Below are 654,783 nucleotides of genomic sequence, written 5' to 3'. Positions count from 1 at the left end.
GATTTTTTACTCTCCCAACTCTACTTACAACTTCAATTTTTATTTTACGACTACAAAGTTTAGAAATTAATTCCGAAAAAAAAAGTATCATTTTGTTTGGAACTTTTGATTGTTCAATATCCTATTTATTGTCAGGCAGTTAATTCCAACAATCTGAATATCTTCATTTTAAAACATTAGAATCACAGAAAACCTTTGTTTAAGAGCATTCTTTAGCCCCTTGCCTTCTCAGGCAACCCACTTCAAAAAAGACCTTTTGATCCAGTTATATTTCTCAATCTAAAGGCCTTAGAGAAGTCAAGCTTCTGTATTTTATATTTTTTCGTTTAATTGGAATAATTCTAAATAAACAGTTTGTACAACAAATCTTATGCTATCTTAAAATACAGAAAAATGCACATATCTTTTGGGGTTCTGCCTCAAATCAAGTAAAAGCTTGGAGGCATTGTCTGCCGTACTGTTCAGGTTATCGTAAAGAGCACGGTCATTCAACAGAAGCCCCATACTATTATCCTTAGAGTTCAGCTTACGTGTCATCTGTTCCACGTTATCCAACGTTGCATTCACCGCATTCACGGTCGTTGCCAGATCCAGCTTCTTCAAATCTGTGCTGACATCGGCAAAGTTTCCGGTGATGACCTTCAGATCGCTCATAATACCCGGCACATCCTTGCTCAGCATTTGATTGAGCTGACGAGAAGAAACAGCCAGGCTATTGGTCGTTGTCTCTATATTATTCAAAGACTGAGCCAATGCCGGATGATTTACCAATGTTTGCAAGCCACCCAGAATCGAATCGATCTTCGGCAAAAGCAGTTCCACCTGCGGGAGAATCTTTTCCTGTACGGATTGCATCATGTCCGATTCCATCCGCCCCTCGATTACCGCACCGGGTTTCAGATAGTCATCCACATACTTGTTCAGATGAATATGCAATTCACCGCCACCAAGAAAACTGTTCACGATCGTAATATAGCTACCTTTATTAATTTTCATATGGTCTTCCAGGCTGATATCAATCGAAATCTTATCGACGGCATCATAATCATAAACAATCTCACGCACCAAACCGACTTTAAAGCCTTCTACAAATACAGGACTCGAAACCGTCACTCCCTTTACATTCGTACAAGCCACTACATAATGGTTTGTCGGTTTAAACAGATTGATCCCTTTCAAGTAATTAATTCCTAAATATAGCAATGCCAGACTGACTATAGACACAAGTCCGATCTTTGCCTCTTTGGTGAATACATTTTTCATTTCTTCTCTGTATATAATATAAATTCTGTTACTATCAATATTTCACTTTCTTCCCATCCTTAAAGGCGACTATAAAAGCATCTTTAAAATCTTTCGCAACTTGCCGGCGCAACTTGCGGATAGTATCGAAACTTGTCGTCTCGCCATATGTATACTTGTAAATACCTTTCTCAATAAAGCAATCGACATTCTTATATCCTTTAAACAATTTAGAACCGGGAGAAAGTTTTTTATCCGAGGTAAGTATTTGTATTTTATAAATCGTTTGCCCCTTTTTAACCTGGCCCGCTTGCTTCGCGGAGGCTACCTGCTTGGAGACGCGGCTCTGGCTGGATCCCTCAACATTCTTCTTTTGGCGAATATATTCTTCACTTCCGGGAGGAGCGGGAATCGTTTGATTATCTGCAACATTCTCTTCAACTTCCAATATAGGAGCAGCATTTGCACTTCCTGCTAACGCACCGCGCTTGCGGTCATATTCCCACTTATATTTTGTAAAAGCATTATAAATGGCAGTTGCCAGCTTGTTTTGCCCCTCCTTTGTTTTCATGAAGCGTTCTTCCGCCGGATTCGAAATATATCCTAATTCCACAAGAATACTCGGCATGCTCGTCTTACGCAACACAAGGAAGCCTGCCTGTCGCACTCCTCTGTTATTACGCTTGGCGGAAGTAAAACATTTCTGCACCTCCGAAGCCAGGCTAATGCTCTGTTCCATATGCTTATTCTGCATAAATTCGAAAATAATATACGATTCGGAAGAAGTCGGATCAAAACCTTCATACTTCTGCAGATAATTATCTTCCAAAAGGATCGCTGAGTTTTCGCGCATGGCCACTTCCAGATTCTCGTCCGTACGTGCCAGACCTAATGTATAAGTTTCCGTTCCCGATACCGCACTGCCCCTCTTCACCGCATTTGTATGAATGGAAATAAACAAGTCCGCCTTATTCCGGTTGGCGATATTCGCCCGCTCATCCAATTCGATGAAGACATCCGTTTTGCGCGTATAAATGACTTTCACATCATTGTGCTTTTCTGATATCAGGCTACCGAGTTTGAGGGCTACCGCCAGATTAATAGCCTTTTCATTGATGGACGAACCACGTGCACCAGGGTCTTTTCCCCCATGCCCGGCATCGATCACCACTGTAAACGTCTTTTCTTTTGCCTGCAACACAGGTAAAACAAAAAACAGGGCTACTACTAAATTGATATATAGAAAAGTTCTTTTTGCCACTTTAAAAATTTCTTGCAAATTCGGGACAAATGTAATGTTTTTTGATGAGTTAAACTGGGCTGATCTAAAATAAAAAAAGGGCAATTCACAAAGAATCGCCCTTTTTATTTATATATCCAGTAGGATTACTCAGAAACTACTTCAAAAGGAATTTCTACCGATACTTCTTTGTGAAGTTTCAAGATAGCTTTGTAATTACCGACTTCCTTAACAGATTCCTTGATATAGATAATCTTACGATCTACTTCGAAACCGGCTTTTGCCAATGCATCAGCAACCTGGATGTTCGTTACAGAACCGAAGATTGTACCTGTTGAGCTTGTCTTAGCACCGATTGTCAGGGCAACGCCTTCCAACTTAGCAGCCAAAGCCTGAGCATCTTCTTTGATCTTAGCCAACTTATGAGCGCGTTGCTTCAAGTTTTCAGCTAATACTTTCTTTGCAGACTCAGATGCGATAACTGCTTTACCCGTGGGGATTAGAAAGTTACGTCCGTAACCGTCTTTAACTGTTACGATATCGTCCTTGTAACCTAAGTTGATTACGTCTTCTTTCAAAATAACTTGCATATTCTGTCTCCTCTTTTTTATTATTTCATTAAATCGGTTACGTAAGGAAGCAACGCCAAATGACGAGCTCTTTTAACAGCCTGAGCGATACGACGCTGGAATTTCAAAGAAGTACCAGTGATACGACGCGGAAGAATCTTACCCTGTTCGTTCAGGAATTTCTTCAAGAATTCAGGATCTTTGTAATCGATATACTTGATACCGTTCTTTTTGAAACGGCAATATTTTTTCTTTTTAACGTCTACTGAAGGCGGAGTCAAATATCTGATTTCTGATTGAGTTACTGCCATGATTAATTCTCCTTTACTGTTTCTTTAGATGATTTCAAACTTCTTCTCTTTGCTGCATATTCTGCTGCATATTTGTCCTGGCGGAAAGTCAGGAAGCGAATCACACGTTCGTCACGACGGAAGTTAACTTCCAGTGTAGCGATAGTTTCCGGATTTGCTTTGAATTCAACCAACTGGTAGAAGCCTGTTGTTTTTTTGTCGATAGGATAAGCTAATTTGCGCAAACCCCAATTTTCTTCGTTCACGATTTCAGCACCCTGTTCTTTCAGGATGTTCGTGAATTTTTCTACCGCTTCCTTCATCTGAGCGTCAGACAAAACGGGAGTCAAAATGAAAACGGTTTCGTAATTGTTCATAAAACGCTGTTTTGTATTGTTATTACTAAATATTTTTTGCGGTGCAAAGGTAGGGACTTTTTTTTATTCTGCAAATAAATCCCTATCTTTTTAATCTATATCTGCTTATAACAAGCATTTAGAACTTATCAAGGTTTCATTTTTTCTGATGGACATTGCGATAATTGTTCTTTAACTGGTTCGAATGAGGGTTATGGCAATCCAGACAACTCATTCCTTCATACAGTCCGGTCGGCGTCTTATCGTCTTCGGAACCGACTTCACGGCGATTATTTGGAGCATGGCATTGCATACAGAGCCACGCATTCGGATCATCCGAAACTTTCACGACAGAGTCTTTATCGAACATCGTAGTCCGATATAATTTATCAGATGGCAAATGCCGTTTTTCCGAACGCATATACAAAGCAGTAGCAGGAGACCTCGTATCTGTCAAAGAGACAGCACGCTCTTTCTCATTCTTTGCGACATATGGTTTATTCTGAGGTTGTTCGGCATGTACCTGATGGCAAGCCAGACAAGTCATAGCCGGACGATCTGCCTGCGAAGCATTTTTCAAATGCCAATCTTCAGCCTTTCCTTCCAAGGACATCAAATCATGAATCGTCCCGTCATAATGCATACCATGACAACGAAAGCAATCCCAGTAAGGCTTCTCCATCCGGTTATGCTCGACATCCATAAAAATATCCTTATAGGTAGTCGAATGTGCCCCTGATTCCCAAGCAGCCTGTTCTGCCTGATGACAAACAGCACAACGGTCAGCAACAGCCAACACCTGCTCTTCATTCAGACTGACATCTTCATTCGTCTGTTTTTTAGTAAAATGACTATATATCATACCCGTCTTTTCTGCAAGCCCTTTTATGCCGCCACTCAAAGCCGTTCCATGACAGTCCACACAACGGACATCCGAATGAGCGGAACTTTTCCATAACTGACAAGCGTACGTCACTTCATGACACTGAGCACAAGTCAGATCCGGATCCAAAGAAACATACACTTTATAACCGGCAAGCCCCGCTATAATTCCTCCTGCCACAACCAGCCCTATCCAATAACGTGTTTTCATGCTTGACCTCCTTCCGTCCATTGTTTAACTATATGTTCACCTGTCCGAAACGCTAATGCCATAATGGTCAGCACCGGATTAAAGCCTCCGTTATTCACCAGCACGCTACCATCCGCTATATACAAATTATCCAGATCATGAACCCTGCAATATTTATCAACTACAGAAGTGGCCGGATCATTCCCCATACGGCAAGTACCTGCCTGATGCTGTCCACCGGTCTGCCCATGTCCACTCCCTTGTTTCCAAACCAACTTCGCCCCTGCTTCCTTCAATATCTCCTCCGCCTTGGCAGAAAGAAACTCTACATGCTTCTGATCGATCGGATGACGTGCCCCGGATATGGCAACCACAGGAATCCCCCAAAAGTCTTTCACCGTATCATCAACCGTTACACGCATATCAAAATTCGGAATTTCTTGAATTGGCCCATGCATACGGGCAACCCTATAATAATTTTCCCGCTGATACTTCTTATGTTCCAAGCCCCAACGAGGATATCCGGAAGGCCTGTCTCCCGAAAAAGCATAAGGCATCTGATAAAATTCATTACACAGAAGACCACCTCCGACAATACCTTCATTATGATGATTATAATCCATAATAGCCACCGTAGCCCCTGGCCCTTTTAAATCAAGAACGTCATAATCAAACAATCCTTTCGCTCCACAGTAGGCATGTCCTTGCAAGTTACGCCCCACCCAATCATTATCATTTCCGATCCCGTTTGGGAACCGGTTCGATTTGGAATTAAGCAAAAGTCGTGCTGTTTCGGTTGCCGAAGCCGCAACAACAATTATATCCGCTTCCATCCGGCATTCTTTATTATTTTCATCAAAATAGGAAACTGCCACAGCACGATGCTTTTCATCCGTATGTATTTTAAAAACAAAACAATTTGTTTTCACATCACAATTTCCAGTCTGCATCGCTACCGGGATAACTGTATTATGAGTTCCATTTTTGGCATCTACCGGACATGCATATCCGCAACAAGTCCTGTTTCGGATACAAGCAGCCCGCCCATTATAAGCAACAGAGTTACGAAGCATAGGAATAGGAAATGGATGAAGTCCCATCCGCTTACAGGTTTCCGCAATCAACCTGCCATCCTTATTCTGTTCAAAAGCTGGCATCGGATAAGGTTCGTAGCGATTCGGCGCAAACGGATTATCCGACATATCTCCTGATACCCCAACTTCACGCTCCGCCTTACTATAATAAGGAGCCAATTCTTCATAAGTAATCGGCCAGTCAGTCAAAGTCGAACCAGTAACTTCTCCATACTCAGATTTCATACGAAAATCTTCCGGCATAAAACGCCAAGCCATTGCACCATAAGAGACTGTTCCCGAACCAACACAGGCAGCCACATGGTTATATCCTCCAGTCTGAGGTGTTACGATCTTCTTTCTCCCATCATTGCCTATCACAACCCGTGGATTTTTCTTCCAATCCGGTCCAAAAGCCGAACCTAAATCTTGAACGCGCTGCGAAATCAATTCATCATTTATATGTTCATCATAAACAGGCCAACCTCCCCGTTCAAAAATAGTCACATGTATACCATTTACGGCCAATTCCTTTGCAACAACACCTCCACCGGCACCGGCGCCGATCACAATAGCTCTTTTCTGCGTTTTACTCATATCTGTTTTGCCCTACTAATAATGGATAATCCAATCTCATCATACGAAAACTCACATAATCTCTATTACCCCCATGCCGAGGAGAACCATAATACCCTTGCATCGTATTACGCAAAACCATATCAAAAAATTTTTTTTGTGGTATCTCTTCCCAATAGGTTTCAGGTAGTTCTTTCCGTTCCATCTGTTGCAATACGGTATATTGCTGTTCCCAAGATAAATTCGCAAAAGTTTTTTGAAATACATCCATACTGTATTTTTCCAAAGCTTGAATCCCTTTTTTATAATCCGGCTCCAACTCTGGAAAGCGCTGATAGAGTAGCTTATCTATAAAGTTAACAACCCCTGCCTCTTTCGCCCCCAAATATTCATCAGTTGGAATAAACTGCTCACAAATAGCTCCCAAACATTCACTTTCATCAATAGAAAAACAACGATATTGCTGCCTCCCCATCTCTTTTTTACAAGCTGGCATCAACAGCAAACTACCATACAATGCAAAACATCTTTTTATAAAAGCTCGTCGGTTTACCATAAGTATTAAATTATTGTTTACATATAAGATTTATCTTGTCAAAAATAGGATTTATTTCACCCCCAAAAACAATACATCCTACTATTTTAAACCATTTTATAAATAATATCTTCAATTTAAATTCTTTCACAGCAAAAAAAAGTAATAATCACAAGTTCATCAAATGATATATCTACAAAATAAGGAGCTGACTAAAAGCCAACTCCTTAGTAAGCAAATTCAGAAAGTTGAATTTATATAAGCTCTAATTGCTTTCCTGTCAAAGAATTCTTTTGTATTGCTTCTTTTCCATCGGTACAATTGATGTCAGATCCGCGATTCTAACCGGTTGATTCGTTGCGATACTATTACGAGCAGCAATTCCGACCAAACAAGCTAACGCCCCATCACGCACATTAGCGCATTGTTGGAATGGGTCGGCTACATTAGGCAAAAAAATCTGATCTTTCAATAAAGCATCTCCGCCTCCATGCCCTGAATTTCCAAAAGGAATTTGAATATACTCGCGCTTATTGAAATTTCTAAACAAGACGATTTCGTCATAGTTAGCATCCGACGTTCGTCGAGATTCTTGTATCCAAGCATCCAATCGTCCCTTAGTTCCGTTAAACGCTATCCTATAGCCCTCATAAGGAGAATAAGTAGTCAAAGAATATGCAACTTGTACACCATTCTTATATTTGATCGTGGCCGCCATTTTATCAAAGATATTGACATCATTCTTAAACACACATCCATCACGCAAGTAGCCATCATATTCCTCATTTGCCACATACAAGTCCATATAATTCTTATTACGAGTTATGTCATAATAAAATTTACATTTCTCGGTATAAGGACATGTACGGCAATTTTCAGCCCTCATTTCTTCATTTTTCCCATAATGATCCAAAGAACCAAGAGCGTACACGCTTTCCGGATCACTATCAATCCACCAATTCAACAAGTCAAAATGATGGCTGGCCTTATGTACCCATAACGATCCACTACATTCCACCAAACGATGCCACCGACGGAAATAATCAGCTCCATGAGAAGTATCCAAATACCAATGAAAATCAACGGAAGTAATTTTTCCTATTTCACCTGCACGAAGTAATTCCCATATTTTCGCCCGATGCGGAGAATAACGATAGTTGAAAGTAACTCGGCATGTTTTGCCAGTTCGCTTTTCAGCATCCAATATCATTTGTATTTTCTTTTCATCCGTTGTCATCGGTTTCTCTGTTATAATATCAGCTCCCATTTCCATACCCCGAATGATGAACTCATGATGAGTGCTATCCATTGTCGTGACAATCAAAACATCTGGTTTTGTATCCCTCATCATTTTTTCGAAATCGGTATAAGTAGGGCAAGAAGCACCAATGATACGCTTGCCCGTTTCTACACGCCCCTCGTTTTTATCACAAAGCCCAACAAATTCAAGATAGTCAGAATAGTTTTTTTGAATATCTCGCCCCCACATAGAGGTTCCTCGGCTTCCCGTTCCAACAAGAGCAACACGCAGTTTTTTCCCAATCTGGGTTCTTGTTTCCATTGCAGCAACTTTCATATCTGATAACGGATTAAATAACGCTGTTCCCGCTATAGCTCCTGTCGTTGCCAAAAAGTTCCGTCGTGACATCTGATTCTTTATCATAACTTCAATTTATTACATAATTAACATAAATAATTCATACCCAAAACAAATTATACAATTTCTGGAAGCACATAAGGAGCTCTATAGTCTCTACTCAACATTGCATTTGCTTCATTTTCACCATCACCGATAAATCGTTCTGCAACAGGATCAAACTGCAATTGTTTACCCAAACGGAATGAGATATTACCTAAATGAGCCAAAGCTGAAGACAAATGCCCTGTTTGAACTGGACCATTTTGGATGCTCATATCACGTGCCCTCATTGCATCTACCCAATTCTGAAAATGCCGAGTCAATTCTCCACCTTCAGAACGGCTGGGACCTTTTTCCCGTTTTTCTCCTAAATATGTTTCATATGTATCGTATCCTTTGATAACCATATATCCTTTATCACCATAAAATATATTGCCCACACCTGCTCCATCTTCCAGATTTGTACACCAATTACGCACTTCAAACTGAATGATTTTCTTTTCTTTTGGATAGTGATAGATCGATGTTTGTATTTCTGGCACTTCCTTGCAATCATCCCATAAGAACTTACCTCCCATAGATGTTATTCTTTCAGGTAAATAATCGACTCCTAACCCCCACATACATAAATCAGTCTGATGAATTCCCTGGTTCCCGACATCCCCATTTCCATAGTTCCAATGCCAATGCCAATTATAGTGGACCAAATTTTTAGTAAATGGGACCATTGGAGCCGGGCCACACCAAAGGTCATAATCCAATCCTGTCGGTTTTTGAGAAATACCCTTATTTCCTATGTTCGGCCTCCATCGATAAACCAATCCACGAGACATATAGACACGGCCAATCAATCCATTTTTCAAATGTTCTATAGCTTCTCGAATTGCCACCGAACTTCTTAATTGAACTCCATGTTGCACAATCCGATTATATTTATAGGCTGCTTCAATCATTTTCCGACCTTCATAAATATTATGTGTAGCAGGCTTCTCCACATATACATCTTTTCCAGCCTGGCAAGCCCAAATCGTTTGAAGTGCATGCCAATGATTAGGCGTAGCCAAAGCTACTGCGTCAATTTCCTTATCATCATAAATTTTCCGAAAATCCTGTTCTATACGGATATTTTTTCCATATTTGCTTTTAACCTTTTCCGTCCTCTTTTGCAAAATATCCATATCTGGATCACATAAAGCAGCCAATTCCACATTATACTCCTTGGATATCTTCATGATCTCGTCAACATGAGTTTGTCCTCGTCCATTAACGCCAAGTACAGCAATACGAATACGATCGTTTGCCCCCTTAACAGACTCTGACAATATTTCAGGAGCAGAAATCACTTCAGCCTCAACTACTGCTGGCATAACTGTTGCAGTAACTACACCTAACGTCGCTTTTTTAAAAAAATCTCTTCTTGAACTTGTTTTCATGTCTTCACAATTTAAAAGTTAATCAAAAATCAGGAATAGAAGCAACTTGCCTACCGGCTTCCGCTATTCCACACTTAACCTCCTTATCAAAGTCTTTCCAGTTACATTCCAATGCTATTGCACCTTCATAACCAATCTGTTTTAATGCCCTAAAATAAGGAGTAAAATCATCACCTCTTATACCCGGTGCCGACCGAGACTCCACTTCAGTTATATGGCAATGACATAACTCAGCAGCAGCATCAATAATCACTTCTGGACTTTCTTTTTCACAGGCCATATGATAAAAATCAGCTAAAATTTTAAAGTTAGGATGATTGACTGCCTTGACAATTTTCATCCCTTCTGCTATGGTATTTACAAAATTCGTTTCTTCCTTTCTCAGCGGTTCCAAAACGACTACAACACCATATTTTTCTCCTATTCCAGCAATTCGCTTACAAAGCCTAATAAATTGTTTACACGCTTTATTACGATCAAAACCCTCCGGGATATTTCGAGCTCCTCCACTTCCCAAAACAAATATTTTCGTTCCAGTCATTTGAGCACGCTTCATTGCAATCTCGGCATAAGACAATACTGCTGAAATATCAATATGATCACCTACCAATTTCATTTTTCCCGGAAAGAAACAATTTCCGGCATAAACTGGTAATGAAGATTTTCTGACCCGTTCCAACTTAGAGGCAAATTCAGCATCACTTTCTTTTGGATTAAAAAAACTTTGGATATTAACTTCCAAAAAAGCACTTTTTGCTTCAAGTAGCAATTCGGATTTTTCTACGGATGAACAAACTCCTATTCCACCTTGTAGTTGCCAAGATTCACTCCTTGTCTCTTGACTATATGCAGAATATGGACAAAAAGGAATCCCCAAAAACAATAACAGGAGCAGTCCCAAACTCTTAAAATTCAAATATTCATAACAAAATATCGACATCATTTCTTTTCTCTAAAAAAAACAATCAATCTCAATTCCTCATTAATATGATTTAGAAAAATCAACTCCTATAGCATCAGCCTGTTCTTTCGAAATCTTATCCTTTCCCGCTTCAATGTAAAAACGATGTTTCAACACCAATGTTTCTCCCTTTATCAAATGATGAACAATTTCATCATCTTGCTTATTATAAGAATAAGATCCCAAATTGTTACAAGCAAATAATCCATACCCACGAGCATGCGAATGAAAAGGATATCCAACATTATCCGGGTGATCAAAAAAACCAAATGTAATGATTGATCCATCTTTTTCACCAGTCAACAGAACCCAATCGTTACATGTAGACCATACTTTTCCACCGGTAAAACCATTACTACTGTAATAAACACCATTCACTCCGGTATTGTCCGCCTGTGTCTTGACCTCTGTCGGATTACCATGTTCATCTGTAAAAATCATGCTTCCCTCTGCCGGCTCTTCAAAAGAACGATCTACCCGAATAGCAATCATGCCCTCTTTATTATCTGTAAAAGTCACATTTTGAATTGCTTTCAATGTAGATATATGATCAATCGTACGACTATCATCAGTTGCATGAATAATATACTCAGTAGTCTCTTCCAGCAACACATTTTCCTGTTCATCCCTCCACTCAGAAAGGACTTTAATCAAACCACTTTTGCCATCTTTCACATCCAAAATTTTAGTCACAACAATATGTCCATATTTTTCCTTATCTTTAATTGCTGAAGAGTTATTCCAAAAGTCAAGCCCATTCACATTCCCATGGTTAAACCATAGTCCTGTATGATGAGGATGATCCACTCTCTCTCCTTTACGAGGTTCAAGCGGATATCCTCTTGTCACAACAGATCCATTAGGCGAATAAATAGGAAATAGAAATGGCTTTTCAAAATCAGTTGAATACCGGTAAGAAGTAAACAAATTCCCATCTACCACCACATCAATCTTTTTTTCCTGCTTGTTTTCTTGAATCAAAATATCCGGTTGAGGCTTACTCAAAGAACATCCCATCAAAAGAATAAAAAACGAGAATAAAATCAATTGAATTTTTATACACACATTTTTCATCTTTGGCTCCTTTAAAACAAACTTCCATAATCATATCCCGGAGGAAGTAATTCACGAGACATCACCTTAAACCGAGTCGCTTGAGACTCTGGGAAAGGTTTAATGTACAAATACTCCCCATATTCTTTGACATAATCGGCATACCGCAAAATACCACTATTTTCCTCCTCTTTACTAATAGGCAACCGACCGATACGTTCCAATAATGTACGTGTTCTCTTCAATATAAAGAATGTATTAAACTCCATTCCCAATTCACGGCTATACTCGTCTACAATAAAATGGATATCCATTCCATTTTTCGGCTTATAAACATTTGCATCTTCAAGATTGTCAAACGCCCTTTCCCAAAGAGGTTTCAAAGCATTATAAACAACTTGCTCACCTTCTTTCAGACGAAAAGCACATTCAGCATCAATCAAAAACATCTCTGCCAATCGAATAACCGTTCCATTAGCCGTTCCTTCATCTTGTTTACCTTTCTCAGTCCTTGACCGGTCATAGAATTTTTTAAGAGAATAATAACGAGACCGGTGCAACAATGGCCCACCGTAATGTCGGGTATCGTTGGGATCATCCATATCATACACTTCATTCATCCCATCTAAATAATAAGCATGAGGATCACCCGACTCAACCCATTTACGATGCCACTCATCTTCTTCCAACGTAATTGCCCGAAATGGCATATATGCGACTGTGTCAGTCATATCCGAAGGTGCTGCTTTATCATCATCTATTCGCAAATAGAGCGTTTCAAAAGTTTCCGCCTTACGCTTATCTTTATTGTCAAACATATTAATCCACGCAAACGAAGGCATAATATGCCGATACTCTCTCCCGTAATACATCGAATGGCAAGGCATCGAAAACGTAAACTTCGACCCCGATTCATCTAAACGAGTTACGGCTAAAGAACGCATTGTCGCAGTAAAATTGTTAGTTGATTTTTCTTTCAAATCTAACGTTTCGCACGTACGGCCAATCCCAAATCTGTGATATCCGGCTTCATCCGTGTTAAACGTTTTATCAGTCGTCCACTGTACTGACCAAATCACCTCTTTATTAATCTGTTTACTTTCATCGAAATTATCTCCATAAGATGGGAGCAACGCATAACTATAGTCATTAATAACACTTCTTGCTAAAGCACGAACTTGAGTATACAAATCATTTTCAGATGCAAATCCTAACTGAGTACACATATTATGCTCCTCCTGCCCCGCATATTCTGGATTTGAATACCCCGCAATTGCTAACAAGAAACGCGCTTTCAGTGCCTTTGCTGCACCTTGAGAAAGACGTCCAAACTCTTTTATCTCAGACTGTGTAGGAAGTTTTTCTATTGCATAGTCAATATCTTTCAAAATCTGTTCATAATAAAAAGAGAGTGGCTTTTGATTGAGATAAAGCATACTTTCTTCAAATTGATCATAAACAGTTTCTTGATAATGACCATATTTTCCCCATAATTCAGCTTGAATTTGGTAAAACATAGCTCTAAGCCCCCTTAACTCTGCCAAATAAATTTCTTTAGTTCGAGTCTCCGGATTATCACCAATTATCCTTTCCATACGATTGGCTATCATAATCCCTTGATGCATATTACAGAACAAGTTATTTAGAAAACCAGCAGAAACCTTTCCTACATGATCATAAGAGTTATTCTGGGAAGCTGCAACTTCCGACAGATCTGAAAAATAATTAATTTCAAACATATCACCTCTAAACATCTCTCGACAAGAACTATATACAGCTGCGACTCCTTCATTTAGTCCTTTATCTGTATAATAATAATCAAGCGTCATTTGCGACTTAGACTCTTCTTGCAAAAAATCTTGACAAGAGAATAGCGAGAACATAGATAAAGCTGATAAGATTATATATTTCTTTTTCATAATGACAATCATATTAATGTTATTAAAATGCGAAATTAAGACCCACAACCAAAGACGTTGGTAACGTATAAACCGAATTCGGCTGTTCCGGATTAATATCTCCCGGACATGCTCGATATAAATAGAACAAATTTCGGGCTTGAACATACAAACGAAGTTTCTCTACCTTACAAACTGGAGCTAACAGATGTTTAAAGTTATACCCTATAGATATGTCTTGTAATTTAATAAAATCACCTTTAAACTTAGATAAAGTAGAAGTATAATCTTGCGACTGAGCTGTTTGTACACGAGGCCATTCATTGGTCGGATTCAATGGGGTCCACCAATCAACATTATTGATAATCATCTTATCCGCATTCCATTCAGCTATATAATTACCTGCTTCAATAATATGTCCAAACTGCCCAACCAAATTAAATGAAAAATCCCAATCTTTATAAACCAAGCTATTTTGAATAGAAGCGATCACTTTCGGCTCCTTCTGACCAATTATAACCTTATCGTTATCAGTAATCTTTCCATCTTCATCCACATCCCTGATTTTTATTTGTCCCGGTTCTTGTTTGTATTTCTTTGCCTCTTCAAGTTCATCCAACTGCCAAATTCCTATTTTTTCATAATTAAAAAAAACACTGATTGGTTGACCAACAAACCGGCTTGCTCCTCTATCATCCTTACCATCAAGTAATTCAACAATCTTATTCCAATTACGTGTAGCCGTTGCCGTAAGGCTCCAATTCAGATCTTTTCCACGGACCGGATAAACGTTAATGGTAGCTTCAACACCATGATTTTGAGTAGTACCTATATTTTGCCACAATGATCCAAAGCCTGTCGTTTCGGGTAACGTACGTGTCAACAGCAAATCTTCATTACGCGTATGATAAAATTCCACCGTACCTCCCAACAAATTATCAAATAACCCAAAATCGACTCCTGCATTCCAAGTTTTTGAAACTTCCCATCCCAAACCCTTGTTGGCTAACCCATCAGGTTGCCAAGTATAAAAGCCGTTACCAGCCCAAGAATAAGTTTTAGACTTCAAACGAGTCATTGTTTGATAAGAGTCAATCGCTTGATTACCGATTTCACCATAGCTCAATCTCAATTTCAGATTAGATACAACTTTCGAATCTTTCAAAAAACCTTCTTCTGATACTCTCCAAGCAACAGCAGCCGAAGGAAAGCTCCGCCATTTATTTCCATCTGCTAATTTTGAAGAACCATCAGTACGAACGGCCACATTAAACAAATACCGATCTTTATATTCATATTGCAAACGGAACATATAAGACAACAAATTAGATTTCCAATAATTAGAAGATACTTTTTGGTTGACTATTCCAGATGACAAAAAATGATAATCCATATATTTAGCCGGAATATCTTGTGAAGACGCTTCTACACTTTCACCTTTACTTTGTTGTGCTTCCAATACAGCTGTTGCCATCAAATGATGTGAACCAAATGATTTATCAAAATTCAAAATTCCATTCCATGTATAACCCGAATCTGATCCCTTATTGAAAGAAGCAAAATTGTATCCCAAATTTTGCTCGCTTGTCTTCGAATCATAATATTTTCCATTGCTTGACTCTTTATAATCCAATTTCAAATTGGTTGTAAAAGTCAGCCATGAAAAAGGACGAATATTGGCTGTCAAGATAATATCAGCACGCTTATTGATACGATCATTCACAAAATTTCCATCCTGATAATTCAACAATGCATTTACATACTTTTCTTTTCCGACTACGTCTTTTAAGCCTTTGCTGGGATCTTCATCAATATAAGGTGTTTCAAACGGACTCATACGTCTATAATTTTCCCACATACTACCGGGCCAGCCTCCCATATCCCGTAAACTTAAACGAGTAATTAAACCCAAATCCATCCATTTGGCCAAATTAATTTTGACATTATTATTCAAGATATGACGTTTATAATTCATCGTCTTATAATAAGAATTATCATCTTGAAAACTATACGATAGTTTATAAGAAATTTTATCTGTTGCCTGCCCGATACTAATATTATGTCCAGTAGTCACACTATGACTATTAAACAAAGCATCTTGCCAATTAAACGTAATTCCTTTATTGTAATAATTATCAGCCCATAAACCATTAAACATTTCCAATCCACGTCTCAAGTCAATATCTGAATTTTCCCAAGCCTCTTTGTCTAACCCATGAGATTGATACCGCATCACATCACGGATCATCGCATTATATTTCTCCGGTGACTGCATATCTATAAAATCATACTTGTTCATCCCCACATAGGAGTTCAATTCAATTGATAATTTTCCCCCTTTTTTAGCAGACTTCGTTGTGATTAGGATAACTCCATTGGCAGCTCTTGAGCCATAAACAGCTGTAGCAGCAGCATCCTTCAATATCTCCATTGATTCAATATCCTCAGAACTGACATTTTCCCAAGAGCCTGGCATACCATCAACAATCAATAAAGGTGAATTAGAAGCATTGAAAGAACGTGTTCCACGAATCCGAATAGTAGGATCTTCACCCGGTTGGCGAGAAGGGTTTATATAAACACCAGCAGCCCGACCTTGTAGAGCATCTACAACATTGACAGAAGGAAAACCTTCTAATTTCTCTGTTTCAACTTTTGTAACCGAACCAGTCAAACTACTTTTCTTCATCGTTCCATATCCTACCACGACTACTTCATCCAAGGCCTCTGTATCTTCATCTAAAACCACATTGTATTGAGTGCGATTATTAACAGCAATTTCTTGCGCTTTATAACCTATATAAGAAAGCATTAAAGTAGCATTTGGAGATACATTTAAAGTAAACTTTCCATCCATACCAGTGATTGTCCCATTGGTTGTCCCTTTTTCTACCACATTTACACCAATCACTGGTTCCCCATTTCGGTCAACGACCCTACCTGAAATCGTTTTTTTATCTTGCTGAATAATATTAAAACCTGTACTTGAAGACAAAATAATATTCACTCCTTCCACTTTAAAAGTCAACCCTGTATTTTTCAACACCTCAGATAAGACTTCTTGGACGGATTCATCTTTAGCACTGACAGATACTTTCTGTTTCAAATTTACATCTCGGTTTGAAATAAACAGATAATCCGTCTGTTCTTCTATCTCATTCAGGATTTCCTGTAACTGGACTTTAGTCTTATTCAAACTAACTTTCGCATTTTGAGAATTTGCATGACCGGCAAAAGCGAAACATGAACATAATAGTAGAAAACTCGCTGTTAACTTCATAACTCTACATATTTGTTTTCTTCCCGAATCTTTTTTAGGCAAAGACTCGGATAAAAAAAGTTTTTTCATACCTTTGTGATTGATTTTAAATTAATAAGTATATTAAAAATGTACTGGAGAGCCGGTGGTTGTTGGCGCAACTGCCGGTTCTTTTTTACGTGTTTCTCATGTGTCCTTCCTCATAGGCAAATCGATTTTATCAGTTAATATATATGATGTTTCTCTCTTCATCCCGCTTGTATTTGAAAGGGAAGTCATTTTGCAAGACGCGCAAAGCATGATCCACTCCATCGGATATCCGGAGCTTCCCACGATAGCCTAAATCTTTCACTGCTTTGTTGTTGACTATGATCCGCACATCATAGAACTTTTCAAACAGTTCCATGATCGCATTAAAAGACTTGTCTTCGATATAGATCAGGCCGTCTTTCCAACGATAGCTGTTAGGAGCCGTTGTTGGGACGACTCGCAACGATTCACCCATCAATTCCGCTGTCTGTCCCGGAGAAAGGTAGACTGCTTTCGGACTCTTCGTATTATAGAGCTTGACTTTACCTTCATAGAGCATCGTCCGGAAATTCGGCTTGTCTTTGTAAGCCTCGACATTAAAAGTTGTCCCCAGCACCTCCACGTCATATTTGCTCGTTTTGACAATAAAAGGCTTTTTATCTTTCGCCACTTCAAAATAAGCTTCGCCGTCCAACATTATCTCCCGGCTATTTTCTGCAAAAGCCATCGGATAACGGAGAGACGTGTTGGCATTCAGCCAGACACTCGTACCATCCGGAAGCTGGATATTAGTACGGTTGCCAGCCGGGACATATACACACTGTAGAGTCTGTGACAATCGAGCCATCCGGTAATTATCATACAGATAAAAACTTCCCAATAAAATCAAAATCGAAGCGGCCACTTTTAAAGACCAATTCAATGCAGGATGTAGCCGGTAACGCTTGCCGGAAGCAATTTTAGTGGAAGACTCAACCGCAGCTTCGTCTACCAAAATGGAAGCATCAAAACGAATCCGCTCCCGGATAAAACGCCGGCGGTTGTCTTCGCTGCTTTCAATCCACTGCCGTATTACCTCCTTTTCTTCTTCCGAAGCCTGCTTCAGAAAGTAACGAATAAGTATATGTTGATCTATTTGCATCGTTTCTCTTTTCCTGTTTCTATAAATAGAGCAACTCATCAAAGAAAAATCCCAACCGTAACAGAACTTTTTTTGCTTACCGGCAACTATTTTTCAAAACAATGACGCAAGTTCCACTAGGCAATACGTTGTATTTCAAAGCTGATGCAAGTGTAGTTTGTTTTCGACGTTGTCGTGTATATATACGACAATGCCGAGAATATACACGACAACGCCGTATATATTCTCGACAATGTCGAAAACAGAGAAGTTCAGATATGCCTAATTCAAGAATAACAGTATCAGGGGAATATAGTCTTTCAGTTTCAAGCGGAGATGATCATTGGCCTTATTGATATGATAATCTACTTTTTGTTGGGAAACACCTAAGGTTGTCGCTATTTCTTTCCTTGATTTATAATCCAGACGATTCAAAACAAATATATGACGAGTCTGTTCCGGTAATTCGGATAAAGATTCCATGACGATTCTCATTATATCTTTAGAAAAGATCGTGCTGTAGCTTTCGTTTTCCAATGTCTGGATACGCGTTGTGATTTCCCAGTCATGCAACTCTGTACGTCTCTTGCTGTATTCGACTTCCACCTGGATATGCTTCAGATAATTCAGGCATTTATTCTTGACGGACTCTAATATATATCCCAAGACGTCCGCATCGGCAGGCAACTTGTGTTTATTCTCCCAATAGTACAACAAAGCATCATGCGTCAAATCCTCGGCCGCCTGCAAATCATTTACATAATAAAAAGCATACCTTACAAAACGTTGGTAGTACGCATTGTAAAAGACGCCAAAATTCATTTCCGAATTAATTTCAAAAGGATTTATTATGTCTCTCCGATTCTCCAAGTACAAGTGCATGTGTTGTTAACTTTGCAAAAATAACTTTTACTAATAAAATTACCCAAATTCCACCGGATTAATTTTGCCTATTAACAACATCTCTTCAAGGATGGGAGTGGCAGAGAATGGATCACACAGGAAAAATAACACTAAAAGTAGAACCTTCTCCCTGTTTGGAACAAACTTCCATACGACCGCCAAGCTTCGCCACCAGGGCTTTGGAGATAGCAAGCCCCAAACCGACACCTGTTGTCCATTCCGTCAGTTTGACAAAACGGTCAAACACGTGCTCCAACTGGTCTTCCGGTATTCCTTCGCCCGTATCCGCTACATAAAAACAGATCTCGCCAGCCGCCACCTTATAACCAAAACGGATATAACCTTCATGGGTATGCTTGATAGCATTGGTCAACAAGTTCGCCAACACTTGTGTCAGTCGGTTCCGGTCCGTACGAAGCGTAAAACGAGGACAATCGTCCAACTGTAGTTCTACGTTTTCAGATATCCGTAACGACATAATGCTATAAAGGTCTTTCATCAATGCCTGCAAATCCTGATCCGTCAATACGAATGTAAGCGTGTTCGATTCTATTTTCGAAATATCCAGTACGTCCTCTATCAAACGCTGCAACAGTTCGTTGTTGTTTTGGATGATCTTGGCAAATTCCCGGCGTGTTTCTATATCACTTTCCTCGGCTATTACTTGCGAAAAACCGACTATTGCATTTAATGGTGTCCGTATCTCATGGTTCATATTGGCAAGAAAGGCAGACTTCAAATGATCCGCCTCCTCCGCTTTTTCTTTTGCAATTTTCAAACGGGCTCCATAACGGTGGCGGGAATAAGCCAGGAATCCCAACACCCCGCAAAGCAGGAGCAAGATGATGGCACCACTACCGAATATCCAGGATCGGACACGAGACTTTTCAGCTTCCAGCTCCAGTTTCCGGCTTTGTAATTCCAACTTATCAACTTCACGTTGTGTTCTCAACTTGGCCAGATCTTCATAATATTGGGCTTGGATAACCGAATCATGTACGGCTTTCGAGTCTCTGTAAGCCTTGGCTGACTCCATTCCTCTTCCCATTTTATAATAGATATCGGCTCTGATAGCTTCCACCGTAACCCAGTCATTATAACGCTTGTTGCTCAACAGAATATGTTTCAACTGGTCTATAATCACCAATGCCTTGTCATACTCGCCGACCAGATTATAATAACTCATCCAGAGAAACTGTGCCATGATCCTTTCCGTATTCATATTGTACCGTTTCTCTAATTCACCTAACTTCTGCAAATGGAAATAGGCTTGCGAAGAGTCTTTACAAGCTATATAATACTGTACGGAATAAAGATGATAAGCATGTTTCAGATAAGTTAGCGAATGCTCCGCATCCAGCTGGGTGATTCCTTCTTCTTCGCAGTTCTTTATACAGGTATCGAGCTTGAACAAGTATTCCTGCTCAGGTTTTTGATTTAACAACAAACGTAACAAATAGAACCGGCGAACACGGGAGGCTCCACGTTCTTCCATTCCTTGCAAGATTTCATTACATAAACGGATACCTTCATCTTTCAATCCGATATTGAAATAAAAACTGGCTAAGGCCTGGTTGGCCATATCGACCCCTTCCGGATAGTTGAGACGGGTAGCCAATTCCTTCAAACTCTCTACTTCTCCAATTACCTGGTCATGCGTTCCTCCTGAGATCAAAGTATAGATATTCCAACCTTTCGCCCGGCATAGATCTTCTATCCGATTAGTAGCTAAATAAATTGGCTCGGCTTGTTTCAGATAAAAACGCAGGCTGTCCGGATTTTTGGAATAGTAATAGCGCATGATCGATAATAAAGCGTTCCCTTTATAGAAATCGTTCTTTTGTCGCCGGGCCTCTTCCAATAGCAGGTCTGCGTAGGTTTTAAACACCCTGTTACGGTTATTCTGATAAAGTAGCTCATTCAACTTTATCAATTTACTGCTATCCGGCAAGTTTTTCAATTCTTGTCGCAAATCATCAAGGTCATTCGCAACAACTCCGCTTACAACAGAAACTTGTGTAAGGATAAAACAAATAATAAGCAACGCATTTTTCATTCTAAACTCCGAGTATCAGCCTTTCTGTATTTTTGCCCTGCAAGTTAGTCATTAGAAACAAATGTTACAACAGATAACCCAAGATATATAAAGAAGATTGTATTTTTGTAGCCTTCACCTGCAACAAACATCAGGATGAACGCGTTATAGTAAAGAAATAAAAAACAGATATGGCACGGAAACTATACTTTACGATCTTATTACTGCTTTTCGTCTCTATAATGTACGCCCAATACATTCCGGATGTGTTGGGTGACAATTATCTGCGCCGGACCATTCAGATGCCGGATGATTACGAGGGAAAAGTCGTCTGCACACTTGTCAAGAAACCGCAGTTGCCGGAGACCAAACAGGCAATCCTGTATATACATGGCTACAACGACTATTTTTTTCAAAAGCAATTGGGTGACAGCGTGAATGCCCACGGTTATAACTTTTATGCTATGGACCTCCGCAAGTACGGACGCTCGATCCTGCCGAACCAGAATCCTTTCTTCTGCAAAAGTTTGAAAGAGTATTTTGCAGACCTCGATACTGCTCTTGCCATCATTAAGGAAGAAGGGAATGACAAAATATTGCTAATGGCACATTCTACCGGTGGATTGATTACGCCATATTATCTGGACAGCAAAAAAGGAAAACTTCCCGTTGACGGATTGATATTAAACAGCCCTTTTCTGGACTGGAATTTCGGATGGATGATGGAAAAGATCGTAATCCCTGTAGTTTCCTGCATCGGGAAACTATTTCCAAACCTGACCGTACAAGGATACGGAGATGCTTCGTATGCTCATAGCCTACTCAAACGATTCAAAGGGGAATGGGTATATAATACGAATTGGAAGATGATGAATGGGCATCCGAAAAAAGCCGGATGGATAAATGCCATACAAGAGGCACAGAAAACAGTGCAGAAAGGGATCGACCTGGACTGTCCGGTACTGGTAATGTCGTCAAACAAGTCGTTCCCGGAAACAAAAGAATGGAACAACGAGTATCTGTCTTCCGATATCGTGCTGGATGTACATGATATTCAAAAATACGGACAAAAATTGGGCAATCATGTTACACGCGACACGATACAGAACGGGATTCATGACTTGATACTCTCTGAAAAGGACTCGCGCGACCATGTATATCGCACAGTATTCGACTGGTTACCGGGAAAATAAACATTGATTATTCTGATATTTGTATTTTCAGAATGCTTATACTTCTTTTCGAAATGAGATATCGGCCGGTAAGTTTTAATCCTTACCTTTGTCCGGTTAAAATAAATATGGAATGAAAGCCTTACAGACAATCATTGCAGTTGCCGCTCTTCTCCACGCTGCAAATACTTTTGCACAGACGGAAGAAGTAGAAGATGCAACCTCATATAAAGCCGAAGTTTTCGGATCGGCCAGCAGCGGATCGACTACTCCATTCTGGATGGTAAGCAATCGGTACGGGATAGTTCCTCTGGACGCCAACAACGGTTATCTAAACGCCGGAGTTTTTCATCAGCAATATTTAGGGAAGGGATTTCGCTGGAGTGCAGGGCTGGATATCGTCGCTGCCGTACCTCGCTACCGCAATGTGTATATTCAGCAGATATATGCCGAGTTAGGATATAAAAGTATGCTTCTGAGTGTGGGAAGCAAAGAAAACCGACATTCGCTTTGGGATCATTCCCTCAGTTCCGGTGACATGGTTCTTTCTCCTAACGCACGCCCGATTCCGGAAATAAAACTGAGTATGCCGGAATTTACCATTGTACCGCTCACAAAGGGCTGGATGCAGGTAAAGGGAGATTTTGCGGTAGGCAAGTCTTTCGATACCGGATATCTGGAAGATTTCTCCAATGGGAAACAAACCTATGTAAAGAACGTCCTTTGGCATCATAAATCTTTTTATGTCCGCATCAAGGACACGCAAAACAATTTTCCGCTTTCCGGTATTATCGGCGTGCAACACTGGGCACAGTGGGGGGGAACATCCAGCAATCCGAAAATAGGCGTACAACCTCATTCCCTGAAAGATTTTATCCGGGTGGTTTGTGGTAGCGAAGGTGGAGACGATGCTACTCTGTCAGACCAGATTAATGTGCTTGGCAATCATTTCGGTTCATACGATTTCAAACTGGAATATACGATGCCGAACTGGAAACTGGCGGCTTATCACCAGCATTACTTCGAAGATAAATCTGGAATGATATTCGGGAACGGGACAGATGGACTTTGGGGAGTACAGTTGGATCTTCCACGCCTTCCTTGGCTAAAGAAGGTTGTAACGGAATATTTGGTCACCCGCAATCAGAGCGGGCCTTTCCATTTTATCATCTTCGACCATGACAAATATCAAGGTCCGGGTGGTGGCGGAGATGATTATTACAATAATATAGAATACATAACCGGTTCTTCCTATTTCGGACAAGGTATAGGATCACCACTTCTGACTTCCCCTCAATATAATACGAACGGGGATGTGGATTTCAAGAATACACGTGTCCGTGCCTGGCATTTGGCATTTGAAGGAGACCTGTCGCCAATGGTTTCCTATCGCCTCAGATACACACTCATGAATAGCTGGGGAAAACCTTATGCCCCGTTTCTGGATAACAAAAGAAGCAATTCCGGACAGGTGGAAGTCAAATATCACCATCCACGCCTGCAAGGTTGGGAATTCACAGGAGCTGTAGCCGCAGATGCTGGTTCACTCTATGGAGATAACGTCGGGTTCAGTCTGAGTGTCTGCAAACGTGGTATTTTAAAATCCTGGAAATAGATTATCTATATTGCTCCCATAAGGCTGACGCAATGATGTCTTGTGTTTTATCAGCCATCTGTTGCAATCCTTTATGGGAAGCATCCATCCCTTCGGTCGGGATAGGCGGATGAATGACCATTTCCATCTTGTGACGGTGAATATTCAATGAACCAATCGGTAATACGTCAAAAGGTCCGTTCAAGGTGATCGGGACAATCTGTAAATGCTGGTCGGCTGCCATCTGGTAAGCTCCTTTCTTAAAACGGATCATCTTTCCATCATAAGTACGTGAACCCTCCGGGAATACCACCACCGACGCTCCGTTCTTCAGGCTACGCTCTGCCTCCAATACACTACGGGCAGCAGCTTTCGGTGTCGAATTATCGACGAAGATAAAACCGGCTGCCCGGCAAGCAGCTCCTACAAACGGAATTTTAGCAATACCAGCCTTCATCACCCACTTGATCGGAACACCTAAAAAACCATATATAAGGAATATATCAAAAGCTCCCTGGTGGTTGGCTACAAAAACATACGATTTCTTCCGGTCTATATTTTCCCGTCCTTTCACCTTCACTGGACAAAGGGCCAAATGGCAAGTCAACCATGACCAGATCATTCCCGGATAATAAGCAAATATTCTTTCCCCGCCTAACAGGCAACCCACAATAACCGTAAGGGCTGTCAATATGGTCAATACCACAAAAACTGGGACCACAAACAACCATAAATAGAGCATATAAAGTATTCGTAGCATATATAACTGTATTATTTCACAAATATAAAAGCTAAATTCAATGGTTTCATCATTTTTGTCCCAAAATATTTTTGCAATCGGGTTATTATTGCTTTATTTGCGGTAGAAAAAAAATAATATATAAAATATCTATCACCATGAACGAATTATTGAAAAATCTGGGGGTAATCGTACTCCTTATCGGTGTTATCATTTTGGCTGTACCGGCAATTAACGGAGGATTGTCAAATACTATTCTTCTTACCGGTCTAGGAGTCATTATTCTGGGTTATATCGGTCATATCGTTATAAACAAGAGACTCGGATAATCACACACTTACAAATAAAAAAGGTCGCTCCGGTTGAGCGACCTTTTTTATTTTCTGTCCGGGAATCAGGCTTCCCCTTTCACACCTCCGATAGGAGGAACAAAATCTTCAAACTTGGCGGTTTTACCACTCGCTTGTTCTTCAAACTTTGCTAGGTTATCCTGCAAAGCGAACAAAAGTCGTTTTGCATTGTCCGGAGTCAGAATGACGCGGCTTTTCACCTGTGCTTTCGGGGCCCCCGGCACAACACGGATAAAATCCAGTATGAACTCGGATGAAGAATGTGATATAATTGCCAGATTTGCATACGTTCCCTGAGCCATCTCTTCTGACAGCTCTACCTGAATCTCATTTGTCGGTTTGTTATTTTCCATATTTCTATATTTGATTATAAATATTCTAAGACAAATATACATATTAAAATCGGAATAGTATCAAATAAAAAGGGCTACCTTCACAGGCAGCCCTTTTTCAGTTGTGTTTTTAATTCTCAATTCTTTAGACCAATGTAAAAAAATACCTTATTGTGTTTAATATTTTATAATCTCGACGCTTAAACTAAGGCTATTCGTCTTAGTAATTTCATTGTTTATTCAACATTACAAAGATATGTCTCATGCAATTAACCACCAAATACTATTTTATCATTATATGATACTATTCCGTCACATATAATTTATCTATTCTGTGAATTAGTTTAAAATCATGTTTCAAACCCTAAAACGAGTACGTGCATATTTTTCACGATATTCGGTAGGAGTATTACCTTTTCGTCGCTTAAAAGCCCGATTAAAATTCGATAAGTTATTAAAACCAGATTTATAGCATATTTCTGCTATTGTATCACTTGTGTCGATCAGTCTGCACACCGCTTCAGCTATACGAATGTCATTCAAATTGTCAATAAAAGTTTTTCCCGTCCACTTTTTCAGAAACCGGGTAAGTGACGCTTCACTCATATTTATTAACGAAGCAAGTTCGGATAATAAAACCGGACGCTGATAATTTTCATGCAAAAACAACATGATCGTATCCAAGCGATCATTATCTATATTGCTAAAGTTTTCTACAGTATTGATAGCGTTTAACTTGCGTGCCTTCTCATCTAACGACAAAGTCTTGAGTATTTCTATCAAACGTAATAAATTATAAAACGAATCCGGCTTATCACTCGATAGCTTTTTCAACTCAGGTTGAATACGCAAAACCATTTCACGACTAAAAACAAGACCGCATGAGGCTTTCTCAAACATATCCTTTATAGTTTTGAAATGACGCTTGTTGATTAGACTATCAAAAAGAGAGGCATGGAACTGAATTGTAATTTCCAAAATATCCGTACTCAGACATTTGTGGTTTGAATAAGCATGCTTGGCTCCACCTGCAACCAGTAATAGATCAAGATCCTCCATCTCCTCCACCGAATCACCAACGATTCGGATCGCACCACCAGCATTCTCCAAATAGTTCAATTCAAATTCCGGATGCACATGAAGCGGATAGGAAAAACTACGCTTAGGCCGCTGCATCACAAGGAAACAGTCTTCCGGTGAAAGCGGCGTAATTTCTCTTAATACATCTACGGAACTCATAACACTTACTGAACAAGTAATCTCGATATAACAGGACAATGATCTGAAGGATACAAGTTACCCAAACTTTCAGTCAAAACACCATGGCGAAGCACTTTGATATTACCTTTTATAAAGATATAATCAATCCATACACGTTCGTCCAAAGGAACACGTCCGTAGTCGTGGAAAGTCCACTCAGGCCCGTAGCACAAAGGAGCCAATGTACGAGTATGTGTCAAATGCCGAAGATCTTTTTCATCTGTTAAGACTTTGATCGGATCATCGGTCGGAACAGCATTAAAGTCACCAGTAACAATTACCGGAAGATTTCCGGCAAGCAGCTTTACCTGCTCTAAGACTAAAGAAGCCCCTTCATGACGAGCGATCTGCCCCATGTGATCCAAATGGGTATTCAGAAAGAAAAACTCTTTTTCGGATTCCTTATCTTTGAATACCGCCCAAGTCGCAACACGCTCGCAAGCGGCATCCCAGCCTTTTTTGCCCACGGCATTCATATCTTCCGCCAGCCAAAAATTACCACTTTTGACAACTGAGAAACGGTCCTTTCTATAAAATATAGGAGAATATTCCCCTTTTGTCTTACCATCTTCACGCCCTACCCCAACATAGCCATAGTCCGGCAAACGGTCTAATAAATCCGTCAACTGGTTATGCAAGACTTCTTGAGCACCAAACATATCGACATCATAAAACTTGATCACATTGGCTGCCAGGTCTTTTCTGTATTCCCACCAGTTAGCTCCATCAGATTTTGTACTCATGCGAATATTAAAAGACATCACATTCATTTCATTATCAAGATGTTTAGCAAAAACTACATTCGTTGAGAACAGAAGAGTGAATAAATAAAGTAGAACTTTTTTCATATATGATTCATTTTAATTATCAAGATAATACACAAATATAAGGACTCTGATTTTATTAAACAAATAACAGAAAATAAAAAAGGGCTACCGAATATCGGTAACCCTTCTCATTATTTATTCCGCATTTTACTCGTCGTCTCTGTCCATAGTATTGAAGTCTACGACATTTTTACGATTTGCAAAGATACGTTCGAACTCATCTTTAGCACCGACAACCAACTTGTCAAAATCACGCTGGCCTGTACCGGCAGGAATCAAATGACCGCAGATAACGTTTTCTTTCAAACCTTCCAGACGATCCACTTTTCCATTGATAGCAGCTTCATTCAGCACTTTAGTTGTTTCCTGGAAAGATGCGGCAGACATAAAGCTGTTTGTCTGCAAAGCGGCACGAGTGATACCCTGAAGAATCTGGTTAGCCGTAGCAGGAACAGCATCACGCACCTCAACCAATTTCAAGTCACGACGTTTCAGCATACTATTCTCGTCTCTCAACTTACGAACAGTTACGATCTGACCAGCCTGCAATGTCTGAGAATCTCCTGGGTCCGTCACAACTTTCTTACCCCAGATACGATCGTTTTCATCCATTACTTCCAGTTTATCAACCACCTGCTGTTCCAAGAAGCGAGTATCTCCCGGATCGATAATTTCAACCTTACGCATCATCTGGCGAACGATTACCTCAAAATGCTTATCGTTAATTTTTACACCTTGTAGACGATATACATCCTGAATTTCATTTACGATATATTCTTGAACAGCCGTCGGTCCCATAATTGCCAAAATATCAGACGGAGTAGTCGCACCATCAGAGAGCGGCATACCGGCACGGATATAGTCGTTTTCCTGAACAAGCAACTGCTTAGACAGAGGCACCATATATTTCTTTACTTCACCTAATTTGGATGTAACAGTAATTTCACGGTTACCACGCTTGATCTTGCCAAAACCTACTTCACCATCGATTTCAGAAACCACAGCCGGGTTAGACGGGTTACGAGCCTCGAACAATTCTGTTACACGAGGCAAACCACCGGTAATATCACCTGCTTTACTTACTGCACGCGGGATCTTAACCAAAACCTCACCAGCTTTAACCACATCGCCCTCATCTTTTACAACGTGAGCACCTAACGGTAACGAATAATTCTTCAGATAGTTTCCGTTTTCATCCACGATATGGGCAGCCGGAGCTTTTGTCTTATCTTTAGATTCGATAATGATCTTTTCTTTCAAGCCGGTCGTTTCGTCACTTTCAACATTGTAAGTAACATTTTCGACCAAACTTTCGAATTCGATCTTACCGGAAACTTCCGATACGATAACGGCGTTGAACGGGTCCCATTCGATGATAACATCACCCTTCTTGATTGTATCTCCGTTCTTGAAGAACAACTTGGAACCATAAGGAATGTTGTGAGCCAGCAATACGATCTTAGTTGTCGGATCGACAATACGAAGTTCAGCCAAACGGCTGACAACAACCTGGAACTTCTTACCGTTTTCTTCGCTATCCACAGCACGAAGTTCTTCGATTTCCAGAACACCGTCATATTTAGAAGTGATACTGTTTTCTGTTGCCACGTTAGATGCGATACCACCGACATGGAATGTACGCAATGTCAACTGAGTACCCGGTTCACCGATTGACTGTGCAGCGATAACCCCCACGACCTCACCTTTCTGAACCATCCGGTTCGTAGCCAAGTTACGGCCATAACATTTTGCACAAACCCCCTTCTTGGATTCACAAGTCAATACAGAACGGATTTCAACACTTTCGATCGGAGAATCCTCAATCATCTTAGCGGCATCTTCACGAATTTCTTCACCGGCACGGACAATTACTTCGCCTGTCAACGGATGAATGACATCATGAACAGAAACGCGTCCCAAAATACGTTCACCCAAGCTGGCGATCACTTCATCATTGTTCTTCAATTCCGTACAAACCAAACCACGCAACGTTCCACAGTCTTCTTCATTGATGATCACATCATGAGATACATCAACCAGACGACGGGTCAAGTAACCAGCATCAGCAGTCTTCAAAGCGGTATCGGCCAAACCCTTACGAGCACCGTGAGTAGAAATAAAATACTCCAACACAGACAGACCTTCCTTAAAGTTAGAAAGGATCGGGTTTTCAATAATCTGACCACCTTCTGCACCACTCTTCTGCGGTTTTGCCATCAAACCACGCATACCAGACAACTGACGAATCTGTTCTTTAGAACCACGGGCCCCAGAATCCATCATCATATAGATAGAGTTGAAACCGTCATTATCAGCAGTCAACTGCTTCATCAATGTGTCGGACAACTTACTGTTGACATGTGTCCAAGTATCAATAATCTGATTATAACGCTCGTTGTTGGTAATGAAGCCCATGTTATAGTTGTTCATGATCTGTTCAACTTCCTCATACCCTTCTTTCACCAACGCCTCTTTTTCAGGTGGGATCAGAACGTCAGCCAAGTTGAATGACAAACCACCCTTGAAGGCCATATAATAACCCAGATTCTTGATATCATCCAAGAACTGAGCCGTACGGGCAACACCACAAGCCTTGATCACCTTACCGATGATATCACGGAGAGCTTTTTTACCCAATACTTCATTTATATAACCGACTTCTTCCGGAACAAATTCATTAACCATCAAACGTCCGACAGAAGTTTCGACCATTTTCTTAACCGGATTACCTTCTTTGTCAATGTCGTTCACATATACTTTGATCGGAGCATGGATATCCACTTTCTTTTCATTATATGCGATCGTTGCTTCTTCCGGTCCATAGAAAACAAGGCCTTCACCCTGTGTTCCCTTACGCATTTTTGTTATGTAGTACAAACCTAACACCATATCCTGAGAAGGAACGGTAATAGGTGCACCGTTAGCTGGATTCAGAATGTTATGAGAAGCAAGCATCAACATCTGCGCTTCCAGTACGGCCTCGTTTCCTAAAGGCAAGTGAACAGCCATCTGGTCACCGTCGAAGTCGGCGTTAAATGCCGTACATGCCAACGGATGCAACTGAATAGCCTTGCCTTCGATCAACTTCGGCTGGAATGCCTGGATACCCAGACGGTGCAGAGTCGGTGCACGGTTCAACAATACCGGATGACCTTTCATTACATACTCCAAAATATCCCAAACCACCGGTTCCTTACGGTCAACGATCTTCTTTGCAGACTTAACCGTTTTTACAATACCGCGTTCGATCAATTTACGGATCACAAAAGGTTTATAAAGTTCGGCTGCCATATTCTTCGGCAGACCACATTCATGCATTTTCAATTCAGGACCTACAACGATAACCGAACGAGCCGAATAGTCAACACGCTTACCTAACAGGTTCTGACGGAAACGACCTTGTTTACCCTTCAAACTGTCGGAAAGAGACTTCAACGGACGGTTAGCATCAGTCTTAACAGCACTCGATTTACGAGAATTGTCAAACAGAGAGTCCACAGCCTCCTGAAGCATACGTTTTTCATTACGCAAAATAACCTCGGGAGCTTTGATATCAATTAACCGCTTCAGACGGTTATTACGAATAATAACACGACGATACAAGTCATTCAAATCGGAAGTCGCAAAACGTCCACCATCCAGCGGAACCAACGGACGCAGTTCAGGCGGGATAACAGGGACAACCTTCACGATCATCCATTCCGGTTTGTTACGACCTCTGGATGCACGGAAAGATTCAACAACCTGCAAACGCTTTAATGCTTCGTTCTTACGCTGTTGCGAACCGTCTGTGCTTGCGCGGTGACGCAATTCGTAAGACAAAGAATCCAAGTCCAGACGAGCCAGCAAATCATAGATAGCTTCAGCACCGATCTTTGCGATAAACTTATTCGGGTCTGTATCTTCCAGCATCTGATTTTCCTTTGGCAGGTTATCCAGAATCTGCAAATATTCTTCTTCCGAAAGCAAGTCCAATTCAGCAACAGTGTCTACACAACCCGGCTGAATCACAACATAACGTTCGTAATAGATAATAGAATCCAGTTTCTTGGTCGGCAAGCCTAACAAGTAACCGATTTTATTGGGCAGGGAACGGAAATACCAGATATGAGCGACAGGAACAACCAGATGAATGTGTCCCATACGTTCACGACGCACTTTCTTCTCTGTAACTTCTACCCCGCAACGATCGCAGACAATACCTTTATAACGAATACGCTTGTATTTACCGCAATGGCATTCATAGTCCTTGATCGGACCGAAAATACGCTCGCAGAAAAGACCGTCACGTTCAGGTTTGTATGTACGATAGTTAATCGTTTCCGGTTTCAGAACTTCACCACTGGAGTTTTCAAGAATCTCTTCAGGGGAAGCCAAACCGATGGTTATTTTTGAAAAGTTACTCTTTATCTTGTTTTCTTTTCTAAAGGCCATATTTTTTATTTATAAAGAGTTATCAATGAATAAGCGGATAGGCTAAAACCCATCCACTTATATTGTTTTTGAATTAATCCAGAGTAAAGCTTAAACCAAGACCTCTCAGCTCGTGTAACAACACGTTCAAAGATTCGGGGATACCCGGCTGTGGCATCGGATCACCTTTCACGATTGCTTCGTAAGCCTTAGAACGTCCGACAACGTCGTCAGACTTGATCGTAAGAATTTCCTGAAGCACATGTGCAGCACCGAAAGCTTCCAGTGCCCAAACTTCCATCTCTCCAAAACGCTGACCACCAAATTGTGCCTTACCACCCAGAGGCTGCTGAGTAATAAGAGAGTACGGACCGATTGAACGAGCATGCATCTTATCATCAACCATGTGCCCCAACTTCAGGAAGTAAGTAACACCCACTGTAGCCGGCTGGTCAAAACGTTCACCAGTTCCACCGTCATACAAGTAGCTCTTACCGTAACGGGGCAATCCGGCTTTATCTGTCCATTCGTTCATATCATCCAATGTTGCACCGTCGAAGATAGGAGTAGCAAATTTAACTCCCATCGTGCGGCCTGCCCAACCCAACACAGCTTCAAAAATCTGTCCCAAGTTCATACGAGAAGGCACACCCAGCGGATTCAAACAGATATCAACCGGAGTTCCGTCTTCCAGGAATGGCATATCTTCCTGACGAACGATTTTGGAAACAATACCCTTGTTTCCATGACGACCAGCCATCTTATCACCAACCTGGATCTTACGTTTCTTAGCAATGTAAACCTTAGCCATCTGAACAATACCGGTAGGCAGTTCATCACCGATTGTAAGATCGAATTTCTTACGTCTCAGCTCAGCATCCAGTTCCTTATATTTCTTCAGGTAGTTCAAAATCACCTGCTTGATAAGCTCGTTCTTATCAGCATCAGCCGTCCACTTACTTACCTGGATAGAATTATAATCCAATTCTTCCAGAGCCTTGCGAGAGAACTTAACCCCCTTCGCAATAATCTCTGTATTCATATAGTCTTTAACTCCCTGAGAAACCTTGCCATTCGTCAAAACCAACAGTTTGTCAACCAACAGATTCTTCAGGTCAGCCATCTTCATTTCGTATTCTTCATCCAACTTAGGCAGAATAGCCTTGTCTGTCAGTCTGGACTTACGCTTCTTGACAGCTTTCGAGAATAAAGCAGTTTCAATAACTACACCACGAAGAGACGGAGTTGCTTTCAAAGAAGCATCTTTCACGTCACCAGCCTTATCACCGAAGATTGCACGAAGCAATTTTTCTTCAGGAGAAGGATCAGATTCACCCTTCGGAGTAATCTTACCGATCAAAATATCACCCGGTTCAATGCGAGCACCAACACGAACAATACCTCTTTCGTCCAAATCTTTAGTAGCTTCTTCGCTGACATTCGGGATATCGGATGTTAATTCTTCCATACCACGTTTCGTTTCACGAACTTCCAAAATATATTCGTCAACGTGAACTGAAGTAAAAAAGTCTTCGCGAACCATACGTTCGTTCAAAACAATAGCATCCTCATAGTTGTAACCCTTCCACGGCATATATGCCACCTTCACGTTACGTCCCAATGCCAACTCACCATTCTGAGTAGAATAACCTTCCGTCAAGATATCACCGGCTTTCACACGCTGACCACGATGACAGATCGGACGCAAATCGACAGTCGTACTTTGGTTAGTCTTACGCCACTTCGGGATATTGTATGTCTTAACCGCATCTTCGAAACTTACGAATTCTTCATCTTCCGAGCGGTCATATTTGATTTTGATACAAGTCGCATCCACAAATACAACTTCACCCTCACGTTCAGCCATGATCTGGGTGCGTGAGTCACGAGCAACCTGTGCTTCGATACCTGTACCAACAATAGGAGCATCCGTACGCAACAAAGGAACTGCCTGGCGCATCATGTTAGATCCCATCAATGCACGGTTAGCATCGTCATGTTCCAGGAACGGAATCAAAGAAGCCGCAATAGAAGCGATCTGCTGCGGAGCAACGTCCATCAAGTCGATCTCCGTAGGAGGTACGACCGGAAAATCAGCTTCAAAACGAGCTTTCACTCTATCACGAACAAACTTACCATCATTATCCAATGGAGCATTCCCTTGGGCAATCGTTAATTCTTCTTCTTCTTCTGCAGTGTAATATTGTAAACCTTCCTCAGAGAAGTCCACCTTACCATCAACGACCTTACGGTACGGAGTAGAGATAAAACCAAGATCATTAATCTTAGCATATACGCACAAAGAAGAGATCAAACCGATGTTCGGTCCTTCAGGAGTTTCAATTGGACAAAGACGACCATAATGCGTATAGTGTACGTCACGAACCTCAAATCCGGCACGTTCACGAGACAGACCGCCTGGTCCCAATGCAGACAAACGACGTTTATGCGTAATTTCAGCCAGCGGGTTTGTCTGGTCCATAAACTGAGACAAAGCATTCGTTCCGAAAAATGAGTTAACGACAGAAGAAATAGTCTTCGCGTTGATCAAATCGATCGGAGTAAACACTTCATTGTCGCGCACGTTCATACGTTCACGAACAGTACGTGACATACGAGCCAAACCGATACCGAACTGGTTGTACAACTGTTCGCCAACTGTACGCACACGACGGTTGCTCAAGTGGTCGATATCATCAACGATCGCTTTTGAGTTGATCAACTCAATCAGATATTTGATGATCTCGATTATATCTTCTTTTGTCAAAACCTTAATATCATCGCTGGTAGTAAGGTTCAACTTCTTATTAATTCTGTAACGGCCAACTTCACCTAAATCATAACGCTTTTCAGAGAAGAACAGGTTCTGAATAACTTCACGGGCACTTGCTTCATCTGCGGGTTCTGCATTTCGCAACTGACGGTAAATATACAGGACGGCTTCCTTTTCAGAGTTACTGGGGTCTTTCTGGAGCGTATTATAGATGATAGCATAATCCGAAAGATTCTGGTCTTCACGATGTAACAGAATGTTCTGCGTGCCAGATTCCAGAATAGCCTCAATATTATCGCTATCGAGGACCGATTCGCGGTCAATGATAACGTCATTACGTTCAATAGAAACAACCTCACCGGTATCTTCATCTACGAAATCTTCCACCCAAGTCTTCAAAACACGAGCAGCCAGTTTACGACCGATCAGCTTCTTCAGGTTAGCTTTCGAAACTTTTACTTCTTCAGCCAGATTAAAGATTTCGAGAATGTCTTTATCGCTTTCAAAACCAATAGCTCTTAAAAGGGTTGTTACAGGCAATTTCTTTTTACGGTCGATGTAAGCATACATCACATTATTGATGTCAGTTGCAAACTCGATCCAGGAACCTTTAAAAGGAATGATACGTGCAGAATACAACTTCGTACCATTTGCGTGTGTACTCTGTCCGAAGAACACACCCGGTGAACGGTGCAATTGTGAAACCACAACACGCTCTGCACCATTTATCACGAACGTACCTCTTTCCGTCATATACGGAATCGGGCCCAGATATACATCCTGTATCACCGTATCGAAATCTTCGTGATCAGGGTCTGTACAATACAGTTTTAACTTCGCTTTTAAAGGCACACTATAGGTTAATCCGCGAGCAATACATTCGTCAATCGTATAGCGAGGCGGATCTATATAGTAATCTAAGAACTCCAACACAAAATTGTTACGCGTATCTGCTATCGGAAAATTCTCGGCAAATACCTTATACAATCCCTCCTTTTTTCTCTTTTCAGGAGGCGTGTCAAGTTGAAGAAAGTCTTGGAATGACTTCAATTGTACTTCGAGAAAGTCCGGATATGGGAACTGATTTTTGATCGAAGCAAAATTAACTCTTTGGTTTTCAGCTGTTGAAGACATCTAGTAAGGAATTTATTGAACTTATTGAAATTATAGACACAAAAAGGTTAAGAATCTCCTTTAAGGGAGACTCTTAACCAAATCACCTGATTACCAGGTTATAAATACTATTTAAGCTCAACTTCAGCTCCAGCTTCTTCCAACTGTTTCTTTAATGCTTCAGCATCAGCTTTAGCGATTCCTTCTTTGATAGCGCTAGGAGCACCGTCAACCATATCTTTAGCTTCTTTCAAACCAAGACCAGTTAATTCTTTTACTAACTTAACGATAGCCAGCTTGTTTGCACCAGCTGCTTTCAATACTACGTCAAAAGAAGTTTTTTCTTCTGCAGCGGCAGCAGCGCCACCAGCAGCAGGACCAGCAACAGCAACAGCTGCAGCTGCAGGTTCGATACCATATTCTTCTTTCAGGATTGTAGCCAGTTCGCTAACTTCTTTTACGGTCAGGTTTACTAATTGTTCTGCAAAAGCTTTCAAATCTGCCATTTTTGTATGATTTAAATGTTTGTTTATCTGTGTAAATTAAAAAAATTATCTTTCTTCCAAAGTCTTCAACAGACCATGGATAGTTTGTCCTGATGACTGAAGAGCAGAAATAACGTTCTTCGCCGGAGATTGCAACAACATGATAACATCTCCGATAAGTTCGTTTTTGCTCTTGATATTTACTAAGGCTTCAAGATTTTCTGCACCTACATAGAAGCTTTCCTGTACATAGGCAGCTTTCAATGCCGGTTTAGCGGGAGCATCTTTCTTAGCATCCTTAGTAAATTCCTTAATCAGACGAGCGGGAGCATTAGCAGTCTGTGAGAACATCACAGCCGTATTGCCTTTCATTGCAACCTGCAGAGGAGAAAAATCGCCTTCTACATTTTCCAATGCCTTTTTAAGCAAGTTATTCTTTACAACAACCAACTTGATCTCTTTCTTGAAACATTCCCGTCTCAATTTGCTGGTTTTCTCAGCATCCAATGCTTCGATGTCAGTCAAATAGAAGTTAGGATATTCCTTTACGATCTCAGTCAGTTGACCTATAATTAAGCCTTTATCTTCCTTTTTCATTGTCCAATAATTTTAATTAGTTTTCTTCAACTGATTTGGGGTCAATTTTAATACCCGCACTCATTGTACTTGAAAGATAAATGCTCTTTATATATGTACCTTTAGCTGCAGACGGTTTCAACTTCAAAAGAGTTGAAATAAATTCCTTAGCATTGTCACGAATCTGATCGGGATTGAAAGAAATCTTACCGATTGAAGTGTGAACGATACCGGATTTGTCTACCTTAAAGTCGATCTTACCTTGCTTAACTTCTTTCACTGCGTTTCCAATTTCATTGGTAACCGTACCACTCTTAGGGTTAGGCATCAAACCACGCGGGCCTAACACTCTACCCAGAGCACCAATCTTACCCATGATAGAAGGCATAGTGATGATTACGTCAATATCAGTCCAACCGCCTTTAATCTTTTCAATATACTCATCCAATCCAACATAGTCAGCACCTGCAGCAGTAGCTTCAGCTTCCTTGTCTGGTGTACATAATGCGAGAACCCGAACCTGCTTACCCGTTCCGTGAGGCAGTGAAACCACACCTCTCACCATTTGGTTAGCTTTACGAGGGTCAACACCTAAACGAACATCAACATCTACAGAGGCATCAAACTTAGTAGTAGTAATTTCTTTTACCAAAGCTGAAGCTTCCTTCAATGTGTACGCTTTCCCAGCTTCAATCTTGCCCAAAGCCAACTTTTGATTTTTTGTAAGTTTACTCATCTCAATTGAAGTTTATTAATTATTACCCGGGAATGTCCCTTTAACAGTGATACCCATACTTCTTGCTGTTCCGGCAACCATTCTCATAGCTGACTCGACAGTGAAGCAGTTCAGATCGACCAACTTGTCCTCTGCAATAGTTTTTACCTGATCCCAAGAGATTTCTGCAATCTTCTTACGATTCGGCTCAGCAGAACCACTCTTCTGTTTGGAAGCTTCCAACAACTGGATAGCAACAGGAGGAGTTTTTACAACAAAGTCGAAAGACTTATCGGCATAGTAAGTGATTACAACAGGTAATATCTTACCGGCCTTGTCTTGGGTTCTGGCATTAAATTGCTTGCAAAACTCCATAATATTAATACCCTTAGAACCCAGAGCAGGTCCTACAGGGGGAGAAGGGTTTGCTGCTCCTCCTTTAATCTGCAATTTGATTTGTCCAGCAACTTCTTTAGCCATTGTTTCTAAAATTTTTTAGATATATAACATCGATAACTTTTAAAGAAAGACAGTACTTTTCGTAACAAGAGCACTTATTCCTTCTCCACTTGCATATAACCCAACTCAAGCGGTGTTTTACGTCCGAAGACTTTTACCATCACTTTAAGTTTCTTTTTCTCGGCATTGACCTCTTCGATTACACCCGTGAAACCGTTAAACGGTCCAAAAGTGATTTTCACATTCTCTCCAACATAAAACTGAATATCCAGGTCATCCTGCTGTTCCTGCAATTCATCAACCGTACCTAAGATACGGCTAACTTCTGCCGGACGCAAGGGAACGGGGTTATCCGATCCACCCAAAAAACCGATTACGTTAGGAATGTTTCTCAATCGATGAGCGACTTCTCCAACCAAAGCAGCTTCTACCAAAACGTATCCAGGCAAGTAAGCGCGTTCTTTCATCACCTTCTTACCATTACGTACCGTAAAAGTCTTTTCAGTAGGAATCAAGACCTGTGACACATACTCACCTAAGTCAGTATTCTTCAACTCAGCCTCAAGGTACTCTCTGACTTTATTCTCCTTGCCGCTAATGGCACGCAGAACATAAAATTTCTTTTGAATATCAGACATACTTTAAACTGATTAAAAGATTTTCTCGTAGAAGAAACGCATCACGCCCTCAAAGCCTAAATCAATAACAAAGATTAATGCCGCGATTATAAGGGAAGCAAACATAACAACCACAGCACTATTGGAAAGCTCTGTTCTCGTAGGCCAAGAAACTTTATAAACAAGTTCGTTATAAGATTCCTTAATATAATTAATTATCTTTTTCATCGAATCTATAGATTTTTAGCACGGAACGAGAGGCTCGAACTCCCGACACCTGGTTTTGGAGACCAGTGCTCTACCAACTGAGCTAGTTCCGTAAAATAGCCAGCCTTAAACAAGACTGGCTACATTTATGTATTTGAATTAGTTTTCTAATTCTGTGATCTGACCAGCACCTACTGTACGTCCACCTTCGCGGATAGCGAAACGAAGACCTACGTTACAAGCTACCGGGTAGATCAGTTCAACGTCGATTGTAACGTTATCACCAGGCATTACCATTTCAGTTCCTTCCGGAAGAGTAATTTCGCCAGTTACGTCCAATGTACGGATATAGAACTGAGGACGATATTTGTTGTGGAACGGAGTGTGACGACCACCTTCTTCTTTCTTCAGGATATAAACCTCAGCTTTGAAGCGAGAGTGTTCTTTAACCTGACCCGGGTGGCAGATTACCATACCACGTTTGATTTCGTTCTTGTCGATACCACGAAGCAACAAACCAACGTTGTCACCAGCTTCACCCTGATCCAGCAACTTACGGAACATTTCAACACCTGTAACAACAGATTTCTTTCCGTCAGCACCCAGACCGATGATCTGAACTTCATCACCAACTTTTACGATACCAGTTTCGATACGGCCAGTAGCAACTGTACCACGACCTGTGATAGAGAATACGTCTTCAATAGGCATCAAGAAAGGTTTGTCAATTTCACGCGGAGGCAGCGGAATCCAAGTATCGCAAGCTTCCATCAGTTCCATTACTTTTTCTTCCCATTTTGCATCACCGTTCAAAGCGCCCAAAGCAGAGCCACGAATGATCGGAGTGTTATCACCGTCGAAATCGTAGAAAGAAAGAAGTTCTCTCATTTCCATTTCAACCAATTCCAACATTTCTTCGTCGTCTACCATGTCACATTTGTTCATGAAAACAACCAATCTCGGAACGTTTACCTGACGAGCCAACAAGATGTGCTCGCGAGTCTGAGGCATAGGACCATCAGTTGCAGCAACAACGATGATAGCACCGTCCATCTGAGCAGCACCAGTTACCATGTTCTTTACGTAGTCGGCGTGACCCGGACAGTCTACGTGAGCATAGTGGCGGTTTGCAGTCGAATACTCTACGTGAGAAGTGTTGATAGTGATACCTCTTTCTTTTTCTTCAGGAGCGTTGTCGATTGAGTCGAATGAACGCAGTTCTGAAAGACCTTTCTTTGCCAATACTGTTGTGATAGCAGCTGTCAAAGTTGTTTTACCGTGGTCAACGTGACCAATCGTACCAATGTTCACATGTGGTTTCGATCTGTCAAATTTCTCTTTTGCCATAACTTAATTGTTCTTTATTTGATTAATGATCATGTTCTAAAATATCATTGAGCCGGTGCCGAGACTTGAACTCGGGACCTCTTCCTTACCAAGGAAGTGCTCTACCGCTGAGCTACACAGGCAATAAATAAGAGCGGAAGACGGGGCTCAAACCCGCGACCCTCAGCTTGGAAGGCTAATGCTCTATCAACTGAGCTACTTCCGCAATTATCGTGGGCAGTGATGGATTCGAACCACCGAAGTCGAAAGACAGCTGAGTTACAGTCAGCCCCATTTGGCCACTCTGGTAACTGCCCAATAAGTTGACAGTTAAAAATTGATAGTTGACAGATAAAACTGGAAAGTGACATAAACTGTCAACTGTCAACTTTCCACCATCAACTATTTTGAGCCTCTTGTCGGATTCGAACCAACGACCCCGAGATTACAAATCACGTGCTCTGGCCAACTGAGCTAAAGAGGCAAGCCTGCTTCAAAAAGCAGCCGTTTCGTCACCAAGGCGAAACGGCTGCAAATTTAGGCATTATTTCTTATATACCAAATTTATCTACCGTTTTTTTTATTTGGCTCTGATTTTTTCCTTGAATTTAACTAACTGTTTCTCTAATGCTTCTACGCATTCGTCAATTGATTCTTCAAAGGTATCATTTACCTTTTCGGCAAAACAATCTCCATTTTTAATAATCAATCGAATAGCAGCTTCTTTATTCTTTGCAGATTCTGGTTTTACAACCTTTAAACTAACTTCTGCCGATATAATGCCGTCGAAATACTGTTCCAACTTAGACACTTTCTTCTGAATAAACGCTTCTAATTGATCGGTTGCGTCAAAATGAATTGCTTGAATTCTAATGTTCATAATAAACCTCCTTCTTTTTGTGCTCTTGGATGAGCATGATACACTTTTTTTAATTCCTCAAAGGTTGTATGTGTGTAAATGCTGGTAGAAGCCAGACTGCTGTGTCCGAGTAACTCTTTCACGGCGTTCAACTCCGCTCCATTATTCAACATACTTGTTGCAAACGAATGCCTTAATACGTGGGGACTGCATTTTGCCAATGTCGGAATATCCGAGAGCTTCTTTTTTACTATCGTATAAAGAATACCCGTAGACAACTGTTCTCCATTCTTCCGGACAAAGAACCATCCGCTTCCTGCGCCAACTTCACGATTTCGGACTTCTGTGTATGCAAGCATCAAGTTTTTTAATCTTTCTGCAAAAGGAATCAGCCGCTGCTTGTTACGCTTACCTGTTACCTTGATTAACATGGCATCGTAGTCGATATCGATATCTTGTAATCCGACCAACTCCGAACGCCTCACCCCGGTATCATAAAGCATTTCAAGTATTAAACGATCCCTCACCCCTTCAAAATCCTCATCAAACCCATCTCCATCCAACAACTCTTCCATATCCTTCTCTTTTACAAAAGTAGGTAACGGCTTCTTTGTTTTCGGACCGGTCACAAACCGTAACGGGTTTACAGAAACAAATCCCTGCTTCATAAGGAATTTAAAAAAAGATTTCAAAGAACTCAATTTCCGGTTGACAGACACGGGCGAAATCTTATTATCCAACAAAGATATAATCCAATTCCGTACAATATCCGCATCCACTTCCTCCGGCACAAATATGCCTTCCTTCTTCTCTTTTACAAAATCTTCAAACTGCTGCAAATCTTTAGAATAAGCACCAATCGTATATTCGGAATAATTCCGTTCATACCGAAGACAATCTAAAAATGAATCAATCCGCACATTCACGTTGCATCAACTTTTATGCAACGAAAATAGGAATAAGAATCCAATAAAACAAGCCTGGCAGATAGATTTTGTATTTTTATTCTTCTACCTGCTGTAATTGCTGAACGTAAACAGCACGCATAGTTTGTTTTCTCTTTGCTACAGAGGGTTTTTCGAAAGCCTGACGGTTTCTCAATTCTTTTACTACACCTGTTTTTTCAAACTTTCTTTTGAATTTCTTCAGCGCTTTTTCAATGTTTTCGCCTTCTTTTAATGGAACTACGATCATAATTTAATTTATTATATTGTTTAATTACTATATCCACAAATTGGGCAGCAAAATTACTGATTGTTTCGGGATTAGCAAAACTTTCCATAAATATTTTTCAGAAATCCTCCATATGGAAAGGGGGATAAGCGATCCCCTTTTCGGTTATAATCGCAGTTATCAAGTCGTGAGAAGTCACATCAAAAGCCGGGTTATAGGCTTTCACCCCTTCGGGTGCCATCCGCGAAGCATACCACATATCCGTAATTTCCTCGGGATTCCGTTCTTCAATCACAATCGAATCTCCATCCGGGCAATTCAGATCAATGGTGGATGTCGGGCCCAACACATAAAAAGGAATTCCGTAATGACGGGCCAAAATCGCTACCCCCGAAGTCCCGATCTTATTAGCCGTATCGCCATTAGCCGCCACCCGGTCGCAACCGACCACAACAGCCTGTACCCAGCCTTTTCGCATGACGACCGATGCCATATTATCACAGATCAGGGTAACATCCACACCTGCCTTCTGCAATTCGTAAGCCGTCAGACGTGCCCCCTGCAACAGCGGCCGCGTTTCATCGGCAAACACCTTAAAGCCATATCCACGTTCTTCCCCTAAATAAACCGGAGCCAGAGCCGTTCCATATTCCGATACTGCCAGATGACCAGCATTACAATGTGTCAGGATTCCCATTCCCGGACGCAGTAAGGACAAACAGTTCTCTCCTATCTTACGGCAAGCTGCCGCATCTTCCGCCCGGATCGCCTCCGATTCGACACGCAACAAGTCCACTATTTCCGGAACAGGCTTCATAGAATGGGCAACCACAACTTTTTCCATCCGGTCCAAAGCGGCAACCAAGTTGACCGCAGTCGGGCGAGAAGATGCCAGGTAATCCTTCATCCGAAGGAACTCACTGTAAAAACTGTCATAAGTGTTTGCCACAATCAGCCGACTGCAAACATAAATACCATAGGCAGCAACTATCCCGATAGCCGGTGCTCCGCGTACCTTTAACTTGTATATAGCCTCCCAAACTTCTTCTGCTGAAGAGAGGGAAACATATACTTCAGATCCCGGCAAGCGGGTCTGGTCCAGGATAATCACAGCACTCCCGTCCTGACTCAAACGGACCGTCTTTAAATCTGTTATGTCTACATTCATAAAAGGGAACTATTATGGATGCGAAAATAAGCAATTTCGATGAGATGAAAAATGTTTTGCAGGTTAAAGACATCCCAACAGGAATCACACTTTCAATTCTATCAAATTGTCACTACTATACCTTCAAAATAGGATTAGTATCCCATATATTTGGAATTAGTAGCAAGGGTAATATTTTTTAACATAACAAAAGAGAGGCTTTTTGCCTATGATAGTGACAAATTGTAAAACCTATCCCTTTGGTTTGCTTGTATGGATAAAGTCATTTTTCAGCAAAAAATTTCCTTTTTTATTTGGTTTACAATATAAACCATTTTATATTTGCAGCGTGTAGGTGAGAAATGCATAGCTCCTTACACTTTTTTAATCCATATATGGTTTATAACATAAACTTATTTGTATCACTATTAAAAGGAGAAAGAAAAAATGGAAGAAAGAAAATTAAACGAAAAAGAAAGTCTGGAGCTCATCACCCGGATGATCCGTAATACGAAACACAATCTGGAAATAGGTGATGGTAATATTTTTTTGTTTTGGGGATATCTGACAGTTACCTCAACTGCAATTGTCTACCTGTTGCTGCAATTGACAGAGAATCTCATGTCTTATTTGGCATTCCTGCTAATCATAGTCGTCGGAATCCCTTTAAGCTATTACTTTAAACGGAAAAGATCGCCTAAAGTCAAGACTTACACGGACAAAGTGCTCGAACAAATATGGGGTGTCATGGGATCTATCGCAACACTGGCCATCACTATCTTCGGGATATATTACGACAGTCGACTGATTCCACCACTTATCCTCATTATTCTGTCGTTAGCTTGTTACATCACCGGATTACTGATTAAAGAGAAAGTTTTCAATCTCGGTATCGTCTCTTTCATCAATGGTCTCAATATGCTATTTTACATTATAAAAGAGGGATTCGACTCTTTTATGCTCCTTCTTTTTGCCCTGTCTTTCATCGTCATGATGATAATTCCGGGACATGTTTTGAATTATAAAGCAAAGAAATCATGTTCAAAGAATTAGATCCATTATTACATTCCCAGCTCCGGCTTGCGGTCATGTCCATTCTCCTATCGGTTGATGAAGCTGATTTCGTCTATCTGAAAGAAAAGACACAAGCGACCGCCGGTAACCTGAGTGTGCAGATAGACAAATTGAGTGAAGCCGGATATATCGAAGTCGAGAAAAGCTTCATCGGGAAAAAACCTCGCACAACTTGCAGGATTACGCCTGCCGGCAAGCAGGCATTCGAGGATTATGTGAATGCACTGAAAGGATATATCGGAATCTGAAATTTACTCGATCGACAGACGGCTCCTGTCGATCGAGCAAATGCCCATCTGCCTGGTGAACAGAACCCCATCTGTCAGCCTCTCAACCAATCGCCAACGAAATGTTTTATTCAAAATCGGCCGGATAAGCCAATAGCTGATACATCAAAGCCTTTGCCATCCGGTAATGCCCGTCCGCATTCGGATGAAGGCGGTCCGTATCTTCCTTATGAAAATAACGGGTATGGGAGTCGAAGACAGGATAAAGCCCGCTGATGCTATTGAGATCGATGACAGGAACAGCCCAAACATTGGCAGCTTCTTTGATCGCCTTTACATATTCATCTACATACAAGCCAATTCCGTTAGAATAAGATTCGTCCGGCTGGATATTGTTATCCCCGAATTTGGCATATCCGCGATGTATCGGGGTCAACAGTATGATTTGTTTCGTCGGATAATTCGTTTTCAGATAAGATAGGACACAGTTGATACGCCCCCGGAACGTCCGATCATCCGTTTGCAGCATCCGTCGCTTTCGCACCTCCTGCTTCGGTCCCGAAACTTCAACGGATTCTTCCTTCTCGGCGTACCATTCTCCTAAAGGTACGTTGGCATTAAAGTCGTTTGTTCCGGCAAAGATCAGGATTGCATCAATATCATCCCCCCGTTCGGCCTGCAATCTCCCGGCCTGCTCCAACACACCGTTCCACTGATGACCGTTAATACCGTAAACGAACGGTTCCAACCCCAACATTTCCGAAAGATACTGCCAATAGTTTTTCGTCGTTCCGACATGTATCTTATCGGTAATCGAATCACCCAAGAAAGCGACTTTCTTCCCTTTCCACCGGTTGGGGACAGACACTTCCCGTATTTCCGGCAAGCGACAAGCCGAATAAGGATAAACATCAGTCGACAACAATAGAGCTGACAAAAACAAAGCTGAATAACGTATATGCATATCTTTTTAAAGAATAATTTAAAAACAGATTTGCCCAATTTAAACAGGTTCCAAATGTACAAAATTATAAATATATGCAGAAATACCCAATGCTTCTCTAATTTAAAAATACAATTTCGTAGTGTTAAAAACGGAAAATTCGTACATTTGCAAGCGCTTATGATTGTAAATTGAACTATGATTACATATAATGGTAAAACTATAAAATATTATGAAGGCTGTCCGTTTACTATTAATATTATTGTTTGTGATTCCAAAACATGTTATTGCTGAAGAAAATTCAAATCAATTATTGCTTACTCAATCCTGCTACCAAAAAGTGGGGATATACCTATAACAAATCAAAGACTTCACGCATGTTTTTACCAACCCGTTTGACTGCAACCTCGGCATTTAGTGCGGTTGGATTGGGAACTTCGCTCATCTGGGGCAAAAAAGATCGCTTGGCGTATAATTGGGCGATACCGCCTCAGTATGATCAGGCGGCTAAAAATTTTGATGAAGGATTGACAGCTGTCATTATGGAGGGGCGAATGGGATTTATAAACTCTTCTAATCAGTTCGTTATACCTCCTATATATAAGGCAAAAAAATTGACTAAATTCAATTATGGTTTGGCGCCGGTGATGATAGAAGGAAAATATGGTTTTATTGACAAACTGGGTAATCTTGTGATTCCCAATCGTTACGAATGGGCTGATTCTTTTAAAGATAATGGTTTAGCTTCTGTAAAGATGGAAGGTAAGTATGGTACAATTGATCTAAATGGTGAATTGGTAGTTCCCTGTACCTATCAATTAGAAGAAGCAATGACAACTGTCCCTGTATCCAATAAAGACTATCGACAGGCAGTAAAAGATGTGAAAGCAAAATTAGACAGTGGTGTTTATTCGGTTCTGACACAACGGCTCGATTCGATAGGCGCAAAAGTTGATAGTAAGGAGGTAGAATTCAGTAAAGGACTTATTGCTCCGGATGATCAACCGTTTTTTGAACAAAAGGGATCTTTCTATGGCGCTCGGATTTCAGAAAAAGACAGCATTTGGTTATTCAAACCAGAATACATTGGCATTGAACAGATAAATGATGGCTTTTTCTTATTGTTTGCCAAAGATAGTCTTTGTGGTGTGGGAGATAGCTTCGGAAGAATTATTGTTCCATGCGAATATGAAGATATTACATACGACAGAAACGGCCATGCATTCGTGGTACAAGAAAAAGAACATTACGGATTTTATGGAATAGACGGGCTGATTCGTGCTTTTACCGGATTCGATTTGATTGGTGGATTTGCCGATGGGACTGCTCCTATTTGGGTAGATAACGAAACCGGAACAGTGACAGAAGACGGGACAATTGATCCTGAGTTTATACAAAGGTTGTATGTTTTAGGAGAAACGGCTGAAAAGAATGGAGACACACAACGGGCACGTCAGTTGTATGCTCGTATCATAAAAATTGAACCGACATTTGCAATGGCATATAATAATTTCGGACTTTTGGAATTGAAGTCTGAAGCTTATAGTGAAGGGATGAGTAAGTTGAAATTAGCTCACGAACTTGCTCCTGAGAACGAACAGATCACGGCCAATTATAAACAAGCTAGAAAAGATCAAAAATCACGACGCTGGGATAAAGTCATTAGCGGGCTCGAAACGGCTGGTACCTTTGTTGGAGTTGCTGCGACAACTTATGCGGCAATCGAAGGGGATGAAACAGCCGTAACTGCTCTTAACGAAGGCAGGTCGCTTACAGCTGAAGAATTAGCTACGACTGCGTTGAAAAGTAGTGAGTCAGCTTCTGTAAACGAAGATATATACGATTTTGAAAATATGCAAGTTAAAGCAACCTCTGCTTCTCAAATCGAAAAAGAAAAACAAAAACTTCAACAGCTTTATGTTCAACGTGAAGCTATAATTGCAAGAAGCAAGAATACACAAAGGACTATTTCTTCTGAAGGCTCGAAACAAATACGAAGAGCAGGAACTTCTTTGAGAATGAATCATGGGCAAGTACGACCTGGTCAGGGTAATTATGGAAGAGGTGCAGCAGATCGACATCTCCGTGAAACAACAGACAACCGCGTTGAACTCCGAAATATTAATCAACGTATAGAACGTCAAATTGCTTTAATTCAACATTTGGAAGAAGGGGGAAGTTCCGCTACTTTCTCAGCTCCGGCTTCCCGATCAACAAAAACTGGAAAATTTCAGAAAAGCGGTCCTTCTCAAAGGGATAAAATTACAAATGATCACACATATCGTAATTGGGAAACTCAGTTAATTAGAATGAGTACAGGTACAGATCCTTATGACGATTCAAAGCGTAAGTATATCCAAAGTCAGATGCGTTCGCTTAGAGCTAAATATGGTTTTGGTAAATCTCAGTGGGAAGATTGGGGTGGTAAATAAGAATACATGATTTTATTGTGTTTTCTTTCATGAATTCCATAATCAAACTTTTGATATCAATGCCGAAGTAGCCAATGCTTCTCTCCTGTTTTAATTGAAAAATTTACCGTACCTTTGTACAATTCTTATTCACTGTAAAAATATGGAAATTGCAGCATTAGTTTCGGGAGGAGTGGATAGCTCCGTAGTTGTTCACCAGTTGAAAGAGGCAGGATACGATCCTACCATTTTCTATATCCGCATCGGCATGGAAGATAAAGATGGATATATAGACTGTCCCGCCGAAGAAGATATCGAGATCACCTCCTATATCGCCAAGAAGTACGGTTGCCGGTTTGAAATCGTCTCTTTGCATGACGAATATTGGGATCGTGTCGTGAGCTATACCATCGATTCCGTAAAACGCGGACTCACCCCCAACCCGGATATGATGTGCAATAAATATATCAAATTCGGCTGCTTTGAAGAGAAATGGGGAAAGGATTTCGATAAAATAGCAACCGGCCATTACGCCACGACAACCGAAATAGACGGTAAGGTATGGCTTTCCACCGCCAAGGACCCGGTAAAAGACCAGACCGACTTCCTCGGCCAAATCACTCGTTTGCAAATACAGAAATTAATGTTCCCGATCGGACATCTCATGAAAAGCGAAGTCCGAGCCATAGCCGAACAACAAAAACTGCCGAGTGCTAAACGGAAAGACAGTCAGGGAATCTGTTTCTTAGGCAAGATCAATTATAATGACTTTATCGAGCGTTATTTAGGAAAACGGACAGGAAAGATCGTCGAACTGGAAACCGGTAAGGTATTGGGCAAACACAACGGCTACTGGTTCCACACCATCGGACAGCGCAAGGGGTTAGGTTTGAGCGGCGGACCCTGGTTCGTCATCAAAAAAGATATCAAGCGGAACGTTATCTATGTTTCCAACGGTTATGATCCGGAAACACAGTATGGCAAGATTATCAACATGCACGGCTTCGACTTCATCACCGAAGATCCATGGGGAGAATTTGAGGACGAGAAAGAGATCACTTTCAAGATCCGTCACACACCGGACTTCACACACGGCCGCATCCGTCGCATCGGAGACTTGTACCGCATCGAATCCGACAACAAAATCCAGGGAATCGCTCCTGGACAGTACGGAGTAGTCTACGACAAAGACCATCGTCTTTGCCTCGGTAGCGGCATGATTATCGATGAAGAAAAATAGGCCGGTGTTTCCCCCACCGGAAAGGGTTCGTGCCGGGCGAACAATAAAAAAGGGGGTGTGTCATAATTCCTGATTATGTGCAGCCTCTTTTTTGTGTCTATACAGCAATAAATTTGATTATGCCGTCATTTTTTCAAACTTATCCTGGCATATTTCCAGTTTATGCATGTAACAAATAAAAATAACTACGAATTTTCCATAAGAAGACGTTTTTCTTCCCTTTTTGTCCACTTTTCTCATCATTGAACATAGTTTCTTTATATTGAAGGCTATGGCAAAGAAGGTAAAATCCATCACGACCTTGTCTTTTCCCATATGCCTGAAACGGCGGTAAGCCATAGTGGACTTCATCTGTCCGAAGACTGCCTCCGGTTCAATGCACCGCCTCCCCCTTTCCTTGATCCCTTCTTCTGAAGTCAATAATTCACAGGCCTTTCGTTTATAGGCATTAAGCCGGTGATTGACCCTGATCGTCCTCTGGTTGGCCTTGGCCTTGTAACAGAGGCAGCGCAAGGGACACCCCTTGCATCGTATGGCGCGATAACAGGCGCTCTGGGAGATATAACCGCCCTCCGTCCGGGTTTGTAGCGTACCGGTCCGGGACATGCGCTGCCCCATCGGGCATATGTAATAATCTCCTTCCTCATTATAATAGAGGCTGTCGGGATGAAAGGTGTCAGGTTTATAGCGGGGACGGTGTTCCAAATGGAAACGATTGTATTTGACGAACCCCTCAATGCCGGCTTCGTCCATGAAACGGTAGTTCTCTTCCGAGCCGTATCCGGAGTCGGCGACGACCCTTTTTGGGAAACGACCGTAACGGCCCGGGAAAGAGCCAAGGAATGGTATGAAGGTCAGCGTGTCGGTCGGGTTCGGAAAGAGGGCGAAGTCTGTGATGAATTGGTTCTCGGAGGATATCTGCAAGTTGTAACCGGGCTTGGTTTGTCCATTACACATGGCGTCTTCCTTCATGCGCATGAATGTGGCCGAGGGATCGGTCTTGGAGATGGAATTGCGGCCTTCCATCTGTTCCAGGCGGCTGTTATATTCCGCTAGCTTCTCGCCATGCCTCTCCAATTCTTTGAACATCTTGTTCTTTCCTCTTTGCGCGGCCTTCTCTTCCTTTGTCTTTGCCTCAGGTGCCGAACCGAGTGCCTCCTTGAATTCCTTGGAGATCTCGCACAATGTCTGGGGGGTAAGCTCCAAGGTGTCAACATCGGCCGCCTTGTCTTGTGCCATCTGCTCGTTGATCTGCTGGAGTAACACACGGATTTTCTCCAACAGCTTCTCACGGTTCCTTTCCACGCTCTTGCGCCATACGAAGGTATACTTGTTCGCCTTGGATTCTATCTTCGTCCCGTCAAGGTACTCGACCTCAAGCGTGACAAAACCTTTCTCTACCAATATCAACACTAAGAGGGTGAATATATGTCCGATCTCATTCTTGACACGGTTACGGAAACGGTTGATGGTAGCGAAGTCAGGCTTCTGATATCCCGACAGCCAGATATAATAGATGTCCCGGTATAGGAGTTTCTCTATTTTTCGGCATGAGTATACGTTATTCATGTAACTATAAAGGATTACCATGAGCATCATTTTGGGATGATAAGGGCTGCGGCCACGCTCATGGTATAGTTTCTTGAAACCTGACAGGTCCAGGCTCTCGATAACCGACTTGAGGATACGTACAGGATCATCCTTAGGGATATCCCGGTCGATCCTCTGGGGAAAAAGTAGCGTTTGATCGGGATCATAACTTCTGAAGTGTAAATTTTCTGGCATCTTGCAAGCGTTTATTTGTCACTAAATTACAAAAATATCAGAACTTGGGCAAGTTCTTGCAATAGAAAATCAAGATAAATAACTTGATTTTCATATCTTATAAAAAGAATAAGACTGCTGTGGGAATACCGGCTTTTACAAAAGGAGCGCGCCCCAAATATGGGACACGCTCCTCGTCATAATTAAAGTTTCGGCTGTCATTATTATATTATTATTTATCCTTGTCAATCCCATATTACAAAAAAAGCCTGACACGATAAGTTGTCAAGCTACACATCCCGTATAGTCAAGGCTTCTTTTGCTTGGTTACTCTCTACTTATAATATCTCTTAAAACGAGTGACTTTGCAAAGGAACAATTTTATTTTATACAAAACAATTTTTTTTAGACTTTACTTTATATGTTGGCCAGCATAAAAAAAGAAAGGGGGAATTTTGACACACCCCCTTCTTTTGATATTATAAACTCATTAAATAGCATACAGAGAGCTGATAGATTCACCGCTACATACACGACGGATAGCTTCGGCAAACATATCGGCAACAGACAACACTTTCACCTTTTCGCATTTCTTTGCATAAGGGATAGAGTCGGTAAAGATCATTTCAGTCAAAGCAGACTGGTCTACACGCGTAGAAGCCGGGTCGGACATAACGGCATGACTGGCGATGGCACGCACGGATTTGGCTCCGTTTTCAAGCATCAGGTTGGCAGCCTTCGTAATGGTACCGGCCGTATCCACCATATCGTCGATCAAAAGGACATCCAAGCCCTCTACATCACCGATAATACGCATTTCTGCTACTTCATTGGCACGCAGACGTGACTTGTGGCAAATAACCATCGGTAAACCCAGATATTTGGAATAACTGCTGGCACGTTTAGTACCTCCAACGTCCGGTGTAGCGATACACAGATTATCCAGAGGCAAAGATGTTTTAATGTAATCCAGGAAAATGGAAGATGCATACAAGTGGTCAACCGGAACATTAAAGAATCCCTGAATCTGATCAGCATGCAGGTCCATCGTAATCAAGCGGTCAATACCGGCAGTACTCAGCATGTCTGCAATCAGCTTGGCGCCGATAGACACACGTGGCTTGTCTTTTCTATCCTGACGTGCCCAACCGAAATAAGGAATAACTGCGATTACAGAGTGTGCCGAAGCACGCTTGGCAGCATCGATCATCAGGAGAAGCTCCATCAGATTATCAGAGTTAGGAAACGTTGATTGTACCAGGAATACATCACGACCGCGGATAGACTCTTCGTACGAAACGGAGAATTCTCCATCAGCAAAGTGTTGAATGTTCATCTGTCCCAGCGGACAACCAAGACTATTGCAAATTTTCTCTGCAAGATACCGGGAGTTGGTTCCCGAAAACACCAAGAAAGGAGTTTGTGCACTCATTATTCCGAATATTTATCTTAAGTAAATAGATTTGAATTGTGGGTGCAAAGGTACAAAACAATTATGATTTATGATTTATGATTTATGATTTATTACCAAACACATCGGTCAGAGCAGATCATAAATCATAAATCATAAATCACAAATCAATAAGTAAACTTCAGCAAACGGCCGGAATAAGCAGGTACAACCACCTGATAAGGCCAAGCTGCCGTCAGTGTGCTGATACAACTCTCTCCAGTCATCAGATCGGTCAGCACAGCAGCTTTATTATCACCGAAATCAAGTGCCTTAAATACTTCATCGGGGATTTGGATGCGTACCGTCTGCTCCGCCTTGTCAAAGTTGACCACCACTAACAACACTTCATTCTGATATTTACGCATGAATACAAATTGCCGATGTGAGTTAAAATACGGATTACTCAGGTTTGCATACATCAAATCATAAAAAACTCCTTCTGTGATAACCCGTTCGGACTTGGATATATTCAGAATCTTTGCATACGCCTCGCGCAATTGCCGTTGCTCAGCCGTCAGTTTACCACCATCGAAAGCCCCTTCGTTTATCCAGTTGCGCAAGCTGGCAAGACTCCAATAATCAAAAATCGTCGTGCGCCCGTCACGTCCGCTGAAACCCTCATCGTCCATTCCCGGCTCCCCTAATTCCTGTCCGCTGTAGATCATCACCGGATTGGTATTCATCATAGCCGACACGATCATCCCCGGAATTCCCGGACGCGGATCACCAGCAAAAAAGTAAGAGGCGATACGTTGCTCGTCATGGTTTTCAAGGAAGTTCAACATATTATGCTGGATACCTTCGAGTGACTGCCAACATCCGGAGATATTACTTGCCGGAGCCTGGTTACACATGACTGCCCGTACCGTATCGTACAGCCCGACCTTATCATACAAATAATCAAAATGTCCGTTCCAGATATAATTACGATATTCTGCCGGATTATAAACTTCGGCAACAAAGCAAACATCATACACCTGTTTCACCTTCGGGATCACCCAGTTCCAGAATTCAACCGGAACCATTTCCGCCATGTCGCACCGGAAACCGTCCACCCCTTTTCCCGCCCAGAAAAGCAGGATATCCAGCATCTTCGTCCATGTATTGGGAACCGGATCGAAATGCGGGGTACGGCCGTTCATATAATCAACGCCATAATTCAATTTGACCGTCTCATACCAGTCGTTTTGTCCGGGACAGGTACTGAAGCAATCGTTCCCCGTGACTTTCGCCGGAAATTCGCTATATTCAAAATCTTCCTGTTGAGCGCCGAACTGCAAACGCAAGGTCTGCCCCGGTATATAATAGAAATTATTATTGGAATCGAAAGCTTTCGAAGTATTGTCTTTTTGTCCCAGATCTTCCACATACGCCATCTTGACATCCGAATAATACTGGCGGGCAACATGGTTGGGTACGAAATCGATGATTACTTTCATTCCAGCTTCATGCGTCCTTCTGACCAGCGATTCGAATTCTTTCATACGGTCAGGTACATTATCGGCCAGGTCCGGGTCTATATCATAATAATCTTTGATAGCATAGGGGGAGCCGGCATTTCCCTTCACGACCGCCGCATGGTCTTTTCGTATCTGGTAAGCCGTATAATCGGTATTCGTTGCATGTTCGATCACTCCGGTATACCACACATGGGTAGTTCCCAACTCCTTGATCTTGGACAAAGCCACCGGCGTAAAGTCCGAGAACTTTCCTATTCCGTTTTCAACTTTACTTCCATTCTTCACCAGGGATGATTTCATATTTCCAAACCAACGTGGAAAGACCTGATATATTACCATCTTATTTGTCTGTTTCATCGCGCTATTTGTCAACTTAGTTACTATTTTGGGTGAACGCCGGAACATCCGGAAAAAGTTATGGCATCAGGGTATTGTTTCTTCTTGCCATAATAGCGTTCACCAGAGTTTCATATTTATTTTCTTTTATCACGACCTCGAACGCCCGGATTGCCGCTGCATATCCGATCCCCGCGATCTCGTCCACATTTTCCAGGTCGAATGTCTTATACATACCGAACTCCTCCGCCTCGATCAGAACATCGCACATTTCGCGGTCTTCCAATGTGTTTGCCCGGAACATATAGTGATAAGAACGTTCCGCGATATGGAAAATCGTCTGCTTGTACTTTTGCGGGACAAGGGGGCTGACATTTACCCCGATGATACGCTCACATTCTTCACGGATGATGGAAACCGGGAAATTATGAAAAAGACCTCCGTCAACATAATGCACTCCGTTTATCACGACCGGGCTAAAGATAATCGGAATGCTACAGGAAGCGGTCACCGCTTCTACGATGGGGCCGCTACGGAACTCATGACTCTCGCCGTTGTCAAGGTCGGTCGCCACGACAACCAGAGGGGTTTTCAGTTCTTCAAACGTTTTAGCTCTCAAATGACGACGGAGGAAATAGCGGAACCGCTTGCTGTCGAACAACCCCGATTTCGGGATTTGCAGCTGGGCGAATTCGGAGAACTCACGTCCAGTAAAGAGTTCTTTGATTTCGTCGGACGTATAGCCATCGGCAAACAAAGCGCCCATCAACGAACCAACACTTGTACCGACGATGATATCCGGCTTCAGACCGCATTCTTCCAGTAATCTAAAAACCCCGATATGAGCGAAACCTTTCGCTCCTCCCCCGCTTAGAGCCAAGCCTAATTTATAGGTCTTATGGTTCGTTTCTTCCGTCATTTGCGTTTTCATTCTTATTCTGTGACAAATATGCTGTTTTTTTTAGAATGAAACATTATTATTTACGAAAAAGTTTCTCTACTTCTTTATTTTTGTTATATTTACAGGTGAACAATAAAGGATCGTAAGGCACTAAGTGTCAAAACGATTAAATCCGTATTAAATTTAAATCTCATTGCTATGATTACACCTATTTTTTGGATCATACCGGTAGCCTCTATCCTGGCACTGGTATTTGCTTGGTTCTTCTTCAGGCAGATGATGAAAGAGAGTGAAGGGACGGAGTTAATGGCAAAAATAGCCCGACATGTACGCAAAGGGGCTATGTCGTACCTGAAACAACAATACAAGGTTGTTGCTTCGGTGTTTCTCGCCCTGGTGGTTTTATTCTCCATCATGGCGTATGGATTTGGAATACAAAACGAATGGGTTCCGATCGCTTTCCTGACCGGCGGTTTCTTCTCCGGCCTTGCCGGCTTCTTAGGAATGAAGACAGCTACTTATGCATCCGCCCGTACGGCCAATGCCGCCCGTTCGTCCTTGAACAGCGGCTTGCAGGTTGCTTTCAGGAGCGGTGCCGTAATGGGGCTGGTCGTCGTCGGCCTCGGTTTGCTGGACATTTCGTTCTGGTACATATTATTAAACATCTGCATCCCGGCAGAAGCGATGGATGCAACACATAAACTTACCATCATAACCACCACTATGCTGACCTTCGGAATGGGAGCTTCCACACAGGCACTCTTCGCCCGTGTCGGCGGAGGCATCTACACCAAGGCGGCCGATGTCGGGGCCGACCTGGTCGGAAAAGTCGAGGCCGGTATTCCCGAAGATGACCCGCGAAACCCGGCAACCATTGCCGACAATGTGGGAGATAACGTCGGAGATGTGGCCGGAATGGGGGCGGACCTGTACGAATCGTATTGCGGTTCGATCTTAGCAACCTCCGCATTGGGTGCTGCCGCATTCGTAGCGTCCGGCGATGTGGAAATGCAATATAAGGCGGTTGTGGCGCCAATGTTGATCGCGGCGGTCGGGATCATATTGTCGATCATCGGTATCTTTGCCGTCCGCACAAAAGAAAATGCGACGATACGCGAACTGCTGAAAGCACTTGCCATAGGGACCAACCTCAGCTCGGTATTGATCGCCCTGTCCACCTTCGGAATCCTTTATTTGTTAGGATTGGACAATTGGTTCTGGATCAGCTGTTCGGTCATCATCGGATTATTGGTAGGGATCGTGATCGGTCAATCGACGGAGTACTATACTTCCCAATCTTATCAACCTACCCAGCGGGTTTCGGAAGCCGGACTGACCGGACCGGCAACGGTGATCATCTCCGGATTAGGATTGGGTATGCTGTCCACCGCAATTCCGGTACTGGCCGTAGTTGTCGGGATCATCTGTTCGTTCCTATTTGCTTCCGGGTTCGATTTCAATAACATAGGAATGGGATTGTACGGCATCGGTATCGCCGCCGTCGGAATGCTTTCGACTTTGGGCATCACACTGGCAACAGATGCCTACGGACCTATTGCCGACAATGCCGGCGGAAATGCGGAAATGTCCGGTCTGGGCAAAGAAGTCAGGAAACGTACGGATGCACTCGACTCCTTAGGCAACACGACTGCCGCAACAGGCAAAGGATTTGCGATCGGCTCGGCTGCCTTGACGGGCCTGGCATTGCTGGCCTCTTATGTAGAAGAGATTAAAATCGGCTTGCTCCGTTTGGGCGAGACAGTCCTGCAATTTGCCGATGGCAGGGCAATCGAAGTGTCAAAAGCCTCTTTCACCGATTTCATGATTTATTATGATGTTACGCTTATGAATCCAAAAGTGCTGGCCGGAATGTTCCTCGGTTCCATGATGGCCTTCATGTTTTGCGGGTTGACGATGAACGCAGTCGGACGGGCCGCCGGACATATGGTGGAAGAAGTACGCCGCCAGTTCCGGGAAATTCCGGGAATTTTGACAGGAAAAGCCGAACCCGATTACGCCCGCTGCGTGGCTATCTCGACAAAAGGGGCACAGCACGAGATGGTGCTGCCTTCCCTGTTAGCCATCATTGCACCGATCGTCACCGGTCTGATATTCGGAGTGACAGGAGTAGTCGGACTGCTGATCGGCGGCCTGAGTACCGGTTTCGTACTGGCGATCTTCATGGCAAACTCAGGAGGAGCCTGGGACAATGCCAAGAAACATATCGAAGAAGGAAACCACGGCGGCAAGGGCAGCGAAGCCCATAAAGCGACAGTCGTAGGCGATACGGTCGGCGACCCGTTCAAAGACACCTCCGGTCCCAGCCTCAACATCCTGATCAAGCTGATGAGCATGGTTGCGATCGTTATGGCAGGATTGACAGTTGCCTGGAGTTTGTTCTGATTGAATGATAGATGATAGATAAAAAGGCTGTTTTGTAAAACTTTTCTGAGTTTGAATTAAAAAACGTCACCTTAAAGGCGGCGTTTTTTAATTCGTTTTTCCTAAACTTTTACAGAAACGGGGTTTTATCTATCATCTATCATCATAAATCACTGATAATCAATGATATATTTTTTTCAACCCCCTCTTTTTATTTATTTCATGAGATGAAATGTTTGAATCGGCAAACGATAATTTATGGGTGCGCAATAAAACAAAGGTGTTCCGTAGGGGCAGGGTTCTACTCCGCCCTATAAAAAGAACGTCCGCCATGTCCGGATCCAATGGGCAGAGCAGAGCCCTGCCCCTACAAACGACAATCATTTTGTATGGCAATGTCATCCATGTTTTTATACAGATAAATCATCATTTACATCCCCATTCGACAGGCATCAGGTTTACCTCTGCAAAGCTATGCATTACGAGGGCTAATGCTATGGGTTACGCCACCTAATGCATAGCTTTAGAGAAGCTGATGCATTGCCAAACGGCATGTACCGGATCGAATAGTTTCCTGCTCATCTATTTTTAACTACCAGATGAAAGCATTCATAGAGAATTGCATGTATCTTTGCAGCCGGTATAACATAAAAACAATCTGTATGTCAATCTCACGCTTTAATGCAGTGGAGAAAGCATCCAACCGAAAGGCCGTGGAAGCCATTACTCCCAATCAGAAAGTATCCGAATATTATGGTGAGAACGTCTTCAACCGGAAGGCAATGCAAAAGTATCTCTCCAAGGAAACCTACAAAGCCCTGACCCATGCCATCGACAACGGAACCCCTATCGACCGAGAAATTGCCAATCATGTGGCTGCCGGTATGCGCATGTGGGCACTGGAAAAAGGAGTCACACACTACACGCACTGGTTCCAGCCTCTGACCGACGGGACCGCTGAAAAGCACGACGCATTCGTCGAACATGACGGAAACGGAGGCATGATCGAAGAATTCAGCGGCAAGCTGCTCGCCCAGCAGGAACCGGACGCTTCCAGCTTTCCTAACGGTGGATTGCGCAACACATTCGAAGCCCGCGGCTACTCAGCCTGGGACCCTTCCTCACCTGCGTTTATCGTAGACGACACCTTGTGTATCCCGACCGTATTCATCGCCTATACCGGTGAAGCGCTGGACTACAAGACCCCGCTGATCCGCTCTATCGAAGCCCTGAACAAGGCGGCCAAAGATGTCTGTAATTATTTCAACGAAGATGTCCATAAAGTCATCACCTATTTAGGATGGGAACAGGAGTATTTCCTGGTAGACGAAGACCTCTACTCCGCCCGTCCCGACCTGTCGCTGACGGAACGTACCCTGTTGGGGCACGAAAGCGCCAAAAACCAACAGTTGGATGACCACTATTTCGGTGCCATCCCCTCCCGGGTACAGGAATTCATGAAAGATTTGGAAACAGAATGCTATAAGTTAGGCATCCCGGTCAAGACACGCCATAACGAGGTGGCTCCGAACCAGTTCGAGTTAGCACCTATTTATGAAGAATGCAACTTGGCCAACGACCATAACCAATTGTTGATGTCGGTAATGAAACGTGTTTCCCGCCGCCACAATTTCCGCGTGCTGCTCCACGAAAAGCCTTTTATGGGCGTGAACGGTTCCGGCAAGCATTGCAACTGGTCAATGGGAACCGATACAGGCATCAACCTCTTCTCTCCGGGAAAAGACCGGGAAGACAATCTGCGTTTCATCACATTCGTGGTCAATTCGCTGATGGCTGTATATAAATATAACGCTCTGCTGAAAGCCAGTATCGCTTCGGCTACCAACGCACACCGCCTGGGAGCCAATGAAGCGCCTCCCGCTATCATATCTTCTTTCTTAGGGACACAGATCACAGAAATCTTGGACAAGTTTGAAAACTGCTCCATCGAAGATGCTATCGAAGTGGACGACAAGAAACGCTTGCATCTCGGCTTCGGACAGATCCCGGAGTTGCTGTTAGACAATACGGACCGCAACCGTACTTCTCCTTTTGCTTTCACAGGGAACCGTTTCGAGTTCCGCGCATTAGGTTCGTCCGCCAACTGCGGTTCAGCCATGTTGGCACTGAACTCTGCCGTTGCCTACCAGCTTTGCCAGTTCAAACAGGATGTCGAGACATTGCGTGCCAAAGGAAAAAGCAAGGAGGCCGCCATCTTTGAAGTCTTGAAAGCCTACATCAAAGAATCCAAACCGATTCGCTTCGACGGAAACGGCTACGGTGACGAATGGAAAGAAGAGGCTGCCCGCCGAGGCCTGGATTGTGAAAACAGCGTTCCGTTACAATACGATGCATACCTGAAACCGGAAGTCATCCGGATGTTTAAGGAAACCGGTGTACTGAGCGAAAAGGAGCTGGAAGCACGCAACGAAGTGAAATGGGAAATCTATATTAAAAAGGTACAGATAGAAGCTCGTGTCCTCGGTGATCTCTCGCTCAACCATATCATCCCGGTTGCCGTCCGCTACCAGTCATTGCTATTGGACAATATCACCAAGCTGAAAGAGACTTTTGGCGGATATCCGGAATATGACGATATGTCGGAAGAGCCCCGTCGCCTGGTTCGCAAGATTGCCGGACATATCTGTTCCGTCACCCGCATGGTCGACGAAATGGTGGAAGCCCGCAAAAAAGCCAACCGTATCACGGATTTGCGTACCAAAGCGATCGCTTACCACGATACCGTCGCTCCTTACTTGGATGAAATCCGCAGCCATATCGACGACCTGGAACTAATGGTCGATAACCAGATGTGGCCACTGCCGAAATACAGGGAGCTTTTGTTTATCCGATAAGACGAACGAAAACATACCTCGAAAAATAACGTTTTCACCGGTCAAGAATTGATGCCGTACCGCATTCATTCCTGACCGGTGATTTTTTATACTAAAAACAAGTATATCTACCAGATATGCTTATCTTTACGAAAATTTCAAAACAAATCACCATGAAAACACAAACATTTATTTCCACTTGCGCAATAGCAGCCACCTTGCTCCTGAGCAATTGCGGTAACAAGCAAGACACCACATCAAGCAGCAATAAGAACCAATTGCTCATTGTCGAATACAAAAATTTGAACAACCGCAAAATCGAATTGCCACTCAGTCATTTTATCGAAGATTTCCGGATCGTCCGCCTCGACAATTCCGACGAAGCCCTCTTCAAGGCGTGGACCATCACACCAAGCAATAATTATATTGGTATCCGCCAATCAGGTGCACCGTTCAAACTCTTTGATAAAGATGGAAAATTTCTCTGCGATGTCGGTAGAATCGGACAAGGTCCAGGCGAATATGAAATCAGCATTTATGACGAAATTATCGACGAAAAAGGCGGACGTATCTTCCTCGCCCCTTTTTTCGGCAAAAAGATTATGGTCTACGGATTAGACGGAAAATGGATAAAGGACATTCCACTCAAAGGACGAGTCCAGAAACCCAAAATGAGACTCAACGAAGACGGTACGCTCTCCATCGTCCATATGTCGTTCTCCGAAGCGGAGCCACTCGCCTTTTGCATTGACATGGAGGGAGAGATTGTCAAGCGACTACCTGTTTCCAAGAATATGATCGTACAGAACTTCGACGGAGAGATCTTCTCTTACCAAAACGGTGGCGAGTTTGATTTCTTCCACACGGCAAACGACACGCTTTGGACGTACAACAACACCGAAAACCGGCTTGAAGCCCGTTTCGCCATGCATTTCCCCGACCCAGACAACAAGCCGATCCACATCTATCTCAATATACCTCAAGGTATCTTCGCCAATTGTTACTATTGGGATGTCACTACAAACCAACCAGGAGAAAGTAGTACCTACTTCATCGACCGCCAGACCGGAAAAGGACAAAAGTTCGACTTGATGAACGATTTCTTCGGTAACCTCCCCGCTTCTACGAACTTCAACAAGGGATACAACATCCAAAACTTCGAACCAATGGTTTTGAAGGAAAAAATCAAAGAGCACATAGCCTCTGGGAAATGCCCGGACAAGGATAAGGAAAAACTCAAATCATTTGCCAAATCACTAAATGAAAACGACAATAATTTGCTGTTTATAGGAAAGTTGAAAAAATAGAGCCGAGTATTCGTTCATCTATCCATACCGGCATGAACATCCAAAGGTTTCCTTCATCCGTAAGCGAGTAAGAAATGATTGGATAAGCTTACGGATGGAGGATTTGCAAATTCAACTTAGAAGTGCAACTTCGCAGTGTGTTCTCCATGAAAAAACCACTGCGGGTTTGCCCAGCGGCAGGGGTGCATAGCCCCTGAGAGCGTAGAATCAATTAGCAATACAATAAAAAAGGAGACCGAAGTCTCCTTAGGATTAACTATTTTTGTATTGTTATGAAGTATAAACAATTAACCCGTGAGCAAAGATATGCAATATCTTTGGGACTAAAAGAAGGTAAGACCCAAAAAGCGATAGCTCTTCAAATAGGAGTGTCGGCCAGTACGATAAGTCGTGAGCTCAGACGCAATAAAAGTCATCGTGTTTATAGTTATAGCCTTGCGGATGAGATGTCGCGCGAACGGCGTGAACGTCTCCCCGGCAATCGTAAAATTCCTAGCGCCATAGAAAAAGAGGCGTTGCGTTTGTTGGTAGAAGAAGATTGGTCTCCCATGCAAATATCCGGTTATTTGAAGAGGAAAGGTATAAGATCTCCCATGAGACCCTCTATAGACGTATACGTGCGGACTTTAGTGGTGAGCTTGCTTCCCATTGTCGTCACAAGATGAAGTATCGTCGGCATATATTCCGTCTTTGTCCTACAAAAGTCACGAACATCCCCAACCGCACGAGTATCCGCGAACGCCCTTTGGAAGCGGATGGCACCCGCTTCGGCGACTGGGAGATGGATCTTATCGTTGGCAAGGAGGGCAAAGGGGCGATCCTTACCTTAACCGAGAGGTCAAGCAACTTATTGCTGATGGAAAAGCTCCCCGATGGCAAGAAGGCAGCTTCCCTGTCGAGAGTGGTGAACCGCCTTCTGTTCCCTTATAGGGGCAAAGGCGTTAGGACCATAACAACAGATAACGGAGGCGAGTTTGCCTGCCATGAACTCATAGAGAAAAAATTAAGAGCTACCGTCTATTTTACGGACAGTTATTGCTCTTGGCAAAAAGGGGCTATAGAGAATGCCAATAAGCTGGTTAGGCAGTACATCCCAAAAGGCACTGATTTTAATACGGTGAGCGACCGTTTCGTCATGGAGATACAGAAGAAGATCAACCGTAGGCCTCGGGAAAAGCTGGGCTTCAGAAGCCCCAAAGAGTATTTTTTCGAGAAATGGGAGCAACAAAAACGGGTGGTATAAATACCACCCGTACAAAAAGCCTTACTAATCATAGCCTGGCTTTGGTCAATAATTCTTTTTGTTTTTGCTGTCAAGGTTTCGGTTTCTTTTCATAGTTAGGGTTTTGATATGCACAAATATAAACGATTATTTTAAAGTTTGCAAATCTTTATTGATTTTTCTTTTAATAATGACGATTTTTGGATGAATTTCATTTTTATGACTATAATTGCACTTGCTTGTTGACTCTACCATAAAGAAATTGCAGAAATCCTGCAAGTATCCCCTAAAACCGTCGATTACCGGATCCAACAGGCGTTAAAACAATTACGGATAACGTTGAAAAATTATTTGCCGTTGATCCTGCTATTGTTACCCAGAAATATTCTGTCGTAGATGTAACACACATCCGCTATTCCCGATCAGATCGATAGTAATCTCACTGCGGTCATCCAACTTGATCTTCTTGATGTCGACGACATCCTTTTTCTGCTTGGAAGCCTGATAATAGAGTGTGGCGGTATAGTTCTTCTTGTTTTTCAGAAAATCAAGGGGTAAGGAGATTTGCTTCTTGTCTCCGGCATTCAACATGCTCACATACCAATCGGAACCCGAACGGCGGGCGACCACAGCATATTTGCCCATCTCTCCCTCCAGAAAGCGAGTTTCATCCCATACAGTCGGAATAGAATTATAAAAACGGGTTGCGGCATCTGTTTTGATCACAGACTCGACAGAGCCTGCACCACTGGCCCGTCTCGGTGATTTTTCGGGACGGTCATACCAATAGACAAACTGCCAGGGACTATAAATAGCGACCAATTTAGCCAATTGGGCAGCACGTCCACCCATCTTTTTTGTGACTCTTTCCGCAAAATAACAATTGGTATAGTCACCCGCTCCGCATATCATGCGATTATATAACGTATAGATAGTCTGATCCAGCGACGGACTCTCTTCGTCACCACGAATACCCTCCTGAGTCAGTAAATTCGGATACGTACGTGAATAGCCTGTCGGACGATACTCGTCATGGATATCAACCATCAATTCATATTTGGCCGCTTTGCGTACCGCTTGATGCAACCACGCCGTAGCATACTGGTCACCTACATTCACAAAACCATATTTTACACCTTTGATCCCCCATTTCTTATACAAAGGCAGGATTTCATCCAGTTGCTGATGTAGCGCTTTTTTATTCACATAGACTAATATACCAACTCCTTTTGAATTGGCATATTCTATTACCTTAGGCAGGTCGAGCGGACCTTTCGAACGGGTCGGATCGACCGTAACGGTGGTCGCATCCGATTTTACGTCTTCTTCCGCCCCATACCAACCGGCATCAAACAGCACATAAGCGATATTGTTTTCTGCTGCAAAATCAATACAAGCCATACTGCCTGTCGTTGTCAACGTGACTTCACGAATCACCTGGCCGGGCTTGATCCAGTTAGTATTCGCAATCTGATTCGGTTCGTTCAAATTTAGGACGAAGTAATTATTTTCGACCAATTTTCCCGGATGACCGGCAACCATCACATAACGCCAGGGAGATCGATAGCCGGCCAGATCCAAATTGACCTTTCCCGACAAAACAGATTGTACCCCAAACCCAGCCTCACTCTTTTCCAACTTCATACGGGAATAATCGACAAGAGCAGCTTCCCCGATGGCAACAAACCGATTATCATCGACCTGGATCACCTGAGGACGATCGGCAGCCCCTTTCAATCCACTCAATTTTGTTTCGGAATAAGCACCTTGCGCCATACCGGTCACCCAAGTCTTGCAGTCTTCCTGAAAAAGAAACTGTGTCTTCTCATCAGTGACCGTACGATTCCAAAAATCCAGCTTATCGAATGCATAACGAAACGCCAGTCCTTCATCGTAAAGACGGACACTCAACACCATCTCTTTCCGATTCTCATCCGATTGAAGTGTTAGCTCAACCTCATTATACCGGTCTGTCACGACAGAACGTTCCCCATAGACTGGTTGCCAGGTCTGGTCGACCGATTTCCGTTTCTGGTTTGTCACCGTCCAGTTGCCTTTCAGGGTATTCTCATCCAAAGAAAACTGCAAAGTTTTAGCAGTCACCACCTTTTCCCCATTATCAAATAAATCTATTTCTACATTCTTTCCCCCGACTTTGATATCGGCATTCATTTTTTCGGAAGGGCTGACTAGCGGAAAAGTTGCCTGCTCACGAACACGCATAGACGGAGTTTTCTTAATAACAAGGCACGCACCACCACCGGGAGCCAACTTCAATGTCAGTTTATCATTGTTTGTCAGTTGTCGGGTCGTAGTCTTCAAGCTTTCCCGGTTTGTCAGATAATGGGCATCATCGCCATCTTCAATGACTTCGACTGTATACTTTCCTTTTTCCAGGAAAGAAAGAGGCAGATCTATCATCCTTCCGGATTCATTCGTGGCCGCACCGACCAGGTAAGCATCATCCGTTTCCCTCATCATAACGATATACTCCCCGATTTCACCAGCCAAGGTACGGCTCTCTCTCCACGGCATCTTCTGGGCAGACAAGAAGTTCAACAAAGCCGGATACTTCCGGTAATATTCCGGAATATCCGGTAAAATAGTCACCCCTGAAAAAGTGATCAACGTACGGGCAGCTTCCGAAACCAATGTAGAAGGAACCGGCTGGCTTTCGTCCACACGTGTCGTATGTCCTTGGCGAAGGTCGAACATCCCGTTGTTCATATCGACCGGACCGGCAACCATATTGACGAAAACGGTCGTCACAAATGTTTTAGGCTCGAACACATGATGTCCGTCCAATTGGGCATGGCAATATTCGCGCGTCACAGCATTCGGCCAAGTACGCATCTGTCCATAAGGATGAACCGGACCGTCATGGAAATCGACTAACAGACGGTTTTGCGCACAAAGTTCGGTAATCTTTTTCGTCCACCGGTTCTTTTCTTCTTGTGTTCCGCTCATAAAACCGTATTTAACCCCGGCTGCTCCCCAATCCCCATACTGTTTCAAGGTCTTTTCTATCGGATATTTCCGACCTCCGACATCATTCAGATAAAGCCAGATTCCGACACCCTTCTCTTTTCCATATTTCAACAGCCGTTGCACATCCTGCGCTTTTTCTCCTTTAACCGGATCGGAATCCGATTCGAATTCCGGTCCATACCAATTGGCATCCAACACCAGGTATTTGAAACCCTGCTCGGCAGCGAAATCGACCATTCGTACCCAGGAAGGATAAGACATCCCGTATGTAAATCCATCCCACACAGCTCCGTTGATACGCCAGTCCCAGACAGCCAATCCCGGTTTCACCCACGAAAAATCATAACGAGAGTCGGGATCCGGATTCAGCAACTCCAACAAATGGGAATCGGTCAACACGCCAGGTGTCGTCCCATACAAAACGACACGCCAGGCTGAAGTATATCCCGGCGACAAATCGGCCGGCTTAGAAGCAACCGAAAAGAGCGATTCGCCCCCTTTGGATTGTAAGACAAGAGGTGCTCCTGTTTCCAGGCAGGCTTCATGGATCGCCATATAATGTCTATCGCCCGCCTTCACGGTCATCACCGGAAGACGAGTTCCATCTGTTTCCGTCAACTTTTCAGGTCCTATATTGTGGTTTTCTCCATTATAGAACCATGCCGTATAATCTCCGGCGAAGTTATAGGCCGTCAGTTCAGACTGCACATTTACACACTCTCCTTCACCTTCCGGTATTTTATAACAGAATGCAAAGCCGTCATTATACCCCCGGACCACCAACTGCATCCGCTCCGGTTGCCCGGCAGGATTCAGCAAATCGATCACTAATTCATTGAAATGGTCTTTGACCACAGCTCGCTTTCCCCAGAGCGGTCGCCATTCATTCCTGACTTGCCGGTCAGAAACATTCTCTATTTTCCAACCGGAAGAAGGAACCGTCTCCTGCGATTCCAGTTTGAAACCCAACGAAGATTCTTTAATCAAAACTTCTCTATTGGCTGCAAAAGTATATGTCAGCAAACCGTCGTTATGCCGCTGAATAGCCATCACCAACTTTTTATCGGGAGAGAAAACCTGATAAAGCTTGGGAAGATATTGAGCCCAAACGCTGTTCCCCTCCAGCCAAACGAACAGCAGCAAAACAAATGTTACAAATCTTGTATTCATAATATGTTTTTGTAGGTATTAAATATTAGATTCTTTCATTCTACTTTCATGGTCCTCGAACTGTAGATCATCATCTATCGGGCAAATATAAGAACAAAAAGAAGGTTTCCATCACAGAGACCTTCTTTTTCTTAAACAAATGTGTCTAATCTAAATATGTTATAGTGTTATTGGTGTGCCGTTATAGAAGTCCAGGATTTTGGTACGGAAGATAAAGTCATACTTGGCTTGGGCCTGTTCGGACAAGCTCTGGGCATACTTCGTTTTAGCTTCGCTGTATTCGAAGACTGTGCTTTTGCCGGCGGCATAACGGTCTTCGGCATAAGAGAAAGCCTCCTTGCTGGCGAGGACTGATTTGTCGGATGCGGTATATTTATCCTGGGCGGCAGTCGCATTATAATAGGCTTGCTGGATTTCCTTATACAACACTTTCTTCGTATTCTCCATCATCAACTCCCGGTTCCGGATACCTATACGGGCGGAACGGACATTATTGCGAACCTGGAAACGGTTGAACAGCGGAATACTCAGGCTGAACCCGATCGTTTTACGTCCGTTATTCTTCAGCTGATCGCTGAAAGGAAGGTTCGTATAGTCGCCATCACCGGAATAATGGTAATAGCCGTTGCTGTAGCTGGCACCAAAATTCAGTTTCGGATAATAGCCTGCCTGAGCCACTTTCAGCATCTTCTTCTGGCTTTCCAAGAGATATTCCTGCTCTTTGATCTGCGGCTTGAAAGCAACGGCATGATCATAGACATTGTCCGGTGGGAGAATGCTGCTCATATACCGCTCGACAGCATCCTCGATTTCAGGGACTACGATATCGAAATTTTCACCGTCGCGTTCCAGTTCGAGGCTTTGCGTCAAGTCGAGCAATGCCAGTTTCACATTGTTGCGCGCTTCAGTCAACGAGACTTCGTCCTTCGCCAGCTGTGCTTTCATATCGTATAGTTGGGAAAGAGGGACTTTCCCGTTCTTTACCAAAGCTTCGGTTTTCACGACCTGTTCATTGCTCAGCGCGACCTGCAACTCAGCTATCTTCTGGACTTCCTTATTATACAAAACCTGCACATAGTAGGAAGCAACATTGATCGACAAATCTTCCTTCGCCTTATTCAAAGTTTCAACAGCCGCTTTCAAGTCCAGCTTGCGGGCAGCGATATCGTTCGGAATACGCAAGCCGTCGAATATCGGCATACTCAAAGAGACAGAGGCCGAGGTATTGGCCGAGTTTTGGTCCACAATCACACCCGTTTTGGAAGGAGAACGCCCGAAGTCGAAATTCTGTCCGACATTAGCATTCAGGTCGGGCAACCAACTGAACTTACTGGTGTTCAATTCCACTTTCCGGCTTTCCTGCTCCTGCTCTTTCTGCTTCAGATCGATGTTATGCTCGATCGCGTAACGGATACATTCTTCCAGAGACCATTGTTTGGCAGATTCCTGCCCCCAAGCAAGAGTACCGGAAAGAAACAAAGTCGTAGCTATTATTAATTGGCTTCTCATCATTTTATCGTTTACAATTATTTCTTATTCGGATCGACAATCGCCCCGCGTACCTTTTCGTTTTCGGCAAGACCTTCCTTTATCTCGATCTTGATACCATCGGACAACCCCACCTTAACGGCCCTCTTTTCAAACTGCTGCTCCGGCTTTTCCGCTTTTACCACCTGCACGAAAGTAGAGTCGCCACTAAACTCGACACAACTTTCAGGTACGGATAAAACATTCTCCGCACGCTTCAACACGATCTCGGCATTAGCGCTGTAACCGGCACGGATAAAAGCATCGCCGGGCATATGTACGGCGGCCTTCACCTCAAACAGTACGGCCCCGTTCTCTTCCACTCCCTTAGGAGCCACATACTCCAGTTCTGCATCGAATGTGCGGCTTTCCATAGCGCCGACCGTCAATTTGATCGGCATCCCTTCATGGATACGACCGACTTCCGTCTCGTCTACTTTCCCCTTAAAGATCATATTGTTCATATCGGCAACGGTAGCGATCGTCGTACCGTCATTGAACGTGTTCGACTGGATCACCGAATTACCGACCTTGATAGGCACATCCAAGATCATACCAGTGATAGTGGAACGGACCTGTGTCGTACTGGAAGCGGCAGACCGTTTGGAGATACCTTCGCGGATAATCTCAAGAGCATCCTGAGCATTTTCAGCCTCTTCTTGTGCCTTCTTATAGTTGGCAAGAGATGTTTCGTAATCTTCTTTGGAGATAACCCCCTGTTTATGTAACTCTTCATCACGTTTGAAGGTAGCACTGATCTGTTCGAGGCTGATCTTCGCCACCCTTACACGCGATTCGGCGCTATTCAACTGAACCATTTCAGGGATCACCTTGATACGGGCAATGATTTCCCCTTCTTTCACCATCTGTCCGGCTTCTTTCAGCAACTCGGAAATGATACCCGACATTTGCGGTTTGATAAGGACTTCATCACGAGGTTCGACCTTTCCGGTCGCCACGGTCTTCGTCTCAATCGTGTCACGTGCAGGAGTAACCAACTCATAGACGGTAATGACAGGTTGCGCTTTCTTCCACAAGAAATAGAAAGTGCCGACAACAGCAGCCCCGACTACTACCAAAAAGATGATCCGCAGGACTTTTTTTACGATACGATTCTTCATAACTATATTCTTTTTTAATTGACAATGGAAATATTTATGATTTATGATTTCAGATTTATGATTTGTATCAACGTATAAATCATAAATTATAAATCATAAATCCAATTTACTCTTCTCTAATAGCGTCGATAGCCTTGATTTGCATAGCACGCCAGGCAGGGATCAACCCGGCAAGAAGACCGCTGAACAGCAAGATTACAGTAGCTGCTACCGCTGTCCCGATATGAATTTCGGGATTGGAGAAAAACGTTTCGTTAGACGCATCTCCTCCGCCGCTTGCCATCGCATTGTTCACCACATCAAGCAGGAACACACCCACACTAAGCCCGATCAACCCGGCAAGGGATGTCAACAGCAAGCTCTCGCTCATGATCTGTGATATAATATCGAAAGGCTTCGCACCGATCGCACGGCGTACTCCGATCTCACGTGTCCGCTCCCGGACCGTCACCATCATAATATTACTAACCCCGATGATACCAGCCAGCAGGGTACCGATACCGACCAGCCAGACCAAAATATTAATGCCGGTGAACAGCATGTCGAATGTTTCAAACTGCTTGGCTATCGTAAAACTGCTGATAGCATGTTCATCCGTCGGGGAAATCTCGTTCTGCGAACGCAGGACCGCCTTTATATCTTCCACCATCTTATCACAGGAGTAGCCATCGTCGGCCGTCGCACACAGGAACCAGAACTTGTCTCCCTGGTTGGAAGCCTGCTGGAGTGTCTTGAACGGGATCATCACGCTCTCCTCCGTACGCCCGCCGATCTGGGCACGGGGCTTCGGCTTGATCACACCCACTACCTGGTAATAGATGCCGTTCACTCGTATGTACTGCCCGATCGGATCTTCATCCGGAGCAAAAAGGACTTCGCGCACGATATTACCAATCAGGCACACCTTACGCTTTTCGATCATGTCGATTTCATTCAACAGACGTCCTGCCAAGATATGCTGCGTTTCGATATTGAAATATTCGGAATAGACACCACGCACGTTATATGTACCCGCTTTCTGTCCTCTCACCACATTGTTCTGTCCGCCCCATTGCATAATCATCGGTGAAAGATAGCGTACCCCTTTCACCCGCTGGCGGATCGTTTCCAAGTCGCGATTGCGCATTTGCCAGTAGCGTCCTTTCTTATACCCCTTGTAAGGCTCACCGGTCCGTTCGGAAAAGAAGAAAGCAGAGTTCGTCGAAAAACCGTCGACGTTCTTCAACACACCATTCTTCAAACCGTTGCCGGAGCCTAACAGGATCACAAGCATCAGGATGCCCCAGAACACTCCGAAACCGGTCAACAGGCTACGGGTTTTATTACGGGTGATCGTCACCCATATTTCTACCCAACGATCTATATCAAACATTTTACTTTGATTTATGATTTATAATTTATGATTTATGATTCCCGATCCATGATTTAACTTTATACCGCTTGACGCCATAAATCATAAATCTTTTCATTCACTACGCATGGCTTCAATGGCTGTGATCTTGACTGCCTTACGGGCAGGGAAATAGCCAGCCAGCACGCCAGCCCCGATGATCAGGGCCGTAGCAGACAGTGCCACACTGAGGTTCACCGTTGGATTCTGAAAGATACTCATGTCATCCTGTGAAACATTCTTTCCGGCATTCATCATCTCCATGACCGAATTGATGCCTTCCGTCAATCCGATTCCTAAGATCATGCCTAAATAACCGAATACTGCCGTGATCAGGATCGATTCGATAATAATCAGTTTCAGGATGGAAAACGGAGTCGCTCCTATCGCTTTCCGGATACCGAACTCCCTCGTCCGTTCCCGTACCGTTATCAGCATGATGTTGCTCACGCCTACGATACCGGCGGTCAGTGTCCCGATACCGATCACCCAGATAAAGAGAGCGATACCATTCATCATCCCATTCAACATCATGAAGTTTTCGAGCGTACTCCACATACCGATCGCCCGCCGGTCTTCAGGATCAAACCAATGCCGCGCTCCCATCTGTTCGCGGAAACGTTTATCAAAAGCGTCAAATTCTTCCTGTGTGGAGATACCTTTCACCGTAAAGATGATCTCGTCCAGTCCGTAGCCGGCGTTATACAAGGTCTGCGCCGTACTGAAAGGGATATAGGCCGGCGCGTTGTTGTCATTATTCTCCGCCTTATAGACGCCGATCACCTGGTAGGCAACACTTCCCGCATTCACATATTTACCCAACGGGTCCTCGCCTTTGAAAAGCACTTCTTTCATACGGGGACTCAGGACAATCACTTTTCTTTTTTCCTTTACATCTATATCATTGATAAAACGGCCGTTTCCAACCGTCATTTCGATATTGTCGATCACCGCCTTCGACGGATGCACACCGTTCAGGGAATAGGCGTTATATTCGTCTCCGTAGGAAAGTGTATCACTCCGGCTGATACTCGCTGTGATCAAGTCAACTTCAGGGTTTTCACGCGGGATGGCGATCAGGTCTTCATCTTTGTATTCGATCCTGCGGTTCATCTGCATCCCCTTATACGGCTTACTCGTATAGCGTGGCCATGTCTCCACCCGGTTCAGGCTGAAATTGCGGAAGTTCGACATGACCCCGTTCTTCAAACCGTTGCCAGCCCCCAAGAGGACAATCAACATGAAGATTCCCCATGCTACGGAGAAGCCGGTCAGGAAGGTACGAAGTTTATTCTTTTGGATCGTACTCCATATTTCTCGGAAATTATCAAAATCAAACATGTCCCAATCCCTTTTCTATTGTTTCTATCAAACCGTCTTTTACACGGATAATACGGTCGGTAGCTTCGGCTACGGAAGGTTCGTGTGTCACGATCACCATCGTCAGCCCTTCGAGGTTTACTCTCCGGAGCAGTTCCATCACCTCGACCGTCGTTTTACTGTCCAACGCTCCGGTCGGCTCATCCGCCAGGATCACCTGCGGCTTGGCAATCAGGGCACGGGCAATGGCAACACGCTGTTTCTGTCCGCCGGACATTTCGTTAGGCATATGTTCCGCCCAATCCTTCAGTCCGACCATATCCAGATATTCCAACGCCATAGCGTTCCTCTTCTTGCGACTGACTCCCTGGTAGTACAGGGGCAACGCGACGTTCTCCATCGCATTTTTGAATGAAATCAGGTTAAAGGACTGGAAAATGAAACCGATCATCCGGTTACGCAGTTCCGCCGCACGGGTTTCGCTCAGATTGCGGATCAACTGCCCGTTCAGGGTATATGTGCCCGTATCGTATGTATCCAGTATTCCTAAGATATTCAGCAATGTAGACTTTCCCGATCCCGACGCCCCCATAATAGACACCATCTCTCCCTTCTCTATATCCAAGTTTATGCCTTTCAAAACATGCAGAGGCGCACCGTTGAAATACGTTTTGTTAATTCCTTCCAGATGAATCATCATATATGTTGTTACTTTTTCTGTTAGACGAACATTTTGCAAAATCGTTACACAAATAGGAAAATATTTTGTTATTAACTGCCACAAATATAGGCTTTACTAAAATACCTTGTATCACAAGGTACCAACATTTAACCAAACTTAACCGCTAAAGGGGGTATATTCCCCCCGCAAAAGAATATATTGATATCAGTATCTAACTTCCGATACATCAGTATCCGTTCTGCATTTTACCTGCATTCATTTTGTTTTCGACGTTGTCGTGTATATTTCCGACGTTGTCGTATATATATTTGACGTTGTCGAGAATATACACGGCAACGTCGAAAACAAATTACACTTACATCCAATTGGAAATACACCCCTACGCTCTTCTTGTTAATTGCCGATATTACCGTACCTTTGTGCTTTCTAAGAAAAACAAATAACATAACATTAATATAATATGGTAACAATAGGAACACCGAAGTCGGCCACCGCAACGAAAGTTTTGCTCTGCGGTTCCGGCGAATTAGGCAAAGAGTTTGTAATCGAGTTACAGCGTTATGGAGTGGAAGTGATCGCTTTGGACAAATATGCGGACGCTCCGGCCATGCAGGTCGCTCACCGTTCGTATGTTGTATCGATGTTGGACGGAGATGCCTTGCGCGAGATTGTAGAAAAAGAAAAGCCTGACTATATCGTTCCCGAAGTGGAGGCTATCGCAACACAGACGTTGATGGAACTAGAAAAAGAAGGATTCCATGTCATCCCGACTGCACGTGCCACCTGGTTGACCATGAACCGCGAAGGCATCCGCCGTCTGGCTGCCGAGGAATTGGGCCTGCCGACCTCTCCTTATCGCTTTGCCGAGACGGAAGAAGAGTTTATCGAGGCTGTCAAAGTGATCGGGATGCCCTGTGTCGTCAAGCCGATCATGAGTTCGAGCGGACACGGACAGAGTGTCATCCGCAAAGAGGAAGATATCGACCGCTCCTGGCGTTATGCACAGGAAGGCGGACGTGCAGGCGCCGGAAAAGTGATCGTGGAGGGATTTGTCGATTTCGATTACGAAATCACTCAGTTGACCGTTCGCCATATCGGAGGCACTTCATTTCTGGAACCGGTCGGACACGTACAAGTTGACGGCGACTATCGCGAATCCTGGCAGCCACAGGCGATGAGCCCAGTTGCCAAAAAAAAGGCACGTGAAATCGCAGGCAAGATAACGGAGGCGCTTGGCGGTCGAGGTATTTTCGGGGTTGAATTGTTTGTAAAAGGCGAAGATGTCATTTTCAGCGAAGTCTCTCCCCGCCCGCACGATACGGGAATGGTCACGATGATCACGCAGGATCTTTCGCAATTCGCCCTGCATGCCCGTGCCGTATTGGGCTTGCCGATCCCGAACATTGCCTTCCACGGTGCAGGCGCTTCACGCGCCGTTGTGGTCGAAGGGGATAGCAACCAGCTTTCGTTAAGTAACTTGGATAAAGTCCTGGAACAGCCGGACACCCAAATGCGCTTCTTCGGCAAACCGGAGGTTCACGGACATCGCCGTATGGCCGTACTACTGGCACGCGGTTTGGATGTGGCCGATGCACGCCGGAAAACCGGAGTGATGATGGAAAGACTGGAGATAAAGTTGTAATATTCAAAGAAGCCGCTTGTCACAATCATGGATAAGCGGCTTTCTTTTGATTTCTCTGATCCTACAATGTCGCAATCGTTTCAGCGTTTAGGCCCGTAACTGAGGTAATGGTAGCAAAGTCTATTCCTTGCATTTTCATCTTGGCTGCTACCAAATATATACCTTTCTCCATACCTTTTTCCAGACCTTTCTCAATTCCTTCCTTTAAACCCTTTTCAACACCTTCCATATATCCTTTCTCAATGGCATAATCCAATACACCCTGATTATCTCGATATATTTTGAGGCTTTCCTCGTATTCCATGCGTTCTTTCTTGTTCATGTTGACTATCTTTGCCAACCTTTCCAATTTTTCAAACAGCTGTTTCTGACCTTTAAACGGTAATGTTTCCAACTTTTCCATATACTTTAGTGTATAAAGCCAATAATCTAAACTCGTTTCACATTCAGCCTCTTCCTTATTGAAGAAAGGCATCTCCAAATAGATCTGGCGCATCGTGTCGCTCATCTGTTTTCCGGTCTCACGATCCGCCAATACGATATCGGTACGCACTTTATCCGTCTTCCCGGATTTAAAGTTCAAGAGAAAAATGCCATATACCGGATAAAGCTCAAACTTCCAATCATTTCCACGCCGGTCCTGATCGCTGATAATACGACAAAGATAATATAATCCTCGTTCATAAAAATAAGTTTGAGGAGCATTTTGTACTTCAACGATAAAAATACGACCCTCTTTATCCTTACATTTCAAGTCAAAAACCGCCGCACGACTATCCGTACTTTCCGCCGGCATTTCCACATTCAAAAAAGATAATTCCGTGATTACCCGCTCACCTTCGAACAGGCCGTTCAACAAGTCGACAAGAAGTTCCTTACTGTCTTCTTGTCCGAAAAGGTGTTTAAAGCCTCTATCTACAAAAGGATTGATAAATGTAGCCATAGTTATATGGTTTTAGGTTGTTGTCATCCAAAAAGCGAATGATACATCAAAAGTCTGTTTTTTATTTTGAAAAAACAAATATTCTTACCAATTTTACCTTTGCACAACAAGAATGCAACTTCCCGTGTTTTGTTTATAATAAAGAAAGGAAAAAATAGGAATGAGACTGACTTATATCTATCATAGCGGTTTTGCTATCGAGGCAGACGGATTTGCCATTTTGATCGATTATTACAAAGACACTGGAAAGTCACCGGAGAAAGGTTTCGTGCATGAGGAACTGTTGAATCGCTCGGGTACATTATATATATTGTCCTCTCATTTCCATCCGGATCATTTCAATCCGGAGGTTTTGAGGTGGAAAACATACAAAAAAGATATCGTCTATCTCTTTGGCAAAGATATTCTAAAAAGGAACCGGGCAGGGAAAGAAGATGCGTTCTATCTCAAAAAAGGGGACACCTACGAGGATCATAACCTGCGGATCAGGGCATTCGGATCGACAGACTCCGGCATATCTTTCCTTATCGAAGCCGAGGGGAAACGCCTCTTCCATGCCGGCGACCTGAATAACTGGCACTGGAAAGACGAATCGACTCCCGAAGAAGTCGCAGAAGCAGAAAAGAACTATCTGAAAGAATTAGACGATCTGGTAAAAGTGACCGACAAGTTGGATGTCGCCATGTTTCCGGTCGATCCACGTATCGGGACTGACTTCATGCGCGGTGCACAACAGTTTGTAGATTGCATCAAAACCAATATCTTTGTACCGACGCATTTCTGGGATCGCCCGGCGGAGGTGGTCGCTTTCGGACCTTACGCAGAATCGCGCGGTTGCCGGTATGTGCTGATATCCGCTCCGGGAGAAGGAACAGAAATTTGAGAATTAAAAATTAATAAATTAAAGAGAGGATGGAGATAAAGAGCAGATTTGATCATTTTAATATCAATGTCTTGGATCTGGACAGAAGTATCGCGTTTTATGGAAAAGCGCTCGGTTTGAAAGAACATCACCGCAAAGAAGCGGCAGACGGTTCATTCATTCTGGTTTACCTGACAGACAACGAGACAGGGTTCCTGTTGGAACTGACCTGGCTTCGCGACCGAAAAGAAGCATACGAACTGGGAGACAATGAAAGCCATCTCTGTTTCCGTGTAGCCGGCGATTATGACGAGATACGCGAATATCACCGTGAACTCGGGTATATCTGTTTCGAAAATAACGAGATGGGATTGTACTTCATCAATGACCCCGACGATTATTGGATTGAGATTTTACCTGCTAAACAACATATTGGGTAACATATTCACGCCTATTTCGGTTTTTTTTGAATAAAATCATTGCACCTTACCAGATTCCTCTTATATTTGCTTTCCAGAAAAAGCATTATTAATCTAAAATATAAAATCATGGAGAAGCCTTATGTAGTAGGTATCGATATAGGTGGTACCAATACTGTTTTTGGCGTAGTAGATGCAAGAGGAACAATCTTGTACAGTAGTTCAATTAAAACCGGAAAGTATACTGACATCGACGATTATGTCAGTGAACTTGCTAATGGCTTGAAATTAGTGATCGACCAGGCTGGTGGCGTGGACAAAATAAAAGGTATAGGCGTAGGAGCTCCGAACGGTAACTTCTTCAACGGTTGTATCGAATTCGCACCGAACCTTCCCTGGAAAGGTAAAATTCCTTTAGCGCAGTTGATCAGCGAAAAACTGGGTGGTGTGCCCGTAGCATTGACAAACGATGCGAATGCGGCTGCTATCGGTGAAATGACGTATGGTGCTGCCCGCGGTATGAAAGACTTTATCGTGATCACACTGGGAACCGGTGTTGGTAGCGGTATCGTAATCGGCGGTAACTTGGTTTACGGACATGACGGATTTGCAGGTGAACTGGGTCACGTGATCATGCGTCGTAACAACGGACGTCCTTGCGGTTGCGGTCGTCAAGGCTGTCTGGAAGCATATGCTTCTGCTACTGGTGTTGCCCGTACAGCACGCGAATTCTTGGAAATCCGCAAGGATGACAGTTTGCTTCGCGAATTGGATCCGGACGAAATCACATCAAAAGACGTGTATGATGCAGCAATGAAGAACGACAAGTTAGCATTGGAAATCTTCGAATTCACAGGTAACCTCCTGGGTGAAGCATTCGCTGATTTCGTAGCTTTCTCAAGTCCTGAAGCGATCATCCTGTTCGGCGGTCTGACCAAATCCGGCGATCTGATCATGAACCCGATCAAACGTTCAATGGAAAAGAACATGCTGAAAGTATTCGAAGGTAAGACTAAATTATTATTCTCTCAATTGAAAGAAAGCGATGCTGCCGTATTGGGCGCAAGCGCACTGGGTTGGGAAGTAAAATAAATTGCAGTTGAAAGTTGAAAGTTAAAAGTTGAAAGTTGCGACAAGCCATATTTTCAACTCTCCACTTTCAACTTTCAACTTTTAACTCTTATGCATCCTTTACATCAATTTGAATATTGTCCGAAATGCGGAACCAAGGCTTTTGTGGAACGCAACGAGAAAGCCAAACAATGCACGGCCTGCGGGTTCATCTATTATTTCAATCCTTCCTCGGCCGTTGCCTGTTTTATCCGTAACTCCAAAGGAGAATTGCTACTGGTACGCCGAGCCAAAGAACCTGCCAAAGGGACGCTCGATCTGCCGGGTGGTTTTGTTGACATGCATGAATCGGCTGAAGAAGCAGCCCAGCGAGAAGTGAAAGAAGAAACAGGCCTCGACATCACCGGTTGCCGCTATCTTTTTTCCATCCCCAATCTTTATCCTTATTGCGGCTTTGAGGTGCATACGGTCGATATGTTTTTCGAATGCCTCACCGAATCCTTCGACAGAGCAAAGGCTGAAGACGATGCAGCCGAGATCATTATTCTGCCAACCAACCAATTGAATCCGGACGATTTCGGATTGCAATCTATCAAAAAAGCAGTAGACCGCTATATAAAGTAATATATTTCTTATATTTGCAACTTAGAACCAACATATACCGTTATATTTATATATATCTGTATTATAAAAGCTAAGGAGTGATGAAAAGAATACTTATTCCACTGTGCATAGTGGTGGGAAGTCATGTCGCATACGGGCAGCGGTCGTACCAGTTTGATGCACCGGATCGCCTATTTGTAGAAGGAAAAGAGTTGTTCAGTTTAAAAAATTATGCCGGTTGCATTGACAAGCTGGAAGCTTATAAGCAGCATTCCACCGATGCCGACCTGATCCAAGAGGCAGACTATATGCTAGTCTATGCCGCTTATGAACAGGGGCGCCCCAATGCTGACGAATTGTTAAAGGATTATCTGGAAGAATATCCGGCTTCCCGTCATAGCGACGAGATCGGTTACATGATCGGTTCCGTGCATTTCGAACGCGGAGAATATGAGAAAGCTATTTTCTGGTTCAACGAAGCCGATATCGACATGTTGAGTCCTGAACAGCAGGAAGCTTATTCTTTCCGCCTGGCTTATTCGCTGTTGCAGACCGGCGAGATGGAAAAGGCACGTGGCTATTTCGCCCGGATCGAACAGATCGGAGACAAATACAAGGAAGCTTCGACCTATTATGTCGCCTACATCGACTACGCGATGGGAAATTACAACAATGCCCTGATCGAGTTCTCCCGTCTGAAAGAAAGTCCGAAATATCGTGAGCAGTCACAATATTATATCGCACAGATTTATTTTATTCAGAGTAAATACGAAAAGGTGGTGAAAGAAGGTGAAGAACTTCTCTCCCTCTACCCCGGCAGCAAAAACAACAGCGAGATGTTCCGGATTGTCGGTGATTCATATTACCACTTAGGCGACCAGGGGAAAGCAATCCAGATGTTGAGCAAGTATGTTTCATCTACGGAGAACCCGCTCCGCAGCGATCTGTACATTTTAGGTGTATGCTACTTCAATAAAGGAAATTATAGCAGTGCAGTCAACGCCTTGAGCCGGACCGTACGCCAGAACGACGAGTTGACGCAGAACGCCTATCTCTATCTTGGACAGTCTTATCTGAAGTTAGGTGACAAAAACAATGCCCGTATGGCATTCGAGGCAGCTGCCACCTCTTCATTCGACAAACAGATAAAAGAGGTAGCCATGTACAACTACGCATTGCTGATCCACGAAACAGCATTTACAGGGTTCGGCGAATCGGTGACAATCTTCGAAGACTTCCTGAACGATTTCCCGAATTCGCAATATGCAGACAAGGTGAATGACTATCTGGTCGAGGTCTACCTGACAACCAAGAATTACGAAGCCGCTTTGAAATCGATCAATAAGATCAAACATCCGAGCACCAAGATATTGGAAGCCAAACAGGACATTCTTTTCCAACTCGGCACACAGGCTTTCGCCAATGTCAAATTGAATGACGCCGTCAGCTTGTTCAGCCGGGCAATCCAGCTCGGCTCCTATAATATGGAAGCCCGCAACGACGCCTATTTCTGGCGCGGCGAATCCTATTACCGCATGGGAGAATATGAAAACGCGATATCGGACTACCGCACATATCTGAACAATACGCGCCAGCGCAATACGGATATGTATGCCCTGGCTTACTATAACTTAGGTTACAGCTATTTCAAACTACGGGATTACAGTGCAGCCCTGAACCGCTTCCGCCAATATGTCGACCTGGAGAGTAACCAGCAGGCCGCATCTCTGGCAGACGCTTATAACCGTATCGGTGACTGCCTGTATCAGAACCGTCAGTTCAGTCTGGCTGAAGAAAACTATTCACGCGCAGCCCAGTTGTCTCCTTCCGCAGGCGATTATTCGATCTACCAAAAGGGATTCCTATTAGGATTACAGAAAGATTATAGAGGCAAGATCAGCGCAATGGACCGACTGATCAGCGAATATCCGGAGTCGCAGTATGTAGACGATGCGCTGTTCGAGAAAGGACGCTCCTATGTATTGCTCGAAAACAGTTCTTCTGCCGCACAAGCGTTCGAAAAGCTGATCCGCGAATTTCCCCAAAGTAGTTTGGCACGCAAAGCCGGTATCCAACTCGGTCTGCTTTACTACAACGACAATCAGCCGGAAAAGGCGCTCACAGCCTACAAGCAGGTCATCAGCAACTACCCGGGTAGCGAAGAGGCCAAAATCGCTTTGCAGGATTTGAAGTCCGTCTATATCGACCTCAACGATATCAATGCTTATGCCAGCTATGTAAACTCCATAGGAGGCAATATCCGCCTGGAAGTAGGCGAACAGGATTCACTGACTTACATCGCTGCCGAAAAACTTTTCATGCGCGGTGACAACGACGGTGCTCGCCGCAGTCTGGTGAATTACCTGCAAACATTCCCTGAAGGGGCTTTCAGTTCGAATGCCAACTTTTATTTAGGCAGCATAGCTTTCGCCAAGAAAGAGTTCGACGAAGCCGTCCAGCGGTTCAAATCGGTCATTGCCAGCGGTGACACCAAGTTCCTTGAAGAGTCGGTTGCCCGCACAGCTGAAATCGAATATCTGGGCAATGATTATCCGGCAGCCTTGGAAAGCTTCAAACGCTTGCAGATCGTAGCCGAGAATCCGGAGAACAAACAGGCTGCCCGTTTAGGTATCATGCGCTGCGCTTTGCAGACCGGACAGCAGAAAGACGCACTTCTGGCCGCAGACGAGCTGCTGAAAGAGCCGAAGCTATCTCCCGAACTGGAAGCCGAAGCCCGTTATGTGCGTGCTAAAGCCTATATCGACCAGAAACAGGCAAACAAAGCGCTTGCCGACCTAAAAGAATTGAGCAAAGACACCCGTACGGTACACGGTGCGGAAGCCAAATATCTGTTGGCCCAATTATATTATGACACCAACGATGACAAGAATGCCGAAAAGGTGCTGATGAACTTCATCGAGAACGGTACGCCTCACCAATACTGGCTGGCTCGCGGATTCATCCTGCTAGCCGACATCTATATCCGCCAGGGTGACGACTTCCAGGCTCGTCAATATCTCACCAGCCTGCAAAACAATTATAAAGGTGATGACGATATCGCCGGTATGATAGAAAATAGATTGGGTAAACTTAAGAACTAAGAAGAAGTGATGAAGACAATATACAACATCAAAGCATTGTGTGTGGTGGCCCTGTTAGGGAGCGCAGCAACCGTCAGTGCACAAGAAGACAAAACGAAGGAAAAAGACCTGAACCGGGAAATGACGCTGGAACGCGAATATGACCCGACCGTACAGGACGCCAGCAAAGTAAACACACTGCCGGTCATCAAAGAGCCGGTTGTCAAGAAGATGCCGATCGATTACGCAACTTTCACCGTCCCGGCCGATCCTGAGAAGGAAATCAGCCTGTTACCTTCAGGCAATATCATGACGGATATCCAGTATAATAAACGACGCGGTTATTTCAATTTCGGCGGAGGCACGTATCTGAACCTGAACGGCGACGTGGGCTACCATATCCTGAGCACAGACAAGGATAAGCTAAATATTTGGTTCTCTCATCGTTCAACGAACGGGAAGGTGAAATATATCGATACGGATTTTGACAAGGTTAAAGCTAAATTGAATGATAATTTAGGTGGCCTCAACTTTAAACACGCATTTGAAAAACTGTCGCTGGACATGGGGATCAAATACGGATATTCCGCATTCAATTACTACGGTTTACCGGTTTACAGCCCCGAATCGTCAGTTGCATTAGTTCCGGAAAATTTCGACCGTGAAACCAATCAGGTAAACCAGGCTATCCAAGCAAAGATCGGAGTCGAATCAAAAGAAGACGCTCCTGTCGGCTATCTGTTAGATCTCGGATATACCAACTTCTCCCATAAATATGCGTTAAGCAAGGAACAAGACGGACCGACAGAACATACGTTCGACGTAAAGTTCGATTTGAACGCCCGTTTCGGCGGTGAACAGCGCATCGGATTAGGGGGTAACGTAGAATACTTCAATTACAGCCTGCCAACAATGGGCGGACAGGAATATTTGGAATTTGAAAACCATGCCGAAGCTACTCTTTCACCTTATTACAAGGTGTCGGGAGACAATTGGAATTTGAAGTTAGGTGCAAACATCATGTTTGTAACCGGTGACAACAGTAAATTTATGGCTTCCCCCAATATTACGGCCGACGTGGAAGTTGCCGATAAGACACAGCTCTACCTGGTTGCCGGCGGCAAACTCTACTCAAACAGCATGTACGAAATTTCACAGGTCAATCGCTACATCAACCCAACGATGGAACTGCTTCCTTCCCGTAACTATCTGGATGGAATGATCGGTATCAGAAGTGGTATAGCTCCCGGTTTCTGGTTCGATGTATTCGGAGGTTATAAGATCACGAACGACGAAGTTTTCTTCGTTCCGTCGCTTCTTCCCCCAAGTCTGCAAGGCGATATTTTTGCCAATACCAGCGTAGCGATGCAAGCAAATGCGAAACATGCGTTCGGCGGTGTCAATCTGAAATATAGCTACCAGCAATTATTCGATATCAACCTGAAAGGTGTTTACAATAGTTGGAACGTCAACGATATCGAAGATGCTTACGGCAAACCCGAAATGGAATTGACAGCCGGTGTCACCGTCCATCCGATCAACCAGGTAACTGCTTCTTTGGATTATTATTTAGCAACTGGCCGCAAGACGTTCTTAGGAAAACCGGAAGGTGAAAAGATGAAAAACATCAATGAACTCAACCTGACCGGAACTTACACCCTGAACGACACTTTCGGGCTGTATCTGAAACTGAACAACGTCCTGTTCCAGAAATACGAACTCTATTACGGCTATCCGATGCAGAGTTTCAGCGCAATGATCGGTGTGAACATCAATTTCTGACACTACCGGTTTCTACTTGTGTGGCAGTGTGCCGGAAAGGGCTTACAATCCAACCTTTTTCGGTACACTGCCGTTCTTTTTTCGCACGCCTAATCTCTCCTCATCTCTTTTCACCGGAAAACATCGTATATTTGTCCCCCAAATTAAAGAGACGACTATGCAAGGGACAAAAAATCTGACGGAAGGACCTATTAAAAAGCAACTATTTAACCTGGCGCTTCCCATCATGGGAACTTCTTTTATCCAAATGGCCTACAGCATCACCGATATGGCTTGGGTTGGGCGTCTGGGTAGCGAAGCGGTAGCCGCTATCGGGGCAGTCGGTATCTTGACGTGGATGACAACTTCGATTGCTTACCTAAACAAAGTCGGCGCGGAGGTCAGCGTCGCACAAAGTATTGGAGCTCGCGAGGAAGGTGACGCACGTACCTTCGCCGCTCACAATCTGACGATCGCCCTGATCATCTCGCTATGTTGGGGAGCTATGCTTTTCGCCTTTGCCAACCCGATAATCGGTTTCTTTAAGTTAGAAGCGGCTATTTCAGCACAGTCAATAGACTATCTGAGGATTGTCTCGACCGGATTCCCGCTCATTTTCTTAGCGGCAGCCTGCACGGGTATCTATAATGCCGCGGGACTAAGCAAAATACCCTTCTATGTCAGTGGAACCGGATTGATTATGAATATGGTGCTCGATCCCCTGTTTATATTCGGATTCGGGATGGGTACGGACGGTGCAGCCTGTGCAACCTGGCTATCGGAAGCGACCGTACTTGCCATTTTCATCTATCATCTGAAAAAGAAGAACAAACTGTTTGGGGGATTTCCTTTCTTTGTCCAGTTAAAAAGCCGCTACAGCAAACGTATTTTCCAGTTAGGACTTCCTGTCGCATTGTTAAACAGCCTGTTTGCCATTATCAACCTGATGATGGCACGCACGGCATCGACCTATGGCGGACATATCGGACTAATGACAATGACAGCCGGAGGACAGATCGAAGCAATCGCCTGGAATACCTCGCAAGGATTTAGTACGGCTCTAAGCACATTCGTAGCTCAAAACTTTGCCGCACAGAAAAAAGAACGTGTTCTGGGTGCCTATCATACGACTCTGAAAATGACAGCTATGTTCGGTATCTTTTGCACACTGCTTTTCGTGTTCTTCGGTAGCGAAGTATTCTCGCTGATCATACCCGAAAAGGCTGCTTATGAGGCAGGAGGCGTTTTTCTCCGCATCGATGGTTACTCAATGTTGTTCATGATGCTGGAAATAACGATGCAAGGATTGTTCTATGGGACAGGCCGCACGATCCCTCCCGCCATCATCAGCATCACGTTCAATAGCCTGCGTATCCCAATGGCGATCGGATTGACGGCAATGGGGCTGGGTATTACAGGTGTCTGGTGGGCAATCAGCATCTCAAGTATGCTAAAAGGGATCGTCGCATTCATCTGGTTCCGCATTTTACAGAAGAAGATATTGTGATACAACAAACTATTCCGTATTTTTGCCAATCCGTATTGTCATAGCAACGACAACCGACTATTCAATAAAAAAATAACATCATAATGAACAACGAATTAAAGCCGGAAACCCTCTGCGTGCAGGGAGGCTGGCAACCGAAAAAAGGAGAACCGCGCGTCCTGCCTATCTATCAGAGCACGACATTCAAGTACGACACCAGCGAACAGATGGCTAAACTGTTCGACCTGGAAGAGAGTGGATATTTCTACACCCGCCTGCAAAACCCGACAAACGATGCTGTCGCAGCCAAGATCGCCGCTTTGGAAGGTGGCGTAGGCGCCATGCTGACTTCTTCCGGGCAGGCAGCCAATTTCTATGCCGTATTCAACATCTGCCAGGCTGGCGACCACATGGTTTGCTCGTCCACGATCTATGGTGGAACGTTCAACTTGTTCGGTGTGACGATGAAGAAGTTGGGTATCGAAGTGACATTCATCGATCCTGATGCCCCAGAAGAAGAAATATCAGCTGCTTTCCGTCCTAACACAAAGGCTTTGTTTGGAGAAACCTTGTCCAATCCGGGCATGAGCGTACTCGATATCGAAAAGTTTGCCCGTATCGCCCACAATCATGGTGTGCCTCTGATCGTGGATAACACATTCGCGACGCCGATTAACTGCCGTCCATTCGAATGGGGAGCCGATATCGTGACTCATTCAACAACCAAGTATATGGACGGCCATGCGACAAGCGTAGGCGGTGCAGTTGTGGACAGTGGCAACTTCGACTGGGACACGCATGCTGACAAATTCCCCGGCCTAACAACCCCGGACGAATCTTATCATGGCCTAACCTACACAAAAGCTTTCGGCAAGATGGCTTATATGACAAAGGCTACGGCACAGTTGATGCGCGACCTGGGTTCTATCCAGGCTCCCATGAATGCCTTCTTGTTGAATTTAGGGCTTGAAACCCTACACCTGCGTATGCCACAACATTGCAAGAACGCCCAACAAGTTGCCGAATGGCTGGAAGCAAACGAGCAGGTTGCCTGGGTGAATTTCCCCGGATTAAAGAGTAATAAATATTACGAACTGGCCCGGAAATACATGCCAAACGGGACTTGCGGCGTAATCGCTTTCGGCTTGAAAGGTTCTCGTGAAGATGCGATCCATTTTATGGATAACCTGAAGATGATCTGCATCGTGACTCACGTAGCGGATGCTCGTACCTGTGTCCTCCACCCTGCCAGCCATACACACCGTCAGTTGACGGACGAACAGCTGATCGAAGCAGGTGTTGCTCCCGACCTGATCCGTTTATCTGTCGGCATTGAAAATGCAAACGACATCATCGCGGATATCGAGCAGGCGTTGAAATAACAAGCATTAAATGCAGATTTATCGGTATGGGATATAATGGCACTCTGTAGGGGCGGGGTTCTACTCCGCCCTATGAAAATGACGTCTGCCTTGCCGGATTCAATAGGCAGAGCAGAGCCCTGCCCCTACAAACGATAATCATTTTGTATGACCATGCTATCTATGTTCCACACAGATAAACCAACATTTATAATTCACAACCATCAAATCGATAACGTCTTCCCTAATCGGTATATCCACCGGGTTGATAAACGACGCCACAAGGAAGCAGGCGTCTCCTCCATCAACAAATCCGGACGGAACTCACGCAGGATCAACCAATCCGCTTGTTTCACCCAATGAGAAAAAGCGGGATTCGGCCGATGAGTACGCGATAGTTCCAACAAAGCATCCAGGTCAAACCGATCTGCAACGACGCCAGCACCAGCCTGAACCGCATCAAAAGCATTACAGGATTGTTCGATATGGGTCGGTACCATCAATACAGGTTTACCCAGATACATAGCCTCACAAACAGACTCGAAACCTGCTGTCGTAGCATAAGCTTTCGCACCCGCCATATAACGGATAAACAGCGTGTCATTCAGTTGATGGAAAGAAAGAAAAGAGTCTACTTTTACTTCCGGACGAACCTCCTTTTTATCCCAAAATATATGCAAAGCAACATTCGGATGCACCTTGTGCCAGGACCGTATCTCTTCGCTGAATCCGCTATTCAGTAAGTAGCCATGCAGATAATCCCCGTTCACCGGCGTTGTTTCCAACACTTCCTTGCGCAGAAGAGGAGGAACCACGACAATCCTTTCTGACGGAACCTCACGCATCTTGCGAAAAGACAAAGCCAGTTTTTTTGTGGCTCCTATTGCCGTCATGCGAGTGAAAAACTTCAAGGAGACAAGTGACAGTCTGTTTTGTCCAGGAAAGACAAAGTCAGGATGTAAAAACAAATACTGGTGCGCAATACAAACCATCAGGGCTTTCGGATGGCAAAACAGATAAGTCAGTCCGGTCAGTAGTTCGTAGAAGTTTACGACAACATCCGCTCTCGTCTCCTTTATCATCCGGTTGATATACCGGATACTTGAGAGATATTTATGCAACCTAAACAGGTTATAAGCCACACTCCTTACCAAATTGACCTGCTTATTCTTGGCCGAAGGAAGGAAGTTCGGGCTCTCGAACGGATAAACAGGAACACCGATCTTCTCGCTAAAAAAACCGGGAAGCCGGCGTGCCGGACTTTTTCCGACCAGAACCCCCACGATCTCATGCCCTTCATCCGCCAATTTCTGGCGAAGAGAAAGCGCCTGGGTCAGGTGACCACGTCCTTCACCTTGTATGATAAACAGTATTTTCATATTACTTCGGCATAATACAGACCGGAAGAGGCCTTTTCATTACGGTCATAATCTTCCTTACTATATGAAACAATATTCCAGTCGCCTTGTTCATTCTCAACGAGTGCCGTAAGGCTTTCCACCCAGTCGCCGGAATTCAGATAATGGATATCCCCATACCGTACGTTAGCTGCCTGATGGATATGTCCGCAGATAATACCGTCCAATTTCTTCGCCTCCGCCAGCTTAACCAGCTCCTTTTCGAAATCGGAAATATAAGAGACAGCACTTTTCACTTTATGTTTGACATGTTGGGAAAGTGAAAAGTAAGGCTTTCCTGCTTTTTCCCTCCGCTGGTTGTATATACGGTTCAGCCACAACAGAAAAGTATAGCCCATATCTCCCAACATCGCTAACCAACGCATATTCGTAGTAACCGTATCGAAGATATCTCCATGTGTCACCAAATAGCGCTTCCCGTGTGTATTCAGAATATAATCTTTCACGACAGAGAGGTTGGAGAAGGTAAACGGAACCAGGTTGTCCAGAAAATCGTCATGATTGCCACGTATATAGACAATCTCCGTTCCCTGCTTTTCCATCATCTTCATCAGAACTTTAAAGAAATCGGTATGTTGTTGCTTCCAGCGACGACCGGATTTCTGGAGTTGCCAGCCATCGATGATATCACCGTTCAGTATCAGGCGGTCACAGTTAACATGTTTAAGGAAATTCGTCACTTCCTCGGTCCGTGAATGCTCGGAACCTAAGTGAATGTCCGACAGGACAATGGTTGGATAATACTTTCTTAGTTTCATGTTCTTTCTATTAACATGATACAAAAAAACGTACTTTGTATTACGGCGTTGCAACAGCCATATGAAAAAACAATGAAGGCCACTCCTTCACAGGGGCAGCCTTCATACAATTTATAGAAAATCCAAATCAATCTTCTGCCTGAGTTGCCTCGTAAGCTTTTAACAGCTTGTCCTGGACATCCGACGGAACCAGTTCATAGCTGGAGAACTTCATCGTAAATGAAGCACGTCCACCTGTGATGGAACTCAAAGATGTCGAGTACGAAGACATCTCTTTCAAAGGCACTTTAGCCAACAGCTTTTCGTAGCCTTTTTCACTATTCATACCCATAATGATGGCGCGACGTCCCTGCAGGTCACTCATCACGTCGCCCAGATAATCAGCCGGAACCGATACTTCTACATCATAAACAGGTTCCAGGATCTTAGGACCAGCTTCTTTAAAAGCGGTACTGAAAGCATTACGGCCTGCCAGCATGAAAGAAATTTCATTACTGTCTACCGGGTGCATCTTTCCATCATAGACGATGATGCGCACATCACGGGCATACGAACCAGTCAACGGTCCCTGCTCCATACGAGCCATAATACCTTTCAGGATGGCCGGCAGGAAACGGGCATCGATGGCTCCACCAACGATACTGTTAATAAATACCAGCTTTCCACCCCAGTCCAAATCTATTGTCTGCGTATCACGTACGCTGATTTTATATTCTTGTCCACCAAAACGATATGTATCCGGTGCCGGCATACCTTCGTAATACGGTTCGATGATCAAGTGAACTTCACCAAATTGGCCTGCACCACCCGACTGTTTCTTATGGCGGTAGTCCGCACGAGAAGCTTTCGTGATGGTTTCACGATATGGGATCTTCGGTTCGTAAAACTCAATCGGCAATTTATCATTGTTCTCAATTCTCCATTTCAATGTGCGAAGATGGAATTCTCCCTGACCGGAAACGATCGTCTGTTTCAATTCTTTGGACTGTTCGATCATCCATGTCGGATCTTCTTCGCGCATACGCATCAAGATTTCCATCATCTTTTCGGCATCTGCCTCATTAACCGGTTTCACGGCACGGCGATATTTCGGGTCCGGATATTTGATAAAGTCGAAACGATAATCACATCCTTTACCATTCAAAGTATTACCACGACGAACATCTTTCAGCTTAACGGTAGCACCGATATCTCCGGCAACCATTTCGGCCACAGCGTTACGGGTCTGCCCGGCAACAGAGAACAACTGCGCGATACGCTCCTTCGAACCACGGTCGGCATTCAGCAAATCGTCACCATCTTTTACCTTACCCGATATCACTTTAAAATAGGAAACCTGGCCGATATGTGGCTCTACAGTCGTCTTAAAGAAGAACAAGCTGGTCGGCCCGTTCGAATCAGGAGTCACTTCCACACCGTCAGTAGTTACTGGACGAGGCATCTTATCTGTACAAGGGACTACATTACCAAGGAATTCAAGCGTACGGCGGACACACATGTCACGACCGGCACATACGCAGAAAACAGGGAACATCCCCCGGATAACAAGACCTGCACGAATACCAGCACGCATATCATCTTCACTCAATGTACCTTCTTCAAAGAATTTTTCCATCAGCATATCGTCATGTTCGGCAGCCGATTCGACCAGTGCTTTATGAAGTTCCATCGCCTTATCCATTTCTTCCGCCGGAATTTCCAGCACTTCGGGAACACCGCCTTCAGGTTTCCAACGATACATCTTCATCTTCAACACATCGACAACCGCATTGAAAGACGAACCTGTAGAAACCGGATACTGGATAGGCACCACCTTTCCGCCCCATTGTTCACGTAACTGAGCGATTGTCCCATCATAATCAGCCTTATCGTTATCCAATTGATTCACAACAAAGATAACTGGCTTATGAAATTGTTCTGTATACCGAAACTGGTTGATTGTGCCGACTTCCACGCCATACTGGGCATTCAATACCATCAGCGCCGTGTCTGTCACATTCAGAGCAGAAACTGCACCACCGATAAAATCGTCTGAACCCGGACAATCAATGAAATTCAACTTTCTGTCCTGCCATTCAACACTGAAAACGGTCGAAAATACCGAGTAACCATACTCCTTCTCAACCGGGAAATAATCGCTCACTGTGTTTCCGGATTCCACACTTCCGCGACGTTTTATAACTCCACCCTCGTAAAGCATCGCTTCAGCGAGAGTGGTTTTCCCAGAGCCCGAACTTCCCAAGATAGAGATGTTCTTGATTTCGTTTGTTTGGTATACTTTCATGATATCAAGGTATTAATTTGTGTTTAACAATAAAGATTGCCCCGCAAACCCTTTTCATTCACGGGACCGCAAATTAGAGATTGTAAAGGAGAAAAACAATTCCAAGTTCAGTGTTTGAGAACTATGTTATTTAACAGTTTAAAGATAAAGAGCGGAAAGAAAGACAGATAGAGACAAAATATTGCTATCTTTGTAGTACGAAAAAGCAGAACAGAATGGCAGGTTTATATATCCACATTCCTTTTTGCGCCAAACGGTGCCTATATTGTGACTTCTTTTCCAACACGGATATGAAGTTTAAAGAACCATATGTCAGTGCGGTTATCCGGGAGATGCAACTACGCCAAGAATATATAGGAGGAGAACCTCTTGACACCATCTATTTCGGAGGTGGCACGCCCTCTCAACTTCAGCAGGCCGACTTCGAGCGGATATTCAAGACCATAGACTGCCTGTTCAATATAAGCTCATGCAAAGAAATTACGCTGGAAGCCAATCCCGACGATATGACGCCGGAATATGTTGCCTCTCTCCGCAACCTACCCTTCAACCGGGTCAGTATGGGAGTACAAAGTTTCAAAGAGAAAGACCTCCATTTCCTGAATCGGCGCCATGACCGCGAACAGGCTTTGCGTGCGGTCGGGCTTTGCAAAGAAAATGGTATCCCAAATATAAGTATCGACTTGATATACGGATTGCCCGGACAGACCCTGGAAGAATGGCAAGAGAATCTGAATGACGCGATCCACCTGGAGATTCCCCATATCTCAGCCTACCATTTAATATATGAAGAAGGGACAGCCCTATATAAGTTGATGGAAGCAGGGAAAGTGGCTCCCATTGAAGAAGAGTTGAGTGTCACCCTTTTCTCCACCTTAATCAATAGACTGGCCGAAGCCGGATATCTCCATTACGAGATTTCCAATTTTGCACTTCCCGGTTATTTTTCCCAGCATAACAGCTCCTATTGGACCGGCAAGAAATATATCGGTATCGGGCCTTCCGCCCATTCCTATGATGGAGAAAGCCGACAATGGAACATCTCTTCCCTTCCCCACTACTTAGAAGGGATAAGGACAGGCATTCCCAATATAGAGATAGAAAAATTAGACATCAACACAAAATACAACGACTTTATCATCACCGGACTACGCACTATGTGGGGAATCCGGACGGCTAACATTCGAGAACAGTTCGGAGAAGAAAAGCAAGCCTATCTCGAACGGCAGGCAGCTACCTATTTACATCAGGGATTGCTTATCTATGAAAACGACACCTTAACTCTCTCGAAAGAAGGTATTTTCATCTCCGATGGTATAATGAGCGACCTTTTATGGGTATAAAGGTAAGTTGCAGACATTTGACAAAGTCATTAAATTACACCAAACTGCCTGTTTTTACAACGAACCGAAGGGTTAACCGTACATTTTCTGCACATTTTTACTATTTTTGAGAATAAAATTAACCAACATATTAAACTATTATCTATATTTGCCCCAACAAAAGACAGTAAGTAGTGCCATATCTATACATAATATCGGGATGCAACGGAGCAGGAAAAACGACAGCTTCTTTCACAATTCTTCCAGAAATGTTGAAGTGTAAAGAGTTCGTTAATTCCGACGAGATTGCCAAGGGGCTTTCCCCTTTTAATTCTGATAGTATCGCGGTAGCCGTTGAAGCCAGTCGTATTATGTATAAACGCATAAAAGAACTAATCGCTTCGGGCGAAACGTTCGCAATGGAAACTACACTGGCCACCCGTTCAGGTGCAAACCTGATCCGGGAGGCACAAAGGGAAGGGTATTATGTGACATTGTTATATTTCTGGCTGAACACACCGGATCTGGCAGTGGAGCGAGTTAAAATGAGAGTGGCCGCCGGAGGACATAACATTCCGGAGAGTACCATCCGCCGTCGCTACGAGGCAGGTATTCACAATCTCTTTGAACTATATATCCCCATTTGTGATTATTGGATGATTGCAGACAACTCCATGTCACCGATGGAAGTAATTGCCAAAGGTTTCAGGAGCGATAAAAAAGAGATATATAATTCGGATATTTATACAAAACTTGAGCATCATGAGTGAACAAGAAGTTAGAGAATTTGAAGAGAATATAGTTAAAGGTGCCAATATCGCTTTCCAGCGATTAGTAAACCAGAAAAAGAAAGAAGACGGTGAATTAGTCTTCTCACGCAACGGATACATCTTCCGCGTAAAAGCAGCTGATTTAGAAAAAGGGATGTTTTAACTATTATATTGGATATACAAAAGGGCTGATGAATCAGATTCATCGGCTTTTTTTGTATCCAGACGTTTCTTCTTCCAAATTATATAATTACTTTTGACTCTGCCCAAAAGGAAGAATCAGAAATATGGAAAACATCAAAATAACGGGAGCTTACGAGAATAACCTCAAACACATCTCACTGGAAATCCCCAAGAAACGAATCACAATTTTCACCGGAGTCTCCGGTTCCGGCAAATCATCCTTAGTACTGGACACCATTGCCGCCAGCTCCCGGCGGGAACTGAACGAGACTTTTCCCAGCTTCGTCCAGCAATATCTGCCAAAATACGGACGTCCGCATGTGGACAAAATCGAACATCTCCCGGTCGCAATCGTGATAGACCAAAAGAAGCCAGCTCCCAACGCCCGCTCTACCGTGGGGACTTACACAGACATCTATTCTCTGCTCCGGTTACTTTTTTCCCGCGTCGGCAAGCCTTTTGTCGGTTATTCCGACACGTTCTCCTTCAATCATCCGCAAGGAAGATGTCCCCGCTGTGACGGATTGGGAGAAGTACGCGAACTAGACATCCATAAACTAGTCGACTTCAACAAGTCTCTGAACGATGAAGACACGATCCATTACGTTGCTTTTCACCGCGGCGGATGGCGATGGATACGGTATGCTTGCAGCGGCCTGTTCGATCTGGACAAAAAGATTAAAGACTATACCCCGGAAGAACTGGAATTATTTCTCTATTCCCCTCAGATCCGGCTTAAGAATCCACCGGCCGACTGGCCCCGGACCGCCAAGTACGAAGGTCTGGTCACTCGTATGTACCGCAGCATCATCAATTCGGAAGAAGGCAAACTACATCAGAAATTACTGGAACCAATGGTCACGATGGGCATATGCCCGGATTGCGGAGGTTCACGACTAAACAGCACCGTCCTTTCTTGCCGGATTGGAGAGAAAAACATTGCCGAGGTCACCAGTCTCGCCATTCCCGATATCCTTAACTGGCTACAGAATATCGACGATCCTTTGGCAAATGACCTGAAGCAGGCTATCAGAAACCGCCTGTCCGCCCTTGAAGAGATCGGATTAGGCTACCTGACGCTCGACCGCAATATGGGAACACTTTCCGGAGGTGAAGCACAACGTTGCAAGATTGCCAAATATATCAATTCCGCTCTGTCCGATATGCTGTATGTACTCGATGAACCCAGTGTCGGACTGCACAGCCATGACATCTGTCTGCTCAAAGCATCCGTACGGAAGTTGCGCGACCACGGCAACACGGTTCTTTTAGTAGAGCATCACAAGGAAATGATTCAGATCGCAGACCACATCGTCGACATGGGTCCCGGCTCCGGCATGGACGGCGGAAATGTCCTGTATGAAGGCAGCTATAAAGGCCTACTGGAAAGCGGCACGCAAACCGGATCGATGATCGCAGAAAAATCACCACTAAAAACAGAAATCCGTACGCCGTCCGGCTGGTTTACACTCGAACACGCGAAGAAACATAACTTAAAGGATCTGACAGTCCGTTTTCCGATTGGCCTATTTACAGTAATCGCGGGAGTTGCCGGTTCGGGGAAAAGTTCCTTGATGGAATGCTTCCGCCAAACCTGTAAAGATGATGTGATTTATATCAGTCAGAAAAATATCGGTATCAGCTTACGCTCCACCCCCGCGACTTATATCGGAGTAGCGGATGATATACGCAAGCTCTTTGCCCGTAAAAGCAAAGCCGGATTGAACATGTTTACTTTCAACGGAAAAGGCGGCTGTCCGGTATGCAGTGGAAAAGGCGTCATCGTATCAGATATGGCTTTTATGGATTCAATCGAAACCATCTGTGAAGCCTGCGGCGGATTACGTTATTCACAAGAAGCACTGCAATATACTGTCAACGGACTGAATATAGCAGAAGTAATGGACCTGACCGTACGGAAAGCCTCGCTCCATTTTGCCGGGACAGAAATAGAAAAAAAATTACAGCCCTTGATGAAAGTCGGCCTGGGCTACCTGCACCTCAACCAGGCTCTTTCGACTCTTTCCGGAGGAGAGCTACAGCGAGTCAAACTCGCCTCTTATCTCGATAACAAGAGCAAAATCTTCATCTTAGACGAACCGACCGACGGGCTCCATGTCAAAGATATACATCAAATCATCCATCTTTTCGATTCGATGGTAGACCAAGGCAACTCCATCTTCCTGATAGAACATAATCTGGATGTTCTGAAAGCAGCCGACTATGTGATCGAACTAGGTCCCGGTGGCGGACAAATGGGTGGCAAACTGCTCTTCTACGGAACCCCGGCAGAAATGCTTTCATGTGAACAGTCCGTTACAGCGGAATATTTAAAAAAAGAATTACCTCACCCGATATTCCCTGAAACAAATGAGGTTTAAAGATCACTGTCACTTTATCCCCCTTCATTCCGTTCTACTGATTGCCAATATCTCGGAAAATGAGATCGGCCATTCGATTGCATTCATCAATGTTTCAAAAGCAATCCTCAAATTAAGGGGGACAGGAGTTTGACCGGAAAAAAGATCACATACAGTCAATGCAAGCAACATCTTTTTGTTATAATGCATTCCCTTCAAAGTAACCAAGCTGGACAATACCGAAACGGAACGTGCCCCTTCAAAGTCAGAATCGGCAATATCCGTTTTATCTCTCAATGATTGATAATGTCGACAGCTTTTTATGTCGGCACTTGTGCCTATTGCTTCCACAATATCCAATAATACGCAACAGATTGCAATTCTTTCCGATTCTCCTGAGCTCATACTCAAATTATGGTGCCGCCCTGCTCCCCTATGTTTGGCATCTATATAATTAAAAAGCGTGGGAACTGTTAATCTACTATTTTGAAACTGAGGTATCGCCAAACACCCATCGGACAAATAATAAACAACAGCCCACGCTCTATTCTATATACACGAGTATATATAACAAGCGTGAGCGTCCTGTTGTCTATTATCTTTGTCCGACTTGAAAGTTGGCGATTTTCAGTTCCAAAGATAATATCTTAAACGCTTAACGTTATCCATCAATAAAACTGCCGAAAAATCAAAGCCTCGACAGTTCGATGTCAATTGCAAAGATAAATAAAAAGGGTAAACTATATTGTTTACAAAGAAACATTAACAGATATAAATCAAAGATTTTTAGCAACAAAAAGGGCGACCTTTTACAGCCGCCCCTTCCAATCATTCCGATTGCCGGTAAATTCCCCCAAATATAATGTCTTTTACTTTTCAACCGTAAATTTATAAATACACTCACTGAAATATTTTTCGCCCGGACGCAGCACTACGCTCGGGAAGCCTGGCTGGTTGGGAGAATCGGGATAATGTTGTGTTTCCAGACACAAAGCACCACGATGCGGATAGATCACACCCAATTTGCCTTTATCACCATCCTTTGTCATTGCATTTCCCGCATAGAACTGAATACCCGGCTCATTTGTATAAACTTCAAGGCCGATACCGCTTTTTGCAGAAACAGCTTTTGCAGCCAATACATTGATGTCGCAATTATTATTCAAGACCCAGTTATGGTCATACCCCTTTCCGTATGTCAACTGTTCGAACGGCTCATCAATATGCGCACCAATGGCAACAGCCGTACGCAAATCCATCGGAGTTCCTTCAACGGGGTCAAGTGTACCGGTCGGAATCAAGGTTGCATCTACCGGGACATATGTGTCGGCGGCAATCATCAGCGTATGATCCAAGATCTGAGAACCCGGAACACCGGAAAGATTGAAATAACTATGGTTCGTCAGGTTCACAACAGTCGGTTTGTCTGTTGTAGCCTCATATTTGATATCGACAGCATTATCGTTCGTCAATGTATATGTAACCTTAAGGTTCAGATTCCCGGGGAAACCGGCTTCACCGTCCTTGGAGAGATACGTCAATTCCACACTTTGGTCATTTACCTGTTTGGCATCCCAAACAACCGTATGGTAACCTTCCGGACCACCATGCAGGCAATGCCCATTGTTATTCAGCGGAAGCTGGTATTCCACACCGTCCAACGAGAACTTACCATTTGCGATACGGTTTCCATAACGGCCGATCAATCCGCCGTAATTATTGTTTGGATTGTCCACATACTGTTGGATATTATCGTATCCCAGGACAACGTCCGTCATTTTGCCATCCTTGTCAGGAACCATAACCGACACCAGGCGCCCGCCCCAGTTTGTCACACAGGCTTCCGCACCATTCTGGTTCTTCAACACATATAATGCAGTCGGTTTTCCCTGTACTTCTGATACGAAATTAGATTTCATCAGTCCAGAAAGAGTGGCTTCCTCTTTTTTCTCAGTACATGACAACAAAACACACATTGCCATGACAGCCATACATAGTCTCTTCATTTTCGATACTAATAAATTAATGTTTGTTAGATAGGCAGCAAATATACGCTATTATTATCAAAAACAAACGATGCTATAGAATAATGTTGTTTAATACAAATCACTTTCGTACTTTTGTCTGTCATAATAGAGAAAAATGAAACAGTATTTAGAATTACTCGATCGTGTCCTCCGTGAAGGAGTTAAGAAAGAAGATCGGACAGGAACCGGTACATACAGTGTATTCGGACATCAGATGCGCTTCAATCTTGAAGACGGTTTTCCTCTGCTCACTACAAAGAAACTGCATTTGAAATCCATTATATATGAATTACTTTGGTTTCTTCAAGGCGATACAAATGCAAAATACCTGCAGAAACATGGAGTGAGAATCTGGAACGAATGGGCCGACCCGGATGGAAACTTAGGGCATATCTACGGTTTCCAATGGCGTTCATGGCCGGACTATAAAGGCGGCAGCATCGATCAGATCAGTGAAGCGGTAAAGACAATCAAACAGAATCCGGATTCACGCCGCATCATCGTCAGCGCCTGGAACGTGGGAGATTTGGACAATATGAATCTGCCTCCCTGCCACGCCTTCTTCCAGTTTTATGTGGCCAACGGCCGCCTGAGCCTGCAAATGTACCAGCGCAGTGCCGATATTTTCTTAGGCGTACCTTTTAATATAGCCTCGTACGCCCTGTTATTACAAATGATGGCACAGGTAACCGGACTGAAAGCAGGAGATTTCGTCCATACACTCGGTGATGCACATATTTATACGAACCATCTTGAACAGGTGAAGTTGCAACTGACACGTGATCCGCGGCCTCTTCCCCGGATGGAAATCAATCCGGAAGTAAAAGACATATTCGGTTTCCAGTACGAGGATTTCAATCTGACAGGTTATGACCCTCATCCTCACATCAAAGGAGAGGTAGCCGTATAAATTTAGCATCAAGATAAAAACAGCAAGTTTTATTAAATTCGATAAGTTTATGAGTACTATTTCAATTGTAGCAGCTATTTCCGACAACAATGCGATCGGGAAGAATCTGGGTCTGCTCTGGCGTATGCCGGCAGATATGAAGCGTTTTAAAGACCTGACAACAGGACACGCCGTAATAATGGGACGTAAAACTTTCGAGTCTTTACCCAACGGCGGATTGCCCAATCGTAAAAATATCGTGCTGACCACCATGCCTGAAGCAGGTTTCATCAATTGCTTTGCCTGCGAATCCATGCATGATGCACTGGATATTTGCGAAAAGGAAGAAAACATCTTCATCATCGGAGGTTCTTTGGTTTACAGACAAGGATTAGGGATTGCCGACAAGATGTATCTGACCCGCATTCACGGAGAGTTTCCGGATGCAGACGCGTTTTTCCCCGTTGTCAACTGGGACCTGTGGGAAGAAGTGGAACGCCAGGAATTTCCTGCCGACGAGAAAAATCCGTACCCCTACACATTCCTGACTTACGTTCGTAAAAAATAGAATTACTCCTAATTAACGGTAATTTTACAACTTTTTGCTCTTTCTTTGTATCTATACTTAAAAGGATGTTTGTTTAACAAGTAAATCCATATAGATATGAAGATAAGAGCAATTATTGTTTCAGCCCTGATCACATGCGGAATAGTTTCTACTATATTCTACGTGAAAGCAAATCAGGCATCCACCAATGAAAAGGCTATAACAGAAGCCATCCAAACGAAAAATACTCCATTGTTGATCCAGTCACTTATTACCCGGATGAAAAACCAGCTGGAGAAAGATACCGACACATTTCCTGAACTGATCAAGGAGGTGGAAACATATGCCGGTGCATGTCCCGACTCGGCATCCGTGGCAATCCTACATTCCATGATTGCGGAGATGTATAATAACTATTATATGCAGAACCGTTGGATCGTCAACCAACGAACCGAACTGGCAGGTTATGTGCCCGAAGATATCCGGGAATGGACCTCCAACCTTTTCCAGGACAAGATCAAACAGGAACTGACACAATCTCTCCAACCGGCCCGCCTGTTGCAACAGACACCGGTCAGCCAATACAACCTGATCCTGAAGAAAGGGAAAGACACGCCCGAACTCCGCCCTACCTTGTATGATTTCCTGGCTTTCCGGGCAATCGACATACAACCGTCAGATAAATGGTATGAAGATTTGATTGCATTCCGTCGTACACAACCGGAAAAGAAAGCCTTATTGCTGGACGAACTGGACTACAGCCAATATAAATACGACATCCAATCTACAAACACCAACGAATACAGAAACACGTTGGACAGTTTGTATAAGGTATACGGTAAAGAACCGTTTGCCGCTGAAATACGCATTGCCGAGATGAACCTTCTCCAACGGGAACGTTACCAAGGCAACAAGGCTCACCAAGACTCCATCCAAGCATTCATTTATTCACTTTGCAAAGAAAGTATCAGACAATATCCCAAATACGAACGTGTAAACATTTTCAAGAATCAGCTGAACGAAATGGAAACGCCGGTACTGAATATCCAGTCCGATAATAACGTTTATCCCGGCAAGAATCTGACGTTGCAACTCAAATATGTCAACACGCCTCAACTAACCGTACGCATCTACAAAAGCCTCCGTCAGCCGGAAAATGCCTGGCGGAATCTGTACAAGAACAGTAAAAGTATGAGAGGAGAACAGGTGAAAGAAATCACATTCGACATGCATCTCCCCAACTCCTACACCGAGGGCGATTCCACCCTTACCATCCCAATGGACAAGTTAGGCCTGTACGAATATGTGATCACGGTTCCCGGCAAACGACTGACAGTCTCCAACCATTTTAGCGTCAGCCGCCTAGCAGCCCTTACCCGCAGCCAGACAAATAACTCGGAAGTGCTTGTCACTGATCTGGAAAGTGGTAAACCGATCGAAGGCGCAACCGTAATTTATTACAAAACCAATATGATGAATGGAACCATCCAACGTCAGGGAGAAGTGAAAACAGACCGATTAGGCATCGCTATCCTTCCAGCCAAAAAGAAGGTCGAACACATACGTCCGGTGTTCCGTGAAGACACCTCCTCCATTATCACAAATATATACCCATACGGTTCTTTCCGCCCCGAACAGGAAAAGGACAAGATCAATCTGTCGTTATTCACCGACCGCGGAATCTATCGGCCGGGACAAAACATATTCTTTAAAGGTATCGCCTACATAAAAGATACAGACAAACCGCATGTCGTAGCCGGACAAACCTATACTGTCACCTTGCGGGATGCCAACTATAAGGAAGTAGCCAGCAAAGAATTCAAGACAGACAAATTCGGCTCTTTCAACGGAGAGTTCACGATCCCATCACAGACATTGAGCGGCAACTTCACTTTAGTTTCAGAAAGAGCCCGTACAAATATCCGGGTAGAAGAATACAAACGTCCGACTTTCAAAGTCAGTTTCCTGCCACTCAAGGAAGAAGTGTCTTTCGGTAATCCGGTGAAACTGACAGGCGAAGCACAGACTTTCTCCGGAATCGCCCTTCAGACAGGCGAGATAAACTGGACGATCACCCGCCACCCGTTCTGGGCACGTTTTTACATGCCTAACCCATTCGACTCTACACATAAGCAGGTGGCTAACGGAAGGGCTAAAATTGATGATAAAGGTAACTTCACGATCTCCTTCGTACCCGAACGGCCGGAAACATTGGGTATGCGCCCGGCCTTCCAGAGCTACGAAGTAACAGCAACTCTGACCGACAGCAAAGGGGAAACACAAGAAACAAGTTATACCTTCTCCGTCGGCGACACAGGCATCCTGTTGGATATCCAAATGCCCGGACAGGAAATGGAGAACGATTCCGCCAAAGCTATGATAACGGCCTATACAGTGAACAGACAGAAAATATCCGCAGAGGGAAGTTACACGATTTATTCCCTGTCGGACGAAAAGCTGGAAAAGGATATATTCGGTGCAGACCGGTATAAAATCAATAAATTGATGGCTGTAGGGACCTTCATGACAGGAGATGAAATATCGCCTGTCGTATTCCGCGAACTTCCCGCCGGACGCTATCGCCTGGAAGTGAAATCGACTGACTCCAACGGGAAAGAAGTTTCCGCCAATCAAGATTTCATCCTGTACAGCCGCCAAGATAAACGGCCACCCGTATTTATGCATACTTGGCTGATCAAAGAGCACACGACCTGTGTGCCAGGCGAAGAGGCAGCGTTCATTTTCGGAACTTCCGACAAGGACACGCATATATTATATGAAATTTATACAGCAGACAACAAATGCACAGAACGTAAGTACATCCGGTTGAGCGATGAAAACCGAACCTTCCGCATTCCGTTCAAGGAAACGGACGGAGAGGGATTCACCGTATCTTTCACATTTGTCAAAGACGGCAAGATGTATGTGAGACAAATTCCGGTTCAACGCCGGCAACCGAACCGGAGATTGAATATCCAAGTAAAGACATTCCGCGACCACCTGTTGCCGGGAAGCAAGGAGAATTGGAAATTCCGTATTACGGATGCCGATTCCTCGACCGTCTCCGCAGAGGTTTTGGCAAGTATGTACGACGCTTCATTGGATAAGTTGCTGCCTTTTAGCTGGTCTTTTTCTCCACAAAGATATGTTTATCTGTACGCTCCGCGTTTTTCTGAAGGAACTGCATTCACAAACAGTAGCCGGTACGAAACGGAAAACCGGAAAGGGCTGACCATACCGCAATATCAATATAACCAACTTGACTGGCAGGATGTCTTGTCGATAGGATACCGCTACGGGCGCAACAACCGCCTGTATGCGACAGGAGCCGTCATGAAGTCAGCGACAGTTCCGGCAGTACCCGAAGTCCTCAGCATCACAAATGACAGTGCGCCGCTGGAAGAATCGGCAATAAAGGCGGATCAGGATGTCGCTGATATCATCGCCGAAGAAGAGGTGGAATCAGAATATCCCGCCCTGTTTCGCAAAATACAACAAGAACCGGTCAAACTTCGCGAAAACTTCGCTGAAACAGCCTTCTTCTATCCGGCCTTAGTGACCGACGAAGCTGGAGACGTAGCTTTCAGTTTCACGATGCCCGAAAGCAACACGACCTGGAAACTACAACTGTTAGCACAGACAGAAGACCTGAAATACGGCTATCTGTCCCGCGAAATCATGACCAATAAGCCGCTGATGGTAACTCCTGCCCTACCGCGTTTCCTACGTCAGGGCGACGAAGTGACCTTCACGACGCAGGTCAGCAACCAGTCAGATGCCACAATAGACGGACGTGCCAGCCTGGAACTGTTTGATCCGGACAACGACCAGCCTGTCATCTGTCTGACTAAATCGCAGAAACCTTTCACCTTAAGCGCAGACAGTACTACGACAATCAACTGGTCATTCCGGGTTCCAGCCTCTGCAAGCGGCGTTATAGGTTGCCGCATCATTGCCGATTCCGACAAAGGAAGTGACGGCGAGCAACATCTGATCCCGGTTCTTCCAAACGAGATACTGGTAACGGAAAGCACCCCGTTCTACCTATTCGATAAGAATGAGGAAGTGATCCGGTTGAAAAACGACAAAAATATCAAACCATTCCGCACAACACTGGAACTGACGGCCAACCCTGTTTGGTACGCCGTACAGGCATTGCCAACCCTCACTCAACCGGAAAACGACAACATCATTTCCTGGTTTGCATCTTATTACAGCAACACACTGGCCAGCTACATCGCAACCGCCCACCCGCGTATCCAGCAGGTCATCAGCCAGTGGAAAGCACAGGGTGGAAACGCCTCCACACTCTATTCCAACCTGGAAAAGAATACAGAACTGAAAAACATCCTCCTACAGGAAACACCTTGGGTACTGGAGGCTGGCAGCGAGACGGAACAGAAACAACGCCTCTCTCTCTTGTTCGATATGAACCGGGCAGCGGGGCAGCGAGAAATCGCCCTCCGACATCTTCTCGACCTTCAAACGCCGGACGGTGGCTGGGGTTGGTTCAAAGGTATGTATCCGAGCCAGGAACTCACCCTCTATATATTGAAAGGGATGAGCCAACTGACAGAATTGAATGCGGTCGAATATGACCAACAAGAGAAGGAGATGCAGATAAAAGCACTCAAATTCGTAGACAAACAAATTCAGTCCGACTACGAATCACTCCAAAAGATCAAGAACTGGCAGAAAAACGAAATCTCTCCATTGGAAATCGAATACCTGTTTGTCCGTAGCCATTACCGTGACATTCCGGAGCTCAGTTCGGCCCGCGAAGCGATCCGCTACTATACAAACTTGGCAGAAAAGCAGTGGAACAAACAATCCATCCACGGAAAAGGAGAAATAGCGTGGCTCATGTGGAGGAACGGAAAGAAAGAGATTGCCGGAAAAATTATCACTTGGCTGCGTAAAACAGCTTCGACCTCTCCGGACAAAGGCATGTATTGGGCTAACAACCGGAGAGGAGCAGGCACCTTTACCTCCCCTATCGACACCCATTGCCTGCTGATGGCTTTCTTCAATGAAGTTTCGCCCGACAAACAGGAAACGGATCGTATGAAACAATGGTTGCTCAGCCAGAAGCAAACACAGAACTGGGAATCCGTCCCGGCAACAGTCAACGCCATCTATGCTTTGCTTCTGACAGGCAGTGACTGGTTGGACACAAACAACACTTGTACAGCCCAATGGGGCAAACAAATTTATAGCACGACAAACGGTGAATTGGCTACCGGCTACCTGAAAGTAACCGTTTCGGATGAGAAAATAACCACATCCGAAGAAAACTCCGTTTCCATTCGTAAAGAAGGATCGGCACCTGCATGGGGAGCGGTCTACGAGCAATATTTCCAGCACATCAACGACGTGAAAAAACAGAAAGGTGTCCTGAACGTAGAAAAGAAACTGTTCGTAGAAACAAATGACGGATCCGGACAGCAGCTTCGTCCGGTTACCCCGGAACAACCGCTCCGTGTCGGCGACAAAGTGATCGTCCGCCTCGTCGTCCGCACCGATCGCGAAATGGATTACGTCTTCCTGAAAGACCTCCGCGCCGGATGTTTTGAACCAGCGAACCAACTTTCCGGTTCTATCTACAGGGACGGGGTCTGGTACTACCAGTCACCGACAGATGTTTCGGAGAATTTTTTCTTCGATCGCCTGCCCCAAGGAACTTTCGTCCTGGAATATGCCGTATACGTGACACGCACCGGTGAATATGCAGGAGGAATCAGTACGATCCAATGTCTGTATGCCCCCGAATTCGTCTCACATACGGAAGGAAATATTGTCCGGGTGGATTAAATTCGTTTCTGTCATTTCGATAGCCCGAAAGAGGTTATTGCGTTCAAAAAGAAACGTTAAAAAATATTACCCGCACTACTAAATCTTTTTACATGCACTACTAATCCCATTTTCATGGGATGGTAGTGACATTTTGATAATTGTCTATTTATAATTATCTTTGCATTCTAATCAATAGCTAAATAAAAAGAGAAAATGAAACAGATTATTTTTATTTTTATGGCCATCCTGCTGGCAACAGGAATAGCTTCAGCTCAAAACAAAGCTGTAATCTCGGCAGATGAAACCTCTTTCGATTTCGGAACAATCAAGGAAGCGAACGGCAATGTATCGCATACTTTTAAAATAAAAAATTCAGGCGATGCGCCGTTGGTCTTGACACGTGTCATCGCCTCTTGCGGCTGTACGACGCCAGAATGGACAAAAGAACCGATAGCTCCGGGCAAAACAGGCGATATCAAAATCACTTACAACCCGAAAGACCGTCCCGGTCCTTTTGTCAAGACTATTTCCGTATACAGCAATGGTAAAACCGGTAGTTTTATCCTGACGATCCGGGGAGAGGTAGAATAATAACAGGAAAACTGAACGATAAAGAATGTTGAACAGAAACAAACTGGTCTTTATACTTGCCGGTATATTGTTTGCCATAAGCGGTATATCGGCACAAAATAACGCCCAAATCAGTGCAGACGAGTTAATCTATAACTTCGGTACGATAGGAGAGTCCGATGGATTGGCAAGTCACATATTTAAGATCAAAAACACAGGTAACGGCCCGCTTGTCATCACGCGGATCACCGCTTCTTGCGGCTGCACGCAACCCGAATGGACCAAAGAGCCCATCGCTCCGGGCAAGACCGGAGAGGTAAAAGTAACTTACAACCCGAAAGGGCGTCCCGGTCCTTTTTACAAGACCATAGCCATCTACAGTAACGGCAAAAAAGGCAGCTTCTCCTTAGGTATCAAAGGAAACGTGATTCCTAAAGAAGCTCAACCCATATTGATTTATCCTTATAGCATCGGCGATCTGAAGCTGCAAACCAAGAATATCCTCTACAGCACAGTTCGCCCTGAAGAGACATTGGGAGAAAAGATCAGCATAATCAATGAAGGAAAGACCTCCTTGAACATTCATTTAGGAAAGACGCCGCATTATCTGAACATCGTAGCCAATCCAGCTAAACTGGCTCCGGGTGAAACAGGCGAAATATCCATCCTGATAAATGCGAAAGAGGCTAAGCGAAAGGGCCGTGTGACAGCCGAAATTCCGCTGACTGTCGAAAGTGTCGGCCAAAAGAAAGGAACGGAAAGCCACCTGTACGTTGCAGCCAATATCATAGACGATTTCAGCAAACTGACCACATCGGAAAAGGCGAAAGCTCCGGTAGCACAGTTATCAGGGACACTGCTTGATTTCGGCAAACTACCCGACAAAAGCAGTTTCATCCCATTGGTCGGCGGCCGGGTCAGCGGTACGATCGAAATAACCAATTCCGGAAAATCACCGCTTGTCATCTACAGTGCATCCTGCGATGACGAACGCGTAGCCGTTTCCGGTGGTAAAAAAGAAATCAAACCGGGTACGACAGCCACTTTCAAAGTGACGGTCCGCCCGAAAGAGATAAAAACGAAGCTGGAAGCCCTCGTCAACATCGTATGTAACGACCCGAACGGTCCGGTACGGTTGGTGAAGGTGACAGCCAGTAAATAACCACCAGGTGAAAGTTGAAAGGTGAAAATTGAAAGTTAAAACAGCTTCCTCTTCTACCTTTCAACTCTCACCTTTCAACTTTCAACTAAATTATGGAACATCCCGAGAACGACGATCTGTACAAAGGATTAAAGGTGAATAAGGGAGTAGCCGATGTACCGACCGTAAATCCTTATCTGAAAAAAAGGATTCAACGCAAAGAATATACGCCTGCCGAATTTGTGGAAGGTATCCTGAAAGGGAACATTACGATCCTCAGCCAGGCGGTAACGCTGGTAGAAAGCTCCAAATATGAACACCAGCAAGTGGCACAGGAGATTATCGAAAAATGCCTGCCGCATGCAGGAAAGTCTGTCCGCATCGGTATCACCGGAGTGCCGGGAGCCGGTAAAAGTACCTCGATCGATGCGTTCGGTATGCATCTGATAGGGGAAGGACGTAAGCTGGCAGTGCTGGCGATTGACCCCAGTAGCGAACGTTCGAAAGGCAGCATCCTCGGCGACAAAACCCGTATGGAGGCCCTGTCCCGTGAAAAGAACGCTTTCATCCGTCCTTCGCCATCAGCAGGTTCCTTAGGTGGTGTCGCCCGTAAAACACGCGAAACGATCGTTCTTTGCGAAGCTGCCGGATTCGATACGGTATTTGTCGAAACGGTCGGTGTCGGACAAAGCGAAACGGCCGTCCACTCGATGGTCGATTTCTTCCTGTTGATCCAGCTTGCCGGTACCGGAGACGAATTACAAGGCATCAAACGCGGAATCATGGAGATGGCGGACGGGATCATCATCAATAAAGCAGATGGTGACAATCTTGAAAAGGCTAAGTTGGCAGCGGCGCAGTTCCGCAACGCCCTACACCTGTTTCCGGCTCCCGAATCCGGCTGGTTCCCGAAAGTATTGACTTATTCCGGTTACTATAATTTAGGGATAAAAGAAATCTGGGATATGGTCGGAGAGTATATGGAATTCACCCAAAAGAACGGCTACTTCAACTACAAGCGTAACGAGCAGGCCAAGTATTGGATGTATGAAAGCATTAACGATACGCTTCGTGAAACATTCTATCATAATCCGGCGGTAGAAAGTATGTTGAACCTTACGGAGCAGCAGGTATTGAATAACGAGATCAGTTCGTTCGTCGCCGCCAAACGGATGATGGACTTATTCTTGGAGAATTTGTCGGCCAGTAAATAAAAAAAGAGAGTGTACCAAATATTGGTATTCATAGGACGCAGACAACACAGACGAGCGCAGATTAACGCAGACATTATTGATTATCAGCAAAATAAATCTGCTCACGTCTGTGTTGTCTGCGTTGTCTGCGTCCAGTGATATCAAATTGACACACCTCGTTTTTTTGTTATTATCAAATAGAGGAAATCCGAAGTGCGTTCAGCAAATCGCGGTTGATCGGTTTGTCGTTCTTGATAGCTTTTGAGAAGGGTACATTGACGATCTGGTCGTTTTGGATGCCAATCATCACATTGCGCTGCCCGTCCATCAACGCATCAACGGCTGCCACTCCCATACGGGTAGCCAGGATACGGTCTTGTGCCGTCGGCGAGCCGCCTCGCTGCAAATGTCCCAAAATAGAGACGCGCACGTCAAATTGCGGGTACTCACGTTTCACACGCTCCGCCACTCCCATCGCACCGCCAGTCACTTCGCTTTCTGCCACCAGCACGATACTACTGTTCTTCGACTTGCGGAAACCGGTCTCGATCATCTCTGCCAACTGGTCTTTCTCTAATGAGATCTCCGGGATGATGGCAGCTTCGGCTCCGGATGCAATCGCACCGTTCAAGGCCAGGAAGCCGGCATCACGCCCCATCACTTCGATAAAGAACAAACGTTCGTGCGAAGTAGCCGTATCACGGATCTTGTCGACACACTCCATGATCGTGTTCAACGCCGTGTCGTAGCCGATTGTGATATCCGTCCCATACAAATCGTTGTCAATCGTACCGGGAAGTCCGACAATCGGCATATTGAATTCATCGGCAAAGATACGCGCTCCCGTCAGAGAACCGTCGCCTCCGATCACCACGAGAGAGTCGATACCATGCTCCACCAACTTGTCATGCGCCTGCTTACGTCCTTCAGGGGTTTTGAACTCCATGCAACGGGCCGTTTTCAAGATCGTACCGCCACGCTGTATGATATTGCTGACATTCTGAGTCTTAAATTCTTCTATTTCATCCGTGATCATCCCTTTATACCCGCGGTAGATACCTTTCACCGCTATTCCGTTATAAATGGCTGAACGCGTCACGGCACGAATGGCCGCATTCATACCCGGGGCATCGCCGCCGGATGTCAAAATACCGATGCACTTGATTGGCATATCTCTTTCTATTTTTAATGTTTACGGCAAAAATACGAATTATTTGCCAAAAACCTGTCCATTTTCCAAAACTTCATCAAATCTTAACCCGAAAAGTCAACGGCTGGCGTTCAATTCACGAATGCGCACGGCCACCTCTTCCATCAGCCACTTGGGAGTGGATGTCGCTCCGCACACGCCGACACTGCCCACACCTTTAGGTAACGGCTCGGTAATCTCCTTCGCCTCCGAGATAAAGACCGTGTTCGGATTTGCCTTCCGGCATTCTTCTAACAGCATCTTTCCATTAGAGCTCTTCTTTCCGGCAACAAAATACACCCAATCATGCTTGGAGGCAAACGTCTTGATGTTTGGCAAGCGATTGGCTACCTGACGGCAGATCGTATCGAAATATTCGAATTGCACCCCGTCCGCAATACGCTTCCGGATCTCATCCACAACTTCGCGGAAGCCGTCAAGCGACTTAGTTGTCTGTGAAAAAAGGCAGATATTCCGACTAAAATCCAGCCGGTCGAGATCCTTCATCTTCTCGATAACGATAGCCGTCCCTTCCGTTTGTCCGACTAAGCCATTCACTTCGGCATGTCCTTTCTTTCCATAGATCACAACCTGCGTATGGCTGTCTCGCGTAGCCACATAGCATTTATGAATCTTGCGCTGTAGCTGGAGTACCACCGGACAGGTCGCATCCACGATCGTGATGTTGTTCTGCCGGGCGATCTCATAGGTCGAAGGCGGTTCACCATGAGCCCGAAGCAACACCTTTTCTCCCTTCAGGCGGGTAAACTCGTCGTGCTCGATCGTCCGCAGTCCCGACTCTTCCAGCCGTTCCACTTCCAAACTGTTGTGCACGATATCTCCGAGGCAATACAACGTATTCGTATTCTTCAGTTCGCGTTCGGCACTTTCGATGGCCGTCACCACGCCAAAGCAAAAGCCGGAACCTTTATCTATCTCGACTTCTATCATGGCTAATCCGTTGTAACGACCTTTTCATACTGTTCCAGGAGCCAAGCCTTCTGCTCGGCAATCGTCAGATGCGAGTTATCCAGTTCCAAAGCATCATCAGCTTTACGGAGCGGGCTCTCGGCACGAGTCATATCGATATGGTCACGCGTCTTCACATTTTCAAGAACTTCCTCAAAAGAAGCGACCTCGCCTTTGGCTTTCAGTTCATCCAAACGTCGCTGGGCACGCACTTCCGGGCTGGCTGTCACGTAAATCTTGAGTTCCGCTTCCGGAAAGACTACCGTACCGATATCTCGACCGTCCATTACGATCCCTTTCGCCTTTCCCATTTCCTGTTGCTTGGCGACCATCGCACGGCGTACAAAACCTAAAGCTGCAATCGGACTCACGCGGTTGGCCACTTCCATTCCCCGTATTTCTTTCTCCACTTTCACACCGTTCAGATAAGTATCCGGACGTCCGGTTTCCGGGTTAAAACGGAAAGAGATATCGATATCGCACATGGCCTCCTGCAACTTCCGTTCGTCGATACCGCCGCTTGTAAAAAAACCATGCTGCAAACTGTACAAAGTGACAGCCCGGTACATCGCCCCCGTATCGATATAGGTATACCCCAGTTCCTTTGCTAAATCTTTTGCCATCGTGCTCTTCCCGGTGGAAGAGACACCATCTATCGCTATAATTATCTTTTTCATCACTACATATATTAATGTAAAGGAAATGCAAATATACAACAGTTTATTGCTCCCTTCCTTATAAATTATCCTATTCATCCTTATATTTTATTGTTTTCCATATAATCCACAAAACGCTTGCATCCAAGCGAACAAGCTATAAGATGTAACAAAGAAGCCAACGGATTAGTAATCTATTGGTAAAAAAACTAATAGTAAAAAAGAGAACGAATTTACTTAGAAGTCGCTGATCGTAGTGGAGATGCTCAGCATCATGGAAAGAGCCGAAGGATGATATTTGGCTACGGAAACACCAACGTCGAACATCTTGATCCGCACACCGGCACCACCGGAGAAACCGGCAAGAGCGTTCCCCCCCTGCAATTTCATATCCAATGCCGTCTTAGGGTTATACCCGATACCAAGCCAGAAGTTGTCGGAGGGAACATAGTCAACACCGATCACCAAATGTTTCATAAAAGACTTGAAAAAATTATCACCTGTATATTCTCTGTCGTAATCATCCACATACTCGACTTTCCACTTCGTCAAATACTGTGCAGTCAGCGACAAGCGGATAGGCGCATGAGCCATCTGCTTGGTGATCCCCAGTTGGATATCCCAAGGCATTTTCTGACGCTCGTCCTCATAGGCTTTCAGTTGGGCTCCGATATTTTTAAAAGCAAAACCGAAAGAAAATCCTTTTTCGGAATCATAATAACTCAAGCCGGCATCGACAGCCACACCGATCGAGGTATAATCTCCGATCCCCGAATATAAAAACTTCAACGAAGCCCCACCACGCCAGCGCTCGGAAAGGTCATACGAGAAGAAACCGTTCACACTGATATCCTTTGCCGTAAAATCTCCCGTCGGAAGGCCTTCCTCCGACATTCCCCGTATTTTTCCCTGGCTGAAGAACGAAGCTCCCACACCCCAGGCCCCTTTTTCCTTATATGCCTTGGTAAAAAGGGCGCTCCCGACATTGATATCCGATATATAATTCAGGTAATTCAGATTAACCATCTGATCCATCTCGGCTCCCAACAAAGCCGGATTATGAAAAATCAGGGACGGGTCCCGTTCGACCAAGGACATCGTATTGCCTCCCATCGCATTGGCTCTTGCCGAAGAAGGATAGCGGAGAAAGGTATATCCGGTGTCGCCGGTTTGCGCGACAACAGCCTGTAACAAGAAGGAAAAGAAGAGTATAAATAGAATATTTCTCATATTTCTCTGGTAAAATACGTACAAAGATAAATAAAACGGGTCTTATACACCCCATTTACAGAAACGGGAAAAAGCCGAAAAAGGTATATAGAAACTATTATTTTTATTCTCAGTCAAAAAAAAAGTAAAAATAACGTATATTTAATACGAATTGTTCGGATTTAAAAAATAACTCCGTATATTTGTCGCAGAAGAAAAACACATCTTTAAACACTAAGAGATATGGAAGTTAAGAAATCACCAAAAGCGGACCTGGAAAAAGGTAAGACGATGGGTATCCTGATGGGTATGATCGTCGGACTTGCAGTACTGTTCGTTGGCTTCGAATGGAGCGACCGTGAAATCACAATTGTCCAGAGTGAGGGCGTTGCTGATATCATCGCGGAAGAAGAAGTTGAAATCACGAGACCGGAGGATACTCCTCCCCCTCCTCCTCCCCCTCCTGCACCTGCTGTAGCAGAAGTATTAACCGTTGTAGAAGATGACGTCAAGTTAGACGATGTCGACATCGTTTCTTCAGAAGACGACGCTACTACAGCACAGGTTGAAGCTTATACTCCTCCTGCAGTAGTTGAAGAAGAAGAGGAATCTTCACAGCAGATTTTTACTGTTGTAGAAACAATGCCTGAATTCCCGGGCGGACAAGGTGCTTTGTTACAATACCTGGCAAAATCAATCAAATATCCGGTTATTGCCCAGGAAAACGGTATCCAGGGTCGTGTATCCTGCTCGTTTGTGGTTAACAAAGACGGTTCCATCGTAGATGCAGAAGTTATCCGTGGTGTTGACCCGTCACTGGATAAAGAAGCTCTCCGTGTGATCAACAGCATGCCGAAATGGTCACCGGGTAAACAGAGAGGTAAACCCGTACGTGTTAAATACACAGTGCCTGTTACATTCAGACTGCAATAATAACATGTAAATAGTACGAAAAGGCTGCTTCTATCGCAGCCTTTTTTATTTAAACAAATAATATATGTTCGCTTTTAATGATATCTTACAGAAAATAGAGCAGGAAATTACCCGGCTCCAATTCACCTATCCCCCCAAAAGTCTATACGAACCGATCGAGTACATCCTTTCACTCGGTGGAAAAAGAATCCGTCCGGCACTCGTCCTAATGGCATGTAACTTATATAAAGAAAATGTAGATATAGCCATCAAGCCGGCGTTAGGACTTGAAGTATTCCATAACTTCACCCTTTTGCACGATGACCTGATGGACGAAGCCGATAAAAGAAGAAACAAACCGACCGTCCATAAAGTATGGAATGACAACACTGCCATCCTTTCCGGAGACGCCATGCTGATTGCAGCCTATCAACTGATCGGCGAAACGAAATCCGAATCATTAAAAGAAATATTAGACCTATTCACCCGTACTGCGCTTGAGATATGCGGCGGACAGCAATACGATATGGAATTCGAATCGAGAACCGACGTAACGGAAGCGGAATACATCGAAATGATCCGTCTGAAAACGGCCGTATTGCTTGCCTGCGCCCTGAAGATGGGAGCCATTATGGGGAATGCACCGGAAGCGGATGCCGAAGCGCTGTACCAATTCGGCATCAACATCGGGCTGGCCTTCCAGTTGCAGGATGATCTGTTGGATGTTTACGGAGACACGGCTACATTCGGCAAAAACATCGGAGGAGACATACTCTGCAACAAAAAGACATTCATGCTGATCAACGCTTTACGCCTTGCTTCGGATACCCAGAAAGCGGAGCTGAACAACTGGATAGGCAAAAAGACATTCGATCCGGCAGAGAAAATCGCCTCTGTGACAGCCATCTATGACCAACTGCAGCTAAAAGAGTTGTCCGAAGAAAAAATACACGCATATTATAATCAGGCAATGAATTGCCTGGCCTCGTTAAGCGTAGATTCCGAAAGGTTAACCATACTGAAAGGAGTCAGCGCCCGTTTAATGAACCGCCAGTCTTAAAATGAAACTGATCGACACACACAACCATCTGTATTTAGAGGATTTTGATCCGGAGCAGGATCAACTGGTCACTGCCGCGAAAAAGTCGGGCATAGACACCCTGCTCCTTCCGAATGTCGACACCACCACCATCGGGCGGATGCATGACCTGTGCGACCGTTATCCGGATTTCACTTATCCGATGATGGGACTGCACCCGACCAGCGTCAACGAACATTATGCCAAAAACCTGAAGGAAACAGAATCATGGCTCGGCAAACGTGCTTATTGCGGAATCGGGGAAATAGGTATAGACCTGTATTGGGACAAAACATACCTGAAGGAACAGAAAGAAGTATTCGAGGAACAACTCAGATGGAGCATCGATCTCAATCTGCCGGTCGCCATTCACACCCGCGACGCCTACCCGGAAGTTTTCAACTCTTTATATAAGGTAGGAGCCGACACGCTCACCGGAGTCTTTCATAGTTTTACCGGTAATGAAGCCGAATTGGAAGAAATTAAAAAATTAAAAAATTTCAAAATCGGGATAAATGGGGTCATTACATTTAAAAACTCCAAGCTGTCGGATATCATCCGGCAGACAGACATCCGGAAAATAGTATTGGAGACAGACGCCCCCTACCTCGCCCCTGTCCCCTACAGGGGGAGAAGGAACGAGCCGGCCTATATCTGGAAAACGGCTGAAAAAGTAGCCTTGACCTATGGCCTGACACTTGAAGAGACCGTTGAAACAACACGGATAAATGCTCTAAAACTATTTAAAATCGAGAATAAACCAATATCGTGAGATATTTTCGCGCGTATTCAAAATTTATCCGCCAGATATTGTGCATATGTCAAGCAAAAACTATAGATTTGTGCACTGAAACGTTTGGATATGCGATTTTTTTCGTATTTTGCACCCGTTTTAGAGAAGCGGTGGCTTGTTTTTGGAGAGATGCTCGAGTGGTTGAAGAGGCACGCCTGGAAAGCGTGTAAACCCCTAAAGGGTTTCGCGGGTTCGAATCCCGCTCTCTCCGCTTTAAGATACCATGACGATTATTAATAACAAAAAATAAAAACAAATAAGAGAATTATTAATCTTAAAAATTAAACACACAATGAAAAAGTATTTTGCAAAAACGTTCATGAGTTTATGTGCTCTTGGAATCTCTTCTGTAGCATTCGCGCAAGAAGCTGCCGGAACCGCTGTTGAAGGTGGTATGTACCAGGCTTTGAAGACTAAGTTTATCGAAGGTGGTGCCGACTTCATGAGTTTGGTTGCTATCGCATTGATTTTCGGTTTGGCTTTCTGCTTGGAAAGAATTATTTACTTGAACTTGGCTGAAACTAACTCCAGCAAATTGCTGAAAAGTATTGAAGATGCTTTGGATAAAGGTGATGTAGAAGGTGCAAAAGCTATCGCTCGTGATACAAGAGGTCCTATCGCTTCTATCGCTTACCAGGGTTTGATGAGAATTGACCAAGGTATTGATGTTGTTGAAAAATCTATTGTTTCTTATGGTGGTGTTCAGGGTGGTCTTTTGGAAAAGAACATGTCTTGGATCACATTGTTTATCGCAATGGCTCCGTCATTAGGATTCTTGGGAACTGTAGTAGGTATGGTTATGGCGTTCGATAAAATCGAACAGGTTGGTGATATCAGCCCGACGGTTGTAGCAGGTGGTATGAAAGTGGCCTTGATCACAACAGTAGGTGGTTTGGTTGTTGCATTGATCCTTCAGGTATTCTATAACTATTTGCTGAGCAAACTGGAAGCTATCCTGAACCAGATGGAAGACGCTTCTATCACTTTGCTGGATATGGTTATCAAATACAACCTTAAATTCAAAAAATAATTAGACTTATGGCAGTTACTAAAATAAGAAAAATGTCCAGTTGGACATTGCTGGTGGTTTCACTTATCAGCATTGTCGTACTGGGTATGTTCTTCGGCGGAGGCATTACGAATCCGGGAGAAGAAATGAAAGAATATGTATACACCGGCCTGTTATTGAACTGGACAACCGGATTGTTCTTTGTTACAATCGTTTGTATGGTGTTATTTGCAATTTGGCAGTTTGTCAATTTGTTGAAGGTTAATCCTAAATCCGCTGTTGCAGCTTTAGGTGTGGTTGTTGCATTCGTTGCAATGTTATTCATTACCTACTCTATCGGTGACGGTACTCCGTTGCAGGGTCTGAATGCTGATTCGCAGAAGTATAATACGGTAGGCTGGTTGAAGATTACAGACATGTGGATCAATTCTTCCATTGTTTTAATGGTATTGATCATCATAGCTGTAGTAGCAGGAAGCGTAAAGAAAATGCTGAACAGATAATTTAGTAATAACGAATCGATAAAACAAAAAGCTATATGGCAAGAAAAAAGAGAAAAGTACCCGCAATGAATGCGACTTCTTCAGCCGATATTGCTTTCATGTTGCTTATCTTCTTCCTTATTACTACATCTATGGATACAGATAAAGGTTTGGCAAGACGTTTGCCGCCTCCTGTTCCTAAAGACCAAAAGAAGAATGATGTTGATGTTAACAAGAGGAACTTGTTGGTTGTATTGATCAACAGTAGCAACCAGATTCTCTGCGGCGACCAGTTCGTCGACATCAAGCAATTGAAAGACAAGGTTAAAGAGTTCATCGAGAATCCGTACAATGATGCGAATAAGCCCGAAAAAACAGAAGAGGACGTTCCTTTCTTCGGAAAAGTAATGACTGCTAAAAAGCACGTTATCTCTCTGCAGAATGACCGTGGTACTGAATATCAGGCTTACATCAGTGTTCAGAACGAATTAGCAAAAGCATACAACGAACTGCGTGACGATGTTTCCAGAAAGAAATTCGGAAAAGCATTCGCAGATCTGGATGAAGAACAACAAAAGGCTGTGCAGCAGATTTATCCGCAAAAGATTTCTGAAGCAGAACCTAAAAATTATGGAGATAAGAAGTAATGGGAAAGTTTAGTAAAGCGGGCGGACGTGAAATGCCCGAATTGAATACGTCATCATTACCTGACTTGGTGTTCGCTTTCTTGTTCTTCATCATGATGGTAACATCCATGCGTGAAGTAACATTGATGGTGCAATTCCGCGCTCCACAGGCTACTGAACTTCAGAAGCTGGAAAAGAAATCGTTGGTTACATTCATCTATGTTGGAAAGCCCAATCAGGAATTTCAAGGAAAGATGGGTACTGAAGCCCGCTTGCAGTTGAACGACAAGTTCGCTGAAGTATCGGAAATTCAGGACTACATCGCTCAGGAAAAATCCAGTATGAAAGAAGAAGATCAGCCGTTCATGACAGTATCTATCAAGGCCGATAAGGAAACCAAGATGGGTCTGATCACAGACGTTAAGCAGGCGCTTCGTGAAGCATACGCATTGAAGATTAGTTATTCTGCTCGTCAGGCTGCTGACTAATCTCTGGATATACAAAATAAAAAAGGCGAGGTTTCTAACCCCGCCTTTTTTATTTTGTTTTAGTTACGATCAGACTCTTTTTGCTTCACCCGTCCTTGAAACCTTCGGGGTCTGACTTACTCGCCTTTCACTCCATACACATTCCTATGAAGACAATTCTTCACCTGCTCGAAAGAATACTCCAGATCAACATTGCCATACGTCATAAGCCGCATCTCCAACCATTCTCCACCTTCCCGGTAAGGAGGCTGGTGATAAACATGATTGTCCAGTTTAAAGCCCAAACGCTCATAGAAGCCAATCCTGCGTTTGCTCATCTCATCCGCAGGTATTTCCACTTCCAGAACAACCGGAGTACCGCAGAAGGCCAGAAATTGCTTCATAGCCTCAGCTCCTATTCCCCCGTTACGGGCCGCCGGATCAATTGCAAAATGTTCCGCATAAGTATAGCCATCAAAAAGCCAGCCGGTGATGAAGCCGACATACCGGTCCTCCTTTGACAGAGCATACACGATAAACCGGGATTCGTCTTTAACCAAATTGCGGACAAGTGAAAAGTCACGGCGTTCCACTTCCGGAAAAGATTCCATGTATGTTTTCTCAATCAAGTCCAATACCGGATCAGAAAAGTCTTTTACAGACCTACATACTACTACTGATTGTAAATTCATAAAACTATAAAATTGAAGATGATTACTACTAAAGGAACTTACAAACTAAAATATTCCACTAAAAAATAGAGGTTAATCATTAGAGATTATTTATATTTGTATTAAGATTGTAAGAACTGATTATACAGATATACAAATATACATAAATTATGGCACACCATCAACTGGATGAACTTGACGAGAAGATATTAAAACTAATCATAGGTAATGCCCGTATGCCTTTCCTCGAAGTAGCGCGGGAATGTAATGTATCGGGTGCAGCAATACACCAACGTATACAAAAACTTACCAATTTGGGCGTAATCAAAGGATCCGAATTTATCGTCGACAACACAAAAGTAGGCTATGAGACTTGTGCATACATGGGTCTGTTCCTCAAATCTCCCGGGCAGTTCCCATCGGTAACGGAAGCTCTGAAGGAAATCCCGGAAGTGGTTGAATGTCATTATACGACAGGACAATATGATTTATTCATAAAGATATATGCGAAGAATAATCAGCATTTATTGAGCATTATCCATAATAAACTTCAACCGTTAGGGCTTGCCCGAACCGAGTCGCTGATCTCTTTCAAGGAAGCGTTCAAACGACAAATCCCAATCGACTTGGAAGATGAAGATTAAATAAAAAAACTCCGCATAGAACATTCAGGACTATGCGGAGTTTTTTTATTTAATCTTCTATGCGATATTAGAAATCGGCATTCTTCGGTGTACGCGGGAAAGGAATCACGTCGCGAATGTTTGTCATACCTGTCACAAACAACAGCAAACGTTCGAAGCCCAAGCCAAAACCGGAATGAGGCACCGTACCGAAACGGCGAGTATCCAAATACCACCACATATCCTTCATAGGAATTCCCATTTCATTAATGCGGTTCAACAGTTTGTCATAATCAGCTTCACGTTCGGACCCTCCGATAATTTCACCGATTTTCGGGAACAACACATCCATCGCACGAACCGTCTTGCCATCCTCATTCTGCTTCATATAGAAAGCTTTGATCTCTTTCGGATAGTCAGTCAGGATTACCGGACGTTTGAAATGCTCCTCAACCAAGAAGCGTTCATGTTCCGAAGCCAGGTCAACCCCCCAATATACCGGGAACTCGAATGTATGGCCTTTAGCAACAGCCTCTTCCAGAATCTTGATCCCTTCTGTATAAGACAAACGGACGAAATCGTCTTTCAACACTCCCTGCAAACGTTCGATCAAACCTTTATCGAACATATCGTTCAAGAATTTGATATCGTCCATACAGTTGTCCAAAGCCCATTGTACACAATACTTGATGAACTCTTCCGCCAACTGCATATTATCCAGAATATCGTTGAAAGCCACTTCCGGCTCGATCATCCAGAACTCGGCCAGGTGTCGCGGCGTATTGGAGTTTTCCGCACGGAAAGTCGGACCGAATGTATAAATCTGTCCTAAAGCCGTAGCAGCCAATTCACCCTCCAACTGTCCAGAAACAGTCAGGCTCGCCTGCTTGCCAAAGAAATCGTTATCATAAACGATAGATCCGTTTTCATCCTTCTTCAGATCATAGAGGTTCATGGTTGTCACCTGGAACATCTGGCCTGCACCTTCACAGTCGGAAGCTGTGATCAACGGTGTATGGAAATAGAAGAACCCTCTGTCATGGAAAAATTTATGAATGGCATAAGCCATGTTATGACGAATACGGAACACCGCACCGAATGTATTCGTACGTGGACGGAGATGAGCGATCTCACGTAGGAATTCCATCGAATGACCTTTCTTCTGTAAAGGATAAGTATTCGGATCGGCAGAACCGTAAATTTCTATTTCAGTAGCCTGGATCTCCACATTCTGGCCTTTGCCTTGCGACTGCACCAACGTACCGTTCACACTGATACTCGCACCTGTTGTTATCGGCTTCAGAAATTCTTCGCCCAGCTTATCCACGTCTACAACGATCTGAACATTATTTATTGTAGAACCGTCATTCAAGGCTATGAAACTAACCTGTTTACTACCACGGCGGGTACGCACCCAACCTTTCACGTTAACGGTCGTGCCGAAAGCATCGCTTTTCAGTACGTCTACAATCTTTGTTCTTTTAATTGCTTCCATGTTTATATTTTTATTCTTAGGTAATCAAAACAAGTTAGCCGGCTTTTCCAACCGGCTAAACTCTATATTATTCAAAAGCACCCATGCGGAGCGCGTTTACCTCACGTTCGTTCAGATAACGCCACTTTCCACGTCCCAGGTTCTTTTTTGTAAGACCGGCAAAATAGACACGATCCAGTTTAACCACGTGATAGCCCAGTGATTCGAAAATACGACGGACGATACGGTTACGTCCCGAGTGAATTTCGATACCAACCTGGCTCTTGTCATCTTCGCTTGCATAACTGATAGCGTCAGCATGGATTTCTCCGTCTTCAAGCTCCAGTCCGTTAGCGATCTTTTCCATATCTTCAATAGAGACGTTCTTATCCAACCATACATGGTAGATCTTCTTCTTCTTGAAAGAAGGATGTGTCAGCTTGGAAGCCAGATCACCATCGTTAGTCAGCAACAGGACACCTGTCGTGTTACGGTCCAGACGGCCCACCGGATAAATTCGTTCCTGGCAAGCGTTCTTAACCAAATCCATGACAGTCAGACGTTCCTGAGGATCATCGGATGTTGTCACACAGTTCTTCGGCTTATTCAGAACAATATACACTTTGCTCTCGATCTGAACCTGCTGGTCTTTGAACAACACCTTGTCCTGACGGGTAATCTTCGTTCCCAATTCGGTTACAACCTGATCATTTACCTGAACAACACCTGCCTGGATAAATTCATCCGCCTCGCGACGCGAACAAACGCCTGCATTAGACAAGAACTTATTCAAGCGGATCGGTTCGTTCGGATCAGCCAGCACTTCCTTATACTTCAACTGTTTCTGGAAGTTATACTTGGCATTCGGATTGTAATCACCAGTACGGCGATTGTTGTTCGGACGTCTGTTGTTATTGTAGCCGCCACGTCCGCCGCCATTTCCATAACGGTTGTTGTTATTACCGTATGAAGGTCTGCCACCACGATTATCGCGATTATCGTAAGACGAACTTACACGGGTATCACCTACACGCGGTCTTCTTTTCTTTACACCATCACCCGAAATAGCATCGCCGGACGGAGTGACCGAATAAGCCTTTCCTCTGTCTTCATAGCTCGGACGAGACGGACGATTGTACGAACGATCGTTTCCATAAGAACGGTCATTGCCATAAGAACGATCGTTGTTGCCATAAGAGCGATTGTTACCGTAAGAAGGTCTGCTGTTATAGCCGCCTTCACGGTTAGAGTTGCCATAGCTACGGTTTCCACCATTATCGCGATTATACGGTTTGTTGTAACCGCCATCACGGTTATCATACGTACGCGGGCGACTCGGTCTGTCTCCATAAGAGCGGTTGTCCCCATAAAAATTATAACCTCCACGGTCATCCCGGTTAGGACGGTTATATGGTCTCCGTTCATAGTTGTTTCCTTCAGGTCTGTTATAACCTTGATTGTAAGGTCTTCTTTCAGAATCCTGGTCTGTGTTTTCCCGTCTGATACTTGGTATCACCTTTCTTGGACGCGGTTGAGATTCATCTCTTTCTTCTGTGCTCATTTGATGTAAATTAAATGATAATTAACTACTTGGTAACCTCACGGCTACCCATTGTTTCTCACTAAATACCTGTATAATTATGCGGCGTTATCGCCTTTAATTCAGCTTTAACAGCATCGCTAACCTGCAACGTATCGATAAAATTACTGATTGACTCGGCTGTGATACCATCATTTGTACGGGTCAAGGCTTTCAATGCTTCATAAGGTTTCGGATATCCTTCGCGACGAAGAATGGTCTGAATACCTTCGGCCACTACAGCCCAGCAGTTATCCAAATCCCGGTACAATGCTTTTTCGTTTAATAACAACTTACCCAGTCCTTTTGTTAAACTTTTGAATGCGATTTCGATATGAGCCATCGGCACACCGACATTACGAAGGACTGTAGAGTCTGTCAGGTCACGCTGCAAACGTGAAATCGGCAACTTGGTAGCCAGGTGTGCCAGGATGGCGTTTGCCATACCCAAATTACCTTCTGCATTTTCAAAGTCGATCGGATTCACCTTGTGCGGCATGGCAGAAGAACCAACCTCGCCGGCTTTGATCTTCTGTTTAAAATACTCCATGGAAACATACTGCCAGAAATCACGGCACAAATCAATCAGAATTGTGTCGATACGTTTCATTCCGTCAAAAATAGCAGCCATGTTATCATAGTTGGAAATCTGTGTCGTCCATTCCTCACGGCTCAGTCCCAACACTTCATTCACAAACTTATTTCCAAAAGCTTTCCAGTCATAATCCGGATAAGCCACATGATGCGCATTGAAATTACCGGTTGCTCCACCGAACTTGGCGGAAACAGGAGTCGCTTTCAACAGCCTCACCTGTTGCTCCAAACGGTAAACAAACACCATCACTTCTTTTCCCAAACGAGTAGGAGAAGCCGGCTGTCCATGTGTTTTGGCCAACATGGGAACATCCGCCCAGTCCTCGGCATATTTCTTCAACATGTCGATCACTTCCTGCAGACCGGGGAAATACACTTCATTCAGCGCATCCTTGATAGACAGAGGGACAGATGTATTATTAATATCCTGGGAAGTCAATCCGAAATGGATAAATTCTTTATACTCCTGCAAAGACAACAAGTCGAATTTTTCTTTTATAAAATATTCAACAGCCTTTACATCATGATTTGTCACACTCTCGATCTCTTTAATACGGGTAGCGTCCTCAACCGAAAACTCGCGGTAGATTTTCCGCAAAGCCTCTTTATTTTCCACAGTCGCCAATGCGTGAAGCTGCGGTAAGAATTCAGACAGAGTAATAAAATACTCGATCTCAACCTGCACTCTATATTTAATGAGCGCATACTCTGAAAAGTAAGCCGCCAGGTTCTCGGCTTTATTTCTGTATCGCCCGTCTACAGGCGAAATTGCTGTCAGTGTCGAAAATATCATATACATTATTAATATGGAGTTGCAAAGTTACCAAAAATCTTGATACTTATCGGAAGAGAAATCATTTTTTTTAGGTAACCCTACAAAAAAGGCTGCAGTCTGACATATAAAAAGTATTTTCCTGCTGAATTATGTTGTAATCAGTGGCAATGATTACAGAATTTATACCGGTTTATAGCGATAATGAAACAAAGTACAATTTACAATCAGACAAAAAGTGGTCAGCTAAAATTATTAAGCTACGGTGAAAATAAATTTTCACTTGCGGGAAAATTTATTTTCACCCAAAAGCAAATGCTGAAACAAAAGTTTCAACCTATTTTTTCTCTGAAACTTTTGTTTTAGCATTTCAATTTTATCGAATTATAAATAAAAAACTACACGTACCTTTACATTCCCTCTGTTTAATGAAAGGTTTTTAACCACAAGTTTTTCGAAAGGCTGACAACCTCCCATCTATTTTTCTTTCTTTTTTTACTGAAAATATTTGGAGGTAATAAAAAAAGCCGTATCTTTGCAGCGCTTTAGAGAGATAGAGCATATCAAACTTAATGAACAAATGAAAGGGCGTTTAGCTCAGCTGGTTCAGAGCATCTGCCTTACAAGCAGAGGGTCGGCGGTTCGAATCCGTCAACGCCCACCTTTCATAACGAATTGATTTCACTTTGGGCGTTTAGCTCAGCTGGTTCAGAGCATCTGCCTTACAAGCAGAGGGTCGGCGGTTCGAATCCGTCAACGCCCACTCATTACCAAAATGATTTCATATTCGGGCGTTTAGCTCAGCTGGTTCAGAGCATCTGCCTTACAAGCAGAGGGTCGGCGGTTCGAATCCGTCAACGCCCACCTCTTTTAATAGCAATCATGATTAGCATGGTTGCTTTTTTTATTTTCCCAACCAACACAAAAACACCTTATTCTCCCACTACTTTTTAAGAGAAGGCTAACACAACAAAAAAAGGCAGGAATAATAATCCCCGCCTTTTTTTGTTTCTACCACATACACTTCATGATTCTTTCAACAGAAATCTCACCGTTTCTTTTTCGATAATGCAGAGGATATGACATGATCGATAGAAAATTTACCAGGTCCCGTTATATACATCAGCACAAACACCACCAGATAAATAAAGGCTAGTTCCTTCGCTGCAAACGGATCATTCCCGTGTATCACAAAAAAGGCCATTCCCATCGTAAAGACCATCGGGATCATAGCCAGGCGATAAAACGCACCGAATATAAAACCCACAGAGCAAAACACCTCACCAAAAATAGCCAGTCCCAACGACAACGTACTTCCTACGCCCAACGGATCTGGGAAAGATCCCGACATAGCACTAAAATTCGTCCATTTCTGGATACCATGCGAAAGCAGCAATACTCCGAAAAGGATACGCAACGCCAACAAAAAAAGGGAAAACGCATTTCCTTCCGGCTTGGAAGGAAAAAGAAATTTATAAACCACTGACATAATCTTTGTTCTTTCTTAAATTAGTTATTCATTTATAAAACATAAATAAAAAAGAAAAGTTTACACACAAACCCATAAAAAAAGGACTTCCAACACTTGGAAATCCTTTTGTGACCAGGGTGGGATTCAAACCCACGACCTTCAGAACCGGAATCTGACGCTCTATTCAGCTAAGCTACCCAGCCAAAGACAGCGCAAAAGTATATATAATCTTGCAGGAAAACAAATGAACGGGCAAAAAAAGATTACTTTTGATATTTTGCAAGCCTCCTAACGACAATCACTTCCATTTTGCAAATAAAAGAAGGCACACAATTGCTATTTTGCCATTAATTAGTATCTTTGCCACACATTATTCACAAACATAAAGCACAACAAGTATATGAGTTACTTAATTAAACCAGCAGGATATAAGGCTTTATTGAACTTATCGCAGACCGAGATGGGTATCAAAAAGATCAAAGACTTTTTCCAGCAAAACCTGTCTTCCGAATTACGGTTGCGGCGTGTCACAGCTCCGTTGTTCGTCTTAAAAGGGATGGGTATCAATGATGACCTGAACGGTACGGAACGCGCTGTCACGTTTCCGATCAAGGATTTGGACGACGCCAAAGCAGAAATCGTCCATTCGCTTGCCAAATGGAAACGCCTTACTCTCGCCGACTATCAAATCGAAAAAGGTTACGGTATCTATACCGACATGAACGCTATCCGCTCTGACGAAGAGTTGGGAAACCTCCATTCTTTATATGTCGACCAATGGGACTGGGAACGCGTCATGGGAGCTGAAGAACGGAATGTGGACTTTCTGAAAGAAATCGTACGCCGCATCTATGCAGCCTTGGTGCGTACCGAATATCTGGTCTATGAGATGTTCCCTGAAATCCGTCCGACATTACCCCAGCAAATCCATTTCATACACTCCGAAGATTTACTGCAAAAATACCCGACCTTCACACCGAAAGAACGGGAAGATGCGATTACGAAAGAATATGGAGCCGTTTTCATCATCGGTATCGGCTGCAAGTTAAGCAACGGAGAGAAACACGACGGACGCGCTCCGGACTACGACGACTGGTCGACAGTTGCGGAAAACGGACAAATCGGATTGAATGGCGACCTACTCGTCTGGGACGAAGTGCTGAACCGTTCGCTCGAACTATCCTCCATGGGTATTCGCGTGGATAAGGAAGCCTTGCTCCGCCAACTGGAAATTTGCAACGCGGAAGAAAAGAAAGAACTATATTTCCACAAACGTCTGCTGAACGGCGAACTGCCACTAAGTATCGGGGGTGGTATCGGACAGAGCCGCTTGTGTATGTTTTACCTCCGCAAAGCCCATATCGGTGAAATTCAGGCAAGCATATGGCCGGAAGAAATGCGTCGTGAAGCCCGTGCTGCCGGCATGTATTTGATCTAATCGACAATTAAAAATTGAAAATTGAAAATTAAGGATGGATTATTGATAATTATTTCTGATATTCGCGTGACAAAGATAATTTTCAATTTCTAATTTTCAATTTTCAATTACCATTATGGACGTCAAGATAGAACAGAGCTGGAAAGAACGATTAAGTTCAGAGTTTGAAAAGAATTATTTCAGCCAGTTGATCACATTTGTTAAAGAAGAATACCGCCAAAGAACCATCTATCCCCCCGGTCCCTATATCTTCAGTGCGTTCGAACATTGTCCGTTCGACAAGGTCAAAGTAGTCATTCTCGGACAAGATCCCTATCACGAACCCGGACAGGCACACGGACTTTGTTTCTCCGTCCAGGACGGGACACCCTTTCCTCCGTCACTCGTCAACATCTTCAAAGAAATCGAAAGCGATTTAGGCAAACCCGTACCGCAAACCGGCAATCTGCTCCGTTGGGCAGACCAGGGCGTCTTGCTTCTCAATGCAACCCTGACGGTTCGTGCACACCAAGCCGGCTCACACCAGAATAAAGGTTGGGAAGAATTCACGGATGCCGTGATCCACCGCCTGACAGAAGAGCGAAGCCATATCGTTTACATCCTGTGGGGTTCGTATGCACAACGGAAGGGAGCTTTCATAGATGCCTCCCGCAACCTGATATTGAAATCGGCTCACCCATCTCCCCTCTCCGCTTATCGCGGATTCTTTGGGAATAAGCATTTCAGTAAAGCAAACGATTATCTGATCGCGACCGGACAGACTCCTATAGAATGGTAGCTTCCCCAATTGTCAATTATCAATTGTCAATTGAATCAATCCCATTTCTGTCCGTCACGATAGTTGCTGCTCTGGCGCCATTTCAGGTCTTTCAGCAAAGACGAACTTACTGCGATATTGAAGGTATAAGACTTATAAGGCCCCACCGGCACAAAGCTGGCGCTCATTTGCCAACAATGCAGGTCGCGGGTTATATTACAAGTCATATATGATATCTTATGCGTATCGAAGTCATAAGTGGCACTAAAATTAAAACGCCAGTTCTTCGTCGGCTGGATATTACCGTTAAAGCTCAATGCATGTGTAAGTTTATACTTATATTCGAGCTTGCTCGGATCAAAGTCTCCATAACGCAATTGCATGCTATAGCTGAATGAAAGGCTCCAGGGCACCTTATTGACCATATAGCCATACGAATCGAACTCACCCGTATCTTTCTTGGCGCCACGCAAGCGACCGCCTTCCATTTTACCCTGCTGGTCCCCTTCTTCCCCCGAAGAGATTTGTTCGAATTCCGGATCGTTCGATGCATTGGGGTCTGTCGGAGGATTGTTGGAATCGTCGCTATTATCTTTCTTGCCGAACAATTTGCCGAACGTATCATTATTAAAGGTATAAGAGAAACTCGTACCGGTCTGGCGCAAACGTCCTAATCCTTTACCTGCCTGCCAGCGAGGAATATCCAAACGGCGAACGGTCTTCGTCGCTTCATCATAGCCATAAGTATAGGTATCAAACGTACCGTTCAGGTTCAAAGTATAGCTCTTCGAAAACTTGAGACGCAAGCCGACACTCAAGTCACTCCACTTGAACGAATCGGCCGCCATATTATAGCTCATCCCTAATGACAACTTATCGATCAGGCTGATCTTGCGTTCTCCCGTCGAATCGCGATCCGACTTGATCTTCATTTCAAGGTTGTTATCCAACTGGAAGCTCAAGCTCCCCGACTTCCCGTTAGGGGCCGTCCCGAACATACCGTTTTCAAACGGCGAGTAAGAAGTATACTGCGTCTGTCCATATTGATCTTCATACATAAGATCTTTCCAGAAACCATATTTGGAAGCTCCGAAATCAGGCGTATAGCTCAAGGTCACCGAAGGTTCGAAACGGTGACGGATCATCTTGATCTTGTCACCCAAAAACGGCAACGGTTTATAAAAACCATATAGCGTAGTGGAAGCCGAAACAGACGTGCTGTAATCGAATACGCGGTAAAAACCATACGTCGTATCACGTGCAACCACCTGCTTCTTCTGCATATCGTATGCTTTTTCCACCTTATTGGTATACCAACGTTCGGTATAGTTGAACGATGGCGAGATATTCAGGTACTTGAACAAAGAGAAAGTCGCACTCACCGGAATCTGGTGCTGCATGGCATTCCGCCAATCCTTCACCAAGCTCGACTTGAACAATTTGTCTTCTTTCGTATCGATACTATTACGCAGGTAGCCGTTGTAGCTCATGGAAATTTTCTCATACCAGCGCTCTTTGCCGACCGCATTTTTTCGCTTGAACGGGAAGATACGGCTCATCGTAATCGTAATATCAGGCAACGTCAACGAGATCGTCGAGTCTTTCGAACGCTGATTCACATTCATGGTAGCCGAAAGGCTGAAAGGATTATTCGGAAAACGCTGCGTTATACTGATACTGGACCCTTTGGTATTCTGGTTCGCATCCGCAAATCCCTGCGAACCCGGATAGAAACTGTTCAGGTTGTTACGGTCGTAACTACTGGTCGCAAAGTTCACACTCGCCGAGAAAGTCCGGTATGGATTGGCTTTCGGATCCTGCGAATGCGTCCAGTTCAGCTTGAAGTCCTTAGACAAGCTATAATCGGGAAGCCCCTTGTCCCCTAAACGGGTAACCAGATAGGAGGCATTGAAACTACCCGAAAACTTATACCGTTTCCGATAAGAAGAACGAGCCGACAGTCCCCAGGAACCTTTCGTATAGATTTCACCGGTCAGAGCCAGGTCCATATAATCGCTCAACGCAAAATAATACCCTCCGTCACGCAGATAGAAACCACGCGAACTTTCATCTCCGAAAGTAGGCATGATAATACCCGAAGAGTAAGAACTCGAAAACGGAAAGAAACAGAAAGGCAGGCCGATCGGATAAAGCGGAACATCCTCAAACACCATATAGACGGGCCCCGTCACGATATTCTTTTTCGGACGGACTTTCGCCTTTGTCATCTGGATATAGAAGTGGGGGTGATCGTGCTCGTCACAAGTCGTATACCGTCCACCCACCATATTCAAGACATCGTTGTCCATCTTTTTGGTACGCCCAGCTGTCACATAGCCTTCGCCTTGTTGCGTGATCACATCCGTAATGTATCCTTTTTTCGTACCGAAATTATAGCGCATCGTCTTGGATTCATACTGTTGGTCACCATCTTTGAAAAGAGGATAGCCGAATTCCTCCCCGATCGAGTCGAGACCGAAAGTGGCATACACCAGGCTACTGTCCATATTCATCTCGATTTTCTCGGACTGAAGTTCGATCTGTTGATATTTCACATCGCTTTCCCCGAACAAATAAGCCCAGTTCGCCCCCGTCATGATGATGGAGTCTTTCGCCTGGTAGGAAACCGGAGCGTCCAACCCTGTCTGCTTCTTCGGTACGCTGTCCAACGCAAGCACACTATCCTGTCCGGCGGGTACGACCGTATCGCCCACAACGGCCGTCACGGTATCGGTCGGGGCAATAAGTTCCTGCGCCTCAGTCATCATGTTTCCGGTGAGGAAAAGCAACAAAATAATCAGGCATTTGTATTTCAAAAACATTCCGTCGTTATTTGCAGTGTGTTACAGCGGGCAAATGTATAACAATTTAGCGAGCCAATCCCTTTTTATTCCCCTAAAAAGAGTTTACACCAGTTATCAAACCGTTCGACAGTTTCATTCCCATACTTGGAGAGACCTTGTTTTACCTTTTCGACAGATTTTTCTTTGTCCAGCTTCGTTTTGCTGTAGAACTTATCGGCGAAACAAACCAGTTGTTCTTCCAAGGTTTCCGGCATAAAGTCCCGGTGTGGAAGAGGCAGATTACGTTCTTCGATCATTGCCAGCGTGATACCCGTTCCGGTATGCCGTTCGCACACACGGGCATGGCGCGGATAACCTTCCGCCCGCATCAGTTCGGCCCCCAGATAACCGTGGCAAATATATTCCGCCTCCCCATGACAATCGATATCAGGAGCATTACAACGGAAAATACCGATATCGTGCAGCATGGCTGCTTCTTCTATAAAGGTAAGGTCAAGATTCATTTCCGGATGCATCCGGGCTATAGCCAAAGCTTTATCTGCCACACTTCTACTATGCATAACCAAAATCCGATACACATCCGAGCTTGCCGGGTAATATTTGGCAATAATATCTAAAGGGTTCATAACATTCAATCGCTTTATTGAGAGGCAAAGATACGCAATAAACAAAAAGAATCGTTACTTTTGCAGAAACAAATAGTAAGGAATGAGTCTATGAGAACAGTTATCAGGTGTGTCTTCTGGCTGTTAAGCCTGTTCTTGATGTCCGAAATCCAGGCCGTCACTCCACAGAAAGAACCTCTAAAATTAGGGGCCGAACGTATGGACGTCGTTACCCGTCTGTTGAAAGACAAACGGGTCGGATTAGTTGTGAACCAAACCTCCATCCTCGAAAAGCAGCAGAAGCATTTGCTGGACGCCTTGCTAGAAGAGGGCGTCGACGTAAAAAAAGTGTTCGCTCCTGAACACGGTTTCCGAGGGACGGCCGATGCTGGTGCCGAGATCAAAGACAGCCGTGACGTAAAAACAGGAGTCCCCATCATATCCCTATACGGAAAGAACAAGAAGCCGACAGCCGAGCAGTTGGCTGGTCTGGACGTGGTCGTATTCGACATTCAGGATGTCGGAGCCCGTTTCTATACCTACATCAGCACCATGCACTACGTGATGGAAGCCTGTGCCGGAAGCGGTGTCGAGTTTATCGTCCTGGACCGTCCCAACCCGAACGACTTCATTGACGGCCCCATCCGCCAGAAAGGATTCGAATCGTTTGTCGGTGTAGATCCGTTGCCCATACTGCACGGTCTGACGGTTGGCGAACTGGCTTGGATGATCAACAAGGAAGGTTGGCTAAAAAGCACGCCCGACACCTGTAAACTACATATCGTCAAGATGGAAAACTGGCGTCACGGCGATCCGTACTGGTTACCGGTAAAGCCCTCTCCCAACCTGCCGAACGACCAGTCGATCCGCCTTTATCCTTCGCTCTGTTTCTTCGAAGGGACCAATATCAGTGTCGGCCGCGGAACCTACTATCCGTTCCAAATATTAGGAGCACCCGATCCCAGATACGGAGATTTCACCTTTACGCCAGCCTCGCTACCCGGCTTCGATACGAAACCATTGCATAAAGACAAGGAATGCTACGGCACAGACTTGAGGGAATATCCCTTTACCGGAGGATTGACGCTGAAATTCCTCCTCGATTTCTACAATAAAGCCGGCAACGACCAGGCTTTTTTCTTCACTCGCCCGCAATGGTTCGACCTGCTTGCCGGGACAAAAGAGTTGCGCTTCCAGATTGTCCGCGGCTTAAAGGAGGACGAAATACGCGCAAGTTGGCAACCGGCATTAAATGAATATAAGAAAATCAGAAAGAAATACTTATTATATCCCGATTATCGTTAACTTTGAACGGTTTTTAAAACAGTACGGGTACAATTGATAAGTGTTTCTTCCTTGAAAATACATATATACATAACGATGCTAATATTGGCCCTTTGTTTTCCGCGTGAAGCAGAGGGTTCCTCCAATAGAAAAGGGAAGGAACTGTTTAATGTCCTTGTCATACAGTCATACAATCAAAGCCTGAGTGCCTACTCCAAATTCGACGAGTTACTGCACGGAGAACTGGAGGAAGAACAGATATTCTCTTCCATCCACACATTCTATCTGGACTGCGAACGATATAATGCCACAGACGAAGAAGCCCGGATGTATTCTTTCCTCGACACTTTAAGTTTCAAACCGGACATCATCATTTCCAATGACGACCAAGCCACCTATACCTTAATGGCCTGCAACCATCCACTCGGCAAAACGATCCCTGTTGTCTTTTCGGGCGTCAACTTTCCCAACTGGAAACTACTGGAACAGCATCCTAATTTCACAGGCTACTGGGATAAGCCTGAATATTTGAAAAACATACAACTGATCGAAAAATTATACGGAAGATCGAAAATACTGATTTTCAAAACGAAAGAATTCATCGGCAGAAAAGCGTTTGAAACATTGATGGACAATATCCAAGGACATGGAATAGCTGTTTATGAAGGGTTGTATCAAACAAGGCCCCAAACGACTTCCACGGAAATCCAGCCTGGCAAAGAAGGCTCTTCCGCCTTATACACAACCTCGACAGCCAATCTGACCGCCCGCCAGCTCCTTTGGGTATTTGAAGATAAACCCTATACCGCTTGCATGCAAATCATCCTCGATTTCAATGTCCTGACTGTCGGACGCCTGGCCAATGTGCCTAACTTCACAGTCATTAACAACGGGTTCAACGATAACAGAGGGATCACCGGAGGCTATTTCACAACCTTACAAATCCAGGCGGATTGTGTTGCCAAAACAGCTGCCCGCATCCTGCAAGGAACTTCTCCAAGTGACATTCCTATCGTAGAAAGCCCTAAAACATTTGCTTTCGACTGGAAAGAGATGCAACGTTTCAACATACGGTTGAACGATCTGCCACAGGGAAGCGTCATCTATAACATGCCACTGGAAGTCCGTTACCTAAACTATATTATTGCAGGCGGAATCCTACTCGTCATAGCAGTCGTCTATATCATCCTTCACCTCATTTACATGTACCGCCGCGAAAGCGAACGGAAAAAGCAGGTACAGCTCCGGTTGATCGAAGAAAAAGAGCGAGCCGAAGAAGCCAATAAGATGAAATCGGCGTTCCTCGCTAACATGAGTCATGAGATACGCACACCGCTAAATGCGATAGTCGGTTTCACCAACTTGTTGCAGGACGAAAAAGACCTGACTGATGAAGAAAAAGACCTTTTCCGTAATACGATTAACAAAAACAGTAACCTGCTGCTGAAACTGATCAATGATATCCTGGAACTCTCGCGTATCGAGTCGGGACGGATGTCCTTCACCTTCGACGATTGCGCCCTAAACGAACTATTGGAAGAGATCTACCAGACACATCACTTGCTCATGCCTTCGAATATCCGCTTCCTAAAAGAATTCCAGGAATCGGAACTTATCATTCACGTAGACCGTTTTCGGTTCACACAAGTGATTACGAACTTCATCAACAATGCCGTCAAGTTCACCACTAAAGGGCATATTCTGTTAGGATATGTCTATAAGAAGGAGGAGAAAGAAGCTCATATCTTCGTCGAAGATACCGGAAAAGGTATGTCGGAAGAGGCGCAGAAAAAAGTGTTCGAACGTTTCTTCAAGGCGGACGAATTTGCACAGGGTACCGGACTGGGCCTATCAATCTGTCAAACTATCGCCGAACGCCTGGACGGGCGGATCACCCTTGCTTCCCAGGAAGGAAAAGGCAGCTGCTTCACCCTAATCATCCCTTGCAGGCCGAAATAAAAAAGGCGGCCCGTCAACCGGAACCGCCTTTCAAACATTTCACAATGAAAGTCATTTCTTTTCAATAACCATCAATTTGGTATTGTCCGTACCATATAAAGCGATTTTATTGACAGGTTTCACATCACCTTCCGCTTCAAAGCGAACGACTTTGTCCAAAGCCTGCAACAACTCACGCTCACCACCCATATCCGGACAAGCCATACGCGTTGTCGCAACCTGCGGGAATTTAATGATATTCTTGTGAGCATCGCTGTATTCAACCTGTCCCATCATCCGGTTGCACCCTGCTTTTCCGGAAAGGGAATGACGCGCCACGTCAAACTCGATGACCTGATTCGTTTCGGCAGGATTCAATGCCTTACCGTTCAACTCAACAATATTCCAACTGCCATCCAAGTCGGAGAAAGTCGCCTCCACACCCTTTTTCACTTTACAGGAAGCAAAGATACCGATGCTCAACACTGCAAGACAAAGATATATATACTTCTTCATTTCCGCCCAATTAGTTTTTTGACAAAACCATCAATACATTACCGTCGGTATCGACCAGCAGCATTTCATTTTCGGACTGGCCTGCCTTCACACCTTTCACGTCTCCCATAGCTTTCAGGATCGCATCTTCGGTCTCCATATCCGGACAAGCCATCATCGTAGTAGCTGCGGGATTGATCGTGATGGAAGAAATATCCTGGTCGTCCAATACGACAGTCGAATTAAAGATATTACATCCGGCATTACCGTGAACTTTATTATCTTTCATATCAAACTCCATATTGGGTAAACCTTCTTTCAGTATTTTTTCTCCTTTTACTTCCACAATATTCCATTTACCTTCCAACTTCTTTGCATCTGTTTTGACTTCAGAGCAAGAAAACAACATCCCGACAAAAGCAGGAATCATCAAAAGTGTCAAAATAGCTTTTTTCATCTTTTACTTTTTCATTTATAATTATCACTCGTAAAGATAAGACGCCGAATCACGACAAAAAGTTCCCGAAGAAGTTGTTATTTAATATAGCTTAACACATAGTACTCATAAATAAAGCAGGTTTAATCCATCCGTCAAAAATAAATATGTTCGTCCGTATCGGTGGCAAAAGCAGATGGGCACTTTATGATTTTAGTGCGATTACCCTAAATTAAGAATGCTTATGGATTAATTTCGTATATTTGTTGCAATGTAAAATCAAAAGCCAGAGAATGAATAAGAGCATCGCCCTATATTTGTTACTCGCAGGACTGCTTACCGGCTTTTCCTGCACACATACGAAACAACAGCCTGAAGAAGAAGGAGTCGACAGCGAATGGTTGGACAGCCTGCAACACGTATATCAATATGGCGTCTGCATCGACTCGTTGGACGTGACGGAGTATAAGATGAAAAACGGCGATAATCCCGCCGCAATCTTTTCAGCCCTCGGTTTCTCCGCCCTGAAAGCGGATAGCATTACGAAAGCCTCCATCCATGTTCTGGACCCGACCAAACTCCGAGCGGGTATGAATTATTATACATTTACAACCCAAGACAGCATAGCCGATATCCGTTATATCGCTTTTGCCAAATCACTTGTCGATTATGCCGTCATCGACCTGACAGGTGATTCGATCCTGGCGTACGAATTCAACAAGCCTATTACCATCAAACGACATTACACAGAAGGGACGATCAATTCTTCCCTTTGGAATGTGATCAAGGCAAGCGGGGCGGACCCATTGCTGGCTATCAAAATTTCGGATGTATATGCCTGGCAGATCGACTTTTTCGACGTGAAGGAAGGGGACTCGTTCCAGGTGCTGTATGACGTTGCCTATATAGACGACACGACAGCCCTGAATATCACCTCCATCAAGGGAGCTGTCTTCACGCATCAGGGAAAAGATTTTACAGCCATACCTTTTACCCAGGATAGCGTTTTCGAATATTTCGACCTCGAGGGGAACAGTCTCCGAAAGGCTTTCCTGAAGGCTCCGTTGGATTTCTTCCGCATTACTTCGCGTTTCACGAACGCCCGCTTCCATCCGATCCTGAAACGCTATCGGGCACATCATGGAGTAGACTACGCGGCTCCCGTCGGGACGGAAGTCAAGAGTATCGGAGCCGGGACCGTCATCGCCAAAGGCTATATGGGCGGAGGAGGCCATACGTTGAAAGTGAAACATAACTCCGTATATACGACTTCCTACATGCACCTGAGCAAATATGCCAAAGGCATACAAGTCGGCAGCCATGTCGGACAGGGACAGGTCATCGGCTACGTCGGCTCGACAGGGCTTTCGACAGGACCTCACCTCGATTTCCGGGTATACAAGAATGGACAGCCGATCAATCCGCTACAGATGGAAGCTCCGCCTTCGCTGCCGGTCAAACCGGAACTGCGCGACAGCTTCGCCATCGTGAAACAGACGGTATTAGCGGAATTGGACAGCATGAGAATAAAAAACAACTTATAATATTGACGCTATGAAGTTTTTGGGAAATATCATCTGGCTTATCTGTGGCGGATTGCTTACCGCGGTGGAATATCTGATATCCAGCTTGCTGCTGATGGTTACGATAATCGGTATCCCTTTCGGGTTGCAGACATTGAAGTTGGGGATGCTGGCTCTTTGGCCTTTCGGCAGCCGGGTGACGGACAACGGCAATTCGGGCGGTTGCCTGTGCCTGGTCATGAACGTGATCTGGATCTTCATCGGAGGCTTCTGGATCTGCCTGACTCACCTGTTTTTCGGGTTGCTGCTGTGCATCACGATTATTGGTATTCCTTTCGGCAGACAGCATTTCAAGATGGCTGCATTGGCTCTTTCGCCGTTCGGAAAGAATATCGTTTAAGAGAAAGGGATCACTCTATCACCGGATAGCCTTGTCATGCTTCCACAAAAGCACAAACGATGATTGGCACATTATCCAATTGGTAAATCATTCAACCAATCTAATCTGTTCCACCTCTACCGGATATTTCAGGAAAACAGAGGCAGCATCGGAGAATTTGGTGGCAGATTCGGTGGTCAGGAAACGACAGTTCCCCTGCTTTGTCAAGCGGATATCCATTTCGGGATGGCGGTGCAGGTAGTCGGTCAGGCTCGCAGCGACATATTCTCCCTGCGAGAATAAAGTAATCCCTGCAGGGAGGAACGCTTTGATCTTTTCGATCAGCAACGGGTAATGCGTGCAACCCAAGACAAGTGTATCGATCTTTGGATCGGTGGCCAAGATATGTTCCAGATGCTTTCGCACGAAATAATCCGCTCCCGGCGAACCGAACTCATTATTCTCGACCAGCGGAACCCACATCGGGCAGGCTTCGCCCGTCACCGTCATATGCGGAAACATCTTTTTTATTTCCAATGAATAGGAACCGGAGGTGATGGTGCCGGTTGTCCCTAAAATACCGACATGCTTGCTCTTGCTGATCTTATCCATCAGTTCCACCGTCGGGCGGATTACGCCCAACACCCTACGAGCCGGGTCCCACTGCGGCAAGTCCCGCTGCTGGATCGTACGCAATGCCTTCGCCGATGCCGTATTGCAAGCCAGGATTACAAGCTGGCATCCCTCATTGAAAAGCGTCTCCACAGCCTGCCTTGTAAAACGATACACGACCTCAAACGAGCGCGTACCATAAGGAGAACGAGCGTTATCGCCCAAATAAATATAATCATACCCCGGCATTGCTTCTCTGATCTTATCAAAAATGGTAAGCCCTCCGTAACCGGAGTCGAAGATACCAATCGGACCTGGTGCTGATGAAAACATGGGAGAAGTTGTTTATTTATAATTCAAGCACGGATTTCACGGAAAACACGGAAAGAAAATAAATTTATCCGTGTAAATACGTGAAATCCGTGCCTTAAAAGATAATGAGGGTGTGTCAAAATCTTCTTGTCCCCGCACTTGATGCGGGGCCGCAAAAGGACAGACCTTATCAATCAGATATAGGGTCGGTTTTAATGCGATCCCGCGTCAAGCGCGGGAACAGGACAGTTTTGACACACCCTCATTTTATGTCTGCTAATTATATTAGTTAATACCTAACTTAGCTTTTACGAACTGAGTTGCGTCAACTGCAGTATTACCTTGATAAAGAACAATCTGCGGATCCAGAATATAAGTATATCCTTTTTCGTCACCGACTGCCTTGATGGCATTCTTCAGTTTGTCCTGGATCGGAGTGAACAACTCACCCTGCTTCTTCTGGAAATCCTGCTGGGAGATCTGGATGAAGTTCTGTGTACGCTGTTCCATATCCTGCAATTCCTGCATTCTTCTCATTTTGATATTTTCCGTCAATGAATCCTGCTGAGCAACAAAATCAGAATACTTCTTATTGTATTCGTCCTGCATCACCTGCATTTCGTTTTTATATTTGGCTTCCATATCAGCCATTTGTTTCTGCATCGTTGCAAATTCCGGCATAGCCTGGATCACTTCCTGCGTATTTACAATCGCAATCTTAGATTCTTGAGCAAAAACGCCCAACGGGAGCATCATCAACAAAAAAATAATCAGTTTCTTCATTTTCCTATAAAATATTACTTGTTATTAATCATATTCTTAACTTGCTTCATTAAAGCGCACAAATGTAAGCATTTATTTTGAATATCCTAACTTTATCAGGACTTCATTGCTTATATCGATCTTCGGAGAAGCAAAAATGATATTCATTGACGACGCCCGGTCCATGACCATCTGATAGCCTTTGTCTTCGGAGATTTCCTTCACGGCATTGTAGATCTCATCCTGTATCGGTTTCATCAAGCTTTCACGTTTCTTAAACAGCTCGCCTTCGGGGCCGAAATACTTACGTTTCAAATCCTGTGCCTCCTGTTCTTTCTGAACGATCGCTTCTTCACGTTTCGACTTCATCTCGGCAGATAGGAATACAAGATCGCTCTGATAAGTCTTGTACATGTTCTGCGCTTCCTGCTGGATAGCATCCACTTCGTTCTGCCATTTTTTGGAGACCTGGCTCAACTGCTCATTCGTCATTTCATAAGCCGGAATATTTTTCAATATATATTCCATATCTATTAATGCAAACTTTTGTGCGTGCCCTGCAAACGAGCAGAGGAACAACAGACAGCTTAAGGCAATAATCTTTTTCATACACATGTCATTTATAGTTATACCTTCTGACTGCAAAGATAAAAGAATTGAACATTGAGAGTTGAAAATTGAAAATTAATAAGGTACAATTAACAATTTAACAGACTTGGAAAAACTTCATAAGGGAAGCCTGAACAAAAAAGGCAACCGGAAACGAATCCGATTGCCTCTTCTATCTAATTTTCAACTTTCAATTCTCAATTTCCTAAAATTCCTGTCCGATAATAAAGTGGAAGTTACTACCGCCTCTCTGTGAACTTCCGTCAGGACGATCGAAACCGTAAGCCCAGTCGATACCCATCAGACCAATCATCGGGAGGAAGATACGGACACCGACACCGGCAGAACGCTTCAACTGGAACGGATTGAAATCTTTCAAATCTCTCCAGGCATTACCCGCTTCTACGAATACCAGACCGTAGATCGTTGAAGACGGCTCCAACAAGAACGGATAGCGCAACTCCATCGACAGGCGGGAGTAAGCGTAACCATACGAATTGTAACCTCCGTTACCGGCGATACTACCGTTTTCGTAACCTCTCAAACCGATCGTTTCGGTAGCATAGGTACTGGAGTATCCACTCATACCGTCACCCCCCATATAGAAGGTTTCGAACGGCGACTTCTTATACTTGTTGTAAGAACCCAGGAATCCGTATTCGACACGTGTCATCAACACCGGCGTACGTTTTACAGTCAACGGAGCCAGCGGAGAGAAGATCTTCGCTTTGAATTTCCATTTATGATACTCGATCATGCGGAACTTCGCTTCATCCTGGTCGCTCATATTCTTATAGTCCTTACCGTCCCACAATGACCAGGGCGGAGTTGCGGCAACCGAGAACATGAACTGGGAACCTTTACGTGTGTACAGCGGGTTGTCAATAGAGTTACGCTGCAAGTTCAACTCCAAGTTGATATTGTGACAGTTACCATTATTTACCAGGAAGTAATCCCAATCTTTCATCATATACAACTGGTAGTTCAGAGTCGCCATAAACTGGAAGTAGTCATCCGGCCAGTTCAAACGCTTACCGTAACCGGCAGAAAGTCCGAACATCATGATCGACTTATCTGGGTCGTAGGCCAATTCATAGTTACCGTAATTTCCATAACCGTAACCATAGCCATAGCCGTAACCATAGCCACCGTAACCGCCATAATAAGGATAGCCGCCATAACCGTAATACGGGTTATAACCATAGCTATTATTGCTCAAGTAGTTACTACTGATATCCGTCTGTTTGGAGAAGTAAGCGCTCACGGACAAGGTATTCGGGCGTTTGCCACCAAACCACGGGTCCATAAACGAAATACTGTATGCCTGATAGTAGCGTCCGTTTGTCTGGCCGCTCAGTGTCAGCGTCTGTCCTTCGCCCTGCGGAATAATACCTTTATAGGTGCTCGGGTTCAGCAGGTTCTTCATAGAGAAGTTCGTAAACTTCAAACTCAACTTACCGATCACACCTGTCTGTCCCCAACCGGCAGAGAACTCGATCTGGTCGTTTGCCTTGGACACGAGGTTGTACTGGATATCCACTGTTCCGTTATCAGGATCAGGTATCGGTTGCGGAACCAAATTTTCCGGGTCGAAATGTCCCATCTGCGCGATTTCACGAGTTGAACGCATCAAGTCGTCACGGCTGAACAACATACCCGGCTTCGTACGAAGTTCACGACGAACAATATCTTCATACAGACGGTCGTTACCGTTAATGATCACTCGGTTGATAGTTGCCTGAGGACCTTCCTGGATACGGACTTCCAAAGAGATGGAGTCGTTTTCGACGTCCACTTCAACAGGATCGGCACCAAAGAAGATGTAACCGTTGTTATAATACAAGTTGGAAACGGCATCATCGTCGGTCGTCAATCGTTCATTCAGTTTCTTCTGGTTATAAACGTCACCCGGTTTCATTCCTAAAATATACAACAGCTGTTCCGTCGGATATTTCGTATTACCGACAAAGTTGATATCTTTCAGGTAATATTTGTCACCTTCTTCCACTTTCAAGAAGATATCCACCCGTTTTTCGTTATAATTCACAACACTGTCTTCCACAAGAACAGCATCACGATACCCTTTTTCGTTATATTTTTCGATAATGTTTTTCTTATCGTTTTCATATTCTTCCGTCGTAAATTTCTTCGTGCTGAACGCTTCCAAGATACTGCTCTTCCAGTCGTTAAACAGGCTGAACTTTTCGTTCGTCTTCTTCATCGCCTTTTTCAAGTCACGATCCGTCAACGCACTGTTTCCCTCGAAATGGATCTTGTGGATTTTGGTCTTTTCGTTCTTGTTGATATTGATATCAACGATCACTTCGCCTTCGTGTGCGATATCGTCCTTCTGTAGGATTTCAACATCCACATTCTTAAAGCCCTTGCCATCGAAGAACTTCTTGATCAGCGTAGTCGCACGGTCGATCAGGTTAGGAGTCACCTGGTATCCTTTCCGCAAACCCAGACGGGCTTCCAGATCCTCACGCTCTCCCTTCTTGATGCCATGATAGTTGACTTCCGAAATACGCGGACGCTGTTTCAATTGGATTTCCAACCAAACCTGATCCCCCTCGATTTTAGTTGCCAGAATCTTAACATCCGAGAATAGTCCATGTTTCCAGAAACGCTTTACAGCATCTGTAATCGCTCCGCCCGGCTCAGGTATAGTAATCTCATCCCCTACCGACAAGCCGGAAAAGCCTATTAACACGAAATCATCATAATTTTTAATCCCCGTCACCTTGATATCCGCAATTTTATACTTTTTGGGAGGTGTCGAATAGGAAATGACCGGCACTTCTGCCGGCTCTTCAACCTTGGTAGTGTCAGTTTCCTGAGCAAAAGCCCCGAAGGCCAATCCCAGAAACATGAAAAACAGCACTATTCTTTTGTACATATAACAGCTATTGTTTATAAGATTAATTGCTCACTTGTCTTACCGAAGCGTCGTTCACGCTGCTGGTAATACAATATAGCTCCATACAACTCTTCTTCTCTAAAATCCGGCCAATACACATCGGTAAAGAAGAATTCGGCATACGACAACTGCCAAAGCAGGAAGTTGCTGACGCGTTGTTCTCCTCCGGTACGGATCAATAAATCCGGATCGGGAATACCTTTGGTTGTCAGGTGATCCGAGACGACAGCCTCGGTTATATCGTCGGGGTTTATTTTCTTCTCCGCCACCTCTCCGGCCAGACGTTTCACAGCTTCGGTTATTTCCCAACGGGCCGAATAACTCAAAGCCAATATGAGCGTAACACCCGTATTGGCCGAAGTCTGTGCGATACAATCCTGCAAAGTGGCATGTGCATCTGCCGGCAAACGGTCCAGATTGCCGATCGCCATCAGACGGACATTATTTTTCATCAGGTCAGGAGTCTCGCGATGAATGGCTGCAACCAGCAAGCTCATCAACGCCTGTACCTCCGCCTCCGGACGATTCCAGTTTTCCGTCGAAAACGTGTACATCGTCAGATATTTCAAACCTACGGTTGTAGCGGCTTCCACGACTTTACGGACAGATACAACGCCCTCCTGATGTCCGTAGCTCCGGTCTTTCCCCTTCGCTTTGGCCCAGCGTCCGTTGCCGTCCATAATAATCGCCACATGCTGCGGCAATCGATTTTTATCTATTTGTTCAATCAGCGACATAGTGTTTTCATCTATAACTACTGTATATTATCTATATTCTTCGCGTTGTTGCAGGTCCTGCATCGCGGACCGAAATCCCAGGTAACCGTAAACAACAAAAAAGAATACCAATCTTTATTCTTCAAAAAACTACCTTTCATATGGTAGGGATCATCCAGAAACGCATTGCTGTCGTCCGTCACGTCCAGACCGTCGCCAAACAGTTTGCGGAACGAGAACTCGCATCCCAGGTTAATCCTGTTCTTCACCTTATATTTCAACCCCACACCGAGCGGAATGTTCGGACCGGCAAAAGTCTTCCCGCTGCCCGGCGCAACCGTCACACCCAATCCCATAAAAATATAGGGAGTGAAACGCCTTGCGTTCGAATACGCAAATTTATCACTGTACGGAAAGAAGTTGAACTCCATCTGTCCGCCCAGTTCGATCAGGCTCCGGCTGAAAGAACCTTGCGCATGATCCGGAAAAACATTCTGTTGCCCTTCCGTCGTGCCTGAGACCTGTCCCCACATCAGATTGGTCTTTACCGCCCACCTGAAATTAGGATTATAGCGAAAAACGGCCCCGAACGCGGGATTCAGCCCTTTGAAAAAAGCGTTCTTGTTGACATCGCCCATATAAAAGGCTCCGCCTGCCATTCCTCCGATCTCGTATTTATATTCTTGTGCGTGAAGACCGGCCATACAACCGGCCAAAAGGACTAATATGAGTATGCGCTGAAAGAAAGTTGAAGTCATAATCGTTTTCTGTTATAATCTATACCTTCTTTTCTAACGCCGAATCGCTCATAAAATTATATGGTCCTCCACGAACTTTCTTTATGCTTAAAAACCCAGGCGGTTAATACGGCCGCGCCAGATTTGGTTCAATACATTCGAACTATTGGTTTCTTTTCCGCCGAAAAGATACATATAATTATCCTGATCCACATAGATAGAAGAGAACCCTCTTGCCTTGAATTCCTGCGGCATTACGACCAGTGAATCCGACAGGCTCCAGTTGACGCCTCCGTCACGTGACAGGTAAATATCAGAAGAGGCCTTACCCGCTTCATTGATACCGCTCAACATAAATATCTTATCGTCATATTCCGCTACTGCGACACCCTCCTGTTTATCAAAAGGAGCCGTTTCGTCATCCGTCAACTTCGCCCAGACTTTGCCATCATCCGTCGCCCAAGCCGTATTCGTCAGTTTATTGTCCTTATCTCTTCCGGCAACCACTAACAGGCGGGCACGGAACATCGAATTATAGGAAAGATTACCGAAACCGGTCAAAGGGAAGCCTTCGTTCAGAAGAGTTCCTTCGTTCCATACCTTCGCTTCATTCATATACCCGTAAACCAGCGTGCCATCCTTGTCGATAACCGCGCTAAGGGCTGACGGCTGCTTGCCGGCCGCCGTAAAGTCATCGTCCACATCGATAGTACCCAAAAGGGCTTTTATCACCGGAGAATTTTCAACAGGAGACCAAGTCTGGCCATCGGCTGAACTATAAAGGACACCTTTCGTCGTAACGACATAAAACGCATCTTCATAAGCGGTCATCTGTGACAAACGGATTTCTCCGACAGGAAGTCCCGAAACAGTCAGTTTCGTCCAGTTCTTACCGTCAGCGACAGCCGAACGGTACAGCTGGTAGCCTTCGCTTGCATTTACAGGCTGCGTGTACATATAATAAGACTCGTCATTTCCTTCACCGAAAACAACGACTTTTTCTTCCTTGACAGCACCGTCCGCAATGCCTTCCTTATAAATGCCCCAAACCATCGAATCAGGCAGAACCTGATGGATATTGACTTGTGCGATGTATGTCTTTGTGGTTTGGCCATCCCACAACGTATTCACGAACTTAACCGGTTTGGAGAAGTCCAGCGAGTCTTCCAGGTTCCAATAGCTCAGCGTATCGCTGATTGCCTCCTGCATGACCTGGCACGTATATACCGTAGAAGCCAGCTTAACCGTACAAATCACTTTTTCATCCAGCTTCGTCCCATAAGGCATGGAGTCTATATTGAAGATATGTCCGGTTACCTGATCAATCGTAAAAACGACATTCTTCAGTTCCGGGATAGAATCATTCGACAAAGAAAAAGATAGAATCTGACAATCTTTACTCAGCTCATATTGCGTATCATCCGAACCCAGACATGACGACAATAACAGAGCACAACATCCGGCTATAAACAGTACTATTCTATTTTTCATCAAAAAATAAGTTTGTTGCATATAAAGGCACAAAAGTAGAAACATTTTTTGCTTTATACCTCATATAGGGGAATATTTATAATATTTTAGTGTCGTTACGAATTATAAAGTTCATTTTAAACCTTTTGTTTCCAGGTTTCCAAAAGATGTCCGTGCCTCTGTTCCGTACCGGTCAACACGCCAGGAACAGCAGGTGCTTTCACCCCCGCACCCAGAACAGCCGGAGCCGTTTCGACCCAAGCCTCGTCCCACAAGCCGGCATCAAGGAAACTTTCCAGCAGTCCCGCGCCTCCTTCGACCATCAACGAATTCAAATTCTGCTCATATAAATATTGTAAGACTTGCGGCAAGACCTCCTGTTCGAAATCGATCCGCACATACTCGACATTCGGTCGGCTTTCGACTTCAGCGGCTGTAAATACGAGCGTACGCACCATGCCATCCAGCAGATGCGAACCGGCCGGCAACTTCAATGTCCGGTCGAGCACCACCCGGACCGGAGACTGACCCGCCCAATGCCGCACGGTCAGCGACGGATTGTCCAACAACGCCGTACGCGTCCCGACCATAATGGCCGCCACTTCGGAACGAAGCCGGTGAACTCTTCGGAGCGTCTCGGCAGAAGACAAAAGCACCGGGGATTCAGTAGCATCCTCCCGCCGGACATCCATAAAGCCATCTGCGCTCTGGGCCCATTTCAGATAAACATAAGGACGTTTCCGTATCTGGAAAGTCATAAAAGCCGGATTCAGGGTACGAGCCTCTTCTTCCAACACTCCCGTCACGACTTCGACACCTGCCTCGCGCAGCATACGTACTCCCCGCCCCGACACTTCCGGAAACGGATCCAAAGTACCGACCACGACACGCGGGATACCTTTCTTTATAATCAACTCCGCACAGGGAGGTGTCTTTCCGTAATGAGAACAGGGCTCGAGGCTCACATAGATAGTGGAATCCCGCAAAAGCGCTTCATCCCGGACAGAGGCCACCGCATTCACTTCGGCATGTGCTTCGCCACATTTACGATGAAAGCCTTCTCCTATAATCTTCCCTTTATGCACTATCACCGCACCGACCATCGGGTTCGGAGCCGTATTACCTTCTCCTCCCCGTGCAAGCTCGATGCAGCGGGCCATATATTTCTCTTCGACAACCATCTTCTTTTGTTCTTTATTCAACAAAGGTACAAAGATTATGAAAAACCAGCGGGAAAAGGGAAAAAGTTTCAAGTCTGAAAAAGAATTGAAAATAAATTTTCAGGCTTTTCCTTATAGTGAAAATAAATTTTCATTGGCGGGAAAATATATTTTCACCGTAGGGAAATTTTTGTTTCATCAGTAGGAAACCTTTGTTTCGATATCGGAAAATTCTTTCTTTGTTTGGTTGCAATTTATCTTATGCTTACTTTTGCCCAAAAACAAAATATGACTGAAACCATCGCATACATTAAGGAATCATTGAGGGATTTATACCCATCCTCCGAGGTCAGCAGCCTGGTTCGTTTAATTATGGAGCGGGTTTGTAATATTCAGCCGCATCATTTTTTATTTTGTAAAGACAAAGAACTGCCAGAAAGCGAAAAAAGCCGGATTCATGACATAGTCGAACGTTTGAAGCAGATGGAGCCTATCCAATACATATTAGGGACGGCCGATTTCTACAGCCTTCAGTTCGAAGTGGACCCGTCCGTCCTGATACCGCGCCCGGAAACCGAAGAACTGGTCGAGCAGGTCATCCTCGACAATGCAGATAAAAAGATCAAGATATTGGATATCGGAACGGGAAGCGGCTGCATAGCTGTCACACTCCGGAAGCATCTGAAAAAAGCTAGCGTGATTGCGACGGACATTTCGGCGGAAGCGCTCGTAACCGCCCGCCGGAATGCCAAACGCAACAACACAACAGTCACTTTCATCCAGACAGATATCCTGGACCCGGAGAAAGCGGAAATGGACATCCCGTTCATTCTGGACGTCATCGTCAGCAATCCGCCCTACATCAAGGAGGAAGAAAAAAAAGACATGGAGCGGAACGTGCTGGACTACGAACCACACCTGGCTCTTTTCGTCCCTGACAACGACCCGCTGCTCTATTATTGGCATATCGCCCATTTCGGAAAGAAAAAACTGAGAAGAAACGGCCGACTCTACTTCGAAATCAATGCGGCATGCAGCAATATGGTTGTCGAGATGCTGGAGGAAGAAGGCTACAAGAATATCGAATTGATCCAAGACCTGTCAGGCAGGGACCGGATCATAAAAGCACGCAAATGAAACAAATCAGTGAATCTGAAATGCTTCACCGGGCAGCCGCCTACTGTTCTGCCAGCGAACGCTGCATCCAGGATGTCGAAAAGAAAATCAAAGCGGCGGGATTGGCCGGGGAAGAAAGCGACCGGATCGTCTCCCGCCTGCTACAAGAACGTTTCATCGACGAAAGCCGTTTTGCACGCTATTTCGTAAACGACAAATTGCGCTTCAACAAATGGGGACGTGTCAAGATCAACTACGAGATGCAGCGGAAAGGCATTCCGTCCAGTATCCGCTCGGAAGCGCTGGAAGGTATCGACGAACAAGAATATCGCTCCATCCTCCTTTCTCTCCTGAAAAGCAAAAAGAAAGCAACCCGTGGTAAGGACGATCGGGAGGTTTACGCCAAACTGCTCCGCTTCGCCGCCGGACGCGGTTTCGAAACAAGGGAAACAAGCCGCTGCCTGAAACAACTGTTCAACGGGAATGACTACGAGGATGATTTTGAATGACCTCCTCAACCTTTTCTATCCCCGCCTCTGCCTGCTTTGCCAGAGGTCTTTGATGGAAGGAGAAGAGCATATTTGCCTGCATTGTTCGAATCATTTGCCCTACACGCATTTTACGGATATGGAGACGAATCCGGTCTGTCTGCTTTTACAGGGAAAAACATCTTTCGTCGCCGCCACCGCTCTGCTCCACTTCACGAAAGGGGGCAGCGGACAAAAGTTGATCCATTCCTTAAAATATCATGGGAACAAAAAACTCGGATACGAACTGGGACGCATGGCGGCTACCACCTACCGGGAGACAGGGCTGTTCGACACCGTCGATCTCCTTTTGCCGGTCCCACTCCACCCGAAAAGAATGAGGCAAAGAGGTTATAACCAGTCGGAATGGATCGCACGCGGCATCCGGTCCGTCACCGGAATCGCGGTCGACACCTCTTCTCTGTCCCGCATCAAAAAGACCGAAAGCCAAACCCGCAAGCAGATATTCGAACGATCGGAAAATGTAGAGGACATCTTTCGTGTAGAGAACACCGACACGTTGAAAAACAAACACATCCTACTGGTGGACGATGTTATTACGACCGGTTCCACCATGAACGCCTGTGCAGAAGCTATGAAAGCCATATCCGGCATCCGGATCAGTATATTAGGCATAGCCGTAGCCTAAACTCACCCTAAACCTGTTATACAATATGTATGGCTTATTTTTTTGAAGAACTACAAGGTTATCTCATTCCCTTTGTCTACCTTTGCGGACTGATATAAACATATTTATTAGGTTGTATGAAAACACTGGAAAGATTAGTAGCAGAGAGATTATTAAAGATTAAGGCGGTCAAATTGCAGCCGGCCAATCCTTTCACATGGGCATCCGGTTGGAAATCACCAATCTACAACGACAACAGAAAGACACTTTCCTATCCGGAAATCAGAAGTTTCATTAAATTGGAACTAGCTCGCACCATCAGCGAAAAATACGAAAATGCCGATGCTATTGCCGGTGTTGCAACCGGAGCGATCGCCCAGGGGGCATTAGTTGCCGACCTGCTGGGTCTGCCGTTTGTGTACATCCGTTCAACTCCTAAAGATCATGGATTGGAAAATCTGATTGAAGGCGAACTGAAGCCAGGTTCAAAAGTCGTGATCGTAGAAGATTTGGTTTCTACAGGCGGTAGCAGTTTGAAAGCAGTACAGGCCGTCCGTAATTTCGGTTGCGACGTTGCCGGCATGGTTGCCATCTTCACGTATGGTTTCCCTGTTGCAGTAGAGGCTTTCAAAGAGGCAAAAGTAACACTGACGACTTTGAGCAACTACGATGCAGTCCTGGAAGAAGCATTGCGTACAGATTACATTGACGAATCCGAAATCGCAGTCCTTCAGGAATGGCGCAAAGATCCGGCAAACTGGAATCCCGAAGCAAAGTAAGTAGAAATGACTGAATTTGTTAGTGAAGTGAAAACGATCCCCTTTAACGAGGATCGTATTTTTAATATGCTGTCCGACCTATCCAACCTGGAAAAGGTGCAGGACCGCATACCTGAGGATAAGATTAAAGATTTCGAATTCGACAAAGACTCTTGCAGTTTTTCCGTCGCACCGGTAGGTAAGATAACCTTCCAGATCGTGGAACGTGAACCGAACAAAACGATCAAATTCACGACTACGAACTCTCCTGTTCCCCTGTTCCTCTGGATTCAACTGAAACAGGTGGAAGAGAACGACACACGGATGAAACTGACCGTTCGCGCCGAACTGAATCCGTTTATCAAACCAATGGTATCAAAACCGTTGCAGGATGCGATCGATAGAATATCGACCATACTGGCATCCCTGCCTTATTAATTGTATTTTTGATGGCTCAGAAACTTTGGGAAAAGAATGTTCAGGTAGACCAGGAAGTGGATACCTTTACGGTAGGCAAAGACCGTGAGATGGATCTCTATCTCGCCAAATACGACGTACTTGGCTCAATGGCTCATATCACCATGCTGGAAAGCATCGGGCTGCTTACCAAAGAGGAACTAACGGTCCTGCTTGCCGAACTGAAAAATATCTATGCCGTTGCCGACAGCGGCCAGTTTGTAATTGAAGAAGGCGTGGAAGACGTCCACTCGCAAGTGGAGCTGATGCTGACACGCCGTTTAGGTAACACGGGTAAAAAGATACACAGCGGGCGTTCACGCAACGACCAAGTGTTGCTGGACCTGAAATTGTTCACCCGTGCACAGATTCAGGAAGTCGTGGAGCTCGTATCCGGCCTGTTCGAGGTGTTGATCTCACAGAGCAACCGGTATAAGGATGTGCTGCTTCCCGGATATACGCATTTACAGATTGCCATGCCGTCATCTTTCGGACTTTGGTTCGGTGCCTATGCCGAAAGCCTGGCCGACGATTTGCAGATGATGCAGGCTGCCTATAAGGTTTGTAACCGCAACCCGTTGGGCTCTGCGGCCGGATATGGTTCTTCTTTCCCGCTGAGACGCCAGATGACAACGGATTTGCTCGGCTTCGACTCGCTCGACTACAATGTCGTGTATGCCCAAATGGGACGCGGCAAGATGGAACGTACCGTGGCTTTTGCCATGGCGGGAATTGCGGCAACCCTTTCCAAACTGGCTTTCGATGCATGTATGTTCAATAGCCAGAACTTTGGTTTCATCAAGTTGCCGGACCAGTTCACGACAGGTTCCAGTATCATGCCGCATAAAAAGAATCCGGACGTATTCGAGTTGACGCGTGCCAAATGCAACAAGTTGCAAGGGTTGCCCCAGCAGATCACGCTGATCAGCAACAACCTTCCGTCGGGCTATTTCCGCGACCTGCAGATTATAAAGGAAGTATTCCTTCCTTCTTTCGACGAGTTGAAGGATTGTCTTCGCATGGTCACACACATGATGCGGGAAGTAAAAGTGAACGAGCACATTCTGGACGATGACAAATATGCACTCCTTTTCAGTGTGGAAGAAGTGAACCGCCTTGTGCTGGAAGGCGTACCTTTCCGTGATGCTTACAAGCAGGTTGGATTGAACATCGAAGCGGGTAAATTCATCCCTGTCAAGAAAGTTCACCACACGCACGAAGGAAGTATCGGAAATTTATGTAATGACCAAGTTTCCGCTTTGATGCAAAATATTATGGACGGTTTCGCGTTTAATAGAGTAAACGAGGCTGAACAACAGCTGTTATCCTAATAAACAATGAAACGATTTTTATTTTGCTTACTTATATTATTCGCTTGTTCATGTTCCAAATTCGAAGAATCGGACATTCCTTATGCACCGGTCTATTTGGAAATAGACCTGCGCTTTGGCGACAATGATCTGGTAGGCATGTATCATCACAAATCCATCACCAAAGCCCGTACCGCCGGAGAAAGGACGGGTTTTTCCGGTGTTTTGGTCGTATGTGGGATCGACAATTACGGGAATGCAACCTACTATGCATTTGACTTGTGCTGCCCCCACGAAGCCAAAAAGAATATCATCATAGAAGCTGACAATGCAGGAAAAGCGATTTGCCCGGAATGCGGAACCGAATATGACATCGGTTATGGGACCGGAGCACCGACAAAGGGTGTATCGCAATATCCATTAAGAAAATATTATATGGCTCCAATATCGTCCGACAGACAGGAATGGGTTGTGAGAAACTAAAAAAATGCAGGACAAAGCATTTTTTTATTCCAAATATTTGCAGAAACAAAAATTTCATCTACCTTTGCACTCGCAAACGAAAACAATGCAACAATGCGGAAGTAGCTCAGTTGGTAGAGCATAACCTTGCCAAGGTTAGGGTCGCGGGTTCGAGTCCCGTCTTCCGCTCATCTCTTAAGAGAAAGGGATGCTCGAATGGTGGAATCGGTAGACACGAAGGACTTAAAATCCTTTGGCCATTGCGGCTGTGCGGGTTCAAGTCCCGCTTCGAGTACACAAGTTTGAGCAAATATGTTTTGCGGAAGTAGCTCAGTTGGTAGAGCATAACCTTGCCAAGGTTAGGGTCGCGGGTTCGAGTCCCGTCTTCCGCTCGCTTCCAAAAGGCCTCGTTATTCTTAGGAATAGCGGGGCTTTTTACTTTCCTACCATTTGCTTTTGGCACATGAATGCGTATCTTTGTGAAGTTCGCTTTGGTACATATAAAAGAAGATTTACAATCTCTATTCGGTTGTAATGTCGATATTGTCCGATTGCGTGATCACATGGATTCTTTTTTGAGAAACCGCATTGAGAAAGAGGGGATTTATGTGTGATACTGAATTAATCCGTTCTTCCTTTCCATAAACACAAATAATACAAAAGAGAACGACACCGACATCCTCTGTTGTCATCAGTCTAATAAATAATATATTAACCAGTGTCGATGTAGGTTTGGAGGTCGACACCACATCGACACCTTTTTGTATCCGGAGACTTCGCCTGGAGTCAGCCTGTTCTCATTAACAACTAATCCGGAACCTACCATAAACTACTTCAAAAGTCATAGTGAACTAATTCATGACATATTATATATTACTTATATGTAGTACTATCTATTATAGACACATAGTACTACATATTACCAATAGGTAGTACCACCTATTGCCAACAGGCAGTAACTATCTATATCTACTTTACTATATGCTATCATTTAGTTCTTGGCATGTTTTGAGTTAGTTGATTACAGGAAACGGGATAGTTGGCTGATTACTTGTCTACATATGGTGATGTGTCAGAAAAAGGTGCCGATGTGGTGTCGACCTAAAAACTTACATCGACACCAGCTAATATATTATTTATCAAATAGATGTCAACATAGAATGCCAGGTGTCGTTCTATGTTGCATTTTTCTTCGTACAAAAAGTACAACAGAAGGCTGTGAATCCATTTCTTTTGAATACAAGTTGCTTTACTCCTCTCATTACGCAACTTCAGGATTCGTAGAATTAGATATATCCCCGGTATTTAACAAAGCTAGAAAGGCAAATGCCATAGTCCTTGAAAGACTATGGATATATAATTGTAGTTTTCAAAGACTTTTTTAGAATGAAGCCCTTTTTAATACAATCCTTTCACAAAATTAAAGGATGTATTTCTCACATGCAAGTTTTTTTCACGAAAAAACTCCATAGTCTTTCAAGGACTATGGAAGTTATATATAAATCTAATCAATTAGGCCTATGATATAAAAAAAACAAAAAAAGAGAGTGCTTTTAAAGCAACAACAGTTAACGTAGAATCTATAATTCCGTAAAGAACATGATCAAAAATGAATTAAATCAAAAATTACCATTAACATGCATCGTGTGTGCATTACTATCTGGGACAAATTATCTTTATGCCAACGACAAATGGTCAGACAGACATGAAAAAGGAATACTCCCTACAGTAGAAAAGTTTATAGAAAAAGAAGGAATCCACGTAAATGGAACAGTGCGAGATGCACAAGGAGAACCTCTTTCAGGAGTGAATATCGTGATAAAAGGGCAGACCGTCGGCACGACAACCGACATAGATGGCAATTACTTTTTAGAAGTCCCGAGCCGAAGTACTGTATTGGTATTCTCTTACATCGGATTTGAAGAGCAAGAAGTTGTTGTCGGCAACCAAATCAACATCAACTTGAACATGCGGGAAATTTCAACAGGTTTGAATGAAGTGGTTGTAGTCGGTTACGGATCACAAAAACGAGCTTCAATAGTAGGTTCGATCACAACCATCGAACCTCAAGTATTAAGCCAAGGTACAACACGTGCCTTGAGTAACAATTTGGCAGGAAATGTAGCTGGCGTAATTGCCGTGCAACGATCAGGCGAACCGGGATCAGACGGTTCCAATTTTTGGATCCGCGGTATTTCATCTTTCCAAGGAGCAGGAACCAGTCCGTTGGTATTGGTCGACGGCATTGAACGAACACTCGATGACTTGAACCCGGCTGAAATCGAATCATTTTCCGTGCTAAAAGATGCATCTGCTTCAGCCGTTTATGGAGTACGTGGAGCAAACGGGGTTATTCTGGTGCAAACTAAACGTGGAAAATTAGGGAAACCCACAGTCAACGTCCATTTCGAACAAAGTTTCACCCAACCGACAAAATTACCCAACTACATCGGTTCAGCAGAGTATCTGACATTATTGAATGAAATAGCAAAAGATAACGGCCAACAGCAATCTCCCTATTCGCAGGAAACGATCAATCACTACATAAATCGAGATAACCCGGATTTATATCCGGATGTAAATTGGATGGACCTGATTACGAAAGACTTTGCCATGAATCAACGCGCGGATATTACAGTCAACGGAGGTTCCGACATTTTACGCTATGCAGTGGTCGGATCATATTATGGCGAACAAGGCATTTTCGAACGTGACAAGAGCCAAAGCTGGAATAGCGGAACGCATCTGAATAAATTCAACTTACGCTCGAACGTAGACATCAACATCACAAAAACAACGCAACTGACAGTCAGTGTCGGTGGTTATCTACAGGAGATGAATAAAATGGCAATATCTTCTGATGATGCATTTTCGGGAGCATTCGAAACCCCTCCATTCATACATCCGGCCTATTATAAGGAGGATGACAATATCTATTTTCCGGTAGTCAACCAACGGGTGAATCCGTACGTACAGGTTACTCAAAAAGGGTATGCGACGACCTCCCAAAGTAAAATCGAATCATTGTTTGCATTAGAGCAAGACTTGAAATTTATTACTCCTGGACTGAAAATAAAGGGAATCTTCTCATTTGACCGCTATTCCTGTTCAGGCGTGACTCGTTCAAAAACACCGGATTTATATCAGCCAGCCACACAACGTGATGAAAATGGGAACCTGATTTTGAACATATCCAGTTACGGACAACAATTTTTGAGTACTTCTGAAGACAATGACTGGGGAAACAAAGCAACTTATGTGGAACTGAATTTAAATTATGAACGAACATTCGGAAAACATCAAGTAGAAGGCTTGTTCTTGTATAACCAACGAGATTACCAACAATTCGAAGAATCGTACGATATTGTGCCTTATCGGCGTATGGGTATTGCCGGACGAGCATCATATACCTATGACAATCGATATATTGCAGAGCTTAATTTCGGTTATAACGGATCAGAGAATTTCGCAAAAGGGTATCGTTTCGGATTTTTCCCTTCTGTCGCAATAGGTTACTTGCTCTCAGAAGAAAAGTTTATGGAACCATACAAAGACACGTTCAGCAAAATCAAGTTTAGAGGATCATTCGGTCTGACGGGTAACGACCAGTTAGATGGACGTCGCTTTGCTTATCAGACAACATTGGGAGAAGATGGAACGGGTTACGACTGGGGAACCAACGGACAATATTATCATCGTAATTCCCGCTTTGAAGGTGATTTCGGGATTCCTAATTTGACATGGGAAACCGTATCGAAAACCAATGCCGGATTCGAGTTGGGTTTATGGAATATGATTGATTTTCAAGTGGATTATTTCTTTGAACACAGGTATAACATCTTCATGAAACGAAACAATATTCCGACATCAGCGGGATTCAGAAATACACCATGGGCCAATTATGGAAAAGTGAATAACCAGGGAATCGATTTAGCACTAAACGTAAATAAACAAATCAATAAAGATCTATATGTAGGCTTTCGAGGTTCCTTTACATATGCCCAGAATAAAATTATCGAACAGGATGAAGCATTAGGTGTTATGGGGACGAATCGTCAACGGACAGGAGAAAAAGTCAACCAGCTATTCGGGTTAGTCGATGAGGGACTGTTTACTTTTGATGATTTCCAAAAAGATGCCAACGGTGATTATCTGGTTGCCGAGAACGGCGGTTACGTTGTAAATAAGGATATTCCGGCCCATACATTCGGTCCGGTTCGCCCCGGTGACATTAAATATAAAGATGTAAATGGAGATGGAGTGGTCAGTTCTTTGGACGAAACAGCCATCGGAGGAACATACGATCCTCAGATCGTATATGGATTTGGTGCCAATATGCGCTATAAAAATCTGGATTTCAATATATTCTTCCAAGGGAATGGGATGACCTACGGATTTAAAGGAGGTTGTAGTAACAAGTTCACACCCGGTGAGACAATGGGTGCTATGGGGAATATCCTGACTAATTATCAAGACCGTTGGACTGTTGAAAATCCGAGTCAAGATGTGTACTACCCACGCCTGACATGGGGAAAAAGCGAAAATAATGTTCGAAACTCTACATGGTGGTTAGAAAACATGAGTTTTCTTCGGGTAAAAGATATAGAAATCGGCTATACATTCCCAAAATCCTGGGTACGACAGATCGGTCTGTCAAACATTCGGTTATATGCGAAAGGCAGCAATCTGTTCACTTTCTCGAAATTTGATTTATGGGATCCCGAGGTCGACACAGCCGTAGGTACAAAGTATCCGATAATGAAATCATTTTCAGTAGGTTTTGATGTTAATTTCTAAAAATAAGAAAAATGAAAAAAACAAAATTTGGCAAGTATATTGGTTTGGCAGCATTATGTATGTGTTTAAACGGATGCACGGATTTTATAGACAATGCACCGGACGACATTATTACAATAGACATGATATTCGATGACAAAACCCGGACAGAAGACTGGCTTGCCGGTGTTTATCAAGGTATTAGGGATCCATATTGGGATTACACACGTTATGATGCATTCGAAATCCTGGCAAATGATATCACTCCTTCACAGGGTTGGTTGCCCTATTGGGGAAGTGACTGCGGATTAGGGTTTCGCGTAGGACAGTGGGAACCTAATTCCGGTTGGAGCGGATCCTATTGGACAATGTCCAAATATATTCGACAGGCCTATATTTTCATGGATAACGTAAAGGCTTTACCCAAACAAAACGTGACGGAAAGTGACGTGGAAACGATGAAAAACGAATGTCGTTTCATGATCGCGTATTACTATTGGATGATGACTTTGGCTTATGGAGCTGTTCCTTATTACGATGATGACATGACTTCGGATTCTCCGGATCTAATGCGTGGACAGAAGAGTTTTGAATGGATGGTCGACTGGCTGGATAATCAATTCTTGGAATTGTCGAAAGTCCTCCCGGACAGTTGGAGTACTTTATATGGCGGCCGCGCAACTAAATTAGCAGCATTGGCACTTCGTGCCCGCGTATTGTTATTTGCAGCAAGTCCGTTGGTAAATGGGAATGAATGGTATCTCGGTTTTAAAAACTCTGACGGAGAAAACCGTTTCAGCCAAACTTATGATGCAGGCAAATGGAAAAAAGCGGCTGATGCGTGCAAACTATTGATCACCGAAGCCGAAAAACAAGGAAAAGGGTTGTATATCACAAATGACAAAGAAAGTGGCAAAGTGGATCCTTTCATGTCTTGTTACGGAGCTACAATGCGGACAGAAGGTGAAGGAAACAATGAAATTCTTTGGTTCCGTCCAAAAGGGACCTATGGAGATTGGGAGCAGCACGGAACCCCACGTGGTTGTGGTGGCAATGGCGGTTTAGGAGTCACCCAATCGCTAGTAGATGCTTTCTTCATGGAAGACGGTACGGAACCTATACTGGGATATAATGCAGACGGCAGTCCGCAGATCAATCCGAATGCGCCATTATATAGTGAAAAAGGATTTTCTACAGAGCCTGAATATAGAGAGACCGATTATTATTTAATGGATGGTTACAATGATAATAATTATCCGGATGTGACACCGGAACGTGACGGAAAGCGCCTGATTGTACAGCCCAATACATTTAACATGTATTGTCATCGTGAACCTCGCTTCTATCTGACTGTCGTATGGAACGGGCAATGGTTCAAATGGGAAAATCGTAATACGAATTTTTTGTATGGAGGACCGGATGGAGGACCGACACACGATGCTCCGCAAAACGGTTACCTAAACCGCAGTCGAGTGTCATTGGATTACATTCCTCGTGATAACAACCACCCTTATCGTCCTGCTATCATTTTCCGTATGGCTGAGGCTTACCTCAGTTATGCAGAAGCCCTAAACGAATGTTCGGAACGCATGAGTTATGAACAAGAAATACTCAACAACTTAAATAAGATCCGGCATCGGGCAGGTATTGCCGAATATGGAACCGGTACGGATGAGAATGGTTTTACCCGCATTAAAATCAATTTCGCCGACCAAAAAGAAGTGCGACGTTTAATACACAAAGAACGACGAGTGGAATTTGTGGGTGAAGGTATCCGTTATCATGATTTACGTCGCTGGAAAACGGCTCATTATGGTATCGGTAACATGAATGAGCAGGGTGAAAACCCGGATTGGGGCGTTAATGGTCCAGATCATGGGATGAACTATTATGGAACCGAGTATACAGATCAAGGAGATAACGCATTCTTTAAACGCACAAAGTACATGGATCGCGTTTACCCTCGTAAATTCTATTGGTATCCAATACATCAATCAGAAATAGACAAGGATCCCACATTGGTTCAAGGTCCATTCTGGCTTGGAGAGTAAAATAGCATAGTACAGATAAAAAGAACTATTAAAAAAGGGGCTGGTCATGCGACAGCCCCTTTTTATTTTCCTATAAAAAACTTTTCTTATCCCTTTAATGCTTCATCCATTGCAGCAGCAGCCTTACGACCGTCACCCATTGCCAGGATTACGGTTGCGCCACCACGGACGATATCGCCACCCGCATATACATCAGGCAAGGCAGAGCGCATATTTTCTTCATTCACCACGATCGTTCCCTTTTTGCTTACTTCCAATCCTTGAAAAGCACGCGGGATAAGCGGATTGGGAGAAACACCGACGCTGACAATCACTTCATCCACATCAATTGTTTCGATCGCCCCTTCGACTGGTACAGGACGACGACGTCCAGAAGCATCCGGTTCACCCAGCTCCATCTTCTGCAAGCGCATCTGTTTGACACGGCCCCGTTCGTCACCAAGATATTCGACCGGATTATGCAAGGTCATAAACTCCACACCTTCTTCTTTGGCATGTTTCACCTCCTCCAATCGGGCGGGCATCTCTTCTTCACTACGGCGATAAACGATCATGGCACGTTCGGCACCCAAGCGGCGAGCTGTACGGACCGAGTCCATCGCCGTATTGCCACCACCGATGACAGCCACTTTCTTACCCTGCAAGACAGGCGTATCACTATCCGGATTGGCAGCATCCATCAGATTGACACGTGTCAGGTATTCGTTGGAAGACATCACCCCGACCAGGTTCTCTCCCGGAATATTCATAAAGTTAGGAAGCCCGGCGCCGCTGGCAGCGAAGATCCCCTTGAAACCATCCGTATGCAAGTCGTCATAGCTGATCGTCTTACCTACAATACAATTTGTCAGGAACTTCACACCCATCTTGCGCAGCCCTTCAATTTCTACATCCACAATCTTATTCGGCAGGCGGAATTCGGGAATACCGTATTTCAACACACCACCGATTTCGTGCAAAGCTTCGAATACCGTCACGTCATAGCCGCGCTTTGCCATATCGCCGGCAAACGAAAGGCCGGCGGGACCTGAGCCGACAACGGCAATCTTAATGCCGTTCTTCTCCGCTACTTCCGGAACGGAAATATTTCCACTCTCCCGTTCATAATCGGCGGCAAAACGTTCCAAGTAACCGATAGCGACAGCCGGTTTCCCCATCTTCAAATGAATACACTTGCTCTCGCACTGCTTTTCCTGCGGACATACACGACCGCAAACAGCCGGCAACGCGCTTGTTTCCTTCAGCACTTTAGCCGCTTCCAGAAACTCGCCCCGCTCGATGTTCTTCACAAACGTCGGGATATTGATACTTACCGGACATCCTTGCATACAAGTCGGATTCGGACAGTCCAAACAACGCTGGGCCTCCTGTATGGCCTGCTCTTTCGTCAATCCGAGGTTCACCTCTTCAAGACGGGTATGGCTACGGTATTCCGCATCCAGTTCATTCATTTCCACACGGGGAATATCCGTGCGTTCTTTATTTTTTTTGCTTTTACGCAGTGCTTCTCTCCACGGTTCGGCACGACGGGCAGCGATCAGTTCTTCTGTTGTCATTTGTTTACTGTGGTTTTGTTATTTCTTTTCAATATCTTTATAAGCACCGAGGCGCATCAACATTTCATCGAAGTCTACCTGGTGAGCGTCGAACTCCGGTCCATCCACACAAACGAACTTCGTTTTCCCTCCGACCGTAATACGGCAAGCGCCGCACATTCCGGTCCCGTCCACCATAATCGTATTCAGAGAGGCGACTGTCGGGATCTCGTATTTCTTCGTCAGGGCAGAGACGAATTTCATCATGATAGCCGGACCGATCGTCACACACAGATCCACCTTTTCACGGTTGATCACACTTTCCACGCCATTCGTCACCAAACCTTTTGTACCGTAAGAACCATCGTCTGTCATCACGATCACCTCATCGGAATTGGCGCGCATCTGCTCTTCCAAGATAACCAGGTCCTTCGTACGGGCGGCCAGCACTACGATCACACGGTTGCCCGCTTTGTGGAAAGCCTCTACAATCGGTAATAAAGGAGCCACACCGACACCACCTCCGGCACATACGACCGTACCGACTTTCTCGATATGGGTAGCTTGCCCCAACGGACCGACCAGATCGGTAATATAGTCGCCGGCATTCAGTTCGCATATCTTCTTTGACGAACCGCCTACAGCCTGGATCACAAGTGTGATAGTTCCTTTCGTGGTATCAGCTCCGGCAATGGTCAGGGGAATACGTTCGCCCTTCTCACCCACCTTCACGATAACAAAGTGGCCTGCCTTACGGGAGCGGGCAATCAAAGGTGCTTCCACTTCCAGTTTCACTACGTTGGCAGAGAAATGTTCTTTACTTACAATTTTATTCATTATAATCGCTACTATTGATAGTTAGTCTTGTTGATTTGGTTGCAAAAATACATCAAAAAACTGGATAGCACAGTATTTTGCCAAATAAAAAGGAGTTATTCGAACAAACCTTCGTCACGAACCAACATCAAAATAGCCGAATGGGGAACAATCAGGAACTTCTCTTCATTAAAATTAATCTCGTAGGCCGCATTCTGCAGAAAGACAGCCAAATCGCCTTCATGTGCCTGTAAAGGGAGGTAATGCACCTCTCCCTCTTTCTTCTTTTCCCATACTTCATGTTCCTCGCTCTGGGAAGGAAGCGGGAAGCCGGGACCAACCTTGATGATATAGCCGCTCTGGATCTTCTCCTGCTGGACGGTAGGCGGCAGGTACAATCCGGATTTTGTCTGACTCTGCGGGTTCTTCGGCTTGATAAGCACCTTGTCACCCACCATCAGGAACTTATCTATGTCTTTCTGATCTATTGCTAATTGCATGACTTTTATGTTTATGATATTTTAGAGAACAAAGATATAAAATACGTTGCATAAAAAAAGCTGCTTCCCTTTCCGAAAGCAGCTTTTCCTGAACAAAAGAATCTACACGTCAGATAGCACGTCCCTTAAACACATTGGACTGATCCGAAGGATACAGATAACCACTAAACGAAATACGATTGCTGTTGAAGTTCGGACTCACAGTTGCCGTACATTTGTTCGTACCTTTCACCATACGGATTGTCACATTGGCGGAGACTGCAACACCTTGTACCATCATACTGAATGTAACATTTCCTTTTTTGTCTGTTTTCATCTCTATATTCGAAGCACTGCCGTCAACCGTAATACCTCCGATCCCGTTCGGACCGGAGACAGGACCGTTAAACGCCAGTTGGATAGTCGCTCGGTCACCTTTCATGGAAACAAAGTTCGTGCTCGGAGTCACATAGACGAATTGCCCACGCTTGAACTCGACACGTTCAGCTTCCAATACAAAATCTTTCTCTTTCAGTGCTTGTACACCTTGCTCGAACAAAGCCATCTGCTCGGCTGCTTCGGCAGCTTTCTTTGCTTCTTTTTCTGCTTTTTTTGCGGCCTTCTCGGCAGCTTTATCCTGCTGGGCCATCATTGTCCCTGCGCTAAAGAGCAGGACAGCCAGTAATAATAATACTCTTTTCATACTTCTCATTCTTTTAGTTGAAACCTAATCAATCTACTTTCATATAGTAGACAAACAAGATACTAAAAAGTTCAATCCGAATTCTTACTTTTCATGTTTTTAACATGATACCACAAAAAGAGCCAGGCAGTTACAGCCGCAACAAAATCAGAGAAGGGAGCGGCATACCAGACACCATCCAACCCCCAAAAGCGGGAGAACAGCAACATCGCCGGTATCAGGAACAATACTTGGCGGCTCAAACTCAAAAACATAGCTTTCCAGGCAATCCCGATACTTTGGAAAAACTGGCTGATCGAGATCTGCGAACCGACAACCACAAACACCAGCAAGCTGATCCGCAAGCCATTTGCCGTCACATCCAACAAATCAGGATCGTTCGTAAAGGCACGGGCGATCAGTTTCGGAAACGCCACGCTACAAAAGCAGCCGACTCCCATGATAATGGTAGCGGTTATAATGACCAGACGTAGCGTTTCCTGGACACGCTCGTATTTCTTTGCCCCGAAATTGAAGCCGACAATCGGCTGCATCCCCTGCGCGATCCCGATAATCAGCATCACCAAAAGCATCCCAACGCTGGTGATAATGCCGTTTGCCCCCAGTGCCAAGTCGCCCCCGTATTGCTTGAGCGCATAGTTCTGGATCACCACCACCAAACTTCCCGCCAACTGCATGGCAAAAGGCGAAACGCCGATCGTCAGGATATTCCAGACCACATGCTTTTCCAGCTTGAACGTCCCTTTATGAAAACGGACGATACTGTCTTTCTGGACAAAATGGTTCATGACAAAAAGAGTGCAGAGCAGCATCGAGATGATCGTCGCGATGGCAGCCCCCTTGATCCCCATATCCAGCCAGAAAATGAAAATAGGATCGAGTATCACGTTGGTTATCGCCCCGATCAGCATGGTAAACATCGCTTTCTTCGGATAGCCGGAAGCACGCATGACAGCGTTGAAGCCAAAGCTGAGGGAAGTCAGTAGTGTCCCCGGAACCACGATATTCAGATAGTCCTGTGCATACGGGATGGTCTGTTCGCTTCCCCCGAAAGCCAGTAATAAATCTTTCATCCAGATCATGCAGGGAACTACTGTCGCAAGCGTTATGATGAATGTCAAGGTGAAAGCATTCCCCAATACCTTTTCCGCCATCTCATTCTCCCTTCGTCCCAGATAGATGGAGACACGTGTCGCAGCCCCCGCCCCGATGAGCATTCCGAACGCCTGGAGGAACAACAGAATAGGGAATGTCAGCGTCAATCCGGCCATTGCCAGCGGACCGACTCCCTGACCGATAAAGATACGGTCGACAATATTATAAAGAGCATTCACCATTGTACCGATCACTGCCGGTATCGCATAATGCAACAACAACCGGCCGATCTTCTCATGCTCCAGCCGCCATGTTATTTCGTTTGCCATATTTATTCCTTTTAATCTTAAACAAAACTTTTATTTCCTACCGGGAAAAATTTATTGTCATAAGCGAGAAACGTTGTTTCCATGTCCATAAAAACTTTTTCTCATGCTGATAAGAGAGACAAGCTCCGCCACTGTCCGAAGCTCTTCCCTACCTCCCTCAGGGAAAGCCACCACCAGTTCATGCGGACTCTTGCAAGTGATATTCAACTGCCCTTCTTTTACGGAAGAAGGACGGTAGCCATTACGGATCAGGGCATTTCCGACCCAATAAGAAGTTAGAAAGTCACCTTCCACACCAATGGGTGACGTGGGGGCTTCCGTATTCAGCTTTCCGGTTGCCGGATCGAAGACGATTCCTTCCTTTCCGAAAAAGGATTCGAAAGCTCCGCTCATAATCAGGTCTTCGGGAGCCCCGCAAGCCATCGGGCGCCCTTTCTCCTGCAACCAAAGACAATCGCCCATTTGGATGGCCAAGTCCAAGTCATGGGTGGAAAGCAGGATGGCTTTCCGCCCGTCGGCAGCCAGGCGATGCAACAAGACCATTGTCTCGATACGGCTGGTCACATCCAAGAATGCCGTCGGCTCATCCAACAAGATAATCGGGCACTGCTGGGCGAGCGCTTTGGCTATCATCGCTTTCTGCCGTTCCCCGTCGCTCAGTTCCGAGACATAGTTATTGGCTTTATGAGCGATTCCGGCCGCTTCAAGCGACTGTTCGATAATCTCCCGGTCCTGTTTTTTCAACTGTCCGAAAAAACCGGTATAAGGATGCCTTCCCAGCGAGACCAGTTCATATACGGTGATTCCCCCTGCATTCGTTTTTTCCGTCAGTACAACACCGACAGTCAGGGAAAAGTTCGCCTGCGAATAGCCGGAGAGCGGTTTCTCCATCAAGCGTATCTCCCCGCCAAGCGGAGGCTGGAAACCGCAAAGTGTACGGAGCAGTGTCGATTTGCCGGCTCCGTTCAGACCTAACAAACAGGTGACTTCGCCGGAGACGAGTCGCAGGTTCAGATCGTCATGGACCACTTTCCGTTTTCCACCTTTCAGCTGGTAACCGATGCTGAGTCCTTTTGTTTCTATTGCAGCTATGTTTGTCATACACCGATCAGTCAAAATATTGAATGTTCTTCCGGTTCACAATTACATAAATAATCACAGGCGCACCAAGCATCGGAGTCACGGCATTCAGCGGCAAAATACTATGAGTGCCCGGCAGTACCATCAGCAGATTACAAAGCAACGCGATGCAAGAACCGGTCAGCAACGTAACGGGAACCAGCATCTTGTGGTTGGATGATCCCAACATCAAACGTGCGACATGCGGAACAGCCAACCCGATAAAGGAAATAGGACCGCAAAAAGCTGTCGTAGTCGCAGTCAACAACCCCGTACACAGCAGGATCAGAATGCGCGTCCGCTTGATCTTGATTCCTAAATTGGCGGCATACATTTCTCCCAGTAGCAGTGCATTCAATGGCTTGATCAACAGAATCGCCAACAACAATCCTATACATGTAAAACATGCGAAATAGGGCAACTGTTGCAAGGAGACCCCGGAGAAATTTCCCAATCCCCACATGACAAACGCATGTACCTTGTCAGTCGAAGCATAATAATTCAGAACTGAAATCAATGAGGAGGCGAGATAACCGATCATAATACCGATAATCAGCAACATGACGTTATTCTTCACCTTCGCCGAAAAATAAATGATCAATCCTAAAATACAGGCCGCGCCACTAAACGCAGCCATGATTACCGCCAGATAGCCGCTGATAGGCAAATCGGTCACCATGCTCAGCGAACCGCCGAAATAGAGCATGATCGCAGCGACTCCCAGATTGGCCCCGTCACTGATCCCCAAGATAGAAGGACCGGCAAGCGGGTTTCGGAACAATGTCTGTAGCAACAATCCGCTGACAGCCAGCGAAGCGCCCGCCAGCAATGCCGTCACAGCCTGGGGAAAACGGCTCTGCAACACAATATTCTGCCAGGCAAGCCGCTCCGTTCCTTCTCCCAGCAATATATTTACCACACTTTCGACCGGTATCGAGACAGCACCATAGACCAACCCGCCGGCAAACAGCATGAACAGGAGAACCAACAAAAGCGGATAAAAAATAAAGGCTTGCTTTTTCATGCCTGCAAAGATAATGCTTTTTAGCTTTCGGAACGGGAAGTCACCCTGTCATACACAAATAAAGCAAAAGCCGCTCCGACACCAACCACCATCAAGACCATCCAGATTTGCGAAGGATGATAAGTGTTCCACAAGAAATCGGTCAATTCGTGCGGGCTCATGCCGGACTGCCTGGCAGCCTCATCAAAATAAGCATTATTCGACAATCCTTCCGGGATCGAAAGGCCTTTTTCCTCCACATACTTCCGGACGATCATCACCTTATCCGACATCTGCTGATAGACCGATCCGGAGATAATACCAGCCAAAACATTTCCTAAAAAGACAGGAATAAAGGAATATCCCATATACAAAGCCTTCTTGTCAACCGGAGCGATCCGCCCGATATATTCCGTAATTTTGGGCGATCCCGCCATTTCACCTAAAGAGAAAACCAGAATGGCAATCATCGTAAACAGCACATTCTGGAAGGCAAGCGTCAACGACATCCCGACCGCACAGACCAAAAAACCGGACATCATGGAACGTAAAGGCTTCATTTTCATAACAACGCTCGAAACCATCACTTGAAACAAAATGATGTAAAGCGCATCTATGTTTGTCACGAACTCCGGGTCCATAACACCGGAAGCCGGACTGTAGTTATGGCTGATAAAAGGGAAATGAGCCTGGAAGAAATCATACAAGACACTCGTATCGACCCATTGTGAGATAAACACAGGCAGAGTAAAAAACAACTGGTTATACATCGTCCAGAAACCAGCCACAATCAGCAGGAAAACAATGAACTTCACATCTTTCAGGATGCTACCCATATTCCGGAATATGCCGGCAAACGTCTCGAACAAACGTTCCGTACTTTTTGTATTTTCTATACGTCCCGGCTCCTTATAGAACAGCAACAAGATAAAATTCAATGAAATAATCCCGGCCGATACATAAAAGATCAAAGACGACGTGTCTTTAAAAAGCAAAGTGACAAGAGGCCCGAAGAAAGCCCCGATATTCACCATCATATAAAAAATGCCGAAACCGATGGAGGCTGTCGCATCTGTGGTCGTTTTAGCAATCGTCGCCGATATGACCGGCTTGAACAACGCAGCTCCCACCGCCAGATACAAATACATAAGGAAAACGCCCGTAAAAGTAGAAAACTGAGGTAATAACAGGAAAGCCGATACATAGATCAGAAAAGCGAGGAACAGCACTTTCCGGTATCCGTACCGGTCGGCGATCGCACCGGTCAAGACCGGAAGAAAGTAGAGAATCCCTGTCCCAACTCCCATCAACCAGCCTTTCTGCTCTTGAGTAAACTCCAAACCTCCGGCATCAGACGAGCCGGTAAGGTAGTTCGCAAACAACATAAAGAATCCATACCAAGCCCATCGTTCGAACAGTTCTATTACATTGGCCACCCAAAACGTACGGGGAAATTTTCCAAAAACACTCATAATCGTATTTGTTTATATCATATTGTCATCAAAGTATCGGTAAAGATAAAAACATTTTCACAAAACCTCTCCAACAATGAAACAAATAGCGTTCAATTACAAATACCGGACAGAACATTTAGTACAACATCCTTTAACGGTTAGAAAAATTTCTTTACCTTAGCCCCTCGAACAAATAGCTGATAATATCATATACTATGCGAAGAATCATCTTATCACTCATACTGCTTTTAGGATTCTGTTCCGGCATATATCCGATCTATTTCAAGCATATAGGCATGCAGGAAGGCCTGTCGCAGCTTTCCGTCATGGCCATCTACCAGGACAATTTGGGTAGAATGTGGTTCGGGACGGAAGAGGGGATCAACATATACGACGGAGTCCAGACCAAAGTGTACAAACCGTCCGAATTTCATCGCCAAAATACTAATCCGATAGGTAACCAGACACACTTCATTGCCGGAGACAAAGATGGAAACGTTTTCTTCGATTCCGATAATTCCCTGATCCGTTATGACATCCGGACACAGAAATTCTCCTGCTTGCGCAAATCAAACGTATATGCCGTCGCTTCTATCAAAGGAACGATATGGGTAGGAATAGCCGACTCCGTATTCACCTGGAATCCGGACAAGAACGAATTCGATTTTGTCACGAAGCTGGAAAGCCGGAACCAACATGCGACTTGCTTCCAGGAAGATTCCGGCGGCCGGCACTGGATCGGCACTACAGACGGACTCTTCAGGATGAATGACGACAAATCTCTTACCTGTATGATCATGGGTGAAGACATTTACGGCCTGTATGAAGACTCCAAATATAACCTCTGGATATCCATCCGCATGAACGGCATGTACAAGAGGGATGTGCACGGCAATTTCACCCGCTACCGCTACGATCCTTCCCATCCCAACAACATATCGAGCAACCAAGTCCGGGATTTTGTGGAAGATAACTTCGGGAACATCTGGTTCGGCACTTTCACCGGACTGAACAAATACAATCCGATCAGCAACCGGTTCGAGGTGTATGCCCGTAATCCTCTGCCCGGCAGCATGACCCATTCATCCGTATTTCCTGTTTACAAAGACAGGCAAGGTACGATCTGGCTGGGGACCTATTACGGCGGCGTCAATTATTTCAACCCGGAGACAGATATATTCACGGTTTATGCCGCCAACAACACCCGGAACGATTGCCTGGATTATCCTTTCGTCGGCAAGATGGTGGAAGACAAGGACAACAACATCTGGATCTGTACAGAAGGAGGCGGATTGAATTTCTTCGACCGGAAAACGAAGAAGTTCACCTACTTCATGGCCGATGAAAACCGCAACTCCATCGCCCACAACAACCTGAAGGCAATCGCTTACAGCCCGGAACGCAACAAACTGTATATCGGAACACATACCGGAGGCCTGTCCATCTACGACATCAAAAACAAACGGTTCAAGAACCCCTATTTCGAAGATCCGTCGTACGCCGTAATAGCCGGTGACAGGATCAACCAGATGAGAATCTACAAGGACGAACTGATTTGCACCGGACCGAAAGGAATTTTCAAAATGAATTTAGAGACGGAAAAAGCATCTCCGTTGTTCAAAAGCGGCAAGTATTACGGGAACACCTGCTTTCTTATCGACTCGAAAGGATACATGTGGCTGGCCTACGGTAAAGGCGTCTGGAAAATCAACCTTGAGAATGAAGAAGACCAGGTACAATTCCGTTCCGGTGAAAACGGATTGGGAACATTTCCCATCTCCCAAATAATCGAAGACAAAGAGGGACGAATCTTCCTCGGAACCCGTGGTTCCGGCCTGTTCCGCTACGATGAGAAGAACAGACAGTTTATTGGATATACAACCGAAAACAGCTTCATCGCCAGTAACTACTGCTATGAACTGACATTGTCGACTCTGGATCAACTGGTGATAACAGGCGACAAAGGCATTACCTTTTTCGATCCGGACCAAAACCTGTTCAAAGTCGTAGAACTGGGGACAGCCCTGCCTCTGTCAGGCATAAACATCGGTTGCGGAATCCTGGTCTGCAAAAACGGGGAAATATTCGTCGGCGGCAGCAATGGCATGGCAACTTTCTTCGAACAGCAGTTGTTCAACTCCACCAAAGATTACCAACTGTATTTTTCCGATCTGTTCATCAACAACGAACAGGTTTCCCCCGGCGATCCCGACAAGGTGCTGACCGCCGCTCTACCCTTCACCCGGAAGATAGAGCTGGCCTATAATCAGAATAACCTGATTTTCACTTTTACATCGAACAACTATGTCAATACGCTGAAAAAGGCGTCTTACGAATATATGTTGGAAGGTTTCGACAAGAAATGGATTCCCAGCAAAGATAACAACATTTTCTATACGAACTTGAACCCCGGAAAATACACCCTCATCGTCCGAGAAATACAATACGACCCGAACCTGGAACAGCCCCGTACTATTAAGATGGACATCCACATCCATTCTCCCTGGTATGCATCCGGTTTGGCTTATTTCATTTACCTGGTGCTGATCCTAAGCATCCTTTACAGTATCTATCGTTTCAAAAAATCCCAGTATATGCTGCAAACCTCCCTGGAGATGGAACGGAAAGAAAAAGAGGCTATCGAGGAACTGAACCAGGCAAAACTACAATTCTTCTCCAATATCTCGCATGAATTCAGAACACCGTTGACGCTGATCATTTCCCAGATCGAACTCTTGTTGCAAAGCAGCTCATTGTCTCCTTCCATATACAACAAACTGCTGAAAGTGTATAAGAATACCTACCATATGCGGAACCTGATCAGCGAACTGCTGGATTTCCGTAAGCTGGAACAAGGACATATGAAACTGAAAGTGTATGAGCAAGATATCGTTTCCTTCCTGAAGGAGATTTACCTGTCTTTTTACGAATACGCATCCGGTCACTCCATCACCTACAACTTCACGGCTCCAGAAGGGCGTGTTTTGTGCAGTTTCGATCCGAAACAAATGCAAAAGGTTTTCTATAACCTGCTTTCTAACGCTTTCAAATACACCAAGCCGAACGCGACCATTGAAATGATTTTGGAAAACAAGGAAAATGAAGTGATCATTAAGGTAATCGACAATGGTATCGGTATCAGCAAAGATGATATAGATAAGATATTCGACCGCTTCTATCAGGCTGAAAACGGTATCTCGAATATCACCAAGACTCCCAGCACGGGGATCGGGCTTTCATTGACGAAAAATATCATCGAGTTGCACCACGGAACGATACAAGTGGAAAGCACGCCGGGCTACGGCAGCATTTTCATTGTCCGTCTCCTGAAAGGCTGCACACATTTTACCGAGGAAGAATTGGCACGGGATCAGCAGGAAAAGCAAACGGAGAGCCTGATTCCCGACACGGTCGCCTTCACCGATCATATGGAGGAATTCTCCGATGCTGAACAAAGAGAGGTACTGATAGAAGGAGACGATTCCCCCCGTACGATCCTGTTGGTCGAAGACAACGAAGAATTGCTCCAGATACTGGGTTCTCTTTTCTCGCCTATCTACCGCGTCCTACTGGCACGAAACGGTAAAGAGGGATTGGAAAAGGCACGCGAGGAACGGCCAGACATCATCGTTAGCGATGTCATGATGCCGGAAATGTCCGGTACGGAGATGTGTCTGAAAATCAAAAACGATTTCGACGTGTGCCATATCCCGGTCGTCTTGCTTACGGCACTTACTTCCGCCGAGCAAAACATCGAAGGATTGCAACGGGGCGCCGACGACTATATCAATAAACCGTTCAATGCAAAGGTACTGCTGGCACGCTGTAATAACCTGGTCCGCAACCGTATTATCCTGCAAAAGAAATTCAGCCAGCAGAAAGATTTCGATGCGCAATCGCTGGCAAGCAATCCGATAGACCAAAAATTTCTGGACACGGTCAACTCGATCATTGAAAAGAACCTCGATAACATCGACTTCGACATGAACATGATGGCCCGCGAACTGGGACTCAGCCGGAGTTCGTTGTACGCCAAATTCAAGGCACTGACCGGTATGACACCAAACGACTTTGTCCTCAGCTGTAAACTAAAGCGAGCCGCAACCATGTTGACGGCTCAACCGGATTTGCAGATCGCCGACATTTCCGACCGGCTGGGCTTCGGCTCGCCACGTTATTTCACCCGCTGTTTCAAAGCTCAGTTTGAAATTACCCCGGCTGAATACAGGAAAAGGGCAGAAAAAAAGACTTCCACAGACGCTGACTAACGACTGCGGAAGTCCTCCTCCGACCACTGCGACAGTGGTCCCGAAACGATTCAATCCATCACTTAAACACCTGAACCATCGGACGACCGATCCAGACCTGCGGTTGTTTCAACCCGAAGATATAAGCGATTGTCGAAGCACAGTCGAACTGCATCATGCTTTCCTGGAATTCATAACCTTTCTTGATTCCCTTGCCGGCAATAATAAAGGCAGTCTCCATTTCTTCCATTGTCTTGCCGCCATGTCCCTTTTTGATACCGCCATGATCAGCCGTAACGATAAAGATCGTCTCATCCAATAGGCCCGCATCCTTAACCGCCTGAATGATCTGGCCGATATATCCGTCAAGCTCTTTCAGCTTTTCATAATAGGCTGGCGTATCATGGCCTTCTGCATGGCCGACATGGTCAGGTTCGTCGAAAACGATATTCACCAATGCCGGATGTGCCCGCTTGATATATTCGACTGCACATTTGGCTGTTGCCGGATTCTGAGGTTTATCCGTAATGTTTTTATCGTAGCTCAGTGCCAACGTATCGCATACATACCGGATTCCCGCCCATTCACAAATACAGCCGATTTCGGCTTTCGGATCAGATTCGCGCAGCAAACTGAATATAGTCGGGAAAATACCGTTCTTATTCACCACACGGGAAGGCAGATCCGGAGTCTGCGATCCCCATTCCGTATAACCATGAAGTTCCGGCCCCGCTCCCATATACATGGAAGCCCAGTTCACGGCACTGGAAGACGGAAGGACGGAGCGTTTTTTCAACGTATAAGACCCTTCTGCCATCAACTTCTTCACATTCGGCATATCGGCCTTGTCCACGCTATAAGCGCCCCAGCCATCCAGCCCGATCAAAACTACATGTTTGGCTTTCCACTTGGCAGCCATCGAAGCATCGGCAAACAACAGTAGAAATGCCAATGCAAAAATCAATTTTCCTATTTTCATGTTATTCTAATTAACAATGCAAAGATAGTTTATAGGTATGATATTTAGTCATCATCGGATGGTTCGAATCCCGATTAAATACCTTTCTCGATATCCCGTTTACGTTTCAATGCCTCCAGATAATAATAATCGGCATAGTTCAGCGGAACATCTATTTCTGAATTGTGAGGGATGCTTCCTACGGAATGCATCAGCAGGAAGTTTCCGTTCGTACCCAATGCAGCCCGGTAAGCCGGAGAAGAAAGAGAAACCATGATACTGTCGGCATACGTTTTATAGCCGGCTGCATCCGGCACATCCATCGTGCTGATCTCATAGAGGGCGGAAGCGATACAGGAAGCCGTCGAAACGTCGCGTGGTTCGTTCGGGATGTTCGGAGCCGACATATCCCAATAAGGAATCAGATCTTCCGGCATATTCTTCAGATTCTTCATCATATTGAACGTTTTCAAGGCCTGATCCAAATATTTACGATCTTTGGTTTCACGATAGCATACCGCATAACCATAGATAGCCCATGCCTGTCCGCGACTCCAGATAGATTCGTCGGCATATCCTTGTGCCGTCTGGCGATGACGCACTTTGCCATCTTTGACACTGTAGTCGATCACATGGTAGCAACTACCATCCGGGCGAAAATGTTCCTGCATGGTACGGTCGGCATGCGACACCGCGATCTTATAGAAAGAAGAATCACCGGACAAACGCGTAGCTTCGAACATCAGTTCCAGATTCATCATATTGTCAATGATAACCGGACATTCCCAACCCCGTTCGGACTGCCATCCGCGTTCCACATCCCACGACTGGATAATCCCGGCAGCCGGACGAAAACGAGTAGATAACGATTTGGCTGCTTGTACCATCACATCCTTATAAGAAGGCGTTCCGGTCAGACGCAAGCCATTCCCGAAACTGCAATTCACAATAAATCCGATATCATGATGCCAGGTCAGATTCTTGGCTTCCTCTATGGCCTCCGTATATTTGGTGGCTAACGGCAGCAACGTACTATCACCCGTTAATTCATACAAATACCAGACTGATCCGGGGAAAAAGCCGCTCCGCCAATCCGCATAACCGCAATAATAGACAGAACTGTCCGTTTTAAGCGTCACCGGGTTCAAGCATTTTCCACTCGCTTCGATCACACCGATCTCATTCCCTATTTGTGCACGGGCAAAATCGATGTTCTCGTCGATAAAACTTTTTTCTTCTGTTTTAGGGGCACCTGCACAAGATAGCAGAAATGCCGAAAAAGCAAATGCAATCAAATTTTTCATCATGATTCAATTATTTTATTGTTGTTATTGTATAGGTATAGGAGCCGGAAAACGGCATATTTTTAGCGTTCAAGGAAACTCGGTAGATCTCTTCACCCCAGACGTTCGACAAGCGCGGATCGTCCAGACGAATCGTCTTGACCGTCGATGTAAAGATGTTCTTGTCATACGTCAGACGTACCTTCTCGCCGTTCACTTCGACCGTCACGGCTCCCGGAACCGAGATATCCACTTTTCCCCATGTCAGGAAATTGATCTGGTTCGGCCGCTCTGCCCTATCCAAGGAGAATGAGTCTTCTATCTTCAGTGTGTTCTTTCCCAAGCGGTACGAACGAATCCACTTTTTCACATTGGCCTCTTCCGGATAAGCGGTTGCAATATTGGCAGAGAAATACATGTGTTTCGGATCAAACTGTACCTCCGTAGCCTTATACTCCGAGCCAAAACGTTGCGCCACACCGTTGATCAGAGGCAAATTGTGATAGTTGCTTTGCATCGTCCAGATAGAATAGCGTTCGGAACTGAATGTCTGGCGGGTATATGTACCGACTCCGGCATCGATAAAGACAGGCATCGTATTCAAGTACAGGGAGAAAGATCCTACATCGTTGTGATTATGGCTTTCATTATTATAGCCACCTTTAGTTGCCACGAAAAAGCCGTTCTTGTTGGTCATATAGCAAAATTCGGTTTCCGGATACCAAGAATAGCTGGGAGACTGGTAATCGGCACTCCTCCCTTCCAGCTCTTCACGGGAGAGCAAGGTTTGGAATAGACGGAAAGGATCACCGGAGGGAATATCGTCTTTGTCAGAAAGGCTCTTGAGATAAGCGGCATAGCTCATCATTAGCGGACTACCCGTCGCTTTCCCGTATCTGAAAATAAGATCGGCATCGCCTCCTCCTTTGGCGGAAGCATCGGCAAAATTGACTACCCAGCCGTTCCCCACATAGGACCGGGCAATATATTCACCCATATTCTTAATGATAGGCTGATCGAATATGGAAACTTTACCGCCTGTCCCGTCAGAAAGCATCTGCAGATAATCGTACATCTTTCCGGCGGCATGCCCCCAATAAGAAGGGCCTTCCTCGCAACCTCCGTCTCCATGCGTATAATTAATAAAATGGTCCACGGAAGTCATCGTCCGGTAAACAGCTTTTGCCAATTTATCCCGGTCATTTTCGAGCAGGAAGAAACATTGCAGCACATTGAAATTACACCACGGATTCCAGTTATTCACCAATCCGCCGGGCTTCAAATGGAAGGCCATCCACCAAAAATGATCTTCATTCATATAGGTATCAAGGATACGGACCTGTAGTTCATATCGCAACCTTTTTGATATCAAGGGATTTACCTTATCAAAAGAAGGTTTCAGATAATAATAAATCCAAGACAACTGGGAGGCCAGATTTCCCGACCCCAAATCGATCACATGTTCTTCATTGCTCGGAAAGCATCCTCCGATTTTCTGTAATCCCAAATGAGCCGACAATGCCCAGCTCGTCATTTCACAACTGACAAAAACGCCATTGATAATTTGGTCAATAAAGCGTCCCTTTCCTTCAGCCATCTCTGCCATAAACAGGCTTCCAAGTGCAGAATTATTCTTGCCAAACGGACTCTCCATAATCGTCCGGCTGCCACTCCGTCCATATTCCAGATAATCGGTTGCCTTTACAATCTTCCATTCATAATCCAAAAAGCATTCCCCTTTCCGGATATAATCTTCCTTATAATCACCGAGGAATTTGTCCCAACCGGCCCGGTCGGAATAATCAGGATAAGGCACCCACTTCTGCCCCATTATCAACGCGGATTTGACTTTCTCAAAATCGGCCTCCTTCTGCAACAAGTTGCGTTTTTCATACGCATGCAGGTGTGCAACTGTCCAAAGCAACAGGCACACGATTGTGATGAATCGTTGTGTTCTCATAGGTATTATTTTTCAATATCGCAAAAATAAAGCTCCCCTCAATGAGGAAGAGACATATTCATCCAATTCATGTGCACAGATTGTCCAAATGCAAAAATTTAAGGAGTTTCCATCCCATTTTTATTTTTCATAATTAGCACCCCTATTCTCCAAAAGCTTTATGCTTAACGCTTCTATAATCTCTTTATTCTCATTTTCTCCTGCCACATTATAATTCTCATCTTCATCCTCCGAATGATCAAACAACATCCGATCTATAATCCGTTCGTCTTTGTCCCTCCATTCCGTATAGAAATACTGATCCTGTATAAAAGTGAAACCGTTTGCCCAGCGGGAAACCCCATACCCTTTTGTTTTTGCTTCTGGTGATTTTAACAGAGGAAGCAGGCTGGTTCCTTCCAACTGAACAGGTTGTTTAACCCCGGCAACATCACACATAGTCGGATACAAATCGACAAACTCCACAATCTGTTCACAACGGTATGGTGCTTTTATTTCAGGCGAATTGATAATGAGAGTCGAATGCAAACAAGTATTCATTATGCTGTGTTTGCACCAAGTACCATGTTCTCCCAAATTCCAGCCATGATCGCCAATCAATATGACAGTCGTATTTTTATCGAGTCCTTCTTCTTTCAACGCTTTCAACAAACGACCGATCTGTGCATCCACAAAAGAGACTGAAGCATAGTAACCATGTATCATCAATTTGGCAGTCGCCTCATCCAAAGGACCCTGTTCCGGAATTCCACTATAGGCCCTCAACTCGGACCAATTAGTCAAAGCACGCTCCGGAATGTTGTTGCCTGGTTTTAATATATAATTATCAGGAATTTCAATTTTGGAATGATCATACAGATCCCAATACTTCTGCGGCACAACAAAAGGCAAATGAGGACGAATGAATCCTACGGCAAGAAAAAAAGGCTTTTCCTGTTTTTTCATTTTTTTCAAATCCTGTATGCTCTTATCAGCGATTTGCCAATCCAGATAGTCCTTTTCGGGAAAATCTCCATGCTCATAAAAATATCCACGCCGACCTTTACCGGTTTCTTTCTGTTTTTGCATTAAAGCCAAGTTTTCCTCCGAGTGGTATCCCATTGCCGTACCTGGTACGGGAGGCATGACATCATCCCAATATTTCATGGAGGCCTCATCCTGGTGATGATATATCTTTCCGTTTGCAATCGTTATATACCCAGCGTCTCTAAAACATTTCTGTATGGTAACTGCGTCAGGTACATCAACATCGGTACGGGTATTCCAAGCCTGTAACAGATTTTTTGTCGGACGCAATCCGGTCAACAGACTTGCACGGGAAGCACCGGATACAGCAATATTGCAATACGCCCGGTTAAATAATACACTTTGTGCTGCCCAGTGATCAATATTCGGGGACTTGATCTGCTTCTGTCCATAACAGCCCAACTCAGGGCGAAGGTCATCACAAATGATAAACAATACATTTTGTTTTTTCGATTGTGCCATTACATCGGCTACAGAAACTATAGCAAGGCAAGCAGTCAATAACAAATTTGCATTCTGCATGTTCATATAAATTTTAGTCATAAAAAAGGTTACTTCCGTAACAAGAATTCAAATCTTGACAGAAGTAACCTCCTTTTCATTTATGGATCACAAGTTACCATCCCGGATTTTGCTTAATAGCACTATTCATATCTATTTCATCTTGCGGTATTGGCCACAGATAATCACGATTTTCCCGGAATACACGGGTAAACATACGTTTACCAGTAAACCCATACTCTTCTCTGTTTAACATCGTATGGGATAGTTGCCAACGACGTAAATCACTATCACGAAGTCCTTCATTTGCAAATTCGACAGCCCTTTCCTTAAATATGCGTTGGAATATTTCATCTTTTGTCACCGCTTTCAGATAATCAGGGCCACTATTTAGCAAGGCGATACCAGCACGCTCGCGAACTTTATTAATATATTCAACTGCTTTCGTTGAATTACCTTGTTCATTATAAGCCTCCGCCAACATCAAATAAACATCAGCCAAACGGATAATAGGGAAGTTTACTGGTGTATGTGAACGATCTGTAATTGCACCATCCCAGTCTCCTTCCGGAACATATTTACGCCAGAAATAAGTTTCCCAACCACCTCTATTATTATAAACAAAACCATTAGCAGAAGACAACGTTATAGTTCCTTTTTCATTTTTAGCGACAACAAAGAGCATCTCTGTTTTTTTGTTGCTATACCAACCTTGATATGTCGTATAAGGCAAAATAACAGTCGCTTGCATACGAGGATCACGATCTTCATACATCTGTAAAATCTTAGCTCTGTTTTCCTCAGGCATACTTATGATCTCCGTTGCACTTGAATTAGCTGTACATCTGAACACACTTTCCTTCACATCATTACTTGTTGTAAATCCAGGGAAAAGTTCATCCCAATCAAAAGGACGCCCATCTTTGTATTCATACATTTCAATCAATGTAGATGAAGGAACCGTATTATTCCAACAACTGCCATAAGAAGCACGTGTTCCTGCATAAAAACAGAGTGGCATACCATAGCTGTTACCGGTACCACCAAGATTAACGATCGAAAAGATCATCTCCGAACTGGTGTGACCACCATCTAAATTAAACAAACCCGCATAATCACTATATAATTCATGTCCACTCGTAGATTTTTCCAACCATTCGACAGCTTTGTCATATTCTTTCGCGTATAAATAGACTTTTCCCAGCAATGCTTGAACGGCAGTTAAAGTCACACGTCCATAGTTTTCACTATCCCATGCCTCTGGCAGACCGCACTCCAATGCCTTCTCTAAATCCTTGACAATAAAAGCACGTGTATCTTCAACCGAACTTCTCGGATTCATCAGATTATTAAAATCTTTTTCCAAATCGACTGATTCATCGTAAAGAGGGAGACCTCCGAAATAATCCATTAGATGGAAATAGACTAAAGCCCGTAAGAAATGTGCTTCTCCCAATATCTGATTCTTTGTACCTTCTTCAATTGGAGCATCTGCTACATTTCGGATAACTAAATTTGCACGTTGGATACTGTTGTACCCATCCTGCCATTTGCTATTCATAAAACCAGTTTTTGAAGTAGCGGTCCCCAGCTGTAGTACTTCGTATTGATCATAACCGGCAGCCACATCAGAGTTGACATCGATCAAAAACATTTTACCGAACAAGTCATCCTCTTTCAAGGAGGCATAAACTCCCATCAATCCTTGCTTGCATTGGTCTGCCGTTTGCCACATTGCCTCCGAGCTCACTTGGTCATAAGGAGTCCTGTCTAAATCGTAGCAACCTGTGAGTAGAGATACAGCTGCCATCAAAGACAATATATGTTTTTTCATTTTATTTTTCTTTTTAATGATTTGACTTTATTGTTAAAACGAGACGTTCACACCAACTACAGCTTGTCTCATAGTCGGGTAAGTAACACCACTTACTTCCGGATCATATCCTTTCCATGAAGTAAACGTAAAGAAATTTTCCAAACTTCCGTAAATGCGAACACGTTCCAAATAGGCTTTCTGAGTCCAATGAGCTGGCAATGTATATCCCAACGTGATATTACGAATCTTCAGATAGTTTTTATTGGCTACCCAGAACGTAGAATTCTGTTCATTCCGTGTATCACTATAGTCCAAGAAACGAGGATAAGTTGCATCTGTCCGTCCTTCATACCAACGCCCATCGGCAACATCCGCATTGATTTGATATCCTTGACGAACCACACTACGGAACAAATTACTGTGGAAAATATCTTTCAAGCCAGCCTGTCCCTGAAATAACATTGAGAAATCGATACCTTTCCACTCGAAACCTAAGTTCATACCAAACGTAAAATTAGGATTCTGTCCGTTACCTACTACCACACGGTCATCATTATCAATTTTTCCATCAGGCTTACCTGTCAGTTCCCCGTTTTCATCTCTTCCGTTAACGTCTTTATACAGGAGATCACCTTTCTGAGGTGTTCCGAATGCAGTGAATGCATCCGGGTTATTGGCGACCATTTGTTCGACAATCGCCAAATCTTCGTCAGTCTGGATGATACGGTCAGCCTCCAATACATATAAAGACCAGATTGGTAATCCTTCTTTCAACATACGGGCTCCATCATAAGAAGCATCACCTCCTTTAAACTTATCAACATTATTTTTAATGTAGGTGAAATTAAAACCAACATTATAAGAAAAGTCTTTTCCTATCTTATCATTCCAACTGGTCGTGAATTCGATACCTCGGTTTGAAACCTTGGCTGAGTTTTGTTTAGGTACTGTTGCATTACCATGTACCATCGGCGCCGGCAAGTCAATCAAAATACCTTTCGTACGTTTGTCGAAATATTCAATACTTCCAGAAAGACGGTTTCCCAACAGGCCGTAATCAACACCGATGTTCGTGATATAAGTCGTTTCCCATGTTAAATCAGCATTTGCTATCGCAGTCTGTGACAATCCATTTACGACAGTACGCCCCAAAACGTAATTAGTTTGTGCAAACATTGACTGAGACATATAGTTTCCATCCTTATCACGATTATCCCCCAGTGTATTATTACCTAACGATCCGTAGGATGCACGAAGTTTCAAATTATCCAACCAGCTTCTGGTATCCTCCATAAATGCCTCTTCAGACAAACGCCAAGCTCCTGAGAAAGACGGGAAATACCCCCATCGGTTGTTCTTGTTGAAGCGAGAGGAACCATCGGCACGAAGGTTTACTTCAAGCAAATAACGGTCATCCCACCCTAAATTTAAACGTCCGAAGAATGAACGCATTGCCCATTCATAGGTATTACCTTCTCCCGAATAATCTCCATAGGCTCCTTCGACAACCCCTAACGACGGGTCAATTAAATCTTTGCGTGTTACACCAAAATCCGAATACTTGTATTGTTCTTGGCTGGCACCAACCATCAAAGTTGCACTTAAACGATCATCAAAGAAATTCCGTTCGTAGCGAGCTGTCGCATCCATAAAGTTACGAATGGTCTTTTCACTGTAATTTGTAATACTTGTCTGTCCGACTCCGTCAGAATACAGTGCACCAGTCTGGAAATTATATAATGGCACGAAGTTCGGCTTGGACACCTTCTTCTTATCGTAGTAATCGTATGTATAAGAGCCTTGAATTGTCAATCCTTTCAACGGTGTCAAAATTGCATATAAACGTGTCTTCATACTGTTCATATCAATATTTCCTGTCACATTCCGCAAACGATTGTACGGGTTATTCGTTGCATTTTGCGGGTCGTCTTCCGGATTAGCATTGATACCCAATCGATTTTGATCATCCAAATAAGCAACTCCAGGGTTACCACCTGTCAATCCATACGTGTAGATGTCATCCAGATTTTCTGTAACAGGAGTCGTGTTGGCGACATAACCACTCATATTCACACCTACTTTCAACCAATCTTTCAGCTGTGAATCAATATTTGCACGGAGACTAAATTTTTCGTACCCCATGTTTTCCAGAATACCTGGATTATTTAAATAATTGAAAGAAGTATAATAAGTCAATTTTTCACTTCCTCCCGAGGCCGAAATATTGTGTTGATGAGAAACTCCTGTTTGATATACATCAAAAAGATTACTATTAGGATAAGCCAAGTAATTAGGGACTCCGTTTGTCAAGCCATTTGGATCTTTCGATTTTTCACGCCAAAGATCAATGGTTGCCTGTGAGAAAGGAGCATCTTTGTTGCTGTTAAGCATCCCTTCATTCATTAGCTCCATATAGGTCGCATAATCGCTTATCACTTCGTAAGGCTGCTTTAAAGTTTCGAATGAGACATAACCGTTATACTCCAATTTCATTTTGCCAGATTTACCCGACTTTGTTGTAATAAGTATAACACCGTTTGCAGCACGTGATCCATAGATAGCTGACGAGGCTGCATCTTTCAAAACAGTCATGGTTTCCACATCTTGGGGATTAACGGAACTCATACTCCCTTCCACACCGTCAATGATAACCAAGGGCGAAGAATTGTTCAATGTTCCTTGACCGCGAACTGTGATTTCTGCATCTCCATTATTCGACGGCAAGTTGTTAGTTGACGCTATATGAACACCTGGCGCAGTACCTGCAAGTGCAGTAGAAATACTTGTTAACGGACGACTTTCGGTCATTTCCCCTACATTAACAGACGTAATAGAACCGGAAAGATTCACTTTTTTCTGCGTTCCATAACCGACAACAACAACCTCTTCAAGTGCCTGAGAATCTTCTTTCAATTTAATTGTAAACGAAGTTTGCCCGTTAACTTGAATCTCCTGCTCTTTATAACCGATAAATGAAACAACTAAAGTCGAATTCGGATTCACTTCAAGTGCAAAGTTTCCATCCATGTCTGTAATCGTCCCATTAGTCGTTCCTTTTTCTACGACATTTGCTCCAGCGACCGGACCAAATTCGTCTTCAACTATACCTTTAATAGTGTATTTAGCCTGTTGTGGCGAAGCGACAACAGGACTGAGTTCTGCAGAACTCAGTGTACCGGTAGAAGGATTAGCAGAAGCTATCCCGATCGATGCTAAGAACATGGAAGTCCCCAAAAACATCGCTCTCGATACATAAAAGCGTTTAAAATCTTTTGTCATAATAACATTGGATTAGTAAATTAGATTTATAATTCATATCTCAATTAATTATCGTTTGTGTTTTTACATGCTCAAAATATATCTGAGTCCTTCAAGAACTATGGTGCTTCGTCATCATTTACGATTCAATATTGATAATTACTGCATACGACTATGGAGAGATAGAGTTTATTCAATCCGTTTTTTTATTTTTTCGCCATAATCCGCAAATTGCCATCACCTACACATGTAATAATTTGATTATAAACATCTTGAAGGTGAATATAAGTAATAGAAGTGGCTTCTCCGCTTATGTTTGCCTTCATCTGAGGTAAGTCGGCCTCGGAAAGTCCCATTTTCACTTAAATATATAGTGGTGAAGATGAAGCAGAGTGGCATGGTCAACCTAAATCAGGACGAGACAGGGTGAAGGTAAATTTTTGAGATGAAGCCTGTCCGGACGCTTGCCTTCATCCTTGTATAGCATGATAATCAATTGGTTTATAGGACGGAGAGAAGCCGAATTGGAATTTCGTGTAATACATGCTTAAACAACATGGTGACAAATCTCCATTTATGGTTCATATCTGCCAAATTATGAGAATTCGCCTTAGTTGTATCGTTTTTACGTTTCGATGTGTATCCATGTAAATATTCAAACATGAATGCTAAATAAATATATTGCTCATTAAGCCTAATTTATATGTTATATAAAACACATACATCACAATATGCTAATATATAAACACTTAACATATTGCTAAAAACTCACCGTTGGAAGATTAGTGCATATCAAATGGATAAAATTATACATCCATGCACATTATTAACATCTAAATTTGCAGCGTTTTGGTCATAGTTCTTGAAGAACTTAGATCAAAACACACTTTTGTGAAAAACACAATGGAAAAACACAAAGTGCCTATTTAGAGAAACGAGAATTATTATCAATTTATTAATCAATCTGGTGTTATTATGACAAAAGATTTTAAACGCTTTTATGTATCGAGAGCGATGTTCCTGGGAGCTTCCATGTTCCTGGCATCAATCGGAATGGCCTCAGCTAATCCTTCTACCGATACGTTTGGTTCAAATGAACCTACTCCTGTTGTAGCTTCTCCTCAACAGGCAAAACACAGTATCAAAGGTGTAGTAGAAGATGCTCTGGGTCCTATCGCTGGAGCTAATGTCGTAGAAAAAGGAACTACTAACGGTACAATTACCGACATGGACGGTAATTTCTCTTTAGAAGTATCTCCTAATTCCATCCTTGTTGTTTCTTATATCGGATATAAGGACCAAGAAATCCCCGTAAACAATCAGACTTCGTTCAACATTAAACTAGCCGAAGACTCACAAGCTTTGGAAGAAGTTGTAGTTGTAGGTTACGGCACACAGAAAAAGGTTAACTTGTCCGGATCTGTTTCGACCATTAATGTTGCAGAACTGACAGAAAGCCGCCCTATCACCAACGTTTCCCATGCACTGGCAGGTTTGGCAGCTGGTGTAAACGTACAAGGTTCAACCAATCAGCCGGGTAATGACAATGCCTCCATCAAAGTGCGTGGACAGGGTACGCTGAATGACTCCGCTCCGTTGGTTATTATCGATGGCGTCGAAGCAGGTATTAACACCGTCAATCCCCAGGATATCGAATCAATGACCGTATTGAAAGATGCTGCCTCGTCAGCTATCTACGGTTCCCGTGCTGCCAATGGTGTCATATTAATCACGACCAAGCAAGGTAAAGCCGGCTCTATCAAATTGGATTATAACGGTTATGTTTCATTCACCTCTCCTGAAATCCCAAGTTCCATGGATCCGGTATCAGACTATGCCACCTACATGGAATTAATCAACGAAGGATATCTCAATTCAGGTTTAAAGGCACAATTCTCACAAGAAATTATCGACGAATGGCGGAAAGACGGCGGACAGAATCCGTTGAAATATCCGAATACCAACTGGTTGGATGAGACATTCAAAAATTCGACATCCCACAACCATGTAATCTCAATGAGCGGCGGTAGCGATAAAATCCGTTTCTACTCTTCATTCGGTTATCAAAAAAATCCGGGTGTTATGGAAAATACCGGATTCGAGAAGTATAACGGACGTGTCAATATCTCCGCCGATATAAAACCCTGGTTGAATTTAGGGGCTCAAGTCAGTGGCTATGTATCCAATATGGATCCGTCTGCCAAATATACGGAGAGTGATAAAAAAGACACATCTGTCGATGATGTGTTCACATATGCTTCAGCAACAACTCCCGGTATGGTGTTCCGTGCACCGGACGGACGATACGGAGCTATGAACAATGGAGAAGACGATGCTCAATCAGCCAATAACAACCCGCTGGCACGCTTGAACCGTGTAGCAGGAAACATTCGTAAAACAAACCTGCGTTCAAGATTTGTCGGAACCATCAAACCTTTTGAAGGCTTCTCAGCTACAGCTTCTTATTCATATGAGTTTGTAGATGAGTTGCGTGAAAAGAAACCGGTCTTCATTGATCAATGGAACTTCTACAACGAAACTGTTACTTGGACAAACCGTGGTAAAACGAATATCATGAATTATGACGGCAAAGTCGAACGGTTCTTCGGTGATGTCGTCCTACGCTATGAAAAACGTTTGGCAAATGACCGGTTAGGCTTAAATGCAATGGTCGGAGCCAGCCAGGAAATGTATCGTAGCCGTAATTTTTCTGCAACGAAATATGACATGATCGATTTGAGCTTGAATGTGATCAATGCCGCCATCGGTGATGCGACAGCATCCGGTTCAAGTACGGAATGGGCTATGCGTTCTTTCTTCGGGCGCGTCAATTTAGACTGGGAAAATAAATATCTGTTGGAAGTGAACCTTCGTGCAGACCAATCATCCCGATTCCTTTCCAATAAACGTACCGGTTATTTCCCCTCTGCTTCCGTAGCTTGGCGTATGGACCAGGAAGCATTCATGGAAAATTGGGTAGAAAAAGGATTGAGCAACTTGAAACTCCGTCTTTCTTATGGTTCTTTAGGTAATAACTCCGTCGGCAATTATGATGCCATCGCTACTTATGCCAACAAACCAAGCAGCGGAAGTGCTTTCAACTATACCTTGAACAATGCCTTAGTACTGGGACTTGCCCAAGCTCAATTGGCTAATCCTAACTTGACTTGGGAATCCACCTACATGACCAACGTCGGTGTCGATTTCGGATTGGTTAACAACAAACTTACCGGTACGATCGACTATTTCAACAAAAAGACAAAAGACATCCTGATCAACCTGCCTGCTCCTGACGTACACGGTACAGCTTCCATACCTAAGCAGAACAGTGCTACTGTTACAAACCAGGGTATTGAAATGACACTTGGTTGGCAAGACCATATCGGAGACTTCTCTTATGGCGTGAACGGAAACTTCACATTCGTCAGAAACAAGGTCAACAAGTTCAAAGGGAAAGAAAAAGGCGGTCAGTCCATTGACGGAGCCAACTTGATTTGGGAAGGACACTCGATCAACTCTCAATATTTGCTGCGTGTAGATCGTATCATCCAGACAGATGAAGACTTGGCTTTAGTACAAAAAATGATCGACAACGCACCGATAGACGAAAAAACAGGTAAAAAAGTCAATCCGTTTGCTGCATTCGGTACTCCTCAGAAAGGTGATTTGCTTTATATCGATAGCAATGGAGACGGTATTATCGACATGAATGACCGCGAAATCGTCAGCGATGGCCCGAACCCGAAATTCCAATTCGGTTTGAACCTGAATGCCGCCTATAAAGGTTTTGACTTTTCCATTCTCTTCCAGGGACAAGCAGGTGTGAAAGCCTACTGGCAACATGACTTGGCGAACACCTCATCCGTTCGTTTCGGTTACCAGTTGAATAAAGAAGTGGCTGAAGGCCGTTGGACAGAAGGCCGGACAGATGCAACTTATCCGCGTCTGCTGCAATCTCAAAATACGATCAACAAGCAAATGAGCGACTTCTACCTGTCGAACAAAGCATTCTTGAAAATCCGTAACATCCAATTGGGTTATACTCTGCCTAAATCCGTTACGGAAAAAATGCAACTGGAAAGACTTCGCTTCTACGGCAGTTTGGAGAACTTCTTCACTTTCACCTCTTACAGAGGTCTTGATCCGGAAATCAGCGGTTTAGGTTATCCGGCTATGAAGTCGGCTGTATTAGGTATTAATGTCACCTTTTAATTGAATTAAACATCATGAACAAGTATAAATTATTCTTCACTTGCGCTGCTTCACTTTTATTCATGAGCAGTTGCTATGACCTGGATCGTTTTCCGGAAGACCAACTGAGTGCCGGAACCTTCTTCCAGACACAAGACCATGCCGACCAGGCAATGATGGGCGTTTACAGCCAAATGACACATGATGACGTGTTTGGCCGCCAGTTCGGTTTCGACTGTTTGGGTGGCATAGCATCCGGATATGACGCTCCTTCCTACCCGAATATCGGAAGAGGAACCTATACGACAACAGAAGGTGCTGTCGGTAATAAGTTCAAACAATTATATGAAGGTGTCACACGTGCGAACATCATCTTGCAGAATGTTGACAATTGCGATATGTCGGACGATTTGAAGAGCCGTTACAAAGCGGAAGCCCGCTTCATGCGCGGTCTCTACTATTTCACTTTGCTCGATTTCTGGGGCGGCATTCCTCTCTATGATGAAAAGACAATCGTAGCTGAAGATTTCTCCAATATGTTGAATCCGAGAAGCTCGGCTGAAGATGTGCGTAAGTTTATCATCCAGGACTTGGACGATGCTATCGCTCACCTGCCGGCAAAATGGGACGACTCGAACAAAGGCCGTGCCACATCCGGCGCCGCAATGGCTCTGAAAGGAAAAGTACTTCTTTTCAACAATCAGTACCAAGAAGCCGCTACTTGCTTCGAAAGCGTAGTCAACAGTGGTGAATATGCTTTATATTCGGACTATGCCAACCTGTTCAAGCCGGGTGGAGACGAAAGTTCCGAAATGATTTTCGCCATCCAGAACATCGGTGGTGTAGGTACAGACTTTGGTATGCCGACAACCTTCTACATGGGGAACCGTGCTTCTTACGGAAGCTGCTGGAACAATGTAATGGCAGCTACCGACTTCGTCGACTCTTATGAATGGTCTGATGGCCGTCCGTTCAACTGGGACGAAGTGATCCCGGGATTCAACGCAAGCGACGATGTGAAAAAAGAGACATTCTACGCCACATTGAACGACGATTTTGATAAAGTGGTAACTTACCCGGCTGCCAAAGATAAATTGTTAGAAATGTACGGCAAACGCGACCCGCGTATGGCTGCTTCTATCATCCTGCCATATACAACTTATAAAGGTTGGTATTCCAATGCTCCGATGAATACGGAATATGTCATTACCGCAAAATCCGGACAAACGAACGAAAAGAATGGTTTTATCCGCGTCAATGGTAATTACGAAATGTATTTATGGCGCAAGTTTGTTGCCGAATACGACATGGACGGAGCCATCAACAACCGTGAAGATACGCCAATCAATTTCCCATTGATCCGCTATGCAGACGTACTGTTGATGCTGGCTGAATGCTACAACCAAACAGATCAGCAAACCAAAGCTGTAGAAAAGATCAATCAGGTTCGTGAACGTGTCGGTATGCCAGGCCTCAACAGTGGTCCGGAGTATTTGAAGGCAACTACCAAGGACGAAGTCTTCAAACGTATCAGACATGAACGTGCTGTCGAATTAGCAGGTGAAGGCCATAGCTTCAGTGACATGAAACGTTGGAAACTGCTCGAATCCCTGGATGGACAAGTTAAAGGTTTCACCGGACAGTTCTATTATAATCGTGTCGTTCAGGAACGCGATTACCTGTGGCCGATTCCAAATGGTGAAATGGAAAAGAACCCGAACCTGAAAGGGGATCAGAACCCAGGATGGTAATCATTGACCATTAAACGAATACAAATAAAAGGGCAGACGGCTATGTCTGTCCTTTTTCATTATATTTGTAATCCATATGCTCCCATCTGAAAGAAGAACTCCTTTCAATATTGGCAGCAATATGAACATAGAATCTCATATCCAACTTATCAGGACTAGGAAAAATGAATTGCAAAATATCATTACGTTCTATAAATCAACAAAAATATGTATAAACAACTCAATCATTCCAGCCATGATGCGGCATATCTTTTAGGGGGTATCCTTCTTTTTTCCTTTCAAGGATGCAAAGAAAAGCCTGTTACCCCCCAAGGTTTATCGAGCACTCCTAACGTCATCTACATCTTCCCGGACCAAATGCGCAACCATGCGATGGGTTTCTGGAGAGAAGCAGGATTCCGGGAAGCGGTGAATTTCGAGGGAGATCCGGTGCATACGCCTAATCTGAACCGGTTTGCGAAAGAATCCGTTGTACTGACTTCGGCTATGAGCAACTGCCCGCTGAGCAGTCCGCACCGGGGAATATTGTTGACGGGGATGTATCCGGAACATAGCGGAGTTCCCCTAAACTGTAATGCCAACCGTCCGATCAGTTCATTACGCGAAGATGCGACCTGCATCAGCGACGTGTTCAGCCAGGCTGGCTACAATTGTGCTTATATCGGGAAATTGCATGTCGACTGCCCCACTCCCAACGACCCGGAACGTCCCGGAAAATATGTGGAAGACCGTGTCCCGGCCTGGGACGCCTACACTCCGGCAGATCGCCGGCACGGCTTCGATTATTGGTATTCATATGGAACCTATGACGTGCACAAGCATCCGCATTATTGGGATACGGAAGGAGTAAAACATGAAATCAACGAGTGGTCTCCCGAACATGAAGCGGATAAAGCCATCTCCTATCTGCGGAACGAAGGGAACGTGCGTGACCCTAAAAAGCCGTTCTTCATGATGGTCAGCTTTAATCCGCCTCATAGCCCGTATGCTTCTCTGGAAGACTGCATGGAGGAAGATTACGACTTATACAAAGACCTTCCATTGGACAGCCTACTCATTCGCCCGAACGCAAACCGGGAGATGAAAAAAGCAGCTTCCGTACGTTATTACTTTGCATCGGTGACAGGCGTCGACCGGGCTTTCGGACGGATACTGGACGAACTCGAAAAGCAGGGATTGGATAAGAATACCCTCGTCATTTTCTCTTCCGATCATGGAGAAACCATGTGCAGCCAAAATACGGACGATCCCAAAAACTCGCCTTATGCCGAAAGTATGAACGTCCCGTTTATGATTCGTTTTCCCGGAAAAGTAACCCCTCGGATCGACAGCGAACTTTTGTTGTCTTCTCCCGATATCATGCCGACCATACTCGGACTGTGCGGCTTGGAAAAGCAGATCCCAGCAGCAGTGGAAGGGCGGAATTATGCAGGACGTTTTACAGGAAAAGACTCTTCCGTTCCTTTACGCCAGGGAGCCTTGTACATCAAGAATATCGACGGAGAAAAGGATGCCGAAGGAAAAGTCATTTCTTATTTTCCGGTAGCGAGAGGAATCAAGACACATCAATACACCCTATCACTCACAATCGACCGGAAGACGAAAACACTAAAAGAAGCACTTCTATTCGATGATTTGAAAGACCCGTACCAGATGCATAATCTCCCCCTGCAGGAGAATCATGAAATCGTTTCCGAACTATGCAGACAAATGGTCCCTCTGCTGAAAGAGGCAGACGATCCGTGGTATAAGGAACAAATATTAAAAGAACTGATTCCTTACGAAGGCTAAAAAAGAGGTTTCAAAAAGGGATGTAGATGTTCTTTATCTTGACAACCGTCTTTATTGCCATGAAGTCAATGTTCATAGGGAGCGAACATTGACTTCATCGCGATGAAGACGGTCGTCATGGTGATGAAGACGGTCCTCTTTTTGCCTCCCCCTTTGCAAGTACGGGCTATTCTTATTTCACCGTCCAGGTCACCTTATCATTTACAGGATTTTTCTTCTGAGTGGAACGGGCCTCTATCGTGTTCTCCCCATCCTGCAAAGCGACACCTTTCCATTCGAATGTCGCATATTCGTCCGGCTTTTGTTTGCCGATACTTTTTCCGTTTACAAACAACTCGACTTCCGGCTGATTGGAGAAAATCATAATATCCGTTACTGCCAATGAACGATCGCGATGGCGACGGTTCGTAATATAGACGAACGGCTCGTCTTCGTTCCAGTTGGCCTTATAAAAATAGAAAGCATCTTTCTTCACCTTACGGTCGAAAGTCACCAGACCTTTATCGTTGATACCGGGCCGGTCACCTTCCACACGGTGGGCCGCACCGAAGTCAAACAGGTTCCAAATGAAAGAGCCCCAAACGAACGGACGTTCCGCCAATGCTTTCCAGTTTCCGATATGATAATAGGTCTGATAATTCTCCGGATGCCACCAACCGGAAGCGATCCCCCGTTTCACAGAATCCTGCTGGTGGTAGATGCTTGCTCCTGCCCCATATTCGCTGATGGCGATCTTATATTCCGGATGTGCCTTATGATTGGCATCCAGCCATTTTCCCATATCGGACGGAGAACCGCCATACCAACCGAAATACTGGTTCCAAGCAATCACGTCGGTTACCTTATTTATATCATCATCGTAAGAAAGGAAGCTGGCAGATGTCGTCAGGCGAGTCGGGTCCTCCTTATGGGCCAAATCGTTCAATTCCTCGATATATTCGGTCGGATTGTCTCCGATGGTCTTTAACTCATTAAACAGCCCCCAGAAACAAATCGACGGATGGTTATAATGCTGGCGGATCAATTCTTTCAACTGCTCTTTCCCGTTCTCACGAAAAGAAGGCTGGTTGATATAGCCTCTATCCTGATATCCCCCCGGCCCGATCTGAGGAATTTCAGCCCAGGTGACAATACCGTATTTATCCATCAGGTCATAAAAGTAAGTAGCTTGCGGGTAATGAGCCAGACGAACGGCATTAGCTCCCATTTCTACCATAATGGCTGCATCTTCATCGTGGTGCATTTTATAAAGAGCATTTCCCCTTTCCTCCCGATCCTGATGGCGGCATACTCCTTTCAGCTTCAGATGTTCACCATTCAAGAAAAAGCCTTCTTCGGCATCCACATGATAATAGCGCAAGCCTAATGGCTGTACAATCCGATCTATTATTTGACCTTCGGAAAGAAGAGATATTTCGGCCTTATACATGAACGGATCTTTACGGCCATTCCAAAGACGGGGATTTCGGATTGTCAAATCCATTCCGGTTGTAGCCCAGTCATTGGCATCCACCGTAACCTTTATATCCTGCTGCTGGACAAGTTTATCGTCTTCCCAGATCTTGATGTCCACTTTTACGGGTTGCGCCGTCGCACTTCCGTTAGAGACGAGCACTTTCGCCTTTACATCGGCCTGCTCTTTCGTCACTTTATTCTGAATCAGATAGACACCGGGAGATGCATAGTCGGTCAACGAGATATTAACCGGGTCCGTTATGATCAGATTCACATCCCGGTAGATCCCTCCATAGAAATTAAAATCACCGACCAACGGCATAACATCCTGCTGCAAAGCGTTGTTGACCTTCACTAAAATCCGATTGTCGGCATCATATTTCACCTTATCTGTAATCTCGAATACAAACGCTCCATATCCGCCACGATGTTCACCAATATGAACATCGTTAATAAAAACATTCGCAATTGTATTGACTCCTTCGAAACGCAGGAAAAGACGTTTGCCTTTCCATTCAGGCTTTACAAACAGCGTTTTGGTATAGTTGCCCATTCCACGATAGTAATCCTGTTTGCCGGAAAGGGCATCGCCACTGTTCCAGGTATGAGGCAGGTTCACCCGTTCTTCACTTTTAAACTGTACCTGATGGGAAAAACGGAACATCCAGTTTTCATTCAACAGGATTTCCTTACGTGCCGCAAAGATTGAAGTGCTGATAAAAAGGAGTATCAGACTAAAGATTGTGTGTTTCATGTTTACAAAATTCTTTATTTACGGCTCAAAATTAGGTGATTGACGGTAAAGGGACAGGCACAATTTGTCTAATTGGATGGATAGATTTGTCCAAGAGCGCTATTTTAAACAAAAGAGGTCATGTCTACATCACGACACGACCTCTTTGTTACTAATTTCGTAAATATAGGACAACTGCTTACATTCCTTGTTCTCCACCACCTGAATTGCCTTCTCCTCCGCCTTTGGAGTCATCATTACTGATACCGCGGCGTACTTTCTTGATCTGGCCTTTCATTGTACCGAAACGGTAAGAGACGCTCAGACGGAACTCACGCGAGTGGCGCCAGTTGGTCGAGACATCCCGGAAACCTTCGCCGGTAGTCGTCATCTCCATCTTCATTGTTTTCCAGAACGGGTTCTGCGCCCCGAGAGAGACAGAGAGTTTCTTCTTCAAGAAATCCTTGCTAATGTTCAATCCGGCAAAATAGAAAGGAGATTGCTTGCTTTGCAACTGAATCCAGGGGCTAAAATAACCTCCATGCAGATTGATGCGGAAGTCTTTCGGTAACGTGAATTGGGAACCGGCAAACACACGACCGCTCCAGCCTTTGTTGCTCATGCCCAAATCGGAGGCCTTCATATCCGTATAATCCGCGCCACCATTCATATAAATACGGAACCAAGTTGTCGGAGACCAGTTCCCATACAGGAAAATACCGACCTGTTGTTTTTTACCGATATTATCGTATGTATTCCACAGAGCACCATTATATTGGGAACGGGGATCGGTCGATGGGAAATCGGCCGTCGTCGTATAGCGTTCGATCGCATTATTGACAAACGTATAACTTAAACTGGCATTAATACTGAACTTCTGAGTGAACTTACTGAAGTTCAAATTCACATTATTACTTTTTTCCGAATCCAGGTTCGGATTACCTTGGGAGATATTCTGCGGGTTCACATCATTGATATATGGATTCAAGAACCAAATACCCGGACGTTGGATACGCATATTATATCCTAAACGGATTTGGGAAGACATATCCATTTGATAAGTCAATGTGGCATTCGGCACGACGTCGAAATAATCCGTACTGAAATTCAAATCCGGCTTACGGGCAAAAGAAGCCTTCAGGCTTGTTCCCTCGGCGCGCACCCCTGCTTTGATGCCGAACTTATTCAGTCGTACCAGATATCCTAAATAAGCCGAATAAATATGTTGCGTATGTTTAAACTGGCTGTTGTCTCTCGAACGATCTTCCCAGATCTTAGTAGAATCGTTATAAATCTGTTCCAGCGTATTACTTTTATTTTGCCGGTTGATATATTTCACACCGACTTCCAATGTCTGTTTCTCAAACAGAGGTGTCGTATAATCGACCTGCCCGGTGTGTTCTACGGTAGAGGCATCATTGATATTCCATTTCGGATATTCTCCGGACAAATAGTAATAACCTTCTTGCACATCGACCTCCGTACGTCCCTCATTGTCATTCGGAGACTGGCTAAAGCGATAAGACAACGTCAGCAATTCATCTTTTTTGCTGGTCGAATGCTGGAAATCGACATTGATATCCGTAGAACCGAACGTACCCTCCGAAACAGAGTTACGGTTATACCTGTAGACAGGATCGTAAGAACGCAAACGGTTGTCAATCCCATCCAACGGGTCCAAAACGGCATCCAATTCGGAAAGGCTCTTGTTCTTTCCTCTGAAAAGGTTCACACCGACACTCAACAAATTCAGCGTGTCGATCTCATAGCTACCTTCCAGATACCCATACTGGAACGGTCCTTTGTTTTTGCTGCGTCCCTTTTCTTCCAAACGCGTCGGATTACCGTCTGCCAACATATCCTCATCTGTAAAACGTTCACTATATGAATCGTTCCAGGGGGAATTACGATAGTTATAACCATAATTAGCTGTAATACCGAATTTTCCAGCCTTCATCGAGACATAGCCGCCCCCACCGAAACTGCCCAGTGTGCTGGCATTGGCACGAACGGTTCCCGTATATCCTTGCAATGCGTTCTTGGTCGTAATAATATTGATAATACCTCCAACACCTTCAGCATCATATTTGGAACCTGGGTCGGTAATGACCTCGATGTTTTTGATCGAGCTGGCTGGCATACTTTTCAATACATCGGATGCATTGTCACCACTCAATAAATTGGAAGGTTTGCCATTCATATAAATTTTATAATTGGAAGATCCTTTCAACTGGATTTTATCCTCGCCATCCACAGTGACCATCGGAACCTTGCGAAACATTTCCAACGCATTGTTCGTCTTTGCTTCCGGATCGTCTTCCAGATTGTACGTCAGCTTGTCGACCTCGACTTTAACCAATGGTTTCTGGGCAACGACAGTGACTTCCTTCAGTTGCTGAGTATCATCGTTCATGAACAGTTTTCCAAAATCCAGGAGCTTTTTGTTTTCCGACAATGTAAATGTTTTCTTGGCAGGGACCTTCCCTAAAGATTCCATTGTCATCACATATTTACCCGGCTTGTTCATCGTTGCCGTGAACTTGCCATCATCATCGCAAGCCAACAATTTCACAGGATTCTGTGGTGCGGAAGCCAAAGCTATCCTCAACGTGGCATAAGGTACGGACTCATTGGATAAAGAGTCGACTACTTGGCCCTTAATTGTAAAGGCAGCCGATCCACCTCCGGTTTGCGCAAACACTGACGCAGACACAAATAGTATCAGCATTAAGTAGAGTAGTTTTTCTTTCATTAAATTTGAGAATTTAGATATTATCGATTATACATTCACATAAAAACAGTTGCAAATGTAACTCTATCTACGAGCTATTCGTAACTTTACAGTTTAAAGAATTGTAAAAGTTGTATTTTGGTGTTCGATTTTTGCAGATTTCACCTATTTTTGTAGAAACCAATCATAAAAAGGATAAGTTTATGAGAAAATTATCATTCATTTTTGCAACGCTATTACTCGTCGTCACCATGCATGCACAGGATCTGAAAGTAATCAAATTAAACTCTCCGGACAAAAACAGAGGATGTTCCGTTATGAAAGCGTTATCCGGCCGCCACTCCGATCGGGAATATGCAGACAAGGAACTCAGTTTACAGGATTTATCGGATTTGTTATGGGCTGCGAACGGGATTAACCGCCCAGACGGAAAACGAACGGCTCCTTCAGCGCTGAACAAACAGGATATCGATATTTATGTCATTATGAAAGAGGGTGCTTACCTGTATGATGCCAAAACAAACAGCCTGCAACCTCTTGCTAAAGGAGATCACCGGGCTGCTGTTGCCGGCGGTCAGGATTTTGTCAAATCGGCTCCAGTCAGTCTGGTACTCGTCTCCGATCTTTCACGCTTCGGAAACATTGCCGATCATACCAAACTGATGGCTGCTGTCGATGCCGGCATCGTTTGCCAAAACATCAATATTTTCTGTGCATCCACCGGTCTGGCAACCGTTCCCCGTGCCACTATGGATCAGGCTGCTTTAAAACGAATTTTGAAATTAACGGACAATCAATTACCAATCATGAACAATCCGGTAGGATATCCACGGAAATAAACAGAAGTGGTAAAAGCATTCAACTGTAATACAATATTTTAACAATTATAATGAAGGCCATAGTTCTAAGGGAACTATGGCCATATCTTTTCATCAATAAAAGGAAGAGAATGTTTAGAACTTTATAGTCCAGCCTATTATGTTGTAGGGATGCTTTCTTACCTAATGGCCCTTACTTTATATCAAGTGCAATTATTTAGCCTAAAATAGTTAAAATGCGCAATAAGATTAATTCTTCACAACATATTTCAACAATTTGGAAATAAATTTATAATTTTGAAGGCCATAGTTCCCTTAGGACTAAATCCCATTCGAACAACACATCATGGATGAGAAAACGGACATAAAACGATTCAATAATATTTTCGTCACCCATCGGGACCGATACATTCGGTTCGCCTATTCTTATACATATAATCAAGAAGCAGCAGAAGACCTGGTGACGGAAAGTCTGATGTATTATTGGGAAAACCGGCATCGGTTAGAAGAAGTCAAAGACATACCTTTATATATACTAGTCACCCTAAAAAACAAATGCCTGGATTACCTTCAGCGTGAACGTACTTGGAATAATATCGCTGAAAATTTGCTATCCAACAAAGAGTGGGAACTGCAAATGCGTATCTCCAGCCTGGAAGCATGTGAGCCGGAAACATTGTTCAGCAATGAAGTACAGGAGCTTGTTAACCAAGCTCTGGCAAAACTACCGGAAAAGTCCAGACATATCTTTATCATGAGCCGGTACGAAGGGAAAAATTACCAAACAATAGCCAAGGAAACCAACCTTTCAGTGAAGAGTATCGAGTTTCATATCAGTAAAGCGCTGAATTTATTACGCAAAGAGTTAAAAGACTACCTTCCTTGCCTGCTATTTTTACTGGATTTCTTTTACGTCCCCTAAATATTTTCACTTGTCCGATCGAAGTGAAAATAAATTTTCTCCTGCATGAAAATTTATTTTCCCGCGGGAGAAAATTTATTTTCACCGAAGAGGTAGAGTGTGGATAAAATTGCCAGCACTGTCTCCAAAATAGATGTGTTGTTCATATTATTGCTTCTTTGCATGCAATAAGTTCAAATCATCAGTAACCAATCCATCCAACACCTGCCGGATTTTATCTGATATAGCCCTATCTATGCCAAACTTATCACATAATGATTGAAACTTGCCTACTGCATCAAATACTTGTAATATCTTTTTTTCAGGATCTTCCACAAAATCCTCTGCAAAATTAACGAAGTCACTTGTGGTCAAGGCTGACCTTTTACCCATCACCCCCATTGAATGAATGTGAGCAGAAGAATTCTCCCATGTATTTGCAGTGAACATGACATCGTATGCAGGTGATAACCGCCACACTCCTGTCTTGTCCATGATAAACGATATATTCTTATTATGATCATCTGATACACCTGCCACATAATTAAATACCATCCTAATGAATATCTGGTCTTTGTCTTCCTGGGGAAGATTCAGAGTCTCTGCTATCCAACATAGCTTTAGATAATCATCCGCACCCGGCATAATGGCGGCGAGCGTTTGGCTAAAAATCTTGTCACCATTCTTGCGGTCAAACCTTTCTGTTACGAAATGGTTCCTTCCATCAATTTCTTTTAGGAAGCATGGCATCATGTTAATCCCTGCTTCCTTTGCCATCTCGTAATATACCATTTCTATCTCTGTGGTAGGAGAGTTCTCCTCCTCTTTGAATTTTATAATATACTGTTTAAAATCTTTAGGCAAATCCACCTGGCCGGAGCGAAACTCCTCCGTTTCAAGATCATAGGCAATCACTGCCTTGGGGCGCATACCACCTGCGGAAGTTCCAAGATATATCAACTTTTTCATCGTAAGGTTATCCTCCGGTGATATGACAGCCGCATCCCGATCATTATATACTTTGGAAGCCAACGTTGCCAATGATGACATATCCACCAGCCCACGAGGATCATCATCCCTAACCTCCGGTTCAAATTCCAAAGCCCCCATAGCCCTCTTGCCTATATAAGAGAGCTTCAACAGCGGCAATGACTCCGTAACCTTTATATTACTATCCGTGAGCCACTTGTCAAACAAAGAAGCTCCCCATTGGTCAGGAAGTGCGTCTGCAAGGAATTCCGGAAGTCCTTGATACAATTTATCCGTATTCCCATAAAAAGAAGCAGTCAAAGGGGTTCTCTTAGGATGTGTGGAAGGGCATATATCATAATCTTGCTTCCTATATTCATCCGTAAATTGGAATACGGAACAATGCTTTTCAAAGTTCCAGCTCAATTTACCTATGCAGGTTCCCCATAGATATACATTCACTATGATTGGCTCTTTCTTCATACCGTCTTGCGTTTACTGCTAAATCGTTGTACTCTCTTACCTGTTTTTTCATTGATAAGGAAAGGAGAATCAGGAAGTTCCGGTACCAAATCGGCAACCCCTTCAAGGGTCCCACTTATACGCAGGATCTTAAGCAGCGTACTCAGGGCAATATCATTTACCTTGCAGGACTCTATTCTCTTAATAGTAACAAGGGATACCCCGGCTTTGTCTGCAAATTCTTGCTGAGAAAAACAACAGCTAAGCCGTAAAGACCTAACTCTCTTGCAGATTTCCTCTACAATACCTTTATCTGAATATTCATATATTGTATATTTATCATATAACTTTTTCATAGAAGAACAATATAAAGAATCATTTTTGATACAAAAATATCAATAAATATGGAATAAACCGAATTTGCTGTCATTTCTTGGGCACCAAAAACATATATTCTCTACGTTCCATAGGAATAATCGTCCAGTTATAGCCTCCGGACGCAAGCATGACGTTCAAAATGAACCGTCCCATTCTTCCGTTCCCAAATTCATATTTAGAGCAGGTTAGTAATCGCTGTTACAGGAATATTCAGTTTTGAGCAAGCGAACATTTTTTTTCCTAAATCCTTTAACGAAGCTCCAATATGATACACGTCCATTTCATCAACAACCAGAAAACGATCGTGACTGTCCCGATATGTTCGGATGTCAATAGGTACGTACTGGCCGTTGTAAAAAATACCTTCAATCGGGGGTAGGGAAGTACGCACGAAGAAGCCAATTTTCTTATCATGTTCCGCAATGGTTCTCTCAATCTGAAAAAATCTGTTATCCATTCTTTGTTCAATATCATTCAAGCGCTGATTAATCGAATAGCCCTTTAATAAATAGTCCTTTAAGACCTTACGCCCATCGGCGAAATAAAATACCTCTTTCACTATTGACACGAAATCCAATGGATATAATTGCATCCAGATTATAATAAGTCAAGTTTCGTATCACTTGCCGTTTACCCTCCGGCCGAACTGTTTGGAAATCCCGAACAGTTAAACTTTCCTCTAATTCATTAAGCTTTTGTATCGCATCGTCAAACTTCTCACCTAATATCATAAACAAACCAGGTGGAAATTCTTGTTTAAACTTAGAAACTACTTTACAAATTACAGATAGCTTATTCCAAAATCAAGATACAAAAATGAAATATAAGAACCTTAAAATCATGCCCTCTTTGAAAGAGGTAGACAAGATGCTTAAAAACCGATCTCGTTAGTCAAGCAATATCCGACACCGAAAAAAACAAAAAATATTTCATTTTTCCTTTAGGGTATTTTTCCTCTTGTTCGCCCTTAATAATAGAAACAGGAAAAATGGAACAGAAGCTACTATATAAAATGTTTAACGGAGAAGCCACAGATAGCGAAGTGACTCAAATCCGTCAATGGGTAAATGCCGATAAAGCGAACAGAGATACTTTCTATCATGAACGTGCCCTGTTCGACGCACTCCAATTAAATGCTTTTCAAAAAGAAAATCATGTTCGCAAGCAGTCCATGCCACTCTGGAAATGGATTGGAAGTGCTGCCGCTGCTGTCATCGCCTTATTCCTATTATATAACATTCCGGTATTTACCACAAAAAATATCCAGCCTGAAATAGCGCTCAACACAATTAAGGTTCCTGCCGGACAGCGAGTTGAAGTAACGCTTTCAGACGGGACTCATATCTGGCTGAATGCCCGGTCAGAATTTTCTTATCCGGTTTCGTTTAACGGAGACACAAGAGAAGTCCTTTTAAAAGGAGAAGCATTTTTCGATGTAGCCAAGAATAAAAATAAAAAGTTTATTGTCAATACAGGCCGCTGTGAAGTGGAAGTTTTAGGGACACAGTTTAATGTGGAGGCCTATAACGAAAATGAATTTTCCACAGCCCTCATACGGGGCAGCGTAAAAGTTACCGACAAGTCACAGCCAGACGAATCAGTTGTGTTAGAACCCAATAATACTGTCAGCCTCAACAACGGAAAGCTGACAGTCACTCCCATCACCGATTTCAATCCATACAGTTGGAAAGATGGACTTATCACTTTTAAAGATATCAATTTCAAGGATTTGATGAAGAAGCTTGAGAAAAATTTCGGTATCCGGATAATTGTCGACAATCATACGCTCGATAATTACGCATGTAGTGGAAAGTTCCGTACCTCCGACGGGATTGAACAGGTGCTGAGAGCTTTACAACAAGACGCTCACTTCACCTTCGAGCGAGAGAGCGGAACTGAAATTCGTATTCAATAAACAATTAAATATATAGCCTATGAAGAGGAGATAATTAGAATGAAGGACAAACTATGTCCAATGTAAAAATGAAGTTTCAATCTAATATCATTTATTTAACTATCACAAAGATGAAGAAAAGAAAAATTTGTGTATCTCGTATTTTAAAGATGACATCTCTGTTCTTCCTTTCTTGTGCCATGTTCGCACAAGCAGAAACGGAAAGTTCACAGAGCATACGCATCACACTTAACAAAAACAATGTCCGGCTGGAAAATATCTTAAACGACATTGAAAGCCAGACCAATTTACTGTTCATTTACAATAAGAACGTAAATGTTAACCGAAAAGTCTCAGTAAACGCCGAAAATACTTCTTTGCAGGAAGTATTGCAAAACCTGTTCGACAACAATGTATCCTTCAAAATCGAAGGTTCTTACATCGTTCTCTCACCAGCAGGAGCAACAGGCAGCCCACAACAAGCAAAACACACAGTTAAAGGTGTGGTAGAAGATGCATTAGGTCCTATCGCCGGTGCCAATGTTGTAGAAAAAGGCACTACCAACGGTACGATTACCGATATGGATGGTAATTTCACATTAAATGTATCCCCGAACGCCGTACTGGTTATTTCGTATATCGGTTACAAAGATCAGGAAATGCCGGTAAACAACAAGACAAACATCCAAGTTAAATTGGCCGAGGACTCACAAGCATTGGATGAAGTAGTCGTTGTCGGTTACGGTGTCCAGAAACGTGCATCCGTAACAGGATCGGTCGCTTCACTTCAAGCCAAGGATATTGCCACAGTCAAAACTCCGAATGTTAGTAATGCGTTAGCAGGTAAGTTACCTGGTTTACGTGCCGTACAAAGAAGCGGTGCTCCGGGTGACGATGATGCAAGCATCGATATTCGTGGTTATGGGGATGCCTTAGTCATTGTCGATGGCGTAGAACGTGATTTCAAGCAAATCGATGCTAACGATATCGAATCAATCAGTATATTAAAAGATGCATCTGCTGCCGTTTACGGTTTTAAAGGAGCAAATGGTGTCATCCTCGTTACAACTAAAAAAGGACAGGTTGGCAAACCGAAAATCAATTATAACGGATACGTCGGAATACAGAACATTACCCGTTATCCAGAATATTACAACGGATACGAGTATGCGACTTTGTACAACGAAGCCCAGCAGAATATCGGAGTTACAGCCCCCTATTCAGCTGAAGATCTAGAACGTTTCAAACAAGGAATCGGAACGACAGACTGGTATGATGAAGTCATTCGCAAAACAGCTCCTGCCACTTATCATAATCTAAGCGTATCGGGAGGTGCAGAAAAAGTAAAATACTTCTTTTCACTTGGTTTGACAGATCAGGAAGGTATCTACAAATCCAAAGCGTTCAATTACAAAAAATATAATGTACGTTCCAATATCAGTGCAGAAATCGTCAAAGGCTTTACCGTAGACTTACAGTTAAGCGGTCGTCTGGATACTCGAATGAAACCATACGAAGCAGAGCCGTTAAGCCGTAGCATCCAAATGGCAAAACCCGTATTCCCGATTTACGCTAACAACAATCCGGATTATTGGTCCAATCCGGGTGATAAAGGGAACCCTGTACATCTGTCCGATATCGACAATGTCGGCTACGACAGAAGAGATCGCCGTGAATTTAACGGATCAATCGGTCTGAACTGGGAAGTGCCCTGGGTGAAAGGTTTATCCGCAAAAGCGTTGTTCTCTTACGACTACAACAACAAATACAGCAGAAAATGGTATAAAGAATATTATGAATATACCTACGACGCGGTCAATGATGTTTATAATGCTTCCGGCAGCCACACCATTTCAGAGCTGACAACTCAGAATGACAACTATTTCAGACCGAACGGACAAATCTCGCTGAATTATAAGAATACATTCGGCAAGCATGATATCGGAGCGTTGGTGTTGTGGGAATTCTACAACGACCGTACCGACATCTTGAAAGCCTACCGCCAGTTTACAGTCGGAGCACTCGATCAGATAGACGCAGGTGACAAAACAAACATGGACAATGGTGGAACAGCTCGTGTTTCCGCTCATGCCGGTTTGGTCGGACGTCTCAATTATGCCTACGACAACAAATATTTGGCAGAGCTTAGCTTCCGTTATGACGGTTCCTACAAGTTTGCCCCGGACAATCGTTGGGGATTCTTTCCTGCCGTATCTTTGGGTTGGCGTGTCTCTGAAGAAGCATTCTTCAAAGAAGCATTACCGATGGTCGACAACTTCAAGATCAGAGGCTCCTTCGGAAAAGTGGGAGATGAAGGGGTAACCGGTTATACCGATAAAGACGAAGAGGATGGCAAATACAGAGCTTATCAGTATTTAATGGGATATCGGTATCCCTCAGGAAACTATGTTTTAGGAACAGGCGGTCTGACGAACGGAGCAAAGGACAGAGGTATGCCCAACTTAGCTCTGACTTGGTATGAATCTAAAACAACCAATGTCGGATTCGAAGCATCCGTATTATCCGGTTTAATCAATGTCGAATTCGATTATTTCGTTCGTAAAAGAAGTGGTTTGCTGACAAAGCGCCAGCTTACATTACCGACGACATTCGGCCAGGAACTTCCGGTAGAAAACCTGAACTCCGACAGAAACCAGGGATTTGAAATCGTTCTCGGACACCGTCATAAAATCGGAGATTTCACCTACGATGTAAAAGGAAACTTCTCTACTACCCGTATCTACAATGAGCATGTTGAACGTGCAGCTTCAGCCAATATGTACGATGACTGGAGAAACAACAACAATGATCGTTATAAAGATATCCAGTGGGGTAAAGTCTGCATCGGACAGTTCCAAAGCTACGAAGAAATCCTCAATTCACCGATCCAGGATAACAACGGTAACAAATCATTGATGCCGGGCGACTTGAAATTTCAGGACTGGAACAATGATGGTATCATCGACGGAAAGGACGACCAGCCGATCGGACATGGAAATACACCGCGCCTGTATTATGGATTGAACCTTTACGGAGAATACAAAGGTTTCGATTTGACTCTCTTCTTCCAAGGGGCTGCCGGTCATGAAGTATTCACGACTGGAGACTTTATGGCTCCATTCATCCAGCAAGGTCTTGGTAATGGTATCACACTAAACTTGGATCGCTGGCATCGTGAAGATCCTTCAGATATGAGTAGCGAATGGATTCCCGGATATATGCCGGCACTCCGTCCGACTGGTTTCTCTGCCAATTCAGGTACAAATACTTGGACAAGACAAAAGGCTAACTACTTACGCCTGAAAACCATCGAATTAGGATACACATTCCCTAAGAAATGGATGCAAAGAGCCGGAATCGAAAACTTGCGTATTTATGTAAACAGTTTCAATACTGCAACAATAACAAGCCGCGAAGGTATCATGAAATATATGGACCCAGAAAACAAAGACGGTATGTTCCGCTATTATCCACAAATGAAAACATTCAACTTCGGTGTTAATCTAACATTCTAAAATAAGAAACGATGAAGACAACAATTATAAAAAATATCGGATGTGGATTACTTTTGTTAGGTACGACAGCATGTGCCGACTACCTTGAAAAAGAATCTTTCGACATCATCACTCCCGAACAGGTTTGGCAGGACCCTAAATTGATCAATGGCGTAATGGTTAATTTATATGACGGCCTGAACCTGGAAGATTTCAATTACTGGTATCGTGACGCATGGCGTTTGCAAAATGCCTCTTCCATGTCTGACGAAGCACAAGGTTCTTTCCAAAAAGATCCTCTTTTCGATAACGGAAATGCCACATACACGTACGAAGACGCGTTATTCGAGCAGAAATTCTCCGATCGCTACAAAAACATCAGGAACTGCAACGACTTTATCAGCCAGTTGCAGGATGCAACAGCCTTGTCGGATTCTGAAAAGAAATTACTGTTGGCCGAATCCCGCTTCTTACGTGCCATGCATTATTTCACATTAGTGAAACGCTATGGTGGAGTACCTTTGATTGACAAATCACAGGAATATGATCCTAACAATTTGGAAGCACTGATGGTTCCTCGTAATAAAGAAATCGAAATTTATGATTTCATTATAAAAGAATGCCAGGAAGCAGCACAAGACCTTCCCGACACAAGAGAGGCAGAAGCTAAATACCGGGCAAGCAAATATGTCGCATTATCTTTATGTTCACGAGCAGCTTTGTATGCAGGCTCTATCGCCCGCTACGGAACGGTCCAGCAAGAAGGACTTGTAGGTATCCCTGCTTCCGAAGCCGATCGCTTTTTCCAAACATCTTACGAGGCTTCTAAAGCGATCATTACTTCTGGCAAATATGCCTTGTATAACAATAAACCAGACAACAAAGCACAGAATTTTTGTGACATGTTCCTGAAAGGTAATGGTGATAACGGAGAATATATCTTCCAGAAACAATATAACGTTGCAGGAGGCAAAGGCCACGACTGGGACAAACGTAACGCACCGTTCTCTTATCGTGCTGGTGGTTGGGGATGCGGTATCGCCCCGACACTTGAATTGGTGGAAGCATACGAATATGTAGACGGCTCCAAAGGGACTTTGAAGTTGGAAGAAAACGGCAAACCTCTTCGTTTCGACGATCCATACGAAGTATTTGCAAATAAAGACCCGCGTTTATTCGCTTCCGTCTATCTGCCCGGCTCTCCTTGCCAAAGCACAAAGATCGAATGGAAAAGAGGTGTCATCGAAAACGACGATAAGAGACATGTAGCAACCAGCCAACCAGATGGTGGTAATACGGTTGAAATCAACGGAGTCACCTATAGCACATCAGGTAAAGATGGTGGATCCGATGCCGGAGATGCCTCCAAGACAGGTTTCTATCAGAAGAAATTCTGGGACGAAACATTGACCGATATGAATATGGGTAAGTCAGAAACTCCATGGCCGGTTTTCCGTTTAGGAGAAATTTATCTAAATTTGGCGGAAGCTGCAATGGAGTTGAACAAATCATCTGAAGCATTGGATGCAGTCAACAAGATTCGTGAACGTGCCGGAATCGCCTTATTGTCAAACATCAATATGGAAAAGATCCGTCACGAACGTAGAGTGGAACTGGCATTCGAAGGTCATCGCTTCTGGGATATGAAACGTTGGAGAATTGCTCACTTGGATGTAGCACAAGGCGGTTTGAATGGATTCAGAGGAACGGCATTGTATCCTTGGTATGATATTCGTGATGGTAAATATGTATTCGAAAGAGGAGCCAACACTCCGAAACAGAAACGTATTTTCTTGGAAAAGAACTATTATACAAAGATCAACCAGACAGATATGAATTCAAATCCGAATCTCATTCAGAACCCGGGTTATACCAATTAATCATCTAATTTAGAAATTTGATATGAAAAAGATAAGTTTATTACTGATGGCCGTTTGCTCGTTATGCTTCACAAGCTGTTTGAGCGATCTGGATAATTATGAATCTCCCAACGGAGGTATCAAAGGACAAATTCTGGATGCAGAAACGAATGAACCGATTCCACTGCCTGTTCAGGGATCCACAGGTGTTATTATCAATATGTTCGAACAAAACACAGATGCAACACAATCGGTCGATTTTTATGCAAAGATGGACGGTTCATACGAAAATGCGAAGTTGTTCAACTGTGATTATAAAATTGTGGTTAACGGCCCGTTTGTTTCTCCTTGCGAAGAATTTGTAACCGTAAAAGGACAGACAACATTGGATCTGAAAGCAACTCCTTATGCAAGAATCAACGCTTCGGCTCAAGTTACGGGTAAAAAAATCACGATTACATACAAGGTGAACCCGACAAATAGCAATTTCAAGGTATCCGAAGTGTACGGTTACTGGAATTTTGCTCCGGGCGTCGATAATGGAAATGCCAACCAAGCAGGAAAGCAGACCGTTAAGGAGCAGGAAGGGACAATCGTTTTCGATCTGGAAAACGATAAAACCTATCAAGACAATCTGTACAAAATACAAGCAAATGGCAATAAAATATATGTACGTGTCGGTGCTAAAACAGAAGGCGCAGTCAACTACAGTACCATTATAGAAACGATTGTACAATAAATAACCTTTGGCACAGAGATCCTTTTTGTTTGGATCTCTGTGCCTTTTTTATTCTTTAGAGCATGAAAAAAAGTATCTTACTCATCAGTCTGGCAGTTCTACCCCTATTCGGGTATAGCCAAAATGTATTACCGGACTGGGCTTTAGGCGGCTTTGTCAGACCGGAAAAAGCCAATCCGATCATTACCCCCAATCCTTCCAATCAATTCGACTGTCCCATGCAGGACAAAAAAATAGGATGGGAAGAGAGCGATGTGTTCAATCCCGCAGCAACCGTAAAAGACGGTAAAATATATGTCCTTTACCGGGCTGAGGACAATTCTGCAACGGGAATCGGCAAACGTACTTCGCGTATCGGATTAGCAGAATCCGAAGACGGTATCCACATGAAACGCCGGAAGACCCCCGTCATGTACCCGGACAAAGATAATATGAAGGAATACGAATGGGAAGGCGGTTGCGAAGACCCACGTGTGACAATGACGGAGGACGGTCTGTATGTCATGGCCTACACTTCCTGGAACCGGAAAGTGGCACGCCTCTGCATCGCCACCTCACGTGACCTGGTCAAATGGGAAAAACATGGCCCTGCTTTTGCTAAAGCCTACAACGGGCGTTTCAAAGACATTTTCTGCAAATCCGGTTCTATGGTAACAGAGATCAAAAATGGAAAACAAGTGCTGACGAAAATCGATGGAAAATACTTCATGTATTGGGGAGAACACGCGGTCTACGCTGCCACCTCCGACGATTTGGTCAACTGGACTCCGATATTGGACGAGAAAAACGAACTGGCGACTGTCATCAAACCCCGTCCTCAATACTTCGACAGTGCATTGACAGAGTGCGGACCTCCCGCTATCCTGACAGACAAAGGCATCGTCTTGCTTTATAACGGCAAGAACCAGACAAACGACAGCAAACGAGACAAGCGTTTCACTGCCGGAGCCTACTGCGCCGGACAACTTCTGACCGACCCGAAGGAACCGATGAAAGTTCTGCAACGCCTGGACGTTCCCTTCTTCCGCCCGATGGCTTCATTTGAAAAGAGCGGACAGTATGTCGATGGAACCGTCTTTATCGAAGGTTTGGTCTTTTTCAAAAACAAATGGTATCTCTATTACGGATGTGCAGATTCTCAGGTCAGCGTAGCCATTTACGATCCGGCCAAGAAAACTCCTGGCGATCAGATCCCGAATTAAAAGAATAATTTATGAAAAACATTTTTGCAGGAATATTTTTACTTGTGTCTGCCTGCTTCATGCAAGCTCAGACACCCAATTATTACCGGAACCCGGATAAAATATATCTGGATTCGAAAGAAGGACATAACGGAAGTTTCACCTGGCAGATGCATAAGGCCGACGAGACGAAAGATCCAGCTGAAAAAATCTCACAACCAGGCTATCAGACCGGACAATGGATGCCGGCAATCGTTCCGGGAACAGTCCTGAACTCCCTCGTCCACAACAAGGTATATCCGGAACCTTATTATGGCATGAATAACAAGTTAGACCGGAATATCATCCCGGATCTTGCCAAAACAGGACGCGAGTTCTACACCTATTGGTTCCGTACGGAATTTGACGTACCAGAAAATTATAAAGACAAAATCGTCTGGCTTCAGGTAGACGGTATCAATTACCGCGCCGAAATATGGGTAAACGGTTATCTGCTTGGCAATATGTCCGGCATGTTCAAACCGGAGTATATCAATATCACTGATTTCGCCCGTATCGGCCAGAAGAACGCTCTGGCAATCAAGATTTATCCAGTCGATATGCCGGGGACCATCAAGCCGAAACAGTGGGGAGCCGCCGGTGAGTTTCACAATGGCGGAGACGGTAACATCGGACTAAATACAACCATGCTGATGAGTGTCGGTTGGGATTTCACCTTCAACGACGGTATCCGCGACCGTAATACCGGTATCTGGAAAAACATCAGCCTCTATGCTACGGACAAAGCGGTCATCCGCCATCCATTCATCAAATCCGAACTCTCCAAACCAAGCTACGATTTAGCAAAAGAGACTGTCAGTGTAGAGGTGACAAACCCGACACAACGTGGCGTAAAATGTACAGTCAAAGGAGAAATCGTCGGTGAGAACATCACATTCAGCAAAGAGTTGAGCCTGTTCAGGGGAGAAACGCGGGAGGTTTGCTTCACTCCGGAAGAATTTCCGCAACTGACAATCAAGAACCCGCGTCTGTGGTGGCCGATCTTCAAAGGGAAACCGGAGCTGTACGAACTGAAACTTACTGTAAGCGTAGACGGTAAAGTGTCCGATGAGACGAAAACCCGTTTCGGTATCCGGGAAATTACATCCGACCAGAATACACCGGACAAATCCCGCCAATTCTATGTGAACGGCAAGAAGCTCTTCATCCGGGGAACTAACTGGATTCCGGAAGGAATGCTCCGTACCTCCGACGAACGTACTTATGCAGAATTGCGTTATACAAAACAATCCGGTATCAACCTGGTCCGTATGTGGGGAGGTGGAATTGCCGAATCAGACTATTTCTTCCAGCTCTGCGACGAAATGGGACTCCTTGTCTGGCAAGAATTCTGGATGACCGGCGACACCAAACATCCGCAGGATAAAGATTTATATCTGAGTAATGTCGAAGCAACCGTAAAACGTCTGCGCAACCATCCTTCACTGGCCTATTATGTCTCTTCTAACGAGAGCACAGAAATGCCGGGAGCAAAAGACCTGATCATGAAACTGGATGGGACACGTGGTTACCAGATGCAGTCGGAATGTGACGGCGTACACGACGGCAGCCCCTACAAACAGGTGAACCCGATGCAACACTACGAGAATACGGCCTCCGAACGCGGTAGCCGTGTCGATGGCTTCAACCCGGAATATGGTTCGCCCACTATCCCGACAGTCGAAACGCTCCGCGAAGTAATGGACGAGAAAGACCTCTGGCCGATCAATAAAGAGGTATGGGATTATCATGATGGCGGAGGATTCCATCTCATGTCAACCATGTACACAGACCTTACCAACCATTATGGTCCTTCCTCCTCCATCGAAGAGTTTGCCACCAAAGGTCAGGCAGTCGGTGCCATGAACTCCAAATCGATCTGGGAAGTCTGGAACTATAACAAATTCGGTTATGGAGACCGCTATGCATCAGGGTTATTGTTCTGGTATCACAACTGCCCCGTAAGTCAGGTTTGCGCCCGTATGTGGGATTATTCTTTGGAACCGACAGCCTCTTTATATCATACTCAGAACGCATTGGAACCACTTCATGCACAGTTTGATTATTTGAAAAATACGGTTTCCGTTTATAATGACTACTATCAGGCATTCAAAGACTATAAGGTAGCTGCCGAAGTATACGATTTGAACAGCAAGAAGGTGTGGAGCAAAAGCCAGAAGATCGATATCCCGGAAGACGGTGTTGTGAACGATGTCTTCACAATCGATTTTCCTCAGAATATCACGCAAGTTCATTTTATAAAACTACGTCTGTTCGATACGAAAGGGAAAGAAGTCGCCAATACATTCTACTGGCGCTCTAACGATAAATATGAAGGTCGCAAGACCCTAACAGGCCCGACTTCATCCGGCTTCGAAGATCTGTCGAAATTGAAACAGGTACAACTAAAGACTCGCTACAAAGCTTATCAAGAAGGTGACCGCCATTTCATTAAAGCCGAAATAAAGAACCCATCTTCAACCGTAGCATTCTTTACCCAACTTCAATTGCTTGATCAGGACAAAAAACCAGTACGCCCCAGCTTCTACACAGACAACTTCTTCTCGCTTTTACCAGGAGAAAGTAAAACCGTCATCATAGAAACGGCCACAAGCGATATGCCATCCGAACCGACATTTGTTGTGAAAGGCTGGAATATCAAATCAAACAATTTCAAATTGTAAATATTGACAACTGGTATTTCTTAAATAATCCGGTTATATTTGGAAGCATTTCCGAATATAACCGGATATTATGTAATTAATTCTTAATACTATAATAGTATGAACCTCCTATCCAAAATATTATTACTTTCACTAAGCTCCACCGTCGTCATTGCCAAAAGTAATGATAGAAAAACGACAAACACAAGACGCCCAAACATTCTATTCGTTATAAACGATGATCAATCGCATATACACACAAGTTTTGCGGGATCACATTTCGTCAATACACCCGGTTTCGATAAAGTTGCGACTAATGGAATCTATTTCACAAATTGTTATGCAGGTTCTCCCGGCAGTGCTCCCTCCAGAAGTTCTTTAGTAACAGGACGCCATCATTGGCAAAATGAACAAGCTGGACAACATGCTTCGTCATGGATAAAAAAATACATACCATTTGTCGATCTCCTAAAAGCCAACGGATACTATACAGGATATACAGGCAAAGGAGTCGATCCTTTTCAATATGCCCGAAATGAAGCAGACTCGTTATGGAGAACCCAGAATGCAGCGGGTAAAGCTTATAACAAACATAAATACGAAAAGGATACTCCCCATGACTCAAGAACGGCTAACGGTATCAGCCGGATCAATTATTCCGAAAATTTTCGGGATTTCATGCAACAACGGAAAGACCACCAACCTTTCTATTTCTGGTATGGTTCTTCAGAGCCCCACCGGGCATATGAAAAAGGTTCTTGGAAGCGTAATGGGAAAAAGTTAGATCAGGTAGACATTCCCGGATTCATCCCAGACTCAGAAGAGATCCGGGGTGATATGCTTGATTATGCCGTAGAAATCGAATGGGCCGACAGCCATTTATGCCAGATGATAAATCATTTGGACTCTATCGGGGAACTCAACAACACAATCATCATTGTAACGGCAGACAACGGTATGCCATTTCCAAGAGCCAAAGCCAACTGCTTTGAATATGGTATACATATACCAATGGCTATCAGCTATCCCAATGGATTTCCTGCGGGACGCCGGGTAGACGACCTTATAAGTTTTATCGATTTGGCACCTACGATCCTGGAATTGGCCGGAATAAAGCCTGAAGGTATGCAACCTCTCTCGGGAAAAAGTATTGTAAATATTCTAAAATCGGAAAAAAGTGGACTCATAGACAAGAGCAAGAAATACGTTTTCGCTGGACGCGAAAGACATTCATCTTCCAGATGGAACAACCTTGGTTATCCTCAGCGGGCAATCCGTGGAACAGAATATCTGTTAATATGGAATATCAAACCGGAACGATGGCCAGCCGGCGCCCCGCAAGCCATGAATAAAAAAACAGGAGAAATCTATCCGATGTATGGTTTAGACCAGAAAGGAGTACATCATCCTGAATGGGCATTTACAGATGTGGATGCAGCGCCATCCAAATCCTATTTAATAGAAAACTACAACAATCCGGAAATACATCCTTTTTTCAAGTTGGCCTATACCAAAAGGCCAGAGTTCGAACTCTACAATGTAAACTCTGATCCCTATTGCCTGAATAATCTGTCAGGCAAACCAGAATATAAAGAAATAGAACATGAAATGAAAACAGAACTCATGAAAGAACTAAAAAAGTCTGCTGATCCAAGAGTCACAGGTCCAGAGAAAGAAATTTTTGATACTTACGTCCGCTACAGTCCAACCAGAGATTTTCCCAAACCCGATTGGCAGGAATAATCATTAAGTAATTTTAAAAACCTTGCCTGTTCCATTACTTGAATTGTTTCCGTACTTTTGCCGAAAATTTACAACTATGCCGACATTTTTTGTTGTCCTCATCAGTATTTATTTTGCGGGAAACATCTATATATTCAAGAGAGGGGCACAGGCTTTGGTTGCTCAGCCTTTCGGTGTTAAAGTTTTATTAGCCGTACTGTTTTGGAGCGGTGCTTTGTCGTTTATCGGTAGTTTTTTAGCTCGAAACACCCAATTGCCGGTTGTGCTGGCTCATACGGCTCATGAAATAGGAACCGGCTGGTTGGTCTTCACGCTTTATATGGTATTATGCTTGATCGTATTCGATTTGTTCCGACTTTTCAACTTCCCATGCAAATATGGGTTCTATATTTCCTTATTCCTGACACTTAGTCTATTAAGCTACGGTTACTATAATTATCAACATCCGAAAACAGAAGTTTTCAACATAGTTATCAACAAGCAGACGGTTCATAATGAACAGCCGTTGAAAGTCGTTTCCGTCAGCGATATCCATTTAGGGTACGGGACAGACAAGGAAGAACTTAAACAATATGTCGAGATGATCAACGCACAGAAACCGGATCTGATCCTGATAGGCGGCGACCTGATCGACAACAGCGTAGTCCCTCTTTACGCAGAAAAGATGATGGAGGAACTGACTGAATTGAAAGCCCCTTTAGGAATCTATATGGTTCCGGGAAATCACGAATACATCAGTGGCATACGGAAGAGCATGCAATTCATAAAAGAAACACCGATCCACCTGTTGAGGGACGAAGTCGTGACGTTGCCAGGCGGCATACAAATAATCGGACGGGATGACCGCAGCAATAAATCCCGATTATCCCTGCAAGAACTGGTGAAAAACATTGATCCGGCAAAACCTGTTATCCTTTTGGATCATCAACCGTACAACTTGTCGGATACGGAAAATGCGGGTATCGACCTTCAGTTCAGCGGACATACACACCGCGGCCAGGTATGGCCGATCAGCCTCATTACCGACCATCTATTCGATCAAAGTTACGGCTACCGCAAGTGGGGAAACAGCCACATATACGTTTCCTCCGGCCTGTCGCTCTGGGGGCCGCCTTTCAGGATCGGAACCGACAGCGAACTTGTCGTATTCAACATTACCTGTAAATAGTTTGCAGACATGAAAGTTTTCATTCAATCGATAGTAGCACAGATATTGCTGAATCCTTATATCTTCTGGCGAGGGTATCAGGCAATTCCTCCCCAAAAAAGTTGGAGGATTCCCTATGTCTTGTTTTTTATCCTTGAATTATCTCTCTTCTTCTTCGGCTTTACATTCCGCAATGTCCTGCCGGACTCCGTCATGATTGCCATCCAATATATTTGCAACACTTGGTATATCGCATCTATTTATATCACACTTTCCCTATTGGTCCCGGAAGTGCTCCGGCTCAGCAACCGCTTCTTCCATTGGTTCCCCGGATGGATGACGGGACATTGGAAACAAACGAAACTGACACTGTTCTTCTTGATCATAGCAATCGTTACGGGCCTGATGTTCCATGCTTACCATGTTGTCGCCTATCCGATTGTCAAAGATGTATATGTCACCCTTCCCAAAGGAAGCAGCGAGCGTGACAGCATGACGATCGTCATGATGAGCGATCTTCATATCGGAGAAATGATCGGTAAGGAACTGGTACAGCGATACGTGAAAATGAGCAACGAACAACATCCCGACATGGTTGTCCTGGTAGGCGATATCATGGATTATGAATCACGCTTTGCCGAAAAAGCCCATATCGAAGAGGATTTGAAACAACTGAAAGCCCCGTTAGGCGTATATGTGGTATATGGCAACCATGAGTATCGTGCCAACCGCATAGCCAAATACCGCTGGCTGAAGAAAACAGGGGCGACACTCCTGATCGATTCTGTTACACGTCCGGACTCTTCATTCTACCTGATCGGACGGGACGACCATATCAACAAGAAAAGAAAGCCGTTACATGCACTTATGGCAGGTATAGACACGACTAAACCGATCATCGTATTGGATCATCAACCTTGGTCGTTCGCCGAAATGACAATGAACGGTGTGGACCTCGGACTCCACGGGCATACCCATAACGGACAGTTATGGCCCTACCCCCTCGTAATGAAACTGATTTACGAATGTCCATACGGCTACCATCAGAAAGGGCCGACCCAGTTCTATGTATCTTCCGGCATCGGGATAGCCGGACCTCCCTACCGGGTCGGGACTGTTTCGGAAATGGTCGTATTGCACATCCGGTTTGCCGATTAAACAAGGTGGAACATCGCCTCCATCATGGCGATATCCATCTTCACTTCCCCCTGCAACAGATATTGAGTTTGTTTTTGGACTACATTTTCATAGATTGCCAATGCTTTCTCCCGATCTTGCTCCTTATAAAGTGCCCAAGCACAGAGAAAACGCTGTTTTGAGGACATCAAAGCACTGTATTGTCGGACGTAAAGTTCTATTTCTTTCGTGTATAACGTATCTGCCCACTGGTTATGGCCGGTCACCAGATCCAAATAGATAAGTTCGCAAACTACCTCTTTCGCCAAAAGCCCGATCATCTCCCCCCTGTGTCTTGCTATCTCTTCCAATGCGACATAGGCCTCTTCCATTTGCCCCAAATCCATCAAGCGTCCTACTTGTAGCAAACGGACATTCAGTTGCATCGGTTCCCCGTAATCAATATCACCCTTCCAAGCCAACCACTCTTCCGGCATATCCTTTATCCGGATACCTTCTTGTATATAGGCATTGACGCGCAACTGGACCATCATCGCCTTTTTACTCTTCGGGTACTTCCTCATCAAACGTACATTGGCTGCATCATTGGTAATCCCCCGCTTGAACGGGATGCCATTGAGCAATCCCAACGACACGCCGGCAAAACACATCATGACCAGGAATTGCGCCAGCAGAGGAGAAGGATCTTCTACCACATACCAAACCACAAAAGCCAAAAGTGCCATCGACATATTAACAATAACACCTCCCCAATGATAAAGCGCAACAGGAATCTCTTCCAAAGGCTTGTCAGGCGGGAACATCAGACATTGCCCGCCTGTCCCCGCGATGCCGAAACGCTTCAAACGGAATTTCCCTTCTTGACGGATCAGCGTCCAATTGAAAATACGGAAAGAGACGAAACGATAGCCGGAGAGCAGCCCGAAAAGCAAGTGGCCTCCTTCATGCAAAACAATTTGCAAGACAAAGGCGACCAACGTACAAACGATACTCCCGGCAAATATCCCCACCATCTCAAGTGCCTCTATCTTGGCCAGCTTCTGCACCAGTTCATTCCATGTCATATCCGTAAACGACACGATACCGGCACACACCAAAACAATGCCGATCAAACATCCGACACCAAAAGTCACAAGCAACTTCAAAGCACTCTTCATAGCCGGTCTCTTACCTTACTACCAATTATAATGTAGCCGTTTTCTCTGCCTTTTCCGGCGCTTCCAATGTCCTCTGGTATAATGCAGGATCACCCAACACTTCCAGCGCCTTATCCAAAACATCATCATCCTTCAAGCTGTTTATCAACTCACCTTTCTGGAAATAATAACGTTTCATAATCTCGGAAGTCAACAATTTCTTGATCTGATCCTTGTTGCGGTCGAAATCCCGTTCCAAGTCCGGAGTCAGTTTGGCTTCCAAAGAGTTGAAGAGGGTAGAGTCATTGTCCATATACCCCTCGAACTTAGCCACCTCCTTCAGGTTCTTCAACAGCTTTTCACTCTGCCGGTCATAGGTGAAGTTCTTTTCTTTGGCATATTGCTTGAAAGCTTCAAAGTCTTCATCCGTCACCTCGAACTCTTCAGGCGAAGCTATTTTCTTATGTTTCTGGGACCAATCGGCAACAAAATCCGTCAGAATAAAATCCGTCATCAAATAGAACATCATGGTCGGCGTTTCCGGTTCTTCTATTTTGAAGTCAGGGGTAATACCGCCTCCATCCCGTACGGGACGCCCTTTGGATGTATAAAAGACAGATGTCAGGCTATCCGGAATAGCCCCGACACTCCCATCAGCTTTCCGGTGCGAATAGTCCATCTGCTGGATACAACGTCCGCTGGGGATGTAATACTTGCTCATCGTCACTTTCACACTTCCGTTATAAGGAAGTTCACGAGGAGACTGCACGAGTCCCTTTCCGAAAGAACGCTGTCCGACCAACACGGCACGGTCCATATCCTGTAAAGAACCCGAAACGATCTCGGCAGCAGAAGCAGAGGCTCCGTTAATAAGGACAGCCATCGGGATCACCGTATCGAGTGGTTCACCCGGCGTACGATAGGTACGGTCCCACTGGCTGATCTTCCCTTTTGTCGAAACCACCTCTTTTCCCTTCGGGACGAACATGCCGACAATCTGCGTAGCGCTTTCCAGCAAACCGCCGCCATTGTTACGCAAGTCCAGAATCAATGATTTGATATGATAGTTCTTTTTCAGATCCTCGAACGCATTTTTCACTTCCTGCGCACTCTTATCCGTAAAACCCTTCAAATAGATATAACCTACGCCATCACCACGGACGCCATAGTAAGTAACCTGGTTTTCCATGATCTGCTTACGCACCAGTTCCACTTCACGTGGTTTCTTGTCATACGGACTCTGTATCTTCAATACCATTTTCGTATTGGGAACACCTTTCAACAAGGCACTAACCTCATCCGAGGGCTTGTCGGTCACATCCACCGTGTCGATCGCCAAAATACGGTCGCCTGCTTTCAGACCGGCCAAAGCCGCCGGCATCCCTTCGAACGGTTCGATAATATAGACACCGCCCTCTTTCCGTTCACGGATATAAGAACCGATACCGCCATATTCGCCGGTCGTCATGAATTTCAGTTTATCCATTTCCTGCTCCGGATAGTATTCGGTATAAGGGTCCAAGCCCCCTAACATGGCATCGATCCCTCGTCTCACCGTTTTCTCGACGTCGACCGAATCCACATAAAACATTTCCACCTCTTTTACCAGAGCATTAAAGATATCCAGGTTTTTACTGACCTCAAAACGGTTGTCTTTCTGTGCCTGTCCGGGGACCACACTTCCCAGCAGGAGCAGCCAACTAAAAAGAGCTATTATTTTCTTTCGCTGTTTATACATAGAATATTTAGTTAATTAACGACGTAAATGTATATAATAAACGCTTGTCAGGCCAATATACCATTTACTTTTAACTTTATTTGTTCCCATTTATCATCCGGTATCTGCGCTCCGATCACATCAATGATGTAACCGGCCAAAAGCGAGCCGATACGGGCCGACTGCTCCAATGTTGCACCGACCGACTGCCCGTAAAGGAATCCGGCAGCAAAGTGATCGCCAGCCCCCGTCGTGTCGACCGGTTTACCTCCTTCTGCCGGGACTGCGACAACCTGCCCTTTGCTTCCCACCAGGGCACCCTCTTTTCCTAAAGTGACCAAAGAAATCTCCACCTGCTCCGAAAGAGCTTTCACCGCTTCGTGTGCTTTCAACCCGGTAAAGGCTTCCGCTTCGCTTTCATTAGAGAAAAGAATATCGACATATTGAGGGATAATATCGTCCAACAGGCCTCGGAAAGCATTCACGATATTGAAATTAGAAAGATCGAGAGCCACCTTCAATCCCAACTTCTTCGCTTTCTGCATAGTGGTGCGTACCAATTCTTCGTTCACCAACAGGTAGCCTTCGATATAAATACATTGGTAGGAGGAAAGCATCTCTTCCGTAATTTCATCCGGTGTAATCGTCGGGGCCGGCCCAAGGAAGGTACCCATCGTACGCTCGCCATCCGGTGAAATCAAAACCGTACAGCTGCCGGAAATACCGTCTGTCTTGACAAAATAGGGAGAGACATTCGCCTTTCTCAAGGCCTCTTCATAATATTCGCCTACGCAATCGGAACCGATCTTACCTATAAATCCAGCGTTTGCTCCTAAAATAGCCATCGCACGCATGGTATTGCATACCGAACCTCCCGGTGCCTGACTGCGCTCAAGGCCTTCTTGCGACTTTCGGATTTTAATCATCTGTTCTTGGTTAATCATATCCATTGCGCCTTTCTGTATGCCTACTTCCGCCAGTACATCGTCGTTCTCAAGCCTCAGCAGAACGTCTACCAAAGCGTTTCCTAATCCAATCGTATTCATTTTTTCTATTTTTTTTCGCAAAGATATTGCATATTTCAAAAAGAACCTCTACTTTTGCAGTGCAATTTCAGAAAGGGGTACGACAAGTACCGATACTGAAAGAAAGAAATTCTTCCTTAGCTCAGTTGGTTAGAGCATCTGACTGTTAATCAGAGGGTCCTTGGTTCAAGTCCAAGAGGAAGAGCAAATATATTCTTCTTTAGCTCAGTTGGTTAGAGCATCTGACTGTTAATCAGAGGGTCCTTGGTTCAAGTCCAAGAAGAAGAGCAAACATATTCTTCCTTAGCTCAGTTGGTTAGAGCATCTGACTGTTAATCAGAGGGTCCTTGGTTCAAGTCCAAGAGGAAGAGCTAAAAAGAGAGATACTTCACAAGAGTATCTCTTTTTTTATGCCTGATCAGGACGATAATCGGGGCGAATAATGGAATGGATCGGCATCAAAAGTGTTTTCTCCTTACAAGCAGAAAAATACACTAATATGTTATATATTAACTACATAACAATAAAGAGGACAAGAAGGACAAAAGAGGCACCCGACACATTTTCAGATAAGGGGTCTTGTCTGTTACTTTTGGCTTGACCCAAAAGTAACCAAAAAGTCAAGATTATTCTATTACTTTTCTCTTGAAAGAAAAGTAACCAAAAGTTCAAGGCTTAAGCTACTTCACTACTCCGTTCCCTTCGTTCGCTGTCGCGTCTGAAACTCGCTTCGCTCAAACAGCAGACGCTCCGGACGCTCACTCCGGTCTCTGCGCTTAACGCTCACCAGCTTAGGCCGGAAATAGAGCCTGACGGCTCTTTGAGGATGGCCGATACTGCTTGTTTCTTTGCGATCCCGCATCAAGTGCGGGAACGGGGTTGTTCTTGCCCTTATATCTTGTCCCCGTGCTTGACACAGGGCCTCAGAAGAACGGTCGGTATCGACCATCCCAAGAGAAAGCGGAGCTTTCTATGAAAGGCCTAAGCGGATGGGCGTCAAGCGGAGGGCAAAGACGGAGCGGCAGGAGACTGCGCTGTCTGAGCGCAGCGAGTTTCGCAGGCGACAGCGGAGTCTTTGACCGGAGTAGCCCAGACGGTTAAGCCTTGATCTTTTGGTTACTTTTGGATCAAGCCAAAAGTAACAGACATCTCCTTACCATAAGGATCAGCCCCAAATGCTGATAAGGCAAAACAACTTCATTATAAATCATTATTTATCAATAAATTAATAAAACACTTTCTTGTTTTCACCCCAAAATTTTGGCGGTGCCTTTTTTGCCCCCTTTTGTCCTTTTCTATATTCCGACACTTCAAAAGCACATTTCAAAGCTCCCCAAGTTATAACCTGCCAACAGAAAAGCTATAGGCTTTCCGGCAAAAAGCTATACCCTTTTGCCTCGCAGGTTATAGTCTTTTTTACGCGTAATTATATTACCTTTGCATCATGGGAAAGAATAAATTAGCAAAGTTTGACGACATGGCGGGTTATCCCCATGTGTTCCAATATCCGTTTGCGACGCTTCAGGAGAAAGGATTCGAGCTGAAGGGGCACTGGCACGAACGTTTTTTTAAGAACGACAATCCGATCGTGCTTGAATTAGGTTGCGGAAAAGGAGAATATACGGTAGGTTTGGGAAAACTGTTTCCCAACAAGAACTTTATAGGGGTCGATATCAAGGGAGCCCGTATGTGGACAGGGGCGAAAGAATCGCTTGAGGCAGGCATGACGAACGTTGCGTTCCTCCGGACCAGTATCGAACTGATCGCCCATTTCTTCGCTGCCGGAGAGGTGGCTGAGATCTGGCTCACCTTCCCCGATCCGCAGATGAAGAAGGTGAACAAACGCCTTACCTCGACCCGCTTCATGAAGATGTACCGCGAGATATTGGCAGGAGACGGCATCGTACATTTGAAAACAGACAGTAACTTTATGTACACTTACACCTCAGAGATGGTAAAAGCCAACCGCTATCCCGTATTGTTCAGCAACGACGACTTGTATCATTCAGGTTTGACAGATGACATCCTTTCTATCAAGACCTATTATGAACAGCAGTGGTTGGACCGCGGACTGACCATCAAATACATCAAGTTTGTTTGTGAAGAACGGGAAGAACTGGTCGAACCGGAGGTGGAAATCGAATACGACCCGTATCGCAGTTTCAACCGCAGCAAACGGAGCGCGTTGGCCTCAGGAAAATAATTCATAAATCATAAATCATAAATCATGACACTCTATCCAAAGCTAATCATGGACGCACTGGCCAAAGTGCGCTACCCGGGAACAGGGAAAGACCTTGTGACGATGGGCATGGTAGAAGATAACATCCGGATCGACGGCAACAAAGTAAGCTTCTCGCTTCTTTTCGAAAAGCCGAACGACCCGTTTATCAAATCGGTGGTAAAAGCCGCCGAGACAGCCATCCTTACATACATAGGCGAAGAGGTGGAAATCAAAGGTAACATCACTGTGGAAGCCAAGCAAGCAGCCCGTCCCGAACCGGACAAGCTATTGCCGGAGGTAAAAAATATCATCGCCGTATCTTCCGGCAAGGGAGGTGTAGGCAAAAGTACGGTAGCTGCCAACTTGGCGGTGGCGCTGGCTCTGCAAGGCTACAAGGTCGGTTTGCTGGATGCAGACATCTTCGGCCCTTCTCAGCCCAAGATGTTCAATGTCGAAGAAGCCCGTCCTTATATGGTGGAAGTGGGTAACCGCGAACTGATCGAGCCGGCTGCCAACTACGGAGTGAAGTTGCTGTCCATCGGTTTCTTTGTCAACAAGGAAGATGCCGTCCTCTGGCGCGGTGCTATGGCAAGCAATGCCCTGAAACAGTTGATCGGCGACGCCAACTGGGGAGACCTGGACTATTTCCTGATCGACCTGCCACCGGGAACAAGCGATATCCATCTGACGATGGTGCAGACATTGGCTATCACCGGCGCCATCGTTGTCAGCACACCGCAGGAAGTGGCACTGGCAGACGCCCGCAAAGGTATCAGTATGTTTATGGGTGAGAAGATCAACGTGCCTGTATTGGGACTGGTCGAGAATATGTCCTGGTTCACGCCTGCCGAGCTACCGGAAAACAAATACTATCTGTTCGGCAAAGAAGGGGGCAAACGCCTGGCAGAAGAACTGAATATCCCGCTGTTAGGACAAATCCCCATCGTACAAAGCATCTGCGAAGGTGGAGACAACGGAAAGCCAGTCGCCCTCAATCCGGACAGCATCACCGGACAGGCTTTCCAGAAGTTAGCAGAGAATGTAGTGAAACAAATCGACTACCGTAACGAGCATTTAGATCCGACAAGACGGGTACAAGTTACGCATAAATAATATTTCAGGCACGGTTTTCACGGATTTCACGGTTTTTATTAATACAATATTACCATGTAAGTCCGTGTAATCCGTGCCTGACTTATTATAAAGCATACCGCCTTAGGAAAGCGACCGTCCGATGAATTTCGGGATACATGATGATGTCTTCATCTATAAAAGGAACTTCTTTACGATACGCTTTCAGGAATTTCTCTAAGACAGGAGAAGTGCGCGCCGGACGGCGAAATTCGATGCCTTGCGCCGCGTTCATCAGCTCGATCGCCAGGATATGATCCAGGTTGTCCATAATCTTAAAAAGCTTCGTCGCTGCATTAGCCCCCATACTCACATGATCTTCCTGACCATTGCTGGACACGATCGAATCGCTGCTGGCTGCATAACAATACATTTTGTTCTGGCTGACCATGCTGGCTGCCGCATACTGCGGGATCATAAAACCGGAGTTCAGTCCGGGGTTGGCTACCAGGAATTCCGGTAAACCCCGGAGTCCCATAATCAATTGTGCCACACGCCGTTCGGAAATATTACCTAATTCAGCCAAAGCAATAGCGAGGAAATCATAGGAGATCGCCAACGGCTGACCGTGAAAATTGCCACCGGAGATAATCTTGTCCTCGTCGGGAAAAATTGTCGGGTTGTCCGTCACTGAATTGATCTCAGTCAGCAGTACACCGGAGACATATCGGATTGCATCTTTTGTCGCCCCGTGTACCTGCGGGATGCAACGGAACGAATACGGATCCTGCACATGTTCTTTCTTCCGACTGATCAGTTCGCTCCCCTCCAAGATACGGCGGAAAGCATCCCCCGTCTCGATCTGTCCGGGATGTGGACGCATCTGTTGGATACAATCCATAAAAGGATCGATCCGCCCGTCAAAGGCTTCGAGCGACAGGGCAGCAATCAAGTCCGCCCGCTTCGACACGGCAAAAGCACGCATCAAGGCAAACACACCGTTGGCACTCATAAACTGCGTACCGTTCAGCAACGCCAGCCCTTCTTTGCTCATCAGGCGTACCGGTTTCCAGGCAAACTCATCCAGGACACTGATAGCCTCCCTCTTTTTTCCTTTATAATATACGTCCCCCACTCCGATAAGAGGGAGGAAAAGATTCGCCAAAGGAGCCAGATCACCTGAAGCCCCAAGCGATCCCCGGTCATAGACGATCGGGAGTACGTCATTATTAAAAAAATCAAGGATACGCTGCACCGTTATCACCTGCACGCCACTATGCCCCAAAGACAAAGCATGCGCTTTCAACAGCATCATCAAGCGGACAATCACCGGGCTTACCTCATCGCCCACGCTACAAGCATGGCTCTTCACCAGGTTCTCCTGCAAGGTGCTGAGTTCATCCGGAGAGATATTCTTATTGCACAAGGAACCAAAACCTGTCGTGATGCCATAAAGCGGCTCATCCTGCGTCTCGATCTTCCGGTCCAGATAATCGCGGCAACGCTGGATGCGTTCCTTCACTTCCGGAGTCAGTTCCAACTTCATATTTCCGGTCAGTATCTCTTCGATACGTTCGAACGTCAGCGGTTCCGCCCCCACATAATGTACATTTCCCATAACTCTCGTTTTTTTAATTGCCCGTTGTCAATTATCAATTGTCAATTGCCCCTTCGCCCAATCCAGCAACTTCTTCTCTATCCGGATGGCTTCCGACTCGAGGTAATCGGCCTTCTCCGACATCCGCCGGACAAAGACTTCATCCTTTATGGATGTAAGATTGATACGGACATTCAGCAAAGCCCCTAACACACAGGTACGAGCCGCCATCATAGCCACACAAGCATCAGTTACGGCATTCCGGTTTCCTTTGTGCGCCACATAGATAATCGTCTCCATCACCGAAGCAATCTCTTCGGCCACTTGCATCGGCACCATTGCCGCCTCTTTCGTAGCATCTTGGATCACCCGACTGCGTTCAGCCTTTTCCTCTTCCGTATCCTTCGGAAGTTTGAAGGCGGCAAACACACGGTCATATGCTTCGCTATCGCGGTCTATATCGCGGATCAGGCGTTCACGAATGAGAGCAGCTTCGGTCGCGATAGTCCTCATCTGGCCTTCCACATCGGCATATTTCTTTTTCCCGATCGTCAGGTTTGCCACCATCTCGGTTAGCGCTGTCGCAATAGCTCCGTTCAAGGCCGAGATACTTCCGCCCCCCGGAACAGGGGCACTACCTGCCGTTTCGGCAAGAAATCCTTTAATTGTCAAATCTACAAGCATAGTGTCTATTATTTAAGATTAAACATTTTATTCAGTTTCATTGTAAACAAATGATTTACGGATGTGGAACCTGGATGGCAAAGCCATACAAAATAATTGTCGTCTTGTAGGAGCAGGACCCTGCTCTGCCCATTGGATCTGGACAAGGCGGACGTTATTTTCATTGGGCGGAGTAGCCCCCGCCCCTACGAGCCGCCTTATCAATTCGCACCGGTGAATCATCATTTACTCATACTATTTAATTTTTTATCCTGTCAAATAATATAAAGTACGCCATCTTTGATAACCGTGTCCACGATATTCATTCCTACATGATAAGGAAGGAACTTATAGGAAGGGAACTTCAACAAGATCAAGTCCGCCTTCTTTCCGACATCGATGCTGCCGATCACTTTCTCCCGTCCCAAAGCTGCCGCACCATTGATCGTAAGGGCGGTCAAAGCTTCTTCGGGAGTCATCTTCATCTGGATACAGGCGAGGGCGAACAACAGCGGGATTGAGCATGAGAAACAACTTCCGGGATTCAAATCGGAAGCTAACGCCACGGCACAACCGGCGTCTATCATCCGGCGTCCCGGAGCATACGGTTCCCCCAGTGAGAAGGCAGTAAGAGGCAACAAGGTCGCAATCGTCCCGGAACGAGCTAACCGCTTGATACCGGTATCGGACACATGCAACAGATGATCGGCACTCACGGCTTTCAAGCGTACGGCTAACTCAGCACCGCCGAAAGGCACGATCTCGTCGGCATGGAGTTTCAGTTTAAAACGCTGGCTGCGGGCTGCTTTCAACAAACGTTCGCTTTGTTCGACTGAGAAAACGCCTTGTTCGCAAAAGACATCGCAGAAAGTCACGGAACGTTCCGCGCGGACGTGCGGCAACACCTCTTCTATTATGTAGTCGACATACGCATCCGTACGCCCGGCAAATTCAGGAGGAACGGCATGAGCCCCCAGGAAGGTGGATACCACATCCAACGGATGGTCATCATTAAGTTCTTTCATTACACGGAGCTGGATCAGCTCTGTGGCAAGATCGAGACCGTATCCGCTCTTTCCTTCGACGGTAGTAACTCCCATATCCATCATAGTATCGAGACGGTCATACGCATCCCCGAACAGATCGTCATAGCTGGTGCTCCGCGTCGCATTCATCGTATTGACGATACCTCCTCCCCGTTCCATGATCGACATGTAGCTGTCTCCTTTCATCCTCCAGGAGAACTCCTCTTCCCGGTAACCGCCAAAGACAAAATGCGTATGACTATCCACGAAACCCGGAAGAAGCGCGCGTCCGTTAGCATTTACTTCCAGATAGTCTTCAACATTCACTTGCCGGAGAACTTCTTCGGTCGGTCCCACATGCGTAATAATACCGTTCGATACGGCAACCGCCCCGTCCTCGATCACACCGACATCAGACATAGCCTTACCCTTCTTCGCTTCAAAACCGGAACAGGTCACCACCTGCGATGCGTTCCGTATCAATATCTTTTCATCCTCCATAGTCTATTCCATTATTCTGGCTTCCAACACCTGATCCATTGAAAAATCTTCCAGTCCCAAATAGTAAGAAGCCGTATCGATCAATGCCTCCATCGGGACTAACCCGATGATCTCGCTTCCGACGACCGGAACACCGTAGCGACGGGCCTCGATGCGTACCAGCTCGAAAGCACGGTAAAGGGCCGTACGGGTATAATCGGTCATATTGATCGAGACCTGCACGATACCGCGTTCTTTCAATTCCACTCCCATCGCCTTACAGTACCGGAGCCCGCCACCTATGAAACGGATCTTTTTGGCAATGCTGCTCGCTATATCCAAATTTGCCGTTCCCAAATTGACATTATAAGCGACCAATGGCATACGGGCGCCAATTGCCACGGTTCCTGCCGACGGATGCCGCTCGGCAGGTCCGAAGTCCGGTTTCCATTCCGGCAACTTGATCTTTTCCGCCATCCCTTCAAATTCTCCCTTGCGGATAGCTGCCAGGTTCTCCCGATGCGGGGCCGAAGCCGATTTTTCATAAAGAAAGACCGGAATCTGGTACAAAGCCGCCACCTTTTCGCCCACTTCCCTGGAGAGCGCAATCGCTTCATCCATCGTACACCCTTTGATCGGGATAAAAGGAACGACATCTACCGCTCCCATCCGCGGATGCTGTCCGGAATGTTTCGCGAGGTCTATCAGTTCAACCGCCTGCCCAACGGCTTCGAGCAAAGCGTCTTTCAAGGCTTCCGGTTCACCGACAACCGTTACGACCAGTCGGTTATGATCCTCGTCATTGCTGTAATCCAACAGCTTTACACCGGCTTTGGCACGAAATTTATCTACTATCTTCTCTATCTTCTCCAAATCTCTTCCCTCGCTGAAATTGGGGACACATTCCATTATTTTACTCCAGGTACTCATACTTTGTGTTTTAAAGAGGTGCGTATAATATTTTGAATCAAATCTTCTTTCGGGATAAAAGGCAGTGTGATATGATACCGATCGCCATAGCTGTCATTAAAGGCGGTACAGGTCGACATGGCATTGGGATTACGGGCCCATGAACGGCGGGCCACTCCTCCCATCACATCCCAGAGCATGGCTGAACGAAGGATCTCGTCTACCCGCTCACTCCCGTCCAGCACCATCCCAAAACCACCGTTTATCGCTTTACCGATACCGACCCCGCCACCGTTGTGAAGCGCTACGAGACTCATGCCCCGTGCCGCATTTCCAGCAAAACATTGGACGGCCATATCGGCCATGACATTACTTCCGTCGTAGATGTTGGACGTTTCCCGGAAAGGCGAATCCGTCCCGCTTACATCATGATGGTCGCGTCCGAGCATGATCGGTCCGACTTCTCCATCCCGCACCATGCGGTTGAAGCGGAGTGCGATATTCAACCGCCCTTCCGCATCTTGGTAAAGGATACGCGCCTGGGTTCCTACCACAAGCCGGTTCTTCCCGGCATCGCGAATCCAGTTGTAGTTATCCCGGTCTTGTCCGCGACGGGTCGGATCGATACAATCCATAGCTGCCTGATCGGTCTTTACCAAGTCTTCCTGTTTCCCGCTCAGGCATACCCAACGGAAAGGCCCGTAACCATAGTCGAACAGTTCCGGTCCCATGATATCTTCGACATAAGAGGGCCAGATAAAGCCGTCCTTCTCATCGACCCCGTTCCGGGAAATTTCTTTTACACCGGCATCATAGATGGCTTTCATAAACGAGTTTCCGTAATCGAAGAAATACGTGCCGCGAGCCACCAATTTCTTGATTACCTCGAAATGGCGGTGCAGGGAACGGTCGACCAGCGAACAGAAACGGCCTGTATCGCAGGAAAGGAGTTCCGTACGTTCGGCAAAGGAAATACCAACGGGACAGTAGCCTCCTTCATAAACGGCATGGCAAGAGGTTTGATCGCTCAACAAGTCGATTCGGATCGCCTGTGATTCGGCAAATTCCAACAAGTCGACTATATTTCCGTGATAAGCGATCGAAATCGGTTCTTTTGTCTGCATCGCTTCTTGCGCCATACGGAAAGCCTCTGCTTTATCATCGGTCACATGCTGTACCCAGCCCTGTGCGTAGCGGGTTTCGATACGGGAACTATCCACCTCAGCAATGATACTGGCAGCACCGGCTATAACGGCGGCTTTCGGTTGTGCGCCACTCATCCCTCCGAGACCGGAGGAGACAAAGATATATCCGCGCAAGTCCCGATCTTGAGGAATACCTAATTTCTTCCGCCCCGCATTCAATAATGTGTTGAATGTACCGTGCACGATTCCTTGCGGCCCGATATACATCCAGCCGCCGGCTGTCATCTGCCCATAATTAGCGACTCCCATCTGGGCTGCTATATGCCAGTCTTTCTGGTTATCGAACATGCCGACCATCATGGAATTGGTAATTATCACACGAGGAGCATCCGGCCTGGAACGGAACAACCCCAGGGGATGCCCAGACTCGATCACGAGTGTCTGCTCGTTCGTCAGTATTTCGAGGTATTGCTTGATCAGGCGGTATTGCATCCAGTTCTGACAGACCTGTCCGGTCTCGCCATATGTAACCAGCTCGTATGGATAAAGAGCGATATCGAAACAAAGATTGTTATCGATCATCACCTGGAAGGCTTTTCCCTCCAGACATCGGCCTTTATACTGATCGACAGGTTTGGCCTTCAGATCTCCCTCCGGCCGGTAACGATATCCGTAGATGCGGCCACGGGTCATCAACTCTTCCATAAACTCCGGAGCCAGTACTTCATGCAATTCTTCGGGAATATAACGGAGCGCATTCTTTAAGGCCGTTTCTGTTTGGGCAGGCGTAAGTGAATAGCCGCGATCAGGAGCGCGGCGGATACCGGGAACAAAAGATGGATAAACCGGCAATTGGTTACTCAGGCGTACTTCCATAACATGACATTTTAAGGTGTTTGCTTACAATCTGTAAGTAAATAGCAGAAGTAAGAGGCCTACAAGATAAGCATTCTCTTTCATCTTGCCAACCTGCACTGTTATGTTTAGAAGCACAAAAAGGGCCATTCCCCAAACAGGAACGGCCCTTTTCTATCAGATTAAAATGTATTCTTATTTACCTGCTTCAGCAGCTGCTTTCTTATTGATCTTTTTCTTCTGCAATTCGTAAGCGATAGGAGTTGCCACAAACAGAGTAGAATATGTACCGATAATGATACCTAACAAGATCGCGAACGTAAAGCTACGGATTGTTGCACCGCCTAAGATGAAGATACACAATACGACTACCAATGTTGTTAATGATGTATTGAAAGTACGGGACAAAGTCGAATTCAATGCATCGTTGATCACCTGGTAACGGTCACGCTTCGGATACAGACCGATTGTTTCACGGATACGGTCGAACACAACCACGGTATCGTTGATAGAATAACCGATAATTGTCAAGATAGCCGCGATAAAGGTCTGGTCGACTTCCATAGAGAAAGGCAATACCTTCCAAAGCAACGTGTAGAATGAAATAATACACAAAGTCGTTACAGCTACAGAAGCGAATGCACCGACAGAGAATGAGATGTCGCGGAAACGAAGCAAGATGTAAGCCGCCATACAGAACATAGCGAATACAACAGCGAGGAACGCAGCGTTCTTGATATCGTCTGCCATACTCGGTCCCACCTTCTGTGAGCTCTGGATATACTGATCCGTGAACTGAGCCAATGTCGTTCCTTCCGGAAGCAATGACTTGACACCTTCAAACAATTTATTTTCGATTTCCTGATCAATAGCCGGATCGTTGTCCTCGATCTTATAGTTGGTGGATACACGGACTTGGTCGGGAGTACCAATCTGGATAACACTAACGGAACCGTCCAACTGCGCATCCAACAGATTGCGGACTTCGTCAGTCTTCACATCCTGGGCAAAACGAATCACATAGTTACGTCCACCGGTGAAGTCGATACCGTTGTTCAACCCGATAGTAGACATGGAGATCGCACCTAAAACGATGATAACAACCGGAATCAAATAGCCTACTTTACGAGCTCCAAGGAAGTTAATCTTCGGATTCGTCAACAAGTCTTTCGTAATAGAAGTCGTAAAGGTTACGTTCTTCAGTTTATCTTTAGCCAACAGTGCTTCATAGACGATACGAGTCAAGAAGACAGCCGTCAGGAAGGATGCAAACAAACCGATGATCATCGTCGTGGCAAAACCACGGATAGGACCTGTACCAAAGTAGAACAACACAACACCAGTGATGATAGAAGTCAAGTTCGAGTCAAAGATAGCAGAGAATGCGTTGCTATAACCATCAGCGATTGCTTTGCTCAATGATTTGCCGGCACGAAGTTCTTCTTTTGTACGTTCATAGATCAACACGTTGGCATCGACAGCCATACCCAGTGTCAACACCATACCGGCAATACCCGGCAATGTAAGGACAGCCTGGAAAGAGGCAAGGATACCCATTGTGAAGAAAATGTTCAATACCAAAGCACCGTCGGCGATCAAGCCCGGAAGGACTCCATAGAAGGCACACATATAGAACATCAGCAGAACCAAAGCCAAAACAAATGAGATAACACCGGAGTTGATAGCTTCCTGACCCAAAGACGGACCGACAACGTCTTCCTGTACGATATGTACGGAAGCTGCCATCTTACCAGACTTCAACACGTTAGCCAAGTCCTTCGCTTCTTCCGGAGTAAAGTGGCCTGTGATCTGAGAACGTCCACCTGTGATTTCCACCTGTACGTTCGGAGCCGAATAAACCATATCGTCAAGAACGATAGCAACCGCTTTACCGATATTTTCTTTTGTCAGACGCGCCCATGCTTTAGCACCTTCTGCGTTCATCACCATATCGACAACCTGTTCGGAACGTCCGGCCTGCTGAACGAAGTCTGCATTGGCATCCGTAACGACATCCCCACCTAAGGCCGGCGTACCGTCACGATTCGTTTTCTTGATTGCATATAAATAAAAGAACTGTTCTTTTTCATCAATAGCCTTTACACCCCATTTCAAAGAAAGGTTACGTGGAAGAAGATCCTTCACCTGCTTCATGTTCAAGTATTCATCGATCTTAGCCATATCTTTCTTATCAGCAATACCGACAACCGGACCGGATGCCAACTGTCCGTTATACTGATTGATCTGCAGAACGGCGAACAACGGATGCAGCTTTGCAAATTCTTCCATACTTTGGGCAGCCTGTGCTTCAGGTTTGTCTTCACCGATCTTAGCCAGCAAAGAGTCTGCGTCGTTAGTTGTTTCGGCGGCAGCATTGTCGGCAACCACTTCGCTTGTTGCTTCGACAGTTGTTGTTTCCGAACCTTCGGCAGCAGTATCATCCGATTTCAGGATTGTAGCCAACATATTATCGGCAGCAACCAGCTGCTGGTAGATTTCCGGCAAGTCGTATGTTTCCCAGAATTCGAGGTTGGCACTACCCTGTAACAATTTACGCACACGTTCCGGTTCTTTCACTCCCGGAAGTTCAACCAAGATACGACCGGCAGTTTCCAGACGCTGGATGTTCGGGGACACCACGCCGAAACGGTCGATACGAGTACGCAATACGTTAAATGAATTATCGATAGCACTCTGCAACTCATCCTTCAATACGGCAATAACCTGTGCATCCGAGCTCTGCGGAGTGATTTTGTCTTTCAATTCGAAAGTACTGAAAATAGCGGATAAACGGGCGCCATTATCTAATTTCTTATACTCTTCTGCAAATAGATCAATAAAGTCCTTCTGACTCGCAGCTTGGTTCTCATAGGCCAAATCCAATGCTTTGTTGAAGTTCTCATCCTGGTTGTTGTTTGAAAGCGAGCGGATTACATCAGCCACATTCAATTCCAGAACGACGTTCATACCGCCCTTCAAGTCAAGTCCTAAACTAATTTCCATTTCACGGCACTCCTTGAGCGTATAGCCCAACCATACCTTCTGAGTAGATAACGAGTCCAAATAAGAACTCTCTTTTACCGGATCTCCACCTGCATACTCAGTGGCTTTACTGTTGTAATGTCTTGTCACGAACGAGAATGACAGATAAAACATACAGACAAGCGTAAGTAACACCGCAAAGACCTTTACAAATCCTTTGTTTTGCATTTGAATCTTATGTTTATGTTATTATTCGTTTTTTCACAGGGTGCAAATATAGGCTTTTTTTCTTTGTCCAACAGTAATTAGATTAATTTATTTGTCACACTCTTAGTTTATTTCAGCCACAATTATATATCTTTGCCCGTAAAAAACATAAGTAAAGAATAACCATGAAGCAACTTTTATTATTAACACTATTTATCCCGACCCTACTCTGGGCTCAGGACGATTCCAAGTATTTAGCCGGAGCTGTTCCCCTCGAGAATGGTAAAGTAGTATTTGCAAAAGAGATAAACGCACCTTCTTTTTCAAAAGATGAAGTATATGACAGAATGTTGGACTGGGCAGACGGTTTCTTCAGTGAAGACGGTAACCGCGTCGTCTATTCCGACAAGGCAAAAGGCGACATCGCCGCTGTAGGACAAGCCAATCTGGTGTTCCAGAGCACGGCCCTTTCTTTGGACCGTACGGAAATGAACTATCGTGTCACGATGGAATGCGAGAACCAGAAATGTGTTATGAAAGTAGCCGGTATCCGTTACGAATATAATGTATCTTACCAGCGTGAGCCGGAAAAATACACTGCCGAAGAATGGATTACCGATAAATATTGTTTGAACAAGGATAAGACCAAACTGAATCGGGGCAACGGCAAGTTCCGTAGAAAGACAGTCGATTTCATTGACGAAATGTTCGCTTCCGCCTCTGCCGCTTTAGGCGCACAGGTAGCCGCCAATGTAGTTCCGGCAACTCCGGTCACTCCGGCCCGGACTGTGACACCTGCCCAGAGCATCCAACCGGCAACTCCGGTTCCGGCAAAAGAAGGATATGTGGCTTTTGCCGCCGACAAGGTTCCGTCTACATTACTACAGATGTTACCGGAAAGTGACATGCAGGTCGCATCTGCCGGTAAGCCGGATACAAAAGAAACATCCGCCCAGTGGAAAGGCACGGGTAATATGTTCGGCAAATCGATCGCCTCGATCGCTATCAGCAAAGACAGTCCTGTTTATAAAGAAATAGGCAACAACGACACATACAGCCTGTCTTTCTTCAAAAAAGGTGAAAACGGGGATGCCTGGTTGATCATCGACTGCCGCAAGCAGGGCGAAACGGCAGAAGGTGGGCAGATAACCGTTATCGGTGAAATCATTAATGTATGGATGAAATAGCCAGGATATGAAAAAACTGTTTTTCCTTCTATTGATTATGTTCCCTGCGCTGGCAATGGCACAGGGACATAAAGGTGAAGTCGACGAGTGTGCTCCGATGAAAAACGGGAAAGTATGCTATCGCGACACTGTCCATGTGAATGATATGAGCCAGGACCAGATATTCGAAGTAATCAATCAATGGGCGAAGAAAAGCTATGCAAAAGATGTATTCCTGTCGAATGTCAACTCCAAGAAGTCGAAAGGGACTATCAATGTTTCTTCCAAAGTCGAGATGCTGTTGAATGACACGGACAAAACGATCATCAAATACAAGATGAAGATCAGCTGCCATGACAACAGTTACTCGGCTGAAGTAAGCAATATCGTTTACCAATACGATCCTCTGAACAATAAGAAGTTCAAAACGTATTCTGCAGAAAGCGTAATCGCCAATAATGGCAAAAGCAATACAGTTGCCTTGATCAAGGACCCGAAGCTGTTCTGCAACGCCACGTTCTTCTTCGTCGAGAACCTGTTCGCCGATATCCTGGATGCAGTAAACGATGCAGAACTGTAGCATGAAAAATTAATTCCATAAGCATGGAACATAAGTTTCATCCGCATGAAACAAAAGTTCCATCGGTATGAAACAAGAATTCCCCTATAGAGAAACGATGGTTTCTTTATAGGGGAATTTCTCATATACTATAATGTAGGAGCCGGGGCATCCTTATCTTTCTCGTCCGGCTTGATGATGTTCTTGACGGTTTCACCGATCGGCAGTTTATCTAATACGCCGAGACTCGGAGCGACCGTCTTCACCAGTTGGTTAAGGAAGTTGCCGGTAGCGCCATTTCCACCATCGAATACAGTAATATTGCCTAGGTTGATATGCTCGAATGCCTTCACCTGTTCGCCTGCGATCTCTTTCCACTGGTCGACCATCTTGTACTGGATCGCAATCGCCGGATTCGATTCGGCAGCTTCGACCATCGCCCGGAAGCCATCGGCTTCGGCCAATAATGACTTCTTCTTACCGTCAGCCTCGGCTTCCAGCTTCATACGGATGGCAGAGGCTTCGGCCTCTGCCTGTGCCAACAGGGCCTTCGCGCGTGCTTCCGCTTCACGGATTGTCTTTTCGGCAACAGCATCGGCTTGCAGGATAGCTTCCTGTTTAGCAACTTCGGCAGGAACGATCTTTTGGGCTTTCAAAGCTGATTCGACCTTTTTTGCCTTTGCTTCTTCCACTTCCTTCTGGGCAATCTCGCGGGCAGCCTGGACAGCGGCTTCCGAACGGGCAGCGGCTTCACCAGCTTTTTTATCGGCATCCGCCTGTGTCACGGCAAGTTCGGAATTAGAAAGTGCGATATCTTTACCGGCTTCATTTCGTCCGATGGCGGCTTTCTTCTCTGCATCGGCCTTTTTGATTTCCATATCGGAGTTCAGTTCGGCAATACGGCTTTCCTTTTCCGTATTGGCCTTCTCGATATTAATATTCTTCTCGGCCTCTGCTTTTGCAACCTGAGACTCCTTTTCGGCATTGGCGATGGCTACCTGAGAGATACGATCCTTATCGGCATTGGCCACCGAGATCTCCTGCTGCTTCTTGGTTTCGGCAATAGCGATATCCTGATCCTTGCGGGTTTCGGCAACTTTTGTTTCACGTTCCTTAATCTGGTTGGCAATTTTGATGGCTCCTAACTTTTCCTGTTCTTCGATGTTGGCCTGCGCCTCGTTCAAGGCTTTGCTTTCGGCTTCTTTACCGAGATTGACGATATAGTTGGCGGCATCACGAATATCACTGATGTTGATATTCATCAGATAAAGACCGAACTTGCGAAGTTCCGTATCGATATTCTCGCGTACCTTGGACAGGAATTTATCACGATCGGAATTCAATTCCTCGATTGTCATATCGGCAATCACCAGACGCATCTGCCCGTAAACGACATCCGTAATCAAGTTTTGTTTGTCTTCAGACTGCAACCCGAGCAAACGTTCGGCTGCGTTCTGCATCACTTCGGGATCGGTACTGATGGCAACCGTAATAGTTGTCGGCACGTCCACGCGGATATTCTGGGCAGACAAGGCGCCGGTCAGTTTACAATCGATCTGCAAAGGTTTCATGGAGAGGAATTCGTATCCTTGAATGATCGGCCATACGAAAGCAGCACCTCCATGATAAAGCTTGGCAGACTTTTCCCCTGAAGTTTTACCATAAACCACCAATACCTCATCACTCTTACATTTCCTGTAACGCGAGAGGATACCGATAAACGAAATGATGACCACTACAACCAATATAGCGACCATGATTAACATTTCCTGTGTCATAATTTTAATAGATTTGTTATTTACTGAATATACATAATTCCCGATTCCACTTTGACGATCGCAGCCCTGTCACCGGTCTGATATTTCCGGTTCTCAAGCGAGCGGACATCCATTTCACGCAAGGCTCCATTAACGGCAATCTGCACAATATAGCGATCCCCATCATGCGCATAGATCGTGCACTCCCTCCCCAACAAAGCTTCCGGTTTCTCCGGCTTATTCTCTTTCTGCAATTGCCAAGCTTTCTTATACAGGAACCAGAGAACAAACACAAAGACAAGTCCTACCAGAATACCGGCCACATAAGACGAGATCTCCGTTCCCTGTGTGATATACATATACCATCCCATACCGATGCAGAAATGCGTCAGTCCCTTAAAAGAAATGACACTGCCGATATCGGCATCCATATCGACATCCGTATCGATTTCACCAAAAAAGATGGAGACAATAAACTGAATCAGAAAGATCGCCGTAGCAACGAGGGCCACCGTAAGGAAGATTGTGCTTGTCATGATCGCCTTAATTTAATTAGGCTGGTAAGATATGAAAAAAATCAGTTTCCTGCAACCGATTTCTTATTTTCAATCACCCTCTTTCAATTGCAAATAACACCACATCGGATAATGGTCGGAATAACGAACCTTGTCGATCGTGCAGTTGATTGGTTTCATGTTGGCGGAATGCAGGATATTGTCGATCCGGAACCAGAAGAAGTTTTCATTGTAAGTAACTCCGACACCACGGCCAGAAGCGGCATAAGCATCTTTCAAAGGTCCCTGGATCGTACGATGGGCATAAGAAATAGGTGTATCGTTGAAGTCACCGCAGACCAATATATAATCGGTATCGATCTTTTTAATTTCCTCGGCAACTGCTCTCGCCTGGCGGGCACGTATCTGGAAGGCCGGCCCCAACTTCTGTTCGATGGAACTTCTCAGGCCGTCGAGCGTTTCGGAATTCAGATTCTTGATAAATGCGGAGTAATGGCTCCGGTCCTCCATCGTCAGCTTGAACGATTCCAGGTGGTTATTGATTAAAGTCAGCTTCTTTCCGTTTATATTCAGTTCATGGATGGACGAGCCGTTGAAAGAGCTCTCATACTTGATCTTACGGGACTTGGAGATCGGGTATTTGGAAAACACGGCTATATTGAATTTGAGCGTACCGGAGGTTCCGATCGGGATAATGGAGCGATACCTATACATCTTCAAGGCATTGGCGATCTTCTGATTCGTCAAAAAGTTCTTGGAAGTACCTACTGCATATTCCTGCAGACATACGATATCCGCACCGGAATTCGCAATATACCGTATGATCGGATTCGGAGAATCTTCCGTATGGCCTTTATAACCGAATCCCATGACATTATAAGTCAAGACTTTCAGTACGTTCTCTTTCGGGATATCGCTCATTCTGTCATGGAAAGGGAAATAACGGGTTACAGGCCCCTTACAGATCAGAAACGAACATAGTCCGACCAATACGAACCGCCACTCCCAAAGGAACAGCCAATAAATAACAAAACAGAGGTTCAAAACGCAGAACACAGGAAATCCCAACCCAAGATAAGAGAAGAGCACACTCCTGTCCGGTGAAATCCTGTCCGAGAAGGCCGAAGCAATGAATAGCAGGATCACTATCACATTGGCAGTACCGACTACAGATTTAAACAGAATCCTGATCGCTTTAAACCGCTCGCTCATTTTTTGCTAGCCTCAAATAGTTTTTTCTTTTCTTCTGCCGAAAGGCTTTCGTAACCGGAACGTTTTAATTTATCCAATATTGCATCCAGATCGACTGTTTCCCGATGTTTACGGGCATTATATTCATAATCGGTCTCCGGACGTTTATAGGTCACACGCATCTTGGGTTTCCTTTTTCCCAGATTCACCACCCAGTCGAGCAGGCGGTTCATAGGGGCTGTCAAATCTTTGCCTTCCTTGATCCGGGCAGCAAACCAAATACCGAACAACGCTCCTCCGATATGGGCGATATGGCCGCCGGCATTCGTCGATGTAATGGCCAGCAAGTCTATCACAAATGTAAACAGGGCCAGATAAATCAGCTTGATCCTTCCGATCAGGAACAGACTGATCTCCAAATCTTTCCGGTAGAAAGAGACGGCAAACACAATGGCCATAACCGAAGCTGACGCACCCATCAAATAACTATAAGCAGCAACTGTACGGAAATAAGGGAATATGTTGTATGCCACAAGAAACAAGACCGCCCCGGCAATACCTCCCAACAGATACAAACCTCCTAATTGCCGCTCACTGAAAAAAGTAAGGAACAAACCGCCAAACCAATATAACCACAGCATATTAAACAGAATATGCAAGAAGTCGAAATGCGTGAACATATAAGTGATGATCGTCCACGGTCGGTACAGAAGCAATTCGGGAGACGAAGGCACCTGTAGATACTGCAAAAACGGGAAACCACTCAGATTGAACAGCATCAGGATCACACTTGTCAACCGTATAATAACAAACAACCCGACATTGATATAAATCAGTTTTGCCAGGATATTACCGGAATTGAAAGTCCGTTTGAGATTAATAAAAATATCGCCCATTGCCTATATCTTTCTTTTTCCAATATCGAACCAGGAAATAACCGAACAACATACCACCCAAATGTGCAAAATGCGCCACCGAATCACCACCGTTGTTAGCAACCCCCATAAACAATTCGGCCAATCCGTAAAAGATCACGAAGTATTTGGCTTTGATAGGAATCGGGATGAACATCAGATACAACGGGACATTCGGGAATAACATGGCAAACGCCAGCAAAATACCGAATACAGAACCCGAAGCACCGATCGTAATCAGATAGTTTAACGAAGGATCCCCTGCAACCAGCTGTGCCAGCGTAACCCCGTTCGCACTTGCGAAAGAATGAACGGAATACAGCCAAACCAGCTCCTGCGTGATACCCGCACCGATACCCGTCACCATGTAAAAGGTCAGGAAGCGCTTCGGTCCCCAGACATTCTCCAGCACACGCCCGAACATATACACACCGAACATATTGAAAAACACGTGCGCAAACGAATGGGTATCATGCATGAACATATAAGTCACAAACTGAAAAGGATAGAAATCCTTCACACCCGGAAAGTGTAGTCCGAATAACTGAACTAAATCAATCCCGACTTTAGGCAAAACAAGGCTCGCTACCCAAAACAACAGGTTGATAATGATAAGGTTTTTCGTAACCATCGGGATGCTGCTCAGGAATCCCGAACTATTTTGATTCATCATATATTTATCAATTTAAGGACAAAGGTATATATATTTTGGTAGTTTTCTGACAAAATAGCACTAAAACATAGTAAATCAATAAAAAAAACTCTTTTTTTCTTTGCGATATATCAAAATAGAATTACATTTGACACCGACTTTTTAGGCTATCACAAAAATTGTTTAATATATTAATTATCAAACCATCATGAACAAAACAGAATTTATCAATGCTGTAGCGGAAAAATCCGGTTTAAGCAAAGTTGATGCAAAGAAAGCTGTAGAAGCTTTTGTTGAAACAGTATCTAGTGAATTAAAAGAAGGCGGCAAAGTAGCCCTTTTAGGTTTTGGTTCTTTCTCTGTTGCTGAAAAAGCTGCACGTAAAGGTGTTAACCCGAAGACTAAACAACCAATCGAAATTCCGGCACGCAAATCAGTTAAATTTAAAGCTGGCGCCGAATTGACAGAAATCATCAAGTAAATTAGTCTCACACTCTCAATAGTAAAAAGGCACTCCACCATCGGAATGCCTTTTTTATTGCATGCCGGTTACTTTATCAAATCATAGTTATCTCTTTCCAACCCACACCAATCTTATGGTTTTTACAAAATAAACCTGTACCTTTGTAGACAAAATAAATCCGAACATATACTAAACGAATATGGTTATCGAACAACAGATTACCGGTGCGATTATTACCGGCATAAAAGAACTGTATGGCGCCGATGTAACGGCCAACCAGGTGCAACTGCAAAAGACAAAAAAAGAGTTCAAAGGACATCTGACTCTGGTAGTTTTTCCCTTCCTCCGCATGTCGAAGAAATCACCGGAACAGACAGCCCAGGAAATTGGCGAATACCTGCTCCGGCATGAACCGGCTGTAGCCGAATTTAATGTAATCAAAGGATTCCTCAACCTGACCATCGCTTGTGCCTGCTGGATCGATTTATTAAACGGGATCAACGGACAGCCGTCATACGGGATCGTTCCCGTAACGGAACAGTCTCCGCTGGTTATGATCGAATATTCTTCCCCCAATACCAACAAGCCGCTCCACCTCGGACACGTACGCAACAACCTGTTGGGTTACAGCCTGTCCGAGATCATGAAGGCAAACGGCAATAAAGTGGTAAAGACGAACATCGTAAACGACCGCGGTATCCATATCTGCAAGTCCATGCTCGCCTGGCAGAAATGGGGCAACGGCGTGACTCCCGAAACGGCCGGCAAGAAAGGCGACCACCTGATCGGTGATTTCTATGTCCTTTTCAGCAATAAACTGAAAGAAGAGACTGCCGCTCTCGAAGCAAAAGGCATGACAAAAGAAGAAGCCGAAGCCGCTTCTCCCCTGATGGCCGAAGCACGCGATATGCTCCGCAAATGGGAAGCCGGCGACAAGGAGGTACGTGCTCTTTGGGAAATGATGAACAACTGGGTGTACGCCGGATTCGACGAGACATACAAAATGATGGGCGTAAACTTCGATAAGATCTATTACGAATCACAGACCTACCTGGAAGGTAAGGGCAAAGTGCTGGAAGGACTCGACAAGGGCATTTTCTACCGCCGTGAAGACGGTTCCGTATGGGCTGACCTGACAAAAGACGGCCTGGATGAAAAACTGCTGCTCCGTGCCGACGGCACTTCCGTCTACATGACACAGGATATCGGAACTGCCAAATTGCGTTTCGACGACTATCCTATCAACAAAATGATCTATGTGGTAGGAAACGAACAGAACTACCATTTTCAGGTATTGTCCATCCTGTTGGATAAATTAGGTTTCGAATTCGGCAAAGGCCTTGTACATTTCTCTTACGGCATGGTCGAACTGCCGGAAGGCAAGATGAAAAGCCGCGAAGGAACGGTTGTCGATGCCGACGACCTGATGGAAGAGATGGTGGGTACAGCCCGCGAAATCTCGCAGGAGTTGGGCAAAATGGACGAGATGACACCGGAAGAAGCCGAAAACATTGCCCGCATGGTCGGCCTCGGTTCCTTGAAATATTTCATTCTGAAAGTGGATCCGCGCAAGAACATGACCTTCAACCCGAAAGAATCGATCGACTTCAACGGTAATACCGGTCCGTTCATCCAATACACCTACGCCCGCATCCGTTCCGTTTTGCGTAAAGCAGCCGAGCAGGGCATCGTTTTACCGGAACAACTACCGACAACGACTACTATCTCCGAAAAGGAAGAAAACCTGATCCAGATGATAGCCGACTACGCTTCCGTCGTTCGCGAAGCAGGAAAGGAATACAGCCCCGCCCTCATCGCCAACTACACGTACGACCTGGTAAAAGAATACAACCAGTTCTATCACGATTTCTCTATCCTCCGCGAAGAGAATGAAGAAGTGAAGGAGTTCCGCCTTGTCCTCTCCGCCAACGTAGCCAAGATTGTCAAATCGGCCATGTCGTTATTGGGGATCGAGGTTCCGGAAAGAATGTAATAATAAGCAAAGATCATGATCAAAAGCCTATACAGAAAGCTGCTGAGTGAGAAACAACGGATCGCTCTTCATTATGCCCTTTATAAAATAGAGGCCGCATTTTTGAAGGGCGACCGATATGAATGCTGTTGTTGCGGCAAATCATCCCGCCGCTTCCTTTCGCATGGCGACAAAGGGCCACGCAAAAATATCAAATGCCTGCATTGCCTATCATTGGAACGAACCCGGATATTGTGTATGTATCTCCGGAACGAAATACTCGACAAGACGGAAAGACCGATAAGTATCCTCCATTTTGCCCCGGTCAAAGGGTTGAAAGATTTCCTGAAGAGTTCTCCTCATGTCTCGGTCTATCACGATGCCGACATCAATCCGAACGTAGCGACCTACCAGTGCGACATCACACAGATGCCATACGCCGACAACACATTCGACTTGATTATTTGTTCGCACGTGCTCTATTGCGTACCGGAAGATGAAAAAGGAATGCAGGAGATCCACCGCGTCTTGAAACCCGGAGGAAGGGCATTACTTGTCGACACATGGCTGGACGGTCCGACACAGGATTTGAGTCAATTGCCCGCCTCAGAAAGGAAAGCTATATCGGGAGATGCTACTTCTTGTAGGCTGTATGGACGGAAAGATATCCTTGAGACCTTGCACAGTTATGGTTTGGATGGCCGGATCATCGACTACACCAAACAACTTTCTTCTGAATTCATCGAAAAACAATCTCTTCACGATGCGTTCGATTCCGAAATTCTCGATTGCACGAAATGCTCCTGAGCGAGGCATATCCTAATACCCAAAATGGCGGAAACCATTCGTAAGCCGCCATACACTAATCGTTCCACATCTGTGAAAAGACGAGGAGGAGGTGAATTCTAAGTCCTTTCCAAACAATATCTCTCAAATCTTACCCAAGTTTACGAACATTAACGTATCCTTGGGTAAGTTCGTATATAGACATAACAACTCTTCAGAAGTGTATAGCTACTTCCTAAACCTAAGATGTTTTCGAAGTTAAGGACCTTTTTTATTATACGGCTAATGTTACAAATGGAGTCTGCCTTCGTATCACAGCAAAAGATCTTGCTATGATTTTGGCTCTTACTGCATTGATTACAGATGCTTTATGTTTCCCCTCCGCTATTTTCCTTTTATAATATGCTTTCATCTGCGGATCCCAAGATATGGCAGTAATAGCTGCTCGGGTAAGGTATACTTTTACTTCTTTGTTAGCCAATGAAGAAGTCTGCGTTTTTCCCCGTATGGAAATACCTGAAGTATGTTCAAATGGGGCAACCCCACAATAGCAGGCAAATTTCCTCGGGGTGTCAAATCTTTGAAAATTGTCAGTAACACACAGTAATACAATGGCATTGATAATTCCTATTCCTTTTATACTTCTTAATAGCAAGTAGTTTGTGTAAAGCGATGTACTGGCGGCTATTAGTTGCTCCATATCTTCTTCCACTTCCAGGATCTTTTCTTTTATCGACTTGAGCTGCTCTTCCAAAAAAGAAATGGATTCTGTCACATCAGCCAACTTAGCCATCTGGGAGAATGTTTCCAATAACTTTATGCTTGATACTTTTTGCTTGACCAAATTGTCACATATAATAATCCATCCCCGCAGTCTCACCAAGTCTTTGTTAGGTAATTTGTATAACTCTAGTTTTCGATAATGTAATACCGCATAGTTCGCTATCCTTTTGGCGTCAATGCGGTCATTTTTGCCTCGTTGTAGGCCCATGGACTTCTTGATGGTCAACGGGCAAACCAAAGCCAGGGAAAATCCCATGGAGACACTGGAAACAGATAACTCTGTGACATAGCTTCCCATGTTTTCAGCACAGAACAAGAGTTTGGATAAAGAGAGATGATAACCTGCTATCCAATCCAATAAAGATTGGATCCCTTCTGGAGTGTTATCAAAAGACTTGTGAGACAACTCTTTTTCGGCCGCAGACATTAATGATGCATCGAAAGTTTTTTTTCCTACATCAAGACCTACAAAATGAGAATAATTCATAATTTTGTATTTTACAGTATTAAACATGAAGGAGAAACAGCTAATACATTTATTAGGTCGTGAACCTACAATTCTAACTGGCTAGGTTCTCCTATTAAGAGAGTTGCAGTCTGATTCAGCCTATAGTCATTTAAGACTAGTGTCAAAGTTAGTTCACTGCAACTCTTCTTTTCAAATATACACTTATATTTTATTGTGATATTTAATACTGCAAATGTAAATGTGTCAAAATCTCCTCCTCAATTTGCTTAGCTTATGCTTATTTCTTACGGGCAACTCTCTTCTTTGTCGCCGGCTTTTCACCCGCTTCCGCTATGATCTTCTTACAATCTTCCAGTGTCAGGGAAGCCGGGTCGGTTATCGTCTTCGGAATACGATAGTTCGCTTTCTGATAAGAGATATAAGGACCAAAACGACCTTTCAGGATTTCCATCTCCGGATCTTCCTCAAACTTCTTGATAAACCGTTGTTCGTCTTTTTCCCTTTTACCATCGATCAGGGCGATTGCTTCCTCAGCCGTGATCGTAAGCGGATTCAAATCTTTCGGAATAGAAACGAATTTACCATCATGACGGATAAACGGCCCGAAACGACCGACGGCAGCCACCATCACCTTACCTTCATATTCACCGACCGTACGAGGAAGGTCGAAGAGTTTCAAAGCCTCTTCCAATGTAATCGTATCGATGGACAGGCCTTTCATCAGAGAGGCAAACTGAGGTTTCGGCGCCTCTTTGTCGTCAGCATGGGCCACTCCGATCTGAACGACAGGACCGTAACGTCCGATCTTCACAAACACCGGATTTCCGCTCTTCGGATCGATACCAAGTTGACGTTCCCCTACTTTATGTTCGGTCTTAACGGCAGCCGTAGCCTCTACGATCGGATGGAAAATCTTATAGAATTTATCGATAGCTTTTGTCCAGACCAGTTCTCCTTCCGCAACCGAGTCGAATTCCTTTTCTACGCTGGCCGTAAAGTTGTAATCCAAGACATCCGGGAAATACTCCATAAGAAAGTCGTTTACTACCGTACCGATGTCGGTCGGCATCAGTTTATTGCGGTCGGCCCCGACCATCTCAGTCTTCTCCGTCTCCTTGATCTTTCCCTTGGACAGCGAAATAATCGTGTAAGTACGTTCCACGCCTTCCTTATCTCCTTTCACCACATATTCGCGGTTCTGGATCGTCTGAATAGTCGGTGCATAGGTGGACGGACGTCCAATACCCAGTTCCTCCAAACGGCGAACCAGGCTGGCTTCCGTATAGCGCGGAGGCCGTTGCGTGAAACGTTCTGTTGCCACGATATCTTTCAACGACAGGACTTCATGAAGTTTTACCGGAGGAAGCAAGCCGTTTTCCTGTTCCTTCTCCACTTCGTCGTCGTTACTTTCCATATAAGCCTGAAGGAAACCTTCGAAACTGATTACTTCGCCGACAGCGACAAAACGTTCCGTCTGCCCGCTAATACCGACCGAAATAGTCGTGCGCTCCAATTCGGCATCCGCCATCTGGCAAGCGATCGTACGTTTACGGATCAGTTCATACAGCTTCTTTTCCTGCGAAGAGCTTCCTGCCTCCACATTACTGATATAGGTCGGACGAATCGCCTCATGCGCTTCCTGTGCTCCCTTGCTTTTGGTATGATATTGGCGGAACTTATAATATTTCTCACCGTATGTTTCAAAAATAGCCTCTTTCGCCGTACCCAATGCCAGATCACTCAAGTTCACGGAGTCGGTACGCATATAAGTGATCAATCCTGATTCATATAAACGTTGTGCGATCATCATCGTCTGCGACACGGAGTATCCTAACTTACGAGCCGCTTCCTGCTGCAAAGTGGAAGTCGTAAAAGGAGGAGCTGGCGATTTCTTTACCGGCTTCGTCGTGATATCGTCAATCGTAAACGAAGCATTCTTACAGGATTCCAAAAAGGCTTCCACCTCTTTCTTATCCTTTAAACGGCGATTCAACTCGGCTTTCAACACCGTCGTTCCATCAGGCAGGATGAAATTTGCAATCACCCGGAAAGCCGCCTCACTCACAAATTCATTGATCTCCCGCTCCCGCTCCACAATCAGACGAACAGCCACCGATTGTACGCGCCCGGCCGATAAAGCCGGCTTTACCTTACGCCATAAAATCGGCGAAAGTTCGAATCCCACGATACGGTCCAACACACGGCGTGCCTGTTGGGCGTTCACCAAATTAATATTGATATCGCGTGGGGTTTCAATAGCATGCAGAATGGCATTCTTAGTAATTTCATGAAAGACGATACGTTTGGTATTTTCGGGTTTCAGTCCCAACACTTCATACAGATGCCAGGATATTGCTTCTCCCTCGCGGTCCTCATCAGAAGCGAGCCATACCTGTTCGGCTGACTTGGCTTCGGATTTTAGTTCGCTGACCAGCTTCTTTTTGTCGGCCGGAATCACATACTGCGGAGTATAGTCATGTTCGATGTCAATACTAAACTCTTTCGTCTTCAGATCGCGGATATGACCATAGCTCGACATAACCTTATAATCTTTTCCGAGGAACTTTTCAATGGTTTTTGCCTTAGCGGGTGACTCCACTATTACCAGATTCTTTTGCATAATAACGTCTTATCTTTTTGAAATCGGATGCAAACTTACACAAAATCTATGATTTATGATTTATCATTTATGATTTATGATTTAAATTTGCACTTTATCTGCCCAAATCGGCATCTATAATTCATAAATTATAAATCATAAATCTCGAGATGGAAACTATTAAACAACTCATTACCGACGGTAAAACAGATGAAGCAATCCGTTTGTTGGACGAATACATAGAAAAAAACGCATCTTCCGATGAAGCGTATTATTTACGTGGCAATGCCTATCGCAAAAAAGGGGATATCCGGCAGGCCCTGAACAACTATCTTACAGCGATGGATCTGAACCCCGACAGCCCCGCACAAATCGCCCACGATCAACTGATTTCAATCATGAACTTCTACAACAAAGACATGTTCAACCAATAAGAAAGGCCGCATCTATCACAGACACAGCCTTTCGATGTTAAATCAAAACTATTATGAATAAAAAAAATTTACTTCAATAAAGAGCAGGGACAAAGATTATCTTTCTCAATATCTTTGAAATAGTTATATGTACCGACTTTAAGATCTGCGCAGGCAGCTTCATCGGCAACAATAATTCCCTTCGGATGCATCTGTAAAGCTGTGATAGTCCACATCTGGTTTACCGCACCTTCAACAGCCTGCTGCAAAGCACGAGCTTTGTTGTGACCGTTCACCATGATCAGCACCTCTTTTGCATCCAACACCGTAGCAACACCGACCGTAACGGAAGTCTTCGGAACTTTGTTGACATCGTTGTCGAAGAAACGGGAATTAGCGATGATCGTATCAGTTGTCAAAGACTTTACACGGGTACGGGAAGATAAAGAAGAACCCGGCTCGTTGAAAGCGATATGTCCGTCAGGACCGATACCGCCCAGGAACAGATCCACGCCACCGGCAGCTTTCATCTTTTCTTCGTAAGCAGCACATTCGGCTTCCAGATCTTCTGCGTTTCCATTCAGAATATTCACATTCTCCGGCTTGATGTCGATATGGCTGAAAAAGTTATTCCACATGAAAGAATGATAGCTTTCAGGATGATCTTCCGGCAAACCTACATATTCGTCCATGTTGAAAGTGATGATATTCTGGAAAGAGATCACACCCTGTTTGTTCAGTTCGATCAGATTTTTGTACATGCCCAAAGGAGATGAGCCGGTAGGCAAGCCCAATACAAATGGTTTCTCTGCCGTAGGATTCGCTTTCTTAATCTTAGCAGCGACATAATTAGCAGCCCACTTTGATAGTTGCTCGTAATTAGGTTCAATAATTAGTCTCATACGTTTACGTTTAATTTAATTCTTTCGTGCCTAAAGGTAACACCTTTATTCTATCTAACCAAGAATTTTCCATTTTCAATTCTCTATTTTCAATTTTCTGGCCATTTCTTCTCCCAAAGCCCAACATTCTTCATACTTATCTGCCTTCAGAGCTTGTTTCTGCTCAACCGGAGCCCCTACAACTTCCCATTTCATCTTCTCACCGAATGCCGCTAAGTTTTTCACCGCAGCTCCCGCCCAGGTGAAAGAGCCGAAATAACCGTAAAGACGATGTTTCACTTCACGTGTTTCGATCTTATCCAGAATTGATTCGATTTCCGGGAACAGGCGGTTACTGTAAGTCGGACTACCGATTATCAATCCCTTATATTTGAAAATATCTTTCAAGACATAAGATGCAGGGCTCTTGCTCACATTGTGCATGACGATATTCTTCACCCCGTTCGCGGCCAAAGAAGCGGCAATCGCTTCTGCCATCTGTTCAGTATTGCCATACATGCTACCGTACACGATTGTCGCACCTTCTTCACCTTCATAACGGCTCATACGGTCATAAATATCGATCGCCTTCGCTGCATATTCGCGCCAAACCGGGCCGTGAGTCGAACAAATCGTCCGGATATCCAAAGCCGACAACTTCTGCAAAGCACGCTGTACCGGATTTCCATATTTACCGACGATATTGGAATAATAACGGAGCATTTCCTCCCAATAATGTTCCACATTCATTTCAGAGTCGATCACACCGCCATCCAACGTTCCGTAAGTACCGAAGGCATCGGCAGAGAACAGGATTTTATCAGTCGAATCGTAAGTGACCATTACTTCCGGCCAGTGTACCATCGGAGCCATATAGAAAGACAGTTGGTGACGTCCCACGCTCAGAGTGTCTCCTTCCTTCACTTCATACAATCCCGTCGAAATACCATGATACCCATTCAACATACCGAAAGTCTGCTTATTTCCGACGATCTGGACATCCGGATACTGCTGGCGCAACAAACGGATACTGCCCGCATGATCCGGTTCCATGTGGTTCACTATCAAAAAATCCAAAGGACGCCCGTCGAGAGCATCCGCTATTTTTTTCAGGAAAATATCGGAATAACACACATCCACCGTATCGACCAGAACCGTTTTTTCGTCCACGATCAGATAGGAATTATAAGATACACCGTAAGGCAAAGGCCACATATTCTCAAAGAGAGCTTTTTGCCGGTCATTTACCCCTACATAGTAAACTTTATCTGCTATTTCTTTTAACTTATACACGTTGACAATGAATAATTAAAAATTAATAATTAAAGAATCAATTCTTCTTCATTTCTTTTCCAAGCCGCATGGCACGCCATACGAAATAGACACCGACCAAGATGAACGGAATACTGAGCCATTGCCCCATATTCAGCATCATATCAGCCTCGAACTCTTCCTGGTTATTTTTCAAAAACTCAATGAAGAAGCGCGAACCGAATACGCAAATCATAAATACGCCGAAGATAAGTCCCTCCTTCTTCCAGGCATCTTTTTTGAAGTAGAGCCACATACAAATAGCGAAAGTCACCAAATAGCTGGCGGCTTCATAGAGCTGTGTTGGATGGCTGGGAACGGTAAAAACGGGAGCTGCTCCTCTTTTCCAAGCATGCAGGTTTTCAATAAAACGAAATCCCCAAGGCAGATCTGTCGGATGTCCATATATTTCATGATTCATCAAGTTTCCTAAACGAATCATGGCAGCCACAAGGCCGGTAGGAACCACCAGTTTGTCGAATGCCCAAAGCATGCTCCGATGGCTCACCCGTTTAGAGTAAAAATAGATGGCGATGATTATACCCAACGTTCCCCCATGACTGGCAAGTCCTCCCTCCCAAACTTTCAGAATTTCGAGCGGATTCGCCAGATAATAATCCGGAGCATAAAACAGACAATGCCCCAAACGGGCACCGATCACTGTCCCCAACATCGTATAAATCAGCAGGGAGTCTATCCATGCAGGATTGAGTTTCTCTCTTTTCCACATCTTTTCCACGATCTTGTAACCGATCAGGAAACCGATGGCAAACGCCAGTCCATACCAGCGTATCTCACGCGAACCAATGGAAAAGATGGCGGGATCAGCCGTCCAGGTAATAAAATCAAGCATAATCTTTATCAATTAACAATTGACAACAGACAATTGACAATTTGTACAACCGGATCCCCCTAATTGTCAATTGTCAATTATCCATTGTCAATTCATTTAAACCAGTTTCTTTATTAAGTCTTCTCTTTCGCCATAAAGCATATCGATCACCGGCAATTCGATCATCGTGTAGGCACCGGGCTGTTGTTTGAAACTTGCACGTGCAACACAAACCAGTATCTGGGCAGTAAGAGCCGGGTTGTTGATCTTCATGTCGAATTCGATCAACTGGTTCTGCGTTTTACCGGAAACACCTTTACGAACAAGGTTCACGCCATGTCCCATATCTTTCAGGTCATCCACACAGTCAACCTGGATCACATGCGTTTCGTCATGCACGAAATAGTCGTCCGCCTTGATGGCAGCAGCTACTTTATCGAAATCATATCCTTCTTCCACTTCGATATAAACCATACGGCGATGGACGCCTGTCCCCATCGGGATTGTCATAGACAAGGCAGCCTTAACACCTTCGATGGCTTTCACAGCAACAGTATGCCCCATACTCATACCCGGTCCGAAATTCGTATATGTAATTCCTTTCGGAACGATCGCCTGCAACAAAGCACGAACGATAGAGTCGCTTCCCGGGTCCCATCCGGCAGAGATGACAGCAACGGTATTATGAGCTTTCGCTACAGCATCGAGCGAACAGCGCAAATCAACAATACCTCCGTGGATATCGAAACTATCCACCGTATTGATGCCTAGAGAAAGTATTTCTTTGGCGTAAGTCTCTACGCTACGTGTCGGAGTTGCCAGAACAGCTACATCTACTTTATCCAACTTCGTGATAGTATCAGTGACGGTATATCCTTTCAATTCATCCGGAATATCATTCGGATTACGACGTACAACACCAGCTACTTCAAAATCGGGAGCAGCTTCCAGGGCTTCCAATACATACTTTCCAATATTGCCATATCCAACAATGGCAGCTCTAATCTTTTTCATACTTTAGTTTTTACTTTTTCTTCAGCCACAAAAGTAGTTATAATTAGGGGATTGACAAAAGAGGGGTATGTTGTTTTTGTTTAAAATAAAAAGAGGTACCCTCATCCTATGTCATATGTGATGTTTTTATTATCTTGCTTCCTAAAACAAAAAAAGGGAATGACAAACAACAAACTCATATACATCGAAGACGATCAAATCTTAGGGAATTTGATCACACAAGCCTTGGCAGAAAACGGATTTGAAGTAGATTTCAGGACAACATTAAATGGGCTTCAAGACAGTTTGGCTTCCCTGCTGCCGGATTTGCTGATATTGGATATTAAAGTAAACAATCAAAACTGCCTCGACATCCTTCCAGCTATCCGCTCACAATACCCGCAACTCCCAGTTATCATAGCCTCTTCGCATACCGACGGGACAGAGATCATCCGGAGCTACGACACAGGAGCCAACCACTACATCAAAAAACCGTATGACATTACGGAATTGATATTCCAGATTCGAAAACTATTGCAACAGCCCGAAAAACAGACGATAGCGATGTGGACGATCGATACTTATCAGGTAGACACGACCAAACATCTTTTGATTTGTCCGGATAAAAAGATTGAAAAACTATCTCCGAAAGAATTTCTGGTTCTACAAAAGCTATACTCCAATAAAAAACAGGTAGTCACACGCAAACAACTGCTCGAAGAAATATGGGGAAACGATTTGAGCGAAGAAAGCCTGAATAATATTATCTCACAACTCCGCAAAAAATTCACGCAAGATAAATGCATCAGCATCCAAACATATCCATGCATCGGATATCAACTGGATTTCTGACGGACAATCCAACCGGGAGAAACCGAATCTGATTCAGCCTCTCCCGGTTATCAAATCCGCCGATCAGAAATGAAACCGCACTCCGGCATCAATGTGCAAACGAAAGATTCCGGTATGCTCCTCATCTCCATACTCCGCAGAATCTTGCTTCGGTAAAGAGCCTCCGATATATCCAAGGTTAGCTCCGATCCCGACGTGGTCAGACAAATAATATTCCGCCCCGAACAAGAAATCATACCCCACACCCGAAAGAGAAGCGCTCGTGCCTTTCGCTGATTCCCGATACTTGAAATAACCGATACCGAATTTTTCTTCAATCCCCCAACGACCTACTTTTTGTTTCATCACAAACTGAGGCGCCACGTATGCAAGTCCCACTTTCACATCCACATTCGAATACGTAAAGGATGACTTATAGCCCGAATACATCAACCCGGCACCAAAGCCACTCCTTGCCACCCAATCATAACCTAATTGCCAATCCATACCGTTTTTAGGATTACCCGACGTACCCGAGGGAAGATAAAATTTGCTGATTATAAAAGCATAACCTACATTAACATAGAAAGTACTATGCTGAAAATCACTTTTAACCACACCGGTAGTATTTTTATCACCAACCGAAGCAGACAAATCAGAAGCTATCCCTGTTTCCCAATTTACCGTATCTCCGATCCAAAGCATATCGCCTGCAATCTGATGACAGCTGCTACCCAGTAACGATGGCTTCCGATGATCCGTCAATGCCAAAACATTCCCGCCATTCTTCGCCGTCTCCAATTTTGCCAATGCCACTACTTGTTCATAATTACATTTGGTGGATGCCCCACCGTCCACGACTTGTACACTCCCGATCCGCTCTGCCGTTTCCGGCACAACTTGTCCTACCCCATATAGGCGCACGTCATCCGCTACTATCCGGGAAGGATATTTCTTTTCTATATGCGTCAACACTTTAGGAGCGCAACTGCCTAAAAGGATAGGCAGGAGCAGAAATAAAATCAACTTTTTCATTCTTAATTATATCTTTAATTAATCTAATATTATTTATGACATAGGCTTCACGAATTGCAACATATATTTTCCTACAAAACCAACGCCTATACCGTTCTCCCATATAGCTGCATATCTTTCAGCTTCTTTAAATAGAACAAATAGTACATATAATACATCTACAATCATTTCTAGTCTAATATAACTGTAATATAGGTCTTATCAAAACAGGAACTATTACAAGTAAAGACACGCACAAAAAAGTAAATACAATTGCAAAACAAATCGATAAAAACATACTGTTCCTAAAAAGAGGTTTTTTATGTTCTACTATATACTGTCCTTTACCTGATCTATAATAAATTACATACATTATTAGAATTATCAATGGGAAAAAAGCCATCATAATCCAAAAATTTACCATTTTTGAAAACAGAACTACCCATATCAAGTTCAATCCTCCTATTGCTACACAAAAGAAAAGAAAACTAATTCCCCATATCGTCCTAACATGTGGCTCCGTATCTTTCAGCTTCTTTAAATAGAACAAATAGTACATATAATATAATACATCAATCATGGCCGATAGTTTTTATAAAATTCATCATTCGCCAAACACCATTCGGGACATAGGTTCAACAAGCTGATACATATATTTCCCAATGAAAGCTGATGAAAGAAACATGGCTACAGTTATCACAAAAAAGAGTATTGCCCAAATAACCGAAAGACAAAAACTACCGTAAATAAGAGGTTTCTTCTCTTCAACAACAAATTTTCCTCTTCCTTTTTTTGAATAAATCCAATAAAATAGCAGCACTCCTAAAAAGAATATCATAAGTGCAAATTCCAAAGAGATTGAATACAAAAAGAAAAAAAGCAAAAATAAATCAATAGCACAGAATACCCAATAAGAGAAGAAAATACCTAAGAGCCAAATTGTTCTTGCATGCGGTTCTTCGTCTTTCAATTTCTTTAGGTAGAACAGATAGTACATATAATATAATACATCAATCATGGCCGATAGTTTTTATAAAATTCATTCCAATATATTTTATTTGTTTCAGAAGGAGGTCCAATTAAATTCTCCATTCGATTATACCAAAAGCGATATTTTAATTGTTGATACCATGTCTGGTAGGTTGTTTGTCTTCCCATTTCCCAACCAACGCCCCAAGCAGCTCCATAAACGCCACCTACTGTTGAATAAATATTCGAAAATTCCTCTATTAGAAATTGTTGAGACGAACTATTTCCTCGACGCCAATCAAGATAGGTATTCACTCCATTATAAATCCCCAAAACATTTCCTCCCCACGTTATCTTTTTAGCCATTTGTTTTGCAAATTTATTTTTTCCTCCAGTGTATTGATTTCCACCCCAACTTTGACTTCTCACTTTGAAATCTTTTCCCATCCATGTTCCAAAATGTTTACTATAATAGACCTCCGACGTACCAGACAAAGTTGTAGATAAAACGACCATAGGATCCAATGATGAACCTTGAGAATGAGTATGATAATTATAATAATAAGATTGCGCATTAGCAATTGCTTTATCCACCGATACTTCTGCATTGCCGGAATGTCCATATTGGCCTCCACCTCCGGCAGCAGTCGTCCATTCAAAATTAAACCGCCAATCAGTTCCTTGACCCAATGCAGCAACAGATGTACCAGCGCTTACCCAGGGAGTTCCGATTGAACCGGCAATACTCATACTGCCAGGATAAACAATCCCATATGCACCATAATAACCAACCAATGCACCAAATCCAAGTCCTAAATAGGTAGTAATAGAACTATAATTCCAACGGAACGGATTTAGCTCTCCGTGATTTGTCGCAACTCCTCCAATATAAGCACCAATGACCAATCCTAATACCAATAAAGGATTTTCACCATCAGCATCTACGTACACCAACGGATTATTCATCGCATAACTAAAACGATTATAGCTTTGTGTGAAATCCGGAACTTGCACATAAGGATCCGGGCTAAGGAAACGTCCTACTGCCGGATCATACAGCCGAGCATTCATATTCACCAAACCAAACATTGTCAAATGTTCATGCCCCGTATAACCACGCCCTAAAAGAAGTTCCGGTTCCATATTTGGCAGATAAGCAACCAATGTATTCGGATTACGCAACCGTCCCCAAGCATCATAACCCACTTCCTGCAGCAAAGTGCCGTTACTATCTGTCATCTGGGTTATACTACCTAAATAATCACGACAAATATAATACAAGTTCCAACTACCATTCTTTTTTATTAGCACAGCAGGAGCGGAATAAGCATCACCTCCCATATAAAGCCGTTCCGTGTCTCCCTCCGGAGTGTGATCGGCTTCATAACTCCCGTTTAAGTAATAACGGAGAATTTCAGTTTTATTATTCCGGGTAATATTCATTTTTACTCTTTCTCCAGATCCGTTATAAGAAAATAATGCCGTATAATTACTTTCGATAATGGACGCCGGTCGCTCAAAAGAGGTATAAGTCACTTGCTGACTACGAGGAGGAACAGCATCTCCTATTAATCCGAGTCCTGTCACAGCATACGGTTTACTGGCATTATCATAAGAAAACACACCGACATCACTCTTTGAAGCCAAATTGCCATTCGCCAAATAGGAATATACATTTTCAGCATCAACAGAAGGTGTAGCCACCAACGATGTTGCCATATAGACCTGGGTCAACCGATTCAGATTATCATAACGGAATTGTTCAAACTTATTATATTTGTTATCACCGCGAGCCTTCAAGTTGCCCGTAACGGGATCAAACAACATTCCGAAATCCTGAATAACAGCTCCCGAAGAATTAACAGATTTTCGGTTAGTCGGGAATCCATAATCATCATAAGAATAAGTTCGATTCAAAGAACCTGTCGATACTGCTGTCGGATGCCCGAAAGCATCTTCAGAAAGCAATTTCCAAATAGAATGTTGTCCATCTTGCATTATTTCAACCAAAGTCCCATTTTGATAAATATAATTCTCGGTAATAGCATTACCTCCAGAAGAAAAACTATAAACTTTCGACTCTGGCAAACCTGTTGTAGAAGAATAGTTGTAGCTGCATTGGAACCAACAACCATCTACTTCCTCGCGATTACTGGACAACCTCCCCAATGCATCACGTACATAAGACTTGGATACTCCATTATCAGAACTTTCACTTTCAAGACTTCCATACTTATCATACATATAAGTTTCTTGTGAAATTTGTTCCTGACCTGAATTTATATAGCTCGTTTTACTTGATACCTGATTATTGGTATTATACTCATATACTGTTTTATCAGCCAACTTGCACCACTTCGTACAGTCTGTTTTGCTACTGACGTAGATAACCCGAGAATCCATTTTTCCTCTGTTATAACATTCTTAAAAACAGAAGTCGTTGTTTCACTCAAACCATTTCCATAATCCCTCACAACTGTCTTCGGATTTCCATATTCCAGATTTGAAACAGTTTCCATCATAACCGTACCTTTCAAGTGATCAGTTGCAGTTTGTTTACGAATATAAGTTTTTTCATGGGAAACACACTGCGAAGTTGCACTTCTAAGTTGAATATTCTATGGGTAATGAAGTCCTCTTTTACGACAACGACGACCGTCTTCATCGCGAAAAAGTCCTTTTTTATCAGAAAAATGCAGGATTTACAGTAACCTATAAAGGATGTAAGACACTGTTAAATAAACAAGATTATACAATAAGTATACCCGAGTAAACTTTATTATACAAATTCCATTCTTCTTTACACCTACAATTTTAAAATCAGCAACAATATCCCAAACCAAATACACTAAAAAAACAACAATATCCCCCCTAAAACGACAATATCGCATAAACACCTCATTATCATCAATATGCAAAAATACTAGTTTGTTAAAAAATATTACCTCTGCGGGTAATTTGAATCAGATGGGGTAGAAAATCGAATTAAATGCAGTAGTAGTTTCGATTTGAACCAATAGCTTTTTAAGAAAGATGACAATAAGGGAAGAAGGAAAGAAATAGCATACCAGATCTATCATCATACCACACAAAAGGATTTTGCTTAATTTTTGATTTTTTCAAATAAACCTTTTTGTTTGATAGCAGTCAAATAAATCGTTTTGTAAAATGTAAAAGACAGATTTGGAAGATGATGACAAAAAAGATGAGCTTACTTTTAACCGGTATGCTTTTGTGTTTGGCTCCGGATATGAAAGGGAATGAAACGGACGGAAGGATTAAAGGTATTGTAATGGACGGTGAATTAGGGGGACCACTCGAATTTGTAACCGTCCAGGTTAAGGCAAAAGGTTCGGACAAAATATTGCAGGGAGCCGTTACCGGAAGCGACGGAAACTACAGTATCGGAGGATTGAAAAAAGGGGAATATGTAGTTACTTTTTCCTATATAGGCTACGCGGATATTTCTAAAAATATCACAATCAGCAACAATTCTCAAACTCTTAATCTCGGAGAACTCACCCTGGAAGAAGATGCCAATCAATTGGGAGAAGTGGAGATCGTAGCCAAAAAGCCCCAAATGAGATTCGAGCTCGATAGAAAAGTTTTCGACGCAACACAAGATATCGCATCCGAAGGGGGATCGGCCAGTGATTTGCTTGCCAATATCCCATCCGTGGAAGTCGATAACGAAGGATCTGTTTCATTGCGTGGAAATTCCAGCGTAACAGTCTGGATCAACGGAAAAGCATCGGGACTGACAGCAGACAACCAGGCCGACATTCTGGAAATGATGCCGGCAGAAGATATCAAACAAGTGGAAGTCATTACCAATCCCTCTGCTAAATATAGCCCGGAGGGAACAGCCGGGATTATCAACATTATTTTAAAGGATGACCGGAAACCCGGTTACTACGGCAGCGTAAAAGCCGGAGCCGATACGGACGGAGGTTATCAGGCAAGTGGAAACATTAACTACAGCAGTAGCAAAGTGGATGCGTATGCCAATCTGAGCTATCGGAACCGGGAAATGAAAGGCGGTGGAATCACTAGTCGTGAAAATACCACCGACAACAGTTTTCTCGACCAGACCAACAGATCCAAACGACAACACAACAACTGGTTCGGACGTATCGGGGCAACCTGGCACATCACCAAAAGCGACGACCTGGCATTCAACATGACCGGCATGACCGGAGGGGGTGACAACAACGAATCGATCCATTATATTTCGACAGACAAGCAAAAGAATACGGTCTACACCAGCGACCGTACGACAGACGGAAACTCGGATATGAAAATGTATAACCTGGAATTGAATTATTTGCATAAGTTCTCGGAAAACAGCAACATAGACTTGACCGTCAGCAATAATCAGTGGAGGAACGACGGACTGAGCATTTACGAACAATCAACCCGGTATACGGACACCGGCTTAACCGACAAACAGGAATATCAGACTCAGGAAAACAACATCAGAAACAAAAACTGGGAAGTTCAAGCCGACTACACAAACAAAATATCCGATGCAAGCCGGATCGAGGCGGGTTATAAAGGGACATTCCAAAGAGAATCCAGCCCTGTGGATACCTATTCCGGAACAACTGCTACCGACATCGAACAGGATCAGGCACTTTACAACCGTTTTCTATATAACCAGGATGTGCACGCCCTATACATGACTTACGGGGGCAAGTGGAACAATCTGAGCTACCAAGCCGGCCTGCGTGGGGAATATTGGCGTGTGGATACCCGCTCGCTGGACTTCGACCAGGAATTTAACGGAAAGCCGTCGGAAACTTTCGAAAAAGACTATTTCAAGTTGTTCCCAAGTGCCTTTATCTCCTATGCCCTCCCTAAAAACAATGAAATACAAGTGAACTATACCCGTCGCTTGCGTCGTCCTTGGGGTGGACAGTTAAATTCATTCCGCAATATTTCCGATGCTTCCAACATTTCTTTCGGTAACCCGGAATTGACACCTGAATATTCCCATTCTTTCGAATTGAATTATATCAAGACCTGGGAATCCGGCCATACCTTATCATTGTCCGGCTACTATCGCTCGACAGATGACGTGATCCAGCGCATTCGTTTCTTGAACACGGCAGACAATGTAATGTACACGACCAGCGAAAACGTAGCCCGCCAGCAAAATAGCGGTCTGGAAATCGTTGGAAAAAACAATCTATTCAGTATCCTTAGCCTGACAACGACTGTAAACCTCTACTACTCCAAATTGGACGGTTTCAGTTACCTGCCCGAAGGAGCGGAAGCGCCTGTCACCGGCGAGGAGGACGAAAGTTTCAACTGGAACGTACGCATGATTGCCAACGTCAGTCTTCCTTGGGGCATTTCTCTACAGGGTACAGGCAATTACAACTCCAAACGCTTGATGGCACAAGGATACCGCGAACCGAACTACTCCGTCGACCTTGGGTTGCGCAAGTCTTTCTTAAAAGACAAATTGACGTTAAGTATTAATGCACGTGATTTGCTGGATTCCCGCAGATTCCGCACTGTTACATCCGGAGACGGTTTCTGGCAGGATTCTGAGAACTGGCGCGGTGGCAGAAGAGTTGGTTTTACCCTGACTTATAACTTTGGGAATATGAACAAGAAGAAAGACAAAAGTAAAAGTCGAAATGAGGAACCGGACATGTACGAAATGGACTAAATAAAAAAGAAGGGATAAGTCCTCGCCGCACTTACCCCTTCTTCCACATTTCCTCTTATCTTTCAAAACAAGCGTCGAAGGCATGTGCCGACGGTTGGAAATCCACCTGTTTGACAAAAGCGCAAGACTCGCGTGCTCCATGTTCGCGATCCATACCGCTATCTTCCCACTCAACCGAGAGAGGGCCTTGGTAACCGGCATCGTTCAAAGCACGGATAATTTCTTCAAACCTGATTTTTCCGCGCCCTAAACTACGGAAATTCCAGAAACGACGGGCATCGCCAAAAGTAGAATGGCCACCGAACACGCCGATCTGTTTCGGGGTATCACTCCAATACACATCTTTCATGTGAACATGGAAAATGCGGTCCGCAAATTGGTTGATGAAATCTACATAATCCACTCCCTGGTATCCCAAATGGCTCGGATCGTAGTTAAAGCCGAAAGCCGGATGATAATCGATCGCTTCAAGGGCTTTACGGGTGGAATAAGTATCGAATGCGATCTCTGTCGGATGCACTTCAAGAGCAAAGCGGACGCCTAATTTTTGATATTCGTCTAAAATCGGGATAAAACGTCGGGCAAAATCAGCATACCCTTCATTCACCATCTCATCGGTAACGGGAGGAAAGGAATAGAGCCATTGCCAGATCGAACTTCCCGTAAAACCGGCTACAGTATCGATTCCCAGCATTTTGGCAGCATGAGCTGCCTGGATCATATTTTCGGCTGCCCGCCTATGGACTCCTTCCGGATCGCCATCCCCCCAGATATAATCAGGCAATACAGATTTATGCCGCTGATCAATATTATCGCATATCGCCTGACCGATCAGATGATTCGAAATACAAAACAACTTCAAATCGTATTTATCGAGTGTCGCTTTGATATTCCGATAATATTCCGGATCTGTCCGCCGAACATCCAAATGAGAAGGTAAGCCTAATTCAACACCGTCAAAACCAAATGATTTTGCTTTTTCACAAACTACTTCCAGCGGTAAGTCTCCCCACTGCATCGTACATAATGTTACAGGACGTGCCATGTTTTTCGTTCTTTTTTAAGGTTAATACATTGTGTCTGTTCGACAAATATAAAATATCTTTTTAAATTCGTCTACAAATATTTTTTATTTCTGAATATTTATCTTTCCTTTGCGACATCATAAACGACTAAAAAACTTAGCTATGAGAAAGAATGTTTTTTATATACTTGCTTATGCATTTTGTTTGGCAGGCTGCAACGATGCTCCTTCTTTTGAAGAAGAAGGAGTTCCCCAGATAAAAGTATCTCAGATCATGTTCAACATCCAAATGGAAAAAGAGGTCATCTCTTTTCCCCAAACAAAGAGCATGCCTGATAATACGATTCCGGAACCTTTCGCCCCCTCAAAAGCTGAAGGCGATCCGGAATTAAACGAGTTATGTTCAACGATCGAGTATGTCGTATTTAAAGAGGAAAACGGGGTATCGGTTTTCTCCAAACATAAACAATTCGTATATGACCCTTCCGATTTGGATGCCGATTTCGGTTGCATTTACGACAGCTTGCCACAAGGTAACTATACATTCTATTTCATCGCTCACAATTCACCTATGGCAACTCTATCAGAATCCATTTTCTCTTTCGATGAAATATCCGATACGTTCTACAAAGGACTGCCTTTAGAAATCGGAGTTGCAGAAGAAATCAACGAAAGTATTGTTTTGGATCGCATCGTCAGCCGTATCGAATTTATGGCTACAGATCCCATAACAGAAGCAATCAAGCAATTCGATATGGAGATAGAGGGTAGAGCCATACAATTCGATATCACAGACGGGGGCGGGATTAAAGCGGCAGAAAAAGAAACTGTCACTCATATCTTTACAAGCGAAGAGGTTGGGATTTCCAATAAGATACATTCTTTTTACACTTTTGTCCCATCCCTTGAAAAACCGATCACGGCTCGCCTTTCGGCCATCTCCCTAAACGACGAAGCCATCCGGGAGCGACAAGTCAAAAACATCATCCCCGAAAAGAATAAAATCATCCGTTACAAAGGCCGCCTATACAGTCGTTCCGAATCCGACGATACATTTCAGATCAGCATCTACAATAACGGGAAATGGGAAGAAACAACCGATGTAGAATTACCTGATTACGAGTAGAATATTTGTTTCGTCATAGTTCATAGCATAACAGTTTTAGTTTAATGGTTAATTTTTTCGGAAAGCCCGTACTTGGGAAAGCACGGGCTTTCCACAATTTCCCTAACTAATCAATCAGTTTCACCTTCTGGCTCTGTGTTTTAGCATTCCAAGAACTAAGAACCAACTTCATAGAACTTACCACCTGGCTTTCTCTCAGTTCAAAACCGATCTCGATACTTTTCGTTTCACCAGGAGCCAACCAGAAAAAATTATCATTCGCATAAAAAGAACGGGAAACACCTTCTATATTCAAATTGGTCATAAAAGATGGCAGCCTCCCTTTGTTCGCCACTGCTATATGTATCCTTCCTTTATTCCCATCCTTTTTCATCAATTTTACTTCTTTAAACTCAACAGAAGTTTTATGTTTAGCCACGGTCGGCTTTAACCAGGGACCACTGTTCAAAGTCGGCCAATCGACAGGTTCAGAGACAAACTTCTGATAATAAGCTTCATCTTCCATTAATTTGATGGTGCGAGGCCAATATTCAGCATGAGAAATCACTTTTCCATGCTCATCAGTCAAAGAAACAATTGCAAAAAAGTACTTTTCTTTATATGTTTGAGGGATCGCATATATCCCCATATCTTCTTTTAAAACCGATGTACCTTCCGGAACATTAACATTTTCCGAGACTTGCCAAACTTCTCTAAAAGAATCATCCAATATTTTCACCTGTACCACTCCTTTAAAACCTGGCCGGTCCACCCCATTTAAAACATTTACAGAAATCGGGAAAGCTTCTCCAGGTGCCCACAGTAGACGTTTGATGTCTAACAAAACATGAGTCGGTTCGTATGTCCTTTTTAAAAAATAATAAGTAGCCGAAGGCTGTCCCATACCATCGACCAAATTAATTGCAGCAACTACCGGCCAAGGACGTTTATAGACCCAAGGCATCAGCCCTGTTGTAACTGGATAATTACTTTGAACACCTTCTGACATAACCTGATAAAATTCACCTGCACCAATCTGAGTCGCTTCTGCAATTGTTTCCAACGCCGGTTTAGCCATATTATCAATATGAGAAGCACGACTTAACATACGAGGTACACGAGAAGGATTATATTCAGCAAAATGTTCTACAAATTCAGGATGCTCCAACACAAAGTTCTTATCGTACATCCCTCCTAAATCGACCAACTCACCCGGAGAAACCACTTGTTTTATATTTGCAGGATCCGTTATACAATGTACCCCAGTCTCAGCCACATAGGGTATCAACTCAAAACCTTTATACCATGCGGGATCAAAATCCGGATAAGAATGCATGGAACCAGCATCCGGAGAAGTACGCAGAAAACATCTTGTCGGATCAAAAATAGCCAGATTACGCTCCAAAATACCCATAGAAGCTGCATTTCCATAAGAATACGGATTAAATTCGTTTCCACCGCACCAAACGGCCAAAGAGGGTTGATTTCTCAACCGGAAAATATTTTGGCAAACCTGCGCTTCCCAAACTTCCTGTGGCCATTCGGGTGTATCAAAATTGGCAATATTAAAATCCTGCCAAACCATTATACCATATTTATTACATGCATCATAAAAAGCATCACTCTCCAACAATCCGCTGCCCCAAATCCGAAACATCTGAATTCCCATATTCCGTGCCATTCTTACAGCCCAATCATACTTCTCCGCTGTCAAATCGTAAAGAGCATCAACAGGCATCCAGTTGACACCTTTCACAAAAAACTTTTTCCCGTTTACAACGAACTGCCAGTCTTGCCATCTGTCACTTGTCCGAATACCGGCACTCCGAACCTGTTCTATTGTCCGGATACCAAAATCAAACTGAATGCAGTCGACCAACTGATCATTTACTTTTAATGTCATTTTTGCCTGATAGTAATCCGAGTTACCTAAACCATTCGGATACCACAATTTAGGATTATCGATAACAAAATGCTCTTCCATCCAGCATCTCCCTTCAATCACCTCCGGCGAAAATTCTTTTGAAAATACGGTCTGACCTTTATCTATCAAATCGAGTACTACTGTCACCTTCTCTTTTACCCGTTTATTCTGTGGGGCACTTGACGGCTTTCCATAATTTGATATCTGACAATTATTCCAAGGATGCAACTGATAGTCCAATGTATTTTTCCCAGCAAACAGTTCAACACTAAAGCCTATTGTTGCTTGATTATTTTCTATCTTTTCAGTAAAAAGGAAAGGACGTTCCAAATGGTATTTAGGAACGAATTCCAGACGAACGTTTCTCCATAAGCCCAAATTGAAAAAAGGTTCCATCGCACTTCCTCCCATCAGGAACCAACCTTTTACGATATTTCCCGGTCGATTCGGATTAAAAGACGTTTTCCCATAATTGGCAGATATGACTTCTACTATTAATTCATTATCCCCTCCATAATTTAAATTTTCACTTACATCTATGACTGGCCCCCCGAATATACCTCGATGCTTACCTAGTTCTATACCATTTAACCAGACCTTCGCAAAATAGTCAATACCATCAAAATTCAGTATGCAAGAGTAACCGCTCCGTTTTTGAGGAATTGTAAAATGCTTTTTATAATACCAAACTCTCTGTTCCAACTTTTCATGCTCCCTGGCATTCAAATGTTTATAAGGATCTCCCAATATGCCCGCTTTATAATTAGCCATTTGGACAGAAGTCGGATATGCCACCGTAAACCAGCTATTCTCCCGAAGCTTTGCTAAGTTTTTTATAGGAGATTCTTCCGAACTCAACTCCCAATCCTGTGATAAATCGATATGTTGCTCTGCCTGCCTCGGATAAATATAATATGGAGACTCCAAATCTTTTACCTGCGCTTTCATAATAGAAGCACAACACAAACAACACCATATTAAAAGATATCTATACTTAAAAATGCTCTTTCTTACCATACTTCTTTCATTTAGTTATTAGAATAGATTCCACATAAAATCAGTGATTTTGACGATTAAAACGCAGTACAATCGAGCGTTTGAAAGTAATCTCCAGAGTATCGTCCACCACATGAGTAACTTTTCTCATATCGCTCCAGGGATCATATTGTTCAACATTCGAAACTTTACTACCTAAAAATTCTAGTGGCAGTTTCACCGTTCTGCTACCTGGCAATACATTCCCAATCAATTCAGTATGCCAATTGCTTAAGACATCCCGACACCAAACTAAAGTATGCGTATTACCTTTCAAACAATAAAAGCGAACTTGATCATGCATAAAAAAATCAGGCTGATACTGCTCTGTTATCGGATTTACATTTTCCGTTGCATGACTAAAACGTCCGAAATGCCACCATAAATTATTCTTTTCTATATAATACTGCCAGTGCCAACTTTGACCGGGAGCTGCAGCACCTGAAAAAAAAGGGGCAAAGATCAAATCATGTAACAGAATGCCTAACGTATCCGATTCATATAACTTGGATGGCCCGGAATGATGTGCCTCAACCGCACCCACTTCGGAGAGTATAACAGGTTTATCAACAACCATATTACGCAATAAAATGACAGCCTGGCTTGCCAAAGAATCCATTGGGGCCCGACAAATATCCCAAACAGCCCCTGGATCCAAATAGCGATGAACCTGGGCTATCTCATTATCCGAAATAGAAGAAAAATCCATATACCACTCCTGGTATTTTTCATTATCAAAACTTCCCAAGCTTTGCATAACCAAATGATGCGGAAAATAAGATTTAACAACAGGTAGCATCTCTCTTGTCCATTCTAGCTCCCCTGCTATTCCTTCGGAAAAACTTACAGAATTGATTTCATTCCATAATTCCCACCCCATAACTGTTGGATTGTCCGCATATCTGGAAGCAAAAAAGGCAACCCTATCTAAATATAAATCTTTCCCCTGCTGCGTTTTGAAAAAATCAGTCATATCATTCAAAGGACCTTGGTTGTCAAAAGAATATATAGGTTTATCAAAAGCCACTGATGAAGAAAACGGGGCAGAATATCCTGTTAGTTTCCTAAAATTTTCCAAACAAAATTTGATTTTGATCCCATATTTTGTCGCCAACTCCAACAGTTTGTCTATTCGCTTTGCCCTATTTTCATCAAACTCTCCAGCTTTTTTATGCTCGACCTCAAAAAATGGAGCACTCAACCAAATACGTGTGTAATTTCCTCCATTTTCCGAAAGATTGCGAAAACGCTGTTCATAAAGCTGTAAAACCTTTGTTTCATCCGTTTCAAAACGTTCCCAACAAATATTGAGGCCCACAGGTATAAAAGGGGTACCATCCGAATATTCCAAATAACAAGGATTTACCTTACTCACCCGTATAAAGTTCTGATCACGCTCTTTACCACAAGAGAAAAAAGAGTAAAGAATCATCATATATAATATATTCCGTACCATACCGACTGATTCTTAAAAGTAACCACCTTTTGCTGTAATTTCCTGAACACTGTCTCCGTTTTGTACCCAAGAGAAAATCTTCTTCTCATTTTCACGTATCTCCTCCGAGCGTAAAAGCACTTCATAAGCTATTTCCCTTGGTACAACTAAAACTCCATCGATATCTCCAAGTATTATATCACCCGGCTTAATCGTTACATCTCCGATTTTAATTGGAATCTGATAGTGAGTAATCAAACAGCGCCCCAAGCTACCATTCGATATACGATATTCGTAAAACACAGGAAAATCAGCATTCAAAATCTGATGTGTATCCCGTATTCCCCCATCTATACAAGCGGCTTTCAGTTTCTTCCCTTTAGCAGTTGCCGTCATTACACCTCCCCACAAAGTAGCTTTATCATCCCGACTTGTATCCCAGACAACAAAATGGTCTTCCTGCATCTCATCCAGCATCTGGGTTCGATATTCCATCTCACCCTTTATCTTTACGTTTGGTGCACTTTTGACAGTAAAGGCAAAACCGGCAACAGAATGATATTCGCGTAAAGGTTTAATCCTACCGGGTAAGGCTTGCTCCAAAAGGCAAAATTCACGCATCACATCGTTTACGGCCCCTGTATACAACTGCTCGTATCGAAATAATAATTCTTTATCCTCTATAGGAAACTTTTTCGAAGATATTCCTTCACGATCCTGAATCAATTTTTCTAGATTCATCATTCCGATTTCTTTCTTATACTGATCTACGCTCATAACTCTGTTATTTTTAATTAATCACTCTGGTAAACTCATTCCACCATCTACCAATATATCCGCACCGGAAATATAGCGTCCGGCCTCACTACACAAAAGCAATGCCATAGAAGCCAGATCATCCGGTTCTCCAATATACCTTAATGGAATATTCTTCTCTATTTTTGTTTTGAAAACTTCATTTGACAAAACTTCCTCATTACGAATCGTTCCGATCACCCCGGGAGCCAGATTGTTTATCGTTATTCCTTTATTTCCCAATTGCCAAGCGAGATTTTTCACCATATTCAGTTGAGCAGCTTTTGAAGCTGCATAAACAATCATTTGTTTACTCGGTCTATTCTGCTGAACAGAACCTAACGTAACAATTCTTCCCCAACCTTTCGATTCCATATAAGGCACACAACATTGTATCAACTCCAGTGAAGCTCTTACATTCACATTCATTTGAGTATTAAACTCATATAGAGTCACATCTTCCCACTTCCTACGAATCTGAATAGAAGCATTCAAAACTAAGATATCGACTTCAATTCCCAGTTTTTGCCGCAACAGTTGAAAGTCAGAAGTCAGCGTGTCTGATAATAAGTCATATTCCCATAGCCACGCTTTTCCTCCCATCTTCAGCACATCCTGTAAAGTCGTTTCCGCCAATTGGCGATTGCTCCGGTAATTGATCACAACATTCGCCCCATGTTCAGCCAAAGCTAAAGCGATGGAGCGGCCAATTCCTTGGCCAGCTCCTGTAATCAATGCAGTTTTTCCCGTTATTTCAAACAAATGCTTCACTCCCATAACGATTTTTTATTAAATACCACCTACTATCGGATACCAATTTGGTTTATACGGATCTTGATGAAAACGAGCGTAATAGTCCCCCATTTTCTCGTAATACCGCTCATATTTTTCCATCTTTTCTTCGTCCAAGGCTACTCCTAAACCCGGTCCTTCCGGCACTTTTATAGCACCATTAACATACTGCAGTTTTCCACCCTGGATAATATCATCTTCCAAATAATGATAATGGGCATCTCCCGGCATAGTCATTTGGGGGATGGTAGATGCTGTATGTAACATAGCTGCCAATTCGATACCGAATTCAGCCCCGGAATGCATAGCTACACCCAAATTAAACGTACGACAAACCGCAGTCAAATCTTTTACCCCCCGCGGGCCTTCCCAATAATGTAAATCCGTCAATATAATGTCTATTGATTGCATATGGATAGAAGGGCCCAAATCATCAAATTTATTCGGATACATATTAGTTGCCAAAGGAATACGAACCTGTTCCCTGACTGCCTTCATACCTTCTATTCCCCAAGAGGGATCTTCATAATATTGTAGTTCCAGCTCTTCCATCCTATGACCGGCCTTTACGGCTGTCGCAACACTCCATACTCCATTAGGATCGATCCGCAAACCAAAATCATCTCCTAACTTCTGCCGACATAATTGTAACACTTTCACTTCTTCCATCGGATCCATGACACCGGCTTTCAGTTTCATTGCCGTAACACCCAACTCATCGTTCAACTGTACGCAAAAATCGGCCATATCCTCCGCACAGGTATCATGCCCACCACCCGGACGGTCATAGCGCCAAAACAAATAAGCGATCATTGGAATTGAATCGCGTAATTTACCCCCAAGAAGCTGGTGCATCGGAATATTAAATGCTTTCCCCATAATGTCCAAACAGGCAATCTCTATTGCACCATACAAACGAGAATTGGAAATATAATAAATACTTCTTAGAACTTTCATCTTGATAGTCTCCAAGTCCATCGGATTCATTCCGATAATGCGCGGTTTCAGCTTAAGAAGAGCCGCTCTTGAATCTCCGCCACCAACTTCACCTAGCCCGACAATCCCTTCATCCGTGATAAGTTCCAAGATTGTTCTCAACAAATAACCCGGATGTACTCCCGTGTTATGCCGCAACATACAATTCATAGGAATTGCAACGCAACGGACTTTCATGTCTACGATTTTCATTTCTTTATACTTATTTTAAGTGATACTCTACGACTTGTTCCTTTCCTGACTTATCCATATAAGTAATATGATATCGACCTCGAAATCCTCGAAATTTTATATCACCATTTTTACCAACTTTTACGATTGTATTAGTTTTCCATTCATGATTGATCAAATTATCAAGTGCATAAAATGATTGTTTGGGATCCATGTTTCTGGTAAACAATCCAGAAACAGACGGTTCTCCCGGTGCGCCACAATCATCAACCACATTCCACCACGTAATACCCATCATGTTTTTAACACTGAACCACAGGCGATACAAGTTCTGTGCAATTACAGCCTGTATTTTCTGTCCACGGTCATCATTACCTGGGGATGTTATCGTGATCTCGCTTAAATGAATCGGCAATCCGGTTTCCGAAATCCGGTTCATGATAGTCCAGATCTGATTCGGTGTCTGGATTTCTTTTCCGGCAGCAATATCCAAACATTGTTGCGGGTTGAACAAATGCATTTGGGAACCGGCAATATTTATTTTCGCTCCTCTTTCCATCAAGTCTTTTACCTGCTCCGGATATTCCGGACCAGTCCAATAATCATTAATATTCAAAAGAACATTATCCGAAAATACCTGATTGGCAGTTTTGAAAGCTTCAAATGTATAATCCCCAGGCATTACCCCATAATTACTTTTACAGAGTCCGGAACCCGGAACCATTACCCCTTTGGCAAAATCTTGTGCACTCTCATTGACAACATCCCAACTACTGACACGGTCCCCATAATATTTAGCGATCTCCACAATCCGTTTTTCAAATAACTCCTTTAACTTTTTCGTCAAATTAGGAAATTTCGTTTCTAATTGAGCTACAGTCATATTTTTGTATTCATCCGTGTATTTCTCGCTATCCAAGTAATTATCCAGATTGCCGTACTCCACAATCAATTTATCCATTTCCTTTTTCTCCTCAGGTGTCATCATCTGACCTATAATCCAGTTAGGATTATGCCATTTACGATTTCCCCAGATCAACGGATGCCCATGTACGGGGACCCCCTTACTGAGACAGAAATCTATAATCTGATCGGGAGAAGGACGGCGCCAATGCGGCTGCAGCTTCGGGTCTGTCTGGCGATTCCAATATTCTTCCGTATCCCAGTATTCTTCACGAAAACGAGGGCGATTTGGTTGCATTTCCAGGGTTTTCCAATAAAATGCGACAGTCGCACGATTAAATAATGTCCCGAACACGTCTTTATATTTCTGGTTACATGCAGGAGTGCCTAATTGATTATAGTTAAAGATATGGGCACCGAATACAAAATCATGCGAAATCTGCTCAATCTTCACTTCTGATCCAGCCGCAACATCCTGTAAACAAACGATAGCATTTGCTTTTCTATTTTGCTCGATGTCCTTATCGATCTTAGCCTGTACCTTTGGATTCCAGATATTCCAATAGGCTTCACTCATGATTTTTTCTTTGTCCTCTTTCGCACTTTTGGGAAAACTATTCTGTGCAAACAGATTAAAACAACAAAAAACTAAACTGATTATTAATGTTATCTTTTTCATATCCAATTATGATTTTAACTATTTAATTTCAAATTCCTGAACTTCCATCTTACCTTTTTTATTTATCCAAGTAGCACGGTAATGTCCCTTAAAACCTCTGAAACAAACCACCCCCTGTGCATTCGATGTGATGGTCAGTGAAGTTTTCCATTCCCGGTTTATCAATCTGTCCAATGTTTCATAGACAGGCTTCTTTTTCATTTTTTTATCATAAAGTCCTGAATAAGATGGCTCTCCCGGAGCACCACCTCCATCCACGACATTCCACCAAGTAATACCCGTAATATTAGGACAACTGAACCAGAAACGATATAAATTTTCAGCTATGACAGCCTGGATTGCACTTCCTATATTCGTTGAATCGGGAGCACAAACCGTTACTTCACTCACATGTACAGGACGTCCTACTTCATTTAGACAATCAACGACTTCCATGAGCTTAGCCGGTGTAAGGATATCATCCCCCTCAGCTATTTTCTGAGCCTCGACTGGATTAAAAATATGCATCTGAGCCCCAACATTATCTATACGGATCCCCCGATCTATCATATTTCGAGCAATTTCTACATACCGTCTTGTATAAGGAATACCACTTTTAAAATCAATATCATTAATATTAAAAATGACAGATTCTGGGAAATATTTCATGGCCCACTTATACGACTTATAAGTATAATCATCCGGCATTATTCCACGATTTGCCTGATCAACCGGTTCATTGACAACATCCCACATCATAATTCTATCCTTATAGCGCGATGCCAATTCCTGAATATGTTTTTCAAAATAAAATTCCATCTCTTTGCGGTCTGACGACATCCAGTCCGGATGTCCCCAACGGCGCATACCATAAATAATAGCATGGCCTTTTGCCATTATCTTGTTCGATTCGCAAAACTCAAGGATAGGATCGACGGGAGGACGACGGAAAATATAAGAAGATCCCACCGTATAACGTGGCTTTCCTTGCTCAGGTTCCAGCGTTTTCCAATAAAAAGGCAAGGTCGCAGAATTAAACAAAGCACCAAAAGTATTTTCATACTGTTTATTTTGTTGCATAGTCTCAAGCTGACCGAACAAAAAGATATTACCTCCAAAAATAAACGAATGGCTCAACTGCTCAATCTTCACAGTGACTCCAGAGGGAATATTTAATTTGGCATCACCTTTTCGGTATTGCTCTATATTTTTATCTATGCTTGCCCGGACATCCGAATTCCATATTTTCCAATAAGCCTCGCTCATGACATCCTCATAATCTTGCGCCTGTAAGCAAAAAGTAGAGAAAAGCAATCCAAATAATAATATTACTGTTTTCATATTTTATAATTTTATAGACACTTTACTAACTATCTGTCTCTTCATAAAACTCTTTCAAGAAAAAGAATTTGATCGCCACAAAAACAGCTAAAGCACCTAATAAGTAAAATATTGACAAAAATGATATACCAAAAGACAAACCATAATCAGTCTTCAGATATCCTAATAGTAAGGGAGCTAGAGCCCCAACAATAAAAGCGAAAGCAGTCATAACCCCTACCGAAGAAGCTCTTAAATCTGGAGCTATCACATCAAACAAGGCTGCATACAGGTTTGAATCGTAAATTCCCCTGAAAAAACCAAACAAAGCCAACATAACATAACTCACATATAAATTCGAGGTATATCCCATGAAAAATATAAACGGAGCACCGAGCAACAATCCGACCAGTTCCGTTTCCAGACGGACAGTTTTACGCTTTTGAGCATATTTATCTGATAATTTTCCACCTATTAAAACCCCAAACAATGCGGCTGCAAAATGAAAAAACATAGAGGTAAACCCAGCCGTCGAAAGAGATAAATGATACTTTTCATGATAGAATGTAGACATCCAAGTCACATAACCAATATTCACAAAACACATCCCTCCAAAAGCTAGACAAAGCATCCAGACCGTTTTCTTTTTAAATATTTCTTTAATAACATATCCGATCGAATATCTTTCTTCTTCTTTCACTTCCTGCGGAGTATCTTCCATTCTGAAAAACAAATAAATACACAGCAACAAACCTCCTAATCCAAAAGTAAAAAAGGACATCCGCCAACCGAAATGCTCACCAATATAGGCCGCAATAAACCCACTGGCCACAATCCCCACATACAAAGATGTCTGATGTATGGACATGGCCATAGCCCTCGTCTTATGATGATACTGACTGATCAAAGAGGTGGCTGCCGGATAATAGAAAGCTTCTCCTCCCCCGGTCGTAATACCACGTAAAACGATCAAAGAAATCACCCCCCCACTAAATCCAGTACATAATGTTCCGATACTGAAAATCAGGATACTAATAAGAATAATCCATTTTCTTTTCAGAAAATCACCCATATATCCACCGAAGGGAACCAAACAGCCATATACAATCGTAAATACAGAAGCGACAAGCCCCAATTGTACATCTGTCAAATGCAGGTCCTCTTTTATCAAAGGAATCACCACATTAAAAATCTGCCGGTCACCCTGGTTAAGGAAATAGGCAATCCATAACATAATAATCAACTCCCACTTATAGGTGATACGTAGTCGTTTCATTTTACGAATAGTTTATCGAAGGTGTGGCCCTAACCACACCTTCATATTTTTAATTAATACCCCGGATTTTGATCTTTTGACGGATCAAGGGCCTCGTTATAATTAAACTCTGTTTGCGGGATTGGGAACAACAGATGTTTCTCTTGTATATCAAGACCTTTAACCCTCTTAATCTGCTCTTTTACAATACCTAAACGAATCAGATCAAACCAACGTTTTCCTTCATTAAATTGTTCATACATCCGTTCTTTCAATATTAATTCTAAAAACTTTTCTGAAGTAGAGTAATCTTTTAATTCAAAATCAACTTCAGATGAAGTCATAGGATCATAACCATAAGCACGACGATGAACCATATTTATCTTTTCCATTGCATCCTCCGTAGGGGAACCAGTAACTCTCATTGCCATTTCTGCATACAATAGTAAAATATCCGGATAACGAATTAATGGATAGTCACATGCAGCCCCAGAAGCCCCGGGAGCATTTGCATCATGATATTTTGTTAATAAATAGGTATTATCCCCCATGCCAAAATCAAATAATAATAAATTATAATCCTTCCGATAATCTTTCACATCCCAATCTGTTATCAATTGATTTTCCGTAGTAGTATAAACACCATACCATCCTCCAGAACCATGCATTACATTTCCATCAATCATTGCTCCCGGATGGGCACAAAACATCGCATATTCATTGCCTTGGCCGTTTTCTCGATACTCCTTTATATAAAATATCTCTTCTGTAGATGAAACAACTTCTGGTCCAAATATATTATTAAAATCTGCAGCAGAAGACACCGTGACTAAAGAATATTGTCCACTATTAATAACTTCTTCCAAAAGTTGTTTCGACTCTTCATATCTATCTAATGTTGCATATACTTCTCCTAAAAGGCTCTTTGCACTATTCACAGAGGGCGTTCCTGCCAAACGGGGTGTCTGAGGCGCATTATTTACAGCAAAGCGAAGATCCGACTCTATAAGTTCATATATTACATCTTTAGAGCTCTTTCCTATATTATATTCACTCATATTTTCTTCTATATGAAGAGGGATATCCCCAAAATATCGTACTAAATAAAAATAAGAAAGCCCTCTTATAAACCGTAATTCCCCTATATAGCTATTTATTTTATCCTCCGACATTTGGCTTGCTTGTGGTAAACGCTCCAAAGCCACATTGCAATTTCTAATAGCAGTATATAATTTTGTCCATATATTTGCAGTACGTGTTTGATTAGTATTATCTAATCCCACATAATCACTATTAGAAGCCCAACTACCCCGACCATAAGCATAATCTGCAAAACATTCACACAAAGCAGTCCCAAAATAATCTAAACCACCATAACCCTTTAAATTAGCAAGCGGTGCAGCAACCGCAGCTGCAGCTTCACTTTCCGTATTATAAAACGTTTCTGCTGCAACAGACTTCGGCTCTTCTTCCAACCAATCAGAACAAGAAACTACCGATAATAATATAATGAATAAATAAATGTACTTTTTCATATTTTCTCTTCTTTATTAGATACTCTAAAATTGAACTTTAGCCCCAAATGTAATAGTCTTCACATTGGGATAAGTCAGATAATCAAGTCCGGCATTTGTATCTCCACCCCAAGAGTTCACTTCAGGGTCCATACCTGAATAACCTGTAATAGTAAATAGATTCTGAGCGCTTACATATATTTTTAACGCACTTAACCAGTTTTTCACTTTCCACTTTTTCACAGGTAAATTATAACCTAACATAATATTTTTCAAACGGAGATAAGAGCCATCTTCTACAAAACGATCTGAATGCTTAATATTATGATTTGCTGCAGGTCGCGGATACTTTGCCATTAAGTTTTGTTCTGCTGTATTTGTTGAACTCCAATGGCTATTAAATACGTCACGCCTTAAATTAAGTCCCATGCCCATATCATAATTTGCAGTTTCTGCCACATTATAAACATCGTTGCCTTGGCTACCATACAAAAAGAAAGAAAATTCAAAATCTTTAAATGTTAAACTGGAATTGATCCCATATGTAAAATCAGGATGTGGGCTACCTGCGATATATTTATCACTATTATCATATACCCCATTCCCATCTTTATCTTCATAGGTCATATTTCCATTTTCATCAAAACCTGTATCATGATATACATAATAGACACCTAAAGGTTCTCCCTCACGCAATAAAGTCACAAAATCTTCAACATAAGATAGACCCACAGTTGAACCATAAATATCCTGTCCTCCATATAACTCTTTGATCTGATTTTTATTCAATCCTAAATTTGCAGATAAAGTCCATGAAAATTCTTTTTGTTGAAAAACATCTCCTTCTACCAACAATTCAAAACCACGATTTCCCATCTTTCCTACATTCTTTACAGTTGTCGTATAACCTGAAGATGTTGGCAAAGAAACATTATTCAACAAATCACGTGTTGTTTTATCATAATAGTCAGCATTGATTCTCAAACGAGATTTAAATAATGACAGATCAAGACCTATATTCCATTGAGATGTAGTTTCCCATTTCAATTCTGACGGCAAGGTTGAACTTGGTGCATAAGATGTAACAAGCCCACTCCCCAATGCTGCTTTACCTTGCGACAACATATTTAACGTTGAATAAGGATCAATAGCAGTTGACCCAGTTTCTCCGTATCCTAAACGTAATTTTAAATCAGACAACCAAGAAATATCCTTTAGAAAAGCCTCATCTGATATTCTCCACGCTAATGCTGCTGCAGGAAAATAGCCCCATTTATTTCCTTCACTATAGCGAGATGAACCATCGGCCCTGAAGCTAACCGTAGCCATATAACGGCCTTTATATGAATAATTAGCTCTAGCCAAATATGACATTAATACCCATTTGGTATAGCCGGAAGAAGGCGTTCCAAAATTAGCTGCAGCTCCAAGGCCCCATGCTTCTGGTGCATCACTTATAAAATCAGTTCCACTTGCACCAAAAGATGTTCCCAAATACTGTTGATAAGTAAAACCTCCCATAAAATTCAAATTATGATCATCATGGATCGTCAGATCATAATTCGCAATATTTTCGTTCACAATTGTCGTTTGCTGATTAGAAGACAAAGAAGCACTTGAAGCTCCATATAAATAACGGGAGCTATTATAGTTATTAGATGTATAATTCAACGTTTCAACACCTATTGTAGCTTTCAAAGACAGCCCTTTTATTGGTTTATATTCAAGAAATCCATTTACATTCACCAAGTCTGCCTTAGTTTTAGAAGATGTTTCATTAATAAGATTTAATGGATTAAATAGAGCATTAGACATAAACGGGTAAGCCAATTGCAAATTGTTATAAGAGCCATCTTCATTATAAGGGTATAAGGTCGGAGGAGCAGAAATTGATGCTCCAATTAAAGATCCTCCTCTATTTCCACCACCACTACTTTTCATACTTTTATTTGTTCTTGTATACGACAAATTAGCTCCAACATTAAATTTATCGCTAATTTTGTGATCTACATTACTTCTCACATTATACTTATCATAGCCACTATTTTCGATAATACCATCACGCAAAAACAAAGAACCACTCACATAGAATTAGGTTTTGTCATTGCCACCTGCAATCGACAAACTATGAGTTTGTAAAGGTGCATCTTTATAAACCAAATCTTGCCAATCCGTACCTTTTCCTGCAAGAGCAATCTTATCAGCCGTAAAAAACTCTTTTCCTACATTATTCAACTGTTGTTCATTATAAAACATCATATATTCCGTCGCATCCATCATCTCTAGTTTTTTGATTTGGGACTGAATACCATAACTACCATCATAGGTTACAGTTGTTTTTCCCTTTTTTCCTGATTTTGTAGTAATCAAAACAACCCCGTTAGAGCCTCTAGACCCATAAATAGCAGTAGCTGAAGCATCTTTTAGTACTTCCAAAGATTCTATATCATCAGGATTAACACTGGACATATTCGCGGGGAACCCATCAATAATGTAGAGAGGATCATTACTTCCTTTAATCGAATTTGCACCACGGATACGAATCGTAAAATTCCCTTCTGGAGAACCAGTATTCGATGTAACTTGAACGCCCGGAGCTCTACCTTGTAATGCTTGAACCGGATTAGGAACTGCATAGGCCGTCAAATCTTCGCTCTTTACAGAGCTTAGAGAGCCTGTCAAATCACTCTTTTTCATCGTACCATATCCTATTACCACAACTTCTTCCAGAGCTTCCATATCTTCAGACAAAGAAATATCAAGAACTGACTTACCTTTTACTGATATTTCTTGGGTAACATAACCGATATAAGAAAAAATCAACGAAGAAGATTCGGGAACAGACAAAGAGTAATTTCCATTCAAATCCGAAATAGTACCAGATTCAGATGAACCTTTCAAAACTACATTCACCCCAACCAAAGGTTCTCCCGTTTTAGCATCTGTAATTCTCCCTTTTACAACATGCTGAGCAAAAACCGAGACACTGCCAAAGAATAGCAACATCCATAATAAAAGACTCTGCCGATTTTTCATAAGACATGAATTAAGTTTAACTTGATATTTATTATTGTAAAAATAAATTTTACAATGCAATATTAGTTACAACTATATAAAACACAAAATATTTTTTGCTCAAAATCAGCATTTATGCTCTTAAACATACAAACACACTGCTATTTAAAACAAAAAGCTAAATATATTCGCAACATCATAATTCAACAAATTCAAAATATAGTTTTATAATATAAAAAATAAATACAAGCAATTAAAAAGGAAGCATATAGTAGGAAAGGCAACTTTTCACCCTTAGATTCAGGCATAAAAAAACGTGGGACTACAGCCTATTTGTCATCGAGGTATCGCCAAACACCATGCCACAAATAAACTATAGCCCACGCCTATAAGGGCGCAGGCGTTCTATAGTTACACCTTGTGGCATTATTGAAATTGGCGATTTCGATGACAAGGATTCACTAAACGCTTCTACGTTATTTTCATCAATACAATACAAATATACAAAATTATAGCAATTCATTACAAATAAAAGATTAATAAAAGTCAATAGATCATAGCCACCTTTCATCATGAGGACGGACAGAATAAAAAGTTACCCGGAATAAAAAATAAGGAAATAAGCAGATAAACAAAATTAGATATTTAATTCATCCTAAATTAAAATAAGACAAATCAGGTCGAATGCTCACAATAAAGACTTTCACAAATCTATTTTAATGCTATATTTTTTGTAGTTTTGCAAATAAGCTTACTAATTACCAATTATATAATCAGATTACACGAAACAAAAACGAGGAAGTTATGATACAAGTTATAAACAGAGCCTTGAATATTCTCGAAATATTAGCACAAGAGCCAGACAAAGAATTCGGACTATCCGAAATCGCTACTACTGTAGAATTGAATGCGGGAACTTGCGCCAATATCCTAAAAACACTTGTATATCGCAACTACGTTGAACAATCCGGCACAAAGAAAGGATACAAGTTAGGATACATGGTTTATCAACTCACACGTGATAATTCTTATAATACGGAACTCATCAATGCGTCAAAAGTCGCAATGGACAATCTACGTGACAGTATCAACGAAACTGTAATATTATCTGTGATAAAAGGAAACAAAAGAATCTTGCTGAACGAATCGCAATGCACACATGAAATTCAAGTTCGAACGACCAACGAGTCTTCCGTATACAGAGCCACGACGGGGCGCATGATTCTGGCACATTATTCTCCTAAAGAGTTAAACGATTTTATCGATAAGATCGGATTACCAACAGAAGAAGAATGGCCGGAAGTCAAAACAAAATCCGAACTAATCCAACTACTAAACGATATACGAACTAAGAACATCGAACTTTCATGGAATAAAAACCACGTAGTAGGCTTGGCCACTCCCATCCTAAAAAAAGGAAAAGTTATAGCAAGTCTTGGTATTTACCTGCCAGACATACGCTTCGGCAAATCGGAAAAGAATAACATCATAAAGCAGTTGAAAAAGACGACTGACCTTATCAATGAAAAAATTAATGCGACAACCAAATAGCACAATGTGATCTGTCGGTTATCTTATAGATATCGTTTTAATTCATATATTTGTCATTGAATAGTTAATATTAGGATTATGATTAAGAAGAATATACTCGGTTTATTGTTTTTACTGTCCACACTCTGCCTATTCAACAGCTGCGAGGATGATCCGTATTATGATGACAGATATGATCTGACATCTGCACTATGTTCCGGGACCTGGTCAGAAACATATACAACCAACAATGGAGAAGACTGTTATCATGTATTGAGTTTTTATTCTGACTGGACGGGATCTGACTATTACGAGTTTTACAGAGGGAACATCCTTGTTCGAAGGACAAAGGAAGCATTTCGATGGCATTGGGATGACGACAATTATTATTACCCCAACTCCATCTATATGGATTTTCCAGATGGAACCTACTCGTATTTTGAAGATATACAGATCAGAGGCTTCCAGCTCCGAGGCATATTGGACGAAATTGATGTCATACTCACAATGGAATAACAAAAAAAGGCAATCATAGCGATTGCCTTTTTTGTTGTAGCTCCGCCGAGAATCGAACTCGGATCTAAAGTTTAGGAAACTTCTATTCTATCCGTTGAACTACAGAGCCATTTTGTAATAAGTGCGGCAAAAGTATAACCTTTTCCGCAAACTGGCAAGTATTTAATGAGGCAATTGCTAATCGAACAGACTTTGCATGACGGACAAGGACTTTATTTCGGGAAAATCCGGCAAATGCAGACGATAATATTCAAGAATACGGTTTATTACGCTCACACGATCCTGCCGGGAAAAAGAATACAACGACATATTCTCGAAACTGATCTTCAGTAACCGGACAAAAACCACACTCTCCTGCGGGTTCAGATAATGGCGGTGCATCGGTATACGATCGACAAACACACCATTCAACATATCGAAGCAGGAACCTGTCACATAAGATTCGACATTCGGGTATATCCCCAGATAATGCAAGAGCCGCAGCAGAAAGACCAAATGAAAGTTCGCGACTCCCTTATCCGAAAGCTCCAACAATTGTATCGACTCGGATAAATACTCGAAAAGGTGCGGGTCCGGCTCCGTCTCCTTCACCACACGGAAAAGGACCTCGGAAAGGAAAAGCGCAAGTACATTTTTCACCGGATTACAGAACACTTCCGTTAATGGATAGCAAAGTTTCGTTTCACGGATACGATGCAAATCACGCTTATTCAGATGCTCCACCTCCATCTCCACTACCGAAAGAGGCATAAACAACGCTTTCGAGACAGAAGATTTCTTTCCACGAGAACGGGCAACCAAATAAGAAGCACGCCCGAAAGCCTCCGTGTACATATATATAATGGAGTACTTATCATTATATGGAATGGAATGCAGGACAATCCCGCGCGTTTTACACAACATATCACTGAAATTTGGAAAACAAAGTTACAACATTTTCCTTCTCGATTTTGTTTTATTATATAACAAACTACTAAATTATAAAGAACATATAAACATGCAAGAACTCACGCTCACAACCCCATCATTGCTGTTTTCGGCAGTATCACTTATCCTATTGGCCTATACAAACCGGTTCATTTCGTATGCAAGCCTCGTACGCACATTGAAAGAAAAGCATCAACAGACACACGACCCGAAAAACGTCGCCCAGATAGCCAACCTCAGGAAACGGTTATACCTGACACGCTCCATGCAAATATTAGGGCTACTCAGCCTACTCTTTTGTGTAGTTTCGATGTTCTTCATCTATATCTCATGGCAAATCATAGCCGCCTGGATATTCGGGATAGGATTACTCCTGTTGGCAGCTTCGCTATGCGTATGTATTTGGGAAATAAACATTTCCGTTAATGCATTAGAGATACACTTACAGGATATGAGTTCCAAATAGATGTTAAATGCGACAAATTCCGAACATTTTTCTTTCAAATATTTTGTCAGTTTAAAGAGAACCTCTATCTTTGCACTCGCAATCGGGAAATCAACAATCCCAGAGAGCTAAAAGCAAGAGCTTTGACATGATGGCCCGTTCGTCTATCGGTTAGGACGCAAGATTTTCATTCTTGAAAGGGGGGTTCGATTCCCCCACGGGCTACAATAAACAGGATTAAAGAATAAATAAAGAGAATAGCTAAGAAATGGCAAATCACAAGTCATCAATTAAGAGAATCAGACAGACCAACGCAAAACGTCTGCATAACAGATATTATGCTAAGACTGCAAGAAATGCAATGAGAGTTTTGCGTGCTACTGAAGACAAGAACGAAGCTCAGGTTCTGTTCCCGAAGGTGTGCTCTATGTTGGACAAGCTTGCTAAAAAACACATTATTCACAAGAATAAAGCTGGCAACTTGAAGTCCAAATTAGCAAAGCACGTTAACACACTTGCGAAATAAGGTATTATACTTTATATAGTATAAAGCCGGACTGGTTAGCCCGGCTTTTTTAAGCCTGATGGCCCGTTCGTCTATCGGTTAGGACGCAAGATTTTCATTCTTGAAAGGGGGGTTCGATTCCCCCACGGGCTACCTTATTAAAAGAGACAAAGTCAGACTTTGTCTCTTTTTTTGTTATACACCCCCGTTTGACTATTTTCACACTCCCTATACCATCTAAGTTAATTATTTTCACTATATTTGTTAGCTTTTTTAGACAGACAGATAATTACAGATTTTAAACGATAAAGACTCATGAGTGAAGAAATTAAGAATACTTCCACAGAGTACTCTGCGGATAGTATTCAGGTACTTGAAGGGTTAGAGGCAGTGCGTAAACGACCGTCCATGTATATTGGCGATACCAGCGAGAAAGGTCTCCACCATTTAGTATACGAAGTTGTTGACAACTCTATTGACGAAGCACTGGCCGGATTTTGTACCCAAGTTGACGTAGTGATAAACGAAGATAACTCCATCTCTGTAACAGACGATGGTCGTGGTATTCCGGTAGATATTCATGAGAAAGAAGGCGTGTCAGCGCTTGAAGTCGTATTGACCGTGCTCCACGCGGGAGGTAAATTCGACAAAGGCTCTTACAAGGTTTCAGGGGGATTGCACGGTGTAGGCGTATCCTGCGTAAACGCACTTTCCACTTACCTAAAAGCAGAAGTCCGCCGCGACGGAAAGATCCACATGCAGGAATTCTCCTGCGGTAAGCCGCTTCATTCCATTGAGGTGATCGGCGAGACAGATGTGACCGGTACAACCATCATGTTTAAACCAGACGGAAGCATCTTCTCCGTAACCGAATATAAGTACGAAATCTTAGCTACACGTTTGCGCGAGTTGGCATTCCTGAATGCAGGTATCACACTTAGCCTGACAGACAAACGCGTTGTGAAGGAAGACGGCAACTACAAATCTGAAATATTCCATTCGGACGAAGGCTTGAAAGAATTTGTTCGCTATATCGACCGTTCCAAAGAGCAGCTGATCCCGGACGTGATCCATATTGTTACGGAAAAACAGGGCATTCCTGTTGAAGTCGCCATGACTTACAATACTTCATTCAACGAAAGCGTATTTTCGTATGTAAACGATATCAATACCATAGAAGGAGGTACTCACCTGGCCGGTTTCCGCCGCGGTTTGACACGTACGCTGAAAAAATATGCTGACGACTCCAAGCTGCTTGAAAAAGCAAAGGTTGAAATCTCCGGCGATGACTTCCGTGAAGGTCTGACAGCAGTCATTTCCATCAAGGTAGCAGAACCACAGTTCGAAGGACAGACCAAGACGAAGTTGGGAAACAACGAAGTAACCGGTGCCGTAGACCAGGCCATCGGCGAAGCATTAGGCTACTACCTGGAAGAACATCCTAAGGAAGCCAAAATAATTGTCGACAAAGTGATCTTGGCAGCCCAGGCACGCCAGGCAGCCCGTAAAGCCCGCGAACTGGTACAACGCAAATCACCGATGACAGGCGGCGGACTCCCCGGCAAATTGGCCGACTGTTCTTCAAAAGACGCTGCACTCTGCGAGTTGTTCCTCGTCGAAGGGGACTCTGCAGGTGGCACAGCCAAGCAGGGACGCGACCGTAACTTCCAGGCCATCCTGCCGCTTCGCGGTAAGATCCTGAACGTCGAAAAGGCGATGGACCACAAAGTATTCGAAAGCGAAGAAATCCAGAATATCTTCCGTGCAATGGGTGTTACCATCGGTACCGAAGAAGATCCAAAAGAATTGAACCTAAGCAAGCTACGCTATCACAAGGTAATTATCATGACCGATGCCGATGTGGACGGAAGCCACATTGCCACCTTGATTCTTACTTTCTTCTTCCGCCGTATGCGCGCGCTGATCGAAAACGGATATGTCTATCTGGCTACCCCTCCTCTCTACCTGTGCAAGAAAGGCAAAGTGGAAGAATATTGCTGGACCGACCAACAACGTCAGGCATTTATCGACAAATATGGCGGCGGTAACGAAAACCAGGTTCACACACAGCGATATAAAGGTTTGGGAGAAATGAACGACCATCAGTTGTGGGATACGACCATGAACCCGGAAAACCGTACGCTGAAACAGATCACGATCGACAGTGCAGCCGAAGCAGACCAGATATTCTCCATGTTGATGGGTGAAGATGTCGGCCCACGCCGCGAGTTCATCGAGGAAAACGCAACATACGCGAATATTGATGCGTAAAGATTTATGATTTGTGATTTATGATTTATTATTGATACATAAATCACAAATCATAAATCATAAATCATAAATCACAAATCATAAACACATGAAGCTCCGTCGTCCGAATTTAGAAGCCCTCTACAGAGAAGTAGACCATTATATCCCCAAAAAGGAAAGTCTTCAACCTCCCCGTATAGGAATATCCGCCAATCGGAAAGACGGACTTTCTTGTATAGCAGAAACCTATGTACAGGCGGTACTGAAGGCTGGTGGCGCTCCGGTTCTGGTCCCGGTCATTACAGACATCGAAGCGTTGACGGCAATCGTGAACGGATTGGACGGGCTGGTCATGAGCGGTGGTGGCGATATCAACCCGCTTTACATACAAGAAGAACCGATTCCCGCTCTGCAGGATGTGGATACTTATCGGGATGAATACGATCTGATATTGCTTCGTTTAGCGATCAATCGTCAGTTGCCGATCATGGGAATATGCCGCGGCCACCAGATACTAAACGTCGCATTCGGCGGCGATGTATACCAGGATATCCATACTCAACACAATCAAAAGCTACTGAAACACAGTCAGACACTTCCCCGAGAACAGGTTTCCCATTCCATCACGCTGAGCGAAAGTTCTTCCAAGCTCCGCACCATGTTGGACGGTGAAAATGAACTTTTGGTCAACTCCTTCCATCATCAGGCAATCAAAAAGCCGGCTCCCGAATTTATCGCTACGGCGACAGCTCCCGACGGGATCAATGAAGCGATGGAGCATCCCGAAAAAGAAATATTCAGTGTCCAGTGGCATCCCGAAGCGATGGCAGCCAATGACGACGAACAGATGTTGAAACTTTTCAGGCATCATGTCGAATCGTCCCGCCTGTTCAAAGAGGCCAAACGTATCCACCACCGGAATGTGACGCTCGACTCTCACACCGACACTCCGATGATCTTTCCGGGTGAATTCAACATCGGTTTGAAAGAAGGCGGCAAGGTGAACCTCCCTTTCATGGAAGAGGGACTGATTGACGCGACGATCATGGTCGCCTATATCCCACAGGGACCGAGAGACGATGCTTCACTGCTGAAAGCTACGGACTTCGCCATGAACCGGCTGCAGGAAATACACCGACAGATGGAGCTGAACCGCTCCCGTATGTGCATCGCCTACACGCCACAGGAAGTCCATGTGCTGAAAGCTGCCGGAAAAAAAGCGATCATGTTAGGAGTGGAAAACGGATATGCGATAGGCAAGGACATCGAGAACATCGCCCGCTTCCGTAAAATGGGAGTTTCTTATATCACCCTCTGTCACAATGGAAGTAACGACATATGCGACTCGGCAAGAGGAGACGCGGAATGGAACGGTCTCAGTCCTTTCGGGAAAGAAGTCGTCCGTAAAATGAATGAATCGGGCATACTGGTCGACATCTCGCATGCCGCGGAAAGCACGTTCTACGACGCGCTCGAAACAAGTGCCTATCCGATCATAGCTTCCCATTCTTCTGCCCGAGCGCTTTGCAACCATCCACGAAACCTGACGGACGAACAACTGAAAGCATTGGCCAAACAGGGTGGTGTCGCACAGATATGCCTCTACAAAGGATTTATCAACGAAGAAGCCGAAAAAGCTTCTCTGACCGATGCGATCCGCCATATCGACCATATCGTAGACCTGATCGGGATCGACCATGTCGGGATCGGCTCCGATTTCGACGGTGACGGCGAACTGATCGGTTGCCGAGCAAGCAACGAATTGATAAACATCACCATGCGTCTTTTAAAAGAAGGATATACAGAAAATGATATTGCTAAAATATGGGGAGGCAACCTGTTGCGCGTAATGAACAAAGCGCAATCCGCTCCCGATAATTCCTTATAAACGACAAGATATGACTAAACTGATTTTATTATTATTCTCCATGACCCTGTTTTCATGCGGTCAGAAAGGAGCTGGCGAGACAGCAGCTCCCATTACGGAAGTAAAGAAAGCTTCGACAACAACCGCTCCGTCGTTTAATGCGGACAGTGCCTATGCTTATGTCGAAAAACAGGTATCATTCGGTTACCGCGTCCCGAACACGCCGGCCCACAAGGCTTGTGGCGATTATCTGGTATCCGAGCTGAAACGCTTCGGAGCGCAAGTTTACGAACAAGAGGCTACACTCAAGGCATACGACGGGACTCCGTTGGAATCGCGCAACATCATCGGTTCTTTCAATCCCGACAAAGATAAACGCATCCTGCTTTTCGCCCATTGGGACACGCGTCCTTATTCGGATCACGATCCCGACCCAGCCAACCACAAGAAACCATTGGACGGCGCCGATGATGGTGCAAGCGGCGTAGGCGCCCTGTTGGAAATCGCCCGACAAATGGGAATGAAGGCTCCTGAAGTAGGGGTAGACATCATCTTCTTTGATGCTGAAGACTACGGGACACCCGAATTTGCCAAAGACAGGTACAACGACACGAGCGATACCTGGTGCCTCGGTAGCCGCTTCTGGGGGAAGAACCCGCACAAACCGGGTTACAAAGCCGAGTTTGGTATCCTGCTCGACATGGTCGGAGCCAAAGATGCCGTGTTCTATAAGGAATACATCTCCATGAAATACGCTGCCCGCTATGTGGATGAAGTATGGGAAGTGGCACGTAACTTAGGATATGGCAAATATTTTATCAATGCAAACGGCGGAGGTGTGACAGACGACCATGAAGCGGTCATCGAAGAAACCGGCATTCCTTGCCTGGACATCATCAACCACGATCCGAACTCGGAAAATGGGTTCCGCGACCATTGGCATACACAGAACGACAACATGAGCAATATAGACAAAAACGTACTGAAAGCCGTCGGCCAGACAGTACTCGAAGTTGTATATAACAGATAAAAGATAGAAAAGAAATGACAATTAATGAACTTCAGGACAACGTCATCGAAGAGTTTTCGGACTTCGACGACTGGATGGACAAGTATGCGTTACTGATAGACTTAGGTAACTCGCTTCCCCCTTTGGAGGAAAAGTATAAAACAGAGAGCAACCTGATCGAAGGTTGCCAGAGCCGTGTCTGGTTGCAGGCGGATTACGTGGATGGTAAGATCCTGTTTAAAGGCGAGAGCGATGCGGTAATCGTCAAAGGGATCGTCTCCTTGTTGATCAGCATCCTGTCCGACCATACCCCGCAGGAAATACTGGATGCAGACCTATATTTCATTGAAAAGATCGGCCTGAAAGAGCACCTCAGTCCTACCCGCTCGAACGGCCTGGTGGCTATGGTCAAGCAGATGCGCATGTACGCGCTGGCATTCCGCACCAAAGAACAGCAAGGATAAAAACACCCTGCATCTATTCCCTCCGGAAAAAGCTATGCATTAGCATCCGTAACCCTATGCTTTACAGGTGCTAATGCATAGGGTTACAAATATCCAAACATATCTCCCAAAAGGCAGGTACTTTTTTGGAAAAAGGTTAGTACCTTTTTGTCAAAAGCCTATAACCTTTTTACCAATAGGATATAGGCTATAATTCTTCACCCATTAACAACGTTTAACTAGAAAAGCACCTTTATTCTACTTAAATCAAATAGATTTGCGCACAAATAGTAGATTGTTATTCAATAAAATAAAAATGATCTTCCTCTCTAAAGTCTTATAAACATCTTAAATCTACAGATATGAAAAACGTACATTCTATTTTAATCATGCTCCTGCTCATAATAGCAGGATGTGGAAAGAACAACCAACCGGCAAATGAATTAAGCACGATAGATGTCACAGCAAAATATCCTTATAAAGAATTGATCCTCCAAGATTTTATGGATGTAGAGTATATCCCGTTGGAAACAACAGATGAATTTCTTTGTATGGGTAGTTTGTGGGGAGTCGGCAAGAATATCATAATTGCAACAAATTTCAATAACGATGGCAATATTTTCATCTTCGACAGAAAAGGGAAAGCCCTAAAAAGAATAAACCGAAAAGGGCAAGGCAATGAAGAATACAGTTCCTATTCAAGAATCATTTTAGATGAAGAAAAAGAGGAGATATTCGTCAACAATAGTTTTGCAAAGAAAATACAAGTCTATGACCTGGAAGGAAACTTTAAACGGGACCTTCTGATCAAAAAAGAGTTTTCGCTTTTTGAAATGTACAATTTTGACAAGGATAATTTAATTTGCCATGATGATTTCCCGGGGAATACCGGACAGTCATTCATGCTCATATCCAAGCAGGACGGCAGTATCACCCAAGAAATCACAATTCCTTTTAATGAGAAGAAAAGCATCTATGTCAGGATCGAAGATAAAACGGTAGAGGGTCAATATTTTGTTTATTCTCCTCAATGTAAACACCCGATTATGCCTTATTTTAACGATTATATTTTGACGGAATATTCGGCCGACACCTTGTATCAGTATTTGCCGGATCATACCTTGATACCACTTATCGCAAGAACCCCTTCGATCCAATCCATGAACCCGGAAGTAATTCTTTTACCGAGCCTCTTTACCGACCGTTACTATTTTATGGACGCAATCGAAAAGACAATAGAGTTTTCAACGACTAATTTATTGTACGACAAACAAGAAAAGGCTTTCTTCAGGAGCAAAGTCTATAATGGAGATTATACCAATGAAGAAAAAGTCTACTTAAACTCAAGGAGACCGATAAATGGCGAAATCCCTTCCTGGCAACATTTAGAAGCAGCAGATCTCATTCGGGATTACGGGAGAGGACGGTTAAAAGGTAAATTAAAAGAAATCGCTGCCGAATTGAAAGAAGATTCCAATCCGGTCATCATGCTGATCAAACAGAAACAAAAATAAAATTTCCATCAGAACTTCAATTCCAACTGCTCCGGCAGTAAAGTAAATGTCTTACGATGATAAGGGGTTATCCCGCATTCCCGGATGGCTTCACGATGGGCTTTTGTGGGATAGCCTTTGTTTTCCTTCCAATGATAGGCGGGATATTCCAGATCGAGGCTGTTCATATAGTCGTCACGATAGGTTTTTGCCAGGATGGAAGCGGCGGCAATACTTAGATATTTGCCGTCTCCTTTTACGACTGTCGTATGTTTGACACCAGGATAAGGTGTAAAACGGTTTCCATCGATCAACAGATGTTCCGGCTTGACTTTCAACCCGTCAATTGCCCGGTGCATGGCAAGAAAAGAAGCTTTCAAGATATTAATCCTGTCGATTTCTTCGGGCGTGACGATACCGACAGCCCACGCAATAGCTTCCTGCTCGATAATTGGACGGAGTGCATAGCGTTTCTTTTCACTCAATTGCTTGCTATCATTCAGATCTTCATTATGAAAGTCCGGTGGCAAGATAACCGCAGCGGCATACACCGGCCCTGCCAAACATCCACGACCGGCCTCATCACAACCGGCTTCTATACGATTTGCTTCTAAATAGGGTAGTAACATGGTTAATCAACATCTTTTATCAACTCCATCAAATGACCGGGATCTTGTCTACAATCCCACAACAAATGGATAAATATATAATTTTCTTCGACCGTATAAAGTATCTTATTATGCTTAATAACAAGGTAACGGTAGACCAAAGGTTCTTCTTCCAAAAGTGGCTCGACAGTCCCCATATTGGGGAATAATTTCAAAAGGAAAACCTTTTTCTCAATCTCACTTTTAACACGAAAAGCAATCCGTTTCCCAAAAGTCACTTTTAAATAACAAACCAAGTCAGTCACTTGCTGCTTGAAAAGTTTGCTTGACCGAATTTCCATCAACGAAAAGATTGAAAGAAATCACGCATCTCCTGTTCAGAAACATAAATTCCGTTTTCTTTATCCCGATTTGTTTCCTTCAACATCTCTTTCACCTCCTCCAATGTGAAGCAATTCGGACGTTTCAGTTCCGCTTTTTCAATCTTAATCAACTTACGGGCAAGACTTTCCATATAGGATATCGCCTCCTCACTATTGCAAGCCTGCAAAATATCCAACGCCCAGTTTTTACGTTCTTGTAATTCCAATGAAGTCATAAGACATCTGAATTTTGATATGATACAAAAGTAACACTCTTCCGGCACATAAGCTAATGAATACCAGTCTTTCTTTTCATCATCCAAGGACGAAGGAGGAAGTAAGAAAAGAGTGTTGCAAGGGTGACACCGCAGATATTCGCGAGAAAATCGAACCAATCACCACCACGATATGTCGTACAATATTCCTGCAAAAGTTCAATTGCACCACTCATCAAGACCGGACACAAGACCGCTCCGATCCAGGCATGCCACAACACATCGTCATATTTGCGATGGTTGCGCAGAAATTCGATCCACAGCATACCGGACAAGCCGGCATACATACAGATATGAGCCACTTTGTCTATCCCCACGATTTTTCCGACTTCCAGAGAAGGCGGTTTAAAGAAAGAGAGATAGATCACCACTACGATAATCGTCAGCGAGATCGGATATTTCTTCAGGTAATACAACATCACAATTACTCCATCTTACTATATTCAGAACATCTTCCGTACCCGTTCAATACCGGCGGCAAAGATGTCTATTTCTTCTTTTGTGTTATAAAACGAGAAAGAGGCGCGAACCGTCCCCTCGATTCCCAAATCCTGCATCAACGGCTGGGCGCAATGATGTCCGGTACGGACCGCAATCCCCAAACGATCCAGCAACATCCCCATATCATAGTGATGGATATTACCTACCAGGAAAGAGAGTACCGCCCCTTTATGTGCCGCCTGTCCGAAAATACGCATACCGTCGATCGCATTCAGTTTATCGGTCGCATAACGAAGTAGCTCATCTTCATATGCCGCAATAGTATCCATTCCCAAACGACCAACATAGCGCAAGGCTTCCGCCAAAGCCGTACTGCCTATATAATCAGGCGTTCCGGCCTCGAACTTGAAAGGCAATTCGTTGAAAGTCGTCTTTTCGAAAGAAACGGAAGCGATCATTTCCCCTCCTCCCTGATACGGCGGCAATTTGTCCAACCATTCTTCTTTGCCATACAGGACTCCTATACCGGTAGGACCGTAGACCTTATGCCCGGAGAAGACATAAAACTCGGCATCCAACTCCTGCACATCCACTTTCAGATGGGGAACGGCTTGTGCTCCGTCGATCAGTACCGGAACCTCATGATTATGGGCTTCTTCAACGATCTCCTTTACCGGATTGATCGTACCGAGCACATTCGACACATGTGTAACCGAGACAAGTTTTGTCCGTTCCGAAAAAAGATTGCGGAACGTGTCCATGCACAACTCGCCTTTTTCATTCATCGGAATTACTTTCAACGTGATCCCTTTACGGGCAGCCTGTATCTGCCAAGGAACGATATTGGAATGATGCTCCATCACCGAAACGATCACTTCGTCGCCGGCCGACATACATTCGTCGGTAAAGCTGGAAGCAATCAGGTTGATCGCCTCTGTCGTCCCACGCGTGAAAACAATCTCGTTGGCAGAGCGGGCATTCAGGAATTGCTGCACGGTCTTGCGTGCATCCTCATGCGCTTCCGTCGCTGCCTGGCTCAGAAAATGAACGCCACGATGAATATTGGCATTCACATTATAATAGCCACTCTCGATCTTTTCCACTACCGGGCGCGGCTTCTGGGTAGTCGCCCCATTATCGAAATAAATAAGCGGCTTATCGTATATCTTATGATCCAGGATCGGGAAATCCTTCCGGATAGATTGTACATCCAACATAACTGTAACTATTTAACTTAATAACAAGCGCCAAAGATAGTATGTTTAACAGTAAAATATACTATTCATACAGATTATAAGCTAAAAGTTTTGTCTGTACCAATCAATTTTATACTTTTGTTTCACACGGAAATACTCTAAGGTATGAAGACAACAACAGAATATATTGAATTGATAAGATCTTGTAGCCAGAAATTGGTGCAGGATTTCGGTGTCCGTTCCTTAAAAATATTCGGTTCCGTTGCCAGAAATCAGCAGCATAAAGACAGTGACATTGACGTATGTATTGAAACTGAAACTCCCAATCCTTTTTTAATATTGGACTTAAAAGAGTTTTTAGAACGGCTATTGGGTTGTCCTGTCGATATTATCCGTCTTCATAGAAATATGAATCCATTCCTAAAAGAACAAATTGATAAAGACGGGATATATGTATTATGATAAAGAATTGGCCAGAAACAGTCTGCAGCAAATAGAAAATGCCATCTTGAAAATAGAAGAGAGGGCCAGTTCATTTCACTCTGCCGATGATTTTCTAAAAACACCATTCGGCATGGCCATGCTCGATGCCATTTGTATGCAATTCATTGCTATAGGAGAAAGCCTTAAAGGATTGGACAAAATGACAAACAACAAGCTATTACCAACTCATCCCGAAATTCCCTGGAAACGAATCAAAGGCTTGCGGGATATTGTTGCCCATCACTATTTTGAAATTGATATTGACGTCATCTGGTGGATATTAAGCCATGAACTCCAACCTCTGAAAAAAGCAATTACTTCTATGTTGTCAGATTTGTCCGAATAGCCTTTATTTCTTTTTCCGATAGAAACGCACCCAATCGATCTCCATCTCGACAGGCAGATCGGATGAGTTGACCGCTCCTACCCAGCTTCCGCCTAACTGCATATCGAGCAGCAGATAAAACTCTTTGTCTGTGAACGGGAACTGTCCTTCCTTGTCAGTTTCGATACGGGGATAAGCAAATGTGCGGGTATCGTTGATAAAAAAGACGAGACTGTCCCGATACATTTCCACGCTGTAGACATTATAGTCGTCGCGGTTAATCGTCCCGGTTCCTCCCTGCTTCGGATTATCTTGGATCCCCAATACATGGGTATAAGCAGAATGAACGGTCTGATAGGCGATCGTATCATTATTCAAACGTTCCATAATATCGATCTCACCACCATCCGGCCAACCTTCATTTTCCGGCAACAGCCAGAAAGCAGGCCACGCGCCGGTCGCACCGTACAGTTTGGCACGGATATCCAGACGCCCGTCGGAAAAGCCGACTTTGCCCTTCGTATAAACACCCCCCGTGATAAAAGGGGCCGTATCGACCGGCAAGCTATAGTTGACTAATCCACGCAAAACCAAATTACCATCACGCATGGCATAACAGGAATCGAAGTCCGACATATAATTATTCCAGTCCGACCGTCCACGCGGTATCTTACTCCACGAAGCCTCATCAAAATGCTCCGCCTGGTCGAAGTTCTCCTCCCACACCAATTGCCATTCCTCCTGTTGCGGCTGGCAACCTGCCAGGACAGACAGGGCCAGCACAACACCTAATCCTAATAATCCTTTCCTCATATCCGCTTATCTTTCATTAGATTCGCAAATATACGAAATTTCATTGTTCTTTCTCGCCAAACTCCGACTGCTGCCGTTCTACCTCTTTCAGTTTCAAGGTATTTAACTCCTTACGCAGACGCTCCACTTCACGTTCGGCATCCGTCTTGGAAGCGACGTTCTGTCCGGTCGAAACACTGCCAAGCGGGATGCGGGCGGCATCCGATGCATCATAGACCAATGGGAAAGCAGATGGTTTCGATTCGAATTCCAATTCACCGCTTACCGGCATTTGCGAACCTTCGAACAAGACACTCGCCGTAATCCGTATCTTACCCGGTTTCAAGGTAGACTGAACCAGGACAGGTGCAGTCCCCCACTTTACGGGAGCCGGATTTGCCAATACGCCAGGTCCACCCAACAAACGTCCTTCACCTTCAATGGAAAAACGGATGTTGTAGTTATTCAACCGTTTGATATTTCCATTCTTATCCGCAACGGCAGCCACTACCGTCACTAAATCGGAGCCATCGGCCTTCAAGTCCGTACCTTCATTGTCCACCCACAACAGGATATTTTCGGGGCGGCGGGCAGGTACGACTTTATGCGTAGCCACGACCTTGCCGTCGATCAGACCTTCGGCAAGCAGGTAGACATCGTCCTGTTTTTGGGCCCTCGAAAGCGCTTTGTCGACCATAAAATCATAAACATCCGGGAAGGTAATAACCGGAGAAGGCATTCCAGGACGGTTCTTGTCTTTCTTATAAGTATAAGTCTTTCCGCCCTTGTTAAACGTAAGGCGGACCTCGTCGCAATTGGAATAAACCGTCACATCCTTACCAGAGAAAGGCGTCATTTCATGTGCGATATACACCATCGGTCCACTTCCCGCAAGCTGGTCATCCTTCACTGCCGGACGTTGTGCCATAAACATATAATATGAATATTTCGGCTGGCGGAAAACATCCATCAGACCACCATAGAAAGGATCGGGATGGTAACCGCGCTGGTGATCAAACGAATGCCAGAGGCAACCGCCGACATGCTGCGGGGACTGCTTATAAAGAACATCGTAACTGGTCACCGGATAAGAAGGGCTCGCATAATGCCGAGCCTGTACGCGCATCGGTTCTTCTCCCCAATTGCGGGCCACACGGCTCGGCGAATTGTGCGAACTCCAGTCATCCACATTATCTCCCCATTCACGAGTGAAATAGGTCTTTGACGGATCGATCTCTTTCGAAGCATCCTGCATATTGGCGGGATGAGCAAAATAGACCGGGAAATTCTCATGCCCACGTGCTTCGCTGTCACTTCCGCTATAGCAATAAGGATACGGATATTCGGCATCTACGATATCACGAGTGTTCTTGGCAAAATCAGCCGGATACCAAGTCTCGTTCAAGATCGGTTCCCACAACCAGACACAGGGATGATTGCGATCGCGACGCACGACATTGCGGATATCGCTATACACGCGTTGCGCAAATTCGGGCGCGTCATTCCAGAACTGCCAACCGGGTGTATTGATAATCACAAACAGACCCAACTCGTCACAGGCATCCATAAAAGCCGGGTCCTGCGGACAGTGGGCGTTACGGATAATCTCCATCCCTACTTCTTTCAGTTTTTTGGCATCCCGCCAATGAATACTGTTTGCGACAGCGTTTCCGACAACCGCAAAGTCCTGGTGGCGGTTAGCTCCAATCAACGGTTTACCGTATGGTTTGCCATTCAGGTAGAAGCCGTCTTTCCCTTTAAATTCAATGCTACGGATTCCGATACGGCGGCGGTAACCGTCGATCACATTTCCTTCCTTATCGAGTACCCGCACCAACAAGTTATACAAAGTAGGTGTCGAAGGAGTCCAAAGCATCGGCTGCTCCACCGACATCCGGTTGGAAACGGTAGTTGCCTTACCAGCCTTCACCTGTATCTTGTCATTCAACCGGGCGACTTCGGTGCCATCCGACTGCAACAATGTATATTCCACCAGACCGGAAAAAGATTTCTTCGTAGCATTGCGCACATGTATCTTCAACTGTACTTCCGCCAGAGCGTCCGATACCTTTCCGAAAGCGACAAATAAGCCACCTCCCGCCACCTCGTTTTCATAATTGGGATCAGTGATGAACACTTGGTTATGGGCGATCAGCCAGCAATCCCGGTAGATGCCGCCAAAATAGGTATAGTCCAACACATCCTGCGCCTTTCCGGGAGGATAGGATGGATCGTCGCTGTTACCAGCCCAGACGGCAATCACATTGTCACCGTTCCAGTCCAACGCATCCGTCACATCGACCACGACAGGCAGATAACCGCCAAAATGCTCCGTCAACAGTTTGCCGTTCACAAACACCTTGCTTTTACCCATTATGGCCTCAAAATGCAGGAAAAGTTTTTTGCCCTTCAGAGCAGCATCGGGTGCGAAATGTTTCCGATACCAGACTTCCCCCTGGTAATTGATGCAACCGCTCGCTTCGGTCGGCAGATATTCGATACCGTTCGGCAAAGAAACGACCGTCCAGTCTTTATCATCAAAATCTTTTGCCTCCGCACCTTCGGCCGCTCCTTTATAAAAACGCCAAGCCGGATTCATTGAAAACACTTCACGCCCGCTGTTGTCCAACCGGAAGAAACCAGCTGTTGAAAACTCGGGCTGATGGGCCGCCCACAAAGAGAGGCTAAGCCACATAAACACGAAACTGAATATAATTTTCTTCATTATTATATATTTTATAATTTATCATTCAAACCGGCCGTACCTTTTCAACGAGATTAAAAATCTCCGGTGAAGCCGTCGTCTGCTTCAATGCCCCAAAATATATTCTTGGATACTTCGAAGGTCTATAAAACCTTAAATATTTTTTGGGACGTTTTTCAGAACTACTTCATCCAAGCCCGAACTTTCCGGATCATCGGAATCTCGTAATAATACCACCAATCACTATTGTTCGTCTTGGAAGCTAAATGATTATGATGATTCAGATCGGAAATAAAACCTTCGGGCTGCTGCATGAAACGGGTTTCGGAATAGACCGACTCCAAGTCTGCCCGCATGACATCGAAGTAATCACAGACCTCGGCGACCGTCTCCAAAGCGTCCCTCCGGGCAGTTTCATCTTTTGCCGTATCGTAGTCATTCAAAGCCAAGATCAGGCGTACCGGATAGTTTTGTAGGTTGTTCGTTTGTTCATAAACCTGCAACGTATAACGATTGCGCAACGCCTCTGCCTTCGCTTTTCTGATTCCTTCGGCAATCTTCTCATAACGGTCCGCTTCTATTTTTGCCCGCGCAATTTTATCTTCATACAGTTCGCTCCATGCCCCCGGATTCGCCTTGTCAGGCAATCCGATCAGAGTAAAATCCGACGTACCCCAAGCTGGATTCCGGTGGCCGGAAGTCACCAACGCACCATCGAAGAAAAAGACCGCCTTTTCCAGTTCATCCAGAAAGTCCATCCGGTTATCCTCTGGAAGGAAACCATATTCGCGCTGTGCATGTACCTGCTTGAATGCTCCGATATCCCGTGCCGATGGGTTCCAACCGAACTCACCTTGTGCGATAAAACCTCTCCAGACCGTTTCCAGATGCGGTGAACCGTCGTCCCAGGCAGTCGCTAATATTCCTTCTAACTGGTTGTCGGCAACTAACTGACTGAATCCTTTCACATATTCCGAGCGTGTATTCCGGCGTGGCATGAAAGGTGAGTCACCGGCAGATGCTGCTGTCGCTCCCATCACCTTCAGCCCTTTATCATGATACCATTTCAAAAGACGTCGATGGGCAGATGTCGCCGCATCTTCATACTTCCAGCGCATATACACACACTCTTTCGGAAACAAACCGATCGCCTCATCTAATTTGCTGGTGTCCCAGACCTTTGCCACTTCTTCTTCAGATTTATCGCTTAGCACAAGCTCCCAGATACCAGCATATTTTAATGGCATATCATCCCAAAAGATCGGTATACGCCCATGCTCGACCGCAAATCGGCACACCTTTTTCAACCAGATCATCTGCAACTCGAAAGCCGTCTTTCCGGTCGCCTTACAACGGTCGTCGATTCCGATCGCCGTGATCTCATCCCCACCGACATGCAGGTATTTCCCGTATGGCATGGCTTCGAGTGCATCCAGATAAAGGTCGAACTGCACCTCGTATGTACGCGGATCGGACGGACAGAACTCCCAGTCGCTGGCCGGATTTTCACGCAGTTCCCAATGATGTTTCAAGATAAAACCGGCATGGCCGAGTCCCTGTACAAGCGGACTGATCTCGACATTCCGTTCTTTCGCATACCGGCAGAGCGCCTGCATCTCCTGCTTACTGATCGCATTCGGGGCACCTATTTCCGGACGGCGGGTAAAACGCAGCTTGTCTTCCAGTTCCCAGATAACCGCATTCACTTTATAACGTGCCAACCGATCAACCATTCGGTAATAATATTCCATCCGGTCCAGATGATGCTTCGTATCGAGATGGACAGCACGGTAGGCAATGGCCGGATAATCGGTTATCTTCATTTGCGGAATTTCCCGTCCGAAATCGCGGCTATCCTCCAACAGTTGCTCCAATGTCTGGCAACCATAGAAAAGACCCGCTTCCGTACGTGCCGTCACAATCACCCCCTTATCATTCACCACCAAAACATATCCTTCGGGCGAATCGGGGACATTCTGCCCAGACAGTTGAAGATACAATCCTTTTCCCCCACGTCCGGCACGGGGAAGGACATCCGTCAACGCTCCCAATATTGGAACAGGAGTTCCGGGTGCAGTCGAGACAAACTTAAGATCGGTATGCATAATTCCTTTTCCCGGAAACACCTCAACCGATTGAGGCTGGGGCAAAAGTTGAAACACCTTATCCAGGCTACGGGCATAGAGGCTGCTTGCCGCAAGCAATAGACTAATTATTAATAGCTGTATTTTCATGATACATGTATTTTCCTCAAAGATACATTTACAATGTAATGGATAAAGAAGAAAAGGACCGACCATAATACGTTATCCACCATTACAGCCGGCCCCAAAGATAATACCTATTAAAAAAGTCTCTAATTACCAACCTTCATTCGGAGTACACAGCGGATTTGCCGAGATTTCCTTCGCTGGTATCGGATAATAATAATAACGGTTCGTATCACCGACTTTACCAGTCATCAATTGCTTATAGCGGGCGGCATTACAAGTCTGCATGCGTTCTTCCAGCAATCCCCAACGGCGCAAGTCGTAGAAACGTTCTCCTTCCACGAAGAACTCGATAGCACGCTGATGTTCCAAATCATTAAAAACAGCTTCATAGGTTTGAGCCCCGCTATATGGATTCAAGTTGGCACGTTCACGGATCTGGTTCAAGTAGCTGATCGCTGTAGGAAGGTCCTGCTTTCCACGCAGATAAGACTCGGAAAGCAACAAGAGAACATCGGCATAACGGATGGCACGCTCGTTGATAACGGACATAGGAGGATCGGCTTCTGATTCCGCCGTATTCCAGTTCTGGTATTTCAGAATCCAATATGTATTCCATTTTTCTTCCTTAAACTTTTCGCGGAAAGGAGACAAGTAATACATACAACCTTCATAATCCCAGGCAGCCGATGAACGGGCACGATAATCAAAATTACCATCCTTATCTTTTTCTTTCATGAATATGTCCATCATCTGCTGGGTAGGATTAGCTTCATACCAACCACTAGCTTCAGGTGCTGCATACTCTTTCGGGCGGGTGTTCGTCTGGGTGGAATTGATATTCTCTCCGTCCCCCCAAATATCAGTACCTCCGACCGGTTCCATCAACAGTTCGAAAATACTTTCCGCATTGTTCTCATGCACATCGTCAAAGTTCCAGGAAAAATCTTCGACCAAACGATAGGTATAAGGAGATTTTGTCAGAGGTTCCAATACCTCGATCGCTTTGTCAAAATTTTCCTCATATACATAAATCTTCCCTAAAACCGCATAAGCAGCGCCTTTGGTCGGCTTACCGATCACCTCGTTCGTCACCGGCAGCAAAGATGCGGCCGTGATCAGATCCTGTTCGGCTTGCGCCCAGATTTCAGCCTGCGAAGATTTTGCCAACGGGAAAGTGGACGGAGACTGTGAAGCAGTCAGGCGCAAAGGTGCATTCTTAAACTCCTTACCCAACTGGAACAAATAAAATCCACGTATAAACAGACATTCGCCTTTCACTTTATTGATAAACTCGTCGGAAAAATCTCCTTGTTTTTCTTCCAACTTCTGCATGATCGAGTTCGTCCGGTACAAAGCATTATAGAACTGGTAGAACATTCCCTGTGACAGCGTGTTGCCATTCGTATTGGTGAAATAGCAGGCTTGAAAAACATCACTGATGTCATTCCTGAACTCTACTTCGTCGGCACGTGCAATACGCATCATGACTCCTCGAGTTCCATAATATCCGCCGTTCAGCGCATTCTTCAAAGGAGTATAGCAAGATGTCAAAGCCAATTCGAAATCAGCTTCGTTCTTCCAGAAAGTATCTTCCGTTGCCTTGTTCGGATTTATTTGTTCCAATTGGGCGTCACATGATGTGCACAAGCCGACAACAGCCATTGCACAAAATATAAAATATAGATATATTCGTTTCATATAATTGCTTTATTTAAAATGTTACGTTCAAACCCAACATAAATGTACGGTTGGAGGGATATATAAATTCATCAAAACCACGGGAATATACATTTGAAGAGTTTACGTCCGGCGTATAACCCGAATAAGAGGTAATCGTAAAGAGGTTTTCTGCATTGACATACACGCGAGCTTTCTGAACAAAGCCGTGGAACCAGGCTGCAGGCAACGTATAACCTACTTGCAGGTTTCTCAGACGGAAATAAGAGCCGTTTTCCAAGTAACGGTCGGATTCGGAACGGGCATTCCGGTTCGGGTCGGTCCAGATCAGACGGGGCTGGGACGCGTTATGATTTTCCGGTGTCCAATAATCTAAAGTGCTCGCCAGATAATTCGTGCCACGCGTGACATCCGTCAATTCCAACCGGGTCGCATTGTAAATCTTATTACCCGCAACTCCCTGGAATCCGATGGAGAAGTCCACATTCTTATAAGTAATGTTACCATTGATCGAATAGGTGAATTTCGGGAACGGGCTACCGCTGTACACACGGTCGTCATCATTGATCGTACCATCGTTGTTCGTATCTTTGAAACGGATATCGCCCGGTTCAGCACTCGGCTGAATCAAGACACCGTCCTTCTGGTAAGCCTGTACTTCCTCCGCGCTGTTGAAATAACCGTCGGTCGGAATCAGCCAGAAACCACCGATAGGATAACCGGCAAGTGTTCTACTTGTATAAGTACCACCATGAATCGTACCGCTTTCAATCGGTTGCATCCCTTCTCCCAAGGCAATTACTTCATTCTTGTTATAAGTTCCTAAGAAACTTACGCCATAAGACAAATCTTTATTCAGCGATTCATTCCATCCGATATTAAATTCAAAACCCTGGTTCCGGATCTTACCGGCATTCTGGATCGGATCATTCGCACCGCCGGACGATATAGGAATCGGGACATTCAGCAAAATGTCTTTCGTATTCTTCACATACCAGTCTGCCGTCAATGTCAAACGATTGCGCAAAGCCATGAAGTCGATACCGACATTCGTCATTGCAGTTTCCTCCCATTTGATATCCGGGTTGGCAAACGTTTTCGGGAAAGCACCCTGTATCAATCCGCTCTTTCCATCCGGATAGTTAATACCGGTTGTCACGACTGATACATATTGGTAATTGTCTATTTCCTGATTACCCAGAACACCATAACCACCTCTCAGTTTCAACTGGTCCAGCCAGGACACGTTATTCTTCACAAAATCTTCCTCCGCGATATTCCATCCGACAGAGAACGACGGGAAATTACCATACCGATTGTTAGATCCGAACTTGGAAGAACCATCACGACGGATAGTCGCCGTCAACAAATAACGATTCTTGTAAGAATAGAACGCACGACCTAAGATTGAAGTCAACACGCTACGGCTTGAATTGCCGCTTACAGCCAATCCTTGGGCGGCAGCGTCTATCTCCTTGATTCCGGTAGGCATACCTTGTCCTGATCCCTGCATATAACGATACTGGGAATCCTGGTAGGTATAGCCAGCAAGAACCGATATTTTATGATCACCGAAAGTACGGTCGAAAGTCAGCAAGTTTTCAACCAGCACATTGCGAGTTCGGGTTTGTTGTTCCGTCACCTGCGTTATATCGTTTTTATTCAATCCATAATCATACAAGCCCAGATAGCTGTTGTAACGGTAGAACTGGAAATCGGGAGTCAAGTTCAATTTATATTTCAAACCCTTCATAAACTCAACGGAAACATAAGCATTAGCATAAATTTTCACGTTGTCGCTATAACGGTTCATCAGATTATCATCCACCATACCCAACGGGTTATAGAGATTTACGACATCGCCATACAGAGCGCCATAACCGCCTGTCTGGTTCGCATCATATTGTTCAAGTGTCGGAATCGCTTGTATCGTATGACCGACATATCCTCCGCGAATTTCTGAAAGTAAAGGCTTATCCTGATTATAAGTCAAAACGACATTCGTTCCTGCTTGGAAAATACCTTTCTTGAAGTCCTGTTTGCTTTGTAACGTGTAACGCTGGTAGTTCGTTCCCTTCATCACACCGTCCTGGTTCGTATAGCCCACACTATTATAATAGGTAGAATATTTCCCCCCGCCTTTCACCGACAAGTTATAGTTCTGCATCAAGGCCGGGTTGAACATCAAGCTCTGCCAATCATTGTCCGGCTTGGAAGCCAAATCCGTCGCCATTTCGAGCGGGTTCATTCCTGCCGCTTTTCTGGAAACAGTCGTCACTTCCGCCCATCCGGCAGCATCCAACAAATCCAAATATTTGGATGGCGAGCTGACACCGACATTAGCCGAAAGGTCGATGATCGGTTTCCCCTCGGTATTGCTACCCTCTTTCGTCGTCACGATGATGACACCGTTGGCGGCACGTGAACCGTAGATAGCGGACGAAGAAGCATCTTTCAACACGTCGATACTGGCGATATCGTTCGGGTTGATATGATCGATTCCACTCATATACATACCGTCCACGATATACAAAGGAGACGAGTTGTTCAACGTTCCGATACCACGGACCATGACACGAGTACTACCGCCCGGCGCACCTCCCTGTGAAACGATATCCACACCGGCAATCTTACCTTGCAAGGCCTGCCCGATAGTCGTGTTGCTCTGCGTATTCAAATCGTCCGTGCTGACATTGGCTACGGAACCGGTCAAGTCTGCCTTTTTCTGCGTACCATAACCGATCACGACAACTTCGTCCAGCGTTTTCGTATCTTCCAATAATACGACATTGATTGTTTTCTGGTTACCGACAACGATCTCCTTTGACAAATAACCAATATAAGAAATATTCAAAACTGATTTAGGATCAGCCTCGATAGAGAAATTACCATCTATATCGGTAACTGTACCATTTGTAGTGCCTTTCACCACAACATTGGCCCCGATGATTGCTTCGCCGTTATTATCAACGATCCGGCCTGTCACTGTTTGTGTTTGTTGTTTAATGGCAGCCGCAGCATCTACATCTTTTGCTGACAATACAATATGCGTACCTTCCATTTCATACTCGATACCTGCATTTTTAAATAGGTTATCCAGCACTTTTGATACCGGTTCCGTCTTAGCCCTTACCGAAACCTTCCGGTTAACATCTACCTGGTTATTATAGATAAACAAGTAATCTGTCTGACTTTCAATCTCATTTAGGATTTCCTCTAATTGAGTATTGTTCTTGTTAATACTAACCCGGGCGTTCTGCGAATGCGAATTTTCAGCATACGAGCAGAATACGCAGGCTCCCAAAAGGAATGTGGATATTCGCATAGTTCTCAAGATTTTTTTACCTGACGGAGTTTTCGGATAATATCCCCCCGACAAAAAGTTTTTTTTCATACCTTTGTAACTGATTTGAAGTTAATACAATGAATTAAAAAATTGTGTTGATTGGAATGCCGGTAAATGCCCCCCAGCGCTTGCCGGCATTTTTCTGTTATTGACTGCCTGTTTTCATGTTTCCTTTTATTTTATAAGGTTAATACTAATTATTGTGTTTTTTATTTCTGTTCTTCTATTACTTGTGTTCACCTGATATAAATAATCTGATTTTCATCGTCCCGTTCATACTTGAAACGGATATCCCTCTGCAATACCCTCAATGCATAGTCGATACCGTCTGCTTGTCTGAACTTTCCCGTGAAATAGTATTTCAATACATTCTTATTTTCAACAACTATGCTGACTCCGAAATATTTCTCCAGATCATTCATGATCGAGAGGAATGATTCGTTCCGGAAGCATATCAACCCTTCTTTCCAACGATAAGGGTTATAATCGTCAACCGGAATGACTTTCAGTCTGCCGTCCTTTTGCAGGCAAGCCTTGCTGTCCGGCTTCAACATCAATGTATCCCCCAAACCGATACGGGAGGCTACTCGCACACTTCCCTCCATCAACGTAACCTCGAAATCGTCTTTATCGGAATAGCCTTCCACATTAAATTTTGTTCCCAGTACTTCCATATTGCATTTGCCCGTTTCCACGATAAAAGGCCTTTTCTTATCTTTGGCTACATCGAAATAGGCTTCTCCGTCTACCGTTACCTGGCGTACGGACTTGTCGAACACAGCCGGATAAACGATCTTCGTCCGGGCGTTCAGCCAGACATTCGTCCCGTCCGACAGCGTGATGTTCACCCGTTGTCCAGTAGGGACATAAATGGATTGCATCGGCACAACTCCGTTCTTATCCGAAACAAATTGATATAATAAGCTAAGTCCCAATGTCACAGCAACAACTGCCACAATCTTGATTAACTCAGTTCCGAGAGAACTCAAGCTCCATGACTTGTGTCGCTCCTTTTCTTCAATCGCTTTTTCATCACCAAGAAGCAACATCGAATCGAATATCTTTCTCTCTTTCAAGAATTCGCGTCTGTTTTTCGGGGAATGTTCCATCCATTGCCGAATCCGGACTTCTTCTTCATAAGAAGCGGCTCCTTCAAAGAACTTATATAACGTTTCCCTGTCCATTTTTCATCTTTTTACTTATGCTTACATAATGCTAACAGCTCACAAGCCTGTATCCCCAGTTGAAAATGAAAAAAAATTTTATTTTTATATTTTTTCTTCCGAGATCAATGCCATAGTTCTCTCGGAACTACGTTCTTTTTCAAGAAATATCCGTTCCAATCAGAAATTCCGTTTGTCATCATTCACAGTCAAGGATCGGGAATATTTTTAAAATACTCTCCTGAAAGATTCCGAAGCTCTGAACGAAGTTGTAGGGTAACCGCACCAAAATCATAAGGGACAATCAATCCTTGTCTTTAGTACAGGTATTTCTATATAAAAATTTTTTGTGCAAAACAACTATCATACTATCATAATTGAATTTATATACCTGTAAAACAGCATGTTATTTCATGACAGTTCCTGCATTCAACTATCATTCATCTATCATAGCTATCATGGGTAAAAGCAATAAAGCATTATATACCAGCCTTCTATCAAATTTAAGATGTGTTCTGAAGCTGATACAAAATAGATTAAAGAGACTCGTTTTTTCATGAAGACAAGCTACTCTTTTACCAAAAACAACTTGAAAAGTTTCTCCAGACCCGGGGGGAAGGGCATGGGAGATCCGGATGTGGAAGATGTGGAGACCCGGACCTTCGTGAAACCGGAACGGGGATGTAGAGCTGTTTATCAGCCTTGTTTGAGGAGATTTTATGCACTGTTTCTGATTATAATCCAGCGGAATACCTACTTTTTTTGACCACGGTTTTGGTGTGGTTGCCCTAACGAAGTTGTGGTAAGTTTCCGTTATTCTAGCAAAAATATTATATTTGCGACCATACAGCACAATTATGCAGGAAGATGAAAGCAAAATAAAATGGAGTCAGTTCTTAGCCGGCGATAATGAAGCTTATTGCTGGATATACAAAGTCTACATACAAATGCTGTTCCGTTACGGGCACAGTTTTACCTCCGATACTGAACTTATAAAAGATTGTATCCAGGATGTTTTTACCGGATTATACAAAAACAGGAAACAACTGGTCACACCTAAAAATATAAAAGTCTACTTGCTTGTCTCCCTCAAGAATAGCCTGATCAATGCACTTTACCGGGAAGACCACTACACGTCTTACGATCATGAAACTGTTTCCTTTACCCTCGGACTGACGGTCGAAGAACAATATGTCACGGACGAACAGTACACCAACCAACAAAGGAAGATACAGGAAATTCTGAATGTACTGACTCCACGCCAAAAAGAGATCATTTACTATCGCTATATACAAGAACTTAGCTTCGATGAAATCTGCATCATGATGGACATGAATTATCAATCCGCACAAAACCTTATCCAGCGCTCCCTGAAGAAGATACGCGACCTATACGGGCCGGTGGAAGTATTCCTCCTGCTCCTATCCATTTCCGTCCAATAAGAAAAATAAAAAAAGTTTACTTCCAGTGAGTATAAAAAGGAAGCGACCTTGTCCTTTATATAGAATGCTCACAAGAAAAATGGATAAAGACTATATAACATACAGTGCAGACCAACTGCTGAACGACGACTTTTTCATTCAGTCGGAATTACACCCGACTGAAAAAAGCCGGGCTTTTTGGAGCAATCTTCAGATAAAAAGTGCCGCATTATCCCAAGAGATCGAAAATGCCCGTCTCTTCCTACGTACTATTAAAATAGACAGAAATTGTTCATCCTTGGCTGCCAAGGATGAACATGCGTTATGGCAACGCATCGAATTAAAAAATAAAGAAACAGAGAGAAAAGCGAAGCGTCAACAATTCATCCGTCTTGCTATCAGCACGGCAGCCTCCCTTCTTTTGTTATCAGCAATCGGCTGGTATGCAACCCTGCGGCCGAAAGATGCCGAAACAGACTATCTGGCAATCATCCAAGCCAATCCGGCACCAGACAGTACAAACGAAAAAGTGCAACTGGTCCTTTCCAACAACGAAAAGCTGACCATTGACGGGACAGAAACCCAACTCGAATATAAAAAGGAAGGAAAGGTAAACATCAACTCCGAACAAGTGGACCTCTGTCCAAAAGGCAATCCGGAGCAGGCACAGGAATTTAACCAGCTGATCGTACCTGTCGGCCGGCGTTCGTCCATCACATTCGCCGATGGGACCCGGCTTTGGGTAAACTCCGGCTCGAAAGTCGTGTATCCGGTCAAATTCGCAAAAGAGAAAAGAGAGATATTCGTAGAAGGAGAAATATACCTGCACGTCAGCCGGGATGAACAAAAACCTTTCATCGTCAAAACACATCGGATGGATATAAAGGTGTTAGGAACGCAATTCAATGTCACGGCCTATGAAAACGAAGCGAATATGCAGGTGGTCCTAGTCAGTGGGAAAGTTGAAGTAAATCTCGACAAATGCAAAAATATCCTGGCTCCTAACCAGATGTTTTCCTACGACAGTAAAATACATAAAGGGAAAATCACAACAGTCGATACCGACGATTATGTGGCTTGGAAAGACGGATATTACCAGTTCCACCAGCAGCCGCTCAAAGAAATCGTGAAAAAACTTTCCCGCTATTACGGAGTCCGTATCTATTGCAAAGAGCCGGCCGACAAATTGTCCTGCAGCGGAAAACTGGACCTGAAAGAGAGTCTGGACGAAATGATGAAGGCCTTGAAAGAAGCGGCCCCGATTCAAGTAGAAAACAAATATGAGAGTATAGAAATAAAAGTCAAACATTAAAAACTATACGGTATGGATCCTTAAATCACAACGACACAGGAGGGGGAACACACTTCCTTCCCACATAAAGATGAGAACTATAAAAAGTTTTTACCAACTTAAATCATTACAAGCGATATGAAAAATAACACAAGGTTTAGTATTTGTCTGCTTTTTTTGTGGATGAGTATGAGTTTCTGCCTGGCAGCAGAGACATACTCGCAGGAAACATTCTTCACCATCGAATCGAACAACCTCACGGTGAAAGAAATATTTAATAAAATCGAGAAAGAGAGCGAATATATCTTTTTCTATCTGGACAACTCGGTCGACCTGAACCGAAAAGTATCCGTCAAGGCACGGAAAGAACAGGTAAGCAAGATTCTCGATCAGATATTTAAAGGAACCGACACACATTATTACATCTCCGACCGGCAGATCATCATCTCGAAAGACGAAAAAACCGCTCCGGTCAGTTTACAACAAAAAGGACAAACCATCACCGGTATTGTCAAAGATGCGACAGGCGAACCGGTCATCGGAGCTAATATCGTAGAGAAGGGGACGACCAACGGTACGATTACCGACATGAACGGCCAGTTCACCCTCACTGTTAATCCGAAAGCTGTGCTACAAATTTCCTATATCGGCTTCAACACACTGGATATGCCGGTAGGAAACAAATCATCGCTGACGATCAAGCTGACGGAAGACACAAAAGCATTAGATGAAGTGGTCGTCGTAGGTTACGGTGTGATGCGTAAAAGCGACTTGACGGGTTCCGTCGGCTCCGTAAAGTCGGACGTAATCCAGAAACAGGCGATTTCATCTTTCGACCAGGGTTTGCAAGGCAAAGTGGCCGGCGTGCAGGTTATGGCGACTTCCGGTTCTCCGGGCGGTGTTGTCGATATCCGTATTCGTGGCGGCAACTCACTGACTTCAGGTAACCAGCCTTTATACGTAATCGACGGTTATCCTGTTACGGCAGGCGGTTCGGCCGGTGGTTCCGGTGCCGGACAGAATCCGCTGGCGACTTTGAACCCTGGCGATATCGAAAGCATGGAAATCCTGAAAGATGCCTCCGCCACTTCCATCTACGGTTCACGTGGCGCCAACGGCGTAATCCTGATCACTACCAAAAGAGGTAAACAGGGAAAAACAACAGTCACTTATGACGGGTATGTAGGTTTCCAGCACGTCGCTAAGAAACTGGATATGATGAACGCTACCGAATGGGCTGAAATGGTAAACGAGGGAGCTGAAACCGATGGCCGTCCCATTTATTACTCAAATACATCTTCCGACCCTTTATATCCTGCAATGAGTCAATTGGGCGAAGGGACAGATTGGCAAGATCAAATTTTCCGTACTGCTCCGATACATAGCCACAATGTCTCGGTAAACGGAGGAAGCGAAAACACAAAATTTGCAGTCGTCGCAAGTTACTTTGGACAAGAAGGAGTTGTTAAAAATCAGGATTTCAATCGTGTATCCCTGCGAAACAACATCGATACGAAAATCTCTAAAGTTGTCGACCTGTCCACCAGCCTTACGATCAGCCGTGTTTTTGCCAATACCGGTCGTGAAAACGGAGACGGAGGAGGAAACACTTCCATCATCAATGCATCACTCGTCATGCCGCCTACAGTTCCGATATACGATCCGACAACCGGAGAATACGTCCGTTTAAACTATCTGCCAGGATCTTCTACTGTTCCGAACCCTGTTCCCTACGTTAAACATCTTCAAGATAAAGGGACCATCGACCGTATATTGGCTTCTGCCGACCTGACATTCCACATCATTGACGGACTGACACTAAAAGTCAGTGGAGGAGCAGATATGTCAAACGCGTCACGTGAAGTGTACGAACCAAAAGAGACATACAGAGGCTACAATGCTAACGGCATTGCAGAACAACAAAGCCGTAGAAGCAGTTCCTATTCGAATGAAAACGTATTGACTTATATCAAAAAGATCGGCCAACACTCTCTGAATGTCATGGTCGGTTCTTCTCTGTTGTACGAAGAAAACAAGACCGGTTCTATGACTGCACGTGATTTTATCAGTGACGTATACGGATATAACAATTTAGATGCCGGTGCACAATGGGACAAACCAAATACCGGAAGGAGTAAAAGCACATTATTATCTGGTTTCGGTCGTATCAATTATGTCCTAATGGACAAATATCTTTTCACTGTAACAGGACGGGCTGATGGGAGCTCCAAATTTGGTGCAAATAACAAATGGGCATTCTTCCCTTCATTCGCAGCTGCATGGCGTATCAATCAAGAAAAGTTCATGAAAAATATTGATTGGATCAGCAATTTGAAAATCAGAGGTAGTTGGGGTGTGACAGGTAACCAAAATATTCCGGCTTATTCGTCTCCCGAAAAGATGAATACATATACATACCCAATCGGAGGGGTAACCAGTGTTGGTATCGGTGCCGGTAACATGCCAAATCCAGATTTGAAATGGGAAACCACTGCCATCACCGATATCGGGATCGACTTGGGAGTATTCAACAATCGCATCAATTTCACAGCAGACTATTACTATAAAAAGACAACCGATCTGTTATGGAACATTTCCGTTCCATTGACAACTGGTTTCGGTACTGTTTTGAAAAATATTGGCAGTTTGCAAAACAAAGGTCTTGAACTAAGTCTATCAGCCGATGTTCTGACAGGTCCATTCAAATGGAACACCATGCTTAACTGGTCAACCAACAAAAATAAAGTGCTGGAAATCCCCGGATATATCCCGACCCAGCAAGGTACGATCTCCGGACACCTGAAAGTAAACGGTAGCTGGCTTGAGCCAGGATTACCAGTCGGAGTATGGAACTTGTTGAAAACAAACGGTGTGATGCGTACGGAAAAAGAATGGCAAGACGCTGCTCGTGTCGCTGATTCCAACTTCGACAAAATAGGAGATATGAGTTTTGTGGATAAGAATGGAGACGGCAAGATCAGTTTCGGAGAAGACCGGCAGATCGTTGGTGATCCGAATCCTGATTTCATCTTTGGTTGGACCAATAATTTCTCTTATAAGAATTTTGATTTATCTGTTTATATCAACGGTTCCGTCGGTAATGACATATATAATGTATTACGCGCAGAAACAAATATCGTCAGTGCATGGGGTAATCAGCGGGCAGAAGTGAAGGACCGTTGGACAGCCAACAACCCGAATGGTAAATACCCGCGTGCTCACGTGTTAGTAAACCAAAATTTGTTACAGTCCGACTATCTAATTGAGGACGGTTCCTTTTTACGCATACAAAATGTCACTTTAGGTTACACATTCCCCAAAGTTTCATTCCTTCGTTCTTTACGTATTTATGCAACCGCACAAAATTTACTGACTATCACCGGCTATTCCGGATACAATCCAGAAGTAAATAGTCAAGGACAAAGCAATCTTCAGTTAGGTGTGGATTACAATGCCTACCCGACTGCCCGCTCTTTCATTCTTGGTGTAAACATTGGTTTTTAATCATTTAAAACGAATTGAATATGAAACTACATAAATATATAATCGGATTAGCATTACTGGTGTCCTCTTCCTCTTGCAATTTTCTGGATGAAGAAGCATATGAATTCATCACACCCGACAATTTCTACAAAACGGAAGCCGATGCAAATGCTGCACTGACAGCTGTCTACAATACATTTGCCGATGAAAAAAGCTATAGGCGTTATATTTGGATGGGAGCTGATTTTCCCGGTGAAGCGGCCAATGCCAATGCAAGCGCTCCTTCGCGTGTAGAAATGGACAATTTAACTTGGACACCGACTACCGATTTTTGTAAAAACATTTGGCAAATCTCCTATTCTGCCATTCGGCGTGCAAATAATTTATTACTGAACATCGATAATATCACATTCAAATCAGAAGAAGTTAGAAAGCAGATTGTCGGACAGACAAAATTCTTACGCGCTTTAGCTTATTTTGATCTGATGCGCTTTTATGACCATATTGTCGTCATTCGAGAAACCGACAACTTAAATGATGAAGCTCCATCCAACCAAGGAACAGATGACGCAGCCTGGGCTTTAATTGAAGAAGACTTATTGTATGCAGGTTCTGCTCTACCGATAAAATGGGAAGATTCGAATGCCGGACGTGCAACAAAAGGTGCAGCAATGGCTATGTTGGCAAAAGTCTATCTGACACAAGCCGGATGGCCTTGGAACAAAAGCGGTTTTTGGGAAAAGGCAGCTTCTCAAGCAACTGATATTATTAATGATGAAGGAACTTTCGGTTATGGATTGGAAGAAAATTTCCGACGAGTTTTCGATGTGACAAACGAACATGGGAAAGAGTATATTTTTGATATCGAATTCCAAACAAACATCAATGGAAACGACTCACCAGCCATAACAGGGATGCGTGGTTATAACATTAAAAAGACGGACGGATGGTCTTCATTCATTTCTACTCCGGAATTCTATAAATCATATGAAGTCGAAGACAAACGAATTTCCACCACGTTTGTTACAGAATTTACCGATATAAATAACGGCAAACAATATGTTTATGATCCGGATAATATAGCAGAACCCTCTTTTCCTCTTTGCCACTTTGCTAAATATCTTGATCCGAACGACAATCAATCAACTTCGGCCGGAGACTATAGTTGCAACAGAAAAATCATACGTTACGCAGATGTTTTGTTAATGCAGTCCGAAGCCTATTGCGAAATGAACCGCATCGGAGATGCACTGACAGGCATCAACCGGGTACGGGCAAGAGCCGGACTCGAGCCAATCCCTTCATCTATTTCACAAACAGATTTGCGGAAAGCGATCATACAGGAACGTATTTGGGAGTTTGCAGCCGAAGGGCATTCTTTGTTCGACATGAAACGGCAGCATTGCATGGCAGAACGCTTGGGCAGGGCCGTGGATGATAAATATTATTCACTACCTTTGCCTCAGGACGAAACGGATAAAAATCCGAATCTGAAACAGCATCCGCTGTGGTAATTTGGTAAATGATGATTTGTCTGTTACTTTTGGATCAAGCCAAAAGTAACAGACAAATCATCATTTACAATCCCTTTTTATCAGAAAACCTCTTAATTCTTACTATATGATGAAATATTTTTATTCTTTTTTATTTTTAATAGGTAGCCTGTTAGCAAGCGGGCAGACCACTGATGTAAAATACCTGTCAGGGAAAGGGTCGGACGATGCGGTCGAATGGGACTTCTTCTGTACCGGTGGCAGGAAAAGCGGGGAATGGAATAAGATCAAGGTTCCCTCCTGCTGGGAAATGGAAGGATACGGAACCTTCAACTACGGACATGACAAGCCGAAAGCTGACGAATCCGGATTGTATAAAACAACATTCGAAGTGCCGGCGACATGGAAAGGCAAACGTATCTTTATCGTTTTCGAAGGTTCCATGACCGATACGGAAATTAAGGTAAACGGAAAACAGGCAGGTACTCCCCATCAGGGAGCTTTCTACCGATTCAAGCGGGAGATAACCAAACTGGTCCATATGAACAAAGAAAACCTTTTGGAAGTCAAAGTGAATAAAATGTCGTCTAATGCCAGTATCAACGAAGCGGAACGGCAATGTGATTTCTGGGTATTCGGAGGCATCTTCCGTCCGGTTTACCTCGAAGCTGTTCCTAACAACTTCATCGAATATACGGCGATCGACGCTCGGCAACATGGCGAACTGAACGCAGATATATTTATAGACAAGAAACTTTCCGGCATAAAAGCGGAAATAGAGATCAAAGATATCCAGGACCAGACGATGGGGAAAATCACATCTGCTTCCATAAACGAAAAAACAGGAAAAATATCCCTATCTGGCAAAATCGACAATATCAAACCCTGGTCAGCCGAAGACCCACAATTGTACACCGCCATAATCACCCTTCGCCAGAAAGACAAAGTACTGCATACCATAACCGACCGGATCGGGTTCCGTACAGTCGAAGTGAAACCGAAAGACGGTGTCTATATCAACGGTGTGAAAATGCGCTTTAAAGGGGTGAACCGCCACTCTCACTGGCCCACTACGGGACGAACGACGAACAAGCAGCTTAGTATTAACGACGTCAAGCTGATGAAAGAAATGAACATGAATGCAGTCCGCATGTCACACTATCCACCTGACAAACATTTTCTGGAAGTTTGCGACTCTCTGGGGATGTATGTGATCGACGAACTGTGCGCTTGGCAATATCCTCCTTATGACACGGAAGTCGGGACCATTCTAGTCGGAGAAATGCTGAAACGGGATCTCAACCGTCCGTCTATCATTTTCTGGGCAAACGGGAATGAGGGAGGCTTCAATTTTGACCTCGACCCACTATTTCCACAATATGATCCGCAAAAACGAGCTGTCCTGCATCCTTGGGCGTTATCGGGAAATATCAATACGGTACATTACATCAAATATAATTCCGGAATCGGCAATATGTTCCACGGAAGGGATATCTTCATGCCGACAGAAATCCTGCACGGATTATACGACGGTGGACACGGAGCCGGACTCGACGACTACTGGAACCTGATGCTCTCCAATCCGCTTTCAGCCGGCATGTTCCTTTGGGACTTTACGGACCAGGCAGTTGTTCGCGAAGATAAAAACGGATTCTACGATACCGACAAAGATCATGGAGCCGACGGTATCGTAGGTCCATATCGCGAAAAAGAAGGTAGCTTCTTTACAATCAAAGAAATATGGTCGCCGATCCATCTGCCGAAACGCTATCTCACACCGGGATGGGATGGCCGTTTCGAAATAGAAAACAGATATGCGTTCACAAATGCGAACGCTTGTAACTACACATACCGGCTGTCTAAAATCAACTCGCTTGCACAAAAGGCCATACAATCGGTTTCTGGCAAGATCACTTCTCCTGATATCCGTCCGGGAGAAAGAGGGTATTTGCAACTTGAACTTCCCTCCGGCTGGCAGGAATACGACTTTCTATATGTTACGGTAAAAGACCGTTACAACCAAGAGTTATTTACCTGGAGCTACGAGATCGGCACACCCGACCGTCTTGCCAACCGTCTGCTGCCACAGGAAGGTAGCGTACCGACTGTAAAAGAAAGCATCGATAACTGGTATTTTTCGGCTGCCGGTACGGAGGTAACGTTCGACAAACAAAACGGCCTGCTCCGGTCAGTCACTTCCGGAGGTAAAGCAATCCCGTTGAACAATGGGCCGGTACTGATATCCAATCAAGATATTATTTGTAAATCAGTAGAATATAAGCAAGTGGAAGGAAATCCTCAACTGATTGCCACTTATACGTCCCGAAACGGAAAAAATACAGTCTACACATTCACCTGGACCATGCTCCCTTCCGGCATCGTAGAACTGGATTACAATTACCGCCCCCAGGACATGGTCAAGATGGCGGGTATCACGTTCGATTTCCCAGAAAAGGAGATCGCCGGAGCCACTTTGCTCGCCAACGGACCATACCGTGTATATAACAACCGGATGAAAGGCGGTTCGCTGGATATCTGGGATAAGAAGTATAACAACACTATCACTGGTGAAAGCTGGGATTATCCGGAATTTAAAGGATATTATTCTTTGTTTTATGGAATGAAGCTCGATTGTCCCACTCCATTCGAAGTCTACAGCGGGAAAGAAGATATCACCTTGCACCTCTTTACCCCAGCCGTACAAGAACAATACGATCCGAAACGTAACCACACGATTGCCGACTATCCGGAAGGAAATATATCTTTCATGAATGCAATTCCGGCTGTCGGAACCAAATTCGGAAAAGCGGAAGATTTCGGCCCCCAATCTCAACCGCATCGTACCAGAGGAAACGGACCGGAAAATAATGTCAGTGGAAAATTGTATTTCCGCTTCTAACAGAAGCAAATACAATTAAAAGAGATTAACAGTTATATTCGGAGTAGCCCGGATTAACTGTTAATTTTTTTTGTTTAATAATAACTTTATCTATATTTGCAGAATCTTGAATGAAATCAGAGAGTGTGAATAAACAGCGTTTAATAAATATAAACTTAAATCAGTTATCCAATGGGGCCATGAAGTCAAAGTATCTTTGCATATAGAGAATAACCACGGCTATTCTTAATATTCATATAGTTAACTTATTGAGTAGTAACTTAAATCACCATGTGAACATGAAAAATAACAAAATGGCAAAAATTTGCCTGCTTTCTCTTTTGCCCAGCATCAGTGTTCTGGCAAGTGAGAACTACATCACAGACCCTGCAACGAGCCTGCGGGGAAAATCGGACTCGGCAGTTCCTACACGTTTGCAACAAAACGGAAAGACCATCACAGGAGTCGTACAAGACGCACTCGGTCCTATAGCCGGAGCCAACATTATCGTAAAAGGAACGACAAACGGGAACATTACGGACATGGATGGTAAATTCACGCTTGAGAATGTGCCCGCAAACGCTACTCTCGTTATCTCCTACATCGGATTTACTCCACAGGAAATACGCGTAGGGAATCAGACCACCTTTAACATTACTCTCCAGGAAGATTCCGAAGCACTGGACGAAGTTGTAGTAGTCGGCTACGGTGTCATGAAGAAAAAAGACTTGACAGGAGCCGTTTCACAATTGAGCAGCAGTTCGATGAAAGACCTCAAAGTGTCGCATCCGACAGAAGCGATGGCCGGAAAACTGGCCGGTGTACAGGTACAACAAGTCGGAGGGCAACCAGGGCAAGCGGCCACAATCCGTGTGCGCGGGTCCGGCTCCATCACGGCATCCAGCGCCCCGTTGTATGTTGTCGACGGATATCCGCTGGGAGAACAAAACTTGAATGCGATCAACCCGAATGATATCGAATCTATCGAAGTATTGAAAGATGCTTCGGCAGCCGCCATCTACGGTTCGCGTGCAGCCAACGGGGTCGTATTGGTCACAACCAAGTCGGGAAAGACTGGCAAGGTCAGCGTAAGCTTGGATATCTATGCAGGTTTCCAGAACGTAACAAAGAAGATGGACCTGATGAACGCACAAGAATTTGTCGAATTCAGCCGGGAAGCCTTCAATAACAACTACATCAGCAAGGTTCCTGGAGCATCTGCCAGCGATCCGCTGAGTATGCGTCCGTCCGGAAACCGTTATCGTTACCCTGCTATCTACGACGATGCCGCCTATATTGCTTCTTTAGGTGCCGGAACGGATTGGCAGGACGAAATTTTCCGCACTTCGCCCGTACAGAACTATCAGTTGACAGTAACAGGTGGCGACGAAAAGACCAAATATATGTTCTCTGCCGGCTATTTCAACCAGCAGGGTGTCGTTATCAACAGTGATTATGAACGATTCTCGGCAAGAGCCAAAATCGACAGCGAACTGAACAGTTGGCTGAAGATGGGTGTTAATCTGGCTCCAACCTATATGAACGCGAACAAGACGACCCAAGGCCATTGGGCAAGTGATGGTGTCATCAACGCAGCTTTGGCGACATCTCCCGTAGTACCTGTATATAATGAAGACGGTACATGGGCTTCACAGTCCATGTACGCCGTCGCTAGCGACGGATTGACCGGTGTACCGAATGCTGTGGCCTTGACACATATCCACAACTACGACACAGATCTCCGCCTGTTCAGTAACGGTTACATCGAACTTTCCTTGTTGAAAAACCTGAAACTGAAATCCACCATCGGTGCCGATATCCGCGAATACAGAGGCGAATACTTCCGTCCGGCAACCATTCCTAACAACGGTAACGTGGCTCCTCTCCCTTCAACGGAAAGAAAAGCGACAGAGAAGTCGACCGAAGTTATCAACTGGCTGAACGAAAATACAATTACTTATTTCGAATCGTGGGGTAAGCACGAACTCGACGCTGTTGCCGGTGTCACTGCACAGAAAAACATCTACCGCTACACAGAGGCTACGGGTTCCGATTTCCCGAATGATAAAATCCAGACACTCAACAATGCAACAGTAAAAAGCAGCAAGTCAGAACGCAAGACCTGGACATTGCTCTCCTATCTGGCACGTGTCAACTACCGTTATAACAACAAATACTACCTGACCGCATCCATCCGTGCGGACGGTTCTTCCCGTTTCGGCAAAAACAACCGCTACGGTTATTTTCCTTCCGGATCAGTAGCATGGCGTCTGTCTCAGGAAGACTTTCTGAAAGATGTAAAATGGTTGTCGGACATGAAGATCCGTGCAAGCTATGGTATCACAGGTAACAATAATATCGGTGATTATGCGTCGATCGGTATCATGGAAAATGCTAACTATGTATTGGGAACGGGTACGGGTAATATCGTAAACGGTGCAGCCCAAAAGAGCTTCTCCAACGCTGACCTGACTTGGGAAAAGACACGCCAGACCGACCTCGGTTTCGAAATCTCCGTTTTAGACAGCCGTCTGTCTTTGTCTCTGGACCTGTACTATCGTAAGACTACCGATCTGTTGATGAACGTCGACATCCCGACAATCACCGGATTTGATAAAGCCATGCAAAATATCGGAAAAATGCGTAACAAAGGTCTTGAAATCACTATTAGCGGTACTCCGTTCAGAGGTAAAGACTTTACTTGGGATGCAACCGGAAATATCTCTGTCAATCGCAACAAAGTATTGGCTTTAGGACCGACAGGAGACCCGATCTTCAGCGATGGCGGTGCCGGAACAACTCATGTTACGATGGTAGGTCAGCCGATCGGTGCTTTCTACGGATATAAGATGCTGGGAGTCTTCAAAACGAAAGAAGAACTGGAATCATATCCTCATCTGGCCGACACGCAGGTGGGTGACGTCATGTTCGAAGATGTCAACGGAGATCAGAAAATCGATGCTGACGACCGTACGATCATCGGTAACAATATGCCGGACTTCACTTGGGGTATGACACACTCTTTCACCTACAAAAACTTCGATGCCAGCATCTCCCTGCAAGGGGTTGTCGGAAATGAAGTGCTACACTTGGGTAGACGCTTCTACACACAGGGCGAAGGTAACCAGAATCAGCTGAAAGAGATGATGGGACGCTGGCAGTCAGAATCAAACCCAGGTAACGGATGGATTCCGAGAGCCAACTCACAGCCGACCGGACAGAACAACGCCATTTCTTCCCGCTGGGTGGAAAACGGTTCTTTCCTCCGTATAAACAACCTGACTGTAGGTTATACGTTGCCAGAAGCATTCACCAAGAAATGCAGTATCCAACGTGCACGCGTATATGTTTCTACACAGAACCTACTGACGATCACAAGTTATAGCGGCTACAACCCGGAAACAAGTTTCAAGGAAGACAACGTCACAGCTCCCGGTACCGACTACGGTATGTACCCGCTGTATCGCACCTGTACTTTCGGTATTAACGTAACCTTTTAAATAGCAGACGAATTATGAAACTAAAATATAATCTGATCGCAATAGCTCTTCTGGGATTCAGCTTCTCATCTTGCAGCGACTTCCTGGAACAGAATCCGCAAACGGATTTAAGTGAAAACGATTTCTATAAAACAGCCGACGATATTCTTTCGGCAGTAAACGGAGCCTACTCTTCTCTACAAGAAGGTGATATCTATGGTAACTGGTATGTTTTCGGAGAAATTCCCTCCGACAATACCCGCAACCAGCTCTCCGGTTCGGTAACCACTCAGAACGAGTTCGACCAGTTCTATATCGACACGCAGAACAGTATGATCGCCAGTTTCTGGAAAGCAGCCTACAAAGTTATTAACCGTACCAATACTGTCTTAGGCCGCATCGACGGAATCGAGATCAATGCCGAACTGGCAAACCGGTACAAACTGGAATGCAAATTTATCCGTGCCCTGATGTATTTCAACCTGGTCCGTGTCTACGGCGATGTGCCTCTGGTACTGAAAGAGATCAGCATCTCGGAATCTTACGACATCCTGCGCGAACCGAAAGAAAATGTTTACAACCAGATCATCGCCGACTTGAAAGAGGCACAAGGTCTTCCTGTTTCCTATTCGACAGCCGAAGACGGGCGTGCCACCCAGGGAGCAGCCAAAGCATTACTGGCAGACGTCTACATGACTTTGCACAAATATGCAGAAGCGGAAACGATCCTGGCCGAAATTATTAACAGTGGACGGTACAGCTTGTTGGAAAATACGCCGGGTAGCCTGAACATCGACGGTTACAAAAACGTGTTCAGCCCGGTTAACCACAACAGCAAGGAAGGTATCTTCGAAATCCAGTTCCTGAAAGGTGGCTATGGCGAAGGCTCCAACTATGCCAATAACTTTGCACCTGAAAACTCAGGAACAAATGTAGTGGCAGTCGGCGGTACAGGTGGTAATAATATCCCGGAAATGGACATTTACAATGCTTATGAGGAAGGCGACCTCCGTCGTGATTTCTCCATGTCCTTAGGATATTACGATAACCGTAAGAACAACGAATGGGTGGAATCCCGCTATGTTTGCAAGTTTATGGACGTTCCATACCAGAACAATGATGCCAGCAACAACTATCCGGTGATCCGCTATGCGGATGTGATCCTGATGTATGCCGAAGCCCTAAACCAGAACGGAAAAACGGCAGAAGCCTGCAAATATCTGAATATGACACGCCGTCGTGGTTTCGGTTATCAGACGACAGAGACCAGCCCGGTCGACCTGCAGACAACCGACAAGGCTCAGTTCGCTCTGATGGTAGAACAGGAGCGCCGCGTGGAACTGGCATTCGAAAACCATCGCTGGTTTGACCTGATTCGTACCGGACGCGCAGTCGAAGTGATGAAAAGTAAAGGATTCTCACTGAACGAGACTAACCTGATCTGCCCGATTCCGCAAAAGCAGATCGATGTCAATCCGAAACTGACGCAGAACGACTACAAGATCGAATCTCGAAATTAACCGAAAAGACAGGAAGTGTGTCAAAATCTCCTTGTCCCCACACTCGACATAATGCAATCTCGCGTCGAGTGCGGGAACAGGGATAGTTTTGATGCACTTCCCTTCTTTTTCGCTATCTTTACAGCCTACCTAAAATAATATCAAATGAAAAGCTGGATAATTTTATTAAGTACGTTGTGTTTATTCTCATGTAACCAACAGGAAAGCAAATTTGAAAAATATGTAGATCCGCTGATCGGTACGGATATCCGCATTGTACAGGGGAAAGACAAGAACTCGACGGAAGAACGTGGACAAATCATGCCCGCTGTCGGAGTTCCGCATGGTATGACCAACTGGGTGGCACAGACACAGGCGACCGAACAGAAATGCCATCCTCCTTACTATTATTTCCAAGACGCGATCCAAGGATTCCGGGCCAGCCACTGGATGAACGGCTCCTGTACACAAGACTACGGAAGTGTCACGATCATGCCGCTCTGTAATAAGCTCGAAACAGACCCGGTCAAACGCTCCTCCTCTTTCGACCATACTCAAGAGATAGCTACTCCCTCCTATTATTCAGTTGACTTGAACGACTATGGCATCCATGCCGAACTGACCGGACTCTCCCGTGCCGGCATTATGCAATTCAGCTTCGAACAGGATGGTGACCACTATATCGTGATCGAGCCCAACAGCGATGAAGGTGTCGCCTTCGTCGAGGTCGATCCTGAGAAAAAAGAAATTACCGGTTACAACCCCGTACACCGCATCTACCAGGGATACGGCAAGGAAGCCGGATTCAGCGGACATTTCGTAATCCAGCTGAATGAAGAAATTGCCGACTATGGCGTTTGGGACAGCACCACGATCACATCCGGACGGAAATCGGCAAGAGGGCAAAAACATGCTGTCGGAGCTTGGGTAAAACTGGCTTCCGATAAGCCGGGAAAGACATTGGTCAAGGTAGCCACCTCTTTCACGAGCATCGACAACGCCCGCAAGAACCTGGCCTGCGAAATCCCGGGATGGGACTTCAACGAAGTACGGCAAACTTCATCCGACACCTGGAACCAAACTTTGGGGCAAATCGCTGTAAAAGGGAACAATGAAGAAGAAAAGGTAAAATTCTATTCGGCTCTCTACAACGCACACTTCCTGCCCCGCACATTCAGTGACGTGGACGGCTCTTATCCGAAATTCGACGGTGGCGGACAGATTATGAAGATGGATCACGGAACCTACTATTGCGACTTCTCGCAATGGGATACCTATCGTGCGGTCCACCCTCTATTCTCCATCCTCAACCCTTCCCGCAACGGAGATATGGCACATTCACTCGTATTGAAAGGACAGCAGGGCGGCTGGTTACCCATCTTCCCATCCTGGAACAGCTACACGGCTGCCATGATCGGTGACCATTGCATCGCCATGATCGGAGACGCCATCATCAAAGATGCTCCGGGCTTCGACTATGAAGAAGCTTACACGCTGATGCGCAAAAATGCCTTCGAGGCCAATCCGGACTCCGGCAGCTATCGCGACGGGAAAGGCCGCCGGGCAATGGAGTCTTACCTGAAATACAACTACGTGCCGTTAGAGGATCAAGTAATGGAAGCATTCCACCGCCGTGAACAAGTCTCCCGCACACTGGAATATGCCTATGATGATTTTGTCCTTTCACAGGTTGCCAAGAAGTTAGGCAAGACAGACGATTATAAAGCGCTCATCAAACGGGCGGAAAACTACCGGAACGTAATCGACCCCGAAACCGGCTACGCCCGTGGACGCCATGCCAACGGAACCTGGATCGAGCCCTTCGACCCGTTTGCCTCCACTTCGTTTATCTGTGAAGGGACTCCTTACCATTACACCTGGTATGCTCCCCAGGACATAGCTGGGCTGATCCGACATATGGGCGGAAAAGAACGCTTCATCAACCGCCTAGATACTTTCTTCGAAGGAGATTATTACTGGCATGGCAACGAACCGGGACACCACATCGCCTATCTTTTCGCTTATGCCGGCGAACCCTGGAAGACCCAAAAATGGGTGCATGACATCATCAACCGCGAGTATTTCACTACTCCCGACGGACTTTCCGGCAATGACGATGCCGGCCAGATGTCATCCTGGCTGGTTTTCAGCATGGTTGGCTTCTATCCGGTCTGTCCGGGCATGCCCTACTATGTGATCGGTAGCCCGTCATTCGAAGAAAGTGTTATCACACTTGAAAACGGCAAGAAATTCACAATCGAAGCCAAAGGGGCATCGGAAAAGAATATCTACATTCAGTCGGCTACCCTTAACGGTCAGCCATACGACAAGAGCTACATCCTCCACAAAGACATCATGAACGGAGGCATCCTTTCGTTCGTCATGGGAGATGCCCCTAACAAGGAATGGGCCTCAGCTACCGGATCGCTTCCACCTTCACTCGGTTTATAAAGAACGACACATGAAAAGAATCATTTACATACTCCTGCTCTGTCTTGCCGTCCTATCGGCAAAGGCAGGGCAGGATACACCCGTCAGATTAGGAATCATCGGACTGACCAACTCGCCTTCCGGCACGGAATACACCTGCTGACCAACTATGAAACGACTTGGTACGGTTCTCATGAGGCAGCCGCACAACTCATACGGAAAGGGGAAATCGGAGAAATACGCAAAGCGATCTTCCGCGACGGACATACTGGCCCGGTAGAACGGAACACGCATCCCGAAATGATCCCCTGGATCAAAGACCCTGTCTTAAACGGTGGTGGTGCTGTGATGGATTTCGGCTGTTACGGGGCCAACTTAATGACTTGGCTGATGGACAACCGAAAACCCCTCTCCGTTGTATCGGCTTTCCAGACCATCAAACCGGATCAATATGAAGAAGTGGAAGACCAGGCCACCGTTATCCTGACCTATCCGGAAGCCCAATGCATCCTCGAAGCCTCTTGGAACTGGCCAGTCAATATGAAGACCTCCGAGATATACGGAAAAAACGGCTATATTCAGATTCCGGATAAAGAAACGCTACTGATCCGTACAGGCGAAAAGTCACCCGTACAACAAATCAACCCGGTAAGCCGCCCCGCCCCCTATAATAACCCGTTCTCCTATTTTTGCGCCGTGGTTAGAGGAAGTGCAGAAGAAGATCCCCAGTCATCCCTGCAGAATAATCTGATTGTAATGGAAATTCTTGATGCAGCGAAAGAATCGGCAAAAACAGGAAAGGTAATCTATCTGAAATAAGTATCGTTTTTCCTTTAAATTTTTACTATATTTACACGCTAATCGATAGGGAGTGATGGAATATTCAACAGATTTAAAGGCTTTCAATCAATTATTCGCAGATTATCAAGGACGGTTCATCCGCTTTGCGAATATGTATGTGAGGGATATGGCCGTTGCCGAAGATTTCACCATAGAGGCACTGATGCAATACTGGGAAAACCGTAACACGCTAAAGGCCGATTCCAATGTTCCGGCCTATATACTCACGATCATCAAAAACAAATGCATCAACTACCTGCAACATATACAAGTCAGGGAAGATGCCAGCGAACACCTGAAGAATCATGCCGAATGGGAACTGAACACCCGCATTTCCACCCTCGAAGCCTGCGATCCGGAAGAACTGTTTACAGCCGAGGCGCAAGAGATCGTGAACAAGACATTGGCCACCCTGCCCGAACAGACCCGCCGTATTTTCATCATGAGCCGCTACGAAAACAAACCTTACAAAGAGATAGCGGAAACACTCGGTATGACTACCAAAGGCGTGGAATACCACATCACCCAAGCCTTAAAAAAGTTACATATCAACCTGAAAGACTACATTCCATTATTTGCATTCTTATCCTACATGAATTAATCCGATCCTTCCGTCCACATTCGACCACCAATCTTTTATCCGAATGTAAAAAATAAAAAGAGCGCCGGATCACGCAAACTTATCTTATCCATAATGTCTGCATAATCCGGTGCCCTTCTATATTTGTCTGTATCCGGCAATATTTCCCCCGGGACGTTTCCTTCAAGCGATCACCTCGACAATATTACCATCCGGGTCCAAAACAGCCCCTTCATAGTAGCCGTCTCCTGTGGTACGCGGCTCACCTACGATCTTGTAGCCGTCCGAACGGAACCGTTCAATCATGACATCCACCTTCTCTTTCGATCCGGTAGAAAAGGCAAAATGGGCAAGTCCGATGAACACGTCTGCCGTTTCTCTGGTAATATCGGTCCGCTGCATGATTTCAAGCGAAGCTCCTCCTTCGAAGGTTACGAAATAGGAGGCAAAGCCTTTCTTCGGGTTCACATATTTCTCGTTGCTTTTCCCGTTGAAATACTTGATATAAAAATCACGCGAACGTTCCAGTTCATTCGTCCAAATAGCGATATGAGTCAATTGCATATGTTATTCTTATTTACAAATCCGACAACCGGCGCATCTCGCCAGTTCTCCGCGAAAACGTTTTTCTACCAATTTGTGCAGACGGTCTTTTAAGGCATCCAGACGTACATAGTCAATCACATCCGAGGTGAAAGCTACACTCAGTAACATGCGTGCCTCATCACGAGGAATGCCGCGGCTCTGCATATAGAACAAGGCGTTTTCGTCCAACTGTCCGGTGGTCATACCATGCGAACATTTCACATCGTCGGCATAGATTTCCAACTGGGGCTTGCTGTACATGCGGGCTTCACGGGTCGCGCAAAGATTGCGATTCGTCTGATAGGCCGCTGTCTTCTGTGCATCTTCCTTCACTAAGATACGGCCGCTGAACGCACCGACCGCATGGTCATCCAAGACATTCTTGAACAGCTCGTTGCTGGTGCAATAAGGTACGGCATGCGTAATATGGCTGTAGGTGTCCAGCTGCTGTTCCTTATCCAGGATCGACATACCGCACAAAGTCGCTTCAGCCTGTTCGCCGTTCAGCTCGATATAATAGTTATTACGGGTAAGGCCGTTATTCAGTGTGATACCATTCACCAAAACATTACTTCCCGCTTCCTGCTTCACATGTACGGAGGCAAAACGAGTAGTTGACACGCTGCTCTCTTCGAGGTCGTAGTAATCGAAGAAGGCGCCTTCGCCCGCAAAAATTTCGACAACCTGTGTCGCTAAGAACTTGACATCGTCGATGCTATGGTCGCACACCAGCAGTTTGGCTTCCGAACGGGCCTCCATAATCACCAGGATACGGCGATTCGCCATCGTGTCCACATCACTACGGAAAATATTCACCAATTGGATCGGACGCTCCACAACGACACCTTCCGGCACATAGACCACAAAACCATCCTGAGCCAGCATCGTGTTCAAAGCAACGATACCATCCTTACCGGTCGGAGCCGCTTTACCGTAATAACGGGAGGCTACTTCGGGATATTTCTCCATGAAAGTACGCATCCCCCCGGCATAAACGCCTTCGGGAAGATGGGCTTTCGGCAACATCTTGTCATAGAAAGTATCGTTCACCACAAAATAAAGAGAAGTACTCAGGTTGGGGACGTCACAACGGAATACGTCATACGGATTGACCGGGATATCGAGACGATTGATATTCACCCCATAGTCCGGAGCAAAAGCCTGGGCCACATCGGTATATTTATAATCTTCACTCTTCACCGTCGGAAAGCCCAACCGCTCCAAATCAGCCAAAGCCTGTGTGCGGGGTGCATTCTGCACGCCTGAGGCATGGCGACGGATCAGGTCCTCATAGCGGGTGAAAAGATCAATATATTGTTGTTCAGCCTTCATGTCACTCATCTCCCATCTCTTTCTTGATCCAGTCGTAACCTTTTTCTTCGAGCTCGAGGGCCAGTTCGGGACCGGCTGTCTTGACGATACGTCCTTTGTAGAGGACATGTACAACATCAGGCTTGATATAATCCAGCAGACGCTGATAGTGCGTGATAACGATAGCCGCATTCTCAGGTGTACGCAATTGGTTCACACCATTTGCCACGATACGGAGGGCATCGATATCCAAACCGCTGTCCGTTTCATCGAGAATCGCCAGCTTCGGTTCCAACATCGCCATCTGGAAAATTTCGTTCCGCTTCTTCTCACCGCCCGAAAACCCTTCGTTCACGCTGCGGCTCGCCAGCTTATTGTCTAGTTCGACAATCGCACGCTTCTCACGCATCAGTTTCAGGAAATCGGTAGCCGATACAGGTTCCAGTCCTTTGTATTTACGATGTTCGTTCAGAGCGGCACGCATGAAGTTCACCATGCTGACCCCCGGAATCTCCACCGGATACTGAAAACTCAGAAAAATACCTTCGCGACTACGATCTTCCGGTTCGAGATCCAGCAGGTTCTTACCATTGAAGATCACCTCCCCTTCCGTTACATCGAATGCCGGATTACCGACCAACACACTGCTCAAGGTACTTTTTCCGGAACCGTTCGGCCCCATAATAGCGTGTACCTCACCCGCCTTGACAGAAAGGTTGATCCCTTTCAATATTTCTTTGCCATTGATATTGGCATGTAAATTTTTTATCTCTAACATAACTTTATAATTTATGATTTATGCGATTTATGATTTATGATTTATGATTTATCATCAACGCATAAATCATAAATCATAAATCATAAATCATCCTACGCTTCCCTCTAAAGAAATGGTCAACAGCTTCTGGGCCTCCACGGCAAATTCCATAGGAAGCTTGTTCATTACCTCGCGGGCATATCCGTTTACAATCAGGCCGACCGCTTCTTCCACCGAGATACCACGCTGCCTGCAATAGAACAACTGCTCCTCGCTGATCTTGCTCGTCGTCGCTTCATGTTCCACTACCGCCGTTTCGTTCTGGATATCGGTATAGGGGAAGGTATGGGCGCCACAGGTCGAACTAAGCAACAGGCTGTCGCACTGGCTATGGTTACGGGCACCTTCGGCACGGGGAGAAACTTTCACCAAGCCACGATAGCTGTTCTGGCTATGTCCGGCGGAGATCCCCTTCGAGACGATCGTACTGCGGGTATTCCGCCCGAGATGGATCATCTTCGTACCGGTATCGGCCTGCTGGTAATTGTTGGTGACGGCCACCGAGTAGAACTCACCAACCGAATTATCACCAGCCAGGATACAACTCGGATATTTCCAGGTGATGGCGGAACCGGTCTCCACCTGTGTCCAGGAGATCTTGCTTCCTTCGCCCTTGCACAGTCCGCGCTTAGTCACGAAGTTGTAGATTCCTCCCTTTCCTTCCTTATCGCCCGGATACCAGTTCTGGACAGTAGAATATTTTACTTCGGCCCGTTCGTGCGCTACGATTTCGACAATAGCGGCATGAAGCTGGTTCTCGTCGCGCATTGGGGCGGTACAGCCTTCGAGATAGCTGACGTAGGCTTCATCATCCGCTACGATCAATGTACGTTCGAACTGTCCGGTATTAGCCGCATTGATACGGAAGTAAGTGGAAAGCTCCATCGGGCAACGCACACCTTTCGGGATATAGACAAACGAACCGTCCGAGAACACCGCCGAGTTCAATGCAGCAAAGAAGTTATCACGATAACTGACCACACTTCCCAGATACTTCTGGACCAAGTCAGGATGATGCTGGACAGCCTCGCTGAAAGAGCTGAAGATAATGCCTTTCTCGGCAAGTGTCTCCTTGAACGTCGTCTTTACAGAGACGCTGTCCATCACGGCATCGACCGCCATTCCACTGAGTTGTGCACGTTCGTGTAAAGGGATACCCAGCTTGTCGAAAGTTTTCATCAGTTCCGGATCGACCTCGTCCAGGCTCTTCGGGCCCTCCTTCTTCTTCGGGGCGGCATAGTAGATGATATCCTGATAGTCGATCGGCGGTATATTCAGGTGAGGCCAAGCAGGCATCTCCAATGTCTGCCAGTGGCGGAAGGCTTTCAAGCGGAATTCAAGCAGCCATTCCGGTTCATTCTTCTTGGCAGAGATAATACGGACAGTCTCTTCGTCCAATCCTCGATGAATCACCTCCGTATCTATATCGGTAACGAATCCGTACTTATAGTCACCGGTCGTCACCTCATTTAGTATGTCGTTTGAATCTTCCATTATACATTAATATATATTGTTCAAATTATGCAACCTATTCCTCCTTAAAAAACAAATTTTGGAAGTAAATGGTTGGGATTATTTCTTTGACTGAATTATAAAAACGGGATTCGACCTTTGCCCCACGCGGGATCAGAACCGATCCCTTGTCTATCATCTCCATACCGTTCAGCAGAAGGCTGATAAACGCCATCATAAAACAAAATCCCAAGACACCGCCCGCCAGATGGTTCAGGACACTCAGCGGCGTCGCCCCCACGACACGAGTCAGAATCTCACCCGCCAGCAATATGACACCCACGATCAGCAGAAAGCCCGCCACGTAGCTGAGCACCGTCACCCCTTGTTCGGGAAACCAGCCCAATGCCAATATATATCCGCGCAACCAGAGTGCCGCCTTCGTACAAAAAAAGATCCCGACCAAAAGGGCTATAAGCGAAACAACCTGTTTGATGACTCCATCAAACAGGCCTTTCACAAATCCTATTCCTGCCAGACATAGCAATGTAATGTCCAACCAGTTCATATTTACAATGTCTTCTTGATTTCCGTTTCTTCGTATGCCTCGATGATATCGCCCACCTGGATATCATTGTAGTTCACCAAGTTCAAACCGCAATCCAATCCGGCAACCACTTCTTTCACATCGTCTTTGAAACGCTTCAAAGATTCCAGCTCACCAGCATGGACCACGATACCGTCACGGATCACACGCACCTTATTCGAACGCTTGATCTTACCTTCACGTACCATACATCCGGCAATCGTCCCCACTTTCGTGATCTTGAATACCTGAAGCACTTCCACGTTGGCCGTGATCTCTTCCTTGATTTCCGGTGAAAGCATACCTTCCATAGCACTCTTCACTTCTTCAATCGCATCGTAGATGATCGAATACAGACGGATTTCGACTCCTTCTTTCTCTGCCAGACGACGTGCAGGCAATGCCGGACGCACCTGGAACCCGATGATGATCGCATCGGAAGCGGCAGCCAGTACGACATCCGATTCGGAAATCTGGCCGACAGCCTTATGGATCACATTCACCTGGATTTCCTCTGTAGACAGACGGATCAGAGAGTCTGACAACGCTTCTACCGAACCGTCCACGTCACCCTTCACGATCACGTTCAGTTCCTGGAAGTTGCCGACTGCGATACGGCGACCGATATCATCCAATGTAAGCATCTTCTGCGTACGCAGACCCAACTCGCGCTGCAACTGTTCGCGGCGGTTGGCAATTTCACGGGCTTCCTGATCTGTCTCCAGTACGTTGAACGTATCGCCGGCCTGCGGAGCACCGTTCAGACCGAGGATCAGCGCCGGTTCGGACGGACCAGCCTTTTCGATACGCTGGTTACGTTCGTTGAACATCGCTTTTACACGACCGAAATGAGTTCCGGCCAATACGATATCACCGACCTTCAACGTTCCGTTTTCAACCAGCACGGTAGAAACATATCCACGTCCTTTGTCGAGCGAAGACTCGATGATGGAGCCAACGGCACGTCTCTTCGGATTAGCCTTCAAGTCGAGCAAGTCAGCTTCCAGCAATACTTTTTCCAACAGGTCCTCTACACCCATACCCTTCTTGGCAGAAATTTCCTGGCTCTGATACTTACCGCCCCAGTCTTCAACCAGGTAATTCATATTAGCCAGTTCCTCCTTGATCTTGTCGGGATTAGCATGCGGCTTATCTATCTTATTGATAGCAAACACGATAGGCACACCGGCAGCCGAAGCATGGTTAATCGCTTCGACAGTCTGCGGCATGACATTATCGTCGGCAGCCACAATAATAATCGCGATATCCGTCACCTTGGCACCACGGGCACGCATAGCGGTAAAGGCCTCGTGACCCGGCGTATCCAGGAACGTGATACGGCGTCCGCTCTGCAACTTCACGTTGTAAGCACCGATGTGCTGCGTGATACCTCCGGCTTCACCGGCAATAACATTTGCATTACGGATGTTATCCAGCAAAGAAGTCTTACCATGGTCAACGTGTCCCATCACAGTCACGATAGGAGGACGCGCCACCCAATCTTCTTCGTTGTCGTCTTCTTCATCGGCCTTAATGGCTTCCACCACTTCGGCACTTACATATTCAGTCTTGAAGCCAAACTCTTCGGCTACGATATTAATTGTTTCCGCATCCAGACGTTGATTGATGGAAACCATGATACCGATACTCATACAAGTCGCAATAACCTGTGTAACCGGAACATCCATCATGTTGGCGAGGTCGTTGGCTGTCACGAATTCGGTCAGCTTCAATACCTTGCTTTCCATTTCTTCCTGTTCCATCAGTTCGTGTTCACGCTTCTGGATGGCATCGCGTTTGTCGCGACGGTACTTGGCACCTTTATTATTTTTATTCCCCTTGTTGGTCAGACGGGCCAGGGTTTCCTTTACCTGCTTCTGTACATCTTCCTCGCTGATCTCCGCCTTCACCGGCTTGCGCAGGCGTGGCTTGCGATCGTCGTTCGGACGAGACGGACGTGCGTTGGTTCCCGGCGTATTGTTCACGTCTACGCGGTCTTTCTTGATACGGTTACGTTTTTTCTTTGCATCCGCACCACCTTCTCCCGGTTTGACAGGAGCACCGGGTCTTGCCGTTCCGTCTTTCGGTCCCTTGTTGAAAGGCCCGTTACCCGACTGTTGCCCCGGCTTGTTACCGGCGAACTTCTCTCGCTTGTCTTCACGCTCTTTCTTGCGTTCCTCCTTCGTCTTTTTCTTCGGACGGGTAGACTGATTCAACGCGTTCAGGTCTATCTTCCCTGTTACCTTGATTTTCGACTCGAACTTCGGAGTATTCAACCGGAATAATTCTTCCTCCGAACCGTTGCCGGCAGGTGCTGCCGGTTCCGCGGTCACGGTCGTTGACTCTACATTTGCAGCTTTCGGCTCCTGTACAGGCTCCGGTTTAATCACTTCTGCTGGTTCCTTTTCCACTACTATAACTTTTTCTTCTTTTATCTCCTCAGGCTGCTGTTTCACTTCCGGGACTTTCACTTCAGGCATTTTTGCCTCAGGTTCCTTCACTTCGGGAGCTTTTGCTTCAGGGGCTTTCACCTCCTGAACCGGAGCTTCAGCAGTTTTTGTAGCAGAGGTCGCCTCCACAGGCTTCTCCACTTTCTTTTCCACAGGAGCGGAAACAGGCTGATGCTGTACCTCCTGCACTTTTTTATGCGATCTGTCCAGATCAATCCGGCCCTTTGTCACAATTTTAGGCTTGAATTCTTCCGGTATTACAGTCTTTATTTCCGAACTCTTTTCTTCTTTCACAGAAGAAGCTTCCCTGTGAGGACGTTCGGGCACGACCCGCTCACGCTCACGTCCGCCGTTCGGTAAATCTTTTCCAAACTCTTTTACGAGCAAAGCATACTGTTCATCACCGATTCGCGTGTTGGGATTGTTATCCTCAACCTCGAACCCTTTCTTGCGTAGAAACTCAACAACCGTGTTGATTCCTACATTTAATTTCCTTTGTACTTGTATTAATTTTATGGGCATATCAAACTTTGTCGTAATACTTATTCCTGGGTTTCATCCTGTTCTTCTTCAAATTCGGCAGATAAAATAGCAAGTACCTCGTCAACAGTCTGTTCTTCGAGGTCGGCACGTTCTATAATCTCTTCGCGGCTCATAGCCAATACGCTCTTCGCCGTGTAGCACCCGATATTCTTCAGTGCTTCGATTACCCAGCTGTCGATTTCATCCGAGAATTCATCCAAATAGATATCCTCTTCATCTGCACCTTCCAGATCTCGGAAAACATCGATGGCATATTCGGTCAGCATACAGGCAAGCTTGATATTCAAACCACCTTTACCGATAGCCAATGAAACCTCATCAGGATGAAGATAAACCTCTGCCTTACGTTCTTCTTCATTCACTCGTATAGAGGAAATTTTTGCCGGGCTTAATGCACGCTGGATAAACAGCGATATATTAGATGTATAATTAATAACATCGATGTTCTCGTTTCTCAGCTCGCGAACGATACCGTGAATACGGGAACCTTTCATTCCGACGCAAGCGCCAACCGGGTCGATACGGTCATCGTACGACTCGACGGCAATTTTTGCTCTCTCTCCCGGAATACGGGCAATCGCCTTGATGGTGATCAGGCCATCGTTGATTTCCGGCACTTCAAGTTCGAACAAACGCTGCAAGAATAATTTGTCTGTACGGGAAAGGATGATCTTCGGATTGTTGTTGTAGTTGTCCACCCGCTGTACGATAGCACGTACAGTTTCACCTTTACGGTAAAAGTCTGTCGGGATCTGTTCTGTTTTCGGGAGCAGCAACTCATTACCCTCGTCGTCCAACAACAGGATCTCTTTCTTCCATACCTGGTAAACATCGGCAGCGATGATATTGCCGATTTTGTCTTTATATTTAGCAAACAAGCTGTCTTTCTGCAATTCAAGTATCTTTGAAGCCAGCGTCTGGCGCAGGTTCAGAATGGCACGACGTCCGAAATCGGCAAAATGCACTTCGTCGGTTACCTCTTCGCCCACTTCACAGTCGGCATCGATCTTACGGGCCTCGGTCAGTGTCAGCTGAAGATTCTCATCTTCCAGTTCGTCATCGGCGACAACCGTACGGTTTCTCCAGATCTCGAAGTCACCTTTTTCCGGGTTGATAATTACGTCGTAATTTTCATCCGTACCGAACATTTTAGCGATCACGTTGCGGAATGAGTCTTCCAACACGCTGATCATCGTATCCTTATCTATATTTTTCAACTCCTTGAACTCAGCAAGTGTGTCAATCATACTGATTGTTTCCTCTTTCTTGGCCATAATCTTTATTTACTTGAATCTTATTAGGTATTTTGTATATTTTATTTCATCGAATGTATATGACTGATCTTCCTGGACAGTCACTTTACGCTTGGCTCCTTCGGGTTTCACTTGTTTTTCAACAGTGACTACCACCCCGTTCTCGTCAGCCGACTTCAATACACCGGTCAACTTCGTACCGCTTTTAAGCAGCATTTCCACTTCGTTGCCTATATTTTTCACATATTGGCGAAGCACTTTAAACGGAGAAGTTATACCAGCGGAGCCGACTTCCAGCTCGAAGTCCTCCACATCCCGATCCAGGTGACCTTCCACATAGCGGCTCAACTCCGCGCAGTCATCGATACAAACACCCTCATCATTATCTATTTCTATGATAATCAGGTTACCTGGTTTAATTACTACATCTACTAAATAATTGCCGGAAGAAGCTAATTTTTCTTCTACCAACCGACTTATCACGTCCTTTTCAATCATATACATACAGTTAAGAACAAAAGAAGGGGACTGCCCGCCCCCTCCTCATCTTCGCTTAATCGTCCGCAAATATACAAATAATCAGTGAGTTTTCAAATAAATATATATTTTTTCTGCATATTCTGGGGTTTATTGGAGGTGTGTCGAAACTATCCTGTTCCCGCGCCCCTCGCGGGATCGTATTAAAACCGGCCCTATAAAAACCTGATTGATAAGGCCTGTCCTTTTGCGACCCCGCATCTAGTGCGGGGACAAAGAGATTTTGACCCACCTCCTTATATCCTCGGTAATGGTTTATTATCAAAATGACACCCCTATCCCATCTAATTCGAATTAATAGGGCATCTTTTGGAAATTACCCGCAAGGGTAATATTTTTTAACATTCTATTTGATAGCAAATATCCTCTTGGTCTATCGAAATGATAATACGAAAGGAAGAAAATATCGAAAAAAGGTCTTCTTTTGGTGTAGCCATCCTAAAGTATTTGATCATTACCCGTTTTTTTCGTTCCTTTGCCCCTCGAATATAAGGGGGTGCTTGCCGGAATGACGCCCAAGAAACAGGAAGGCAGGCTGAGATCATACCCATTGAACCTGGACGGGTAATGCCGGCGAAGGGAAAAAAGTGTATCTTCAGTAAAAACAGCTCACCTCTGCTATTCCTTTTAAAATTCAGGTTATCAAAAAGAAAAAGGATGAAAAGTGTTCTTATTATTGCCTCATCATTAGTGGTATTGTCGGCGCAAGGCAAAACGGCTGGACCTGCCGATTCTCTGAAAATTTCAAAAGACATCTCGCTGGACGAAGTAGTCGTCACCGCAACCAAAGTAGCCAAAGGGACACCGGTTGCCTACAGTGAACTGACAAAGGACGAGCTGAACCGCCGGAACGACGGGCAAGGCATCCCCTTCCTGATCCTCCAATCGCCGTCCGTCATCATGACATCAGATGCCGGGACAGGCATCGGCTATTCCGGATTCCGCATCCGGGGGACGGATGCCAACCGTATCAACATCACGGTCAACGGCGTACCGGTAAACGACTCCGAGTCACACACAGTCTTCTGGGTGAACATGCCGGACTTCGCCTCTTCGGTCGATAATATCCAGATACAGCGTGGAGCCGGAACCTCGACCAACGGGGCAGCCGCCTTCGGAGCAACCGTCGCCATGCAGACGCAGAAATCGGAGTTGAAACCTTATGCCGAATATTCGGTCTCGGCCGGATCGTTCGGAACAGTCAAAAACATGGTCAAGCTCGGAACCGGGCTTCTACAGGACCATTTCGTTTTCGACGCCCGTTATTCCAATATCCAGAGCGACGGGTACATCGACCGGGCCAAGGCCAACATGCACTCCTATTTTGCCTCGGCGGCTTACTATGGGGATAACACGCTGATCCGTTTCCAGACTTTCGGCAGCATCGAGAAGACCTACCAGGCATGGACCGGCGTCCCCTCCTATCTGCTGGACTCAGACCGCACCTACAACCCGTGCGGGGAATATCAAGAAGACGGTGTCACCAAATATTACCAAAATCAGACGGACAACTACCAACAGCAGAACTACCACCTGACAGCCAGCCAACGTCTGAGCGATTTGTGGAACATGAATCTGACACTCCATTACACACACGGGGCAGGTTATTATGAAGATTACAAAGGAGGGGCCAAAGTCAAGGACTACAAGCTACCCCTATATATCGACAGTCAGGGAGACACCATCGCCAAGACAGACCTCGTCCGCCGCAAGTGGCTGGAAAACGACTTCTACGGAGCGATCTACAGCGCTAACTACCGGGGAGAGCGCTTGCAGTTTTCCGCCGGAGCCGCCATCAACCGTTATGACGGCGACCATTTCGGACGTGTCATCTGGGCAAAGCAATCGAACAACCTTCCCGTACCGGACTACGAATATTATCGTAACACGGGCGACAAACTGGATTATAATATGTATGCCAAGGCCAATTACCAGCTCCATCCCAATCTGAACGGTTATCTGGACATGCAGTACCGGGGTATCCACTACACGATCGAAGGCAGCGACGACAAAGCCGGCGACCACGTGAATGTCGACAAGCACTGGAACTTCTTCAACCCCAAAGCGGGCATTAACTTCCAAAAGGGTGGCCACAACGCTTTCGTCTCTTTCTCGGTAGCCAACCGCGAACCGAACCGCGACAACTTCACCGAAGCCGGCCGAGACGAACGCCCACAGCACGAGACGCTCTACGATTATGAAGCCGGCTACGGTTTCGGAAACTCCCGCTTCCGCATCGGCGCCAACCTTTACTTCATGGATTACAGCAATCAGCTGATCCTGACCGGCAAGATCAGTGAAATCGGTGAAGCCCTCACTTCCAACATAAAGGACAGCTACCGGATGGGGATAGAACTCACGGGAGGTGTGGAAATCACCTGTTGGCTGGACTGGAGCGGAAACCTGACACTAAGCCGGAACAAGATCAAGAACTTCACCGAAAGCATCGAGGTCTACGACGCCGACTGGAACTTCCTGCGCGAGGACCACAACGAATTAGGGACGACCGACATCGCCTTTTCACCGGACATCATCGCCAACAGCATGTTCAATTTCAGTTGGAAACAATTCAGTGCAAGCTTCAACTCCCAGTTTGTCGGCCGCCAATATATCGACAACACCTCTTGCAAAGACCGTTCCATCGATCCCTATTTCGTCAGCAATCTACGCGTCGGTTATGTTTTCAAACCAAAGTTCATGAAAGAAATAGCCCTCGATGTCACGGTCAACAACCTGTTCAACGAACAGTATGAAACCAACGCCTGGGTCTACTCGGCAATCGTTGGCGGCGAACGCTATAAAGAGGACGGCTATTTCACCCAGGCAGGAACAAACGCGATGGCACGAGTCACATTCAGGTTCTAACACACATTATAATCATGCTACTATTGGAATATTTCGGAGTATTGACCGGGTTGCTTTATCTGTTCCTGGAGATCAGGCAGCACCGGGCCATGTGGGTGGTAGGTTTCCTCACTTCCCTCGTCTATGTCTTTGTCTTCTTCTTTTCGAAGATATACGCGGATATGGGATTGAACATATACTATGTAGCCATCAGCATATACGGCTTCTGGCAGTGGACACGCAGACGTGAGGTCGAAACGGCCCAGAACGGAGAAGCCGCCCCCTCCCAGGAAGCGATCCTCTACCGTAACATGACGCCCCTCCTTTTCGCCGGGATCTGTTCCGCCATCCTCGCCCTGTTCGCGTTGCTCTATTACTTCTTGCATTATTTCACCGATTCGCCGATACCGGCAGGCGATGCTTTTACCACTGCCGTCGGAATCGTCGCCACCTGGATGCTGGCCCGCCGGATCATCGAGCACTGGATATTCTGGATCATCGTCAACTGCGTGTCCGTCTATCTTTATTACCTGCGTGGTCTCTATCCCACAATGTTTCTCTATATTTGCTACGCCATTCTGGCGGCAGTCGGATTATATACTTGGAAAAAGAAAGGAATAAGAACACATGATAGCACCTTATAATTGCGTAGTCGTGGCAAACGGCAGTTTTCCGCAAACAGCTTTACCGCTCCGTCTTTTGCACGAAGCTTCCGTCGTCATCGCCTGTGACGGGGCCATCGAGGCATTGGACAAAGCAGGCATCACCCCGGCAGCCATCGTCGGCGATCTGGACAGCATCCCGTCCTGCTTCCGCGAGCGCTACGCCGACCGCATTCATATCGTGGAGGACCAGGAAATAAACGACCTGACGAAATCCGTCCGTTTCGCCCACCGATCCGGGGAGCAGGAAGTCCTGATCTTAGGGGCTACCGGGCTGCGCGAAGACCATACGTTAGGCAATATCTCGTTGCTGATGGACTACGCCCCGCTGTTCCGCCGGATAGAAATGCTTTCGGACTATGGGATTTTCACCCCTCTCCGGCAAACGACGACGCTGGCAAGCGATCCCGGTACCCAAGTGTCTCTTTTCTCACTCGCCCCTTCCGGCACGATTTCCACCACCGGACTACGCTGGCCCATCCGCGACCGCCGGCTGACGGCCTGGTGGCAAGGTACATTGAACGAAGCGACGGGCGACAATTTCACCGTCACCCTCTCACCGGAGGCCCGTGTCATTGTCTACCGTACTTTCTAAATAAAAAGTCCCGAAGGGAAATCTTGCGATCAGCCTTCGGGACAAAATACACCCTCAATTTTACAACTTAGTATTTATTCAAGCCTCACGGCTGTTTAATAATAATGCTATTCAACCACCTGTCAGGCAGGCAACTTATTCAATTGAGAAGCTTTCCATTCAGGAAAACCATCAATGTTGTCATACATGTGGAACTGCAACTTGTCATCCGCCACCCTTTTCAACTCCGTTTTAGGAGCCAGTGGCAAACACATGTCATCCACTGCAAACAGTGCTTTCAACAAAACCACATCGTACCCCTCGCGGATTACTTCTTTCTGTAGTATCACCGGCACATTCAATCTGGCCAGATAATAAGCAGAACGTTCATACGCGCACCATGAATCGCCTTCGAGATATAAGTAGACACCATGCTGGTTGTCTATCTCATTCATCAGAACTTTTTCGACATCCGCTATACGTTCCATAATCTGAATAATTTAAAATTCTCAATCTTTTATATGCAAACTCTATGTTGCAAAGATATGGGCAAATATGGCAAAGGTTACATTGTGAAAGTCTCAATCTTACTACTCAAAGCTATCAAATAGCTGATTATCGGCCTCTTTCTTACGCAACTCGTCCAAATTGGCCGCAGCTCCCTTCACACCGGCAGCTTTTGCTTGTTCCAGCAGCTTTCCGGCCTCGTCCAGATTCCCTTCCAACAGGTTCAGGACACCACGTGCATGGATAGCTTCGGGGCTATTGCCGGCCTTAGCCAGATAAGTACGGGCCGCATCCAGGTCGTTCTTCGACAATGCGATATTGGCGGCGTTCAGGTTGGCGACAGGGTCGTCACTGTACATGCGGACCGCTATCTCGAACACTTCATTATATTCCTTGCTTCCGATCTCGTAGCTGTTGGCCACCGCGAACATTTCGCTCAAACTCAACTGCTGCGGACGCGTCTTGATAATCTCGCGGCCTTCTTCAACCGTAAAGAATCGCACCTGGTAAGCGACACGGTAGTCGGAACGACGCAACGAAGGATAGATATTCTTCAATACATAACGGTAAGGAACCCCTCCGTCCAAAGCTGCCAGCCTGGCGTCTTTCTTATCCGGATCATCATTGCTGTTGATGATAGCCAGCACAGCCTCACGCGAAGGAACGCTCCGGTCGGCCTCTACTTTTGCTTTCAGGCCTTCCCAATCTTCTGAACCGTTATCCAACGTGAACAGCTCCGGTTTGAAGTCGTGTTTCTTCCGGATATATTCGGAAAGTGCTTTCACACGATTGCCAGCCAGGACCGTATTGGACTTGTAGCTGCCTTCAGGCGATGCAAAACCTTTCAGGATAATGCCTTCAAGCGTGATGTTCTTATCGTTTACGACCGTACTGATCGTATTGTCGATCTTCGCCAGTTCCACCGCATTGTTACGGAAATCCGGCAGGATCGCATATTTACCCACCTGGAAGTCCAGATAAGCAGTCCCTACCTCAGCACGATGTTTCACCGTTTCCGCTTCCGGAGAGATATAAGCCAGGGTAGGCTGCACCTCATACCGCTTGTCGGGACGGGTCAGGACCTTGTCGGCTATCACGAGCGGCGCACCCTGTTCCTCTTTTCCACAACCGCACATATTCGGGACCAGCACGAAACGGGCATCTTTCATCCACGATTCAAACGGGATTACCGTTTTATAGTTGATGACGTTTTCATTCTTTCCGGCCTGAACGACCAAAAAGCGGGGTTCATCCTGCAAGTTATTCAAAGCGATCTCGCGGTCATACACTTTCTGGCTGATCCGTCCGTTCAGCAGGATGGAAGGTAACCCTTCCTTCTGTGAAGCCGATTCCAAAACCGGTGTCAGGGAGAGGTTCTCGCGAGATTTGATCTGACTGCCGTCGACCGTGATCACGGCGTCGATCACCAATTCGTTTCCTTTTTGTTTCAGTTCGTTACAAACCACTTTTACCGGGGCCTGAGCCAGGATAGCCGGCGAAACGACAGCCAGCAGAGCTGCTGCCATATATATTTTCATTGTTTTCTTCATAGCTCCGATTATTTAATAAAGTAAATAATAGAAAGAGCAGCCTTCGTCACCCCGAAATAGTCTTTCGTTTCGCTCTTCTGAACCGTGCCGCATGATGCGCACGGATATTTATCATAGTCCAGATGCGCCCATCCGATACCGATCACAGCCTCCATACTCCAACGGTTGCTCAGTAGCCACTGATAGCCATAGGACAGGCCGGCTCCGTAGAGGTTGCCCTGATAACGGTAATTCTCCATATTTTTACTCAAGAACTTGATCCCGCCGACATTATAATCGGCATAATGGGCATGCACTCCGAGAAAATGACCGTTAAACTTCTCACATAACCAATAACGTGCTTCCGGCTGAACCATCCAATGCTTCCAACGCATGTCGTCGCCAAACTTCCATCCGTTGTAGTTACCGGACAAGTCCAGTGTCCACTTCTTGCTCAATCCCATCTCAACCCCTAAGTTGATCGTTGCAGTCGCGTCGTACAGCAAGTTTGACTTTACCGCAAACTTCTGCCCATAGACGTTCGTCATCCCGGCCAGAAGCAAAAAGAGGAAAAGTACTTTTTTCATACACTTCATTTTTAATTATCTTTTGTTTTTCTATCGCATATTAAACAACAAAGGAGATAAAACTGTTTATTCCGATACAAAAATAGAATAAGTCTTTACCACGCGCGGTAGGTGCACGTTTCAAGTTTCACAGGCAAAGCTACCAAGAACGGACCGTATGATATAAATACCAACGAAAAAAGGACAGGACGATAGAAATACCGATTAATGAATCCAAAGTGGCCTGTTCATTTCTCCGATTCCCTCTCGAAACGCGCCCATTTGAGTTTTTTATTGACGACCTCCGAAGTGCGGACATGCATGCCCTTTACGAAAATGGATTCGGCTCGGATTTCGTTGATGCGATCTACACGGCGGTATTTGGCGGAGATACCGAAAGTGCAAAAATCGTTCAGGCAGACATCGTAACCGTCTTTCAACCGATCTATGATATAGTCTTCCATCAGCATCCACGAACGCGCCAGTTCCGAACGGAGGGAAGACGAACCGTGCGATATTTCTTCAAACATCCGCTCTTTGTTTATTGTGCCGCGGCTGACTACTTTGGGATAAAAACCCGTTACTTTCTCGCTGTCCTCATTCAGGTTATCATAAATGGGGACAAATCTGTATTGTATACTCATACTATATTATTTTTATAAATGATTATCATGCTTCACATCGACACCTTTCAACTCAACCACCTGAGTATTTACCTATTATCAGGTGTCGATATTGGTGTCGATGTTGGTGTCGATGCAGATGTCGATGTACTCACCCGACCGGCACATCGGCACCCGGTTCTTCTGTTTCCGGTATGACATAATAGTATTTCCGGTCTTTTTTCATCTTCTTCCGTACATTATATTTTTGCATTAATTGTCCGAACAACCTCAGCTTTGTTTCCGTAAGGTCTATTTTGCTCTGTTTGCTGATTGTCATCAATATTTCGGGTGCTGACAACGGCTCACAACCCTCCTCTTCCTCCGGAATACGGAAATAATGGAGGAACAACTCTTCCAACAAAGGCCGCTTTTCGAACATCCGGTTATTCCGGTTCAAAAGCACCTCCTCTTCCGGGGTAAACCAATAACGTTCACCTTCCCTCAAGGCACCGACCGCCTGGGCATAGAGTTGGGGATAATCGATGGGTTCTATCCTGATCATTCCCTTCACCTCCACCCCGATGAAACGGCGGCTACCGGTGGTATCGGTCAGTAAAGCAAACGTATTGGAGGTGGCGATAAACGAAGCGAACCGCCTCATCTCCTCTATGCTCTCGCCATAGGGCTTGCGCAATGTGACTTTCGCCTTTTGGAGCAGGTTTTTCAAATAAGGCTGGCGGGAAGCGGGTATCGAGTCGAACTCATCCAAGTTGATCAGTGCGAAGCGGCTCAACGCCATTTCCGCATCCTTCCGGCTTCCCAAATCAATCCCATCGACAAAATAAGGCCGCAGCTCGGGTGGCAAAAGACTCTGACAGAAAGTGCTCTTGCGACACCCCTGTGGTCCGACCAGCAGAGGGGACGTGCTGTTGGCATGTTCCCGGTCCATCTGCAACCAATGTGCCACCATACTGAGGAACCAAATATAAAAGAAATTCCTCCACTCCTCGTTTTCACAGGGCACACAATCGGCAAGGGTACGGATGCGGTCCTGCCCGTCCCAATGCGGCAGGTCGAAAAGGAACTCCTCGACCGGCCAGTAATGGGAGACACGCCGGGAGTCCACGTAACGCTGTACATCATATTCGATTGCCGACACGCCCTCCAACTGCGCTTCGAAACAGATGCTCTTGACCGTCTCGGCCGTCACCGGGCGATAGCCGGTGAACAGCGAATGTCGTTCGCGATACTCCTTACATCCCTTCATCCGGTTGAACCGCAACTCATAACGCCTCGTCATAAACTCTTCCATCTGCATCGCCACCAGCATCCGCCGGGGCATACAAGGCCGCACGCTGCAACGTTTTTCTTTCCTGTAGACGTTCCCGAACGTCGCCCTCAACTCCATCTCCTGCTCCCTTCCGAACGGGTGTATCAGGGCAAAACGGACGGCATCTTCTTCCGGGATAGCGGATTGCCGGCATTTACGCGCCAGATGTACTACGAACTTTTTCCGTTCTTCATCGCCGCCGTCTTCCGGCCCGACCTGCCGGAAGGTGTCAGCAAGGCAGGTTTCATAGAGGAGCGATATGCGTTTGTAACGCTCATAGCCGGGCGCCATGCGCAACAAAGGGGCCGGCTCGGCATCGTGCGCCTCGCGTGTTGTCACCGGAGCGGGCATCTGCAAAGGTTGTTCCTGGCGGATCGGCAAAGCATCCGGATTATAATACAACTCCGGATCATACGACACACGGCATCCTTGTTCCGGAACCGGAAAGCCTTCTTCTTTCCGTCCGACGGGCAACTGGAGCTGTACCTCATAATAGCGGCTGGCACGTAGGTAGGCATGGGCATGGAAAAGGCGCATACGCTCCTCCGTCTCCGGCACGGAACCGTCGGGCAAGGTAAAGGGGACCAAGACTTTGACACTCCTTCCACTCGATCCGATAAACGAGGCAAGCGTTTGCGGAAAGCCCGCCGCCCGATCCCGTATGGCAGCCGCCTCCGCACGGCCGATCAGATTGCCGATACTAAGCAGCACCAATCCGGTATAGGTGACCACACCGATCCTCTCATCCTCCCGCTTCAGCGTAACGCCAAACAAAACTACAGGTATCTTTTCTGCTGCAAGACTTTTTATCCCGGGAGTCAGATAAGGAATATTCTGCCGCAATGTGGTCACCGGCTTCCGGCTATTTTCCGTTTTCATGGCGTTCAGGACAATGCTTAGTTCAAGGTTACGGAAAGCCGCCAGGTCACCGCGAAGTTGCGTTATTTTCATATTAGCATTAGTTTTTAAATTTCCGGCAAGATAAGGTTTATATTTCGGATATCTATTGTTTTTCAATTATTTTATACATAGACTAACACAAAACACACCGGGAACTAACTCGAACCATGCCATAAACTAATCCGGGACATACAGGAAAGTTGGGATAGGTAGTACTATGTATAAGGTATAGGTAGTACTATGAATTGCTAATAGGTAGTACTACCTATCGGTGTTATGTCGTACTATCTATAGAGAGTATGTAATATGCTATGAATTAGTTTATGACATGGTTTGAGTTAGTTTGTGGGGAGATTCGGGATAGTTTGCGGGGAGATAGAGGTTTAAACTGCTGAAAAACGGGGGGATGGATATGCGAAAAACGGAAAAGGTGTCGATGTGGTGTCGATCTTTGTTTTTAGGTCGACACCTGTTAACTTATCGATTATAAAGGAATTACACTGAAAGGTGTCGAGGTGTCGGGTGGTATGGATGTTTTTTACGACGGTGTATCAAATTGATATTTCCAGATGCGGATGACACGGATATCGCAGATTTATTTTATTGATAATTAATAATATCCGTGTCATCCGCGTCTCCATAAATACCGATATTGGCACACCCCCATCAAAAATCAAGGGCTATGCCGAAACAGCCTTGTCTCCACACGCTTGGCGCGGGAACAAAGCTGTTTCGGCATAGCCCTTGAAAGACAAATAATCGCTTTGGTAATTAATTGAAGCCGAAATTGATCTCGCCTCCAGACTGAATATTTTCTATCACTATATTTAAAGAACCTGTAGCCGGAACACTCTGTATCAATGCAGATGCTTCATACATATTACCGACTTGAAAACCATTTTTGGGTTTCAGGGTTACGCTGCCGGAGGAATATTCTTTCTTTTCACTTACCTGAGTCGGCTCTCCTTCTATTACTTCTCCGACAGACGTCCACGTATTTTCATTAGTAAGCAACAATCCCATCTTGTTAGATCCCCATCCATTACCACCTTCCAATTTCAAGATTTCATCTTCTGGAATTTCCTCCTTATTATCACGAATATAAGCAACTAACTGGGGTTCCCCATTGACCTCTTTATCATTCACAAACCAACTACCTGTTATTTCTCCTTCTTGGGATGTCTCATAAACTGCTTCATAAAGATTTCCGTGCAAGGATATATCCAACTGATCTTTTGCATAGGTATAAAACTTAAACAAATATGTCGTACTTACTTTATCAAACAGCGGACTAAATATTTTACTATCTGAATCTTCAGGAACAATGGCTGATGAAACTAATCTGCTTTTTATACGAATATCATCAACCTGAAGCGTAATATTCTCCAATAAGTAGCCGCTATATCTTGAATATTTCTTCACTGTTAATGGAGGTAATTGAATCCCCTTTGCCACTCGAGGCTTAACACTTGTTGGTATTGTCAATCTATGTCCAAAATAAGTGTATAACAATTTTCCATCAGCATCCACATCATCCAACATGTCTTCTGTAACATCGACTTCTTTCAGATTTTTCTTACCAAACGCATTCTCCACCTCGCCTTTAGTCCAAATTCCATTTTTACCACCTAAATCACCATAATCATAATACCCATTGACCAACAATCTCGGAATATCCACCCGCACTTTCAGTTCCACCCGTGCAGCCAACTGTGTTAACGGGATTTGGATCGGAGAAGCGACTGTAGTCACATCAAATTTTGCGAGTTTGTTACCGACTTTCACCAACTGGTTAGCTTTATCTGCAAATGCAGTTTGATATGAATCGCCACCTTCAATAATCTCCTTCAATGCATCCAGAGATTGACAAGATTTATAAGCTTCATTAGACTCTGTCGGATTAGCTACGACCCAAAAGTCATAAGTGCCATAATCCAAACCTGTTAAAGTGACTTTATATCCTTTTTTATACGTCTGGCTTCCTCCATTTGGAGCGGGGTTATCTACATAGTCATGCTCGGCTTCCGATAAATTATCGCCGGCAAAATACTCGGATGTAATATATTCTCCATTTTTTTGATCGAACACGAATATCCAGCAATCCTGCACATTCAATTCTTCCTCTGTCGCATACACATACCCTTTATCTTCCGCAGCAGCTTTTGTGATGACGGAAGAGGGGGATAGTTCGATGACGAGATCGCCTTTGCCGGAAACGCCCGGCTCGTCTATTATTTTTTCTTCAGTACATGCTGCAAAGATGAACAATGCAGATATAGCTGTCAGGAATATATTTTTCGTTTTCATAATTGTGTGTATTTTACCTGTCGATACTTTCATTTTTATACTCTCCTATTTAATCACAATACAACTTCCGGGATGATATTATAAACCCAGTCTTTCGTATAGAATTCGATTGTGGAATCTCCCCATTTTGGAGTAATCGTCCAATGCACTTTTATGTCGTAGAGGTAGCCGCCTTTGATACCGTCATGCTTGACTTCCTTATTTATATTATCCGGATTGATCGGATATGTCTTATCAAAAGTTCTGCCGTCAACTGTGAACTTCACGTACAGGGCTGTATTCGTCTGAGAATCCGCTTCATATAGGTTCGCATAGCCATAGGCTGTTCCCATTCCGGTCCAGACTATTGCTCCTTCTTGATTACCACTCGTACTACGGTCCAAAGAAACACCATCGGCAACTTTGCTACCCGCATATCCTTCAACGATCTTGCCATCCTGTTGCAAGTTCACGAATTTAGCTTCCTCAAAAGTAACAACCGGAGTCGTTACAAAACCGTCAAGTGTCACGCTAAACTCAGAAAAGTCAAGACGGGCTGCGATTTGGGAGACTGTTACAAGGATTGTGTTAGGATTCAGTTCTGCGTCGCTCGGAGAAACATAATGCTTTGTCACATCTGTTCCAAAAACAATCTCTTTAATGCCATATTTGATTAGTTCCGTTGCAGATAGACAGCCTGAAACTGTTTTATTCAACTGATCTACTGAAGTTCCGAAAGTAATATCATCCAACAAGTCCCCGGCATTTACGACAACATGGGCAGCCAATGTACGTCCTGCTTTGTATTTGGTCACAAACTTCAAATCTGCCAAAGGATTAGTCGTAGTCTCGGAAGCACCTTCTGCGGCAAGGGTTGCATCCTGTTTATCCGCTTTCAAGATTTCTATCAGTTTTCCTTCTTCATATAAAAATATAGAAACGTCAGACATATGTCTTTCAGCTTCACTTGCTTCCAAATCAACACCCGGCCCAACGACTGTGGCTTTTGTAGCCATCTCCTTAAAAGCGACACCGAAGTCCAATACTGTATAAGCTTCTGTGGCTTCTTCAATACCCTTCTCTACATCGTTCATGATAGCATCATCTTCCATGGAGCAGGAAAAACCGGCAAGAACTAATATTGCTGCGAAAAATATATTCTTAATTTTCATAACCCTATGTATTTTCTCATTTAACTTACGATGCAAATGTACGGGGATTGCCGACAGGGGGCGATAGGCGAAACTTTCAAGATTAAGTGGTAAAAATACCAAAAGGCAAATTGAGAGGTACACCCTTTAATTGCGATAGAAACGGCTACAGGACAGGATAATTGGCCACTTCTCACTCTTTTGCAGCCTCGTGCCAAGCACGGAGGCAAGTACATTTTGGCATACCACCCCAAAGAGAGGTTATAGCATGGGTAAGTTGTGCTGGTGGGCTTACCGGTATATGTTGCTCCACAGTGAATAAGATTCTTTTATAGACAAAAAATAAGGGGGCGTTTTGAGACGTCCCCTCTGGTTATTGCGAATCGATGATTTTATTAATTCGTATCTTCTTCTGTCTGGTTGACCACCTTCCAATCGGCCACCTCGATATTGAAGTTAATACAAGCATTTTCCAAGATTTCATCCGGATTCGGGCTGCCTTCACCGGTGATAGTTGCCGAGATCTTGAAGAACCTGTTGCTTGCGACGTTGCCAGCATCATCGACCAATTTCAAGGGGATATGGAAATATTTCTTTCCCAGCTCACGATCGCCATCCATTAAAGTTCCGGTGATCAGAAGACGTGTCAAATAACCTCTTTCTGCATATTCTGGTTGGTTGGCATTGATGTATTTGTCGAAGCCTAAAGCAGTAGCATTAAGTTCACCGCTTTCATTAGGCAGAACAAGAGAAGTTTCATATCTCTTAGCAAAGGAAGCATCAACAGTAGCCTCCGGATCAATCAAGCCTTGGATCACAGCAAACTCAACTGGCCCACCTCTGAAATAATCAGCCTCCGTATTCTCTTCACCCATGACCGTTGCATTATTACGGACATTTGCCAAATAGATAGAATCGATCTTAAAAGTAACACCTGCATACTGGGCAGTGAAGTTTGACTTCAAAGAAGTGAACTGCACACGTGAGATCGAACGAGTCATAGTAACCTTTCCCACCCCATCCGGTACTATTGTGACATGCGTTCCATCTGTCGGTGTATCGGACACAACGCATGAAGAGTTATCTTTATACCAATTCAAATGATGAGTTTTGGTTCCATCTGTTTCTTCTTTTACAGGAGTCAAGCCTGTAACAGTCAAAACGTCCGAATGCATAGGCAAATAAGATTTACCTATTTCATTAAAGGTAGTTATTGCAGCTGTTTTTTCGTTCTTCAAAGCATCCAAATCAGCCGGTGCAAGTTCATTCATATTGGCCAGCAAAAGGACTTGGAACTTGGTTGCAGATATTGTCGCACTTCCGGTTGGTTTTGCCACTTTCACATGGATAGCCTTGATTGTCGTGATCGAACCGTCTTTCGCATCAAAATCTTCTCCGGAAGATTCAGTTGTTCCATCAGGCAAGCTAACATGCTTGCTGATCACATACTTTCCACTTTCGTCAAACACATAAGCCGTCAATGACTGAATTTTGGCTTCTTTATCAGTACCTGCATCTGTACCACCATCGATCGATGCCTTCGTCATGACATCGGTTGTGGAGGCGAAAGAGAGGTAGGCGTCTACTTCCTGCGGGCCGGATATTCCGTCATCGTCTTTTGAGCAGGATGCCATTGTGCAAACTGCCAAAGAGGCTAAAAATAAATTTCTTAATTTCATAATTGTAATACGTTTAATTTGTTCTACTTTAAATATTTACCCTATGTGTTGCCATCATCAGATTTCAACATCCTGGCTCACTTGCCCCCAATTGACCACTTCGACTTGTACATCCAGGTCTCCGGTAGTCGGCCGTGGCGGAATCGGTATATTGGGATCTTTTTCGTGGTCGCCGTCGAAGCTGGTATCTCCGAAGGTGACATTCAGGCGATATACATAGTTGCGTTTAACGTAGTTGTGATTATATCCTCTGTCCAGACCGTTCCGGTTGATCACGGCGGTGAATATTTTCGTTTCCGCTTCATACGTGTCCGTTTCAAGCAAAGTTGCTCTGACCTGTATTTCTGTCGGAGCTTCAGAGCCATCGTTTTCCATCACGTAGTGCACATAAGGTGTATCGTTTATCGGAGAGCCGTTGGCGATATCGCGGTTCAACGCTGTCGCACCGCTGTTGCCAAGATGTCCGGTTGCCATCACCACTCCCCAATAATCACGGCTGAAAAAACGGGAAGCCGTGCTCTGGTTCAGTATCGTTACTTCTTCCACTCTCACCGTGCGGTTGCGCAGGAGTGTTTTTGTAAAATCAGTCTTGACATTGACCAAGTCAAGACGGGCGGCAAGACGGGTGATTTCGACTGGTTCGGCGATACCGTTGATGTTCTCACTGCCCATCGATGCATATCCCAGATAATTGTCTCCCTTGACAAGGGGCGCTTGGGTCGTAATGACCGGACTGCTCATGACCAGGTTGCTCTGAGACTGGTCGGCAAGTTGCGCCAGCTTGGATTCGAAATCGGAATAGCTCGTAACACCGGCAAGCGAATTTTCCGGCGTATTGGAAACGATCACGATCTGTGCCCTCATGGTCATAGCAGGCACGTTCAGGATAGAGGCCTCGCCTTCCGAGTTGGTTGCCTGCCAGCCGTAGCCGATAAGCTGTGCACCATTTTCGTCGAAAACGAGCACCGAAAGGTTATTTACTTTGGCCTCTCCGGCCAACTCATTCTCATCATTCGGGTGAAACCCTTTCGTTACGGCCGACCCCGCCGCCTTGACCGCAATGCTCAACGAAGCATCCGCATCCTTCCCCTTAAATGATTCATCATCCTTGGAGCAGGCAGTACAGCATAGGAGTACTGCCAGGGTCGAGAGGAATATGTTTGATAGTTTCATAATCATAATGTTTATTTATGTTTCAAAATACAGCGGATATACCCTTCTCCTGAAGTTGCAGTTGCTTTCGTAACCGGATTATAAAGACCATTTGTAGTCCAATAAAAATCATTTTTTAAAGGGAAAGCTTTCTCGTATTTCTGAATATTTTCCATATCGTTAATACTTGGCAAATAATAATAAATCGAAGCACCTGTTACATATTGCTCATGAGCACAATTACTTTTTGCCTCCGACATATTACTTAACTTACCTGTTACAGGTATGTATTTTCGTATATAATTGTCAGACGCATCCTGAAAATAGCGAGCACCTCCATCTACTCTTCTTGCGTAATAAAAATTATCCTCTTTTTTCTCACCGATACCGACATTATCATCTTCAGTTCCCAAATATAAAAGTGGATACTCTATCACATCAAGAGGCTCTGCTCCTGTAATTTGCATAGAAACGGTTCGGTAAATTTCACCATTAGCCACTGCTGTTCTATATGGTTCAGTAGCATTACTTTCAATCTTATTATACTCCTTATCATCTGCATGCCCTTCATATACATATTTATTTGTTCCTGTGGTGTGTCCTACACTCCCTAAAATTCCAACATTACGAGGATGTATTCCAAACATCGTGTACTCATTCGCCCCTAACTGCAAATACTCAGCAAGAGGAGTCTGGCTACCTGTCCAATAATCAGGAACTCCCTTCCCTTTTACAAGGAAATACATTTCCATATCCATATTCAACAAATCACCAACTGTGACCGATAGAGATGACGAAGTTCCATTAAGTACATAAAAAGGAACTGAACCAACTGGAGACACAGCCCCATCAATTACCAATGTCCCCTTCGGATAGAACGTCGAGTTTTCCAGATCCGCTTGTACGCGCCACTCATATTGCAATTCATCCTTGCCGGCCAGACCGGTAAAGGCCAAAGTCACATTATAATGAGTATTGCGTTTGATATTGAAATCCGATGTGCTATTCTCTCCTAAGAAGAAACGATAGTTGATCTCGCCATCCCCGACATGATTGACACCCGGTGCAGAAGTAAAAATCGTGTAATTTCCTTTTACCTCTATATAAGTGCAAGGTACAGAAGACCATTTTTCAAACCAAGCTGCATAGTCGATCTTGCCATCTCCTTGTGTCGGGACCGCCAAACCAGCAGGGGTTTTCATTGCCGGATTCTGATTACTCTCGTTGTTCTTTCCTTGCAGATTTTCATACATATAAAAAGCCTTGCCGGTAGCCAAATCTCCTACTTCATCTTCCGGCTGTGCCAACTTATTTTCATACAAAGAAATTTTGCTTTCACCAGATACACCATCTCCCATTGTCCATTTTTCATAGGGGAGCAGACTATATTTAACAGGCAAATGACGGACATTAACTTCTGTTATGGCCAAATAAACATGCTTATCACTCGGCAAATCCTTCGTGATTTTAAACGTTATCTTCGAATAAGGCGGCACGACTTTGGCTGCAAAGGAGGCATCGTCTGTTATATCGATTGCCGGATTACTACTACCACTATTATATAGATTTATGCTCGTCTCCATATCTTTTGCGACAAACCCCAGCATCATTTCTGTTCCTTGCGGTACTGGAGATTCAATTTGTTTGGACAACAGAGCTTGTTCCGTCGTATATGCTTTTGCGGCGCCTTCTGAACCAACATTCGTCAACACATAAATCTTGTGCTTGCCGGTCTTGGCACTGAAAGGCACATCGCTTACGGATGTTTGATTCTCGCCTTCCACCTCATAAAACGTAACGATCGGGTTTTCTCCCTTCTCGTCATACACCAACACCGCCAAGTTATTGATCGCGCCGAAAGTTTTATCCTCATTTTCCAAGGATTTCGTTTCCACCACCGGGACTTCGGGGGTGCCGATATTCAGTTTCAAGGTTACCGGCAGGCCTTCGGGGACATCCGGGCCGTTGTTGCCTTTATCGAAATCTTCGTTGGTACACGAAGCGACTGTCAGCACACACCAGAGGAGGGCAGCCAGCTTTATTATATTTTTGTGTAACATACTCATTCGTTTTTATATATTAGCATTCGTTTCTTATTACCATTCAATATCATCATCGACAACACCCCAAGGGGTCACTTTGATCCTTGCGCCCAAGAAGGCACCGTCTTCACCCCATACGAACAGTACCAATGTGCGCTGGAAGGGATGGATTTCGATCGGGCCGGTCGTGCCGTCGTCGAAAGTTCCTTCCTTCACTTCGTAGCGGTCGTTGCCGACCTGTATGCTTCCGGTCATATTCTGGCCCAAGTAGAGCGACTGCGGACCTGTCGTTTCCCATTCGGAGCCTTTCCAGTCGGCTTCGGGATTGTAATAGACACTGTCGCCGGTCAACTCGCCCTTATAGTCGATCGTGTTCAAGGTGCGATCCATATAGAAGTCGCATTCGTCGGTCGCACGCAGCCCTCTTGCCGTCAGGGCATATTGAAGGTTGAGGGTTCTCATCTCGACCGTTCCGGTTTTGGGTTCGAGCACGATTTCCTGGTTCCCGCCAGCCACGCCGTTCCCGCGTACCGTCACATCGATATCGCCGAAAAAAATGCTGTCGGGAGACTGTGCGATCTCATCTTCACTCCTCAGAGAAACGGCGAAGTCTTCGGCCTTGGTGGCCTCGTTTACGTCCTGATGTCCTTTGAGGTTTCCCCATGCGATCAGGTGCAGTTTCGAACTTTCGGGATAGTTCAACTCGATAGTTTCTTTGCCTCTGATAAAGGCATCGTTGAGATCGCGCGTGTCAAGCAGCTTCGAATTATTATCGTAGATAAAGAGCTTGGCTTCCGAAACAACGCTCAAAGCCGTGATATCATCACCTTTGTGGTTCACTACCTTTAGTGTCAGCTTATAGCACTCGTCCAAGTCTTCCTTGATACAGCCGGTGGCCAAGACCATCACCGCGACAAGTGCCAGAAATAATCCCTTTTTTGTCAATATCGATTTCATAACGTTCTGTTTTTTATTCTCATTCATTTTACCCTATTAATCCAAATCTTCATTTTGCTCGATCACATCCCAGTCAGCCACCGTAACAGCCACATCCATACAAGCCTCGCTTGCCGGATCATAGGGCCGGTCGGAACCGCTGCTCTTAATGGTGAGGGAGATGTTGTAACGGTAGTTGCGTTTGACGTAAGAGTGGTCAGGTGTACCACCTTCAGCATCTGTCATCGTCCCCATTGCATTGACGGGGATCGTATAAAAACGGTTCGCTTCTACTCTGCCGTTACCATCTGCATAAGTGCCCTTCAACACTAACAAAGTACGTTGTCCGGGCTCGACGGCATCAACCATATTTTCATATACGATAAATGATTTGCCACAAGCGAGTTGGCCTGTTTCTGGTTTCCAAGGAGAGGAAGAGGTCACATCCCGTTTATTAGCGTTAAAGCCTAACAAATCAGCTTTCAACAAACCATCCTCGATCGTCTTGTATTCACCATTCCAATATTCATTTTCATATTGGCCGTACCACCATAAAGAATTACCATCCGGTGCTTTTTTGCTCTCCACTGCACCCCATTCTTCAGTGGAATTGGCCGACATCAAAGAATAGCCTTTCACATTTGCCACAAAGACAGAGTCAATGACGAAAGAAGCTTTTCCATTATCGGATTTTATAGAAACCGATTTCAAGTTGATTTGGGCGATGTGGCGTGTCAGTTTAATATCATTTCCTTCCTTTGAAACATTCGGCATGTGGCCGGGGAAATCTTTTATATTACCAAAAATATTATGCATTCCCTCATCTAACGTAGCCTCGATCAACCGACTGCTCATAGAGTATCCGTTATTTTCATTTTCATTATCTAATGCCCTCTGATATGCTAATGCTTTCTCTAATGTGTCAAATTGATTTTCCTGCGTTCCGGCATTTGCTAATACAAGAATTTTGACAGCACCACTTTGTACATCCAAATCATCCACTCTATTGGTAGCAGCAACCACTTTATCAACTTGCAAGTTCCCACCAGCATAAAAAACCATCACATGCAAACTCTTAATAGCATCTTCCTGATCAATGTTTTCCTTTTCTCCTTCACCAGCTTTAGTCAAGCTTTTCCCATCTGCAACAGCTGCCAAGGACAAAGTTGCATCCGGAGTAAAGACCTCTACCTCCGGAACGTTCTCGTCTGATGAACACGCAAATGCCATCCCTACCACTATACTCAAAAGAAAATAACTCTTCAATTTCATAAATATGTGTATTTTATTAATTTCCATTTATCCCTTATTGATTTATACAATACAAAAGTATTTAGCTTTGCGTGTTTCAAGAATAGGTGCTACTCTCTTTATTAATAGATAAATCTATCACACAGGCGTTTTGATAGTTTTGCATAGGTTTGTGCAACAGATGCCATAAATGCCACCTTTCTATAAACTAAAAATCCCCAGCCTTTAAGGACCGGGGATTTTCTATATTATGAATGATGATTAGATTTCAACATCTTGATTAACTTGTCCGAAAGGGACAACCACGCACTGTACATCCAGTGTTGTAGGATCGCCACCACCACCAGGAGTTTGATAACCCGGTCCTGTAACTGTCAAAGTCAAATCATACTGCAAGTTACGATACAAACCATTGTATTTGCCATCATTTTCTGTTACTCCACGCAAAGCCAAAAGCTCAGAAGCGACATTGCTTTCACCAGCTGACACTTGGAAATTTTCACCTAAAGCGATTGTGTAATAACGATCGCTCTCTATTTTACGATCAGTATCATTGATTTTATAAGAGAAGTCACCTTTCACAACCAACAGTGTTCTATTGTCTAAATCTGTATTTTCATACACATAAAAACTGTTTGCTGTCTCATAAGCATTTAAAGTTGTAACTGTACCAGTGATAGTTGTTTTAATCCAAGACGGAGTGTTTTCTGGGACAGTAGGATTTTCAACAAGCGTATACAAGTCATCTTTTTCAGTCCATTCGTCTGTATGGGCATAAGCACTACACCATTCATCATCTACATTTGTAGTTGCATATTGACCCCAATTCTCACCTATCAAATTAGTTTTCTTATGTCCCTGAAGAATAAAGATTTCTTTAAGTACCAACTGAGGATCTGAATATCTAGGCTTATTTGAATTCTCTGCCATTTTCGTAGAAATTTTATTCAACACAACTTTAGCCACGTTACGGTATAATTTCACCGGGCTTTTCAAATCAGTATCAGTCAAGCCTTCTACATTTACATAGCCAGCAGGCGCAGTTGCGAAACCAAACACATTATTCTTTTCAGCAGCAACTACCACACCAGTATAGATTTTACTGTTCATCGTAAGAGTTCCTTCAACTTCCAATTCAGAATCAAACGTTTTATTTAAAGTAGCAAAAACCTCAGCTTTTGTTTTTCCTATCAAACTCTGCTCCCCTGTTGTAGGTACTATATAATTAGCAATCAAAGCCACCTCTTTAACACCAGCAGTCAATTCAGCATGAGCAACGGCATCACTTCCCTCCTCCACAGCAGGTGTAGTTGCTTTAGTTCCGACAACTTCCAGTTTGCCATCTGCATTAAAAACCAACATGGATAAAGACGTAATATCACCAGATGCCTTTGTATCAGCAGCTTTGTCAAACTTCACGGTCAAACTTGTCCCACCTTCCGCATCAGGATTACCGTTATCCGGAGTCGGCACATCATCATTCGAACAAGAAGCGAACGCACATGCAATCATTGTTGCATACATTAAATTTCTTAGTTTCATATTTTTCAAAATTAAAAAGTTAATAAATTCGTTTATATAATGATCTTTATTTTTCTTACCCTATAGCTTGCTGAGTTGTTCGGAGCGACTATTGTGTTTTATGTTGTCCTATACTTCCCATCGGCTAACTACCTTACTATATTTACTGATACCATTTACAATATCATCCTTATCTGTCTCATCGTTTCGGGTTATCGTCTTTCGACATTGCAAAGGTGGGAGAAAAAGTAAAGACGCATTAGAGGCGTGACTCTCAAATATAATCGGTAAAACTCTAAGTGACTATTTTGATTTATTTGCACCTATTTTTGAGATATTTTCAGTTTTTATGGTGCTTACATTCTTATTATAGAACAAGAATACGAGAGGAATACAGTGCGACAAATTGTCCGGAAGGACGGAATGTCCAGCCTTAAGCTGGAATTCCGTATTGTGAAGGTGTAACTCCGTATTGCTCGGTAAAGCGTTTACGGAATGTGGCAGTATCGTTGAACCCGACCATTTCAGCAACTTCCTGCACCGAGTATTGCTGGCTGGCAAGCAGTTCGGCAGCTTTTTTCAGCCGTATGTTGCGCGTCAGTTCGAGGATGCTCAGATCTGAGTATTGTTTAATCTTTCGATACAAGGTCGGCAGACTCATATTCAATGAGTCTGCGAGTACTTTTGCCTCAAAAGTAGAGTCATCGAGGTGTTTCTCTATGTTTTTGACAACGGCGTCCATGAACGGATTGGTCGACAGCGTACTTTCTTCATCATGCGAAACTGCAGAAGAATTAGAGAAGTAGCGTTTCATATCCTCGCGCTTCTTCATCAGGCTGTTGATCTTGCTTCGCAGGATTTCCACGTCGAAAGGCTTCGTGATGTAATCGTCAGCACCAGCTTCGATACCGGTAATCACATCTTCGCTCTCGACTTTGGCAGTCAACATCACGACAGGTGTCTGCGCCATCTTGGGATCACTCTTGATCTCACGACAGGTCTCGTAACCATCTTTCACCGGCATCATGACGTCGCAAAGGATCAGGTCCGGTTCTTCTTTCAAAGCGACGTCTATCCCGTCCTGACCGTTGCGGGCTTCCAATATCTGATATTCCTTATTAAAGACATGTTTCAGGAACCAACGTATCTGGTCGCTGTCGTCGATTACAAGGAGTTTCTTTCCGGTTTCCTTCTTTTGCGGAATCACCTGGATCAATTCAGCGATCTCTTCTTTTTGGCGGGCATTCAGTTTGACCAGATCAGATTCGGGTTCCACAAACTCGACCCGACGGTCCAACAGATGTTGTTTGCCAAGCGGAATCATGATCGTGTAGGAAGTACCATTTTTATCCGACTCGCTTCGGTACATCCCCCCTATCGCATCGGCCATATCCATGATCTGCTTCAAGCCGCGGCGTGTACTTTCATCTTCATCCAGCCCCTCGTCCGTCACAACCAGCGCGCTGTAGGCTTTTCCGTTTTCATTTACAACAGAAATATCGAGCGTCACTTTCCCATAAGCAAACGTATTTTTGAAGGCGTTCGACAGCAACATACGCAGAGCGAACTCCATCTTGCGGCGGTCCATCCAAACCCAAAGGGCGGGTGTCTGCGTGTTGATACGGAAATCGACGTTGTTCATGGCCACCCAATCAACAAAGATATCGCAAATCTGGCGGGCAATCTCGACCATGTCATAACGGGCAATGCGCAAATAGTTAGCGATATCATTCGAACGGCGCGTACCGATCAACTGGTCCGCCAAGTCCTGCATAGCAAGCGTATTACGATAAGCGGAAAGCAACTGGGTAGACATGTCTTTCTCCGGATCATCATTCTGCACCACCAAAGCAAGAGAGCCCAATACCAGAGAAAGCGGGGTACGCATTTCATGGATCGTCTCGATAAAAAAGTTGTCGTTGATACTCTCGGCGTCTTTCAGGCGTTTTTCCGCTTCAGCAAGCTTGTCGGCAGCCTCGCGCTGGATCGTATCGTTTTCCTTAATCTTGGTTACGATGAGCTGCTCCAACTCTTTCTTATTATTATTTAATGTGGAGATCGTCAACTCCAGCTCGTTATTCTTCCGGACTAAGTCACTATTGGCTTGTGCCAAATCGTCATTCTGCTCCCGTAAAGCCCGGTATCTTTCTTCCTGTTGCTCGATTTGCTCTTCCAACAACCTATTCAAGGAATCAAGCTCTTCATTCCGGATATTCACTTCTTCGTTTCGAGCGTTGATTTCCTTATTCAGATTTTCAAGCGCAGCGTTTTCTTTGATAATCCGGTCCGACCGGTCATTCATATTAGAATGTAATTTTCTCACATAAAGAAATAGAGGGACAAAGAAAAGTAGCAGAGCCACCACCACAATTAATGTCTCACTTCCGAATAGTTGTCCGTTTTCATTGGCAGCCAAGATTAATGAAGTACTGAAAAAAAGACCAGTCAACACTCCACTCACCCTCCTGAACAGAGATTTCTTCTTCATATTTATATGCATTTATTATATATCCTTCTATAAGCACAAACTCATCGTCAGCATTGCACTACAAAGATGGCAAAAATATTTTTTCTACGAGACATTTAACACTAATTATTTTTCAAAAATATCGTGATAATCATACATTTTTGAATCATATCAGATGTTACAAAAATATGACAGCGTCCAAATTTCATCCGATAGACGCAACTAAAAATAGAGTCTTAAAAAGCTCAGACCCCATCAGAACATGACACAAACACCTACATATTGACACGTTTAACATCTTTTACGCACGTATTATTGTAGAACATAAAAAGACATTTTATTTTTGTAAAAAAATAATGGACAGAGATTCAGACGAGTGCTTATCAATTCCAAATCAGGTATTATAAAACGCTGCTTGTTTCATAGCAAACAATCATTATCATCAATAGTTTATAGTATCGGAAAGTTTTCAAACCAAGTTTCTCTAAATGAGTTGTCCATTAAGAAAAATATTTCATTTGACTTATTTTACCCTCAATTTTTTTATATGCATAGGCGTACATCCGGATTGTTCCGCGTGTGCGCCACTTTTTTTCTTGCCTGTTTTATAACACGTACATAATTACATACGATTTATACATGATATAGAGAGCCATCACATTATGAACATTCAGAAAATCTATCAACTTAGGCAATCGTCCATCTCAAAGCGAGAACTGACAGTTTCACCACCTCACCTGATACATTTACCCGCAAAATGGCAAATCCAAAAACAAAATCTGAACATTGACAGAATCAACCATACTTATGATATTTTTACCAACCATAAAAAGAGAAGCAACTTTATCAATAATGCATGATAATTAATATATTTATGATGTATAATGAGATAAATAACCCCTATAAAGATACTTTCTCCGATTATTTTGATCGGTTTAACATATTTTATATTCGAAACTATTGCCGTATTCGAAAACCCATGATATCTTTGCAGTATCAAAAAAGGGATAAAGGTTTTGATGAGGGTCTTAACCTAACAAAAGTTCCTTCAGAGTATAGGGTTTTTAATTAGCATATAAAAAATTAGGGTCATGAAAAAGGGTAAAATTTTCACAAATTGTTTGTTTTCTATTTGGACTTTGTCCGTTATTCTGTCTTTCGCAAGCTGTTCTGCTGATGGCGATTCCACTTCAATCATAGATGAAAGAGTTCCTCTGGAAACAGAAGTGCCTTTTTCCGTAATCTTGAAAGCCTATTCCGAGAACTCGGACATCACCGCCAAAGGAGACGTAAAAAGCACTACACTGTATGTTTTCGATGAAAACAATGATTTCTATAAACAAATCACGGTAGACAAGGATTATCTTTTACAGGTTAAGCCGGTCGAAATAAGCTGTCCGGGATCCGACAAGATCACCGTTGTCGCTTGGGCGGGCCTTTCAAGTGAAAGCGAAGAGATCAGTAACATGAACCGGGCAAATATCATTTCAGACCTGCAGGTGAGCCTGAAACACAATAATGGCATAGCAAACAATCTGCCGGGAGATCTGTTTTACGGGCAAATCGTATTACACCGTTCTTCTACAAAAGCAACCGCACAGGAATTAAAGATTGAACGCAAGGTGTCTTCTATGTCAATCTTGACAAAAGGAGCTTTAAAGGTATTTGACTCCAAAGAAGGCAATTATTATTATAAAATCAAGAGAACTAAAAGTTCTTTCAACTGCAATGGTGAATTGACAGGCAATGATATCGAATATATTATTCCGGCTACTTTAAATGACAATGGGAACTTGACTACAGGTACATTCTCCATTTTACCGGCCGATAATATGACTATAGAGCTTTACAGAGACGACGTTTTGGTTCTTTCTTCCGAAAATGTCAAAAATTCAGAAATCGTGGCTGCAAACAAAGGAGAACAAACAAATATCGTTTTTGATCTTTCACGCAACAATATCAATGTTAGCGTTTCAGACTGGGGTACTGTTATTCAGTATGTTACAGTCGGATAATTCGACCCTCAATTTTTTATATGCAATAGGCGCACATTCGGATTATTCCGAGTGTGCGCCGCTTTTTTATAAATATGCGATTCTCCGTGATAGGAACACCAACTAATATGATACAAACACAATTGTTAATAAGTATTTCATCTGATTACAAGTACTTTATAATATCACAAATGATAGAAATACAACACCCGTATGATATTTTTACCACACATATAAACACAATTGATAGCGTAACTTTGTAGCAAGAAATAACACAATACAATTTGTGAAATTTTACCCTATACTCTGTTTGCACGAATCCCTTAATTCTGCAAGCAAACCTAATTAATATAACCGTGAGGTTACATAATTATCATAAAAGTCCAGACTCTCTGCTTCTTTTAACAAGAACAGAAAATCTGGACTTTTTCCATGCCTTCATCTTACCTCGGTTCATATTTCGCAAATACAAATTCTGACGCAACCGGAAAATGATCCGGCTTTACTCCAAAAATGAAACTGAACTTGATTCAATTTTAGGTTTTACACTATCGGGGATTATAATAAATACTTGAATACTATCAGGGGGCTTATAGGAAGATGCAATGGATACTTTAGGAGATAGTTATATTTTAAGGATCATCCCGAAATCCTGAGGGGAAAAAATCGTATCTTAGTGGCAGTAAAAAAATAAAAGGGATGAGTTACGATCAATTTCTTCGTTTTATCTTTCCAGAGGGAATGTTTGATTATTTTGAATTGTCTGATTTCAAAGAAAAATCGGATAGGGTAGAAATATATTTTGAAGAGAAGAATATACATCCTAAAGAATATGCAACCGATAACTTGGAGAGCAAGGGCTTTTATGAACAAGTCAGGATGCAGGATTATCCGATGCGTGGGCGTAGCTGCCTGTTGTTTATCAAAAAACGAAGATGGTTCAATCACAGTACTGGCAGTATGTAAGCCGCAATTGGAAATTAGTGGCAGAAGGAACGCAAATAACGACTGAATTTGCGTCTTTTTTAAAAGCATTGGATCGACTCTCACGCTCTTAGCATTAGTCTTTGGGCGGATCATTACGGAATGGAAACCAAACTGTTGGAGTCCCAATATAAGAATCATCTGAGTCATTTCAGGAATTGGGAGCAACGTGCCCATGCCGAAGAATGGATGCTCTTCGAGAAAAACATTGGACCCTACGTCGGGATGGACGAAACGGCACTGTCGTCGGGAGAACTGTATACAATCCTGATTAACAAAGAGGCCAAAGGAAGAAAAGGCACTATCATCGCCATGATCAAAGGGACATCCGTAGAAAAGGTATCCCAAGCTATACTCAAACTTTCCCGTCGCAGGCGGTTTCAAGGGCGGGAAATAACATTGGACATGGCACCCAATATGGCCCGGATAGCTCGTCTCTGTTTCCCGGCTGCCAAGCTGGTTATCGACCGTTTTCATGTTCAAAAGTTAGCTTTTGAAGCCGTTCAGGAAATGCGGATAAAGGCACGATGGGAAGCCTTGGATAAAGAAATGGTCGAGATCACATACGCTAAAGCATCAGGACAGCCTTTTGTTACTGAAACTTTTGAGAATGGGGACAGTCGAAAACAGCTGTTGGCTAGAAGCCGCTATCTTTTGTTCAAAAAAACTGAACTGTGGTCGGAGAGCCAAAGAAAAAGAGCTAATCCTTTTCCGGGAATATCCCGATATCAAGAAGGCCTATTACTTAAGCATGAGGTTAGGGTTGATATATCATCAGGTACAATCGGCAGATATTGCCTTGACGCGTTTGGCGCATTGGTATGATCAGGTGGACAAATCCGGTTTCCTGTCTTTTGGCACTGTTGCCAGAACCATACAAACACACTACTTGAATATTGTTGGCTTTTTTAAAAGACGCTCCACCAATGCCGCGAGTGAGTCCTTCAATGCTAAAATCAAAGCTTTTAGAGCACAGCTGAGAGGCGTGAGGGATATTGCTTTTTTCTTATTCAGACTCACCAATATTTATGCATAATTAATTCTCTATGAATATAGGTATCTTCTTATACGTACATAACCGGGCTAAATAAAAGAACTGCAACATGACTACAATAAAAAAGCGTGTCCCTCTAATATAGAGGCAACACGCTCTTTCTAATAGTTAAGGTTTGGGTTATTTATATTTCTTGTCGTTATATACTGTTATAAAAAAAGCTTGACCTGAAAGTTGTCAAGCTATACCCATTGCACAGTCAAGGCTCCTTTGTTTTTGTTCACTCTATACCTATAATCTCTCTGAAAATGAGTGACAGCACGAAGAAACGCTTTTATTTTATACAAAACAAATTTATCTGGAATTATTTTTACACTATCGGGGATTATAATAAATACTTGAATACTATCAGGAGGCTTATAGGAAGATGCAATGGATACTTTAGGAGATAGTTATATTTTAATCCCTCAGGATTTCGGTATGATCCTGGTTTAACTCTGCCTCTGAAAACCACGAAAATTCAGGTAAAAACCATCCGAAAAGGCATAAAAAAAGCAGTTACCTATTACCGTAACTGCTTAATTTTCAAAGTAGCGAGACCCGGGATTGAACCGGGGACCTCATGATTATGAATCATGCGCTCTAACCAGCTGAGCTATCTCGCCATTATGTTGTCATCATTTCCTTGATTGACGCTGCAAAAGTAGAGCTTATTTTTATATTGTGCAACACTTTCATGAAAAAAAATTCAATTATTTTGAAAGCTTCCTGTTAAGATCTTAATTCAGAGTTGCTTTTTTAGAAACAGATTTGGTGGATATCAATTCTTTTATTATCTTGCTGCGCAATAAACACGATGAAAGATGAAAAAAGAGAAATTTCATATCGAATACATTTTCGATAAAGTTTCACGACGAAGCTTATGGAATCACCTCACAACTCCTCCAGGGCTATCCGCCTGGTTCGCCGATGATGTTATTATTAATGGTAACATATATGTTTTTAAATGGAACAAAGCCGAACAGGAAGCGGAAGTGCTGTCTATGAAACCGGAAATGAGCATCCGTTATCGCTGGACGGATGAAGAGGATGAAAATGCCTATTTCGAATTCCAGATCCACAGCCATGAACTAACAGGATCGACTTCTTTGCAAATAACAGATTTCGCCGAACAAGATGAAAAAAGGGATTCTATCGATTTATGGGACACGCAAGTAGAAGAACTGAAGCGTACGCTCGGTATTTAGCTTGTTTTAGTGATTTCTGTTAGCGATCATATCGTTTTTTCACTACTTTTGCGCCGTCAACCGGATAAGCAATGTTGAAAATAAAACGATTATATACATTTATGCTGCAGACTTTCCTGCCGTTGTTCTTGATGACCTTCGGCATTTGTCTGTTTATTGTGCTTATGCAGTTTCTGTGGAGGTACATTGACGACATGGTCGGGAAAGGTCTGGGGATTCCTGTTTTGGCGGAAATGTTTATGTATGCCGCCCTTTTCCTCGTGCCGATGGCACTACCGCTGGCTATTTTGCTTGCCTCGCTTATGACTTTCGGGAATCTCGGCGAACGATTGGAATTACTGGCTATGAAATCGGCGGGTGTCTCACTTGTACATATTATGCGCCCGCTAATCATTACCATCAGTATGATAAGTATCGGGGCTTTCTTTTTCCAGAACTATGCCATGCCTGTCGTACAAGTCAAACTTTACACGCTACTTTGGTCTATGCGACAGAAATCGCCGGAACTGGATATTCCTGAAGGGGTTTTCTACAGCGAAATCACCGGATTTAATGTATATGTAAAGCATAAGGATACTGAAACGGGACTCCTTCGCGACATGATGATCTATGATTATTCAGAAGGATTCAACAAAGTAAGCGTGATGGTCGCGGATTCGGGACGTCTGAAAACTTCGGCGGACAAAATGTTCTTAGTCCTTTCCTTATTTAATGGAGAATCTTTCAGAAGTCTGGACAAGCAATCGAGTACTACAGGCGCAAAAAGTTCCGTTCCTTACCAAAGGGAGACATTCAAAAGCCGGGATATCCTGATAGAATTTGATGCCAACTTCTCACGGACGGACGAATCGTTCATGCAAAACCAGTTTATGGGTAAAAATATGCATGACTTGCAAATCTTCATTGACTCCGTTTCCGTCCGCTTGGACAGTATACAAAACGTCAACGCCAAGAATGTCTACGAAACTTCATACAAAAAGACACTTAAGAAGCCGCAAGACATAAAGCAGAACAACGTAAAAGATGAGCCGAATAACGATAAATCCAACACAGAAACGACACCAGAGATTCAAAAAACAAACAAGCCGGTAATTGTCATGAACTTCGACAGCCTCTACCAGGCAGAAAATCCCGGAAAGAAAGCGACTATCCTGACACGTGCGAAATCAAGTATCGAAAATATGAAGGCCGATTACTTCTTTAAAGCAGCCACTATCGGAGACGAGGCTTACAGAGTGCGCCGCCATTTGACGGAATGGCATAAGAAGTTCACTTTGTCTTTCGCCTGCATGGTCTTTTTCTTTATCGGTGCACCGTTAGGAGCTATTATCCGTAAAGGCGGATTGGGAATGCCGGTTGTTATTTCGGTCATACTATTTATCTTCTATTACATCATTGATAACATCGGCTTCAAAATGGCCCGCGACGGCGTATGGGAAGCATGGCAAGGGATGTGGTTAAGTTCCGCCATTTTAGCTCCGTTAGGTATCTTCCTGACTTATAAAGCGGTCAACGACTCCGTCATCCTGAATGCCGACACATACCTGAATGCATTGAAAAACCTGTTCGGGAAACGTTCGGGCAGAAAAGTTGAAATGAAAGAGGTAATCATGTTTAACCCGGATTACGGGCAGATCATCCCCCGCCTGAAGCAATTGGTAGAAGAAAGCAGTGCCTATCTGGCTGCCCATAAACGGTGGACAAACTATTTCCGCTTCTGGAAACAAGGCGGCCGTGACCATACAGCCGAGCAATTGGCGGTAAAGATGGACAGCATCATCGAAGAATTGTCTAATTCGGACCAGAACTTGGTTCTGAACAAACTGATGGACTATCCGGTTATCAGCGGTTATAACCAGATAAATGCAAGAATAAGTGGGAAAGCAGGGTTGGTAATCGGCCTCTTTCTCCCGATCGGATTCCCGGTTTATTTGCTTGCCACATACCAGCGCAAACTTTTACGGCACGATATCAAGATGGTACAAAAGACAAGCAATGAACTGATTGATATAATTGAAAAATTACCCGTATCTTTGTAAAATAAGAAATATAAGTAAAAAAGAAATATGAGCGAAATCAAATTAAACACCATTGAAGAAGCTATTGAAGACTTCCGCGAAGGAAAATTCTTAATCGTAGTCGATGATGAAGATCGCGAAAATGAAGGTGATTTTATTATTGCTGCCGAAAAGATAACTCCCGAAAAAGTAAACTTCATGTTGAAAAACGGTCGTGGCGTATTGTGCGCACCGATCACGGAAGAACGTTGTCAGGAATTAGAACTGGACATGCAGGTGGCAAACAACACCTCGTTGCTGGGAACTCCCTTTACGATAACGGTAGATAAATTAGGTGGCGGCTGTACGACAGGCGTTTCGATGTTCGACCGTGCAGAAACCATTTTAGCGCTTGCCGATCCGAAAACCAAACCGTCCGACTTGGGCCGTCCGGGACATATCAATCCGCTTCGCGCCCGTTCGCGTGGTGTGTTGCGCCGTGCCGGACATACCGAAGCCGCTGTTGACCTGGCACGCCTCGCCGGTCTGTATCCGGCAGGTGCATTGATTGAAATCATCAATGAAGACGGAACAATGGCACGCCTGCCCCAACTGATCGAGGTAGCCAAGAAGTTCGATATCAAGATCATCTGTATCAAAGACCTGATTTCATACCGTCTGAAAACAGAATCGATCGTAGAAAATGGCGTCGAAGTTGACCTGCCGACCGAGTATGGACACTTCCGCCTGATCCCATTCCGCCAGAAGAGCAACGGATTAGAACATATCGCCCTGATAAAAGGCAAGTTCGAGCCGGACGAACCGATCCTGGTGCGTGTACATTCTTCCTGTGCAACCGGTGATATCTTTGGTTCCATGCGCTGCGAATGTGGCGAACAGTTGCACAAAGCAATGCAACATATCGAACAAGAAGGTAAGGGAGTAATCGTTTACCTGAACCAGGAAGGACGTGGCATCGGACTGATGGAAAAGATGAAAGCCTATAAACTTCAGGAAGACGGTTTGGACACTGTCGATGCAAATTTGCATCTCGGACACCAGGCAGACGAACGCGATTACGGTGTCGGTGCCCAAATCTTACGCCACTTGGGAGTCACCAAGATGCGCCTGATGACCAACAACCCCGTTAAGCGTGTCGGGCTGGAAGCATACGGGCTGACAGTCGTAGAAAACGTTCCTATCGAAGTTGCTCCAAATCCTTACAACGAATTCTACATGAAGACGAAAAAGGAACGTATGGGACACGTCTTGCATAATATCAAATAATTCATAATTACATAATAACACTATCATGACACAAGTATCAGCACGTTTAGCAAGTTTGTCGCCATCCGCAACATTGGCGATGTCCCAGAAGAGCAGTGAATTAAAGGCTCAGGGAGTTGATGTTATCAACTTAAGTGTCGGAGAACCCGACTTCAATACTCCCGAACCTATTAAGGAAGCTGCTAAAAAAGCTATCGACGAAAACTATTCTCGTTATTCTCCCGTTGCTGGTTATCCGGCCTTGCGTAATGCCATCGTTGCCAAGCTGAAAAACGAGAACGGATTGGAATACACAGCCAACCAGATTTCTTGCGCAAATGGTGCCAAACAATCCGTTTGTAATACAATCATGGTATTGGTAAATCCGGGTGACGAAGTGATTATCCCAGCTCCGTTCTGGGTCAGCTATCCAGAAATGGTGAAATTGGCCGAAGGCACACCAGTAATCGTTGCGGCCGGTATCGAACAGGATTTCAAGATCACTCCGGCACAGTTGGAAGCGGCTATCACACCGAAGACAAAGGCGTTGATCCTCTGCTCCCCGTCTAACCCTACCGGTTCGGTCTATAGTGCGGAAGAATTGGCAGGCTTGGCCGAAGTCCTGAAAAAACATCCGGAAATCATTGTGATTGCAGACGAGATCTACGAACATATCAACTATATCGGCAAACATAACAGCATCGCACAGATAGACGGAATGAAAGACCGTACTGTCATTGTCAACGGTGTTTCCAAAGCCTATGCCATGACCGGATGGCGTATCGGTTTCATTGCGGGACCGGAATGGATCGTAAAGGCTGTAAACAAATTGCAAGGACAATACACTTCCGGACCATGCTCCGTATCCCAGAAAGCAGCAGAAGCTGCTTACACAGGTTCACAGGCTCCAGTCGAAGAAATGCGTCAGGCATTTGAACGCCGCCGTAACCTGATCGTCGGCTTAGCGAAAGAAGTTCCGGGATTTGAAGTAAATCAGCCGGAAGGTGCTTTCTATCTGTTCCCGAAATGTAGCTATTACTTTGGCAAAACCGATGGTACACGCACAATCGAGAATGCAGATGATCTAGCCATGTACTTGTTGGAAGTCGCCCATGTAGCTTGTGTTGGCGGTACATCGTTCGGTGCCCCCGAATGCATCCGCATGAGTTACGCTACCAGCGATGAAAACATCGTGGAAGCGATCAAACGTATCAAAGAGGCTTTGGCTGCTTTAAAATAAGAAGATCAAAATCTCCTTGTCCCCGCGCTTGACGCGGGGACGCAAAAGAGCAAGCCTTATCAATCAGATTTATATGACTGGCTTTAATGCGATCCCGCGTCAAGCGCGGGAACAGGATAGTTTCGACACACCCTCGCAAAATAGAAAAGGAGATGTTTTCAAAAAACACCTCCTTTTTTATTTCAAACTGCCGTAGCAAAATTATTCGGCACGCAAAGTGAAGCGTTTGAATGCCAAGATCTGCAATTCAGGATCAGCTTCCTTCATTGTTTCTTTTACAGTCTTCTTGCCATCCATGATATCTTCCTGGTTCAGCAAGCAAACTTCCTTCAAGAATTTGCCAAGACGGCCTTTAGCGATGTTCTCAATCATCTGCTGAGGCAAGTTTGCTGCTTTTTCAGCTGAAACAGTAGCAATGATTTCTTTTGCTTTGGCAACATCTTCAGCCGTGATCCAGCCTTTAGCCATGTTGCTTTCCATATGGTCTTCGCTGTCAACGTGTGTCGGGTTGATTCCAGCTTTTTTCAGAGCAGCTTCAACAGCTTTCTGAACTTGTTCAGCCTTTGTCTTTTCGATTGCCACCTGGATTTCCTGTTCTTTTACAGATTCAGGCACACCAGCTTCGTCAATAGCGATCGGGTTCATGGCAGCGATCTGCATAGCAATGTTGTGAGCAGCTTCTTCAGATTCCTTGTTGAACGCAGCGATCGTACACAGCTGATTCTTACCCATGTGGTTGTAAACAGTGGTATAAGCACCTTCCACTACGTTATAGCCGTCCAATTCCATCTTTTCGCCCGTGATACCGCTACGGTCGGTAACAGCATCCTGTACAGTGCCCTTACCCATCGGCAAAGCCTTCACTTCGTCCAGAGTCTTGCACTTGTTAGCCACAGCAGCATCCAAGATAGCCTGAGTCAGTGCGATGAAATCTTCATTCTTAGCCACGAAGTCAGTTTCGCACTTCAAAGCGATGATAGCAGCGAATTCGCCATCTTTCTTTGCCAATACGCAACCTTCGGCAGCGTCGCGGTCAGAACGCTTAGCAGCAATAGCCTGTCCTTTTTTACGGATAATTTCCATTGCCTTTTCGATATCACCATCGGATTCGGTCAAAGCCTTCTTGCAGTCCATCATACCAGCTCCACTCATTTTGCGCAGCTTGGTAATATCAGCCATAGTTACAGCCATAATCTTATTTCCTTATTTATTAAATGTTTACTTTATTAATTGACAATGGACAATTGACAATTGACAATTCAAGTCAAAAGCCAATTGCCCATCGTTTCATTTTATGTTTCTCTTAATTTTCAATTGTCAATTTTGAATTGTCAATTGAATTACTCTTCGTCCTTAGCGAATTTGTCAGCAACGTTAGCGTTCAGCGCTTCGTCGTCTTCCTTCTTCGTACGTTCTTTCTTTACAGCAGCTTTCGCTTTGCGTTCTCTTTTAGGAGCTTCGCCTTCTCCGGCAGCTTCTGTATCGATCTTTTCAGCTTTACGTTCCTGCAGACCTTCGTTCATTGCTTCGCAGATAGCGCCCAAGATAACTTCTACAGATTTTGTAGCGTCGTCGTTAGCCGGAATCACGTAGTCGATGTTGTTCGGATCAGAGTTAGTATCAACCATTCCGAATACAGGAATACCCAGACGGTTAGCTTCACGAACTGCGATATGTTCTTTCATTACGTCAACAACAAACAAAGCTGACGGAAGACGAGTCAGGTCCACAATAGAACCTAAAGTCTTTTCCAACTTAGCACGCTGACGAGTGATCTGAAGTTTTTCTCTCTTGGAAAGATTATCAAATGTACCATCTTTTGTCATCTTATCGATTGTAGCCATCTTCTTGATAGCTTTACGGATAGTCGGGAAGTTGGTCAACATACCACCCGGCCAGCGTTCGATAACGTAAGGCATACCTACAGAAGAGGCCTTATCTGCGACAACTTGTTTAGCTTGTTTTTTAGTAGCAACGAAAAGCACTTTCTTACCCTGTTTTGCCAGGTTCTTCATTACTTCTGCTGCTTCGTCTACTTTAGCAACTGTTTTATATAAGTCAATGATATGAATACCATTGCGCTCCATAAAGATATAAGGAGCCATTGCGGGGTTCCACTTTCTTTTTAAGTGTCCGAAGTGTACGCCAGCTTCTAATAACTGATCAAAATTAACTCTTGACATTGTTTTTTTCTTAAAATCGTTTACTTTCTTTTGTTTAACTCAATCATCAGGTAGTCCTCCCGTATGTCAGCATATAAAAAGAATCCTGATAATTTAGATACTAAACGCTTTGCTATACTTGTAAGGGACTCACAAATAAGATTAACGTTTACTGAACTGGAATCTCTTACGAGCTTTAGGACGTCCCGGTTTCTTACGTTCAACAGCACGCGGGTCACGAGTAACGAAACCTTCTGCACGAAGAGCGGATTTGTCTTCCGGATTGATCTTAACCAGTGCGCGGGCGATAGCCAGGCGAGCAGCTTCAGACTGTCCTTTGAAACCACCTCCATCGAGGTTGATCTTGATATCATATTGTTCTGCGACGTTCAGCTTTGCGAGCGGCTGCTTAACAATGAACTGAAGGATTGTAGAAGGAAAGTAATTAGCCAGATCACGTTTGTTGATAGTAATCTTTCCTGTACCTTCGCTTACGAATACGCGAGCAACTGCTGCCTTACGTCTTCCTATTGCATTTACTACTTCCATTGTGATTATTTATATGAGTTTATATCGATTAATTTAGGCTGCTGAGCTTCGTGTTTGTGCTCTGTTCCTGCATATACATACAGATTGTTCAACAGTTTAGCACCCAGACGATTCTTCGGAAGCATACCTTTTACTACTTTACGGAACAGACGGTCGTCACCTTTAGCCTGTAAGTCAGCCGGCGTATAAGCGATCTGTCCACCGGGATATCCGGTATATCTCAAATAAATACGATCGTTCCACTTATTACCTGTCAGAACGATTTTGTCTGCATTGATGATAATTACGTTATCACCACAATCAACGTGCGGAGTAAAATTGGGTTTGTACTTACCACGCAAAAGCTTCGCTACCTTTGCGCAAAGGCGTCCCAAAGTCTGTCCTTCGGCGTCAACAATGACCCACTCTTTGTTTACAGTTGCTTTGTTTGCAGAAATGGTCTTAAAACTTAAAGTATCCACTTGCTTAAAAAATTAATAAATTAATAACTCTAAAAAACAAGAATCCAATCCTCGCGTGCGCTGTCACTACGGACACTTGACGTAACAACGTGCTAAAAATTAAACTCTTAGTACAATTTTGATAATATTCGGCTTGCAAAGGTACGGTTTTTCTGCAAAACACAAAACTTTTCGTAGAAAGAATTTACACAAGTAGGTCAATTACAGGAAAAAAAGGTCCGGTAACCTGCAAGCTACCGAACCTTTACCTACAATCTTCTGCAAATGATTATTCCAACTACAATTCCGCAACCGTCCCGGCATCCAGACCGGTACACTCCATAATGGCAATGGCCTCCATGCTTTTTTGTTTCATATTGAGGGCCACCTGGCGGATGCCTTTTTCCAAACCTGTTTCACGATTTGCAAGCACAATATCCGTATGCACCTTATCGTTTTTTTGCAAAGAAGCAACATTTTTCCAAATCTATTGCGACAGCATTACACACTACCTTCCTTACATCACAAAGGGCACGAAGAAAACCTCCGCGCCCTAAGTTCCCTATATCCCGTTAAGGATTCGGTTTATGTAAGTTAAATGAAAAAATATAGGCAGAATTAATATATATCACGCACACAACGTACACGTCCTTTATAATTAGGATTTTTATCCGGAACCGACATAAAGCCATAACTTCCTCCATATCCCAAATTCTTCTTACCCTCTAAGGATGAGGTTGTCCGAGCCCACTGGTATGTCCCCGTCCATCCATCAGATAATCGAGAAGACATCAGTGACAACTCTCGTTCATTCGGCAAGCGCCAACCAGTTTCTCCCCCTTTATTATATTTTGCACACGGCGAAGAGCCAGCAGAAACAGCATCATTCAACTCTTTCCAATACATCACAGACATATCTTCTGTAGATTTATATTCAAATCCCTTGACATAAGGACGATTAGCCGGATCTAATTCCGTATGCACAGCAAATTCCCCTTTTTGGACATCTTGCTCTCCACGCAAAGCATTTTCGTTTATATAAGGGTAATAGAAACGTCCATTACCGTATGATGACACGTAATCTTGCGGCACATCCTTAGCCGCATTAGTAGGTCTGCTATCTGACATTCCCAAATTACGGACACAGCGATAATCATATTGGGTCGGCTTCTTAGCTCCTGGTATACTATTGGCATACAAAAATTTATAATTATTAATAGCAGCACCTTCTTCCGCATAAAATTCCTTTCCGTTGCTACTTAGATAACGCCAGTACTCACTACTTCCATTAGGATACAAATGAGCCTCCACCGGAAGAGCATCTTTACCGATCCAAATATCTGTATATTGGTTAATGGATGCCGGGTACCACTTGATCTCAGTAGCATCAATCTCCCCATTTCCATTCTCGTCACGATTTCGCTGCAAGCAGGCCCATACCAATTTCTTACCAGCATCAAGATCACTATTCAAATGGTTTCCATTAAAGGCCACATCCGTTGAAACATATTCGTTCCATATCTGATTTCGTATATCAGCTTGTGAGAAAAAGTTCCAACGGCCATTGCTCTTATCCAAATCCCCTTTATTCCACGGATTATCATCCGGAGGTGTCAACTTTCCTGTCTCATTAATCGTTTCTATACCCCAAGCCGTTTTCAAACCCGATGCATTCTCATTATAGAATGTTTTGATGGAACGTTGGCTAATCATAATAGAAGAGGTTGTCAAACTACTTTCCCGATCCTGGCTATATTCTGTGTTGCACAAAATATGCATTTCACGATTCGGTTGATTTACAAATTTCTTCCACAACAAATTATCTGTATTGCCAGTCATTGGGTTTCTATCGTAATAAAATTCATCCACGAACATAGTATAGACAACATCTCCCTTGCTATCATAAATATCATCAGTTTTCAACTCTTGCAACAATTGTTCTATATTTATCACCTTATCCGGATCATACATTTGATAATTGCTTCTACTATACACATTTTTATTTTTTTCGTGCCTTCTAAAATGCACCCATTCATAATCTTTAGCGTCTGAAATCGGCTGGCTACCCGCAGCTCCATCAATCGAAAAATACCCCTCTTGGAAAGGAGTTTTCAACTTAAATCCAGCTCTACCCTCAAGGGCTTTTTTATTAAAGACGATAATATCGTGTTCGAAATGTGCATCCAACGGATAAAATTTATCTGTTTCCACAATATTCCCCTCTGCTCCTGGCGAAGGTTCCTTACTTTCTCCATCTTCAAAAGAGGTGACCTCCAAACGGATGTCATTCACATTTTTGATGTTTACATTATAAATATAAGTCGTATTTCTTTCCGTATTAAAATCATTTGCCAGAGTTCCATTCACCGACTTTGCATATCCCAAATGAACCGTGTATGTAACATCAGCCGTACGCTCTTTCGTAACACCATCTTCCGTATATTTCTCATAATAATCACCGGTCAAAACGACATAAGTTGAATTAGCTGGTGCATACAGGAAAGCTCCATTCACCACATATCCCAGATGACTGGGATTTGGTGTCGTTTTATCCTGCATTTCTCTTTCCTGATACACAGTCAAGCCTTGTGCAGACTTCCGGTTCTCCCACATATAAAACGTAAAAGAGGATTGGCCGGATGTCGTTGTTGTCTCAAAACTAACAGGCTCAGTCATATCAAAATAATCATCTTGGGAAGAAGCGATATCAGACTCTTTTGAAACTAAACTGATATGTTTAGGCAAATTGAACACCTGCCATTTTTTAGGGGTAAACTTTTTTTCTGTTCCCCCCTTCTCTATTCCGATATTAAAGGTGACGCGGGCATCCACCCTTTTTAAAGAGATTGGTTCCAACCGAGTACAGGCCGGATCAATGGTACAAACACCATTAGTCGATGCCCCGCCGTACACACCAGTCATCAACAAATGCCCGGATGAACGCAGATAGGTCTCTTGTATCAGATTCACTTCATTTTCCAATAACCCATCCACATTCGAAATTTCATCCAAACTTGTTTTCAAACTGGAAATAGAACTTTCATTCGGTACATTAGCAATTGCATAGATCCGTTTCGTCCCAGAGAGAAGTTCTACTGTAATTTCTCCTTTCGTTTCACCCGATCCATCTGCTTGCTTTTGAGATATTATACCTAAGTCTTCTCCCTTGAAAAGTCGTCCAAACTCTTTTTCCCCAGTTTCTGCATTAAAGACAAACAAGTACAAATTAGTAACACGGAACTCTTCATCCGTTGGCAAAGCAGACTTTGTTTCCAAGTGAACCGGAGTAGTTGCCGTAAACGATAATTTCACTTCCGTCGGTATCCCTTCAACCACCTTGTTTCCTTTCTTGACCAAATCGTCATCAGTACAAGCGAACAAGACACAAATTGCACATATAGCACAAATTACTGATAATATATATTGCTTCATACGTCTATCTTTTTATTTCGTTAATTTTCATTTACCAAAATCAATACTCACACTATGATTACCATCCCACTCAGCAACCTGCCAGATAATATCCTCTGATACAGGCGGGTTATATATTCCTGTTAGACGATAAAGATGACCAGCTTGAAGTTGGTTACCATCGATTGTAAGTTTACAAGTTTCGTAAGTCGGGCTATTAACCGTTTGATCTGAAACTTTTTCAACATCTTCAGAACCACAATTTACCAACTCCTTCGTTACCTCATTATTCGGAATCGTAACCATATCCTTTCCGGTCGGATAAGGAGTATCCGGGAAATACCCCCCCCTATAGTTACGTTGTACAACATACGCATAACGCACCTCCTTGTCATACTCCGATATTATACTCTCCCCTATACCACATTGTAACGTAAATGTAAGATTAAAGCGAGAATCGCTGGATGGATACGAATAAAAAGTCGTATCGTTACAATTTGCAGCACCAGCTTCCTTATAAAGAGGCTGATTATCTATATATAACAAATAAGAAAGTTGATTTGCACCACTTAGCCCTATCGGCCCTTGCCAATAAGCTCCCTGCTTTCTAATTTCTTTCCGATTTTTCTTTGTTTCTTGTTTATAAAAGCTTATGCGATAAGTAGTACTCTTCCTATCCCTATAATAATAAAAGTTCTGATACCAAGTTATCTGACTATGATTTTTCCCATCTCCCCAACCTTTAGAATTCAAATCCTGTATATCATCATAATCAGCAACAGACTTCAATAATTTATCCATCAAAACATTATTTGAATTGTACTCCAACTGTACCCAATCACCATCTTCATCAGCCAACACCTTTTCTTCAGTCTCATCATTCAACGAAGACACCCCTCCAAAATCAATACGTGCACTCAGTGAACGTAATGGGACCTGGATCTCTGTAGTAGAAACAGAAAGAGTAGTTTCCATCGATCCGATTTTCACCAAAGTATTTGCAAGCCTTTCAGCATACGGGAAACCGGTAGTTTCTTCTTGCAGAGCTTCAAATTCGCTATATGAAGAACCTTTGCCTAATCCGTTATATTCATTTGTCGAATTGGCTATCACGACAAATGTAAGTTTCTTGTTTATTGGCAATTCACTTAAAGAAGCCCGATAGGCCGGTAGCGATTTATCATTCACAGTAACCGTTTCTGAAATTAAATTTGGATCTTTTACAAATCCTACGCAAATATTCTGATCATCAAACACAGCGATTGTCACACGGCTGATTTCCAACTCATCCGGAGTCGCCCATTCATATCCATCAGCAGCTTCCGCTTTCGTTTGTGCATCCCCTACCGCAAACACGATCGACAGATCTCCCACCTGTGCGATTTCCGGACTATCTGTGGGTATTTCATTTACACATGCTGTAAAGACGCTTGCCATTACGCACATCACTGATATTATATTTCTTAGCTTCATGATATTATATATATTTTACCCATTTATCCTTTCAAACTCACCGCTTATCTCTTCTTTTTTCCAATCCATTGTATAAGTAATAACATCAACATCAACCACTTGATTCTTGATCGTCACATGCACTTTATACAAATGATTTGGTTTTACTTCAGCACAGTTTTCGGTCGTACCTCCTGTTTTAATAGAGAAAGTCGTACTACCAGATCTACCCTTCCAATCATACGTAAGCGTAACATTCGTGGCAGACGACTTCTTCTCGTATGTATAGAAACGATAACCGATAGGATTGGATTTCTTTTTAGCCTCCTCGTTCATACTGTTCCATTTATTCAAATAAGAAGTATAAGCATAATATGCTGCGCCTATGGCTTCACCGCCCCCTAAAAGAGTACTCAAAAGCTGGCCGTTATTATCTGTTTGGCCTATGCCTCCCTTATCCGTACCCAATTGAATATCTCTGAGGACAGCCCGTACATCTGCTGCGCTGTGAGGGTTGTCACTATCAAACAATACATTGTCGTTAGCATCCTTTATCACGAAAGAGGCAATCTCTATAGCTGCTGTCCGAAGTGCCAAAGTCACATCAGCCACGCCACATTTTACAGTACCCTCTTCCAGGCAATCAAAATCTGTTGTTTTGCTGGACGTTCCATAACTACCAGCCAAGATCGTGCCTTCTCCCACCTTAATAAAATCGGTCAGGGAGTTACCGGTTTCTTGACCATCCCGAACGAATTTTCCGATCGGTTTGTTCCTCAACTCACTTAAAGAAAAAACAGTTTCATATATATGGGTCGCAAAATAAGAATTACTGTCATCAGTCATACCGACTACAAAAACTGTCAAATCAGGCTTCACAGAAGGAACTTTTACCAAGAGATGTTTATTCAACGTATATTTATAAGCTCCATCTTTCTGCGTAAGGTCTGACTTTGTATAATATCTCCGTCCAATAATTTCATCTCCGTTTGCCACAAAGACAAAACAATGGTTTACCTCCATTTCTTTATTCTTCACTGCACTATAGTCCGAATCCACAGCCGGTCCGGTTACTTCGGTTGTTGCTTTCGTACTCAAATCCGTCCCTGTTGAAATATTGAATTGGAGGGCTGCATACAAATCTTCGGATACGCCATCCACCTTACCTTTCGTATCCGAAGCAATATCGTCTTCCATCGAACAAGAAAACATGGCTGCAAGGAACCCTATACCTAATGCGATGTTTTTCAGTTTCATATTGTTTATCTTTTTTATTGTTTTTATCTTACTTCCTGTTCCATTTTTTCGACAATCAACATAGTTCTAATAGGACTTAGTTAAGGAAAGGCTGAAAAACAAAGACTTACAGAAGATCTTGAATAGGCATATAGAAGATTCAATTTAGCTTATACGATGATTTTCAATATAAAAAAACGACATAGTCCTATTAGAACTATGTCGTTTTTATCACTGTTTTAACTTTACATTGCAAAAATAGGCCAGATAGACAAGAGGGATAATAGGCACAACTTTCATCTTTAAGGGGTAAATGTGGCAATCGCCAAAATTGAGAGAGATACCCCTTGAAACGATAGATTTACTGTAATGGAAGAAAGAATAGGGTTCATAGGGCTTATAGCGCGACTATCAAAATGTCACTACCATCCCATCAAAATAGGATTACTACCCCATGTATTTAGAATTAGTAGCAAGGGTAATATTTTTTAACATTTCTGTTTGACATATAACGTCCTCTTTTCTCTGTCTAAATGACAAAGAAGGATCATCTCGTTTTCGGTATACAGAAGTAATAAATATTTACCGGAACATATACCCCAACGACAACGTCACGTTGTTCTGATAGAGGGAAGATTCGCCTTCACGTTCTATGGCGCGACGATCCAGTGTGCCGCAAAGGGCGCTGACGGAAAAGAAGTAGCGGCTGTAATCCACGCGCAGGCCGACATTGACACCCAGATCAAATGTTTTGAGATCAGCCTCCTTGGTCTGGCCGAAATGGATATCGACGTTCTGGTTTTCGGTTTTCATCTTTCCAAAAAGAGAGAAGTCGAGAGCCGGACCGGCATAAACGCCCAACTGCACATCATTTATAATAAAGGTATAAGCTAAGTTCACCGGAACCTGGATAGAATAGTAACTGCATTTATTGAAAGAATTCTTCGCCCCTTCCACTTGCGGATTAGAGTAGAAAGAACCGCCTTGGTTCGTAAACGCCAGTTCGGGACGCAAAGACAAGCCCTTATATAGATGTATATCAGCAAGTCCGGCCAAGCTGAAACCAAAACGGGCACCGGCGTTGTATGTACCTTCAACTTTCTGCACCAGAGAAGAATAAGCACCACCCGCACGCACGCCGAAAGTAACTTGACCGACAGCCGGCATAATCATCAACATTGCCCAAAAGGCGATAAATATAATTTTTCTCATATTGCTAATCTCTGCGTTATCAAAAGCAAAGATAGAGTTTTTCAGCCGGATTATAGCAGGCGATAGAATAAATTTATAAAATAACCCGTATCTTTATAGGCCGAAATAAAAAAGATTAAGAACCCATATGGAACCGTTTATACATCTGCACGTACATACCCAGTATTCACTGCTGGACGGACAAGCATCGATCGACGCTTTGATTGACAAAGCACAAAAGGATGGTATGCCGGCGATTGCCGTCACCGACCACGGTGTGATGTTCGGAATAAAAGAGTTCTTCAACAAGGTATCCAAGAAAAACGGCAAACCGTTAGGAGCTATCAAGGATTATGAGAAAGAGTTGAAAGAACTGAAAAGTAAAACGGAACTGACCTCCGAAGAGCAGGCCCGTCTTGAAGAAATACCTGCAAAAATCGAAGAAGAGAAGAAAAAAATATTCAAGCCGATCTTCGGTTGCGAGTGTTATTGCGCCCGTAACGGACGGCATAGCAAGCTCGCTTCGCAGAACGACCGAAGCGGATGGCACTTGATCGTGTTGGCTAAGAACCTAAACGGCTACAAGAATCTGATCAAGATGGTTTCTTTGTCCTGGACGGAAGGTTTTTACGGACGTCCGCGTATCGACAAGGAGTTGCTGGAAAAATATCACGAAGACCTGATCATATGCTCCGCCTGTATCGGTGGGGAAATTCCACAGCATATCCTGAACGGACGGATGGACAAGGCCGAAGAATCGGTTCTTTGGTTCAAGAACCTGTTCGGAGAAGATTACTACCTGGAAATACAGCGGCATGAAACACATGATCCGAACGCCGCACAAGATGTATACCCTCACCAGGTAACAGCCAACAAGGTGATTTTGGAACTGGCGCGTAAACACGATATCAAGGTAATCGCGACCAATGACGTTCACTTTGTCAACGCAGAAGACGCGGAAGCACATGACCGCCTGATCTGCCTCAGTACGGGTAAAGACCTGGACGACCCGAACCGTATGCGTTACACCAAACAGGAATGGATGAAGACGACGGCTGAGATGAATACCCTCTTTTCTGATATTCCTGAAGCCCTCAGCAACACGCTGGAGATAGCCGACAAGGTGGAATTCTACTCCATCGACCACGGTCCTATCATGCCAACCTTCGCCATCCCGGAAGATTTCGGAACGGAAGAAGGATATCGCCGGAAATTCACCGAACAGGACTTGTTCGACGAATTCACCCGTGATGAAAACGGGAATGTTGTCCTGAGTGAAGAGGCCGCACACGACAAAATAAAGAAATTAGGCGGTTACGAAAAGCTATACCGTATCAAACTGGAAGCTGACTATCTGAAAAAGATCACCTACGACGGAGCTAAAATTTGTTACGGAGATGAACTGAACGACGAAGTCAAGGAGCGGTTGAACTTCGAGTTGCATATCATGAAGACGATGGGTTTCCCCGGTTACTTCTTGATCGTGCAAGACTTTATCCGTGCCGCTCGCGAAGAATTGGGTGTTTCGGTCGGCCCCGGCCGTGGATCGGCAGCAGGTTCGGCTGTTGCCTACTGCCTGGGGATCACCCGTATCGACCCGATCAAATACGACTTGCTGTTCGAGCGTTTCCTGAATCCGGACCGAATTTCCCTCCCCGATATCGATACCGACTTCGACGATGACGGTCGTGGGGAAGTGCTTCGCTGGGTAACGGAAAAATACGGAGCCGAACGTGTGGCTCATATCATCACGTACGGCACGATGGCAACCAAGTCGGCTATCAAAGATGTCGCACGTGTACAGAAGCTTCCTCTTGCCGAATCGAACCGCCTCGCAAAACTCGTTCCGGACAAGATACCGGATATGAAGAAGTTTAAGCTGAAAGATGCGATCAACTATGTGCCGGAACTGAAAGAGGCGGCTACCGGAAACGATCCGCTGGCACGCGATACCTTGAAATATGCTCAAATGCTGGAAGGTAACGTGCGCAACACAGGTGTACATGCCTGCGGCGTCATCATCGGACGTTACGATATATCGGACGTCGTACCTGTCAGTACAGCCAAGGACAAAGATACCGGAGAAGAAATGCTCGTCACCCAATATGAAGGTTCGGTGATCGAAGAAACCGGTTTGATCAAGATGGACTTCTTAGGGCTGAAAACACTGTCCATCATTAAAGAAGCGATCGAAAACATCCGGCTGACAACGGGCCATGAACTGGATATCGACCATATCAGCCTGGAAGATCCGGCAACCTACAAACTGTATTGCGACGGAAAGACTACAGGTACATTCCAGTTTGAATCTGCCGGTATGCAAAAGTATCTGAAAGAGTTGCAGCCGTCCAAGTTCGAAGACTTGATTGCGATGAACGCCCTGTACCGTCCGGGACCAATGGATTATATCCCTTCTTTCATCGCCCGCAAACAGGGAAAAGAGGAAATCAAGTACGATATTCCCGTCATGGAGCGGTATCTGAAAGACACATATGGTATCACCGTCTACCAAGAACAGGTCATGCTTTTGTCACGTCTGTTAGCGAACTTCACCCGCGGCGAAAGTGACGCCCTCCGTAAGGCAATGGGTAAGAAGTTGATCGAGAAGATGAACCACCTGAAATCTAAATTCATGGCGGGTGGAAAGACGAACGGTTACAAGGAAGAAACTTTGCAGAAGATATGGTCCGACTGGGAAAAATTCGCCTCATACGCCTTCAACAAGAGTCATGCCACCTGCTACTCATGGGTAGCCTATCAGACGGCTTTTCTGAAAGCAAACTATCCGTCCGAGTATATGGCTGCCGTCCTGAGCCGAAGTTTGTCGAACATTGTGGATATCACAAAATTCATGGACGAATGTAAGGCAATGGGCATCCAGGTTCTTGGACCGGATGTGAACGAATCGATCCTGAAGTTCAGTGTGGACAAGAACAAGAACATCCGTTTCGGCCTGGGTGCCGTGAAGGGTGTTGGTGAAGCTGCCGTACAAAATATCATTGAAGAACGGAGAAAGAACGGTCCGTATAAAGATATCTTTGATTTCGTGGAACGTGTCAGCCTGACTGCCTGCAACAAGAAAAATATCGAATCGTTGGCATTGGCCGGTGCTTTCGACAACTTCGGCATTCAGCGGGAACAGTTCTTTGCCGAAACCGGAAAAGGAGAAATATTCCTCGAAACGCTGGTCCGCTATGGCAATAAGTTCCAGACGGACAAGAGCACGGCAACCAATTCCCTGTTCGGAGGAGATGCTTTTATCGCCATCGCCAAACCGGAGATTCCCAAATGTGAACGTTGGAGCGACCTCGAACGCCTAAATAAGGAAAAAGAACTGGTCGGCATCTATCTTTCCGCCCATCCTTTGGATGAATACCGTATTATACTGACATATGTATGTAATACCGGCATGGCGGAAATAAACGATAAGGAAAACCTGGTGGGTAAAGATTTGCTGTTCGGCGGTATCGTTACGGACTTCCGCGAAGGGATGACCAAGAAAGGGAATCCTTACGGCATTATCAAGATAGAAGATTTTACCGGTAGCGGAGAAATAGCGTTGTTCGGTAAAGATTACGTCGATTACAGCAAATTCGGCAAACGCGGTATGTACCTGCTGATCAAGGCGCGTGTGGAAGACCGCTACAATTCAGGTCGCCTTAGCTTATCTATCGGAGCCATCCAGCTACTACAGGAAGAGAAGGACCGTCTGATCGAAAAGATCAGCATCACGGTCCCGATCCACGATTTGGACGAACCTACCATAAACGAACTGTCTACCCTGATTAAAAACAATCCGGGCCAGAGTCTGTTATACTTCAAGGTGGTTGACGGTGAACATAATATCATACAGAATTTTTTCTCACAAAACATACGGCTCAATGTCACACGCAACCTGGTCGAATTCTTGCAAACGAACGATAATATGGATTTTAAAATTAATGGGTAGTATTTGTACGGTATAAAAGAATTTGTACTTTTGCACAAAATTCGAATATATAATTCATAATTAAAGATATGGCACTACAAATTACAGATGCAAATTTTGAAGAGTTGGTAAACTCTGGTAAGCCTATGGTCCTTGACTTCTGGGCAGAATGGTGTGGCCCTTGCCGCATGGTCGGCCCGATCATCGATGAACTGGCTACCGAATATGAAGGCCGTGTTACTATCGGCAAAATGGATGTAGACAACAACAACGACGTGGTTGCACAATTTGGTATCCGCAACATCCCGACCGTTCTTTTCTTCAAAGACGGAAAGGTAGTGGACAAACAGGTAGGTGCTGCTCCTAAAACTACATTCGTATCTAAAATCGAAGCTCTTTTATAATTTAATAGCACGAAGCATTTCGCGCTTTCCAGGGGGGCCGGGTATTCTTTCAACAGAATATCCGGCTTCTTTCATCATACGCCTGACGACACCTTTCGCACAATAGGTCACCAAAACACCACCTTCGGTCGTATGGGTATACAACCGGTTGAAGATTTCCTGATTCCACATCTCCGGCTGCTTATCAGGGGCAAACGCATCGAAATAGATCAGGTCGATTCGATCCGGCAAAGCACACGTATTACTGTCTCCTTGTATTTTATGCAGTTCAAAGAACTCCGTAACCTGGACTGCAACATTCCATTCCGCCTGATGCAGAGCATGGAAAACATCCTTTCGTCCGGCACAGAGCATTTCTCCGTAATTCAGGCTCTCGATCACGTCTGTACCAAGCGGATAAAGCTCAATCGAACAGTAATGTATTTTCCGTTGACAGGCCTCAGCATCCAACAAAGTCAGAAAGGCATTAAGTCCGGTACCGAAACCTATTTCCAGAATGGTGATTTCCCCCCGTTCCAGATGGTGCAACCCGGCTTCGATAAAGACATGGCATGACTCCTGTACGGCGCCATTCACAGAATGGTAGTGTTCGTCCATTTCTGGGATAAAAAGCGTATGGCTACCATCCGCCGTCAGTTGTAATTCCCGTTTGATATGATTCGTTGTGTTCTGCATATATTTCTATAATATGCCTGCAAAGGTAAGTTTTTAATCCCGGTTTTTATATACCTTTGTACCCATAACAAGAATCGAGGATGGCCAAGAAATTTATCTTTCTTTTACTCTTGCTGTTTACGGGTTTACAAATGATACGGGCCCAACAAACATATTCCATAAAAGGTATCGTAAAGGATGCCACCAACGGCGAACCGGTGAGTTTCGCCAATGTTGTCATATGGAATACGATAGAAGGGACTGTCACTGATTCGATCGGCCAATTCGAGATCACCGGAGTCTCTCCCGGAAGCTATCGCCTACAAGCCTCCTTCATTGGTTATAAACCAACAGTCACGGCTGAATTCAGGATTTCCAACAAGGATCTATTTTTTCCGATCGAACTGGAAGAAAGCAGTGAAAGTCTGCAAGAAGTAAGCATCGTTGCCTCGCCTTTCCGCAAGACGGCAGAAAGTCCGCTCGGACTGCGCGTTATCGGATTCAAAGAGATCGAGAAAAGTGCCGGAGGAAACCGGGACATATCCCGGGTCGTACAATCTTTTCCTGGTGTAGCATCTACGGCCGCTTTCCGAAACGACTTGATGGTCAGAGGCGGAGGCCCGTCTGAGAACCGTTTCTTTCTTGATGGCGTAGAAATACCGAACATCAACCACTTTTCCACGCAGGGAGCTTCCGGAGGTCCTGTCGGGATCATTAATCCGGATTTCATACGCGAAGTCAATTTCTATTCTGCCGCCTATCCTGCCGCGCGTGGAAACGCCCTTAGCTCGGTTCTTGATTTCAAGCTACAGGACGGCAACAAAGAAAAATTCTCCTTGCGGGGAGTGATAGGAGCTTCGGACATCGGATTCTCTGTCAACGGACCGGCCGGCAAGAAGACAACTTACCAGGTGTCTATTCGCCGTTCATACCTTCAGTTCCTTTTCGATATGATCGGATTACCTTTCCTGCCGACCTTCACTGACGCACAATTCAAAGTGAAACATACATTCGACCGGAAAAACGAACTGACGATCCTGGGACTGGGAGCCATAGACGACATGAAACTCAACACCGGCATGGAAGATATGAGTGAAAAGAACCAATATATCTTAGCCTACCTGCCAGTAGTCAAGCAAAAAACATACACCTTGGGAGCAGTTTACAAACATTACTCCGGCAAAAACATTTATTCACTGATTATCAGCCGGAGCCAGCTAAACAACCGGAATATCAAATACAAAGACAATGACGAAAGTTCGGAAGAAAACCTGACTCTCAATTACCGTTCGGACGAAATCGAAAACAAACTGCGCAGTGAGAATATATTCCGTTTTCCTTTCTTCCGGCTGAATGTCGGCGGAAACCTCGAATATGCGACCTACACCAATCATACATACCAGAAACAGTTCACCACGACTCCCAAAGTGATCAACTATCACACGGATCTCGGACTTTTGAAATGGGGGCTTTATGCCACAGCCATATACGAAAGCGATAACGAGCGTTTCACCGCATCTTTAGGAGTACGGGCAGATGCCAACGACTATTCGCCGGAGATGAACAATCTCCTGGATCAGCTCTCACCCCGCCTTTCCCTTTCCTACCGTTTGTTTGGAGCGGTTTATCTGAACGGAAACATCGGCAGATATTACGAATTGCCTCCTTATACAGTCCTCGGATTCAAAGACAATCAAGGCAACTATCTGAATAAGGCCAACCGCCTGACTTATATCCGGAGCGACCAGACGGGACTCGGACTGGAGTATCGCCCTTCCTCATATCTGAAATTCTCGGCAGAAGGTTTTTACAAGAAGTACGACCAATACCCGATGTCATTAGTCGATAGCATTCCACTCGCCTCTAAAGGTACGGACTACGGGGTTTTAGGAAACGAAGCGGTCAGCTCGACCGCCACAGGAAGAGCATACGGCCTCGAACTTACCGGACGGTGGTATAATTATAAAGGGCTGACCTTTATCGCTTCCTACACCTACGTCCGAAGCGAATTCAAGGATGGACGCGGAAGCGGAAAATACATTCCGTCAGCTTGGGACAACCGCCACCTCTTTACATTCAGCGGAACCTACGCACTGCCAAAAAACTGGGATATCGGAGCTAAATTAAGAGTTGTAGGCGGTGCACCTTATACCCCTTACGATGTTGAAAAAAGTAGTCTGGTCGAAGCCTGGGACGCCAGCGGTAGCCTCTATTACGATTACAGCCGCTTCAACAGCGAACGGTTAAAGCCTTTCACGCAATTGGATATCCGGATAGACAAGACCTTCTATCTGAAAAAGTTCATGTTGGGTGCTTATATTGACATACAGAACATCTTGAATTCCAAATATAAAGAACAGGATGTGTATATCAAAACAGGTAAAGTCCTAAACCCAGAAGCACCCCTCGACCAACAACGCTATGAATTAAAACCCGTAGAACGCCGTACCGGGACTTTATTGCCCAGTATAGGACTTATGATCGAATTTTAGAAAAGTATTGATTTATGCAAGCTTATACCAAATAATTCCTATTTTTGCATGCGGGATTCAAAAGGGATCTATTTTGGAGCTTAGAATAATATTTATTTAATGGGCAAATCATCAGACTACAAAACAAAGTACAGATGGCTATTTTTTTTCACTGTCATATGCCTGCTCTTCACATGCCGGGTTCATGCTGATGAAAATAATCCTATCCTGATCATAAGTTCTTACAACCCCGACACCCGCAATACGACACAAAATATCTCCGAGTTCATGGAAGAGTACAAGAAACAGGGGGGAAACTCGCCTGTCGTAATCGAAAACATGAACTGCAAGAGCCTGCCCGAAGCTCCCCTCTGGAAGGAAAGAATGCGTAAATTATTGAACAAATACCAGGGGGAAAGCAGCCCCAACCTGATCGTTATACTCGGGCAGGAAGGATGGGCCTCCTATCTGTCTCAAGATGACAGCATAATCCAGAATATTCCGATACTTTGCGGCATGGTCAGCCGAAATGCCGTTTTACTGCCTGACAGTAATATAAATGTAGCGGAATGGACTCCCGAAAGTGTAAACGTAGAAGACCTGAAAAACAAGGAAAGGAACCTGGCAGGATTTGTCTACAACTATGATATCAAAGCCAATATAGAGCTGATCCGGAAACTGTATCCGAGCACCAAGCATTTAGCCCTTGTCACAGACAACAGTTATGGAGGTATTTCGCTTCAAGCCCTGGTAAGAAAGGAAATCGGCAAAATAGATGGGATAGACTTCATCCCTCTGGACGGGCGTAAGAACGATATCTATAACATCATTGAGGAGATCAAGCAATTGCCCCCACAAAGCATCATCCTTTTGGGAACCTGGCGTGTAGACGTCAACGACGGATATTATGTCGGCAACGCGACTTACACCATGATGCTGGCAAATCCCAAAGTGCCTGCATTTTCACTGACTTCCATCGGTCTGGGACACTGGGCGATCGGGGGCTGTATCCCCCAATACCGCTCCATAGGAAAAGATCTGGCCCGCCAGGCTGTCCACCTTTTGAAGGAACACCCTGATGAACTTGACACAGAAACAATCCCGAACGTATATACATTCGATGCCAAGAAACTGAAAGAACGAAGTATCTCGACAAAAGAACTGCCCCCTCATTCCGTGTTTATCAATACCGAGGTAGGATTATTCGTCCAATATAAATTTGAAATCCTGTTGTTGGTGTCAATCGTGTTGTTACTGTTCCTGATCATGGTACTTTACTTTTACCTACGCACCAGCAAACTGAAAAATAAATTACTGATCCTAATCGACAAACAGAAAGAAGACGAAATAGAACTAAGAAAGGCCAAAGACAAGGCAGAAGAATCCGACCGTTTGAAATCCGCTTTCCTGGCCAATATGAGCCACGAGATCCGCACGCCGCTAAATGCAATTGTCGGTTTCTCCAACCTGCTGACCATAGCGGAGAACGAAGAGGAACGGGATGAATATATCAATATCATCAGCAGTAACAACGAATTGCTCCTGCAACTAATCAACGATATTCTGGACGTTGCGAAGATCGAAGCTGGCACATTGGAATTTATCGACTCCGAAATAGATATCAATGCCCTATTATCCGATATCGAGCAGTCTTCCCGCTTGAAAGCCCCCGAAGGGGTACAGGTTTCTTTTGTCGAAAAACTGCCTTATTGCATCATCATGTCGGACAAGAACCGGTTGGCACAAGTCATGACAAACTTCATCAACAACGCAATCAAGTTTACGAAAGAGGGAAGCATCCGGTTCGGTTACGAGCATAAAGACGACAAACTATTATTCTACGTCAAAGATACAGGATGTGGCATAGAACCGGAGAAGAAAGATCTTGTGTTCAACCGTTTCGTAAAACTGAACAGCTTTGCACAGGGGACAGGCCTGGGACTTGCCATCTGTCAGATGATCATCAAGAAGCTGGGCGGCGAGATCGGTGTGGAATCCGAATTGGGAACAGGTTCGACTTTCTGGTTCACTTTACCGGATACCGTCATTCATGGCATCAATATTCAGTCGATAAAAACAACGGTACACGAGGAGGCCGTAATCAACAACACGAATCCGAAAAAAGCGACACTGCTGATCGCGGAAGACAACGAAAGCAATTACATACTGATCCGTGCGATCCTAAAAGAGTATGACCTATTGCATGCCCGCAATGGGAACGAGGCCGTCCGGCTTTATCACGAGCACCATCCGGATCTTATCCTAATGGATCTCAAGATGCCAGACATGGACGGATATGAAGCGACTGCCGAAATCAGAAAAGAAGACTCCGACATCCCTATTATCGCCGTAACCGCTTTTGCTTTTGCAGAAGATGAACAACGGGTAAGGCAAAGCGGCTTCAACGGATATGCGGCCAAGCCGATCAAACCAGCGGAATTGAAAAAGATCATCGTCCAGTATCTTTCCTCTACAATACACGTGTCTGGGGAAATTGTAAAGTGAAAGTAGTCCCTTTCTCTTCTTCCGAAATAACGGAAATACTACCGCCATGCCGGTTCATGATCTGCCGACAAACACTCAAACCGATTCCCGAACCACCCTGTTTGGTCGTAAAAAATGGAACAAACACTTTATCCATCGCTTCCGGCACAATACCGTATCCGTTGTCAGATACCGTAATCACCGGAACTCCTTCACGCCTGAACGCATTCACCCGGACTTCAGGATAAAGACGTTCCTGACATGCCTCGGCTGCATTTTTCAACAGGTTTATCAACACTTGTTCAATCATGGCACGATCAGCATAAATGCGCAAGTCCACCGGGCGGACAGAGAAAGAGAATGAAACAGCGCCGGCAGGATACAACCCCCTTAAATCGTCAAAAAGGGAGGAGACCGGAAACAACTGCTGTGTCGGAGCCGGAATACGGGTCAGCTTCCGGTAATTCTCGACAAAGTCCAATAACCCTTTACTCCGGCGGTGTATCGTTTGCATAGCTTGCAACATAATGCCGTAATCCCGTTCGTTCAAGCCATTGGAGGTCGCACGCTCCGTCACCGTCTCCGACAGAGAAATGATAGGGGCGATAGAATTCATGATCTCATGCGTCAGGACACGGATCAGCTTTTGCCAGGCATCTGTCTCTGCCTCCGCCACTACCATATTGTACAGACGAGTCCGAAAAGCAGAAAGTGCCTCATTCATGGCACGTGTCAGGTTGGCTTCCGGTCCGTCAGTCGAAGGAACAGGGAAAGACAGATTCATATCTCCATAGTGGATGTTAGCAATCAGATGCTCCATCCTCTGAAGCATTTTCCGCTGATCCTGATAAAGAGAAAAAGCAGTTCCCAGCAAGATTATAAAACACATGACAGCCGTAAAATACAACCCTTTCAAAAGTAAAAAAGCAATTGAAAGAGATAGCCCGACCAGTAACCCGATCTTCAGGAAAAGGACATATCGTTTCATAGGCCCAACTTATCCAGTTTCCGATACAAAGCAAAACGGGTGATTCCCAGCAGTTCGGCGGCCCGGGTGATATTCCCGTCCGCCCGGCGGAGGGCACGTTCGATCGCTTCCTTTTCGAGAACGCTCAGATTCAACTCTTCCGGCTCTCCTTTCTGTTGGGCAGGTGCAGGATGTAGCATAAAATTTTCAGGTTTCAGCATGGAACCATCCGAAAGAATCACGGCACGCTCGATCGCATGCTGCAATTCGCGGACATTGCCCGGCCATGCATAGCTTTGTAACTTCGTTTTCGCATCCCTGGTAAGTCCCCCTATCTTCTTCTTATACTTGCGGACATAACGGTTCAGAAAATAATCGGCCAGTAGCAAAATGTCATTTCCCCGCTCGCGGAGCGGAGGAATATGCAACTCGATCGTATTGATCCGGTACAACAAATCTTGCCGGAAAGTACCTTCCTGGACCATCGCATGGATATTCATATTCGTGGCAGAGATCAGCCGGACATCGATCGGTACGGAGCGGGTAGCCCCCAAACGGAGAATCTGTCTTTTCTCGATAGCGGTCAATAATTTCGCCTGCATCGGCAAACTCAAATTGCCGATCTCATCCAAGAACAGGGTTCCTCCGGAAGCTACTTCCATACGTCCGGGTTTATCGCGTCGGGCATCCGTAAAAGCTCCTTTTTCATATCCGAACAGTTCGCTTTCAAATAATTGTTCCGGAATACTCCCCAAATCGATACTGACAAAAACCTGGTTGCAACGGGGCGAATGATGATAAAGGGCACGTGCAATCAGATCCTTTCCGGTCCCGTTTTCGCCTAAAATCAGAATATTGGCATCCGTATCCTTCAGCTTGGAGATCGTGGCAAACAATTCCTGCATGGCATCACTCTCTCCTATAATCTCAAAACCGGTATCTTCTGGATTTCCCAATGCCTCTACCCGTTGTTTCAACGTATTGACTTCCGTACGGCTTTCACGCAGTCTCAAAGCAGCCGAGATAGTAGCGAGCAGTTTTTCTTTTTCCCAGGGTTTCGGAATAAAATCGGTAGCTCCCGCTTTAATAGCACGCACAGCCTTTTCCGTATCTGCATACGCCGTAATAAAAAGAACCACTGCATCGGGATCGGCGGCTTTTATCTTTTCGAGCCAAAAGAACCCTTCCTGTCCGCTGATAGCATCCCGCCGGAAATTCATATCCAACAAAATCACATCCGGCACGAATGTCGACATAAAATGTTCGATCCGTTCCGGCTGTGTTGTCACTTTTATCTGTTCCACATAGGGTTCAAGCAACAGATTCAATGCGAAGAGGACATCTTCGTTATCATCTATAATCAATATTTTCCCGTTCTTCATATTCCTGATATTATTCTGTCTCCTGTAAGAAATCATCCTTAACGTGGCAAAGATATGTATTATATATATGGAATGTATGTGCGATACTGCACATAATTTGTGCGGAATAACACGTTTTTTTCATACATTTACAGGCAAATACGACATAAACCATTAAAAAATATTACTACGATGAAAACATCCCGGCTATTCATTTCCGCCCTTATCGGTATGGCAGCCCTTACAGGTTGCCAACCTGCGGTTAAGACAAACAATGTTTGCAACGACACATGTACCTGCCCGGCGACAACAGAAGAGGTTCCGGTTGCCTTATTGACAGACACTCCTGTAATCACCGCTCCCCCTGCCGAACTCAAACTCGACCCCTTCTATAAGAAATATATGAATGTGAACGGCATTCATGTCGTCAGTTCCTGGCGCGTACCCGACTCCTGTTTCTACGCCGCTTATATCAGTATTAAGGCTTTGACCGACATACTTCCACGCGAGGTCATGAAATCATTGACCGACCGACATACACGTATCGGCATCATGGCACGCTACGAAGGGACGACGGATATTCCCGAACATGCTTTCTTGGCAAAAGACACAACGCTTAACTGGGACGTCCGTGCCCGTGGTTTAGGCGGCGATGCCGAACATCCTTTCTCAACCTGTGCCGAGGAGAACATCCTTGCCTATCAGATCGACAAATACCATGCGGAAGATATCCTGATCCACGAGTTCGCCCACACCATACATGGAGCCGGCATTCTCCCGATCCATCCTGAGTTCAACGACGAATTGCAGGCGTCTTTGGATGCAGCCGTAGCTAAAGGTCGCTGGAAAAATGTCTATGCCGCCACAAACGTCTGGGAATATTGGGCGGAAGGAGTCCAGAACTGGTTTAACGTGAACGCCGAGGTCAATACGGATGATGGCGACGGCAAACATAATAAAATTAACACCCGTGAAGAACTGAAAGCATATGATCCGGGACTCTATACCATTCTTGCCCGATACTTTCCGGAGATAAAGGAACAGGTCAGCCGACATAAAAAAACGGATCTATACCATTGGACAGAATAACACCTGAAAATAAAACAGTATTCAAACACAAAAATCGAACCGGACAAGCTATTATTCTGTAATCGCTGCCACTGATTATAAAATCACAGGCAGCAATTATATAATCACAGGCAGTAACTATATAATCAGTGGCAGCGATTACAAAATAATAGAGCAAATCGCCAACTATAGATAAGGTTTTAGAAAACTCCCCGTGCTAATCCGCACGTGAATTGTGCTAATCCGCACCTCCACTTCCAATCTTCACTCTTTTATCAACTTAAATATCAATATTTTACAAGAATGGCACATTATTTGCGTCCTTCTTGTCATGAAACACACGATATACATAACAATACTCCTTCTGCTCCCCTTCCAGCTCAAGGCGCAGAAAACACTTACACTGACATTGAGCGAAGCAATCGAAATGGCGCGCCGGAATTCTCCTGAAGCAATTGCCGCCCGTCATGCTTTCAGAGCTTCTTACTGGAACTGGCGTTCGTTCCGAGCCAAACAGCTACCGAGCTTGACGCTCACATCCGATCCGAGCTTGAATCGTTCCATTCAATCGGTTACATTGGAAGATGGCAGCGACAAATTTGTACATCGGAACCAACTCTCAGTCGATGCCGGTCTCGAAATCCAACAAAATATAGCACTCACGGGAGGTAGGGTTTTATTGAAAACCGGACTTGAAAGACTGGATATGTTTACCGACAATATCTCGTCTTACAAGAGTACTCCGGTAGTCGTAGGATATGAACAAGACTTATTCGGCTTCAACGACCTAAAGTGGGAACGCCGCATCGAACCGATTAAATATGAAGAAGCAAAAAAGACCTATATCGAAACACTCGAACTGGTTGCAGCCTATACGACCAATCGCTTTTTTAATCTGGCAACGGCACAAACCTCACTGGAAATCGCAAACTATAATTTCGCATACGCCGACACACTTTACCGATATGCGCAAGGACGTTACAATATCGGAACGATTACCGAAAACGAAATGCTCCAACTGGAACTCAACAAACTGACCGAACAGACAAACCGTCTCAATGCACAAATCGAAGTCGATGATTATATCCAGTCGCTCCGCAGTTATCTGGGTATTTCCGAAAATATTACCCTGGTAGTGATTCCCGACGACAGCATTCCTCACTTCACAGTCGATGTAAACGAAGCTATGCAACTTGCTTTCCAAAACAATCCGGATATCAGCGCCTTCGAACGCCGTCGGCTGCAAAGTGAAAGTAACGTCGCCGAGGCGAAAGCCAACCGGGGTTTTAAAGCTGCCTTATATGCACAGTTCGGTCTGACGCAGAGCAACGAAAAGCTGAAAGAATCCTACCGAGATCCGATGGACCAACAATTGGTGACATTGGGTATACGCATACCGATACTGGACTGGGGAGTAGGAAAAGGCCGGGTGAAAGTGGCCAAAAGCAATCGGGACAAGGTTTACACCGAACTGGAACAAGAGCGGATGGATTTCGAACTGAACGTCGCCAAGATCGTCAAACAATTCAACATACAGGCCGGGAAAGTTGCCATAGCCTATAAAACAGACCAAACGGCCCAGCGCCGTAACGATGTGGCACGCAGGCTTTACCTGTTGGGAAAATCGACAATTCTCGACCTCAATGCCGCCATAGCCGAAAAAGACAACTCCCGCCGTGCTTACATCACGGCTTTATATAATTATTGGAATCTCTATTACGGTCTCCGCAGCCTGACCGGCTACGATTTCGAGAAGATGATCCCGATCACGGAAGATTACGAACTCCTATTGAGGTAATTGACAATTGAGAATTGACAATTGATAAATCATAATTCATAAATCATAATGGATAAACCTATTGCAAAGAAACCCGTTTATTACCGCTACCGCTGGCATATCGCCGGAGGAACCGCATTCATAGCTCTTCTCGTCTATGTCGGGATCGCCGCCTCCGGTGGCAGGAAACTCCGTACCGAAGCGGAAAACCTGATCATCGGTGAAGCGACAAGCGACAAGTTCCTGGAATATGTAGATGTCGAAGGGGTCGTACAGCCTATTCTCACCATCCAGATCAACGCCCGCGAAGCAGGCAGCGTAGATCAGATCATAGCAGAGGAAGGGACTATGATGAATAAGGGAGATACAATCCTGACACTCAACAATCCCGACCTTATCCGCACCATCGAGGATCAGCAGGATGAATGGGAAAAGCAACTGATCTCTTATCAAGAGAAAGAGATCGAGATGGAACAGAAAAGCATCGACTTGCAACAAGAAACCTTGCAGACGACTTACGAACTGAACCGGCTCAAAAAAAGCTATGCACTCGACGAAGAGGAATTCAATATGGGAGTCAAAAGCAAAGCACAGCTGGAAGTGGCTCGGGACGAATTCGACTATAAGACCCGAAGCACTGCTTTGCAGTTGGAAGGTTTGCGCCATGATAGTGCGGCCACGATCTTGCGCCGTGAGTTAATGAAAAATGATCTTGAACGAGAACGTAAAAAGTTCGAACGTGCTCGGGAGCGCATGGAGGATCTGATTGTTCGTGCACCTCTCTCCGGACAACTCAGTTTTGTCAAAGTAACTCCCGGACAACAGATACAGAGCACCGAAGCAATCGCTGAGATCAAAGTCCTCGATCAGTTCAAAATCCATACATCCCTCAGCGAATACTACATCGACCGGATCACGACCGGTCTGCCCGCCACCATCACCTGGCAAAATAAGAAATTCCCACTCCGGATTACCAAAGTCGTCCCGGAAGTCAAAGACCGTAACTTCGATGTCGACCTAGTCTTTACGGAGACAAGTCCGGAAAACGTACGCATCGGCAAAAGTTTCCGTGTCCAGATCGAACTTGGGCAGCCGGAAGAGGCTCTCGTTATCCCACGTGGCGACTTTTTCCAAACTACCGGTGGCCAATGGATATACAAATTGAACGAATCCGGCACGAAAGCCCGGAAAACCCCGATCAGTATCGGCCGTCAAAACCCGCAACAATACGAAATAACCGGTGGTCTCCAATCAGGCGACAAGGTGATTGTCACAGGATATAGTACCTTTGGGGATGCGGAAGAGTTGATTTTAAAATAAAAGAAGAATAATCCCGATACGACAACATCAATATGAAAATAATACTATTAGCTTTACGATCGCTGATACGTTTCAGGCTCTACAGTGCCATCAACATCATGGGGTTGGCACTGAGTCTGGCGTGTGTCATAATCATCAGCAGGTATGTCTACAGTGAATTGACAACAGATCATTTTGCGTCCAACCATGAACGGTTGTTCCTAAGCGTCAGGCATTGGAATAATAACGAAAAAGTGCCCACTCTTCTTACTACACAAAATATCATGATGAGAAAGGATTACAAAAATCCTTTGGATATACCGGAAATAGAAAAACACACTTCATTTGTTTCTCTTAAAGACGTAACAATCGAAGTTGAAAACAAAGGATTCAGTGCGCATGTTCTAGCAACTGATTCGGTTTTCTTGCAAATATTAGACTTCCCTGTTTTAAAAGGTGACCAGACAAAGCTATTAAAGGACCCTAAAGGAGCAGTCCTCAGTGAATCTTTTGCGAAAAAACTATTTAAGAACCAAGACCCTATCGGGAAAATCATAAATTACAACGGACAACTGTTAACCATACAGGGAATTACAGGAAATGTCGAGACTAAAAGTTCTCTTTCTTTCGACCTTCTGATTTCACGTGCATTACAATGGAGATGGCCTCCAGTGAATTATTACAGCATAGCTTTAGCTGTTCCACATACCGATATAGACGTTATAAATAAGAAACTTAAATCCACGTACGATCAACAGAACGCACGCAGTTTCCTATTCCAGCTTTTTCCTCTGGATAAACTGTATATGGAGACTTATATCCAAAAAGGAGAAAAGACATTTTTACAAGGGAATGCAAGTAGCGTTCATATCCTGTCCGTCACAGCCTTACTGCTTTTGCTTGTCGGAGTATTCAATTTTGTCCACCTCAACTCTGTCGTCATCCTTAAAAGGAGAAAAGAATTCAGTATGAAAAAAGTGTTCGGAGCCCGGCCTGCTCAACTTTTTATTCAACTATATATAGAAAATCTCTTCTTAACCGCATTTGCCCTGTTTCTAGCTTGGGTCATTATCGAAATGACTTATGACATACAAGTTCATATACTGGAAATCAAAGCTATAGTTCAAAAACACTATAATATATGGATATCAATTCTACTATTGTTACTCTTACCTGCAATCACAGCTTTGCATACATTCGTACGTTTCAGCCGGAAACCAGTCATAAGTTCCCTACAAAATATTGACCGAAGTAAAGATAAGCCGGAGATAAAAACCATATTTCTCACTTTACAATATGGCATAACACTCTCTTTGATCGTTTGCTCTCTATTTTTTATCAAACAATTGAACTATATGCTGGCTACAGATCCTGGATATCGAACTAAAGACATCATAAAAGTATGGTTCCAACGGCCTACCTCTTCGATGTCATACACTGCTGATGAAATAAAACATCAAGAGGAAGTCAACAAATATATTTTAGAGACGTTACAATCTTCCCCGATTTTTGAAACTTTCTGTTTCGGTATAAGCCCTTATGAATTTCCATTGAATCCTCTTCATAAAAAGGCGGTAAGAATTCCAGGAGGTGAATGGGAAGAAGTCATCCATATAACCATCAGCCCCGACTTTCTCACACTATATAACATTCCGGTTTTCGGGAAGGGCCTTCCTATTGCTCAAAATGAAGTATTGTTAAATGAAACAGCCAAAAGACTTTTCTCTCAAAACGAAAAACTTCCGGAATTATTGGAAAGCGACTGGAATGCAAAAGGGACATATCTGCTTGTCAAAGGTTTTACCAATGACTTTCAGACAGTTCATCTTGCACAGCATAACAAACCGATCATCCTATCCATACACAATGAGTCTATGCTTTCTCACAATAAACTGATGGCAGCAATCTCTCCAGGGTATCGTCAGGAAGCCATTCTGTTTTTGGAAAAGTTACATAATGAAATAGGACAAGGTGATTTTGAATATACTTTTGTTTCTGATGAAATCGAGGAACTATACAATAAAGATAAACAAGTAGCCATTATCTATAGTGTTTTTGCACTGATAGCAATCCTGATTTCCTCATTAGGTCTTTTCGGGTTATCCTTGTTTGACGTACAGCAACGTTACCGCGAAATAGCCATCCGCAAAGTCAACGGAGCAACCACTTCCATCATCATGCAAATATTATTACGAAAATATTATAAGCTTCTCGCAATCGCATTTATTGTGGCGGCTCCTGTCACCTGGCTTACCATCCACAAATATCTGGAAAGTTTCGTCCACAAAGCCGACATCTCCTGGTGGTTATTTGCTATCGCTTTGTTACTTACGGGAGCAATCTCTTTGCTGACTTTAATTTGGCAAATACGCAAGGCTGCCCGGACCAATCCGGCAGAAGTGATCAAATCAGAATAAAAACAAACAACCATGATACTACAACACTACATCAAAGTTGCACTCCGTAACCTGACAAAATATAAAGTGCAATCTACCATCAGTATTGTCGGCCTGGCAATCGGGCTGATCTGTTTCACATACGGATGGAACTGGTACAGGTATGAAACGAACTACGACGGGTTCTATCCACAATCCGAGCAAATTTACCGGATATACGGAATCGATAAACAAACGGGAAAGAAATCGGAGGAATTACCACTTATTCTGGCACGCAAACTGAAAAAAGATTTTCCGGAAGTAATAGAGACAACCCAGATTTATTCCAAATATGGTTCGACTTTTAAATATGGAGAAACAAGGTTAGAGGATCCGGACGAGGAATTCATTGACGAACAGTATTTCAAATTCTTTCCACGTCCCGTAATTTGCGGTAAAAAGGATGATATCCTGAAAACACTGGATGAGATAGCCGTCACCCGCTCTTTTGCCATGAAATATTTCAAAACACCAGAAAAAGCATTAGGCAAAACCCTTGAAAACGGATATCGTAAACACATTACGATCGTGTCCGTCCTGGAAGATTCGCCCAATAACTCCATGATGCAAGCCGATGTTTATGAACTGGATAAATTCGACCGTGACCGGGAAAACCGGATCACGGACGAAAAGCAATGGGCTTTGCTAAACACTAAAATTTATCTATTGTTAGCACCTAACATTAATATAAAAGCCTTTGAGAAGAAGATCAATTCTTATATGGTTGAGCATGGATATAATAAATCAATCCTACTAAAATTGATTCCCCTGACAGATGTCCGTCATACATTTGGAAGTGAATTGACATTTAATCTTTCCTACATCCGGACATTCACGGTAACCGGACTCTTATTGTTACTCTGCGTTTTCTTTAATTTCACCAATCTACTGTTGAATCGTATCTATTTACGGAACAAAGAAATGAAATTGAGAAATGCGATCGGCGCTGATAAAAAAAACTTGGTTATCCAGTTGCTGCTGGAATTGACGCTGCTTGTCGGGATCAGCTTTCTATTGGCCTCTTGCCTGTTGGAATTAACCGCTGACGGTTTCTCACGCCTCTTCGAAACGACATTACAGCGAAAATTATTATTCAACCATCTTTGTATCATAACAGGTATTAGCTGGTTGATACTCACGGTTGTCTGCCTACCACTATTCCTGCATTTTGTCCGTGCCTCTTCTCTATTAATATCCGATGGAATCTCTCCTACTCGGAAAAGCGGCTTCCGCAAAATCAGCATGACACTTCAACTATGTATTTGCATATTTTTTCTGATGAGCACATTCATTATGTTCAGGCAAATATCTTTCATGAAACATAAAGACTTGGGATTCCAGAAAGAGGGCCTGATCCAGATGGAAATGACATTCAACGACCGGGAAGGGATCAGTCGAGAGATTTCTTCATTGGCAGTCCTAAAAGGATTCACACAAGCCGGAATATTTACTATCACCCATGAACCTTATACACAAAACGAAGTCGAATGGGAAGGGAAACCACTGGATTTCAATCCAAACTTCCAAGTCCTACAAGTAGGTAGCAACTTCCCGGAAGTTTTCAACATACCAATGTTGAAAGGACGTTTCGTCGATGAAGGAGATCTATCCGACGGTAACCGACATTCCTCTTGGACAAAAGCTGTCATCAATGAAGAAGCAGCCCGTATCATGGGTATAAACGATCCTATCGGAAAGAAGATCAGCATTTGGAATTACACAATAAATAGAGACGGAAGTAGAGGACGTGCCGAAATGGAGATCGTCGGGGTCATCCAAAACTTCCAAGCAGCCAGTTTACGCAACCCGGTACTGCCTCTAGTGATCGTAACCGATCCAAGCAAATGGAATAGCTATTTTTATTATGCCCGTACCGAACCCGGAAAAGAAAAATCCGCGATCAAAGCGATCCGGAATGTATTCAAAAAACATTCCAAACAAGGTGACCCTACCACTTGTAAAACACAAACTATAAACCAGATACTCGACCAGCTCAGTACCTCCGAGGACGCCAGCTTGCAACTCTTCACTTTACTAGCCCTGTTCTGTACGCTCATCTCCATCTTCGGGCTTTATTCCATTTCGTCCAGCAATATGGAACAACGGAGGAAAGAGATTGCCATACGGAAAGTGATGGGAGCCTCTGCTGGAACAATTGTCAAGATGTTCTTCCAAGAATATCTGACAATAGCACTGATCGCCAATCTTCTGGCACTGCCACTCGCATGGTTGTTCATGCAAAATTGGTTACAACAATATGCCTACCGGAGCCATATCTCTGCCTGGATGTATATTGCAATCGTATTTGCCACCATCTTCCTGATCATCGGAGCTGTCCTCTATCAAACGATACGGGCTGCCCAGAGCAATCCGGCGGAGGTGATCAAGTCAGAATAAAAAAATATATTTGAACAAGATTTTATAACAAACAATCAGACAATGTTATCGCACTATATCAAAGTTACTTTCCGGGAATTACTAAAATACCGAACTCAATCAATTATCAGCATTATCGGCCTGGCCATAGGATTTACAGCCTTCATTTTAGGAGGTTACTGGTTATGGTGGGAGACACATTTCGATAATTTCCACCCGGAAGCAGACCGACTTTACTGCCTAACGACGGAGGGACTTGTAAAGCGTGCCAACGGAACACAAGCCGATCTGGATCAATTACATATTAATGACCGGGAAGAATTGTTCAAGTTGCTCCCCGAAATCGAAGCCTCCTGTTCATTCAACCATCTCAGCTTTACACTGCAACAGGGAAACGAGGCAATTAACCTGCATGGAATGGAAAGCGGGCAGTCCTTTTTCAATCTTTTCCAGGCGGATTTTATCGAAGGAACTCACAAAGGTATCGTTCCCGACGGCAGTTCTGTCATTTTAACGAAAAGGACAGCTCACAAACTGTTCGGGACAACAAACTGCATCGGCAAGGAAGTCGTATTGGATAACAATCTCCGTCCCTCGGTAGCCGGTGTTATCCGTGATTATCCGGATAATACTGATTTGCTGTTCGACTTCTTGTTAATCAGGATACCCCAACCCAATCATGTCAAACGCATGACGACCTACGTGCGACTTCAAAAGAATACAAACATGACAAATGTACGGAACAAACTAACGCTCTATAAAAGCCATGCAGAAGATAAATGGGATCGCGAACAAGTAAAAAACTGGAAAATAAACTTGCTGACAGCCTCCGAAGTACATCTCCGGTGCCACCCAGAATTGACAGATCGCATCCGTAACATCCATATCCTGGCTTTAGCCGGAATAATGGCTTTCCTAAGCGCTTTAATCAATCAGCTTGTTCTTTTTATAGGGCAACAGCAACGGAAGCAGCAAAAAAACCGGACTTACCTTTGTGTTGGAGCCTCAACCACAAGTATGGTCATGAAAGGTTTTACCGAACTGGCATTCCCCTTAATGATTGCCTTTTTAATCGCTTTCTGTCTGATCGAAAGCCTCTATCCTTACTATGAAAGCTATACGGCATGGAACCGATACGGCATCTACGAGAACGTCAGTCGCCATCTTTCACGAACTTCACTTTTCGGCAATACGCTATCACTCGCCGGAATCAGTATCTTGATCTTCCTTTTTATCTGTTACTATCCGATACGAAATCTTTTGGAGCATAAAATACGGAAACCTGCTCTTTTCAAACAGAGCCTGATCGTCGTCCAGATATTTATCGGTTCACTATTCTTTATCATCTCTTTAGGGTTGTTTCGGCAGTTACATTTTATCCTTTCGAAAGACAAAGGGATCGATTATGAACGGGTCATACAAGTCGATTTAGGATACAGTACAGCTCATCAGACAGACCTTAGTGTCTTGAAACCTGAAATGGTCAATCACCCATATATAGAAGGAGTTACATATACCTGTGGAAATGCTCCGGTCTTTACGGAACAAGGGGATTGGTACGGTTCTTTTTACTCGCACTTTTGTTTCGATCCGAATGAATCTGAACCAAATAGTTACAACCCGGTAGTTGTTGCCGACAAAGACTTCTTTTCGTTTTTCAAACTGCAACCGATATCGGGCAACTGGCCGACGGCGGCAAATCCATATAGCTATATAGTAAATGAAACTTGCCTACAAACATTAGGATATACGAATCTGCTTGAACGGCCTATATACATAAAAGGGCAGGCGAGCCAAGCCAAAGTTTGCTGTGTCATAAAAGACTATTTCTATGCTCCGATGCAATATCCCATATTACCGCTATTCTTTACCACATACGATAATCCAACAGTAAAAGACGTCGAGCGCCCTTACCTTATTTATGTCCGCTATGCAAAAGGGCATAAAAAGGAGGTGCTGGAGCATCTTCGTGAGATAACATCACATATTCAGAATGACAATGTCAACCGGAACAAAATGTTTACGGAATTATCCGATCTGGTCGATCTTTTCAATCGCCCGGAGAAAGTGATCTTTACCATCTTTAGTATCCTTTCTCTGGTTTGTATCCTGATCTCCACTTTCGGTATCTACTCCCTGGTGAGTCTCGCCACCGAACAACGCCGAAAAGAGATTGCTATCCGTAAAGTAAACGGAGCGACATTTTATCACATCCTTCAACTGTTTTTCCGGGAGTATTTCATGTTAGTGGCATTAGGCAACGCTTTCGCTCTCCCGGTCGGCTACTTAGTAACGAAACGTTGGCTCGAAACGTACGCCAATCACACCACATTACCTGCATGGTTGTTCCTGCTGGTTTTCTTTTTCACCAGTGGAATCGTACTACTCTCTATTTTCCGCCAGGTTAAAAGAGCTGCTACTACCAACCCGGCGGAAATTATTAAAACCGAATAATCACAAAAAACATCACATCATGTTCATACATTACTCAAAAACAGTCGTCCAAGTACTCTCCCGGTCGCCCTCAAAAATAAATTATGAACAGAATAATTGAAAGGTTAGAACAATAAAAAAGAAAAGCAACAATTAATTAAGTCAACACATCCCAAAAACAATTAACATTTTAAATTGATAAGACAAATTACACTAATTATATCATACAGTACCATAAGTTGTTTTATATTCGCTCTATAAATTATTTATATTAATATGTCTTTTATGAAAACGAGCACTCTATTAGCTTTGTTTACTACATTAGCAGCAGGTTCATCCTGTGCACTGAAAGGTGAAGAATTAAAAGTAAAAGAGGTGATGCAATAATATAACATGCACAAACAAATATTTATAGTGATGTTGATTTGTCTGAGAGGTGTCGATTATATATCTGCACAGCAGTGGACAAAAAAGGATTCCGTCTGGCTTCAGAATGTTCTATCCGGAAAAGAAAAACTGGAACTGAATCCAGAGACGATGAAAGCGATTCAATCAGGTTCCTTTATAAACTTGGATGAACCGGCATCCAACATGAAGATATCGCCAGTAACTCCGTTACCCATCCTCAAAGATTTTACCGAATACATACAAACGGACTCGGCATACCGCAAGAAAGCATTGAAAGACCTCCCACCAGGTGTCTTTTGGCTATACGCTCCTCCTCCCGGAAAAATACTACCAGTCTATCAATATATGCTCGATGAAGTCAAACGGAATCCGATCACGGTTCCCGGCGGCATGTTCTTTGATCTGGCTGAGATGACCAGCCGTAAATCACATATACACAAACGTAATGCTAAAAGAGACGGGACATGGAAGAATTACAACAATTTACCCACTCCCGATATCATCAAGAAAAAGAAAAAATTTGCAACCGATCATCCGAAATTAGCCGGACAGGATACGCTTTTGTTACGCAAGGACTCGTTGCAGTTAAAAGATACGACACACGTAATCTCCTCTGCTCCGACAAACTAAACATCCATAATAGGAACTTTATAAAAAAAGTCGTATTATTTTGCAACAATTCGGTGTCATATAACGTCTTATAGTTATACAAGAAACATTAATCAGAAACAGATTATGACAAAAATACAACTATTAGCTACGTTGTTAGCACTCTTTATCATTGCCATGTTAGGAGCATGCAGCAATGAAGACTACTCAGAACCGGATGTTTTCAAGGTAACACCTGACCTCCGTACCCGCATCAATACAGGGGTAAAGATGGCTTCCCGCACAGAGAAAAAATTGTTCAATGAAAAATTTAATTCTTTCCTCACCAAATGCGATGAAATGGGATTGGGAAATACACCTTATCAATATATGGAAACGGAAGAGTATGCCGATTTGAAAAATCAAGTCTTGTCATCCTCTCCCGCTACCTGTTACCTGCTAATGGACCGCTATCTAAAGCGAAATCCACCTTTCTTCTCTTTCATTCTGAACGATCTGATTGAAACAGCCTATCCCAATACAGCTGATAAAATTGCCAACCGGATGAAATCATCAACCACCGTGCAGGAAACAATGGAACTATTTCCTCAGGTTTGCCTGGAAATCTGGCTGGACGAGATAGAGAACCGTTAGGTTATTCCCACTCCGGCGGTTCCTGCCCTAACAAGTTCTTGACGAAGAAATCGTGCATTTTGTGCATTTCGAACGGACCGCCGAGGCTGTGCGTCTTGCCCGGTAGATAAAGCTGTTCGAAATTCTTGTTTGCTTTCATCAAGGCACTAACAACCTGCAAGGTGGAAGCCGGATCGACGTTATCATCCAGTTCACCGTTGATCAGGAGCAACTTGCCTTTCAGACGATAAGCATTGTCGACATTGGAGGAGGTACTATAAGAGGCGTCGATCGGATAGCCCATCCACTGTTCGTTCCACCAGATTTTATCCATCCGGTTGTCATGGCAACCGCAAAGGGCGACTGCAACCTTATAAAAATCGTTATGGAACAGCAAAGCAGCCATCGCATTCTGACCTCCGGCCGACCAGCCATAGATGCCGACACGATTCAAATCCATATACTTGTATTTCGCACCTGCCGCTTTCATCCAAGCGATACGATCCAGGAAACCGGCATCTTTCAGGTTCTTCCAACATACATCATGGAAAGCTTTCGAGCGGTTGGACGTCCCCATACCGTCGATCGAAACGACGATAAAGCCGAGTTCTACCAATTTGGAGACCAGATGATGGGCCGGTTTGAAATCCTTATCCACATGCGAATCGTGCGGACCGGCATAAATAAACTCTACGACCGGATAGGATTTGGAAGCATCAAAGTGCATCGGGCGATAAATGTTCCCCCAAATATCCGTCTGCCCGTCCCGGCCTTTCGCGCAGAACACTTCCGGCATTTGCCAGCCTTCCGCCTGCAACACACTCACATCGCACCTCTGTAATCCGGCCACCACAGACGCATCCGAGGTTCGCTTCAACTGACTGACAGGCGGCAGGTCGGGGCGAGAATAGACATCGGTAAAATAAGAACGGTCGGCAGAGAAAGTCACACGGTGGTTCCCGTTCTCAGGAGTCATATCGGTAAAGCCTGTTCCATCCAAGTTAATCCGGCAGTAATGCAGGTTATAAGGATCTTCGCCTTTATTAAAGCCCGAAGCGGTGAAATAGACAACCCGGTTCGTTTCATCCACATAATCGACCTGACGGAGCACCCATTCACCCTTTGTCACCTGTCGTTTCACCTGCCCGCTCGTACCATCTATCAGGTAAAGATGACGCCATCCGTCCCGTTCGGAAATCCAAAGCAATTCTTTTCCATCATCCAGATCATACCGAAAGTTGTTATAATAATAGATAAAAGTCTTTGTCTGCTCGTCCACCAGATGACGGATAGAGCCGTCGGCCGCATTCACTTCGCCAATCACATAACGCTGATGGCCACGCTGGTTGAACTCGAACGTAAAGGCACGGCTGTCCTTGCGCCAGCCTGTCAGGTTCAGATAATACTGGTTTTCGTAAGGAGCGACATCCAGCGCTACCTGCCTCCGTGCCTCCACATCAAAAAGGACAGGCAGATAAACAGGCAACACATCGCCCGGCTTCGCATAATCGCGCCATTGCAGGATCGGTTGCTTCTGGCTGGACGGACTGGATTCGATCAACGGGATACGACGTTCCTGCACGTCGCGCACCTTCACTGTCGCCAGCTTCCGGGAGTCGGGTGACCAGATGATCGACCAAGCATCATAACGCAAGTTAGTCGTACCATCCATCGTCAGGGCAATCTCTTCTTTCGGCTTATCCTTCTCTTTCTCATCCCGGACAGGAGAAATATAGAGATTGTTATCTTTCACATAAGCTTCCCATTTCTTATCAGGCGAGACAACAGGAACCGGAGCTTCTCCATGACGGTGCCAACGGTCCGGTTTCTTTTCCTCTTCCTTTAGCAAGGACTCGGCCAGCCCTTTCTGTTTTTTAGAGAAGAAAACCGCCAATCCTTTCTTATCTGCAGCACGTTGCTTCTTTCCACTCTCTGCATTGACAAGATAGTAAAAATCTCCCTCCTTCTCATGATTCTTATACCAGAAATAGTGAGAACTGTCTATCCATTCGGGATGGATAGCGGGAGAATAAACCCGATTGGAACATTTCAAGATCGTGTCGGCCCGCTCGTAATCAGCACGCGTCACCTGCGAAGCGGCGCTTTCTACCCCGAGCACCATCGCCAACAAGCAAAAGATAAACAAAGTCGTTTGTTTCATAATAAAAGTGATTTATGATTTAATCCTCAACCCTTTAATTCTTTAACTCTTTAATTTTTTCATTCTTTAATTTTTCAACTCTCCAACCACCAGTCGATCATCTTCCGCGCCAAGCTCAATTTACGCGGTATCTCCGGCAGGTTGTCTTTCGAGAAGAACGAACCGGAACTCAATTCCTCCTCTTGCAACTTGATCTCCCCACTGACATAATCGGCAATAAAACCGATCATCAGGTTGCTTGGATAAGGCCAAGGCTGATTGCCGAAGTAAGTGATGTCACGGATCGTCAAACCTGTTTCCTCCCGCACTTCACGTACCACGCACTGCTCCAAGGTCTCACCCGTTTCCAGGAAACCGGCCACAAGCCCATGAAACGTCCCCCGGAAGTTACGTGCATGTACTAACAGGATTTCCTCGCCTTTCCGGATCAAAACAAGAATAGCGGGCGATACTGCCGGAAACATCTCGTTCCCACAATCCGGGCACTTCTTCATGATCGGCCCTTTCAGTTCCGTCGGCGTTCCGCAGACAGGACAAAACCGGCTGTGCTGATCCCAATAAACAATCTCGTACGCCTTCCCTGCCTGGTCATAAAAGTAGCGGTCGAGATGATCGTAAGAGGACCGGAGCCCCATCGGCAGGTAAACGTCCGTTTCAACCAAAGGTACATCGGTAAAGGCCGCCATCGCCATCGTCCCGTCCTGCATTTCGACCGGAAGCGAGCAGGTGACAGTCACGGGTGCTTCATTCATAAAAGGGATTGCATAGCCACCGGCTTTCTTTTGCAGCAAAAGTTGGTCATTGTAGAAAACATACCAATATAGAGGAGCGTTATTTGTCATTTTCATACGTCTGATTCTTTATACATACTGCAAACATACGAAAAATTGGCATTCATGTTACCATTACAGTGTATATTATACTCTATTTATCATCACCTCTTGCACAAAGACATCGGAATGCTTGACCGGAAGTTCAAAAGAAACTGACCGAAAGTTCCCTAATCCTTATCCCTTTCGTCCACAATCACAAGTTGTCCGCCAGCCGGAGAATGATCGTTCACCACTCAGCGGACAATCTATATCCGTTTAAGAAACTGCTAATAAATAGGGAAGAAAAGGTTAATAGATACGGAAGCCGGAACTAAACCGTGCGCATCCGAACTCCACTTGTGCGGATATGCACACACAACAGGGTTACATCTAATCGGCAACACACTACATAATAAGCATTTATATCTATGGCACGACTTTTGCCCAATTACTCAGAAACAAAACAATTGAATGATATGATTAAAACAGTTGCATTAGAAAAGATCTTCCGGACGGAAGAAGTGGAGACGTCGGCTCTAAACAAAGTAAGCATAGAGGTCAAAGAAGGAGAGTTCGTCGCCATCATGGGACCTTCCGGATGCGGTAAATCCACGTTGTTGAACATCTTGGGATTGCTGGACAACCCGACTACCGGAGAATATTACCTGAACGGGATCGAAGTGTCTCAATATACGGAGGCCCAGCGCACGAAGTTGCGTAAAGGAATCATCGGTTTCGTCTTCCAGAGTTTTAATCTGATCGACGAATTGAACGTGTACGAAAATATAGAACTTCCTCTGCTTTATATGGGTGTTTCGGCTGCCGAACGGAAAAAGAAAGTGCAGGAAGCGATGGAACGAATGGCTATCGTACACCGCGAAAAGCATTTCCCACAGCAGTTGTCCGGCGGCCAGCAACAGCGTGTCGCCATTGCCCGCGCCGTAGTGGCCAACCCGAAACTGATCCTTGCCGATGAGCCTACCGGTAATCTGGACAGCAAAAACGGGCAGGAGGTAATGAACTTGCTGAACGAACTGAACAAGGAAGGGACGACGATCGTCATGGTGACGCACAGCCAGCATGATGCCGGATTCGCATCCCGCATCATCAACCTGTTCGACGGGCAGGTGGTAACGGAGACCATGATCTAAGTTTTAAATGTTATAAAAGGGAAAGAAGAAGCCATAGCGTATTAAGATATGTTATGGCTTACGGAATTATCGTATCTTATTTGATTCCAAATCAAATAAACTTGTATATTGCCGGCACTAATCATAAATCGAATTGCTTATGAAGACACTTGTTATAAAACAGACTCTACTTACATGTTTATTATTCTTAAGCTGCACAGGGTTGCAGGCACAGGAACGCATAGTTGAACAACCGGCTTTCGACGCTTGGAGCTCGACAACGCTGGAAATAGATAAAATCGCACTGAGCGACACCGCGACGGTCTTTTATATCGACGCTTACTTTCGCCCGAAATACTGGATTCAGGTCGTAAAAGAAACAACCTTACGGGCCGACGGCAAAACCTATCCGATCAAGGCAGGCGACGGTATTACCCTAAGCGAAAAGTTCTGGATGCCTGAGTCAGGAGAAGCCTCTTTTCGGCTGATATTCCCACCATTACCCAAAGGGACGAAAACCGTTGACTTTATCGAAGGGAACGAAGAAGGGGCTTTCAAGATATGGAATATCCATCTGGACGGCTCGCCAGCCAACTCTTCTTTAGCAGGGAAAAAGAATCCGGCAGAAACCCCGGTACTGGAAACTCCCATCTTAAATAGCGGCATCGCCACGTTGAAAGGAAAAATAGCCGACTACAAGCCGGTGTTCGGCTTAGACGGCACAAGCTGGTCTTACAACACACTGACGGGCGGAGTGGATGAATCGCATTTCAAAATCCAGCCCGACGGTACATTCACCCAAGAAATCCCCCTATTGCACGCAAGCTGGATTCATTTAGCGACCGGTTTCATCAACTGCCGAGTGTATCTGAAACCCGGTGAGATGACCTCCGTTGAAATCAACTTTCCGGAAATTTGTCGTCAACAATCCAAAAAGCAAAAGGATAAACCCTCTTTGGGTGAAAAATATTTCTTCACAGGAGCATTTGCCGCCCTCAACAACGAGGTGAACAACCGTCCGGCGGCCCCTACTTCCCTCTCGCCGCAAAGCCAGGAGGAATACATAAAAATGATGTCCGATGTTGCCAGCATGAACTTAGATGAGTTTAAGGATTACTGGCTAAAACGCTATCAAGAGGCCAAAGCGAAACTAGACGGACAAACAGGACTGAGTGAGGCTTACCGTACACTCTTGCTCCAAGATCTCAAACTTAGTTTTGTCCAGCAAGCGATGTCACCGTCCATGATTGAATACGCCTACCGGAGTGTAAATAAGATTCCACGCGACTCGGTTCTTGTCGATTATGTCAAGCCGATCCCGACGTTCGACTATTACGATTTTATTCCGCAATACATCTCGAACAGCCCATTGGAGTTATACAGCAACTCGTACGCTTACCTATTGGACGCACTCCGCTACACGAATTTCAGGGGAGAAAAACAGGCCACGGAAGAGGAGAAGGTACCCGACAACACAGCCGATATTGCCAAAGTCATGGGTACAGACAAAGGTATCCTATTCGACATGCTCGCCGGACGCCGCCTTGCCGCCTCTATCAAAGAGTTTAAACCATTGGATGAAAAAGAGTTGCAACTGGCCGAACAAACGGTACCCGAGATCCGTTCCGCCCTGCTTGACATGAACGACAAGCTCAAGCAAACAATCGAAGAAAACAAAAAGAAATCCGGCTACACCGTCAACCGCGTGAACATTGCCGACATCCCGGCCGAGGAGCTGTTCAACGCCATCACCACGCCTTACCGGGGCAAAGTCGTGTTTGTCGATTTCTGGGCGACCTGGTGCGGCCCGTGCAAAGCCGCGATGAGAGCGTCCGAACCGGTCAAGAAAGATTTCGTAGGCAAGGATATCGTCTTCCTCTACCTGGCAGGCGAAAACTCCCCGAAAGGCACTTGGGAACAGATGATACCGGATATCAAAGGCGAACATTACCGGATGACAGATGCACAATGGACATATATCTGCAATAAATTCGGCGTGCAGGGCGTTCCTTCTTACATGATCATCTCCAAAGACGGTACGCCTACCCATTTCCAAGTCGGATTCATGGGACCGGATAAGATGAAGGAAATGCTCATGAAGGAATTGGATAAATAAGAACTGTTACTATGTATAGAACGTTGCTTGCTCTATTGTTTTCAGGGATCAGTCTGTTGTCACATGCCGATAACTCCTACCTCATACAGGCCCGGATTCGAGATGTGAAAGACGGGACCGTATTCTTCCTGAAACAATTCAGCACGCAGCGGATTATAAATGCGATGCGCCTCGAAGACGGCAAATTGCAGATGAAGGGCGAGTTGTTCGACATACCGCAGCATCTTTGGCTTTGCACGACCATCAAAGATGAATTCTATTACTGCGACTTGCTGGTAGACACAGGAAAAATCGTTGTCGAAGGAAGCATCCATGATTTTCCAAACGGCTTGCATTTCGAAGGAGCTCAAACCCAAATGCAATATGCCGCTTATCTGAACCGGACACAGTCGTTTACACAACAGATCGACAGCCTGAACCACATAGCCAATCGCTTGCATAACCGGAAAACAGATGGTATGGTGTATAACAGTCACATCGTTCCGGGCACTTACAAATTAGACGTAGAGGTGGAAAGGGATAGAATCACAGCCATACGTGACTCCATCCGTTCCAAGTTTATCCAGAACCATATGGACCAATATGCCGGGCAGTTCTTGCTGACACGTGTCATGAAAGATCTTTCGCCTGACTCGCTGAAAGCCCTTTATCGTCTCATCCCTGTCGAGATGAAGAAAACCAAATTCACCCGTTTGATCAGCAACCAGATCAACCCGTATGCCGACAGCAACATTCGGGAGGCAGACGACCTGCTACGCCTGACAAGCCGCAAAGAAAAGGAAATGCACAGCTATGCGGAAGAAGCCTATAAACTCTATGTACAAGCAGTGCAACTCGACTCTACACGGACGGACGGCTACATGGCACTGGCCTCCATGTCCGAACGCTTGCTCCCATTCAAAGATGTGGAAGCTTACAACATTGCGATCCATTATCTTCAGAAATTCATGGCAAGTGACATCCGAGCACACGAATACGAAGCTGCGGTGAAGAAAATGGAAGACCTGCAATTCAGAAAATGGCTGAAACTGAACGAAGAACCGGAAATGATAACCGTCAATGGTGGAAGTTTCGAAATGGGGTCTACCTATAAAGAAGACAACAACCCACCTCACAAAGTCAAAGTAGACAGTTTCCTAATCAGTCGGTACGAGATAACAAACTACCAGTTTGCCGCCTTTCTCTCGACACTTAGTCCTGAAAAGCTAAAAAATGCCCCACCTTTGTATTACCCCTGCAACTGGGGCATCCAAAACGGAAAGCCAGTGCCGGGTTACGAGGCTCATCCGGCAATCTATGTCACCTGGTACGGTGCACAGGAATATTGCAAATGGGCCGGAGGCCGCCTGCCGACCGAAGCAGAATGGGAATTTGCCGCACGAGGCGGCAACTATGGGAACCGTGACCATCTCTATAGCGGCGGTATGGAACTGGACAGCTTGGGTTGGTATGCCGGAAACTCAGGCGGTAAGCCACACCGAGTAGGGACATTAAAGCCTAACGAATTAGGGTTGTACGATATGAGCGGTAATGTATGGGAATGGTGCAGTGATACCCAAATAAAAGACGGCAAAGAATATGTTGCCGTCCGTGGCGGTACCTGGTTCAACGAACGTGCAATCTGCCGCCCGACCTGCCGCTATTATATCTTCCCAAACAGCAAACATTTCAATAATGGTTTCCGGCTGGTCAAAGATTTATAATTTCCAAGTAGGGAATACAGTTCTAAATATCCTATCAATTAACGACCATATATAATTATATAACCTCAGAATATATATATTGACGTTCAACAAGAACAAAAAGCCGATTACAATATAAATCAATTGCAGGGAAAGATGTTCTGCTATAATCTGATTCAGCCCCAAAGCTCGCTTAAATCCTCCTAACAATAGCGTTGAAAATGCATGAACCAAATAGATCTCATATCCTTCTTTCGAGTATATATCTATATAATAACGCACTATTCTAAATTTATCATATAAAAGAACAAGCCCTTTTTTCATATAAGATCCCCCTATTCCCAAGATTGTCAAACCGTAAGCGAGAAACAGCAGGTTAGGTGGAAACTTATTCGCTTGCAAATCAAAAGGTCTCTTTTCTATTCCAAAAGCATAAACAACATAGCCTACAGCGACTACTACACAAACCACATTTTGCCATCCCAATCTCTTTGTATAATATAGTCCCCATATCGTAAAAAACAAATAAATAACCACAGTTTGAAGCAAATCCGGATAATAAGACTTAAACAACTGCGATAAAATCAGAACGATACCCCAAAAAACAAAAGGTGGCTTATATCGACGAATAAAACTGGCACAAAAAGGAAGACAAAGACTAATCAATATATAAGGGGATATAAACCATATATGATCGAAAATCCGATTTTCTACAGGAGGATTGAAAAACACATAAGACACCACACCATCCAGAGATATTATAAGTCCATGTTTCCAATAAATATACAAAACAGCAGGTAAACAACATAATGCATATTTCCAGTATGGAATTACCACTCTCTTTACCCTACCTTTCACATATTCCCAATACGTTTTTTTCGACGATAATGAATAAGAAGCTCCGACAAGATAAAACACCGTCACCATCGCAAAAAAGATACCGGAAACCCAGCCCCTTTCGAATATACTGACATTAACTCCTTCCCACCACATTAAGTGACAGAAACAAGTGATATAAATCATTATTCCTCCTCTATAGATATCAAGATTCCGATCTCTCATAACAAACTTTATCGCCAATAATTTTTGAAGGTAGCAAAGATACTTTTTCCTTTTAATAAAAAAGAGTAATATTGCATACTAAAACAATTCTTATAAATAAATGAATTACTCCATACATTTCATAAGCCTTTTATTATTGGCTTCCGGGTTGTCAGTGCGAGCCCAAGAAGAGAGAGCGATGACATTCGAAGAAATGGTCGGCTGGGAACACATATCCGAACAACGTATTTCCAATGACGGTAAATGGGTCTTCTGCAAAATGGAACCTTGGCGAGGAGACGCCTCCATTCAGTTATATAACGGCAAAGGAGAAGAGAAAGCGGCTTTCAAGCCTGCTTCAACAGCACAGTTCAGCGCTTCATCCCAATATCTGTTGGTAACAAAAGTTCCTTCCTTGGAAATGGTAGAAGCTGAGAAGCTAAAGAAAACCGACAAGGATAAAATGCCGATGAACAGCCTTGTCATCTCCCGACTGACAGGCGGAGAAGAAACGGTAGACTCACTCAAAACATACAAACTTTCAGAAACGGCTGATTGGCTGGCTTATCAACGCGGAAGTAAAAAAGACTCCACTCTTTACATCCGTTCGCTCGACGGGATGCAAAAAGATTCGTTTCCGTCTGTAAGTGATTTCGGATTTGCCAAAAAGGGGAATGTACTATATGTCGTATCCGATTCTGTCTTATACACCTATATTCCAGAGAAAGGGAACAGCCGGATATCCACCGGAAGAGGAGTCTTCAAAAAGATTGCATTCAATGAAAATGGCAGCAAAATTGCCTATCTGTTCTGCGCAAACAAAGACTCCGCCTCAACCCGAAGCAGCCTGTATCTGGCAGAGGACAATACCCCTGGCAAACTGATCGCGAAACGGGGAGACAAAGCCTTCCCTACATCGTGGATAATAAGTGAAAGCGGGACTCTCCATTTCTCCACAGACGCAAATCGCCTGTTCTTCGGCACCGCCCCGGAGCCTCGACAGAAAGACACGACTGTACTAGCAGAAAACCGACCGGACGTACAAGTGTGGAGTTGGGACGAAAAGGTACAATACACACAACAGTCTTTCAACAAGGCGTCCGACTTGAAGCGGTCTTATACGGCGGTTTACAACATCGGTTCCAAACATCTTTTCCAACTAGCAACCGAAGAACTCCCCTCACTGCAAACAGCCGATGAAGGAAATGCACCACTGGCACTTCTTTCGACTTCAAAACCATACGGCACACAAAGCATGTGGACGGCCAAAAACTTTTATGACATTTATACGGTCGATCTGGAAACCGGAGAACGGCGGCAAATCAAAGAAAAGAGCCCTTCTTACATGCGTTTCTCCCCGAAAGGGAAATATGCATACTGGTATCAGGAGCAAGACAGCTCCTGGTACACCCGTTCCATGACCGACGGGAAAGAATACCGCCTGACTACACCGGAGACATTCATCGCCTGGAATGAGGATAACGACGTCCCGGACTATCCTTCCCCATACGGAGTCGCAGGTTGGACGGACGACGACCAGGCCATCCTGATACAGGACCGCTACGATATATGGGAATTCAGTCCGACAGCCTCCTCTTCCCCCGTCAATCTGACTGTAAACGGTCGGAAAGAGAAAATCACCTATTCACTGATTCAACTAGACCGGGAAAAAAGATCGTACAACCTGAATACTCCCCAGTATCTCAACGGTTTCAACGAAGTCACCAAAGGTTTCGGATATTATACCGCACGTCTGAACAAACCGGCTGCCCCCAAAGCATTGCTGGCCGGCGACTTCAAACTGGCCGCTCTGTCGAAAGCCAAAGACGCAGATGCCGTAATCTACACGCAGGAAACATATGAACAATATCCGGATATCCAACTGTCCGACCTCAGTTTCAAAAAGTCCATCCGGCTGACGGATGGTATCCGCCAACAAGATTCGATCATCTGGGGAACAGCCGAACTCACCACCTGGATATCTCTGGACGGACGGCCATTGGAAGGTGTCATCTATAAACCGGCGAATTTCGATCCAAACAGAAAATATCCGGTAATCGTGAATTTCTATGAACGCAATGCCAATACACTGTACAACTACCATATGCCCAGTCCCGGACGCTCCACGATCGACTATCCGTTCTATCTGAGCCACGGCTTTGTCATTTTCAACCCCGATGTGCGTTTTACAGACGGTTATCCGGGTGAAAGCTGCTACAATTGTGTAATGCCGGGGATCACTTCTCTGATTGCGAAAGGATATGTCAATGAAAAAGCGATCGGTGCACAAGGCCATAGCTGGGGAGGTTACCAGGTTGCTTATTTAGCAACCCGCACCCATCTCTTTGCCGCAATCGAATCGGGTGCTCCGGTAGTCAATATGCTGAGTGCTTACGGGGGAATCCGTTGGGGATCAGGACTAAACCGTTCCATGCAATATGAACACGGGCAAAGCCGTATCGGGGGGAACATTTGGGAAATGCCCCTGCAATACATCGAAAACTCTCCCCTGTTCAATATGGACAAGGTGACTACCCCGATCCTGATCATGCACAACGATGCAGACGGACATGTGCCTTGGTACCAGGGTATCGAATACTTTATCGCCCTCAAGCGCCTCCAAAAACCGACCTGGTTGCTCAACTACACAGGTGAACCCCACTGGCCGACGCGTATAGCAAACCGCATCGATTTCCAGAAACGCATGTTCCAGTTCTTCCAGCACTACCTGCAAGGTGCCCCCATGCCTAAATGGATGAGTGAAGGTGTCCCTGCCGTAGACCAGGATTTCGAGTTGGGATATTAAAACTCCATCTTAAATGTAGTCCGGACATTCTGAATGGACAAGACAGAAAGTTGGCCACCATGCAGTTGCATGATACGCTGGGAAATAGGAAGGCCGATACCGCTACCACCGGATTTGGTGGAATAGAAAGGAGTAAAGACAGCAGACAACCGTTCGGGAGGAATCCCCGGACCGTTGTCTGTTATTGTTATAAAGAGACGCCCGGTTGCTCCGGCATATGCATCGACCCTGACAATTCCATCCTTTTGCCCCTCTACTGCCTGCAATGCGTTCCGGATCAAATTGATCAATGCAAGAGTAACCAGATTTACATCGCCATATATTTGAAGTTCCTTATCTGTCGATTTACCCGCCTTACCACCGGAGTAAACGATCCGTTCACTTCCCGGTTCGGCCTGCAGCAACCGTTCCAACTTAGTAAATAACGCCTGTATCGTAACCATCTTATATTCCGGTTCCGGCAAATGCGTCAAACGATGATAGGAATCAAGAAAAGCGGTCAAATTCTTTGCCTGACTATTGATAACTTCAAGTCCTTCGCGTTGCCGGGATATGGGAACGGGATCCAGATGTTTTAACAGGTCTGCCGAAAGAGAAGCGATCGGGGTGATAGAGTTACGAATTTCGTGTGTCATCACTCGGAGAATGCTCTCATAATAAAGGCTCTTTTCCTCTACCTCAATCTGTTTATCCCCTAATTGCCGGAGAATATGATTCATATCAGCGTATAAAGCATTCATAAAGGGATCATCCGGATTAGCAGGGAAATGCTGTGTCGTATCCTCATTCCGCATCGCCTCGAAAAAGACGGACAATTTATAATTAAAGTGAGTTGTCGACCGGATTATAAACAGAGTTATCAACAGGATAAGAAACAGGCACACAAAGGATAAAGTGAATGACAACTGTGTTATTAACAACCAGGAGCCAATCAGGGATAAAAGTACGATCAATACTACGCTCCCTACAATCTTAGCATATAACCTGCGACTGTACATGGAGCAAAGGTACATTAATTACGATAAACCCACAAAAAAGCAAAGAGAATACGAATCGGGCGTTTATTTACGAATAAATAGTAATAAACTTGTTTTTAACAAATTAAATTACTTTATTTGTATCAAACTATCTAATACAAATAAAATACAAACAATTAATCCGGAGATTATGAACAAGACAACGAAACTTTTAGGAGGTTTGCTTATCACTACAATAGCGACATCCTGCGGAACGGGGGGCACAAATCAATCCGCACAAGCTAACGATCCTTTGGCCAACAGCCCGATAGTAGGTCAATATGTACAGGTAGGAACTGACAAAGTCATGTCGTGCGACCAGAAACTACTGGCCGATACCGTACGCATACCGCTCAGTTTCTTTGCGGAAGAACTGGAAATCGTAAAATTGGATAACCGAGACGAGGCGTTAGTCGGACAAACCGGGATGACGATTTCAGATAATTATATTTTGATGCATGGCCGCCAGCCAAACCCCTTCAAGCTATTCGACCGTAAAGGGAATTTCCTGACCAATATCGGTGCGATCGGACAAGGTCCTGGCGAATACCAAATGGTATATGATGCCAAACTGGACGAAGCAAACAACCGCATCTACATCTTGCCTTGGAATGCTTCGCAATTGTTAGTGTACGACTTGCAAGGAAAAGTCTTAGACCCGATCCCGCTTTGCCTGCGCTGCCCGAAAGCGAAATTCAGTGTCGATCTTCCCGAAGACAAAGTTTCGGTAGTCGTACTGCCTTTCAAGGGTTATCCGGCCGTAGCTTGGATACAGGATTTGAAAGGAAACAGGATCAGTTGCATAGAACCAGGACATTTGGAAGCACCTCAAGATTTCAGTAATGAAGTGACAGCCGGATTCAATCTTCCCGGCACGTTCGATGTCAATATTTTATGTATAATGCCGACACGTGTCGATTCGCTCTACCAATATGACGATGACAATAGCCGTTTGATCCCGACATTCACACTAAACTTTCCCAATACGGATAAAATCCCCTGGCACGGATACGGAGAATGGCCTCACCATTTCATTGGAGATTTTTCAGAACCACCGATCGAAGTCGCTCCCGGAGCATGGACCAACGGCCAAACTTACCATTACATCGTGGACAAAAAGACCGGGAAAGGTTCATTCTTCAAACTCTATAACGACTATTTCGGCAATTTGGAAATCGGCTATCCCAGCTACGCATTCTCCAATGGATATTACACCCGGAACATCGAACCCGGCAACCTCCTGACCGACATCGAGAACGCGTTGAAGAACCAAGAAATCAGTGACGATATGCGCAAGAAGCTGACCGACCTGCAAGCTTCTATCGATGAGAACGACAACAACTACGTCATGATCGCCAAATTAAAACCATAAGCACCATGAACAAACGGTTATTTTTGATCCTGTTACCGGCACTCCTGTCGGCAACAGGATGTAAGCAACAAAAAGCATCCGAAACGAAAGGAACGATCACCGAGGTCGAGGCTCACCAACCGCTTCCGCCGCAATACACAGCACATTATGACAAATCCGTCACGCCCGGCCGTATCGATATTGAAAAAGCACTTGCAGATTCCGTCCCGGTCAACTTGAGCAAAGTAGCCTCATCCATCGAGTATTTCATGGTCGGAGACGACAAATATCCGATCACGGACGTGGTTGCGACAAATGAAGGATTCATCGCCCTGAACCAACCCAAGCTATACCTCTACCGCAAAGGGATGAAGCGAAAACGGGTAGGGCTGAAAACGACATATGGTAACTGGATCAATGTACCCGGCTCCAAAATCAGTTTTGATACAGTCACTACCCGCCTGTATGCTCATCTGAAACGGATCAACCAGGAAACCGGTTACGGAGAAGAGTATATCGCAGAACTTCCTCCATTGGACTCCGTTCTGGCAAGAGTTTACTACCTGTATCCGGATTCGCTGCCCAATCGCTATTTCTTTCCTCCGAAATCATCTCTCATCCGCTATTTATCTCCTGACAAATACGCAACCCAAAAAGAAAACAAAGATGGTATAGACGAAGGCATCACGCTCTTTCATCTGAACGGAGATACTATTTGCACGTTCACGGCCGGCATAGATCCCACTACCCAAAGGGGACAATACTTGTTCCAACCTCCCTTCTTCGACAAGATATACCGGCATGGCGATCAAATAACTTTCCGCTTGTCTTTCTGCGACACCATCTACCGGATCCGGGACGAGCAGACCTATTATCCGGCATACGTGACCGATTTCGGAAAACTACGCCTGACCGCAATCGAAAACATCCAAGGAAAAGACCGGAAAAACAAAGCCTGGATGACCGCACTCGAGGAGAACGCAAAAGCCCTCTTCGTCCGGACATATAAAGAAGGCAAAAGCACACAGAGCGGCTGGCTGGATGCTAATCGTGAACCCGACATGCCATCGGAGGAACGTCAAATCGTTTATCTGAAATCTTCCGGACAGACTTTCGCTTTGCCCGTTAAAACCCAAGGGCTGACAAATGACCTCGACGGCGGACTCCCTTTCTGGCCGGACGGCCAGACGAGCGGTTATCTCTATATGATCCGCCCTGCCAAAGAATTGAAAACCAAGATTAAGCTGACTGGATCATCCAAACAGAAAGAATTGAAAGCATTTTTAGATAGCGTGGATGAGAAACAGAATGTGATGATCGTAGTCAAATAAAAAAGAAATAAAGAAATATGAATAGACTCCTTGCCCTGATAAACATTGTATGCTGCTTCATCTGGACCGGTTGCAGCAGCGTAAACATCAAAACTCTGGACGAATGTCCGGTCGTGATTCAAACAGAAACCATTGCCGGGTATCCCTTAACGGTGTGCGATCAAAAACTGTTGAACGACACCCTTCAAATTCCCCTCAGTCTGTTAGCTGAAAACCTGGAGATTATCCATTTCGATAACCGGGAGGAAGCGCTGATGGGAGAACATCAAGTAGTCCTATCCGACAATTATATGTTGGTCTGGCCCTCGGACGCGCAGCCAGCCAAGCTGTTTGACCGGAAAGGGAAGTTCCTGACAACCATCGGTGCAAAGGGACAAGGGCCAGGCGAATACCGGACGATTTACGATGCCCAAATCGACGAAGCCAACAACCGGATCTATCTGCTTCCCTGGACCGTCGGCCAACTACTGGTTTACGACCTGCAAGGGAATGTGCTGCCCTCTATTCCGCTTTGCCTGAATATTCCGAAAGGCAAATTATGGATCAACGCAAAGGATTCTCTGATAGCCGTATTCGCATTACCTTTCCCCCATATACCGGCCGTTGCCTGGACACAAGATTTGAAAGGGGAACGGAAGGATTACATAGAAGCGGGGTCGCTCACAGCCTACGATTATAATTCGGAAGTATATGCCGGCTGCAACATGGACGGCATATACGATTGCATGCTCAAATACAGCCTGCCGACACGGAAAGACACACTCTATCATTATGATTTCCATCATAACGTGCTGATTCCTCATTTCACCATGACCTTCACGACTACCAATCCGATCCCGGATCACGACTATTTCGAGTTACCCCACCATTTCTTGGGGACAGCCTCCCAAAGTGTACAAATATCAGACGAAATGTTCATTTCTACCAATCACAAACATTTCATAATCGACAAAGCAACCGGGAAAGGAGCTTATATGCATCTTGTCAATGATTTCTTAGGGAATGAAGAACTGCCTTTGACCAGTTTTGACGGCAATTTTCCTCCCTATCCCAACTTCCGCAACGGTTACTATATCCTGAACCAAGATCCGGGAAACCTCCGCGACCGGCTTGAAAAAAGCATGAAAACAGGCAAACTCTCTCCCGAACAAAAAGAGAAAGTGACCCGATTATTAAACTCTGTCAATGAGAACGACAACAACCTTCTCTTTTTAGCTAAGTTAAAGCAATAAATACATAATAAATCATTACATTCGCTACAAATACAGATTCAAGATGAAAAAGCACCTTTTTACCATAAGTATCCTGTCTGTTTTACTGTTAGCAACAGGATGCAAACAGACAGAAGAAAAAGTACGACACATCCCGACCGCTCCACAGATGAAAGCCCGGATAGACCGTTCCGAACCCGTAAAAACCGTGGATGTAGAGCAAGCCGCCGAAAATCCCGTTCCGTTGAAGCTGAGCCAGATCGCCTCCGAGATCGAATACTACACCGTCGGAGACGCCCGGTTCACCGTCACCCAGGCTATCGAGTTGCCGGACAGTGGTGCTTTTATCACCTTCAATAATCCGCGCATCTACTACCGGAAACAAGGCATTCCGAGTAAACGATATGGCTTCAAAGCATTGGCCTATAAATGGAACAACGAGATGAACGGACAGAACATGTTCTACGACAAAAAAACGACCCGCATGTATGTCGCCCTCAGCGGAAAGACACAGGAAACACGGAGAACCGGGACAGACAGCATCCCCTTCATCGGAGTTTTGCCGCCATTGGACACGATGCTGACAATCAAAAGTTACTTCTTCCCCGAAAGCCCCATCGAGAAATACCAGCTCGGCCGGCGTGGCGACAGGTTGCTCGGCTTTTCCTCCACCGGTTACACTTTGTGCAGCTACAGAGAAACGGCGGGAGAACCGGACGGAATCACGACATTCAACCTCCAAGGCGATACACTCTGCAAGTTCCGGTTGAAAGAAGGGAAATTGGCCCCGCGCACGATGACGGACAGTATTCCGTTCTTTCAAACATTCTATTGGAACACCGGACAAGACAAGATGACATTCATGATCCCCTATTGTGACACCGTCTACCAACTGCGTGATCCGCAAACTGTCACCCCGCTCTACGCGATCCGTTATGGAGAGCAAGGACTTCATCTGAAAGAGATGAAGGACGCTAAAATCCCGGAAGGCAAAATATGGCTAAAGACCTTCTATGAGAATCCCAAAGGGCTGTTCATGGGCCTCTACCAGAAAGGAGGCAGAAAGATCGTCGATTGGATCGGCTGGGAATATACCTACAAGCCGACCTTGACCCATCAGGCCGTCTACCTGAAAGAAGAAGGACGCACGGTTATGCTGCCTGCCGGCAAAAACAGGGGCTTCATCAACGACCTGGACGACGGACTGCCTTTCTGGCCGGACGGACAAACGGACGATTGCCTGTATATGCTCCGCACCGTCACCGAGATGCGCGAACTGGTGAAGCGCACCGGCTCGCCCAAGCAAAAGAAACTGCTCGAACTGCTGGACAATCCGAAAGTATTCGAACGGGATTATGTAATGATCGTCGTACGATAAGGATAGCCCTTCCGGTCACAAACCGTATTTCCGCATCTTGTTATAAAGCGTCTGCCGGCTGATATCCAGCTGTTGGGCGCAAAGTGTCAGGTTGCCGTTCTTCTCGCGCAACACTTCACGGATAAACTGCTTCTCCATCTCCTCCAATGTTACCGGACGGGACGAAGGAGCGGTTTCTTCTATATAGAAATCGTCCGCACCAAGCGAAGACGAATCCGTCAGCAGGACAGCCCGCTCGATCGTTTGCTGCAAACCTGAAAGATCCCCTTGCCGGATCAGGCCGGACAGCTTGACAAGTCCGTCAGGCGTGACGGCCGGCAACTGTTTGCCATACGCCTGTGCATATTTTTTCAATAAAGATCCGACCAAGAGGGAAACAACCTGCTCATTCTCCTCCTCCGCCGATATCCGCCTCACGGAAGCCGCTTCTGCCCTCTCCTTCCTCCTGCGCCGGAAAGCTCCTTGCAAAGTGGCTATCAACTTCTCGTTATCCCACGGTTTGACAACGAAATCAGCCGCTCCCCTTTTCAAGGCGGAAACGGCCAGTTCGATATCTCCGAAAGCCGTAATCAAGACCACCTGAGGAGAATCGGGACAGTCGACAATACGCTCCAGCCAGAACAAGCCCTCGCTTCCATCCTGCCGTCCGGTCACAAAATTCATATCCAGCAGGACAATATCGACATCTCCTTCACGCAACAAAGCCGGTAACAACGTCGGCACAGACACTCCTACCACCGTCTTGAATTCACGTGCCAGAATCATCTTCAATGTTTTCAGCACCGCTTCGTTATCATCCACAAGGACTATCTTTCCATCCAGCATAGTTTCATTTTTTTCTTCCTACAAAGTTATTATTTTCTGCCAAGAAATCCGCAATCAGATGCAAGTGTAATTTATTTTCGACAATGTCGCATATCTTTTCGGCAATGTCGTGTATATTCTCGACGTCGCCGTGTATATTTTCGACATTGTCGAAAACAAGTTACACTTGCATGAAAGTAAAAAATCCCTTTCATTCAAAGGCGATCCCATTGTCCAATAATTGGACAAATTTGCGGTTCCCCGAAGAAAAAAGAACTATCTATTGCGACATCCACAGAAAGGGGATAGCTTTGATTCGTATTTAAAAGCAAAAGTCATGAAAGCTGTAGCACTCAAACTGGTCCTCCGTAGTTGGTGGCGCAATAAAACATTTTCCATTATTTCGATTGTCAGCCTCGCGATCGGGATTGCCTGCACAAATCTGTTGGTAGCCTTCGTCATATATGAATTCAACATCGAGGCGGATAATCCGAACAAGGAAAAGATCGTCTATATGGCGCAAGACTCGCCAATGAAGTCAGGAGAAAAGGCCTCTTTTATAGTTGGAAAGATCCCGATCCAGCTAAAAGAGCAATATACGGAAGTGGAGGATTACCTGCGCTTCAGCTCGATCGACTGCAATTCCATCACCATAGGGAACAAGAAATACGATCCGATCTTGATTACCAGGACAGACACTACTTTCGCCCGCTTCTTCGAATATGAAGTGCTGTACGGCAACCTGCATGACGCCCTTTCCGCCCCGGACAAAGCCGCGCTGAGCGAATCGTGCGCCCGGAAACTGTTCGGAAAGACAAACCCGGTAGGAAAAATCGTCCAAATAGACCTGGCGGACGGAGGCATGCGCCAGGAAAACGAAATGACGCCCCTTTCCCGTCCTTTCCAAATTGCCGCCGTCTTGAAAGAACATCCTCAGTCCTACCTCAAGTTCGATATGCTCACCGGTATCGGGCAGGACTATTACGGAGGAGGAGTCGCCCTCCTAAGGGTCTCCCCCTCGTTCGACAAAGAAGCATTCGCCCAAAAGATCAAGGCAGACGGCGTCCCTACGCTGCAACAGGAGAAAGGACGCTACTATTTCTACACCTTGCAAGAATCCTATTTCCAGCACTACCCGCAAGAGTCGATTCCTTATATCGCCCGTTCCCAACAATCGCTGTTACTCATCGGGCTGATATCCGCATTGCTGATCCTGCTGATCGCCTGCTCCAACTATATCAACCTCAGCTTCTCCCGGATCCTTCAACAGATACGGATCATACACACGCAGAAACTGATGGGAGCCACACAAGCGGAGATGAATTACCAGCTGTTTCTGGATACATTCCTCACGGTCGGCATCGCTTTCCTGCTATCGTTGCTGATCGCCCACGACCTGATCCCCGTTTTCAACCGGATCATGTCCGGGAGGATCACTACCGGATTTTTCCTGAACAGGCAGGTGCTGCCTGTCATCTGCGGACTGATCCTGATCCTGTCCGTTATCCCTGCTTGTTACATGAGCCGGAAAATCACCAACCTGACGGATAGTAACTACCGCCTGTTCTTCACCGGAAACAAAAAAAGAAAAATCGTCACCGCCCTCTCCGTCATGCAGTATATCATCTCCATCGGGCTGGTAATCGGGACACTCACCATCTACGCGCAATTGCGACTGACGCAGAAGAAAGGCGAATGCTACCGCAACCTGATCGAAATCGGAAGCTGGAAAGGCGGAAAACTGGATGTCAACACATTCGCAGCCGAACTGAAGAACAGGCCGGAAATAGTCTCCGTCACACGCGCCGGAGGTTCCATCCTCTTCGCCTGGCTCCAACAGATCGTTATCAAGAACAGGGACGGGTCGGAATCCTACTATTCGTCGGTCCAATATTTAGGGGAAGAAGATTTCCTTCAAACCTTGGAGCTGCAAATCCTTCAAGGACTGCCTCCCCGGGAAGCGATGCGGAAATACGGCCGGCCGGTCTACATCAACCGGAGATATGCGGACATCCTGATCCCGGCCGGTGAAAACCCCGTTGGTCAGCCGGTCAGCCAGTATGACAAATCCTTCCGGGACATCCTGCCCAGCGATCCTAAACAGACATGTACGATCTGTGGGATTGTCAGCGGCCTCTATATCAATACACTGGAAGAAGAAGCGATGCCATCCCTGATCTACCTCAACAACGCCGGTGACCAACACTACCGAACGCTTTATGTCAGGCTGAATGACAAACAGAAAAAGGAAGGGATGGAAACGCTGCAAGCTGTATGGAAGAAGGTAAACCCGAGCGAATATTTCACCTATATGGATGTATACGAAGTATTCATGCAACGCAACCGCAGAACGACCGATATGGCAAACTTGCTGTTGATGTATTCCATCATCAGCATCTTCCTGACCTGCTTCGGCCTGTTCGGAATGGCTGTGTACGCGACTGAACAACGGACCAAAGAGATCGGGATCCGGAAGGTGAACGGAGCCAGCACACGGAGCATCATGTTCCTGCTGATCCGGCAATTCGTCAAATGGATAGCAGTGGCATTCGTGATCGCAGCACCTCTTACCTGGCTGCTGCTGAACCGTTGGTTGGAAAGTTTCGCCAACCGGGTGAGCATTTCCCCGCTCTATTTCTTGATGGGTGGAGGCATCGTCTTGGCTATCACGTTGCTAACGGTAGGATGGCACAGTTACCGGGCTGCCTCGAGTAACCCGGTAAAAAGCCTGAGGAGTGAATAAAGGGGAAGAAAAACTATCCGTTCAAAACTCGAAGCGCACCCCGGCCCCGACACCTATCAATGTCATGTTCTCGGTGCGATAACTCACTGGCTGGTTGTTATCGAAATAATAAGAATAACGCGGCTCCAGGTACAAACTCCAATCCCGGTAGAAACGGTAAGAGACACCGACAGACAGGTTCAGCGACCATTGCAGTCCGTCTATGCCGGAACGGTATGTGGCAGATTTCTGCTCATCGAGGCTATATGCCTCCACATGATAGACGGAGCGCACTCCTTTCTCTATCATGAAACCACCGGAGACGTACACATTCCAATTCGGATTGTCCCACAAATTAACCACCAGGTTGACTGGAATACCTAAATAGTGAAGACCCAATGTTGCCCGACCGCTAATCGTCCGGTTCTGGCTCAACTTCGTGTACAAATAAGTATAAACCAAGCCGCTCTCAAGGGCGATACGGTTATTCAGGTGCTTTCGTACGGTTATCCCGAATGACAAGGGCGGTGCGCAATCCACCTGGGAGAAGTTTTCCGGGCCGCCACCCATCTCTAATTCCGGTTCGTCGTCCGTAACAGGAGGAACGGGAGGAAGAGGCACATCCGGGTCCGTCGGGGAGTCGCTCATATCATCCTGATAAGTGTTATCTAACCCCATACCTAACGATAAATGCCCGCCTGTCCCCATATTGGCTCCGATCTGCCATCTGCCGCCCTTCGCCTCCGGCCTATCCGCCCTTGCGAGCAGTTGTTGAGTCCGGTGCTTTTCCGGTTCCGGCCCCAAGTGCCGTATGGCAGGGACTTCGGCTGACGGGTGCGTAACCTCCGATTTTGGAGGAAGCTCGATTTCTCCTTCTTCTCCTATAGCTTCTTCCCAAGCGATCGTATCAACAGGACTGGGGGCGGCTACCGCTTTTCGTGCAACATGGGCAATTATCCGTTCCCGTGCTTGACGCGGGAGAGCAAAAGAAGCGCCTCTATCCGGTTGCTGCTCTTCAGTATCCATTTTCTTAGGATTCGTCTTTTCGGCGATCTGCCCCTCCTCCTGCAATCCCGTGCCGGACGTGGGAACGGGAGTGGTCGGGTACAGACGGATCAGGAGCAACAGGGCAAGAACAGCGGCGGCAACAGTTGCCCAGCCACCGATCCTCCAAACGGAAAGACGCGGACGTTCGGTCATCTTCGCCTCGATCTGTTCCCAACCCTTCATATCGACGGGTAGCCGGTGATCTTCCAGTTTTTGCCTTACCTTCAAACTGAACAGGTCTAAATGTTCATTATGTTCTGTTTCTGCTGACATTGTCCTGCGCTATTAAAGATTGAACCATTTCCTGTAATGCTTTCCTTGCCCGCGCAAACTGGGAGCGGGAAGTGATCTCCTGTATATGAAGCATAGCCGCTATTTCCTTATGCGTATATCCTTCGATGGCATACAGGTTGAAGACAGTCCAGTAACCGGTGGGCAACCGGGAGATGCATTCCAGTAAATCGTCGGCCGACAGACGGTCCAGTACGGAAACATCCACGTCTTCAACCTGTTCTCCATATTCATCAATCGGGGCACTCGACCGGAGAGCATCGTATTTACGGAGATATTCGAGTGCCGTCGTCACAAATACCCTTCGTAGCCAGGCGCCAAAGGGGCCAGTCGCCGAATAGGTCTGTATTTTGGTGAATACTTTGATAAATCCATCCTGAAGCAAATCGCGGGCCGTCTCCCTGTCATGGACATAACGGGCACATACGCTCATCATGGCAGGTGCGTACAGCTCGTATAATTCTTTACGAGCCGATGCTTCTCCACGCTTGCATCCGTCGATTAACAGTTGTTCGTCCATAAATACTTGCTACTCTCTGATTATATGATGAAACAGATTCCCGGATAGTTGCACCTATCTTCATTATTTATACACAAATATCTAAATTTATTTTTATCTTCGCAGAAATTAAATGAGTTGTTGTATGAAGCGGGGAATTAGTTTAATCATATTGTTATTGTGCGCATTATGTCTGCAGGCACAATCCGATCTGACCTGGATCAGAACAAAAGAAGGACGAATGGTGGCAGTGCCCAAACGGGCGGTTTTCGACTTGAACCTACCCAAATTCGCATACAAAAGCTTCACGCCATCGGACAGGCAACTGATCGAAGCCAAGTTGCGTGAATTCATTCCCGACCTTCCTGTCCAATCCGCATATGAACAGGAGCGCCCGATGGATATGGTCATTTCATCTGCCGCCTATCAGCCATTTTTCAATCCGTACACACCGATGTTAAGACGCGTCTCGCCGATGGCACTGGATTTTCACGAAGTATCGGTCGTTCCCGTCAGCGAACAAGTGGCCTTTATCACAAGCGGACAACAATACACATGGCCCGGTGTCGGCGGCCTTACCCGGATCAATACGGAACTGCTATGGACACACGACCGGTTCTCCCTGTCGGGAGGCGCTTTCGGCGGACGTTATTTCACACCGTTCAATCCTTCCCCCAAATTCATGGGCGGGTTCAATGCGATGGCCAGCTATGATGTAACCGACTGGATGACGGTGAGAGGATGGGGACAATATACATTTTACGACCACAACGAACGAAACAACCCGCATATGCTGATGAACCCGTTCTACAACCATACAAACGTAGGCGGTGCATTCGAATTCAAGGTGAACGACAGCGGTTTCAGAGTCGGCATAGGGATCAACTACGAATACAATCCGATCCGCGGAAAGATGGAACGCCAGTTCATGTTCTATCCGGCAGGCAAGATCGGGACATTCCGGATCGGTAACTAAACATAAAGAAATAGTAGACAAAAACACATACTGACATGAAAAAAGAAAGAATCAGGACAACACTCCTGTTGCTCCTACTTATGGTTTTCGGGCTGTCATCCTGCCAGAAAACAGAGACATTCAAAGTATTACAATTTAATATCTGGCAAGAAGGGACAGTTGTGGAAGGCGGCTTTGAAGCACTGGCCGACGAGATCGTCCGCAGCAATGCAGACTTCGTCACCCTGAGCGAAGTCCGCAATTATCGTAACACCCGTTTTTGTGACCGGATCGTGGAAGCGCTGAAAAAGAGAGGGAAAACCTATTACTCTTTCTATACCGAAGACTCCGGCCTGCTAAGCCGTTATCCGATTTCGGACAGTACAACGGTCTATCCCCTGAATGACGACCGGGGAAGCATATACCGGCTTGTATCCAAAAAAGACGGCCAGGAATTTGCCGTTTACACGGCTCACCTAGATTACCGGAACTGCGCCTACTATGACGTACGCGGATACGACGGAAATACCTGGGAGAAGGAAGAACCGGTGACAAACATCGATTCTATCCTGATTCTGAACAAGGCTTCCGTACGCGACGATGCAATCGCCAACTTTTTAGCAGAAGCCCAAAAAGACCGTGAAGCCGGCCGCATCGTTATCTTGGGCGGTGACTTCAACGAACCTTCGCACCTCGATTGGACAGAAGCGACGAAAGACCTGTTCGACCACCACGGGGCTGTCGTCCCCTGGGACTGCTCCATGATGCTGGCTGAAGCCGGTTTCATTGACACTTACCGCAGCTTGTATCCGGACCCGGTTAAATATCCCGGATTCACTTGTCCGGCCGACTGCAAGGATATCGATCTCAAACGCTTGGTTTGGTCACCGGAAGCCGATGACCGCGACCGCATCGACTTCATCCTGTACGCCCCTTTTGAAGGGTTATCGCTCACAGACGTAAGTATCGTCGGTCCGAAAGGCGATATCCTCCGGGGCGAACGGGTAACAGAAGAAACCTCGGATCCGATTATCGAACCGATTGCCGTCTGGCCAACCGATCATAAGGCAGTACTGGCTACTTTTACTCTGACTAAATAGCACCATTCAATCCAATCAAATATGAAACGACTTCATATACTCTATACCTTACTATTCATATGGCTATTGCCCGTAACAAGCAACGGGCAACCGGCGGGAAAAGAAAAACTGCGGGTTATCTCCTACAACATCTGGAACGGTTTCGAACACGATGCTTCCCGACGGGCCAACTTTATCAACTGGATAAAAGGGCAGCAACCGGATATTCTGGCCATGACCGAACTGGTCGGATTTACAGAAAAGGACTTAGGGCAACTGGCCTCCGAATACGGGCATAAGTATTATGCCATCGTGAAAGAAGAAGGATATCCGGTCGGCATCACTTCCAACGAACCGATCACGGTCGTGAAGAAACAAATGGAAGGTTTCTGGCACGGTATGCTGCACGTAAAAACGCATGGGTTGGATATGATCGTCACCCATCTCAGCCCTCACGACTGGAAATTCCGGCTGAAAGAAGCACAGATGCTGACAAGCTACATACAGGACAACCAGTTGGACAACTGTATGGTCATGGGAGATTTCAACGCCTATTCACCTTTCGATGCCGATTGGGTGGAAACACACGCCCAACTCATCGAAAACATGCAGAAATGGGATGCCGAACAAGAAACATACCGGAATATGCGTGACGGACGGTTTGATTATTCGGTTCTATCCAAGTTCCTGTCTATCGGATTGACCGACATATGCCGCCTGTATGTCCCTGCCGATAAACGGACGACATTCCCGGCCGCTTTCCTCTACGGATGGCAACATGGCGACACTCGTCTGCACGGGATAGGCGAACGGTTGGATTACATTCTGGTTTCTCCGTCCTTAGTTTCCCGTTGCCTCGATGCCCGCATCCACAACGGAATAGATACAGAAGGGATTTCAGACCATTATCCGGTCAGCGTGGACCTTCAAAAGTAATGATATCCCTTTCATCCCACTCGTAAATACATTCCGTTGCACTACCCAACACTCCCGTTCCCCCTTCCACGTTGGAAGGGAGACGGATCGGTTCGGCAAAACCGGCAGACGCGAGATCACCTGTAAAAGAACCGGATTGGAGTTCCTGTAACATTTTCAAGTAATCGTAATAGTCCTTAGAGATCGACTGCAAATAAAAACGGAACTTCTTAGGATGAATGATCGACTGGTCTTCCTTGTTTTGGTAAATTGTATAACTATTCCCGATAGGAACCCGCATAGTATAAGTCCGTCCTTCTATCAGTTCGTCAGAGAAAGCTCCCCAATAGTTATCCCCGGAACTTCCGGTTCCGAAAATATAATCGAAAGCGGTCACTGCATTCTTGAACAACGGGTCTTCGGAAAAACGGATGTATGTAGCATACCAATAAGCGGTGTCGCCCTTAATGACTTCGAAATCTTCCGATCCGGCACTTCCATATCCGTTATACTGAAGTTCTTTTCCATGAACCAGATAATAATTCTCCTCTTCCGGAGGATCTTGAACCGTCAGTTCCAATGTGTAATCGGCAAGATATTGGCAAGTCGAATCATCTTCCCACCAAAAGTTTTTCTGCACCTTCAACCGGCAATCCTCAATCGCCATCTGCTTCGGAAGTTCCGAGTCCACGGCAATATCAGGATAGCCGAGAGCAGAGGCCGTGATACGGATACGATCACCGGTGGCAGGTGAATAGGATGCCTTGTAAGAGCCGGCCAGCCCTTCTTCGGAAGGAGCGACAAACGACATTTGCTCCCTGAACTGCCCGTTCACATATAATTTCACATCCGCATCCGAAATCGTCAGATTGGGTTTTCCATCCGTATGGAACCAGGTACGGGAAAGGTTGACACAAACCGGTTCACCCGCTCTCGTCACCCCGTTAAGCACCAATTTCGGAGCAGGCTTGAAAGAATCGAGTTCAACGATTTGTTCACAACTTTGAAAAAATACTGCCACGAGAAGCAGGAACGGGAATATTTTGTTTGCCTTCATTTCATTCAAAATTTATACGTGTATGTAATAGACGGGACTATCGGTAAAAAACTATATTGCTTAAAAACGGGATAGGACTTTCTTTCGTCCGGATTGTACTCGTCCGTCTTTTCGATCATAAAAGGATTCATCCGGCAATAGGCATTGTAAACGCTGACATTCCAGATGCCCATACGTCCTTTTTTCTTCGGACGATAGATATTGATTCCCAAATCGAGGCGGTGATAAGCCGGAAGTCGGTAATTATTGCGATCACCATACAAGTCGAACTGTTCTTGCCTGAAATTATAAAAGGGATCTTTAGACGGAGGGGTCAACCCCTCGTAACTTTCTGTCGAGAGTGTGGTATAATTACCGGAGGTATAGGTCCAGGCAGCCGAAAGTTCAACGCGTTTCGATAGTTTATGCATGACGACAATATTCAACTTATGCCGGTTGTCATAGCGAGACGGAAACCGGCGTCCTCCGTTCAGCTCGTCAAACTGGCGGTCCGACCAGGCAAGGGAATACCCGATCCAGCCGGTTGTACGTCCTACAGGTCTCCTCACCATCCATTCCAAACCATAAGAACATCCTTTTCCGGCAACCAACTTCCGGTCCCATGTGATCGATGAGGGGACCAGGCTGTGCCCGTCCTTATATTCGAGCAGGTTACGGCTGTCCTTATAATATCCTTCCATCGAGAAGTCCAGATCCTTCCAGTTATAGTAGGCGCCCAACGAATACTGGTCACTGACCAGTGGCCTCAGATTGCGGGTGACAGGCATCCACGAATCGGTCGGCAAATTGAGGAAACTGTTACTGATCAGGTGCACATATTGATTCATCCTCGAATAGGAAGCCTTCAAACTAAGATCTTTGCCAAGCAGCCAGCGCAGAGAAACGCGTGGCTCGACGCCTGTATAGGTTTTCCTGTCGATATTGAAAAGGCTCAAACGGACTCCAGCGTTTAGACGGAGCGTAGGTGCCAATGTCCAGTCGTCTTCTGCAAACGCTGACAACTCGTGTGCCAGCAATTTCTCATTGCTGAACACTTTACTGACCTGCATAGAGTCCGGTTTATCGCCCTCCTCTGTCAGGAAACGGCTGTATTCGGGACGGAAATCATGCCGGACATAATCGCCTCCGAAACGAATATGATGGTTGGAGACCGGCTGATAGTCAAACGATGTACGGACACCGAAATCATTGATCCCTGAAGCGCTGACCGTTTCATCGAAACTCAAGGAATAGGCTTCGTTATTATAATCCCACGACTTTTCTTCTTCTCGGTAAGATATTTTTGCATTATAACGGGTGTAAAAACCGGCAATCTTACCGAATAGGCGGTTATTGAACGCATATGTCCAACCTGCGGAAGCGACGAGATTCCCCCAGCGCATGGAAACCTGTGTTTTATCCAGATAGTAACTGATCGAGCCATCTCTGCTCGGATTGTCTTCACTTGTGGCCTTCAGCACATCGTTTCCATTGTAGATGCTGACAAAGAGACGGCTCCGATCGCTGACGCGGTGGTCTATACGGGCATTTAAATCATGAAAGGCGTAACGGAAATTAATGTCGGAACTCTTATCTTTTTTCACGGCATTGAAGATCGCCAGTGTGGGTGCAGTAATCACATCGAGCCAAGTACGACGCAGAGCGATCGAGAAAGAAGTACGGTCTTTGATAATCGGTCCTTCCAGACTTAGGTTCCCCGCAATCAATCCGACCGATGCACTCCCATGGAATTCCTTCATATTCCCTTCTTTCGTCTGCACATCGACAACCGACGAAAGGCGACCGCCGTAACGGGCTGGAAAGCCGGCCTTATAGAAATCCATACTTTTGATCGCTTCACCGTTAAAAGCAGAAAATATTCCTCCCAAGTGGTTAAGCTGGTAAACCGGATTTCCGTCTATCAGGAACAGGTTCTCGTCGACATTCCCCCCGCGCACGTACAGGCCGGAGACACCTTCGGTCCCCATCGACACGCCCGGCATCAACTGTAATGTCCGAATAATATCCGACTCACCCAACAAAGTCGGAGTAGCACGGATCGTTGCCTGATTTACCTCCAAAGCCCCCATCTGCACACTGTGGACAGGCGAACGCAACGAACGCTCATTGCCAGTCACCACCACTTCACCGATCGAAGCATTCGTCTGTAAAAACAAGGTAAGCATCGTATCGCGTTCCAACACGGGAAAGTCGATTTTCCGGTTTTCATATCCGATATAAGATACCGAGATCCGTACCGGATCATCAGAGGCGGGTACCGTAAGGCTGAAAAAGCCGAAAGCATTCGTAGCGATCCCCAACCGGCAGCCGACATCATACACAGAAGCCCCGACCAGGGATTCTGCGGAAGTTTTATCCCGCACAAAACCGCTGATCGTGACCTGCCTGGGTTTGTGTTTCAGAACGACAATGTTTCCTGTCCTCTTGTACACGAGCGGATAGCTGGCAAAAAGCTGTGCCAGGCAATCGTCCAGTGCTGCATCTTCTACTTTGAAACTTGTCTTCTGAAACTCTTTCAACAAAGATGATTCATACGAAAAAGTCACTCCGGCCTGCTTCTCGATCTCTGCCAGAATCTCTTTCAAAGAAACGTTCCGCATGTTCAATGTAACCGTTCGAACCTCATCTCCACCGTTTACCTCTGCCAACAACCTCTCAGACATCAAAAAACAACTCAAACACACAAAAACACAGGTAAACCATCCTCTCAACATTAACTTCTTCATCTTATCTTTATTGACATTTTATCCATAAGACGGGAAAAACGGAAAAACCCCTATCCGATTCGAAAAAATTATAAGAAACTGTTTTGATTTTTTCGCCTCATGATTTGAGATGTATTTTTGGATCTGATTCGTCGCTCTGATGAGGAAGAGAGCGGGCTATCTGACGAAGAAGAAAGGCGGATATGGCCCAAAAGACACTCAAAGCATAGTCGAAAACAACAGCAAAATAACAAAGCTGGCTGTTTGTAAAAAATCAAAACAGTTTTTAAAATCAATCATAAACAGTAAACGGGGTCCAATAAGGTTCCTTGTCACCGAAAGGCATTGTGAAACGACGATGGGCCAGTTGGCAACCGGCAACGACTCCGAAGCCGCCTTCGACATTCGTATAAGTAGCAGTAGGCTCCACCAAGCCGTCTAAATAAGCATCGCCCAACGAGATCGAGAAATTACGGATGACGACCAGATACCGGTAGTATTCTTCCGAAATAGCCACCAGGCGGACATCATAATGCACTGTTGTCGTCACCGAATCACCCTTAAAGGAATGATCAACAGGCCAGAAAGAAGAGCGGACCGTATAGTCTTCGCCATCGAACATATCATCCGTAAACGTGCCCCGGCAAGTCGTCCCGTCCAACTGCTCGATAACCGGATTCGTCGCCGTCGAACGAAATACCGGATCTTCATAAACCACACTCAGCCAACCCGAACAAGCAGGTTCCGACCTATACATCGAACTACAGGTTATCACGCTGTCTCCTTTCTGATACTCCGTCAGCTTCTCGATTATCAAGCGATAATAATTCCGCTTATCCAGCTTGTCACGAAACCGGACATACAGCCGTATGGAAGGATATTCATATCCGGCATAGCCAAAACGGGTAAAACGGACCGTATCGACAGACAACATCTCCACCGGGTCCGGAATAACCGTCTCTCCTCCTATCGGCTCGAAACCTTCTGCTCCGGCTTCCAGCCGCAAGCGATCACCGGCCTTCACACGACATCCGGGCAATACATACCGGCCTGCAAACCGACTATCGGGAACGGGCTGCATACATCCTTGCAAACGGTCGTTTATAAACACTTGTATGTTGCCGTCCGCAACCCCGTCGTCCGTGACCGTGTCCAGGACAAACCAGCTTCTGGACAAGAAAGCCGTCACATCCGTATCCGGAGAAACGGAAGCGTTCAGCACCAGGCGCGGAGAAACGGGCGGAAGAACCAACACCACATCACGGGTACAGGAGGCAAACAAAAGCAAGCACAAGGCAAACAGTATCTTTTTCATCACCATCAGAATTTATATGTGTAAGAGATGGAAGGGACAAAAAGGAACAACAAGGTCTGTTCCAACACAACCTCCCGGCCCTTTTCCGTTTGATAATAAACAGGACGGACCGAAAAAGGATTCGCCTTAAAATAAGCATTGCAAAGGCTCAGGTTCCAGATTCCCATACGCCCGTTCTTCTTATACCGATAGAAATTGACGCCCAAATCAAGCCGGTGGTAAGCCGGAAGCTGGTAATTGTTGCGCGAACTCGCGTTCTGGCCATATCCCCACCCAAGCTCCTCCCGGTAGCCACGCTCCGTCAGCTCCGGCAACGGACGGTATTGCACGTCCTGAATCGTCAGGTGATTACCGGACTTATACATCCAGGCTGCCGTCAGTTCCACCTTTTTAGACAGTTTGTAGGAAGTAACGATATCGACCTTATGCCGGTTGTCGTATTTGGAGGGGAAACGATGCCCCTTGTTGACCGTTCCATCCGGAAACCAGCGGTCGGACCAGGAGAGTGTATACCCGATCCATCCGTTAAACCGCCCGGTCTTTTTCTGTACTATCAGTTCCAGACCGTAAGAACGCCCTTTGCCCACTCCAACCCGGTCTTCCCAGCCTGCAAAAGAGGGTAAAACCGGACCGTTATCCTTATATTCCACCAAATTATTCATCCGTTTGTAGTAGCCTTCAGCAGAGAAATCCAATCCTTTATAATGCCAAAAGAGGCCACCCGTCACCTGGTGCGCATGCATCGGACGGATATTCCCGGTAACCGGTACCCAAATATCCGTCGGCTGACTGATATAACTGTTGGACAATAAATGGATATATTGGTTCATCTTCGTATAGGACACTTTTGCCGACAGGTTCCGCCCTAACAGGTAGCGGGCGGAAAAACGAGGCTGGAACGACTGATACGTCTCTCCTTGTACGTGGAAAAGGGTAAAGCGCAGCCCGGCATTCACCCGCAACCGATCGGTCAGTAACATTTCGTCTTCAGCATACAGGGAAACCTCGTGGCCATGAATCAAGGAATGCGAAAAGACCGTATTATTCATTTGCGAAACAACCGAATCCTTATACCAAGAACTCATATTGCTCTGTTCGGGACGGAAAAGATGGAACAGGTAATCACTTCCCATCCGGATCCGGTGGTCGACATTCGGGCGATAATCGAAAGAGGCTCTCAGATTCACATCTTCCATAGCCGAACGATAATGCCCTTCCTGGAAATAGACCTGTCCGCTCTTATCTGCCGAAGAGACAAATGCATTTTGCTTTTGGATAATATGTGAACGATAGCGGGTATATCCTCCGGTAAAAGTGGCAAACAGTTTCCGGTTGATCAGGTAGTTCCACCCGGCAGACCCGATCAGGTTTCCCCAACGCCAGCGGAAGTCCCGATCTTCGCCATGTATGTCTTTCGAGTCCTCGCCGTTACGGTAACTGTCGCTTCCCATGTAAAAGCTCAGATAGGCACGGCTGCGGTCCGTAAAAGAATAATCGATTTTGGCATTCATGTCGTAGAAATGGTATCCGCCTTTCACTTCGGTATCGGCCTTCTTGTTCACAGCCGTCATGACCGGCCAAGTGATCAGTTCCATCCAGGTACGCCGCACCGACACGTTGAATGAAGACCTATCTTTGATGATCGGCCCTTCGAGATTGGCCCTCGCCGCCAGCAAGCCGACCGAGATATTCCCGTGATATTCTTTCCGGTTTCCCTCGTTCGTACGCACATCTATAACAGAAGAAAGTCTCCCGCCGTATTCCGCCGGAAAACTTCCTTTATAAAAAGTGGCATTCTTCACTGCATCCGGATTGAAAGCCGAAAAGAAGCCTAGCACATGGTCTGTATGATAGACCGGATTTCCATCAAGCAGAAACAGGTTATCGTCGCCATCGCCTCCCCTCACAAACAAGCCACTCATGCCTTCTGTTCCTCCGGTCACACCCGGTAGCCGTTGCAAAGTCTTGACAACATCCGTTTCGCCCAACAGGGCCGGCAACGATTTCACCCGGCTTGCCGGAACATCCGACACCCCTACCCGACTGTTCAAAACATCCGACCGGGGAGAAATTCCTTTTATCACGACTTCCCCCAGTACCCCGGCAGGCGATAGGGAGAGATCGATCATCGTGTCTCGGGTCAACTCGAATGTAACGGAACAGGGCTCGTAGCCAACATAAGAAGAAGACAGCACCACTTTCCCCGGAGGCAACGTAATGCTATAAAAACCGTAATTATTGGAAACCGACCCTTTCCCGGAAGAACGCTCCACCACGGTTGCCGCAATCAGGCTCTCATAGGACGCGGAATCCCGCACAAACCCGCTGATAGTATATTGCCGGGGTTTCCGTTTCAATATCACATAATGCCCCGTCATCCGGTAAACAAGAGGTAAAGGGCCGAACAGCCGTTTCAGGCAATAGGAAAGAGACTCGTCGCGCACCGTTAACGAAACATGGCGAAATTCTTTCAACATCGACGATTCATAGGAAAAAAACAGACCGGTCTGCTTTTCGATCTCTAACAAAATATCCTGTAACGGCACCCGCTTCATATCCAGCGTAACAGTAGGAGTCGGATCCACCAACAGGGACAATGGCTCTTTCGCCCTGATCAACGGGCAACACATACAAATCCCGATGACAAATAGGTAAACACGATACATAAGTTCTTTTTTTACTTATCCTTCCGGGGAACCAGTCGGATATCTAACGTCTGATTGATAACCAGCAGGACTTCGTCAAGAGGCAAATCGTTGAATGTAGCGGTCAGCCTGGAATCCGGCGAATCCACTTTGTTGGTGATCTCTACCTGGTAATACTCGTTCAGATCCCTGATCACCTTCTCCAAAGGCGTATCGTTGAACCTTAACTGCTTCGTTTTCCAGGAAAGATGATTCGGATTCTCTTCCTTCAGGATATCTATTTCTTTCTTTTCATTCGAATAAGAGGCCGACATTCCCGCCGTCAGGATAACCGGTTCAGGCTCCTTCCCGGCTGCAAAACGCACTTTTCCCGTCACAACATCGACTTCCGTCATTCCCGGTTGTTCGCTTATCTGGAAACTGGTACCCAAAACCGTCACCTCCGTCATAGCCGTATGAACGGAAAAGGGGCGTGCCTCGTTCCTCTTCACCTGGAAAAAAGCTTTTCCGGTCATCTCCACTACACGCCTTTCCTTTCCATATTTCTTCACATCATACCGGAGTGTCGAATTTCCGGCCATCGATACCAATGTACTATCCGGCAAATAAACATCTTTCAGCTGCCCCGATACAGTAACGACAGATACCCATTCGGGATTATTCCGCTCTTTCATATAAAAAGTGCCGAATCCAATAAGCAAGAGCATAACAGAGGCAGCCGCCATCCAATAACGGCGGAAAGCGACCTGGCGACGGATTCCCTGTCGGGAAACAAACCGCTCCCAAGCCTTATCCTCATCCAAGCTTCCCTCTTTGTAGCGCCGGGCTACAAAACGAAGGCGTTTTTCAAATCTATCATCTTGCTCGTTGTTCATCATTTCAATTGACAATTGATAATTGACAATGGACAATTGCCACAGCACTCTCCATTGTTTATTTTCCTAATTTGAATTTATACCCGACAGACAAGCTGAAGGTATGATATTTTAAGTCGACTGAATCATAGTCATATTCCTTGCCTAAAGAAGCATCGTAACCGACGCTCATCACACAGGAACCAATTTCCAATCCTGCCTGAAACGAAAGTCCCCAGTCAAAAGGATTATCATGCGTCCGACTCTCATAACTAAAACCTTGCCCTATCCATCCGTCACCATACAGATAACCACCGTTACCACCATAATAGTTAAAGCCATAGCTTCCGTAACCACCACTATAACCCGGCGTATATTCATTATACTTACCTATATTTTTATCTCCCACCGAATAAGCGACATAAGGACCGGCTGCCAGATTCAACCGTACATTCTCCGCTAAACGGAATGACAAATTTGCCATCAACGGAACCTGCAAAAAATGACGATTCGTTTTATAATAACTTTCATTAAAAGTAGGTTTCGATTGATCGTCAGTCGTCGGGTAAACACTCCCAAACAAAATCGAATGTCTCGAATATCCCCGCTGGGTATAATACAAACCTGATTTCAATGAAAAACGATCCGGTCTGACGGCAAACTCCACACCAACCCCGACTTTCCAACGAGTATTCCAAGTCGGCTTCTGTTCATTGATATAGACATCTCCACCTCTCTTGACTGCCATCATCCCTACTTCCGGTGTCAGCGACCACCGCTGTGCGCTCACTGATACCACACCCATCATCAACATCACAAATAACACGAATTTCTTCATCTCTCTTTTTTGCATTAGTGATACATAAACATTTTAACCATTCTATCACTAAGACAGGAAATCTGAAAAAACCCCTACTCATTCAAGAAAAAAAGAAACAATAAATCCGCACAGCAGTTTCCCGCAAAGTCTTTAACGCTTTTCCTATCTGGTTTTCAACTGTTTTAATGGAAATATGCAACTCTTCTGCAATCTCCTGATATTTCAGTCCGTCCCGCTTGGAAAGCAGAAATATCTTCTTCCGTTCGGCAGGCAGTTCGTCGATAGCCGCCCAGAGGCGCGCATCCCGTTCCGATTGATATATCTGTTCCTCTTCCGACAGATCCTCTATATCGGCAAGACATTCTGTCGTCTGTAACGTATCGGAAGATTGGGCGATAAGCGTAAGGGAACGATTCCGTACCGCCTGGTAGAGATAGGACTTAAAGTTAGCAATTACCACATTATGGCTGTTTTTATCCCAAACATCGGCAAAAGCCTGCTGCACGACGTCCTCGGCATCTTCCGTTTTTTCTGTAAAACGGAGTGCAAACAAACACAGGGGCTTATACAGCTCCTTGAAAATACGTTCAAACTCTCCCGCAGATATTGCCGCCATACATTTGTTATTTGTCTCTATTCACTGCAAAGTAAAGTAGTTTTTCACTTAATAATCCGATTTTCAGGTTCTTTATTATGTTTTTAATAAATTATATCGCACAATATTACTATCATACGCACATAAAAAAGACATAGATCACACAGACTGTACGGCTTTAATTAATCCGTAAGTTCGGCGTGATCTATGTCTCAATATGTAAACCGGAATAAATTTATCCTCTGAATCCGATAATCTCGCGCACTTCACGCAACGTTTTCGCAGCGCTCTCGCTTGCTTTTTCGGCCCCCATACGGGCTACTTTCGCCAAATAGTCTTCGTTGGAACGAATGTCCAAAATACGTTCGCGAATCGGGGCGCAGAAATTATTGATGTCTTCAGCCAATTGCTTTTTCAAATCTCCGTAACGGATCTCGCAATTGTTGTATTTCTCATTGAAGAAATCGAAAGTATCTTTCGTCGATACGATCTCCATCATCGTAAACAGATTGGCAATCGGCTCAGGTTTCACACTGTTCGGCTCCGTCGGACCGGCATCCGTCACAGCTTTCATCACCTTCTTCTTGATTGTCTTTTCATCGTCAATCAGGTAGATCGCATTTCCTTCGCTCTTTCCCATCTTGCCGGATCCGTCCAATCCGGGCACTTTGATCGCCTTACTGGAATAATAGAAAGAGGCAGGTTCCGGGAAACATTCGACTCCGTAAGTCGCGTTAAAACGGCGGGCAAAACGGCGGGCCATTTCCATATTCTGCTCCTGGTCTTTCCCAACCGGCACCTTCACTGCCTTATGGATAATGATATCGGCTGCCATCAGAGTCGGGTAGGTCAGCAAACCAGCGCTTACGCTATGTTTGTTCCCCTCGTTGAAAATTTCCTTTTCCACATCGCCTTCTGTGGTGTTGACACGGTCAATGTGCAGCTGCTGGCGCGCCTTATCCTTGAAAGAAGTAGTACGCATCAACTCACCGATCCCCGCATTCATATTCAAATACAGATACAGTTCGGGAATTTCGCGCACATCGCTCTGCAGATAGATGGTCGCTTTTTCCGGGTCGATGCCGCAAGCCAGATATTCAGCCAGAATTGTCTTTACACTATTACGGATATTATCGGGATGCGGATGTGTAGTCAACGAGTGCCAGTCTGCAATAAAGAAAAAGCAATTATACTCATTTTGCATTTGCAAAAATCCTTTTACTGCTCCGAAGTAATTCCCCAGATGCAAATTACCCGTTGGGCGAATGCCACTTACTACTGTTTCCATTTTCTTTCTTAATTATTTATATCAAATGGCGACAAAGATAATAATTATTTTGACAGATTCCGAATCTTGATATTTCTGAAAGAAACCTCGTCAGCATGGTCCTGCAAAAGGATATGGCCCTGCTTTACACTACCAAACATCGGCTTCGACTTTTTGTACTTGCTCATTTCCCAAATCTTTTTGTAAGCTTCGCTCGAACGGTCGTAGCTGACAGTTTTCTTTCCGTTCAGGTAATGAGTCACCTTGTTGCCTTTAGCTACAACACGTCCCTGGTTCCATTCTCCGATCGGATTCAGCTGTTTTTTGCCCGCCGGAATCATGTCATACAGAGAAGCAGTCTTACGGTTTCCATCGCGTCCTAATTTGGCATCCGGGTGGTTGTCGTCATCCAGGACTTGGAACTCCTGCCCTAACCAGCCTCCTTCGTCATATTTGGTAAAGAAATACTTCACCCCGCTGTTAGCGCCTTTTGTCAAGCGGAATTCAAAACAAAGGTCGAAATCGGAATATTCGTCTTTCGTAATGATGTCACCACCCCGTTTTTCACCTTTTTTGTTGACAGTCAGGATACCGTCTTCTACCGTCCATCCGTTTGTAGGAGGAACATTCTTGCCGACCGAAGTCCATCCGTCCAGGTTCGTACCATTGAAAAGTAATACCCATCCCTGCTTTTCTTCTTTCGGAGTCAGCGTGTTAAGAGATTGTGCACTAAGTGCACATGCACAGAAAACTGAGAACAATAAAAACACAATTCGTTTCATAATAAAATGAATTAAAATTAAACTATTAAGAAAAATTACATTGATCTGTCTATCGGGGGGCAAATATACAAAATTATCATTTCCCTGTTTCTTCCTGATCCAATTTCGAACCGCAATATTTGCAATATTCGGCTTCCTCTTCATGTCCCGTCCGGTGGCAATGCGGACATTCCATCCTATTTTTTTTACGCTGTTCCCCTACCATTGTTGCCGACACAATCCCTGTCGGGACAGCGATAATCGTATAACCGATCAACATCACGATCGCCGACAGGAAACGCCCGACAGGTGTCACAGGCGTTATGTCTCCGTAGCCGACAGTCGTCATCGTCACGATCGCCCAATAGATGCTGTTCGGAATATTATTGAACTGCGTACCGGGCTGATTTCCTTCTATCATATACATTATCGTACCGATCGAAGTCACCAAGATCAGGACAAAAAAGAAAAACACAAATATCTTCGGTGCGCTGATCCGGAGCGACTTCAATAGCATATTACCTTCTTTCAGAAAGTTAAATAGCTTAAATACACGAAAAACACGAATCAACCGGAATGCACGGATCACAAGCAGATAACGAGTACCAGCAAAGAAAAAACTCAGATAGACCGGCAATGTCGACAGCAGATCCACGATCCCGAAAAAGCTGAAAATATACTTTTTGGGTTTTGGCGAGCAATAGATACGAACCAGATACTCAAAAGTAAAGAAAGCCGTAAACACATACTCCAATATCCGTAATCCCAACGTATAATGATATGAAAAAGACCGTATGCTCTCCAATACCACAACCAATACGCTTGCGATAATAAACCCGATCAGACAGGTATCGAACAGTTTTCCCATTGGAGTATCTGATTCGAATATAATGATATACAGCTTCTTCTTCAATTTTTCATCATGAAGAAAAGCATCCACACGCTCCCGTATTCCCGAAAAAAGCCTCATAATCCGAATCTTTACTCTACTAAAAACAGTTGAAGTTTATTATTGTTACAAATATAACAAACTCAAATTATTTATAGTACATTTGTAATAACCTGTTAGAGAAACTTAAGTCTACACAACATGACCATGAAAATAAAAATACTTATTCTATTTTTCACCGTTTGTTGTTATGCAAAGGGCAGTACGATTCCTATCCAATCGGACAAAGAGCACAATACGGTGACGCGAATAGATATGTCCGAGTATAAAACAATCAATTTTGACAACCTGGTAAAAAACATCTCCTGTACTCGACTGGAATCCAACTTGTTTGATTATGGCATAACCATGACTACACATAAGGACCGTCTCTACATAATGGGTAGGACAATTGCCGGAAATAAAGTAGTGATCTTCGATAAATCCGGACAACTCGTTAAAGAACTGACTTTTGCCGATGCGCTTCTCGTTATCTCGATGGCCATCATACCGGATGCAGAAGAATTGTGGGTCGTCAGCCGTTTCAAAATAATCAATAAATTCAAATTGGACGGGACACCCATTAAAAGGGTATCTTTACCTTTTCCCTGCGCCAACCTCATACCGGTTGGACAGCAAAACTTCCTCGTTTACTCAGGGGGCACATGCAACAGCCGAGGAAGCATTGAAGGTCATTTTCTTGCACTAACAGATTTCAAATCTATAAATAAGCTGTTCCTTCCGAAATGGGGAAAAGAAGAATGGCCATCTGCCCCGCAAAATATATATGCACAAGATGAGAAGGCGAATAATTTATTCATTTTTCCTAATGATATAGATACGATCTATTCTTATAATCAGCAAAAAGGAGCTGTCTATCCCTTCCTTTTTCTCGATTTCCACGGAGATTTCCTAACAAAAGACAAACATCCATACGGTCCTGGAGAAGATCAGGAAATGTCGGAAATCATCACAAAGCGAAAGTACATTTATTCTCATTATAGCTTCAACCAGGCTTCCGGCAAACTATTCTTTAAATTAGTCGGCAAGCGGGAAGATTTCTGTTCTATCAATCTGAAAAATAATGTTCTATATTCCTTCAACCGTTTGTTTGACAACTTCATGCCCATCTCTTATAATCCATTTATCGGTTCCGACGGCAAGAATTTATATGTGCTCGTCCAGGAAAAGGAGCTTGCCGAACATTACCAGAATATCAAATGCACTTATCCGGCCATCCAAAGGTTATTACCGGCATTATCTCCCGACGGGAACAGCTGGATATTACTAACTATCGAAATAAAAGAATAAAAATTATGAATAGAACCGTCTTTTTACTCGTCACTTTATTATGCTTATACCTTTCCTGTACGGAAAAAAAGCAAGAGGAGAAAATTCTATTGGAGAATTTTCCCACCCCAAAGGAGATGCATCCCCGATGGTCCGATTTATTTACGGATAAAAGTGAGATTACACCTCTGGAAACCACTTCCGAGTGTCTGGTCGGGCAAATAGACAAAATAAAAAAATTCAAAGGCCACTATTATATTTCTTCATCCGGCGGGCAATCAATCCTGCACTTTAATGAAAAGGGAAAATTTGTATCCGTACTGTCTAAACAAGGGCAAGGGCCGGAAGAATATCAGCGTATCGAGGATTTCGATATCTGTGAAACAGAGGGAACTACTGAAATCTGGATTTCAGATAATATAAGCCTGAAAGTGTATGATGCAGCTGATTTATCATTTAAATTCAAAATACCCTATTCCTATGTTATCCACAAATTCAAAAGACTGGATAACTCGCATATCCTGTTGGTAACCGGACAAAATGAAAATACACTCACTTTAACCGATAAAGAAGGGAAGATACTTTCCGACTATCTGAAAAAAGAAATTCCTTTCATTATGTTCCGTCCCGTACAGTTCATAGCATGTGGTTCAGACTATCTATTCCAGTTAGGGATATCTAACACGTATGTAGCATTTAACTCCGAAACGGAAACATTCAGGGAGGGGGTATTTACCCAAGATCAATCATATCTTTCAAAAGAACAACTACTCGAGTCTTTCAAGATCGACGGAATGGATTTTATCCTGAAAGCCAACCAAGGTTCATACATTAACAACCTCGTTTCACTACGCGATATTATCTGGGTACAGACGCACAATAATGGGCAAAACTTCCTGACCAAAATCCAAAACGGGCAGGCCGTATCAACCGAATTTACTTATGGCTCCGTACTCTCCACTATATCGGTGGCCGACAGTGACAACAGTGTCTTGCTATATGCTAATCCCGAACAACTATCCGAGTACGGGAACGATCTTTTTGACAAGTTCGGCAATAAGATAAATTGCCATGCAGAAGATAATCCCTGTATAATAGAATTTTTTTAATATTTCCTTGTGTTTGCTTATTTGAATTTAGAAGGTATAATTTAGGCTATATCAGTCCGACAAGCTTGGCTACGCAAAGAAACATTACTATCTTTGTTGTATTCCGAACTGAATGCACAGTTTAAATGAATAAAACAGGAACGTTATGAGCAATAAAATTTATCCGATAGGCATACAAAACTTCGAAAAACTTCGAACCGGTGGTTATTTCTATATCGATAAAACCGAACTTATCTACCGGATTATCAAAACCGGCAGCTACTATTTCCTGAGCCGTCCCCGCCGCTTCGGGAAAAGCCTGCTCATATCCACGATCGAAGCCTATTTCCAAGGCAAGAAAGAACTGTTCGAAGGGCTTGCCATGGAAAAACTGGAAAAAGACTGGATCGAGCATCCGATCTTGCACATGGACCTGAATATCGAGAAATACGATTGTCAGGAAAGCCTCGATAATATGCTTGAAAAAACATTGGCCGGTTGGGAAAGCCTGTATGGAGCCAATCCATCCGAACGTTCTTTTTCCCTCCGTTTCGCTGGAGTCATCGAACGAGCCAACAAACAGACAGGCCAACGCGTCGTAGTCCTTGTGGACGAATATGACAAGCCGATGTTACAGGCTATAGGCAATGAAGAGCTCCAACAATCATTCCGTAACACCCTGAAACCTTTCTACGGAGTTTTGAAAACGATGGACGGCAATATCAAATTCGGTATGCTAACCGGCGTAACCAAATTCGGAAAAGTAAGCGTATTCAGCGACTTGAACAATTTAGACGATATTTCCATGCGCGAGCCATACGTCAATCTTTGTGGGGTTTCCGAACAGGAGATACACGACAATCTGGAAGAAGAACTCCATGAATTAGCAGAACTCCAAAACATGACATACGAGGATGTTTGTATCAAACTCAAAGAGTATTACGACGGTTATCATTTCGTAGAAAATACCATCGGCATATATAACCCGTTCAGCCTGCTCAACACATTTAAATATAATAAGTTCAGCAACTATTGGTTCGAAACAGGCACACCGTCTTATTTGGTTGAACTGTTGAAGCGAAGCCATTACGATCTGGAACGCATGGCAAACGAAGAAACCAGCTCGGATGTACTGAACAGCATTTATGCAGACTCGTCGAGCCCTATCCCCGTAATCTATCAAAGCGGGTATCTGACCATTAAAAGTTATGATGAAGAATTCGGCATTTACCAGTTAGGTTTCCCAAATCGCGAAGTAGAAGAAGGCTTTGTACGGTACCTGATGCCTTTCTATACGAGTATAAACAAAGTAGAATCTCCCTTCGAAATACAGAAATTCGTCAGTGAAATCCGTAAAGGCCAACCCGATGCGTTCCTCCGACGCCTGCAATGTTTCTTTGCAGACACCCCATACGAACTGGCCCGCCAATTGGAATTGCATTACCAGAATGTCCTCTTCATCGTTTTCAAACTGGTCGGTTTTTATACGCAAGTCGAATACCACACAAGCAGGGGACGTGTCGATTTGGTATTGAAAACAAATGACTACATCTATGTGATGGAATTCAAATTGGAAGGTACTGCTCAGGAAGCGCTTAAGCAAATTAACGAAAAGCAGTATGCACTTCCATTCGCTTCCGACCCAAGAAAATTATTCAAGATCGGGATTAATTTCAGTAACGAACTGCGGAACATTGAAGAGTGGATTATTGAAGAATAATACAATAACCTCTTTTTTTGCCATTTTTCTATTTCACCTGAAATAGTGCGTCATTTCAATCTGACACTTTGTACGATTAATCTGTTTCAGGGTGGCAACAAATGTCATGGATCCGGCAACTCGTCCACGTTCCGACTCCATTGTGCCACCCTAAAACAGCAAAACAGTAACAATGTGAAAAACCTCAACTCTCTGAGAGCCGAATATTTCCGAACAACATCCATGACACATACATTTACGCCAAAAGCATTTTCCGCTTTTTTCCAGCGAGGAGCACAGAATTTCCCTATGACGACCGTCTTCGTTACCGTAAGTTGCCGAGATCATATATAATGACGACCGTCTTCATGCCTATAAAATCCCTTGTCATGGCAATAAAGACGGTCGTCATGGAAACAAAGTGGCCAATCAATGCATAAAACACCGTTTTACTTACTGGAAAAGAGCACTTGTCTTGTACAGCTCCAAATGTAAAAAAATATTTTATTGACAATAAGGCATAAGAAATCAAATTTATTCTTCAATAATCCACTCTTCGATATTCCGCAACCTGTTACTGAAATTCACTCCGATTTTGAATCGTTTTCTGGGATCAGTAGCAAACGGGAGTGCATACTGCTTTTCGTTAATCTGCTTCAATGCATCTTGTGCAGTCCCTTCCAACTTAAATTCCATAATATAAATATAATCTTGCGTCTTCAAAACTAAATCAATACGCCCCACACTGGTGTGGTATTCGACCTGCGCATAAAAACCGACCAATTTGAAAACAATAAAAAGAACATTCTGGTAATGCAATTCCAATTGGCGAGCCAGTTCGTACGGTGTATCAGCCAAGAAACTTTGCAAGCGCCGCAAAAATGCATCAGGTTGCCCTTTACGGATTTCATTGACGAATTTTTGTATTTCAAAAGTAGATTCTACTTTATCGACACTGGTATAGAAAGGCATTAAGTATTTGATAAACCCCTCTTCCACTTCTCGATTGGGAAACCCTAACCGATAAACTCCGAATTCCTCGTCATACCCCTTGATTGTCAAGTAGCCACTCTGGTAAATGAGCGGGATAGGATTCAAATCTTCATAAATACTGTTCAAGATGTCCGAGCTGGTAACTTCATTAGCCATACGTTCCAGATCGTAATGGCTTTGTTTCAACAATATGACCAAATAGGACGGTGTGCCGGTCTCGAACCAATAATTGCCAAACTTATTATATTTAAATGTATTGAGCAAGCTAAACGGGTTGTAGACGCCTATCGTATTTTCCACAAAATGATAACCGTCGTAATACACCTTGAGTTTAACACAAACATCCTCGTAGGTCATGTTTTGGAGTTCTGCCAACTCATGGATCTCTTCTTCCAAATTATCGTGTATTTCCTGTTCGGAAATTCCGCAGAGATTGACATAAGGTTCGCGCATGGAAATGTCGTCCAGGTTGTTCAGATCACTGAATACGCTTATTTTTCCAAATTTGGTCACCCCCGTCAGCATAGCAAACTGAATATGGCCATCCGTTGATTTCAAAACCCCATAGAAAGCTTTTAGGATATTACGGTAAGCCTCCTGCAATTCCGCATTCCCGATTGCCTGAAGCAGCGGTTTGTCATATTCGTCCACAAGGACCACAACCCGCTGGCCGGTCTTTTTATATGCACAGCGAATAACTTGGTAAAAACGCTCTTCCGGTTTACGGTCACCATACGGACTGCCGTACGTCTGTTCCCAAATCTCAAGATGTTTGTTCAATTCTTCGAGCAGAGATTCCGGCCTGTCGTATTGGCGTGCATTCAAATCCAGATGCAGGATCGGATATTGTGACCAGTCTTTCTCTAACCGCTCCATCGCCAAGCCTTCGAATAGCTCCTTCTTACCTTGAAAATAGGCTTCGAGCGTTGATATGAGCAGGCTTTTTCCGAAACGGCGCGGACGGCTCAGGAAATAGTAACGTCCCGACTTGACAAGACGGTAGATAAACTCGGTTTTATCGATATAAAAATAACCGTCTTGGCGGAGGCTCTCAAAATTTTGTACACCTATCGGATAAATCTTATTGCTCATGGCTGTCCTTTCAAAATTGTTGGAGCTGTGCATTCAACTCGCAATACAACAAAGATAGTAATTTCCTGTTTTTCCTGCTATGTTTCTCATAAAAACAAAAGCATACATCAATGATTCGGTTACCTCCTTATTGCCATTCCACACCTTATTGTATAGATTATCAAAACACCCATTAGTCCAAATCGAAACTCTACCGCATCTATTTTGATTTTCTACCCCATATTTTTTAAATTACCCGCAGAGGTAATATTTTTTAAGAAACACAAAATCTAATAAAGGACTGAAATACAAACAAATGTCCAATATAACTATTTAGCAGAGGGATATTGTACATTTTAACATATCTAAAGAACATCAGATTCACATTCTGCCAACCCTACGTTGCTCTCCCGGACAGTTCCAATATTCAGGCGATAAGATAAACCGGAAGCATTTTCAATAGACAACTCCGGAAAAGTCATCAAATCTTCTCGCAGTCGCATTATGGTTTGCGTCATAGATTTCTTTATCGCTCGGTTTAGCTGCCTATTTTCTTCTGTCGATTCATCTTCGCTCAAAGGCCGCCCTAACACATCATTACAAAAAACAGGATAGCTGACAGTATGATCCGGAGCTTCCCAAAAACAGATAAAAGCACGTAAACGGTTTCTTGCCAAAAAAACTTTATGATCCCGATCTTTCAATTCTCCCGTTTTCTTGCAGAAAAAAACATCCTGCGCTATCTCTATCCACTCCGAAGCATCCGAAGAAAGCACTGCCGGTACGGCCGTAACAGGAGTAACAACCGCTTTATTATGCTCCACCTTTTTGCGGCGTTGCCATATATACATTATAATAACAAGAATGCACCACAATAAAATCAGCCCCCAAATCAGAGGCATCCGGCTAAATAAATAGGAATGGGAAAACAGGACATACGCTTGTAGTTTTATTTGTCTTTGATCATGTTCTACACCAAAGACAATAGGCTCCAAAGCGATCCCTGCCTGAGATAACGGCTTATTCGAACAACTGACAAGGCTGTCACCTTGTGAAAAAGAAACGGCTGTCTGGGCAATTATGCCTTCACGCTTTAGTTCTTCTTGGAAAAGACTGTCGAGGGTAAAGGCACGATTGGGATTTTTGAATGAAATGAACATCTGAAAAAACCATTCTCTTTTATCGATCAAAGCAAGACTGTCCGCCTGCTTATTTTTCTGAAAAACAACTTTTCCCTTTTCGCTTTCGATAACAGTAGAATCAGAAGAAATGTCGGTATCTGATTTTGGAAAAGAGACAAACTTCGGTTGCATCAGTTCCTTTTCCAGATCGACTGCATGACTAAAAAGATAAGTTGCTTTAAGAATCTGCTCATTTTTAATTTGAAAAAAGTAATAACAAGATAAAAACACAACCAAAATCGTTAAAATCAATGTCCCTCCAAAGACTATAATAAATCTATGTTTTTCCATTTTCATCTCATTTGCGAGACAAAAGTAACAAAACGAACAAGCAAAATCAACACTTTGGCAACATTTCACCGGAAACAGCAAAGTGTTTCCACTTTTAGTTGGCAATCTTAAATCGGAAGATTACTTTTACGCTCAAAAAAAGGAACATGAAAAAGAAAACAGTATTAAAATTGCTTTTTATTGCAAGTTGTTTGGTGGCTGTGTGCAGCCTGTTTTACAATAATGAAACAAACACATTGGACAGTCTGGCATTTCAGAATATTGAAGCGTTGGCCCATGACGAAAATGATGCAGGAGCCTATTGCGCAGGTTATGGTTCAGTCGATTGCCGAAGCTACAAAGTAGAATATAAAGTATCAGGTTTAAGTTTAGAATAATTGTGAAACGTTATGCATACATATTATCAATAGGTATCAGTGCGATAATCTCCTGTACCGATTCCCCCGGTACTTACTACCCCCGATATTCGACTTTTCCCAATGAAAAGGCAATAAGTGCGCGGGTGATCGAACTGGACACTGCCCTCTTCCGCTACCCATTCCGGGTAGCGGTTAAAGACAGTATGGCTATTGTAATGGATTTGCATAACGCCGATTACTATTTTCATGCCTTTACCTACCCCGATTGGAAACATATCGTTTCTTTTGGCAAACGGGGTGAAGGACCGGAAGAAATGCTTTCGGCCGAAACATTCCAGTTTGATTCGCCCGATGCAATCTATGCTCTCGACGCAAATAAAATGCAAATATCGCGTTGGGTTGTCTCTGCTGAAAATCGGTCGGCTACAAGACAAGAAGTAATACCGCTGGATAAAAGTTTAGTTCGTTCTTTAGACTTTTATGCTACAGATTCCTGTTTCCTCATCCCCGACTATTTAGGCGAGCACCGTTATTGGCAAGTCGACTACAGTGGTAAACCTATCAAAAGCATAGGTAAAATCCCATCTGAAAAAGATTTTGCACAAGAAAACCATCCGGCACTGGCCCAGGCATGGCGTAGCTTTATTGATTATAACCCGCACAATGGCATATTGGCTATGGTCACCCAATTAGGGGAATCCATTGAAATCTATAACACCCAAGAAAATACCCATACCGTATTATACGGTCCGAACGGCGAGCCCCAATTTAAGAGTGTAAAAGGCGAGGGCTTCCCGACCGGAATAATGGGATTCAGTGATATTGTCATTACGGACAAACATATCTACAGCGTATTCCAGGGAGTCCGGTTTAAAGACAAATTGGCATCACATCAACGAGGTGAAAAACCGGAGGACGGAGGACGTTATATTTATGTATTCGACTTGAAAGGAAATCCTTTACATAAATATATATTAGACAAACCCATATACGGAATCGATGTAAACGAAAAAACAAAGACGATCATCGCCACATGTGTAGAAAGTGATGAGCCGATCATGGAATTTAAAATATAACGGTTAAATGAAAAAACAACTCTACATCTTACTACTTCTTTCTTTGTTAACCGCTTGTAAAGAGAATAACAAAGAAAAGTTCGCCCTGTTGGTTCAGGAATGGCAAGGGAAAGAGATCGTGTTTCCACAGAATATGGCGTTCACCCGTTTCGTCACTGAGCCGGTGGACTATCGGATACCCGATGCGGAATATAAAGTGTTGGTTTACGTTGATTCAGTCGGGTGTACCAGTTGTAAACTGCAATTGCTGAAATGGAAAGAGTTGATCGCCCATGTCGATTCGGCAACAAACGGCAACGTTCCGTTCATCTTCGTCTTCCAGTCAAAAGACGACCGTGAGTTGCGGTACATCCTGAAATGCGACAACTTCGACCGCCCTGTCTGTATCGACCGGAACAATCGGTTCAACTCGTCGAACCGATTTCCACAGGATATCACCTTCCAGACATTCTTGCTTGACAAGGACAACAAGGTGAAAGTAATCGGTAACCCGGTACATAACCTGGCAGTCAGGGATTTGTATCTGAAACAGATAACCGGCATGCAATATCAAGAAGCATTGTCCAAAACAACCCTCGAAACAGACAAAGCTGAATATGACTTAGGAACGGTAAAAGAGGGAACAACCAAGAAGCAAACGGTCACAGTCCGAAATACCGGAACAAGCGTCTTCAAATTGAAGGGCTTCACCACCTCTTGCGATTGCACCGAAGCAACCTGCGACTGGAAAGAACTGCAACCGGGAGAAAGCGGAACGGTCACGGTCAGTTACGAAGCGGAACAGCCGGGAGAGTTTTACCGGACAGTAGAGATATATGGTAATATCCCGAACAACTCACTGATGGTGAGTTTTATCGGGAAGGTATCAACGAACAATTAACGGGAAAAAGAAAGGAGTCTCTGCCTACCGCCTCACAAGCATAAACAGAAACTCCCGGACTTTTCCTCATTCAATAACAGATAAAGAAGGAGGTGCGCACAAAAGTAGTAAATTTAGGAACAACAACAAAAGGGTTAGAAATCACCCGTTCCGGGAAATGAAACCGGACAAAAGATTCAAAACTAATTATAAGTCTATAAATCCCTAAAAATAAAACAAAAAATGGGAAAGAAATTTTTTGGCGTCATCGCTTTTGTTGCGATCGCCGCAGCAGCAGGCTGGAACTACCAGCAGAATAAACAGGAAGTAGAACTCTCAGACTTGGCGTTGGAAAACGTCGAGGCTCTTGCCAGGGGCGAAGGAAGTGGTAACTGTAAATGGAGAACCGGACATAGCTCCGCAACTGGTTGGATTGCAATTTGCGATTCATATGGTGTTGGATATTCATGTACCTGTGGAGATATAAAATATTATTAATTATTAGAAGAGGGTGTGTCAAAACTGTCTGTATAATATCTGATGATAGGTACTTTTCTTTTGCTAAACATAAGGGCAAGTACATTTTGGCACACCACTCTTAATGTCGTTTGAATTATGGTAACAAGAATACGACTCCAGCTTTTGATATATTTGTTCTGTACAAATTGTATTAACGGTATTTCATCTCCTTCTCGTGGAGAAGATACCATTCAAATGGACATGAATCACTACCAAAAAATCACATTTGATAGTTTGATTGCAGACATTTCCTGTACAAAATTAAGTAATACTGTATTTGATTTTTGTACAAATATGGTTCAATATAAAGATTTCCTATACTTTATGGGAAGTACTATGGCTGGAAAAAATGTATATATATACTCTAAGTCCGGAAAGTTCATAAAGGAAATTGCATTTTCGGATGCCTTAATAGTCAATTCCATGTGTATTGTTCCGGAATTGGAGGAGTTGTGGGTCGTGAGCAGATTCAAAATTATCAACAAGTTCAAACTGGATGGCACACCGGTCAAAAAAGTGTCTTTGCCTTTTCCTTGTGCCGCCATCATACCGACCGCAAAACAAGATTTTTTGGTTTATTCGGGAGGAGCCAATACTGAAAGAGGGCACATTGAAGGACACTTTATGGCTCTTACCGATTTCAAGTCTATCCACAAATTATATCTGCCTAAATGGGGGAAAAAAGAATGGTTGTTCGCACCTTATAATTTATATACGACAGATACTGACGACATTTTGATTCTTCCGGATAATACAGACACAATCTATAGATACGATACTTCCGGGAAGGAGATACTCCCATATTATAGTCTTGATTTTCATGGAGATTTTCTAACCAGAGACAAGTATCCCAGAGAAGATGCGGGAATGGCTGAAATAATCGATAAGAAAAAATACATCTATAACTGTTATAGCTTTTATTCCGCTTCGGATTATCTTTTTTTCAAGTTAATGGGGAAAAGGGACGATTTTTGTGCTATCCGGTGTAAAGACAATATCCTCTTTTCTTTCGACCGTCTTTTTGACAATTTCAAATCCAAATATGTGAATCCTTTTATCGGTTCAGATAAAAACAATCTTTATTTGCTTGTTCGCGAGAATGACCTTGCCGGTCATTACTTAAATATTAAATGCACATACCCGGCTATCCGGAAAATGTTACCCGGATTATCAACCACTGGGAACGATTGGATTTTACTAACGATTAAAATAAAAGAATAAGAGATGAAAAATATCGCCCAACAATTCTTTCTTATATGCTTGGTTTACCTGCTTTTGAGTTCGTGCTCAAATCAAAAGGTGACCGAAATTGTTTTGATGGCGGATTTATCCCCTGAAGAATCCCGGCCGAAATGGACAGAGTTGTTTTCTGATCGCTACGAAATTACTCCGTTGGAAACGACTTCCGGCAGTTTGATCGGGCAGATTGATAAGATCAGGAAGTTTCGGAATCATTATTATATTTTATCCTCTAATGGCAAAACAATCCACCGTTTCGACAAGGACGGAAAATTCGTATCGTCTTTAAACAAACAGGGGCAAGGGCCGGAAGAATACCCACGGATAGAAGATTTTGATGTCTATGATATAAATGGCAAAACCGAAGTGTGGATATCTGACAACAAAAGCCTGAAAATCTACGATGCTACCGATTTTTCTTTCAAAAGAAAAATCTCCTATCCATTTGTAATCCATAAATTTAAAAAGATGGAGAACTCTCATGTCCTGCTTGTCACCGGACAGAACGAAAACATTTTGACGTTGGTAGACAAAGAGGGGAAAATCATTGCCGAATATTTGAAAAAAGAAATACCCTACATCATGTTCCGGCCGGTACAATTTGCGGTTTATGGATCCTGTTATCTTTTCCAGTTAGGTATCTCAAACACATTCGTTTCATTCAATCCGCAAACTGAGCAATTTCAAATGGGACACTATGTCGGAGGAAAGGAGTTCCTCACCGAAAAGCAGTTGTTGGAAATGTTTCAAGCGCACGGTGTCGACTTCATCCTTGAAGCCAATAAATGCTCTTACATCAATAACATGATTTCTTTAGGGAATATAATCTGGCTACAAACGCATCAAGGCGGGAAAAACTACCTGACAAAAGTAGAAGGAGGACAAAAGGTCTCAACCCAATTCTCATACGGGACGACTCTTTCCACTATTTCCGATGCAGAAAGCGATGACAGTATATTATTATATATCACACCCGATCGTCTTTCGGAATATCCCGAAGATGTGATCGACAAATTTGGCAATAAGATTATCTGCAATATGGAAGATAATCCTTATATATTAGAGTTTTTTTGAATGAACAATTACCTTAAATAAAAGGAGAAATAATCAGAAAAAAGATGAAACGTATCATTTTGCTATATTTATTATTGTCTGTATTATCTTCTTGTTCCTTTTTCAAAGACAAACAACCGGAGTTGTCTTTTGCGATGGAATATGCGGATAGTAATAAAAAAGAATTAGAGCAGGTTTTGAAGCATTATGCAAATGATTCTTTGAAATTAGAAGCCGCCAAATTCCTAATACGCAACATGCCGGCACATTTCTTTTACCAACAAGGAAGAGAAATGGACAGTATCAAGCACGTCTTGACATTTACAGACTCACATCATTACCTTGATCCAAAGCACATCCAAAAATGGGGAAATTATTCCTATGTGGATTTACCGAAAATCCATGATGTCCAAATAATAACAGCCGAGTATTTGATAGAAAACATTGATTTAGCATTCGAACAATGGCATAAACGCCCTTGGGGAAAATATCTTTCCTTTCATGATTTCTGTGAATACTTGTTACCCTACAGGGTAGGGAATGAACCGTTGGAAAATTGGAGAAAATTATATTCCGCCACTTTTAGTCCATTGCTTGATTCGATTTATACGGGAAGTGATGTTCTTGAAGCAGCCAACTTGGTGAGAAACATATTAAAAGAGCCTCAATTTCGACATTGTACAGCTTTTTCATTGCCAAATCTTGGAGCTCTTTACTTAATCGACAATCGATTCGGAAACTGTAGAGATTTTGCCGACCTTTTTACTTATGTATGTCGCTCTATCGGAATCCCTTGCATGGAAGAGACTAACGTACGACATTACCATACATGGAATGTTATAAAAGATACAACAGGTATGGACATCCCTTTCTGGTATAACACTTGGACTACATTCCGAGGAGATACTCGGATCGGAGACTTCAGATGTGGCAAAATATACCGCAAAATGTATGCCTTACAAATAGAAGAAGCACGCAAATACGTAGCTAAAAAAAGAAAGTTATTATATCCCTATTATAAAAATGCTTACCTCAAAGATGTAAGTGCTGCTTACTACAAAGATACACTGTCCATTAACCTGAAAAAAAAGGAAAAAGGGAGTTTTGTCTATCTCAGTTTTTTCGATTCCAGACAATGGTGGAGTTGTGGCGTAACCATATCTCAAAATGGGGTAATACAGTTTAATAACGTAGAATCCAATATGATGTATGCTTTACACGAATATGAAAGGCAAGGCTACAGACAAATTTCTTACCCGTTTTTGTTCAATAAAGGGAAAATAGAAATCTTTAAGCCCGATACAATGAGATCCAAACAAGTTAAATTATACAGGAAATATCCACACTCAGACTGGTCGCGTTACTATTTACGACAAGTAAAAGGCGCCTCATTTGAAGGTTCTAATCAAGTTGATTTCAACAATAAAGAAGTATTATTTAGAATAACGGAAGAATCGCCCATTGCCTATAACTCCATACTATTGCCTAAGCCCGTAAAATATCAATATATCCGCTACCAAGCAAGCACAAAACAAATTATCGATTTAAGCGGCATTAATTTATACAACCAAGGTACTCCCGTACACCCGAAACTAATATCCGGATGTGAACCGGAGAGCATAAAACCTATTTCCAAACTTCAATCTATAATAGACAATGACCCTTTAACATATTTTACCGCCCAAAATCCAGGAGGACAAGTAACATTAGATTTAGGAAAACCTAAAACTATTGACCAAATCGTCTTTTTTTCTCACAATGACGATAATTACATCCGTCCCGGAGACCTATATGAATTATTTTACAATGATGGACCAAATGGTTGGATTTCGTTAGGAAGACAAATAGCCGATACTGTCTATTTGGAATACCGTGTACCAGACCATGCTTATTTATGGCTAAGAAATCACACAAGAGGTCATGAGGAGCAAGCTTTCTATATTAAAGACCGGAAACAGATATTTCCAATATCGCCATGGTGGTAAGAACAACACGGCACAATTTCAGATAAACTACAATACGCCCCTTTTTATCGTTTTTCTATTTTACCTGAAATATTGCTTCATTTTCATCTGGCACTTTATGCGATTGAACTGTTTCACGCAATCAGAATCAATACGCTGGAAACATTTCGGAAATATTTAGCGGAAACATTAAAGTGTTTCCAAATTTCATGAGTTGTTTTTAAATCTTAGATTACTTTTGCAGAGAAAAAAAATACAGTCATGAAAAAGAAAACACTATTAAAACTGCTTTTCACAGCAAGCTGTTTATTGGCAGCCTACTGTTTGTTGAACAACCGTGAAACAATGGCCTTGACCAGTTGGCATTCCAAAATATAGAAGCTTTGGCCCAAGGCGAAAATGATGCGGATGCCGATTGCTTTGGTTGATTGCAGAAGTTACAAAGTAGAATACAAAATATCAGGTCTTAGTTTAGAATAACCATGAAACGTTTTGCATACATATTATTAATAGGTATCAGTGCGATAATCTCCTGTACCGATTCTCCCGGTCCCCACTATCCCCGATATTCAACTTTTCCCCATGAAAAGGCAATAAGTGCGCGGGTGATCGAACTGGACACTGCCCTCTTCCGCTACCCATTCCGGGTAGCGGTTAAAGACAGTATGGCTATTGTAATGGATTTGCATAACGCCGATTACTATTTTCATGCCTTTACCTACCCCGATTGGAAACATATCGTTTCTTTCGGGAAACGGGGGGAAGGACCGGAAGAGATGCTTTCTGCCGAAACATTCCAATTTGATTCGCCCGATACGATATATGCTCTCGACGCAAACAAAATGCAAATATCGCGTTGGGCCGTCTCTGCAGGAAATCGTTCAGCCACAAGACAAGAAGTAATACCATTGGATAAAAGTTTGGTTCGTTCTTTGGACTTTTATGCCACAGATTCCTGTTTCCTCATCCCCGACTATTTAGGGGAACACCGTTATTGGCAAGTCGACTACAGTGGTAAACCTATCAAAAGCATCGGTAAAATCCCCACTGAAAAAGATTTTGCAACGGAAAATCGTCCGGCATTGGCTCAGGCATGGCGTAGCTTTATTGATTACAACCCTCATAATGGTATATTGGCAATGGTCACTCAATTAGGGGAATCCATCGAAATATACAACACCAAAGAAAATACCCATACCGTATTATATGGTCCGAACGGCGAGCCCCAGTTTAAAAGCGTCAAAGGCGAAGGCTTCCCGACCGGAATTATGGGATTCAGCGATATTGTTGTCACAGACCAACACATTTACAGTGTATTCCAAGGTGTACATTTCAAGGATAAATTAGCTTCTCACCAACGGGGCGAAAAGCCGGAAGACGGAGGACGTTATATATATGTATTCGACCTGAAAGGGAATCCCATACAAAAATACATCTTAGACAAACCCATATACGGAATCGATGTAAACGAAAAAACAAAGACGATCATCGCCACATGTGTAGAAAGTGATGAGCCGATCATGGAATTTAAAATATAACGGTTAAATGAAAAAACAACTCTACATCTTACTACTTCTTTCTTTGTTAACCGCTTGTAAAGAGAATAACAAAGAAAAGTTCGCTCAGTTGGTTCAGGAATGGCAAGGGAAAGAGATCGTCTTTCCACAGGATATGGCGTTCACCCGTTTTGTCACCGAGCCGGTGGACTATCGGATACCCGATGCGGAATATAAAGTGCTGGTTTACGTCGATTCGGTCGGGTGTACCAGTTGCAAACTGCAATTGCCGAAATGGAAAGAGTTGATCGCCCATGTCGATTCGGCAACAAACGGCAACGTTCCGTTCATCTTCGTCTTCCAGTCAAAAGACGACCGTGAGTTGCGGTATATGCTGAAACGTGACAACTTCGACCGCCCGATCTGCATCGACCGAAACAATCGGTTCGATGAGCTAAACCAATTTCCGCAAGATATCACCTTCCAAACCTTCCTGCTTGACAAGGACAACAAGGTGAAAGTAATCGGCAACCCTGTACATAACTTGGCAGTCAGGGATTTGTATCTGAAACAGATAACCGGTATGCAACATCAAGAAGCATTGCCCAAGACAACCCTCGAAACAGAAGAGGCTGAATATGACTTAGGAACGGTCAAAGAGGGAACCACCAAACAGCAAACGGTCACCGTCCGAAATACCGGAACAAACGTCTTCAAGTTGAAAGGCTTCACCACCTCTTGCAACTGCACCGAAGCAACCTGCGACTGGAAAGAACTGCAACCGGGAGAGAGCGGAACAGTCACGGTCAGTTACGAAGCAGAACAGCCGGGAGATTTTTATCGAACGGTGGAGATATATGGAAATATTTTCAATAACTCGCTGATGGTGAGTTTTATCGGGACAGTTAAATAGAACAATTAACTGGAAAAGAAAGGAGTTCCTGCCTACAGACTCACGAACTTTAGCAGAAACTCCCGGACTTTTCCTCATTCAATAACTAATAAAGAAGGAGGTGACGGCAAAAGTACTAAATTTGAAACAAACGACAAAAGGGTTAGAAATCACCCGTCCTGGGAAATGATACCGGACAAAGAACTGAGACAAACGAATTTAAAACCCATCAAAATAATACTAAAATGGGAAAGAAAATTATCGGCGTTATCGCTTTTGCCGCAATCGCCGTAGCGGCTGGCTGGAATTATCAGCAGAATACAAATGAGGTTGAACTGTCTAATTTGGCATTGGAAAATGTCGAAGCTCTAGCTGATCCTGAAGTAGAAGTTGGTGTACCTTGTATCATGACTTCTCAAACATGTTACGAAATTAATGATGATTTAGGTCACACAGTCATTCCAGGTTACAAATAATTCATTATTAACTTTACAAGGAGTTCTCAGAACTCCTTGCTCCTAATTATCTGACACATGAAAACTATAAGTTCTAAAATATTCATATTTGCAATTATATTTACTATTTCTTGTAGCCATAAAGAAAAAGAACCTAAAGAATATTTCAAGAAGGTGTTTAATATAGAATCAAACAAATTAAATGTAGATACTTATAAAATAAACTCATTTGGCAGAATAATTCCATTTGAAAATCAACAACTCCTTATCAAAGAAAATTATATGGGAGAATCTTTATTAGACCAAATATATTATACAAAAGACAGTATTCGCTCTTTAGCTCAAATCGGTTCTGGTCCGGATGAATATATTATGCTTCGCTTAATGCAAAAAGCAAATAGTGAAAAACTAAAGATGTTAGATATCCAAAAAAAACAGATCATTACAAAAGATTTAAACGGAAATACATCTAATATACTAAATTTACAGCAGATGCCATTAGCTGCTATACAGATAAATGATAAATATATTATATCTGGACTAATGAACAGAGACGAAAATGATGATAAAAGATACGCCATACTGAATAGTAAAGGAGAATATATAAAATCATTCGGAAGTTTCCCCAACGACAAAAATGAATCTGAAATAAAAAGCAGAGTGCTTGCATACCAAGACTATATGGTTTGTAACCCAAGTATGAACAGATTTGCAACCGTTTGTTCATCCGGAGCTATATTCGAATTGTATCAAATAGATACAACTCCCCAACTGATAAAAAGTTATCATGACATATACCCTGTGTACATAAATGATAGTCGCCCAGGATACAATAGCATCAGGCACGGAAAGGAGAATATCATTGGATATACGGATATTTATGCAACTGACAAATATATTTATGCATTATACTCTGGAAAAAAATTAGAGGTACATAATAATGAAGGAATGATGAATGCAAAACTTACAAATGATATTTTCATCTATAATTGGGATGGAGAACGTATTTGCCGCTTGGTTTCCGACGTAAAGTTATTCAACCTTTGTGTAACCGATGATAATCAGAAGTTAATTGCTTTGGGGTGGAAAGATGACTTCAATCTGTATTCATTTGATTTATCCTCAATAAATATAAAGTAAACAACAAAAACATATGCATACTCGAATTCTTTCATATCTGGCAATTTTTTTATCCTCTTGTTCCTACTCAGAGAACAAGTATTTCGAATATGCATTAGAACTTGCAGACAAGAACGCAAAAGAATTGGAAAGTATACAGAGACATTATCAAAATAATAAAAAGAAATCAACAATGTCCCTTTTCCTTATCAACAATATGATTGGAAAACAAACTGTTGACAGTAAGTCTATTGAAAAATCTCAATTATATTTCAATTCCTTTATCATATATTTCAATACTCAAGGACGATACAAAAACGACATCCAATATATAATTTGCGATAGTATCAAACAACTATATCCCTATGCTGAATCACATCCTCGATATCTGTCGGATCTTCAGCATATATCCGCTGATTTCCTAATCCGCCACATCGACTATTGCTTCCATATCTGGCAACAATATCCATGGTGTAAAGACATTGACTTTGACACATTTTGTAAATACATTCTTCCATATACGACAAGCAACTGCTATTGGGAACAAGCTGCGGATTTCTTTGAACAGAAATATGCGACATTAAGAGACTCCGTTTGCCATAAATCATATAAAGAAATCGGCAAAATCATTGCCGAGGACATAGATAAGACATTCGTTCAAAACTGGGTACTTTTTTCACAAAAGCATAAAGGATTGCTTCCCACCACCTTTGAAAACCTTGCAAAAGCACAGATCGGGACCTGCCTGGAAGCAAATATCTATAAAATCGCTGCATTACGGGCAAACGGTATTCCGGCAGCTTTAAATACTTTTCCCAACTGGGGTAATGCCAATTCTCCCCATTTCTGGACGGAAATAATCGGAGATGAACACATTGAGAAATTGTACGATAATACCCAACGGCCATACATTTCAGATAGTGATATACTGGTCGACAATATATTCTGGAAAAACACCTACAGCCCGACAGTAAAAGATACACTCCCCCATGTTTCCATACAATACTGTAGAACGATTCCAAAGGTGTACAGGATTAATTATGAAATACAACAAAACTGTTTGGCACTCAGAGCAAAAGAAGAAATTCCCGATTTCTTCAGGAACCCGGGAATAGAGGATATTACGGATAAATACATCGTGTGCAAAGACATCGAAGTTCCCCTATGGGACAACAAACACAAAAAAGAATATGTCTATTTATGCTGTTATGACGATAATAATTGGATTCCGGTATGTTGGAGCATCCCAAGAAAAAAACAGGCCTTATTTACTAAAGTCGGTGTGAATATGCTTTATCTGCCGGCTTACTACGAAAACGGGGCAATCATCCCGGCAGGAAATGCTTTTATTCTCAAAGAGAATGGAGAATTAAAATGTTTTTCTGAAGAAGCAGACAAAAAGGAAATATCTGCAACATTCTACTCGAAAACTCCATACCGCCTACACACTGCATTGCAAGCCGCCGGAACGGTCGGAACCCGTTTTTCCGTTTGCAACAAGAAAGATTTGTCAGACAGTCTGAATGTATATACGATTGAGAAACTACCTTTTTATGAAGACAGTTTCAAAATCCCGACAAACAAGAAATACCGCTATTTGGTTTGCGATTTTCAAAACACTCCGGCTTTCCAAGATGCTTATTCCATTGCAGAAATAAAGATTTTCGGAAAAAACCGGCAACAGTTGGAAGGGAAGCTGACAGGAACAAAAGGAATAAGTGACAATAAACTCGAAAACGTAATGGATGAAGACAGGGTCTCGTTTTATCAACCTGATAAATCAGAGAAACGCCAATATATCGTTTTCGACCTCGGCCAACCTCGTGAAATCGAAAAGGTCGAGTTTTACCCAAGGAGCGACGACAACAGAATCGTCACCGGAGAATTATATGAATTATTCTATTGGGACAAGAAATGGATTTCATTAGGCCGGCAATATGGTAAAGAAAACAGGCTGGCATTTCATAATATACCTCAAAATGCCCTATTCCGCATTCATAACCATACGCGGGGAAAAGAACATAGGCCGTTTACTTATGAGGAGGGTAAACAGGTGTGGTGGTAAATTTATAGAAAACAAGAAAGAGGTTGGAATCACCTGTTCCGGGAAATGATACTGGACGAAAGGTTCAAATAATAGAATTCAAATTCCTAAAAACAAAATAAAATGGGAAAGAAATTTTTTGGCGTAATAGCCTTTGCAGCCATTGCCGTAGCGGCTGGCTGGAATTATCAGCAGAACAAACAGGAAGTGGAATTGTCGGATTTGGCACTTGCTAATATAGAGGCTTTAGCAAGATATGAAGATGACGAATGTCCTAACGGATGCCTCACCGAATATGATGAAAAAGGATGTTGGTGCTATAGATATTATCCAAATGTGAAAGAAAAAGACTGGACACGTTAATAAAAAAATTGCGTTAGTGCTTTATTCCCTCTCTAAAGTATTTGTAGGGAGAGGATCTGCACTAACCTCTTTTTAATGGAATATATAGAAACTAAAATATTAGTGATATGCAAAAAAATATATACATATTATTATTGTTGTTGTTCGTTTTTTTTTCGAGTTGTACAAAAAAAGTGGCAACAGAAGTTTATCAAAACAAACGTGACAATGTCGTTAATCTTCACAGTAAAGTTAAAGAAATAGGAACAGAAGATGTTTTAATCAATCGATACTCACAACCCTTTCTACTTGACCGGTATTTAATTATAGGGGATTATGTCTCAAAAGACAGCCTTGTGCATATATTTGATAAATATGATTTCAAGTATATTTGTAGCACTGCTTTCTTGGGGCCTGGTCCTACGGAAATCACAAGTTTTGGTTCTGTCTGTATTAATGAGGATGACCGGGAATTTTATATTTCAGATTATGGTAAACAAAAAATATTCACTTACAAGCTTGACAGTGTACTTTCAAATCCCCTCAATTATATACCTACAGTTAAAGTGAATTTGAATCAAGAACAAATACCCAATAGATATTATTACATAAATGATTCACTATGTTATGCTTCTATAATAACACCGACCGGTCGTTCCGGTTTTAATCAATCTGGGGCAATTTGGAATATGATGACCGGGAAAATTACACAGCTCAAATACACTCATCCGGAAATAGAAAAAAAACGTGTCAATATTGCAGTATCCATAAAAAATAAAACATTTGTAGAGTGTTATGATCATCATGATTTAATGACCATATATGATTTGGAAGGGAATTTAAAATGCAATATATATGGTTCTAAATGGAATAACAAAACCTCTAATAAACAAAAATATTATGGTTCTGTGATCTTTGCCAAAGATAAAATTGTAGCCTCTTACTCTGACGGGAGAGATAATTTCGGTAAACAAAGCAGGCCTACAACTTTATTAGTCTTTGACTTAAAAGGCAATTATCTTAAAACAATAGAAATAGGATACAATATATTGGAATTTTGTTACGATGAAGAAAACAATCGGATTATCATGTCTTTTGACGATGATATACAATTGGGTTATTTAGAGTTAGATAATATTGTGTAATAATCTATATGAAACGATGGATTGACATCCTATTGGATTTTTTCCTTGCCGTGGTGGGGTTGGCTATTCTTTGGGTTTTCGCCCAAGTCTTCCTCTTCGCCTCCTTTCATATCCCCAGCGACTCGATGGAGCCGGAGCTAGTCGAAGGGGATTTTGTAGCGGTCTGGAAACCGGTGCTCGGTGCACGACTATTCAACCTCAACGCAACATTGCGATTGGAGCAAGTCGAAATCCACAGGGTTTCCGGATTCCGCAATATCGAAAGGAATGACATACTGGTTTTCAACTTTCCGCATCCGAACAATTGGGACAAGATCGAGATGCACATTTTGAAGTACTATGTCAAACGATGCATCGGACTGCCGGGAGACACACTTTCCATCAAAAACGGTCAATTTCGAATAGAAGGAGTAAACGAACCGCTCGGAAACATCGCGTCACAACAAAAAATCGGACAGACTTCACCAGAAGAGTTTCCGGGTGGTGTATATCGCAGTTTCCCGTATGATTCCATTATCGGTTGGAATATTCAGAACTTTGGGCCACTCTATATACCTAAAGCCGGTGACCAGTTACCGATGAGCCGGAAGAACTATCAGTTATATCATAAACTAATCTCTTGGGAACAAAAAGCTAAAGTCGAATATAAAGATTCAACCGTTTTCCTTGATGGCAAACCAATAAAAGACTACTGCTTTCAGAAAGACTATTATTTCATGGCCGGAGACAAAGGAGAAAATTCGCAGGATTCACGTTATTGGGGGTTACTACCGGAGGAATATATTGTCGGGAAAGCAGCTTTCATTTGGAAATCGGTTGACCCCTACACCGGTGAATTTCGATGGGAACGTTTCTTTAAAGCAATACACTAATTAATCTCAATACGAAAAATATGAGTACGATTTTTTTTATATGCCTCCTTATTTTATTGTCATCCTGTACTTTTAATAAGGATAACCGGCTAGAATATGCTTTACGATTCGCCGAAAGCAACAGGACAGAATTAGAAAAAGTGCTCGATTATTATTCCACAGACCCTGAAAAACTGGCAGCAGCCCGTTTCCTTATCGTAAATATGCCATATCATTATGGTTATGAATGTTGGCAACAGGACACTATTAAACAAATATTGGCCGATGCTGTTAAAAGAAAATCCGTTTACGGAGAAGACTTACTGATTATAGATAAAAAACATCTGGATAAATGGAGTTCCTATTCGCATTATTACGGAGAAAAAATATATGACTCCAAAATAATAACTGCCGATTATCTGATCGAAAACATAGACCTCTCTTTCGAAGTCTGGAAGAAATATCCGTGGAATAAGCATCTCTCTTTCGATGATTTTTGCGAGTTTATCCTCCCTTACAGGATAGCCAATGAGCCACTCAGCAACTGGCGAAAAAAATATTATGAACACTATATGCCCAAGTTGGATTCCCTTTATAAAGGAACGGATGTTATCGACGCATGCAGCGCTGTCAACCAGGTTCTCAAAAAAGAATGGTTTTATTATAATACAGATTTTTCTCTGCCCCATCTCGGAGGCGATTATCTTTTCACCACCCGGGTAGGATATTGCAGGGATGCTTGCGATGTGGCAACTTATGCAATGCGATCGGTCGGGATTCCTATCACAACAGACTATTATATCTACTCGCCGGATCTAAGGACCTGGCATTGTTGGAATGTAGTCAGGGATACCACAGGCCAGTGTTATCCTTTCTGGTATACAAAAGATGAGGTGGTACGCTCCGTAGCCAATGACGGCAGGCGCAAAGGGAAAGCATACAGGGATTGTTACGGCATGCAGAGCGGGCGCTTCAAAAAGTGGGCAACAGATAACACCGTACTTCCTTTTTTCAGGAATTGTTTTGTCAAAGATGTCACGGACAATTATTCGGGGCTGAATGAAATTTCTTTACCGATAGCTGTCTCAGGGTGCAAATATGCGTATCTCGGAATATTCAAAAATGGAAGTTGGGAGCCTGTCGATATTGCACAGATTGAAAAAGGACATGCAGTTTTTCATAATATCGAGCCGGATATTGTATTCCAGCTTTTATATGTGAATAATGGTAATATCAAAACATATGGCTATCCGTTTGTTTATGACAAGCAAAGAATTATCTATTTCAAACCGGATACGTCGCAACAAGAAATTGCTTGTTTAAAAAGGAAGTATCCCTTTCAGGAGTATCTTTTTAAATATCTGAACCGAAATGTCATAGGAACTACAATAGAAGGCAGTAACTCTGTATCAGGCATAAAACAACTGTTATATCGGTTCACCGATACACTCTTTACAAACCGCAAGGCTATTTCATTCAGCCAGCCGTGTCAATTTCGTTATTTACACCTGAATTCACCTATCGATCATAGGGTGGAACTGGCAGAATTTGTTGTTTTCCGCGACACTTCCGAGACTCAAGCCATTCCTCTACAGTTATACCGCAATGTGGAAGGATTATATCCTACAGACCAATACTCTGCCAAATGTGTGTTGGATGGCAATCCGCTAACTTTTTTCAGGTCTCGAGAAGATAATGCGACATTAATCTTTGACATGGGAAATGTGACTGAATTCAAGAAAATACTGGTTATCCCCCGAAATGATGATAATTTCATCGAACCCGGAGATCATTATGAATTATTTTATCAGAATGGATCGGACGGATGGAAATCTTTAGGACAGCAAATTGCAAGTAGTAAAGAATTGTATTTCACCGTACCTCATGGGGCGATATTCTGGCTTCGTAACTTAACAAAAGGGCATGAAGAACAGCTATTTTTTATACAAGAAGGGAAACAAGTTTTTTCCTGTGACATTAATTTTTCAAAAGAGAATGCATCATGAATTTAAAGCTACTACATATATTTCTGCTTTCCACTGCCGGGATATTCCTACTCTGCACGCCGTTCATAAATATGACAGAACTGGCAAACGGACTGGTGACCGGGAAAATGTGCTGGTTCCATCTTGCCATGCTTTTCTTTTCGGTTTGCGTCTTTCTCATGATGTCAACCCAAAAGGGAACTGCTATTACCTCTACATTTTCGGATCTTTTGGTATTATTCTTTGCTGTCATTGTTCTCATAACGTACAAGTGGAGTCTTAACCCGGAGCCGGAAAAGTTACTATTTGCAGGCCAGTTGGTTATTCTATGGTTTTTGCTACGGTATATATTGACAACATACCGGGAACTTAAATTTTTTTTCTTGTTTACCTTGATGCTCACCGGACTGGTCGAAGCCGTTTGGGGAATGCAGCAATTGCATGGCCATGTCTATTCCCATCATTCTCTTTTCCGGCTGACGGGTTCTTTCTTTAATCCGGGTCCCTATTCCGGGTATCTGGCGGTCGTGCTGCCGGTTTGCCTGTGGACAGCGATGCGGTTTCAAAAGGGGATGCACTATTTCGGCTGGGTATGCGTAGGGGCCATCCTGGTTGTCTTGCCTGCCGGGATGAGCCGGTCGGCCTGGGTGGCGGCGGTTGTGGCTTGCGGGTGGGTGTATTGGGCGGAACGGATCGGATGGGAAAAGACGAAAGCCATATATAGTAGGTATAAGAATGTAGCGGTTCCATTCTTCGCAATTGTAATCCTATTGGCCGGTTGTGCTTTTGCCGGGCTATACGGTCTGAAACGGGATTCGGCGGACGGACGGTTGTTGATGTGGAAAGTGACGGGAAAAGCGATAGCCGGACATCCGGTTACGGGAACAGGTCTGGGAGGGTTTCCGGAGGCGTATGCTGAAATGCAGGGGCAATATTTCGGGACGGAGGAGGCGACCGATAAAGAGAAACGGGTAGCCGGATGCCCCGAATATGCATTCAATGAATATTTGCAGATCGGGCTGGAACAAGGGATCGGGGGATGGATCGTATTCGTGTCGTGGCTGGGGAGCATGATGTACTATGGAATCCGGAACAGGCAGCATGGAGCGGTCGGAGGTGTGTTGGCACTGGTAGTGTTTGCAATGTCGTCCTATCCGTTGCAGTTGCCGTCGTTTTGGGTGGCGCTGATGTTTTTGGGGGCGGTATGCGTAACGGAAGAGGGGACGCAGAGGGCACGGATTTTCGCAGAGAAGTTGTTGACCGGTTTGCTGGCATTGACGGCTGTAGGTCTGTTTGTCGGGCAGAAAGGGAACTATGAGGCTTATCGGAGGTGGGGACGGATGCAGATGCTTTATAACAATAAGGCGTATGAATCGGTTGCGGAAGATTACCACAGCTTGCATGACAAGTTGAAGCATAAACCGGAATTTTTGTTCGAAGAGGCGCAATGCCTCAGTAAAACGGAGCAATACACGGAAGCGATACAGGTTTTGGAACGGGCGAAGCGGCTGAGCGGAGATCCGATGATCCGGTATATGATCGCCAAAAACCGGCAGGCACTCGGTGACTACCGGGAAGCGGAAAGGGAACTGCTTCAGGCCATCGAAATACTTCCGGAACGGTTGTATCCTTACTATCTGTTAGCCAAACTATATGCAGAGCCAGAGTTCTATCAGGAGGATAAATTCCGGGCTGCCGCCGGTGCCGTACTGACCAAAGAACCGAAGGTCGAAAGCACCGCTGTCAGAGAAATGAGAACGGAAATAAAAAAGATATTAGAAAAAAAGTAATTACGAAAGGCTCGTAACTAAAATATGTTTGTATATTTGCGAAACAACTTTGATAAAAACAATAAAATATGAAATACTACAAATTGTTTGCCATACTGATTCTGACTGGGATGATGTCTTGCTCCGGTGAAAAGAAAGAGAAAGATTCCGAAGAAAGCGTAGAAACCGTTCTGCCGGACGAGACAAACGAGGTGACGGTGATGAAGTTGAATACTACTGATTTCAACCACGAACTGATCAGTAACGGCAAACTGTCAGCCCGAAACTTTGTCGACCTAAAATTCGAATCGGCAGAACCGATCGCCAAGATATATGTGAAGAACGGCGATCGCGTGACGAAAGGGCAAAAGCTCGCAGAACTCTCTACCTTCCGCCTTGCCAACAAGACAGCGCAAGCCAAAGATGCACTCGAACGCGCCAAACTGGAACTGCAAGACGTACTGATCGGACAGGGTTACAAACTGGAAGATTCTACAAAAGTACCGCCCGCAACCATGCAGTTAGTCAAGGTAAAAAGCGGGTATGACCAGGCACTGATCTCTTGGCAGCTTGCCGAATACGAACAACGAAACGCAGTCCTGACCGCCCCTTTCGAGGGTGTCGTCGCTAACCTGTTCGCCAAACAGTTCAACACGGCTTCTACCTCCGATGTTTTCTGTTCCATTATCGATACCCGCACATTGGAAGCCGCTTTCACAGTTTTGGAAAGCGAACTGCCGCTTATCAAAACAGGCGATCGTGTAGAGGTAGCTCCTTTTGCCTTGTTCGATGTCACGGCTGACGGCCGTATATCCGAAATAAACCCGCTGGTAGACAAAGACGGGATGGTACAGGTGAAAGCTGCCGTAAACGATAAAGGTCAGTTGTTCGAAGGGATGAATGTACGAGTAAGTATCCATCGTTCGCTGGGTAAACAGTTGGTCGTTCCCAAAAGCGCTGTCGTACTCCGTTCCGGCAAACAGGTTGTATTCACATTAACGGAAGACAAAGCATACTGGAACTATGTACATACAGGGTTGGAAAACGCAGACAGCTACACGATCGTCGACGGCCTGAAAGAAGGGGATACCGTGATCACAAGCGGCAACATCAATCTGGCTCACGAGGCACCGGTCAAGGTAATTGAAAATTGACAATGGACAATTCATAAATCATAATTTATAAATCATAAATCATAGTTCTAATACATGATAAAGTTTCTACTACAACGCCCTATCGCGGTATTGATGGCTTTTACGGCTTGCTTTATCGTGGGACTGGTTACCTACTTCACCATTCCGGTGTCGTTGTTGCCGGATATTGCAATTCCGGAGATCACCGTACAGGTGTCCGGCCAGAATACTTCGGCACGCGAACTGGAAAACACAGTAGTAAAAACCATCCGCCAACAATTGATGCAAGTTGCCAGCCTGCGTGATATCCATAGCGAGACACGCGACGGAGCTGCCATCATACGCCTCAACTTCGATTTCGGGACGAATACGGACCTGGCTTTCATCGAGGTCAACGAGAAGATAGACGCAGCCATGAACTATCTGCCGCGTGAAGTAGAACGTCCGCGGGTAATCAAAGCCAGTGCAACCGACATTCCGGTGTTCTGCCTGAACTTGACTTTAAAAGGTGAAAGTGGAAAGGTGAAAGGTGAAAGTGAAACGGCTACACAAAACAACTCTCAACTTTCAACTTTCAACTCTCAACTAAAAAACGACGCTTTCCTCGACCTTTGCCAATTTGCCGAAACAGTGATCAAACGTCGGATCGAACAACTGCCCGAAGTGGCGATGGTAGATGTGACGGGGGTACTGAAACGGCAGTTGCAGATCGTTCCGGACATGAAACTGCTGAAAATGTCGGAAATCACGCTCGACGACCTGGAGGCGGCACTGACATCCAATAATATCGAACCGGGTAGCATGACCGTACGCGACGGCTATTACGAGTACAATATCAAGTTCTCGACACTGCTGCGCACACCGGAAGATGTCGAGAATATTTATATCAGGAAAAATAACCATATCTTCCAACTGAAAGATTTGGCACGCATCTCCGTCGTGCCGGAGAAAGAGACCGGAGCCTCCCTTTCCAACGGGAAACGGGCGGTAACACTGGCCGTAATCAAGCAGGCGGATGAAAATATGGATAACATGAAAGAGGCATTGGCAGAAGTGACGGATTATTTCGCTTCCGTTTACCCGGACATCGATTTCAGCATCAGCCGTAACCAAACGGAATTACTGGATTATACCATCTCGAATTTGAAACAGAACTTGTCGCTGGGATTCCTTTTTATTTGTATCGTAGCCATCCTTTTCTTAGGGGATATCAAGAGCCCGGCAGTAATCGGGTTAAGTATGGTGGTAAGCTTGGTTATCAGCTTCCTGTTTTTCTATCTCTGCAAGATGTCACTGAATATCATTTCTATCTCCGGGCTGATCTTAGCTTTGGGTATGATGATCGACAGTTCGATCATCGTAACAGAAAACATCACTCAATACAGGGCACGCGGGGATTCGCTGGAAGAGGCTTGCAATAAAGGAACGACCGAGGTAATCACCCCGATGCTGAGTTCCACTTTTACAACGATTGCCGTTTTCGTCCCACTTGTGTTCATGAGCGGAATAGCAGGAGCAATCTTCTTCGACCAGGCCTTTGCCGTCACCGTCGGACTGATGGTTTCCTATTTCACGGGAATCATGCTGCTGCCGGTACTTTATAAACTGGTATACAGCATTCCGGATATCAAACACAAGGGTTTCAACATGCGGATCAACAATCTGGTGAAAGAGCATACATTGGACCGTTTCTATGATGCCGGAGTCGATTTCATATTCCGTCACAAAAAAGCGACCTTAATTTTTACAGCAGTTACAATTCCACTATGTGCTGTCCTGTTTTACGAAATACCGAAAAGCCGTATGCCGGAGATTGATCAGAACGAACTGATCGCCCATGTGGAATGGAACGAAAACATCCACATAGATGAAAATCAGTTTCGTGTCAGCCAGTTATTCGCATCTATCGACAATCAGGTGAAAGAACACACGGCCTATGTAGGCCAACAGCAGTTCTTGTTGAACCGGGACCGTGAAATGTCGGTTTCCGAAAGTGAACTGTATTTCAAGACGGAGAAACCGGACGGAATCGCTCCTTTGCAGAAGTCAGTCGAAGAATGGATCAGAGCCCATTATCCGATGGCTGTAATCTCCTTCTCACCTCCCGAAACGGTATTCGAAAAACTGTTTGTGACGGGTGAGGCCGACATTGTCGCCGAATTGTACACCCGCAATAAATCCGAAGCGCCGGAAGCCTCCGTCCTGCATAAGATAGAACAGCAAATCGAGACGAAAACAGGGCATACACCTGTCGGCATCACCTTCGACAACCAGTTGAACATCACGATAGACAGGCAGAAACTTCTGCTTTATAACGTCGACTACAACGAAGTATACCGGTTGCTGAAAACAGCATTCAAGGAGAATGAAGTAGCAACGCTCCGCTCCTACCAGCAATATCTGCCAATCGCATTGGCCGGGGAAGAACAAACGGTTAACGAGGTCTTACAGAAAACATTGGTAAACACTGTTCCCGACGCGGAAGGCAACGTACGATATATCCCGCTGCAATCCCTGGTGCGTGTCACTCCGGGAGAGGATCTGAAAACGATCACGGCAGGGAAAAACGGAGAATACATTCCGTTCAGTTTCTATGATATAGACAATGCCGGACAGTTGATGGAAGACGTGAAAAAAGAGGTTGATACCGACTGGGATATTGATTTTTCAGGCAGTTTCTTCTCCAACCGGCAGATGCTGAACGAACTGGTCGTGATTTTGTTCATTTCGATCCTGCTGATGTATTTCATCCTGGCAGCCCAATTCGAAAGTTTCCTGCAACCGCTCATTGTGCTGCTCGAAATCCCGATCGACGTGGCCGCCTCCTTACTGGTACTGTGGATATGCGGCCATACTATGAACCTGATGAGCGCCATCGGTATCGTCGTGACCTGCGGTATCATCATCAACGACTCCATCCTGAAACTGGATGCCATCAACGAACTCCGCAAAGAAGGAGTCCCACTTATGGAAGCCATACATGAAGCCGGACGGCGGCGCCTGCGTCCTATCATCATGACATCATTAACGACAATATTCGGAATGGTTCCGCTGCTTTTCACATTCGATATGGGTAGTGAACTTCAAAAGCCGCTCTCCATCGCCATGATCTCGGCCATGCTGATCGGTACGGCAGTCAGCCTTTTTGTCATACCGCTGATATACTGGTTCATTTATCGCAAACATGACATTAAAAAATTGAAAGTTGAAAATTAGAAATTATGGACAGAAAATTCGTTTATAGATACATCATCACTTTGCTGATGCTCTTATGCGTACTTCCGGGAAAAGCACAGCTCACGCTGACACTGGAACGGACTATCACACTGGCAGCAGACAGTTCGCTGGACGCTTTCCGGTACAAGAACATGTACCTGGCCGGATACTGGGAGTACCGGACCTACAAGGCAGGCCGTCTGCCGAGCCTTACCCTGAATCTGACACCGGCACAATACCGCCGTTACTTCACTCAACGATACGACTCGGAAGCAGATATCGACGAATATCGAAAACAACAATCGTTTTATGCGGGCGGGCAATTGGAGATCGAACAAAATTTCGACCTCTTAGGCGGTACGTTCTATTTGGATACGGATTTGGATTATATGCGCTATTTCGGCGACCGGACCTATAACCAGTTCTCATCGGTTCCGATCCGCCTCGGCTACCAGCAAGATTTATTGGGATATAACGCTTTCAAATGGGAACGGAAAATCGAGCCGTTGAAATATGAGAAGGTCAAGAAAGAGCTATTATATAATGTAGAGCAAATGAGCGAACAGGCAACGACCTATTTCTTCGCCCTGGCAATGGCACAGGTGGAATACGATCTGGCCAAGGAAAATGTCGCCACTACCGACACGCTATACCGGACAGGGCAGGAACGGCATAAGATCGCTTCTATCAGCCAGGCAGACTTGCTGACACTGAAATTGGATGCAGTAAACGCACGCAACACATTGAAAAATGCGGAAATCGCCCTGAAACGTGCCATGTTCAGCCTCGCCTCTTACCTGAACTTCGACAAGAATACGGAAATACGCCTGCGCCTCCCGAGCCGTCCACGCGATATGGAAATCTCTGTCGACAAGGCGCTCGAACTGGCACGTGCAAATAATCCGACCTTCCTGGAACTGCGCCAGCAAATATTAGAGGCTCAGCAGCAGGTAGACAAGACTAAGAAAGAAGCGATGTTCAACGCTCAGATCAATGCCAGCATCGGGTTCAACCAGGTGTCCAAGAACATACAGGACGCCTACAAAAATCTGCAACAGCAGGAAATCGTCTCTTTGTCCGTTTCGATCCCGTTGGTGGACTGGGGCGTACGAAAAGGGAAGCATAATGTCGCCAAGAATAACCTGCTTGTCACAGAAACATCTGCCAAACAAAAAGAATTGACAGTCGAAGAAGACGTGATTATGACAGTCGGCGATTTCAATATCCAGCAGGCCCTGATCGGAAGCGCCGAAGAAGCAGTAGACCTGGCAGAGACAGCCTATAGTGAAACCAAGCAGCGCTTTATGATCGGAAAAGCAGATATCAACAGTCTTACCCTGTCGCTAAACCGCCAGCAGGAGGCGCAGCGAAACTATATTTCGGCTTTGCAGAACTACTGGCTAAGTTATTATAAGATCCGAAAATTGACGTTGCATGACTTCGAAACGGGGATTTCTCTTTCGAACGAGTTCGAGTATAAGTACGGATTGTAACAAAGAATGAATAATGAGTGCATCTCCTAAAATATCCTCTTTCACCATCATCGTCACCTTCCTTTGCGTGGCGCTGGCGGGAATCGCTTTCATACCGCTGCTACCGATCAAGCTATCGCCGTCGCGCACGCTGCCGCAGCTGACTATCAGCTATAACATGCCAGGCAATTCGGCACGCGTGATAGAGATGGAAGTAACCTCACGGCTCGAAGCAATGTTAGCACGCATCAAAGGGATCAAGGAGATCAATTCCACCTCCGGCAACGGATGGGGATATGTCACGCTCGAGTTGGACAAGCATACCAATATCGACGCCGCCCGTTTCGAAGCATCTACCATCATCCGGCAGACATGGCCCAGCTTGCCGGACGGACTGAGCTATCCGGTTCTGGAAATGAGCCGGCCGGACGATAAGGAAGCACGGCCCTTCATGAGCTACACACTGAATGCGGCAGCCACTCCCATATTCATTCAACGCTTTGCCGAAGATCAGATAAAACCCCGCCTAAGCGGGATTCCCGGCATCTACCGCATCGATGTCAGCGGCGCCACCCCGATGGAATGGCGACTGGAATATGACAGCCGTCAGCTGGCAACGTTAGGTATCAGCATCCCGGATATACAGAAAGCGATCAGCCAGTATTATCAAAAAGAATTCTTAGGGACCGGGAACGTGGAAACTCAGTTGGCAACTTCGCGCGAAGGAGGACAAAACAGCCAGTGGATACGTCTCGCTTTGGTTCCTGAAAACGAAACAGATGGATTCAACCCATCGCTTATAACCGTCCTGAACAAAGACGGCAAGCTGATCCGCCTGGACCAACTGCTAAAAGTCACCCGCCAGGAAGAGGCTCCGCAGAGTTATTACCGTATCAACGGTTTGAATTCCATCTACCTGTCCATCCGCGCCGAGGAGACAGCGAACCAGCTGGAACTTGCCAAACTAGTAAAAGCCGAAATGGAACATATCCGCACCTTGCTTCCTCCCGGCTATGAAATACATACCAGCTATGACGCTACCGAATTCATCCGGGACGAGCTGAACAAAATTTATGTCCGTACAGGGCTCACCGTCCTGATCCTGCTGATGTTCGTCTTGCTGATCACACGCGAACTAAAATATCTGTTTCTGATTGTCATCAGTCTTTCGATCAACCTCTGTATAGCAGTCATCCTTTACTATCTGCTAGGGTTGGAAATGCAGCTTTATTCGCTGGCCGGCGTCACAATCTCGCTTAGCCTGGTGATCGACAACACAATCGTTATGACGGAGCATATCCGAAACCGACACAACCGGAAGGCCATCCTGTCCATACTCGCAGCGACCTTGACAACGATGGGTGCACTGGTCATCATCTTCTTCTTAGATGAAAAAATACGCCTCAACTTACAGGATTTTGCAGCTGTCGTCATCATCAATTTAGGAGTTTCCCTGTTAATCGCGCTTTTCCTGGTTCCCGCCCTGATCGATAAGATGAACCTGGAATGGAAAAAAAGCGGGAAAAAGAAAACATCCGGAGAAGAGACCGGGCCTACATGGAGAAATCGGATCAGGAAAAGGACGAACCATTTTCTCAAGCGTTTCCCCGTCTACTACAACCGGTACTATCAATGGCAAATCAACTTCCTCTGCGGATGGAAGAAACTGGCATGTTTCATTTTACTGTTAGCATTCGGCATTCCGGTTTTCCTGTTACCGGAGAAAATCGAATACGACACGAAAGACAAGAAGAAGGTCTACACGGCAACAGATTCCCTGCTGATCGAGAAATATAATAAATTCGCCTCTAACGAGACGTATAAGGAAAAAATCAAACCCATCGTCGATAAGGCGTTAGGCGGAACCCTGCGCCTGTTTGTCCAGAAAGTATATGAAGGAAGCTACTTCACCCGCAACGAAGAAACAGTTCTGTCTGTCAGCGCATCGCTCCCGAATGGGACGACCTTGTCACAAATGAATACCCTGATGGGACGAATGGAGGCCTATCTCAGCACCTTCAAAGAGATACGGCAATTCCAGACCAATGTCTACAGTGCACGTCAAGCCGGTATCCGTATCTACTTCACGAAAGAGAGCGAACGGAGCGGTTTCCCATACACCCTGAAAAGCAAGATTATCAGCAAAGCGCTCGAGTTAGGGGGTGGCAGCTGGCAAGTCTACGGCTTGCAAGACCAGGGATTCAGCAACGATGTACGCGAAGGAGCCGGCTCTTTCCGCATCGAGATGTACGGTTACAACTACGACGAGCTGTACGAATGGGCCGAACGGCTGAAAGCCAAGTTGCTCACCCACCGCCGCATCAAAGAGGTGCTGATCAATTCGGAGTTCTCATGGTGGAAAGACGACTATCAGGAGTTCTACTTCAATCTCAACAAAGCCCGGCTGGCCCAGGAAGACATACAGCCGATCGACCTGTTCGCCTCCATCAACCCCGTTTTCGGGAAAGACATTTATACCGGGACGATCGTCGTCAATGAAGAGACGGAGAAGCTGAAACTCTCCTCCCGCCAGTCACAGGAATACGATGTATGGAGCATGCAGTATGTCCCACAGACGATCGACGGCAAGCCTTACAAGTTAGCAGAGCTTGCCAGTGTCGAAAAAGGACAGATGCCGCAAAAAGTCTGCAAGGTAAACCAGCAATATCGCCTCTGCCTGCAATACGAGTATATCGGGGCTTCTAACCAAGGAAACAAGATACAGGAACGCGACCTGAAAGAAATCAACGCCATACTGCCGATGGGATATACAGCCAAGTCGGACAGCGCTTACTGGTACTGGGACAAGAAGGACAATAAACAATATCTTCTGTTATTGCTGATCATCGTCATTATCTTCTTTACCACCAGCATCCTGTTCAATTCGCTGAAACAGCCGTTGGCCGTTATCTTTGTGATACCGATCTCCTACATCGGCGTATTCCTCACGTTCTATTGGTTCAAACTGAATTTCGACCAAGGAGGATTTGCCTCCTTCGTCCTGCTGTGCGGTATAACTGTAAACGCAAGTATCTACATTTTGAATGAATACAACCAAATCCGGCAGCGTAAGCCGCTAATGTCGCCCTACAAGGCATATCTGAAAGCCTGGAATGCGAAGATCACCCCCATTTTCCTCACAGTCGTTTCGACCATCTTAGGTTTCATTCCGTTCATGTTAGGCCCGGATAAGGAAGCATTTTGGTTTCCACTGGCCGCCGGTACTATCGGCGGGCTCGCCATGTCCATCTTGGGGATCTTCCTCTATCTGCCTCTTTTCACATTGAAAAAACAACCCGAACCTTAACTCCTACCACTCAAATAGAGATTATCGTTTCTCGTTAAAATATTTTGTATGCCCGCCGTTTGTACATTGTCAACAAAATGTCAACTCTAACATCTGCTCTTCAATAAAGCAAAATCTACTTTTGCAACCTCTTTAGGCCTGTTCCAATCTTTCTTTCCAAAAGGAAAACACACAGGCTTCTCTTTCTGTTTAAATAGGGTATACTTGCATCGGTCCATTTCCTTGCCATCTATTTGGCAATGCCTGACAGATAAGCTGTGAGAAGGTCTCTGCCTCTCAACCCACAGAACGCAGAGTTTTTTTCACATTTTAATAAATATAATTATGAATAATTTTTTTAGTTATCTGAGATTACTTTTACTCGCAACGAGTGGAATGTTACTATTGTGTATAATCTTCGCCATGAATCCGGAATTAGCAGACAGCACGCTGTCCGGAAAAGTTTGCTGGTTTCATTTCACATCTCTCTTATTAGCCGGTGGGGTTCTACTTATGGAATTTACAACAAGGAAAAGCCGTTTTATCTTTTCATTACCGGACGCCTTATTGTTGCTCCTATTCGGTATCGTACTGGTTTCTTACGACAAAGACGAGAATCTTCAACCGGAACGTTTCCTTTTCATCGCCCAGCTAGTCGCCCTCTGGTTTATGCTCAGAGGCGCTTTACAGGCACACCAGGAATTACGCCCGTTTTTCATTACGATCATCATATTCACCGGAATCGTTCCAGCCATCTGGGGGATCAGCCATTCTATCGATCCTGCTCCCATCACCCATCCGGTCTTCAGACTGCTTGAAACATCGCTGAAACCGGAACCTTTCTACGGCTATATCGCGGTCATTTTCCCGGTCTGCCTGAATACGTTACTCCGTTTTAAGAATTGTGACAAAGTCGCTTTGTGGGAATCCCGTACCTTCCTGTTCTATTTTTCTATTCTCGGAGCTACTTTGATTATCACGGCCTTACTCTTCAAAACCGACCAACCCGTATGGATGGCTGCCATCCTTTCCGGGATCTGGGTTTGCTGGATGAAGATGATCGGATGGAAACAGACGAAAGAAGCCATACAGAAACATATCCAACTGTTCGCCATCTCTTCGATTATCCTGTTTGTTATCATCGCGGCAATCATCCTAGTCGGAAATATCCAAAAAGCCCAGGCTGGAGACCGCCGGCTTTTGATCTGGAATATCACGACGCAGGCCATCATGGAACATCCGGTAACCGGCACGGGCATAGGCGGCTTTCCTGCCACATACGCAAAGGGACAATCCGCCTATTTCGAAACCGCTACCGCCTCTTCCAAAGAAAAACAGACCGCAACCTGTCCCCGGTATGCATACAACGAATATCTGCAGATAGGACTTGAGTTAGGTATTACAGGCTTGCTACTCTTTATCTTTTGGTTGGCATTTTCTCTCTATTACGGTATCAGACACAGACAAATAGGAGCATCCGGCGGAATTCTGGCGCTCGGAATCTTCGCCCTTTATTCCTATCCGCTCCAACTCCCGACCTATTGGGTCCTGCTCTTATTCCTGACTGTCATATGTGTGACCAATCCGAAGCACGACAAGCAACGGGCACAGAGGAGCATCCCGTATATCAGCGCCATCGCTGCCGCCCTCACCTGCATTCTTTTCTATGGACAGAAAGATACCTACTATAGCTATAAGGAATGGAAGACGCTTCAGGAATTATATCACGATCAGGCATACGAACAAGCAGCCAGCCGATATACCGACCTATTTGTCCAGTTATACCACCGGACAGATTTCCTATACGAAGGAGCAGAATGTTTCTATAAGACCGGGCAGCACGATATTGCCATCAAGTGGTTGGACAGGGCTTTAAAGCTAAGTGCGGCTCCCGAACTGTACTATGCAATTGCAGAAAACGAAGAGGCGATCAAGCAATACCGGAAAGCAGAAAGTTACCTACTGGAAATCAGTCGAATCCTGCCAGAACACGGATATACCTACTTCTTGCTCGCCAAACTGTATACGCACCCCTCTTTTTCACATCCGGACAAATTCCATAAGGCTGCCAAAAGGTTTCTCGCCTTCCAGCCCAGTACACAAAACAACATAACGAAGGAGATGAAAGAGGAAATATTGCAAATCATCAGGAACTGGGATTTCGGTAAATAACAAACAGGAATTGAAGCATACCGATATGCCCATTCACCGGTATTGTCGTACCCCGGCATATCGGTACATTCATATATTATTCCACAACCGGAACCAGACGCACTTTCAAAGTTTCTTTCCGACCGGCTTTCACATCAGCATCAAAAACAATCCGGACGGAACCGGGATTCGGAGCATCGTAGCTGTGAGACGGAACATTATCGACCACCGAAAATATAGCAGCCGAAGGGCTGTCGATAATCACATGTAATTTCTTACCTTCTTTCGTCAACTCCATCGTGTGAGGATCGAGCAACTTAGGAGTGGCGGATGTGACCATTGTCCACCGGACGGAAGCCGGTTTGCCGGCAGCCTGCACCTGATCCGTTACCTGCAAATACCGCTCCTTCACAAGCACGACCTCGCGTGTCGCTTTTTTCAGACTACCGCCGAACAGTGAAGTCATATCCAAACTGGCCCCTAACCGTGCATCTTTCGTATAGGTAGCAAGGATCGGGACCGTTCCTTTTACCTGGTGTTTCTCTCCGTTCACCGTCAACGTATTATGTACAAAGTTATTATAGCGGAAGACATCCCAACGTTGCCCGTCCTGATTACCGTTCCACAAACGCACCCCCTCCTTTTCCAGCGAATAATACTCCTGCATACCCAAATCTTGCGCCCAGCGTACTCCCAGAGCTTCGAACACAAATGAGCCGGCATCCATATGGGCATGGTTGGCCGAAGCCGTTCCTCCTTTTATCCCGACATAAAAACCTTCTCCTTTGTCCCATCCGGTACGGATCAGGGCTACAGGCACTTTTCCATGTCCAGTCCAGATTTTCGAGACAGGCGGCGTCACTTCTTTCATATCGAAACGGGAACCATAGATCAGGATAATCGGCAAGAAACGCTCTTCCTCCGCAGTAAAATGCGTATCCTCGCGTGTCAGGAATATTTTTTCGTTCCAGAGCAAGGAAGGATCGCCCAATTTGGATGCATACCAAAACATGGCTGGAAAAGATTGAGTCGTTTCGCGTGCATCACTGAAATTGAAGGCAAGACCGGTCGTCCCCGCCATATACTGCATGAAGCGGGCCGAAGGCATAAAGCCCTCCACCGTACTCAGCCCACCGTCCGAACCGAGAGCCGATTCCAGCGCAGCGATCAACATCACGTTGAAACTCGTCCCATATCCCCAATAATTATATCCTTCCGGATAGTTGCCGTCAGGGGCATACACTTTCATCGACAGGGGGACAGACGACATAGCCCGTTCGATGACAGCAGCCGCCTCCTTGCCATCCGAGTCCAAAAGGGCAAGGGCTCCATATACCAAACCGGTATTGCAAACCTGGTTCCAGTTGTTTTCCGCTTTCAGAAACCAGTTATATTGTTTGTCGTTCGACGGAGCAAAACCTTTCTGAAGAATCGATTCACGTGCCAATCTCCTTGTCTCCGGAGACAGCTTATCGAACAGCCAGTCATAGCCGATCGCAACCGCCATCGTCATCTCGCCGACATCCAGAAAATGAGACGGGTTCCAGTCGTCAAACGAGCAGACAGACACCATCTCCTGCTCGGCACGCAGACGGTATTTATCTTCGCCGGTCATCCGATACACAAATGAAAGGTCGAAAATACGCTTCAACGCTTCACGGGAAACGGCCAACAGACGGCGTCCCTCTTTCTTATACGTCAGCGTCGGGCAGACCAACAACTGGTCGGCTTCTCCGACAATCTGATTATAGACGCGCTGCATTTCGGGATTATCTTTCAGGCTTTCCCGTATCTGCCGTTCCTCGCCCTGCTTCATCAACAAGCGGGGATGGCCGCTCACCCGATCATAATCAAAAGTCTGGGCGGCAAGACGGGTGCCGGCACACAGAAGGAAACAAGTAAAAATGAGATAAAGCGTCTTATTCATAATATCAGAATTATTTGAATGATTGATGAGGTAAAGATAGGAAAATAAAATTATCAAAACGATACCTCTATCCCATCTAATTTGAATTAGTAGGGCATCTTTTGGAAATTACCCGCAAGGGTAATATTTTTTAACATTCTATTTGATAGTAAATACCCTGATTAGGTTGTCAAAATGACAATTAGTAAAAGATAGTCGGAAAAGAATCTTTTGACGCGATTGTCCTATTGGCCTAAAGGGTGTTTTTCAAAAAAGAGACAGTCTGAACCTCTTGCATATTTAAAATATAAGCCTTATCTTTGCCGAAATTTTGAAGATAGAGTTTCATGACACAGAAGGCACATAAGGATAATCCAGCATACTTTTCCGGTTATATGTCGGACAATGAAGCTCATTTCTTTATTTTAAAGGATTATCATTTGGTTATATAGGATGCGTTAGTTATTTTTACTAACGCATTTTTTTTGTGCCTTATGATCTCGTAAGACAATTATAACATTCTATAAAATCAATAAATTAAACAACCCAAATTACTATGTCGAAAAGTGGTATCAAAAAGGTGATTGTTCTGGGCTCGGGTGCCCTGAAGATCGGACAAGCCGGAGAATTTGACTACTCTGGCTCACAAGCATTGAAGGCGCTGAAAGAAGAAGGAATCAGCACCGTATTGCTCAATCCGAACATTGCAACCATTCAAACATCAGAAGGGGTAGCCGACAAGGTGTATTTCCTGCCGATCACTCCTTATTTTGTTGAAGAAGTGATCAAAAAAGAACAACCGGACGGTATCCTGCTGGCTTTTGGCGGACAGACTGCCCTGAACTGCGGAACCGAACTGTATACCAGCGGAACACTGGCCAAATATGGTGTAAAAGTACTGGGAACTTCGGTCGAAGCAATCATGTACACAGAAGACCGCGACCTGTTTGTTAAGAAACTTGACGAGATAGCAGTAAAAACTCCGGTCAGCCACGCTGTCGAAAACCTGGAAGACGCCGTAAAGGCGGCTTACGAGATCGGTTTCCCGGTTATGATCCGTTCCGCATACGCATTGGGCGGTATGGGTAGCGGTATCTGCAAGGACGAGGCCGAACTGCGTTCGCTGGCAGAAAGTGCTTTCGCCTATTCTCCCCAGGTATTGGTGGAAGAATCGCTGAAAGGCTGGAAGGAAATCGAATTTGAAGTAATCCGCGACAAGAACGACCACTGCTTCACGGTCGTAAGCATGGAAAATGTGGACCCGTTAGGCGTACATACCGGCGAAAGTATCGTTGTCGCTCCTACCTGTTCACTGACAGACAAAGAACTGGATCTGCTGAAAGAACTTTCAACCAAGACGATCCGCCATTTAGGTATCGTCGGCGAATGTAACATCCAGTACGCATTCAACTCCGAGACTTGTGACTACCGCGTGATCGAAGTAAACGCCCGCCTGAGCCGTTCTTCCGCACTTGCCTCCAAAGCGAGCGGTTATCCGCTGGCATTCGTGGCAGCCAAGTTGGCGCTGGGTTACAGCCTTGACGAAATCGGCGAAATGGGAACCCCCAACTCCGCCTATAAAGCACCGGAAGTAGACTACATGATCGTGAAGATCCCGCGTTGGGACTTGACCAAGTTCGTCGGTGTAAGCCGTCTGATCGGTTCGAGCATGAAGTCTGTCGGCGAGATCATGTCGATCGGTAAGAGCTTCGAGGAAATCATGCAGAAAGGTCTGCGCATGATCGGACAGGGCATGCACGGCTTCGTCGGCAATAACGACGTGGAATTCGACAACCTGGACGACGCACTGGCCAACCCGACCGACTTGCGTATTTTCGCCGTAGCCAAAGCGCTTGAAGAAGGCTACACGGTAGACCGCATACACGAACTATCCAAAATCACCCCGTGGTTCCTGGAAAAACTGAAAAACATCGTAGACTATACGAAAGTACTGTCTGCCTACAATAAGATCGAGGATCTGCCGGAAGATGTGCTGAAGGAAGCAAAACGCCTGGGATTCTCCGACTTCCAGATCGCCCGCTATGTTGAAAATCCGGAAGGCAACATGGAAAAGGAAAACATCCGCGTGCGTAACCTGCGTAAGAAATTAGGTATCCTACCGAGCGTAAAACGCATCAATACGATCGCCTCGGAACATCCCGAACTGACGAACTACTTGTATATGACATACGACGGTAGCCAGCACGATATCTCTTACTATCCGAACGACAAGAGTGTCGTGATCTTAGGTTCGGGAGCTTATCGCATCGGTTCTTCCGTAGAGTTCGACTGGTGTTCGGTGAATGCCGCACAGACAGCCCGCAAGTTAGGCTACAAATCCATCATGATCAACTACAACCCGGAAACGGTTTCCACCGATTATGATATGTGCGACCGCCTGTACTTCGACGAACTGTCGTTCGAACGTGTACTCGACGTCATGGACTTAGAACTGCCGAAGGGCGTAATCGTGTCCGTAGGCGGACAGATCCCGAACAACCTTGCCATGAAGCTGTACCGTCAAAACGTCCCAGTATTAGGCACTTCGCCGCTGTCGATCGACCGTGCCGAAAACCGTCATAAATTCTCCGCGATGCTGGATACGTTAGGTATCGACCAGCCGCGTTGGGCCGAGTTGACCAGCATGGAAGAGATCGACGCCTTTATCGCAAAGGTAGGTTTCCCGATTCTGATCCGTCCGTCTTACGTGCTTTCCGGCGCAGCCATGAACGTATGCCACAACAAGGAACAGATGATCGAATTCCTGAACCTGGCAGCCAAGGTTTCCAAAGAATATCCGGTAGTCGTTTCCGAATTCCTGCAGGGAGCGAAAGAGATCGAATTCGACGCGGTAGCCATGAACGGCGAAGTGGTTGAATATGCCATCTCCGAACATATCGAGTTTGCCGGTGTTCACTCCGGTGACGCGACATTGGTATTCCCGGCACAGAAGATCTACTTCGAAACAGCCCGCCGCATCAAGAAGGTCAGCAAGATGATCGCCAAAGAGTTGAATATCAGCGGACCGTTCAACATCCAGTTCCTAGCCAAGAACAACGACGTGAAGGTAATCGAATGTAACCTGCGTGCATCCCGCAGCTTCCCGTTCGTATCCAAAGTTCTGAAACGCAACTTTATCGAAACGGCTACCCGTATCATGCTCGATGCTCCTTACACCAAACCGGACAAGAGCGCATTCGACATCGACTGGATCGGCGTGAAGGCTTCGCAGTTCTCATTCGCCCGTCTACACAAGGCTGACCCTGTACTGGGCGTAGATATGAGCTCTACAGGTGAAGTAGGTTGTATCGGCGACGACTTCGACGAAGCACTGCTTTCTGCCATGATGGCTGTCGGAAACAGAATCCCACAGAAGAACGTGTTAGTCTCTTCCGGTGCCGCCAAGAGCAAAGCCGAACTGCTGGAACCTTGCCACATGCTGGCAGCCAAAGGTTACAACATCTACGGAACAGCCGGAACAGCTAAATTCCTGAATGAAAACGGTATCCCTGCGACAGCTGTTTGCTGGCCGGACGAACAGGGCGACCTGAACATTATGGATATGTTCAGCCAGCACGTGTTCGAACTGGTTGTCAACATACCGAAGGACCACAGCAAGCGCGAGCTGACCAACGGCTACAAGATCCGTCGTGCGGCGATCGATCACAACATTCCGTTGATCACCAACGCCCGTTTGGCAAGTGCCTTCATCAGCGCTTTCTGCAATATGGATGAAAAAGGCATCCAGATTAAGAGCTGGCAGGAATACAAATAAATAAGAATTTAAGTATATTTGCAGCACAATTCAGGGAGGTGTGTCAAAACTATCCTGTTCCCGCGCTTGACGCGGGATCGCATTAAAACCGGCCCTATAAAAATCTGATTGATAAGGTCTGTCCTTTTGCGGCCCCGCATCAAGCGCGAGGACAAGGAGATTTTGACACACCTCCCTTTTATTCATAATAGACCTATGTACAGACTGCTGATCATTCTCATTTCTTTCCTGTTCACGGTACATACCGTGTGCGCGTCAGTAGCCATTCCCTATGTATTCGTAAAAAATTATACGGTCGACGATTATAAGGCGAGTTGCCAGAACTGGGGCTTTTCGCTAACACCCGACGGTATGCTGTATGTCGCCAACAATTCCGGCCTGCTTGCTTTCGATGGCAATACCTGGAGGCTCTATTCACTGCCGGGACAGGAAGAGGTGACCGGCGTAACCAACTACAACGACACGATTTACACCCGTAACGAGACGATGCTGGGAAGCTGGACATACGACAAGGACGGAACCCTTCGATACCGCCCGCTAAACATGGTTCCGCCAGAAGTCCGCTTCACCCCACCAGCCGTTGAAACACCTTTTACTTTACCCAAAGAAATACAAGACGCACAACCAAGCGCCTTTGCGACCAACGGAACGCTCTTTTTCATCGGCACCCTGACACAAGGATTATATATCACGGATTCCGACGGTACGATCCTGCAACATCTGTCTCTGCAGAACCAGCTACAAGACAACATCGTCCGCTTTATCTGCGTACAAGACACACGACAAATCTGGGTGGCGCTCGACAACGGATTATCACAAATCTCTTTCGATCCCCCAATCACCTTATTAGGGAAAAGAAGCGCGATCGGCAAACTGGCGAATGCCGGATTGGATGGCGAAGAATTGTATATCCAGACCAACCTCGGTTATTTCAAACGCTCATTAGGAGCCACAAGTCCTTTCGTTCCCGTAAACGAAGCCGAAGCACAACCTTATCTCAAAACCGACAAAGCCCCCGTACCGGACGTCAAGCAATTATTCCGGAACACGGAAGCATTGGGAATATTCGCCCAAGCCGGACTCGTTTACCCGGCCGGTGACGACCTCTACTGGCTTTCCATCGGAAACGAAGCCGGATTGTTTCACGTGGCAGACGGCATCGGGACATTGAAATGCCGCCTGCTCTTCGACAATTACAATATGAACCTCGTGACGAGGGGCAAACGGATCATCCCTTTAAACGATTCGCTGGTCTTGGTCTCCGCCATGCAAGGGGCTTTATTGATCAACATCCGGGAACTGATCGGCAACAGTCTGGGCAGCACTCCCCTGAAGATTTCGGGACTTGAATATGTCGATGCTTCCGGCATCCATCGCCTGCCGATCAACACGCAGCACATTTCTCTCCCACACGACTTCCAGGAATTCAATGTCTGGGCAGGCACCACAATATTCACCTCCAACCACCAGATCAGTTACAAGATCGAAGGCGTATCTTCGGACTGGTCTGCCTGGCAACACGACGGGAAAATCACTTTCCTGCAATTACCGGAAGGGAGGTATGAATTAAAAGTCCGCAAATATGTCATCAAGGGGCCCTATCCCGAACTCACACTCCCCATCGAAGTCCGTCCTCCCTGGTATAACACCGTATGGGCGTGGCTGGTCTATATCGCACTCGTCTGGTTCCTCGTGCAGGCCGTGCTCCGCTACAACCTGAGAAACCTGCATAAGGAAGAACAGGAAAAAGCCGAAGCCGAACGGCAGGCCGAACAACAGCAGATGCAGCTCATAAAAAACCAGATGCTCGAAGCCGAGCTGCAAAACAAAAATAACGAGCTGACACTCCAGACTACAGCCCTTGTCAAACGCAACCAGGCCGTCCAAAGCCTGTTGGAAGAACTGGAAAAGCAGAAGGAGACGCTGGGTGAACGTTATCCGAACAAACTCTACATCCGCATGAAAACTTTGATGGAAGAGACTTTGAACAACCAGGCGGACTGGGTACTGTTTGAAAGCTATTTCAACAGTACGCACCAGAATTTCATGGACCGCCTCAGGCAGCGATACAGTGATCTCACGACAGGCGATCTCCGCATCTGCTGTCTGCTCCGCATGAATCTCTCCACGAAGGAAATCGCGTCCCTCATGAACGTATCCGTACGGGCGATAGAGCTGCGTCGATACCGTTTGAGGAAACGTTTGGAGCTGGAAGGGGATACGAATCTTGTCGATTTCCTAATGGGCTTCTGAAAATATTTTCTCAGAAACACACATCTTATATGTAATTATATACCAACTAATTATACACAACATAAAAGAACATGAGAAAGTAATGTTGTAGTATTTCTTTCCACTCAAAACACTTGCGCAAGCTATGTAGTAGTCCTTTCTTTGTACGCCCCTGCGGATTATCTTTTCTTTGTGACTAAAATCTAATTTTTTAGACATGATGAAACACGAACTGGAAGATCAATTAAAGGCGTTTGAGAAGAAAGGTATCGACCGCCGCCACTTTTTCAAACTGATGGCAATGGCCGGGTTGCTGACCGCTGCAAGTACACAAAAGGCAAAAGCATTTTCAAGCAAAGCCAAAGGTAAAATTGTAATTATCGGCGGAGGTGCTGCCGGTATCAGTATGGCTGCCCGTTTAAAGAGCTGGTTGGACAAGCCGGATATCACTTTGATCGATCCCAGTGACCGTCAGTTTTATCAACCGGGCTTCACCCTGATCGCATCGGGTGTGTACCAACCGGATGATGTCTGGAGAAAGCAGGAGGACTGTATGCCCAGCGATATCAAATGGATTAAAGATTCTGTTGCCGCCGTCGATCCCGTATGGAATCAGGTAACAACTAAAAATAACGGAAAGATCGCCTACGACTTCCTGGTCTTGACTCCCGGAATCCAAATCAACTGGGAAAAGGTGGAAGGTATCACGCAAGCGACACTTGGACAAGGAAACGCCCATAGCATCTACGACTTCGAAGGTGCACAAAAGACTTGGAAAGCCATACAGGAATTCTCCAAGACAGGCGGACGTGGAATCTACACAGATACTTATACCAAGCACAAATGCGGGGGTGCTCCCAAGAAAATTTGCTTGTTGACAGAACATTATACCCGCAAGCAGGGTACACGCGAGACAGTGGACCTGAATTTTTACACTGCATCCAAAGAACTGTATGACGTGCCGTTTTTCACTCCCCGCTTGTTGGAAATCTACAAGGAGCGCAACATTCCTATCAACTTGAATGTACGCGTGAAAGGCGTAGACACGGCTGCCAAGCAGGTTCATTTCGAGAAAATCGAAACAGTGGGCGATCAGAAAGTCTACACGCCGTTTGTAGAAGATTATGACTTCCTGCATTTCACGCCGCCGATGTCTGCTCCCGATTTCGTAAAAGAAGCCGGCCTGGGATGGACGGAAGGAAAATTGGCCGCCGATGCCTGGGTGATGGTAGACAAAGAAACGCTGGTACACAAGACATATCCGAATATCGTTTCCTTAGGAGACGTAGCCGGAATTCCGACCAGCAAGACATCCGCCGCCATCCGCAAGCAGGTGCCTATCGCCGCCAAGAACCTGATTTCGCTGATGGAAGGCAAAGAGCCGGCAGAGAAATACGACGGATATGCCGCCTGCCCGATCGTAACGGACTACGGGCATGTACTCCTGTGCGAGTTCGACTATAAGAAAGAAGCGAAAAATTCGTTCCCGTTCACGATGCTTGACACATCGAAGGAACTTTGGGCTGCATGGCTGTTGAAAGTTTATTTCCTGAAACCCATGTATTTCTACGGAATGTTGAACGGCTGGGCATGATAACCTAAACAACTCCCTATAATAAAAATGCCAAACTGAAAATCCCCCGACTCGCTTGTAAGAGTACGGGGGGATTTTATTTTAAAGCTCTTCCTTCTTCCGGGTAACCTTGTCCACCAGATAAACAATCGACTTATAAGAGATGCCGCTGTTCATCGTCAGACCGATTTCACAGGTCCGGCTGTTACTGTACCCTTCGGTGGCCTCTTCCAGGCTTGTGGGCAACATCCGCAGAGCGGAAGCGTTCAGTTCGGGATAGAAGAAACCCCGGTCACCCGCCCATCCGCAACAAGTCACCTCCATCGGCGAAACGACTTTGGCGGCACACATGCCGGCAAGTGCCTGCAACTTGGCTGTCACTCCCATTTTCGTAGTGCTGCACGTGCTATGGACGGCAACTGTAATAGGCAGAGGGCTGAACTCCAACCGGTCCAGCATGAAGTCATAAATAAATTCGACCGGTTCATAAAGGTGCAACCGCTTATCCAGCGTCTCACGCATATGGAGTAGGCAAGGACTCATATCGCAAAGAATCGGCAAAGCTCCGTTGTCACTGATTTTCAGCAAGGCCTCGTTCAGTTCGTCCTCCTTCTCTTTGGCCTGCCGGCGGAAACCTTTGCTGCTGAAAGCCATACCACAACACAGACGGTGGATATTTTCCGGATAACGGATGGCGAATCCGGCCTTATGAAGCAGGGAAATCGTCTTTTCCGTCACTCCCGCTTTATCATCATAATCAGCAGAAGGCCCCATCGTACGGGTAATGCAGGAAGGGAAATAGACCATTTCGGGCTGTCCCGGAAGCCGTGTTTCGGTCGTATAATCAAGTTTGCGAGCCCCTGACGGCGTATACCGCGTCCAGAGCGGAAAACGATGACCACTGATCCGGAACAAGCCACGCGTAATTCCTTCCATCGTTCCATAACCGATCACTTTGGAAACACCATGCGCAAAGGAAAGCATAGGACGCAACGCATTCGTGACCGAATCCATGTCTTTCGCAATAAAAGAAGCGATTCGTTCCGCAGCCTTCCCGTTCTCTTTCCATCGTAGTTCCTTTATCAGCAAACCGGTATTGATGCCGACCGGACAAGCCGTTCCACAAAGACCGTCCGTAGCGCACGTTTCATTCCCCTTGTATTGAAAAGCTTTTTTTAGTCCGGCATAACGGGGAGTACCTGTCTCACCCCTTTCCGCCATCGCCGACAAGGTACGGTAAATCACGATACGCTGACGGGGCGTGATCGTCAGGTTACGTGCCGGACATTGTACTTCGCAGAAACCACATTCGATGCAACGGTCTATCAGATCGTTTGCCAGCGGCATCCGCTTGAGGTTCTTGATGAACACTTGCGGATCGTCGTTGATCAGCACACCAGGGTTCAACAGGTTCTGTGGATCCAACAGCTTCTTGATATCTTTCATCAACAGGTAGATATCGTCTCCCCATTCCTGGCGGACAAACGGAGCCATATTGCGCCCCGTCCCGTGTTCGGCTTTCAGGCTACCGTCATGGCGAAGCACCGTGTCGGTCAGTTCCTGCATAAAGGCGGCATACCCCTCCACCCCTTCCGAGCGGTTGACATCCGGGAAAATAGTGAAATGAACATTTCCATCTAACAGATGTCCCCACATCACAGCATCGGGATAATGGTGTCTGGCAAGCACCTCGCGTACATCGGTCAGGGCGTCTCCCAAGACATCTCCCCGGAAAGCAATATCTTCTATAATGGACACCGTCCCCCGCGGACGTCCTGCCGCAGCCGAAGTAAACAGGCCGCTCCTGACACGCCAGTAAGTGGCATACAACTCCGGATCGGTGGTAAAAGAAACCGGGTAAAGTGTATGTACGGATGAAAGCTTCTCTTCAATCTCGGCAAACTGCTTTTGTAGCGTCTGTTTGTCATTGGCAGAGGTATCGATCAAGAGGGCGACCGCCTCATCCGGCAAAGTCCGGAGCGTTTCAGGCATCCCCGGCTCGTTCTCGACAGCACGGAGGGCATTGCGGTCCATCAATTCTGCAGCCGAAACACTGCACTCGCGAAGCGGTAGAATAGATTGGCAAGCTTCGCGGATAGAGGGAAAGTAAAGCAAAGCCGAAGCTTTCAGTTTCAGGTCAGGGACTGTCTCAAAGGTCACTTCCGAAATAAAACCGAGCGTTCCCTCCGAACCGATCATCAGATGCATCAGGATATCGACCGGATCGTCATAGTCGACCAACGAATTAACTCCGTACCCGCAAGTATTCTTCAGTTCGTATTTATGACGTATGCGGGCCTCCATCTCCGGATTTTGCTTCACCCTTTCCCGGAGTGCAAGCAAACCGTCCACCCATTCGGGATGGCTCTCGACAAAATGTCTCCGGCTTTCGGCCGAAGCGGTATCGAGCAAAGTTCCGTCCGTCAGGATCAAACGCATACTGCGGACCGTATGATAGGAATTATAGGTAATACCATAACTTGAACCACTGGCATTGTTGGCCACGATCCCACTGATACGGGCCGATTTGATGGAAGCCGGACTCGGTCCCAACTTCCTCCCGTAACGTTTCAACAGCCGGTTGGCATGATCGCCGGTAATCCCGCAAGGAAAAGTAGCCGACCGTCCGTCTTCCGAAATCTTTATCTTCCCGAAATCGGGACCGATCTCCACGAGGACGGAGTCCGTAATGGTCTGCCCCGACAATGATGTACCTCCTGCTTTAAAAGTCAAAGGCTTACCGGTAACCCGGCACTCGGCCAGGATTTCCTGCACTTCTTCTTCACTGTTTACGATCTCTACTCTTTCCGGGATCAGCCGGTACAAGCCGGCATCCGTTCCTTTTGCCAATGTGGTAAGCGCATCAGTATACGATTTCCTTTTCATAAATATGTTTTCTTAGATAAAGACAAAGATATAAATAGAAACAACATAGCAAGGCATTATCCCTCGGTATAAAATGAAGAATTATTGATTCATTAGCACCAATCAATAAGGAGAAAAGCTGCAAGACACTACAACGGGAGTCATACCTTTGTTCTTGCTTGCCAATTGTAGAACACTTGTAAAATCATTGACAAACAAGCGTCCCAGATATGTAAAACAAGCATTTCACATCACACAGGGGTATCCAAATCCCCTTATCTCCAAGATTGACACGAGTCTATAAAAAATCCCTCATCTGCGATTTACTATGCAACAAGCACATATATAGTCAGATAAAGGATTATTTTTCAAAAATTTTTATTGTAATCAGTCCTGCATCTTCCGATAATAACGAGGAGTATAACCAGGCAGCGATTCCGGATGGAAAACCCAGATCAAGTCCTTCAACAAGTAATCGGGATGCAAAGGGAATTCCTCATAATAAGGGACAAGCCCCGTATTACAGGAATAGATCCGACGGTTCTTAAAGGCGTCGAAGTTTTCGTACGGCGTATATTCGGCACGCAGATCATCGTAGGTCATGTCTTCGGACCGATTATATTTAATCAGCCACATATCGGCATGGATAGCCTGGTCGAGCACTGTCTCGAAAGCCAAAGGTGTACTTCCGGCTCCGGGGAGTTCCTTGAAAACATAATCGGCTCCAGCATCGGCATACAGATTGGCGATATAACTTTCTCCCGCCGGCATAAACCAGGAAGAACCGAACTTCTTTTCGGAGATAACGGTCGGACGAGGCATATCGGCCGTGATCAACCGTTTCAGATCGAGATAGTTTTTCTCCGTATTCCTGAAAATAGAATCGGCCAACGCCTCCTTACCGAACAACATCCCGTAGAAACGAATCCATTCGGTACGTCCCAAAGGTAGCGACTCCATATAATCGGCCCCTTCGATAATGGGGATTCCCAGTTTCTCGACAGGTCCGTAGCCGCTATTCTGGAAAGGAGAAACGATCACAAGCTCGGCGCCTTTGTCAATCATCAGTTCCACATTAGGGGCAGTCGCCTCTCCCATATCGGCAATCCGTCCAGCTTTCAGCCCTTCCCGGATAGCAGGGGTGTCCATATAACGAGGCTCGCAAACACCTATGATCCGCCCTGTCTCACCTAACTGGTCGATAATAGCCGCATGCACCGATGTATAAACCACGACATTCTGCGCCGGAACCTGCACGACCGTCCCTTTCGGGAGATTTCCGGGAACAGGCCGTTCCCGGTCAACCAAAAGATACCGTTGCAACAGACGTGTGCTGTCCCACGGATCGCTCACTTCAACAGCCGTATAACCATCGAAATGATGCACTGTAAAACCTTGGGCGTAGCGAATGGTGTCGGAGGAGAGGGATTCTTCGGAATGGGAACTCTGCCTCATATTACAACTTAACGTGAGGCAGAGTAAAAGGAAAGAAGCAAGCAACTTCATTTTTATCGTTTTACAAATACAGCCTTAACAGGATTTAAACCAACTTCAAACTGGAATAACTTCTTACCACTCGCATCAAATGCATACACATCGCCATTCGTCTTATAATCGGAAGCAGTAATATAAATATAACCGGTCGTCGGATCAGCTCCGATTTTATAAGGTTTATCAATAGAGGTTCCATCCGTGATAAAGTTATCTGAAATAACCTTCTCATTTATTGCATCATAAGAAATAAATGAGATAACCTGGTTCCAGTTTGCATCATACTGTGAATAGATCATGTAAAGCTTATCACCGACAGAAGCCATTTCTGTCGCATTCGTTTCCGTAATAGTCGTGACTTCATCCGTCTCGCTATCGATACGTTGGAAAGTATTCGGAATAGCACCGTAATCACCCATAGAAACCAAATAAACATCTCCCTGGTTGTCTGTCACCAAGTTTACAGGATTTGTTACCACTTCGATCTTCTTCGTCTCTTGGAAAGATGTTAAATCGACAACAGATACAGTCTTATCATACCCAACCGGAGTATTATAATCCAAACCACCGGAATTCGCCACATATAATTTATTATTGGCAACTACCAATTGCTCCGGATTACGGCCAACTTTTACTTTCTGTTCGATTTCTAAAGATGCCGTATCCAAACGGGCTACATAACCATCATACAAGGACACATATACTTTTCCTTCATTAGCTGTAAAGAAACGAGGTAATAAGGCATCACCACTCGATTTGATCTGTTTGATAGATTTACCACTCAAGTCTGTCACTTCGATAATGCTGGAACCATAAACAGCTATATACATTTTAGAACCATATACAATCATATCGTTAGCCGTGTCACCCAATCCTCTTTCATTCACGTTCATGAAAGTATCAACAGTCATCGTCAACGTATTCAGATTGAAACATGAAAGGCCAGCATTGTTGCTCCCCATCTTTCCACTATTCAGAAAATAGATACCACCATTATCTACAGGTTCTGGCTCCGGCTCCGGGCTGTCCGGTGTGAGGTCCTGGATTTTCACACTTGCCAAAGCCTCTGATTCTCCCTGTGCATTACATGTAACCACTATAATATATGTATCGGCAGTTACACTGGTTTCAATAGCATAGCTGTTTGTTCCGACTTCAACTTCACCCAATTTCGTATCTCTACCCTTTCCATCGGCAGACAGATAAATAACATATTTAGTGATATTGGATACATTTTCCGGGGCAGTCCATTTCAATGTACCTTTAATTACTCCTTCAACCTGATCCGTATCTGTAAAAGTGACCCCAGTCACAACTTCTGTCGGAACAGTAAGCTGATTTTCATCTTCATCCTTACATCCTGTAAAGACAAAAGACATCAGTGCACATAGGACTGAAACAAAAAAAATACTTTTCTTCTTCATACTATTTCTATTTTATCTAATTAATATGTAATACTTAAACTAAATCTCCATGAACGCCCCGGCATCGGATAATACTGAATAATGTCATACGTTTTATCTGTCAGATTCAGGATATCTCCCTGCACCTTGAATGTACACTTCTTCAATGCAAAACTCCGGTTTACAGAAAGACTGTGTTCGATATATGAATCTATTTGATTTGCCTCTATATTCTGCGGAAGGGCATAACGGTCACCTGCTGCCACAAGCGTATAGGTCACATTCACCCAAGGGTTTTCCAATGATGCCGAAACAGACCCCGAATGCCGTGGGGTATAAGGTATCTGGTTCTTATAGTTTTTTTCTTCCGGGTCAGTTACATCGATCGCATCCTGATAGCTATAAGAGGACAAGAGCAAGAGGGAAAAAGCCTTATATAAAGGTATATTGGCACTTAGATTTACATCTATCCCCTTTATCTCCACTTCTCCCATATTCATCATTTTCCAGATGTACATATTCGGAATGGCGACAATCTTATCACTCACCTTATTATAATAGCCGTCAACAGAAACACTTAACAGGCGTATAAAAGGACTTATCTCATCATTCCATGTAAACCCGATATTATATTGAGTTGCTTTTTCCGGTTTCAAATTGACATTCCCCATACGCAAATAATACAGATCCGTAAAAGTCGGGACACGGAATATATCTTTATAAGAAGCCCGAATACGAAAAGACTGTTCCTGGAACGGACGCCAGGAGATACTTACTGCCGGAGAAAGCCTTTTCTTATCTGCCGGCCTATCTCCATTCTCAACCTTGTCCGTTATATAAGTGCTCAGCAAACTGGCTGTAGCTGTCAATACCGGGCTTTTATATTGTATAGCAAATGCAGTAAGTGAAGTCCAACGTTTGGGAGTCGGAGCATTTACGAAATTGTTTACCAAAGTATTTCGCGCGATATCCGTATTCAACGAAAAAGAGACATAAGAACAGGGTGTATACAAAATCCCAGCCGATCCGTAATATTCGTTTTGAGTATTCAGATCTTCCTGTTTGCCTCCGGAATATTTATTGCTGATATCGCGATACTTGCTGAACGAATAATTGTATTTGGCATTTACCTGGAATTTCAAGCGATCAAACCATTCGTTCTCATAATGAAGCTGTGTAAAAAAGTTATTATCCCATACCCGTTCACGGGCATTGCTATTATAAAGAATTACCGAACCGGGAAGTCCCCGTTCCGAATCGTAATAATAAACCTTGCCATTCAGTTTTCCACCCTGTCCGAAATGACCATACACATTTCCTTCCAGACGAAGAGACTGAACATCGCTGTTCTTACGGGTTTCTTCTGTAACCTCCTTACCGTTTATCAGTGTAAAAGGATAATCTCCTTTTGCACTCAACCAATCTGCATGCAGAGATGCGGACCACCGATTTCCTATTCTCTGCTCATAACGTACCACCGGGTTGAACAATCCGAATGAACCTCCTTTCAGTTTCACATAAGCATTATAGGATTTTTCCTTAAACAGGGGGGCAGCAGTCTTTATACTCAACGCCCCCGCCGAAGCATACATCCGTGCTGTCTGGAAGATGTCGTCAGCCTGGCCGATCGATAGGGAGATCATATCGACATTGTCCAAGGAGAAGCGACTGATATCCACTTGGCCACTCTGTGCGTCCGTGACTGTCACCCCGTCGTAACTGACAGCCGTATGTTTGGCGCCGAGGCTGCGGACGGAAACAGTTTTCAACCCTCCTATACCTCCGTAATCCTGCACCGTCACACCGGAGAACCGCTTCACCGCTTCCGACAAGTCCTGAACGCCGAGCCGTTCCATCCCCGCCTTGTCCATTACCTGAAGCGGCGTGCTCTCGCGGGTTGTGGAAGGGCGTACCTTTCCCAGCACTTCGACACCCGAAAGTTGGTGATAGATCGTTGTGTCCACCTGCGCATACAAAGCGACAAACGGGAACAGCCAAGCACATAATAAGCCCGACAATCGTTTTATAAATAAATTCTGCATACCTTTCGATTCTTCAATCCCTTTACCCGAGGGACCAGATACTGAATAATGGCAGGTTTTCTGGCTTGTTCTCCCCTTTTCTATTGGCAATTGACAATGGATAATTGCCTGCTAATGGCAGCCTTCCCAGCGAATCAATTAAAAGTTGAGAGTAGTTATTCGCATTTAAACTTTCAACTGACTCACCAGTGGCAACAAGATTTGCCGGGGTTTCAGAACTTACAGCTACGGGTACAGCTCCGGACTTTCACCGGATTCCCTTTTACTAACCGTCAGCGGAAGCAAATACGGTTACACCATAATCCGACCACAAAGGTAGAAAAAACAGATGAGTAATCCTTTTTATTTAACAAAGTAAAACATTTCACCCATTTTCCACTGGCAAAGCGTCATATCTCGCTTAGAATCTTCTATCTCTACGATTTACAAAATAAGCTATTCCCGCTATTTTGGTTCATTTCAGAACTCGATTGGTTCATTTTAGAAGATGTTGAAATTAGTTGAATATTTAACTAAGTACAAAAAGACTCAAAAAGTAATATTTCCGGTTTTCGGAAATTCATAATTCGTAATATTGCAACCGAAGATTTGAATAGGATTAAGGAAAAAAGAGATTGTATGGGAGAAATAAAAGGTTATATCTCACAGGTTATCGGTCCGGTCGTGGACATTCATTTCGATAATGGCAAGGAAGAAAAGATAACGCTTCCCCGCATCCACGACGCAATGGAGATAACCCGCCCCAATGGAAAGATTCTGATTGTGGAAGTCCAGCAGCACATTGGGGAAAACACGGTCCGCACCGTAGCAATGGATACGACAGACGGACTACGGAGAGGAATGGAAGCCGTTTCACACGGTTCGCCCATCACGATGCCGGTCGGCGACCAGGTAAAAGGGCGTTTGATGAACGTAACGGGAAACCCCATCGACGGAATGACCGAACTCGACAAGAAAGGGTCCCTTCCGATCCATCGTGAACCGCCCAAGTTCGAGGACTTGACCACCAGCCGCGAAGTCTTGTACACCGGCATCAAGGTGATCGACCTGCTCGAACCTTATTCCAAAGGAGGCAAGATCGGTCTGTTCGGAGGAGCCGGCGTAGGGAAGACGGTCCTTATCATGGAGTTGATCAACAACATCGCGAAAAAAAACAACGGATTTTCCGTCTTTGCCGGTGTGGGTGAACGTACACGCGAAGGAAACGATCTGCTGCGCGAGATGATCCAGTCCGGAGTCATCCGATACGGCGAAGAATTCAAGAAAAGCATGGAGGCCGGTCATTGGGATTTGTCCAAGATCGATTACGACGAACTGGCCAAGTCGCAGGCAACACTGGTGTTCGGGCAGATGAACGAACCGCCGGGAGCCCGCTCTTCGGTAGCCCTTTCGGGACTGACGATCGCCGAGTCTTTCCGCGACCTGGCGGCAGAAGGGGAAACGAAAGACATCCTTTTCTTCATCGACAACATCTTCCGCTTCACGCAAGCCGGTTCGGAGGTGTCCGCCCTGTTGGGACGTATGCCGTCTGCCGTCGGTTACCAACCGACACTGGCCACCGAGATGGGAGCCATGCAGGAACGCATCACTTCCACCAAGAAAGGTTCCATCACTTCCGTCCAGGCAGTTTATGTGCCCGCAGACGACTTGACGGACCCGGCTCCGGCAACGACCTTTACGCACCTGGATGCCACAACGGTATTGAGCCGTAAGATCACCGAACTCGGTATCTATCCGGCCGTCGATCCGCTGGAATCCACTTCGCGCATCCTGGACCCGTTGATCGTGGGCAAAGAACATTACGAAACGGCACAGCGTGTGAAACAAATCCTCCAACGCAACAAGGAGTTGCAGGATATCATCTCGATCCTCGGCATGGAAGAACTTTCCGACGAAGACCGTCTGACCGTCAACCGCGCCCGTCGTGTACAGCGTTTCCTTTCACAGCCGTTCTCCGTAGCGGAACAATTCACCGGCGTGCCGGGCGTCATGGTCCCCATCGAAGATACGATCCGAGGGTTCAAGATGATCATGGACGGAGAAACGGACGACATCCCCGAACAAGCCTTTTTGAACGTAGGCACGATCGAGGACGTAATGGAAAAAGCAAAGCGATTGGCAGAACAAGCAAACGAATAACGGATATGAGACTGGAAATTGTATCACCGGACGGCATTCTTTTCGAAGGCGAAACAGAACGTGTTTCCTTTCCGGGAACAGCCGGTTCATTTGATATCCTCCCCCATCATGCCCCGCTGATAGCCGCCCTCCGAGAGGGAACCATCCGATATGAAAACGATGGCAAAAGAGGCGAACAGGCCATTAAGAGCGGATTCGTGGAGGTGAAGGAGGATGACATATCTGTTTGCATCGAATAAAAAAGTATACGACATGACTGGGTGGTTAAAATTTAAGCTGATGGGATTGATTACATTTATCAATGTAGCCATTGGTGTGACGTTAGGAGGATTATTGTACACGATCTGGCCGGATCACTATTTCAAATGGTATCCTTCTATTCCGATCTTTTACTGGGTAATGGCAATAGCAATGACCTATATACTCGACCGGAAGAAAAAAAAGAACGGCGATGTAACGATTACCGCTTTCATGGTAGTCCGTTTCTGCAAATTCACGCTTGCCGTCGTTTTCCTATGGCTTTACGCCGCACTGGTCAGAGAAAACTTGAGGATGTTCGGCTTCACCCTGATGCTTTTCTATTTTATCTATTTGGGGTTGGAAACGTATACGGTTTATCTGTTTGAAAAGAAAAGAATGAAAAGAGAGAAAAAGGAAAATGATGAACAATCTCAAAAATAACAGGTTGATATGGACAGTGTGGCTGATGTGGCTCTGTTTTCTGGCTCCGGCCCATGCAGAGACCCAAAAGGAAGGCATCGATGTCCAGGATATTGTCTTTTCGCACATTCAGGACGCTTACACCTGGCATATTACCGAATGGAACGGAAAGGAGATCGCCATCTCCCTGCCGGTGCTAGTCAGGAGTGAAGAGCACGGATGGGATATGTTCCTCTCCCACCATTTACATCACGGCAAGGTGCATCACAACTATTATATTGCCACCGAAGGCGAACACGCCGGCAAGGTGGTGGAAAAGAACAGTCGCGGAGAGGAGGTGCGACCAGTCGACTTGTCGCTGACCAAGAATGTTTGCGGCCTGTTCCTGAGTTGCGGTATCCTGCTGTTCGTAGTTCTGCGGACCGCTCGTTGGTACAAGAGACATCCGAACCAGGTTCCGCGCGGGTTTACCGGTCTGATGGAAATGACTATTTCCTACATACAGGACGGTGTCATCAAGGAATCGATCGGCAAAGAAGAGTACAAGCCATTCTCCTCTTATCTGCTGACAGTCTTCTTCTTTATCCTGATCAACAACCTGATCGGAATCATCCCGGTCTTTCCGGGAGGCGCCAACATCACCGGCAACATTGCGGTTACGGCTGTCCTGGCGGGATGTACGTTTATCGCTGTCAATCTGTTTGCGACAAAGGAATACTGGAAAGAGATATTCTGGCCCAACGCACCGATCTACCTGAAACTGCCGTTACCGATCATGCCCTTCGTTGAGTTTTTCGGCGTATTCACCAAGCCGTTTGCCTTGATGATCCGTCTGTTTGCCAATATTATGGCGGGACATACGATCATCCTCGCGCTCACCTGCCTGATCTTTATTACGGTATCGATGGGGTTACTGGTGAATTTCGGAATGACGATCGTTTCGGTGCTGTTCTGCGCGTTCATGAACTGTCTGGAATTGCTGGTGGCTTGTCTGCAAGCATATATATTCACATTATTATCAGCTAATTACATTGGTCTGGCTAAGGTTAAAGATTAAATATATCAGGTTACTAATTTAAAGTTTAAAACACTATGTTATCGACTATTTTATTACAAGCAGCTGCCGGAATGGGCATAGCGAAGATGGGAGCAACAATCGGAGCGGGATTTGCCGCTATCGGTGCAGGTATAGGTATCGGTCTGATCGGAAAAGGAGCTGTCGAAGCAATCGGCCGCCAGCCGTCTGCAGCGGGCGAAATCCGTACCTCGATGTTGATCATGGGTGCTCTGGTTGAAGGTGTGGCGTTGTTTGCCATCGTGGTATGTTTCCTGGCTTTATTCCAATAAAAAGTAACAGGTTATGTCATTATTAACACCGGATTCGGGACTTCTGTTCTGGATGATCGTTTCATTCGGGATTGTCTTTGCCATCCTTTCCAAATACGGATTTCCTGTCATCATCAAGGCAGTGGAACAGCGGAAGGCCTACATCGACAATTCTCTTGAAACGGCTCGCCAGGCGAATGAACAGCTTGCCAATATTCAGGCCGAGGGAGCCCGGATACTTGCCGAAGCAAAGGAAAAGCAAAATGCTATCCTGAAAGAAGCCTTTGCCGAAAAGGAACAAATCATCGACGAAGCTCACCGGAAAGCTGCCGCCGAAACCCGTTTGCAGGTGGAAGAGGCTGCTCGGCGTATCCGCGAAGAGAAGGAGAAAGCAATCCGTGAAGTCCGTTCCGAGATTGCCGACCTTTCGATCGCCATAGCAGAAAAGGTGATGAAAGAAAAGATCAGCCGCGACAAGGAACAACAACAAATCATCGACCGGCTGTTGGATGAGGTATCGTTTTGTAAATCGTAACGTATGGATATAGGAACAATCTCTTCCCGATATGCGAAAGCCCTTTTCTCCCTCGCAAAAGAGAAAGGACTGGAAACAAGGGTATACGATGATATGAAGATGCTGGCAGACAGCTTCTCGCTCGAACCGGAACTGCGGATCGCCCTCGGCAATCCGATCCTCCCGGTAGAGGAAAAACTCAAGCTGCTGACGGCAGCAGGCGGCATAGAGGTCTCCGACCTGTATGAACGTTTCATGCACCTCGTACTGGAACATAAACGGGAAAGCCTCCTGCTTTTCATGGCACATATCTATATCCACCTGTACCGGAAAGACAAACGCATCACCCGCGTGCAGTTCGGCACCGCAGTTCCGGTAAGCGAAGAGGTAAAAGAACACCTCCAGGACAAGCTGAAGGAAGAGACAGGCAGCACCATCGAATTTTCCGGCATCGTACAACCGGAACTGATCGGCGGTTTCCGCCTGCGTATCGGGAACTACCGGATAGATGCCAGCTATGCGACACAGCTACGGGACATCCGTAGCCGGTTACTCGAAAACAGATAAAAACAGAAAGAAGTATGACAGATCAGATAAAAGTGAGTGAAGTTTCCGCCATCCTGCGTCAACAGTTGGAAGGGATCAGTACCGGCATCCGGACGGAAGAAGTGGGTACGGTGCTCCAGGTGAGCGATGGCGTAGCCCGGATTTACGGTCTCGACAACGCCGAGGCTAACGAACTCCTGCAGTTCGACAACGGGATGGAAGCGATCGTGATGAACCTGGAAGAGGACAACGTGGGAGCTGTCCTGCTGGGACCGACAGACCAAGTAAAAGAGGGTGACATCGTCAAACGTACAGGGCGTATCGCCTCCATCGATGTCAGCGAAGGTATGATCGGACGTGTGATCGACCCGCTCGGAAACCCTATCGACGGAAAAGGGGAAATCATGGGAGAAACCTGCGAGATGCCGCTCGAACGCAAGGCGCCGGGTGTTATCTTCCGCCAGCCGGTCAACGAGCCGTTGCAGACCGGTATCAAAGCTGTCGATGCGATGATCCCGATCGGACGCGGACAGCGCGAACTGATCATCGGAGACCGCCAGACCGGAAAGACCTCCATCGCCATCGACACGATCATCAACCAGCGTGGCAACTACGAAGCCGGCAATCCGGTCTACTGCATCTATGTAGCAATCGGGCAGAAAGGTTCTACCGTCGCCTCGCTTGTCAACACGTTGCAGGAAAAAGGCGCGATGGATTATACGATCGTTGTCAGCGCGACAGCATCCGATCCGGCAGCCATGCAATATTTCGCTCCTTTTGCAGGTGCCGCCATCGGTGAGTATTTCCGGGACAGCGGACGTCACGCCTTGGTTGTCTACGACGACCTTTCGAAACAGGCGGTCGCCTATCGCGAGGTATCCCTGATCCTGCGCCGTCCCTCCGGACGAGAGGCGTATCCGGGGGATATCTTTTACCTACATTCCCGTCTCCTCGAACGGGCCGCCAAGATCATCAACCAGCCCGAAGTGGCCCGGCAGATGAACGACCTACCGGACAGTATGAAGGACAAGGTGAAAGGCGGAGGTTCCCTGACTGCCCTGCCGATCATCGAGACACAGGCGGGCGACGTATCGGCCTACATCCCAACGAACGTCATCTCCATTACCGACGGGCAGATCTTCCTCGAAACCGACCTCTTCAACCAGGGAAACCGCCCAGCGATCAACGTCGGCATCTCGGTATCCCGTGTGGGTGGTAATGCCCAACTGAAAGCGATGAAGAAGGTGGCCGGAACACTGAAGATCGATCAGGCACAGTTCCGCGAACTGGAATCATTCTCCAAATTCGGTGGCGAGATGGATGCCGTTACGGCTTTCACGATCGACAAAGGGCAAAAGAACACACAACTGCTGATACAACCTCAATACAGTCCGATGCCTGTCGAAGACCAGATCGCCATCCTTTACTGCGGTACACAGGGATTGCTGAAAGGAGTCCCATTGGATAAAGTGCACGACTTCGAAAAGGAATTCCTGCGCGAACTGCACACATCACACCAGCACGACGTGCTGGACATCCTGAAAACCGGAACCATCGATGACGATATCCGGAAAAAACTGGAAGAAACAGCGAAACAATTAACAATGGACAATTGACAATGGATAATTACAACAAGCGACACCTAATTGTCAATTAAAAAAGGGGATTATGGCATCACTAAAAGAAATAAAAGTCCGGATCGCGTCTATCCGGAGCACACAGAAAATCACCGCAGCCATGAAAATGGTCTCTTCGGCGAAGCTCCATCATACCCAGACGTTGACCGAACACACACTTCTCTATGCAAACAAGCTTTCCTCCATCTTAAACGGCCTTTTAGATGCGGAATGTGACCTGGAATCACCTTACACTGAAAAGCGCGAGGTGAAGCAGGTCGTTATCGCCGTTTTCTCATCCAGCAGCGGATTATGCGGCACGTTCAATGCCAACGTATGGAAAGAGCTATCCGTCCGTCTGCACGAATTAGAAGCACAACACATTTCTGTCTGTCTCTACCCCATCGGGAAAAAGATCGCTGACGAACTGCACAAGGCGGGCTATGCCACCGAAGACGATTTCCTGCATTTAGGAGAGAAACCTTCGTTCGAAGAGGCTGTCCGCCTCGCCGGACAGCTGATGGAGCTCTTTTCTTCGGGCAAGGCCGACCGGGTGGAACTGCTTTACCATCATTTCAAGAATATGGCGACACAGGTATTGACCCATAAAGTCTACCTGCCGGTCACCCTGCCGCAGGCCCCGGTTGAAAACACCGTCCCGGCAATCGATTACATCTTGGAACCATCACCGGAAAGCCTTCAGACATTGCTTTTCCCGAAGCTACTCAACCTGACGGTCTATACGACGTTGCTCGACACGACGACATCCGAGCATGCCGCCCGTATGATGGCGATGCAAACGGCTAACGACAATGCCAACGACCTGATCCAAGAACTGACCTTACAATATAACAAAACCCGCCAGCAGGCCATTACCAATGAACTACTGGATATTATGGGAGGACAGTAACAACGTCCGGCTGTCCGCTAAAAAAACACGAAGCTCCGGCGAATCACTTCGACGGAGCTTCTTACTTTAATTACTATTGAACAATATTCTAACAACAAATAACAATACTATTATATTATGTATAGAAGAATAAAATCATCAGTTGTGCCGTCAGTACCCGCAGGAACATCGTCAAGGGATAGACCGTCGCATAGCTGACAGCCGGAGCATCGTTTCCCGCCGTTGCATTCGCATAGGCCAGCGCAGGCGGATCGGTCATACTTCCGGCAAGCAAGCCGATCAACATAAAATAATTCAGTTTGCAGTAATAGCGCCCGATCAACCCGATGACCAGCAACGGCAGCATCGTGATGATAAAACCATAGCCGATCCAAATAAACCCACCTCTATTCACGATCGTATCGATAAATCCGCCTCCCGCATTCAGTCCGACGCAGGCGAGGAACATCGTGATCCCGATCTCGCGCAACATCAGGTTGGCGCTTTGCGTCGTATAGGTCACAAGTCGGTAACGATAGCCGAAACGGCTGATCAGGATCGCCACAATCAACGGCCCGCCTGCCAATCCCAGCTTGATCGGCTGCGGAATTCCCGGAACTGAAAACGGTATACTTCCCAAGACGATTCCCAATGCAATCCCGACAAAGATGGTAATCAGGTTCGGCTCGTTCAGCCGCTTCATGGAATTACCCAAAATAGCACTCACCTTGTCGACTGCTAATTCGCTTCCGACAACCGTCACCCGGTCGCCCACCTGCAACTGCAATCCCTGTGTCGCCACCAATTCAAGACCGGCACGGTTGACACGCGTCACATTGATACCATGCAAGTGACGCAGTTGCAAATCCCCTAACCGGCGGCCTGTCAGTTCCGGCTTTGTCACCAAGATACGGCGGCTGATGAACTGGCTCTCCGCCGGAATCCACTGCTTCCGGTCCATCTGGATTTCTTCCCCGATAAATGTTTTAATCGTTTCCACATCATGCTCGGTCGTGATGACGAAGATTTTATCGTCTTCCTGCAAAACGGTGTTTCCAGTTACAATTTCGACCTTATTAGTCGCTTTGCGCCATATACGCGAGATGACAAATTCGCGATGCTCCAGCAAAGCGGCCAACTCGATCACCTTTCTCTTAAACACTGCCGGATTCTTAACGATCAACGAGACAGGGATGGCTTCCGCATGCGTATCATTCTCCGCCTCCAGCTTCTTCGCTTCATCATCGAAACTGACATGGAACACATACCGGATAAACAGCATCGCCAGAATGATCCCGATTACGCCTAACGGATAGGCAACGGCATAACCCAGCGCAATGCTCTCGTCCCCACTTCCCGTCATATCCGTATAAGCCTGCTGAGCAGCACCGAGCCCCGGCGTATTAGTGACCGCTCCGGACAAGATCCCGACGATGGCCGGGATCGGTATGTTCGCCACGAAGTGTATCACCAAAGCCGTGGCCACACCTAAGAAGACAATACCGCAAGCCAGCCCGTTCAGCGTCATTCCCCCTCTCTTGAACGAAGAGAAAAATCCTGGACCGACCTGCATACCTACCGAATAAACAAATAAGATCAATCCAAATTCCTGAAAGAAATGAATAACGGCAGGATGGATATAAAAACCGAAATGTCCGAGCATGATCCCGACAAAGAGTACCCACGTAACCCCCAACGAGATTCCGAAGACCTTGATTTTACCTAACTGGATACCGGCTGCAACCGTAAATGCGAGCAACAGAAGGGAATGTCCTATCCCTTCGCCCCACAGTAGTTCTTTAATCCATTCCATGATACCCTATCGATCTTTACGGTAAACCGGAGAAACGTCGAAAGCATAGAACGTGTCCCGAATATGCCCGATACATTCCGGACAAAGGCAATTCTTATAATAGACCCTGATAAAGGTTTTCTGATACTGGTCCAAGCCAGTAGCTGCAAAGTCGCCCGACAATAAATCGATGTTGCCGACAAACTTTGTGCCACAACGCGAGCAAAGCTTTTCCATCTTTTTACTATTTATGAAATTAGAAACTTTTTCGAACCATTCTCCTAACCCACGAGGAAAGAATAGCCTTTAATGAACGGCAGGTCTTCTGACTGACTCCCATCCTAAAGCCTTCCCGGTTTATAACCATAAGCCAGTGGCAAAAGTAGTTTCAGGATGTTGAAACGGAGCTTCACAGCAGCGGGACTGTCCGGGATTTTCACCCGATTCCCTTTTAATCCGTATCATCCGATTTGATCATACGGAACCGATTCGAAAGCAAAATTAGACAAAAAAAGTATAGTGTGTATCTCTTTTCCAAATTATTTTTTCCACATTAACACTTTCTTCAGGAGTTTTCCACATTATACACAAAGAGTTAAGAAGGTGTACACTTTTGGGAAATTTTAAAACAAACTAAACTTTAAAAGTTTTCCAATTCATCAAAATAAATAACTATAAATAAATAGATTGACATATTTTAACTACACAAAAGTTTTCCAAAAAGGTTTACCATATTGTTATACTATATACTTTTGCAGGCATAAAAACATACAAATTTCAATAATAGATTTATCATGATTCAGACAGTTATCAAACGTGACGGACGTATCGTCGGATTCAACGAAGAGAAGATAGCAACAGCTATCCGTAAAGCGATGTTGCACACTGAAAACGGAGAAGACCGGGAGTTGGTCCGCCAGATCACCGATCATATTTCTTTCAAAGGCGACACACAGATGACTGTCGAAGCCATCCAGGATGCTGTCGAGTTGGAGTTGATGAACAGTAGCCGTAAGGACGTTGCACAGAAATACATTGCGTACCGCAATCAGCGTAGCATCGCCCGCAAAGCCAAAACGCGCGATATGTTCCTGGAGATCATCAATATCAAATCCAACGACATCACCCGCGAGAATGCCAATATGAATGCCGACACGCCTGCCGGCATGATGATGAAGTTCTCCAGCGAAACGACCAAGCCGTTCGTCGACGACTACCTGTTGAGCGAAGAGGTCAAGGAGGCGGTGGAAAACAACTATCTACATATCCATGATAAAGACTATTATCCGACCAAGAGCCTCACGTGCGTACAGCATCCGTTGGACCGCATCCTGAAATACGGATTTTCAGCCGGACATGGAGAATCACGCCCGGCAAAGCGCATCGAAACAGCCAGTATCTTAGGCTGCATCTCACTCGAGACAGCCCAGAACGAAATGCATGGTGGCCAGGCAATCCCGGCATTCGATTTCTATCTGGCTCCTTACGTGCGCAATAGTTTCATCGAGGAAATCAAGAACCTGGAAGAACTGAACGGGCAGGACTATTCACATCTCTATCAGCGGGAATTGGACGACTATATAAATCGTCCGCTCGAAGGATTAAGCGGCGATGAACGTATCATCCAACATGCCGTCAACAAGACTGTCAGCCGCGTACATCAGTCAATGGAAGCCTTTATTCATAATATGAACACCATCCATTCCCGTGGTGGTAACCAGGTGGTATTCAGTTCTATTAATTACGGAACGGACACTTCGGCCGAAGGACGCTGTATCATCCGTGAGATACTGAAAAGCACATATCGCGGGGTCGGCAACGGTGAGACGGCCATCTTCCCGATCCAGATATGGAAAAAGAAACGCGGAGTGAGCTATCTGCCGGAAGACCGCAACTACGATCTTTACCAGCTTGCCTGTAAGGTGACGGCCCGCCGTTTCTTCCCGAACTTCCTCAACCTCGACGCAACATTCAACCAAAGCGAAGACTGGCGTGCAGACAACCCACAACGTTATATGCACGAGGTTGCAACCATGGGATGCCGCACACGTGTATTCGAGAATCGTTTCGGTCCGAAAACATCTATCGGGCGCGGTAACCTCTCTTTCTCGACGATCAATATCGTACGCCTCGCCATCGAATGCATGCACATAGAAAACAAGGAAGAACGAATCGCCCAGTTCTTTGCCAAACTCGACCATATGCTGGATATAACAGCCCGCCAGCTGCACGAGCGCATGGAATTCCAGAAAACGGCATATGCCAAACAGTTCCCGCTGTTGATGTCGTCTCTCTGGCTGGGTAGCGAGAAACTGAAGCCGAACGACACGATCGCACCCGTTATCAATCAGGGAACATTGGGGATCGGCTTTATCGGCCTGGCGGAATGCCTGGTCGCCCTCACCGGCAAACACCACGGAGAAGATGCAGCATCGCAGGAGTTAGGGTTGAAAATCGTCAGCTACATCCGTAACCGGGCCAATCAGTTTTCGGAAGAATACCAGCATAATTACAGCGTACTGGCAACGCCAGCCGAAGGTTTGTCAGGTAAGTTTACCCGTCGTGACCACAAGAAATTCGGTTCGTTGCCCGGCATCACAGACCGCGACTATTATACGAACTCCAACCATGTACCCGTCTATTACAAATGTAGCGCCCGCCACAAGGCGGAAGTGGAAGCTCCCTATCACGAGATGACACGCGGAGGCCATATCTTCTATGTCGAAATGGATGGAGACGCGACCCATAACCCGGAAGTAATCATGCAAGTTGTCGATATGATGGACCGTTATAACATCGGTTACGGCTCCGTCAACCACAATCGCAACCGTTGTCTCGATTGCGGCTACGAAAATGCGGAAACCCATTTGGAAAAATGCCCGAAATGCGGCAGCGCCCATCTCGACAAACTCCAGCGCATCACCGGCTATCTGGTCGGTACGACAGACCGCTGGAACAAGGCGAAACTGTCAGAACTGAACGACCGGGTTGTTCATAGTGAAAAATGAAGCCTAATCTTTCATTATTAATTATTAATTTTTAATTCACAACGTGCTTTCCATCATTGATATCATAGAAGATACAACAGTCGACGGTCCGGGATTCCGGACCGCGATCTATGCGGCAGGTTGTCCGAACGCCTGTCCGGGTTGTCATAATCCTGAATCGTGGGATATAAGAAAAGGGAAACAAGTACCGACAGAAGAAATCCTGGAAAAGGTCTTAGCAGATGACTTTGCCAATGTGACCTTCAGCGGCGGCGATCCCATGTTCCAGCCGGAAGGTTTCACTAAACTGGCACAGGCGATCAAAGAAAAAAGCCGGAAAACCATCTGGTGTTATACCGGCTATACTTTCGAGCGCCTCCTGAACAATCCGAAACAGGCCGAACTACTCAAATACATCGACGTCCTGGTAGACGGCAAATTCAAACAATCTCTACGTGATGAAAGCCTCCTCTTTCGTGGCAGCAGCAATCAACGCCTGATCGACGTCAAAGCTTCCCTAAAAGCCAATAAGGCAATCTGCCTGGAACTGAATTATGATTTATGAGTGATAAAAAATCATAATTCATAAAATTCTTCACCATTCAATGAACTTGCCACGCTGCCGGCGTTTTTCAAGTTCTTCTTCAAGATAACGCTGACGATCTTTAGCTATGTAACGTCGGGCAAAGATATTCGGAACGGCAACACCTAAAGAAATACACAGGATAATCAAAGCCGAATTGATCCCGTTGGCAAAAGCATTGGTCACCTCGCCAATCACCCCATGCAGGTTGATAAAGGCGAACAACGAACGATACATCAGTACCCCCGGAATCATCGGGATGACAGACGGGATCGTCAGCACATGGTTCGGAACATCGAACCAATGGACCGCCTTTACCGCAATCAGACTCACGACAAAACTCCCCATAAACGAGCCGATCACCGGACCATATCCCAACTCGAAGTTCACAAAATTACGAGTACACACCGCAATGATCCCCCCTAAAGCCACGACCCACAGCAGACGTCGCTGGATATTGAAGATCATCGAAAACCCCATAGCCGCGATAGCCGCCGCGATGGCATAAATATAATAAGGATCATGCGGCACCATGCTCAACTCGCTGAACTTATGGTCGATCTCTATATCATTCATCACCAGCACCCGCATGGCAAAAGCTATCCCGAACGTCATTGCCCCGACCATCATCATTGTATTGGCTGCCCGCGTAATCCCGACAAGCAGGTGATTATCGATCATGTCATCCACAAAATTGATCAACGGCACACCTGGCACGATAAACAAGGCACAAGCCAGCAACGGCTGATAAGGTGTGGACGACAGCCCCGAAAAAGAAGAAGCGTACGCCAGACAGGTCGCTACAAACGCCGCAATCGCAATACTCATATACACGTTAATCCCGAACTCAATACAACGCGCCCTGACACGGAATCCGACAAATGCACAAATAGAAGCAAACAAAAATGCAATCCAGTCACAGCCGAACAACTTACAGAAACCACCACAGGCAAACCCGGCACCGATCGCCACCAGATAAGGCATATAGTTACGAGGTTTACGCGCAATCCGCTCAAGCTCTTCCTCATACCGGTCCAACGAATAGTCCTGTTCGATAGCCTTCCACGACAAACGGCTGACCTCCGTAATGGTCGTCATATTGATGCCATGCTTCTCACACTTCTGAAACTTGGAAAAGGAATGCGTCTCATCACTCACATTCACCATGATCATCGTCCATCTGATATCCAGATGAAGCTTTTCTTCCGGAATCCCCATGAAAGCTGCCACACGCTTCATGTTCCGTTCGATGCGGTTCGTATCCGCCGCACTCTCCATCAGCAATTTTCCCGTACGGAGCAATAAGTCCAGTTTTCTCCGTAATAACAAAACCTCCCGGTCAGTCAAAATCTCTTTTTCCATTCTTTTTGTCTTTTCTCTATTAAATGCGGGTACAAAAGTAAGAAGGCCTACCTTCCCAAGCAAGCCTTCCGCTAATCAATTCCATTGATTCTGTCGAATGATCCTTTTGTTCACCATGTTAGTTATTTATACTATTCAAATCGACATCCTTGATTTACAAAGGCATATTGCCATGCTTCTTGGGCGGATTGCTCTGGCTTTTATTTTTCGCCATTTCAAGTGCCTGTATCAATTTGTAACGTGTCTGACGAGGCATGATGATCTCGTCGATAAATCCTAGTTCGGCTGCCCGGTAAGGATTCGAGAACTGTTCGTTGTATGCCTCTATAGCTTGCGCCTTTTCCTCTCCGTCCGCTTTCCGGTACAGGATATTGACAGCTCCCTCGGCTCCCATCACAGCGATTTCCGCCATCGGGTAAGCCAAGTTAATATCGGCACCGGTCGGCTTGCTCGACATCACGATATAAGCACCGCCATATGCCTTGCGCGTAATCAACGTAATCTTGGGAACCGTCGCCTCGGCATAAGCGTAAACGATCTTCGCTCCATGACGGATAATTCCGTCATGCTCCTGCTGGCAACCGGGTAAAAAGCCGGGTACATCCTCGAATGTCACGAGCGGGATATTGAAGCAATCACAAAAACGGATGAAACGGGCTGCCTTGTCCGATGCATCGATATCCAACACACCTGCCAGGAAAGCCGGCTGATTCGCCACTATCCCGACCGACTGGCCTCCCAGACGGGCAAAGCCGACCACCACATTCTTGGCGAAATGAGGCATCACCTCGAAGAAATAATGGTTGTCGACCACCGGTTCGATCACGTCCTTCATGTCATAGGGGACGTTCGGATCATCGGGAATCACCTCCTGCAACGCTTCCACTTCACGGCGGACATCGTCGGAACACGCTACAGACGGCGTATCCTCCATATTGTTCGATGGCAAGAAACTCAGCAGCTCGCGGATGCTCATCAGCGTCTCCTCCTCCGTATCGCACATGAAATGCGTCACACCGCTCTTGCTGCTATGCACATAGGCACCACCCAATTCCTCTTTCTCCACCGTCTCGTGCGTAACAGCTTTCACGACATCCGGTCCGGTTATGAACATATGGCTCTTCTCTTTCACCATAAAGATGAAATCGGTCAATGCCGGCGAGTAGCAAGCTCCGCCGGCACAAGGACCGAGGATAGCCGAAATCTGGGGTACCACCCCGGAAGCCATCGTATTTTGATAGAAGATCGATGCATAACCAGCCAGACTGCCGACCCCTTCCTGGATGCGCGCACCTCCCGAATCGTTCAGGGCAATCACCGGTGCACCGTTCTTTAGAGCCAGTGTCTGGACCTTCACAATCTTGGCGGCATTAGTCGAACTCAGCGTTCCTCCGTAGGCTGTAAAATCATAGGCATAGACAAAGACCTGACGGCCTTCTATCTTACCATATCCGGAAACGATGCCGTCCCCCGGAATCTTGTTTTTCTCCATACCAAAGTTCGTGCACCGATGCGTCACGAACTTATCCAATTCCACAAACGTACCTTTATCCAGCAGCATGTCGATACGTTCTCGAGCTGTCATACGCCCCGTCTCATGCTGCTTATCGATACGGACTGCGCCGCCACCCAGAGCAGCCGCCTTGTCCAGTTCTTCAAACTTCTTATATATCTTTTCTTTCTGCATTTTCTTCCTGATTAATTACTTCCAATGTCATCAACACCTGATTCGCGTTCACCGTATCTCCCTCCTTCACCAGGATTTCACGAACCCGGCAATCCGAGCTGACCTTATAATTGCTCTGCATCTTCATGGCTTCGAGTACCGCCACAATATCCCCGGCAGACAAGAGATCCCCTTCGCTCACCGGAATCTTCATGACCTTTCCAGGCATCGGCGATACAACCTTGTCGCCCTGCTTCTCTTCGCTACTTTTGCGCATACGCAGATATTTGGTCTGCGAATCAATTATGTCGACCGAATAAGAGGAGAAAAGCGTATTGACCTGATAATTCTTTCCCCCCTCCGAACGGATCAGCTCAGCATTATAAGAATGACCGTTGTGCAAGATCGAACAAGCGCCGTTCTCGGCCATTACGATATCCGCCTCATAGGATTGCCCGTCTATGTCGAGCCGAACCTTGTTCCCTTCCTTTCCAAGTAGCGACACATCTGCCACCCGATTTCCAATATGTATCTCCATTATAAACAATTTTTCAAATCCTTAACACACCTTTCTGTAACCCAAACTCTCGCCAACGGCTGATCGGGCGGTTATCCGCCGAAGAGCCCGATACGTTTTCCTCCAGATTCATCAGGTAATCCATATAAGCGGCGATCATGGCGATATTTTCCGATTCATGTTCGTCTCCGGGGTTGACCGGATGTTGCAGTTCCTCGCCATGTTTTCCTATAAACGACGTATCATAGGTTCCATGCACAAAATCAGGTATATCCATGATCCGCCTGAGATAGCTAATATTCGTTTTCAGCCCGGTAATCTTGTATTCGTGTAAGACACGCCTCATTCGTTCGATCGCATACTCGCGGCTGGTAGCCCAAACGATCAGTTTGCCGATCATCGGATCGTAATAGACCGGAATCTCATAGCCTTCATAGACATAACTATCGATCCGCACCCCGATCCCGTTCGGTTCGGTCAGCTGGCGGATGACGCCGGGTGACGGCATGAAATTGTTGGCGGTATCTTCGGCACAAATCCGGCATTCGATGGCATGTCCGCGCTGAGAGATATCTTCCTGCCGAATGTGCAACGGTTCATTGTCGGCAATACGGAGCTGCTCCTTTACCAAGTCGAGCCCCAGCACTTCCTCAGTGATCGGATGCTCCACCTGCAAACGGGTATTCATTTCGAGGAAATAAAAATTACGGTGTTTATCGACCAGGAATTCGATTGTCCCGGCACCGGAATAGTCGACAGCCTTGGCAGCCGCTACCGCCTTCTCGCCCATCTCCTGCCGTAGATCTGGCGTGATGAACGGCGACGGACTTTCCTCGACAATCTTCTGGTTACGGCGTTGCACAGAACATTCGCGTTCGCAGAGATGGATCACATTCCCGTGATTGTCGCCTAAAATCTGGAATTCGATATGATGTGGTCCCTCCACAAACTTCTCCAGATAAACCGTATCGTCGCCAAAAGAAGAGAGCGACTCTGAGCGAGCGGCATTGTAAGCTTCTTCCACTTCTTCTTCGCAATGAATCAGGCGCATCCCTTTTCCACCGCCTCCCATCGAGGCTTTCAGCATGACCGGAAAGCCAATCTCTCGGCAGATCCGGCGTGCTTCTCCGACATCCTGCAAAGGCTGCTGCGTGCCAGGGACGACCGGTACACCAGCAGCTATCATCCGCTTGCGGGCGGATATTTTATCTCCCATCGCCTCCATCGTTTCAGCTGACGGGCCGATAAAGATGATTCCTTCTTCTTTACACCGACGGGCAAAATCCGCATTCTCGGACAAGAAACCATATCCGGGATGGATTGCATCCACCTTGTGCTGTTTGGCTACCCAGATGATCTTTTCGATATCCAGGTAACTATCTTTTGATGCTGCCGGTCCTATCAGGGCCGTTTCGTCGGCATAAAGGACGTGACGTGCCGTCCGGTCTGCTTCCGAAAAAACAGCCACCGACCGTATCCCCATTTCGCGACAGGAGCGCATAACCCTCACAGCTATCTCGCCCCGATTTGCAATCAGAACTTTTCTTATCATATTTATTGTATTTATGTTTCGCATCCATAGCCTAACCCACGAGGATATGAACCTTATAATGAACGGCAGGTCTTCTGACTGACTCCCATCCTGAAGCCTTCCCGACTTATTATAACAAGCCAGTGGCGAAAGTAGTTCCAGGATGTTAAAACGGAGCTTCACAGCAGCGGGACTGTCCGGGATTTACACCCGATTCCCTTTTAATCCATATTCCCGAACGGGAAATACAGAACCGATTCGGTGGCAAATGTAAACTTTTTTTCTTATAAACTCTATTTCGACTGCAAAAATTCGGAACGGACACACGAAATATTCTGTAATCAGTGACAGTGATTACAAAATCAGCGACAGCAATTATATAATCACTGTCACTGATTACATAATTGCTGTCGCTGATTTTAGAATAAATGAAGGGATAACGATTTTTTTATCCCTTACAAAGTGAAAATCGGAAATAACAAACGAATATATCCTACCCGACGATCCATTTGCCGCCCGGTATGAGCGAAATAACCTTGGTTGTCACGAAGCAGCAAATAAACGTGCATGTCGCAATAACAGGGATGGCAGCAACAGTCGGCAACGGTAAGGCGGACTTAAACACTGTCACCCACAGGCCGAGCCAAAAGATATGCATCAGATACATCCCATAGCTGAGTTTAGAGAGTTCCAGCACGAAGCGTGGAGTTTCGGAAAGTTCAATACAACTGAACATCAAGAACGTACCTGCCGTGAGAAGCACACAATTGATGGTACAGAAAGCCCACCCTATTTCCAGTACGGGCGTGGGAAGAATCTCTCCGGGTATGGCCTGAACATAGAACGAATAGATGGTCAAAGCCGCACCAACAAGCATCAAAGCGGTTCCGACAATGAAACGTTTGGAGCGATTCCAGGTCAGATGGACATGTATATAATGTGCAAGCACGAGATAGCCTAAGTAACCGGAAAAATACCACAACATATGATATTCGTTCCAAAAGCACTGTCCCCACACTTCCCCGAACCAACGGTTCAGGTAAGGCATACAGGTCGACAGTAGGAACAGTCCGATAAAGAAACGTTCTTCTTTGGCCGTTGCCTTGCTCAACCAGGGCGAGACAATAGGGATGAACAGATAAATGCTGATTAAAGGAAACATGAACCATAAGTGCCCGGCCAGCGTCGGGAAGTTCAGAAATATCCGCGACAGGTCTTTAATCGAGGTCGCTCCATCAATCTGCCCCCACAACATCGGCAAGGTACTGTAGAGTATCATGAATATGAAAAACGGCGGCAGGATGCGGATGCTACGCCGACGGTAGAATTGCCACATGGTCAGCCCTTCCTTCATCGGTGCAAGAAGAAAAGCGGAGACTATTATAAACAACGGTACAGCCATACGCGAAAACCCGTCGTACATAGACACCCATAGCCGGTCTGCCTCATTTGCCAGAAAGGCTTGTGGTCCCACCATGTCCGTCGAACCGGGGGCTCCGTAAAAATTTTCACTGGCGTGGACGACCATGACAAGGAAGCATGCGAACACGCGTACATAATCCAAAAAAACTATACGTTTCATTTTTTTGCTTAGTTATTATATTAATAAGAGATTTAATTCTTTAGGCGAAGCATGCATTCATGGCGGAAAACTTCATGATTTTCCAGATACTGCTTAATTGGCGGCAAAGATAGGGAAAAAGCCAGAAATCCCCTCAAACAGGTACGGGTAGCCTATAAAATACATTTTTATAGGTATTGTACGGCGAGGCGGAATGATGGATATTTGTCCTCGTTATCAATTAAAAACAAATTAATAATGAAGACTATAGGAATCTTTTACGGTTCGTCGAACGGGACAACCGAAAGTGTTGCGAAACAGATTGCGGAAAAATTGGGCGTCAAATCAGCGGATATTCACAATGTCGGCCAGGCATCACCTGCCGATTTCGCTTCTTATGAAGTGTTGCTGCTGGGCAGTTCCACCTGGGGAGCGGGCGATCTTCAGGACGACTGGTATGATTTCCTCCCAAAAATCAAGAAACTGGATTTATCCGGGAAGCTGGTCGGGCTGTTCGGCTGCGGCGATTCTTCTTCTTTCAGTGATACTTTCTGCGACGCAATCGGGACAATCTACAACGACCTGAAAGCCACGGGCTGCAAATTCGTCGGCAGCATGGATACTTCCAGCTACACCTACGACGATTCGACCGCTGTCGTCGATGGCAAATTCGTCGGTCTCGCCCTGGATGAAATGAACGAAGACGACCAGACTCCGGTACGTATAGACGCCTGGATCGAAAGTTTGAAAAAAGACGGGGTGGAATAAAACAATGGTGCCCCGTAGGGGCGGGGTTCTACTCCGCCCAATGAAAATGTCCGGATTCAATGGGCAGAGCAGAGCCCTGCCCCTACGGGATGACATGGTCATACAAAACAATTGTCATCTACCATTCATCCCGTCAAAAACTGAACTTGGCTCCCGCGTAGTAGGTGCGGGGAGTTCCCGGGCCATAAATATAGCCGGAGTCGCGAGTTGCTCCTTTGTCGAAATCGTTTTGATAAGAATCGAACAGGTTCTGGATGCCTAAGTTAAGTTGCAAGGTCATGGCTGCCGTTAACTTGAAATCATAGCTCAACTTGGCTCCCAGTTCAAAGAAATCCGGACTCTTCACCAGAACATCCGCTGTCCCGTTCACTTCGGACATCAGATGAGGGACATACATCCGCCCGGTATAATTACCGTTAAACGCTATCGTAAACGATTTTACCGGTGTATAGGATGCTGTGAAATAACCATACAGGTTCGGGGTACGCAAAATCTTATCGCTGTGCCGCTCCGTATCCGTCAGATGTTCTTTATCCGCGCTCCATTCCTCCGGTTCGTCATATACACTCCGTTGTACCGTTATACCAGCCTGTATCTGTACTTTATTCCGCCAGGCAATCTTTCCCTCCAGTGTAGAGCCGTACACCTTAGCCCCCGAACCGTTGCTGCGAGTCTGCACCAGCGAACCGTTTTCCGATTCTACAGGAGCCGACAAGACAAACGGATCACTCAGTTTCGTGTAGAATCCTTCCAACAACATATTCACCTGGAAGTCTCCAAAATAATGATACCAGTCGACAGACCCATTCACACTCCGCGAACGCTCTTCCTTCAGGTTCGGGTCCCGCACGATCGAGACGCGCGCGCCTCCGACATTACTGATATGCAAATCTTCGTCAAAGGCCTGCGGGGCACGGAACCCTTCGGCATAGCTCAACCGGAGATTGATGTCGGCTGTCGGGTTATAGCGCACATTGGCACGAGGACTGAAAATAGCCTTACCCATGATGCTGTTCTTATCGATACGCCCACCGATCAGGAAGCTCCATTTATCATTTTTCCACTCGTTCTGTGCATAGGCGCTCCACACGTTTATGATCTGGTGCAAGGATGCCGGCGTATATTTTTCGATCAGTTCCTGCAAATGCTGTCCGGTAGCCGTCGGATCTTCCTTTAGTGCAGCATCCCGGTATTTCAATCTATCGGTGGCACGATCGTCCAGATCATCGTGGCTAAACTCGATACCCCCCGTCAGATCGGCAGGCATGAAGAGGCATTTGTCAAAACTATAGAGATACTGCGCTCCCATCACGCCTGTGAAATCTGTCGTCCGGCCATACGCGCTGTAATAGCTGTCGCGGTGGATATGCTGTCCGGAGGCGTAGAGGCTGAGGTTATGTTTCTGGTTCGGAGTAAAGACATTAAACTTCAGGCTTCCCGTATTGATCGAATGTTGCAACTGTTCGACAAGCCCGGCCTCACCCATCCCGTTGAGTTCGGGGGCTTCGGCGATATGCGGCGGCAGTTTCATCCCACTGCCACCCCGGCGAAACTCTTCCATATGGTGGTATTCGATATTCAATTTGGAGTAGGCGCCGGTCTTATAAAAGCCGTTGAAACCGATCGTCTGGTTTTTCAGCTTTGGAAGCTCGGAAAAGCCGTCTCCATTCGAATCCCAAGCCGAACGATAACGGTTTTGCCCATATATGTAAGCACCCATTTTATTGTCCGAAGATACCCACGAGAGATTAAGAGTCGTATTGTTATCATACGCACCGGAGCCGTCCAGGTTGGAGATCGTATGTCCGAAGGAACCGGAATTGCGGATGGGCTCTTTCGTTATGATATTGATTGTTCCGGCGATAGCCGACGAACCGAACAAAGCAGAACCTCCTCCCCGTATCACTTCGACCCGCTCGATCATATTGGCCGGGATTTGTTCCAGTCCGTACACACCAGCCAGTGCGGAAAAGATAGGACGAGAATCGATCAATATCTGTGTATATTTCCCCTCCATACCATTGATGCGGACTTGCGAGTAGCCGCAGTTCTGGCAATCGTTCTCGACCCGGACGCCCGGTTGGAAAACCAGTCCCTGCGCCAATGTCGTGGAGTTGGTCTTTTCGAATAAGGTCGGGCTGAGTACCTTCACCAGGGTAGGCGCCAAACGGCGTTTTGTTTCGTTGCGGTTGGCAGAGACGACTACACCCTCGAGCGAGATCAAATCTTCTTCAAGCTCGAAATTCAGTTCCTGCGTCTTCCCTTTTCTGGTCGTTATTTTTTTCGTAACCGTCTTGAAGCCGATAAAGGAGACTTCGATCATGAACTCTCCTTCGGGAAGATTTTTCAACATATAATGTCCAGAGTCATCAGTCGCCGTGCCGATTGTCGTTCCTTTCAGGATAATCGTTATTCCCGGCAAATGTTCACCAGTCGCCTTATCCACGACATGCCCGAAAATATTGGCATCCGTAGGGTTCATCACTTCTTTTTCGTTGTTATAGGTATCTGCCATCATTGCCGAAACGGCACAGCAAAGGCATAGGACAAGTATATAAATTTTGTTCATTGAAATGTCTTTTAAAAATTAATAATATAGAAAGTGTATAGGTATACAGAACTGCCTTGTTCCCACATTTGATGCGAGATCACATAAAAGCCGGCCGTAAAAACATCCGATTGATAAGGCATGTTTTTTACACCCCACCGCGAAGCGCGGGGACAAGACATTTTCGACATACCGTCATTAATTATTTAAAAAGACAAACGGTGGTGCACGAAGCGAAACCTTCCCCAGAACGGGACGAAGGTGATCCGGGTAGATCGGACGAGTGGATACAACACAAAACGTTGCAATAAACGCTGCAATCAGCACTTGTGCAAAAGCAGCACCGCTGATTTGAATAGTCGAAAGTTGGTGTAACAACTGGAACTCGGCGTAGTTATGCTCTTTCTTGGGAGTCCCGTCGTCATTTTTCTGATAAGGATGGGAATGGACGATCGTCACCCCATTCACTATATGAACGTGGGTAAAGGCTATCAGACATCCCAGATACGATATGAAAAGTAACGGGAGCGCAATCCTTAAATATTTCCTTAATCTATCCATTTATCGTGAACTATACGATATAACAACCATTCAAATGACAAAGTTCGCAAATTCAACGATAATACCCAATCCCTATTTACAGGTAAAAACAGGCCTCCATATTACCTACATATTGTCATTTTCAGGATCAAGTTGCCGGCTACAGTCTTTGTCAGAACACATTCAATCAATCCGCTTAATTTACCAATAAAAAAGGCCTCTCATCGCGAGAAGCCTTTTTCTGATTTTAGTTTCGTTGTCTATGCAAATTAGCAATTATGATTATATCTGATTATTTTATTCTTTTATATCCATAAACCGCCAGATCACCCAGTTCCTCTTCGATACGAAGTAACTGGTTATACTTAGCCATACGATCGGAACGGCTCAAAGAACCAGTCTTGATCTGTCCGCTGTTGGTGGCAACGGCAATATCGGCAATCGTAGCATCTTCCGTTTCTCCGGAACGGTGGGAGGTCACGGTCGTATAGCCGTGGCGATGCGCCATTTCAATCGCATCGAGTGTTTCCGTCAGCGAACCGATCTGGTTCACCTTGATCAGGATAGAGTTTGCGCAACCATCCTGAATTCCTTTGGAGAGGAAGTCCACATTTGTAACAAACAGGTCGTCGCCCACCAACTGGCAGCGGTTGCCGATCCGCTCTGTCAACTTCTTCCAGCCTTCCCAGTCGTTTTCACTCATACCGTCTTCGATAGAATCGATCGGATATTCGTCGATCAGCTTCTCCAGATATGCAATCTGTTCGTCTGCCGTACGTTTAATGCCTTTCACACCTTCAAATTTGGTATAGTCGTAAACACCGTTTACATAAAATTCAGAAGAAGCACAATCCATACCGATTTTCACATCCTGTCCGGGCACATAACCTGCGGCTTCGATAGCAGCGATGATCGAGTTCAACGCGTCTTCCGTTCCTTCCAGGTTCGGTGCGAAGCCGCCCTCATCGCCTACAGCCGTGCTCAAACCACGATCTTTCAATACCTTTTTCAACGCATGGAACACTTCCGCTCCCATCCGTAGGCCTTCCTTGAAAGAAGAAGCGCCAACCGGACGAATCATAAATTCCTGGAAAGCGATCGGAGCATCGCTGTGAGAACCCCCATTGATGATATTCATCATCGGTACAGGCATTACATAGGTATTCGTGCCCCCAATATACCGATACAACGGGATATCCAGATAGTTAGCTGCCGCCTTTGCCACGGCAAGAGAAACACCCAGGATCGCATTGGCTCCTAAGTTGGATTTGGTTTTGGTCCCATCGAGTTTCAACATTGCATGGTCAATGGCCCGCTGGTTCAAAGCCGACATTCCCACCAAGGTCGGAGCAATCGCCTTATTGACGTTTTCAACTGCTTTCTGCACGCCTTTGCCTCCATAGCGATTCTTATCGCCATCGCGCAGTTCCAGCGCCTCGTGTTCTCCGGTCGAAGCACCCGACGGAACGGAAGCACGCCCCATTACACCTGATTCCAACCATACATCTACCTCAACAGTAGGATTTCCTCTCGAGTCGAGGATTTCACGTCCTGTAATCTTTTCTATTCTCATTTGTTTGCTATTTTAAAGTGAGGCAAAGATAGAGGGTGAAAAAGAAATATGAAATCACCATAAATGACTATTTAGCAGACCGGGAATACCTACTAATAGGTAACTTCATATTCCTTTCTTCATAGCAAGCAGAGTGATGGCTAACCTTTCAGTTTCGACAAAAATTTCGTTCTGTCAACTATATAACGGATATGCGTGCCTTCGCCGATCACATCCACCGAGTCCCTGGCGACCAGCGAGAAGGTTAACTTCCGTCCTTCCACCTCGACCAGTGTTGCTTCCGCATACACTTCCTCACCTCCACCGGAAGGACGAACATGCGTCATGTCCATTTTAACACCGACAGTGGTCGCCCCTTCTGGGAGTTCAGCCGCAACAGCCAACATCGCCGCATTTTCCATCAATGCCACCAAAGCCGGCGTTGCCAATACGGGCAGATCTCCCGACCTCATCGCCAATGCGAAATTATCCGGCAGTACGACAGTCCGGCTGGTATGTTTCAATCCTTTTTCCAACATAGTCACTTCATTATTAATCGTTCCATATTCTGTTATTCTTTCACGGAGTCTGACGAATCCGACGCCAAAAATAATGAATTTGTTTTTTAATCCGCTTTTTGTGCGGATAGACTTTTTTCTTACCTTTGCCCCAGTTTTTGGTTTCACGACCCCCAATCGCTACGGGAGCGTGATGAAAAGGGAATCAGGTGCGAATCCTGAACAGACCCGCTGCTGTAAGTTCCTCTCCAAATCTTTGAATACGCTGCAAGCCACTGTCCGTCACCGGATGGGAAGGCATTCAAAGACGGAATAAGTCAGAAGACCTGCCAAGAACAAACATAGTTTTAATGCTTTCGGGAAATAAAGCTACAAAACATCGAGTCAAGTCATTCTTTATCCTCTTACATAAAGAAATCATTTCTCCTTGTATGTATTTCCTTAAGCAAGTCATGAACGCTATATCAAGGATTAAAATGAAAGTCTTTGTACATGTATTTTTTTTGCTTGTCTGCCTGTCGCAACTGAACCTGACGGCACAAAACAAAATTACGCTCTCCGGAAAAGTCACCGACCAGCAAGGCACTCCCCTGTCGTTGGTAACGATCGCCGTCGAAAACACAACCTTCGGCACTTATACGGATGACAGCGGACATTATTCCCTGCAAGTATCCCCCGGCAAACACACGTTCGTCGTCTCCTCTTTAGGATACCAAACGATCAAAACCTCACTCGACCTCCACCACAACAAAACCCTCGACTTCCAACTGGAAGAAAGCTCCGTCAACCTGAATTCGGTGGAAGTGTACGGAAAAACACACTCACAACAGGCAAGAGAAAGCGCACTTTCAGTCAATACATTTGACGTCAAACCGGTAATCAATTCGCTTAGTAACTTGAATGAATTAGTGAATCGCACAAGTGGTGTCAAAGTGCGTGAAGAGGGAGGCGTAGGTTCCGACTTCGACCTCTCGATCAATGGGCTGTCTGGCAATTCCGTCCGTTATTTCATCGACGGTATTCCCTTGGACAGCAAAGGGAGCAATGTAACACTTGCCAATCTACCCGTCAACCTCATCGACCGGGTGGAAATCTATAAAGGCGTAGTACCAGCCTCATTGGGTACGGATGCATTAGGCGGTGCAGTAAACATCATCACCCTAGCGGAAAAGAAAAACTTTATGGACGCTTCTTATAGTATCGGTTCTTTCCACACACATCGAGCCGATCTGAACGCACAGTTTGTGGAACAATGCACCGGACTGATCGTGCGTCCTACTATTGGCATCAACTATTCGAAAAACGACTACTGGATGAAAGACGTACAAATGCGCAATGAAACAGGCGACCAATTTATCTATGGTAATCCCAAACGTTTCCATGACGGCTATTTTTCGCTATTGGCACAGATAGAAACCGGAATCACAGGCAAACTCTGGGCCGACGAATTCTTTGTTTCCGCTTCCTATTCTAAAACGGACAAGGAGTTGCAGACCGGCTCCGTGCAGACCAAAGTCTATGGGATGGCTGAACGTAATTCGGATGCATGGAACGTATCGGCACGTTACAACAAACATAATTTCATTACCGAGGGCATGACATTGAAAGCGACATTATCGCACACATGGGACCATTCTATTACTATAGATACGGCCTATCGAAAATATTATTGGGATGGAGGCTACATTGTGAGTCAGCGCAACGAAATCAGAGGCAATGAACCTTCCATACGTCATTATAAACGCCCTCTGACTATCGCACGTGTCAATTTGGATTACCAGCTGAACAGGCATCACGGTCTCAATCTGAACTATCATATGAGCCGAACCGGAAATGACCGCTATGATGATTTGGACCAGAGTTTCGAACCATCAAACGATGCTGTAACCAAACATATCATCGGACTGACCTACAGCCAGTCGTTTTTTGATGGAAAAATGCAGAATGTATTCTTTGCCAAAGATTATGTGAACCACCCGAATATCCGGCAGACCGACCAGTCCACCGTGACGGGATCGGACAAAGTGCAAGGTTCCACTACCAAAAATTATTTTGGATATGGTACCGGACTACGCTATCTATTCTTCGATCCATTGGCGGTAAAGGTTTCTTATGAACATAGCGTACGCCTGCCCATCGCACGTGAATTGTTAGGCAACGGGACCACCATCTATGCAAATGTAGCGCTGGAACCAGAAAAAAGCAACAACGTCAATCTCGCCTTGTTCGGCACATGGCATCCTGCCGGCAGACATACTGTCTATTACGAGGCAAACGGATTTCTGCGTCATGTGGACAATTATATACAGACCTCCGTTATTGAAAAAGAAGGCATGATGCAGTTTGTCAATGATCCCGCCGTTCATATTAAAGGAGTCGAGGGAGAAATTCGTTATGATTGGGACGGCCGATTGCAACTCATGGCCAACGTCAGCTATCAGGACGCCCGTGACCAACAAAAATACAAAGAAGATGGCAAACCATCCGCCACATACGACAACCACGTGCCCAACCGCCCCTGGTTGTTCGGCAGCGCGGAAGCAAGCTATACATTCCGCAACTTCCTGCAACAGGACAACAAACTACGTTTAGGCTATACATTTCAATGGGTACATTGGTATTTCCTAACATGGGAAGCCTATGGTAACCGCGATACTAAAGCCCGTATTCCCTCGCAACATATCTGCAATGCCAATATCACCTATTCATGGAAACACGACCGTTATAATATCGCATTGGAATGTTCTAATTTCCTCGATGAAACAGCTTATGACAACTATAAGCTGCAAAAACCCGGACGCGCTTTCTTTGCAAAGTTTAGAGTTTTTATCAATTAACATTCATATTAAAAAACAAAAGAAAAATGAAGAAGTTTAAATTTGCATTACTCGCCTTCATGACAGCCCTGATCTCATTTGGTTTCACGGCTTGTTCCGATGACGATGATTTGAAAGACGTGTCGGTAACCGGCATCACGATTACTCCAACCACATTAACACTGAAAACGGGAACTACAGGAACACTGACTGCGACTGTCGTTCCCGAAAATGCTGCTGTAACAACTGTCGCCTGGAGCAGTTCGGACACGAATGTCGCTACAGTAGAAAATGGTGTCGTAACAGCAGTTTCCGAAGGTTCGACTACAATCCAGGTAAAAACGAACGACGGTGGATTCACTGCCACCTGTGAAGTAACTGTAACCAATGATACACCTGCTTTCGACGAAAGTAAGTATCATTTCGACCTGTTTCTGACCGTAGGAAAACATGGTGGCATGAGCAGCAAGAACACGACAGTTGTCAACAGCGTCAATAAACTAACAGCCGATATGGGGACTATCACTGTTAAAGGTGAAGGCACCGAATTGGGAGACTACTCGATGGAAAGCATTTCGAAGGGGAAATATTACTATCAGATTCCTTCAAGCAACGACCGCTTCGTGAAATATCAGATCAAAGATAACAAAGTAATAGAAAGTGCTTCATCTCCCTTTAAAACAAACACCTACAAAGTACGCTCCTACACTCATGCCTGGATAGATGACAACATACTTGTTGTCATGGCTGCCAACGGCGATGCAAGCAAGATCATCTGGAGTAAGCTGAACACCGATAATATGTCGATTCTGGCAGAAGGGACACTGGATATTCCACTACCAGAATCAGAGGTTACAGGAGAAGAAACAAAGAAATTCACTACATCGGGCATCCTTACCTACAATGAGAAAGCGGGAAAATTATTCTATTTTTATTATGGGAAAAACGGTCTTTCAGGAAAGAGCGGCAAAACCACTACTGCTTTTTATACAGCGGTGCTCGATCCTTCCACTTTGGAGGTAGAAAGCAACAAGCGCAACTCACTTGCCCGAGAAATGGCGGGAAGTGCCTACGGCGAACTGATGCAAGACTGCGTAATGTATGATGAAAGCGGCAACCTCTACCTCGCTGCAATCACCGAAAAGGGAGACTTAGAACAAGGGCACCTGTTGCGTATCAACAATGGTGAAACCGATTTCGACGCCACTTACGAAGGATATCCTGATGCAGACGGTAAATTGCTCACTATCCAGTATTTGGGAAATGGCAAAGCTCTTGCTTATGCCCGCGACGATGCTGCCGGTACAGCAATCGACAGTTACAGCCATTATTATTCCATTATCAATCTTGCTACAGGTGAAAGGACACGTTTGAGCTATGAAGGCAAAGAACTCGCTTACAGTGGTGGCCGTTTCTCACAGCGTTCTGTAGTCTTCAACGAGAAAGCCTATTTCGGTGTGAACACTGAAGCCGACACTAATGCCATCATCTACATTTACGATATAAAGACCGGGGTTGTAGAGAAGGGAGCAGAAGTGGCCGGAGAATTCTATTTCGACATGGTCCGCATGGTGGAAAACGATTGATCCGCTCCTAGTCTGCCAATATCTACATTTTAAATAAATGGGGGGGATAAATATCGGTATTCATGGGACGCTGACAACACAGACGAGTACAGATTAACGCTGATATTATTAATTATCAACAAAATAAATCTGCATCCATCTGCATATTCTGAGTCATCTGCGTCCGGTAATATCAATTTGCCCCCCACTTTCACCAGAATCGGTTAGTTTCGGAGTCTTGTTTCCGTACAGACATATAACAAAAATATACAATAAGCCTTTTTGTCTTTTTCCTAATTTCCCCTGAAATCCCAGCTCATTCCAATTTGACACCCTACACTGTTTAGCCGTTTTCCGACGACGACCATCCTCGTTGTCGTGAGTTGCCGAGATCAAGGGATATGATGACCGCCTTCATGGCTATGACGAGGAACTTTGTCACCATGAAGACGGTCGTCACAGGGGGAAAAAGCGTTTTGCTATCTACAAGGAGATTTCCGGACATCTTCACCTGCAAACTACTCAAATGTAAAATAATCTTTTATTTACAATAAGCCGGAATACGACAGTATATCTCCATAGCGGAAAATACACACTTTCCGAACGATGGTTTATGAAAGCCTGTTTACAGTCCTTGTCAAGAATGTCTAGATAAAAAAATTTGATGTATTTTTGCCGTTCAAAAAGCGGAATATGAAACAGACATTGAAAGAAAATGGAGGATTGCCTGCCTCTATCCTTTGGACACTCTCGATTGTTGCCGGAATAACGGTGGCGAACCTCTATTATAACCAACCGCTTTTAAATATGATACGTCAGGACCTCCACGTATCTGAAGTTATTACGAACCTAATCGCAATGGTTACGCAGATCGGCTACGCGATGGGGCTATTGTTCGTGATTCCGCTTGGAGACATGTTCCAACGGAAGAAGATCATCATCATAAACTTTTCCATCCTGATCATTTCTCTACTAAGCATAGCATTAGCGCCGAGTATCCACATAGTCCTGACCGCTTCCCTCTTTACCGGTATCTGTTCGGTAATGCCACAGATTTTCATACCGATAGCCGCATTATATTCAAAACCAGAAAACAAAGGGCGGAATGTCGGGCTGGTTGTCTCCGGCCTGTTAACAGGAATACTGGCCTCGCGGGTAATCAGCGGAATCGTAGGAGAAATATTCGGATGGCGGGAGATGTACTTTATTGCAACAGGCTTGATGGTTGTCTGTGCCATCGTCACAACACGGGTATTACCGGAAATACGACCGACATTTAAAGGAAAATACAGCGAACTTATGAAATCGCTTCTCTCGCTACTAAAAGAATATCCTCTTTTACGCATCTATTCGCTTCGTGCCGGATTTGCTTTCGGTTCATTTCTGACGTTATGGTCTTGCCTGGCATTTAAAATGGGGCAAGCTCCTTTTTTTGCAGGAAGCGATGTAGTCGGGATGTTGGGACTTTGTGGGATAGCCGGTGCTTTATCGGCTTCCTTTGTTGGAAAATATGTCAAGCAAGTAGGGGTACGTCGTTTTAATTTTATCGGTAGCGGCCTGATACTTTTCTCCTGGTTACTGCTTTATTTCTGCGGAAATTCGTATGTCGGCATTATTTCTGGCATCATCATTATCGATATCGGCATGCAATGTATTCAGTTAAGCAACCAATCCAGCATATTCGGCTTGTGCCCAACAGCACCGAACCGAGTCAATACATTATTTATGACCACTTATTTTGTAGGTGGTTCCTTAGGAACATTTCTTACAGGATTTGCCTGGCAGGCCGCCGAATGGACCGGCGTTACAGGTATCGGAATCTTGTTGGCAGGGATATCGCTCCTCATTACGATCCTTTCCGGCAAATAAATCATTCCTTCTTTTACATTCCTACCTAAAAATAGGTAGGATTTTTTTCATTATACCTACTGATCGGTATTTACAAGACTTCTCATATATCAGAACTTTGCATTCCGAATTCTAAATTTGAAATAGTAATAATACCGATTGCAAAAATGAACCTGTCCGCCAAAGAGATACATTCCGAAGCAATACCTGATAAACAGGCTGACAAAGCATTGATGCCGGAGAACTTTTCTTCCCTAACTCTTATGCTGATTAGCCTCTTTTGGATAGCTGTCATATTTATTCCGATCATTCTAATCCGAAGGAAAGTCCTCAAAAAAGACTGGAGAAGGAGATACCGGCATTGATAAAAACAATACTACAACAAGTGGAGGATCGTGTCATGTATCACCCCGTTACTCGCCACCACCTGCTTGGCTGAAGGCCAAGTGTCGCCACCAGAAAAGTCTGACAGCCTGCCACCCGCCTGCATCAGAATCAGACCGCCTGCCGCAACATCCCACGGGCCAAGATATCCTTCTATCCGGGCATCGAACCGACCACAAGCAACGTAACAGAGCTCGGCCGCAGCAGATCCCAACAGCCTCGTCCCTCCGGCATAGCCATACAAACGATCTACCAGCTTTTGGGCGACCGGACGGTAGTGATCGGAATCATAGGGGAAACCAAGCGCAACAAAAGCTTTATCCAGGACAGCAACATCCGTTACCCGTATCTCTTTACCGTCCAGATAAGCCTAGCTTCCTTTCCAAGCATAAAAACATTCATTGCGACAAACCTCATATACAACTCCCAACAACAGTTCTTCCTTATCCCTCAAGGCGATACTGACACTGTAGGGAGCCATATCATGGATATAGTTAGAAGTCCCGTCGAGCGGATCGATCACCCAACAATACTCCTCGTCCGTCAGGCTCCCCGAACCCTCTTCGGCAATAAACCCAGCTCCGGGAAGTAATGTCGAGAGCTGTTCGATCAGACGCCGTTCAGATTCTTTATCTACATACGAGACATAATTGTGTGCACTCTTTTCCTCCACTCGCTCCTGGTCGAACTTTTGCCGTTCGTCACACAGAAATGCACCGGCTTTACGGGCTATTTGCCGTACTTCCGCACAAAGATATTCCAGGTCAGATATTCCAATCATCGTTTAATCTTTTTATGTTCAGCCTTAATATAACGACTCTGGACAGCTATTATTACCGTTTTATCGATATTACTTCTTTATTTTTAATTTATTCCCTATTTTTGTTAACGGAATGTCAAACAAAACAGACCCTTTAACCGTTATGATTATAACGAAAACACACAATAAGAACAAATGAAACGTTGGATGAAGCGAATAGGGATCATATGCCTGATACCGATGGTATTGGTCATCTTGATTTCAATTCTTTTATATATACCTCCCTTCCAGAATTTCGCTGTGCGGTTAGCCACCGAATATGCCAGTGAAACAACCGGTATGAATATCAGGATCGGGCAGATACGTCTTTCCTTCCCGCTGAACCTGACGGTACGGGACGTAAAAGTCATAACCCCTCCCGACACATTATTGTCACTCGAAAGTTTCCAGGTCAACATCCGTCCGCTGCCACTGCTGAAAAAAGAAGTATTGGTGGATGCAATCGACCTGCGTGGCATGAAAGCCAATACAGGCAATCTGATTGAGGGAATGGAGATCAAAGGTACTTTAGGAAAGCTCTATGCCAAAGCAGATCGTATAGACCTCGGAAAAGAGATCGCCCGGCTGAACAAAATCGATCTTTCGGACACAGCCATCACCCTCCTGATAAACGACACGACAACAAACAAGGATACGACATCGACGACAGTGGGTTGGAAATTAAAGCTGGACCAAATCGACTTGAACCGAGTAGCGTTTGCCATGCAAATGCCGGACGACTCGCTACGTCTTTCGACTTACATCGACAAGGCGGGACTGACCGACGGAATGGTCGACCTCGGATCAGCACGCTACAGTGCATCCCGGTTTCTTCTGTCCGGCTCTTCCCTTAGCTATGACGGTAGCTACAGTGAACCGACGCCGGGTTTCGATCCGTCACATATAGCCTTGAATGATGTGAATATCCAGATCGATTCGCTTTTATATGGAGGTAGAGACATCAGTGTCCGGATCAAAGAATTTTCGGCCAATGACCGATCAGGTCTGACGCTCAGCTCGCTGACCGGAGACATCAGTAGTGACAGCACGACGATACAGGTTCCGGAGCTTCTATTAAAAACACCTTACTCGGAGATCCGGCTATTGGCAACCGTCCCTTGGAACTCGTTCGACGATACGCCGAGCAGCACGCTCCGTAGCCTGCTGACTGCCTCAGTAGGAAAAGAGGATGTATTTATCTTTGCCGGTCCTCTCCCCAAGGAGTTCAAACAAGCCTATCCCCAAAAAGAAATCAGACTGACGGCCGGAATAGAAGGAAACCTGGCTGCTTTACGGCTGCGCCAGCTGAAAGGGGAACTGCCAGGCGTCTTCAATCTGAATATCACAGGAGAGATGAAAGCGGTGGCAGACAGTATCCGCCGTTCGGGTAAGTTTCAGATGGATGCACAAACCGGGAATCTCGATTTTGTTCTCAGCATGTTACCGGAATCCGAACGTTCACGCTATAACCTTCCGGCAATGAAGCTGAAAGGGGAAGCGACTTTGCAGAACCAAGAGTACCGCACCGACCTTTTGCTTACACAAGGCGAAGGTAAGGTCGGACTGACGGCACGCTATAACCCCATACAGGAGTCTTACCTGGCTGACCTGAAGGTTGACAGTTTGAAACCGACCAATTTCCTGCCCAAAGATTCCCTTTACCACCTGACCGCCTCGATCCGTGCCGAGGGGAAAGGGTATGATCCGTTCCGCGTTTCCACCTGGGCTAAATTAGATGGGAAGATTACGAATATCGAGTATGGGACATATGCCGTATCTGACGTAAAGCTAGACGGTTCGCTGGAAAAGAACTTGTTGAAATTCGACCTGCTTAGTCATTATCCGCTTGCAAAGATGGATATGTCGCTGAATGCAACCCTCCACAAGAAGAAAGTGAATGCTATGCTGATCGCAGACGTGCAAAACCTGGACCTGTACGGTATGCACTTTATGAACGATTCGCTGGCCACTTCCTTCCAGCTTTTTGCAGAAGCGGAAACAGATATGGGGAAGAATAACCAGGTGGACATAACCCTCGGCAACTGGGAACTGATAAATCCAACCGGTACGTTCCACCCGAAAACATTAACTCTACGAGCTCACAGCGATAAAGACACGACACGTGTTTCTTTCCACGCCGGAGACCTCGGAATCGTCTTGACCGGAAATGCGGATATCGAGACGATAACCGATAAGTTCACGAAAATAAACGAAGGCCTCACCCAACAGTTGGAACGTGATTCAATGATCAACATACCTGCTTTCCGTCCGCTCTTGCCGGATATGGACCTGAAGATCACGGCAGGCAAGGATAATCCGATCTATAACATCCTGCAACAGTATTATATCACCTTTGACAACTTGGATATCGAAGCCAGTACCTCACCGGAAGAAGGTTTCTTCCTCGATGCCGATCTCTTCAACCTGATGCAGGACACGACACGGATCGACACGATCTGTCTCATTGTCCAGCAGGATTCGCTCGGCTTGCTATACGACACAAAAGTCATCAAGACAAAATACAGGAAGCAACAACCTTTCACCGCTGGCTTGCAAGGGAAGCTCCGTAATACATTTGCCGATGCCGAACTGAAATATACCGACGGCCAGGGCAAAACCGGTATCCGGTTAGGGGTCCGTGTCGACAAGGAGAAAGAAGGACTCCGGCTGCATCTCTTTCCAGAAGATCCGATATTGGCTTTCCGCACGTTTAAGCTGAATGCTGACAATTATATTCTGTACCGCAACATAAAAGATATTGCCGCCGATGTCCGGCTGACAGGTGAAAACAATGCTTCGCTCTGGATCCATTCGCTTGCCGGGGGAGAAGGAATGGAAGAAATCCATGCCGAGTTGAGCCAGATAGACTTGGATGCAATCACGAAGGGGTTCCCGGACCTCCCTTCCATGCGGGGGATGTTGAGTGCCGACTTGCAGTATGCCCCTTCGGACAGCAGCTTCATGGTGGTGGCAGACGCTCATATCGACAGCCTGTTCTATGAAGGGGGTCGGGTAGGAGAACTGATGTTCAATACTGTTTACCTACCGCTTAGCGACAAGGAGCATCAGGTCGACATGCACTTTTTCCGCGACCGTAACGAGGTAGCGGCTATCAATGCCTATTATAAAATGGGGAAAACAGATTATCTGGATGGAAATATGAATATCACCGCCTTACCGTTGGAGATGGTAAACCCGTTCATTCCAGACAACATGGCCAAACTGACGGGGGCCTTACAAGGAGAGCTGGCAATAACCGGGACTACCTCTGCTCCTGCTGTCAACGGGTATGTGCGGATGGACAGTTCAGCGGTATATGTCACGGCGGTCGGTTCTTCCTTCCGCTTCGACAAGCAGGATATCAAGATCAAGGATAATCTGATCAGTTTCGATAAATACAACATCTATGCTTCGGGAACCAATCCGTTTGTAATCGACGGGACGATCGACATTCATAATCCTTCTCGGATGATGGCGAACCTGAAACTGACAGCTCACGACATGCAACTGCTGAATGTGAAACGCAATAAGGAGAGCATGGTGTACGGCAAACTGCTTGTCAACCTCAACTCGACAGTCAAAGGACCGCTCGACGCCTTGATCATGAGAGGAGATTTACAACTGTTAGGAGGAACGAACGTCACTTACGTGATGCAGGAATCCTCACTCACGGCTCAAGACCGCTTGGCTGATCTTGTGACTTTTACCGATTTCTCCGATACGCTGCTGACCCGCCGACACCGCCCGGAAGCCCCCCTGCCCATCGGCGGACTGGACATGTTGATGACCATTCGGATTGACCAGGCTGTGCGTCTGAACGCAGACATCACCCCCGACCAATCGAGCCGCGTGGAACTGGAGGGAGGTGGCGACTTGTCATTCCAGTATACGACACAGGGTGAAATGATCCTGAACGGACGTTATACGCTTTCGGGAGGCATGGTAAAATATGCCATGCCGATTATTCCGCTCAAAGAGTTTACGATACAGGACGGCAGTTACGTCCAGTGGAGTGGCAACCCGATGGACCCGATGCTGAACCTGACGGCAACCGAGCGAATGCGGGCATCCGTCACACAGGACGACGGTAGCTCACGGTTGGTCACCTTCAACGTCGGTGTGGCTATCAAGCAAACTTTGGAGAACTTGCAACTGCAATTTATCCTCTCAGCGCCGGAAGACCAGTCCATGCAACAAGAACTGGACAAGATGGGCGAAGGGCAACGGTCGCAGATAGCCGTCACGATGCTTGTCACGGGAATGTATCTCAACATGAGCGATGTCGGTGGCGGCGGAAAGAAACCGAGTCTCGATATGGGTGCCGCCCTGAACAGCTTCCTGCAAAGTGAGATCAACAATATCGCGGGAAGCGCCTTGAAGTCCGTGGATATCACTTTGGGCATGGAACAGTACGACCAGAACGGTACAGGAGCGGGTGGAGAGCGGACAGACTTTTCCTTCCGTTTCGCCAAGCGGTTCTACAACGATCGAATCAGTATCATACTGGGCGGACGTGTTTCAACCGGACAGGATGCAGGCACCGGACAATCGCAGCAGTTCATCGACAACGTATCGATCGAATACCGCCTCGACGGCAGCGGAACCCGTTATATCAAGCTCTTCCACGACAAGAACTACGAAAGCCTGCTGGAAGGCGAGATCACAGAAACCGGAGCCGGTATCGTCCTGCGTAAAAAGATGCTTCACCTCCGTGAACTCTTCATCTTTAAAAAGAATAAACCCAAGCCGGTAACGGATGACAAACAAACAGAAGAGAAAAAATGAAACACATCAAATATATCGCATATATTTCGTTATTCCTGCTTGCTTCCTGCTCCACAACGAAGAATTTGCCGGAGGGGGAAGTTTTATATACGGGAATCAAGAAGATTGAAGTGACGAACGAGGACAAAAGCAAGGAAGGAGAAGAAGCGCTGACGGAAATAGAGGCAGCCCTTGCCTATCCGCCCAATAACGCCCTGCTGGGGAGTTCGTCTATCCGTATCCCCTTACCGTTCGGGCTATGGGTGTACAATGCGTTCGTGAACAGAAGGGGCAAATTCAATAAATGGATATTCAACAAACTGGCGTCCAAACCCGTTTTCATCAACACGGTCAATCCGGAAGTCCGGACAAAAGTGGCCTATAACCTGCTCCGCGAATACGGCTACTTCAACGGAGCTACTGCATACGAAGTGGAACCGGACCCCAAGAACCCTAAAAAGGCAAAGATCAGCTACAGGGTGGAGATGAACAATGCCTACACATACGACAGCATTGCTTACGTCCGGCTACGGCATCGTATCGACACGCTCGTCCAGCGCAACATCGGCGACCGGCTTCTACACGACGGAGATAATTTCAATGTCGTACAACTCGAAGCCGAACGTCAGCGCATATCTTCCCTGCTTCGTAACAACGGATATTATTATTTCCGTCCCGAATTTATTAGTTACCAAGCCGATACGATCATGAATCCCGGAAAGGTGGCACTCCGTATCTCCACTAAACCGGGGCTGCCACGCACCGTACTGCGTCCCTGGAAAATAGGCGATATATCGGTCTTCTTGAACGGCTACAACAACGAACCTCCGACAGATTCCATCCGGTATAAAGATATGACTATCTTTTATGAAGGAAAACTACGTGTTCGTCCGAAGGTGCTGTACGACCGGCTGAAATTCCGCCCCGGCGATCTTTATTCACAGCAACAGCAAGAAAAGACCCAGACCGGCTTCTCCCGTCTCGGCATTTTCCGTTATTCGGAAATGCAATATATCCCTAAAGATACTGCCCGTCGTTGCGACACGCTGAACTTGCAGATCAATACTGTTTACGACCTTCCGCTGGATGGCGAGCTGGAACTAAACGTGACCACCAAGAGTAATGACCAGACAGGTCCGGGTGCCATCTTCAGTGTTACCAAGCGGAATGTATTCGGAGGAGGAGAGACATTCGGCGTCAGCATGCGTGGTTCCTACGAATGGCAAACCGGCAAACGAGTTTCAGGCAGCAGCTCGGCGATCAACAGCTGGGAGTTCGGTATCAGCGGTACGCTGACTTTCCCACAGGTACTTTTCCCCAGTCTGATAAAGTATGATACGAAATACCCTTCCAGTACCTCTTTCCGTATCTATGCGGATCAGTTGAACCGTGCCAAATTTTTCAAGATGCTGGCATTCGGTGGAAGTGCCTCGTATGAGTTCCAGCCATCAGCAACCAGCCATCATTCGGTGACGCCGTTCAAGCTGACCTACTCACTGTTACAACATACAACACATGAGTTCGACTCCATCGTAGATGTCAACAAAGCGTTAGGACGAAGCCTCGAGAATCAGTTCATCCCGTCTATGGGCTATACATACACATATGACGATTCTCCCATCACCACCAAAAAGAACCATCTCTGGTGGCAGTCTTCTATCACACAGGCAGGTCTTATCCTCGACGGTGCCTATGCCATCGCAGGCAAGAGTTTTAGCCAACGGGATAAAAAGTTATTAGGAAACCGCTTCGCACAGTTTGCTAAACTAACGAGTGAAATACGATACAACTATTATCTCGGAAAAAAGCAACACCTAGTCGGACGTCTGATGGCCGGAGTCGCATATAGCTACGGCAATTCGATTACGACACCTTACAGCGAACAATTCTATATCGGCGGTGCCAACAGTGTCCGAGCTTTCACGATCCGAAGCATCGGGCCGGGCAGCTACCGCCCTACCGACTCAAAATACGGCTATCTAGATCAGACCGGCGACATCAAGTTCGAAGCCAATCTGGAATACCGTTTCCCGATCTTGGGCGACCTACACGGCGCGACCTTCCTCGATGCCGGTAATGTTTGGTTACTGCGCTACGACGCGAGCCGCCCCGGCGGACAGTTGCAATGGGGCCGTTTCCTGAAAGACCTGGCTTTAGGTACCGGTATCGGACTACGCTACGACCTGACTTTCCTCGTCGTCCGCCTGGATTGGGGAATCGGCCTGCACGTTCCGTACGACACGGGGAAGAAAGGATATTACAATATCCCGAAGTTCAAGGACGGAATGGGTGTACACCTGGCGATTGGGTATCCGTTCTGACCCTCGCCATAGCCCTCCCCTCCGGACATAAAAAAGGCGCATCCGAACGGAGCTTCGGACACGCCTTCCTGCTATTACAGCATGGCAATATATTTGATCTTGAGAATTAAAAAGGCTTTTGGTTTATTACTGTATTTATGTTATTTATCAGTCTTTAATGCTACCGGTTTGAATAAGAAGACAAAAAGGATCAATAATATGAACGAGAACACGGTCGAGATAGCAAAGACAATAGGCCAGTCACATTTATCCCCGTCACGGAAAAGACCGATCAGCCACCCGTTCCAAAGTGTCCCGATCAAGAAGCCGATACCCCATACCAGGAAGAAAAGCAGGCCCTGTGCCTGTGCTTTCATTTCTTTTGGTGCCACATTGTCCGTATAGACCTGGCCACCGACAAAGAAGAGACCGAAGATCAATCCGTGTACGATAATCCCGATATAATAGAACCATTGCAAGCCGGTTTCCGCACCGATATAGAACGAAGCATACCGAACCACGAGGGCGATCATACCGAAGATCAGGGTATTCTTGATCCCGGACTTTATCAGTATAGAAGTGGTGATGACCAAGAAAAACATTTCAGCCAGCTGTCCGAGGTTCAATGTCACCGTTATATTTTGTACATGTTCGTCGGCGAGAATCATCGAACCATATACATGATACAAGTTGAACGGAATGATAGCCAGAAACGTCAGGATCATAAAAGCCCGGTAATTCTTATCCTTCATCAGGGAGAAAGCGCTGAACCCGGTTATATCCATCACCGAGATGCCGGCCCTCTTATCAACCGAAGGCGGGGTATGCGGCAGCCGCAGGTTCAGAAGCGCAGCCACAAAACAAATGGCGCCGCCGCAATACATCGGCAAATTCGTATCGTCAAAAGCGGACAAATGCATCACATGAAGGGCGATCACGCTGAAGATACCCGAAGCAACCCATCCCACCGATCCGAACATACGGATACGCGGGAACTGTTCCGACGGCGTGTGACTCATAGCGATCGTACTGGTCAGGCTCTGTGTCGGCATATGACAAAGCATCGCCAACACGACACATGTCATAAGCGGGGCAAACGAGATCTGCTGGGCTGCCAGGAGCAAAAAGACACCCGTCAGTATATTCAATACTGCCAAGATCTTCTCGGCGGCAAAATAACGGTCGGCAATCGCACCGATAAAAGAGGATGCCATCGCACCGATAGCCATCGCACTCAACACCAATGAAACCTGATACACTTCCAATTTAAGCGTATGGGAAAGATAAGCGGCTAAAGGAACCCACCAGACTGCACTCAGCATATACTGCATAAACATCATGGTGCAGAGTTGAACTTTCGTTCCGATTCCTTGTTTTGTAGTAAGAGTATTCATATAATAATTAGAATAAAAGGTTTTTATTACCTGTGTTTCACAATTGGTACAAATGTATTGATTCCCTACAGTCGGTTTGTTTGACCTTGTTGCAATCTTTTCCGTATTCATCTCATTCTCTGCCATTATCACCCTTATTGAGATGATTTATGAAATCCATGATACAATAAAAGGAAATCCATAATGCATTTTTCAGTATCTTTCGCCCATAATAGCGAAGTCATATATGAAACATCTGAAGTTAATCTTATCCATCCTATTCATATTTTGTCTCACCCGGACATATGCAGACGACAGCAACTATCTTTTCCGCCATTATCAGGTCGAAAACGGACTCAGCGACAACATGGCCACTTGCTGCGTGCAGGACAGGAAAGGATATATCTGGATCGGGACACGCGACGGCCTGAACCGCTTCGACGGATATACGTTCAAAGTGTTCCGTAACGACCCCGACGAAACCGAGACATTGGGAAGCAACTGGATCACATGCCTGGGTTGCGACACGAACGGCGACTTGTGGGTCGGGACGCTTTCGGGATTATATCAGTATGACGATGAAAAGGAATCATTCCGGCATATTCCTTTCACTGCAGATAAGGGGATCGACATTTTCCAGTTCGATCAAGATAATAAACTATGGATACTAATGGACGGCAATCTGATCCAATTCAATACAGAGGATAACCAGTTCCGCATCTTTGCTCCGGAAAACAACCAGAGCTACACCACTTTCTGCATTACTCGCGAAGGTAGTATCTGGATCGGGAGTTCGGACGGTCTGATCTCATTGCTGAATCCGGAAGATGGGACGGCGGAATCCTATGATGTATTCGCTCATTCATCCCCAAACACGCCACGGAAACTCTCTATGTTATATCCCTCTCCTACGACCGACCGCATTTACATCGCTTTCGAGCATGATGACGTGAAGATATTCGACCCGGCTACACGCAATTACCAGGATCTGAACATTCAAAAGATCAACCAGCTTACGATCCTGATCAACAGCTTCCTCGAAAAAGACAAGGATGAACTATGGATCGGGACAGACTCCGGGTTATTTATCTATAAGATCAACACCGGCGAGTGCACCCGTATCCGTCAGGACCCGTTGGACCCGTATGCCTTATCGAGCCATTTCATCTCTGCATTCTGTCGGGACCGGGAGAACGGTATCTGGATTTGTTTCCACCAGAACGGCCTCAACTACTATTCCCCTTTCCGCCCTTTCCATGTACATTATCCCTGGGATGGGCAGCATTCGATGAAAGGGGAAGTGATCCGTGATATCTGTACCGATGCATACGGCAATATATGGGTCGGGACGGAAGATGCGGGCATCAACTGCCTGGAAAAGAAAACCGGAACATTCACCAACTACCAGCCAGTTCCAGGGGAAAACGGGTTGTCGCACACTAATATCCGGGGCTTGGCCGCATCAGGCGACCGGCTCTGGATCGGTCACGTCATCCATGGCATCGACCTGATGGATATCAAAACGAGGAAGGTGATCAAGCATTATAACCTGCTGAAAGATTCTCTGACTGTCAAGAATAGCACCGTCCGCTGCATCAAAGTATTGCAAGAGGGACAAGTCTATGTCGGGACCGACGACGGTATCTACAAATATGACTTTTTGAACGACCGTTTCCTATATGCTCCGCAATTTCCACCTTTCGCGGTGAACTGCATCTACGAAGATCGTTTAGGAAGAATCTGGACCGGTATGTTCAACCGAAGTTTTTATTATAATCCGATCAGCAATACCGGCATGTATCTGCCGTACGACAAGCTGAACACCCAACGCCATAATTTTGTCAACGACGCTTGCGAGGACAAAGACGGCAATATGTGGTTCGCCACCGTAGAAGGGGTTATCAAATATGACTTCCAGACCGGTGAATCCCTGCATTACACCGTAAAGAACGGCATGCCGAGCAATGTTGCCTTCCGCATCCTGCCCGACGAGAACGAAAACTTATGGATCAGCACGGCCAACGGGCTGGTCAGCCTGGAAACCGAAACGGGCAAGATCACGACCTACACGGAATCTCACGGGCTTATCACCCGTCAGTTCAACGACAACTCCGCCTTCAAAGACAACGAAGGAACTTTCTTTTTCGGCTCGGTTAAAGGCTTTATCCATTTCACACCCTCCGAAGTAATTCCGGCAGCCGAGAAAATGAACGTCCACTTGGGAAGCCTCGAAATCCAGAACGAGGCCGGCGAGAAACGCATCATTAACTGTTCTGCCGAATCGGAGACGAAGAAAATCACACTAACTTACAAGCAATCCACATTCAGCATCAACTTTTCCGCGCTCAACTTCATCGCCCCCAGATCTGTCCAGTATTCATACAGGATGGGGAATATGGATAAGGAATGGATTCCAATCGGAGAACGTAACACGGTCTATTTCGCAGAACTACATCCAGGTGATTACACCTTCGAGGTACGGGCCGCCAACCTGTCAAACAACTGGAGCGACACCCCGACACGGTTGAACATCACCGTTTTGCCACCCTGGTGGGCATCAGACACAGCATATGCCTCCTATATAGTCGTCATTCTCACTATCACTGCCGGCTCTTTCTGGTCCTGGCGCCAGAAAACTAAACGGGCAATGGCCTACAACATGCAATTGTTCGAAGACCAGAAAGAGAAGGAACTGTATCAGGCCAAGATCGATTTCTTCATCAACATCGCCCACGAGATCCGGACGCCGCTCACCTTGATCAAGAACCCGCTCGAACGCCTATTGAAATCCGACAAGATCGGGGAAAAAGAGAATAAGTCACTTACATTGATGGATAAAAACGTTTCCCGCCTCCTGTCGCTGGTCAACCAGTTGCTGGACTTCCGCAAAACAGAGATAGAAGGATACCGCCTCAGTTTCGTCCGGACAGAGGTCGTCTCGCTCTTGAACGATACGGCCAAACGATTCCAGGAATCGGCAACAGCACACAACCTATTGCTGAATCTCGACTTGTCGTTACCGGAATTGTACGTGTTCGTGGATAAAGAAGCTATCACGAAGATATTCAGCAATCTGTTTACGAACGCTATCAAATACGCGTCCAGCAGCATCATCGTACGCCTGCAACTTTCTCCCGATTATGAGACATTCACGATCGATTTTATCAACGACGGCACTCCTATCCCTTTTGAATTAAGGGAAAAGATATTCGAACCCTTCTACCGGATGGAAGGAGACGCCGTCGGCAAACCGGGGACAGGACTCGGCTTACCCTTGGCACGTTCACTGGCAGAGATGCATCACGGTGGTCTGAAATTAGAGACTTTCACCGACAGTCCGTCCATGACAATGTTCCGTCTGACTTTACCCGTCAAGCTCCCCGAATCCATCAAGCAAACAGAAGAGGAAGCAACAGCACAAGCCGTACCTCAGAAAACAGAGTTCATCCACGACGAATCGCGCCCGACGATCCTGATTGTCGAGGACAACAAGGAAATGGCCATTTTTATCGCCGACGAAGTCAACCTGTCATATAATGTAGAGATAGCCGGAAACGGAGCCGAAGCAATCGCATTGTTAAGGGAACGTAGCTTCCAGCTAATCATCAGCGACGTGATGATGCCTGTCATGGATGGCTTCTCCCTTTTGAAAAAGGTGAAGACGGAGATCGAATTCAGCCATATCCCAGTCATCCTGCTGACAGCCAAAAACACCATGCAGTCACGCCTGGAAGGCCTGGAGTTAGGAGCCGACGCTTACTTAGACAAACCCTTCTCCACCAATCTGTTGATGGCACAGATTTCCAACCTGATCTCCAACCGCGACAATATACGCAAATTCTATTTCAACTCTCCGATAGCGAACATGAAATCGATGGCCTATACCAAAGCGGACGAAAGTTTTCTGGAAAAGCTGAACGAGATCATCAACGAGCATATCGGCAATCCGGCTTTAGATGTAAACATGATCGCAGACCTGATGCACCTGAGCCGTCCCACCCTGTACCGGAAGATCCGTGCGATTTCCAACTTGACTCCTAATGAACTGATCAAGATAAGCCGCCTGAAAAAGGCTGCCGAGTTATTGATACAAGGGAATATGAAGATATATGAAATTTCGGAAGCGACAGGTTTCAGTTCCCAGTCTTATTTTTGGTCCGCTTTCATCAAACAGTTCGGCATGAGCCCGTCAAATTATGCGAAAGAGAATAAATAAGAGGGCGTGTCAAATATCGGTATTCATGGGGCGCAGACAACACAGATGAACGCAGATATTATTAATTATCAGCAAAATAAATCTGCGTCCGTCTGCGTTGTCTGCGTCATCCGCGTCCGGTAATATCAATTTGGCACACTCCCTAATCTGTAAATACGGATGTGATTTTATTCCTGATTGGCCAGGAAATTTTTCAGTGGATTCGTATACATCTCCAAGATTTTCGTGCGCAGAAATGCCTCATCCTTATTCGGTAATACGATCTTGTCCAATTGCCCTTGCAGATAATCTTCGAACTGCTTTTTATCTTTCAGTCCGTAGTGTTCGCTGAAACGGCGTGTGCCTGTCAGCAAATCGTATGCAACATAGTTGCAAGGATAGAAACGGTAGTGTTTATAAATCTCCTTATCGATAATAGAAGCAATAGCGGCGATCAACTCGTTCTTCTCCATATTCGGGTCCAGTTTTGCCAGTTGATCGTTAATCGGGGACGTAAGGGTGAAGTGGACACGTCCCTTGTTATTCAGGATACCGGTCTCCATGCTCAATAGGTCGTCACGCTGGCTCTTCACAAAGTCCGGATCATCACGTTTCTGCTGGAATTCTTTTGCTTTTAAGAAATCGCAAGGATCGAACTCATAAGAGATCGCAACCGGGAAAATATTCAGTTCCATCAAGTTAGACAAAATATCCTTATCTCCGCTCATGTTCAGCATCTTCAGGATACTGCCCTGGGTACGGTCGTCCGAATCCTTGGCACGACCTTCACGCTGCGCGATCCAGATGGACTCTTTCGTCTCCGTAATCGTATGGCGGATATAAGTGGAAAGGACTTTACTTACTTCCAACATCTGGCGCACCGGAACATTGCGTTTCACAATAAAGCTATTGTTCAAACGGACCAACGTTTCGATCCACGGACGGATCAGCAGGTTATTACCAATAGCTACCTGCGTCATTCCATAGCCTACATCATACAGCATGATGTTCAAGAAAGAGGCATCCAGTACAATGTCGCGGTGATTAGAAATAAAGGTACAAGGTTTTTTGTCTTTCGGCAAACGGCTGCGACCGGAAATCGTCAGTGAGAAGGTAGTTTTATTTGCCACCATCATTACCGCTTCATACGCCAACTTCGCCTTGAAATCCTCCTTAGTCTTGAAGGAACGCATGGTTTCTGAAAACTCTTTCCAATCCACATCCGGCTTTATATACCGAAAGGCCCGCTCAAAATCTTCGTTGGCAATCAGCGATTCGATCGCATCTTTCACCTCGTCGTTATTCAGCGGACGGATATCGTCAAAATCATTAATAGGAACTTCCATATCTTTATAATTGACAATTGACAATGAATAATTGACAATTGGCAATCGACAATTCGTTTCTCTCATAATTGTCAATCATCAATTATTCATTGTCAATTAGTTAAACTCGTTTTCTATAATATCTGTCATTACATCTTTCATCTCCAGACCGGCTGCCCGCACCTGCTGCGGGATAAAACTGGTTGCTGTCATACCGGGAGTCGTATTGACTTCGAGCAATTTCGGCTCGCCGCCCGCCGGGATGATATAATCCACACGGATCAAACCTTTCGCCCCCAATATGTCGTAAATCCTCGAAGTCTCGCGTTGCACCTTTTCCGTCAGTTCGGCAGAAACACGGGCGGGCGTAATTTCCTGTACCTGTCCGTTATACTTGGCATCGAAATCGAAGAACTCGTTATCCGTAACGACTTCGGTGAGCGGGAATACCACCTCCTTATCAGCAGTCTTATAGCAACCACATGTCACCTCCGTCCCATCGATAAAACTTTCTATGACCACTTCCCTGCCTTCGCTGAAAGCTTTGGCGATCGCCGGCTGGATAGCCGAAGCCTCTTTCACTTTCGTCACCCCGAAGCTACTGCCACCGTCGTTCGGCTTCACAAATACCGGAAGCCCCAGACGGCTGACCACTTCTTCATCTGTCACAGTCTGTCCTTTAAACAAATGTATGGAGCAGGCGATGTCGACACCGAATCCTTTCAGATAATGATTGCAAGCAAACTTGTTGAATGTAAGTGCGCTTACAAACATTCCACAAGAGGAATACGGCATTCCGATCATATCGAAATATCCTTGCAGACGTCCGTCTTCTCCCGGAGTACCGTGGATCGTAATATAGGCAAAATCAAAATGTCTGACCTCGCCATTCTCACGGAAACTAAAATCATTCTTATCTATTGGTGTGTGTTCCCCGCCGGGAAGTTTTACCGCCCATTCATCTCTTTTTATGATGGCAATATATACATTATATTTATCTTTATCAAGAAAAGAGAAGATTCCTTCCGCACTTTTTAATGAAATAACGATTTCGGAGGAATCGCCTCCGGCAACAATAGCAATGTTCCTTTTCATCATCTATAGTTCTTTAGTAGTTGCATATACACGCCATTTATCGATCAACGCAGTCATGTCTGCAGGTATTTCGGAATCAAAAAACATTTCCTCGCCTGTAGACGGATGAACGAAGCCCAGCGTTTTGGCATGGAGCGCCTGCCGCGGACAAATGGCGAAACAGTTATCGACAAACTGTTTATATTTAGAAGAGGTTGTTCCTTTCAGGATCTCGTTTCCACCATAGCGTTCATCGTTGAACAGCGTATGCCCGATATATTTCATATGGACACGTATCTGATGCGTACGTCCGGTCTCGAGGCGGCATTTCACCAATGTGACATAGCCCAGACGCTCCAGGACGGAATAGTGGGTGACCGCCGTCTTCCCCTGATCCCCTTCCGGGAAAACCGTCATCTGCATACGGTCACGCGGATTACGGCCGATATTGCCTTCGATCCGTCCTTCGTCATCGCGTACGATGCCCCACACGAGCGCCCGATATTCGCGCTTGGTCGTTTTATGGAAAAATTGCATACTAAGGTTCGCCTTCGCTTCCGGCTTTTTGGCGACAACCAACAAGCCGGACGTATCTTTATCGATACGATGAACAAGTCCCAAAGCGGGATCATTGGGATCGTAGGTAGGATCGTCTTTCAAATACCAGGCAAGAGCATTCACCAACGTTCCGGTATAGTTTCCGTGTCCGGGATGCACGACCAACCCTGCCGGTTTATCGACCACCAGCAAATCATCATCTTCGTACACGATTTTTATAGGAATATTTTCAGGGAGAATCTCGAAAGTTCGCGGAGGCCGTGTCATCATGATTGTCACGACATCCTCCGGTTTCACCCGGTAATTGCTTTTCACAGGTTTGCCGTTCGCCATAATGCAACCGGCATCTGCTGCCGACTGTATCCGATTGCGGGTAGCACCGAACATCCGGTCGACCAGGAATTTATCCACACGCAACAACGACTGTCCGCGATCGGCAACGAAGCGGAAGTGTTCATACAGTTGAGGAGTCTTATCTTCGCCCTCTTCCGGTTGCAACAGGTCATCTACCTGCTCATCATCCATTTCGTCCAAAAACTCATCCATAGTTAAAACCAGTTTTCTTCTTCACTATCCAACGATTCGACCGGTACGCTGTCATTCGGAAGTCCGAGCGAGTCTGCCGGCATTTCTGCATCGCCACTGCTGACCTTCAAGACCAAAGGAGCGACAAGTGGGACATGTTCGCCTTTCTGCAAGACACGCCCATGCAGCTCGACACCAATAGCCAGATCTTTAAAATCTCCGGGGACATATTCGATCTCGATTTTCTCGAAACCGCGGGCACGTAGAATGGCGTAAGCCTGCCGGAACGAGAGATCTTCCACTTCCGGGATTGTCGCCATCTGCGAAGTGAGCGCATTTACGGTGACAAACACGATACGTCCTTCCTTCACCTTCGAACCGGCCATCGGGACCAATTCGACAATCGCACCGGGCTTCACGTCTTTCGAAAAGACGGAGTCGATCACGTTATAGCGTAGATTACTATTCTTGAAAAATTCAGCGGCTTCTTCCAATCCTAATCCTTTGACATCCGGCACTACCACAGCCTCGTTATGCCGAGTGTACGAGTCGAGCCACTTCAGTGTTCCGAACACCAAAGCACATGCCACGACCACAGCCAGCAACAAATTTAAGACGTACGGATTTTTTATCAGTTTAACCAAAAAGTCTTTCATTTCTATCTTGTATTTGTAGGCGGATCAAAAGTAGAAAACAAAGCCGTTAAAACAAAGAAAGTAAAGGCTTTTTAGTAAAAACCTCTACTTTCTTTATGAAAAAATCTTCTAACGGAAAGAATTATCCGTTGTATTCGTCAGAAACTGTTAATTTAGCTCTTCCTTTAGCACGACGAGAAGCTAATACTCTGCGGCCATTAGCTGTAGCCATTCTTGAACGGAAGCCATGCTTGTTCTTTCTTTTCCGGTTGGAAGGTTGAAATGTTCTTTTCATCTTTCTGTATATTATTTATTATTATCTTATTCTCATACCAATTTGGGCTGCAAAGATAGAGGCTTTTTTTTAATAAACAAAGAGTTGCAAGAAAAACTTTATTTACATCAAGGCTCTTTCAGCCACAAATACGACATTCAATCAACATCTCCTTTCTCTACCATCTTTTTTATTTCCGTTCTCATTTCTCTGACAGCGGTGCTTTCGACCTTCGGTTCTTTGGTCAGTACGGCACCGGCGGCAGCCCGGAATTTATCCTCCTGATAGAACTCTGGCTCTGCATATAGTTTGGCTAACAGATAGTAAGGATACAACCGTTCCGGAAGTATTTCGATGGCCTGAAGCAGTTCCCTTTCCGCTTCCCGGTAGTCACCGAGTGCCTGCCGGTTTTTGGCGATCATATACCGGATCATCGGATCTCCGCTCAGCCGCTTCGCCCGTTCCAAAACCTGTATCGCTTCCGTGTATTGCTCCGTTTTACTGAGGCATTGCGCCTCTTCGAACAAAAATTCCGGTTTATGCTTCAACTTGTCATGCAAGCTGTGGTAATCTTCCGCAACCGATTCATACGCCTTATTGTTATAAAGCATCTGCATCCGTCCCCACCTCCGATAAGCCTCATAGTTCCCTTTCTGCCCGACAAACAGACCTACAGCCGTCAATGCCAGCAAACCGGTCAACAACTTCTCTGCGAAAATCCGTGCCCTCTGCGTCCCCTCTTCCGTTACGCATACCGCCCCCAAAAACATCAGCGCCACCCAAAACGACGGCAACTGCAACGGATAGGACGACATTGCAAACACTACCAGTGCCAACACACCTCCGACCGCTCCATGCTGCCTGTTCCGGATTCCATAGTACATCATGCTCCCCAGCCACGACACGAATACGATCCATCCCCCGATCCCTTGTTCCAGCCCGATCTGCAAATATTCATTGAATGCATATTCGGGGCATCCGGCTACCCGTTTCTCTTTATCGGTCGCCTCCTCCGTCCCGAAATATTGCCCCTGCATTTCAGCATACGCCTCCGGAAACCCTCCCAGACCTGTTCCCGTAACCGGATGTCCGGCTATCGCTTTTCCCGTCACTTTCCACATCAACAACCGTCCGTCCGCCGAATCCCGTTTCAGACCGTATAGCCCGGCAAAAGCACAACCGGCCAATAGGATTACAATTGCGAAGAATGGAACCGCTACATTCTTATACCTACTATATATGGCTTTCGTCTTTTCCCATCCGATCCGTTCCGCCCAATACACCCACCCGCAAGCCACAACCGCCGCCACCCAGGCCGACCGGCTCATCCCGGCAGGCAAGACAACCAGGATGGCCCCTACGCATACCCAGCCGAAATAGTGCATCCCCTTTTGAAACCGCATCGCTGTCCACAGGCAAACCGGCAGCACGACCGCCAGATACCCGGAATAGGGACCCGGATTAAAGAAAGAACCCGTCAGCCGGAAAAGAGAATGATGGGAATAGACATGGCCATGCAATTGCTGCATTCCCCAAACGGCTTCGACCAGTCCGGTGAGCATCAGCATGAACAAAAAAAAGAACTTCAGGCAAGGAGCCTCCGTAAGAAAATGGCGCAACAGGAACCATAAGACGATCAACTGCCCTCCGAAAAGCAGTTTTTCGGGTTCGGGACCGAGCTGCCAGTCATACGTCACGAGTGTGACCCCGGCAAAGAGGAGCAACAGCCCGTCCGGCAGTGAGAATGAAATCCCCTTTTTCCTGCCGAACCCTATTGTTACGATCGTACCGATTGCCATCAGGGCCATCGAGAGATGAAACCAGAACACTTTTCCCATCACGATGCCATTCGCCAATGCGCTGTCGCCGACGAGCGGCGTGGCGGTCAGCATCGCCCCGAAAACGGATGCCAGTGCAATTCGGATTCCATGCCTATGCAGTTTGAGTTCCATGCCAGTGTATTTTATTTTCATGCTTATCCGTTTTTCACTCGATTTTCTTCATGAACCGTTCCCATCGGAACTGTCCGGTGTAAGGATCGACCGATTTCCAGATGAAGGCTGCTTTCCCGACAATATATTCTTCCGGTAACAATCCCCAATACCGGGAATCCTGTGAATTTTTTCCTTTGTCGCCGGCCATGAAGTAATAGTTTTTTTGGAAACGGTATTCCTGTATCGGTTTGCCATTCAGACAGACCGTTGAATCCCTATACTCTATTTCTGTTTTTTGCTCCCATGCGATCAACTTGCGGTATAAAGCATAGCCGGTGCGGTCCATTTTGATCCGATCGCCGGCTTTAGGAATATAAAGCGGTCCGAAATCCCGGATATTCCAGCCGACAGCGGAGTCGAACGGGAATGCCTTGTAAATGCCATCGGCGAATTCTTCCGGTGGCGTTTGCCCGATCCGCTCCTGTGAGTCGAGGTTTCCGAGCGGTTCACTCACGCCGTTTATCCGGAACCTTCCGTCCCGGATGGAAAGCGTGTCGCCCGGCAAGCCGATGCACCGTTTGATGTAATATTTCAGGATGTGCATCTCGATCTTGTCCCAGCCGTTCGGGTGCGAAAAGTTGAAGACCAGCACATCGCCCCGCCTTACTCTCCGAAATCCCGGTACGCGGTGTATTGCGGTCTGTTCCAGCCGCAGTGTCGCATTGAGGTTAAACAGTCGTGCGCCGAGCGTCGGTTTCCAGACCGCCACAAAGTCCCCTTCGACCAGTTCAGGCTCCATCGAGTCGCTGGGGATGCGGAAGGAGGCGAGGAGGAAGACTTGGGAGAAAACCCACATACAACCAATAACAGTAATGGCTATAATACCATTTAATATATAGTCAATGATCTTCTTCGCTAAAACCATCTGATTTCTCCATTTTTATACATGAAAATACGATCTTTGTACCCCTTAATTCTTGTCCTGTACAATGTGCCTTCAGGTACGCCGTCAAACTTCAGATGAAGCGAACCGTTATTTTCCCGTGTGTCGAAAGCAACCCAACGGTTATCCCAATAACAAAGCTCGATATCTTGTTCCGGAGGGAAATAAGGCGGTGTATAAGGAGCCAAGAAACATTTGCCGATATCCCGCTCTTTTCCCAAATCGAACAAAATCGACTCTCCTTTTTTCAGTTTCCCTTTCCACCCCGTAGCCGAAAACCCGTCGATAAGGGCATCAGGCGTTTCTCCCTCGACAAGCGTTTCTCCTTCGACTGCTATCCGTATATCTCGGATCGGCAATTCGAATCCTTTCTCATAAAACGAGATTTCACATAAAGCGATCGTATCTCTTGCCGGAATTAAACGGACATATCTGTATTTTTTTGCATTCGGAAAATGCCATTCGTTTTCCCATACGTCCAAACTGTCCGTGATGCAATACAGCGTATCTGCCGTTTCGAATTCCGGATCGTTACTTGCCACCAAAATGCTTCCGGAAATATCCCGTTTGATTTTCAATACATCTTTCACATCGAAGAAAGAGGTGTAAGTGTGTATATTGATCTCCGTCCTCTTCCCATTGCATCCGATCGCCTCGCACTCCCCTTTGCGGTTCAACAAAAAAGCCGGAGCGGCAGGAAGAAGTTTGCCATTCTCATAAAACATCGGCGCATACACGATATCCCGTCCCATTTTTTTGAATGTGACGCTTCCGTCCCTCTCGATTTTCCCCCATTGTACGGGAATCCAATCCGGTATGCCGAATACGCACAGATAGCAATAACGAGCGTCTTCCGGTTTTTCTTCTGTGATTTCAATATGTACATCCGTTGTCCTGAAATATTGGTCGGAAACATCCCGGAGGAATGGAGTCCGGAACAAAGCGGGCACATCGTTGCCATCCGCCTTTCGATCCTCCAACGGTCCGTCTGAATTCCATTCAAAAGACAGGCGGAACACTTTAGGCAGGCGGCTTTTGCCCCACAACAGATCGAAACACTCATTATTATAGATCCGTTTATATTTCCACCGGTCTTCGTCCCAAAACGGTTCAAACGGGTAGGTCTCGCCGTCAATGACCAGACTGTTCCAAGTATGTCCGCCGGAACGGTTCCCCCAAGACGGAACCATATCGATGGACGAAGCCATTCCTAACGAAGAAAGCAACAGGCAGTTGAACCAGGCCCTGTCACTGCAAAGTCCTCGTTTGATTTGTTCAAAAGTTGCGACATCATAAACCGGCATGGAAGCAGCAGCCCAATTGCTGTGCATCACTTCTTTATATAACAGATTCAGGGAATCCGTCACATCCCGGAAATCTTTTTTTCTATCGCCGAACCAACCGGCATGCCGTTTATAAAAAACATCCCGGCAATTATCCATGCAAATCCGTTCCATAAAGCGATAAGGCAAGATATAGCGACAAAAATCGTCCAATGCCATATCGCGGGTATAGGCATTTTCTTTCCACGCCTTGAATGAACGGTCGATCTCGTTGATCAGCCATTCGGCTCTGACTGTCCGGATATCTTGCTGCATACGTGGAAAAAAAATCTCGCCCTTGTGCATCTTCCACCATTCATCGATTTCTTTTTCCCAAACGGAGGTCCGTTCCCAGTTATGCTTTTCAGAAATGGCTGCATGTTGCAGATAAAACGGTTGCAACTTTTTTATATCGGCAGTAGTCACCCCCGAATGCCCCGGCATATTCTCAACGAGAAAACGGGCAGCTTTTGATTTCTCGGGATCATCGGCATAATGAGCCAAAATTTTTTCCAATTCGGAACGATTGTCACCTGCTAAAGACAGCGCTTCTTTTAAGCGCCTGTTTTCCTCGAAGTGACAAGACGCGGCAAAGAGCCAGAGAAATAAAATGCAAGGAGTAATTGTTATTTTCATACAATTCATATTTCGTTAATTGAAATATTTTCGTTCACTCTTTATTTTCAAGGGTTATATTTATAATTTGCAAAACAGGATTGTCATATTCCGAATTGAAGGCGGTGGCAATGCCTACAGCCCGATCCCCTTTGATATAAACCGGCCAAAAAGGAGGACCGTTATCTATGTCATTTTCAATACCGACAGGATATTTCCCCTTGAACACGGTAAAAAATACGTTTTTATCTGAATTATAAAGAAGTTGGTAATTGTTCATCTTAAAAAAGAAATTTATAAATATCAGGTTCTGACATTTGTAGAAACGGGGTTCAAAAATATAAGAACTGTTCAGGTTCTCGTTATAAGATTCCACATTACTTCCGATCTCATATGGCAATTTATATTTACCTTGCTGAAATTCCACGTATTTATATTGATTCCCGATCGGAGTCAATGCGTATGTGATATCACTGAAAGGTAACCTGCATAGAAAATGGCTCTGGAAAGTAAATGTCGCCATTTTAAATATATCTATTTTTGTGTTACTGATATTCTCTTCTTGTTGAAATAAAATGCTGTCTCTTTCTTCTCCCTTATCATTAAAGATAATAAGTTTGTCTCTTTCATTGCCCAAATATTCAGGAGCATAGGCTATAAACTGAGAATCATAATACTTGGCGATATTCAATATGTTATCCGGCAATTTTATCCGTCTCGAAAAACGGCCGTCCACAGTATAGACCATAATAAAATGCCTTTGCAAATCAAATAAATACACTTCTCCCTTCCGGCCATCCACATCAAAATCCGCTATATTTATATATTCTTCCGGGCCTTCTCCCCGTTTCCCGATCAGAGTGATAAAATCACCATTACGATTGAAGCAAAACAACTTTTGTTGCGTATCCAGACAAAAAATGAAATCATCGGTTGTTCTTACTTCTTGTATTTCCGCTATCGGCAAATTATAATTTGTTTTTAAAGGAATGTAGGTCACGCTGTCCGTAATATCGCTCAATTTTATTTGCCTACCGCAATCTCCATGTTTTATATATGATTCCAAATCTATTTTAAACACAGCTTCTTTTTCAAATTGCTTTTTCAGATCTTCCATAGCCATACCATTTTGGGGTGACATATAATTTACATCCGTAACCTTATTTTGGCTGATGTTATAAATGGCCGGATATATGTCATTCGGATTATTCCCGTTTTTATCGAACGTGCCATCCACATCTAATAAAACGTTAGGGGCATTTACGATATTATCTCCCAATTTATGTTTAAGCAATTTCACCGATTCTATTTTTGTAAAAATATATAAGACGTTTGCTCTTTGATAGTTCTCTACAACAAAATATTCCGCCCCAGAGATACACCCGTCGCATCCTGCTCCGGGAATAACAATGCAATAATCATACCTTTTTTCATGCGAGGATAACCATTTTTCTATTTCCGGAATCCGAAAATCTTTTGGAGAAAAGGTGCAAGATAAAGAGAAAAAGAACAGTATGGATAAAAAGAAGTGTTTCATCATCTACAAATTAACGGTGAATAATGAATAAGTAGCAATATCTTCGTTTTTGTCTTTGTCCAGGATATATAAACCTTCTGGTGAAACAAAATGATAGATAGTATTGTATTTATCACCAATGGCCTTCTCGCCGAGCTTTTTAAAAGAGCGGTCAAAAATCATGACAGACCATTTCTTTTGGTACTGGAGCAATGGATTTTTATCCAGTTCCCAGTCATTTAATCCAATACCGACAAACCGGTAATATAGTCTTTTCCAAGGATCATAACAAAGAGGGCCGTAGTGGGGATACTGCGCAAAGTGATAATAAGAATCAGAATCTGAAAAATAGTCTCTTCCTTTTTTAGTCAAAGGCAGAGGTATTGTATCTGCATAAATGCTTTTTATTGACACAGACTCTGTTGTTCGCTCTTTTACCGAATAGATATGTATGTCCGGAGACGCACTGTAGCCAATTAATATTTTGTTTTCTTCCGTATTCCCGCATATGAAAGGAACCCAATAATTCAGACTTCCCATATTGTTTTGTGCATACAACTCCGGATATCCTCCGATAAATTCCCATTTATCTTTTTGGAAATCGACTTCCAATACAGGAAGACGATCTTTCCCTTTGTCCATCAATTCCGGATATTCTCCTAATCTATAACAGGAAAAATACCACTTTCCATTCATAAAAATAGCCCCTTCCGGAAAACAGCGCGGATACTGTTCGATATGATGTTCCTCCACAACAACCGGAACATTCATAGATGATCGGTTTTCTGGACAATAAAAGGAGACGATCGAGGGGTCGGCATCTATTGTCGAAACGATCGTGTCACTGTTATAGGCAAACAATTCACCTCCTGGCAATAACCGGCTGACATCTTTTTCCCCCACCTTTTTACCGGTGGTATAATCATAAACAGCAATTGTACGCATCCTGTCATTGCATTGAACAACATAGGATTTGCCATCCTGTTCATAATAACGGATCGTTCCGGATGTAGGATAGTCTGTCTCTCCCATGTATAACTGCTTTTGCCCGGATACATTCATTATTTGCGGATCGTCTTTTATTTCCGAACTCTCATTCCGGACATTCCGGCATCCGATCAGTATAAGCAGACTAAAGAGGAAAATGCTTGCTTGTAATTTTATTGCCATATGAACAGGTTTATGTAATATAAATAATAAAGTATCTTCGTTTCTCTTTATTATAACTGTAACTATCTTTATAACAAGAACAAATATAGTCTTTGCCATTGTATTAAACATTTATGGCAAAGACTTTCAATACCTATTTGATTTTAATTATTAACTTCTGTCACACAATTCCAAATCCAATAAGAGTCACATTTATATCTTCCGTTGGAAAGAAAACAGTATCGGGTATTCTGAGTTCCATTTACACATCCAACTTCTTTGTCTGCTAATGCTTCTACATCAGCTAATGTCAAATCCGAAAGTTTGACATCGTTTCTGTTCTGCTGGTAATTCCAGCCAGCCGCTACGGCGATTGCAGCAAAAGCGATAACGCCGATAATTTTCTTTCCCATTTTCGTTTTATTTTTAGGGATTTATAGACTTATAATTAGTTTTGAATCTTTTGTCCGGTTTCATTTCCCGAGACGGGTGATTTCTAACCCTTTTGTTGTTATTTCTAAATTTACTACTTTTGTGCTCACCTCCTTCTTTATTAGTTATTGAATGAGGAAAAGTCCGGGAGTTTCTGCTGAAGTTTGTGAGGCTATAGGCAGGAACTCCTTTCTTTTTTTATTCATCAATTCCGACAAAATTCATTTTTAAAGCTTTTAGATCGTTTTAAACAGCAGAACAGTCAATCAGTGCATTTATGACAAAAATAACTTTTGCAAGTTGGCTCTATTGTTTGAAATCGAAGATCAAAAGCAATGGATTATCATCTTCCCGAGTTGTATTGATTAGACTTTCAAATGGCTCAGACGGTGTGTGTGTATTCCGCCATTCAACTACAGAATAAGCTTCCAGCGGGACAATGATAGAACCGCTCTTATTTGCATGATAAATAAACTGGGATATAGGGATCGTCAAACCCTTGAAACAAACGTCATCTTTAATTGTACCGAAAGTATTCGATAATTTATTTTTATGATCGAATAAGGTTAATTTTTTATTTTTCTGATAAAAACTGCCGAACATCGTGAATCGTTCACTTCTTATAAAACTATAAACGCCATAGGCATAAGATCTCTTATGCAAATTGTCGAAAAAATCTTTAACGTTTTCATATTTCTTATCACTGAAAAAAGATGTAGGTATATTTTTCCCTTTAAAATCGATGTAGAGAAGCGGGTCCATACTTCCGCCGTCAACAGACTTGTAAATAGTATCATTGATCGGTTGAAAAAAATAAACAGAGTCATGATCTTGATAAAAATTGTGATGAGCGAATATGAACAAGTATCCTGTTTGGTCTTTATTTACTTCCAAAAATACGGAATCCTCTTTCCAATTTCTAATCCGATGCAATTTGTGACCTGTATCAAATCCGTTATATAAAAAAAACGTATTATTCACTATCGGTGAAATAGCTTGTGCATAGTATTCGAGATGAAATGTTGAAATATTATTTCCTAAATGATCATACGTTATTGTTTTTTGTTGATTCCTATCCAATATTATAATATCTTCACCGTCTATCACAAAATCTGAAATCCCAGAATATTCATCTGGAGCTTCACCTCTTTTCTCAAAGCAAGAGATTAATTCCCCTTCTTCGGAGAAAATAAAAAGAGTCAGTCCATCAGAAATATAAATTTTATTATTTTCACACTTTATACTTTTTATCTCTCCCATAAGAGTATCTGTCGGAAGCTTGAGCATTCGAAAATTCTCAAAGTATTCTGACAATTTTAACTCTGTATCTGAAGCTACGTCCACTTCTATGCCAGGAACAGATGCAAACCTCTGTTCCTTAGGAAGGCAACCGAATGCGATAAAGACCCAGCAAGCAAAAAGCCAGACTCTCTGTTTATCATGAAAAAAAATATACTTTCCCATTTGAAATAATTTGATGATTAGAAGTATTCAAAAAGATATGTCAAAATTTATCTTATAAGATATTTCTTACAAATTGAATTTTGACATATCTCCTACCTTCTAACAGGCCGGTGATTGAGTACAGTTATTACCGTCTAAAGGAGTACAACAATATTCTCCATTCGCCTTTTGCGCCAATGCCTTATTGTTCTTTCCACCTTCATTTCTTGCTAACGCCTCGATGTTTTCCAACGCCAAGTCAGAGAGTTCAACATCCTGTTTATTCTGCTGATAATTCCAGCCTGCCGCTACGGCGATTGCAGCAAAAGCGATAACGCCGATGATTTTCTTTCCCATTTTCGTATTATTTTGATGGGGTTTATAGACTTATAATTAGTTTTGAATCTTTTGTCCAGTTTCATTTCCCGGAATGGGTGATTCCCAACCCTTTTGCTGTTGTTCCTAAATTTACTACTTTTGTGCTCACCTCCTTCTTTATTAGTTATTGAATGAGGAAAAGTCCGGGAGTTTCTGCTAACGTTTGTGAGGCGGTAGGCAGGAACTCCTTTCTTTTTCCTGTTAATTGTTCTATTTAACTGTCCCGATAAAACTCACCATCAGCGAGTTATTGGGAATATTTCCATATATCTCTACCGTTCGATAAAAATCTCCCGGCTGTTCCGCTTCGTAACTGACCGTAACTGTTCCGCTCTCTCCCGGTTGCAGTTCTTTCCAGTCGCAGGTTGCTTCGGTGCAATCGCAAGAGGTGGTAAAACCTTTCAACTTGAAGACGCTTGTTCCGGTATTTCGGACTGTGACCGCTTGCTTCTTGGTTGTTCCCTCTTTGACCGTTCCCAAATCGTATTCCGCTTGTTCCGTTTCGAGGGTTGTTTTGGGCAATGCTTCTTGATATTGTATGCCGGTTATCTGTTTCAGATACAAATCCCTGACTGCCAAGTTGTGCACCGGGTTGCCGATTACTTTCACCTTGTTGTCCTTGTCAAGCAGGAAGGTCTGGAAGGTGATATCTTGCGGAAATTGGTTCAGCTCGTCGAACCGATTGTTCCGGTCGATACAGACCGGGCGGTCGAAGTTGTCACGTTTCAGGATGTACCGCAACTCACGGTCGTCTTTCGACTGGAAGACGAAGATGAACGGAATGTTGCCGTTTGTTGCCGAATCGACATGGGCGATCAACTCTTGCCATTTCGGCAATTGCAGTTTGCAACTGGTACACCCGACCGAATCGACGTAAACCAATACTTTATATTCCGCATCGGGTATCCGATAGTCCACCGACTCGGTGACGAAACGGGTGAACGCCATATCCTGTGGAAACACGATCTCTTTCCCCTGCCATTCCTGAACCAGACGGGCAAATTGCTCTTTCTTCCCTTCCTTACAGGAACTGAACAGAACTAAAGCAACCCATATTATCCACTTATAATTCATGCCATTTTACAAATTCAATGTAACAATCGGTTTATCCATATCTGTTGTCGTGCACGTGACGATCCCGTCTTTTTCATTGATGGACAGCCCGAACACCGAACGGTTCAGATGGAAACTCCGGACCGGATTGCCCTGCAAGTCGAAAACATATAGGTATCGACCTCCTTCAAGTCCTTTCTCGCCGGTTTCGTATTGCCGGTATTTTTCCTTGAAAGCAATACCGTCGAACGTGACATATATATGCTTATCCGTGACTTGCACATCGTTATATCCCTTGATGCCTTTCGGAAATGCCTCATTGCCTTGCGAAGAGAAAACCGGTTCTCCGCCGGGACCGTAGAGGACAGTATGAAACCCGGTTTTCAGATTGTGGATTTCAAGCACTTCGCCCAATTGGGTCGCGATGGCCAGCATCCCTCCTTGCGGATCATAATCCATGAAACTGCGCCAAGCTTGCGCCAACGCCATCGGATTCTCCCGTTTTCCCTCATCTTCGGTCGGGACCGCCCCCATACTGCGGATAATCCGCCCGTCTATCCCGATTTCATGGAAACGGTGTTCACCGGTGTAATCGTCAACCAGAAAACCGTTGGCAGTCTTACAGAAATCAAGAGTGCGCAGCAACCGTTTATCTAAAGAAACGGTTTCGGCACGTGAGACTTGCCGGTTCGCCACATCGACTGACCAGCGCGTGATTTGCATCCGATTGGCATCCAACACCCAGACCGAATCCGGCGCACACAACCGCACCCGATCTGCGGATAGCAACTCTTCCGGCCCTTCCCCACGTTTCCCGAAAGGCGCGACAGGCTGCCAATCAGGATAGGTAAAAGCATACAGATAATGACTATCGTTGTGCAAATCCAACAAAACGGCCAGCCCGTTTCCGATCTCCACCCGATAAGGATAACGGAAATAAACGGAATCCAAGGCGGTCTCACCGACTGTCACCTCGTCTGTTTCCGGAAAAACCCCATAACGCGAATAACCGGAAGGACTGGAAGGGGAGCAGGAGGCTACGACTAATAAAATTCCTATATAAAATATGTCTAATAGGATGTTTTTCATCGAAATCCTTCAAAACGTTTCTTCACCTTTATTCCTTTGCAATCAATATCACCTTCTCCAAAGCAGTAAAGATTTGTGTTCTCACCTTGTGCTAATGCCTCAATATTGTCCAAAGCCAAGTCCGTCAAGTTTTCTTTTTCGGTTTGGGCACAAAAATATATTCCCGTAAGGCAGACGATGCCGGTTAAAAATTTTAATAATGTTCGTTTCATTGTTTTATCTAAAATAGAAGTTTATATTTGTAGACCTTTTTTCAGGATCATAGCTTCTTGGAGGTAACCTTGCAAAGATATGGTTATTTAAGAAAAACGGGCTGTTTTTTGGTTGAACAAAGGTTGAAAAATCATAAATAGCAGAAAATCAATTATCAAACAGGGCGAACGTCTACCTTTTTTCAACTTATATCAATAAAAAAAACATGAATAATCCCAGCAAAAACTCAGCAAATAGCTTCGACAAGCACTTCTCTTTTCTATTATGTGCATACATGCTATCATCTTTGTTTATCGTTTTTGTCGGCCATCTGTTTATATCCGAACGCAAAAAAGCGAACCTGAAAGAAGCCGGGATCGCCTTTTTCAAAGCGATCGAAAAAGAGAAAAAACAGTATATCACAACTTTTGTTTTCCAATATGATTCCCGACTTTCACCCAATACCATTTCAGGCGAGGAAAAGAGGAACTGGTACGAGCAAATATGTTTGATAAGCGATGATCCGAATCGTCACCATTTGGACAGTATTTTTCAAGCGGAACTGGACAACCGGAAAATCCGAGGTTCCGTTGCCATACAATGTGCAGTCGGAGACAAAGTGACGATCAGCCGACCGGAGGCTTTTTACAGAAAAGCGACAGCATTGGATGCCGTTTCTTATCGGAAAGATTTGGATGCCGGACAGAAAATCATTTTGCAACCTTATGTGCATTTGCCTTATCGATGGCTGGCTGGCTGTTGGCCCGTTTATATGCTTGTCGCAGTCTGGTTGTCCGGAACAGCATTGTTCATCTATATAGTACGGAAAAAACATAGACGATCTCACCTCGCTGCAAGTATCGACGTCGAACAGATCGTAGAAAAAATGCATGAACCGCAAATCAAGATTCAATGGACGCTTTTACCGGGAAATATTTCTTTTGATGAAGAGCATGGCATCTTGAAACAGGACGACAAAGAAGTTTCGTTATCCGGCGACAGCCTGCTTTATTTCCAGCATTTCATTCAGAAAGAAAGTTTCATGCTGACCTACCACGATATACTCGTGTATGTATATGGTATTAAGACGGATGAGATATCAAAGAACGACAGAAGCCGAATCTCGCATGGGATAGAACGGTTACAAAAGCAATTGGAAGGTTTTGAGAATCTTAAGATCATACTTGTCAGAGGCAAGGGTTACCGGATGGAAGTCAGCACCGACAACGACTAAAGGCCTCTTCCCTAAAACCAAAATGTTAAAACATACAATATCCCCTATCGAACGAACGAATTTTGTATTAGTTTATATTTCAATACTTTATCCAAACACATGTTTCTTAAAAAATATTACCCCTGCGGGTAATTTAAAATATATGGGGTAGAAATCCCAATTTCATGCACTACTGTTTCGATTCAGACCAACGGGTATTTTGAAAAACCGTACAATAAGCATGGAATGACAATAAGGTTTATTTTTAGGAGAGACCGACCTGATACCGAATCGGTAAAAATACGGGGGGGGAAGCCTGGGGATATTGTAAAAAACGCCCCTATAAACAAGAAAAAAGCTATCAAAACCACCTTTCCAAAAGGTTTCTCTGGCATCCTTCAAAAAACATTTCCGGAGGTGTTTTCCACGAGGTGCGCAGCTCTTTCCCATAACGACCGTCTTCATCGCCCCGGAGTGCGCAGTTCACCCAGCGTGAAAACGGTCGTCAGCACAATGAAGACGGTCGTCACGGGAAAAAGTTGCCGGAAATCCGAAGACGAAGTTCCTTATACGCTCCATATTCCTGCACCCTCTCCAAGCCGGCTCCGGATATCCAACTCACCGGAAGTTAAGGTTTACCGGATTGTCAGAGAAAACAAGATCCGGATCGACAAAAACACATATACCGGAAACAAACCGCGCAGACGTACAGGCAGTACGTCACAAAAATGTACCGTACTGCCTGCAAAAAGACACCCCGAAAACCAGACGTATCCGGGGTGAAATAGAAAAAACAGGGGTTATTGTAAAATCAGCATCCTCCTCATTCAGAAGATCCCTCCCTTACACATATCGTTGAAGTTCGTATGCTGCCCTTCCAACTTTTGGGCCTCATCGCCTTCGGGGTTCAGTTCGATGGATTTTTTCAGGTCTTCGAAAGCGCCTTCCTTATCCCCTTTCAGGTTCTTGGCACGCCCCCGTTCGGCGTATGCTTTGCCGAAATCCGGTAGTTATAACTTTGATATCCTGTTTTTTGGGGTAAATAAGTAATATTTCGGAAGGTTACAAGTTAATCATGGCATATTTTGGTTTGCTTCTTTTGGGACAACGGAAACGACTCAAAAACTTTATCTTGTTTCCTCGTCATATCAATCAATCTTTTCTCGATAAGTTTCCACTCATATTTGCCATTCAGCATGACAATATCCTCTTCAAAGTCTATGTCATCAAAGTAAGTTATGGCCTTGAAAGGTCTGATGACATTTGAACTGGGAAACTTACACTCATACATTTTCAGCATGGAGTTGAAAGGGAAGCGGGTAGAAAGAAAAGCTATATCAATGAAATCCTTTAAGCGCGAACCATTGTCCGCAATGGCGGAAAGTTTCATGGCAATAATGTCCCGCATGCTGTATAATCTGATATCCGACTCTGTATATGGCTCTTCAAGGTAGTCGTAAGAGTGGGTTATACAGTCTATCTTGACACCGGCTATGGAGCCTTTTAACGTATTTTTTTCCATAAAGTCAGTACGAAATCCATACTTGGCTGCAAGGAACTCCTCCATACTCTTCGCGTCAAACGGTTTCGGAGTGAAAAGATCCAGATCAACACTGATCCTGTGCCCTAAATACAGGGCCAAAGATGTCCCACCAGCCAGATTAAAATCCGACATGGCAGCTTCCGCTTCCAATTTCTTCAGGAGCTCAAGAGTTGGTCCCGCAACAGTTTCCGTGTATAGCATCTCAGTTCTTCTTTTTTAAGGTCAAAGGCAACGCAGACAAAATTCATGTCCCTTGGAGACAGGCTGGGAACTTCCTTTATTATTTCCCTGAATCCTTCTATGCCGCCATACAATTTGAACGCGGCATAAAAATCTGTCAGCCATCCCCTTTCGATGATGCGCTGAACCACCACCTTCCTTGTTTTCCACCAGTCAAAATGGGACAGGTCATACTCCCAAAGCAATGAAGGAGAGATTTCAACTTCGCCTTTGTATGTCTTATACTCGTCAAATATGGTCATATCCAATTCTTTTTATGATAGATACAAATTTACTCCATTTTGTCGGAACATACAATTTATCAGGCATCTTTTTAGAAGATTTCCCCCTTATACATCTTTTCAGAAGATCCCTCCCTTATACATATCGTTGAAGTTCGTATGCTGCCCTTCCAACTTTTGGGCCTCATCGCCTTCGGGGTTCAGTTCGATGGATTTTTTCAGGTCTTCGAAAGCGCCTTCCTTATCCCCTTTCAAGTTCTTGGCACGCCCCCGTTCGGCGTATGCTTTGCCGAAATCCGGCTTCAGGTCGATCGCTTCGTCGAAGAAAGTGATCGCTTCATCCAAACGTCCCTGTGTGATCAGGAGCTGGCCGACCAGCAGCATCGCTTCGTCGTTGAACGGATTCAGTTCCAACACATTCTGATAATCGGCCGTAGCAGCGTCGATATTTCCCATCGCTTCATGGATACGACCGCGCAGCAGGTAGGATGTTTCTTCTTCCGGAGCCAGCGTAATGGCTTTTTCCACATCGGGAAGCGCTTCGGTCGCCTGCTGCATCGACAACAATATCCGGGCACGCATCAAATAGGCATCCGTAAAATCTTCTTTCAAAGCAATCGCTCTCGTCAGGTCGGCAATAGCCCCCAGCGGATCGGAAGTCGTCCGCTTCGCCTTCCCCATCAGGAACCAAGCTAGATGGTTCGTCTCTTCCAATTCAAGAATATGCCGGCAATCGGCGATCACATCCGCATCCTTGTCCAACATGAAAAGCACGTTCACCCTTGTCAGCAGCGTATTGATATGGTCCGGCTCAAGCTCCACCATACGGTTCAGCACTTCGAGCGCGTCCTCTGCCTTATTCGCCGTCGTATAGGCAGCGACCAGATACGTCATCGTCTCGAAATCTTCTTGTAACTTCAACGCTCCGGTAAAACATTTGATGGCATACGCCACCTGCCCTATCTTCTGGGCGCGGACACCATCATATTTCAGAATATCGAAATTTTTCTGATCGTTCTTGCTTTTTTCTTCTTCGGGCGTTGCTGCCTTAGAGGAAGAGAATAGTGATGTAAAGAAGTTTCCCATGATTTAATTACAAATTGTTTTCAGGGAGGCAAAGATACGAAAAGTCCGAACCCTTTTCATATTTTTTATGAAGAATCTATAAGTGAGTTTCAGACATTTTTCTAATTTTGTAGCTGAATTTTTAACTTGGGAAGGATTGTGCCAGCCACACCAACCGCACGCTTTCCCGTCAATAAATGAGTATGGAAAACATAGAAACTGGACTTTTGTTAATGATCGTAGGAATGACCACTGTTTTTGCTATCCTGATGATCGTTATCTATCTTGGGAAGGGCCTGATCGTACTGGTAAACAAATATGCGCCCGAAGAGATTATCGTTAAAAAACAAACGACACCACAAAGGCAGACTGCTGCACCGGCTGCCGGCATTACGAACCAGGCAACCGCCGCAATCGTATCGGCTGTAAGCGTTATGACAGGCGGAAAAGGGAAAGTCGTCAAGATCGAGAAATTATAATAGCATTTATACATATAGAATATCATGAAAAGAGAAATCAAATTTAGTTTGGTCTTCCGTGACATGTGGCAATCTGCCGGAAAATATGTCCCCACCGTAGACCAGCTAACACGGGTGGCACCGGCCATTATCGAGATGGGATGCTTCGCCCGCGTAGAGACCAATGGCGGAGGATTCGAACAAGTAAACTTATTATTCGGTGAAAACCCAAACAAAGCCGTACGCGAATGGACGAAACCGTTCCATGAAGCCGGCATACAAACCCACATGCTGGACCGTGCGCTGAACGGCCTGCGTATGAGTCCCGTACCCGACGATGTTCGCCAGTTGTTCTATCAGGTGAAGAAAGCACAGGGAACAGATATCGCCCGTACATTCTGCGGTTTGAACGACGTACGCAACATCGCTCCTTCCATCAAATATGCGAAAGCGGCAGGGATGATCTCGCAATGCTCATTGTGCATCACCCACTCCCCGATCCACACGGTGGACTACTACACCAAGATGGCAATGGAACTGATCGAGCTGGGAGCAGACGAGATCTGCATCAAGGATATGGCCGGTATCGGCCGTCCGCATTCTTTAGGACAGATCGTCGCCAACATCAAGGCCAAGCATCCGGAAATCCCGGTCCAGTATCACAGCCATGCCGGCCCCGGATTCAATGTGGCTTCGATTTTGGAAGTATGCAACGCTGGTTGCGACTACATCGACGTAGGCATGGAACCGCTCTCGTGGGGCACAGGCCATGCAGACCTGCTGACCGTGCAGGCGATGCTGAAAGATGCCGGCTATAAAGTATCGGAGATCAACATGGAGGCGTATATGAAAGTCCGCAGCCTGATCCAGGAATTCATGGATGACTTCCTCGGTTTGTATATCAGCCCGAAGAACCGTTTGATGAACTCGTTGCTGATCGGTCCGGGGCTGCCGGGCGGTATGATGGGAAGCCTGATGTCCGACCTCGAAAAGAACTTGGAGACCATCAACAAGAGCAATATCAAGAACAACAAGCCGCTCATGAGCCAAGATCAATTGCTGATCAAGCTGTTCGACGAAGTGGCTTATGTATGGCCGCGTGTCGGCTATCCTCCATTGGTCACCCCGTTCAGCCAGTATGTCAAGAACCTGGCGCTCATGAACGTGATGCAGATGGAGAAAGGGAAAGCCCGCTGGAGCATGATCGCCGACGATATCTGGGACATGATCTTAGGTAAAGCCGGACGTCTGCCAGGTCCGTTGGCTCCCGAAATTATCGAGAAAGCGAAAGCCGAAGGACGCAAATTCTTCGAAGGGAACCCGCAGGACAACTATCCTGACGCACTCGACAAGTATCGCAAGCTGATGAACGAAAAACAATGGGAAACAGGCGAAGACGACGAAGAACTGTTCGAATACGCCATGCACCCGGCACAATACGAAGCCTACCGTTCGGGAAAGGCCAAAGTGGAATTCAAAGCCGACGTAGCCAAGAGAAAAGCTGAAAAGCAAGCGGCTGCCCAACCGGTCGACACTCCGTCACCAGCTGCCCCGGCCAGTGTGACAATGGCCATGCCGACAACTCCGCAGGTCATGACCGTCGATGTGAACGGCCAGGCCTACAAAGTGACCGTTGCATTCGGAGACACGGCGAATACCGCCCCGGCAGAAACACAGGCTGCTACAGCCGCGACATCCGCTCCCGCTACGGCTCCGGCCGGTGCCGGCAAAGAAGTGCTCTCGCCGCTGGAAGGTAAATTTTTCTTAGTGAAAGGAGCTTCGGACACGCCTGTGAAAGTGGGAGATGTAGTAAAGGAAGGCGACGTGCTTTGCTATGTGGAAGCCATGAAGACCTATAATGCCGTACGTGCGGAATTTGGCGGAACAGTCACTGCGATCTGCTTAGCTTCCGGTGACGCGGTTTCTGAAGATGACGTATTAATGACGATACAGTAATGAACGAGATATTTCAAAATCTATATGAGATGACTGCGTTCAGCAACATCATTGCTGAACCGCAGTTCTTGATCATGTATGCCATTGCGTTCATACTGCTTTATTTGGGTATCAAAAAACAGTATGAACCGTTGTTGCTCGTACCGATCGCGTTCGGCGTGTTGCTTGCCAACTTCCCCGGAGGCGATATGGGGGTGATACAGGCCGACGAAAACGGCATGATCAACGTGCACGGGGTGATGAAGAACATTTGGGATATGCCGCTCCATGACATTGCGCATGAGTTGGGGCTGATGAATTTCATCTACTATATGCTGATCAAGACCGGGTTCCTTCCTCCTATCATCTTCATGGGTGTGGGGGCATTGACGGATTTCGGGCCGATGCTGCGTAACCTGCGTTTGTCCATATTCGGGGCGGCCGCCCAGCTGGGTATTTTCACCGTGCTGCTGGTAGCCATCCTGATGGGATTCACGCCGAAGGAAGCTGCTGCTTTAGGGATTATCGGCGGTGCGGACGGACCGACTGCCATCTTTACAACCATCAAACTGGCTCCTCACCTGTTAGGGCCGATTGCCATTGCCGCCTATTCCTATATGGCACTGGTTCCGGTTATCATCCCGTTGGTTGTCAAGCTGCTTTGTTCAAAGAAAGAGCTGTCCATCAATATGAAGGAGCAGGAAAAGAAATATCCGTCCACTACGGAGATCAAGAACTTGCGTGTTTTGAAGATTATCTTCCCGATCGTAGTGACGACGGTCGTGGCCCTGTTCGTTCCGAGTGCAGTACCGTTGATCGGTATGCTGATGTTCGGTAACCTGGTCAAGGAGATCGGAACCAATACATTCCGCCTGTTCGACGCCGCTTCGAACAGCATCATGAATGCAGCGACCATTTTCTTAGGGTTATCGGTCGGTGCGACCATGACGACCGAGGCGTTCCTGAACTTCACGACAATCGGTATCGTAATCGGTGGTTTCCTGGCATTTGCCCTTTCCATTGCGGGAGGCATTCTCTTCGTCAAACTGTTCAACCTCTTTACGAAGAAGAAGATCAACCCGCTGATCGGAGCGACCGGACTGAGCGCCGTACCGATGGCCTCCCGCGTTGCGAATGAGATAGCCTTGAAATACGATCCCAAAAACCATGTACTTCAATATTGCATGGCCAGCAACATCTCCGGCGTTATCGGTTCCGCCGTAGCTGCTGGCGTATTGATCTCGTTCTTAGGATAATTTCAAACAGGATTATATTTAGGCACGGATTTCACCGAATTTGGTCGAATCCGTGCCTATTTTTGACATCTACCTGCAAATTATTTGCTCCCGAATGCTGTAATCCCAAAATATTTACTTTAATTTGTGACTTGATATAGGATACATTTATCCTTTTCCTAAATGCGATTGAATATGAAGGACACTCACGAAGCTAATTTGCCAACCGAAGAAAACGGCAAATTGGAAGAAACTAAAGCTCCGGAAACAACACCGGAAAACACGGCGGAGGCAGTTGTAACAAACGAAACACCGGACGCCGGAGTTGCAGCAGAAGAAACATCTGAAGCAGAAGTCAAAACAGATGAAGTTGCGGCAGGTGAAGAGACCGTTGCGACCACGGGAAAATTGTCGAAAGAAGAAATTCTGGAGAAACTGACCGGTTTGGTAGGAGCGGCGGCAGACACGACACGCAACGAGGTGGAAGCACTCAAACAGGCTTATTACAAAATCCACCGGAGCGAAGTGGACGAATTGAAGAAAGCATTCCTTACAGCCGGCGGTGAAGAAAAGGATTTTGTCGCCCCCGAAGACGAAACCGAAAGCAAGATCAAAGAACTGCTCAACGTCTACAAAGAAAAACGGGCTGCTATCCTTGCCGAAGAAGAGCGGGTCAAAGCAGCCAATTATGCCTTGAAACTCCAATTGATCGACCAGCTGAAAGCATTGACTGAAAGCCAGGAAGATTTCAACAAACTATATAACGACTTCAAGGACATCCAGCAGAGATGGAAAGAAGTGAAAGCCGTTCCGCAGGAGCATGTCAGCGAACTGTGGAAGAACTATCAGATATACAGCGAGAAGTTCTATGACATCATCAAGATAAATAACCAGTTCCGCGACTACGACTTCAAGAAGAACTTAGAAATGAAAACGGCTCTTTGCGAAACTGTCGAGAAACTGCAAACGGAACCGGATGTCGTATCCGCTTTCCATCAGCTTCAGAAGCTACACCAGCAATGGCGCGAAATCGGCCCGGTAGCGAAAGAACTGCGCGAAGACCTGTGGTCCCGCTTCAAAGCCGCTTCCACGATTATCAACAAACGCCATCAGGAGCATTTCGAAGGACTGAAAGCGAAAGAACAGGAAAACCTGGAAGCCAAGACTGCCATTTGCGAGCAGATAGAAAACATCGATTTCCAGGCTTTGAAATCATTCAAAGACTGGGAAGAAAAGAATAAGGAAGTAATTGCCCTGCAGGACAAATGGAAAACGATCGGCTTCGCCCCGAAAAAATCGAACGTGAAGATATTCGAACGTTTCCGCGCCGCCTGCGACGTTTATTTCAACCGCAAAAGCGAATTCTACAAGAATATAAAGGACGAGATGGAAAAGAATCTCGAACTGAAAAAAGCCTTGTGCGAAAAAGCCGAAGCATTGAAAGACAGTACGGATTGGAAGAGCACAACCGAAAAAATGATCGCCTTGCAAAAAGAATGGAAGACGATCGGCTCGGTAGCCCGCAAACATTCCGATGCCGTCTGGAAACGCTTTATCTCGGCTTGCGACTATTTCTTCGAACAGAAGAACAAGAACGCATCTTCCCAAAAGAGCGTAGAGCAAACGAATTTAGCTGCTAAAAAGGCTCTGATCGAAAAGATCAACACGCTCGACGAAGCCGACCATGATGAAGCACTCGCTGTCCTGAAAGGATATATGGCAGAATGGAACACGATCGGTCATGTTCCTTTCAAAGAGAAAGACAAGGTTTACAAGGAATATCACGAAGCAGTCGACCAACAATTCGACCGTCTCAAGGTTGACCAGAACGACCGTAAGATGCAGACTTTCCGCAGCAACCTCAGCGACATGAGCAACGGCGAACGGGGTAAAGGCAAACTATACGGCGAACGGGAGAAACTGATGCGTATGTACGAACGGATGAAGAACGAACTTCAAACTTACGAAAACAACATCGGGTTCCTGAGCATCTCCTCCAAAGGCGGCGGTGGCCTGCTCAAAGAGATGGAACGCAAGATCGACAAGCTGAAAAACGAGATGGCACTCATCATTAAAAAGATCGATGCCATCGACGAAAACCTCGAATAAAATCTCAAAACGGTTTTACCGGACGCAGATAACGCAGAATACGCAGACAAGCGCAGATATTATTGACAATCAATAAATAAGTCTGCGTTTATCTGCGTATTCTGCGTTATCTGCGTCCGGTACATCCTATTATCAAACTAAAATATGAAATCTAAAATACATTTTTTCAATCCAGGACACGAAACCGCCATACTACAAGGCTCTGAAAATTACACTCCGCCAGCAAACGTGCAAAGGATGATCAGGGAGTTATCCTATCTTCCCGTCTGGTACGCGGACCCGGAAGATTTTGTTTTTACGGAAGAGATCGCTTCGCCACGTTTCTTCTCCTTACAACCGAAGGAGCTCAGACCGTTCGCCAAGCTAATCTCACGCAAGGAGATCAAACAGCAGAAGGACAACCTACCCGAAATGCAAGCTGCTCCTTGGGGACTTTCCCCGCACAGCCATTCCCTTTTTGAAAAACTCCGGAAGAGCGGCAGCCTGAACCTTACGATCCCGGAATGGAAAGAAGAATACACACGGTTGACAAGCCGTCAGACAGCAGCCGGGTGTCTGGACAAAATACGGGAACTCCTGCCTGATATGGACGTGCCGGTGTCGCCTAAATTCTGCAAAAAAGTGAGGGAAGTGGAAAAATACCTGATCCTCCAAAATGCTCCTTTCGTGCTGAAGACTCCCTATTCGTCTTCCGGCAGGGGACTGCTCTGGTTGCCGGAACGCAAATTGACCGCAAAAGACCGTGTCTGGATCGAGGGGGCACTTAACAAGCAGGGATGTGTCAGCATAGAATGTGCACTGGACAAACACCAGGATTTCGCGATGGAGTTTTATTCGGACGGAAACGGGAACGTACGCTATGAAGGGCTTTCCGTATTCGGAGCTGAAAAGAAAGGAGCTTATTCCGGAAACGTATTGGGTGAACAGGCCTATCTGGAAAGTTTCTTCGTCGAGAACTTCGGAGACAAATTCCAGCAACTGAAAGAAGCTGTCGGAGAGGCAATCCGGCAGATATATGGAAACATCTATACCGGTTATCTGGGCGTGGACATGTTGGTCTATCGCAGAAAAACAAACGGTGAATTCGCCATACACCCTTGTATAGAAGTGAACATGCGCTATACAATGGGGATGGTCGCTTTGCGCATCAGCCAAAAATACCTGGCTCCCAACGCCCGGGGAGACATGCGCATCACCTACACAAACAAACCGGGAGAAGCCTACGAACAACACTGCTTCATGAAAAAGGCTTATCCACTTGAAATGAAAGATGGAAAAATAAGAGAAGGATATATTTCTCTCTGCCCAGTCACAAGAGAGACTAAGTACAGGGCTTATATTCTGGTTTTCTAACCTTTGCGTGTATCACTAGGGTTATCGGATTTCCCATACCTGGCATTTTCAATCTACCGGAGAGATAGACAACGAAGCCCCCGAAGACGGTAATCATCTTCGGGGGCTTGTTTTTTGTATGCCCTTGTCCTTCACAGGGGAAAGGCTACATGAACTTTTAAATTCAATATACTTTAGTATTATTAATATTAAATCTGGCCGCTTGTTCTCCTCTCACAGGGTAATTGCCGGTTGAACGGCACGCGGCCAAACATTTTAGAATTATTTGATTATAAATTCAATCTTATTTCACAATCGCCTTAACAGCAGCTTCGCCTTCAACAGCCACAACTACTACACCTGCCGGAGCAGCGATCGTTGCATTGTCGGAAGTCAGAACTGTGTTTGCAACTGGCTGGCCTAAGATATTGCTGATAACAACCTTCTTACCAGCAGCTCCGGTAATTTCAACCTGGCCTTCAGATGCGATCACTTTCACACCGTCAGTTGTGATAGTTTCGTTACCGGTAGCTTCTTCGTCTTCTGCTGAAACATTAAGAACATTTACAACTACTGCATCCTCTTTCGGACCCATTGCCAATACACCATTGATGTTATGAACATAATTCTTACCATTGTTGTTCTGACACACGATATTATATTCATTTTCAGAATCTTTACTTGCAAATTCGAAACTAAACTGGAAGTTCTTAACTCCTGCTTTAACATCATGTTTCAAGCCATCGGCTGATTTACCGGCTGCAACAGAAACTGTGTCGATCTTGGCTGCAGCATCCAAAGTCGGGACCAACAATGTATCTTGAGCCATGATAGAAGCTGTGCGGAACATAACGCGGTTTGCACCTGTACCATAGATGTACGGGAGTTCTTTGTTTGCATCCTTTGCAGCAGCAGAGTCTACAGAATTCCACATATACAGTCTGCTTGCAGCGACTTCTTCAGTTGCTTTAACTCCCTTCGTGATATAGTAAGTATAAGGAGCAGCATTGTCATAATGAGCAGTATCCAACCAGAAAATAAAGTCTAAGTTGTCATAAGCATCAGCTCTCAAGTCGCCTTCACGAACTGCGATAGCCTGGTTCTTTGCATTAACAGCAGCATAGTCGCCATTGATAGCCTGGATACGCACGTGTTTAGGCAGAGATTTGTAAGAGGCAGGAGCTGCCTGCGGTTTAACGATGAACATGTCATTACGAGCATCCAGATCTTCACCTGAGATGGTCTTGTATTGAGTGCTGACAACCAATTTTTTGTTGTTAGTACCATCATACAATACGAATATGGTGAATAAGCCTTTTATATTCGGAGTTGCAACACCGGGCGGTCAGTATAGTAAAACGAGCTTTGGTCAAAAAAGAGCTTATAGAAATCGAAAAACGCCGAGTTGTCATTCCTAAAAAATGGTCATTTGAAAAAACGCCCTTTTCCGCCGGACAAGATGTAAAAACAGGGCATAAAAGTATCCTTTGCATAGCAAATAAACATCCCCACACCTCCGGCAAGAATCCACGAATACCCGGGTCTGCACCTCTCCTACACCCGGATGTCCGGGTCTTTTACATCCGGGTCTCGAGTAGCTTTCCTAATTGTTTTTGGCAAAAGAAAAGCTGGTCTTGATGAAAAAAGAAGCCGTTTTAACATATTCTGCACCTATTTCTGACCGGTCTTTATTTTATATACAGATTGATACACAGCATGTTGACGTTTTTTATCATGACAGTTATGATAGATGAATGATAATAGAAAATAGCAACTATCATACTGTAACGTATTGTGTTAAAATAATATGTAGGAGATTATGATAGTATGATAGTTGTTCTCTACAAAACACTTATATATATTTGTCCGTATCGACGGCAAAAGCAGATGGGCACTTTATGAGTTTGGTGTGGTTGCCCTGAGTTTGACCGTCTTAAACTTGCTGATACAAAGAAATTGACTACCTTTGCCTGTACAACATATTAAATACTAAGAATATGGACACAGTAATCAAAAAAGTAGAACTATCCCTTCCGGAAATGGATATGGTTTTGCTGAAAGAACTGGCAGAGAAGTACGGTTGGAGTATCGGCAAGAAAAAATCAGGAATCCAAAAGGGTTTGGACGATATCAAGGCGGGACGGACTTACAGAGCCAAAGATATGAATGATTTGAAACAACATTTATTAGGTTAGAATGTATACAGTTGAAACGACTCGGCAGTTTGACAAAAGTTTCAAACGCTGTATGAAAAGAAACCTTAACCCTGAATTATTATGGGAAGTTATCGACCTATTGCAAGCAACCGGAACCCTTCCCGAATACTACCGCCCGCATAAACTTAGCGGAAGTTATGAAGGACTATGGGAATGCCATATCAAAGGCGATTGGCTCTTGATATGGCAACAAAACGATACGAAGCTTATCTTGATTATGACCGACACCGACACTCATGCCGACCTGTTCTGATCTTCGACGTCGTTACCGGTTATGTTTGATCAGATTCATAAATTCTTCACGCGTTTTGGCCTGTTGGAAGAATCCGGTGAAATCCGAAGTTGTCGTCAGGGAGTTTTGCTTCTCGACACCACGCATCTGCATACACATATGTTGTGCCTCGATCACGACCATCACGCCTAACGGATCGAGCGTTTCCTGAATGCAGTCTTTGATCTGCATGGTCAATCGTTCCTGAATCTGAAGACGGCGGGCGAAGATATCCACGACACGGGGGATCTTGCTCAACCCCGTAATATATTTTTTGGGGATATAGGCAACATGGGCCTTTCCAAAGAAGGGCAACATATGATGCTCACAAAGAGAAAAGAAATCGATATCCTTTACAATCACCATCTGTTTGTAGTCTTCTTCCTTGAACATGGCGCCACGAAGCACGGCAGCCGGGTCCTCACGATAGCCTTTGGTCAGGAACTGCATGGCTTTGGCTACACGTTCGGGCGTTTTCAACAGACCTTCGCGGTCTACCTCTTCACCAAGCAGATTGATAATACTTTTATAATGGCCGGCCAGTTCTTCGCGGGCCAGCAAAGTCTTCTCGTTTATTTCTTCACTCATTTCAATTCAATGGGATTTTGACTTCTTCCCTCACGATGTACATTTCTTTCCTATAGGCCGGGAATGCATCCATCAGAAGACGTTGCATGTGATAAGCCTCTTCGTGTGAACGGAAATCACCGATACGCAGACGCCAGAACGGAGCATTGTACGTCACATAAGTCGGGACATCAGGGAAAAGTTCCTTAATTTCTTTTTCTTTCCGGAAAGCCTCATCCTTGGATTTACGCTGGTTATTACCGGAAAACACTTGTGTACGATAGCCTTGTATTTTCAGAAAGGCCGTGCTATCAGTCTTTTCTACCCCTTCGCCATGCAACCGTTTGCCGAGCATATTACGAAGAGCATCCGGCCCGCGCACCACAACAGTTCCTTTTCCGGGAACTCTCTCCTGCAAGGCGTCGATAATGTCTTCCGCCTGTCCATCGACATCCGTCTGGGCAGACAAAACAGATGCACCAAGCAGCATACATAAAGATAGGATACAAGATAGTCGTTGCATATTGGAATGTCGGTTATGATATCGTAATCATGAGGGTGTGTCAAATTGATATTACCGGACGCAGATGGCGCAGAATACGCAGACAGACGCAGACAGACGCAGATTTATTTTGTAGATAATTAATATATCTGCGTTAATCTGCGCTCGTCTGCGTCATCCGCGTCCCATGAATACCGATATTTGACACATCCTCACGAAAGACAATTATTTATCAAACGCTTCGATAATCGGCATGAACTTGTCAACAGCCAAAGAAGCACCACCGATCAGACCACCGTCTACGTTCGGTTTAGCAAACAGTTCCTTAGCGTTGCCTGCGTTACAGCTACCACCGTAAAGGATGGTGCAGTTGTCGGCAATTTCCTGACCATATTTAGCAGCCAGAGTAGCACGGATATGAGCGTGGATTTCTTCAGCCTGGTCAGATGTAGCAGTCTTACCTGTACCGATAGCCCAAACCGGTTCGTAAGCCAGGACGATCTTAGCGAAGTCTTCAGCAGAGAGGTCGAACAAAGAGCCCTTGATCTGAGCATCTACCACTTCGAAATGCTTGCCGGCTTCTCTTTCTTCCAGCACTTCACCGATACAGAAGATCGGAGTCAGACCGTTAGCCAAAGCCAATTCAACCTTTGTTTTCAGGATTTCCGGAGTTTCGTGATAATAAGCACGTCTTTCAGAGTGGCCCAAGATCACATATTTTGCACCTGTAGAAGCCACCATAGCAGCAGAAACTTCGCCAGTGTAAGCGCCTTTTTCCTTGTCTGCACAGTTTTCAGCAGCAACACCGATCTTGTTCGTGTCGATAGCAGCAGCAACGCTTGCCAAATGAGTGAACGGAGTACCGATGATCACATCACAGTTAGGAGTTTTACCTTTAAGAGCTTCGTCCAAGCCTTTTGCCAAAGCAAGACCTTCAGGAAGGGTAGTGTTCATCTTCCAGTTTCCTGCAACAATATTCTTTCTCATGACTTAATTAATTAAATATGTAATACAAATAGTTATTTCTTTTCTTTCCGTTTGCGTCTGAAACGCAGCAGGTCATACATCCAAACGAGCAGCAAAGGTACGGTAAAAGTCAATAGGTTGGTTGCGAGGCCCCCATCTTCTTTACTTTTTATCTTGCTCCCGTCCAAGCAACGATCCATAACCGCCTTGACATCCTCCTCAGCCGGAATATCGTTGTAATGCCATTTACCCAGTATCGTACCGCCTTTCAGCAGCACCAGGCCGGGGTTGGAACGGATAATCGTCTTCAGCAGTACTTCGTCCGCCATCCGGAAAGGATATTCGGCTCCGGTATTGTCGCTCCAGGCATCGATCGCCTCAGGCGAAGAGCCCGTCACACAATAGAACGGAATATCATGTTCGAGTGCATAATCATACACACCGTTGATCTCATCCATCTGTTCATCATCCGCCTCTTCCAACTTCGGAGCGACAAGTAGCAAAACAGGACCGGGATTTCCGATGATTTCTTCCGTCACATCATCGCCCTCTCCATTATAAATATTGAACGCGGCAACAGGAGGCTGATAGCCTTTCTTGACCAATTCCGTCTTCGAATCAACGAATGTCCAGCTACTGTCGTTTGCCGGATAGTCTTCAAGCGAGAACTCTTTCTTCACGCCGTCTTTTTCATACACGAACGTGTACTTATATTCATCCTGCGGAGCCCCTTCGGGTATCTCCATCAACTCCGGTATATTCGCACCGACCTTATATGGACGGAAATCGATTACAGGCAGATGATTGTAATTATAATAAGCGAAACCGACGCCGAACAGGTAGGCATACAAAGCGACAAACCAATACACCCGGAAAGTAAAGCACTGGAATAAACGCTGGTTGTAAATAAACGTAACAATAGCGGCAAGAGAGAGTACGATATTTTTAAAGAACGTCTCCCAATTGGAGATTACCAGCGCATCTCCGAAACAACCGCAATCCGATACGGGATCGAAAAGAGCCAGATACAAGGTAAGTGGCGTCATAAACGCCATAAACGCCAAGACAAGGAAAGAGACATATCGCCGATACACTCCCAACAGCATACAGACACCGAGCGCAAACTCGATTGCCGAAAGATTGAAAGACAACAATACCGTAAAAGGTTGCAGCATGTCCAGTCCGAAGGAAGCCAGGTATTCACCGATCTTGATCGCACCTCCCACCGGATCGACCGCCTTGACAAAACCGGAGAAGATAAATACAACTCCGATCAGTAAACGGCACAATTCCGCCAATATCTTCAAAGCGCCTCCCTTATTCTCCACTTTCAACTGTTCCCTCCATACTCCAGCTTAATCAAACCAAACAACGCATAGTTGATCATATCCATATAGTTGGCATCGATACCTTCGGACACGATCGTCTTGCCTCCATGGCTCTCGATCTGCTTCGTACGATAAAGTTTCATCAGGATCAGATCCGTATAGGAACTGATACGCATACCACGCCATGCCTCACCATAATCATGATTCTTGGCATACATCAACTCTTTGGTTTCCGTTATGTATTTATCATACAAGGCCAACGCCTCTTCATTGCTTATATCTGTCGTATCGGCAAATCCTTTTGCCAATTGTATCAAGCCGATAACCCCATAGTTCACGATTGCGACAAACTCCGGCCGGATCCCTTCATCCACCATGCTCACACCTTTTATCTCAAGGCTGCGAATCCGGTTTGCCTTAATAAATATCTGGTCGGTCAGCGACTGCGGACGCATGATTCGCCACGAGGGACCATAATCTTTCAACTTCTTTTCAAACAGTTCCCGGCATTGGGATATTACTCTTTCGAATTGTTCCTTCGTATCAGCCATACTTTCTTAGCATTTACATCCGTACAAAGATAGGGATAAATCCATACCTGACCAAAAGAGAGGCTACTTTAGCCGGAAATAAAAAGAGCCATCCGTACACAACGGACAGCTCTTCATTATCGTTTTTACCAAATCTTAATCAAGAACAGCGAAGTGAACGGCCCAATTTCAGAATCGTCGTTTTCGTAATGCCATTCAATTCACAAAGCTTTGAAACAGTCGTACCGTATTTAGCAGCAATAGCCCCCAACGTATCACCTGATTTCACACGATGGTAAACCGGAGTTGCCTCTTGCTGCCCGGCATTGGAAGTCTGGTTGATCGAAGCGACAGCTGCAGCATCAGCCGCAACCGTAGTCTTCACGGTTTGCTTTACGCTCGCAGAAGCGGTCGGTTTCGATGTCCCGGCTTTAGCGGAAGCGACCGCGCCGGCACTGCAACGAATCGACTGTCCGATTCGCAAGACAGACGTGCTTTTCAGGCCGTTCAGACGGCACAATTCATTCACGCTGGTTCCATATATCCGGGCAATCTTGCCTAACGTATCACCTGACTTCACACGGTGATAAACCATCCGGTCGGAAGAAGAAGTATAGATATTGCTTCTGCGCCCGTTAATCTTTATGTTATGGAAAACATAAGTATCCTGGTGAGGAACACCATTTTCGAAATCTATAATTTCAGCCGGATTAATGGCCTGTCCTAAAAAGCGGGTTTCAAAGTGAAGATGGGAACCGGTAGAACGTCCCGTGTTACCGCCTAATCCGATCGTTTCGCCTGCACGTACGATCTGGTTCTCTTCCACCAAAATCTTAGATAAATGTCCATAGATTGTTTCCAAACCGTTCGGATGGCGAAGCACCACATAATAGCCATATCCTCGACGTTCGAAAGCCTTAATACGAACCTTACCGTTAAAAGCGGCACGGATCGTATCACCCTTCAACACCTTCAAATCTATCCCTTTATGCATACGACGGCGACGAGGCCCATATTTAGAGGTGATCCTTGCCATAGAATCAATGGCGATAGGATAGACAAAGGAGGAACAGTCTATCGCAAACGAATCCGGGAAATTGACCTTCGCAGTTCCCCGAAACGGATCGACCCAACGGTTCTCCCAATTGGAGCCGTACAATTCGTCAGCGGGAAACATCAAGTTCTCCTTTTCTTCCATTTCGATCTCGCTGAGGGTTGCGAGTTCTTTCAGTTCCATATTTTTCCGGATATTAACACGGTCTGCCATCAATTCAGAAACACGTTTATCCATCTTTTTAATATGAACGATTTGCTTCGGAGTCCCTTTATCTTCTTTTATTTTAGCTTCAACAGCTGATACCAGAATAGTGGTACAACAAATAAACAGTAATGCTCGTATCTTCATTATTCTTATCACTTTCGACAGTAATCCCACGGTGAAAAATCATGATATAGAATGGTTTATTCCACCGTCATCCCGTCAAAGTTCGTAATTTTGAATAAGCCGGCAAAATTCAATAACGAAAAATTTCCGCAATGAAACCAAAGAAAAGCAAAAGCAGACTTTTTATCCTTTGATTTACATAAGATTAAAACAAAACATGTTTCACAACATATTAGCTGATCATTCCCCAATTTACCTTCTTAGCAAAGAGAGTTTTCAGGCGTTCGTTCAATATCCGGTTAGGTTCGGATAACAAATCGGGATCTTCGTTCAAAACCTCCTGGGCGATATCACGCGCATACTGAAGGATTTGTCCATCGGCAGCCAGATTCGCGATCTTAAGGTCTATCCCCTCTCCGCTCTGGCGCGTTCCTTCCAGGTCACCATGCCCCCGCAGACGCAAATCGGCCTCGGCAATCTCGAAACCGTTGTTGCTGCTCACCATTATTTCCAGGCGCTTGCGTGTCTCGTTGCTCAGTTTATAAGAAGAGACAAGTACGCAATATGACTGCTCCGCCCCACGTCCCACCCGGCCGCGAAGCTGATGCAACTGGGAAAGGCCGAAGCGTTCGGCGCTTTCGATAACCATCACGGAGGCATTCGGTACGTTCACACCGACTTCTATCACAGTCGTCGCCATCAATATCTGTGCTTCACCGGAAATAAACTTCTGCATTTCCGCCTCTTTGTCGGCTGCTTTCATCTTTCCGTGAACCATGCATACTTTATATTCCGGAAACACCTCTTTGAATGTCTCGAAACCCTCTTCCAAGTTCTTATAATCCAATTTCTCACTGCCTTCAATCAAAGGATAAACGACATAGACTTGTCGACCCTGTCCGATTTCCTTACGGAGGAAGTCGTAAAGTTGCGCTTTCTTATTATCATAGCGGTGCACGGTCTGGATCGGTTTACGTCCGGGTGGCAACTCATCGATCACCGAGACATCCAAGTCACCGTATAAAGTCATGGCAAGTGTACGGGGAATAGGCGTCGCGGTCATCACCAGGACATGAGGAACAATCGAATTTTTCGTCCACAACCGGGAACGCTGTTCCACCCCGAAACGGTGTTGTTCGTCTATAATCGCCAGACCGAGAGAGGAAAAGACGACTGTCTCTTCAATCAGCGCATGTGTCCCGATCACGATCTGGATCTCACCGCTCGCGATAGCCGGCAATATCTTATTCCGCTCCTTCTTTTTCGTCGAGCCGGTCAGGAGGGCTACTTTTATATCCATGTCTTTCAGAAAGCCCATGACTGTCGCATAATGCTGAGTCGCCAGAATCTCCGTCGGCGCCATCATACAAGCCTGACAATGGTTATCGACCGCCAACAGCATAGAGAGCAAAGCCACCAAAGTCTTCCCGCTTCCCACATCTCCCTGCAAAAGGCGGTTCATCTGCCGTCCGCTTCCCATATCGGCACGAATCTCACGGACAACGCGTTTCTGCGCATTCGTCAGCTCGAAAGGCAGATATTCTTTATAAAACGTATTAAAATAATCTCCAACGGAAGGAAAGACAATCCCTTTCAACTTCAGCTTGCGCAGGTTGGAAGAACGAAGAATGTTAAGCTGGATGAAAAACAACTCGTCAAACTTCAGGCGCAGTTGGGCTTTCCGTAATTTATCGACCGATTCCGGAAAATGCACATTCCGTATTGCTTCCGGAAACGGCATCATGCGGATACGGTTCAAGACAGCCGGAGGAAGTGTTTCAGGCAGCGTCCAGTTCAAACCGCTTAACAATGTGTACTGCAAATTCTGGACCGCCCGCGAATTGAGGAACGACTTTTTCATCTTCTCGGACGTATTATAGAACGGTGTCAGCCCGTTGGCTACCTTATCCGCCTGGTCCAGCGTGTCTATATCCGGATGAGGGATATTATAGATATGCCCGAACTCAGTCGGTTTGCCGAACACGATATAATCGACACCAGTCTTGATCTTGTCCATAACATAGTTAATTCCTTTGAACCAAACCAGATCGATCGTCCCCGTCCCGTCCGTAAATTTCCCGATCAACCTCCTTGTACGCCCCTCGCCTACCGTATCGAAAAACAAGATGCGCCCTTTCAACTGTATATAAGGCATATCGCCAGTCACCTCCGCAACCTTATAAAAACGACTACGGTCAATGTATTTGTACGGAAAGTAGAACAACAGGTCTTCATACGAAGAAATGCCGGCTTCCTTCTGCAATATTTCCGCCTTTTTCGGGCCGACGCCCGGCAGATACATGATGGAACGTTTGTCGAGATCGAGCATATACAAATATTTATTTTGCAAGTAACGCCTTTGCCACCAACAGATCGAACGGAGTCGTAATCTTTATATTTTCCCGGTTTCCCGGAACAGTCTTGACCGTATGTCCGAAAGCCTCCGCAACTGAAGCATCGTCAGTAAAAAACTCCGAGTAAGGTTGTTCATACGCTTTCAAAAGCAAATCATAATCGAAAACCTGCGGGGTTTGCACCGCCTGATAACGCGAACGATCGACCAGACGGCTCGACTCACCGGAAAACTCGCGGAGAGAATCGACCACAGGCACGACCGGGATAGCAGCACCCGACACTTCAGCCTCGGCAAAACACCGGTCGATAACTTCGGGAGCGACAAAAGGACGGACCCCGTCATGAACGGCGACACACGTCTTTTCATCCCCTCCAGACAGATTTCCGATTTCATCCGAAAGGAAATGCAATCCGTTCCGGACGGAATGGAAACGCGTCTCACCTCCGTTCGCTATCCGGTGCGGCACCTTACAACCGATCTCCTGGCAAAGCATCTTCCAATAGGGTTGGTGATCTTCCGGAAGCACCAGGATCAAACCGACAGACGCATCCCAGCGATGAAAAGCTTCCAACGTATGCATCAGGACAGGCTTTCCTTCCATCGGGATAAACTGCTTCGGCAAATCGCCTCCCATACGCAACCCGCGGCCTCCGGCGACTATCAGGACATATCTCTTCATTATTCCAGTTCCTCCAATACTTTCTTGACTTCCTCGTCTGCCTTGTAAAGTTTCTCCTTACACAGTTTGATCAGTCGGGTCGCCTCCTTTACCTTTTCAGAAAGAATGTCAACGTCCAGATCGCCGTCCTCGATGTCGGCGACGATCTTACGTAGTTTCTCTACTGCTTCATTATATGTTTCTGCCATGATGGGGGTTTTTGTTTATGATTTTTGATTTATGATTTATTTATTCAGTACTGTCGAACGTACTTCACCGTCTGCAAAACGGGTTACCAATTCGTCGCCGATGGCCAATCCGTCAGCCTGTTTGATGATCTTTCCGTCCTTCAACGTCAAACTGTAGCCTCGCTTCAAGACATAATCGGGAGAAGCCATCTTGATGAACTGTTCGGTCAACTGAATGAAGCGGTTCCGTTCCGCCAAACTACTTTCCACGCGATTTGCCAAACGCACTTGCATCGCTTCCAGCTTCGATGCCCATTGGTTTAGAAAGGCATGGGCATCCGTTGGCAATTGCATGCCCATCCGTTGGAGCTGCGAACGATTCCGTTCGATCCGGTTTATTGCCAAGACAGGCAGACGACTTCCCAATGATTGCAGGAAGTTCTTTTGCCTGGACAGGATATCGGTTGCCAACGAACAGACCTCCTGTTGCAACTCTTCCACCTCTCCGGCAGCTTTATCCATCCGCCCGATCAGAAACTCGGCCACAGCCGTCGGCGTTTTCATCCGCGTATGGGCGACCATATCCAGAATCGTATCATCGCGTTCATGCCCGATACCGGTTATAATAGGAAGCGGGAACTGCGCACAGTTGGCCGCCAGCAGATAGGAATCGAAACTATTCAGGTCCGAAGTAGCTCCGCCGCCCCGGATAATCACGACCACATCAAAACAGTCGACATAACGGTACACCCTGTCTAACGCCGCAATTACGGACTCTTCCGTCCGTTCGCCCTGCATAAGAGCCGGAAACAGCTTCGTGTAGAAAGGATAGCCTGCCTTGTTGCCAGACAACTGGTTCAGGAAGTCTTCGTATCCGGCAGCCGTAGGCGAAGTAATGACAGCGATCCGCATCGGCAACGTCGGGAACGGCAACTCTTTATTCAAAGTGAAGACACCTTCTTCCTTCAATTGCCGGATGATTTCCAGCCGTTTCCGGATCATGTCTCCCAGTGTATAGGCCGGGTCAATATCCAACACAGTCAGGCTATAACCGTAGAGTTCATGGAACTCGACCGACACCTTCACCAGCACTTTCAGGCCGGAAGCAAACATCTGCCCGGTTTCCATCTCAAAATAAGGCTTCAACATCCGGAACGTCTTCGCCCAAATAGAGCCACGCGCCTTCGCCACCAGTTGTCCGGTTATCGCATTCTTCTCGATAAACTCCAGATAACAGTGCCCGGATGCAGCATTCTGACGCACGTCGCTCATCTCGGCACGCACCCAGCACGTTTCCGGGAATGCATTCAGGACAGCCTCTTTCACCCGGTTATTCAGCTCCAGCAAAGAAAACTCCTGCCGCTCCCAGTTCTGATTATTTTGCCCGTTTCCCATTTTTCCTTTCCTTTTTATATGCTTTATAGAAATCAGGAATACCATAACCTAACTCCGTATCCGGATGTTTATATTGGCTGGACGAGCGATGCAGCAGCTCGATCATCTCCCGGTTATTCAACCAAGGCAGTGATTGCCAGAGGCAAACTCCCATCCCTGCAAGGATAGGCGTGGCAAAAGAGGTCCCGTTCGCATACCTGACACTGCCGTTCGGCCCTATCACGCAGCTACTCGTACCTAACGCCACGGCATCCGGTTTCACACGCCCGTCAATAGTAAAGCCTATGGAGCTGAAACCGCTTTTCTTTTTATCTTCATCTATCGCACCGACCGTAAAGATCCCGGCCGCATCCGATGGGAACGTGATCTTTTCCCAATCGCCGTTTCCTTCATTACCGGCACTGCAAAATACGAGTATCCCTTTATCGGCAGCCAAGTGAGCTGCCTGACTGATCATGGCAGTCTTGCCATCCAAAGCAGCCTGCTCGTACGACAGTTCATCCGCATCAAAAGCAAAATACCCGAGTGACGAAGAAATGACATCCACACCGGCACTGTCCGCATATTCAACTGCGGCAGTCCAATAGTCTTCCTCGACGGGATATTCGGAATCGCTGTCCTCACTTTTAAGCAGCAGATAAGAAGCCTTCGGAGCAGTCCCGACCATCACACCCGGAATATCGGCAGCGAGGCAGGAAAGGACCTTTGTCCCGTGGTCGTCCCCGACAAACACGCTTTTACCGGGAAAGACGACATTATGCGTTCCCAACAACCTGAGCGAATCGAAAGCCGATATCCGGTCCGCATTCATAAAACCGGCATCAATCACGGCCACCCGCATTCCTTCACCCTGAAAACCGGCTTCATGCAATTTAGTCCCATTCAACATCTTGATCTGTTTATGAGCATAACCATACTCATTGCACAGAGGTTCATCCTCCGGCACGAAACGGTCTTCTCCCTTTTCCTCGGCCGGGACCCGCAAGTTCCCTTTCCAAATCCACTTGACGGAATCGACAATTGCCAACTGTTGCAATTGTTCGGCCACCGTACTATCGGGACTTTCCACCACGACAGTCGCAAACCACTTGCTTTGCACAACCGGGATCACACCCGTTTCAGACAACATGTCGATATACGACCGGGATATGGGAAAGTCAGCATCCGTGACGGCGATATCATTTTTAGCTCTCCGCTCGATCGCCTGCTTGGAAAGAAAGGCTTCAGGTTCCTCCACCCGGTAACCGTCATCACCCTTATCTTTCAAATAGACGCGAAAACGATAATTCTCCCCGGCCCATAGCCAGGCCGGAAGACAACACAGAAAGAGTATAGACAAATATTTTGACATCGTTGCTTTATCTTTTTCTGCAAAAATATAAATTGTATAGCATATAAAAAAGCCCGGCAACTCATTCGAGGCCGGGCCTATACGTTCTATTTTTCTTATTCGGAAATATCGCAAATAGGGATTTCACGTTTTACACTCTGACGCAAAGAGATAAGGGTTTCCGTAGCGGTCACACCCGGTATTTCCTGTATCTGCGTATTCAGCAACTCCATCAGGTGTTCATTGTCGCGTGCGTATAACTTGATCAACATCGTGTACGGACCGGTCGTAAAATGACATTCGACCACTTCCGGAATCTTTTCAAATTCGGGAACCACGTCTTTGTACATCGAACCGCGTTCCAGTTTTACACCGATATAAGTACAAGTGTTGTAACCTAAAATCTTCGGATTAATATGATAGCCTGACCCAACGATCACATTCATATCAATCATGCGTTGTACCCGTTGATGAATGGCAGCACGCGAAACACCACATTCTTCGGCTACATCCTTGAAAGGAATCCTGGCATTCTTTGAAATAATGTTCAATATCTGCCGGTCCAGTTTGTCTATCTTCTCCATTGTTTGCTTACTTTACTTTCCTGTTTTAGATTTAATGTATCAAAAGTATATAATTAATTTCAATACTATATCATAGTGAAAGAAAAAAGTGCAAAATAAATAATAAAAGCGGGCGAAAAATGCTATTTAACATATTTCGCCCGCTAATTATCGTATAAAACGACAGTCTATTATTTCTTGTCTTTTACAATTTCCAGCAATTCGATTTCGAATTTCAGCGTGCTGTTCGGTTTGATGTCCTGTCCTGCACCACGTTCGCCGTAAGCCAGATCAGAAGGAATCCAAACGATATATTTAGAGCCCACCGGCATCAACTGTAAAACTTCCGTCCAACCTTTGATTACGCCGTTAACCGGGAATTCCATCGGTTCACCGCGGTCAACAGAGCTGTCGAATTTGGTTCCGTCCAGCAAAGTACCAGTGTAATGCACCTTTACTTTATCCGTAGCAGTCGGTTTATCACCTGTACCTTCCGTTACGACCTGATATTGCAAACCGCTTTCGGTTGTGAAAACGTCTTTCTTCGATTTGTTTTCAGCCAGGAACTTTTCGCCTTCTTCTTTCGTCTTCTTCGCATCTCTTGCAGAAGCTTCCATGAAGTACGTCTGAACATAAGCCTGAGCAGCCTGCGGAGTCATCTTCATAGCAGAGGAATCACCCTTGATAGCTTGGATAAAGCCGGCAATCAGATCATCAACGTTAGCAGGATCGCCCGGCAAAGTCTTTAAATTTTCTTTGTAACCTGCACCTGTGCTGATACCGATGGCATAGCTCACGCTATCTGCGGCAGTCTTCAAAGATGCACTTTTGTGTGAATCACCACATGATGTAATACCCATAGCTACAATCGCTGTAGCAACCAATACACTAATCTTTTTCATTTTTCTCTATTCTATTATTTTACTATATCCAATAATTCTACGTCGAAAACCAATGCGCTGTTCGGCTCGATCGCATCTCCCGCACCATGCTCGCCATAGGCTAGGTCGGAAGGGATGAAAAGACGCCATTTAGAACCTACCGGCATCAACTGCAACGCTTCCACCCATCCTGGGATCACCTGCGACACACCAAATACGGCGGGTTCGCCACGCTGAACAGAGCTGTCGAATACTGTTCCGTTGATCAATGTACCATGATAATGACATTTTACCTTGTCGGAAGCAGCCGGCTTGGCCCCTTCGCCCTGCTTCAACACCTGATACTGCAAACCGCTGGGTAACGTAACGACTCCGGCTTTTCCTTTATTGATATTCAGGAATTCCTCCCCGGCTTTCTTATTAAGCTCCAGTCTTTCTTTCTGAAGATTCATGAAGTAATCGTTGATAACCTGCTTTGCTTCATCGTAACTGATTTCAGGTTCTGCCCCGCCGAGCACATCCTTCAAACCTTTTACAAAATCCTCAACCTGAAGATTATTAATGCCTGAGTTCTGGAAATTATTCCCGATACTTAAGCCAAGTGCGTAACTAATTTTATCCATTCTTTTTCTTTTCAACTAATTATGAACTACAAATGTAATGCTTTTAACCACATAAACAGCAAACAAGAAGACTTTTTTATGTAACGATAACTCATCTTAGACATGATAGTCTCCCATCAGGCCTATCCGAACTTACATTTTGTCATTTCGACAGTTCCAAAGGGGTATTTGCTATCAAATAGAATGTTAAAAAATATTACCCTTGCGGGTAATTTCCGAAAGATGCCCTATTATTTCAAAACAGGAGGGATAGTAGTGTCATTTTGATAATAAGACAAAAGCTGTACACAAAAACAGGCCTCGGTCGTATTTGCCTACCACCAGGGTTTCGTTTTTTCAAAAGAATAGTATCTTTGCAAACAAATAACTTATTCTATTAGACCATGATTAAAAAATTATTTTCGATTTTATCCCTTTGTGGATGCCTATTGGGGACCACCTCCTGCCAAAACGCAACAGAAACTGTTTCTGCCGGTCGCGACCTCGCTATCGCCGATTCCATGTTCACACACATCCTGGACAAATATAACGTCGAGAAATACGGCTTGTTGCAGGAAACGTATCCGGCCAATCCCAACAACCAGGTCACGTATCTGGCGGAAGGAGCCGAACAGAAACGCAATCAGGAGGTATCGTTTCTCTGGCCCTACTCCGGGATGTTATCGGGAGGGATCGCACTCTACAAGACAACCGGAGACGAAAAATACCTGAAAGTACTGGAAGAAAGGATTCTGCCGGGACTGGAACAGTATTGGGATAACATACGCGAACCGTTCTGCTACCAGAGCTATCCGATGTTCAATGGGGAGAGCGACCGCTTTTATGACGACAACGACTGGTTGGCGATCGACTTCTGCGACCTATACGCATTGACGAAGAACAAGAAATATCTGGAAAAGGCACAGGCTCTATACAATTATATATACAGCGGATGGGATGACGTGCTGGGTGGCGGCATCTACTGGTGCGAGCAGAAGAAGACATCCAAGAACACATGTTCCAATGCACCCGCAACCGTCCTCTGCATGAAACTGTACAACCTGACGAAAGACAATGCCTACCTCGAACAAGCCAAGAAGACATACGACTGGACCAAGAACAATCTCCGCGACCCGGAAGATTTCGTTTATTGGGATAATGTCCGCCTGGATGGAAGCGTGGACAAGGCCAAATATACTTACAACAGTGGACAGATGATACAAGCCGGCGTCCTGCTCTACCAGCAATCAGGCGACGAAGCCTATCTGAAAGACGCACAGGAAACCGCCCGAGGCGCCTACCAACGTTTCACCGAAGTGCGCAAAGCCGTAGACGGCACGGAAACCCGCTTCTACACCGCCAGCCCCTGGTTTAACGTGATCTTACTGCGCGGCTTGACAGCCCTCTATGAGGTAGACCATCATCCTGAGTATATCCGGACGATGGCGGACAATGCACGTTATGCATGGGATCATACCCGCGATGTAAACGGATTCCTCGACAACGATTGGACCGGTATCAAGACCAAAGAGCATAAATGGCTATTGGACAACGCTTGCATGGTCGAACTTTTTTCCGAAATCAATAACATCAAATAAATAGCAAACAAGATGACAACACGCAGAAACTTTCTGAAAACAGGCGGCCTCTCGTTGGCAAGCCTTATGGTTGGCCAGCACTCATTCGCCCGTATGGCTGAAAAAGCCGACGACAAATTAGCTGGAGCTGCCTCCACTATGCAATATGTCTGTAAACGTCCGGCACCGGGCAAACGGCAATTCACATCCGAAGCCGTTGAAAAAGCAATCGCCACCACAAAGACAAAGCTGAAAGACCCGAAGCTCGCCTGGATGTTCGAAAACTGTTTTCCCAACACATTGGATACGACTTGCGAACACAAGATGGTGAATGGTAAGCCCGACACCTTCGTCCTGACCGGTGATATCCATGCCATGTGGCTCCGTGACTCGTCGGCACAGGTATTCCCGCATATCCAATTTGCAAACGACGATCCGAAAGTGAAAACCATGCTTGCCGGCGTCATCAACCGTCAGACCTGGTGTATCAACATCGATCCGTATGCCAACGGCTTCAACGAAGGGCCGACCGGCAGCGAATGGGAAAGTGATTTTACGGACATGAAAAAGGAACTCCATGAGCGTAAATGGGAAATCGATTCGCTCTGCTATCCGATCCGCCTCGCTTACCATTTCTGGAAAAAGACAGGCGACACTTCCCCTTTCGATGCCGATTGGGACAAAGCGATGAAGACCGTTTACAAAACCTTTATCGAACAACAGCGTAAGGACAACCTCGGTCCGTATCAGTTCAGACGCAAGACAGACCGCCAAGGCGATACCTTGCTGAACGACGGTTGGGGTAGCCCGGTCAATCCGGTCGGTCTGATCGTTTCGTCATTCCGTCCGTCGGATGATGCAACTCTGTTCGGATTCCTGATCCCGTCGAACTTGTTCGCCATCACATCACTCCGCCAGTTGGCCGAAATGATGCGCGAGATTAAAAACGATAACGATTTTGCCCGCCGTTGCGATTCATTAGCGGACGAAGTGGCAGCAGCAGTCGAGAAATACGGTATTGTCAACCATCCGGAATATGGCAAAGTATATGCATTCGAGGTAGACGGCTTCCACAATCATGTGTTTATGGATGATGCCAATGTTCCGAGCCTGCTTGCGCTACCGTACCTGGGGTGCGTAGACATGGACGATCCGGTCTACCAGAACACCCGCAAGCTGGTGCTCAGCGATGCAAACCCTTATTTCTTCCAAGGCAAAGCCGGCGAAGGTATCGGTGGTCCGCATATCGGTTTCGGATATATCTGGCCGATGAGTATCATCATGCGCTGTAACACGACACACGACAATGAAGAGATCCGCAAATGTGTCAAGATGTTACGCGACACGGATGCAAACACAGGATTTATGCACGAATCGTTCTATAAGGATGATCCCGCCAAATTCACCCGCTCCTGGTTTGCTTGGGTCAACACATTGTTCGGTGAAATGATCTACCGCCTGGTAAATGAAGGGAAGGTGGACATTCTGAATAATTTAGGATAACAGACACATATCGTCTACAAACAGACCTGATCCGGGCATGGGTTGCATAAAAATCCATGCCCAAACTATTATGCAAAAACATCCTAATACACCGCTCGCCTATTTAAAATCAGAGAATATTGGGAAGCCGGAATGATTTTTCTTTTCTATATTTGTAAAGAATATAGAACAACTGCCTTATGAAAAAGAAACTAGTCGTACTGACCGGTGCCGGGATGAGCGCCGAAAGTGGTATTTCGACTTTCCGTGACTCGGACGGACTATGGGAGAAATACCGGGTAGAAGATGTGGCAACCCCGGAAGGCTTTGCTGCCAATCCGGAATTGGTACTCAACTTTTACAACCAACGACGCCGAGAATTATTGAACACAAAACCTAACGCCGGGCATATCGGGCTCGCCGACCTGGAACAAGAGTTCGACGTCCATATTATCACTCAGAACATTGACAACCTGCACGAACAAGCAGGAAGCAGCCATGTGGTTCATCTGCACGGTGAACTGATGAAAGCCTGCTCCGTTCGCGACTTGAATACGACTTATGATATATCGCCCGAAAATCCAGACCTACATATTGGAGACAAGGACCCTCATGGGGTACAACTCCGCCCCTTCATCGTCTGGTTCGGCGAGGCGGTTCCGATGATCGACCCGGCGATCCGCCTGGTGGAAGACTGTGACATTTTTGTGGTGATCGGGACTTCGCTCAACGTGTATCCGGCAGCCGGACTGCTGAACTATGTGCGCCGTGGCCAGCCGATCTATCTCATCGATCCGAAAGAGGTAAAAGCCTATCGCGATGATATCTGTTTCATACGGAAAGGAGCATCGGAAGGAGTAAAAGAGTTGAAGGAGTTATTACTGCAAAATCATTAATACGTTCTTAAAATCACTTACATAATAGAAGCACTTCAGGGCATTTCTATTAAATTTGCAAAGTAAACACATAGAATAAGTATTATTGAGAAATGGAGCATAATCCGACGAAGATTCCTTCGCCTTTACTATCCTTGGTTCCCATACTTGTTTTGGTAACCCTTTTATTTGTGACAATACGCACATTCGGCAGCGATGCCCTCAGTGGCGGCAGCCAGATCGTGTTGCTTACCGCTACCGCTATCTGCTGCTTAATTGCCATGACCTACAGCAAAGTACGCTGGAAGGCGCTGGAACTGGCGATGGTCAATAATATCACCGGTGTTGCGACGGCTCTGATCATCTTGCTGATTATTGGGGCTCTGTCAGGCAGCTGGATGATAAGCGGTGTCGTCCCCACCCTGATTTATTACGGGATGCAGATCATTCATCCCAGTTTCTTCTTGGCGTCGACCTGCCTCATCTGTGCGGTCGTCTCGGTCATGACGGGAAGTTCATGGACCACCATCGCCACTATCGGGATCGCCCTCTTAGGAATCGGACAGGCACAAGGCTTCTCCGACGGATGGATTGCCGGAGCAATCATTTCAGGAGCCTATTTCGGGGACAAAATATCCCCGCTTTCCGACACGACCATCCTCGCCTCGTCGGTGACGGACACACCTCTTTTCAAACATATCCGCTACATGATGATCACAACAGTTCCCTCCATGCTGGTCACGCTCGTTATCTTCACGGTAGCCGGTTTTTCACATGAGGCGACAGCAACGGACCAGATCGAACAGTACTCGATCGCCCTGAACAACACGTTCCACATCACGCCGTGGCTACTGATCGTGCCGGTCATCACCGGCATCCTGATTGCCAAAAGAGTTCCGTCAATCATCACGCTGTTCATCTCGGCAGCATTGGCAGGCATGTTCGCGTTGATCTTCCAGCCACATCTATTGCAAGAAATCTCCAATTTACCAACCTCGACTATCCAATCCAATTTCAAGGGCCTGTTCATGACATTTTACGGCAGCACAGGCATAGAAACCGGTAATCCGGATCTGAACAGCCTGGTTGCCACGCGAGGCATGTCGGGCATGATGAATACGATTTGGCTGATCCTTTGTGCCATGTGTTTCGGTGGGGCAATGGCCGCAAGCGGGATGTTAGGCAGTATCACCTCTGTATTCCTGCGCTTTATGAAACGGACGGTCGGACTGGTAGCGTCGACAGTCGCATCGGGGCTGTTCCTCAACATCTGCACGGCCGACCAATATATTTCCATCATCCTGACTGGAAATATGTTCAAGGACATTTATAAGAAGAAAGGATATGAAAGCCGTCTGCTGAGCCGTACGGTAGAAGACGCCGTCACGGTCACTTCCGTACTGATCCCATGGAATACCTGCGGTATGACACAGGCCACAATCCTCGGAGTGGCAACATTCACCTATCTTCCTTATTGTTTCTTTAATCTAATCAGCCCGTTGATGAGCATCACGATTGCTGCAATCGGGTTCAAAATAAAAAGAAAAAATGAAAAAACTGAAAGTGTCGTTACTGGCTAAGGTCGTTATTGCCATCGCAGCCGGTGTTGTGTTCGGGCAGTTCCTGCCCGGCGGGATCGCCCGCATCTTTGTTACATTTAATTCTTTGTTCGGCAACTTCCTGTCGTTTTCAATCCCGCTCATTATTCTGGGGTTGGTGACACCGGCCATCGGGGAATTAGGCAAAGGGGCCGGCAGGCTACTGGCATTAACTGCACTGCTCGCGTATGGTTCGACTATTTTTTCCGGTTTCTTTACCTATTTCAGCAGCTCGGCAATCTTCCCCCACATCCTACCGGTCAACACGGAGTTGACGGCAATGGAAAATCCCGAAGATTTCATGTTGCAACCCTACTTCACAGTCGCCATGCCACCACCAATGGATGTCATGACAGCTTTACTGCTATCCTTCACCATCGGACTCGGCTTGTCTTATATCGACAGAGGAGTATTACACGAAGCCTTTTCCGACTTCCAGAAAATCATTACGAAACTGATCGAGGCAGTTATCATTCCTTTATTGCCACTTCATATTTTCGGCATTTTCCTAAACATGACGGTGAGCGGGCAAGTCATGAGCGTAATCACCATGTTCCTGAAAGTGATAATTGTAATATTTGTCCTGCATGTCTTGCTGCTGCTTATCCAGTTCACTGTTGCTGGCAGCGTGAGTGGAAAAAACCCGCTCAGGTTACTGAAAAACATGCTTCCGGCTTATGCAACCGCATTGGGGACACAGTCCTCAGCCGCCACCATCCCTGTAACATTGGCACAGGCGGTCAAGAACGGAGTACGGGAGAACATCGCGATCTTTGTCATTCCCCTTTGTGCCACTATCCATCTGGCAGGCAGCACGATGAAGATCACCGCCTGTGCGATGGCAATCATGTATATGTCAGGTGAGCCCGTCACCTTTACTTCCCTTGCCGGATTCATTATGATGTTAGGAGTCACGATGGTAGCAGCTCCCGGTGTACCGGGAGGCGCTATCATGGCTGCACTCGGATTGCTACAAAGTATGTTAGGGTTCAACGAGACATTACAGGCGCTGATGATTGCTCTTTATATCGCAATGGATAGTTTCGGGACCGCTTGCAATGTGACGGGCGATGGAGCGATTGCGGTCGTAGTGAACAAGATTGCCGGTGAGTAAATCATAAATCACACAGCCTTTCGACTCCCTTTTCCCGCATCATGGTTGCCGCGATATGCGCACAGGCATAAGCATCGGCCATTGCATGGTGATGATAGGTCAGATCGTATCCACAATGAGCGGCAACAGTCTGTAGTTGGTGGTTGACCAAGAAAGGATACATGCGCCTTGACAAGCGGCAGGTACAATAGAACTGATATTTGGGATAGGCAAGGTCATAGGCTTCGTGAGCAGCCCGCAGGCAACCTTCGTCAAAAGGGCTGTTATGGGCAACCAGAGGAATATCCTGCAATTTGCCGGCAATCTCAGACCAAACTTCCTCAAAGTCAGGAGAATCGATCGTGTCCTGCATGGTTATACCATGAACGGCAGTGGTAAACCGGGTGTAGAAGTTCGGATACGGACGGACCAGCGTGTAAATAGAATCGATCACCTTATTATCCTCAATAATGGCAATCCCGATACTACAAATACTACTACGTTTCCCATTAGCAGTCTCAAAGTCGATTGCGGCAAAACGTTCCATATTTTTTAATTTACAATTGATAACGGACAATGACGACTAATCCAATGAGGGTGTGTCAATTTGATATCACTGGACGCAGATAACACAAAATACACAGGCGGACGCAGATTTATTTTACTGATAATTAATAATATCTGCGTTAATCTGCGCTCGTCTGTGTTATCTGCGTCCCATGAATACCAATATTTGGCACACCTCATCATTAATTGTCAATTATTTACTAAAGTCTCTCGGTGTCGGAACTCCCGGAAGCGGTTTGCGGTTCTGGAGTTCTTTCATGACCTCCTGGATGGCACGGTCAAGCTGTTGGTCTTCACCGTTCCATTCTTTAACAGGATCATTATCGATCAGGATATCGGGATCGACACCCTGGTTCTCGATAATCCAGTTACCTGTCTTCGGATCGAAACTTGTGAAGAAAGGTACGCGGATGTCCGTCCCATCCATATAAGGTAACGAGCCGCTGATACCGACGATACCGCCCCACGTACGCGTCCCGATCAGTTTACCCAATCCTAATGCACGAAAGCCCCATGGAAAGAGGTCACCATCGGAAGCCGAGTATTTATTGATCAAGCATACTTTCGGACCTACCTGCACAGCATCGGGAACAGTTCCGATACGAGCCGAACCACGACGCATCGTCAGCCGGTATGGTTCGCGTGAAAGACGTTCAAGGATCATCGGCGAAACATTACCGCCGCCATTGGCACGGTCATCGATAATCAGACCTTCCTTATCAAGCTGCGGATAGAAATAGCGGGAGAATTCGTTCAGTCCTTCCGGTCCCATATCTGGGATATAGATATAGCCAATCTTGCCGTTCGACGCTTTGTCGACTTTCTTGATATTATCCTGTACCCAGTTATAGTGGTACAAAGAATATTCTTCTTCCAGCGGACTGATCACGATCTTGCGTGCTCCCTCCAACTGAGGTTTGCTGTTCAACGAAATTTCCGTCGGGACATCTGCCTTGCCGACCAACAACGAATACATATCTTTCACACAGTTTGTCGGCACGCCGTCGATTGCTACGATAAACTCACCCACCTTCGCCTCGATGCCCGGTTCGACAAGTGGAGAGCGCAACGACTTGCTCCAGGAAGCGCCCGGAAGAATCTTTTCCAAACGGAAGAAACCACTCTTGTCACGAGAGATCTCAGCACCTAACATACCCGTTTTTATCCGGTCGGGACGTTCCACCTCACCCGGATTCACATACGCATGACCACAGTTTAGTTCGCCGATCATCTCACCGATGATGTAGTTCAAATCCAGACGTGTTTTGGCATACGGGACAAGCACCTGATATTTTGCCTTGACCGCATTCCAATCTACCCCGTGCATATTCTCCAGATAGAAACCGTCACGGAAGGCCCGCCATGCCTCATCGAAAATCTGTGCCCATTCCTTCGGATAATCGACCGTGATTTTCATATTCGACAGGTTCACCGGATCGCTCAGGTCTGCTTTTCCCAAAGGGATATCTGTCACATAAAGAGCATTTTTCTTGAAGAAAAGCGCTTTCTTGCTACCGGGTTCGACACCCATAGAAGCACCGTCAGCCACCACGTCTTCCTTCTGCTCCTTCAGGTCGAATACTTTCGTTCCGCCACGTCCCCAGTAGTAAACTTTATTTCCGTCCGAATAGAAATTCCCGTAATAGGAAGGGCTCACCGGCAGCTTGACGATACGGTCCGTAATCCCGTCGAAATCGATCTTGACAACAGCAGTAGCAAGTTCGTCTTTCTTTATATTTTCCTTCTTTGCCGGTGTATTTTTCTTTGATTCCTCTTTGGCAACAGCAACTTCCGCGTCCTTCTCTATGAAAGGCGAAGGAGTGTCTTTGGACAACATCGCCAGATAAACTCCATACATATTATTATAGACATGGTTCCATTCCAGTGATCCGTAGGTCGGATTGAAGTCCCGGGCAGATGCAAAAACCAGATATTTACCATCCGTACTGAATACCGGAGAAGAAGAATCATACCACTTATCCGTCACCGGATATTCTTTCCTATCAACCAGATTATAAACATAAACGATGCTATATTCATTGTTCCCTGTACGGGTATAAGTCAACCATTTGCTATCCGGCGAGAAAGTCACGCCCCGCGGTTCGCCCATCGGATCCTGCAACAAGGTGGTCACCTGTTTTGTAGCAATATCCAACAAGTTAACACGATTCTTACGATCCGTATAAACGAGTGTCTTCGAATCCGGACTCAGTTCGAAACTACGGATATAAGTATCATTGTCCTTTGTCAGCTGGACGGGCTCACCTCCGGTGGCATCCTGCATATAAAGCTCCGTCTCTCCGGTGGCATCCGAAATATAGACGATGAATTTGCCGTCGGGCGACCATTGCGCATCACGGTCATGTGCTCCCGGAGAACGGGTGATATTCTTTGTCACTCCCTTTTCAACCGGCAAGTTGAACACTTCTCCGCGGGCAGTCACCACTAAACGTTCACCATCAGGTGACAGACTGGCCTCAGTAAGATAACCGGCCCCATCCTTAATTTCGCTACGGGCATAGATATTGTCGGAAGTCAGGGTGATGTTCACCTTTTCCGGCTTTTTGCTCCCGGCATCCATCTTATAAATATAGCCACCGTTCTCGAAAACGATCATATTACCGTTTGCGCTTGGGAACTTCACATCGTATTCGGTAAAGTCTGTGACTTTGTCCGTCTGTTTGGTCTTCGTATTATACACAAAGATATTCATTGTCCGGTCACGGTCGGAAAGGAAAAAGATTTCATCGCCGATCCACATAGGGATAATATCCTGGGCAGGATTGTCCGTAATGTTTTCGACAGTCTTCCTATCGGGATTATAAATCCAAATATCATCCGCCATCCCGCCTTTGTAATATTTCCAGGTACGGAACTCCCGCATGACACGGTTATAAGCCAGTTGTTTACCATCAGGAGAATAGCTGCAGAATCCGCCTTCGGGAAGTGGAATAACTTCGGACAAGCCACCCTCCTTTTCCACCGTGAACAACTTTCCGCTGAAACCGTCGCTGATGCGGTTACGATACACGATCCGGCTGCCGTCAGGCGTCCAGGTCATCACGATATTGTTCGGCCCCATACGGTCACCCAAGTCATCCCGGCTGTTCGTTGCCGTATAGGTCACACGCAACGGTTCCCCACCCGTCACCGGCATAGTGTAGACTTCCGTATTACCATCGTATTGCCCGGTAAATGCAATCGTTTTGCCGTCCGGAGAAAAACGGGGAAACATCTCGTACCCCACATGCGAAGTCAGGCGCCCGGCTTCGCCACCCGTAGCCGGGACCTTGTAGAGGTCGCCCGCATACGAGAAAACAATCTCATTGCCGTTCGTAGCCGGAAAACGCAACAGACGCGCTTCATCCGCCGCCATCAACAGTGAAGGGGCACCAGCCAGAACCAATAAAGAAAAGATAAGTTTCTTCTTCATACCTATTATCGTTTAGTCTGCCGACAAAGGTAAAAAAAGTAAACCTCAAAGTATATTCCTGCGCAGATATTCCTTTATTTTCCACCACAATAATTGCTGTTTCGCGACAAAAGAAGACCAACCGGACAACAATCTCCCCGTTTGCTTATAAAATTCAGGATCACAAACCGATATGCACTGCCGGTCCATGCTTGCTGCAGAAAATAAATAGAAGCGGCCATTCTTCAACAGAATGCCTAAAGTATCCTCCTCCCGAACAAAACCAACAATATCCACAAAATTAATACTACCAACTGATAAAAAAGAAAATGAAGACTCCTTAAATTCCACATGATGCAAAACGACATAAGGTCGCAATTGCCAAAAAAGCTCAGCAATATTGACAGGATCAAGTTTTTTCAAAAAGGATAGCAACCATTGCTCCTGAAGATTTGAGATAGATAAAGGTAATTCCATATTTACTTAAATTCTACCCGAAAACGCCCCATGTTTCCAACAATATCTCAAACAGGATGGTTATTATAAAGAAACGTGGGAATTAACAACATACACTCGATTAAGGACCTCGAACAACCTATAACTAGTTGTATGCGATAATTACCCACGTTTTTTATCTTGAATACACAAGTGCATAAACACCCACTTTGCATGACAAGAAAAAACGCGAACAAAATTCACATACTATCCACTAGTTATTCAGAAATTTCGAGGTTTCAATCAAGAGATAATATATAAACTTTCGTGTTCACCACCAAAGTTGTACCAGCGATAACGCTTTATCTAGCTTACTGTACACGACAAAGATAAACAGAAGATTCAAAAAACCGATATTCCTCCCTCCTTTTTTCAAGGTTCTTTAGAAAAAACACAGAAAAAGCCGGCTACGAACGGAATATCATCTATTCCATCGTAGCCGGCCACTTTTTAACTAATACCTACTTTTTATATCGCTTAATCTCTAACGACAGACATCAATAGTAACCTTCATTCTGTTCTTCGCTGAGTTCGCCGACAGGGTTCAAACGGTCGATGTGTTTCTGCGGGATAGGACGAAGTTTGTGATACGGTTTGATGTAGATTGCATCCGGATTGTATTTCTTCACCCAGTCATACAACAGTTCACAACGAACCAAGTCTTCCCAACGGTTGGTCTCTCCCAACAATTCACGCCCACGTTCGTTCAGGATAAATTCGATAAAATCACCCTGCAGGTCGGCGGGGGAAACTTTCAATGCGTCATACGTGCTCTGCGTATCGTTCACTCCACCTTCGAAAAGCCAGATCTGTTGGTCTTTCTGCTCACCTTCAGCCCAAGCGGCACGCTTGCGGATCACATTGATATATTCAGCAGCTTTGTCGAAATCTCCTTTACGGCCAGCAGCTTCCGCAGCCAACAGATATGTTTCTCCCAAGCGCATACGCACCCATTCGCGAGATCCCTTTTCTTCGGATACGGAAGGACGGCTCGGATCAAGATATTTCACCAATGACGGGAAATAACGGATCGAGTGCATTTCGCGAGGGAAATAAGAATAAGTATAGTTGGCACGGAATTTACGCATATCATCACTGTTCGATTCATATCCGGTCTTTTCCATCGTATAATAAATAGCCGTATCGCCATGCTGGAATTTCAGCTGACCGGAAATCTGTCCTTTTGAAGGATCCGGATTGAAGTAAACAGAGCCGTCATAAGACAGGGATTCCCAAACAGGCAAGGTATTCACATTATTGGCATAATATACCCACTTGAAACTCTTGTAGAAACGAGAATCATGCAGCCGGTCGTACAGATCATCCATAGTCTTCTTGGTAGCCACATGACGGCGGAACGGACGACCATTTTCAATGTCACGCAACATACCGGGCTGGTCTTCATACCAAGACAACCAATAAAGATGCTGTTTGTTACCATCTCCATTGAACATAGGCTCTGTTGTAAACTGCACGGCAAACACGGTCTCGGAATTCCCCTGATTCTTGATATCCCACAGAGAGGAGAAGTTTTCTTGCAGAGAGTAAGCCCCACTGTTGATCACTTGCTCTGCATAATAAAGCGTACTGTCCATATCCGTCGCTTTCTGACCACGCGCATCCTTGACCGCACTGCCACGAGTCAGATAAACCTTCGCTAACAGATGGGCAGCTGAATACCGTGTGGCACGTCCCAAAACCGAAGCCTTCTCCGGTAAATTTTCGGCAGCATTACGCAAATCACTGATGATGACATTATAAATATCTGCAACCGGAGCACGCTTGAAATCCGTCCGAATCTCGAAACTACCTTCCGTTACCAAAGGAATACGTCCGAACTGTTGCACCAAATCAAAATATAAATAAGCACGGATAAATTGCATTTCGGCATAACTTTGTATTTTCACACTTTCCAACAAGTCTTGGGAATCCAGAATCTTCTGCATGGCGATATTGGCATCACTAATCCCTTTGTAATGGTTTTCCCACATCTCATACAGAATACCGTCGTCCGGATTCAGCTGTGTCGCATATTTATTATACGATTCACGGTTACTACCATCTTCACCTTCCGTAAACAAGTCAGTTCCTAATTCGGTCAGAACATTGAAACGTTCACCGCCGACTCCCCAGCGGAGGAAACCGTAAGCTGCCGTAATGGCGGCATTTACCCCGGCTTCCGTTTCATAATAATCGTACGACATCACCGGAGCATCGTCTTCGCTTAACCAACTGCTGCAACCTGATGTAGAAAGCGTCAGGCCTGCCAGCATATAGTAATATATAGATTTCATTTTCATTCCTTATTTATTAAGATTAAAATTACAAAGTCAAGTTTATACCAAAAATCCAAGAGCTGATACTCGGAGTACCGAAACCACTACCATTTGTTTCAGGATTACCTGCCGCATTGACTTTGGCCGCTTCCGGGTCGATACCTGTATAGTTGGTAAAGATGAACGGATTCTGTGCCGTGAAGTAAACGCGCAGTTTCTCAACCATAAACTTCTGAGTCAGGCTCTTCGGCAACGTATATCCCATCGTCATTGTCTTCACACGGAGGAAATCCGCCTTTTCATAATAAGTGGATGTGATGTAGATCGGACGCTCTTCGTCGATACTCGGACGAGGATAAGCGTTCGTCGGGTTGTTTGGTGTCCAGTAGTCCACTTTCACACCACCATTACGTCCGCAATGTTCCACCGCATAAATATCGTTATACAGCATAGCGCCAAAGCTCGCATATAAAAAGACCGACAAGTCGAACCCTTTATAGTTGAAGGTATTCACCATACTGGCAATCAGCTTCGGACGCGGGTTACCCAGAATCTGCTTATCAGCATCCGTAATCTTATAGTCATTGTTCACATCCTCAATCTTGATATCACCCGGAGCAAAATCCGTTCCGTTGGCAGCGAATTTCGCCATCTCGGCAAGATCTGCCTCCGTGTTCTGCCAGATACCCACCTTGTGGTAGTCATAGTGAACATTCACCGGCTGACCGATAAACCATTTGCTACCGATATCGTCGTTCTTGCCATTATACAGTTCAACGATTTCCTCCTTGTTGGAAGACAACATCAAATCAGTTGTCCACTGGAAGTCTTTCGTATTGATGTTCATAGAGTTAATAGAGACTTCTATACCTTTATTACGTGTCTTACCCACATTCGACAACACATCGGGGAAGCCGGAAACAACCGGCAACTGGCGTTTCAGCAACAGATCATGTGTGTTCTGCATATACAAGTCGATCGTACCGTTGATACGTCCTCTCAACACACCAAAATCGATACCCAAGTTCCACTGATCCGTCGTTTCCCACGTCAACAGACTATTGGCCATCGCATTCGGAGCATATCCGATCGTCGGAGTTCCACCATTATCAAACGGATAACGGATCAACGACAATGTACCTTTCGTCTGGTAAGGATCTACGGCCGAGTTACCGGTCTTACCAAAACCAAGTCTCAGTTTCAGGTTATCCAACCATCCGGAAGTATTCGCCATGAAAGATTCTTCATTGATACGCCATGCCAATGCGGCAGAAGGGAAAAGCACCCACTTGTGTCCGTCGGCCAGACGGGAAGAACCGTCATAACGAGCGGAAACCGTCAACAGGTAACGTCCCAAATAGTTATAATTGATACGTCCCATGAAAGAAGCCATATTCCACTTGATCATCGAACTGCCGATCGTGTTAGTCACCAATCCTGATCCCAAATCATAATATTTCAGGTTATCAGCCGGCAGGTTCTCCATTGCAACATTCACACTCTCCTTTTTGTCTTCCTGGATGGACTGCAACAAAGTCACACCCAATGTGTGCTTGTCATTAAACGTCTTATCGTAGAAAAGCATATTTTCCAATGTAAACATCGTGTATTTGTCCACAGCGTTCCTTGCATATGAAGTCCCCATACCCCGATTACTGGTTTCGGCGGAACGAAACTCATAGTCCTGTACGGTGCGGGCATCAATACCCAAGTTCGAACGGAACTTCAAACCGTCGACCGGCAGTTTGATGTCCAGAGAGTAACTGCCTAAATAGCGGGTAGTCTTCAACGGACGGTCTACAGCACCCGGAACAAGGTCCATCATCGTATTATATACATTATAAGAACCCGGTAACGGAATAATCTCACCGTTTTCATCCCACAACTGTGCCAACGGGCTTAAGCGCCAGCCACCGGCAAGTCCGGCTCCGCGCTGCTGAATGGCATGCGAATATTGCGTCTGCGCCCCGATCTTCACATATTTGTTGATTTCATGGTTCAGGTTCAAACGGATCGAATAACGTTCATAATCCTCATCCTTGAAAATACCGTTATTCTTATTGTAAGTGGCAGAAGCCAGGAAGTTCGTCCGTTCACCACCGCCGCGGATACTCAATTGATGGTCGGTCACCATACCTGTACGAGTCACATGATCCATGTAGCGGGTCGTACGCACACGGGACGGGTTGTACACACCATCTTCCCCCCAACCCATCATGACCGATTCCATGATCGACGGGTCGCGCGTAAATCCCGGGCAAACCAAATCCTGGTCTCTTGAAGCCACATCTGAATTGTAGCGGATCGCACTATTGCTCGTATTGCGATATGCCTCGCGCGTATATTCGGCATATTCCGGACCATCCCAGAAATCAAGTTGGTTCAGGATTGTCTGTGCTCCGACATATCCGTTATAATCGATCTGCGTCTTGCCTGATTTACCTTGCTTGGTCGTGATCAAAATAACACCGTTCGCACCACGTGCACCATAAATAGCCGTTGCCGACGCGTCTTTCAGCACTTCCATAGACTCGATATCCGACGGGCTGATTTCGCCGATACCACCGGTAACGGGAACACCGTCGATCACATACAGCGGATCATTGCTTGCCGTGATCGAACGTTTACCACGGATCATCACGCTCGGAGTCGAACCCGGTGACCAGTTGGAGTTAGAAACGACCACACCCGGAATACGTCCTTGCAACGCTTCCGACGCGGTGGAGGTCGGGACAGCTGCGATCTTGGAAGCATTTACGGAAGCGACAGAACCTGTCAAGTCTCTTTTCTTCACCGTACCATAACCGACCACAACAACCTCGTCCAGGCCTTGAGCATCCTCTTTCATCAGGATGTCGAACTTATTTTTGTTATCGACCTTTACCTCCATTGGCAAGAAACCGATATAGGAGATTTCCAACATTTCCCCCGGAGCAGCCTCCAAAGAGAAGTTACCATCCATGTCCGAGACGGTACCGTTGGTCGTTCCCTTAACAACGATGTTCGCTCCGGCTACGGGGAAACCGGTCTCATCGGTAATGACACCGGTGATCTTCTTGGCTTTCTGATTCTTCACGGGAGCCTGCGCTTCGGCTTTGACGATGACGATCGTCTTGTTGCTCACCTTGTAAGAAAGGCCGTATTTTTCCAGTACTTGAGACAGGATGTCTTTCAATTGGCGGTTGGAAGCCGAAACGACAACGTCGGCATCTTCGCTTAGGATCACATCCCGATAGACAACCGAGAAGGAAGTCTGAGCCTCCAAATTCTTAAAAAACTCTTTCAATGTGACATTTTGCAAATTCATCGACATCGTTTGCGTAATGTCTTGTGCGTACACAGTCGTACACAATAACAGGAGTGCTGCACTCCGAAATACTTTCTTCATGACTATGATTAATAGACTTAAGTTAGAATTAAACAATTGATTTTTAAAAACACTTTTTTTCGATTTCAGTTGTTCATCGTCATAGGCTTATCTTATTTTTAATTGATTAGACTTATTGATCGTAACATTGTTTCCTGTGATCTCATAATTAAATCCGTACTGGAATTTCAAAGCTTCCATGACATACGGGAGTTGCTCATCCTTGAAAGAGCCGGAAATCTGGTCGTTCGCAATCTCCGGGCATAGCAGGTCAATATGCACTCCATACCATCTTTCGATCTTTTGGAACACCGAACCCAACTTCTCCGATTCGAACACCAGATGATTTTGCGTCCAAGCTGTTTCTTTTATATTGTCTGTATTGTGGCAACTGATTTTTCCACTATTTTTCGAATAGATCGCTTTCTGCGACGGCTTCAGGATAAAACTTTCAGAAGGAGATTTAGAATCATAGAGGCGCACGGAACCTTCAATCAAAGAAGTCTCTACAAAGTCATTATCCTCATACGAATAGACATTGAAGCAAGTTCCCAACACTTCGATATTCAAATTGCCGACCTGCACGACAAACGGATGTTTCTTATCTTTGGAAATCTGGAAGTAGCCTTCGCCCTTCAAGCGGGCGACACGCTTGCCATCGACATAGGCATAAGACAAAGAACTCTCCGAATTCAATTTGACAGAGCTCTTGTCTGGCAATGTCAACTGCACTTTATCTCCAGCCGGGACTTCCGCCAAGAAAGAAGTATTCTCTTTTTGCAGTTCGTGCAGAAGAGAAAAATTCCACGCCGTAACGGACAAGACTGCAATCACAGCTACCGCCGCCACGATATGTGACCAGCGAATGGATGTTTTAGGAGGATTTATCTGTAAACGAAGGTTCCGATGAATTTCCCGCTTACGGACGGCTTCCATAGGCGGATAAATAGTATTCTCATTCCAAAATGATTCCATTCTTTCGGATAGTTCCTGATCCGAAAGATGATTCAAGGACTCCTTGAAGTCCTCGAAATCTTTCTGATTGGTCTTTCCGCTTAAGAATTGAGAATATAATTTATTAAATAAATCGGTCATAATTTGTCGATTGTTTATAGTTACACGAAGATGTATCGAAAAAGTACCAGACACTTTTATATGCTCTAAAGCATATTTTTTGTTTCATGCAAGAGAAAATTTATTTTCCTCCGCATGAAAATTTATTTTCTCCCAAATGGAATACCTGAAAAAAATAGGGAAATCATCAGAGAAACGAAGGCGTTTTCTGATTTTCTATATAAAAAGGACAAACAAGTAATTATATTTCCGGAGCTCCTCGCGCAGAGATTTTAATGCGGCAGACAAATGGTTTTTTACCGTTTGCTCGGAGATATCCGAAAGGGCAGCTATTTCGGCATTGCTCATTCCTTCTTCACGGCTCATTTCAAAGATGTTTCGCTGCGCGGGAGTCAGTTTTTGCTTGGCAAGCGCTAACTTGTCGATAAAGTCATCATAATATATTTTTTCTACTGTAGCATTATCTAGTAAGTTCTCATCTTCACAAAAGCGAATGTAATCTTCAAAATCTGGACGGTTAATCTGTCGGCGAAAAACATCGATCACATGGTTCTTGGCTATCGTGAACAACATGGATTTGAAAGAACCTTCAACAGACAAGGAGGCACGCATGTTCCAAAGCTTGAGAAACGTCTCCTGCACGATATCTTCCGCCTGGACAACAGATTTCGTATGCAGTAAGGCGAAACCGTACAAAGAGTCCGCATACATATTATATAATGTATCGAATGCTTCATAAGAACCACGTTTAAGTTTTTCTATAGTATTGCTATGTATCGCTGTTTCGTGCATATTCACCTCTGTCGTCCCTCACTTTGGGTTCGTAAAGATAGAAATAAACTACTAAACGACTACTATTTAGTTTATTTATCTCTTTTTTTATAATAATACCGTATCTTTACGCACATAAAAACGCGAAGCATGAAATCATTATTTATTCTGACCTCAGCACTACTATTTACGACAAACGTGCTGGCCGAAAATGATCCGCTATGGATGCGCTATCCGGCAATTTCTCCAAACGGTGAAACGATTGCCTTTACTTACAAAGGCGATATCTACACTGTTCCGGCAAACGGTGGCAAAGCTACCCAGTTAACAACCCACCCGGCTCACGATACGCGCCCGGTCTGGTCACCTGACGGCAGCAAGATCGTATTCGCTTCTGACCGGAACGGAAATTTCGACATCTTCGTGATGGACAAGGAAGGAGGCAGCCCAAAGCAGTTGACCACCCACTCCGCAAACGAATATCCGGAAACGTTCAGCGATGCGAAACATATCCTCTACTCGGCAGCCATCCAACAGGATACAAAAGACAGCCAGTTCCCGTCCGGACAATTTCCTCAAATCTACCGGATCAGCTTGGACGGCGGGCGCCCTGAGCTCTATTCCTCCCTGGCGATGGAGAGCCTGGCGTTGAACAAGAAGGGCGACAAACTCTTATACCAGGACAAGAAAGGATACGAAGACCCCTGGCGCAAACACCACCAGTCATCTATCACGCGCGACATCTGGTTGTGCACGCTCGGTCCGGAACGTTCCTTCCAAAAGATCACTTCCTTTAAGGGAGAAGACCGCAATCCGGTATGGGCGGCAGACGGTTCTTCCTTCTACTACCTAAGCGAAGAAAAAGGAAGCTTTAATATATTCAAGAACGACCTGACCGGCAAAAGTAGCCGGCAGATAACCAACCATACCACGCATCCCGTCCGTTTCCTGACTTCCGACAGTAACGGTAACCTCTGTTATGGGTATGACGGTGAAATCTATACGGTCAAAGAGGGCGCACAACCAAAGAAAGTGGATGTCCGGATCATTTCGGACAAGGTGGAGAACGACCTGATCCACCAACTCAAGACAAGTGGGGCCACCGATATCGCAATTTCTCCTAATGGAAAGGAAGTTGCCTTTATCGTGCGTGGCGATGTATATGTGACTTCGGTCGACTATGAAACAACCAAACAGATCACCAACACCCCGCAGCAAGAACGCGATCTCGATTTCAGCCCAGACGGACGCTCATTGGTTTACTCGGCCGAACGGGGTGAAACCTGGGGAGTTTATCAGAGCAGCCTGGTGCGCAAGGACGACAAATACTTCACCTATGCACAGGAATTGAAGGAAGAGCCGTTGGTGGTAACTTCTCAGACCTCTTTCCAGCCGATGTATTCTCCCGACGGAAAGGAAGTAGCTTTCTTGGAAAACCGTACGACTTTACGCGTGATTAACTTAAAAAGCAAACAGGTACGTACTGTCCTGGATGGCAAATACAACTATTCGTATGCCGATGGTGACCAACATTACCAATGGTCACCCGACAGCAAATGGTTCCTTGCCAAATACATCGCAGTTGGCGGATGGAACAATACGGACATCGTTTTAGTGAAAGCAGACGGCAGCGGCGAAATGACCAACCTGACCGAAAGCGGCTATTCCGACAACAACGCTAAATGGGTGCTGGATGGGAAAGCGATGATCTGGTCATCCGACCGGGCCGGTTACCGCAGTCATGGCAGCTGGGGAGCACAAGGCGACGTCTACATCATGTTCTTCGACGGTGAGGCATATGATAAGTTCCGTCTTTCCAAAGAAGAACAAGCACTACTGGACGAAGAAAAACAAGATCAAAAGAGCGATACAGATAAAGGCAAGGATAAAGACGCTAAAAAAGATAAAGACAAAGACAAGGACAAGAATAAAGACAAAAAGGAAGAGCCAACTGTCGAACCGCTCAAATTCGACTTGGCAAACCGCAAAGACCGTATCATGCGACTGACTGTCAACTCCTCTTTCTTAGGTGATGCCGTCTTGACTCCTAAAGGCGACAAGCTCTATTATTGTGCAGCTTTCGAAAGCGGTTATGATTTATGGGAACACGATTTCAAAGAAAACACAACCAAACTGCTGATCAAAGGTGTCGGCGGTGGCAGTATGTTCGCAGACAAAAAAGGTGAAAATATTTTCCTCATTTCAGGAGGTCAGCTGAAAAAGATCGAGGTCAAAAACAGCAAAACGGCTCCGATCGCATTCAAAGCCGAATTTTCATACCGTCCGGCAAAGGAACGCGAATATATCTTCCATCACACCTGGCGTCAGGTATTAGACAAATTCTACGATCCGGAAATACACGGTATCGACTGGGCTGGATATGAAAAAGCATACGAAAAGTACCTTCCTCATATCAACAATAATTACGATTTCGTAGAAATGCTTTCCGAAATGCTGGGCGAACTGAACGGTTCGCATACCGGAGCCCGTTACTACTCCGCTTCCTCTACTCCGGCCACAGCCAGCCTGGGCGCATTTTATGACAACGGATACACAGGCGACGGCTTAAAGGTTGAAGAGATCATCGCCAAAGGCCCACTGACAAAAGCCGACAGCAAGATCAAACCGGGCTGTATCATCGAAAAGATAGATGGAACAAGCATCAAAAGCGGCGAAGATTATTATCCGCTATTAAATGGCAAGGCAGGCAAGAAGGTATTGCTGTCCGTTTACAACCCGACAACTAAAGAGCGTTTCGAAGAACAAGTGAAACCAATCACTTACGGTGTACAGTCTAATTTACTTTACAAACGTTGGGTGGAACAAAAGCGTCAGATGGTCGAGAAATTGTCAAACGGAAGAATCGGATATGTACATATCAAGGGGATGAACAGCGAAAGTTTCCGCGAAATCTATTCCGATATGTTAGGCCGCTACCGTGAGAAAGAGGCGATCATCGTCGACACGCGCCATAATGGCGGTGGCTGGTTGCACGAGGACCTGGCAATCCTGTTGAGCGGAGAACTGTTTGCCAAATTTATGCCGCGTGGACAATTCATCGGCAATGATCCTTTCAACAGATGGTTGAAACCGTCATGCGTGCTGATGTGTGAAGATAATTATTCAAATGCACACGGTTTTCCTTGGACATACAAGACTCTGAAACTTGGCAAACTGATCGGTGCTCCTGTACCAGGCACGATGACTGCCGTATGGTGGGAATCGCAGATTGATCCGTCGATCGTCTTCGGAATCCCACAGGTCGGCATGAAGGATATGCAAGGACGTTACCTTGAGAATCTGCAACTCGAACCTGACATTGAGGTCTACAACTCCCCCGAATCACAGCTAAAAGGTGAAGACCACCAGCTAGAAGAGGCAGTAAAAGAGATGCTGAAAGAGGTTAATAAGAAATAATAAAAAAGGAGGAGTGTCGAAACTATCCTGTTCCCGTGCTTGACGCGGGATCGCATTAAAGCCAGCCCTATAAAAATCTGATTGATAAGGTCTGTCCTTTTGCGGCCCCGCGTCAAGCGCGGGGACAAGGGAATTTTGACACACCTCCTTTTTTAATCTTCATCTGCCCATACAAATTTGTCAAAACGAGCAGAAAAACGACACAAAGAACGGTACCGTAAAATCGACAATAATTCCATGAAAAATTGAAATAAAAACAAGGTCTTTCCCCGAATAGCGGGTAATGATCGGTAAAGTTGTGTCCATAGTCGTGGCACCTCCAGCACAGATAGGAGACAACCGGCCGAAATATTTGACAAAAAGAGGCGCACCGAGAAGGGCCATAATCTCTCGCATGATATTCGCCATTAAAGCAATCGTCCCTAATTCGGTGGCAAGTTGGACACCCAAAGAAGATTCCTTCAATTGGGTAATCAGAATAGATGATAGAGAATAATAGGCAAAACCGCTTCCTACCGCCAGACAATCAAAAACACTCCACTGCGTAAGCAACAAGCTGACCAAAGCCGAGAATACTAACGTCCCGGCAATCGTGGCAAAAGGGACCAAAAGCAGTTTCGGACGAATACTGCCGAGAATATCCTTTAGCTTCTTATCACTACCGATACTAAGCCCGACCTGAAACATGAGCAGATATAAAACATATACCGTAATGTCGTTTTCAATGACGACATCGGGTAACCGGCCACTCCATCCCAACACGCAACCGAGCGCAAAAAAACCTACAACGATCAAGCTTCCTTTCATCCTCGGCTCCTTTCTTTAAAAAACAGATGATAGACTCCCCAGCCGGCAAGCACGCTCCCTACCGTACCTGCCAAGGCAAGCAGGAAAGCCTGACCACCCAATGTGGCAAGGTTATCCACAATATCCTTATTCGCACCGACAGATATTCCCAAAAGGAAAAGAAGCAAAAGGATCGTATAAGAAATAGGTTTGCCGATCTTTTGCAAAAACTCGATTTTACGCAAAAGATAGCCTGCGGCAATACCCGCGAACATAATACCAATGACAGTAAACATAAATAAAAAACGGATTATCGCGCTTGAACAGCTTTGATTATTTTAGTGAATGTAATAGGGATTACCATACCTTCTGCATTTGCTTTCCCGACCAGTTGATTTTTATCTTCCTGTTTGAAAATGAGTGAAACATAGGTTCCATCTACATAGAAATTGCATTTATAGGTATTGCTCTCTTTCTTGATTTCCTTCACAGTCATTTCCATACCGCTGATCGTGAAAACGGCGGATAGGTTTTCACCAGTTTTCTTGATCTGGCAAGTCCCTTCCTGATAACCGTAAGGAGCGTCGGGAGCAGAGAAGTTCCACAAACCGACCACCATGTCAGGAGTAAATCCCTGCGCATAAAGTGATAAACACATCATCATACAAAGAAGCGTAGTAAAAACTTTTCCCATATTTGTCTTCATCATAAAATAGGATTAAATTAGACTTAGCGCTTCAAAGATAAGCATTATCAAATATAAATGAAATAAGATATACGCGTATATTGTTCTTTTTCATTATATTTGTAAAGTCAAAAATAATAATTTATTCGTTTAGGAGATAAAACACAGATAATATAACATGAAGAAAACAATCCTATTCCTTCAGGCTGCAGTGCTCGGGCTTTTGGCAGCCTGTAGCCAACCGTCCGGCGAGGAACAACTACGCAATGAGGTCCAGTACGTGAACCCATTTATAGGGACAGGCTTTCACGGGCATACCTTTCCCGGTGCTACCCGTCCGTTTGCTCTTGTACAAGTCAGTCCCGATACACATATCATGGGCTGGGACGCCAGTAGCGGCTATCATTACGATGATAGCCAGATATATGCTTTCAGCCATACGCACCTGTCAGGTACGGGTATCGGCGACTTGGGAGATGTAGCGATCCTTCCTTTCTCCGGCGGTGACTCGATCAGGCCGGTAGCTACCTTCAAAAAGGAGACAGAGAAAGCGACGCCGGGCTATTATGCGGTGCGTCTTGATAATTTCGGGATTAATGTGGAGTTGACCAGTACAGATCGTGTCGGATTCCATAAATACACATACGATAATCCGAAGGACCGCCGTGTCCTTCTCGATCTCGGCCATGTGCTGCAACCAAACTGGGGGCATAAGTTAGTAGGGAACGAATATCTTTTTGTAAACGATTCGACGGTGGAAGGGACTATCAGGACGCAGGGATGGGCACATTTCCATGCCGTTTCTTACCGGATCACCTTCTCGGAACCGATCGAAACGCTATACCAGTATATTGACGGGAATTTACGGAAGGATTCGCTGTTCTTGCGTCTTAACACACCGGGCGACCTGAAATTCCATTACAAATTTGCGGAGAACAACAAACCGCTGTATGTAAAAGTAGCAATTTCTCCTGTCGATACGGACGGTGCGGAAAGAAACATGCTGGCCGAACTACCGGGATGGGATTTCGATGCTACACGAGTTGAATCCGCGCATATCTGGAACAAGGCTTTAAATGATATCCAGATTGAAAGCTCCGATCCGAAAGTGATGGTGAACTTCTACACGGCTCTCTACCACACGATGATCGCACCTTATGCTTATCAGGACGTGGACGGACGCTATTTAGGGATGGACAAGAAGGTACACCGGGCGGAACCGGGTTATGTGAACTATTCCGTCTTCTCGCTTTGGGATACTTTCCGCGCCTTGCATCCGCTGATGACAATCATCCAACCGGAACGGGCTGCCGACTGGGGGAAAGTGCTCGTGCAAGGATATAAAGAAGGGGGAATCCTTCCGAAATGGCCGTTAGCTTCCAGCTATACAGGTTGCATGGTAGGTTATCCGGCTGTCTCCGTACTGGCGGACTTAGTGACTAAAGAGCTGGCAGAAGGTGATCTGAATGTTTGGGCTGAAGCAGGAGCCCGTTCTTCTGTCTACCGGGACGATCTGGCAGAGAAATTTAAAGGAACACGTGAGCTGGATCTGATTACCCGTCACCCTTATTATAAGGAGAAATACGGCTTTGTCCCAGCCGACTCGGTTCCCGAATCTGTCTCCTGGGGATTGGAGATGGCCTACTATGACTGGTGTATCTCTCAGATCGCTGCTAAAGCAGGAAATACGGAACTGGCTAAAGAGTATGCGGCAAAGGCGGAATACTACAAGCGTTATTTAGATCCGGAGACCAAGATGATGCGTGGAGTGATGGGTGATGGTTCTTTCCGTACACCGTTCAATCCTCGTTATTCTTCCCATATGAAGAGCGATTATACCGAAGGGAATGCCTTCCAATGGAGTTTCTTTGCACCACATGATATGGACAACTTCATCACCACTATCGGTGGTAAGAAGGAATTAGAGACACGTCTGGACACATTATTCACCACCTCTTCTCAAGTTGATGGTGAAGAAGCCTCCGGGGATATTACTGGTCTGATCGGCCAATATGCACACGGTAACGAGCCGAGCCATCACATGGCTTATCTATACAACTGGACGGACGCTCCCTGGAAAGGACAGGAACGCCTGGATCAGATCATGCAGAATTTCTATACCAACGAGCCAGACGGCATCATTGGGAATGAGGACTGCGGACAGATGTCCGCCTGGTATGTAATGAGTGCTTTAGGCTTCTATCAGGTTGCTCCAGGAATTCCGGTTTATACATTGGGCCGTCCGATGATCGACAAAGCGCTTATTCATGTAAAAGGCGGTATATTCGAAATCCTGGTAAAGAACAATAGTGCAGCCAACAAATATATCAAAGAGGTTAAACTGAACGGTAAAGTCCTCGACACCCCATTCATCAACCACACCGACGTCATAAAAGGCGGCAAGTTAGAATTTATCATGACCGATCAACCAGTAAAATAAATTCATATAAAGAAACATAAAAACAAAGGGTGAATCAATAACTGGTTCGCCCTTTATCTTATATTTGTTCCTAAACGATTAAATTAAAAAGCTATGTTACTTACAACAACTAACACGATTGAAGGAAAAGAAATCACCCAGTACTTCGGAATCGTATCCGGTGAAACGATCATCGGAGCAAATGTATTCAAAGACTTCTTCGCAGGTATCCGGGATATTGTCGGAGGACGCGCAGGTTCTTACGAAAGCGTATTACGTGAAGCAAAAGAAACCGCTTTAAAAGAAATGAGTGATCAGGCATCACAGATGGGTGCAAACGCTGTAATCGCTATAGATCTGGATTACGAAACAGTTGGAGGAAGCGGAAGCATGCTAATGGTTACTGCCGCAGGTACAGCTGTACGCTACCAGTAATCTAACAAATAAAACAATTCCCCCTACGCGATAAGATGTATCATCTTATCCCAATAACACGACACATCTTACACATGAAAATATCCGTTCTTCCCGTGAAGTCTTTTCCGGCAGAAGTCTAATCGAAAAAGCAGAAACAGAAAAAGGAGCCAGTCTTACGACTAACTCCTTTTCTCTTTTGAGCTCTTTAACTCTACTTTCTAAAAACGGCGGCTATCTACTCTCCCACTTTTACGCAGTACCATCGACGTGGTTGGGCTTAACTTCTCTGTTCGGAATGGGAAGAGGTGGATCCCCAACGCTATAACCACCTTAATAACTTTTATATTAAGATTTTTGACCGGACAACCCCAAGTTAAGCTACATAACTCCTGAGCTAACGACCCAACTTCGGATCGTCCTAAGCGATATATCAATCCTATCCATGATACGAAAGTCTCGGGCGATTAGTACTACTCGGCTTCGACATTACTGCCCTTACACCTGTAGCCTATCTACGTCGTAGTCTACAACGACCCTCAGGGATATCTTATCTTGAGGCTGGCTTCGTACTTAGATGCTTTCAGCACTTATCCAATCCAGACTTAGATACCCGGCGGTGCACCTGGCGGTACAACCGGTAAACCAGTGGTCTGTCCAACACGGTCCTCTCGTACTAGTGTCAGAGCCCCTCAAATATCCTACGCCCACGATAGATAGAGACCGAACTGTCTCACGACGTTCTGAACCCAGCTCGCGTGCCACTTTAATGGGCGAACAGCCCAACCCTTGGGACCTTCTCCAGCCCCAGGATGTGACGAGCCGACATCGAGGTGCCAAACCGCTCCGTCGATATGAGCTCTTGGGAGCGATCAGCCTGTTATCCCCGGAGTACCTTTTATCCTTTGAGCGATGGCCCTTCCATGCGGAACCACCGGATCACTATGCTCTAGTTTCCTACCTGATCGGCTTGTAGGCCTCCCAGTCAAGCACCCTTATGCCATTACACTCTACGACCGGTTACCAATCGGTCTGAGGGTACCTTTAGAAGCCTCCGTTACTCTTTTGGAGGCGACCACCCCAGTCAAACTACCCACCATACAGTGTCCTCGCTTCTGCGAGTTAGAACTCAAACAACCAAAGGGCCGTATTTCAACGACGACTCCACAAACACTGGCGTGCCTGCTTCATAGTCTCCGGCCTATCCTACACATTAGTTGCCCAAATTCAATGTAAAGCTATAGTAAAGGTTCACGGGGTCTTTTCGTCCCATCGCGGGTAATCGGCATCTTCACCGATACTACAATTTCACCGAGCTCACGGTTGAGACAGTGTCCAGATCATTACACCATTCGTGCAGGTCGGAACTTACCCGACAAGGAATTTCGCTACCTTAGGACCGTTATAGTTACGGCCGCCGTTTACTGGGGCTTCAATTCAAACCTTCTCTTGCGATGAGTTCTCCTCTTAACCTTCCAGCACCGGGCAGGTGTCAGGCTGTATACTTCATATTTCTATTTCGCACAGCCATGTGTTTTTGTTAAACAGTTGCCTGGACCTATTCTCTGCGCCCCACATCTCTGCAGGGACCCTTTATCCCGAAGTTACAGGGTCAATTTGCCTAGTTCCTTAACCGTGAATCACTCGAGCGCCTCAGTATTTTCAACCCAACTACGTGTGTCCGTTTACGGTACGGGTACTTTATGAATTTGCTTAGCGGATTTTCTAGGGAGCCTGATTACGTCCATATTGCCTTGTACAAGTACGCGACATACTGTCAGGTTCGACTCTCAAAGCGGATTTGCCTACTTCGATCTACATCTACACCCTTTAACCATCTATTCCGTCAGATGGCAGGACTGTCACTTCTCCGTCTCCACATCGCTCCATAAAGTAGTATGGGAATATTAAACCATTCTTCCATCGGAATCGCCGTTCGGCTTATCCTTAGGTCCCGACTTACCCTGATCCGATTAACGTTGATCAGGAAACCTTAGTCTTTCGGCGAGGAGGTTTCTCACCTCCTTTATCGTTACTTATACCTACATTTGCGTTTCCATGCACTCCAGCAAGGGTCATCCCTCACCTTCGACGTACATGGAATGCTCCCCTACCATCTCATACGAGATCCATAGCTTCGGTAAACAGTTTATGCCCGAGTATTATCCACGCCAGACTCCTCGACTAGTGAGCTGTTACGCACTCTTTAAATGAATGGCTGCTTCCAAGCCAACATCCTAGCTGTCTCTGCAGTCTGACTTCGTTAGTTCAACTTAACTGTTATTTGGGGACCTTAGCTGATGGTCTGGATTCTTCTCCTCTCGGACGCGGACCTTAGCACCCGCGCCCTCACTCCTTATAAATATATATAACGCATTCGGAGTTTATCTGGACTTGATAGGCGGTGAAGCCCTCGCATCCAATCAGTCGCTCTACCTCATTATATACTATATAAAGGCTGCACCTAAATGCATTTCGGGGAGTACGAGCTATCTCCAAGTTTGATTAGCCTTTCACCCCTACCCTCAGTTCATTGGAACACTTTTCAACGTATACCCATTCGGACCTCCAGTTGGTGTTACCCAACCTTCATCCTGACCAAGGGTAGATCACTTGGTTTCGCGTCTACTCACTCCGACTATACCGCCCTTTTAAGACTCGCTTTCGCTTCGGCTCCGGACCTGAAGTCCTTAACCTTGCCGGAGAAAGTAACTCGTAGGTTCATTATGCAAAAGGCACGCCGTCACAATCAAAAGATTGCTCCGACCGCTTGTAGGCAGACGGTTTCAGGGACTATTTCACTCCTCTGTTCGAGGTGCTTTTCACCTTTCCTTCACAGTACTGGTTCGCTATCGGTCTCTCGGGAGTATTTAGCCTTACGGGATGGGCCCCGCTGGTTCACACAGAATTTCTCGTGCTCCGCGCTACTCAGGATACCACTAGGCTTCATTAAAGAGTCGTATACTGGGCTTTCACCGTCTACGGCCGTTTTTTCCAAAACGTTCTACTTCCTTAATCGCTTGCCATGGCGTGGTCCTACAACCCCGATATTGCCTAAACAACATCGGTTTGGGCTGTTCCGCGTTCGCTCGCCACTACTTGCGGAATCACTTTTGTTTTCTTCTCCTATGGGTACTTAGATGTTTCAGTTCCCCACGTTCGCTTTCCTTACGGAATGACTGGCCTTCTACCAGCCGGGTTGCCCCATTCGGAAATCTTGGGATCAAAGGTTATTTGCACCTACCCCAAGCTTATCGCAGCTTATCACGTCCTTCATCGCCTCCGAGAGCCAAGGCATCCACCGTCTGCCCTTGCTTACTTTCTTTATCACTGACACAGTTTTCAAAATTAATAATTAAACAATTAATAATTAATCTTGCGTGTCGGATTGATATATCTTTAGCTTGCTCTTACTTTTTTTGTTACTTTACTTTTTTGAAGTTGTCCAATACGTCAAAGATCTTATGTTTAATGAATAATTAATAATTAATAAATCAATAATCACTCATCTTGTGTGGAGAATAACGGATTCGAACCGTTGACCCTCTGCGTGCAAGGCAGATGCTCTAGCCAGCTGAGCTAATCCCCCGTAGAGAGTTGAAAGTGCAGAGTGCAGAGTGGAAAGTTGTTTACCTTTCAACTGTTTACTCTCAACTGTCAACTGTTTGGTAGTCCCAGGCAGAGTTGAACTGCCGACCTCTACATTATCAGTGTAGCGCTCTAACCAACTGAGCTATAGGACTGTCAACTGTTGTGCGCCTGAGATAAATACCTCAGCCTCATCTTTCTCTATACCGGCATGCCCGGTTAAGATCATATTTTATACATATTCAACCGTAGTACCAGAGAATAACATACCTCATTGAAATTACTACTTTCTCATGAGACTCTGGCTCCAGAAAGGAGGTGTTCCAGCCGCACCTTCCGGTACGGCTACCTTGTTACGACTTAGCCCCAGTCACCAGTTTTACCCTAGGCCGATCCTTGCGGTTACGGACTTCAGGTACCCCCGGCTCCCATGGCTTGACGGGCGGTGTGTACAAGGCCCGGGAACGTATTCACCGCGCCATGGCTGATGCGCGATTACTAGCGAATCCAGCTTCACGGAGTCGAGTTGCAGACTCCGATCCGAACTGAGACATGGTTTAGAGATTAGCATCCTGTCGCCAGGTAGCTGCCCTTTGTCCATGCCATTGTAACACGTGTGTCGCCCCGGATGTAAGGGCCGTGCTGATTTGACGTCATCCCCACCTTCCTCACAGCTTACGCTGGCAGTCTCACCAGAGTCCTCAGCACGACCTGTTAGTAACTAGTGATAAGGGTTGCGCTCGTTATGGCACTTAAGCCGACACCTCACGGCACGAGCTGACGACAACCATGCAGCACCTCGTAATCAGCTATTGCTAGAAGACCTCTTTCAAGGTCGGTCTGACTACGTTCAAACCCGGGTAAGGTTCCTCGCGTATCATCGAATTAAACCACATGTTCCTCCGCTTGTGCGGGCCCCCGTCAATTCCTTTGAGTTTCACCGTTGCCGGCGTACTCCCCAGGTGGATTACTTAACGCTTTCGCTGTAGAGCTTACTGTGTATCGCAAACTCCTAGTAATCATCGTTTACTGCGTGGACTACCAGGGTATCTAATCCTGTTTGATACCCACGCTTTCGTGCTTCAGTGTCAGTTATGGTTTAGTAAGCTGCCTTCGCAATTGGAGTTCTGCGTGATATCTATGCATTTCACCGCTACACCACGCATTCCGCCTACCTCAAACACACTCAAGTAACCCAGTTTCAACGGCAATTTTATGGTTGAGCCACAAACTTTCACCGCTGACTTAAATTACCACCTACGCACCCTTTAAACCCAATAAATCCGGATAACGCTCGCATCCTCCGTATTACCGCGGCTGCTGGCACGGAGTTAGCCGATGCTTATTCATAGGGTACATACAAAATGGAACACGTCCCACACTTTATTCCCCTATAAAAGAAGTTTACAAACCATAGATCCTTCATCCTTCACGCGACTTGGCTGGTTCAGCCTCTCGGCCATTGACCAATATTCCTCACTGCTGCCTCCCGTAGGAGTTTGGTCCGTGTCTCAGTACCAATGTGGGGGACCTTCCTCTCAGAACCCCTATCCATCGTCGGTTTGGTGGGCCGTTACCCCGCCAACTGCCTAATGGAACGCATGCCTATCTATCAGCGATGAATCTTTAACAAATAGTCCCATGCGGAACCCCTGTTTTATGGAGTATTAATCCGACTTTCGCCGGGCTATCCCCCTCTGATAGGTAAGTTGCATACGCGTTACTCACCCGTGCGCCGGTCGCCATCAATAAGTATTGCTACTTACCATGCTGCCCCTCGACTTGCATGTGTTAAGCCTGTCGCTAGCGTTCATCCTGAGCCAGGATCAAACTCTTCGTTGTTGAAATTGTTTTATATCTTCGCTCAGAATCTCGTCTTTATCGTAGTCACTGACGGTATGTTTCGTATTTCTATACGTCTCTTGTACTACTTGTTGATATGTAATATTTTCAAAGAACTTATCGCTATCGTTTCGATTGCGGCTGCAAAGGTAAGGACTTTTTTTAAACTGACAAATTTTTTAGAAGAAAATTTGAAAAGTTTTTTTTTCGAAACCCTCCGGGTGGTCGGACATCTCGCTTAGCCTCGCTAACCTCATCCTTCCCTATCACCGTTACCTACTTCGCATCATGTCAATCACGGCCACTCTCGCTCGAATGCGGGTGCAAAAGTAGAACGAAGATTTCTTTTATGCAAATGTTTGGGAAGGTTTTTTATATCTTTTTTTCTCTCAAAAAAATGGATATATATGGTACGCATATGTGAGATCTTTCCCCCCTTTTTTAGGACATAAAGAAATAAAAATGGCAGGACAGAGGTAAAACAAGCCTATCGAAAGATAGACAATAAGAAAAGAAGAAATTCTTATCTTTGACGAATCAGCCACAAATTCAAAAACAAAATAATGGAAAGCACAAATTTACTTTTTCTGTAGGAGCTCGGTTTTTAAGCCTCTTTTTCCCACAAAGAGGTCACAACCCCTACCCCCATTCCACCCATTCCGACTCCGGAACAGGTGGAATGGCCCAAAATGGAGACATATGCCTTTGTTCATTTAGGGCCGAACACATTCAACGATCTGGAATGGGGATAGGGAAACACACATGCATCAACTTTCAATCCAACCGACCCGGATTGCAACCAATGGGTACATACCAGCAAAGCAACCGAAAGTTCAGAACAAGCAAGGTAAACGACGGCAACTGGGACACCTACTGGACTACAGATAGACCTGTCGCAAAGGAGATTAACTTTCACCTTCGCTCAGAAAGGCAAGCAAGAATTGGTTCTCCATCTGGATAAGGAAACTATGATCTCAGGTTTCCACTATACACCAAACCAAGAAAGGGATGCAAGTGAGCATCGGAGAGTTTTCCGTTATCACAGAACAAAACAAAAAGAGGACAAAATTTCACTCCTTTCCCCAACTTTCCGACCTCACCCCAAACAGCCTAAACCATTTATTTTAAATGACTGTTTTCTATATATAGTTTGCAAGAAACAATTCAAAAAGCATATGGATATTTCGATTCGTACACAGCAACTCAACAGTCTTTTTTCGTATGACAAAAAAACTGATTTGGCAGACAGCCATCTGGAGATCATTCCCTTCCGCTTTACCCAGACAATAGGAGCCAGCGAGATCAATGAATTCCAAAAAGAACTTACCGGCACCGATTTTTGTCCGGTAACCGACAATCATATCCAGGAAAACAAGACCTTCACTTATACCGTCTTTGCACCTTCCGAAAAAGAAAAACGGGACAAGGCGATCATCCTACTGCATGGTTTGAACGAACGTACATGGGAAAAATATCTGACCTGGGCGGAATATCTGGCCCAAAATACGGGAAAACCAGTCATTCTTTTTCCGATCGCTTTCCATATGAACCGTACACCCAGCCGCTGGTGTAATCCGAGGGAAACCCTATCGTGGGCGAATATCCGGAAAAGCGAGATCAATGACCTCAGCAATTCCACGTTTGCCAACGTTGCACTCAGCAGCCGGCTTTCCAACAACCCGTTACGCTTTTACGCATCCGGCAGAGAATCCATCTACAACCTGTGGCAACTAGTACTGGAAATAAAAGAAGGCAAGCATCCACTTTTCAAAGAAGATGCATCCATCAACCTGTTCGCCTACTCCATCGGAGCCCTCCTATCGCAAGTGCTTCTACTCGCAAACCCGGAAAAGATGTTCAGTGATACGCACCTGTTCATGTTCTGCGGCGGTTCGATCTTCAGCGAGATGGATGGGAATGCACGAGACATCATGGATAAGGAAGCTTTCGAAAGCATACAGAAATACTATCGCCATGATTTCTTGGAACAACGTTTGCTACCGACCACCTTCAAAAACGATTTTATGGAACAGGCGTTCAAAACCATGATCCGCGAAGACGTCATGCAGGATCACCGTGAGACATTCTTCCAACGAGCCTGTAACCAGATACGGGCGATCTCGCTGAAAAAAGACAAAGTCATGCCGACATTGGGAGTGGTCAAAGCCCTTGGCAATATATCCAACAAGATCTTGGAAGAGATGGATTTTCCATTTCCATATTCCCACCAGATCCCCTTTCTTTCCCGGAGCCAAACCGATCAAACACTGGTCAACCAGTCGTTCCTGAACGTATTCGGAAAAGCAGCCGCTTTCCTATAACAAAAAAGGAGAATGCATCCACACGGGCACATCCTCCTTCTTCCTTATAACTATATATTCTCTATGTCAATTATTCAAGAACGATCACTTTATATTTTGGAACCAAAATCTTCATGATAATCCAACCAATCAAATAAGCAACAGCACATACACAAAAGATTATGAAATAACCGGCAGGCTTGCCAGTGAAGCCCATAAATGTCATCTGAGTTGCATCTGCATAAACAAACAAATTCCCAGCCACTTTCTGTAAAATCATAGAACCGACCCCTCCGGCCATACCACCAATACCCGTAACGGTTGCAATAGCCGATTTCGGGAACATATCACCGACAGTCGAGAAAATATTGGCAGACCATGACTGGTGAGCTGCACCACCAATACCGATCATGATAACCGGGAACCACGGTGAAATCGTACCCAACGGCTGCGCCAACAGTACCAGCAACGGGAAGAAAGCAAAAATCAACATCGCTTTCATACGGGCAGCATACGGGTTCATCCCACTCCGGTTAATAAAGATCGTCGGTAGTTTACCTCCGTAAATAGACAACATCGTGATGGCATACAGAGTAAAGATCAACCCCATGCCCAACGGATCGGAGGTCTTGATACCGAACTGCGTATTCAGGTAAGAAGGAGTCCAAAAAAGGAAAAACCACCAAACCCCGTCCGTCATGAATTTACCGACAACAAAGGCCCAAGTCTGTTTGAACGTGAAACATTGCAAGAAACCGATCTTCTTCTCGTGTTCTTCTTCAACGACAACAACGTCTTTTTCGTTTTTATCCTGTTCAATATACTCCAACTCAGCTTTATTCACATGTTTGCTCTTCTCCGGAGTCGTGTACATAAATACCCACAAACCCATCCAGACAAAACCGAGCGCACCGATCACGATAAAAGCCATTTCCCAACCCCAAGCTTTTGCCAACAAGGGAATAGAGATAGGAGCGACCAAAGCACCAATAGAAGCACCGGCATTGAAGATCGAAGTCGCATAAGCACGGTCTTTCTTTGGGAAGTATTCAGCCGTCACCTTGATGGCAGCAGGGAAGTTACCCGCTTCACCCAATGCCAGAATACAACGGGCGGCCAGAAAGAAATACATACTCACGGTTGCCAATATCACAACAACATCTCCTGTCGCTGCAATCAATTCGGCTGCACTATTCATTCCGACATAATGTTCGGTTGCAATACCGCAACCGGCATGGAGACAGGCTCCGAACGACCAAACACCGATAGCCCAAAGATATCCTTTCTTCGTACCCATCCAGTCGATAAAACGGCCGGCAAACAGCATACAGATTGCATACACAATTGAGAAAACTGATGTTATCGTACCGTAATGGGATTCATCCCAATGGAACTCCGGTTTGATAAATTCATCCCAGGTCAAAGAAAGAACCTGGCGATCGAGGTAATTCACTGTTGTTGCAAAAAATAACATCGCACAGATTGTCCATCTGTAATTTGTCATTTTCTCACTTGCTTTTTGAAATGTGTTCATGATATTAATATTCGTTTTTCATAATACGGGGCAAATATAAGGCATTTTTTTTGTTCTACACAAGTTTGTGTGTGCGAATACACGAAGTATTTTTATTTCTTTCACATCCCACCCCTGATTCTTAGAGGTTTGATTTGCATAAAATAAGCATTTTATGTACGTTTGCCCCTCCAATGTAAACTTTATAAATACCATGATTATTATGAAAAAGATTATTTATCTGGTACTTCTGTCCCTGATAACCGGTCTGGTCGCCCAGGCCCATGAAAAAACAGGCGAATGGAACGGATGTGACCGCTACGATTTCACCTTCAAGGATCGCCAGGCAACCATTGTCGTTCCTAAAAAAGCTGCCAAAGGAAATCCATGGATCTGGCGTCCAGCGTTCTTCGACGCTTTTCCAAGTGTGGACAAAGCATTATTGGAAAAAGGGTTCCACATTGTCTATTACGACGTAACTCATCTATATGGAAGTCCAAGAGCTGTTTCTCTGGGCACCGAATTCTATGAGAATATGACGGATCTTTACAATCTTTCCGAAAAAGTCACACTGGAAGGATTCAGCCGCGGCGGTTTGTTCGTCTTCAACTGGGCGGCCCAAAATACAGAGAAAGTGGCTTGTATATATGTAGACGCTCCTGTTTGCGACGTGTTTAGCTGGCCGGGAAGAAAAAACACGGCTTTGTGGAATGATCTGTTGAAGGAATGGAACCTGACAGATGCCGGAATGGAACATTTCAAAGGGAACCCGATCGACAACCTCGCCCCGATTGCAGCCGCAGGCATACCGATCATCAGTGTATGCGGCGATAGCGATCAGACCGTCCCCTACAAGGAAAACATGGATGTCGTACGTTCGCGCTACCTTGCGGCAGGAGGTCCGGTGGAAGTTATCCTAAAGAAAGGGTGCGACCATCATCCACATAGTTTGGACAATCCGGAACCGGTAGTAGACTTCATCCTTCGCCAGCAGCCGGAGTACGAAAAGTACATACATTATAATATACGCGGAAGTTTACAGAATTCGTTCCGTAAATTCGAAAAAGAACGCCGGGCACGGGTCGCTTTTCTGGGAGGCTCCATCACGGAAATGAACGGATGGCGCAATATGATAGAACAACAGCTACAGCAACGTTTCCCTTATACACAGTTCGAATGGGTAGAAGCAGGCATCGGTTCGACCGGGACGACTCCGGGTTCTTTCCGCCTGCAGCATGATATCCTTTCGAAGGGGAAAGTCGACCTTCTTTTCGTCGAAGCCGCCGTAAACGACGACACGAACAGATTCAGTACCCTCGAACAGGTGCGCGGTATGGAAGGGGAAGTGCGCCATGCTTTGGAAAGCAATCCAGAAATGGATATCGTGATGCTGCACTTCATCTATGATCCGTTTATCCCAATGATCGCCCGCCGTCAGATGCCAGATGTCATCCTAAATCACGAACGGGTGGCGAACCACTACCTTATTCCTTCGATCAATCTCTGCCAGGAGATCGGTGAACGAATGCAAGACGGCGAATTTACCTGGGACGATTTCGGCGGCACTCATCCGAAACCTTTCGGACATAAATTTTATGCTGCTGCCATCGGCCACCTTTTCGATGAGATGTGGAAAGGAGTTTCACCGGCAGGAACGATCGAGGCACACGAAATCCCGGCCAAGCCACTGGATCCCTATAGTTATTATAACGGAGATTTCATTGCTCTCGAAAAAGCCCACTTAAACAAAGGTTGGAAATTAGTAGACAACTGGCATCCCGACAACAAGGCCGGCAAGCGGAACGGCTTTGTCGATGTTCCTATGTTAGAAGCTACACGTCCAGGAGACCGACTAACACTGGATTTCCAAGGGAAAGCGATCGGCATCTTCTGCGTCAGCGGACCTTCTGCAGGAATTTTGGAATATAGTGTCGACGGCGCCCCGTTCAAAGAACTGGACACTTTCACTGAATGGAGCCACAATCTTTATATCCCCTGGGTCTACATGCTAGAAACGGAACTGAAAGACACGGATCACAAACTGGTTCTCCGTATATCAAAAAAGAAGAACCCCGCCTCACAGGGTACGGAATGCCAGATACGGAATTTCGTAGTGAACGGCAGATGATCATACATCATGTATTCGGCTGGATATCATCCCAGCCTGCACCGCCATTCGCTCCGATAATCCAGTTAAAGGCATAATGCCGTTCCATGACAACACCCCCGTTCAACGAAGCCGGAGCTTCTTTTCCATGAATTCGTGCTTCCACACAAGCCCAATCATACCGAAGTGTAATATCGGCAGCATCCAATATTTCGGACTGCGAACGGGGAAAACCTTTTGAAAGCAATTCAGAGCAGCCTTTATGTTGCCAGAAAATAGCAGCCAAGACTGGGACATCGATAATCTCGGACGGATAGGGCAAATCATCTACAATGCCTGCCGCCCAAAGCAAGACACCTGCACATTCGTAGCGCCATCCGAACTGAATGCACTCTTGTTCTTCCGGATCGGGATTATCGATATAAGCGGCTTCGGCCGGTGACAAGTAAGATTCTATCTTGTACAATTGTTCCATCTTTTTAAAATAGAACAGAGCTTCTTCCCGTCCCGAGCCTTCTGAGAGTATGACTTCCGAATAGACGGCTACGGCAAACAATGCGGCGGCTCGTTGCACTATCTCCTTCCGGCTTCTCAAACGGGCTTCGCTTTCCAATACTTCGCTACGCAAATATTCCATATAAGGAATATGCTTCTCTTCAAGCAACGCGATAGAACGCAAACGTCTTTCCACATCTGCCTGAGCTTCTTCCGGGCGGTTCCCGTCCAGAAAATCGGCATTCCCGACCGGGATAAACTCGGTCAACTGGCTTTCGCCTTTGGCAGAGAAGAGAAGTTTTCCTTCACTCGTAAAGATCTGCATGCTCGGATAGAGCAGAAAACCGTTCACGTCTCCGGCAATCTCAAACAAACGGTTCAGGATATAGTTCGTCCGGTCTTCATTGTCGTTCAGATCGAAAGTGATACCCGTCACACAGTTGAACACACGTATCTGACACAAGACATTTTCTTTCAGTTCAGCTAACGGCGTCTTCACCTGCGAAAAATAATTGGCCATACCGGATGTATGGGAAGCAATAAAATCCGGCTTGCTTCGCCGGTGCTTGATCGAGAAGATGACATGTGTTCCATCCGGTAAAGTCAGGTCGACCGTTTCATCTTCGCAAACTAACTCTTCGGCCATCTCTTTAAAACGTTCCTGAATTGCTTTCACGATACGGTTAGGATCTCCGATGACCGTATACAAAGTAACATTCGCTTTTTCCATTTTCTTACTTTTTTATATCCGAGCCACCGGATGGTTATAGCATTCTACAAAAATAGCAAATTATAAACATCCGCAAAGAAAATAGACAGGATGATGCAACCCTTTTTCCGCCCCATTCATCATATTAGAAACAAACACCAGATATTATTATGAACAAGTTACTTTCGACTATTTCATCCGCTATCTTGTTGATGGCCGGATTGTGTCTATCTTCCTGCAGTGATAATGACGACATCAAGCTGACAGGCATAGATGGGCGGCCCAGTGTCCTTCTTTCAAACGGGCAGGTTACCGCCTCATTCGCCTACTCCGGCAACCAGTTTGCCGGGATCCAATATCCGGACGGGCAAGCGGCTCACTTCAATTATGAAGACGGAGAATTTGTCAGCATATCCTACACGCCTCCTAAAGATGTAGCCGACGGGCATGCCTGGGTACATTTTGCCAAAACCGGAGACAAGACTTACAAGGTCAGTCACGGTGGTGAACCGTCGATGGACATAGATTATCGAGAAGAGGTGGCACTCGATGCAAACGGTTTACCCATCAAAGTTTCCTTCACCGGTATTTTCCAACAGGGGGCAAATGGAGAAAAACAGATCAAGGAAGGCGACCGATATGCCTTTCTGACTTTCGATCCTGCCACCCGGCAACTGCTCAGACAGGAAATATACGACAATGAATCCAACCTGCTAGTAAAATACACGTATGAATACGACAATGCCTCCGGCAGTATCAGCCATTTGGAATTTCCCATGTGGTTCTTAGGCTGGTGGTATTATAACCATGTCTACTCCTATGACTTTAAGAATGTTCAGTTCTTGAACCATCACCATAATATAACGAAGATCACATCCGAAAACAGCGAGGGGAACCGCTCCTCCGTTACTTACACATATAAATATAATAAAAACAATTTTCCCGTTTCCGTATTTTGTGACAAATGGGAAGATGAAGAAGTGGGAATCCGGTATTGAAAAGCTACCGATAATAACCAAAGAAACTGATATTTTAGACAATCGTACTTACCCGTTTGAATGTACCTTTGCATGTTTTATCAGATAAAAAAGAAAAAAGATGATTGACATACAAAGTAACAATGGGAACTCCAAACTTTTTCTCCTTACCCTGTTAGGGATGTTGACGGCATTCGGGCCGTTTGTCACCGATATGTATCTCCCCAGCCTGCCTTCAATGGGAGAATATTTCAGGACAACACCATCATTGGTACAATTGGGTTTGACAGCCAGTATGATCGGACTAGCGACAGGACAAATCTTTTTCGGACCGCTAAGTGACAAGTACGGGCGTCGTTCACCATTGTTGGCTGCCATGTATCTTTTTATTATTGCCACGATAGGCTGCATCTTTGCTCCCACTATCGAGATATTTGTAGTGCTGCGTTTGCTACAAGGGATTGCGGGTGCCGGCGGTATCGTAATCTCCCGTTCTGTCGCGACAGACATGTTCACCGGTAAGGAGTTGGCAAAGACACTTGCGATCATCGGGGCCATCAATGGAGTCGCTCCCGTAGCCGCCCCGATCATCGGAGGAGGATTGACGGAAGGGATCGGCTGGAAAGGGATCTTCTGGGTGTTACTGGCATTAGGAATCATCCTACTATTAGGATGCCGGCTATTCCGAGAATCGTTACCGAAAGAACGACGCAAGGCAACAAAATGGCGTAACGTATTTGCCAGTTTCGGCCGTGTATTGCGAAACCGGCGTTATGTGGCCTACGTCCTTCAATTCGGATTCGCACAAGGTGTGCTGTTTGCTTACATAGCTTCTTCTCCTTTCATTGTGCAGGAATATTACGGGTTTTCCGCTTTCGGGTTTAGCATCTGCTTCGCAGCCAATGCAGTTGCGATCGGGTTAGCCGCCGGCTTATCCGTCAGATTCCGCCAGCCGGAAAACAGTACATTCGCCAGCAGCATAGGTATGCTTATCCTTTCCGCTATCGTATGTATAGCCATGAACCTAAATTGTAATTTCTGGATATACGAGGGATTGCTGATTGCTCTACTTTTCATGATGGGCTTTTCTTTCACCTCAACCACCGCCTTGGCAATGGAATGCGAACGCGAACATGCCGGCACAGCTTCAGCTTTATTGGGTGCGGTCGGGTTCGGGTTTGGAGGATTGGTATCCCCTTTAGTCGGGCTAGGCGATACGATGGCCACAACGGGCATTGTCTTTATGGCATGCGCAGCTTGCTCTTTGGCCTGCATACTTTGGGTAAGGAGGAACAACGCATTCCGGGGAACGGATGGATCATACCGAAATTAATTTAGCAAACAATTCAGACAAAATAAAACCTCCAACCATCTATGTGTTAGATAATTGGAGGTTTATAAAAGTGGTCCCACTTGGGCTTGAACCAAGGACTCCCTGATTATGAGTCAGGTGCTCTAACCAACTGAGCTATAGGACCTGCTCAGAGTACTGCTCTGAAATCGGGTGCAATATTACGATTTATAATCGAGATATGCAAATGTTCACAGAAAAACTTCTCTTTTTAAGCCATCATCCATTGTAATGCATTTATCCTTTTTATTCCATTATAATCAGCATCCGGATCTTCGTCTAAAGTAAGGATATAATCACTCTTTGAAAGAAAGAGGAAGCATGGGGAAGACTCTTCAAGCAAGAGAAGAAAGCGGGGCGCAGCCAGTGTCTTCTGCACCATCTGCGTCCCATGAATACTTACTTTTCTGCAGTTTCTTCTGCCCCGAATTCCATCAGGTAAGCCTTGATGAAATCATCTATCTTGCCATCCATCACACCATTGACGTCGGAGGTCTGGTAGTTGGTACGATGGTCTTTCACACGACGGTCGTCGAACACGTAGCTACGGATCTGGGAACCCCATTCGATCTTTTTCTTTCCCGCTTCCACCTTTGCCTGTTCTTCCATACGATGTTGCAATTCCTTGTCGTACAAAATTGAACGCAATTGGCGCATCGCATTCTCCCGGTTCTTAGGCTGGTCGCGGGTTTCCGTATTCTCGATCAGGATTTCTTCTTCTTCGCCCGTGTAAGGATCTTTAAACTGATAGCGCAGACGCACTCCGGACTCCACCTTGTTCACGTTCTGCCCACCGGCACCTCCCGAACGGAAAGTATCCCAAGAGATAGCCGCCTGATCGATCTTCACCTCGATCGTATCGTCGACCAGCGGGGTGACAAAGACAGAAGCAAATGAAGTCATTCGTTTACCTTGCGCGTTATAAGGAGACACACGTACCAGACGATGCACGCCGTTTTCGCCCTTCAAATATCCGTAAGCATAGTCGCCTTCGATGTTGAGAGTCGCTGTTTTGATACCAGCCTCATCCCCTTCCTGGTAGTTGGCTACGGAAATCTTATATCCGTTCGCCTCCGCCCAGCGCGTATACATACGGAGCAGCATGGAAGCCCAGTCCTGGCTTTCCGTACCGCCGGCACCGGAGTTGATCTTCAGCACACAACTCATCTGGTCGGCTTCCTGGCGCAACATATTGCGGAACTCCAGGCTTTCCACCAACTGGATGGCATTGCCATAAGCCTCGTCAACTTCTTCTTCGCTGACAATCCCTTCTTTTACATAATCATAAGCCAACTGCAATTCTTCCGCTGCAGCATGAACCTCGTTGTAAAGTTCGATCCACTTTTTCAGTTCTTTTACTTTCTTCATCTGGACTTCCGCCCGTTTGGCATCTTCCCAGAAACCGGGATCATGAGTGCGTAACTCTTCCTCTTCTAACTGGATGGTTTTACCATCTATGTCAAAGATACCCCCTCAGCGCTTGCTCGCGCTCCAACACATTGTGTAGTTGGTCTGATGTGATCATAAAAATTCTTGTTTTTAAATTTGTCCGGCAAAGATACTCAATTTTCCTGACTATCAAAATGTCACTACTACCCCATATAAATCGGATTACTACCCCATATATTCAGAATTAGTAGCAAGGGTAATATTTTTTAACATTTCTATTTGTACATAAGACACCTCTTTTTTCTACCGAAATGACAAAAGCCCGACGGGGAGTTTATTTCCGTCGGGCTTTTGTCATCGGTGCGTTTATCAAGGACGATCAGGAAAGGTTTGAAGCTTCTTCGTACATCTTCTCGATCGAATCCGCGTATTTCTTCAAAATAACTGAACGGCGGAGCTTGAGCGTATCCGTCAGTTCAGACCCCATCGTAAAGGGTTCGGACAACAAGGTGAAACGCTTGATCTTCTCATAAGAAGCCAGGTTCTTCTGATTTTCCTCGATATGTGTCTCGATCAGGCGAAGGACTTCCTTATTCCGAACAAGCTCTTCCCGGCTACCAACAGCCAGCCCCTTTTCTTCGGCATACTTTTCCAATAACGAATAAACGGGAACAATCAACGCACTGACAAACTTACGCTGGTCGCCGATAACGGCAATCTGTTCGATATACTGATCACCGCTCATAACCATTTCAATTGCCTGTGGGGCGATATATTTACCATTCGATGTTTTATACAAATCCTTGATACGTTCGGTGAAGAACAACGTGTTTCCTTCCATCCTTCCGGCATCTCCCGTACGGAAATAACCGTCTTCCGTAAACGCCTTTTCATTTTCAGCCGGTTTATTATAGTAGCCGGACATCACAGTCTTGCCTTTTACCAGGATTTCGCTATTCTCCGGATCGATTCGCACCTGTACATCCGGCATGACATCGCCGATCGAGCCGAACTGGAATCCGATTTCAGGATAGAAACAGACGGTTGCCGTCGTCTCGCTCAAACCGTAGCCATACACAATCGGAATATTGACAGACTGCAAAAATTCATTGACTGTATCCGAAAGCGGCGCACCGGCCACCGGGAAAAAACGGCCGCGTTCGATCCCTAACACCCGTTTCAACAAATTGAAAACGGTCTTATTATACATTTCGAACTTCAGCTTCAACCCACAAGGAGCCGAGATGCCCTTATTTTTATATTCCAGGTTATACTTGCGCCCGGTCTCGATAGCATCCAAAAAGATTCTCTTCATGGTGGGAGACGACGAGTTGATCTTTTCATGCACGCCGGCATATACCTTCTCCCAAAAACGGGGAACGTTGCACATCAACGTAGGATGCACCTCCGGCAATGTCTTCTGAATCATTTTAGGATCTTGGTTGATCGCAATCGTCACTCCCTTATGCAAACAATAGTAAGACCACGCTTTTTCAAAAATATGAGTCAGCGGCAGAAAACACATGGAAAGATCCTTATCCGTTACCATCGGAAGGCGGATATCATGGATACGCATAGCTTCCAGATAATTGGAATGATGGAGCATGACCCCTTTGGACTCGCCGGTCGTCCCGGAAGTATATATTATGGTGGCCAAGTCTTCCGGCACCGCTTCGTTCATACGGATCTTCACCGTTGTCTCGGCATGCGCATTATCGCCCAGCCGCAGGAAATCGTCAAAATAAATCGAGGTCTTGTCTTCCGGGTTCAACTTGACAGCCTGATCAAACACAACCAGGCGCTTCAGGTATTGGGATTCTTTCTGCACCTTGAATGCATTATTATACTGCAACTGCTCGCCAACAAACAATGTATGTATATGAGCATCATTGATTATATACTCGATCTGCCCCGGAGAATTCGTCGCGTACATCGGAATAGAGACCACACGATTCGCATATGCCCCGAAATCCGTATAAAAACATTGCGGCATATTCTGTGAATAAACCCCGATATTCTCCTGTACTCCTATCCCGAATTCGGCCATTGCCTTAGCCGTAAGCATAACTTTTTCAGAGAATTCCTTCCAAGATATTTTTAACCATTTCCCAGTTGCATTATCACGATATTTCAATGCAGTGCGGGAACCATATTTTTCTGCCTGTCGATGAACCAACTCGGCATAATGGTAGTAAATCATAATTCTTTGTTTTGAATTGCTCCTGCAAAAGTACTGTTTTCTATTCTATTTGTCATGAGATTAGCCTCTTTTTTACACAAAAACGCCGGATTTGTGCAATATTAATGTTAAATTAGGATAAACATAGTAGTATGTATTGCATAGTACATAGGCAATACATATATTTGTAGCGTAAAACAAAATAAAAATGAATGCAGAGAACGTAAAATCACAAATGAGAAAGGGAACATTGGAATATTGCATTCTATTGCTTCTCAAAAAAGAGCCGGCGTATACCTCTGACATTATCCAGAAGTTACAGGAAGCTAAATTGATTGTTGTGGAAGGTACCCTATATCCTCTGTTGACAAGATTAAAGAATAGTGAACTATTAAGTTACCAGTGGATAGAATCTACTCAAGGACCGCCTCGCAAGTATTACCAACTTACCCCGAAAGGAGAAGAATTCCTCGGTGAACTGGAAACATCCTGGCAGGAGCTGAACGATACAATCAACCACATCAGAAACAATTAAAATCAGAAAACAATGAAGAAGACACTGACAGTTAATTTGGGAGGAACGGTTTTCCACATTGACGAAGATGCATACCAACTGCTCGATAAATATCTGGCAAACCTCCGCATCCACTTCCGCAAGGAAGAAGGTTCGGAAGAGATTATGAACGATTTTGAAATGCGTATCTCCGAACTGTTCAATGAGCGGGTTCGATTGGGGCATGAAGTGATCACGATCGAACATGTCGAAGAGGTAATCAAACGCATGGGCAAGCCGGAAGAATTGTTCGAAGGTGAAGAAGAAAAAGAATACAAGGAAGAAGCCAAGGCACAAGCTTTCCAGGAAGAGGAGATCCCCAGAGGCCCGAAAAAGCTGATGCGCGATCCGGATAACCGGGTATTGGGAGGTGTAGCCGGTGGTATCGCCGCTTATACGGGATGGGACGTGACGGCTGTGCGCCTTGCCATGATCATCCTGCTTTTCATTCCCTATGCACCGATCATTATCCTATACCTTATATTATGGCTGGTAATGCCATTGGCACGGACCGCAGCCGACAAGCTGATGATGCGCGGGCAAAGTGTCACCCTCGAAAACATAGGCAAAACGGTTACAGATGGTTTCGAAAAGGTTAGCAATAATGTAAATGATTATATGAGTTCCGACAAGCCGAGAAGCTTTCTGCAAAAACTGGCAGATTTGTTTGTCGGAGTGGTAGGTTTCATCCTCAAATTCCTGGCCATACTGATCGGGATCATCCTGCTACCGCCATTACTGCTTGCCGCTTTCATTTTGGTTGTCGTCACCTTTGCTCTTATTGTCGGAGGTACAGGTTTCCTATATCAATTGTCACCGTTCGGGGCCGACCTGATATCAGGAACGCCTATTTCGCTGACCATCATGGGATGCATCGATTTCATTTTATTAATCGGCATTCCGATCTTTGCCCTCGTATATGCAATCTGCATGCAACTGTTCAAAGCAAAGCCATTGCCTGACACTGCAAAATGGACGTTGCTGATCTTATGGTTTGTATCCGTAATATTATGTTTCTTCTATGTCTATCAGACCGGAATAAACGGATGGAGCACATTTCCCTGGAGCAATTTCTTCAACATATAGTCTATAATAAACAACAGAATCATGAAAAGATCATATTCATTTATACTGGTATTCACACTCATGGCAGGGCTTTTATGCTCCTGCCATACAAACAAGGTTTTCGGGGACGGCAATGTCGGGAGCGGTTCCATAACCAAAGTCGATTAAGAAAATCCCCAATTAAATTGCATATTACAATGATTGTGTGTTTAAAAAAGAAGGCCGTCCTTTCACAAGGAGGGCCTTTCTTCTAAGGTTAACAAATTTATGAGTAAAAACCACTAATGAATCTTTATAAAAAAACCGCTTCCTTCCTCTCAATATTATCATACAGAGGAAGAAGCGGTCACAAATATACATAAAGTTTTTATACCAAAAAGACTTTACCTCATTTATTTAAAGGCATTTCTTATCTGTGCAGCAGTGTCTGCGAGCACGTCCTGAGTAACCTCCATTTTCTTTCCACCAAAATACATATCCGACTCCTTCTGAATCGGAATTAAATGAATATGCGCATGAGGAACTTCCAGTCCCATCACGGCCAAACCGACCCGCCTACAAGGAATAACAGCTTCCTGTGCACGGGCCACCCGTTTGGCAAATGCCATCATACGTCCGAGCATAGGATCTTCTATGTCGAAAATATAATCGATCTCTTTTTTCGGAATCACCAGCGTATGGCCGGCCGCAACCGGATTGATGTCCAGAAAAGCGAAAAACTCTTCGTCTTCCGCTACTTTATGGCAAGGGATCTCACCCGCCACAATTCGACTGAATATAGATGCCATAATGTTATATTATTAAATCGATATATCCATAATTTCAAAACTCATCATACCGGATGGGACTTTAATTTCCACAATGTCGCCTACCTTTTTCCCCATCAGCCCCTGCGCAATCGGAGTGCTGACTGCAATCTTACCTTCTTTCAGGTTTGCTTCCGAGTCAGAGACCAAAGTATACGTCATGACTGCATTGTTCTTTGTGTTCTTGATCTTCACTTTGTTCAGGATCTGAACTTCGTCTGTTTGGACACGGGATTCGTCTATCAGGCGGGCGTTAGAGATCAAGCCCTTCAACTGGGCAAGCTTTGCTTCCATTATACCCTGTGCTTCCTTTGCTGCGTCATATTCAGCATTCTCAGACAAATCGCCTTTGTCACGGGCCTCTGCAATCTGGGCAGATATTTCCGGACGTTTCACGGTTTCCAGATAATTGATTTCAGCTAAAATCTTATCATAACCATCTTTCGTCATATAGCTCACTGCCATACTAAATCCTCCTATTTATTTAAAATGTTATTATTGATTACTGCACAATAAAAAAAGAATCCCGACCAACTGCTTGGCCGGAACTCCTCTTTCTCTGTATTTTAGACTTTGCAAAGATAAACGATCTTTTTAAGAACGCAAATCCTTTCGAAGTGTTTTACAACATGTTATGATTTATGAATTATGATTTATGATTTCATCAACGTATAAATTATAATTCATAAATCATAAATCAAAGTACTGCTTTTACGTCTGTTTCCAGTTTCTTCACGTCTTCAACACGCTTAACCAGGTTTCCTTTACGGTCGAGGATGAAAAGGGCGGGCAATTGTTTTACATTGTACAAACCTGCCACCTGCGAATAAACAGACTGCGGGTCGCGGACAGTTACCCACGGTAAATTGGACGCTCCGTTTCTCCAGAAATGAAAATCGCTATCCAACGACACCTGATAAATCTCAAGTCCCTGATCATGGTATTTTGTATACAATTCACCCAATGCCATATTCAAAGCCGGCGACCATTCCGTCTGATAAGCCGTAAAGTTGATCAAAACGACCTTTCCGGGAGCAACCGTAGAGAGTTTTACCACTTCGCCCCGGACATCCGGCAATTCGATATCAAGGAATGAAATTTCCTTTGTCTCCACATTGCTATAGTCAACAGGACGTTGAGCACGCAAGACCTTCATGGATTGCAGTGTCAGATTGTAGAGATGTTTCGAACGCGGGCTTTCCGGATAAGCGTGATCGTAGCTGGTTGCAACAGCTCCGTATGCCTTGACATCCTTCCGATCATACAAATCAAAGAATAACAAGCCATCGATCTGCTGGAACAAAGCAAAATAGGCTGCCGTGGACATCGGTGCCGAATAAATATATTTCCGGGCGACTTCTTTATAGGCGTCGGCAGCAGCCAAAACCTTCGTGCGATAGGTCGTATCTGAGATCATCTTATCTTCATACTCCTTCCGCAAGCGGCTGATAGCCTGGTTTGCATCCAGTTGTGCCAAAGTGATCGCCTTTATCGCCTTTGAATTTTCAGAACCTTCCACAGAATAGGAAGTCGCGAAAGTACCGGCATCAGCGACGAAGGAAATGGTTTCGGTCGAATCGACTGCGAAATTGATCAACTGGTTATTCAGACGCAGACGATAAAAGTCCGGATACTCAGGACGCTTCTCCGTAAACTTGAACTTCCCGCCGGGAGCCAGCTTGATGGAATCGAGTGTCACCACATTCGAGATTCCGACATTTTCTAAATACATAAGCTGACCGTCAGCTCCCGCCACGACTCCCTTCACCGTGAAATCCGAGGAGTTGTTACAAGCTGAAAATAAGAACATGCACAGTCCTAAAACAGTCAACAGTCGTGTGGATATTTGTTTCATCATATCTTTACTTCTTGTTTTAATCCGCTGCAAATATACATTAATTTACAATTGTGGCACTATTATTCGCTAAATCTTCCCGCTATTTTTATAAAAAAGAGCTTTTCTCATGTTTTTTATTTTCATTTTCACACGTTTACAGACAAACTTTCATTACATTTGCACCAATTTTACAGATAGAAAAATAAGAAAAAGATTATGCTTAATCCAATTAACAAGACGATCGAATTGGCTGATGGAAGAACCATCACCATCGAAACCGGGAAATTGGCAAAACAGGCGGACGGTGCAGTTACCGTGCGTATGGGCAACACTGTGTTGCTGGCTACTGTTTGCGCCGCTAAAGATGCAAACCCGGGTGTTGACTTCATGCCGTTACAAGTAGAGTACAAAGAAAAATTCTCGGCATTTGGCCGTTTTCCGGGAGGTTTTACAAAAAGAGAAGGTAAAGCTTCCGACTACGAAATTCTGACTTCCCGTTTGGTTGACCGCGCTCTCCGCCCTCTTTTCCCGGATAATTACCATGCTGAAGTATATGTAAATGTCATATTATTCTCCGCAGACGGTGAAGATATGCCGGACGCACTGGCCGGACTGGCGGCTTCCGCCGCATTGGCCGTATCGGATATTCCTTTCAACGGGCCAATCTCCGAATGCCGTGTCGCACGCATCGATGGCAAGTATGTAGTCAACCCCACGTTCTCTGAATTGGAAAAAGCAGATATTGATATTATGGTGGGTGCTACGCTTGACAACATCATGATGGTGGAAGGCGAAATGGACGAAGTTCAGGAATCGGAAATGCTGGAAGCGATCAAAGTCGCACATGAAGCGATCAAAATACAGTGCCAGGCACAGCTTGAACTGTCCGAAGCTTGCGGCAAACTGGTTAAACGCGAATACTGCCACGAAGTTAATGACGACGAACTGCGTAAAGATGTACACGAAAAATGCTACGCAAAGGCTTATGCCGTTGCAACATCCGGCACTGACAAGCATCAGCGTGCCGAAGCATTCGAAGCTGTTGTCGAAGAGTATAAAGCTCAATTCTCTGAAGAAGAATTGACAGACGAGAAGGTTGAAATGATCGGCCGCTACTACCACGATGTAGAAAAAGAAGCAATGCGCCGCGCTATCTTGGACGAAGGAAAGCGTCTGGATGGCCGTAAGACTACTGAAATCCGTCCGATCTGGATCGAAACAGATTGTCTGCCCGGTCCTCACGGTTCTGCAATCTTCACACGTGGTGAAACACAGTCGCTTTCGACTGTCACCTTAGGTACAAAAGCCGATGAAAAGATGATCGACGATGTACTGAACCACGGAAAAGAACGTTTCCTATTACATTATAACTTCCCTCCGTTCTCTACAGGCGAAGCAAAAGCTTCCCGCGGTGTAGGACGTCGTGAAATCGGTCACGGGAACCTGGCTCACCGCGCATTGAAACGGATGATCCCGACAGACTATCCTTACGTGGTTCGCGTGATCTCCGATATCTTAGAGTCTAACGGTTCTTCTTCAATGGCAACCGTATGTGCCGGCACGCTGGCATTGAGAGACGCGGGTGTTCCGATGAAGAAGCCGGTATCCGGTATCGCAATGGGTCTGATCTCCGAAAACAAAGGTCAGAACTACGCTATCCTGTCCGATATCTTAGGAGATGAAGACCACTTAGGCGACATGGACTTCAAGGTGACAGGAACAAAAGACGGTATCACTGCCACCCAGATGGATATCAAGGTAGACGGTCTGTCATACGAAATTCTTGAAAACGCATTGGCACAGGCAAAAGAAGGCCGTATGCACATCCTGGGCAAGATCATGGAAGCCCAGCCGGAAGTTCGTTCGGATCTGAAGCCTCACGCTCCGAGAATCGAAACGATGACGATCGGTAAAGAATTTATCGGTGCGGTAATCGGTCCGGGCGGTAAGATCATCCAGGGTATTCAGGAAAAGACGGGTGCCATTATTACTATTGAAGAAGAAGACGGAGTGGGTAAAATCGAAATCTCCGGAACAAACAAAGCAACAATCGATGCGGCTATCCGCTCCATCAAAGCTATCGTTGCTGTTCCCGAAATCGGCGAAATCTACGAAGGAAAGATTTCTTCTATCATGCCTTACGGTGCATTCGTTGAATTCATGCCGGGCAAAGACGGTTTGCTCCACATTTCCGAAATCGACTGGAAACGTCTGGAAACAGTTGAACAGGCAGGTTTGAAAGAAGGTGATACTATCAGCGTCAAGTTGGTAGACATCGACGCTAAGACGGGTAAATTCAAATTATCTCACAAAGTGTTGCTGCCGAAACCGGAAGGTTATGAGGAACGTCCGCCGAGACCCGAACGCGGTCCGAGACCGGAACGTGGAGACCGTGGTCCCCGTCAGGATCGTGGCGACCGTGGTCCTCGCCGCGAACGTCAGGATTAAGAATCAGTAAAATACATTACGTGTATAATTCCAAACAGCTCCCGCCCCATATTTTGGGGGACGGGAGCTGTTTTTTACATGCAACTTTCTTTTCAACCTTCACCTTTTATTTGTATACCATATATTTCAAGCAATCCCTAGGTGAAGACACTATCCTTTTCCGCCTTCACCCAGGGATTTCAGTTTCACCTCGTTTTTCGTTGCCACCTATTCATACAGACAGAAAAACACAAGGTGAAGGCAAACTACAAGGGTGAAGGCAAAAACTGCTTGCCTTCACCCTTTATAAGCATTGAAAAACAAAGTACAGATTAAAGAGGTGAATGAAATAACAATAACTGTCCGCAACATTTAATCAAAATGACCTATAACTTATCCGGAAAAAGGATATAGGCTGCAAACAAAAAGGGTATAGCCTATTTCAAACAAACCTACATCCTTTTGGGAAATGACAAGCATCGCTTCCGGGAAAACTACCAACGGGTTTTGGACTGTAAAGCTATGCATTAAACATCGTAACTTTTGTTTCAAACTTTTTCCGGCTGAAACAGCTATTCTTCGGGAGAGCCATCTTATAGCTTCTATCTTTACGGTTGAAATCAACAAAATTTTCACTTCCGTCCGGATTAGCTACATAAAAGTTCCCTTATCCCCAAATGGTATGATAACCCCCTTTTTCCAGCCTTCCAAATAAATACGTTCGACCACCTTACTGACTTCCACATTTATCCTCACTGTTTTCCCATTGGAAAGAACCATTTTTCTATTTATGTATATTCACACATAACTATCAATGATTTACTACAAAAGCACATATTCAATTGGAAAAATCAAATAAAAAATATCGACCTTCAACAAAAAAGAGGGAATGAATCTCTCCACTCCCTCCCTTTTTATATGAACGTAAAACACGCCTTACTTACTGCAAGTACAACGCGGTTTGATCTGTTTGAAGAAATCGTTACCCTTGTTGTCTACCAGGATGAATGCAGGGAAGTCTTCTACTTCGATCTTCCAGATCGCTTCCATGCCCAATTCGGGATATTCCACACATTCGATGCTCTTGATATTATTCTGGGCCAGGATAGCAGCCGGGCCACCGATACTACCTAAATAGAAACCGCCATACTTCTGGCAAGCATCCGTCACCTGCTGGCTACGATTACCTTTCGCCAACATGACCATGCTGCCACCATGGCTCTGGAACAGGCCAACATACGAGTCCATACGGCCGGCAGTCGTCGGGCCCATAGAACCACAAGCCATACCGGTCGGAGTCTTGGCCGGACCGGCATAATAGATAGGATGATCCTTGATATACTGAGGCAGGTCTTCACCGCGATCCAGGCGTTCTTTCAGTTTGGCATGAGCAATGTCTCGACCTACGATGATTGTGCCATTCAGAGACAGACGGGTAGCTACCGGATATTTATCCAGTTCTTTCAGGATCTCTGCCATCGGCTGGTTCAGGTTGATCTTGACAGCATCGCCTTCACCTGCTTCGCGCAGTTCAGCCGGGATCAGTTCGCCCGGATGGCTGTCCAACTTCTCAATCCAAATACCGTCTTTGTTGATCTTACATTTCACGTTACGGTCAGCCGAGCAACTGACACCCAAACCGACCGGGCAAGAAGCCCCGTGGCGCGGCAGACGGATGATACGGATATCATGTGCCAGATACTTGCCACCGAACTGTGCGCCCAAACCGATATTATGCACTTCGGCCAACACTTCTTTTTCCAGTTCGACGTCCCGGAAAGCGCGACCATACTCGTTACCGGTCGTAGGCAATTCGTCATAATAATGTGTAGAAGCCAACTTCACCGTCAGCAAGTTCTTTTCAGCAGAAGTACCGCCGATCACCACTGCAATATGATAAGGAGGACAAGCAGCCGTACCTAATGTCTTGATCTTTTCGATGATGAATGGGACCAAAGTTCCCGGGTTCAGGATCGCCTTTGTTTCCTGATACAGGTAAGTCTTGTTAGCAGAACCACCTCCCTTTGTCACACACAGGAACTTATACTCCATGCCTTCTGTAGCTTCGATGTCGATCTGGGCCGGCAGGTTGCACTTGGTGTTCACTTCGTCATACATATTCAGGGGAGCGTTCTGCGAATAGCGCAGGTTTTCTTCCGTGTAGGTTTTATAAACACCCAACGAAAGCGCTTCTTCGTCGCAGTAGCCGGTCCATACCTGCTGTCCCTTTTCGCCATGGATGATAGCCGTTCCGGTATCTTGACAGAAAGGAAGTACACCTTTAGCAGCAACTTCTGCATTACGCAGGAAAGTCAACGCCACATATTTATCGTTATCACTTGCTTCCGGATCGCTCAGGATCTTAGCCACCTGCTCGTTGTGCGAGCGGCGAAGCATAAAGGATACATCACGGAAAGCGGCATTGGCCATTGCCGTAAGACCTTCTTTCGCTACTTTCAGAACCGGAGTTCCTTCGAACTCGGAAACCGAAACATAATCTTTTGTAAGCAGATAATACTCTGTTGTATCCGGGCCCAATGGGAACGGAGCCTGATACTTGAAAGGAGTTGTTGCCATAGCGTTTGTATTTTAATTTATAATATTGGTTTTAAAATCATATCCTTGAACGGACTGGCAAACTTAATTAAAAATCATGAGATTCGACAGTTGTTTGCCTTTTTAAAATGATCATTTCAAGTTTATTTTAAATTCGCTTTGTATCTTTGGATACAGATAAGGCGATATTTATGAAGATATTAATAGTTGAAGACGAACCTTCGCTCAGAGAACTGATGCAGAAAACATTGGCAAAAGAGCGATATGTAGTGGAAACAGCGGACACTTTCTACGAAGCGAGCCTGAAAATAGCGGACTACAGCTATGACTGTATCCTGCTCGACATCATGTTACCGGACGGGAACGGCTTGAAGCTGTTGGAAATGCTCAAGGAGCAGCAGAAGCGGGAAAGCATCATCATCATCTCTGCCCGCGACTCCATCGAGGACAAGGTCCTGGGACTGGAACAGGGAGCGGACGACTATCTTCCGAAACCCTTCCATCTGGCCGAGCTCAACGCCCGGATCAAAAGCGTACTGAGACGACAGCGTGGAGACGGTTCGCGTTCCCTCCAGCTGGGAAACCTGCGGATCGAACCGGACAGTTTCCGGGTATTCGTTGGCGACAAGGAGCTGGAACTTCTCAAGAAAGAATATGACATCCTGTTCTATTTTGCCAACCGCCCGAACCATATCATCGACAAGGCCGTACTGGCCGAGGCGGTCTGGGGCGACCATGTCGACCAGGCGGACAGTTTCCATTTCGTCTACGCACAGGTCAAGAACCTGCGACAGCAGCTAAAGAAAGCAGGTGCGACAATCGAGATCCGCTCCATCTACGGCTTCGGATATAAATTAGTCATCAACGAAGAAGAATAAGGCACGGCAGACATGAAACTGATTTACCGCATATTGATCCGCCTGTCTCTGGCGCTGCTGATCGTCCTGACAGTATGGACAGTTTTCTTCTACTTCACCATGATCGACGAAATCAACGACGAAGTAGACGATGCGCTGGAAGACTACTCCGAGACGATCATCATCCGATCGCTTGCCGGCAAAGAGCTTCCTTCAAAAAACGACGGGACCAACAATAGCTATTCCATCCGTCCCATCACTCGGGAAGAGGCCGGACAATACCCAGCGATCGAATACTACGATGCCGACATCTATATAAAGGAAAAGGAAGAAACCGAACCGGCACGCGTGCTGCGAACCATTTTCGCCGACAAAGACGACAATTATTTCCTGTTAGAAGTCTCGACTCCCTCTTTTGAAAAAGAAGACTTACGGGAAGCCGTCGCCAACTGGATTCTCTTTCTTTATATCGTCTTGCTGGTTACCCTGCTTACAGTCAGCATCTGGGTGTTCTACCGGAGCCTGCGCCCGCTATACGCGCTACTGCACTGGCTGGACAGTTATTTGCCGGGCAAGCAGCACGAACCTGTTCCCAACGACACCCATATCCCGGAATTCCGCAGACTGAACGAAGCTGCCGCCCAGGCCGTCGAACGTTCGGAACAGCTATTCAAACAGCAGAAGCAATTCATCGGCAATGCATCGCACGAACTCCAGACACCGCTCGCCGTTTGTAACAACCGCATCGAATGGCTGCTCGACAATACGGAACTGACGGAGGAGCAAATGGAAGAACTGTTCAAAACCAAGCATACACTGAACTACATCGTCCGGCTGAATAAATCCCTGCTGTTCCTCTCCCGGATCGACAACGGGCAATTCACCGACAGCCGTCCGGTCGAAATCAACAGCATTGTCAAACGGCTGTTGGATGATTACAAAGAGATATTCAGCCACTACGAAGCACAGATCTCACTGGAGGAACAGGGCCGGCTGACGATAACGATGAACGAGACACTGGCGGAAGCACTCGTCTCCAACCTTCTGAAAAACGCTTTTATCCATAACAAGGAAAAAGGGCACGTCCGTGTCACGATCCAAACCAACTCGCTGACTCTTGCCAACACGGGACAAACCGAACCACTCGACAGCGAACATATCTTCGAACGTTTCTACCAGGGGAGCAAGAAAAAGGAATCGACCGGGCTAGGCCTCGCCATAGCCGAAGCGATCTGCCGCCAATACGGGCTGCACATTTCCTACCGGTATCAGAACAAAGAACATATTTTCCGCCTCCAATTTTACCTCGGTAAATCATGAGGAATATAGGCGATGGATTCCATAACTGGAATTATATTTTTACCTTTGCCACCAATATGTATTATTGGTTTCAGCAATCGTTTTATATGGCAAAAGCCCTCCCGTTTATCGGTGGATGGCTGGCAGACCGTCTGTTGGGCGATCCTGAAGGATGGCCACATCCGGTTGTGGGCTTCGGCAAAGTGATTTCCTTAGGAGAAAAGACACTGAACAAAGGGAATGATCGAGCTGTCAAAGGAGGTGTCATGGCGCTCGTACTGGTTGCCGGTACTTATTTGCTTTGCGAACGGATACTGGCACTTGCCGGGTACTTTTACCCGCTGTTCGCTTCGATTTTAGTCGGGATAGGTGTCTTTTACTGCCTGGCAGGAAAAACGCTAATCAAAGAAGTGAAAGCCGTTTTCGAAGCAGTAGACCGCAGCACGGAAGAAGGACGCAGACAGGTCGGGCGGATCGTAGGCCGCGACACATCCCGCCTCTCCCCACAAGAGATACGGGCCGCTGCCCTCGAAACGCTCGCAGAAAACCTGAGCGACGGTGTGATAGCTCCTATGTTTTGGTTTGCCCTGCTCGGGCTCCCCGGCATGATAGCCTACAAGATGGTAAACACGCTCGATTCGATGATCGGCTACAAAAATGAACGCTATTTAGAATTCGGACAGATTGCTGCAAGGCTCGACGATCTTGCCAATTATATTCCTGCCCGGTTGACTGCATGGCTGATGCTGGCTGTCTCCGGCAATTTAAACAAAATGGACTTCGTCAAGCGTTTCGGTCCGGCTCATGCCAGCCCGAATTCAGGCTATCCGGAATCTGCCCTTGCCGCTATCTTAAATTGCCGATTCGGGGGAACCCACGACTATTTCGGGAAACCGGTGGAAAAGCCTTACATCGGGACTAACGAACGGGCTTTCACAACAGAAGACATGTTGATTGCCATCAAAATAAACAACAATGCCGAACTTGCCATGGGGCTTATTGTTTGTTTAATATCAATAATTATCCACTAAATAAATACGTATAGAATGGAAGTAAGATTAAATAAACTCATCAGTGATTCCGGCCTTTGTTCACGCAGGGAAGCGGACAAATTCATCGAAGAAGGGCGTGTCACCGTAAACGGCAGCCTGCCTCAAGTCGGGCAGAAAGTGACGGAAGGCGATATTGTCATGCTAGATGATATACAAGTTAAAATCGGAAAGCATACAGGCAAACAAACTTCTTCCGCACGGATCAATATTCAAAAGCTGGAACTTGCCGGACAGGAAAAAAAGGCGAAGAAGACAAAGCCCTTGCCTACGACGGCATCCGAAAAGAAGGTGGCTTCCCCGGCAACCGGCTCAAAAGGCCTGCGCCCCGGCAAATATGTAAAATACAATAAATATGCAGCGGCCCGTCATGCTGCACGCAATGGAGAAAGCACAAAAAAAGAGACAAAGACGACCGGCATCGACAAAGAGATGCTAAAAGAAGCGCTGCGCCCCAAATTCGGCAAATCATTAGGACGGTCGGCCGTTGCACAACGCCTGGCTTCTTCCCCGAAATCAGCAGCGTTACGCAAGACAAGCAAGAACAACCCGCTCAACAAGGCAAAGCGTGCTGCTGCCCGCAATAAACCGAAAGGAGAATAAGACAATGGGGAAAAAGCATATCGTTTTAGTGACAGGCGGCCAACGTTCCGGAAAAAGCGGATATGCACAAAAGCTCGCTTTGTCACTGACGGCCCATCCAGTTTACCTGGCGACATCACGTGTCTGGGACGAAGAGTTCCGCGAGCGTGTGCTTCGCCATCAGGCCGATCGAGGACCGGAATGGACGAATATCGAGGAAGAAAAATACCTGAGTCTCCACAATCTGGACGGCCGTGTCGTCGTTATCGATTGTGTCACTCTCTGGGGAACGAACTTTTTCTTCGACAATGAGGGCGACACGAATCGTTCCCTCGCCGAGTTAAAAGAAGAATTTAATAAATTTACAGAGCAAGATGCCTATCTGATCTTCGTCACAAACGAAATCGGGTTAGGCGGTGTTTCTCCCGATGCGGTGCAACGCCGGTTCACGGACTTGCAAGGTTGGCTTAACCAATACATCGCATCCCGTGCCGACGAAGTTATTCTCATGGTGAGCGGTATTCCATTGAAGGTAAAATAATAAAAACACGATACAATGATCTCTTTCAACATTCAAAAACCTGACATCGCTATTGCCACAGCCTTGCAGGACAAAATCGATAATCTGACGAAGCCCAAAGGGTCACTGGGTACGCTTGAAGAAATTGCACTTCAAATCGGCCTGATCCAGCAAACATTATCCCCGGAGCTTCATCATCCGGTCAACGTTATATATGCATCCGACCACGGGATCGCCGACGAAGGAGTCAGCCAATCACCCAAAGAAGTGACACGCCAGGTGATACATAACTTCCTGAACGGAGGAGCGGGCATTTGTTTCCTTTCACGCCAACACGGCTTCGAAATCAAGATTGTCGACGGTGGTGTGGATTTTGATTTCCCTGCTATCCCGGAGCTGATCGACCGGAAAATCAGGAAAGGGACCCGCAACTTCCTGCATGAAGCGGCCATGACACAGGATGAGATGGAATTGGCCATCCAATATGGTGCCGACATTGTCACAGATTGCCACGACAATGGGTGCAACGTGATCAGTTTCGGAGAGATGGGAATCGGAAACACCGCTGCATCAAGTATGTGGATGACTTGTCTGACGGGAATCCCGCTGATCGATTGCGTAGGAGCCGGAAGCGGCTTGGACAGCAAAGGGGTCAAACATAAATATAATGTCTTAAAAAAGGCGCTCGCTCATTACAAGGGAGATAACAGCCCGCTGGATGTGATCCGCTATTTCGGCGGCTATGAGATGGTGATGGCTGTGGGAGGCATGCTCCGTGCAGCCGAGTTAAAGATGGTCATCCTGGTGGATGGCTTTATCATGACGAACTGCGTACTGGCTGCGTCACGCCTGTATCTGGAAATGCTTCCTTATTGTATATTCGGACACTGCGGGGACGAGGCCGGGCACAAACGTGTACTGGATATCTTACAAGCTAAGCCGCTGCTAAATCTCGGCTTACGCCTGGGTGAAGGTTCCGGTTCCGTATGCGCCTATCCGATTGTAGACTCAGCAGTCCGTATGATCAACGAGATGCACAGTTTCCAACAGGCCTCCATCACCAAATACTTTTAATTCTTTCATTCTTTAATTATCAACCATGCTCCATATCCTCGCCGCTTTCATCTTTTTCACCCGCCTCCCTTTCTGGCGGCTAGCTGAAGTGCCTTCGGAATATTTCAAGAATGTAGTCAGCCGCTGGGCGCTGGTCGGTTGGCTCACTGCCGGGTTTTCCGTGATCGTGCTTTATGCCACTTCACTGGTCCTGCCGACAAGTGTTGCCGTGTTATTGGCAATCGTCACCCGCCTGCTGATAACCGGTTGCCTTCATGAAGACGGGCTTGCCGACTTTTTCGACGGCTTCGGGGGAGGGACCTCTCGCGAACGAATCCTTTCCATCATGAAGGATTCACATATAGGAAGCTACGGAGTGATCGGGTTGATTCTTTATTTTGCGCTTCTATATACGTTATTGAGCAGCCTGCCACTGGCTCTTGCCGGAAGTGCGATACTGGCAGGCGATCCTTTTTCCAAAGGAGTTGCCGGAATGATCATTAACAGGCTTCCCTATGCACGCAAGGAAGAAGAGGCTAAAAACAAAACGGTTTACAGCCGGATGACAACAAGCGAATATACATTTTGCCTGTTCTCCGCTCTTATTCCGATGTTCTGGCTGCCGGAACCCGTCTATTACCTGGCAGGCCTACTGCCTATTCTCGTCTTCTGTTCCCTCACCTATTTGATGAAAAAGAAAATACAAGGTTATACAGGTGACTGCTGCGGAGCGACCTTCTTGCTTTGTGAATTGAGCTTCTACCTGGGGATAGCCCTTATTTATACAACACTCATATAAAACACATATTACATGGAAATTTATCTGGTCAGACATACTTCCGTCAACGTTCCCGCCGGCTATGCATACGGACAGACCGACGTTCCCCTCCGCCCCACGTTCGAGAAGGAAGCAGAAGCCGTAAAAAAGACCTTATCCGGCCATACATTCGACAAGGTGTGGAGTAGCCCGCTTACACGCTGCACCCGCCTCGCCGCCTATTGTGGCTACCCGGACGCAGAAAAGGAAGACCGCATCAAAGAAATCAGTTTCGGAGAATGGGAAATGAAATCGTGGGACGAACTATCCTCCGATCCTCGATCGAAAGCCTGGTTCAATGACTGGATCAACATTCCGGCTCCCTCGGGCGAATCTTTGCAAGATCAATACAACCGGGTCAGTCATTTCCTGGACGAAATAAGGAGAAGCAGCTTGCAGAAAGTATGCCTTTTTACGCATGGCGGTGTCTTAATCTGTGCCCACGTTTATGCCGGAAAGTATGACCTGAAAGAAGCATTCAGGAATGTCCCTTCATACGGAACGGTCATCAAGTTGGAATTGGATTAAGCAACAACGTCCGTTGCTCCAAAACGCTAATCGCTTTGGAAGCTACTGCGCATCTCCTGCACGGCTGCAAATGCTAAGTTTTGGACATGGGAACGGGCTATCACCTGTTTGGCGGCTGGAAAACAAAGCCGGATTATCTCCGATATGCTGGATTCCATGTCCAATTGTCTCCCATGAACCTGAAAACGATAAGGACGGGTTTCTACAATATCTTTCCGGTAGTGTCTATGCGGAGTTTCACATCTTGCTTACCGGATTCCAGTTCAACGAGATACCATTCGCCAGTCTGGGTCTCGATGAAATCAGCATCGTCGATCTTATAGGTTGCATATTGCGAAGCCTTAATAGCAGCCATTACCACATCCGGCAGTGCGGAAATACGAAGTTCCGTTTTAGTCTGCACCCAAGCACCTCCGTCGTCGAAAAGGAGTTCACGACAAGCCGTTCCATCTAATATTTCAACTTCTGTCATACCTTTTTCCCGATCGATATCCAAGATGCGGGCAGAAGGATAATGTTCTTTGATGTAAGCCTCTACGGAAAAGGGAGGTTGGAACGGGATGAAATCTTCATACCCATCGTTTCCACCCGCATCGAGAACAGTTTTCACCAGGATACCATCCGGGGAGTAGTAAAGATCCACCTCGCTATTGCCTTGTTCCACTTCGAGCACATAGACAGTCTCGACATCCCGGCGTTCGATCATATCCACATCGTCCACCTTCCAAGTCGAATATTCGCCTTGCTGGAAAGCTGTCTTCACCACATCAGGTAGTCGTACAAAAGGGATATCCGTTTCCGTCATATACCAGGTTCCGCTATTGTCGAACCAAGCTTCCTTCTCTACTTTATCTTGTTTGAAATCCACAACCAAATAATCGTTACGCGTCTCCCACTCCACATCCTTTGCCGAAGGATATTTTTCGTCGAAGGCTGTTTTGGTCTCGGCACTCACATAGCTGGGAATCGGTCCGTCGTCATCATTGTCACAACTTTGGAACAGGCACAAAGACAGTGCCGCAAGTAAAAATACATTCTTCATCATACTGTTTCTATTTAAATCAGTTCTCTATTAATTGTTTATATCTATCAAGTTAAACTTCTTGTCAAACTCCAGCTTCATACCGTTAGCAAGTTTCGCCTCATATCCCCGATCTTCCTTTTCGATCTTAACGACCTTATGATCGGGATAAGTGGCCTTTACATAGTGCAAAATGGCTTCGGGAATAACGGCTTCGGGAACAGCAGAATATTTGCAATCCACTTCTTTCCAGGTTCCGTCCTTAAAGAACTCCACTTTGCTGCTACTGGCAAAAATCACTTCATACTTCTTGTCAAAGAAATCCTTTTCCATCTTTGCCAACGCCACCTTTTCCTGCGGGAAATATTTCTTTACATATGCCTGTGCCTTAACGGGCAGCTGGTCAAAACGAACCGGACGGTCATCGTCCGCGCGAACGCTTATACTTACGATAAGCAGGCAAACTAATAGGGCTAAAATTTTCTTCATTTGATTCTTCTTTTACAATTCTACTTCTTATCTGTCTAATCTTTCGACAGGACAAATATCAGGAGCAATTTTAAAATGAATCTGAAATAGCTGATTATTTCCTTAAAATCGTATATTTGCTGCTACTATGGCAAAACATCTTATTATAATATATTTCGGATTATGCCTGTTTCTTAGTGTTTCCGTCAAGGCACAGATCAGTCACGGAGGGCAACCGCTCCCTCTCACGGCCACCAAAAGCCTGACAGAGGATATGTTTATCATAATGCCCCCGTTCGACCTAGCGGAACAGCTCCGGCTCGACTCGCTCGAAGCGACCGGCCTCAGGAGTGGATTCCGCTTTGCCTATAAATTCATGACGGACTATAGACCGGAGAATTCCGGAGTCCGTTTCACACTGCCCGACGGGACAAAGGTCTGGCGGCTTGGTATACGTTCCGAAGGTGCGCTCTCCCTCAATGTAATGTTCAGCGAATACCATCTGCCCAAAGGCGCACGCGTATTCCTATACAATAACGACCAATCGGAAGTATTGGGCTCATTCAACCACTTGAACAATTCGGAACGCAGCATTCTGCCCGTCGCCCCGATCCAAGGAGACGAACTAATCATCGAATACCAAGAACCGATGGAAGCCGCTTTTCCCGGAAAGCTCGCGGTCGGCGAGGTGAACCACGGCTACCGGAAGTTCAGAATCTCGGAACCGCAGCCCGACTTTGCGGCTTTCCAATGTATGCCGGCCGTAGCTTGTTACCAGGATTCGACAACTCGCTACGACGCTATCGAACGCAGTGTTGTCCTGATGATCATCAACGGGACGACTGGTTGTACGGGAACGCTCATCAACAACACGGCAAATGACGGGAAACCTTACCTCCTTACGGCTTCACATTGCCTGAACAACCAATTCCAAGTCAAAAATCCGGATTATGAAGAGGTGGCGGGTAATATCGTCTGTTACTTCAATTACAACAGCCTCCAATGCAGTCCGGTTGAACCCGGACGTACCGACCAGACAATCGCCTCGGCTCATTTCCGAGCCGTGAACGAATTAACAGATATGGCGTTACTGGAATTGCAGGACACACCGCCTGCCGATTACCGGGCCTATTATGCCGGCTGGAACGCACAGGATGCGGGAACAGCTCCTTATACATGTATCCACCATCCGGGCGGATCGCTCAAGAGGCTTAACCTTGCCGAGGGAAACGTGGAACTGACAACCTATAAAATACAGGTTACCGACTTCAATGAAAATTCACACTGGAAGGTAGGCCGCTGGACGACAGGCTGTACAGCCGGTGGTTCGTCCGGTTCTCCCCTTTTAGATAGCGACAACCGTGTCATCGGAGGCTTGACAGGCGGTGCTTCCAGTTGCCTCAATCCGGTCGAAGACTTCTTTTTCTCTATACAAAAAAGCTGGTCCGAGCCTGCCGATAGCAGTAAGCAGCTCAAATATTGGCTCGATCCTGTCGGAGTGACGGTTCCTATCTGCACCGGAATGGATCCGAACGAAGGAGGTGGAACAGCCAACGAGCACATAGAGGCGACAACGGATGTTAGCCTATCTGTCGACAGATACCGGCATACGATCCACATCGACTTTGCTGATCCCATCAGCAAAGCTTCGCTCTCTTTGGTTTCGCTCACCGGAAAGCCTGTACGCAATTATTCCATCACCGGACAACAGGTGACCTTGCCGATCGATTCGATTCCGGCCGGCGTGTATATTGTGAAGATTGTTTATAATAACAAACTTTATACTCAAAAAGCTCTGTTTTGATTAAAATTTGACAATAAGGGTCAAACGAAATTCAGAAGGATTCACCAGATTCATTTCCTATCTGTTTTGACATCAGGCCGGAAAAAAGGAAGACAAGATTCATTAATAAGTATTAATTAGAAAGATTTTATCTCTTGTTTGCTCTTCATAACAAAAAAATGCTTTAGTTTTGCACTTTGATGGCTAAGGGATATTTGAAAGTGAATATATAAACATAGTAACATTTTAAACTTACATCAAATTATGAACAAAAAGTATTTAATGCCTTTCCTTGTATTGGCAGCAATTCTGACTTTTTCTTCTTGTTCAAACAAGTTGAAACCGTTAGCTGAAGAGTACATCAAAGCTGAACCGCAGCCGCTTGAGGCCATCGGAGGCAAAGTTCCTGTGACTATTAATGCCACATTCCCTGCAAAATGGTTCAACAAAAAAGCAGTCGTAACCGTAACTCCGGTTCTTCGTTATGCCGGTGGTGAAGCATGGGGAACATCTTACACTTACCAAGGTGAAAAAGTAAAGGGTAACAACCAGGTTATCCCGCAGAAAGCAGGTGCTAACGTAACCATGAAATCTGCTTTCACTTACAAACCGGAAATGAAAAAATCTGAATTGTATCTGACTTTCGACGCAAAGATCAAGAACAAGACAGTTAAATTGCCGGACGTAAAAATCGGCGAAGGTGTGATCGCTACATCTGAATTGGCTGACGCAGCTACTGCTAACGCAGCTATCGCAGCAGACAAATTCCAGCGTATCATCAAAGAAGCTCACGACGCAAACATCATGTTCCTTATCCAGCAGGCCAATCTGCGTGCTAAAGAGTTGAACTCTGATGCAATCAAAGAATGGAAAGAACTTGTTAAGAACGCTGACGAAGCTCCTAACCAGAACGTAGCAATCGAAATCTCTGCTTACGCTTCTCCTGACGGTGGTGTTAAACTGAACACCGGCCTGGCTGAACGCCGTGAAGGCAACACAAGTAAATATCTGGCTAAAGAGTTGAAGAAAATGAAGGTTGACGCTCCGGTTGACGCTCGTTACACCGCTCAGGACTGGGAAGGCTTCAAAGAACTGGTACAGGCTTCCAACCTGCAGGATAAAGACCTCGTGCTGAGAGTTATCTCTATGTATCAGGATCCTGAAACAAGAGAAAAAGAAATCAAGAACATCTCTGCTGTTTACTCTGACTTGGCTGAAACAATCCTGCCGCAACTTCGTCGTTCTCGTTTAACTGCCAACATCGAAATCATCGGTAAGTCTGACGACGAAATCAGCGCATTGGCTAAGAGCAATCCTTCTGAACTGAACATCGAAGAAATTCTGTACGCTGCAACTCTGACTAACAATGATTCAGAAAAGATGGCTATCTATACAAAAGCTTCTGAACTGTATCCTAACTGCTACCGCACTTGGAACAACATCGGTATGATGGCATTCCGTGCCGGCGACCTGGCTAAGGCAGAACAGATGTTCAACAAATCAAACTCTGTAAAAGCTAATCCTGAAGCTAACATGAATTTAGGTTTGATCGCTTTGACTAAGGGTGACCAGGCTAAGGCTCAGCAGTTGTTCGGTAGCGCTGCAGGCGTTGCTGAATTAGGCGAAGCTTTGGGTGTTCTGTATTTGGAGCAGGGTGAATGGGCTAAGGCTGCCAACTCTTTCGGTTCAGTTAAGTCTAACAACGCTGCACTGGCTCAGATCCTGACTAAGGATTACAGCAAAGCATCTCAGACTTTGAACGCAGTTGCTAAACCTGACGCTACAACTTCTTACTTGAAAGCTATCGTAGCTGCTCGTACAAACGATGCTAACGCAGTTATCAGCAACCTGAAAGCTGCTATCGCTGCAGACAAGGCTATGGCTAAAGAAGCTGCTATCGACCTGGAATTTGCAAAGTATGCAACTAACAGCGAATTCGCTGCATTGGTTAAATAATAACAAACTTATTCCATATATCTGAAAGGGCTGTCTCTATAAAAAGAGGCGGCCTTTTTTGTTCTTATATGGATACTATATGTATCTTTCGTAAAAATTAAAACTGTGATTTATATTCATTAACGAAAACGACAACAATCATATCAACCTCTTTGCCGGACCTCAGTAGGTTCTCCAACTGGTCAAATCCCCAGAGGCGTTGTAGCTTTTCACCATTTAGCCAAATATCTAAATAAATCCGACAAAAAATACATGTGCATATTTACGACTTTGATTACTTTTGAACATTCCAGAAAATAAGAAAAACACGTATATGCAAAAACAAATGAAATCACTGTTTGTCGCTCTTGTCTGCATGACCATGCCGGTTATGGCACAAAAGACTGATCAGGTAAACCCAATCATCGGAACAAACGGGATGGGACATACATTCCCCGGTGCCTGTGCTCCGTTTGGCATTGTACAGGTAAGTCCTGACACCGATACCATTCCTCATAACATCGATGGAGTTTATCAACCTCGCGCGTATGAATACTGTGCCGGCTACCAACATAAGGACAGCTCCATCGTCGGCTTCAGCCATACGCATTTCAGCGGAACAGGGCATTCCGATCTCGGTGATATCCTGCTGATGCCTTTCACCGGAGAATTACAGATCAACCCCGGAACGGCCGATAATCCGGACAGTGGCTATCGTTCCCGATTCAGCCATGACACCGAAATATCCCGCCCAGGCTACTACGAAGTACAACTGTCCGACGATCTAATCAATGTACAACTGACAGCAACCGAACGGGTCGGTATTCATAAATATACCTATCCAGCCGATCAGAAAAAACAACTGATCCTCGACCTCAACCACGGTATCTACAATTATGATGGCAAAGTGTTATGGGCAAACCTCCGGGTCGAAAACGATACCCTGCTTACGGGCTACCGTATTACCAACGGATGGAGTCGCGTAAATTATACCTATTTTGCTATCTCATTCTCCCAACCAATTACCCATTACGGATATACGGACCGGGAGAAAGTCAACTACCCTGGAGGATTCCGGCGTTTCAATACAGCGGAGAACTTCCCGGAGATCGGAGGGCGTAAAGTCGTTTCCTACTTCGAATTCAAGGAAGGAAGCGCCCCTCTCGAAATCAAAGTAGCTCTTTCGGCTGTCGGAACAGACGGAGCTTTAAAGAACCTGCAAGCGGAAACCACCGGAAAATCGTTCGACACGATCCACAAGGAAACAAATGGGAAATGGGAAAACGCGTTGTCTGTAATCGATGCGAAAGGCAGTAACGACCAGCTATCCATGCTTTATACATCTTTGTACCATACGATGATCAACCCGTCCGTTTATATGGATGTAGACGGGAAATACCGGGGGATTGATCACAATATTCACCAGGCCGAAGGTTTTACGAACTATACCGTATTTTCTGTCTGGGACACGTACCGAGCTTTGCATCCGTTGTTCAACATTATCAAACGGGATGTCAGCACGGATCTTGTGAAATCGATGCTCGCCCATTACAGCCAAAGTGTGCATCACCTGCTACCGGTCTGGTCGCATATGGGTAACGAAAACTGGTGTATGATCGGCTACCACTCGGTTTCCGTTCTAGCCGATGCCATCACCAAAGGCTTGCCGATCGACAAACAGGAGGCAGTCAAAGCAATGGTCAGCAGTTCAAACGTACCTTATTATGATCATACAGACGAGTACAAACAATTAGGATATGTCCCTTTCGACAACTCCCCCACTTCCGCTTCCATCACGTTGGAGAATGCATATGAAGACTGGACGGTCTACCACACGGCACTCCTAACGGGTGACCGGCAGACAGCAGAGACCTACAAGAAGCGTGCACTCTCTTATAAGAACGTGTTCAAACCAGGTCTGGGCTTCGCCTGTCCACGTTACAAAGACGGTAGCTGGAAGAAAGATATCGACCTGCTCAGCACACACGGACAAGGTTTTATCGAAGGAAACGCCTGGAACTATTCTTTCTATGTACCGCAGGCTCCATCCGATCTGATCCGCTTAATGGGTGGCAACCGCAGCTTTATCAATAAGCTGGACTCCCTGTTCACCATGCATCTGCCAGACGAGTTCTTCGCCCAAACCGAAGATGTGACACGGGAAGGTCTACTCGGCACTTATGTCCACGGTAACGAACCAAGCCACCACATTCCCTATTTATACAGTTGGACCGACGAACCGTGGAAAACGCAATACTGGATTCGCGAGATTATGAACCGTATGTACCGCAACAATATCGACGGCTTATGCGGCAACGACGACTGCGGCCAGATGTCCGCTTGGTACATCTTCTCGGCCATGGGCTTTTATCCAGTATGCCCCGGTACCGACCAGTATGTCATCGGAGCTCCTTATCTGCCTTACATGCAGATAAACCTAGAAAACGGAAAAACATTTACAGTCAGAGCGGATCAGGTCAGCGACAAGAACCGTTACATCAAATCCGTTACCCTAAACGGTAAACCTTATACAAAGGCGTACATCACCCATCAGGACATCATGAATGGAGGTGAACTGGTCTTCCAAATGACTTCGAACCCTAATAAGAAAAGGCTGTTCACAGCAGAGGAAAAGCCTTATTCGTTAATCGAATAAACACACGACACACCATGAAATCACTTATAATTAACTATCTCTCGATTCTTTTATGTGCACAGGCTTTCTTTGCCTGTGCACCCGATGTAAAAAAAGTACCCGAACGAACATTCCGGATCATTCATAATAACGATGGTTCCGACCTGTTAGGAAACCGCTGGTTCAAGTATCGTCCGCTTACACTTGCCGACCTGGACTCCTGCGTCGATATGGTGGCGAACTCACAGGTTACGACCTATATGATGTGCTCCGGCAGCGATTTCTTCTATGTCCGTTCCAAATATGGCCATGTGATGGGAGACGATCTGGACGGAACGTTGGATTGTGGTTGTGATACAGCTCAGTATAATTCTTTCCGAAAATACTACCGAAACCATCAGAACCTGGAAAAAGAAGGGACAGACTTGGTCGCTTACACTTTAAAGAGGGCTAAGAAGAAGGGGATGGAAGCCTTCATCACCTACCGGATGAACGACTTACATTTCAATGATACAACTACCCATTGTCCGATCTCGTACACCGATTTCTGGATTCAGCATCCAGAATACTGGCTGAACGACACGACACAAGGTTATAACAGCGGCGGAGCTTTTGACTTTGCCATAAAGGAAGTGCGCGACCGTAAGCTGGCGATTGTTTCCGAGCAATTGGAAAATTACGCCGACATAATCGACGGATACGATCTCGACTTCATGCGCTTTATCGTTTACTTCAAGTCAGGCACAGGGCCACAGAACGCACCGCTGATGACACAATTGGTGAAAGACATCCGTCAGAAAGTGGATGAAGTCTCAGCCAAACAAGGCAGAAAGATCCTGCTCTCCGCACGTGTAGCGCCAACAGTCGAACAAAACATGATGAAAGGTCTGGATATACGTGAATGGCTGCGCCTCGGACTGCTAGACTTTATCAGTACAGGTGTTCACTGGAGGGGAGATCCTGCCATGCCGGTAGCCAAGTTCCGAGAAGAAATGGGGAAAGATCTCAACATTCCGTTCTACAGTTCGATTGACGACGGAGGCTACCGCCCACGGGAATTCTGGTCACACGGTATGCACAGGGGGATGTGTTCTCATATCCTTTCACAGGGAGCAGACGGGATCTACCTGTTCAATTACTATTTCGGTGCCCTCAACTCCGAGCATGACGGGAAGCTATACCTAGAAGACGGTGGCCAAGTTTGCCGGATCATGATGCCGGAACTGCTACAAGAGTTAGGTTCGCTGGAAACTTTAAAAGGCCGGAATAAGATCTATGCGCTGTCTGACGGGGTTATACAGTATAATATAAAGCCAGACTCTCCACTCCCACTAAAAATAGGCAAGGACGAGCAGAAAGAGGTAGATCTTTATATCGGCGATTCGGTAGAAGAAGGATATCCGAAAGAAGCAATCCTATTCATTCGCACTAATCATCCGATAATCTGCCGACTGACGGTAAATGGGGAAGCGGTTGAGAAAGAAATGCCAGCCTATACTTACCTATACGACAGGGAACGCGGGCTGGAAAAAGGAGAAAAAGAATATGCCTTTATCCTCCCCGACAAAATCCTCAAACAGGGATATAACCGCATATGTTTCCAGTCCGAAGAAGAAAAGACATTCACAGTCAAACGGGTAGAAATAGCCCTTAAATACGGAGATGTGGAAACGCACGGGTATTTCTAAAACCGTTTTCATCACGAAAATGATCTATAAAAGGTAGGAAAGGTTCAAAATCTTTTCTCCCTTTTTCTTTGTATAACTAAACATTTAACTATGAGAAAAAACAGAATGTGAATTTCATTTGCTTCCGATTGTAAAGGAAAAATCACTATATAACAAGCTATTAAGGCAATTTTATCTATTTTCATCCTGCGGAAAACAAGAAATATGAAAATAGAGATCCGTTATCCCTATGGAAGAGGAATCAAAATGACTTTTGCAATGTTTCTCCAATAGACCGGAGTAGTATCGAAAACCGCATGTAAAAAAAGTTCCGCCCTACAAAACTTTAGGCATAAAAACGTATTATACAACCATATAAACACAAATTTCACCAGCAAAAAGGTGTATAGGGCAGAACATGCGGAATACGCGGATACACGTTCTATTTTTTTATCTTCGTAGACTTGTAAGCATGTATTTTTTCCTTCTTTCCGGCAGACGGTTCAACCACTTTAATCTTCGTAAATGTACCGTTATGCACATCGTCCAGAACGATAGCCGGACGATAGTCTTTCTTCAAGGCTGTCAACTTCACATTCCTAAAAGTGACGCCATCGGCATGACGGACATAGAAGCCCCAAGCCGGTAACTCCTTATGCTGAGAGAACTCAGGGTACGCCTTCGGCATTTCCGGCACCTTGTCCAGTTCGTTCAGCCCAACTTTAGCATACAACGGGTTACCGCCGCCTGGATAAACGATCTCGACGTTCTCTATGGAGACATTCGTAATCTTGTTGTCTTGCAAGCCGACAATGCCGGAAGGCGAGACATTGCGCGGATTATCTTCCGTCGGCCCTTCGTAGTCATATCCTGCGTCCGGTTTTGTTGCCGGGACCTCGGCATAAACATTCGAGATATGCACGTTGTCCATCCGGCTACGACGACCTTCACGGCGTTCTCCCACCACCAAATAGATTGGATTTCCGGTATTGATGGAACGGAGGCTATCCACTACCACATTTTCAACCTGTCCGCCATCAACCGCCTGGATCGTTATGGCCGAACGGAACGTATCGAATACAGTATTATTGATAATCTTTATATTCTTGAAACCACCCGTCGAAGCCGTACCGAACTTAAT

General features: G+C 45.0%; 475 protein-coding genes, 23 tRNA genes, 3 rRNA genes, 11 pseudogenes and 4 riboswitches (1 of these 516 cut by a window edge). Of the genes and pseudogenes, 234 read left to right on the top strand and 278 right to left on the bottom strand.

The features are described from left to right. Positions 1–378: 378 nt before the first annotated feature. The 17 genes from NQ564_RS19285 to NQ564_RS19205 form a co-directional block, all read right to left on the bottom strand. On the bottom strand, positions 379–1,263 hold the full coding sequence (locus tag NQ564_RS19285) for an MlaD family protein (protein WP_008152403.1): 885 nt from the start codon (positions 1,261–1,263) through the stop codon (positions 379–381). A 34-nt stretch (positions 1,264–1,297) separates the two neighbouring features. After that, positions 1,298–2,503, bottom strand: coding sequence for an N-acetylmuramoyl-L-alanine amidase family protein (locus NQ564_RS19280; RefSeq protein ID WP_039848427.1), 1,206 nt, complete (start codon positions 2,501–2,503; stop codon positions 1,298–1,300). A gap of 125 nt (positions 2,504–2,628) precedes the next feature. Next, positions 2,629–3,072: a 50S ribosomal protein L9 gene (gene rplI, locus NQ564_RS19275; RefSeq protein WP_008152407.1), complete on the bottom strand. Its 444-nt coding sequence runs from the start codon at positions 3,070–3,072 to the stop codon at positions 2,629–2,631. A gap of 20 nt (positions 3,073–3,092) precedes the next feature. Next, positions 3,093–3,362: a 30S ribosomal protein S18 gene (gene rpsR, locus NQ564_RS19270; RefSeq protein WP_008152409.1), complete on the bottom strand. Its 270-nt coding sequence runs from the start codon at positions 3,360–3,362 to the stop codon at positions 3,093–3,095. 2 nt (positions 3,363–3,364) lie between these two features. Next, a complete protein-coding gene (rpsF, locus tag NQ564_RS19265; RefSeq protein ID WP_008152411.1) occupies positions 3,365–3,718 on the bottom strand; it encodes a 30S ribosomal protein S6 in 354 nt (117 codons plus the stop codon). A 136-nt stretch (positions 3,719–3,854) separates the two neighbouring features. Beyond that, positions 3,855–4,790, bottom strand: coding sequence for a multiheme c-type cytochrome (locus NQ564_RS19260; RefSeq protein ID WP_165352369.1), 936 nt, complete (start codon positions 4,788–4,790; stop codon positions 3,855–3,857). Further along, positions 4,787–6,439: a GMC family oxidoreductase gene (locus NQ564_RS19255; protein WP_008152416.1), complete on the bottom strand. Its 1,653-nt coding sequence runs from the start codon at positions 6,437–6,439 to the stop codon at positions 4,787–4,789. The genes NQ564_RS19260 and NQ564_RS19255 overlap by 4 nt, the downstream gene beginning before the upstream one ends. Next, a complete protein-coding gene (locus NQ564_RS19250; protein ID WP_081450244.1) occupies positions 6,432–6,974 on the bottom strand; it encodes a gluconate 2-dehydrogenase subunit 3 family protein in 543 nt (180 codons plus the stop codon). Before NQ564_RS19250 ends, NQ564_RS19255 begins: the two co-directional genes overlap by 8 nt. A gap of 259 nt (positions 6,975–7,233) precedes the next feature. Then, positions 7,234–8,616, bottom strand: coding sequence for a Gfo/Idh/MocA family protein (locus NQ564_RS19245; protein WP_008152420.1), 1,383 nt, complete (start codon positions 8,614–8,616; stop codon positions 7,234–7,236). A 50-nt stretch (positions 8,617–8,666) separates the two neighbouring features. Beyond that, positions 8,667–10,025 carry a Gfo/Idh/MocA family protein gene (locus NQ564_RS19240; protein WP_008152422.1) on the bottom strand — a complete coding sequence of 453 codons (1,359 nt, stop codon included), beginning with the start codon at positions 10,023–10,025 and terminating at the stop codon, positions 8,667–8,669. Positions 10,026–10,047: 22 nt separating this feature from the next. Beyond that, positions 10,048–10,968, bottom strand: coding sequence for a sugar phosphate isomerase/epimerase family protein (locus NQ564_RS19235; RefSeq protein WP_008152424.1), 921 nt, complete (start codon positions 10,966–10,968; stop codon positions 10,048–10,050). A gap of 39 nt (positions 10,969–11,007) precedes the next feature. Beyond that, positions 11,008–12,060, bottom strand: coding sequence for a DUF6807 domain-containing protein (locus tag NQ564_RS19230; protein ID WP_008152426.1), 1,053 nt, complete (start codon positions 12,058–12,060; stop codon positions 11,008–11,010). A gap of 11 nt (positions 12,061–12,071) precedes the next feature. Continuing rightward, on the bottom strand, positions 12,072–13,958 hold the full coding sequence (locus NQ564_RS19225; protein ID WP_162612749.1) for a RagB/SusD family nutrient uptake outer membrane protein: 1,887 nt from the start codon (positions 13,956–13,958) through the stop codon (positions 12,072–12,074). A 22-nt stretch (positions 13,959–13,980) separates the two neighbouring features. Then, entirely contained in the window at positions 13,981–17,286 is a 3,306-nt protein-coding gene (locus tag NQ564_RS19220; RefSeq protein WP_087375396.1) for a TonB-dependent receptor, read from the bottom strand. 130 nt (positions 17,287–17,416) lie between these two features. After that, on the bottom strand, positions 17,417–18,367 hold the full coding sequence (locus tag NQ564_RS19215; protein ID WP_165352368.1) for a FecR family protein: 951 nt from the start codon (positions 18,365–18,367) through the stop codon (positions 17,417–17,419). A gap of 261 nt (positions 18,368–18,628) precedes the next feature. Continuing rightward, on the bottom strand, positions 18,629–19,168 hold the full coding sequence (locus tag NQ564_RS19210) for an RNA polymerase sigma-70 factor (protein WP_227963195.1): 540 nt from the start codon (positions 19,166–19,168) through the stop codon (positions 18,629–18,631). A 172-nt stretch (positions 19,169–19,340) separates the two neighbouring features. After that, on the bottom strand, positions 19,341–21,305 hold the full coding sequence (locus NQ564_RS19205) for a sensor histidine kinase (RefSeq protein WP_008152439.1): 1,965 nt from the start codon (positions 21,303–21,305) through the stop codon (positions 19,341–19,343). A gap of 170 nt (positions 21,306–21,475) precedes the next feature. Here NQ564_RS19205 and NQ564_RS19200 point away from each other — a divergent pair, with 170 nt between their 5' ends. Both NQ564_RS19200 and NQ564_RS19195 read left to right on the top strand, forming a co-directional pair. Beyond that, complete coding sequence (locus tag NQ564_RS19200; protein WP_008152441.1) at positions 21,476–22,477, top strand: alpha/beta hydrolase; 1,002 nt, start codon at positions 21,476–21,478, stop codon at positions 22,475–22,477. Between the two features lie 112 nt (positions 22,478–22,589). Then, positions 22,590–24,071 (top strand): capsule assembly Wzi family protein, encoded by a 1,482-nt coding sequence (locus NQ564_RS19195; RefSeq protein WP_008152442.1) that lies wholly within the window; start codon positions 22,590–22,592, stop codon positions 24,069–24,071. Position 24,072: 1 nt separating this feature from the next. Here NQ564_RS19195 and NQ564_RS19190 read toward each other — a convergent pair whose 3' ends face one another. Next, the gene (locus tag NQ564_RS19190; protein WP_008152444.1) at positions 24,073–24,810 is read right to left on the bottom strand and encodes a lysophospholipid acyltransferase family protein; all 738 of its coding nucleotides are present in this window, start codon (positions 24,808–24,810) and stop codon (positions 24,073–24,075) included. A gap of 137 nt (positions 24,811–24,947) precedes the next feature. Here NQ564_RS19190 and NQ564_RS19185 point away from each other — a divergent pair, with 137 nt between their 5' ends. Then, positions 24,948–25,118 (top strand): hypothetical protein, encoded by a 171-nt coding sequence (locus NQ564_RS19185; protein ID WP_005637127.1) that lies wholly within the window; start codon positions 24,948–24,950, stop codon positions 25,116–25,118. 65 nt (positions 25,119–25,183) lie between these two features. On the opposite strand, the gene NQ564_RS19180 is transcribed toward NQ564_RS19185, so the two are convergent. From NQ564_RS19180 to mtnA, 21 genes are all read right to left on the bottom strand, one after another. Further along, complete coding sequence (locus tag NQ564_RS19180; RefSeq protein ID WP_008154464.1) at positions 25,184–25,492, bottom strand: DUF3467 domain-containing protein; 309 nt, start codon at positions 25,490–25,492, stop codon at positions 25,184–25,186. Positions 25,493–25,828: 336 nt separating this feature from the next. Further along, complete coding sequence (locus tag NQ564_RS19175; RefSeq protein ID WP_008152447.1) at positions 25,829–26,710, bottom strand: AraC family transcriptional regulator; 882 nt, start codon at positions 26,708–26,710, stop codon at positions 25,829–25,831. A 5-nt stretch (positions 26,711–26,715) separates the two neighbouring features. Further along, positions 26,716–27,579: an endonuclease/exonuclease/phosphatase family protein gene (locus NQ564_RS19170; RefSeq protein ID WP_008152448.1), complete on the bottom strand. Its 864-nt coding sequence runs from the start codon at positions 27,577–27,579 to the stop codon at positions 26,716–26,718. Positions 27,580–27,705: 126 nt separating this feature from the next. After that, positions 27,706–31,992, bottom strand: coding sequence for a DNA-directed RNA polymerase subunit beta' (rpoC, locus tag NQ564_RS19165; RefSeq protein ID WP_008154457.1), 4,287 nt, complete (start codon positions 31,990–31,992; stop codon positions 27,706–27,708). A gap of 73 nt (positions 31,993–32,065) precedes the next feature. Then, positions 32,066–35,878 carry a DNA-directed RNA polymerase subunit beta gene (gene rpoB / locus NQ564_RS19160; RefSeq protein ID WP_008152451.1) on the bottom strand — a complete coding sequence of 1,271 codons (3,813 nt, stop codon included), beginning with the start codon at positions 35,876–35,878 and terminating at the stop codon, positions 32,066–32,068. A gap of 107 nt (positions 35,879–35,985) precedes the next feature. Further along, entirely contained in the window at positions 35,986–36,363 is a 378-nt protein-coding gene (rplL, locus tag NQ564_RS19155) for a 50S ribosomal protein L7/L12 (protein WP_005637133.1), read from the bottom strand. 45 nt (positions 36,364–36,408) lie between these two features. Next, a complete protein-coding gene (gene rplJ / locus NQ564_RS19150) occupies positions 36,409–36,939 on the bottom strand; it encodes a 50S ribosomal protein L10 (RefSeq protein WP_005648086.1) in 531 nt (176 codons plus the stop codon). Positions 36,940–36,955: 16 nt separating this feature from the next. Continuing rightward, positions 36,956–37,654 (bottom strand): 50S ribosomal protein L1, encoded by a 699-nt coding sequence (gene rplA / locus NQ564_RS19145; RefSeq protein ID WP_005648088.1) that lies wholly within the window; start codon positions 37,652–37,654, stop codon positions 36,956–36,958. Between the two features lie 15 nt (positions 37,655–37,669). Further along, entirely contained in the window at positions 37,670–38,113 is a 444-nt protein-coding gene (rplK, locus tag NQ564_RS19140) for a 50S ribosomal protein L11 (RefSeq protein ID WP_005637136.1), read from the bottom strand. Between the two features lie 74 nt (positions 38,114–38,187). Beyond that, on the bottom strand, positions 38,188–38,730 hold the full coding sequence (gene nusG, locus NQ564_RS19135) for a transcription termination/antitermination protein NusG (protein WP_005637137.1): 543 nt from the start codon (positions 38,728–38,730) through the stop codon (positions 38,188–38,190). A gap of 12 nt (positions 38,731–38,742) precedes the next feature. After that, positions 38,743–38,937: a preprotein translocase subunit SecE gene (gene secE / locus NQ564_RS19130; protein ID WP_005637138.1), complete on the bottom strand. Its 195-nt coding sequence runs from the start codon at positions 38,935–38,937 to the stop codon at positions 38,743–38,745. 19 nt (positions 38,938–38,956) lie between these two features. Then, a tRNA-Trp gene (locus tag NQ564_RS19125) sits at positions 38,957–39,029 on the bottom strand. 46 nt (positions 39,030–39,075) lie between these two features. Continuing rightward, positions 39,076–40,263 carry an elongation factor Tu gene (tuf, locus tag NQ564_RS19120; protein WP_008152453.1) on the bottom strand — a complete coding sequence of 396 codons (1,188 nt, stop codon included), beginning with the start codon at positions 40,261–40,263 and terminating at the stop codon, positions 39,076–39,078. A 50-nt stretch (positions 40,264–40,313) separates the two neighbouring features. After that, positions 40,314–40,385: transfer RNA gene (locus NQ564_RS19115), tRNA-Thr, on the bottom strand. A 10-nt stretch (positions 40,386–40,395) separates the two neighbouring features. Then, positions 40,396–40,468 (bottom strand) — tRNA-Gly (locus NQ564_RS19110). Positions 40,469–40,476: 8 nt separating this feature from the next. Further along, positions 40,477–40,559, bottom strand: a tRNA-Tyr gene (locus NQ564_RS19105). A 93-nt stretch (positions 40,560–40,652) separates the two neighbouring features. After that, positions 40,653–40,726 (bottom strand) — tRNA-Thr (locus NQ564_RS19100). A gap of 96 nt (positions 40,727–40,822) precedes the next feature. Further along, positions 40,823–41,122, bottom strand: coding sequence for a ribosome hibernation-promoting factor, HPF/YfiA family (hpf, locus tag NQ564_RS19095; RefSeq protein WP_008152455.1), 300 nt, complete (start codon positions 41,120–41,122; stop codon positions 40,823–40,825). Further along, positions 41,119–42,021 carry a tyrosine-type recombinase/integrase gene (locus tag NQ564_RS19090; RefSeq protein WP_039848430.1) on the bottom strand — a complete coding sequence of 301 codons (903 nt, stop codon included), beginning with the start codon at positions 42,019–42,021 and terminating at the stop codon, positions 41,119–41,121. The genes hpf and NQ564_RS19090 overlap by 4 nt, the downstream gene beginning before the upstream one ends. A gap of 82 nt (positions 42,022–42,103) precedes the next feature. Then, the gene (rpsU, locus tag NQ564_RS19085) at positions 42,104–42,295 is read right to left on the bottom strand and encodes a 30S ribosomal protein S21 (protein WP_005637142.1); all 192 of its coding nucleotides are present in this window, start codon (positions 42,293–42,295) and stop codon (positions 42,104–42,106) included. Positions 42,296–42,392: 97 nt separating this feature from the next. Further along, positions 42,393–43,442 (bottom strand): S-methyl-5-thioribose-1-phosphate isomerase, encoded by a 1,050-nt coding sequence (mtnA, locus tag NQ564_RS19080; protein WP_008152459.1) that lies wholly within the window; start codon positions 43,440–43,442, stop codon positions 42,393–42,395. A 426-nt stretch (positions 43,443–43,868) separates the two neighbouring features. Between mtnA and NQ564_RS19075 the strand changes: the two genes are divergently transcribed. Both NQ564_RS19075 and NQ564_RS19070 read left to right on the top strand, forming a co-directional pair. After that, positions 43,869–44,474: a hypothetical protein gene (locus NQ564_RS19075; RefSeq protein WP_008152464.1), complete on the top strand. Its 606-nt coding sequence runs from the start codon at positions 43,869–43,871 to the stop codon at positions 44,472–44,474. Next, positions 44,459–44,743, top strand: a complete 285-nt coding sequence (locus tag NQ564_RS19070; RefSeq protein ID WP_008152466.1) for a winged helix-turn-helix domain-containing protein — start codon at positions 44,459–44,461, stop codon at positions 44,741–44,743. The genes NQ564_RS19075 and NQ564_RS19070 overlap by 16 nt, the downstream gene beginning before the upstream one ends. A gap of 106 nt (positions 44,744–44,849) precedes the next feature. On the opposite strand, the gene NQ564_RS19065 is transcribed toward NQ564_RS19070, so the two are convergent. Beyond that, positions 44,850–45,686 (bottom strand): SGNH/GDSL hydrolase family protein, encoded by an 837-nt coding sequence (locus tag NQ564_RS19065; protein WP_039848349.1) that lies wholly within the window; start codon positions 45,684–45,686, stop codon positions 44,850–44,852. 260 nt (positions 45,687–45,946) lie between these two features. Between NQ564_RS19065 and NQ564_RS19060 the strand changes: the two genes are divergently transcribed. Both NQ564_RS19060 and mnmA read left to right on the top strand, forming a co-directional pair. Continuing rightward, positions 45,947–48,097: a WG repeat-containing protein gene (locus NQ564_RS19060; RefSeq protein ID WP_008152471.1), complete on the top strand. Its 2,151-nt coding sequence runs from the start codon at positions 45,947–45,949 to the stop codon at positions 48,095–48,097. Positions 48,098–48,239: 142 nt separating this feature from the next. After that, entirely contained in the window at positions 48,240–49,316 is a 1,077-nt protein-coding gene (gene mnmA / locus NQ564_RS19055; protein ID WP_008152472.1) for a tRNA 2-thiouridine(34) synthase MnmA, read from the top strand. 125 nt (positions 49,317–49,441) lie between these two features. Here the strand turns inward: mnmA and NQ564_RS19050 are convergent. The 4 genes and pseudogenes from NQ564_RS19050 to NQ564_RS19035 all read right to left on the bottom strand — a co-directional run bounded on the left by NQ564_RS19050 (position 49,442) and on the right by NQ564_RS19035 (position 55,248). Beyond that, positions 49,442–51,101, bottom strand: a pseudogene (locus NQ564_RS19050) (IS1182 family transposase). 469 nt (positions 51,102–51,570) lie between these two features. After that, the gene (locus NQ564_RS19045; protein ID WP_008152474.1) at positions 51,571–52,512 is read right to left on the bottom strand and encodes a ribose-phosphate pyrophosphokinase; all 942 of its coding nucleotides are present in this window, start codon (positions 52,510–52,512) and stop codon (positions 51,571–51,573) included. A gap of 146 nt (positions 52,513–52,658) precedes the next feature. After that, complete coding sequence (locus tag NQ564_RS19040; protein WP_087375793.1) at positions 52,659–54,350, bottom strand: alpha-amylase family glycosyl hydrolase; 1,692 nt, start codon at positions 54,348–54,350, stop codon at positions 52,659–52,661. Positions 54,351–54,408: 58 nt separating this feature from the next. Further along, on the bottom strand, positions 54,409–55,248 hold the full coding sequence (locus NQ564_RS19035) for a patatin-like phospholipase family protein (RefSeq protein WP_021862481.1): 840 nt from the start codon (positions 55,246–55,248) through the stop codon (positions 54,409–54,411). Positions 55,249–55,428: 180 nt separating this feature from the next. Here NQ564_RS19035 and NQ564_RS19030 point away from each other — a divergent pair, with 180 nt between their 5' ends. From NQ564_RS19030 to NQ564_RS19010, 5 genes and pseudogenes are all read left to right on the top strand, one after another. Next, positions 55,429–57,633, top strand: coding sequence for a sodium-translocating pyrophosphatase (locus NQ564_RS19030; RefSeq protein ID WP_021862482.1), 2,205 nt, complete (start codon positions 55,429–55,431; stop codon positions 57,631–57,633). Positions 57,634–58,274: 641 nt separating this feature from the next. Continuing rightward, positions 58,275–60,467, top strand: coding sequence for a glutamine synthetase III family protein (locus NQ564_RS19025; RefSeq protein ID WP_008152490.1), 2,193 nt, complete (start codon positions 58,275–58,277; stop codon positions 60,465–60,467). 152 nt (positions 60,468–60,619) lie between these two features. Further along, the gene (locus tag NQ564_RS19020; protein WP_227963194.1) at positions 60,620–61,753 is read left to right on the top strand and encodes a 6-bladed beta-propeller; all 1,134 of its coding nucleotides are present in this window, start codon (positions 60,620–60,622) and stop codon (positions 61,751–61,753) included. A gap of 272 nt (positions 61,754–62,025) precedes the next feature. Continuing rightward, a pseudogene (locus NQ564_RS19015) lies at positions 62,026–62,996 on the top strand (IS30 family transposase). A 231-nt stretch (positions 62,997–63,227) separates the two neighbouring features. Next, positions 63,228–63,371, top strand: a pseudogene (locus NQ564_RS19010) (sigma factor-like helix-turn-helix DNA-binding protein); the annotation flags it as partial. On the opposite strand, the gene NQ564_RS19005 reads toward NQ564_RS19010, so the two are convergent. From NQ564_RS19005 to NQ564_RS18980, 6 genes are all read right to left on the bottom strand, one after another. Then, positions 63,348–67,133 carry a glycoside hydrolase family 97 catalytic domain-containing protein gene (locus NQ564_RS19005; protein ID WP_087375623.1) on the bottom strand — a complete coding sequence of 1,262 codons (3,786 nt, stop codon included), beginning with the start codon at positions 67,131–67,133 and terminating at the stop codon, positions 63,348–63,350. The pseudogene NQ564_RS19010 and the gene NQ564_RS19005 sit on opposite strands and share 24 nt — an antisense overlap. 159 nt (positions 67,134–67,292) lie before the next feature. After that, positions 67,293–68,642, bottom strand: a complete 1,350-nt coding sequence (locus NQ564_RS19000) for a TolC family protein (RefSeq protein WP_086004359.1) — start codon at positions 68,640–68,642, stop codon at positions 67,293–67,295. Between the two features lie 17 nt (positions 68,643–68,659). Continuing rightward, complete coding sequence (locus tag NQ564_RS18995) at positions 68,660–69,781, bottom strand: efflux RND transporter periplasmic adaptor subunit (RefSeq protein WP_008152503.1); 1,122 nt, start codon at positions 69,779–69,781, stop codon at positions 68,660–68,662. A 106-nt stretch (positions 69,782–69,887) separates the two neighbouring features. Next, complete coding sequence (locus NQ564_RS18990; RefSeq protein WP_008152505.1) at positions 69,888–71,153, bottom strand: ABC transporter permease; 1,266 nt, start codon at positions 71,151–71,153, stop codon at positions 69,888–69,890. Between the two features lie 93 nt (positions 71,154–71,246). Continuing rightward, positions 71,247–72,512 carry an ABC transporter permease gene (locus tag NQ564_RS18985; RefSeq protein ID WP_008152506.1) on the bottom strand — a complete coding sequence of 422 codons (1,266 nt, stop codon included), beginning with the start codon at positions 72,510–72,512 and terminating at the stop codon, positions 71,247–71,249. Then, positions 72,505–73,188 carry an ABC transporter ATP-binding protein gene (locus NQ564_RS18980; RefSeq protein WP_008154416.1) on the bottom strand — a complete coding sequence of 228 codons (684 nt, stop codon included), beginning with the start codon at positions 73,186–73,188 and terminating at the stop codon, positions 72,505–72,507. The genes NQ564_RS18985 and NQ564_RS18980 overlap by 8 nt, the downstream gene beginning before the upstream one ends. Positions 73,189–73,633: 445 nt before the next feature. On the opposite strand from NQ564_RS18980, the gene purT reads away from it, so the two are divergent. Beyond that, complete coding sequence (gene purT / locus NQ564_RS18975; RefSeq protein ID WP_008152511.1) at positions 73,634–74,815, top strand: formate-dependent phosphoribosylglycinamide formyltransferase; 1,182 nt, start codon at positions 73,634–73,636, stop codon at positions 74,813–74,815. A gap of 61 nt (positions 74,816–74,876) precedes the next feature. Here purT and NQ564_RS18970 read toward each other — a convergent pair whose 3' ends face one another. Further along, positions 74,877–75,758, bottom strand: a complete 882-nt coding sequence (locus tag NQ564_RS18970; protein WP_008152513.1) for an Rpn family recombination-promoting nuclease/putative transposase — start codon at positions 75,756–75,758, stop codon at positions 74,877–74,879. 160 nt (positions 75,759–75,918) lie between these two features. Between NQ564_RS18970 and NQ564_RS18965 the strand changes: the two genes are divergently transcribed. The 8 genes from NQ564_RS18965 to NQ564_RS18930 all read left to right on the top strand — a co-directional run bounded on the left by NQ564_RS18965 (position 75,919) and on the right by NQ564_RS18930 (position 86,422). Continuing rightward, entirely contained in the window at positions 75,919–76,641 is a 723-nt protein-coding gene (locus tag NQ564_RS18965; protein WP_008152516.1) for an MBL fold metallo-hydrolase, read from the top strand. 29 nt (positions 76,642–76,670) lie between these two features. Further along, on the top strand, positions 76,671–77,060 hold the full coding sequence (locus NQ564_RS18960) for a VOC family protein (RefSeq protein WP_008152517.1): 390 nt from the start codon (positions 76,671–76,673) through the stop codon (positions 77,058–77,060). Positions 77,061–77,168: 108 nt separating this feature from the next. Next, positions 77,169–78,131 carry an ROK family protein gene (locus NQ564_RS18955; RefSeq protein WP_008152519.1) on the top strand — a complete coding sequence of 321 codons (963 nt, stop codon included), beginning with the start codon at positions 77,169–77,171 and terminating at the stop codon, positions 78,129–78,131. A 90-nt stretch (positions 78,132–78,221) separates the two neighbouring features. Then, complete coding sequence (locus tag NQ564_RS18950) at positions 78,222–78,734, top strand: NUDIX domain-containing protein (protein ID WP_008152521.1); 513 nt, start codon at positions 78,222–78,224, stop codon at positions 78,732–78,734. 80 nt (positions 78,735–78,814) lie between these two features. After that, positions 78,815–81,814, top strand: a complete 3,000-nt coding sequence (locus tag NQ564_RS18945) for a tetratricopeptide repeat protein (RefSeq protein ID WP_008152523.1) — start codon at positions 78,815–78,817, stop codon at positions 81,812–81,814. 9 nt (positions 81,815–81,823) lie between these two features. Continuing rightward, on the top strand, positions 81,824–83,575 hold the full coding sequence (locus tag NQ564_RS18940; protein ID WP_008152524.1) for a TonB-dependent receptor: 1,752 nt from the start codon (positions 81,824–81,826) through the stop codon (positions 83,573–83,575). A gap of 157 nt (positions 83,576–83,732) precedes the next feature. Further along, on the top strand, positions 83,733–85,061 hold the full coding sequence (locus NQ564_RS18935; protein WP_008152526.1) for an MATE family efflux transporter: 1,329 nt from the start codon (positions 83,733–83,735) through the stop codon (positions 85,059–85,061). 83 nt (positions 85,062–85,144) lie between these two features. After that, complete coding sequence (locus NQ564_RS18930; protein WP_008152528.1) at positions 85,145–86,422, top strand: O-acetylhomoserine aminocarboxypropyltransferase/cysteine synthase family protein; 1,278 nt, start codon at positions 85,145–85,147, stop codon at positions 86,420–86,422. Between the two features lie 203 nt (positions 86,423–86,625). On the opposite strand, the gene NQ564_RS18925 is transcribed toward NQ564_RS18930, so the two are convergent. The 3 genes from NQ564_RS18925 to NQ564_RS18915 all read right to left on the bottom strand — a co-directional run bounded on the left by NQ564_RS18925 (position 86,626) and on the right by NQ564_RS18915 (position 90,861). Next, positions 86,626–87,780: a glycosyltransferase family protein gene (locus tag NQ564_RS18925; RefSeq protein WP_008152529.1), complete on the bottom strand. Its 1,155-nt coding sequence runs from the start codon at positions 87,778–87,780 to the stop codon at positions 86,626–86,628. Continuing rightward, a complete protein-coding gene (locus NQ564_RS18920; RefSeq protein WP_008154397.1) occupies positions 87,777–88,577 on the bottom strand; it encodes a UDP-2,3-diacylglucosamine diphosphatase in 801 nt (266 codons plus the stop codon). Before NQ564_RS18920 ends, NQ564_RS18925 begins: the two co-directional genes overlap by 4 nt. A gap of 127 nt (positions 88,578–88,704) precedes the next feature. Next, positions 88,705–90,861, bottom strand: coding sequence for an elongation factor G (locus NQ564_RS18915; protein ID WP_021862670.1), 2,157 nt, complete (start codon positions 90,859–90,861; stop codon positions 88,705–88,707). Positions 90,862–91,076: 215 nt separating this feature from the next. Here NQ564_RS18915 and hemW point away from each other — a divergent pair, with 215 nt between their 5' ends. From hemW to NQ564_RS18895, 4 genes are all read left to right on the top strand, one after another. Next, positions 91,077–92,204, top strand: a complete 1,128-nt coding sequence (hemW, locus tag NQ564_RS18910) for a radical SAM family heme chaperone HemW (protein ID WP_021862671.1) — start codon at positions 91,077–91,079, stop codon at positions 92,202–92,204. A gap of 173 nt (positions 92,205–92,377) precedes the next feature. Further along, positions 92,378–92,953: a zeta toxin family protein gene (locus tag NQ564_RS18905; protein WP_008154394.1), complete on the top strand. Its 576-nt coding sequence runs from the start codon at positions 92,378–92,380 to the stop codon at positions 92,951–92,953. After that, positions 92,946–93,116: a hypothetical protein gene (locus tag NQ564_RS18900; protein ID WP_005637232.1), complete on the top strand. Its 171-nt coding sequence runs from the start codon at positions 92,946–92,948 to the stop codon at positions 93,114–93,116. Before NQ564_RS18905 ends, NQ564_RS18900 begins: the two co-directional genes overlap by 8 nt. A 124-nt stretch (positions 93,117–93,240) precedes the next feature. Further along, positions 93,241–95,517 (top strand): ATP-binding cassette domain-containing protein, encoded by a 2,277-nt coding sequence (locus NQ564_RS18895; protein WP_227963193.1) that lies wholly within the window; start codon positions 93,241–93,243, stop codon positions 95,515–95,517. An 848-nt stretch (positions 95,518–96,365) separates the two neighbouring features. Here NQ564_RS18895 and NQ564_RS18890 read toward each other — a convergent pair. Continuing rightward, a complete protein-coding gene (locus NQ564_RS18890; protein WP_036606848.1) occupies positions 96,366–97,502 on the bottom strand; it encodes an aldose epimerase family protein in 1,137 nt (378 codons plus the stop codon). A 136-nt stretch (positions 97,503–97,638) separates the two neighbouring features. On the opposite strand from NQ564_RS18890, the gene NQ564_RS18885 reads away from it, so the two are divergent. The 6 genes from NQ564_RS18885 (at position 97,639) to meaB (ending at position 107,677) form a co-directional block, all read left to right on the top strand. After that, positions 97,639–98,433 carry a thymidylate synthase gene (locus NQ564_RS18885; RefSeq protein WP_008152543.1) on the top strand — a complete coding sequence of 265 codons (795 nt, stop codon included), beginning with the start codon at positions 97,639–97,641 and terminating at the stop codon, positions 98,431–98,433. A 49-nt stretch (positions 98,434–98,482) separates the two neighbouring features. Next, on the top strand, positions 98,483–98,980 hold the full coding sequence (locus NQ564_RS18880) for a dihydrofolate reductase (protein ID WP_008152545.1): 498 nt from the start codon (positions 98,483–98,485) through the stop codon (positions 98,978–98,980). 96 nt (positions 98,981–99,076) lie between these two features. Then, positions 99,077–104,770: an alpha-2-macroglobulin family protein gene (locus NQ564_RS18875; protein WP_129650355.1), complete on the top strand. Its 5,694-nt coding sequence runs from the start codon at positions 99,077–99,079 to the stop codon at positions 104,768–104,770. Positions 104,771–104,965: 195 nt separating this feature from the next. Beyond that, the gene (locus NQ564_RS18870; protein WP_008152549.1) at positions 104,966–105,343 is read left to right on the top strand and encodes a DUF1573 domain-containing protein; all 378 of its coding nucleotides are present in this window, start codon (positions 104,966–104,968) and stop codon (positions 105,341–105,343) included. Between the two features lie 25 nt (positions 105,344–105,368). Beyond that, the gene (locus NQ564_RS18865) at positions 105,369–106,484 is read left to right on the top strand and encodes a DUF1573 domain-containing protein (protein WP_008152552.1); all 1,116 of its coding nucleotides are present in this window, start codon (positions 105,369–105,371) and stop codon (positions 106,482–106,484) included. Between the two features lie 92 nt (positions 106,485–106,576). Continuing rightward, positions 106,577–107,677, top strand: a complete 1,101-nt coding sequence (gene meaB, locus NQ564_RS18860) for a methylmalonyl Co-A mutase-associated GTPase MeaB (protein ID WP_008152553.1) — start codon at positions 106,577–106,579, stop codon at positions 107,675–107,677. Positions 107,678–107,849: 172 nt separating this feature from the next. Here meaB and pfkA read toward each other — a convergent pair whose 3' ends face one another. The 4 genes from pfkA to porQ all read right to left on the bottom strand — a co-directional run bounded on the left by pfkA (position 107,850) and on the right by porQ (position 111,700). Next, on the bottom strand, positions 107,850–108,827 hold the full coding sequence (pfkA, locus tag NQ564_RS18855; protein ID WP_008152555.1) for a 6-phosphofructokinase: 978 nt from the start codon (positions 108,825–108,827) through the stop codon (positions 107,850–107,852). Between the two features lie 96 nt (positions 108,828–108,923). After that, positions 108,924–109,796 carry a 4-hydroxy-3-methylbut-2-enyl diphosphate reductase gene (locus NQ564_RS18850; protein ID WP_008152558.1) on the bottom strand — a complete coding sequence of 291 codons (873 nt, stop codon included), beginning with the start codon at positions 109,794–109,796 and terminating at the stop codon, positions 108,924–108,926. A 2-nt stretch (positions 109,797–109,798) separates the two neighbouring features. Continuing rightward, positions 109,799–110,491, bottom strand: coding sequence for a (d)CMP kinase (cmk, locus tag NQ564_RS18845; protein WP_036606842.1), 693 nt, complete (start codon positions 110,489–110,491; stop codon positions 109,799–109,801). A gap of 216 nt (positions 110,492–110,707) precedes the next feature. Beyond that, positions 110,708–111,700 (bottom strand): type IX secretion system protein PorQ, encoded by a 993-nt coding sequence (gene porQ, locus NQ564_RS18840; protein ID WP_008152561.1) that lies wholly within the window; start codon positions 111,698–111,700, stop codon positions 110,708–110,710. Positions 111,701–111,922: 222 nt separating this feature from the next. On the opposite strand from porQ, the gene NQ564_RS18835 reads away from it, so the two are divergent. The 8 genes from NQ564_RS18835 (at position 111,923) to NQ564_RS18800 (ending at position 117,067) form a co-directional block, all read left to right on the top strand. After that, positions 111,923–112,612 carry an energy transducer TonB gene (locus NQ564_RS18835; protein WP_008154384.1) on the top strand — a complete coding sequence of 230 codons (690 nt, stop codon included), beginning with the start codon at positions 111,923–111,925 and terminating at the stop codon, positions 112,610–112,612. 64 nt (positions 112,613–112,676) lie between these two features. Further along, positions 112,677–113,651, top strand: coding sequence for a polyprenyl synthetase family protein (locus NQ564_RS18830; protein ID WP_008152566.1), 975 nt, complete (start codon positions 112,677–112,679; stop codon positions 113,649–113,651). 1 nt (position 113,652) lies between these two features. Continuing rightward, positions 113,653–114,441: a TatD family hydrolase gene (locus NQ564_RS18825; RefSeq protein ID WP_008152567.1), complete on the top strand. Its 789-nt coding sequence runs from the start codon at positions 113,653–113,655 to the stop codon at positions 114,439–114,441. Between the two features lie 144 nt (positions 114,442–114,585). Beyond that, a tRNA-Ser gene (locus NQ564_RS18820) sits at positions 114,586–114,673 on the top strand. A gap of 81 nt (positions 114,674–114,754) precedes the next feature. Beyond that, complete coding sequence (locus tag NQ564_RS18815; protein WP_008152572.1) at positions 114,755–115,492, top strand: MotA/TolQ/ExbB proton channel family protein; 738 nt, start codon at positions 114,755–114,757, stop codon at positions 115,490–115,492. Between the two features lie 8 nt (positions 115,493–115,500). Then, the gene (locus NQ564_RS18810) at positions 115,501–115,974 is read left to right on the top strand and encodes a hypothetical protein (RefSeq protein WP_008152573.1); all 474 of its coding nucleotides are present in this window, start codon (positions 115,501–115,503) and stop codon (positions 115,972–115,974) included. A gap of 35 nt (positions 115,975–116,009) precedes the next feature. Then, a complete protein-coding gene (locus NQ564_RS18805) occupies positions 116,010–116,600 on the top strand; it encodes an ExbD/TolR family protein (RefSeq protein WP_008152574.1) in 591 nt (196 codons plus the stop codon). Beyond that, positions 116,600–117,067, top strand: coding sequence for an ExbD/TolR family protein (locus NQ564_RS18800; protein ID WP_008152576.1), 468 nt, complete (start codon positions 116,600–116,602; stop codon positions 117,065–117,067). The genes NQ564_RS18805 and NQ564_RS18800 overlap by 1 nt, the downstream gene beginning before the upstream one ends. 116 nt (positions 117,068–117,183) lie before the next feature. Here the strand turns inward: NQ564_RS18800 and NQ564_RS18795 are convergent, their stop codons facing one another. Next, on the bottom strand, positions 117,184–117,738 hold the full coding sequence (locus tag NQ564_RS18795; protein ID WP_008152578.1) for a GNAT family N-acetyltransferase: 555 nt from the start codon (positions 117,736–117,738) through the stop codon (positions 117,184–117,186). A 149-nt stretch (positions 117,739–117,887) separates the two neighbouring features. Here NQ564_RS18795 and NQ564_RS18790 point away from each other — a divergent pair, with 149 nt between their 5' ends. Then, complete coding sequence (locus tag NQ564_RS18790; RefSeq protein ID WP_008152579.1) at positions 117,888–118,361, top strand: Lrp/AsnC family transcriptional regulator; 474 nt, start codon at positions 117,888–117,890, stop codon at positions 118,359–118,361. 67 nt (positions 118,362–118,428) lie between these two features. Here NQ564_RS18790 and asnS read toward each other — a convergent pair whose 3' ends face one another. The 3 genes from asnS to purB form a co-directional block, all read right to left on the bottom strand. Beyond that, entirely contained in the window at positions 118,429–119,835 is a 1,407-nt protein-coding gene (gene asnS, locus NQ564_RS18785) for an asparagine--tRNA ligase (RefSeq protein WP_008154380.1), read from the bottom strand. A 67-nt stretch (positions 119,836–119,902) separates the two neighbouring features. Beyond that, positions 119,903–121,375 carry a pseudouridine synthase gene (locus tag NQ564_RS18780; protein WP_039848351.1) on the bottom strand — a complete coding sequence of 491 codons (1,473 nt, stop codon included), beginning with the start codon at positions 121,373–121,375 and terminating at the stop codon, positions 119,903–119,905. A gap of 61 nt (positions 121,376–121,436) precedes the next feature. Beyond that, positions 121,437–122,780, bottom strand: a complete 1,344-nt coding sequence (purB, locus tag NQ564_RS18775; RefSeq protein ID WP_039848435.1) for an adenylosuccinate lyase — start codon at positions 122,778–122,780, stop codon at positions 121,437–121,439. A gap of 565 nt (positions 122,781–123,345) precedes the next feature. Here purB and NQ564_RS18770 point away from each other — a divergent pair. From NQ564_RS18770 to NQ564_RS18760, 3 genes are all read left to right on the top strand, one after another. Further along, positions 123,346–123,420 (top strand) — tRNA-Val (locus NQ564_RS18770). A gap of 27 nt (positions 123,421–123,447) precedes the next feature. Beyond that, positions 123,448–123,522, top strand: a tRNA-Val gene (locus NQ564_RS18765). A gap of 26 nt (positions 123,523–123,548) precedes the next feature. Beyond that, positions 123,549–123,623, top strand: a tRNA-Val gene (locus tag NQ564_RS18760). Positions 123,624–123,807: 184 nt separating this feature from the next. Here NQ564_RS18760 and NQ564_RS18755 read toward each other — a convergent pair. Together NQ564_RS18755 and NQ564_RS18750 are read right to left on the bottom strand one after the other, a co-directional pair. Beyond that, the gene (locus tag NQ564_RS18755) at positions 123,808–124,248 is read right to left on the bottom strand and encodes a DoxX family protein (RefSeq protein WP_008152593.1); all 441 of its coding nucleotides are present in this window, start codon (positions 124,246–124,248) and stop codon (positions 123,808–123,810) included. A gap of 111 nt (positions 124,249–124,359) precedes the next feature. Then, positions 124,360–124,433: transfer RNA gene (locus NQ564_RS18750), tRNA-Arg, on the bottom strand. A gap of 197 nt (positions 124,434–124,630) precedes the next feature. Between NQ564_RS18750 and asnA the strand changes: the two genes are divergently transcribed. Together asnA and ung are read left to right on the top strand one after the other, a co-directional pair. Continuing rightward, on the top strand, positions 124,631–125,668 hold the full coding sequence (gene asnA / locus NQ564_RS18745; protein WP_008152595.1) for an aspartate--ammonia ligase: 1,038 nt from the start codon (positions 124,631–124,633) through the stop codon (positions 125,666–125,668). A 115-nt stretch (positions 125,669–125,783) separates the two neighbouring features. After that, positions 125,784–126,446 carry a uracil-DNA glycosylase gene (ung, locus tag NQ564_RS18740; RefSeq protein WP_008152597.1) on the top strand — a complete coding sequence of 221 codons (663 nt, stop codon included), beginning with the start codon at positions 125,784–125,786 and terminating at the stop codon, positions 126,444–126,446. Positions 126,447–126,481: 35 nt separating this feature from the next. Here ung and NQ564_RS18735 read toward each other — a convergent pair whose 3' ends face one another. Together NQ564_RS18735 and NQ564_RS18730 are read right to left on the bottom strand one after the other, a co-directional pair. Beyond that, positions 126,482–129,247, bottom strand: a complete 2,766-nt coding sequence (locus NQ564_RS18735; protein ID WP_008152599.1) for a putative LPS assembly protein LptD — start codon at positions 129,245–129,247, stop codon at positions 126,482–126,484. 65 nt (positions 129,248–129,312) lie between these two features. After that, a complete protein-coding gene (locus NQ564_RS18730) occupies positions 129,313–129,855 on the bottom strand; it encodes an HDIG domain-containing metalloprotein (protein ID WP_008152600.1) in 543 nt (180 codons plus the stop codon). A 90-nt stretch (positions 129,856–129,945) separates the two neighbouring features. Here NQ564_RS18730 and NQ564_RS18725 point away from each other — a divergent pair, with 90 nt between their 5' ends. Next, positions 129,946–131,139, top strand: a complete 1,194-nt coding sequence (locus NQ564_RS18725) for an exo-beta-N-acetylmuramidase NamZ family protein (protein WP_039848352.1) — start codon at positions 129,946–129,948, stop codon at positions 131,137–131,139. A 75-nt stretch (positions 131,140–131,214) separates the two neighbouring features. After that, on the top strand, positions 131,215–133,077 hold the full coding sequence (locus tag NQ564_RS18720; RefSeq protein ID WP_008152604.1) for a sensor histidine kinase: 1,863 nt from the start codon (positions 131,215–131,217) through the stop codon (positions 133,075–133,077). A gap of 51 nt (positions 133,078–133,128) precedes the next feature. On the opposite strand, the gene NQ564_RS18715 is transcribed toward NQ564_RS18720, so the two are convergent. Both NQ564_RS18715 and NQ564_RS18710 read right to left on the bottom strand, forming a co-directional pair. Then, positions 133,129–133,572: an META domain-containing protein gene (locus NQ564_RS18715; RefSeq protein ID WP_008152605.1), complete on the bottom strand. Its 444-nt coding sequence runs from the start codon at positions 133,570–133,572 to the stop codon at positions 133,129–133,131. A gap of 10 nt (positions 133,573–133,582) precedes the next feature. Beyond that, positions 133,583–134,008 carry an META domain-containing protein gene (locus NQ564_RS18710; protein WP_008152607.1) on the bottom strand — a complete coding sequence of 142 codons (426 nt, stop codon included), beginning with the start codon at positions 134,006–134,008 and terminating at the stop codon, positions 133,583–133,585. 272 nt (positions 134,009–134,280) lie between these two features. Here NQ564_RS18710 and NQ564_RS18705 point away from each other — a divergent pair, with 272 nt between their 5' ends. Both NQ564_RS18705 and NQ564_RS18700 read left to right on the top strand, forming a co-directional pair. Continuing rightward, positions 134,281–135,531, top strand: coding sequence for a M23 family metallopeptidase (locus NQ564_RS18705; RefSeq protein WP_008152609.1), 1,251 nt, complete (start codon positions 134,281–134,283; stop codon positions 135,529–135,531). A 10-nt stretch (positions 135,532–135,541) separates the two neighbouring features. Next, positions 135,542–135,910, top strand: coding sequence for a YccF domain-containing protein (locus NQ564_RS18700; RefSeq protein WP_008152610.1), 369 nt, complete (start codon positions 135,542–135,544; stop codon positions 135,908–135,910). Between the two features lie 87 nt (positions 135,911–135,997). Here NQ564_RS18700 and murI read toward each other — a convergent pair whose 3' ends face one another. The 8 genes from murI to ribD all read right to left on the bottom strand — a co-directional run bounded on the left by murI (position 135,998) and on the right by ribD (position 145,208). Further along, positions 135,998–136,834 carry a glutamate racemase gene (gene murI, locus NQ564_RS18695; protein ID WP_008152611.1) on the bottom strand — a complete coding sequence of 279 codons (837 nt, stop codon included), beginning with the start codon at positions 136,832–136,834 and terminating at the stop codon, positions 135,998–136,000. A gap of 264 nt (positions 136,835–137,098) precedes the next feature. Further along, on the bottom strand, positions 137,099–137,596 hold the full coding sequence (locus tag NQ564_RS18690; protein ID WP_005637336.1) for an OmpH family outer membrane protein: 498 nt from the start codon (positions 137,594–137,596) through the stop codon (positions 137,099–137,101). A 72-nt stretch (positions 137,597–137,668) separates the two neighbouring features. After that, a complete protein-coding gene (locus NQ564_RS18685; protein WP_005637338.1) occupies positions 137,669–138,184 on the bottom strand; it encodes an OmpH family outer membrane protein in 516 nt (171 codons plus the stop codon). Between the two features lie 205 nt (positions 138,185–138,389). Further along, positions 138,390–141,083 carry an outer membrane protein assembly factor BamA gene (gene bamA / locus NQ564_RS18680; protein WP_008152616.1) on the bottom strand — a complete coding sequence of 898 codons (2,694 nt, stop codon included), beginning with the start codon at positions 141,081–141,083 and terminating at the stop codon, positions 138,390–138,392. Between the two features lie 14 nt (positions 141,084–141,097). Continuing rightward, on the bottom strand, positions 141,098–141,841 hold the full coding sequence (locus NQ564_RS18675; RefSeq protein WP_008152618.1) for an isoprenyl transferase: 744 nt from the start codon (positions 141,839–141,841) through the stop codon (positions 141,098–141,100). A 17-nt stretch (positions 141,842–141,858) separates the two neighbouring features. Then, entirely contained in the window at positions 141,859–142,578 is a 720-nt protein-coding gene (porG, locus tag NQ564_RS18670; protein ID WP_008152620.1) for a type IX secretion system protein PorG, read from the bottom strand. An 87-nt stretch (positions 142,579–142,665) separates the two neighbouring features. Further along, positions 142,666–144,093 (bottom strand): DUF6242 domain-containing protein, encoded by a 1,428-nt coding sequence (locus NQ564_RS18665; RefSeq protein ID WP_050771068.1) that lies wholly within the window; start codon positions 144,091–144,093, stop codon positions 142,666–142,668. A 71-nt stretch (positions 144,094–144,164) separates the two neighbouring features. Next, entirely contained in the window at positions 144,165–145,208 is a 1,044-nt protein-coding gene (ribD, locus tag NQ564_RS18660; protein ID WP_039848436.1) for a bifunctional diaminohydroxyphosphoribosylaminopyrimidine deaminase/5-amino-6-(5-phosphoribosylamino)uracil reductase RibD, read from the bottom strand. Positions 145,209–145,475: 267 nt separating this feature from the next. Between ribD and prmC the strand changes: the two genes are divergently transcribed. From prmC to NQ564_RS18595, 13 genes and pseudogenes are all read left to right on the top strand, one after another. Next, on the top strand, positions 145,476–146,324 hold the full coding sequence (prmC, locus tag NQ564_RS18655) for a peptide chain release factor N(5)-glutamine methyltransferase (RefSeq protein WP_039848437.1): 849 nt from the start codon (positions 145,476–145,478) through the stop codon (positions 146,322–146,324). Beyond that, the gene (locus tag NQ564_RS18650) at positions 146,321–146,812 is read left to right on the top strand and encodes a regulatory protein RecX (RefSeq protein WP_008152629.1); all 492 of its coding nucleotides are present in this window, start codon (positions 146,321–146,323) and stop codon (positions 146,810–146,812) included. Before prmC ends, NQ564_RS18650 begins: the two co-directional genes overlap by 4 nt. Further along, positions 146,787–147,479: a ComF family protein gene (locus NQ564_RS18645; protein ID WP_039848354.1), complete on the top strand. Its 693-nt coding sequence runs from the start codon at positions 146,787–146,789 to the stop codon at positions 147,477–147,479. The genes NQ564_RS18650 and NQ564_RS18645 overlap by 26 nt, the downstream gene beginning before the upstream one ends. Positions 147,480–147,595: 116 nt before the next feature. Continuing rightward, complete coding sequence (gene pyrE / locus NQ564_RS18640; protein WP_008152633.1) at positions 147,596–148,237, top strand: orotate phosphoribosyltransferase; 642 nt, start codon at positions 147,596–147,598, stop codon at positions 148,235–148,237. Positions 148,238–148,243: 6 nt separating this feature from the next. Then, positions 148,244–148,654 carry an SRPBCC family protein gene (locus tag NQ564_RS18635; RefSeq protein ID WP_008152634.1) on the top strand — a complete coding sequence of 137 codons (411 nt, stop codon included), beginning with the start codon at positions 148,244–148,246 and terminating at the stop codon, positions 148,652–148,654. Between the two features lie 11 nt (positions 148,655–148,665). Continuing rightward, complete coding sequence (gene argH, locus NQ564_RS18630; RefSeq protein ID WP_008152636.1) at positions 148,666–150,003, top strand: argininosuccinate lyase; 1,338 nt, start codon at positions 148,666–148,668, stop codon at positions 150,001–150,003. Positions 150,004–150,009: 6 nt separating this feature from the next. Beyond that, complete coding sequence (locus tag NQ564_RS18625; RefSeq protein WP_008152638.1) at positions 150,010–150,465, top strand: Rieske (2Fe-2S) protein; 456 nt, start codon at positions 150,010–150,012, stop codon at positions 150,463–150,465. A gap of 95 nt (positions 150,466–150,560) precedes the next feature. Then, a tRNA-Gly gene (locus NQ564_RS18620) sits at positions 150,561–150,633 on the top strand. 21 nt (positions 150,634–150,654) lie between these two features. Beyond that, positions 150,655–150,739 (top strand) — tRNA-Leu (locus tag NQ564_RS18615). A 24-nt stretch (positions 150,740–150,763) separates the two neighbouring features. Continuing rightward, positions 150,764–150,836: transfer RNA gene (locus tag NQ564_RS18610), tRNA-Gly, on the top strand. Between the two features lie 93 nt (positions 150,837–150,929). Then, a pseudogene (locus tag NQ564_RS18605) lies at positions 150,930–151,058 on the top strand (nucleotidyltransferase family protein); the annotation flags it as partial. A gap of 985 nt (positions 151,059–152,043) precedes the next feature. After that, complete coding sequence (locus NQ564_RS18600; RefSeq protein ID WP_008152644.1) at positions 152,044–155,241, top strand: SusC/RagA family TonB-linked outer membrane protein; 3,198 nt, start codon at positions 152,044–152,046, stop codon at positions 155,239–155,241. A gap of 11 nt (positions 155,242–155,252) precedes the next feature. After that, positions 155,253–157,271, top strand: coding sequence for a RagB/SusD family nutrient uptake outer membrane protein (locus NQ564_RS18595; RefSeq protein WP_008152645.1), 2,019 nt, complete (start codon positions 155,253–155,255; stop codon positions 157,269–157,271). Between the two features lie 86 nt (positions 157,272–157,357). Here NQ564_RS18595 and gltA read toward each other — a convergent pair whose 3' ends face one another. The 8 genes from gltA to NQ564_RS18555 form a co-directional block, all read right to left on the bottom strand. Then, positions 157,358–158,827: an NADPH-dependent glutamate synthase gene (gene gltA, locus NQ564_RS18590; protein ID WP_008152646.1), complete on the bottom strand. Its 1,470-nt coding sequence runs from the start codon at positions 158,825–158,827 to the stop codon at positions 157,358–157,360. 18 nt (positions 158,828–158,845) lie between these two features. Continuing rightward, positions 158,846–159,643, bottom strand: a complete 798-nt coding sequence (locus NQ564_RS18585; RefSeq protein ID WP_008152648.1) for a sulfide/dihydroorotate dehydrogenase-like FAD/NAD-binding protein — start codon at positions 159,641–159,643, stop codon at positions 158,846–158,848. 95 nt (positions 159,644–159,738) lie between these two features. Next, positions 159,739–160,122 (bottom strand): co-chaperone GroES, encoded by a 384-nt coding sequence (locus NQ564_RS18580; RefSeq protein ID WP_005637370.1) that lies wholly within the window; start codon positions 160,120–160,122, stop codon positions 159,739–159,741. A 109-nt stretch (positions 160,123–160,231) separates the two neighbouring features. Further along, on the bottom strand, positions 160,232–160,804 hold the full coding sequence (locus tag NQ564_RS18575; RefSeq protein ID WP_008152651.1) for a DUF4251 domain-containing protein: 573 nt from the start codon (positions 160,802–160,804) through the stop codon (positions 160,232–160,234). 71 nt (positions 160,805–160,875) lie between these two features. Next, a complete protein-coding gene (locus NQ564_RS18570) occupies positions 160,876–162,228 on the bottom strand; it encodes an MATE family efflux transporter (RefSeq protein WP_008152653.1) in 1,353 nt (450 codons plus the stop codon). 57 nt (positions 162,229–162,285) lie between these two features. Continuing rightward, entirely contained in the window at positions 162,286–163,329 is a 1,044-nt protein-coding gene (locus NQ564_RS18565; RefSeq protein WP_008152654.1) for an ABC transporter ATP-binding protein, read from the bottom strand. 7 nt (positions 163,330–163,336) lie between these two features. Next, the gene (locus tag NQ564_RS18560) at positions 163,337–164,371 is read right to left on the bottom strand and encodes an iron ABC transporter permease (protein WP_008152656.1); all 1,035 of its coding nucleotides are present in this window, start codon (positions 164,369–164,371) and stop codon (positions 163,337–163,339) included. A gap of 20 nt (positions 164,372–164,391) precedes the next feature. Further along, positions 164,392–165,822: an MFS transporter gene (locus NQ564_RS18555; protein WP_008154356.1), complete on the bottom strand. Its 1,431-nt coding sequence runs from the start codon at positions 165,820–165,822 to the stop codon at positions 164,392–164,394. Positions 165,823–166,019: 197 nt separating this feature from the next. On the opposite strand from NQ564_RS18555, the gene NQ564_RS18550 reads away from it, so the two are divergent. Continuing rightward, positions 166,020–170,072 (top strand): hybrid sensor histidine kinase/response regulator transcription factor, encoded by a 4,053-nt coding sequence (locus NQ564_RS18550; RefSeq protein WP_039848355.1) that lies wholly within the window; start codon positions 166,020–166,022, stop codon positions 170,070–170,072. A gap of 58 nt (positions 170,073–170,130) precedes the next feature. On the opposite strand, the gene NQ564_RS18545 is transcribed toward NQ564_RS18550, so the two are convergent. The 6 genes from NQ564_RS18545 to NQ564_RS18520 form a co-directional block, all read right to left on the bottom strand. Further along, the gene (locus tag NQ564_RS18545) at positions 170,131–171,030 is read right to left on the bottom strand and encodes an alkaline phosphatase (protein WP_008152664.1); all 900 of its coding nucleotides are present in this window, start codon (positions 171,028–171,030) and stop codon (positions 170,131–170,133) included. A 74-nt stretch (positions 171,031–171,104) separates the two neighbouring features. After that, on the bottom strand, positions 171,105–172,316 hold the full coding sequence (locus NQ564_RS18540) for a glycoside hydrolase family 88 protein (protein ID WP_008152665.1): 1,212 nt from the start codon (positions 172,314–172,316) through the stop codon (positions 171,105–171,107). A 7-nt stretch (positions 172,317–172,323) separates the two neighbouring features. Further along, complete coding sequence (locus NQ564_RS18535; protein ID WP_008152667.1) at positions 172,324–174,252, bottom strand: heparinase II/III family protein; 1,929 nt, start codon at positions 174,250–174,252, stop codon at positions 172,324–172,326. A gap of 120 nt (positions 174,253–174,372) precedes the next feature. Beyond that, a complete protein-coding gene (locus NQ564_RS18530) occupies positions 174,373–175,800 on the bottom strand; it encodes a sulfatase (RefSeq protein WP_039848439.1) in 1,428 nt (475 codons plus the stop codon). 94 nt (positions 175,801–175,894) lie between these two features. Continuing rightward, positions 175,895–177,613 carry a RagB/SusD family nutrient uptake outer membrane protein gene (locus NQ564_RS18525; protein ID WP_008152670.1) on the bottom strand — a complete coding sequence of 573 codons (1,719 nt, stop codon included), beginning with the start codon at positions 177,611–177,613 and terminating at the stop codon, positions 175,895–175,897. A gap of 33 nt (positions 177,614–177,646) precedes the next feature. Then, positions 177,647–180,874 (bottom strand): SusC/RagA family TonB-linked outer membrane protein, encoded by a 3,228-nt coding sequence (locus tag NQ564_RS18520; RefSeq protein WP_008152672.1) that lies wholly within the window; start codon positions 180,872–180,874, stop codon positions 177,647–177,649. A gap of 954 nt (positions 180,875–181,828) precedes the next feature. On the opposite strand from NQ564_RS18520, the gene NQ564_RS18515 reads away from it, so the two are divergent. From NQ564_RS18515 to NQ564_RS18505, 3 genes are all read left to right on the top strand, one after another. Next, the gene (locus NQ564_RS18515; RefSeq protein WP_008152674.1) at positions 181,829–185,065 is read left to right on the top strand and encodes a SusC/RagA family TonB-linked outer membrane protein; all 3,237 of its coding nucleotides are present in this window, start codon (positions 181,829–181,831) and stop codon (positions 185,063–185,065) included. Positions 185,066–185,079: 14 nt separating this feature from the next. After that, positions 185,080–186,795 carry a RagB/SusD family nutrient uptake outer membrane protein gene (locus NQ564_RS18510; protein WP_008152675.1) on the top strand — a complete coding sequence of 572 codons (1,716 nt, stop codon included), beginning with the start codon at positions 185,080–185,082 and terminating at the stop codon, positions 186,793–186,795. A 207-nt stretch (positions 186,796–187,002) separates the two neighbouring features. After that, entirely contained in the window at positions 187,003–188,586 is a 1,584-nt protein-coding gene (locus NQ564_RS18505) for a sulfatase family protein (RefSeq protein WP_008152676.1), read from the top strand. Positions 188,587–188,758: 172 nt separating this feature from the next. On the opposite strand, the gene lacZ4 is transcribed toward NQ564_RS18505, so the two are convergent. Both lacZ4 and NQ564_RS18495 read right to left on the bottom strand, forming a co-directional pair. Next, positions 188,759–190,795, bottom strand: a complete 2,037-nt coding sequence (gene lacZ4 / locus NQ564_RS18500) for a beta-glucuronidase LacZ4 (RefSeq protein WP_008152677.1) — start codon at positions 190,793–190,795, stop codon at positions 188,759–188,761. Between the two features lie 178 nt (positions 190,796–190,973). Continuing rightward, entirely contained in the window at positions 190,974–193,526 is a 2,553-nt protein-coding gene (locus NQ564_RS18495; RefSeq protein ID WP_008152678.1) for an outer membrane beta-barrel family protein, read from the bottom strand. Positions 193,527–193,708: 182 nt separating this feature from the next. On the opposite strand from NQ564_RS18495, the gene NQ564_RS18490 reads away from it, so the two are divergent. Then, on the top strand, positions 193,709–194,344 hold the full coding sequence (locus NQ564_RS18490; protein ID WP_021861778.1) for a SagB/ThcOx family dehydrogenase: 636 nt from the start codon (positions 193,709–193,711) through the stop codon (positions 194,342–194,344). A gap of 325 nt (positions 194,345–194,669) precedes the next feature. Then, positions 194,670–195,245, top strand: a complete 576-nt coding sequence (locus NQ564_RS18485) for an RNA polymerase sigma-70 factor (protein WP_008152680.1) — start codon at positions 194,670–194,672, stop codon at positions 195,243–195,245. Positions 195,246–195,392: 147 nt separating this feature from the next. On the opposite strand, the gene NQ564_RS18480 is transcribed toward NQ564_RS18485, so the two are convergent. From NQ564_RS18480 to rhuM, 3 genes and pseudogenes are all read right to left on the bottom strand, one after another. After that, positions 195,393–196,676 carry a type II toxin-antitoxin system HipA family toxin gene (locus NQ564_RS18480; RefSeq protein WP_008152681.1) on the bottom strand — a complete coding sequence of 428 codons (1,284 nt, stop codon included), beginning with the start codon at positions 196,674–196,676 and terminating at the stop codon, positions 195,393–195,395. Next, positions 196,673–197,011 carry a helix-turn-helix domain-containing protein gene (locus tag NQ564_RS18475; protein WP_008152682.1) on the bottom strand — a complete coding sequence of 113 codons (339 nt, stop codon included), beginning with the start codon at positions 197,009–197,011 and terminating at the stop codon, positions 196,673–196,675. Before NQ564_RS18475 ends, NQ564_RS18480 begins: the two co-directional genes overlap by 4 nt. 197 nt (positions 197,012–197,208) lie before the next feature. Then, positions 197,209–197,722 (bottom strand): annotated as a pseudogene (gene rhuM / locus NQ564_RS18470) (RhuM family protein); the annotation flags it as partial. A gap of 299 nt (positions 197,723–198,021) precedes the next feature. On the opposite strand from rhuM, the gene NQ564_RS18465 reads away from it, so the two are divergent. The 9 genes from NQ564_RS18465 to NQ564_RS18425 all read left to right on the top strand — a co-directional run bounded on the left by NQ564_RS18465 (position 198,022) and on the right by NQ564_RS18425 (position 212,950). Further along, positions 198,022–198,948 carry a FecR family protein gene (locus tag NQ564_RS18465; RefSeq protein ID WP_008152686.1) on the top strand — a complete coding sequence of 309 codons (927 nt, stop codon included), beginning with the start codon at positions 198,022–198,024 and terminating at the stop codon, positions 198,946–198,948. A gap of 110 nt (positions 198,949–199,058) precedes the next feature. Continuing rightward, positions 199,059–202,442: a TonB-dependent receptor gene (locus NQ564_RS18460; protein WP_039848356.1), complete on the top strand. Its 3,384-nt coding sequence runs from the start codon at positions 199,059–199,061 to the stop codon at positions 202,440–202,442. An 11-nt stretch (positions 202,443–202,453) separates the two neighbouring features. Next, positions 202,454–204,301: a RagB/SusD family nutrient uptake outer membrane protein gene (locus NQ564_RS18455; RefSeq protein WP_008152690.1), complete on the top strand. Its 1,848-nt coding sequence runs from the start codon at positions 202,454–202,456 to the stop codon at positions 204,299–204,301. 22 nt (positions 204,302–204,323) lie between these two features. Then, positions 204,324–205,019, top strand: a complete 696-nt coding sequence (locus NQ564_RS18450; RefSeq protein WP_008152692.1) for a DUF3823 domain-containing protein — start codon at positions 204,324–204,326, stop codon at positions 205,017–205,019. A 62-nt stretch (positions 205,020–205,081) separates the two neighbouring features. Then, a complete protein-coding gene (locus NQ564_RS18445) occupies positions 205,082–206,221 on the top strand; it encodes a glycoside hydrolase family 130 protein (protein WP_008152694.1) in 1,140 nt (379 codons plus the stop codon). Between the two features lie 11 nt (positions 206,222–206,232). After that, positions 206,233–208,923, top strand: a complete 2,691-nt coding sequence (locus NQ564_RS18440) for a glycoside hydrolase family 2 protein (RefSeq protein WP_008152695.1) — start codon at positions 206,233–206,235, stop codon at positions 208,921–208,923. Between the two features lie 99 nt (positions 208,924–209,022). Beyond that, positions 209,023–210,645 carry a sulfatase family protein gene (locus NQ564_RS18435; RefSeq protein ID WP_008152697.1) on the top strand — a complete coding sequence of 541 codons (1,623 nt, stop codon included), beginning with the start codon at positions 209,023–209,025 and terminating at the stop codon, positions 210,643–210,645. A gap of 76 nt (positions 210,646–210,721) precedes the next feature. After that, a complete protein-coding gene (locus NQ564_RS18430) occupies positions 210,722–211,813 on the top strand; it encodes a metallophosphoesterase (protein WP_008152699.1) in 1,092 nt (363 codons plus the stop codon). Between the two features lie 9 nt (positions 211,814–211,822). Next, positions 211,823–212,950, top strand: a complete 1,128-nt coding sequence (locus NQ564_RS18425; RefSeq protein ID WP_008152701.1) for a metallophosphoesterase — start codon at positions 211,823–211,825, stop codon at positions 212,948–212,950. On the opposite strand, the gene NQ564_RS18420 is transcribed toward NQ564_RS18425, so the two are convergent. From NQ564_RS18420 to NQ564_RS18410, 3 genes are read right to left on the bottom strand one after another with little or no spacing between them, the layout of a single operon-like run. Further along, positions 212,947–214,086, bottom strand: coding sequence for a zinc metalloprotease (locus tag NQ564_RS18420; RefSeq protein WP_008152703.1), 1,140 nt, complete (start codon positions 214,084–214,086; stop codon positions 212,947–212,949). The genes NQ564_RS18425 and NQ564_RS18420 overlap by 4 nt on opposite strands. A gap of 25 nt (positions 214,087–214,111) precedes the next feature. Continuing rightward, a complete protein-coding gene (locus NQ564_RS18415; protein WP_008152705.1) occupies positions 214,112–215,803 on the bottom strand; it encodes a S41 family peptidase in 1,692 nt (563 codons plus the stop codon). A gap of 47 nt (positions 215,804–215,850) precedes the next feature. Next, on the bottom strand, positions 215,851–216,828 hold the full coding sequence (locus NQ564_RS18410; protein WP_008152707.1) for an adenosine kinase: 978 nt from the start codon (positions 216,826–216,828) through the stop codon (positions 215,851–215,853). 110 nt (positions 216,829–216,938) lie between these two features. Here NQ564_RS18410 and NQ564_RS18405 point away from each other — a divergent pair. The 5 genes from NQ564_RS18405 (at position 216,939) to NQ564_RS18385 (ending at position 220,144) form a co-directional block, all read left to right on the top strand. After that, positions 216,939–217,012 (top strand) — tRNA-Asn (locus tag NQ564_RS18405). A gap of 9 nt (positions 217,013–217,021) precedes the next feature. Then, positions 217,022–217,095: transfer RNA gene (locus tag NQ564_RS18400), tRNA-Asn, on the top strand. 9 nt (positions 217,096–217,104) lie between these two features. After that, positions 217,105–217,178 (top strand) — tRNA-Asn (locus NQ564_RS18395). A gap of 1,073 nt (positions 217,179–218,251) precedes the next feature. Further along, entirely contained in the window at positions 218,252–219,010 is a 759-nt protein-coding gene (gene trmB / locus NQ564_RS18390) for a tRNA (guanosine(46)-N7)-methyltransferase TrmB (protein WP_008152713.1), read from the top strand. A gap of 24 nt (positions 219,011–219,034) precedes the next feature. Continuing rightward, the gene (locus NQ564_RS18385; RefSeq protein WP_008152715.1) at positions 219,035–220,144 is read left to right on the top strand and encodes an Mrp/NBP35 family ATP-binding protein; all 1,110 of its coding nucleotides are present in this window, start codon (positions 219,035–219,037) and stop codon (positions 220,142–220,144) included. Between the two features lie 85 nt (positions 220,145–220,229). Here NQ564_RS18385 and hutH read toward each other — a convergent pair whose 3' ends face one another. The 6 genes from hutH to secDF form a co-directional block, all read right to left on the bottom strand. Beyond that, positions 220,230–221,720 (bottom strand): histidine ammonia-lyase, encoded by a 1,491-nt coding sequence (gene hutH, locus NQ564_RS18380; RefSeq protein WP_008152716.1) that lies wholly within the window; start codon positions 221,718–221,720, stop codon positions 220,230–220,232. A 27-nt stretch (positions 221,721–221,747) separates the two neighbouring features. Then, on the bottom strand, positions 221,748–222,383 hold the full coding sequence (locus NQ564_RS18375) for a cyclodeaminase/cyclohydrolase family protein (RefSeq protein WP_008152718.1): 636 nt from the start codon (positions 222,381–222,383) through the stop codon (positions 221,748–221,750). Positions 222,384–222,637: 254 nt separating this feature from the next. Next, entirely contained in the window at positions 222,638–223,888 is a 1,251-nt protein-coding gene (hutI, locus tag NQ564_RS18370) for an imidazolonepropionase (protein ID WP_129650344.1), read from the bottom strand. A 3-nt stretch (positions 223,889–223,891) separates the two neighbouring features. Continuing rightward, complete coding sequence (gene ftcD / locus NQ564_RS18365; RefSeq protein WP_008152723.1) at positions 223,892–224,797, bottom strand: glutamate formimidoyltransferase; 906 nt, start codon at positions 224,795–224,797, stop codon at positions 223,892–223,894. Beyond that, positions 224,794–226,797, bottom strand: coding sequence for a urocanate hydratase (locus tag NQ564_RS18360; protein WP_008152724.1), 2,004 nt, complete (start codon positions 226,795–226,797; stop codon positions 224,794–224,796). Before NQ564_RS18360 ends, ftcD begins: the two co-directional genes overlap by 4 nt. A gap of 174 nt (positions 226,798–226,971) precedes the next feature. After that, entirely contained in the window at positions 226,972–229,986 is a 3,015-nt protein-coding gene (gene secDF / locus NQ564_RS18355; RefSeq protein ID WP_008152725.1) for a protein translocase subunit SecDF, read from the bottom strand. A gap of 164 nt (positions 229,987–230,150) precedes the next feature. Between secDF and NQ564_RS18350 the strand changes: the two genes are divergently transcribed. Both NQ564_RS18350 and NQ564_RS18345 read left to right on the top strand, forming a co-directional pair. Further along, entirely contained in the window at positions 230,151–231,152 is a 1,002-nt protein-coding gene (locus tag NQ564_RS18350; RefSeq protein WP_008152726.1) for a DUF4468 domain-containing protein, read from the top strand. 7 nt (positions 231,153–231,159) lie between these two features. Next, positions 231,160–231,711 carry a DUF4468 domain-containing protein gene (locus NQ564_RS18345; protein ID WP_008152727.1) on the top strand — a complete coding sequence of 184 codons (552 nt, stop codon included), beginning with the start codon at positions 231,160–231,162 and terminating at the stop codon, positions 231,709–231,711. Positions 231,712–231,839: 128 nt separating this feature from the next. Here the strand turns inward: NQ564_RS18345 and NQ564_RS18340 are convergent, their stop codons facing one another. The 5 genes from NQ564_RS18340 to NQ564_RS18320 all read right to left on the bottom strand — a co-directional run bounded on the left by NQ564_RS18340 (position 231,840) and on the right by NQ564_RS18320 (position 236,740). Continuing rightward, positions 231,840–233,468 carry a flotillin family protein gene (locus tag NQ564_RS18340; RefSeq protein ID WP_008152728.1) on the bottom strand — a complete coding sequence of 543 codons (1,629 nt, stop codon included), beginning with the start codon at positions 233,466–233,468 and terminating at the stop codon, positions 231,840–231,842. Between the two features lie 20 nt (positions 233,469–233,488). Continuing rightward, positions 233,489–233,983: a hypothetical protein gene (locus tag NQ564_RS18335; protein WP_008152729.1), complete on the bottom strand. Its 495-nt coding sequence runs from the start codon at positions 233,981–233,983 to the stop codon at positions 233,489–233,491. Between the two features lie 69 nt (positions 233,984–234,052). Continuing rightward, a complete protein-coding gene (locus tag NQ564_RS18330; RefSeq protein ID WP_008152730.1) occupies positions 234,053–235,174 on the bottom strand; it encodes an endonuclease/exonuclease/phosphatase family protein in 1,122 nt (373 codons plus the stop codon). Then, positions 235,171–236,049 carry a rhomboid family intramembrane serine protease gene (locus NQ564_RS18325; protein ID WP_008152731.1) on the bottom strand — a complete coding sequence of 293 codons (879 nt, stop codon included), beginning with the start codon at positions 236,047–236,049 and terminating at the stop codon, positions 235,171–235,173. Before NQ564_RS18325 ends, NQ564_RS18330 begins: the two co-directional genes overlap by 4 nt. Continuing rightward, complete coding sequence (locus tag NQ564_RS18320; protein WP_008152732.1) at positions 236,030–236,740, bottom strand: rhomboid family intramembrane serine protease; 711 nt, start codon at positions 236,738–236,740, stop codon at positions 236,030–236,032. Before NQ564_RS18320 ends, NQ564_RS18325 begins: the two co-directional genes overlap by 20 nt. Before the next feature lie 187 nt (positions 236,741–236,927). Between NQ564_RS18320 and NQ564_RS18315 the strand changes: the two genes are divergently transcribed. The 3 genes from NQ564_RS18315 to NQ564_RS18305 all read left to right on the top strand — a co-directional run bounded on the left by NQ564_RS18315 (position 236,928) and on the right by NQ564_RS18305 (position 239,961). Next, positions 236,928–237,200 carry an HU family DNA-binding protein gene (locus NQ564_RS18315; RefSeq protein ID WP_008154292.1) on the top strand — a complete coding sequence of 91 codons (273 nt, stop codon included), beginning with the start codon at positions 236,928–236,930 and terminating at the stop codon, positions 237,198–237,200. A gap of 181 nt (positions 237,201–237,381) precedes the next feature. Continuing rightward, a complete protein-coding gene (argS, locus tag NQ564_RS18310; protein ID WP_008152736.1) occupies positions 237,382–239,175 on the top strand; it encodes an arginine--tRNA ligase in 1,794 nt (597 codons plus the stop codon). Between the two features lie 15 nt (positions 239,176–239,190). Then, positions 239,191–239,961, top strand: a complete 771-nt coding sequence (locus NQ564_RS18305; RefSeq protein WP_129650342.1) for a class I SAM-dependent methyltransferase — start codon at positions 239,191–239,193, stop codon at positions 239,959–239,961. A 253-nt stretch (positions 239,962–240,214) separates the two neighbouring features. On the opposite strand, the gene NQ564_RS18300 is transcribed toward NQ564_RS18305, so the two are convergent. Beyond that, complete coding sequence (locus NQ564_RS18300; RefSeq protein ID WP_227963190.1) at positions 240,215–241,210, bottom strand: IS110 family RNA-guided transposase; 996 nt, start codon at positions 241,208–241,210, stop codon at positions 240,215–240,217. Positions 241,211–241,469: 259 nt separating this feature from the next. Beyond that, entirely contained in the window at positions 241,470–243,812 is a 2,343-nt protein-coding gene (gene topA / locus NQ564_RS18295; protein ID WP_129650340.1) for a type I DNA topoisomerase, read from the bottom strand. Positions 243,813–243,961: 149 nt separating this feature from the next. Between topA and NQ564_RS18290 the strand changes: the two genes are divergently transcribed. Continuing rightward, the gene (locus tag NQ564_RS18290; RefSeq protein ID WP_008152745.1) at positions 243,962–244,225 is read left to right on the top strand and encodes a tetratricopeptide repeat protein; all 264 of its coding nucleotides are present in this window, start codon (positions 243,962–243,964) and stop codon (positions 244,223–244,225) included. Positions 244,226–244,293: 68 nt separating this feature from the next. Here NQ564_RS18290 and nagB read toward each other — a convergent pair whose 3' ends face one another. The 4 genes from nagB to NQ564_RS18270 all read right to left on the bottom strand — a co-directional run bounded on the left by nagB (position 244,294) and on the right by NQ564_RS18270 (position 248,242). Next, on the bottom strand, positions 244,294–245,106 hold the full coding sequence (nagB, locus tag NQ564_RS18285) for a glucosamine-6-phosphate deaminase (RefSeq protein WP_008152747.1): 813 nt from the start codon (positions 245,104–245,106) through the stop codon (positions 244,294–244,296). Between the two features lie 75 nt (positions 245,107–245,181). Continuing rightward, complete coding sequence (locus tag NQ564_RS18280) at positions 245,182–246,378, bottom strand: FprA family A-type flavoprotein (protein WP_008152748.1); 1,197 nt, start codon at positions 246,376–246,378, stop codon at positions 245,182–245,184. Positions 246,379–246,415: 37 nt separating this feature from the next. Further along, positions 246,416–247,249: a prolipoprotein diacylglyceryl transferase gene (lgt, locus tag NQ564_RS18275; RefSeq protein WP_008152750.1), complete on the bottom strand. Its 834-nt coding sequence runs from the start codon at positions 247,247–247,249 to the stop codon at positions 246,416–246,418. A 96-nt stretch (positions 247,250–247,345) separates the two neighbouring features. After that, positions 247,346–248,242, bottom strand: coding sequence for a diaminopimelate dehydrogenase (locus tag NQ564_RS18270; protein WP_008152751.1), 897 nt, complete (start codon positions 248,240–248,242; stop codon positions 247,346–247,348). A gap of 159 nt (positions 248,243–248,401) precedes the next feature. Here NQ564_RS18270 and NQ564_RS18265 point away from each other — a divergent pair, with 159 nt between their 5' ends. Further along, positions 248,402–249,073 (top strand): response regulator transcription factor, encoded by a 672-nt coding sequence (locus NQ564_RS18265; RefSeq protein ID WP_039848441.1) that lies wholly within the window; start codon positions 248,402–248,404, stop codon positions 249,071–249,073. Between the two features lie 63 nt (positions 249,074–249,136). On the opposite strand, the gene NQ564_RS18260 is transcribed toward NQ564_RS18265, so the two are convergent. From NQ564_RS18260 to NQ564_RS18250, 3 genes are all read right to left on the bottom strand, one after another. Continuing rightward, the gene (locus tag NQ564_RS18260) at positions 249,137–250,087 is read right to left on the bottom strand and encodes an outer membrane beta-barrel protein (protein ID WP_008152755.1); all 951 of its coding nucleotides are present in this window, start codon (positions 250,085–250,087) and stop codon (positions 249,137–249,139) included. 583 nt (positions 250,088–250,670) lie between these two features. Next, positions 250,671–251,084: a hypothetical protein gene (locus NQ564_RS18255; RefSeq protein WP_008152761.1), complete on the bottom strand. Its 414-nt coding sequence runs from the start codon at positions 251,082–251,084 to the stop codon at positions 250,671–250,673. Then, entirely contained in the window at positions 251,081–253,381 is a 2,301-nt protein-coding gene (locus NQ564_RS18250) for an RHS repeat-associated core domain-containing protein (RefSeq protein ID WP_227963189.1), read from the bottom strand. Before NQ564_RS18250 ends, NQ564_RS18255 begins: the two co-directional genes overlap by 4 nt. Positions 253,382–254,225: 844 nt before the next feature. On the opposite strand from NQ564_RS18250, the gene NQ564_RS18245 reads away from it, so the two are divergent. Beyond that, positions 254,226–256,712 carry an outer membrane beta-barrel family protein gene (locus NQ564_RS18245; RefSeq protein WP_008152769.1) on the top strand — a complete coding sequence of 829 codons (2,487 nt, stop codon included), beginning with the start codon at positions 254,226–254,228 and terminating at the stop codon, positions 256,710–256,712. A gap of 55 nt (positions 256,713–256,767) precedes the next feature. On the opposite strand, the gene NQ564_RS18240 is transcribed toward NQ564_RS18245, so the two are convergent. Next, complete coding sequence (locus tag NQ564_RS18240) at positions 256,768–257,757, bottom strand: sugar phosphate isomerase/epimerase family protein (protein ID WP_008154233.1); 990 nt, start codon at positions 257,755–257,757, stop codon at positions 256,768–256,770. Between the two features lie 142 nt (positions 257,758–257,899). On the opposite strand from NQ564_RS18240, the gene NQ564_RS18235 reads away from it, so the two are divergent. Next, positions 257,900–258,862, top strand: a complete 963-nt coding sequence (locus NQ564_RS18235) for a hypothetical protein (RefSeq protein WP_008152773.1) — start codon at positions 257,900–257,902, stop codon at positions 258,860–258,862. A 106-nt stretch (positions 258,863–258,968) separates the two neighbouring features. On the opposite strand, the gene NQ564_RS18230 is transcribed toward NQ564_RS18235, so the two are convergent. The 10 genes and pseudogenes from NQ564_RS18230 to NQ564_RS18185 all read right to left on the bottom strand — a co-directional run bounded on the left by NQ564_RS18230 (position 258,969) and on the right by NQ564_RS18185 (position 274,645). Next, a complete protein-coding gene (locus NQ564_RS18230; RefSeq protein WP_021862903.1) occupies positions 258,969–261,782 on the bottom strand; it encodes a glycoside hydrolase family 2 protein in 2,814 nt (937 codons plus the stop codon). Between the two features lie 40 nt (positions 261,783–261,822). Continuing rightward, entirely contained in the window at positions 261,823–263,256 is a 1,434-nt protein-coding gene (locus NQ564_RS18225; RefSeq protein WP_021862904.1) for a cellulase family glycosylhydrolase, read from the bottom strand. 12 nt (positions 263,257–263,268) lie between these two features. After that, positions 263,269–264,012 (bottom strand): RraA family protein, encoded by a 744-nt coding sequence (locus NQ564_RS18220; protein WP_008152777.1) that lies wholly within the window; start codon positions 264,010–264,012, stop codon positions 263,269–263,271. A 21-nt stretch (positions 264,013–264,033) separates the two neighbouring features. Continuing rightward, complete coding sequence (locus NQ564_RS18215) at positions 264,034–264,807, bottom strand: SDR family NAD(P)-dependent oxidoreductase (RefSeq protein WP_008152778.1); 774 nt, start codon at positions 264,805–264,807, stop codon at positions 264,034–264,036. A 12-nt stretch (positions 264,808–264,819) separates the two neighbouring features. Beyond that, complete coding sequence (locus NQ564_RS18210) at positions 264,820–266,010, bottom strand: enolase C-terminal domain-like protein (protein WP_008152779.1); 1,191 nt, start codon at positions 266,008–266,010, stop codon at positions 264,820–264,822. A 10-nt stretch (positions 266,011–266,020) separates the two neighbouring features. Then, positions 266,021–267,571 carry an endo-1,4-beta-xylanase gene (locus NQ564_RS18205; protein WP_008152780.1) on the bottom strand — a complete coding sequence of 517 codons (1,551 nt, stop codon included), beginning with the start codon at positions 267,569–267,571 and terminating at the stop codon, positions 266,021–266,023. An 18-nt stretch (positions 267,572–267,589) separates the two neighbouring features. Further along, positions 267,590–268,891 (bottom strand): endo-1,4-beta-xylanase, encoded by a 1,302-nt coding sequence (locus tag NQ564_RS18200; protein ID WP_008152782.1) that lies wholly within the window; start codon positions 268,889–268,891, stop codon positions 267,590–267,592. 25 nt (positions 268,892–268,916) lie between these two features. Continuing rightward, complete coding sequence (locus NQ564_RS18195) at positions 268,917–270,146, bottom strand: MFS transporter (protein ID WP_008152784.1); 1,230 nt, start codon at positions 270,144–270,146, stop codon at positions 268,917–268,919. Between the two features lie 53 nt (positions 270,147–270,199). Next, on the bottom strand, positions 270,200–271,660 hold the full coding sequence (locus NQ564_RS18190; RefSeq protein ID WP_008152786.1) for a RagB/SusD family nutrient uptake outer membrane protein: 1,461 nt from the start codon (positions 271,658–271,660) through the stop codon (positions 270,200–270,202). A gap of 24 nt (positions 271,661–271,684) precedes the next feature. Beyond that, a pseudogene (locus NQ564_RS18185) lies at positions 271,685–274,645 on the bottom strand (SusC/RagA family TonB-linked outer membrane protein). A gap of 813 nt (positions 274,646–275,458) precedes the next feature. Between NQ564_RS18185 and NQ564_RS18180 the strand changes: the two are divergent. Continuing rightward, the gene (locus tag NQ564_RS18180) at positions 275,459–276,205 is read left to right on the top strand and encodes an IclR family transcriptional regulator (RefSeq protein WP_008152791.1); all 747 of its coding nucleotides are present in this window, start codon (positions 275,459–275,461) and stop codon (positions 276,203–276,205) included. A gap of 78 nt (positions 276,206–276,283) precedes the next feature. Further along, positions 276,284–276,700 (top strand): hypothetical protein, encoded by a 417-nt coding sequence (locus tag NQ564_RS18175; RefSeq protein ID WP_008152793.1) that lies wholly within the window; start codon positions 276,284–276,286, stop codon positions 276,698–276,700. Positions 276,701–276,737: 37 nt separating this feature from the next. Here NQ564_RS18175 and NQ564_RS18170 read toward each other — a convergent pair. After that, positions 276,738–276,809: transfer RNA gene (locus NQ564_RS18170), tRNA-Arg, on the bottom strand. A gap of 68 nt (positions 276,810–276,877) precedes the next feature. Further along, positions 276,878–277,603: a DNA repair protein RecO gene (gene recO, locus NQ564_RS18165; RefSeq protein ID WP_008154222.1), complete on the bottom strand. Its 726-nt coding sequence runs from the start codon at positions 277,601–277,603 to the stop codon at positions 276,878–276,880. A 94-nt stretch (positions 277,604–277,697) separates the two neighbouring features. Here recO and NQ564_RS18160 point away from each other — a divergent pair, with 94 nt between their 5' ends. The 9 genes from NQ564_RS18160 to NQ564_RS18120 all read left to right on the top strand — a co-directional run bounded on the left by NQ564_RS18160 (position 277,698) and on the right by NQ564_RS18120 (position 285,660). Then, the gene (locus NQ564_RS18160) at positions 277,698–278,093 is read left to right on the top strand and encodes a DUF2721 domain-containing protein (protein ID WP_008154221.1); all 396 of its coding nucleotides are present in this window, start codon (positions 277,698–277,700) and stop codon (positions 278,091–278,093) included. Between the two features lie 132 nt (positions 278,094–278,225). Beyond that, positions 278,226–278,297 (top strand) — tRNA-Glu (locus NQ564_RS18155). A 43-nt stretch (positions 278,298–278,340) separates the two neighbouring features. Next, entirely contained in the window at positions 278,341–278,598 is a 258-nt protein-coding gene (gene rpsT / locus NQ564_RS18150) for a 30S ribosomal protein S20 (protein WP_008152798.1), read from the top strand. A 60-nt stretch (positions 278,599–278,658) separates the two neighbouring features. Continuing rightward, positions 278,659–278,730, top strand: a tRNA-Glu gene (locus NQ564_RS18145). 162 nt (positions 278,731–278,892) lie between these two features. After that, entirely contained in the window at positions 278,893–280,848 is a 1,956-nt protein-coding gene (gyrB, locus tag NQ564_RS18140; RefSeq protein ID WP_008152801.1) for a DNA topoisomerase (ATP-hydrolyzing) subunit B, read from the top strand. 88 nt (positions 280,849–280,936) lie between these two features. Next, positions 280,937–282,715: a gamma-glutamyl-gamma-aminobutyrate hydrolase family protein gene (locus tag NQ564_RS18135; RefSeq protein ID WP_008152803.1), complete on the top strand. Its 1,779-nt coding sequence runs from the start codon at positions 280,937–280,939 to the stop codon at positions 282,713–282,715. Between the two features lie 10 nt (positions 282,716–282,725). Continuing rightward, positions 282,726–283,724: a M28 family peptidase gene (locus NQ564_RS18130; RefSeq protein ID WP_008152805.1), complete on the top strand. Its 999-nt coding sequence runs from the start codon at positions 282,726–282,728 to the stop codon at positions 283,722–283,724. A 14-nt stretch (positions 283,725–283,738) separates the two neighbouring features. Then, the gene (locus NQ564_RS18125) at positions 283,739–284,167 is read left to right on the top strand and encodes a SufE family protein (RefSeq protein WP_008152808.1); all 429 of its coding nucleotides are present in this window, start codon (positions 283,739–283,741) and stop codon (positions 284,165–284,167) included. A gap of 341 nt (positions 284,168–284,508) precedes the next feature. After that, the gene (locus NQ564_RS18120) at positions 284,509–285,660 is read left to right on the top strand and encodes a 6-bladed beta-propeller (RefSeq protein ID WP_008152810.1); all 1,152 of its coding nucleotides are present in this window, start codon (positions 284,509–284,511) and stop codon (positions 285,658–285,660) included. 8 nt (positions 285,661–285,668) lie between these two features. On the opposite strand, the gene NQ564_RS18115 is transcribed toward NQ564_RS18120, so the two are convergent. The 5 genes from NQ564_RS18115 to NQ564_RS18095 are packed head-to-tail and all read right to left on the bottom strand — an operon-like array spanning position 285,669 to position 288,542. Further along, on the bottom strand, positions 285,669–286,268 hold the full coding sequence (locus tag NQ564_RS18115) for a ribonuclease HII (RefSeq protein WP_008152811.1): 600 nt from the start codon (positions 286,266–286,268) through the stop codon (positions 285,669–285,671). A 2-nt stretch (positions 286,269–286,270) separates the two neighbouring features. Then, a complete protein-coding gene (locus NQ564_RS18110) occupies positions 286,271–286,588 on the bottom strand; it encodes a type II toxin-antitoxin system RelE/ParE family toxin (protein WP_008152813.1) in 318 nt (105 codons plus the stop codon). Then, positions 286,588–286,845 (bottom strand): hypothetical protein, encoded by a 258-nt coding sequence (locus NQ564_RS18105; protein WP_008152814.1) that lies wholly within the window; start codon positions 286,843–286,845, stop codon positions 286,588–286,590. Before NQ564_RS18105 ends, NQ564_RS18110 begins: the two co-directional genes overlap by 1 nt. Before the next feature lie 53 nt (positions 286,846–286,898). Continuing rightward, positions 286,899–287,303, bottom strand: a complete 405-nt coding sequence (locus NQ564_RS18100; protein ID WP_008152816.1) for a VanZ family protein — start codon at positions 287,301–287,303, stop codon at positions 286,899–286,901. A 24-nt stretch (positions 287,304–287,327) separates the two neighbouring features. Next, positions 287,328–288,542, bottom strand: a complete 1,215-nt coding sequence (locus NQ564_RS18095; RefSeq protein WP_008152818.1) for an aminotransferase class V-fold PLP-dependent enzyme — start codon at positions 288,540–288,542, stop codon at positions 287,328–287,330. Between the two features lie 144 nt (positions 288,543–288,686). On the opposite strand from NQ564_RS18095, the gene NQ564_RS18090 reads away from it, so the two are divergent. Together NQ564_RS18090 and NQ564_RS18085 are read left to right on the top strand one after the other, a co-directional pair. Next, a complete protein-coding gene (locus NQ564_RS18090) occupies positions 288,687–288,983 on the top strand; it encodes a nucleotidyltransferase family protein (RefSeq protein WP_008152819.1) in 297 nt (98 codons plus the stop codon). Further along, the gene (locus tag NQ564_RS18085) at positions 288,973–289,350 is read left to right on the top strand and encodes a HepT-like ribonuclease domain-containing protein (RefSeq protein ID WP_008152821.1); all 378 of its coding nucleotides are present in this window, start codon (positions 288,973–288,975) and stop codon (positions 289,348–289,350) included. The genes NQ564_RS18090 and NQ564_RS18085 overlap by 11 nt, the downstream gene beginning before the upstream one ends. Before the next feature lie 3 nt (positions 289,351–289,353). Here the strand turns inward: NQ564_RS18085 and NQ564_RS18080 are convergent, their stop codons facing one another. The 6 genes from NQ564_RS18080 to NQ564_RS18055 form a co-directional block, all read right to left on the bottom strand. Further along, a complete protein-coding gene (locus NQ564_RS18080) occupies positions 289,354–290,142 on the bottom strand; it encodes a glycoside hydrolase family 16 protein (RefSeq protein WP_008152823.1) in 789 nt (262 codons plus the stop codon). A gap of 40 nt (positions 290,143–290,182) precedes the next feature. Beyond that, entirely contained in the window at positions 290,183–292,846 is a 2,664-nt protein-coding gene (locus NQ564_RS18075; protein WP_165352366.1) for a glycoside hydrolase family 2 protein, read from the bottom strand. Positions 292,847–293,007: 161 nt separating this feature from the next. Beyond that, positions 293,008–295,059, bottom strand: coding sequence for a family 20 glycosylhydrolase (locus NQ564_RS18070; RefSeq protein ID WP_008152828.1), 2,052 nt, complete (start codon positions 295,057–295,059; stop codon positions 293,008–293,010). 126 nt (positions 295,060–295,185) lie between these two features. Then, positions 295,186–296,736, bottom strand: coding sequence for a RagB/SusD family nutrient uptake outer membrane protein (locus NQ564_RS18065; RefSeq protein ID WP_039848360.1), 1,551 nt, complete (start codon positions 296,734–296,736; stop codon positions 295,186–295,188). A gap of 13 nt (positions 296,737–296,749) precedes the next feature. Beyond that, positions 296,750–300,040 carry a TonB-dependent receptor gene (locus tag NQ564_RS18060; RefSeq protein WP_039848444.1) on the bottom strand — a complete coding sequence of 1,097 codons (3,291 nt, stop codon included), beginning with the start codon at positions 300,038–300,040 and terminating at the stop codon, positions 296,750–296,752. Between the two features lie 257 nt (positions 300,041–300,297). Further along, a complete protein-coding gene (locus NQ564_RS18055; protein ID WP_008152833.1) occupies positions 300,298–301,245 on the bottom strand; it encodes a FecR family protein in 948 nt (315 codons plus the stop codon). Positions 301,246–302,081: 836 nt separating this feature from the next. Here NQ564_RS18055 and NQ564_RS18050 point away from each other — a divergent pair. From NQ564_RS18050 to NQ564_RS18000, 11 genes are all read left to right on the top strand, one after another. After that, the gene (locus NQ564_RS18050; RefSeq protein ID WP_008154196.1) at positions 302,082–302,666 is read left to right on the top strand and encodes an RNA polymerase sigma factor; all 585 of its coding nucleotides are present in this window, start codon (positions 302,082–302,084) and stop codon (positions 302,664–302,666) included. Between the two features lie 79 nt (positions 302,667–302,745). Beyond that, positions 302,746–303,957, top strand: a complete 1,212-nt coding sequence (locus NQ564_RS18045; RefSeq protein ID WP_039848362.1) for a FecR family protein — start codon at positions 302,746–302,748, stop codon at positions 303,955–303,957. A gap of 117 nt (positions 303,958–304,074) precedes the next feature. After that, positions 304,075–307,440 carry a TonB-dependent receptor gene (locus NQ564_RS18040; protein ID WP_008152841.1) on the top strand — a complete coding sequence of 1,122 codons (3,366 nt, stop codon included), beginning with the start codon at positions 304,075–304,077 and terminating at the stop codon, positions 307,438–307,440. Between the two features lie 20 nt (positions 307,441–307,460). Beyond that, positions 307,461–308,933: a RagB/SusD family nutrient uptake outer membrane protein gene (locus tag NQ564_RS18035; protein WP_008152843.1), complete on the top strand. Its 1,473-nt coding sequence runs from the start codon at positions 307,461–307,463 to the stop codon at positions 308,931–308,933. Positions 308,934–309,039: 106 nt separating this feature from the next. Then, positions 309,040–311,811, top strand: a complete 2,772-nt coding sequence (locus tag NQ564_RS18030) for a glycoside hydrolase family 2 (RefSeq protein ID WP_008152845.1) — start codon at positions 309,040–309,042, stop codon at positions 311,809–311,811. Between the two features lie 278 nt (positions 311,812–312,089). Continuing rightward, positions 312,090–315,290: a SusC/RagA family TonB-linked outer membrane protein gene (locus tag NQ564_RS18025; RefSeq protein WP_129650334.1), complete on the top strand. Its 3,201-nt coding sequence runs from the start codon at positions 312,090–312,092 to the stop codon at positions 315,288–315,290. A 14-nt stretch (positions 315,291–315,304) separates the two neighbouring features. Continuing rightward, a complete protein-coding gene (locus NQ564_RS18020) occupies positions 315,305–316,789 on the top strand; it encodes a RagB/SusD family nutrient uptake outer membrane protein (RefSeq protein WP_008152850.1) in 1,485 nt (494 codons plus the stop codon). A 144-nt stretch (positions 316,790–316,933) separates the two neighbouring features. Then, positions 316,934–319,219 (top strand): GH92 family glycosyl hydrolase, encoded by a 2,286-nt coding sequence (locus NQ564_RS18015; RefSeq protein ID WP_008152852.1) that lies wholly within the window; start codon positions 316,934–316,936, stop codon positions 319,217–319,219. A 10-nt stretch (positions 319,220–319,229) separates the two neighbouring features. Then, positions 319,230–319,361 (top strand): hypothetical protein, encoded by a 132-nt coding sequence (locus NQ564_RS18010; RefSeq protein WP_008152855.1) that lies wholly within the window; start codon positions 319,230–319,232, stop codon positions 319,359–319,361. Continuing rightward, the gene (locus NQ564_RS18005) at positions 319,307–320,017 is read left to right on the top strand and encodes a Gfo/Idh/MocA family protein (RefSeq protein WP_317127976.1); all 711 of its coding nucleotides are present in this window, start codon (positions 319,307–319,309) and stop codon (positions 320,015–320,017) included. Before NQ564_RS18010 ends, NQ564_RS18005 begins: the two co-directional genes overlap by 55 nt. 55 nt (positions 320,018–320,072) lie before the next feature. Then, positions 320,073–320,639 (top strand): RNA polymerase sigma-70 factor, encoded by a 567-nt coding sequence (locus NQ564_RS18000; protein WP_008152860.1) that lies wholly within the window; start codon positions 320,073–320,075, stop codon positions 320,637–320,639. A gap of 162 nt (positions 320,640–320,801) precedes the next feature. Here NQ564_RS18000 and NQ564_RS17995 read toward each other — a convergent pair whose 3' ends face one another. The 8 genes from NQ564_RS17995 to rimP all read right to left on the bottom strand — a co-directional run bounded on the left by NQ564_RS17995 (position 320,802) and on the right by rimP (position 330,113). Then, entirely contained in the window at positions 320,802–321,182 is a 381-nt protein-coding gene (locus NQ564_RS17995; RefSeq protein ID WP_008152861.1) for a VOC family protein, read from the bottom strand. 9 nt (positions 321,183–321,191) lie between these two features. Continuing rightward, positions 321,192–322,544: a Fe-S cluster assembly protein SufD gene (sufD, locus tag NQ564_RS17990; RefSeq protein WP_008152863.1), complete on the bottom strand. Its 1,353-nt coding sequence runs from the start codon at positions 322,542–322,544 to the stop codon at positions 321,192–321,194. Then, positions 322,537–323,292: a Fe-S cluster assembly ATPase SufC gene (gene sufC, locus NQ564_RS17985; RefSeq protein WP_008152865.1), complete on the bottom strand. Its 756-nt coding sequence runs from the start codon at positions 323,290–323,292 to the stop codon at positions 322,537–322,539. Before sufC ends, sufD begins: the two co-directional genes overlap by 8 nt. Before the next feature lie 87 nt (positions 323,293–323,379). Beyond that, positions 323,380–324,825 (bottom strand): Fe-S cluster assembly protein SufB, encoded by a 1,446-nt coding sequence (gene sufB, locus NQ564_RS17980; protein WP_008152867.1) that lies wholly within the window; start codon positions 324,823–324,825, stop codon positions 323,380–323,382. Between the two features lie 34 nt (positions 324,826–324,859). Next, a complete protein-coding gene (locus NQ564_RS17975; protein ID WP_008152869.1) occupies positions 324,860–325,351 on the bottom strand; it encodes a CvpA family protein in 492 nt (163 codons plus the stop codon). A 2-nt stretch (positions 325,352–325,353) separates the two neighbouring features. Further along, positions 325,354–328,341 carry a translation initiation factor IF-2 gene (gene infB / locus NQ564_RS17970; protein WP_008152870.1) on the bottom strand — a complete coding sequence of 996 codons (2,988 nt, stop codon included), beginning with the start codon at positions 328,339–328,341 and terminating at the stop codon, positions 325,354–325,356. A 20-nt stretch (positions 328,342–328,361) separates the two neighbouring features. Then, on the bottom strand, positions 328,362–329,636 hold the full coding sequence (gene nusA / locus NQ564_RS17965; RefSeq protein ID WP_008152872.1) for a transcription termination factor NusA: 1,275 nt from the start codon (positions 329,634–329,636) through the stop codon (positions 328,362–328,364). Between the two features lie 9 nt (positions 329,637–329,645). Next, on the bottom strand, positions 329,646–330,113 hold the full coding sequence (gene rimP / locus NQ564_RS17960) for a ribosome assembly cofactor RimP (protein WP_008154173.1): 468 nt from the start codon (positions 330,111–330,113) through the stop codon (positions 329,646–329,648). Between the two features lie 696 nt (positions 330,114–330,809). On the opposite strand from rimP, the gene NQ564_RS17955 reads away from it, so the two are divergent. The 3 genes from NQ564_RS17955 to NQ564_RS17945 are packed head-to-tail and all read left to right on the top strand — an operon-like array spanning position 330,810 to position 334,253. Continuing rightward, positions 330,810–333,017 carry a TonB-dependent receptor gene (locus tag NQ564_RS17955; RefSeq protein ID WP_039848363.1) on the top strand — a complete coding sequence of 736 codons (2,208 nt, stop codon included), beginning with the start codon at positions 330,810–330,812 and terminating at the stop codon, positions 333,015–333,017. 14 nt (positions 333,018–333,031) lie between these two features. Then, a complete protein-coding gene (pnuC, locus tag NQ564_RS17950) occupies positions 333,032–333,640 on the top strand; it encodes a nicotinamide riboside transporter PnuC (protein WP_008152877.1) in 609 nt (202 codons plus the stop codon). Then, a complete protein-coding gene (locus tag NQ564_RS17945) occupies positions 333,624–334,253 on the top strand; it encodes a thiamine diphosphokinase (RefSeq protein ID WP_008152879.1) in 630 nt (209 codons plus the stop codon). The genes pnuC and NQ564_RS17945 overlap by 17 nt, the downstream gene beginning before the upstream one ends. A 122-nt stretch (positions 334,254–334,375) precedes the next feature. On the opposite strand, the gene NQ564_RS17940 is transcribed toward NQ564_RS17945, so the two are convergent. From NQ564_RS17940 to NQ564_RS17875, 14 genes are all read right to left on the bottom strand, one after another. Next, the gene (locus NQ564_RS17940; RefSeq protein ID WP_008152881.1) at positions 334,376–334,720 is read right to left on the bottom strand and encodes a hypothetical protein; all 345 of its coding nucleotides are present in this window, start codon (positions 334,718–334,720) and stop codon (positions 334,376–334,378) included. Between the two features lie 102 nt (positions 334,721–334,822). Next, on the bottom strand, positions 334,823–336,289 hold the full coding sequence (locus NQ564_RS17935) for a DUF3868 domain-containing protein (protein ID WP_008152884.1): 1,467 nt from the start codon (positions 336,287–336,289) through the stop codon (positions 334,823–334,825). Positions 336,290–336,297: 8 nt separating this feature from the next. After that, positions 336,298–336,855 carry a DUF3575 domain-containing protein gene (locus tag NQ564_RS17930; RefSeq protein ID WP_008154165.1) on the bottom strand — a complete coding sequence of 186 codons (558 nt, stop codon included), beginning with the start codon at positions 336,853–336,855 and terminating at the stop codon, positions 336,298–336,300. A gap of 227 nt (positions 336,856–337,082) precedes the next feature. Then, positions 337,083–337,478 carry an HU family DNA-binding protein gene (locus tag NQ564_RS17925; protein WP_005637603.1) on the bottom strand — a complete coding sequence of 132 codons (396 nt, stop codon included), beginning with the start codon at positions 337,476–337,478 and terminating at the stop codon, positions 337,083–337,085. Between the two features lie 130 nt (positions 337,479–337,608). After that, a complete protein-coding gene (locus NQ564_RS17920) occupies positions 337,609–339,720 on the bottom strand; it encodes a VapE domain-containing protein (RefSeq protein ID WP_129650332.1) in 2,112 nt (703 codons plus the stop codon). Between the two features lie 720 nt (positions 339,721–340,440). Further along, complete coding sequence (locus NQ564_RS17915) at positions 340,441–341,976, bottom strand: hypothetical protein (RefSeq protein WP_227963187.1); 1,536 nt, start codon at positions 341,974–341,976, stop codon at positions 340,441–340,443. Between the two features lie 53 nt (positions 341,977–342,029). Then, entirely contained in the window at positions 342,030–343,127 is a 1,098-nt protein-coding gene (locus NQ564_RS17910; protein WP_008152895.1) for a hypothetical protein, read from the bottom strand. A gap of 374 nt (positions 343,128–343,501) precedes the next feature. Beyond that, a complete protein-coding gene (locus NQ564_RS17905; protein ID WP_039848364.1) occupies positions 343,502–344,785 on the bottom strand; it encodes a fimbrial protein in 1,284 nt (427 codons plus the stop codon). Positions 344,786–344,842: 57 nt separating this feature from the next. Then, entirely contained in the window at positions 344,843–345,958 is a 1,116-nt protein-coding gene (locus NQ564_RS17900) for a fimbrial protein (protein ID WP_039848365.1), read from the bottom strand. A gap of 11 nt (positions 345,959–345,969) precedes the next feature. Further along, complete coding sequence (locus tag NQ564_RS17895) at positions 345,970–347,997, bottom strand: DUF4906 domain-containing protein (RefSeq protein WP_129650330.1); 2,028 nt, start codon at positions 347,995–347,997, stop codon at positions 345,970–345,972. Positions 347,998–348,033: 36 nt separating this feature from the next. After that, positions 348,034–348,936: a FimB/Mfa2 family fimbrial subunit gene (locus NQ564_RS17890; protein WP_129650328.1), complete on the bottom strand. Its 903-nt coding sequence runs from the start codon at positions 348,934–348,936 to the stop codon at positions 348,034–348,036. A 36-nt stretch (positions 348,937–348,972) separates the two neighbouring features. After that, positions 348,973–350,187, bottom strand: coding sequence for a fimbrial protein (locus tag NQ564_RS17885; protein WP_039848448.1), 1,215 nt, complete (start codon positions 350,185–350,187; stop codon positions 348,973–348,975). A gap of 240 nt (positions 350,188–350,427) precedes the next feature. Next, positions 350,428–351,708, bottom strand: coding sequence for a fimbrial protein (locus NQ564_RS17880; RefSeq protein ID WP_008152902.1), 1,281 nt, complete (start codon positions 351,706–351,708; stop codon positions 350,428–350,430). Between the two features lie 412 nt (positions 351,709–352,120). Then, the gene (locus tag NQ564_RS17875; protein ID WP_129650326.1) at positions 352,121–354,175 is read right to left on the bottom strand and encodes a response regulator; all 2,055 of its coding nucleotides are present in this window, start codon (positions 354,173–354,175) and stop codon (positions 352,121–352,123) included. A 1,070-nt stretch (positions 354,176–355,245) separates the two neighbouring features. On the opposite strand from NQ564_RS17875, the gene NQ564_RS17870 reads away from it, so the two are divergent. From NQ564_RS17870 to NQ564_RS17860, 3 genes and pseudogenes are all read left to right on the top strand, one after another. Then, a complete protein-coding gene (locus tag NQ564_RS17870) occupies positions 355,246–356,169 on the top strand; it encodes a FimB/Mfa2 family fimbrial subunit (RefSeq protein WP_008152909.1) in 924 nt (307 codons plus the stop codon). Between the two features lie 678 nt (positions 356,170–356,847). After that, a pseudogene (locus NQ564_RS17865) lies at positions 356,848–357,206 on the top strand (ISAon1 family transposase N-terminal region protein). A gap of 28 nt (positions 357,207–357,234) precedes the next feature. Continuing rightward, positions 357,235–358,168, top strand: a pseudogene (locus NQ564_RS17860) (ISAon1 family transposase). Positions 358,169–358,717: 549 nt separating this feature from the next. On the opposite strand, the gene NQ564_RS17855 reads toward NQ564_RS17860, so the two are convergent. Continuing rightward, a tRNA-Met gene (locus NQ564_RS17855) sits at positions 358,718–358,791 on the bottom strand. Between the two features lie 198 nt (positions 358,792–358,989). On the opposite strand from NQ564_RS17855, the gene NQ564_RS17850 reads away from it, so the two are divergent. From NQ564_RS17850 to NQ564_RS17835, 4 genes are all read left to right on the top strand, one after another. Then, positions 358,990–359,373, top strand: a complete 384-nt coding sequence (locus NQ564_RS17850) for an START-like domain-containing protein (protein ID WP_008152911.1) — start codon at positions 358,990–358,992, stop codon at positions 359,371–359,373. Between the two features lie 101 nt (positions 359,374–359,474). After that, on the top strand, positions 359,475–361,412 hold the full coding sequence (locus NQ564_RS17845; RefSeq protein ID WP_021861735.1) for an LptF/LptG family permease: 1,938 nt from the start codon (positions 359,475–359,477) through the stop codon (positions 361,410–361,412). Between the two features lie 27 nt (positions 361,413–361,439). Continuing rightward, a complete protein-coding gene (locus NQ564_RS17840; RefSeq protein WP_008152915.1) occupies positions 361,440–362,657 on the top strand; it encodes a bifunctional 3,4-dihydroxy-2-butanone-4-phosphate synthase/GTP cyclohydrolase II in 1,218 nt (405 codons plus the stop codon). Positions 362,658–362,682: 25 nt separating this feature from the next. Beyond that, entirely contained in the window at positions 362,683–363,876 is a 1,194-nt protein-coding gene (locus tag NQ564_RS17835) for a pyridoxal phosphate-dependent aminotransferase (protein WP_008154134.1), read from the top strand. A 201-nt stretch (positions 363,877–364,077) separates the two neighbouring features. On the opposite strand, the gene tsf is transcribed toward NQ564_RS17835, so the two are convergent. From tsf to NQ564_RS17790, 9 genes are all read right to left on the bottom strand, one after another. Then, positions 364,078–365,067 (bottom strand): translation elongation factor Ts, encoded by a 990-nt coding sequence (tsf, locus tag NQ564_RS17830; protein ID WP_008152920.1) that lies wholly within the window; start codon positions 365,065–365,067, stop codon positions 364,078–364,080. Positions 365,068–365,216: 149 nt separating this feature from the next. Beyond that, positions 365,217–366,059 (bottom strand): 30S ribosomal protein S2, encoded by an 843-nt coding sequence (rpsB, locus tag NQ564_RS17825; protein WP_005637640.1) that lies wholly within the window; start codon positions 366,057–366,059, stop codon positions 365,217–365,219. Positions 366,060–366,200: 141 nt separating this feature from the next. Next, entirely contained in the window at positions 366,201–366,587 is a 387-nt protein-coding gene (gene rpsI / locus NQ564_RS17820) for a 30S ribosomal protein S9 (RefSeq protein WP_005637642.1), read from the bottom strand. Between the two features lie 5 nt (positions 366,588–366,592). Then, positions 366,593–367,048 (bottom strand): 50S ribosomal protein L13, encoded by a 456-nt coding sequence (rplM, locus tag NQ564_RS17815; protein ID WP_005637644.1) that lies wholly within the window; start codon positions 367,046–367,048, stop codon positions 366,593–366,595. Positions 367,049–367,325: 277 nt separating this feature from the next. Next, the gene (locus NQ564_RS17810; RefSeq protein ID WP_008152924.1) at positions 367,326–367,493 is read right to left on the bottom strand and encodes a hypothetical protein; all 168 of its coding nucleotides are present in this window, start codon (positions 367,491–367,493) and stop codon (positions 367,326–367,328) included. A gap of 152 nt (positions 367,494–367,645) precedes the next feature. Further along, a complete protein-coding gene (locus tag NQ564_RS17805; protein WP_129650322.1) occupies positions 367,646–370,459 on the bottom strand; it encodes a fimbrial protein in 2,814 nt (937 codons plus the stop codon). A 27-nt stretch (positions 370,460–370,486) separates the two neighbouring features. Beyond that, complete coding sequence (locus NQ564_RS17800; protein WP_008152930.1) at positions 370,487–371,911, bottom strand: hypothetical protein; 1,425 nt, start codon at positions 371,909–371,911, stop codon at positions 370,487–370,489. Positions 371,912–371,926: 15 nt separating this feature from the next. Then, positions 371,927–373,147, bottom strand: a complete 1,221-nt coding sequence (locus tag NQ564_RS17795; protein WP_008152932.1) for a hypothetical protein — start codon at positions 373,145–373,147, stop codon at positions 371,927–371,929. A 561-nt stretch (positions 373,148–373,708) separates the two neighbouring features. Continuing rightward, positions 373,709–374,338: a porin family protein gene (locus NQ564_RS17790; protein WP_008152934.1), complete on the bottom strand. Its 630-nt coding sequence runs from the start codon at positions 374,336–374,338 to the stop codon at positions 373,709–373,711. A 127-nt stretch (positions 374,339–374,465) separates the two neighbouring features. Here NQ564_RS17790 and dnaE point away from each other — a divergent pair, with 127 nt between their 5' ends. Next, on the top strand, positions 374,466–378,266 hold the full coding sequence (gene dnaE / locus NQ564_RS17785; protein ID WP_008152936.1) for a DNA polymerase III subunit alpha: 3,801 nt from the start codon (positions 374,466–374,468) through the stop codon (positions 378,264–378,266). A 68-nt stretch (positions 378,267–378,334) separates the two neighbouring features. Then, positions 378,335–378,649, top strand: coding sequence for a thioredoxin (gene trxA / locus NQ564_RS17780; protein WP_005637649.1), 315 nt, complete (start codon positions 378,335–378,337; stop codon positions 378,647–378,649). On the opposite strand, the gene mnmD is transcribed toward trxA, so the two are convergent. Continuing rightward, the gene (gene mnmD / locus NQ564_RS17775) at positions 378,644–379,324 is read right to left on the bottom strand and encodes a tRNA (5-methylaminomethyl-2-thiouridine)(34)-methyltransferase MnmD (RefSeq protein WP_008152937.1); all 681 of its coding nucleotides are present in this window, start codon (positions 379,322–379,324) and stop codon (positions 378,644–378,646) included. The genes trxA and mnmD overlap by 6 nt on opposite strands. Before the next feature lie 80 nt (positions 379,325–379,404). Between mnmD and NQ564_RS17770 the strand changes: the two genes are divergently transcribed. Both NQ564_RS17770 and NQ564_RS17765 read left to right on the top strand, forming a co-directional pair. Beyond that, on the top strand, positions 379,405–381,795 hold the full coding sequence (locus tag NQ564_RS17770; protein ID WP_008152938.1) for a TonB-dependent receptor: 2,391 nt from the start codon (positions 379,405–379,407) through the stop codon (positions 381,793–381,795). Between the two features lie 99 nt (positions 381,796–381,894). Then, entirely contained in the window at positions 381,895–384,279 is a 2,385-nt protein-coding gene (locus NQ564_RS17765) for an ATP-binding protein (RefSeq protein ID WP_008152940.1), read from the top strand. On the opposite strand, the gene NQ564_RS17760 is transcribed toward NQ564_RS17765, so the two are convergent. Beyond that, a complete protein-coding gene (locus tag NQ564_RS17760; protein ID WP_008152942.1) occupies positions 384,245–385,246 on the bottom strand; it encodes a sensor histidine kinase in 1,002 nt (333 codons plus the stop codon). The genes NQ564_RS17765 and NQ564_RS17760 overlap by 35 nt on opposite strands. Beyond that, complete coding sequence (locus NQ564_RS17755; RefSeq protein ID WP_039848450.1) at positions 385,243–386,607, bottom strand: sigma-54-dependent transcriptional regulator; 1,365 nt, start codon at positions 386,605–386,607, stop codon at positions 385,243–385,245. The genes NQ564_RS17760 and NQ564_RS17755 overlap by 4 nt, the downstream gene beginning before the upstream one ends. A 171-nt stretch (positions 386,608–386,778) precedes the next feature. Here NQ564_RS17755 and NQ564_RS17750 point away from each other — a divergent pair, with 171 nt between their 5' ends. From NQ564_RS17750 to NQ564_RS17715, 8 genes are all read left to right on the top strand, one after another. Continuing rightward, complete coding sequence (locus NQ564_RS17750) at positions 386,779–387,675, top strand: hypothetical protein (protein ID WP_008152946.1); 897 nt, start codon at positions 386,779–386,781, stop codon at positions 387,673–387,675. A 310-nt stretch (positions 387,676–387,985) separates the two neighbouring features. Further along, entirely contained in the window at positions 387,986–389,452 is a 1,467-nt protein-coding gene (locus NQ564_RS17745; RefSeq protein WP_008152948.1) for a TolC family protein, read from the top strand. Positions 389,453–389,500: 48 nt separating this feature from the next. Next, on the top strand, positions 389,501–390,751 hold the full coding sequence (locus NQ564_RS17740; protein WP_129650320.1) for an efflux RND transporter periplasmic adaptor subunit: 1,251 nt from the start codon (positions 389,501–389,503) through the stop codon (positions 390,749–390,751). 32 nt (positions 390,752–390,783) lie between these two features. Next, a complete protein-coding gene (locus NQ564_RS17735; RefSeq protein ID WP_008152954.1) occupies positions 390,784–393,147 on the top strand; it encodes an ABC transporter permease in 2,364 nt (787 codons plus the stop codon). A gap of 12 nt (positions 393,148–393,159) precedes the next feature. Then, positions 393,160–395,562: an ABC transporter permease gene (locus NQ564_RS17730; RefSeq protein WP_008152955.1), complete on the top strand. Its 2,403-nt coding sequence runs from the start codon at positions 393,160–393,162 to the stop codon at positions 395,560–395,562. Between the two features lie 42 nt (positions 395,563–395,604). Next, entirely contained in the window at positions 395,605–397,995 is a 2,391-nt protein-coding gene (locus NQ564_RS17725; RefSeq protein ID WP_008152957.1) for an FtsX-like permease family protein, read from the top strand. Positions 397,996–398,367: 372 nt separating this feature from the next. Next, entirely contained in the window at positions 398,368–399,012 is a 645-nt protein-coding gene (locus NQ564_RS17720; RefSeq protein WP_008152959.1) for a DUF4858 domain-containing protein, read from the top strand. A 105-nt stretch (positions 399,013–399,117) separates the two neighbouring features. Continuing rightward, positions 399,118–399,624 (top strand): hypothetical protein, encoded by a 507-nt coding sequence (locus tag NQ564_RS17715; protein WP_008152961.1) that lies wholly within the window; start codon positions 399,118–399,120, stop codon positions 399,622–399,624. Position 399,625: 1 nt separating this feature from the next. On the opposite strand, the gene NQ564_RS17710 is transcribed toward NQ564_RS17715, so the two are convergent. Both NQ564_RS17710 and nudC read right to left on the bottom strand, forming a co-directional pair. Further along, complete coding sequence (locus NQ564_RS17710; RefSeq protein ID WP_008152964.1) at positions 399,626–401,764, bottom strand: S9 family peptidase; 2,139 nt, start codon at positions 401,762–401,764, stop codon at positions 399,626–399,628. Positions 401,765–401,838: 74 nt separating this feature from the next. Further along, a complete protein-coding gene (gene nudC / locus NQ564_RS17705) occupies positions 401,839–402,612 on the bottom strand; it encodes an NAD(+) diphosphatase (RefSeq protein WP_008152966.1) in 774 nt (257 codons plus the stop codon). A gap of 440 nt (positions 402,613–403,052) precedes the next feature. On the opposite strand from nudC, the gene NQ564_RS17700 reads away from it, so the two are divergent. From NQ564_RS17700 to NQ564_RS17690, 3 genes are all read left to right on the top strand, one after another. After that, positions 403,053–403,727, top strand: coding sequence for an ABC transporter ATP-binding protein (locus NQ564_RS17700; RefSeq protein ID WP_039848367.1), 675 nt, complete (start codon positions 403,053–403,055; stop codon positions 403,725–403,727). A gap of 139 nt (positions 403,728–403,866) precedes the next feature. Then, the gene (locus tag NQ564_RS17695; protein ID WP_008152970.1) at positions 403,867–405,822 is read left to right on the top strand and encodes a TlpA family protein disulfide reductase; all 1,956 of its coding nucleotides are present in this window, start codon (positions 403,867–403,869) and stop codon (positions 405,820–405,822) included. 11 nt (positions 405,823–405,833) lie between these two features. After that, positions 405,834–407,525 carry a formylglycine-generating enzyme family protein gene (locus tag NQ564_RS17690; RefSeq protein ID WP_008152971.1) on the top strand — a complete coding sequence of 564 codons (1,692 nt, stop codon included), beginning with the start codon at positions 405,834–405,836 and terminating at the stop codon, positions 407,523–407,525. Here NQ564_RS17690 and NQ564_RS17685 read toward each other — a convergent pair. After that, a complete protein-coding gene (locus NQ564_RS17685) occupies positions 407,520–408,566 on the bottom strand; it encodes an acyltransferase family protein (protein WP_039848368.1) in 1,047 nt (348 codons plus the stop codon). The genes NQ564_RS17690 and NQ564_RS17685 overlap by 6 nt on opposite strands. A 100-nt stretch (positions 408,567–408,666) precedes the next feature. On the opposite strand from NQ564_RS17685, the gene NQ564_RS17680 reads away from it, so the two are divergent. Then, positions 408,667–411,351, top strand: coding sequence for a S9 family peptidase (locus tag NQ564_RS17680; RefSeq protein ID WP_008152975.1), 2,685 nt, complete (start codon positions 408,667–408,669; stop codon positions 411,349–411,351). Here the strand turns inward: NQ564_RS17680 and NQ564_RS17675 are convergent. After that, a complete protein-coding gene (locus NQ564_RS17675) occupies positions 411,348–412,349 on the bottom strand; it encodes a sensor histidine kinase (RefSeq protein ID WP_008152976.1) in 1,002 nt (333 codons plus the stop codon). The two genes, NQ564_RS17680 and NQ564_RS17675, sit on opposite strands and share 4 nt — an antisense overlap. A 169-nt stretch (positions 412,350–412,518) precedes the next feature. On the opposite strand from NQ564_RS17675, the gene NQ564_RS17670 reads away from it, so the two are divergent. From NQ564_RS17670 to NQ564_RS17655, 4 genes are read left to right on the top strand one after another with little or no spacing between them, the layout of a single operon-like run. Beyond that, positions 412,519–413,739, top strand: a complete 1,221-nt coding sequence (locus tag NQ564_RS17670; protein ID WP_187368568.1) for a 6-bladed beta-propeller — start codon at positions 412,519–412,521, stop codon at positions 413,737–413,739. Between the two features lie 5 nt (positions 413,740–413,744). Beyond that, positions 413,745–415,049: a DUF4933 domain-containing protein gene (locus tag NQ564_RS17665; RefSeq protein ID WP_008152979.1), complete on the top strand. Its 1,305-nt coding sequence runs from the start codon at positions 413,745–413,747 to the stop codon at positions 415,047–415,049. A 17-nt stretch (positions 415,050–415,066) separates the two neighbouring features. Further along, complete coding sequence (locus NQ564_RS17660; RefSeq protein WP_008152982.1) at positions 415,067–416,281, top strand: 6-bladed beta-propeller; 1,215 nt, start codon at positions 415,067–415,069, stop codon at positions 416,279–416,281. A 43-nt stretch (positions 416,282–416,324) separates the two neighbouring features. After that, a complete protein-coding gene (locus NQ564_RS17655; RefSeq protein WP_008152984.1) occupies positions 416,325–417,638 on the top strand; it encodes a DUF4933 domain-containing protein in 1,314 nt (437 codons plus the stop codon). Between the two features lie 15 nt (positions 417,639–417,653). On the opposite strand, the gene NQ564_RS17650 is transcribed toward NQ564_RS17655, so the two are convergent. Then, positions 417,654–418,463 (bottom strand): response regulator, encoded by an 810-nt coding sequence (locus tag NQ564_RS17650; RefSeq protein ID WP_008152985.1) that lies wholly within the window; start codon positions 418,461–418,463, stop codon positions 417,654–417,656. Between the two features lie 316 nt (positions 418,464–418,779). On the opposite strand from NQ564_RS17650, the gene NQ564_RS17645 reads away from it, so the two are divergent. Beyond that, positions 418,780–421,185 carry an ABC transporter permease gene (locus NQ564_RS17645; protein WP_129650318.1) on the top strand — a complete coding sequence of 802 codons (2,406 nt, stop codon included), beginning with the start codon at positions 418,780–418,782 and terminating at the stop codon, positions 421,183–421,185. A 21-nt stretch (positions 421,186–421,206) separates the two neighbouring features. Here the strand turns inward: NQ564_RS17645 and NQ564_RS17640 are convergent, their stop codons facing one another. Next, positions 421,207–422,484 carry a porin family protein gene (locus tag NQ564_RS17640; protein WP_008152998.1) on the bottom strand — a complete coding sequence of 426 codons (1,278 nt, stop codon included), beginning with the start codon at positions 422,482–422,484 and terminating at the stop codon, positions 421,207–421,209. Beyond that, a complete protein-coding gene (locus NQ564_RS17635; RefSeq protein ID WP_008153000.1) occupies positions 422,462–423,022 on the bottom strand; it encodes an RNA polymerase sigma factor in 561 nt (186 codons plus the stop codon). The genes NQ564_RS17640 and NQ564_RS17635 overlap by 23 nt, the downstream gene beginning before the upstream one ends. 124 nt (positions 423,023–423,146) lie before the next feature. On the opposite strand from NQ564_RS17635, the gene NQ564_RS17630 reads away from it, so the two are divergent. The 3 genes from NQ564_RS17630 to NQ564_RS17620 are packed head-to-tail and all read left to right on the top strand — an operon-like array spanning position 423,147 to position 425,971. Next, on the top strand, positions 423,147–423,977 hold the full coding sequence (locus NQ564_RS17630; RefSeq protein ID WP_008153002.1) for a hypothetical protein: 831 nt from the start codon (positions 423,147–423,149) through the stop codon (positions 423,975–423,977). 35 nt (positions 423,978–424,012) lie between these two features. Further along, complete coding sequence (locus NQ564_RS17625) at positions 424,013–425,056, top strand: endonuclease/exonuclease/phosphatase family protein (RefSeq protein ID WP_008153004.1); 1,044 nt, start codon at positions 424,013–424,015, stop codon at positions 425,054–425,056. 21 nt (positions 425,057–425,077) lie between these two features. Then, positions 425,078–425,971, top strand: coding sequence for an endonuclease/exonuclease/phosphatase family protein (locus NQ564_RS17620; RefSeq protein ID WP_008153006.1), 894 nt, complete (start codon positions 425,078–425,080; stop codon positions 425,969–425,971). Here the strand turns inward: NQ564_RS17620 and NQ564_RS17615 are convergent. The 10 genes from NQ564_RS17615 to NQ564_RS17570 form a co-directional block, all read right to left on the bottom strand. Then, positions 425,949–427,007 (bottom strand): DUF4249 domain-containing protein, encoded by a 1,059-nt coding sequence (locus NQ564_RS17615; protein WP_008153008.1) that lies wholly within the window; start codon positions 427,005–427,007, stop codon positions 425,949–425,951. The genes NQ564_RS17620 and NQ564_RS17615 overlap by 23 nt on opposite strands. Positions 427,008–427,012: 5 nt before the next feature. Then, on the bottom strand, positions 427,013–429,733 hold the full coding sequence (locus NQ564_RS17610) for a TonB-dependent receptor (RefSeq protein WP_039848370.1): 2,721 nt from the start codon (positions 429,731–429,733) through the stop codon (positions 427,013–427,015). A 271-nt stretch (positions 429,734–430,004) separates the two neighbouring features. Next, positions 430,005–431,027, bottom strand: a complete 1,023-nt coding sequence (locus tag NQ564_RS17605) for a DUF4249 domain-containing protein (RefSeq protein WP_039848453.1) — start codon at positions 431,025–431,027, stop codon at positions 430,005–430,007. 5 nt (positions 431,028–431,032) lie between these two features. Next, positions 431,033–433,693 carry a TonB-dependent receptor gene (locus NQ564_RS17600; protein ID WP_039848371.1) on the bottom strand — a complete coding sequence of 887 codons (2,661 nt, stop codon included), beginning with the start codon at positions 433,691–433,693 and terminating at the stop codon, positions 431,033–431,035. An 11-nt stretch (positions 433,694–433,704) separates the two neighbouring features. Then, a complete protein-coding gene (locus tag NQ564_RS17595) occupies positions 433,705–434,550 on the bottom strand; it encodes a FecR family protein (RefSeq protein WP_008153018.1) in 846 nt (281 codons plus the stop codon). Between the two features lie 55 nt (positions 434,551–434,605). Then, complete coding sequence (locus NQ564_RS17590) at positions 434,606–435,364, bottom strand: porin family protein (protein ID WP_008154070.1); 759 nt, start codon at positions 435,362–435,364, stop codon at positions 434,606–434,608. An 82-nt stretch (positions 435,365–435,446) separates the two neighbouring features. After that, on the bottom strand, positions 435,447–435,962 hold the full coding sequence (locus tag NQ564_RS17585; protein ID WP_008153022.1) for an RNA polymerase sigma-70 factor: 516 nt from the start codon (positions 435,960–435,962) through the stop codon (positions 435,447–435,449). A gap of 214 nt (positions 435,963–436,176) precedes the next feature. After that, complete coding sequence (gene trpS, locus NQ564_RS17580; RefSeq protein WP_008153025.1) at positions 436,177–437,229, bottom strand: tryptophan--tRNA ligase; 1,053 nt, start codon at positions 437,227–437,229, stop codon at positions 436,177–436,179. A 44-nt stretch (positions 437,230–437,273) separates the two neighbouring features. Continuing rightward, positions 437,274–437,990, bottom strand: a complete 717-nt coding sequence (locus NQ564_RS17575) for a 3-keto-disaccharide hydrolase (protein ID WP_008153027.1) — start codon at positions 437,988–437,990, stop codon at positions 437,274–437,276. 76 nt (positions 437,991–438,066) lie between these two features. Then, positions 438,067–438,939 carry an ion transporter gene (locus NQ564_RS17570; RefSeq protein WP_008153029.1) on the bottom strand — a complete coding sequence of 291 codons (873 nt, stop codon included), beginning with the start codon at positions 438,937–438,939 and terminating at the stop codon, positions 438,067–438,069. A gap of 126 nt (positions 438,940–439,065) precedes the next feature. Here NQ564_RS17570 and NQ564_RS17565 point away from each other — a divergent pair, with 126 nt between their 5' ends. The 3 genes from NQ564_RS17565 (at position 439,066) to NQ564_RS17555 (ending at position 442,995) form a co-directional block, all read left to right on the top strand. After that, positions 439,066–440,208 (top strand): 6-bladed beta-propeller, encoded by a 1,143-nt coding sequence (locus tag NQ564_RS17565; RefSeq protein ID WP_227963185.1) that lies wholly within the window; start codon positions 439,066–439,068, stop codon positions 440,206–440,208. A 5-nt stretch (positions 440,209–440,213) separates the two neighbouring features. Then, positions 440,214–441,296, top strand: coding sequence for a 6-bladed beta-propeller (locus tag NQ564_RS17560; RefSeq protein WP_008153032.1), 1,083 nt, complete (start codon positions 440,214–440,216; stop codon positions 441,294–441,296). 145 nt (positions 441,297–441,441) lie between these two features. Further along, positions 441,442–442,995, top strand: a complete 1,554-nt coding sequence (locus NQ564_RS17555; RefSeq protein WP_039848372.1) for an ATP-binding protein — start codon at positions 441,442–441,444, stop codon at positions 442,993–442,995. Positions 442,996–443,508: 513 nt separating this feature from the next. Here NQ564_RS17555 and NQ564_RS17550 read toward each other — a convergent pair. Further along, complete coding sequence (locus tag NQ564_RS17550; protein WP_039848454.1) at positions 443,509–445,059, bottom strand: ATP-binding protein; 1,551 nt, start codon at positions 445,057–445,059, stop codon at positions 443,509–443,511. A gap of 344 nt (positions 445,060–445,403) precedes the next feature. After that, a complete protein-coding gene (locus NQ564_RS17545) occupies positions 445,404–446,510 on the bottom strand; it encodes a hypothetical protein (protein WP_227963184.1) in 1,107 nt (368 codons plus the stop codon). Between the two features lie 146 nt (positions 446,511–446,656). Here NQ564_RS17545 and NQ564_RS17540 point away from each other — a divergent pair, with 146 nt between their 5' ends. The 23 genes from NQ564_RS17540 (at position 446,657) to NQ564_RS17435 (ending at position 476,956) form a co-directional block, all read left to right on the top strand. After that, positions 446,657–446,887 (top strand): NVEALA domain-containing protein, encoded by a 231-nt coding sequence (locus NQ564_RS17540; protein WP_039848373.1) that lies wholly within the window; start codon positions 446,657–446,659, stop codon positions 446,885–446,887. A gap of 2 nt (positions 446,888–446,889) precedes the next feature. Further along, entirely contained in the window at positions 446,890–447,945 is a 1,056-nt protein-coding gene (locus tag NQ564_RS17535; RefSeq protein WP_227963183.1) for a BF3164 family lipoprotein, read from the top strand. Between the two features lie 7 nt (positions 447,946–447,952). After that, a complete protein-coding gene (locus NQ564_RS17530; RefSeq protein WP_129650314.1) occupies positions 447,953–448,825 on the top strand; it encodes a DUF1573 domain-containing protein in 873 nt (290 codons plus the stop codon). Positions 448,826–449,047: 222 nt separating this feature from the next. Continuing rightward, the gene (locus NQ564_RS17525) at positions 449,048–449,302 is read left to right on the top strand and encodes an NVEALA domain-containing protein (RefSeq protein ID WP_021862181.1); all 255 of its coding nucleotides are present in this window, start codon (positions 449,048–449,050) and stop codon (positions 449,300–449,302) included. 117 nt (positions 449,303–449,419) lie between these two features. Continuing rightward, the gene (locus NQ564_RS17520; RefSeq protein ID WP_227963182.1) at positions 449,420–450,544 is read left to right on the top strand and encodes a 6-bladed beta-propeller; all 1,125 of its coding nucleotides are present in this window, start codon (positions 449,420–449,422) and stop codon (positions 450,542–450,544) included. Positions 450,545–450,622: 78 nt separating this feature from the next. Continuing rightward, positions 450,623–451,636: a 6-bladed beta-propeller gene (locus tag NQ564_RS17515; RefSeq protein WP_227963181.1), complete on the top strand. Its 1,014-nt coding sequence runs from the start codon at positions 450,623–450,625 to the stop codon at positions 451,634–451,636. A 44-nt stretch (positions 451,637–451,680) separates the two neighbouring features. Continuing rightward, positions 451,681–453,600: a transglutaminase domain-containing protein gene (locus NQ564_RS17510; RefSeq protein ID WP_129650310.1), complete on the top strand. Its 1,920-nt coding sequence runs from the start codon at positions 451,681–451,683 to the stop codon at positions 453,598–453,600. Positions 453,601–453,938: 338 nt separating this feature from the next. Next, positions 453,939–454,007: a hypothetical protein gene (locus NQ564_RS19435; RefSeq protein WP_327198136.1), complete on the top strand. Its 69-nt coding sequence runs from the start codon at positions 453,939–453,941 to the stop codon at positions 454,005–454,007. A gap of 54 nt (positions 454,008–454,061) precedes the next feature. Then, positions 454,062–455,117, top strand: coding sequence for a BF3164 family lipoprotein (locus NQ564_RS17505; protein WP_129650308.1), 1,056 nt, complete (start codon positions 454,062–454,064; stop codon positions 455,115–455,117). Between the two features lie 7 nt (positions 455,118–455,124). After that, complete coding sequence (locus tag NQ564_RS17500) at positions 455,125–455,988, top strand: DUF1573 domain-containing protein (protein WP_129650306.1); 864 nt, start codon at positions 455,125–455,127, stop codon at positions 455,986–455,988. Positions 455,989–456,212: 224 nt separating this feature from the next. Continuing rightward, complete coding sequence (locus NQ564_RS17495; RefSeq protein WP_008153062.1) at positions 456,213–456,443, top strand: NVEALA domain-containing protein; 231 nt, start codon at positions 456,213–456,215, stop codon at positions 456,441–456,443. Between the two features lie 57 nt (positions 456,444–456,500). Further along, on the top strand, positions 456,501–457,562 hold the full coding sequence (locus tag NQ564_RS17490; RefSeq protein WP_008153064.1) for a BF3164 family lipoprotein: 1,062 nt from the start codon (positions 456,501–456,503) through the stop codon (positions 457,560–457,562). A gap of 196 nt (positions 457,563–457,758) precedes the next feature. Beyond that, positions 457,759–459,606, top strand: a complete 1,848-nt coding sequence (locus tag NQ564_RS17485) for a discoidin domain-containing protein (protein WP_227963180.1) — start codon at positions 457,759–457,761, stop codon at positions 459,604–459,606. A gap of 102 nt (positions 459,607–459,708) precedes the next feature. Next, the gene (locus NQ564_RS17480; RefSeq protein WP_008153067.1) at positions 459,709–459,948 is read left to right on the top strand and encodes an NVEALA domain-containing protein; all 240 of its coding nucleotides are present in this window, start codon (positions 459,709–459,711) and stop codon (positions 459,946–459,948) included. A gap of 173 nt (positions 459,949–460,121) precedes the next feature. After that, the gene (locus NQ564_RS17475; RefSeq protein WP_317135401.1) at positions 460,122–461,072 is read left to right on the top strand and encodes a 6-bladed beta-propeller; all 951 of its coding nucleotides are present in this window, start codon (positions 460,122–460,124) and stop codon (positions 461,070–461,072) included. A gap of 8 nt (positions 461,073–461,080) precedes the next feature. After that, on the top strand, positions 461,081–461,944 hold the full coding sequence (lepB, locus tag NQ564_RS17470; RefSeq protein WP_129650304.1) for a signal peptidase I: 864 nt from the start codon (positions 461,081–461,083) through the stop codon (positions 461,942–461,944). A gap of 20 nt (positions 461,945–461,964) precedes the next feature. Further along, positions 461,965–463,929 carry a transglutaminase domain-containing protein gene (locus tag NQ564_RS17465; protein ID WP_021862177.1) on the top strand — a complete coding sequence of 655 codons (1,965 nt, stop codon included), beginning with the start codon at positions 461,965–461,967 and terminating at the stop codon, positions 463,927–463,929. Continuing rightward, positions 463,926–465,698, top strand: a complete 1,773-nt coding sequence (locus NQ564_RS17460; RefSeq protein ID WP_129650300.1) for an O-antigen ligase family protein — start codon at positions 463,926–463,928, stop codon at positions 465,696–465,698. Before NQ564_RS17465 ends, NQ564_RS17460 begins: the two co-directional genes overlap by 4 nt. A 68-nt stretch (positions 465,699–465,766) precedes the next feature. Then, positions 465,767–466,831, top strand: a complete 1,065-nt coding sequence (locus tag NQ564_RS17455) for an efflux RND transporter periplasmic adaptor subunit (protein WP_008153080.1) — start codon at positions 465,767–465,769, stop codon at positions 466,829–466,831. A gap of 54 nt (positions 466,832–466,885) precedes the next feature. Then, positions 466,886–470,026, top strand: a complete 3,141-nt coding sequence (locus NQ564_RS17450; RefSeq protein WP_008153081.1) for an efflux RND transporter permease subunit — start codon at positions 466,886–466,888, stop codon at positions 470,024–470,026. 47 nt (positions 470,027–470,073) lie between these two features. Further along, entirely contained in the window at positions 470,074–471,519 is a 1,446-nt protein-coding gene (locus NQ564_RS17445; RefSeq protein WP_050771078.1) for a TolC family protein, read from the top strand. A 13-nt stretch (positions 471,520–471,532) separates the two neighbouring features. Continuing rightward, positions 471,533–474,805, top strand: coding sequence for an efflux RND transporter permease subunit (locus NQ564_RS17440; protein WP_129650298.1), 3,273 nt, complete (start codon positions 471,533–471,535; stop codon positions 474,803–474,805). 324 nt (positions 474,806–475,129) lie between these two features. Further along, positions 475,130–476,956, top strand: coding sequence for an O-antigen ligase family protein (locus NQ564_RS17435; protein ID WP_008153092.1), 1,827 nt, complete (start codon positions 475,130–475,132; stop codon positions 476,954–476,956). A gap of 76 nt (positions 476,957–477,032) precedes the next feature. Here NQ564_RS17435 and NQ564_RS17430 read toward each other — a convergent pair whose 3' ends face one another. Continuing rightward, positions 477,033–478,862 (bottom strand): heparinase II/III domain-containing protein, encoded by a 1,830-nt coding sequence (locus tag NQ564_RS17430; protein ID WP_008153093.1) that lies wholly within the window; start codon positions 478,860–478,862, stop codon positions 477,033–477,035. A 535-nt stretch (positions 478,863–479,397) separates the two neighbouring features. Between NQ564_RS17430 and carB the strand changes: the two genes are divergently transcribed. From carB to NQ564_RS17415, 3 genes are all read left to right on the top strand, one after another. Beyond that, on the top strand, positions 479,398–482,616 hold the full coding sequence (gene carB, locus NQ564_RS17425; RefSeq protein WP_008153095.1) for a carbamoyl-phosphate synthase (glutamine-hydrolyzing) large subunit: 3,219 nt from the start codon (positions 479,398–479,400) through the stop codon (positions 482,614–482,616). A gap of 195 nt (positions 482,617–482,811) precedes the next feature. After that, complete coding sequence (locus NQ564_RS17420; protein ID WP_021862152.1) at positions 482,812–484,869, top strand: hypothetical protein; 2,058 nt, start codon at positions 482,812–482,814, stop codon at positions 484,867–484,869. Positions 484,870–485,065: 196 nt separating this feature from the next. After that, complete coding sequence (locus NQ564_RS17415) at positions 485,066–486,442, top strand: NAD(P)/FAD-dependent oxidoreductase (protein WP_008153098.1); 1,377 nt, start codon at positions 485,066–485,068, stop codon at positions 486,440–486,442. A gap of 81 nt (positions 486,443–486,523) precedes the next feature. Here NQ564_RS17415 and NQ564_RS17410 read toward each other — a convergent pair whose 3' ends face one another. The 4 genes from NQ564_RS17410 to NQ564_RS17395 form a co-directional block, all read right to left on the bottom strand. Then, positions 486,524–489,307, bottom strand: a complete 2,784-nt coding sequence (locus NQ564_RS17410) for an FAD-binding and (Fe-S)-binding domain-containing protein (protein ID WP_008153100.1) — start codon at positions 489,305–489,307, stop codon at positions 486,524–486,526. A 366-nt stretch (positions 489,308–489,673) separates the two neighbouring features. Continuing rightward, complete coding sequence (locus NQ564_RS17405; protein WP_008154031.1) at positions 489,674–490,792, bottom strand: ABC transporter substrate-binding protein; 1,119 nt, start codon at positions 490,790–490,792, stop codon at positions 489,674–489,676. Between the two features lie 2 nt (positions 490,793–490,794). Then, positions 490,795–492,201 (bottom strand): DUF5074 domain-containing protein, encoded by a 1,407-nt coding sequence (locus NQ564_RS17400; RefSeq protein ID WP_008153105.1) that lies wholly within the window; start codon positions 492,199–492,201, stop codon positions 490,795–490,797. A 20-nt stretch (positions 492,202–492,221) separates the two neighbouring features. After that, positions 492,222–494,222, bottom strand: coding sequence for a TonB-dependent receptor (locus NQ564_RS17395; protein ID WP_008153107.1), 2,001 nt, complete (start codon positions 494,220–494,222; stop codon positions 492,222–492,224). 33 nt (positions 494,223–494,255) lie between these two features. Then, a riboswitch (cobalamin riboswitch) is annotated at positions 494,256–494,538 on the bottom strand. A gap of 302 nt (positions 494,539–494,840) precedes the next feature. Between NQ564_RS17395 and atpD the strand changes: the two genes are divergently transcribed. From atpD to NQ564_RS17350, 9 genes are read left to right on the top strand one after another with little or no spacing between them, the layout of a single operon-like run. Continuing rightward, positions 494,841–496,361 carry a F0F1 ATP synthase subunit beta gene (gene atpD, locus NQ564_RS17390; protein ID WP_008153109.1) on the top strand — a complete coding sequence of 507 codons (1,521 nt, stop codon included), beginning with the start codon at positions 494,841–494,843 and terminating at the stop codon, positions 496,359–496,361. Positions 496,362–496,366: 5 nt separating this feature from the next. Then, the gene (locus NQ564_RS17385) at positions 496,367–496,600 is read left to right on the top strand and encodes a F0F1 ATP synthase subunit epsilon (protein WP_008153111.1); all 234 of its coding nucleotides are present in this window, start codon (positions 496,367–496,369) and stop codon (positions 496,598–496,600) included. A gap of 13 nt (positions 496,601–496,613) precedes the next feature. Then, positions 496,614–497,042 (top strand): hypothetical protein, encoded by a 429-nt coding sequence (locus NQ564_RS17380; RefSeq protein ID WP_021862156.1) that lies wholly within the window; start codon positions 496,614–496,616, stop codon positions 497,040–497,042. Then, the gene (gene atpB, locus NQ564_RS17375) at positions 497,020–498,078 is read left to right on the top strand and encodes a F0F1 ATP synthase subunit A (protein WP_008153115.1); all 1,059 of its coding nucleotides are present in this window, start codon (positions 497,020–497,022) and stop codon (positions 498,076–498,078) included. Before NQ564_RS17380 ends, atpB begins: the two co-directional genes overlap by 23 nt. Before the next feature lie 35 nt (positions 498,079–498,113). Then, positions 498,114–498,368: an ATP synthase F0 subunit C gene (gene atpE, locus NQ564_RS17370; RefSeq protein WP_005633044.1), complete on the top strand. Its 255-nt coding sequence runs from the start codon at positions 498,114–498,116 to the stop codon at positions 498,366–498,368. A 13-nt stretch (positions 498,369–498,381) separates the two neighbouring features. After that, entirely contained in the window at positions 498,382–498,882 is a 501-nt protein-coding gene (gene atpF / locus NQ564_RS17365) for a F0F1 ATP synthase subunit B (protein WP_008154020.1), read from the top strand. 3 nt (positions 498,883–498,885) lie between these two features. Next, positions 498,886–499,428, top strand: coding sequence for a F0F1 ATP synthase subunit delta (locus NQ564_RS17360; protein ID WP_008153122.1), 543 nt, complete (start codon positions 498,886–498,888; stop codon positions 499,426–499,428). Between the two features lie 14 nt (positions 499,429–499,442). Next, positions 499,443–501,023 (top strand): F0F1 ATP synthase subunit alpha, encoded by a 1,581-nt coding sequence (atpA, locus tag NQ564_RS17355; RefSeq protein WP_008153123.1) that lies wholly within the window; start codon positions 499,443–499,445, stop codon positions 501,021–501,023. A 52-nt stretch (positions 501,024–501,075) separates the two neighbouring features. Next, positions 501,076–501,933 (top strand): F0F1 ATP synthase subunit gamma, encoded by an 858-nt coding sequence (locus tag NQ564_RS17350; RefSeq protein ID WP_008153125.1) that lies wholly within the window; start codon positions 501,076–501,078, stop codon positions 501,931–501,933. Between the two features lie 115 nt (positions 501,934–502,048). Here the strand turns inward: NQ564_RS17350 and NQ564_RS17345 are convergent, their stop codons facing one another. Beyond that, positions 502,049–503,725, bottom strand: coding sequence for a putative transporter (locus tag NQ564_RS17345; protein ID WP_008153127.1), 1,677 nt, complete (start codon positions 503,723–503,725; stop codon positions 502,049–502,051). A gap of 6 nt (positions 503,726–503,731) precedes the next feature. Continuing rightward, entirely contained in the window at positions 503,732–503,941 is a 210-nt protein-coding gene (locus NQ564_RS17340) for a hypothetical protein (protein ID WP_008154015.1), read from the bottom strand. 61 nt (positions 503,942–504,002) lie between these two features. Continuing rightward, positions 504,003–504,208, bottom strand: a riboswitch (cobalamin riboswitch). A gap of 290 nt (positions 504,209–504,498) precedes the next feature. Here NQ564_RS17340 and NQ564_RS17335 point away from each other — a divergent pair. Both NQ564_RS17335 and nrdG read left to right on the top strand, forming a co-directional pair. Then, positions 504,499–506,712, top strand: a complete 2,214-nt coding sequence (locus tag NQ564_RS17335; RefSeq protein ID WP_008153130.1) for an anaerobic ribonucleoside triphosphate reductase — start codon at positions 504,499–504,501, stop codon at positions 506,710–506,712. A 43-nt stretch (positions 506,713–506,755) separates the two neighbouring features. Beyond that, positions 506,756–507,256 (top strand): anaerobic ribonucleoside-triphosphate reductase activating protein, encoded by a 501-nt coding sequence (gene nrdG, locus NQ564_RS17330; RefSeq protein ID WP_008153131.1) that lies wholly within the window; start codon positions 506,756–506,758, stop codon positions 507,254–507,256. Positions 507,257–507,286: 30 nt separating this feature from the next. On the opposite strand, the gene NQ564_RS17325 is transcribed toward nrdG, so the two are convergent. From NQ564_RS17325 to NQ564_RS17305, 5 genes are all read right to left on the bottom strand, one after another. Continuing rightward, positions 507,287–508,636: a threonine/serine exporter family protein gene (locus NQ564_RS17325; RefSeq protein ID WP_008154010.1), complete on the bottom strand. Its 1,350-nt coding sequence runs from the start codon at positions 508,634–508,636 to the stop codon at positions 507,287–507,289. Between the two features lie 154 nt (positions 508,637–508,790). Continuing rightward, entirely contained in the window at positions 508,791–510,323 is a 1,533-nt protein-coding gene (locus NQ564_RS17320; RefSeq protein ID WP_008153135.1) for an acyl-CoA carboxylase subunit beta, read from the bottom strand. Beyond that, positions 510,301–510,840, bottom strand: coding sequence for a biotin/lipoyl-containing protein (locus NQ564_RS17315; RefSeq protein WP_008153136.1), 540 nt, complete (start codon positions 510,838–510,840; stop codon positions 510,301–510,303). The genes NQ564_RS17320 and NQ564_RS17315 overlap by 23 nt, the downstream gene beginning before the upstream one ends. 13 nt (positions 510,841–510,853) lie before the next feature. Beyond that, a complete protein-coding gene (gene accC, locus NQ564_RS17310; protein ID WP_039848460.1) occupies positions 510,854–512,371 on the bottom strand; it encodes an acetyl-CoA carboxylase biotin carboxylase subunit in 1,518 nt (505 codons plus the stop codon). A gap of 47 nt (positions 512,372–512,418) precedes the next feature. Continuing rightward, positions 512,419–512,623, bottom strand: a riboswitch (cobalamin riboswitch). Positions 512,624–512,843: 220 nt separating this feature from the next. After that, positions 512,844–513,932, bottom strand: coding sequence for an acyltransferase (locus NQ564_RS17305; protein ID WP_008153140.1), 1,089 nt, complete (start codon positions 513,930–513,932; stop codon positions 512,844–512,846). 237 nt (positions 513,933–514,169) lie between these two features. On the opposite strand from NQ564_RS17305, the gene NQ564_RS17300 reads away from it, so the two are divergent. Beyond that, positions 514,170–514,679 carry a flavodoxin gene (locus NQ564_RS17300; RefSeq protein WP_008153142.1) on the top strand — a complete coding sequence of 170 codons (510 nt, stop codon included), beginning with the start codon at positions 514,170–514,172 and terminating at the stop codon, positions 514,677–514,679. 133 nt (positions 514,680–514,812) lie between these two features. On the opposite strand, the gene NQ564_RS17295 is transcribed toward NQ564_RS17300, so the two are convergent. From NQ564_RS17295 to NQ564_RS17280, 4 genes are all read right to left on the bottom strand, one after another. Then, the gene (locus NQ564_RS17295) at positions 514,813–517,248 is read right to left on the bottom strand and encodes a TonB-dependent receptor (RefSeq protein WP_039848375.1); all 2,436 of its coding nucleotides are present in this window, start codon (positions 517,246–517,248) and stop codon (positions 514,813–514,815) included. Positions 517,249–517,425: 177 nt separating this feature from the next. Continuing rightward, on the bottom strand, positions 517,426–517,788 hold the full coding sequence (locus tag NQ564_RS17290) for a hypothetical protein (RefSeq protein ID WP_008153145.1): 363 nt from the start codon (positions 517,786–517,788) through the stop codon (positions 517,426–517,428). A 271-nt stretch (positions 517,789–518,059) separates the two neighbouring features. Then, positions 518,060–519,340 carry a phosphopyruvate hydratase gene (gene eno, locus NQ564_RS17285; RefSeq protein ID WP_008153148.1) on the bottom strand — a complete coding sequence of 427 codons (1,281 nt, stop codon included), beginning with the start codon at positions 519,338–519,340 and terminating at the stop codon, positions 518,060–518,062. 140 nt (positions 519,341–519,480) lie between these two features. Then, entirely contained in the window at positions 519,481–519,858 is a 378-nt protein-coding gene (locus NQ564_RS17280; RefSeq protein ID WP_021862165.1) for a thioesterase family protein, read from the bottom strand. Between the two features lie 121 nt (positions 519,859–519,979). After that, a riboswitch (cobalamin riboswitch) is annotated at positions 519,980–520,185 on the top strand. A gap of 128 nt (positions 520,186–520,313) precedes the next feature. Here NQ564_RS17280 and NQ564_RS17275 point away from each other — a divergent pair. Then, on the top strand, positions 520,314–522,674 hold the full coding sequence (locus NQ564_RS17275; RefSeq protein ID WP_039848461.1) for a TonB-dependent receptor: 2,361 nt from the start codon (positions 520,314–520,316) through the stop codon (positions 522,672–522,674). A 26-nt stretch (positions 522,675–522,700) separates the two neighbouring features. Further along, positions 522,701–524,239, top strand: a complete 1,539-nt coding sequence (locus NQ564_RS17270) for an Ig-like domain-containing protein (RefSeq protein WP_008153154.1) — start codon at positions 522,701–522,703, stop codon at positions 524,237–524,239. A 322-nt stretch (positions 524,240–524,561) separates the two neighbouring features. Here the strand turns inward: NQ564_RS17270 and NQ564_RS17265 are convergent, their stop codons facing one another. Then, positions 524,562–524,744: a hypothetical protein gene (locus tag NQ564_RS17265; RefSeq protein ID WP_129650296.1), complete on the bottom strand. Its 183-nt coding sequence runs from the start codon at positions 524,742–524,744 to the stop codon at positions 524,562–524,564. A gap of 167 nt (positions 524,745–524,911) precedes the next feature. Here NQ564_RS17265 and NQ564_RS17260 point away from each other — a divergent pair, with 167 nt between their 5' ends. Beyond that, entirely contained in the window at positions 524,912–526,087 is a 1,176-nt protein-coding gene (locus NQ564_RS17260; RefSeq protein ID WP_008153161.1) for an MFS transporter, read from the top strand. A gap of 355 nt (positions 526,088–526,442) precedes the next feature. Here the strand turns inward: NQ564_RS17260 and NQ564_RS17255 are convergent. After that, a pseudogene (locus NQ564_RS17255) lies at positions 526,443–527,231 on the bottom strand (inositol monophosphatase family protein). 174 nt (positions 527,232–527,405) lie between these two features. On the opposite strand from NQ564_RS17255, the gene NQ564_RS17250 reads away from it, so the two are divergent. Together NQ564_RS17250 and tamL are read left to right on the top strand one after the other, a co-directional pair. Further along, positions 527,406–532,034: a translocation/assembly module TamB domain-containing protein gene (locus NQ564_RS17250; RefSeq protein WP_008153171.1), complete on the top strand. Its 4,629-nt coding sequence runs from the start codon at positions 527,406–527,408 to the stop codon at positions 532,032–532,034. Continuing rightward, positions 532,031–534,334 (top strand): translocation and assembly module lipoprotein TamL, encoded by a 2,304-nt coding sequence (gene tamL / locus NQ564_RS17245; protein ID WP_129650294.1) that lies wholly within the window; start codon positions 532,031–532,033, stop codon positions 534,332–534,334. The genes NQ564_RS17250 and tamL overlap by 4 nt, the downstream gene beginning before the upstream one ends. Before the next feature lie 140 nt (positions 534,335–534,474). On the opposite strand, the gene NQ564_RS17240 is transcribed toward tamL, so the two are convergent. After that, a complete protein-coding gene (locus tag NQ564_RS17240; RefSeq protein ID WP_039848462.1) occupies positions 534,475–535,707 on the bottom strand; it encodes an MFS transporter in 1,233 nt (410 codons plus the stop codon). A 226-nt stretch (positions 535,708–535,933) separates the two neighbouring features. On the opposite strand from NQ564_RS17240, the gene NQ564_RS17235 reads away from it, so the two are divergent. Next, the gene (locus NQ564_RS17235; RefSeq protein ID WP_008153179.1) at positions 535,934–539,902 is read left to right on the top strand and encodes a hybrid sensor histidine kinase/response regulator transcription factor; all 3,969 of its coding nucleotides are present in this window, start codon (positions 535,934–535,936) and stop codon (positions 539,900–539,902) included. A 167-nt stretch (positions 539,903–540,069) separates the two neighbouring features. On the opposite strand, the gene NQ564_RS17230 is transcribed toward NQ564_RS17235, so the two are convergent. From NQ564_RS17230 to NQ564_RS17155, 16 genes are all read right to left on the bottom strand, one after another. Next, positions 540,070–541,227, bottom strand: coding sequence for a 1-acyl-sn-glycerol-3-phosphate acyltransferase (locus NQ564_RS17230; RefSeq protein ID WP_008153181.1), 1,158 nt, complete (start codon positions 541,225–541,227; stop codon positions 540,070–540,072). 96 nt (positions 541,228–541,323) lie between these two features. After that, complete coding sequence (locus NQ564_RS17225; protein ID WP_008153978.1) at positions 541,324–542,301, bottom strand: D-alanine--D-alanine ligase; 978 nt, start codon at positions 542,299–542,301, stop codon at positions 541,324–541,326. A 3-nt stretch (positions 542,302–542,304) separates the two neighbouring features. After that, on the bottom strand, positions 542,305–543,384 hold the full coding sequence (locus NQ564_RS17220; RefSeq protein ID WP_008153184.1) for an RluA family pseudouridine synthase: 1,080 nt from the start codon (positions 543,382–543,384) through the stop codon (positions 542,305–542,307). A gap of 2 nt (positions 543,385–543,386) precedes the next feature. Then, positions 543,387–544,019 (bottom strand): PASTA domain-containing protein, encoded by a 633-nt coding sequence (locus tag NQ564_RS17215; RefSeq protein ID WP_008153186.1) that lies wholly within the window; start codon positions 544,017–544,019, stop codon positions 543,387–543,389. Between the two features lie 121 nt (positions 544,020–544,140). Continuing rightward, positions 544,141–544,293 (bottom strand): 50S ribosomal protein L34, encoded by a 153-nt coding sequence (rpmH, locus tag NQ564_RS17210; protein ID WP_005633099.1) that lies wholly within the window; start codon positions 544,291–544,293, stop codon positions 544,141–544,143. A gap of 137 nt (positions 544,294–544,430) precedes the next feature. Beyond that, entirely contained in the window at positions 544,431–546,245 is a 1,815-nt protein-coding gene (locus tag NQ564_RS17205) for an O-antigen ligase family protein (RefSeq protein ID WP_129650292.1), read from the bottom strand. Between the two features lie 13 nt (positions 546,246–546,258). Continuing rightward, complete coding sequence (lepB, locus tag NQ564_RS17200; protein ID WP_008153201.1) at positions 546,259–547,131, bottom strand: signal peptidase I; 873 nt, start codon at positions 547,129–547,131, stop codon at positions 546,259–546,261. Further along, entirely contained in the window at positions 547,122–549,107 is a 1,986-nt protein-coding gene (locus tag NQ564_RS17195) for a hypothetical protein (RefSeq protein WP_008153203.1), read from the bottom strand. The genes lepB (NQ564_RS17200) and NQ564_RS17195 overlap by 10 nt, the downstream gene beginning before the upstream one ends. A gap of 34 nt (positions 549,108–549,141) precedes the next feature. Then, positions 549,142–550,386 (bottom strand): 6-bladed beta-propeller, encoded by a 1,245-nt coding sequence (locus NQ564_RS17190; RefSeq protein WP_157632090.1) that lies wholly within the window; start codon positions 550,384–550,386, stop codon positions 549,142–549,144. A 240-nt stretch (positions 550,387–550,626) separates the two neighbouring features. Then, a complete protein-coding gene (locus NQ564_RS17185) occupies positions 550,627–551,772 on the bottom strand; it encodes a DUF4221 family protein (protein WP_039848377.1) in 1,146 nt (381 codons plus the stop codon). A gap of 143 nt (positions 551,773–551,915) precedes the next feature. Next, a complete protein-coding gene (locus NQ564_RS17180; RefSeq protein WP_129650290.1) occupies positions 551,916–552,164 on the bottom strand; it encodes an NVEALA domain-containing protein in 249 nt (82 codons plus the stop codon). Positions 552,165–552,489: 325 nt separating this feature from the next. Further along, on the bottom strand, positions 552,490–553,647 hold the full coding sequence (locus tag NQ564_RS17175; RefSeq protein ID WP_008153211.1) for a 6-bladed beta-propeller: 1,158 nt from the start codon (positions 553,645–553,647) through the stop codon (positions 552,490–552,492). A gap of 99 nt (positions 553,648–553,746) precedes the next feature. Beyond that, on the bottom strand, positions 553,747–553,983 hold the full coding sequence (locus NQ564_RS17170) for an NVEALA domain-containing protein (RefSeq protein ID WP_008153213.1): 237 nt from the start codon (positions 553,981–553,983) through the stop codon (positions 553,747–553,749). A gap of 231 nt (positions 553,984–554,214) precedes the next feature. Next, on the bottom strand, positions 554,215–555,078 hold the full coding sequence (locus tag NQ564_RS17165) for a DUF1573 domain-containing protein (RefSeq protein ID WP_129650288.1): 864 nt from the start codon (positions 555,076–555,078) through the stop codon (positions 554,215–554,217). A 6-nt stretch (positions 555,079–555,084) separates the two neighbouring features. Next, the gene (locus NQ564_RS17160) at positions 555,085–556,146 is read right to left on the bottom strand and encodes a BF3164 family lipoprotein (RefSeq protein WP_008153219.1); all 1,062 of its coding nucleotides are present in this window, start codon (positions 556,144–556,146) and stop codon (positions 555,085–555,087) included. Next, positions 556,143–556,358, bottom strand: coding sequence for an NVEALA domain-containing protein (locus NQ564_RS17155; protein ID WP_008153221.1), 216 nt, complete (start codon positions 556,356–556,358; stop codon positions 556,143–556,145). Before NQ564_RS17155 ends, NQ564_RS17160 begins: the two co-directional genes overlap by 4 nt. Before the next feature lie 275 nt (positions 556,359–556,633). On the opposite strand from NQ564_RS17155, the gene NQ564_RS17150 reads away from it, so the two are divergent. Both NQ564_RS17150 and NQ564_RS17145 read left to right on the top strand, forming a co-directional pair. After that, on the top strand, positions 556,634–557,572 hold the full coding sequence (locus tag NQ564_RS17150) for a DNA-binding response regulator (protein WP_227963179.1): 939 nt from the start codon (positions 556,634–556,636) through the stop codon (positions 557,570–557,572). A 396-nt stretch (positions 557,573–557,968) separates the two neighbouring features. Then, positions 557,969–558,334: a hypothetical protein gene (locus NQ564_RS17145; protein WP_129650286.1), complete on the top strand. Its 366-nt coding sequence runs from the start codon at positions 557,969–557,971 to the stop codon at positions 558,332–558,334. A 44-nt stretch (positions 558,335–558,378) separates the two neighbouring features. Here NQ564_RS17145 and NQ564_RS17140 read toward each other — a convergent pair. The 4 genes and pseudogenes from NQ564_RS17140 to NQ564_RS17125 all read right to left on the bottom strand — a co-directional run. Next, positions 558,379–558,558 (bottom strand): annotated as a pseudogene (locus NQ564_RS17140) (tetratricopeptide repeat protein); the annotation flags it as partial. 62 nt (positions 558,559–558,620) lie between these two features. Next, positions 558,621–559,295, bottom strand: a complete 675-nt coding sequence (locus tag NQ564_RS17135; RefSeq protein ID WP_050771073.1) for a nucleotidyl transferase AbiEii/AbiGii toxin family protein — start codon at positions 559,293–559,295, stop codon at positions 558,621–558,623. Beyond that, complete coding sequence (locus NQ564_RS17130; RefSeq protein WP_008153233.1) at positions 559,250–559,576, bottom strand: DUF6922 domain-containing protein; 327 nt, start codon at positions 559,574–559,576, stop codon at positions 559,250–559,252. The genes NQ564_RS17135 and NQ564_RS17130 overlap by 46 nt, the downstream gene beginning before the upstream one ends. 99 nt (positions 559,577–559,675) lie before the next feature. Further along, positions 559,676–560,641, bottom strand: a complete 966-nt coding sequence (locus NQ564_RS17125) for a tetratricopeptide repeat protein (RefSeq protein WP_008153234.1) — start codon at positions 560,639–560,641, stop codon at positions 559,676–559,678. A gap of 182 nt (positions 560,642–560,823) precedes the next feature. Between NQ564_RS17125 and NQ564_RS17120 the strand changes: the two genes are divergently transcribed. The 5 genes from NQ564_RS17120 (at position 560,824) to NQ564_RS17100 (ending at position 567,710) form a co-directional block, all read left to right on the top strand. Beyond that, the gene (locus NQ564_RS17120; RefSeq protein WP_036606705.1) at positions 560,824–561,099 is read left to right on the top strand and encodes an OadG family protein; all 276 of its coding nucleotides are present in this window, start codon (positions 560,824–560,826) and stop codon (positions 561,097–561,099) included. Between the two features lie 24 nt (positions 561,100–561,123). Next, complete coding sequence (locus NQ564_RS17115) at positions 561,124–563,034, top strand: biotin/lipoyl-containing protein (protein ID WP_008153238.1); 1,911 nt, start codon at positions 561,124–561,126, stop codon at positions 563,032–563,034. Continuing rightward, positions 563,034–564,269, top strand: coding sequence for a sodium ion-translocating decarboxylase subunit beta (locus tag NQ564_RS17110; protein WP_008153239.1), 1,236 nt, complete (start codon positions 563,034–563,036; stop codon positions 564,267–564,269). The genes NQ564_RS17115 and NQ564_RS17110 overlap by 1 nt, the downstream gene beginning before the upstream one ends. A 174-nt stretch (positions 564,270–564,443) precedes the next feature. Next, positions 564,444–566,357, top strand: a complete 1,914-nt coding sequence (locus NQ564_RS17105; RefSeq protein ID WP_008153240.1) for a DUF349 domain-containing protein — start codon at positions 564,444–564,446, stop codon at positions 566,355–566,357. 144 nt (positions 566,358–566,501) lie between these two features. After that, on the top strand, positions 566,502–567,710 hold the full coding sequence (locus NQ564_RS17100; protein ID WP_008153241.1) for a hypothetical protein: 1,209 nt from the start codon (positions 566,502–566,504) through the stop codon (positions 567,708–567,710). Between the two features lie 283 nt (positions 567,711–567,993). On the opposite strand, the gene NQ564_RS19380 is transcribed toward NQ564_RS17100, so the two are convergent. Beyond that, positions 567,994–568,956, bottom strand: a complete 963-nt coding sequence (locus tag NQ564_RS19380; protein ID WP_278736784.1) for a DUF6383 domain-containing protein — start codon at positions 568,954–568,956, stop codon at positions 567,994–567,996. Between the two features lie 730 nt (positions 568,957–569,686). Here NQ564_RS19380 and NQ564_RS17090 point away from each other — a divergent pair. Together NQ564_RS17090 and NQ564_RS17085 are read left to right on the top strand one after the other, a co-directional pair. Continuing rightward, complete coding sequence (locus NQ564_RS17090; RefSeq protein WP_008153244.1) at positions 569,687–569,884, top strand: hypothetical protein; 198 nt, start codon at positions 569,687–569,689, stop codon at positions 569,882–569,884. 1 nt (position 569,885) lies between these two features. Continuing rightward, positions 569,886–570,158 (top strand): type II toxin-antitoxin system RelE/ParE family toxin, encoded by a 273-nt coding sequence (locus tag NQ564_RS17085; RefSeq protein WP_008153245.1) that lies wholly within the window; start codon positions 569,886–569,888, stop codon positions 570,156–570,158. A 12-nt stretch (positions 570,159–570,170) separates the two neighbouring features. Here the strand turns inward: NQ564_RS17085 and folE are convergent, their stop codons facing one another. The 14 genes from folE to NQ564_RS17015 form a co-directional block, all read right to left on the bottom strand. Further along, positions 570,171–570,764, bottom strand: coding sequence for a GTP cyclohydrolase I FolE (gene folE / locus NQ564_RS17080; protein ID WP_008153246.1), 594 nt, complete (start codon positions 570,762–570,764; stop codon positions 570,171–570,173). Position 570,765: 1 nt separating this feature from the next. Then, the gene (locus NQ564_RS17075; RefSeq protein WP_008153947.1) at positions 570,766–571,266 is read right to left on the bottom strand and encodes an SPOR domain-containing protein; all 501 of its coding nucleotides are present in this window, start codon (positions 571,264–571,266) and stop codon (positions 570,766–570,768) included. A gap of 204 nt (positions 571,267–571,470) precedes the next feature. Next, entirely contained in the window at positions 571,471–572,232 is a 762-nt protein-coding gene (tpiA, locus tag NQ564_RS17070; RefSeq protein WP_008153249.1) for a triose-phosphate isomerase, read from the bottom strand. Between the two features lie 32 nt (positions 572,233–572,264). After that, positions 572,265–573,545, bottom strand: a complete 1,281-nt coding sequence (locus NQ564_RS17065) for a BT_3928 family protein (protein ID WP_008153250.1) — start codon at positions 573,543–573,545, stop codon at positions 572,265–572,267. Next, positions 573,542–574,090 carry a DUF1599 domain-containing protein gene (locus tag NQ564_RS17060; RefSeq protein ID WP_008153251.1) on the bottom strand — a complete coding sequence of 183 codons (549 nt, stop codon included), beginning with the start codon at positions 574,088–574,090 and terminating at the stop codon, positions 573,542–573,544. The genes NQ564_RS17065 and NQ564_RS17060 overlap by 4 nt, the downstream gene beginning before the upstream one ends. A 139-nt stretch (positions 574,091–574,229) precedes the next feature. After that, positions 574,230–575,474, bottom strand: a complete 1,245-nt coding sequence (locus NQ564_RS17055; protein WP_008153252.1) for a peptidoglycan DD-metalloendopeptidase family protein — start codon at positions 575,472–575,474, stop codon at positions 574,230–574,232. 211 nt (positions 575,475–575,685) lie between these two features. Beyond that, entirely contained in the window at positions 575,686–577,782 is a 2,097-nt protein-coding gene (gene recG, locus NQ564_RS17050; RefSeq protein WP_008153256.1) for an ATP-dependent DNA helicase RecG, read from the bottom strand. 10 nt (positions 577,783–577,792) lie between these two features. Further along, positions 577,793–578,488 (bottom strand): 2-C-methyl-D-erythritol 4-phosphate cytidylyltransferase, encoded by a 696-nt coding sequence (locus NQ564_RS17045; protein WP_008153257.1) that lies wholly within the window; start codon positions 578,486–578,488, stop codon positions 577,793–577,795. Further along, positions 578,488–578,676: an exodeoxyribonuclease VII small subunit gene (xseB, locus tag NQ564_RS17040; RefSeq protein WP_008153260.1), complete on the bottom strand. Its 189-nt coding sequence runs from the start codon at positions 578,674–578,676 to the stop codon at positions 578,488–578,490. The genes NQ564_RS17045 and xseB overlap by 1 nt, the downstream gene beginning before the upstream one ends. Before the next feature lie 36 nt (positions 578,677–578,712). Continuing rightward, positions 578,713–580,050, bottom strand: coding sequence for an exodeoxyribonuclease VII large subunit (gene xseA / locus NQ564_RS17035; RefSeq protein WP_008153262.1), 1,338 nt, complete (start codon positions 580,048–580,050; stop codon positions 578,713–578,715). After that, positions 580,031–581,401 carry a S8 family peptidase gene (locus NQ564_RS17030; RefSeq protein ID WP_039848465.1) on the bottom strand — a complete coding sequence of 457 codons (1,371 nt, stop codon included), beginning with the start codon at positions 581,399–581,401 and terminating at the stop codon, positions 580,031–580,033. The genes xseA and NQ564_RS17030 overlap by 20 nt, the downstream gene beginning before the upstream one ends. A gap of 95 nt (positions 581,402–581,496) precedes the next feature. Beyond that, positions 581,497–581,964: an Lrp/AsnC family transcriptional regulator gene (locus NQ564_RS17025; protein ID WP_008153266.1), complete on the bottom strand. Its 468-nt coding sequence runs from the start codon at positions 581,962–581,964 to the stop codon at positions 581,497–581,499. A 170-nt stretch (positions 581,965–582,134) separates the two neighbouring features. After that, entirely contained in the window at positions 582,135–582,845 is a 711-nt protein-coding gene (locus NQ564_RS17020) for an FKBP-type peptidyl-prolyl cis-trans isomerase (RefSeq protein WP_008153268.1), read from the bottom strand. A 14-nt stretch (positions 582,846–582,859) separates the two neighbouring features. Beyond that, positions 582,860–583,447 (bottom strand): FKBP-type peptidyl-prolyl cis-trans isomerase, encoded by a 588-nt coding sequence (locus tag NQ564_RS17015; RefSeq protein WP_008153270.1) that lies wholly within the window; start codon positions 583,445–583,447, stop codon positions 582,860–582,862. A 383-nt stretch (positions 583,448–583,830) separates the two neighbouring features. On the opposite strand from NQ564_RS17015, the gene NQ564_RS17010 reads away from it, so the two are divergent. From NQ564_RS17010 to NQ564_RS16990, 5 genes are all read left to right on the top strand, one after another. Then, entirely contained in the window at positions 583,831–585,024 is a 1,194-nt protein-coding gene (locus NQ564_RS17010; protein ID WP_008153275.1) for a glycoside hydrolase family 76 protein, read from the top strand. Between the two features lie 12 nt (positions 585,025–585,036). After that, positions 585,037–586,506 (top strand): glycoside hydrolase family 125 protein, encoded by a 1,470-nt coding sequence (locus NQ564_RS17005; protein WP_008153277.1) that lies wholly within the window; start codon positions 585,037–585,039, stop codon positions 586,504–586,506. 179 nt (positions 586,507–586,685) lie between these two features. After that, positions 586,686–587,381, top strand: coding sequence for an SIR2 family NAD-dependent protein deacylase (locus NQ564_RS17000; protein WP_008153279.1), 696 nt, complete (start codon positions 586,686–586,688; stop codon positions 587,379–587,381). A gap of 92 nt (positions 587,382–587,473) precedes the next feature. Next, a complete protein-coding gene (nhaC, locus tag NQ564_RS16995) occupies positions 587,474–588,940 on the top strand; it encodes a Na+/H+ antiporter NhaC (protein ID WP_008153280.1) in 1,467 nt (488 codons plus the stop codon). Beyond that, on the top strand, positions 588,909–590,072 hold the full coding sequence (locus NQ564_RS16990; RefSeq protein WP_008153282.1) for a dicarboxylate/amino acid:cation symporter: 1,164 nt from the start codon (positions 588,909–588,911) through the stop codon (positions 590,070–590,072). The genes nhaC and NQ564_RS16990 overlap by 32 nt, the downstream gene beginning before the upstream one ends. 1 nt (position 590,073) lies before the next feature. Here the strand turns inward: NQ564_RS16990 and NQ564_RS16985 are convergent, their stop codons facing one another. The 7 genes from NQ564_RS16985 to NQ564_RS16955 form a co-directional block, all read right to left on the bottom strand. After that, positions 590,074–590,598: a 3'-5' exonuclease gene (locus NQ564_RS16985; protein ID WP_008153284.1), complete on the bottom strand. Its 525-nt coding sequence runs from the start codon at positions 590,596–590,598 to the stop codon at positions 590,074–590,076. A gap of 213 nt (positions 590,599–590,811) precedes the next feature. Continuing rightward, the gene (locus NQ564_RS16980) at positions 590,812–594,051 is read right to left on the bottom strand and encodes a S41 family peptidase (protein WP_008153287.1); all 3,240 of its coding nucleotides are present in this window, start codon (positions 594,049–594,051) and stop codon (positions 590,812–590,814) included. Between the two features lie 45 nt (positions 594,052–594,096). Continuing rightward, positions 594,097–594,507 carry a hypothetical protein gene (locus NQ564_RS16975; protein WP_008153289.1) on the bottom strand — a complete coding sequence of 137 codons (411 nt, stop codon included), beginning with the start codon at positions 594,505–594,507 and terminating at the stop codon, positions 594,097–594,099. Between the two features lie 515 nt (positions 594,508–595,022). Next, the gene (locus NQ564_RS16970) at positions 595,023–596,825 is read right to left on the bottom strand and encodes a RagB/SusD family nutrient uptake outer membrane protein (protein ID WP_008153291.1); all 1,803 of its coding nucleotides are present in this window, start codon (positions 596,823–596,825) and stop codon (positions 595,023–595,025) included. A 22-nt stretch (positions 596,826–596,847) separates the two neighbouring features. After that, on the bottom strand, positions 596,848–600,189 hold the full coding sequence (locus tag NQ564_RS16965) for a TonB-dependent receptor (RefSeq protein WP_008153294.1): 3,342 nt from the start codon (positions 600,187–600,189) through the stop codon (positions 596,848–596,850). Positions 600,190–600,276: 87 nt separating this feature from the next. Next, positions 600,277–601,263, bottom strand: a complete 987-nt coding sequence (locus tag NQ564_RS16960) for a FecR family protein (protein WP_008153296.1) — start codon at positions 601,261–601,263, stop codon at positions 600,277–600,279. 195 nt (positions 601,264–601,458) lie between these two features. After that, complete coding sequence (locus NQ564_RS16955; RefSeq protein ID WP_008153297.1) at positions 601,459–602,034, bottom strand: RNA polymerase sigma factor; 576 nt, start codon at positions 602,032–602,034, stop codon at positions 601,459–601,461. A 129-nt stretch (positions 602,035–602,163) separates the two neighbouring features. Here NQ564_RS16955 and NQ564_RS16950 point away from each other — a divergent pair, with 129 nt between their 5' ends. Continuing rightward, positions 602,164–605,430, top strand: a complete 3,267-nt coding sequence (locus NQ564_RS16950) for a S41 family peptidase (protein ID WP_008153298.1) — start codon at positions 602,164–602,166, stop codon at positions 605,428–605,430. A 180-nt stretch (positions 605,431–605,610) separates the two neighbouring features. On the opposite strand, the gene NQ564_RS16945 is transcribed toward NQ564_RS16950, so the two are convergent. From NQ564_RS16945 to NQ564_RS16935, 3 genes are read right to left on the bottom strand one after another with little or no spacing between them, the layout of a single operon-like run. Further along, complete coding sequence (locus NQ564_RS16945; RefSeq protein ID WP_008153300.1) at positions 605,611–606,237, bottom strand: lysine exporter LysO family protein; 627 nt, start codon at positions 606,235–606,237, stop codon at positions 605,611–605,613. After that, on the bottom strand, positions 606,234–606,512 hold the full coding sequence (locus NQ564_RS16940; protein WP_008153301.1) for a LysO family transporter: 279 nt from the start codon (positions 606,510–606,512) through the stop codon (positions 606,234–606,236). The genes NQ564_RS16945 and NQ564_RS16940 overlap by 4 nt, the downstream gene beginning before the upstream one ends. 14 nt (positions 606,513–606,526) lie before the next feature. After that, positions 606,527–606,925 carry a hypothetical protein gene (locus NQ564_RS16935; protein WP_008153303.1) on the bottom strand — a complete coding sequence of 133 codons (399 nt, stop codon included), beginning with the start codon at positions 606,923–606,925 and terminating at the stop codon, positions 606,527–606,529. 154 nt (positions 606,926–607,079) lie between these two features. Here NQ564_RS16935 and NQ564_RS16930 point away from each other — a divergent pair, with 154 nt between their 5' ends. After that, positions 607,080–609,341 (top strand): GH92 family glycosyl hydrolase, encoded by a 2,262-nt coding sequence (locus NQ564_RS16930; RefSeq protein ID WP_008153305.1) that lies wholly within the window; start codon positions 607,080–607,082, stop codon positions 609,339–609,341. Positions 609,342–609,434: 93 nt separating this feature from the next. Beyond that, positions 609,435–609,755, top strand: coding sequence for a heavy metal-binding domain-containing protein (locus NQ564_RS16925; RefSeq protein WP_008153307.1), 321 nt, complete (start codon positions 609,435–609,437; stop codon positions 609,753–609,755). A 204-nt stretch (positions 609,756–609,959) separates the two neighbouring features. Here the strand turns inward: NQ564_RS16925 and rrf are convergent. From rrf to NQ564_RS16900, 5 genes are all read right to left on the bottom strand, one after another. Continuing rightward, positions 609,960–610,070: ribosomal RNA gene (rrf, locus tag NQ564_RS16920) — 5S ribosomal RNA — on the bottom strand. 112 nt (positions 610,071–610,182) lie between these two features. Then, positions 610,183–613,059: ribosomal RNA gene (locus tag NQ564_RS16915) — 23S ribosomal RNA — on the bottom strand. Positions 613,060–613,249: 190 nt separating this feature from the next. Beyond that, positions 613,250–613,323: transfer RNA gene (locus NQ564_RS16910), tRNA-Ala, on the bottom strand. A 77-nt stretch (positions 613,324–613,400) separates the two neighbouring features. After that, a tRNA-Ile gene (locus tag NQ564_RS16905) sits at positions 613,401–613,477 on the bottom strand. Positions 613,478–613,633: 156 nt separating this feature from the next. After that, positions 613,634–615,164, bottom strand: a 16S ribosomal RNA gene (locus NQ564_RS16900). The 16S, 23S and 5S rRNA genes sit together here with 2 tRNA genes alongside, the layout of an rRNA operon. Before the next feature lie 614 nt (positions 615,165–615,778). On the opposite strand from NQ564_RS16900, the pseudogene NQ564_RS16895 reads away from it, so the two are divergent. Together NQ564_RS16895 and NQ564_RS16890 are read left to right on the top strand one after the other, a co-directional pair. Next, positions 615,779–615,988, top strand: a pseudogene (locus NQ564_RS16895) (alpha-L-fucosidase); the annotation flags it as partial. A 351-nt stretch (positions 615,989–616,339) separates the two neighbouring features. Further along, positions 616,340–617,485 (top strand): DUF6051 family protein, encoded by a 1,146-nt coding sequence (locus tag NQ564_RS16890; protein ID WP_039848011.1) that lies wholly within the window; start codon positions 616,340–616,342, stop codon positions 617,483–617,485. A 70-nt stretch (positions 617,486–617,555) separates the two neighbouring features. Here the strand turns inward: NQ564_RS16890 and NQ564_RS16885 are convergent, their stop codons facing one another. After that, positions 617,556–618,998, bottom strand: a complete 1,443-nt coding sequence (locus tag NQ564_RS16885) for an MFS transporter (protein ID WP_008147177.1) — start codon at positions 618,996–618,998, stop codon at positions 617,556–617,558. Positions 618,999–619,152: 154 nt separating this feature from the next. Here NQ564_RS16885 and NQ564_RS16880 point away from each other — a divergent pair, with 154 nt between their 5' ends. Beyond that, positions 619,153–621,105 carry an SGNH/GDSL hydrolase family protein gene (locus NQ564_RS16880; RefSeq protein WP_039848010.1) on the top strand — a complete coding sequence of 651 codons (1,953 nt, stop codon included), beginning with the start codon at positions 619,153–619,155 and terminating at the stop codon, positions 621,103–621,105. A gap of 7 nt (positions 621,106–621,112) precedes the next feature. Here the strand turns inward: NQ564_RS16880 and NQ564_RS16875 are convergent, their stop codons facing one another. Next, positions 621,113–622,309, bottom strand: a complete 1,197-nt coding sequence (locus NQ564_RS16875) for a DUF4272 domain-containing protein (protein ID WP_008147173.1) — start codon at positions 622,307–622,309, stop codon at positions 621,113–621,115. A 149-nt stretch (positions 622,310–622,458) separates the two neighbouring features. Here NQ564_RS16875 and NQ564_RS16870 point away from each other — a divergent pair, with 149 nt between their 5' ends. Next, positions 622,459–623,286, top strand: a complete 828-nt coding sequence (locus tag NQ564_RS16870) for a hypothetical protein (RefSeq protein WP_008147171.1) — start codon at positions 622,459–622,461, stop codon at positions 623,284–623,286. A gap of 100 nt (positions 623,287–623,386) precedes the next feature. Continuing rightward, entirely contained in the window at positions 623,387–624,598 is a 1,212-nt protein-coding gene (locus tag NQ564_RS16865; RefSeq protein ID WP_008147169.1) for a multidrug effflux MFS transporter, read from the top strand. Between the two features lie 71 nt (positions 624,599–624,669). Here the strand turns inward: NQ564_RS16865 and NQ564_RS16860 are convergent. The 3 genes from NQ564_RS16860 to NQ564_RS16850 all read right to left on the bottom strand — a co-directional run bounded on the left by NQ564_RS16860 (position 624,670) and on the right by NQ564_RS16850 (position 628,205). After that, positions 624,670–624,743: transfer RNA gene (locus NQ564_RS16860), tRNA-Ile, on the bottom strand. Between the two features lie 272 nt (positions 624,744–625,015). After that, positions 625,016–626,141 (bottom strand): peptide chain release factor 2 gene (gene prfB / locus NQ564_RS16855; protein WP_129650280.1). Its coding sequence is split into 2 segments (ribosomal slippage): positions 625,016–626,077 and positions 626,079–626,141, totalling 1,125 coding nucleotides; the frame shifts between segments, so codons are not numbered across the junction. 243 nt (positions 626,142–626,384) lie between these two features. Then, positions 626,385–628,205, bottom strand: coding sequence for an AMP-dependent synthetase/ligase (locus NQ564_RS16850; RefSeq protein WP_008147163.1), 1,821 nt, complete (start codon positions 628,203–628,205; stop codon positions 626,385–626,387). Positions 628,206–628,392: 187 nt separating this feature from the next. Here NQ564_RS16850 and NQ564_RS16845 point away from each other — a divergent pair, with 187 nt between their 5' ends. The 3 genes from NQ564_RS16845 to NQ564_RS16835 are packed head-to-tail and all read left to right on the top strand — an operon-like array spanning position 628,393 to position 629,970. Next, a complete protein-coding gene (locus NQ564_RS16845) occupies positions 628,393–628,719 on the top strand; it encodes a PadR family transcriptional regulator (protein ID WP_005635619.1) in 327 nt (108 codons plus the stop codon). 12 nt (positions 628,720–628,731) lie between these two features. Further along, positions 628,732–629,823 carry a PspC domain-containing protein gene (locus NQ564_RS16840; protein WP_008147159.1) on the top strand — a complete coding sequence of 364 codons (1,092 nt, stop codon included), beginning with the start codon at positions 628,732–628,734 and terminating at the stop codon, positions 629,821–629,823. A gap of 21 nt (positions 629,824–629,844) precedes the next feature. Beyond that, on the top strand, positions 629,845–629,970 hold the full coding sequence (locus NQ564_RS16835; protein WP_259033984.1) for a hypothetical protein: 126 nt from the start codon (positions 629,845–629,847) through the stop codon (positions 629,968–629,970). Positions 629,971–630,194: 224 nt separating this feature from the next. Here NQ564_RS16835 and NQ564_RS16830 read toward each other — a convergent pair whose 3' ends face one another. The 3 genes from NQ564_RS16830 to NQ564_RS16820 all read right to left on the bottom strand — a co-directional run bounded on the left by NQ564_RS16830 (position 630,195) and on the right by NQ564_RS16820 (position 632,463). Then, positions 630,195–630,590 (bottom strand): HIT family protein, encoded by a 396-nt coding sequence (locus tag NQ564_RS16830; RefSeq protein WP_008147158.1) that lies wholly within the window; start codon positions 630,588–630,590, stop codon positions 630,195–630,197. 12 nt (positions 630,591–630,602) lie between these two features. Next, positions 630,603–631,073 (bottom strand): transcription elongation factor GreA, encoded by a 471-nt coding sequence (gene greA / locus NQ564_RS16825; protein WP_008147156.1) that lies wholly within the window; start codon positions 631,071–631,073, stop codon positions 630,603–630,605. 232 nt (positions 631,074–631,305) lie between these two features. Then, a complete protein-coding gene (locus tag NQ564_RS16820) occupies positions 631,306–632,463 on the bottom strand; it encodes a TlpA disulfide reductase family protein (RefSeq protein WP_036608027.1) in 1,158 nt (385 codons plus the stop codon). A 198-nt stretch (positions 632,464–632,661) separates the two neighbouring features. On the opposite strand from NQ564_RS16820, the gene pnp reads away from it, so the two are divergent. Next, positions 632,662–634,893: a polyribonucleotide nucleotidyltransferase gene (gene pnp / locus NQ564_RS16815; RefSeq protein ID WP_008147149.1), complete on the top strand. Its 2,232-nt coding sequence runs from the start codon at positions 632,662–632,664 to the stop codon at positions 634,891–634,893. A 915-nt stretch (positions 634,894–635,808) separates the two neighbouring features. On the opposite strand, the gene NQ564_RS16810 is transcribed toward pnp, so the two are convergent. Continuing rightward, positions 635,809–637,449, bottom strand: a complete 1,641-nt coding sequence (locus NQ564_RS16810; protein ID WP_008147141.1) for a fumarate hydratase — start codon at positions 637,447–637,449, stop codon at positions 635,809–635,811. A 170-nt stretch (positions 637,450–637,619) separates the two neighbouring features. Between NQ564_RS16810 and NQ564_RS16805 the strand changes: the two genes are divergently transcribed. Genes NQ564_RS16805 through cobC form a run of 8 tightly spaced genes read left to right on the top strand, consistent with a single transcriptional unit; the run spans position 637,620 to position 644,133 of the window. Further along, complete coding sequence (locus NQ564_RS16805; protein ID WP_008147139.1) at positions 637,620–638,306, top strand: response regulator transcription factor; 687 nt, start codon at positions 637,620–637,622, stop codon at positions 638,304–638,306. A 12-nt stretch (positions 638,307–638,318) separates the two neighbouring features. Next, positions 638,319–639,605 carry a sensor histidine kinase gene (locus NQ564_RS16800; RefSeq protein ID WP_008147137.1) on the top strand — a complete coding sequence of 429 codons (1,287 nt, stop codon included), beginning with the start codon at positions 638,319–638,321 and terminating at the stop codon, positions 639,603–639,605. Between the two features lie 56 nt (positions 639,606–639,661). Next, positions 639,662–640,615, top strand: a complete 954-nt coding sequence (gene cbiB / locus NQ564_RS16795; protein ID WP_036608030.1) for an adenosylcobinamide-phosphate synthase CbiB — start codon at positions 639,662–639,664, stop codon at positions 640,613–640,615. A 15-nt stretch (positions 640,616–640,630) separates the two neighbouring features. Continuing rightward, entirely contained in the window at positions 640,631–641,236 is a 606-nt protein-coding gene (locus NQ564_RS16790) for a S4 domain-containing protein (RefSeq protein ID WP_008147133.1), read from the top strand. A 4-nt stretch (positions 641,237–641,240) separates the two neighbouring features. Next, positions 641,241–641,756, top strand: coding sequence for a bifunctional adenosylcobinamide kinase/adenosylcobinamide-phosphate guanylyltransferase (locus NQ564_RS16785; RefSeq protein ID WP_008147131.1), 516 nt, complete (start codon positions 641,241–641,243; stop codon positions 641,754–641,756). Positions 641,757–641,771: 15 nt separating this feature from the next. Next, positions 641,772–642,809, top strand: a complete 1,038-nt coding sequence (gene cobT / locus NQ564_RS16780) for a nicotinate-nucleotide--dimethylbenzimidazole phosphoribosyltransferase (protein ID WP_008147130.1) — start codon at positions 641,772–641,774, stop codon at positions 642,807–642,809. A 25-nt stretch (positions 642,810–642,834) separates the two neighbouring features. Continuing rightward, complete coding sequence (locus tag NQ564_RS16775) at positions 642,835–643,587, top strand: adenosylcobinamide-GDP ribazoletransferase (RefSeq protein ID WP_008147127.1); 753 nt, start codon at positions 642,835–642,837, stop codon at positions 643,585–643,587. Positions 643,588–643,599: 12 nt separating this feature from the next. Continuing rightward, positions 643,600–644,133: an alpha-ribazole phosphatase gene (gene cobC / locus NQ564_RS16770; protein ID WP_008147125.1), complete on the top strand. Its 534-nt coding sequence runs from the start codon at positions 643,600–643,602 to the stop codon at positions 644,131–644,133. Positions 644,134–644,335: 202 nt separating this feature from the next. On the opposite strand, the gene NQ564_RS16760 is transcribed toward cobC, so the two are convergent. Together NQ564_RS16760 and NQ564_RS16755 are read right to left on the bottom strand one after the other, a co-directional pair. Further along, the gene (locus NQ564_RS16760) at positions 644,336–645,178 is read right to left on the bottom strand and encodes a PepSY-like domain-containing protein (protein WP_008147121.1); all 843 of its coding nucleotides are present in this window, start codon (positions 645,176–645,178) and stop codon (positions 644,336–644,338) included. Between the two features lie 27 nt (positions 645,179–645,205). After that, positions 645,206–645,643, bottom strand: coding sequence for a PepSY-like domain-containing protein (locus NQ564_RS16755; protein ID WP_008147119.1), 438 nt, complete (start codon positions 645,641–645,643; stop codon positions 645,206–645,208). Between the two features lie 127 nt (positions 645,644–645,770). On the opposite strand from NQ564_RS16755, the gene NQ564_RS16750 reads away from it, so the two are divergent. The 4 genes from NQ564_RS16750 to NQ564_RS16735 all read left to right on the top strand — a co-directional run bounded on the left by NQ564_RS16750 (position 645,771) and on the right by NQ564_RS16735 (position 653,663). Beyond that, positions 645,771–647,426 carry a trypsin-like peptidase domain-containing protein gene (locus NQ564_RS16750; RefSeq protein ID WP_008147118.1) on the top strand — a complete coding sequence of 552 codons (1,656 nt, stop codon included), beginning with the start codon at positions 645,771–645,773 and terminating at the stop codon, positions 647,424–647,426. Positions 647,427–647,669: 243 nt separating this feature from the next. After that, complete coding sequence (locus tag NQ564_RS16745; RefSeq protein WP_008147116.1) at positions 647,670–649,361, top strand: tetratricopeptide repeat protein; 1,692 nt, start codon at positions 647,670–647,672, stop codon at positions 649,359–649,361. Positions 649,362–649,674: 313 nt separating this feature from the next. Continuing rightward, on the top strand, positions 649,675–651,996 hold the full coding sequence (locus NQ564_RS16740; protein ID WP_008147112.1) for a GH92 family glycosyl hydrolase: 2,322 nt from the start codon (positions 649,675–649,677) through the stop codon (positions 651,994–651,996). Between the two features lie 14 nt (positions 651,997–652,010). After that, positions 652,011–653,663 (top strand): glycoside hydrolase family 10 protein, encoded by a 1,653-nt coding sequence (locus NQ564_RS16735; RefSeq protein ID WP_008147110.1) that lies wholly within the window; start codon positions 652,011–652,013, stop codon positions 653,661–653,663. A 421-nt stretch (positions 653,664–654,084) separates the two neighbouring features. On the opposite strand, the gene NQ564_RS16730 is transcribed toward NQ564_RS16735, so the two are convergent. Beyond that, on the bottom strand, positions 654,085–654,783 hold the 3' portion of the coding sequence (locus NQ564_RS16730; RefSeq protein WP_008147104.1) for a glycoside hydrolase family 28 protein. It continues 771 nt past the right edge of the window; 699 of the gene's 1,470 nt are visible here — the last part of the coding sequence; its start codon lies off the right edge, out of view; its stop codon occupies positions 654,085–654,087.

The organism is Parabacteroides johnsonii DSM 18315, from assembly GCF_025151045.1.
GTDB classification, from domain to species: Bacteria; Bacteroidota; Bacteroidia; order Bacteroidales; family Tannerellaceae; genus Parabacteroides; species Parabacteroides johnsonii.
The sequence above is the reverse complement of the archived record's forward strand: the minus strand, read 5'-3'. Positions and strand labels throughout refer to the sequence as shown.

Coding starts and splice junctions, on each gene's coding strand:
- NQ564_RS19285 (WP_008152403.1), bottom strand. CDS start 1,263: ATGAAAAATGTATTCACCAAAGAGGCAAAGATCGGACTTGTGTCTATA.
- NQ564_RS18880 (WP_008152545.1), top strand. CDS start 98,483: ATGAGTACTATTTCAATTGTAGCAGCTATTTCCGACAACAATGCGATC.
- NQ564_RS19240 (WP_008152422.1), bottom strand. CDS start 10,025: ATGAAAACAAGTTCAAGAAGAGATTTTTTTAAAAAAGCGACGTTAGGT.
- NQ564_RS18445 (WP_008152694.1), top strand. CDS start 205,082: ATGAAAAAAAGTATCTTACTCATCAGTCTGGCAGTTCTACCCCTATTC.
- lepB (WP_008153201.1), bottom strand. CDS start 547,131: ATGGTTTTAGCGAAGAAGATCATTGACTATATATTAAATGGTATTATA.
- NQ564_RS17220 (WP_008153184.1), bottom strand. CDS start 543,384: ATGGATGAGTTTTTGGACGAAATGGATGATGAGCAGGTAGATGACCTG.
- NQ564_RS19235 (WP_008152424.1), bottom strand. CDS start 10,968: ATGATGTCGATATTTTGTTATGAATATTTGAATTTTAAGAGTTTGGGA.
- NQ564_RS18055 (WP_008152833.1), bottom strand. CDS start 301,245: ATGGACAGGGAAACGTTATATAAGTTCTTTGAAGGAGCCGCTTCTTAT.
- NQ564_RS18850 (WP_008152558.1), bottom strand. CDS start 109,796: ATGATAGAAGTCGAGATAGATAAAGGTTCCGGCTTTTGCTTTGGCGTG.
- NQ564_RS17295 (WP_039848375.1), bottom strand. CDS start 517,248: ATGAACAAAATTTATATACTTGTCCTATGCCTTTGCTGTGCCGTTTCG.
- NQ564_RS16980 (WP_008153287.1), bottom strand. CDS start 594,051: ATGAAGAAGAAACTTATCTTTTCTTTATTGGTTCTGGCTGGTGCCCCT.
- NQ564_RS19190 (WP_008152444.1), bottom strand. CDS start 24,810: ATGCTACGAATACTTTATATGCTCTATTTATGGTTGTTTGTGGTCCCA.
- NQ564_RS18520 (WP_008152672.1), bottom strand. CDS start 180,874: ATGACAAAAGATTTTAAACGCTTTTATGTATCGAGAGCGATGTTTTTG.
- NQ564_RS17215 (WP_008153186.1), bottom strand. CDS start 544,019: ATGAAAGACTTTTTGGTTAAACTGATAAAAAATCCGTACGTCTTAAAT.
- NQ564_RS17400 (WP_008153105.1), bottom strand. CDS start 492,201: ATGAAGAAGAAAAGTATTTTTTTTGTTTCAGTCCTATGTGCACTGATG.
- NQ564_RS18560 (WP_008152656.1), bottom strand. CDS start 164,371: ATGAAAAAGCAAGCCTTTATTTTTTATCCGCTTTTGTTGGTTCTCCTG.
- NQ564_RS18035 (WP_008152843.1), top strand. CDS start 307,461: ATGAAACTACATAAATATATAATCGGATTAGCATTACTGGTGTCCTCT.
- folE (WP_008153246.1), bottom strand. CDS start 570,764: ATGAGTGAAGAAATAAACGAGAAGACTTTGCTGGCCCGCGAAGAACTG.
- NQ564_RS17900 (WP_039848365.1), bottom strand. CDS start 345,958: ATGAAACTATCAAACATATTCCTCTCGACCCTGGCAGTACTCCTATGC.
- NQ564_RS16990 (WP_008153282.1), top strand. CDS start 588,909: ATGAAAAAACTGAAAGTGTCGTTACTGGCTAAGGTCGTTATTGCCATC.
- NQ564_RS17345 (WP_008153127.1), bottom strand. CDS start 503,725: ATGGAATGGATTAAAGAACTACTGTGGGGCGAAGGGATAGGACATTCC.
- NQ564_RS17360 (WP_008153122.1), top strand. CDS start 498,886: ATGGATATAGGAACAATCTCTTCCCGATATGCGAAAGCCCTTTTCTCC.
- NQ564_RS17910 (WP_008152895.1), bottom strand. CDS start 343,127: ATGAAAATTAAGAATATATTTTTCGCAGCAATATTAGTTCTTGCCGGT.
- NQ564_RS18995 (WP_008152503.1), bottom strand. CDS start 69,781: ATGAAGAATCGTATCGTAAAAAAAGTCCTGCGGATCATCTTTTTGGTA.
- NQ564_RS18895 (WP_227963193.1), top strand. CDS start 93,241: ATGGAAAACATCAAAATAACGGGAGCTTACGAGAATAACCTCAAACAC.
- NQ564_RS18815 (WP_008152572.1), top strand. CDS start 114,755: ATGAAAAAGTATTTTGCAAAAACGTTCATGAGTTTATGTGCTCTTGGA.
- NQ564_RS19205 (WP_008152439.1), bottom strand. CDS start 21,305: ATGAAAAATGCGTTGCTTATTATTTGTTTTATCCTTACACAAGTTTCT.
- mtnA (WP_008152459.1), bottom strand. CDS start 43,442: ATGAATGTAGACATAACAGATTTAAAGACGGTCCGTTTGAGTCAGGAC.
- NQ564_RS16745 (WP_008147116.1), top strand. CDS start 647,670: ATGAACAAAAAGTATTTAATGCCTTTCCTTGTATTGGCAGCAATTCTG.
- greA (WP_008147156.1), bottom strand. CDS start 631,073: ATGGCAGTGAGCTATATGACGAAAGATGGTTATGATAAGATTTTAGCT.
- NQ564_RS17560 (WP_008153032.1), top strand. CDS start 440,214: ATGAATAGAACCGTCTTTTTACTCGTCACTTTATTATGCTTATACCTT.
- gltA (WP_008152646.1), bottom strand. CDS start 158,827: ATGACAACAGAAGAACTGATCGCTGCCCGTCGTGCCGAACCGTGGAGA.
- NQ564_RS17235 (WP_008153179.1), top strand. CDS start 535,934: ATGAAACATCTGAAGTTAATCTTATCCATCCTATTCATATTTTGTCTC.
- NQ564_RS17870 (WP_008152909.1), top strand. CDS start 355,246: ATGAAAAAGGGTAAAATTTTCACAAATTGTTTGTTTTCTATTTGGACT.
- NQ564_RS18625 (WP_008152638.1), top strand. CDS start 150,010: ATGAAACGATTTTTATTTTGCTTACTTATATTATTCGCTTGTTCATGT.
- cobT (WP_008147130.1), top strand. CDS start 641,772: ATGATCTCTTTCAACATTCAAAAACCTGACATCGCTATTGCCACAGCC.
- NQ564_RS17805 (WP_129650322.1), bottom strand. CDS start 370,459: ATGAAGCAATATATATTATCAGTAATTTGTGCTATATGTGCAATTTGT.
- NQ564_RS18990 (WP_008152505.1), bottom strand. CDS start 71,153: ATGTTTGATATAGATCGTTGGGTAGAAATATGGGTGACGATCACCCGT.
- NQ564_RS17565 (WP_227963185.1), top strand. CDS start 439,066: ATGAAAATAAAAATACTTATTCTATTTTTCACCGTTTGTTGTTATGCA.
- hutI (WP_129650344.1), bottom strand. CDS start 223,888: ATGGAGGATGAAAAGATATTGATACGGAACGCATCGCAGGTGGTGACC.
- NQ564_RS18320 (WP_008152732.1), bottom strand. CDS start 236,740: ATGATGAATCAAAATAGTTCGGGATTCCTGAGCAGCATCCCGATGGTT.
- NQ564_RS19175 (WP_008152447.1), bottom strand. CDS start 26,710: ATGAGTTCCGTAGATGTATTAAGAGAAATTACGCCGCTTTCACCGGAA.
- NQ564_RS16775 (WP_008147127.1), top strand. CDS start 642,835: ATGCTCCATATCCTCGCCGCTTTCATCTTTTTCACCCGCCTCCCTTTC.
- recG (WP_008153256.1), bottom strand. CDS start 577,782: ATGCTCGATCTCGACAAACGTTCCATCATGTATCTGCCGGGCGTCGGC.
- NQ564_RS17170 (WP_008153213.1), bottom strand. CDS start 553,983: ATGGGAAAGAAAATCATCGGCGTTATCGCTTTTGCTGCAATCGCCGTA.
- NQ564_RS17555 (WP_039848372.1), top strand. CDS start 441,442: ATGAGCAATAAAATTTATCCGATAGGCATACAAAACTTCGAAAAACTT.
- NQ564_RS18205 (WP_008152780.1), bottom strand. CDS start 267,571: ATGAAAAAGATAACATTAATAATCAGTTTAGTTTTTTGTTGTTTTAAT.
- NQ564_RS17935 (WP_008152884.1), bottom strand. CDS start 336,289: ATGAAGAAAACAATGAAAATATATATGGCAGCAGCTCTGCTGGCTGTC.
- NQ564_RS17460 (WP_129650300.1), top strand. CDS start 463,926: ATGAATTTAAAGCTACTACATATATTTCTGCTTTCCACTGCCGGGATA.
- NQ564_RS18935 (WP_008152526.1), top strand. CDS start 83,733: ATGCAAGGGACAAAAAATCTGACGGAAGGACCTATTAAAAAGCAACTA.
- NQ564_RS18245 (WP_008152769.1), top strand. CDS start 254,226: ATGATGACAAAAAAGATGAGCTTACTTTTAACCGGTATGCTTTTGTGT.
- NQ564_RS18335 (WP_008152729.1), bottom strand. CDS start 233,983: ATGACAAGCACAATCTTCCTTACGGTGGCCCTCGTTGCTACGGCGATC.
- NQ564_RS17485 (WP_227963180.1), top strand. CDS start 457,759: ATGATTGGAAAACAAACTGTTGACAGTAAGTCTATTGAAAAATCTCAA.
- rplK (WP_005637136.1), bottom strand. CDS start 38,113: ATGGCTAAAGAAGTTGCTGGACAAATCAAATTGCAGATTAAAGGAGGA.
- NQ564_RS18220 (WP_008152777.1), bottom strand. CDS start 264,012: ATGAGCGTAGATCAGTATAAGAAAGAAATCGGAATGATGAATCTAGAA.
- NQ564_RS17020 (WP_008153268.1), bottom strand. CDS start 582,845: ATGAAAAAGATTAGTGTATTGGTTGCTACAGCGATTGTAGCTATGGGT.
- NQ564_RS18425 (WP_008152701.1), top strand. CDS start 211,823: ATGAAAGTTTTCATTCAATCGATAGTAGCACAGATATTGCTGAATCCT.
- NQ564_RS18180 (WP_008152791.1), top strand. CDS start 275,459: ATGATACAAGTTATAAACAGAGCCTTGAATATTCTCGAAATATTAGCA.
- NQ564_RS17340 (WP_008154015.1), bottom strand. CDS start 503,941: ATGGAAAAGCTTTGCTCGCGTTGTGGCACAAAGTTTGTCGGCAACATC.
- nhaC (WP_008153280.1), top strand. CDS start 587,474: ATGGAGCATAATCCGACGAAGATTCCTTCGCCTTTACTATCCTTGGTT.
- NQ564_RS17495 (WP_008153062.1), top strand. CDS start 456,213: ATGGGAAAGAAAATTATCGGCGTTATCGCTTTTGCCGCAATCGCCGTA.
- NQ564_RS17270 (WP_008153154.1), top strand. CDS start 522,701: ATGAAGAAGTTTAAATTTGCATTACTCGCCTTCATGACAGCCCTGATC.
- NQ564_RS18025 (WP_129650334.1), top strand. CDS start 312,090: ATGAAAAATAACAAAATGGCAAAAATTTGCCTGCTTTCTCTTTTGCCC.
- lacZ4 (WP_008152677.1), bottom strand. CDS start 190,795: ATGAAACACACAATCTTTAGTCTGATACTCCTTTTTATCAGCACTTCA.
- asnS (WP_008154380.1), bottom strand. CDS start 119,835: ATGGAAGCAATTAAAAGAACAAAGATTGTAGACGTACTGAAAAGCGAT.
- NQ564_RS17750 (WP_008152946.1), top strand. CDS start 386,779: ATGAAAACATCCCGGCTATTCATTTCCGCCCTTATCGGTATGGCAGCC.
- NQ564_RS18690 (WP_005637336.1), bottom strand. CDS start 137,596: ATGAAGAAACTGATTATTTTTTTGTTGATGATGCTCCCGTTGGGCGTT.
- NQ564_RS16830 (WP_008147158.1), bottom strand. CDS start 630,590: ATGGCATCTATATTCAGTCGAATTGTGGCGGGTGAGATCCCTTGCCAT.
- NQ564_RS17060 (WP_008153251.1), bottom strand. CDS start 574,090: ATGGCTGATACGAAGGAACAATTCGAAAGAGTAATATCCCAATGCCGG.
- NQ564_RS17025 (WP_008153266.1), bottom strand. CDS start 581,964: ATGGAGAAGATAGACAAACTGGACCGGCAGATATTGAACATTATTTCA.
- NQ564_RS17505 (WP_129650308.1), top strand. CDS start 454,062: ATGAAACGTTTTGCATACATATTATTAATAGGTATCAGTGCGATAATC.
- NQ564_RS18925 (WP_008152529.1), bottom strand. CDS start 87,780: ATGAAAATACTGTTTATCATACAAGGTGAAGGACGTGGTCACCTGACC.
- NQ564_RS17415 (WP_008153098.1), top strand. CDS start 485,066: ATGATGAAACACGAACTGGAAGATCAATTAAAGGCGTTTGAGAAGAAA.
- NQ564_RS17455 (WP_008153080.1), top strand. CDS start 465,767: ATGAAATACTACAAATTGTTTGCCATACTGATTCTGACTGGGATGATG.
- NQ564_RS18790 (WP_008152579.1), top strand. CDS start 117,888: ATGGCACACCATCAACTGGATGAACTTGACGAGAAGATATTAAAACTA.
- NQ564_RS18020 (WP_008152850.1), top strand. CDS start 315,305: ATGAAACTAAAATATAATCTGATCGCAATAGCTCTTCTGGGATTCAGC.
- NQ564_RS18040 (WP_008152841.1), top strand. CDS start 304,075: ATGAAAAATAACACAAGGTTTAGTATTTGTCTGCTTTTTTTGTGGATG.
- NQ564_RS16850 (WP_008147163.1), bottom strand. CDS start 628,205: ATGATTTACTACCATTATGCCGAGTTGGTTCATCGACAGGCAGAAAAA.
- NQ564_RS18600 (WP_008152644.1), top strand. CDS start 152,044: ATGATCAAAAATGAATTAAATCAAAAATTACCATTAACATGCATCGTG.
- NQ564_RS18705 (WP_008152609.1), top strand. CDS start 134,281: ATGAATAAGAGCATCGCCCTATATTTGTTACTCGCAGGACTGCTTACC.
- prmC (WP_039848437.1), top strand. CDS start 145,476: ATGACTGAAACCATCGCATACATTAAGGAATCATTGAGGGATTTATAC.
- NQ564_RS16935 (WP_008153303.1), bottom strand. CDS start 606,925: ATGATGAAGACAAATATGGGAAAAGTTTTTACTACGCTTCTTTGTATG.
- NQ564_RS18870 (WP_008152549.1), top strand. CDS start 104,966: ATGAAACAGATTATTTTTATTTTTATGGCCATCCTGCTGGCAACAGGA.
- NQ564_RS17655 (WP_008152984.1), top strand. CDS start 416,325: ATGAAAAAGCACCTTTTTACCATAAGTATCCTGTCTGTTTTACTGTTA.
- NQ564_RS16820 (WP_036608027.1), bottom strand. CDS start 632,463: ATGAAACAAATATCCACACGACTGTTGACTGTTTTAGGACTGTGCATG.
- porG (WP_008152620.1), bottom strand. CDS start 142,578: ATGACTTCAACTTTCTTTCAGCGCATACTCATATTAGTCCTTTTGGCC.
- nudC (WP_008152966.1), bottom strand. CDS start 402,612: ATGAAAATGACAAATAACGCTCCTCTATATTGGTATGTTTTCTACAAT.
- NQ564_RS17760 (WP_008152942.1), bottom strand. CDS start 385,246: ATGAAACGATATGTCCTTTTCCTGAAGATCGGGTTACTGGTCGGGCTA.
- NQ564_RS17120 (WP_036606705.1), top strand. CDS start 560,824: ATGGAAAACATAGAAACTGGACTTTTGTTAATGATCGTAGGAATGACC.
- NQ564_RS18215 (WP_008152778.1), bottom strand. CDS start 264,807: ATGGGAGTGAAGCATTTGTTTGAAATAACGGGAAAAACTGCATTGATT.
- NQ564_RS17130 (WP_008153233.1), bottom strand. CDS start 559,576: ATGACCATATTTGACGAGTATAAGACATACAAAGGCGAAGTTGAAATC.
- NQ564_RS18225 (WP_021862904.1), bottom strand. CDS start 263,256: ATGGTACGGAATATATTATATATGATGATTCTTTACTCTTTTTTCTCT.
- NQ564_RS17135 (WP_050771073.1), bottom strand. CDS start 559,295: ATGCTATACACGGAAACTGTTGCGGGACCAACTCTTGAGCTCCTGAAG.
- NQ564_RS17175 (WP_008153211.1), bottom strand. CDS start 553,647: ATGGGAAAGTATATTTTTTTTCATGATAAACAGAGAGTCTGGCTTTTT.
- NQ564_RS16885 (WP_008147177.1), bottom strand. CDS start 618,998: ATGAACACATTTCAAAAAGCAAGTGAGAAAATGACAAATTACAGATGG.
- NQ564_RS19170 (WP_008152448.1), bottom strand. CDS start 27,579: ATGAAAAAAGTTCTACTTTATTTATTCACTCTTCTGTTCTCAACGAAT.
- NQ564_RS17800 (WP_008152930.1), bottom strand. CDS start 371,911: ATGAAGCTAAGAAATATAATATCAGTGATGTGCGTAATGGCAAGCGTC.
- NQ564_RS17465 (WP_021862177.1), top strand. CDS start 461,965: ATGAGTACGATTTTTTTTATATGCCTCCTTATTTTATTGTCATCCTGT.
- argS (WP_008152736.1), top strand. CDS start 237,382: ATGGTTATCGAACAACAGATTACCGGTGCGATTATTACCGGCATAAAA.
- NQ564_RS18080 (WP_008152823.1), bottom strand. CDS start 290,142: ATGAGGAAAGGATTATTAGGATTAGGTGTTGTGCTGGCCCTGTCTGTC.
- NQ564_RS17480 (WP_008153067.1), top strand. CDS start 459,709: ATGGGAAAGAAATTTTTTGGCGTAATAGCCTTTGCAGCCATTGCCGTA.
- NQ564_RS17300 (WP_008153142.1), top strand. CDS start 514,170: ATGAAGACTATAGGAATCTTTTACGGTTCGTCGAACGGGACAACCGAA.
- NQ564_RS18210 (WP_008152779.1), bottom strand. CDS start 266,010: ATGAAAATCGTAGACATGAAAGTCCGTTGCGTTGCAATTCCTATGAAT.
- NQ564_RS17075 (WP_008153947.1), bottom strand. CDS start 571,266: ATGCAACGACTATCTTGTATCCTATCTTTATGTATGCTGCTTGGTGCA.
- NQ564_RS18965 (WP_008152516.1), top strand. CDS start 75,919: ATGAGACTGACTTATATCTATCATAGCGGTTTTGCTATCGAGGCAGAC.
- NQ564_RS16975 (WP_008153289.1), bottom strand. CDS start 594,507: ATGGAATTACCTTTATCTATCTCAAATCTTCAGGAGCAATGGTTGCTA.
- trpS (WP_008153025.1), bottom strand. CDS start 437,229: ATGGAAACAGTAGTAAGTGGCATTCGCCCAACGGGTAATTTGCATCTG.
- NQ564_RS18475 (WP_008152682.1), bottom strand. CDS start 197,011: ATGAAAAAGTTATATGATAAATATACAATATATGAATATTCAGATAAA.
- ribD (WP_039848436.1), bottom strand. CDS start 145,208: ATGGTTGTCGAAGAGAAATATATGGCCCGCTGCATCGAGCTTGCACGG.
- NQ564_RS17525 (WP_021862181.1), top strand. CDS start 449,048: ATGGGAAAGAAATTTTTTGGCGTCATCGCTTTTGTTGCGATCGCCGCA.
- NQ564_RS18570 (WP_008152653.1), bottom strand. CDS start 162,228: ATGGCAAACGAAATAACATGGCGGCTGGAGCATGAGAAGATCGGCCGG.
- NQ564_RS18455 (WP_008152690.1), top strand. CDS start 202,454: ATGAAGACAACAATTATAAAAAATATCGGATGTGGATTACTTTTGTTA.
- NQ564_RS18130 (WP_008152805.1), top strand. CDS start 282,726: ATGACTAAACTGATTTTATTATTATTCTCCATGACCCTGTTTTCATGC.
- NQ564_RS19020 (WP_227963194.1), top strand. CDS start 60,620: ATGAAAACACAAACATTTATTTCCACTTGCGCAATAGCAGCCACCTTG.
- NQ564_RS18755 (WP_008152593.1), bottom strand. CDS start 124,248: ATGTCAGTGGTTTATAAATTTCTTTTTCCTTCCAAGCCGGAAGGAAAT.
- cmk (WP_036606842.1), bottom strand. CDS start 110,491: ATGAAAAAGATAATTATAGCGATAGATGGTGTCTCTTCCACCGGGAAG.
- NQ564_RS19035 (WP_021862481.1), bottom strand. CDS start 55,248: ATGACGGAAGAAACGAACCATAAGACCTATAAATTAGGCTTGGCTCTA.
- NQ564_RS18015 (WP_008152852.1), top strand. CDS start 316,934: ATGAAAAGCTGGATAATTTTATTAAGTACGTTGTGTTTATTCTCATGT.
- NQ564_RS18505 (WP_008152676.1), top strand. CDS start 187,003: ATGTATAAACAACTCAATCATTCCAGCCATGATGCGGCATATCTTTTA.
- NQ564_RS17790 (WP_008152934.1), bottom strand. CDS start 374,338: ATGAGAAAAATTATATTTATCGCCTTTTGGGCAATGTTGATGATTATG.
- NQ564_RS18235 (WP_008152773.1), top strand. CDS start 257,900: ATGAGAAAGAATGTTTTTTATATACTTGCTTATGCATTTTGTTTGGCA.
- NQ564_RS19005 (WP_087375623.1), bottom strand. CDS start 67,133: ATGAATACAAGATTTGTAACATTTGTTTTGCTGCTGTTCGTTTGGCTG.
- NQ564_RS18260 (WP_008152755.1), bottom strand. CDS start 250,087: ATGAAAAAGTTGATTTTATTTCTGCTCCTGCCTATCCTTTTAGGCAGT.
- NQ564_RS17405 (WP_008154031.1), bottom strand. CDS start 490,792: ATGAAGTTGCTTGCTTCTTTCCTTTTACTCTGCCTCACGTTAAGTTGT.
- NQ564_RS18190 (WP_008152786.1), bottom strand. CDS start 271,660: ATGAAAAAGTACATTTATTTATTCATTATATTATTATCGGTAGTTTCT.
- atpB (WP_008153115.1), top strand. CDS start 497,020: ATGATGAACAATCTCAAAAATAACAGGTTGATATGGACAGTGTGGCTG.
- atpF (WP_008154020.1), top strand. CDS start 498,382: ATGTCATTATTAACACCGGATTCGGGACTTCTGTTCTGGATGATCGTT.
- NQ564_RS18530 (WP_039848439.1), bottom strand. CDS start 175,800: ATGCAGAATGCAAATTTGTTATTGACTGCTTGCCTTGCTATAGTTTCT.
- NQ564_RS17590 (WP_008154070.1), bottom strand. CDS start 435,364: ATGAAGAAATTCGTGTTATTTGTGATGTTGATGATGGGTGTGGTATCA.
- NQ564_RS19195 (WP_008152442.1), top strand. CDS start 22,590: ATGAAAGCCTTACAGACAATCATTGCAGTTGCCGCTCTTCTCCACGCT.
- NQ564_RS17325 (WP_008154010.1), bottom strand. CDS start 508,636: ATGGAAAAAGAGATTTTGACTGACCGGGAGGTTTTGTTATTACGGAGA.
- tamL (WP_129650294.1), top strand. CDS start 532,031: ATGAAACACATCAAATATATCGCATATATTTCGTTATTCCTGCTTGCT.
- ung (WP_008152597.1), top strand. CDS start 125,784: ATGGACGTCAAGATAGAACAGAGCTGGAAAGAACGATTAAGTTCAGAG.
- NQ564_RS17185 (WP_039848377.1), bottom strand. CDS start 551,772: ATGGCAATAAAATTACAAGCAAGCATTTTCCTCTTTAGTCTGCTTATA.
- argH (WP_008152636.1), top strand. CDS start 148,666: ATGGCTCAGAAACTTTGGGAAAAGAATGTTCAGGTAGACCAGGAAGTG.
- NQ564_RS18955 (WP_008152519.1), top strand. CDS start 77,169: ATGGAGAAGCCTTATGTAGTAGGTATCGATATAGGTGGTACCAATACT.
- rpsB (WP_005637640.1), bottom strand. CDS start 366,059: ATGTCAAGAGTTAATTTTGATCAGTTATTAGAAGCTGGCGTACACTTC.
- atpE (WP_005633044.1), top strand. CDS start 498,114: ATGTTATCGACTATTTTATTACAAGCAGCTGCCGGAATGGGCATAGCG.
- NQ564_RS18950 (WP_008152521.1), top strand. CDS start 78,222: ATGCATCCTTTACATCAATTTGAATATTGTCCGAAATGCGGAACCAAG.
- NQ564_RS17005 (WP_008153277.1), top strand. CDS start 585,037: ATGACAACACGCAGAAACTTTCTGAAAACAGGCGGCCTCTCGTTGGCA.
- NQ564_RS18450 (WP_008152692.1), top strand. CDS start 204,324: ATGAAAAAGATAAGTTTATTACTGATGGCCGTTTGCTCGTTATGCTTC.
- NQ564_RS18305 (WP_129650342.1), top strand. CDS start 239,191: ATGATCAAAAGCCTATACAGAAAGCTGCTGAGTGAGAAACAACGGATC.
- xseB (WP_008153260.1), bottom strand. CDS start 578,676: ATGGCAGAAACATATAATGAAGCAGTAGAGAAACTACGTAAGATCGTC.
- NQ564_RS17275 (WP_039848461.1), top strand. CDS start 520,314: ATGAAAGTCTTTGTACATGTATTTTTTTTGCTTGTCTGCCTGTCGCAA.
- NQ564_RS17575 (WP_008153027.1), bottom strand. CDS start 437,990: ATGAAACGAATTGTGTTTTTATTGTTCTCAGTTTTCTGTGCATGTGCA.
- NQ564_RS17450 (WP_008153081.1), top strand. CDS start 466,886: ATGATAAAGTTTCTACTACAACGCCCTATCGCGGTATTGATGGCTTTT.
- NQ564_RS18085 (WP_008152821.1), top strand. CDS start 288,973: ATGTATTATGATAAAGAATTGGCCAGAAACAGTCTGCAGCAAATAGAA.
- NQ564_RS18325 (WP_008152731.1), bottom strand. CDS start 236,049: ATGGGCGATATTTTTATTAATCTCAAACGGACTTTCAATTCCGGTAAT.
- gyrB (WP_008152801.1), top strand. CDS start 278,893: ATGAGTGAAGAAATTAAGAATACTTCCACAGAGTACTCTGCGGATAGT.
- mnmD (WP_008152937.1), bottom strand. CDS start 379,324: ATGCAGAACACAACGAATCATATCAAACGGGAATTACAACTGACGGCG.
- NQ564_RS16790 (WP_008147133.1), top strand. CDS start 640,631: ATGGAAGTAAGATTAAATAAACTCATCAGTGATTCCGGCCTTTGTTCA.
- NQ564_RS17605 (WP_039848453.1), bottom strand. CDS start 431,027: ATGAAAAAGATACTGTTTGCCTTGTGCTTGCTTTTGTTTGCCTCCTGT.
- NQ564_RS18105 (WP_008152814.1), bottom strand. CDS start 286,845: ATGACTTCATTGGAATTACAAGAACGTAAAAACTGGGCGTTGGATATT.
- NQ564_RS17850 (WP_008152911.1), top strand. CDS start 358,990: ATGAAAAAAGAGAAATTTCATATCGAATACATTTTCGATAAAGTTTCA.
- rplI (WP_008152407.1), bottom strand. CDS start 3,072: ATGCAAGTTATTTTGAAAGAAGACGTAATCAACTTAGGTTACAAGGAC.
- NQ564_RS16960 (WP_008153296.1), bottom strand. CDS start 601,263: ATGACCGATTTATTTAATAAATTATATTCTCAATTCTTAAGCGGAAAG.
- eno (WP_008153148.1), bottom strand. CDS start 519,340: ATGAGAATAGAAAAGATTACAGGACGTGAAATCCTCGACTCGAGAGGA.
- NQ564_RS18375 (WP_008152718.1), bottom strand. CDS start 222,383: ATGCTTGTAGATTTGACAATTAAAGGATTTCTTGCCGAAACGGCAGGT.
- NQ564_RS17320 (WP_008153135.1), bottom strand. CDS start 510,323: ATGCAGAAAGAAAAGATATATAAGAAGTTTGAAGAACTGGACAAGGCG.
- NQ564_RS17945 (WP_008152879.1), top strand. CDS start 333,624: ATGATAGCACCTTATAATTGCGTAGTCGTGGCAAACGGCAGTTTTCCG.
- NQ564_RS16955 (WP_008153297.1), bottom strand. CDS start 602,034: ATGCACGAAACAGCGATACATAGCAATACTATAGAAAAACTTAAACGT.
- NQ564_RS18300 (WP_227963190.1), bottom strand. CDS start 241,210: ATGAATTATTCTCATTTTGTAGGTCTTGATGTAGGAAAAAAAACTTTC.
- NQ564_RS16875 (WP_008147173.1), bottom strand. CDS start 622,309: ATGGAAAAAGCGAATGTTACTTTGTATACGGTCATCGGAGATCCTAAC.
- NQ564_RS16985 (WP_008153284.1), bottom strand. CDS start 590,598: ATGGAACGTTTTGCCGCAATCGACTTTGAGACTGCTAATGGGAAACGT.
- ftcD (WP_008152723.1), bottom strand. CDS start 224,797: ATGAGTACCTGGAGTAAAATAATGGAATGTGTCCCCAATTTCAGCGAG.
- NQ564_RS18795 (WP_008152578.1), bottom strand. CDS start 117,738: ATGAATTTACAATCAGTAGTAGTATGTAGGTCTGTAAAAGACTTTTCT.
- sufD (WP_008152863.1), bottom strand. CDS start 322,544: ATGAGTGACATGAAGGCTGAACAACAATATATTGATCTTTTCACCCGC.
- NQ564_RS17410 (WP_008153100.1), bottom strand. CDS start 489,307: ATGAAAAGGAAATCGTATACTGATGCGCTTACCACATTGGCAAAAGGA.
- NQ564_RS16880 (WP_039848010.1), top strand. CDS start 619,153: ATGTACGTTTGCCCCTCCAATGTAAACTTTATAAATACCATGATTATT.
- purB (WP_039848435.1), bottom strand. CDS start 122,780: ATGATATTTTCGACACTGACAGCAATTTCGCCTGTAGACGGGCGATAC.
- NQ564_RS18110 (WP_008152813.1), bottom strand. CDS start 286,588: ATGGAAATTCGGTCAAGCAAACTTTTCAAGCAGCAAGTGACTGACTTG.
- NQ564_RS17995 (WP_008152861.1), bottom strand. CDS start 321,182: ATGCAATTGACTCATATCGCTATTTGGACGAATGAACTGGAACGTTCG.
- xseA (WP_008153262.1), bottom strand. CDS start 580,050: ATGGGAAACGGGCAAAATAATCAGAACTGGGAGCGGCAGGAGTTTTCT.
- NQ564_RS17975 (WP_008152869.1), bottom strand. CDS start 325,351: ATGAACTGGTTGGACATTACATTGCTATGTCTGGCAGGAATAGGATTT.
- cobC (WP_008147125.1), top strand. CDS start 643,600: ATGGAAATTTATCTGGTCAGACATACTTCCGTCAACGTTCCCGCCGGC.
- NQ564_RS18635 (WP_008152634.1), top strand. CDS start 148,244: ATGACTGAATTTGTTAGTGAAGTGAAAACGATCCCCTTTAACGAGGAT.
- NQ564_RS18585 (WP_008152648.1), bottom strand. CDS start 159,643: ATGAATAAAATTGTAAGTAAAGAACATTTCTCTGCCAACGTAGTGAAA.
- lepB (WP_129650304.1), top strand. CDS start 461,081: ATGAAACGATGGATTGACATCCTATTGGATTTTTTCCTTGCCGTGGTG.
- NQ564_RS17540 (WP_039848373.1), top strand. CDS start 446,657: ATGAAAAAGAAAACAGTATTAAAATTGCTTTTTATTGCAAGTTGTTTG.
- NQ564_RS17180 (WP_129650290.1), bottom strand. CDS start 552,164: ATGGGAAAGAAAATTATCGGCGTTATCGCTTTTGCTGCAATCGCCGTA.
- NQ564_RS17290 (WP_008153145.1), bottom strand. CDS start 517,788: ATGGATAGATTAAGGAAATATTTAAGGATTGCGCTCCCGTTACTTTTC.
- nagB (WP_008152747.1), bottom strand. CDS start 245,106: ATGAGACTAATTATTGAACCTAATTACGAGCAACTATCAAAGTGGGCT.
- NQ564_RS17630 (WP_008153002.1), top strand. CDS start 423,147: ATGAAGCGGGGAATTAGTTTAATCATATTGTTATTGTGCGCATTATGT.
- NQ564_RS17920 (WP_129650332.1), bottom strand. CDS start 339,720: ATGAAAATAACGCAACTTCGCGGTGACCTGGCGGCTTTCCGTAACCTT.
- NQ564_RS17955 (WP_039848363.1), top strand. CDS start 330,810: ATGAAAAGTGTTCTTATTATTGCCTCATCATTAGTGGTATTGTCGGCG.
- NQ564_RS17885 (WP_039848448.1), bottom strand. CDS start 350,187: ATGAAATTGAAGAGTTATTTTCTTTTGAGTATAGTGGTAGGGATGGCA.
- NQ564_RS18330 (WP_008152730.1), bottom strand. CDS start 235,174: ATGAGCGAGCGGTTTAAAGCGATCAGGATTCTGTTTAAATCTGTAGTC.
- NQ564_RS18100 (WP_008152816.1), bottom strand. CDS start 287,303: ATGTTGTATTACCTGAAGAAATATCCGATCTCGCTGACGATTATCGTA.
- NQ564_RS18135 (WP_008152803.1), top strand. CDS start 280,937: ATGAAGCTCCGTCGTCCGAATTTAGAAGCCCTCTACAGAGAAGTAGAC.
- NQ564_RS18545 (WP_008152664.1), bottom strand. CDS start 171,030: ATGAAAATAGGAAAATTGATTTTTGCATTGGCATTTCTACTGTTGTTT.
- NQ564_RS18240 (WP_008154233.1), bottom strand. CDS start 257,757: ATGGCACGTCCTGTAACATTATGTACGATGCAGTGGGGAGACTTACCG.
- NQ564_RS18495 (WP_008152678.1), bottom strand. CDS start 193,526: ATGAAAGAAAAACTACTCTACTTAATGCTGATACTATTTGTGTCTGCG.
- NQ564_RS16750 (WP_008147118.1), top strand. CDS start 645,771: ATGGCAAAACATCTTATTATAATATATTTCGGATTATGCCTGTTTCTT.
- NQ564_RS18535 (WP_008152667.1), bottom strand. CDS start 174,252: ATGAGAACACAACGATTCATCACAATCGTGTGCCTGTTGCTTTGGACA.
- NQ564_RS17085 (WP_008153245.1), top strand. CDS start 569,886: ATGTATACAGTTGAAACGACTCGGCAGTTTGACAAAAGTTTCAAACGC.
- NQ564_RS17730 (WP_008152955.1), top strand. CDS start 393,160: ATGATACTACAACACTACATCAAAGTTGCACTCCGTAACCTGACAAAA.
- NQ564_RS18440 (WP_008152695.1), top strand. CDS start 206,233: ATGAAAAACATTTTTGCAGGAATATTTTTACTTGTGTCTGCCTGCTTC.
- rplA (WP_005648088.1), bottom strand. CDS start 37,654: ATGAGTAAACTTACAAAAAATCAAAAGTTGGCTTTGGGCAAGATTGAA.
- NQ564_RS17755 (WP_039848450.1), bottom strand. CDS start 386,607: ATGAAGAACGGGAAAATATTGATTATAGATGATAACGAAGATGTCCTC.
- NQ564_RS18465 (WP_008152686.1), top strand. CDS start 198,022: ATGGAACAGAAGCTACTATATAAAATGTTTAACGGAGAAGCCACAGAT.
- NQ564_RS18595 (WP_008152645.1), top strand. CDS start 155,253: ATGAAAAAAACAAAATTTGGCAAGTATATTGGTTTGGCAGCATTATGT.
- NQ564_RS19040 (WP_087375793.1), bottom strand. CDS start 54,350: ATGAAACAGACAAATAAGATGGTAATATATCAGGTCTTTCCACGTTGG.
- dnaE (WP_008152936.1), top strand. CDS start 374,466: ATGGAACCGTTTATACATCTGCACGTACATACCCAGTATTCACTGCTG.
- NQ564_RS17615 (WP_008153008.1), bottom strand. CDS start 427,007: ATGAAGGCAAACAAAATATTCCCGTTCCTGCTTCTCGTGGCAGTATTT.
- hutH (WP_008152716.1), bottom strand. CDS start 221,720: ATGGGAAATGTACATTATGTGGGGGCGGAACCGCTGACGTTCGAACGT.
- sufC (WP_008152865.1), bottom strand. CDS start 323,292: ATGTTAGAGATAAAAAATTTACATGCCAATATCAATGGCAAAGAAATA.
- NQ564_RS17385 (WP_008153111.1), top strand. CDS start 496,367: ATGAGACTGGAAATTGTATCACCGGACGGCATTCTTTTCGAAGGCGAA.
- porQ (WP_008152561.1), bottom strand. CDS start 111,700: ATGAGAAATATTCTATTTATACTCTTCTTTTCCTTCTTGTTACAGGCT.
- NQ564_RS18970 (WP_008152513.1), bottom strand. CDS start 75,758: ATGGCTACATTTATCAATCCTTTTGTAGATAGAGGCTTTAAACACCTT.
- tuf (WP_008152453.1), bottom strand. CDS start 40,263: ATGGCAAAAGAGAAATTTGACAGATCGAAACCACATGTGAACATTGGT.
- lgt (WP_008152750.1), bottom strand. CDS start 247,249: ATGCTTGATTTTATTACCTGGACGGCTGATCCCGCCATCTTTTCCATT.
- NQ564_RS18710 (WP_008152607.1), bottom strand. CDS start 134,008: ATGAAAAAAGCTATTTTGACACTTTTGATGATTCCTGCTTTTGTCGGG.
- NQ564_RS19255 (WP_008152416.1), bottom strand. CDS start 6,439: ATGAGTAAAACGCAGAAAAGAGCTATTGTGATCGGCGCCGGTGCCGGT.
- hemW (WP_021862671.1), top strand. CDS start 91,077: ATGGCAGGTTTATATATCCACATTCCTTTTTGCGCCAAACGGTGCCTA.
- NQ564_RS18920 (WP_008154397.1), bottom strand. CDS start 88,577: ATGAAACTAAGAAAGTATTATCCAACCATTGTCCTGTCGGACATTCAC.
- NQ564_RS17710 (WP_008152964.1), bottom strand. CDS start 401,764: ATGAAACAAACGACTTTGTTTATCTTTTGCTTGTTGGCGATGGTGCTC.
- NQ564_RS17685 (WP_039848368.1), bottom strand. CDS start 408,566: ATGAGAGATCGGAATCTTGATATCTATAGAGGAGGAATAATGATTTAT.
- rimP (WP_008154173.1), bottom strand. CDS start 330,113: ATGATTGAAAAGGACGTGATAAGTCGGTTGGTAGAAGAAAAATTAGCT.
- NQ564_RS17905 (WP_039848364.1), bottom strand. CDS start 344,785: ATGAAATTAAGAAATTTATTTTTAGCCTCTTTGGCAGTTTGCACAATG.
- NQ564_RS17420 (WP_021862152.1), top strand. CDS start 482,812: ATGTACAGACTGCTGATCATTCTCATTTCTTTCCTGTTCACGGTACAT.
- NQ564_RS18360 (WP_008152724.1), bottom strand. CDS start 226,797: ATGGAAGTACGCCTGAGTAACCAATTGCCGGTTTATCCATCTTTTGTT.
- NQ564_RS18875 (WP_129650355.1), top strand. CDS start 99,077: ATGAAGATAAGAGCAATTATTGTTTCAGCCCTGATCACATGCGGAATA.
- NQ564_RS18175 (WP_008152793.1), top strand. CDS start 276,284: ATGATTAAGAAGAATATACTCGGTTTATTGTTTTTACTGTCCACACTC.
- NQ564_RS17250 (WP_008153171.1), top strand. CDS start 527,406: ATGAAACGTTGGATGAAGCGAATAGGGATCATATGCCTGATACCGATG.
- NQ564_RS18350 (WP_008152726.1), top strand. CDS start 230,151: ATGAAGCAACTTTTATTATTAACACTATTTATCCCGACCCTACTCTGG.
- NQ564_RS18000 (WP_008152860.1), top strand. CDS start 320,073: ATGGAATATTCAACAGATTTAAAGGCTTTCAATCAATTATTCGCAGAT.
- NQ564_RS17000 (WP_008153279.1), top strand. CDS start 586,686: ATGAAAAAGAAACTAGTCGTACTGACCGGTGCCGGGATGAGCGCCGAA.
- NQ564_RS17510 (WP_129650310.1), top strand. CDS start 451,681: ATGAAACGTATCATTTTGCTATATTTATTATTGTCTGTATTATCTTCT.
- NQ564_RS17395 (WP_008153107.1), bottom strand. CDS start 494,222: ATGCAGAATTTATTTATAAAACGATTGTCGGGCTTATTATGTGCTTGG.
- NQ564_RS17700 (WP_039848367.1), top strand. CDS start 403,053: ATGATTAAAACAGTTGCATTAGAAAAGATCTTCCGGACGGAAGAAGTG.
- atpD (WP_008153109.1), top strand. CDS start 494,841: ATGGGAGAAATAAAAGGTTATATCTCACAGGTTATCGGTCCGGTCGTG.
- NQ564_RS19220 (WP_087375396.1), bottom strand. CDS start 17,286: ATGAAAAAACTTTTTTTATCCGAGTCTTTGCCTAAAAAAGATTCGGGA.
- NQ564_RS17675 (WP_008152976.1), bottom strand. CDS start 412,349: ATGTACAGTCGCAGGTTATATGCTAAGATTGTAGGGAGCGTAGTATTG.
- atpA (WP_008153123.1), top strand. CDS start 499,443: ATGACAGATCAGATAAAAGTGAGTGAAGTTTCCGCCATCCTGCGTCAA.
- NQ564_RS18030 (WP_008152845.1), top strand. CDS start 309,040: ATGATGAAATATTTTTATTCTTTTTTATTTTTAATAGGTAGCCTGTTA.
- NQ564_RS18645 (WP_039848354.1), top strand. CDS start 146,787: ATGACTACGAGGATGATTTTGAATGACCTCCTCAACCTTTTCTATCCC.
- NQ564_RS19245 (WP_008152420.1), bottom strand. CDS start 8,616: ATGATAAAGAATCAGATGTCACGACGGAACTTTTTGGCAACGACAGGA.
- NQ564_RS18045 (WP_039848362.1), top strand. CDS start 302,746: ATGGATAAAGACTATATAACATACAGTGCAGACCAACTGCTGAACGAC.
- NQ564_RS18575 (WP_008152651.1), bottom strand. CDS start 160,804: ATGAAAAGAGTATTATTATTACTGGCTGTCCTGCTCTTTAGCGCAGGG.
- NQ564_RS16740 (WP_008147112.1), top strand. CDS start 649,675: ATGCAAAAACAAATGAAATCACTGTTTGTCGCTCTTGTCTGCATGACC.
- NQ564_RS18565 (WP_008152654.1), bottom strand. CDS start 163,329: ATGACAAACATAGCTGCAATAGAAACAAAAGGACTCAGCATCGGTTAC.
- NQ564_RS19000 (WP_086004359.1), bottom strand. CDS start 68,642: ATGAGAAGCCAATTAATAATAGCTACGACTTTGTTTCTTTCCGGTACT.
- NQ564_RS17765 (WP_008152940.1), top strand. CDS start 381,895: ATGGGCAAATCATCAGACTACAAAACAAAGTACAGATGGCTATTTTTT.
- NQ564_RS18340 (WP_008152728.1), bottom strand. CDS start 233,468: ATGACACAGGAAATGTTAATCATGGTCGCTATATTGGTTGTAGTGGTC.
- NQ564_RS16810 (WP_008147141.1), bottom strand. CDS start 637,449: ATGGCAACAACTCCTTTCAAGTATCAGGCTCCGTTCCCATTGGGCCCG.
- NQ564_RS17670 (WP_187368568.1), top strand. CDS start 412,519: ATGAACAAGACAACGAAACTTTTAGGAGGTTTGCTTATCACTACAATA.
- NQ564_RS16760 (WP_008147121.1), bottom strand. CDS start 645,178: ATGATGAAGAATGTATTTTTACTTGCGGCACTGTCTTTGTGCCTGTTC.
- NQ564_RS17305 (WP_008153140.1), bottom strand. CDS start 513,932: ATGAAACGTATAGTTTTTTTGGATTATGTACGCGTGTTCGCATGCTTC.
- rpsU (WP_005637142.1), bottom strand. CDS start 42,295: ATGATCGTAGTTCCATTAAAAGAAGGCGAAAACATTGAAAAAGCGCTG.
- NQ564_RS18960 (WP_008152517.1), top strand. CDS start 76,671: ATGGAGATAAAGAGCAGATTTGATCATTTTAATATCAATGTCTTGGAT.
- rpmH (WP_005633099.1), bottom strand. CDS start 544,293: ATGAAAAGAACATTTCAACCTTCCAACCGGAAAAGAAAGAACAAGCAT.
- NQ564_RS17530 (WP_129650314.1), top strand. CDS start 447,953: ATGAAAAAACAACTCTACATCTTACTACTTCTTTCTTTGTTAACCGCT.
- NQ564_RS17280 (WP_021862165.1), bottom strand. CDS start 519,858: ATGTTGGAAAAAGGATTGAAACATACCAGCCGGACTGTCGTACTGCCG.
- NQ564_RS17520 (WP_227963182.1), top strand. CDS start 449,420: ATGGTAACAAGAATACGACTCCAGCTTTTGATATATTTGTTCTGTACA.
- NQ564_RS16930 (WP_008153305.1), top strand. CDS start 607,080: ATGAAGAAAACAATCCTATTCCTTCAGGCTGCAGTGCTCGGGCTTTTG.
- trxA (WP_005637649.1), top strand. CDS start 378,335: ATGGCACTACAAATTACAGATGCAAATTTTGAAGAGTTGGTAAACTCT.
- NQ564_RS17195 (WP_008153203.1), bottom strand. CDS start 549,107: ATGAAAATAACAATTACTCCTTGCATTTTATTTCTCTGGCTCTTTGCC.
- NQ564_RS19230 (WP_008152426.1), bottom strand. CDS start 12,060: ATGAAAAATGTGTGTATAAAAATTCAATTGATTTTATTCTCGTTTTTT.
- NQ564_RS17110 (WP_008153239.1), top strand. CDS start 563,034: ATGAACGAGATATTTCAAAATCTATATGAGATGACTGCGTTCAGCAAC.
- pnp (WP_008147149.1), top strand. CDS start 632,662: ATGCTTAATCCAATTAACAAGACGATCGAATTGGCTGATGGAAGAACC.
- NQ564_RS19030 (WP_021862482.1), top strand. CDS start 55,429: ATGATTACACCTATTTTTTGGATCATACCGGTAGCCTCTATCCTGGCA.
- NQ564_RS17725 (WP_008152957.1), top strand. CDS start 395,605: ATGTTATCGCACTATATCAAAGTTACTTTCCGGGAATTACTAAAATAC.
- asnA (WP_008152595.1), top strand. CDS start 124,631: ATGAGTTACTTAATTAAACCAGCAGGATATAAGGCTTTATTGAACTTA.
- NQ564_RS17230 (WP_008153181.1), bottom strand. CDS start 541,227: ATGGAAGTTCCTATTAATGATTTTGACGATATCCGTCCGCTGAATAAC.
- nusG (WP_005637137.1), bottom strand. CDS start 38,730: ATGTCTGATATTCAAAAGAAATTTTATGTTCTGCGTGCCATTAGCGGC.
- rpoC (WP_008154457.1), bottom strand. CDS start 31,992: ATGGCCTTTAGAAAAGAAAACAAGATAAAGAGTAACTTTTCAAAAATA.
- NQ564_RS18490 (WP_021861778.1), top strand. CDS start 193,709: ATGAGAAAATTATCATTCATTTTTGCAACGCTATTACTCGTCGTCACC.
- meaB (WP_008152553.1), top strand. CDS start 106,577: ATGGAACATCCCGAGAACGACGATCTGTACAAAGGATTAAAGGTGAAT.
- NQ564_RS17660 (WP_008152982.1), top strand. CDS start 415,067: ATGAATAGACTCCTTGCCCTGATAAACATTGTATGCTGCTTCATCTGG.
- NQ564_RS18270 (WP_008152751.1), bottom strand. CDS start 248,242: ATGAAAAAGATTAGAGCTGCCATTGTTGGATATGGCAATATTGGAAAG.
- NQ564_RS17620 (WP_008153006.1), top strand. CDS start 425,078: ATGAAACGACTTCATATACTCTATACCTTACTATTCATATGGCTATTG.
- NQ564_RS17160 (WP_008153219.1), bottom strand. CDS start 556,146: ATGAAAAACATCCTATTAGACATATTTTATATAGGAATTTTATTAGTC.
- NQ564_RS17720 (WP_008152959.1), top strand. CDS start 398,368: ATGCACAAACAAATATTTATAGTGATGTTGATTTGTCTGAGAGGTGTC.
- NQ564_RS18810 (WP_008152573.1), top strand. CDS start 115,501: ATGGCAGTTACTAAAATAAGAAAAATGTCCAGTTGGACATTGCTGGTG.
- NQ564_RS18830 (WP_008152566.1), top strand. CDS start 112,677: ATGTTCGCTTTTAATGATATCTTACAGAAAATAGAGCAGGAAATTACC.
- NQ564_RS17165 (WP_129650288.1), bottom strand. CDS start 555,078: ATGAATTATAAGTGGATAATATGGGTTGCTTTAGTTCTGTTCAGTTCC.
- NQ564_RS18385 (WP_008152715.1), top strand. CDS start 219,035: ATGACACTCTATCCAAAGCTAATCATGGACGCACTGGCCAAAGTGCGC.
- NQ564_RS18050 (WP_008154196.1), top strand. CDS start 302,082: ATGCAGGAAGATGAAAGCAAAATAAAATGGAGTCAGTTCTTAGCCGGC.
- NQ564_RS18780 (WP_039848351.1), bottom strand. CDS start 121,375: ATGAGCACAGAAGAAAGAGATGAATCTCAACCGCGTCCAAGAAAGGTG.
- NQ564_RS17100 (WP_008153241.1), top strand. CDS start 566,502: ATGAAATCTAAAATACATTTTTTCAATCCAGGACACGAAACCGCCATA.
- NQ564_RS19025 (WP_008152490.1), top strand. CDS start 58,275: ATGTCAATCTCACGCTTTAATGCAGTGGAGAAAGCATCCAACCGAAAG.
- NQ564_RS17665 (WP_008152979.1), top strand. CDS start 413,745: ATGAACAAACGGTTATTTTTGATCCTGTTACCGGCACTCCTGTCGGCA.
- NQ564_RS16870 (WP_008147171.1), top strand. CDS start 622,459: ATGAACAAGTTACTTTCGACTATTTCATCCGCTATCTTGTTGATGGCC.
- NQ564_RS17625 (WP_008153004.1), top strand. CDS start 424,013: ATGAAAAAAGAAAGAATCAGGACAACACTCCTGTTGCTCCTACTTATG.
- NQ564_RS17155 (WP_008153221.1), bottom strand. CDS start 556,358: ATGAAACGAACATTATTAAAATTTTTAACCGGCATCGTCTGCCTTACG.
- NQ564_RS17125 (WP_008153234.1), bottom strand. CDS start 560,641: ATGGGAAACTTCTTTACATCACTATTCTCTTCCTCTAAGGCAGCAACG.
- NQ564_RS17490 (WP_008153064.1), top strand. CDS start 456,501: ATGAAAACTATAAGTTCTAAAATATTCATATTTGCAATTATATTTACT.
- NQ564_RS19045 (WP_008152474.1), bottom strand. CDS start 52,512: ATGAGTGCACAAACTCCTTTCTTGGTGTTTTCGGGAACCAACTCCCGG.
- NQ564_RS18095 (WP_008152818.1), bottom strand. CDS start 288,542: ATGTTGGATGTACAATCTATCCGGAAGGATTTCCCGATCCTGGATCAT.
- NQ564_RS19215 (WP_165352368.1), bottom strand. CDS start 18,367: ATGCAAATAGATCAACATATACTTATTCGTTACTTTCTGAAGCAGGCT.
- topA (WP_129650340.1), bottom strand. CDS start 243,812: ATGCAAAAGAATCTGGTAATAGTGGAGTCACCCGCTAAGGCAAAAACC.
- NQ564_RS18715 (WP_008152605.1), bottom strand. CDS start 133,572: ATGAAGAAGTATATATATCTTTGTCTTGCAGTGTTGAGCATCGGTATC.
- NQ564_RS16840 (WP_008147159.1), top strand. CDS start 628,732: ATGAAGAAGACACTGACAGTTAATTTGGGAGGAACGGTTTTCCACATT.
- NQ564_RS18725 (WP_039848352.1), top strand. CDS start 129,946: ATGAGAACAGTTATCAGGTGTGTCTTCTGGCTGTTAAGCCTGTTCTTG.
- NQ564_RS18885 (WP_008152543.1), top strand. CDS start 97,639: ATGAAACAGTATTTAGAATTACTCGATCGTGTCCTCCGTGAAGGAGTT.
- NQ564_RS18075 (WP_165352366.1), bottom strand. CDS start 292,846: ATGAAGAAAATTATATTCAGTTTCGTGTTTATGTGGCTTAGCCTCTCT.
- NQ564_RS17635 (WP_008153000.1), bottom strand. CDS start 423,022: ATGGACGAACAACTGTTAATCGACGGATGCAAGCGTGGAGAAGCATCG.
- hpf (WP_008152455.1), bottom strand. CDS start 41,122: ATGAACATTAGAATTCAAGCAATTCATTTTGACGCAACCGATCAATTA.
- NQ564_RS16755 (WP_008147119.1), bottom strand. CDS start 645,643: ATGAAGAAAATTTTAGCCCTATTAGTTTGCCTGCTTATCGTAAGTATA.
- NQ564_RS17550 (WP_039848454.1), bottom strand. CDS start 445,059: ATGAGCAATAAGATTTATCCGATAGGTGTACAAAATTTTGAGAGCCTC.
- NQ564_RS17205 (WP_129650292.1), bottom strand. CDS start 546,245: ATGAAAATAAAATACACTGGCATGGAACTCAAACTGCATAGGCATGGA.
- NQ564_RS18735 (WP_008152599.1), bottom strand. CDS start 129,247: ATGTTTTTGAAATACAAATGCCTGATTATTTTGTTGCTTTTCCTCACC.
- nusA (WP_008152872.1), bottom strand. CDS start 329,636: ATGGCCAAGAAAGAGGAAACAATCAGTATGATTGACACACTTGCTGAG.
- NQ564_RS17610 (WP_039848370.1), bottom strand. CDS start 429,733: ATGAAGAAGTTAATGTTGAGAGGATGGTTTACCTGTGTTTTTGTGTGT.
- NQ564_RS17500 (WP_129650306.1), top strand. CDS start 455,125: ATGAAAAAACAACTCTACATCTTACTACTTCTTTCTTTGTTAACCGCT.
- NQ564_RS18805 (WP_008152574.1), top strand. CDS start 116,010: ATGGCAAGAAAAAAGAGAAAAGTACCCGCAATGAATGCGACTTCTTCA.
- NQ564_RS18675 (WP_008152618.1), bottom strand. CDS start 141,841: ATGTCGCTGATTGAACAAATAGATAAAAATCGATTGCCGCAGCATGTG.
- sufB (WP_008152867.1), bottom strand. CDS start 324,825: ATGGAAGATTCAAACGACATACTAAATGAGGTGACGACCGGTGACTAT.
- NQ564_RS17225 (WP_008153978.1), bottom strand. CDS start 542,301: ATGAAAAGGAACATTGCTATTGTTGCCGGAGGCGATTCCTCCGAAATC.
- NQ564_RS18720 (WP_008152604.1), top strand. CDS start 131,215: ATGCTAATATTGGCCCTTTGTTTTCCGCGTGAAGCAGAGGGTTCCTCC.
- NQ564_RS17115 (WP_008153238.1), top strand. CDS start 561,124: ATGAAAAGAGAAATCAAATTTAGTTTGGTCTTCCGTGACATGTGGCAA.
- NQ564_RS18090 (WP_008152819.1), top strand. CDS start 288,687: ATGAAGACAACAACAGAATATATTGAATTGATAAGATCTTGTAGCCAG.
- NQ564_RS18065 (WP_039848360.1), bottom strand. CDS start 296,736: ATGAAACGAATATATCTATATTTTATATTTTGTGCAATGGCTGTTGTC.
- NQ564_RS16845 (WP_005635619.1), top strand. CDS start 628,393: ATGAATGCAGAGAACGTAAAATCACAAATGAGAAAGGGAACATTGGAA.
- NQ564_RS17380 (WP_021862156.1), top strand. CDS start 496,614: ATGACTGGGTGGTTAAAATTTAAGCTGATGGGATTGATTACATTTATC.
- NQ564_RS18315 (WP_008154292.1), top strand. CDS start 236,928: ATGAACAAAACAGAATTTATCAATGCTGTAGCGGAAAAATCCGGTTTA.
- NQ564_RS19075 (WP_008152464.1), top strand. CDS start 43,869: ATGGAAGAAAGAAAATTAAACGAAAAAGAAAGTCTGGAGCTCATCACC.
- rpoB (WP_008152451.1), bottom strand. CDS start 35,878: ATGTCTTCAACAGCTGAAAACCAAAGAGTTAATTTTGCTTCGATCAAA.
- trmB (WP_008152713.1), top strand. CDS start 218,252: ATGGGAAAGAATAAATTAGCAAAGTTTGACGACATGGCGGGTTATCCC.
- NQ564_RS17745 (WP_008152948.1), top strand. CDS start 387,986: ATGAAACACACGATATACATAACAATACTCCTTCTGCTCCCCTTCCAG.
- NQ564_RS16735 (WP_008147110.1), top strand. CDS start 652,011: ATGAAATCACTTATAATTAACTATCTCTCGATTCTTTTATGTGCACAG.
- cbiB (WP_036608030.1), top strand. CDS start 639,662: ATGTATTATTGGTTTCAGCAATCGTTTTATATGGCAAAAGCCCTCCCG.
- NQ564_RS18290 (WP_008152745.1), top strand. CDS start 243,962: ATGGAAACTATTAAACAACTCATTACCGACGGTAAAACAGATGAAGCA.
- NQ564_RS18665 (WP_050771068.1), bottom strand. CDS start 144,093: ATGTTTCTACTTTTGTGCCTTTATATGCAACAAACTTATTTTTTGATG.
- NQ564_RS18060 (WP_039848444.1), bottom strand. CDS start 300,040: ATGCGAATATCCACATTCCTTTTGGGAGCCTGCGTATTCTGCTCGTAT.
- NQ564_RS17890 (WP_129650328.1), bottom strand. CDS start 348,936: ATGAAATCGATATTGACAAAAAAGGGATTATTTCTGGCACTTGTCGCG.
- NQ564_RS17600 (WP_039848371.1), bottom strand. CDS start 433,693: ATGTATCGTGTTTACCTATTTGTCATCGGGATTTGTATGTGTTGCCCG.
- NQ564_RS18980 (WP_008154416.1), bottom strand. CDS start 73,188: ATGATTCATCTGGAAGGAATTAACAAAACGTATTTCAACGGTGCGCCT.
- NQ564_RS17795 (WP_008152932.1), bottom strand. CDS start 373,147: ATGAAACTGAAAAACATCGCATTAGGTATAGGGTTCCTTGCAGCCATG.
- NQ564_RS18120 (WP_008152810.1), top strand. CDS start 284,509: ATGAAAAACGTACATTCTATTTTAATCATGCTCCTGCTCATAATAGCA.
- NQ564_RS19185 (WP_005637127.1), top strand. CDS start 24,948: ATGAACGAATTATTGAAAAATCTGGGGGTAATCGTACTCCTTATCGGT.
- NQ564_RS17715 (WP_008152961.1), top strand. CDS start 399,118: ATGACAAAAATACAACTATTAGCTACGTTGTTAGCACTCTTTATCATT.
- NQ564_RS19260 (WP_165352369.1), bottom strand. CDS start 4,790: ATGAAAACACGTTATTGGATAGGGCTGGTTGTGGCAGGAGGAATTATA.
- NQ564_RS18265 (WP_039848441.1), top strand. CDS start 248,402: ATGACAAACAACAAACTCATATACATCGAAGACGATCAAATCTTAGGG.
- NQ564_RS17880 (WP_008152902.1), bottom strand. CDS start 351,708: ATGAAACTAAGAAATTTAATGTATGCAACAATGATTGCATGTGCGTTC.
- NQ564_RS17690 (WP_008152971.1), top strand. CDS start 405,834: ATGTATAGAACGTTGCTTGCTCTATTGTTTTCAGGGATCAGTCTGTTG.
- NQ564_RS19070 (WP_008152466.1), top strand. CDS start 44,459: ATGTTCAAAGAATTAGATCCATTATTACATTCCCAGCTCCGGCTTGCG.
- NQ564_RS17015 (WP_008153270.1), bottom strand. CDS start 583,447: ATGGATAAAATTAGTTACGCACTTGGCTTAAGTATCGGGAATAATTTC.
- NQ564_RS17260 (WP_008153161.1), top strand. CDS start 524,912: ATGAAACAGACATTGAAAGAAAATGGAGGATTGCCTGCCTCTATCCTT.
- NQ564_RS17895 (WP_129650330.1), bottom strand. CDS start 347,997: ATGTTACACAAAAATATAATAAAGCTGGCTGCCCTCCTCTGGTGTGTG.
- NQ564_RS16940 (WP_008153301.1), bottom strand. CDS start 606,512: ATGTTTACTGTCATTGGTATTATGTTCGCGGGTATTGCCGCAGGCTAT.
- NQ564_RS17445 (WP_050771078.1), top strand. CDS start 470,074: ATGCTCTTATGCGTACTTCCGGGAAAAGCACAGCTCACGCTGACACTG.
- NQ564_RS16970 (WP_008153291.1), bottom strand. CDS start 596,825: ATGAAAATGAAATCTATATATTACTATATGCTGGCAGGCCTGACGCTT.
- NQ564_RS17925 (WP_005637603.1), bottom strand. CDS start 337,478: ATGAGTATACAATACAGATTTGTCCCCATTTATGATAACCTGAATGAG.
- NQ564_RS17545 (WP_227963184.1), bottom strand. CDS start 446,510: ATGGAAAAACATAGATTTATTATAGTCTTTGGAGGGACATTGATTTTA.
- NQ564_RS17695 (WP_008152970.1), top strand. CDS start 403,867: ATGAAGACACTTGTTATAAAACAGACTCTACTTACATGTTTATTATTC.
- tsf (WP_008152920.1), bottom strand. CDS start 365,067: ATGGCTGTAACTATGGCTGATATTACCAAGCTGCGCAAAATGAGTGGA.
- NQ564_RS17435 (WP_008153092.1), top strand. CDS start 475,130: ATGAATAATTTTTTTAGTTATCTGAGATTACTTTTACTCGCAACGAGT.
- NQ564_RS19250 (WP_081450244.1), bottom strand. CDS start 6,974: ATGGTAAACCGACGAGCTTTTATAAAAAGATGTTTTGCATTGTATGGT.
- NQ564_RS18415 (WP_008152705.1), bottom strand. CDS start 215,803: ATGTATAAACAGCGAAAGAAAATAATAGCTCTTTTTAGTTGGCTGCTC.
- NQ564_RS18435 (WP_008152697.1), top strand. CDS start 209,023: ATGAACCTCCTATCCAAAATATTATTACTTTCACTAAGCTCCACCGTC.
- NQ564_RS18070 (WP_008152828.1), bottom strand. CDS start 295,059: ATGAAAATACAGCTATTAATAATTAGTCTATTGCTTGCGGCAAGCAGC.
- NQ564_RS18255 (WP_008152761.1), bottom strand. CDS start 251,084: ATGATTGATGTATTATATTATATGTACTATCTGTTCTACCTAAAGAAA.
- NQ564_RS18510 (WP_008152675.1), top strand. CDS start 185,080: ATGAACAAGTATAAATTATTCTTCACTTGCGCTGCTTCACTTTTATTC.
- carB (WP_008153095.1), top strand. CDS start 479,398: ATGTCGAAAAGTGGTATCAAAAAGGTGATTGTTCTGGGCTCGGGTGCC.
- NQ564_RS18115 (WP_008152811.1), bottom strand. CDS start 286,268: ATGTTACTACCCTATTTAGAAGCAAATCGTATAGAAGCCGGTTGTGAT.
- NQ564_RS18515 (WP_008152674.1), top strand. CDS start 181,829: ATGACAAAAGATTTTAAACGCTTTTATGTATCGAGAGCGATGTTCCTG.
- NQ564_RS16925 (WP_008153307.1), top strand. CDS start 609,435: ATGTTACTTACAACAACTAACACGATTGAAGGAAAAGAAATCACCCAG.
- NQ564_RS17585 (WP_008153022.1), bottom strand. CDS start 435,962: ATGGCGGCAATATCTGCGGGAGAGTTTGAACGTATTTTCAAGGAGCTG.
- NQ564_RS17645 (WP_129650318.1), top strand. CDS start 418,780: ATGAAAGCTGTAGCACTCAAACTGGTCCTCCGTAGTTGGTGGCGCAAT.
- recO (WP_008154222.1), bottom strand. CDS start 277,603: ATGTTGTGTAAAACGCGCGGGATTGTCCTGCATTCCATTCCATATAAT.
- NQ564_RS18930 (WP_008152528.1), top strand. CDS start 85,145: ATGAACAACGAATTAAAGCCGGAAACCCTCTGCGTGCAGGGAGGCTGG.
- NQ564_RS17335 (WP_008153130.1), top strand. CDS start 504,499: ATGATTCAGACAGTTATCAAACGTGACGGACGTATCGTCGGATTCAAC.
- NQ564_RS18730 (WP_008152600.1), bottom strand. CDS start 129,855: ATGAACCCTTTAGATATTATTGCCAAATATTACCCGGCAAGCTCGGAT.
- NQ564_RS17740 (WP_129650320.1), top strand. CDS start 389,501: ATGGATAAACCTATTGCAAAGAAACCCGTTTATTACCGCTACCGCTGG.
- NQ564_RS17150 (WP_227963179.1), top strand. CDS start 556,634: ATGCTATCATCTTTGTTTATCGTTTTTGTCGGCCATCTGTTTATATCC.
- mnmA (WP_008152472.1), top strand. CDS start 48,240: ATGGAAATTGCAGCATTAGTTTCGGGAGGAGTGGATAGCTCCGTAGTT.
- NQ564_RS16965 (WP_008153294.1), bottom strand. CDS start 600,189: ATGAAGAAAGTATTTCGGAGTGCAGCACTCCTGTTATTGTGTACGACT.
- NQ564_RS18125 (WP_008152808.1), top strand. CDS start 283,739: ATGACAATTAATGAACTTCAGGACAACGTCATCGAAGAGTTTTCGGAC.
- NQ564_RS18480 (WP_008152681.1), bottom strand. CDS start 196,676: ATGAAGAAAGAGCCAATCATAGTGAATGTATATCTATGGGGAACCTGC.
- NQ564_RS17650 (WP_008152985.1), bottom strand. CDS start 418,463: ATGCTGGATGGAAAGATAGTCCTTGTGGATGATAACGAAGCGGTGCTG.
- NQ564_RS17240 (WP_039848462.1), bottom strand. CDS start 535,707: ATGAATACTCTTACTACAAAACAAGGAATCGGAACGAAAGTTCAACTC.
- NQ564_RS16800 (WP_008147137.1), top strand. CDS start 638,319: ATGAAACTGATTTACCGCATATTGATCCGCCTGTCTCTGGCGCTGCTG.
- NQ564_RS19200 (WP_008152441.1), top strand. CDS start 21,476: ATGGCACGGAAACTATACTTTACGATCTTATTACTGCTTTTCGTCTCT.
- infB (WP_008152870.1), bottom strand. CDS start 328,341: ATGCCCATAAAATTAATACAAGTACAAAGGAAATTAAATGTAGGAATC.
- NQ564_RS18460 (WP_039848356.1), top strand. CDS start 199,059: ATGAAGAAAAGAAAAATTTGTGTATCTCGTATTTTAAAGATGACATCT.
- NQ564_RS19180 (WP_008154464.1), bottom strand. CDS start 25,492: ATGGAAAATAACAAACCGACAAATGAGATTCAGGTAGAGCTGTCAGAA.
- NQ564_RS17350 (WP_008153125.1), top strand. CDS start 501,076: ATGGCATCACTAAAAGAAATAAAAGTCCGGATCGCGTCTATCCGGAGC.
- rpsR (WP_008152409.1), bottom strand. CDS start 3,362: ATGGCAGTAACTCAATCAGAAATCAGATATTTGACTCCGCCTTCAGTA.
- NQ564_RS16865 (WP_008147169.1), top strand. CDS start 623,387: ATGATTGACATACAAAGTAACAATGGGAACTCCAAACTTTTTCTCCTT.
- NQ564_RS17875 (WP_129650326.1), bottom strand. CDS start 354,175: ATGAAGAAGAAATCTCTGTTCAGGAGGGTGAGTGGAGTGTTGACTGGT.
- NQ564_RS17595 (WP_008153018.1), bottom strand. CDS start 434,550: ATGATGAACAACGAGCAAGATGATAGATTTGAAAAACGCCTTCGTTTT.
- NQ564_RS17640 (WP_008152998.1), bottom strand. CDS start 422,484: ATGTCAGCAGAAACAGAACATAATGAACATTTAGACCTGTTCAGTTTG.
- NQ564_RS18825 (WP_008152567.1), top strand. CDS start 113,653: ATGAAACTGATCGACACACACAACCATCTGTATTTAGAGGATTTTGAT.
- pyrE (WP_008152633.1), top strand. CDS start 147,596: ATGAAAACACTGGAAAGATTAGTAGCAGAGAGATTATTAAAGATTAAG.
- NQ564_RS18555 (WP_008154356.1), bottom strand. CDS start 165,822: ATGAGTGTTTTTGGAAAATTTCCCCGTACGTTTTGGGTGGCCAATGTA.
- NQ564_RS18230 (WP_021862903.1), bottom strand. CDS start 261,782: ATGGTAAGAAAGAGCATTTTTAAGTATAGATATCTTTTAATATGGTGT.
- NQ564_RS18160 (WP_008154221.1), top strand. CDS start 277,698: ATGCAAGAACTCACGCTCACAACCCCATCATTGCTGTTTTCGGCAGTA.
- NQ564_RS17440 (WP_129650298.1), top strand. CDS start 471,533: ATGAGTGCATCTCCTAAAATATCCTCTTTCACCATCATCGTCACCTTC.
- purT (WP_008152511.1), top strand. CDS start 73,634: ATGGTAACAATAGGAACACCGAAGTCGGCCACCGCAACGAAAGTTTTG.
- NQ564_RS16805 (WP_008147139.1), top strand. CDS start 637,620: ATGAAGATATTAATAGTTGAAGACGAACCTTCGCTCAGAGAACTGATG.
- accC (WP_039848460.1), bottom strand. CDS start 512,371: ATGATAAGAAAAGTTCTGATTGCAAATCGGGGCGAGATAGCTGTGAGG.
- NQ564_RS17735 (WP_008152954.1), top strand. CDS start 390,784: ATGAAAATAATACTATTAGCTTTACGATCGCTGATACGTTTCAGGCTC.
- NQ564_RS18685 (WP_005637338.1), bottom strand. CDS start 138,184: ATGAAAAAGATTATTGCCTTAAGCTGTCTGTTGTTCCTCTGCTCGTTT.
- NQ564_RS17940 (WP_008152881.1), bottom strand. CDS start 334,720: ATGGAACGTATAGCGGATGTCGAAAAAGTTCTGATGAATGAGATAGAC.
- NQ564_RS17430 (WP_008153093.1), bottom strand. CDS start 478,862: ATGAATAAGACGCTTTATCTCATTTTTACTTGTTTCCTTCTGTGTGCC.
- NQ564_RS17055 (WP_008153252.1), bottom strand. CDS start 575,474: ATGAAGATACGAGCATTACTGTTTATTTGTTGTACCACTATTCTGGTA.
- NQ564_RS17845 (WP_021861735.1), top strand. CDS start 359,475: ATGCTGCAGACTTTCCTGCCGTTGTTCTTGATGACCTTCGGCATTTGT.
- NQ564_RS17315 (WP_008153136.1), bottom strand. CDS start 510,840: ATGGAGATACATATTGGAAATCGGGTGGCAGATGTGTCGCTACTTGGA.
- NQ564_RS18550 (WP_039848355.1), top strand. CDS start 166,020: ATGCGAAGAATCATCTTATCACTCATACTGCTTTTAGGATTCTGTTCC.
- NQ564_RS17030 (WP_039848465.1), bottom strand. CDS start 581,401: ATGTCAAAATATTTGTCTATACTCTTTCTGTGTTGTCTTCCGGCCTGG.
- NQ564_RS18200 (WP_008152782.1), bottom strand. CDS start 268,891: ATGAAAACAGTAATATTATTATTTGGATTGCTTTTCTCTACTTTTTGC.
- NQ564_RS19210 (WP_227963195.1), bottom strand. CDS start 19,168: ATGAATTTTGGCGTCTTTTACAATGCGTACTACCAACGTTTTGTAAGG.
- bamA (WP_008152616.1), bottom strand. CDS start 141,083: ATGTACAAAAGAATAGTGCTGTTTTTCATGTTTCTGGGATTGGCCTTC.
- NQ564_RS19060 (WP_008152471.1), top strand. CDS start 45,947: ATGTTATTGCTGAAGAAAATTCAAATCAATTATTGCTTACTCAATCCT.
- NQ564_RS18485 (WP_008152680.1), top strand. CDS start 194,670: ATGGATGAGAAAACGGACATAAAACGATTCAATAATATTTTCGTCACC.
- NQ564_RS18915 (WP_021862670.1), bottom strand. CDS start 90,861: ATGAAAGTATACCAAACAAACGAAATCAAGAACATCTCTATCTTGGGA.
- NQ564_RS18420 (WP_008152703.1), bottom strand. CDS start 214,086: ATGAAGAGTGCTTTGAAGTTGCTTGTGACTTTTGGTGTCGGATGTTTG.
- NQ564_RS16945 (WP_008153300.1), bottom strand. CDS start 606,237: ATGAAAGGAAGCTTGATCGTTGTAGGTTTTTTTGCGCTCGGTTGCGTG.
- murI (WP_008152611.1), bottom strand. CDS start 136,834: ATGTTTTCATCAGCACCAGGTCCGATTGGTATCTTCGACTCCGGTTAC.
- tpiA (WP_008153249.1), bottom strand. CDS start 572,232: ATGAGAAAGAATATTGTTGCAGGAAACTGGAAGATGAACACTACCCTT.
- NQ564_RS18195 (WP_008152784.1), bottom strand. CDS start 270,146: ATGAAACGACTACGTATCACCTATAAGTGGGAGTTGATTATTATGTTA.
- NQ564_RS17045 (WP_008153257.1), bottom strand. CDS start 578,488: ATGAAGAGATATGTCCTGATAGTCGCCGGAGGCCGCGGGTTGCGTATG.
- NQ564_RS18945 (WP_008152523.1), top strand. CDS start 78,815: ATGAAAAGAATACTTATTCCACTGTGCATAGTGGTGGGAAGTCATGTC.
- pnuC (WP_008152877.1), top strand. CDS start 333,032: ATGCTACTATTGGAATATTTCGGAGTATTGACCGGGTTGCTTTATCTG.
- NQ564_RS18985 (WP_008152506.1), bottom strand. CDS start 72,512: ATGTTTGATTTTGATAATTTCCGAGAAATATGGAGTACGATCCAAAAG.
- NQ564_RS16890 (WP_039848011.1), top strand. CDS start 616,340: ATGGATATTTCGATTCGTACACAGCAACTCAACAGTCTTTTTTCGTAT.
- NQ564_RS16785 (WP_008147131.1), top strand. CDS start 641,241: ATGGGGAAAAAGCATATCGTTTTAGTGACAGGCGGCCAACGTTCCGGA.
- rplJ (WP_005648086.1), bottom strand. CDS start 36,939: ATGAAAAAGGAAGATAAAGGCTTAATTATAGGTCAACTGACTGAGATC.
- NQ564_RS18900 (WP_005637232.1), top strand. CDS start 92,946: ATGAGTGAACAAGAAGTTAGAGAATTTGAAGAGAATATAGTTAAAGGT.
- NQ564_RS18865 (WP_008152552.1), top strand. CDS start 105,369: ATGTTGAACAGAAACAAACTGGTCTTTATACTTGCCGGTATATTGTTT.
- NQ564_RS18580 (WP_005637370.1), bottom strand. CDS start 160,122: ATGCAATTAGCAATAGATCAGAAAGACATAGATAAGTTCCTGATGGTG.
- NQ564_RS19225 (WP_162612749.1), bottom strand. CDS start 13,958: ATGAAAAAGAAATATATAATCTTATCAGCTTTATCTATGTTCTCGCTA.
- NQ564_RS17680 (WP_008152975.1), top strand. CDS start 408,667: ATGAATTACTCCATACATTTCATAAGCCTTTTATTATTGGCTTCCGGG.
- NQ564_RS17105 (WP_008153240.1), top strand. CDS start 564,444: ATGAAGGACACTCACGAAGCTAATTTGCCAACCGAAGAAAACGGCAAA.
- NQ564_RS16835 (WP_259033984.1), top strand. CDS start 629,845: ATGAAAAGATCATATTCATTTATACTGGTATTCACACTCATGGCAGGG.
- secDF (WP_008152725.1), bottom strand. CDS start 229,986: ATGCAAAACAAAGGATTTGTAAAGGTCTTTGCGGTGTTACTTACGCTT.
- NQ564_RS18430 (WP_008152699.1), top strand. CDS start 210,722: ATGCCGACATTTTTTGTTGTCCTCATCAGTATTTATTTTGCGGGAAAC.
- NQ564_RS17915 (WP_227963187.1), bottom strand. CDS start 341,976: ATGAAAACGAAAAATATATTCCTGACAGCTATATCTGCATTGTTCATC.
- NQ564_RS17010 (WP_008153275.1), top strand. CDS start 583,831: ATGATTAAAAAATTATTTTCGATTTTATCCCTTTGTGGATGCCTATTG.
- NQ564_RS17930 (WP_008154165.1), bottom strand. CDS start 336,855: ATGAAAAAAGTACTTTTCCTCTTTTTGCTTCTGGCCGGGATGACGAAC.
- NQ564_RS18940 (WP_008152524.1), top strand. CDS start 81,824: ATGAAGACAATATACAACATCAAAGCATTGTGTGTGGTGGCCCTGTTA.
- NQ564_RS16950 (WP_008153298.1), top strand. CDS start 602,164: ATGAAATCATTATTTATTCTGACCTCAGCACTACTATTTACGACAAAC.
- rpsF (WP_008152411.1), bottom strand. CDS start 3,718: ATGAACAATTACGAAACCGTTTTCATTTTGACTCCCGTTTTGTCTGAC.
- rplL (WP_005637133.1), bottom strand. CDS start 36,363: ATGGCAGATTTGAAAGCTTTTGCAGAACAATTAGTAAACCTGACCGTA.
- NQ564_RS17840 (WP_008152915.1), top strand. CDS start 361,440: ATGAGCGAAATCAAATTAAACACCATTGAAGAAGCTATTGAAGACTTC.
- NQ564_RS17770 (WP_008152938.1), top strand. CDS start 379,405: ATGGCCAAGAAATTTATCTTTCTTTTACTCTTGCTGTTTACGGGTTTA.
- rpsI (WP_005637642.1), bottom strand. CDS start 366,587: ATGGAAGTAGTAAATGCAATAGGAAGACGTAAGGCAGCAGTTGCTCGC.
- NQ564_RS18650 (WP_008152629.1), top strand. CDS start 146,321: ATGAAACAAATCAGTGAATCTGAAATGCTTCACCGGGCAGCCGCCTAC.
- NQ564_RS18835 (WP_008154384.1), top strand. CDS start 111,923: ATGGAAGTTAAGAAATCACCAAAAGCGGACCTGGAAAAAGGTAAGACG.
- NQ564_RS18525 (WP_008152670.1), bottom strand. CDS start 177,613: ATGAAAAAACATATATTGTCTTTGATGGCAGCTGTATCTCTACTCACA.
- rpsT (WP_008152798.1), top strand. CDS start 278,341: ATGGCAAATCACAAGTCATCAATTAAGAGAATCAGACAGACCAACGCA.
- NQ564_RS18410 (WP_008152707.1), bottom strand. CDS start 216,828: ATGAATACGATTGGATTAGGAAACGCTTTGGTAGACGTTCTGCTGAGG.
- NQ564_RS18890 (WP_036606848.1), bottom strand. CDS start 97,502: ATGAAGAGACTATGTATGGCTGTCATGGCAATGTGTGTTTTGTTGTCA.
- secE (WP_005637138.1), bottom strand. CDS start 38,937: ATGAAAAAGATAATTAATTATATTAAGGAATCTTATAACGAACTTGTT.
- NQ564_RS18010 (WP_008152855.1), top strand. CDS start 319,230: ATGAAAAGAATCATTTACATACTCCTGCTCTGTCTTGCCGTCCTATCG.
- NQ564_RS18345 (WP_008152727.1), top strand. CDS start 231,160: ATGAAAAAACTGTTTTTCCTTCTATTGATTATGTTCCCTGCGCTGGCA.
- NQ564_RS18800 (WP_008152576.1), top strand. CDS start 116,600: ATGGGAAAGTTTAGTAAAGCGGGCGGACGTGAAATGCCCGAATTGAAT.
- NQ564_RS18700 (WP_008152610.1), top strand. CDS start 135,542: ATGAAGTTTTTGGGAAATATCATCTGGCTTATCTGTGGCGGATTGCTT.
- NQ564_RS19065 (WP_039848349.1), bottom strand. CDS start 45,686: ATGCATATACGTTATTCAGCTTTGTTTTTGTCAGCTCTATTGTTGTCG.
- NQ564_RS17570 (WP_008153029.1), bottom strand. CDS start 438,939: ATGAGGCTTTTTTCGGGAATACGGGAGCGTGTGGATGCTTTTCTTCAT.
- NQ564_RS17835 (WP_008154134.1), top strand. CDS start 362,683: ATGACACAAGTATCAGCACGTTTAGCAAGTTTGTCGCCATCCGCAACA.
- pfkA (WP_008152555.1), bottom strand. CDS start 108,827: ATGCCAATCAAGTGCATCGGTATTTTGACATCCGGCGGCGATGCCCCG.
- NQ564_RS17090 (WP_008153244.1), top strand. CDS start 569,687: ATGGACACAGTAATCAAAAAAGTAGAACTATCCCTTCCGGAAATGGAT.
- NQ564_RS18540 (WP_008152665.1), bottom strand. CDS start 172,316: ATGATGAAAAATTTGATTGCATTTGCTTTTTCGGCATTTCTGCTATCT.